Origin of the sequence: Streptomyces sp. SAI-135, assembly GCF_029893805.1 — a bacterium.
In the GTDB taxonomy this organism is placed as follows: Bacteria; Actinomycetota; Actinomycetes; order Streptomycetales; family Streptomycetaceae; genus Streptomyces.
This window is the reverse complement of sequence record NZ_JARXYP010000001.1, coordinates 1-922,746: the sequence shown is the minus strand read 5'-3', so window position 1 is coordinate 922,746 and position 922,746 is coordinate 1. Positions and strand designations below refer to the sequence as shown.

The window sequence follows — 922,746 nt, the reverse complement described above, 5'->3', positions numbered from 1 at the left end:
CAGGGCGGCGCCGCCGCGAAACGTTCGAGTCGTTGCCAGCCGAAGGAGCAGGTGAGAGCGGGCCGGAGGATAGCGGGAAGCGCCTTCGGCTTCGTCAACGACGCAGAGGACGGGAATGCGGCTGGCTCCGCCGCGTGGCCGGAGGGGGATGCTGTGGGTGTGGACCCAGCGGGCCATGTTCGCGGTGCTCATGCCGGTTTCGCGGGCGAGGTCCTGCGGGGTTGGCGGCGGTGAACGTACTGTTTGACGAGCCAGTCCCGTTTGATGGTGCCGCGAACTTTGTTGTCCTTGGGATCCTCGCGGAGCGGGATGCCGTACTCCTTGGCAAGGTCGGTCAGCACCCTGCGGAAGAAGCAGGGGGTATCGCCGGAGTAGTACAGGCGGCAGCACACGCCCGGGCCGGGTGTGCGGGGGCATGGGCGCGGGTCGTACAGGGCGCGGCCGCAGGGCCACCGCGACAGTTCGGTGGACCGGGCGACGCCGTCGTCGACTTCCTCGGTCCGCCATCCGTGGATGTCCAGCAGCAGGCCGTCCAGCGGTCTGCCGACCAGCGCGGCATGGTCCGGTGCGGGAGCGGGCCGGGGTTGGCGTCGTCGTGGTCCGCGCCGTAGACCCGGCCCTTCAGCAGTTGCTCATCGCCGTTCATCTGATCAGCGTTGCAGCCGCCACCGACAATGCGGGCGCGCCCAGGTCGGCTGGGGCTTGCCCACGTGGCCGGTGGCGGCTTGCCTGCCTCAGGTGCGGGGGCGGGAGAGCCAGCCGCCGACCCCCTGTACCCCTTCCTGCTGGCGCAGCACTCCTGCTCCTGGCGCTCGCGTTCGTCGGCTTCGGCCTGCTGCGTGGGCAGCGACGTCCCGGAGGCATTTTTGTAGGTATGGGGATTTTACCGATTAGCAACGACCCAGCACGCATGTCAGACACCCGGCCGTCCCCGACCTGTAGATGAGGGTGTGGGGTACGTCGCTCCCACCCCCAGCGATCTTTCGATCCGTGCCTCTGTCTGGGTTTCGACACCATTGGCCGGGAGCGTGGGATCTCGCCAACGTGACCCACTACGACCTCACCGTCTCCCCCAGGCCGGACAATCTGGTCCTGATCACTCCCACCCCGTCGAACGTGCTCGACTACCTGGTGCCCCGGGGCAGGTATGCAGGCCTGCCGGGCATGCGGCTGGCGAGAAGAACAGCCACCTCGTTCCTGCTGAGGCACCTCGTCATGGCGCCCGGATGACGGTCACTGACCGCCCCCCGATTCCGCCCTTCGATGCCGACTTCGATGAATGCCGTGGCCGGGATGACCAGCAGCCTCTGACTGACGAAGTGCAGCGGGCTCTGGAGGACGTGCCCCCGATGCCGGACTCCGCACGCATTCCTCCGTCCGACCTGTTCACGCGGATCGGACTGCGCGATCCCAACCAGTGCTGGGCAACTAATTCATGGCCCGCCGTTGACCGCACGAGCGAGTGGGGCGGCCGTCCCGGCCGGCGTCTGTGGGGACAGCGCGACTGGTGGGAGCTGACGTGGGGCAGCTGTCCCTTCCCCGACGATGTCGCGCGAGCGATGACGGACCCGTAGATCGGGGTCGCGGGTACCCACGCGGTGCGTGTTCGCCGCGGATGGGACATCCAGCTCATTAGACCGTGTCCTATGTGGTGAGGCGGATCAGTCGCTTGTAGCAGCAGATGGCTGCGGCCAATCCGAGAAAGGCCAGGTAGTTACGGGGATTGCGCTCGTAGCGGGGGCTGAGCCTGCGGTAGTCGGACAGCCAGGACATCGTCCGCTCGATCACCCAACGACGGCGCCCCAGGCGTTCGCTGGACTCGATGCCTTTGCGGGCGATGCGCACGCCGATGCGTTTGCCTCTTAACCATTTCCGCAGGTGGGGGATGTCATACGCCTTGTTGGCGTGCAGGCGCTGAGGCTTGAAGTGGCGGCCGCGGTGGGGGTCGTGTCTCGTTTGGTGACCCTCGACCATGGGTTTCAGTGCTTCGCTGTCGTGGGTGTTGGCGGCCGAGACGCCGACGACCAGGGGCAGTCCGTTCGCGTCCGACAGGACGTGCATCTTGGAACCCGGCTTGCCCCGGTCCACGGAGCTCGGAGCTGTGAGTTCGCCCCATTTTTAGCCCGCACGTGAGCGGAGTCGAGGACCACGCGCGAGGCGTCGATGAGGCCAGCGTCATCGAGTCGGTGGAACACCGCTTCGTGTAGCCGGCCCCACACGCCGGCCCGCGACCAGATCAGGAACCGGCGGTGCGCGGTCGACTTCGATATCCCGGAACACGGCGGGAGAGACCGCCAGGCGCAACCGCTGATCAGCACGTAGATGATCGCCGCGAACAGCGTCTCATCAGGCGTGTCCTTCGTTCCCCCGCCCTGCGGCCGCACCTTCGACGGCGGGATCAGCGGCTCAGCGATCTCCCACAGGCCGTCCGGAACAATCCAACTCCACGTACCCCGCCCCATGCACAGCCCAACGAGCGATCACCACATAGGACACAGTCTTACGAGTTGGTGCGTGATAGTGGGTGAGGCGTGTTTCTCCTGCTCGCGGCCGTTCTCAGGTTGTGGCGGTGCGGTCGGAGACGAGCCTGGCGATGGCGCGGTAGGTGTCGGGCAGGCGGTCGCGGCGGTGGGTCCAGCGCGTCAGTTGCTTCCAGCGTTTGTGGTCGGCGAGGGCGTGTTCGACGGTGATGCGGTCGGATGAGTGCCCGTGCCGGTCGCGTTCTCACTGTTCGACCCTGCTGGGCAGTGCTCCGGGCCGTGGTTTTCTCGGCGGTGTGATCGCTTGCCCGTGGTGGTCACGGCGCAGGCCGAGGTAGCCGTCGTCCAGGAGGACCTCGACGCCGGGGAAGTACTGGAAGCAGACGGCGATGCCTTCGTTGCGGGCAGCCGTGGCATCGTGCATACGACCAGGCCGCATGGTGTCGGTCCATAAGGTGCGGCCGCGCCAGTCGGCGATGACAGTGGCCTTCATCGTGTTCAGTTTCTTCTTCCCGGGAACGAAGGCGCGCTGTCCGCCGCGTCCGGCCGGTGGCCGACGGACCTGGATCTCGGTGGCGTCCAGCCGCAGCTCGACGCCTTCGGCCTGGGCGTAGGCGAACACGTCGGCAAGAGTCTGTAATCGCAGACCGGGGCGGTCCGGGACCGCGCATCCCCGCTCGGCCAGGAGCTGGCGTATCTCTGCGATCGCACGGGTGATGGTGGAGCGGTCAACGCTAAACAGCAGGCCCAGCACCGAGTGCGGCAGGTCGTGCCGCAGATGGATCAGTGTGGCCACCAGCCGATCGACGAAGACCAGTTGGTGACGGGCGCCAGCCCCTGCGGCCCGCTTTATGGCCCCACCGCGTCAGCATGGCGACGCCCCTCGACCCTGGCTTGCCACGGCACCGCCAACTCCTCGACGAGGAGCGCAAGATGCCGTCGAGAGATCCCCGTGAACAGCGGATGCGCCAACACCGCCCGATTGACCATGATCGCCACACCCGGATCATGCCACTGGCCAGAAACGACGCCTCACCCGCTGTCACGCACCAACTCGTAAGTGAACAGACCCACGATCGCGTCCGTCTGATGCAATTCCCGAGGGTTGCCCTACTGACCTCTAGTGGTCCCTCCGACCTCATGGCCAGCGATGCCTGGTCACCGCACGCTGTGGTGCCGCCACCGTGGAGTCGCCGCCGAGGGTGAGAACCGTTGCACCGACATCGGACGAGCCGTTCCAGACGGGCCACACGATTCCTTCACAGAACCCCGGCCAGATCAGGTTGCTTATATAAACAACCTGATCTAAGGTTCCTTATATAAGCCTCAAGCCTTAGAGAAGAGGGAAGCGATGAGCAAACCGATCGCAGCAGGCAGCCTGCGCCCCACCCGCACCGAAACCGCCACCGTCCACGTGAGTTCCCTCGGCCCGGTGGACCTGACCGTCCAAGACCGCGACCGCACCCGCCCGTACCTGCTGCTACACGGCGGGGGCGGCCCGGCGACCATGGCAGGATTCGCCGACCTGCTGGCCGAGCGCACTCATTCCCGCGTCTTCCTGCCCACGCACCCCGGCTTCGACGGCACCCCGAGGAACACCGCACTCACCAGCGTCTCCGACCTCGCGAAGGCTTACATCGCGATGCTGGACACACTCGACGTCAGCGACGTCACCGTGATCGGCAATTCCTTCGGCGGATGGCTGGCCGCGGAGATCGCCCTCCAGGGCAGCCCCCGCGTCAGCGGCGGAGTGATCATCAACGGAATCGGCATCGAAGTTGACGGCAGCCCGATGGCGGACCTCAGGGGCCTGACCCCCACCGAACTGCACACCCGCTCCTTCCACGACCCCCGCAGGGCACCCACCCCGACGCACACCGGCGGCAAGGGACCAGGACCGGACGTCGCCGCGCTCGTCAGCTACACCGGTCTCACCATGTCCGACCCGACACTCGCCAAACGGCTCGCCGACATACACATCCCCTTCCATGTCGTGTGGGGAGAAAGCGACCGAATCGTCACCACCGAATACGGCAGGGCATACGCGCGAGCGCTCCCGATCGCGGCATTCACCCCACTGCCCCGCGCAGGCCACATGCCGCAAATCGAGACACCCGAAGAACTGCTGGGCGCGCTGCTCGACATCGGTGACCGGTGACAACCACCCCCGCACACCCCTAGGCAAGGAGACCCACATGAAGACCCCACTGAAGGTGACCCGCATCGATCACGCCTGCCAGCTGATCGAGTTCGGTGAGATCCGTGTACTGACCGACCCTTGGTTCACCCAGACCGCGACCTACTATCCCGGCGAACCGACCCATCTGGCCGTCGAGGAACTCGGCCGCATCGATGCCGTCGCCATCAGCCATGAGCACTACGACCACTGCGACCTGGACGCCCTCGTCGCCGGAGGCTTCGATCTCGACACACCTCTGATCGGGCCCGGTACGGTGACATCCATCGCACACAGTAAGGGCTTTCGCGACGTCCGGACCATCGAGGCGTGGGAATCAACCACCGTCAAGGACCTCTCCGTGACCGCAACGCCAGGCCAGCACGGCGTCCACGAGGTCACCTTCATCCTCCAGGCCGGCGGACGTACGGTCTTCTTCGGAGGCGACTCGCTCCGGGTACCGGAACTCGACACCATTCCGGAACGGTTCGGCCACATCGACCTGGCCCTCCTGCCGATCAACGGCCTGTGCGTCAGGCCGATGAACCACCAGCAAATGGTCATGAACGCCGAACAGGCCGCCAACCTGACGGCCGTTCTCAAGCCGACACTCGCCGTCCCCCAGCACTACGCCTTCCACAGCGGCCGACTCGGTGACCAGATCATCACCAAGACCGACCACGATCCCCGCCACTACGCCGACACCGTCGCCCGCATCGCACCGGAACTCGACGTGCGCATAGTCCTGCCCGGGATCGAAGTGACAGTTCCGTGAGACCCACGGGCGCAGCGGCACCCCCCTGCCAATGCGCCCGCACCGGCAGGCACGCCACAGAACGGTGACAAACCCAGGACAGATAGCTGATGGACACCAACCGGCCATCGGCCAACGAATCAGCGGTCACACCGCCCACATCCGCCCACTCAATATGCCCGCCCGTCAGCCACCTCCGTCAAAGCGAAGCCATACCCACTGCCGTAGACCACGGGCAGCAAGTCGCAATCGCGCCCATCCAAGCGGCGTACTCCTTCGCTGCAGCGAATTCGCGTACCGCTTCGCCTGGCTCTCCGGCTTCCACGTCGAACAGGATCACCATCGTCAACGGATCACTGGTCGGCATGCCGGTCTCCTGCAAAACAGGCACCTGGCCCCCTGCGGGCAACGGAGTGCATCGTGCTTCCTCAACTCGGACGCATCTCCCCCACTGCCATCGGCGGTGACCGCAGCTCACAGAGGTGCCAAGTCACCGCTCCTCGTAGGATGAGGACGTGTAGCTAAGGATACTGAGATTGAAGGGCATCACCATGACTGCCGTGACATTGCAGGACGTCGGACTGGCGGTCAAACGACTGCAATGGCACCACCATCGCGCGGCGAACACCGGTTTGGGCGAGCTCGGCCTGTCCCTGCCACAGTGGGATGTGCTGAGGCATCTGCACACCCAACCGGACGCGTCCCTGCATGCGCTCGCGGTGCTGACGTTCCAGACGGACCAGTCGATAGGCACGCTGGCGGGCCGGATGATCGGCCGAGGGCTCATCGAGCGGGTCTCCGCGCCGGGCCGCGCCGTCCGACACCGCCTCACCGCGGAGGGAGAACGGCTACGACTCGAAGGGAGCAAGGTCGTCGAACGCGTCATGCAGCACACTCTCGGCGCATTGACGCCGGACGAACTGGCGACCTTGCACAGGCTGCTACTCAAGGCGGACCCCGGGAACCCGGCATAAGCGGTTCGGTGGGATCGGAAGACAGGTGCCGGCGGTCGTTCCCGGTGACAGTCCGGGGCATCAGACCCCGGCACCTTCCACCGCATACGACCTGCGCCATCCGCTCAATGAGTGGGATCCGGTGGGCGTAGCTGACGACGTGCAGGTCGAATACGAGTGCATGCTCGCCCCTCCCCTTCAGCTGCTCGGTCCCGGCGCCAGCCGGACCGAGACCGGTAGGTTCCTGCGTCACGAACTGGAAGATCACTTCAGCGTCGGTCCTATGGGCTTGCGGCCAGAAGCAATGGCGAGGCAAGTGATGGCTGGTGGACGTCAGCCGACCCCGCCGATGGCGCGGCCAGCGCATAGCCGCTCCCTTCCGATCGCCGCAGCGCGGCGGCCGTTGGCGGGATCACCGGGAGGTGATCATTGCGATCGCCTTCACGTCCCAGACCGGAACCAGTGGGTGACGCCGAAGCACCTAGCCGCGGAGTGCCCACCAATCACGACCGCTGTTGCCGCCCTCCGACGACGGCAGCGAGACAGATCGTTCGGTCTTGACAGGCGCACCCGTCAAGGCCCACGATGCTGCGTGATAGAACGTTTAGTCTTGCAGTGTAACGACGAGGCGGAGGACTCAAGCCGAACAAGGACAGCTGTGACCCCGCAGCACACATCCCGTCCATTGCTTTGTCCTTTCTGTAGAACCCCTGACCCTCACGACGGCACGTACTTGCAGGGTCGCCGGAGGCACCGTGATCGCCACATTCGCCCACGCATTCAAAACGCCCGACCTGCGCAAGAAGCTGCTTTTCACGCTCGGCATCATCGTGGTGTACCGGATAGGGACCCACGTCCCACTCCCGGGCGTCAACTACAGAGCTGTCCAGCAGTGCGTCGATGAGACGTCCGGCAGCCAGGGTCTACTCGGACTGGTCAACCTGTTCAGCGGCGGCGCTCTGCTCCAGATCACCATCTTCGCGCTGGGCGTCTTGCCTTACATCACCGCCAGCATCATCCTGCAACTGCTGACCGTCGTCATCCCGCGTCTGGAAGCCCTCAAGAAAGAGGGTCAGGCCGGCAATGCAAAGATCATCCAGTACACCCGCTACCTGACCGTGGCACTGGCGGTCCTCCAGGGCACCGGACTTGTGGCCACTGCCCGCAGCGGGGCCCTCTTCTCCGGTTGCACGGCCGCCGGCAATATCGTCCCGGATCAGGCGATCTTCACCACCGTCACGATGGTCATCTCCATGACCGCCGGCACCTGTGTGGTCATGTGGCTCGGTGAACTGATCACCGATCGTGGCATCGGCAACGGCATGTCGATCCTGATGTTCATCTCGATCGCCGCCACGACCCCGTCCGCCCTGTGGGCGATCAAGAAGCAGGGCACCCTCGCCGGCGGATGGATCGAGTTCGGCGGTGTCATTCTGGTCGGCCTGGTCCTGGTCGCGCTGGTGGTGTTCGTGGAACAGGCCCAACGCCGCGTCCCCGTTCAGTACGCCAAGCGCATGGTCGGCCGCCGTTCCTATGGCGGCACGTCGACCTACATACCGCTGAAGCTGAACCTGGCAGGCGTCATCCCCGTCATCTTCGCCTCCTCGCTCCTCTACATCCCAGCCCTCGTCGCGCAGTTCTCCGACGGCAGCTCGGGGTGGAAGACGTGGATCACTCAGAATCTCACCAAGAGTGACCACCCGATCTACATCACCGCGTACTCCGTGCTCATCGTGTTCTTCGCATTCTTCTATGTCGCGATCACCTTCAACCCCGACGAGGTCGCGGACAACATGAAGCGGTACGGAGGGTTCATCCCGGGCATCAGAGCAGGACGGCCGACCGCGGAATATCTGCGCTACACGCTCAATCGACTCACTTGGCCAGGCGCCCTGTATCTGGGACTGATCGCTCTCGTCCCCACCATCGCGCTGGCCACCAGCGGCACAAGTCAGAACTTCCCGTTCGGCGGGACCAGCCTTCTGATCATCGTCGGCGTGGGCCTGGACACGGTGAGACAGATCGAGAGCCAGCTTCAGCAGCGCCACTACGAAGGCTTCCTTCGCTGAGTGGCCGGCGCCGAGAACGCGGGGCTGCGCAACCTCCTTGCGCCGTAGGCAGCTTGACGGAACAGCCTTGAGTCGAACAGCCGTGGCGTGGCGTCCGAAGCCGCTGTCGTGCGTCCCCAAGCAGACGAAGTGGTGACCATCGGCCCACCACCAACGCCGTGCGCCGCCCTGATCGAACCCATTCTCAGCGCAGCGCACGGCCAGGGTCTCCGCCCACGCTCCCACTCGTCCGAGCCACCAGACGTGGACCTACAGCAAGGGTTCTAGGCAAGCCCGTACAACGCAATTGACCACAAGGAGTTCCTGATGCGCGTCTTCCTCACCGGCGGGAGCGGCTTCGTCGGCCAACACCTGATCCGTCAACTGCGCGCCGCGGGACACACAGTTGTCGCCATCGCCCGCTCCAGCACGAGCGCGGACAGGGTGATCGACGCCGGAGCCGAGGCAGTGCTGGGCGATCTGGCCGACCTCCTCCAGGCGGACGGCTCACCCGCTGCGCCGACCTGGCTGCAAACCATGCAGCAGGTTGACGCGGTCGTGCATGCGGCAGCCAGGATGGAGTTCTGGGGCGACGAGGCGGGTTTCCGTACGGACAATCACCACCCGACGGTCGCCCTGCACGCGGCCGCGGTCAAGGCGAAGGTGCCTCGGTTCGTGCTCCTCAGCGCTGCGGGTGTGTCCACCGGTACCCAGCGTGCCACCGTGGTGGACGAGAACACCGACGAGGGCACGCCCGTCACGGCCTATTTCCGCACCAAGTTGGCTACTGAGGACGCCTTGCGCGGCGCCGCGTCACAAGCAACGACCCTCGTGATCCTGCGCCCACCCTTGGTATGGGGTCCGGGCATGAAGATCGCCGAAACGGCCGCGGACGCCGCCAAGGGACGGTTCCTGTGGCTCGACTCAGGCCGCCACCTCGTGGACTTCATCCACGTCCACAACCTCGCTGACGTCGTCCTGCTGGCTCTCACCGAAGGCCACCACGGCGTGCCCTACTACGTCACCGACGGGTCCCCCATGTCGATCCGCGACTTCTTCACCGGGCTGCTGGCCACCCAGGGCGTTGACGTCTCCGCCAGCCGCAGCGTCCCCCTGGCCGTCGCCGCGCCGCTCGCCGCTCTCATGGACGGAGGGGCACGACTGCTTCGTAGGCCCACTCCCCCACCGCTCACCAAGTGGCTGGTCGCACTGTTGGGCCGCGATCGCGTCTACGACATCAGCGCAGCCCGCACCGACCTCGGTTACCGACCGCGCAGCAACTTCGATGAAGGCCTGCGGGAGATGGCGAACCTCGCCGGTCACTCCCACGCCGACGCGGCGTAGGGCGACGCATCACAACTATCGGGCCACTGCACCCAACGGCCGGTCGCCGGCAATCAGGCGCAGTCCGTCTCCGGCATTCTCTGTGACGGCCTTGTGCTCAGGGTGCGGGCGGAGGGCATTCGATCAGTATGCACGCCGTCGATCAGGCAGACGGACTGGGTGGATCCATCGTCGGTGCCTACGCTGAGCACTAGCGTGTCTTCCCGACCCCAGCTGCGAACGCGGGCCTACTCGGTGACCATCACCAGACCTTCGAAAAGATACGCACTCCGCGTTCAGCCCGGGGCTGATCCACAGGTGTCGAGCAGTGCTCGGAGCCGTGGAATCGACCGCCTTCGGTGATGATCGCAGGATCTACCGGGCTCGCATCTGACGCCGGTGGTCCTGGCGGTAGCCGCGGTCGGCGAATGGTTCGGGCCGTGGTCGGGGCCGGCTCACGCCTCGGCCATGGCCGGTAGCTTGTCCACCGGCCTCAGCACTCGCGGGTCATCGTTGGGTTGCCACCACGTCAGCGACAACGCGAGCGCAATGCCTTGCCGTCGGCAAGAACGTGGTGCTTGGCGGGCGTGGTCGACCGGATGGGATCGCATGGGGCCGCGTCGGGCCGCCCCGTCAGGGGATCCGGGCAACTCCGACATGCAGCCCGCTTCGCTCCCGGATCGGCGCAGGGTCTTCCTGATACCACTCTGTGGCGTACACCAGCCCGGGCGCGACGAGTTCGAGTCCCTCGAAGAAGGGTTCGACCTCGCTGCGAGTCCGCAACCGGAGTGGAATGGCACCCTCCTTGTACGCGGCCTCGATCTTCCCCTCCCACTCCGGATGCTGATCAGTTGTTCCGTGCGACAGAAGCAGGTAGCTGCCCGGAGGAAGTGCCTTCACCAGAGTGCTCACGATGCCGTAGGGGTCTTCCTCGTCGGGCAGGAAGTGAAGGAGTGCGAGCAGTGAAAGAGCTACGGGGCGTTCGAAGTCGAGTTGCTCACCGGCGCGTTCCAGCAGATCCGCGGGCTGGCGCACATCCGCATGGAGGAAGTCGGTGCTCCCCTCCGGGGTACTGGTCAAAAGCGCCTGCGCGTGAGGCAGGACACTGGGATCGCTGTCGGCGTAGACGATCCGTGCAGCGGGCGCGATCGCCTGCACGACCTGATGCAGGTTGGGTTCGGTCGGAATGCCGGAACCGATGTCGAGGAACTGATCGACACCGTTCTTCGCCAGCCAGGTGACGGCCCGGTTCATGAACGCCCTGTTCCGGGCCGCGTTGCCTCGCGTTTCCGGGGGCAGCGCCTGTCCGATCTCTCGGTCGACGGGATAGTTGTTCTCGCCGCCCAGCAGCCAGTCATACACCCGTGCGGGATGGGGCTTGCTGGTGTCGACATTGAAACGGGCAACGGGTTCCATGGCCAACGCTCTCTCTTACGGGACTCTCGTACGGCAGCCGAGGCCCTGACCCGCTCTTTCGCAGGCGGATTTGCATTTCGGGTTGCCATCCCCGACGGGCCTTCGCCAGTCGGTCGGGCCGAGCGCGGCAGTCGCGCGGATGGTGAACGGAGTTCGTCCCACGCGCGGAGCGGCCGTGAGCCTTCACGTGGGAGATCGTTCGGTCTTCAGCTTAGGTGAAGCATTCCATCTGTCAAGACCGAACGTTCTACCTCACTATCTGCTAGCGTGATGGCTACGCGTTGGCGATCGCACTCCGATCGACGTGCCAACCGCGCTGCTCATCCATGAACCGACCACCCTCACGACCATATAGTTGCCCAAAGCAATAATGCGGAGATGCCACGTGGCCACGACTGCTTTGCATGAAGAGCTGGCACACCAGCTCACGGCTGTCGCCGGCGTGCGGCGCGAACTCTGCCGGATCGTTCCGCCTGGCTGCTCCGCAGGGTGTGCCACGACCCTGGCCGTGCTCAGTCGCCACGGCGCTGTCAATATCGGCCAGCTCACCGAACTGCTCGGCATCGACATGTCGGTCACCAGCCGCTACATCGCTCAACTCACCATGCTGAACTGGGTCGACCGCAGGCCCGACCCTGCCGACAGGCGCTCACGCATCCTGCGCCTCACCTCCGAGGGTCGCGCCCGGCTCGCCGAACTCTCCGAGCGTCGCGCTACAGAGCTGGCTGCGCGGATGGACGACTGGAGCGAAGAGGACATACGCCGACTGGTTGCTCTGCTGTCCCGACTCCACGCCGCCTTCGACAGTGGCCGAGCTGGACCGCGCGCGTATGCCGGACAGGTCGGTGACGTCCATCCCGCCGAGACCCCCGCCGCATGACTCCCATCGCTTCAGACAAAGGAACCGCACCCCATGCCCACCACGCCTAGCAGAAGTACGGAGTCACCCGTCCTCCACGAGCATGACGGCGAAGTGGCAGCGATGACCCACGCGCAAATCATGCGCGCCCTCTCCGGATTGCTTCTCGGCCTGTTCTGCGCCATCTTGTCCTCGACCGTCGTCACCAACGCGCTGCCGCGGATCATCGGCGACCTCGGCGGCGGTCAGAGTGCCTACACCTGGGTCGTCACCTCGTCGCTCCTCACGGTCACCGCCTCGACGCCCTTGTGGGGCAAGCTCGCCGACCTTTTCAGCAAGAAGATTCTGGTCCAGGCGGCGCTGGTCATCTTTGTCCTCGGCTCTTTGATCGCCGGTTTCGCGCCGAACCCGGCCACGCTGATCGCCGCGCGCGTCATCCAAGGGCTGGGCGGAGGTGGCCTGTCGGCACTGGGACAGGTCGTGTTGGCCGCGATGATCTCCCCTCGTGAACGAGGGCGCTACTCGGGCTACCTGGGCGCGACCTTCGCCGTCGCCACCGTCGGCGGTCCGCTGCTCGGCGGTGTCATCACCGACACCAGCTGGCTTGGCTGGCGCTGGTGCCTGTTCGTCGGAATCCCCTTCGCAGTGGTCGCGCTGGTCGTGCTGCAGCGCACGCTGAACCTGCCGCTGACCAAGCGCCACGTGAAGGTGGACTGGGCTGGAGCGTACTTCGTCACGGCCGCCGTCAGCACGCTGCTGGTCTGGGTCACCTTCGCCGACGACAAGTACGACTGGCTGTCCTGGCAGACCTACACGCTGGTCGGCATCTCTCTCGTACTGACGCTGATCTTCCTGTACATCGAGACGAAGGTCAGCGAACCGATCATCCCCCTGCGCCTGTTCCGTAATCCGACGATCGCCCTGGCTTCCGTCGCCTCCCTGTTCGTCGGCGTTGCCCTGTTCGCCGGCACCGTCTTCTTCAGTCAGTATTTCCAGCTGGCGCGTGGCGCGTCTCCGACGATGTCGGGAGTCATGACGATTCCGCTCATCGGCGGCCTGTTCATCTCCTCGACCGTCTCCGGACGCGTCATCACCCGCACCGGCAAATGGAAGGGCTGGCTGCTGGCCGGCGGCATCCTGCTCGCCGCGGGTCTGGGCCTGCTGGGCATGCTCCGCTACGACACCCCGTACCTGTACACAGCAAGCTGCATGGCCCTGATCGGGCTCGGGGTGGGCATGACGCTCCAGAACCTTGTCCTGTGCACCCAGAATCAGGTGTCCTCTCATGACCTTGGTGCCGCGTCCTCCACTGTGACCTTCTTCCGCTCACTCGGCGGCGCGGTGGGCGTCTCGGTTCTCGGCTCGATCCTCTCCAGCCGTATCGGCCAGCATGCCCTGGAGACGATCGGCAAGCTCAGCCCTGACGACCAGGCCACCGCCGCGAAGGCTTCCGGCAGCGGCCAACTCCCCGACCTCGCCGCGCTGCCCATGCCGGTCCGTACCTGGCTCGAGGGCGCCTACGGTCATGCCATTGGCGACATCTTCCTGTACGTCGCCCCGGTCGCCCTGATCGCTTTCCTGGTCACTCTGTTCATCAAGGAGGTCCCGCTGCGTGCAACCAACGGCCTGAGCCAAGACGCACAGAAGGAGCGGACGTCCTGATCACCTCTGGGCCCGGGAGGGATCGCTGCAATCCCTGCCGCCAAGCCGCGTTCACGGCATGAGGAACGCCGCACTGCGCACCTCTATGTAGAACGTTCTGTCTTGACATCGTGAACCAAACACTGAGAACCTGATCAAGGCAGAACGTTCGTTCCTTTCAGGTGCGACGTCCGGTCGAGACGGGCTACCCCTTTCCACGGCCTGGATACGGTCCATCGGCTGCGAACACGATTCGCGGTCGCAGTTCTGGACGCACAACCCATCGTCCAGAACGCACCTGGCAGCGGGCCCACATGATCGTCATCTGGCCCGGCAGCGCCACCATCACAGCGGTGTTCCAGGAGCCCCCCGCCCGCGGCATTCGGTGAACGGCGCCATCCGGAACTACCCCAAAGACGCAACTGCCCACTCCAAGCGAGAAAACCGACGAGGTTGCCATGTCACCGCCCACCCCCACCCCGATCACCCGCGTCACCGACACGCTGCGCAGGACCGCCCGGACGGGAACAGTCGCTACCACCGGGCCGGCCTTCGACGCCGGGATAAGCATCTGGAACGGCGCCGTCACCACCCGCCCCGGAGCCATCATCCGGTGTACCGACCCGGCCGACGTCCGGGCCGCTGTACTGGCCGCGCGGGAGAACGGGGTGCCTCTCACGGTGCGCGGCGGCGGCCACGACTGGGCCGGCAGGTCGCTGAGCGACGGCGGCCTGACCATCGACCTTTCCGGCATGCGATCGGTGTCGGTCGACCCCGCGGCGGAGGTCGCGCACGTGTCGGGAGGTGCTACGGTCGCCGATGTCATCGCCGCTGCACACCCCTTTGGACTGACCGCTGCGACTGGCTCCGCGGGCTCGGTTGGAATGGCAGGCCTGACCCTCGGCGGAGGCTACGGACCGCTGAGCGGTCGCTTCGGACTCGCTCTGGACAATCTGCTGTCCGCGGACGTGGTGCTCGCCGACGGTTCGATCGTCACCGTCGACTCCGATCGGGAACCGGACCTGTTCTGGGCCCTGCGCGGCGGTGGCGGCAACTTCGGTGTCGTCACCGCGATGCGCGTGCGCCTTCACCGTGTGTCCACACTGCTGTCCGGCATGATGCTGTTTCCGTGGGAGCAGGTCACCACCGTGCTGGCCGGGCTGTCGGACGTTCTGGTCGAGAGCCCGGACGACCTGACGGTGCAGTCCGGTGTCCTGCCCGGCCCCGACGGAAAGCCCATGGTGTTCCTTTCGCCGACGTGGTGCGGCGATGACACCGCTGCTGGGGAACGCGCACTGGCGCGGCTCGACTCGCTTGGGACTGCCCTCGTCTCCCAGATCGCCCCCACCACCACCCCTGAGATGCTCGCGAGCGTCGACGCGCTGTTCCCCTTCGGACGGCACGTCGAGATCCGTCAACGCTCGGTGCGCACCCTCACCCCAGGCGTACGTGACACGCTGGCGCTCGCCGGGTCGACGCTCACCTCGCCCTACTCGGCCGTATCGGTGCACAGCCTGCATGGGGCCGCAGCGCGCGTGCCCGTGGAGGACACGGCGTTCGGCATCCGTACCCCACATCTCATGATCGAGATCATCGCTCTCTGGGATGCAGACGACAGTCGTGCAGCAGAGCACCGCGCCTGGGCCGACAAGGTGGGCAGTTCCTTCGCGTCCGACGCGCTGCCGGGCGGATACCCCAATCTGCTCGGACCTGATGAAGCGTCACAGATTGCCCATGCGTATGGTCCGAACACCGCGCGGCTGCTCGCTGTGAAACGCCGTTTCGATCCGCATCACGTCTTCAGCGCGACCCCGCTGCCGGACCCGGCGTCATGAGTCACGCAACCGCCCCTCACGACTATCAAGAACGAGACAAACCATTGAATCTGCGAAATCGGACGACTCAGGGCGCGGCAACCATCGGATTGCTCCTCGCCACCACAGTGCTCGCCGCTCCCCAGGCCATGGCAGCAAGTAAGGGCCCGAGCTCCGCACCTGTGAACAGCGTGACGTCCAAGCCGCTTGGTCAGCTCGGCCCCCTGACCGCCCTTGTCATCGAGCGCCTGCTGGTGAGCGACGACGTAGCGGCGTCCAAGTTCGGCACGGCCTCACCCATCGAAGACCCCGTTCGTGAGGCTCAGGTACTCGAGCAGGTTCGGCAGCAGGCCGAGGCTGTCGGAGTGAACTCGCAGGCGGCAGTGGCGATTTTCCGCGACCAGATCACCGCGAGCAAGGAAGTGCAGCGTGGACTGTTCGCCCGCTGGACTGCGCACCCGGACGAAGCACCTACGACGCGGCCCGATCTCAGTGAGATCCGGGGCCGACTCGACCAGCTGACGACGGCCTTGCTCGCGGAACTCAAGGACACGGAGTCCCTGCGCAACAAGCCGGTCACCTGCTCAGTGCAGCTTGCCCTGGCCGAAGTATCAGGGGCAGCGCTGGAGCGCCTGGACACGCTCCACCGTCAGGCGCTCAGGACAGCGACGGACTCGGTGTGCCGACCGGCCGGACTGGGCGAGCAGCAGAGCTGACCATTCCTCGAAGACACAGCTCAGCGGACCAGCCCCGGCGGGCCTCCCCCGCGGCACCCAGGTCATCTCAAGCCGCTTGAACGAGTTCTTCGTGCCGGGCCGGTTTCCGTCGGCGCGGCACGAAGACCTTCAAGACCTGCCACGACCACTGGCATTGCTGCACCCTTCGCGGCAGCCTGGTTTCGGCCGTCTTGCGCGCGACGTACGTCGTTTCGCAGACACGTAGTCGCTCCGGAAAAGGATGGCCATGTGCGCCGCCCGGCTGCTCAGCCGGGCGGCGCTTGCAATTGGACAGCGTCAATGGATCAGCCCGGTGGCGTGACAGCCACCGGGCTTTTGGACGCGGGAGCGTCTTGCTATGCCGAGACCCTCGGGGCTTCCGGTGATCAGGGCTGTAGTGCGGGGGTGGTCGTCCTCTGGCTGAGTTCGGGGATGGTGCGGGCTTTGAGGATGCCTTCGACGCCGTGGAGGAAGGTGTCGGAGATGAGTTTGGGGTCGAAGAGGCAGCCGGCTGCCATGGCGCCGTCGCGCAGCATGACGAAGTGACGGCCGGCAGCCTCGGCCGTGGTCTCGCTGCTCTGTGCCAGCAGGTCGGTGACGGTGGTCAGGAACCATTGCCGGTGGGCCAGGACGGCCTGGTGGATCGGGTGGGCGGGATCGGAGTACTCGGCCGCCGCGTTGAGGAAGGCACAACCGCGAAAGCCGGGCGACTGGATGCCGTCGGTGATGGTCCGGGCCACGGCGCGGACCTGATCGTACGGTGACGGGCTGCTGGCCTGCGCGGCCGCCACCCGCTCCCGGATGCCCTGGTCGGCCTGCCCGAGGTAGGCCAGGATGAGGTCTTCCTTGCTCGCGAAGTGCCGGTACAACGTGGCCCGGGTCACCTGCGCTTCCGCGACGATCCGGTCGATACCGACGGAATGGATCCCCTCGGCGTAGAAGATCTGGGTTGCCGTGTTCAGCAGCCGCGTCCGCGCCTCAGACACAACGCCACCTTCCCTACTCCGACTCATACGATCCATGTTACCAAACGGTAGAACGTTCAGTCTTGACAGTTGTCGAGGGACGCCTATCTAATGACGATAGACCGAACGTTCTATCCCCTCCATACTTGGTGCGTCATGACCTTCCATCGGTACATCGTCTTCCCGGTCTTGGCCTTGGCCACCGTCGCCGGCCTCGCAAGCGCACTGCCCTCCGTCGCTTCCCAGCTGTCTCCGGCTTCCGTGGACGTCCACCCATGCGAGTCCCACGGAGACACCGTGACCGTACAGCCGATGCACGCCACCCGCGGCGGCATGTCGAACCCCACCGATGACGCCAGACAGCAGCGCTACGACGGTCTCGTCACTGCCGCTGCGGCCAACGGAACGGTGGACGGCACCGAAAGTGACATGCTCTCGGGCGAATGCCCCTCAGTCGGCACAGTCATCCGCGCAGTGCCCGCAGATGACAGCGATGTGGCGAAGATCCTGGCCCCTGCCATAGATCGAGATTCCGACACCGGTGCGCGATTCGTCCGCTGGGCACTCCCCGCGAAGGAGCCACGCGTTCCTTCGCCGACCCGGAAGAACTCGCACAACGGACTCACTCAGGATGGCGTCCGTCCCGCCGCGTTCCCCTACTGGAAGCAGATCGATGCGCAGAGCCGACCGGAGTCTTCCACTGCTTGATGATCACTGCCCTTCTTAAGTTTGGCCACCCGCATGAAAAAGCCGCATACAGAGCGTAATCAGTCGTACCGCATTCACATGATCATCTTGAGGGGGGAACCCTCTTGGCATCCTGCTCCCCGTACCCCCCGTCACAGTCCCAGCCTGTTTTCGTCAGTGGGACAACTTGCGGCTCGCCTCCGGCCGTCTGGACTGCTTCGGCGATTCCGGCGACCAGTGGACCGGAACCGCGCAGCGTGACACCGTAGTGCTCCATCCGCCGTTCAATGGGCCGTTGCCGCCTAGAACGCCGATCCGCGTAGCGCACGTAGAGAACGCCTTGCCCGCGTTGGCGGTCGTCCAGCGGCTTCGGGCCGGGACCTACGAATCTCCGCCCTCGACGCCATCGCTCGAAGAGTGGCCCGCGGGACGTGCGGCGGCCTCGGGAGAAGACACGATGATGTCGCTGATCGTCCGGAGCGTAGACCGGTGAGGCGAGCAGGCAGCCTCGTGCGCGTCTGTTTCACTGGGGCTTGCTGCACGTGATTCCGTGTGGTGGTGCTCACCGTCCGCCCGCGACAGCCGGCAAGGCGCCTGGACTACTCCCCCATTGGGGAGTGCCGCAAGAACCTGCCGTTTCACAGGTCCTGGTGGGGCAGGATGCCTGATGGCTGCATCTCATCCCGGTGCGTGAGGTATCGCAAGAGGAGGCCACTTCCGGTGCTGAGCGATACGAAGGATTTCGTCGAACCCCCTCCGAACGCCGTCATGATCGGCACCGGCAAGGGTGGAGTGGGCAAGAGCACCATTGCCGCTCACAAAGCTGCTTGGCATGCCGCCCGCGGCGAGCGAACCTTGCTCATCTGTGTCACGGGCCAGGATGACGACGACTTGGGCATCGAGCGGTTCGGGCGAGGCATCCGTCCTGAAGGCCCATCAGTACTGAACGGGCAGGGTCTTTTCCGCGCGATCCAAGAGCGCACCCCCCTGGTGCCCGTGCGTGAAGTCCGCCCCAATCTCGACGTCGTCCCCGGCGGAGAAGCTGTTGGTGAGCTCCTTGCACTGCTGACCGCTCGTCTGCCGGTCGAGGGCATCGGCGTCGTCTCATCACTGGCTCGCGCTCTTGCTCCTCTGGCAGACTGGTATGACCAGATCGTTTTCGACAGTGCCCCTGAGCAGGACAGCCTTGAGCAGCTCGCTTTGGCAGCATGTCGTTGGCTCTTCGTGCCTACACGTTCCGACGACGCATCGATTCGTGGAATGCGGCGTATCGCCCGCAACTACAAGCTTGTACGCAAACAGTTGAACCCTCAGCTCCAAGTTGTCGGTGCTTGCCTTTACGGCTCGAATCCAAGCGCCACTCAACTGCACAGTGAGGTACGTGCCGAGATCATGAGGGAACTCGGGCCCAGTACGCCGATGGCGGCACGGGTAGTCGGGTACCGCGAGATGCCTGCGGTCAACGCCCGGAGGAAGGGCCTGACCTTCAGCGAGTACGCGGCCCTGCTGCCCACCAGTGCGAAAAGCTACGACGTCGCCGCCGGCCGGGCGGCACGTGCGGATGTGGTTCCGCAGTCGATCCAGCCACTGGCCGCCGAGATGGATCTGCTCAACTCCGAGATTGATGAGCTTTGCAGGAAGGCTGCCGCGTGATGGGCGGAGTGTTCGACGACGACCCGACTCAAGAGCCGATGGGGCAGGGCTTGCTGAGGGGAGAGCTGCCCGACGTGCTCCGAGAGGCTTCCGTTGTGGTGAAGGCTCCGGTCGGCACAACTCTGGAATCCATCCCAGCGCCTCGCCCACCAGCCGGCGAGGGAGACCTGAGCGCGCTGGAACGAGCGACTCTTGAAGCCTGTAAAGCGGGCATGAACAATCTGCACAACGCGTTCTGGGTGGCCGGCAAGAGTCTGGAAACCATGGCTGTCGGCAACCTGCACCGCAACGAGGGCTTCGACAACTTCGCCGAGTTCGTGTGGGCGAATTGGGAGATCTCCGAGTCTCAGGTCTACCGCCTGATGGACGGATGGCGAATCGGCGAGTCGCTCAGTCAGCTGGGACATCGTCCTCGGGAGTCGCAGGTGCGAGAGCTGACCGACATCAAGCGGACGGCCGGCGATGAGGCCGCCGTCGCGGTCTACGATGCCGTGGCCCGCTCGGACAAACGGGTCACGGCAAAGCTCCTGGGACGCGTCGCACGTCAGCTCCTCCCCCTCTCCAGAGACTTGAACCGCGCTCAGCTCGACGCACTGGTGCGAGAGATGCTCACTTCCCCACGTGATGCAGTGGCACCGGCTTCGCGGCCGACGCAAGCGGTCATCACCGGTGGTGAGGGCGACGGCGTCCAGACAGATGTCTCGCTGCGCGACTCCCCAATTGGGGAGTCGCGAGGGCGCCGAAGTGATGTCGGGGGCACTGGTGGGGCCCCCGGCGATCTGGAGCGGCTGGCGAAGGCACAGGCTCTGTTGCGTGAAGCCGCACAGGCTCTGAGCAAGCCAGTAGTCCGCAGAGCGTTGAAAGAGGCGCCTGGAGCGGCTTCATCACTGCTGGCCGATATCGAAAACGACCTGAACAGGATCGGTAGGGCGGCGGCTCGTCGTCCCGAGTAGCGCGGAGTGCGAGTCGGCTGGGCGTGGCTTCTTGTCCTGCTCGTGTCTTGGCACGACGGGCCGATCGTGCCGCGGTTCGCTGCCCGCTGCCCGCTGCCCGCTGTCACGATCCGTATCTGGCTCCACCAGTCTCTGCTCGGCGTAGCTCGGACTGATCGTGACTGGCGACATGGCCGGACGGTCATCACTCCACTGCTGACTCGGCCTCAGCCACACGGAGTGCAGAAGTCGATGGGTAAGGGCGCATGGCCGTCCTCGCGCCCCCATGGTGCTCTGCCTGTCTTCCTGTTGTTGTGGGAGACAACAACAGGAAGACAGCGGTAAGCAGACAAGGCGCAGCCTGCCAACCGAGGAGATCAGGTGGCCGCCTGCTGAGCGTCCCTGTGCTTGATGAGCTGGTCCAGCATCCTGTTGAACTCGTCGGGCGGCATCTTGTGGATCAGTAGTTGCGCCGCGAAGTGCCCGTCGTCGTAGGGAAACTTCTTGGGCAGACGGTCTGCCGCTTGCGCAGTACCACTGTCTTGTACAACCTGCGCGGGAACGGACGGCGTGGCGCTGTCCGCTTGCCCGGCAGACAGGTCCTGCTCTGCAGTGGCTGCCGGCTCAGACGGCGGCTCAGGCTCAGGCGATAGCTCAAGCTCAGGGGAAAGCTCCGGTGTTGCGGAGCTTTCCCCTGCTGCTGCGCTGCCGTCTGCGTTCACTGCCTCGTCGATGCCGACGGCGCCAGGTTCCTCCGCGGCGCGAGTGATTACGCCGTAATCACTCTCCTGCCGGGTTTGAGTGGTGGCCTCGCCCGCGTTGGACGTCGGTTGCGCTTTCGGCCGAGCTCGGGTCTCCTCATCTTTCCGTGCGCGGTCGGCCTTGAGCTCCTCCAGAGCGGCTTGCTGCTGGTCAGCAGGCTTGTTGCCGACAGCTCGCAATAGATCGATGGGCTCCTTGCCGATGCGGGCTTGGAGTTCAGGAGTCAGGTTGAGCAAGGCGAGCCGCTGTGAGACCCATCCCTGTGAGCGGTGCAGGTGCTTGGCGAGAGCTCGCTGACTGCCATGAATGTCGAGGAGGCGCTGGAGAGCACGCGCCTCATCCAGTTCTTCAAGATCCTGCCGGTGGATGTTGGCCACAAGGGCGGACTCAAGAAGCTCTTCGGGAGTGGACCCCTGCTCATCACTGACCATCACCTTGATGGTGGCGAGGCCGCCTTCTCGAGCGGCAGCAAGCCGACTGCTGCCGTCCACTACGACGTGGGTGGTGTCCGGTTCCAGATCGGCCTCTTGCCCCGGATTCGCCTTGAGGTAGGCGTCACGGTTCATGACCGTGATCGCCTGCTTCTGCCCGTGAGTTTTCAGGCTGCCCGCAAGGTCGGTCAAGTCTCCGAGGCTGGTGCGGGGGTTGTCCGGATTGAGGCTGATCCGGTGCACGGGGAGTTCAGTGGGTGGGGCGATCCCCTCGGTCGGAACGCCCGTGGCAGCGGCGACTGCTTGGCGCCGCGCACTGACCGGACGCACTCCCCCGCCGAAACGGCCTGCGCCGAGCTGGTCGGCCTTGCTCACGAGACCTCCCTTGCCAGTGCGCGCATGCCAACGGCCTGCTGAGATTTCGGGGCGTACGACAGCAGGGGCTTCTTCACCCGGACGGCTTCCTTCTGTTCCTTGAGGTCTCCGATGAGTCCTACGACCCTCGGGTCCTTTATGTCCACCCAGCCCTGCAGTGAGGAGGTGGCGATGTATCCACGACGAGAGTCGTAGAGGTTGACGACGATACCGAGGTAGTCGATATCGACTTTGAGGTCACCGCGCAGATCATCGATCTGCGTGGTGAGCAACTCATAGGCGTCGGCGGAGCTGTCTTCTGCTTGGACGACGATGAGAGCTCCGGACTGGCCGGGCTTCTCGCTGTCGCGTCGACGACCGTAGTAAGCGGCGGCGTCCATGCTCAAGCCAAGGCTGGGGGGGCAGTCGACGATGATGACGTCGTACTCGGCCTCAAGGGGAGCAAGTGCCCGCTCAAGAGCGGCTTCCCGGGCTCGTACCGCGGACAGGCGCACATCGAGCAAGAAGGCGTCATTGCAAGCGGGCAGGAGGTGGAGACGGCCCTCAAATGCTTCATCGTCGATAGAGATGATGAGGTCGCGCAGGTCGCCTTTGGGGTCACCTGCCATGTGGTTGGTGAGGCTGTCCCCACCCATCGGTGCAGGAGTGCCACCCAGTTGGTTGGTGAGGTGGCACTGCGGGTCGAAGTCGACCAGCAGCACTCTCTGGCCAAGTCCCGGCAGGTTCTCGATGTCGAGGGGATCGTTGTCCAGGCCGTCCTCGGCGTCGTGCACCTCGCTTGCACGCACGGCCTTGGCGAGAGCCTTGGCGACACGCGCCGGGTAAAGGGTGTTGGGGTCCTCCGCGAGCGCCTCGCCCAGGCCAGCAGTGATGGCGGTCTTGCCGACGCCACCCTTCTGATTGCACACGATGATGCGGCGGGTGATCGCGGGGCGTTCGACATTCGGGGCTGGATTGGTGTCCAGCCACAACTGAACGGACTGCGCCAGGCCCTGAATGAGCGAGACACGTCGGTCCGTGGCAGTTTGCCGGAACTGCTCCCACTGTCCGGTCGGCAGGAAGGTGGAGAACGAGTCAGCAGCAGCGGTGTCGATCGTGGCGCACGTGGAGGCCAGGTTGCACCAGTCTCTGATGCCTTCCTCCACGGCGACTTGGATCTCGATGCCGTGCTGGGCCGCTCTGATCTTCAGGTTTTGCCGGAGCCATCCCGGCAGCTTGGAGACGACCTTTTCACGGTCGCTGGAGGTGACTGGCGAACTCATGAGGACACCATACTAACGCTCTTGATCATCTACACCATCGACACGTTAGTTAGTGCAAGTTGCGGGTCTCCAGGGCGCCGTCTGGGTGATTACGGCGTAATCCTCCGTGGCTCACGAGTCCTGATCGCGCTGCCGACCAGGCCGCGATGCCCCAGGTTGTCGAACGCCGGGAGGACAACAGCTCCCGCGGGCCACGGCGTCCGACGCCGCTCCACTGAATAGCCCCCGCTACTTGAGTGATTACGGCGTAATCACCCTGCCGGAGCCCCTGCTGCGTCCGAGATGGTTGGGAGGCATGGTGGGTTCGCCTGCTCGCGTGTAGCGACGGGAAGCAAAAACGGCTAGCTCCACGCACACAGCGAGCTTTGATCGAGCGACCGCAGCCGGGGGCCCTGCCGCGTCATCATCAACAACGGCCTCAACTCCACGGCCCGCAGCGGAGAGGTGGGGATCGGACCGAACTGGTGCGCCGCGGAGGTACCCGAAGCGACTTGATCACCGGGTCGTCGCTCTCCCCTGGTGCGATCAGCCGATCTACCGAGGTCTCAACTCCGTCGAACGTTGCTTCCGGGCCGTCGCAAGTGATTACGCCGTAATCAGTCAGCCATCGTGGCTTTTTCCCTGAGCTTCGGGCCCTCGTCTCACGATGGTCAGCTCACCGTGGGGTCCCGGACCCGCTCGGCAGGAAACCGAAGGCGGTTGTGTCCAGTCTCGCTCAGTCGAGTCGTTTTCTCAGTGAGCCGAGTCGTTCGTTGCAGGTGGATTCTGGAGGGCTGCCCCTAGTGGGGCCTCAGTCGCTAAGGGCAACCCGCTCGGAGTCGGCGTCGAGCGCATCGAGCACTGCGTCGCCGTTCGCCCTCGCCCACTCGGTCAGCATGTGGATCGGATCGATCAGTGTCGCCCCGAGCGGGGTGAGCTCGTACTCGACGCGGGGCGGCACCTCGACATAGACGTGGCGGCGGATGAGTCCATGCGCCTCAAGCCGTCGAAGCGTCTGAGTGAGCATCTTGCGGGAGATGCCGCCGATCAGCTCGATCAGCTGCCGTGGCGCACCGGGCCCCTGTTGAGGCCGTAGAGCACGACCACCGTCCATTTGTCGGCGATCAGCTCGACCGCAAGACGCGCCGGACAGTCGGCGAGAAAGGAATCACCGGGACTAAAACCGCTCACGGAGCCAAAGCTACCTGCGCCGAAGGTACCTGCTGGTTCCTATCAGATTCATAGCCTGGGTCCTCTCCCCCTTCCAAAGCCAGGAGAGTCATGCGAGTCATCACCCAGCACACGCTCGGCGGTCCCGAGGTGCTCACCATCGCGGACGCGCCCGAGCCCCAGCCCCTTCCGACCGAGGTTCTCGTCCGCGTCAAGGCGATCGGGCTGAACCCGCTGGAGGCGCGCCTGCGCGCCGGCGAGTTCCCGCTGATCGGCAAGCCGCCGTTCATCCTCGGCTGGGACATCAGCGGCGTGGTCGAGGACGCCCCGCAGACGTGGCGGTTCCGGCCCGGCGACGAGGTCTTCGGGATGCCGCTGTTCCCGCGGGCGGTGAGCGCGTACGCCGAGGTCGTGTCGGCGCCGGCGTTGCACCTGGCACGCAAGCCGGCCTCACTCACGCACGTCCAGGCGGCGGCACTGCCGATCGTCGGACTGACGGCCTGGCAGGGCCTCGTCGACCTCGCCGGCGTGAGGGAGGGCGACCGCGTCCTGGTCCACGGCGGTGGCGGCGGGGTCGGCTACGTCGCGATCCAGATCACGAAAGCGCTCGGCGCGCACGTGATCACCACCGCCAGCGGAAGCAAGCGGAAGTTCGTCGAGGGGTTCGGCGCCGATGAGGTGATCGACTACACGGCGGTCGACTTCTCCAAGGCGGTCCGCGACATCGACGTCGTACTCGACACGATCGGCGGCGACACCGTCGAGCGGTCGCTCGAAGTGCTCCGCCCCGGGCGGTCACCTGGTGACGGCGGTAGCCGAGGAGGATTCGGAGCTCATCGCCAGGTACGAGGCGGCCGGCATGCGCTTCAGCGGCATCGCAGTCCAACCCGATCCGGTCGCCCTGCGAGGTCTCGTCGAACTCGTCGAACAGGGCAGGCTCCGGGTCCACGTGCAGGAGACCTTCCCGTTCCAGCGCGTCGCCGACGCGCATCGGCTGCTCGACGGCGGTCACCTCCAGGGCAAGCTCGTCCTGACCGTCTGATCCCGTTGTGGGGCCTGGCATAAGCGAGGCCCCACTGAGGTGTCCTCTGATTCCCCACGGGCCGGCTCCGGCCCTTCGTCTCAACGAACCGAGTCGACCTGTCTCACCCAACTCAGTCCACATAGGTCACCGCCGTGCAGATCCCCAACTTCATTGGGACAGGACAGGTTGCATCGTTCGCTATCCGTGCGCGCCGTGAAGTGGCCGGAGCTGATTACGACGTAATCAGTCGCGCTCACCCTGACCCATCGTCATCGCCCCCCATGCGAGAGCGCCGAGGCTGTCTCCCGCCCCACAAGTTGCTTCGGCCGACTGTCCGACGGCTGTCTGCCTCAGCAGAGACGAGCGATGCTGTCATGCGAGCTCCCCAGAGGGGAGATACAAGCAACGACGTGGCTCCGATGACACTGACACTTCGTCAACGGCGGCAGCTTGATCGACCACAGCAGATCCGTCGGTGGGAATCCGTTGGCTGACGCGGGTCCTTACGCCCAGAGAGGCGACAAGCACCACCGAGCAGATGTGCTTTGAACCACCAGCAAAGAGCATCCGAGGCCTCTCAAGCCTCGGTGACAATCGCTGCAGCAGCCTCCACAGCCGCCTGGGCGGCTTCGCTCAACCGACGTGCGCTCTGTGCAACCGGACCCGTCTTCAAGAGTTCCCGCACTACGGCCTTGATGTAGATGCTCAAGCTGACGAATTGCGTGGGCGTCTCACAGTGGGGGAGTACCGCCTCGACTTGGTCGAGCCAGAATTCAACGTCATCGTCGTCATCCAGCTCTGCGCGATAGTCCAGGAGTCGGCGCGCCACTGGTGCCAGAAGGTCATGGCGGCGAGCGGCTAGTTCCTCGGCTCGCCGGTCGGCGGCCGCCTTGCTGGCCGCCTGCCGCTCCGCGAGCATCACCGCCTCGGGCGTCCTTCGCACCGGCAGGCTCGGATCCGCAGGGTTGACCAACGCCGCGGCTCGCAACCGCATCGCCTTGTTGTAGGCCGCACTGGACGCATTCACTGCCAGCGCTGGAGCCAATTCAGCCCACTCAACCCCTGCTGCTCGGGCATCCTCGATTGCTCTGGATTGCCGCACATCTGCCTGCTCCCGCAGGTACTCCCACAGACGGACCCGTTCCAGTGCGGAGTCTCGCCGCGCATCGATGTTCCTCAGTGCTGCGGCGTGTGTTTCCAGATACAGCAAAGCTCCGTACAACTCATCATCGGCTGGCATGCGATGGATGTCGCTGTCTTCTGCGCTTTCATGATGCTGCCGCAGCCGTCCGACAACGGCAACGGTATCGATGGAGCCAATACGGACAGGCGTCTTGACCAGGGGTTTTGTGGGCGCGGGGGAGCGTCGGGCTGAGCGAGGCATACATCGCAGTCTGCCTTATCGCGGTGGATTCACAGAATGTGAATCCACGTCAGCGGGAGCCTTCCAAGTCGGAGGAGGGGGTTCTTCGCAGCGGACTGTGCCGAACGGCGCAGCCTCTAGTAGGGGTGACTGATCGTCAGCACGTCGCCTGCGTCAGGCAACGTCCTGGCTTGCTCGTCGGCAAGACCTCGTTCCACCTGCTGACCGCGTTTTCCTGACCGGCTCAGACCAGCGTGCTCTGAGGCATGGGGCCGCGGGCTCACCGGGTGGCACGATTGGTTCGTCGCCCGTCGCGGACGCGACTCCAGCCACGCCTGGCCCGGGCAGGGCCTCCAGACATCGTTCGCCTTCACTGAGATGGGACATCTCAGCTCTCGGAGCGAGAGCGAAGAGCTTCGGCCGGATAGGACCACTTCGTCCAAGCGCAAACGCTGGGGCAGCGGCCTCTGGTGATTACGGCGTAATCACCAGAGGCCGTATAGACAGCGACACGCTGACTGGACGGCTGTACCGGCTGAGGTTGATCAGGTGGGCTGCACGCGCAGTCGGCGTACGCGAACGTAATGCGCGGGGCTCATCAGCGTGCAGCGGGTAGGTGTGACCGGACGTAGTAGAGACCAAGGAGAAGCTGTGGCTCCCTACTCCGTCGCTGACGGAACCGTTGCGGGCGGGAGTCCGCAAGTCTCGGCGCTCTCCACGAAAGATCTCCCAGAGAGAAGAGTCAGGCCGGGCGACGGCGCAAGCTTGATGTCCTGGCGGGGGAGAACTGTGTAATGGCCCCAGAGCAACAGGCACGGCACTCTGTCGCGTTCACGACAGCACCGGCAGAGTCACCGTTTGAATGCTTCCGTCCACGCCAGGGCGGCCCTCGAACTCCGCGGTCTCGGAATCAGCGGCTCGAGTGACCAGGCGGCCGATGATCTGCCGTCCGTGCACCGTGCCTCGTAGAGAAAACAGGACCTGGTTCAGGGCGGCGTACTCTCGCCCTCCGCGACTTCACCCTTTAGTCCCATAGCCAGCAACTCGGCTTCTTCCAGGAGCTTGGCCTGCGGAGGGGGCTCGCACTCCTGATCCAGCTGGAAGCCGCCTGCACCGCCACCGACCAGATTGCCGGGGCGGTCGAAGACGCTTTCCCCCTTACCACCCGGACGCTGAAATCATCATCAGCTTCCCCGGCCTCGGCATCCATCTCTGCGCCCAGATACTCGCCTATCGAAGACGGCCGCACCAAGTGCACCGACGCCTGCAGTGTGAAGGCATATGCCGATGCCTCACCCATCACCAGGGCATCCGGCAGAGAATCGAGCATCACACGACGCTGGGTGAAGAACGACCGGCTCAACCACGCAGCCACCTCGGGGCCTTCGCCTCCATCAGGGCCTCACCCGGCGCCAAAACCCACTACCAACGCCGCCGCAACGATCACGGAGACTGGCACGCACCCACCCAGAGGGACCTCTTCACCCTCATACTCGGCCAGCTCTATCCACCTGCCCGATCTGCCCATGCGGCGGATCGCGGCTCTCTAAGGGCAACTCGCAGCAGTCCGCGGTGATCGCATACGCTGCAGCTGGCCGACGAGATCACCACCGAGCTGACCATGGGCGCGCTTCGACTAGCTCCTCGCGGAGGGGGCCACCCGCACCCCCAACCGGGTACGCCTGCTCAAAACGTTCCACCCCGGCCTTGAGCGCGTCCTGGGCCCACGCCGGGACGCCCAGCGGGGGCGTGGCTGCTGGAGCGCTACGAATCTCCGGCCGCCCTGCAAAAGCCGGTCGCCGCAAGCTGGTTGAGGCGATCCGGCACGGGGCTTGGCGCGTGGCCGCCGTGAGCTGGTCAAAGAGGTCTTCGACCCGCTCGAAGAGGAGACCGTCGTCGTCACGACGTCGTGATCCCGTCGCTGGTCCGTTCGCTCGTCGCCGTCCATGAACGGCGACGAGCCCTGGAGACACAGGTCGGACAACTGCTGGAAGCTCACCCTCTTCAGGCGGTCCTGACCTTGATGCCGGAGGTCGCGGTCAGGAGCACCTCAGTTCTGCCGCTCTCCGTCGGCGAGGTCGCCCCGGACGTCTCGCTCCTCAACGCCGCAATGGACCGCACCCTGGCGGCGGTCATGGCGGCCTGAGGGGGCCCTCAAGCCGCACGGACCTCGGTCGGCTGCTCCTCCATCGGCCCCCCGAACCCGTCTACCTGGTTGACCTCGTGGTGTCGTACTGCTCCCGCCAGTCTTCGGCCCGGCGTGGCCCGGGTCTACCGATGCTTTGTGCAGTGGAGCCATGCCGGCGTTTGGGCCAGGCTGCGCTACGTCATCCTCGACGAACTCGGCGGGCTCTGCGGGCTCGGTGAGCTGGACTGGTCCCGATGTGGCATCGGCTCGGTAATCAGGGCCCCAAAAGAGGGCTACTGGCGGGACCAAATCCAACCGTTCGCTGCCAGCCCGGATCGAAGACTCATTTGATCACCGACCGAAGCGGACTGCCCCTGTCCCAGGGCATCTCCGCAGCCAACGTGGACGACAGTCAGGGTCTGGTTCCGCTGGTACGGAGGGCATGCCGCCAATCCGGTCCCGCCTGCGTCCGCGTCGCAGGCGACCAGAAACGCCATAGCGACAAGGGCTACGCTACAACCATCTTCGCCGATGGCTCCACAGTCGCGGCATACACCACCGCATCGCCCACAAAGGCTTCAAACCCTCATAGCGGCTCGGCCGCCACAGATGGGTGGTCGAGCGAACGGTGTCCTGGCAGGCTGTCGCCGTCTGCATCGCCGCTAGGAGCGCAAGCCCGTGCACTCCTGGCCCTGGTGGGCATCGCTGCCCTCCTCATCGGCCAACGGCGCCTCACAGGGAGCCAATAACCTACTGGTCAGAGGCACTCGCCTCGGTCAGGATCCGCGCATGGACGAACCAGCCACCATCGCCTGGAAGTACGTGGCGAACCTCATCAGCGTGGAAGACCTGCCCATGTTGGCGGCCCACCTACTGACTGTCGGCCAGGACTCTCCTTCACTGCGCGACCTGGCCGGCCGTTCCCGACACGAGCACCCAGCAGACCTCCGCCAGCTCTTCGGGCACACCATGGAAGAACTCGGGATCCAGATCCCGGACTACGAGACCGCTGAACGTCGCTTCCTGCATCACATGGCGACAGAACTGTCCTCCGGTGCCCTGTCACCGAAGATCGCCGCACACCGAGTCTGGCAGGGGATCGAGGCGTTGACAGATCCTGAGCGGGAGTTCGTGGCGGCCGTGGGTCTGGAGTACCACCTCGACTTCATGTCCCCCGACGAGGTCCGGGCCTGGGAGAAAGCTGTACGCCTCACCGCAAAGAACCTGGCCGGAACGGCCTCCTCAGACCCGCAGTGACCCCAAACCACGCCCACCACTTGTACTGGGTCTAGCAGAAGCGGTTCGGTGATGTGGGTGTCTGCTTGATCGGTCGTTGGTGTGGGCATGGGGAAGCGTCAGTCGCGGCCGTGGATGGTGTCGGATGAACTGTGGTCGGTGATCGAGTCGTTGCTGTCCGAGCCGTCGGCGAGGCAGGTGGAGGGGCGGCCGCGAGTCCCGGACCGGCAGGCATTGTGCGGCATCCTCTTCGTCCTGCACACCGGCATCCAGTGGGAGTATCTGCCTCAGGAGCTGGGCTTCGGCTCGGGAATGACGTCCTGGCGGCGTCTTGCGGCGTGGAACGAGGCGGGTGTGTGGGACCAGCTGCATCAGCTTCTGCTGAACGCGTTGCGGTCGAAGAACCAGCTGGACTGGTCCCGGGCGGTGATCGACTCTTCCCACGTCCGGGCCGCCCGCCGGGGCCCAAAAGCGGACCCAGCCCGGTCGACCGCGCACGCCCGGGCAGCAAACACCACATCATCACCGACGGCCAGGGCATCCCGCTCGCGGTGTCGCTGACCGGCGGCAACCGCAACGACGTCACCCAACTGCTGCCGCTGCTGGACAAGATCCCGCCCGTGGCCGGCGTCGTCGGACGGCCGCGCAGGCGGCCCGACATGCTCTTCGCCGACCGCGGCTACGACCACGACAAGTACCGCCGACTGCTTCGGCAGCGCGGCATCCGGCCCGCGATCGCCGAACGCGGCCAGCCGCACAGCACCGGCCTGGGCACCTTCCGCTGGGCCGTCGAGACACCACCACCCAGCTGCACAGCATCCGCCGCCCGCGCATCCACCGGCAACGACGCGACGACATCCACGAAGCCTTCCTCGCACTCGCCGTCTGCCCAATCAACCACCGCCTCCTCCAGAGGCTTTGTCGGGGCCAGTTAGACCCAGCCAACGACCGCGTCATCGTCCTACTGGACAGAACTCGGAACCGACGGTCGGTCACCGGTTGGGACCGCGGCGGCACCCAGGGCTGACGGCATCTCGCCCAGGCGCGGCCGAGTCTGCGGATCGAGGCTCCTTGGCGACTCGGCGAGGTTCAAGAGACTCGTTCGGCAAAGACGAGCATCCGGCCGACAAAGCTGTAGCCAGCGAGTGGGGGCGTACATCCCGTGAGGCCATCGAGTCAGCGACTGAAGCAACCCTGGGTGAAAACGACCCGGGGGTGAAGGGAGCTTGGAGGGAATGCCTAGACCAGCTGAGCCGCGCCCACAGGTCAACCTCCTTCTTGCAGGACCGCGAGGCAGATAACGGAGCGCGTCAACAGGAACTCCGGGCAGCCGGGGGAGGGGGTAGGCCGGCGGACGCCCCGTCGGTCTCTCTGAGCCCGTTCGAGCACATGGAGAGGGTCTTCGGAAAAGCCCCAACGCACCTCCTGTTGGCTTCTTTCGGTCGCTTCGGTCGCTGTCAGGAAAAAACGCCTAGCCAGGGGGGCGGGGGATGCGGGCCCTCCGGTAGCTGGGCGGCGTTTGGGAACCTCCATCCTTCGGTCGCTTCAGTCGCTTCGATCGCTGGCTGGTGGCGAGTAGCGACTGAACGGGCAGCGACCCTCAAATCGCTGAGTCGCTGTTCGTGCAGCGGGGCAAAACCGCAGGTCAGAACGGGTCAAGCACAGGGAGAGCGACTGAAGCGACCCAGGCTTTGCATATAGGAGAAATCTTTAGTGTGCGTGTAGGCGTCATAGACTCCATCCTTCAGTCGCTTCAGTCGCTTTTGGATCAGCTAAGTAGCTTTGAGCTGCTGTTTTCCTCTGCAGAGGTGCTCAGCGACCGAACATGCTCCAGTCGCTGAGCCGCTACCTTAGTAGCTGCCAGAAGGACCGGTCGGTCTCATTTTCGACACGGAGTCAACGATGTTCCGCATGTACTGCACAGTCTCGCCGGTCTCATTCGCTACTCTGTGTTCGTCGTTGAGTCGCTTCGGTCGCTGGGAGGGAACGAGCATGGCTTCTGATCTGCAGCTTTTTCAAAGCGACTCAGTAGAGCCCGTGCCCCCTGCCCGTCCAGTAGCTGCGTCTCTGAACACTGCCCGGTGGTGCGCTCGCCGTGGCTGGCCCGTGCATCCCCTTGCTCCTGGCCGCAAGACACCCGTTGCGAACTGCGCCGACTGCCGAGGCGGCTCCCACCCACCGGACAGTTGTCCTTGTGTGCTCACGGGCGGCTGGTGTCATAGTTTTCACGCCGCCACCCTCAACCAGTCCCGCATCGAGGCTTGGTGGGGCCAGAACCCTGGTCTGGGAGTCGGCGTCTCCTGCGGCTCTGCTGGTTTGGTCGTCATCGACATTGACGCCCACGAGGTTGAGACCCCGCCCCGGGACCGGATCCTGCCAGGCATCCCTATCGGTGACCAGATCGATCTCACTGGTCTGGCCAACGGCTTCCATACCCTTGCCGTGCTGGCCGCCCTCCGCAACCAGCAGAGCCCCGCCGATGATGCGAGCACCTTGCGCGTGCGCACCCCTTCCGGCGGGCTTCACGTGTGGTACCGGGCCACGGGCCACCGCCGGTGGTTGTCTTCGGTCGGCTCCAGCCCAGCCCGGGCCCTGGCCTGGCAAGTAGATATCCGCGCTCAAGGCAGCTACATCGTTGCTCCCGGGACCACAACCAAGCAGGGCACCTATACCCCCGTGGGCGAGCCGCGAGAGCCGGCAGCCCTTCCTCTCTGGCTGGCTCAGGAACTCGCCCGTACCGGGCATCTGCCTGCCCCTACAATCCCTGCTCCTCGCCCCGTACCGCCGCGGGCCCAGCAGGCTGTGCTTGCCGCTAGCGGTGGATCAGACCGGGCTCAACGAGTCCTCAACGCAGTGCTCGCACCCGTTGAAGCCTGCGGCCAAGTTCACGAAGGGGCGGGATTCTCCGACGTCCTTAACCGTGCTGCCTTCACCCTCGGGGGCCTTATCGCAGCCGGGCGCCTCTCCCAGGAACAGGCGGAGCAGGCGCTCAAAGACACTGCGATCGCTGCGCGTCCCGGTCAGCAGTCGCGGATCGAACAGATCATTCGAAGTGGTCTTGCCGCAGGTCTCACTAAGCCTCTGGACACCTTGGGGAGGCGCCCATGACCTCTCCAGGACACGAGACGCTCTTTGAGTTCGATGCCGAAGCCGTCGCTACTCAGATCCGAAACCAGACTGCCACCGTGCCGTTGCCTTCCCAGGCCGCGACTGAAAGGCCGACTGGCGAGGCAACGGCACGGGGACTGTTGCCCGATACCCTGACGGACCGCGGCAATGCGAAACTCTTTGTGAAGCTTTACGCCAATGACTACCGTCATGTACCCAAGATCGGTTGGTACCGGTGGGACACCACTCGATGGCAGATCGACGAGGATGACTCCGTGGTGTGGGCTGCTGGCGACCTCGCCGAGAACATCGCCACCCACGACCCCCGTGGCTTGTTCACCACGACTGCGCTGCAGCAGCACCGCCGACGCGCCCTGTCCACCGCAGGCATGAACGCCATGTTGTCGCAGGCCCGTTCCGCCCCGGGGATGGTTCTCAAGCCCGATCGTCTCGACGCCGACCCCTATGCCCTGTGCACTCCGCAGGGGATTGTCGACCTCCGTACAGGACTGCTCACTGCTCCCGACCCGAACAAGGACTTTCACTCCCGTTCAACTTCCGTCGGCCCTCGGCAGATGCCGACTCCCAGGTGGATGCGTTTCCTCACTGACACCTTTGGTGACGACGCTGAAGGCCGGGAGATGATCAGCTACCTGCAGCTGCTGTTGGGGTACTCCATCACAGGAGATGTGGGCGCCCAGATCCTTCCCTTCCTCTGGGGTGAAGGAAAAAACGGTAAGTCAGTTCTCCTCGATGCCATCATGAAGTTGCTCGGTGACTACGCGGACGCCGCCCCACCGGGCTTCCTGATGGCCAAGCCCTTCGAAGGCCATCCCACCGACCTTGCGGAACTGCATGGCCGACGCGTCTACGTCTGCTCGGAAATCAAGCCGGGCGACAGGTTCGATGAAGCCCGCGTGAAACATCTGACCGGTGGCGACCGCATCAAGGCCCGCCGCATGAGGCAGGACCCTTTCAGTTTCCAGCCGACCCACAAGCTCTGGCTGCTGGGCAATCACAAGCCTGAAGTAGGCACGGGCGGGTTCGCCTTCTGGCGGCGTATGCGCTTGATCCCCTTTGAGCGTGTTGTGTCCGACGATCGCAAGATCGACAATCTGGCTGATCTTCTCGTCATCGAGGAAGGCCCCGGTATCCTGGCCTGGCTCATCGACGGCGCCCGCCGCTACCTTGGCGGGGATCGTGATCTGACCGGTCCTGAGCGTGTACGCATCGCCACGACTGCATATGCCGAAACCGAAGACCATACAGGTCGCTTCTACGAGGAGTGCTGTCAGTTGGGGCCCGATCTCAGAGCCGAACAGACGGCGCTCTACGCGGCTTACAAGATCTGGTGTCAGAATGAAGGTGCGCAGTTCATCTCTTCGCGCGCGTTCGCCTCCCGTACCCGTGAGCTGGTCGGGCTGGCCTCGCCCAAAGAGATGATCCTGTCCAACCAGCGCAAGTACTACCCGGGCATCGGACTGCTCACCGACGAGGAGAGGGGCACTGACGCATGAGCTCCCTGATCAGCGCGGACGAGATCAGCCACGAGACGGAATTCGTGTGGCTGGAGGACATCGACCAGCTCGACTACGTGCGGCAGAGTCTGGATCGCCTGCCCACGCGTAAGGGCAAGCCTCCGTACCACCGTGACGGGCGGATGGTGGGCTATGCCATCCTGGGGCCGGCTGCCAAGCCCTCACGGGCTTCTGGCACATTCCGGCGCCGTGTCTTCTGGCTGCTGCCCCATGATCGGGACAGTGAGCCTGACGGGCTCTACGCGCGCAGCGCTCCTGCGGAAGCTATCGACCCTCGTACCCTCCAGCCCTGCGTGAAGGGCTACAAGACGGAACGGTCGGAAGGTGGCCCGCCCTCCCGCGCCATGCAGGAGCTGGGCATAAAGCTGCCCCTCTAGAAGGCCGCGCCTGGTGCCCGCGCGGATGAGCGTTCCGCGCGGGCGGGATTGCCCCGGACAGGGTCTTTGGGTTCAGCAGCTTCCTGCTTCGACCCAGGAGAGTAGATCGTGAGCATGAGGCTTGCTGGGGGAGCGGGGAGTGATGAGTGGGCCATCCCTCAGTCGGCGCCCCAGGTGGCGGCGCCGATTGTGTCCGACCCGGCCGACGTTGTCCGTCTGCTGCCAGGGCCCGCCGTGGGAGTGTCCGGGGGCATGATCTGTTGGTTTGCCGGCTGGGGCCCCTCTTGACGGGCCCCAGCAACGTGCTGGGCACAGGCGATGGTGGAATCGTCCGCGACGCCACCCCTGGTCGCCTTCCGTCTCCACCTGGGACGGCAGTGCGGTGAAGACCCTCTTCCAGATGCCGTCGGCGACCTACCTTCGCACCGGTTGCGGACGTCTTTCCACGCGCCGAATCCTGCGGCAGATCCATGTGCGGGCAGCCTGAGAGGTACCGGAAGGCGACTGTGTCGATCACCTGACGGTGATCTCGTCACCGCCCGCGCCGCTTGGGCGCCCGATCGAGTAACAGTGGCTCGATCCGTGCTCATTGGGCGTCAGACAACGGCACACACAGATCAACAGTGCGACGATCCGAGGGAAACGCCGTGGCGGCGGGGCGGGCTTGGGGTGAGCCCCATCGTGGCGAGGACGATCTGCGGGACTGTCCGCTCGCTCTGATGCGTCGCGTTCCCGTGCCCGTGCGCTGCTCCAACGAGTAACCTTGGAGTGGGTCCGGCCATTGGGACTCGCGGAGACGTGAAGGGTGTTCACACGCCCAAAGGCAGTAGGCCGCCTGCGCAAGCAGGCGGCCTACTGCCCATTCGTAGGGACTACGTGCGCTGCCAGTGCGAGCGCGTTTCAGCAGGTCAGCGCATTTCTTCGGTAATCTGCTCGTGCGCTGTCTGGCCTCACTGGGCCCGTCCGACATGCCTGTATCGCCGTGATCAGCTGGAACTTGGGACTGTGCAGACTCGCCGCGCTGTCGGCAGAAGCACTACGGATGCAGGCGACGTGCGTCATCAGGTGTTCCGGCCGTTTCATGTCGGATCGCAGCGTCGGCATTTCTGAGAGAAGGTCGTGCTGGACCTGGAGGAGAACTTTTCCACTGCCAGGGAGTCCGGATCCTCGGACTGCGAAGTGACCGCTTCTCAGCGGACCTTCCGTACACGCGTGACGCTGAAGGCGCCGAGGAGCCCGAACACGGCTCCTCCCAGAAACAGGCCTGGGTAACCGAATGCGCCGATGATGCCAGGGGCCGCGATGGGAATGATCGACTGGGGCAGGGACTGGGCGAGGTTGGCGACGCCCAGGTCCTTGCCGGCGGTTTCCTCGTCGGGCAGGACGTCCGCGAGAAGGGCGAGTTCGACGGCGAAGAAGGCGCCCGTTCCCGCGCCCAGGATGACTTGCCCGAGCAGCAGCATGGGTATCGACGTGGACAGTGCGATGAGGGCGAGGCCGGCGGTCGCTATCAGGGATGCGATGATGACGAACGGCTTGCGGCGACCGACCTTGTCGGAGAGCCAGCCGAGCACCGGGGTGACGAGGAGAAGGCCTACCGCGTTGGCGAGTACGGCCTGGAAGACCTTGGTCGGCGCTTCGGCGTCACTCACGTCGAAGTTCTCTATGAGGAAGTACGTGAGATAGCTGGTGGCGGTGAACTGCGTGGTGTTGAGGAAGAATCGCGTCAGCCAGGCCCAACCGAGGTCGGGGTACCGGCGCGGGTTGAACACGAAGGAGCCGAACAGGGCCTTCATGTCGAAGCGCTCGGCCGGGCGTTCGGTCCGGGTTCGGTCCTTGATCGGAGCGACCGCACCAAGCATGAGCACGAGTCCGAAGAGGCTGGGAACGAGGACTTGCAGGGTCCCGATCGGGAAAAGCTGCACCAGGAACGTCGCGCCGACCCCGCCGACGTTCTGAGCGAGGCTGATGAAGGAGGCGACGCGACCGCGACGATGAGGTTCGACCTGATCAGGCAGCATCGCTATCAGGGCAGCGAGGGCAAAGTTCAGCCCGATCTGCGCGAGGCTCCAGCCGACCAACACGAACAGGACGTTCGGCGCGTACGCGATGACAGCGACGCCTGCGTAGCTAATGAGGGCCCCGGCGAGGATCCATGGCTTGCGCATCCCGTGCCGGCTCATGGTCCGGTCGGACAGCCGTCCGGCAAGCGGGTTGGTGACGAACGAGAAGAAGGCGCCTACCCCCAGGACGAGCCCGAGGTTGGCCGCCGAGTCGGCGCGGTCGAGTTCGCGCAGCCGAAGGGCGATGGTGATCGCCAGGGGCGGTACGAGTGCGATTGCCCAGCCGAGCAGTGCGAGGGGTATCGCGACGGCGGGGTACTTGGACCGCGGTCCTGCGGTGTCTTGCTGGGGGATGGGCGCTACCGAGGGTCTTCCACCGGTGCCCACAGTGACAGGTGTGCTGCTTGATTCGTCCACATCAAGGTCCTCTGAACTGAGGTAGACGCGGCGGGTGCGTCAACTTGGGCGAACCGTAACATCGAATTGTTCCGAGTGGAACTTTTTCGTCATGGGGTGTTCGAAGCCTCTTCCTGGCCTGCCTGAAGTGCTGCCCGGTCTCGTTCGGCGGCAGTCGGCGGCGGTCAGACGTGACCGGGAACCGCAGTGGTGTCCGGCTCCAGCAGGTGTTCCAGCAGGGCCATACCGGCGGACATGTCCGCTTCGGCGTCGAGCAGTGCCTGTGTGGACAGGCCGTCCATCGCCGCCACCAGCAGCGATGCCGCGGTGTCGAGGGGGATGTCGCTGCGCAGGGTCCCGCGGTCTCGGTGGAACTGGAGGATGAGCCGAGCCTCCGCGCGGATGGACCGGTAGCGGTCGCGGAAGAACTCGCGCGAGCGGCCGTAACCCGGTTCGAGCGCGCGTGCCACCATGCTGTGCCGCAGAGCCATGAGGCCGGGGGTCTTGAGCACGTAGTTGGCGGCGAGCGCGGCAAACCCGGGTTCTAAACCGCTGTCGTGAGCCGCGGCCAGTGCCTGCCGGTCCTTCTCTCGCAGAACCTCGAGAAAGAGATCCTCGCGGGTCTCGAAATAGCGCCGCAGTGCGGCATGGCTCACACCGATGGCTTCACCGATCGCGCGCAATGACGTGCCCTCGAACCCGAGGTCGGCGAAGACGTCGACGGTGCGGTCGAGGATCTGCTGGCGGCGGAGAACCCCCTTCGGGTAGCGCCCCCTCGACCCGGTACCTGACAGCGGAGATGCCTTTATCCCGTCTTCGGTGGTCATTTTGGGCGGCCCTTCCATCGCTTGGTGTGCAGCGGTCCCAACCCTAGCGAAACTAAAAGTTCCAGGTGGAGCTTTTTGGTGTTAGCGTGCGGACATGTTTGACGACGACTCCCAGGCGCAGCTCCGCATCGGCAATGTGGTCAGCTCCCGGATAGCCCCGCACCTTTTCCGACGGACCACGCCGCTGACGGTGACGGCGTGGGAGGTCCCCGACGAGCCCGTTCCCTTCTCGGAAGCCGTCACCCAATCCTTCGAGCCGTTCTCGGTCGGGCAACGGTGGAGCAAACCCTGGGGTACGACGTGGTTCCACGTCACGGGGGAGGTGCCCGAGGGGTGGGGACGCGACGGCACGACCGTGCAGATGCTGGTGGATCTGGGATTCAGCGGTCTGCTTCCGGCATTCCAGGCCGAAGGCACGGTGTACCGCCCCGACGGCACCATCGTGAAGGGCATCGAGCCCTTCAACCACGCGATCGACGTCGACCCGGGCCAGACCACGGAGATCGACTTCTATGTCGAGGCCGCATCCAATCCCAACCTTCTCGAGCACTTCTTCGTGACGACCCTGGCCTCGGCGGCCGGGGGAGCACCGCTGCCCTCGGGTTTCGCAGCGCCCACCAGGTCCCACACGGTTCACCTGGGCGACAAAGCCACAGCGGGCACTGACCCGATCTACACGCTGCGCAATCTGGCCCTGGTCGAACGCGATTTCGCCGTGGACTCGTTGCTCCACGACGTCTCCGTACTCATGGGGCTCATGGGCCAGCTCGACCCTGCCTCCCCGCGCCGCGCGGCGATCCGCCACGCCCTCGAGCGGATGTGTGACGTCCTCGACCCCGATGACGTGGTCAACACGACCGCAGCGGCAGCGGCCGAACTGAGCGAGGTTCTGTCCTCACCCGCCCACTCAAGTGCGCACTCGATCGTGGCCGTGGGGCACGCGCATCTGGACTCGGCCTGGCTCTGGCCGACCCGGGAGACGGTCCGCAAGGCGGCACGCACGTTCTCCAACGTGCTGACCCTGATGGACGCCGACCCCGACTTCGTCTTCGCCGCCACCAGCGCCCAGCAGTTCGCCTGGGTGAAGCAGTTCTACCCGGAACTGTTCGAGCGGATCAGGGCCCGGGTCCATGAAGGCCGTTTCATCCCCGTGGGCGGTATGTGGGTCGAGAGCGACACCAACATGCCGGGAGGCGAAGCCCTCGTACGGCAGTTCCTGCTCGGACAGAACTTCTTCCTCCGCGAGTTCGGCGTGCTGTCCCGCGAGGCATGGCTTCCGGACTCGTTCGGTTTCACCGCGGCGTTGCCGCAGATCGCGCGCGGGGCCGGCACCGACAGCTTCCTTACGCAGAAGCTCTCGTGGAACGACACCAACCGGATGCCGCACCACACCTTCCTGTGGGAGGGACTCGACGGCACCCGCATCTTCACCCACTTCCCGCCGAACGACACCTACGGCTCCGACCTGGGCGCCGGCGACCTGGCGAAGGCACAGAAGCAGTACGCCGAACGGGGAGCCTCGAACACGTCCCTCACCCTCTTCGGCTGGTCCGACGGCGGCGGCGGCCCCACGCCGGCGATGCTGGCCGCCGCCCACCGCAACCGCAACCTCGAAGGCGCCCCTCGCGTCACGCTCGGCTCCCCGACGCGCTTCTTCGACGAGGCCAAGGAGACGCTGGCCGAGCCTGCCGTGTGGTACGGCGAGATGTACCTCGAGGGACACCGTGGCACCTACACGAGCCAGGCCAAGACAAAGCAGGGAAACCGGCGCAGCGAGCATCTTCTGCGCGAGGCCGAACTGTGGAGCGCGACCGCAGCGGTCCGCGGGCTGATCGACTATCCGTACGACGAACTCGAGTCGATCTGGCAGACGGTCCTGTTGCAGCAGTTCCACGACATCCTCCCCGGATCGGCCATCGCCTGGGTGCACGACGAGGCTGAGGAGCTTTACCAGGAGGTAGCGGCCCGCCTGGAAGTCCTCATCGAAACAGCCCAGCGCGCCCTTGCCGGCCACGGCACCGAGCGAGTCGTCTTCAACGCCGCCCCGGTGACAGCTGGGAGCAGCCCTGCCCTGGGCGCCGTGATCGCCGACTCGTCATCGAAGGACTCCGCGGTCGTGCCCGTCCGCACCGACTCCGGGTACACGCTGCAGAACGGTCATGTCACTGTGCGTTTCACCGCGGAAGGGCTCTTGATCTCGTACGTCGACCGCAGAACGGGCCGGGAACTCATCGCCCCGGACCAGGCGGCCTCCGTCCTGCAGATCTTCCGCGACATCCCCAACATGTTCGAGGCATGGGACATCGACCGCGCTTACCAGCGTTCGATGACCGAGCTGCGGACCCCGGACTCCGTGGAGATCACCGAACACACTCTCGAAGTGAGTCACACGTACGGCAAGTCGTCGATCGTCCAGCGGTATCGACTGGCCGAGAACGACAGCGAGCTGCAGATCGAGACAGTGGTCGACTGGCACGAACAGGAGAAGCTCCTCAAGCTCGCCTTCCCGCTGGACCTGCGCGCCGACGAGGCGGCCTCGGAGATTCAGTTCGGCCACGTCCGGCGTCCCACGTTCGTCAACACCTCCTGGGACCATGCGCGGTTCGAGACGGTCGCACACCGGTGGGTGCATGTGGCGGAGGGCGACTTCGGTGCCGTGGTCGCCAACACCTCCACCTACGGCCACGACATCACCCGCACGGTCCGGGAGGATGGCGGGACCACCACGCTGGTGCGCGAGTCGCTGCTCCGAGCACCGAAATACCCCGACCCGGAAGCCGATCAAGGCGTCCATGTGCTGCGTACCGTCCTCGGAGCCGCTGAGGGCGTCATCGACGCGGCGTCCACCGGGTACCGGACGAATCTGCCGACGCGAGTCCTGCCCCAGGCCGGCCAGGGTGTTGAGCCTGTGGTGACCGTTACCGCGGCTTCCGTCTTCGTGGAAGCGATCAAGCTCGCCGAAGACCGTTCCGGCGACCTCATCATCCGTCTGTATGAAGCGGGCGGAGCACGCGCCCGGGCGGTCATCCAGCCGAACGTCGACTTCACGACGGCTTGGCTGACCGACCTGCTCGAACGCGACGCGGACCGGCAGACGTGGCAGTCCCAGGAGACCATTGAGCTGGATCTGCGGCCCTTTGAGATCGCGACGCTGCGCATCGGACGAGCCCGGTAGAGGCAGGATGTGCCGCCCGCTTTCCGATCGGGGACTTGCCGCAGCTGGGCACGTCCATGTTGTCGAGGCGTCACGGGCTCTTCCTGACGGAGACGAAGGCCGATTCGGCCGGGAATGCCCTTCCAACGCCGTCGATGCGGACCGATGGATTCGCGGGCGGCACCCGTGTGGTGCCGCGCGAGCGATGTGCCGCTGACACCGTCGCATGCGTGCTCATCTCGGCAAGTCGCCGTGTGGCGGTTCCGAAAGGTGTCGGTTCAGGAACGCCACGGCGCCGGCGACACCGTACGTCTGCTCACTCCCATGCGTCTGTCCCTCGTGTTCGACGAGTACGACATGGGCGCCCCCCGCGCGATAGTGCGACGCCAGTTCTCGTGCCGCTCCGACCGGGAGGAGTTCGTCGGCCGTGCCGTGGTACATGTACACAGGCGCTGTCGGCGTGCCTCCGAAGCCGACCGGACTGGAGCCGCGAGCGAAGCGATGGAACGAACCCTCCGTGACAGATCCCGGCCAGGCTTCGAACTGTTCCAACCTCACGCCGTGCGGCCCGGATGCGACGGCGTCGCCGGCGCATCCGTGAGCGACCGCATCCATGTATCCCCGCGCCGACGCGTTCAGGTACCGGTCGACGTGAGCCTGCGGGTATGCGTTCCTCAACGCGGCGAGCCCGAACGGCATCCAGCTGGAGAAGACCTGACCGCTTGTGGCTTTCAAGGCCGCGTTGAGGTCGGCGGGAACGCCACCCTCGACGATGCCGCTGATCTTGAGTTCAGGGGCGTAGCGAGACTGCTTCTGAGCGGCCGAGGCCGTGGCGAAGCCACCCCCGGAGTAGCCCCACAAGCCGATCGGTGCCCGGCGGTCAACAGAGGCGGGGCGGAACGCGCGGGCCGCGCGGATGCCGTCGAGGACACCGTGGGCGGCCGCGGCTGCGCCGAGAAACTCCGACCTGGGGCCCTCATAGTCAGGAACCATGACCGACCAGCCGCGTCGTACGGCGTCCGCGACCTGTCCACGGTCAAAAGCGGCCTGCCCGATGGTGGTGTCGGAAATCAGTGAGCCCGCCCGCAGCGTGTACGACGGGGCGCAGAATGTGGCCAGTCCGTCCGCGGGCGGCTGGTAGGAAACCAACGGCCTCGGTCCGGCCCCCGCCCAGGGAGCCATCGGAATCAGCAGCGTGCCGGCCGTGGCGGTCGCCCGTCCGGCGTTGTCACGGGTCTTGTACAGCAGTTGCCACACCTGGGCCGGTGCCGGTTCCGCCAGCGCGTCGGCGGGCAGGTGGCGCGACCGCAGCACAGTGCCGTCCGGCTTTTCCTGCAAATGCGCTGGTACGGCGTAGAACGGATCACTATCCGGACGAGACACGCCCACCGGGGGAGACGACGATGACGTGTGAGCGCTCGCCAAGGCGGTGGGCCCGATCGGTACCGCGGTGAGCACCGCCCCCGCCACCGCTACGACCGCATAGCGCCAACGTCGTCGTAAACGTGCCACCATTCCTCTTCACTCCCAACGTAATCAGTCGGACGACCGACGGTGAAACCGTGGGCATCATTGAGCACGTGCTGTCAACGCAGGCGGGTCGCCGTGAGTCCGCCGTCCACGTCGAGCGTCGCCCCGTGGACGAACGCCGCCTCGTCGGAGGCGAGGTAACGCACGGCGTAAGCGATGTCGATGGGGCGCACGGGGACTCCGGCGGGAGTCGCCTTCGCCATCTCCGTGAGCACGGCCGCGCTCGCCGCCGTACCCGTCGTCGCCGTCGCCCCCGGCGCCACCGTGTTCACCCGGACGCCGCGCGGCCCGTACTCCGCCGCCCATGCCCGCGTCAGCTGCTCCACGGCAGCCTTCGTCGCCGGATATAGCGCCTTGAACGGGACACCTACGCGTGCCATCCAGGAGCCGATGTTCACGATCACTCCCGATCCTCGTTCGGCCATACGAGGTGCCAGGCTTGCGACGAGAACGTGCGGGGCACGGATGTTGGTGGCCCACAAGGCGTGCATCTCGTCATCGGTGACGTCGGCGGTGAGGAAACCTGGGTATACGCCTGCGTTGTTGACGAGGATGTCGATTCGGCCCCCGAGTACGTCCTGAGCCTGCTCCGCGAAGGCGCGGATGGTGGTGGGGTCGGCCTCCAGATCGGCGGTCAGTGCGTGAGCCCGGCCGCCGGCCTGGAGGATCGCGTCCGCGACAGCCTGCGCCCGGTCTGCGTTGCGCCCACTGATGACGGTGTCAACGCCGGAGGAGGCGAGGACCCGGGCAATGGCCTCGCCGATCCCTCCTGACGAGCCAGTCACCAACGCAGTGCGACCAGCAAGCGTGGTGTCGGCCGGGAGGGAGGCGAGGAGCTCTTCGTTGGTTGGCATACCTTGATCTTCGGACCGCGGACCGTGCCGGATCTTGCCTGAGACTCTCATCGCCTTGCTCGATCCCGCCGCACGTCGGGGCCTGGACGTATGCGGTTGACTATGGCGTATGGACGAATCGACGAGTGGGCGGCTCGACCAGGTAGCCGACGTCATCCTCCGCAGAGCCGACAACCATGCGCTCGCCGGCAGGCTGGGGTTCCGGCTCAGTCGCGTCACCGCTGCCACTGGGCTCGGCTATCAGCGTTACAGCCCCTCTCTGTCCGTCGTAGCCGCCGGACGCAAGCGCACCATCATCGGCGACGACGATCGCGCCTGGGGGCGTGAGCGGTTCATCATCACCCCTGTCGATCTTCCCGTGGTGGCAGCCGTGGTCGAGGCCGAAGAGGAACGCGGTTTTCTGGCCGCGAGGTGGCAACTCTCCCCGATCCTGGTCGCGGAAGTCGCAGCGGCGATGCCCGGCAACGGCCAGCCGCCCGCTGGCATGGATCGGCTCGGCACATGGACACAGCCGCTCGCTGACGCGTTTGCCCGGCTCATCTCACTCCTCGACGAACCCGAACACATGGCTTTCCTGGGGCCGTTGGTGGCGCGCGAGGTCATTGTGCGCCTGCTGCAGACGGACCAGGCGCCCAGAGTCCTGGCGGCGGTGGCCGACAGCGATGCCGTGGTGCCCCGGGCCGTGGCCCTGCTCACCGATCGACTGGATGAGCCGTGGACGGTCGACGCGCTCGCCGCCGAGGTGCGCACCAGTCAGCCGACGCTCTTCAGGCGGTTCAAGGATGCGACGTCCATGACGCCCATGCAGTACCTGAAGCGGCTGCGTCTCGGAGAAGCCCGCCACCGGATGGTCGTCTTCGGGGATTCCGCGGCGCAGGCCGCATCGGCCGTCGGGTACCGGAGCGCCTCTCATTTCTCCCGCGACTACCGCCACCTTTACGGTGAGACGCCTGCCGCTGACGCTGTGCGCACCCGTCTGCAGCTTCGGACGTGGCAAGAGGGGCGCCTGCCGGCTGCCGGCCTCGACGGCCTCACCCTGGGGGGCACATGACGATCTTCCCCACGTGCTGCGAGCGAGTTCCTCCTGCGCCTAGCCATGACCTCGTCCTGCGCTGGCAGTGCGAGGGCACCTGGGCCAGGATCGTCATCCGGCTTCAGGCTGAGGCCGACGCAAAGGGCCTGATCACCTGGGTGTGAACGTTGAGTCCACGGTCTGCCGGGCTCACCGGTACGCCGCCGGAGCGTCGAAGAAGGGGATCTGCAGCGGAGCCGCCCGGTGGCATCGCCGTCGAGCCGGCCTGTCACGGTCTCGGATGCTCGCGGGGTGCGCTGACCACCAAGATCCAGCTGGCGGTCGAGCAGGGGCAGTAGCCCTTGTCCGTCGTGATCACAGCCAGCGGGGCGACCCGCCACAGTTCGAACCGGTCTTGGAAACGATCCGGGTCCCGAGGCTGGGGCTCGGCAGGCCGCGCAAGCGCCCGGACCGGGTCCGGGCCCGAAAAGGCGTATGACTCCCGCAGCAATCGCTCCTACCTGCGCAGGCGCGGGATCAGGGCCACCGTCCCGGTACCGCCGTCGCTACTCGTCATGACGAACTCGCCGTCCGTTTCGAAGCGAGGATGCTGGTTGCAGCCATCAACGAGTGGCTATGGCCAGCACTTTCACACCAGCCCTAGATCTGTGCGCTGCCGCCGTCGACGGCGAGTTCGGAGCCGTTGAGGTAGCTGGAGGCGTCAGAGGCGAGGAAGACGGCTGCTGCGGCGATCTCCTCGGGCTCGGCCAGGCGGCCGAGGGGGATCACAGCACCGGTGGCGACGCGTTCGTCGGCCGCGATCAGGTCGGCCAGGCCCTGAGTGCGGGTGCCGCCGGGCGAGAGCATGTTGATGCGGTATCCGCCTGCCCCGGCGCCGTGGGCGAATCCGCGCACCAGGTTGCGGAGCGCGGCCTTGGTCGCCCCGTAGACGGGCAGGGTGGGCTGCGGTCGGGTGGCGGCCGAGGATCCGGTGAAGATGATCGACGCTCCCGAAGACAGCAGCGGCAGCGCCTTCTGCAAGGTGAACAGTGGGCCCTTGACGTTGGTGGTGAGCATGGCGTCGACCTGTTCCTCGGTGATCTCCCCGAGCGGGGCGACGATCCCGATCCCGGCGTTGGCGACCAGGACATCGATGTGGCCGGCCTGGTCGGCGACCGTCGTGTAGAGGCGGTCGAGATCCTCGAGCTGGTCCACGTCGCAGTGGATCCCAGTCACCTGGGGACCGAGTTCGGCCTCGACCTCGTCGAGCTGTGCCTGGCGGCGACCGGTGACGAACACCCGCGCGCCCTCGGCTCGGTACGCCCGTGCGATCGCCCGGCCGATGCCCGCATTTCCGCCGGTCACGACCGCGACCTTGTCCTTCAGAACGTTCATGGTTGCTCTTCCCTAATTTTTGTCTGCCTGGTCAATAAAACAGTTTTTGACCAGACGGGCAATAACTGGGTCAGAGGTGTGACCGACGCCATAGGTGGGGGAAGGGGAGCCGTGAAGGCTCTATGCCTGCGCGGGATCCGTGTCCGCCCGGCCGGGCAGCACGCGAAGTGCGTCGAGTGCTACAGCGGTGACTGCCGTACGACCGACCCCCGCCCGGCCGAGCAGCTCCATCCCCCGGATGACGGCGACGAAGTACATCGCCAGCGACCGCAGGTTCGCGTCCGCCGGGAGATCGCCGTTGCGCTGGGCGTCCTCAAGACAGTGTGCGTAGATCCCGGCGAGCTCCTCGATGCCGGCCCTGGTGACCGTCGAGAGCTGATCCTGCTCGCCGGTCGACTCGACGAGAGCACGCGTGGCGAGTGAGACCCGACTGTCGCCGCGGCTGAACTCGATCGCCATGCGCAGCATGTGGCCCCGGATCCGCTCCAGTGGGGACGCGTCACCGTGCTGGAGCGCTTCCGAGACGGCCCGCGCCGCCTCGTCGTGATCCTCCGAGAGTGCCCGCAGGAACAGCTCCCGCTTTCCGCCGAACGCGTTGTAAAGGCTCTGCTTCCCCAGCCCGGTCGCCCGCACCAGATCGTCGAGGGTCGTGGCGGCGAGGCCGTTCACGCCGAACACCTCGCTGGCACTGCTGATGACGTCACGTTCTACGAACTTACGGGGACGTGGCATGTGCCTCAGAATACGTTATTGACTGTATGGTCAAATAGTCATGTAGGAACAAGATCTACTTTCACAACAAGCCCCAGGCAGCCTGGTGCAAGGGGAACGTCGCAGCGATGACGAGTCGGATCTCGGCTTGGCGAGCCAGGGAGATGAGCCGGCGGAAGTGCGCGGGTCTGCATCGCGGATCCGTCCACCTGAGCGTCGTGCAGGTACAGACGGCGCACAACGCCTTCCGGGGCGGCGGAGCGGATCTGTTCAGCGATGTCCTGCACGTGGTCGAGGACCTCATGCGCGCGCTGGCCTTGCGCTCCGCAATCGATCTTCGGGCCGCTGCTGATGGCAAGCACCTTTGCGCCGCGTGCCCGGGCGATCTGAACTGCCGCGAGGCCGACTCCGCCGGATGCCCTTGAGATCAGGGCGGTCTCGCCCTTTCGCAGCCGGCCCCGCTCGATCATGCCGAGAGCTGTGCCATAGGCGGTCTGCGCGGCGAGTTGAGCGTTCGTGAGTGGTGAATCGGTCGCATCGTGGACGCGGTCCGTCCATGCGGTCACATATTCGGCGTAGCCGCCGTGACGTTCGCTGTCCATCAGGTCCACGGGGTTCGCGTCCGGCCCGGCGGTGTCGTAGATGGCGGGATCGATGAGTACGCGGTGGCCCCGGCCCCGACGGCCCCGACTCGGCCGGCCACGTCGGCGCCCTGGCTGCGGGGGAAGTCGATCGGGCCCTCCAGCCTGCCAGGACCTGCGGGTCTCCAGGGCGGCCGTAGGCGCCCTCGGGAGTACGGGTCGGTGTTGTTCAGGCGACTGTGTCGACTCGGACCAACGTCTCTCCGGCCTGCGGGGCGGGCACCGCCAGCTCTGTCATCTCAAGTACTTCTGGTCTGCCGTGCTTCGTGATCCGAACCGCCCGCATGGTCTTGGGCACACCCACGTGCTGAACTTCCCAGGGATGTTCGATGCGGGACGAACGGCGCATCACACCGGCCGGCCGACGCATCGTGTCGATCGCTGAAGAGCTGTTCTACAACCGTGGGATCACATCGGTCGGCGTGGGGGCCGAGCACTCGGGCGTTACCAAAAGTTAGGACTCCGTCGCGGCCGTCACCGCGCCCTTTCACGTGCAGGCGCTGGCCGAGCTTCCTGATCCCGCACATCCCGCGCACCGCATAGCGGCAGACCAACACTCTGGCTGTTGCGCTTGTTCGAGGAACTCGCGACCCATGCGGGCTGCCGTGACCCAGCCACCCTCGCCCCACGGCTCCTCGTGATGCACGAGGGCGCTCTCGCCATGCTTCCAGTTCCACTCGACACCGTTTTGCAGAGCACCGACCTCGCACGGCTCCTCGTACAAGCGGATGCTTCATCCCGTCCTTGGCAAGGCCTTGTACGGCGGGCAGCGAGCCGCCGGTCTCCGATGGGCGACGCATCCTGGCGATGCCGGGGCATGACGGTCCCTTGAAAACTGCGCAGGGCTGCGGCTCTGTGCGTTCTCTGTGGTCACTTCCCCAGAGCGGCGGCGGAGAGGAGCGAGGCGACAGCGCGGTCGAGAGGGACGGACGGGCGCCCAAGGACGTCCCGGAGGTCAGCGGTCTGCCGTTCCAGTCCGCCGGAGCGAATCTGGTCTTCGAGCCAGCCCTGAACACCGGGTGCGCGGTCGGGTCGATCCCGGATGACGACGGGTCTGCCGGAAATGCGACTGAGAGCGTCGGCGAGTTGGCCGTAGGTCCATAGGCTGCCGGTGAAGTCGTAGGCGCGACCGGAATGGCCGTCCTCGGTGAGGATGCGGGCTGCGGCCTCGGCGAGATCGCTGCGGAGAGCGGTGTTGAGACCGCGGCCACCGGTGCCGTCGATGAGGTGCCCCGAGCTGACGGCGGTGTGCAAGCCCTCGTTGAGAAAAGCCTCGCTGTAAAAAGGGTGCCGCAGCACGGTATGGGGTAGCCCGCTCTCGGCCAGGACGCGCTCGGTCACGTGGTGCGCCGCGGTCATGCCGTCGGCGTGGGTGTCGGCGCCCAGGAAGCTGGTGTAGACGATCGAGCCGACGTCGGCCAGGCCTGCGGCGTCGATGGCTGCCCGGTGCTGCTCGGCACGGCGGACGGAATTTAGTTCTGGAGAGGAGATCAGCAAGAGCCGGTCGGATCCCCTGAACGCGTCCTTGAGCGTTGTCGGCCTGTCGTAGTCACCGATGCGGACCTGGAGTCCGCGGGTGGCGAGATCCGCGGCCTTGTCGGGATCACGGACCGCCGCTACCACGCGTTCGGCGGGGCACCTCGCCACCAACTGATCGATGACCAGACGACCGAAAGCCCCCGAAGCGGCCGACACGGCAATCATCCACATCTTCCTCACCACGAGGCGGCTGCCGCGAACACGGCAGCCGGTGTCCACCCGGTCAGAACACCGGGGCTCACCATCTGTGAATAACCGGCCTGGCGTCAAAGGCTTTTAACGGATGCGGAGACGGGTCGGGCCCCGGTTGGACACCGGGGTGGACGCCCTCTGAGCTGCCGATCGTGCGCTCAACCACCCATGCCGCTTTAGCGTTACGCGGCGGGAGCGCCTGAACCCTTGCCGGATGGTCAGGGCTGTAGTGCGGGGGTGGTCGTCCTCTGGCTGAGTTCGGGGATGGTGCGGGCTTTGAGGATGCCTTCGACGCCGTGGAGGAAGGTGTCGGAGATGAGTTTGGGGTCGAAGAGGCAGCCGGCTGCCATGGCGCCGTCGCGCAGCATGACGAAGTGACGGCCGGCAGCCTCGGCCGTGGTCTCGCTGCTCTGTGCCAGCAGGTCGGTGACGGTGGTCAGGAACCATTGCCGGTGGGCCAGGACGGCCTGGTGGATCGGGTGGGCGGGATCGGAGTACTCGGCCGCCGCGTTGAGGAAGGCACAACCGCGAAAGCCGGGCGACTGGATGCCGTCGGTGATGGTCCGGGCCACGGCGCGGACCTGATCGTACGGTGACGGGCTGCTGGCCTGCGCGGCCGCCACCCGCTCCCGGATGCCCTGGTCGGCCTGCCCGAGGTAGGCCAGGATGAGGTCTTCCTTGCTCGCGAAGTGCCGGTACAACGTGGCCCGGGTCACCTGCGCTTCCGCGACGATCCGGTCGATACCGACGGAATGGATCCCCTCGGCGTAGAAGATCTGGGTTGCCGTGTTCAGCAGCCGCGTCCGCGCCTCAGACACAACGCCACCTTCCCTACTCCGACTCATACGATCACTTGGATTCCGACGGGATAGAACGTTCGATTTAAGCCATGGTACCGGATTGTACGGAGGAAGTGTGGTGTCCCGCTTGGACTGGGGAGACGGAGCCCAGCTCCCCCAGTCCGGCGGCGTCAACCTACCGTGACGTCGAGGGTCACCGGCACGTTGCCGCGGGTCGCGTTGGAGTACGGGCACATCGCGTGGGCAGCCTCGACCAGCTTGTCCGCAGTCTCCTGCTCCACGTCGGACAGTTCGATATGCAGGGCGGCGTTCAGGCCGAATCCACCCTCCGGCGTCTTCTCGACCCCCACCTCGACAACGACAGCAGAATTGGAGATCTGCGTCTTCTGCTGGGCCGCTACTGCCTTGAGCGCTGAGTGAAAGCAAGAAGCCCAGCCCGCAGCGAACAGCTGCTCGGGATTGGTCGCGCCGCCGGGGCCGCCCATCTCCTTCGGGATAGCCAACGTGACGTCGAGCAGGCCGTCGTTGGTCTGCGCCCGGCCTCCCGCCCTGCCGTCACCAGTGGACGTGGCAATGCCTCGGTAAATAGTGTCGCTCACTTTGCTCTCCTGTTTCAGTAAGTGGCCTGGTTGAGATGCCGCAGTCGCGTCCGCAGTCGTCGCTGTGGCGATTTCCCGACTGACGAGGCTGAGGTAGAACGTTCTGTCTCTCCATCAGTGTGCCCTCTGTGTGGGCTGCTGTCAAGACAGAACGTTCTGTTCTAGTTGCGTGTTACAAGTGTCGACGTGGAGCGCTGTCGCGGAGGCGTCCTCGTGGTTCCGCCACGAACACCGGACGGTGGCCGCTCGATCTGCCGGCCACCGCGGCGCCCGCCCTGTTCCTTCATGTCGATGTTCGTTCCGGTCCCCGCGTCACGGGAGCCAGTAGGGCAACGGACTCGGCGATCACAGTCCGGAAGCGGACATCCTGTCCGGCTCTGCGTAGGGGGTTGCGGCGTGAGCCCGCAGGAGAACGTCGACCCCGCGCAGAAACGTCTCGCACACGATTGAAGGGTCGAACAGGCAGCCGGCGGCCGTAGCCCCATCCCGCATCATCACGAAATGATGAGCGGCGGCTTCGGCAGGAGCTTCCCGCACCTTGGCAAGCAACTGCCCAACCGTCTCGAGGAACCACTGGCGGTGAGCGAGTACGGCCAGGTGAACTGGATGGTCAGGGTCGGGATACTCGGCGACGGCGTTGAGGAACGCGCAGCCTCGAAAGCCGGGTACTTGGATTTTCTGGGCGATGGACCTGCTGAGGTTTCGCAGGGTGTCCGCTGCCGGCAGATCGGCAGCGGCAGCCGCCTCCGCCTGCCGGCGTTCGGTTTGATGCGCCTCGTCCAGGTAAGCGAGCACGAGGTCTTCTTTGCTGGGGAAGTGCCGGTAGAAAGTCGCCCGAGTCACCTGTGCTTCGGTGACGATGCGATCAACCCCGACGGAGTGGATTCCTTCCTCGTAGAAGATCCGACAAGCCGTGCTGAGCAGTCGGGACCGAGCGTCAGAGGGTCGGCCGGTGGGATTACTACGCACCATGTCTCAGTCCTAGCAGATAGAACGTTCGGTCTTGACGGGCAAAGTTACGGCTGCCATGCTAGCGATGCAGAACGTTCTATCTAGAAGAAAGGATGTTCGGTGGTGCGTCAAGTGCGCGGAGTGCGGACGACGTGCTGTGGAGGGCTGACGGACGATCGATCAACCGGGGAGAACCAGTGCAGTTCGATGCTGCGAGCCACGACAAGAAGGGCGGCTTGAGCAACAGCGGAGCCGGGCGCCGAGTCGTCACGGGGCGGGGCCACAGCTCCACGAACGGGACCCTTGAGTCCCTGGACCTGGGAGGCGGCCGTGTCCTCGAGTATGCGGTACGAGGAGAAGAGGACGGCCCGGTCGTGCTCTTTCACCATGGCATGCCAGGCTCTGCCGTTCCGGTCGGCTCCTTCTTCCACTCGGCCACGGAACGGGGATACCGCATCGTCACCTACTCACGTCCAGGCTACGGTGCGTCAACCTCGATGCCGGGGCGCACGCTCGCCGATACAGCCGAGGTGAGTCATGTCCTGATGGACCATCTGGGCGTTGACCGCTACGTCGTTGCGGGGTGGTCCTCGGGCGGACCGCACGCGATGGCCACCGGTGCGGCAGATCCCCAGCGTGTGTCGGGCGTTCTCCTGCTGGGCTCGTTCGCTCCGTACGACGCCGACGGCCTCAATTTCGTCGGCGACATGGGGTTGATGAACATCATTCAGTTCAGGGCCCTGGCGCGGGGCGACGAGGCGCAGCGCACGGTCATCTCTCAGATGGCCGCTGCCATACGGGAGGGGAACCCTGCTGAGGTCGCGTCTGCGATGGCGAGTCTGCTGCCGACAGCGGACGCCATGCTGCTCAATGGCACCTACGGCGTGGAAAGCGCTGTGAACATGCACCATGGACTGGCTGACGGGTACGCCGGATGGTTTGAGGACCTGCATGCGCTGACGGCACCATGGGGGTTCGATCCGGCTGGCATCACCGCCCCCATTGAGCTGTGGCATGGCGCGATGGACCGCATGGTGCCGGTCGCCCATGGGGCCTGGCTTGCCGCCCATCTGCCGACCGTTCGCGCTCACATTGAGAACAAGGACGGGCACATATCGATCGCCGTTGGAAGTCTGGGAGAAAAGCTCGACCAACTCGTGGCGAGGATGGGCTGACTGCTCTCTGCCCGCGGAGGCTGACGGCCAACTGCGCAGAGGGACATCAGGGGCAGAACGATGCCTCCCGGGCCCTGGGCGACCCGCATTTTGTGTGTACGTCGGCGTCGTCCAGCCAGTGGTTCCAGTGAGGGCTTCGTCCTGTTAACCGGCAACATGCGTGGCCCGCTCGAAGGCACCTTGCCCCCTGGCCGAGTACTACAGGTTGTTCACTGCCTCCCGAGCCCGTGCGCGGAGTCCAGTCGTTGGGTGGCTTAACGGCGCGGAGGGGCACGGGTCTGGTGCGAGCGCTCCAGCTGTACCGGGCGGTTCTCGAGTGCGCCGGACGTGCCCTTTGATCGGGGTGTCGCAGTCGCCGGCGAAGGCCATGGTCGAGAGGTGAACGTGTCCAGCGCCGGGTCCCCCGGTGGGCGACAGGTGTTGGGATCTATGATGGCCCACATGGCGAGGGAATCAGGTTCGGCGTCGGCTGGTGCCGGCTTGAGCAGTCGCGAGGTCATCTTGAACGCGGCTCGCTCGCTCATCGGTGAGAAGGGCTACGACGGCATGGCCATCTCGGACCTGTCGTCGAAATCAGGACTTCCACCCAGTTCGATCTACTATCACTTCGGCAACAAATTCGGTGTCCTGGCGGCGCTCCTCGAACGCACCTTTGAGGAACTGCACGCCTTGTTCCCCAACCCGTCCTCGTTCGACGGGTTGGCGCCGCTGGAGCGCCTGGAGGCGTGGTTCTCGGCGGCTTGCAGCTCTCTCGACCGGCGGCCGGACTATCTGCGTCTCCTGGTCGCCATCAGCGTCGGCCCGCACAAGGATGTCGAAGCGGTTCAGCGGATCGTGCGTCGCATCCGCGACTATGCCTACAAGTCCTGGGTGGAAGCCCTCACTCCGATTTTCGCCTCGGACGGTGATGAGGACGCCAAGGTTCTCGTCGACGAGTTGGCGGTCCTCGGACGAGCCATGACGGACGGCTTTTCGGTGATGAACAGCTTCGACAACTCGCCCTACAGCTCCCAAGTCGGCCCATTCGTTTCGTTGATCCGCGGGCTGGCAGCACAACGCGGCCTGGCGTAGCGGTCCAACCAATCCCTGGCGGGGTGCTGTTTGCGCGTCCCTGCGCGCCCGCAGATTGGCCCGCACGTGGCGCCGGCGCATCGAGCGCTCACGCACCGGGTGTCGGCTGAGGCGGTTCCGCCCAGGGCAAGCACGCCGCCGCGCAGGCTTGTGCGGGTGTGCGGCGTTGTCGATCGCCGGGGCGGCTCCACTGCTCTTGATCCCTCCATCAAAAAGGCGTCCAAGCGTTGACTGGACGCGGGATCCATGCTTTATTTCACAAATATAGAACGTTCTGTCTCGGCTGATGGCAGGTTCGCGGTACGATCTGTACCGAGCGCTCTATACAAGGGAAGCGTGGAGACCCCTATGCTGCTCTGTGCTCGGCCCCCGGGCCCCTTTGTCCCCGCTCGAGCCACCAGACTTCGAGCGGCTGGGAAGCTGCCTGGCAGGCTGTCGACCTGCCGTGAACGAAAAGACTCGGCTGCGCTGCGATGACATCCGAACGACACAGACTGCAATCCACGCAGTATCGGGCCGTAGGCCGACGCAGACCGAGGAACGCCCGCCCATGTCCGCCCCCTTGCCGCATGTCCCGCAGGAGACACGCTATGACTTATTGGGCTGTCACCATTCCGACGCTCACTGCTGAAGGAACTTCCGGCGTTCATGTCTTCATCGTCACCGCCGACCGCCCCGACGTGGCCCGCGGTCGCGCGCTGGCCAAGGCGGACATGCCCACATCCAAGCGACATCGCCGCAACGCGGCCTTGCATCCCGCGTCCCTGACTGTTGCCGAGATAACGCCCCGATGGGGGATGTGACCGCGCACGATCCGCCGCCGGCGCTGGAGCCCGTCTCCTGTAATGGCCCATGCGGCTGATCAATTGTGAATCGTGGACAGCATGCCGGTCCCAAGTCAGCGACGGCACGCCGGTCGCGGACTTGGGACCGAAGCGTGACCAATGGCAGCCGTTCAGGCCCGGAGCCAGAGCCGGATCGCGGCGGTGGTGCCGTGGAAGACGTAGGCGCGTTTGTCGTAGCGAGTGGCGCTGCCCCGTGATTCTCGAGTCGGTTGATCGTCCGTTCGGTGTCGTTGCGGTGCTTGCAATCTCTGGGTCGAGGCCGGTGGCTCGGCCGCCGTCGGTGCCTTGCGATTGCGGTTGGCCCGTTGGTCCTTCGGCTGGGGGAACGGTGTACCTGATCTGACGTTTTCGCAGTGAGAGGCGGTTTCGCCGCGAGCTGTACTCCTTGTCGCCACCGACATGGTGGCCACGCCCCAGGCGACGGCCGGCCAGTCGGCGTCGCCCCGGCCGGCACGCCGGATCCGGTCCCACGTGCCGTCCGCCGACCAGCGGCGGTGCCGTTTCCGTAGACCAGCCTTCGGTGATCGCATGCGCCGCACCGGTGACTATGGGTCCATCAGCAGCGAATTCCCCTGGTAAACGGACAAGCGCACCCACAATCGTGTCGCGCATGTAGCCAAGGCGTATCCGACGCCGTAGAGTGAACGCTACATACAGACCACGGAGCGTCTCGCGTCCTGCGCGCGCCCAGCGCTGGTTCAGCTCTCACGAGGGCCAATCGAACGTCGCAAAGAAGCGAGGTTTCCCTTGAACGTCCTGAAGCAGGTCAAAGACGCGCCGATGAGCCGCGCCCAGGTCAGGGCGGTCGCGTTGTGTCTCGTGATCATGGCCATAGGCGGGCTTTTCCTGGCCCCCTTCGCCGATCGCATCGGGCGCCGTCGGCTCAGCCTTCGCTGTCCGGCCCTGGCGTCGCTGGGCATGCTCGCCGCGTCCATCTCTCAGAAGTTCGGTCAGCTCCTCGCCAGCCGACTGATCACTGGTGCGGCCGTGGGAGCGATGGCCGCAAGCCTGCCGGTCCTGACCTGCGAGTCCGCGCGTCCCCGCGGGGCTCCGCGACTGACCTCAACACTCTCGACGGCGTAGCGGCCGAAGCATGACGTTGCCCTTCCACAATCCCCAGCCGTTCGAGCCCCAGGAGGTCCACATGAGCATTTCGCCCTTCGATGTGGGCCGTACCGGGCTGCTCGACATCGACATGCGGAACGATTTCGTGGAGGGTGCGCCGCTGGAGTCTCCGGAGGGACGGCGCTTGATCCCCGCCGTCCAGAAGGTGCCGGAGGCAGCCCGCGTCGACGGTGAGCGCGAGGTGGAGATCCATCCCAGTCTCGCGCCGCGTCCGGGTGAGCCCGTCATCAAGAAGCGTCGCTTCAACTCCCTCCACGACCTGGAGATCATCCTGCGGGGCCTCGGCGTCGAAACCGGGTTCCTCACCGGCATGACGACCGAGTGCTGCGTACTCGGAGCCGCTCGCGGCGCCCTGGAACGCGGATTCCGCTCCGTGGTGATCTCGGACGGCTGCGCGTCCTGTGACTGTCCAGACCTCGGAACAGGCCCCAGGTCTGCCGAGAAGATGCACATGCCCGCATTGCGGGTGATGTCCCTGACCTCGTCGCAGTTAGCCGATACGCACGAGTCCCTTGCTCGACTGCCGTGACAAAAGACCCGACGTACGATCCAGTGAGGAGGCTGCACGTGTCGGCCACATCAGAGGACGCCACCCGTACAGGCGACAGTCCTGTTCTGGTTCTGCTCCACGGAGGAGGGCCGGGCGTCGACGCCGAGAGCAACTGGGCCGGTGTGCGATCCCGGCTCTCGGGTGAGTTCTTCTGCCTGGCCCCGGATCTCCTGGGATTCGGCACGCAGATCGCCGGCTCCGCCGGGATCGAGGGACCGCGCGCCTGGGCGCGGGCCCGAGCGCAGCGGATCTTGGACATCCTTGATCGCCTTGGCCTGGAACGTGTGCATCTCCTGGGCAACTCGGCCGCAGGCGGAGCCGCGGCCCTGGCGCTGCTGTCCATGGCGCCTGACCGCGTCGACCGCGCGGTCGTCATGGGGGGAGCGGGAACGGGACCGCTGCCCCGGGTCGTTCCCTTCTACGAAGACCCGACCAGGAGTTCCATGCGAGCCACCCTGGCTCGGCTGGTCGCCGACGAGAGCATGCACGCCGAGCTCCTGGACGAGCTCGCTGACATCCGGTTGCGGCAGGCTCTGCGCCCTGGGGCGGAGTCGGCGTTCCGCTCGATGTTCGCCGACGTCGAGGACGGTCTTCCTCCCGTCGACCTTACGAAGATCGTCAGTCCGGTCCTTGCTCTGCACGGGGCCCGCGACCGGGTCTCACCGGTCGAGGTCTCCGAGCGCCTCGTCGATGCCCTGCCCAACGCCCGCCTGCAGGTGGTCGCGGGGGCAGGGCACTGGATCCACGTCGACCGGCCGGATGAGTTCTGCAGCCTGGTAGGAGAGTTTCTGAGCGCATGACGAAGTCAACCAGCAACGAAAAGAACCAAGTTGAGGTCCTGGTCGTCGGCGCCGGCCCCGCCGGACTGACTCTCGCCATTGACCTGGCCCGTCGCGGCGTGAGGTGTCACGTCGTGGAGGCGACCGAGGAACGGGGCGTCAATCCCCGATGCAATACCACGTCCGCGCGGTCGATGGAGATCTTCCGCCGGCTCGGGCTCGCCGACGACATCCGGCGGGCCGGGCTGCCCGAGGACTACCCCACCTCGATTCACTACCGGACGACCGTGAGCGGTGAGGAAATCTTCCGCATCGACCTGCCCTCGTCCCGCGACGTACTGGCCGGCGTGGGCAAGGAGGACTGGCCCACGCCGGAGCCGCAGCACCGGATCTCCCAGCTCTACCTCGAGCCCATGCTGGAAGAGCACGCGCGCCGGCTTCCCGGCCTCACCCTTGAGCGTGGCACTCGCCTGGTCGAGTTCGAGCAGTACGACGATCACGTCGAGGCGGTGGTGGAGACCTCCGGGGAGCGTCGCAGCCTGCGCTGTGCGTACGTGGTCGGTTGCGACGGTGCCCACAGCACCGTGCGGCGTCAGCTGGGTATCCGCTACGAGGGTGTCGACGCGATCCAGAAGTTTGTGTCGACGTTCTTCCGATCGCCCGAATTCGGGCGGCTGGCCGCACAGGACCGGGCGTGGACGTACTGGACCTATGGGCGTCAGATCGCTTCGCTGATCGCCATTGACGGTGACGCGCTGTGGCTCAACCACGTCGCCTTCGCGCCGGACCACGACACCGAGAGCGAGGACCCGCAAGAGCTTCTGCGAGAGGCGGTGGGGGGTCCGGTCGAGCACGAGGTGCTGGGCGTGGTCCGCTGGACCGGGCGCCGACTTGTCGCCCAGCGGTATCGGACCGGCAGGGTGTTTCTGGCCGGGGATGCCGCCCACATCTGGATCCCCGTCGGGGGATTCGGCATGAATGCTGGGATCCAGGACGCGGCGACATTGGGCTGGATGCTGGCGGCGGTCCAGCACGGGTGGGCCTCACCGGAGGTGCTGGACGCCTATGAGCAGGAGCGCAAGCCGGTCGGTGAGCAGTTCGCCGGCGCGGTGGGGTCGGCGGCGAACCGGGCATTCGCGGAGTTTTCGCCCGACATCCACCTGTCCGGTCCCAAGGGTGAGCAGGCTCGTTCCGAGTTCGCCGACCGGCTCGCTGTCTCGGAGCCTCATCGGTACTCGCCCGACGGCTTCAGCTTCGGCTACCACTACGCGGGCTCCCCGCTGGTGATCGGCGGCCAGGACCAGGAGGCGATCTCCATGGGCGGCTACATGGAACGAGCACAGCCCGGATTCCGGCTGCCACACGTCTGGCTCGACGACAGCCGATCCGTGCTCGACGTGCTCGGCCCCGACTTCACCCTCCTACGGACAGACCCCAGCGTCAGTGTGACGTCCTGGACCTCGGCGGCCGCCGACCTCGGCATCCCCCTGGCCGTCGTCGACCTGCCCGCACGGTGGCCTGACCGCTATCCCACCGAGCTGTTGCTCGTGCGCCCAGACCAACACGTGGCCTGGATGGGTGGGGCGGACGCTCGTCCCGACGAGTTCCTGCAGACAGTCACCGGGCGGATCGCCGCCTACCAGCGGTAGAGATCAACAGGAGAAAGTACATGTCATACGCACTGGGCATCGACGTCGGCGGAACGTTCACCGACGCGGTCGCCTCCGACGGTGCCGGCCGGATCGTGTCCGCCAAGACGCCGACGACACCGCCGCACCGCGAGGTCGGTGTCATGCGCGCGATCGAGGACATCGCGGGCGAGTTGGGCATCGGGGTCGGTGAACTGCTCTCGCAGACCGACTACATCGCCCACGGCACGACCGCCTCGATCAACGCCCTGGTCCAGGGTCAGGTGGCCGATGTGGGGCTCATCGCCACGAAGGGGCACCGTGACGCGATCTACATCATGAACGCCGAAGGCCGCACGCTCGGCCGGTCGGCCCATGAGATCCAGGACACGCTCCGGCAGCGGAAGCCCACGCCGCTGATCCCGAAGTACCGGGCGCTCGAAGTCACGGAGCGGATCGACCATGCGGGCAAGGTCCTGGTCCCTCTCGACGAGGACGAGGTGCGCGGTGTCGCGCGGTCCCTCGTGGACCAGGGCGTCGAGGCGATCGCGGTCTGCCTGCTGTGGTCGTTCAAGAACGGTGCGCATGAACAACGCGTCCGCGAACTGATCCACGAGATCGCCCCGGACATGTACGTCACTCTTTCGTCCGAGGTCAGCCCGCGCATCCGCGAATTCGCGAGGACCTCCACGACGATCATGAATGCCCAGGTCGGCCCGCGCCTGCGCACCTATCTCCTCCCCCTGCAGAAGCAGTTGGAGGAGGGCGGTCTCAAGGGGCCCCTGCTGGTCATGCAGAGCGAGGGCGGCACCATCACCGCCGACCGCGCGCCAGAACACGCCATCACCACGATCGGTTCCGTGCTGTCCGGTGGCGTCATCGGCGGCATGCGCCTGGCCGAACAACTGGGGCACCGCAACGTCATCACGACCGACGTCGGCGGCACCACCTTCCTCGCCGGACTCATCGTCGACGGAGAACCGGTCATGGCACCGGGCTCCATCGTGAACCAGTTCCCGATCAACGCGGCGACCATCCGCGTGCACACCATCGGCTCGGGCGGCGGGGCACTGGCCTCGGTGGACGCCGGCGGGAACCTGCGCCTGGGTCCGCAGAGCGCCGAGGCCGTCCCCGGCCCCGCTTGCTACGGCAACGGCGGCACCCGCCCCACGAACACCGACGCGAACCTGGTCCTCGGCATTCTCAGCCCGCACGGCCTGCTCGGCGGCCGGAAGCCGCTGCGGATGGACCTGGCGCGAGAAGCGATCCGCGAGCACGTGGCCGAGCCGCTCGGCCTCACCGTCGAAGAAGCCGCCATCGCCATTCACGAGGTGCAGAACGCTCAGGCGGGCGACCTTCTGCGCAGGGCCGTCGTCCAAGCCGGGTACGACCCCCGCGACTTCGTCGCCTACGCCTTCGGCGGTGCCGGCCCCGCCCACTGTGCCGGTTACTGCCAGGACCTGGGTGTCAGCGAGGTCGTCGTGCCCCTCGGGCCCGTCGCCTCCGCCTTCTCGGCCTACGGACTCGCGGCCTCGGACATCATCATGAGCGCCGAGCTGTCCGACCCGTCCTCCTTCCCGGTCGACCACACGGTGCTCGAATCCCACTACGCCCGCCTGGAAGCCGATCTGCAGCGCGCGCTCGACCGGCAGAAGGTCAAGTTCCAGGACGTCACGCTGCAGCGCGAGATCGACCTGCGGTACTCGATGCAGGTCACCGAGCTGTCCACGGCCGTACCGGACACCGAGTTCACCGAGCACACCGGTGCCGAGATCCTTGAGCGCTTCGAGGAGCAGTACGAGCGGATCAACGGCAGTGGCGCCGGCTACCGCGAGGCCGGAGTACAGGCGATCACCTACCGCGTGCGGGCCAAGGCCAGTCTCGGCTTTCCCGTTACGTTGCCGACCGCGTCCGAGGCCGACAGCCCCGACCCGGCCGAGGCCCTCATCGCGGAACGCCACGTCTGCCTCGACTCGCAGATCGGCTACGTACCCACCCCCGTCTACGACTATGCCCGCCTGCGGGCAGGCCACGAGCTTGTCGGTCCGGCCATCGTCGACGTCCCGACCACGGTGGTCGTGGTCCCCGCCGGGGTCACCGGCCGAGTCGACCACCTCGGCAACCTCGTTCTGCGTTACCAGTGAGGACAGCTTCCATGACATCGAAGATCCCCGGGGCCGACGAGTTCACCAGCCGCCCCCTGCCCCGCGAGGAACTGCTCCGGCAGATCTCGCCCACCCTGCCACTGCATCAGATCGACGCCGATACGGCCGAGCAGGTCGACGCCCTGACCTACGAGGTGGTGCGGCACCGGCTGTGGGCCATCACCCAGGAGATGGGCGAGACCCTGCGCCGTATGTCGGGCTCACACGTCGTCACCGAGTCCAACGACTTCAACTTCTCCATCTGTGACGAGCTCGGCGAGCAGGTCCAGGTCGGGGCCTACAACGTAGGTCTCATCGGGTCCATGGACCTGGCCATCGTCTGGACACTGCGCAACCGCAGCGACAACCCGGGCATCGAAGAGGGCGACATGTTCCTCTGCAACGACCCGTGGATCGGCGGTGGACTGCACCAGAACGACGCCGCGATCCTGGCGCCGATCTTCCACGACGGCAAGCTGTTCGGCTGGACGACGGCCATCGCCCACCAGGTCGACCTCGGCGGGCCGCGGCCGGGTTCGTTCAGCCCGTCGGCCCAGGACGTGTTCGGCGAAGCCGTCCCCACGCCGCCGATCAAGGTCGTGCGCGGCGGAGTGCTGCAACGCGACGTCGCCGAGGCATGGGTGCGCAGGTCACGCCTTCCCCATCTGGTGGGTCTCGATCTGCGCGCCAAGATCGCGGCGAACAAGAACGCCGCCGAGCAGATCCTGCGTCTCATCACCAAGTACGGTGCCGACACCGTCAAGGCCGTGATGCGCCGGATGATGGACGACGCCGAACGCCGGCTGCGTGCCAAGCTCGACAATCTGCCCGACGGGACGTGGAGCGCCGTCGGTTACCAGGAGCAGTCGCAGACCGGTGATCGGGGCATGCACGCCATCAAGGTCACCATGACCAAGGAAGCCGACCGGCTCGTCTTCGACTTCCGCGGAACAGCTGAACAGACCGGCATCATCAACTGCCCTTATCCGGGTCTGCGGGCCGGGATCGTCTTCACGATGCTGCCCCTCCTGGCGGGCGACATCCCGTGGGCAGCGGGCGGGTTGATGCGCTGCTTCGAGATCATCACCGACGAGAACACCATCACCAACGCGTCGTTCCCGGCGGCCGTGGGCAAGGGGCCCTTCGGACCGGCCTGGGGGGCGGGCAACCTCGTCGCCGAGGTGCTGGCCAAGATGCTGGACGCCGAACCCGACCACCGCAGCGACGTGCAGTCCATCTGCAACGGCACCACCGACCTCTGCGTGGTCTCGGGCGTCGACGTCCGCGGCGGTGGCACCAAGGGCTTCGTGTCCCCCGTCTTCGACGTGATGGCCGGCGGCTACGGGGCCCAGGTGCACCACGACGGCGTCGACACCGGCGGCCGGCTCATCATTCCCTCGGCTCGGGCACCTGACGTGGAGATGACCGAGTACCTCTACCCTCTCGTCGCCCTGTGGCGGCGGGAGCAGACCGACTCGGGCGGCCCGGGCCGGCAGCGGGGCGGGATGAGCGGCTCGGTCTGCTACGTGCAGCACCCGGATCAGACCGGATCGATGTCGCTGGTCGTCTCGGGAACCGGCAAGGTCGCGAACCAGAACGTCGGACTGGCCGGCGGGTACCCGGGCAACTCGCAGCTCGACCTGGTGGTGCGGGGCATCGACGTACCCCAGCTGGCCGGAGCGACGGTGATCCCCGCCGACCTGGACAAGCTCGGCGGGGAGATCGAGGTGCTGCCCTGCGAAGGGGAGTCCACCCTCGGCGCCGGCGACGCGCTCTATCTGCACTGGCAGGCCGGAGGCGGATACGGCGACCCGCTGCTGCGTCCGGTCGACAGTGTCCGTGAGGACGTCCTCCAGGTGCGGGTGTCTGCGGACGCCGCGCGGGACGTTTACGGCGTCGTGCTGCGCGAGGACGGTGAAGTGGACACGACGGCGACCGACGAGACCCGCCGGAAGCTGCGGCACCGCCGTGCCGCGGGTGTCGGAGTGTCCGATGCCCGGCTCGCGCCGATCGGCATCCACGACCTGAGCGAGGCACGCCGGCTCGACGACAACCTCGCCGTCGTGGACTCGTCCGACGGCGGGACGGTGGTGTGCGTCCACTGCACCACCGAGATCGGCCCGCTGGCCGAGGGCGCGTACATCGCGTCCCTGCCCCGTCTCGACTCGGCACCGACAGAAGCCGGCCCGCACATCTGGCACGACCCGTCGGAGTACGTCGACGCGGAGGTCGTCTTCCGCCAGCTGTTCTGCCCCGGTTGCCTGACCGCGGTCAACTCCCGCGTCGTACCCGTCGACCACCCCCTGCCGGCCGACCACTACAAGGGCTGGGCGTAGGCCACCCGATGAAGGAGACACCATGAATCCGCACCACGATGCGCTCTTCATCGGGGGCCAGTGGGTGGTACCAGCGTCCGATGCGCGGATCACGGTCCTCGGAGCGAGCACCGAGGACGTCCTCGGCAGCGTTCCGGAGGGCACGGAGAAGGACATGGACGCGGCCGTAGCCGCCGCCCGGGCCGCCTTCGACGATCCCGACGGATGGGCCAGGTGGGAGCCGGCGCGGCGGGCTGACGCCCTTTACCGTCTCGCCGACGCGCTTGAGCGGCGCGCCGAGGACGTCACGCGCATTGTCAGCGCCCAGAACGGGATGACGATCGGGCTCTCCCAGCAGGTCGAGGGCGCCCTTCCGGCCATCCTGCTGCGCTACTACGCCGACCTCGTCCGGGATGACCAGGGCGAGACCGTGCGCGACGGAATGCTCGGTACGCCGGTCCATGTCCGCCGGGAACCACTCGGCGTGGTGGCGGCGATCGTGCCCTGGAACGCTCCCCAGCTGCTGTCGGCGACGAAGTACGCGCCCGGTCTGGCCGCCGGATGCACGTTCGTGCTCAAGCCGTCTCCGGAGACCGTGCTGGACGCGGTTCTCTTCGCGGAGGCCGTGGAGGAGGCGGGCCTGCCGCCGGGTGTCGTCAACGTGGTTCCGGCCGGCCGCGAAGTCGGCGCCTACCTCGTCTCCCATCCCGACATCGACAAGGTGGCCTTCACCGGCTCCACTGCTGCGGGCCGGCGGATCGCCGCGACCTGCGGCACCCTCCTGCGTCCGGTCACGCTGGAGCTGGGGGGCAAGTCGGCGGCCGTCATCCTCGACGACGTCGACCTCGGCGCGGCGATGTCCGAACCGTTCGTCCAGGCGACGCTGCTGGCGAACGGCCAGGCGTGCTTCGCCAGCACCCGCATCCTGGCGCCGCGAAGCCGGTACGACGAGGTCGTCGACGCGGTGGCCTCCCTCGTGGGCGGGTTGACTGTCGGCGATCCCCTGGACCCCACGACGCAGGTCGGTCCGATGGCGAGCGCCCGCCAGCGTGACCGGGTGGAGGGATACATCGAGAAGGGCAGGGCGGAAGGCGCCCGGCTCGTCGTGGGCGGCTCGCGTCCGACCCTCGACAAGGGCTACTACGTCACGCCGACCGTGTTCGCGGACGTCGACAACGCGCAGGTCATCGCCCGTGAGGAGATCTTCGGTCCGGTGCTGACCGTCATCCCCTACACCGACGAGGACGACGCCGTGCGCATCGCGAACGACTCGGAGTACGGCCTCGGCGGCACGGTATGGACGAGCGACGACGAGCGCGCCATGCGCGTCGCCCGTCGTATGCACACCGGGACGGTCGGGCTGAATCACTACACGGTCGACCCGGCGGCGCCGTTCGGCGGGGTCAAGGCGAGCGGACTGGGCCGGGAGTTCGGGCCGGAGGCGCTGCTTAACTACCAGCAGGTGAAGTCGATTTACCGGTGATGACGGTGGGTCGGCTGCGGCGGCGGTGGGTCGGCTGCGGCTCCTTCCGAAGTGTGCTGTTGTCCCAGAAAGGCCCGGGCCCTCGTCTGCCGCAGTCGTCCTGCAGCCGGCGCGGGCCAGGTCATGGGGCTTGGTTCGGCCCTCCTCAGAGTGAAACTAAAGATAGGTAGAACGTTCGGTCTTGACAGGTTGCGGCAAAGTCGTCATGCTAGATGCAGATAGAACGTTCGGTCTTACTTCCGGAGGTTCTAGCGGCCCTTCCAGGGCCGTTGTCTGGAGCAAGCCGGACGTGCCTGCTGAATCGCACCTTCGACTTCGCCGCAACCTCGAAAGGATCATCGTGACCACCGTTGACACTCCCGCAGCCGTAGGCATCGCGCCTGCTTTGCGCCAGCTGTACTTCGTGCGGTTCGCATTCGCCATCGTCTGGGCGGTTCTGGTGTTCGCCACCAATTCCGAGCTCGGAGCCCTGGGCATCGCCCTGGTCGTCATCTACCCGCTCTTCGATGTCGCCGCGGCGGTCTGGGACGCTCGCACGTCCGGCGACAACTCACAGGTTCGCAGCCTGCAGGTCAACATGGCCATCAGTCTCATCGCCGCCGTGGGCCTGGCCATCGCCAGTGCCTCCGGCGTTCCGGCGGTCCTGCGTGTGTGGGGCGCCTGGGCGATCGTTTCCGGAATCGTGCAGCTGATCGTGGCCGTCCGGCGCCGCACGATGGGCGGCCAGTGGCCGATGATCCTCAGTGGCGGCATCTCCGTGCTGGCAGGCGGGAATTTCGTCGCGAGCGCCTCGGGGACGGACCCGAAGCTCAGCGGCGTGGCCGGCTACGCCGTTCTCGGCGGCATCTTCTTCCTCGTCTCTGCGCTGCGTCTCGGCCGCGCCAGCAAGGAGGTCTGACATGACCACCAACACGTACGACGTCGTCATCATCGGCGCGGGCCCGGTCGGGGAGAACGTCGCTGACCGGGTGGTGCAGGGCGGTCTGAGCGCGGCCATCGTCGAGCGGGAACTGGTCGGGGGCGAGTGCTCGTACTGGGCCTGCATGCCGACCAAGGCACTGCTGCGCAGTGGGGCGGCGCTCCGTGCGGCGCGACAGGTGCCGGGTGCACGTGAGGCAGTGACGGGTGACCTGGATGTCGCCGCCGTGCTCGAACGCCGCGATTCCTTTGCCTCGAACTGGGAGGACGACGGACAGGCGTCCTGGCTCGAGTCGGTGGGTGTGCCGCTGTACCGCGGACACGGTCGGATCAGCTCCGCCCGGGTCGTCGAGGTGACCGGCAAGGATGGCTCCACGACCACGCTGACTGCGCGGCACGCGGTCGTCGTCGCGACCGGAAGCGGCGCGCTGGTCCCGGATGTGGAAGGGCTGCGCCAGGCACAGCCCTGGACGAGCCGGGAAGCGGTTGTGACGCGGGAGGTCCCGCGTCGCCTCGCCATCATCGGCGGCGGCGTGGTGGCATCGGAGATGGCGACCGCGTTCGCCGGTCTGGGCGCCTCGGTGACGATGCTGGCGCGTGACGGAGTGCTGCCGCTGGCCGAACCGTTCGCCGGCGAGCACGTCGTCGAGTCGCTGCGCGAGAGCGGTGTGTCGGTCCGCCTCGGAGCCGAGGCCGCATCCGTGAAGCGAGCCGACGACGGAACTGTGTCCATCACGCTCACCACTGGTGAGCAGGTGGAGGCCGATGAACTGCTCGTCGCGATCGGCCGTACGCCCAATACGCAGGACATCGGCCTGGACACTGTCGGTCTGAAGCCCGGTGCCTGGCTCACCGTCGATGACACCATGCGGGTTGTCGCCGAGGACGGCGCAGTGTTCGACGACGGATGGCTGTACGCGGCCGGCGACGTCAACCGGCGCGTGCTGCTGACTCATCAGGGCAAGTACCAGGCCCGCGCCGTGGGCGACGTCATCGTGGCCCGGGCGAAGAACGCGACAGTCGAGCAGGGCCGGTGGGGCCGGCACGTGGCCACGTCGGACGAGCGCGCGGTCCCGCAGGTGGTCTTCACCGAACCGGAGCTCGCGTCGGTCGGTCTGACCGCCGCCGCTGCCGAGGCTGCCGGGCTGCGGATCCGGGTCGTCGACTACGACCTGGCCGCCACCGCCGGCTCCTCCCTCCAGGCCGAGGGATACCGCGGTCAGGCCAGGATGGTCGTCGACGAGGACCGAAAGGTGATCGTCGGCTTCACGCTCGTCGGCCCGGACGTCGCGGAAATGCTGCACGCGGCGACGATCGCGGTGGTCGGGGAAGTGCCGCTCGACCGGCTGTGGCACGCGGTTCCGGCATTCCCCACGGTCAGCGAGGTGTGGCTGCGGCTGCTGGAAGCCTACGGCCGCTGACGCCAGACCTGGTGTCTCGTCCCGTCGGACAGCGACGGGACGAGACACCAGCGAACCCCCTGTCTCCCCGCAGGGGGTTTTCGCATGTGCGCCTCTCGACCGGTTGCCGGAGGGGGCGTCGCGTCGCCGTCTCGGGATGAATCCCATACGCGCGGTGTGCTCGAAAACCTTGTTACCTCCACGCATTCTTGTATAGTGAGCGCTACATACAGGAAAGGGGTCGGCATGACGAACATGGTGGACGTCGGAGACGCGCAGCTGGCCTATACCGAAGTCGGTTCCGGGACTCCGGTCGTGTGGCTGCATGGCTCGGGACCGGGCGCGACGGGCATGAGCAACTTCGGCGGCAACCTCGCGGCTTTCCAGGACTACCGCAACATCGTGGTGGATCTTCCCGGCTGGGGAAGCTCCCCGCGGCCCGCTACGGACGAACCGCTGATCTTCCACGCGGCGGACCGCGTCAGCCGTGCCATGACGGCACTCGGCATCGAGCGCGCCCATGTGGTGGGCAACTCCTACGGCGGCGCTGTCGCGATGCGCATCGCGATGCGCTACCCCGAGCGGGTGGACCGAGTGGTCCTCATGGCTCCAGGCGGAGTTCTTCCGGCAGATGCGCCACCGTGGCCCGCCGGACTGGAGCGGCTCTTCTCGTACATGGCGGCCCAGAAGCCGTCACGTGAGGCGATGGCCGAGTTCGTGCGGATGATGGTGTTCGACCAGAAGCTGGCGACCGAGTCACTCATCGACGAACGGTACGAGTCGAGCCTGCGCGCCCACCCCGAACTGCCGATTCCGCCGAACTTCGGCGACCTGACGCCCGACCTGCCGCTCATCAGCGCCCCGACGCTGCTCGTCTGGGGGCGAGAGGACCAAACCGTCCCGTTGACCTGGGCGCCCAAGATCCTTGAAGGCATCCCCAACGCCGAGCTTCGCGTTCTGCCTCATTGCCGGCACTGGGTGCAGTACGAGCGTGCGCCCGAGTTCAACCACATCGTTCGCGAGTTTCTGCAGGGCGGCGCGGTCGCCGCAGCGAAGGGATGACACCGTGGGTATCCGCAAGCTGGGCTATGTCGGGCTGAACGTCACCGATGTCGAGGCTTGGACCGACCTGCTCGGACGCACGCTGGGTATCGGCGTCACCACAGCCAAGTCAGGCACGGAGGAAATCGGTCTCGCCGAACTGGACGAGTTCAAGTACCGGGTGGCCCTGTACCCGTCCGCGGAGGACACCCCACGGCACGTCGGCTGGATCGTTGACACACCGCGCGAGCTGGACAGACTCACCGCGAGGCTCACCGATGCGGGTTTCACCGTCGAGGACGGCTCGGCGGAAGAAGCGGAGCTCCGCGGCGCCACGCATCTTCGCTGGTTCACCGACCCGGTCGGCTACCGGGTGGAGCTGGCCATCGGTGAAGCCAAGGCGCGCACCAGCGTCGCCCGCCCCGACGGCACCAATCCCGGCACCACCGGCCTCGGCCACTTCGTGCTGGCCAGCCCCAAGCTCGCCGAGCTCCGCGAACTCTATGAATCGGTGCTGGAGTTCAAGCTGACCGACTACCGCGCTCCCGGCCTGTATTTCTTCCGGTGCAACTCCACCCACCACAACATCGCCCTCGCCAACGCGGACAGGCCGTCGATTCATCACCTCGAGTTCGAACACGATTCGATCGATGACGTAGGGCGGTCGTACGACCGGGCCAAGGCCAACGGGGCGCCCATCTCGATCAGCCTGGGCCGGCACATGAACGACAAGGCGATCTCGTTCTATGTGCAGAACCCCAGTGGCTTCCACCTCGAGATCGGCTGCGGTGGCATCGAAGTGGGTGACGACTGGGTGCCGCACGACTTCGGCGTCTCGGATGTCTGGGGACACCACCACACCAACGCCAATCCCTTCGCTTCGCCCACGTCATGACGGGCACCGTCGGAGGTCCTGCCCTCACGGGTCGCCGCGCGATCGTCACCGGCGCGGCGAGCGGGATCGGCCAGGCAGTGGCGACCCGGCTCGCAACGCTCGGCGCCCAGGTCGTCGTGTGTGACGTCGATGCCGAGGGTGCGGCACGGACGGCGGATCAGATCGGCGGCGAGGCTCTGGTGATCGACCTGAGCCGGACGGCTGATCTGGCCGAGCGGGCGCTGGATGCGGACATCCTGGTGAACAACGCAGGCATCCAGCACGTCGCGCCCGTCGACAAGTTCGAGCACGAACGGTTCTCCTTCATGCTGCGGCTGATGCTGGAGGCGCCGTTCGTCCTCAGCCGCGCCGTGCTCCCCGGCATGTACGAGCGGGGCTGGGGACGGATCGTCCACATCTCCAGCATCCACGGCCTGCGAGCCAGTGCCTACAAGTCCGCGTACGTCAGCGCCAAGCACGGTCTGCTGGGGCTTTCGAAGGTCATCGCGCTGGAGGGTGCCGCCAAGGGTGTCACCAGCAACTGCGTGTGTCCTGGCTATGTGCGGACACCCCTGGTCGAGAAGCAGTTGGCAGACCAGGCGGTGCTCCATGACCTGAACGCCGATCAGGTCCTTTCGGATGTGTTGCTGACGCGATCAGCGGTCAAGCGCCTGATCGAGCCCAGCGAGGTCGCCGGCGCCGTGGCGTTCCTGTGTTCTCCGGAGGCGATGTCCGTCACGGGTACCCAACTGACCCTGGACGGCGGCTGGAGCGCGTCCTGACGTCGGGGTGCGCCGACGCCGACCTGGATCTTCGTTCCTGCCGGCAGGCGGCCGGTGATGATGTGGGTGCGAAACCGCAGGGTAGAACGTTCGGTCTATACTCGGGGGAGTACCGAGCATCTTCCCGAAGGATCCCACATGTCCGATTCGGTTGTCGGCCGCATCCGACGGCCCAACGCCCTCGGCGAGGCCGAAGTCGAAGCGCTGGTTCGCGGCATCTGCTTCAAGACCGGTCCCCCCGAGCGCCTCGGCGTCGAGGTGGAATGGCTCGTCCACCGACTGGACGCTCCACAGCTTCCCGTCCCGCCCGAACAGCTGTCGGCGGCATTTTCCGTACTCCGGGCCCTCCCCCTCACGTCGGCCATGACCGTGGAACCCGGTGGCCAGCTGGAGCTGAGTTCGCCTCCCGCCACCTCGCTCATGGAGTGCATCCGCATCGTCTCAGCCGACCTCGACAGGGTCCGGGCGGCGCTGCGCGAAGACGGTCTCGCTCTCGTCGGCCTGGGGCATGATCCCTGGCAGACGCCACGCCGCTTTCTGCGGCAGCCGCGATACGACGCCATGGAGACACACTTCGACCGCGTCGGCCCCGCCGGCCGCTACATGATGTGCACCTCCGCGTCCGTGCAGGTGTGCGTGGACGCCGGGTTCGAAGAGCCAGGGCCCTTCGGACAGGTACGTCGTTGGTGGCTGGCACATCACCTGGGTGCCGTCCTGCTCGCAGCATTCGCGAACTCTCCGATGGCCGAGAACCGGCCCACCGGCTGGCGATCCACCCGGCAGCTGCGCTGGATGCAGATCGGCGCGGGCCGCGCGGGCAGCGCTCCGCTGAACACTCACCCGCGTGCCAGCTGGGCGCGGCACGTCCTTGATGCTCCAGTGATGTGCATACGCCGGGAGGGCGAACCCTGGGACGTGCCGAAGGACCTGAGCCTGCGGGACTGGACACGCCACCTGACCCCGCGACCACTGCACCGGGGCGATCTCGACTACCACCTGACCACGCTCTTCCCGCCCGTTCGGCCGCGCGGTCACCTGGAGTTGCGCATGATCGACGCGCAGCCCGGCGATGACGGCTGGATCGTGCCCCTCGCGGTGACGGCGGCGCTCTTCGATGACGCCGAAGCTACCGAAACCGCCTATCGCGTGGTCGAGCCACTCGCCGAGCGCACACTCGGCCGGCCGGCCCCGCACAATCCTCTGTACGAGGCCGCGGCCCGCGATGCCCTCACCGATCCTGCGCTGCGTGAGGCTGCCGTCAGGTGCTTCACCGCTGCACTCGACGCCCTGCCCCGGCTCGGCGCCACCACTGCGGTCACGGACGCCGTCGCCGGATTCATGGAGCGCTACGTGCTGCGAGGCCGCTGCCCCGCCGACGACATGCGGACCATGCCGGCAGCACCGCCCACGGCTCCCTGAACAAGGAGAACTATGAACCACCCTGCCGATGACACCGCCGCTCCGGCCGCCGCCGAAGCGGCCACAGGTACTGATGCCTTGCGTGAGCGGGCTCTCAGCACACTTACCACCGCCCGTGAACGCACCACCTTGCTGACCAGCTGTGTCGAGGGTCCCGAGCTGACCGCCCAGGTGTCCCCTCTGATGTCCCCCCTCGTGTGGGACCTGGCGCACATTGCCAATCAGGAGGAGCAGTGGCTGCTGCGCACCGTCGCCGGGCGGGAGGCGATACGCCCCGAGATCGACAACCTGTACGACGCGTTTGAGCACCCGCGTTCCGAAAGACCCAGCCTGCCGCTACTGGCGCCCGAGGAGGCCCGCCGATACGCGGCGGACGTACGTGGACGAGCCCTGGACGTGCTGGAGGAAACCGCCTTCCACGGAACGCGACTGACGGAGGCGGGCTTCGCATTCGGCATGATCGCCCAGCATGAACAGCAGCACGACGAGACCATGCTGGTGACTCACCAGCTGCGCACCGGGCCGCAAGCCCTGACCGCCCCGGACCCCCATCCCGCACCGCTTTTCACCGGCCCGGCGGAGGTCTTGATTCCCGGCGGGCCGTTCACCATGGGCACATCCTCCGAGCCGTGGGCCCTGGACAACGAACGACCCGCTCACCGACGTGAGGTGGCACCGTTCTTCATCGACACGACCCCGGTCACCAACGGTGAGTACCAGGCGTTCATCGATGACGGCGGTTACGACGAACCGCGCTGGTGGACCGCTGAAGGGTGGGAGCACATCCGGCGGCACTCCATCACCGCCCCATTGTTCTGGCACCGTGACGGTGGTCAGTGGCTGCGGCGTCGCTTCGGGGTCACCGAGGTGGTCCCGGCCAACGAGCCGGTGCTGCACGTGTGCTGGTACGAGGCAGACGCCTGGGCTCGATGGGCCGGGCGGCGCCTGCCCATGGAGGCCGAATGGGAGAAGGCCGCTCGACACGACCCGGTCGACGGCCGCTCGACGCGCTATCCGTGGGGCGATACGGACCCGAGTCCGGAGCATGCCAACCTCGGTCAGCGGCATCTGCGCCCGGCGCCCGCGGGCAGCTATCCGGCCGGAGAATCACCGCTGGGTGTGCGGCAATTGATCGGCGACGTCTGGGAGTGGACATCGAGCGACTTCGCTCCGTACCCGGGCTTCCGGGCGTTTCCCTACAAGGAATATTCGGAAGTGTTCTTCGGGTCTGCCTACAAGGTGCTGCGTGGTGGCTCTTTCGCCGTGGACGCGGTGGCCTGCCGGGGCACCTTCCGCAACTGGGACTATCCGATCCGGCGGCAGATTTTCTCCGGGTTCCGCACCGTGCGGTCGGCGGAAACTGCTTGATCTATCGCGCACCTCACCCGGCCGGCGGTGGACCGGCCGGGTTCAGCACTCTTTGCTGGACCTTCTGCTACTCGGCTTTGTCGAACGCGGCTGCGTGGGTTCGCAGCGGGACCTCCTTGATCAGCAAGGAGAGCAGCAGCGCGACGACGAGGACCACCGCGCCCACCAGGAAAGCCACCGAGATCGAGTCGGTGAAGCCGACCTTGAAAGGGTGGGCCAGGGTCGAGTCGAGCTTCGACAGGAAGGACGTGTCGTTGAGTGCGTCCGTGTTGGTGTCGCTCAGGATCTTCAACTGGTCCGGGTGGGCGGCCGCCGCCTTCTCGAAGGCTGTGGTGTGCTGCGCGGCCGCGAAGGCACTTGCGATCTTGTCGGAGACCAGCGAGTAGACGATGGACAAGAAGATGGCGACGCCGATGGTGCCGCCCATCTGCCGGAAGAAGGTAGTGGAGGACGTGGCGACTCCGATGTCCCTGGCGGAGACCGCGTTCTGCATCGCCAGCACGATGGTCTGCAGGTTCAGGCCGAGCCCGGCGCCGACGACGAACATCGAGATGTCGATGTACAACAGACCGCTGTCGGCTGACACCTTCCACAACATCAGCAGACCCGACACCAGGAGAACACAGCCGATCACCGGAAAGGCTTTGTAACGCCCGGTGCGAGAGGTGATCTGGCCTGAGACGAGTGACAGCAGCATGATGCCGAGCACCAGCGGCAGCGTCAGGAGCCCCGCTTTGGTGGGGGAGTTGCCCTTGACCAGTTGGAGGTAGAGCGGCAGCAGGGTGATGCCGCCGAACATCCCGATACCGATGATGAACGACTGGGCGGTGCCGATCGCGAACATCCGGTTGCGGAAGAGCCGCAGAGGCAGCAGCGCATCGTCGCCTGCGCGGCGCTCGGCCAGCAGGAACAGCACCACGCCGACGGCGCCGGTGATGTACGAGGCCAGCGAGCGGCCTGAACCCCAGCCCCACTCACGCCCCTGCTCGGCGACCACGAGCAGAGGGACCAACGTGGTGATCAGCGCAAGCGCGCCCAGGTAGTCGATCTTCTGATCGCGGCGCTGGTGGTCGAGGTGGAGCACCTTGGCTACGACGATCAGGGCAGCGATGCCGATCGGCACGTTGATCAGGAAGATCCAGCGCCAGCCGTCGATGCCTGCGACCGTGCCCGCACCGGCGAGTGCGCCGCCGATGACCGGGCCGAGCACGCTGGACGTACCGAAAACGGCCATGAAGTAGCCCTGATACTTGGCACGTTCACGCGGCGGGATGATGTCACCGATGATGGCGAGCGCCAGTGAGAACAAGCCACCGGCGCCGATACCCTGGACGGCTCGGAACGCGGCGAGCATGTACATGGACGTGGAGAGCGTGCACAGTGTCGAGCCGACCACGAACACGGAAATCGCGAACATGAAGAACGGCTTGCGCCCGTACTGGTCGGACAGCTTCCCGTAGAGCGGCGTCGCGATGGTCGAGGTGATCAGGAACGCCGTGGTGACCCACGCCTGCGCGGTGAGGCCATGCAGGCTCTCGCCGATCTTGTAGATGGCGGTGGAGACCACGGTCTGGTCCAGCGCGGCCAGGAACATACCCAGGAGCAGGCCCGAAAGGATCACCATGATCTCGCGGTGGGAGTAGCGGCTCGGCTCGACCGTTCCTGGCGTTCCCGCTCTTGCGGGAGCCGACGCGGCGTCGGCAGCTGATGTCATGCCTGTGGTTCCTTTCGAGGAGCTGTGCCGGCCCTCGCTGCGGAGCGCCAGGATGTGCGTCGAGCGGGCGGAGGTCACTTCTGGTGAGCGACGGGGCGCTTCGGCCGGATGGCGCTCGGGCATCGTAAAGGTAGAACGTTCTGTATTGACAAGTCCGCGAGTCGTCGTCATTCTTACATGACAGAATGTTCTATCTCATGATGGGGTTCTGACGCCTTCCGCCCAGGCGTCGGCTTCATGGAGACCTGGTGAACCCGGCAACCGATGCTCGGACACGAGCAAGAAGCCCCCTTACAGGGAGACCTCGGCGGTACAGCGAACTCATAGGAGATGAGTACGTGAACTCTGAACGACCCGAGAAGCGAGGCGCTCCCGTGGGCAGACGCGTCTTTCTCGGCACCCTCGGCCTCGGGGCGTTGGGCGTCTATGCCGCACCAAGTCTGCAACGCGGTACCGAAGCGTTTCTGGGCAGTGCATCACAGCTCGACCCATCCGGCTTGACCGGTCTGCTGCCCAACGGCGGCGGCTTCCGCTACTACTCGGTGACCTCTTCGGTGCCGCGCAAGGACGCGACGAACTACACCCTCGAGATCGGGGGACTGGTCGACCGTCCGAAGACCTACACACTGGACGACCTGCGCGCACTGCCCCAGACCCGGATGGTCAGGGACGTCCAGTGCGTCACCGGCTGGCGGGTGCCGGAGACCCCCTTCGAGGGCGTACGGCTGTCCCGCCTGCTGGATGCCGCGGGCGTGCACGCCAAGGCCGGGGCGGTGCGCTTCACGTGCTTCGACGGCGCCTACTCCGAAAGCCTCACCCTCGACCAAGCGCGTCGCTCTGATGTCTTGGTGGCTCTGCGCATGCAGGACAAGGACATCGGCCACTCCCACGGCGGCCCGGTCCGCCTGTACGTGGCGCCGATGTACTTCTACAAGTCCGCCAAGTGGCTGTCGGGGATCACTGTCACCGAGGACGTGCGCCCAGGCTACTGGGAGCGCCTCGGGTATGACATCGACGCCTGGGTCGGCCGATCGAACGGGCGTGACGATGACCCCACGAGCTGAGGCGCACAGCCCGCAGGCCGCCGCAGTCCGGCGGTTCGGGCCCGCGCAGCGCTGGGTGCACCGCATGACAGCCCTCTTGATGGGCGTCTGCGTGGTGACGGCATCCTTCCTCTACATCCCGGTCCTCGCAGAGATGGTCGGACGGCGGAACCTGGTGGTCCGCATCCATGAGTGGGCCGGGCTCGCCCTGCCCGTGCCGGTGCTCATCGGCCTGTTCTCCCGCCACTTCCGTGCGGACCTCGGGCATCTGAACCGCTTCGGGCCGCACGACAAGGTGTGGCTGCGGGCGGCCTTGCGCCGCGACAAGCGCTACTCGTCCCGGCCGGCGGCCAAATTCAACGCCGGGCAAAAGATCTACGCGGCCTGGATCGCCGGGGCGTCGCTGGTGATGCTGGCCACGGGCCTGATCATGTGGTTCACCCATCTCACGCCGATCAGGTGGCGGACCAGCGCAACCTTCGTCCACGACTGGCTAGCCCTGACCGCCGGCATTGTCCTGGCCGGACACGTCGGCATGGCCATGGCGGACCCGGAGGCACGCGCCGGCCTACGCACCGGCATGGTCGACCCCATGTGGGCGAAGCTCAAGCATCCTCTGTGGCGCCCAGGGTCGAAATCGGTGCGCTGATCAGCGCACCGATTGCCGGAACGGCACGCAGAGGCCAGGCAGTGAGTTCCGGCGGCATCGAGCCAGGTCCGCGAACCGATCGGGACGACGGGGGCCAGCGCATCGGCAACCGGTCTCGCCATGTTCCGAAGGCGTCTCCGGTTCGCCGAAGGCGTCGGGCATGGGTGCCGAAAGCCCTGTCAGGGAGTCATCCCCATGAAGATCGTTTTTCGCGGGACGGCACTTCTGGCCCGTTCCTCTGGCATGATCTGCGCGATCGTCCGGCAGGAACATGAGGACAGCGGGATCTACGGGATCAAGGTCAGGATCTGGAGGAGCGACGCAGACCGGGGCCGACCAAGGCGGGTACAGCGCTGGCTGCACCGAGAACGCGGGCCCGGAATACGTCAAGGCCCCGCAGTGCATCGCATTGGCGGCGTTTGTTCCGCCGCACTTCTCCAACGGAGCGCGGGTCGGCAGATGCTGTTTCGCGTTATTGCTTCCCGGTCAGGAATGCCGCCCAGGTGCAGTAGCCGTCCTCACTCACGCCCCAGCTGTCCGCAAGACTTGCGACGATCATGAGACCCCGTCCCCTCAGCTCCTCCTCATGAGCGCAACGCACTCGGGCAGGTGCCGGATTGGAGTCAGAGACTTCGATCTTTACTTCGTCGGCCGTCTCTGTGATGCGCAGACCGACCCGGCCGTAACCATGCTCGATCGCGTTCGACACCAGTTCTGACACAACCAGCCGCATGTCATCCGCCAGGGAATCCTCTATATCCCAAAGCTTCATGATCGCGAATGCGGCGTTTCGGGCCTGGGGGACGTGAACGAGATCTGGAGCGATTGCGATCTCGAAATCTTGCCGGGGTTTCGTAAGGATCATGGTCGGGGACATCGCGGAGCCTCTCGTTCCTCAGACCGCCGAGGCGTGGGCCCGGGCTTGGACCAAATTTGACCGATCATGTGGTGTATGTAACGTTCACTATAGAGCGCGCAGAGGTCTCGCGCCAGGGTTGTGGGCGTTACAAACCTTCCGGAATCGTCCAAAAATGGCCAGCCCGTAGGCGAGCGCTGGCACCAGAGCCGGCGCCACTCGATTCGCGCTCGCCCGTCGGCAGCTAGAGGGAGGGGGGACCGTTATTTGTCTGCGCCGCAGGTCAGGGCAGATCTGGCAGCGGCCCCATGCTCAGTACGGGCGGTCGCCGATGACCGTGACTCGTTCCATCAGCCGCGAGTCGGGGAAGTAGTCGCTCACCGCGTAGTGCTGGGTGGCTCGGTTGTCCCAGAAAGCGACCGAGCCCGGTTCCCAGTGGAAGCGGACCTGGTACTCGGGATGCGCCGCCTGGCGGAACAGCAGGTCGAGCAGGTCCTGGCTCTCGCTCGGTGTCAGACCGACGATGGCGGTGGTGAACACCGCGTTGACGTAGAGGAGTTTGCGGCCGGTTTCGGGATGAGTGCGCACCACGGGGTGCTCCACCGGTTGGAGTCGGGCGCGTGCCGCGCGCATGTTCTTCGCCACCTCGCCCCCGGCTTCCGCAGGCACCGTCGGAATCTCGTGGAGCGCGGTCAGCCCGTCGATGTATCCGCGGACTTCTGCGGGAAGTCCCTCGTAGGCCGCGTACATGTCGGCCCACAATGTGTCTCCGCCGAGTCCGGGCACCGTGACAGCGCGCAGCATGGAACCCAGCGGCGGATTGGGACTGAAGCTGACGTCGCTGTGCCAGATGTTCTCGGTTCCGGGATGCGTCGCGTCGTGTTCGAGGCGGACCACCTCGGGGATCTCGGCCTTGGGCAGGAAGGGATGGTCTTCGAGTTCGCCCCAGTGCCGGGCCACGGCGGCGTGCTCACGGGCGGTGAGTTTCTGCCCGCGGAAGAACAGCACCTTCCATTCCAGCAGTGCGCGCTTGAGTTCGGCGAGCACTTCGGGAACGAGATCCTCGGCGAGGTCGATGCCGCGAACCTCGGCGCCGATCAGCCGGGATTGCGGAACCAGGGCAAGGTGCCGGTACGGTCCGCCGGTGCTGTCCGGACGGGACTCCCGTCCGACCGTGGTCGGACGTAGTGCTCGGGCGGAGCGGGCGAATGCGGGCGTCTCGAGTTGTCCGGTCCGAGAGGTCATGTCAGATCATCTCCTTGGTGATGGTGGATTTGGTGCCCGCAGCCACGGCTGCGGGCAGGTCGGTACGACGGGTGGCGGCACCGCCGGTTGCCGGGGCGCGGCCGTGTCGCATGCGCCAGGTGGTCAGCAGGGCGAGCAGCGCGGCGGCCGCGGCGCAGATGAAGGCCAGGCGGTAGCCGCTGCCCGCGAAGAGCGTTCCGGTGGGACCGACCGGGTACAGGGTGCGTACCGAGGCCAGGACCGATGCCCCGGTTGCCGCCCCGAGCTGGTTGGCGACCGCGAGCAAGGCCGTTCCGGTGGCGGCTCGTTCGTCGGGCACGGCCTCGGTGATGAGGTTGGCGAAGGATACGTAGGCGAGCCCGATGCCCAGACCGAACACCAGGCTGATCAGCAGGATGGCACCGCGCTGCCCGGGCAGTGCGGCGAAGCCGAACGCCCCGACCGTGACCAGTGCCTGCGCCGTCAGCGCCGTGCTGCGAGGGCCGCTGCGCCTGGCCAGGTACCCGCCGATGGGGCCGCCGGCGAGTGAACCGAGTCCCAGAGTGAAGGTCCAGCCAGCCGCGGCCAGTGCGGTCAGCCCGAAGGCGTAGCCGAGTCCGGCATGGCGCGGGGTCTGCAGGAGCTGGGCCAGCAGGTAGGCGACGGCGGACGTGCAGGCCGTGGTGAGTACGGCCGGAAGCAGCGTGCCCCGCACCGCCGGAGCGGTGAGCAGGCCGAGGTCGATGGCGGGGTCGGGCCTGGACCGTTCACGTCGCCAGAAGCCGATGGCCAGGAGTGCCGCGGAGGGAAGGGCCGCCAGGAAGCCGGGCGAGGACCAGCCCGAGCGCACGCCAGCGCTGATGCCCGACACCAGTGCCGCGGCGGCCAGGCCGAGCAGGAGCGCTCCGGGAACATCAAGTCGCGGGCGTTCCGGCGCGGACGCGTCGTTCGGACGCTGGTCGCCGGGAAGTACTACCGCCGCAAGCGGCAGAACCAGCGCGCTCAGCAGGAACAGGAACCAGAACACGCCGTGATAGCCGTAACGGTCGACCAGCGCGCCACCGAGGAAGGGCGCGGTGATCCCGCTGATTCCGATCCCACTGGAAACGATGCCCAGCGCGACCGGCACCCGATGGCGGGGAAGTGCATCGCGGACCATCGCGTAGGCAACCGCCAGTGCACCGCCTACGGCGCCCTGCAGGACCCGGCCGAGCAACAGCAGCGGCAGCGATGCGGCCACCGCGCACAACAGCGACCCGCTCGCGAACAGCGCCCCCGAGTACAGCAGCACCCGCTTCTTGCCCACCACATCGGCGATGCGCCCCAGCAGGGGGATGCACACCACGGCGGCCAGGCTCACCGTGCCGGTGACGGCGTCGGCACCTGCGCTGCCGAAAGACTGCGCGAGGGACCTGGCTGCCGGGTAGACCAGGCTCACCTCCAGCGGAGCCGTCTCTGTGAGCAGGACGAGTACGGCGAGGATGCCCAGTTGCCGGATCCGGGAGTCGGTGGGAGAGGTCATCGACGGATGCCTGCTTTCGTGGGTGGACGGGGGGTGGTGACTGCCCCGAAAGCGATTAACCCACGTGGGTCAGAAGGGGTCCATGTACGCAATATTGCAAGTTTGTGTCCCTGTGCCCGAGCTCGGAGGGGATCCCTGGCGGCATACGGGGGCGGCGATAATCCCCCTATGACCTCGTCCACTCCGGAACGCCGATCCCGTCCGGCCCCGGCACCTCGCGCCGACGGAACCCGCCTTGCCATCATCGAGTGCGCCGAGCGGCTGTACGCGGAGCGCGGGGTGAACGGCGTCTCCCTACGGGAGATCGGCGCTGCCGCAGGGCAGCGCAACACCGGCGCCGTGCGCTACCACTTCGGATCAAAGACGGGTCTCTTGTCGGCGGTGTTCGAGCATCGCATGACCCCGGCCAACACACTCCGGGAGCGAATGCTCGCAGAAGCCGATGCGGCCGGACGCGGAATGGATGCGCGCACACTGGTGGAGGCGCTGGTACTGCCACTGGCCGAGCTCCTCGGCGAGCCGGGGCGGCCGAGCTGGTACGCGCGCTTCCTCGCCCAGACAGCCATCGATCCCCAACTGGCCGACGCGGTCGGATACCGTCCGGGCACCCCGTGGACCAGCGGAGCGGTCAAGACCGAGCAGCGCATCCTGCGCAATCTGCACCACCTTCCGGAACCCCTGCGTCGCCAGCGCTTCCTGCTGCTGGTCGGCTTCTTCACGCACGCCCTCGCCGACTGGGAAGCCCAACTGTCCCTAGGGCAAACGCATCTGACGAGCCGACAGGAACTGGTCGAGCATGTGATCACCCTGGGAGCCGCCATGCTCGCCGTGGACAGCCCCCGGTAGCCGGACACCGCCGACGATGTCGGCGCGCAGTGTATGGAACCGCCGCCGGAGCAGGCGTATGAGTGGGAGGTTCTCACCTCTCCTGGAGTCAGAACCGCATCTAGGGTGACGTGTGCGGTACGCAGCGGAGACTGCACGGCGAAGACGCTCACGAACACGGATCACATCTGCGGTGCCCGGAGTCCTGTCCGAGTGGGGCCGGCCGAGGCGCTGTTCGCGTGCCGGCCCGTCGCCAGATCCGTCGCGCATCCCTCGATCCCGTGTCCGCCCGGTGGGGCGGACTCGCCGACCGAAAGGAGAAGAGACCCATGCCTGATCAGTCCCCCACGGCGGCCCTCACGGGAGTCGGCTGCGGCATCGGCGTACACGATCCGGGCGCCACCCCGGGCAGGCCGGTTGCAGGCATCGTCGTCGCTCTCGGCCGGACCCTGCGCGTCACAGGTGGCCGCCCGTGCTGAGGTCGGCCGGTGCAGCCGACGCCATGGACGGCCTGATGCAGCCGCGCCCGCTCACCATCGCCCACATCGTGGAGCGAGCCGAACGGCTGTACGCGCACAAGTGCGTCACCACGGCCGGCGCAGACAGGCACACCTATGCCGAGGTGGTTCACCGCGTTCGGCGTCTCGCAACCGGACTGGACCTCCTCGACGTCCCCGTCGGCGCCCGTGTCGCCACGTTCGCCTGCAACAACCGACGCCACCTCGAGCTCTATCTCGCCGTGCCGGCCACCAAGCGGGTCCTGCACACCGTGAACATCCGGCTCTCCTCGGAACACCTCGAGTACATCGTCAACCACGCCGAGGACGACGTGGTGTTCGTCGACCGCCGGCTCCTTCCACGGATCTGGCCGAGCGCCGACCGGATGCCCCGCGTGCGGCACTGGGTGGTGCTGCCCGACGGCAGTGATCATCCGATTCCGGCGGACCCCCGCATCCTGGATTACGACGAACTGCTCTTGCGGGCCAATCCGTTCGCAGGCTCGTTCGAGGACGCGTTCGCGTCGGCGGACGAGAACCTGGCCTCCGGGCTGTGCTACACGTCGGGCACGACCGGACGGCCCAAGGGCGTGCTCTACAGCCACCGTTCGACGGTCCTGCACTGTCTCGGCACGCTGGCGGCAGGTCTCATCGGTCTCAGCGAGAGCGATGTCGTCATGCCGATCGTGCCGTTCTTCCACGCCAACGCCTGGGGCCTGCCGTATGGAGCGTTGATGGCAGGTGCCTCCTTGACCCTTCCCGGTCACTCCGCGGATCCGGTGCACCTGCTGCAATTGATGGAGGCCGAGCGGGTGAGCGTCGCCGGTGCCGTGCCCACGGTGTGGTCGAGCCTGGTTCCGCGGTTGCGGAACCACGACCTGAGCGCCACACGTTTCCTGCTCGGCGGCGGCTCCGCCGTTCCTCCGTCGCTCTCCGAGACCTATCGTGCCGCGACCGGCGTACCCATCACCCATTCCTGGGGGATGACCGAGGTCAGCCCCGTCGGGGCCATCGGCGGTACACGCACCCAGCACCGGGGGGCGACCGAGGAGGAGCAGGTGGCCGTGCGAGCCGCCCAGGGCCAGCCGCTGCCGCTGGTGAACGTGCGGATCGTCGACGTCGAGACAGGCCGCGCGCTGCCGCGGGACGGCCATGCCGTCGGCGAGTTGCAGGTGTCGGGACCGTGGGTGGCGAGCGGGTACTTCCGGCGGGGCGCGGACGACAGCTTCACCGACGACGGGTGGCTGCGCACCGGCGATCTGGCCACCATCGACGCCGATGGCTATCTGCGCCTGGTGGACCGGATCAAGGACCTGATCAAGTCCGGAGGCGAGTGGATCTCCTCCGTGGAGCTCGAAGCCGCCATCGCCTCGCACCCGGACGTCGCCGAAGTCGCCGTCATCGCCCGCCCGGACCCGCGGTGGACGGAGCGCCCCGTCGCCTACGTCGTGCTGCGCGACGGCAGTGACCACACGGCTGAAGAGCTCCTGCGGCACATCACGCCCATGGTCGCCAAGTGGTGGCTGCCCGACGACATCGTCTTCATGACCTCACTGCCCAAAACGGGCACCGGCAAGCTGTCCAAGAGCAGCCTGCGTGAGTCGGCGCGTATCGGTTGAGCCCCGGCACCGGCCTGCCGGGATCGGACCGGCTCAGCTCGTGGGGCGACGCGTCTCAGGCTGCGACGGGACGGTTGCGGTGGCTCGGAGCTGGTGCAGCCGTAGTCCGAGTCGCAGTTCCAGGTCGTACTCGTGTCGCCAGTCGAGGTCGAGGACGCTGCTGGCACGGTCCAAGCGCTTGAGCAGCGTGTTGACGTGCACGTACAACGCTCGGGCGGTCGCCGCCACGTTGGCGTGGTGGTCGTAGTACGCGCTGAGTGTGTCGACGAGATGAGTGCCATGTCGCTCGTCGTAGTCCAGGAGCGGGCCTATGGAGTCGGAGATGAAACGGTCGAGCTCGTGGACCCGTTCTGCGTCGAAGACGAGGGCGTAGAGGGCGTACCGGCCGGTTGTGGCGCCCAGGTCGGTGTGGCCGATGGCTCGTGCCACGGCGCCGCAGCGACTGGCCCGAGAGAAGGCGCGCGCCCAGTCGTGGTGGACCACCCGTTCTGCGAGGACGACGACGGGGCATGCCAGGGTGCGGCGCAGTTGCTGATGGACCTCCTTGACGGTCCGGTCGTCGTCCACGCTGTGCAGGATCATCGTGGCCCTGCCCAGGTGTTCGCCGGCCAGTCCCGAGCGGTCGCGTGCGATGTCGTGCAGATGGCGGGAGAGGTCGGTCGGCGTCACCGTGGGGGAGTCCGCTACGAGGACCAGGTCGAGGCGGTCGGCATCGATGGCGCGTGCTTGGCAACGGGCGCGCTGAGCGGGGCTCATGCCGGGACTGCCGACCATGAGCTCGGTCAGGAGTTCTCCGCTCACTCGCTCGCTGGCCTCGGCGACGGCCCGCTCCTTGAGGATGAGCAGTCCCAGGATGTGGGTGGCTCGCTCCAGGGTGCGCAGGTCCGTGTCATGCGGGGCGGCCTGGTCGGCGGCTTCTTCCCTGCTCCACGCGAGTGCGCCGAGATGGCTGTCGCCCGCCTGGATCGACGCCACCCTGTGGGCGATTTTGGCGGTGTCGACCAAAGTGATGCAGCGGCCCGATCGGCGTGCCTTCTCGACGGCGTCGGACAGGTCGAGTTTCGTCGGGATCCGGCACAGAGCCGACGCCGAGGTCCGGCGAACGACCACAGCACCGGTCCGGTCGAGGAGGGTCACGCTTCCGCCCAGCTGATCGGCGAGAAGCTGAGCGATGTCGCCGGGTGTCCCGCCCTGCAACACGGCACCGGTCAGTGCTTCGTGGATCGCCTGCGCCCGCTCCATGACGGCCACGTGCTCCTCTATCTTCCGGTACGCGCCCCGCAGTTCCTGCAGGGCGGTCCGGCTCGCCTCGTAGAGACGGGCGTTGTCGAGGGCGACCGCGGCGTGATCGGCGAAGGCGCTGAGCAGCGCGATCTCGTCCGCCTGGAAGGACCGTTCGGAGCGGTCCGCGGCGAACAGGGCGCCCACTGCTTCACCCCGTACGACCAGGGGCACACCGAGCAGCGCGACGAGTCCCTCGGCGTCGACCAGGCGGTCGAAGTTCGGATCGTGGTCGATGCTGGTCGTGGAGACGTAGTCGCGCACCCAGTGCGGGCTCCGGGACGCCAGCACCTTGCCACCGAGCCCCACATGGGCCGGTATGCAGGCGGCGAGGAACGAGGCGGAGATCGTTCCTTCCGATGCTCTGGCCGACAGCTTGCCGTCCGGGCCCACCAGCGAGAGGTAGGTGAAGTCCGTACTGATCAGGTCGTGTGCGTGGTGCACGATCGACTGGAGCACCTCGTCGATCTCGCCCAGCGCGGTGAGTGACTTGGCGGTCGCGTACAACGACGCGAGTTCGCGCTGTCGGCGCACGAGCGAGTACGGCTCGGCCTCACCACCGGGGTCGCTGATCACAGTGCCGTCCCCTTGAGCGTCGGGTGGGAGAAAGTTCCACCGAGTCGGGATGAGGTGTGTGTGATGTACACCTCAACCAAAGGGTAGCGGCGCCCTAGTGTCACCGCCATCACCTCTGCTGTGCTCTCGACGAAGGCGGCATGTATGGCAACCCCGCTCGTCCAACCCGAAGGACAGTCCGGCCGGCTCGGTGCCGGCGCGTCCACCGCTCGGCACCAGGTCTCGCGCAAGCTCCTGGCCGCAGGACTCGTCGCCAGCTCGATCGAGTGGTACGACTTCTTCCTCTACGGCACCGCGGCGGCGCTGGTGTTCCCGCGTGTCTTCTTTCCGCACTCCTCGGCCCTGACCGGGACCCTGCTCGCCTTCAGTACGTTCTGGGCGGGTTTCGTCGCGCGCCCGATCGGCGGCGTGCTCGCCGGGCACCTCGGTGACAAACACGGACGCAAGCCGGTCGTCGTCGGCTGCCTGGCCCTCATGGGGGCCGCGACCTTTATGATCGGCTGCCTGCCCAGCGCGGAGACCGTCGGCGCGCTGGCCCCGACCCTGCTGGTCCTGCTGCGTTTCATGCAGGGACTCGCTGCAGGCGGTCAATGGGGCGGCATCGTGCTCCTCCTCACCGAGTCCGCCAGCCCCAAACGCCGCGGTTTCGCGGGGACCTTCGGTCAGACCAGCGTCCCTGTCGCCGTGATCATCTCCAATCTCATCTTCGTGGCCGCCGGCGCGCTGATGCCCGACGACGCCTTCCTCAGCTGGGGCTGGCGCATCCCCTTCCTGGTGAGCGTCGTGATGTTCGTGGTGGTCCTCTACATCCAGGCCAAGGTCGAGGACACACCGGAATTCCGTGCACTGCAACGGGAGGCGTCGCAGCCGGAGAGGGGGGCGGTTCGGGCACCCCTGGCCCAGGTCGTCCGCAGCAGGTGGGGGACCGTCCTCCTCGGCTGCGGTCTCCTGTCGGCGACCAACAGCCTCTTCTATGTGAGCATCTCCGGACTGTTGAGCTATGGGACCCACTCGCTCGGGCTCGAGCGCAACCCCCTGCTCGCCGTCGTGCTGCTCAGTTCTGTGGCGATGCTCGCGACCCTGCCCTGGTCCGGGTACATGTCCGACAAGGTGGGCCGTCGGCCGCTGATCCTGGTCGGTGGACTGGGCGTTGCGGTATGGGCCTTCCCGTACTTCTGGCTGGTCGACACCGCGTCGCTGCCGCTGATCTTCATCGCCGTGGTCGTGGGCTTCGTGTTCCAGTGCCTGACCTACGGTCCGATCGCTAGCTTCGTCGGCGAACTGTTCGCGCCGAGCGTGCGGTACTCGGGCGCCTCGTTGTCGTACCAGCTCTCCGCCATCATCGTCAGCGGTGGCACGCCGTTCCTCATGACGGCGCTCATCGCCAAGGCCGGGAGCACCCTGCCCGTCGCCGGCTACATCATGCTCATGGGGCTGATCACCTTCGCCAGCGCGTGGTTCCTGCCGGAGACGAACCCCGCCGAGGTCCGTGACGACCCGGACGCTGTTCCGGGTGCCCATCTCTACGGCTGACGGATTCCAGGAGCCGGACGGTGACAGGAGCTGCGGGGGGAAGGCCGGTGCCGGGTACGGCGGCCAGAGCGCCGCGAGACCAACTGCACTCCATGCCTACGAGATTTGTGAGAAGAGGCCAGTGTGAGGAGACCAACGGCAAACGGGCTGCGGACGCGTCGGCTCGCCGCGCTTGCCGCCATGATGATGTCGGCGGGTGCCATTCAGGTACTCGGGGCCGGGCCCGCCACGGCGACGACCCCGGCCGAGGCCACCCACGCGACGACGGTGCCGCGATGTTCCGCGCTGGAACAGATGACGATCCCGGCATGGGCCATGAGCCTGCCGACGACCGGCGGCCGCGTCACTTCCACAGCGGTCATGACCAGCCTGGTCAGTGGCGTGACGGTCGAGTACTGCCAAGTCGGCGTCGACCTCCATCCCGTCGATCCGTCGGCACCCGAGATCAAGATGCGCATCGACCTGCCCTACGACTGGAATCGCAAGGCGATGATGTTCGGTGGCGGAGGCTACAACGGCACCATTCCCGACCTGACGCAGAATGTGCCGTTCGGCCCCAAGGATCAGCCGGCGCCTTTGGCTCGCCGCTATGCGACCTTCGCCGGCGATTCCGGTCATCAGCAAAGCCCGGCAGCGGTTCCGAGCTTGGACGGGTCGTTCGGAGTGAACGACGAGGCCTTGAGCAACTTCGCCGCCGGTGACGCACTCAAAAAGACGCGCGACGCGAGTCTGTTCCTCATCCGGCAGGCCTACGGTGCCCATCCCGCCGAGATCTACTTCGCGGGCGGCTCGACGGGCGGCCGCGAAGCTCTCGTCGTCGCCCAGCGGTGGCCCAGGGCGTTCGACGGTGTGATCTCCGCCTATCCAGCCTGGAACAACCTCAGCGAACTGCTGGACCTGGGGTACCTCGCACAGGTCCTGTCACGCCCCGGCGCCTTTCCCGGACCCGAGAAACAGACGCTCCTCTACGACAGCGTCATCAACGCGTGCGACGGTGTGGACGGTGTCGAGGACGGCGTCATCTCGCACCCGAGCGGCTGTCACTTCGACCCGCGGGTGCTTCGCTGCCCTGCTGGTGCCGACACCGGCCCTACATGTCTGTCGGACCCTCAGATCACCTCCGTGATCGCCATGTCGTCCCCGTTCACATGGCCGTACCGAATCGACAGTGGCGAGAGGGCATACCCGGGTTTCCCGTTCCTGTCAGGGGCGGACATGAGGACGCCGTTCCTCGGCTTCGGCGATACGGCGCCGACCGATCCCATGCCCGTGACCAGCGGCTACGGGATGCAGTACTGGGAGCAGTGGGTCAAGTACTTCCTGACCCGGGACCCGCACCACAACTCCCTCGATGTCGACCCCAGACACCCCGGGAAGTGGCTCGACCGCATCAGTCATCTGTCCACGATCGAGGATCGCAACAACGCGGATCTCCGCCCGTTCGCACGTGCCGGCGGCAAGCTGATCCTGCTCCACGGTGCCGCGGACGAGCTGGTCTCCTCCCGCTCCACGAGTGACTACTACCGGCGCGTGCGCGACCTGTCGGGTCCGGATGCGACCCACTCGTTCATGCGGTACTACCTGGTGCCCGGGGCGAACCACGCGAACTTCGGCACGCCGGCGTTCGCCGCCGGCTGGGACTCCCTCTCCGCGCTCGAACGATGGGTGGAGGAAGGGCAGGCACCCATGCATCCGACTGTGACCGACGCGAACCACCACCGCACACGTCCACTGTGCGCTTATCCGGCCTGGCCCAGGTATCGCACAGGTGATCCCGACAGCGCATCGAGCTTCGCGTGCTCACGCTGACGGTGCAGCAGAGGGGCGCGAACGGACGGGGCACGGGGCGCGGGCGAGCGACGGAATGAGCAGGATCGACCACCGCTTGATCCGCGCGCCCTGCTGCGTTGGGAGGTGCGCGGACCTGATCACGGCGCGGTCCTTCGCGCGGGCCGACGCCCTGCTGGGCATGGTCTGGCCGGTGCACGACCTACGGCATACCGCCGCGCCGAGGATGGCCCAGCACGAGTGCCCGACCACGCGAGACGTACGACCGCTCCCAGGACACGCGCCTGAGCACGCCCGTCGGCATCCACCTGGTCAAGGCGAAGCTCAAGTCATCGATTCGGGACGGACTCGACGCGCAGGGCCTGATGGCCGCGGCGGGCCACTTCAATGCGCCGACCGCGGGTGAAGTCACCAGCGGCGGCCCGACAATGATCCGGATTGTTGAGGACGGCAGCAGTACCGACCATGCCGGAGCCGGTATGTGGGTCCTGGCTTCGTTCGGCGCGCCGCACACCTTCGCCACTTGACCGGCGGCACGGCGGTCCTGGGTGGAGTCCGGGCAGCCGTGGTCCTAGGCATACGGCAATTGGCACCGCGACCCAGACGGTTCGTGGACGCGTTCGCACTCTTGGCCCAGTACATGACACCCGTTAGGGTCCTTATGACAACGTTGCCCAGTCGGGCTCCGTCTCGCTCATGCCTGTCCCACTTCTGGGAGGAACCGAATGCCGGGTCCGCACATGAAGAACGGCGTCCACCTCCGGGCATGGGCACGCGGGGCGTGCGCCGCCGCGGTGGCGTTGGCCGCCGCAGTGCCGGCTTCGGCTGCCTGGGCACAGGCCCCGTTCGAGCCCCGCAGCGCTGTCGTTGCCGCCTCGGGACTCGACCTGGTGGCGATGGGCAGTTCCTTCGCGGCGGGTCCGGGCATTCCGCCGGTGCAGACGAGCACTGGCGCCGCAGCGTGCGCCCGATCGGCGAACAACTACGCCAGCCTCGTGGCCCGGGAGACCGGAGCGAACCTGACGGATGTCTCGTGCAGCGGCGCGACCACCGCCAACGTATTGACCACCAGCCAGGCCGGACAGCCGCCGCAGGTGCAGGCGGTGACCTCGGCGACCCGCGTGGTCACGGTCACGATCGGCGGCAACGACGTCAACTACCTCGGCAGCATCAATACTTACTCCTGTCAGACCAGTGGCGGCACCAACTGCGGCAGCGTGGACCAGAACGCGATCAACCAGACGTTTCCGTCGCTGGCGGGTCGTATCCAGAACATCGTCAACGCGGTGCATGGCAGGGCGCCCCAGGCCCATGTCTACCTGGTCAACTACTTCACACTCCTGCCGGACGCCGGAGTGTGTGCCGGCGTCCCTCTCACCGGTGACCAGGCGGCTTTCGAACGCAGCATCGCCTCGCGCCTGGCAGACGCCACCGCCAGCGCGGCCGCCGCCACAGGGGCGACCCTGATCGATCTGGCCGCCGCCAGTCACGGACATGACGCGTGCGCCGCGAACCCGTGGGTCGAGACGTACCGTCCGGCCGCGGGACGTGCCACGTACCACCCCAATGAAGCAGGGATGCGGGCAGCGGCGTCACTCGTGGAATCCGCCCTCAACTCCGCAGGCCAACTCCGCACCGTCGCGTTCCGTTCAGGGATCGCGGGCAAGTGTCTCGACGTGCAGGGCTCCGGCACCGCCAACGGCACACATGTGCAGTTGTACGGGTGCAACGGCACAGGTGCGCAGCGGTGGACGTACACACCGGACGCGGGTGGCGCCCTTCGCGCGCTGGGCGGCTGCCTCGACGTCAGCAACAGCGGGACCGAGAACAGGACCAAGGTGCAGCTGTGGGAGTGCAACGGCTCTGGCGCGCAGCGTTGGGTGACGGGCCCCAACTCGTCTCTGGTCAACCCGCAGTCGGGGCGTTGCCTCGACGACCCGGGCAGCTCCACGGTCGACGGGACTCAACTGCAGATCTACGACTGCAACGGTGCGGCCGCGCAGCGGTGGACGCCGACCGCCTGACCTCTCGACCGGTTGGCACTGACCCCGCCGCGGGTCCCCGTCTTGTCGCGCCGTACCGTTGAAGGCGTGTACCGGTTTCTGCTGACATCCCGTTGGTGGGCGATCAACATCTTCGTGCTGCTCGCCGTACCCTTGTGCGTTTTTCTCGGGTCGTGGCAGCTGAGCCGGTTCGAGGACAGGATGCAGGACCACCGCGAGGCAAGCGAACAGGTCAGCAATGATCGGCACGAGCCGGCCGGCCCGCTGCGTGCGCTGTTGCCCGTGAACAAGGCCACGTCCGGCCGACAGGCTACCGCGACCGGGCGGTACGGCAAGCAGCTGCTGGTTCCCGACCGCGACCTGGACGACAAGCAGGGTTTCTACGTCCTGACGCTGCTGCGCACCGACGGCGGCAAGGCGCTGCCCGTGGTACGGGGCTGGCTGCCGGGTTCCGCCGATGTCGCGAAGGCGCCCGTCGCACCCACCGGTGAGGTCACCGTCACCGGCGCGCTGCAGGGGTCCGAGACGCCCGGCGACGACGGGGTGAGCGCCCAGGGTGGTCTGCCGGCCGGGCAGACCGGGGCGATCAGCGCCGCGTCGCTGGTCAACCTCGTGCCCTACGACGTATACGACGCGTGGGTCACGCTCGACAAGGCCGACAGCGGGATGACGGCCGTGCCGCCCAGGGCCCCCACCGGCTCCGGCCTCGACCTGAAGGCGTTCCAGAACCTCGGCTACACCGGCGAGTGGTTCGTCTTCGCCGGCTTCGTGCTCTTCATGTGGTTCCGGCTGCTGCGCCGCGAGGTCGAGGTCGCGCGGGACGCGGAGATGGGCCTGGTGGCGGAGGAGGAGACCGGAGCAGTCTGACGGCGTCACCGTGCGAATCACGGCGGGTACGCCCGGCTGGATGAAGTACGGTCACTCGTCGCCCCCGTCACGTACAAGGGACTTGATCCACGCGCTGACTGCGGCGGCCGTGGTCTGAGAGTGCTGCTGCCACAGCGAGAAGTGGTCGCCGGGGACGTCGACTTGGGCGTGGGGGAGGGGCCAGGAGGTTCGCCATTCGTCGCCTTGAACGCGCCCAGCCATGTCGATGGTCGGTGCGGTGGCGCGCACCAGCAGGGTGGGTGCGCCGACCGGCTGCGGCTTCCAGTTGAGGAACATGCGGGTATACGCCCCCAATGCCGCGACGCCGGCGTCCTCGTCGCCCGTGAACTCGTGGCCGCCCAGGTGCGGTGCGATGACTGCCGGCAGCGACAGCAGCCACTCCTTGTCACTGTTGCCGTCGTCGATGAGGTATGTGTCCAGCAGCACCAGCCCGGCGGGAGCCGCGCCCATGGCCTCAAGGCGCTGGGTGACGGCCTGTGCCACCGCGCCGCCGGTGCTGGCGCCGACGATCACGCAGCGTCGTTCGCCCAGGTGCCGCAGCACCGACTCGGCGTGCGTGAGGGCAAGCGTCTCCACATCGGCCGGCAGTTCGTGGCCCGCGCTGATTCCGGGGTGCGGAAACTCGAAGACGTCCCACTCGCCCTCGAAACAGGCATGGAAGCGGGCGAATTCGCCGCCGGGGGCGGCGAGGGCAGGCTGGATGCCCGGGAAGAAGACGAGCACCGGGCGTTCGCCGGGTCCGGTCGCACGCCGCACCGGCGGCAGTGCATGTCGTCGGCTGTCGGCCGCCTGGTAGGTCGGGACGGCCCAGGACGCCGTGACGAGCATGTGCATCGCGTCGATCACCCGGCCTGCCTCGCAGACTTGCCGGTAAAGGGAGGACAGGGTCTGCGCGGGCCGCCGTCCTGCCGGCTGCCCGGCGCGTGATGTGGTCGTGGGCAGGTCGTCCTCCAGCAGACCGAGTACGTGACGGGCCAGCTCCTGCGGTGTCGGATGCTCGAAGACCACGGTGGCGGGGAGCCTGAGCCCTAGCGCCACGCTCAGCCGATTACGGAGCTGTACCGCCGTCAGAGAGTCGAAACCCAGCTCGATGTAGGACCTGCCCTGTGGGAGCGAGGTGGCGTCCGGGTAGCCGAGTACTTGCGCCACATCGGTGTTGAGCAACTCCACCAGAGTGTTCAGGCGCTGTGCGGGTGACGCTTCGGCCAGCAGCCTGTGCCAGCTGCCTGGCTGTTCTCGTTCGCCCGAGTTCGGGTGGCCGGCTCCGGGTGGAGATGTGGCAGGGCGCACCAGACCCCGCAGGAGCGGTGGCAGATGTGTCCGGGCGGAACGGAGGGCGGCCCGGTCCAGGAGGGCGGGAACCACCACGGGCTCGCTCGTGCGAAGTGCCGCGTCGAACAGGGCGAGCCCCTGATCCACGGTGAGCGGCCGCAGTGCGTCCGGCGTCAGCCGGTGTGTGCCGGTCATCCCGCTTTCTGTGCTCCAAGGCCCCCACGCGAGGGAGAGGGCAGGCAATCCCAGCCGGGTGCGGTGGTGGGCCAGGGCGTCGAGGAAGGAATTCGCCGCGGCGTAGTTCCCCTGTCCCGCACGGCCCAGCAGGCCGGACACGGAGGAGAACAAGATGAAGGCCGACAGGTCCAGATCCTTGGTCAGTTCGTGCAGATACCACGCCGCGTCTGCCTTCGGACGCAGCACCGCCGCCATGCGTTGCGGTGTCAGGGATGCCAGAACTCCGTCGTCCAGGACCCCGGCGGCATGCACCACGCCGGTCAGCTCCGGTCCACACGCGCTGATCAGATCGGCCAGCGCGGCCCGGTCGGTGACGTCACAGGCGATGATGCGGACCTCGGCGCCCAACTCCAGTAACTCGGCGAGCAGTTGGGCGGCGCCCGGTGCTTCGGGGCCGCGGCGTCCGGCCAGCACCAGGCGGCGCACGCCATGTGACCTCACGAGGTGTCTGGCGAGTTCTGCACCGAGGGCGCCGGTGCCGCCGGTGATCAACAGCGTGCCCTCAGGGCGGAGTGCCACGGGTGTGCCTTCCGTGGCGGACGGTGTCAGGCGCGGTACCGTCAAACGTCCTTCGCGGATGGAGAGTTGGGGTTCTCCCGAGGCAACGGCCGCGGGTAGTTGCCGTAGTGATGCCGGTCGCTCGTCCACGTCGACGAGCACGATCTGCCCGGGCAGCTCCGACTGGGCCGCGCGCACCAGTCCCCACACCGCGGCTCCCGCTGTGTCGGGTGCAGCTGTCATGGAGGTGGCGTTGCGTGTGACGACCACCAACTGGGAGCCCGCCGTCCGCGGATCGTGCTGCCAGCTCTGGAGAGCGCGGTGCACTGTGTCGGTCAGCCGGTGCAGGGTGGTGAGCGGGTCGGCGTCCCCCGTGGGTCCGGCCGCCGTGACGAGGACGGTGTGCGGATCGGGCACAGGGGAGAGCGCCAGCTCAGGGATCACCCGTGACAGGTCCAGCCCGCCGTCCGAGGTGTTGTCCAGGAGGGCCCAGCGTGAGGTGTCGGCGGAGTGCTCCCCTGCTATGACTGTCCACTCGGGGCGCAACAAGGCTTGCCTGGCCGAGTCGCGACTGAGGGTGGGCAGTTCGCGGGTCGTCATGGAGTCGATGTGGGCCACCGGAGTGCCGTCGGGGGTTTCGAGAGTTGCTGTGACCGTGTCCGTGGCCGCACCGAGTGAGATCCGTACCCGGACCTCCGTGGGACCTGTCGTGCCGGGCTGGAAGCCGTTCCATGAGAAGGGAACGCGGATGGCTGCATCGGGTGCCGTCCCGGTGAGCAGGGGAGCGTGCAGGGCCGCGTCCAGCAGGGCCGGATGGATCCCGTAGCCGCCGGCTGCGGCCTTTTCCGCTTCCGGCAGGCGGGCCTCGACGAACAGCTCGTCGGCCCGCCGCCACATCGCCCGTACGCACCGAAAGGCGGGACCGTAGGCCAGGCCTGTGTCCGCGAGGGTGTCGTAGGCGTCGGCCAGGTCGACCCCGGTGGCACCCTCCGGAGGCCACACCGATTCCTGGGGCGCCACGGGAGGAGAGGCCAGTCCGAGGAAGCCGGTGGCATGCCTGGTCCAGGAGCCGTCCGCGCTGTCCGGTTCGTCACTCCGTGCGTGGATGTCAACGGGGCGCCGGCCCGCGTCGTCCGCTGCGCTCACGACGACCTGGAGGCGCAGTTCACCCGTCGGCGGGAGGGGCAGCGGAGTGAGGACGAGGAGCTCGTCCAGTGCACCGCACCCCATCTCGCGGCCCGCCTGCACGGCCAGCTCCACGAACACCGTTGAAGGAATGACGGCCGACCCGGAGACCGTGTGATCGGCGAGCCACGGCTGAGCCGCAGCGGAGAGCCGACCGGCGAACACCGTCCGGTCGGTGTCCGGGACGGCGAACCCCGGCTCCAGCAGCGGATGACCGGCGGCGGTCGCAGCGGGACGTGGCGTGGGCAAGGCCTGCAGCCAGTACCGCTGCCGGTGGAAGGCATACGTCGGCAGGTCCACCCGCCGTGCACCGGTGTGAGCGAACACCGCGGGCCAGTCGACACGCGCTCCGTGCACATGGAGCCGCGCCACTGCCGAGAGGAGGGCCTCGGGCTCGGGCTCGTCGGCGGGGAACGAGGCGACGAAGATGCCGTCACCCCTCAGACAGTCCTCGGCGGCGGCGGTGAGGCCGGTTCCGGGGCCGATCTCCAGGCACGCCGAGACGCCCTTGTCCGCGAGGGAGAGCACAGCGTCGGCGAAGCGGACCGGTTGGCGTGCGTGCCTGACCCAGTACTCCGGCGAGCACAGCTCATCTGCCTCGGTCGGACGGCCCGTCAGGGTGGAGATCACCGGTATGCGCGCAGGGTGGAACGTCAGCCCTTGCGTAACTCGGCGGAAGTCGTCGAGCATCGGTTCCACCAAGGGGGAGTGGAAGGCATGGCTGACGCGCAGGCGGGCGGTTCTGCGGCCGCGTTGCCTGAACTCCGCCTCGATCGCCAGCACCACGTCCCGCAGTCCGGAGATCACTACCGTGCGCGGGCCATTGACGGAGGCGATCGCCACCGGCCCGTCGGCGTCCGCCAGTGCCTTGAGCACCTCCGCCTCCGGGGCGTGCAGAGCCACCATTGCCCCGTTGTCCGGAAGGGCCTGCATCAACCTGCCTCGCGCGGCGACGAGTCGAGCCGCGTCCGAGAGATCCAGAACACCGGCGACATGGGCGGCGGCCAGCTCCCCCACGGAGTGGCCCACCAAGAAGTCGGCGGACACCCCCCACGACGCCAGCAGACGGAACGCGGCGACCTCGAAGGCGAACAGGCCGGCCTGGGTGAAGTCTGTGCGGTTGAGCAGGGCACCCTCGGGCGAGCCCGCCTCGGCGGAGAGCACCGCGGTCAGCGGCAGAGCGAGGTGACCGTCCAGCTCCTCACAGACCTCGTCGAAGGCGGCAGCGAAGACCGGAAACACCGTACGCAGCCGCGCGCCCATGCGGGGACGTTGGGCGCCCTGGCCGGTGAACAGGAACGACGTGCGCAGGCTCGTGTCGGCGACAGCTCGTACCGAGTCCGGGACCTCGCGGCCCTCGGCCAGCTCATGCAGCGCGGCCGTCATGCGGGAGCGGTCCGCTGCGGCGACCATCGCACGGTGGGTGAGCGCCGACCTCGATGCCGCCAGTGAGAAGCTGACGTCGGACGCCGAGAGATCAGGACGGGCCGCCAAGTGGTCCGCCAGACGCCGGGCTTGGGACCGCAGGGCCTGTTCGTCGGCGCCGGAGAGAATCCAGGGCGCTGTCACCGCGATGCCAGGACCGTCAGCGGGCGGGACTGGGGCCTCCTCCAGGATCACGTGGGCGTTCGTCCCGCCGATACCGAAGGCCGAGACACCGGCCCGGCGCGGTGTGGGGCCCTTCGCGGGCCAGGGGCGGGGCTCGGCCAGCAGTTCTACGTGGCCCGTGGACCAGTCGACCTTTGGCGTGGGGTTCTGCGCGTGAAGCGTCCGGGGCAATTCCTCATGACGCATGGCCTGCACCATCTTGATGACCCCGGCGACCCCGGCAGCTGCCTGCGTGTGCCCGAGGTTGGACTTGACGGAACCGAGCCACAAGGGCGGCCCGTCCGCAGGCCGGCCCTGCCCGTACGTGGCCAGCAGGGCCGTTGCCTCGATGGGGTCGCCGAGCATCGTGCCCGTGCCGTGCGCCTCGACCACGTCCACGTCGCCCGGTCGGAGGCCCGCGTCGGCCAACGCGCTCTCGATCAGGCGTTGTTGGGCCTGGCCGTTCGGGGCCGTGAGGCCGTTGGAGGCGCCGTCGGAGTTGACGGCGGACCCGCGCAGTACGGCCAGCACGGGATGGCCGCGGCGTCGGGCGTCGGACAGACGCTCCAGCAGGACCAGACCGACGCCCTCGGCCCAGGCGGTGCCGTCGGCGGCGGACGAGAAGGACTTGCAGCGGCCGTCGGGTGCGAGCGTGCGTTGTCGGCTGAAAGCCGTGAACGCCCTGGGAGTCGCCATTACGGTGACTCCGCCGGCCACGGCGAGGGAGCACTCGCCGGAGCGAAGCGCCTTGGCCGCCCAGTGCAGCGCCACCAGCGAGGACGAGCAGGCGGTGTCGAGCGTGATGGCGGGTCCGCGCAGGCCATAGACGTAGGAGACGCGGCCGGAGGCCACGCTTCCGGTCGCACCGAGGGCCAGGTGGGCTTCCACGTCGTGCGGGTCGATGGGGCGGGAGGCATAGTCGCCGTGCATCACGCCCACGAAGACGCCCGTGTCGCTGTCGCGCAAGGCGCTCGGTGCGATGCCGGCCCGTTCCCACAGTTCCCACGACGTCTCCAGCAGCAGCCGTTGCTGCGGGTCCATGGCCAGTGCTTCTCGGGGGGATATGCCGAACAGTCCTGGGTCGAACTCCGCGGCCTGGTGCAGAAAGCCGCCGTGGCGGGTGTACGAGGTGCCTGTGCGGTCCGGGTCCGGGTCGTAGAGGGCGGCCAGGTCCCAGCCGCGGTCCGTGGGGAATGCGGTGATCGCGTCGCGGCCCGCCGACACCAGTTCCCACAGGTCGTCGGGAGAGTTCACCTCACCGGGATAGCGGCAGGCCATGGCGACGATGACCACGGGGTCGGACGTATCGGGGTCGGCAGCGGGGCGTTGTCCGGCGTCGGTGTGCGAGGGGAAGAGGGTGTTGTGGATCTGCCGGGTCAGTGCGGCCGGTGTGGGGTGATCGAAGACCAGCGTCGACGCGAGCCGCAGTCCGGTCGCCTCGCCCAGGCGGTCGGTCAGCGTTACGGCTCCCACGGACGTGAGCCCGAGATCGGCGAAGGTGGTGTCGCTGTCGAGGGCCTCGTGTGTTTTGTCACCGCAGACGGCGGCTGTCTCGGCGAGCACCGCTTCACGCAGTGTGCGCTCGCGCGCGTGCGGGGGAAGAGACAGCAGGTGCCGGCGCAGAGCGGCACCGGTGCCCGCGGGGCCGGAAGGGGCCCGACGGGCACTTGTCGTGGTCCGGGCCGTGGTGGTGACGACCGCATGGCGGGCGATCTTTCCGGATCCCGTGCGGGGGACAGCCGCGATTTCACGGATCTCGGCGGGCACTTTGAACTCGGCCAGGTGCGCGCGGCAGGCATCCAGGACATCGCTGGGGTTGAATCCTTCCGGTCCCGGTACCACATGGGCGACGGGTACTTCACCGAGGATCTCGTGCGGCAGGCCCACCACTACCGCGTCCCGGACACCGGGACAGCGCAGAAGCACCTGCTCGATTTCCGCGGGGTGGATGTTCTCGCCTCCGCGAATGATCAACTCGCTGACCCGGCCGGTGACGACGAGATGACCGTGCTCGATGCGCCGGCCCAGGTCTCCGGTGCGGTACCAGCCGTCGTAGAGCGCGGCCTCGGTCTCCTCGGTGTGCTTGTGGTAGCCGCTCATCAGGCTCGGACCGCGTACCCATATCTCGCCTTCGTCGCCGTCCGCGACGTCGGTGCCGAGACCGGGGTCCACGATGCGTACGTCCATTCCGGGAACGGGCGGTCCGCACGAGCCGTCGGGCCGCGGTTCATCCAGACGCATCACCGCGATCATTCCGCAGGTCTCGGTGCTGCCGTAGGCGTTGAGGAGCGGTGCTCCCAGCAGCGTCTCCACGGACGTGCTCAGGGAGGGGGCGCTCGGTGCCCCGGCCACGATGCAGGCGCGCAGGCTGGACGTCAGAGGTGTGTGCGCCGATGCCACGAGTTGGTGGTAGGTGGCGGGTACTCCGGCGAGGAGGGTGTAGGGGCCGTCCAGGGCCGTGTGAGGTTTGCTGAGTTCACGTAACAGCCCATCGGGCGGGAGGTGTTCGGCCATGAGTCTCGCGCTTGCACCGGTGGCGGTGACGCCCAGGACGGCGAAGGAATGCCCGAAGCTGTGGGACAGCGGCAGCGGCCACAGAATCCGGTCCTGGGACGAGAGGCCGAAGAGGGGGGCGTAGCACGCGGCCGTCGACCACAGCGCGGCGCGCTGCGTGGACACCACGGCCTTGGGGCGGTGCGTGGTGCCGGACGTATAAAGCATCCAGGCCGGCTCGTCGAGTCCCAGATCGTCCCGGGGTGCGTCGCGGGCGTCGGTGGCGGCACTCCGGAACAGGGCCGTCCCCTCGGGGGCGTCCTGGGGAACGGGACCGGCGCCCGTGAGCAGTATGCGCGGACTGCCGGCTTCGGGGGCGAAGCGGTGCCGCCTGGCCAGTTGGGAGGGGTCGGTCACGAGGACGGACGCGCCACTGTCCTTGAGGAAGTGGGCGAGCTCGGCGTCCGAGGACCGGGGATTGAGCGGCACACCGACCGCTCCTGCCCTGACGGCGGCCAGCAGGATTTCCGCCAGCTCCACGCAGTTGCCCAGACAGATCGCAATCCGGTCCCCGCGTCGTAGTCCCATGCGAGCCAGTGACGCGGCCAGGCGCGCTGTGCGCTGCTCAAGATCCTTGTACGTGACGGCCCGCGCGTCGTCGGCGAAGGCGACCCGCGAAGGTGACCTCTTCGCGTGTTCCTTCAGCAGTTCCGGCAGCGGCCGGATCAGTCCCTCATCCACTGTCGCCCGCTCCTCCGACGCGCGTCGCAGTTCGGCGGTCGCAGGTGCCGTGCTGTCAGACAGAGCCAGCACACCGCCGTCCAGGCGGTTTCTCCGAGCCATCACGATGCCACCTTAAGAGAGAACGTTCGGTGTTGTCCTGTCGATCGCGGTAGGCAGCGCAGCGAAGACACGTGAAGCACGTCTCCAGCGGGCCCCGCGCAGTGGGGCAAAGCGTCTGCTCGACGGAGAGGGCGTCCGCGGCCGAGGTGAGGAGTAGCGCCGTGGGGGCGATCTCCTCGACTTCACTGACTCTTCCGGAGGAACGAGGCCCGCTTGTCGGCAAGCCGGCCGTCGCTGCGCCCGGGCAGGAGCAGGGTGGCGACGGGCGCCGGAACGATGGCGTCCACGGGGCACGCAGTGCGATGCGGCGTCGAGTGCCAGAGCGCGCGTGAGGCCGACGACGCCGCACTCATGGCGAGTGAGCGAGCAGATGGCGTTGCTGCGCCCCGAGTTTTGTCCTTCGTCGCTGTGCAGTACGCACGCGCCACGAGGTAGATGCCGCGCAGGTGGACACCCGATGACGCGGTCCCATGCGCGGGGCCGATGTCGTTGAAAGGACGGTCGCCCCCTCCGGCGCCGACCGAGTCGACGACGACATCGGTGAGACCGGGTGCGTCGCGGGCCCTGCGCCGATATCTCGGCTGCCGCCGGTTACAAGTGCGGGACGATCGGTGCGGTCGAACAGGTCAGTCGGCTGAGAGGAACCAGCTCTGCGACGCACGTGGGGTCGGCGCCGCGCCGGAACGGCTCGTCGGCCAGTGACGCCCGCAGGCGCCGGCCCGCTTCAGCCGGCCGCCCCGCCTGCCTCCCGTGCGGTTACTGCTCCCGCGACGCACCGAACGGCGTCGCCCGAAGTTGGTCGCATCCAGGATCCGGCGACAGGCTGCCACGGCAAGAAGGCGCCCAGCTCCCGAGGGGGGAAGCGACAGAAGGGTGGCGCACCGTTTCGTTCGCCGGTTCTTCGGCAGTTGATGTCATTACGGCGGGGCAGGATCGGGTGGTCGCGCGAGTCAGGACATGATTCGCGCGACCGCCGCCCGACAGTCATGCAGACTGATCCGTCTGCTCCACCGGTGTGGTCCGATGCGCCGCTTCGGTGGCCGTGTAGAAGACGGCCCTTCCCTGCTTGGTCCGTTCGGCCTGGTTCTTGGCTACGAGACCCTCAAGGGTAGTGCGCACCACAGTCGCCTTGATGTTGCGCTCGGGATGCTGCTTCACCAACGACGTGGTGACTTCTGCCGCGGAACGCGGCTCGCTCAGGCCTACAAGGTGTTCACGCACCAGGTCGACGAGCTTGGGCACGCCCGCTCGGGAAGACGGGCTCTTCGCAGTGCTCTTCTTGGTGGCCTGCTTGCGGCTTTCCGCGGCGGGCTTCCTGCCCTTGCCGGACGGGGTGGACGGCTTCTTTCGAGATGCAGGTACGGTCGCGACAATTTCCGAGGCCGGGACCGTCGTGGTACCGATTGCCTGCTGGATGTTCACCAAAACCGTCTGGTCGTGCCGCAGAGCGGACAACTGCGCTTGGAGCGCCTCGATCTCTTTGCTGAGGCGTTCCTGCTCCTTGACGTTGTGCTCGAGATCGCTGGCCACGCGAGCGCTGTACTGCGAAGCCAACTCGGTGGCTTCGACGGTGGTTTCAGACATGGTCCTCATATCCTTCTCGGGCGTCCCGGTCAGCGAGCGGATGCCCGTGGCGTGGGCGATGCCGACGATGTTTCTCGACTTGTACTTCATGGTGTGCGACGGCGACGACCGCACAGTGCCTTGCAGTGATATCACGGAAGATACATGCCATGTTGTGTGCTGCATGCCGGAGATACAAATGGTAGTAGGGCTACCCCGGCCTGCGGTCGTGCGGCGGCTGGATCCGTCAGTGGGCCGGAGGCCCAGTTCCGCTTTCGGCGAGGAGGGATTCCGGCTCACATAACCCGGGTGAGTCAGTATCACGCGGTCGGAGTTCCTGTCCGAGAATGAGACAGACCGTTCTGCACACATGCAGAAATGCATCCGGCGGCGGCCCATTTCAACCAGTACCGAAAACCTGGGAAATCCTCCACCACCAGGCCGTCATGTCCCCGCACGACAAGCCTGCCCCACTCGGGAGACCTGTTGCCGCCGCCTGCCGTAGCGGGCCAAGTTCTTGAGCTCGTTACAGAATGAGCCGTGTTGACCGGCCAGGTGTCCGGCTCCGTCTCTCCATCCCGGGCGCGGCAACCTACCCACCGCCGACCGCCGGCCGCTTGAACAGGTTCCGCGTGCCCCCCGGGAGTTGTCATACCGAAGGCCATCATCAGCCTGGACCGCGACGTGGCCATCGAGGTCATGCCACTGGCGGGCACCAGGGCCACTGGAGCGAGGCTCGTGCCGGTGACACCGCCGACCAGCGCGCCTCCGTCCGGCCGTCGGCGCGGGCGGAAGGCCGATGAGCACTTGAGGTGCCATCGGCTTGTCGGTTCCTTTGCCGCCAGAGCGGCCGCCCCGACGTCACCGGCATCCGGACGGCTGCCGCTGCCGGACCGGATTGTGCCGGCGGGCGTCGTGTGCGTTCTGCACAAGAGAGTGGCCTGGTGCGACATCCTGCGAGGATGCCCACCAGGGCCTCGTGGCATCCCCGAATACGCGCGTCAACGACGGCACCTGCCGCATCGCACGCGATCACGGCGGCCGCATCACGACGATGCCGACCCCAGGCAGGCACCCGTCCGTGGCCCGGAAGCGGAGGCCGGTGAACTCCAGAGCGGGCTTCCTCGATCCCTTCCCCGCCCTCGCACGGGCCCGGCCGGAAAGCACGCATCGCCTGCTGGTCAGCAGCACAGCCCTTTCCGCCGGCCCGGGGGCTCGGCGCGCCCGTCCTGGTCAGCATCCCACCGGCTGTACGCACGCTCATGTCGCAACCTCGCCCCAGGGGCCGCGGAAGCAAGTCCGGCGTTCCTCGTGACAGCCGCGTTCCTCGCTCTCGTGATCGAGAACCTGTCCGCACGAGCAAGGTGGGGACGGAACGCATCTGGCTGCCCTTCGCAGGGTGGCTGCTGCCCACCGACGCGTTCCTGTCCTGCCCTCGTGCCTGGCTCATCGCGCGGGCGCTGCTGGCCCTGCTCGTCAAGCATCTCCTTCCCACCGGGTGGTGACAGACGCAGGAGGGCGTACGGCCCAGTACCGAGGAGGAGGTGCGGCGTGCGGGCCAGTCCCGTAATGGCGTGGAATCAGCGGATGCAGCCGCGAGCCCGATGAGGTCATGTGCGCAAGCAGGCGGCCCCCGCTTCAGCACGTGACGGTGCCGGAGGATGCATGGTTCGGCGGGCGCCGTCGTGCGAAACCACCCAGATCGATCCGATGACCCGTGTGGAGCGCGGTTACACCGGCGGCTGCGCGTCGTGGTCATGACCGGACTCGACGCCATCGACCAGTGTGGCCATGGGTCTGCCGATCACCGGCGCGTTCTTGAACTGGTTCCCGCTGGTGCCCATCGCGACGTAGTGATCCTCAGCGTCGGTACGGTCGTGGACCGGGGTCCAGTCACCGGCCACGTCGTGGACGCCGGCGGTGCCGGGGCCGGTTCGGGACGGCGAGGTCCGTGAGCCGACGGGCGCCGCGACGGGCCTGGGCTTCGATCCAAGGTCGGGCCTGGGTCGGCGTGGTCGGGAGGTCGATCCACGCCAATTGGTCGCATTCGGGTTCGTGCCACCGATGAGCAGACTGTGATCGGAGTCAGGGCGCGGGTAGGTGCCCAGGTCGAGGTCCAGGATGATCGGCGCCCCTCCGGGAATGCGGCGCAAGGACGCAGGCAGGGGGACGTGGTGCACCTCCTGACGCATCGGTGCGATGTTGACGGCGAACTCGTCACCGATACAGGCGAGGTTGTTGACGGCAGTCGACCAGGGCCCGGCCGCGGTCACGACGACAGTCGCCTCCAGCAGCTCGTCAGCGTTCACTCTCACCGACCAGACTGATCCGGTCCTCTCAAGGCTGGTGACAGCGCAGCGGCAGCGGAGGTCCGCCCCTTCGGCCACCGCGGCCTGGGCAAGGTTGGCCGCCGCCGGCTCAAGGTCGTCCACGTACCCGGCGCCGGGTGTGAACAGAGCGCCGAGCTCGCCATCCGGGTCCTTGAAGAATGCATCGGAGGAAATCGGCTTGGGCGGGAGGTAGTGGCCGACGTCGCTGCCCGGTACGGCCGCGGCTGGCTTTCCGGCTGCCCAGCGTTCGTAGGGGATGCTCAACGGAAGTTCGACGAAGCGCACGATGGCGCTGGACGCGCTGGTGGAGTCGTAGCCGGGACCGCCGGCCTTGTCCACCACCGTCACTGTTCGGCCGGTACTGCTGACCAAAGGGCGCGTTCGTCAGATGTCTGCCGCAGGGCGCACCCTCTGCTCTGCTTGGCTGATCAATCCGACAGTGCTGCGTCCACGGCGGCTGCGGCATGAAGACGTGCGGTGGGGAAGACCGGGACAGGACTGTCCGCGGGACCGATGAGAAGCTCGATCTCCGTGCAGCCCAGGATGATGCCCTCCGCGCCAAAGGCGACGAGGTCCTCCATGACCTTTCGGTAGGCAGCGCGAGATTCGTCCTTCACCACTCCGAGACAGAGCTCGTCGTAGATGATGCGGTGCACGACGGTGCGCTGCTCGGAACCCGGGATGTACACATGCAGGCCGCCGGCCTCAAGGCGGCCTCGGTAGAAATCCTGTTCCATGGTGAACGCCGTGCCTAGCAGACCGACCCGGCTCAGGCCCGAAGCCCGTACGGCGTCCGCCGTGGCATCGGCCAGATGCAACAGCGGAATGGACACCGCCGCCTCGACCGCGTCGGCCACCTTATGCATCGTATTGGTGCAGATGAGCATCAGGTCGGCGCCGGCTGCTTCCAGAGAACGAGCCGCCTCGGCAAGGATCTCGGCGGCTTCCGCCCAGCGTCTCTGGACCTGCATCTGCTCGATCTCCGCGAAGTCGACCGAGTAGAGCACGCATCGAGCTGAGTGGAGCCCGCCAAGTCGTTCGCGCGTGAACTCGTTCAGGAGCCGATAGTACTCAGCCGTCGATTCCCAGCTCATCCCGCCGATCAGACCGATGGTCTTCATCGACCTACTCCTCGCATGCCGTCATCGGGTTACGCTCACCTTCCTGACATGCTCTCATAAGTGAAATAAGCCCAGTCAGGCAAAGCCATAAGCCTTGCTTTGGTTTCTCTGGTCGGGCTCAGCCGCCGCCCGACGCAGGACAGGTGGTGTCCCGACGCGAAGCCATGACCGGGCGGATCACGTAAGCGGCGGCCCCGTCCCCGCCGACGGACTATCGACTTGCTGTGCTCCGCAAGCACACATCCGGCAGCGGAAACCATCGCAGTGCCTCCGCGGCCGGCGGCAGTTCGGCCGGACTCAGGGTCTCCTGCCGCCGGGACAGGAGGAGGCTGCGGGCGCGCTCCCGATGTGCTGCAAGCACCTCCTCACCTGCATGCTCGACGGGTGGGACACTCGCGGTGGCATCGAGTGCGCCCCGTAGCCCGGGTGCCGTCTCGGACGGCGTCGCACGGTGCTGCCAGATACCGGTGCCCAGGTCGAAGACGTAGTCGGGCAGCAAACGGTGACCTGCGGTTGCGATGAGTTCCACGCTCTCAATGATGTGTTCACGAACGGCATCGGACATGAAGTACGGGAAGCTGACTCGGGTCCAACCTGGCTTCATTGCCTCGATACCCTGATCCGTGACCATGTCTCGGTGCGCGTACGACTGTTCCGTACCGATGCCGAGCAAGCGGTGTCCGTAGGGACCTGCGCAAGAGCAGCCTCCGCGGGCCTGCACGCCGAACAGGTCGTCCAGCAGTGCGGTCACGAAATGGTGATGAAGGTACTCGTCTCCGTGCCGAATCAGGAACGAGACGATGGGGAGCCTGTCGGCAGCGGTGTTACCCAGGATGTGAATGCCGGGATGCTGCGCCCAGCGGTCCCTGACGTCCTGCCATGCTTTCTCCTCGCAGGAGCGGATGGTGTCCGTGCCCACTGACTCCTTGAGTGCGAAGACGAGGCCGGCGCGTATGGACTCGACGATGGCTGGTGTGCCGCCCTCTTCGCGTGGCACTGGGTCAGGTATGTAGCGGTGGCTGTCGAGTCCTACATAGCTGACGGTGCCGCCGCCCGGCACCACCGGCACCGCGTTGCGCAGAAGCTCGTTGTGCACGACGAGAACACCTGGCGTCTGGGGGCCGCCGGCGAACTTGTGCGGCGAGAGGAATACAGCATCCTTGTGGTCACGCCGGCCGGGTGCCGACTCATCCACACGGATGGGCAGATAGGGTCCAGCTGATGCGAAGTCCCAGAAGGACAAGGCGTTGTAGCTGTGCAGAAGACTGGCTATGGCGTCAGTGTCGGACATCATTCCGGTGACATTGGATGCCGCTGACATACAGCCGATCAGCTGAGGACGATCCGAGTACTTCTCGAGTGCCGCTCGCAGATCGTCCAGATCGATCCTGCCGGTGACGTCGTCCCGGATGATCACGACGTCTGCCAGTGATTCGCGCCAGGCAAGCTCGTTGGAGTGGTGTTCGTACGGCCCGAGGAACACCACCGGCCGCTCCTCCTCGGGCAGGGCGGCCGCCGTTTCAGAGGCCCCGCGGCGGACGGACCGCAAACCTAACAAGCCGATGATCTTGTCGATTGCGGCCGTGCTGCCTGAACCGCAGAAAATGACGTGGTGGCTGCCGTGCGCCCCGACTGCGTCCTCTATCAGCCTCCGGGCCTCTTCTCGAAGATGTCCCGTACGACGGCCGTTACCGGAGCTCTCGGTGTGTGTGTTGGCGTAGCGGGGGAGAACCGCCTCCCGTATGAAGTCTTCGATGAAGTCCAGCGATCGGCCCGATGCAGTCCAATCGGCGTAGGTGATGCGACGCGGGCCGTACGGGCCTTCGAGAAGGGCGCCGTCACCGATGAGTCCCTCTCGTATCCGGTGCAGGACGTCATGGGTCTCCGCTGCGTGTGCCTCAGGGGTGGTCTGTTCAGCCACCGGAGTGGTGTTCATCAGTTCTCGCAAGTCCATATTCTGGCAACGAATGAGAGGTCGCGGTGGTTCACACGCGGCCTATGCGCATTGGGGCGCTCGTGCAGACACCAGACCTTCATCGCAGGGCAGCCGCTGCCACCTCGAAGAAGTGCGGCCGGAAGGTGGCCGCGCCGATCCCATACTCGTCACCCCGAGCAAAACTGGGACGAGTGAGCAAATCACCGAAGTCGCCGAATCCTGACCAGGATTGATCACGTGACGGCCGTCGAGACTCCGATGGAAATTGATGGCCTCCAACCCAGGAGGCCCCATGGAACCGGGGCATGTCGGCGAGCAAGATCAAGCATCTCGCCCTGGTGGCCCGGGTCTGCGGTGAACACACCGAAGTGAGCATGTGGCGTGCCCTTGAGTGCCGCCTCGCTCACCTCGGGGTGCGCTGAAGACCATGGTGCAGGTGTAGTAATCGATCCGGTCCGACCCCTTCACCGCCGGTGCGAGGGACCAATCGTCGGGCATGTCAAAAAGGGTTTCTCCTTGCGGCTTCCACTAGCTGTACAGCACCAACTCGCCGCTCTGGCCGACCAGGAGGAGGGTGCCGACGAAGCCGCAACGGCGGCACGGGTCCGGGCAGGGGCCCGGTGGTGCCGGACGCCGTTCTCAGGTCGATGCATCGACGTACGCGCCGTGTCGCACCATGTGATGAAGACACAGACATGTGAACTCCTTCAGTTGGTTCGGGTGAAGCGGACTGCCTGGCCTGAAGTTCGGGATGTCGCCCGCTGCCACGTCGTGATCAGCCGGCGGCGCGCGAACCGATGAGGGAAGCCCTCATGCGTGCCCGCGTCTCGAAAGCCGGCAAGGTGCCGGGACCGCCGATCGCGTGTCGGGAGGCGTCGCCCTCCTGCCCCGGACGTCCGAGGAAAGTCAGGCTGGCAAACCGAAGAACTGACCTGGCGGACAGCCGTCGGCGTGGGCTGTTGGACGGCCCGCCCCGTGGTTTTTAAACGAGTGATTAATTAATACACTCGCGCTGTCAGTTGGTCAAGCGCGTGTTTAACTTTCTGGCGTGAAGCAGAATGACGGACGCCGACAGGCCGGAGCCATGACCAGAGCACGGCTCATCGAAGCGACGAAGGACGTCCTGGCCGATGCGGGCCGGTCAGGGCTGTCGCTGCGAACCGTCAGCGCAGCCGCGGGCACCAACATCGCCGCCGTGAAGTACCACTTCGGATCGCGGGACGCCTTGATCGACGAGGTCCTGGAAGATTTGATCGGTCAGTTGACCGCACGTCAGATTGCGGCGCTCGATGCTCTGGCATGCTCGGATCGGTGCGGTGACGTCCGGTCCTGGGTCATTGCGTGGGCCGGCCCGCTGATCGAGGTGATCGTCTCCGACACACCGGAGAACCGCCGGCTCGGCCGGATCATCGGACGGGCGCTCGGCGACCGAGTGGACCTCGCACCCCAAGTCCGGGCCCTTGTGGGTGACGCCGACAAGAGACTCGTTCGCGGGCTGGCCCAGGCGCTGGCACCCATCGCCGACGCGGAAGTCTGGCTGCGCGTCACCGTGATGGCGAGCGCGCTGGCCGGTCTCGCGGGAGACGCGTTCACCCCGATGCTGCAACGGGCGGCCACAGCGGAGCCGCTGCGAGAGCGGCTGATCGACGTACTCGAACCGCTTGCCTGCGGCCCGCTCACTTGATCAAAGCCGAGGTGCGCGAGCGGTTCGTCGAGGAGATCCGGGACGGCAACTCTGCGGATGAAGCCGGTAGTTGAGTGGAGGGTGAAGCGCGGGCTGATGCGGTTCGTCACAAGTGAGGTGTCAGGGGTGCTGCGGTGCCTACCAGCAGCCGGTCACCCGCGTCGGTCCGCGTTGCTCTCGATGAGCGTGTCGCGGGCATCGTGGCCGTGGCACTTTGTACCAGTGGTTGCAGCGCATCTCGCAGTTCACCCGCTGCGATCTCGAAAACGGTGACGATCGCTTGATCCTTCACCTCGGCCTCAAGCCGCTGGCCATCGCTGCGGGGTGTGCCCAGATCGGTAGAGAGAGTCAGGTGTCCGGACGATGCTTCCGACCTTTGAGGCGGGTGTCGATCTGGATGCCAAGCACCACGTGAGCGTTTACCAGTGGGTACCTGGCTGGCCGTTTGCCGTGAGCGGGAAGGCGCCGTCAGGCGACCTCGCCCAGCAGTCGGGAAAGTTCACCGTCGAGGTCGAGTGACGCCCCCTCAAGGCCTGCCGGCACGAGGTGGTATGACCGGCACAGCCATGGCGTGACCAGGTCCATGGGCACAGTGAACAGCGCTTGTCCGTCAAAGGAAGACAACTTGAGAAACAGCAGGCCCGTCTGATCCGCTCTACCTGGCCATATCCGCACGTCGCCGAATCCGCTCGGCCGTACCGTCCCCTCAGCGAGCAGGTCCCGTGCGAAGACCCAACTGACAGGGGCGTGCTCTCCTGGGTAGAAGGTGACACGTACACCGTACGGATCTTGTGAATCATATGTAGCGTGAGTGGTCACAGGGATGGCGAGTCCTCCTGGCGCCACAAGGTGCATTATGCAGTCAAGTTCCGCCAGGGCCATGCCGTTGCTCCATGAATGAGAGTGACGCGTAGTTGAGGGTTTCAGTGGTGCCGGCTGCCCCACATCGGGTTACACCGCACGCAGCAAGACGTACCGGTCTGTGTCCGGTACGCCATGTCCGTAGCCCGGGGTCTGGCTCTACAGCCCCTCGACCGGCCTTGTTTCCCACTGATCGCAAAGAACTTACGTCTTGCGAAACAAAAAGTGAACGCCCTCCGCTCGTGACATAGGCCATTGAGTGTCGGTCCGTCATGCGAGACGTGTGGGAATAAATGAGAGCTGGGCGAAACAGTCTCAGCGTGATGCCAGGGCGTCGCTGGAACGTCCACGGGCCACCATCAACGCACATCGTGAATGGCTTGAGGCTACTGATCAGTTCTACTGACGAGTATGGCATGGTGGCGCAGTGCTGATGCCGCGCGAGAGTGCGTACGGCGACCAGTGCTCGGCGGCGTCTCGCCGTCAGGTCAGGAATGCGGTGAGTTCCCAAGTGTAGTTGAATGACGTCGCGTCAGGAAATAGCGTCGCTGCGGCGGTAGGACGGCATGGTGATCGTGGACAGCACGGCACCCTGGCTGCTGAGCGCGGATCGGTGCGAGTGCTCGGCATGCTGTTCTTGGCCGCAGACGATCACGTCGACGCTGTACTGGGCAAGGAATGAAGACATAAACAACTGGTCATGTGTCCGGAGCAGTTGATCGATGCAACCGCGTGTCACCCCTTCAGGGCCGACCGGCAGGAACACGGTTCTTGCCGCGATACCCAGATTGGCGGGACTTCAGAGTTGAGCGGTGCGGAGGTGTGCCCGGGCTCGACGGGTGGTGACGCAGCGTCTCCGTGGACGGTGGTTCTCCGCATTGCGGAAGCCGAACGCGGCTCGTGCCACGAGCTTGATCACCTGGTTGATGCCCTCGCTCTTGGCGTTGGGGGATCCAGCGGCGACTTACGCCTCGATCTCGGACCACCAGTGGTCGACGGTGACGGCGAGCTGCCGCACCTCGCGGATGAGGGCGTCCGCGCACCAGGTGAGGAATCTCCAGCGTGCGTTGCCGGCTGTGTGTCGTCCGGCTCCGGTGCGGGCCATGGTGAGGCGAATGCCGACGTTCTCTTGGCAATCCACGCCGTCAGCAGCGTCTGACCGAGCTCCCCCTCGCCGAGCTGCGTGTTCCACATGGTGGCGAACTGCCCGTCGGTGAGATCCTCGCGGTTGCGCAGGAGTCGTCGTCTGGCCTTCCATTCAGGGTCGGTGGCCCGTCCACGTGGGCCGCGAAGCTCGGCAGTGGTACGGCGCCGGACCATGGACAGCTGCCGCGGTCAGGTGTTCCGTGTGTTCCTGGAGTGAACGCACGCGCCGTCACCGTCCCGGGCCTGGCGGGGCCCGAGCCTGCCGATCAGGTTTTCGCGTCGCCACCCATAAGGTAGGACGTTCGGTATTGACAGTGCGAATAGATCTTGACACGCTATGGAGATAGAACGTTCGTTACAGGCGTCTGGACGTGACATGAGGCTCCGAGTCTTGTACCGCACTGTCATCACTACCGGTGCTTTCCTCATTCTGGGAGCAACGACTTCTCCTGGAAGGGCGTGGGGGCCAGGAAGCGATCTCCGCTTTCGCAGTCGAGTCCCGTCCCTCTATGCGGCGCGCGGGCGGACTCCCCCGGCGGGGCCATGAGGGAAACACGTCGGTCGAGGCCACCGTCGCGGTCAAGTCTCGCGCTCCGGTATCTGCCCCAGAACCGAGAAGGCCCCTTCGCGAGGGCCGACCGCTGACCACGCTGGTCCACCGCACCCGGGCCGCCGCTCGGATGACGTGCGCAGTGGGCGCGGGTCGCCTCGGAAAGGACGCGACGCCAGCCCGGTCACGTCAGGCAATCCGCAGAGGGTCATGACATTAGTTGCGGCCGGTGCGCCCCGCTGACAAACGGACATACAGCGGGATCTGCCCGGCCATGTGGATCGTCGTGGTCAGTCCGCCGTGACTTCGTACGGTGACATGGGGTGCCGGCGCGCTGGCGGGGCTCCCTTCGTGGGCGGGCCTCGCCGGTTTGGGGCCGGCGAGGTGAACAGGGCCGATCCGGTCGAGGGCCCACAGGGCCACTCGGCTGCACACAGGGCGAGGGCTCCACTGGTGGCGATGGCCGCGACGTCGTGTGCGCATCGATTCAGGCCGTTCGCCCAGGCAAGCTGGCTGCGGCAGCAACAGGGAGACGGCGCCGTGCAGGCAGGCGCCGATGGTGCGGGTGGCTCTGTAGGGGCCGCATCGCTGATCATGCCGGACCGAGGTCCGGCATCTCAGCCTTGCCAGATGTGACCGGCCGATCCTGACGCCGAACTCCCCTGCCAGGCAGGCGGGTTCACAGTCGGTGTGCTGAACCGAATGAAGCCGGTCGGCCTTCCGCGGTGGTGACGCCGCAAACAGCGCCGCACCGGCGAGTGTCCGACCGCAGGGATTGCGTGCAACTGTGCGGACGGGGTCAGGGCGGGCGGCCAGCGTCTGGTCCCGTTAGCGAGTGGTGGGGCGGGAGCGACGGCTGCGTATGGCCGTGAGGCGGATACCGGCACGCTCCTGGTGTCCGCCTCACGGCTGCCCCTGCTGGCCTCTGCCAGGTTCTGCTTCGGCGCATCTCTCACAGCCGAGAAGACGACATCTACTGATCTCGCACCGGGGAGAGTGTCTTTCCTTCCCTCACCTCGCCGTCGTGTGTGCCGACAACCTTGGTGGATGTCTCCGCTGACGGGACGCGTTCGGCGCGTACCGACAGCACAGAGGAGCCGAACAGCAGCACCGCGATGAGAATCGACACCGCGATGATCGCGGGGCTCGACCCGTATGCCCCGGCGCTCGCGTAGTAGATGCCACCGATGATCGCGACCGACAGAGCGGCGCTGATCTGAAGGGTCGCGCTGACCAAACCGCTGGCCAGGCCGGCGAACGTACGCGGGATGTGGGTGACCGCGATGCGGATCAGCGACGGCAGGGCGAGGCCTTGGCCGAAGCCGATGAGCGCCAGGGGTGCGGCGGCCCACGGGGTCTGGTCGAGTGCGGCGACCAGTGCGGCGAAGACGAGGAAGCCGATGGTCTCCAGGAGCAGGCCGAGAGCGGCGATACGGCGCGGCATGATCCGCATGAGGTACTGCACGGTCAGCGGTCCGATCAGGAACCCGATGCCCAGTGGCAGGATGTCCAGGCTGGCCTGGAGCGGCGTGCGCCCTTCGGACTGCTCGTATTCGGAGAAGATGAGGAAGAACGCAGCGATGGAGTAGAACAGGGCGACCGCCGTCAGTGCGATCCGCACACCGGGCGCAGTCACTGCTCGTGGTGGTACCAGGGGCATGACGTGGCGCTCGCTGTTCCGGACGGCGCTCAGGGTCGACTCGAAGCGCCAGAACCTGTGCAGCAGGCCGGCGGCGACGACGAGCAGGACGAAGCACCACCAGGGCCAGTTCAGCGCGCGTCCCTCGACCAGCGGAATGACGATTCCGGCAAGGCCGGTGAAAAGCAGAATGGCGCCGATCCAGTCGAGTTTCTCCACGCCTCGCGTGTGCGGATCGTGCAGGAACAGGCTGCCCAGCAGCGCGAGAGCGGCGATGGGCAGGTTGAGGAGGAAGATCACCCGCCAGCCCAGGCCCCAGAGGTCGGCGGTGACGAGGAGTCCGCCCAGGGACTGGCCGATGACGGCGGCGAGTCCGAAGGTCGCACCGTGGAAGCCGAGGGCGATCGTCTGCTCCCGGCCTTCAAGGCTTGCGCGGATGAGGGCCAGGGATTGCGGGGCGGCCAGGGCGGCGCTGAGACCCTGCAGGATACGACCGACGACGAGCAGCCACGGTTCCCCGGCCGAACCGCACAGGAGCGACGCAAGGGCGAATCCCACGAGGCCGATGAGGAAGATCCGCCGTCGCCCGTAGAGATCGCCGAGTCGGCCACCGAGGGTGAGTGTCACGGCGTACGTGGCGGCGTAACTGGCCACGATCTGCTGGCCCAGAATGTCGCCGCCGCCGAGGTCGTCCTGGATCGAGGGAATGGCGAGATTGACGATGAAGAAATCCAGCGGCGGCAGCAGTGCGCCGGCCAGCAGTGTGACGACGCCTACCCATGCCCGGGCCGACGTGTGTGATGTGGAAGTCGAGGTCATTACCTGCCCCTGCTCTCGGCAACATCCGGTTCGTCCGGCTGTCCCCACAGGGCCAGAAGGGCGTCGGCGGAACGTTGCATCGTTTCGGCGGGCACGCCATCGCGCGCCTGAGTGGAGATGCCCATGAGAAAGCCGTAGATGAGGCCGGCCATGGCCTCCGCATCGGTCCCCGGCGGCAGCGCACCCTCAGCGATCGCCTGTCGGACCCTGTCCAGGACGCGGGAGCGGGTGATGTGGCGTCGCTCCGCGACCATTGCGTAGACCGGGTCGTCCGTGTCCGAAATCGGGGCGGCCAGCACCATCATGCAGCCGAGCGGGTGCTCCTTGTCGGTCTGCATCGCGATCGACCGGCTCAGGGTCTGCCTGATGGCTTCCTTCGGATCCAGCGAAGCATCGGTCAGCGGGTCGAGGACGCGCCCGTATGTCGCGCGGTAGTGCGCGATCGATTCGGTGAACAACTCGGCCTTGCTGCCGAACAGTTGGTAGAAGCTCGCCGACGGCATGCCGCCCATCGCCTCACGCAGCTCGGCGACGCCGGTCGCTTCGTACCCCTGCTGCCAGAACACGCGCACGGCGGTCTCAAGAGCTGGTTTCCGCTCGAACTTGCGGGGTCGGCCCCTCCCGCGCCGCACTGTCTCATTGGTTCCGTCCATATTTAAAGACTAGTCGATCTAAAATAAGGAGTCAACGGCGGCAGTCGTGGTGTGCTGCTGATGGGCGTCTGGAGTCCCATGAACTGGGGGAGTTGTTCCGACGGCGGTGCCGGTGACGGGACGGCGAGGTGGGACCCGAAGGCGGGGGTCCCGCCTCGCCGTGTCCGCGTGACTGTCTCGACGAGGTGCGTCGCGCGGAAATGGTTCACCGCCACGACTACGAGGTCACCGCTCACTTGAGCGGCCTGTTCGTCGCGGAATGCCGCCATCGCTACGGCCAACTGATCTGGCACTTGCCGGGCCATTAGATGAGCAGACCGACTTCCGGCGGCCGTACAAGTGCCCATCGGGCAGGCACATGGTCACCGAGCTCGTTCTCACGGTCCGCGCCGGCAGTAATGCGGGCCGGCTTTCGGGACATGGGTGCAGTGCACCCACGCTGGCCGAGCCGACGCCGCGGTATCGCGCCGGTCATTCCTGCTGCTCCGTCGGCCGGACCAGGACCTCGTTCACGGCGACGTGACGCGGCCTGGTGACGATGAAGCCGATGGTGTCCGCCACGTCCTCGGGCCGCAGGCACTCCATCGTGGAATAGCGCTCGTACATCCGCTCCTGGACCTCGGGGCGGTTCTGGAGGGGCAGCTCGGTCTCCACCGCACCAGGCTCGACGAGCGAAACACGCAGGTGGCGCTGTGTGACTTCCTTGCGGAAGGCTTCCCCGAAGGCGTTCACCGCGTACTTGCTCGCGTTGTAGACACCGCCGCCTCCGCGGACCATACGACCCGCGGTACTGCTGACCAGGACGAGGTCGGCCACGTTGCGCGGGCCGTTGGCCGCCGCCTCGAGCAGGTGCGGGGAAGCCGCGTGGGCGGTGTACATGAGCCCGAGCGTGTTGAGTTCGATCATCCGGCGCCAGTCGGTCGTGTCGGCGCCCATGATCGGTCCGAGGATCATGACGCCCGCGTTGGCGACCACGGTGTCGAGGCGACCGTAGGTCTCGACCGTGCGGGCGACCACGGCGTGGGCCTGCTCTTCGTCCGTGAGGTCCGCGCCCACGGCCAGGGCGTGACCACCGGCACCTGCGATTTTTTCGACGAGTGCGTCGAGACGGTCCGCGCGCCGGGCCACGACGCTCACGCGGGCGCCCAGAGCGGCCAGCGCAAGCGCGGTGCCCTCGCCGATCCCGCTACTGGCGCCGGTGACCAAAGCGACCGTGCCAGCCAGCGGGCTGGAGGTCGAAGGACGACCCCAAGTCGGGAACTCGTCCGTCAAAGTCTGTTGGGGCGTGTGCGCGGAATCCGCGATATGAGAATGACTGGTCATGAGGTCGACGGTAGGAGTACTCCGCGCGCCGCGGGAGGGCGCAGTACTCCCACCCGCGGCTACCGGATGCCGTACGACGTCGGCCTGGGCAAGGGCCCACCGGGGCGGGTGCTGGTGTTCTCGAAGAGGAGAAATCGCAGATCACACGACAGAGAGCTTGCTGCTCGGCGTGGGCGCTAGCCGATGAGCAGTCGCAACTCCTCGCGGACGGCGACAAGGGCGTCGACTGTCCGCTCGCTGCGGCAGATGACAAGAGCGCCCTCGATGGCGCTGACGGCGAGCGTCGCGACGCGCTCGGCCCGGGGGCCGTCGACGCCGTGCGCGGCGAGATGATGAGCGACCGCCCCGCGCCATGCCTTGAAAAACGCCATGCTGGTCAGCCGGAGCTGGTCCGATTGCGCGGACCGTTCGATGCAGACGGGCACGACCGGGCACCCGGCTGTGAACTGGGAGTCTGCGAACTCCGCCGCGATCGCGTCCACGCAAGCCGTCATGAAGCCGGCAGCCGAGTCACTCTCGGCCGCGGTCGCGTCGAGCCGTTCAAGCAGCTGGGTGGTCCGCAGCGTGACCACTTCACGCGCGATCTCGTCCTTGCCGCCCGGGAAGTGGAAGGTCACGGATCCCCGCGGAGCCCCGGACGCGGTCACGATGTCGCTGATCGCGGTGGCGCCGAAACCCCGCTCGCGCATGCTTCGCATCGACGCTTGGATGATGCGGTCCCGAGTGTCCGTGCGTCGTCCCATGTAGCCCTCCTTGACCTGCCCCGACGGTACCAGGACGCACGTACGAGCAAGCTCTACTCGGATGTCTGTACGAGATCATCCCTGTTCATCCGCGCGGAGGCGACATCGCTGTACCCGTCGGAGCGAATGCCCTTGCCCCCCATCGACGCCACCAACGACGCCGGCGCGACATCAGCCACCTGACCCTCTTGGCCTCACCATCAACGCCTGCGCAGATTCGACCGGCTGCGACGCCGGAGAAAAGGGTTACGCCGTGACGTTTCGTCTCCGATGCGGTAGCCACGTTCACCATGGATGCGCAGCGTGCGACCATCGACCTGAGACGGCCGCTACGCATACCGGATCTGGACCACGGATGAGGTCGTCGACGCCTTGGAGGAGCTGAAGCGCCGGGGCTGCGCCGCGTTGCAGTCCTCATCTGTGTCCTGTTTGTCCTACGCGCCTGTACCGGCCCGCGGGCCGTCCTCGCCGGGTTCGAATGACGCCCCAGCCAGCGATCGAAGCGACTCAAGCGACTCAGGTCGCGACAACGCTTGTGCACCGCCCACTCGCTGTGCTCCTCAGGCGGCAGCACCTGCTCATGGTCTCCGAGGCAGTGAGTATGAGAGCAGACCCTTCCTAACGCTCGCCTGTCAAATCGGCGGAGTCGGCAGTCTCGTCGGCTTGCTTGTCCCGGCCACGGGGCAGAGGCCATCGCCTGCCCGCTGCGAGGCTGACGCCGCAGAGAACGGCCGCGACGGCAAAAGCTGTGGCCACTCCCGCGCGTGCCACGATGCCCCACACTGCACTGGACGCGGCGACTACAGCGCCCGAGGTGACGACGTAGGCCGCCATGACTCGGGCGCGCATCGCTTCGTCGACCACTCGCTGCGCCGCTACATAGGCGCAGGTGCTGCCGAGCGTGTAGCCCATGCCTGAGACCAGGAGGGCCGCACCTACGATGACAGGCTGGGTACAGACCGCTGCGGTCACCAGCGCGACAGTGAGCAGGACAGCCGAGGCGCTCATGCCCCATGCCTCTCCGCGCCCCTCGACTCGGGACCAGATGGTCACCGACAACGCTGCACCGGAACCGAACGTCGCCAGGAGCACCCCGTAACCGCTACCGTCGAGCCCCAGTCGCTCGTCGGCGAGGACGGGTGTCAGAGCCATTACTGAGATGGCCGGCACCATGAAGATCGTGAGGCGAGTAAGGATCTGACGCTGCGGCGCCGTCATGATGCACCGAAGGCCGGCGTGGAGTGACTGTCCGAAGGACTCTGTGGGCCGTGACGCCGGTACGGGCGCCTTCCAGGCCAGAAGGGCAAGCACAGTGCATGAGAGGGCGAACGCATTGATGGCGAAAATCCACTGTGTGCCGAGTGCGGCGATCACTAGGCCTGCGAGCGCGGGACCGACTGCTTGAGCCACGTTGAACGTCAGACCGTTCAGTGCGATCGCTCGACCGACGAACCGACTGGGGACCAGTGACGGCTGGAGAGCTGCCCAGGTGGGTGCGGCAATCGCCGTGCCGAGACCGATGGCGAAGGTGAGCGCGAGTACCACCAGCGGGTCGGTCCAACCGATCCACGTGGCCACAGACAAGGCGGTCGCGCTGAGGGCCATCCAGGCCTGGCAAGCGACGAGCAGCAGCCGGCGGTTGACCCTGTCGGCGAGTGTGCCGGCGGCGAAGCCAAGCGCTACCAAGGGCGCATAGGTGGCAGTCTGGATCAACGAAACCTGTAGGGGCGACCCTCCGTGGTCCTGGATCGCCCATGCTGAGCCTGTCACCTGCATGAGTCGACCTGCATTGGCGACGAGTTGGGTCACGAACAAGATCCGGAAAGCCGTATATGCGAACGGAGCCCATGTGGAAACTCGTCCTGACCCGCGCGAGGTCGGAACCCCTCCGGGAACGGCCGCAGCGGTGCCCCGTCGTTGCTCCTGCTGTCGTCTGATCATGCGCTAGGCCTACTTCGTGGTTGCTCGGCATGGTGCCTGAGATCGCAGCGGGCGCGAGGTGCGGAGGCGACGACCGGGGGCGGGCAAGCCGGAGGATGGTCACAGCCCCACGTCGGGGCGCTCTCGCCGTCCCGGACCAAGGCATCTGGTTCCCGCGGATCGGTGGACATGACATTGGGCGCGACGGACATGACCTAGGCTTCAAGGAGACGGAAGAGCGGCATCTTTCGGATCACGTCCTTGGGCGTGACCAACTGCACTCGCGCTCCGACAGGGATGCCTACCGAAAGTCCCATGACGCGGGCACGCACGACGAACCCTTCTGTGAGCTCGATCAAAGACTCGTTGCGTGCGGAAGGCCCGCGCCTCAGAAGCGTCCGGGAGTACCGCACCGTGCCGGTGCCCTCGCTCAGTTCGATGCGTAGCTCCGTGTTTCGGCACGCCGGGCACAGGAGACGGTGATACGCGGCCGTGCCGCACCAGGTGCAGCGCTGAAAGTACAGCCTTGTCGCGCTCAGGTCCTTTGCCCACACAGAACCAGTCGTTGCGGCGGGTGTCAGTCTGAGTGTCTCTTCTCTCTGCCCGTGCATGCTTCCGCTCCCAGTGGGTGGCTGTGGCGTCCCGCTTCGTGCCCATGCTCGGGGGGCTGAGGGGTTTGCCGACTCGGTGGGGCCCCGGTCCATGATTCGGGTCAAGCCAGGGTGCGCCGGCGCAGCAGCCAGGCCGAGGTGAGGCGCGAGATCTCGCGCATGATGAGGTCATCGAGCGTCTGCCGGTCGGTTCCCAGCCCGACGATCGTCCACCAGTTGCCTTTTGCCTGGAACGACTCGACATCGGCGGCCTGGACCCAAGTGTCGCCGTCGACGGTGAAGAGGAGCTCTTCTGTGGAGGTGTCGCGGCGAACGACGCCGTCGACGATGTGTACCCGGCGCTCGTAGACGGTCTGGGCCTCGCCGAGAGAACCTCGTACGGTTCGCTCGAGCACCGTGGCACCGCGCTTGCACCGGGCGTACTGCCGTGCCTCCGCAGCGCTCGAGAAGACCTCGACCTCACTGTCCATGGTGCGCACCACATGTACCGTGCGACTGCCGTCTTGAACGTTCATCTGTACTCCCTGTCCAGACTGATACGCCGTCGTGGTGAGCGGCCGCTTGCGTGCGCCGTCGTTGCGTGACGATGCCCCGGCAGAGCATCGCCTGGTCACGATGCCCGTTCTTGCCGCAGCCCGAGTGAGCCTGCGCTGCTCGGGAAGAACATCGGCCCAGTCGGCAGTCGGCGGCCGTGCCGAGTGCCGAACAGAGCGATCCGGTGTGCGATGACTGTGTGTTGTGGCAGTTCCGAGGAGTGGCGGGCCGAACTTTCCGAAGGTGCCACGGACCCGGTCAGACCGCCGTCGCGGAGAGCAGGAGCGGGGGCGCGAACTTGCGTTGGGCACGAATGAGACGTGGGGCAGGACGAAAAGGGGGTTGCCCAACGGCGATCTGTTCGCCCGTCATTGGACGCGGTGAGGCGTACCCACCGCGCTGATGTCGAAGACCGTTCCGGTGACGGTGAGGGCGTCACGGCTCGAGGCCAGCAGGACGTAGGTCCCCACGTAGTCGGCCGGTTCGATCACCCTCTCCAGGGCTGAGTACTTCTCCTGGTACTCCTGGATCGGAATGTCCTTGATCTGGCGCTGATCCAGGCCGAGCGACTTCGGTCCGCTCAGGTTCGTCGCCATTCCTCCCGGAGCGACTCCGTTCACCCGGATCTCCGGTGCCAGCTCGTAGGCCAGCTGCCGTACAACGCCGAGTCCGGCATGCTTCGTCGCGGTGTAGAGGACGCCGCCGCCCTGTGGATAGAAGGACGCGTTGGACAGCGTGAGGATGACCGTGCCGCGCGACTGCCTGAGTGCGGCCGCTGCTGCCCTCGCGCCCAGCAGGTAGCCCAACACGTTCACGCCGAAAAGTTCACGGAACCCGGTTTCGAGCTCAGTCGGCGAGAGGTCCACCAGATTGCGGCTGAAGTCCCACAACCCGACGTTGCCTATGAATACGTCGAGCCGGCCGAAGGTGTCCACGGCAGCAGCGACGGCCCGCTCGTTGTCTGCGTACGAGGTGACGTCGCCGGTGACGACGCTGAGGTCGTTGCTGCCGATCGCCTCCAACGCGGCGGCCTTGTCAGGGTCTCGTTCGAGGACCACGATCCGCGCACCCTCGTCGAGGAAGCGGTCCACGATGGCTCGCCCGACCCCGGAGCCGCCGCCGGTGAGCAGGACGACACGTCCCTCAAGTCCGCGCACGTCGATGTGTCCTTTCCCTCGGGTCCGATCAGTGGTGGTTGGTGACGAACTCGGTCACGAGCCGGTTGAACTCCGCGGCGTGCTCGAGCTGTGCCCAGTGGCCGCATCGGTTCAACATGACCATCCGCGAGTCCTGGATCATCGACATCGCGCGGAGACTGATTTCCCAGTGAACGGTTCGGTCATCGCGGCCGTGGATGATGAGTGCCGGCACGCTGGAGGTGTGCAGAGCCTGTGCCGCGGACATGAAGGCTTCCTGACCCAAGCCGACCTTGGCACGCTCGAGCCAGTCGCTGAGGTGATCAGGGTGCGCCAGTGCCGCCTGCGATCGTTGTTCAGCGAGCTCATCGGTTGCGAAGGTGGGGTCGAAGCACATCACCTGGACCAACCGCTTGAAGTTCTCCGGCGACGGGTCCTGGTAGGTCTCGACGAGGACCTTGAACCCTTCGGTCATTCCGGCCGGGGACAGCACGTTCACGCCCCACACCCCGGATCCCATCGTGATCAGGTGAGACACCCGTTCCGGCCAGCGTGCCGTCATGATGATGCCGACTCCGCCCCCCATCGAGTTGCCCACGATCGCCGCCCGCTCGATGTCGAGGGCGTCCATGAGCTGCTTGACCGCCTCGCCCTGGTCGAAGCCGGACTCCACGTTCTGGCGGCTCGACTCGCCCCAGCCCGGCATGGTGACCGCAATGACCCGGAAGTGCTGTGCCAGAGGGCCGATGTTCGGGGCGAAATTGGACCATCCCGTCGCACCGGGGCCAGTGCCGTGGATCAGCAGGACGGGGTGGCCCTCACCGGCTTCGTTGATCTGGATCTCGTAGTCAGGAGTACGAACGATCCTTTTCGTGCTGTCGTAGGTGGGCGCTGGTATCGAACCGGTCTGGGTCGTCATGGGGTGCGGGCTCCTCGTCGGTCGGATGGGTGGCTCAGTCGGGAAGGTCGACGAAGACGTCATCGCCTTCGACCTTGACGGCATAGGTACTGACCGGGCAGGTTGCCGGGAGACTGAGCACGGCTCCGGTTTTTATGCAGAACTTGGCGAAGTGCCACGCGCACTCGACCACGTCCCCCTCCACGTATCCGTCGGCCAGGGACGATTCGTCATGTGTGCACGTGTCGTCGATCGCGAAGTATTCGTCGTCGACGTTGAAGAGGGCGATCGGGCGCTCCCGCTTGAGCTGGAAGCCCTCGCCCTCGTCGAGGTCGGACGTGCTGCAGGCTTTCGTCCACGTCACGTGATCGTCACACCCTTCACGGAGTCGGGGCGCGGGCTTGAGCCGCGCGTGATGGTTTTGATCAGGTTCCTGAGTTCCAGCCCGTCGTCGGCCAGCGCGTCGCGGTGGGTTTTGACGGGGAGCTGAATGAGTCGGCGTGCTGCTCCGACATCGCGAGGGCGGTCGAAGCCGCAGACGGCGACGACGACTTCGTCGCGGAGCCAGAACCCCACATAGGACTCCGACGTCGCGTCACGCCGCATGACCAGTTCGTCGGTCGTGTGGGGACGTCCGAACATCTGGAATGTGCGTCCGAACTGATCGGACCAGACGTACGGCGTCTCGGTGAACGCCGTTGGATGCCCGGCCATGGTGGCGCCCACCGCGGTGCCGTGCTTCATGGCGACGTCCCAGTGCTCGATGCGGCCCGGCCCGGTGACAAGGTGCGGGTGCGGCTGACTCGCCACGTCTCCTGCTGCGTACACCCACGACACGTCGGTATGTCCATAGGCGTCGACGACGATGCCCTGGCTGTCCGTCCGTACGCCGATCGCGCGGGCCAGTTCGGTGCGCGGTTCCACCCCGATGCCGACGACGACTGTCGCCGCGGAGAGCCGGGTGCCGTCGTCGAGAACCACCTTCTCGACAGCGTCCACGCCCTCCAACCGCTGCACGGTTCGACCCAGGACGAACCGCACTCCTTGGTTCCGGTGGAGGTCGAGCAGATGGGTGCCGATGCGCTCGTCAAGCGTTTGCAGGGGCCGGGGGCCGACCTCGACCACGGTGACGTCGAGCCCGTGTTCGCGGGCGAGGGCGGCTATCTCGAGTCCGATGAAGCCCGCTCCGATGATCACGAGTGGGCCGCCGGCGGAGAAGCGGTTCGCCAGCAGGGCGGCATCCGACGCATCACGCAGTACGAGAACGTGGGCCAGGTCGGAGCCTGGGACGGTCAGTCGCCGCGCCGCTACTCCGGTGCTCAGCAGGAGGGTGTCGATCTTCAGGGAGTCGTCGGCTTCGAGGTGGAGCGTGCGAGAGACCGGATCGATGCCGCGGACCTCCGAGCCGAGCCGGAGCTCGATGTCGAGTTCGGTGAATCTGCTGGGGGGAATGATCGGACGGAGTGTGCGGTCCGCCAGCTTCGACAAAGGTGGGCGCTCGTACGGTGGGTGAGGGTCGCGATCGATGATCGTGATCCGTCCGTCATGTCCCAGCGAGCGCATCGCGATCGCGGCAGAGACGCCCGCGGCACTGGCCCCCACGATCGCGCTGTGCTGCATGCCGTTCTCCTTCAGGAAAGTCACTCGCCACCGACCATTGACCATTGACGTCTGAGATACCGTATCTTACATCTCGAATGTTCCTCAGGGTGGAACGGTGTAAGCCAGTCGGGAGAGGAGGGTCTGATGGATCTCCAGCAGGCCAAGAACGCAGGGACCGACAGCAGCCACGACACCTCGGCAGGCAAGGCGCTCGCTCTCCTGGACGCACTGGGTGGACCTCGCGCCGTCATGGGTGTCTCAGAACTCGCTCAGGTCGTCTGCCTTCCCAAAGCGACCGCACACCGCCTCCTGGCAGTGCTCATCGAGAGCGGTTACGTACGACGGTCAGGCGACAAATACGCGCTGTCGACCCGGACGTTCGAGCTGGGGAACCAGGTCGCCGTCGCGCGTGCGAACGGCTTGCGGGATCGCGCAATGCCGGTGCTGACCGAGCTTTACGCGCAGACCCGCAAAACGGTGCATCTCGCTGTGCCCGCCGGATCGAGCGTGCTGTACGTCGAAAAGCTGTTCGGGCCGGACTCCGTCCGGATCAACACCGCGGTCGGTATGCGTCGACCGCAGTACGCGACGGCGCTCGGGAAGACGATGCTCGCGTTCTCCGATGCACCGCCCGGCGGCTCCATGCAAGCTCGCTACTACCGGTTCACCGCATTCACGATCACCACCCACGGCCTGCTGGAGCGGGCCCTCGGCGAGGTCCGCGACCAGGGTTTCGCCACCGACTTCGAGGAGACGTTCCTCGGCGTCTCGTGCATCGCCGTGCCGGTCCTCGACCGCAGGACCCGCAAACCCGTAGCGGCGTTGTCGCTGTCGACCGAAGCCACAGGCCGCTCCGTCCTGCGCTACAAGGGCGCGATGCTCAAGGCGGCCGAGCAACTGTGCGGCCAGGTCAGCAAATTGGTCGCCTGATGCAACCGCGGTTCGAACATACGGAACAGCTCTGTTGTCGGATACGCCATCTCCTCGCACGATCGGTGGACCGGCGCCACACGCAAACCAGAGGGGACGGATCAACCCATGACGAGAGTCGAGGCACTCGGCTACCTGGGCCTCCGGGTGAAGAGCCTGGAGGACTGGGAGATTTTCGCGACCGAAATTCTCGGGATGACAGCATCTCGTCAGGAGATCGACGGTGAGGCCGCACTCGTCCTGCGCATGGACGAGCGTGCTCATCGCCTCACACTGCGGGCCGGTGACGACGAACTCGACTACGTCGGCTGGCAGGTCTCCGGGCCTGACGCACTTGACGAGGTGGCAGCCGCACTCGATGCGGCCGGCGTCGACTACAAGGACGATGCGCGGCTCGCCGATCTGCGCGGCGTGCGCCGACTGCTGAGCTGCCGCGATCCCGCCGGCTACGCGCTGGAGTTCCACTACGGCCCGAGCATGCTGCAGGAGCCGTTCATCTCACCCACGGGTGCACGGTTCGTCACGACAACTCCCGACGGGGCGGACACGGGCCTGGGCCATGTCGTCGTGGTGAGCGACAACGTGGAGGAGACGATCGAGTTCTACCGGCGTGTCCTCGGCTTCAAGGTGAGCGACCACATCATCCCGGTGCCCGGGATGCTCCTGACCTTTCTGCACACCAATGCGCGGCACCACTCCCTCGCGGTGGCCCCGATCTACGGGGACGGACCGGCAGGGATCAATCACTTCATGGTGGAGGTCGACGACCTCGACGTCGTCGGTCGCGCCCTGGACAAGGTGCAGCAGCGCAAGATCCGGCAGCTCGCCACGCTGGGACGCCACACGAACGACAAGATGCTGTCCTTCTACGTGCAGTCCCCGTCCGGCTTCGGTGTCGAGTACGGCACTGACGGGCTGCTCATCGACGAAAAGACCTGGTCGGTCGTGACCTATGACGCCTCGGCGTACTGGGGTCACATCTTCGACCCTGTGTGACCTTCCTCAGCGACGAGTGGAGAACTGACATGACCATCGAGGCGCCTGGAACCACCGCCTACCTCGATTCGCTCGTCAACGTGGCGACCGGGGAGCTGGACCGCAGGATCTTCAGTGACGAGGAGATCTTCGAGCTGGAGATGCAGCACATCTTCGGGCGGGCCTGGCTCTTCCTGTGCCATGAGACGCAGATCCCGAAGAAGGGTGACTTCTTCGAGGCTCCCATGGGCAAGGACAACGTCCTCGTGGTCCGCCAGCGCGACCGCAGCATCAAGGCGCTGCTCAACACCTGCACTCACCGCGGCAACGCGGTCTGCCGGGCCGAGGAGGGCAACGTCCGGAACTTCATGTGCACCTACCACGGCTGGACGTTCGGCCTGGACGGCGAACTCGTCGGGGTGCCTGGAATGTCGGACTTCTATCGGGATGAGCTGGACAGGACGAAGCACCCCCTGCGCAAGGTGGCCCAGCTCGACAACTACAAGGGGTTCATCTTCGCGACCATGGACCCGCAGGCACCGCCGCTGCTGGAGTTCCTCGGACGCACCGGGCGCATCGCCATCGACCTGCTGGCAGAGCGCGGTGACATCGAGGCCCGCCCGGGCGTGCAGAAGTTCACGCTCAACTGCAACTGGAAGTTCACCGCGGACAACGCCTTCGACTACTACCACCCGCAGATCACCCATATCTCGGCGCAGGCCGTCGGGATGATCCCCAGTGCCGACGTGAACGACACCGGCGGTGCCAAGACCGACGAAGGCAAGGCCCTCGGTGTGCAGCGGCTTCCCACGGACCTCGACACACTGGTCGCGCTCGGCGAGTACGGGCACGCGATCTCGGGTCCGAGCCTGGACTCGATGCTGAGGACCCTGCCTCCCGAGATGCACGAGCTCGTCACCTGGCGCCAGAACCCCGGTCCGCTCGCGGCCCTCGGCCCGGTCGGGTCCCGGTTCGCCGGCCACCCGCATCTCTTCCCGACCGCCTGGTTCACGATGGACGCACAGATCAGCCTCCGGGTGCCGCGCAGCGCGGGCGTCACCGAGGTGTGGTGGTTCAGCTTCAAGGACCGCAACGAGTCGCCCGAGGAGCAGAAGGCGCAACTCGGCCGTCAGATCCATTCGTTCGGACCGGCGGGCTTCCTGGAACAGGAAGACGGCGAGAACTGGTCGCAGAGCACGGCGCAGACCCGCGGCGGCGCCAGCCGCGACATCCCGCAGCTCCTGAAGATGGGCCTGGGACGCGGAAAGATCATCCACGAGGACGGCGTGGCCCGCATCGAGGCCCCCGTCAACGAGCACGCACAGCTGTGGACGTACCTGTCGTGGCTTGCGTGGGTCAAGGGCACCAGCTGGGACGAGCTGCGTTCGGCCACCACGCCCGGCGACTACATCTGAGGACTGACGAGTCATGGCAACTGCGCATCTGGAGACGACCATCGCGCCGGAGAAGATCGCGGCGATGTACCTGCAGTACGAGGTCGAGCAGTTCTACACCCACGAGGCCGCCCTGCTGGACCACCAGCGGTTCGAGGAGTGGGTCGACCTGTTCACCGACGACACGGCGTACTTCATGCCGATCCGCCGGACCGTGCCGCGCCGCAACCTCTCCCGGGAGTTCACGCGGCCCGGCGAGATGGCGTTCTTCGACGACGACAAGGCCACCCTCGTCGGCCGGGTGCAGAAGCTCGGCACCGGCACGGCCTGGGCCGAGGATCCGCCGTCACGGACCCGTCACCTCGTGACCAACGTCCGCATCATCGAGGACCTGGGCACCGAGCTGACCGTCGAGACCTGCTTCCACCTGTACCGGACGCGGCTGAAGTCGGAGATCGACGAGTGGATCGGACGCCGCGAGGACGTGCTCCGGCGCACCGAGGAGGGGTTCCGGATCGCACGGCGCGACATCTACCTCGACCAGACCGTCCTGCTGTCGCAGAACCTCAGCAACTTCTTCTGACAGCCCCGAAAGAGCGAGCCGGACGCCGGCCGGGACTTCCCGACGGGTGCAGAGAGAAGGAGGACCGGTGGGATCGACCCGCCACGACCTGAGAGCAGGGGGCACGAGGTCGGTCACCGCCAACGGGATCACCCTGTGCTGTGCCGCATACGGCGACCCGGCGGACCCGCCGCTTCTCATGATCATGGGAATGGGTACCCAGCTGAACGGCTGGGACATGGGCTTCTGCGACCAGTTGGTCGACTCGGGTTTCTACGTGATCCGCTTCGACAACCGCGACGTCGGTCTGTCGGAACGCATCGAGGGCACCCCTGACCTGGCCGCGATCCGACGCGGCGATCTCAGCACCCTGCCCTACACCCTCAAGGACATGGCGGCCGACAGCGTCGGACTCCTCGACGCATTGGGCATCGATCGCGCCCACATCCTCGGTGCCTCGATGGGAGGAATGGTCGCTCAGCTCATGGCGATCCACTGGCCCGAGCGAGTTCGCTCCCTCTGCTTGATCATGTCGAGCACCGGCGACCGATCGGTCGGCCAGGCGGACCCCGCCACCATGGCATTGATGCGCCGGCCCGCTCCGGCGACCAGGGAGGGAGTCGTCGAGGCGGCCGTGGAGCGTTCGCGCGCGCTGGCCGGAGGAGGCTTCCCGTTCGACGAGGACGCGGCACGAACCCGTGCGGCCGCGGCGTACGACCGCGCACACGACCCGGCCGGCCGGATCCGTCAGCAGGCGGCCTCGATCGCCTCGGCGGACCGGACGCCCGAGCTCCGCGGTCTGCGCGTGCCGACCGTCGCCATCCATGGCACGGACGACCGTCTGGTCGACATCAGTGGCGGCCGGGCCATTGCGGACGCCGTGCCGGGCGCCTGGCTCGAGGCCGTCGACGGCATGGGCCACGGCATCGTGCCCGAAGCCTGGCCCCAGATCATCGCAGCGATATGCCGCAACGCGGCCCGCCCCACAGCCTCCCCAGGAGACGTCAGGTGACAGTTCAGGCAGACAAGCGGGCACTCGGGTTCGACCCCGACGCGCTGCGCGAGAAGTACCGGATCGAGCGCGACAAACGGCTTCGTGCGGACGGCTCACGCCAGTACCAGGCGCTCGAGGGGGAACTCGCGCACTTCATCGACGACCCCTACACACCCAGGATCGAGCGCAAGCCGGTATCCGACCACGTCGACGTCGCGGTGATCGGCGGGGGATTCGGAGGACTCCTTCTCGGCGCGCGTCTGCGCGACCTGGGTTACGAGGACATCCGGCTCGTCGAGCAGGGCGGTGACTTCGGGGGCACGTGGTACTGGAACCGCTACCCCGGCGCCGCGTGCGACACCGAGGCCTACATCTACCTCCCGCTGCTGGAGGAGACGGGCTACATACCCACCGAGAAATATGTGAAGGCACCCGAGATCCTCGAGCATTGCCGACGGATCGCCCGGCACTACCGTCTCTACGACAACGCCCTGCTCCAGACCCGGGTCTCGGGCGTGACGTGGAACGAGGACGCCGGACACTGGGTCATCGAGACCGACCGCGGCGACGTGTTCACCGCCCGGTACGTCTGCATGACCGCCGGCGCGATGCAGAAGCCGAAGCTGCCGGGAGTACCTGGCATCGAGTCCTTCCGAGGGCACACGTTTCACACGACCCGCTGGGACTATGACTACACCGGGGGCGACAGCTCCGGCGGACTCGAAGGGCTCGCGGACAAGAAGGTCGCGATCGTCGGAACGGGAGCGACGGCCATCCAAGCCGTGCCCCACTTGGGCGCAAGCGCCGGACACCTGTACGTCGTCCAGCGCACGCCGTCGGCGGTCAGCCCGCGCAACAACCGGCCGACCGATCCGGCCTGGGCCGCATCGCTCCCGCACGGCTGGCAGCGCGAACGGATGGACAACTTCTCGACCTTCGTGGCCGGTGGCGACGCGGAGACCGACCTCGTCAACGACGGCTGGACCGCCATCTACCGCCTGCGCACGCTCAGTGGTGGCGTCCTGGACGAGATCGACGATTTCACCAAGATGGAGGAGATCCGCGCCCGAGTGTCCGCCACTGTGCGCGACCCGGCCACGGCGGAGAGCCTGAAGCCCTGGTTCCGCGCGCTGTGCAAGCGGCCCTGCTTCAACGACGACTACCTGAAGACCTTCAACCGTCCCAACGTCACCCTGCTCGACACCGACGGACAGGGCATCGAGCGCGTCACACCGACCGGCATCGTCGTCAACGGCACCGAATACGACGTCGACTGCCTCGTCTTCGCCAGCGGGTTCCAGGTGGGAGCGCCGTTCGCGACCAGGCTCGGTTACGACGTGGTCGGCCGTGGCGGCCGCAAGCTCAGCGAGAAGTTCTCGACCGGTATCTCGACCCTCTACGGCATGCAGACCAACGGCTTCCCGAACTTCTTCATCATCGCGCTCAACCAGGTGGGCGTCAGCTCGAACTTCGCGCACGTCCTCGACGTCCAGAGCCGGCACGTCAGCCAGGTCATCCACGAGGTCGACCGCAGGGGCGCCCGCGCGGTCGACGTCGCCGTCGCGGACGAGGAGGCCTGGGTGCAGACGGTCTTCGAATCTTCGCGCGCCAACCTCGAATTCCTCGAATCGTGCACCCCGGGCTACTACAACAACGAGGGGCAGCCCAACGCGACCGCCGCGCGGCGCAACGGAGCCTACGGACCCGGCATCGTCGCCTTCGATCACCTCATCAGCGCCTGGCGCGCCGAAGGAACATGGCAGGGACTGATCTTCGAACCCACCAGGAGCAGCTGAGATGCCGGGCGACGGGCCGCTGTCGGGGCTGATCGTCGCGGACTTCTCCCGCATCGTGGCGGGTCCTTACTGCACCATGCTGCTCGGCGATCTGGGCGCCGAGGTGATCAAGGTGGAAAGCCCGGCGGGCGACGACACGAGGACCTTCAAGCCGCCCGTACGAGACGACGAGTCGACGTACTACCTGGCCGTCAACCGCAACAAGCGCTCGGTCGCGCTCGACCTCGCCGACCAGGGCGACCTCGTGCTGGCGCGCAGGCTCGCCCACCGGGCCGACGTCTTCGTCCACAACTTCAAGCCCGGGACCACGGAGCGGTACGACCTGGGCTACGAGCAGGTCGCGGCCGCCAACCCGGGTGTCGTCTATTGCGCGATCAGCGGCTTCGGCACGCATGGGGGTGCCGCCCTGCCCGGCTATGACCTGCTGATCCAAGCGGCCTCCGGCATGATGGCGATGACGGGTGAGGCCGACGGGCCCCCACTGCGCACGGGCATCTCCGCCATCGACGTGATGACCGGGCTGCACGCGGCGGTCGCGGTCCTGGCAGCCCTCAACCACCGGACCGCAACCGGTGACGGGCAGCTCCTCGAAATCGACCTGCTCTCCAGCGCCCTCTCGTCGATGATCAACCAGTCCTCGGCCTGGGTCGCCGGCGGGGTGGTGCCCCAGCGCATGGGGAACGAGCACCCCAGCCTGTTCCCGTACGGCCCGCTGCCCACCGCCGATCGAGAGCTCATCGTCGTCGCCGGCAACGACCGCCAGTACAGAACCCTGTGTGACGTTCTCGGACGGCCTGACCTCGCGGCCGACCCGCGGTTTGCCTCGGTGAGGCTGCGCAACGACCACCGCGATGAGCTGCGCCCCGAACTGGAAGCCGTGCTGGCCACTCGCGGCGCCGACGAGTGGGCCGAGCTGCTCACCCGCGCCGGTCTGCCGTGCGGTCCGATCAACGACGTACGGCGCGGCGTGGAGATGGCGACCAGGCTGGGCCTCGAACCCGTCGTGGACGTCGAAGGGGTGCCGATGGTGCGCAACCCCGTCACCTACTCCCTGACGCCGCCGCGCTACCGGCACCGCCCGCCCGCCCTGGACAACGACGGCGAGTCCATCCGGGCCTGGCTGGCCTCCGAGGCATCCGCGAAGGAGCCCATCGATGCGTGACGCCGTGATCTGCGAGCCCGTGCGCACCGCGGTCGGGCGGTACGGCGGCGCTCTGGCCGGCGTCTCGGCCAGCGAGCTGGCCGCGGCGGTGGTTGCCGAACTGCTTCGCCGCACGGGTGTGGCGGGCGCGGACATCGACGAAGTCGTCCTCGGACAGTGCAACCCCAACGGCGAGGCTCCGGCGATCGGCCGGGTCACCGCACTGGACGCCGGACTGCCGGTGTCCGTCTCCGGACTGCAGCTCGATCGTCGCTGCGGATCCGGGCTGCAGGCGGTCTGCACGGCCGCGATGCAGGTGCAGACCGGGATCGCGGACGTCGTCATCGCCGGTGGCACCGAGAGCATGAGCGCGGTCGAGCACTACATGAACGGGATCCGGTTCCCGGGACGCACCGAGTCCGTGGTGCTGCACGACAGACTGGCCCGGGCGCGCACCACGGCCGGCGGCAAGCACCACCCGGTCCCCGGTGGCATGCTCGAGACCGCGGAGAACCTGCGTCGCGAGTACGCCATCTCACGCGGCGACCAGGACGAGCTCGCCGTCCGCTCGCATCGCCGCGCGGCGGCGGCCCAGTCCTCCGGCGTCTTCGCAGAGGAGATCGTCCCGATCACCACCAAGAACCCGCGCGGCGAGCAGGTCACGGTCAGTGCCGACGAGCATGTCCGAGCGGACACGAGCGCCGCGTCACTCGCCCGGCTCGCGCCGGTGCTTCGCCGTCAGGACCCGGAGGCGACGGTCACGGCCGGCAACTCCAGTGGCCAGAACGACGGTGCCGCGGCCTGTCTTGTCACCACTCGGGAGACGGCCGAGCGGCTCGGGCTGACACCGTACGCGCGCTTGGTCACCTGGGCGACGGCCGGTGTCGAGCCGGCCCGCATGGGCATCGGGCCGGTGCCGGCGACCGCCCGGGCTCTGAAGCGGGCCGGTCTTGCCCTCGCCGACATGGACCTGATCGAGATCAACGAGGCGTTCGCCGCGCAGGTCCTGGCCGTGACGCGGGAGTGGGGTCTCGGCGCCGCGGACTGGGACCGGGTCAACGTCCACGGCTCCGGCATCTCGCTGGGCCACCCCGTCGGGGCGACCGGCGCGCGCATCCTCGCCACCATGCTCCGTGAGCTGCGGCGCCGCGAGGGGCGCTATGCCCTCGAAACCATGTGCATCGGCGGTGGGCAGGGACTCACCGCGATCTTCGAACGAGTCGCCTGAAGGGCTGACTTCGACAGGTCGCCACGCGGTGACCTCCCTGCAGAAAGGACGAGCCGCTGTGTTCGGCAAAGACAGGAGCCCGGTCGCCATCGTGACCGGAGGTGCCCGAGGGATTGGCCGCGGAGTCGCGAGCCGACTGGCGGCCGACGGCTGCGCCGTCGCCGTCCTCGACCTGACTGCGGAGGCGTGCGCCACCACCGTCAAAGAGATCGAGGCCGTCGGCGGGACGGCGCTGGCCGTCGGCGCGGATGTCTCGGTGGAGGACGACGTCGCGGCCGCGGTCGATCGCGTGGTCACGGAACTGGGCGCCCCGACGGTGCTGGTCAACAACGCCGGCATCGTGCGCGACAACCTGCTCTTCAAGCTTCGGCCCGATGAGTGGGACGCGGTCATCAACGTGCACCTGCGCGGCGCCTACCTCATGTCACGGGCCACGCAGAAGTACATGGTCGACGCTGGTTGGGGGCGCATCGTGAACCTGTCCAGCACCTCCGCGCTCGGCAAGAAGGGCCAAGCCAACTACGCCGCGGCGAAGTCCGGGCTCCAGGGCTTCACCAAAACCCTGGCCATGGAGCTCGGCAAGTTCGGTGTCACGGCCAACACCGTGGCGCCCGGGTTCATCGTCACCGATATGACCCGGGACACCGCGGCTCGGATCGGCATGCCGTACGACGAGTACACCGTCATGCGCGCCGCGGAAATCCCCGTCGGCCGGGTGGGGCAACCGGCCGACATCGCCGCGGCGGTGTCGTTCTTCGTCAGCGAAGAAGCCTCGTTCGTCTCCGGACAGGTGCTCTACGTCGCCGGTGGGCCGAAGGCATGAGAATCGCGCGGATCCGGCTCGGCTCCGGAGACGAGGTCTGGGCCCGCCTCGACCAGGAACACTCCATCGAGCTGCTCGACCTCGAGGACCTCGGGCGGGAGGGGCGCGACCTCGGTCCGGCCGAAGCCCTGACCCTCGTCAAGCCGGTCACGGCGACCAGTACCGTGGTCTGCCTGCTCGGCAACTGGAAGGGGCGGGACGGCCGGGACGGCCCGAGCTTCTTCGTAAAGCCGACCAGCTCCCTCATCGGTGACGGCGAGGCGATCGTCCTGCCCAGCATCTGCAGCACCGTGGTCTACGAACCCGAGATCGCGGCCGTGATCGGCAGGACCTGCCGCGAGGTCACCCCTCGGCAGGCACGCGCTCACGTCCTCGGCTGGACCTGCGTCAACGACGTGACGGCTACGGACCTAGGGCTGAGCACCAACTTCCCGTTCCTTCCGGGAAAGTCGTTCGACACCTTCGGTGTGCTGGGCCCCGTCGTCGAGACCGAGCTCGATCCGGACGACACGGCTCTTCGCGCCCGCATCAACGGCCGGGTCGTCACCGACACGGTCACCTCCCGGATGAACTGGTCGACCGACGAGGTGGTGAGCTGGGTGAGCCGGTTCATGACCTTGCGTTCCGGTGACCTCGTCTGCCTCGGTACGCCTCCGCAGATCGAGCCGATCCAGGCGGGGGACGTCGTCGAGGTGGAGGTCGCCGGGATCGGCACGCTGCGGAACCCGGTGGTCGCCGCCGGGTGACCGGTCGCCTCGATCGAGCAGCTCAGCGAGCTGCCGGCGAGCGGGAGCAGGCCTGAGACGCTCGGAATGTCCCGAAACGGAGACGTCATGGTGGTGGCGCACAACCCGGCGGAGCGTGAGAGTGCCGCGCTTCTCATGGAAGCGCTGAGCGAGCTTGTCGCAAGTGAGGATTATGCCGCCCGTGTGGTCGAGGCGGACCGGGCCGGACGCATGGCGCTGGACAACGTGGCAGCGCTGCAGCAGCTGGGCGTCGTCGGTCTGCCGGCGTCCACCCGGTTCGGCGTCGACGGACCGACGCTGAAGTTGTCGGTCGCCGTGATGGAGATGCTCGGCCGCCATGACGCCTCGACCGCGGTCGCGATCAACATGAACTGGGCCGGGGTGCGCACACTCCGGCGGTTCCCGTCGTTTCCCCGGCGGGACGAGGCGCTCACCGCCGTGACGGAGGGCCGGGGAGCGATCTGCGGCGCCTTCTCGAATCCCTCGACCGAGCTCGACTCCCGAAAGGCCAGGCTGTCGTGCCGGCTGGAGGGAGAACACGTCGTCCTCGACGGCCGAGCCGGCTTCGGGTCGATGAGTGACGCCGCGACACACGCCGTGCTCGGCGGCATGGTCGAGGCAAGCGATCCGGCAGACCCCCTCTTCGTGTTGACGCTCGGCCGGATCGGCGAGACCGGCTTGATCAAGCACGACAACTGGAGCGCGATGGGCATGCGGGGGACAGGGAGCAACGACATCGAGTGTCGAGGACTGCGGATACCGATGGAGGAGTGCCTGATCGCACCGGTGAGTGAGTTCAGGAGGAGCCGCACGGCGGACTCGGCCGCGACGGCGTTCGGCATCGCCGCGATCTGGGTCGGGCTCTCTGAGGCGGCGCTGGACTTCACCCTTGATCACGTCCAGCGCAGATACGGCTCCATGGCCGAGGGCACATTCAATGCGTCGACGACGCAGTTCCGCGCCGATGAAGCGTGGGCACAGACCGGCATCGGCAACATGGACCATTGGCTGGGCACGGGGCGGGACCTGCTCCATGGCATGGCGGACCGGCTCGACGCGGGCGAGGACGTGCCGACACGCGACCTCGTGCGAACCCTGTTCCACCTGCGCCGTATGTCTGAAGAGGTCTCGATGGGCGCGATGAAGGTGTGCGGCGCTCACGGCTACGTCACCGCCCGGAGGCTGGAAAGGATCTTCCGGGACCTGGTGGGCGGCGTCGTCATGGCGTGGAAGACCGACCACCTCCAGCAGACTCTCGGCCTCGGAGCCCTGGGGCGGCCGATCGTCTTCACCGGACCGGCCGGCTCGTGAGGACCACCCCCATGGACCCCAGCACCGCAAGGAGAGAGACGCTGTGAAGGGACAAGTCCTTCCCCAACAAGCCGCAGCGGCCCCACTATCGATGAGCGCTGACCGATGAGCACAGAAGGCGGCGACGCGGAGCCCACGGTCATGCTCGAGGTTCGGGGTGACGTCCTGGTCGTCTCCATCAACCGCCCCAAGGTACTCAACGCCATCGACCAAGCCACCGCCGAGCTGCTCGCGCATGCCTTCACCCGGCTGGATGAGGACGACACCGTGCGTGTCGGGGTCCTGTCCGGAGGGCCGAAGGCCTTCTCGACCGGTGCTGACCTGCACGCCGTGGCGGCCGGTCAGTCGCCCTTGGTGCCGGGGCGAGGCTTCGGCGGTCTCACCGAGAGGCCACCGCGCAAACCGCTGCTCGCGGCGATCGAGGGCTACGCCCTCGGCGGCGGTTTCGAGATGGCCCTCGCGTGCGACCTCATCGTGGCCTCGCGTACCGCCCAATTCGGGCTGCCGGAGGTCACACGGGGCCTGATCGCCTCCGCGGGGGGTCTCCTGCGGCTGCCCACCAAGCTTCCCCATTCCGTGGCGATGCGGATGGCTTTGACGGGCGAGCGGCTGACGGGCGAGCGGATGTCGGACCTGCACCTGGTCAGCGAGCTGGTCGACCCCGGATGTGCCCTGGAGTCCGCGGTGGCCCTGGCCGCGCGGATCGCGAAGAACGCGCCCCTGTCGGTCCAGGCGAGCAAACACCTGGTCAACGCGGCAGTCGACGGGATGACCGATGATCTGCTCGGCGTCCAGGCCGAGCTTCAGGCGCGGCTGCTCACCTCACGAGACGTCGCGGAGGGCATCGCGGCCTTCAAGGAGAGACGGCCGCCCCGATGGCAGGGGCGGTGACCGCGCCGCACCTGCGTCACGATCCCGTCGACTGCGCCGGTGCACGCGATCACCCGGGCACCGTAGGCCCGCTGTCGGAGACCGCCGTCATCTGCGTGCGGTGAGACGACGACAAGGTCGCCTACGTCAACGTCCGCGGAGCACGGACACCGCGAAGGGCGCCCCGGAGACGAGGCGCCCCTTCTGTGCAGAGTCAACGGTGCGTCATCACCGTGCCACGGTCGGCCGGATGATCAACTCGTTGACGTCCACGTCCGCCGGCTCTCCGATGGCAAAGGCGATCGCGCGGGCGATCGAATCCGGCGAGATGACGCCGGCCGAGCGGTATTCCTTGATCGCCTGGGCCGCGGTCGGGTCGGTGATGCTCTCGGCGATTTCGGATTCCACCACACCGGGGGAGATGGTCGTCACCCGGATCGACGGGTCGACCTCCAGGCGCAGGCCCTCGGTGATCGCCCACGCCGCGAACTTCGTCGCGCAGTACACCGCGCCCGTCGGCACGAGTTCGTGCGCCGCGGTGGACCCCATCGTGACGAAGTGTCCACCACCCTGCCGCTGGAAGTGCGGCAGGGTCGCCGCGATGCCGTGCAGCAGCCCGCGCACATTGACGTCGATCATCTGATCCCACTGATCGACGAGCAGCGCATCCAGCCGGGACATCGGCATCACCCCGGCGTTGCTGACGAGGACGTCCACCCGCCCGTGCTCGGCCACCGCGGCGTCGACGAACGCGGCGACGTCCGCGCGGTCGGTGACGTCGAGGCGCCGCACGTCGATACTGCCGCCGGCGTCCCGGACCCGGTCGGCCAGTCCGGCGAGGCGGTCCTCGCGCCGAGCCCCGGCGACGACGTGATGGCCTTCGGCGGCCAGATGCGCCGCCACTGCTGCACCAATGCCGCTGCTGGCGCCGGTGACGAGGATGATCTTCGAATCGGTCATGGCTTCATTTTTGATGCCGGTGCTCCAGTGAACCAGGGTGCGTTGCACCCTGTCTGGCGCCACCGCGGTTGCCTGACCGGGCCAAGCCCGCTCCGGGCAGGACTCATCGTGTTCGTCTACGGCCAGCTTCTGATGAGGCGGCGCGCCGACCCCGCGGCGGCAGCGCCGTCACCGGCCGCAGCGACCGCGTAGCCGACGAATTCCGACCTGAGCTCACCCACCGCAAGCAGCCCGTCCAGGGAGGTCCGCATGCCGGCGTCCACACGTACAAAGCCATCCGGGTCGAGATCCACCAGGCCCCGCAGCAGCGACGACCTCGGCTCCAGGCCGGCGTTGACGAAGAGTCCCGCGACGTCGAGGCCGGAGATTCCGTCTGTCTCGAGGTCGCGGACCTGCACCGCTCCCAGGGTCCCGTCGGAGTTCGTCAGCGTCTCCACCTTTGCGTGGGAGAGCACGCGGATCCGGTCGCTCTCGTCGATGGCCGACCTGGTTGCGTCGGAGAGGTCGGGCTCCGCACGTCGAGTGATCAAGGTGACGTCCGATGCGTAGCGGGCGACGACCAGTGCCTCGCGACCGGCGAACTCGTGGTCTCCGACTACAGCGACTGATTTTTCCTTGAAGAGCGGGCCGTCGCAGGTGCCGCAGTAGGAGATGCCGCGACCTTCCAGATCACCTTCAGCGTCCAGGCCCAGACGCCGGCGGCCGGCCCCCATCGCGGCGACGACTGTCAGAGACCGGATGTCCGTTTCGAGGCCGCGAACGGCGAAACCAGTTCCGTCCTTGGCGATTTCGGTGACGTCGTCGAACACGAACTCGGCACCGGCCGCCAGCGTTTGTGCCTCGACGCGGCTGGCCAGTTCACTGCCGGAGATCGGATCGGACATCCCGGGGAAGTGCACCACCTCCTCGAGGTTGATCAGTTCGCCACCCATCACGATCTCGGTCACCACGACCGTGCGCAGGCCGAAGCCCGCCGCGAACAGACCGGTGGACAGGGCGGCGAGTCCACCGCCGACCACCGCAACGTCGTACCCGTCGGCGTCGCTCATCCGGCCACCTCGCCGATCCCGGCCACGAACTCCTCGCGGCGTGCTGCTTCCCTGAGCGCGTCGATGCCCAGGATGCTCAGTACTTGCGGCAGCGCTTGCCGGGCGCGCTCCTCGATCTCGTGCTGCTCCAGACTCGACACGGGGTGTGCGACGCGGGCGAAGACATATCCCGGCAGTCCCCGGCGCGCGGCCATGGCGGATGCCGAAGCCAGGAACGGCTCCGTGCAGATGGCGGCGGCCGGGACGCCGCGCGCCTCGAAGTCCGTGGCGACATGCATCGTCGTCGCCGAGCAGGAACCGCAGTCACCGAGGCCGGTGAGGACGACATCACAGCGGTCGGCCATGTCGTCCAGCTGCGCTGCGGACGGGAGCATCACTCCCTCGGTGACGACCGGGCCGACGAACTCGACCCCGGGGAGCTCAGGTTCGAGAAGCGCCGCGACGGCCTTCAGGAGCTCCGGCGCGTTCCGCTTGGTGTTCGCGAGCAGCCCGACCACCAGCTTCTCGGTGCGTGCCGGCCGTGTCGCGGTCCTCACCTCCGCGACCGCATCGTCCGGTACGGGGACCAACGCCTCGATCGCCATCGGGACCTCCTTGCTCCTGGGTTGTTGTCGGTGGTGTCTGCTCGGTGTGCGCGCTCAGGGCACCCGGACCGGTGCGAGGATGAATTCGCCCGGCGGCGTGGCGTAGCACCAGCTGGTGATCACCGAGGAGATGCCGGCGTTGCGGCCGCCGGCCACGATCAATGCGATGTCGCCGGGGCTTCGCGCCCCGTAGCGGTAGGTGATGCCACCCTCGGTCCTGTCCCGCACCGGGTCCGGCCGGAACTTGAGTTCGGCTCTGGCGAGGTCGGCGACCGGTCGCCGGAAGTTCTCGTAGAGGAATTGCCGGGCCTCCTGCTTCGACCAGCCGTGCTTGGAGCCGACGATGTCGGCGTGTTCCGGCCCCATGACCACGACCACCGGGCCACCGGGCATCATGGCGCCGAGCCGGGAGAGGGTGTCCGCGATGGTGTACAAGATGCCTTCGGCGCTGGTGCCGGTGCGGTTCTCGATCGGCTCGGGGCCACGGCCGCTCATCACCATCACGGTGCTGTCCTGTGCGCCGAAGCCGTGCTCGACGTGCAGCGGTTCCCAGGGGGACTGCTCCTCGTTCTCCGCGAGGCAGAAGCCGAGTTTGCCCGGGTGGCCCTGAGTCGCCTGGTCCAGGCTGTCCGGAGTGAAACCGAGGACGTTGCGGAGGATCAGCCGAAGAGCCCGCCCAATCGCCACATTCGCATGAGCGGCCGGGGCGTAGAGGTTGGTTCCGCTGTTCATGCCGAGCGCGTGCCGCGCGGGCCCGTTCACGACGGTGAGCTGTGCCCCGCCGCCCGTGCTCGCGTTGGACATGTAGAAGTACGTCCGGTCTCCGGCACCCCATCGTCGATCCGCCCAGCCCTCGATCGCGGCCACCACGACGGGGAAATGCTCCGCGGCGCAGCCGGCCAGCACGGCATTGACCGCGGCCAGCCGGACGGTGACGTCACGCCGATTCTCCTCGACGCTGAGCAGGACCTCGTTCGGCTCCCGGCCCGCCGCGACGAGGCAGGCGTGCACCCGCTCGGCCGTCGGCACCGTGACGGGCAGCCCGTCGGTCCAGCCGCGCTGGGCGAATTCGTCGCTGAGCGCGGACTCGGATTCACCGATCACTGTCACGGCCGTCACAGGGACGCGCCGCCTTCGACGTCGATGACGTCAAGTCCCTTGTGACGCTGGACGTTTCGGTGGACTCCGACCTTCATGGTCTCTCCTTGAGCGTCGGCGATGACGCGAACCGGCTCATCCGGATGCGCCGCGGGCATCGGTCCCGGGGTTTGTCGGCACCTGTGGCGCCCGTAGTCAACACTGGTGCTGGGCAGCCAGCCACGACTGCGTTCCGCTTCGCTGAACCGGTCGCGAACCGCTGCCGACGTCGTTGCCGGGATGGGTCCGCGACCTGGCTCACACCGCCATCCCCCCGCCCATGTCGATCATGGCCCCGTTCATCGCGCTGGCCGCGTCGCTGGCGAGGAAGGCGACCATGTTCGCGACTTCCTCGGGCAGCTCGTAGCGCTGGATGGCGGTCCTTCCGCGGGGGTAGAGCGTCTCGGGACGGTCTTCGGTCAGCGGACGGTCCGGTCCCCACATCGAGCCGGCGTTGACCCCGAGGACCTGGATCCCCTGGGGTCCGAGCTCCTTGCCAAGGAACCGGGTGAACTGCCCGAGTCCGGCCTTCAGGGCGCCGTACACGGTGAGCCACGGCATGGCCGAACTGCCCGCCTCGGAGCCGATGTTGATGATCCGGCCCTTGCCCTGGGGCAGCATGTGGTCGAGCACGGCGCGTGTGCAGTACATCGGTCCCGTCAGCGTGCCGCGGACGGACCGGTCGATCTCCTCGCGCCCGAAGGTGACGAAGTCGCCGACGACGACGTCAGCCGCGTTGTTGACCAGGATGTCGATGCCGCCCAGCGCCTCGGCGGCCTCGGACATGACGGTCTGTACGCCGTCCCAGTCCATGACGTCGCCGTGGATCGGGATGACCTTGGTGCCCCACTTCTCGGCCGCCGCGGCAGCGACGCCGGCCGCGTCCGGTGCGGACGGGTGCCTGGAGAACCCGCGCTGACGTACCTGCTCCGCGCTCAGGTCGACCACCGCGACGTCCGCGCCCAGCCCGGCGAGCCTGTTCACGCAAGCCTGGCCGAGGTTGATACCCGCGCCACCCGTGACGACCGCGCGTCGGCCGCGCAGGTCCAGCAGGTCGGTGACCCGCTTCCCGATGCTGTCGAGCGGGATGCGCTTCTCGTCCCACCACACCGTTTGCGATCCGTGGCCGGCGTCGATGTGGTCCTGAAGTACCTGCTGCATGAAATGCGTGCTCATCGGCGTTCCTCAATCGTGGCAGAAAGGGTGGTGACGTCCCGCCCCCGGACGAGGGGCCGGAACATCGGGTAGGGCACGGGGTGCTGGTTGGCGCCGAGTTCAGGCGCTCCCCGCCAGCGGTACAGGGACATGCAGCGACCAGGGCTGCGGTTGGTGATGTGCTCGGTGGTGGGTGTGGTCATCACGAAGCCGACGGCCTCGAAGAAGCGCGATGTCCGTACCAGATCGGGCAGGGCCGCGTTCATCGCCAGGAGCTCGATCGGAGTGGCGCCGCACTCGTCGTCGGCGAGCTGCGCGCGGGCGTCGATCGAGCTGATGGGCTCGGGGAAGCGGGCGTGCCACGCGTTGAACCAGCCGACGTAGGGTCTGTCCGGGCTCGCGGCCGGGTCGGTGGCCTCGAAGGAGAAGCGCTGGGACTGGCTTGACAGGCGCACGCCGAGGAGGCGTGCCTGCACCTGCCATGGGATGCGGGGCTCGATGACCAGAGGCACGGCGAAGCGGTCCGTATAGGCGGAGGGCTGCTGCGGAACGCGTGGCAGTCCGGCGAGGTAGTCGGCAGGAGCGGTGCCGAGGCGGGCAGGGTAACCGGCCCGGACGTAGGCGTCAGTGGTACGTGTCCACAGGTCGTCCCAGAGGGCCTTCAAGGGTGGGGTCGCCGACCGTGTGCGGACACCGAGCATCCGGCCGTTGTCGCTGGGCTGGAGGTCGTAGGCGACCAGCAAGGAGCCGGGGGTGGGCGGTTCGTTCTCGCGGCCCTCCTCCGGCTGGTCACCGTCGAAGCGCGCCGCGATGGTGCGGCCGTCGTAGGACGTGGCCAGTCGTGACCAGCTGCGCCGGTCATCGAGGTGACGGCCGGTCAGCACATGCTGGTCCTGGCTGGCCACGATGTACTGGTCGAGCGTCAGCATGGTCCGCCCGGCCGCTGCGATCGCCTTCAGCGTGGCCGGCTCGTCGAGGTCGAGCCACGGTGCTTCGCGGGCAGCCTCGTAGTCGAACCACCCCCAGACGTCGGCAGCGTTGGTGAAGCCGTTGGCCGGGGACTCTGCGTAGGAGTCCATGTCCGGGAACACCCTCCGGAACCGGTCCCTCGTGAGGTGCGAACTGAGCTCGTGCGGCAGGTACCCGATGGCCCGGCCCTCGCGCTGGAAGCCGAGTAGCTGTGCGTCGTCGTAGGGGCACGGGGTGACGGCGACCGGCACATCCAACAGGCGGCCCCTTTCTGCCCAGATGGCTCGGTGCAAGCGGGTCTGCTGGGCGGCCGACAACGGCTCCCGGGCTATGGCATCGATGACCGGGGCGGCCGACGGGTCGGTCACGCGTGGCTCCGGTGCAGCACCCTCACCTCGGTGAAGGAGTGCAGCCCCCAATGCCCGTTCTCCACGCCGATGCCGCTCCACTTCGCACCGCCGAAGGGCTGGTCGGGACGGAGTGCGAGGTGGGTGTTGACCCAGGCGGTGCCGCAGTCCAGTTCATCGGCCACGGCCGCCGCGCGGTCGGCGTCGGTGCCCCAGACCGAGCCCGAGAGCCCGAAGTGAGTGCCGTTGGCGCGCTCGACTGCCTCGTCCACGGATCGGTAGGGCAGTACCGGGAGCACCGGCCCGAACTGCTCCTCATCGACGACGGCCATTCCGTCGGCCACTCCTCGCAGGATGGTCGGCTGGTAGAAGAAGCCGGGGCCGTCGACAACGGCCCCGCCGACGACGGCCTGCCCTCCGCGGCTGACCGCGTCGTCGACCAGCCCGGCCACGCGCTCCAACTGAGGCGCGTTGTTGAGAGGGCCGAGCTGGCTCTCCGGGTCGCTCCCGGCGCCGACCCGTACGGAGCCGGCGACGGAAGCGAGCGCTTCGACCACTTCGTCGTAGCGTTCCTGCGGGGCGTACACACGCTTGACCGCGGAGCACACCTGCCCGTTGTTGCGGAAGGCCGACCAGAAGAGCCGTTCGGCGACCGCCTCGACATCGACGTCGTCGAGCAGGATCGCCGGGTCGTTGCCGCCGAGCTCCAAGGTGATGCGCTTCAGATCCGGCGCCGCAGCGGCCGCGACGTGTTTGCCCGTGGCTACTGATCCGGTGAAGGAGATCTTGCGCGGAACAGGGTGCTGTGTCATGTGCGCACCAAGCGGGTCGGATCCGCTCACCACATTCAGGACACCGGTCGGCAGCACTTCGGCCAGCACCCGGCCGAGCAGGAGGGTGGCGAGCGGTGTGTAGGGCGAGGGCTTGAGGACCATCGTGTTGCCCGCCCGCAGAGCGGGCGCGATCTTCCACGCGGCCAGGCTCAGGGGGAAGTTCCACGGAGTGATCGCAGCCACGACACCGAGAGGGCGGCGCTGGACACGGATATGGGCTTTGTTGTCGTCCTGGAGGATCTCTTCACCGACCTCAAGTCCGGCGAAGTGACGCAGCCACAGTGCCACCGAGCGAACTTCCATCTGGGAGTCGGCGAGTGGTTTTCCCTGCTCACGGGTCAGCAGGGGGGCGATCGTGTCGGTCGCCGCGAGGACGGCCTCCGCTGCCACAAGCAGTGATGTGCGCCTGGCGGATTCGTCCTGCTTCCACGTCCGGTACGCGTCCTGCGCGGACTGCATGGCCCGGTCGAGCTGGTCGGTCGTGCACTCGGGTGCAGTGGCAAACGGTGCGCCGGTGGCGGGGTCGACCACCTCGAATGACCTCGAAGTGGTGACGGCGTTGCCGCCGATGGTCATCGAGACCTGGTCCGTCATCGCGATGGGCCTTCCTGCTGGGGCAGCTGGAGCTGGCGACGTGTGCTGTCGACGTCAGCGATGGTGAGGTCGAGGGCGCGCGCCATATCCGCCGCGCGTGCGACGAGCGGTGTGCTGCCCTGAGCCGGCTCACCTTTGCGGAGGTAGAGAGTGTCTTCGAGCCCGGCCCGGCAGTTCCCGCCGAGTGCCAGCCCGATCGCCGTCAGCTCCAGGTTGGCCCGGCCTATGGCGATGACCTGCCATGGCGCATCCTCGGGCAGCCTGCGCACCATCATCATGAGGTTCTCCGCGGTGGCGGCCATGCCGCCGCGGACTCCGAGGACGATGCTGAACTGCAGCGGCTCGGCGAGCAGTCCTTCGTCCCGGAGACGGAGGCAGGCGTCCAGATGCCCGGTGTCGTAGATCTCGAGCTCCGGTTTGACGCCGAGCTCCTGCATGCGGGCGGCGAGCCGGCGGACGCCGGCGGGCGGATTGAGGAACTCGCCCTCGCCGAAGCTCATGCTGCACGGGTTCAGTGTCGCCATCTCGGGGCGCAGTTCGACGAGTTGCTCACGCTCCTCGAACGGAACACTCAGACCGACCCCGGTCGAGAGCTGCACCAGGATGGGGCAGCTCTCCCGGATGAGTTCCACGGTGCGGGAGGCGATGGAGAGGTCTGCCGTCGGCTGGTCGTTGCGGTCGCGGAGGTGGAGGTGAGCCACCGTGGCCCCTGCGGCGTAGGCCTCGGCGACCTGGTCGGCGATCTCGTCGGGTTGCGTCGGCAGCCAGGCGTTGTCCTGCTTCGTCGCGATGGGGCCTGTCGGCGCCACGGTGATGATCACGCTCACGCCCGCCTCCTGAGGACTGGAGAAGCCTGAAGATTCCTTGTCACAGACATACGGTATGTGGAGTATGATATCTCGGCAACCGCCAGTCGCCTCTGTCTTCACAGCAACTCGCGAGGCGCCCGGGACCATAAGAGAGCAGGAGCCCGTGGTCGATCCCGTGACCGTCTCGGTCATAACTCACCGATTCGAAGCGATCGTGCAGGAGATGGGCGAGGCGATGCTGCGCACCGCTTACTCGCAGATCCTCAACTCGAGCAGGGACTTCTCCACAGCGATCACGGACCGCGAGTCGCGGCTGGTCGCACAAGCAGAGCATGTTCCCATCCACGTGGGCTCGATGCCCTGGGCGGTCCGCGCCATCACGGACTTCTTCGGCGACTCGATCAACCCCGGGGACGTTTATCTGCTGAACGATCCCTACCACGGTGGCAACCACCTCCCGGACCTCACGACGTTCGTTCCGGTCTTCTTCGAGGACAAGCTGCTCTTCTGGTCGATCAACCGGTCCCACCAGAGCGACATCGGTGGTTCGACGCACGGCGCGTACAACCCGGGTGCGACCGAGATATGGCAGGAGGGGCTACGGATCACCCCCCTCAAGCTGTACGACGCGGGCACGGTCCGTGAGGACGTCATGCAGATGATCGCGACCAATGTGCGCCATGCCGACGACTTCCTGGGTGACCTCCGCGCGATGATCGGCTCGTCCTGGGTGGGAGAGAGGCGCATCCTGCAACTGCTTGACGAGTACGGAACCGAAACCGTCACCGAAGCCATCGACGCCATCCTCGACAGCGCCGAGCGCCAGACCCGGGCCTGCATCTCGACCTGGACCGACGGTGTCTACTTCGGTGAGGCCGTGCTGGACGACGACGGCCACGGCACCGAGGACATCCACATCCGGGCCAAGGTCACCGTCTCGGGAGACTCCCTCCACGTCGACCTGAGCGATTCGCACCCCCAGGTCACCGGCTTCATCAACTCGTCGTACCCGAACATGATGTCCGCGGTCCACATGGCCCTGTCCTTCCTCATCGAGCCGCGAACCCCGAAGAACTCGGGGACGTTCCGGCCGCTGACGGTGAAGGCCAAGGAGGGCACGGTAGTGTGGGCCCGCCCCCCGGCGCCCGTCACTCTGGCCACGAACCACTGCGCCCAGGAGATCGCCGAGTCGGTGATCAAGGCTCTGGTGGGGGCATGTCCCGACCGTGTGATCGCCGGCTGGGGCCGACGGTTCCGGATCGCCATCAAGGGCGTCGACCCACGGTCCGGCCGCCAGTTCATCTGGCACCTCTTCCACGCGCGGCCGGGAGGAGGCGCATCCCCGGCGGGAGACGGCTGGGAGACGGCAGGCGAGGGCCAGGCGATGGGTTCCTCCAAGTTCGGCTCGATCGAGGTCGCCGAGGTCCGCTTCCCCCTCTTCTTCGAGTACCACGAGTTCCGGCCCGACTCCTTCGGCGACGGGCAGTTCCGGGGCGGCGCCGGCTCGGTGCTGCGGCTCCGTATGGAGACCGAGGAGACGGCGGTGGCGAACACCGCGGGTGACGGGGTCAGACATCCGTCGTACGGGACGTGCGGTGGACGCGACGGCGTTCCGCACCGGTACCGGCTCCTCGCGGGTGAGCACGTGCGAGAGCTGCGGACCAAGGAAGTCGACATTGAGATCCCGCCCCACTCGGTCTTCCTCGTGGAGTCCGCGGGCGGTGGTGGCTACGGACCTCCGGCCGAGCGCTCTCCCGAAGCCCGGCGGCAGGACATCGAGAACGGCTTCGTCTCGGCGGACGACACCACCGGCCGCGCTCTCCTCACGACAGGGACCTGAACATGTACCGGATCGGCATCGACATCGGCGGCACCTTCACCGACCTGGCCGCCGTTGACGGCGACGGCAAGGTGGTGATCGCCAAATCCTCTTCCACCCCGCGGGACCCTTCCGACGGGCTGCTGGCGGGGTTGACCAAGCTCGCCGCCGCGCTGGGCACCACGCGTGAGCAGATGCTGCGTCAGACCGAGCGGATCGTGCACGGCACCACAGTGGCCACCAACGCGCTGTTGGAGGGCAAGGGCGCGACGGTCGCTCTGCTCACGACCGAGGGTCACCGCGATGTGATCGAGATGCGCGAGGGAATGAAGGAGGACCGCTACAACGTGCGGATGGCGCCGCAGCAGCCGCTGGTGCCACGGGCCCGACGGTACGGGGTCCGCGAGCGGATGCGGGCCGACGGTACGGCGGCGGTTCCCCTCGAAGCACGGTCACTCGAGGCCGCCGTCGAGGCGGCGGCCGCGTCCGGAGCCGAAGCGATCGCCGTCTGCTACCTCCACTCCTACCGCAACCCCGAGCACGAGCAGGCAACCGCCGCCGCGCTTGCCACTCGGCTTCCGGACACCTACATCTCCCTCTCCAGCGAGGTACTGCCGCAGATCAAGGAGTACGAGCGGGTCTGGACGACGGTGGTCAACGCCTATGTCGGCCCGGTCCTGGCCGACTACCTGTCCCGGCTCAGCGGCCGCCTCGCCGACGCGGGCTACGCCGGCGAAGTCATGATCATGCACTCGCACGGCGGTGTGGCCACGATCCCGGAGTCGAGCCGGCTCGCCGCGGGGGCCGTCCTGTCCGGGCCCGCCGGAGGCATCGCGGCCGCCCGGCAGGCCGCCAAGCTCGTCGGGACGGGGGAGCTGATCACCTTCGACATGGGCGGCACGAGCACCGACATCGCCCTGCTGCAGGACGGCGAGGCGCCGTTGAGCGCGGAGAAGCAGGTCGGTCTCGCGAAGGTCTCGCTGCCCGCCCTGGACATCCACACCCTCGGCGCGGGTGGCGGCTCCATCGCCCGGGTCGACAGCGGCATCCTGCACGTCGGTCCGGAGAGCGCCGGCGCCCTGCCCGGTCCGGCGTGCTACGGCCGCGGAGGAACCGAGGCGACCGTCACCGACGCGAACGTCGTTCTCGGCCTCCTCGACCCGGCCGGCTTCGCAGGCGGCGACCTTCCCCTGGACCCCGCCGCCGCCGAAGCCGCGGTCGCGGAAGTGGCATACGCGCTGGGCGTGTCCACCGTCGAAGCCGCCGCCGGGATCTCCAAGGTCGTCAACACCACCATGGCCGAGGGCATCAGGATCGTGTCCGTCCGTCGTGGCGTCGACCCACGCGGCTTCACACTGGTCTCGTTCGGGGGAGCAGCGGGCGTGCACGTCACCGAGGTGGCGCGCCTGCTCGACATCAAACGAGTGATCGTCCCCAATGTCGCCTCGGTGCTCTCGGCGTGGGGAATGCTCGCCACCGACCTGCGCTACGAGATGGTGCGCTCCCACATCGGCGATGCCGCGTCCACCTCGGCCGACGGGATGCGCAAGGTGCTGCGCGACATGGAAAGCGAGGGCCGTGCCCGGCTCGACGGGTTCGACGGCCGGATCGAGGTCCAGCGTGCTCTCGACATGCGCTACGGCGAGCAGATCTACGAGATCACCGTTCCCATCAACGACGTGGACGTCGACGCCGACGACTTCATCGACGAGGTCGTGGCGCGGTTCCACAAGCGCCACCAGCAGCTGTACGCCTACAACGCGCCCGGCCAGGAGGTGGTCATCGTGAACGCACGGACCACCATCGTCGGAAAGCTGCCGGAGCTACGCGCCGAGCCGCTGTCGACCGGCAGCGGTCACAGCGTGCAGGCGGGCGTGCGGAAGGTCTATTTGGACGGCTGGACCGACGTTCCTGTGCACCGGATGGAGACCGTGGCGCAGGGGGAGCGGGTCACCGGTCCCGCACTCTTCGAGTCGACCACCACCACAGTGCTGCTGCGTGCCGGAGATTCTGCGGTCGTCAACGAGCACGGCTGGCTCGACATCCGCCTGTCCTAGCCCCCGCTCACCAGGAGGAGCCCATGGCCATCACCGACGTCGAGGCCGCGCTGAGTGAAGTGCTCGCCGTGACCGAGGAGCGGTACGTCGCGAACAATCCCCGAAGCGAGCGCAGGTTCAGGCAGGCGGGGACGGTGATGCCCGGCGGCAACACGCGGACTTCGCTCTATTACTCGCCGTTCCCGGTCACGTTCGTGGCGGGGGAGGGACAGTTCCTCACCGACCTCGACGGGCACCGTTACGTCGACCTGCTCGGTGAGTACTCGGCCGGCCTCTACGGCCACTCCGACCCCGCGGTCCTGACTGCCGTGCGCAAGGTCCTCGAGGAGGGGCTGTCGTACGGGGGCCCCAATCAGTACGAGGTGGAGCTGGCGAAGGAGATCACCCATCGGTTTCCGTCGGTAGAGCTGCTGCGGTTCACGAACTCGGGAACCGAGGCCAACCTCTTCGCGATCGGGACCGCCCGCGCGGTGACAGGCCGCAGTAAGGTGCTGGTCTTCGAAAGCGGCTATCACGGAGGCGTGCTGAGTTTTCGCGGGGAGGCCCCCCTCAATGCTCCGTACTCCTACGTCGTCTGCGAGTACAACGATGTGCCCGGGACCATGGCCGCGATCCGCGAGCACCGGGACGACCTGGCAGCCGTGATCCTCGAGCCGATGCTCGGCGGCGGTGGCGCGGTGCCGGCGACCGCCGAGTTCGTCAGCGCGATCCGCGCGGCGACGACGCGCTACGAGGTGGTGTTCATCCTCGATGAAGTCATGACCTCCCGACTCGCGCCGGGCGGACTTCAGGAGAGGTTCGGCATCGTGCCCGACCTGACCACGTTCGGGAAATACCTCGGTGCGGGGTTCAGCTTCGGCGCGTTCGGCGGCAACCGGCGCCTGATGGAGCGGTTCGACCCGAGCGTGCCCGGCAGCCTGTCGCACCCTGGGACGTTCAACAACAACACGGTCACGATGGCGGCCGGCCTGGCGGGGCTGCGGGATGTCTTCACCGCTGAGGCCGTCCGGGATCTCAACGCGCGAGGCGACGGACTCCGGGACCGGTTGAACTCGCTCTTCTTCGACTTCGACGTGTCCATCCAGGCGACCGGTGTCGGCTCCATCCTGGGACTGCACTTCCAGCGCTCCCCTATCGTCAGCGGTCGCCACATCGATCCGGCCCCCGACAGGCGCAAGCTGCTGCACCTGGAGTTGATGCTGCGCGGCTTCTACCTCGCCCGGAGGGGTTATCTGGCGCTTCCGCTCCCGGTAACCGACGCCGACCTCGCTTCCTTCGTAGATGCCGTGGGGGAGGTTGTAGCCACCCATCGGCGCGTGTTCCGTCAGGGACGGTGAGCGGGATGGGCCGAGCGGCCGTCGTCCCTGTCACCAGTTCTGCACCGGGTGCCAGTGAAGGCCTATCTGTCCCCCGATTGCCCTGACAGGCGCAGTTAAGTACTACTTTTTTTGGTCGCGACAATGGGCGGTCGGAACGACCGCCCTCCGCTCATACGCCGCCTCCCCGCTCGAGCCGAGAGGCGAGCCGAAGGTTGCCCCGAGCCGGGTCTTGTCGGTGATGAGCACGGGTCTCCAGGCCACCCGGGCGAGAACGCCCCGGTGGCCTGGAGACCCTGTGTTTCTTCCGGACGATCAAGGCAAACGTCGGTGTCCTGCGTGGGGTCGGCGCTTCCTCGCTCTAAAACGTTTCAGCATTTGTCGTGCTGACCGGACAGGGCGACCGTCATGCTCGCCTGGTGAGCCGGGGACGCGAAGTCCGGGTCCTGCCTGCGGAGTTGGCGCAAAACCATGCTTTGCGGTCCCTCGGTCCCGCTGGGGTGGTTGAGCCGCGAGGCGTCCACGTTGTCGGTGTGGTGGATGCTGTCTCGTCCCGGTCTCGGGAGGCGACGAGTTCCCCGGCTCTGCCCGTTCGTGGTCGAGGAAATCCGTCGCGGCAACGGCCGAGGTCGATGACGGCCGAGCCGTCTGGGGGTTCGCCGGTGGCGGACCGGAGGTGACAGCGGTCCTCGGACCGAGTGGCCCGGCGGCCTGGACGTGTTCTCGCCAGAGTCGGGGAGGTCGTAGATCGAGCGGGCGCCGGCGCGGCCGGAGGTACCGAGCTTTTTGAAACGTTCCATTGACAGGGGATTCAGTGTCCCTTAATTTCGTCCCCACCCGATGAGGAGAGCGACATGAGCGCAACGCCCAGTCCCACGGAATCACCCACACGCCAGCGTCTGAACGCCGAATACCTCCGCGCGCTACCGAAGGCGGAGGTGCACTGCCATCTCGAGGGCTGCGTGCCCCCGGAGACGGCCCGGCGTCTGGCCGAGCGCCACGGCGTCACCCTGCCCGCGGGGGCGCGTGACGGGGGTGACCGGTACCTCTTCCGCAACTTCGACGAGGGGCTCGAGATCTACGTCGCGGTGTCGAACTCGATGCAGACGCGGGACGACTTCAGGGCGGTCACCTTCGAGAGCCTCCTCGCCGGCGCCGAGGGAGGGCTCCGCTACCGGGAGATCGCCTTCAACCCGCAGAACCATCCAGAGCTGACCTATGCCGAGATGATGGACGGGATTCTCGCCGGTGCGCATGAGGCCCGGGCCGAGGTGGGCGTCGAGTCACGGGTGATCGTCGCCATCAACCGCGAACTGGGTGGTGCGGCGGCACTCGACCTCGTTCGCGAGGTGCTCGCGCACCCCTTCGATGAGGTGGTGGCGATCGGCCTCGACTCGAACGAGCTGGCGGGACGGCCGTCCGAGTTCGTGGCCGCCTACGACCTGGCCCGCGAGGCGGGCCTCAAGCTGACGGCGCACGCGGGTGAGCACGGCGACCCCACCGAGATGGTGGAGTGCCTGGACCTTCTGCGGGTGGACCGCATCGACCACGGATACGCCGCGCTGCTCGACCCCGACCTGCTGTCGCGAACCGTTGCGTCGCAGATCCCCTATTCGGCGTGCTGGTTCGTCGACTACCCCGAGCTCGAGGTAGAGGGCCGGCGCCGCGATGTCGCGGCGATGGCGGCGGCAGGGCTGAACATGTGCCTCAACTCCGACGACCCGGCCCTCATCGGGCCGGAGCTGCATGACTGCTTCATCGATGCGACCGTCCATCTCGAATGGACCCTCGAGGATGCCGAGAAGTACGCGCTGGCCGGTCTTGACGCCTGCTTCGCGGATGACGCCACCGTCGACCGTCTTCGTGCCGAGTTCAGTGCCGAGCTCGAGCGCCTGCGTCCGATCGCCTACGGCTCAGACAACGAGTGAGGACAAGACAATGACCGATCAGCTGAATCTTCCCGGCAGCACGCTGTCACGCCGAGGGCTGCTGGGGCTCGGCCTCTCCACCACGGTGGGTTTCGCGCTCGCCGGTTGTGGACCATCGACGGGCACCGGATCGGGCGCTCGTACGGGCAGCGACCTGGGCCAGCTCAAGTACGCCTTCTCCTGGGTGTACGACGTGACACAGGCCGGTCCGTACATGGCAGACACGAACGGCTACTACAAGGAAGTCGGCTTCTCGTCGGTCAAGTTCATTCCGGGCGGCCCGTCGGCGGTCTCCGTACTCACCCAACTGGCAAATGGAACAGCAGAGTTCGGTGTCTCCTCGCCGACGGAAATCGTCGCAGCGAACCAGAACGGCGCATCCTTCCGGGTCATCGGAGCGATGTACCAGAAGACGCCGTCCTGCATCGTGTCGCTGCAGAGCAGCCCCATCACGACGCCGGCGGACCTGAAGGGGAAAACGATCGCTGTTTCCAACGCTGACAAGCCAGCGGTGGATGCGTTTCTTGCCGTCAACGGCCTCAAGTCCTCGGATATGAAAATCGTGCCGTTCCAGTACGACCCCGCTCCCTTGGTCGCCGGTCAGGTGGACGGGATCATGGACTACTCGACGAACTCTCCGATCAGTCTCAAGCAGGCCGGACACGACCCAGCCGTAATGATGTTCGCGGACTTCAAGTACGCCACCATCACCCAGACCTATGTCGCTTCGACGGATCAGATCTCCAACAACCGGACCCTGCTCAAGGCGGCGCTCCGCGCCGACGTCATGGGCTGGAGGGCGAACATCGCCAATCCGAAGCAGGGAGCGAGTCTGGCTGTGAACAAGTACGGCAAGTCGTTGAAGTACTCGCTCGAGAACCAGCTGGCCTGCAATCAGGCGGAGATCGTCCTCATGAGAACCGCCGACACCGAGACGAACGGCATCCTGACTGTCTCCGAAGCACTGCAGAAGGAGACAGTGGAGACGCTCGCCCTCACCGGCGCTCACACGACGGTGGACAAGCTGTTCGACATGTCCCTGCTGGCCGAGATCTACCAGGAGCACCCAGAGCTCAAGAGGTTGTCGTGACCTACCAGAAGGACACCGCCGAGCAGTTCGAAGGAACCACAGGGGCAGCCGATACCGACAACTTTGCGCGCGATGTCGGAGCGGCGGTGCGTCATCGGCGTCAAGAGCTGGGCCTGTCGAGAAAGGAACTCGCCGCCCGGCTGGGAGTATCGGCGTCGTTCATCACACAGCTGGAGCAGGGTCAGTCGTCGATCAGCCTGCCCCGGCTGTACCGCCTCGCCGAGTTACTGGACACCACACCGAACGGGCTGCTCCCCGTCAGCTCCGCATCGATCTTGATCACCCGTGCCGGAACCGGTCAGGAGATGCGAGCCGCCAATCGTGACGATGCCCAGCGGCCGCAGCTCCTCACACGAGGTGGTCCCGGGCGGTCACTGAAGGCGCACCGTTACCTCATCGAACAGGCGGACCCGCCGCAGGATTGGTTCAAGCACGAGGGCGAGGACTTCGTCTACGTGATCAGCGGGCATCTGCGCGTCGAATTCCTGCGAGGCCGCCCTGTCGATCTCGGCCCCGGCGACGCGTTGAACCATGACGGCGACATCCCCCATCGATGGGGTCTCGGGAGCGAGCAGCCCGCCGAAGTCCTCATCGTCAACAACTTCCACCATTGAGAGCGAGGGAGCCCGGATGCCTGCGCAGACAGATCAAGCAAATACGGAGACGCCCGCTGGAATCGAGCTACACGAAGTCACGAAGACCTTCGTGGCGAGGCGGCAGCGTGTCGACGCCCTCGGCGGCGTGAGTCTCACGGTGGAACGAAACCAATTCGTGAGCCTGATCGGTCGGTCCGGGTGCGGGAAGTCGACGGTGTTGCGCCTTCTCGCCGACCTGGATCGCCCGACCGTCGGCAGCGTGTCGGTCAATGGCCAGAGCCCGTCGGTCGCCCGCAAGAGCGGTCGCCTGGGAGTCGCGTTCCAGGACTCCGCGCTGTTGCCGTGGCGCACCGTCACGGACAACATCCGGCTTCCGCTCGAAGTGGCGGGCCGACGCCCCGATCAAGCGACCATTCAGGACGTCGTCGAGCTGGTGGGTCTGCGGGGCTTCGAGGAAGCGCGGCCGAACCAGTTGTCCGGTGGTATGCGGCAGCGGGTTTCGATCGCGAGAGCTCTCGCCTTCGAGCCGGACGTCCTGCTGCTCGACGAACCGTTCGGCGCACTCGATGACATGACCCGGCAGCGGATGAACCTCGAACTTCAGCGCATCTGGACGCAGAGGCCTGCCACCACACTGCTCGTCACACACGGGATCTCCGAAGCGATCTTCCTCTCGGACCTGGTCGTGGTGATGACGCCGCGACCCGGCCGCATTCTCCGTACGGTCGAGATCGACCTGCCGCGGCCCCGCGTGCCGGAGATGATGCGGAGCCCAGAGTTCCAGCGTCTCGTCGATGAGCTGAGCGAGCTGCTCTTCGAGGACGACGCGGCCGAGCCGGCCGTCGAGCGGAGCGCCTGAGATGACCGCGACGAAGATGACTCAGGGGCCCCCGATCGTTCCTTCGCATCCGCCATCGGGGCGGCGTATCGCCAACAGGTCCGGGCACGCCGAGCGCCAGATCCCGGGTGTGGTCTGGACACTCGGGGGATTCGCGTTCGCCGTCGGGCTCTGGTGGCTGGTCGCGCTCTCCGGCCTCCTTCCTTCTGGCTCGGTGCCCACGCCGCTGAGCGTGGCCGAGAGCCTGGCCAGAAATCTACGCTTCTATCTCTCCAATGCCGCTCCCACCCTGGTCACGGCACTTGAGGGCTTCGCCATCGCTGCCGCCATCAGCCTCGTGTTCGGTGCGGTCGGATCGCTGACCGGGCTGCTCGAGCGCTCCGTCTCGCGCGTCGCTCTGGCGATCTACTGCCTGCCGCTGCCGGCGCTGCTTCCGTTGATCTCGAGCCTCGGGGGCACTGGCCAGCCCACGAGGATCACGATGGCGGTCCTTTTCTCCTTCTTTCCGATGCTCATCGGGGTGATCGCGGGTCTTCGTGCCACGCCGGCGGACATCGCCGCCATCGTCCATTGCGCGGGCGGCGGGCGGTTGCAGATCCTCCGCAAGGTCGGACTCCGGTCAGCGCTTCCCAACATCGTGGCCGGTATGCGCATCGCCGGTCCGGGCGCGTTCCTGGGAGCGCTGGTGGCCGAGTTCAGCGGTGCCGACAACGGACTGGGCGTGGTGCTCGTGGTCAGCCAGCAGAAGCTGGAGACCACACAGACCTGGGGCGTCGCCATCGTCGCCACGGTGATCGGCGGCCTCCTCTACGGGACGGTCACGGCGATAGGCCGCTGGTTGCACGTGGATCCGGTCGAGTCCCAGACCTCGTTCGGGGCGGTGCCCGGCGCCGGCACGCTGGGGCGTGTGGCCGAGTTCCTCACGCCTGCCGTCGCGATCATCGTGATCTGGGTCGCGATCATCCAGTTCGGGGGCGTGAGTCCCCTCGTGTTCAAATCCCCCCTCGATGTACTGGACTACCTGTTCGGTAATCCGGCTGCCACCGACCACCGCAGTGCATTGGCCACGGACTGGCTGATCACTATGCGCGACAGCGGAATGATCTTCGGAGTCGGCATGGCTGCGGCGTTCATCGCCGGATGTATTCTCGTGAGCTTTCCCGTCCTGCTGCGTCTGGGTCTTCCACTGCTTCTGGCCTCGCAGTGCGTTCCGCAGATCGCCTTCATCCCGCTGCTGGTCGCCATCTGCGGCCGGGGAACCGCGTTCATCATCGTCACGGGGCTCCTGGTGGTCTTCTTCCCGGCGATGATCGTTATCGTCACGGCGCTGGAGGAACGGTCGCGATCCACTCTCGATGTCGTCAGCGTTTATGGCGGTGGCCGCTGGGCGATCCTTCGGTTCGTCAGGATCCCCGGATCGATTCCAGGAATCCTCAACGCTGCCCGGATCAGTATCCCGCTGGCGCTTTTCGGCGCGGTTGTCGCCGAGTGGCTCGTCACTGGGGACGGCATTTCGGATGCTATGACGACAGCCGCGACGACCTTCGACTACACGCGGCTCTGGGCCGACGTGGTCGTCGTCACCGTGACCGTGATCGTGCTCTATGAAATCGTCGCCGTCCTCCACGAACGTGCGCGCCGACGGTTCTCGGTCTGACGACCGTCACGTACCTGGGACCCCTTCCCCCTTTCCCCGGCCCGGTCGGCCGCTCTTCGGTACGCAGGCCGAGGCATTCCCAAGGAGACAGTACAAAATGGTCCGTTTCATCGGCCCCGACAACGACGCGTACGTCGCGAGCCTCATGAGGCACGTCGACGAGTATCAGGAACTCACGGGCGAAACCGTCGAGCTCGAGATCATCCCCGAGACGGAATACGTGACGAACACCCTCGACGCGCTGCGCAGTCGGCTTCGCGGAGAGTCCGCGCCGGATGTGTTCGTGTCGGGACCCGTCTCGATGTGGAAGCTCGCCGGCGAGGGCATCGTCGAACCACTCGATGCGTTCCTCGACACGTGCAGCGACGACTACCGGCCGGACGACTTCCTGCCCGCCTTGCTGAACGCCAACCGCTGGACCGGGCGGCGGGGGGACGCCCTTGGTACCGGTCCTCTGCTGGAGATCCCGGTCAACTGGGAGACGTACAACCTGGCGTATCTGCCGGACGTGCTGGAGAAGGCCGGCCTCAGCGAGCCGCCGTCGACGTGGGAGGAGTACTTCGCCGCGGCAGCGCGAATAGCGGAAAACGTGCCCGGCGTCCGCGGGTTCGCCCAGCGCGGCAGCGGCACCTGGCACACGATGTACACCGGCTACGCGACCCAGGTCTGGTCGTACGGCGCGACCGACTTCGATGACAAGGGCCGCAGCGCACTTGCCAGTCCGGCGATGCTCGCGGCGACCCGTGACTTCCTGGAGGCGGCGCACGTGTCGGGGCCGATCCGGTTCCCCGACGGGCATTGGCTCGACGTAGCCCGCGACTTCGCGGCAGGGCAGTACGGCATGATCGTCGACTCCGACCACTACGTCGCCTTCTTCGAGGGAGCCGATTCGGCCGTTCGCGGGAGGGTCGCGTACACCAGGCCGCCGCTGGGGCCCGGTGGCCGGCGAGAGGCGAACATGTGGACGTGGTCGCTCGTGATGAACAGTGCCTCGCACGACAAGGCCGGCGCATGGAGGTTCATCGAGTGGGCCAGCTCCCCGGCCTTCCTTGCCCGGGCGGCGCTGGAGGGCAACATGAACCCGACCCGGCAGAGCACATGGGACGACGACGCGTACCGTGCCGCGTCCTCTGGCTGGAACGGCTTCGGTGAGAACAGCCTCGAGATCCTGCAGACGACCGCCCGGGTGCTGCCGACACCCATGCCGGAATATCTTGACGTCGCGAGCATGTGGTCTGCGGCCATCGTGGAGGCGTACAGGCAGCCGGATGCTCTCGAGCGTGTCTTCAGCGAGGCCGCGCGTCGCATCGATCAGTTCCTGAGCGGGGATAGGACGAGCACGTCGTGAGGGTCGGCGTAGTGGGCACGGGCCGGCACGCGAACAACGCCCTGTACCCCTCCATCCTCGAGGCAGGTCTCGACCTCGTGGCGGTCTGCGCCCGGACACCAGAGCGTGCGGCGTCCACCGCCGCACGCTGGGGCGCCGGAGCGCACCACACATCGGTGGCGGACATGCTCGCGGCCGGTGGACTCGACGGAGTGGTGGTTGCCGTCCCGCCGGCCGCTTACCGGCCGATCCTCACCCACTGCATCGAGGCTGGGATCCCGGTCTTCTGTGAGAAACCGGGTGGGCAGTCCGCGTCCGAGCTGCGGGAGTTGGCCGCCCTCGCCGCGGAGGCGCGCACCGAGGTCGTCGTCGGGTACATGAAGCGGTTCGCGCCGGCGTATCAACGAGCTCGGGAGGTGATCGGCTCCGCGGACTTCGGCTCTCCCTCCCTGGCGCATTTCACGTTCGCTATGGGCCGCGTCGACGAATACCTCGCCGATCTTCGCCATTACCTGATCGACAACCCGGTGCACATGATCGATCTGGCGCGGTACCTCCTGGGGGAGATCGATGAGATCTCCGCAGTCCTGAACGTCGTGCCCACCGTCGGCCTCAGCGTGAGTCTCGTCGCCCGCACGGACAGCGGTGCGACATGCTCGTTCGACTTCTGCACGACCGCCTCCTTTACCCACCGGGGTGAGTTCGCAGAGGTCTACGGGCGAGGTGACTCCGTGGTGGTAGACAACGTCGACACCTGCACGTATCGTCCCGCCGACGGTCCGGCGCAGGTCTGGCGTCCCAACTACACCTTGCCGGCGCCCTCGAACTCCGCCTGGACCGTGATGGGATTCGTCCCCGCCCTGCAACACTTCCACGACGTCGTGGCAGGACTCGCCGACAACCGGTCCGACCTGGAGAGCGCCGCGCGGACTCTGGAGACCACCGAACTCCTCTGGCATCGACTCGAGTCGTCGTGGTCGGTGCTGCGTGATGAGTGAGTGCCGCTCTGCTGGTGACATGACTTCGATTGTCCGGGGCGTAGCACCGCGAGTATCTGTTCACCCAAAATGACGCCATGTCGAACCCATCGATGCAACAACACAAATGAAACGATTCATTGGAGGAATGTATGAAACTCGATCCGATCGTCGACCGACTCTCGGCGCTCGCCATCGAGCTGCCCTCCTGGGCGTTCGGCAACTCCGGTACCCGCTTTCGCGTATTCTCCCAGAAGGGAGTGCCGCGCGACCCCTTCGAGAAGGTCTGTGATGCCGCGCAGGTGCACCGTCATACCGGCCTCGCCCCGACTGTTGCGCTGCACATCCCGTGGGACGAGGTTGACGATTACACCGCGCTCGCGGCGCACGCCGAGAGCGAAGGCGTGAAGCTCGGCACGATCAACTCCAACACCTTCCAGGACGAGGACTACAAGCTCGGCAGTGTCACTCACTGCGATGATCGAATTCGTCAGAAGGCGATCGACCACCACTTCGAGTGCATCGACGTGATGCACCAGACCGGGTCGCGCGATCTTAAGATCTGGCTCGCCGACGGTACCAACTACCCGGGCCAGGACGACATGCGGGCCCGACAGGACCGCCTCAGCGACTCCCTCCAGCAGATCTACGCGCGTCTCGGCGACGACCAGCGGCTCGTGCTTGAGTACAAGTTCTTCGAGCCGGCGTTCTACCACACCGACGTGCCCGACTGGGGCACCAGTTTCGCGCAGGTGAGCGCGCTCGGTTCGAAGGCGATGGTCTGCCTGGACACCGGCCACCATGCTCCCGGCACGAACATCGAGTTCATCGTGATGCAGTTGCTGCGGCTGGGGAGGCTCGGCTCGTTCGATTTCAACAGCCGCTTCTATGCCGACGACGACCTCATCGTCGGCGCAGCCGACCCTTTCCAGCTGTTCCGCATCATCGCCGAGGTGATCCGCGGCGGTGGATTCGGCAGCCCGGACGTCGCGTTCATGCTCGACCAGTGCCATAACATCGAGGACAAGATCCCGGGACAGATCCGAAGTGTGCTCAACGTGCAGGAGATGACGGCCCGCGCGCTGCTCATCGACGGTGATGCCCTTGCTGCGGCGCAACGCGCCGGAGACGTGCTCGCGGCCAACGGCGTGCTGATGGACGCGTTCCAGACGGATGTGCGTCCGGCGTTGGCGGCATGGCGTGCTGCCCGCGGGCTGCCTGAGGACCCGATGCGGGCGTACGCGGAGTCCGGGTACGCCGAGCGGATAGTCGCCGACCGTATCGGCGGCACCCAGGCCGGCTGGGGCGCGTAGTCCTGTTGCCGGGGAATACCGGATAGGTGCTGCCGCGGCCCGAACCCTTTCGCGGACTGCGGCGGGCGCGGGCACCGCGTCGGGCAGCTGCCCTGCCTGGGCATTCCTCGACAGCACCGCTGCGACTCATCACCTGTGATCATTCATGGCGAACCTTCGCACCCGCGCCGATCTGGGCTGCGTTCAAAGCAGACATGAGTGCAACGCGCCGCGGTCCACTGCCTGCCGATCAAGTCGCCGCCCTCGGTGCCGCCTTCGCCGCCGCCGGCGCGGGTGCCGCGAACGCCGCTCCGGCGGTCCCGGACGCCACTCAGGCGCTCGGCTCCGTCTCCCAGGGGCTCCCCACCGAGAACGTCACCAAGGCGATGCCGGGCGCCGGTGAGGCGCTGGCGCAGTCCCAGCCGGCGGTCGGCACCGGCCTGTTCGCCGCGCAGCCCGCCGTCGAGAGGGTCCTCGCGGACGGCCCGAGCAGCTCTGGGGCTTGGTCAGGGCTGTTCTTGGTCTGCCGCGCGATTCGGCGACATCTGAACTGGCTTGCCCTGTGGGGCGGGCCCCGGGCGGGTGATCTGACGAGCCCGTCTGCTCGCGGCGCACCTGTGACATGACGCAAGAGCGACAGTGTGACCGCTTGAACGGCGGTGGGGGAGGCCGGAAGATCGAACGATCTTTCCCTCTTCACCGCGCCTCAGGAGTCCTCCTTGCTCAAGGTTCCCATCCCCCGATCCGGGCCGACACCCCGGTCCGGGCCAATCGTCCTTGCCGCGGCGGCAGCGCTCATACTCGGCGTCGTACCGGCCACTGCCGCTGTGCCCGTGTCCTCCGCCGGTGAGGTGTCACGCAACGACGCCGAACATCAGGCCCCCGACGGTGTCGGCACGCACACCGTCACCCTGATCACGGGCGACAAGGTCACCATCGGGACCGCCGCCGACGGCTCCGTCGTGCGCTCCTTCCAGGCCGCGAGCGGAGCTGCCACCGGCTTCCACCGCGCTGTCGTGGACGGCGCCACCTATGTGTATCCCGACGCCGCCCTGCCGTACGTGAGCGCCGGCAAGCTCGACAAGCAGCTCTTCAATGTGACGCGGCTGATCGCCGAGGGCTACGACGACGCGCACAGTTCCCGGCTGCCGCTGATCGTGCGCTACACCGGAGCCGCCGCCAAGGCCCGCACCCGGACGAAGATCACCGGCTCGACCGAAGTCCGCCGCCTGGACAGCATCCAGGGCGCGGCCCTCGCGCAGAACCACAAGCAGGCACCGGAGTTCTGGTCCTCGCTCACCGGGGGTTCCGGTGCGGAGGCCCGGTCCTCCCAGTCGTCCCTCGCGGGCGGCGTCGCCCACGTGTGGCTCGACGGCAAGGTGACGGCCGATCTGGCCGACTCCACCGCCCAGATCGGCGCGCCGAAGGTATGGGCGGAGGGCGACACCGGCCAGGGCGTGAAGGTCGCGATGCTCGACACCGGCGCGGACACCGAACACCCGGACCTGGTCGGACAGGTGTCCGACAGTGCCAGCTTCGTCCCCGACGAGAGCGACATCACCGACTACAACGGTCACGGCACGCACGTCGCCTCGACCATCGCTGGGACAGGCAGCGCCTCCGGCGGCACGGAGCGAGGTGTCGCCTCCGGCGCCCGGCTGGCCGTCGGCAAGGTGCTCAACGCCGAGGGCAGAGGCCAGGAATCCTGGATCATCGCGGGCATGGAGTGGGCCGCCCGCGACCAGAAGGCCAGGATCATCAGTATGAGCCTGGGCGGCGACGGTGACAAGACCGATCCGATGAGCGAGGCAGCTGACGAACTCAGCCACGAGACTGGTGCGTTGTTCGTCGTCGCGGCCGGCAACAGCGGTCCGCAGTCCATCAGCAGCCCCGGCGCCGCGGACTCCGCGCTGACTGTTGGTGCCGTGGACTCCACCGACACACTGGCCGACTTCTCCAGCCAGGGCCCTCGTGGTGGCGACGGCGGGCTGAAGCCGGAGATCACTGCGCCCGGCGTCGACATCGTCGCGGCGCGCTCGCACTACACACGCGGCTCCGGCTACTACACCACGATGAGCGGCACGTCGATGGCCACGCCGCACGTTGCCGGCGCCGCCGCCCTCCTCGCCGCCGAGCACCCCGACTGGACGGGCACCCAGCTCAAGGAGGCGCTGGTCAGCAGCGTCAAGGCCACTCCGGCGTACACCCCGTACCAGGCGGGCGCCGGCCGGCTCGACGCGCTGGCGGCCGTGCACACCACGGTCTTCGCCACCGCGACCGCCTACTCCGGTTTCCACCCCTGGCCCCTGAAGCCCGGGGAGACCGACACCCAGACGGTGACGTACACCAACGTCGGCGACTCCCCGGTCAGCCTCGACCTGGCGGTCAACGGCACCGTCCCGGCCGGGATGTTCAGCCTCTCCGAGGACCAGGTGACCGTGCCCGCGCACGGTACCGCCTCGGTCACGCTGACCGCGGCGCCGGACAAGCTGGCGGCCGACCAGTCGATCAGCGCCGCGATCACCGGCACGGACGGCACCGGAGCCGTTCGTGCCCGGACCCTGATCGGCGCGACCCGGCAGGGACAGCGGCAGGATCTGACCGTCGTGGCGAAGGACCGTGCGGGGAAGCCGCTGGCCGGCCGGGTCGTCCTCACCGCCGAGCACCTCTTCGCCTCGATGGACCTCGACGCGTCCGGCACCGGCACGTCACGGCTGCCCGCCGGTACCTACAGCGGCTGGTTCATCGGCGACGTGCAGGGTGCCGAAGGGGCGCACTCGCTCGGCATGGAACTGCTCGCCTTCAACGATGTGAAGCTGGACGAGGACCGCACCGTCACCCTGGACGGCCGCAAGGCACGCCAGATCCTGGCGCGCGTACCGCAGCAGACCACCGCCGTCGCGCCGCGTCTGGACGCCCACCGGTCCTTCACCGACAGCCTGACGCAGACAGTGATGCTGCCCGACCCGTCGTACGACAGCATCTGGGTACTGCCGACCGGGAAGAAGGTCACCGACGGTAAGTTCGAGGTGGGCGCCCGCTTCCGCCTCGAGCAGCCCGCGCTGACCGTGAGCACGAAGTCGACGACCTTCAATGACCCATTGGTCAAGCGCGCGGCGACGCCGCTGCCTGCTGGGATCCGGAACCTGACGGCGGTTTTCGCCGGCGACGGCACGGCCGAGGAGCTCGCACGGCAGAGCGTGCGTGGTAAGGCTGTGGTGGTGCGAGGCCTTGGCACGGAAGGGATCAAGGCGCAGGCGGAGGCCGCCGCGGCGGCCGGGGCCCGGCTGCTGCTGGTCGCCCATGACGGCGTCGGCCGCCTGCAGCCCTGGGACGAGAGCCCCTGGAGCCCGGAGAGCCCGGCCCCGGTGACGGTGGCGACGCTCAACGCGGACCAGGGCGCCGAGCTGATCGGCTCGCTCCGGCACGGCGCGGTCTCGCTGAAGGTCACGTCGCACCCGACGACCGACTATGTCTACGACGTGGTGCACCACTGGACGGGCGCCGCCCCCGCCGATCCGACGTGGCGTGAGGAGCACAAGGACCTGGCGCGGGTGAACGTCTCCTTCCGGAACTACCGGCCGGGCAAGGCAGTGGAGTTCCGTTCGGACGTCTGGAACGGGTGGGCTGCCGGCAACATGCTCACCGCGCCCGCCCAGGGCGAGCGCACCGACTGGGTCACCGCCGACGCCACGTGGCTGGACGACGCCTACATCCTGGGCGAGACCGGGCAGCACTCGATGGAGCTGCTGCATTACTCGGCGCGCAAGACCGGCAAGGTCAGCTGGTTCGGCCCGATCCAGCGGCCCCGCATGGGTCCGATCGACTACCAGCCGGTGCGCTACCTCGACGCGATGTACATCACCGCGCCGGGCTGGGGCGACTCGGGGGGGCACATCGGCGAGGCCGGTGCGAACGCCGACGTCAAGAACTGGATGGCGCTGTACCAGGGCGACCAGCAGCTCAACTGGGGTACCTCCGAGTATCTGCGGGTTGCCGGTCTCGGCGCGGAGCGCCTGCCCTACCGGCTGGTCGTCGACAACGACCGTGGCACCTGGGCCAACCCGTACTCGAGGCACACGCTGACCGAGTGGAACTTCACCTCCGCGGTCACCAGCATCGAGTCGTCGGTCTCACTGCCGCTGATCCAGCTCGACTACGGCGTGGACACCGACAAGTCCGGCCGGGCCGACCGGCACACCGGCCTGACGGTGACCGCCTCGCACCTGCCGGGCACCGCCGCCGCCCTCGCCAAGCCGTCCGTCGAGATCTCGTACGACGACGGTGCGACCTGGCAGCGGACCGATCTGAGCCGGTCCGGTGACGGATGGCGGACGAACCTGCGTGCTCCGCGGTCGGCCGGCTTCGCCACCCTCCGGGTCGGGGTCCGCGACAGCGCGGGCAACACCGTCTCGCAGACGATCACCCGGGCCTTCGGCCTGCGCTGACGGCACACCCCCGGGAGGTCACCCGGGACCGCACCGCGTGGGTGGGACCGCAGCCGGCGGCCCACCCACGCGGCGCTTCCAGAGGATGGGTGTGCCGCCATCCGATCGGGCGAGCTGGTCCTCTTCAGAACTCGAGTACGTCGGTGCGCCCGTCGCCGGAACGTCTCGATCGACTGGCCGGGGTCATGCGGACTGCCGGCCAATCGGTCCAGACCCTGTTCAGTGGTGTTCCAACAGGGCGCGCTCGGAGGCAGCTTTGACGTGGGACAGCATCTCCTGCGCGGCTGCGGTCGGATCACCCGAGGCGAGCGCGTCCAGGATGCGCTGATGCTCGGCCGCGGCCTGGCCCGCATACGCGTGCCCCGCCTTCATGAACAGCCGGAATCGCTGCACGTGTCCGCTGAGCGCGTGGAAGGCGCTTTCGAGGAACATGTTGTCGGCCTGTGCCGCGATGAGGTTGTGGAAGCGGGCGTCGGAGGTCCAGTAGAGGCGGAAGGCGTCGGCGTCTGCGTCGGCTTGCGTGCCGGATTCGGCGAGTTCGTTGATAGTGATCGCGAGTTCGTCCAGAAACTCCGGTGTGCGGCGCAGCGCGCTTTCGGCGGCGATCGCCGGCTCGATCAACTCGCGGGCCGCGGCGAGTTTCGTCATCTCGCGTTTTGTGAAGGCAGGAGCCACGAAATAGCCGCGGAGTGCCTCGCGCTGTACGAGTCCGGAGTGCTCCAGGCGGGCGAGCGCTTCGCGCAGAGGTGTCTGGCTGACCTCGAGCTCACGGCTGAGCGCCCCGATGTTGAGGGGTTCGCCCGGCTTGCGCGTCCCGTCCATCAGCTGCGTGAGCAATACGTCATGCATTCGGTCGGCCAAGGGCAGTTTCGGCAAAGAAGGTTCTCCATCCCGCATGCGTCGACGGCTCGTGGCGTGGCCCTGCCCGGCTCGCGGGTTGGCCGCATCAGTGCAGGGACCACACCAGAAATATACTATCTTGCACATAGTACGTCGCGAAGCGGCGGCGACCTCCGGTTCCGCGGATCGTCCGTCGGAAATCAGCCTTCAAGGTCGCTTGCGACGGCGGCGGCGGATGCAAGGAGTGCCGCGTCGCCCCCACGCCGCGAGAACAGCTGAATGCCCCAGGGTGCGGGACCGCTCGCATCGCCGGGCAACGAGATCGCGGGCACTCCGAGAAGGTTCTGCAGTCGTGTGTTGCGCATCAGCATGCGCCTGACATCGGGGCGTGCCCCGGCTTCGATGCTTGGTCCGGTGATCGGGATGGTCGCGTTCACCAGTGCGTCGAAGGGGGCGGCGAGCGCGGACATCTCCGTGCGCACCCGGTCCACCTCGCCCAGCGCGTGTTCGTACTGGTCACGCGTGGTGCGGGCCCCGTCTTCGAGGCGTTCGCGCACGTCGGCTCCGAGGAGCTCGGGTACCGTCTCCAGCCGCTCCCGGTTCACGCGGTATGCCTCGTAGGCCATGATCGTGGTGGACACATCCATGACGTCGAAACCGCTCGGCGCCGTAACGGATTCGACGCGCCATCCGCGGTCCGACAGTGCGTCGAGGGCGTTGCTGAGGGCCGTCGCGATGGCCGGATCGACGGTCAGGTCGGGATCGTCGAACACGGCGAGCCGCCGCCCCGCGTGCAGTCCTTCCTCCGTGAGGGGTATGCCGGCGAACACGTTCATCGCTATGCGGACATCTTCCACCGAGGAGGTCAGGAACCCGAGGTGGTCGAGTGTGGGGGCCGTGGGATGAACACCGGCGATCGGGAGGAGGTCGTAACTTGGCTTGAATCCGACGATCCCGCAGAGCGTCGCGGGCGCCCGGACCGATCCTCCGGTGTCGGAGCCGAGGGCGATCGGTGACAGGCCCGCCGCGACGGCTGCTGCCGATCCGCTGCTGGAGCCGCCCGGGATGATCCCGGGGAAGCGCGGGTTGCGGGCACCGCCGTCGAAGTCATTCAGCCCCGACGGGCCGTAAGCCAACTCGTGCATCCGGGTCGTGCCCAGGATGATGCCGCCGGCAGAGCGCAGCCGGGAAATGATCGACGCATCGGATGCCGGGACGATGTCGACGGAACGCGACCCGGCCGACATCTTCCGTCCCTGTATGCCGATGATGTCCTTGACCGCGAACGGGATGCCGTCGATCGGTGAGAGCGGCCGGCCTGCTCGGTGTCGCTCGTCGCTCTCCTTCGCCTGCTGAAGGGCGCTGGAGCGGAAGACTTCGACGAACGCGCGGACCGATTCGGTGGTGGCGTCGATCCTCTGGAGGCAGTGCTCGACCAGCTCGACCGCCGAGTACTGGCGGTCAGCGAGGCCGTCACCCAGCTCTCGTACGGTGCGCGGTACCGATGGGTTCGAGGAGTGACTCAGTGTTTTCACGATTCAGAAGGTACTACACGGAAGCGCTGGATGCTATAGTATAGAACTATGGCCGATATCGAACCCCTCCGCGCCGGTGTTCGGGCGAGCTTGCCCGAGCTGGCGGACTTCACCGACCAGGACCTCGCCACGAAAATCGTGGAAGCGTGGGCCCTCTCCCTCAGTCAGACCGAATTCGAACGCATCGAAGACATGCCAGGCTCGGCCAACCCGGATTCCCCCGCGCTGCGCGATGGCACGCAGGCCACCCACGTGCGCGGGGTGGGGTTGTTGACCGTCGCGCTGGGTGAGGAGCTGCAACGGGTCCTCGGCCCCCTGGGGCTGGACCGGGACATCCTCTACGCCGGCGGAGTGCTGCACGATCTGGGCAAGCCGTTCGAGAACAGCCCGGCCAACCAGGCCCGCTGGAAGGAGGATCCGGGCAAGGCCGGTTTCCCCTCGATCCGCCACTCCGTGTACGGAGTGCACATCGCCCTGACCGTGGGCCTGCCCGAGGAACTCGCGCACGTCTGCGGTACGCATTCAGGGGAGGGGCAACTCGTCTACCGCAGCACCCTGAACAGCATCGTGCACCACGCCGATCACGCGTTCTGGGCGGCGGCCGAGAAGGGCGGGCTCCTCGACATGGACCCGGCCGACCGGCTGACGAAGAAGGGCTGATACCTCAGCCCGATGACAGAAATCTGGGCTCAAGCCCCTGATCTTGCCCACTTCTCTCGCAAGACCACTCATCTCAAGGGAGCAACTTCATGATCAAGGAAATCGCCACCGACAACATCGCCCCCCTCGAAGTCCCGCTCACCCACGTGGTGCGCGCCGGCGACTATGTCTACCTCTCCGGGCAGATCGCGGTCCGGGCTGACGGATCCCTGGTCACCAACGACTTCCCCGCCGAGACCCGCGCAGTGCTGGACAACATCAAGGCCGGGGTCGAAGCCGCCGGGGGCACGCTCGCCGACGTGTGCAAGACCACTGTGTTCCTTCTGAACGCCACGCTGTTCGAGCCGATGAACGTCGTCTACCGCGAGTACTTCTCCAAGCCGTTCCCCGCTCGCTCGACCATCGTCGCTCCTCTGTCCAACCCCGACCTGCGCATCGAGATCGAAGCAGTCGCATACATCCCCCAGAACGGCTGACCGTGACCCGCACTGAGAGGGGTGGAGCCGAGTCCGTGAGCCACGCCGGCACCACACCGCGCCATCGCATGGTCTCGGCGAGCGGACTTCGCTGGCACGTCGTGGAGGCGGGGAGCGGCCCGACCATCGTGCTCGTCGCCGGCTTCCCGCAGAACGTCCACGCGTGGCGGCACGTGATTCCGCTGCTCGCGCAGGACTGGCACGTCGTCGCGGTCGACCTGCCCGGCCAGGGCGACTCCGAGAAGCCGCTGGACGGATACGACACGTGGACGACCGCAGAGCGGCTGCACGGTCTGCTCGCCGCACTGGGGCACGAGCGGTATCTGCTCGTCGGGCACGACATCGGCTCATGGGTCAGCTATCCGTTCGCCCACCGTTACCCCGATTCGCTCACCGGTGTGGTCTTCATCGACGGCAACATCGCCGGCCTCTCACTGCCCGAGACGGTCCCGGTGGGCCCGGATGGGTGGCGCAGCTGGCACTTCCTGTTCAACGCGATCCCCGACCTCCCCGAGGCACTCGTGTCGGGCCGGGAACGCATCCTCATCGAATGGTTCTTCAGCCGGAAGACCGCCAGCTGGCGCGAGACGTTCACAGCCGCGGACATCGCGGAATACGAACGCACGCTGGCAGCCCCCGGCGGCCTGCGGGGGAGTCTCGGGTACTACCGCGCCGTGCACGAGAACGCCGAGCGCAACAAGGAGCTGCGGAAGGCCTTGATCCAAGTGCCGATGCTGGCCATCGGTGGTGAGTTCGGTTCCGCTCCAGCACTGCACGACGACATGCGTTCGCTCGGTGTGGACGTCAGCGGGACAACCGTCCGCGACACCGGTCACTACATCCCGGAGGAGAAGCCCGACGAACTGGTTGAGCAGATCAACCTGTTCGCCGAGCGCCTGCCCCGCGCGTAGAAACCCGGCAACGCGCCCGTACATGCAGAGGGAGGCGAAGTGGGCCGCAAACGTGTGCTGATCACAACGTCGTGGCTGGCCGAAGGGGATCATGTGCATCGCCTGCTCGCCGATGCCGGATGCGACGTCGTGTTCGGCCGGCCGGCCGATCTACAGCGCCATGGGCGCTCGCTCGAAGACGCCGTCGCCGACGTGGACGCGCTGGTCGCCGGTGTCGAACCGTGCGACGCCCGCGTGCTCAACGCCGCACCGCGGCTGAAGGTCGTCGCCCGCACCGGAGTCGGCTACGACAACGTCGACGTGCCGGCCGCGAACGCGCTCGGCATCGCCGTCTGCACCACGCCGAACGTGAACCGCCGGTCGGTGGCCGAGTTCACCATCGCGTCACTCCTCAACCTGGTGCGCGGCATTCCCCAGGCCGGCGCCTCGATGCAGAAAGGGGGCTGGACACAGACCAGCGGACGCGAGTTGTACGGCAAAACGCTCGGCGTTGTCGGTTTCGGAGCGATCGGCCGAAGCGTCGCGGGCCTCGCGCAGGCCTTCGGGATGACGGTGCTGGCGTGCGACCCCTACAGCGACGGCGTCTTGGTCGAACGGAGCGGGGCCTCACTGGTGGAGTTGCCCGAGCTTCTCCGGCGCTCCGATGCCATCACGGTGCACGTTCTCCTCAGTGACGACACGCGCCATCTGATCAACGAGGACGCGATCGCCCAGATGAAGCACGGAGCCGTCCTCGTCAACGCCGCCCGCGGAGGGGTGGTTGACGAGGCGGCACTGGTCAACGCGCTGCGTGCGGGCAGGATCGCAGGCGCGGCGCTCGACACCTTCGAAGACGAACCGCTGCCTGTGGCCAGCGCGCTGCGTGGGGTCGCGAACCTCCTCCTCACGCCGCATATCGCCGGAGCGACCATCGAGGGCCGGGCACGTTCGGGAACGTCGGCGGCGGAATCCGTCCTGGCGGCTCTCTCGGGTGAGATGCCTCGAACCGCCGTGAACGCCAGCGTGATCGCGCAGCGCGCTCGTCTGTGACCGCGATGCGACGCCCCGCGCGGCGGAGCGTCGCATCGCCCCCAACCAACCCTGTCGAGACAGGAGACTTCTCGTGCCCAACCGATCCATTGTCATGATGAGCGGGCTGGCGACCCGCAAGGCGTTCGACGACCATCTCTTCGCCGCCTTCACTGCACAGACCGGTGTCGAGGTCGTCCCCATCTACGACCCCACGGTCCAACTGCTCCGGCGTCTCGACGCGGGGGAGCACTTCGACGTGATGATCGCAGCTACGCCGTCACTCGATGCCCTGATCGCGAACGGCATCGTCGCCGAAGGGCCGCGACCGATCGTACGAAGCGGCATCGGGCTCGCCGTGGCGCGCGGCGCCGAACACACCAAGGTCACCACGAGGGACGACCTGGTGGCGACGCTCACCACCGCCCGCTCGGTCGCGTACTCGCGCACGGGCCAGAGCGGCATCTACTTCGTCGACCTGGTGAAGCGCCTCGGCCTCGAAGACGTGGTGCTTCCCAAGGCCACCGTGCTGGAGAAGGGCTTCACCGCGACCGCGCTGGAAAGCGGTGAGGCGGACCTCGCCGTCCAGCAGCTGAGTGAGCTCCTGTTCGTGCCGGGAGCCGAGATCGTCGGCCCCCTTCCGGAGGAGCTGCAGAAGTGGACCGAGTTCTCGGCCGGGACCGCCGTCGCCTCGACGGAAAACGCTGATGTCGCGGCCTTCGTCGACTTCATCAGCAGTCCCGAGGCGGCGCATGCGTACCGTGCCACCGCCCTTGAGCCGGTGCCCTCCGGGCTACTGTCGTGACGCATCTCCGATTCGACGCCAACCTCAAATGGCTCTTCACCGAGGTGCCGTTCGAGAAGCGGTTCGACGCCGCCGCCCGCGCCGGCTTCACCGCAGTCGAGTACGCCTCTCCCTACGCGTACGAACCCCGACGGCTACGCGCCCTGCTCGACAACGCCGGACTTGAGCAGATCCTGATCAACACCCCGATGGGCCCCGCGGGATCGCCCACGCGATCCGGCTACGCGTGCCTCCCCGACGCGGTCGGTGACTACCGTGAAGGTGTGCTCCGCGGGCTGGAGTACGCCACGGCCCTGGGAGCGAAGTTCCTGCACGTCGTGGGTGGCATCGTGCCGGAGGGCGTGAACGCCGATCGCGCCTTCGCGCGCTATGTGGCCAACATCGCCTGGGCGGCCGAGCAGGCACGCGGTACCGGCATCCGGCTACTGCTCGAGGCGCAGAACAAGCGCGACGCCCCTGGTTTCGTGCTCACCTCGCAGGCCCGCGCCGCCGCGGTCGTGGAGGCCGTCGGAGCCGACACGGTCGGGCTGTTGCTGGACTTCTACCACGCTCAGATCGATGAGGGTGACCTCATCCGCACCTTCGAGAAGCACCGCAGCATCGCGCTACACCTGCAGATCGCCGACGTACCCGACCGCCATGAACCCGGCACGGGCGAGATCGCCTACTCCACCCTGTTCCGGGTCATCGAGTCCTCGGGCTACGACGGATGGATCGGGTGCGAGTACCGGCCCGCCACCGAAACCGCAGCCGGGCTGACCTGGATGAAGGAGCTCGCGGAATGAGCAGCACTCCGAAGATCGCGCTCATCAGCGCCGTGCCCGCGGCCATCCCCGCCGCACGTGCCGCGCTGCGCGACACCCTGCCCGACGCGGTCGTGTGGAACATCCTCGACGACCGACTGCTGGTCGACGCGGTCAGCCACGGGGGCCTGGATTCCGGTCTACGGCACCGCATGCAGCGCCTGATCGGACATGCCCTCGCGGAGGACGTGGACGCGGTGTTGCTCACCTGCTCCGTGTACGCCCCGGTCGCACAGGGCACGGACGCCGGTGTGCCGGTGATGGCGCCCGACGAGGCCGCCTTCGCCGACATCGCCGCGGCCGGCTACGCATCGGTGCTTGTTCTGGCCTCCGTCGACACCGCGCGCGACGACTCGGTGGAGCGTCTGCAGACGGCGCTTCGCGATGCCGGTGCGGACAGCCGGGTCGTCGGACTGTCCGTGCCCGCCGCGCTGGCCGCGGCGACAGCGGGAGATCATGACGCCCTGGTCGCCGCGTTCGCAGATGCCTGCGTGAACCTGCCCGACGACGTCGAAGCCATCTTCCTCGCCCAGTACTCGCTCGCGTCCGCGGGTGACGCGCTGCAGGCGGCAGTGGGGTTTCCGGTTGTCTCGGGCCCGAAGAGCGCGGCGGCCGCCCTGCTCCGGCTCATGTCCGATAGGAACGATCAATGATTGGTGTCATCGCCGACGACGTCACCGGCGCCACCGATGCCGCCTTGGCGTTTCGCCGCACGGGAATGCGGTGCGGGGTGTATTTCGGCACCCCCCATCCGTCCGACGTGCAGTCCGGCCTCGACGTCGTGGTGATCGCTCTCAAGTCCCGTACGATCCCCGCACGTGAGGCAGTGGCGCAATCGCTCGGCGCCGCACAGACGCTGCAGGCGATCGGCGCACGGCAGCTCTTCTTCAAGTACTGCTCCACCTTCGACTCCACCGCGAACGGCAACATCGGGCCCGTCCTCGACGCCCTCGTCGATCTGCTGCAGGTCGACGCCGTGGTGACCACACCGGCCACCCCGGAGCATGGGCGCACGACGTTCAACGGGTATCTGTTCGTGAACAACGAGCTGCTGGCCGAGTCCTCCATGCGGAATCATCCGCTCACCCCGATGCGGGATTCCTCACTCACCCGTCTCATGAACGCACAGTCCACGGGCAGCAGCGTCGTCGTCGATCACGACGTCGTCCGCCGCGGCTCGGAAGCGATCCGGAGCGCGGTGGACGGGACGCGCCACGCGGCGCGCTATCTGTTCCCGGACGCGGCAACGGAAGAGGACCTCCTCTCGATCGCGCAGGCTGTCCTTGACGAACCGCTGGTCGCAGGTGCCGCTGGACTGGCGGGCGCGATCGGACGCGCGCATGGATCGAGAGACGCCGCAGCACGCGCACGCGTGAGCGAGAGCGCGCCGACCGGCCGGGCCGTCGTTCTCGCGGGAAGCTGCTCTCGACGCACCCTCGAACAGATCGACCGGATGCTGCACGCGGAACGACCGGCGCATCGCCTGGACGCGTTCGAGTCGGACGATCCCGAACGCCTCGCGCAGGGCGCGCTCGACTGGTACGACGCGCTTCCGGCCGGTCCGGCTCCGCTGATCTACTCGTCGCTCGCTCCGGCAGCGCTCCGCAAGGTGCAGGACGCGATCGGTGTGGAGCGATCAGCCGAGATCTTCGAGGGCGCCTTCGCACACATCGCCCGCGGACTGCGTGAACGCGGGGTCACTCGCTTCGTCGCCGCCGGCGGGGAGACGTCGGGGTCGTTGGTGGCTGCCCTTGGCATCCGAGGCGGTGTCGTCGGGTTGGAGGCCGCCCGGGGTGTGCCGTGGATCCACACCGACCGAAATCTGGACGTGCTGCTCAAGTCTGGAAACTTCGGCGAGCCGGACCTTCTCGTCGCAGCCTCGGACGGCAGTTCGTGACGGCGACCGAGAGGGACCAGGCCGCCGCCGACATCATCGACGCCGCCCGATCCGTCTTCACGCGGGGCCTGACCCACGGCAGCACAGGCAACATCTCTGTCCGTACGGCCGACGGCATCCTCGTCACACCCACCGGTTCCAGCCTCGGTACCGTCGAGGCGAGCGACTTGTCGCTCATCGACGACCGCGGCGTCCACCTGTCCGGGCCGAGGCCGTCGAAGGAGGCGTTCCTGCACGCCGCCGTGCTGCGTGCTCGACCGGGTGCGGGTGCGGTCGTGCACACTCACTCCACCTACAGCGCTGCCGTGTCCTGCATGCGCGATCTCGATACCGACAACGTCCTGCCTCCTCTGACCGCCTACTACGCGATGCGCGTCGGGCGACTGCCGCTTCTGCCGTACCACGCTCCCGGTGACACCGGCCTGGAGGCTGTCGCAGAGGCGACCGCGGCACGGCGGCACGCCATGCTGCTGAGCAACCACGGTCCCGTTGTCGCTGGAGAGAGCCTCTCTGTGGCTCTGGACGCCCTCGAGGAACTTGAGGAGACGGCGAAGCTCGTCATCATTCTTCGCGGGCTACCCGTGAACCCGCTCACCGCGGAGCAGGCCGCAGCCCTCGGTCCCCAGGCCTGAGCGGCGGCAGCGAGCCACTGTCTCGCTGCCGCCGCTCAGGCTTGTCCGCAGTAGGCGTTCGCAACCGAATGACGTAGCCCGATGTAACAAAGCAACGCTAGTGTCACGTGTCGTCAGACCGATGAAGGTCGACTTGGCGGATGGTCGGCGGCGCCTGCCCCTGCCTCTGCACTCTGGGTGCGTCTGAGCCGGCGGCCCGGCTGACCGGTCACGCTGCGACAAGAGCCCCAGTAGAGCCAGTACGGCGAGTAATAATCGAGTGATCTTGCATAAGGTATAGGTAAATAGAGACGGCTATACTATTCTTTGACCGTGGATCCTCGCGCATAGGCGCGCCGGACGCACTCACCGAAAGGATCCGGTAGTGAAATCTGCTGAATCCCCCGAACTGCTGCGCACCGCACCACGTTCCGAGACCCGCAAGGTCACCACCGCGGGCGCGATCGGGTTCTTCGTCGAGAACTACGACAACTCGGTCTATGGCTTTCTCGCCGGAATCATCGCCATCGTCTTCTTCCCGGAAGGCGCGGAGTCGGTCGCGCTGATCTTCACGTTCGGTCTCTTCGCCGTGTCATTCGTCTTCCGCCCGGTCGGCGGCGTGCTGCTCGGCATGATGTCCGACCGTGTCGGTCGGCGCCCGGCCATGGTGCTCGCGCTGACCTTGATGGCGGGAGCCACGACAGTGATCGGCCTGCTGCCGGGCTACTCGTCGTGGGGCGTCGGCTCCGTACTGCTTCTGCTCGCCATGCGCATGATCCAGGGCATCTCCGTGGGAGGCGAAGTGTCGGCCGCCATGTCGTTCGTGGGCGAGCACGCCCCGCCGAACCGACGGGCCTTCCTCATGTCGTTCCCCCAGGCGGGCAGCACTCTTGCCAACCTTGTCGGCAACGGATCGGCCTTCCTTCTGACATCGACACTTTCGTCGGCAGCCATGGAGAGCTGGGGCTGGCGCATTCCGTTCCTCATTGCGGCGCCGATGGGGGTCGTCGGTTTCTACATTCGCCGGAGGCTCGAAGACACTCCCGCCTTCCTCGCGATCCAAGAGGAAGGAAAGATCGTTCGCAACCCGCTGCGTGACGTGTTCACCCGTGACAATCGTCGGCAGCTGGCGCTGGCGTTCTCCCTGCCCATGCTGAACAGCGCGGGATTCTTTGTGCTCTTTGTCTTCATGCCGACCTATCTCAGCAGCCAGCTCGATTACACGCGCCCCAGTGGCCTTGTCGTCAGCGCCTGCGCCCTGGCGTGCGCGACAATCGCGATTCCGTTCTTCGCGCGCATTTCAGATCGCGTCGGGCGCCGCCCGGTGATACTCACCTCCTGCGGCGCCATCATCGTATTGTCCGTGCCGATCTATCTTGTGCTCGGAATCGGCGAACTGCCCCTTGCCGGCCTTGCCGGTGGCGTGATCGGTATCGCTTTCGCAGGAAATTACTCGGTCATCCACCCGATGATGCTTGAGCTTTTCCCGTCGCACATGCGTACAACCGCGTACTCTTTGGGGTACAACGTGACGACCGCGGTGCTCGGAGGCGCGGCACCTCTCATTCTCAGTGCTCTCTACGTTTCGACGGGCAACGTTCTCCTGCCGGCATTCTTCGTTGCCCTGTCTGCGGTAGGGACGGCGATCGCCGCCTACGTGAACAAGGAAACGGCAGGAAAGTCGCTCACGGAGTTTGCCTGACGTCCCCGATCGCCTGCTCACCATCCGGCGGCCCTCGACATGAGGGCCGCCGGATGGCTTGCGTGCACTGACGGACGGGGCGATCGGACGAGACGGATCCGGCCCGCAGGAGGTCTCGGTGTCCTCGGCTTCGCGATCGTCGTGAAAAGCACCGGCAGCGGCTCGAATCCCAGCCCGCACCTGCCGGCCGTACCTGGACGTTCCGGCCATGGGCAACGGCATTGCGGCCGGCCGTACGCAGCCATCCACGCAGCTTCGCCCGCGGTCCCGGGGGGAGTGCCGGGGCGCGGGCGAAGCTGGTGACTGCTGTGGCCGTCAGGCGGGCTGGCGGTCCAGGTCGAGCTGGAACAGCTTGATCGCGTTGCCGCGGACGATTTTGTACGTCGTCTCGGCGTCGATGCCGGAGAACTGCCCGGCGAGGTGGTTCAGGGTGTGCGGATAGGGGCCGTCAGCGTGCGGGAAATCGACCTCGAACATCAGGTTGTCGATGCCGATCTGGTGGGCCTGCTCGATGGCGTGCCGGTCGGCGAAGATGCAGCCGTACATGTTGCGCCGGATGTAGGTGGAGGGCAGTTCCTGCATCTTGACCTCGCCGTGCCCCCAGGTGTGATGGGTGTAGGCATGGTCCATCCGCTCCATCGCGTAGGGCAGCCAGCCTGCTTGGCCCTCGGAGTAGGCGAGCTTGAGGCCCGGGAATCGATCGAGTACACCGGAGAAGATGAAGTCCGCCATCGAGGAGTACGAGTTGGCGAACTGAAGTGTCGTCGTGACGACGTCGGGTGCGCCTGGCGGCATCGGCATCATCTTCGACGACGAGCCGATGTGCATGCAGATGACCGTGCCGGTCTCCTCGCAGGCTGCGAAGAATGGATCCCAGTTGCCGTCGTGAATGGTCGGGAAGCCGAGATGCCCGACGATCTCGCTGAACGTGACCGCACGCGCCCCTCGCGCCGCGTTGCGGCGCACCTCGGCCGCGGCGAGTGCCGGGTCCCCACAGGGGCACGACCGGCAGCGGGATGTGGCGGCCGCCCGAGTCGCCGCACCACTCCTCGACGATGAAGTTGTTGTAAGCCTCGATGCATGCGATCCCGAAGTCCCGATCCTTGCTGGTCTGTTCGCTGAATGCCTGACCGCAGAACCGCGGGAAGGTCGGGAAAGCGAGTGAGGCCTCGACGTGCTGGGAGGTCATCACCGCGAGCCTGGCCTGGGGGTCGTAGCACGCGGGGTGCATCTGGTCGTACGTCGCCGGCTCGTTACCGCGCATGTCGGCCGTGGTTTCGACGCCGTCGAGGATGAGGATGGGCCGTCGCAGCACATAGGCGGAGTCGCCGAACAGCCAGACGTCCCCGGGGTCCCCTTCAGGATCCTCGACCAGGCCGTTGAAGAGCTTCGATTCCTTGCTGATCAGCCGACGCTCTACCCGAGGTGCCCGGTCCTGGTATTTCGCCGGCAGCCACCTCTGGAACAGCGTCGGGGGCTCGATGATGTGGTCGTCGACGCTGATGATCATCGGTAGCTCGGTGGTCGTCATCCCGGCGGTCCCTCCCTCGTCTCAATTGACTTCCGCACACAATATCTCAGATATCAAATCCTGGCGAGAGTCCGCCCGAGGAGCACCACGTCACCGAGCGCGGCCACGAGCGCGATCTCCGGGTCGGGCAGCTGGTTGGCCGCAGAGGTGCCGCGAAGCTGGCGCACCGCTTGGACGACCCGCTGGATCCGCTGCGACTCCCCAGTGTGCGAATGCGACATCGTGCCGCCGTCCGTCACCACCGGATAACGTCCGGACACCTCAATCGCGCCCTCGGCGACGAAGTCCGGTCCTTCGCCGACACCGCAGTATCCGAACGCCTCGAAGTACCTGATGATCTCCCAGCTGAAGTTGTCGTAGAGCTCGAAGACGTCGACATCCTCACGGGCAAGCCCGGTGTGCGCGAAGGCACGGTCGGCGGCGCCCCGGCCCAGCATCCCGACCCGGTCATACGTCGGCGGGTGCGTGTAGCTCGGCCCCCAGCTCTCGGAACCGCCACCGAGCACGGAGACGGCGACGCCCGGGAGGTCCTGAGCGCGCTCGGCTGTGGTGAGGACGAGAGCGCTGCCTCCTTCCGCAGTCGTGGCGCATTCGAGCAGGTGGTAGGGGTCCGCGACCATCCGTGAAGCAAGGATGTCCGCTGCCGTGAACGGGCCGCGACCGTAGTAGACGGCCTCCGGGTTGCGCGAGCCGTTGTTGCGGATCACCGCTGCGACATGCGCAACCTTCGCCGGGTCGACCGAGAACCTGTGCATGTACTCCTTGGCCGACAGGGCGAACTCGGCGGGGGTCATCAGCCCCCAGCATTCAATGAATTCGTTGGACGGACGGGTCCAGGGAGCCGTGCTCGCGGAGTCCTGGTGGATCCCGGCCTCGCCGGCGGCCAGCACGACGACATCGGTGACGCCGGCCTCGATCGCGGTGGCTGCTTCGAGAACCGATGCAGCGCCCGGCATGGCGCGTCCGGCCCAGAAGTAGGGGATGCCCATCGCATAGCCGAACTTGCGCGAGCCATTCTGATAGTCCAGTCCCGGCAGGATGTTGACGCCGGTGACGTCTTTGGCCGTGAGCCCGGCGTCGCTCAGTGCGCCCCGGATCGCAGCTGCGGTCACGGTGTCGGACGTCTCCCCGTCGAGCTTGCGAGCCTGTCGCGTGTTGAAGGCACCTACGATGACTGCCTGGCGTCGGCTTCTCACGGGCGCTGCCGGGTCGCCGCTGCAAGCTCGAAGAACGGCAGAGCGATGTCCTCGGACTCCTGATGGAACCGGACCCGGACCGCGGCCCCGATCAGGTCCGCGTCCGGCTCGGCGCCGACGATGTTCGTGAACATTTCGTATCCCTCCTCCAGTCGGACCACGGCTACGACGTAGGGCGGTTCGAAGGCCGGGGTCGGCGGCCGCCAGACCACCGTGCAGGTGACGACGTGGCCGCGACCGGCGGATTCGGTCCACTCGTAGGCGGTGTGCAGGCAGTGGGGGCAGAAAGCGCTGGGGATGAAGAAGCAGCGGGCACAGCCGGAACAGCGCTGTACGAGGAGTTTCCCGCGGAGGCAGCCGTCCCAGAACGGGCGTGACAGGGCGGTCGGCCGAGGCAGAGGGCGCATGACGGGGTTCACCCCGCTGTCACAGCGACGTCGTGCTGCGTCATTGCGTCGAGCAACTGGTCCATGATGCGCAGTGCGTGGCCTGAAAGAAGGGCGCTCGCCGCGGCGGAGTCGCGCCCGCGCAGGGCGTGCGCGATCTCCAGGTGCTCGAGCGCGTCCGGGACCAGGTCGCGGACCAGGCTGACGTCACGTTGACGCAGCGCGACCGTGAGGACGAAGGCGTCCTCGATGGCGGCTCGCATGTACTCGTTTCCCGAGGCGTTCGCCACCGCGAGGTGGAACTCCTGATCGGCCTGCCGGAAGCCGGCCGAATCACCGCTGCGGGCGCAGTCCACGGTCCTCGCCGCCCAGTTTGCTATGGCCTCGAGCTGCTCGATCGTGGCGTGGTGGGAAGCGTAGACCGCAGCGTCCGCCTCCAGAACAGCGCGGTACTCGAACGCTTCCCGCACCGACCGGGCCGAGGCGAGCGTGACACGCAGTCCTCGCGATGTCGGCTCCACGAGCCCGATGCGGCGCATCCGCAGCAGCGCTTCACGGACGGGTGTCTTGCTCACCGTCAGCTCCTTGGCGAGTGTCGCCTCGCTGACCGAACTGCCGGGTGGCAGCGATGCGCTGACGATGCGGTCGCGAATCGCCGCGAACACGAGGTCGGTGAGGTTGTCGGGCCTCTCGATCATGCAGGGATCACCCTTTCGCCTCGCTCCCTCGTCTGCGGGTCGACTCGGTCGAGATCGGGATTGACATGTGCTGTATGGGATATCGTATCTCGAAACGAGGAGGCTGTCATGAGCTACGCCCTGCACGAGGGGATCACCTGGCCCGGCGACCTGCCGGACGACGAGCCCCAAGAGCACTTCGCGTTCCTGGGTCGGCTGCGTGTTCTCGAGGTCGGCGACGAACTCGGCGAGTACTGCGGGAAGGTCCTGGCCGGCCTCGGCGCGGATGTGGTGCGGGTCGAGCCGCCGGGCGGAGCGCAGACCAGGACGTACGGCCCCTTCCTCGATGACGAGCCGCACCCCGATCGGAGCCTGTACTTCTGGCACCACAACCTGGGGAAGCGCTCGATCGTCCTCGACCTCGACTCGGAAACCGATCAGGAGCGATTCCGTGACCTGGCCACCCAGGCGGACGTGATCCTCGACAGTATGCCGCGGGACCACCTGGCCGAACGTGGCCTTGGATACGACGTGCTGCGTCAGACCCGGCCGGGCCTGATCCACGCGAGGATCTCTCCGTTCGGCGACATCGGCCCCTGGCGGGACTACGCCGGCAGCGACCTGGTCCATCTCGCCCTGGGCGGGGTGATGATGAACTGCGGCTACGACCCTGACCCCACCCATGGGTACGACACCCCACCCATCGCTCCCCAGATGTGGCAGGCGTACTACATCGCCGGCGAGATGGCGGCGATGTCGATCCTGGCGGCTTTGACCTACCGGCTGCACACCGGACGAGGACAAGCGCTGTCGACCAGCGTGCACCAGGCAGTCAGCCAGAACACCGAGACAGACCTACCGGACTGGATCTATCTCAAGCAGGTCCACCGCCGCGTCACATGCAGGCACTCGACCACCTCGGCTCGCAGCCCGTCGATCGCTCAGACCAAGGACGGCCGCTACGTCCTGCCGTACCGGACCTACGTCCGCTCCCAGGGCGACGAATGGGACGCCACCGTAGAGCTCCTGCGCAAGTACGGCTTTGAGGCCAACCTGGGCGACCCCAAGTACGCCACGGACTACCGGAACAGCGAGGAGGCGCGGGACCGGCTGGCGCATCAGGTCAACCTCCTTCTCGGGCAGACCCTGTTCGAGCGAGACGTGTGGCGTGACGCACAGGCGTTGAATCTTCCGTGGACACCAGTACGGCGTCCCGAGGAAAACGCGACGGACGAGCACTGGTTGCAGAGGGGCGCCTTCTTCGACGTCTATCACCCCGAACTCGACCGCACCTTCCTCTACACGGGCGGGAAGTGGGTCACGGAGGAGTTCGAATGGCCCCGGGGACCTCGGCCGCCGCTGGTCGGTGAACACACCGAGGAGATAGAGGCCGAGTGGAAAGGCAGCCGGCCGGAACAGCGACCTGCTTTTACCTCGCCGCGCAACGAGACGATCGTCAACAGCCCGCACGGCAAGCCGTTCGCCCTGTCCGGCGTGCGGGTCGTCGACATGAGCTGGATGCTGGCGAGCGCGGGCGCAGGTCGTTTCCTCGCCGCTGCGGGTGCCGATGTCATCAAGGTCGAGCACATCAGCCGGCCGGACCGAATGAGGTTCAGTCCACTCGGCGCCTGCCCACCGGGGGGTCGCGCCGAACGGGAGGCCGCGGTGACCGCCCTGCCCACCCCCGCCTACACCGGGGACGACGGCAGTCCGAACCGCAGTGGCTCCTTCATGGAGATCAACGCCGGCAAGCGCTCGCTCTCCCTCAACCTGAAGCATCCCGAGGCACGGAAGATCCTCGAAGACCTGATACGGGACGCCGACATGGTCCTGGAGGGGTTCTCGCCCGGCACGATGACCCGGATGGGACTGGGTTACGACCGCCTGCGCGAACTCAACCCCCGCATCATCTATGTGCAGCAGAGCGGCCTGGGCGAACGGGGCAGCTACGGCAAGGTGCGTACGTTCGGGCCGAGCGCCCAGGCCATCTCCGGGATCAGCGACATGTCGGGACTGCCCGCCCCCTTCCCGCCGGCCGGGATCGGCTACTCCTACCTGGACTGGTTCGGCGCGTACAACATGTCGACGGCCATACTCGCCGCGCTCTACCGCCGAGACGTCACGGGACGGGGGTGCCACATCGACGCTTCCCAGGGCGAGACGGGCCTGTACCTCACCGGAACGGCCATCCTCGACAAGACCGCCAATGGCCGTGACTGGGCGCGCTACGGCAACGCCTCGCCGTACAAGAAGGCAGCTCCGCACGGAGCGTTCCCCACACGGGGCGACGACCGTTGGCTGGCACTGGCGGCATTCACCGATGCCCACTGGTACGGCGTGACCGACGTCCTCGGTCTTGAGGAACTGCGTGACGACCACCGCTTCACCAGACTGGCGGACCGGATCGAGCACGCCGAGGCGCTCGACCGCCTCGTGGCCGAGGCGACACGAAACCGGGACGGCTTCGAGCTCATGCACGAACTACAAGCCAGAGGAGTGCCCGCCGGCGTGTGCCAGACCGCGCAAGACCGCTACGAGGCGGACCCGCAACTGGACGCACTCGGCTGGCTCGTAGAGCTGGAGCAGAGCGAACTCGGCCGCTGGCCGGTCAAGGGACATCCGACCTGGTTCTCCGAGACCCCCACCTACATCGGCGGCAGGTACGACCGATCGGGGCCGAGCTACGGTGAGGACACCGACCAAGTGCTCGAGGAACTCGCCGGGCTGGACCCCGAGCGGATCGCCAGGCTGCGGGCCGACGGAGCGCTCTGACCGGCTCAGGCACGTGAGGCCCGGCGTGGTGGTGGCACCGCCCCGGGCCTCCGGACGGCGACGCCGCTTCCTCATCCACTGCGGGTGGGTTCGACGGTTGTGGCCTCGATGATGCTGGTGCTCGACGAGACCATCGGGGGGGGGGTGCTCCTATGTGTTTGGTCAAGGTCGAAGGCCAGTAGGTTCGTGTGGTCGAGGGCGGACCGAGCCATAGGGGTGTGCATGGGTGACAGCCAGGTGACGATCAAGCTCACGAGCGACGAGGCACTTGTGCTGTCGCACTGGCTGGAGAAGCTCCAGATGACGGACCTCAGCCGAGTTGTCGACGATCCGGCGGTCTGGGCACCGATCCATCGAATCGCCGGAACGCTCGACAAGACGCTTCCTGAGCTGTTCGCGCCTGACTATGACCAGCGGCTGGAGGCCGCTCGTCAGCGGCTGCGGCCGGAGGACTGATCGAGCGCTCTGCACTTCTCACCTGGACGCAGCCGGTTGGGGTTCGTAGAAGGCTCCATTGCGGAGCCAACGAAGACGGTAACGGGGGAGCACGCGGTCGACGCGGAAGCCCGACCCGGTCCAGCAGCGTCTCGCACTGCTCGCGCGTAACCCGATCAGCGTCACCCGACGATCCTTGTGCCCCTGGGCTGCGTCGATCCCGCGTACACGTTCCAAGACATGCGCCGAGTGCGGCCGCGTCGACCAACGCGGCCGTGTCGACCAGGGACTTTTCATCTGGCGGGGATGCGGGGGCGTTGCCCACGCCGACCGGAATGCTTCCCACACTCTCGCCACCCGTGGCGCGAACGTGTGGAGCGCGGGGCGGATAGGCATGTCTGGACGGAAATAGCACCCAGCAGCCAGCTGGGTGCTACCTCCACACCTGGTCCTTCAGGGCCGGGTCAAGTTGACGAGGTGAGTCGGATTGTCTCAATGACCGAGGTGCAGGTTCGGGCGGCGATGGCTTCGGCGCCGCCGACGCAACTGAGGACGAAGAGCGTCCGACCGTCGTGGCCGCCCACAGCGCAAGCCAGGGGCATCCGGTCGCCGAAGCTGACGACGTCGGCGACAGCGCCGCCTTCGAGTACCCGCCGAACGTCGAACGTCCACGGCGACGCGCACCACATCCCTCCTGCCGGGTCGACCGCGATCCCGTCGGCGCTGCCCGGCGCCAGATCGGCCCAGGTACGGCGCGCGGAGAGTGAGCCGTCCGCCCCACGGTCGTACGCCGTCAACCGCTGGGCCGGGAACTCGGCAACGACATAGGTGTTCCCACCATCGAGGAAGGCCGGCCCGTTGGGCGCATCGAGCCGCTCGGCGACCACCCTGGCGCTGCCGTCCGCCTCGACGAGGATCACGACGCCGTCCGCGTCGAGGGGACGCTTCTCAGCGTTCGAGTGGGTGCCCATCGAACCGACGTAGGCGCGGCCTTGGTCGTCGACGACCATGTCGTTGAGTCCGCCTATGGCGAGGTCGGAGAGGTCGGCGTGGACGACGATCTCTCCCGTGCTCTCCCGCCGCAGGATGCACGGTTCGGTGAGGTTGACGATGAGCAGGCTGCCGTCCGGCAGGAAGCCGAGGCCGCTGGGCCGCTTACCGTCGGTGAATTCCACCACCACCTCTGCTCGGCCCGACTCGTCGACCGTCATCACGCGGTTGGCGAAGATGTCCGAGAACCAGAGCCGGCCGTCTCGCCACCGTGGGCTCTCGGCGAACGTCAAGCCGTCGAGCAGCGTCTGAGGTGCCCGTTGTCGGCTCACAGGCCCGCCATGACTGTCACCGCGTCGAGCGCGCGCAGGGTCTGGTCCGGGGTCGGCGGCGGGGCCGACAGGGTCGCGACGCCGACCGCCGCCCAGTCCTCCAACGGGATGCGGGTGCCCGGGTGGTTGTACAGAAGGACCATCAGGCGTTCGGCGCCGGCCGCGGCGTACGCCTCGCGGATGTCCTCGCTGGGGTCGCGGACGCCGACAGTGATGGACACCTCGCTCGGGTCCCGTCCGATCCGTGCGCACTCGCTGTCGATGGCAACTCGGAACTCGGCAACCTGTGCCGGTGTCACTCCGGTGGCGAGCCATCCATCCGCCCAGGTGGCGATGCGCTTCGCGGCGACCGGCGTGGGCTGCGCGCCCACGATCACAGGGGGATGCGGGCGTTGCCGGGGCCGTGGATCGCAGACCATTTCCGGGAAGGCGACCAGGTCACCGTCGTATCCTGCCGACTCGTTGGCCCACAGTGTTTTCATCGCCGCGACTGCCTGGATGGTGTAGCCCCAAGGCTTGGCTGCCGCGGCCGGGTTGTGGAGTTCGGTGACCTCGCGGAGCCAGCCGGTGCCGAGGCCGAACATGAAGCGGCCCTCGCTGAAGGCATCCAGGGTCGAGACAGCCTTCGCGAGTGTGAGCGGCGGATGCTCTGGCACCAGGCAGACTCCGGTGGCAACCCGGAGCCTGCTGGTGACGGCGGCCATCATGCTCAACACGACGAACGGGTCGGCCATCTGGTGGTAGACATCAGGGATCTCGCCTCCGGTCATCGGGAAGGCGATGCCCGGGTGTTTGGGTACCACGGTGTGTTCGGGGGCCCAGTACGACTCGAATCCCCGGGCTTCCAGCTCCTGTGCCAGGGTGACGGCGTCGATCGTATGGGTCGTGACAGCGAGCTGAGCGCCGATCTTCATCTTGGAGCATCTGCCCTTCGTGATGAGTGCAGGAGATGGGCGCGATGCGCTCGCACCTGCTGGACGAGTCTCGGTCGTGCATGCAGGTGCGGACCAGGGTCATGTACCGCAGAACAGAACACCGATCGCCGGGTTACGACAGGTTCTGCGAGCCGGAACGAAGTCATGGAGCCGCGACCGGGCTGCTGTTTGACTCAAGGCGCCGAGCGTCCGCCGGGCTCACAACTCGTGGCACGGGGGCCTAGACGATGCTGGAGGAGAGACCATGAAGGTCGGAGTCCACTTCAACTTTCAGAACTACCTCGACTGGGACCGTTTCCTGGCCAAGGCGCCCGGCCCGCCGAAGGTGACCGACCAGCAGATCTACGACGAGGAGATCGCGCTGGCCGAGCTCGTCGAGCCGCTGGGCTTCGACTCGTACTGGGCGATCGACCACCACTTCACGCCGTACGTCATGACCGGTGGGGCGCTGCAGCACCTGACGTTCATGGCCGGCCGGACCAGCAACATCGACTTCGGCACGATGATCGTCGTGCTGCCCTGGTACGACCCGATCGTCGTCGCAGACCAGATCAGCGCGCTGGACAACCTGCTGCAGGGTCGTCAGCTCACCCTGGGCATGGGGCGGGGCGCGGCGGTTCGGGAGTTCGACGCGTTCCGTGTGCCCATGGCCGAGGCACGCAGCCGGTTCAACGAGACCCTGGAGATCCTCCGCAAGGCGATGTCACAGGAGTGGTTCTCGCACGAGGGCGAGCACTTCAGCATCCCTGAGACCACGATCCGTCCTTCCTACCGCAACCCGCAGCGGCTCATGGACCGTATGAGGATCGCGTGGACGAGTCCGGAGACGCTCCCCATCGCCGCCAACGCCGGACTGGGCATGCTGATGACGAACCAGAAGAGCTGGGACGACTACGCGTCGGACGTAGCGGCGTTCAACAGTATCCGGGCGGGCAACGGACTCACGCCGACTCAGCCCACCGTCGTGGTGCGGATGACCTGCGCCGAGACGGAGGAGGAGGCCTGGCAGGCCATGAAGGTCCACTCCCTCGAAGCGGGTGAGAGCAGCAGGCGCCACTACCAGTTCGACGACCCCGAGCGATTCCGCAATACCAAGGGGTACGAGCAGTACGCCAAGCTCAGCAACGCGATCACCGACCAGGAGACCTTGGCGGAGAAGAGCGCGCGTCCGCAGGCATGGGGCACCCCGGACCAGGTCTTCGAGAAGCTCAAGGAGATCCAGCGCAAGACCAGCGCGGAAGAGTTTGTCCTCAACGTGCGGTTCGGGGCCATGCCGGCCGAGCAGGCCGAGCGATCCATGCGGCTCTTCGCTCAAGAGGTGCTCCCGCGGTTGCACGAGCTGGAGGCACCCCTCGCGGACGAGATGCGCGGCGCGGCCGACGGCGCCAGCCATGTGGCCTTCAACAACGGTGAAGAGCCGACCCGTCTGGGCCTGTAGCCCGATACCGCAGAGAGGGCGAGAACATGGGAAGCGACTACTTCAGGACGCTCTACTCCCGCGCTGTCGAGGCGGGTGACAGTCTCGACGTCCTGTGGGACGAGCAGCGGATGCCGTTCGACTCGATCGAGAAGCGCCTGACGGACCTGCTCGACCTGCGTGGCCGGAGGGTGGTCATCACCGGCGGTGGTGGCGCGGGGCTCGGGCAGGCCTGCGCCAATCGGTTCGCCGGCCTCGGTGCTGACGTCGCTCTGGTCGACATCAAGGTCGAGACCACGGATGCGACCGGAAGCATGCCGCAGTACTCCGGTCCGGACCCGCACGGCGTGGCTTCGCGGGTGGCCGAGAAGTGGGGGACCCGGGCTTTCGGCGTCCACGGCGACGCGACGGACTGGGATGACGTCCAGCGGTGGATGGCGGAATGCCATGAGCTGCTGGGCGGGATCGACATCCTGGTCAACAGCGCAGTCGACGTCGCCGTGGTGGACTTCAGCACGGCCACGCGACAGGATCTCGACCGGTCCATCCGGGGCACGATGGCCGGACCGATGTACGCGAGCAGGGCTGTGCTCGACTACATGATTCCGCAAGGTCGCGGCCACATCATCAATATCGGCAGCGCCTCCGCGAACATGCCGAGTGCCCCGAAGAACCTGCTCTACGGCACGGGCAAGAGCTGGCTCGCCTCGTTCACCAAGTTTCTCGCGGCCGAGGTCATCCACCACGGCATCCGCGTGGCGGGGGTGAACCCGGCGTCGATGGTGCGCACGAAGGAGAAGATCCCGGCGTTCAACGACATGTGGTTCTACTCCCTGCTCCGCAACCAGCTGGGCCGCTATCTCCTCCATGAGGAGACGGCCAACGTGGTCGCGTTCCTCGCCTCGGACGCGGCGAGCGCCATCGTCGGTGAGGTCATCGGCACCGACGGGGGGTCCTCTCTCTGACGAGTAGGTGCGTGTGGGGGTGATCGCCGCAGAGGGGCGGTGTCCGAGTCCCAGCACGCTGTACGAGCGACTTCGCCCCGCCGATCAGACGATCGACGGGGCGAGCGAGGCATGGGGACCCGGCATGAGGCAAACGCATCGCCTCACCTGCGCGGGTCCCCGTCGCAGGATGTCTGCCTCTACTTGGTGGTCGGTAGGCGGAGTGGATGGTCTGGGTCAGTGTGTTGGCCTTGGCGTCGGTGAGGGTGGCGCGGAGTGACACCGGGCTCGGTGTCGCAGGGCTGCGCAGCTTGAGCTGCTGCTTGCCCTGCACCGCGGTGGTCCGGTGCCACGTCCTGCCGTTGTCATAGGAGACGGCGAAGGCCAGCTTGCGCAGCGAGTCGGCCTTGGGCGCCGCGCCCTGGAGGCTGAAGGGCACGGTGAGTGTGGTGCCGACCTTGGCCGTGCTGCCCGTCGGCAGGGTGGGTGTGAAGCGGACGACCGTCACCGGGCCGCTTGGGGGTATCACCCCCGGAGACTGCGCCGAGGCGAACGTCCAGACGGCGGTCACGCGCGTGCTGACGGGGGGGGTGGGCCGAGACTGGGGAGATGTCGACGGCGAGCTTGTAGTAGCGCCTGCCCGCGGGGACCGTGTACGAGTCACCTCTCAGCTGGTCGTTCCCGGCGAAGATCTTCTTGCCGTCGGCGTGGAGCGAGCTCTTTGCCTTGGCGTAGTCGGAGGAGCCCACGTTGCCACCGCCGTCGGAGAACAGCGGCACATGGGTCGTGACGGCGTTGTCGACGCGGGTCACCCCGGGCCGGTGTCCTCTCCCACGTCCCATCGCCTTCGCTGCCGGGGGCGCGGATGGACCGCCTGATGGCACCCCTTGACGCCGTTGGGCAGCACGAAGTCTCTTCTTGACGTTCTGGGTGAAGCCCGCCAGCTTCCCGGTACGGTCCCAAGCCGGCCGGTAGTTGACCTTTTTGTGCGTTCAGGTGCCGTGGTACACCGCGGACGCCTCCACGGCCCCTTCCGGGGCAGGGAGTTGGCCGACGTTCATGTCGGTCAGTGAGGGGCCTCGTACATGCACTGCCGACGCCGGGGGACCATGCTCTCGAGGTCATCATGCCTCCTCGGGAGGCGGAGGATGACCTTGGCCCGGAAAACCTCTGTGCTGATGCCGCCCAGAGAGTGAGATAGAACGTTCGGTCTTGACAGGCTGCAGGCGCGGCTTTAGGTTCGAGACTGAACGTTCTCTCTAGGGAGTGTCTCGTGAGTACACGTATCCCGCGTCGCGTCGGCCGCCTGTGCGCTGCCTGGCGTGAGCGCCGGTCCAGCCGCGGCGATGGCACATGACCATCACGATGCACGGGCGTAGAGTCACCAGTGACATCGCCCCCCGCCTGCTCGCCATCGATGGTTCCGCGGCATCTGTCGGTCAGCCCTTGGGTGGCGCAGCGATCATTCAGATGGCCGCCCCGGACAACGATGTCAAGGCCCTGGGCCGCTTCCCCGCGGACAACTCCCGCCTGCCTTTATCCCGGGCATAGAACTCCGTACCGGATGACACAGACGGGCCCATCTCTCCAGACGTGCTCAAGCGTCGTCGCCGGTGGCGTGATCAAGACCATCCGCACGGACCGGCTGGGTTCAGTTCGGTGTACCGACTCGCTTCGCCATGAAGTACGGGACGGCGAGAGTGATCGCGCGACCCTGGCCGCCGAAGTTTCAGGATGTCCGCAGTAAGGGCCGGCCGTCCCGGCGTGATCCCGCATGTCATCCGTCCCGTCACTGCGCCATCAGGCGAAAACGGCAGCGAACTCTCTTCCCTTACGACTCAACCCCCCATCAATTCGCAGGAGGTTCCCATGCATGGACTCACTGAGAAAGAAACCGCCATCAACACGACCGGCGTGGCCCTGCCCTACCAGGTGCGGGTAAACCCGCACCTGGACGACTCGTACGCGGAGTCCGAGAAATGGGCACGCGCCATGGGGATGCTGATGACGGATCGCCCGATGCCCGGAGGAATCTGGAAGCCGGAACGGTTCCAACGGATCGCAGTACCCGAACTCGCCGCCAAGATCGCTCCGGACGCGGGGCCGGCCGATCTGCTCCTCATCAACCAGGCGCTGGTCTGGATCTTTGCGTACGACGACTACTTCACCTTGGCCTACAAGCAAGTGCGCGACAGGCAAGGCGGATGGGAATACGCGCGCAGACTGTGTGATTTCATCGATACGGACCCCGGAACATCCGTACCCACACCGCGCGACGCGGTGGAGCGCGGGCTTGCTGACCTGTGGCCCCGCCTCGCGGCAGGTCGGTCCTCGTATTGGCGGCGGGAATTCACGCGAGCAATCCACGATTTCATCATCGGAGCCGCGCTCGAGCTGGAAAACATCTGCGACGACCGGGTGCCCGACCTGATCCATTTCATCAAGCTCCGGCGCCAGACATTCGCAGGCGGCACGGGGGCATGCTTCGCCGCGATGTCCACAGGGGCTGAGATTCCTGCACGCCTTCGGGACACGGAGGTGGTCGACTCGCTCCTGGAAGCCTTCATCGATGTCATGGCGCTGGGAAACGAGGCCGTCTCCTACGACATGGAGATCAACGATGAAGGTGAGGTCAACAACCTCATGCTGGTCCTGCGGGACCTCACGGGTGACGACCTCGCTACGGCGCACAAGATCACTACTCGTCTCATCGTGGACCGAGTCGTGTATTTCAACCACGCGGTGAAGACCAAGTTGCCGCAACTTGCCGCGAACATCGGCCTGTCGCCAACTGATCTCGCGCAGATGAAGGTCTGGGTCCAGGGCGCCGAAAGCTACTTGTCAGGTCTGTATGACTGGTACGACTCGTCCGCGCGCTACAGGGCGACTTCCAAGGCGCCTGACGCGAGGGCCATTTGACGTGGCGGTCCATCCGCCCGACGTCCCGCCTTGGTGCCCATGGACCGTAACCGTGTCCAGGCCGGTCACCGGCATCTTGTGACGCGGTACTGCCGCCAACGTCATTCAGCTCACCCAACCTCCATGCGGTCCGGTTTCGCGGCCTGACTGTCCGCTCAGTGGCGCTCCGAGCGGAGCAGCCGACCTCGCTGCTCATTCCGGACTCCGTAAAAAGGAGAACACCCGATGACCACGACCACCGTCCCCCATCTTCCTCCGTCGGCGCGGGGGCGCCTCCCACTGGTCGGACACGCCCTGCAATTCGTCCGCGGACCGCTGAACGTGCTTCAGGGGCTGCGCGGCCAGGGCGACATCGTCGCCCTGCATGTAGGAAAGCTGCCGATCTACGTCGTCAACTCACCGCAGCTGCTGCACCGCGTCCTCGTCACCGATGCGGACTCCTTCACCAAGGGCCGCATGTACGACAAGACACGGCCTGTCGTCGGCGATGGCCTCGCCACCTCGGAAGGCGCGCTCCACCACCGGCAGCGTCGCCTGATCCTTCCCGCCTTCCACCGCCCTCGCCTGCGCGGCTACAGCGAAGCCATGCGGGAACAGGCGGAAGCGGTCATCGCCTCCTGGCAGCCGGGACAGCGCATCGCCGTCGACCGGGCCATGCACATCATGAGCGTGGGAACCACCGTCCGGACCCTGTTCGGCACCGGCATCGACAGCGGCACCATCGCCGAGATCGACCACTGCGTGGGCGTCTTCCTCACACAGATCATCGTGCGCACCATGACGCCGAACGCCGTCGAACGACTGCCTCTCCCCGGCACCCGCAATTTCGAGGCAGCACGCAAGCGGCTCAAGGCCATCGTCGACTCGATCCTCGACGTGCGCCTCCGGGCCACCGAGGAACCGGACGACCTGCTCACCCTCCTCCTCGCGGCGCGCGATGAAGAGACCGGCCAACCACTGAGCCGCCAGCAACTCCACGACGAGGTCGTCACCATGTTGGTCGCCGGCGCGGACAGCACCGCCTACACCCTCGCCTGGCTCCTGTACGAACTCGGCCGCAACCCTGCCGTCGAGGCGCGCCTGCACCACGAGCTCGACACCGTCCTCGACGGACGCCCCGTCACCTTCGACGACCTTCCCCGGCTGCAGTACACCCAGCGACTCATCCAGGAAACACTCCGCCTCCACTCCGTCTCCTGGATCCAGATGCGCCGCACGATCACTCCCGTGACACTCGGCGACATGCACCTGCCCGCGGGAGCAGAGATCTTGTTCAGCGCGACCACCATGCACCGCGACCCTGATCTGTACCCCGATCCCTTGCGCTTCGACCCGGACCGGTGGATCACGCCGCCCCGGCGTGACTCATTCCAGCCCTTCAGCGCCGGCCCCCGGAAATGCCCAGGCGACCACTTCGCCCTCACCCAACTGGCGATAGGCATCGCCACCATCGCCGCCCGCTGGCGACTCGTCCCCGCCACCCGCAACAAAGTGAGAGAAGTCCCCGCCGCAGTGCTGCGACCCAATCGCCTCCCCATGGTCGTGCAGGCCAGGGACTGACACGTACGCAGGTTCTGGACCCTCCCCACGCCACACATCTGGAGCGATCATGAAGAAGTTGTCTTCGATTCCCGCTGCGCCGCAGGCCCTGCCCCTGGTCGGTCACCTGCTGCCGCTGCTGCGGAACCCGACGGCGTTCCTGGACTCCCTGCCCGCCTACGGAGACATGGTCAAAATCCGTGTAGGTCCCTTTTCCATGGTGGTGCTGTGTGATCCGGGCCTGACCCATCAGGTTTTGCTCGATGACCGCACCTTCGACAAGGGCGGCCCGATCTACGACCGGGCACGGGAAGTGAGCGGCAACGGCATCGGTACCAGCCATCACGATGAACACCGGCGGCTGCGACGGCTCGTGCAACCCTCGTTTCATCCTTCCCGGCTTCCGGGTTACGCCGAGACCATGACCGCCTGTATCGACGAGACAGCCTCTTCCTGGCGATCCGGACAGGTTCTGGACGTTCCGGCCGAGATGATGGCGATCACTTCCAAGATCGCGATCGCCACCCTGTTCTCCGGCGCACTGTCGCAGGGCGAGCTCGACAAGCTCCTGGACGCCAGCATGACCCTTCTCGCGGGCTTCTACCGGCGGATGTTCCTGGTACCGCCACTGGACCGGCTGCCCCTTCCGAGCAACCGCGCCTACACGCGCGCCCGCAACCATCTCCACGAGGTCTGCGGCCAGATCATCGCCCAGCGCCGAGTCGACGGTACCGACCATGAAGACCTGGTCTCAGCGCTGCTTGCGGCCCACGACGTGGAGACCGATGGGCGGGGTATGACAGATGCGGAAATCATCGACACGATCGTGGCGATCCTGCTGGCGGGCATCGAGAACACCGCATCCGCCCTGGCATGGTCGCTGGACTTCCTGGCCCAGCATCCCCAGGTGGAACGGCAGTTGCACGCCGAGGTCGACACCGTGCTGAACGGTGCCGCCGCCACTTATGCCGACCTGCACCACCTGGAGTTCACCAACCGTGTGATCACCGAAACGCTACGGCTGCGTCCACCGGCTTGGTTCTTCACCCGCACGGTCACCGCTGACACTCATCTGGGCGGGCACTTCCTCCCGGCTGGAACCAACGTGGCGTACAGCCCCTATCTCGTTCACCACCGGCACGATCTCCACAACGCTCCCGAAGACTTCGACCCTGACCGGTGGGACCCTCAGCGCCCTCAGCCGCACCGTCACGCCATGATCCCGTTCGCATCCGGCGCACGGAAATGCCCCGGCGACACCTTTGCGATGGCAGAAGCCACTCTCGCCCTCGCCAGCATCACTGCCCGCTGGCAGCTGGAACACGCGCCAGGTATTGAGAGGCGCCCCGCTCTGAGTCTCACACTGAAGCACCGTGCACTGCCCATGCGCACACGTCCTCGAACCGTCGTCCGATGACGGGCCGGGCATCAGCCCGGGCTGGATCCGCGTGCTGTCACCAACGTGCCCGAACAGCACACCTAGTTCTTCAGCAGGTTCGCGCGGAGGAGTTCGTTGATCAGTCGCTCGGTCTCGGGACCGTTCTCGGGCAGCCCGGCACCGTGGGTCTGAGGAAGGCGCCGCATCGTCACGGTGACTCCGTCGTCGACAAGACGCCGGGCGTACGCGCTGCCTTCGTCGCGCAGGATGTCGTAATCGCCGAGAACGACGAGAGTGGGGGGCAGGCCGCGGAGGCTGGGCGCGTGCATGGGGGAGGCGTAGGGATGATGCGCGTCGGCCGGTGAGGCCAGGTACATGTCCCACATTTCCAGGGCGTTCTGGCGGGTCATGACGTATCCCTCGGCGAAGAGGTGCATCGAGGCGGTGTTGCAGCTGCTGTCGGTGACCGGGATGTTGAGCACCTGCGCGGAGAGGGCCGGCCCTCCTCGGTCACGGCTCATCAGCGCCACCGCGGCGGTCAGGTTGCCGCCTGCGCTGCCACCGCCCACCGCGAGTCTGACCGGATCGACACCGAGCTGGTCGGCATGGGACGCGACCCAGGTCAGTGCTGTGTAGCAGTCTTCGACAGGGATCGGAAACTTGTGCTCCGGTGCCATCCGGTAGTCGACGTCGATGACGACGACGCCGAGTTCACGGGCGCGCGCGCCGTGCACCGTGGCGCTGGCACGCAGAACGTCGAGTCCGCCGCCGATCCAGAAGCCTCCGCCGTGGAAGTGCAGGTAGGCGGGCGCCGTGGCCACTTCGGCGGGCCGGTAGACGATCGCGTTGATCGAACCGGCCGTGCATTCGGGGCAGCCGGACCATCCGCATCCCCCGGTGACGGGGATGCGGATCTCGCTCACCTCGACACCCTCGATGGTCGGCAGCGACCTGCCGCCTCCGCTCATCTGGGCCTGCTGCTTCGCACGCTCCTGCGTGACCTCGGTGAACCACGCGTCTCGTGCGACAGGGTCGGCCGGGGGCTGCCTTACGGCGGGAGCCTGGCTGTCGGCCAGAAGGGGCGTGATCTGTTCGATGATCTCGCGAAGTCGGGGTTCCCTCACCAGTTCCATGGATGCGAACCCTATGGTCCGCATCCATGGATGTCTATATCAGATACGGTATCTCACTCAGGTGGGCTCGTTCTGAGAGGCATCCGTCGGTCCCGTGGTCCAAGGCGCACCGAAACGTCCACGGTACATGGTGGGGATGACCGGCTTACGGGTCACCGGGCCGTAGCGGCCGACGGGGTAACCGAGGGGGATGGTGGCGCCGATGTGGAACGTGGCCGGGATGGCGAAGCGTTCGCGGACGGCAGGTTCGTTCTCCAGGTGATTCGTGGTCATCGCCGCCCCGATCCCGAGACCGCGGGCCGCGAGGAGCAGGTTCTGCGTCGCGGCGTAGATCGACGACCACGCGAAGCGGACATCGGGGTTGTCCCGGTTGGGAAACGCGTTCTCGATGAGAGGCAGGACAAGGACCGGGATCTGATCGAAGTCGAAGATGAACTGCCGGTACCGGCGCTGCCCTCTGGCGGCTGCTGAAGTGTCGGCGGGCGCCGGTTCGGGGAACCGGTGGCCGACAGCCTCGACGAGCATGTCCCGGAACCAGCGGCGGTCCTGCGGTGCCGTGACCACCAGGAATTTCCAGAGCTGGCTGTTGCCCGCGCTCGGAGCGCGGGTCGCGTAGTGGACCAGCTTCTCCAGGAGCTCGTCGGGGAGCGGATCGGGACGCAGCCGCCGGATCGAACGGCAGCTCTCCAGGGCCTCGAAGAGATCGATCCGATCGGTCATGCCGTTGCCTCCTCGGCTCGGTTGTCGCGCCTCCAGAGGTGGCCTTCGGGGAGAGCCAGGACCGCGAAACGCGTCTCGCCGTCCGACGAGCTCTTGTGCCCTTGCCCCTCGAAGTCCTCGACGAGGCAGACGTCGCCCGCCCTGAGGGTCCGCCGGCCGCCGTTTCCGCCGACCTCGACCTCGAACCCGCCGGCGAGCACGACGAGCAGACTCGTTCCCGGCTCGGTGTGCCAGTCGGAGCTCATGGACGGTGACAGGCACACGAAGCTCAGCGCGTTGACCTGCTGCGTCTTCTCGGCCGGAGCCGAGAAGAGGTCGTCGAAGGGCGACAGGTGCGCGACCTCGCCGTCGGAGAACAGGCGAAGCAGGCGGGGCGACCCATATGCCGTCCGGCGGCCTTCGTCGAGGGACGGCGGCACGGTGCCGACGGGCAGCCAGGCCGGTTCGACCTCGACCTCAAGGTAGGAACAGCGGGACGCCGCCCGGATGTGCACAGGTGCTTCGAGCGGACCGGGGACATCAAGGAACAGCACGTCACCGGCGCCAAGTCTGGCCCGCATGTCGGGGACGATCACTTGGAGGGTTCCTGAGACCACCAAGAACAGCCGGCGCGCGCTGTCGCCGCTGACCGTCTCGAGCGGCCCCGGAGGAACTGCCGCTGAGCGCACCTGCCGCACAGCGGACATGCTGCCGGGTCCAGAAGCCAGTTCACGGTCAGCGTCGGTAGCGGTGGGACCTGGAGTGACGAACGGCAGGGACAGGGACTCGATCCGGGGGCAGCCCCGGCCATCACGAGCTACACGAAGCGTCTTCATGAATCCTCCGCTCGACTCTATTGCGACGTACGATATCTCATGTATCGTGCCGCTCCACCCGGCGGGTGATGTCAATCGCACCCGCAGCTGGAGCAGGTGGCGGGACCGCCTGCGCAACCGAGAGGTGACACAGTGAGAACATCCAAGCTCGCGGGGGGATTCGTTCTCGCCGCCCTGCTCGCTGTGAGTACCGCCTGTGGAAGCAGTGACTCCGGCAGTGAGTCGGATTCATCCGCTTCGGCGTCCCAGAAGGCGGCATTGACAGGCGGCAAGGCCGCGGACAAATCGAAGACCCCGGTCACGATCGGCTTTCACAATCTCGAGGGCGGTGCCATCTCGCTCGCCGATGTACGTCTCGGCTTCGAGGCCGGCGTGAAGTACATCAACGAGCAACTGGGTGGCATCGACGGCCATCCGCTCAAGACAATCAACTGCAAGACCGACGGCACGCCCGAGGCGTCGGTGAACTGCGCCAACCAGTTCGTCGAGCAGAAGGCCGTGCTGGCAGTGCAGGGCGCCGATTTCGGCGCCGACGCCATGATTCCCGTGTTGAAGTCCGCCGGCGTTGCGGAACTGGGCAACTTCCCCCTGACCCCGGGCATGAACTCAGCCGTTGGTGACGCCTACTTCATGCAGGGGTCGGCTCAGGAGGGCTACGCGGCCAACCTCGTCCAGCTGCAAAGGCTCGGCGCCTCGAAAGTCGCCGTCGTCCTGGTGGACAACCCGGCGAGTCACGACACCTACCGCTCGGTCATCGAGCCTGCTGCGACCAAGCTGAAGCTCACGACGAAGGTGTTCTACGTTCCGGCCCAGTCCGACTGGACGGTTCAGTCGGCGACGGTCCTCGCCTGGGGACCGGATGCGATCAGCACCTATGTCGCCGCCGAAGGCCTGGCCGCCGTGCCCGCGTTCCGGTCGGCGGGCTTCAGCGGCTACATCACCGCCGGGGCGAACACGGAGATCATCCCGCAGCTCGACCCGGGCGTACTCCAGAAGGTCCTGTTCAGTGCCCCGTACTACCTTCCCGAATTCGCCGACCCTCCGGCCAAGGTGAAGAAGGACCTCGACATCTTCGAGGCGTACACCTCGAATTTGCCGAAGAAGGGCAGCGTGACCCAGCGCCAGACCGGCTTCTACACCGCGCTCATGGCCGGTCAGCTGCTTCGCGACGTCGGTGCCAAGACCAGCCCGCTGACGGCCCAGGCCGTTCACAGCGGGCTGAGGACGTGGAAGGGCGAACGGGAACCCTTCCGCCTCAACGGATGGGACTGCTCCGCGGCGACATGGCCCGGCACGACCGCCTGCGGCTTCGGGAACGTCTACGCCACCCCGGGCAAGGACCGCGTGCTGGAGCCGCTGCCTGACCAGCCTGTCGACATGTCCGCGGTCCTGCCGTAACGGGACAGGTCCTTCGAGCGAGAAGGCGAGAGCCACACAGTGAGCGAAATCCTCCTCTTCCTCGTGCTCGGCCTGGGTGTCGGAGCGGTGTATGCCGCTCTGACGCTCGGGGTCGTTCTGACGTACCAGGGCACAGGCATGATCAACTTCGCGGCCGCGGCGATGGCCGCGGTACCCATGTACGTCTACGAGGAGCTGCAGCAAGGAAGACTGACACTGCCGGTGCCATGGCTTCCTTCGTTCGACGTCGGGGATACGCCCACCTGGCTGGCCGTCGCGATCGCGGTGGCGGTTGCCGGACTCCTGGGTGCCTTGACCGAGTTGGCGGTCTCCAGGCCGCTGCGCAAAGCACCTCCCCTGGCGAAGGTGGTCGCCGCCGTCGGGATCCTGCTCACACTGCAGGCCGTCGTAGGGCTCAAGTACGGGACGGTTCCGCTGCTGCGATCGGTAACCCTCCCACAGGGCGCAGTGGAAATGGCCGGCGTCAACGTCGCCAAGGACCGGCTCTGGCTCGTCGGCATCGCCGTGGCGCTGTCGGTCGGGCTGGCCCTCTGGTTCCGCAAGTCCCGGATGGGTCTGGCCATCCAGGCCTCCGCGGAGAACGAGCGGGCGGCCGGGTTCGCCAGGCTGTCGCCCACGGTCACCGGTCTGGTCACCTGGACGGTCTCCTCCATGTTCACCGCCCTGATCCTGGTGCTGGCCGGACCCGCCACGGGAACCCTTTCCCCCTCGACCATGCCGCTGCTGGTGGTCCCTGCGCTGGCAGGTGCGCTCGTCGCCCGGTTGAGCTCGCTCACGGTCGGCCTCGTCGGAGCCTTGACGCTCGGTGTGGTCCAGTCCATTCTCCAGTACCTCAGCCAGACCAAGGACTGGTGGCCGGAGTGGGCCAAGCAGGGGCTCACCAACGTGGTGCCCTTCCTGGTGATCGTGGTAGCCCTCTTCGTGCTGGGCCGCGCGATTCCCACCCGTGGAGACGACGTCAGGTCCTCGCTTCCGGCCGTGCTGGTCCCACGCAACCGTCCTCATATGGTGGCGGTGTGGTCGGCCGTCGGACTTGCCGCCCTCGCCCTGACGTCCGGTACCTACCGTTTCGGTGTCATCACCAGCCTGGCCGTGTCACTGATAGCACTCTCCCTGGTGCTGCTGACCGGACTGCTCGGTCAGATCTCTCTCGCACAGGCGGCATTCGCAGGAGTCGCCGGCATCGTCCTGTCCAAGCTCGGTGACTCGGTGCCGTTCCCCTTGTCGCTGTTCATCGCGGCGGCTCTCGCGGCCGTCGCGGGAGTCTTCGTCGGCATCCCGGCGCTGCGCATCCGCGGTGCCCAACTTGCCGTGGTGACGCTGGCGGCCGCGCTCACGCTCCAGGACTTCGTGCTGGCCAACCCGAAGATCGTCTCGGCGACGGCGAACCTCATTCCCGACCCGGTTCTCTTCGGGTGGAACCTCTCGGTGCGCGGTGGCCAGGACATCGCGCGGCTGCCCTTCGGTGTCATGGTCCTCGTCATCGTGGTGGTGGCGTCCATCTGCGTCGGTAATCTCATGCGGGCAGGCACCGGCAGGACAATGCTGGCGATCCGGTCGAACGAGCGAGCCGCCGCAGCCATCGGCATCAATGTTCCGAGAGTCAAGCTCGCAGCGTTCGCGGCCTCCTCTTTCTTGGCGGGCCTGGGCGGCGGCCTCATCGGCTACAGCCGTGGTCAGCTGTCGGCGGATTCCTTCGGGGTGTTCATCGGTCTTTCGTTTCTCGCAGTGGCGTACCTGTCGGGTATCACCAGCGTCAGTGGCGCCGCCCTCGCCGGGGTGTCGGCGAGCCTCGGCATCGTCTATGTGTTCATGGACCGCAATCTCCACCTGGGCAGCTACTACATGCTGATCACGGGCATTTCGCTCATCCTCACGGTCCTGTTCAACCCGATCGGCATCGCGGGCAAGACCCGGTCGGACTACGAGAAGGCACGGGCCCGTCTGGCGCCTCACAAGTCCCCGGCGAAGCCCATGGCACAGTCCGTCGAGTCCGACAGCAGCCCGGCCATGGCGGAGACCCCCCGGCAGATCGGAGACGTATCGCTCTCCGCTCGGGGTGTCACGGTCAGGTACGGCGGTGTCGAAGCAGTGTCCGACGTGCACATCGAGGTGCGTGCCGGTGAGATCGTCGGTCTCATCGGTCCCAACGGCGCCGGCAAGACGAGCTTCGTCGACGCCCTGACGGGATTCACCCGCAGCTCTGGAGAGGTGGACCTGGCAGGGGACCGCCTCGACCAGCAGCCGGCGCACGAACGCGCGCGACGTGGCCTGGTCAGGACATGGCAGGCCAGTGAACTCTTCGAGGACCTCACAGTCGGCGACAACGTGCGCGTCGCCAATGAGACGGGCAACGAAGCCCTGGGCATGCTCCGCGACAGCGTGCGGCCCACCACCCCGGCGTCTGCTCCGGTCGAGCGGGCTCTGGCCCTCATGTCGCTGACCGACGTCGCAGATCGCAAACCTTCCGAATTGCCGCTCGGCAGGCAGAAGGCGGTGGGCATGGCGCGGGCACTGGCCATGGAACCGCAGGTGCTGCTGCTGGACGAGCCGGCCGCCGGCTTGGACAGTACCGAGAGCCTCGCCTTCGGCGACCAGTTGCGGCGGATCGCGGCCACCGGTGTCGGCTGCCTGCTCATCGACCACGACATGCACTTGGTGATGAGCGTCTGCGACCGCGTCTACGTCATCGAATTCGGCAAGCAGATCGCTACCGGCACCCCTGAAGCGGTGCGCACCGATCCACTCGTCCTCAAGTCCTACCTGGGCAACCAGTCATTCGAGACGACAGAAGAGGCAGACGACGCCCCCGTCGGAAAGGAAGAGGTGGGATCATGACTGCACTCATCGAAACCCAAGATCTCACCTGTGGCTACGGGAAGCTGCCCGTCGTCCGCGACCTCAACCTGACCGTCGCGGCGGGAGAGGTCGTGTGTCTCCTGGGAGCCAACGGAGCCGGCAAGACGACCAGCCTGCTGACCATCGCCGGTGCCCTGCCGAAACTGGGCGGTGCCGTGCACGTCGGTAGCAAACCGGCCCCCGCGGCCGCCCACGTCGTGGCACGCCGCGGACTCGCTCTCGTGCCCGAAGGGCGCGGATTGTTCTACCGGTTGACCGTCGCGGAGAATCTCCGCCTCCGGCGACACCGCCGCTCAGGCGTCTCCATCGATGACGTTCTCGGTCACTTCCCCGTGCTCGCCGGCTTGATGGGCAGGCGCGCCGGACTGCTGTCCGGCGGTGAACAGCAGATGCTGGCTCTCGCAGGCGCCCTGGTCGCCGACCCGCAGGTGATCCTTCTCGACGAGATGAGCCTGGGGCTCGCCCCGATCATCGTCGAGCGACTGCTCCCGATCGTCAGGAGCATCGCCGACGATCGGGGGATGGGTGTGCTCCTGGTCGAGCAGCACATCCTCGCCGCGCTGACGGTCGCCGACCGCGGATACGTGATGGCTCACGGTTCGGTGGTCGCGGAAGGCACAGCCTCCGAGCTCCGGCGGGACGCGGAGCTGTTGGAGGCGAGTTACTTGGGTGAGAAGCCAAGCATCGACGCGGCGATTGCCGAGGGACTGGTATGAGGAGCTCGGAGATGACCCGGGACACGCCCTACATCAACGACACGCATCCGACCCCCGAGGTACTGCGTCGTACGTTCGGCACCTTTCCGAGTGGTGTCGTGGCGCTGTGCGGCACGACACCCGAGGGGGAGACGGTCGGGATGGCCATCAGCGCCTTCATCCCGGTCTCGCTCGACCCGCCGCTGATCGGTGTGGCGGTTCAGAACAGCTCGCGGACCTGGGCGGTGCTCCGTGAACTTCCCTCACTCGGTGTCAGCGTGCTCGCCTCCGACCAGCAGCTCGAGGCCCGCCAGCTGGCGGCGCGCGAGGGGGACCGCTTCACGAACATCGATCTCGGCAACGTCACAGAAGGCGGCGCGGTGTTCCTGGCCAACTCGGTATCGCGCTTCGACTGCGTACTCGAAAGTGAGACACCGGCTGGAGACCACACCATGGTGCTGCTCCGGATCCGGGCACTCAGCCTCTCCTACGACGTCTCACCGCTCGTCTTTCACGAGAGCGCCTTCGCCACTCTGAGCCCGCTCGGCGAGGCCGACATCACCTGAACATGCGGACGTTCAGTCCGACGGAACCGAACACTGGCCCGATCGGCAGATCCGGGGAAATCTGGTTGCCACTCGACCCGAGAGTGAGGAGCACGCTCATTTCCGAGAGCATCGCCACCCGCAGGGAGCCGATCGCACCGCCAGCATCCTTGGCGCCGGATGCGCTGGACCCGGTCGCCGAACCGCTGTCGGTCGTCGAGAAGTCCGGTGGCCGCCTTGCAGGTGGCATTGTCGCCGTGACCATGGTCGGCCCGTGACTGGCGCCCGCACCGAAACCGTGGGGACACGCGCTGCGATCGAGGCCGCGTTGGTGGCACCCGGTGCTGACTTCGAGACCTCGACAGTGCCGGTGCGCGGCGTCCCGACAACGGTCTACCGGAACGCGCCCCCGACGCTGGCCGAGGTATTCGGACGAGCCGCGTCGTGGGGCGACACCGCGGCCCTCTCCTACGAGGACCGCACGGTGACGTGGTCGCACTACTCCGACACGGTGAGTCGCATCGCGGGAAGCCTGGTCGTCGATCACGGAGTCCGTCCGGGCGACCGCGTTGCCATCGCCATGCGCAACTACCCCGAATGGGCACTGTCGTTCGCGGCCGTGACCAGTCTCGGCGCTGTAGCCGTGCCGCTCAATTCCTGGTGGAACGGGGAAGAGCTGGCCCGCTCGCTGGCCGACTGCGGAGCCTGCCTGCTGTTCGCCGACGGTGAGCGCGCTCAGCTCGTCGGCGAGCAGCGCTCTGGTCTGCCGGCGCTCCGCGCCGTGGTCGAAGCGGAACCGAAGGCGCACTCGGGAGATCTGGCCTGGCACGACATCGTGGCGGGTCCCGTCGCCGACCTCGGCGCCTTCGCTGCCGCGATCTCGCCCGACGACGATGCCACCATCATGTACACCTCCGGCACGACCGGACAGCCCAAGGGCGTGGTCGCGACACATCGTGCCCACACCACCGCACTCATGAACATCCTCTACCAGGGGGCCCTTCACGCAGCGACGAACCGCGCCCGGTCGGAACCGGTCCGGCCCGTGCGCACCCCCGCGCAGGCCCTCGTCGGGGGCCCGCTGTTTCACATCTCCAACCTTCCCAAGCTCTACGTCGCCGCCTGGCGCGGGCATCACCTGGTGTTCATGCGCCGATGGAACGCCGCAACGGCCGTAGCCCTCATAGACAGTCTTGGCCTCGATGGTTTCGCGGGTGTCCCCACGATGGTGCGGCAGTTGCTCGACGAGGCTGAGGCGAGGGGTACGACGCTGCCGAGTCTTCGCCAGATCGGAACCGGTGGTGCACCCACGCCCGGCAACCAGATCCAACGGATCGGGCGCCAGTTCCGGCGGGAGGTCCTGGCCAGCACCGGCTACGGCCTCACCGAAACAACGGGTCCCATGGTGGGCATCGCCTCAGCCGACTTCTTCGACCGGCCGGACGCGGTCGGGCGGCCGTTTCCGGTCAGCCAGATCCGGGTGGTGGCCGCCGACGGGTCCGACACCGGCCCGGGCGAGGTCGGCCAGGCCTGGATGCGGGGGGCCACTCTGGCAAGGGGCTACTGGAACCAGCCGGACGAATCCTTCTGCGACGCCGAGGGCTGGTTCGCCACCGGAGACCTGGTGTCCGTGGACGGCGAGGGGTTCCTGAGGATTGTCGACCGGATCAAGGACGTGGTCCTGCGCGGTGGTGAGAACGTCTACTGCGCCGAGGTGGAGGGGCTGCTCGCCACCCACCCGGACGTGGTCGACGCCGGGGTCTTCGGTATCCCGCACGACATCCTCGGCGAAGAGGTGGCGGCGGCGGTGCAGGTGCGAGCCGGGTCGGCGATCGTGCCGGCAGAACTCCAGCGCCATGTCGCCCGGCGAGCCGCTGCCTACAAGGTCCCCGCCGTGGTGGTCGTCCTGACCAGCCCCTTGCCGCGCAACGCGGCGGGGAAGGTACTCAAGTCCGAGCTCCGGGCCAGGCTCGAAGCGCATGCAGCACGCGAGGAGCAGCCATGACTACACCCTCCAAGGCCGGCGAAGCCGCGGCCGAGTATCAGGAGATCCTCTACTCCGTCGCGGACCGGATCGCCACCGTGACCTTGAACCAGCCTGCACGGCGCAACGCGCTCACGTTCCGGCTGCGCCGTGAACTCATTGACGCGCTCAGGAGAGCCGAGAGCGACGATGACGTCACCGTTGTCCTGATACGAGCCAACGGACCATCATTCTCCGGTGGTTATGCCCTGTCGACCGGACGACGACCCGATCCGGAGAACGGAGAGGCAGAGGGCAAGGCCTACTGGGACGACGGAACCCGACCCGAACGGTGGATCGACGCCGAGGAGTTCGACGGCTGGACCGACCAGTGGGCGCGCAGCTGCCTGCGCGACTGGATGAACGTCTGGGAGCTACTGAAACCGGTGGTCGCCATGGTGCACGGCCATTGCCTTGCCGGAGGGACCGAGCTGATGTCCCTGTGCGACATCGCCTTCGTCGCCGATGACGCCCAGATCGGCTATCCGCCGGTGCGCGGAATGACCTCGCCCGACATCCCGTACTTCCCGTGGAAGATGACCATGGCCCAGGCGAAGTACCTGCAGCTCACCGGGAACAGCGTGACGGGCGCCGAAGCGGCAGCCATGGGATGGGTCGCCAAGTCGTTTCCTCCCGAGGAGCTTGAGGAGCAGACGATGCGTGAGCTGCGCGCGATGAGCCACATCGCGCCGTCACTGCTCGCCGCCAACAAGGAGTCCCTCAACCAGGCCTACGAGATCATGGGCATGCGAACCCACTTCCATCAGGCGTGGGCCATGCACTCGCTCAGCGGAGCGCTGAGGCCCGGTGCCCGGGACTTCTCGCAACGGCTTCGAGAGGGCGGCCTCAAAGCCGCTCTCGAGTGGCGTGACGGTCCGGCGCGTGGCGAAGGGTTCCTCTGAGCAGCACTCAGGCGGGCGAGCGCAGCCCAGCGGGGCGAAGCCCACGCGCACTGGTCGCCTTCCCTCCGAAGGCTTCGAGCAGTTGCTCCATGATCCGCAGAATGTGCTCGGAGAGGCGGTCAGCAGCAGCCGCACTGTCACCGGACTTGATGGCCTGCGCGATTCTGATGTGCTCCCTGCTGTCCGGAGCGAAATCCCGCTCGACGTGCACGTCCCGCTGGCGCAGAACCTGCGTGAGCACCACGGCGTCCTCCACCGCTTTGTGCAGCATCGCGTTGTCCGCGGCCGCAGCGACGGCCTGGTGAAAAGCGGTGTCCGCATCACGGAATGCTTCGAAATCATCGGCCACCCCGGCGGAGGCCTGCGCGAGCTCCACCAGCTCGTTCTTCTGCTCCCGGGTGGCGCGGTCCGCGGCGTAGCGTGCGGCCGCCGCCTCAAGGCCCGCACGCATCTCGAAGGCGTCGCGGATGATGCGAGCGGTCGGCACCACGACGCGCAGACCACGACCCGACGGTGCCACCAGGCCGATCTGGCGCATCTGCAGCAGCGCTTCGCGGACCGGGGTCTTGCTGACTTTCAGGTCCTTGGAAAGCATCGCCTCACTGACCGAGCTGCCCGGCGGCAGGCTCGCATCGATCATTCGCTTGCGAATCGCGGCGAAAACGAGATCGGTCAGGTTCTCAGGTCGCTCGATCATCGAACACACACCCTCCAGACGACTTCACGTATCGTGTCCGATACAGCATATGTCAGCGCAGTGGATGCGGTTGGGCGCAGTAGCAGGCCGTCAGCCGCGTGGCTCGCGTTGCCGTTCTGCCACCCAGGCAGCGACCTGGGCCCGACTGCTGAAGGCGAGCTTTTCGAGGATGTGAGCGACGTGGGCATCCACGGTACGCGGCGAGATGGCGAGGCGGCCCGCAATCTGCCGATTCCCGAGCCCGTCGGCGATTTGCTGCGCCACCTGCCACTCACGGTTGGTCAGGGGACGGAACACCTCGGCGTGGTCGCCGCTCCCTGTGCCACGCTCTTGCATGCCCGTGGCGTAGGCCAGTGCCTGAGCTGACGACAGCTCTGCACCCGAGGCCATCAGCGAGGCCAGGACGCGATCAGGGAACTTGGCGCGCAACTGCTCCAGCGAGGCATCGCGGAACTTGCTCAAGGCGCTGACGGTCTCGATGGAGGCCCCGCTGCGCCGCCACGCGGTCTCGGCGCATCCGGCCAGGGTGGCCGCACGCTGAGGATCCTGGCTGACACTGAACCAGGCCAGCGCGTCCAGGCACATCGCCTGACCGATCAGCTCCTCGTCGTGCACCTTGAGCTGAAGGGCTTCGAGCACCATGGCCTCGGCCGCGGCTGGCTCGCCTGCGTCCCAGACGACCATGCCGAGGTTCATCAGGGCACTTGAATGCAACGTGCTCTCCACGTGTTGCCCGGTGAGCCGCATACATTCCTGGAGGAGTGCCTTTGCCGACGCGAGATCCCCGCACAACCACTGAGTGAGGCCGTAGCCAAGGAGGACATGTGCCTTTCCGACGTCGTCGTCAGTGGACGCGAACAGGCGGAGGGCCTGGTCGAGCGGCGCCTGTGCCCCGTGCGGATCGCTCTCGGCGAGCTGGGCCATTCCCTCGACGAACCGTAGGTATGCCAGATCGCCGGGGGCGGGCTCGGGCCCGAGCTCACTCATCGCGTCGGCGACGAGCTGAGGCACGAGGTCGGCGTCCCCCAAGTAGAAGGAGAAGTAGGCGAGCCAGCGCATGGCGGTGGCTCGACCTGGGGTGCCCGGCTCGGACTCCTCGACGCCGCGCCGCAGCCAGTGGCGCCCTTCTGACAGCAGGCCGGCCGTCACCCAGTAAAGATTGAGGTCGGACGCGATGCTCATCGCCTGAGCCGGGTCCCGTGCGTCCAGGGCGAAGCCCAGCGCGGATGCGACGTTCTGGTGTTCAGTGCGCAGGCGAGATGACCACTCCTGCTGGCCCGGTCCGAACCAGCCCTCGCGATATCGCCTCGCCAGGCCCGCGGACCACACAACCAGCCGTTCCTGGACAGAGCTGCTTCCGCCCGACTCGACGAGCCGTTCGTGACCGAACTCGCGCAGGGTGCCGAGCATCCGGTACCGGGCCTCGGGGCCGGCATCCTCCTCTCGCGTCAGGATGGATTTCTCGACGAGTTCTGTCAGCAGGTCGACGACGTCGTCCGCGGCCAAGGCGTCGCCGGTGCAGACAGACTCCACGGCGGAGACGACGAAGCTGCTCGGAAACACCGACAGGCGCGCCCACATGAGCTGCTCCAGCTGCGAGCAGAGGTCATAACTCCACGTGATGGAAGCGAGCAGGGTCTGGTGACGTGCGGAGGCGCTGCGATCGCCGGTCGTCAGCAACCGCAGCCGGGAGCTGAGGCGTGCATTGATCTGTTCGACGGGGAGGGCGCGTACGCGGTCGGCGGCCAGTTCGATCGCCAAGGGGATTCCGTCGAGGCGGCGACAGATTTGAGCGACGTGCGGCGCGTTTCTCTCGGTCATGACAAAGCCTGGTGCTCGGGCCTGCGCCCGGTCCAGAAACAACCGCACGCCGTCGTACTGCGCCAGGTCGGCAGCTCGGGAATCTACGTTCCAGGTGGGGACAGGGAGTGGTGGAACGGCATAGGTGTATTCACCTCCGATCTTCATGGCCTCGCGACTCGTGGTGAGGACATGCACCTCGGGAGCGCGTGTCAGGATTCGCCTGATCAGCAGGGCACAGGCCACAATGACATGCTCACAGTTGTCCAGGACCAGCAGCAGATGCTTGTGTGCGAGCCGCTCGGCCAGGTTCTCAGCACTCCAGCCGGAGGGTTCGTCGCGAAAGCCCAGAGCCAGGGCGACAGCGTGCGGCACGAGCTCGGCGCTGCGGACCTCGGCCAGCTCGACCAGCACCACTCCGTCAGGAAATGCACGGCGTGCCTGATCGCCAATACGCATCGCAAGCCGGGTCTTGCCCACCCCGCCGGGACCCGTCAGGGTCACCAGCCGCGACGTGGACAGCAGCTTCCGGGCTTCGCCCAGCTCATGTCGGCGACCCACGAAGGTAGTGACCTCGGCGGGCAACGAGTCACCGTCGGTGCGGTGGGCGGATCGACCCATCAGCCGATCGTAGCGGGGGAGACCATAGGTAGGCATGTAGGTAGATCGAGGGATTACTGGAGCATCGGGACCGGTGACCCTGACCTGGACCGGGTGTGACGCCCGCCACGACGTCAGGGGTTTCCACATGACAGGGATGAGCTATCAACCGCCGCACCTGACCATCGGAGCGCCCAGGAGGAGGCTTGAGACGGGAGCGGATCGCTGCTATGTCCGGCTGGCGGTCATGGGTGACGGTGCGACCCTGCGGTCGAGGGGGCCCATGGGCAGGGGATGGCCCCAGATGCTGGCGCGCGTCATCGGTGCAGCTCACGATCTCTCCTGGTGCGACGCGAGAAGCGCAGGGGCCACGACGTACGACGTGCGACGGGTCCAGCTGCGCGTCGCGGTCGCCCAGCGGCCGCACCTGGTGTGCCTGGCTGCCGGGCTGGCCGACGTGCGTGATCCGCAGTGGGATTTTGCCGCGACGAGGGCGCACCTGCTGCACTGCGCCCGGGTGCTCTCGCGCCGGGGCGCTGTCCTGCTCACGACCCGACCGGGCGCCGGACGGCGGGGGCAGGCGGGAAGCTGGCGCTCCGCGAGCCGGCGCCTCCGGATCCGCCAGCTCGACGGTCTGTACGACGAGCTCCATGAGCGGTTCGGGACGATTCACCTCGACCCGGGCGACACGGGAGGTGCACGGCCCAGCGCCGCCGAGCTGACCGGCAGGTTTGTCCACGAGCTCACCCGTCATGGCCTCGAACTCCCGGTTGTTTCGCTCGCCCGGACCTCGTAGGTGGCGCGTGCGTCCTCACATGGCTCACAGTTCCAGGGCTCCCGCCAGTCGCTGCGCGTGGTGGGCCGGTGTGCCCAGGAGAAAACGGTCAGCCGTCGCGCGCTTGAAGTAGAGGTGAGCGCTGTGTTCCCAGGTGAAGCCGATACCTCCGTGCAGTTGGATCGCCGCTGCCGCGACGTCGTAGTAGGCCTCGGAGCAGACAATGTTCGCGACACTTACCGCGGTGCCCATGTCCCGCGCTTTCTCGTCCACTGCGCGCACCGCGTCGTCGAGAGCGGCGCGGGCGAGCTCGGTGCTGATGAGCATGTTCGCGAGGGCATGCTTCACGGCCTGGAACGAACCGATCGGACGCCCGAACTGGTAGCGGGTCCGGGCGTAGTCGGCGGTGACCTCGAGCATCCGCCGCGCGCCCCCCATCTGATCGGCGGCCAGGCCGACGGAGCCGACCGCCCCGGCGTCCGCGAGGAGTTGCCGAGCCGACCCCGGCGCGCCGATCCTCAGGGCGGACGCCGAGGTCAGATCGACGTGCGCGAACCGTCGCGTCTGGTCCATGGAGAGGGCCGGCCGGACCTCGACCGATGGACTGTTCGCGTCCACCCTGAACACCGAGATCACGCCGTCGTGGCGAGCCGGGACCAGAATGACGTCGGCGACCTGGCCGTCGAGGACGTGGTCGATGGTCCCGGTCAATGTCCACGTGCCCGCTTCCGAGACGGCGGTCACGGTGGTGGCGTCGGCATCCCAGCCCGCGCCGTGCTGAGGCAGTGCGAGCGTGCAGACAAGAGAACCGTCGGCTATCCCGGGGAGCAGAGCCTGCATCGTCGCAGCGTCCCGCGACCGGGCTATGAGCGTCGCGCCCAGCAGTACCGTGGACAGGAACGGGCCGGGAAACAGCGAGTAGCCGAGCTCCTCGCCGGCGACCGCCAGCTCGCGCATCCCGCAGCCCGCGCCGCCGTACTCCTCTGCCACGGCCAACCCCTGGACCCCGATCTCCGTGGCCAGGCGTGTCCATGCCGAACGGTCGAATCCCTCGGGCGAATCGAGATGTTCACGTACGACGGACTCGGGCGCCGTGCTTGCCAGCATCCGGTGCAAGGTCGAGCGGAGGTCGCGCAGCTCGTCCGGCTCGTCCACGCCGGCCGCGGTCGGCGGCGAGCTAACCACGCCGGAGCGAGGAGTAGGGAAGGTCCTTGTCGACCCTCGGCTCAGCGGGCAGGCCAAGCACTCGCTCGGCGAGGATGTTGCGCATGATCTCTGTCGTCCCACCTTCGATGGAATTGGCCCGGGAGCGCAGGAAGAGCCTGCGCGGGTCCTGGGAGGCACCCGCTCCGGAGGGTGCCGTGAGCTCGTCGGGTTCATAGGTGTCGTAGAGCAGCGCCTCGTCGCCGAGCAGGTCCAGGCAGAGTTCGTAGCCGTCCTTGTTCAGTTCGGCGAAACCGACCTTGCTCACGGAACTCTGCGGACCAGGCGTCCCGGTCGACCGTCTGGCGGCGCGAGCGGCGTACAGACGGAGGACGTGTCCGCGCAGCCACAGCCGCACCATCCTCGTTCGGAGGTCAGGATCACCGCCGGCTCTCTCGCGGTACAGGGCGAGCGCGAGCTCGACGGGACCGCTTTCGGCCGCCTTCGTGCCGAACATGTCACGTTCGTTCATCAACGTCGACATCGCGACTTTCCAGCCCGCGTTCACCGGGCCAAGGCGGTCGGTGTCGGGGATGAGGACGTCGGTCAGATAGACCTCGCTGAACTCCGCTTCGCCGGTGATCTGGCGCAAGGGCCGGATCTCGACCCCCGGAGTCGCCAGATCGAGCACGAAGTAGGTGAGTCCGCGGTGCTTGGGCTGAGCCGGATCGGTGCGGGCCAGCAACATGCCCCGCTGAGACGAGGCGGCCATGGATGTCCAGACCTTCTGTCCGGTCACGCGCCAGCCGCCCTGCTCGCGAACGGCCCGGGTGTCGATCGCGGCGAGGTCCGAGCCAGCACCCGGCTCGGAGAACAGCTGGCACCAGCGTTCCCCCGTCGCGATGGCCCGCAAGTAGCGTTCCTGCTGCTCGCCGCTGCCCCACTCGAGTACGCTCGGCGCGCCCATCGAGTAGGCCAGCCTGCTCTCGACCTGGAGGTTCGGCGCGCCGGCGGCTGTGAGTAGTTCGAACACCCTGCGCTGGGCATCGCGTTCTCCGCCGAGTCCCCCGCGCCCGGCGGGATGGTGCACCCAGGTCAACCCCGCGTCGTACTGGGCGGCGAGAAACGCCGTCCGGCCCGTCGTCTGTGGCGGATACCGCTCCAGCAGGCGACGGGTCAGCCGCTCGACCTGGTCTGCGGCGCTCATCGGCTCGCAGCGAGGGCCAGCGCCCACGCCTCGAGGCTCAGCGGCTTGCCCCCGAAGGACCTGAACTGCTCCGGCGTGGCGGGCTGGCCCACGTCGCGGTTCCACTCACTCGCCTGCACGATGGGTGCGACCATTCCCTTGGCCAGAGCCTGCTCGGCCGTCATCGGCAGCTCGGGCGGGAGGATCTGCTCACCCCAGGCGCGCGACAGCACTTCCGCGATCTCGATGAAGGTGAGCACGTCGCCCGCCAGTTGCAGCTCGACACCGTGGAACCGCTCGGGCTCCAGGATGGCGGCGGCCGCCGCGCGGCCGATGTCCTCGACCGCGATGAGCGCGTAGGTCGTCTCCGGATCGACGGCGGCCATCAGACGGTTGCTCGTACGGCCCTCGAAGTAGACCGAGGGGCGCAGGAACATCTCCATGAACGTAGCGGGGTAGAGGATGGTCCAGACGGGAAAACCGGCCTTGCGGACAAGGTCGTTGACCTCCTCCTTGCTGACCCAGTAGTCACTGATCGGCGGCACCAGATCGCTGTACGACTGCTGCCAGCGCCCCTCTTTCCACCCGGGCGCCGTCAGGTGGTGACCGGCACCGGACGCCGATGTCTGCACGAAGTGCCGTACCCCGGCTGCTGCCGCCACCGAGATGAGGTTGCGCGCATGGGTCCGCTCGGCATCAGCCTCTGGACGCGCCATGTCCGGACTGAGTACGGAGAAGACCGCCCGGACCCCGGTGCACGGCTGAATCAGTGAGTCCGCATCGTAGAGGTCACCCACCGCCACACTCGCCCCGAGGTCCGCGAGTGCTTTGGCGCGCTCGGAGTCAGGGTCGCGCACCAGCGCACGGACCGGGACTCCGGCGGCCAGGAGTGCTCGCGCAGCCGCTCCGCCCTGCTTTCCGGTCGCCCCGACCACCAGGACCGGGCCGTCGGCCGCCGGACCGGTTCGTTGCTCGCTCATCTGCTCCTCCATGAATGACACTCTTTTCAGGACACCGTGTAGCCGCCGTCGACGACCAAGGTGTCGCCCGTGTGGTAGGCGGAAGCGTTGGACGCAAGGTAGACAGCGAGGCCGGCGAAGTCCGCACTCGTACCCCAACGCCGGATCGGCACCCGCTTGAGGATCGCTTCCTGGACGTGCGGACGGTCGAAACTGCCCGCGGTCATCTCGGTACGGATCCAGCCGGGGATGATCGTGTTGGCGCGGATAGCGTGGCGTCCGAACTCGACCGCGAGCCCCCGGGTGACCGAGGCGAGCGCGCCCTTCGCCGCAGCGTACGACTGCAGCGTGGGCGCCCCGCGGATCGCGGAGACACTGGAGATGGTGACCAAGGACCCCCCGGGGTCCCCTGTCTCGGCCCGCGCCACCATGTGGCGCGCCGCCTCTCGCAACGTCCACAGCGCGCCGTCGAGGTCGGTGGCCAGGACACGGTGCAACTCGGAAGGGTCGAGATCCAGGAACTTGGTGCGTCCGCCGACGCCGGCGTTCGCGAATACCGCGTCGATTCGACCGAGGCGCCGGACCGTGTCCTCGGTGGCCGAGGCCACGGCGTCGGCGTCGCTGACGTCGACCATCGCCGTGTGCACCGGGGCGCCGTACTGCGCCAGCTTTCCCGCGGCCGTTTCGAGCTTCGTACCGTCTCGACCCCAGATGGCGACAGCGGCACCGGCGCGAGCCAGCCCCTCGGCCATGCCGAGACCGATGCCGCCGTTCCCGCCCGTGACCAGCGCCACCTTGCCGGTCAGGTCGAACGGGGCAGACGCCGCTCCGTCTCCGCTCTCAGTCATAGCGTCGAGGTTCGCTGGTTCTGCGGATGCCGTCGAGCGAGGTGTTCAGCGGAGCGGACCGATGATCGCGCCAGCCGGCTGAGGTGCGGCTACCTTCCCTTCCATGCCCCTGACCGTGCGCGATCACATCGAGGGTGTCCCGGCCGAGTCCGGACAAGCGGCGCGAGGCCGTCCGGAGCAGAGTGAAGGAGTGCGGTGATGACCCCACCGACGGTCCCTGAACAAGCCGAGGCTGCGCCGCCGGCAAGCCTGGTCACCGGTGTCGAGGAGTTCATCGCCGAGCACGTCCTGCCCGTGGACGACGAGCACGACGGCGACGTCGAGGCAGCCGGCGGAGAGTCGCTGCGCATCCGGCTTCAGGCCGGTGCCCGTGCACGCGGGCTGTTGTCCCCGCACGGCCCCGCAGACCTCGGCGGACTCGGCCTCGGCATGGTCGACCGTGCACCCGTGTTCGAAACCGCAGGCCGCTCTCTGTTCGGAGCGATGGCGTTGAACATCAACGCTCCCGACGAGGGCAACATCCATCTCCTCGACCACGTGGCGACAGCGGAGCAGCGCCAGCAGTACCTCCGTCCTCTCGTGCGAGGTGAGGTGCGGAGCGCATTCGCGATGACCGAGCCGGCGCCAGGCGCCGGCTCGGATCCGTCATTGCTCACCACGACCGCCACGCGGGTCGCGGGGGGCTGGTTGGTCAATGGACGCAAGTGGTTCATCACCGGCGCGGACGGAGCGGGCTTCTTCATCGTCATGGCCCGCACCAGCGGCGAGCCGGGGGATCGGGGCGGCGCCACGATGCTGCTCGCTCCGGCCGATCGCGCCGGAATCAAGGTCGCGCGGCATATCGGCACAATGGACCGTTCTATGCTCGGCGGTCATTGCGAAGTCACGTTCACCGACGTCGTCGTGCCGGACACCGACGTTCTGGGCGCGGTCGACGAAGGTTTCCGCTATGCGCAGGTTCGGCTCGGTCCCGCGCGGATGACGCACGTCATGAGGTGGACCGGCGCCGCGCAGCGAGCCCACGAGGTCGCCATCGAGCATGTCGCGGGAAGGCGTGCCTTCGCCGGGCGACTTGCGGACCTCGGGATGGTCCAGCAACTGATCGCGGACAGCGAGATCGACCTGGCCGCCACGCGCGCCCTCCTCCTGGAAGCGTGCCGGGAACTGGACGAAGGCGGTCACGCGTCCGCGAGCACCTCGATCGCGAAGACGTTCGCGTCCGAGGCCCTGAACCGGGTCGTCGACCGTGCCGTCCAGATGTGCGGTGCTCTGGGCGTCTCGGACGAACTGCCGGTTGCCAAGATCGCTCGTGAGCTGCGCCCCTTCCGCATCTACGACGGGCCGTCCGAGGTGCACCGATGGGCGATCGCACGCCGTGCCATCCGATGGATTGCAGGCTCATGAGCGTTGCCCCGGCGGCTCTCACCGCATGGCAGCTCGAAGGAGTGGCGGCGGCCCTCACGTCGGCCGGCCACCAGCCGGTCGGCCGGCTGGACGCATCGGTCATCACCGGCGGCCGGTCCAACGTGACCTACCGGATCACCGACGGCGTGCACCACTGGGTGCTGCGCACACCGCCGCGAGCCGGACGGACTCCCTCAGCCCACGACATCGCGCGGGAACACCGGGTGACGACAGCGCTTCGCGGCTCTCGCGTCCCGGTGGCCGAGGCGGTGCTCCTCCACTCCCGCGAGCAGCTCCTCGGCGGGCCCTTCGCCATCAGCACATTCGTCGACGGCCGGGTGCTCCGGACCAGGGAGGACCTGGCCCGACTCAGTGACTGGGAAGTCGATCAGGTCGTGGCGAGCATGCTCGGTGCGCTGATCGCCCTGCACCGGTTTGACTATGTCTCGGCCGGACTGGCGGACTTCGGGCGCCCTGAGGGTTATGCGGCCCGTCAGTTGAGGCGCTGGGCCAAGCAATGGAGCCTGACCGGGAACCCGCAGCTCCAGCCGCTCGCCGACGAGGTCATCCGCAATCTCGGCCGCAGGGTGCCGGGCCAGCCGACCAGCGCCGTCGTGCACGGCGACTACCGCGTAGACAACACGATCCTCGACAATGCCGAAGTGGCAGCGGTGGTCGACTGGGAGCTCTCGACCATCGGGGATCCGGTGGCCGACGTGGCCATGATGTGCGCCTACCGGGACCCGGCCTTCGACCTCATCATGGGTGCCCCGAGCGCCTGGACCAGTGACCGACTGCCGTCCGCCGATGGTCTGGCCGCGATGTACGTCGAGGCCGGGGGCTGTGAACTCGCGCACTGGGACTTCCACCTGGCCCTGGCCAACTTCAAGATCGCTGCGATCGCAGCGGGAATCGACCATCGCAGACGGTCCGGCGCCGACAGCGGCCCCGGCTTCGACACGGCCGGTGACGCCGTGCCCCGATACCTGGAACTCGCCCGCGAGGCCCTGCCGAGAGCCGCCCGCTGACCGCCGTGAGGAGTTCACCCCATGCCCGTCCCCGAACTGTTTCGCCTCGACGACAAGGTCGCGCTGGTCACCGGTGCCTCAAGCGGCTTGGGGGTCGCTTTCGCCCAGGGGCTCGCCGAGGCGGGAGCGCACGTCGTCCTGGCTGCCCGCCGCGCCGAGGGACTTCGGAAGACCGCCGAACTGGTCGAGGCGGCCGGAAGGCGGGCCTTGACCGTCCTGACCGACGTCTCGGATCCCGCAGCCTGCGAGCAGCTCACGGTCAGGACACTGGCGGAGTTCGGACAGGTCGACGTCTTGGTCAACAACGCCGGTAGAGGCACCGCCGTACCGGCTCTGCGCGAGACCCCGCAGCAGTTCCGCTCCGTCATCGACGTCAACCTCAACGGCTGTTACTGGATGGCCCAAGCCTGCGCACGGGTGATGGAGCCGGGCTCGAACATCATCAACATCTCCTCGATCCTCGGGCTCACCACCGCTGGGCTGCCCCAGGCCGCCTACAGCGCGTCGAAGGCCGCGCTCATCGGTCTGACGCGCGACCTCGCACAGCAGTGGACCGGCCGCAAGGGAATCAGGGTCAACGCCTTGGCGCCGGGCTTTTTCAGCTCGGAGATGACAGACCAATATCCGCCCGGCTACCTGGACGGACAGCTGTCGCGGATCCCCGCCGGACGCATGGGCGACCCGCGGGAGCTCGCCGCCGCGGTGGTCTTCCTGGCCTCCGACGCGGCCGGCTACATCACTGGCCAGACCTTGCCGGTGGACGGCGGCATCACGATCGTGTGAGCTGGTTGGCGCACCGGGCCGAAGCTGAGAATCGGGTGCCGGTGATCGTGGTGACCGTCGAGAACCAGCTCGGCGAACTCACCTGCTGCCCCGAGCCCTGACGCCGTTGGACTGGCCGCGTCGGGACAGTGGCGGGCGGGGTTCAGCGAGCGGGCGAAGATCCGCCGGCCATGTGGTCGCTGGGTTGGCCGTGGGCGATGAGCGTGACGAGGGTGTCGACCAGTGCATCGGCGGAGGTGCGCCATTTCCCGGTGGTGAAGTGGCCGCTCAGTTCCGCGTTGATGATCCCGCTGACGCCGGTGAAGAGCAGCCCTCCGTAGCGGTGCACGTCCTGTTCGTCGACGACCTGGGATACGAGGGTCAGGAATTCCTCCTGAGCGCGGCAGGAGGCGGCGACCATCTGGCCGGGGTCTTCGCCGGCCGGGGGGCCGAGCATCTGCCGGTAGCGGTGCGGGTGGTGACGGCCGATGGAGACAAGCGCGGTGAGGGCGCCCCGGAGTTTGGCGGCCGGGGTGCCGCGCAGGGCGGCAATCTCGTCGCTGAAGCGCTCCCAGTCCTCTGTGGCGACGGCGGCGAGCAGGGTGTCCTTGTCGGCGAAGTGCCCGTAGGGAGCGCCGCGACTCACACCTGCCCGTGCGCTCACGTCCCGCAGGGTCACCGCGTCCGGACCACCCTCGTCGAGCAGTTCTGCGGCCGCGTCCAGAACGGCGCGTCGGGTGGCGGCGGCGGACTCTGCACGACTGACCATGCCCACATCATACAAATGACGACGTCATCCGAGTGGGTTGACGTTGTCACATGAAAGTCCTAGGGTCGTCTCATGTGACAACGTCACATGAAGGAGGCGGTGCGGATCTCGAAGTACGGATGGTCCGCACGCCCACCCCGGATCGCTCCGCCAGGGCTCGCTGAGTCAGACAGGCGGCCCTGCGTGCGGTGCTAGGCCTCATGCCTCGGAACACACAGGAGTAACGGACCATGGATCTACAACTCGTCGGCAAGCGCGTGCTCGTGACCGGCGCCAGCAAGGGCATCGGCCTGGCGATCGTGCGAGCCTTCGTCGCCGAAGGCGCGTCAGTCACCGCGGTGTCCCGGCGCACCACACCCGAACTCGAAGCAACCGGGGCGGCCTTCGTGTCCGCCGACCTGTCCAGGGCCGATGAGTGCCGTCGCATGGTCGAGGCGGTCCTGGCGACCGACCCGCGCTTGGACGTCCTGGTCAACAACGCCGGTGGCGGCAGCCTGCCGGAGGGTTCGCTCGGCAACGCCCTCGACGGCGGGGACGACATCTGGCAGGACGTCTTCGCGCTGAATCTCAGCTCCTCCGTGCGGGTCATCCGGGCGGCACTGCCCGCCTTGATCGAGGCCCGCGGCGCGATCATCAACATAGGCTCCGACACCGCCCGGCGTCCCGGCGCCGCGGGCAGCACCCCGCTGCCGTACGCGGCCGCCAAAGCGGCGCTCACCACGTTCTCCCGGGGGCTCGCCGAGCGGATAGCCTCGCAGGGAGTACGCGTCAACACTGTGTCACCGGCTCTGACCAGGACCAACGCGATCGCGGGCGACGACGGTTACCTGTCTCAGGTGGCGCAGGCGGTCGGCGTCGAACACGCCACCCTGCTGCAGACCCTGCCGGCAGACCTCGGCATGCTCACAGGCAACATGATCGAGCCTGACGAGATCGCCCGCGCCGTGCTGCTGCTGGCATCCCCGACCATGCCGAGTGCGATCGGTGCGAACTGGGCCGTCGACGCCGGTTCCATCAAGGTCGCTTAGCACGATGGCGTCATGGCCGGAGCGGCCGCCTGTAAGCCGCATCGTCTGAACCGGCAGAAGTCGTGGCCTTGAAGCATGGCACGGCGAAAGCAACGGATGCCCGCTGCTCGTAGAACAGGCGGCCGGTACCCGTCGACGGCCGTGGCGCACCGTCGAGGCGAAGGGTTCAGCAGAGTGGACCAGAAGCGGCGTCAATTGCCTATGCGGCTGTTACGGTCCGGCCATGTCATCGACTGACCTGGCTCTTCTGGCTCTCCGTGGAGTGATCGGTGGGGTGTTCTTGGCCCATGGGTTGAACCACATTCTCGGCGGGGGACGACTGCGCGGCACGGCCGGATGGTTCGCCAGTCTCGGCATGCGCCCTGGTTACGTGCACGCCGTTGTCGCCAGCGCCGTCGAGGTCGCATCGGGCGCGCTGCTGGTGTTCGGCCTGTTCACCCCGGTTGCCGGGGCCGGCGTCGTCGGCACGATGGTCGTCGCATGGGTGATCAACCACGCCAAGAACGGGTTCTTCATCTTCCGGCCAGGCGAGGGCTATGAGTATGTGATGGTGCTTGCGGCGACGGGACTCTGTCTCGCGGGAACCGGCCCGGGGCGTATCTCGCTCGACCGACTGATCGGAATCGGTCAGCCAGGATGGACGGGGCTCGTGATCGGCCTGGCGGGGGTGGTCGGGGCAGGGCTTTTGCTGGCGCTGTGCTGGCGACCAGAAGACGCCGGGTAGTTCCGCTTCGAGGCGCTCGCCCACTCCCGCGACACGGCGACAGCGATTGGCATGGCTCTCTGCTGCTCCGGCAGACTTCGAGTCCCCACGGCGTCGCCGGTGCGATCGGACCGGCGACGCCGTCGACACGCGGTGGTACGTGGAATGCGTAGCTATGTAGGTAGGACCGCTGATGCGCCGAAATGATGCCGGCCTGAAGGTGTCTGGGTACGCGGAAGCGGAAGAAGGGGTCGGCGTCATGTACCCAGCGACGGGGAACCTCATCTCACCTGTCGCGGACGCGGCCGCGGAGAACCGGTCCGGTCCGACTACGGCAGAAGCAACGAACACCCCGGACGGACCGTCGCATATACCCGTTCCTCAGCCACGGGTCGATGACTTCAGCTGGCTTCTGACACACTGCCCGAAGGCAGCTCGTGCCGCCCGGAAGATCGCTGCCGTCGTCCTGGCCGAATGGCACACGAGCGAAGAAGCGACTGACACGGCCCTGCTGGTGGTCTCCGAACTGGTCACCAACGCCGTAGAGCATGCGCAGCCACCGGTGACGCTGCATCTGCACCGTGAGCGTGCCGGGAGCCGTGTCTGGGTGGGCGTGAGCGATGGCGGCCCCGCCGAGGACGCAGGGCCCTGGATCTCGTCCTGCTCCGATGACGAGCACGGCCGGGGCCTGGAGGTCGTCGGCGCCCTGGCCACCGCCCACGGCACTCGCCACCACTCCGGTGGCATCACGCGGTGGGCGCGGCTGCAGACCACTGCACCTGAGGACTGACAGAAGCCGGGACCGCCCGGTGACCGTTCAACGAGCCGCGGACGTGGGGCCTCGCGAACACTTCAGCCTGAGCGAGGAGCTCTCCTTGGTCACCTTTGCAGGAGCGTCTCGCCGACCGTGAAGGCAGCTGCTCAGCCGGTGCGCAAGAGGTGAGCGAGACCGCACCACGCGCAGGCTGGTCCGCCGCCGGGCTCAATCGCGCACACACTCCTCGATCACCGTAGCGACGCGGGCCGTTGCCGGGGAAAAGCGGTCCGTCCGGCGGACCAGGAGGAGGTCGACTGCTTCGGCGTCCGCCAACGGCACGTACGTCACACCTTCCAGGTGGAGACTTCGTACCGACTGCGGGACCAGGGCCACACCGTGTCCCGCTGCGACGAACACGACCAGCGTCGCCGTCTCACTGACCTCCACCAGCGGCGAGGGTTCGAAGCCGGCGCGTTTGCACGCTGCGAGAACGCGGTCGTACATCGAGGATCGCGCCTGTGAGGGGTGGATCACGAAGGGCTCGTCGGCGAGATTTTTCAGAGCCATGCGGCTGCGGCCTGCGAGTGGATGGTGGGATGGAAGCACCGCCACGAGGGGTTCGGTACGCAGCGGCGTGATGTGGACGTCCTCGACGGGTGCTGCCTCTCGGACCACCACGAGGTCGTACGTCTCGTTGAGCAGCCCTTCGACGAGTCGAGGCGCGAGAACCTCCCCGTGCAGATCCAGAGTGACTCCGGGGAGTCGTTCTTTGACGGTGCGCGCGACCTTGGGCAGCACGTCGTAGGTCGCCGTGCCGATGAAGCCGACGGAGACACGGCCCGTGCGCCCTGCTGCCAGTTCGTGCATGTGGGAGCGCGCGCGTTCCTCACCTGCGACGAGTGTCCGCGCGTGGTCGGCGAGTCGGCGGCCGGCTTCGGTGAGTTCGACATGCCGGGTGGTTCGGGTGAAGAGGGCAAGGCCCAGTTCACCCTCCAGCTGCTTGATCTGCTGGGACAGGGCCGGTTGCGCTATGTGCAGGCGGGCCGCGGCGCGTCCGAAGTGGCAGTCCTCGGCCACGGCGAGGAAATAGCGGAGCTGACGGATCTCCATGCCTCCTTTTATAGCAGCTCCTTATAAATGCATAAGAATTAGGTGTTGGACACGATGAATGCGCCGCTCCTACGGTGACGGGATGACCGATAGCTACGTATATGCGGCAGCGAGAACGCCCTTCGGACGGTACGCGGGCGCCCTCGCCGGGGTGCGGCCCGACGACCTCGCCGCGCGGGCCATCAGCGGGGTCCTCGCCAAGACGCCCGCGCTCGACCCGGCTGAGATCGGCGACGTCGTCTGGGGCAACGCCAACGGCGCGGGCGAGGACAACCGCAACCTGGGCAGGATGGCCGTCCTCCTCGCGGGACTTCCCACTTCCGTTCCCGCCACGACGGTCAACCGTCTGTGCGGATCCTCGCTGGACGCCGCCATCATCGCCTCGCGTGCCATCGAGACGGGTGATGTGGACATCGTGCTGTCCGGCGGCGCGGAGTCGATGAGCCGGGCTCCCTGGGTCCTGCCCAAGCCTGCGCGCGGGTTTCCCGCAGCGGACGTCACCGCGGTGTCGACCACGCTGGGCTGGAGGCTGGTCAACAAACGGATGCCGAAGGAGTGGACCGTTTCCCTGGGCGAGGCGAACGAGCAGCTGGTCGATCGCTTCGGCATCTCGCGTGAACGGCAGGACGCTTTCGCGGTCCGCTCCCACACACTGGCTCAACAGGCATGGAACGCCGGCTTCTACGACGACCTGATCGTGCCGGTAGTGACGGAAAGAGATGGCACGGCAGTCGAACGGGATGAGGGCGTCCGTCCCGACTCCACCGTCGAGACGCTCGCCCGGCTCAAGCCCGCCTTCCGGCCGAACGGTGCCATCACAGCCGGTAATGCCTCCCCGCTCAATGACGGGGCCTCGGCCGTGCTGCTTGGTTCCGCCGACGCCGCGGCCCGTATCGGGGCCGCACCCCTCGCACGGATCGCGGGCCGCGGCGTCACCGCGCTCGACCCGCAGATGTTCGGGTTCGCGCCCGTGGAAGCAGCCAACCAGGCGCTGAAGAATGCGGGCATCTCCTGGGCCGATGTCGCCGCGGTCGAGCTCAACGAAGCATTCGCCGTACAGTCTTTGGCCTGCATGGACGCTTGGGGTGTGGATCCCGGCATCGTCAACACCAAAGGTGGCGCCATAGCGCTGGGCCACCCCTTGGGTGCGTCCGGTGGCAGGCTCCTGGGCACTCTGGCCCATCGGCTCCGCGAGTCCGGTGAACGGTGGGGTGTCGCGGCCCTGTGCATAGGTGTCGGCCAAGGTCTTGCCGTGGTGCTGGAGAACGTGACGGGGGGCCGGGGATGAGCACGCAGCTGTGCGCCGACGCCGATGAAGCGGTCGCCGGAGTCCAGGACGGCTCGACCGTGCTGATCGGAGGATTCGGCATGGCCGGGATGCCGGTGGCCCTGATCGACGCGCTCCTGAGACAGGGCGCCGGCGACCTGACCGTGGTGTCCAACAATGCGGGCAACGGTGACACCGGACTCGCCGCCCTGCTCGCGGCGGGACGCGTCCGCAAGGTGATCTGCTCCTTCCCGCGGCAGGCGGACTCCTGGGTGTTCGACGAGCTCTACCGGTCCGGAAAGGTAGAGCTGGAGGTTGTGCCGCAGGGCAGCCTCGCCGAACGGATCAGGGCCGCAGGCGCCGGCATCGGGGCCTTCTTCTGCCCCACCGCGGTGGGCACCCTGCTCTCCGAGGGGAAGGAAACCCGGGAGATCGACGGGCGCACGTATGTACTCGAATATCCGATCAAGGGGGACGTGGCTCTCATCAGCGCTCAGCGCGCCGACCGCATGGGCAACCTCGTCTACCGCAAGACGGCGCGCAACTTCGGGCCGGTCATGGCGACCGCGGCGACCACGGTGATCGCGCAGGTACGCGAGATCGTCGAGACCGGTGAGATCGATCCCGAGACCGTGGTCACTCCGAGCATCTACGTCGACCGAGTGGTGCAGGAAGGGGACGCGGCATGAACCCCGCCACGCGTTCATCGCACACGAATGCCCCGCTGGGCAAGCATGACATCGCAGCCCTGGTGGCCCGGCACATCCCGGACGGCGCGTTCGTGAACCTGGGCATCGGCCAGCCGACGCTCGTCGCCGACCACCTGCCACCTGGCTCGGGGGTCGTGCTGCACACGGAGAACGGCATGCTGAACATGGGCCCCGCCGCCACGGGAAGCGACATCGACCCGGACCTGACCAATGCCGGAAAGGTGCCTGTCACCGAGCTTCCGGGAGCGGCCTACTTCCACCACGCGGACTCCTTCGCCATGATGCGCGGCGGGCACCTGGACATCTGCGTCCTGGGCGCTTATCAGGTCTCCGCCCGGGGAGACCTGGCCAACTGGCACACCGGCGCACCCGATGCCATCCCCGCTGTCGGCGGGGCCATGGATCTGGCGATCGGAGCCAAGCAGGTGTTCGTGGTGATGACCCTCTTCACCAAGGACGGCGCACCGAAGCTCGTGAAGGAGTGCAGTTACCCCCTTACCGGCTTGGGATGTGTCGACCGCGTCTACACCGATCTGGCCGTGTTCGACATCTCGTCCCAAGGGGTCAGCGTCACGCACACCTTCGGAACCACCTTCGACGACCTCGCCGCGCGGCTGGACATGCCCCTGCTCGATGCCACCAAGCCGTGAGCTGAACCGCCGCCGGTCAAGATCTCATCGAACCGCTGACGTCGACGCGCGTTCGATCACTTCGGGGCTCTGGGGAACCACGATCCTTCGTGGTTCCCCTCCCGCCGCCATGTCGAGCGCGAGTTCGACTGCCTGCACCCCGAGTTCCTTGACCGGAAGAGCCACGGTGGTGAGCGCAGGCGTCAGGAAGCCGGCCAGGTCGTCGTCATGCAGCGCAATGACCGAGAGCTGCTCCGGAACCGTCAGGCCCATCGCCCGGGCGGCTGCCAGCGCCCCCACACCCATGGGAAACGTCGCCGCGAAGATCGCGGTCGGTGGGTTCGCCCCACCCGCGAGTCGCTGCACGGCGTTGAAGCCCGCGGCGTAGTCGCGCTCTTTGCACGAGGCGGTGAGTGCCTCGACCCCTGTCGAGCGAACTGCCGCCCGATACCCCTGCAGGCGCCGAACCATGGTGTCGAGGGACGGCGGTCCGAAGACGCCGCCGATCCGCCGGTGGCCCAGGTCTGCGAGATGCCGCACGGCGAGAGCCGCCGCGTCGCTGTCGCGCAGGACCACGCTCGCTCTGACAGCCATCACCTGCCGGTTCAGGAGCACCACCCGGTGCGGTGCCCACTCGGCGAGCTGGCGCAGTGCCTTGTCTTCGATCCGCCCGGAAGCCACGAGCATCGCGTCCACGCGTCCCTGCATCAGCATGTTCGTGATCGTTTCGTGCGGGTCGCCCGCCGCATGGGTCCCCATGACCAGGCCATAGCCCTTCAGGGCGGCATGCTCCTCGACGCTTTTCGCGAGGGCCGTATACATCGGACTGGTGAAGCCGGGCAGAAGCAGTCCGAGCGTGGTCGTGCGTGCGTTGCGCAGTCCGCGAGCTGCGACGTTGGCGCGGTATCCCAGGGCTTCCGCTGCCGCCAGGATGCGACTTCGCGTCTCGGCAGAGGCGAATCCCCGCGGATCGTCGCGCAAGACCCGCGAGACCAGGCTCGTATGTACGCCCGCCGCCGCGGCGACGTCGGCCAGGGTGGGCCTTCGCGGTCCCGTGGGCTTGGATCCCTTGGTCATGGTGACTCCCGTGCGGCTCCGCGGTGTTCGACCTGATGAATTTTTTATATCAAACGTTTGACGGACATGTTGCGCGCTTCTAGCGTCTGGCCTACCAAGCAACTCGAGGCCCTGCGGTGACGCGGTGAAAAGGAGAGCCCACAGTGACGGAAACGAATTCGAGCATGACCCACTTCACGCGCCCGTCATCGCAGTTCAAGGAGTACAAGGACCGCTACGAGACCATCGCGATGGAGCGGACCTCCGACGGCATCCTGACCATGCGGTTCCACACGGACGGCGGCCCCCTGCAGTGGAGCCTGCAGGCACACTACGAGTTCGAGGACGCCTTCGCACAGGTAGGGCGAGACCGTGAAAACGACGTCATCATCCTGACGGGCACCGGTGACGCCTTCAGCGGTCCGGCGATCAAGCCCGGCTCCCACCCGAACCGCAACAGCATGACTCCCTCCCACTACGACCCGATCCTGTGGGAGGGCAAGCATCTGCTCCCCAACCTCCTCTCGATCGAGGCACCGGTGATCGCGGCGATCAACGGTCCCGCGGTACGCCACGCCGAGATCCCGCTGCTCTCGGACATCGTGCTCGCGACCGATTCCACGTACTTTCAGGACACCGCCCATTTCGCCGGGGGGATGGTCCCCGGAGACGGCATGCACATCGTCATGCCCCTGCTGATGGGACTGACGCGCGGTCGGTACTTCCTGTACACCGGGCAGAAGATCGAAGCGGCCGAAGCGAAGGACCTCGGCCTGGTCAATGAAATCCTTCCCGAGGACCAGCTCCTGGAACGAGCCCAGGAACTGGCCGCGGAACTCCTGAAGCAGCCTCGGCTGGTGAGGCGCTACACGCGCACCGTGGTGACCGAGACTCTGCGGGAGCAGATGCACGGACTCCTCGGATACGGACTGGCGCTGGAGGGCTTGGCCCGCATGCGCGAGAACTGACCACCCACCCCACCGAGACGACGACCGAGCGGACCCGAAGGCAGGAGCTGATCATGGCCTCCAGTTGGAGCAGTTTCTATCGTGGCTACGTCGAGGAGCCCAGCCTGGTGGAGGTGGGAGACGGCGTGTACGCCTACCTCCACCACGACGGCAGCTGGGGACTCAACAATTCCGGGTTCGTGCACTCAGGCCATGAACTGGCGGTGATCGACACCGCGCTGACCGAAGACCGCACCCGTCAGTTCCGTGAGGCGATGACCCGCAGGTCCGGCGTGGAAAAGCCGCAGGTGCTGATCAATACGCACCACCACAGTGATCACACCTTCGGCAATTCGGTCTTCGATGACGCCTGTATCGTGGCCCACCGCCTTTGCCGGGAGGCCGTGGTCAAGCAAGGACTGAAGCCCACGGACCAGGACCCGATCGTCCCGTGGGGATCTTTGAAAGTGCGTCCCCCACAGCTCCTCTTCGACGAGAAGCTGGAACTGTACGTCGGCGATCACCGGGCAGAGCTGATTTTCGTCGGGCCGGCCCACACCACCAACGACATCGTGGTCTGGCTGCCCGAGGAACGCGTCCTGTTTGCCGGTGACGTGCTCTTTCACGACGCGACGCCCATTACCCACGGTGGCTCCACCGCGGGATCCGTGCGGGCACTCAACACCATGAAGGCCCTCGATCCACGCGTCATTGTTCCGGGCCACGGCACGGTCTGCGGTCCCGAGGTGATCGACCAGTGGCTCGGTTACTTCTCCTTCATCACCGACACGGCGGCCAAGGCCTTGAACGCCGGCCTGTCCGTACTCGACGCCGCCCGGGAGCAGGACCTCGGCGCATACGCTGAGTGGCAGCACCCGGAGCGCTTCGTGTTGAACCTCCACCGGGCCTACGAAGAACTCAAGAACGGCCCGGCGGCCTTCGTCGACGAGGCTGCTGCGTTCGACGACATGCTGCGGCTCAATCCCGCCTCGTACGGCCACCGCATCATCAAGGACCGCGAGGCGTACATCGACCCCTGCTCGTCGGAGCGGGGCGCCGTGCCCGTCCGTGACGCTCAGGCGTGACAGCCGTGAACACCCCCAGGATCGGCTCCGACAGCGCACCGACGCGTGCGGAGACCGAGCGCGCCCGATGGCCCAAGTACGACGCGTTCGCCTTCATCAGCGGGGGCGCCACGTACCTGGATGACATCGAGCCCGACGGAACATTGCACATGGCGGTCGTGCGAAGCCCCGTGGCCCATGGAAAACTCCTGGGCGTCGACGTGAGTCAGGCCCTTGCCATGGACGGTGTGGTGACTGCCGTCGACGGCCACGAGGCGGCCCGGCACCTGGCTCCGATGCCCTATGTGCAAAACCCCGAGGACATCGGCGCTCAAGCGTTTCGTGTGACAGCTCTCGCGGTCGATGAACTGCGCTGGCTCGGCGAGCCGGTGGCCGTCGTCGTCGCCGAGTCTGCGCCCGTCGCCCGCGCCGCTGCGTCGGTTGTGCAAGTGCATTACGAGGAACTCCAGCCGATCCTCGACGTCGGCGAGCTGGCCGCGAATCCGTCCCTCATGGACGAGCAGTTCGCTGATTCCGTCCTGTCCGCGAACGACTTCACCCGGGGGGACACGGACAGCGCGTTCGCGTCGGCGCCTCACTCCCTGGAGAGCACATTGCGGATCGGACGCAGCAGCACGGCGCCGATGGAACCGCGGGGCTACCTCGCATCATGGGACGCTGATGCCCGACTGACCGTTCACGCCTCCCATCAACAGCCATTCCAGTTGCGGTGGGAGCTTGCGACCATGCTCCGGATTCCCGAGGAATCGGTACGCGTCGTCGTACCCCAGGTCGGTGGCTCGTTCGGTCTGAAGATGACCGGCTTCGCCGAGGAGCCCCTCGTGTGTCTGCTGAGCAAACTGACCGGCCGACCGGTCAAGTACGTCGAGAGCAGGGCCGAATGCTTCCTCGGAGGAGGACGCGAGCAGATCCACCGTGCCGCGGTCGCCTTCGACGACCAGGGCCGTCTCCTCGCCCTGCGCGACCACATCACCATCCCGGTCGGCGCGGCCTCCACCTCGCCCGGCTGGCGCATGGCCTACGTGACCGCGGCCACCTTCCCGAGCGCCTACGACATCCCGGCCGTGGAAATCCGTTCACGCGTCCTTCTCACGAACCAGCCTCCTTGGCATTCCTGCCGTGGCTACGGCAAGGACACCGCCATCGTGGTCATCGAGCGGCTCGTCGACAGGGTTGCCTCGTACCTCGGCCTCGACCCGGCCGAAGTCCGTCGGCGCAATCTGCTCCCGAGCCACCGCTTGCCGCATCGTCTGCCCTCGGGCTACCTCATCGACAGTGGTGATTTCGGCGCGCTTCTCGACCGTGCGCTCACGCTCGCGAACTACGAGCCGGCGAACAGCGCCCGGGGCAAGGAACCGGAGGCCGACATGGCCGAAGGTGTCGGCATCGCCTTCGAGATCACCCCTGAAGGCGGAGGCCACCCGTCCGGCCCGTTGCGCACCGCAGCCCGGCCCACGGCCCCGGCTCCCGAGGCCGCCACTGTCTCGATGAACGCCGAAGGCCGGATCGAGGTGCGCAGCAGCGTCACCAATCCCGGGGGAGGCAACGACACATCGCTGGCGACGCTCGCGGCAGAGGCACTGGGCACCAGCCGCGCGATGGTCACAGTGGTCCAAGGGGACACGGACCGCGTCCCACAGGGGACCGGCCATGCCAGCAGCAGGGCCACAGCCGTGGGCGGCGCCGCCGTCGTTCTGGCGGCGCGAGACATCGCCGACAGGCTCCGCGCGAGGGCGGCCGAGTTGACGGGTGTACAGCCTGACGAGGTCACGCTCGTCGACGGGCGGATCGAGATCCAGCAGCGTCCGGTCATGACCATCGCCGATCTCTGCTCTGATCTGTGCACCACCGGGCGGGCCCCCGAACTCGTCGCCACCCGCTCCTACGTGCCGGTCAACCAACAGGGCCTCAACGACAGCGAGCCGTACCGCTACACCTATCCGTACGTCTCCAGCGGTGTGTACGTCGCCCGGGTGCTCGTCGACCTGGCCACGGGAAAGACCACGATCACCGGTCTGGTCGCGGTCCATGACTGTGGTCGTGTCATCAACCCCACCCTCGTGGAAGGCCAGATGCACGGCGCTATGGCCATGGGAGCCGGGCTGGCCCTGTTTGAGGAGATTCTGTCGGCAGACGACGGAAGCCCTCTCACCGACACCTTCAAGCACTACATGCTGCCGCGGGCGAACGACCTGCCGAGCATGATCGTCGAGCATGTGGAGACGCCGTCGCCGCACACCCTCATGGGAGCCAAGGGCGCCGGCGAGGCCGGAGTGGGCGGCGCGATGGCCGCGGTTCTCAACGCGGTGACGAACGCCCTCGGTCCCAACTGCCCGCCTCCGACGGCACTTCCTCTGACTCCTCCCCGAGTTCTCGATCTCCTCGCCCATTCCCACGGGAGGACCGAGCCATGATCCGGCACCTCGTCCGACCCCGGACGGTCACCGAGGCCACCACCGCTCTGGCCGAGGCGAACGCGGTAGACGGACACGCACTCATCATCGGCGGTGGCACCATCGCCGTTCCGCAACTCGTCCGGCAGGAAGTGCAGCCCACGCACATCGTCGACTTGGGTGACCTGGATGTCGCCCGCATCCGGCGCGACGAGAGCGCGGTTCACCTGGGCCCCGCCGCCACCTACCAGTTGCTCATCGACACGCCCTGTGCCGAGCGGTGGACACCCCTTCTCCACCTGATGGCCAAAGGAATCACGGGCGGCATCCAGATCCGCAGCCAGGGCACGATCGCCGGATCACTGGTCTGCGCACGTCCCTACTCCGACGCGCCGGCAGTTCTCGTCGCCCATGACGCTCGTGTCACGGTCGCCTCTGTACACGGCACACGCACCGTGTCGGTCGAACGGTTTCTCACCGCCCCCGAGCGTCCGGACCTGCGTCCCACCGAACTCGTCACCGAGGTCATCCTCCCGTATCGGCCCGAAGCCGTGGCGCACGGCTACTACAAGCTCAAATTCGCCGAGTCCTCCTGGCCCGTCGTGACCTGCGCCTGCTCGATTCTGGCAGACGGAACCGCCGAACTCACCCTGGGCGGAGTCAGGGGGGTGCCCTGGAAGATCCGAGTGTCCAGCGACTTGTCGCACAGCCCGCACGAGCTGCGTGACGTCATGGACGATCACATGTCGGCCTTCACCGAGGACGATTTCTGGCACGACATCCGAGCGGACAGTTCCTACCGGCGCCGGGTCGCCGCCACTGTCGCGGCGCGCGCACTGCGGCAGGCGGCCGCGCGGCTCCTCTCACCAGGTACGGAGCAATCATGAGCAGCGAAGAGATCACCTTCACACTCAACGGCAACCCCGTTCGCGCCGCGGTCGACGATGTCGAGACTCTGGTCGACATCCTGCGCCGGGACTGCGGTGTCGGCGGTGTGAGGGTGGGATGCCGCAATGGCGACTGCGGGAGCTGTACGGCCATGGTCGACGACGCATGCGTCAAGACCTGCCTGATGCTCGGCGGCCGAGCGCGCGGTTCTGAGGTGGTCACCCTCGAAGGCCTCGGGAGTCTCGACCGCCCCCACCCGGTCCAGACCGCCTTCATGGAAACCTACGCGTTCCAGTGCGGCTTCTGCCTACCGGGCATGGTGCTCTCGACGATCAGCCTGCTTGCGCGCATCCCGCAGCCGGACGAGACGGAAATCCGGGACGCGCTCAGCGGAAACCTGTGCCGGTGCACCGGTTACGAGAACATCGTGAAGGCTGTACAACGCGCCGCGCAAATGATGCAGCGGGCACCCAAATGAATTTCTGAAATCATCCCTTTCCTCATCTGGACGGCAGGCCCCGCAGAAGGAATCCCTGCTCCGCACTTGCCATACCCACTTGAGGTTCCAGCGGTGAGTTTCAGAACAATCAGCACCGTGCGGAGTGAGAAAGGCGTCAGCACCACCGAAATGCCGGAAACTGAAAAGATCTGATTTCCGGAGACTTTCCAGAGAATGGACTCAGGATCATGCAAACCCTTGAACACGCAGTGCGCGAGAGAGAAAAAGTGACCCGCCCGCAGTTCCTTGCGTGGCTCACCGCGTTCGCGGGGTGGCTGTTCGACTACTACGAGATCGCGCTGATGACGTTCCTGATCGTGCCCATCGCAGCGGAGTTCGATCTGTCGTCGCAGCAAACCGCCCTCCTGCTCTCGCTCCAACTCCTTGGCATCGCGGTCGGTGGCGTCGTCTTCGGGTATCTGGGAGATCGGATCGGACGCCGCCGCGTGCTGATGATCACCATCGTGATCTTCGGGGTGTTCACGCTGGCTCGGGCGTTCGTGCCCAACTACCCCACTCTCGTCGTCTTCGGCATACTCGCCGCGATAGGGCTGGGCGGCGAGTTCGGAGTGGGGCAGTCCCTCGTGTCGGAGGCCATGCCGGCGCGCAGCCGTGGCTGGTGGGGTGCAGCCCTCTACAGCGGCGTGGGAATCGGGCTGGCCATGGCCGCTCTGGTCGGCGGATATCTTCTGCCCGTCATCGGCTGGCGCTGGGTCTTCGCCGTGTCTTGCCTGCCGATCCTCCTGGCGATCCTGGCAAGGTTCGCCGTTCCCGAGTCCGACGAGTGGGAAGCGCAGTCTCGCGGAGAACGCGTCGCGATCGACTGGAAACTGGTGCGGTCAAGGCTTTTCCTCAAGCCGTTCTTCCTCTGTCTGACGGCCTGCTCAATTGAATTCTTCGCCTTCTACGGCGTTGCGGCGCTCCTGCCCAAGTACCTCATCGAGGTCCAGGGGTTCAGCTTCAGCAAGGCCGCCTGGTGGACGGTTACCGTCGGCCTGTCGATCTTCTTGGGTTCAGTCACCTGCGGCTACCTGGCCGACCGAATCGGCCGCCGCCTCACGTGGTGCATCATGGCTTCGATCGCTGCCATCGGGAGCATCCTGCTCGGGCTCGTCCTGCAGACCGACGTCCAGGGTCTGGTAAGTCTGGTGCCGATCTTCATCATGTATTTCGGCACTGGTGTCGCCGCCGCCTTCGGTCTGGTCTTCTCCGAGCAGTTCCCCACGCGGGTACGTTCCCTGGGAGTTGGCAGTTCGCTGCAGCTCGGACGAGGGCTCTCGTTCTTCCCCCCGCTCATCGCCGCAGCTGTCTATCCGGTGTACGGGTATTCGGTCCTCGTCTTCTCCGGTGCTGCCCTCTTCGCCATCCTCGCCGCGATGGGATGGGCATTCAGGGAAGGGCGCGGACGAGCCATGGCCGACATCGAATACGACTTCGCCACCAGCTGACCAAGCGGCCCGTAGCGTTTGCGGCACCGAGGGGAGCTGCCGCAAACGAACACAGGCTGCGTACAACGAGGGGACCCCACGGGCAGCGTGCCCTGAGCACAGGGAAGAGCGGCAAGTGCTGGACATCGCAGACGAGTTGAGCCGGTGGATCGAGCTGGGACGCGACTTCGCCGTGGCCACAGTGGTAGGGGTCAGCGGCAGCGCGCCGCGGCAGCCGGGCGCGGCCCTCGCTGTCGACGAAGAGGGCCACGCGATCGGCTCCGTCTCCGGCGGCTGTGTGGAGGGCGCGGCCTACGAGCTGTGCCGAGAGGCGATCGCCGACGGAGTCAACCGCCGGGAGCGCTTCGGCTACAGCAACGACGACGCCTTCGCCGTAGGCCTGACCTGCGGCGGCGCCATTGACATTCTGGTCACGCCGGTCCGGGCCGAGGACCGTACGTATGCCGTGCTGTCAGCCGCGGTGGCCGCCGCTACGGCGGGGCAGGCAGCGGCGCTCGCGCGCATCGTGTCGGGGCCGGCCGAACTCGTGGATGGCGCGCTGCTGGTGCGCCCGGACGGCAGCCGGCTGGGTGGCTTCGGCGACCAGCCCGAACTCGACGACATCGTCGCCGGCGAGGCACTCGCATACCTCGATGCCGGCCGCACGGCTGCTCTGCGGATCTGCGAGGAGAGATTCACCAGCGGCAGCCCTGTCACCGTCCTGATCGAAACCTCGCTGCCGGCACCTCGGATGATCGTCTTTGGAGCGATCGACTACGCATCGGCGCTCGTCAAGATGGGCAAGTTCCTCGGCTATCACGTCACCGTGTGCGACGCACGTCCCGCGTTCGCGACTGCCGCCCGGTTTCCGGATGCGGATGAGATCGTCGTCGAGTGGCCGCACCGATACCTGGGGCGTACGGACGTGGACGGCCGCACAGTCGTGTGTGTGCTCACCCATGACGCCAAATTCGACATCCCGCTGCTGCACCTCGCGCTGCGCCTGCCGGTCGCGTACATCGGCGCCATGGGCTCCCGCCGCACCCACCTCGACCGTACCGAGCGCCTGCGCGAAGCGGGCGTCACCGAGGCGGAGTTGGCACGGTTGCACTCCCCGATCGGCATCGACCTCGGAGCCCGCACCCCGGAGGAGGTCGCGGTCTCCATCGCGTCGGAGATCGTAGCGAACATGCGCGGGGGCAGCGGGGTCTCGCTGACCGGGGCGCACACGGCGATCCACCATGACGCGGTGGCACGCGGACAGGGCATGACTTCTTTCGGCTCTGGAATGGGACAGGACGAAAACAGCTGATGCTGGGTACGACTACGACCACCTGCGCCCTTGGCCCCGCGCAAGGGGAAGTCCTGCAGCGAGTCCACGCGGCTCAGCGTGCTCGGTCCGCGGCGATCACGGCCTGGATCACGCCGGGAAGCGGCGGTCCCACAGGAACGCGTCCCGCTGAGGGCGCTGCGTGGTGGGGTACCGGGATGCGAGCGCAGGACTCACCAGTCGTCCGCGGCCAGGCCGCCGCTGTCGTCGGAGAGCCCGAACGCGAGGTCCACCACGCATCCACGAAGGTGCAGTGCTTCGCGGAACCAGATGGCTCCCGCCAGAATCCAGCTCAGTTCGTTGAGCAGCCCGCTCGACTCGAAACGCCGGATCAGTATCCCGACCGCTCCGGCGCCGTCACTGGCGGGAGTCCCGTTCGCGGCTTCGCCGTCGAGGTCTTCGGCGTAGACCCGCTCGCAGAGTATGTACTGCGTCAACGAGCACGCGGCGTTCTCGACGTCGTCGAGCAGGTCGTGCATCAGACCGCTCCAGCGGGGGAGGTCACCGCACGTGGGACAGAACTGTCCCTTCTCCTTCAGGCGGACGTCGTCTCGCGCGAGAGCTGAGTAGACCCGGGTGCACAACTCCTCCTCCACCCCGTCCCACTCTCGACGATTCTCCTCAAGCACCGGCCACTTCCGCGCCATCCACTCGTACGGAATTCCAGCAGCGCGCTCGACGATGTTGTGGCGGCCGTTGATGATGTTCCAGATGACCGTGTTGGACACCGCTTCGGCCCCCGGTCTGTTGGCTCCGGACCGGGCTATGGCCAGCATGGATCTGGACAACGCCCGGTAGGCGTCCTCTGCGTCAGCGCCGCCTGGTAGCGCACCCGGGCCGGCTCCCAGTATGAGTCCGTTGTTGACCACTCCCAGGGCCATGTCACTGCTGAGGTCGCTGTAACCGTTGAGCGTCTGTGAGATCGCGAGATCGTCGAGTGACCGCTCATCGGCGTCGTAGGCGGCGGCAAGATGCGGCAGACACGTGTCCACCGCGAGGATCAACTTCCGTTCTCCGCAGCTCAATGATCCATAGCGGGGTATCGCTGCGGGACCGCCGGGGCGGCGGCCCGGATACCGCTGGGTGATGTCCAGAAAGGTGTTCCAGACACCGATGAGCGCGACCATCACCGCCGTCTCGCGCAGTGGTTCGACCGAGGCCCAGCGGCGCAGGTTGTCGCGGATCGATGTGGCGGTGGCCCCACCGTCGGGTCCGGCGAGTTTGAGGTTGTCGATATGAATGTCGTCAAGGTAGCCGAACACCTCGGTCAGCGCGGTTTCGCGCCGGTTGCCGTTGACCAGCCACCTCGCCGCGGGCATCACGGTGAAGGCCGGTACGGCGTACACGCGTGACGTCATGGCGCCCTGGAAGCCCCATTCCTGGACGGCTCGGGACCACAGCCCGCGCTCGGTGCGGGGCGGCCTGCCTTTGCCGGCGTTCTGTGCCCTCTGGGGAACTCCAAGAGCCCGGACCGCTTTCATCAGGGGCGAGTCCGCCACCAAGAGCCGCAGTGTGTCCCAGTCCCGCGCGGGCGGGGTCTCGGGGTAGTGCGTCTCGGCCCAGGCCCACAGACAAGGAGAGTCACCGTCGCATCCGCACGGCCGCACAGGACCGGCTTGTGCTGATTGCCCCTCGTCTCCAGGGCGGGTCCACCGCGCTGATCCCGCCCAAGCCGGACAACGTTGTCCGTCAGCGCTGTCAAGCGCGGAAACGCGGCTGGTGGGGCGGACGATGGCAGAGTCCGGCTCGTGCAGGATCGCGCCCAGCAAGGCGTATGCGGCGCGCTCCACGGTGTGGCCCAGTCCGTCGCCGCTCGGGTCCTCGGATCGGGGCAGCTGCAACTGCCCCGCTACCGTGGCGAGGCACCGGCGCCACTCGTCTTCGGTAGCGGCCGACAGCATGTCGGGCCATGTTGGTGGGCGGGGGCCGGGAACTTCCAGGCTTTCGGCCTCCGGCAGCAGCGCCATCCACGTTTCGGGGGAGCGTACGACGTCGGGATAGCGAACCGAAACTCTGGGGGCCTGCTTGACCCCGGGGTCGCCCAGAGTCACCAGTGATCGCTGTCGCCCCCTGAACTCCTGGACGATCCGAACGTCACCGTCGTGCGGAGTGGTCTGTCCGTCGTGCCGTATCGGGCCGGCGGTGATGGCTCGATACTCGGTGATGCTGCGTGGTACGGCTTTCGTCGAGGGGGTCAAGGCTCATCGCTCCATGGAGTGCTTCAGCGCGTCACCGTGGGCTGCTCGGTCAGCCCTCGGCATGGGTCGTGCCCCCGGCCGGCTCGTCCGCTTGCCGCTGAGAACCGCGGGCCGTCACACGCAGGCGCAGTCGGCGCGGAGTCAGGGAGGCTTTGACGGACGGTTGCAGGGGTTTGTCGGTGACGGGCGAAAGCTGCCAGCGCGAGACGACGGTGGCCACCGCCAACGTCGCCTGCGTCAGCGCGAACTGGTCGCCCATGCATTTGCGCGGGCCGGCGGAGAACGGGATGTAGATCTCCTGTGCCGGTGAACGGTCACGCCAGCGGTCCGGGACGAACTGATCTGCCTCGTCGTACAGGTCGGCCCGACGATGGACCTGGTACGGGCTGAATGCGACGATCGTGCCCTCCGGGAGAAGGTGACCATCCAGGACGACGTCAGAGGTCGTGACCCGGGTCAGCATCCACACCGCCGGATAGAGCCGCAGAGTCTCCTTGACCACGTTCCCGGTTGTCTCCAGCGCCGGCAGGTGAGTGAAGTCCAGAGGAGATCCGTGCCGGGCGCTCTCGACTTCCTGGTACACCCGGCGCTCGACCTCGGGGTGCTGCGACAGCAGGTGCATCGCCCAGGACAGCGTGCCCGCGGTGGTCTCGGTACCGGCAAGGAGGAACGTGAGGACCTCGTCGACGAGTTCGGTGTCTGTCCGGCCCGTCATGCTGTCCGGGTCGGCTGCGCTGAACAGCGCGGACAACAGGTCGCCGTGGTCGGATTCGTCTGCTCGCCGGACGGCGATGAGGTCGCCAACGGCCCCACGGAGGCGGCGGATGGCCTGGGCGTACTCGCGATTGCCTTTGCTGGGAACCTGGTTGAGCAGAGGCGGCGAGATCATTCGCCGGAAGAACCCGGTCATCAGGGTGAGGAAGTCGTCCGTGATCTGCGATGCCGTGGCGCGGGGCAGCGAGTTCGTGAACAGCGTCCGCACGGTGACTTCGACCGTCAGGGCCATCATTTCGCTGGTCACGTCCAGGACCTGACCGTCGTGCCAGGAGCGCGTGACCTTGTCGGCCTGTTCGGTCATGGTCGCCGCGTAGCCTGCCATCCGCTTCGGATGAAACGCGGGCTGTGAGAGGCGGCGCGCTCGCCGGTGGTCACTGTGCGGGCAGGTGATGAGGCCATTGCCGAGGGCCTCCCGGCCCCGCTCGAACAGTGGCCCGCCCTTGTCGAAGGTGCGGTCGTCGAGGAGCACTTTGCGGATCACGGCAGGATCGTTGACCAATACGACGGGCTTGGTTCCCATCTGTATGCGCACCAGGGGGCCGTAGCTGTGCAGGTTCGACACAAACGCCAGGGGATCGCGAGCCAAGGGTGCAATGTGGCCAAGTAGAGGAAGGATTCCAGACGCACGAGGAATCGTTTCTATTGCAGGCATGACAGCCTCTCGTTGCGGCATGTGTGTGGCCCGTGAACACGGGAGAAATGCGGCCGTGGTTGACCGCGTCTTCCCTCGCTGCTCTGCTTGCGGCGCGGCGGGCCGGAGTCTGCATCAAGGGATTTTCCGCACTTGTTTCCCTGGACACGGACGTCATGCTGACGGTGCCCTGTCTGGCGGCGCCCTCATGCGGTCCGGTGACGCGGCTCGTCGGCTTCCGACCCGTTCAGCACGTCGACACGACTTGTCATCCGTCGATCAGCAGAATCGTCAGCCGGACTCCCAGATCAAGCACGTTCGGTACGGCAACGAATCTAGGCACGCCGCCTGACAAGTGTCAAGACCGAACGTTCTCCCGCGCAATATGAGAGAACGTAGTGAGGGCGTAAGGGGAAGGGTTGGGCGGGTCTGGAAGGCCTAAGGAACTAATAAGGATCGCGCGCATGGTGGGAGGGTGCGCCTCACCTGTTCCCGTAGGCGAGGCAGCTGTTTTCGGCCAGCCGCCCATCGAATGTCATGGTGATCGCCTGATCGAAACGTGCTGCTTTCCGTACTGGAACTCGCGACAATCGAGGCCGCCGGCACGGTCGCCGACACCTCGCGTGAGACGACTGCGTGCCCCCAGCAGGTCGAGGCCACCGGGTGCCCGGCGACTGTGGTACGCCGAGATCACCATTCGCCTGCGATCCGTACCTGCCCGCCTGTGGTGCTAATCGCCCATACCGCTACGTCGACTTCATCGATCCGGCTGGGTTCCCGGGGAGTTCTGACCCCCCATCACAATCCGATCTTGGTGGCGAATAGTTCGGTACGCTGCCGACCGCATCCTGAGCGCATCGATCTCGTCATTGGACGAGGGCCGGGAACCGGGGATGAGCCGACCGTGAGAACCCTGCATGAACAGGCTCGCTCTCAAACCGCTTGTCGTTGCCATACCCGCCATTGCTCCCGGCGCGTACCTCGCCGGCTCCGTCCGGTCGAACGAGGGGGACTGGTCCGCGCATCACGCGACTCAGCCGGCACTGCTGGACGAGGTCGATCGCCTGGCCGTTCGGCTACCGGCGTCTCACCCTCCGATACGGGCGAAAGGGCTCCCATGTCCCCTGTCTTCCGGATACCGCAGCACACCGGTCCGGCGGAGGCTTTCGAGCCGGGTGACGGGGATCGGTCTGCGACACGTGTGCTGGGAGCGGCGGCCGCAGCACCACCCGCCGGCTGGCCGTTCTTGGCGCCGACCGTCAGCGTACGGCCCGTCTGCGGATGCTCTCTGGGAATCTGTGCTCTTCAAGTTGAGTTGGTGACTCTGCGGGGGCCCCGGAGGGGTTGGGCGGTGGTGCGCCACGACCGCCGCAAGCTGTCGTGGGGTACGAGGTCTGAGCCCGGAGTGCGGCTACTGGGTCTGCTGTGAGGCAGAGGGCACTCGCCTGGCCGGGTGCGATGGCCGTGCGGGAGGTGTGCGCGTAAGGATCGGCGTGTTCGATGTAGGGGAGAACGTTCTTTCTTGACAGGTGTAGGTGAAACCGTGATGCTTGCCCGAGATAGAACGTTCAGTCTGAGCTCAAGCCCAGCGGCTCTCTGCACGCGCTTGTCCTCGGGGGAGGCTGACCGCGGCATCGCCTACTGAAGGGATCACCGTGATCACCGTTGACTCGCCCCCCGCTGTCCCACCCGCGGCCGCAGGGCGGACCGACGTGAGTGTCACGTCGTACGACGGCCCCGTCCCCACATCAGCCGGTTCGGTCCTCTGGTGCCGGGCTACGACTTTGGCGGAAAACGCATGAGCGACCAGCAGCCCGGCGGTACTGAGGGCGAAGCGGCAGACGGGCCCGAGCTGTATCTGCAAGGAGGGCAAGCACCGCAAGAGGTGGGCCCCACCTCGCCCAAGCGCCGGACTTCCCGGGCCGGGCGGATCGCCCGTGGGGCGCTGCTCGGCCTGGTGGCCGGCGGCGCGGGGCTTGCGGTGGGCGAGCTGATCGCGGTGGCTACGGGGGAAGCGTCCGCGCCGGTGACAGCAGCCGGCAACTGGGCGATCAGCATCACGCCTACGTGGCTTGAGCAGTTCGCGATTCGCAACTTCGGCAGTAACGACAAGACCGTGCTGCTGATCGGCGTCTATGTGACGCTGGCGTTGGCGGCGGCCGTGGACGGCGTGCTCGCCCGCACTCGGCTGACCCTTGCCAGCATCCTCACCGTGGCGGTCGGAGTGGTCGGCGCGATCGTCGCTGTCACACGACCGACTGCGGAAACCAGCTGGCTGTTCCCCTCCCTGCTCGCCGGGCTCGTCGCGGCCTTGATATTGCGATGGCTCACGAACTTGTCGCTCAGGCAGTCGGAGTCCTCCGCCGAGTTGACCGAGAGGCGCCGCTTTGTCCTCGGCACAGTGGGTACCGCTGCGGGTGCCCTGGTGGCCGGATACGGCGGGAAGGCATGGATAAAGAAGCGCTACAACGTTTCTGACGCGCGGGCGAAGGTCGTACTGCCGACTCCGGCGAAAAAGCTGCCCCAGCCTCCGGCCGCGGTGCACCCGAACGTGAGCGGGCTCAGTCCGTTCATCACTCCGACCTCTCAGTTCTACCGCGTCGACACGGCGCTCACCCTCCCTCATGTGGACCCGAGGGACTGGAAGCTGAAGATTCACGGCATGGTGGACCGCCCGTTCGAGATCTCTTTCGAAGAGCTGCTCTCCTACAGGTTCGAGGAACAGGACCTGACCTTGACCTGTGTCTCGAACCCCGTGGGCGGACCGTACGTCGGCAACGCTCGCTGGCTGGGGACGCCACTGGCGCCGCTGCTGCGCCGCGCCGGCGTCCACCGCGGGGCGGACATGATCCTGTCCACCTCGACGGACGGGATGACGATCGGCTCGCCCGTCGAAGCGGTACTCGACGGCAGGCAGGCGATGTTGGCGGTCGCGATGAACGGTGAGACGCTGCCGGTCAAGCACGGCTTCCCGTGCCGGATGCTGATTCCAGGGCTGTACGGATATGTGTCCGCCACCAAGTGGCTGACCGATCTGGAGATCACGACGTTCGCCAAGTCCGACGCGTACTGGACGCCGCGCGGCTATTCTCCGGAGGCGCCGGTCAAGACCGCGTCCCGGATCGAAGTGCCGAAGAGCGGGGCAACCGTACCGGCCGGGAACGTGGTGCTTGCCGGAACGGCTTGGGCCACCCACCGCGGCGTAGCCGCAGTGGAAGTCCAGATCGACAACGGGCCTTGGCGGGAGGCGACGCTGGCGGCGTCGGATACGCCGGACACCTGGCGGCAATGGTCCTATGAGTGGGCGGACGCGTCCAAGGGCTCGCACAAGGTCAAGGTGCGTGCGACCGACGGCACGGGTGCTGTGCAGACCTCGGTCGTCCAGGACGTGGTCCCGGACGGCGCGACCGGCTATCACACCATCACCGTGAAGGTTTCCTGAGCGGTTGCCATCGGCTGGGGGTGCCACCGTCGCGTCGCGGGCCGTCGGTTGTGGCGCGGCCGGCTCCAGCCTTCCTCAAGTGCCGGCACTGCGCAGGAGTCTGCGGATCAAGGTGGTCGAGACCACCTGCCGCAGGTCCGCGAGATAGAATGTTCGGTCTTGACATTGGTTACAAAGGCCCACTAAGTTCACCGTTGTATCGAGCGCTACATATGCGGACGACGAGTCCCTCTTCGCCGCGGATGACTAAGGATGGTCATGCTCCACACGAAATCAGTACGAACGCTTGGCCTCGGCCTTTCCCTCGCAGCCCTGGCGACGTTCGCGGCGGCGTGCAGTAGCTCTTCCGATGACTCGTCGGCCGCCAGCTCGACCACGGCTTCGGAGGCGCCGAAGTCGACGCCGGCCTCAGAGGCGCCCGACTCGGCCGACTCCGGCTCGAAGTTGGTCCTGAAGACCGCGAAGGGCAAGGCGGGCATCTGGCTCACTGATACGGCCGGACGCACGCTGTATCTGAACATGAAGGACACGAAGTCGGCGTCCACCTGCTATGACGCGTGTGCCAAGAAGTGGCCCCCGCTCACGACGGACAAGCCGGTGACCGTGGTCGGCAAGTACACCGTGCCGAGCAGCCTGGGCACCATCAACCGGACGGATGGCACAAAGCAGGTCACCTACGGGGGCCACCCGCTGTACTACTACACGGGCGACACCGCTCCGCAGCAGATCAAGGGCCAGGGTGTCGATGGCAAGTGGTTCCTCATCGGACCGATCGCCAACATCATGAACGGCTCCAAGCCGCCGACTGCCGGCTGAGACGAGTGGCATGGGTCACTCGTAGGTGTCGCCATGCCGCACGGAACTGCGTTGGTATTGCCGGGACTTCAGTCGCTTCAGTCGCTTCGATCGCTGACTGGCGACCTCGCCGGAACCCACACGGACTGTGAGCGCCGGTGACTCATCTGCCTCGCAGTTGCTGACCTGGTACATCCATCAGGTTGATGGTTCGTGTAAACGGCCGGGTGTGCGCGGGCGGAGCAGCCTGGACGGCTGCTGCCGGCCCGGTCGGTGGTGGACTTCGTGCTCGCTGGCCCTCTTCTCCACGGTGCCGCATCCGGACGTGATGCGGCACCTGGTCGAGGGCAAGGGCATACAGGGACCGCAGGGGAGCGGTCCGTAACCGCGAGGTCGTCACTGATTCGGGCCGGCAGTGGCTTAAGCCTGAGTCGCCGCGGGTGCTGATCGCCAGGACCGGGTACCACCGGGCCACTCCTGGAGCGCACTGCGGCTGCCGGCGCTGCGCATCGCATGTTTTGACGGCGATGGCAGCCCAGGCCACGAGTTGCCCAGGCCGTCCCGTACGCTCCTTCCGACCGGGGCCTGGCCCCGCTGCTGCGGGCCGGAGCAACTCACCCTGGCCGACCGGGAATTACCCGGAATGCCCACTGCTTGCACGGCAGTGACCTGCGCCGGACAGATCAGTCGTCATTCCCTGCTGTCAGGCGGGCCTTGACGCAGAGCGGATTGGCGCCGACAGGCCGGGCCGGCGCCCGCCTGGTAGCCGAATCGGCACAGGCAGGGGCAGCCTGCTGCGGATGATCCGAGGCCTGCCCGAGCCAGAGATCGGCGAGGTCGAGATACTCGGTACCGACGATTTCGACTTCCGTAAGGGCCGCCGCCTGGCCGAACGACCTGCCGGAGCAAAAGGCGGCCCGAGCCACCGGGATGTGAGGCCCGAGGTGGTGCAGCCGTCGAAGCTGCTGGGGACTGGTCGGCGCCCGCTCCGCTGATGATGTCGCCGTCAGGAGCCCGCAGCAGACGCACGTCGTCAACCTATGCCGGGCTACCTGTACGCCGGGCTACCTCTACGCCGGCTACCTGTACGGATCGCCTGAGTCGCCTTTGCCTTCCTGGACCGCCGCCTTGGGGCGTGCCCTCCAGGCCGACCGGAACGAGCCCGCGCAGGCCCACCCGCTGTGGTGGTCCACCCGGCGCCGCCATCAACACCGCGCCCGCCTCTGCCACTGCCGTTGGCATGCTCACGCCGAGTCCACACAATGATCCGCAGCAGCTGTCGACAGTTGCCGTGACTGACGCGCTGGTGTGCTGTCCCTCTGAGAGCTGTCCTGGTCACGGGCGGTGCAAGCCGGTGAGGAGCAGGTCGAGGTAGCGCAGGCCGAGTGCGGCTCGTTCGGTCGGGTCGAGGGCACTCTGGATGTTCGCGGAGTAGGCGATGCCGCACATGAGAGGGGTCATGTCCGACTCGGTGACGCCGGGATCGATGACTCCCGCCGCGTGCGCGCGTGCCAGCAGCTCAGCGAAGGCTGTGCCGAGCCTTCGTTTGAGGTCGCCGGTCTGCTCCAAGCTGTCAGTGGCTGCGGCGAACACGGGAGGGACCGCCGGGTCGGTCAGCAGGACTTCGATCACCGCGGCGAGGAAGTCACGCAACGCCGTCCATGGGTCGTCCTCGGCCAAGGCGTCCTCGGCTCGCCGCAGCAGCTGCTCGATGGCAGGCAGCGCGACGGTCTCCAGCAGCGCTTCCGGCGTCGGAAAGTGCCGGTAGACGGTGGCCACGCCGATGGATGCGGTCCGCGCCACATCGTTGAGCTGCAGGGATTTGCCCTCATCGACATACTGCCGGGCGGTCTCGACGATGTGGCGCCAGTTCCGGGCGGCGTCCTTGCGCAACGGCGGGGTGCTCATACCCACAGCATAACCAGATACTCTATCCGCTTGTGTTACCTTGAAGCGGATGACTCATCCACTTACGGTTGGGTCCGCACGAGGAGACACCTATGCCTTTCACCGCGGACGCGGTCCCGCACCTTCCCGCCGGATTCAGCGACACCTTCACCAGCCGCACCGTTGAGGTGAACGGCGTCGAACTGCACGCCGTGGTCGGCGGGTCCGGCCCGGCGCTGCTGCTGTTGCCGGGTTGGCCTCAGTTCTGGTACTGCTGGCGGCTGATGATGCCCGCTCTCGCCGAGCACTTCACGGTCGTGGCCGCCGACATGCGCGGCATGGGTGCCAGCAGCAAGCCTGCCAGCGGGTACGACGCGGTAACCCTGGCCGATGACATGGCCGGCCTGATGACCTCCTTGGGCCACGACAGCTTCCAGGTCGCGGGCTACGACCTGGGGATGATGGTCGGCTACGTGCTCGCCGCTCGCCATCGCGACCGGGTGAGCAGGCTCGTGCTGGCCGAAGCGGTCCTCCCCGGCTTCAGTCCGATGCCCCCACTGCTCATGCCTCCCGAGGTCAACGAGCTGGCCTGGCACTTCGTCTTCAACCGTCTGGCCGAGATCAACGAGCGCATGGTGTCCGGCCGCGAGGAGATCTACTTCGGCTACCAGTTCGCCACCAAAGCCGCCAGTCCTGAGGCCATCCCGCAGACTGCGGTCGACGTCTACGTCGACGCCCTGCGCGACCCCGCCGCCTTGCACGCGAGCTTCGAGTTCTACCGCGCTGGAGAGTCCGGGGACCAGGTGGTCACGCTGGCCGCCGAGGGGCCTCTGGAGATTCCGGTTCTGGCGATCGGGGGCGAGCACGGCATGCGTGATGGCGTCGAGCAGGCGGTGCGGCAGGTTGCCCCGAACACCACAGGCGCCGTCGCACCGGGTGCGGCACATTTCGTGCCTGAGGAAGCGCCCGAGTGGATGGCCCGCACCTTGATCGACTTCTTCGCCTGAACCGGAGAAACACCATGCCCAGCACCCTCACAGCCACCCGCGGCAGTGTCACCGTCGGCGAGGCCACCCGCACTTTCACCCTTGTCGGCACCGCGGCTCCGGGCGAGGCCAAGCCACTGATTCTTGTGTTCCACGGTTCCGGCCAGACCGGCGACAAGCACCGCGCCTTCACCGGCGGCGTCTTCGACGCGCTCGCCGCCCGGGGTGCACTGGTCGCCTACCTCGACGGTTATCGCGGCAACTGGAACGACGCCCGACGCGAAAGCCGCTTTCCGGCCCGCAGAGCCGACATCGACGATGTCGGGTTCGCCCGCGCGGTCATCGCCACGTACGCCTCGGACCGGCGCATCGACCCCAGCCGCGTCTATGGGGTCGGCTACTCCAACGGCGGCCAGATGGTCATACGTCTCGCGCACGAAACCCCCGGCCTGCTGGCGGGTGCGACGGTGATCGCGGCAACCATGCCCGCACCGGAGAACTTCCTCGCCAGTCAGGCACCTTGGGCTTCCTTGCCTGTCTTGCTGATACACGGCACCAAGGACCCCATCGTCTCCTACCAGGGCGGCACCATGAACTGGGCCCTGCGTACCCTCTTCAAAGTAGGTGGATCGAGCTGGTCGGCCACCCGCACAGCTCGCTACTTCGCCGAGCGCAACGGGATCACCACCGAACCCACGACCACACGCTTGCCGAGGAACACTACGGCCGACCCCACCGAGGTCGAACGCACAACGTATGAGGTAAAAGGTGTCCCCCCGGTGGTCCTCTACACGATCCATGGAGGCGGCCACACCGTTCCCGGTCCCTCCTCCGCGCCGGCACTCGTCGGCAAGACCAGCCACCAGCTCGACACCGCGGACATCATCACCCAGTTCTTCGACCTCTGAGACACGGTGAAGACGGTGTTGACGTGGCCGCTGCGCCGCAGCAGGGACCAGATGCTCTCGACGGGATAGGGGTCCGGTGCGTAGACCGGCACCATCTGGCAGGTGATCCAGTCGTGGGTGTCGATGAACTCCCGCAGTCGGCGACCTCGTCCTGGTGAGCGGCACCGCGGGTCGTACGGTCCGCGGTGGCGGCGATGTCCTACCACGCGAGCAAGCAACGCGGTGACTGCCTTCCGGTAAGCCTTTCGCATGGAAGTCACCCAGCGCCACCTGCGTGTTTGCCGCGTCGGGACCGAGCCGCCGGACTGACCGGGGCGGTGCCACAGCGTTGCCTCTGGTCAGCCTGGGTGCACTGCACCCACGCCCCGGCGGCCGGTCCGCACTAGTGTCGTGAACGTGGACAGTGAGAACAAGCTCGGTGACTATCTGCGTGCCCGACGCGCTCTGGTCCGGCCGCAGGACGTCGGTCTGCCTGACGACGGTCCACGGCGGGTGCCAGGGCTCCGGCGTGACGAGGTGGCGTTGCTCGCTGGGGTGAGCACGGACTACTACATCCGGTTGGAGCAGGGCAGAGAACGACATCCGTCCGACCAGGTGCTGCGGTCGATCGCCAGTGCACTGCGGTTGGATGACGCCGCCGCTTCGCATCTGTTCCGGCTCGGCCTTCCGGTGTTCGGGGCGGGGGCGGCCGCGTCGCTGACCGTCGCTCCGGAGCTGTTGCGGCTGATGGACAGCATGCCGGACGTACCCGCCTTCCTGGTCGGCGCCGCGCAGGACATCCTGGGCGCGAACGCGATGGCGCGGGAGCTGTACCGCGGGTTCGCTCGGTACGACAACCTGCTGCGCATGATCTTCCTGGACCCGTACGCGAGGTCCTTCTACGGCGACTGGGACGCCGCGTCTCGGCTCGCGGTGAGCAATCTGCGGGCGTCGTCCTCACAGTTCCCCTCGGATGAGCACATCGAGCGCGTCGTCGGCGAACTGACCCTGCACAGTCCGGCGTTCGCCAACCTGTGGGCTCGTTACGAGGTGCGTCCACGGACCCGGGAGAAGAAGCATTTCGTGCACCCGCGCGTAGGGGAACTGCGGCTGCACTTCGAGACGCTGGCGGTCGCCAGCGCCCCTGGTCAGCATCTGTCTGTCTACAGCGCCGAACCCGGCAGCGCCAGCCAAGACGGCCTGGTCCTCCTTCGCCGTCTGGCCGAGCAGGCGACTGCCGATGCCGAGAACTCCGACCAGGAGACAGCCCTGGAGAAAGGTGACACCCGACCATGACCACATCCCTCGCCGACCGCGTTGGCACCTACGAGATTGCCGGGAAGAAGATCGCTCGTCTGGGCTTCGGCGCCATGCGGCTGACCGGGCTCGGGGTGTGGGGCGAACCGGAGGACCGTGCGGAGTGCGTGCGTGTCGTGCGGCGTGCCGTCGAACTCGGCGTGCAGCTGATCGACACCGCCAACTCCTACGGCCCCTACATCAGCGAGGAGATCATCCGGGAGGCCATTCACCCCTACCCGCAGGGTGTATTGATCGCGACCAAGGCGGGGCTGACGCGCAACGGTCCGGACATCATCAGGCGCGGAGATGAGCTGGTACGCCTTGGTCCCAAGGCGTGGCCGCCGGTCGGTCGCCCGGAGTACCTCCGCCAGGAGGCGCTGATGAGCCTGCGCCGGCTCGGCCTGGACCAGATCGACCTGTTCCAGCTCCATCGCGTTGACCCGAAGGTGCCGTTGGAGGACCAGGTCGGCGAGTTGAAGAACCTCCAGGACGAGGGCAAGATCGTAGCGATCGGGCTGTCCCAGGTCACGGTCGACCAGATCGAGCAGGCCCGTCGGATCGCGGACATCGTCACGGTCCAGAACCGGTACAACCTCACCGACCGGAGCTCGGCCGACGTCCTGGACTACTGCACTCGGCACGGTATCGGCTTCATTCCCTGGGCGCCCGTGGCCGCGGGCCAGCTGGCCCGCCCCGGCGGGCCGGTCGACCGCATCGCAGCCGCGCACGACTCCACTCCGTCCAACGTGGCACTCGCCTGGCTGTTGGAGCGCTCCGAGGTCATGCTCCCCATTCCCGGCACCTCCAAGGTCGCCCACCTGGAGGAGAACCTGGCATCGTCCCAACTGAGCCTGACCGAGACGGAGCTGGCGGAACTGGACGCGGCCGCATAGCCCAGACCTTCCGCGATCGTCCTGAGGCCGGTTCGCAGCAGCAGGCGCGGAACCCCGTGTGACGGCATCTCGCCGCAGCACCACGCTTGCAGAAGGGCTTCCCGGTGTCCTCGCACAGGCCCCGCTCCGGGGCCGCACCCACGTCCGCCGGCCCGTTCGCCGACGGCGCCGTGGGCTGGGCACCGGAAGCCTTCCGCAGACCTGCGCGCCGCGTACGGCGAGACACGAAAGGAGTCGGCGGACGCATCCGGCGCTGCTACTCATCGGTGTCATGCTCGCCGCGGTCAACATGCGGGCCGCGCTTGCCGGCACCTCGCCGCCTCGCTGACATCGAAGTGCACTTCGGAATCTAGTGGTGTTCACGGGCGTCGCCTTCCCGCTGAAGCCGAAATTCGGGACTGGACCATGCCGCTGATCGTGCTGCTGGTGGTGTGGGCGGCCATGATGGGCGGGGGCTGGGTCATAGGGCGTAACCGGTATGTCTGAGCGAGGCGGTAGGTGGGTGCAGTGCACCCACGCCCTCGCACTCACCAGCCTTTAGCGTGGTGTGCGGGAGGCGAGGCCGTGGTGCCTCCTGCCTCCAAGTCCCGTCAGCCACCAAGTGATACGGCCGTTCTTCCGCATCCCGAGGAACGTCCGGCGGCCGACTGTGCCGCAGCAGTCCGGCTCCGGACGTGAGCCGGGTCGACCGAATGTACGCACGGGTGCCGCGCAGACCCGGATTCCCGGAGTAATTGCCCTTCACCCTCGGAGAAAGCTCTTCGACGTGATTCTTCCGTTTGATGAAACAGGCCAAGGCGAGACGGTCGTGCTGCTGCACGCCAGGCCTGTCGACCGCACGATGTGGCGGGCACACCTTCCCCTGCTCGCCGAAGCCGGCGTCCGGGCCGTCGCCTTGGATCTGCCCGGCCACGGCGATGCCGCCACGGCCAGCCGGGACGGGGTGACTCCCTGGGCCGATGTGCTGGACACACTCGACCACCTCGGTGTCGACCGTTTCACCCTCGCCGGGAACTCGCTCGGTGCTCTGGTGGCGCTCCAGACCGCCGTCACAGAACCCCGGCGTGTGAAGGGCTTGGTGTCCATCGGCTACCGGCCGCACGACCTGCCGCCGTCCTCCCGCCTGCGGGTCGCGTGGGACAGGGAGCGGGCCGCGCTGGAGGAGGGCGACATCGAAGCCGCCGTACAGGCAGGTGTCGAGGCATGGACGTCGCCGAAGGCACCGGACGACATACGCGAGCACGCCGCCGTCATGATGCGCAATCAACTGGCCGCGCGCATCGCGTACGGCGAACCGAAGCCGGCGGCGGACCCGCTGGGCACGGGCACGGGTGTCCTGCGCGGCCTGACCGTTCCCGCGCTGGTCGGCGTCGGTGAACTCGACATGCCTGACTTCTTCGAAGGCGGAGAGGGCCTGAGTGACGAGCTCGGGGCCGGCGAGGTCGTCGTCCTTCCGGATGCCGGGCACCTCGCTCCGCTGGAACAGCCCGAATCCTTCTGCGCTCTGCTGCTCGACTTCGTGGGCCGCCTGCCCGCGTAGTCCCCCTCCGGCCGCGCCGGGATGCGTCGGCCGTGCACTGGAAAATGGTGGAAGAGGAAACCCATGGAAACCGTCTTCGTGATCTACAGGTCGAGTGGAGAGGACTTCCGGTTCGATCATGAGTACTTCGAGTCCGAACACCTGCCGCTGGTGCGCAAGTCCTGGGAGCGGTACGGACTGGAGTCCAGCACCGCCGCATATCCCAAGGGTGAGGGGAACATCGTGGTCGTGGCGGTGAACCAGTTCCGCGACGAAGAGGCCGCCCGCGCAGCGTTCAGTTCGCCGGAGAGCGAGGCGGTGATGAACGACATCGTTCGCTACACCGACCTCACCCCCACCCGACTCCGCGGAATCTCCTTCACCTACTGAGGCCTCACAGCCCGGCACTGAAGTCAGGCACGGCGAGATGGGACCCCGCCTTCAGGGCCTAGCTCGCCGTCGCCGTCGCCGTCAAACACCGGTAGGGGACCGAACGGACACCCGGTGAGTCGGGCGACCCGATGGGGCACTGTGGCTGCCAGGCTCCCTCATTGCGATCACTGTCCAGCGGCCGGCCCACAACACAGCCCGCGGGCCGGGTGGTTCGGACTCGTGCCGCCATCAAGTCCGGTCCCAGCAGAGCCGCCCGCTCGGCCGGGCGACCGGCTGCGACCGTGTATCGGCGGACAGGCAGTGACGCCAACTCCCAGGAATGCCCAGCGATGTCGCATATCCGCACCTGTCGCCCGGCGGACCGTGCGTGGCGTGGCCTCTTGGCTCGCGTGCGGCTCAGGCGGGACGGGGGGTGCCTGCCGCGCGGAACAGGCGGTCCCGGGAGACCGAGGCTTGCGTGAAAACGGCTTCACCGCCCTTGAGGGCGCCGCCCTCCTTGAGCACGTCCCCGGCGACCATGACAGGTCGGCCTCTTTGCCCGGTGTGAGACCGCCAGTGCGGTCGTCGATGCCACGCGCGCCCTCGATGGTGCGAAGGACAGCCGGTCCGCGTGAGCGGGTTGCCGCGTGGGGACCTGACCTTGAAACGGCTGTGTCGTACGGGGCTTTGATGTAGAAAGAACGTTCTGCCTTGCGTATATGCGGCACTTGTGTGACGCTGTCCAAAGAAGACAGATCGTTCTTTCTATAAACGAGGTTCCAGTGACTCTGCCTGCCCTTCGGCGATCCGCGTTCGTTGCCGCTGCTCTCACGGCCGTAGCCGCCGTCTCCATCCCGGTTGCCGGCGCCGCGGTGGCCGACCACCACGTCGACACTCCCAAGCCGACTGTCGTCTTCGTGCACGGTGCGTTCGCGGACGCCTCCGGGTGGTACGGCGCGATGGACAACCTGCGCAAGGACGGCTATCCGGTCCGTGCCGCGAACAACCCGCTGCGTGGCCTCCCCAGCGACGCCGCCTACGTCCGCGACTTCCTCAACAGCATCAACGGACCGATCATCCTCGTCGGCCACTCCTACGGCGGGGCGGTCATCACCCAGGCGGCTGCGGGTGACCCGGACGTCAAGGCCCTCGTCTACGTGGCGGCCTCGGTGCCGGACGTCGGCGAGTCCCTGGCCGACCTGAAGGCCCACCAGGTCGACGACCCCGCGCCGGCCCTCCCGTTGCAGCTGGTGAAGTTCACGGAGCCGGACGGATCCCAGGGCACCGACGCGTACATCGATCGGGCCAAGTTCCGCGACACCTTCGCCGGGGACGTCAATCCGACCGTGGCGGCCGACATGGCGGACTCGCAGAAGGGGATCGACCTGGCGGCCCTCAACCAGAAGGCCACGGCGGCCGCGTGGAAGACCATTCCCTCGTGGTTCCTGATCGCCAAGCAGGACCACGCGAACAGCACGAACCTCCAGCGCTGGGAGGCCGAGCGTATCGGAGCGCACGCCGTCGAGATCGACTCCTCGCACGCCGCCATGGTCAGCCACCCCGAGGCGGTATCGGACCTGGTCGAGCAGGCGGACCGCGGTACCAACTGAACCACCGCACGCCCTGGCCCGGCCGGCCATGGTCTGCCACATGAGTTGTGCGCCTCAGGCGCAGTCACGACGCGAACCGCTGCCGGAAGTGATGGATATCCGGCAGCGGTTCGCTGTTTGGCCTGTTCACAGGCATCGCCGTGTGGGCGTGTTGTCGTCTGGTGGCATGTCTGAGGTGGTCATGCGAACCGTCCGGCCACCCGCGGGACACGTGGACCTGCGGCGATGTGATGAGCGGTCGTCCTCATCCGCAGGGTGTGCGCTCTGCTGACCGCTCGCGAGCGAAGCGTCAGGTCACTGGGCCTGCTCGCGGAGATGACCGGAGGGCAGGGCGTCGCGCCCCGGGTCGGCGGGCAGCGTGATGCCGAACTGAGTGGCCATGATGTCGCTGATGAGCTCGTAACACGTTCCGATGCGGACGACCTCCATCGTGCTGAAGTCGATGATGGTCGAGGAGCGTCGGTAGTGGTGGTACTTGCGGAGGCCGTAGTCGATGACCAGGTCCACGGCGTCGATGATCGGCTGCTGGATGTCCTCGACGCGGAACTTGGTACCCGTGCCGGTGAGGTTGGCGGACGAACCGAGGAACGGCAGACCTGCCTGGTGACAGAGGCGGACCACCTCGTCCTGGAGACGACCGCCGTTGACCAGCAGTGCGAGGGTGTTCCCGACGGTGCTGGCGGCCAGCGTGTCGGCCTCGACCGCCGCGACGACGGGATGATCCGCCCGGTAGGCGGCGACGACCGTGAGCGGCAGATCCGCGTCGATGGTGATCGCGTCGACGATCTCCTGCTCGCGACTGCCGAGTTCGTGCACCTCCCGGTGCAGCTCGTAGTTGCCGACCATCGCGTGGCGCTTGTGCGGAGCGCGGCGCTTGGCCACGAACAGCCGCTGCAGTGCCTCCGGTGAGCTCGCCCCGGCCCCGTACCCGATGTCGCCGGGGAGGATCACCGCGCCACCGGCGGTGATCGTGTCGAAGACGCGCTTCGCGTCGGCGTTGATGTCGTGCCTGCCCATCCGAGCCTCCTTGCTCGTTATGTGGGAAGCATTGCCGTATTCCGGAACGGTGCCCGTTCCCGGCAAGCCGATCCACTGCCCTCAGTGTGTCCAACTTGTTGACTTGAGGTAAAGGCAGCATCTACCTTCATGCTGCTTCGTGGCAAGGGTTGCCACGATGTAGTCATCGGAGGACGTCATGCGTCGAAGCCTCGCGGCTCGAGCCGCCCTCGTGATCTCGGCACTGCTGGTCGTCGCGGGCTGCGGCGGCGGAAGTGGTGCCGAGAGCGCCGACCCGAAGCACCCGGTGACGATCGACGTCGCCGTGCTGGCGGCCACGGAGTTCTACGTCCTCCCCTGGCTGGTAGGCCAGAAGGAGGGCTTCTTCGCCGACCACGGGGTGGTCGTCAAGAACATCGTCGCGGGAAGCGGCGGCAGCGCGACGCTGCGGACGCAGCTCTCCGGCGGCATCCCCATCGGCGAGATCGGATACAAATCCGTCCTTGACGCCTCGTCGCAGGGCATCCCGGTGCTCGCGGTCGGAGGAGGCGCGCAGGGACCTTACGGGGGCGACTTCTACGCCCGCGCCGACAACACACGGGTCAACGAGCTTCGTGACATCAAGAAGTGGGCCTACACCAACCCCGGGTCCTCGGTCTACGCACTGTCGTTCCTGCTCCCGAAAGCGGCAGGGCTGCCCACCAAGGCCGAGCGCATCGCCGCCGGCGGAGTCGGCGAGGGCGAGGCCCTGCTGGAGGCGGGCACCGTCGACGTCGCCTGGCTGCCGCCGTCGCTGGCGAGCCGCAGCGAGGACAAGTTCAAGCTGGTCGTCTCGACGAGCAAGTACATCACCGACTTCCAGCAGAGCGTCATCACCACCAGCCCGGCCTACGCCAAGAAGCACCCCGACGTGGTACGTGGCGTCCTCGCGGGCTGGCAGCAGGCAGCGAAGTGGATCACCCAGAACCCGGATGCCGCTGCGCGCATCTACGCCGAGCACGTCGACCTGCCTGTCCCGGCAGCGGTCTCGGTGGTCCAGGGTGCGATCAAGTCGAACGTCTGGAACGTGGGCTTCAACCCCGCCGCGCTGAAGCGCGCCACCGAAGCCGCAGTGGTCAGCGGGTTCAAGGGCGACGTCAAGTACTGCGACTTCTTGGACAGTTCGTACCTGCCCAGCGGCGCCACCGCCGAACTGCCGGCCAAGTGCGGCGCATGACGGCCGCACCGGAACCAGGTTTCGCCCCTCCAGCCGCCACGGACACGGAGAACCGATGATGAACACAGACGCGGACACGACGTCCCGCCCCGCCGGCGCCGCACCCGCCGGCGTCGCACCCGCCGGAGCCGCGCACGTCGAGGCGACGGGCGTCGTGCGGGCCTTCGGGCCGGTGCAGGCGCTCGGAACCGTCGACCTGCGCCTCCAAGCAGGCGAGTTCGTGTCGGTCGTGGGCCCGAGCGGCTGCGGAAAGTCGACGCTCCTGGAGATCGTCGGCGGCCTGCAGGTCCCTGACGCGGGCACGGTGGAGGTCGGCGGGGAGAAGCTGGCCGGGCCACGAAAGCGCACCGCGATCGTGTTCCAGGACTCGGCGTGCCTGCCGTGGCGGACCGTCCTGGACAACGTCGCCTTCCCGCTGGAGGCGGCGAAGGTCCCCCGCAAGGAGCGCCGTGCCCGGGCCCAGGAACTCCTCGGCGTCGTCGGGCTCGCGGAGTTCGCCGGCCACCATCCCCACCAGCTCTCCGGAGGCATGCGTCAACGGGTCGCCATCGCCAGGGCGTTGATCACGGAGCCGGATCTCATCCTGGCCGACGAACCGTTCGGCGCCCTGGACGAACAGACCCGCATCCTCATGGCGTTCGAACTGCTCGCCGTCGTCGAACGGTTGTCGGCGAGCGTCCTGTTCATCACGCACAGCATCCAGGAGGCGGTCCTGCTGTCCGACCGCGTCCTGGTCATGAGTGCCCGGCCGGGGCGCATCCTGGACGAGATCGTCCTGGACCTGCCGCGTCCACGTGCCCAGAACACGCTCGCCCTCCCGGAAGCGGCCGCAGCCGTGGACCGGATCTGGACCACGCTGCGGACCGAGGCTTCGGCGTCGATGGGAGTGCCCCGATGAGGGCCGGTCGCCGGGGTGCCCCCGGATACCTGCGGCTGGACCGTTCGAGGGCCGGCGGCCTGCCGGCCTGGGCGTGGCGGACGATCATCGTGGCCGCCGCGCTCGGTGCCGTCGAGCTGACGGCTCGGTTCGCACTGGACGGCTCCTACGAGCTGGTCCCCATCACGACGATGGCCCAGCGGGCTGCCGAACTGCTCGTGGATCCCGGATTTCTGACGCAGCACCTGCTGTGGAGCAGCGTCTCGGTGCTGGTGAGCTTCACCGCGGCCGCGGTCATTGGAATCGCGCTCGGTTACCTGATGCACGGCCACCCGTGGTGGAACCGGGCGCTGCGCCCCTACCTGTCGGTCTTCTACGCCGTCCCGATCTTCGCGCTCTATCCACTGCTGGTCGTCGTGTTCGGCACCGATCTGATGCCGATCCTGCTGATCGCGACCGCGTTCAGTGCGGTCGTGGTCACCACGCATGCCTCCCTGGGGTTCGCGTCCGTGCCCCAGAACGTGGACAAGCTGGCGACAGCCGTCCGCACGTCCCGGTCCCAGTACGTGCGTCTGGTCCTCTTCCCTGCGGCACTTCCTGACATCGTCGCCGGGGCCCGCCTCGGGTTCGCGTACTCGATCACCGCCGTGCTGGCCAGTGAGTTCATCCTGTCCACGCGCGGCGTCGGCCACTTCATCTCCACCGCCTACGCGGGCTTCATGTCCGTCGACATGTACGCCGGCATCTTCCTCGTCGCCGCGTTCTCACTCGTACTGATCGCTGTGGTCGACCGCGCGGCGGCCCACCTGGACTGGAGGAGCCGATGACCGCCCTTGCCGAGGCCTCGCCCTCGTTGAAACGCCGAACGCGCACTCTCGGGGGCCGTGGCGGGCCCGCCCTGGTCGTGGCTTTCGTGGCGGTCGCCGTCTGGTGGGCGGGTGCCGTGGTGGCCGACTCGGCCGTCGTACCGACCCCCGCCCAGTCCCTGCGCAGCCTCGTGACGGAGCTGGGCCAGCCGTCGTTTCGCGCGAGCGTGTTCGACACCCTGCGCGTACTCGTCCAGAGCTACCTCTCCGCCGCCGTCGTCGGCGCAGTTGTCGGTGCCCTGCTGGGGGTGCGGCCCTTCTGGTCACGGGTCGCTCTGCCGTTGGCGTACGCAGTCAATACGGTGCCGAAGGTGACGCTCTTTCCGATCTTCTTCGTGTTCCTGGGCCTGGGGAACCTGAGCTGCGGGGCGTTCGCCTTCTTCTCCGGGGTGCTGCCGATGTTCCTCATCGCGGCGGAGGCCGCCCGCGGGGTCCCACAGGCGCAGCTCAAGCTTGCCGCGTCGCTCCGCGTCGGTGACCTGCGGGTTCTCCCGATGGTCGTCTGGCCGGCGGTCATGCCCGCCGTCGCGGCCGGACTCCGGCTGACCTTCGGGTTCACGTTCCTCGGCTTGATCATCGCTGAGATGTTCGCGGGCTCGTCGGGGCTCGGCCAGCAGCTCCTGCGCAATGTCGCCCTCGCCCGAATGGAATACATCGCCGGGGAGATCGTCCTGATCGCCCTACTGGCCCTCCTGCCCTTCGTGCTGCTCACGTGGCTCGAGAGGCGCATCAGTGACCGATTCGGTCCCCGCCCGGCACCCCGCGGGAGCCGTCCTTGACCACCTTATTCTCGGGTGCGCGCTGCACATGAACGCTACGCATTTGATGGAAACGGAGAGCAGAACGATGTCTGAAGGCCAGCCCTCGATCCTCGTCATGGAGAAGGCGGTCCGCGTCCTTGATTGCTTCTCCCCGGGGCAGACACGGCTGTCGTTGAGCGACATCCGGCGGATGACGGGCATGCCCAACTCGACGGTCGCCCGCCTGGTTCGCACCCTCGTGGCCAGTGAACTCCTGCAGCGGACGGGTGACGAGTACTGCGTCGGCCTCCGTGTGCTCGGATGGGCGTCGGCCGCCTCGGCCGGCTCGGACCTGCTGGTGGCCGCCGATCCGGTGGCCGCGCACCTGCGGGACGTGACCGGCGAGACGGCCGGGCTCTACATCCGGCGCGGCACCACAAGGGTGGCGGTGATCGTCAAGCTCAGCTCGCGGTCGATCATCTACCGCAGTGACGTCGGTCAGCTCATGCCCATGCACCTGGGAGCGGCGGGCAAGGTGTTCATGGCCCACGACGAGCGGGTGCTCAACGCGGTGCTCGTCGAGACCGCCGAGCAGGCGCCCGGCGAGTCACGGGGCGCGCTGGACCGGCAGCTTGAGTTCGCGCGGGCGAACGGTTGGCTCCTGACCGAGGAGGAGCGCGAGACGGGCCTCAACTCGCTGGCCGCGCCCGTGTTCGACGCGAGCGGCACGGTCGTGGCGGCCATCGCCGTCGGCGGCCCCTCCTCCCGGCTCGACCGTGCGGCGGCCGAGGACTTCGGTCCACTCATCGGCGACGCCGCCCGGGCGCTGTCGCGCCGCCTCGGCTACGACGGTGCCCCGGCCGGGCGGGCACCGGGCACTACGAGTGAGGCGACGGCGTAGCGATGGCAACCCTGCTGGACAAGATCTGGGACGCCCACGTGGTGCACCGCGGCGCCGCGGGCAGCGATCTGCTCTACGTCGACTTCCACCTGCTCCACGAAGGCTCGAGCCCGCAGGCGTTCGAAGGCCTGCGCCTCGCCGGTCGCACCGTCCGCCGGCCCGACCTCACGCTCGCCACCGAGGACCATGTGGTCCCCACCCGCGGTCAGTTGGGGCGATCCGGGGTGGCGGCGACCATGGTGGAGGCCCTGCGGCGCAATTGCGCCGAGTTCGGAATCCCGCTGCACCGGTCGGGCACGGAGGGCCAGGGCATCGTGCATGTGATCGGACCTGAACTCGGCATCACCCAGCCGGGCCGGGTCATCCTGTGCGGCGACAGCCACACGAGCACGCACGGTGCGTTCGGGGCGCTCGCCTTCGGCATCGGTACCAGCCAGGTCGAGCACGTGCTGGCGACGCAGACGGTCGCGTTCGCCAAGCCTCGGGCCATGGCCGTGACGCTGCACGGCGCGCTGCCGACGGGTGTCTCGGCGAAAGACGTGGCACTCGCCGTCATCGGCCGGATCGGCACCGGAGGTGCGCAAGGTCATGTGATCGAGTACCGCGGGCCCGCCGTCGAGGCGATGTCGATGGAAGCGCGGCTGACGCTGTGCAACATGTCGATCGAGGCGGGTGCGAAGGCAGGCATGATCGCTCCCGACGACGTGACCGTCGAGTACCTTCGCGGCAGGCCGTACGCACCGACCGGGAGAGCCTGGGACGACGCCGTCGCGTCGTGGAAGTCGCTGCGCAGCGACGACGATGCCGAATTCGACCGCAGTGTCGACATCGACGTGACGACCTTGTCCCCCTACGTCAGTTGGGGCACGAACCCGAGCCAGGTCGTCGAGCTGAGCGGCGCGGTCCCGGACCCGGCCGATGCACCCGATCCAGCCGGCCGGCAAGCAGCGGAACGGGCTCTGACGTACATGGATCTGTCTCCGGGAACCCCGATGCGGGAGATCCCGATCGACGTGGTGTTCCTGGGGTCCTGCACCAACGGTCGCATCGAGGACCTCCGGGCGGCCGCCCAGGTCCTCGACGGCCGCCGCATCGCGCCCGGTGTGCGCATGCTCGTCGTCCCCGGTTCGGCCGCCGTCAAACGCGCCGCCGAAGCCGAAGGACTCGATGAGGTGTTCCGCAAGGCCGGGGCGCAGTGGCGTACGGCCGGCTGCTCAATGTGTGTCGCGATGAACGACGACTCCCTGGCGGCAGGGGAGCGGTGCGCCTCGACCTCCAACCGCAACTTCGAGGGCCGCCAAGGCCGGGGCGGCCGTACTCACCTGGTCTCGCCCACCACCGCGGCCGCAACGGCGGTGACCGGCCGCCTCACCGCGCCGTCGACCCTGGGGACACCATGAAACCGATCACCTCGATCACGGGTCGTGCGGTGGCGATCCGTCGCACGAACATCGACACCGACCAGATCATCGCCGCCCGGCACTGTCTGCGGACGACACGGACGGGCTTCGCCGAGCACCTCTTCGCCGCGTGGCGGGCGGAGCCTGGTTTCCCGCTGGCCGATCCGGCCCACGCCGGAGCCACGATTCTGCTCGCCGGCGCGGACTTCGGCTCCGGCTCGTCGCGCGAGCATGCCGTCTGGGCGCTGCAGGACCACGGTTTCGCAGTCGTCATCGCCTCCCGTTTCGGCGACATCTTCGCCGACAACGCTGTCCGGTCCGGACTCGTTGCGGCCGTGCTGGCCGACGACGAGGTGAGCGGCCTGATGGATGCCGTCGAAGCCGACCCGGCGCTGCCCGTCGCGGTGGACCTCGTTGGCCTGACCGTCCGCGCAGCCGGAATCGAAGCCCCGATCCGGATGGACGCCGACACCCGGCAGCGGTTCCTGGACGGGCACGACGGCATCGACGTGACCCTCCAGCACGAGGCGGCCATCCGCGCGTACGAACTCGCGCACGTCCCGATTGCCAGGGCGTCGTGACGACCAGAGAGGCGACCACCATGACCACTGCACCCGCCCGACTGCGCAGGCTGTTGTCCGAACCGGGCATGGTCCGCGCGCCGGGGGTCTACGACGGCATCGGCGCCCACCTCGTCCGACGTGCGGGCTTCCAGGTCGCCTACCTGACCGGCGCCGGAGCGGTGGCCGCCGGCTACGGCTTGCCCGACATCGGTCTGGCCACCGCGACGGAGATGGCCGAGCGTGCGGAAGTCGTGGTCGAGGCCAGCGGGCTCCCCGTCGTCGCGGACGCCGACACCGGCTACGGCAACCCGATGCACGTCGTGCGGACGGTCCGGGCCTACGAGCGCGCCGGTGTCGCGGCGATCCAGCTCGAGGACCAGGACTTCCCCAAGCGCTGCGGGCACCTCACCGACAAGTCGGTCATCAGCGCGGACGACTTCGTCCGCAAGCTCGCCGCCGCCCTCGACGCCAGGGAGAACGACACCGTCATCATCGCCCGGACCGACGCGCGCGGACCCGCGGGACTGGACGAGGCCCTCACCCGCGCCCACCGGTACGCGGCCGAAGGGGCAGACATGATCTTCGTCGAGGCTCCGCAATCGGTGGAGGAGATCGAACGCATCGCCGCCGAGGTGCAGGCCCCGTTGGTGTTCAACGTCGTCCCCGCGGGCCGGACCCCCGCCGTCCCGGATGCCGACCTCGAAAAGCTCGGTTTCCGTATGGCGATCTACCCGGGGGCGCTGCTCCAGCCCGTCACCGCCGCGATGGCCGCCGCGCTGGTCGACCTGGGCGGCGAGGACCCATACCTCGGCGACGGCCCGCTCGGCATATTCCGTGCGGTCGGGTTCGACGACTGGGCCGCGCTGGGCGAACGCTACCGCTGATCCGCTGCGCCCACCGAAGGAGACCGTATGGGTTTGACTTCCTCCCCCGTTTAAGGCGTGGGATTCCAGCGGTCGCCCGCTGGGGTTCCTGCTTCACCGACGATCGCCCCGTCCGGGAGGACTCCCGTTGAGGTCTTACACCGTCTCCACAGGCAGACGCCGCCAGCCCGGCGGCCAGGATGTTGTGTGCCGCGTTCACGTCGCGGTCATGCACGGCACCGCAGTGCTCGCACGTCCGCTCACGGACGTTCAGCGGCAGCTTCTCGCGGACCGTGCCGCAGGTTCCGCACAGCTTGCTGCTGGGGAAGAAGCGGTCGATCACGACGAGTTCGCGCCCGTACCAGGCGCACTTGTACTCCAGCATGGAGCGCAGGTCCGTCCAGGCTGCGTCCGAGAGGGCGCGCGGGAGCGTGCCGTTCTTCAGCAGATTGCGGACGGTGAGGTCCTCGATCACGACCACTTGGTTCTCGTGGACGATGCGCGAGGTCAGTTTGTGCAGGAAGTCGCGGCGCCGGTCAGCGGTCCGCGCATGGACCTTGGCGACACGACGGCGGGCTTTCGCCTGATTCGCCGAGCCCTTCGCTTTGCGCGACGGCTCGCGCTGCGCGTGGGCCAGGCGGGCGCGGTCTTGGCGTTCGTGCCGGGGGTTGGCGATCTTCTCGCTGGTGGACAGGGTCACCAGGGAGGTGATCCAGGCGTCCAGGCCGACCGCCGCGCTCGTGGCGGGGGCGATGGTGTCCTCGCACAGCAGGGACACGAAGCAGCGGGCCGCCGCGTCGCGGGAGACGGTCACCGTGGGCGGCTCCGCACCCTCGGGCAGGGGGCGCGACCAGCGGATGTCCAGCGGCTGCGCCATCTTGGCCGGCGTGAGCTGCCCGTCGCGCCAGGTGAAGGCGTTGCGGGTGTACTCGGCCGACACGCGGGCCTTCTTGCGCGCCTTGTAGCGGCCGAACGTGCGCTACAGCTCAGGCGCCTGTTCGCCCGTGGGGTAAGAGCGGTACCTGAACGCCCGCCTGTCCTGCCGCGCCCTACCTCACTTTCTATCGGCTCCCGTGTGAGCGGCGGGTGTCCACCGGTGACCGGTGGGCGCCGGGTCGCCCTGGCGGCGAACCGACTTCTCCTGCCCTGCTCCGCAGGAGCCTCGTTTTCCTCCCCGGCCTGAAGGCCGGGGTATCCACGAAGGAAGGCCCCGATGAACCTGGCCAGAAACCTGCTCGCGGCCGCCCGCTCGCAGCCCCGGCACCCGGCGATCAGACTGGACGGCTACACGCTGGACTACGCGGGCCTGCATGCCGCCGCCGCGGCCGTGGCCGGCGACTTGCGCGAACGAGGAGTGGAGCCGGGCGACCGGGTCGGTCTGGTGCTGCCGAACGTGCCCGCCTTCCCGGTCCTGTTCTATGGCGCGCTGCTCGCAGGCGCGGTCGTGGTGCCGATGAACCCGCTGCTCAAGGCCCGTGAGGTCGAGTACTACCTGGGCGACTCGGGGATGAAGGTCGTCTACGGTTGGGACGGCTCCGGCGATGTGGTGCCCGAGGCCGCCCAGACGATGGGGATCACAGGGATCGTCGTCGCGGCGACCGGCCCTGCCGACCTGAGCGGTACCCCGATTGAGGAACCGGTCGAGCGCGCGGACGGCGACACCGCCGTCATCCTCTACACCTCCGGTACCACGGGGCAGCCCAAGGGAGCGGAGCTGACCCACCACAATCTCTCCTCCAACGCGGCGACCACGTCCGAGACTTTGATCGAGATCGGTCCGGACGACGTGATCATGGGCTGCTTGCCCCTGTTCCATGTCTTCGGCCTGACCTGCGGGCTCAACGCCGCGGTCCGCGCGGGCGCCACACTGACGTTGATTCCGCGGTTCGATCCGGTCAAGGCGCTGGAGGTGGTGGCCCGTGACCGGGTGACCGTGTTCGAGGGTGTGCCCACCATGTACGCGGCGATGCTGAACTGCCCCGATGCGGCGCACGCCGACATGTCCTCGCTGCGCACCTGCATGACCGGGGGCTCCGCGATGCCGGTGGAGATCCTGCGCGGCTTCGAGTCCCGGTTCGGCTGCGAGGTCTTCGAGGGTTACGGCCTGTCCGAGACCGCGCCGGTCGTGTCGTTCAACCAGCCCGGCCGTGAGCGCAAGGCAGGCACCATCGGTTTTCCGGTACGTGGCTGCGAGATGCGCCTGGTCAACGACGACGGTGAGGATGTCCCGGCCGGTGAGCCCGGTGAGATCGCCATCCGTGGTGAGAACGTCATGAAGGGCTACTGGAACCGTCCCGACGCCACCGCCGCAGCCATACCTGACGGCTGGTTCCGCAGCGGCGACATCGCCACCAAGGACGCGGACGGTTACTACACCATCGTCGACCGCAAGAAAGACCTGATCATCCGCGGCGGCTACAACGTCTACCCCCGCGAGGTGGAGGAGGTCCTCTATCAGCATCCCGCGGTGGCCGAGGCCGCGGTGATCGGGATCGGGCATCCGGAACTCGGTGAGGAGGTCGGCGCCGCGGTGGCCCTCAAGCCGGGCTTTGAGGTGGACCCGGAGGAGCTCAAGAACTTCGTCCGGGACCGTCTCGCGGCGTACAAGTATCCCCGCTCGGTCTGGCTCGTCGACGCCCTCCCCAAGGGTCCCACAGGCAAAATCCTGCGCCGCAAGGTTCAGCCCGCGGGCTGACGTGGGATGCGATCGCACGACCGCCGGGTAAGCGCGGTGGACGCGAGTCAGGAGGAGGCCGTCGTCAAGGTCTCCAGTTCGGTGTCCGACAGTTGAAGGTCCTGCGCGGCAAGCAGCGCCGGCAGCTGTTCGACAGTGCGTGCGGAGGCTATCGGGGCGATCACGGTCGGCTGCTGCGCGAGCCAGGCGACCGCCACCGTGGCCATCTCGACGCCCCGCGCCGTGGCGATCTGCTCCAGCGCGTCGAGCACCTTCACGCCGCGTTCCGTGTCCGCGTAGCCGCCGGCGAGCCCGGGAAGGTTGCGCACATTCTCGGTGTTCTTACCGGGTCGGTACTTGCCGGTGAGGAAGCCGGAGGCGAGCGCGAAGTACGGTACGCAGACCAGGCCTTCGCGCTGCACGATCTCCCGTCGTGCACCCTCGTAGCTGTCGCGTGCGATGAGGTTGTACTGCGGCTGCAGGGCCACGTAGCGGGCCAGCCCCTCGCGGTCGGAGAACTCAAGTGACGCGGAGAGCCGTTCGGGGCTGATGTTGGAGGTGGCGATGGCCCGCACCTTGCCGGCCTTCACGAGATCGTCGAGAGCGGTGATGATCTCGTCCACGGGGATGGACTCATCCCGGTCGAAATGGGTGTAGTAAAGGTCGATGTGGTCGGTACGCAGTCGCCGCAAGGACTCCTCGACTGCGGCCTTGATGTTGGCGGGGGCAAGGCCCATGAACTTCGGGTGGTCGCCGACCTTGGTTGCGATGACCACGTCGTCACGGTTGCGGCGGCTGGCGAGCCAATCGCCGATGATGCTCTCGGACTGTCCCGGCTCATTGCCCTGCTCGGGAAAGTAGTGCATGTATGAGTCGGCGGTGTCGATGAAGTTCCCGCCCGCGGCGAGATAGGCGTCGAGCACTGCGAACGACTGGGTTTTGTCGGCGGTCCAGCCGAAGACGTTGCCGCCCAGGCAGAGGGGGGACACGCGGAGACCGGACGAGCCGAGGGTGCGAAGTTCAGTCATGTCATGCCCAACGGCCGCTCGGTTGCTCGAAGTTCCCCACGCTTGCCCATCGCGGGGTGGCGCGGCTTGGGGTCACGATGCTCAGTCCGAACATGCCTGAATCGTCCAGGCCGCGACGCGGTGGCGTACGCCGCCGGCTTGCTGCCCGTCTTCTGTTCGCCCGAGGACGCCGCCGGGGTATGGGGCGACACATGTGCCGCGGGGACGACCCAGCCCCCGTGTCAGCACCCGCAGCTGCCTGCCCGCTGCTCATGCATGGCCCGACCTGACCGGCCTGCCCGACCAGTCCCAGGGGGAGATGGGAAGCTCGGGGCAACGGGCGGCCATGGCTGGCTCAGATCCGCGTCGGTGTCCGTCAGCGCGGAATCAGTTCACCGCCGCCGATCGGGCGCTCGGGGCAGGGCGTCACAGGCGGAAGCCGCCGCTCGCCTCGATGCGCTGCCCCGTGATCCAGTGGGTGCCCTCGCTCACGAGAGCCGCCACGGCTGGGCCGATGTCGTCTGCCTCGGCGATGCGGCCGCGAGCGGTCAGTCCCCTCAGAATCTGCTGGAGGTTCTCGTCGTCGCGGAGGTGACCGCCGTCGAAGTCGGTGCTCACCGGGCCGGGCGCGATGCTGTTCACGCTGATCCCGCGCCCACCGAGTTCCGTTGCCCAGTAACGAGTCAGTACCTCGACCGCTCCCTTGACCGCCCCGTAGACGGCGTAGGGCGGAGTGACGAACCGGGCGAGGCCGGTCGAGAGGTTGACGATCCGGCCGCCGTCGGTCAGCAAGGGCGCGGTGCCGTCGGGGGCGGTGGCCAAGGCCTGGGTGAGGAGGTAGCAACCCTTGACGTGGACGGCGAAGAGGCGGTCCATGGTCTCCTCGTCGGTGGAACCCAGAGGGGAGTGCAGCGCGATCCCGGCGTTGTTGACCAGGATGTCGAAGGTGTCACGATCCCAGCGGTCCCGCAGTGTCTGCCGCACGGTGTCGGTGAAGCCCGGCAACGCCGCCGACTGTGTGACGTCGAGGTGAAGTGCGACGGCGATGCGGCCATGCGCGGCGACGGCCTCGACGACCTCCTTCGCCCTGCCCTCGTCCGTGTTGTAGGTGAAGATGATGTCCCGGCCGTCGGCGGCGAGTGCCTCGACGATTGAGCGGCCGATGCCGCGGTTGCCGCCGGTGACCAGGGCGATCGTGGTGGGCATGGCATTCCTTCTGTCGGTGGTTCCTGGCTGATTCCTCCACCATGTGTCCATCGGCCGGTGCTGACCAGTGGCCGCTTACCCAGGGGTTGGGACCCCCTGGGTAAGGCGTGGCCGGGCACGGATACTGGACAGGTGAATCTGACCGAGCTGGGTGCCTTCGTCAGGTCCCGACGTGATCGAGTCCAGCCCTCGGACGTCGGTCTGGTCGCCGGGCCCCGGCGCAGGGTTCCGGGGCTGCGCCGCGACGAGGTCGCCATGCTGGCCGGGGCTTCGACCGACTATTACATCGAGATCGAGCGCGGCGACGCTCAACCGTCGGAGCAGATGCTGGCCGCTCTGGCCCGGGCGTTGCGGCTGACGAGTGACGAGTGCGATCACCTCTTCCACCTTGCGGGTCGGCGGCTGCCACCTTCCGGAGGCTCGTCGGCACACCCCCGTCCGGCCATGTTCGACCTGCTGGGCCGCCTTGCCGCGGTGCCGGCGTTCGTCTGTACGGACCTGAACGTCACGCTGGTGCAAAACCGCCTCGCCGATGCACTTTTCGGCCCGATCGTTCCTGCCGCGGGACCGGGAGCGAGCTTCGCCCACCGGTGGTTCACCGGGGATCCGACGGCCCGTGCCCTGTATCCGGAGGACGATCATGAGCATCACTCGCGCGGCCTCGTCGCGGACTTGCGCGCGGCGGCCGGGCGACGGAGCCGCGGCGATCAGGAGGTTGCACAGCTGATCGGCGATCTGAAACGGCGCAGCGCAGAGTTCGTCCGCCTCTGGTCCGAACGCGATGTAGCGGTCAGGCGCACCGACCGCAAACGTATCCGGCACCCCTCACTGGGGATGCTCCATGTGAACTGCCTGAGTCTGTTGAGCGAGGACGGTCGCCAACGCCTGCTGTGGTTCACCCCGGTGTCCGGTACGGACTCGGCGGAGAAGCTGGAGCTGCTGGCCGTGCTGGGCAACCAGGATCTGCGATCGGAGGTGTGACAGGGCGGGATTCACATGATCACGACGGTGTTCGGTGTCGGCGTGGAAGCCAAGGTTCCGTCCCACGGGAACAGGCGGAACTGAGTACTTGAAAGTTGAACGCTTCTTGACGAGACTGATCACACGCTCACGTCACATGGCAAGCAAGCCTGCTGACCGGACCCGCTCATCGGCGGCGCCCGTGTCACCGGTGCAGCAGTCCGCGCGTGGTTCGCAGGCAGTGCCGCCGTGTGCCCCCACGACGAAGGACGGTGTTATGAAGAGCAATCGACTCACGGCCGGACGATCGCCCTTATCCCGCAGGCGCTCGCCGGCGGTATGCGCGGCGGTGTTCTCCGCGGCTCTCATGGTCGCGACCGCTTCCGGTACGGCGTCCGCGAGTCCTGCAGCGGAAGGCTCGGCCAGTTGTACTGCGGTGACCCAGGATGTCATCTACAGCAACAACGGCGAGTATTCGGCCTATGTAGAGGTGAAGAACACCGGCCCGGTGACGATCAATGCGTGGCGGGCGAAGGGCACCTTGCCCGAGGGGCAGTCGGTACGGACCGTGTGGCAGGCCGTCCTCACCGCCGACGGCAGTGAAGTGACGTTCGACAGCACTCCTTACGGATACCGACCCATCCAGGTCGGCCGCTCCGACTATTTCGTGTACGTGGTCCGCGGCTACCAGGACACCCGCGTACCGGAACTCACCTGTGAGGCACAAGGCTAGTGTTCCGCGCCGGCAGTTGATCGTCAGCGAACATTGATGTCGTGCCCGGGGCGGGCCGCCGCAGCCGCTTGGTCAGCTGCGGCGGCCCGCCCTCGCCGGCCAGTTGCCGCCCTTCGGACTCCCATCTCCGCTCTGCCGCCGGACCGTATTGCCGTGCAGGCACTGACGAGTGCGGCGACATAGCGTTCCGGCACTTCGAGCACGGGGAAGTGACCGCCGCGGTCGGCCTTGCTCCAGCTGTCGGCAGATGTGCCGGGGTGCTGCGCTCGGGTGGGCACTACTTCCAGGTGGTCGCCGTCATCGGTCCAGTCGTGGAACTTCTGGGTGATCCAGGCCAGTTGACCGATCGGAGAGTCGCTGAGGGCGTAGGAGACACTCTGCGGCCTGGTCGACTGCTCCAGGGAGTGACTGCCGCCCCGATTCCAGAAGTCACGGGTCTCCTGGAGGCTGATGCGCTCGCGCTCGCCGAGATCGCCGTCTTCGGCCGGCACGTCGGCGTAAGGCGTGAAGGTGTGAATCGCCTCCACCCGTTCGGGATGCCGGACTGCCGGAGCGGTTGTCACACGGCCTCCCCAGTCGCCACCCGCGGCCGAGAACCGCTCGTGGTCGAGCCTTGCCATGAACACCGCCCGGGGGCCGGCGGTTCGGTCCACGGACCATCCCGGTGTCACTGGCCGGCCGCTCGGTCCGAAGCAGGGCAGGGGCCGGTGCGACGACGTGAAACGCCGGTGCGTCCGCAGCCGTAGGGTTCGCCAGGGCGTCCGCCACCTCGACCGGCTCGATCACGGAGCTCGGCCACTTGTGCGTGAGCACCAGGGGTGCCGCATCGGGCTGGGGTGAACGCACGGAGGAAGACGATGTCATCACCCGTGGAGGTGAGCGTGCCCTTCAGTCGCCTGCCGGCACAGCGCCGAACATCGGTCGCCCCTGCGGCCGGGCCTTGCTCGACCGCGAGCTCTGCCCAGCAACGCGGGCTTCAGACAGATGCTGCAACGGGTCATCGAGGCCGACGTGCCGTTCTCATGGGCGATCGCGCGCATGGCGTACGGGTAGGCCAGCACATCTTCGGCTGTAGCAGCACAAGGCTGTCCGCCGCCCTGTCCAGGGCATGGCCGACAGATGGCTGAGGGCCAGCGCGTGCTTGTCATTCGGGGCTTTGACCGGGTGCGCCGGTACGCAGCCCGTCCATGACGAGGTCGAGAAGGCGGGCGGCGCGTGGTGGCCAGTCTTCGGTCGGAGTCATCTGCCACAAGCCCGCGATGGCCAGGAGGAAGTCGTCGGCACTGACCCCGGGTCGGATGGTGCCTGCTTCCTCGTTGGCACGCAGCAGAAGCTCGGCCGCCTCGGCCACGGGAGTGGGCGAGGGCTTCGAGGGGCTTCCGGGCGCACTCGTGGCGAGGCGGATCGCATCAGCCAGGCCCGCCTTGGTCATGGCGAATTCGGCCAGCCGGTCCATCCACGTGCGGAGGGCCAGCTGGGGCGGCAGCTCCAGGAGCAGTTGGGCCGCACTGTCGGCGACCTGCTGTATCCCGTGACGGTAGATTTCCAGGACCAGGGTCTCGCGGTTGGGGAAGTTGCGGTAGAACGTGCCCTGGCCCACTCCCGCCTTCTTGGCGATGGTGCTGAGTGGTGCGTCTGGAGACTGCGTCAGTTCACTGAGAGCGACACACAGAATGCGTTCACGGTTGCGCTGCGCGTCGGAGCGTAGGGGGGTGCCTCCTTTGTCCTGCACTTGTCGCTCCTTAAGGCACGTGACAGAAGCGCACCCTTGCTAAGTGGACAATCGTCCGCTACGTTTCCGGGTACCGGACAATCGTCCGGTTGGAGTCCATTCTAGCGACTGCCATGGCCTGTCCGTCAGTCCGCCGCTGCCGGACTGACGGGTGTTTCGTCCCGCCCGAGAGTCCGACCGGCACTTCCCACTCACCAGCCGTTTCACCAGCGATACAGCCCACTTCGGGCCCATGTGCGCCACGAAGAGAACCCCGCTAGGAAATCGCTCATGACCTTACAAACGACCAGTGTCATCACCCTGCACATCAACGGTGAGAAACACACTCTGCCCGTCGATCACCGCACCACCCTGCTCGACGCCCTACGCGAACGCCTCGATCTGACCGGCACCAAGAAGGGCTGCGACCAGGGCCAGTGCGGTGCCTGCACTGTCCTGGTCGACGGCCGCAGAACCGTAGCGTGTCTGCAACTCGCGGTCGCGACCGAAGGACGCGAAGTCACCACCATCGAAGGCGTCGCGGACGGCGACCGGCTGCACCCGGTGCAGCAGGCGTTCCTCGATCTCGACGGCTACCAGTGTGGCTACTGCACACCCGGACAGATCTGTTCGGCGATCGGCATGCTCGCGGAACACGCTGCCGGTTGGCCGAGCGCCGCTTCCGGCGACATACGTCCGGCGGCCGGGCCGACACCGCTGACCGCAGAGGAGATCCGTGAGCGAATGAGCGGCAATCTGTGCCGCTGCAGCGCCTACACCTCGATCGTCGAGGCCGTCGCACGAGCGGCCGAGACCGCCGACGCGACAAAGGCGGGCGCACCAGTAGAGGGCGGGGCGGCCGCATGAGGGAGTTCGACTACCGCAGGGCGCCCGACGTGATGGGCGCCGTCGCCCTCCTGGACAACGATCCGGACGCCCGCTACCTTGCCGGCGGCACCAACCTGGTCGATCTGATGAAGAGCGGCGTAGAGCGTCCGGCCCGCCTCGTCGACGTACGGGAACTGCCCCTGGACCGCATTGAGCCGTCCCCGGACGGTGGACTCCACGTCGGCGCGACGGTCTCCAACAGCGACCTTGCCGCCCATCCCGAAGTGCGCAGCCGTTACCCGATGCTGGCCCAGGCGGTGCTCGCCGGTGCATCCGGTCAGCTGCGCAACATGGCCACGGTCGGCGGCAATCTCCTTCAGCGCACCCGCTGCGCCTACTTCACGGATACCACCAAGCCGTGCAACAAACGCGACCCGGGCAGCGGCTGCCCCGCCCTCAGCGGCGAGCACCACAACCACGCCATCCTCGGTGCGTCCGGGAGATGTGTGGCTGTGCACCCCTCGGACATGGCCGTCGCTCTGACCGCCCTTGACGCAGTCGTGCACTACGAAACCGCCCACGGGCAGGGCGAAGTGCGACTCGAACAGCTCTATCTCCCCGTCGCCGACACCCCGCACCGGGAGACGGCCCTGCCGGCAGGTGCCCTGATCACTGGTATCTCACTGCCGCCTGTCGCGGTCGCGGCCCACTCCCAGTACCGCAAGGTGCGCGAGCGCGCCTCCTACGCCTTCGCGATCGGTTCCGTCGCAGCCGCCCTCGACGTCGGCGACGGAGTCGTACGCGACGCACGCCTCGCGTTCGGCGCGGTGGCGTCCCGGCCCTGGCGCGCCCGTACCGCCGAGCGGGTTCTGATCGGGGCACCTGCGACCGCGGAGACGTTCGCGGCCTCCGCAGAGGCGGAACTGGCCGCGGCCCGGCCGCTGCCGCACAACGGATACAAGGTGAACCTGATGCATAACTTGACCGTGGCCGTGCTGAGTGAGCTCACCGAGGCGGTCGCGCGATGACCACCACCGTCGAAAAGGCAGCCGCGCGCGCGGTGGGCACCGGTCACGTGAGAGTGGAGGGCCGGGACAAAGTAACCGGCGCGGCACGCTACGCGGGCGATATCCCTTTCACCGAACTTGCCTACGGCTGGCTGGTGTTGTCCACGGTCGCGCGCGGCCGCATCCGTGACATAGCCAGCGCTCCCGTCCTTGAGATGCCCGGTGTCCTGGCCGTTCTGGACCACCGCAGTGCGCCACGCCTGAAAACCGACTTCGTCGGCATGCTGGGCACCAGGCCCGATCCCACCTGCGCAGTCTTCCAGGGCGACACCGTGCCCCACCTCGGCTGGCCCGTGGCCCTGGTCGTCGCGGAGACGCCCGAGCAGGCACGGGAAGCGGCCGAGGCTCTGGCCGTCGAGTACGAAACGCTGCCGCACGACATCGAGTTCACAGGAGACCACCCGGAATCCCACCCGGTGGACGGTCACATGCCCGGCGTGACCGACAAGGGGGATCTGCAGGCCGAACTGGCCGCCTCGGCGGTCGTCGTGGACGAGGAGTACACGACGCCGGAGGAGCACCACCATCCGATGGAGCCCCATGCGGCGACCGCCCGCTGGGAGGACGGCCGGCTGGAGGTGGTCGACTCCAATCAGGGCACCTCCTGGGTGGTCAGCGAGCTGGCGAACCTGTTCTCGCTGGATCCCGCGTCGGTGCGGGTGCGTTCGGAGCATGTCGGCGGTGGCTTCGGCAGCAAGGGCGTACGCGCTCACCAGGTGGCGGCCGTTATGGCGGCGACGGTCCTCCAGCGCCCTGTGCGCGTGGCCCTGACCCGGCCTCAGATGTTCGCGCTGGCCGGGCACCGCAGCCCCACCGTCCAGCGGATCAGGCTCGGCGCCCACGCCGATGGACGGCTGCGTGCCCTTGATCACCGGTCAGTGAGCCGTACCGCCACGGTGTACGAGTTCGTCGAGGCGAGTGCCGGCGTGGCGCGGGTGATGTACGACGCCGACGCCCACCACACCGAGAACCGCGTCGTACGCCTCGACGTGCCCAGCCCCACCTTTATGCGTGCGCCGGGGGAGGCTCCGGGGTCTTTCGCCCTGGAGTCCGCGCTCGACGAACTCGCCGAGAAGTGCGGGATCGACCCGATCGAACTCCGCCTGCGCAACGAACCGGTCCAGGGCCCTGTCTCCGGCCTGCCCTTCGCCAACCGCAACCTGCGCGCCTGCTTCGAGGAGGGCGCCCGCCGCTTCGGCTGGGCCGAGCGCGATCCCAGGCCGGGTGTGCGGCGCGAGGGCCGATGGCTGCTGGGCACCGGGACCGCCGCCGCGTCCTTCCCGGCGGGCGCCGCCCCCTCCACCGCCGCCATCACCGCCGAGCCCGACGGCCGCTTCACCGTGCGGATCGCGGCGGCCGACATCGGCACCGGCGCACGGACCGCGCTCACCCTCGTCGCAGCCGACGCCCTCGACGTCACACCAGAGCAAGTGAGCGTGCTGATCGGCGACAGCGAGTTCGGCTTCGCGATGATCGCGGGCGGTTCGATGGGCACCCGCTCCTGGTCCATGGCCGTCATCGCGGCCGCCCGCGACCTGCGCGAGCGACTCGTGCCCGGCATGGCGATCCCACCCGAGGGAATCACCGTCCGCTCGGACACCACGGCCCAGATCGCCGCACTCGCGCGCATGGAACGGCACTCCTACGGAGCCCAGTTCGCCGAAGTCGCGGTGGACCCGGCCACAGGTGAGGTACGCGTGCGACGCATGCTCGGCATGTTCGCCGCCGGCCGCATCGTCAACCCGCTCACCGCACGGAGCCAGTTCACCGGCGGCATGATCTGGGGCATCTCCATGGCCCTGCACGAGGAGGCCGTACGCGATCCGGCCTTCGGCGGCCCGGTCGGTGCTGACCTCGCCGGCTATCACGTGGCCACGCACGCCGACGTCCCGCGCATCGAAGCGGACTGGGTGGACGACACCGACCCCGACGACCCCGTCGGCATCAAAGGCATCGGCGAGGTGGGCATCGTCGGCGCCGCGGCCGCCATCGCCAACGCGGTCTGGCACGCCACCGGCATACGGCATCGCCGCCTGCCCATCCGCCCGGACCGCGTCCTCACGGCGGCAGGCAACGATGCTTGACCTGCTCCCGGAACTGAAGGACTGGCTCCGCGACGGCCGTGACATCGCCGTCGCCACCGTCGTGTCCGTCGGCGGCAGCGCTCCACGCGGCCCCGGTGCCGCCCTCGCCGTCGACCGTGCGGGCACCGTCATCGGATCGGTCTCCGGCGGCTGCGTGGAGGGCGCGGTCTACGACCTGTGCGCTCAGGTGCTGGAGAGCGGCCGAAGTGTCGTGGAGCGTTTCGGCTACAGCGACGAGGATGCCTTTGCCGTGGGCCTGACCTGCGGTGGCGTCCTCGACGTGATGGTCACACCGCTGCCCGCGAACGCGCCGGCCAGAGCACGGTTGCAGGCCGCGCTGGACGACATGGAGAGGGGTGAGCCGGTGGCCCTGGTCCGAGTGGTCGAAGGTCCGCCCGAGCACCTCGGCACCACTCTCCTCGTCCACGGCGACGGCTCCACGGAAGGCAGCCTCGGGATCCACGAGGACCTTGACCGCACGGCCGCGGAGCACGCCCGTGCCGCCCTCGACGCGGGCCGCACGGGCACGGTCGAGCTGTCGCCGGACGGCTCCTCCTGCCCCGCGGGGCTCACGGTGCTCGTCGAGGCCGGCACACCGCCGCCGCGGATGATCGTGTTCGGTGCGGTCGACTTCGCCGCGGCGCTGGTCCGGGCCGGGAAGTTCCTGGGCTACCACGTCACGGTGTGCGACGCCCGGCCGGTGTTCACCACACAGGCGCGCTTCCCTGAGGCGGACGAGGTCGTCGTGGACTGGCCGCACAGATATCTGCGGGGTACCCGGACCGACGCGCGGACTGTCCTGTGTGTCCTCACTCACGATGCCAAGTTCGATGTTCCCCTGCTGGAGGTCGCGCTGCGGCTCCCCGTCGCCTTCGTGGGCGCGATGGGTTCACGGCGCACCCACGCCGACCGGGAGCGCAGGCTGCGTGAAACAGGTCTGAGCGAGGCAGAGTTGGGCCGCCTGAGGTCACCCATCGGACTCGACCTCGGGGGCCGTACGCCCGAGGAGACCGCGCTGTCCATCGCCGCGGAGATCATCGCGTCACGCAGAGGCGGAACCGGCCGTTCACTGACCGGAACGGAAACGCCGATCCACCACGGCAAAACGGCCCGCTCCGACCTCTCGTCCGGCCGCCCCTCACTGCCGAACGCCGTGGCGGGCACCGCCTCCTAGCGCCCTGGGAGCCGGAATTTCGCCGGCATCCTGCCCGCGGAGTTCAACCGACGTATCGCGCTGTACAGCAAGGGCCGGCCATCAGCCGGGAGGCACCTCGTACCTGGCTGCGGCCGGCTCGGCGTGCCTCCCACGCGCAGCGGTCGGTGCGGAAAGCTTCAGGTCACAACGCGGATCGTGCGGTCGATGTCCTCACCGGCTCCGCCTTGGGCGGCAGTGACGTGGAGGCATTAGCCGCGATGCTCCGGTCGATCGCCGCGGTGTTGCCGGCCGGGTGCGAAGTCACCGCCGATTCGGCTCATGAGTGCGAAGGCGTCATCGAGGAAGACAAGGCCCTTCGGGTGGGCCGGGGCACGCTTCGCCCTACCGGCCCTGCGTGTTGCCTGGCCGGCTGCCGCCGACGGGGAACGCCCGAGGAACAGCCGCCTGCGGCTCCGACGAGAACAGATCAAGAAGCGTGCGGAGCGCGCATGCGCAGGAGGAGGCCATGAGCCTCAACCGAACTGCCCGAGCACGGCCCTGGCCGCTGTGTCGGCGGTGGTTCGCGACTCTCCGTCGAGCGGCTTCTCCACGCGGGACACGAGGCCCGATGCAGGTGACCTGCGGCGAAGTCCGTTCTGTCCCCTGCGACGGCATCTCACGCCGCGGGGGCGGGCATCGGTGACCCGAGGACGATGCGGGCCAGGGTGTGCCATCCATCGGCTGTCCTGTCGATGGACAGGTTGTGCGTGAGGGCCGCGACGATGGCGAGACCGCGGCCATGTTCGTCGGGATCGTTGATCGTGGCGGATTTCGTGGCATGGCCGTGGTCGATGACCGTGATCTCGAGATCAGATGCGGTTCGGGCGACAGCGAGAGTCATGTCGGCACGTCCGTGCTCCACCGCGTTGGTGAGGAGCTCGCTGATGACCAGTTCGGCCGACTGTGCCTCATCCGTGCTGAGCATCCAGCCGGCCAAGATCATCGATGCACGCCTTCTGAGGTACCCGACGGACTCGGGGCGCGCCGACGCCTGCAACGTGACGCGTAGTGCACCTCGCCTCAGGTGCGGAACGGGAATGCCTCCGCGATCCGTACCGACCGCCGGTATGGGGACGGCGGCGGGGCTCGTCAGGGTGGACATGACCGGCCACCTCCATTCGTCTCTCGTCGGACTCAGCAACCGGGTCATAAAGGACGCTAGAAGTGGCCAATGCGTACGTCAAACGTTTGATGTAGAAAGTTCGTCAAGGGCCTACGGATCATCCAGGCCCTGTTCGATCTTGCAGGCTAGGGCGACCGGAACGGCGACCGGGCCAACCTGGAAGTGCGACTGCGCCCCGACCGCCGTGCCGGGTGGACGACTTCGGCGCCCCGGCGCCCGCTGTCGAGCGGACGCCAGGGGCGCCTGCCTCAGACGAACACCGACAGCAGGAGCGCCATCAGGAGCCCAAGGACACTGACCAACGTCTGCACGACGGTCTGCGTCTTCGCCGCCTGCCCGAGATTCATCCCGAAGGACTCCTTCACCAGCCAGAACCCGGCGTGGTTCACATAGTTGAGGCCGAGGGAGCCCGCACCGATGGCGACGACGAGCAGCGACGCCTCCAGGCCGCCGCCGTCGCCGATCAGCGGGGCGACGATCCCGGTCGCGGAGACGATGCCGACGGTCGCCGAGCCGGTGGTCAGGGACAGCAGCAGCGCGACCAGCCAGCCCAGCACGATCACGTTGAGATGTGCGCCCCGGGCGGCCGAGGCGATGGCGTCGCCGATGCCGGAGTCCTGGAGCACCTGCTTGAACGCTCCTCCGCCGCCGATGATGAGCAAGATCGCGGCGACGGACTTCAGGCTGTCCGTCAGCGAGGTGCGCGTCTCCTCGCCGGGGCGGGACGCGCCGACGAGGGTCACGCCGAGTGCGAAGAGGAACCCGGCGAGCATCGCCACGAGCGGTTCGCCGACAAAGGTGAGGGCTGCCCGCAGCCCGTTGGACTCGTCGAGCAGCGTCTCCGCCAGGGTGCGCAGCAGCATCAGCGCGACGGGTATCAGCACAGAGGTCACGGCCAGACCGACGGAGATGCCGGCGCGCGGCGGCGCGTTGGTGCGCACCTGCGCGCCCGGCCCGTCGGGGCGGGAGTCGGCCACCCGGCCGGTGCCCGTGAACTGGGCCATCAGTGCGGCATCCGGGCGCACTTCGGGAAGCCGGGGAGCGATCCACCGGGCGTAGACAGGGCCCGCCAGGACGACGGTCGGTATTGCGCAGACGAGGCCGACGGCGAGGGTGAGGCCGAGGTCGGCGTGGAGTCCGGTCATGGCGGTCAGCGGTCCGGGGTGGGGCGGCAGCATGCCGTGCAGCGTGGACAGCGCGGCGATCGCGGGCACGCCGAGCAGCACGTACGGGGATCCCTTCGATCCGCCCTGGTCCTCCAGCCTGCGGGCCACGCCGAAGATCAGGGGCAGCAGGACGATCAGTCCCACCTCGAAGAACATCGGGACGCCGATGACGAACGCCGCCGCGGTGACCATCCAGGGCAGCCGTCGGGCGCCGGATCGGTCGACGAGCGCGTGGGCGATGGCGTCCGTGGCTCCGGAGTCGGACAGCAGCCGGCCCAGCATGGCGCCCAGCGCGAGGGTGAGGCCGACGTCGCCGAGGGTGCCGCCGGCGCCCTCTTCGATCGACTCGGTCAGGTTCGCGACGGGTTCCCCGGCCGCCAGCCCGGTGCCGACGGTGACGACGATCAGCGCGACGAACGGATGGATCCGCAGCCGGGAGTTGATCAAGTAGATCAGTGCGGTGATCGCCACCGTGAGGATGAGCAGCAGCCACCAGGTGTGCGCGGTCATGCGGGTTCCTTCCGAAGGGGCGGACGAGCAGGGGAGCGGGCAGGGGAAAGCGCGGGGCCGGCGTATGCGGTCCCGGAGGCGTGTGGCGTGGGTCAGTCCAGGCCGAGGTCGGCGACCAGGTCGGCGACGGCCTTGTCCTGCCGGGCCAGGTAGGACGCGAAGGCGTCGCCGGTGGCGAAGGCGTCGGTCCAGCCGTGCCGGGCGAGCTCCGCCTTCCACTGCCGGGAGGCGTGCAGCGAGGTGAGCGCGTCGATCCAGCGCTGCCGGTCGGCGGCGTGGATGCCGGGCGGGGCGACGAGCCCGCGCCAGTTGTCGAAGACCAGCGGGACGCCCGCCGACTTCAGGGTGGGCACTCCGGCTAGCGCGGGCACCGGTTTGTCGCTGGTGACCGCCAGGACCCGGAGCTGCCCGGCGTTGATCTGGTCGAGGAACTCGCCGTAGCCGCTGGTGGCGAAGTCGACCTTGCCGTCCAGCAAGGCGGGGAGCAGGTCGCCGCCCCCACCGCCGTAGGCGACGTATTCAACGCTCTTCGGGGTGATGCCGATGGTTTGCGCCAGCTCCATCGGCAGGAGGTGGTCCGGACCGCCGGGGGAGGAGCCGCCGCCGACGCGCAGCCGGGCGGGGTGCTTTCGCCAAGCGGCGATCAGGTCGTCGATCGTGCGGTACGGCGAGTCCCCCCGGACCACGATCGCTCCGGGCTCGTCGATCAGGCGGGCGAGGGGTGTGGTCTGCTCGACGGTGGCCGGGCCGTGGAGGAGGTGTGTCGCGCCGACGACACCGAGGCCCATCTGCAGGGCGAGCCTGCCGTTGCCCCGCTCGTCCACGATGCGCTCCAGGCCGACCGCGCCGCCTGCACCGGGCAGGTTGAAGACCTGCACGTCGGAGGCGGTCGACGTCTCCTCAAGGACCCGGGCCACGGTGCGGGCGGTGGTGTCGTAGCCGCCACCCGCTGTGTTGGGCACCAGGATGCGCAGGCCATCGACGGGGCCGCTCGCAGCGCCGGGCCACACGCCGCAGGCGTTGACGGTGAGTGTCAGCAGGACGCAGAGGGTGCCGAACAGGCTGCGGGGTCGACCGCTCATGGCACCTCTCTTTCGTTTGCCGTGGGACGGACGCCATGATTGTGCGGCCTGGGCGGACTGGTCGCCCAGCTTGTGTCAGCAGTAGAAATTGAGTTCGTTGTGGTCACCACGTTCCGCCGCCACACCCTCGCGGGCCAGATGCTGGTCCTCCAGCTCGCCATCGTCGTGGTGGTGCTGCTGGCGGTCGCCGGGGTCTCCCTCGCGCAGTCCGAGGCCACCTTCAATCGGGTCGAGGGCCGTCGGGTGAGCGCGCTCGCCGAGCAGCTGGCCGCCCACCCCCTGGTGCGCAGCCGCCTGGTGCGGCCCGCTCCCGCGGAGACTCTGGCGCCGCTCGTGCACTCCACGCTGGTCCAGTCCTCGGTCACGTCCGTCACGGTGGCCGACGCCCTCGGCCGGATCGTCAGCTCGACGAACCCCACCGTGATCGGCGACCGGCTGCCGCTCGGCCGCGGGGTGGCCGCGGGCCGCGGCTGGTCCGGTTCGCTGACCTGGGACGGCAGCCATGAGCTGGTGGCTCAGGTGCCCGTCCTCGGCGCATCTGGCGGCACCCTCGGCCGCATCCTGGGCACGGTCATGATCGGCGAGGCCTCGCCGACCGTGTGGCAGCGGCTGTCCGGGGCGTCCTCGTATCTGCTCGCCTACCTCGGCATCGCCAGCGCGCTCGGTGTCGCCGGGTCATGGCTGCTGGCCCGGCGCGTCAAACGCCAGACCCTCGGCCTGGAGCCGCGCGAGATCACCGGCCTCGCCGAACACCGGGAGGCGATGCTCTACGGCATTGCGGAGGGTGTCGTCGCCTTGGACCCCCAGCACCGCGTCACCCTCGTCAACGACATCGGCCGGCGTCTGCTGGACCTGCCCGAGGACTGCGTGGGCCGTGGCCTCGACGAACTCGGTATCGGGGGGCGGCTGCTGGACGTCCTGACCGGAACCCGTGAGGACGGTACGGCATCGCACGACGAAGTCGTCATTCGCCATGGGACCGTACTCGTGATGAACCGTATGACGGTTACCAAGGACGACCGTCTGCTCGGCTCGGTCACTACGTTGCGCGACCGTACCGAACTGGCCCGTCTGGAGCGCGAGATGGGTTCCTTCCGCAGTACGTCCGAGTTGCTGCGCGCGCAGGCGCACGAGTTCGCCAACCAGCTGCACACCATCTCCGGGCTGATACAGATCGGCGAGCAAGAGGAAGTGGTCGGCTACATCAGGGCCTTGAACCAGCGACGCAACTCCCTGGACATGACCGTCGGCCGCCGCGTTCGCGACACGGCCGTCGCCGCCCTGCTGATGGCGAAGGCATCCCAGGCGGCCGAGCGCAGAGTCACCCTGCACATCTCGGACGACACCGCGCTCGACCGGCTCGTCCCCGAGGACGCCGCCGACGTGGCGACCGTGCTCGGCAACCTCGTCGACAACGCCATCGACGCCGCCACGGCAGGCGAATCCGCCGACGCCGAGGCATGGGTGGAGGCCGGGCTGCGACAGGACGCCGCCAGCGTGGAGATCGTCGTACGCGACTCCGGCCCCGGCGTCGCCCCCGAACTCGCCCACGAGGTCTTCGTTCACGGCTTCACCACCAAGGCGGCCAAGGAGGGCGGGCGCGGCATCGGCCTCGCGCTCACCCGGCTCGTCTGCGAGCGTCGCGGCGGCGAGATCGCCGTGACCAACACCTCTGAGGGCGCGCAGTTCACCGCCCGCCTGTCCGTGAGCCATCCCGCCGACGCGGTGGCGAAAGGAGCGTCCCGATGACCCCGCCCGCAGGCAGCGGCACCGGCAGCAACGGTATCGAGGTGCTTGTCGTCGACGACGACTTCATGGTGGCCCGGGTGCACCGGACGTTCGTCGAACGCGTCGAGCCCTTCCATGTCGTGGGCACCGCCAGCACCGGTGAACAGGCCATCGGAGCGGTCGAGGAGCTGCGTCCCGACCTGGTCCTGCTCGACCTGTATCTGCCGGACATCTTCGGTCTGGACGTCATCCCACGGCTGCGCAGCGGCGGCCACGACTGCGACGTGATGGTGATCAGCGCCGCCCGCGAGGCCGAGGCGGTGCGCGGTGCCGTACGTCACGGCGTGGTCGACTACCTGCTCAAGCCCTTCGACTTCGAGGACCTCAAACCCCGTCTGGAGCGGTACGCCGTCCAGCGCGGGCGGCGGCTCACCACGGTTGTCCGTGGCCAGGCCGACGTCGACCGGGTGCTGGCCGGAGCGTTCGCCCCCGCCTCGGGCGGCGCGCTGCCCAAGGGGCTGAGCGTGGAGACGGCCGGGCTGATCGAGCGTGCCCTGCGCGACACGGACGGGTCCCTGTCCGCGGCCGAGTGCGCGGCCGCGACCGGCATCTCCCGTGTCAGTGCTCGCCGCTATCTGGAGTACTTCCACACCACCGGCGCCGCCGACATCTCCCTGCGCTACGGCACCGCCGGCCGCCCCGAGCGCCGCTACCGCTGGCGCGGCTAGTGCTTCGGCTTCTGGGCCTGGCCGCCTGGACAGGCGGTCAGAATCCGTCTTTGAACCTGCCTGTACGCGAATCGGGGGACACCTCTGACTGCGCCTGTGGCCGCAGGGAACTCCCGGTTTTGACGGTGATCACCGCTCCGTCATAGCGACTCCCGCTCCATCCGGAATCGTGGGACCCGGGTGCTGAAGCGGGCCAGGCCCGCGGCCTGCTGATGCGGGCCACCGAACTGACCCGCAGCCACGTCCGCTCAGAACTCGCGATGCTGGGCGACACCATCGCGACGAAGGGCTGGGCGCCACTGGTCTACACGCGGTTGGACGGCTACCCGTTCACGGCGGACGGTGATGTCCTGCAGGCCTACGAGGCGGGAGTGGTCCGCGTGAAGCTGACCGAGGTCCGCAGGATGATCACGGGCACGGTCACCCCGCATGCCGTTCCGCGTCCGGGCAGTCTCAGGCGGGCGTACCACTACCCGGGTTGGACAGGCAGCACGGCGAGCGGTACGTGGTGCTGACCGGCATGCATGTCCCGGTCCCGCAAGGAGCCTTGGCTGACGGGGCGGGGGAAGGAGATTTTGACGACGTTCAGCGAGGGGATCCGGTAGAGGGCGACTGTCGTTTCGTCCACGTCGTACAGCCGGGCGATGGTGCCCTCGTTGAGGAAACTGGGGTCGGCGGCGATGCGGTAGCCGTCGGCGTCGCGCATGAACAGCTCCATGGTGACCCAGAACGGGCCGGCGTTCTTCGACCGGATCTCGTGGGCGAGGTCGGCAAGTGTGGTCTCAGGCACGGTGCGTGGCTTCCTGGAGGACGAGGCGGAACATGTCGGTGGGGGTGTCGGTGTCGACGACGTGGTTGAGGACGAACTCGTAGGCGGGGCCGCGTTCGGTCTCCGCCGGTGAGGTGGCGAACGCGAGGCTGGGCAGATAGTCCATGTCGGCCGTGGGCAGATGCAGCATCAGCGGGTTGGCGATCTTGGCGATGGCGGTAGCGGTGCCCTGGTCGGCGGCGCTGACCAGAAGCATGACGCCTACCTCCCGCGGTGGTCCCGAGGCCGGGTCGAGTCCTTCCAGTACGGCGTTGTAGCCGTAGAGGCGGACGTCGAAGGCGTAGGCGTCTTCTCGCAGCCCGAGGGTTTGCTCCACCCGTTGCCGAAGGATGGTGTGCAGGAGTTCTGCCCAGGCTTCGATGTTGGCGAGGATGTGCGGGTCGCGGATCGCGGAGAACGACATGGTTTCGTAGCCGGTGATCCGGGCGCCTTCGAGCTTGACCGTGTGCTGGTCGGCGGTGTGGAAGCATGAACCCTCGACCCGTACGGTGCGGTCGTCGAGGGATGTGTAGGTGGCGTCGCGGACGTCCAGGGTGCCGGCGGGCTCACGCATCTGGAAGGGATTGGCTGTCTCGTAGAGCATGTGGGCGGCGACCGAGTGCGGTGTGCAGGCTGCGGTCGGATCGAGCGGTTCGATGGTGAACCCGTCGGCGTCGATTGTGGCGAACACGCCGCCCGCGCGCGGGTTGGTGGTGCACTGGCCACCGCATTCCACGATTTTGGACGCGTGCCAGGTCGGACCGGCAAGCATCCCTTTCATGAGGGGGTACGCCGCGGCGACGGCGGTGTCCGTAGCTCGGCCGGCGAGCACGACGTGGGCGCCTGCTTCGAGCGCGGCGACGATGGGTTCGTGGCCCATCATGCCGACGATGTGCGTACAGCTCTCCAGCGTTTCGGCCTGCAACTCGCCCAGCGGCGGCAAGGCGTGGATACGGCCGGCCTCCAGGTGCTGTTTGAGGGTGGTGGCGTCCTGCTCGCTGTAGATGCGGGCGACGTTCAGTTGCAGATGCTCTTCGGACTGGATGTCGGCCACGATGCCGGCGACCCAGTCGACTCCGCTGTCGGTTCCGCTGGTGCCGCATGAGCCGACGATCAGCGGAATGTCCGCACGCGCCGCTGCCTTGAGCAGGATGCGAAGGTCACGGGCGACCGCGGCCGTGGTGGTCTTGGGCACGGACGCACCGAGGTAGTGGGGGCCGGAGTCGGTGCTGCCGCCGTCGATGGCTATGACGTCGGCGCCGAGCGCCAGGCCCCGCTCGACGGTCGCCTCGCTGAAGCCGGCGCCGAGCATGCCCGCAGGCACCAGAATGCCTACCTTCTCGGCCGGTGTGTCCTTCGTGCTCATCGGTTCCTTCTCTGGCGTCTGGTCGTGTCAGGGTGGGTGGTTGGTTCAGCCGGTCCGCTTGGCGGGCGGGCCGGCCAGGTGAGGGGTGTTCACCGCGAAGCGCGGGCGCCCGGCGAGCGCCGCGAGAAGCTCGTCGGCCCCTTCCGAAGCGGCTGCCGCACGGGCTTGGTCCGTCTGACCGGCCATGTGCGAATAGACGACGATGCCGTCCACACCGCGCAGCGGGCTGTCGGAGGGGAGTGGTTCCTGGACGGTCACGTCCAATGCCGCACCGGCGATCTGCCCGGTGCGCACGGCCTCGGCCAGAGCGTGTTCGTCGACGATGGCTCCACGAGCGGTGTTGATCAATACGGCGGTCGGTTTCATCGCGCGGAATGCCTCAGCGCCCAGCAGGCCGCGGGACCGCTCGGTGAGCGCCGTGTGCACCGACACGTAGTCGGCTTCGGCCAGCAGTTCGGGAAGCCCCACGAAATGCACGGTGGCATCGGCCTGTTCGGCGCGCGGGACACCGGTCGTGCAGAGCACGCGCATGCCGAATGCCTGGGCCAGCGGTACGACGGCCCGCGCTGCCGCGCCGTAGCCGAGCAGGCCGAGTGTGGCTCCGCGCAGTTCACGGCCGTGCTGGCGAGGCCAGGCACCCTGGGCGACCGCTGTCGCGCTGTGCACCAGTCGCCGTGCCGAGGCCAGCAGCAGGCCCAGGGTGTACTCGGCGACCGCGTTGGCGTTGATCCCGGGCAGGTTGCTCACCGTGATCCCCAGTTTTCCAGCGGCTGCCACGTCGATGGCGTCGTATCCCACGCCGGTGCGCACGATGACACGCAACTGCTGCGCCCGGCGCAGGACATCGGCAGTCAGAGGTTCGTGGCCGACGAGGGCCGCATCGGCGCCGGCATAGGCTTCGGCGATCCGTTCAGGGTCCCGCACTCCGGCGAGGGAGGTGTGCACGGTTGTGTGGCCACGCGTACGCAGGTAGCGGTCGACCTCGTCCCCAGGGCGCAGGTAGTCGGTGGTGATCAGGATGTGCGGCACGGGTTCCTCATTCTGTCACTGCCTTTTCGTCTGCGCGGCTGGTTTGGCCGTCATGAGTACGGGTCCGGGCCAGGAGCCATCGTCCTATGTCGATCCGTATGACGAGAGCGATGGCGACAGCGGCGATCAAGGCGATGTCGATGAGCATCAAAGGCCAGCCTGTGCCATCGACCATGGCGCCGACCAGGGTGGGGCCCACGAAGCCGCCGCTGGCCCAGCTGATGCTGTACATGCCCGCGTAGGTCCCGAAGACCTGAGCGGAAGGGGCGAGGTTCCACAGGACCACGGCCGCGTTCACGAGGAAGCAGGCCGCCCCGGCCGCGCCTATGCACAGCGCCACGGTGACGCCGGTCGCGGTCCGCAGGAAAGTGCCCAGCACCAGTGCCGCGGCGAAGACTGTCATGCCTCCCGCGATGACGCGCAGTCGTCCGAAGCGCTCGGCGAGAAGCGCTGCCGGATAGGCCGCTGCGATGAAGGTGAAACCGCTGGGCAGTGTCAGGCCACCGGCATCGCCGCGCGACAGGCCGAGCGTCTCCATCCCGAAGGGAGTGATCAGCGAGCGGGAGGCAGACCATGCGCTGCCGAACAGGAGGATCGCGGCCAGGAGGAGCAAGCGGCTGCGATCGCTGTCCCGCACGATCTCCTTGAGCGTGTCGCGAACCCGCCGCCGCTTGGTTGCGTCCTCCGAGCGGGACTCGCTTTCCGCCACCGCGGCCTGGTAGGCGGGTGAGTGGCTGTCGCGCACGGTGGCGGCGAGCACGGCCACGGAGATCAGCATGATGACCGCGGGGATGGCGAAGGCGATCTTGGGGTGGTCGTCGACCAAGAGGAGGCTGATGACCGCTGCGGCGATGGTTGTGAAGCTTGTCGCAATTTTCACCGTCGCATTGGCACGGCTCCGGCGTTCAGGCGCGATGAAGTCGGGCACCAGCGCTTCGGCGATCGGTTTGAAGGCGTTGGCGACCACCGCGTAGGAGAACATCACCAGGATCAGGAGGGGCAGGGAGGCCGCCGCGTGCGGAAGAAGGATGAACAGCCCTGCCGCGACCGGCATGCCGACCACGAGGTAGGGCATCCGCCGGCCCCAAGCGGTCCTGGTGTGGTCGGACCTGTTGCCCATCCAGGGCTGGATGAAGATGCCCAGCAGGTTGTCCATGCCCATCAGCATGCCGACCACCGCTGCGCTGGAGATGTGCTCCCTGAGCATGGGAGGCACTTGGGACTCGTAGAAGTTCCAGGTCGATTCCTGCGCGAACACCGCGAGGGCGGCCAGGAGTGTGATGCGCCAGGTCCCCTGGTGCTGCCCTGGTGACATCGTCCTCATGAGCTTCCCCCCTTCGTGCCTCCACTCAGGGAGGAGGCTGGTGAATGAGATGCGTGTCGCACCGATGCGTGATTACAGGACGTCCGGCGTCTCAGGCCGTGGTACGCGTCTCGTTGCCGAGCTTTTCGTTCGCGTTCGCCGGCGGGTGCGTGGCGATGCGGTCCGCGATCGCTGCCCCAAGGCCCTCCGTGGTGCCGGACCCGCCCAGGTCGGGGGTCAGGACCTCGGGCTGCTTGTCCAGGACCTCTTCGATCGCGGTCACCATTCGTGCGGCGGCGGCGTGTTCGCCCAGGTGGTCGAGCATCATCGCGCCGCTCCAGATCTGTCCGACGGGGTTGGCCACGCCGAGCCCGGCGATGTCCGGTGCCGAACCATGGACCGGTTCGAAGAGGCTGGGGTACGTGCCCTCAGGGTTGATGTTGGCACTGGGGGCGATACCGATGGTGCCCGTAACGGCCGGGCCGAGGTCGGAGAGTATGTCTCCGAACAGGTTGCTGGCCACCACGACGTCGTAATGCTGGGGCCGCAGGACGAAGTTGGCCGAGAGGATGTCGATGTGCTCCTTGTCGGCGGCGACGTGCGGATACTGTGCGGCCATCTCGGCCGCCCGCTCGTCCCAGTACGGCATGGAGATCGCTATGCCGTTGCTCTTGGTCGCCCAGGTCAGGTGCGGGGTCGGGCGAGAGGCAGCCAGCTCGAAGGCGTAGCGCAGCACGCGGTCGACGCCGGTTCGGGTCATCACGGTCTCCTGCAGAACGGTTTCCCGCTCAGTGCCTTCGAAGATCCGACCGCCGATGCTGGAGTACTCGCCCTCGGTGTTCTCCCGGACGACCAGGAAGTCGATGTCGCCGGGCAGGTGATCACGCAGAGGACTGCGGACCCCGCGCAGCAGCCTGACCGGCCGCAGATTGACGTACTGGTCGAAGCCGCGGCGCATCTGCAGCAGGCTTCCCCACAGCGACACGTGATCGGGGACCACTTCGGGCCAGCCGACCGCGCCGAAGTAGATCGCGTCGAACGAGCCCAGCACGCTCTTCCAGTCGGAGGGGAGCATCACGCCGTGACGCTGCCAGTAATCCGCGCTTGCGAAGTCGAACTCGACGACCTCCAGGCCGAATCCGTACAGGTCGGCGACCGCTCGCAGGCAGCGCAGGCCCTGCGGGACGACCTCGGATCCGATCCCGTCACCGGGGATGGCGGCAATGCGGTAAATGCGCGGCACGAATCCGCTCCTCAGTCCGGGCCAACGGGAAGTCCAGTGCTCCAGCAGTGGGCGGAGCAACGGGGTGGACCCACTTTGGGCAGCACCAACAGCCGGAACAAGACTGCGTAAGGCAAGGTAGCCTTTCGTCCATGGCAAGCCTCCGCTGGGCTGGGCAGCCGGCCGACGTGCGACACTCCTCGATGGATGACCTGTGGTTTTTTCAGGTCGTCGCCTCGAACGAGACCCTGACCGCCGCATCGCGCGAGCTGGGCTGTTCCCTGTCGGCTGTCAGCAAACGCCTCAGCGCGCTGGAACGCCGTCTGGACGCCCGACTCGTCCAGCGCGGTGCCCGTCGGCTCGTACTGACCTCGGAAGGTGAGCGATACGCGGCACGCAGCCAGGCGATTCTTGACCAGGTCCGGGACCTGGAGGACTCACTGGCCGATCAATCCGCGGACCTGCGCGGGTTGCTGGTCGTCGAGGCCACTCTGGGCCTGGGGCGGGCTCATGTGGCCCCGCTGCTGGGCGAGTTCGGTGCAGCCCACCCTCACCTGCGTGTACGACTGCAGACCTCTGAGCTTCCGCTGCGTCCCCACCGACGCACCTTCGACGTGGCTGTCCATGTGGGCATGCCTCCCGATTCGTCGCTGCGCATGCGACGTCTGGCCGCGAACCGCCGCGTGCCCTGTGCGGCACCGTCCTACCTCGCTGAACGCGGCGTCCCCGAGAGCATCGACGATCTGGCCCGGCACAACTGCATCGTGTTGCGTGAGAAGGAGAGCGACTACGCGCTCTGGCGCTTCGGCGACACGGCTCATCCCCGGCAGATGCGCGTACACGGCAGCCTGGCGAGCAACGACGGATATGTGGTGACGGACTGGGCGCTTCAGGGGCGAGGGGTGATCATGCGTTCGGAATGGCACGTCAGGCCGTATCTCGAACGGGGCGACCTCGTCCGGGTACTGCCGCACATTCCGACACCCGCCGCTGACATCTACGCGTTGCACGGAGGCGACGAACACCTTTCGCAGCGGGCCGCCCAGTTCATCGACCATCTCTCCGCGGGCCTGTCGAAGCGTCTGAGCTCTGTTGACCCGCCTCACTAGCGCCCACGGCGCCGCCCGACGGGAGATCGCCGCAGTTCCTCGACAGCGGTCAGCAGTGCCCGCGCCAGCACGTTCGCGGGTACGCCGCTGATCTGGGCCGGACAGGGCGTTGGCTCAAGCTCGGTGCGCTGGAGCCATTCCGAGGTGGTCTGTGGCCACCAGCGCCGTACCGTGTCCACGGTGGTGCCCGGTCCTGTGTTGAAGCAGGGCACGGACCGTGGGGAGCACGTTCCGGCGATATCGATGAGCTTGTCGAACAGCGGCGCCATGGAGGATTCGAGGTGCCCGCGAGCCCGGCCGCGGCCTTGCCGAGCAGGCTTGGACCTGAGCGGCATCGACCGTGGGGACGGCGTCGCCCTTCTCGGCAACGTCTCGTGATGTTTTGGGATCTTCGTTCAGGCGGTGCGGCCATGTTCGAGCTGGAGCAGGACGAGGGGCTTCACGCATACCTGACGCCGGGTCATTGTCGCGTCGACCAGCGTGTCATCACGCACCGTAACCGGTCACGTAGCCGAGAAGACCTCAATCCTTCTCAGTGCGCGCGGCTGCAGTCAGGGGCGGGGTTCTTCGCCGCGACGATCACGTCGTCGAGCCGCTCGCGCACGCTCAGCGGGCCGGTGATCTGCTGGTCGATACGGTCACGCTCTGCGGCCGACTGCTCCAGCAGGGCCGGGGTCACTTCACCCGAGTCCACGCACGGAAGCACCTGGCGGACGGTTCTGCTCGGCGGGCCCGCAGCGTAGAGCTGCTGGATCAGCCTGACCCGGGCGACCGCGCTGTCTGGGTAGTGCCGCTGCCCGCCGGAGCTGCGGCTGGCGTCAAGGAGATCCTGCTCCTCGCCCAACGTGTCGTCACTCACTGCAACCATCAGGTTGCCGAGAAGACCTAAGTGATGATTCCCTTCGGAGGGTTGTCTTTGCCAGGCGTCTGCTGTGCGTGGGCGCTCAACGGGCGGTGGCGGCGAGACCGGGATGCCGTTCCAGGGTTGTGAGCAGACCCGGGTGGGACGATGTCCGGTTCAGGGAGTCGCGGGTCTCGTCCGCACGATCTGCCGTCGCCCAGGTATCCGCATGCCCGGGGGCGCGGGCGATTCTCGATCCTTGTGCTCCCCTCGGCTGCGCTGCGCGCTGTCACCCGTTGACGCGTGCTCGGCTGTGCTGAGGCTCCGGCGACCGGCTCGAAGGTTGACTGGCCCGGCGCTGGCCGCCTTGGCGCCCCGACGGCGGAGACGGGAGCGGTGGCCGCGGCTGTCCGCACCGGGTGGGACCGGGTTGTCATGAGGTGACCAGGCCACTGTCATGGGAATTCCCAGGCCGTCTGCCTGGCCGTCAGTGCACCGTGGGGGCAGGAAGCGCAGCATCGTGACCGACATGCTCGGCCTCCTGCTCGCGGTGCTGGTCACCGCGGCCCGGCACCCACCATGTTGACCAGGTCGACGCCGCCCAGCCCGGCATGCGCATGGTCCGGTCGACAGCGATTACGGCAAGAACTTCGTCGAGGATGCCCCGGATCTCGGCATTGACGTTGACATCGTGCAACGTGCCCCCGGGAGCGGGGGACTCACTTCGACACGGCTGGCTGATTGCTGCTCCGTCGCCTGGTCCGCGATCACGAACCCCACCGCACCGTTCCGAGGCCACGGTCCATCTGATCATGACCGACCTACGAGAGAAAACGACCTCTTGAGGCGTCGTCGAGCGCGCCCCTCCGCAGGCAGCAGACGTGCGGGTGGAGGGCCTGTGGGGCCACGCCGACCGCTGTGCGGACAGCCGTGATCCGACGCAGCGCATCGCGGACGCATCATGCGCCGGACGCCCGACGCATTGTCGAGCTGTCGAGGCATGAGGGCACAGATCGTGACATCTGTCGAAAGACCTCCATCGTTCTGTCCCATACGTTGACGCACCAACACCGTCGGCATCGCGCCACAGGACGCGCACCCACTCGTGGCCCGATCAACGATCTGCCACCACAGGCCCCCGCACGATCGATCTTCCACGTTGTGCCCAGAGGAACCCTCAGACTCCCCGGCGACACGAGCCGGCCCTCACTCCGGAGCGCTCATGCGAACAACCACCATCACTCGCGGATCTCGGCTCGCAGTCCTTGCGACCGCTGGTCTCCTCGCCCTGGCCGGGTGCGGCGACAAGGAGGCGCCCTCCGTCGCGAGTGGCTCGGACGGGGGCAAGCCTGTGACCGGCCCTCCCATCCTCGTCGGGTTCATCAACACCGGCCAGGGCGGCCTGTCATTTCCCGAGGTCAGGGTCGCGGCAGACGCTGCGAGCAGCTACGTCAACACTCACGACGGCGTGAACGGCAGACCGATCGAGCTCATCACCTGCTCGACCACCGGAGCTCCGGAGAGCGCCGGCAAGTGTGCCAACGACCTCATCGCCAAAAAGGTTTCCGTAGCCGTGCTCGGCGTCGAACTCGGCGCCGACGCACTCTTGAAGCCGTTCAAGGAGGCCGGCATCCCGATCTTCGGGGTCTCTTCGTCCGGAACGGCGCTGGCCAGCGATCCCTCTGTGACCTTCACGACCCCGCCGGCGTCACTGACGTGGAACGGCTTCTGGAAGGTGATGAGGCAAGCAGGGGCCCGGAAGCCGATCATGATCGGTGTGGACGCGGGCCCGGCGTACAAGAAGATCCTGGACACGACCGTGGTACCGAGCGCGAAGGCCGCCGGGCTCGACCTCAGCTACACGCTCAACAACCCCGCCTCACCCGACTTCGCGGCCGCCGTCACCGCCGCGAAGGAGAAGGGCGCCGACGCGATCTACTTCTCCGGTGCCGAGGGCGACTGCACGAACGGCATCAAGACCGCCCGGCAGCTCGGATGGGACAAGCCCATCTTCGCGGGCAGCTGCACGCAGTTCATCAAGACCCTCGGTTCGCAGGCGGAGGGGGTCTACACGCAGCAGTACCTTCTGCCCGCCAACTCCAGGGACACCGCACCCAAGGGCAAGCAGGCGCAGATCGACCTCTACGTCAAGCAGATGACCGCGGCCGGCGCCACAGACAAGATCGACTCGTTCGCGACCTACGGGTTCGCCGACATCATGACCCTGACCGATGTCCTCAAGGGCATCAACGGCAAGATCACCGCTGACACGGTGAAGAGCGCACTGGCGACCTACAAGGGCGACGTGTTCCTCGGCGCCCCCGTGGACTGCTCCGCGCGTCCGCTGCCGAAGGAGAGCTGCGGTAGCTCGATCGTCTCACTGAAGGTCCTGCCGGGCGGCAAGCAGAAGGTCCTCACCGGCGGCTTCCTCGACATCACCAAGGGCTGACCGCGATGGACCAGTATCTGCTCTTCGCCCTGCTCGGGATGGGCGCCGGTGCGGTGTTCGCCGGCCTCGGGATGGGCCTTGTCACGGTCTACAAGGGCTCCGGCGTGGTGAACTTCGCGCAGGCGAGCCTGGGCCTGTGGGGTGCATTCGTCTTCGACGAACTCCGCAAGACCGGAGATCTGGTACTGCCCGTGCTGGTGATCCCGGGGCGCGTCCACCTGGGCACCAGCACACCCCTTCCCGTGGCGGTCGCCGTGGGTCTGCTGTCCAGCGCGGCGCTCGGCGCACTCGTCCACGTCCTCGTCTTCAGACCGCTGCGGAACGCTCCGGCACTGTCAAAGATCATGGCCTCGGTCGGGATCCTGACCTTGCTGCAGAGCTTGCTCGTGCGGCGGTTCGGTTCCGGCTCCCGGGTCGTCGACTCGGTGCTCGGGTCGGACAGTCTCCGGTTCGCCGGTGTGGAACTGCCTCTGGACCGCCTGTGGTTGCTGGGGATCACGGTGGTTGTCTCCTGCGCGCTCGTCGCTTACTACCGCTGGTCCATGGCCGGACTCGCGACCCGGGCAGGCGTGGAGGACGAAGTCGCGCTTCTGCTCGCGCGCTGGTCCCCGAACCGCCTCGCGAGTCTCAACTGGGCGCTGGGGAGTGGGGTGACGTCACTCTTCCTCCTGCTCGCGAGCCCGATCACCGGACTCAATCCCGCGAGCATCGGAACGCTGGTCGTACCTGGCCTTGCGGCACTGCTGGTCGCGCGGCTCTCCTCGGTCGCGGTCGCCGCGGTGGCGGGGCTCGGCCTGGGCGTGCTGCAGAGCGAGCTCTCGTTCATGCAACTGCAGTCGTGGTGGCCCCGTAGCCTCCCCAGCGGTACGACCGACGCGATCCCGTTCGTCGTGATCGTCATCGCGCTCGTCCTGCTCGGCAAGAAGCTTCCTCGCCGCGGTGAGCTGGTGCTCTCGCGCCTGCCCGCGGTCGTGCGGCGGCCGTTGCGGCTGAAGTGGGTGCTGATCGGCACGGCGGCCGTGGCGCTGCTGGCGCCGCTGCTCGGGCAGGCGCAGCGCAATGGACTGATAGCCAGCATGGTGTTCGCGGTCATCGCCCTCAGCTACGTCGTCCTGGTCGGCCTCGTGGGTCAGGTCTCCCTGGGACAGGCCGCCATCGCCGGGGTCTCCGCGTTCACCCTGGCCCGGGCCACGGACGGGCTGCCCTTCCCCGTCAGTGTGCTGTTGTCGGCGCTGACCGCCACTCTCGTGGGCGTGGTGATGGGCGCGCCGGCGTTGCGTATCCGTGGCGCCCAGCTCGCGGTCGTGACCCTCGCCGGCGCTGTGGCCGTGGAAGCGCTGTTCCTCCGGCAGATCTCCGCGGGCGGTTCCGAGCTGGCGGACCCGAAGCTGTTCGGCCTGGACCTGGCCGCGCAGCGGGCCAGCGAACTGGCCCGGCTCCCCTTCACCTATGCCGTGCTCGCCGCGCTGGTGCTGTGCTGCCTGCTTGTCTCCCGTGTTCTGAACGGCACCACGGGACGTCGTTTCCTTGCCGTGCGTTCCAATGAGCGGGCCGCCGCCGCGGTCGGAGTAGACGTCGCCCGGACGAAGCTCATCGCATTCGCTCTGTCGAGCTTCATCGCCGGTGTCGGTGGAGCGCTGCTCGCGTACTCGCGCGGCAGCGTCTCCATCGAGAGCTTCAATTACCTCGCCGGCATCAGCTTCCTCATCTTCGCCTTCATCGGCGGCATCACCAGCGTGGGCGGGGCTCTGCTCGCGGGTCTGATCGGGCCCTTCGGCCTGTGGTACGTCGTGCTGGACGGCCTGGTGCCGCTGGGGTCCGCGTACGACATACTCGGCGGCCTCACCATGATCAGCACGGCGATCGTGGCCCCCGAAGGTGCCGCCAGCTTCTACGGCAAGGCCCTGCGCAAGCTGCTCGCCCGCCGTACCGGACCGGCAGGTCATGCCGGAAAGGTGCCGGCGCCGGCGGACACTCCTGCGGCAGCCGTTCCTTCCGTGGACGCGCTTGCGCCCACGCCGCCGACCGCCGCGGAGCGCAGGTCCGGCCCGGCCCTTGAAGTCGAGCGCGTCAGTGTGAGGTACGGCGGGGTGCGCGCCGTGCAGGACGTGTCGCTGGTCGTCCGAGCGGGCGAACTGCACGGCCTCATCGGCCCCAACGGCGCCGGCAAGACCAGCACGCTGGACGCGATCGCGGGTTTCTGCGTGAGCGAGGGCGCCGTCCGGGTGCGCGGAACCGACGTCAGCCGCCTTCCTCCTCATCGTCGCTTCGGCGCGGGGCTGGCCCGAACCTGGCAGGCGACGGAGCTGTTCCTCGATCTGACGGTCCGGGACAACCTGCTCGTGGCAGCGCAGCCGGGAAGCCCCGGAGATCTCATCAACGATGTGGTGGGTCGTGCGAGGGTTTCCAAGGACGACGCGATGTCCGCCCTCCGACTGCTCGGCATCGGGCACCTAGCCGACAGCCACCCCGCCGAGCTGAGCACCGGGCAGCAGAAGCTCGTCGGAGTCGCCAGGGCGCTGGCCGCACGGCCCGCGGTGCTCCTGTGCGACGAGCCCGCCGCGGGCCTGGACAGCGCGGAGAGCCGCGAGCTGGGCCGGCACCTGCGCGCCGTCGCGGACACGGGCGTCGCCGTTGTGCTGATCGAGCACGACCTGTCGCTGGTTCTGCAGATGTGCGACGAGGTCACGGTGCTCGATTTCGGTCAGGTCATCGCGCAGGGCCCGCCCGAGGCCATTCGTCGCGACCCCGCCGTGATGACGGCGTACGTCGGTGACACGCGCCCCGTCAATTCCGTCTCGAAGGAGGTGCAGCCATGAGCGTGCTGCTGTTGCAGGAACTCACCGCCGGACGCAACGGCGTGCCCGTGGTACGCGGCCTCGACCTCGATGTGCAGGCCGGTGAGATCGTCGCTCTGCTCGGCCCCAACGGAGCCGGAAAGACCACCGTGCTGGAGACCGTCGGGGGAGTGCTGCAGCCGCTGGGCGGTTCGGTGCGAGTCGGCGGAGAACAGGTGCGAGGGGTCCAGCGTGCGGCGGGACTCGGGGTGAGCTACGTGCGTGAGGGCAGAGGTCTGTTCACCCAGCTCACGGTCCGGGAGAACCTGCAACTGCGCACCCACAGCCGCCGTGCCGCACGGGACCTTCTGCCCCGCTACCCCGTTCTCGAAGCCATCGCAGACCGGCGCGTCGGGCTGCTCTCCGGCGGTGAGCAGCAGCTGCTCGCGGTCGCCTGCGCCCTCTCCGTAGAGCCCCGGCTCCTGCTCATCGACGAGATGACGATGGGTCTGTCCCCGGTCGCCGTGAAGCAGCTCCTCGTGCTGGTCCGTGACGCGGCCGACCGTGGTGTCGCCGTCCTGTTCGTCGAGCAGCATGTGCAGGACGCGCTGCATTTCGCCGATCGCGCCTGTGTCCTCAGGCACGGTGAGCTGGTCGCACAGGGCACCTCCGAGGAGCTTGCCGAGCAGCTGGAAGCCCTGCACGACAGCTACTTCGACGTGAGTCTGCCGCACTGAATGTGCTGCGCGCGGTGGCAGCGTGTGTCCTTGCCGTTTGTCCCTGATCCTGTTTCCTGTCGCAGTTGCGACGTGCAACTCCCCACCGCCTGAAGGCGTTTGCTCGCCCCGATGGGTGCTGAGCCGTCCGGGCGGGACCCTTGTCTAAGGAGATCTCTTGCTGAGCAGTGATGTTGTGGTTGTCGGCGCCGGGATGGCCGGTGCATCGATAGCTGCGGAGTTGTCCGAGCGGTTGTCGGTCGTGGTGGTGGAAGCGGCCGCCTCGGGGGAGGAGCACAGCACGGGCCGGTCCGCTGCCGCGTATCTGCCCTCCTACGGCAGCGCTTGGGTGCGCGCGCTCACGGAAGCGAGCCGCCCGCTGTACGACGCGATCGCAGCCGAGAACGGTGTACCGCTGTTGCAGCTGCGGCCCCTGCTCTGGCTCGCGACCGACGACCTGAGCGAGAACGCCGTAACCGAGCTGACGCGAACCTCACCGCACATGGAGACGCTCACCCCGGGACAGGCGCACGTCCTCTATCCGCCGCTGCGGGCCGAGCGGGTCCGATCCGCCGCCGTCGACCGTTCGGCTGCGGATCTGGATGTCGCCGGCCTGCACCAGAGCTACTTCAGGACACTGCGACAGCATGGCGCCACCGTGCTGTTCAACGCGGAGGTGCGCGACATCAAGCGGGACGGCCAGGGCTGGCACGTCACGGCCGGTGAGCACGTCATCCGGTGCGCGAAGGTGGTCAACGCCGCGGGCGCGTGGGTGGATCAGGTCGCCGACCGCGCCGGTGTTCCCCCGGTCGGTATCCGGCCCAGGCGGCGCACGGCGTTCGTCAGCCCGACACGTTACGGCGGTGACGTCTCCGGACTGCCGTTGGCCGTGGACGCGTGTGAGCGGTGGTACGTCAAGCCGGAGGCGGGGCTGATGCTGGGTTCGCCCGCGGACGCCACGGATGTGTCTCCCGGCCGGCCGCGCCCGGACGAACTGGAGATCGCCCGAGCGCTCGAAGCGATCGAGGAGACGACCACGCTCGGGTTGCGGAGTGTGCAGCGCGCGTGGGCGGGTCTGCGCAATTTCGTCGACGATCACGAGCCTGTGGTCGGCGCGTGGTCCGCGCACGAGGACTTCTACTTCCTTGCCGGGCAAGGCGGTTACGGCATCCAGATGGCGCCGGCGCTGGCCCGGCTGGCGGCTGACATCGTTGCCGAGGGAGCGCCTTCCCCGGAGACAGCCGCGTACGGGGTCCCCGTGGCCGGTCTCGCTCCCGACCGTCTGTCGCGTGACCACATGGCGTGAGGCTTTGTCCGCATCGGCGTGTGGCCGCCGCTCGCACCACGCGGCGGGTGTCTGCCTGACGGGGCGCGAGGCGGACGACGCAGGGCTATCTGACCGGGCCGGCCATCTCTTCTCCCACACCCGGGCGGGCGCGCGCGGCCCGGGTCATCAGCACGGCGTGGGGCAACTGGCTCGCGGACCGGGTGCAGCAGGACATCGGCCGCTCTCGCGTGGCCGACCATCCGGGTGTGCAGCTCCATCTGCATCACGGCCCACGCCCCGGCGAGTCGGCGGACGGACTCTTGGCGCACCGGCCGAGGTGAGACAGCCGCCGGTGTCGTCCTCGCCGGAACCGTCGGCGAGCGGGCTGCGGCTGAAGTGCGTGCAGGACGCGATCCGCACCCGCCGGCGGTGCGGCGTTTGGCGGCGGTCGCCGCCCGCGAAAGCCTGGGGATCCTCCTCGGCGTTCACCACGCGGGCCCACCACCGCGACCTGACCGACGACCGCCTGCGCGGCTGTGAAAAGGAGCCGGTCACCGCGCCGGGCCAGACGTCAGCCCCCCGAGGCGCCCAGGCGGAGCAGGCGCAGCTGCAACATCAGCGCGAAGCGGCTCTCGGGGTCGTCGAGATCGGTCTCGGCGACCTCGGCCACGCGGCGCAGCCGGTAGCGGAAGGTGTTCTGGTGCACGTACATGGTCTTCGCGGCGGCGGGCACATCGCCGAAACTGTTGAGCCAACTCCGCAGCGTCTCGACCAGGTTGGCGTTGTGCTGCTGGTCGTAGGCGAGCAGGTGGGCCAGCGGTCCCGTCGGCAGGTCGCCGCGTTCGGCGGCCAGGTCGGCCAGGTCGAGGAGGAGCGCCTCGACGTGCACGTCCGTGATGTGGGCCAGTCGCCGTAGACCACCGCCTGCGCGCAGTACGCGCAGGGCCCGGTCGGCGCCGTTTCGGGAACGGGCCAGCTCACCGCGGTTCCGGGCCACCGTGCCCACGCCGATCAGGGGCGACATCCGGTCGCCGACCCGGGTGAGGAAGTCCGACGCGACTCGGGCCGCCGACTGCTCCGCGTCGGTCTGATGCTGCGAGACGGGAAGGATCCCGTATGCCACCTCACCGATCAACGCGGTCGCGGCGCGCGCGTGGATTGCGGAGAGGTGCATCGCGAAGGCGTCGGTGAGGCGTTCGCGCTCGGCCGCGTGCCGGGCGTGCAGGCTGGTCGAGCCGGCTGATGCGGGCGGGTCGGGTACGGCGAGCGCAAGAACTACGCCCGCGTAGTCGGTGAGGCCGAGGCGGCTCAGCGCCTCCGACGTCCCGGGGCCGCCCTCCAGCGCGGTGGAGAGCAGGTCGGCGCGCAGGCGCCGCTCCACGTCGGCGCCGGCACGCAGCCGCAGCATGTGCAGCGCGACCAGCTTGGCCGCGTCGTGCAGTGCCCGCATGCGCTGTGGGCTGAGTTCGGAGTCCACAGCGGCCCAGATGGAGCCGAGGACCTCGTCTCCCGCGCGTACCGCGATCGCGACGCGGGGGATGTGAAACCCGCCCGTCTGCATGGGCGCGACCAGGATGGGCTGATCGCTGCGGTACAGGTCGCGGAAGACACCGCGTTCCTCCAACAAGCGGGTGAAACGTTCGGGCACCTGCCGTCCCAGTACGGTTTCCACCCGGGAGTCGTCGGCCTCGTCCTGACGGCCGGAGAACGCCAGGACACGCGAGCTGCGGTCCTCGATCGTGACGGGGGCATCCAGGAGCGCGGCCACCGCGTTGGCCAGGGCGAACATGTCCCCGGACGGAGTGCCGCCCAGGGTCTGCGGTCCTGCCTCCCCGACGTCACCTTCCGCGAGCAGAGAGCGCAGCAGGACGGCGAGCTGTGCCCAGGAGGCTCCTCGGGTGAGAGCGAGCAGGGCGACGCCGGAGCGTTCGGCGGCTTCGATGACCGTGGGATCTTCGGGGGCGGGCGAACGGACGATCAGCGCCGCCGCACCGGCATCGCCCAGCGACGTGAGCAGCCGGGCGGTCTCGGCCGTCCCCTGCACGCCGACACCGAGGACCAGCGCCTGACGGGGCAGTAGGGGCTCGTCCAGCGGGTCATGGATCACCACGCCGCCGATCGCGTCCGCGCGCCTGGGATCACCGCAGACCAGATCGAGCAGCGTGGGGCCAAGATCTTCCAGGACGCGCGACAGACCAGCGCGGGGTTGCACGGCCATCACCCCCTCCCTGGCGGGAGAAGGGGTGGGGCCACGTCGTTCGTCGTCATTACCCAGAATTGTGCCTTCTGCTCGTTGTATGCGACAAGCGTGGCTTACAGAGGCACCCAGTGGGTCGCGACCGTGACCTCGTCCAGGATGTCCGGGTCGGGGGTGACGCCGAGCCCGGGACCGTCGGGGACCGGCAGATGCCCGTCGTCGAGGATGAAGGGTGCCGTGATGTCTGTTCGGTAATACCGGTCGGAACCCGAGGTGTCTCCCGGCAGCGTGAATCCGGGAAGGGCCGCGAGCGCCACATTGGCCGCACGGCCGAGGCCTGTTTCCAGCATGCCGCCGCACCACACGGGCACGCCGTGTGCCGCGCACACGTCATGGATGCGCCGTGCCTCCAGATATCCGCCCACTCGGCCGGGCTTGATGTTGACGACACTGCACGCGCCGAGGGTGATGGCGGCCGCTGCGGAGCGGGCGGAGGTGATCGACTCGTCCAGGCACACCGGCGTGGTGATGGCCTTGGCGAGTTGGGCGTGCCCCAGGAGGTCTTCCTCCTCCAAGGGCTGTTCGATCAGGAGCAGGTCGAACGGATCGAGGCGGGCCAGATGCCGCGTATCGGCAAGCGTGTAAGCGGTGTTGGCATCGACCTGGAGGAGCAGGGCGTCCCCGAAGTTCTCCCGCACGGCCCGGACCGGCTCAATGTCCCACCCGGGTTCGATCTTGAGCTTGATGCGTACATAGCCCTCGTCGAGGTAGCCGGCGACCGTTTCCAGGAGCTGCGGCAGCGACTCCATGATGCCGACCGACACCCCGCAAGGAACCCGGTCGTGCACGGCGCCCAGCTCACGCGCCAACGGCACGCCCTGCGCCCGCAGTTCGGCATCGAGGACTGCCATCTCCAAGCCGGCCTTCGCCATCCGGTGGCCACGGAACGGCGCCAACGCGGTGCTGACCGCCGCGCCGTCCAGGCGCTCCCACCGGCCGAGGGCCGGGATGAGGAAACGGCGCAGGACATCGGAGCAGGCGGCGACGTACTCGGAGGAGTACAACGGATCGGCCATCGCCACACACTCGCCCCAACCCTCGCTCTCGGCGGTCACCGCACGCAGCAGCAGCGCCGAGCGATCGGTCAGGGTGGCGAAGGAAGTGCGGAACGGTGCCACCAGCGGCAGCCTGATCTCCCGGATCTCGATGCCGGTGAGTTTCATTGTCTGTCCTGTCTTTCGAGGAGATACCAGCCGGCACGGTCGAACCCCGCGACCTGCCAGCCGTCCGTGAGCAGGCCGCTGAGCACGTCTCGAAGCGCGGACCGCCACGCGGCGGCGCAGGCCGGGTCGCTGCGGCGGAGCTGTTCGATGTCCCCCGGTACGGCGACCCGGGTACGCGCGCCGGTGATGCGGCCGGTGACGGGGCGGCCGTCGGCCGTGATGTCCAGCGCGGCGTCGGTGGTGCGCCACGCCCCGGCATTGGCGTGCTGTGGCCGGCCGTGGCAGGCGGCGGCGACGTCGGGCGCTGCCAGGTGCCACTCCGCCAGGAGCCGGTCGGTGGCATCCCCGCCGTTGATGCCGTCATTCATACGGCCGTAGAAGTCCTGCAGGTACTGCACGGGCCGCGCGGCCAGCTTGCCGATGTTGAAGTAGGCGTTGCGCCGCACCAGCGGATCGAACGTCCACGACACCTGTGCCGCACCGTGCCGCAGCGTCCATGCGCGTTGGTGCGCCTTGAGAGCGAAGCCGACGCTGCGGCCGCGCATGCGGGCCGACACACCGGCGATGTGACTGTGCAGGGAGCTGGCGGCCGGGGGCCCGAAGAAACCGATGCAGGCGGCGACCAGTTCGTCGTCCCGGGTGGTGTCGAAGGCCGCCGCGACATAGCTGCCGGCCTTGTCCATCGCACGGAGCAACTCGGGTGTCGCCAAGGCGCTTTCGCCGTCGGGTTTCCAGATGCTCTCGAAGAGTGCGCAGGCTCCCTCCAGGTCCGAAAGGGCGCTGATCGGACGTACCCGGCACCCTGAGACGTGTGCGGCCGCTTCCGCGGCAGCCTCCGCATCAGCAACGATGCGCTCGTCGGCCGCCGCCGATCCGCCCCCCAGGGAGGCGGGGGTGTCGCTCATCGCGTGCTGCCTTCGGCCGTCGCTGCACCCTCGTGCAGTGTGCGGAAGCCGGTCCCGCGCACCTCATGTACGAGGGCGGCGAGCAGGGCGGTGCGGGAGGGCAGCTCGCCGACCAGGACATGCTCGTGGTCGGCGTGCGCGCCGCCGCCGACGGCTCCGAGGCCGTCGAGGGTGGGGGTGCCGACACCGGCGGTGAAGTTTCCGTCGGAGGCCCCGCCGACCGCGGCCGCGGTCAGGGGAGCGAGTCCGAGGCGGCCGGCCAGCTTCTCGGCGGTGCGATAGAGCCTCTCGGAGGCCTCCTGCTCCAGCGGGGGCCGGTTGGGGCCGCCGGTCACCTCCACCGTCGCGCCGTCGAGGACGGGACGCAGCGCCTTCAGCGCGGCATCCACCCGGGCCTGTTCCGCCACGTCCCGTACGCGTACATCCACGGCGAACCGGCCTGCTGCGGGCACCGTATTGGCGGTCGTACCGGCACCGAGCACGGTCGGGGTGACGGTGGTTCCACGGCGGTGGTCGGTGAGAGCGGCGACCGCGAGGAGTTGGTGGGCGGCCTCGACGGCGGCATTCACCCCCTTGCCCGGTTCCAGACCGGCATGCGCGGCTCTGCCTCCGGTCCGTACTTCGTACAGCGAGACGCCCTTGCGCGCGGTCTTCAGCGCCCCGCCCTCGGCGGCTGCTTCGAGGACCAGGGCGGCGTCGCAGGCGGAGGCTTCCTGCTCGATCAACTCGCGTGAAGACGGGGAACCGAGTTCCTCGTCGCCGGTGACGAGCAGGGTCACCCCCTCGACCGTATCGAGCGCACCGAGCGCGTGGAACGCCATCACCAGTCCGGTCTTCATGTCGAAGCATCCAGGCCCGCGCAGCACACCCTTCCGTACGGAGAAGGGGTGGGTCGCGAGTGAGCCGAGCGGCCAGACGGTGTCATGGTGCCCCAGCAGCAGCACCCGCCGCGGCCCGGACCCCAGCCGCCAGCGCAGGTGGGTGCGCCCGTCGAGTTCGATCACCTCCGGTGGTGCTCCGAGATGGCGGGCACCGAGAGCGGCGACGACCTTGGCGCTGCGGGCCACCGCGGCGAGGTCCGCCGACGGCGACTCGGTGCGCACCAACCGTCCGATGTCGTCGATCATGCCGGGCAGTGTCGCCTGGAACCGGGCGACCGGCACAGGAGCGCCGGGCACATCAAGGTCGTACGGCTGTTTCATGTCAGGACACCTTCGGGGTCGCGCGCATGCCGTGGTGTACATACCTGGCGCCGTCGGGCAACGCGTAGAACGTCACGGGGATCCATGACGGACTGCCGGCGTACTGCACGAGGAACTCGCTGTCGGAGACGGGCACCAGCGCGGTCTCCTGGACCGGTTCCGGCACCAGGTGGGCGAGCGGCCCGGTCGTCGTGTACCGCAGCCGCAGTCCGTCCGCGCCGTCGATGATGTCGATGCGCGTTCCGGCCCGCTCGTACCGCCCGAGGTGTCGACCGGCGTCCACCGACACCGGTTCGGCCGGTGGCCGCGGAGGCTCGGGCAGGGCCACCCCGGCCAGGTCGGCGAAGATCTCCCCGAACAGGTCCCGGTACAGGTCCTTCGCCGCGCCACCGTTGGTGAGGAGCGTGACGGCCAGGTCCTGCTCGGGCAGCACCCGCAGGAACGCCGACTGCCCGAGCGTGGCCCCGTCGTGCCCGATCAGACGGTGGCCGTCCCAGCCGAAGCGGATCCAGCCGAGACCCCAGGAGTCCCCGAGCGTGAGCGTGTCCGGCAGTTCGACCTGCTGCTCGGTCATGGCCCGCGCCGCATGTTCCGAGAGCAGACGCGTTCCGTCCGGCGCGGTGCCGCCTGTCAGGTGCAGACGGGCGAAGGCGAGGACGTCCTCGGCCGTGGCGGTGATCAGGCCGGCGGGTCCTGCGGAGCGGGGCAGACTCCAGGCCGGGACCGGGCGTGGCGGTTCGTCGCCTTCGGAGTCATGCCCCATGGCGGTGCGGAAGCGCAGCGCCTCCTCCGGCAGCGTGACGGTGTGCTCCAGGCCGAGCGGGGTGCACAGCAGCTCGCGCAGGGCGAGGTCCCAGCTCATGCCGGTGAGCTTCTCGATGACCCGTCCGGCGAGCACGAACCCGGAGTTGCAGTACGAGAAGGTCGCCCCCAGCGGATGGTTCTGCGCGGCCTCGTCCAACTGGTCGACGAAGCGTTCCAGGCAGTCGTCGCCGCGTCCCGTGTCGGTGAACACGTCCCCGTCGATGCCGCTGGTGTGGGTCAGCAGATGCCGCATGGTCACCTGCTGTGCCACCTGGGGGTCGGCGAGGCGCAGTTCCGGCAGGACGTCGGTGATCGGGGCGTCCAGGTCGAGGGTGCCTGCATCGACGAGTTGCATGGCCAGGGTTGCGGTCCACACCTTCGTGATGGACCCGATCTGGAAGAGGGAGTCCCGCGTGGTGGTCACCCCGGTGGCCTTGTTGAGCACGCCGTAGGCGGCCACGTCGCTGTGCGCACCGCGGGCGATGCCCAGGACTGCGCCGGGTACCTGATGCCGTTCGGCCAGTTCGGTGAGACGCCGCTGCCAGTGCGCAACATCTACAGGTCGCGCGGCTGAGGGCGCGGAGGAGGCCGGTGTGGACTTGCCGGCGTGGTGGTCGACCCAGTCCACGATGCGCCGCGCCAAGTCGGTGCGGTGCGAGGGAGGGCCGTCGAGGAGGAACAGATGTGAGCCACCGGGGTAGAGCACCAGGCGGGTGGGCACGCCTTGGATCTTCAGCGCGTTGAACCACTGCTCGGCCTGGCCGACGGGACATCGTTCGTCGGCCGCGCCGTGCAAAATGAGCGTCGGCGTGCGTACGTTCTCCACCCGGGAGTAGGGGGAGAGCTCGGCGTACCTGTCGCGGTCGAGCCAGGGAGAGACGCCCAGTTCAGTGGTGGCCAGCCGGTGTCCCGCATCGCTGGTGCCGCACATGCTGGTGAGATCGCTGATCATTGCGCCGGCCACTGCTGCGGCGAAGCGATCGTCGCGACTGGTCAGGTAGCCGGTCATGTAGCCGCCGTAGCTGTATCCGGCCACCGCGAGCCGTTCGGGATCGGCGATGCCTTCGGCGACCAGGATGTCGACCGGTTCCAGGAAGTCCCGTGCGTCGCCGGTGCCCCAGGCGCCGAGGGTGGCCGTGAAGAAGGAGTCGCCGTAGCCGTCGCTGCCGCGCGGGTTGAGCAGGAGCACGGCCCAGCCGCGGGCGATCAGCTCCTGGTGGTAGAGGTGTACGGGGTTGGCCGCTCCGTTCCAGGCGTTGTGCGGGCCGCCGTGGATGTCGAGCAGCAGCGGCGCGGGGCCGGTCCGCTCGGGATCGCGTAGCAGCCAGCCGTGGACCGTGCCGCCGTCGGAGATCTTGAAGTCCCGTTCCTGCGCGGGGAAGGGTTTCGCATCCGCGAGCAGCGCGCCGTGCCGGGTGAGGACGCGTTCTTGGCCGGTGGCCCGCTCGACGGCCACGATCTCGCCGTACCTGTCGGGTGTCGCCAGGACCACGACGGCGGTGTCCTTGGCGACGGACAGTGCGGAGACCACCCGGTCCGCGCCGCTGATGAGCGGCCGCGGCGCACCGCCGGCTGTGTCGACTGTGTAAACGTGGCTGCAGCCGCGGTCACGCACGCAGAAGAGGACGGTGCGGCCGTCGTCCGTGGCCCGGGGCAGGGCACCGGGGTAGGCCGGGCCGCCCGGTGTCACGTTGCGGTCGAGGCCACGCGTCAGGTCGACCGTGGGGCCGCCGTCCAGGGGCACCCGCAGCAAGCCGGCGTGTCCCAGTTCGGTGTCGGTGCGGCCGACGACCAGCAGGGCGTCACCTTCGGTGGTCCAGGTGACGGCTTGGGCGTTTCCGGTGCTGACGCCCACGAGTCGTGGCTGCGCGTCCTCCCCGGGGCGGGACAGGTCCACGACGTACGCCTCGGAGCGCAGCGTCAGCGCGGCGGCAGGCCCGCGGGCCGCGCAGAAGGCCAGGGCGCGACCGTCGGGTGACCAGGCCGGAGCCCCGGCGTGCCAGTCCCCGTCGGTGACCTGCCGAACCCTTTGGCCGGCGAGGTCGAGGACATGCAGATGGTTGCGGACGGTGCCTACGAGGCCATCACCGTCGACTTTGTGATCAAGGCGGTCCACTACGACCGGTGGTGGCGATGCCGCCTCGGTCCGAGGCGGGGGCCGTCGGTCCACCGGAGCGGTGAACGCGATCGCGGTCCCGTCGGGGCTCCACACCGGCGCACCGGCTCCCAGCGGCAGCTCGGTGACCGGTTCCGGTTCGCCGCCGGCGGTCGGCAGCAGCCACAGCTGTGCGGGGCCGTTGCCGCCGCGCAGAAAGGCGATCCGGTCGCCGTCGGGTGACCACGCCGGCGCTGTGTCTGCGGGGCCGCTGGTGAGTCGGCGGGCCGCGCCGGAGTCGGTCGGCACCGTCCACAGCACCCGTGTGTCCCGGTCGAGTTCACGGTCGGCGGTACGCAGTACGTACACCACGTGAGCGCCGTCCGGTGACAGGGACGGCTGTTCCGGGAGCGCGAGGGAGTAGAGATCGTCGATGCCCAGTGGTCGAGTCAAGGCGGGCTGTCTCCTCGTGGACGGTACGGATGCGGCGGTGTGCGCGGTCTCTACTTCCGGGAGGGTGCACCGGTTAACCGGAAATTAGGCCAAGGGTGCCGGTGTCGCTTCGTTGGGGGCACCAATATGCGTACGGATTGTTCGTCGTCTGCAACGAACATCGCCCTTTCTCCGTCCGGCTCTCGACTGCCCGCGTGCGCCGGAATGCCACGGCACTGGCCTGCCCGTGTGACAGACGTCGAAATGGAGACCGTCCAGGCAGGACAACTGGCGGGCGACTTCGGGTGGTGAAGGGCCGATAGTGGGCCGGAGCGGGCCCCGACCGACTGTCCTTCTCAAGTGAGGCGAATCGATGGACTCTTTTCCGCTCTTCCGCTCGACCGTGGATGCCGGCGATCTTGTAGCGATCTCCGGGCAGATCGGTCTGGTCGATGGGCGCCTGGTGGACGGTGGTGCCGCCGAGCAGACGGACCAGGCCCTGGCCAATCTGCTGACGGTGCTGGACGGAGCCGGGCTGACGATTGCCGATGTGGTCAAGGTCAACATCTTCCTGACCACGATGGACGACTACACGGCCTTCAACGAGCGGTACAACGCGGTGTTCAGTTCTGAGCCCCCGGCTCGTACGTGCGTGGCGGTCCATGAGCTTCCGTTCGGCGCGCTGGTCGAGCTGGAGGCATGGGCCCGCCGCCGCTGACAGCCCGCGGAGAAGCTTCCGCTGCTTCAAGCCCCGCTCGCAGTGAACTCACCGGGCGGGGCCCACGGCTCGGTTGCATGATCCTTTGATTCAGTGGTTTGACGGCTCACTGGTTTGACGGCTTCCGCGCGATCCCATTCCCTGCGGTAGCCGGCGCGCAGGCATGTCCGCGTCATCGACGTGGCCGTGACAGCGCTGACGTTTTGCGGCACACTGCACGAACTCCTGGGAGAGCGCAGGTGGCTTCCCGCCACTGCTTGCATCGGCTGTCGCATCTGCGCGCCCTGCCACGTGACTGATGTCGCACGAGGTGGTACGACACGAGGAGCGCTGACGGAGTCGTGGGCGGAATGGCACAGGCCTGCGGCAGGATGGTGAGTCGTGTGCTCGAAGAGCTTCAGCGCGTGGTGGAGACACTCGCGCATCGCCTCGGACGAGCGGTTGCCGTGGACGACCTGGACTTCAGGTTGCTGGCCTACAGTGCACACTTCGGCGAGGGCGACGAGTGGCGCGCACGTGTCATCCTCAGCCGCGAGGCTCCGCCCGAGGCCCTGGCGTGGTTGCGCCGTCAGCGTCTTGGGCGTGTGACCGGACCGGTGCGGCTTCCGGCGGACAAGGACCTGGGCATTCTGCCGCGAGTGGTGGTGCCCGTCGTGTACCAGAACATGCGCTTCGGCTACCTGTGGCTGATCGACGCAGAAGGGTCCCTGTCCGACGAGCAGCTCGGGCTGGCGTCCGCTGCGGCTGTTGACGCGGGCGCCATTTGCTTTCGTGAGCGCGTCGTCTCGCAACTGCGTACCGCTCAGGAGGGCGAGCTGGTGCGCGACCTCTTCTCGGACGACGAACAGGCGAGGGGCATGGCCTCGGCGAGGCTGGTGGAGAGCGGTTTGTTCGCGCCGAGGGGCGATGTCACCGTCGTTGTGGCGCGTCCGATCGCCGGCGGCGCCGACGGTGTCGACGAGGACGACCGGATAGCTCTCCAAACTGCCCTGGACACGGTCTCCACCCGACTCGGCGACCGAGGCAGCCTGCGCCTGGTCAGGCCGGATCACGCCGTACTGGTCATTGCGAGCGCGACCTTGCGACGCTCGCCGGAGATGCCGGACGCCCTGCGGACGACCTCCCTGGACCGGCTGGGTGGTCGGAGTGCGAAATGGCGTGATGTCCACGTCGCCACGGGCAGCCCAGCCCGTCGGCTCGAAGATGCTGTGACTTCCTACACTCAGGCGCTCGACGCTTTGCGTGTGGCGGAGGTCGTTCCCTCGTTCGCCCCGCTGGTCGCACACGAGGCGTTGGGCATCTATGCGTTGCTCGCCGCCCAGCCCTTCGACCAGCTCGGCACCTATGGAGTGCACCCTTCGGCGCGGCAACTGCTCGAGGCGGACCGTGATCTCTTCACCACGGCCGAGGTGTATCTGGACAGAGCGGGTGATGCCCGGTCGACCGCCGCCGAGCTCGGACTGCACCGCGCGAGCGTGTACCACCGCGTCCGCCGCATCGAGGACGTCACCGGCCTCGACCTCTCAGACGGGCAGCACCGCCTCCTCCTCCACCTGGGCATCAAGGTCTCCCGGCTCCTGGGGCTCGTCTGAACCCAGAACCAAGACGTCGCCACGGGCACCTTGCGCACTCGTCCGGGGGACCGGCGGCGACGCCGTACGGCTTCCCTGAGCCGGCCTTGCCCTGCGCGGGCAGCCCACCGGACGGTCCGGTCCCGCCAAGCGCACGCTGGACGGTGATCATTGAGCGCCACTCCGGGCGCGGCGCTGCGTCAAAGCTGTGCGATCCCCCTCGGCTTCGCCGTTTCAAAGTGTCCGCTCGTAGAGCGTCCCCACACGGATCAGGGTGGGGCGTCCGTCGGCGCCGGGGTTGTAGAACTGCACGGCCCTGAACGCCCCCGGGCTGCCGAGGCCCAGGGAGAACCGGTGCCGCTCGCCGTCGATGCAGACGAGCGGCAGGGGCTGACCGCCCCCGGATGTGCCGCCCATGAGCTCATCCCAAGCGGCCAATTCGGGTGAAGGTGTTGTCCGGAGGTGCAGTTGCCCGTCGTGCAACTCGACGGAAACTTCACCGTTGGGTGACTGATATACCCCGGTGAATTGCTCGGAGTCGACGTTGACGCTGGGCTCCGGCGGGTACGAGGGAGCGGGACTGCTGACGTTGAAACACTCCTTGAGTAGATTCTCGCAGAGCGCGGTGTACAGCTGAAAGCCGGTCGTACTGTTCGTGAGCACTGCGAGGACGGCCTTCTGCTTCGGGAGGACGTACAGGGTGGAGTGCATGCCGAGGTTGGCGCCGCCGTGCGCCAGGACCGGGTCGTCACCCTCGCGGACAATGGCCCAGCCGAGTCCGTAGTTGACATACATGGGGAAGCAGCCCCAGTAGTCGTCGAACTGGGGCTCGCGCATCTGCCGAAGTGCCTCGGGGGACAGGATGCGGCGTCCGTCGGGAGTCGTGCCGTCGATGTGCATCCGCCCGAGCTCGATCAGGGCTTCGACGTCGAGCCACAAGCGGGACCCGGCCGGGCCGTTCTCGGGCCAGGCACGCAGACGACGGACTCGTGACGCGGTCCCGGTGGCGGGGTCGACGGTGTGTCCCACGGCGGTCGATCGCAATAGGAGCTCTTCGGCGTCGGCGGTCGCGTTGAGGCCGAGGGGCTGGAGGATGCGCGTGCTGAGTGCGGTGTGGTAGCTCTCGCCGGTGATGACTTCGATGATCCGTCCGAGAGTGCTCATGCCCATGTTGCTGTAGGACCACCGCTCGCCGGGGTTTCCTGTGACCCGCAAGGTGGTGAGTTCTCGCATCAACCGCTCGAGTACGTCATCGCCTGGAGTCAGGTCTGGCATGTAGTCGCCGGGCAGGCCCGACGAGTGGTTCAGCAGCATGCGTACGGTGATCGCCGCTGACCGCTCCGGATTCGCAAGCGTGAAGTCGGGTAGGTAGGCCCGCACGGGTGCTTCGAGGTCGAGCAGACCCTCGTCCACGAGAGTCATCGCCACAGAAGCGGTGAACACCTTGGTGACAGACCCGGCGGCGAACAGCGAGTCCGGCAGCACGGGTGCGCCGGTTGCCACATTCACTGTCCCGGCCTCGGCCCGGACAAGCGTGCCGTCGTGCCACAGGGCTGCCGACGCGCCCACCACTTTGAATTCCTCGGCCAGTTCCGACAGCCGGCGGGCGAGCTCCTTCGATGTCATCATTCCCACCAAGATAGGTGCGCCGGCCATCGGGCACACGCGACACCAGTCACCACTGCCCGGCGCCTGTGTCGACAGATGTCGTGCGGGTCCCTGAGGGAATGGCGACTGTGTCCCGGGGCTTTCCTCGTCTGCGACCGCCGTCGCAGAGCCGGCAGCCGAGGAAGGACTCCAACGTTACGGCGCCCCGCAAGAACCGCCGCCGAAAAGGAGGAAATGCAGGCGTGCGCCCCTGACCATGAGCGGGAACTCCGCTCATGCTCCAGCTGCCGGCGAGGGGCACCGTCGAGGCGCGGCGGCACGCCTCGACAGTCTGCTTCACTTCGCAACCTGCACGGCCACGGCGTTGCTGCACTGGACCCTCCAGATCACCACCCACCTGCCCACGGAGGGTCGCGGCGGTCTGTGCAGCCTCGCTTCCTGCCGTCAGTGCGTTCCGCTCACGCAGGTGTGGGGCAACCCGGCAGGCGCTCACCGTGGTGGAGAGACCTCTTGTAGCGGGCCTGCTCCTCCACAGGAGCAGGAAGGTCCGCGGTCAGTATCGGCCGCTCCGGAAGCGCGTCGCGGTTTACCAGTTCGCCATCCTTGATGACGGTGTGGATGCTCTGGTAGTTCTTGGCACCCTGCAATGGATCCTCGTCGAGGACGACCATGTCGGCGATCTTGCCGACTTCGAGTGTTCCAAGATCGTCGTCGACCTTGTAGGCCTTGGCGATGTTGCGGGTCGCCGCACGCAGCAGGTCGATGGGCGACATGCCTTTTTCTTCCATGGCTCGCAGCCAGACGAAGTGACCTGTCGCCAGCCGGCCCAGAGCTTCTTCCTCGGGCAGCCCGTTCCAGGTGCCCTTGATCAGCGGCTCCTGCATGACTTCTGGGGCGAAAATTCCTCCGTCATTTGCGAGGAGGATCATCGCGCCGGCGTCGATGAGATTGCGGGCGTTGGCGTCCGATGCCTTCCACATCGTCCACTCATGGTCCGAGATGGATTCTTTGAGGTGGGACAGACCGTGATCGGTCAGGGGGAAGACGACGGCGCCGCAATCTCCCTGTGCCAGTAGTTCGAGGGTTTCGCGCGGGATCTCGACCGGTCCCGTCATGTTGCAATGCTGTACGAGGTCGCAACCCGCCTCGATCGACATGCGCAGGCCTTCGACTGAAGAAGTGTGCGACTGTACGGTCAGCCCAGCACGATGAGCTTCCTCGACGATGGCGCGCTGCGTTCGCTCCGAAAACTGAATGAAGGCGCCGGCGGAGATACCGCCATGTTCGTTCGACGCGTACTTGACGAAGTCGATTCCCAGCTCGATGTACTTGCGAACCTCCTCCCCGACAGCTTCCGGTGTCAGCCACATCAAGTGCCGGCCGGTGTTTTCGACCCACGTCGCGTTGATGCGGTCGACGAAGTGAGAGGTGCCGATCCCTGGGATCCTTGAGTCGAAGTCTCCGGAGAACGGTCCGTCGAATCCGATGATGTTTCCGGCGCAGCGAATACGGCTGCCCACAAGCTCGCCCTGGTCTATCCGGTCGCGGACCGACATCAGTGCACGCCGCGGACCCCATGTGTCGAACACCGTCGTCATTCCGACCTTGAGCGCGACTTGAGCGGCTTCGGCAATCAGATCCTCGTAGCGCCCCTCATACCTGACGAGGGTCTCGAAGAGAGCGTTGACGAGAAGATGCACATTGGCATTCATCAATCCAGGGATGATGAACTTTCCGCTGAAATCGACTGTTTCGGTGTCCGGCGGGACCGAAAGCTCATCGGGTCGACCGATGGCCACGATGCGGCCGTTCTCTATCAGGATCGACCGACCAGCAATACCCGTGTCGGAGACGCCGTCGATGACAGTCGCGCCGGTCAACAGAAGTGACATGGTATCCCTCTCATGATCGCGCGCCGTTCCGGTGGGGGACACAGCACGTCGTTTGATGTTCGCCGATCAGACGTCCGTACAATGGATCGGCGTGTCACTGCATTGTGGGGGGGATGGAGACTGTCGGCCACGCGTGTATCTCTGGCCGATCACCGCGCACGTCAAGGGTCGGATCGGTAACCGGTTCGCCATTTCGGGAGGCCGACGGTACTGAGTGGTCTGGCCCCACGTCCGCTGGTCGGCCGCATCGCGTCGAGAATCGCCGGACTCGGTGACCCGGTGCTTGGTACGCACCGAGGGCAACGATGCGAGGCCCCACCCGTTGCCCGGGCATGAGCAGGCAGGACGTACCAGACCGATGCCACCTGCGGTGCTCCGCCGGCAAGTCGCTCACCGAGCCCATCACGGACCCCGCCTTCCGTACGCGTCAGACGCGATCAGCGCCACACGTTCTGTGCTACGCGGAGGAAATTCTCTCCGAGGATTCCCCTGATGGCCTCGGCTGGATAGGAACGACTCGCCAATGCCGCCGCGATCGCGGGCAACCGTTCCGGCTCGATGAAGTCAATGCGATCCCATGCCCCATAACTCGGCGGGAAGAGGTCGGGGTTCTGGGCCAGCTCAGCGTTGAGATCTTCGGCCTCGAAGCAAAAGTCGAGGCCAAGCCCTACATGCTCCCAGCCCACCAGATCGACGGCGTGATCAATGTGGCGAACCAGCGCTTCGGTGCTGGTGTCGTTGTCGCCCAGGAAGATTCCGACGCCGTTGATGCCGATGACACCCCCTGTCTCAGCGCACGCCTGAATCTGGTCGTCCCACACGTTGCGCTGATGGTCATGGACCGCGCGCGTCGCCGAGTGGGACAGCACCACCGGCTCCGTGGACGCGGCGAAGATGTCCATCGATGTGCGGTAGGAACAGTGGGTCGCGTCGACCACCATGCCCACTCGGTTCATCTCCGCCACGACCTCTCTGCCGAAGTCGGTCAGGCCGCCGTCGGAGTCGTCGTGACAGCCCGAACCAGCCGCGTTCTGCTGGTTGTAGGTCAGCAGCATCGTACGGACACCGAGGTCGTAGTAGGTCTGTACGGTGTCGATGCGTCCACCCAGTGGACGCGTGTCCTCAAGATCGAAGGCAACCGCGAGGCGTCCGGTGGCTTTGGCCTGACGTACGTCGTCGGCCGAGTTTGCCATGACGTAACGGTCAGGGTTCGTGAGCACGTGACGGCGGAACGCGGACAACACCTTGATCGTGTCGGCGATTTCGTGGGGCGCGTAGCCCACGTTCACCGAGACGAATGAGGCGCCGGCTTCGGCGTAACGCCACAGCTCGTCGACGTCGGTGTCCGGGTCGAGCGGAAGGCAGCAATGCTGCTCCCACACCAGCGCCTGTGCGTACTCGGCCGCAAAGGCGAGCTGCGTCGTCGTGCGCTCCTGTTTCATGGATCTCCCAGAGCCGATAGGCGGGTCTCGGCCGAATGCTAGGACTACGCGGGACGACGGGCGAGCGTCAGCTGTCGTACGGCTGAGGACAACCGATCGACAAGTGTCGTGAGTGGGCCAACGAGGCGTGAGGCGTTGCTGGCTGCATGGAGCACAGCTCTCTCGGAGGCGGCGAGCAAGTCTCGCAACGAGTTCAAGCCGAACACGAAGGCAGGGCCGTCGCCCCGAGCTCACCGGGCTTGGTCAGGGTCATTTTGACGTGACGAGGAGAGGCCCGGAAGTCGCAGCGTCGGCCGAACGCATTTCACACCGACGAGAGCGTGCCCGGTCTTCCCTGTCGCTGCGGTCGTCCGAGCACCGGGGCTCGGACGACCGAGGCGCTCTGCTGGCCGCGTCAGTCACCTTCTTCAGCTTCGGCTTCCCGACGGGCGCGCGTCGTGGGGGCCACTGTCTGCGAACTGCCCGGGGCTCGGATCTGCCGCGGGTCCTGATGCAGTCCGCCGCATGTGATTCCTGGCTCCGAGCCGTCGGATCAGTGCTTTGGGGCCGTGTACCGCACAGTGGTCACCACGAGACCAGGAGACGATTGAGGCCGCGGGTCGCATGACCGGTCTTCCAGTCCAGGGCGTGCATATCTTCTGCCAGAGAAACGGGCGGCAGGCGGGTGAGCACCCCTCGAACCGCTTCGGTCAACTGGATCTTTGCGAGGTGCGATCCCAAGCAGCGATGCACCCCGTGCCCGAAGGTGAGATGCATGGGCCGGAATGACTTTTGAGTTTCGACCTCGGAAAGACCGTAATTTGCGCCCAGGACGTCCACGATGACTGCTTCTCCCGGCTGGATGGTCAATCCGTCCATTTCTACGGATTCTGTCGCCATTCGCGCGAAAGTTGTGGTTACTGCGGGATTGGTGCGCAATGCGTCTTCGACGAAGTCCGGAATGAGCGACGGCTTGTTCCGCAGCGCGTCAGTCTTCCCAGGTTGGCTCAGTAGATCAAGGATGGTCAGCGAAATCTGGTCCACGGTGGTTTCGTAGCCTGCCATGAGGATGGCGAGACAGAGTGTCACCATGGCCCGGTTGGTCAGTTTTCCATCGTCGTCGCACGCCTCAATCAGTACGCTGATCAGATCTGTGCCGCGCTTCTTTTCTCGCCTCTTCCGGGCAATCAGGCCCATCATGTAGCGGATCAGGCTCAAGGTGTGGTCTTCACCGTCACCCGGTGCCCCGGTCAGGTCGAACAAGACCGCGACATGCCCCGCGAAATAGTTTCTGTCTTCTAATGGTATTCCCATGACATGGCATATGACGTGTATGGGGAGCGGTACGGCCAGCCCGGATACGAGGTCGCCCTGCGGACCTCGACTCGCCACGTCGTCCAGCAGCTCTGTGACGAGGGTTTCGACGAAAGGCTGTAGTTCTGCGATCCGGGCGTGTGTGAACGTTCCGGCGACGAGTCTGCGAAGTGCCGCATGTTCCTCGCCGTCCATACTGATGATTGATTCCGGCGAGGGATCGGTGATACCAATTTTGGCACCCTCTGGGCCAGCCGCCAGAGATCTACTGAAACGCTTGTCGGAGAGTATCTGGCGCGCGAGGTGATAATCGCTGACCACCCACATGCCCACGCCACTGGGGGCCTTTGCCCATTGCATTTTGACATCGTCGGGCAGGGGTGGCGGATCCAAAAAGTCTGGTAGCGGTCCCCAAGAAGGGCAAAAGCCACTGTGTTCGACAGTTTTGTCCACCGTGCCCCTTGGTGCTTCTTAGTTCCCGTACCGGACGTAAGGCTTCCAGAGCGCCTATGCGGTATGTCCCGTGTTCCCAGGCAGCAGGAACTTTCGTCATGCGACGATTAAGGTCGTGCCCCGCTTGTGCATAAATCATTCACTGCGCATGGTGAGCCTAATCCGCTGACTTCACCACGTCAAGACCGAACGTTCTGCCCCGGAGGTTCGGCGGCGATGTGTGGAAGATCCGCCAGGACTTCAGGCGCGCGACGCTCCCGTTCGACTGGGGCCCGTACCGCGGCCAGGGCCTGGTTGACGGTCTTCTCGGTGGGGGTGAGTTCCTGCAAGGGGTCTGCGTTTGATGCCCGGCCCGTAATCACCCAAAGGTCGCCGCCCTGGTCAGCCAGACCGGCCAAAATGGGGACACCTTGGCGCTCGCAGATGCGGATGATCCGGTGGGTGCGGGCAGCGGTCAGGTCGTGAGCCCGGCCCGGCAGCGCGGGTGAGTCACCGCAGCCGGCCGTCCGGACCGGTGACCAATCGGCGTCGCGCAGGACCTTCAGCAGACCCGGTGCACGTACGGCGAGCAGTTGGATGACCGTGCTGGTGGAGGCGTGGGCGGCGGGCTCGCCGGTCCCGCACGCGGCAGCGATCTTCGCCGGCGTGGTGTGCTCGCGCAGGTACACCAGTGCCACCATCGCGCGTTGGCGACGGGCGGAGCTTGCAGCGCGGGTTGCCCTCAAGGGTGACGCTTAGCATGGTCACCCACTTCACGAGCGCATGGGCAGGTCGAGGCCGGCAGGATAGATGACCAACGAAGCCCCCGCGCATGGTGGTTGAGACGTCAGACATAAGCTGTCACCTGATCAAGGGGTCCAACTCGAAGAAGGCCGGTGAACGTCGGTGCGCTCTTCCGGCCCCAGCGGAAGCGGGTTGATCAGGAGGGCGCCGGCTTGATCGCCGGACGGTGGGCAAGGGGAAGCGTCCATCGTGGTCGAGGCGCTGAGCCGGGCACGAGTCCCGGCTTTCTTGTGCCGTGTCTCGACGGGGTCAGTGTGCGGGCGCCTCTTCACCGCTGCCGACCGGCGCGCCGCTACCGGTCGCTGTTCCGCCATCAGCCCAAAAGATGGAAGCGGCTACCGGCACCGTCGGCGGATTCTTCAGCGAGCAAGATCCCGATCTGCACCGGGAGCCTCAGACAGAGCCCGATCGGTCCTTCGTGAAACTGGTGACGTCAGGATGTGTGCGGCTCAGCAGTACAAGCGAATCCACGTAGTTCTCCAGCTTGATGGCAATCCTCATCTCACTGAGATGCACCGGAGCGCCGCGGCGGTGAACATGATCCGTATGTGCCATGAGGAGGAAGGACGGACAGCCCAGCGAATCCGAAGCAGCCATCTCCTTCAACTTCGTGCAGACTTCGCCCACTTGCTCATGGCTGCTCAACGTGCCGGCATCTTCGCTCGTGCTCAGGAATTCCAGGCGGTCGATGACGACCAGGTGATGCCGGGCACCGTCGCCCATTCCGCCATGCAGCCGCTCCCTGATCGACTCGGGAGTCAGCCTTGAGTCGCGGTACACGGTCAGGCCGGGCACGGGGTTACGAGGAGGGAGGTCAGGTGCGAACATCACAACGCGCAGGCCCTGTGCGGCATTGTGTACGGCGATGTCGTATCCCATCTGTCTCTGGGGGCTTTGGGGGCGAACGCCGAGACAGAGAAGTTGACTTGGGGCAAGTGGCATCACCGCGTCCAGGCCCGGCCAGGGCGTGTGCGCTCGGACAGCCTCCGGCCCTGAAGAGCGGTCGGCGGGCCAGTACCTGAGGTGAGTGCCGCCCAGTGTTCTTGAGGCAGACATGGGGGCCGACGGGTCTTTCCAGTGCTTCAGTAGTGCGTTGACGGCCGGATCACTGGGATCGCATCGGACACTGGTTTCCGTATGTTCCGGAGAAGTGAGCAGATCGCCGGCGGCGGGATGTGCAAGCTGCTCTCTGCACGGGACGTCGTGAACAGGATACGGACCCCACACCCAGTGATCAGGGCCGTCCTTGATCACTCCGGCGATCTTGATCATGCCGGCGCTGTCGGGTGACAGGGGATTCAGGCAGACGGCACAGTCATAGCGCACAGCGGTCCTCGTGTGTGGAGGTTGTCAAACATGACATCCCAAGTCGACGCCGCCTGCAGTGACGCCGGAATCGTGACAGATCTACGCAGGCGTATGTCCGGCAGAACGAACGTTCCATCCTGCTTTATTGAAGTGATCTGGCGCCAGCTTGTCAATACCGAACGTTCTACTGCGGTGGTGAGTCGATTCGGCCGGGCGAGACCATTGTGAGCGGCCGAGTGTGACACTGCCCGGCAACCCGTCCCCGCACTGCGTCGTGCCGCCCTGGAGTCTGCGTTGCGTGGGGAACTCCTCGCGCTGATCGGACTGCCTCAGCGGCAGGTGGCGGCCGCTGAGGCGCGGGCCGAGGCGGCGGAAGCCCAGGCGCCGAACTGGCTGTGTCCAACGAGCGGTTGACCGCCCGCGTGGCGGACCACTGCACGCTGGTGGGGGGAGCTTGTAGTGGCGGTCGTGGCGGTCGTGGCGGTCGTGGCGGTCGCCCTCGCGGTGACGATGAGCATGGTGACCCACCTGGCCGACGTATGAGGCAGGTCGATGCGGCTGGGTGACGAACCCACAAGGCTGCTATGCCTACGAGTTGAGACGTCGAACGACTCCCCCAACGGCACAGGAACCTGGTGGGTTGCGGACGCCTCCCCATCCCCGATGAGTGACCACGCTGAAAGGGCTCAGTACCTACTACACCAAGCGTGGTCTTCGCGAAGGCGGGAGTTGAGGCCGAAGTCCTGTGGGCGCGCAATGGCGCTGCAATGACATGCGCTCGTGGGGAAGCCGGCAGCCTGGGCGGGTGTGTACCGCCCAGGCTGCCGGTGATCTGCGATGAGCCGTTCACTACACCGTTTGTTCCTGGGCGGCCGGCGCCACGGGCTCGTAGTCGGGTACGGCGTCCTCCGCCTGGGTGTTCTGCTCGGCGTCTTTCCCGGCGTCCCTCTTGGCCTCCGAACGGTCCACGACGGCGGAGGCCAGTGCGTTCCCTACGACGTTCACCGCGGTACGCGCCATGTCGACGATGAAGTCGACGCCGACCAGGAGTGCGATGCCCTCGGCTGGGATGCCGATCGTCTTGCCCGCGGCGAGGAGCACCACGATGGAGGCCGATGTGACGCCCGCCATCCCCTTGGACAGCACCACCAGGACACCGACCATGAGCAGCAGGGACGGGATGGAGGTGTCCATGCCGTAGGCATGGGCGAGATACACCAGGGCGGTGGCCTGGTAGAGCACGGAGCCGTCGGTGTTGAACGAGTAGCCGAGGGGGACGACGAAAGAAGTCGTCGAGCGGCTGACGCCGAAGGCTTCGAGCTTGCCCATCAGCGGTGCCAGCACCGCTTCGGAGCTGCGCGTGACGAAGGCGATACCGACGAGTCCGCCGATCGCCTTGAGCAGGTCCACGTACCGGATGTGGTAGATCAGCGCGATGACCGGGAAGATCACGCCAAGGATGATGGCCAGACCTGCATAGACCACGGCAACGAAGCCGACCAGGCTCTTGAGGTTGCCGAATCCGTAGTGCGCCACGTCGTAGCTGATGAAGCCGAGAACGCCCAGGGGAGCGACGCGGAGGACATAGCCGACAACCTTGAACATGGCTGCCGACACGGACTCCAGGACCGATGCGAAAGGTGCGGACTTCTGGCCGATGGCCGCCATCCCGACACCGAGGAAGAGCGCGAAGACGATCGCGGCGAGCAGGTTCCCCTCGGTGAACGCGGCGAAGACGTTCTTCGGGACGGCGTGGAGGATGAGCTCGTGGAAGTCGATGCCCTGGTCCAGGGTTTCCAGGCTCTTGGTGTCACCGGCGGCGACCGGGGCGCCCCTGCCGATGCCGGTGAGTTCGGCCAGCGTCACCGCGACCAGAAGGATCACCGTGGTGACGACCTCGAAGTAGAGGATGGCCTTACCGGCGATCCGGCCCACCTTCTTCACTGACTCCATGCGGGCGATGCCCAGCACGATCAGCGGGAAGACCAGGGGCAGTACGACCATCTGCACCAGGTTCAGGAAGACGTCCCCGAGGAGCTTCAGTTGCTCGCCGACGGACGGCGCGAGCGCTCCGATCAGCGCTCCGAGTCCGACTGCGAGTACCGACTGCAGTCCGAGTGGCAGCCGCCACCAGCGCTTTGCGCGCGCTGGCGGGGCCTTCACGCTGTGATCGACCTCGAGCGGATTGTCGTGAGCATGACTATTGTCCATGTGTGCACTCCAATGGTGTGTTGCTTGACGTACAGACAGGTGGTCCTGAGGCCCGCCACGGAAAGATGTCCATGGGCCGAGCCGCAAGAGAGAGTTGGGTTATGGCCGCAGCGTGTGCTTCGCGCGCTGCGTCCCTGCCGCCTGGTACCCGGCTCGATGCTCCGCTGCCCGGTGGTGGGCTTCAGGCTTTCCGCAGTGCGACTGACCAGCGTCGCCGAGGCGGAATTCAGCTCAAATGCGCTGCCTGGCCAGCTTTGCCGACAGCGTCCTGGACTGCTCCGGCGACCGCGCGGGCGACCTTGTCGTTGAAGACGCTGGGGATGATGTAGTTCGCGTTCAGCTCGTCGTCCAGGACGACGTCCGCGAGCGCACCGGCGGCGGCCAGCATCATCTCGGTGTCGACGGTGCGGGACTGTGCGTCCAGCAGGCCGCGGAAGACCCCGGGGAAGACCAGCACGTTGTTGATCTGGTTCGGGAAGTCCGAACGCCCGGTGGCCACAACTGCGGCGCTCTGGCGGGCGATCGCCGGGTCGACCTCGGGGTCGGGGTTGGCGAGTGCGAAAACGATCGCGTCCTCGGCCATCCGCGCCACGTCCGTGCCGTGCAGCACGTTCGGGGCCGAGACACCGATGAAGACATCCGCGCCGGTCACGGCCTCCTTGAGGGTGCCGGTGACACCCTCGGGGTTGGTGTTGTCGGCGATCCAGCACAGCGGCGAGTCGGGGTCGGCGGAGACCAGATCCTCGCGGCCCGCGTGCACGACCCCGTGGATGTCGGCGACTACGACATGCTTGGCGCCGGCGGCGATCAGCAGCTTGAGGATGGCGGTGCCGGCCGCGCCGGCGCCGGACATCACCACGCGCACGCTGTCGATGGCCTTGCCGACCACGCGCAGGGCGTTGGTGAGGGCGGCCAGGACGACGATGGCGGTGCCGTGCTGGTCGTCGTGGAAGACCGGGATGTCCAGGGCTTCGCGCAGCCGGGCCTCGATCTCGAAGCAGCGGGGGGCGGAGATGTCCTCGAGGTTGATGCCCGCGAAGCCGGGGGCGATCGCCTTGACGGTCTCGACGATGGCGTCGCTGTCCTGGATGTCCAGGCAGATCGGCCAGGCGTCGATGCCTGCGAAGCGCTTGAACAGGGCTGCCTTGCCCTCCATCACTGGCAGCGCGGCTTTGGGGCCGATGTTGCCCAGACCCAGGACGGCGGAGCCGTCGGTGACCACCGCGACGCTGTTGCGCTTGATGGTCAGGCGGCGGGCGTCGTCGGGGTTCTCGGCGATGGCCTGGCAGACGCGGGCAACGCCGGGGGTGTAGACCATGGAGAGGTCGTCACGGTTGCGGATGGGGTGCTTCGACGCCATCTCGATTTTGCCGCCCAGGTGCATCAGGAAGGTCCGGTCGGAGACGTTGCCCATCGACACACCCTCGATGCCGCGCAGCTTCTCGACGATCTCGTCGGCGTGTGCGGTGGAGGTCGCGGCGATGGTGACATCGATCCGGAGTTTCTCGTGACCTGACGCGGTCACGTCGAGGCCTGTGACGGACCCTCCGGAGGACTCCACGGTCGTGGTGAGCTGGCTGACGGCGGTGCCGCTCGCGGGAACTTCCAGCCGCACCGTCATCGAATACGAGACGCTTGGCGCCGTTGCCATGTCTACATTCCTCCACTGGGCTTGTCGGGTCCGTCAGTTCGGGCTCGGCTCGTAACCGGCATCACGTGGTTGTCCCGGCGAGACTCGTTGCCGTACCGGCGACCTGGGACGGGAGGAGCAGAGCAGCGAGCCGGTCGGCCGGGAGCAGGCCTTTTTCCAGGACGAGTTCGGCGACGCCGCGACCGGTGGCGAGGGCTTCCTTGGCGATGTCGGTGGCGGCCGTGTAGCCGATGTGCGGGTTGAGGGCGGTGACCAGGCCGATGGAGTTCTCGACGGTCGCGCGCAGCGTCTCGGTGTTGGCGGTGATGCCGTCCACGCAGCGCTCGGCCAGTGTGTGGCAGGCGGCGCTCAGGTGGGTGATGCTCTCCGACAGGGAGTGCAGGATGATCGGCTCGAAGGCGTTGAGCTGGAGCTGTCCGGCCTCGGCGGCCATGGTGATGGTGACGTCGTTGCCGATCACCTCGAAGGCGACCTGGTTGACGACCTCGGGGATCACCGGGTTGACCTTGCCGGGCATGATGGACGAACCGGCCTGGACGGGCGGCAGGTTGATCTCCCCGAGACCGGCCCGCGGCCCGGACGACAGCAGCCGCAGGTCGTTGCAGCTCTTGGAGAGCTTGACGGCGATGCGCTTGAGCACACCGGAGAGGTGGACGAACGCACCGCAGTCCTGGGTGGCCTCGACGAGGTTGGCCGCGGTGACCAGCGGCAGGCCGGTGATGGCGGAGAGGTGGCGGCGGGCCGACTCGGCGTAGCCGGCGGGGGCGTTGAGGCCTGTCCCGATGGCCGTGGCCCCCAGATTGATCTCGTGCACGAGCAGCGCGGCTTCGGCGAGCCGGCTGCGGTCCTCCTCCAGCATGACGGCGTATGTGGAGAACTCCTGGCCCAGCGTCATGGGAACCGCGTCCTGGAGCTGGGTGCGGCCCATCTTCAGGATGTCGCGGAACTCCTCCGCCTTGGCGTCGAAGGCGTCGTGCAGCACGGCCATCGCCTTGTGCAGCCCGTGCACGGCGCTGATCGTGGCGATCTTGACGGCGGTCGGGTAGACGTCATTGGTCGACTGCCCCAGGTTGACGTCCTCGTTGGGGTGCAGGAAGGAGTACTGCCCCTTCTCGTGGCCCAGCAGCTCCAGCGCCCGGTTGGCGATCACCTCGTTGGCGTTCATGTTGGTGGAGGTGCCGGCGCCGCCCTGGATCACATCGACGACGAACTGGTCGTGCAGGCGGCCCTTCCGGATCTCCCCGCACGCAGCGGCGATGGCGTCGGCCTTCTCCGGGGTCAGCAGTCCGAGGTCCTCATTGGCGCGGGCCGCCGCTTCTTTGACCGCCGCGAGGGCGTTGATCAGCTGTGGGTACGCTGAGATCGCCGTACCGGTGATGGGGAAGTTCTCCCGGGCACGCAGGGTGTGGATGCCCCAGTACGCGTCGACGGGCACGTCCCGGTCGCCGAGCAGGTCGTGCTCGCGGCGATGGTCGGCAGACATGGGCACAGCAGTTTCCTTAGGGATGGGGAAAGCGGTGGGATTCGGGCTGCGGGAACGTGGCATGAACCGTGTCGGTGGCGTGGGACGCAGACGGGGCTTCAGCTCATGCGATCGGCAGCGGTTGTTGCCGGTGGTTTCACGGGGACCACTGTGGAGCGTCGGTACTGTGAAGTCCATCGCTGTTTTCTCGGATCGCCTGTGAAGCTCTGCTTCACAGGCTCTGTTCTGGTGTACTGCCTGACGTGATCGATCCCCGTAGGCTCCGAGTACTGCGAGCTCTGGCCGAGCACGGCACCGTCACCGCCGCTGCCCACGCTCTCTATCTGTCCCCGTCGGCGGCCTCGCAGCAGCTCGCCGCGCTCGAAGCGGAGGTCGGGCACGTACTGCTGGAACGGCGTGGGCGCTCCGTCCGGCTGGCTCCCGCGGGTGCCGTGCTGGCCGCTCATGCGTCGAAGATCGCCGCGCAGTTGGAGGAGGCGGAGGCCGATATGGCCTCCTGCTCGGCGGGCCTGGCCGGCGAGGTGGCGATAGCCGCATTTGCGAGTGCGATCACCGAAGTGGTGGCCCCGGCCGTGGCGGCGCTGCGGGACCGCGCGCCGCAGGTGCGCATCCGAGTGAAGGACGCAGAGGGGCGTGCGAGTCAGCGACTTCTCATCGATGGCGCAGTCGACATCGCCTTATCCGTAGAGCAATGGGACACCCCTGGGCAGAACAGAGAACAGCTGCTGCGTGAGCCGTTGTACGGGGAACCGTTCGATGTCGTACTGCCGTCCGATCACCCGCTGGCCGACGCCCTGGAGGTCGGCCTGGCCGACTTGCGCAACGATCCGTGGATCACGCCGTGGCCCGGCAACCCCGTACATGACGTCGTCATGCGCGCCTGCGAAGAGGCCGGTTTCCAACCTCGGGTCGAGTGCCTGGCCGACGACTCCCGGGCGGTGTGTGCCCTTGTATCCGCCGGCGCGGGTGTGGCGTTGGTGCCTCGTTCGGCGCTCCACGGCATCGCTATCGGGGGTGCCGCCACCCGCCCGGTCGGCGGCTTTCGTCCCCAGCGGCGGGTGTACACCGCCGTCCGGCGCGGCAGCGAGCAGCACCCACTGCTGCGGCTCGTGCTGCGCGAACTGCAGGACCGGGCCGCGGCCCTCGGCTCCTGAATGGTCGGTGTGCAGCTCGAAGTTGCAGGCAATGGGTCTGGTGTGCGGGGAGTTCGATGCGCGTGCTGGTCGCGGGCGGGTGACCTCGGCGAAGATCGTCGGCAACCGGTCAGGCGCCGCGGGAGACTTCTCGGTTCGTGAGGACCGGGAGAGCCCTGACCAGGGCCGTCGCCTACGTCGCGTCGGTGCGGACCTTGCGGAGGACGCGCCAGTTCTTGAGAACTGGAGGGTCTTGACCAGGCTCGCCCGACGCGTCCACGACCAGCACGTGCAGGGGATCAGCCGACCCACACCAGCCACCTTGACCACACATTCGAAGCTGGTGGACCTGCAAAGAAGAACGGTCTCGTTGGTCGCTATATGACGAAGGCCGACCACCGAGCGTCGACGGTCTGCTCGGTGCTGCTGATGACGAGGGCGCCCTCGATGGCGCTCACGGCGAGTGTCGCGACGCGATCGGCCCGGAGGCCGTCGATGCCGTGCGCGGCGAGGTGGCGGGCCACAGACCCGCGCCACGCGCGAAGAAGTCCTCGCCCTCGTCGCGAAGCTCGGTAGACCGTGCTGAACGCTTGAGGGGGATGGGCGCCACCGGGCAGCCGGCCGTGGACCGGGGGTCGGCGAACTCCGCGGCGACCGTGTTGCCGCACGCCGTCAGGAAGTCGGCGGCCGAGTCGCTGTCCGCGGCGGCCGCGTCGAGTCGTTCGAGGGCCTGGGCGGTCCGCAAGGTGATCACCTCGTGTGCTCACTCGCGGAAGGTGACGGATACCCCAGGGTCCTGGACGCGTTCACGATGTCGCTTATCGCGGTGGCGCCGTAGCCCTGTTCCCGCATGGCCGCCCGCATGGCCCGCAGTGACGCACGGACCATGCGGTCCCGGGTGTCTGTGCCCTGCCTCCTGCGCGCCCTCCTCGACCTGATCAAGACGGTACCGGGACGTACGTGCCAGCCGATTTACTAGTATGCTCGTACGAGCTAATAAAATTCCCGGAGGACATCAGAACCATGTATGCGCTGGAGCGAACCGCCCTCGTCCTCATCGACGCCACCAACGACTTCATCTCAGAGAACGGCAAAGCGTGGCCCGGCCTGCGCGCGGTCTGCGAGGAGGTCGGCACCGTGCCGAACATGAAACGCGTCCTCGACGCGGCACGAGAGGCCGGCATCGCAGTGCTGCACGCCCCGATGGAGACCCAGCCGTGGGACTACGGTCCGTGGCAGCACCGTACGCCCAGCCACGACGCCATGTTCGAGGCCCAGTTGTTCCAGGCGGGCACCTGGGGCGCCCGATTCCACCCCGATTTCACGCCGATCGACGGGGAGGTGGTCGTCACGGTGCACAAGACGTTCGACGCCTTCCACGGCACGGACATGGACATTCAACTCCGTCAACGCGGCATCGACCACCTGATCCTGTGCGGCCTGACCACCAACACCTGTGTGGACTCGACCGGTCGCGACGCCGTGGAGAAGGGGTACGAGGTCACCTTCGTGTCAGACGCGGTGGCCACGTTCACCATGGAAATGCAGCGTGCCACCGTCGTACTCGACTGGCCTCGCTATGCGCACCGCATCTCGACGGCCGACGAGGTCGCCAAGGCGCTGAAGGACTCGAAGTGACTGTTCCCCGGCCCTTCTGAGGGCGATCATGGCTTCCCGCGATCCGCGGGGAGACCGTGACGCGGTCGTCGGCGCCGGTCTCCCGGCGCCGGCACCTCGCTCCTCGGCCCCGTGTGCGGGCGGAATCGTGTCCCCCCGGAGGACAGCCGGGCACGGGACGTTCCGTGCCCGGCTCTGTGGCCGGTGGCACCTGCCGCCGGCGGCGGATGAGAGAGCGCGGCAGTCACCTGCCGGGCGTCCCCTCTGTCAAGAAGGGGGGTTTCTGTGGGAGGCGGGCCGGCGTGCGTGGCGACCGGCTTCGCTTGTCGATCAGGCCATGCCGGCGGGCCGGTGGTCCGCTCAGAGGGTGGGGTCGCCGGCGGGAATGCCGATGACGGTGCGGCCGGCCACCTCGTACTGGGGCGCCGACAGGATGGCGTGCTGCGCAGCGACGAGACCGTCGCGGAACAGCTTGCCCAACCGGCTCGACTCGAACACAGCGCTTGAACTGCCCAGCTCATACATGGAGGTGAGTGCGCCACGCGCGGTCTCACCCGCGTGGGACAACGCGCCCCGCACGGCACCGCGTTGTGCCTCTGTGGCGACACGTCCTTCCGCGGCGGCGGCGTCCAGTTCGCCGAGCGTGGTCAGCAGCAACGCCCGTGCGGCGTCGACCTGGGCGCTGGCTCGGCCGACGGCGGCCTGGATGCGTGGTTGCTGCGCGATCGGCACGCCGTCCGGCCCGGTCTTCGTGCGCGACAGTGCCGCCATCTCGTCGATCGCCGCCCGGGCGATGCCCAGCACCACCGCCGCGCCTCCCGAGGTGATCTGGTTGGTCACCGGCAGGCGGTAGAGCGGGCGGTCGATGCGGGCCTCCGCATCGGGCCCGACCATCCTGTCGCGGGTCACCGGCACATCCTGGGCGACCACGGTGTTGCTGTTGGTGCCCCGCATCCCGGTCGCGTGCCAGGTGTCCCGCACCGTCACCGAGTGACGGGGTACCAGGCAGAAGTGCCACTCCGGGCCGGTCTCGGTCATACGCGGCTGCCCGTCTTCCAGGATGATCGCCAGCAGCCCCAGCCACCGAGCCGCGTCAACCCCGCTGACGAGTTTCCACTCGCCGGACAGCCGGTACCCGCCGTCGTCCGGCACCAGGAAACCGGGCTGACTCGAATGCGCGATCATCGGGTCCGCCCCGTCGGCCCAGATCTCTTCGACGATGGTCTCGCCGAGGAACGCCGCGGCGAAGCCGGCGTTCAGGTTCCACACGATCCAGGCCGTCGGGCCGTCGATCCGGGCAAGCTTCTCGATCACGGCCACGGACCGGGCCAGCGGCAGTTCGAACCCACCGAGCTCGCGCGGAGCATTGAGACGAAGCGCTCCGTGAGTGCGCAGGTTATCGAGGAGTTCGTCAGGAAGCCTGCGGAGCTCGTCGGCCTCGTCGCGGTACTTCTCGATCACCGGGCGGAGCAGCTCGGGCAGGTCTTCAGGCGCTTCGGCCGGCCGGGAGTAGGTAGGCATTTTTCGATCTCCGAACAGGGGATGGACCGGATCAGCCGGAGCGCCGTCCCTGTGGACGGCACGGCTGCCGGATACGTGATCCCCTCTCAGATGCGCAGGGGATCAGAGAAGTTCGGAGATCGGTCTGTGTCGTGGGTCACCCCGCACGGGCGTGTTCCGGTGGCTCTCGACGCGTGTGGAAGAGCCGTGCCCGCTCCACCCAGCCCGACCGCAGATGCAGGACCCACGCACCCCCGGGCGGACAGTGGAAAGGATCCTCGGGCGGACTCTGCAGCGTGAACTCCCAGACAGCGAGATCGCGGCCGGCGACGACGTTGGTCAAGTGGTGCCGCACCCCGTCGGCCACGTCCTGCTCAAGCCCACGGGCCAGCACGTCGTACCCCGTGGCCCGCAGGCCACCGGCTCCGGACAGTGCGACGGTCGGCAGCCAGCCGGCGGACAGCGCGGACAGGGACTCGCCGCGCCGCGCGGCCCTCAGCAACTCCTCGGCCTGGAGGCTGCGTTCCACGGTGACGGCCCGAACATCGCCGTGCGCGGTGTCGGCCGTTGCGAGGAGGGCCCGTGTCAGCTTGGCGCGTGCCTCGCTCAACCGGCTCCGCACGGTCCCGACCGGCACTCCGCACGCCGCGGCGATGTCCTGGTACGCGGTCACGCCGCTGAAGTAGCGAAGCATCAGCACCAGGCGCAGCGGGGGTGACAACGTTTCCAGGGCGTGCCAGACCCAGTCCCGCGTGCCCTGTCCCTCCAGCAACTCCTGAGGGTCCGATTCGGCGGAACGGATCGATGCCGCGAGCTTGTCGTCCAACGTCAGGTGGACGGGCGCCCTGCACTGCATGCGGCACGCGTTGCGGACCACCGCGCGCAGCCAGGGACCCACTGCCTTGGGATCACGCAGACTGCCGATCCGGCGCAGAGCGATCATGCTCGCTTCCTGCACGGCGTCCTCGGCGTCTGGGCCATGGCCGAGCAAGCCGATGGCGACCGCGAGGAGCGTCGGGCGGTGCCGGGCCAGGAGGGTGCCGAGGGCGCTCACATCCCCTGCCTGCGCTGCGTGCACCAGGTCTGCATCGGGCGGGCCGACAGCACGGGACAATCCCATGCCGGCCATGCTAACAACGGTGTGTCAGGGCCCTGGGGTCAGTGCACCGGCCCCGGCGGGAGGCGCCGTCCACGGTCTGCCCCCTCGGCATGGACGGCTGCCACAGATGACATGTTCGTGCGCATGGCCACCTTGCTCTTTCGGCTCATCGCGGGCGAGTTGCCCGGTCGCTTCGTCCGGCAGGGTCCGGAGATCACCGAGTTGCTCACCATCGCACCGATGCGGCCCGGTCACACAGCTGGTCGTGCCTCGGTGTGATGTCGACCGGTGGACCGATGCCGGCGGGGCGCTTCTCGGGCGTCGCGTCGAGGTCGCTCCCCGTCGGGCAGGTGTGCAGCGGGCTTGGGACGCCCTGCGGACCCGGGTGACCTTGCAGGCCTTGAGGTATCGCTTGCACATCCACGTGTCGCCTGTCCGGGACTTGTCTGACTTGGACTTCGAGAGCGGAGCACGAGGAGGACCGGTGGGCGTTGGCCGGGGTGAAGCTCCGTACGGCGTTGCTCGCGCTCGGCCGCGAGCGGGTTCGGGGCATCGCCCTCCTTGTGCGAGCCCGGCGTCTGGTCTGTCGGCCTTGCTGGGTCTTCAGGCTTTTGGGTGGGGGTGGACGCCGCCGGTTGCGGGTTCATGACCGGCTGGAACGCGCGTCAGGCTGAGCCCGCGTTACCGGCAGTTGGTAGATCGTTCAAGTACTTACTTTTCCGCACCCGGAGTGGTCGGATGCAGTCGATCACTGACTGATGGAGGAAATGTGTTGTTCCCCTATGCCCGAAGAGCGGCAACGACTATGGCCGTGGCCTTAGTTGTCGCCACGGTCGCTCCCGCGACAGCCCACGAGGCCGGTCCCTCGATCCACGCCTACGGCGCCCCCGTCGAGCGAAATGCCGTACAGCGCGCGCCGATCACGGTGACGTTGATCACAGGTGACAAGGTGACGGCCCGTCAGGAACCGGGCGGTGCGGTGTCCGTGGACGACGTCGTGCGGATGCCGGGGGCACGCGGGTCGGTACGGATCACCATGGAGCGCGGTGACACCTTCGTCTACCCCGACGCCGCCATGCCCTATGTCGCGACCGGCCTCCTCGACAAACAGCTGTTCAACGTCAGCCAGTTGATAGCGCAGGGCTACGACGACACTCGTGCGGACGCCCTGCCCCTGATCATCACCCGCTCCCCGCAGACGTCCGCCGCGCGGAGCGGCGACCCTGGAGAAGGGCCGCGGTCCACTGCCCCATTGCCGGGAGCGAGGACGACGCTCCGCCTTCCGTCCGTCCACAGTGAGGCCGTCGTAGCCAGGCGCTCGAAGACCTCCGCCTTCTGGTCCGCCCTGACGGGCACGGACGGCGAGGACACGTCACGGCGGGACAGGAGCGGCACGACTTCGTACGCCGGAACGAGGCCGTCCTTCGCCGCCGGCATCGACAAGGTGTGGCTCGACGGCAAGGTCCAGGCGGACCTCGCCGACACGACGGCGCAGATCGGCGTCCCCAAGGCGCGCGAGGCGGGGGGCACCGGAGCGGGCGTCCGCGTCGCGGTACTGGACTCCGGGGCGGACATCACGCACCCGGATCTGGCCGACCGTATTGTCGCCTCACGCAGTTTCGTGGCGGGTGAGGACGTCACGGACCGCAACGGACACGGAACCCACACCGCTTCCACCGTGGCCGGAACAGGAGCCGCCTCCGACGGGCAGGAAGCGGGCGTCGCCCCGGGCGCCGACCTGGTCGTGGGCAAGGTCCTCGGCGACAGCGGGTCAGGGCCCATCTCGGGGATCATCGCCGGCATGGAGTGGGCGGCGCGGACCGAGCACGCCAAGGTGATCAACATGAGCCTGGGCACAGCGGTGTGGCACACCCAGGACGACCCCATGAGCCGGGCCGTCAATCAGCTCAGTGCCGAGACCGGCGCGCTGTTCGTCATCGCCGCGGGCAACGGCGGCAACAGCCCCTACGGCGTCAGCGCTCCGGGAACCGCGGACGCCGCTCTCACCGTTGGCGCGGTCGACGCCTCCGACCACCTCGCGGACTTCTCCAGCGCCGGACCGCGGATGGGCGACGACGCCCTCAAGCCCGACCTCACCGCCCCCGGTGTGGACGTCCTGGCCGCGCGTTCGCAGCAGATGAGCTCGGGGGAGGGCTATTACCGCTGGGACAGCGGTACTTCGATGGCGGCGCCGCACGTCGCCGGCGCGGCGGCGCTCCTGGCCCAGAAGCATCCGACGTGGACGGGACAGCGCATCAAGGATGCCCTGATGAGCACCAGCGTCCGCACCCCGGCCCACAGCCCCTACCAGGCCGGTACCGGCCGGCTGGACGTGGGTGCCGCCTACCTGGAGGACCAGGTGATCGCGAGCGGCTCCGTGGACGCGGGGCTCGTCCCCTGGTCACGGGACGGAAAGCCGATGACGGTCGAGCGGACGATCACCTACACCAACACCACCGACCGACCCGTCACCCTGGACCTCACGCTGGACCGTGGAGAGACCCCCGCGGGAGTGTTCACCCTGGCGGCCGACCGCGTCACGGTACCGGCCCGCGGAACCTCGACCGTCGCGCTCGTCGTCGACCCGCGGGACCGGGCGCCGGGCCAGTACGCCGCCCAGGTCACCGCTCGCTTCGCGGCCGGCGCCGTGCACACCGCGGTGGGCGTGTCCGTCGAGTCCGAGAAGCACACGCTGACGGTCCATCTGAAGGACCGGTCGGGCAAGCCCGTCAGCGGCGAGGTCGAGATCACCGGAGCCGACGGGCGGACCACCGTCATGTGGGTCCAGGACGGCACCCTCACCAGCCGCTGGGCGCCCGGCTCATACACCGTCGTCTCCGCCATGGATGTGGAAGGCCGCAACGGCCCGGACTCCCTCGGCTACGCGGTGCTCACCGTGCCCGAGCTCGACCTCACGTCGGACAGGAGCGTCGAGCTGGACGGCTCACGGATGCGCCAGGTCAAGGTGGAGACACCCCGGCCCTCGTCCGTCACCCACAGCAGGATCGACGTCTTCCGCTCCTTCACCTCCGACCGGCCCACACCGTCGGACGAGCACGCGTTGCACCAGATCTTCATGCCCTCGACCGCGTACGACAGCATCTGGGCCCTTCCGAGCAAGGGCAAGGCGACCAAGGGCAGCTTCGTCTTCACCACCCGGATCCGCGCCAAGCAGACCCCGCTGAGGATCACCTACGGCCGCCACGGCCTCGACGACACACTGCTGGTGCAGCCCGGATCCGCTCCGTTCCGCGACGGCACCACCCGCTGGGACGCGGTCTACGCCGGTGACGGCGCACCCGCCGACTACGCCGGCCTGTCCGTCCGGGGCCGGGCCGTGATCGTCCGCAGAAGTGACAGCGTGGCCCCGGCGGATCAGGCGGCGGCCGCCGGAGCGGCGTCGGCGGCCGCCCTCTTGGTGGTCGGCGACGGGTACGGCCGCGCGAGCGACTGGTACGGCGGCCCCGACGGGATGACGAACGGCCCCGTACCGGTCGCCTCGATCACGCGGGACGACGGCGAGGAGCTGATCAAGACGATCAGGACCTCCGGGAAGAAGAGGACCAAGCTGACGGTCGAAGCCCATCCCGCGCCGGAGTACCTGTACGACCTGGCCGACTACCACCAGGGAGGAGTCCCCGCAGACCCGTCCGCCGCGACGGACCCGGGCAGCCTGGCCCGTATCGACAACACCTTCGCCCCACCGGCCGGCAAGCAGATCTACGAAAGCCGCGAGGACAGCCCCTCGTACGAGCACTGGCCGGCTGCCTTCCCGTACGCCGTGTTCGGAGTAACGCGCGTCGCCCCGTTCCCGAGGGAGCCGGTCCCCGCGGGGCACCGCACCGACTGGGTGTCCGCCGGAAACGGTGTCGCATGGCAGCAGTACGGGTCGATCGACGGCTGGGACACCTTCACCGACATCACGGGTTACCGGCCGCGCAGCACACAGAACGAACACTGGTTCGGCCCCATCACAAGGCCCCGCATGGTCAGTTTCGAGGTGCCGCACCGCGTCGGCAACGCCATGGGCGGACAGGTCGCGGGTTTCGGCGACGGAGGTTCCGCCCACAGCGGCGACACCCGGTGGATGTCCCGGAGCTTCGCGCTCTACCAGGGGGACAAGCTGCTGACACAGAACGGGCCGCGACCCGACTTCGGGGTGGGCGACCTGGCCCCGCAGCGGCTCCCGTATCGACTCGTCGCCACCACGCAGGGGAACACCGAGCTCACCCCGTACTCCACCACCACGCGCACCGAATGGAGCTTCCTGTCAGGAGAAGCCGACAACCAGGCCATCCCGTTGGCCCAGCTCGACTACGAAACGGAGCTGAACCTAGCCGGACGGGCCGGACACTCGTCGGTCCTCGCCGTGAAACCCGTCGTGGTGGGCAGTGACGCCGCCGCGGACGCCGTCGCCTCGCTCACGCTGGAGGTGTCCTACGACGACGGCGCGTCCTGGCGAGCGCAGGCCCTGACGAAGACCGACGGCACCTGGCGGACTCGGCTCCACGCGCCCGCCCGCGCCGAGTACGTGTCCATCCGCGTCGTCGCCGAGCAGCGCAACGGCGGCGGGGTCAGCCAGACCGTCACCCGGGCCTTCGGCCTCATATAGCCGCGCGAGCGGCCGGAGTCCTTCGAAGCACCGGGCTCCGGCCGCTCCCCGGCAGATGCACACGCCCTAGCTAGGTGTATCGATCGACTTCAGCACGATGGAGGTCGTCGTTATCGGTACGTGCCACGAGTTGGTCAGCGACATCATGGCCACCCAGTTCGGTGTGCGGCTGCCCGCCGACCCGGGACGCGACGTCCTGCCCTCCGGCCACCTCCGCGAGCAGGCAACCGTGAACTGAGCGCAACCTGCGGCTCCTTGGGGAAGTGGATCGCGACGTCGACCATCGGAGGCGCCCGGTCGATGGAGTGCCGGGGTCTTCGCGCGGAACGAGGGCAGGCCAACTATGCTGTCAGCCCCCCGATTTGCGGTGCGATTTGGATCACCGCGCTTACATGTAGCGTACGCTACTTACACCTACACTTGCGGGTGCGGATCACGCCGTCCGGCACGGATCCGGCTCGCCTTGTCGGATCGTCCAGCCGTGCGCGAGGGGCGGAGGCCGGGGGAGGCGCCCGTTGCGCAAGGACGGGCTGACGGAGAAAGGGCAGGGGACGTGACAGAACCGCTGGAGAAGCGCGTGGAGAAGGCGATGGCCGAACTCCAGGCTGCCCAGGCAGCGATGGAGCGTACCGAGCGTGAGCTGAGACAGGTGTCGTTCGCCGTTCTGTCCTCCGACCGGGCTGTGCGGGCCACGGTGGGCCCCCAGGGTGAGGTGACCGCACTCGACTTCCTGGACGACAAGTACCGGGACATGTCGCCCCAGGAGCTGGCCGCCAGTGTCCTCGAAGCGATCAACGCGGCCCGTGTGAAGGTGAATCGGCACGTCATGAAGGCTTTGACACCGTTCACTCAACCCAGCGACAGCATGCCTGAGTTGGAGGGCTTTGATGTGGACTGGGGAAACATTTTCGGCCCCGAGGTGCTGGAGGACGACGGAGACGACGCGAACGAGGCCGAGAACAAGCCTGGCTGGCGCGATGCCCTGGAGGAGGACTGACGGTGGGTGATACATACCGCTTCGACCCCCAACTCGTTGAGGCCGCGACGGATGAGCTCAAGGGCGTGAAAGCGCATGCTCGGGCGATGATCGAGGAGTACCGTGATCGCGTCGCCGAGACGTTCGACTGGCCTGGCACAGTGGGTGACATCGCGGAGCAGGGCAGGAAGAGCGAGCAGCAGGAACGGCAGTACACCACCAACACCACGCTGGCGCTCGTACAGTCGGTGAACGCCGTCATCGACGCGACCCTCGACATGGTCCAAATGGTGAAGGACACGCGCGATTACAACCTTGAGGAAATCGCTAAGACCGGCAACCGTTTCGACACGGACGGTTTCCACGGCGATAGCGGTACCTCGGGATCTGGGCGGCGTGGCGGTTGATCTGGAGTACGGGACGTCGTCGGCTGCTTCCGCGTTGTGGCGGAGGCAGCTGTGTCGTCATGTCCGTATGTGTTAGCGGGTGATCGTCGATGGCTTTTATGTCGGATAACCCTCTGGATAATCTCCCGCAGTGGGTGCGTAATCTTTTCTTTCTTTTGACGGGTGAGCTGCTTACTGACGCCAATTCGGTGAAGGCGTATTTCGATCGTCTGCCCTATGTGGCGTTGGGGCGGGAACTGAATGCGTTGCGTGGTCAGCTGGCCAAGGCGGGCGATGATATCGCCAGGGCTTTGCCTGATGAGGTGGGGAGGGCTTACCGGCGGGCGGTGGGTCCGCTCATCGGTGAGGGCGGCCAGGATATTCTGCGTGATTTTGCTCGTTCTCTGGATGAGATTGCGGAGAATCGCCGCAAAGCGTCCACGAGTATTTTGAAGGCTCAGTGGGACATTGTTGCGGAGCTTGTCCGGCTCGCGATTGAGATTGCTTTCCTGACGCTGCTCTCGTATTTCACGGGTGGTCTGTCGGCCAGTCAGATTTTTCTGGCGAAGCTGCGTTCGCGTCTTGTGCTCCTTCTGACCGTGAATCGTCTGCTGAAGTCTCTGCATGTCGCGCCGTCGTTGACCGAGGCGATCGATGAGATTCTGCAGTCGATTGCCGTGCAGGTGGCGTTGATGAAGTTCGGTCCGGACGGGCGCCGGCCGCGTGGTCTTGATGGCAAGGATATTTATCTTTCTGGCTTGACCGGTTTCCTGGCGGGTGGGCTCACGAGTCTTGTCGGGAACTTTGGCAAGAATGTTGTTGATGGTTACAAGCTGAATTATTTGAAGATTGGTGATGATTTCAAGCCCGGTCCGGATGGGCTGGGTGGTGTGGGTCGTCTGACCGGGGGGCCGCATCACAGGCCGGGTCCTGATGGCAGTCCGGGGGCGGAGGTGAATCGGCTTCCTGATGGGAAGTCGGGTGGTGGTCATGGGCTGGGCGGGGGCCTGAATTCGTATTCTGGCGGTCCGGGGCGTTTTCCGGATTCCTATAATTTCCGGCTCGGCCCGAATTCGTGGCGTAATGGCCGGGTGTGGCAGTACAACACGGACCGGCCGTGGGCGTTGGGGGGTTATTACGGGCTGAAGGGTACGGACGAGTTTTTTGCGGCGGGTGTGGGTGAGACGGCTGCGGAGGTGCTCGTCAATGGTGCTTTCTATGGGGACTGGTCGTGGCAGTGGCACACGTTCCTGGGCGCGGGCCTGAGTTCTTTTCCTGAGGCGGTGTTCAGCGGTGCCGGTGTGAATGGTGGTGCCCAGCTGCGTGGTGTGATCGACAGGCTCACCGGCGGGTTCCGGGGCCATTCGGGCGGTGGGCCGGTCACCGAGACGGGCAAGGGCTCGGACGCCGGCAAGGGCACCGACGCGGACACGGGCAAGGGCTCGGGCGCGGGCGTGGATGTCGACATGCTTGGTGATCCTCCGCCGCCGTATGTTCCGGGTGGGCTGCTGCCTGCGACGGAGAGTCTGCCGCCCTCGTCGCTGGTGTCGCCGCCTCCGTCGTCGTTGTCGCCGTGGCCTGCGCCGTTGTTGCCGTTGTCGTCGGTGCCGGACGGTTGGTCGGTGGCCGGTGGTGAGGGTGAGTTGTGGGGGCATTTGCTTGGTGGGTCCGCGGGGGTGCGGGAGCGGCTTCTGGTTGATCTTGCGGCGTTGCGGGGTTCGGCGGAGCCGGGGCCGGTTGAGGTGGAGGTCCGTGAGCATCTGCATGAGCGCTTGACGGGCGGGCCTGACGGGCTTGTGGGGTCCGGGGTGCGGGTAGTGCCGGTGGGTGAGGGCCCGTCGGTGCTGGGTGATGCCGAGGAGGTCCGCCGGGCGCTGGACGGGCTGGGTGTCCCGGTCGTGGTGGACACGCCGCCGGTCGCAGGGGCCTCGGGTGCGCAGCGCGTGGTGAATGGACCCGATACCTCGGATGTCTCGGACTCCGGTGCGGCTGGTGCTGCCTCGCCGTTGGACGTGCGTGGTGGTTCGGGTACCGGTGTCGGGCCGGGTGTGACGGGCGGGGCCGGGGGTGTCGTGCAGCGTCCTGGGCCGGTGGAGTCACCGCCGGCCGGGGTCGTGCCGCAGGGCTCGCCGTCTGTGGACGCCGACGCCCCCTCGCCCTTGGATGAAGACGGTTCGCCCTTCCCGGGTGGGGATGGTTCGCCCTCTCCGGTTGTCGGCACCTCGTCTTCGGATGGGGATGGTTCGTCGTCTCCGGGTGTCGACGCTGTCCTGGGTGAGACGGGCGCTGCTGGCGGGGCTTTTGGGGCGGGTGCTGCTGGCGAGTCGTTGGTGAGGGTGGTGGTGTCGCCGGGGCCGTTGCCGTTGCCGGGTGTGGGGTCGGCGGGGGCGTCGGAGTTGCTTGATCTGGTGGGTGCGGATCAGGTGGTGGTGCTTGGGCCGGTGGTGCAGGACGGGGTGGGGCGTGTGGTGCGTCCTGCTGTGGAGTTGTTGCGGGAGGGTCCGGAGGCTGCGGTTCGGGTGCGGCCGTTGGCTGGTCCTGTGGTGGCGCCGGGTGGTGGCGGCGCCCGGGATGTGGAGGCCGGTGCCGGCGGTGCTGCCGGTGCTGTTGGTGATGTTGCCGGGGGTCAGGCTGGTAGGGGTCTGGCGGGTGTGGTGTTCCCGGGCGCGGATGTGTTGTTGCCGTTGGCTGATGCTCTGGGTGTGGTGCCGGAGTCGGTGGTTCGTCTTGTTACGGAGAGTCCGGGGACGGTTGACGGGAACCCGGCTGATCCGGTTGATCCGGCTGGGGCTTTGCGGGTGGCTGGTGAGGGGGCGCCGGGTTCGGTTCCGGGGCTTGACAGTGCGGGGTCTGACGGGTTGCGGCCTGTGACGCAGTCCGGGTCCTCGTTTGAATCCAGTCCTTTGGTGGTGTCGGGGTCTTCAGCGTCGTCCGGTTTTGAGGGTGAGCCGGCCAGGGATGTGTTCCTGGAGTCGGGCGGCGGGTTGGACGCGGATGCTGTTCCGCTGCCGGACTCGGCTGTGCCGGTGCCGTCCGTGTTTGCCGCGACCGCGACCGAGCCGGTGTCGGTGTCGGGTCGGGTGGCGGTGCGGTCGGCCGGGGGGCTCATTGAGACGGTGGATGGGGCACCGGTGCCGGTGGAACGGTTGCGGCGCTTGGTGTCTGAGTCTGCGGCGGGGCCGATGGCGGGGCGTGTGGTGGAGCGGTTGACGGTGTCGCAGCCGCCGTCGGCCGACAATACGCCGCAGGGCCGGGACCGTATGGCGTTGCTGGGGCAGAACACATTCCGCCATGTGCGTACCACCTCCACGTCCGAGCCTGCACCCGCGTCCTCTTCCGCACCTGCGCCCGCGACCAGTCGTGCACCCGCGTCCACGTCCACTCCTGCAACCGAGCCCGCGTCCACACCCGCACCTACGTCCACTCCCGCACCCGCACCTGCGCCCGACGCCGCCTCCGCGTCCGCTGCTGCATCTGTGTCTGGGCGGTTTGTGTTCTCGGGTGGGTCTGTGCCGTTGCCTGGTGGAGGGACTGGGCGGGGTGTGGATGTTTTTGTGGGGCACGGGACGTCGCGGACGGTGGTGTTGGGGACGGACGATCCGGATCGTCCGACGGTGCGGGTTTCGGGTCCGCAGCTGGGGCGGTTGTTGTTGTCGTGGGGCGCGGGAGGGCCGGATTCCCGCTGGGTGTTGTTCTCGTGTGAGACGGGGCGGCAGCCTGCGGTGGCGGGTTTGCCGGTGGCTCAGCATGCGGTGAATGTGCTGGGGGACGGGCCGGTGGTGTGGGGTCCGACCACGGCGGCGGGGACGGCGCGGGGTGCCGATGGTTCGGTGCATGCGGTGCTGGCGGAGGGGGTGGACGGGCCGGGGCGGTTGCGGATGTTCACTGCCGAGCCGGCGGATGAGGCGCTGGATGATTTGGCGCGTGTGGTGCGGTTGCATCAGGGGGCGGGGCCGGCGGACGGGTTCGCGCGGACTCGGACGTTGCAGCAGGTGCGGACGGTGCGGGAGGTGTTGGATGATCCTCGGGCTGAGCGGAGTGTGGAGAATCACCGGCTGCTGGCGGGGCTGGCGTTCGTGGATGGTCTGCGGTGGCGTGATGCGCGGGTAGCGGCGCGTTACGGGGATGCGCGGATGACGGCGGATCTGCTGCGGCGGATGGTCCGTGACTACCGTGGTGTGGCCGGGTCGGGGAGTGGCCCGGTCGGGGTTGGTGTGTCGGGTTCGGGGGCGGAGCCCACGGTCGGGGAGTACCGGGCGTTTTTGGACGCGGCGGAGAGGCTGTGGGAGGAGGCGGGGGCGGACGCGACGCTGGATGCGTTGTTGCCGCCGGTGTCTGTTCTTTCGCCTGATCATCTGGTGTCGCCGGGTGATGCGGCGGGGCTGGCGGTGGCGCCGTCGGCGCGGGTGGTGTGGTCGCTGTCCGACACCCCGCTCCCCCTCGCGCAGCTGGGGCTGAATGCCGAGGACACCGCCGAACTGACACGCCGCATACACAACCCGCAAACCACGGGGCACGTCCTGGACGATCCCGGCCAGGACGTGCCACCTCCACACGGGCCCGCCCACCGGCCCGGATTGGCCAACACCGTACATGCGGACGACACGGCCTTCCGGCGGCTTCCCACACCGGCGGACGGCAACAGTCTCTTCCAGGCACTGCTCGACACCGCGCGCAGCCAGGAGGTGCCGCCCGCCTGGGCGGCGCGGAGCATCGCCGGACTGCGGTCGCTGCTGCGCGAGAGGCTCACCGATTCCGAACTGGCCGCCACCGCGGACCAGGTGCTGGGCGATCCGGTGCTCGCCGTGGTGGACCAGTTGCGGATGGCCGCCTTCAACGCGGAGCGGGACCCGGACGAGAAGACCCGGATCCTCGACGAGTGGAACCGGATCGCGCAGACGGTCGTCGCCGACGGCAACCCGGTCGAGTGGCAGCGGATCCTCCACGAAAGCCCCTATCCGGAACTGGCCCAGGTGGCCCCTACCCCGGATGACGCCCGGCGCCTCGGCTCCGGAGGGCTGCTGGCCGCGGCCGCCGAGCGGCCGGGGCTGTGGTCGTCCCCCTTCGCCGGCCTGCTCCCCGAGGCGCTGGTGCACACCCTGGACCTGGATCTGCGGATCGTGGGCCCTGACCCGCACACGCCGGGCAGCATCCGTGTCACGTTCTTGCATCCGGGCGGCCGCGGCGGCACCCTCCACCTCGCGCACGACGGCACCGACCACTACGACGGCCTGATCCCCGTCGAGGCCCTGCCCACCGAGGGAACGCCGCCGCCCTCCGCCGCGGACCAGTCCGTCCCGGACCAGTCCGCACCGGATCAGCACGGCGCCACGCCCGCCCCGGACTTGGTGCGTGACGAGGGCGGCGACCGTGACACCGAGACCCCCGACCGGGGCGACCCGGTCCCGCTGGAAACCCAGCTGGAGCGCTACCGCCCGGCACGGCTGATAACCGGTCGCGACGTCACTCCGCCGGGCCCGCCACCGCGCACCGTCACCTTCGAGGACGGCAGCCGACTGCCGGCCGCCCTCATCAGCCCCGACGCCGACCCCCTCGAAGGGGACGACGGCAGTCCGCAGACCGCGCCGACCGGTCTCTTCACCGGCCTGGGCGCCGTCACCCTGCGCTCGCCCGAGCGGGTCGCCGAGGAAATCCTTGGGCAGTTGCCGGCGGACGTGCGCGCCCAGTTCGACGAGGCGGAGCTGCTGGGCCTGCTGAGAGAGCAGCCCGGTGCCTTCACCGCCCCGCGCGGTGCTCGGTTCGTGGGGCGGGAGAAGTCCGGTGTCGCCCACGAGATGACGGTCGAGGCGGTCCCGTACCACCGCTGGGAGCGTTTCTCCGACGTGAACGGCACCGCCATCCGCATGATCACCCAGCAGGCCGTGATGTCCGGTACGGGCGGTGGGCGCACGGTCGGCTTCGGGCGCCGGTTCGGCTTCGGATTCACGGTGGCGACACCGATCAGCTTCCTGGTGCGGGTCAGTGCTTCGCTGGGCTGGCTCCGCAAGACCGGATACAACCTCGCCACCCAGGCGGTCAACCAGTTTGAGTACCGGACGCAGGAGGGGTCGCACCTGCACCTGGACGACGTGCATTACCGGGTGCGCGTGGTCCGGGTCACCGAGGCGCCGAAGACCGGTGGCCGGAACAGCGGGACCGAGTCTCCCGAGTCGGGCCCCCGCTGGGAGCGCCGCCCGGTGCACCAGGCGGAGTTCGCCGTACGGGACGGGCTGAGCTGGCGGCTGCCGGACGTCCTCACCGTGCCCAGCGAAGGACTGCGCAGGGCACCCGAGTCGCTCACCTTCCCGGATGGGGTCGAGTCGCGGGCCGGTGGAGCCATCGCACTGCACCTGACGGACCCGCCCGAGGACCTGGCCCTCGCCATCTCCGGAGCCCGGCCGGGTAGTTCGGCCCACCGCACCCTGGTCTCCTTCCTCCGGCCGGGCCGGCTCCTCGGGCTGTACGGGCGGCTCTCCGGAGAGGTCAGCGGGCCCGAGCTGACCCGAGGGCGCGGTCAGCGTCCGTTGGGGCACCTCATCGTGGAACGGTCCATACCGCACCGGGCCACCCTGGTCGCCGAGTCCGTCAAGGCGGAGTTCCGTGACACGACGCAGACCACCTTCAAGAACGAACGCGGTCACGCCCGCGAGACGCTGCTCGGCGTCGAAGTCGCCACGGGCCCCTCGCAAATCTGGCCCGGCCCGGAGGTGGACGTACGCCTCCGGGCCGGGCCGGTGGGCCGGTTGGACCTGGCCGCCGGGCGAACCCACCAGGTCAGCGTCGACGCGACCCGTAAGGTCATCGGCCGCGTACGCAACCAGCCGATCGCGCTCTACCGGGTGGAACGCACCATCATGGTGCGCGGGGCCGGCCAGCCGCGCTCCGCTGCCCGTCCCGTCCGGGTGGTCAGCCTGGACTGGATGACCACCCAGGACGCGCGCCGACTGGCCGGCTGGGACAGCCGTTCGCCGGGGCAGGCCGGTCCGAACCCGGAGGCCGAGCCGCCCGCGCCGTGGTACCTGACTCGGGAGGACCCCGTCCACCTGGGCGGCCAGACGCGCGTCGAGGGCTTCCGGCCGGTCAACGCGTCGAACAATCCGCTTCCGGACCGTGAACAGGAGGGGCAGGAGTCCTCCTCGTGGCAGGACCACGACGGACAGCCCGGCATCGCCAATCCCCAGGACCCCCGCTTGAAGGCGTTCGCGGACAGCGTCCTCGACGCCCTGCACGCTTTGTACCCGATGCTGTTCGTCCCGCCGTCCATGCGGGAGCATCCGCGACTGGCCAGGTTCTGGTACGGCGACAGCCGGGTGCGGACCGGTCTGGACAACGAGCGGCAGGTGCGCGAAGCCCTGAACGGCTCCACGCTGGAGAAGGTCCTGGACGTGCTGCAGACCACCGGGATCCCGGTGATGGTCGTCGAGGACGGCAAACTCCGCCGTGGTCACCACACGGTGATCCTGAAGGTGAGGCTCTCCGACCGGCGGTACGAGACCTCGATGACTGAGAGGACGGTGCGTGCCGGGCTGGTGGGCACGGAGGTCGCGGGGCAGGGCCAGCAGGCGTCCAGCGCCCTCTCCGGCGGGTCCGAACTGGGTGTCTCGGCGCGCAACCACGACGACGACGCCGAGGCCGGGGCGCCGGAGCACAGCGGATTCGGCGTCTTCGGCGCGCGGTTCGGCCGGACCGTCCGAAAGGGCGGCCGCAGCTCGGTCACGTCCGTCCACGACCACCTGGTGAGCTTGGAAGGCGCCCATCTGTTCAGTTACCGGGTGGAGCTGACCGCGTCCTTCGAGGGGCACCGCCGCCCGCGCGGCTGGACCCGGATGGTCACCGTGGGCATGCTCGGTGCGGGTCTCTTCGTCAGCAAGGTCCACGAGCGCCCCCTGTTCAGCGAGGGCGGCGAAACGATCGGCCGCGTGGAACTGTCCGTCCCCATGGCACACAGCTCCGAGCGGTACGCACCGGCAGGCACCCCGCCCGCGGAACCGGCCCCCGCACCCGCGGACTTCTCCGCCGCGGAGGCGGAGCTGCTGCTCGACGGCAGTCTCACGCAGAACACCGACTCGGACGACCAGCGGCTCACCGATCAACTGCTCAGAGCCCCGCACGTGGTGGTCAGCGTCGAGGGCGGAGAGGAGCGTCAGCGGCTCGTACAGGACGCCTCCGAACGAGCCTCGGGCAATTCCTGGCATGCCAGCGCGCCCGGCTCCCCGGTCCGTACGGCATTGCGCAGGGCGATGGCGAACCTCAGCATCGCGGGTCAGCTCGGCCAGTACCTGGGCCCGTTCGGCTCCCGTGTCACCGGACTCCACGGTGCGGGGCCCCTCCAGGTCCACTACTTCAAGGCCGCGATCCGCGGTGAACTGCACAACCTGCGCGTCCAGAGCGACCCGAAGCAGGCCAAATTCGAAGCCACCCTCGGCTACGACCACCGGGTCGCCGGCACCGAGAGCGACACGTCCCGCGCCACCGTCGGCTTCCAGGGCGCCCACCGGCCGCTCGAGCACGTCTCCGGCCAGGAGACGGCCGCCATCGGCAACCATGGTGTGGCACCGCAGTACGCCTGGGGCTGGGGCGGTGTCACCTCGCGGACCGTCAGCCGGGGACGCAGCAACATCCTGTCCTACGCGGGGCGTACGTACCTGGTGGTCGCCGACGTCGTCGAGTCCCTCGCGGTGAGGGACCGCTGGACGGCCGCGATGGGAACCGTGGGGACCCGTTCCGGTGCAGGTGTCAGGTCGGTGGCCGGGCGGCTCGGTCGCACCCTCGACCGAGGCCGGGCCGCCGTCGCAGCCGGAGCCCAGTACATCCGCGACGCGGTGATGTTCCATCTGCCGATGCGGGACGCCATCGAGGCCGGCCTCGCCCCGGACGGCCTGGGCACCACCACCCCCTCCGCCCTCGGCGGCGGCTACCGCGTCCCCGCTCTCCTGGACCGGCGCTTCCTCACGCATCCCAGCGGCCGGCTCGACGGCAGCCCGATCGTTCCCGTGCTGATGGAGCAGCTGCGGGAGATCGGGGTGCCCTCGCACGACCGGGAACAGATCCTGCAGCGGCTCTCCCCGGACTTCCTCCGCGCCCATCTGCAGCAACTGGTGACCGAGGGGGTGACCCTGCCGGTCCGCTACCGTGCCTGGTCCCGCCCCCACCACCTGCCGGTCGGTGGCAGTCCCGGACAGATGCAGTTCAAGCTGACCCCGGTCACCACCACCGTGGAGCGGCTGCGCACCGGCTTCGAGCTGGAGGACTACCGCACCGCCGGCCGCGACGCCTCCGACGCCGCATACCAGGACCACGGCACCCTGGTGGCGTACGCAGGTGGCCATCGCCCCGCCGAGAGCGGCGTCCTGGCCGTCAACCCCGCCCTCCAGGGCGCCGCGGCACACCAGCGGTCGACCACCCGGGGTGAGACCGCCGGCGCCAGTTCCTCCCCCAACCTGGTCACCACCCAGGCGCTCGGTGAGATCGTCACGACGTACGTCCTGACCGTCACCATGACGGACGCGGCCGGCGACCGGCTCCCCCCCACCGCCAGTGCCACGGTCGGCAGCGTCAACGAGTACGTCCCGATCGGCCTGCTCACGCCGGACGGCGACGGCGCGGACGGCGCCCTCACCGAGCAGGAGGTGCCCACACCGGAGCGAGCCGTGCGGATGCTGACGGCGACTCAGACGGACCAGAGCAGCATCGACGCCTGGCGTCTTCCCGTGGGCGACCCGGCGAGCGGCCGCCCCGACCCGGACGTGCTGCCCTTCGACGACCGGCTCGGTACCGGATTCGTCGCCATGGACGTCCTCGGCGCGTCCAACGTGCGGGACGCCCTGACCCTCGCCACCGCCCGCGCCGACGGTCTCCACGCACCCGGCGAGGAGCGCGGGAAGCGCTACACCGGTGACGATCTCGCCGCGCAGGTGCGCGCCGCCCGCCGTACCTCGCTCACCGCCCTCGGCACCGCTCCGGCCCAGTCCCAGCACGACGTCACGGCTCAGGTCAGCCTCTCCTCGGGCCTGCGCGAGTCCCTCGGTGCGAACGGCTCGCCGCTGCCCGTCCAGGCGTCGGCCGAGCTCCTGGGCCAGTTCCACACCGCGAACTCCCGCCTCTACGCCAGGATGCACCGGCGCGGGGCGCGGCTGCTCGCGGTGGAGAACGCCCCGCGCATGGAGAACATGGATCGTGCGAGGACCGCCGACGGGTTGACGGTCGGCATCCTCGACAACATCGACAGCGCCGGGGGTGCCACGCCGTTGGTGGGCGCCGACAGCGTGGCTGCCACGGTGCCGTTGGGAGCCACGAACGACGGCACGGCCGCCAACGCGACCGTAGACACCATGCTCGGCATCCACCGCATGGCGGTCGCCGCCCGCAGCATGCTCTTCGCGGTGCCCGTGCGCTGGCTCGCGGTGGTCGAGGCCGAGCACCGGATCACCCACGGCCGTCCGCTGCGGTGGTTCGGCACGGGCGGACGCGGACGACGCGCGGCCGAGGCCGAGACCACCGCTCTCATCTGGCTGCGCGAGGACCTCGCCCGGGACTACGGCCTCGTGGACGACACGACGTTCCCCACCGAGGTCGCCGACGCGTGGGACGCCATGGCCAAGGCCGCGGCCGACCTCGCCACGGCCGAGAAGCGCTACTTCGACGCACGGGCACGGACCCGCGACACCTGGCTCGACCTGAGCGAGGAGGAACAGGCAGCGCTCGGCGGCCCCACGGTGTTGTCACAGGACATGTCCGCCTCCCCGGCCGTCACAGCCTGGCAGGCGGCCCGCGACGAGGTACGCCGCTGGGAGCAGCGACTCGACGACGCCGCCGCGGACCATCACCGGCTGTACCTCGCCGCGTCCCGGCTGACCGCCCACCATCAGGGCTCGCCCCTGGTCCCGGTGCCGGACGCTCCGCAGGAGTACACCAAGCCGATCTGGCCGACCGAGGCACCCGAGCCGTACACGATCACCGCCGGCGACCCCACCGCCCGGCGCGCCCTCACCTCTCCCGACGGCATCACCGTGCGCGAGCTGTACGAGGTGCCGCACGACGGCGCGTCGTTCTACCACGCGCTGTTCGCCGCCGCCTCGGTGCGCGGCAGGCTGCCCCACCTGCTCGGCACCGACCTCGCCGACCGCTTCGTTAACGCCCCCGGCGACCCGGACGTCACCGCGGAGGCCGTCGACGCCGCCCGGAACCGCCTCGCCCGGGCGCTGGGCGAGGACGGCAACGAGGACCTCGTCGAGGCCCTTGCCCTGGACGCCACGGACACCTTCACACAGGACGAGATCGACGCGGCGGGTGTGCGGTTCACCCCGGCGGAGCAGGCCGAGTTCGACACCTTGGGCCGTCTCCCGCAGAACTTCTGGCCCACGCCGGAGCAACGGATCGGGCTGGCCGTGGCGGCCCTGTCCCGGCCGTTCGCGCCCGAGCCCCGGCAGGGCGCCGCACAGAGCCAGGGCGACAGGTCCGCCCCTGCCGTCGGCCGCGCCGGCGACCACGGCGGCGCCGACCTGCTGCCCGCGCTCGCCGCCCGGGTGATGGGCACCCCGGTGACCGTGGTGACCGGCGAGGGCCGCGAACAGCTCTTCCTGCCGCACGGCACCGATCCGGCCACCGTCGATCCGGCCGCCGACCCCGTCCTCTTCTTCGCCAAGGGCTTCTTCCAGGCCGCCCTGCCGCCCGGCACACCGGCCCCGACCACCACCGCGCTCCCGGCCCCGGTCACGGACCCCTCCGGTACGGAGACGGAGAACACCGCTCCCACAAGCGCCGCGCCCGCGAAGCCGCACGTGCACCGCAGCCACGCAACGCCGCCCTGGATGCCGCCCAAGGACAGCACCGCCCCGCGTTACCGTGTCGACCGCCACGGCGTCCTCACCGCACCGGACGGCGCGACCTACACCCAGGGCGCTGTCACCGGCCGCGGCAACGGCTTCTTCGGCGCGCTCTCCTCGGCCCTCCTCCACGCGGCCGGACAGCCGGGACGGGACAGCGGCGAGGCGGCACGCCTGCGCGTCCGCGCCGACATGCCGCCCGCCCAGCTGATGCGCCTGAACGGCCTCCCCGGCGACCCGGGCCGGCGCGACGCGCTGTTCAACCCCCCTCCTCTGCGCGTCGAGCCCGGCGCGCCGGCACCGAGCGCCGACGCCCTTGAAGGCCATCTGCGCCGCCATCTCGCCACGGCACCGTGGAGTCCCGACGCAGACCAGGCGGTGGCCGAGTGGGCCGCCGCCGCGACCGGCACCACCGTCACCCTGATCGAGGAGAACGGCACCGCCCACACCTACCCAGGCCCGTCCGCCGACGCCCCCCACCTGCGACTGCGGCGCAGGGGCGGCGACTTCGTCCCTCTGATCATGCTGACCCCGGCTCCGGAACTGAGCGCGTCTCAGACGACGGGCACCGGTATGACGGGAGCGCAGACCGGCAGTCCGGGCGACGCGGGGCTGGTCCCGCCGTCTCCGCCCGCGCCGGAGCAGGACCCCGCAAGTGTGCCGGTACCCGCGTCCACCGTGTCGTCGGCAGACAGTGAGGTGCGCGATCTCCAGGGGGCGGATTCAGACGGGGAAGAGGCGTTCGAGCTGTATCTCCTGTCACCGTCGCCGCGGTCAAAGGCGTCGCGCTCCGCCGACGACTCCGGGGCCCCGTTCTGGACTACTGAGGGGTGGCTGAACACGGTGTTCGGTCCCCAGCAGCGCACCGTGCCGGGTGCCCGGCTCCGGGAGACGTCCGAGGCTCTGTACGAACTCGTGCGAGAGGCGTCGGGTTCGCAGTCGACTCCGCAGGCGTTGCGCAGCGGTCTGATCCGCGTCACCCGCCGGGTGCTGCATATGAGCAGTGCGGCCGGTCCGGGAGCTATGGACTTCCATCTCCTCGGCTCGCTGGCGCTTGACGCTTCTTCAGACGACTTGGAGAGCACGGAGAACCTGGCTCGGTACTTCATCGAGAGGCAGATCGAGACCGAGCGGGACGCTCTCGGCGAGGCGACGCTTTTGCGTGGAGACGACGGGAGGGTTGTCGGGCGTGACTACACCGGCGCTCAGGGGCCCGCCCCTAAGCTGGATTCTTACCGCATGCGGGGTCGGGGCCGCGTCGTCCAGCAGCCTGCTCCTTGGGACGAGGCGTATCTGGTCGTGGGTACGGCGCAGGGACGTGCTGTCAGGATCGTCACGCCGGGGCGGACCTTCTGGACAGAGTCTCCCGATGAGCTGGCCATGCTCATCTCCTACGATTCCCGGCGGCCCCGCAACGCGGACGTCGTGCTGATGCTGCCTTCTCCGTTCGCCGCGGCGGTCGCTCCTCTGGTTGCCGGGACGACGGGCCGTCAGGTCTGGTATCCGAAGGTTGCGGCCGACGTGGTCACGCATCCGACGGCCGGCACCCGCCACCTCATGCTGGATGTGAACGCTGGCTACACGGGTGAGAGCTGGGCCTCAGTCGAACCGGTGGGTCGCGGTCTGCCAGGTGCCAGCGACTTCAGTAGGGACAGTGGGTCCGACCCGGACAGCGACGACGAACAGCTCAGCAGCGATGGCGACGCCGAGTTCGAGCGCCTCGCCGACCAGGCTGTTGCGGCACGGATGATCGAAGGTCGCCGTGCCCGGCCGTTGACGACCCGTGAATACAACGTTATCGACAGGCGTGGTGCCGGGGTTTTGTTCACCCCGCCACTTTCCACGGACGTGGGCGAGGTCCGGGCCGACGACGGAGCAGACCCCGATGAGCCCGCGCTGGTCCTGCCGTACCAGGATCGCGGGGATGTCCGTATGGCCGACCGGCCGCCGCTGTACATCTCGGCGGACCGGACGCTGGCGACGCTCGTGACCGAGGACGGCACCCCGGTTCGGAGCCAGCAGGTGTACGCCACGCGTACGGCGATCGCACGTTCGTCGGCGCAGCTGGCCGCGGCCGGGGCGGGAGTGCGCCTCAAAGCCGACGAGTCGGTGGGCGTGATGTTGCCGCGGGAGGACGGTTCGTTCGGTGAGCCTCTCTTCCTGGTGGAGCCGGAGTTCCTGACGGCCTCTGGAGGGTCGGAGCACGCCTTCACGCGGGACTTCGCCCAGATGGTGGCCGGAGGGCAGACCGCGCCCCTGTCCCACATCGTCTTCCGGGGGCCCACCGGCGGTGCGATTGCCACTGCCCCGGTGAATGGGCTGCACGGCCGAGAGGTCACCGGCACTCATCACTTGGCCGATGCGCTGACGGAGGTCGCCGAAGGTACTCGCGCCGCAGGTGGTGTCACGCCGCGCTGGGCCGCGGGTCAGACGGGCCGGGACCTTCGCGTCACCGGCGGAGTGGTGGGTGCTCCCACTCCGGGCGTGCGTTATGGCCGTGCCCTCAGTTACGAGCCGCAGGACAACCCGCTGCGCTTGCGTCTGGCCTCGGCCGCGCAGCGTGCTGGGGTCAATGAGTATGCGTGGGCGGAGGTGGGCGAGGGGTACCTCATTCAGTCGATCAGCAGCATGATGGAAAGCGGCCCGCAGCTTTTCACGCACAACCACGCCAAGCCTGGTGACCGGGTCGGTCCTCATGCTCCCTACCACTTCGCGCAGGTGGTGCTGGCCAGTGAGGACGGCGCCCACCAGGTCACACTGGAGAACGAGACCCACTCGCGCAGTGAGCTCCCGGCCGAGCTGCTCGACGACGTCGTCGATGAAAATCTCGACCGCTATGGCGAGGACGAACTTCTCCGGATGGCGGAGATGGCCGGCCGACGGGCCGACGAGGCACGGCGTGGTGGTGCGGACGAGGCGGGAAGGGCCCGTCTGGAGAGCTTCGCGCGGGTGGCCAGAGCGCTGGCCGACCTTCACCAGGCGGAGCAGCTCCTCTTCTACTTCGATGAGGAGCGTCCCGAGTACGCGCTGGCGCAGCGGGAGATCGCCGAGGCGCGCTCCCGTGCGAGGGAGCAGATCCGGGCCGCCGCCCCCGTCCTGGACAGCAAGGACCTGTGGTATTTCCGTGCTTACAGCAAGCGGCCGGGAGAGTCGGCGCACGAGGTCAACGCGGAACTGCTGTCGGAGAATGCGCCCGCGTTCGCCAACCCGCTGACGACGGTTGTGGTGCACGGTCATGCTCCGCGCCGGGGCCATAGGATCATCCGGTTCGAGGAACGGCGGCACGCGCTCTCCGACGTTCACGCCGGTACGATCGACGGTCTGGCCCGGACGCTGGCGCGTGTGGGCTGGTGGAACCGGGCTCATGGCCTGCCGATGCCGTCGGTCACCATTACCGGTTACGGCAACCGCTCGCAGTCAAGCGGTCAGAATCGGGCCGATGCTGTCGGCAAGGCGCTCGGGGCCAAGTTGGCCGAAGTCCTCAACGCTTCCCAGGCCGACGTGAGCGGCCCGCGTCTTTCCGTACGTGACTTTGCACTTACGCTTTCTGCCAAGCGGGCGCGTAGCGCAGCCGATCCGGCGCACGGGCGCATCGTGACGGTTGAGATCGACGACCACCGAGCCGTCCCGGTCGAGGTCCCGGAATCATTCGGCCAGACCGCGGTTGCCGGGGAACCGGCCCTGACCGAGGCACCTGCGCCCGAACCGACGACGACCGCGGAAACGGAAGACGCCCGGCCCGCGTCCGAGGAGTCGAGCGCCGCAACCGAGCGCCCCCTGTCCCGTCCGTCCGGACAGACTTCCCAGCCGGCCCCGGAGCGGAGGAACAGCGATGCGCCCCCGTGGGTTCAGGCGCGTATCCGCTACGCCGAGGAGGCAGCCGCCTTCGACAAGCGGCTGGGCGAGTACCTGTCCGAACACGAGGCTGTGGTGGCCGAGTACCGGAAGATGGCGCAAGCGGCGTGGGCGACCGCCCGCCGTCTGCATCCGGGCAGCCTGTCGGTGTTCGGCGACAGCAGCAAGTACAAGGCCGGCGTCGTCGGCAAGTCCCGCCCGGCTCTTACCCGGGTGCTGCAGAGCGGCAATCTGCGGGAGCTTGTGGCGTTCATCTACGAGGGCATCTCCAACGACTTCGTGCCCGACATGCTCGGTGGCCGCGAGGAGCCGAACCCGGACATCGTGGCGGAGCGGCCGAGTCGGCGGCAGCGCGAGACCTACGCGGAGTTCATGCGGCAGGCGCAGGAGATTGCGCAGTCGGCGGACATGCCACCGGCGGAGAAGGAAGCCGCTATCACGGAACTCCAGGCGTCGGTGGTCACTCGTGTGCACCCCGACGACGTACGTCCCCCGTTGAGTGCGGCGGAGCGGCAGATCGCTGTCAACGATCATGGCCTGACGTGGATACCGGCGACGTCGGTGTACGACATCCCGATGAGTGCCGCATTGCAGGCGGACTCCGAGGACTCGGGTGGCCTTGTGGCGACCGGCACCGCCGGAAGCACGCACCGTTTTATGCTGCACGCCGCCCGGATGCGGGAGCTGTGGGGCCTTGACCTTGACCTCGGCCTGATCCGTGCCGGGTCGCTCGCCATCTCGCTGTCCCTGCCGCACCACACCTTCCACGAGGTGATGCGTGGCGCCCAGTTGGCGCTGAACGACGTACCCGACCGCGACCCGGCCCTGGACTACACGGACAACTGGGGCCGGTACTGGAACATCCACCCGTTCAGTGAGGAGGAGTTGCGGGAGAACGTCGCGCGGGACGGCCTGTTCCCCGATGAGCATGCTCAAGCCCTGCTCGACGCACTGAACGCGGCGTCTGGTACGGACGACGCAGAACAGCGCGAGAGTGCCTCGAACGGCCGTGTCACAGTCACGCACCGCCCGGTCCGGGAGGGCGAGCGCGGGTTCGGTGGGTTGCGTGCCGCGCCGTCCGGTGAGGTTCCGGGCGCGGTGGATGGTGGGTTGTTGCCGACTGTGGATCGGGCGGGTTCGGATCCGGCGTTGGTTTCGGTGGTGGAGCCGGTCGAGCCTGTCGGGTCGGGTGCCTTGGTGGCGGATCTGCTTGCACTGCAGGCAGGGGAGTTGTTCGAGGCGCTGGAGGTGATGGCACCGCAGCACCGGCGGTGGCTGGCTACGCACGGCCCCTTTGTGGACGGGGTGCGGAAGTCCTTGCCGGGGGAGTTCCCGCGGGTTGCGGCGCGGTTGCTGGTAGTTGTGCCGGGTGAGGTGTCGCGGCCGGTGTCGGCGCGGCATGAGGCGTATGCGTGGGCGGCGCGGATGCTGCGGGACCGGGAGGCTGCCACGCGGCTGCTCGGGTCGGGGGCGGCGATTGTGGTGCTGCCGCAGGACACGCCGTTGACCGGGTTGAGTTCGTTTGCGCATCTGGCAGGCAAGGTCGATGCCGGGTCCGGTAGGAGTGTCGGCACGCTGCGGGGGGTGACGGATGGCCTGATCGCGGTGGTGCCGGAGGAGAACCTGCTGGGCGAGGTCACTTCTGTGGGCCCGGCTCCGCATATGGCTGAGGGTTATTCGGCGGCGACGCACGAGATTGCGCATCTGCTGCACACGGTTGCTCTGACCGATGCCGACCGGGACCTGGTCAGGGATGTGTATGACGCGAAGAGGAAGGCGGATCTTGAAAGGAGGGAGAAGAGGAGGCGGGGCGAGGAGGTGCGGGGTCCGGACGTGTTGTGGCCGGACGGTGTCAACCAGGATCCGGTGACGGGCGACAACTATTCCTCGGGGAACGAGTACGAGTTCTTCGCGCAGCTCAGCAACGTTTATCTGGGGACCAACCATGGCACGGACCCGGCGACGGGCCGTTCGCGTCACAACGGTGCCGAGTGGGTGCGTGTCCATGAGCCGGAACTGCTGGGATTGCTGGAGCGGTTGTATGGCCCGGTCGGTGAGTCGGCGGCTCCTGCGGAAGCCAACCCAGTGGCGGCGACGGGGGCGGACAACGCGACGTATGAGGCGTTCCGCGACTTCATGAACGGTGTCGCCACCGCCCCCGACACGGCCGGGACGCCGTACGACGCCGCTGTACGGCAGGCCGAAATCGCCCGGGAAGCGGCCGACGGCGACGCCGGACGGCACGCTGGTGCCGACGGCGACCCGGGACAGGACCAACCGCCGCGGACACTCGGCGACTTCCTGCCGGAGGACAAGTGGTGGACCTTCTACATCGACCCCAAGAACCACCAGGCCGCGCTCGACGCCTTCCCGGACGACCCTGGCTCCTACTACGACCACGACCGTTCGCCCGGGTTCCAGCGCGGCATGGTGTCGGCGTACGCCCAGTTCCTCGACGACCCCGACACGGTCGTGACGCCCATGGACTCGACCGCGTACCGGACCATGCACGGGCTGGCCACCGCACACCTCGGGCGGGTGATCGGCTGGTCCGGCGGTGGCGCGACGCAGTTCCCGCTGCGGGGCGACGCCCTCGCCGACGACATCTTCGACGAGCGCATCGGCGACCAGCTGCTGGTCTACGACATGACCAGCCACGACTGGTCCAAGCCGCTGGCCAAACCCCGGCCGGTCACCATCCTGACCCGGTTCCTGCACAACAACCCGTCGCTGGCGACCAACTACGGCAAGGACGCGGCCCCCGATCTGGTCGACACGCTCTTCCAGCAGCACTACGCCCGCGTCTCCGATCCCGACGCCGACGACGCGGTCAAGCTCGCCTCCATCGTCCGCACGATCCGCGCCCTGCACGTGGTCCACCCGTTCCAGGACGGCAACCTCCGGTCCAACGTGCAGATCCTGCTGCCGAAACTCCTGCTGGAACAGGGCCTGCGCCCCGTCGTGCCGGACAACATGTACAGCCTCTTCCAGGGCGGCCACTCGGTACCGCAGATGGTCGACTCCCTGATCCGCAATGGTGCTCTGGACACCGGGGGGCCACGCCCGACGCTGCCCCGGTCCGTCGGGCAGGTCACGGAGGCTGGCGAGACCGAAGCCGGGACGGGTTTCGGGAGCGGTGCTGACACTGTTGCCGGCATCAGTGAGGCAACCGCTTCGGAAGGGGACGCCAAGCTTCATGCCGCGCCCGTAGGGGAGATCAGTACCGAGACCGACACCGGCACCACTGAAGCCGCTCCGGAAGAACCAGTGGCTGAACACCTGGGGACGCTGACCTTCTCCGCGGCCGGCGTGGCGTACGACGCCGCTGTACGGCAGGCCGAGATCGCCCGTGAGGCGGCCGACGCCACGGTCCATGACGCCGAGACGGAGCTGTCCCGGATCGAACAGTCGATCCAGGACGCCCGAGCCCTGCCGACCGCGGAGCAGGTGCGAGAGGCCCGGGTGGCGTGGCGGCAGGCGCGGGCCGAGACGAGGAGCATCGAGCGGATGACGTCGTCCGGTGCGCCCTCGCCGGATCTGGACGCGGCACGGGAACGTGAACAGGCTGCCAGGCGGCGGTGGAGTCAGCTCCAGGAGCGCCATCAGGGCCGCATCACCGCGCTGAGCACCGCACGGGCCGCTCTTCCCGCCGCCCGTGCCGCGGTCGAGACCGCACGCGAGAACCAGGCCCGGGTCTGGCAGTCGACCGGCACTGCGGTGAGCGAGGCCTGGAAGGAGGTGCAGCGCAGGGCACAGCAGGCCGGCACGCTGGATGTCGACACGGCGGGGGAGCCGACGCCGGTGGTCCCGTCGACTCCGTCCAGCGACCGGTCATCGACTCCGACCGTCTCCGCGACGGCGGACGGGGTGACGGAGCCGGACGGAGGCCGCCGCAGTGAGGACCCCGCCGCCACGTCGCCGACGGTGGAGGCCGACGCGGCGCTGTTCCGGGCGATCCGGTCCCTGCTCCCGCAGGGGACACCGGTTCCCGGCGCCGAGGCTGGTTCCTTGGTGCAGGTTCCGGCTTCGGTGGTGCGGGAGCACGCGCGGGCGTGGTGGTCGGAGATGGGCGGCACGCCCGAAACGACGCCTGAGGCACTTGAGCAGGTGTTCCAGCAGGTCGCCGACCGCGTGGCACAGGGCGAGCCGCACATCCCGTACATGCTTGAGGACGCGACCGGCGGGCTGGCCGACCCGGACCGCGGCGGTATGGCATTCGGCGTCGAGATCGAGTTCGAGCTCGACGAGGGCCTCACCGGCCCGGAGAAGGAAGCCCGCTACGAGTTGATCGTCGCCGAACTCGCGAAAGCCGGGCTGACCACGCAGAATGAGATCGCCGGATACCACCAGGCGGTGGACAGGGGCTACGCGGAATCCAGGGATGGATGGCTCTTGGAGCGGGACCCCACGGTGGGCGTGGAGCTGGTCTCCCCGATCCTGCGCGACACCCGGCAGACGTGGGAGGACCTGCGCACCGCCGTCCGCGTCATCCGCAGGAACGGCGGGCAGATCACGGCCCGGGCGGGCGGCCACGTTCATGTGAGCACCGGTCAGTTCGGCCATGACGTTCGCGCGTACGAGGCGTTGCGGGCGCTGTTCACCGGCCACCAGGACGTGCTGTTCCGGCTGGCGATGAACCCGCGCGCCGACGCGCATCGCGGCGACAAGCACGCCCGGCCGCTGCCCGAAGGCCCCCCTCCGTACACCACTGTCCGTGATGTCCCCAGCATGCGGAACGAGGACGCGCTGAGCTTCAAGCGCGTGAGGGGTAAGGGCACGGACCACGTGGAGTTCCGGGCGTGGGACGGCAGCCTGGACGAAGCGGAGATCCAGGCCAACGTCAGCATCTCCCTGGGGCTGGTGCACGCGGCCCTGCGGCTGGCCGACGACCCGGACCGGCTGCCGTCTGCCTACGAGCAGGTGGGCTCGCATTCCGCCGTGGTACAGCGGGTGCGCCATGCGGGAAGCGGGCCGGGGTCGGTGACGGTCTTCGAGCCGGACGCGCCCGAGGTCACCGCGGGCCTGCGCGGCATGCTGGATCGCATCTTCTGGCGGCCCGCGAACCGCGCTCAGGCCATGGCCCGGTTCGCGGTGACGTCGTGGTACGGCGGCCTGGGCGCCCAAGCCGGCGAAGCCGCCGCCGAGCTGCTGGAACCGGCCGGGATTCCCGGTCTGGAGAGGCTGGCATCGCTGGGCGGTCTCTTCGTGAACCGGCTGCCCGGAGGCGCGGTGTTCCACCCCGCCCAGAGCGCGGCGGACGAGCAAGTGGCAGCCGCGGCCGACCGGCTGCGCGCCGTGTTCCCCGGGGGCAACGCCTTCGTCGCGATGCTCGCGTTCGGGCGTCGGCCACGCGCTCCGCATGCGTTCGGCCTCGGGGGCAGCACGCCGCTCACAGTGACGGAATCCGTCCCGCTGCTGAAGCACCTCGGCTGGTCGCCCGGGACACCGCTGGTGATCGCCCTTCCAGGTGAGGACACTCCTGGATCGCTCGTCAAGTGGGGCTCAGAACTGGCTGCGGCGCTGGGGCAGCCTGTCTTCATCCCGGCCAGCGCCGACGAGTACGCCGAGGTGACCGAGATACCGTCGAGCCGCCTGGCCGACGTCCCGGGCGTGGAAATCTTCGGTCCGTCCGAGGGCGAGATGACCGACGACGGCGATATGGTCGTGCTGCCCGGGGCGGCGTGGTTCCGGCTGCCGCCGGGGCCGACGGCCGACGGCACGGGCCAGACCGACGACGCCTGGCCGGCCGGAACCGGCCTGGTGCGCTATCACTACACCGCCGACGCCGACGCCGACGTAGCAGCGACGCAGGTGTCCCTGCTGGCGTCGCCGCCCGTCTTCGACACGGCGGCCGGTCCCGCCTCCGCTGCCCCGGAAGGTGAGAACACCACTGCCGCAGGTCTCGCAGCGGCGTGGGAAGCACATGCGGGAGCGCTGTCCGTGCTCGGCGCGGCCACCGCCGAAGCCGTGGCGCTGGAGCGCGACAGCGGTGACGAGCGTGCGGTGGAGCATGCCCGGGCCAAGACGGACGACGCGCGTCGGCGGCTTGAGGACGTTGAGGCGCGGCTGCTGGCGCTGGGTGTCGCGGCGGACGCGCTGGGCGCGGCACGGGGCACGGGTGATGCGGTGATGACCGGCCTGGGCAACGAATCCGACGCCGCTGACGCGTTCTGGGCAGTCCCGGCCGACGCCCACGGGCACCGGAATACCGCGCGTCAGGTGACTGAGGAGGACCTCCCGTCCCAAGCGCCGACCCCGACCGCGAGCGAGACCGCCGGGCATGAGGAGGTGGAAGCCGCGGGCAGCGCGCTCTCTCCGGAGGCGACGGTGATAGTGCCGCTTTCGTCGGCCGGGGATCCCATGCAGGGTGTGCAGGCGGCCATGCGGGACGTGGAGTTGGGTTCGCATGCGGTCCTCGCGGCTCCGGTTGCCGCGCCGGGGGTTCGTGCGTTGCCGGTGTTGCCGTCGCGGAGTCTGGTGGCGTTCGCTCCCAGAACCGATGTGCCGTCCGCGGCGGGGGAGGCGCGTCTTCGGAAGCTGGCGTTCGCTGTGGCCGCCGCTGGGCTGCGTAACCGGCGGGTGGGTGCGGCGTTGCCGCGCGCGATCGTCACCGGCTTTGCGCGCCAAGCAGTCGGCCCGCGCGCCGCCGAGGTGGGCATGCTGCGCGCGCAGTCGACGGGCGCGGTGTTCCAGCAGATGCTGGAGCGTGCGCTGGCGGACCTTCAGCAAGGTCTTCCGGTGGGTGAGACGCGGCTGGCCGTCACTGACTTCAGGGTCGAAGCACGCGGCCTGACGCAGGTACCGGATGACCTGGTGACGCAGGGCAGGCTCGCCGGTCTGACCCGGGCCGAGTTGGGACGGCAGGCGACGATCGCCGTCCTGCTGCCGCCGGACGCCGCCGCTGTGCAGACGCTGGACCTCTTGCGGGACCGTGAGCGGGAGCTGCGGGACAGCCCGCTGGATGTGGACGCGCTTGCCCGCAGCGTGCTGCGCCTCGGCGCCGGAACCCAAGTCGGGGAGGCCCGGCGTCGTGAGCTGTTCGCGCTGGTGGACAGGGCGCAGAGCGCGTCGATGGCGACGAGTCTGGCCGCGCTGCGTGCGTTCCACCTGATGGAGCTGGGTCTGGGCGTGCCGGGCCGGACTCCGCAGTTCACGTTCAACGGCAGCCGTGTCCCTGGCCTGAACCTACTGCCGTATGCCGGCGGGGAGCTGGACACCGCTCACAGCGACATCCTGAAGCCCAATGGATTCGGTGACTTCGACGTCGTCGACACGGTGCCGACTCGCTTTTCGCAGGGCGTGACACCGTTTGTCGTGGCCGGAACGCGCGCGCCCGGCGGCTTGGCGGTGCGAACGCCCGACGGTTCCACCCATGTGGTGACCGAGGACGAGTTGGTGGAACTGATCGCGGCCTATGCGGCGCGGGAGGGGCTCACGAAGGACACCGAGATCGTGCTGGCAATTCCCTTCGCGGGCAGCGGTTACGCCGATCTGCCGCGCAAGGTGGCGGATCGTACCGGTCTGACGGTATTGGCGCACACCGGCGAGGTCCAGGTCAGGAGCCGGTCGGCGTCTGCCGGGAACTCCACGCAGCCGCACACCATCGATGTCATCCATCGTCCCGGCAGACCTCAGGGTGACTGGTTTGCGAGCCGGCCCGGTCTGGCGCCTGACCCGGATGACGACGCACCGGCCTGGCACCGCGATGTGGTGACTCAGCCCATCATCAGCCTGTCGAGCGGTGAGCAGATCGGTCGTGTTTCACATCATCCCGCCGAATTCGCGGGTCATTCTGAGGACCACACCCGTCATCTCGACCAGATGACGACGTTCGTGCACTACAACCCGGCCACGGGCCAGTTCGGCCCGGAGCTGGAGCTGCCGCGTCCGGGGCCGGAGGAGGACTCCCACAAGCTGGAGTTGCACGGGGAGCCCGGCTTCCTGGTGATGGCGATGAAGGATGGCACCAGCCGACGGGTTGACAAGCCGGGGGCGGCGGGGTGGCTCAGGCGGCGTAAGAGTCTGACGAGTCGGCCGAAGCATCACTGGCTCGACTTGTTTGTTTGCTTCAGCGGGTCGCCCGAGGACCGTGCCGTGCCGGCCGCGAATCCCACGTGGGATGGCCATCCGGGATCGTTTGTCCCCGATCCGCTGCGTGACCTCTCGATGGCGCAGCACCTCGCCAATGCGCTGGATCGCTGGGTGCGCCTGTCCTACGGCGCGCAAGCGACACTCGGCAAGGCGGGGCGGTACCTGCGTGCGGTCTTCGCTGATGCGCGGGGGCGGCTCGGGCGGTTCGATCTGGTGCGGCCGCATCCGTCGGGGGCGGAACTCGACCGGCGGGTGAGGGTCGCGGGGTTCGCCGCGGGTGATCAGGTCTCGGACGAGGAGCGTGCCCGGACGCTGGTCCTGGTGGAGGCTTTGCGGCTGGTGTTCGGACCGTACGTGGACGACGCGTCCGATTACGACGAGCTGCTGCGCGGTGTGGCGGCCGTCGACCATATATGGAGTGGTGACCCGGACTTCGACACGGCTGGTCATTTCACGCTGGATCTGTTGCTGCGGGTGATCGCGGCGCATCCTGAGGCTGCTTCGGGTGTGACCCAGGATGCCGCGCGCAGGGTGCTGGCCGCCGCGGCGGCGCAATGGGCGGCGAACCCCGATGAACCGACGTTGGCCGACCTGGTGAACCTGCCCGCGGTGGATGACGCCGTGCGGTATATGCCGGATCCTGTTGCCGAGGCAAGCGTCGCCCTGCAGATACCCCGGAGCCGTGTGGGTGTGGCTGAGCGGTCGCGGATTTTCTGGGCGCGGGTGAGGGCTGAGGAGACACTGGCGGCGCCGGGTCTGGATGCGGACGACTTCATCGCGCGGGTTCAGCATCTGCCTCCTGGCCCACAGCACTTCGAGGACCGCGAGGACGTGGTGCGCCTGCTCACCCGTGGGTTCGCGGGGGGCCGGGATATGGCTGATGTGAACGTGGCGGCGGCGTACAACCTGGAACTGGCTGGGGCGTTTGCCGGTGCATCGCTGGCAGTGGCTGTGGACGGTAAACGTGGTGGGGGCCAGGACTTCACGGGTGAAGGGTTGCCGGCGGAGGTGGATCTGGCGCAGTTCCGTACGCTCGCCGGGCTGGTGGACGCGCCGTGGACGCAGGGTTCGGGCAAGCCCGCTCCGTATCTGCTGCGAGTGGCTCAGGACCATAATGATCCGAACTTCCTGCAGGTGTTCTTCGGTGGTAGGGCGTATCGGGCGCATACGGATGAGCTTCCGGAACTGATGGCTCGCGACCTGGAGTTGATGCGCAGGGAGCTGGCCGTGCCCGTCGTGCTGGTCTACACGACGCCGCCCGCTGACGCGGAATCCATGGCTCGCGGACTCACCCGGTCATTGGGCCGTTCCGTGTGGTGGAGCCCGTTCCCGGCGGATCTGTCCGGCAAGGGTGATGCGGGGCTGCCGGTGCTCACCTTCCAGGCTTCGGCTGCTGCCCATAACAGTCTTCCGGGACTGGGATGGAGTGAGGTGCGCCCGACCCTGCCCGTTGCTGACGTGGACGGGGTTCCGTTGCCGACACCGTTGCCGCGGTCCGCGGGACAGGTGGGGCAGGAGTTGCAGACTGCTGGGGTCAAGGTCCCGGCCACGGCCTCCGAGCCTGCCCTGTCGCGGGGGCAGTGGTCGGGCGTTGTCGGGGATGGCGGTGCGGCGACGGTGATCGTGCTGCGTTCGTCGGCCGGGGATCCCATGCAGGGTGTGCAGGCGGCCATGCGCGATGTGGGGTTGGGTTCGCCTTCGGTCCCCGCGGCTCCCGTTCCCGCGCCGGGGGTTCGTGCGTTGCCGGCGCTGCCGTCGCACAGCCTCGTGGCGTTCGCTCCCAGGACCGTTGTGCCGTCCGTGGAAGGAGAGGAGGCCGTCGAGCGACTGGCCTCCGATGTGGCCGAGGCTGGGCTGCGCAACCGGCGGGAAGACGTGGCGCTGCCACGCATCGACATCACCGGCTACGGGTCCGAGGCCAGGACGAGCAGGCGGCGTGCGCTGTCCTCGCGTGAGCTGTTCCTGAGCGCGCTCGACCGCGCGCTGAACGACCTTCAGCGGCAACGCGGGGACATGGGCCTGACGGCCGCGGACTTCACGGTGGTGCACCGGGGCTTGACAAAGGTGCCGGATGCCGTGGTGGGCCTGGGCGATCTTGTGGACGTGTCACGGTCGGAGCTGGGCCGGCAGGCGGTGATCGCTGTTTCGCTGCCGCCGGAGGCCGCCGCGCTCCAGACGCTGGATGTCCTGCGTGGGCGTGACCGTGAGCTGCGTGACAGTGCTCTGGACGTGGCTGCCATCGCCCGTAGGGTGCTGCATCTCGCCCCCGACACCGCTGTGGGGGAGCCCGAGCGCGCAGAGCTGTTCGCGCTGGTGACCCGGGCTGAGCAGGCGGGGATGACGACGAGTCTGGCGTCGCTGGGCGGCTTCTTCCTGATGGATGATCTTGATGTGATCGCGTCGGGCCGGGACCGGCGCTTCACCGACCGGGGCCGCACGGTCCCGGGCCTCAACTGGACGTCGGCCACCGGTGACCTCGACACCGCGAACACTCGCATCCTGGAGGTGGATGAGGACGGCAACGCCAAGGCCCCAGAGGTCGACAAGGACGGCAACGCCGAGGAGCGGAAGCTGAAGGCTCCCTGGCCGGAGGACTCCTACGTCGTGAGTGCCGGGACCCGCCCCGACGGAATAGTCCTGCGGCGGCCGGACGGCTCGGAGCTGCCGGTGCGCGGAGACGTGTTCGTCGAGGTGGTCGCGGCGGACGTGGCTCGACTGTCTGACCGGGGGAGGCTCTCGCGGGACACGGAGATCGTGCTGGTGATCCCCTTTATGGCGCATGGTTACGCCACGCTGCCGCGTATGCTGTCGGGCCGTACGGGTCTGAAGGTGTGGGGACACACCGGTGAAGCGGTGATCCCTGGGGGACCCGTCGACCCCGGCACGCGGCGGACCGTCGAAGTCGTCTCCCGCCCCACGATGTTTGAGGGCGACTGGCTCGCAAGCACCCCAGGCCTGGCTCCTGATCCGGATGACGATCCGCCCGCCTGGCACCATGAGGTGTGGACACAACCCATCGTGAGCAGCACCACCGGCCTGCAGATCGGTCGCAGCTCGCACGACGTGGTCCAGCAAAGGTTCATTGAGGACGACCAGCGTCATCTCGACCAAATTAGGACGTACCTACACCGCAACAAGGCCGCCAATGTCACGTTCGGTGAGACGGAGCTGCCGCGTCCGGGGCCGGAGAGCAAGGCCTACCGGCTGGACCTGCACGGCGTGCCCGGTGCGCTTTCCCTGTACATGCGCGACGGCAGCTATCGGGCGGTCGGTCCCAGCGAGGCCGGCGGCTGGCTCAGGCGCCGTAAGAGTCTGACGAGTCTGCCGAAGGACCACTGGATCGACATGGTGGTCTGTTTCAGCGGGTCGCCCGCGGACAGTTCCGTGCCCGTTCTGAAGGACGCCGGGGGGGATGGTTTCCGCCACGCCTTCGTCGCGGACCCGCTGCGTCAGTTCTCGATGTCGCAGCACGTTTCCAACCCAACGGGTCGTTGGGTGCGGATGTCCACCACTTCTCAAAGCACGCACCTGGATTTCGACGGGCGGCACATACGCTCGGTCTATACGGACGTGCAGGGGCGGCTCGGGCGGTTCGATCTGAGGCGGCCGCATCCGGAGGGCGCGGAACTCGACCGGCGGGTGAGGGTCGCGGGGTTCGCCGCGGGTGCTCAGGTCTCGGACGAGGAGCGTGCCCGGACGCTGCCCCTGGTGGAGGCTTTGCGGCTGGTGTTCGGACCGTACGTGGACGACGCGTCCGATTACGACGATCTGCTGCGCGGTGTGGCGGCCGTGGACCAGATGTGGAGTACTGACGGGACCTTCGATGATGCTGGCTGGTTCACCCTGGATCTGCTGCAGCGGGTGATCGCGGCGCGTCCGGAGGCCACGTGGGGCGTGAACCAGAGGGTCGCCCGGCGGGTTCTGGCCGCGGCGGCGGAGCACTGGGCGACGTACCCCGGCTCCCCACGGATCGACACCTTTATCTGGCTGCCGGCGGTGGACGCCGCCGTCGAGTGGATGCAGGCCAACGATCTCGATGCCGAGGCCAGTGCCGTTTTGAACCTGCGCCAGAGCGATGTGGGTGTGCCCGAGCGGTCGCGGATGTTCTGGGCGAGGGTCAAGGCCGAGGAGACGTTGGCCTCGCAAGGACCACGCGTGCACAGGTACATCAACCGGGTCCTCCACCGACCGTGGCCCGGGCCGACCTCGCAGGAGGAACGCGAGAACGCGTTGTACGAGCTCACCCGGGGGTTCGCGGTGGGCCGGGAGATGTCAGACGTGAAGGTGGCGGCTGCCTACACGCTGGAGCTGGGCGGAGCATTCACCGACACCTCGTTGGTTACGTCGTCGGACGGTGGGGACGGCGCCGGCCGGGACTTCACGGACGACCTGCTCACGCGGCGAGTGGTGGACCTGACGAAGGTCATCACGGCCGCGGGTGAGCTGGACGTGCCGTGGGAGGCGGACAAGGCTGCGCCGTACCTGCTGCGGGTCACCCCCGAAGCGAGCTATGGCCAACAATTGCCGCTGCACTTCGGTGGGGGCAGATACCGGTCGCACAGGGACGACCTGGCCGCGCTGGTGGCCAGTGACCCGGAGCTGATGCGCCAGCCACTGAGCGCTGATGTGGTGCTGGTGTTCTCGGAGACGCCCGAGCTGTCCTTCGCCACCGACCTGGCCGCAGAACTCGCCGCGCTGACAGGCCGTACCGTGCACTGGAACGTCTCGCCGGCTGATCTCTCCGGACGGGCCGGATCCCGGGCCGTGCTCACGTTCGCTTCCGTGCGTGCCCACACCGTCGGGGAGTGGCACAGAACACCCCCCGGGTACGACGAGGACGTGAAGAATCCCCGTCCGTTGCCGGCGCCGCTGCCCCGCTCCATAGGGCGGAGCAGAGCCGATGCGTTGGTCCGGGCCGGAGGAGCCGGGCAGCGAGGTTCGTTCGCGCCGCGTACCGCCGTCGTGCAGGCACTGTCCGAGGACGGGTCCGCAGCGGCGCGGGGTGTCGAGGTCGTGTCCGCCGGCACGGTGCCCTCGGTGGATTCCCGCGCGGACGCGACGGTGCGGATGCCTTCAGCGTCGGTTCCGCAGACGTCCGGGTCGGTGTTCACCGCTCCGGTGGCCGCCGCCGGAGTCCGTGCGCTGCCGGCGCTGCCGTCGCACAGCCTCGTGAGATTCGCCCCCGAGAGCGACGTGGCGTCCGAAGACAACACGTCGGACATCGAACGGCTGGCGTTCGAGGTGGCCGAGGCCGGACTGCGCAACAGGTCGGAAGACGTGGCGTTGCCGCGCATCGACATCACCGGCTATGGGGCCGACGTCTCCGGGCCGAACCTGCTGACCCTCACCGGTCACGTCAAGATGGGCAGGCGGCGTGCCCGGTCCGCGGGTGCGCTGTTCCGGTCGGCGCTCGGTCGTGCGTTGGACAGCCTTCAACAGCGGGTTCGCGCGGGAGAAGCACGCCTGACGGCTGCGGACTTCACGGTCGTGGAGCAGGGCGCGCCGAAGGCACCGCGTGATCTGGTGGGCCGGGGCGACCTCGCGGGCCTGTCGCGGCCGGAGCTGGGCCGGCAGGCGGTGATCGCTGTCTCGCTGCCGCCGGAGGCCGCCGCGCTCCAGACGCTGGATGTGCTGCGGGGGCGTGAGAGGGAATGGCGTGGCAAGGCTCTGGACGTGGATGCCGTCGCCCGCAGGGTGCTGCATCGCACGGAATCGCTCTGGCCGCAGGAGCGTGCAGCGTTCTTCGCGTTGGTGAACAAGGCGGAGCAGGCGGGGATGGCGACGAGTCTGGCGTCGTTGAGCGCGTTCAGGCTGATGAATGACCTGGACGTGATCGTGTCGGGCCGGGCCCGGCGCTTCACCGAGCGGGGCCGCCCCGTCCTGGGCCTCAACTGGGCGTCGGCCACCGGTGACCTGGACACCGCGCACAATCGCATCCTCGAAACGTATGCGGCCGGCGGCCTCAGCTACCTCGGGCGGGTGCGGGCGCGCTGGGCGGCAGATCCTTATGTCCTGAGTGCCCGAGGTACCATCACCCGTGATTCCCTGATAGTGCGGCAGCCGAACGGCTCTGAGGTCGAGGTGAGTTTCGACGAGGCCGTGGAGCTCGTCGCGGCGGACATCGCTCGCCTGCACACGCAGAGCTCTGGACGAGTGCTCACGCGGAACACGGAAATCGTGCTGGCGATTGCGTATGCCGGGGCTGGCTACGCCGAGTTGACGCGCAAGCTGTCGGATCGTACGGGTCTGACGGTGTGGGCGCACACCGGCGACGTGGTGATCCTTGAGAACCCTGTCGCCCCGGGTGCGGAGCGGAGTATCGACGTCCTCCGTCACGCCGGGCAGCCGCAAGGCGAATGGTTCGCCACGACGCCCGGTCTGGCGCCTGATCCGGAGGACGCGCCTGCCGCCTGGGAAAGCGAGGTGTTCACGCATCCCATCGTCAGCGCTGTCACCCACCGGCAGATCGGCCGTGCCTATCACAATTACGCCTTCATGGCGAAAATCGCGGACGACATACGTCACTTCGACCAGATGTCGACCTTCTTGCACTACCACCCAGGCAGCGGCGAGTTCTTCGGTGAGACGGAGCTGCCGCGTCCGGGGCCGGAGAGCAAGGCCCACCGGCTGGACATGCACGGTGCACCCGGCAGGCTTGTCATGGATACCCACGACGGTGGGACCCTGGAAATCGTTCCGCGGCAGAACGGAGGGTGGCTCAAACGCCGTAAGAGTCTGACGAGTCTGCCGAAGGACTACTGGATCGACATGGTGGTCTGTCACAGCGGGTCGTCCGAGGACAGTTCCGTGCCGGTTCGGAAGGAGGCCGGGCTGAGAGGTTTCCCCAACGCCTTCAACGCGGACCCGCTTCGTAACTTCTCGGCGGCGCACCACGTGGCCACCCCCACGCAGCGGTGGGTGCGGATGTCCACCTTCAGTCAAGGCACGACGCGGGGTGCCGGCGGGCGGCCCGCGCGCTATGTCACAACGGATCTGCAGGGGCGGCTCGGGCGGTTCGATCTGGTGCGGCCGCATCCGGAGGGGGCGGAATTCGACCGGCGGGTGAGGGTCGCGGGGTTCGCCGCGGGTGCTCAGGTCACGGACGAGGAGCGTGCCCGGACGCTGCCCCTGGTGGAGGCTTTGCGGCTGGTGTTCGGACCGTACGTGGACGACGCGTCCGATTACGACGATCTGCTGCGTGGTGTGGCGGACGTCGACCGGATGTGGAGTGCCCAGGCATTCTCCGGTGATGCCGGCTGGTTCACCCTGGATCTGCTGCAGCGGGTGATCGCGGCGCATCCGGAGGCCGCCTCGGGCGTGAACCAGAGGGTCGCCCGGCGGGTCCTGACAGCCGCGACGGCGCACTGGGTGAGCCACCCTGGTGCTCCGCTGACGTCGTTCGTGCAGCTGCCGCGGGTGGATGACGCCGTGGAGTGGACGAAGCGCGAGATCCTCACCGTAGAGGCGAGCTACGTTCTGGACATGCCCGAGGCGAACGTGGGCGTGGCCGAGCGGTCGCGGATGTTCTGGGCGCGGGTCAAGGCCGAGGAGACATTGGCCGCCCCGGGACGGGATGTGAACGATTTCGTGGCCCGAGTCCTCCATGAGCGGCCCTCGCCGGTTGCGGATGACGACCGAGAGGACGCGTTGGACAAGCTCACCCGGGGGTTCGCGGTGGGCCGGGAGATGTCCGATGTGAATGTGGCGGGTGCCTACACGCTGGAGCTGTCCGGAGCGTTCGCCGATACGGCGCTGACCACGCGGGTGGGAAGTGGGCAGGGTGCGGGCCGGGACTTCACCGGTGAGGGAGTGCCCTCAGTGGTGGACATGACGCAGTTCATCACGCCGGACGGAACGGAGGCCGCCCCGTGGGGTGATACGGGGTACCTGCTGCGAGTCACTCCACACGCGTACCTTCTCGACTCCCTGGACATGACCTTCAATGGCCTGCCGCGGGTCGCGCACAGGGACGACTTGCCCGAGTTGATGGCCTGGGACCCAGAGCTGATGCGCGAGGACCTGACAGTTCCTGTAGTGCTGGTGTTCTCGGGGAGAACCGGCCGGGCCGAGGACATGGCCGGTACGCTCGCCCAGCGGCTGGGCCGTGTCGTGTGGTGGAACGACTACACAGCTGATCTTTCCGGCACGATCGGTTCCCGGGCTGCGATCCGCTTCGCGGGACCGGGGGCGCACTGGACGGGCCCGCCGCCCCCGCCGGTCACGTGGCGGGTAGCGCGCCCCGTGGCGCCCGTCAAGATGGTGATGAGTCCGCTTCCTTCCTCGGCTCCGCTGCCTCGCTCCGCTGGTCAGGATGTGGCTGATGCGCGGGTCCCGGGCGGGGCCACCCGGAGTGCGGTGCCCGGGGCTTCCGCCTCCCCTCCGCGGGCTGCCTCCCCGGTGGCCGCTCGTGCGGGGACGGCGCCTGTCGCTCCGGTGGCCGAGGCGGGGGTTCGCGCGTCGTCGGACAGCCTTGTGGCGTTCGCGCCCGGGGCGGACGTGCCGTCTCCGGAGGGTGCGGCCGGTGTTCAGCGGCTGGCCTCCGAGACGGCCGAGGCCGGACTGCGCAACTGGCGCGAAGGCCGGGCGTTGCCGTCGCTGGTGATCACGGGCTATGCAGCCGGCGCCGACCCCGGGTCCCGTCAGGGTCTTCGGCGTGCCACGTCCGTGGCCGACTTGCTCCGGCAGGCGCTCGGTCGTGCACTGGACAACCTCCAAAAGGATGCCTCGGTGGGCGAGCTGCGGCTGGTTGCCGCGGATTTCACGATCGAGACGAAGACTTCCGCACGGGTGTCGAAGCGCATGGTGGAGCAGGGATACCTCGCAAGGGTGTCCCGGTCAGTGAGCGGCGCCCGGGAGACCGACCCGACTCCGGTGACGGCGACCGCCTCCCACGCCCCGGCGCCCTCGCCGATGACCGGAACCCACTCGCCCGTACCCACCCCTGTCGCCGCAGCCACGGTCACCCCCTCCCCGACCGCCTCCCAACAGCGCCCCGTCACTCAGACCGTCCCCTTCCCCGGGCATGACGAAGACCTCCGTGTGCTGGGCGTCGTCGGTGACGGTGACTGTTTCTTCGTCTCTCTCCTCGTCGGTCTGCACCACCAGGGCCACGACTCTGCGCTGACCGCGATGGACGTCCCGCAGCTGCGGCAGCACGCCGCGGACAGGTTCCACGGGTCCGAGCGGTACCAGGAGCTGAACCGGCGGGACGCGCTGGACGTGCTGGTGCAGGACCTCGACGCGAACACGCTCTCGCAGGTCCTGGGCACGCCACCGCCCCGCCTGTCCCGCGAGCAGAACCAGGTCGTCGAAGACCGGCTGCGCGACAGCCTCTACGGCGCGGAACTGCGGCGGCTCGCCGACCCCGCCGACCGGGCCGTCCTCGCGGACCTGAACCAGGCCACGGTCCGCGCCCTGCTGCCGGGATACCAGCCGGACGTACGCAGCGTGCCACGTGACGAGCGCAAGCGGCTGATCGAGGTACAGCAGGCCATCGCGATGCGCGCCCAGCTCCGGGACGCGCTGACCGGCGACGACCCCGAGCGGGCCGAACGGCTCTGGAACCGGCTGCTGGAGACGCGGTACGGGCGGTGGGCGGAACAGAGCCCCCAACTGGCTGACTTCCGGGGCCGCCGGCTCGGCGACCTGATCACCGACTCCATCCGCAGCACCGACCTGTGGACGACGCCGTTCTTCGACTACGCGCCCACCGAGGTCGCCCACGCGCTCGACCTGAACCTCACCCTCGTACAGCGCCGGGACGGCACCACCTGGGACACGCCCGTCAACTCCGGCGCGGGACGGCCGGTCTACCTCCACTACAACGGCACCGACCACTACTCGGCGATCGAGAACTCCCCCGCCCCTGCCGGGGAGGCACCCGCGGCGGAGTCCTTCGTGCGGCCGGCTACCGCCAGCAGCGACCGTGCGGAGGAGCTGGTCTCCCTCCTGCGCGGCCGGGGCGGCCTCGGCATCGAGGACCACATCCTGGACCGGCTGCGCACCCTGAGCGCCAGGACCGTGGACGCGCTGCTCGGCGGGGGCAGCGGCGGCGGGGGTGCCAAGGACAAGGAAAAGCCTTCGAACCATCCGCACGGCGGCAAGGGCGGCAACGGCGGAAGGGCGGGAGAGCTCGCCACAGAGTCGTCTTCCTCGCCCTCGGGTCCCGTCTACAAGACCGTCCTCACCCACCCCGGCTACGCCACCGGCGACCAGTTCGGCATCGCCGCCGCCCTGCACGGCGACCCGAACCTGCACGTCCTGGTGGACAGCGCCGCACCCGGCACGGACTCCCGGGACAAGGGCCCGGAGATCGCCGAGTTCTACCGGTCCAGCGGCATCGCGCCCGAGCGCATCCACTTCCAGCAGGGCCCGCACGACAGGACCGCGAAGAAGCGGTCCGAGGAGATCGTGCGGGAGATCAACAAGGGCGCCCAGGACTTCGACAAGCTCAGCAAGAACAAGTTGAGCGCCCTCAGCGTCTCGTTGGGCACCGGAACCACCTGGATCGGCAACCACTTCAGCCATGCGCTGCGGGACAGGATCCGCGAGGGCTGGCGCCTGGACGACGTCGGCTTCCCGCCGGAGGACCGGGCGAAGGTCGCCGCCTGGCTCGCCGGCCGGGGCATCACCGTGGAACCCGGGCGCAAGGTGATCGTCCTGTGGTCCCGCTTCAGCGGCAAGCGCGGCGACATCCATGTCGAGCACGACACCAGCTACACCGGCATGGATCAGCTCCTCACCGGCATCCACGAGCGCACCAAGGACGACCCGTCCGGACCGCTCGTCGTCATCGCGGGCGACGCCAAGGTCAACCCCCAGCGCCCCGACCACTATCCGGCCCTCACGGCCAAGCACCGGAACAACGGCCTCGCCGTCCACGACCTCACCGACTTCTGGAACGACCGGGAGGGCGTGGCCACTTGGGGCGGTGACACCCGCATCGGCCAGATGCGGTTGTACGAGTACCTGAACCGCCAGAGCGGCGGCGAGCTCAAGCACCTCGGCTTCCGCAGCGGCAACCTCGAAGCGATGGCCCTCTCCGGCCACCAGGTCAGGTACTTGGAGGAGCCGGGCAGCATCGGCGGCAATCGGATGGCCAAGTGGCACGCCGACAACCCCAACTCCAAGTCCGCCGTGAAGACGGGCTACGAACGCATCACCATCGTCCGGCCGACCACCCTCTCCGGTCAGATCGCCGTCGAAGCGCGGGCCGTGTGGGAGAAGAAGGTGAAGGAGGAGTACGGCAAGAAGCAGTCCGACCCGCTCAAGGCGGACGAACTCAAGAACCTGGAGACGGCCTTCAAGCACCCCGCGTGGGTCCTCGGCAAGAACAACGAGCGCGGCGCCGAGAAGCCCTACAAGGACCCGAGGAACAGGGGCTTCCACGAGGAGGACGTCAAGCAGATCATCAGGTACCTGGTCGGCGGCCCGCGCCCGGAACCCACTCGCCTGGTGGGCCGTCCGGTCACCGGCGGTGAGAGGCTACAGAAGCTCGCCGACGGTGACGTGTCCACCCCGTCCGCGACGGTGCGCAGGCGCAGCACGGCGCCGGGCGGCGAGACCGGGCGGGGCCCGGCGAATCCGGCGACACGTTCGGGCGTCGCCGGGCGGCTCACTCTCACACCGGGGGACCAGGAGCTGCATGAGCGGGCGATCGGCCATCTGACGGATCTGGCGGTCGATGAGAGCCGACGGGTCAACGAGTGGGCGCTGGCGAGGGTGTCGGCAGATCACCACATACCGCTCGAGGTGGAGCCGACCGTCGTCGACCACGGGCGGCAGCGGCTGCGCAGCGACTTCGTGTCGATGGTGGCGTACACCTTCGGCACGCGCGGTGCGCGGGCCGCAGAGGAGCTGTCGCTGCGGCTGGCGCACGACTACGGCACGCGGCGTACCCGTCAGGCGCGCGGCGGCGCCCCGGGCGACGCCCTGCCGGTGCAGGTCGCGCAGGCGCGTTATCTCCAAGAAGCGGAACGCTTCGAACAGGACCTCGCCCGATATCTGTCCGATCACGAGGCGGCCACGGCCGAGCTGCGCAAGATGGCTCGGGCAGCCTGGCAAGCCGCTCATGAGCGCGGACTCGACGACAAACAGCTGCGCAAGTTCGGCACCACCGATGCCAAGGTTCCCGGCGCGGTCGGCACGTCCCGCACCGCCCTGGAAGCAGTAGTTCGCGAGGGCAACTCCCGAGAACTGGAAACCTTTGTCTTTCGGGGTATCACCACGTACCTGATGGCCGACCTGCTGGGTGGTGAGCTCATCAATCCGGTGGAGTTGAACGAGGAGCGGGATGAGCGGGTTCTGGCCGAGCCCTCAAAGCGCGCGGAAGAATTCCTTGCGAAAGCAAATATGCAGAGAGTGGCCAAGGCCGACAAGAAGCGCTGGCTTCGCGAAGCGGTCATCGTCAAGCAGATGGGCGCCCGCGCGGCGGACGTCTGGCCGCCGCTCAGCGAGACAGAGCGGAAATTCATCAATCAGGACGACGTGCTGCCGTGGGTGTCCGGGGCGAGCCTTCACGCGATGCGAGAAGGCAGCATCCTCAAGACACGTTCCCGGACTACCGGCGGCCTGGTCCTGACAGGCACCTCCGGCAGCATGTACCGCTTCCTGGCCACTGCTGAGCGGATGAATCAAGAGTGGAACTCGGACCTGGACCTCGGACTGATCCGTCTGGCGGTCATGGGCTCGATGCTGTCAGTACGGCATCACACCTTCCACGAGACGATGCGCGGGGCCCAGTTGTTCCTGCGGAACCTGCCCGGACACGATCCCGCGCTGGACTACATCGACGACTGGAGCCGGTACCTGCGCCTGGCACCCCTGACAGAGGCGGAGCTGCGCTCCGTGGCCAACGGCGGCAAGTTCCCCCACGAGCACGCCTTGGACATGCTCCGGCCGCATCTGGCACCGCTCGCCGGCGGGCCGCAGGACGACGGCAAGGGCAAGGCGCGGGCGGACGAGCCCGTGCCGGCGGCGGATCTCACGCCTGCGGACGCACAGGCGGCCTACGGTGCCGCGCGCGCCCGGCACGCCGAGGCGACGGCGGCCCTCGCCGACGCGGTGTTGTCCGACGGCTCGGGCGAAGGCTCCTCTGCTAACACCCGGTTGACGGTGGCACGCACCCGACTCGCCAAGGCCGAACGGACGTTGGCCGAGGCTACGCAGCAACTCGCCGGAGTCGGACTGGACATCACGCTCCGGCCGGCCGGTCTCTCCACCGAGCCCACCGAGCCCACCGAGCCCACCGACACCGGCCTCGGCTCCGTGCTCTCCGACCGCAGGCCGATGTCCGAGATGATGGCCGATGTCGATGCCGATGTGGTCATGCAGGACGCGCTGGAGCCGGTGGATCGCGTTGTCGTGCGGGGCGGTAGTGGCGCGCCGGTCGTGGTGTCTGTGGCGCCCGTGTCGAGGCCCGGGGAGGCTGCGGGCGCGGTGTTGCCGCCGGAACACGTGTCGGCGTTGCGGACGCTGGATGTTCTGCGGAGCCGTGAGCCGGAGCTGCGTGATGGACCGCTGGACGTGGACGGACTCGCCCGCAGGGTGCTGCACCTGGACTCCGCTGCCCCGGTCGGGGAGAGCCTGCGTAAGGAGTTGCTGGACCTGGTGGGCGGGGCGGTGCAGGCGGATTCGGCGAGGAGCCTGGCGGCTCTGGGGGCGTTCCACCTTGTGACGCTGGGTGTGCTTGAAGCGGGCGGAAACCCGGGTTTCACCGTCAATCACGTGCAGCGGGGTGTCGACGCGCACGGCAGGCCGGACTTCACCGTCGAGCGCCGCAGTGTTCCGGGTCTGCACTGGTCGCCGCGATCGGTGCTGCTGAACCCGGGCTTCACCCGAGTCGTGAGGGTGGACAAAAAGGGCAGCCGCTCCAGGATCGGTGGTAACCGGACTGCTCCTTGGCGGGGATCTGAGACGCCGTATGTCGTGGACGGAGGCCAAGCGGGGCGACCGGATGCGGTGCGGGTGACTGCTCCGGGCCGTTCGGGCCTTGCGGTGCCCCAGGACGAGTTGGTGGAGCTGATCGCGGCGGACGTGGCTCGAAAGGGCGTCCCCAGCACCACCGGGGTGGTGCTGGTGGTCTCTTTCGCTGCAAGTGGATACCTCGATCTGCCGCGTAAGCTCTTTGACCGCACGGGGATGCCGGTGTGGGCGCACAGCGGCGAGGTGGAGCTTGACGGAGACGGGGTCATCACTGTCGTCCAGCGTGCAGGGCAGCCGCAGGGGGACTGGTTCCTTACGGGTCCTGGGCTGGTGTCGGACCCGGATGACGCGACCGACGACTGGCATCGTGACGTGGTCACGTGGCCTGTTGTCGGCGATTCCGGCGCGCAGGCCGGCCGTGCCCTGTTCTCAACCGCCGAATGGGCGAAGGAGGAGCATCGGTGGCACCGGCTGGATATGACGACGTTCGTGCACCAGGACGTGGCCACGGGTGCATCTTCGGCTCCGGAGCCGATGCCGCAACCGGGGCCGGCACACACCGCGTACGTGTTCGGCCTGCATGGCGGTCCCAATGGGTTCGGATTTCCGATGAAGGACGGCAGTGTTCGTGGTGTCCGTCCGCAGGGAGCTGTCGGCTACCTCAAGAGGCGGAGGAGTCTGGCCGGGAAAGACTGGATCGATCTTGTCGCTTGTTTCGCCGGGTCCCCCGAAGACGCCGCCGTGCCGAGCGTGGGTCACTGGTGGTACGGCTTCCCCGGCGTTTTTGTGGCTGATCGGTTGCGCCAGCGGTCGCCGGCACACCACTTTGCCAATGGCTTGGACCGTCCCGTGCGCATGTCTTACGGCTCCCAATCCATGGGGACGGAGGAAAAGGGGCGGTACACACGCGCGGTACAAACGGATGCGCGGGGTCGGCGTGGTGCTATTGATGTGGTGTGGCCCGATCCGTCGGGTGGGGAGCTGGATCGGCTTGTGGCTGTTGCGGGATTCGCTGAGGGCCAGCGGATCTCGGATGAGGAGCGGGTCAGGACGCTGGTTCTGGTGGAGGCGTTGCGCCAGTTGTTCAAGCGCCCGGTGGACAGGGAGTCCGGGTTCGATGGTCTGCTGCGTGGCGCGGCGGATGTGGACCGGATGTGGAGTGGTGATCCGGACTTCGCCGGGGCCGGCTGGTTCACACTGGACCTGCTGGAGCGGGTGATCATGGCGCACCCGGAGTCTGCCGGTGGAGTGGATCAGGAGACTGTCCGCCGGGTGCTGGCTGACGCGGCGCGGCAGTGGCAAAAGGCGCCGGGGACACGACTGGTGGGCGGTTTCGTCGACCTGCCGGCGGTGAGTGCCGCCCAGAAGTGGATGCGGCGGCAGAAGGACTTCGCCTCCAGGACGGCAAGGCTGCTGCGCCTTTCCGAAACCGAGGTCGGTACGGGCGAGTTGTCGCGGATGTTCTGGGCGCGGGTGAAGGCCGAGGAAACACTGGCCGCACAGGGCGCACGGGCGCGCGCCTTCATGGACCGGCTGCACCTGGATGATTCCTCGGAGCGCGTTCGTGCGGACGCGTTGCGTTGGCTCACTGAGGGCTTCGCGGTGGGCCGGGACATGTCGGATGTGGACATGGCCGCGGCGTACGTCCTTGAGCGGAAGAAGGCTTTTGCGGGCACCGGGTTGATCACGGGAACGGGTGCCAGGACCGGTTCGGGCCGGGACTTCACCGGTGAGAAGCTGCCGCGCCTGGTGGACCTGAGTCAGTTCGCCGTGCCTGCCGGGCTGAAGGACGCGCCGTGGGCCGGACCCGGGGTCGCGTCCGCCCAGCACGCGGCGCCTGAACCGTACGTGCTGCGGATCGCCCCGAACGCGGATGACCCGGACTTCTTGTCGGTGTCCTTCGGCGGGACGACGTACCGGTCCCACATGAACGAACTGGTCGAGCTGATAGCGCGTGACCCGGAGCAGATGTCCAAGGCACGCGCCGTGCCGGTGGTGCTGGTGTCCTCGAACCGCGCCGCCCTCCTGGGGAGCCTGGCCGACCGGCTTGCCCAGGTGCTGGGCCGCAAGGTGTCGTGGACCGATTCCCCGGCGGACTATTCCCGCCAGGGCGCATCCGGGCGGCCGGTGCTCACCTTCGACGAGGACGTCGCGTGGGCGGAGGCGGTCCCGGCCCGCCTCGGCACAGCTTTGGCTGCGCAACACTCGTTCGGGGAGCCGTTGTCGACCGCTCCGGTGGAGGATCCCTCCGGGTTGCGGAATGCGCACAGCGGATCCGGGCCGCGGGGGCTGTCACAGGACGAGGGCCGCCCGCAAGCCGACACTGAGCCGGGACACGCGTCCGACGACACCGAGAACCTGGCCGAGGACACCCGTGCGGCGGAGACGGACAACCCGGCCGACCTTGCGAGCCTCGCCACCCCGTCCGTTCCCGGCGACGCCGAAGCACGCCGGTGGATCGCCCGGCAGGTGACAGACCAGGACCTCCCGTCCACGTTCCCGGCCCCCGCTGTGAGCGAGACCACCACCCGGGAGGAGATGGGAGCCATCGGCATCAGCCTCTCCCCGAGTCAGGCGACCGAGCTGGAACTGCGTGGTGATGACCGGCTGCCGCTCCAGGTTCTCTCGCCGCTGGACCAGCTGCGGATACGCATAACACGCCCCGAGCCCTGGACGCACGACGTGGCCGAGGCCGCCGGCAGCACGTCGCGACGGCTGTGGGCGCAGGCGTACGACGACTTCGCCCAGGCGGCGCCCGAGACAGCGGGGCCGGAGATCTCACGGGCCTGGTCCACCGCCCTGTCCACCCTGCTCCCGGACACGTCCGAGGAGACGCTCGCCGACCCCCGTTACAGCGGAGACGCGTTCCGTGAGGCGGTGCGCCAGGTCGCCGGCCGTCTGCTGGGCGGCGACACCCCGAACGGGTCCGCAGACACACGGGCCCACACCTCGGGCAGCGATGTCGTTCTCGGCGAGGGCGACACGGACCGGCACACCCTTGGCTAGTCGGGCCCCGTTGCGCCCGTGGACCAGGGGTGACGTACAAGGGTGAGAAGTTGACACCGGAGCAGGCGCGCGGACTCATACGCAAGGCCCAGTCGGCGGCTCTCACCTGGTCCGAGACCCAGGCGCTGAGTGCGCTGGTCGACGACCCGACACAGAACCTCAACCTCGGCAGCGGCGAGGACCCAGTCCGGCTGCTGCGGTCCCGGCTGCGCACCGAGTGGGGCCTGACAGACGAGCAGGTGGTTCCTTTCGACAGGTACCAGGGCGGCTAGTACAAGGCGTGGAACGAGGCGCTGCGCAGTGGGGGATGTCAGCAAGCGGTACAAGGTCGCCGACAAGACAGTCGAGATGATCAAGGTTCTGGCGCACATCGCCAAGACCGAGCAGAAGGTGCAGTGAAGGTGAGACGGTCTTCCCGCCCAGTGAGGTTCAAGGTCACCCGGGCTCCCGAACAGCCCCGAAGGGCAGAGAGGTCAGTACGACGAGCCCGCTCCTGACGACCGCCGAGCTGGAGGAGCTGGACACGGGCAAGCAGCGGATGCCGACCGAGGAGGAGTTCCAGGCGGCCACCAGGGCGGCACTGCTGGGTGGCTTCGCGCTGCCCAGCCGTCCGGCCCCGTCCGCGGGAGGCGGCAGGCAGAGGTCCTTCTGAACCAGGGCCCAGGGAGGGGCCGATCGGCCGCTCCCGCCCCCTGCCCCCGCGGGTTTGGGAGGCAGAGGTTCCGGGAGGCGCTGGTCGCCTCGCGGCCGGGTGATGCCATGATGATGTCCACCAGCGGCCCCTCTTGCCCCTCGGCAGGTCACGAACCGCAGCGCCCCAGTCGACCCGCTCCGGTGCGGGGCCACTGTCGCCCCCGGCACGGTCGGGCACCCGGCGCCCTTCGGCGCCACTGAGAACCGTCAGCAGTGAGGACTCCCATGAGTGAGAACACCCCCGAACCCCCGGCCGACCGCCCCGTACTGGACCCGCCGCCGCCGGAGGAGTTCATAGCGGCCGCGAAGTTGGCGCCCAACCACTGGCTCTTCATGATCGACCCCGCCTGGCAGGGTGAGCACCCGCCGCCGGAGTGGGCGGTCCTAGGTCAGTGGCGTTCGGACTCCGAGGGTGAGATCGTCGAATGGGAGGACAACGAGGACTACCGGCCGTCGCCCGAAGCCATGGGGTGGCCCGAGCCCCTGGACGACGTTGACCGCGCCATCCAGCTGGCCACCACGGGCTACGGCCCGGCCGAGGACGTCACCGCGGCTCTCGCCCGCGCCGAACTCTTCGTGCCGGTCACGGCGGACGGAGAGCTGATCGGCGCCGCGACGAGCGACGGCGCCGCGGTCGTCCTCGCCTATACGGCGGCCCCGTACCTGCATGCCTTGGGCCCACTGCGTTCCGAAAAGGTGCCGATCGCTGACCTGGTCGACCGCATCCCGGACGGCCACAGCCTCTCGTTGAACAGCACCGGGCCGGTCAACATGGTGATGACCACGGACGGCCTCGCCGAGGCGCTCAAGGAGGCGGCGCAGGAAGCGGAAGGGGAGCAGGACGACGCAGCGGCGAATCCGCAAAGCGAGGACGACGCCGACCTGTTCCCCGACGAAGACGTGGACGACCTGCCCGACTCTCAGGAGGACGTGGAGTCGAAGCTGCTCGGCACCGGGGAAGAGCGGGAGGAGAGGCCCGGCCGGCAGGAGCGCGGTGACGGGGCGACGACGGCCGAGTGACCCCCACGGCATCGAGCGGGTGTGCGGCTGCGGACGCACCTGCGGCCCTCGTTCACGCTCCGACCCGAGCCTTGGTCGGCCCCGTGGTCGTGATTTCGCGGCGGTTCCCCTGCGAGCGGCGTTTTCGCGCGGGAGAACGGGCGTTGTCGAGGATTGAACGGGCACACCGGCGCGGCCAACGGGTGTGATGGATGTGGCATCCTCATGCCTCATCGATCTGAATCAGACGGCAGACGGTGTCGCGACCCGCGAGTCACCCGGCACGGACGACTGAGCACGGCGAAGCGGCCGCCGGCCTACCCAGCGGACCATCGGATCTGTCCTCGCTGGACGGGTAGACATGGCGCCCCGTCACACCGATACTGAACGTTCTGTATAGTTGTTCGGAGCGAGGGTGTGACGGCCGGAGGGCGGGCATGAAGAAGTGTGCGGCGTGGTCTGCCCCTTGGGGCGCCTTTCGCCCTGACGCCCCATTCCGCAGGCGAATTGGGCTGCGTCCCCATCTGCCCGGTTCGCCTCTCTGTCCCCCCGCGCATTCCTGCCTCCGGAAAGCTCCCGATTTCCGCAACGTGCCTTATGCGGGCGGCCGTTGGGCACGCGGAAGCCCGAGTGGGTTTACTTCTCCCCAACAGACGTGACAGGTCTGGCATTCTTATGCCTCATCCATCTGACATACGTGCCGGCTCCAGCGAGACACGCGACCGGCACGCGAGATCTCGTTTACGGACCATGAGAGTTCAGGGAGAAATGCGGCCCCGAGAACGGCATGGCGAACTGCCCGTGATGCCCGATGGCCCGATCGCGTCCGCCGCTTCGGAACCATCGCCCCGTGAGCCGTCCGCCGAGGACGCGGCCGACGGCATGGACCCGAACGACATACCCCAGGCCGTGCGCGACATCGCACGCACGGCACCAGGGCACTGGATCGGCGTGGTGGACCCCGAGTGGACCGAGGGGCGGCCACCTCCCGAGTGGGCGCTGGTGGGAGAGTGGCGCTCGGACGACAGCGGAGACCTGGGTGAGTACCGCGCCAACCCGGCGTACCGGCCCTCCGCCCGCGTGCTCGGCTGGCCCGACCCCACCGATCCGGTTGATGCGGCGGCGCAGCGCGCCGCCACCGGCTACGGCTCGGTGGAGGACGCCCTTACGGCCCTCGCGGAGGCGGACGTCGCGGTGCTGCGCGCACCGGACGGGGAGCCACTGACCGCAGTCGGACGGGACGGGGCCCCGGTCGTGCTGTTGTTCACCTCGCCGGCGCACGAGTTCATGTCCTCGGCACTTCGGCATGACAGGCTCCGCGCCCACGAGTTGGTCCGCGCACTCGATGGTTCAGACGCGCTGCTGCTGGTCAACGCCGCCGCGGCGGCTCCCCTGTTCGTCCCGGCGGACAGCCTCCCCACCCCCCGGGGCGGTCCGGACACCGAGGCGTCAACGACGGAGGTCGAGCAGGACCACACCGGCCCTTCCGGTACCGACTCGTCGCCCGCGGCCCCCGACTCCGGCCGCACCGGCGACTCACCCGAATCCTCGCCCCACATCGCACGGAGGACGTCATGACACCTGCATCGCAGCACCCCGCCACGCCCCCGCGGCGCAGCGGCGCCGACGGAGAGGAGACGGTCGCGGCCGCCACCGCTGCGACCGAGAGCTCGCAGGCAGCCGCCCCCGGAGAGGGCCCCGAACCCCAGGCCGGGTCCACGCGGGCGAAGGCCGCGATCCGGCCCGCGACGACCGAGACCGCGGAAGGGGCCGAGGAGGCGGGTGAGACGGGCGACGGCGCGGTGAAGGGCGAGTCTGTCGCGTCCGCTCCCGCCCCCGAGTCGATGGCGGCCGCCGGGCGGGGCAGTGACAGCGCAGGCGTCGGCGGCGCTACGGCCAACGGCGGTCGTACGGAAGCGGAAGCCGAGGCCGACGGTGCTGCCGTCGCGGAGGCGAAGAGCCGGCTGCCCGCGTTCGTGCGGACCATGTCCGCGACCGCGATCAACCAGCCGCGGCAGGAGTCCGGACCGGTCGGGCGGCCGCGCAAGACCATGCTGTACGGTGCCGCGGCCGCCGGGGTACTGCTGGTCAGCGTGCCGTTCCTGGCGAACGCGGGCAAAGACGATGGCCCCAAAAGGTCCTCGACGGCCGCCGCCGGAACCGTGCTCGGCGGCAACACGCAGGAGGCGCCGGGTGACTTCAAGCTGCCCGTGACCCAGTCCCCTTCTTCTTCGCCTTCGGTCAAGGCGAAGAAGGAGAAGAAGACCCCTCCGCCACCGACACCCAAGGCGGAGACCTCCCCGGCGAAGCAGCCCGTCGTGCAGTCCACGCCCCAGAGCAAGTCGAAGGCCAAGCCCACGCCCAAGCCGACCCCGGTGGTCACGCTCAGTTCGCCCGTCTCCCCGCGAAGCGGGCTTTCGGGCCGCTGCCTGGACGTACCGGCGTCCACCTTCTACAGCGGTGCCCAACTGTCTGTGTGGGACTGCAACAACGGCCCGGCGCAGCAATGGCAGTTCGGCTCCGACGGCACGATCCGCATCAAGAACCTGTGCATGGACGTGGTGAGCCTTGCCAAGGGCTACCCCATCACGATCACCAACTGCGACGGTGACAAGTCCCAGAACTTCGTCCTGAACCAGCGTCACGAGTTGCGCAACAACGCTACCGGCCTGTGTGTGGACATCAAGGGCGACAATCCGGGCAACGGCGCCTCGCTCCAGCTCTGGGACTGCCTGGGGACCAAAGACCAGATGTGGCTCGTCTGACAGGATCGGTCCGATTCCGTAGGCAGGTCCGTCCCGGCATCCGCCCGCCCCGTGCGCGAGGCATGATGGCATCGTCGGACCGATGACGTCCGCCATCCGGCGACGTGGAAGCCCTCTCAAGACGCCTCGTGGCAAGGAGGTTGGTGCGTGTCGCGCCAGGTACTGACGGTCGGTCCCGGAGACCGCGATCCCTACCGGACGATCGGTGAGGCGCTCGCGGCCGCCCGCAGCGGCGCGCTCATCAGCGTGCGGCCCGGGACGTATGCCGAGGCCTTGGTCGTCGACACCCGAGTGACCATCGCCGCCGCCGAAGGGCGGGGCACTGTGGAGATCCGGCCACGCTCGGGCAGCGCGCTCTCGCTGCGCGCCGACGCCGTGATGCTGTCCGAGGTCACTCTGCGGGGTGGCGACGCCGAACTGTCGGCCGTGGACGTGCGGCGCGGACAGGCCGCGTTCGACGGCTGCGAGGTGGTCGGCGCGGCCTGGACGGCGATGCTGGCCGGCGGCACCGGGTCGCTCGCGCTGCGGGACTGCCGTATCAGCAACCCGCAGGGGGCGGGCGTCGTCGTCACCTCGGCGTCACCCACCACCGTGGAGTCGTGCACCTTCGAGCACCTGGGCACGAGCGGTCTGGTACTGGCCGAACAGGGCGAGGCGCGTATCCGTGGCTGCACGGTGCGCGATGCCCGCGGCAACGGCCTGCTCGCCAACGGCGATTCCCGTGGTTCGGTGGAGGACTGCGACATCTCCTCCACCGACAAGCCGTCCATCGCCCTGGAGCAGAACTCCGCTGTCACCGTCGTCCGCACCGTGGTGCACGACACCAGCACGGGCGTCCACGTGAGCAGCACGGGCCGTACGACCCTGGAGGACGTCCGTGTCACCGGGGCCTCCATCAACGGCATCACGCTGTCCCAGGGCGCCGACCCGGTCCTGCGCCGCTGCCGGGTCTCGCGTATCCGTGGCAACGCCGTCCTGGTCACCGACCGGGCGCGCGGGACGTTCGAGGACTGCTGGGTCACCGGCGCCCAGGGCATCGCGGTACGTGTGGCCGGGGCCGCCTCTCCCGCGTTCACCGGGCTGACAGTCCGCGACTGCGAGCAGAGCGCGCTGCTCCTGGAGGAGAACTCGGCGGCGGAACTCGACCGTCTGGAGGTGATCGGCGGTTCGCCCGCCATCGTGGTGCGTGACGGCGCCAACCCGCTGCTCCGCCGGGCGCGGCTCGTGGAGCCCTCCGGTGACGGCATCTCGGCGGTCAAGGACGCCCGCGGCCGGGTCGAGGACTGCGAGATCATCAGACCCAACGGTGTGGGCGTGCGCGTGGCGTCCGGCAGCACTCTCTACCTGGCCGGCGGCGGGGTGTCCGACGCCGTCGCCCAGGGTCTGGTGGTGTCGGACGGCGGCAACGTCACCCTCAGGGACTTCCGTGTCGAGGTGGCCGGGCAGGAGGGCGTCGTCGTCGAGGCGGGCGGAGAGCTGACCGCCAACCGCATCGCTGTCCACGCCCCCCAGGGCCACGGCGTCCTCTTGAAGGAAGGCGCGCTCGCCTCACTGAGCGGATGCGAGGTGACCGGCGGAGCCCAGGACGGTTTCCGGGTGGAGACCGTCGAGCCGGTCTCCCTGGTGAACTGCGCCGCCCGGGAGAACGCAGGCGGCGGCCTGGTGCAGACCGTGCCCGGCGAACGGCTCGCCGTGGACGGCCTGACCAGCGCCGCCAACGGCAAGCGCGACGCCTGGGGCGCCGGCACTGCCGAGCACACCGACCCGGCCGGCTCCGGCGCCGCCGACGCGCCCCCGCCGGACCGCGAGGACGGCCCGCTGGGCGCGCTCAACGCGCTGATCGGCCTGGACAACGTCAAGCAGCAGGTGCGGACGCTGGTCAATCTCACCCAGCTCGCCCAGCGCCGTGAACAACTCGGCATGACGGCACCGCCGATGAGCCGGCACCTGATCTTCGCCGGCCCGCCGGGCACCGGAAAGACCACCGTGGCTCGCCTGTACGGGGCGATCCTGGCCGAACTCGGCGCGCTTCCCAGCGGACACCTCGTGGAGGTCTCGCGCGCCGACCTGGTCGCGCAGATCGTCGGCGGCACCGCCATCAAGACCACCGAGACCTTCCAACGCGCCCTCGGCGGGGTGCTGTTCATCGACGAGGCGTACACCCTGACCGCCGACAGCGGCAACGGTGGCGCCGACTTCGGCCGTGAGGCCGTGGACACCCTGCTGAAGCTGATGGAGGACCACCGCGACGACGTGGTGGTGGTCGCGGCGGGCTACTCCCGTGAGATGGAGTCCTTCCTCGGGTCCAACCCCGGCCTGGCGTCGCGCTTCTCGCGGACCATCGAGTTCGAGAACTACTCGGTGACCGATCTGGTCGCGATCATGGAGAGCATGTGCGCCCAGCATCAGTACGAGCTCGGCGAGGGCACGGCTGAGGCCCTGGCCGCACACTTCGAGGCGATGCCCAGGGACGCCGGCTTCGGCAACGGCCGTGCCGCACGCGGGGTGTTCGAGGAGATGGTGGACCGGCAGGCGGTACGGCTCGCTTCCTTGGACCAAGTCGGTGAGAGCGACCTGCGGCTGCTGCTGCCGGAGGACGTGTCCCAGGCCGCCGCCGAGAAGGCCGTCGCCGGGCCCACCACCGAGGACGACCCGCTGACCCGCCTGGGTGACATGGTCGGTCTCGCGGACGTCAAGCGCGACGTGGCGGACCTGGTCAACCTCATCACCGCCGCCCGTCACCGGGCCGCCGCCGGGCTGCCGGTGCCCTCCATCAGCCATCACCTGGTGTTCACCGGCCCGCCGGGCACCGGCAAGACCACCGTCGCCCGCCTGTACGGCAGTGTCCTGACCCAGCTCGGCATCCTCGAACGGGGCCAGTTGGTCGAGGCGGCCCGCTCCGACCTGGTCGGCCGCTACATCGGCCACACCGCCCAGCTCACCCGCGAGGTCTTCGAACGGGCCCGCGGCGGCGTCCTGTTCATCGACGAGGCCTACACCCTCACCCCCCGCGGCGGCGGCGCCGACTTCGGCCAGGAGGCGGTCGACACCCTGCTGAAGCTGATGGAGGACCACCGGGACGAGGTGGTCGTCATCGTCGCCGGCTACACCGAGGAAATGGAACACTTCCTCGCCTCCAACCCGGGCCTGTCCTCACGTTTCCCGCGCCGGATCACCTTCTCCGACTACTCCTCGGAGGAACTGGTCACCATCGTGCGCTCCCATGCCGCGTCGATGGGGTACGAGTGCGGCCCCGGAACCGGCCCGCTGCTCAAGGAGTACTTCGACGCCCAGCCCCGGGACCGCTCCTTCGGCAACGCCCGCCTGGCCCGCCAGGTGGTCGAAACCATGGTCACCCGGCAGGCGGGACGGCTCAGCTCCGTGGCCGCGCCCACCCTGGACGACCTGCGTATCCTGCGCCCGGAGGACATCGTCACCGCCACGCCGAAGGCGGTCGGCCGATGAAACCGCCCACCAGGGGCGCCCGTCTGCTGTGCGGCGCCGGCCTCGCCGCCGGCCTGCTGCTGCCCCTGGCCGCCACCGCCCACGCGACGCCCCGTGCGGACCCGCCGGCGGCGACCGGCGGACAGGAACTGCCCGCCATGCCGTCCTCGTTGGACCCCGACGCCCAGCAGACACAGTGCACTCCCGCCTCGAAGGAGAAGGCGCGCACACAGGACTGGTCGCGCCAGCGCCTCGACCTGGACCGCCTGCACCAGCACACCACGGGCGGGGGTGTCACCGTCGCCCTGATCGGCACAGGGGTGGCACCTCAGGCCTCGGGGCTCGACGGCAGGGTCACCGTCTCCGGGGCGGCAGGCGAGGACTGCGTCGGATACGGCACCTTCCTGGCGGATCTGATCGCCGGGAACGGAGGCGACAGCCCCAAACTGGCCGGCGTCGCGCCGAGCGCGAAGATCCTGGGCCTGCGCGGCACCGACCAATTCGGCCGGGGGAGTGCCGCGCAGGTCGCGGCGGCCCTGCGCGAGGCCTCCCAGGCACGGGCCGACGTCATCGCGGTCACCATCGCCCTGCCGGACCGTGCCCCAGACCTGACGCGCGCCGTCGCCGAGGCCCGTGCGGCGGGCGCCGTTGTCGTCGCGGCGGCCGCCCCCGAACCGGCACGGCTGGGCACGGACGAGACTCCGGTCCGCACCTACTGGCCCGCCGGCGAACCCGGGGTCCTCGCGGTCGCTGACATGCTCCCCAGCGGTGCCCGCCCGGACGGCTCGTTGCCCGCGGCCGATGTCGACCTGGTAGCCCCCGGCGTGGGCGTGGTCTCGGGCGGACCGCGCGGGACCGGCCACTACCTCGGTGCGGGCGCCGCGGTGGCCACCGCCTACGCCGCCGGAGCAGCAGCAGTAGTCCGCGCCACCCACCCCGACGAGTCCGCCGAGGCAGTCGTGCACCGTCTGACCGCCACCGCCTATCCAGCCGACATCCCCCAGCTCGACCCATACGCCGCCGTCACCACGGTGCTCGGCGACTCGGGTACGTCCGAGGGGGCCGAGCCCGACGCGGAGCCCGTGACGGTCCGCGACACGTCAACCGCCGAACAGACCACGGACCGCGCCGCCATCGCCCTCGTCTTCGGCTCCGTCACCGTTCTGGCCGTCGGTTGGGGCGCGTTTGCCGTGCGCCGGGCACGCGCGCGGCAATGGCGCCCGGCAGCGGGGACGACCATGAAGGACGATCGGGGACACTAACAACCTCGGGTGCACAGTGACCGTGGCTCGGTGCACGAGTAGCTCGTTGAACCGCCATGGGGGCTGGGAACATGAGTTGGTTGTGGCGGAGTACCGGGTCACCGGGTTGTCGCCAGAAGTGATCGCCGAACCCGGCGCGGAGGTAGGGCCCTTGGCACAAACAGCACCAGGCACGTTTGACGGCCCGGCCGAGGCGATGGGCTGTTGGGCGCCGGACCGAAGCACAAGTTCGTCTTCGTCGACCGACTGCTGGCCATGGTGAGTCTGCGCCATGGCACCGCTCATGACGTGCTGGCCTGCTGAGTCGGCGTGGACCGTTCCACTGTCACGCGTGCCATCGGCGAGGTGCGGCCGCTGCTCGCTCGGCGGGGCTGCACCGTGGGCGCCCGACACCGGGCTGCGTACACTTGCCGAGGTCGTCGAGTATCTGGGCCTCGATGACCGGGACCAATTCGTCTCCGGCAAGACCCAGCAGAACGCGTGAAGACCATGATCCTCACGCACACCGCTGTTGGACAAGATCCCGGCCGCGGCCGTCGTTGTCGGCCGGCCACGTCGGCCCGACATGCTCTTCGCCGACGACGGCTACGACCACGACAAGTACCGCCGGCTCCTGCGGCAGCGCGGGATCCGGACGGCGATCACCGAACGTGGCCAGCCACACGGCACCGGTCTGGGCACCTTCCGGTGGGTGGCCGAGCGCACGATCTCCTGGCTGCGTTCAATATTGGCTGGAGGCCGGCGATCACTGTGCTGGGCAGGCAGGGGAGGGGCTGCTCGACACCTACGACCAGGAGCGCAGGCCGACCGCGCAACGGGGCCGGCCTGCGCGTCCTCGCCGACCATGACGGCCTGACCGTCGTCGGCGATGACGAGCCGGGGCCGCGTGCACTCGCCGAACTACGTGCGTACCGCCCCGAGGTGCTGATCCGGCACGGCCCGCGTGACCTCCACGAGGTCGCGGTGCACCTGGCGGTCGAGGTGTGCCGCGTTGCCCGTGCTCACCGCCGGCGTCCAGCGATTACCAGATGCGCACTTCGTACACCCTGACGGTGCCCCCGACCAGCCCCATCCCCTGGCGGGGATCGAGGGTGACGGACCGGTACACGCTGCCCTGCTGGTAGTTGACCGTCACCTTGTTATTGCCCGAGGTGATGTTGTAAACCCCGGATACGTTCACAGCCGTTACGCCCGCGTTGGCGAAGCATGCGTTGGCGTACAGCCCTCCGCCTAGGCTCTGGTCCAGCTTCACAAGGTCGGTCCGCTGGCCGCAGTCGACCTGGTTGATGGCGAACGCGGGGCTCGCGGGAACGGCGACGAGCAGGCCGAGTGCGGCCATACCGCCGACGGTGAACCTCTTGATGGTCTTTCGCATCGCTGCCAACTTCTCCTCATGTGCCGGAAGATAAGCGTTTGTTAGGGCCAGTTAGGCCGACGCCTGTGTCCCGCGTCGCGTGCCGCAAATCGTCGGAATGCCCGTAAACGAACTAGCGAATGCCTGTGTGGGAGGTAGAACGTTCGCTCTCATGCAAAGCTTGCTCCGAAATCGCTGCCCCGTCAACTCCACGTCTACCGACAGGCGTTGCATCCTGTGATCGAGGTAGATGCTGTGTCCGGTGGTGACCGCGTCGATCCGGGTCTGGAGCTTGGAAGGTAGGTCCATGTAGGTCCAGGCTCGCCACCAGCGGGTGAGTATGACGGCGGGGGTGAGCCAGGGCTGGATGGTGTGTAAGGCCCTGGCCGGCATGGTTGTTGGGGCTGGTGGGACGCGGCCGTCCCCCTCTCTGCCCCTTGTTTGGGACAGGGGTCTGGCGCGGCGTCCGTGCGGGTGGGGCGAACCGCTGATCCCAGCAGAAGGAGAAGGCGCAGCTCCATAGCCTGGTGGCGGCGGATGGCGCGGTGGGAGCGGACCCGGCCCAGCCGAGTTCGTCCCATCACGGGAACGGCCCACAGGGCGGGCAGTTTCCGTTTCCGCAGCATGCCGTGGGCGTTGCGTCGTGGAGACGGCGACGGGGGCCACCTGCCCAGGTGGCCCCCGTCGCCTTTTACGGCCCGGCTCTCCCGCCCGTCAGTCCGGACGGCCCGGATGTTCCTCCGCCAGCGCCGTCTGCATCAGCCTGGCCTTGCGCCGGGCGATGTGCAGGGCCCGGCCGGGAGGCAGGCTGAGGGGCTTCGCGTCGAAGAGACGGCCCTCGGCGGGCGGGCAGGACAGCAATACGGCGGGGTTGTTGGCCTCGTCGAGGCGGCGGATGAGCCCGTCATTCATCGCACGGCCCGCCCCCATGGCGCTGCGCGCGACGATCAGGTGCATACCCATCTCGAAGCCGAGGGTCAGAAACTCGAAGAGCGCCTCGAAGGGGTTCTGGAAGGAGTTTCCGGAGACCATGTCGTAGTCGTCGACCAGGATGAACAGGCGCGGACCGGTCCACCAGTCGCACGAACGCATCCGTGACGGCGAGATGTCCGCGCCGGGAACGCGGGTCTTCATCGCGCGAGCAGCACCGTCGACGGTCTCCTGGAGGTTGTCCAGAGAGATCACATGCCCGATGCGGTACTCCTCGGGGATGGACTCCACCAGGGTGCGCCGGTAGTCCACCACGATGATCTTCGCCTCGTTCGGGGCGTATCGGGTGGTGATCCCCTTGGCGACGTGGCGCAGCATGTTGGTCTTGCCGCTCTCGGTGTCACCGACCACGATCAGGTGCGGGGTACGGCTGAAGTCGTGCCAGACCGGCTCCAGGGCGTCCTGGTCGATGCCGAGCGGCAGGCGCATACCGCCGCCCTCGGTGGGCTCGGGCGCCGGCAGTTCGGCCGCCGGGAGCCGGTGCGGCAGCATCCGCACCTTCGGGGCCGAGGGGCCGTGCCAGTGCCGGGAGATCTCGGCGACCAGATGGCCGACACCGTCGCCGAGGTCCTCGAGGGAACCACTGCCGTCCAGCCGGGGCAGGCCGGCGAGGAAGTGCATCTTGCTGTCGGCGGTGATGCCGCGTCCTCCGCTGCGCGGAACCGAGCGCGCCTTGCGGGTGTCGATCTCGGAGTCCATCGGGTCACCCATCCGCAACTCCAGGCGGGTGGCGGCCTGATCACGGACCTGTGCGGACAACTCCACCCAACGGTTCGTGGTGATGAGCAGATGAATGCCGTAGTTGAGTCCGCGGGCGGCCAGTTCGTTGAACTTCGCGATGAGGTCCTCGTAGTCCTGGCGAACCGTGGACCATCCGTCGACGACCATGAAGACATCGCCGAAGGGCTCTTCGGGGAACTCCCCGGCGGCCCGGCGCCGCCGGTAGGACTGCATCGAGTCCAGGGTGTGGTCCACGAAGAACTGCTCGCGGTGGGCGAGCAGCGACATCACCTCGGCGACGGTCCTGTGCACCCGGTCGGGGTTGAGGCGCGCCGCGACACCGCCGACGTGGGGGAGTCCGGCGAACTGGGAGAGGCCGCCGCCACCGAAGTCGAGACAGTAGAACTGGACCTCGGCGGGCGTGTGAGTGAGTGCGAGGGCGGCGATCAGGGTGCGGGCGAGGTTGGATTTGCCGCTCTGCGAACCACCAGCGATGGCGACATGGCCTTCCGCACCCGAGAGGTCCACGATCAACGGGTCGCGCCGCTGCTCGAATGGCTTGTCGACCAGGCCGACCGGGACGCGCAGTTTCCCCGTTCCGGGCCAGCCGGCGGCGGTCAGGCCCCGCTCGGGGTCCGGCGCGATGCCGGGCAGCAGCGCGTCGAGCGGCGAGGGCTCCGCCAGGGGCGGCAGCCACACCTGGTGGGCGGCGGGGCCGGAGTCGCGCAGCCGGTCGAGGGCCACCTCCAGCAGGGTCTTCTCGTCACCGGTCTTCTCGGTCTCCGGCTCGGGTTCGGCGGCGGGCTCCAGCGTACGTGGCACCACCCAGCTGCTGGTCCACGGCACCACCTGGCTGGCCACCCGCGCCTGTACGACCGCGCCGGTGCGCCGCCGGTAGCCGCCGGAGGAGTAAGCGGCGCGGAACCGGGTCAGAGCCTCCACGCCCGACTTCAGATAGCCGCTGCCGGGCTGGGCGGGCAGTTCGTAGGCGTCCGGTACACCGAGGACGCCGCGGCTCTCCATGGCGGAGAAGGTACGCAGGCCGATGCGGTACGACAGATGGCTTTCCAACTGGTGCATGCGGCCCTCGTCCAGGCGCTGCGAGGCGAGCAGCAGATGCACGCCCAGGGAGCGGCCGAGGCGGCCGATCATCACGAACAGGTCCATGAACTCGCGGTGCGCGGAGAGGAGTTCACTGAACTCGTCGACGACGACGAACAGGCTGGGCAGGGGGGCGAGATCCGTCCCGGCGGCTCGGGCCCGCTCGTACTCCAGGGCGGAGGTGAAGTTGCCCGCGGAGCGCAGCAGTTCCTGGCGGCGGATGAGTTCGCCGTGCAGGGCGTCCTGCATGCGTTCCACCAGGGCGACCTCGTCGGCGAGGTTGGTGATGACGGCCGAGGTGTGCGGCAGTTCCTCCAGGCCGAGGAAGGTGGCGCCGCCCTTGAAGTCGACCAGGATGAAGTTGAGCGTCTCGGAGGAGTTGGTCAGGGCCAGTCCGAGAACGAGCGTGCGCAGCAGTTCGCTCTTGCCGGAGCCGGTGGCGCCGATGAGCATGCCGTGCGGGCCCATACCGCCCTGGGCGGACTCCTTGATATCGAGCTCGACGGGGCGGCCGTCGACGCCGACGGCTATCGGCACCCGCAGCCGGGCCGAACCGGTGTGTTTCTCGAAGAGGACGCCGGGTTCGTGACGGTGCAGGTCGGCGATGCCCAGGAGCGTGGTCAGCTCGACGTCGGAATCCATCGGCTGTGAGATGTCGGTGCCCAGGCTGATGCGGCGCGGAGCCACGAGCCGGGCCAGCGCCTCCGCGCCGAGCAGACCGAGCCGGTCGGGCCGGCCGAGCGGCACGGAGCGTTCCTTGCGGCTGCGGTCCGTACGCACCAGGCTCACCTGCTCGGGGCTGGCCGTCAGCCGGAGCGTGTGGCGACCGGGCCGCCAACGCAGCCCCCCGCCGATGTCGAGAACGACGGCGTTGCGGTAGCCGTGCCCTTCCCAGCGGTGCCCCTCGGGAACCGTGACACCGTCCAGGACCACGACTGTGTACGGCTCATCACGGCCGGGGCGGGCGTCCGGATCGAAGCCGGGGCGTTCGGCGAACTCGGCACCGAGCAGATCGTCCAGTTCGGTGAGGTCTCCGGCGATCCGGCGGACCTGCCCGGCACCGTCCTCCTCGTGTGGATGCAGTGTGTGCGGCAGCCACTTCACCCACTCCCAGTCGGGCCGCCTTTCGTCACTGACGCACAGTACGATCCACAGTTCCTCCGGGGCGTGGAACACGGCGAGTTGAGCGAGCAGGGCGCGGGTCAGTGCGCGTACCGCGTTGATGCCGGCCTCGCTGTCCGCCGACTCACCGTCCTCTCCGCCGGGCGCCTCCTCGGGCCGCAGCTGGATCCGGGCCGAGGACCGCAGATACAGGCCGAGCGGCTGCTCGGGAATGGTGGAGTAGGCGCGGACGAAGCGGCGCAGGGCGTGCGCACACAGTGGTTCGAGGTCCTCGACGGGCCGGGTGGAGACGGGAGTCAGGGTGAGTGCGAGTTGCTGTTCGCCGACCGCGATGCGGACCTCGCCGAAGTCCTCGTCGCCGGGGCGGCGTTCCCACAGTCGCGAGGTGCGCGCCAGCGACCGAAGCGACGCAGGCTCGGGGTGACGCCAGGCGAGAGCCCGCTGTTGCTCGGTGATGGTGCTCCGCACCCGCTTGCGCATCTGGGTCAGATAGCGCAGGTAGTCACGGCGCTCGCCCTTCAGGCGCTGCTTGCGCTCGCTGTTGCGGCGCAGCAACTGTCCCAGCAGCATGGCGACGGCCGAAACCACCAGGGTGCCCAGCGCCAGGTAGGTGAAGGCGCCGTTGCCACCGCCGGGCCGCAGGAACAGCAGGGTCACCGACACCGACATCAGGGCCACCGGCAGATACGTCCACACCGCCGAGGTGTCAGGGACGCTCTCGGAAAGGACGGGCGGCTCCTGGAGGGTCAATTGCCCGTCAGGCATCGCTGGCCCACGTCTGCGAGCAGGCCGGCGGAACAACACGACACTCAAGGAAAGAACCTCCGGTTTCGCCCGCCCGAACTTTCATGGCCCCGTGAGGCGGTGAACGCCATGTGAATGTTTTGTCGGGGCTGTGGTCTGCGGTCAACTCCCCTGCGCGGATGCTCCCATACCGGCCGGCGAGTCAAGTCCGCAGCGCATTTCTGCGGGCGTAGGCAGTAGTCTGCATTCACGAACGCGACCTGTCCACGCCGGGAGGGGCCGGTCGGCCGAGGGTACATTATGAGCTGTTCCCAGTAACGGTCGGCCACCGTTAGTGAGCGCGAGGCATGTCGCGCGGTCCGTGGCATACGCAAGTCCGGGAAGGTGTAAGGCCTCTGATAGGAACGATCTTGCGACAGATTTTCTGACCGCTAGGCCTCACGTGGCGATCAGTGTCACCTACACCGCCGTGCTCGATGTGAAGCGGTCCACCGCCGAGCACCTGGCCGGCCTCCTGCGCGATCACCGGATCGGGGCCAGGACCCACAAGGGACGACGCGCGCTGGGCTGCTTCAAGCAGGTCGTGCATGCTGCGCTGGTTCCTCGACGGCACCCGGCTGGCCCAACTCGCCTGCGACTACGGCCTATCGGCCTCCACCTCCTACCGCTCCCTCTACGAGGGACTGGCCGCCCTGGCCGCCGGGGCACCGGACCTCACGGCCGCGCTGGAGCGTGCGAAGGCAGCCGGGCTCACCCGTCTCAACCTCGACGGCACCGTCATCCGCACCGACCGCGTCGCCGCCCCCGGCCCCGTCGGCACAGACCTTTGGTGGTCCGGAAAACACAAGCACCGTGGTGGAAACGTGCAGGTCATCACACCCCGGACGGCTGGCCCATCGATGTCTCGCCAGTACGGCCGGGCCGCGAACACGACACCACCTGCGCCCACCACGGCCTGATCGATGCCCTCAACCGAATCGTCGCCGAGCGCGACATACCGAACTTGGCCGACCTCGGCTACGAGAACGCCGACGACGGCTTCCGCCACCCCGGCAAGAAGTCCGCCGGAGGCGAGCTGACCGAGACCCAGCAGACCCACAACAAGGTCATCCGTGGCATCCATGGCGTCTGCGAGCGCGCCAACTCCCTGCTCTTCATCACGAAGATCGCCGCCGCGACCTCAATGTGGGGCTATGCGGAGGCCAAGTGAAGCGAGAACGTCCGGTGTTGACTTCGGAGGGAGCCCGGGGCAAGCTCATCCGGAAGGAAGAACGTTCTACCCTCTTGAACCTGCCGAGACTGGAGGATCCCATGCGTACGCGAGGATCGCGGTCATGGGTGCACTCGCCACGTGCGCGTTGATGATTTCCGCGGCCGGTACGGCCTCGGCCCAGGCGAATCTCCTTCCGACTTGGGCCACGGCTACCTGGAGTGCCAGACGCTGGGCAACACGCTCGCCCAGCAGGGCTTGCTCGCTGGCTTCCGTTGCGGGGCGAGGGATTACGGAATCGTGATGAGCCCCCTGGTAAATCGCGGCGAGAGGTCTCCGGGAGAAAGCCCGTGACAGGAAGTGGGTGAAGCCTGGCCGCCGTAATACACCGCGGCGACCCTCCCTGCTCAGGATCACCTTCAAGGCTCTGCGCAGGTTCAGCCTCGGCCCCAGCCGTAGCCCTCGTCCTGCTCCAGCTCGAGTACGACCTCGCCGTCTGATCAATAACAGAACGTCAAGGCCTCCGGCCAAGCCCCCACGGAAAACTGAGAGTCCTGCCTGATGAGCGACAGCGCGATAGCCGAACTGTGCCGCCTGACCGTACGCGCGCCCAGTGTCTCCGTCGATCTGGCCGTGCCCTCCGACGTGCCGGTCGCCGATCTCCTGCCCACGCTGCTGCGATACGTGGGTGAGGAGACCGAGGAGGCCGGACTCGACCATGCGGGCTGGGTGCTGCAGCGGCTCGGCGACGCCCCGCTCGACGAGGAGACCACCCTGGGTCAGGCCGGGCTCTCCGACGGAGCGGTTCTCCACCTCCGCCCGCACACCGAGGCGTTGCCTGAAGCGCGTCTCGACGACCTGGTGGACGGGATGGCCGACACCGTGCGCCGGTCGTTGCACACCTGGCACGCGGAGTCGGCCCGCGGAGTGCTGATCGGCGCTGTGGTGGCGACCGTCCTGGCCGCCCTCCTGCTGGCGCTGTGGCCCGGCGTCACGGACTCAGCCTCCACCCGGGTCGCCTGCGTGGCGGTGACCGGCCTGCTGCTGCTCGCGGGCGCGGGCTCGGCGAGTCGCGCCGTCGGCGACCGTGCCTCCGCCATCGCCCTCGGCATGCTGGTCGCGCCCTGCCTCGCACTGGCCGGCTGGCTCCTGCCCGGAGGCGACCTGACCGGCCCCGACGCGGCCCAGGTCGCCGGCGCGCGACTGGTCGCCGCCGGGGCGGCGGGCGCGGGTGGAGCGGTCCTCGCTCTCGCAGTCACCGCGGTCGGAGCGCCGGCCCTGCTCGCCACCGCGGTGGTCGCAGTGATCGGCGCGCTCGGCGGGGCCATGATCGGCTACAGCGACCTGAGCCTGCCCGCCTCGGCGGCGCTGGTGGCGACGGCGGTCACGCTCGCGGCTGGGGCGGTGGCCCCCTTCGCCTTCAAGCTGGCCGGCATGCGGATGCCCGCGCTGCCGACCACGGCCGCGCAGCTCCAAGAGGGCATCGAGCCTCATGCGGGCAACGAGGTCGCGGAGCGGACGCAGTTGGCGGGGCACTGGGTCACGACGCTCTTCGCTGTCGTCGGCCTCGTCAACGCCGGAGCCCTGGTCGTCCTCGCCGAGCACCCGAACCTGCCCGAGGTTCTGACCGCGCTCGCACTGTGCCTGATGCTGTTCCTGCACGCCCGGGGCCTGATGCACCTCGGCCAGCGACTGACTCTGACCGTTCCCGGGCTGTGGGGTCTGCTGTTGCTCGCCCGCGCCTGGGCGCTCGGCAGCGACGGCGACGAACGCGTCGTGGTCTTCGCGGTGATGCTGGCCGCCGCCGCCGCTCTGGTCATCGCTGCATGGACCGTGCCGGGCCGCCGCGTTCTGCCGTACTGGGGCCGGGCCGCGGAGATCGCCCACACCGGTCTCGCGGTGGCCCTGCTGCCCCTGTCTCTCTGGGTGACGGGACTCTTCGGCTGGCTGCGCGGCCTCTTCGGCTGACGTACGGAAACGGGGTGGTGGAAACAGGAGTTGAGGAGGAGCCGTGCAGTCCAGGCGCGACCAGGTGAATGCCCACACCTTCATGATCGGCAGACTCAGCTCAGCGCTGCTGATGGGGGATCCCGACGCCGCGGAAAGCCCACTCGGGCGCACCACCCGGGGTGTGGTCTTCGGCGTACTCTTCACCATTCTGGTCGGAGCGGGTGCCCTTGTCTTCGGCCTGCTGCGGCCCGGCGGGAACGACGGCTGGCGTGACGGGAAGCACCTGGTGGTCAACCGGGAGACCGGCGCCCGCTATCTGTGGACCGACACCGACGGTGTACTGCACCCCGTGCGCAACTACGCCTCCGCACGGCTGATCGGCGGTTCCGATCTGGCGACCACCGACGTCAGCAGCGCCTCACTGCTCGACGTACCGGTGGGCGCCCCGGTCGGCATCCCGGGTGCCCCAGAGGGAGTGCCGGCGTCCGGCCGGCTCGAAGACGGAGCCTGGAACATGTGTGTCACCGGGCCGGACGGTGCACTGCTCGACACGACCGGCAGCCAGACGAACACCGCGGTGGACAAGCCCGGCAGCACCACTCTGGTGGCCGGGGCACCCGTGAAGGCTCGAGCGGTCGACGCGGACCGCGCGGTGTTGGTGCAGGGCCCCGACGACACCGAGTACCTGGTGTGGCGCGGCAGCAGGTTGCCCCTGGACCGCGCTTCCGACGCCCGCAACGCTCTCGGTTTCGGCGCCACGCAGTCGATGCCGGTCTCCGCGGCCTTCCTGGACGCACTGGCGCCGGGACCCGCGTTGAAGTCTCCCGAAGTGCCGGGACGCGGTGACCCCGGGCCCGAACTGGGAGGTGAGGCCACCCGCCTTGGACAGGTGTTCAAGATCAGTGTGGTCGGCACCGACAGCACCTATCACCTGCTGCGCGAGGACGGCCTGGTACCACTGACCCCGCTCGGCGCCGCTCTGGTGCTGGGTGATCCCGCGACCCAGAAGGAGGCCTACCAGGGCAGTTCGCCCGAGGCCCGCACGCTGGGCGCGGACGCGCTGCGCGAGCACCGGGCACCAGGCTCGGCCACGGCAGGGTCCACGGAGCTGCCGGACACTCCGCCGGTCCCGCAGTCCACACCGCGCGGCAGCGCGCTGTGCGCGCAGGTGGACGGTGACAACAGTGGCGCCCGGCTCAGCTCGGTCATGGTGCCGTTGAGCGAACTCACCCCGGTCGTGGCCTCCAAGGCCGCCCTCCAGCCGTCGCGGCCTGCCTGTGTCCCCACCGATGCCACGGTGGTCCGGCCGGGGCGTGGGGCTCTGGTGCGGGCCCTGCACGCGAGCGGCGCCGCGCACGCCGGTACCACCTATCTGGTCTCCGACGACGGCGTGAAGTACCGGGTCCCGACCGAGGATTCCCTGAAAGCCCTCGGGTACGGAGCCTCGGACGTCGCCTCGGTGCCGGCGCCGTTGCTGTCGGCTCTTCCTACGGGGCCCGACCTCGACCCTGCCGCCGCCTCGGGTGCCGCCAAGTCCGTTGTCACGGCGCAAAAGTGTGCTGCGGGGACAAGCACGAGGCAACGTGATTCCGTTGCGGACAACGACTACAAGGCGGGCGACACTGCCGCCGGCGCCCTTTCATGAAGCGGGCTCTCCGGCAGGCGGGCAGGAGCCTTGTCCCTCTGTCCGCGGCCAGGACGACGGCCGCCAGGTCATCTCCCGGGCCGAGTCGCTCCTGCTGGTCGAAACGGCCCGCAGGACCGGCTTTTGCGCAGGGCCTGTCTCTGCGGACTTTGCCCCCTGCGGTTCGTCCTGTTCTCCGCAGCCGCCCAGCGCGTCACCACCGGTCGGCGCTGCACTTTCCGCCTCGCCCGCCACCGAGCCTGGAGCCACGAAATCACAGCCGCTCGCGGTCGACTCCCGTCCTGACACCGTCACCGGGCAGTGGACCCTGCGCGCACCCGATGTGACAGTCGGCCACCGGCCATCCCATCATCTGCCCCGCAAGATAAAAGGGCCACTGAACCGGCCTACGGATGCTCGGAGTTTGGTGATGCGACCTCCGTATCGCTCTACGACCCCGACCAGGAGAGGTATGACGGTCAATCGGCGATTTCACCTCCTCGGCAATGTGAAGAACAGGTATCAAATGCACGTTATATGCCCGGGACGGGACGGGCGCCGATGACCGATCGCCGTCTTCGTCTGCCTGTTTGGCGTCCGCGGCGGAAACGTCCGGTGTAAGCATCCGGTGAAAGCGCACATCACCCACCCAAGGTGAGACACGTGTGTTTTTTGGCTGCCGCCTTGGAACAACTCCCTTGGCCCGAACGTTAATTGTGACGGCCAACATATGTTAGAAGGTTCCTGCAGGGCTTGCGTGGAGCGCTGGGTTTCCTGAGCCTCGAAAAGCGAAAGCCTGCCCGTGACAGGACCAACGCGATGAAAGGAACATGACATGGCCGACACTGGCGCAAGGAAAGCGGATCATTCCAGGGGCTTGGCAGGTGTCACCTCCCTGCAAACGGCCCAGCAGCAGGTCGAACGAGTCCAGAACAACGTCGTTGAGATCGCCGCTCGTTCGGGCATCGCCGGCGACGAGGGCTGGGGCCTGTCGAAGCTGTTCGACAGCTGGAACGCCGAGGCTGCGAAGGTCGTCGAGCAGATCAAACAAATGTCCGAAGCGCTCCAGGACAACGTGTGGACCGCCCACAAGCTGGCACAGCACAACGTGCAGCAGTCCGAGCAGTTGACGCGGCAGACCTCGGCGGGCGTCTTCCAGGCGCTCAGCTGAATCACTCCGTCAACCTGGGAAGCGGCCCCTTTGTGAGGTCCTACCCCTGACCCGTCCGGGCTCGCGCCCGGTCACCCGAGAGGAGACGTCATGGCCGACGGCATCATTAGCGTGAACTTCGCCGTAACCCGGCAAGCCATCGAGGATCTGCGCGCGCAGACGCAGCAGATCGCGAGTGTCCTGCACAACCTGGAGGACGAACTCCGGCCGCTCATCGCATCCTGGGAGGGTGTCGACCAGGAGAAGTACCGCGAGGTACAGGCGCAGTGGAATGGCGCCGTCTACAACATGGGCATGCTCCTGGACAGCACCGGCGGTCTGCTCACCGACATCCACGACGGCCACCATCGCGACATGCGCAAGAGCGCCGACAACTGGGGCAGCGTGCGGGTTCGTTAGCGCAGCTCCCTTCATCCCTCGCCGCCCCGGAGGGCAAGCCACGCCGTCCGGGGCGTGCGAGTGGAAGGTGTCGAACCCGCCCGCGCGGTCGCCCCATGTGACGACGTGATGTGGGCGCGGGCGGTTTCGGCTCCCGGCAGGTGGCCGGCCGCGCGCAAGAAGCACACGGCCGGCCACCACATTTTTCCGTCCGGTACCGAACGGCAGGAGAACGTTTCCATGGCTGGTGACAAGGCCGACGTCAAGCACTTCAACATCAAACAGATGGAGAACTTCCGCGACAACGAAGTGGAGCCGGTGCTCGCCGCGGCGAGGAAGCACCGCGAGGACGGCGACGGGGCCAGCATCCGCCCGCTGATCGACCTCATCGACGGACAGACCACTCCGGACAACCTCGGGCAGGACACTCAGCTTCTGCGTCTCGGTCGTATGGCCTCCGAACCACTCGTCTCCGGGCCGACGCTGCTGGAGGGTGTGCGGACCTCGGCCACCGCCCTCGACAAGTTGCTCTCCGATCAGATGTCCCTCTTCAAAGAGGTGAAGGCGGCCCTGACCGAGACCATCGATGGGGCGATCAAGATCAAGGACGAGAACCTGAGCAAGATCGACGCGCAGACCCTGCTCATGAATTTCGAGGATGTCGACGCCCTCACCTCGGGGGGCACCGAAGAAGCGGAAGAAACGGGCGGCGCGAGCTGAGTCATCGCACCGACGGATGTCGGGCGGACTCGGCCCACCGTGGACAAGAACACCCGGCTGCATCTCACTGGGGTACCGATGCGCCGGAACCGACGACAGACTAGGAAGGCGCCCAGGTGGCCGATCGATACGATCCCAATTCCGTCGCCAACGTCGACAAGTTCGACGGTGGCGGCGCTTCAGCGGACGACACCTGGGCCGGTCTGGTCACCCACCTCACCGGCTTCCCGGTACCGGACCGCGCCACTATCTTCGACAAGCTCCGTTCCGAGCACGGCGGCAAGCTGTTCCGGATGGACATCAAGAAACACAGCATCGACTCGGTGATCGAAGGCTCCGGCTTTCTGAGGAACGAGGGCGAGGACTACGACATATGGTTCTTCGACAACAGCGGGTCCGGTTCGCTGAACCAAGCTCGCATCGTTTTCGAAGGCCGTGTGAGGGACGGCAACGAGATCATTTTCTCCGACGCCAAATCCAATAGAGCGGGTAACGACTTCAAGGATTGGCACAAGGACGAGTTCAGTACGATTCCGCTCAGTCAGTACATGAACGGCCCCCGGGCTGCGCTGCGTGCCCTGTTGGGTGGCAACACCCAAGACACTCAGTTCAGCGGCTTGAATGTCGCGGGCAGCGATGCGGTGGATCTGAGCTCCTTCACCGCCACAGGTGAGTCCTTCGATTACGCGGCCAAGTTCTTCAAGGACCAGGCCGTGGTGCTCAAGGACTGGGAGGACCGCTTCAGCCGGGACGACGCGAGCTGGAAGGGTGAGGCGGCGGAGGTCTTCGAGAGTTTGCTGAAGAAGATCCGCGAGAACTACGACAGCTACGTCGAAACATTCAATTCCACTCCGCCTGGGACGGAGGACGCCAGTGGCAGCACAATATATTCGCGCTCTCTGTCACAGGCCCGGATGTACCTGCAGGATTCCACTGCGACGTTGTTGGAAGCATGGTACGAGTGGGCCTCATCTCCGTACTTCGACCCGCACAGGGTACTGCGGTATGTCCTGGACGACCTGGCTCAATGGGTGGACGCGAACAACGTCACCAAGGTGGACATCGAACGTGTCTCTCATGAGAACGCGGTGTCCTATGGCGCGATACCGCAGGGAGGATTTTCCCAGGTCCACCCGGAGTATGGCGACCTGTCCGACATCGGGAACTGGGCAAAGGTCGGCGACAAGGCGGTCACCATATGGAACCAGGGTGTCGACGAATACCTCGGAAAGCCGGCCGCCGTGGTGCAGTCCGCACTGAACAACCACTTTCTGGACCTGGCAAGGGTGTTCAATGAGAACCTTCCCAAGCCGAAGTCGACCGGAACGGCCTCCGAAGAGTACGCGAAGAAGAAGGCGGATGACGAGAGCGAGGATATCGACAAGCAGAACGAAGAAGCGGAAGACTACTTCAATAAGATGAAGGAGGACTACGAGAAAGACAGGAAGGATAAAGAGGAGTACGACAAGGAGCTGAAGGAGCAGCAGGCGCAGGACCATGAAGAGCAGGAGCAGTACGAGAAGGAGCTGAAGGAGCAGCAGGCGCGGGACCATAAGGAGCAGGAGGAGTACGAGGAGGAGCAGAAGCGGCAAGTAGAGCAGGACAGGAAAGAGCAGAAGGAGTACGAAGACAAGCTGCGTAAGGAACAGGAAGAAGCGCAGGCAGAGGAGGAGCGAAGGGCCCAGGAGCAAGCCGACAAATTCGAGGATGGTCTGGGCGACTTGAACAATCCCGTGGGCGGCGGCCAGGATTTGAACAGCCTCCTCGGTGGGGGCGGACCGGACGGAAAAAAAATAACCACCGAAAGTCTGGGCGACCTCGGAGACCTGAACGACCGTACGAACGATGTCCCCGATGATGTGACTAACAAGAATACCGACGCTCCGGACGGATTGAATGGTGACGGCCCGGGCGGGACGAAGGACTTCAACGAAGCCCTGACCCAGAACCTGGGGGCTCTCGCTGGTCTGAACAATAATCCAGGCGACACGCGCGACTCCGACACGCCCCCGACCACTCAGGATTTGGGTGCCCTGACCGGGCTCAACGGCGGCGCCTCCCTGCTGAACCCCACCGGCGGCGGTACCAGGGCCGACAATCGAAAGATCACCAGCACTTTCCCGGACGGGAGTAGTTCGGTCTTTGATCCTGACACTGAGACGGTGACGGTGACTGGTCCTGATGGGCAGGTCACGACGGAGGATCTGGGTGGCGGTAACTCGGTGAGGAATCCGGATGGTTCGGTGACGTCGCTGGGTGATGACGGGAAGTTGACGACGAGGTTCCCGGATGGGTCGACGCAGACGGTTGATCCGGCGACGGGGGAGGCGGTCACGACTGATCCGGACGGTAAGTCGGTGACGACGAACCTGGGGAATCTCGGGAACCTCAACGGTGGTCTGGGTGGGGGTGGTCTCGATACACCGACGGGTGGTGGTACGGGGCTGACGGATGACGGTGGGGTGGTCAACGAGTTCCCGGACGGGAGTAGTTCGGTCTTTGATCCTGACACTGAGACGGTGACGGTGACTGGTCCTGATGGGCAGGTCACGACGGAGGATCTGGGTGGCGGTAACTCGGTGAGGAATCCGGATGGTTCGGTGACGTCGCTGGGTGATGACGGGAAGTTGACGACGAGGTTCCCGGATGGGTCGACGCAGACGGTTGATCCGGCGACGGGGGAGGCGGTCACGACTGATCCGGACGGTAAGTCGGTGACGACGAACCTGGGGAATCTCGGGAACCTCAACGGTGGTCTGGGTGGGGGTGGTCTCGATACACCGACGGGTGGTGGTACGGGGCTGACGGATGACGGTGGGGTGGTCAACGAGTTCCCGGACGGGAGTAGTTCGGTCTTTGATCCTGACACTGAGACGGTGACGGTGACTGGTCCTGATGGGCAGGTCACGACGGAGGATCTGGGTGGCGGTAACTCGGTGAGGAATCCGGATGGTTCGGTGACGTCGCTGGGTGATGACGGGAAGTTGACGACGAGGTTCCCGGATGGGTCGACGCAGACGGTTGATCCGGCGACGGGGGAGGCGGTCACGACTGATCCGGACGGTAAGTCGGTCACGACGAACCTGGGGGATCTCGGCAACCTCAACGGCCAGGGCGGTTCCAATGACATCAAGCTGCCGACGCAGACGATAGGCGGCCTGGAGGACCTGGGAGACCTGGGAGACCTGGGAGACCTTGGGGACTTCAACACAAGCCAGACCGGTCTGGAGTCCCCGACCGGCGGGCACACCACGTCCCACGAAGGCGACTTCACCACTACGTTCCCGGACGGCAGCAAGGCGACGTTCGACTCTGACAGCGGGATCCTGACCACCACCGGCACCGACGGCGGCACCACGAGTGTGGATCTCACCCACGGAGCGACGGTGACCAACCCGGACGGCTCGACCACTGTCCTAGATGACAACGGCAAGCTGACGACCACCTTCCCGGACGGCAGCACCCAGTCCATCGATCCCGACACCGGTGCCACCACCGTCACCGATGCACAGGGCAACAAAGAGACGGTGAACCTGCCGGATCTCAACACCCCCGATATCAACGTTCCTGACCTCAACACTCCCGACCTCAATCTGCCCGATCTCGATCTCCCCGCGTCCGGGCCGGGCGAAAGTCTGAATGAGACGGTCGGCGGCGGCCCCAGCACAACTCGGAACGTGCCGCTGCCCGACCTGCCCATTGGTGGCGGCGGGGGCGACTTCGCCCCGCTCGGCGGTTCCTCGCTACCCGGCTCCGAATCGCTGGCTGCGCAGGGCTCGAACACCGCACCACCCCTCGGTCCTGGCATAGGTGGAAGCGGTCCGCTCACGCCTCAAATGGGCGCCCCCGGCGCCCCCGGCGCGCCCGGCACCCCGGCCCCCCCGCTGGGTGGCATGGGCGGCGCCGGCGCGGGCGCGGGCGGCGAACGCGGGAACGGGGAGCGGACACGTGCCGTTCTGGTCGACGCGGCGGAGGAGAGCGAGCGACGCAACCGTCGACGCCGTAACGCGTGGCACCGTCAGGAGGACGACGACACCTTCCTGGCACCCGCCCCCAGGGTCGCGACGACTGGCGACGACGCCACACAGAGGGCAGAACCGGGCAGCAGTGTCACCACCTCCGCGGACTACCTGGAGGGTGACGCCGATGTGTGGGGCACCGAGGAAGGTGGTACGCCCGCTGTGGTCGGGCGGTGACGACCGTCGGGACGGGCCGGGGAGTCCCTTCGGCCCGTCCCGACGGTAGCGAGGATGACCGCCCTCGTCGGCGAACCGTCCCGCCACCAAGGCGGCAGTGCTGACAACGGAGCTCGGGAGCCGTGTGGGCGCTCACCCGACCGCTTTGGGCATGCTCATCCGCAAGGCGGCAACGCCGTCTCGGCTCCCCGCTTGCTCGGCGCCGATGGCTCCGCCCTCTGGTGTCCTGCGCCGGGGATTCGATCACGATATGCGGCGAGCAGGCACTATCGGCCGTGCGTGGATCGCTTCCTGTGGCCGGCCATCGTCCCCCGTCTGTCTGCGGTCACGCGGGGTGCCAGGTTGCCGTTGGCGGTTCAACTGGCCCATGACTGCGCGACATTCACCCCTGCCAGCGAGTGTCTGTCTGCCGTGAGGTGCACGCGTCAGTCGGGCCGGATCGCATCAGCGATCTCGTCGGGATGGGTGAGCATGCCGTCGTAGGGTCCTGGCACCTGCAACGAGGTCAGTCCGTGGCGCATGGCGAACTCGGCGCCCGACCGCACCAGGATCTGACCGTTCTCGACGAGCGGATACGCCAGGTCCACGTCGAGGGTTGTGCAGCCTCGGGCGTGAGCGGGCCGACCGGTTCCCCGGTTGGCCCGTCACCCGCACCGCCCACTTGGGCCGGTCCGTCAGGCATGCCAGACCGTAGTCCCCCGTGAGCACGTCCGCTTCCGCTGCATGCCGACGCGGAACGACGGGCCCCCAACCACGGCCCACGCGGTCACCACCGGCATCTCTTGCCCATCGGCGGTGAACGGCTCCATCTGGGCTCTCGTGGTGGTCCCGGTGGGCGGTTCTCGTGGGGGAGGGCCCGTCAGCCGATGGAGACACCCTTGGTGCGCAGGTAGGCGACCGGGTCGATGTCCGAGCCGTAGTCCGGCGTGGTGCGGATCTCGAAGTGCAGGTGCGGGCCGGTGACGTTGCCGGTCGCGCCGGAGAGGCCGATCTGCTGGCCCGCGGTCACGGCCTGGCCGCTGGCGACCGAGAGCGCGGACAGGTGGGCGTACTGGGCGTAGTAGCCGTCGGCGAGTTGGATGACGACCTGGTTGCCGTACGCGTCGCTCCAGTCGGCCGAGACGACGGTGCCCGCACCGACCGCCTTCAGCGGGGTGCCGGCCGCGGCGAGGAAGTCGACACCGGTGTGGTGGCCGCTGGACCACAGACTGCCCCCTGTCTTGTAGCCGGTGCCGAGGGGGGCGCCGGTGACCGGGGCGGTGAAGCCGTTGACGCTGCCGGTGGCCTTGAATGCCGTGGTGGCCTTCCTGGCTGTCTTCGACTCGGAGTGCTTGGGGTCGGAGGAGTCCTTGGAGGGCGACTGGGACCTGGGAGTGGAGGCGACCGGCGACGACTCGGGGACGACTGTCCCGGCCCTCTTCCGCGCGGGTGCAGTTGTCCCGGCCCTCTTCGTTCCGGAGCGTTGGTAAGTGAACGAGTCGGCCGCTGAGGACTCGAGGGCCGCAGCCTCGGCTTGCTTACCGCCGATGACGAGCTTGAGACCCGGGCGGATCAGTGACGGGTCAGCTCCGATTGCCTCACGGTTGTCGGCGTAGAGCCTCTCCCAACCCCCGCTGACGTCCTGCTCGTCGGCGATGCGTGAAAGGTAATCGCCGGGCTTCACCGCATAGGTCCGCACGTCGGTCTTCTCGGCTGCCACCTCCTTGACTTCCTTCCTCTGAGGTGTCTGCTTCTCGACAGCCTCGTCAGCTGCGACCGGAAGGGGCTGAGGGGTCTTATCAGCCGTGGGGGCGGACTTCGAGGGAGTGGTGTGGGCGCTCACGGCGGTCCCCGCGGCTCCCATGAACAGCACCGCGAGGATGCCGCGTTCGGTCCCGGCGACGGCTGGTAGCGCCAGGCCGGCCGCGACCGCCAAGGCGACGCTCAGGAAGAGGATCCAGCGACGGAGAACCATGACGGCACCACCCAGTTGCGAGGGAGAACGTTCGATCTACTTGCCATGATCAGGCGACTCTCGTGTGCCTGTCAATACCGAACGTTCTACCTCGGTGGCTGAGTCGCCTCTTTGTCCACTGCGGATGCGCTCACGCGCTGGATCGACCAGGTCCGAACAGCCGATCTGCCCCACGTCCATGCCTTCACCCGGTCTTGAACCGGGGCAGGCTTCACCGTGCGCACAGGGTCGTTGGACTCACCCTCCTTTCGAGGGGGAGTGCCTGCGGGCGCGAACGCCCCTGCGTATGCGGGCGTTGACGGTCTCTATCGCGTTGGTGCTGCACATGGCCTTGCGAATGCTGGGACCTGCACGAGCGGTGCCACTCTGCCCTGACCCACCTTGGTGAGCAGGGAGACGCCCCCCGCTGCAACCGTTGCCGCCCGGGAGGGGGAAGGGCGTCAGCCTTGGCGGCTGGGGAGCATGGCCAGGGCCTGGGATCGCTGTGCGACGAGGTCGTCGTAGGTGCCGTCGCGCTCGGCCCAGCGGTGCACGCGGACGCCCTTCACGAGGATCTCGTGGGGGGTGGGGTCCTGTGCGAGCAGGTGCATGACCTCAGTGGCGAAGTCGTCGAGCGGCAGCGCGTGCGGGTTCACCTTTTCCTGTCCTGCCGTGGCGACGGCAGGGGGGACGAGCTCCACGACGCCGACGCCGGTGCCGTCGAGCTGCGCGCGCAGTGCCTCTGAGTAGGCGTGCACCGCGGCCTTCGAGGCAGCGTAGCTGGGCATGGGCGGGAACGGCAGGAAGGCGATGCCGGAGGTGACGGTGATCAAGGTGCCGCTACCCCGCCGGATCAGGTGCGGGGTGAAGGCGTCGATGACCCGGATGGTGCCGAGCAGGTTGGTGTCGATCGTCGTTGCTGCCGCTTCGAAGTGCGCGGGGTCGCGCAGGTCCTCCAGGAGCATGACGCCCGACATCGTCACCACGGTGTCCAGCTCGGGGTATCGGGCGAGCGCGGCGTCACGGGCAGATGCGACGGAAGCACCGTCGGTGACGTCGATGCTGATCGTGCCGAAGCCTTCCTCAGCGAGTTCCGAGAGTGCCTCCGGGCTGCGGCCGCCAACGGCCACGGTGCTGCCCGCCGCAGCGAACCGCCGGGCCAGCTCTCGCCCGATACCCGAGGTTCCGCCGACGATGAGAACGGTGCGGTTGGAGAGATCCACGGGATCTTCCCTTCAGTCCAAGGCGCCGCCGGCGTTCAGGCCCGCGGCACAGACAGTGATGCTCTCTGCCTCTTCCGAAACAGTGCTATCGCAGTCTTGACGGCATCCGCCGGGTGTGCCAGGGCCCCCGTCTTCCCTGGTCCTGCCAGGGCCCCCTCTGGGACACGTGCACCGCATTACGGTGTTGGTATGAAGGACGAGGAATCTGGCACCCAGCTCGGCAGCTACCTCCGTGCCCGACGCGAACTGGTCTCTCCGGCACAGGCAGGACTCCCGCCCGGGGGCAACCGCCGCGTGCCTGGCCTGCGCCGCGAGGAGGTCGCCCTGCTCGCCGGAATCAGTCCCGACTACTACCTGCGCCTGGAACGGGGCCGTGACAAGAACCCCTCCCTGCAGGTCCTCGAATCACTTGCTCGGGTCCTGCAGCTCGACGACGTCGAGCGGACGTATCTGCTCGGCCTCGCGGCGGCACGTCCCAGGGCGCCGCGGCGCAAGCGGCCCGAGCACGTACCGGCGCGCGTGCACGAGTTGCTCGCTCACCTTCAGATCCCCGCGTTCGTCGAAGGGCGCGCGTTCGATGTCCTGGCCTCCAACCCCATGGCGGTCGCACTCTCCCCCCGCCTGCAGCCCGGACAGAACCGGCTGCGTTCTCTCCTCCTTGATCCTGAGGAACAAGCCTTCCACCAGGACTGGGCGAAAGCCACGGCCGATTTCATCGCCGCCCTTCGCACCACCATCGGGGACGACACCGACAACCCCCGGTTCGTCGAACTCGTCGGAGAACTCGCACTGTCCAGTCAGCGGTTCCGTACCCTGTGGGCCCGACACGACGTCCGCAGTCTCGACGGAGGCACGACCACCGTCCACCACCCCGTCGTCGGTGAACTACGTCTGCACCGCGACAAACTCGCCATCGGCGACGTCATCCTCGTCGTCTACTACCCCGACAAGGGCAGCGACAGCGACGAGAAACTGCGGCTCCTCGCCGCACTCTCAAACACCGAGTCCGCCGATGCGGCACACGACAGACCGGCGGACGCCCCGCGCCCAAAGACACCCTGACGAGCACGCGCCGCCCCGGTGCCGCAACCAGAACGCCCGTAGCGTGCCGCACGCGCAGCACTCCTGGGGCAGCCCGGGGCGGCTGGTTCCGCAGGTCCATGCACCGTTCATTTTGCGGTGAATGGGGCGGACTTTCCTGTCTGCCGGATCTCTGGTGCCAAGGTCCACGACAGCCAGGCTCTGAGCCCACTGGTGAAGGGCATGCCGCCGATCCGATATACCGCCGATCCGATCTCGGTGAGGTCTTCGTCGACGTAGGCCCGGCAGGCTGCCTGCCGACAAGGGCTACGACTGCACCCACCTGCGACGATGGCTGTCCCAGCGAGGTATCCGACACCGCATGGCTCAAAGGGAGTCGAGACCTCGCAGCGACTCGGTCGGCACCGCTGGACCATCGAGCGCACGATGGCCTGGCTCGCTGGATGTCGCCGTCTCATCGTCGCTACGAGCGCAAGGCTGAGCACTTCCTCGCCGTCACGAGCCTCGCCCGCACTGTCATCCGCTGCCGCAGCCTGACCGAATGAAGTGACCTCTATGCGAAATCAAGGTGGGTGCCTGTGAGGCTGCGTCGACCCTCTGCCGTCGCGTTCGCCTCATTCGACGGAGCGCCCGCACCGTAAAGAGACACCTCTTTGCCTATAGACTGTAGGTTAATCTATACTCGCTATAGGCATAATGAGAGTAGGTGTTGGTTGTGGTTCGGGCAGGACTGAGCCCGGAGCGGCTGACGCTCGCTGGTGCGGAACTCGCCGATGAGGCCGGTTTCGACCAGGTGACCCTGTCCGCGCTTGCCCGGCGTTTCGATGTGAAGCCGGCAAGTCTGTATGCGCATGTCAAGAGCTCTCACGAGTTGAAGACCCGGATCGCACTGCTCGCACTGGCGGAGCTTGCCGACAGGGTCGCCGAAGCCGTCGCCGGGCGTGCAGGCAAGGACGCCCTGACGGCCTTCGCGAACGCCTACCGGGACTACGCCCAGGCGCACCCCGGCCGGTACGAAGCGGCCCGGTACCGGCTCGATCCGCAGACCGCCGCGGCCAGCGCGGGTGTCCGGCACGCCCAGATGACGCGCGCGATCCTTCGTGGTTATGACCTGAGTGAGCCGGATCAGACGCACGCGGTCCGCATGCTGGGCAGCGTCTTCCATGGCTATGCCTCTTTGGAGGGGGCCGGCGCTTTCGACCACACAGACATCGCCGCGCAGGAGTCCTGGGTCTGGATCCTGGACTGCCTCGACACCGCACTGCGGAACCGGTCCACCCCCTGACCGAGCCGCGTCACCCGCAACAGTTTCCCGTACAGCCCCAAAACCTCACCCTCCGAATCACAAGAGGCTTGAAGCAATGAGCAACGGACAGAACCTGATCACCACCCCCCTCACCGCGGACTTCATGCGCGGACACCTCGACGTGGAAGAGACCGCCGCCGGCCTGCTGCCGCACCGGCTGCCTGCCTGGGCGCGCCGGCAGATCCCCGACGATCTGCTGGCCGTGGCCGAGGCCCAGCCCTCCGGTGTCCGGCTGGCCTTTCGTACCAGCGCCACCACCATCCACCTGGACACCCTGCCCACCAAGCGCGCATACCGGGGCTTCCCGCCCCCGCCTGACGGCATCTACGACCTCCTGGTCGACGGCCGCCTCACCGCCCAGGCCACCGTGGACGGCGGGAACCTGCGCACCATCACTGACATGCAGACCCAGGCTGCGGAATTCACCCCGGGCCCCGCCGGCACCGCCCACTTCACCGACCTGCCCACCGGCGAGAAGGACATCGAGATCTGGCTCCCGCACGCGGAGATCACCGAGGTCATCGCCCTACGCACCGACGCCCCCGTCGAGCCCGCCCCGGACAAGGGGCGCCGGGTGTGGCTGCACCACGGCAGCTCCATCAGCCACGGATCCAACGCCGTCTTTCCCAGCACCATCTGGCCTGCACTGGCCGCCTCAGCAGGTGATGTGGAGCTGATCAACCTCGGATTCGGCGGCAGCGCACTGGTCGACCCGTTCACGGCCCGCGCGATGCGCGACACCCCCGCGGACCTCATCAGCCTCAAGCTCGGTATCAACGTCGTCAACAGCGACGTCATGCGCCTGCGCGCCTTCGCCCCCGCCATCCACGGCTTCCTCGACACCATCCGCGAGGGCCACCCCACAACCCCCTTGCTCCTGATCTCCCCCATCCTGTGCCCGACCCACGAGAACACCCCCGGACCGCTCATGCCGGACTTCTCCACTGGAACCCTGAAGTTCAAGGCCACCGGTGATCCGGCCAAGACCGCCGCTGGGCGGCTGACGCTCAGGATCATCCGCGACGTCCTGGCGGACATCGTGAGGCAGCGGTCCGTCGAGGACCCCAACCTCCACTACCTCAACGGACTCGACCTCTACGGCGAGAGCGACCACGATGAGTTCCCCCTGCCGGACGCAATCCACCCCAGCCCCGAAGGACATCGCCGCATCGGCGAGAACTTCGCCAAGCTCGTCTTCGCGAACAACGGGCCCTTCACCATCACCACTGGCTGACCCGGATGCCCTCGGCGGGAGAGCATGATGGCCGGCTTCCCGGTATCGCACCACTGCGTAGGTGAACAGGACTCGGCCACACATTCCTGGGACCACTCCCTTCCCGTCACCGTCCTACCGCGCCGTTGAAGGCTGTGGTGTCCAGGGGGTTCCTGCTTCGTTGCGCGGTACGGGCACGAGTGCACGTCGTGCCTGTGCTCCATGGGCTGACACGGCCAGTCCGGCCGCCTTGGCGACGTTGACCGCCGCGTTGCAGTCCCGGTCCAGGACGGTCCCGCAGGTCCCGCAGGTCCAACCCGGACGTGCAGAGGCTTGGGGCCATCCTGGACGCCGCATCGCGAGCACACCTGAGACGTCGGCTCGCAGCGGCCGATTCTTATGAAGGTGCGCGGGCGGCCTTGTATTGCAGCATGCTCACGAACGCGGACCATCCGGCGTCGTGCACGGACTTGGCCAGGCGTGTAGGCGCGTCCCTTGACGGCCAGGTCTTCCACGGCGACCGATTGGCTCTCTCGGATCAGCTGTGTGGAGAGCTGGTGGTGGAACCCGCGGCGTGCGTCCGCGACACGGGAGTGTGCCCGCGCTCACGTCCTCATGGGTTCTCGGTGATCCGGATCGCGAGATCCAGGACAGCGGCCGCGGCTGATCTGGGGTCTCCGCTGGGACGGTCGGGGTAGACGGTGTGCGCCCGGCTCCATTGGTCGGCCCGGGCGTACCAGTCGACGGGCTGTGTTTTCCCACCGACGAGGGTCTGTCGGACTTCGTCGAGCCAGAGCGCCCAACGGGAGCGGTAGTAGTCACCCACCAGGCCGGCCCAGGAACGAGTTGCGTATTCGGCCAGGACGGTTGCGTCCTCGTAGCCCCATGAAGTCAGCAGGCGCTTGGCCTCCATGGAGAGGTAGTGGCCTTCTTCCTCGTCCGATCCCCATGCCTGGGCGTCGGCAAGCCACGAGCCGAGCAGGAAGTGCTCGTTCGTACTGAGCACGGCCTCCTGCGCATCGATCAGGACCAGCAGGCGACGCGCGGCGGCGTCGTAAGCTTTCACATCGCCTGATCGCGCCGCGTCCGCGACGAGGCGCAGGGCGGTTCGGGCCACGTCTTCCGCGACCTGGCGTGCGACGTCGACGAGGTCGTAGCGCATTCCCGGCGAGTCCAGTCGCTCGGCGGCACCGAGCAACGCTCGTAGTGCTGGGATCAAGGCTCCCTCGGGGTAAGCGAGGGCGCGCGGACCCAACAGGCTGGCCTGGTTGGCGTCCAGACTCGGGACAGCGGCGATCACCGAGTCGGTGCAGGCGTAGGGCGGCAGTGCTTCGGACATGGCGTCCGCCACCTGAACGAGTGTCTCAGCGAACTCGGGCGCACCATGCACATGGGAGGCGTCCACCGGGACGCCGGCCAGTGCCTGTAGGGTCTCGGCCGGCAGGCCTCCCTGGTGCATATGGCGCCACGGCCCATATGCCGTGGCCATGAGGATCTGCCATGCCTCGTCGGCCTGTGCGTCGGCAGCGCCGTAGCGCGACGCAGTCCACTCGCGCACCCACTCTCGTAGATCAAGTGGTTCGTCGGCCCAGGTGAGGTCATTGAACAAGTCCCACAGGATGGGGTTGTTCGCCGTTCCCTCGGCCATGTTGGCCATCCCTACGAGTCCGGGAAGCCGGCTCTCTCCCCGCCATCGGCGGGGAAGGGCCGCCACGGCTTCCAGATCACCGTACAAACCCGTTCTGCCGCCGTAGTTGGGCAGGATTCCCCACGCCCACGGTGCTGGGCCGAACCCGTCCTCGCCATGGTGTTCACCGGTGATGTCGAGCACGATCACGCGGTCGGTGTCGATGGCGTCGAGCAGTTCTCGACGTGGGTTACCGGACCAGGCCTGCATGACCCACGTGGCGTCCGGGTCGGCGGCCGTCATCGCCTTCTGCACCCCGCGCGCTGCCGAGCCGAGATCGGTGCCGCCGGTGTGACCTCCCTCATGGACCAGGTCCACCGCCCACATCCCTGTAGTGCCGAAAGCGGCTCGCTGCTCCGCGTAGAAGATCTCCGCGACGGCGGCGTAGGCATCGGTGGTCGAATCGAGCCAGTCCGGCCGTACCGGGCCGACGACGTCTTTGAACCAGCGGCCTTGCGGCACTGTGCGCGTATCGGTCCAGCGCTTCGTGAAGTCGGGCGGCACCGTGCCGCTGAACCCAGGGAGGATGGGGACGATGTCGAGGTCCCGCATCCGCTCGATCACCTTGCGAGCCAGCCTTGCCCGGTCTTCGACAAGGGTCCTGCTGGTACCGCGGCCGAAGTTCTGGATGTTGTTCAGCCAGAGCCACGGCTGATGCGACGGTGGTCCCAGCCAGCGCAGGATTTCCTGCTCCTCGTATCCGCACTGCAGGAATGTCCGTAGCAGGACCAGTTCTTGACCGAGCGTCAGGTGAGCTGCCGTCACCCCGCCAGCCGCGAGCAGGTCGATCTCGTGCTCCCACTGCGCCCAGTCGTAGAAGGGGGTCGTGTAACCGCCGACCGTCAAGTTGTACGCGATCCGATGGCCCATCGCGGCGTCGCCCGACACCGTTGCCTTTGCCGGCAGTTCACCTCCGATCGGACGGGTCCCGAGGCGCGAGACATGTGCGGCACCCGTCCGGCGCGCGAAGGCGGCATAGCCGGCGACTGCCGAACCTGCGCCGGACGCGACAATGGTCAGGACCCCATCGGCTGACAGGACCCGGAACCCGTCGCCGATCCGCTCGGTGATGCTGACGCGGACGGCGCTCTCGGGCAATCCGCTGAGCCTGCGGATCGCCCCCTCGGCTACTGCCGTCGGCATCGCACGGTGCTGGGTCTTGCTCATGCGGTCTCCAGGAGATGGTGTTCCTCGGCCAAGGCCTGCGGACGGACCCGCAGGACCGCCAAGGAACCGATTAGCGCGATGGTGCCGCCGAGAAGGAACAGCGCTGGATAGCCGCCCAGAGTCGTCACCGCGAGTGAGGCGAGGAAGGGGGCGATGACCTGAGGTGCGGTCAGTGCGACGTGGAACACGCCGAGATCACGGCCGGTGTCACCGGCCCTCGGCAGCACGAGTGTCGCCAGAGCCAGGTCCACTCCGAGATAAAGGCCCAGCGCGAACCCGCTGAGTGCGGTGCAGACCAGGAACGCGGGCCACGTCTGCCACGCCAGAGGGACGAACAGCGCAATGGAAAGCAGCAGAGACGACACCAGCACGAAGCTGCGGTGTCGGCGGAACCGGTCAACGAGAGGCCCGGCGCAGACGGTTCCCACGGTGAGGAACACCAGACTGATCGTCAAGGCGGTGGCGACGCCGTCGGCGGGTTTCGTGCCTGGGGGAGGCTCGATGAAGTCCTGGAGGATGTAGAGGGTGAATCCGTTGACCATGTTGTAGCCGAGGTACAGCACGGCCCGCGAGACGAAGACCCAACGGTAGTCCCGGGAGCCGAGGCTGGCGAACAGCTGCCGCACGTCCTCACCCACAGTGCGTGGCACGCGCCCGCCCTCCGGACGGCGTCGCGCTTCCCGGGCTGCCCAAGCCGACGCGGCTGAGGCGAACACGAAGGCCGCTGCCAGCACCGTGTAGCCCGTCAGTACGGAGTCCACGAAGAACGCTCCGAGCTGGACTCCGAGCACACTCCCGACGGGCAGACCCAGCCCTTGCACGGTACTGGCCAGACCGTGGCGCCGCGGTGGGATCCGATCGGGGATGGTCGCCAGGACGACGTTCAGGCCGACGTTCACGGTGCCCTGCACCAGGAACCAGCCGATGAGCAGGCTAGGGATCGATCCGACCGCACCGAGAAGCAGGAGTGAAGCGCCTGTCGCGAGGCCGCCGAACAGGATCCATGGGGTTCGCCGCCCCCACATGCTTCGGGTGCGGTCGGAGAGCAGGCCGGCAATGGGGGGTACTGCGAGCGAGGCGATCGCGCTGGCACCGGTGATGAGCGCGAGGGCGGACGGGGCCGCATTCCCGGCGATGAGCCTGACTTGCGTCGGCAACAGAACGGAGAGCACTCCGCCGATCGCTGCATAGCCGAAAACATTGAGCAGGAACATCGCCGCCAGCATCGGTCCAAGTCGCGCGGTTGACTCAGTGCGTGGAGAACGACTCAGCTCGCCCTGCCGCGCGGGTCGAAGGGGCATGTGGGTTACCTCAGAAATGACAGGCTGGACGGCCGCTGACCACTGGAATCTAGTTCTGGCCGCAGGATTAAGCAAGACGGAACGTTCTGCCCCCGCGTTGACCGGGCCGGTGTTACCGTGCATATATGTCGCTGAACACGGTCGGTACCGGCCTCGAGGAGCGGTGGCGGGACATCCTGTCGGTGCACGCGCGCACGATGTGCGAGATCGACCGCGTGCTGCACCCGCACGGGCTGGGCGCGAGCGATTTCGAAGTGCTCGACATCCTCGCCACCGAGTCGCCCCAGGAGGGCGACCAGTGCCGGGTGCAGAACCTCGCCGGCCGGGTGCATCTCAGCCAGAGCGCGCTGTCCCGCCTGATCGGCCGCCTGGAGAAGGACGGCCTCGCGGAGCGGTCCATGTGCGTGGAGGACCGCCGGGGCGTCTGGGTGTCCCTCACCCGCAAGGGCCGTGACCTGCACTCCGAAGTACTGCCGCTGCACCGCGAGGTGCTGGCCAAGATGCTCGACGGTTAGTGCCGCATCGAGCAACCTTCGCCCGGTAGGGCACGGTGGTGGTCGCTAGGCTGTGGTCAGCTGTCGCAGCCAAGGCGTGATGGGAAATCCGCTTCATCTTCGAGATTGCGACCCTCTGTCGGTCTGAGCCGGTTCGAGTCCGGTAGCCCGCGGCGGTAGCTCTCGGCAGTGGCAGCATCGACAGAACGCACGTCACGCCGCCGAGGGCATGGCCAGCGGGCCTCGCTATCTGGGAGCCGACTCATGGTCACAATGCCTCCTCAGCCGCTCACCGGCCGCGCCCTACCGAGCCAACAGTCCCGCAACCCGGTCTGGTCACAGCTCAAGTCTCGGTTGAGTGCGGAGGCACACGACTGATGCTCTGGCGGATCTTCCGCGGATCGAGCTGCGGCCCGGACTGACGTCAAGTGTCGCGGCCGTCCTCACCCGGAAGCGGCAGCGCCAGAGAAGCTCACTGAGTCCGCTGTTAAGGACCGCTGACAGGTCGCGCTGCACTCCGGTTCCGTTGTCTGTCGTACGACAAGGGCCGCTAGGCTTGCTTCCGTGGGGTGCGGTGACGCGGTCATCGGCCGCACCTCGGGACTTCGGAGGGAGGGTCAGGGCGTGAGTGAACAGGTATCGGAGTCCACTGGAGTGTCCCGCTGGGCTCCGGCGCCGGATGAGCTGCCGCGCGATCTGGCTGAACTCGGCGGACCCGTCCAGGGCACTGTTGTCTTGCCCCTCCATTTGGCGTGGTCGGGTTTGCGTGCGTTCGACCTTGGTGATGAGAAGCTGCTGCTTGGGATGTACCGGATCGTCCTTGTGAATGGCAAACACCAGGACTTCGTGCGTTATCTCGATGCTGCACGGCTGGTCGCGTACTGGCCGACCCTGCGCAAAATGTTGGGCCGTGGTGTGCGTACCGCCTGGGAGGCCCGCTTCGCGCAGCTCCGGCCGGCGGCCCCAGCGTGACACTGCCCGACCTGCCTGACCATCACCGCCGCCTGCTGCTGGACGCAATCACCGCAGGTCGGCCTTTCGGACTTGCCTTGATGGGAGGCTATGCCGTCCAAGCTCACGGCATTGTCCACCGGCCGAGCCAGGATCTCGACTTTGCCACGGAGCATCCCGCAGCCATGAGGCAGATCATCGAGCATCTGACGCACGACCTGAGCGAGCGAGGCTGGCATGTCACGATCATCGATGTCGCTCCGCTCAAGGCCCGTTTCCTCGCCACCGATCCCGCAACCGGGTCCGCGTGCGAGGTGGACCTTCTCAAGGAGGTGCTGTGGCGCCCCCCGGTCCTACTGGACGTCGGCCCCGTACTTGCCCTCGACGATCTGATCGCCACGAAAGTGCGCGCCTTGGGCGACCGCGGCCTGGCGCGTGACGCGATCGACGTTCACGCCGCCCGTCACCTCTACAGCACACATGAGCTGGAAAGTCTGGCGGAACGGCGTCCGGAGGAGTTTGATCGGCAAGAACTCCATGACCGGCTGGAAAGCCTGGAATGGATCAGCGACGCGGAGTTCGAAGCCTACGGCCTGGACGCCGACGCTATCGGCGAGCTGCGCAACTGGGCTCAACAATGGCTGGACGACCTGGCCCAGCGGCTCGCTGAACCCTACGCGGACCCGGATGAATGACAACTGCCCGCCCGTCCAGGCGTATTCAGGGACCCGACGCCGCCTGACGCGTACCCCGGTAACGCGCGCCTCACTGGCGGCCCTCGGGTGAGACCGAGGAGGGCATGTTTCGAGGCGGTGTACTCGCTGGCGGACAACGATGGCTCGCCATCGGTGCCATGCACGCCCTCGCCGACGCCGGCGTACGGGTGCCCGAGGACATCGCAGTCATCGGTGTCGACGGCATGCAGGAGGGCGAGTACAGCTCGCCGACCCTCGCCCCACGACAAGACACAGCTTGCCCGCAATGCGGTCAGCACACTCGTCGCGATCATCGAGGGCACTGCGCCGCCGCTGATGCGGAGGCTCCCTATCGGCTGCTGGTCAGAGGCAGCACCGCAAAGAAACTGAGATCCGCGGGGAACTGAACGGATGTTGCTCCCGACTACTGGACCAGGTGACGGAGGTTCACCTGTGGGCTGAGTAGATCTGGAGATGTTCCTTGCGTGCTCGAGTGCGGGGCGGAGCGACGGTGGTGTTGATGAGTGGTCTGCTGGCGGCAGGCTGCAGTGGTGGGCACGAGGAAGCGGGGGAGAAGGACGCGGGCGGGGCGGTATCAGGCTCCTACCCCGTGTCTGTCACCGATTGCGCAGGTACCAAGACCACGTTCGACAGTCCCCCGCGGAAGATCGTCACCAGCAATGCCGCCGGCCTGGAACTGCTGTTGCGCCTCGGCGTGGGGGACCGGGTCGTCGGTACAGGCTTCCCGTCCGGCAACGGCACCCTGCCCGACGGCCTCGACGCCGAGGCCCGGAAGGTAAAGGTGCTCAGCAAGGGGGTGATCCCGAAGGAGAAGTTGCTCGGCTCCGGCGCCGATCTGTACCTCGACACGTTCGGCGCCATGAAGATGGATGGTGCAGGTCAAGCCGCGACCGCGGACGAGTACAGGGCCGCCGGGATCAAACACGTCTACCTCAAGTCCACCGCATGCGCCGCAACCGGCGAGGGCGCGGTCACCGACTTGTCCGCGGTCGAGGACGACATCGCTTCCCTCGGCGCGGTCACCGGGGCGGGCGCGAAGGCCGAGGAACTCGTCGCGGGCATGAAGAGGAAGGTGGCCGCGGTGCAGAAGGCGATCGGGAGCACGCCACCGAGCGCGCGTCCGACCTACTTCTTCTTCGACTACGACGCTGGAACACAGCAGCCGGTCGTCGTCTGCAATCGTCAGGTCGCCAACGCCGTGATCACCCTGGCCGGTGCCCGGAACGTCTTCGACTGTGACGGCACCACCCAGCGAGTCGGCTGGGAGGACGTGATCTCGCGAAACCCGGACTGGATCCAGCTCGGAGTCCGCAACAAGGGCAGCCGGGAGGCGAACGACAAGGCGTTCGCCGAGGCGGAGGAGTGGCTGAGGTCAAACGCGGCCACCAAGGGCCTGAAAGCCGTCAAGGAAGGTCATTTGCTGCGTATCGGTTCCGAGCGGACCACTATCGCGGGCGTCGAGAACGCCGACACGGTCGAGACCATCGCCCGTTCTCTTTACCCGAACAAGGTCCGCTGACCGTGGCCGTCCATACGATGCAAGGTGACAACCGCACGGCAGAGCCCCGCGGTACTCTGCCGCCCGGCCTGACTGCAGCCGTCCTCGGCGTGGCGCTGGTGGCCGCGTTGACGGCCGCGGTGGCGTGGGGCTCGACGACCATCTCTCCCGGCGAGGTGTGGGGCGTGGTGTGGCGACGGCTGTCCGGCGCGCCGGCGAGGTCGGGCACCAATGACCTCATTGTGTGGCAACTGCGCGCTCCCCGGGCCCTGTTGGCTGCGCTCGTCGGCGCCGGGCTCGGTCTCGTCGGTACAGCGGTGCAGGCGCTGGTTCGCAATCCGCTGGCTGATCCCTATTTGCTGGGTATCTCCAGCGGCGCCTCCCTCGGAGCGGTCGCGGCGATCGTGCTCGGCATCGGAGCGGGGAGCGCGCTGGGGCTGTCCGGTGCCGCCTTCGCCGGAGCATTGGCAACCTTCGCTCTGGTGTGGACGGTCGCCCGGCGCGGCGGAGGCTTCGCGCCGTTGCGGCTCGTCCTGGCGGGGGTGGCCATCGGGCAGTTCCTGTCCGGGTTCACCAGTTATCTGGTGTTGCAAGCCGGGGACGAGCAGCAGACGCAGGGGGTCCTGTTCTGGCTGATGGGCAGCCTTGGGGGCGCCAACTGGGACCTGCTGGCCGTACCTGCCTTCACCGTCTTGGCCGCCGGCCTGTGGCTCCAGGCCCGTGCCCGCGGCTTGAACGCTCTGCTGATGGGCGACGAGACGGCCGCCGGTGTCGGCATCGACGTGACCCGCCTGCGCCGTGAACTGTTCACAGTGACCAGCGTGCTCACCGGTGTCCTGGTCGCGGTCTCCGGGGCGATCGCCTTCGTCGCACTGATGGTGCCGCATGTCTGCCGCCTGCTACTCGGCGGGGACCACCGTCGGCTGCTGCCCATTTCCGCGCTCTTCGGCGCTCTGCTGCTGGTAGTCGTCGACACCGTCTGCCGTACGGCCATGGATACGCAGGAGCTGCCGATCAGTGTGGTCACGTCGTTCGTCGGGGCTCCGGCGCTGCTTTATCTACTGGACAGGCGCCTGGGGAGTGGCAGTTGAGAATTGACATCGACGATCTGCACGTCGCCTACGCGGGCCGTACGGTTGTGGCCGGTGCCCGACTGATAGCCGGAGCCGGCGAGATCACGGGACTGGTCGGCCCGAACGGCAGCGGCAAGTCCACACTCCTTCGCACCGTCTACCGGCATCTGCGGCCGGTGGCCGGGCGCGTGCTGCTGGACGGAACTGACGTCCGGGCGATGACTGCGGTGCAGTCGGCACGGCACATCGCCGCCCTCCCGCAGGAACGGGGCAGCGACTTCGAGCTGACCGTGCGCGAGGTGGTCGCCATGGGCCGTACCCCCTACAAGCGGGCCTTCGCCGGGGAGGACGCCACCGACCGGGACATCGTCGCCCGAGCGCTCTGCGACGTCGGCATGGACGGGCACGCCGGACGCCGTTTCACCGCGCTGTCCGGCGGCGAGCGGCAACGCGTGCTCCTGGCACGGGCGTTCACGCAGCTGCCCGATGTCCTCGTGCTGGACGAACCCACCAACCATCTCGACATACGCCACCAAGTCGAACTTCTGGCTCTGCTGCGCTCTCAGCGGCAGACAACGTTGGTATCGCTCCATGACCTCAATGCCGCCGCGGCGGTGTGCGACCGGCTGCACGTTCTGTGCGCCGGCACCGTCGTCGCTTCCGGTCCACCACGCGAGGTCCTCACCCCCGAGTTGATCGGCGAGGTCTTCGGCGTACGGGCGGCAGTGGTCGACCACCCCCTCACCGGAGACCTGCTGATCGCTTTCGACCATCGTGCCCCGGGGAACGAGACCATTCAGTAAGACAAGAGACAGGTCGGCGAATGATGTGGCGTCCGGCGTGTGGGTGCTTCGGCAGTGGTGGATACTGGGCACGACGGTCCCGCCATTGCTGGCGCGTCCGCCACAGGACGGCGGTGCGCGAATCCCCGCACCCCTGGCATTTCCCGGGCTCGCCGCAGCTGGTCTCCTACTCCGAGCGACTCCTCTGAGCCAGGCGACAAGACCTGCGCTGACTACGCCAACCGCTCCAGAAGGATGGCTTCCCAGGCGTGCCGGAGCGAGACTCTGAGCGGAGCAAGGCGGCCCGCGTCGGCGCTTTCGAGCGCCTCGGCAAGCCGAATGACGGCGTCGCAGCGGGCCAACCACAGTCCGCGCAGGCATGAACCGAGGCTGTAGCCGGCGAGGGTGGCCGCGCGTACGGCGACCGGCGCGCCGACGGCGGCCGCCAGCGCGGCAATGTCCTCGCACGGGTCGCCGATGGCCGCGTTGCCCCAGCCGAGGATGCCGTGCACCCGGCCGTCGGCGCCCACCGCGACGTGCTCGCCTGTGAGGGCGCGATGGACGAGGACGGTGGCACCGGGCCGGTCGGCGAGTCTGACCGCCGCCGGGCCGGTGAGCTGCTGAAGCCAGGTGGGGTCGAATTCGTCGTTTGCGCCGAGGCGTTCGACAGCCCAGTCCGCGGCCTGAAGCAGGGCTTGCAAGGGACGCGGTGCCACCCGTGGCACACCGATTCCCTCAGTTTGCCGAACGGACACCCTGCGCAGCCCGATGAGCACACCCGCGAGGTCGTCCTCACCAGCGGTGGATACGTTGTGCTGCTCTGTCTCGACGGGCACCTTGATGTCCAGCGTGTATGTCAGCCCGGGTGCCCACTCGCCGTGCGCCACGCCGGCCGGCACCGTGACCGGCAGATGCGGGCGGACCAGGTCGCGCAGCCGCGGTTCCCGGCGCTGGCGAAGGGCTGCCTGGCGGTCGGGAGCCAGACGCAGCACATGATGGTTCCCGACCCACCATGCCGAGCGGCCGTTGCCCGTGGCGACGGGCCGTATCCCGGGTTCGGTGGGATCATTCGTGCCGTGCCTGAGCAGGGTGTTGATGACGTGTTGGACTGTGTCCGCCGTGGGTTTCGTTGCTTGGGTCATGGTCCGCGCCGCTGTCGCCTAGAGATGTGATGGGGCTTCTGGCAGTCGTGCAGTCCACGAGCCCGTGGGGCCTGTCCGGTGATGTCAGACGACGCGATGACGCGGTGGGCGCCCGAAACCGCCGCTGTGATGTGGTGGCCGGGACACCGACCTTGGACAGCGAGCGATGCTGCTGGTCACGTTGATCACCGTGGCGGAGTCCGACCGGGAGAGGGCGGGGAGGAACGCGTTCGTCACTCGAACGGGACCAAAAACATTGGTGTCGAAGATCTCCTGGACATGTTGCCTGGTTGCATCGGCCAGCGCGGGGTTCGGTTCGAGTATTCCGGCGTTGTTGATCAAAACATCGAGTTCGCCCACGGTGTGCGTGGCGGCCTCGATCGAAGCGTCGTCAGTGACATCGAGGTGGACGAAGTGGGCGCCGGTCTCTTGGGCAGCCTTCTTGCCACGTTCCGGGTCGCGGGCCCCCAACCAGACGGTGTGCCCCGCGACGGCAAGTGTGCGTACCGTCTCGTAACCGATGCCCCGGCTCGCGCCCGTGACCAGAATGATTGCCATGGCACGTCACGCTAACAGCGGGCGTGTTGCATGAAAGCGGCCGAGGCGTCGTCAACCACGCGTCCAGGGCCCACTTTTTCCGAGACGGGCACGTAGACCTGTACGTGTCATCTCAACAGGAAGGCACCGGCTCTTCTCCCACATCACCATGAAGTGGCACGGCAAGCCCCTGACCACGAAGTCATACTCCGCACCATCGCCGCGACCACCAGCCGCACCGGCCGGACCACGCAGCCGAACACGACAGCGCTCGCCACCCCACTGGCATCCAGATCAGTCCGTCAACTCCTCGGCCCTGCCCCGAAAACCTGAGTAGTTGTTGTCATGCCGATCGCGAGGGTGGGCGTCGAACGGGAGCCTCGTTCGGGTGATCGCGGCTGCCTGCGGGCATGGGACAGGGCCGCTTGTAGCTTCCCCTTGATCGTTGGACACCTGGAGACTGGGATCTTGAGCTTCCAGAGGAAGTAGCACCAGATGGGAGGCAAGTACACGGAGTGGTACACCGAGGAGTTCAAGCGGGACGAGATCGCGCTCGTCGACTCCTCGGGTAAGACGGTCACCGCGGTGGCCCGTGAGCTCGGCATCAGTTCCGAGTCCCTGCGCGGCTGGTAGAACGACCCGTGAGCGAGTTGTACCGGTTGATCGACGCGGAGAAGGCGAACCACCCGATCGTTCTGCTGTGCCGGGTGCCGCACGTGGCTCGCTGCTCCTGCTACGTGTGGCGCGGGGGGAGACCGCCCCCAGGCCCGCCACCCCGCCAGGCCGCCGACGACGCACTCGCGCACGAGATCACCGTGCCGCACATCGCCTCCCGCCGCACCTACGGTGTCCCGCGCATCCACGCCGAACTACGGCGTCTGGGAGGGCGGGTGAACCGCAAGGCGCGTTGCCCGCGTGATGCGCGAGCGTGACAACCGAGGCGTCACCCGGCGCAAGCGCCGCTCGCTGACCCGGTCGGACAAGAAGGCGACGCCGGCCCCGGACCGGATCGGCCGCGACTTTCACGCTGAACGGCCCGGGATCAAGCTGGTCGGCGATATCACTCACCTGCCCACCGCAGAGGGCTCGCTCTACCTCGCGTGCTGGCTGGACCTGGTTACCCGTGAGGTGATCGGCTGTGCCATGGCCGACCACCACTGTGCCGAGCTTGTCATCGACGCCCTCGACACGACCCACGGCCGAGGCGGTCTGGAGTCCGGCTGCGTTGTCCACAGTGATCGCGGCAGCGAGTACACCTCGGCTCAATTCCGTGCCCCAGCGGCGAAGTTTGGGGCTGCGGAACAGCTGGGGCTAAACCGGATCATGCTTCGACAACGCCGCCACAGTGAATTTCTGGGCCCTGCTCAAGGAAGAGATCGGCACCCGCATCTGGCCCGACAGGGCCGCCGCCCGCGCCGAGGTCTTCGCCTCATCGAGACCTTCTACAACCGCCGCCGCCTCCGCATGCACGACACCTTCGGCCACCTCACACCAGCCAAGTTCGAACACCAACTGACTTGTCGCCGACGCTGTCACGTGGCGCATGCAGTGCGGTGTCCCCTCCTGAGGTTGAACCTCAGTAGCTGACCTTCGTCAGTCGCTCGGATTCCTCCCACAGGCGCAGTTGCAGATCGGCGTCGTGGGACGTCCCGACGGAGACGGTCCGCACTGGATAACCGGTGTTCCCGCGTGGTCCGTAGTAGTCACCGCCTCGCGCCGCCGGATCGGTGGCGGCTCGCAGCGGTCCCAACGCGCCCATGGCCGCGCTCTGCGAGATCAGGCGCATGATCGGGTTGACCTTCGGGCTGATCACGGTCCGTACGAGCCAGTTCATGTCGCGGGCGCCGTCGGTCCTGGCCAGCCCGGCGTGTCCGGCAAGGGCGATGGTCTGCGCCCCGCTGGCTTCGAGACGCCGGTTCAGTTCGTAGGTGAAGAGCAGGTTGGCCAGTTTGGCCCTGTTGTAGGCCGCGATGTAGCGGTAATTCTTGTCGCGCTCGGGGTTGAGATCCGCGGGGTCGATCGTGCCGTTCCGATGCCCGTTGCTGCCAACGATCACTATGCGTGATCCGGGTGTATCGATCATCATGTCGCGTACGAGCCCGGTGAAGGCAAAAGGCCCCAGGTGGTTGACGGCTATGGTGGCCTCGAAACCGTCCTCGGTGACCGCGTACTTCGGACGGAAACCGCCCGCGTTGTTGACGAGCAGATCTATGTGGTCGTACTCGTCGTGCAGGCGCTGGGCGGCAACGCGGACCGAAGCCTGTGAAGCGAGGTCCAGCACCACCGTTCGCACGTCACTGCCCGGGGCGATCACCCGGATCCGTTCTGCCGCGGCGACCGCCCTCTCCTCGCTACGGCAAGCCAGGACGACGTCCGCGCCATGCTGGGCCAGAGCCGCCGCGATCGCGAAACCCAAGCCGGTGTTCGCACCGGTCACCACGGCTGTGCGCCCGTGCAATTCGGGAATGTTCTGGTCAGTCCAGTGCTGTGTTGTCATCCGGGATCCTTGTGTGCGTCGTGCGGTCTGATTCATCGGACGGGCGCTACGGAGGATCCCGGTTTTCCTTGAGGGCGCCTCACATCGAGCCGCCCATCCCATGCGGCCGGAGGCGGCATCGCGGTCTCGCTGTACCTAACGTTCATTCTATTCCGCTCTTCTGTCTAAGTTGCCGCCTACGGTGTCGGGGCGGACGCCGTAGGCGGCGCGTAGACCGGAGTTGAGCTCTGTGACCGGACGTCCAACGAGGCTTTGCGCAGAGCCCGGATCCCGAAGACAGCGTTCGGAGAACGCGCCGTCGTGGATGCCTGGCGCGACGTGGTCGTGGTGGAGGACGAGCACGTCGAGGATGTGGCCGGTGCCGCGCACGAGGCGGAACATCTCGGAAATGTGGAGGGTGTCATCCGGCCGCGCGTAAATCGTGGAGCGCGCGGGACTTCGGCCGCTGGAGTGGGTGGAGACGGCTGGATGTGCCCGGGTCCTTCTTGAGGTCGAACGGGTCCTCGACCCTGGCGTCGTCCAGGACGAGGTTCTGCCGGGGGCCGACTGCTGGTCGGTTGAGACTCGCTTGCAGACCAGGTTCGCCACCGAGGGGTCCCTTCTGTGCGGAGGACTGGCCCTCTATGTCGTCAATCCCTGTCAGCAATCACCATCGGATCTGATGGGATTCGCGCCGCCGTGGACCCCTGGATTGCACGGACTCATTGGACGCGCCGGCTGCCTGTCGGCAGACATGTTTGACGACAGGAGTGGCTCGGTGGACGGTGACCGGCTCAGGTCGAGCGCAGGCAGAAGGGGTGTCCGGCCGGGCTGGCGTAGACGCGGCTACCGGTGCTGGTTTCCGGAGTGATCTCGTCGGTGGGCCGCAGCCGGGTGGCGCCGGCGTCGGTGGCCGTGCGGTCGGCGGTTGCGAGGTCGTCGACGCCGAAGTCGAGGTGCATCTGCTGGGAAGTGCCGTCCGGCCAGTCCGGGGCGGTGTGTCCGGGGGCGGACTGGATGACGATCACAGGGAGGCCGGGGGCCTGAACGAAGTGGTGCGTTGGCGTGGGGGTGAGGGAGCCGCCGAGCAGCCGGTGCCAGAAGGAACTCTCCTTCTCGGTGTCGGCGGCGTCGATGATCACGGCGGTCAGGGTGATGGGCATGGGGGTGTCCTGTTCGTGCTGTCGGTGGTTGCTCAGACGGTCGGGATGATGCCGCCGTCGACGCGGAACTGTGCTCCGGTGAGCCATTTCGCGCGGCTGGAGGCGAGGAAGGCGATCATCTCGGCGACATCTTCGGGATCTCCGGGGCGGCCCATGGGGACCTTCAGGTGGTCCACGAGCTGCTGCGCGACTTCCTCGGTGGTCACGCCCTGCGCCTCGGCCATGTGCTGTAGGTGGGCGGTGGCGCCGTCGGTGACGACGAAGCCGGGAAGGACGCAGACCACACGCACCCCGTGCACGCCGACCTCGGTGGCCAGTTCGCGGCTGTAGGTGTTGAGGGCGGCCTTGGCGGCGGCGTAGGAAGCCTCGGTGCGCTGGGGAAGTTGGCTCGCGATCGAGGAGACATGCACGACGACGCCGGAGCCCCGCTCGACCATTCCCGGCACCAGTGCCCGGTCCAGACGTACGGCGCTGAGGAGGTTCATCTCCAGGTCCGCGTGCCAGGATGCGTCGGACCGGGTCAGGGTCGGCGCCGGGGCGCTGGCCGCGCCGGCGTTGTTCACGAGCACGTCCACGCCGCCCACCTGCTCGACGACCCGGCGGCCGAGCTCGGCCGCGCCCTCCTGCGTCGAAAGGTCCGCCGGCACAAAGGTGGCGCCCCCGTCCTCCTTGGGTCGGCTGCGGGAGGCCGTCAATACGGTGGCGCCTGCGGCGACGAAGCGACGCACGGTCGCCGCACCCAGGCCCCGGCTACCACCGGTGACCAGCACGCGCAGTCCGTCCAGGCCCTCGTCGGTGTTTGGCATGGGGAATCCCCTCAGTAAGATGAACCTGACTCCGGATACGGTACACCTAAGCGGAACCGGACTCACCTTATGGAGGTCCCTTGCCGTCATCACGCCCGCTACGCGCCGACGCGCGACGCAACCGCGAGGCACTGCTGTCCGCGGCCCGCCAGGCGTTCCTCGGCGGCGAAACCGACGCGCACGTGGAGGACATCGCCCGCAGCGCCGGCGTCGCCGTGGGGACGCTCTACCGCCACTTCGAGACCCGCGAAGCGCTGATCGAGGAGGTCTACCGCAAAGAGGTCGACGACCTGTGCGCCACGCCCGGCGTCCTGCTGGACCAATACGCCCCGGAGGAGGCGCTGCGGCGCTTCCTGCTGCTGCTCGTGGACCACGCGGCGGTGGGCAAGGGAATGTCGAGTGTGCTGGAAAGCATCATGGCGACGGACTCACCGGTCTTCGACGACGCACGCACCCGCATGGCCAACGCCCTCTCCCAGCTGCTCGAAGCGGGCAGCGCGGCCGGCACCGTCCGCGACGACGTCACAGGCTCCACCCTGTTGCGCGCACTGGGCGGTATCTGCGGAATGCGTGCCACGGAGGGCTGGTTGGTCGAGGCCAGGCAGATCACCGCCCTCCTCTTCGACGGCCTGCGGTACGGCGCCCCGCAGTCACCCTGAGTCAGGGGCGCGCCGTGCGCCACCTACGGGTCCTGCCCGTCACTCCTGACCGTTCCCGTCGTCGTCCTCGTCCAGCTCCGGCGAGTCAGGGCCGCGCAGCAGGCGCAGGGCGCCGGCGGCCGGGGCACTGGCGGTGAAGGTGGACCGGCTGAGCACGTTGAGGTTGGCGTGCTTGAGCGGGGAGACGCGGGCAACGTCGTCCAGGACGTCGTGCTCGCGCTCCTCGGCAGGCAGGGCCGCAACTTCTCGACCGCGGCGCCGGGATGACGAGTCGCCCAAGTACGGCGGCATTCAGCACAAGACCGAGCGCGCCGAGCTGGTACTCCTGGCCCGTCTTGTACGCCTTCATCGGAGCCTTCCTTCGGGGGTACCCCGGGGGCAGGAGGAGTCGTTTCGCCGCTGGGGTGGCCCGGCGTCCAGCCGCCCACCGGCCGACCCCCCCGCTCACACGGAAAGTGAAACCGCCGCGCGAGCGGCCATGCCCTCGCCTCTCTCACCACCTCCGCCAGGCGTCCGAGGAGGCGCTGTCGCGGCGTTCATCCTGATGTTCTGGTGCGTGGCCCCCTTTAGCGCGGCAGGTGCCAGAGGCGAGTCGCTCCGCCCGCCGGCCGCGTGCTGCTGCGCGCGCACGGTGGTGGGGTCTACCAAGATGCCGTAGTCGATCTCGACGACGTCGGCTGCCGCCTGGACCTGCTGCAGCAGCCTTTCCCAGGTGCCGTCGGCCGACCAAAGCCGATGTCGCTCGTCAGAGCGTCTTCCACGGCCCGAACCGCTCTGGTAGATCGCGCCAGTGCACCCCGGTCCGCAGCCGATGCAAGATCCCGTCGAACACCTGCCGGTGACGACGCCACCGCCCGCACGACCATTGCTGACCGACAGGAACGGCCGGCGCCGCTTGCACTCCGCGTCCCACAGATCACCGCGTTCTGCCGCCCATATCCGTAGAACGAGCAGATCAGGCAACAGTCACATGATCGGCCGGGCGGTTCCAAGCGTCGTGGACAGCGCTTTGCCACTGACGGCCGGTACTCAGCGTCCTCAGCGGATCCGCGCCGTCATTCCGGTTTGACCGTGATCACCGCTGTCTCTTCTGGCGCCGCGACGCGTGCTGTGCCGTCGGCCGTGACGAAGGGCTTCTGACCGGGCTGCCGTGTGCCGACGCGCGCGAGGGCAAGTGTGGCGGTCACGGTCAGGACGACTACGGCGGCTCCCGAGAGCAGGAAGGCGTTCTCGACTCCGGCGAGGGTGATGGCGGTGGAGGCGACAAAGGGGGAGATCGCCAGGGCTCCTGCCACCCCGGCCTCCCACAGGCCGAGCGTCTTCGCCAGATGATGGCTGGGTATGCGCTGCTGCACCAGTGCGATCAAGGGAATGTCCGTGAGGGCCGAGGCCAGCCCCGTGGCGGTCAGGAGAAGTGCCGCCACTGCAGGGGAGGTCACTGTTCCCAGCGGAGCTCTGAAGATTCCGAGCAGGGCCCACGCCAGCACCGCGGCCAGTGCGAGTCTGCGGATGCGCAGGCCGGCCAGGAGCAGGGCTCCGACCACTTCGGCGACCCCGGCGACGCCGAGCAGCAGGCCGTACTGGCCGCCCTGTCCCACGACCGTGACCAGCCCGACGGTCAGGAAACCGCTGGTCAGGGTGAGGGCGAGCACGAAGGTCACGATGACCACGAGTACGTCGGGCGCGGCCCGCACGGCCCGGAGCCCGGCGCTGAGATCGCGCCACAGTCCCGTCTGAGCGCTGGTCGGGGCGGGCCGGGTGACGCGGATGGCGGCCACGGCGGCCGCCGAGCCCAGGAAGGTGAGTCCGTTCACCACCAGCACCGCCTGGAGCGAGCCGAAGGCCAGCAGCGGCGCGAGCATGAGCGGGCCGACGAAGAAGGCGGCCCGGAAGGCGACTTGCAGCAGTCCGTTGGCCTGCTGGAGGCGGTCCTCGGGCACGATCTGCGTGACGATGGCGTTGCGGGCCGGGGCGAACGGGGCGCCGATCAGCGCCAGCAGTGCCGTGGTCGCCACGAGCAGGGGCAGGTTCAGCAGGCCGAGGGAGAGCAGGAGTGACGCGGCGGCCACCACGGCGACCCGGGCCAGGTCGGTGGCGATCATCAGCTTCCGGCGGTCGCGGCGATCTGCGTAGGAGGCGACGACGAAGGTGGCCACGAACGCGGGCGCGAACGCGGAGACGCTCACCACAGCGACGGCCGTGGGGTCCTTCGTCAGTGACCAGGCCAGCCAGGCGGTCGCGGCGGTGTAAAGGCCGTCACCGAAGCGTGAGATGCCCTGGCCGGCGAAGAGAAGCAGGAAGTTGCGGTCCTTCAGCAGTGGCATGCGGCCACTGTCGGGTCCCGTCAGGCCCCTGATCCACTTATTAGGCAGATGGCTAATCAGTCGGGTTCAGACACCTCGCCGTCACCGTCACCGTTGCCGTCGCCGTGCAGGAAGCTCTCCAGGCTGGGGGTCAGGCCCGCCACCTGTCCGGACGCAAGCCGGTACAGGACGTAGTAGCCCTCGCGTCGGCGCTCCAGCAGGCCCGCGTCCGCCAGCACCCTCAGGTGCTTGGACAGGGCGGCCTCGCTGACGCCGACGAGCGGGGCCAACTCCTGTGTGCTGCGGGGACGTTCGGCGAGCAGTCGCAGGGCGCGCAGCCGGGTGTCGTCGGCGAGCGCGCGCAGTGTGCCGACGAGCCTGGTCGGCGGAATCCTCGGGCGGGCTTCCCGGACGATCGAGGAGACGGGGAAGACGAGCCCGAGGGGCCACGGGCCGTCGCAGTTGACGCGTACGTGCGGCCACACATAGGCACTGGGGGCGAGCACGAACGTGTCGTCCGGTCCGATGGCGACCTCATGATCGTGCGGCCGCTCCAGCCAGAAGCGTTCGGCCTGCGGATCGCTGCGCACCTCCGGCCACAGGCCGCGGAGCATCCCGTACAGGCCGCGCTGCTCGATCTGGTGTCCGGCCTCGCTGACGCCGGCGGCGAGTTCGGGCTCGAGCCGTGCCCACTCCTCCTCGAACGCCTCCTGCCAGTAGCGCTCCAGCATGCTCAAAAACCGCTCCAGCAGCGCGCGGGGGTCGTCGAGGAGCAGCGCGGCCATCGCACCGTCACTTTCGGGTGCGAGGCGCTCCCGTACCAGACGGCGTACCTCCGGATCGTCCAGCACGTGCGGGTCCCTGCCCTCTCCGCCGCCCGGCCAGGGCGTGAGCAGAGGGACGGCGAACTCCAGGCGGACCAGCTCCGGATCCGCCCCGCGCAAGCCGGCCAGTTCCTCCTCGAAGTCCGCCAGGCCGCCGGTCGGCTGAGGAAACAGGAACTCGGGGAGGTAGGAGCGCACCGCGTAGGAGAACGCCTCGATCTCCCGCTTCAAGGCCGGGGACAGCTTGCGCATCGCACGCACCCAGCCGTGCTGGACGGGGTGGTGCTTGGGCTCCACCAGCACATGGAGACTCAGTACGGCCTCCATCGCCGGCGAATAGGCGAACCCCACCCGCTCCGCACCACCGGCCGGGACCCGGAACACGATCGTCATGACCCGTCATCCTTGCCCAATGACCTCCACGACGGGAGGCTCGCCGCGCCACCGGGACGACTTCTGCGCCGGTGACCTGCGCGCGCCGATCGTCCATGCGGCGAGTGAGAATCGCCGTATGGACGTCCGGCAGCTCGAGTACTTCCGCATCCCGTCGATCACTTGTCGGTGATCACGCGACCGCCCGCACCGACCGTAGAGCAAGCAAAGCAAGCGAGGGTGGGGGAAACGCGGCCGGGTTCCCCGTCCCGGCTACTGCCTGACGCTGTGAAGAGTCCGATCCGTACGATTACGGTCAGGCAACGGTGACGTCGAGCTCGACAGGCACGTTGCCGCGTGTCGCGTTGGAGTAGGGGCAGATCGCGTGAGCTGCTTCGGACAGCTGGTCTGCCACTGCCTGCTCGACGCCGGCCAGGTCGATGTGCAGGGTGGCGCTCAGGCCGAAGCCACCTTCCGGAGTCTTCTCGACGCTCACCTCGGCGATGACGGTCGAGGAGGCCAGCTCGACCTTCTGCTGGGCGGCTACAGCCTTGAGGGCGGAGTGGAAGCAGGCGGACCACCCGGCGGCGAAGAGCTGCTCGGGGTTGGTGGCGCCCCCAGGGCCGCCCATCTCCTTCGGGACCGCCAGGGTGAGGTCGAGGAGGCCGTCGTCGGTCTGAACCCGGCCTCCGGCTCGGCCTTCGCTGGTGGAAGTGGCAACGCCCGCGTACACGATGTCTGTCATCTTCTGTCCCTAATGCGATGGTGAGTGTATTTGTTCGCTTGCCTTACGGGGGATCCACGCTCAAGTGGAGCGGGCAGGAGGCCGATGCCAATGGGGTACCTGGTAGAGGCCGCATGTGAGGCAGAACGTTCGGTATGATTCAGTCTCCCGATCGGTACGGCTCCTGTCAAGACCGATCGTTCTATCTACCGAGCAATGTGTCGGGTAGAACGTTCTGTATTGACGTGGGGCCGTCATCTTGGCATGCTGCCGTGACGGACCGGTCGTTCCACCGACCGAACCCCCACACGGTCTCGGATCGCACAGTCGTCTATCCATCGGCGTTCGAGTGCACGGTCACTGGTCCTCCCTTCCCGACCCTCGAAAGGAACACAGTGAGCACCCTCGCTGCCCCGTCCGGCATCTCCGAGACCGCGTCCGCTCTGCGCAGGCTCTACTTCGTCCGGTTCGCCTTCGCCATCGTCTGGGCCGGCGTGATGCTCACGATGGCCTCGAAGATCACCCCGGTCGGCGCCGTACTTCTGGTGCTGTACCCGCTGTTCGATGTCGGTGCTGCCATCTACGACGCCAAGGTCTCGCGCACCACGGGATCGCCCACACTGCTGTACGTGAACGTCGCCGTCAGCCTCGCCACTGCCATCGGTCTCGGCATCGCCTGCGCGTCCGGCATTCCGGCTGTGCTGCGTGTATGGGGCGCCTGGGCCGTTGTGGCCGGCCTCGTGCAGCTGATCGTCGCTGTTCCCCGACGCTCGATGGGCGGCCAGTGGCCGATGATCCTCAGCGGCGGCATCTCGGTGCTGGCGGGCGCGTCGTTCATCGCGTCGGCCGGTGCGGACGACCCCAAGCTGAGCGGCGCGGTCGGCTACGCCATCCCGGGCGCCATCTTCTTCCTCATCTCGGCCCTCCGTCTCGGCCGCGCTGCGAAGACTGACTGACCTCCCGGTCTCCGTACGACGTTCCTTTGATGAAGCCGAACCGTGCCAGATGAAGGAACCGTCGCCGACCCCGTAGATGCCCGCCTCGTGCCCCCGCCGGGACAACCCTGCGTGGGCACGCCATTTCGTCCCCGGCGCGGTGGTAGGTGCGGCGTGAAAGCCGAGCCAAGGCGACAGATGTCTGCACGCCTTGACGCGGTCACGGAGGTCGGCTCGTGCTCGAACCGTACGGCCCGCCCGTGAACCGGCGTTGATCAGGTGCGGTCTGGGGCGGTGCCTCGTCCTACCTTGATGCGCACGCGCAGCCGGGTTCGGTGCACAGGCCGCTTTCTCGCTGGTGTCCGATGCAGTCGGTCATGGCGGGGACGGCTGGAGGCGCTCGACGGCAGGACGATCCCGAGCCGGCAGGATGCTGATCCCCTGCCGGCCGACGGCGTCCCCCGTGCGAGGAGCATGCCGTGCGACAGTCCCCGCCCGAGAGGGGCGGTGTCGCTGGTGATGTCGAGGGCGTCGGCGGTAGCCGCGGGCCGGTTGCGATGCAGATCGGAGAACGCCGGGACCATCACCCGGTCCCAGCCCTGGACGGGGAGTTCCTCGCGGCCGGGCAGGGATGAGTGCGAACGGCGCGCTGCGTCCACGGGCGATGCCCCGGTCGCCGTCGGTAGCACGACGCTCTGGTCGGGACGTCCTCCCTGACGCGGTGGAACCGGGCGTTGCCACCGCCTCGCGCGGCATGAACGCGGGCCAGTCCTCGCGGATCTGATGCGTCAACGTCTGGCATGCAGCCGCAGGGTGCCAGGGATCGCAGCACGGTTGGACGGAGGAGTCCTACCTTGCTCCGCTGTTTCTGTGCGGCTTGGTGCGCGCATGCGGTAGACATCCCACGCGGTTTAGAGCTCCTAACGGAATGCGGGATACCCGTGACCTTTGAGGAAGTGACTCGGTTGCTTGGGTGTGAGGAAGCGCGATCCCCAACCGTGGCTGGTGGATGATGAGTTGTGGGCGCGGATCGAGCCGCTGCTACCGGTCCGGCAGCGCCGACACCGGTACCCGGGCAGGAAGGCGCTGGATGACCGCGCTGTGCTGTGCGGGATCTTGTTCGTCCTCTACACCGGCATCCGCTGGGAGTGGCTGCCCGCCGAGCTGGGCTTTGGCTCGGGAATGACCTGCTGGCGACGCCTGCGGGACTGGAACAACGCCGGGGTCTGGCAGCGGCTGCACAAGGTGCTGCTGGCGGAACTGCGGGCAGCGGACCGCCTGGACATGTCGAGGGCGGTGATCGACAGTTCCCACATCCGGGCCCTCAAGGGCGGCCCAAAACCGGCCGGAGCCCGGTCGACCGCGGCCGGTCGGGCTCCAAACACCACCTGATCTGCGATGCCACCGGCATCCCACTTGCGGTGGCGCTGACCGGCGGCAACCGCAACGACATCACCCAGCTCGTGCCGCTGCTGGAGGCGATACCGCCCATCCGCGGCAAACGCGGCAGGCCCCGTCAGCGGCCCAAAGAGATCTACGCCGACCGTGGGTACGACCACGACTGCTACCGCCGCCAGGTCTGGGCGAAAGGCATCAAGCCCGTCATCGCCCGCCGCGGCACAGACCACGGCTCGGGCCTGGGCACGAAGCGGTGGATCGTGGAGCAGACGATCGCGCTGCTGCACTGGTTCGGCCGCCTGCGCATCCGCTGGGAGTTCCGCGACGACATCCACGAGGCGTTCCTCAAGCTCGCCTGCTCGCTGATCTGCTGGCGCCGCCTGCGAACCGCATTCCGTTAGGAACTCTTACTGATCTTTTCGTAAGTTCGGTGGGTGTGGTGGGCGGATGGTCAGGCCGGTATGGGCGAGGAATGACCATGGCAGTCGGGGGTTGGCGTTGATGCGGTGGATGCCTTGCTCGGTGGCGTCGGCGACATCGGCGAGGTGGTCGCCGGCGAGGTTGGCGAGTTCACGCTTCTTGAGCGAGGACCACAGCAGTTCCACCGGGTTCAGTTCGGGAGCGTAGGCGGGTAATCGTTCCAGGGTGAGCCAGTCCTGTCCGGCGGCCCAGGCCCGCATCGGCCGGCTCCAGTGGGCGGACAGGCCGTCCCAGACCAGGACCACCCGCTCGCCGCGGTAGAACACCTTCACCTGTTCCAGGACCTCGATGAGCCCTGCGGTGTCGTAGCTGCCGGGCTTGAGGTGGAAGCACAGGCGGGCGCCGCGTTCGGGGTCGGTGGAGTGGTAGCCCAGGGTTCCGGCCATCGACGCGCGCTTCCAGTTCAGCCGGTGCCGCAGGATCGGAGTCCGCCCTCGGGGCGAGTAGGTGCGGCGGATCTGAGGGAGCAGGGAGACGCCTGATTCGTCGAGGAAGACGATCCAGGCACGTGTGTTCACGGCCCCCTTTTGATGCGCGGCCACTCGTGCGCGATCCAGCGGGCGATCTCCGACTCGTCCCGCTCGACCGCCCGCCGCTCGGGCCGTTGCAGGCTCCATCCGAGCCGGCCGGTCAGCAGCCGCCACACCGACGCCCTCGACAACACCACCCCCGTTGTCCGGGTGACGACCGCGCCGACTCGTTCCAGGGTCCACAGGTCGGCCTCGAAACCATGAGCCTGGGCACCTTCCTCCAACGCAGCCCGGACCATCTCGACCTGGGCGTCGTCCAGCTTGGGTGGCCGTCCGGTGGCTGCCCGTCTGCGCAGGCCCGAAGCACCGTCTTGCTCCCACACCCGCCGCCAACGCCGCACACTCTCGGCACACACCCCCACCGCCCTCGCGATCTCCGCATTCGAGACGCCGCCCTCGAACAACTCGACTGCCCGAACACGACGCGCCTCCGCCAACTGAGGCCGCGACAAAGGAGGAAGGGAGGAGCCGGCAACCGAAGGGGAAGGGTGATAAGCCACCCCGACAGCCTCCCACCCACACAGCCACCACACCCACCGAACTTACGAAAAGATCAGTAGTCGGCAAGCCGCTGCCGCTGGGATCTTTGCCGGCGTCCGGTTGGGTGAGGCCTTCGCCACGTCGTAGGCCTCTTCGTGCTGGAGGCAGTGAAAAGCAGGTCCATGAACCGGTTGGAAAGGTTGAGTTGGGCGGTGACGTGGCGGTCGTCGGCCTCTCGGCGGCGGTCGTGGTGGGCTCTGACACCAGGTGACTTGGTCAGGGAGACGAAGGCCCGGATTGCCGGGTAGAACCTGCGCAGCTCGGAGCGGAGCTTGTTGTGGTCCTGGGTGCGATCCCAGACGGCATCCTGCTGGGCACGGGCCAGCACGGCGACCACCTGGGCGAGCTCGGAGGCGGCGGTCAACGGCCGGTGCGCGGCCATGTCCGTGCAGGATGTTCGCGAACGTGGCAGCGTCGGACTTCTTGCGCGCGACCGTGTGCCGGTCCCGGTAGCGGGCCACGGCCAGTGGGGTGATGGTGAACACTTGGTGCCCTGTGGCGTGCAGACAGGCGATCAACAGCCCACGGGACGTCGCGATGGACACCGGGAACGGGCTCTCCGGGATGTCGCCGTGCTCGGCCAGCAGCGCGGTGAACTGCGCGAAGCCGATAGTGCCATCCCTGATCCGTAGTTTGGCGAGCTGCTTCTCAGCGGCATCGACCAATACTGCAGTCTGACTTCGCGATCGCCCGTCAGGTTGCCGTTCGACGACAGGCGAGTGGCGGTCTTCCGATGGTCGAAGCGCGCATGTTTTCAGGCCCGCTGGTTGTCACTGGGGTGATCGCGGTCCGGTTCTGGCGGGCCGCCCGGCTTCTGGGTCCTGATGGTGTTGATCAGCGCGATCTGCCGGACGCGGACGGGTCCTGCTTCGATCGCGCGACATCCGACAGAATCAACGTTGTGATGATTAAAATCGACAGGGTGTAGACTTTTGCTGAGGCGGGCGACCTGGCTCCCCGCGAGGACCGTCTGGTCTGCCGAGCAGACCGTGAGCACTCTGGAGGAACAATGGAGAAGCAGAACTGGCTCATCACCGGAGTCAGCACGGGTCTGGGACGCGCTTTCGCGCAAGCCGCCCTGACCGCCGGGCACACCGTCGTCGGCACCGTCCGGTCTGAGAAGGACCTGCGGGCCTTCGAAGAGCTCAGCCCCGGGCATTCTCACGGCCGCATCCTGGACGTGACGGACGATAAGGCTGTCCACAGTGTGGTCGCGGAGGTCGAGCGGAGCGTCGGCCCCCTCGACGTCGTCGTCGCCAATGTCGGCTACGGCCTGGAGGGGACTTTCGAGGAAACTCCGTTGGCCGAGGTGCGGCGGCAGTTCGAGGTCAATGTGTTCGGAGCGGTGGCCACCCTGCAGGCGGCGCTGCCTCACATGCGGCGCCGTCGCCGCGGACATCTGATGGCCGTCACGTCCATGGGCGGCCTCATGACCGTGCCCGGTCTGTCCGCCTACCACGGCAGTAAGTTCGCCCTGGAGGGCATCCTGGAAACCCTGGGCAAGGAAGTCGCGCAGTTCGGAATCCATGTGACGGCGATCGAGCCCGGGTCCTTCCGCACCGACTGGGCCGGACGGTCCATGACACGCGTCGCGCGGACCGTCGACGACTACGACGAGCTGTTCATCCCTGTCCGCGAGGCGCGCGAGAAGGCCAGCGGGAACCAGTTGGGCAATCCGGCCAAGGCTGGGGAGGCGGTCGTGCACATCGCCTCGGTCGAGCAGCCTCCGGCCCACCTCGTCCTGGGCTCGGACGCGCTGCGGCTGATCACCGCCGCACGCACGGCCGTGGACGAGGACATCCGGGCGTGGGAGGCGCTCTCCCGTACGACCGACTTCGCCGAGGGGGCTCAGCTCTGATGCCCGACCACCGTTCCGCGCACGGCCGTCGCGTCACCGAGCGCAAGGGAGACGTCCGAGAGCGGGCCATCCTCGACACCTGCGAGGAATTGCTGGCGAGCAAGGGCTACGACGCCATGACCATCGGCGATGTGGCCCAGGGTGCCGGCATCTCACGCGGTGCCCTGTATTTCTATTTCGGCTCCAAGCAAGAAGTGGTCACGGCACTCGTGGCCCGGACCGTCGAGCACCTTTGGGAACGGTCCCGTGCCACCGCGCAGACGGACGATCCGCGTCAGGCCATTGCCGCAGCCATGCACCGCACGGTCGAGCTGTGGAACGAACACGGCCTGGTCATGCGTACGGCGATCGACCTGTCGTTGACCGTTACGGAAATCGGCGAGCTGTGGAACCACACGGCTGATCTGTTCATCGCGGCCATCACCGCAGTCCTCGAACGTGCCGGAGTCCAGGCCGGCACCGCACCGGACCAGGCCTCGGCGATGGCACGTGCCCTGTGCTGGATGATCGAGCGGACCTTCTACCACGCCTCGCAGGAATCCCGGGAAAAGCTCCAGGAGGCGTCGGCGACGTGCGAACACATCTGGCTGATCAGCGCCGGACTGATCACCTGAGGAAGCTGCCCGGTCACGGCTGGGCGCGCAACCAGGAACCTCCCGCAGACGGTGGGTCGTGGGGTGCTCGAAACCTTCAGGTTTCCCCTCGGGGCCGCCGCTGATCTGCCTGCGGACGCGCATGGCGCGGGCACGGCGGCCCCGAGGGTCAGGCTCGGATCGCGAGGTCTTGTTTTTGACTTGCTCCTCGCCCTGAAGGGCGAGGAGCAAGTCAACTTGGTGCGGTCACTCACCGCTCACCGCTCATCGTTTCCGCCTTCGCCGGCAGGTTCCGGAGCGAACCGGACGGACACATTGCCCAGCTGTGAGATCGAGGCGGCGAAGACGTCACCCGGGGTGGCGGCGACCATCGGGCCCAGCGCACCCGTCAGGAGCACGTCCCCGGCTTTCAGCGGATCACCCAGTTCGGCCAGCGTGCGGGCCAGCCAGAGCGCGGCGTTCAGCGGGCTGCCGAGGCAGGCGGCGCCGGTGCCCTCGGAGGCCACGCCGCCGTTTTTCGACATGCTCATGGAGACGGCGACCAGATCCACGTCGTCGAGGCGGACGCGCTGTTCGCCGAGAACGTAGAGGCCGGAAGACGCATTGTCCGCGACCGTGTCGACGAAGGTGATGTCCCAGTCGGCGATGCGGCTGTCCACGATCTCGAGAGCAGGTACCGCGTACTCGGTGGCGGCGATCACGTCGTCGATCGTGCAGTCGGCGTTCGGGACATCGGCGTTCAGGACGAGTGCGACCTCCGCTTCTACCTTGGGCTGCAGCAGTCGGCCGAAGGGAACCTGGCCGTCCTGAGGAACCGTCATGTCGGAGAGCAGGGCGCCGAAGTCGGGTTGATCGACGCCGAGTTGGCGCTGTACGGCCTCTGACGTGAGACCGATCTTGCGTCCGACGAGTCGGTGTCCCTCGGTGAGCCGCCGCTCAGTGTTCAGCCGCTGGACGGCATAAGCGGTGCCGATGTCTCCTGCGGCGATCAGGCTTCGGACCGGGGGACACGGCTTCCCGCTCGCGGCAGCGTCCGCCAGGAGGTCCGCGACCTTCCGAACGGTGGGGGAGGATGCGGAGACAGAAGGGGTGGTGCCGGACATACGTGGACCTCCGAAGAACAGGTTTGTGGGGTTCCTCAGGTGTAGAGGCCGTGGACTTCATGTGCCAAAGTCCGCATGCGCGGCAATCGCCAACTGCTCCGCGGTGCGGACACATTGTCAAGGCCGTGGTCCCCGGTGGAGGTACTTGTCGGGGCGCTTGAGGGGTGGTCCATCTGCCGTCTTGGGTAGCCGTGCGCTCGGGCGATGAGGCTGCAGCGTGCAGGCTGGCACTGTCGATGAGTGGCCCTCGGCGACGTGGGAGCACGATCACGTCCGACGCACTGTTCCCGCGGGGTCGTGCCCCGTCCGGGAGGTCGCGGTCAGTCCTCATCGACAGCGCAGCGAAGAGAGCAGGCATGGCGCGGGGCCAGTCGCTCGGCCGCGAGTTCGCGGGGCTCGCTGTTTTCCTGGATGTCGGTGGTCCGGGAGAACAGCGAGCGTTGTGCTCCAGGGGCCAGGGGCCAGGGGCCAGGGGCCAGGGGCCTCTGCGTCAGCGTGGAACGCCGCGCGATGCGCCCTGGCCTGCTGGACCCGACTGATCCCCAGCCTTAGTTCACCGCCGTCGCATGCAGCGGGGCTTCCGCTTTGCTACGGACTCGCTCTCCGACCACGAGGAAAGCCGTGGCGACGGCACCGACCAGGGCCGGTAGCGCGAAGAACCGGAACATGGATTCCGGAGCCCATCCGGCATCCAGCAGGTAGCCTGCGAGGGTCGGGGCGAAGACGGCGCCGAGTCGGCTCACGGCGACGGCCATGCCGAGGGCCGTGGTGCGGGATTCGGCCGGGTACATGCCCGGAACGATGACGTTGAGTCCCGACACCGAGCCGTTGAGAAAGAATCCGACGAATGCGGCAGCGACCAGCGCACCGGCCAGGCTCCCGAGTGTCGTCGAGAAGAGAACGAGTGCGAGTGCCGCGACGGCGAAGTAGGCAGCGGTCAGCCGGCGCGTCTCGAGACGAGATACCAGCAGTGCCAGCGCCACTGCGCCTGAGACGCCGCCCAGGCCGAAGAGCACGCCTCCGAAGATCCCCTGCTTCGCGGACAGACCAGCCTTGAGCAGCAGAGCGGGTGTCCACGAACTCGCGAAGTAGAACGCCGTCATCGCAGCCGTGAGGGCGACCCAGATCAGCACCGTCCGAAGGGCGTTACGGCGGTAGAACAGAGACTTGACCGCGGCATTGGCCGACACGGTCTTCTCGGGCAGCTCCTCGACCCGGGGGTGCCCCATAGCGACCAGCATGCGGTTGAGTTTGGCCAGAGCGTCGCGGGGTCGGCTCGCGATGAGGTAGTCCATGGACTCAGGCAGGAGGCGCAGGCCGACCACGAAGAGCAGCGCGGTGGCGATGCCTCCGACGAGGAACACGAATCTCCAGCCGAACGGGACGACGAAGAAGTAGGCCAGGAGTCCGGCCGAGACCGAGCCGAGACCGTAGCCGGTCGTGATCAGAGCGACGACCAGTCCTCTGCGTTTGTGGCTCGCGGATTCGGAGGCGAGCACGGGCAGGCAGGCGGCCATGACGCCCACTGCCGTGCCGGTCAGCACCCGGCAGGCGAGCAGCTGGTCGAAGTTCTGTGATGCGGACGCGCCCAGCATGCCCAGCGCCGCCATCACGAGGCTCGCGAGGGTCAAGCGGCGGCGCCCGAGGCGGTCAGCGAGCGGGGCGACGCAGAGTGCTCCGAAGGCCATGCCCGCCAGGCCGCTGCTGAGCAGCACGCCTACCTTCGACGAGGACAGGCCCCACTCCTTACCGATCACCGGTCCGACGAACGAAGTCGCCAGGAGGTCGAACCCATCCAGCAGGTTCATCGTCAGGCATAGCACTACTGTTCGTATTTGCGCCCTGCTCATTGGCGCGTTTTTAACCTGCTCGAGAACGCTCATGGAGTACCTCGCTTCGTTGCGACGCCTGAAATGGCCTTCTCTGGAAAGCCTCTGAGCTGCGGTAATCGTGGTGGAGGGTCTGTGCCTGTCCCGCAGGACTCCCTGTATGTAGCGCTCACTCTACGGACGAGGTAAGAGGTTGGCTAGATTCCACCCAAAGTTTCCCGAGCGCTCTCGCCTTCAGCGAGGGCGCGGCGCTAGACCGCCTGCACCCATATCCAGCCGTCGGGCGCGGCAAGGACCTGGCGGGAGGGGGTGCTGCGTACGGCTCGGCAGTCGTACCGGCGACGTCTCGCGAGTGTCGTGCAACGCCGTCCACGCCAAACGAGCACAGACGTGGGTGCGGCAGGTCTCCGTAGTCCCTGATCCTCGCTCTGCGAGGTTCCCCGGGCTTGAGATCACCGACACGTGGGGTGGCGTACGGCTCACATGTCGGCGGGCAGCGCCTGCTCACACCAGATGACCTTGCCGTCCCGTGTCTGCTGTGTGCCCCAGCGCTGGGTGAGTTGGGCAACGAGCATCAGTCCGCGGCCGCCCTCGTCGAACGCACGAGCGCGCCGCAGATGCGGCGCTGTACTGCTGCCGTCGATCACCTCGCAGATCAGTGTTCGGTCGCGGATGAGCCTGAGCTGGATTGGGGCGCTGCCGTACCGGATGGCGTTCGTGACCAGCTCGCTGACCACCAACTCGGTGACGAACCCGGCCGTCTCACAGCCCCAGTCGCTCAATTGACGGACCACGTGTGCGCGGGTTCCGGAGACCGCTGCGGGGTCTGCGGGTACATCCCAGGTCGCGACCTGGGCGGCGTCGAGGCGCTGGACTCTCGCCAGCAGCAATGCGGCGTCATCGGTTCGGTGGCTCGGCAGCAGGGCTGCGACGACCTGGTCGCACAGGGCATCGGGCGAGGCCTTCGCGCCTGACAACTCGCCCAACAGTCGCTCAAGCCCTATGTCCACGTCCTGCTGGCGGGATTCGATCAGACCGTCGGTGTAGAGCGCGAGGAGGCTGCCCTCCGGCAGCTCCACCTCGGTCGACTCAAAGGGCAGTCCGCCCAGTCCGAGTGGAGGGCCGGCAGGAAGGTCCAAGAGAGCGGCGGTGCCGTCAGGCCGCACCACCGCAGGGAGAGGGTGGCCCGCACGAGCGAGGGAGCAGCGACCCGTTACCGGATCGTAGACGGCGTAAAGACACGTGGCTCCGATCTCGCTCGCCGCGACTCCGTCCGCATCCGCCGCGGACTCGGAGGCCAGTCGGATGACGATGTCGTCCAAATGGGTCAGCAGTTCGTCCGGAGCCAGGTCGACGTCGGCGAGGGTGCGCACCGCGGTGCGCAACCGGCCCATGGTCGCCGAGGCCTGGAGACCGTGACCCACTACATCGCCGACGACGAGCGCCACCCGCGCCCCGGACAGGGGAATCACGTCGATCCAGTCGCCGCCCACACCGAACTCGGGTGAGCCGGGGAGGTAACGAAAGGCAGCTTGCACCGCGGACTGCTCCGGCAGCCGTTGAGGCAGCAGGCTCCGCTGCAATGTCAGGGCCGCCGTGCGCTCGCGCGTGAAACGGCGGGCGTTGTCCAGGCAGACTGCGGCACGCGCCACCACTTCTTCCGCCAGGGACAGGTCCTCCTCATCGAAGGACACGGGATTCCGCGATCGGAGGAACATCGCCACGCCCAGCGTCGTGCCACGGGCGTCCACGGGCACAGTCATCCAGGAATGGAATCCGTACTCCGCAACCTTGGCCAGGCGCTGGGGATCCTCCCTCACCCAGGCCGCCTCACTCTCGGTCCGATACAGTGCGGAACGACGGGTGGCCAGGCAATGGGCCTGTGCCGAGTTCGCCGCGTAGAAGTCCACATCGCCTACGGCGATCACGGCTTCCGGTGTGCCTTCGTGAATGGACCGGTTCGCTACCCGGCGCAGCACGGCTCCGGCGGCCGGGCCCGGCGGGGGCTCCTCTCCGCTGAGGAGCGCGTCCACCAGGTCGACACATACGAAGTCGGCGAGCCGGGGAACCGCCAGATCGGCCAGTTCCTGACCGGTGCGCGTGACATCCAAGGTGCGGCCGATGCGAATGCTGGCCTCGTTCAGCAGCGCCAGTCGCTCCTGGGCGCTGCGCTGCTCGGTGGAGTCGGTGACCGTAACGCATACGCCGACCACCTGGTCGGCTCGGCCGCACAGCGGAGAAGCCGAAGCGGTGAAGCGCCGCTCATGACGGGCATCGGACAGGGTCCTGCCCAGGAGAAGGAAATCAACCTCCGGCCGTCCTGTCTCCAGCACCCGCTGCATCCGCGCTTCCCACTCCGTGACGCCGGCACCGGTCAGAGCTGCGGACAAGCCCTGACCTGCTTGCTCCTCGTGGGGCACGCCCAGCAGATGCCACGTCGCCTCGTTCTGCAATACACAGCGCAAGTCGGCGTCGTAGATCGCCACCGCGACCGGGCACCCGGTCAGAAGCCAGTTCACCAGCGTCTGGCCTGCCGGAAACGCCTCCCCAGGCTCCTTGGCCAGCAGCCACAGCGGTTCCTGGCCGACGCCCCCGGCCAGGCGAGAAGCCCATATGGGCACCTGCTGACTGGCCCCTTGCTCGCGCCGGATCTCAAGCGTGCCGTGCCAATCCGCTGAGCCCGACAGCCATCGGGGCTGCGTTCCCAGCACGTCGCCAACCGGGCGGCCGACTGCTTCTGCGGAATCGAGGCCGACCAGCAGCGCCGCGCCGGTGCTCCAAGCCACGACACGGCCCTCAGTGTCCGTCACTGCCAGTGGCGTGCCCAGCCCCGCGGGGCCCACATGCGATCCTGCGGAGGCGGAGACACCATCTTCCATGCGTTCCAGGGTGGCCCCGGGACTGTGAACAATCAACTGGCGAGGGGTCGAGCTCTCGCGGTCCGTCGGCGCCGGCACCGAACCGCGGACCTACCCGCCGCACCGTCAAGGCGCGCGACATTGCCACCGCCTTTCCCACACCGACGCACGAGGTGATCGGGGGCAAGGCGCGGCGAGGCAGTAGCAGGGAGAACGTTCTGTCTTGACAGTGGACAGGGTATGCACCCATGCTGGTGCAAGATGGAACGTTCAGTCTGGTCGTGGGGGCTATCGGCTCCCCGTGCTCGCCTTCATGAGGGTAGCCGGGGTGTCAACCTGCGGAACCATCTTTCCGTCCTCGTCCTGGCCCGAAAGGATCACCGTGAGCACCGACTCGACTGGCGCACCACTTGCAACTGTCGGCAGGTTCGCGCGGAATCTGACTATGCGTCAGCTTCTCTTCGCGAGGTCTGTGTTTGTCATCGCATGGGTGGCCTTGCTGCTGGCCGACAACCGTCACCTTGGGCCCTTCGACGTCACCCTGCTCGTCCTTTTTCCGCTGTCCGACGTCGCTGTAGCGGTCTTCGGCGCCCGATCGCCAGCCAGCACCGGAACGGCCAGCGGTTGGCGAGTGATCATCGCGATCACTGTTGTTGCCGCCGTGGGTCTGGCCGTCGCCAGCACCTCAGGAGTTTCGGCAGTCCTGCGGGTATGGGGTTTCTGGGCGATTGCTGTCGGGGCTGTTCAGTTGATCGGGGGGCTCGGCCGCGACAAGCGCAAGACAGGCGGTCAGTGGACGATGGTCCTCAGCGGTGCCATCTCCGTTCAGTTCGGCGTGCAGTTCATCCTTGGGGCCTTCGCCTCCGACTCCATACTGATCAGTGGGGGCGGCTCCGCGATTCTCGGCTGGATCTTCTTCCTCTTCTTTCTTCTGTCGGCGCTGCGTCATGGCCGCGTGAATCAGGCGGATTGACATGGCCACGGCGTCCCCAGTGGTTGTCATCCGAGGCAACTACTCACCGGCCCTTCAGGGCAAAGTTGCAGCGCCTGGCCCGAGGTTCGTTGAGCTGTCGAGCATGCCATGACCACCTTGCTGAATGACGCTCAGTGGAGCCTGGTGCCCGCCGCAGGAATTGACGAGATCTTGGAACCTCGCCTTGCAGAAGGTGACCACTGCCATCGATGTGTGGCACGGACGGTGCCGGTCGCACATGGGCTATGCGGGCTGGTGATCTGTCGACCGTCCGTGCCCACCACGAGAGCGGGCAGTGCCACGGCACCATCGCCGTGGGGACTGGGGACAAGCTTGCCCGGCGTCGGTAGAGGAGAGCGGATTGGAAGGCGCTCGAGCCTTCCCACGGTCTTCCGTCACGACCCGCAAGGTCCCGCTGAGCCGTGACCCGCAGGTCACCTTCGCGCACTTCCGCTGCGCACATGACCGTGAGACAGAGGGGGCGGCTAGCGGTACTCCCGATTCCAAGCGCGTATGGGGTTGTTATGTCATTGAAGAACGTCGTGGACTACATCATCGTCGGGAGTGGGGCCGCCGGTTCGGCGCTGGCCCACCGGCTCAGCGCGAATCCTCAGAACCGAGTTCTGGTGATCGAGGGCGATGGTGCCGGCGAGCAACAGGGGCATGGGATGTCTTCGCGCTTTGTCCAGCCATCGACAGGTCTGCAGCATCGCAATCAGCGAGCACCACAATTGCTGGACGGATGCAGGCGTACGGACGGCAGAGCGGATGGCTCGCCGGCGACGAGTGACATGACGGCGAGTTGGGGAGCGGAGGCGGCCCATCAGTCGTGGGAGGCAGCCGATGTCGCCAGCTGGAACTGGGCTCGGTTCCTGGAAGCCTGTATGCCCATGGAGCGGCATGCTGCTGATGCGACTGGCCTGCATGTCGGCGATGGGCGTCCAGCGGACCAGGCCGTTCGTCCGCCGGACGCGATGAGTGAGCTGTGGATCGCGGCTCTGGCGCGCCACGGCATCCAAACGGTGGAAGAGCTGGGCGGAGATCACACGAAGACGGCTTACACGCCGTGGTCGGAGTCCGTGGCCCTCCGGATGAGTCTGCACCGCCCGCCTCTGCACGGGTTGGCACAGCGGCGCAATGTCCGTGTTCGCTTGCACTGCATAGCCCGACGCGTCCTTTTCGACGGCACGACCGCGATCGGCGTTGAGACCGCCACTCCTTGGGGCACCGTACGGTTCACAGCCCGCCGCGAGGTCATCCTGTGCGCGGGCGCGGTGAGTAATACGCTGGTGCTCGAGCGAAGCGGTGTCGGCGACCCTAAGGTACTCAGCGCCGTCGGTGTGCAACTCGTCGCGGCCAATCCTGCCGTAGGCAGCAACCTCAGGCAACGTCGAGGCGCGGCATTCAGCCTCAGACTGAACGGCGTATCAGACCGTGCCCCGGAGTCGGTCACGCTGGCCGCAAGACTCAGGGCCAAAGTCATGAGGGTGCTGGGGCGCCCCGATGCGATGAAGAGCTGTGGCACCTCAGTCCTGGCCGTACTCAACTCAAAGGGTGGGACGTCGAGCCTGGACATGCAATTGAAGTTCACGTCGACCCTTGTCGCGAATGGCGGCGCGCTCCCTGCCGGGGGAGCCGCTTCGAGCGGCGTGTCTGTGGCTTTCTATCCGCAGTCACCCACCAGCGTCGGGTCGGTGCACATCACAGGACCGACCTTGGAAGACCCGCCTCGCCTTGTGCCCGGCTACCTGTCTACTGTTCATGACTGGTATTTGACGTTTGCAGCCTTCGCCAGGGCTCGTGAGATTCTGGCAACCGAACCGTTCGCCTCGGCTATGACCGAGACGTTTCCTGCGGCAGCCGTCGTGGATCCGGAAGACGTAGTGCAGTACGTACTGAAACACGGGTTCAACGAGGATGCGGTCGGCACCTGTGCCCTTGGCCCGGATGGGGTCGTCGATGATGAACTCCGGGTGCGCGGTACCGACAGGCTGAGGGTCGCTGACGCATCGGTGATGCCGAGACTTCCGACCCTCAACACGGAAGCGGCGAGCAGGGCAGTCGGCTGGAGTGCCGGCGATGTTCTGCGGAACGCGAACAGGCGGAGCAGGTGACGCGGGACCCGCCCGTCGAACCGCCTGGAAGTGGACCGCTCACAGGACAGAACAGATGACATGACACAGTCGATTCCGACAGCGACCGCCTCGTCGCCTTGATTGCTGATCACGATCGAGCCATCGAGAGGTCAGGCGACGCTCCAGCCGCGCATTTGACGGCCGATCAGTCCAACCCCCATCGCGCCCGAAGCCGCGTCCCGCACCAGGGCGACCGCCTCCTTCGGCGGATACTCCAGACGGCAGCCGTTCAGCACCAGATACGCCTCCGCGCAGTGCCACGCGAACGCCTCGTTGGAGTGCTCCAGACACGGCAACCGCACCAGCGTCTGCAGCAGTGCCGCCGCCTTCAGATAGAGGGACCCATAGACGTCACGCTCCATGGCCCGGGCATTGACCCGGGCGACCGCCGCGTACAGGGGACCGTAGTCGTCTACCTGCGGATCTCCGGGAAGCAACTCGGCAGCGTGCAGCAGGAAAGTCACGTCAAGAGGGTGAAGCGGTTCGTGCTGCGTCACGCGGCGTGACCCCGCTCCTGCTGCTTCTCAAGATCCCGCCGCGCTGCCAGCTCTTCGGCGCGGTGCTCCCCGTCAGCGCCGGCCGCCTCCGCGAACGCGTCGCCGCTGCGGGCCATCGACGCGCGGAAGGCTTCAAGGAAGTGCGTCTCCACGGCGGTGGCACGGGCGTAAGCCGCCGACAGGATGTACTCCTGCAAGCTGACGCCCTCCTGTCGCGCTGCCGCTTCGATCGCGGCACGCTGAGCCGGATCGGGGAAACGTAGGTTCATGGCTTTGGGCTGAGACATGGTACCGATGGTACCTCCGGTATCATGCCGGGTGCCATCCCGGACACGCAGCAAGTACGAACCTCGCATGCGCAGGCCGACACGGCCGGGCGCGGAGCCCGACAGTGTGTCCCATCGCGTCAAGGGCGAAGTCCTTACGAGTTGGTGCGTCAAAGCGGGGGAGGCGTTGTGCCTGGCCGGTGACATGATCCGCTTGTGGTGATCATGGTCAATCGGGCGGTGCCGGCGCATCAGCTGTTCACGGGGATCTCGCAGCATCATCTCGCCTGCCTGATCGAGGAGTTGCCGGCGCCATGGCAGGCTGGTCTTGAAGGCCGCCGTCATACTGCACGGGGCGGAATCCGCAAGCGCGCCGAGGGCGCCGGGGCCCGCCACCAACTGATCTTCTTCGACTGGCTGATGGCCACGCTGATCCATCTGCGACACGACCTGCCACATTCGGTGCTGGGCCTGCCGTTCGGTGTCGACCGCTCCACCCACACCCGCGCGCTCTCGGAGATACGACCGCTCTCCTGGCCGCGCGGGGACGTGCGGTCCCCCACCGTCCCGGCCTGGGCTTCGGACGCTGGCTGACGTGTTCGCCTATGCTCAGGCCGCGGGCATCGAGCTGCGGTTGGATGCCACCGAGATCCAGGTCCGCCGACCACCGGCCGGCCGCAGCGGACGACGCGCGTTCGTCTCGGACAAGAAAAGAACAGAACACCATGAAGACCACCGTGATCGCTGACTGGCGGGGCCGCACGTTATGGACCGACGCCCTGCGGCCTGGGCCTATGCAAGACGCCACGGCCGCCCGCAACGAAGGCATCGCCGACTGCTTCCAGTACTTCCCCGACGTCGAGGTCCTCCTGGACGACGGCTACCTCGGCCTGAGCCGTGACCACCGCGGGCAAGCCATCACGCCACCCAGACAATCCCGGCCTGGAGCACTGCCCGGCAGAGTCGAACAGTGGGAACGTGACCGCCACGAACACTCCTCCGACCGCATCACCGTCGAACACGCCCTCGCCGACCACAAACGCTGGAAACAACTGACCCGCTGGACCCACCGCCGCGACCGCCTGCCCGACACCTACCGCGCCATCGCCGGCCTCGTCTCCGACCGCACCCTCACCACCTGAAAACAGGCCACGACCAGGCCGAACACGCCCCACCCACTATCACGCACCACTCGTTAGGCGTGGGTTGGTCGACCAGGGATCTCAATGACGATCTTGCCGAAGATACCGCTGGCGGCTTGCGCTCGATAAGCGGCAGGGGCCTCCTCGAAAGCGTAACGGTGCTGGATGATCGGGTGGAGGTCGCGGGTTTCGATGAATTCCACCAAGTCGCGGTGCATTCGCCGACTGGCGCCGGCCACCCCGCGCAAGTTGATCTGCTTCGCCAGCAGGCTGCGGCTGAGAGGCTTGGTGTCCAGCTCGAAGAGTCCGACGCTGGCCACTTCGCCTGTCTTGCCTACTGCTTCCATGGCCTGTGGCAGGAGTCCCACGCCAACGGTATCGACTATCTTGCGGACGCCGCCGGTGCTGTGAGCCACCTGGGCTGCCCAGTCTGGGGTTTCGACGCTGTTGAGTACGCTTGCTACACCCATGTCACGTAGTTTTTCCACGTGGTCCCGGCGACGCACGACGACGTGAGCGTCAGCGCCAAGAGCGAGACACAGCTGGACGGCGAACAGTGCCACTCCGCCTGTTCCCAGCGTCAACATCGACCCTCCCTTGGTGATCGGGTGAACCGCTCCGGGATCGATGGAGGCTCTATGCGTTGACTCCAGCTGCCGGTTGGGGCTGGTGTTGAGCGTAGTAGTTGGTCTCGTGTTCGTGCGGCGGGACGTCGCCGATCCCGGTGTGGAGACGCTGGTTGTTGAACCAGTCGACCCATTCGGCGGTGGCGAGTTCGACGTCGGCGAGGCCGCGCCAGGGCCTGCGGGGCTTGATCAGTTCCGTTTTGTAGAGGCCGATCTGGGACTCCATGAGCGCATTGTCCAGGGCGTCGCCGACGGTGCCGATCGAGGCGTCGATGCTGGCCTCGAGGAGGTGCGCAGTGAATGCGAACGATGTGTATTGGCTACCCGCATCCGAATGGTGAACCAGTCTCTCTCCAGCGGGAGTTCCCGCGCGGTCGCGGCGCCACAAGGCCATGTCGAGGGCGTCGAGGACGAGCTTGGCCCGCTTGCTGGTGGCGGCGGACCAGCCGACGATCGCCCGGGAGTACACGTCCACGACGAAGGCGACGTAGACGAGCCCGGACCAGGTGGGGACATAGGTGAAGTCGGCGACCCACCGCTCGTTCGGTCGGGACGCGGTGAAGTCGCGCCTGAGCAGGTCAGCGGCCCGCTCGTGGCCGTCGTGTCGGAGAGTGGTGCGGATCTTCCTCCCTCGTCGGGCGCCCTCCAGGCCCAGGTCGCGCATCAGCCGGGCGACGGTGCAGCGGGCCGCCGGTATTCCTTCGCGGTGCAGCTGCCGCCAGACCTTCCGCACTCCGTAGACGCTGAAGTTGTCCGTGTGGACGCGGCTGATCTGCGTCTTCAGCTCGGCGTCGCGGACCGATCGGACGCTGGGTGTGCGGTTCTTGGCGGCGTAGTAGGTGCTCGTCGCGATCTTCAGTCCGTGGCTGGTCAAGACTCGGCAGATCGGCTCGACTCCGAACACCTCGCGGTGTGCGTCGATGAACGCTACGAGCGCTTCGACGGCCGGTCGAGCTCGGCCGCGAAGAAAGCCGAAGCCGCTTTGAGGATCTCGTTCGCCCGCCGCAGTTCGGCGTTCTCGGCCCGCAGCCGTTTGATCTCCGCGGCCTCCTCGGACGTTGTGCCGGGCCGCTGGCCGGCGTCCACCTCGGCCTTGCGGACCCAGGTCCGCACCGTCTCTGCCGCACCGATGCCCAGCTTCGCCGCGACCGCCTTCATCGCCGCCCACTCGGTCGGGTAGTTCGGTCGGATCTCAGCAACCATGCGCACCGCTCGTTCGCGAAGCTCAGCGGGGTAGGGGGACGGACGTGCCATGACTCGATCCTCTCAGGGAATCGAGCCTCCACCAGACCCGGAGCGGTTCACGGGTGGTCGCCGAACATTGCATTCCACGCGGTACCACCCGCAATTGGCAGGGTTGATGCCTCTGCTGAGTCCAGGTTCTGCGGTGCACGTGCCAGATGGTCCGCAGGCAGAACGACGTACTCCGCCAGAACTCCATCGAGATCGAGCGCTCCAAGGCCGAGGCCGAAATCATCGACCGGTACTCCATCTTCCCAACCACGAACACCGGTACTTGTTACCCGGTCCCCGACAGCCCACGCATCGGCGCCTTCGCCGATGGCGTCAATAGTGCCAGCGACGTCGGACAGCGGAATGAGGTTCCGGCCTGCAGTACGGCCGTACCAGTTGGTCAATATCAGCTGATCTCGATAGTTGATCGACGCGGCCTCGACTTTGATCCGGACTTCACCCCGGCCAGGCTCGGGCATGTCGGCGTTTTCCAGGATGAGGTCGGAAGCCTCAGTGACGCCGGCCGGCAGCATCCATCGTTTCATACGGGAATTTCCTGTTCTTGCGAGTTGTGATGCCCAACTGCATCTGGTGAGAACTCGGGCAGTTCTGCGAGGCCAGCTGCAACGTCCAGCCGCGGTGGATATCGAACCGGGTCCGCTCAACGGGCGCGTTCGGCTGGATGTCGATCAGGCTGATGTGCGTGAGAGCATGTGGTAACCATAGGAGACCAGAGTCCGAGTGTGTAGCGGGCACTTTGAGGTGACCACCATGAGCACGCACCCCATCCTGGCCAGCGCCGCCAAGACCGACGCCTTCTCGGCCGACTGTCCGACCCGCGAAATTCTCGACCGGCTCGGAAGTAAATGGGTTTCATTGATCATTGTCGCATTGGCTGACAGGCCGCATTATTTCGGCGAGTTGCTCAGACGCCTAGAGGGAGTGTCCAAGAAAATGCTTGTCCAGTCTCTACGCATGCTCGAAAGCTACGGAATAATCGGCCGTGAACCGAAGAAGGTTGGAGCCGTCATCAAGGTCTGCTACGGGCTGACTGAACAAGGGAAATCCCTTGTCGAGCCGCTGTTTGCTGTTTATACTTGGGCGCAAGAGAACACCGACACAATGCTGTTGAACCAGGAGGTTTACAACAGGACTGTGTCGCCGCGCGCAGCTCACCGTTAACTGGCAGTCAAATGGCCGGTGAGGAATTCGGCTTGTCGGGGCTCCCCTTCCCGCTTTCGGAAAGCGTGAATGCGGGAAGGGGAAGAAGTCAACGGATTGGGACTTACCCGATCACGATCCCGACGGCAGTAGCGAATTCCGTCGGCTGCTCAAGGTGGCCGAAGTGGCCACTGTCCTTCAGTTCGACCAATTGTGCACCGGGGATGGAGGAATGCAGCACCTCCGCCCACCGCGGTCCGCAGATGAAGTCGTGGGTGCCGACGATGACGACCGTCGGCGCCTTGATCTCGCCGAGCTGATCACGCAGGTCGAACGCTTCCGGGGTCTGGGGCACCAGCCACGCACGGATCCCGTCGACCAGGTCGACGAACTCCGCCTTTCGGCCGGGGAAGTCGGCGAAGTAGCACGGAAGCGCATCGCGCAGTGCGGAGGTCATCGTCTCGTCGTCGGTGGCGCTCGTGAGCCGCTCGAAGGCAGCCGGCATACCAGGGTCGATGGACGCGTATGCGGCCACACCCCCCATGGCCTGCGCAAAGAACTCCTGGTCGGCCACCGCGGTCGTGTCGTACAGGATCAGGCCCGCCACCCGGTCCGGATACTCCAGGGCGTAGCGCTGCATCACGAAGCCGCCGTGCGAGTGCCCGAGGAGGTGCACCCTGGGTTCGGCGAGGTCGTCGACGACCGCGGCGAGGAAGGTGACGTAGGTCTTGAGGTCGTAGCTCTCCAGGCGCCCCGAATCACCGGTGCCGACCGGCTCCAGGTAGACCATGGTGTAGTGCCGCTCCAGCGCAGGCATCCGCAGGTACCACCAGGCGGTGCCGGGACCGCCTGAGTGGGCCACGCAGACGGGGCCTTGGCCCGCGACGTGGTAGACCTGCCGGACGCCACCCACCGAGATCTCGTGGGTACGCAGAGTGGGGTCGGTATTCAACTCGTTCTCCTCTTCCGATGCTGCTGACCCGACCAGATGCACGTACCACTGGAAAAGTTCGCTCTGACTCAGGATTTTTCTGCATCGGACGGAGTCGTATGGAAGAGCGTGACGGAGCGGACTCGTCCTTCGTCCAGGGTCTGCAGCCACACCGCGTGCGGCGGGCAGTGGTCGGGGTCCGTGCCGAGGCTGAGGAGATCGAATTCCCAGATCAGTACATCGTCGCAGGCGACGACCTCAGTCGGGCCGGGCCGGACCCCTGCGGCCAGGTCGCTCTCCATTGTCTGTTCGGCCAGCGCGGTGTCGCCGCGAACGGCCGCAGCCGGCACGATCAACTGGGCGTCGGGCCACCACAGTTCACGGACGACCTGGTGGAAGTCGCCGCGCGCGGTGGCTCGCATGGCATCAGCGGCCTCGCGTGTGCGGGCCGCGGTCGTCGTCGACGCATCGGCGTACGCCATGTCGGCCGTGGCGCGCAGAGCGGTCGCGAGCTTGCGGTGGGCATGGTGCAGTCGGCTGCGTACGGTCCCGACGGGAACACCGCACACGGTGGCGATGTCCGCGTATGAGCGAACGCTGCTGAAGTGACGGAGCAGGGCCATCAGACGGTCCTTCTCCGACAGCGTTGCCATGGCATGCCACACCCAGTCCCGCAACACAGTCCGCTCCAGCAGCACGTCAGCGCCCAAGGCCTCATCAGCAGGGAGGAACCACTCGGGTTCGGCGACCGGCACGGCCCGCCGCGAACGCATCTGCATACGGCAGTTGTTGCGCACGATGGCACGCAGCCATCCCCCGATCGCGGTCGGATCGCGCACGTCACCGATCGACACGAGAGCGGTCACCATCGCGTCCTGCACGGCGTCTTCGGCATCCGGCCCGGCACCGAGCACGCTCAACGCCACTGCCCGCATACCGGCCTCATGCCGCGCCAGGAGTGCACCGAGTGCCCCGACCTCGCCTCGCTGAGCTCTGCCGACCAGCTCACTGTCGTCCATCGCCCGATCATATTGAGCGGCGTCCGTCGGAGTGCCGCCCCGTCCGCCCGACTGGAACATCCGCGAGCACGGGCGTCGCCGCGCCCCGCGCCCGACAAGGACGGCGACAACGATGAGGAACTGAGGCTCCTCGTCTCGCCCTGCCCAGCGCCTCCCGGCCTGGCACAGGACAGGCCGGGAACACCTGACACGGCACAGTATTCTGACGCTTCGTCAGGAGGCTGTCGCCTCGATGATGGAGTAGGGGGACGGTGTGGCGACGATCCGGTCCAGGGTGAAACCGTTCGCGCCGAGCAGTTGCGCGTACTCTTCCGCGGTACGTTCCCGGCCCGGCAGCATGCCCAGCATGGTCAGGTCGACCATCTTCATGTGATGGGGCGCGTCACCCGGCGGGATGACGCCCTCCACGACGAGCAGCCGGGCGGCGGGGGCAGCGGCGCGGCGGACCGTCCGCAGGATTTTGGCCGCGGACTCGTCGTCCCAGTCGTGCAGGATCTGACTCATCAGATAGGTGTCGGCCGTCGGCACGGCCTCGAAGAAGTCGCCCCCGACGGCCTCGACACGGTCGGCCAGCCCGCGCTGCGCCATCGCCGCCGTCGCGTGCGGGACGACTTCGGGCAGGTCGAAGACGATGCCGTGCCGGTCTGGACGCGCGGCGATCAGCTCGGCGAGCAGGCTGCCGTCCGAGCCGCCGATATCCGCCACGGTCCGGCCCGCTGGAAGGTCGTAACCGTCGAACATTCCCCGGCGCATCGAGCCCGTGAGATCTGTCATCGCACGTGCCATCTGCTCGGCTCGTTCGGGCTTCTCGATCAGCCACTCGAAAGCGGGCATGCCGAAGTACCGGTTCGCACCGGGCTCACCCGTGCGCACGGTGTGGAGCAGTTCACCGAACGGGCCGTAATGCGTCTCCATCCACATCTCGGCCACATTCGCGAGCGTCGCCGGGTGCGTCCGGGAGAGCAGGGCACCCAGCGGGGTGGTCTCCACGAGCTCCCCGTCCGTGCGGAACAGGCCGAGCATGGCGAGCGTACGGATGAGCCGGCTCAGCGGCTGCGGCTTGGCACCACTGCGTTCGGCCAGGTCACCCACGCTGAGCGGACCGTCCTCGAGCATCGTGCAGATGCCGAGCTTCGTGACCACGTACAGGGCCTGGGACACCTGGAATCCGCCCAGCAACTGTGTCATGACGAGGGAGGGGGCGGGCGCGGGGCCAGGTGCTGTCTCGGACATGCTGTTCGCCTTTCACAGATCATCGCTTGCCCTGCAAGCATCTGCGCGCGACGTTCATGTGACATAGATGCGGCGTATACGCATGCTCACTGCCGGGCGAGAAGCCGGGCCAGTTCGGCGCCGAGCCGCGAGGCCCCGGGATCGTCGGTCGTCGACACCCGTTCCAGTGCCTGCCGGTACACGTCCTGCGCTTGCCGTGCGCGGCCGGCGCGCTGATACGCGTCACCGAGGGCGCGCAACGTGCCGGCCTCCCGGAAATGCGCCCCGTGCCGCCGGTAGATCGCGGCCGCTCGCCGGTAGCTGTCGGCCGCGTCGTCAATACGTTCCTGCCGCGCCTGGATGAAGCCGAGCGTGTCCCATGTGTCCGCCAGGGCATAGGGGCTCAGGTGTACGTCCAGGGCGAGGGCTTGGCGAACGTGGTCGGCTGCTTCCTCCAGTTGGCCGAGCTGGGCGTACAGCCAGCTCACCGAGTTGAGTGCGCCGGCCCGCCGAGCGGGGTCGGTTCCCGGTGGGTAGAGGGCCAGAGTCTCGTGTGCGTGTTCCAGGGCTGCGACGTGGTCACCTTGCTCGGTCAGCAGGTAGCCGATGCGGGAACGGGTGGCGGCGGCATCCTCCCGGGCACCGGTCTCAGTGAAGATCGCGAGTGCGCGATGCAAGTGGCCGCAGGCTTCCTGATGACGTCCCATGTTCGCGTCGGCCAGGGCGAGCCCCCACAGCGCGCGGCCTTCGGCCGCCGGGTCACCGCTGCGAACGGCGGCGGCTACACCGGTCTGCTGGGACACCTGCAAGTGGTGCCACATCCCTTGCCGGTTGAGATGGTCGCGCAGCAGCGCGGCGAGCTGCCAGGCGTGCCGGTCGAACCGTTCGCGGTCGGCCAGGTCGAGGGCGGCCAGCAGGGCGGTGTACTCGCTCTGGTACCAGTCCGCGGGCTCGGGGGCTTCGCAGATCACGCCGTCCACGGGACGCTCGGGCAGGATCTGGTGCCGGATCGCGAAGAGCTGATGCGCCGCCAAGCGCGTCGTGTGGACGTAGTGGTCGAGCAGGCGGTGGACGACCGCTCGCCGCTCCTGCTCGTCGTCCTGGTCGCGGCTCCGGTCCTGCCCGAACGCCCGGACGAGGTCGTGCATCGCGTACCGGCCCGGCAGCTCCTCGAGGAGCAGGGCCGCCGCGGCGAGCTCGTCGAGGAGGATACGTGTCTCGGTCCTGGTCAGGGCCAGCATGCTCGCGGCGGCGTCGACGCTCAGGTGGGGACCCGGATGCAGGCAAAGCCGCCGGAACGCCTCAGCAGGGCGTGCGCCGAGTGCGCGGTAGGACCAGGAGAGCACCACGCTGACGTCGACCGACGCGTCGGGGGTCCGGAAGGCGGCCAAGGTGCCGTGCGCGGTGTTCAGCTCGTCTGCCATCACGCCGAGGGGAATGTGCTCGGCCACCACTGCGCGGGCGGCCACCACCGCCAGGGCCAGGGGGAGCCGTCCGCTGCGCTCGACGATGTCACGAGTGGCACGTGGCTCGGCCCGGACGCGGTCTGGGCCGACCCGGGCGGCGAACAGTGCTGCCGCCTCGTCGTGTCCGGGTGGCAGCAAGGTCAGCAACCGCGCGCCGTCGCGCACCAGCAGGCCGCTGAGCGTGCCCCTGCTGGTCACGATCACCAGGCAGTGTCCGGTGCCGGGCAGGAGTTCCCTGACCTGGTCCGTGGTGGCGGCATTGTCCAGCAGGATGATCATCCGGCGGTCGGCGACGAGACTGCGGAAAAGTCCTGCACGGACCTCGGGATGGTCCGGCACGTCGGAGGCGGCCACACCGAGGGCCTGCAGAAATCCGCCGAGGATTTCGGCGGGTGCGGCAGGATCGCGGCCCGGCCCGTATCCGCGCAGATCGGCGTAGAGCTGCCCGTCGGCGTAGTCCGGTGCGACGCGGTGGGCCCAGCGCAGCGCCAGCGTGGTCTTGCCCACGCCGCCCATACCCGAGATCACCGTGATCACCGGCCCCGGACCGCCGGCGGCCAGCAGAACGTCGGCGCGCCGTAACGCCTCCTCGCGGCCGACGAACACGGCTGGTGACGCGGGCAGGTGGGCCGGACGGCCGACAGGTGAGGAGGCGGCGCCCACCAGGTCCGGATCGCCTCGGACCACCCGCAGATAGCACTGCTGCAGCTCTGGACCGGGGTCCACACCCAGTTCGTCCGCGAGCAGCCGGCGGCACTGCTGGTATGTGGCGATCGCGTCGGCCTGGCGCCCACAGCGGTACAGGGCGGTCATGACCAGTTGCCGCAGATGCTCGTTCAGCGGATGCGCGAGGACCAGGGAGTGCAGCTCCGGCACCACCGCGTGGTGGCGGTCCAGCTCCAGATCGAGTGCGAGACGTGTGGTGAGCGCCGACAGCTGCCGCTGGGCCAGTGCCCTACGGTGCCGGTCCGCGCCGGGCCCGGCGACGTCGGCGAGCGCCGGTCCGCGCCACAGTCCCAGCGCCTCGCGCAGCCGATCGGCGGCGGCCACCCGGTCGCCCGCTGTCCGCGCCCGGTCCGCGTCCGCCACGAGTCGCTCGAAGACCTGCAGATCGAGTACGCCTGCGGCGATCTCCGCGAAATACCCGCCGGAGGACGACTGGATCGCGACTCCGGCCGCCGGGTCGGATCCCAGCGTCCGGCGCAGCTGGTGCACGTACGACCGGATAACCGCCACCGCGCTTGGCGGGGCCTCCTCGCCCCACAGCTCATCGGCGAGCTCCCGCACCGAGGCCGGAGTGCCGCGGCGCAGGACGAGTGCGCTCAGCAAGGCACGCCGCTGGGGCGGGCCTGCGGATACCACTGTCTCCCCACGCCTGAGGAGAAGCGGGCCGAGCACACCGACGCGCAGACGCTCACTCATCATCACTCCCGGGGATGCAGCCTGGTGGAAGCGTGCCGTGAGGATATAGCGGGCCCTGAGCATCGCTTTCGGCGGGCTAACAGGGTGTCTTGGACATGGAGTTCGCGCGGGCACGCAGTCCCCGCACACAGAAGTGACCACCTGTGACCGCAGGCAGCATGCGTGTACACGTCCGGACCGTGTGCACTTCGGTCGGTATCGGGAAGCGCGCCCTCCAGCGGATTGAGGACGACCTGAACGCCGACGATATCGACGGACGGCCCTGAACTAGCCGCCACTGCGCGAGTTCCGACATGGCACCGACACCCCCGGCGGGTCTCGGCTGCCTGCGCATGTGATCAGAACCGCAGCCAAGAGGGCGGAGCGGATCGGATCCGACTGCGCCCCCTCCCGCGCCTCGAACGAGGCCGCCGCCTTGCAGCACGAGGTACCTCCGGTGTGCCACGTGGAGCAAATATCCAGTCTTAATGAAAGTAGAAAGAAAAGTGCGCGCACCACCTTGACCGCCCCGGACGCGACGGGCATGGTTCCGGAGAGCGCTCTCCCACTCATTCCGTGTGAAGGAGTCCCGCCATGTCTGCCGTCGGCACACCCAGCAGCGTCGGTCCTCCACCGACCCTTCCGGCGCAGCGTCATTGGCGTGGTGGTCACCGCACAGATCACGTCCCTCCTCGCCGTGGCATGTGCCGTGCGGACACGACGGTCACCGAGGCTGTCGGCGGCACCCGTTGGCCGAGTCCGGCCACCAGCCCGCAGCGGATGTACGACGATCTCGGTACCCCCGCCCCACTCAGTCGGGTCGAGCCGCCCCGCAAGGCCGCTCATGCCGGGTCCCTCTGATCGAAAACGTCGACGACAACCCCCTGCAGGACGACCGCGCGCCGGCCCGGCGGGGCCATCCCGCGGTGGTCCGCCAGCCGTCACCGTCGGCTCTCCCCCCACCCAGTAGGAGCAGATGTGTCCACAGCCGCCCCGCACCGCAGACCAGCAGGCCGCCGCGCCGTCCCTCCGCTCGTCCTCGGCGCACTGATCGCGTCATCACTCGTCTTCGTCGCTCCACCGGCCCAGGCGGCCGAGACCCTGCTCTCCCAGGGCCGGCCCGCCACCGCCTCGTCCCAGGAAGGCGACGGATACAGCCCCTCGGCAGCCGTCGACGGCAACCTCACCGGCACCCGCTGGGCCAGCAACTGGAGCGATCCGCAGTGGTTGCAGGTCGACCTCGGACAGCGATCCGACCTCAGCCGGGTCGTGCTGACCTGGGAAGGCGCGTACGGCAAGAGCTACCAGGTCCAGGCATCCGACAACGGCACGGACTGGCGGACCTTGAACACGGTGACCGGCGGTGACGGCGGCACGGACGAGGTCGCCGTCTCCGGCTCCGGACGCTATGTCCGCATGCTGGGCACCGAGCGTTCCGGCGCCTACGGCTACTCCCTATGGGAGTTCCAGGTGTACGGGAGCACGGACGGCACACCACCCGCCTCAGGCGCGGTCGACGTCACCGGCTCGCAGGGCAACTGGCAACTGACCGTCGGCGGCCAGCCGTACACAGTCAAGGGGCTGACCTGGGGACCCGCTATCGCCGACGCCCCGAAGTACATGCCCGACGTCAAGTCCATGGGCGTCAACACGATCCGCACCTGGGGCACCGACGCCTCCACCAAGCCACTCCTCGACACCGCAGCGCAGCACGGTATACGCGTCGTGAACGGCTTCTGGCTGCAGCCCGGCGGCGGCCCCGGCTCCGGCGGCTGTGTCAACTACGCCACCGACACCACGTACAAGAACAACATGCTCACCGAGTTCGCCAGGTGGGTGGAGGCGTACAAGAGCCATCCGGCGACCCTCATGTGGAACGTCGGCAACGAGTCGGTTCTCGGCTTGCAGAACTGCTACAGCGGGGCGGAGCTGGAGACGCAGCGCAACGCCTACACCAGCTTCGTCAACGACGTCGCAAAGAGGATCCACGGCATCGATCCCGACCATCCCGTCACCTCGACCGACGCCTGGACGGGAGCATGGCCGTACTACAAGCGCAACGCGCCCGATCTGGACCTCTACTCGATGAACTCCTACGGCAACATCTGCGGCGTGCGGGAGGACTGGGAGCAGGGCGGCTACACCAAGCCGTACATCATCACCGAGAGCGGGCCGGCAGGCGAGTGGGAGGTGCCCGACGACGCCAACGGCGTTCCCGACGAGCCGACCGACGTGCAGAAGGCCGAGGGGTACACGAAGGCGTGGAACTGCGTCACCGGACACCGGGGCGTCGCGCTCGGTGCCACCCTCTTCCACTACGGCATCGAGCACGACTTCGGCGGGGTCTGGTTCAACCTTGTGCCCGACGGGCTGAAGAGGCTTTCCTACTACGCCGTCAAGAGGGCCTACACCGGAACGGCGGGCAACGACAACACTCCGCCCGTCATCTCGAACATGAGCGTCAGCCCCGCCTCGTCCGCCCCGGCGGGCGCCGAGTTCACCGTCCGCGCGGACGTGCGTGACCCCGACGGCGACCCGGTCACCTACAAGATCTTCCTCAGCGGCAACTACGCGAGCGGTGACAAGCGCCTGGTCGAGGCCAAGTGGCGATCCACCGGGAACGGCACCTTCGCCGTGACGGCGCCCGAGAAGCTCGGTGTCTGGAAGGTGTACATCCAGGCCGAGGACGGCCGCGGCAACGCCGGCATCGAGACGAAGTCGGTCAAGGTCGTCGCCCCGCCGGTCGCCGGCACGAACATGGCGCTGAACAAGCCCACCACAGCTTCCTCCTTCCAGCCCTCGTACGGCGACTGCCCGTGCGAACCCGCCAAGGCGACGGACGGCCGGGCAGACACCCGATGGGCCAGCGACTGGAGCGACCCGCAGTGGATCAGGGTCGACCTCGGCGCCGCCACCCCCATCCGTACGCTCCAACTGGTCTGGGATCCCGCCTACGCCAAGTCCTACGAGGTCCAGCTCTCGGACGACGGCACCGCCTGGCGCACCGTCCACTCCACGACCACCGGCAACGGTGACGTAGACACCGTCGATGTCGGGGCGACCGCACGATACGTACGACTGAACCTGACGGCGCGTGGCACCGGCTGGGGCTACTCGCTGCACGAGTTCGGCATCTACAGCTGACGACGGCGAAGGGCGCCCGGCGGCGCCCTCTCGCACCACCCCCACTCGGCACCTCGGCGGGCAAGGAGGCCCCATGAGACCACGTTCGAAACTCCCCGCGCTGCTGCTTGGCACCGCACTCCTCGCAAGCGTCCTCGGAATCGGTACCGTCGCCACGGCGGCCGGCCCCGGCGACGTCGTGGCTGCCTCGGCCGGTGGTCACACCGGGCACACGATGGCGGTGTCGACCCAGGCGTCCGGCGACGACCCCGACGGCGACGGGTACATCCCGGCCGTACCCCCGGTCACCGGCGTGACCCCGTCCGATGCCACTCCGCCGCCGCGCTACCACAAGGAGTTCCAGGCCAACTGCGCCGTCACACACACCGCGCCGGACGACCCGATCGTGTATCCGGGCCAGCCCGGAAAGTCCCACGACCACACCTTCATGGGGAACACGACAACGCACGCCGGCAGCACCACGGCGAGCCTCTACGGAGGCAACACCACCTGTCTGGCCCCGGCCGACGCCTCCGCGTACTGGATGCCGTCCCTGTACAACGGGGACAAGAAGATCCTTCCGGTCGGGCCGCAGGTCATCTACTACAAGGCAGGTGTCACCGACTACACCAGTGTGCGGCCCTTCCCCAAGGGACTGCGGTTCGTGGTCGGCGACCCCATGCAAAGCGCCCAGGAGTTCCGCAGTCACAAGGGATTCGTCGAGGGCTGGGAGTGCGGTGACAGCTTCTTCAACGTCGACTTCCCGGCGAGCTGCCCGAGTCGGCCGGAGGTCCAGCTCAACATCCGCTTCCAGGCGCCCAGTTGCTGGGACGGCCGGTACCTCGACACACCCGACCACAAGAGCCACATGGCCTACCCGGTCGTCAAGCCCGGCACCAACGACAACATGTGCCCGGCCTCCCACCCGGTCGCCCTGCCGATGATCGAGTTCAAGATGGCCTTCCCGGTCAACGGCGACATGAGCCAGGTCCGCCTGGCCAGCGGACGCGGGTACTCCTTCCACTACGACTTCTTCAACGCGTGGGAGGAGCGGACCCTCAGTGCGTTGGTCGACCACTGCATCGTGGGCGGCCTCCAGTGCGACGCCCGCGGCTACGACCAGAACCACCCGGAGCGCGGGGCGGTGCTGAACCAGGACTACCGGCTGCCCTGACCCAGCTGGTGTCCACGAGCTCGACGGCATTCGCCCGGTGCGGGTGCCGTCGGGCTCTTTCCGCTGCCGGCCGGGACCCCGGACAGGGAAGGAACCCAGCGGCGGGCCACCGCGGGTTGCCACGCGATGCCGTGCCCCTGCCAGCCACGTCGGCCGAACCGCTGGGCGCCCAACCGCCACGAAGGCGCCGGTCAGCCGGATTCGCGTACGACCAGCGCCGGCTCGAAGAGGAGGGCGCGAAATTCGGCGCGAGGGCTCTGGACCTGCTCCTCCAGCATCCTGGCCATGGCCGCCGCCATCTCCTCCACCGGCTGGCGCACGGTGGTCAGCGGCGGGCGGCACGTCACGGCGACGCTGGAGTCGTCGAACCCGACGACGGCGACGTCCTCCGGTATGCGCCTGCCCAGCTCTCGAAGCACCTGGCAGGCGCCCTGTGCCATCAGGTCGTTGGCGGCGAACACGCCGTCCACCGAGGGCTGGTCCCGCAACAGCGCGACCATGGCAGCCGCCCCACTGTCCAGAGTGAAGACACCCTCGGCCGTCGCAGGGCTGCCATGCCCGGCGCGCGCCAGGGCATCACGGAATCCGGCGAGGCGTTGCCGGCCGGCCCTCAGATCCGCGGGTCCGCCGATCGCCGCGATACGTCGGCAGCCGCGAGCCAGGAGACGCTCTCCGGCCAGACGTCCCCCCGCGTAATGATCAAGGTCGACGTAACTGACCGGTGTCGTCCGGGCGGGGCGGGCGAACAGCACCGTGGGGACGCGGGCGGCAAGGAGCATGTGCGGCAAGGGGTCGTCCGATTGGATGGAGACCACCAGCGCGCCGTCCGCGCTGCCTTGCCGCACATAGTCGACCACCTGCTTCCCGGCTATCTCCGACTCAGCAAACAGCAGCACGGGTTGGATCATGCGCGTCCGCAGATACCCGACGACGCCGTTGACTACGCGACCGAAGAAGGGGTCGGCGAACACGCGGCCGGCGAAGGTGTCGCCCGCGCCGGAGATGATGAGGGCCAGGGCTCCGGTGCGTCGGGTGACCAGTGCCCTCGCGGCGCTGTTCGGCGTGTAGCCCGTCCGTTCGATCGCGCTGCGGACCAGGTCCTGGATGTGGGGATCGACGTTGCGCACGCCGTTCACGACCCGCGACACGGTGGCGCGGGAGACCCCGGCCTCCCGCGCGACATCCTCCAGCGTCGGGGGCTGCCTGTTCATGGGAAAATTTTAACGTCGGGCACTGCAGGGCACATGCTCGAAGGCGAGCCTGAAAGACCCGAGGTGTCGCCGTGGACGAACTGACCCCGCGCGTGCTCAGCGTGTTCCGCGACGCCGTCGGAAGAAGCACGTCCCTCCGGGAACTCGCCGCCTTGGCAGGGGTCGGTGAAGCCCGCCTGGCGCAGGTCGTCCGTGAGGCCACCGGGCTGTCGCCGTGGCGCCATCTCATCGCTTTGCGCATCACAGAGGCGAAACGGCTCCTGGCCACCACCGCCCTCCCGGTGACCGAGATCGGCTATCGGTGAGGGTTCGCCACCCCATCCCACTTCGCAGCATCCTTCCGCCACGCGACCGGCACGAGCCCCACCCGCTGGCGGGCGACCAGCGCCTGAACCGTCGAGGTCAACTTGGTCTGCTTCGGGCGGGGTTGGGAGAATGCGTTAGACGATCCGAAGCGGTGCAATGTGAGCCCCGTCGATCGCGGCCGCCGAGAGCCCGTCCGGTTCCGGGGCGGGAACCCTGGGCGCGCCGACGATTGGGGCGGGCTCGCCGCCATGGACGCGGACGGAGTCCTGCTGCGGGCGGGCACCGCCGTCCTGCTGGTTGTGGGCGGCGCGCGGGTGTTCCTGGCGGCGTGAAGGTCGCGCCGCCAGGGCGGCCGATGACGCCGGCCTGGCATGGCAGGTGGCCGATGAGCCGTTGCGTCACCTTGCGAACCGCCTTCGTCGCCGCCTCGCGATCCCCCGGCCCAGTGGGCCGCAAGGTCGACTTCGCGAGCGCTGCGGGACGCCGGCCCCTGGCAGCGGCGACCGCGGCCCCCGACCGCCGGCCCTGCCGGGTGGCGCAGTTGGACATCCTTGAACCAACCCAGGTGCTGCGGGCTGGACCGCGTCCGCGGTGTCGTCAGTGGCGTCCGGTGCCCGTTAGAGCCAGCCTCGGCGGGCGGCCTGCCAAGCCAACTGCATGCGGGTGCCCGCTCCGGCCAGTTCCATCAGGCGCTGGATGTGCCGTTGTACCGTGCGGCGGCTCAGGCCCAGTTGGGTGGCCATTGCCTTGTCGGTGACCCCCACCACCAGGAGGGCGAGCAGGCGCCGGTCGAAGGCGGACAGCGGGTCGGGCCCGCCGCCCCCGTCCGTGTCGGCGACCGTGCCGGATGCGTCGATGGCCAGGGGGACGGCGTCCTCCCAGTAGCGTTCGAAGAGGGCGATGAGGGCGGCGAGCAGACTGCTGTCGCGCAGGAGCGCTGCGGTCGGTTCGTCGGGATTGCCCCGCGGGCCGCCGGGCACGAGCGGGCAGACCGCGATGGAACGGTCAGCGATCGCCAGGCGCAGCGGCAGGTGCGGGACCGCGCGGGCGATCTCCCCGGCGCGCATCCCCGAAACAACGTTGTCAACGGCCCCTTCGTCGTCGAAGAAGGCCTTCTCGTACAGCACCCGGTAGTGCACGCCGCGGCCCAGGGCCTCGAATTCCGAGTCGTTGCTGCCCGACGGCATGGCCACGTACTGGGCCTTGCAGAACCAGAGCATCTCGTGCTGGGCATTTGCCTGGATCTGTCGCAGGTGCTGGCGCAGGGCTTCGGCGCCGGTGATGACCTCGATCAGTTCGCTGGCGTCCCGCCGACGCATGGTGTCGCGGTATGTCTGCAGCAGATTGGTGACTTCGGCGCGGGCGACGTCGAGTGCGTCGGCGTTCTGTCTGAGCCGGGGCAGCAGTGCCACATCGGGGGGAGTGGCGCGGAAGTGCCGCGGCAGCGTGTCGGTGTGGCTCGCCATTCCCTTGGCGGCCAGCGCATCGAGGGCCGCCGCGGCCTCGGTCAGGCTCAGACCGGTGTGCGAGGCGACGTCCTCGGCCGATGCCTGACTGACCGTCATGAGATGCCGGTAGGCGGACTCCTCGGTGTCCGACACCCCTGCGGGCCCCAGCGTCATGGCATCCTCCCCGCGATCGGCCGGCTTCGATGGTTGAACACCGTACTGCACGGTTGTTACCGAGCGTTTAGTCCGGTGATTCGTGTTTGGTCCCGGGTCAGGGTTCCGCCCCGCTCCACTGGCCCGACGTAACCGTCGCCGTTACAGGTCCCTGGGAGAGGCCATTGGGGCAACCCCGAGTCAGTCACCGACAGCCTCGCAGAACGTTGCGATCGATCGCGGTAAGTGAGCGTGCGGGGCCGTTTGATTCAATTGCCCCGCAAAATAAGTCGTCGGGCAGCTGCATCCTCAGGCATGACCCTCCTGTCGGTCGGCCGTGAAGAGACTCCAGCCGCTGTGCATGGCGTGGACTTGCGGCCGGCGGCGGCGTGGCTGACGGCTGCTGCGGTGCCGGATAAGCTGGCGGAATGTCACTGGAGAAGCCGTCTTTGGAGGCGCTGGTTCTGCGACGCGCCGAGGAGGGCAGTGTCCTCCCGCGCCAGCAGACGGGTGCGTCACCACAGCGGCTGCTGACGACGCTCTTGGGGGAGTACTGGCTGGACAGTCCGGCGGCCCTGCCGATGAGCGGGCTCATCGCCCTGCTGGCCGAGTTCGGCATCAGCGAGACGAGCGCGCGGGCGACGGCCAACAGGCTGGTCAAGCGTGGCGTTCTCGCGGCCGAGAAATCTGGGCGACAGTCGTATCTGCGGCTGAGTGACAGCGGGCGGGAGGACAGCCGGCAGAAGAACGCCAGCATCGTGCGATTCGGCAGTGAAGCCCAGGACTGGGACGGTCTGTGGACGGTCGCTGCCTTCAGCGTGCCCGAACAGGAGCGGCACGTACGCCATCGTGTGCGCAGTTACCTGCGGTGGCTCGGGTTCGCTCCTCTCTTCGACGGCCTGTGGGTGTCCGCGCACGCCGATCCCGGCTCGCTCACGCCGATTCTGCGGGCCGCGGGGGTGGAGAACCTGACCGTGCTGAGGGCTTCGGAGGCCGGTGGTGCCTCTCCGCTGAGGGCGTGGGACCTGGACGACGTCGCCGCGTCGTACCGGCAGTTCATCAGCGATCAGCGGGAAACCCTGGCGCAGATGAAGGCCGGGGCCCTGCCGCCAAGTGCGGCGCTGGTCCATCGGACCAAGGTCTTCGACGCCTGGCGCGTCTTTCCCGGGCTGGATCCGAATCTGCCGGAGAAGCTGCTGCCCGCCGACTGGCCGCGGGCACAGGCCTGTGAACTCTTCGCCGCTCTTTTTGACGGGCTGGCCCCGCTGGCGGCGCTGCGGTTCCGGCAGATCATCGAGGCCCATGACAGCGAACTCGCCGAACTGACCGCATACCGCACCACTGCCACGTGGGCGGCCTGCTGAGCAGCCTCGGGCGTCCCGGTTCTCGCGGCCGTGCCGACGGTTCCGGCGACGCCGGCCGGCGTCAGTTCACCGACTGGAACCGCGCCTGTGCGGCGGCGTCCCCGTCGTGGGCGCCCATGATCTGTTTGATGCGTGTCTCGGCCAGTGGGCCCAGGGCGTTGTACGCCTGGGTGAACAGTGCGCGTGCCTCGTCGCGGGGCCATTCGTTCGGCATGTAGTCGCTCGGGAGACCGGGGTCGACACTTGGAAAGCGCCGGTAGGTGTCCATGAGGCGGGTGCGGGCGATCAGCGCGTGTCGTGGCGTGACCTGACCGGCCAGCGCCTCCTGCAGTAAGGGGCGGGTCTCGTCGATGAAGGAGGCGTAGACCTCGGCCAGGGCGTCCAGGTCCCAGGCGGCCAGGGGCGAGCGGTCCGCCGTGAGGTCGGTGGTCCCGCGCAGGACCGTCGCCGTGATGATGTCGAGTTCCTTCAGCACGGCCTGGGCGTCGGCGGCGGTCGCGGAGGCGGACACCCACACCGCGTCGTAGAGCGGTGCGAAGCCGAACCAGCGCAGCCGGGAGCGCAGCAGGTGTCTGCTGTCACGCCGATCCTCGGGCACGGAGAACGCGACGACGGTCCAGTGGCCGTCCCAGTCCGGGTCCAGGCCGAAGGCGGCGATGCGCCGGGCGCCCGCGCTCACTCGCTCGGCGGCCTGGCCGGCGAGGCGGTAGAAGGTCTGGCGGCCCGACTTGCGGACCTCGACGACGCCCCGTCGCAGCAGCCGGTTCATCGCCGCGCGGGCGCTGGACCTGCTGATCCCGAACTCGCACAGCAGATCGATGAGTCCGGCCGAGGAGCGGTGCCGGTCGTGACCGAGCCAGTCATGGCGTTGTCCAACGAGCAGGCCGAGTGGAACCGCAGGACCCGCGATCTGCTAGCCACCGCACCCCGATGTCCGGTGCCGGTCGATGACATCATCCCCGCGGTGATGATCCCGCAATAGCACCGCGGGACGCATTGGGCGACCTCGGCGGCAGAGTCCCTTTACCGCGAGGTGGGTTCGCTGGTGGCCGAGGGACGGGCGGTCGTCCCCGAGGAGCGGCACCGGTTGATGTTGATCGGCCGCTCTGGTTCGACATGGACTTCTACCGCTCCTTCGAGCAGTCGCACGGCGCGGTCTTCGTCTGGTCCATGTACCTCGCCCTCGCGGCCGACGCCTACGCCCGCTACGGCGACGACCCGCTGCGCGCTCTGGCCGCCAGGTTCTGTGCCTTCCGCGACCAGATGTACACACCGCCGTGGTCGGTGGAGTGGTACGTCAAGGAAAGCCCACCGGGTCGACGGAGTGGTCCACCTCATCAGCCCCGACAGCCGCAGCAGTTGGTTCACCACACACGCCCTGCGCCAGGCGGGCATACCGGTGACGGAGATCCGAGCGGACAACGCAGACGGCCGCTCGCTCGACCCGGGGGCTTTGCATGACCATGTCGCGCGGTGGATCGAGTCGCTGCCCGGCCATGAGGGTGATGTGTGAAATGTTCGTCCGCCTGCGTCACCCAGTACGCACCGGACCGACGTCAGCTGGGTGCGCATGCCTGATCCACCGTTCCTTCGGCAGGAGCGCGGGTGCGGGGTGATGACAGCGGGGGGTGCCTGCGAGGCACCGACCCGCGAGACCCCGTATGGCGACACGATCCGTGTGGCGAAAGCCCTACGGGTCCCGAGTCCCTTTGTCGGCCAGCCAACCGGGACGATTGTGAGCCCGCCGAGACCATAGGTGCCTCTGCGGCCATGACCGCGGGGTGCCGTGGGCGGCGCTCCCCGACTCCTCTCCTCACGCCGCTGAAGGTTCCAGGCCATATGGCTGGCCTGCCGGACACGGCGATGCGATGCTCGTGCAGGACGCTCACCCACCGCCTTGTCAGTGCGAAGCGGGCGGATGTATAACGTTGTAAAAGCCGCCGTGGGAAGAGCCAGATCTGGGATTCGACGCCAAGCGCATGGCACGAACCGTGCCAACCCCGACCGCCCGAGCCGAGCCGCTTTGAAGGGGAATGCCGTGCGGGTCAGCCTCAAGGACGTCGCCGCCCACGCGGGGGTCTCGATCAAGACCGTCTCGAACGTGGTCAACAACTACCAGCACGTCACTCCCGCGATGCGCGAACGCGTCCAGCGGTCGATCGACACACTCGGCTACCGCCCCAACCTGGCCGCCCGGCACCTGCGCAAGGGCCGCACGGGCATGATCGCACTGGCCCTGCCCGAACTCGGCAACCCCTACTTCGCCGAACTCGCCGCCGCCGTCATCAACGCCGCCGCAGCCCACGACTACATCGTGCTGCTCGACCACACCGGCGGACGCCGTGAGCAGGAGCTGCTGGTCAGCCAGGGGTTCCGCGCACGCGTCATCGACGGACTGATCCTGAGTCCCATCGAGTTGGAGACCGAGGACCTGCGTGACCGGGCGGAGAGCGTTCCGCTGGTACTGCTGGGAGAGCGGGACTACGACCTGCCGTACGACCACATCGCCATCGACAATGTCGCCGCGGCCCGCGCCGCCGTCCGGCACCTGATTGCTCTCGGGCGCCGGGAAGTGGCCTTCATCGGCGCCCGACGCGGCCGCAGCGAGCCCGCCCAGTTGCGCGTGCGGGGCTGGCGGGAGGAACTCACTGCCGCCGGGCTCCCGGCGGACGACGGGCTGGTGGCTGCCACCGACGGCTGGGGGCATGCCGACGGCGCGGCGGCCATGACGCGCCTCCTCGATGACGGCAGGCGCCCCGACGCGATCTTCGCGTACAACGACCCGATGGCCATCGGCGCGATGCGCGTCCTGCACCAGCGCGGACTGCGCGTTCCCGAGGACATCGCGGTCGTCGGCTTCGACGACGTGGTCGAAGGCCACTTCGGCGCGGTGTCGCTCACCTCCGTGTCGCCCGACAAGGAGGCCATCGGCCGGCTCGCCGTGGAGTCGGTGCTCGCTCGGCTCGGCGGCGCGGCCCCCGAACCCCGCCGCGTCTGGGCGGGCTACCGCCTCGTCGAACGGGAGAGCACCCTCGGACGCGAGGCGCCGGAGTACGGGGTCCAGGACCGACCGGTCGGGCCGCGGCCCGCGGGTCGACCGGCACCCTGAGACCCTTCGCGGAACCTGTCCGTCCTCTTCGTGCCCTTCGCCCCAGACGGGCGGGTTCCGGCCTGCGTCCGCGCTTCGCGCGCGGGCCCGACATGGCCGCGACGACCGAGGCCGGGGGCTCGCAGCGCCCCGGCCCCGCCACAGGAAGTCCTTGGGCTCGCTCCCAGCGCGGAGTCGTCGGCGGCAAACCTGCCAGGCCGTCTCGGCGTTCGCGGGTGGACGGAGGCTGTGCGAACGGCGAAGCGCCGGTAAGCGCTTCCCCTCGTACCTCCGGTTGCTCACGATGCACGCAGGTGTGTGCACAGGGGGTTTACAGCATCCTTCCAACGATGTAAAAACCTCCTTGCGCGGGCCCGACAACGTTGCCCGCCAGGGGAGAAGCACCGTTTCCGTTCCTGGTTCAGCTCCCCAGTTCCTTTTCGGCGTCACCCGGATCGGGGTCCCCATGCAGCGCACCACTCACCGTCCTCGTCTCCTCACCCGGCCCGGGGTCGTGGCCCTGGCCGCCGCGGTTGCCTTGACCGCCGGCGCCTGCGCCAAGTCGGAGGACGACGCCTCCAAGGACACCAAGCCCTCGGCCGCCGCGGGCGCGGAACAAAAGGCCGTCGCACCGAAGCCGGGCAGCAAGTCGTGCACCATCGACGCCTACGGCGCCGAGAAGCTGGATCTGAAGAAGGCGACCGTGGGCTTCTCCCAATCGGAGAAGGAGGCGAACCCGTTCCGCATCGCCGAGACCCAGTCCATCAAGGACGAGGCGAAGAAGCGGGGCGTCAAGTTGCTGACGGCCAACGCCCAGTCGCAGTTCTCCAAGCAGATCAGCGACGTGCAGGACCTGCTCGCCAAGGGGGCCGACCTCCTGGTGATCGCCCCGCTCAACTCCGACGGCTGGGACCCGGTCCTGCAGGCCGCCGCCGCCAAGAAGGTGCCGATCGTCACGATCGACCGCAAGATCAACGCCACCGCCTGCAAGGACTACGTGTCCTTCATCGCCTCCGACTTCGTCGAACAGGGCAAGCGGGCCGCCGACCAGATGATCGAGGCCACGGGCGGCAAGGGCGAGGTCGCCATTCTCCTCGGCTCGGCCGGAAACAACGTCACCACCGAGCGCACCAAGGGCTTCAAGGAGCGGATCGCCGAGAAGGCTCCGGACCTGAAGGTGGTGTTCGAGCAGACCGGTGACTTCGCCCGTGAGAAGGGCCAGCAGGTCACCGAGCAGCTCATCCAGTCGAAGCCCGGCATCAAGGGCATCTACGCCGAGAACGACGAGATGGGCCTCGGTGCGGTGGCCGCGCTCAAGGGCGCCGGCAAGAAGGCCGGCGACGTCAAGATCGTGACGGTCGACGGTACCCGCAACGCCGTCCAGGGCATCGTGGACGGCTGGATCAGCGGCGTCATCGAGTCCAACCCCCGGTTCGGCCCGCTGGCGTTCCAGACGCTGGACACCTTCACCAAGGGTGAGGAAGTCCCGCAGGACGTCATCATCCAGGACAACGCCTACGCCGCGGACAACGCGAAGGCGGAGATCGGCAAGGCCTACTGATCTTCCGGTGGGGGCACGGGCAGCCGTGCCCCCACCGCCTTCCCGGCACCACGTTCCGCACCCTTCTCTCCCTGGAGGCACAGGTGGCACCCCCCGCCGAAGTCCTCACCGTCCGCGGACTGAGCAAGAGCTTTCCCGGCGTCCGGGCACTGGACGATGTGGACCTCACCCTGCACGCCGGCGAGGTCCACGCGCTGATCGGCGAGAACGGCGCCGGCAAGTCGACCCTCATCAAGCTCCTCACCGGCGTGTACCGCCCCGACGCCGGCGAGATCACCTTTCAGGGCCAGGCGGTCTCTTTCGGCACACCACTGGAGGCGCAGAAGGCGGGCATCTCGACCATCTACCAAGAGGTCAACCTGATCCCGTTGCTCAGCGTGGCCCGCAACCTCTTCCTGGGCCGCGAACCACGCAACCGCTTCGGCGTGCTGGACCTCGCCCGGATGAACCGGGAGGCCGAGGACACCCTGCGCGGCTACGGCGTCCAGGTGGACGTGCGCCGCCCGTTGCGCACCCTGGGCGTCGGTGCCCAGCAGATGGTGGCTCTGGCCCGCGCCGTTGCCACCGAAGCGCGCGTCGTCATCATGGACGAGCCGACCTCCTCGCTCGAACCACGCGAGGTCGAGACCCTGTTCTCGGTGATCCGTCGCCTGCGCGACGCAGGGATCGCCGTCGTCTACGTCAGTCACCGCCTCGACGAGCTGTACGCCGTGTGCAGCACGGTCACCGTGCTGCGCGACGGCCGGCGCGTCCACCACGGCAGTCTGGCCGACCTCGACCGCCTCGCCCTGGTGTCCAGGATGCTCGGCCGGGACCTGGGCGAGGTCCGCGAGGAGGGCCTGACCAAATTCACCGGCGATCACCAGAGCGCCGGCTCCGAACCTGTGCTGGACGCCTCGGATTTGACCGTGCCGCACAGGCTGCACGGGGTGTCCCTGAGCATCCGGCCCGGCGAGGTCGTCGGGCTGGGCGGGCTGCTCGGCTCCGGACGCACCGAGACGGCCAAGGCCATCTCCGGGGCGCTGCCGGTCCGTTCGGGCCGCGTCACGGTCGCCGGTGTGCCGTTGCGCGGTGGGTCCGCGCCGGCCGCCATCCGTGCGGGCATCAGCCTGCTGCCGGAGGACCGCAAGAGCGAGGGCATCGTCCCCGGGCTCTCGGTCCGGGAGAACATTGCGCTCGCCGTCCTGCCTCGCTTGTCCCGCTTCGGTCTCGTCTCCGAGGCCCGCGTCGACAGCGTCGTCGACACGTTCATGAAGCGGCTGCGCATCAAGGCGTCCTCACCGCACCAGAAGGTGGGCGAACTGTCGGGCGGCAACCAGCAGAAGGTGCTGCTCGCCCGCTGGCTCGCCATGAACCCCAAAGTGCTGCTGCTCGACGAGCCCACCCGCGGCATCGACGTCGGCGCCAAGGCGGAGGTGCAAAAACTCGTGGACGAACTGGCCGCCGACGGTTTGGGCGTCCTGCTCATCTCCTCCGACCTGGAGGAACTGATCGAAGGGTCCGACCGCGTGGTCGTGCTGAAGGACGGCGCCGTCGTCGGCGAACTCACCGGAGACGACGTCACCGAGGAGAGGCTCATGCGCACCATCGCCGGGGACACCCCGGCGGAACCCGTCAAGGAGGTGACGAGCGATGGCTGAGGCCACCTTGCGCACCGCCCCGCTGGACAAGACCCGTGTGCTCCAGTGGCTCCAGACGTACGGCGTCTACGCCGGCGTCGCCGTCCTGCTCCTCGTCAACATCGTCATCACCCCGCACTTCCTCTCCGCGGAGAACTTCCGCACCCAGGCGGTGCAGGTCGCGCCCGTCATCATCGTCGCTCTCGGCATGGCCCTGGTCATCGGCACCGAAGGCGTCGACCTGTCCGTCGGCGCCGTCATGGCGCTGGCGGCGTCCGTCACGGCGCTCTACCTCGGCTACGGGCTGCTGCCCGCGCTGCTCGTGGTCGCGCTGTTCGCCGCCGCCGTCGGACTGGCCAACGGCGCGCTCGTCGCGCTGGTCGGCGTGCAGCCCATCGTGGCCACCCTGGCACTCATGGTCGGCGGCCGCGGCATCGCCCTGGTGCTGCTGCCCCAGCTGGAGGACCTGCGCAACCCCGCCCTGGCGTCCCTGGGCTCAGGCGACATCCTCGGCATCCCCTACCTCATCCTGATCGCCACGGTCCTGGCCCTGCTGGTGGCCTTCGTCGTGCGCCGCACCACCTTCGGCCGCCAGCTCCTCGCCATCGGCGACAGCCGGCCCGCGGCCCAGCTCGCCGGTCTGCCGGTGCGCCGCGTACTGATCATCGTGTACATCGTGTGCGCGCTGCTCGCGTCCGTGGCCGGTGTGCTGGCCACCGCCCGTCTCCAGGCCAGCGACCCGACCTCGCTCGGCAACCTGATGGAGCTCTCGGCGATCACGGCAGTCGTCGTCGGCGGCACACCGCTGACCGGTGGCCGGGTCAACATCGCCGGCACCGTGGCGGGAGCCGTCCTCATCCAGCTGCTCACCGCCACCCTCATCAAGCACGATCTGCCGCCCTCCTGGACCCAGATCGCGCAGGCCATAGTGATCGTCGCCGCGGTGTACGCGGCACGGGGACGGGGGAAGCGATGACCGTCACGAAAGCGGACGCACCCGTGACCAGTGCGAGCAACGACCCGGCGGGAACGGGCGAGCCGGTCGGCTCGGCCCGGTCCGAACGGCTGAGCGCCGTCGTCCAGCAGCACGGCGCGCTGGCCGTGCTGGTGATCGTCTCCCTGGTGGCGTCGCTCTCCTTCGACTCCTTCGCCACCGGCGACAACGTCAGCAACATGGCGACCAGTTCGGCCTTCCTGGCGATCGTCGCCCTCGGCATGACCTTCGTCATCATCACCGGCGGCATCGACCTGTCGGTCGGTTCGCTGTTCGCCCTGGGCGGGGTGCTCGCGGCCTGGGGCTCACGGCACGGCACCCTCGTCGCCCTGTTGCTTCCCTTGGCCGTGTGCGGCCTGATCGGAGTCGTCAACGGCCTGCTCGTGGCCCGATCCCGTCTCGCGCCCTTCATCGTCACGCTCGCCGCCATGCTGGGCGCGCGTGGCCTGCTGCTGGCCATCACCGACGAGGGCGCGGACACGTTCCTCATCGGCAAGGGCTCCCTCCTCGCCGAGTTGGGCCAGGGCACGACACTCGGCCTGGGCAATCCGGTGTGGATCACCCTGGCCCTGTTCGTGGCGGGCGCCGTCGTGTTGCGCCGCACCCGCTTCGGGCAGCACGTGTACGCGGTCGGCGGGAACGAGGACGCGGCGGCCCTGATGGGAGCCCCGGTCGCCCGCACAAAGATCCTCGTCTACACCCTGTCGGGCCTGCTCGCCGGCCTGGCCGGTGCACTCAACGCCGCCTGGCTCGCCTCCGGCGTGACGATCCTCGGCAACGGCATGGAACTGGAAGCCATCTCCGCCGTGGTCATCGGCGGGACCCTGCTGACCGGTGGTCTCGGCTATGTCAGCGGTTCCCTGGTCGGCGTCCTGCTGCTGAAGGTCATCCAGAACGTCATCAACCAGATCGGCTCCCTCGACTCCTCCTACCAGCAGGTCGTCAGCGGTGCCTTCCTCGCCGTCGTCGTCATCGCCCAGACCTGGCTCGGCCGCAGACGGCAACTCTTGTGACGGGCCAGTCCCGGCGGCCGAGCCCTCACGGCCCGGCCACCGGGACCGGTCAGGGCGGCCGGACTCCCCTCCGGCCGCCACCCTGCACGCGCACGTCTCCCCACCCCACGATCCAAGGAGGCACGATGCGTCAAGCACCCGCGGACAGACGGCCGTTGGCCCGGCTGAAACGAGGAGCGCGGTGGGTCACCACCGCGCTCCTCGCTCTCGCCCTGGCCGGCGGCACGGCCCTGACGGCCACCGGCCCCGCGACCGCAGCGCCCCAGGCGTGGACGCCCAAGCCGTCCCCCATGACCACCCCGTGGACGAACCAGGTCCCCACCGACACACCGCTGCCGGAGTACCCGCGCCCCCAGCTGACCCGCCCGGACTGGGCCAATCTCAACGGCATCTGGGACTTCGCCGTCACCTCGGCCGACGCCGGACAGCCGGCCGCCTTCACCGAGCAGATCCGCGTCCCGTTCGTCGCGGAATCCGCGCTCTCCGGCATCCGGCGCAAGATCACCCAGAACGACAAGCTGTGGTACAAACGCACGTTCACCGTCGCGCCCGACTGGAATGGCCGCCGCGTCCAGCTCAACTTCGGCGCCAGTGACTGGCGCACCACCGTCTGGGTCAACGGCCGTCAGGCGGGCGCCACCCACAGCGGCGGATTCGACGCCTTCTCCTACGACGTCACCGAGCTCCTCAACGGCGGCACCAACACGATCGTCGTCTCCGTCTGGGACCCCACCGAGACGGGTGGCCAGGCCGTGGGCAAACAACGGATCCGCGACGTGGCCACGCACCCCGGCGGCGGCATCTTCTACACCGCCGCGTCGGGCATATGGCAGACCGTATGGCTCGAACCGACCGCCCCCGCGCACATCGCGCGCCTGGACATGGTGCCGGACCTGGCGAACAGCCGCCTCAAGGTCACCGTCCGGGGCGCCGGTACGAGTGGTCACCAGGCCCGCGTCACCGTCTCCACGGGCGGTACCACCATCGGCACCGCCACCGGCCCGGTCGGCACCGAGTTCACCGTGCCCGTCCCGAACCCGCACCTGTGGACGCCGGAGGACCCCTTCCTCTACGACGTCAAGGCCGACCTGCTCTCGGGTGGCACGACGGTCGACTCGGCCGGCAGCTACACCGGCATGCGTTCCATCGGCATCGCCCGGGTCGACGGTCTCCTGCGGCCGGTCCTCAACGGCCGGTTCGTCTTCCAGACCGGCACCCTGGACCAGGGCTACTGGCCGGACGGCATCTACACGGCGCCCACTGACGCCGCGCTCCGTCACGACCTGCAAAAGCACAAGGACCTCGGCTTCAACATGGTCCGCAAGCACATCAAGGTCGAGCCGCAGCGCTGGTTCTACTGGGCCGACCGGCTCGGCCTGCTGGTCTGGCAGGACATGCCGTCCATGGAGCACACCCCGGACGCCGCCGCCCGCACCCAGTGGGAGGCGGAGTACGACCGCATCATCGACCAGCACCGCAGCACCCCGTCACTGGTCATGTGGGTCAACCAGAACGAGGGCTGGGGCCAGTACGACCAGGCCCGCATCGCCGACAAGGTCAAGGCCTACGATCCCTCACGCCTGGTCGACAACATGAGCGGCGTCAACTGCTGCGGCGCCGTCGACGGCGGCAACGGCGACGTCGTCGACCATCACGTCTACGTCGGCCCCGGCACCACTGTGCCCACTTCCACCCGCGCCGCCGTCCTCGGCGAGTTCGGCGGACTCGGCTTCAGGGTCACCGGCCACGAGTGGTACCCCGGCGGCGGCTTCAGCTACGAGGACCAGCCCGACCTGGCCCACCTGGACAACCGGTTCGTGGGCCTCATCGACGCGATCCGCGAAGTGCGCATGCCCCGCGGCCTGTCAGCCTCGGTCTACACCGAGATCACGGACGTCGAGAACGAGGTCAACGGCCTGCTCACCTACGACCGTCAGGTCGTCAAGGTCGACGAGGCCCGGGTGAGAGCCGCCAATCAGGCCCTGATCAATGCCTCCCGCGGGTCGACGGCCCCTCCCACCCTGCCCGTCAACGAGTACCGGTCGCTGCGGGTGACGACCCCGGGCTACACGGACCGGTTCGTGCGCCACAAGGACGGAGCGGTCTTCACTGAGATCGTGAACAGCGCCAGCGACGCCCTGCTGAAGAACGACGCCACCTGGAAGATCGTCCCCGGACTCGCCAACAGCTCCTGCTACAGCTTCGAGTCGCGCAACTACCCCGGGCAGTATCTGCGCCACCGCGACTTCCGCGTCTACAAGGAGGCCGGATCGGGTGACCTGTACCGGGCCGACGCCACCTTCTGTCCCGTCCGGGGCGCCAACGGCGGCGTACGGCTGTCCGCGTACAACTTCCCGGAGCAGTACCTGCGCCACTACAACGCCGAACTATGGCTCGCCACCCCGGGCGGCACGCACGCCTGGGACAACCCGGCCCTGTTCGCGGAGGACACCACCTGGGCCGTCGACGCCCCGTGGGCACCGTGACCGGGACGCGGTGACCTTGTCCTGACGGGGGCGGCGGCCGGTCGCGGGACCCGCCACCGCTCCTGCCCGCCTGTCGACGGTGGGCCGGTGAGCGGGATACGGCATCGTTCCTTCCCGCCCTCCGGGGCGGGGAGGGTGGCCGTCGTCCGCTTGCGGTCGTCACCACGGCGGTGTGATCGGCCGGGCGGTACTCGCTCCAGCCGGCCACCCGGCACCCCCCTGCCGAATGCCTCCGTCCAGGAGTTCATGGGTTCGGCGTGACACCGGCGCGCACGAGCAGGGCCCCGGCGGGAGGGACATCCCGCCGGGGCCCGAGCCGTCTTGACCGCTACGGCTTCTCGTCCGCGTAGAGCGCGCTCACCTCCTCGGCGGTGAGCGCCTTGTCGTAGGCGTGGACCTCGTCGACCGCGCCGTTCCAGAAGTCGGTGTCGTTGCCGCCCCACTGGGCGCGGCCGACGGCCAGGGAACCGGTGCTGGGGTAGGCCGGGCCGCCGGTGGCACTCGCCGCCGGCTTTCCGTCGACGTACAGCTTGATCGTGTTGTCGGCGCTGTCACGCACGCCGACCAGGTGGTACCAGCGGCCCCTCTCGGGGGTGGTGACCAGCCGGGCTCGGGCTTCACCCGGAGTGCTGAAGGCGAACGCGCCCTGTCCGTACTGGAGGTAGAAGGGGCTGGCCTGGCGCCGGGTGTCCTGGCTGACCGCGGTGGCGTAGTTGCCGGGCAGCTCGTCCAGCCGCACCCACGCGGAGACGGTGTAGCTGCCGGTGGTGTCGATCACCGGACCGTCGGTCTCGGCGTACTGGCCCTGCCCGTTGAACTTCAGCGCACTGCCCCTGACGCCGGGCGTCCAGGTGGTGCCGTCGCTGAGGGTCAGGGCCTTGGCGTTCGGGCCGTCGTCCTTCGCGGTGGTCCCGGTGCCCTCGTCGAGGGCCCAGTGCCCACCGCCCTTGAGCGGAAGCCGCTCGCCCGCGGCGGCGCCGGCCGCGATGACCTCGCGGTTGATCTCACGGACCCGGACCGGGTCGACCTTGATCTGGCGACGGTCGTAGGTGTAGAGACCGTTGAGCTCGTTCTCCAGGTCGGAGATCTGGGTGTACACCGAGCCGGACAGCTCGGCGGCGGCCTGGTCGAGGTAGAACTTGGCGGTGTTCTCAACGTACTTGCGGGTCAGCGCGTCCTTGTCGTCGACACCGCTGTAGATCGCCGCCGGGGCGCCCGGCCACATGTGTCCGGGGACGCGCAGGGTGAAGCCGCCGTGCTCACCGTCGATCGCCGCCCGCTTGTCGTCGGGGAACGGCGGGTCCACGTTGTTGTAGTCGTGGTGGTCGATGATGTCGCCCTTGCCTGAATCACCCTTGGAATCGCAGCAGTTGACTCCGCTGTGGGCGTTGACGACGCGAGACGGGTCGGCTTCCTTCAGCGCCTCGGCGATCTTGCCGGTCTCGGTGCGGTCCCACTCGCCCCAGCCCTCGTTGAAGACGGTCCAGCCCACCACGGCCGGCGAGTCGTGATGTTCACGCGCCATCTCCCGGCCCTGGTCGACGAAGTCGCGCCGGGCGGTGTCGGTGGTCAAGGCGCCGGAAACGAAGTCCTGCCAGACCAACAGGCCCAGCCGGTCCGCGTGGTAGAACCAGCGCGCGGGCTCCACCTTGATGTGCTTGCGCACGGCGTTGAAGCCGAGCTCCTTGTGCGCCTTGAGATCGAACGCGAGGGCCTCGTCGCTCGGCGCGGTGTACAGGCCGTCGGGCCAGAAGCCCTGGTCGAGGGTGGCGAGGGAGAAGATGGGTTTGCCGTTGAGCACCAGCTTCTGGAAGCCGCCGACCTTGGCTATGCCGACGGAGCGCATACCGAAGTAGCTGCCGACCTTGTCGGTCGACCCGCCGTCGGTCAACTTGACGTCCAGGTCGTAGAGGTAAGGGTCGTCCGGGCTCCACAGGTGCTGGTTTGCCACCCGCAGCCGCAGCTGCTCGTTGGCCGGCCCGCTCACCTTGCCCACGACCTTGCCGCGCTTGTCGCGCGCGACCGCCTCGACGCGAGCCCCGGCGGACGCCTTGTCGGACTTCACCGTCACGGCGAGGCTGCTCGTGCCGATGTCCGGAGTGGTGACGACGTCATCGATGGCGGCGTTGGTGACCGGCTCCATCCAGACGGTCTGCCAGATCCCGGACGACTGGGTGTAGACGATGCCGCTCGGGTTGGGGGACTGCTTGCCCCTCGGCTGGTTCTCGCCCCCGGTGTCGGTGACCGCGACCACGACCTCCTGAGGGCCGGCGCCCTTGAGGGCGTCGGTGATGTCGGCGCTGAAGGCGTCGTAGCCGCCGGTGTGCTCGGCGACCTTGATGCCGTTGACGAAGACCTGCGCCTGGTAGTCCACGGCGCCGAAGTTCAGCTTGAGCCGGTTGCCCTTGCCGTCCTTGCGGACCTTCCAGTCCTTGGGGACGTTCACCAGCTTGCGGTAGAACATGTGGTCCTCGTGCCGCTCCACCCCGGAGAGAAGTGACTCCACCGGGAACGGTACGACGATCTTCTCGTCGAGGTTCTTGCCGAACACCGGCTGCTCGCCCGCCTTGGCGCCACTGAACTGCCAAGGGCCGTTGAGGTTCTTCCACTGGGAGCGCACCTGCTGCGGACGCGGGTACTCCGGCAGAGGGTTGTTCTTGTCGAGCTTGTCGCCCCACACGGTGGTGAGCCGGTGGGTGGAGGCGTTCTCGGCGTAGCGGACGATCTTCGGTACGGTCTCGCCGCCGGACGTCAGGCCGCCGGCGCCGTCGTAGGTGACCCGCACCCCCTGGTTCTTCTGGACCGGCTCGGCGAGTGTGACGAGCAGAGAGTTGGGATCCCCGGGAGCCACGGCCACCGACTCCAGGGGCATGGCCGTGGTGTCGGCCTCGACCTTCAAGTGGTCCTTGACCGCCGCGATGCCACCGACCGCGTCCTCGAACCGGGCCCGCAGGTGGCGTCCGTCGGCCGTCAGGCTCAGCTCTACCGGGTAGACCTCGAAGCCTTCGGGCGGGGTGAACGCCGACATCGGCACGAGTTGTTTGGCCAGACCCGGGCCGGACCAGCGCAGGTACATGTTGGACCCGCCGAAGTCCTGGAACAGCTCCAGACGGAAGTCGTGCCTCTCACCGGCGTTCAGCCGGATCGCGGCGCTGGTCTGCTCCCGGTCCCAGTCCGGCTCCCAGTGGTCGATGACCGGCTCACCGTCGATGAAGAGGCGGAAGCCGTTGTCGCCGATGGCGTAGAAGGTGTAGTCGCCGGTTGCCGGTGCTTCGATCTGTCCCGTCCAACGGGCGGTCGTGTGCTCCGTCTTGCCGGTCAAATCCTGGAAGGTGCTGGTCAGACCGGAGAAGTTGATCTGCGGTTCGAGCAGCGTGCCACCGAGTTCGGCGAAGTCCCGTGCGCCGGGGGCCGACATGCTGAAGTACTCGCCCTTCAGGCCGTGTACCTCGACATCGGCTGCTTCGGTGGAGTGCACAGAGGCGCTGCCGGTCGGCTCTGCTGCCGACGCGGTGGCGGCCAGACCGCTCGGGGGCACAACAAGAGCGGCTGCGGCCAGCAGCGCCCACCATCTGGCTCGGGGGCGGAGGCGTTGTCTTGTCATCGAACCTTTCCTTGCACGCGCAGGGGCCGGCTGGCAGGACCAGGCCACAAGAGCGACGGGAGACCGGTGAGGACGCGAAGTAGGGGCGGCTCTTCCAACGTTGGAAACCATGTGCCAGCCGAAATGACAGCACGCCCCCCGACCGCTGTCCAGACCTCGCGCACCACTCGCTTACCGGTGGAACACCGGGGCCGTGGGCGTGCTGCTGTCCGGTGTCATGGCCGCCGTGCAGGTAGGCGGCCGTCATTTCCTTTACTTCACGGCGGGGCGCGGACCGGCCCACCGGATGTACGGCATCAGCGCGGCCCCCCCCCCGCACGGCGGGTGCACGGCCGAGACCCGACTGGCCCTGCCCGACGGCAACTGGGTCATCCTGATCCGGGCCCGCGCACAACGAGCCACAGAGACCGTGCCGGGGCTCAGGCAGTCGTCGGCCGGCACGCCGCCGACCGTGCTGCGCCGGCACCTTCCGTGCTCTCCCGCAGTACCAGTCGGTGCGCCACCACGAGGTCCTGGGGTGACCGCGGGCCGGGTGCGGAGGCGTCCGGCGAGGTGGGTCCCGCGACCTCGTCCATCCTGCGTTGCAGCAGTTCGACGGCGACCCGGGCGATCGCGGCCTTGTCGGGGGCGACAGTGCTCAGCGTGGGGACGCTGAAGCGTCCGGCCTCGACGTCGTCGAAGCCGATCACGGCGACCTCTTCGGGGACCCGGATGCCGTGCTCGTACAGGGCGCGCAGCGCCCCCAGCGCCAATTGGTCGTTGAGGCACAGCAGCGCGTCAGGGCGGCCGCCCTGACCGAGCACCCGGTTGACCGCCTCGGCGCCGTCGGGCATCCCGAAGGACCGGACGGGCAGCAGGGCGCCCGGGTCGTATGCGACGCCGGCTTCCCGAAGCGCGGCGAGGTAGCCCCGGGTACGGGCCTCGGCCGTGCCCAGGCCGGCCTCGTCGCGGCCGCCGATGACCAGGATGGAGCGGCGGCCGAGGCTGAGCAGGTGCTCGGTCGCCTCCCGTGCCGCCTTCTCGTTGTCGATGGCGACGTGATCGGCGCCTTCCTCCAGCAGTTCGCCGATCAGCACGGTGGGCGGGGCGCCCGCACGGTCGCGCAGGTCGTCCGGGGTGAGGGCGAGCGGGCTGAGGATGACTCCGTCGACGAAGCTGGAACCGAAACCGGTCAGCGCGGCGAGTTCGTGGTCGCGGTCGGCGCCGGTGTCGTGGATCAGCACTGTCAGGGAGCGCTGCTCCGCCTCGCGGATGACGTGTCGGGCGAGTTCGGCGAAGTACGGCACGTCCAGTTCGGGGACGACGAGGGCGATGATGCCGGTGCGGCCCTGGCGCAGATGGCGACCGGCCAGATTGACCTTGTAGCCGAGTTGCTCGATGGCATCGCGCACGGCGCGTCTGGTCCGCTCGGAGACATGCGCGTAGTCGTTGATGACGTTGGAGACCGTCTTCTCCGACACGCCCGCGAGCCGTGCGACGTCCTTGATCCTTGGCCGTGTCACCGGAACCTCCCTGCCTCTCGGCGCTGCTGAGTTTATGTCCCGGCAGGTCGAGCACCGGGGGCGCGTGTGCCCCATCCGATCGGCCTTCGATATCCGGCCGTGTCGCCTGGCCCTTTACAGCCAATGTACATCGATGTAAAAACAAGCGATCGCATCGGCTCGACCGATGCGCCCTCGCCTGAGCCGGGCGGTGGATCACTCTTCCGTGAGTGCGCCTCCGTCGGTTCGGCATGCGTGTCCGGCCGTCGGAAGGTCCGCGATGTACACCCGCTTCCCCGCCTCATCACCAGCACCCGCACCCGGTGCGGCATCTGCTCTCACCCGTCGTCGGCTGCTGCGCCACGGCACGGCCGCCGCAGGTGCGCTGCTCGCGGCCGGTCCGCTGTCCGGCTGCGCCTCACCGGCCGCCGCCGACCCCTCCGCACTGAGCGTCTGGGACCTGTTCCAGGGCGGCGACGGCACGCTCATGAACGACATGATCAAGGCCGTCTCCAAGGGCCCGCAGGGCTTCGATGTGAAGCGCACGATCCTCGACTGGGGACCGTCGTACTACACCAAGCTGGCCATGTCGGCCGCCGGCGGCCGAGCCTCCGACGTGGCGATCATGCACCTGTCCCGGCTGGCCGGATATGCGCCCGCCGGCCTCGTGGATCCCATCGACCTGGACGTGCTCGCCGGATTCGGGGTCTCCGAGAAGGACTTCACACGAGCCGTGTGGGCGCGGACGCAGCACGACAAGACGGTCTACGCCGTTCCGCTCGACGTCCATCCCTTCATCGTGTTCTACGACAAGGAGGCCGCCGACAAGGCGGGCCTCCTGGACTCCTCGGGTGAGCTTGCCCCGATGGGTTCCCCGGAGGCTCTGATCGACGCCGGCAAGGCGCTCGCCAAGGCGACCGGTCAGAAGGGCATCCTGTTCGGCCACGTCACCGACCCATCGCAGAGCTGGCGGCTGTTCGCCGCGCTCTACGCGCAGACCGGCGCCTCCTTCACCCTGCCGGACGGCGGCCCGCCGCAGATCGACATCGACGCCGCAGTCCGCGTGGTCACCTTCATGCAGCAGCTGTTCGACGGCCGCACCAACCCCAACAACCTGGACTACTACGGCGCCGTAGCCAACTTCATCGGCGGCCGCGCCGGCATGGTCATGCTCGGGGAGTGGGAACTGCCGGCGCTGAAGAAGTCCGGCATCCCGCTCGGCGCCGCGCCGTTCCCGCAGGTCTTCGACCAGCCGGCCGTCTACACCGACAGCCACAGCTTCGTCCTGCCGCATCAGGACAACCCGGACCCGGCGAGGCGCCGCGAGGCCCACCGGTACATCGCGGAGATCATCAAGCAGAGTCTCACCTGGGCGAGCGCCGGTCATATCCCCGCCTACCAGCCCGTCATCGCGGAGCCGGCGTACGCCGCCCTCGACCCGCAGTCCTCCTACGCCAAAGCGGCAGAGGTGGCGGTCCTCGACCCGCCGAACTGGTTCGCCGGGGCCGGTTCCAACTTCCAGAGCCGGATGTGCCAGCCGCTCCAGTCGGCGCTGCTGCGCAACACGTCCGCCGAGAAGGCGGTGCGCCAGATGGTCCGTGAGGCGAACACGCTGCTCCGGCAGCCCAACCCGGTGGCCTGACGAGCAGAAGGAGTGAGCCACGTGACCACTACAGCACCTCCCGGTGCCGAGGCTGTGACCGGCCCGGCCGCCGACCGCCCCCACGGCCTGCGCCGCAAGGGACTGAGCAGCATCCGGGCCGCCAAGGGCCCCGGCCTCGTCTTCGTCCTGCCGTTCCTGCTCGTCTTCGCCTTGTTCCTGGTATGGCCCATCGTGCACGGGCTCTGGTTGAGCTTCACCGACAGCTCACTGGCCCTGCGCGCCACGACCTTCGTCGGCTTCGACAACTACGCCGAGGCGTTCGGTGACCCGGACGTCTGGACCAGCCTCGGCAACACGGTTGTCTTCACCGCCATCTCCAGCATCCCGCTGGTGCTGATCGCCCTGGCGATGGCCCTGCTGGTGCACAGCGGCCTCGCCGGACAGTGGGTGTGGCGGCTGGCCTTCTTCGCCCCCTACCTGCTGCCCGTGACCGTCGTGACCTCGATCTGGATGTGGCTCTACCAGCCCGACCTCGGATTGGCCAACCAGTTCCTCGACACCCTCGGCATCGGGCCCGTCGGCTGGCTCTCCGACGAATCCGTCGCGAAGTGGTCCATCGCCGCTCTCACGGTCTGGTGGACGGTCGGTTTCAACTTCCTGCTGTACCTGGCCGCACTCCAGTCCCTGCCCCACACCTACTACGAGGCCGCCGCCCTCGACGGTGCCGGTGCCTGGCGTCGCCTGTGGTCCATCACCCTGCCGCAGCTGCGCCGCACCACCGCCCTGGTCGCGATGCTCCAGGTCCTCGCCTCGCTGAAGGTGTTCGACCAGATCTACATCCTGACCAAGGGCGGCCCCAACGGCACGACCCGCCCGGTCCTGGAATACGTCTACGACGTCGGGTTCACCGGCTACCGGCTCGGTTACGCCTCCGCCGTCTCCTACCTCTTCTTCGCCTTCATCATCGTCGTCTCGCTCCTGCAACTGCGTCTCTTCCGCCAGGAGGGCTGACCGTGTCCGCCACCGCTACGCCCCTTCGCCCGCTGCGCCGTCCGCCCCGGGCAGCCGCCGAATCCTCCCTCTTCCTCGGACACGGCCGACTGCCGCGCGTCCTGGTCGGCATCGCCCTGGTCGCTCTGACGATCGTCTGGCTGCTGCCGTTCGTCTGGGCCATCGCCACCTCGCTGCAGAGCGCGCAGGACGCGGCCTCGCCCGGTCTGTCCCCGATCAAAGGCGCCCTCACGACGGGGGCGTACGAGCAGATCCTCGAACGCGGGAACATCACCCGCTGGGCCCTCAACAGCTTCCTGATCGCCGGGCTTGTCACGCTGATCACCGTCGCGGTCTCCACCCTCGCCGCATACGGCTTCTCACGCGGCACGTTCCGCGGCCGCCGGGTCCTGCTCGCGGTGACCGTCGCCTCGATCCTCGTCCCGCCGCAGTTGCTCATCGTCCCGCTCTTCAAGCAGATGCTGCTCTTCCACCTCGTGGACACCTACGCGGCGGTCGTCCTGCCGCAGGTCGTCGCGCCCATGATGGTCTTCATCCTCAAGCGCTTCTTCGACGCCATCCCACGGGAACTGGAGGACGCGGCCCGGATGGACGGAGCCTCCGAGTTCCGGGTCTTCCTGTCCATCGTGCTGCCGCTGTCGCGCCCGATCGTCTCCGCCGTGGCGATCTTCGTCTTCATCGGGGCCTGGAACAACTTCCTGTGGCCGTTCATCGTCACCAACGACGCGGACCTGATGACCCTTCCCGTCGGCCTGGCCACCGTCAAGGACGTCTACGGCATCGAGTACGCCCAGTCCATGGCGTCGGCGCTGCTCGCGGCCCTCCCCCTGATCGTGGTCTACCTCTTCTTCCAGCGTCGCATCGTCGACTCCGTGGCCACCACCGGCCTCGGCGGCTCCTGACCGCATCCCCTCGCCGCACCCACAGGCCGGCGGTGTCTCCGCCGGCCTCTGATCGACTGGAGCACGTGTGCCCACTCACTCCGTACCGCGCCCGGAGTACCCGCGACCGCAGTTCGTGCGCCGCGACTGGCTCAACCTGAACGGCGCCTGGCAGTTCGAGACCGACCGAGGGGACAGCGGGCTGGAACGCGGCCTGCTCGGCCGTGAACTGCGCGACGAGATCCTCGTACCCTTCCCGCCCGAGTCCGAGCTCTCCGGCATCGGCGACACCGACTTCCTGGAGGCCGTCTGGTACCGGCGTGTCGTCACCCTGCCCGCCGAATGGGCCGGCCGCCGAGTGCTGCTGCACTTCGGAGCCGTCGACTACGACACCACCGTGTGGGCCGACGGGAAGGAGGTCGCCCGGCACCGCGGCGGCTTCACCCCCTTCACCGCCGACCTCGGTGACATCGCGGGCAGCGGCGAGGACGTCGTCATCACCGTCCGGGCACGCGACCCCAAGTCAGGCCCCCATGCCCGTGGCAAGCAGGCCATCCAGTACGCCAACCACGCCGCGAACTACACACGCGTCACCGGCATCTGGCAGACCGTCTGGCTGGAGCCCGTCCCCGAGACCCACCTGCGGCGCCCGCGTATCACCCCCGACCTCGCCGGCTCCGCCTTCCACCTGGAACTCCCGCTGTCCGGCAACCGCCCCGGCCACCGGGTGCGCGCGGTCCTCAGCGACGCCGGCGGCGAGGTGAGCCGTGCCGAGGCACGCGCCGACCTGGACCTGGCCCCGCGCCTGCACCTGCCCGTTGCCGATGACCGGCGCCGTGAGTGGAGCCCCCAGGACCCGCACCTGTACGACCTGCGCGTGGAACTCCTCGACGCGTCCGGCGAGGTGGTCGACAGCGCGGACAGCTACGCCGGTCTGCGCGCCGTGGGCCTGCGCGACAAGGCGGTCCTCCTCAACGGCCGCCCGGTCTTCCAGCGCCTGGTCCTGGACCAGGGCTGGTACCCGGACGGGTTGATGACCGCACCCACCGACGAGGCCCTGGTGCGGGACATCGAACTGGGCATGGCGGCCGGCTTCAACGGTGCCCGGCTGCACCAGAAGGTCTTCGAGGAGCGCTTCCTCTACCACGCCGACCGGCTGGGCTACCTGGTCTGGGGCGAGTTCGGCGACTGGGGCTGCGAGGTCGGCGGCTCCTCGGGCGACAACCAGCAGCCCGACGCCTCGTACGTCGCCCAGTGGCTCGAAGCCGTCGAACGCGACTACTCCCACCCCTCGATCATCGGCTGGTGCCCGCTGAACGAGACGTACCAGAAACTCCACGACCGCATCACCCAGCTCGACGCGGTGACCCGCGCGATGTTCCTGGCCACGAAGGCGATGGACACCAGCCGCCCGGTGATCGACGCCTCCGGCTACGCCCACCGCGTCGACGAGACCGACATCTACGACTCCCACCACTACGAACAGGACCCCGAGACCTTCCGCGAGCTGATGTCGGGTCTGGCGAAGGACGTCCCGTTCGCCAACACCCACGAGAGCGGCGCCGCCTACTCGGTCCCCTACCGCGGGCAGCCATACTTCGTCAGCGAGTTCGGCGGCATCTGGTGGGACCCCGAGGCCGCCGCCGCGCACTCCGGCGAGGACCTCAAGGAGTCCTGGGGCTACGGTGAGCGCATCCGCAGCGAGGAGGAGTTCCACGCCCGCTTCGCGGGCCTGACCGGCGTACTCCTCGACGACCGCAACATGTTCGGCTACTGCTACACCCAGCTGACCGACGTCTTCCAGGAGCGCAACGGGATCTACCGCTTCGACCGCAGCACCAAGCTCGACGTCGACCGTGTCCGGACCGCACAACTGCGCCCGGCGGCGATCGAGGAGACGGACTGACCGCCGACCGCTTGTGTCACCCACGTCCCTAGGGGAGGCGGGCCCCTGCCCCGAGGGGGCCCGCCCTGAATCAGAACGCCGGTCACCGGCGTAGTCGAAGCACCTGCGGGAGGCGGTCGGTGCGTGCACGCCGACGCCCGCTGCCGCCCGACCGGACACCGCGGTGACATGACGGGGCGTGTCCCGCCCGGCGCCGAAGAGCAGCATGGGCGGCGCGACGGCGAGAGGCCTCAGGGCCGCAGTCCGCCACGGCGCCTCACGGGCACACGGGGAACCGGTGTTCCAGGACGATCCGCCACCGCACCGGTCGCGCCCGACGGCTCCGTGAAGTGCTCCGGGGCATGCGGCAGCCAGGCATCCGGTGCGGAATCGCAACACCGCGGGCAGAACGGCGAAGTGGTCGTGAGCCGGGTCGGGGACTGTGTCGAGGCGTGCGTCGATGCCGTGCTCACACCAGTTCGCCCGCAGCGCCCGGATGCGCTCGATGTGGTTGCCGCCGCCGGGGCGGGACCGTGCGGCAACGACCACGACTGGGACTTTTACGGACCCAGTCCCGCTCCTGACCGACCAGTGGCTCTGCTGGGCGACCGGCAGACCACCCCCGCTGTCCCGGTCGGGAAGCCGGTGACCGGTCAGTCACCCGGCGACGCTGCTCAAGGCGAGTCCGCGAGCGACGTGCTGGACTCATAGGATCCTGCCGCAGGCTGGCTGTGATTCTGTGATCGGAGTACTTGATGAGTAGTAAGCCGTGGCAACTGCTCGTACTGGCGCCGCTCGGTGCCGAGCGAGTTCATGACGCCTTTGGGGCACTCGATGCCGAGGTCGTGCTGCCGGCCAGCCGGGATCGAGAGGGATTGCACACAGCGCTGGCCGAGGCGGAGCTGGTGGTCGCCGACTTCACTTCCACACTCGCCATCGACGCCGATGCCGTGGCCGCGGCACCGAAGCTGGCGTTCGTGCAGATGCCGGGTGTAGGCGTCGAGTCCTTCGACCTGCAAGCGCTGACCGCCGCGGGCGTCCCCCTGGCCAACACCGCTGGAGCGAACGCGCAATCAGTTGCGGAGTGGGCGCTGGCGGCTGCCTTCGATCTGTCGCGCGGCATCACGTGGGCGGACCGCCAGGTACGTTCGGGCGCTTGGCCGCAGCTGGAGGCCGCGGCACGCGGTGCGAACATGCTGAGCGAGCGTCGCGTGGGAATCCTCGGCATGGGCGCGATCGGAACAGAAGCCGCGCGACTGTTCGAGGCGGTCGGCTGCTCGGTGTCGTACTGGTCCCGTCGTCGTCGCACGACAGGGGTCTACAAAGAGATCGACGAACTGCTGGCGACCTCCGATGTCCTTGTCGTCTGTCTTCCGCTCACCCCGGAGACGCGCGGGATGCTGCACGCGCAGCGACTTGCGCTCCTGCCGCAGGGCGCCTTGCTGGTGAATGTCGCACGCGGTGGTATCGCGCCGGACGAGGCGATTTTGGAGGCAGTGGAGAGCGGGAGTCTGGCCGGGGCGGCTCTCGATGTGTTTGAGCAGGAGCCCCTCCCGGCCGATCATCCGCTGCGGCGTCACGAAGCCGTCGTTCTGTCGCCGCACACAGCAGGCGCGACTCGCAGGGCGCAACGCAACATGTTGACGGCGGTCGTCGACAACATCAAGGCCGCTATGGAGGGCCGGCCGGTGGCCAATGTCGTCAACGACGCCGACGCTCTTGTGCGACGACGCTAGGTTCGGTTCCACCACCATGCTCGGACGGGTACTCGACGGCGCGACCCGACCAGCTGTGCTTCCAGAGCGCGAAGCAGGAGTGCGTCCTGGACGACTACCAGGTCCGCCGCTGTCCCGGCTGGCACCGCCACCTGACCCTCGCCATCGCCGCCCACGCCTGCCTCACCGTCCTGCGCGCCGGCCAACTGGACACGGAGAGAGCGGAAACGGATCCTCCCAGCTCATCCACCTCAGTCTCGCCGACACACGACAACTGATCACCCGCCTCACCGACCGCCGCCCCACCCCCGTCGAACACATCCTGCGCTCGTCGGCATGGCGACGACGACGCCCACATCAAGCCCGGAGGAGTCCGTTGGTGTTCCCGCTGCTGCCGCGCCTGCGTCAGCTGAAGTGTTGAAGGCCGATGGTTGCGAGGAGGTCGAGTTGCCCGGCGGCTTTGCTGCCGGGGGCGGCGGTGTAGACGATGAGACGGAGATCGCTGTCGCGGACGGTGAGGAAGTCGCAGTCGAGGGTGATCGGGCCGATTTCCGGGTGCAGGAACGTCCTGCTGCTCGGTATGGGCTGAGGAGGTACGCGTTGCTCCCACAGTTCCGCAAAGTCGGGACTGACTGTCTGAAGTTGCGTGATGAGTTCGCGAAGCAGGGTGTCCTTGGGGTATCGGACCCACGCCTCCCGCAGGTCAGCGACCACTTCCAAGCGCAGGAGACGCTCCTCGTCGTCGGTGCGCAGGTATCGGGTGGGCACGTGGGTGAAGGTGGTCCACGCCAGGTTCCGCTCTCGCGGCGGCAGAGCTGAGGGGTCCCCGGTCAAGGCATTGGCGAGGGCGTTGGAGGTGACGCACTGCCATGACGCGTCGACGACGGTGACGGGGGTGTCGGTGAGGCGGTCAAGGATGCGCTGCACGCTGGGCGTGATGTGGCGCTTGATCTGTCCGGACAGCGGCTCGGCCTGATCTGCGAGTCGGAACAGATGCGCGCGCTCCTGGTCCGACAGTCGCAGGACGCGGGCCAGTGACATCAGCACGGGCGCCGAGGGGTGTCCGGCACGTCCCTGTTCCAGACGGGCGAGGTACTCGACCGACAATCCTGCGAGCTGGGCGACTTCCTGCCGGCGCAGGCCGCGTACACGCCGTCGGCCCCCCTCGGGCAGACCTGCTTCACCGGGTGAGACTCGGTCGCGCCACGCGCGCAGGCTGCTGGCAAGTTCATGCGAGTTCAAGGCCACGCCTCCAGTCGTACCACGAGGCCTGGGATTTAAGGGTCGCCCTGCCAGTACGAGGCTGGGCAGGGCCTTTTTACTTTGGCCGGCGCGGGGCGAGACTCAAGGCGTGGATCTGCTCCGGCCTGGAAAGCAGCGAAATCCGGTCGGTCTCAATGCTCGGCTGGCTACTGGCCCTTTATGGCGGGCGGTCTACGTGAACAGTGATGTGACTCCAAAGAATTGGAAACAGCAATGAGTGATCACGTGAGCGCAGGGATGACGTCGGATGAGCTGCGCGATTTTTACCGTCGGTACGTGGAACTGGCGAACAACCGTGATTTCGACCGCATGGATGAGTTCGCGCACGACGAGGTCATCATGAACGGCACGCCGGTCGCCCGTGACGACATGGTGGCCGAGTTCCGTCGGCACACCGACGCCGTCCCGGACCTGTCATGGGAGATCCAGGAACTCCTCGTCGATGGTGGTCATGTCGCTGCCCGCCTCATCGACACCGGAACACCGGAGCGGAAGTGGAACGGCCTGGCTCCCACCGGAGCTACGGTTTCCTTCGCCGAGACCGCGTTCTACGAAGTCCAGGACGGCCGATTCAAGTACATGTGGTACATGATGGACGTCGACTCACTCCGCGCGCAGCTCAGCAAGTAGCGACGACAAGGCGGCACACCATCGAGGTGCCGCGGGAGGTGGCCCAAGGCGCATGCCAGGGCCACCCCGCCGCCCATATTTCCCGGGCGTTTCACCGGATACGCGGGGCTCGTGCGCGCCCAGCGGACATCGTTGCCAGGCCATCTGGGGTCTCGGCAACACCGACCGCGGTTGCCCCCACGGCATCGTTGTGGGCTCCAGGACGACGTCCCGCATCACCGACTCTCCGAGCGATGACCGGAGCCGGTCGCACTCGACCTCGATGTCGCCCACCTCGAACTGGATGACGCGGCAGGGTTGGATGCGACCGCAATCGCATCACCGGTCACTGCCACCGTTGCGGTGCTCACGATCGCGAGCGAGACACCGACGTCCCCGCCCGGCGAGGACGCGCATCGGTGATCCGCCACCTTGTACTCCAGGCACCCGCCCTCGTGGTCGTCGCCGCAGGCAGTTTCCGATTTCTCTACCGGAAAGCCCTCGGTGCAATCCAGGTCGACTGGAAATTATCTGCCCCACTGGATCGTCGCGATCGATAATGAACGGGTAGAATTCGAGTAATGAATACGCCCACCGCCCACCGGAGTTCATCCCGGTACCGACGGCTCGGCCTCATCGTCGGTGGCGCCGTACTGGCTGCCGGCACCCTGGTCAGCAACATGATCGGCGCCTCCGCGACGACATCGAAGTCGGCTTCCGAGTCGACGCATTCCAATGCTCCGGCCTGCGTTGCACCGGAACGCCCACTCAGCCACGAATACGACGCTGTGACTCGGAACGACGCCGCGTTCAACAAGACTTTCCGGCATTGCTTCACCACCATCAGCGGCGTTCAAATGCACTACGTCATCGGCGGTCACGGACCGAAGTCAATGGTGCTGCTGCACGGTTGGCCGGAGAGCTGGTACGAGTTCCACGGCATCATGCCGAAGCTGCTTCCGGGGCGTACCGTTGTCGCGGTCGACCTGCCGGGAATGGGCGACTCGACCGGTAACCCGCCCTCGATGGAGAAGAAGGTCCTGGCGAACTACGTCCACCTGCTTCTCAACCGCCTGGACATGCCCCGCAACGTGCAGGTCGTCAGCCATGATCTCGGGTCCGGTGTCGGCTACGCCCTGGCCGCCCAGTACCGCGATCAGGTCGCCGGTTGGTTCAATCTGGACTTCGGCCTGACTGGCAAGAGCCTGAAGTACGCCACCGACATCGCCCCGCTCTCGTTCCACTTCCCGTTCCATCAGCAGGAGCCGCTCGCGGAGCAGTTGGTCACTGGGCGGGTCGGCACCTACCTGAAGGCCTTCTATCCGTCGCAGTCGCATGTGCCCCAGCCGGTGCCCGCCGCTGATGTCGCCGAGTACGTCCGGGTCTACTCACGACCGCAGGTTCTGCACAACGGCTTCGAGCTCTACCGGGCTTGGCCGCAGGACGAGAAGGACAACGCGGAGATGATGGAGACCCCGCTGACCATCCCGGTGCGCGTTGTGAGCGCCGACGGGCTCGGCGCCTTGGAACTGCGAGCTTTCCAGGACGCCGCCCCCGCCGCCACCGGTACGCAGTTGGCAGGGGCCGGACACTGGCTTACGGATGAGCGCCCCGAGCAGGTCGTCTCCGAGATCAACGCCTTCTACCCGGTCTCCTGACGGGTACACGGCAGAGGTGCGCACGGGCCCCGGGCGATGACCGCCTGGGGCCCGTGCGGCGTGACGGCGGCGCCCGGGATACCGGAGTTGTCCATCGCGGGATCGCGGCAGATCGGCGGCAGGCACCAAGTGGACCGGAGCCGGAACTCGTGAACAGGGCCATCCGGTGACTCCTGGCAGCTGACCGCCGGCCCTCGCGCACTTTCGGCGCTGCCCCCATGCGCTGAACTGGTCACGGTGGCGACGCCTCCACCAAGCCGTAGCTCGCCGCTGTCATGGCCGCCGCACTCGAGGGCATCCGACCTGACAGCCGATCAGTTCAGTAAAATGAGAAAACGACTCTGACCAGCAGGGATAGCCAACTGCGGCTGGGGTATCAGGGCGGGCGCGGCCTGCCGTCACGGGCTGCGCCTCGGCCCCGAAGCCGATCGGTTCGGGGCCGAGGGGAGGGTCACGTCGGGCGCCGGCCCGTGCTAGGGCAGGCGGCCCGTCCCGAAGTACGTGCGGCACACCGTGCCCTCGAAGTCGGTGGCCAGCTGCAGGACGCGTTGCCCGTCCACCGAAGGCAGCAGCGGTGAGCTGTAGTTCTGGCAGTAGTTCACTTGGGGATCAGGCACGGTCACCGGTGCGGTGATCGCAGTCCAGGGTCCCCTGCCGTTCTGCGAGTTGGTGAGGATCGTGCGTCCGCTGCCCGAGGCGACGCTGCCGTCGCGGTTGAGCAGGCGCTGCCCGATCAGCAGGAGCTTGCCGTCGGTTCCCTTGCCCGGCGTGGGAGCCCAGGCGATGGTCGGGGTGGCACGGAAGTACCTGCCGTCCGCCGTCTCGGGCCGGATGCCGAGGTTGGTGGGGTCACCCCAGTTCCAGCCGTCGGCGGAGGTCCGGTAGTGCACGACGCACTGGTACTGACCGCCGGGATTGCAGATCTCGTAGCTCATGAAGTAGGTGCCGTTCGGCAGTCGTCGCACCACCGGCATGCCGGGCCGGTCGGGAGTCCAGGAGCTGGCCACGGTGTTGTGGCGGTCCACCCAGTTCACCCCGTCGTAGGTGCGCACCGCGACGAGTTTCTGGCTGTGCGCGGCGTCGGTCTCGTCGGAGTAGTGGCAGACCAGGGCACCGTCGGCGGCCACTGAGAATTCCGGTTCCCACAGCCCGCTCGTGCCGTTCGCGACGGCGCAGGACGACAGGTAGGACCATGTGCGGCCCACGTCGTTGCTCCGCCAGATCCGCAGCGCCATGCGGCGGTTCTGCTCGTCCTGGCCGGCGGAGGAGGCCCACAGCAGGGTGCCGGCCGGCAGTGCGCCCACCTGGCGGGGCAGCTCGAACAGGGTGGTGCAGCAGAGCCCCTGGCCGGTCGCGGACTCGGGGTCGGCGATCCGGCCGACCTCGCGGAAGGTCGTTCCCGAGTCCGTGCTCTCGTGGATCGCTCCGATGCCGTTGTTGCCGTCGAAGGTGACGACGCTGGCGAGGATGCGCCCGTTGGCCGCACCGTTGTGCGCGAGCCGGATGACCCGTGGATACAGACCTGTTCCGTCGCGCAGCGGTGTTCCGGTGGCCGTGAGGCCGGGCGGGGAGCCCGCCGAGCCGGTGTTCATGGGCGCGGGGGTGGCGGGGGCAGCTGCCAGCAGGCCCAGTACGCCGGTCAGTGCGAGCGCGAGGAGACGATGCCGTCTGAGGGCATGCCGAAGTCGCCGGATCACCATGGTGCTCCTTCTTGATGGGCGGGTGCGGCGTCAGGCTAAAGCGGAATGTACATCGATGTAAACGGTCGGGATGCAAGCCGTTGGTGCGAAGCCGCCCGGCCGTCGGGGGGCGGCGTGCACGTGCCAAGACGTTCCGTACCGCAGGAGCCCGTGACCCGCGTGACGCTGATTGATCCGGTGGGGAAGCCGGGCGGAAGGAAGCGATGAGTCGGTTGATGCGCTGTGCCATGTGCGCGTCGTCCTCGGTCAGGGCGTAGCTGTCCGCGGCCGGCGTCGGCACGGGCGGCAGCACACGCACGAGCTCGCCCCGGTGATGTGACCGACGTCGAGGACACCGCCGTCGACCGGCGGCGGTGCTCGTCGAGGGGTCTCGGGTCCATGCCGCCGGCCAGCACACCATCAAGCTTGAGGGTGCCCGGATCAACCGGACACGAGACGATGTCGTTCACTGCGATCAGGCAAACGCGCATCCTCGCGGCCACGACAACTGCGCCGCTCTGCTGCGCAGGACGTTCAGGCAGCGGGTGGAGCAGACGTTCGGGCTGAGTGAGGACCAGTGCGCCTTCGACGTCCGCCTCTACGGCCACAACGAGTTTCTCGGGAACATCGACCCGGCGCGCAGCGCGCCCCGTGAGGTGCGGGTGATGCTCTGGTCAACGTACCGGGCCAAGCCACCGCTATGGCTGTCGCAAAGATCGCCAATCCGCTGATGCTCCATCTGCCGACATCCGGCATGAACCACCTGCCGAGCCTCGGGTTCGCCACTTCGCCTGCTGAGGTCGAGCGCGATACCGCGTAGCTCGTGCTCCCCCCACGTCGTCGACAGCGATGCCCTGACCAACGTGTTCCGCGCCGCCCTCGTTCCGCACACCGCACCCGCGAGGTCCTCTGGAGCGAACGCACCGCGCACCACGCCCATTTGCCGACCGCTCACACTCGGGCACCATTGACGGCCCGTCGTCCCGTCATTACCTTCCGAGAGCGCTCTCTTTCATTCGCACCATGTCCCCGGGCTGTCGCCTCACCGGCGTCCGCAAGCCGCCCTTGGCGAAGCCGGGAACATCGACCGGACGGGGAGGCCCCATGACTCCCGCACCAAGAAACCGCACACCAATTCCCCCCACCATCAGACCGTCGGCCGCAGCGATCGCCCTCGCGCTCCTCGCGGCCGTCGCCCCGCCGTCGGCATCCGTCGCCGGCGCAGCCACGACCGCGGCGACCGTCTGCAACAAGTACTGCGATGCCCGTGACCCCGTCCTCTCCACCGGCGACCGCGCCCCGGTGACGGCCACCGTCCACGGCCGATCCGTCGTGCTGCACTTCGACGACGCCGACGCGATGGGCTGGGCATCCATAACCGGCGGCAACCCCGGCGACGAGGTGTGGCTCGACCGCTCCTTCGACGGCGGCCGCACCTGGGGCTCGGGAAGCAAGCTCGGCGACACCACCGTTCCCTCGGGGCAACGGGGTTGGCGCACGCTCATGTACAACGTGGACGACTGGAACAACCGCGGCGTGGGCGCCCTGCGTGCCTGCGGCAAGGCCGGTGATCGCACGGAGATCGCCTGCACTTATTGGGCGCGCGCCACCTGGAACGCCGGTGACCGGCGCACCGCTGCGGCGACCGGTCTCATGACCTTCTACAACAACGCGACCGGCCTCTTCGACACCACAGGCTGGTGGAACTCCGCCAACGCCCTGACCGCGGTCATCGACAACATCCGCGTGTCGGGCATGGGCAGCTACTCGTACGCGATCTCCCGCACCTACGACCTCAACCGCAACGCGCAGGACGGGCAGTTCCGCAACGACTACATCGACGACACCGGATGGTGGGGACTGGCCTGGATCGCCGCGTACGACCTGACCGGCGACCGCCGTTACCTCGACACCGCCCGTACAGACGCCGACCACATGGCGGCGTACTGGGACGGTACCTGCGGCGGCGGAGTGTGGTGGAGCACGGCGAAGACGTACAAGAACGCCATCGCCAACTCCCTCTACATCCAGCTCAACGCGGCCGTGCACAACCGGACCCCGGGCGACACCACGTACCGGGAGCGGGCCCGCGCCGGCTGGACCTGGTTCCAGGGCACCGGAATGATCAACGGCTCGAACCTGGTCAACGACGGTATCGACCTGGCCGGCTGCCGCAACAACGGCCAGCCGGTCTGGTCGTACAACCAGGGGGTCCTGCTCGGCGCCCTCACCGAGTTGCACCGGGCCACAGGAGACAGCGCGCTCCTCACCCGGGCCCGCCAGATCGCCGACGCCGCGACCACGGCGTCCTCCCTCCACACCGCCGACGGCATCCTCCGCGACCCGTGCGAGGACGGCGACTGCGGCGCCGACGGGCCGTCCTTCAAGGGCGCGCACGCACGTGGACTGGGCAAGCTCAACGCCGAGCTGGCGGACCATCCCTACACCGCCTACCTCCGCCGCCAGGCAGACCGCGTCCACACGAGCGATCGCAACGCCCTCGACCAGTACGGACTGCACTGGTCCGGCCCTGTCGACAAGGTGGACGCGGCACGGCAGCACAGCGCCCTGGACCTGCTCGACGCGGCGCCATGACACCAGCGCGCCCGACGTTCCTCAGCACATCGGCGCAGCACCCTCGGTCCCCAGCCGACCCCGGCGGAGCAAAGGCGGATACGTCGTCATGTCAGCACGAAGACAGCGCACATGGATCGGTTTCCTGGTCATGGCACTGGCCCTGGCCACATTGATCGCCCTGCCCACCCCCTCGTACGCGGCGCCTGCGGTCTGCGCGCTGGCATGCGACACCCTGGACCCCGCGAACGCGCGGCAGGACACGTTCCCGGTGCCGGACAGGAACCTCAACGGTCGCGTCCTGCGACTGCATGTCTCAGACGCCGACAACATGGCCTGGGCGAGCATCGACAAAGGTGTGCCCGGCGACTCGGTGTGGCTCGACCGGTCCTGGGACCGAGGCGCCTCCTGGGAGCCGCTGCTCGGCAAGGCCGGCATCCCCGGCACGTGGACCGGTACCCGCACACTGATGTTCAACATCTCCGACCCGGTCGGTCACCGGCGCGGCTGGATCCGGGCCTGCGGCGACGCCGCTGCGGTCGGCTGCACCGACTGGGTGTACCCGCGGGTCTGCGACGCAACAGCCTGCGACGGCGCCGATCCCGCCACCGCGTCCGGCGACGACACCCCGGTCCCGTCAACCGCCTTGTTCGGCCGCACGATCAGTCTGCACGTCGACCAGCGCAACGGCATGGCGTGGGGCCTGATCGACAGCGGCGGTGCGGGTGACGAGATCTGGCTCGACCGCTCCTGGGACGCCGGCGCGAGCTGGCCCGAGGGTTCTTCGCTCGGCCGTAAGAGCGTGTCGACCGGGGCGTCTTCGACCAGGACCGCGATGTTCGCCACCCGGGACCCGCGCGGCCTGCTGTACGGCGGGGCCGTCCGCGCCTGCGGCCGGGAGGCCGCCCATCAGGAGGGCGCCTGCACGGCTTGGGCGAGGCCCGCGCCGACCCGGGCTCGCGCGGCGGCAGACGCGCTACTGGCGTCGTATCACACCAACGAGGGCTGGTGGCGCAGCAGTTGGTGGAACTCGGCTGTCGCACTCACGTCCGTCGTCGACTTCGCCGAGCAGGCCGGGAGGCACGACTACGACTGGGTGATCGCTCGCACCTTCGAACAGAACCGTGGCGTCTTCCCGGCGGGTGTGCGCAGTTCGGACCCGGTCGAGGGCCATTTCATCAGCCGTGCCATCGATGACGCGGCCTGGTGGGCGATGGCCTGGATCAGGGCGTACGACTATACCGGCGAGCGCCGATATCTGGACGAGGCGGTCACCATCACCGACTACGTCCACCGGTTCTGGGATCCGAGCACATGCGGCGGCGGCGTGTGGTGGGACCGGGAGCGCACGTACAAGAACGCCGTGACCAACGGGCTGTACCTGTGGCTCACCACCTCGTTGCACCAGCGTGTGGGTGGCGACACCACATGGGGTGAGCGGGCGGCCACGGCGGCTGACTGGTACCTCGCCAGCGGGATGATCAACTCGGCGGGTCTGGTCAATGACGGACTGACCAACGGCTGCGCCAACAACGGCCAGACGGTGTGGAGTTACAACCAGGGCATGGCCATCGGCGCTTTCACTCAGCTGTGGCGGTCCACCGGCAGCGGCCGCTATCTCGACACGGCCAGGCGCCTGGCCGACGCCGCGATCTCCTCACCGGTCCTCACCCGCGACGGCATCCTTACCGAGTCGTGTGACATCGCGCAGAACTCCTGCGACGACAATCAGAAGCAGTTCAAGGGAATCTTCATGCGCAATCTGGCGGACTTGGCGAAAGCCACCGGATCCGCCGCCTACCGGACCTACATCCAGAGGCAGGCCGATTCGATGTGGGCCCATGACCGGGACTCCCTGAACCGCCTCGGTCAACGCTGGTCGGGCAGCACTCCCAATCCCTCGGACTGGCGCACCCAGGCCAGCGCTCTGGAGGCCCTGACGGCTGCGGAGAGCAGCATGGGCCGTGAGGGCGCCCGGAAGATCGACCGGACGTAGACCGCAACGCCCGGCAGTTCCTGCCCCGGCCGGGTACCTCACCGCTGAAGTTCGCCGGGGTGGGAAGGCAGGGACGGCTGGGCGCGAACATGCACGCCGGCGGGCAAGCGTCTCCTCGCGCTGCTTGCCCGCCCGGCCGTGCAGCGGCGCCGGCTGCCGGTGGCCCCTCGGCCGCAGCGGGTGATGGGCCCTTCGTCAGTTTCGGCAGCGGACGACGTGATCAGTTAAGGGTTTTTCGAGCGTCGGCCGCCTCGGGGACGGGTCCGGGGACCCGTGCTCGGAAGTGGCTACGACGGCGCTGCCGCACGCGGGTGCGAGGGGCAGGCGGTGGCGAACTCCCGACGCAGGCCGAAGTCGGTCACGGCCATCCGGTACGCGGCGGTCTCGTGCCGAGTGGCGTTGGTGTCCCACGCGACGCCGACGGGGTGAGCGGGCCGGACGCGGGATGGGGGCTCTCTCGGGTGCGCCGTCAGCCGCCGGTACCGCTTGTAACAGCGTCGAGGCCGGCCCTCACTTTTTGTGTCATGACACAGGGCCGGATGCACGGTTGGCTGAATATAGTGATTTCGTGACCGATATTGCCCGTAGCAAGTCCATCCGCCTGCTGGGGCTCGACGCGCATGACCAGACCGCGCACAGGCACGTCCGCGGTCGGCTCACCCGGGCCGGGTCATGGGGACGCGGACGCCGCCAGCATCGGGAGCGAGATGATGTCGGCCAAGGCCTCCTGCCCGCTGATGTTGGCGTGGATACCGTCTCCGACGTCGTACGACGGATGGATGCTGTTCGGCTTCAAGGGATCCCTCAGCACCTGGTCGAAGGGAAGGACACCGTCACAGGTACCTGCGCAGTTGTTCCACTTCGACACGAACAGACCGACGGTGTTCCGGTCCTTGTTGTTTTGGTCCGTGTAACCCGGGCGAGGAGTGATGGGGGTGACGTACACCTTGATGCCCGCGGCATGCAGCCGCCGGAAGACGTCGCGGTAGCTGTCCAAGATCTGACCAGCGCCGCACCCGGCCACGAGATCGTTGGTGCCGTAGTAGTAAAGGACACCTGTGACACCGTGGAGTGCAAGAACGTCGCGCTCCAGCCTGTTGACGCCTTCCAGGCCGCCCAGGGCCGGGTCCGTACGTGAACACGTTGCCGCGCTCGTGGTGCCTGCGATACCCGCGTTGGCGACGGTGAACCGCTGGTTGGCGGGCAGCTCTCGCGTGATGCGCCGGGCCACGTCGTCCGTCCACCGGAGGTTGGCGCCGGGGCGTTCGCAACCCGGTCCGCAATTGGTCGACCCGACTCCGTCGACCACCGAACTCCCATAGGCGACGAGGGTGCCGCGCAGCCGCGGGTTGTGCACGTCGACGGCGCTGACCAGGTATGTGGAGCCGGTCGTCTCCGTGAACGGTGCACCCGAGGCGTCAGCGGTGTGGTCACCGGAGCCGGGTGGGGTCAGGTAGTTGGTCCGGAAGGCGCTGTTGTGGATGCCCGGGGCGACCGTGCCGGAGACGGAGAGCGACACCGCGACGTCGTCCTGGGCCGCGGTGCGGATCCTGGCAGGATCACTCCACACCTCGCCGCCGGCTGGGACGACGACCGTCTTCCGGCCTGCGAACGTGACGGGGACCGGCTTGTCTTCCGTCGCGGGGCCGCTGCCGTCGCTGTGGGCGACCGTCGCCGCGTTCACGGTGAGAGAGGTCTGGCCGAAGGTGTTCTGGACGCGTACGCGCAGTGCGTCGCCTCCCTGGCTGAGGTGGCTGATCATCCGCACCGATTGATCACTCAGACTTGTGGAGGAGACACCCTGCTGGGAGCTGGCCCACGAGGTGAACCAGGCCCTGGACGTGGCCGGTTGTGCAGGTTCGGTGCTTGTGCTGGCGGCCTTGGTCGGTGCGCAGGCGGCCAGGACAGTGGCGGCCAGGACAAGGACCAGACCCCCTGCCGAGCGGCCTGCCTTGGATGTCCGGCCCGGACCGAGTGCGCGGATAAGCAATGGGCTCATCGATTCCCGTCTTCCCGTGGAACTGATGTCACGAGACTGAACGATCTACCCATCAGGCGCAAGCACTTCCCAGCCGATGACTACCGGCCGATCCACGCTGACGTCCACGACCCGACTCGCACGGCAGCGGGCCGAAGTCCGCCGAAACAGCGCTGCTTCGGCGGATTCTGCAACACAGCCGGGTCCTGCGGACCGGATGTGGACGTCCTCGCTCCAGCCCCGGCCGGATCATCGCCAACAAGGCCTACACCAGCCCGGAAAGCCGACCTCCAGCGACAGCGGCACAACCGCGGCAGCCGCGGCGGCCGGCCACCGGCGTTCGACCCTCGCATCCATCGCCGCCTGCAACGTCGTTGAACGGTGCTTCAACCGCCTCAAAGGTTCCGCGGTATGGCCACCAGATACGACAAGACCGCCACCTCCTGGGAGGCAGCGGTCAGTTCGCGTCGATCCTGCTCTGGGCAAGATCCTTTTGAAGACGGACCCCGGTCCGAACCAAGCGATCAGGTTCGGGAAGCGGATGACCTGTGAGCCCTTTCAAGTGGGGCGGCCACCGCCCGGGTTGGCCGGCCTCACTCGCTGCAGAGTCTGCACCCGCAAGGCGCGGAACGCGGTCCGAGACGGAGACAGGAGATGAGGAAGAAGATCCCACCGAGCGCCATGTATCCGGCCACGCTGGTCAGATTCGGATCCGGTGCGGATGCCTGCAGGATGAACGAGCATCCGGCCAGCATGGACAGACTACCGGCAAGCATCATCGGCCACTGGCCGCCCATTTTGCGGCGGACAATGCCGACGATCAGTTGGACGAGTCCCGATACGATTGCCCAGGCCCCCCATGCCCGCAGGATCGCGGGCATACCTGAGCCGCCTGCGATTGCGAGGCCGGCGGCGCCGCAGAGGCTGATAGCGATGTTCAGGCCAAGCAAACCGCGTACCACTCCAGCACCGCGGGATGCGTATGCGTCGATCACTGCCGCGCCGACGTCGAACAAGGGGTAGAGCACGAGCAGATCGACGGCGAGCAAGGTAAGCGGTGAGTTGGCCGCGAACAGCAGAGCAGCCCAGACGGCGGCGAAGGTGAATCGCACGAAGTACAAAGCACGCAGGGCCGGGGCATTCCCTACTGCGGCGCGAGATTCCACGGTGGTCACGTGACCCTTTCGGAACTGTTCAACGGTGACAGGGCGATACAGGGGGGTGGCACATTCGTGGCACGTCCGGCTCTGCCCAGTCGCGAACTTCCGCCCTGGGCAAGGTCAATGACGACCGAACGTTCTGCTCCGACCTGAGAGTGCCGTCGTGCGATCCACTTGTCAAGATAGAATGTTCTATCCGGGGAGCTGGGGTGAAGGAATGCTGTCGGTCGTAGTCAGCGCCGAGGTGGCCACCGATCAAGTGGCGCTCCACGTACCGGTGGAGTGAGTCTCGATGAAGGTCAGGGTGGCGACTCGAAGAGGCGCAGGAACGCGTCGCCGCTGACCAGCTCAGACACCCGTCGCCTTCCCTGCGCGCAGGTCGAGGAGGACGTCCGGCACCACTACGGCATCTCACTGTCCTTGCCCTGTAGCCGCTGGCTCCGCTTGCTGGCGTTGGTGAGGGCCAGGCTCCGGGCGACGAGGTCGCTGGTCTCGGTGTCGCGGTACGTCGGGCAGCCGCCGCCCTTGGAGGGGTTGCTGTGCCCCAGGAACCGCGTCTCCAGTCTCCGGCGTTGGTAACCGAGTTGCTCGCAACCTGGCGTCACCGAAGGCTCTCCAGCCGTGCCCCAGGGCCCCTCGGGAAGGCTTACAGGGCCGTCAGTTCGGCGTATTCACGCAGCTCGAAGATCTTCCCTCCGGCGGCGGTGGCGTCGAACCTGACGTCCGGGGGTTGAACAGCTCAGCTCCCTGGGCGAGCACGCTGTCGGCCTGGTGCGGTCGTGCCCCAGGCCGCAGAGGGCGATCTTGTCCTGGATCTCGATCCGGTCGAGCAGGTACTGGATGCGGCCGTCGCCGGCCATGTCTCGGTCGTCCTTCCCGTGGCGCGTGATCCCCGGACATCGACCCCTCTGCCGTTGCCCAGCCTGGACAAGGTCTTCGCCGTGCTCGGCGACGAGATCCGGCCGGCCATCGTGCAGTTACTGCTCGACGGAGAGCAGCCAACCGTCGGCGAAATTGCCGAGCGGGTGTGGCTGCCGGCCTCGACCTGCTGGTATCACCTCTCCAAGCCGCTCAACGCGGGCATCACCGTCTGCAAGGCCGACGGCACACTGCGCCCGCCGGTCTTGCGCCGTGAAGCATTCGACGGCCGACTCCCGGGACTGCTGGCCCTCATCCGTCAGGGCGCCTCCTGCCCGCGGGGAACCTTCCCACCCCGGGTGCGGAGTCCGAAGGAAACCATCGGCTGACACCGTGGCCGACGGAGGCCTCGATTCGGGAGTCGTCGGTGGATCGGCGGCAACCAGAGAGGCGTCCCCGACGGTCCGACGCCGGTCGTCGCCGCCACCGTCCGCCCTGTCACGGGGGAAAGAGGAGCAGCGGAGACCCGCGGTGCGGCCATGACTCCAGTGATACGGCTGCGCTGATGACATCGCGGCACACTCCGCGAGTTCGGTCGTACCGGCGTCAGTCCGTCTGGCGCGTGGATCGGCTTGCTCCCCTCACGTCCCGGCTGTGAGGGTGCTACGTGGCCGGACAGTCCCGACGCAGATTCATGGGTGGGGCAGGAGGCAGTGGGCCAGGCTGGGCCGGGGGGTGGGCCTGGAAGGACTGGAAGAGGTAGGTGAGGAGGCGGCGGGCGGCGGGCACGGCGGTTTCGGGGGGTTGCTGGGCCAGGCCGCTGACGGCCAGAAGGAGGATCTGGATGTCAGCGGGTTCGAAGTCGTCGCGGAGTTGTCCGGCGGCGCGGGCGCGTTGGATCAGGCGTGACAGGCCCTCCTTCGCTCGGGTGCGCTCTCGGTTGTAGTCCAGTGCCTCGGGGACGCGCGTCATGAACACCGTGTCGAAGCCCCGGTCGGTGACCAGCGTGGTGCAGGCCGTGTCCAGGAGGCGGAAGAGGCCGTGCGCCGGGTTCGGGTCGGCCAGTGCCTTCTCAAGGGTGGCCGTGCACACGGCGAGCTGATCGTCATACGCAGCGGCCACCAGCGTGGAGCGGGTCGGGAAGTGGCGGTAGAGCGTGGCCACGGCCACGCCGGCCCGGCGAGCGATCGCGCTCATGGGGGTGTCCACGCCCTGGGCCGCGAACACCCCGCGCGCGGCCTTCAGGATGCGTTCGCGGTTGTGGCGGGCGTCGGCGCGCAGGTCGGCAGGCGCGTCATCGGTGGTTCCGGGGTACGACTCAGGGCTCGGACCGGCACCGTTGCGAGAACGTCGAGCAGGCAAGGTGTCTCACTTCTCGCCGACCTGGTGACGGCGCCGAATCGCGACTTCAGCGTGGGCGAAACAAGCCTAAGAGGTCATCGCAGGAGCGCCAGCTTTCCAGTGGTTCGCCCCGCGCGGCTCTCATCGATCGCCGCGTTCACGCCCTCCAGAGTCAGTGGGAAGGATTGGGAGAGGTGCGCGTGGATTCGGCCATCTTCCACCAGTTTGTTCACGCGCTGCAGCAGGGCACCGGAGGCCTTGAGGAAGACAGGAATGTACTTCGTTCCTCGTGGCCCTACGCCGCGTAGTCTGCGAGCGGTGATCGTTGATGCGAGTCGCACTGCGGAGGTGGGTGTGACCACGCCGTCCTCATCGCGAGCGATGGTCACGAATCGCCCTCCCGGACGCAGGACTCGCTGCGCTTGAATCCACTGCTCGCGCCCGCCGACGCAGTCGATCACCACATCGAACGAGTCCGCGCCGAAGCTGGATGACAGGTCTGTCTCATTCCTGTCGATGAACTCGTCCGCGCCCAACAACCGCACGAACTCTTGGTTGCGCGCACTGGAGACACCGACTACGAAGGCCCCGGCCGTGCGCGCCATTTGGACAGCGAAGTGACCGACGCCTCCAGACGCTCCGATCACCGCGACGCGGGTTCCGGCCGTGACGCGACCATTGTCCAGACAGATCATCGCTGTCTGGCCCGCGAGGGGGAGCGCGGCTGCCTCGGCGAAGTCCAGCCCCGTCGGTGTGTGGGCGAGGAGCCGCGAGGGCACATTGACGTACTCCGAGGCCCCACCTCCGTCGGTCTCGTTGTCGGCATGCACCCGGTCACCTACGCGGAACGAGGTGACTTGATCCCCGACTGCGGTGACGACACCGGCAAGGTCGAACAGAGGCGTGAAGGGGAAGCGACGGCGGGTGATGAGACGCCGGTTCCCCTCGATCATTTGCCAGTCAATGGGGTTGACCGCTGCCGCCAGGACATGAACCTGTACCTCCCGAGGCCCCGGAGCGTCGACGGGAGCGGCCTCTGACAGGGCGAGCACGTCGCGAACCGCTCCGTAGCGGCACTGGACGATCGCCTGCTGGGTGTGTGGCACTACATGAGAAGTCATCCAGGAGCCTTTCGGAAGGGCGCCGGCCTTGGGGCGTTGCGAGGGACGCCGGGCGGTGCGCGCATGGCTGAGTCCACGCCGCAGACCACCCGCACAAGTTTTAGACCAATGGCACACTACTATACTCACAGTTCAGTAGTGGCCTGGTGGACTACGGGAAGCTATCCTCGGCGCATGGGTAAGTTGTCAGGTGGACGCGAAGATCCTCGCGTCGCCCGCACGCGGCGCGACGTCATCAGAGCGAGTGCCGCGTCACTGCTGGAAGGTGGCTGGGAGGCGACGACACACGCCGAAGTCGCCCGAAGGGCCGGATATTCGAAGGCGACCATCTACGCGCACTGGCCGACGCCAGGCGATCTCATGCGGGATGCGATCGCCCACATCTGTGACGACGCCACCCATCCGCCGGCCACAGGAAATCTCCGTGAAGACCTTCATGACTCGCTGAGTGCGCTTGCGCTGACACTGTCGGAGCGCCAGTACGACCGGTTGATGGCAAGCGTCATCGAACGCGCCGGCCACGACGAAGGCGCCCGAGGCCTGCGAGACCGCCTCTACGAGACCGCCACGACCGGAATCCGTAGCGTCCTGATCAGGCATCTCCAGCCCGGAGATGTCGAGCCCTGCCTGGCCATGCTGGTCGGCGCGGTCCTCGTCCGCGCGACCTATGAGGGCGAAGCAGTGACCCCCGAGTTCATCTCCGACATCATCGAGCGCGCTCTCGACCGAACCACGCAAAGAAGCTGTGCCAAACCCGACGGTCAGTGACGTTCCCTGTGTTGGCGGTTCATGCCGCCGTGTGGGACGGGCGTCGTGAGTCCCGTCTTGCGCAGACGAACTCGGCACGTCCGGTGGTGAAGAACATCATCCAACGCAACGAGTTGCTTCCCAAGGACTTCGTCGTCGACAACGACCCCGCCTGGACTGACGGGTGGCTCGGGATGCTGATGAACATGTGGCGGCCGGAGTTGATCCGCAAGACCTACCAGGACAAGATCCGCCACTGGGTCGAGCCCACCGACGCGGGGACGCTCACCGTCACCCAGCTCGGGATGCTCCCCGACAGCCAGAAGGTCCAGGGACCTGGCGGTCTGGGAGAACTAGGGTGGCTCGCGGGCTGGGCCTCGGAGATGGGTGACGAGGACGTTCTCTCCGGCCTGCTGGCACACGCGGACACCTTCATGAACCCGCAGTGGGAAAACGGCGGCCTCTATTACCCCCGCCGCGACGAGACCTATGACGACGCGGGCCGGTTCGTTGCCATGCCTCCCATCACGAGCAACGCGATGCTGCCCTACGCGCGGCTCAACGTCGCCGATGGTCTGCGCAAGCTCTACGAGCAGCCGTCGACCGAGCGTGAGCGATCCCGGCCAGCGCTGACCGGACTCAGCGACGGTGTGGACGTCCGCCGTGCTTGGTATGACGATGACACGAAGAGCCTGCAGCTCGCGTTCTCTTCGATGCATGGCTCGTCCACACCGACGGTGCAGTTGACCATCTCACGCCTCGGGTCCGCTCCCTGGACGCTCTTCGTCGACCGGGTCCCTGTGGCCGGCGGACGCGGCAGCATGGCTGAGCCGATCGAGGGCGCTCGTCTATACGAGCTAAGGGCCTCCGAAGAGGGTGTCGAACTGACCATTCCGCTCGATGGCGGGCTGACGTCCGGCGACATGATCTGGGACGCCGCATGAGCGCCAACACTGCACCCATCCAGGCCGCGTACTCGCTCACCGACCACCATGGTCGCAGGGTGACCGAGACTGACTTTTCCGGCAAGTATCAGCTGATCTTCTTCGGCTTCACCAACTGCGGCATGGTGTGCCCCCGGGCACTCGCGAAGCTGTCGGGTGTTCTCGAGAAGCTCGGCCCGCTCGGAGAGCGGCTTCAGCCCCTCTACATCACGGTCGATCCCGAGCGGGACACACCCGACGTCATGCGCGCCTTCTTGCAGGAGAAATACCCGGCCTTCTTGGGCCTGACCGGTACACCCGAAGAGTGCGAGTCGGCCCGCGTCGCCTTCAAGGTCTTCGCCGCGCGCGAGGTAAACCCCGACCGACCCGATGACTACGCGGTCCCGCACTCGGCCCTCACCTACGTGCTGGACGAGAAAGGCCAATACGTCACGCACTTCCTCGACGCCGCAGACGCGGACCGCATGCTGAGCCGCCTGCGGAGCATCCTCGAATGATGTATGTCGTTCCAGGTACTGGAAGACGGTGCGCCGGACCAAGAACCGAGGTACCGCGCTTCGAGGCGAGGTGATCGCATGGCGTGTCCTGTGTGGTGGTTTCGGGCGGGGTGATCACACAACCGGGCTCGATGTCAAGGGACAAGCTCAGGATGGGTGATCAGATCATTTCCTTGGTGGAGGATCCGCGGTCCGAGGACCCGGCCGTGGACGGGTCGATGCGACGGGTGGCGGCACCGCCGGTTGCCGGGGCGCGGCCGTGTCGCATGCGCCAGGTGGCCAGCAGGGCGAGCAGCGCGGCGGCCGCGGCGCAGATGAAGGCCAGGCGGTAGCCGCTGCCCGCGAAGAGCGTTCCGGTGGGACTGACCGGGTACAGGGTGCGTACCGAGGCCAGGACCGATGCCCCGGTTGCCGCCCCGAGCTGGTTGGCGACCGCGAGCAAGGCCGTTCCGGTGGCGGCTCGTTCGTCGGGCACGGCCTCGGTGATGAGGTTGGCGAAGGCCACGTAGGTGAGCCCGGTCCCGAGGCCGAACACGAGGCTGATCAGCAGGATGGCACCGCGTTGCCCGGGCAGTGCAGCGAAGCCGAGTGCTCCGGTCGCGACCAGTGCTTGCGCCGTCAGCGCCGTGCTGCGAGGGCCGCTGCGCCTGGCCAGGTACCCGCCGATGGGGCCGCCGGCGAGTGAACCGAGTCCCAGAGTGAAGGTCCAGCCGGCCGCGGCCAGTGCGGTCAGGCCGAAGGCGTAGCCGAGTCCGGCATGGCGCGGGGTCTGCAACAGTTGTGGTACCAGGTAGGCGACGGTGGTGGAGCATGCGGTGGTGAGTACGGCCGGGAGCAGGGTGTCCCGGACCGCCGGAGCGGTGAGCAGGCCGAGGTCGATGGCCGGGTCGGGCCTGGACCGTTCACGTCGCCAGAAGCCGATGGCCAGGAGTGCCGCGGAGGGAAGGGCCGCCAGGAAGCCGGGCGAGGACCAGCCCGAGCGCACGCCGGCGCTGATGCCCGACACCAGTGCCGCGGCGGCCAGGCCGAGCAGGAGTGCTCCGGGGACATCAAGTCGTCGGGATCCCGTGGCTGTTGCGTTGTTGGGGCGTCGGTCGTCAGGCAGGATGGCCGCCGCGAGCGGCAGCACCAGTACGCTCAGCAGGAAGAGGAACCAGAACACACCGGGGTAGCCGTAGCGGTCGACCAAGGCGCCGCCGAGGAAGGGCGCGGCGAGCCCGCTGATCCCGACACCGCTGGAGACCACACCCAGTGCGACCGGGACTTGATGGCGGGGGAAGACGTCCCGGACTATCGCGTAGGCAACCGCCAGCGCACCGCCCACGGCCCCTTGCAGAATCCGACCGAGTAGCAACAGCGGCAACGATGCGGCCACCGCACACAGCAGCGACCCGACCGCGAAGAGAGCCCCGGAACACAGCAGTACCCGCTTCTTGCCCGCCACATCGGCGATGCGCCCCAGCAGGGGGATGCACACCACGGCGGTCAGGCTCACCGTGCCGGTGACAGCGTCGGCACCTGCGCTGCCGAAAGACTGAGTGAGAGATTCGGCCGCTGGGTAGACGAGGCTCACTTCCAGCGGACCCGTCTCCGTGAGGAGAACGAGCACGGCAAGGATGCCCAGTTGCCGGATCCGGGAATCGAGGGGAGCGGCCATCGGTGGATGCCTGCTTTCGTGGGGGGTAGCGACTGGCCCGCATGGGGCATTGATTGAATCGAAGGCCGTCTGCCTCGTGCAGCACCGGGCCAGAACTGGTGGCTCGCTCGGCAGGGACGTGCATCCTTTGTCTGACGTGGCACAACGGAAATCAACGTCAGATGTGTGCGTATTTCCAGCCTCAGGGCATCACGAATCACTATGGATGGACGGGCAGATGTGCTATCCGCCATTATTGGCGGGCACGCGCTAGGCGGTCTGGCTTACCTGAAAGGGGGAGCCGCTACTGTCCCGCTCTTCATGGTGTTGCCGGGGCGCCCCGGTGCGGTGGGGTTTGCGGCGGAATCATCGCGCTTTCCACGGAGGGGAAATGACGCCGCGCTGGATAGTCGGAGGGTGGGCTCGTCCAGCATGTCCCCCTTAAGACGTTCAGCATGTGAAAGCACGCTAGCCACGCCGGGACGCTTAGTCAACATCGATCGTTCTGTATCGCGCTGCACGGCACGCTGGAATCCGACTCGGTGGATCCGCTGGCACCGCTCGCTCGAAGCCTGCAGTTCGCGCCCGCAACTCCGTTCGTCAACTTCGCTGCTCTGCCCGCAATCTTCTTGCCCCGGCACGTCAACACCGATGGCCTGCCGATCGGTGTGCAGTTGGCGGCCGCCCCGGGCCGCGAGGATTTGCTCATACGGGTGGCTGTCCAACTCGAGATCGCAGTGCCGTGGCAGGGCCGCCGCCCAGCCCTGTAGTCACGAATAATGTCGACGTCGGATCCGGCGTATGGATCGTCACCACCCGGGGTCCCCGTGGTAATCGCCGAAAAACAACGGATATCCCTGACCTGTGCGGATGTGGTCTGGCTCGTTGATCACCCGCCCTGTCCCGACATATTCGGCAGCGGCGCCGTCGCGGTGCTTGCGTAGTTCCGGTAGAGCGTGGAGCGGCTGACGCCGAGTTCGGCGGCGACTTGCTCGGGGTTCGCGCCATCCTTGATCCGTTGGGCGGCTCCAGCGCGGGTGGTCGCGTTGAGCTTCGCGGGGCGGCCGGCCGGCAGGCCGCGGTCTTCCTTGGCCGCGCGGGCACCGGCGGCACGTTCCAGCATGTAGATCCGCTCCATCCGGGCAAAATCGCCAGCAGTGCGATGGCCATGTCGGTGCCGGGTCCCGGCTCGCTGGTGTCCACGGCGAGCTTGTCGCCGAGCGTGCGCAGGAAGTCACTGCGCTCGGTGAGGTCGTGCACGAGGTTCAGGGTCTCGCGCATGTTCCGGCCAAGCCGGTCCGGCGTTAGCACGTTGATCCGGTTTCCGGGACGGGCGAACCCAAGCAGAGCCCTCAAGCCCTCGCGTTCCATGTTGGCGCCGGTGCGCTTGTCGACGTAGAGGTGTCCTTCGGCGACGCCGGCATCCCGCATCGCGTCGATCTGCCGGTCGAGGTCCTGAGCGGTCGTGCTTACACGGCAGTACGCAAGACCCATCCCACGACTGTCCCGTAACTTGACGCCGTGACGCAGGTTTTGACCAAGCCTTATGACACCAGCTTCTGAGACAGGGTGACCTGCGGCAATGCGATCATGTGTCGACGGTCGGCTTCCTCCGTTGTTCGTTCCTGGACGACCACAGTTGAGTGATGGTTGGGCACCGCTGGGGCTTTATGGAGGACTCCGTCCGTCAGTCCCGCACCCTACGTGTCAGTGGGCGTCGCGGCTCAGCGCCGTCCTGAGCCGCCGGGCCTGCTTGATCAGCTGTGATGAGCCCTTGCGCGCCGCCAGCTCGTCGATCTCCGGTATCGCGCCACGTGCCCCGGACCGCTCCGCGCAGTCGGCCGCGAGCGTGAGCAGAGCGCCGCCGGCGGGTGCCGGTTCTTCCGCCAGGAGCCCGGGGAGGGCGCCTGAGAGCACCGCCCACACACGGGCGTACGCACCGGTGCGCGCCACTTCCTGCAGCGCTGCCACGACTCGCTTCGTTTTGAGGCGGCGCAGGCCGGTCAGCTCGGCGATGTCCCGGCCGAGCCCTTCCGCGTCGAGCTGTCCGCGAGCGGCCAGCACGAGCATCGCGTCCACGGCGAACAACTGCTCCTCCAAGCGCCGTGCTCCGAGCCCGTATGCCACCAGCAAATGGGTCGCGGGCCCGGCCGGTCCGCCCGACTCGGCCAGCGCGGGCAGCACGGGCACCCCGTGACCGAGGTGGTCGGAGTCGGCCAGGGTCGTGAAGGCCGACAGCATCCGTGCCGCGATGATCTCCCGGTGCTGGGGCAGGAGGGCCAGGGCCCGGGCGGAACACTCCCCGCCGCCCCCGCACTTGCACGGAGCGCCGATAGGGTCATGCGCGCCGAGCAGGGAGCGGAACGGCTCGGGATAGTCCTCGTGCCCGGGAACGGCCTCGGTGTGCACGAGGACACCGGGGCGGGGGGTCCTGAGCCTCAGCCGCTCGGTTTCCCGGGAGAGGGCGGGATCGGGCAGGCCGCCCGAGGCGAGCCAGGCGGCCAGCCGCCGCCCCGCCGGGGAGGTGAGCCGGTCCGCCGCGGCCCGCGCTTCGAGCGGCACCGCACGGTCGAGTCGCAGCAGGGCCTGGTCGAGGTCCGCCGGGCCGGGCTCGGTGCCCGAGTCCTCGTACGCGGCAAGCCGGGCCACCAGCTCGAACGGGTCGATGGTCCCCGTCGACCAGGTGGGCGTGGCCAGCAGGAACGGCAAGGGGTCCCCGAGCTCCAGCCGCGCCCCGATCTCGGCCGCGCGGCTGAGGCAGACGGACCAGATCGCCGTGTGCGGGCACTGGTACTCCTGGAACCGGAAACGGAGGGCGTCCAGGCCGGACTGGGTGCTGAGGGTGCGCGTCTTGTCCTCTGCGGCCTCGCCCATGACGAACATGACGACGGCTTCGAGCGCTTGTGCGAAGACATTGTCGCTCAGCCATGAGGCAGGCTGCCGGTGCGCTGCGACGACCGGTTCCAGGGCCGCGCGGAGCCCCGTCAGGTCGGCGTGGGCGTGGACCACGAGGCTGTTCAGCGCCCGCTCCTCCTGCGCGGGGGTGCCCTTGCCGCGCAGCAGCGCGACGATCTCCTCGGCGAGCTCGGCAGGGGCGAGCGGTGCGGGATCCAGGCGCTCGGGGTCCGGCACGGGCGGCAGGACGTCGCCCCCGGCGGCAAGCGGATCGGCCTCCTCGGCGAGCACGGCGCCACCGAACGCCTCGACCGCGCGTTCACGCAGGTCGGAGGGGAGCAGTTCGGCACTCGCCGCCAGTTCGGCGAGGATGGCGTCGCCCGCGTGCTTGCGGTGGCGGACGGCCAGGGCGAGGGCCTTGTCCTGGAGGCTGTGGTCCTCGTGGCCGAAGGCCTCGGCGGTCACCGGCAGCAGCTCGTCCGTGAGAGACCGGTCGCGCTTGATCGCCTTGTCGAGCATGGCCAGCTGGGAGCGCACGATCTTCTTCTCGGGCCGGAACAGAGCCGCCCGCGATGCCTCGACCAGGTGCTCGGTCTCCAGACGGCCCGCCTCGTCGAGTTCGGCCAGCGTCTCCTGGGCGCGGGCGGCCGCCAGCGAGTGCCCTGCGGAGAGCATCCGTACCCAGGTGAGGGTGTGCGCCGCCCGCTCGTCCGCGGTCAGGTCCAGGGCGGTCAGCAGGGCGAGGAAGCCCTTCACGATGCCGAGCCGGCCACCGCGCAGCAGCCGCGACAGACAGCCCTCGACCAGCATCTCGCGGCTGAGCAGTCCTTCCCGGGCGAGTGCGGCGAGCGCGTCAGGCCATCCGGGGTCGGTGTTCCGGATGTACTGGAAGTCCGAGCCGGCCTCGTCCACTTCGAAGAGCCGGGGGACGGCCGCTTCAAGGAACGGATCGTCCCGCAGCCTTTCCTCGATCGTCTTACCCCGCTCCGGGATGTCCCTCTCCCAGCCGAGGATGAAGCTGTCCGTCATGGGCGGCTCGCAGCCGGCGATCAGCGACAGCCGCTTGATCAGCCCATACTCCCACCCGCCGACGGTGCGGCGCTCCGCCAGCCGGCGCGCCACCTCGGCCAGCCACTCGGGGGCACGGTCGTCCATCACGCCGACGACCGCCTGGGGATCCTCGGGCCCGGCCCACCACAGATCGCGGCTCGTGAGCCACTGGGCCGCGGCCGCCGCGCCGGTGCAGCACCCCGCCCCGGCGAGCAGCAGGCCCTGGCGCACCAGCAGGTGCCCCTCGCCCCGCCAGAATTCCGGGGTGTCCTTGCGCCACTGCTTGAGCACCGGCAGCCCCTTCCGCCGCTCGGCGTCGGTCAGGGCGCCGACCAGCTTGGGGATGTCCTCGACGCGGCCCTCGCGCACCGCGTCCAGCAGGCCGCGGATGCCGTCCGCGGTGCCGTCGGGGATCCGGTAGTCGGGGAAGGCGTGGGTGAAGGTCATCGGGTGGCTCCGGTGGGGGTGTCGGCGTTGTCCTGGGCGGTGGCGGTCGTACCAGGCGCGGCCGCTCGGTGGGCGATGCGGACGGCGAGGGCGTGTTTGCACGGGCCGCGTCCGCCGCGGTATTCGGCCCACCAGCGGCAGGTGCAGGTCAGCCGCCCTTCGGTGGACCTCACGCGGTGGCTGTGGTCCTCGACGGTGACGGTGGCCGTCTCACCGTCGAGGCGCACCGCGCCCGCGTCGACGAGGGCGCGGGCGGCGCGCAGCCGGGAGTTGTCCCGCTCGGCCCGTCCGGTGTCGTACGGCAGCTCCCGGTGGAAGTACGCCGCCTCCGCCGTGTCGTAGCCGATGCGCCCGGCCGTGCCGAGGCGGGTGAGTGCGGCCCGTACCCGCTGCGGGGTCAGCCCGGACTGCGCGGCGAGGTCGGCGATGTCAACGGCGGGGTCCCAGGCGAGCAGCACCGAGACCAGGTCGGCGTCCTCCGCCGACTCCTCCGCCGCCAGGGCGTCGAGGACGCGGCCCTCGCCGGAGAAGCCCCGTGTCGTGTCCGGGGACAGGGTGAGGGTCAGCCGCATCCCGGGGAGTCCGATCTCCCACGCGCTCGCCACCGGGCAGCTGCCCGCCGTGACGGCCGGGCCGTGGATCCGCAGCCCCGTCGCATGGCGCAACACCCGGGTCAGCGCGGTCAGCCGTTCCGGCCCGGGCAGGCAGACCGCGCCGGGGACGGGCCGGGTGGTGGCGCGCAGCGAGCGGCCCGCCGGGACGATCCAGCGCGCTCCCTTGGAGGCGCCGCGGGTGGTGCTGGGGCGTGGCAGCGCGCGGAGGAAACGCACGGCCTCGGCCCCGGGGAGTTCGGCCCGCAGGTCGAAGCCGGAGGCGATCACCTGGGTCTCGGCGAAGCCGCGCAGCCAGCGCTCGGGCAACGGCACCTTCTTCTCCACCACCGGCTCGTCGAAGGTGGCGACGGTCATCTCATCGGGCCCAACCTCCAGACGCAGCGGATCGTTCGGGCCCACCCGGGTCAGGGCGTCCCGCAGCGGGATGTTTACGTCGACGTTGGTCGTGCCGTGCCCGATATCGTCGCCGTCGAGGGCGTCGCCCAGCATGTCGAGCCGTGCGTACACCCCGCAGCAAGCGGAGAACGACTCGAACCTCAGCCGGTCCCCGTTCCCGGTGACGACCGGGTCGCGCCAGTAGTCGAGCTGCGGCTGGTAGTAGCGGGCGGCGGCGATGTCCGCGACGCACAGCAGTCCGGCGGCGGTGGCCTGGGGATGGGTCAGGAAGCCGCTGAAGAAGCGCGGATGGGCTTCCTGCCCAGCCGGGGTGGCGCCGCCGGAGGTCTCCAGACCGATGCTCCGTCCCTCTGCCGTACCCCGCACGGCAGAGGGACGGAGATAGGCGTACGTCTGTGCCGTTCTCGTCATGGCCGAGATGCTATGGGCCACCACTGACACTTCGCTGGGGCGCGGGCCAGGTCGGACTTCAGCATGTCGAAGACCTCGATCGCCTCGTCCGCGGCCCGGTTCGCATCGCGGCGGCGAACGCCACCAAGTGGCCATCCGCCGGGGTTCGGCGAGGTCGGCGACCGAGGACTGGAGCCGGCATTATGGCCGCGCCACCCGGCTGGGGAAGCACCACTCCCGGCCCATGACCTGGATCAAGGAGAAACCGGCGTCGGCGTGTCCGAGGGCAGGCCGCTCGCCCGGCCCATGTACGCTCCGGCCGTTGGGAACGCAGCGGCCGGTAGCCGGCCGATCGAGTTTGGCGCGTTCGGTGTCGACCTCGACATGGATCGTGCCGTGGTAGTTGACGTTCTCGCTGTGCGCCGGGGAGATGTGCGCCAGCAGTTCGTCGTCCACCGCCCGGCCCTCGGCCCGCATCTGCGCGACGGCCAGACCGTAGTACTCCGTGGTCCAGGTCACTACAGAGTTGGTCAGCACCGTCAGGCACCACGCCTGCTCACCTTGCCCGGCCAGGAACCGCTCACGGATCTTCCCCTGGTGGGCGTAGTGCAGATCCCGGCACAGGGAGTGCAGCGACTCGCCCTTGTTGAGCTGCCGGGCGATCTTGCGGCGGTAGGTCTCGTCCGCCAGGTAGCGGGCGGCGTAGACGGTGCGCCGCAGCGCCCCGTACTCCTTGATCATCCAGGCCACCCAACGCTGCCACGTAGAGCGCACCCACGCCTGGCGAAGCGCCTTCTGCCTGCTCGCACGCTGCTCCAAAACGCCGCATCAGCGTCATCAACGCCTTCTTCGACCTCGCGGACACCGTCATCACAGTGCGTATGCTCAGCCGCCGCGCCTGGACCTCGGCGATCCCACGCACCTCGAAGTGTTCGCCCCAGCCGAGTTCCCGTTCCCCGGCCGTCAGGCCGGACGTGGATGTGGGCGTCCGTCCGTCGTCCTCCTGCGATGTCAGTGCCACCGCCTAGGGTGCTCGGCATGACATCGATCACCGACGGTCACAGCGCCCCTGCACTCCAGCCGTATGCCGACCTGTTGAAGACGGCGAAGCCCGCAGAGGCCCGCAAAGCCGTGCGGGAGTTGGTCGTTGTCGCCGATGACGGGGAAGCGCTGAAGCTTGCCGCTCGGTTCGCGCCGGTCGCGGGACTGGCGGTGGACACGTTGTTGCGGCTGTGGCCCACGGTCGCCGACCCGGACGGCTTCGCCGCGGGACTGCTGGCGCCGGCCTTCCGGCAGGAGGGGCGGACCGAGCTGAAACTGCGGCGCGTGACCTCGCTGGCGGGTCTGCGGCACCTCACCATGCTGCGCACGCTGACCGTCGAGCGCTGCAAGGAGATAGCCGACCTCACGGAGATCGGCGCCCTCACGGAGCTGCGCCACCTCGACCTGAACGGCTGCGCAGAGGTCGAGAACCTGACACCCCTCAGCAGCCTCGGCAACCTCACCCGGCTCAGTCTGCACCGTTGCCGCCCCGTCTCCGACGTCAAGCCACTGCTGGCGCTGAGCCGACTGCGCGACCTTGATCTGAGCATGACCCGGGTCGACTCGGTGGACGGTTTCGGGGCGGCGTTTCCCCTGCTGGAGCGGCTGAACATGCGCGGCTGCCGGTCCTTCAAGTCCCTGGCGCAGCTCTCCGGGCTGACCCGCCTCACCCACCTCGACCTCGGCTGGACCGCCATCCGCGACCTGACCGGTCTGGCGAACGTCCCCGCCCTCGCCTCCCTGGACCTCGCGAGCTGCAAGCGACTCCAGGACCTGAACGGCATCGCCGCGGCACCGCACCTCGCCGAGCTGGTCATCGAGGACTGCCCGCGTTTCCGGTCCTTCCGAGGCTTCGGCCACCACCCCCGCCTGACGGCGCTGGCGGTCAAGGGCTGCCCGGAGCTGTTCGACCTGCGGGGGCTCGCCGCGCTGACGCACCTGGCAGAGCTGAGGATCGCGGACTGCGAGCGGCTCGCCTCCGTCACGGGGATCGGGCCGCTGCCCTCCCTGGAGACGGTCGCCCTCGACGACTGCTCCGCGCTGGCGGACTTCGCCGGACTGGCCTCCCTCAGCGGGCTGCGCCGGCTCGACCTGACCGGACTGGGGCGCGTACGGGACCTTTCGCCGTTCGCGTCCCTCTCCGGGCTGCGCGAACTCCGCCTCACGAGGTGCCCCGGACTGCTGGACCTCACCGGCCTCGGCTCCCACACCACGCTGGAGACCCTGTCCGTCAGCGACACCGGCCAGCTCGTCAGCCCCGGCGACCTGGGCGAGCTGCCTGCCCTGCGGAAGCTGGAGTTCAGCGGCCTGCCCTCACTCACCGACCTCGGCGAGCTGGCCGGCACCTCGGTCACCGAGCTGACGCTCGACCGGCTCGGAAGTCTCCGCTCGCTCGGAGCGCTGGAGAAGCGTCCCGGGCTTCAAGTGCTGAGCGTGGACAGGGTTCCCCTGCCGGCCGACTTCCCCGTCCTTCCCTCCCTCACCCGGCTCCACCTCTCCCACCTGTCCTGGGAGGACCTGTCGCCGCTGGCCGGTCTCACCTCGCTCCGGTCCCTGCGCCTGGGGTACCTGCACGAACTGGCGGACATCAGCGCCCTGGTCGGTCTGCCAGACCTCGCCGAGCTCCTCTTCGGCAGCCACGATGCCCTGACCGATCTGAGGCCCTTGCTCGACATGAAGGCGTTGCGGCGGCTCAACAAGTCGCTGCAGATGAACGGGCAGATACTCGACGGCCGTCGCGACCCGGTCCTGGCCGAACTCGCGGCACGCGGCCTCGCGATCGACCGGCGCTGACACCCATCGGTTCCGGACGTCGGTGTCTCGGCTCCCGTCGTACCGCCGCCTTCAAAAGAGCGCCGTCTCCGCCGGACGGCTCCTTCCGCGGGTCCCCCTTTTCCGCGCCCCGGCGGCGTGCTGGTGGGTCCGGCCGACGGAGGAGTCGGTGGTGAGGTCCCCGGTGATGAAGTCCTTGTTGCCGGCCTGCGCCTGGCGTGCTGCGAAGATCCGCCGCCAGGTGCCGTCACGCCGCCGGCGCCGGAACAGGTCGTCGGACCCGGCCCAGGGCCCGTACCGCTCCGGTACATCCCGCCACGGGACGCCGGTGCGGGTAAGAAAGCCGGTGTCATCGACGATCAGGACGGCATCGGGTCTGCGAGGTGTTCCACGACGTAGTCGCGCACGTCGTCCAGGACCTCGTCGGCGTCCCGCTCGATCCGGTTCAGCAGCCGCTGAATGCGGTCGGGACCCGCATGCCCGGCCTCTTCCGCAAGCGTCCAGCCGTTCTTCCGCTCCAACGGCGCGATCAGCCCTCGCGTGTACGCCAGAGCGGATTGCCGCGGCTCCTCCCGGTTGAACCGGTGTACGAACCGCTCGTGCAGAGCGCTCAGTTCACCCGCCCACAGTCTGATATCAGCAAGGTCCCCACCCATAACCACACCAACGACTGAGCTGGTCACCAGTCACGGCAAGCACCGTTGCAGTACTAGGGGGCGCTGTCGCCGGGGGGAGTGGAGTGGCCGTCAACTGTGGAAAGGGACCGGGCGAGTTCGTCGACGAAGTGGTGCACGTCGCCGAGGCGCCATGCGTTTGCTGTGTCGTCTCCCAGCAGGAGACGGCCGTGAACGGCCGACCACAGCGATACCGCAGCCGCCTCGGGAGTCTGAGCCAGGCGGATACCGGTTTCGGCCATGCGTGCGACGGAACGGCGCCAACAGTCCGCCACTTGTTGTATCTCGTCCCGGTGGCGGTTACGGATGGTGAACATCACACGGAAGCTGGTGGGGTTGTTCTGGGCGAAGCGGCAGTAGGCGTGGGCCACTTCGGCCAATTGCCGGGCCGGGGAGTGACCGGCCGAGGTCTCCTCCGCTCGGTTCATCTCGTCCAGGAGCTGTTCGTAGAGCGCGCTCACGGCGGCGCGTGAGAGTTCTTCCCTGTCCGTGAAGTGCAGATAGATGGCCGGTGCGGTGACTCCTGCCTCGCGCGCCACCTCCCGCAGGGACAGCGGCACGGTCTGCATACGACTCTCGTCGGCGATGAGCCGCAGCATCGCTTGAAGGATCTCCTCGCGGAGCTTGGTTCCTTCGCCCCGGGCGTTGCGGGATCTGCGCCCGGCGGCTGAGTCCGCCGGTGACGTCGGGTTTTGGACAGGTTCGGTCACGTTCCCAGCCTCCCATACGTCCGCACCTTGGACCGGACGCTAAACGGGTGTAAATATACGCTCGTAAAGTTAGAGTGGGCCGTCCCGCCCGGGCCTGCCTACGCCGTGTCAGCGAGGAGAGCGTTCATGCGTATCACCATCGAAGAGGACAAATGCTGCGGCGCCGGCCAGTGCGTACTGCTCGCTCCGGAGGTGTTCGACCAACGGGACGAGGACGGTGTCGTGGTGCTGTTGGACGCCGAGCCGCCGTCGGAGCAGCATGCAGCCGCCCGTGAGGCAGCGGCCGTCTGCCCGGCATCCGTCATTGAGGTCCACGCGTGACTGCGTCAGGAGGACTCGTCGTGGTCGGCGCGTCAGCGGCGGGCGTGGCTGCCGCCGAAGGACTGCGCCACGGCGGCTACGACGGTCCGCTCACGCTCGTCGGCGGTGAGCCGCATCTGCCGTATGACCGGCCGCCACTGTCCAAACAGTTATTGAGCGGCGTCTGGGAACGGGAGAGGCTGCGTCTGCGCGCGCCCGAGACCTACAGCGACCTCGGCATCGAACTCCGGCTCGGGGTCCGGGCCACGGAACTGGACATGGCGGCCCGCCGGGTGCGTCTTGCCGACGGTACGGAACTCACCTACAGCAACCTGGTCCTCGCCACCGGTGCCCGTGCCCGCATGCTGCCCGGCGCTCAAGGGCTCACCGGCGTGTACACGCTGCGCACAGTGGAGGACGCGCTGGCGCTGCGAACCGCGCTGGCGGCCCACCCGCATCTGCTGATCGTCGGCGGCGGCTTCGTCGGTGCCGAGGCCGCGGCAGTGGCCCGCGGGCTCGGCTGCGAGGTGACGCTTGTGACCGACCAGCAGGTGCCGCTCGCGGACGCCGTCGGCGCCGAAGTCGGCACGATGCTGGCCGAAGTGCACCGGGAGCGGGGAGTGCGGATCGTCACCGGCTCGCCCGTCAAAGAAGTCATCGCCGAGGACGGGCGTGCTGTCGGTGTGCTTCTTGCCGACGGCCGCGTCCTCCGTGCCCAGGCCGTCCTGGTCGGCATCGGCGCGCGCCCTGACACCGACTGGCTCACCGGCAGCGGCCTGTCGCTGCACCACGGCATCGTCTGCGACAGCCTGCTGCGCGCGGGCGACGCCGTATGGGCCGCGGGCGACGTCGCCTCCTGGCCCGATCCCGTCACCGGGGAGCGCCTGCGTATCGAACACCGCACCAACGCCTCCGAACAGGGCATGACAGTCGCCCGCAATGTCCTCGCCGGGCCGTCCGCGACCGCGTTCCAGACCGTGCCCTACGTCTGGTCCGACCAGTACGACCTAAAGATCCAGATCTACGGCGGCACCCGCGGCGCCGATGCCGTGCACATCGTCGAAGGCAGCCTGAAGCAGCGCGCCTTCACGGCTGTGTACGTCCGCGACGGATACGTCACCGCAGCCCTGGGCGTCGGCATGATCCGCCAGCTGCGTGCCCTGCGACGCCTGCTCACCACCCGCACGCCCTGGGACCAGGCCCGCACCAGCCTTCCCGTGACCGCCTGACACCCTCCAGGAGACGTTCATGTCAAACGACACCAAGGCCGAAGCTCCGGCGTTCCCCTTGCCCCGCGGCTGTCCCTTCGCACCGCCGGAAACAGCCACCGCCTTCCGGGAAGCCGGCGTACCGCGCCGAGTGACGATATGGGACGGCAGCCGGCCGTGGCTGATCACCCGGCACGACCACGTCCAGCAAGTCCTCGGCCCGAACGGCCGGTTCAGCGCCGACGTCACCGACCCCGGTTTCCCCAACACCTCCAGCGCCCAGCCCGCAGTCGAGGGCAACATCTTCTTCCGTAAGGACGGCGACGAACACCTGCCGATCCGCCGCATCCTCAACCCGGACTTCACCGCCAAAGCCTCCGAGAAGCTGCGCGCACGCATCGCCGATCTGACCGAGCAGCTCCTTGACGAACTGGCGGACAAGGCCAAACCCGTTGATCTCATCGAGGAATACGCGCTCGCCCTGCCCACCATGGTCATCTGCGAGATCCTCGGCGTCCCCCTTGAGCAGCGGCACGCCGTGCACGAATCCGCCAAGAAAGTGGTGCAGCTGAGCCTGCCCAAGGAGGAGAAACTCGCCGCCCACCGGAAACAGGTCGAGAACATCCGCCGCACCATGGCCGACAAGCGCGACCATCCCGACGACGGGCTCCTCTCCCGCCTGGTCAACACCTGGGTCGATGACAAGAACGTCCTGACCTTTGAAGAGGCCGTCAGGCTCGGCATGCTCGTCATCGGCGCCGGCCATGAGACCACCGCCAACATGATCGGCCTGGGCATCCTCGGTTTTCTGCGAGAACCCGCCCAGCGCGACACCCTCCTTGCGGACCCGAGGAAGAACGCGGCCCCGGCAGTCGAGGAGATGATGCGCTACTGGAGCATGGTGCAGACAGAGCCGCGACGTGTGTGCCTCAAGGACACCGAGATCGGCGGCGTCCTGATCAGGGCCGGGGAGGGCGTCATCTGCAATCTGCCCGCCGCCAACCGCGACCCCGCGGTCTTCACCGACCCCGAACGGCTCGACATCACCCGCACCGAGCGCCGGCACATCGGCTTCGGCTTCGGCGTCCATCAGTGCCTGGGCCAGAACCTGTCCCGGGTCGAGATGCAAGAAGCCTGGCCCCGCCTCTTCCAGCGCTACCCCACCCTCCAACTCGCGGTGGCGGAGAGCGAATTGCACTTCCACGATGATGCCCTGACCTACGGGCTCGAAGAACTGCCGGTGACCTGGTGAGCGCCCCGCAGGCCGCAGGCCCCGGAGACGAGACCGGCGGGCAGACGCCGGCCGGGCGAGCCGCACACGGCCAGGCCGCCATGGCAGAGATCATGCAGATGACGGTCCCGGACATCACCGATCCAGACTCGATCGGCGGCCTGGCCGCCCAGCACATCTACGGCGACCTGTGGCAGCGGCCGGTCCTGTCCCGGCGCGAGCGGCGTCTGGTCACCCTGACCGTCCTGGCGGTCCTCAGCCAGAACCGCCTGCACACGCCGCTGCACATCAAGGCCGCACTGGACAGCGGCGACCTGTCCGAGGCAGACCTGCGGGAGAGCGCCATCCAGATCGCCTTCTACGCCGGCTGGCCGCTCGCCACCTCCTTCGACGCCGCCATCGACGCGGTCACAGGCAGCCACTCGCGCTATGACCAGGTGAACCCTCAGATGTCCCGGCCCGCCTCCGGCCCGCCGCCGCGCACACAAGGAGAGGAGTAGCCGTGACCGCACGTCTGCAGGACAAGACCGTGGTCCTGGTCGGCGGGGGACAGACTCCGGGCACCACCATGGGCAACGGCCGCTGCGCAGCGCTGACCTACGCCAAAGAAGGCGCCCACGTCCTGGTCGTCGACCAGGACGAGAAGTCAGCCGAAGAGACCGTCGCACTCATCCGCGACAGCGGAGGCAGAGCCGTGGCCCACCGCGCCGACATCACCGCCGAGGAGGACTGCGCCTCGATCGCGGAGACCGCCCTGCGCGTCTTCGGGCACATCGATGTGCTCCACAACAACGTCGGCATCGTGCCGCGCGGGCGCACCGAGGACCTCTCGCCGACGGACTGGCGCAACGGCTTCGAGATAAACCTCACCGGCATGTGGATGACGTGCAAATACGTGCTGCCGCACATGCGGGCACGAGGACACGGAGCCGTCATCAACATCTCCTCGATGGCGGGGCTGCTCGCGGGCGGCGAAGCCATCGCCTACACCACCTCCAAGTCGGCGGTACACGCCATGACCCGCAGCCTGGCGCTGGAATACGCACCCTACGGCGTCCGCGTCAACGCCATCGCGCCCGGCATGATGGACACCCCGATGGGTGTGGACTCCGTCGCCCGGTCGACCGGCGCCCGACGCGAGGACATCGCCGACCAGCGCGCAAAGCTCGTGCCCATGGGCCACCAGGGCACCGCTCAGGATGTCGCCGACGCGGCCCTCTTTCTCGCCTCCGACGAGTCCGCGTTCATCACAGGCGTCATTCTCCCCGTTGACGGCGGCTTCACCCTGAGAGCCCGCATGCGCTGACAGGCGCAGCGCAAGGGGCCGGCCACAGTCAGACGACCCGGACCGGTGAAGGAAGGAGTGCTGGTCGGCCCGTTGCCTCAAGGACGGTGCCGACACGCACAAGATCGTACGTAACGGGGTCATCGCCCGGCAGATGACCGGCTCGCGCTGGAAGCAGGCTTCGCTGTGCCGGCCGTCATCCCGATCACCTCGGTCTTTCAGGACGTCCAGGCTGAAGATCAGGCGCTCTCAGCGCAACACCGAGCGCATCGCCCCTCGGGCTACGTTCGGGGAGGCCGTAATGCGGCCACCAGTTGACGCAGTCGAACCACACGTCGCGGGGGAGGCAGGAGTTGGGGAGTGCGGAGGAGCACATGGTCTCGACGAGGCGCACGCAGCCGTGCCGAAACGGTCGGACAAGCTCACAGGACGAGCGTGAGTGTGCCGCCGGGGCGGTGGGATCGGTCGAGCATGGCCGCTTCCTGGAGGTGGTCGAGGGTGTAGGTGGGGGATAACGGGTACGACCAGGATTCCTTCGTCGGCGAGCCTGGCGAACTCGTTCATCTGGTCGTAGCGGATCTCGATGGTGATTCGGACGCCCAGTTCGGCTGCGGCGGCGAAGCCCGAGACGGTGAGGACACGATCGGGATCCCCGGTCGGCTCGGTCAGAGTCGGTAGCGAGCCGCCGCCCGGACTGGGCTGGTTGGCACGGTCGATCCGGCCCCCGGTCGGCGAGGTGTCCCAGGACGCGGTCCACGGGGCCTGGGGTCAGTGCGCTGACGCGTTCGGCCACGCCCTCGCCGTAGGTGGTCACCTGGCGTGACGCAGAATCCAGCAGGTCACCCAGCATGCCGAACGTCGCACTGGGCGGTGATGGCCTTGCGGGCGTGGCTCGGCTGCGTTGTGAGAGTGGGCCTCAGTAGCCTGCGGCAAGTTGCACAGCGGCGGCGGCGCCGGCCAGGTAGCCCGATGCCATGGCGGCCGCCATGGACGGCGGAACCGAGGTGGCCGCATCCCCGGCGGCGTACAGCCCGGGGACGCCGGTCCGGGTCATTGCGTCTACTTTGATCGCCTCGACGCTGAGCATCTCGTCCGGTTCGGTCAGGGACGCTCCGAGGTCGCGGGCCAGCGTGGAGCGCTGGTAGAGAGTCGTCTTGACCAGCAATGCACCGATGGGGAGTTCTCCGCCGTCGGCGAATACGGCGGACCGCAACTCGGTCCCTGGCCCGTCGAGGCCGGCGATCGGCCGCTCGTCGAGGCCCACTCCGCCGACGACCAATTGCTCGCGGTGCTGGTCTGACAACTCGCTGCCGTTGGTCAGCAGCGTGATCCGATCGCTCCAGGCGCGGAGGTTCAGCGCTCCGTGCACGCCGACCGCTCCCTCCGCAAGAACACCCATGGGGCGATCGCGGACTTCCCAGCCGTGGCAGAACGGACAGTGGAAGACCGAATGACCCCAGCGCTCGTTCATGCCGGGCAGCGGTGGATAGCGGTAGTTCATACCTGGGGCCAGGACCATGCTCCGGGCTCGCTCACGACGGCCGTCGCTGAAGGTCACAGTGAAGCTTCCGTCATCCTCCTTCACGCCATGGGCGACCTCGCCCCGGCACAGCTCGACGGACGGGTAGGCCATGAGTTCCGCGCGCCCTGAGGCGTAGAACTCAGCGGGAGGGCGTCGATCGTGTCCGAGCAGACCTCCGATACCCGCCGCGGCGAGGTTGCTCTGCTGGCCGGCGTCGATGACCAGGGTGTTTCGTCGGGCCCGGGCGAGTGTGAGAGCGGCACTCATCCCGGCGGCTCCGGCGCCGACCACGATGCAATCCCTCATGCCGGTGTCGTTTCCTTCCATGGCACTCACTGAACCAGCTGCCGACGTGCGCGGACATACCCAGTTGGTGCGGCTGAATACGAGCTTGTACGGCGCATAGAATCGAGCGGGTGGACATGATCAGTCAGGCCATCACCAGCCTCCGGGTCGGCCGTGGAACCGTCCGACGTTTTCGGCAATCGGGTTCGTGGGGTTTGCGGTACTCCGGCTTGACCGGGAGCGGTTTCCACGTGGTCCTCCGGGGCAGCGGCTGGCTCATCCCCGTTGATGCGCCACCCGTCGCGCTCCGGCCGGGCGATGTCGTCCTGATCACGTCTGGAGCAGACCATGGGCTCAGCTACGCGCCGTGTGCGCTTCGTGGGCTGCCACAGGTGGTGTTGAGCCTGGACCAGCCGGGTTCCGGCTCCGCCGACTTCGAGTTCCTCTGCGGCGCCTACCGGTTGGACCATGGTCAGGTGCACCCGTACCTCGAGGCGATGCCGGACCTGCTCGTGGTGTCTCCCGACTATGAGCGGTTCCCGGCGTTGCGATCGGTCGTCAGCCTGCTCGACGACGATGCGTCGCAAGCGCGGACGGGTACGGAAGTGACTCGGTCGGCGGTACTCGATTTGATGCTCGTTCATGTCCTGCGCCAATGGATGGAGGATGAAAGCTCGAAGGGCCGGACCGCGACTCCCGACCCGGCCATCGCTGCCGTACTGCACACGATTCACGACAGTCCGCAGACGCAGTGGACGGTTTCACAACTCGGCGAGACTGTGGGCATGTCCCGGACGGCGTTCACGAGACGCTTCACGTCAGTGGTCGGCAAGCCGCCCATGACGTATCTGAGGGACTGGCGACTCAGTTGTGCCGCACGCCTGCTTCGAGAGACCGACGCATCACTGGCCTCGATAGCCCGGCGGATCGGCTACTCGACGGAGTTCGCTTTTGCAGGGGCGTTCCGTCGCGAGTACGGAGTCTCACCGGGTCGGTTCCGTCACCGGGAACGAGGCACCCCGCCAGCAGTTCGGCTGGGATGACGACAAGCATCACATTGCGGCACACGGCAGGGGTGTCCCGGTGCGTGATCAGTAACGCGGAGAGTGCTCCTGACCTGCAACGATGGGACTTGTCTAGGGTCCTGTTGACTGTCGGAAAAGAGACTCTCCAGCGTGAAGAAGCGTATTGAGTCGTACCCGCGTGTCCGCACCGAGGGCGGAGACCGGGCGGTGGTCCCGCAGGCCGGGGGCGTGCTGCTGGTCGAGACCGTCCGCAAGGCCGGCCTGGACACCGCCCGCCCCGGCGGAGCGTGCCTGGCTGCGTGAAGCGGCCGGCATCACCCAAGCCCGCCCCGCGGCCGCGTTGAAGACGACGAGGCGGACGCTGAAGAACTACGAGAACGGCCGCTCGGAGCCGAAGTCGCCGCGCCTGGAGGCGCACCAGCGGCTGCTGAAGGGTGGGCGGCCAAGTAGTCCGCCAACGGCACCTCCCGCCCGCCTGCTGTCCCTGCGGCTCCCGCCGCGCCGCAACCAGTGATGCTGGAGATGTTCACGGGCGCGGCCGCGCCCGAGGCGACGGCCGCCGCACCGGTGGAGGCTCCCGCCGTAGCGGAGAGGCCCGCCCGTCCAGCTGGACGCCCGGTGACATCGCGGCGCCCGGCGACGAGGAAGGCGGCGAAGCCGTCCGCTGACCCGCGCCCCCACGGCCCACTCGCCGTGCTGGACGGCGACGGCTCCGCGTACGGCGTGGACGGGCTCGTGCTGGACTGCCCGGCAACCACGATCCCGGAGCTGGTGGAGTGGACGCTGCGCGAGTCCGGTCTCGGTGCGCCCAAGCTCAACCGGTATGGAAAGGACTCCGATCCCCTGATCGTGCTCACCGCCACGGCCGCCGTGAAGCTCGGGCTGCCCGAGCGCCTGGAAGGTCACGGGCAGCACCGCCTGTGCCTGCCCGAGGACCACCCGGTCGACAAGCAGCCGGTGAAGGCACGCTGGCGCGCGGGTTCGGGCCGTGGGCGCGGATCTACCGCAAGGTGCAGGGGCGCGAGCCGCAGTGCGTACAGCTCGCGATCCTGTCGTGGGACGCCCTCGATGAGCGGTCCTGGCCCGGCGTGGCTGATATGGACCCGGCCGACATCGCCCGCGCTCTGAGCGTGTATGCCCAGCGAGTCATCACGCCGCGCGGGTCGACGGCCGTCTCCGGGCTGGAGCTGATGCCCACGCTGCGCCCGCCGACGAAGGCCGTGCGGGACGAGGCAAGCGGGAACTGGATCTCCTGCCACAATCCCAGCTCGCTGGACACGAAGCCGAGGGACCCGGCGCCGCCGGAGGCCACCCCGGAGCACCCCGTGGTCGTGAACTCTGGCTGGATGGGCGGCTTCCTCAACGAGGAGGCGTACCAGTGGGTGCGGTCGGTCGACCGGTTGACCGCACGGGAGCACACCATGTCCTATGCGGTCGGCCTGGACCGCAACACGGCGTTCCTCGCGGCCGCGGCCCGCCTGGTCGTCGGCCTCAGCGCCCCCGCCCCCTTCCACGCCCCGACGTTCAACCCGAGAATTTCCGGGAGCTGGCTGGTCGACTTGTCCCACATCGAGATGGACCCGCGCCTGCCCTCGCCGTTCACGCCGGACGGCAGCCGCCAGATCGACGACGCAGCGCCCCGGCGGTGGCCGCCGCAGGTGCGCAAGCGCCGACAGCGGCAGGTCACCACCACTTGCGGGAACGCGGTGGAGACGCGAGCCTGCTTCGGACACACCACACCCTCGGTACGCCCTACGACGGACGCTTCCGGCGACTGACCGTTTAGGTCACCGGTCTCGTCCACGACCGGGACGACATCGTCGGTGCCGAGGTGGTCGACTACGAAGCCGCGCAGGTCGTTGCGGACGGCCATTCCGGACAGCCCACCCACGATGCTGTCATCGTCCGACCCCGTTCGGGAGGATGGAAGATCGTGGCGTAGCGTGCCGCCATGACATTCTTAGCCCTGCAGTTGATACCCGATGCCATCGCCCGTTTCGGTGTGCGAGTGCACGCGGTTGACGGCCACCGGTGGAACGATCCGACGCCGTGCACCGAGTGGACGGTTCGGGATCTCGTGAACCATCTGGTCGGCGAGCACTTGTGGGTGCCGCACCTGCTTGCCGGAGAATCCCTGGAGCAGGTGGGCGACCGCTATGACGGTGACGTGGTCGGCGCGGATCCCGTACGCGCGTGGGACGAGGCCTCGGAACGCTCCCTCGCAGCGTGGAAGAGTGCCGATCTGTCCGGGACAGCCCGGTTCTCTTTCGGGGAGGCCCCGCTGACCGTGTACGCGGACCAGATACTCGTCGACCTGACCGTCCACGAGTGGGACCTGGCCCGCGGATCCGGCCAGCCCGAGCAACTTGACCCGACTGCGGTCGATTACTGCCTGGCCTACGCGCGTGCCAACGCCGAGAGAGCGGCAGGCCTCGGAATTATCGCTGCCCCGGTGCGAACCACCAGCACCGACCCCGCCGTTCAGCTGCTTTCCCTGCTGGGGCGCACCGTCTGACGGATCCGATGCACGTCGTTTCGGGAGTGCTCGTGGTTGCCTGGCACGGGCTGCAGTGCAGCTTCGTGATTCCTGGCCGTGTGCGGTCGCGCACGTGGAGGTGTGCGGTCATGGCCGGCGGTCGGGGCGTTCGCCCCAGCGGTGGGTGGTCCATGTTCGTCGAATCCGGCTACGTGCGGCGATGATGGTGTCGGCGAGGTCGAAGAAGACGTCGATGACGGTGGTCCGGCGCTCGTAGCAGCGGGTGAGCCGGGGAAGGTTCTGCCAGGCGTGGGTGCGTGCGACATGCCAACGCCGACTGGCCTGGATCGGTGCCTTCTCCCTTTACGGGCGATATGGCCGCGCAGGCCGCGTTCGTGGAGTAGGGCACGGGTCTTGTCCGAGTCGTATCCGGCGTCCAGGTGCGCGGTGATGTTGTCGCACAGAGGTCCGAGGGCGTTCAGGTGGTCCAGGGTCGGAGCGAGCAGGGGGAGTCGTGGCGGTTGGCTCCGGCCAGGACGCGGCCCAGCGGAATGCCGAATCCGTCCGTCATACCGGAACGTTTCAGGCCCCGTTTGCCGCGGTTGACCGGTGACCGGCCAGCAGCCTCGCCGCCTCCGGGCGCCTCGGTGATGGAGCCGTCCCCGGCGATCTGGTCGAGGACGAGGCCGACGATGCGGTCATAGGGCTCCAGCGCGATCTGCTTCAGGCGGGCGAAGACGCCGAGGGCGATCCACTCGTCGCGGCGGTTGCGGATCGTGGTGGCCGCACAGGTCCTGTCGGCGATCGCCTCGTAGGACAGCCGGAGCACAGCAGGTGCAGGAGCTTGTCGAAGACGACCCGGTCGCTGAGACGTCGCTGGTGGCAGCCAGGCGGATGGTACGGCTGAAACTCCGGTTGCTCCGGAAGCAGGACCGCGAATTGGTCCCAGAGCAGTTCTGTCAGCCATGACGGAAGCACGGGCACAAGTCTCCCCAGCGATCACGAAGCGTAGCGACTCCATGATCACCAGGACCTGTGCCCGTGCTGCTGCCGGGGCCCGACTGTGCTGGTCCGCGCGACCTCTACGGAAATCTCAGCCGTGCGCCGTCGTGCGCTCAGCCCACCTGCACCGGTCCGCCCGCCCCGGTCACCAGCAGGCCGTAGTTCTCGGTGGTGAGGTAGGTCGACAGCTGGGCATGGCGGGCGCCGACGTTGAGGTCCCGCCAGAAGCGCTGCAGCGGGTTGTCGAGGGCGAATGCGCTGGAGCCGTGCAGGTCCAGCAGCAGGTCGACGGCGCGCAGGAACTGCTGCAGGATGGAGACCACCTCCATCCGCATGCTCGATCGCTGCAGGGCGGTGACGTCGTCGCCGGGCAGCTGCTCGGTGATGCGGCCCGCCAGGCTGATCAGCCGGTCGTAACCACTGTTCACCATGTGTTCGGCCTCGGCGAACACATGTCGGGCCGACGCTGATTCGGCGAGACTGTTGTACTGCGTCATGGGCGGCTTGCGCGTTTGGATCACGGCTTTCACCACGTCCAGCGCACCGAGCGCCGCTCCGGCCAGAGTCGCTGTGACCGAGACCGTCTGGGAGGCGATCTCCAGTGGCCTGCCCTGGGTGAGATCTGGCGCGCCATCGGGACCGAGGGGGAAATCGAGGAGGCGCTCCGCAGGAACGAAAACGCCGTCGGCGACAACGGTGTGACTGCCCGTGCCCTGCAACCCGGCCACGCGCCAGGTCCGGTCAACGGCCAGCTCGGACATCGGCACCAGCGCACCCCGCACATGGGGCACACCGTCGTCTCCCACGGACACCACCGCCAGGAACGCCCAGTGGGCATCCTCGGCTCCCGAAGCGTAGGCCCATCGCCCGGTGACCTCGGCCCCTCCGGGAACCGCGACGGCCTGGCCGGGTGTCGAGCCGCCACACCACCGCACGTCGGGATGGGAGTAGACCTCGGCGAGGACCTTCTCGGGGTACCCCCCGGAGAAATGGGCCTTCGTTCCCGTCGAGATCGACACCAGCCACGCCGAGGACGGACACGCGCGGCCCAATTCGGACAGCACCCGTACCAGGGTGACCAGGTCCACGTCCGTCCCGCCGAACTCGACCGGAGTGCCCAGCGCGAACAGACCGGCTTCACGCAACGCCTCGAGACTCTCCGGGGCAAGGCGTCCCTGCTCCGCGGTAGCGTCCGCGTGCGCGGCCAGCACCGGCACTGCCGCACGTGCCTTCGCGATCAACGCCTCGGTCGCTTCCTGCACGCTTCCAGCCGTCTCTGTCATGCGATGTCCTTCAGCCTAGAAAGGTTTGCCGCGCTGAGCGGCATCGTTGTGCCGGTGAGCGCTGCCATGTGCCGACCAACCGCGCAGACCCACCTAGAAGAGTGACGAACTAGGCAGCACCTTCCGAACGGTGCTGCGCCAGCCGAGGATGACGTCGGGAACGCCGAAGCCCGTAGATAGAACGATCGGTCTTGAGTAAACGTAGCGGCATCATGAGACGGTGGTCAAGGCGCTCCCGCTGGGTATGCGACCTGACCGTGCAATGCCGAGCACCAGCGTCTTCGGACACGACGCGGCACCGCTCGTCGAGCCGGCGGACACCTCCGCACCGCTCAACTTCGACGACCCCGGTTTCTTGCAGTGAGCGCGGCTGACTTTCTCCGATCTCAGTTCTGTCGGGTGTTTCGATGCTGATCGTGCAGTGCCCGTGAGGCACGCATCGCGGCGCGCTCCTGTGGCAGCACTATGCCCTGATCGACGAGGTCTGCTGCGGCGCCGGCAGGCCACTTGTAAGCGTCGATGAGGCGGCGGACGAGCAGGTCACGCAGCAGTACGCCTTGGTCCCCCTTGATGGGGGATGTGAATGGGGAACGGATCGTGCTCTTCCCGCCGGGCTGCCAGTTCAAGGAGTAGCTCAAGGGCCGGCGCCGTCCTCCCTGCGTCTGCGTGGCCGGTGATCACCAAGCGCGAGGGTGCGGTTGCTCGGTAGTACGCGGCTATGCCTGGCAGGGTTGTGTCCTGACTTCAGCGGACTTGACCCCCGGGCGGGCCGCTGCTTCGTGACCGGGCGCTCGTGTCAGCAGAAAGCGGAGGTTCATGGGCTGGACGTCGTCGAGCAGTACTCTGCCGGGGCCCTCCTACGGTTGCTCACGCGCCGATGTCGGTTCGCGGGGCGCCGCTGTTGAGGCCCGTTCCACCAGTTCGGTGGCGAGTTCGATGTGGTGCGACTCGGTTTTTTCGCCGTTGACCAGTTGAAGGGCGATGCGCAGGGCGGCGGCGCCCATTTCCCGCAGGGGCTGTCGCACGGTGGTCAACGGCGGTGACGCCATCTGGGCCAGGCTTGTGTCGTCGAAGCCGATCACGCTCAGGTCTTCGGGGATGCGCAGGCCCCTGGCGCGGGCGGCCTCGATGACGCCGAGGGCGATCTCGTCGTTACCGGCGAAGATCGCGGTCGGTGGCTCCTGCAGCCCCAGTAGTGCTGTGGCGCCGTGCAATCCGGTCTCGTACGTGAACTCCCCGGGCTGGACGTAGGTGCCGGGAACCTGTGCTCCGTGTGCCTCCATGGCGGCGCGGTAGCCGTGCATGCGTGCCTGATTGCACACGGCCGTGGCTGGACCGCCGAGGTAGGCGATGCGGTCGTGGCCCAGTGCGAGGAGGTGCTGGGTCGCGGCCAGGCCACCGGCGAAGTTGGTCGCCCCGACGCTGTTGACCCGGCTGTCAGGCAGGTGCAGGGGGTCCAGCACGACCAGCGGCAGCCCGGCCCGGGCCAGTTCGTCGAGGTGGGCCGTGCTGTACACGCTGGTGATCGCGATGACGGCACGGCGTCCGGCTGAGACCAGGTCACGGGCCCAGTGCGGGGCGCGGGATGCCTTGCTGATCACCACGGACGCACCCAGTTCTGCGGCGGCGTCGATGATGCCTTCGAGGGTCTCAGCGACGTAGGACTTCAGGCCGCCCCTGAACTGCACTTCGATGGTGGGGTTCTCCTTGGCCTCGGTGTGGCGGAACACCGGTGCGAGGTACTGGTGCTGGTGCAGTAGTCCCTGTACCCGGGCGCGCGTCTGCGGTGCCACGTCGCCGCGACCGTTGACCACTTTGGACACGGTCGCGATGGAGACCCCCGCGGCTCGTGCGATGTCCGCCAAAGTGGTGCGCCTGGTGTTCGGTCGCATCGCTTCCTCTCGGTTATCTGTCCATCGGTGTGGTGAGCCGCCTGTGGAACCGGTCAACCGTACGGCAACGCGCCTGGATCCGGCGGTGCCGGGACGGAACGGGACAACTCGCTGATTGTTCGTTCCTGTCGCAGCAGCCACTGCCGTGAATGCTCACGGGGCGTTGTCAACACCTGTTTCTGAGGCATCAGTTGTCCGCGCGGTGCATCACGGGCGCGACCGGCTGTCGCTGACGTGACATGACCTGCATCAACAGGGTGTCTGCCGTTGCCGCCGCATGATCTTTCGGTCATGACTGAAGAGCTTCGAAATAGTTTCGATCCTCATCGCTGATCCTATTAGGGCCATCTTAACCCGATATTCCGCTGCTGAAGCGTCTCATCGGCATGCTTGCACACGTCTTGACAGGGCATCAGATCGAAACCTAACTTGCCAGAGCGGAGCTTGAAGGACGCTGTTTCGAAACTCTTTCACCATGACTCACGAGAAGCCGATGGCTCTCGAGTGCGGAGAAAACATGGCGCTCTCCCGACGTACCCTCCTTGGCCTGGCCGCCGGCGTTCCGGTCTCTGCGGCACTGGCGGCCTGCGGTTCATCCGGTCCCGGCAAGAGCGGAGGGGCCACATACTGGTACCTGAACGGCCAGCCCCAGGAAGGCGTCAGGGCCGGCGCGGTGGAAGCCTTCAACAAGGCCCACCCCAAGGATCAGATCAAGGACACCACCTACCAGAACGACGCGTACAAGACGAAGATCAAGACGGCCATCGGAGCCGGACGGGCGCCCACCGTCATCTGGGGCTGGGGCGGCGGGACGCTGCGCACCTATGTGGAAGCGGGCCAGGTCGAAGACCTCACTCCGTGGTTCGAGGAGCACCCCCAGATCAAGAAGGGGCTCTTCCCGTCCTCGTTCGGCGCGGCAACCGTCGACGGCAAGATCTACGCAATGCCGTGCGAAACAGTGCAGCCGATCATCCTCTACTACAACAGGAAGGTGTTCGAGCAGGTCGGCGTGAAACCGCCGCAGTCCTGGGACGACATCATGGCGCTGGTGCCCCGGTTCAACGCGAAGGGGATAGCGCCTTTCGCCCTCGGCGGCCAGTCCCGCTGGACGAACATGATGTGGCTGGAGTTCCTCTTCGATCGCATCGGCGGTTCCGAGGTGTTCCAGGCCATCATCGACGGCGAGAAGAACGCCTGGTCCAACCCGGCCGCCATCACCGCGCTGACCAAGGTCCAGGAACTGGTCAAAGCCCAGGGGTTCGTCAAGGGCTTCTCCTCGATCACCGCGGACTCCAACGCCGACCAGGCGCTCCTGTACACCGGCCGGGCCGCGATGATGCTGCACGGGGCCTGGTCCTACGGCATCCAGCAGGCCGACGGCGGGAACTTCGTCTCCAGCGGCGGACTGGGCTACATGACCTTCCCGCCCGTCGAGGGGGGCAAGGGGGATCTCAGCGACACCGTCGGCAACCCCGCCCAGTACCTGTCCATATCCTCGAAGGCCAGTGCTGAGCAGAAGAAGACGGCGAGGGAATTCTTCGCCAACGGCGTCCTGCAGGACGCCGAGGTCAAGAAGTGGATCGACAACGGATCCGTGCCGATCCGGCTGGGCACGGAGAAGCTGCTGACCGCCTCCAAGAGCGCCGACTTCCTGAAGTTCACCTACGACATCGCCAGCAAGGCCAAGGTGTTCGCCCAGTCCTGGGACCAAGCGCTCAGCCCCACCGCGGCCGAGACCCTCCTGGACAACATCGTCAAACTGTTCCAACTGTCCATCTCACCACAGCAGTTCGCCGACAATCTCAACGCTGTCACCGCCAAATGAGCGCATTCGCCGGCCATCCGTCCCGTCGCGAAGCGCGCGGCATCCTGCCGTGGCTGGCCGCGCCGGCGCTGGTGGTCTTCGTCGGCTTCGCCGTGGTTCCGCTCATCGGTGTCTTCGCGCTGAGCTTCACCACATGGGACGGGATCGGCACCATCCGCCTTACGGGGCTGACCACTTGGCGCACGGTGCTCACCAACCCCGGGCTGCCGCACGCCCTCTGGGTGACGTTTCTCGTGATGGCCGTGTCCTGGGCCGTCCAGACACCACTGAGCATTCTGCTCGGCACGTTCCTTGCCGGCCGCCAGCGCTACCGGGCGGTACTGGGCGTGGTGTACTTCATCCCGCTGATGCTCAGCTCCGCGGCGATCGCGATCGCGTACAAGGCCCTGCTGGACCCCAACTTCGGGCTCGGCGCCGGCCTGAACATCCACGCACTCAGCCAGGACTGGCTGGGGCGGCCAGGGCTCGCGTTCGGAGTCGTCGTCTTCGTCGTCTCCTGGCAGTTCATCCCCTTTCACTCCCTGATCTACCAGGGCGGGGTCCAGCAGATACCGCAATCCCTCTATGAAGCAGCGCAGTTGGACGGAGCAGGACGGATCCGGCAGTTCTTCAGCATCACGCTGCCCCAGCTGAAATACACCATCATCACCTCGTCCACGCTGATGGTGGTCGGATCGCTGACCTTCTTCGACCTCATCTTCGTCCTGACCGAGGGCGGCCCAGGAGACGCCACCCGGGTCCTCGCGCTGGACATGTACAAGCGAGGATTCCAGGCCAGTCTGATGGGTCCTGCCAGCGCCATCGCGGTCATCCTGGTCCTGCTGGGTCTGAGCCTCGCCCTGCTGCTGCGCCGGCTCGGGGGCCGCGACGCCGGTGCGAGCCAACTAGAGGGGGTCTGACATGGCCACCACGCTCACCGAACCCCGACGACCGCAGAAGGCCACCCACCGCGAGCGGCAGCGCCCCACCCGCAGGTCGGGCCGCCGCCGCAACTGGGCCGGCGGCCTGGCCGGATGGCTCTGGCTCGCCATCGTCGCCGTACCCCTGTACTGGGCCCTGATCACCAGCCTCAAGGCGCGGAGCCGCTACTACGCGAGCAACCCGCTGATGCCTTCGAGTGATCCCACACTGGACAACTACCGGATGGTCATCGAGTCCGACTTCGTCCGCTACTTCGTGAACAGCGTCGTGGTCACCGCCGGCGCCGTGGTGCCCGCGGTCGTGTTCTCCTTCATGGCCGCCTACGCGATCGTGCGTGGCTGGCGCATGCGGGTCCTGCGCGCGGTCAACGGGCTGTTTCTGATGGGCCTGGCCATCCCGCTGCAGGCGACGGTGATCCCGGTCTACCTCATCATCATCAAACTGCGTCTGTACGACAGCCTGCTGGCACTGATCCTTCCGTCGATCGCCTTCGCCATCCCGCTGTCGGTGCTGGTGCTGACCAACTTCATCCGCGACGTGCCCAAAGAACTGTTCGACTCGATGCGGGTCGACGGCGCCACCGAATGGACGACCCTGTGGCGGCTGGCGGCGCCCCTCACCCGACCGGCCATCCTCACCGTGACCATCTTCAACGCACTGACCATCTGGAACGGATTCCTGTTGCCGCTGATCCTCACGCAGAGCCCTGAGCGCCGGACGCTGCCGCTCGCACTGTGGACGTTCCAGGGCCAGTACGGGGTCAATGTCCCTGCCGTTCTCGCTGCCGTCGTCCTCACCACACTGCCCGTCCTGGTCCTGTACGCGTTCGGCCGCCGCCAGTTGCTGAGCGGCCTGACCGCCGGATTCAGCCGTTGACGGACGTCAACACCGACATAGACACCGACGCCAACCCGGCCCGGGCATGCCCTGACCCAGGGGCCGACGGGCGTGGGAGGAAGTGACCGCGAACGTGCCCGCAGAAGACACCTCCGCCGTCCCCGTATGGAACGACCCAACCCTGCCCCTGCCCACGCGAGTCGACGCCCTGATCGACGCGATGACCCTTCAGGAGAAGATCGCCCAGCTGTACGGGGTGTGGGTGGGCGCCTCCGACCAGGGCGGTGAAGTGGCCCCCCACCAGCACGACATGGAGGAGGCCGTCGACCTCGACGCACTCCTGCCGACCGGTCTCGGGCAACTGACCCGGCCCTTCGGCACCGTCCCCGTCGACCCCGCGCTGGGCGCGCTGTCCCTGGCCCGCACCCAGACCCGTATCGCCGCCACGAACCGGTTCGGCATCCCCGCCCTCGCACACGACGAGTGCCTGGCGGGCTTCGCCGCCTGGGGGGCGACGGCCTACCCCGTTCCGCTGTCCTGGGGCGCCACTTTCGACCCGGAGGTGGTACGGCACATGGCCGCCGCCATCGGCCGCGACATGCGCGCCGTCGGTGTCCACCAAGGACTCGCGCCCGTCCTGGACGTCGTGCGCGACGCCCGCTGGGGCCGGGTCGAGGAAACCATCGGCGAAGACCCCTACCTGGTCGGCACCATCGGCACGGCCTACGTGCAGGGCCTGGAGTCAGCCGGGATCGTCGCCACCCTCAAACACTTCGTCGGCTACTCGGCCTCCCGCGCCGGCCGTAACCTCGCCCCCACCTCCCTGGGGCCCCGTGAGCGCGCCGATGTTCTGCTGCCGCCCTTCGAGATGGCGATCCGTGAGAGCGGCGCCCGATCGGTGATGAACGCCTACACCGACACCGACGGCATCCCCTCCGCAGCCGACGAGGAACTGCTCACCGGGCTGCTGCGCGACACGTGGGGCTTCGAGGGCACCGTCGTCGCCGACTACTTCGCCATCGCCTTCCTGAAAACGCTGCACGGCGTCGCAGCCGACTGGGCCGACGCCGCAGGCACAGCGCTGCACGCAGGCATCGACGTCGAACTGCCCAACGTCAAGACATACGGCGCGCCCCTGGCCGAGGCCGTCACCGACGGCCGCGTACCGGAGACGCTGGTCGATCGTGCCCTGCGCCGGGTCCTCACACAGAAGGCGACGCTCGGTCTGCTCGACAAGGACTGGAATCCCGTGCCGGCCGCCCTCGACGGGGCCGACCTGGACGATCCGCCCGCTCTGCGCGGCAGGATCGACCTGGACGGACCGCAGAACCGCTCACTGGCCCGCACACTCGCCGAGAAAGCGGTCGTGGTGCTGAGCAACGACGGCACCCTGCCGCTCGAAAGGCCACGCCGCATCGCCCTGCTCGGTCCCAACGCCGACGAACCCACCGCCGTACTGGGCTGCTACTCCTTCCCCCAGCACATCGGCGTCCGCCACCCCGGCACACCACTGGGCATCCAGCTGCCCACATTGCGTGACACACTCGCCGCCGAGTTCCCCGACGCCGAGATCACGTTCGTCCGTGGCACCGGGATCGACGACGGCGACCTGTCCGGTATTGGCAAGGCCGCTCAGGCGGCGCGCGAGGCCGACGTTGCCGTCGTCGCGCTCGGCGACCGCGCCGGGCTCTTCGGGCGGGGCACCAGCGGCGAGGGGTGCGACGCCGAATCGCTGGCGCTGCCCGGTGCGCAGCAGCACCTGCTCGACGTCCTGCTCGACCAGGAGACACCCCTGATCACCGTGCTGCTCGCCGGACGACCGTACGCCCTCGGCCGCGCCGTGGAGGAGTCCGCCGCGATCGTGCAGTCCTTCTTCCCCGGCGAGGAGGGCACCCACGCGATCGCCGGGGTGCTCAGTGGCCGTACCAACCCGTCAGGGCGTCTGCCGGTCAGTGTGCCGCGCCTACCGGGCTCCCAACCGGCCACCTACCTCGGGGCGCGCCTCGCACACGCCGGCGACGTGTCCACCATCGACCCGACCCCTGCGTTCGCCTTCGGCCACGGCCTTTCCTATACACGGTTCGACTGGGCGGAGTTGGCCGTGGACGCCCCGGAAGCACAGACCGACGGCGAGTTCACCCTCTCCTTCACCGTACGCAACACAGGCGGACGTGCCGGAACGGAGGTTGTCCAGCTCTACCTGCATGACCCGGTTGCCTCCGTGGTCCAGCCGGTGCAGCGCCTGATCGGCTACACCCGGGTGCAACTGGAGCCGAACGAGGCCCGCCGCTTGCGGGTCACGGTCCCGGCCGACCTCGCCTCGTTCACCGGACGAGATGGTCGGCGTCTGGTCGAACCGGGCCAGCTGGAACTGCGGTTGGCTGCCTCCAGCGCGGATCCGCGCCTGACGGCCACAGTCACGCTGACCGGAACCGAGCGCTACGTGGATCACACGCGGCGCCTGCACGCCGCCTTCTGCCAGGGGCCGTGGACGTAGCAGTCTCAGAGCACCCCGCGCCGAGCGAGGTTGCGCATCAGCGCACCCACACCGAACGTCCACGGCGTGGCCTGCTCGCTGGTGATGACGGTGTTGACCAGAGTGCCGAGCTGCGGGCTGGAGATCCGCACGATGTCACCGTACTCGTGGGTAAAGCCCTCACCGGGTGTCCGGCGGTCCTCGGTGGGGGCGAACAGCGTTCCGGTGAACAGCACAAAGCCGTCCGGGTATTGATGATGCGGACCGTAGGTGGCGGCCACCAGGTCCCCAACGTCACGGCTGATTTCGCGCATGGAGCTGCTGCCGTGCAGGACGTAGCCGTCCGTGCCTTCGACACGGAGGTCGATGTCGAGGCTGCGTACGGTGTCGAGGCCGAAGCCGTCGTCGAGCAGTCGGATGAACGGGCCGATCGCGCAGGAGGCGTTGTTGTCCTTCGCGCGGGAGAGCAGCAGGGCGCTGCGCCCCTCGATGTCGCGGAGGTTGACGTCGTTGCCGAGTGTCGCGCCGCGGACCCGGCCGCGCGAGTCCACGACGAGGACGACCTCGGGCTCGGGGTTGTTCCAACCCGAGGCGCCGAGCACTCCGATGTCGGCGCCGGTGCCGACCGCGGAAAGGACCGGGGCCTTGGTGAATACTTCCGGGTCTGGTCCGATCCCGACCTCCAGGTACTGCGACCACAGGCCTTCGGAGACGAGCAGTTCCTTGACCCTGTCCGCTTCGGGCGATCCGGGACGGATGCCGTCGAGCGCGCCGCCCACCACGTGCTGCACGCGGGCCCGCACGCGTGCGGCCTCCGCCGGCCGTCCGCCCGTCCGTTCCTCGATGACGCGCTCCAGCAGGCTGCGGGCGAAGGTGACGCCCGCAGCCTTGATCACTTGCAGGTCGATGGGGGCGAGCAGATGCGGCACGTCACAGCGGCCGGTCGGTGCCTGCATCAGTTCCTCCAGGCGCCAGGTGTGTCCGCCTTCGGCCTCGCGGACGACCGCCACCGCGTCGTCGCGTTCCATGAGGTCGCAGACGGTGGGCGCGATGGCCGTCAGGTCGACGACTTCCTCGCCGCGGACCGCCGCCACACACGGTCCCCCCACTGCGGGATGGTGCACGCGTGCGACGAGCGCGGCGCGGTCGGCGTCCTCGGGAAGAACGGTGGCGGCGGTGAGGACCGGATGAGGACGCGCTACTGCCGATTCCACGATCGATGCTCTCCTGAACATGAGGGGTGTGATCGCCTGTGGCGGGCTCAGGAAGGGTTTCCGGGGCCGCGCCGAAGCGCGAGCACGTGACTTGTGTCGGGGAGACGTGGTTCTGGGCGCCGACGAGTTCAGCTTATGCGCGTGGTAGTCGTCGGGGCCTTCCTTTGCGGATACCCCGGCCTTCAGGCCGTGGCGGAAACTCGTCAAGAGGTCGTGCGGATAAGTGCGGTTGGGGCCCCGGCGGCAGAACGGGCTCGGGTCCGGCAGGCTGGGCGAGAGCCGCAGCAGTTGGCCGTCCGTCGGTGGCAACCTGTACGTTCACGCCGCGGCTGTTTGTTGGAGTAGCGGGCCTGGCTGTCGCCGATACGGTCATATTCGGGGAGAGTGGCTCGAACAGGATGAAGTGGGGTCGTGCACGCGCATCGTCTTCAGCAGCTCCGGTGCACGTGCCGGCGAGCAGGTTGACGACCGCGCGGGTGTAGGGGGCGGTGGACGTGCTGACCCGAATCCGGCAGTGATGTTCGCGAGAGTGGTGTGTTTGCGCAGGTATATCAGTGCCACCATCGCACGCTGAGGCGGACGGAGCTTGCGGCGTCGGTCGCTCTCACCGGTGACGATCAGCATGCCACCCAACTCCACGAGTGCGCGCAGCAGTCGAGTGCGGCAGGATTGGATGAGCAACGAGGCCCCAGAGCAACGTGATTGAGTGGTCGGACATCTCGACCGACAGCCCGTAGCCTCGCTCGTTGCGTCCCACGGCTCATCACCCGATCGGTGGTCAACTCGGAGAGGCCTACTTTTATCTTGGGCGCCGCATACTGTCATCGTGCTGTGGAAGGATTCCACAGCACGATGACAGGTCTTGGAACTGTAGGAGCCCCCTGATCCGAGGCGGCAGCGCAACACGCCGTCTGCAGAGCCCAAAAGATCACAGGAGGTGAGCGCGCATTAGTGGTATCGATCAAGGAAAGATCGCTGTGTTCCTCATCGGAGCGCCTGGCGTCGGAAAATCGACTGTGTCCCGTCAGTTGGCCGCTAACTTAGGCCTTTACGCTTTTCAGAGCGGCCAGGTACTGCGAGACACGGCCAAGAACGGAAGAGACGCCGACCTGCGTGCTCTGATTAGTGCCCGCATGAAAAAGAACATGCCTATGCCGGTCGAAGTCTACTGTCGGCTACTTCGCGAGCATGTCCCCCAGGGCCAAGGCCCGGGGATCGTCCTTGACGGCTACCCACGCAACCTAGACCAATGTTTGAGCATCCCAGCGGTTCTGGAAGCAGCGGGCATAGATGCCGGTCAGGTGGTTGGTTTCGTACTGGAAGCGCCTCAGGACGTCGTAGTAGCTCGCTCCGCTCAACGTCTCGTATGCGACACGTGTGGTCAGGAAGCGCGGCGAGGTGGCCTGTGTTGCGTCACTCCGCGATTGAATCGCCGACCCGATGACGCGATGGACCAGCTCCTGGCTCGGAGTGCACAGTTCCACGAACGACTGCCGTCTGTGCGGGAGGCATTCGCAGCCCGGTGGCCGTGTTTCGCTGTTGATGCCAGCAGATCCCCTGACGACGTGCATGCCTCGATTAGGGCGCGTCTACGTTTCGCTCTGGATTTCGTTGGCGATCGTTGAATAGGCTGCAGCCTCGTGCTGCAAAGCTGTCAGGTCGCGTGGACGCTCCGCCGACTTGAAACTCGGAAGTCCTTGCAGCTTCCACATCTCGGCTTCGATCCAGCATAGCTCGCGGTACTTCCGGGGAGCCATGGCTTGTGAGCCGAAATCCCAACCGACCGCAGATACAGGCTTCCCGTCGAATTGCTCTGCTGCCCGGCGCCGGTACTCATCCCGAGTGATGGTCGCCGGGTGCAAGAAAGAAAGGTCGAAACCGTTCTCGGCAAGACCAAATGCTGCCAAGCCGAAGAGAAATGTGACCTCCACGTCGTGCTCCTGGCAGTAGTCGGCTATCTTTCTGGCGCCGACCAATGATCCCGCATACGACACAACATAAAGCCGGTGGAGGAAATGCTGTTGGCGGAATCTATGAAGAGCTGTGATGATTGTCGCGCCCGAAGCAACGGTGTCTCCCACGATGAGCGTACTGCTGGGCGCCTCGAATCGCGCGTACGGGACCTCAATTTCTACATGATCCGCAGCGACGGATACCCGAGATGTCGCAATGAGGTTGATGGGAAGATTCTTCCCCGTCTGCACGGCGACTGCCTCTGCGAGTTGATAGACGATTCCCTTGCTGAGAATCAACAGCTCCGCTGAATCCTCAGGATCGCACTCGTCCACCATGTGCCCTATGAACAAACTACTGGCCTCTAGGCACGCTCGCCGAAATTCGACCCCTATGAGGTTCCGGTCGAACATGAGGCGCTCAAGCGGTGTGTTATGGACGAGGAAAAGCCGAAACGAATCATTCTCACCGACAACCTCCTCAAGAAAGCTGCCGGGTGTGCTGACAATCATCCCGCCCCCTCTCGTCGTGCCCTATTCCTCTCCCCAACCGAGCCTTCTCCCGGCGGTGACCATGGGAGAGTCGTGCCGGAAGACGTTCCTGCGATACTCCGTGATGGCGGAATCGAGCCAGTCCGGATAGGGCTCCGACGCCATCTTTTTCTCACCTCTGATCTTCGCCAGTACGTTCCCAGCCGCCATGAAATCGTCAACTACTGATGTTGCCAGGCTTGCCACATGCGGATGTACGTAGTCTTTTACCACTACTCCGCGATAGTGGAGCTCATCCGAGCGGTACTTGGAATTGCGTGGTGCCACGACAATGATCGGAGTTCCCATGATCGCCGCCGCCGCCATCTCAACACCGACGCCGAGCCCCCGTCGTTCACGCGCGTCCACGATTACGGCGTCCGCCACCATCACCTGATACATGTCCCGTCCGAACTGCCCGAGCACATTCCCGGGATCAGTGATCGGGTCGTCTGGGTTCAGGAAGACGATCTCATAGGGGTCCGCACCTTGTTGCACCTCCTCCTTTTCGGTGTCCGTCCAGCACAGCTTTTTATCGTCCGTCGATCCTTTGACAATCGATCCCGAACAATATACGGAAATCGGCGTCATATGCAAGAGCCTTTCAGTCGAGTTCGCCGCTACGCTAGCACAACTGCGAGGCCACGGCGGCGACATTCCGTTTCGCCTGAGTTAAGGTGGCAGCATTGTCAAGTTGCGCACCCCTTCTTGTCCGTATGACAGCGGTTCTGAACGAATTTTCCTCTCGTCGGGCATAAAGAACGCTTGTCAGCTCGCCGAACTCGGGCATTGATCGCAGCGAAAGGAGGGCGTTCCAGGTGGCGACACGGTGCACGTAGGAGTGCAGCCCGATCCATCGCAGCGCAAGATCGAATCTCCTTGCGGAGAGCAGGAAGAAGTTCGGGTGATCAGGATCCTCCAGTAAGCCGCACGACAGGTCTGCATGCGAGAAGTCCACCAGCATGTTCGCGCGCAGGTCGGTGAGGTAGCTCAGCAGGTAGGACCGCGAGATCACCATGTTGATGCGTGTCGACTCACCCGGCGTTAAACCAACTGGCAGGACCTTCTGTACAAACCTGCCTATGAAAGCCTGGCCATCGAGGCGCTCGGGGATCGCACGAAGAACCTCCTCCGGATTCTCCTTGCTACCGGTCCACCTCGAGGATACGGTCGGGATCATCCGCCAGAGAAGGCCGTTCTCATCCAGGGAGGTGCGCCAATGGGTGGCTATGTCTGATGCAGTAGCAGTCCCGATTCGCGGCTGCCAGACGAGGTTCTTTTGTACAGTCGCCCCCATCTTCCCGTCATAGCGATGGGTTGAATCGTTCCGATATTCCTTGGCCTTGGTTTCCCGATACTCATTGAGATCTGCAACCGGAGCTACATAGGACACATTCCCCGACGTGATGAGTGTCGATATGTCCTGAAGAAAAACATGGAAGCGAGGAACCTCGAAGATGTACGATGCCGGGAAAACCAGCTGTGCATCTGTGAGCAGTGCCGCCAGTCTTGTCGCCCGTAAGGAGTCTTCGAGAATGCGGGTTGCATTCTCGTTACTGAAGGAGAATCCGTAGCAGGACAGGACTTCAGGATTGAGGTACTGGATGAACAAGGGACGACTGCGGTCGTAAGCGGCTGACGATCGTGAGTGCCGTGCGGTAACTCCTCCGTCCGGCTGGCCGAGGGTCAGGTAGAGGTCTCGGCCGGCTCCGTAGACGTCACGGCGCGACTCCATGTGTTGATCAAGTCTCTGCTCCATGATCACGTCAGTCGTGGCTGTCCCCGGCAGGACGACGCATATCCAGCGATTGATCACGGCCCGCTACGTACGCGTCTCGTCCGGCGGAGATGTGCTGCGTGAGTCCACTGCCCGGCAGGGGCTCGCCGAGCGCGTCGCGCATCAGAACGACCAGGGACCTGACCTCCTCGACTTGGTCCGGGTGCTCGTCCAGCAACACCTCAAGTCGCTCAGACCACCTGGCGCTCTCCGCTGCACGTACTGGTGCCTCGCCCTCAAGATCCGATTGGCTCACCAGGTTGTGCGAAAGGTCCAGGCGTTCCAGAGCACGCGACTCCCGGTCGGCGTCACCGCGTCCCAACACCCGGGCAGCGCCGTCCCGTACAGCTGTCCAGGCATCCGTGGCCATGGCCTGCACCAGAGCGGCACCACCTGCGGAAGCCAGAGCTAAGAGCGCGGGGTCCATAAGGCCTCCCAGCCTTTGACACCAATCCAGTTCGTGCTACCCGATCGCCAGCGGAGGAACCGCATCCGCTCTGTCACCAGCCGAAAACCGCTGCGTCCTCCGGGGCGGGGCATCACTCGACCAGAGGCGGGCGCAGCCCCTGACTCCTAGCCCGGCCCAGCCCAAACCCAAGGCGCCCAGGCTGAGCGTCCGAACATGCCGTGCGCAGCTCACCAGCGATTACGCGCGAGACAGCCCGCCTGTACGGCCGGTCTTGCTGTGCCGTCATTTCGTGATCGCTCGGTTCGTTTCTTCGGGCTTTGCCTGCTGGATCCGGTGGCCGCAGTCCATGCTGACCACTTCCCCGTTGGGGACGAACTCGGTCAGATTCTCGGACCTCGCGACCAGGTCCCGGTAGTCGCCGTAGATCATGAGGGTGGGGACGAAGTCCAGAACGCGGTGGTCCGCGGCGTCCAGGTGCGGCTCGGCTACGTTGACGGCCAAGGCGCCGAGACGCGCAGAACCGTCCATCCGCTGGGCATCGTCGCAAAGGGTCCGGCCTGGTACCTCGTCACCCATACCGAGGCCGGCCGGCGGACCTTCCGGGATCGACCGCGTGTCGTCCGCCGATGCGACGGACGATCCGGTGAACCGGCCCGAGGACTTCGACCTCGCCAGGAGCTGGCGCGAGATCGCGGACGAGGTCGACCGCAGACGAACGCCTCTGGAGATCCAGGCCCTCTGCACACCCGACGGCATCGGCATACTCCGGATCGGACTCGGCGATCGACTCGAAGTGGGAGGCACCACGACCGACGGCCGCGTCGAGGTCGCCATCCGCGGACGCGACGCGTACACGCTCGCAGGCGAGCTCGCCGGACTGGTCGAATGGCTCGAGGTGACCGGCCCTCCGGGTGTGCGACACCACCTGGCCTCGATCGGCGACACGCTCGTCGAGCGCTACCGCTGAGACCGTCCCGAAACCCCGATCGTTGAGGCGCTCCCGGGGAAAGCGGTGTCCCGCACGAAGCGGAGTCCGACCTTGTGACCTTGCCCAGCGGCAAAAGTCTCGGCCTGATCCCGGTGAAGCCCCGGACAACACCGCCACCTTCCGACCGTGCCATGACCGCTTCGACTACCCGGTAAAGCCGGAGCGGGCCGAGATGTGCGCCGCGATCCAGCGACGGATCAGCACCGTGCGGGCGAGGCACCGCTCCGGCGTTGCCCGGCTGCTCCGCCACCTGTTGAGACGCCAAGCACCACCGACCCCAGCCGTGCCCCTGTCACCCGAGTGTTTTGCCGTCACTCCGTGATCTCCTGCGCCCCGTGTTCGTGCCGTACCGTGGTTGGACTGAGCCTGCCGGGGGAGGGCAGGGGGCCGAACCAGGGAGAGGACGGCATCGGGGTGGCCGGGGATGATCAGGACTGGAGTGAGTACGCGGCCTGCCGAACCGCCGATCCCGACGAGCTGTTCGTCGAAGGCGCGGCGCAGAACAAGGCCAAGGCCATCTGCACCGGCTGCCCGGTGCGCACCGAGTGCCTTGCCTACGCCCTCGACCTGCGCATTGAGCACGGCATCTGGGGTGGGATGACCGAGCGCGAACGGAGGGCTCTTCTACGGCGGCGCCCTCTGGTCACGTCCTGGCGCCGCGTGTTCGAGGCCGCTCGATCGGAACATGAACAGACCGCCGGTGCCAAGGACGAAGAGTGGCCCGCCACCGGATGACGGATGGCCGCCGCCGGTACATCGGTCCGTCCAGCTGGCCGCAGGTCATGACCGGGGGGCGGCGAGTAGGAGGGCAGTCACGGTGACGCGGGCCTTCGCGCGGGGTGGCGGTGCGGTGTCGCTCGGGGATGGTGGCAGCAGGTCCGGTTGCCTGGCCTTCCATCGGCGCAGGGTGTTGATGCCGTCATGTGGGTGCCTGCCGGGGTTGGTTGGCGGCGGCTTGTGCTCTTAGACACACCGCGGAAGTCGGCTTCCGCGTTCGCGCGCTCGTGGAACTTGCTGCCGGTGGCGGGTGTCAGCCGCCGAAGACGGCTTCTGCATCGATGACCGCGTCATAGACCCGCAGAAGCTGATCCGCCCCGGTCATCTGAAGGACCCGCCGCAACGACGCGGGCACACACGCCAGTACGAGCAAGGCCCCGCCCGCATCCGCCTGTCGCCACGCTCCGATCAGCACGTTCAGCCCGGCGGAGTCGCAGAACGAGACCCCGGACAGGTCCAGCACGATGAAGCGGTCATCCCACGCGATCAGTTCCTCGAATTTTGGACGGAAGACCGGGGCGGACACGTAGTCCATCTCGCCGCTGACCCTCGCGACCAGGCAACGCCCGGAGGTAATCGTCTCGACGGAGGGATCAGCCACCACGTTCTCCCAACTGGCTCACTTGGAGCCCGGCGCGGGATCTCGACGAGAGCCTGGCGGTTCCCTGCCCCACCCCGGCCGTTCTACTCAGCCCTTCACCCCTGGGAATACACTCGCGCCAGCGATCAGTCCGCTGTGTAATCCCTGACGCGCTGACAATGACGTCCACGGAAGGTGACAAAGCCAAGCCCAATCTAAGCCGACCGAATTCGACCCTCTCGCATCGCCGGGAAACGGCTTAGGATTCCGCTCCGGAAACCCGGTTACCCGCCCGGTGACAGCGCAGGTGGGAGGCGTGTTCCGAGCCCGCGCCCGGCCCCCGCGCCTGCACGACAACCCACTCTCCGTCGGCCGGGCCCGCACTCCCGTAAGGACGTCGCTGGGGGGTTGCCCGCAAGCCCCCGCCCTCATTCCCGCAGCCATTTTCGAGGTGGGACGAACTCCCGCACGCCTAAAGGCCGCGAGGACGTCCCCGCGCGAGGGCTCCATGGAAGGGGAGCCGAACAGGTCGTCGCGCCGGCGGCCGTCGTCCCACGCCGACCACAGGGGCGGCGGCCGCCGGCGTCACTCTCCTGGCCGTCTACGGGTTCGGCCCCCCGCATGTCGGCGCCCGCTTGAGATATCTTCACCGCCGATTACGCCAGACGCCCAGTCACAGCACGACCGCCACCATGGCGCAGGCCACCACGACTGCCGCCACCGGCACTATGACCACCCGCACCCGTGCCATCCACTCCGCCAGGACACCCGCACGTCGCCCAGCACGCTCTTTCTGCACCGCGACCTCCGCGGCCCCAGCCAGACCGCAGAAGCCGAACAACTCGCCACACTGGGCACAGTCGCCATCCTCGCCCTGAAGCCAGTACGCGCCCGCCAATCGAGCAACGCCCGCCCCGGGCCCGTCCTTCGCCATGTCCCCGTTAACGATTGGCCCGGCATGGAGAAACGCGGGGCGCATCCACGAGAGAGCTGCCGCAACCCGCGATACCTGCTCCCGGAGGCTTAGAAAATGGGTTCTCGACGTCAGGTACTCGTGACCTACCAGCCGCCCGTATCGACCGCGGAGCAGGGCGGCCACGAGCTGCAGCCCGCGCTCGTCTTGGTCGGTGCGACTGGCATGCGGATCCGGGGACTGGCCAAGCTACGCGCGCTTTTCCAAGCACTGGACCGTGACGGCGTGGGTTCCCGGCGAGCCGCTGGACCGCGACTCGATGAGCCGAGGTGCTCATGCCGCTGACACACCGGCGGGATTTCTCCGGGCGCTGCATGTGGAGGCGCCCGGAGACGCCAATCAGTTCGGACTTCGGCGCTCACCTCAGGAAGTGCACGAACCAATTCGACCACTTCTTTGAAGCTGCCGTCCCCGACGACCTCGACGACCATGTCCGGGCCGTCCAGGATGATGCCGTCGCGGCGCCCGAGTGGGAGGGCCCGCCGGGTCGGGTGCGCGGTCACCTTCATCGCGGCCTTCCTCCGTGGATACCCCGGCCTTCAGTCCGAGGAGGAAACGAAGTTCCTGCGCAGCAGGGCAAGAGAAGTCGGTTCGCCGCCAGGGCGGACCGGCGTCTTTTGCCAAGAACCGGCGGTTTCCGCGGAGGGTGTGTTTCCACCTCGCCCCGCCCTCTATGGCGTGGGATGCAGCCGCCGCTGAGGACGAGGCGATCGACCCTCGGCACGCTGATCGCGGCAGTGGGCCCATGTTCGGATGACCGACGACGTCCCTGGCGACTTGGTGCTCGTCCTCGACCGCAGCGTGGTGCCGCACCCGTGGGAGGTCGCGCGGCTGGTCTGCGACTTCGACGCGGTGTGGGCGCGTGCCGGGAGTTGCCGGCCGGTCAGCATTGAGGGTCGCGTGTCATATGGACCACCTGCGGCTGCAACTGCGCGCCCCCAGCTCCACTCGGCAGGGTCATGTCTACCGCAGCCGCATCCTGTGCAGCACCTAGCCAGCGATGTCGTACGCGTACACCCGGTTTGGTGCCTGTTCGGGGCACATAGGTCTGCAGTGGCGTGGCCTACATGAGGGGTAAGAAGGACCAGCCCAGGCCGGCGGCGGCCGAGCTCGCCGCGAGCACCGGCACGGAATACCCCGCAGCCGCCGCCGGGGGGAGGCAGACCGTAGAGCATCATGGCCAGTAGGCCGGCGGTCAGCGGCTGTGACGGCCGTATGCGAAGGTCGAGGAGGCCGCCGACGATCGCGCCCGCGCCGAGTGCGGACTCGACGGTGCCGTAGCCCGTGCTGTCGTGGGCCTTGACGACAACGCTCGTCGGCAGGGGTAGTTGGGCGCCGAAGACCAGCAGGCCCTGCACCGCCCAGGCGGCGATGACGGCCCACACAGGAGCAGGATCAGGGTGCTGAAGCCCAAGGTGCCGGCGTTGATGCTGACGACGAGGCAAACACTGGCGACGGCCACCAGGGTGCCGCCCAGGGCGGGATGTGTTTGTAAGGCGGGTGCGCCCGTCTCGACTGCATCGCCAAGCACTGTGTCTTGCCTCACAGGTATGGACCTGTTGTTCTCAGTTGTTGGCGCCAACAGGAACGTGCAGAGCAGCGCGGCGCCTACCACGGCACTGCCGGACGCTGGCCCGCACCTATCCTGGACGGTCGCTTGTGCCAGTCGGACAAAGGAACAGACCATGCAAGTAGTCGCACTCATCGGCCTCGGGCGCATGGGGACCCCGATCTGCGCCAAGCTTGTACAGGCCGGCTACGCCGTCCGTGCTCACGACAGCCGTGAAGAGCTGAAGAGCTCAGCACACCGGGTCGGCGCAGTCTGGAACGACACTGCTGCGGGAGCTGCGTTCGACGCTGATGTCCTCATCACAGTCCTGCCCGATTCCGGCGCAGTAAATAAGTCCGTGGACCAGTCGGTGCTGAGTGTTCTTGCGGCAAATGCCGTGTGGATCGATATGACGAGCAACGCACCTCAGGAGGCTGCCCTTGCGCAGGAACGAGCGCGCGCCTGGTCCGTAGACGTCCTAGAGGCCCCGCTGGGCGGAAATCCGCAAGACGCCGCAGAGGGAAAACTGACGGTATTCACGGCCGGTGACCCCGACGTGGCCGAACGGTGCCGCTCCCTGCTGACAACCATTGCGGACCCGGAGAAGTTGCACTACCTCGGCGGCCCTGGGGCTGGGTACACAGCCAAACTCCTTGTGAACCTGCTGTGGTTCGGTCAGGCCATAGCCACCGCGGAGGCGCTGCTCCTGGCCAAGCGTGCAGGTATCGATCTCGTTGTACTGCGCGAAGTCCTGCAAGGCAGCGCCGCTGCGACTAGTTTCATCCGCCACGACCTGCCAGCTCTATTCGCTGGGGACTACTTGGCCTCATATGAACTCGACCGCATCCATGCCCAGCTCGACACCATCACCGCCTACGCACGAGAACTCGGCACGCCGCATGAGGTTGCCCAGACTGTGGAGCGTCTCCACAGGGAGGCACTCGACCGCTACGGAGCCGTGGCAGGCGAGCTATTGGGCGTGGCTCTCCTGGAAGAACGGGCCCAAGACCACCTACGAGCACAAAAGTGACCGACACCAGGGAGAAAATCTGGTTAAGACGATGTCTCAGTTGGCGATCGATCCATTCCTACAACTCGTACCAATTGCTCGGCACGCCAGGTTCTCCTGTCTGGATGAAGTCGAGAACGATGTCCGCGGCATGATCGATAGTCAGCGCGACGTCTGCGGTGAACGCGTACAGTTCGTCCATGATCACCACTTCGACCTCGGCGCCGGGGCCGCGGAATCATCGCCGACATGAAGGGACACCCCGCCATGGTTGTCGAAGAGGTGGAGGACAGCATGATCTGCTTTGAAGCCCAGAGCCAAGTAGGGGAGATCACCGTCTGGCCGCCGGATCTCAAGGTATCCCTGGCCGAGACCAGTACTGAGGGCCTTGATGTAGGCCATCAGTTCCTGGACGGTCGAGTGCCGTTCGAGTCCTGAGAACCATCCGGTCTCCAGTGCCGTCGCCGCCCACACCGCGCTCATTCCTGCCCCTCCCGTTCCCGTCACGCTACCTCGCCGTTCTCCCTGGCCGTCTTCACGGATGCCCGCTTTGTGTACACCGGCGGTAGCAGATGAGGGCACTGGCCAATCCAACGAAGGCGAGGAAGTGTTCAGCCTTCCGCTCGTAGCGACGATGCAGTCGACGGCAACCGTTCAGCCACGACATCGCGCGCTCAACCAGCCAGCGATGCCGCCCCAAAATGAGCCGACGACTCGACGCCGCGGCGAGCAATGCGAGGCACTATCTGTCGTCGCCGTAGCCAGTTGCACAAGTGGTCGAAGTCGTAGCCCTTGTCTGCGTGCAGTTTGGCCGGCCTTCGGCGGCGCGGCCCGAACCGGGAGCGAATCGGCGGTATGCCGCGCATGAGCGGGATCAGAGCCTGGCTGTCGTGGAGATTGGCACCCGGGATGCCCACGGGCAGGGGCAAGCCGTTGCGGTCGCAGATGACGTGAATCTTCGATCCCAGCTTGCCGCGATCGATCGGATTCGGTCCGGTCAAAAGCCCCCTTTGACCGCGCGCACGCTCGCTGAGTCGATCGCGCACCGCGACCAGTCCAACTCTCCGCTCGAGCCGAGCTGATCCAGGATGACGCGATGCGGTTTGGCCCACACTCGATCCATCGACCAGTACGTGAAGCGGTGATGGACCGTCTGCCAGGAGGCGGCGAAGACTGGAGGTAACTGACGCCAGGTGCACCCCGAGGTGGCTACGAAGATGATCGTGGCCGGCACCGCGCGGTCATCGCATCGACGACGGCCTCCACCCTGCACACGAGCTGGTGGCTGCGGCGCCACGTTCAGGAAGTTCTCCCACAACTCATCAGGCACGAGTCGTTCCACTATCCCCATACCGGAGTAACGACTCAACGCCAAGCCGGTGAAGAAAGGGTCGGCGCGGGACAGGGGGCAGAGCGGTGTGGTCCAGGAGTGCCGTCAGGTGCATCCGGCGGCATCCCCCTGATGGGACCGGATCTTCGCCAAGGAGTCTTGGTCGGCTGGCCGGCGCTTTCATGAGGTGGTCTGTCGCAGGCTGATCAGACACACAGAAAGTGGTTTGACCTGCGCCGACAGGACTTGGCGAGGTTCCTGTACGTTGCGAGGGAAAGAGCACTTTCCAGGCGAGAGAGCCTACAAGGTCGTACCCGTGTGTCCGACGTCCGTAAGAGGTCATAACACGATCTTGGGCGGCAGCCTCGAGACTACGTGATGTTGGGGCATGGGCTTCCCGTATGTTCGTGGCATGAGTGGCAGCTTCGACGTGGCCGAGGCTCTGGATGGCGGGGTCTGCAAACATGACCAGGCCTGGGCGTTCATCCGCAGCTTTGCTGCCGCTTGGGGCGAGCCCTTGGTCGGCGGCGACTCTCTTACGGCAGAGCTGGCTCGGGCCGAGGCGACGTTCGGTCGTTCGCTGCCAGCCGCGCTGCATAAGTTCTATGCACTCGTAGGGATCCGTCCCGACTTGGTCAGTAACCAGGACCCCTTGCTGCTGCCGCACGAGATGTTCGTGCACGACGAGTGCGGCGGTGTTCTCGTGTTCCGCAGCGAGAACCAGGGATGTGCCTTGTGGGGTGTGCGCCTTGCCGACCTTGGCCAGGAAGATCCGCCGGTGCTCGTTCTGGCACAGCACGATTGGGTGCCGTTCATGGATCGAGTGTCCCTGGCCTGCGTCGAACTCGTATTGAGCGAGGCGCTGTTCGGCAATGAGGGACGTCTGTATAACGCGTGCGAGCTGCCTGCTGACCTGCTTGGGAAGGTGCCGGAGCATTTTCAGCAAGTCCCGCTGCCGGACTACCCGATGTGGACGGGACCGGAGGATTCCCCCGTGCGTTGGTTCTCCGCGCCGGGCAAGCTGCTGCGGCAGGATGGCCTGGGCGTCCACAGCTGGCTCCATGCTCGGGGCCGCACCCGTGCCGATCTGGATGCGATCTGCGCGACCATCCCCGGACGGTGGTCCCTGGGATACACCGACTCAATGAGTTCTGAGCCTTTGCCCTTCTGAAATGTACTGGTCGGGCGTGACGGGTCTGGCAGCTCGACCGTTCGTGGTGGCGTGAGTACTCGGCCGTGGATCGTGGACGACGCGCTGTGGGCGCTGATCGAACCGCTGCTGCCGCCTTGGCCCGCTCGGTCACCGGGGCCGCGGCCAGTGGCGGACAGGCTCTGCCTGCAGGGCATCCTCTATGTCCTCTACAACGACATAGCCTGGCAACTCCTGCCCTTGGAGCTGGGCTTTGGCTCCGGACAGACGTGCTGACGGCGCCTGGAGCGCTGGCAGCAGGCCGGGGTCTTCGACCAGTTGCACCGCATCCTGCTCGCCGAGCTGAACGCGGCCGGCGAACTCGACTGGTTCCGCGCGTGCGTGGACGGCTCTCACGTCCGCGCGAAAAAGGGGGAGCCGCGACAGGCCCGTCGCCGGTCGACCGACGGAAGACGGGCAGCAAACACCACCTGATCTGCGACGGCAAGGGCAACCCGCTCCACGTCATCACCACCGCCGCCAACGTCAACGACATCACCCAGACCCTCGACCTGGTCGACGGCATCCCGCCCGTGGCCGGACGGCCCGGCCGACCACGCCGGCGACCCGAGTCCGTCCTGGGCGACAAGGCGTACGACTCCAAGGCCGTACGCCGACAGCTACGGCACCGCCCGATCCTTCCCGTGATCTCCCGAAAGGGCGCCCCAAACATCAAGGGCCTGGGCAAGCTCCGCTACGTCGTGGAATAGACCTTCGCTCTGCTCCTTCAGTTCAAACGCCTTGCCATCCGATGGGAACGACGCCTCGAACTCCACCATGCGTTCGTCTCGTTGGGCTGCAGCCTCATCGGCTGGAGGCGTCTCAAGAAGGCCAATTCATGATCGTGTTACGAGCTCTTATCCTGGATGAGGGTGTCCCATGGAGCTCAGGCGGCGGATCGCCAGGAGGTCGTTGAGACTGGAGGACCCTGCCACGACTGTGTGACCACAGAGGCCAGATTTCGGCCTCTTTCGGTGTATTCGCTCCCGCCTGATCCAGACACGCCTGATTGAAGCCGTTTGCGCCCCGGGACGGTGTCGCTCCCGACCCCGGTACCGAAACATGACGCGACAGCGCCCATGTCCCAGCGACCTGTCCGACGCGCGCTGAGAACTGGTCGGACCCACGGGCCGAGCGTAAGCGCCGGGGCCTGCAAACTGGCCGCCCCTCGAACGCGACCTGCGCCAGAACCATGGACACCATCCCTACGCCGACGCGCTGGCATCCCCTGGCGCTACCTGCCCCACGACTTCGCATCGCGGGGACCAGATTGGTTGCACCTGCATGCATCGAGAAAGCTTTCTCGATGAGCTATTCTCGAAGAGTGTTCGATCCCATCGAGGTACCGCCACCACCCGGCCCCGTCGTCGAGTTCGCTCAGCACGTCGGACGACTGCACTCGCTGCTGGACAGGGTCGTCGTGTCGGCTGCGGGTAGCTGCCACTTGTCGCGCGCAGAGTTCGACGTCCTCGTCGCACTCGCGGCGCAGTCCGACGGCCTTCGCCCGCGGCAGCTTTCGGAAGGTCTGCTGCTGACCACAGGCGGCCTGAGCAATATTCTCCGTCGACTGCAGCGTGAAGGTTACGTCGAACGCCAATTTGAGCCCTCGGACCGGCGAGGCCGCATGATCCGCATCACTGGTACGGGAATGGCGTTGGCGCGGGAAGCGACTTTTCGTGTCAATGCGAGTATTGAGCGACTGCTCGCCCCTATCGACCGCATGCACCTGGACCAGGCCAACGTGCACCTTCATCTGATACTGAGCGATCTCGGCGAGGACGGGCCAGTCCACCGGCTGCAAGGAAAGGTTCATCCTGCTCAGCAGGGCAAGCAGTAAAGGAAAAAAGAGTGCCTGTTTATCAAAAGCGTACGTACCATCTGGCATCGGAGTCCGCCGTACCTGACTACCTGGAACGGTGGGAGGCTCACATAGCGACGCTGGCCGAGTTCAACGTCGTGACACACGGGTTCTCCCGGGTGCCTGGAAACCCGAAGGCCGTCGTCGCCCTGGTCAGCTTTCAGGACGGAGACGACCCCCGCGCGGTCATCCGCGACTACATGGAAAGTGAAGGCTTCCGGCGCGACATGGCGGGCTTCGACATGTCGCAGATCGAACGGGTGGACACACTCCTCCTCGATCCCGTGGACACGGTCCAGGAGTTGTCCACAGCAGGCGGCGAGCACCGCAGCCGTCTGGCGCTTGGCGGGAGTGCACGGCTCGCAGGCAAGGTCGCACTCATCACCGGAGGCGCCCGCGGCCAGGGCGAGGCCGAAGCACGTCGGTTCGCCCGCGAGGGCGCGATCGTCTACCTGTGCGATCTTCTCGCCGAACAGGGCGAGAAGGTTGCCGAGGAGATCCGCACGGCTGGGGGCAAGGCTCACTTCAAAGTGCTCGATGTCACCGACCCTGCGCAATGGAACCGGGTGATCAGTGAGATCGAAGCGGAGACAGGTCGCCTCGACATCCTCATCAACAATGCCGGGACCAATGTCCGCCATTCACTCACCACCACTTCGTTCGAGGCGTGGAACAGCATCCTCGACGTCAATCTGACGGGACAGTTTCTCGGTATGCAGGCCTGCGCGCCCTTGATGGAGCGGACGGGCGGCGGAAGCATCATCAATATCGGATCCACGGCAGGAATAATGGGTCATCCTGTCGCCGCATACTCCTCCTCCAAGTGGGGAGTGCGAGGGATGACCAAGTCCGCGGCCATCGATCTCGCCACGAAGGGGATTCGGGTCAACGCCATGCATCCGGGCGTGGTCGACACCCCGATGATGGATTCGGGAAGCACCCTATTCAAGAGTCTGGTGAGCATGACTGCCCTCGGCCGTGCGGCAGACGCGGACGAGATGGCTTCGGCCGCACTTTTCCTCGCAAGCGATGACTCCAGCTTCGTGACCGGAATCGACTTGCCGGTCGACGGAGGTTTCAGCGAACTCGCTGCCTATGGTGAGATCTGGAACAGAATCAACAGCTGACCACCGTTTCCTCACCTCGATTCTCCGTGAGGGCCCGTCACCTTGCTATCGGGCCCTCACGCTTGTTCGAGCCGGAAATTCTATGAATGGGCAGACCGGTTGCACTACTGACGCACCGGGTAGACGCCCAATTCACAGCTCCGGCCCTCGTGGTGCTGCTCGAAGGACGGAGTGCAGCTGGTCAGCCTGGGTGCGGGAGTGCTTCGAGCCAGCCAAGGCCGTCTGTGAAGACGCCGGTCCAGTGCCGGTGCTGTTCCGAGGCGCAGGCGGCCTCCCCGTTTCAACACTGAGGTCTTTCAGCGTTGCCTCTCCAGGGTGAGACAGCTTTGGCGATGACGGGCATGCGGTTCGGGCTGATGCGGGATCTGCGGAAGATCTGCCAGGACTTCAGCCGTGCCATGCCGCGTTCGACCGGTGCCCGAGCTGCAGCCGGGGCCCGATTGACGGTGCGCTGGGTGAGGGTGAGCTCGCCGCCTGGTGGCCGCTTGAGTCCGGTGGTGACCCAGGGGCCGGCGCACTGGTAGGCGCGGTCGGCGAGGATCGGGACGCCCTAACGCTCGCAGATCCGGATGATGCGGTGGAGGCGGGCTGCGGTCAGGTCGTGGGTGCGGCCCGGCAGCGCGGGAGAAATCCACAGCACCTCGCCCGCGGGGTAGGTGACGACCTGGACGTTCACTCCATGTCGGCGGTGCTTGGCTGAGTAATCGGCCCGGCTGTCGCCGACGCGGTCGCATTCGGCGAGAGCTCCGTCCAGCCAAACGAACTCCGGATCACGCTCGCGCAGAGTCTTGAGCAGGCCCGGCGCGCGGCCGGCGAGCAGGCCGGTGACGCCGGTGACGTACGCGTGAGCGGTGCCGACGGATATCCCGAAACCGGCCGCGATCCGAGCGAGGGTGTCGTGGCGGCGCAGGTACACCAAAGCGATGAGCGCCCGCTGGTGCGGCGGGAGTTTGCACCTGCGGTCACCCTCACGGGTGACGACGAGCATCGTGACCCACTCGACGAGGGCATGCGGGAGGTCGAGTGCGGCAGGATAGGGAGCCAACAGGGCTCCTTTGCCGATGGTTTGAGACTTCGAACACCTCCACCAACGGCACGGGAGCATTGTGCGTTGCGGTCCTCCCCTCGACCTGACCGGCGTCACCCGATCAGTGGTCCCGTTGAAAACGCTCCCTACGTTGTTCTGCGGGATGTGGTGAGCTCCTCGTACGGTTGACCCGCCCAGGGGCGCCGGGTGTGGTTCAAAACGCTCTGCCGTATGTGGCTTTCAGTGATTGGCCGCCCAGCGCCCCACGACGAATCGGCTGCCAATTAGGAATTGCGAATGATCGCTGAGTAGGGAATCGACAGCGAGGTCGTCCGTCGGGAAGCGCCCGCAGCACACCGCACGGAGGCACCACATGGCCATGATCTGGGCCGGCATTGATGCAGGCAAGACCCATCATCACTGCGTCGCGATCGACGAGAGTGGCCACCGGCTGCTGTCCCGACGCGTCGCCAACGACGAACCCGAACTTCTCGAACTCCTCACTGACGTCCTGGCCTTGGGAGAGGAGGTGGCCTGGGGCATTGACCTGGCCGACGGCGGGGCCGCTCTGGTCATCACGCTCCTGTTCAACCACGCTCAGCCGGTGCACTACATCTCCGGCCGGGCCATCCACCGCGCCTCGGAGAGCTACCGCGGCGAGGGCAAGACCGACGCCAAGGACGCAGCTGTCATTGCGGACCAGGCCCGCATCCGCCGCGATCTGCACCTCTTACGTGCCGACGACGAGACTGTCACCGACCTCAAGATCCTCACCGGCCGTCGAACGGACCTGGTCGCCGACCGCACCCGCACCGTCAACCGGCTCCGCGCCCAACTGACCGGCATCTTCCCGGGCCTGGAGCGGGCACTGGACCTCACCAACACCGGCCCGCTCATGCTGCTGACCGGCTACCAGACCCCAGCCTCCCTGCGCCGGGCAGGCAAAAAGCGGCTCGAGACCTGGCTGCGCAACCGCAAGGTCCTGCGCGCCGACCAGCTCGCCGAGACCGCTCTGGAGGCTGCCGGACGCCAGTACACCAGCCTGCCCGGCGAGAAACTCACCGCTCAGATGGTGCACACACTCGCGCAGGAAGTGACGGCCCTCAACCAACAGATCGCCGAGCTCGACAAGGCGATCGAGGCCTGTTTTCGCGAACATCGGGACTTCGAAGTGATCACCAGCATGCCCGGCCTGGGGGTCATCCTCGGCGCCGAGTTCCTGGCCGCGACCGGCGGCGACATGACCGCCTTCGGCACCGCAGACCGCCTCGCCGGCTTCGGTGGCGTCGCACCTGTTCCCCGCGACTCCGGCAAGATCAGCGGCAGTCTTCGCCGGCCACGGCGCTACAACCGCGGACTCCAACGCGTCTTCTACATCTCTGCCTTGTTCAGCATCCGCCACTGCGATGAGTCCCGCCGGTTTTACGAACGCAAGCGAGCCGAAGGCAAGCGTCACATCCAGGCCGTCCTCGCCCTGGCCCGCCGCCGCGTCAACGTCCTGTGGGCCCTCCTGCGCGACGAACGGACCTACGAACTCATGCCACCCACCGCGCACGCGGCTTGACAGACAGCATTAGGAATCACTGTAGTCGGCCAGAGTTTAACCTCGTGCTTTAGCGAGGTGAGGCGTCCGAGGCTTTATCAATTAAGCGGAGAGCGCTCCAGGTCAAGAAGCATATCGGGCCGTACCCCGCGTCGTGCTGCTCAACCCCACCATTTCCCGCGTCACCACCGCTCCCCGCATACCCGGGCCGCGATGGACATGCGCCGCATCGTCGAAGCCACGTCAGTCGGTACGGACGCAGGCCATCCGATCCCTCAAGAAGTGGGGGAGCTCAGCGGACCCCGTCGCTCATTTCGTCAGCAGTTGCCAGTCCCGCTGCCGCCTCGGCGGTCTGCCGACGCGGCAGCGGGTGGGCGGCGTAGACAAGACCGCGGGCTGGGTCTTGTCTACGCCACGGCACTCGCCCGGCGCTTGGAGAAGCGTCCGGCCTGGAATGTGTCGTGTCCTGTCAAATTCCGTTTCAGTTGGAGCCGTGGTCCGCATCCTCGATGATGTGCGTGACGGCGCCAGGGTGACTGACCATCACATCGTGGGAGGAGCCGACTCGCTCAATGTGCGCACCGGCCCGCTGGGACATGAACTGCTGCACGTTGGGCGAGATCGCGTGGTCCTGGGTGGTGATCAGGCTCCAAGAGGGCACCGTGCGGAACGCCTCAGCGGCACTGGGGTCGGTGACGGCCTTGGTGTTCGCCGGCCGCTGCGCGACCGCCATGTCGGCAGCGATGGTCGGATCGACGTCGCCGGCGAAGACCTCTCGGAAGTGGTCAGGGTCGATGGACACATCCGCACCGCCCGGAACGGGCGTCGTGATCAGCGGGATGGGCGACGAGGACCTGGCGGCCAGGTCGCCCACGGTCTCGCCCTGCACCGGGATGAAGCCGGCGACGTAGACCAGGGCCTTGACGTCGGGGTCCGATGCCGCGGCGTTGGTGATCACCGCGCCGCCGTAGGAGTGGCCGACCAGGATCACAGGGCCGTGGATGGTGGCCAGGTAGCTGGAGAGGTAGGCGGAGTCGCTGGTGAGCCCTTGCAGAGGGTTGGCGATGGCTCGCACGGGGTAGCCGTCGTGGCGCAGCCGCTCCACCACCTGGGACCAGCCGGAAGAGTCCGCCCATGCTCCGTGGACGAGGACGACGGTCGGCTTCGGCGAAGCAGCGGAACTCTCACCGCTCGCTGCCGCCACACCCGGGACCGCGGCGGCACCCAGCAGAGCGAGGGCGCCGGCGGCAATTGCGACGCGACGCGGGATACGGATTCGCATGATGAGTCCTTCAATTGGCTTGGTAATGGGGTCAGACGGGCCGGCGAGGTCTGCAACTGGCTGACCGGACTCGCTGATCCACGCTTGGTTCGACTCGGATGTCAGGGCATGTGCGGTTGCACCTGACAGCTGGATCGGGGCGGCGAGCGTCTCGCCATCCGATGAGCGGCGCCGCCCCGGAAGCTGTCCGTCAGTGGCCCCTCCGCGTCTTGGCCCTGGATGACCGGGGCATGGCTCCTGTTGAGGACGTCCCGCCCGCGGTACTGCCGGTCGGCGATCGACGCCGCAGATGCGCGACCCGCGACGGCCATCTCCCGCGCAACTCTGGGCTGCGCCGTCCTGTCGCAAGGGGCGCCTCCGGCGACACGGTCAGCTCGACACCGTAGGACATCTCGGCCAGATCGGTCGGCACCACATCCGGGAGACGGGTCTCAAGAGGGAGGGGCATGCAGAGAGTCCAAACGGAGGTAGAACGTTCTGTCTCCTACATTGAAAGCTCCCCGATCTCCATTGTCAAGACCGAATGTTCTATCTCGGCCGGGGCTCAGCAGCGACGGCTCGAACCTGGCGGGCGAGCCTCGGTGCGACTCGCGCCCCTTGACCCTCAGCAATGGCAGCACCTTGAGCCCGGCCAAGTGATCACCTGCACGAGGACCGATCCGTGGCCGGGACGGCAGTCGTCCTGGGGGTGTGTTCAGTCAACGGCTGATCTTGATTACTGAGGGTCAGTGGCTGGTGGTGGGGGTAAGGCGTCCTTCGGAGGCGATCTGGAAGGCGTTCAGTGGCGCCTTCCAACGCATCGTCCAGCGGCGCCGGCCCTTGCCAGTCGGGTCCAGGCTCATCAAAGCCATGTAGACGCACTTCAACGCGGCGGCCTCGTTCGGGAAGTGCCCGCGGGCCCGGACCGCCTTGCGGATGCGGGCGTTCACGCTCCCAATCCCGTTCGTGCTGCAGATGACCTTGCGGATCTCGACGTCGAAAGATTAGGAAGGGCACCATCTCGGCCCAGGCGTCGGACCACAGCTTGATCACGGCCGGATACTTGCTGCCCATGTCTCCGAGAACTCCAGGAACCGTTCGGTCGCGGCGGCCTCGCTCGGCGCGGTGTAGACGGGCTTGCGGTCCTTGGCGACCTTGTCCCAGTCCTGGCGGGCGAGTAGCGGATGCTGTTGCGAATCAGGTGAACGATGCATGTCTGGACGGCAGTTCGGGGCCAGACTGTCTCGACGGCGTCGGGCAAGCCCTTCAGTCCGTCGCAGACGAGCATGAGGACGTTCTCAATGTCGCGATTCTTGAGCTCGGTGAAGACCTGGAGCCAGTGCTTGGCGCCCTCGCCGCCGTCACCGGCCCAGATGCCGAGGATGTCGCGGGTGCCCTCGACGGTGACGGCTATCGCGACGTAGATGGGCCGGTTGGCGACCTTGCCATCGCGAATCTTCACGTTGATCGCCTCCACGAAGACGACCGGATAGACGCGATCGAGCGGTCGGGCCTGCCATTCCGCCATGCCCTTCATCACCGAGTCGGTGATTGTGGAGATGGTCTGCTTGGACACCTCCGCGCCGTACACCTCGGCCAGATGAGCCGATATCTCCCCGTGTGTGAGGCCCTTCGCGGACAGCGACAGCACCATCTCGTCCACGCCGGTCAGCCGGCGCTGCCGCTTCTTCACGAGCTGCGGCTCGAAGGTGCCGGCCGTGTCGCGGGGCACCTTCACCTCGACCGGGCCGACGTCGGTCAGCACGGTCTTCGAACAGGTGCCGTTCAGGGAGTTGCCGCTGTTCCGGCCTCCCGCGTCGTGCTTGTCATAGCCGACGTGATCGGTGATCTCGCCCTCCAGGGCGGACTCCAGCACCCGCTTGGTCAGCTGCTCGTCAGTGCCGATGTTGACCTCCTTGACCTGGAGGTTGTCGCGCACGGTGGCATAGCGGCCCTGCCGCGAGAGGGCGGCGCGTACTTCGGGTGATCCGGTGCGGAGCTTCTCGCCGATGATGTGGTCGCCGCCTCCGCGCATCAGCGCCCGGCGGTTGGTGGCGGAGGTGAAGCCTCGGTCGGCGACCCACACGACCTTCGAGAGCGTCCACTCGCGCAGGTCGTCGCGGACCTGGCGGCTGGAAGAACGGCAGGTCCGCTACGTGCTCGCCATCCTCAAGACCGAGGTGGAGCCGCTGCCGGACGGCCGCCCGCCAGGCCCGCGAGCAGTACGCCTTCGTGCCTGAGAAGGCCTTCGAGCGCTGCTCTTGCGCCGGGATCGCTGCCGCGGTGCCGCATAGCGAGGCCCTGAACGAACTGGCCTGGTTCGGCCACATGACGCAGGTCAGGGGGGCGCGGTCCGGATCAAAGACCCAGCAAGTAGCGCCTGCAAGCCTCCTGCCCTGAGGAAGATCGTGGTGCGAAGACGGCCCAGCGAGCCGAGGTCGGTTACCCACCCCGCAATCGTCGAGAGCTCCCTACGAGGTAGAACGTTCCGTATTGACAACGACCTGGAGCAAGTGACTTAATGAACAAGATCGAACGAACGCTCTTTCCCGTTGGATGTGGGTCCATGATTCTCCATCCCGAGCCCTCCTGCGTCGTGATGGTCAGCCATACCGGCTCAGTCGCGCGTGTGATCGAGGGCTGACCACGCCACAGAGTAAAACGCGTCCCAACGGGATATGGCCCGACTGGCCAGGCGCAGTAACTGGAAAGCGCCTCTGACTTCTGCGGAATAGGGACCTGAGTAATCCTCTGTCCTTGCTAGTCAGGGAGCCTTCTATTGAACTGACCGTGTTTCGAACGGCTCGCCTCATGAAAGCGCGGGCTGAGAAGTGGAATTTCCCATGAAGCGAAGTGTACGACGAGCAGTCCTGGCCGGACTGACATCCGCCGCGGTGATGGCATCCCTGACTATCGGCGCAGTAAGTGCGTCCGCCATTGATGGACCACGTGAGTGTGGGCCCGAGTTCTTGCAGGTCACCGTGCACCCGGCTGACAATGCCTCGTCGACGTATTGTTACGCCAACGCGGGGGAGGCGAGCCTCTATGGGTGGGCCACCCGGATCTCGACCGGGAACAACCGCGTCCAGTGGTACGGGGACGGGCGGTGGCAGCCGGAACAGCCCATCGGAAAGTGGACGGTGTTCACTTGGCCCAACCACCCGGGCGGGGTCTGGATATCGAAGATCAGGATTCTCTGAGAGAACGGTACTGACCTCAACCCCGTCGAGGGCGTGTGGGCACACATCAAACGCAGCCTTGCCGACCTCGCCGTCACGGCCCTCGACCGGCTCGAAGTCCTCGTCCGTAACCGGCTCAAGCGCCTGCAGTACAGACCTCACACCCTCGACGGCTTCATAGCGGGCACCGGCCTCACCCTGACGAGCTGAAGTCAGTAATGACCAGTGGTCATTACTGAGCATGTGATGCTCTCCACCAGGAGTTGAACCTCTTGTCCGCAACAGTTAAGGCATTACCCCAGGGATCCTCAGACTACCGGGTCCTGATCGCCGGAGCGGGCCCGGTCGGTCTCTGGCTCGCCCACGAACTCGCCCTCGCGGGCGTCTCCGTCCTCGTGCTGGAACGCGAAGAGCGGCGCAGCCCGCACTCCAAGGCCCTGGGCATCCAGCCGCGCACCGTCGAGGTGCTGGCCATGCGGAACCGGCACAAGGACGCCCTCGCCGCCGGCCGGCCCATCCCGAGCTGGCACTTCGGCATGCTCGAGTCCCGTATCGACTTCCGTTCGCTGCCGACCCCCTTCCCCTTCCTGCTGGTCCAGCCGCAGACGGTCACAGAGGAGCTGCTGGAGCGCTACGCCACGGAACTGGGCGCGGTCGTCCGGCGGGGACACGAGGTCACGTCACTGGTCCAGGACGGCTCGTCGGTCACCGTCCGCGTAAGCGGGCCCGAGGGTGTGTACGAGGTGAGCGCTCCGTACGTCGTCGGCGCGGACGGCGCGCGCAGCACCGTGCGCCGGGAAGCCGGCATCGATTTCCCGGGATCCGACACCTCGGCATACGGCTTCCTCGGCGAAGTGGTGCTCGACGACCCACCGCGAATCCCCGGCTTCGCCGCCCTCTCCGAGGCTGGCCGCCTCCTTGTGGTCCCGCTTCCGGGCGGCAGGTTCCGCGTCACCGGGTACGACCCGGCCAACCAGCGGCGCGACGTCCCTCTGACGCTGGACGAGCTGCGCGATGCCTCGCTGCGGATCGCCGGCACCGACTTCGGCATGCGCGACCCTATCTGGCTGTCCCGGTTCGGCAACGCGACCCGGCTGGCTGCCGCCTACCGCGACCACCGGGTGCTGCTGGCCGGGGACGCGGCCCACATCCACTGGCCGGCTGGCGGCGTCGGCCTGAACGTCGGGCTCCAGGACGCCATGAACCTCGGCTGGAAGCTGGCGGCGGTGGTCCAGGGGCGCGCTGACGCGGAGCTGCTGGACACCTACCACGCCGAACGCCACCCGGTCGGTGCGGAGCTGGCCGAGCACACCATGGCCCAGGGCGCTCTGATCACCGGGCTCACCGCGGACGTCACCGCGCTGCGCGGTCTGCTGAACGAGGCCATCGCCTCCGAACCCGCCTTCGCCGGGATGCTGGCCGGAAAGCTCTCCGGACTCGACACCGTTTACCGGCCCACCGCCACGGAAGCGCACCCTCTGACCGGCGGCCGTGCCCACGACCCCGAGGGCGAGGGGGTGCTCCCGCTGCTGTACGACGGGCGTGCGGTGCTCCTGACCATGGGTGACGAACCAATGGAGGCCGAGGTGGCCGAGCGGGCGGCGGCGGTCGGCATCTCCGTGCACCGAAGCCGGCTCGCCGAGACCGGCGGACCCGCGTGGTCCGTCGTCACGGCGGCGCTGATCCGGCCCGACGGTCGCGTCTGCTGGGCGACCGAACAGCCACGGGCCGGGGCGGAGTTCACAGCCGAGGTGAGCAAGGCACTGGACGGACTGCCGGTGATCTTCTGACGTCCGGTGCACGGCGGGAGCACCCGGCTTCGGTGCACGCCGAAGCCGCTACCCGCCGTGCACTGTCAGGACGCCGGACTGCTACCGCCGTGCACGGTCAAGACGCCCGACCGTTCTTGCAGGGCTATGGCCGGTCCAGGGCTTGGACATGAAGACAGGGGTGCTCTCCGAGCTGGGATGATGGGACTTCCTACGGTTCCACATCCAGGAGCATCGGTTTGGACCATGATGCACCGCCCGTCTCGCCCGCGACTACGAGACCCTCACCGCCAGCTCCGAAGCCGTGATCCACATCGCCCCGGTCGACAACCTCGCCAGGCGCGTAACGGACGAGGTGACACCACCTGGCGAGGGACTTACACACAAAGGTGGGTCAGCCCTGGTTGTCGTGTCCGGGGCGGGAGTTGAGCGTTCGATGCGATGTGGGGACAGAGGGCCGTGTGAAGCGCCGTTCGCGCTGCGGCAGCAGCGGCTCCAGGCGGCCCCACAGCTCATCCGACACGATCCACGCCGCGTTCGTACGGCCTTGCCCGTGGGCTAGTCGTTCCTTGTGAAGGTGCCGAGACCGCTCGTGTCGAGGTTCTCGACCCGGACCTTGTCGGCACGTCCGCCGGAGCCGACGGTGAAGGTCACGCCGGTCAGGCCGACGGCCGTTTCGCCGGTGGTGCGGTAGCTGAAGGTGTCACCGTCGTAGTGGGCCAGGGCGAACCGTTGCTTTTTGGGCCCGAGTTGCATGGTGAGTTCGTTCCCCTGGGCGCTGACGGTCAACGGGCCGTAGTAGTCATTGGCGTACGTTCCGGTGTAGGTGCTGTTTGCCTTGGCGGGTGCGGGCGAGGCCGGGGGCTTGCTGTAGTCGACCTGCGAGCGTTCCCCTTGCAGGGCCTGCTGGAAGAGCGGCCCGAGGAACTTCAGCCAGTCGACGGTCGGTCCGCCCGTCTGCGCGGTGTCGAGGAACGTGGTGGAGATTGCCTCGGGCACACCGATGGGTTCGCCGTTGGTCAGGACGACGATGCCGAGCTGTTCCGAGGGCAGCAAAGTGACGTTGGTGGCCGCCCCCAGCGCGAAGGCACCGGAGTGGCCGAGCTTCAGCCTGCCCTGGTCGTCGTAGCTCACGTTCCAGCCGAGCCCGTAGAACCCGGTCCTGCCCGCGGGCGAGTGCGGCGGCTCGGAAACCATGTGCGGCACGTGAGTCTCCTCCAGAGCGCCGGCGTCGACGACCTGCCGCCCCTCGAACTTTCCGTTGCCCATTTGCAGGCGCAGCCACTTCGTCATGTCCCGGACCGTGGAGCTGGCCCCGCCCGCCGGGCTCTGGGCGTCCGGGTCGCGCACGTACGCGGCACGCCAGGTGTCCCCGGTCTTCACATGCAGGGCGGCCTTGTTGCCCGCCTTCTCGTAGTCGGCGAACGAAGAGCTCGTGGAGTTCATCCCCAGCGGCCGGTACACCTTGTCGGCGGACAGCTTCTCCCAAGTGGTCCCTGCCGCCCGCGCGGTGGCGACGGCGGCTTCGGTCAGCCCGAAGTTGGTGTACGCGTAGTGGGCGCGGAAGGGGGCCAACGGCTCGTAACGCAGATGGTCCAGGATGTAGGAGCGGTCGTAGCCGAGGTCCTCCAGGAGGTCGCCGGCATGATCGGGCAATCCGCTGCGGTGTGAGAACAGGTCGGCCAGCGTGACATGGCGGCTGACCCACGGGTCCTTCAGCGCGAAGCCGGGGGTGTACTTCACGACCGGGTCGTCCCAGCCGACGGTCTTCTCGCCCACGGCCGCGGCGACCACGGTGGAGGCAAGGGGCTTGGAGACCGAAGCGAGCTGGAAGACCGTGTCCGCTCCGATCCGGTCCTTCGTGCCCACCTTCCGCACGCCGAACCCCTTCAGATACATCACCTTGTCGTCGTACACCACGCCCACGGCGACTCCGGGCACACCAGTGCGGTGCATGGCGTCCCGTACGACGTCGTCGAGCCGGCTCACCGCGGTCTCGACCTTGGCCCGGGTGAGCTGTGCCGGTGGCTGGGCGGGGGGAACGGTGGGCAGCGGCGACGTCCCGACGGCCGCGGGTCCCGCGACAGTGGTGTCAGCATCAGCCGCGGTACAGCCGACGGCCAGAGCCGCGACCAGGCCCAGTACCGCGGCGGAGCGAAGCGAGGGCGGGCATGCGCTGTCGAGTCGGGACATGTCTTCCATGGCAAGCCCTCCCCCCGGCGCCTGTCGCGTCCTGGCAGGCCGTTCGGGGGATCAGGCGGGCGCCGCGCCCCCCCGCACGGTGTACGTCGGCGTACCGGTCCTCGCCGCTTTGTCAGCGACACTGAGGCATAACAACGGTTGACGCAGTGAGCCGAGTTGTCGGTGGGCGATCAGGCACCCGGCGAGCTTGAGGAACGCTGCGTGGATGTCGGCTCGGCGTTCCCAACGGATCCGCAGGCGCCGGAAGCCGTGCAGCCACGCGAAGCCTTCTTCGATCACCCATCGGTAGGTCCCCAGCCCGGTGCGTGTCGTGTTCCGCGGCGGGCGATGGCCGGCACGATGCCGCGTTCGCGGACCTGGTCGCGGTAGACGTCGTGGTCGTAGCTGCGGTCGGCGAGGAGCGAGTCGGGTTTGCGGCGGGGCGTCCGACACGGCCGCGGACGGGCGGGATCGCGTCGAGCAAGGGCAGGGGCTGGGTGACGTCGGTGCGGTTGCCTCCGGTCAGCAGGACGGCGAGCGGAGTGCCGTGTCCGTCGGTGATGAGGTCGTGTTTTGAGCCGGCCCGGCCCCGGTTGACCGGCGACGGGCCCGTGTGGCTCCCCCTTTTTTAGCGCTCTGACGTGCGAGGAGTCGACACGCAGCGGGACCAGTCCAGCCGAGCGGCTGCGTTCAGTTCGGCGAGCACGACCTCGTGGAGTCGTTGCCAGACGCCGGCCTCGTTGCAGCCCCGCAAGCGTCGCCAGCAGGTCATGCCTGAGCCGAAGCACAGCTCCTTCGGGAGGTACTCCCACTGGATGCCGGTGTGGAGTACCTAGAGGATCCGGCACATCACCTTCCGGTCCGGGACCGGAAGCGCCGTTCGCGCTGCGGCAGCAGCGGCTCCAGGCGGTCCCACAGCTCATCCGACACGATCCACGGCGCTGTCCCCACATCGCCTCGAACGCTCAACTCCCGCCCCGGACACGGCAACCAGGACAGATCCACCTCATTCTGTCAGCCGTTGTCAGTGGAATTCGCCTGCGTGTTCCTCGCACCACTGGCGGAAGGTCCGCGGGGCGATGCCGGTGAGGTTGGTGATGTCGTCGCTGATGACTCCGGCGCGTCCGGCGCGGAACAGTTCGTTGAGGTTCTGCACGGCGGCGGCCATCTCGGGTGGGGTGCCCCGCTCGATGCTGTGCTGGGCGAACTGCTCGGGGGTGAGCGGCACGAACTCGATGGGCCGTTGCAGGACGTCGGCGAGGATCTCCACCTGCTCGCGGGCGGTGAGCGCCTGCGGGCCGTTCAGGATGTAGGCGCGGCCGGCGTGGCCGTCCTCGGTGAGGGCGACGGCGGCGACGCGGGCGATGTCGAAGGTGTCGACGGGCACGGTCTTGCCGGGGTCGCTCGCGTCATAGACGCGGCCCTCGTCGCGGATCGTGGGCAGCCACCACGTCGCGTTCGACGTCAAGGTGTTGGCGCGCAGGTAGGTGACGTCGAGCCCGGAGTCGCGGAAGACCTGGTCGCGGGCGGCGATCCTGGCTCCGATCATGGGCAGCGGTTCCAGGACGGTACCGATGGAGGACAGCACCACGATCTTGCGCACTCCGGCGGTGCGGGCGGCCTTGATCATGTTCTCGGCCTGTGCGGGCAGCGGGGCGAGCTGCATGAAGAAGACGCCGTCGACGCTGCGGGCGGCCTCGGTCAGGCTCTCGGCGTCGTCCAGGTCGCCGATGGCGATGTCGATGCCCGCCGGGATCAGTTCGGCGCGCGAGGCACTGCGGACCAGAGCCCGCACGTGGTGGCCCTGCTCGTGGAGCTGGGTGATCAGGGCGCTGCCGACGTTTCCGGTGGCTCCGATGATGAGGAAGGAGGACATGACGGATCCTTTCGGGATCGATGGGTGGTGGAGCGATTGATGAGGGGAGAAGGCCGGCTACCAGGGCAGGTCGCCGTCGCGGTCGCGGAAGGTCCCAGTCATGCCGCCCGGTCCGGCGAGGGCGTAGGCGACGATGGCGTCGGTTCCGTCCCTCACGGAGTGGCCCTGGCCGCCGCTGAGGTCGGTGGCGGTCATGCCGGGGTCGGCGGTGTTGATGCGCATGTGGGGCAGCAGCTGCGCGTAGCGGGCGGTGAGCATGTTGATCCCGGCCTTCGACGCTGCGTACAGCGGGGAGCCGAAGCGCGATTCGATCCGGCTGTCGTCGTGGAAGAGGCCGAACGAACCGAGGCCGCTGCTGACGTTGACGATGCGGGGGTTCGTGCTGCGTTCGAGCAGCGGCAGGAACGCGTGGATCATCCGGACGTAGCCGACGACGTTGGTCAGCAGAACCGTGGTGGCGTCATCCGGGGTGTAGTCCCTTGCCTCGGCTATCGGACCGGTGACCCCGGCGTTGTTGACCAGGACGTCCAGGTGGCCGTCGGTCTGCTCGACGGTTGCGGCGGCGCGGTCGACCGACACCTGTGAGGTCACGTCCACCTCGAGGAAGTGTGCGCCGATGCTGTCGGCGGCGGGCTTGCCCAGGTCGGGGTTTCGGGCGCCGAGGTGGACGCGGTACCCCGCCTCCACCAGACGGCGTGCCGTCTCCAGGCCGATGCCCTTGTTGCCGCCGGTGACCAGCGCGACCGGTGTGTCCGTGGTCGGAGTGTTCATCTCTGGCTTCCTCTTCTCTCGGCGCCAGAACGAGTCTGGCCCGCGGGAGCCGGGGCAGCGTGGCCCAGGTTGGGCCACCCAAGGAGCCGGGCTGCGCGTCGACAATCAGGTCATGACCACCGAGAATGCGGTTGTGAGCGAGGGACCGGATCTGGCGACGATGCTGCGCTCCTGGCGTGCCAGGGTCCGCCCGGAAGATGTCAGCTCTCCCTTCGCCCGGGGAGCACGCCGCACCCCGGGGTTGCGGCGCGAGGAGGTGGGGTGGCTGGCCGGTGTCTCGCCCGACTACGTCAAACGCCTCGAACAGGGTCGCGCGCACCCCAGTGCCGACGTCCTGCGGGCGCTGTCCCGCGCCCTGCGACTCACCGACGCCGAGTTCAAGCTGGCCTGCCGCCTCGCCGGCCACGCCGCCGAGCTCGACGGGACCGTCCCCCAGCTCATCGGCCCCAGCGTGCAGCGGCTGCTCGGCCGCCTGGCCGACGTGCCGATCGCGGTCTTCGACGCGGCCTGGACCCTGCTGGAGTACAACGACCTGTGGGCGGCACTGCACGGAGAGACGCGACGCCGCGCCGGCCGCGAGACGAACCTGGTCTGGCGCACCTTCCACAACGACCCCGGCAGGGTCCGGCACCCCTCCCCGGAGGACTACCGGGCCTCGCTGGTCGCCGACCTGCGCGATGTCGCCTCCCGCTACCCGGCCGACCGCCGGCTGGTCGCCATGATCAGCGACCTGCGCCGGTCGAACACCGACTTCGCCCGGCTGTGGGACGGCTCCGCCGTTGCGCACCACGCCAGCGAACGCAAGACCATCGACCATCCTCAGGTCGGCGCGATCGAACTCGACTGTGACGTGCTCTCCCTCCACGGCGCGGACCTGCGCGTCATCGTCTTCACCGCCGCCCCCGACAGCGAAGCCGCCGACAAACTCCGGCTCCTGACCGTCATCGGCCTCCAGGACATGGCCTCGTCGGCCCCCAGCTCACCCGCCCACACGAAGGATCGCGGCCCGGGAACCGACTGATCCTCGGACACCTGGTCACGACCCGCAGGGTGAGGATCCAGATCCAGCGGGCTTGGGTCACCCGCCACCACCTGGGGAGATTCGAACAGCGACATCACCAGTGACAACAAGCTCGTGCATTCGGTGCCAGGCACCGCTGAGACCCCGACGCGGCATCGCAGGCGGACAACGCCGGTGACACCTAACGCTGAAAGTCGCAGTTGTGGAGACGGGCCCGGAGGAAGTCCTAGCCGAGGTGTTGTCCGAGCTGGGAATCGATCTCGGGCTCGGGCACATCGCGGTCCTTTCCGGCGGCACGAAAATCGACAGCCCGCGCTTCCTGCGCCGGGCCGTGAAGCGCCTGTAGAGGGCGCAGCGAGCCCTCTCCCGCAAGGAGAAGGACAGCAAGAACAGGTCGGGAACAACGGGCGCCCCTGAACAACCCACCGCCGATACGCACCTGTGCCGACCTGGCGTCCGCTGCTCAACACCTCGACCACAACGACGTCCTGGACGCCACGCTGATCACGCTCAAGCTGCTGGCCAAGCGAATCCAGCAGCTGACGGCACAGGTCGACGAACTCAAACGACGCCTGGCCGCGCTCGTCCTGTCCCACGCTCCGGAACTTCTCGAGCGCGTCGGCGTCGGTTCCGGACAGCGCCATCACCTGTTGATCACGGCCGGTGACCATGCCGAACGTCTGGCCGACGAAGCGTCCTTAGCCGCTCTGTGCGCAGTCAGTCCGGTCGAGCGGACCTGCCGGTCAAGGGACTCGCGCGTACACGCCTGGACAAGTCCGTGCACGACGCCGGATGGTCCGCGTTCGTGAGCATGCTGGAGTACAAGGCCGCCCGGTACGGGCGCACCTTCATAAGGATCGGCCGCTGCGAGCCGACGTCTCAGGTGTGATCGCGATGCGGCGTCCAGGATGGCCCCAAGCCTCTGCACGTCCGGGTGTGGACCTGCGGGACCTGCGGGACCGCCCTGGACCGGGACTTCAACGCGGCGGTCAACGTCGCCAAGGCGGCCGGACCGGCCATGGCAGCCTGTGGAGCGCAGGTAAGAGCGGGACTCGTTCCGGCACCACGCAACGCAGCAGGAATCTCGACACCGCAGCCTTCAACATCCCGGTAGCCGGGAATGGCCGACCGGGAGCGGTTCACTGTCCTTGCGTAGCCTTCGTGTCTGTCCCCGAAGTCCCGGACCGGCCCGGCACTCATGGAGTGTCTGGTTCACGAGCGGCGGTCGCCGCGCAGTCGGTCGGGGTCTGGTCGTAGCGCTTGCGGAAGGCGCGGGCGAAGTGGGCGCTGTCGGCGAACTGCCAGCGGGCGGCGATCTCCGTGATGGTCATGTGCCGGTGCGGTGTGATGAGCGCACGGCGCGCCTCGTCGAGGCGGCGCTCCCGGATGTAGGCACTCAGTGACTGGCCTTCCTGGGCGAAGGCGCGTTGGAGGGTACGGGCCGAGACGTTCAGCTTCCGCGCGAGAGCCGCGGCAGAGAGGCTGGGATCGGTGAGCCGCTGGTCGGCCAAGTCTCGAGCGGCCTGGGCCAGTGCCGGCGACAGCAGCGGTTCCACGTCGTCGAGGCCGCCTGCGACGGCGGCCCGGGCCAACTCGGCCAGGGTGTTGCGGGCGGCGTCGGCTCCAGCCGGCCTGAGGCCGCCCAGCATGCGGCTTACCGTGGTGGCGTGCGCGGTCAGCACGCGTACCTCCGCGGTGTCGGCCGGACCGGGGGCCGGCGCGCCCCGTCTGCGTGGAATCTCGGCGGTGGGCAGGACGAGCAGCTGGACGGTGGATCTCGGCGCCGCGGAGAAGTGGGACAATTTCCCCGCCTGAAGCAGGAGGCGGCCGGCCGGCACGGTGTGCTCGATTCCTCCCGGCTCTCCGAACCGCCAAGTGCCTCGGTGGACGATCCATAGGCGTACGTGATCATCGGCCCCGACCCGGCGGCCCGCCGTTCGGAGGGCGGCAGCGTTCTCGAAGCGGTTGAACATGACGTCACGTACCCAGAAAGCTCGGGACCGCGCCGAGAAGCCGGCGACGGTCGTCCGGTCCAGCGGGGCCAGCGCGAAGGTGTCGCCCAGCCGGGTCTGCCACTCGCGCGCGAAGTCACTGAAGGCGTTCGCGCCGCTCACGCTGGCCGAGAGAGTGCCTTTCATGGGTGTCGCGAATCTTCCGTTCAAGATGTCGTGCCGGTCCAAGCCCCCGTGGCCGGGCCCTTCGTATTGTTTCGATGTGAATCAGAACAATGTTAACGAGGTGGCGAATTGAGCACGATCGCCATCGTGGGCGCAGGCCCACAGCTGGGTCGGGCGATCGGTCGGCGGTTCGCCGCCGAGGGGTTCGACGTGGCACTGATCGCCCGCAACTGTACGACGCTCCAAGAGGTCGCCGCTGATCTGGCCGATACGGGCGCTCGGGTCGGTGTGTTCCCCGCCGACGTGACCGATCGGCCCGCTCTGCACGCTGCGCTGGCTGCCGCCGAGGAGCAACTGGGACCGATAGACGTACTCGAGTACTCGCCCGCCCCGGCCCCGGCCGATCTGCGTCGAGCGCCGCTCGTCGAGGCCACGAAGGTCACCGTGGAGTCGGTTCTGGCCCAGCTGGATCTCTACCTGCTCGGCGGGGTCGCGGCGGTGCAGCACGTTCTGCCCGGCATGCTGGAGCGCGGTACGGGGACGGTCCTGGTCAGTAGTGGCGCAGGTTCTGGGCCGATGATCGCCCCACACGTGGCGAACGTTCAGATCGCCACCGGTGGGATGCGGAACTGGATTCTCAACCTGCATACCGCGCTTTCCGGTACCGGCGTCTACGCCGCGCACGTGGCGATTGCCGCCTTCATCGGCCAAGGCGGCCAGGATTCCCAGCCAGAGACGATGGCTGACGCTTACTGGCGGCTGCACATCGAGCGCACCGAAGCCGAGCTGGTCATCGAGGACCTGCCGGACGACTACCTGGAAAAGGGTCTGGCGGACAAGTTTGTGGAGTCCTGAGAGGTCGTTTTCTCTCGTTGTTTCATCCCGTGATGCGGATTTCATCCGCTGATGTCGGGTCGCGCCAGGAGACGGTGGTCTCGCCGGTGAGGCGGCGGGCCATGAGGTCGGGATGGCCGGGTGGATCGTCGCGTCGGAGCGGTGCGGGTGTGCTTCGTGGTCTCGTGCCAGGCGGCGGTGCAACATGAGCCAGCCGTAGGTCCTTCCGCGGCCCAGCGATTTCGGGATCGGGCTGAATCCCCTGGCCCAGGGCTCGCGTTGGATGGTTTCGAGGTCGATGTCGAGGGTGGCGGCGTGCTTGACGAAGCGCCTGCGGTAGCCGCCGTCGGCCCAGACCTCGCGCAGGCTCGGATGCTCGGTGGCGGACTGATCCAGGAGGGCGCGGCCGGCGGTGGAGTCCTGGACGCCGGCCGCAGTCACCAGCACCGCCAGCAGCAGGCCGAGAGTGTCGGTGCTGCGCTTGCGGCCCACGATCCTCTTGCGCGCGTCGATGCCCTGCGTGGGCGGGGACGCAGGTGGAGGTCTTGGCGCTCTGCGCGCCGATCACGAAGGCCGAGGGGTGGCGGTGTCTGCCTTCCTGCCGGGGCACCAACTCCCGTAAGAGACCGTTGAGCTGGGCGATGATGCCGTCGGACTGCCGTCGGACTGCCGTTTGGCGAAGTAGCCGTAGACCGTCTGGCGGGGCGGGAAGTGGTGTGGGGGGTAGGCCACTGGCAGCCGGTGCGGTCCACGAACGGAATCGCGTTCATGATCTCGCGCGTGCCGTGCCGAGGCGGCCGGGCAAAGTCCCGGGCCCGGCTACGGCGCTCGAAGCGCCAGGCAGACAGCACCGGCTCGGTCAATTCCCGGCGGACAGAGAACAGAAGAGCTGACCCTGTTCAACACCACCCGCACCGTACGCTTCGAGCCCGGCATGAACGCCATCGTGGGCTCCGTGAGTGGCGGCAAGACCGCCACCCTCAGGTGTCTGTGCGCCCTGCTGGGCGCCGAGGTGAGCTCAGTGAGCGGCTTCGTACTTCTCGATAACATCCCGGGGCACTCGCCCCCTGGAGTTGACCTCAATGCCCTGACTCTGGGCCCACTCGCGTACCTTCACGGCATTTGACCCGGAAGCGGTCTTCTTCCCACTGCCACGGCGGGAACTCCCACCTGGCTTACGGCCAACCTGGACGAAAGGCGCGAGGGCGTCGAGCAGTTGCTGGTAGCTGTCAGGGTTGAGGTCGACCTCGTAGCTGACACCATCGAGGCTAAACGTGTGGGTGGCGATGTCGGTGCCTTCGGTACCGGTAAGGTCGTCGGTATAGATGGTTACTGTCTTCTGAGCCATGACATTATCTCCATTTTCTGTGCCGGACGGGCTGAGTCTAATAGCTGACGGACGTGCTCCTCACCGACTCCATTAGTGTCTAACCGCAGACGGAGAAGCGTCTCCGGCCAGTCCTCAGCTGCTCCGACCTCCCTGACCGCGCAGTCTGACGGCCTCACCCCGGCCTGAAGGCCGGGAGTGCTTCTTTCGCCCGCTGCCGAAGAACGTCCTCGACCACCGGGTGGGGGCTACCCGTGAAGAAATGCGGATCGCGATCGTGACCTGGATCGAGCTGGCCTACCACTGACGTCGCCGACAAACCTTGCTCGGCCGATCGGTACTCGTCGAATTCGACACCGTCATTACTACGCTGGTCCTCCAGGCCGCGTGACCTCACCTGGGACCCGAATCCGCGTCAGGCCCGGGTGGGTTCGCCGCGGTCGCGGAGGATGGACCGAAGTCCACGGCGAGTCGATTACGAGGGCCTGCCAGGGCAAGTCCTGCCGCCGGGGCGTACCGCGTCTGGCGCCGGTCGACGGAGAGTGCGAGGCTCATGCCGGCTTGATTCGGTCTGTGCCCGCTCGCCGCGGCGAACGGCCAGTCGCAAAGGTGGGGTCGGCATCCACCCCTGCCTGGGACGAGGCATGAACGGCAGGTCAGAAGGTGCCGACCGTCCGCTCCTCGGTCTCTGGCTCCCAGACCTCTGGCGACGGGCGGGGATCGCTCGGCGTGCTGTCTGGTCGGTCCCGACCGGTATCCCGGCGGCGTGAGCGGCGTTCAAGTCGGCAGCGATCTCCACGCAGCCGGGGGCGCTCCGTACGCATGGGGCCTGAGGGGCCCGGTGCCTGCAGGGGAGGGGCACCGGGCCCCTCCGCTCAGTGCGCCGCCCGGATCAACCGCCTGCGGGGTGCGGAAGTCACCGCCGTACCAGTGCAGCGTGATGATGAAGTCGACCCGGTACCCCTTCTCGGAGGCCCCGGCCATGAAACGGTCCTCCAGCCAGGCGCCGCGTGTTGCCGCGCCCGTCGCGACCGCGGGGCCGCCCAGTCCTCCGTCCTTGAGGAGGACCACTACCGGGTGCCGCTATTCACCCGGGGACCGCGGCGGCTGGTGCTGACCGCAGCCCGGTGAGGAACTGCTGCCCTACGCCCAACAGGCGACCGAGGCCGCCGACGGCGCGGATCGCGCCCTGCGCTCACTGACTTCCCTCGACGGGGGTGGCCACCTTCGATCTGCTGCGCAACGCCAACTACTACTTCCTGTCCGAGCTGCTGGAGACCTTCCACACGCGCCATCCCAAGGTGCGGCTGCGCATCGTCGGCCTCAACTCCGTCGAAGTCGCGGAGGCCGTCGGCGCCGGCGACCTCGAAGCCGGGCTGGTGGTCCCGCCCATCGACGCCGAGGGCCTCGACGTCACCCCCCTCATGCGCCACGAGGTGGTCTAAGCCTCCGTCGACCCCCACCACACCACACGACCGGTCACCATGACCGACCTCGCCGCCGCGAACCTGATCCTCTATGACGCCCACTGCGGCTGGCGTGACCCCACCCGTCGTCAACTTGCCGAACGCGCCCAGGTGGAGGGAGTCGCCCTGACTGCCGCCATCGAAGTCGAACGCGTCGAATCGGCGCTGCACATCGTCGCCCGCGGAGCTGGAGACACCATCGTGTCGCGGGCGGTCGCCCGTAGCCGCGCCTTCCCGGACAACCTGCACACCATCGGGTTCGCGGAACCCTTGTACGACACCATCGCCCTGATCAGGCGGCAGGGGTCGGTGCTGTCACCGGCCACTCGGGAGATCACTCGGCTCGCCCGCCGCATGCTTCTTGCTCACTGAGCGTTTTCAGCGTGGCCACTGATCGGGTGACGGGACCGGGTCTCGCCGCGCACCAGGCACTTGTGCCATCCCACATGGCGCCTAGGCAGGAGAAGGACGTCTACGGGGCGGGATTTCCGGCAACTGCCTGGTCGAGTGTGGCCGGACACGAACCGGAGTCGGGGTGTGTCGCGAGGGCGATCAAGGCGTCGAGTCGTTGGCTTGCCGCCTGCAACTCGGCGACCTTCGCCGTCGTGCGGGCACGCTCGTCACGCAAGCGCGCCAGCAACTCAGGGTTGACGTGGCGTGCATCGATAGCCGGCAACAGTTCAGCGATCACGCGGCTGGTGAGCCCAGCTGTGTAGAGCTCACGGATCAGCCGTACACGGTCCTCGGCTGACTGCGGATATACACGCTGTCCTCCTGCCGTGCGCGAGGAACGCAGCAGGCCCTGCTCCTCGTAGTAGCGCAGAGCGCGTGTACTGACACAGGCCCGGTCGGCCAGCTCTCCGATACGCACTGTGTCCCGCTCCTCGCTCTGCGGTGTCGGATTTGCCTTTGACGTTGACGTCAAGTTCTAGCGTAGGGCGCGAAGGGCGGGAGTGAACGCCATCCTCCGCCCGACGAAAGGATGATCATGGAAATCGCTGGTTCCACCGCGCTCGTGACCGGAGCCAACCGGGGCATCGGCCGGCGCTTCGTCGACGAATTGCTGGCCCGCGGGGCCGAGAGGGTCTACGCGGCTGTCCGCAGCCCGGAGACAATCACCGCATCCGCCCCCCGCGTCAGCCCGCTGTACCTGGATCTCCTCGACGAGAAGTCGATCACGGACGCGGCCGCCGTCGCACAGGACGTGACACTGCTGGTCAACAACGCCGGCATCGCCACGGGAGCCAACCTGCTGACCGACGACCTGGACGACGTCCGGCGAGACCTGGAGACGCACCTCTTCGGCACCCTCCGTGTCATCCGCGCTTTCGCTCCGGTCCTGGCCGCTCACGGCGGCGGAGCGATCGTGAACCTTCTCTCGGTACTGTCGTGGGCCGCCACCCCTCAGGGCTCGGGCTCCTACTCCGTCGCCAAAGCCGCCGAGTGGAACATGACCAACGGCGTACGCGTCGAGCTCGCCGGACAGAAGACCCTTGTCCAGGGCGTACACCTGGGAGCGGCGGATACCGACATGATGGCGGGCACCGATGCCCCCAAGATCGATCCCCTCGACGTCGCACGCGCCAGTCTCGACGGTGTGCAGAGCGACGCTCTCGAAGTACTGGTCGACGACCCCAGCCGCTTCGTCAAGGCGGCCCTGGCCGGCGACCTGGCACAGCTGTACGGCCCCGCGCCCGCCAAGTGAGCGTTCTCAGCGTTGCCCTGGTGGGTGCGGGTCACGGTCAGGTCGTGGGTCCGTCCCGGCAGGGCAGGTGAGATCCACATGACCCTGCCGCTGGGGTCGGTGACGACATGGACGTTCACCCCGTAGCGGCGGCGCTTGGCCGCGAGTCCGCGTGGCCGTCCCCGACCTGGTCGCACTCGGCGAGGGTGCCGTCGAGGACGAAGTCCGGATCGCCCTCCCGCAGAACCTTGAGCAGGCCCGGTGCGCGAACAGGTCGATGACCGCGGCGGTGTAGGCGTGGGCGATGCGGAAGCCGGCCGCGATCTGGGCGAGGGTGTCGTGCCGGCGCAGGTACACCAGGCCGACCAGGCCACGTTGCTGTGGCGGAAGCTTGCAGCGGCGGTCACCCTCGCAGGTGACGATGAGCATGGTTACTCACTTGACCTGGGCGTGAGGAACGGCCAGTGAGGCAGGACAGGGAACCAATGAGGCTCCTGCGCTGATGAGATGAGACTTCGACACCTTCCTCCATGGCACGGGAGCCTCGTGCGTTGCGGAGATCGAACCGGTCCCCGATCAGTGGCCGCTGCTGAAAGGGCTCATTCATGGCCAGGGGCATCCTGCCGCCGGTAGCAGCCCCACTGTCCCTGCCCCTCTGACGCAACGTGACAGCCCATCATGAGACATGACACGACGCCACTCAGGTTCGAAGACCCGACGATTTTGCCGCAATCTCACGGGTGCAATCACCGGGATGAGTCAGTACTACGTGATCAACCTGGTCATCGACCTGTGCCGTGAGCGGCACCGCGTCGGGCTACGAGAGCCCAGGATGAGTGCCGACGGCCCGGACGGTGGGGTGACGCCTCAGCGGCTCAACGCGTTGGGGTTGTGGTGGGCTTTCGGGCCCGGGGAAATACGAGCCACCGGGGAAATGCGAGCCAGTGGCATCGTACGTCGGGTGAGGTCAGACCACCGGGACGGCGGGGAGCTTGAAGCGGTCGAACTCGCCACCGAAAGAGTAGCTGGTGTTGTCCTCGATGGACGGGGCGCTGGCCTCGTCGAGACGCCGGTAGTGTTCCGGCTCCAGATCGAGGGCGAGTGCCTTGACGTAATCCTGAAGCTGCTCGGGTGTGCGCGGCCCGACGATCGGAACGATGGCGGTGCTCGCCCGGTCGGCCCGGGCGAGCAGCCAGGCCATCGCGACGCGCCCAGGTGCCTCGCCGGCCTCCTGGGAGATTTCCAGCAGCGTGTCCAGGACAGTCTTCCGCTGCCCTGCATCCTCCAAGGGAAGGTTCATATCGGTGAACCTTCCTTCCTCGCCTTGACGATACTTCCCGGTGAGCCGCCCCGAAGCGAGCGGGAAGTATGTGCAGACCCCTAGGCCGAATGCCTCGGCGGCGGGGAGCATCTCGCGTTCCAAACCGCGGTTCAGGAGGTTGAGCGGCTCCTGCACACCCAGGAGTGTCGGACTTTTCACCGCCGCGGCTGCCACGCGCCAGGCCGGAAAGTTCGACAGGCCGCCGTGAAGGATCTTGCCGGACCGGGTGAGGTCGTCGAAGGTGGCGAGGATCTCATCGATGGGCGTGACGCCGTCAGGCAGATGCACCCACAGTACGTCAAGGTAGTCGGTCTTCAGGCGCCGCAGACTGGCCTCGACGGAGCGGATGGCGGTTCGGCGGCTGTTACCCGTGAGGTTCACCCCGGTAAGCGGCATGCGCGTGTACTTCGTGGCGAGGACGAACTGCTCACGGCGGTCTCGCAGGAGATCACCGAGGACCGCCTCGGACTCACCAAATTCGTAGGCATCGGAGGTGTCGATGAAGTTCCCTCCGGCATCGGCATAGGCGTCCAAAACGGCGCGGGCCTGTTCGGGGTTGGCCCGGACACCGGCCCTCGTCCCGAACATCGCGGTGCCGAGCGCCAGTTCCGACACCCGAAGTCCCGTACGCCGACCGAAAGTCTGATACCGCATGCCTGCTCCCATGTACTTAAAGCGGAGACCCCCTCATGTTGATCGACCGTACACGAGCGCCTCGAGGTCGATTTCCCGACCCCGGGAAGGGCACAGCGTTTCTGGAACTGTGTAGCCCCAAAGCGGGCACCGAGCCGCGGTGGCGCCTAACCGCTCGGGCGGTGCACCAACACGTGCCCCGTTCGCGGACCTTAGGGCCGTCGCGTGCCTCGCCACAACGGCACCACCTGCGCCCGCGCACACGGCCTGGTCGACGCCCTGAACCGGCTTGGTGTCACTCTGAGCATCCCCACCCTGACCGATCTCGGCTACGAGAACGCCGCAGACGGCTTGCGCCACCCGCTCAAGAAGCCCAAGGCAGTGAACTCGCCGAGTCCGACCAGGAGTTCAACGCTGTGATCCGGGGCGTTCACGCTGTTGCCGAGCGGTCCAACGCCCTGCTGAAGGTCCTCAAGGGCCTGCGCAGGGTCAGCCTCGACTCCGCTCCTGTCACCCGGATCGCCCGAGCCGCCCTCGTTCTGCTTCAGCTCGAACACGACCGCACCACCTGAACGGAGTGCACAGAACATTACAAACCGTACCGAGAAGGACTCAGTAGAACGACTGGTCTTGCAGCCTGATCGGCCTTCCCATACGCTGCCAACGGAACCGAACGTTCTATGGCTAGCAGGGGGCGCGATGCCCAGTGGCGACCTTCAGCTTTCGTTGATGCCGCTTGCCAGCACGTCGCCCCATCCCAAGGAGCAGCATGTCCACCAACTCTGCGCCCGTCCTGGTCACTGGTGCCACGGGCAAGCAGGGCGGGGCCACGGCTCGGGCCCTGATCGCGGCGGGATTCCCCGTCCGTGCCCTGGTGCGCGATCCGGCGGGTGCGTCGGCCCGAGCGGTCGAGGCGCTCGGCGCCGAACTCGTCAAGGGTGACCTCCTCGACCGCGACTCCGTGACCCGGGCCACCGAGGGTGCGCGCGCCGTCTTCTCGGTGCAGATCGCGCCCGGCTCCGCGGAAGGTTTCGACTTCGACCTGGAAGCGGCCCAGGCCGTCAATCTCATCGAAGGCGCACGGGCCGCCGGCGTGTCGCATTTCGTGCAGTCGACAGTCAGCGGGGCCGGCCAGCACACTGAGGAATTTCCCGGTTGGGATGAGGGACGCTGGGCTCACATGGAGCCCTATTACTCCACCAAGAGCAGGATCCAGGACCTTGTTCGTGAAGCCGGCTTCCCTTACTGGACGCTGCTCAAGCCCGGCTTCTTCATGGACAACTTCCTTCCGTCCCTGGGGTTCTACTTTCCGCGTGGCGTCGAGGGCGGTCTGGTGACCGTCGTGAAACCCGAGACGTCGGTGCCCCTCGTCGCGGTGCGGGACATCGGCAGTGCGGCCGCAGCGGCCATCGTCGCGCCGGAGAAGTTCCACACGGTCGAGCTGGAACTGGCGAGCGACTACCTGTCGATGACACAGATCGCGGAGGTCCTCACCCGCGTGCTGGACGTACCACTGCCCGCCCCCGACATGACCATGGAAGAGGCTTTCGCCGCCGGGATGCCGCCCATGGGTGCCGCGCACGAGCTGTACAACGTGGTCGGACAGCCGGCCCGTCCCGAGTTCGCGAGGGACCTCGGTATCCCGCTCACCAGCTTCGAGGAGTGGGCGCGCGAGCACATGAATTTCGCATCCTGAGCTCAGTAGTCGAGGTCCAGGTGGAATTGCGCGTTTCCCAGCTGTGGAGTACGTGACACTGGTCGGGGGGCGAGGCCCCTCGGTCGGATCTCTCAGTCGCAAGATCGTTCCTGACAGGGGCCTTGCGCTCCCGAACCCGGAAACCCCACGGGCCACAGCGCCGGCGCCGCGATCACAGCGAGCGACGGACGCCTATTGACAATACGGCTCACTGTAACCACTTGGGTCCGCCGGATCGAACTGTGCGGCGGTCGGACGGCGAACGGGAACCTCGTGCTCGTGGCCGACTCCCTCTGCCCTTCACCCCGTCAGTGGCCGGGCCTTGATTGCATTCATTTGAAAAAGGAAATGAAACATGGGATTCAATCGGTTCACGGACCGCGTCGCCCTGGTGATCGGGGGCAGCTCCGGTATGGGGGCCGCCATCGCCTTGCGACTTGCCGAGGAAGGTGCGGCGGTAGTAGTCGTCGGACGGGACGCGGAGAAGCTGGCCCGGACGGTTGCGCAGGCGCCCGAGGGCAGCACCATCGTCTCGCGGGTGGTGGATGTACGAGACGAGGCCGCGGTCGTCGAACTGGTCGACGGAACGGCCGAAGAGTTCCAGCGTCTGGATGTCCTCGTGAACTGCGCGGGCGTCAGCGATATCGGCCTGCTCGCCGAACTGGACACCCAGACCTGGCAGGACATCCTCGCCGTCAACGCGAGCTCGATCCTCTACACGGCCAGGGCTGCGATTCCGCACCTCAAGCGGACCCAGGGCAACATCGTGAACATCGGTTCATCGAACGCACTGCACAAGAATTACGGCCAGCCCGCTTACAGTGCCGCCAAAAGTGCCGCTGAGAGCCTGACCGCCAGCATCGCGATCGAATACGGCGCGCAGGGCATCCGTGCCAACACCGTGCACCCGGGCGTGATCTACCCGACCGGCATGACCGGATTCATGGGCGACGTACCCGGTGCCGTGGATGCTTACTCGTCGCACATTCCCATGCGCCGCATGGGAACACCTGAGGAGTTCGCCGCCGTTGTGGCCTTTCTGGCGAGCTCTGAGGCCAGCTACGTCAACGGCGCATCCATCATGGTCGATGGCGGGCTGAACCAGGTGATCCACCTTCCCCCCACGGTAGCCATCTGAACCGGTGCGCCGAAAGCGCGCACGACGGACTCTGACTGCGCTGGTCAGCGCTGAGGGCGGACCTGGAAGTTGTCGACCGTGCGGGTCGCGGCCGCTCGTCTACGGCTGCGACCAGCACGGTTGGTTGGGAGAACGAGACCGACGATGGCGCGGTAGGGGAGTCCTCCCGGACGAGGCGGTCGTCGGTGAAGCAGGAACCACAGCGGGCGACCGCTGGAATCCCCCGCCTTTGGGCGGGGGATCAAGGAGTCTTCAGCGCGCCACCGTCTACCACCCAGTTGGAGCCGACCGCACTCGGCATTGTCGGAGACGCCAGCAGCAGCACCGCGCGAGCGATCTCGGCCGGGTCGATCAGTGCACCGGTCACCATCTCGGCTTGCTGAGGCAGCATCGCCAACAGCTGGTCCTGCTCCAGCCCCATGTGCGCGGCCAGTTCGGCACCGACGCCGTCCTCGCTCGTCCACGCGGAGGTTCGCGTGCCGGCCGGGGTGACGACGTTGACCCGAACCCCCGATTCCGCCACGATCTCGGCCAGGCCGCGGGAGAAGGCGTTGAGCGCGGCCTTGGCCGCGGAATAGGACACCGGTACCCTTCGCGGGTCGCGGGCGTTTTGCGAGCTGATGTTCACTACTGCGCCCCGGGATCGGAGTAGTGCAGGGAGCGCGGAGCGGGTGGTCTCCACGGCGGCGCCTAGGTTGAGGGCGAAAACACTCGCCCAGACGTCGGCCGCGCCACCGACGGGATCGGCAAGCACGTCCGGGGACGGGCTCCCGCCGCCGACGTTGTTGACGAGGATGTCGAGGCGCGGGTCCAGATCGAGCACGTACTCGACCATCCGTTGCGCGGCGTTGGGTTCGTAGAGGTCGGCGGATACGAACGTGGCGGCGGTAGCCTCGAGTTCGGGTGTGGTCTTCCGGGACACGGCCACGACTTCGGCGCCTTCGGCAAGGAACGCCTTGACGATCGCGAGGCCGATGCCTTTGCTCGCCCCGGTGACGAGGACGCGCTTTCGCTCGAGATCGAGATCCATGACTGCTCCTCTGTGCAGGGCCGACCTGCCTATACGGTCGGGTATCGGAATTGCGGTGGCCCCTGTGTGCGCGCCCGCTGTTACGCCTGACTGTAAGCAGGCATTGGGATGGCAATGTCTTTCAGAGTGAAGTGAGAGACATTGCCTTCTCGGCCTTCTCACATGTCCTCCGAGCCCATCACCGAGATGCCGATGTGCCCTGTGACGCATATCCTGCGGGCCTTCGCGCACCGATACCCGGTGCAACCGGGAACGCATCTTCGGAGCTCACGGCTGTTGACGGCACGGGACATGGACGGCTTCTATGAGCGCTGTCATCGGCCGCGCCGACGTCGGCGCGGCCATCCTCCACTGCTGCTTCCCCACGCGTCCTGCGCTTCCCACCTCTGCCTCTGGAGGCCAATCGCCTCGTGCGCGGCGTCCTTCGACGTGACCATTGCCGACCCTGCTCCCGGGTGGGCACGGCCTGCACACTCAAGTCATCGTCGTCCGTCGGCTCTGATGCTGAAGTGTCCGCGTGACCACCCCGGGCGAAGGCCGCGGACATCGCGGTGCATAGCGCGATCGGCTTCGGCACGACGGGTGCGGCGCTGGACCGGCGAGAAGACGCGGGTTGAATTCGTTGACGTCGGTCACGACCGGAACGAGTTCCAGGGTCCACGTTGGCTCCCAGCAGTCTCGTGCAGCGCAGCCCTCTCGGCGGAGTACGGTGTCCGCTCGCCCTCTGAAGTCAGGTCGAGGAGCCGACCGCGCCGGTCGGTGGATTGGGACGAGCCAAGCCGAGGGGAACCACCGTGAAGGCCGTTCTTAACGCACGATGCGACCGTGTGTCGACGCCGATCCGCGGCACGCGGCGAAGCCTTGCCCACCGCCCACCGCCCACCGCCCACCGCCCACCGTCGACACGGCCCACGTCCAGGCTTGGCTCGATGACACGGCGGCCGGACTCGCGTGCTTGGGCCCGCTTCGAGAACTGCCCACTCGATCGTGCTCCACGGAAGAGCAACCCGGACCGGCCCCCGCCATGGATGCGGTGCGGCGCTGGTGTTGGTCGACCCGAACGGGATGATAACGGCGGACACACGGCTGATCATCGAGCCATCCATCGAGTGATGGGCCGGCAGGTCCGCAGAGCGCATGGACCAGGATCCCGAGTCGGCCCACCGCCGGGCAGGTCGACGGCGACGCCGACCCGCAGCCTGCCCGCTTCCCCCCATGAGGTTGCACCGAGTGCGTCACACCCATGACATCACCGAAGGCCGAGTGTGCGCGCGTGAGGCCGACGACGATCGCAGCTACTGCCGCTGGGAGGCTGCGGTGTGTGAGCTGCTCCCAGCTGTCATTGAGCGGTGGGCAGCAGGAGTTCGGCGACCTCAGGACCCGCAACGATCTGGTGTTCCTCGATCCTGCGCGCGGCCTCCACGACGCGTTCGTTGACCGGCGCACGCCCGCCGAGTCTGGTCTGCTCCGCGACGACATGTCCGTTGATCTGGTGCACCTCGCTGCGCCGGCCTTTGATCCAGTCCTGGAGGACAGTGGTCTGCTGCCCTGGGATGACGTACCGGTCGTGGACGACGTCGAAGAGCGCGCGTGCGACCTTCTCCGGGTCGGCGACGTCCGCCTCGGTGAGTCCGAGGACCGGTCGGATCCTGCGGCCGAGGGCGAGTCCGGTGCGGACGGCCTCGTTACCCGCCTCGATCATGACGTCCAGCATGCCGGGGACCTCCGCGGCCTCGTGCACCGTCATGTCGAGCACGGCGGAGGTGACCAGCTCCGTGCAGTTGGCGACGAGCTTCATCCACTTCGAGGACAGGATGTCGTCGGAGATCTCGACGGTACCGGAGTGCCGCAGCAGACCGGCAGCGGTCACTGCCTTGCGCTGCGCCTCGGCGGTCAGTCCGCCGACGGCGAACCACGACTGCGAACGCGGAGTGTCGCGGTGGATCAGGCCCGGCGCGAACATGTTCGACGCGACCTCGATGACCGCGCCGAGAGCGCGGTCGGCGCCCATGACGTCGGCGATCGTCTCCAGCGTCATGCCGTTCTGGACGCCGACGACCATTCCGTCGTCGGCGACGAGCGGCTTGATCAGCTCGCACGCCCACCGGGTGTCGTAGGCCTTGACGAGTATGAGAACCACGTCGAATCGCTCACGCAAGGTGGCTACGTCGCACAGGTTGAACGCGCGGACGGCGGTTACCTCGTCGGCGTCGGGCATCTCGACCCGGATGCCGTCCTCGCGCATCGCGGCGACGTGCTCGGGCCATTGCTCGATGAAGGTGACGTCGAGTCCGGCACGCGTCAGGTCGGCGCCGATGGAACCGCCGTTGGCGCCGGTGCCGAGCACCGCGATCCTGGTCACGGGTTCTCCTTCAGGATCTCGTGGCGTACGCGAAGTGGTGCGCCGGTGGCCGCCTGAACGTCGTCGGCCTGGACGCCGGGTGCGGTTTCGATGAGGAGGAAGCCGTCAGGAGTGATGTCCAGGACGCCCAGGTCGGTGATGACCTGGTGGACGACGCCGCGGCCGGTGAGGGGCAGGGTGCACGCTTGGAGCAGTTTGGGGGTGCCGTGCTTGGTGAGGTGCTCCATGAGGACGATGATGCGGCGGGCGCCGTGCACGAGGTCCATCGCCCCGCCCATACCCTTGATCATCGCGCCGGGCACGGTCCAGTTGGCGAGGTCGCCGGTGGCGGAGACCTGCATGCCGCCGAGCACGGCCACGTCGAGCCGTCCGCCCCTGATCATGGCGAAGCTGTCCGCGCTGTCGAAGGTGCTGGCCCCGCTTTGCAGGGTGACGGTCTCCTTGCCGGCGTTGACCAGGTCGGGGTCCACTCGCGTACGGTCCGGATACGGGCCGAGGCCGAGAATTCCGTTCTCCGACTGCAGCACGACCTCGACCGAGGGCGGAATGTGGTTCGGTACCAGTGTGGGCAGCCCGATCCCGAGGTTCACATAGCTGCCGTGCGGCAGCTCGGCGGCGGCTCGGGCCGCCATTTCGTCTCTGTTCCAAGCCATGTCTAGGGGTTCTCCTCGATCACGGTGCGCTTCTCGATGCGCTTGTCTGCTGCGGCCTGGGGGTCGAGTACGACGATGCGGTCGACGTAGATTCCGGGCAGGTGAATGGCGTCGGGGTCGAGCTCGGCGGAATCGATGAACTCCTCCACCTCGGCGATGGTCAGCGCGGCCGCCCGGGCGCAGAGCGGGTTGAAGTTGCGGGCGCTGCGGCGGAAGACGAGGTTGCCGTGCCGGTCGCCGCGCCAGGCCCTGATCAGCGCGACATCGGCCGTGAGGGCGCGCTCGAGTACGAACTCTTGCTCGTCGAAGACGGCGCAGGGTTTGGCGGGCGAGGCCACCGAGACGTTCCCGGCGCCGTCGTACCGCCACGGCAGGCCGCCGTCGGCGACCTGGGTGCCGACGCCGGTGCGGGTGTAGAAGGCGGCGATTCCGGCGCCGCCGGCGCGCAGCCGTTCGGCGAGGGTGCCCTGCGGGGTCAGTTCTACCTCGAGTTCGCCTGCGAGGTACTGGCGGGCGAACTCCTTGTTCTCTCCGACGTACGAGGCGATGATCCGGCGGATGCGGCCGGCGGCGAGGAGAAGTCCGAGCCCCCAGTCGTCGACGCCGCAGTTGTTGCTGACGATCTCCAGGTCGCGAGCCTCGGGCCGGTCCACAAGGGCCTTGATCAAGGTTGCCGGGATTCCGACGAGCCCGAAGCCGCCGACTGCCATACGAGAGCCCGCCTCGATGTCGGCCACAGCCGCGGCAGCGTTGGGGAAACGTTTATCCATGATCGCAAGTCCTCAGTTCTGGGAAGGGGAGTGCGCGTGGCGCAGCCGATGGGCTCGCCCCGACACGGCGAGGCCGGCGGCGAGGCCCACCGCCAGTGACAGCGCGCCCCAGCTCCCGCCCGAGAAGCGGGTGAACCCGAGGGCGGCGTCCAGGGAGTGGGCACCTGGGCCCGTGAAGCCGAGGACCGCTGCGGCGATGCCGTACAGCAGCGGGACCTCCATTCCGCCCTGGGTGGCCCACAGGCCCTTGTCGGAGAGAGCCAGGGCGGCCACCGTCATGGTGCCCACCACGGCGGCCGCTGCGAGCGGCGTCGCCAGGCCGAGGATGAGCAGGGCCGCGCCGCCGGCCTCGGAGACACCGGCCACCGCGGCCATCACCGCTCCTGGCCGATGTCCCCAGGATTCGAACAGGGCGCCGGTGCGCGCCAGGCCCGCTCCACCGAAGGAGCCGGTGAGTTTCTGGAAGGCGTGTCCGGCCAGCAGCGCGCCGATGAGCAGTCGCAGGATCAGGAGGCCGACGTCCATGCGCGTTCGTCCTTCGCCGGTAGGGGAGGGGATCAGGGCGTGCCCCCTGCGCGACTCCCGGGTGAGTGGGGGCCGCGTGGGGCTCGGGTGACAGGGGGCTTTGCGGGGGTTCGGTCAGTTCGCGTGTTCCCCGGCGGCCGCAACGGGCTCGTCGGTGGCCACGCTGATCAGCAGTCGGGCGGTGTGGGCGAGGTGCTCGCGAAGCAACTGGGCGGCCAGGTCGGGCTGCCGTCCTACGGCGGCCTCCAGCAAGGCGCGATGCTCGCCCGCCAGGTCGCGGTCCGGTTCCTGGCCGAAGGAGACCGACCACTGCCGGTACAGCTCGGCCTCCTCGCGCAGTGTCTGTGCCACGTCGAGCAGGCGACGGTTGGTACAGCCGCCGAGCAGGGCCAGGTGGAACGCGGCGTGCGCGGCGGCCCAGTCGTCGGTGGGGTGGTCGGGGTCGGCGTCGCTGACGAAGGGCGTACGTTCGAGTACGTGATGAGTCGCTACAGCGCGTGATTCCCACTGCATGTCGCCCTCTGTCACCGACATGCGCAGCACCAGCGACTCGATCTCGACTCGGGCCTGGGTGAGATCCGCGAGGTCTTCGTGGGACAGCGGAGTCACCATGTAGCCCTGATGTGCCTGGGTCTTGACCAAGCCATCGGCCGCCAGGCGGGTCAACGCCTCGCGAGCCGCCCCTACGCTCACGCCGTACCTCTCGCACAGCTCAGGGAACTTCAGCCGTGCACCCGGCACGAGACGGCCGCCGAGGATGTCGCTGCGTAGCTTGCGGTGCACTTCGTCGGTCCGTGTTTTGGACCCTTCTTGTCTGGCCACGGTTCGCACCTTACACGGGAATACGAATCACGCGGCAACTTTCGAAAGTGTATTGACCTTTCGACTTGCCTCGGCGTAGACATGTCGCACCGACAGCGAAGTCAGTGCGGGCCTCCCGCACGGCGTCGCCCTCACGAGGAGGATCTCGCGTGCGATTCGCAGTCATCTCCGGCCGGCTCCACCAGGTGGTTTCCCCTGGGAGGGTCATCGATCTCCATACCGCGAGCGGCGGTACCGTGCCTGCCGACCCCCAGCAGGCCTACGCCTGCTGGGACGAGGTTCTGGCCTTCGCGGGGAGCACTCGCCCCGAGGACGCGTACGAGGTGGCCGAGGAGACCTACGGCAACCCTGTGCCGCAGCCGCGGCAGGTGTTCGCCATCGGCCTCAATTACGCGGACCATGCCGCGGAGTCGGACTTCGCCGTCCCGGAGAGCCCACCGGTGTTCACCAAGTTCGTCACCTCACTGACCGGGCCTTTCGGAGACATCGCCGTACCGCCGGGCGATGTGGACTGGGAGGTCGAGCTGGTCGTCGTGATCGGCCGGCGCGGCCATCGCGTGGCTGCCGAGGACGCCTGGTCCCATGTGGCCGGTGTGTCGGTCGGACAGGACATCTCCGAGCGCGTCCTGCAGAAGTCGGGGCCGGCCCCTCAGTTCAGCCTCGGAAAGTCGCACCCCGGGTTCGGTCCGATCGGTCCGGTCCTGGTGACCCCCGACGAGCTGCCCGACCGGGACGACTTGGAGCTGGGCTGCCTGATCAACGGCGAGCAACTGCAGAAGGGGCACACCCGGGACATGGTTTTCCCGGTCCCGGAACTGATTGCACGGCTGTCCGCGGTCACGCCACTATTGCCCGGCGACGTCATCTTCACAGGTACACCCTCCGGGGTGGGTCTCGGCCGCACCCCTCCCCGCTGGCTGCAGGCCGGCGACGAGCTCGTGAGCTATGTCCGCGGCGTCGGCGAGATGCGCCATCGCATGGTCGCCCCCACGCCCTGACCCGCACGAAACCACCCGCAGCCGTACCACGGAAGGACGGTAGCGATGCCCCTTCATCGACTGACCTCGATCACCGTAGGAGTGCCGAACGTCGACGAGACGATCGCCTACTACACGGCCTTCGGGCTCCGGTCCCACCCGGACGGCTGGCTCTCCACCACGGACGGCGGACGGCAGCTGCGCGTGATACACGCCCCGGTCAGGCGGCTGGTCGAGATCGGGATCGGCGCCGAGCACCCTGACGACATCGCGGCGGCCACCCACCGCCTTCGCGCGGCCGGGGCGCCCGTCGAACAGAGCGCGACGGGCGTGACCACCGTCGAGCCCGTGACCGGTACCCGCGTCGTGGTCCAAATCGCAGAATCGATCCTGCAAGCACCGTCCCCGGTGAGCCCCCACAACGGGCCCGGCCGGATCGAACGACGTTCCCGCCGCGCTCCCGGGGTGCTGCGGGAGAGCGTCGTGCGGCCGCGCAAGCTCGGCCATGTGGTGCTCGGGTCGACCGACTACGAGACCACCATCCGGTTCTTCACCGACCGGATCGGCTTCAAGGTCAGCGACCGCATCAAGGGCCACGGGGCGTTCCTGCGCTGCTCGACCGATCACCACAACATCCTGGTCCTGAACGCACCTGTCACCTTCCTGCATCACAGCTCGTGGCAGGTCGACGACATCGACGAGGTGGGCCGTGGCGCTGCGGCCATGCTGGAGGGCCACCCCGAGCGGCACGTCTGGGGTCTGGGCCGCCACCACGCCGGATCCAACTTCTTCTGGTACCTGAAGGACCCGGCCGGCAACTTCTCCGAGTACTACTCCGACATGGACTGCATCCTCGACGACCAGATCTGGTCGCCGGAGACGCTTGAGGGCGCGCGAGGACTGTTCAACTGGGGACCACCCCCACCGCCGTCCTTCCTCGCTCCCGATGACCTCGCCGCGATCATGGCAGGAACGCATCAGTCCTGATGACCGCGTCCGTCAGTTCTCCCGTCATCCCGTTACGCACCCCGCTGCTCCCGGCACCACGACGGGACCTTTCCCTTGAGCACGTGCCCCTCTCACCTGCCACCTCGGTGCGCACACCGCGCTCCACACCTGCGGCTTGGACAGCCCGCGGACTCAACGACGATCCGTAGGAGACCCGCATGACCTCGATCCCCTCGCGTACGCGACCACGGCGGATGCCACCGTGGCTCGCCGGCCCGCTCGCCCTTGCCTGCGCCGTCCTGCTCGCCGCATGCAGCACCACGACCGGGCCAACCGAAGCGGCCGGCGAGGCCGCCCTGACCCCGGAGCAGAAAAAGGTCCTCGACGGCGGCTTCGCCGGTGTCTTCCAGAAGCCGCCCACCGACGGCCCTGCCGCGGTACGCGGCAAGACCGTCTGGTTCATCTCCTGCGGAGAGAACTTCGAAGCCTGCCACACCATGTCGGCCTCCTTCACCGAGGCGGCCAGGAAACTCGGCTGGCGCGTGAAGGTCGTGGACAGCAAGTACCAGGCGGCGGCTGCCAACACCGCCATCGGGCAGGCCATCGCCGCCCGCGCGGACGGCATCGTCACGGCCGCGTTCGACTGTCCGCAGATCAAGAGCGGCCTGCTCGCCGCGAGGTCGGCAAAAGTCCCGGTGGTCAACTACGCCGCGCTCGACTGTGACGACCCGAGTTTCGGCAGCGGCGAACCGCTGTTCACCGCCACGCTGAACACGATGGGCTCCACCGAGACCCGGGACTACTACACCGAACGGGGCCGCTACAACGCCCGCTTCCTCGCCGCCAAACTCGCCGAACGCGGCATCCAGAACCCAAAGGTGCTCGTGGTCAAGAACGTCGACCAGGTCATCCACGCGGTCGGCTGGAAGGCCTTCGAAAAGGAGATGGCCGGCGCCTGCCCCGACTGCCGTCTCGTCCCGGTCACCTGGAACATCACAGGATTCCCCAACCCGGCCACCCAGATCGTCAAGTCGGCACTGACCGCACACCCTGATGCCGCCGCGGTCGCCTACGACTCCGACTCGTTCATGACCGGCGGTTTCGCCTCGGCGATCCGGCAGTCCGGCCGCAGCAACCTCGTCGTGTGCTGCGGCGACGGCCAGGTCTCCGGCACGGAACTCATCCGCGAGGGCGTCGTCACCGCCACCAGCCTGATCCCCTACGAGTACGACATCTGGGCCACCGCGGACACCCTCAACCGGATCCTCTCCGGAGCAGACCCGGCCGGACTCCCCAACCAGGGCGGCGGGTTCATCTACGTCGACGCCGGGCACGGCCTGCCCGCCAAGGGCGCCGCCATAGACGCGCCGGTCGACTTCAAGACCACGCGTGAGCGCGTCTGGAGCGGGGGCACGACGTGAACGACACAGCGCTCGCCATCCGCCACCTGACCAAGAGCTTCGGAGCCACCCTGGCCCTCGACGACGTGAGCTTCGAGGTCCGTGCCGGTCACATCCACGGCCTCCTCGGCGGCAACGGCTCCGGCAAATCCACCTTGATCAAAATCCTCGCAGGAGTCCACACAGCAGACCCCGGCGGCGAGGTACACATCGGCGCGCGGACCATGCCCGCCCACACCACGACACCCGAGCTCGCCCGGCGCTGCGGATTGCGCTTCGTCCATCAGAGCACCAGCACCTTCCCCGGTCTGACCCTGGCGGAGAACATCGCCATCGGTGACCGCTTCCCGGTGAGCGCGGGAAGGATCCGCTGGTCGCGCCTGCGCCGACGCACTCAAGCGCTACTCGACCGCTTCGAGATCGACGCCCGTCCCGACGACCGGCTCGGCGACCTGCGTCCCGCGGATCAGACCATGGTCGCGATCGCCCGCGCCCTCCAGGACGACGGGCACGGCGACGGACCGTCGGTCCTGGTACTCGATGAACCGACCGCGTCCCTGCCCGAGCACGAGGTCGGCGTCCTGCTCGACGCCCTGCGACGTTACGCCCGCGCGGGCCAGACCATCCTCTACGTCAGCCACCGCATCGACGAGGTCCTGGACCTCACCGACGCCATGACCGTCCTGCGCGACGGCGGCCACGTGCTCACACGCACGACCGACGGGATGACCGAGAAACAGATGATCGAGCACATCGTCGGACGCCCGGTCGAACGCGTCTTCGCTGAAGACGCCACCGACGCCGCCGTGGTGGGCGACGTCGTCCTGGAAGTCGAGGACCTCACAGGCGGGCCGCTCCGCGGGATCGACCTGACCGTCCGGGCCGGGGAGATCGTCGGCATCGCCGGCCTGCTGGGCACCGGCCGGACCGAACTGCTGCGCATGATCTTCGGTGACCACCCCGTGGAGTCCGGAACCATCCGGCTCGGCGGGGACACGGTCCGCCCCCGCAACCCCGGTGAGGCGATGAAGCTGGGCATCGCCCATGTGCCCGAGGAACGCGAACACGAAGCCGCCTTTCTCGACCTGTCCGTACGGGAGAACCTCTCGGCAGCCGAGATCACCAAGTACTGGGTCCGGGGCCGGCTCGACCGCCGCCACGAGCGCCGCGACGCCGACCGCGCGATCACCGACTTCGCGATCCGCACCTCCGGTCAGGATGCCCCGATGGCGTCGCTGTCCGGCGGCAACCAGCAGAAGGTGGTGCTCGCCCGGTGGCTTCGACGCAACCCGCGCCTGCTGCTGCTCGACGAACCCACCCAGGGCGTCGATGTCGGGGCCCGCGCCGACGTCTACGCCGCCATCCGTGCCTCGGTCGGCGACGGCATGGCCGCCCTGGTCGTCAGCTCCGACTTCGACGAGCTCGCCCACGCCTGCGACCGGGTGCTCGTCCTGCGTGACGGCCGGATCACCGCCGAGGTGCGCGGCAGCGACTTGCAGCGCCACCGTCTCACCGAGCTGGTCTTCACCAAGGAGATGACCCCGTGACCACCTCGTCGACCACACCACAGACCGAAACACCTGCTATCCCCGCAACCGGCCGCCGTACAACCCCTGCACCGGGGGTGCTGCTGGAACGGTTCGGCCTGCTGATCCTCTTCGTCGCGCTGATCTTCGTCTTCGCCGCGGTTCGGCCGGAGACCTTCATGACCGCGGCGAACTTCCGCAGCATCGCGATCTCCCAGTCCGTGCTCGCCGTGGCTGCGTTGGCGCTGATGCTGCCGCTGGTCGGCGGACGGTTCGACGTCTCGGTCGGCGCGAACCTCGGACTGTGCTCGATCGTCTGCGCCACGCTGATGAGCCGGGCCGAGCTGTCCCTGCCCCTCGCGGTCCTCGGCACACTCCTGGTCGGGGGAGTGATCGGCGCCCTCAACGGGGCGATCGTCGCCTACCTCGGCGTCAACTCGATCATCGCCACACTGGGGGTCGGTACCGTCATCGGGGGCGCCGTCACCGCCTACACCCAGGGTGTCCCGATCAGCACCGGGCTCTCCCCGGCCCTCGCCACCATCAGTACGCGGCTGATCGCCGGCCTGCCCGTGCTGCTCGTCATCATGCTGGCGCTGGCAGTGGTCACCTGGTTCGTGCTCACCCAGACACCCTTCGGCCGGCACCTCACCGCGGTCGGGTCGAACGCCGCGGCCGCACGGCTCACCGGACTCCGGGTCAACAGGCTCGTACTCCTCAGCTTCGTCGGATCCGGGCTCCTTGCCGCAGTCGCCGGCGTGCTGCAGGTCGGAGCGCAGGGCAACGGCGATCCCACCATCGGCGGCCTGCCGTTCATCTTGCCGGCGCTCGCCGCGGTCTTCCTGGGCGCCACGAATTGGCACCCGGGCACCTACAACGTACCGGGCACCATCCTCGGACTGTTCTTCCTCGGTACCGCCATCAGCGGGCTGTCACTGCTCGGGGTCGATCCCTGGGTCACCGACGTGTTCAACGGCGGAGCGGTCGTTCTCGCGATCGTCTTCTCCGCTCAACTCAAGCGTCGCCGCACCGGTTTCCTGGACATCGGCAACTGACGCCTCAACCGCCACACCGCTCGGAGAGACAAAGGAGTCCTCGGATGAAAACGCTGATCCAGGGTGCTGACGTGATCACGATGGATCCCACTGCCGGGGAGCTGCGCGACAGCGACATCCTCGTACAGGACGGAAAGATCGTGGCTGTCGGTCCCGGCCTCGCGGACACGGGCATCGACGCCGAGGTCATCGACGCCCGCGGCATGATCGCCATGCCCGGCATGGTCGACACCCACCGCCACCTCTGGCAGACCCCGCTGCGCGGAGTCGGCGTCGACTGGGTCGTACCCGACTACATTCGCGGTGTCCGACTGCAGTTCGCCGAGCTCTACCGCCCGCAGGACATGTACGCCGGCAACTACCTCGGCGCTCTCGACGCGCTCAACAGCGGCGTCACCACGGTCGTCGACTACTGCCACAACATCGTCACCTCCGACCACGCCCACGCCGCCGTCACCGGTCTGCGCGACTCCGGGATCCGCGCTCTCTACGGCCACGCGCTCACACCGGTCACCTCCAACAGCTGGGACCAGTCGCCGCCCGACGGGATGCCCGCCGGAGAACTGTGCGACTACAAGGAACGCCTCGCCCTCGCCGGGCAGATCCGTGACCAGTACTTCAGCAGTGCCGACCAGCTCCTCACCTTCGGCATCTGTCCTCAGGAGCTGCCGATCGCGCCCATGGACGAGATCGCACGAGAGGTCGTCGACTCCCGTGGGCTCGGCGCACGGATCGTCGTCCACGCCAACCAGCACTGCGTCCGTCAGATGTACGCAGACGTCGCCCACTACGGGCAGGCCGGAATCCTCGGCCCGGACATGCTTTTCGTGCACTGCAGCTTCATGAGCCAGTACGAGTGGCAGCTGCTGCGCGACGCCGGGGCCTCGGTGTCGGTCTGCCCCGAGACCGAGATGCAGATGGGTATGGGATTCCCGTCGATCGCCGAGGCCACCCGGTTCACCCACGGGCCCAGCATCGGCAACGACTGCGTCATCGGCACCGGCGGCGACCTGATCGGCATGGCCCGGCTCACCCTGCAGGTCACCCGTTGGAAGACCGACGAGCCCAACTACCAGCAGTGGATCGCTCCGCAGACCATGACCTGGACGGCCCGGGACGCCATGACCTGGCTGACCGTGAACGGGGCCCGGGCCGCCGGCCTCGACGATCGCGTGGGCTCTCTCACCCCCGGCAAGCAGGCCGACATCGTCCTCGTCGACATGCGCGGAATCAGCCAGGCGGGCTGGTACCGCAAGGACCCGATCGGCGCGGTGATCGGACACACCAACTCCGGGAACGTCGACACCGTTCTCGTCGCCGGAAAGGTCGTCAAGCGCGGCGGGAAGCTCGTACACATCGACGTCGACGCCGCACTGCAGACCATGCAACACACTCACGACTACCTCTATGAACAGGCTGACGCCAACGGCGGCGTCATCCCTGAGCCCTTGGTCGACATCCCTATGTACAAGGACCGCTCATGAACACCCCGCACAAGGATCAACAGGTCTCCCTCGGCGGCATCCCTACGACCTTCCGTGTACTCGGCGCCGACACGGGCGGCCGGCTCAGCATCGTCGAGCAGACCATCGCCCCCGGCATCTTGTTCTGGCCGCACGTCCATTCCGACCACGACCAGGTCAACATCGTTCTCGACGGCGAGCTGGGCGTTCGCATCGGTGACCGGGAATGGACCGCGGTGGCGGGGGAGACGATCACCAAGCCGCGACACGTGCCGCACACCGTGTGGAACGCCGGCACGACACCGGCCCGGATCCTGGAGATCAGCGCTCCAGCGACCTTCGAGGACTACTTCCTCGCCCTGTCCGCTCTCGGCCCCGACGACGCCGCTCGTGCGGAGATCCAGCAGCGGTACGGCGTGAGCGGCGTACCGGACTGGACCGAGGAACTGCAGGAACGCTACGGCGTTCGACTCTGACTGGGAAGGAACACACGTGAACATCTGGTCCGTCGACATGGAAGCCGTGCCCGAACACCTCGGGACCGCCAGCAGTAAATACCTCATCCCCAAGGAGTCGATGCAGGAGGCCACCTCCGGTACGTATCTCGCTCTCGTCTCCGTCTTCGAGGTCGCCGGTGGGACCACGATGGCCGCCCATCATCACCCCACGCACGAGTTCTGGTTCGTCGTCCAGGGCGAGGCCGTCATGCAGGTCGCGGACGAGGCGCGCACCATCAAGGTCGGGGATCTGATCTACACCAAGCCCGGTACGCCCCACCAGATCCGCGTCGAGTCTCCCGAGACCTTCCGTGCCCTCGCTTTCGCCCTCGGATACCCCGGGCAGGGGTCTCAGCACCTCGACGTCGAACTGGACACCGTGGAACCGGCCTGACGCATCCCCGCCGGCCCCGAGCAAAGGGCCGGCGGGGATGCTCCGCGGAGCCGCTCGAAGGTGACACGCGGCCAGTACTGAGCCGGTTCCTGACTGTGCACGGAAAGAGGAGAGTGACTTGTCCAAGGAGAGTGACATGCCCATTGAGCTGTTCCCGGGATTCTCCAGCGTTTCCCTGCCGACCAGCGGTGGCGACCTGTACGCCCGTGTGGGCGGACCGGTAGAAGCCCCCGCCCTGGTCCTCCTGCACGGGTTTCCGCAATCGCATCTTTGCTGGCATCCCCTCGCGGAGGATCTGGCGAAGGAGCACCGCGTCATCGCCCTTGATCTGAAGGGCTATGGCAGATCAGCCGCCCCGGCCGGCGACGGTGGGCGCCACACCTACGCCAAGCGGACGATGGCCGCCGAGGTGGTCGAGTTCATGGCCCAGCTGGGGCATGAACGATTCAGTGTCGCCGGACACGACCGCGGCGCCCAGGTGGCGTACCAAATGGCCCTCAGCATGCCCGAGCACGTCGAACGGCTCGCGATACTCGACAACCTGCCCGTGCACGCGGTGTGGGACCTGATCGAGGCAACGCCCGGTGCCCTGCCGCACTGGACCGAGATGGCGCTGCCGACACCCCAGGCCGAGAACGCACTCACCGTGGACGCCATCGAAACGCTCGTCCGGGCACACACCGGCGACGGAACGCTCGGCTGCTTCTCTCCCGTGGCCTTCGAACAGTACCGGCAGACCTGGCGCCGGCCCCGGAACATCCACGCGTTCTGTGAGGACTACCGGGCCGGCGCCACCACCGACCGGGAGGCCGACGACCAGGACCTGAAGGCCGGCCGGACCATCACCTGTCCCACCGTGATCATCTGGGGAGCGGAGTTTCTCGGCAAGGGACCAGAGACACCGCTGGATTGCTGGCGTCGCACCTTCGCGCCTGATGCCTTCGGGGTCGAAGTTCCAAATGGACACTTCGTCACCGAGGAAAGCCCTCGCGAGACGCTGATCGCGCTACGTGACCTCATGGCTCGCTGACCGACACGTGTTGAAGCCGCCGCAACGAAGGCCGGCGACGTCATCCGACCCTCGTCACTCGTGTTGCGCGGCGGTTGGGCGGCAGACGGACGGACGACGCCGGAGCGAACTTCAGTGCGAACCAGGTGGTCTTTCCACGGCCGGCCGTTACCCGCTTGAGCTGCGCCGGGTGCGGCGTGCATGGTGGCCGAGGTGCGACGACTACCCGAACGAGACGACTGCCAAGCGCGACCAGCTCTTCCGCGCTGCGGGCCTGCTCGCGCCCCGCGACCAGACCGTCGGCACCCACGTGCCACCGAGCATCCGCCGCCTCGTCGACCACATCGGCGAACTCCCGATCGGCGTGTTCGCCGCTAATTGGAGCCTGCTGTGGTGCAACGACATGTGGATGGCTTTGCACGGCGATCCACCCAGCCTGCCGCCCGCCGAACGCAACCTCGCCCGCGCCCTCTTCGGCACGGGCGAGGACCGCTGGCAACTGTATTCGGTCACCTCGACAGCCGGAACGTACGCTTTCGAGACCGCGATCGTCGCAGACCTGCGTGAAGCGGTCTCCCGCTACCCGGCCGACCCGGAACTGGTGGCGCTCGTGGACGGCTTGCGGGCGGCCTCACCCTTCTTCGGTGAGCTGTGGTCGGTGGCGGGCATGGGACAACTCACCGGCGATCTCAAGACGATCAGCCATCCCGAGCTGGGTGACGTCACTCTGGACTTGACTGTGCCAGGCGTCGATCTGCGCATCGTCACCTACACGGCAGCCCCGGGAACCAGCGGCGCCGACCAGCTCGACCTCCTGCGTGCGCCCCGGCTCAGCGAGGCTCGCTGACGACCGAGCCGCTCAGGCACTGGGCCGGCAACACCAGTTCGTTTCGACCAGCAGGACCGACGCGACCTGGGAGACGACCTGACGGCCGTCGTCCTGGACGCGGACACGGAGACGGCCAGATAAGGTGCTTCACCTGGAAAATGCCCTTCTCCTTGCAGTCAACAGGGCCCTCAGTAGCCCTGTCGTCGCAGGTCAAGGGCACTTTCGTGTTTCTGGTCAAACTGTTTGTGGTCAACCTCTGGGCAGGGCGCACCTATGAAACCGAGAGGCTACGGGGTGTCCCCTTAGGATTGCTCGATGAACTCGAAAGATGACCGGTTGACGGCGATGGTGTCCGCCTACGCCGACGCATTCGCGGACCTGGCCGCAGCCACTACGGGCCGCACCCGAAGAGGTACGCAGGGCTCCGTGCTCGCGATCTCCGGGGCGCCGACCGCCGCGCTCAATCTGATCGTCAGTCCCAGTCCGGAGCCGAGCGCCGAGGAGATCGCGGCGTTGGCGGCCGCGGAAAGCCCATGGGAGGTTCCTTGGAGTATCCAGGTCCGGGGTGTCCCCGGGCCGCAAATCGCTGAGGCGGCAGCGCGGCACGGCCTGACTCATTTCGAGCGGGAGCCACTGATGGTCCGGCGCCCCGACGAAGGGCTGCCGGAGGAGCAGACCGTCGATGGCCTTCGTGTTCGGGTTGTGCCGGTCAATGAGCTGGATCGGTATGCCAGAACTGTGGCAGCAGGCTTCGAAGCGCCGTACGAGATGTTCGAGGTGCTTGCCGAACCGTCTCTGGGGGAGACGGACGGGTTGGCGTTCTACCTGGCGGAGTTGGATGGGGTTCCCGTGGGAACGGGGATGACCGCCATATCTGGTGATCTGACAGGCATTTTCAACATCACTACGCTCCCAAGCTACAGGCGGCGTGGTTACGGACGGGTCATCACGCTGGAGATGGTGCGTGCAGGCTTCGCCGCAGGCGCCGGCACGGCGTACCTCTATGCGTCCGAAATGGGCGAGCCCGTGTACCAGTCGGTTGGTTTCCGTACCCAGGAGTACCTCACGGTAATTTCCGCCCCTTCATAATATGAATTGCCGGTCTAACCTCGATCTTGCATGACGGTCCGCCGACGGAGTCGGTGGACCGTTTCGCTTTCTGTGGCTGATGGCGGAGATGTCGGAGGCCCGAGTGTCGCGTCGGGTGGGCGCCGGGTTCCACTGCTCCGGACTGGGCTGGTGCTGCTCGAAGGGACGGAAATGGTGTTGGTCAGCCGGGGTTCGGCAGGAGAATGAGCCGTTCGAGGGCGCCTGTGATCTCACCGGTCCAGGGCCAGTGGCGGGCAAGGCGGAGGATGCGGCGCCGGCCGGTGGTGACGAGCTGGGCGGCCGCGGAGAACAGGCGGAACCGCAGACGGCGGGGCTCCCAGAGACGGGCCTGGCCGGTCAGGGCGAGCATGGGCAGCCAGGCCAGCAGGTCAAGCGCGAGTTGGACGATCTCCAGCCAGACCCTGTTCTGCGCGGTGTCGTGCAGGGGCAGGTTGCGCAGGCCGGTGGACCGGGCGGCCCGGATCCGGTCCTCCGCGCGGGCCCGCAGCCGGTGACGGAGCTCGAGCTCGGCGCTCGGACGGTCCGGGGTGTTCGTCGCGGAGCACGTGATCCGCATGCCGTCCGCATCGGTGATCCTCAACTGGGCCCCGGGATGCGGTCGTTCCCTGCGGACGATCAGCCGCATCCCCTCCGGCCAGCCGTCCAGCAGGCTGCCGGTGAGCTCGGCGACCCAGGCCCGTCACGGACCTTGCCGTCGGCCTCGACGGCCGGGGTCCAGGCCGGGGCCGGGATCTTCAGCACATGCTGGTGAATGGTCTCGGTGACCGTTATGCCGACCGGGTAGGACAGCCATCGGCCTCGCTTCGCGAGCCAGGACACGAAGTCGTGGGTGCCGCCGGCGGAGTCCCGTGCGGATCAGCGTCTGGCGCCCTCGCCGGTACTTCTTCGGCAGTTGGGCCAAGGCGAGTTGGGCGGTGGTGATGTGATCGGCGGCCGTGTTCGAGCCCGAGTTCCCCGGCCTGAGAAGAGCGGCGACCGGCTCTCCGGTTCCGCCCGGGCCGTGGTCGACGAAGGCCGTCAGAGGATGATGCCCATAGGTCTTCTTCCAGGTCGCGGCCGCGTCCTCCTTGTCGGAGTGCGCGATCACGAGGACGCCGTCGAGGCCGATCGTGACCTGCCCATCAGCGTTTGGGGCGTGCTCGCCCGCCAGCGACCAGACCCGGCCAGGGACTTCGGAACGTGCGGCCCGGATCGCCTGCAGGGCCTTCTCGCCGGAGGCGGCGAGGGTGTCGATCAGCCGGGAGACTGTGGGGTCGGAGGCGACCGGCCCGAACACGGCCGGCTCGGCCCGCAGTGTCGCGATGTCCGCGAGGCAGTCACCGCCGAGCGCGACGTCCCCCTGGACGCGGGCATGAGGACAGGAACCGGTAGGCTTCTTCACTTGGAAAGTGCCTCTGGATTCAGCGGGAACAAGGACCTAGACAATCCTCATTCTTGCTGATCAGAGGCCCTTTCTGTTTGTGTGACCGCCTGCCGGACAGCCCGCCGCATGAAAGCGCGAGGTTAGCGGGACGGAGTCGGGGTCGGCCTCGCGCAGGGCCTTCAGCAGTCCCGGCGTGCGCTGGGCGAGCAGGTGGACGACGGCGCTGGTGCAGGCGTGGGCGGTGGATTCGCTGATCCGAACCCGGCAGGGGTCTTCGCCAGGGTGGTGTGCTCGCCCACCAAGCGCAACAAGCGAGGCCCCCGTGCATTTGATTGAGATGTCTGATGTCTCAACCACGCTGCTCGGGGGCCTCGATGGTTATCGATGCTCGTCACCTGATTGCGGCCCAGCTCGAAGAAGCTCACTGGTCCGCTCAGTCATAAAAGGGCTCGACTTACCACAGACCGCGGAGCTCGGTGCGGTGAGTTGCCCGGTCGATCGGCTACTGAGCTGGACGGATGGGCTTCAGGATGCGGAACTCGGCTTCCTCCATTGTTCCCTCCATGATCTCAAGGAGCTGCGGCCCCAGTTCCTTCATCCGAGGGGCGTTCAGATGATCGTCAAGAGCTTGGCGGCTCACCCATCGTTCGTAGATGATGATTCTGCCTGGGTCGCCCTCTACCTCGTGGGCCTCGTAGTCGATATTGCCGAAGTCGTTGCGGGACGGGCTGACGGCAGCTGCCACGAATTTCCTCATCGCGGCTTCCTTGCCGACCTTCGCTCGGGCTTCCCAGAGCACCGTGATGTAGCCATTGGGTGCGTCGTCCATGCTGAATTCCCTTCTCTTCGAAGTGCTTCCAGCCTGCACCATCGACTGATGCGGTAACCAGGGACAGATTTTCCTACCTAACCTGAGCTTGCGTGACGGTCCGCCGACGGAGTCGGTGGGCCGTTTCGCTTTCGGTGGCTGATGGTGGGCATTCCGAGGGCCCGAGCGTCGTCTCGGGTGGGCGCCGGGTTCCGCTGCTCCGGGGTGGTGGCGGGCGAGGCGGAAGATGCGGTGCCGTCCGGTGGTGACGAGCTGGCCGGCCGCGGAGAACAGGCGTAACCGCGCTTTTCTGGTCCGACGTCAACCCGTCTGGCACCTTCTGCCTCGACATGGACAAGCGCCTCGACCTCGGGCTCGCAGTGCCACGCCCCCGTACTTGGGCGGACACCGCCGACCGGTCGACCACGGAGACACGATGACGGAAATCACCGACCCCCTCAGCGACCCGCGGAAGAACGAGGCCGCGTGGCGGGCGCTCGACCTGGTCCGCGCCTACGCCGCCGCGACCGTGCCGCGAGCGTGCCGCGAGCGTCGATCACCTCGCCCACCTTGACGATGACCAGCTGACGTTCGCCGGCGGGGTGCTCATCACCATGTACAACGACACCCACGAGGTCCTGCGCGACACCGGCCGCCCGTGCAACCCCGTCCGTCGTACGGGAGGTCGACGCGGTACAGGAGGTCATGGACTCCATGGAGATCCTCGACCACATCCACACCATGGCCGTCTACAGCCTCGCCCTTCAACTCGCCGTGTACGGCCGCAAGGCCGTCCAGCGCTCCCTCGACCACGCCGCCCCCGATCCGGCCTCCGATGTATCCCGACCATGGCCTGCACAGCATGGATGAGGACCTGACGACCGCAGGTGAGGCGCATCTACGCCTTCAGCCAGCGCCCTCACCGCCCCGCTGAACCGTCGTCTAGAAGGCGGCTTGATACGGATTCCAGGTGCCTTGGGCTGTCTGGTCGACTATGGAGTTGATGAAGGCGGCGGCCTGTGCTGCTTCGGCGTAGGTGCCGCAGCCTGGCAATCGGGCGACCAGGCGGCCTACTTGGGGTAGTTGTCGTGCCAGTCGGATCCCGGTGTCTCGAAGGTGGTGGGGAGCATGGCGATGCCGTTGTGGCGCCGACGTTCGGCCTCTCGGTGCAGGGCCTGGGTGACGGCCTGTCCGCGGACGGAGTCCTGCTGGCCCATCACCAGCACATTGGCCAGGTCTCGGTGGCGGACGGAGCCGAACTGAGCGTTCTCACCGTGGCGTTCGTACATGGCGCAGATCTTGTCGGCGACGTGGCCGAAGCCGCGCCACTGTCGGCGTATGCCGGATCGCACGGAGGGCCGTGCGATCCGGGCTGGTGGCTCAGAGGGCGGTGCCCCCCGAGGCGTCGATGACCTGGCCGGTGACCCATCCCCCGTCGTCGGAGGCGAGGAAGGCGGCAATACCGGCGACGTCTTCCGGCTGTCCGAGCCGGCCGAGCGCCACGCGCGCCACCACCTGTGCCGCTGCCTGCTCATTGTCGCTCAAACTGACGTTGTTCCTGGTGAGGATGACGCCGGGAGCCACGGAGTTGACGGTGATCCCGCGGGGTCCGAGGTCCTTGGCCAGGGCGAGGGTGAATGCGTCCAGAGCTGCCTTGGCCGCGCCGTAGGCGATCATCTCCGGGGACGCGAGAGTGGCTGCGAGGCTGGAAATGTTGATGATTCGGCCCCCGTCGCGCAGCCGAGGCAGCGCGAGCTTCGTGATGAAGAAGGGCGCCTTCACGCTCACCGCGTACACCTTGTCGAAGTCCTCCTCGGCGAGCTCGGCGAGCCTGACGAAGCTGCCTTTGGCCGCGTTGTTGACGAGGATGTCCAGCTTTCCGTCCTCCGCGTGCTCGTGGCCCGCCTCGTCAAAGGCTTCCCACAGACGGGCCGCGTCACCGTCGGTGCCCAGTTCCGTGTGCACGGCGAAGGCGCGCCCGCCGTTCGCACGGATACGTTCGACAGCGTCGTGGGCCGCCGTCTCGTCGTGGGCGAAGCCGATTCCGACAGCCGCACCGTCACGCGCGAATCGTTCAGCGATCGCACGTCCGATGCCGTGGCTGCCGCCGGTGACCAGTGCCACCTTGTTCTCCAGTGCTGATGACATCACAAATTCCTTTGCAGATTTCTCTTGATCTTGACTACGGTCAGAAACTCCCTGTGCAGACTGCGTTCGCGCCTGAACAGGAACAAAGAGGAGGTATCTCGCGACGAGCCGTCCCAGCGATGGCCCGGTAAGTCAGCTCGGCCGTGCCGGGAAAGCTGCGGGCTTTCCTTCTGCGCCCGCCCTGAGGGTCGCTGCTGGCGTTGCCTGTCGCCCCAGAGGCAGGAACCAGCGAACAGTGGCGGCGCAGATCACAGCCAGAACGGCGCCGAACACGAAGACGGCCACGAACTGTTCCTCACGCGGTATCGGCACCGGTCCAGGGATCGGGTTACGAGTCGTCAGGGTCACCACGAACGCGGTCCCCAGCGACATACCGACCGAGCGGGCAATGGAGTTCACACTGTTGGCGACGGTGGTGTCGGCGGGCTCAACATGGGCGTTGATCAGGGCGGGCAGGGTGGCGTACCCGAAGGTGACCGCCGTGCCGACGAGCAATGCTCCGACGATGACCTGCCAGGTGGCCGAGTGCAGAACCGCGAGCATCACGAATCCGATGCCGGCCAGCGCTGCCGCGATCACCAGCGTTGCCCTGGCACCGAAGCGGGCGACGAGCCGACCGCCCATGGGCGCGGAGACCACACCGCTGGCCGAGGCCGGTAGCAGGTACACCAGGCTGGCGGAGAACACCGAGGCGTCAAAGCCGTAGCCAGCGACCGCGGGCGACGTCTGCACCAGCATGGTGACGGAGAGGAACACAGCGAACAGGGAGAAGCCCAGGAACAACCCGACCGCGTTGGCCACCACGATCGGGCGCCTGCTGAGTATCTGGACGCTGACCAGTGGAGACGTGACACGCTGCTCGACCAGGACGAACGCGAACAGTGCGACGACCGCGGCGCCCAGCGAGCCGAGCACCCGGGCCGAGCCCCAGCCCCAGCCATTGCCCTCTTCCAGCGGCAGGATCAGCAGCACCAGCCCGAGACCGAGCAGAGCCGCGCCCGCCCAGTCAAGGCTGCCGGAAGCCGCACCCGGTCGGCGAGGCAGGAGCAGCACTCCCGCCAGACCGATTGCTGCCAGTGCGGTGGAAAGCCAGAACAGGTTGTGGTAGTCGCCGCCGCCCCGCATGAGCAGCCCGGTGACCACGAGCCCGGCCCCGGCGCCCACGGAGAGCATGCCGCTGGTCACGACCATGGCACCAGTCAGGCGTTTCGGTGGGAGTTCCTCCCTCAGCACACCGATGGACAGCGGGAAGAGACCGTAGCTGGCGGCCTGGGCGACCCGGGCGACGAGCAGGAGCGCGAGGCTGGAAGTGGTGGCGGCGAGCACCGAGCCGAGCAGTACCACGCTCAGCACGCCGGCCATGACTGGACGTCGGCCGTACAGGTCTCCTAGCCGGCCGACTACCGGCGTAAGGACTGCGGCAGCGAGCAAGTTGGCGGTTACCGCCCAGTTGGCCAAGCTGGTGGAGACGCCCAGGTCGGCCTGGATGGCGGCGATGACCGGGACGAACAGCGTCTGCAAGGCGGAGACAAGCAGTACCACGTAGCAGGCGACGGGCAGAACAGAGCGTGTTCCTAAAGACATGTACGTCAAAGTAGACGCACCATCTGTGATCGTCAACGCGGTGTCAAAAATAAAAGGCATGCGTCAATTTTCTCTGACGTCTGGTACGCTTAACCTGTGTCAGCTATCACGAGCCGTCGCACTCCCACCAAGGGCGACCAGCGGGAGCAGGCCTTGATCGAGGCCGCGCGAGCCGCCTTCCGGGAGAGGCCGACCAGCCAGGTAACAATCGACGAACTCGCCAAAGCCGTCGGCATCACGCGCTCCGGTTTTTACTTCTACTTCGATTCCAAGCAAGCGCTGCTGGCCGCCGTCATCGACCAGGGCATCGCCGAGGCCGACCTGGAGATGGCCGAGTGGCTTTCCTCCGACGGTCTCGACCGGAGCGCACTGCGCCGAGGCCTGGCTGCCGGGTTGGCTCGCTGGAAGGTCGACGGGCTCTGGCTGCGCGAGGCGTTCATCACGCCCGACCCCGGCCCCGACGTGCGGCAGATCCGCGACCGGTTCGTCGACCAGGGCTGTTCACTTTTCGCCAAGCGCTTGGAGCGTGACGCGCGCACCGCAGCGGTGGCCGGCGGCCCGCCGGACCTGCGCGCCAAAATGGCTGTTCACTTGCGCAGCGCGATGTTCGCCGACGTCTACGCGAACCCCGGCGCCTATAACGAGGACGAGCTGCTCGACACACTCACCGACGCGATCCTGCTCCTGCTCTATGGTGTGAATTCCGACGATGCGAGTCCCACCGACGCCGCACACTGAGCCGGTGATGGCGACGCTGCAGATCTGCCGGTCCGGCCAATACGGGGCGAGCGGCCGGGGCACCGCCTTCGGCGAGCGGCTGGCGGTCTGGATCGTGGTGCTCACCGCTCCCGTCTCCCGGAGCACTGCCCCAGGCCGCCACCGGGTGTCCTCGTTACCGAGTCGCTTTAGCTTGCGGCGGACTCGTTCGCCTGCCGCCTCGGGATCGGTGGCTCCGCCGAAGCGGGCCGCGTCGCTCCAGGTGTCCGTGCAGGGGCGGACCCAGACCATCGGCAACCGCCGGTCCGCCACGGTGAGTTTGGCCAGGAGGGCGTCGACGCGCGATCGTCGAAGCCGGTGAGGTAGAGGCCCATCGTGATGCCTGAGGCCGGCCGCGATGACCCAGCAGCGGGACGAGATCGCCATGCCGCCCTCGGCGATTGCCTCCGCCATCGGCTACTCGAACAACCCGACGGCGTCGATGTCAGCGAGACAGCCGTTCGTCCCACTGTGCAAGCCTGACAGTGGCTAGGCGAAACCGCCGCCTGTCATCAAACGATGGCGCCCTCAAGTGATCAACGCATCACCTTCAGATGATCATGTGATCGTGGAGGCACAGGTGCGTGACCACGGGTTTTCGCCGGCTCAGCAGGATGAGATCCGGAGACGCTGGCGCGAGGGGCAGTCGTTCAGCTTGCTCGGGCGGGCACTTGGGGCACCGATGCAGCATGCCCGTCGCTTCCTGTACCAGAGCGGCGGGGTCCGCCTCACCCCGCAAACGCGGTCAGAGCGCCATCTGAGTGGCAGCGAGCGCGAGGAGATATCCCGCGGTATCGCAGCCGGGGATCGGCCCGGCAGCTGGCCAAGCGGCTGGGCCGATCCCCTTCGACCAGTCGGGTACCAGCCGGTTTCCGTACTTGCGTAGTCCTCCGCCTTTGGGCTGGTCACGCACGGAAAGGAGCGGCTGGATGATGTCCCAGGCCTCATCGCTCAGGCTGGACGGATAGCATGCGCGGCTGAGGGCCTCGGACTTGTCGCACTGGCATACACCACGTGATCATTCCGGGGCCGTCGTCGTGCCTGGAGGGCAGATCGTAACCGTCATGCGATTCAGGTGACCAGTCCCGACACCCTTTGCGCCGCCGTAGAGGAAGCGCGGTGATCCGTCGTGCGTCGAGCCTCGCCTACGGTGGGCATCAGGGGAGAGGGCATCATGGCATCCATGCTGAACTACAACCTTGCCGTCCCCGAGGTGGATGACTCCGGTGTCCTGTCCGCGCTGGTTGCTGAGGGCGATGATCTCGACGTCCTGGTCAGCGCAGTTGACGACTGGTCCATACCGACACCAGCACCGGGCTGGACGGTCGCCCATCAGATAGCACATCTCGCATGGTCGGACGCAAACGCACTCAGCGCCTTACGCACTCCGGACGCGTTCAGCGCCGAGCTCGAGCAGGCGGAAGCCGAAGGCAGCGAACACGCCGACAAGGCCGCCGCCGAGGGAGCGGCCAAACCTCGGTCGGTACTCCTCGACGAGTGGCGGGCCGGTCGAGCGGACCTCGCGGCGGCGCTGCGCGACACGCCATGGAACCACGCATCCCCCTGGTACATGTCGGAGATCACCCCGGCCCTGATGATTCCCCTTCGTCTGATGGAAACCTGGGCACACGGGCAAGACGTCTTCGATGCTGTGGGCGTGGCGCATCCTGCGACCGATCGACTGCAACACGTGGTTCTGCTGGGGGTGCTGGGACGAACGCTGTCCTTCGCCGCCGTCGGACTGCCTGAGCCAGCGGACCCCTTCCGCGTCGAGTTGACAGCACCTGACGGACAGACCTGGGTGTGGGGTCCCGAGGCTGCCGCCCAGACGATACGGGGCAGCGCCATGGACTTCTGCCTCTGTGTCACCCAGCGTCGCCCCTGGTCCGAGACCGATATGACGGCAACCGGCAAGGACGCACAGAAGTGGCTGGAGGTGGCGCGCGTTTTCCTCTGAGAACGTGACGGACGGTTGATCACGGCGAGCGTGACGGCAGCGATCTGCCTCGGCGACGCCGGCCACGGAATGATCACGCAGTGCGTGCCAGTGCGACAACTGCGGGGCCATCAGCAGCGTATGTTCGGCGTGATCAGCCGGCCACCCGACAGGCAGTCAGTGCGAGGTAGCCGTCGTCCAGGAGAACCTGCTCCTCGGGCACGTGATGGAAGCAGATGGCGATGCCTTCGTTGCGGGCGGCTGTGGCGTTATGCATGCGCTCCGGCCGTAGGGCATCGGTCCATAATGTGCAGCCGCGCCAGTCCGCGATGACGGTGGCCTTCATGGTGTTCTCTATCTTCCTACTTGGCGGAGACGAACGCCGCCCTCCGCTGCGGCCGGCTGGTGGCCACGGACCTGGATCTCGGTGGCGTCCAGGCGCAGTTCGGCGCCTTCGGCCTGGGCGTAGGCGAACACATCCGCCAGTGTCCGAAGACGCAGGCCGGGATGGTCGGGGACCGCGCATCCACGTTCGGCCAGGAGCGTGCGTAGCTCGTGGACGGTTCTGGTGATGGTGGAACGGTCGGCGCCGAACAGCAGCCGGAGGCAAGCATGCGGAAGGTCATGGGGCAGGTGGATGAGCGTGGCCACCACACGGTCGACATAGACCAGTTGATGCCTGGCACCGGCACCTGCCGCCCGCCTCCTGGCCCCGCTGCGTGCGGCGTGCCGGGGAACCCTCGACCCCGGCCTGCCACGGCACAGTCAACTCCTGTACCAGGCACGCGAGATGACGCCGAGAGAGCCCCGTGAACAGCCGATGCGTCAACACCGCCCGCTTGACCATGATCGCCACCAGCTGATCACGCCATCCACCAGCGCAGAAACCTCACCCGCTATCACGCACCCACTCGTAAGACCGTGTCCTACGTGGTGAGGCGGTCATTGCGCTCATCATGGGGCGGGATGAGTGCAGTTGGATGGTTCCGGACGGGCTGTGGGAGATCGCCGAGCCGCTGACCCCACCGTCGATGGTGCGGCCGCATGGCGGCGGGACACCGGACACACCTGATGAGGCGCTGTTCGACGCCGTCATCCACCTCCTGGTGTCCGGCTGTGCCTGGCGGGTATTGCGGGATCGCGAAGTCGACCACCCACAGCCGGTTCGTGATCTGGTCCAGGGCCGGCGTGTGGGGCTGGCTGCACGAAGCCATCCTGCGCCGCCTGGACGACGCCGGCCTGCTCGACCTGTCCCGCGCCGTGCTCGACTCCTTCCCACGTCAGAGCCAAAAGGCAAACACACCGGTCCGAGCCCCGTGGTCCGAGGCAAGCTGGGTCCCAAGGCGCACGTCCTGTCGGACGCGAACGGACTGCCTCTCCTCGTCGGCCTCTCCGCGGCGAACACCCACCACGGCCTCGCGCTGAAGCCATGATCACGGGTCACCAAACGAGGCACGACCCGCATTGCGGCCGGTACTTCAAGCCTCAGCGCCTGCATGCCGACAAGGCGCACGACGGGTTTCAGCTGCGGAAATGGCTGTGGGGCAAGCGGATCGGCGCGCGCATTGCCCGCAAGGGTGTCGAGTCCAGTGAACGGTTGGGGCGCCGTCGCTGGGTCATCGAACGGATCATGTCGTGGCTGACCGGCTACCGCCGGTTCAACTATCGCTACGAACGCTACCCCCGCAACTTCCCGGCTGTTTCTCGGCCTTGCCGCCGCGCTGTGCTGCTACAAACGCCTTGTCAGCTCACCACGTAGGACACGGTCTTAGACACGCTCCGACGCGCCGACGCGGAGGGAGTCGAGTTTTTTGGCGTCGGCGCTGCCCGCAAGTGCGGTGAAGACAACAAGCTTGATGTCGGAGTCAGGAACGGTCATGACGTCGCAGTTGAGGGTCACATCTCCGACCAATGAGTGGTGGACGGTCTTGACGAGGCTCTTGTGCGCCGCGGCCCGCCCCTCCTCCCAGAGTTTGGCGAACTGCGGGCTCTGGCCTTGAACGGTCTTGATGAGGTCTCGGAACCGGGGATCATCTGCGAACCACGTCGCTGAACGTCGGAGGTCTGCGACCAGTGCCCGTTCGAATGCCTCCGCGCCACCGTGCGGGGTTGCCGCCTCCGCCTGGGTTTCTGCCAAGAATGTCTGGACAATAAGGTTCTGCTCCGGGACGTTGGCGAGGGAAGGGGTCCCGAACAGCGCGGACGACAAAGGGGTCGCCGTCAGGAGTGTCCAGTCGGCGGCGAAGACCGCCAGCGGCAGGTCTGCCATTCGCGTGATCATGCGCTGAACCTCTGGTGGGATGTCACGCGAGACCGTACCGGAACTCGACGGCGCCAAGCCGGCTGCCTGGTGCAGGATTTCGGTTTCGGCGCGATCGAGCTGGAGGGCGCGTGCCAGTGAGACGACGACATGTGCGGACGGCGTCAGTGAGCGTCCCTGTTCGAGGCGTGTCACATAGTCCACACTGATCCCCGCCAGCTCCGCGACTTCGTCGCGGCGCAGCCCCTTTGCGCGTCGACGGCCGAACGACTCCAATCCGATATCGGCTGGATGGAGACGTTCGCGCCATGTGCGCAACAGTGTGCCGAGCGAGTGAATATCTGTAGGCATCCGCACCATTATGGCCGCCGGGTTTTCCGCGGGCCAGTCCAAGCTGCCGCCAGGGCCGTCGAGGGCCGGTCGACAGCCGGGATTTCTCCGCCCGCCACGACGCTCTCCGTTGCACCAGTGACGTGCCACCGTGCCGTTGGCCGCGGTCGGATATCTCGATGGGTGTCACCGGAGTGTGCTTCCTTCCCCGACACCGTGGCCGGGTTCAGGTGACCAGTTCCTGGCTCACCCGTTACGACCGGACGTGAGCACTGGCGGTGGCCGCCCCCTACGACAGGAGGCAGTCACGGGGACTCCCCGGTCGTCGGGAACGCCTCGCCTGCGGCGCGGGCGGTCTCACGGGCACGTAGCCCATCGTTGTAAACCACCCGCGCACACGCGAACGCCCTGGCTAACGAACTGCTCGGCCCAGCCTCGCACGACAGCAGCTGCCGGTCCCGAGAGGATCAGGTGCTCCCGGCCCGGCCAGTGCATCGTTCATCAACGGTCTGCCCCTCATGTGTTACCCCGCTCTCCGCGGCACGTGCCACCACGGCGCTCATCGATCACCGCCTGACTCTGCGAATGAATTCTGTTGGCGGGCTTTGCGCTCGCAGCGGTATGGCAGACGAGCTCAGAGCTGGGTTGCGCCGCCGTCCACGGCCAGCTCGATGCCGGTGGTGTACGTGGCATCGAAGGCGAGGAACGCGGCCGCCTTGGCGAACTCTTCGACGGTGCCGTAGCGCTTCATGGGGTTGCTCGCGGTCCGCTCTGCCCTGAACTGGTCGGCGGCCTCTTTGGACAAGTTCATCGTTTCCAGAATCCCCGAGTCGATGGGGCCCGGGCTGATCGCGTTGACGCGGATTCCGCGCGGAAGCAGCTCGCGGGAGAAGGAGCGGGCCATCGAGCGCAGCGCTGCCTTGCCGGCCGCGTAGACGCTGGTGTCCACCATGCCGATGACGTTCGCGATCGAGGTGGTGAGGACGATGCCGGCGTTCGCGCTCAGCAGCGGGGCGAGCTTTTGCACAGTGAAGAAGGCGCCCTTGACGTTGATTGCGAAAAGCTCGTCGTATATGTCCTCGGTCGTCGACTCGAGGGGTGTGAGGGGTGAGATGCCGGCGTTGACGAACAAGGCCTCGATCGAGCCGAGTTCGCTCTTTGCACGGCTGGCGAGCCTATCCAGATCGGGCAGTGAGGCCACATCCGCCCGGATGGCCACGGCATTCTCGCCGAGCCGTTCGCTTGCCGCGTCGAGCTTGGCCTGAGAACGGCCGGTGATCACCACGCGGGCTCCGCCTTGCACCAGCAGCTCCGCCAGTGCGAGCCCCATGCCGCTGCTGCCGCCCGTGATGACCACATTTCTGTCGCTATGCTGACCCATGCCAGGTTGCTCCGTTTCATCATCAGGCCATGTCGATATATGCGGATCGCCGTTTGCGCAGCGAATCAGCTGAGGGTTTCGATCTTCATGTCGCCCGTGGTGACCGTGCGGATGTGGTCGCTGGCGAGCAGCCCGTGCGGATTGCCGAGGTCGATGGCGCTGGCCTCGTCGAGGCGGGTTCGCTGGGAAGGAGTGAGGTCGACCTGCAGGGCACCCAGGTTGTCCTCCAGCTGCGCGATGGTGCGGGCGCCGATGATGGGTGCCGTCACGCCCGGGGCGTTCAGGGTCCAGGCCAGTGCGACCTGGGCGGGTGTGTGGCCCAGCTCCGAGGCCACCTCCTTCACTGCATCGGCAATGGCAAGGTTGCGGTCGGTGACCCATCCCAGGGCGACGTTGAGGCTCTTGCGGCTGCTGGCGGTTTCGCCGGCAACGGAGCCCGTCGGGTTCTGGTCCTCCCGGCTGTACTTGCCGGTGAGCACCCCGCCGCCCAACGGGGAGAAGGGGACGACGCCGAGTCCCATCTCGCGTGCCATCGGGATCAGGTCACGCTCCGCGGTGCGCTCGATCAGGCTGTACTCGGTCTGCAGTGCGACCAGCGGCGACCAGCCGCGCAGGTCGGCGATCGCCTGCATGCGCGACACCTGCCAGGCCGGGGCGCTGGAGATCGCCGCGTACAGCACCTTGCCCTGCCTCACCAGGTCGTCCAGGCCCCGCAGGATCTCCTCCACCGGCGTCCTGAAGTCCCATACGTTCACGTAGAGCAGATCGATGTAGTCGGTGTTCAGCTGCCGCAGACTGGCTTCCACCGACGCCAGCATGCTCTTGCGGTGGGTGCCCCCGGAATTCGGGTCTCCGGGCTGGCGCAGCGTCGAGTACTTCGTCGCCAGCACCATCTTGTCGCGGTTGGTGCGGGCGAATTCGCCGAGCAGTCGCTCGGAGCTGCCGTTGGTGTAGGTGCTGGCGGTGTCGAAGAAGTTGCCGCCGAGCTCGGTGTAGCGGTCGAAGAGCTTGCGCGCCTCGTCGCGTTCGGCGCCCCAGCCCCACTCGGTGCCGAAGGTCGCCGTCCCCAGCGCCAGCGGTGAGACCCGGAGTCCGGAACGGCCCAGCAGCCGATAAGTGTCGAGAGTCAGTGCCATCGTGTTCTCCTGTGAGGTGTGGTTCGTGGTGTTCGAGAGGTGTGGGTGGGTGGTCGGCTCGCCTGGGATTCAGGCGCCGAGCCCGTAGCCGCCGGCCACGGTGATGTCCTGGCCCGTGATGTAGCCGGCGGCGGCGTCCGAGGCGAGGAAGGCGACTGCTTCCGCGACCTCCTGGCTGGATCCGAAGCGCTCGAAGGGGATCTTCGAGCGCATGGCATCCCGGCCGCTCTCGGGCACCCCCAGCTTGTCGAGCAGGGGCGTGTCGGTGGCCCCGGGGCTCACGGCGTTGACCCGAATCCTGCGTGGGGCCAGTTCGAGCGCGAGCGAGGGCAGCATGGCCAGCAGCGCGCCGCGTGTCGCCGCTCCCACCGTGGCGCCAGGGGTGCCGCGACGGGATCCGATGCCGACGGTCAGCACGATCGAGCCACCGTCGTTCATGAGGGGAAGGGCCTTTTGGAGGGTGAAGTACTGGCCCTTGAAGTTGAGGTCGGCGTGCTCGTCGAACGATTCCTCCGTCACTTCGGCGACCGGTGCCAGACGGAAGATCCCGGCGTTGAGGAAGAGCAGGTCCAGCGATCCGAACCGCGCCGACACCGCCGACATCAGGGCGTCGGTGTCGGATAGCACGCGCCCGTCGGATCGGACGACGAGCACGTCACCGGGGAGCTTGGACTGTGCCCGTGCGAGGGACTCGGGGTTCTGTCCGGTGACCGCGACCTGGTAGCCACGGGCGTGCAGCAGCTCGGCCGTCGCTCTGCCGATCCCGGTCGTGCCCCCGGTGATGAGAGCTGTAGGCATGGCAAACCTTTCGTCGCTGAGGCGATGCGTGAGACCGATTCACAATCGGGGAGGTCCCCGTTTGTCTCACCGTACACTGAACCGGGGACATCCCCGAATCGTTCCCGAACTCATCCGACACTCACGATCGCGAAGGTCATGACACCTCCACGCAGCACCCTGCGCGCCGACGCGCAGCGCAACCGCGAGCAGCTGATCGCCACGGCCGCTGAAGCCTTCGCGTCTGGGCGCGGGATCTCGCTGGACGCGATCGCCAAACGCGCGGGGGTGGGGAACGCCACCCTGTACCGGCACTTCCCCACGCGTGAGGATCTGGTCGAAGAGGTCTACCGAGACCAGATCCGCCCCCTGCGCGAGGATGCGCGTACCCTGCTGGCCACCGAGCCGCCCGCTCATGCCCTTCACGCTTGGATGCTGCGATTCGCCGACTGGGCCGGTGAACGACGAGGCATCTGCGAGGCCCTGGTCGCCATGAGCGCTTCCGGCCGCTTCGGCACCGGGCCGGTCTGCGACGAGGTCCAGCAGATCTTGGCGATGGTGCTCGAGGCCGGCGCCACAGCAGGAGAACTGCGCAGCGACATCGACTCGGTCGAGGTAGGCGGCATCCTCGCCGGTTTGCTCTCCGTGGCCGGCGCACCCGAGCAGCGCCCCCAGCTGAGCCGCATGCTGGACGTCGTCGTCGACGGGCTCAGGCCCCGCTGAGCGATACGCCAGCGGTCCGGCGAGGCGTCGGCCTGTGCCGGAGGGCACGGTGAGTTGGTGTCATCGAAGTCTGATCACGCCTTGTCAGGGGCCCGTGAGGCCGGACTCGACACCGAAGCGTGGGCCCTCACAGGGTGCCGAGCCAAGAGGCTGCGCGGCACCGGCACGCTCGTGACCAGGGCCTTTACCGATCAAACTACGATGGCACACGATCAAAGTTCAGTGACACACGACATCGGCGCAGAGCCAAGCGCCGCCCGTACGCGCTGCTGAGGACGAACCGTCAGGCGAGCTTGTGGCGGTCCCTCCTCCACGGTGAACTGCCATTCATCTGCCGCCGGTAGCTCGTCGAGGGGTGCGAGCCGGCCCTCGCCCCCGTGCTCCACAATCGGCACCCGCCCGTGGGCCTCGATCACTTCGCGTTCGCCGCGGCGATAGTCTCCGCGCGCATGCCGTGCTGGTCGACGTGGACCAGCCGGGCCGGGTGAGTGGCTCCTCCTCGGCGCCGACGACGGGGTGACGAGGGCGCGGCGGGACGGTAAGGGCTCTCGGGGAGTGTCCGAACGAAGATTAGCGGTGGTGGATCGATCTTGGTTCCGATTCGGATGTGCCCGTTTTCCCTGGTCAGCGGGTTTTATGGTCCTCGGCATGCCGAGGACCGCGTTGCCGCGTTGCCGCATGCTGGGGGTCGGGAACGCCTGGCCCATGGTGGGGGCCGGTGCGGAAGCGGCCTGGAGAGATGCCGTACTCGCGGCGGAAGGCGGTGGCGAAGGAGAACTCGTTGGCGTAACCGGACTGACGGGCGATCGCAGTGAGGGGTGCGTCGGTATCGCGCAACATGCGGGCGGCGGTGCTCAGTCGAACATCTCTGACGTAGGCCATCGGGGGTTTGCCGACGAGGATGGTGAATCGCCGGGTGAAGGCCGTGCGGGACATTCCTGCCTGGCTGCTGAGGAGTTGGACGGTCCACGGCGCGCGAGGATCGTCATGAAGGGAACGTACGGCGGCCGCGATATACGGGTCGGGGACCGCCCATGCGTCGGCCATATCCGGGTGGCGCAGCACCTGCACGACAACGAGGCCGACCAGCGCCGCGCGGTTCGCGTCCGCCCCGGGCCGGTCAGCGGCAAGGTCGTCGCTCAGCAGGGTGGACAGCTCGGCCAGCCGGGGGAGGCCACCGGTGACGACCGAGACCGGTGGCAGGCGTCGCAGAGCGGCATGTATTTGTGGGTCGGCAAGGTGGTAGCAGCCGGACAGCAAGGTGACGTCTTCGCCGTGGAGCGCGTGTTCCGCACCGTAAGGAAGGAAGATCACGTCTCCTGCGGCCACCCGCTCCGGTGGTTTCTCCGCGGATGTCAGCCAGACGGTTCCGCGCTGGATGACGTGGAAGCCGATGCCGGTTTTGGACGGGAACCTCTGCCGCCACGGCCCCGGTTCGCCGATTTGGCATGCGAAGGCGTGACCGCCCCGGATCCGGCTGGCGATGTCGCTGAGCAAGTCCACCCGCTACAGGGTAGTGCGGGGCGCGCACAACGGGACATGCACGGTGACCGTCCGGACATGGCACCGTGACGTTCCACGATCTTGACTGTCGATCATGAAAGTTGTGCTGACAAGTCTTGCCGTGCCGTCGCAACTGTGGGCCATGATTGCGCCGACGGCCCAGTTGTTGCAGTCCGCGGGTCACGAGGTCGCGATCGCGACCTCACAGGAAACGCGTTCCACCACGGCAGGGACGACGTTCGCACCTTGACTGACGGGCAGCTCATAGAGCACTGGCTGGTGCACTCCAGCATCGATCCGACGGAACCATCGCCTACGCGATTGGAGGACGCGGACTTCCTGCCCCGCCTGCCGGAACTGCTGCATATCGGGTGGTCCCGACGAGGGTGCGCGGACCGCTCGCCTCGTTGGACTCATGAATCGCTTGGAGAATTACTATGCCGGTTGATCATCCCACCGTTCCCTCGGCTGCCACCGCCGACCCGTGCAGCCGCGCCCGAGCGGCTCGGGCGGTGCTCGCAGCGAACGCGGCGGCGACGGAAGAGCAGGGAAGACCCACAGTGGAAAGTCGGGCGGCTGCCGAACAAGCGGGTGCGTTCGCCCTGACCACCCCCGAGAAGTTCGGGGGGCTCGACGCCGACCACCGCACGATGGTTGGGGTCTTTGCCGAACTGGGCGCGGGGTGCCCCTCGACCACCTGGCTCGCGGCGGTGAGCGCCACCGCCAAGTCGTTCTTCTTCGACTGGATGACGACCGAGGCGCAGGAGGCCGTGTACGCCGACCCGAACGTGCGGGTGTGCGGCACCGCCATGCCCTCAGGCCATGCCCGCAGGGTGGACGGCGGCTACCTGGTCGACGGGCGCTGGTCCTACGCGTCGGGGTGCCTGGAAGCCCAGTGGGCGGAGGTGGGCCTGGGCGTGATCGACGAGGAGAGGATGGACCGCGCGTGTCTGGTCATACTGCCCACGGAACAGTTGCTGATCGACCGGACCTGGGACCAAGCGGTGGGTCTGCGGGGCACGGGCAGCCACACCTTGGTGGCCGAGGAAGTGTTCGTGCCGGACTCGTTCCTGATGACTCAGCCCGAGCACCTGGAGGGTCCGGGCATCGGCACGCGCCAGCTGTCGGTCGTCCTGCACACGGTAGCACCGCTGCTCGGGGCGGCGCGGGGAGCGTTGGACCTGGTCAGGCCATTGATGACAACCGAGCGACCGGTGTTCGGCACCCCCTACACACGGCGCAGCCAGTCACCGTCGGCGCGACACCTGTTCGCCGAGTCCAGCCAACTCGTGGACACCGCCGAGCAGCGCACGCTGGGGGTGGCGGACATGCTCGATGCTGCCGACCTTGGTAACACCTTCTTGGCCACCGAAGCGGCGGGCGCGCGAATGCAGCTGGTGTCCGCCCTACGGGACTGCCGTACGGCACTGGACATGTTGCTCGATCTGCACGGCTCCAGCGCGCTCACGGGGGGCAATGCGCTGAGCAGGTTCTGGCGCGATGTCGCCATCGGAAGCCGCCACGGCGCGGTCAACCCATACGTGGTGGCCGACCAGCTCGGCAGCGCCCTGGCCCCTGAGAAGCTGCCCGCCGAGGACTCGTAGAGGACTCCTGGACGAGCCATTCCGGAAGCTGACGGTGCGTCCGGGAGCACAGACAGGGCATCCAAGATCGATCTGTGACGAATGACCTGGACGCCCTGCTCATCGCACTGCGCGTGGAGATCGACGACGAGATCGGACATACCAGATGGCTGGGCCGCCCTCCGCGGTTGACGGACTGCGAGCTTGTCTGCCTCGCCGTGGCCCAGGCGATGCTGGGCTTCGCGTCGGAGGCGAGGTGGTTGCGGTTCGTCCGTTCCCGTCGCCCTTACGGGGTTTCTCTCGCTTGAACGACGGCCGCAGCAACTCCGCCCCGCACAAGGCCAGATCGGCCTCGAACTCCTTGGGGGGCGATGCCCCCTGCTGAAGCCGGTACGGCAGTTGATCGAGTTGGTGAACGACACTCTCAAAGGCCAGCTCGACCTGGAACAGCACGGCGGCCGCACCTTGGAGCGCGTCGCTCGGCGCGTCTCGCGCTGGCCGCGGTGATCTGGCACAACCACAAGACCGCACAGCCGATCATGCGATCTCCAATCGCCTACGACCACTGATCACATCGCATCGGAATGACGCGGTCTAGGTATTCCGGGATCGCGGGCACATACCAGGCCGCCAGCCTGACAAGGCGGAAGAGGTACGGATTATGAGTGAGAGCACGACCGATGGTAATCAGAACAGAAACGGTGAGCATGCCGACCTGGTCGCCCAGATCGACCGGGCCCGGCAGTCCTTGCGGGGGACCATCAGCGGCCTGAGCGACGAGGAAGCCCGCCGACGCACCACCGTCAGCGACCTCTGTCTGGGCGGCTTGGTCAAGCACGTCACGGCTGTAGAGCAGATGTGGGCGAATTTCCTGGCGGAGGGCCCGTCTGCGCTGCCGGACTTTGCCAGCCTGACTGAGGCGGACTGGGCCCGCCATGCCGAGCAGTTCCGCATGATGCCGGGCGAGACGCTGGATGCTCTGCTCGCCGGCTACGACGTGTCGAACCGCCGGTTCGACACGTTGATCGCCACACAGCCCGACCTGGACACCACCATCGCGCTGCCGGATAGCCCCTTCTTCACCGAGGAGCGCTGGACGGTCCGCCGAGTGCTGCTGCACGTTGTGCTGGACACCGCCCAGCATGCCGGCCACGCCGACATCATCCGCGAAGCGCTAGACGGAAAGAAGAGCACGGGCTGAAGGGAAGGGCACTGTCCTCGTTATAGCTACGGCCAGGTGCGAGTAGCCCCGTGTAGCGTTCCGGGCTGCGGTCTCGGCGGTATATCAGCGCCGAACGTCGACTACGAGGGAGTTAACGCGATTCTCGTACTCGCCACGGTTCGCCCGGTGCCTGCAGTATCTGGACCGTCTCGCACAGAAGGGACGGAAAGCTGGGCTCCGGGAGACGCAGGACTCCCAGAACAAGGACTGCCTGGTCCAGGGCATCACCGTCAACAGCCCCCAGCACGCGCCCGATCGTGGCCGCCGACGGGGTACGCCGCCACCCCAGCAGATGGCGGCGGATGCCGATGGTCTTCAGCAGCGTGTCTGCGGCACGCTGGCCCCGCTCGGCGAGTTCGTTGACGCTTCGGGCTCCCGAGACAACCGCACAGGCACCCACCAGCAGGATCGCTGTCAGCGAGTACCACCGGCCCCGCCGTGCACGGGGGATGGGCACCGAGTCGAGGCACGGGCGCAGGTCCGCGACCCGGTCGCTGTCCAACGACTCCAGTTTCATCAGCGCGGCGGGATGGGAGAGGACCCAGCAGCAGGCACGGCCTACCTCATGATTATCAGGCTTGGGCACCACAATGATCACGAAGCCCATGCCTGCCCTGCTGTGCACCCCAGCCGGTCGCCAACCGCGCGAACGCGGAACTTGAAACTGCTCTGCCTCGAGGGCCGCCGCGCCGCCGTCGGCGTCCATCCCCATCGCCCGGCGCCGGACAGCGCGGCGGCCGATGCGGGCGGGGTCGACCGGCTCCTGGGGCACGGCGACGCGTGGGGCGAGCGGACTGCGCACAGTGCGCTGGGGCGGCCAGGGACTGGTCATCATCGGCTCGCCTTCGTGCGGGTTCGGAGCGGGCCGCCGTCAGAGCGCTGCACGACGGCCCGCCGAATTATGCTGAGGCTCAGGAGTTGTCACCTGCGGAGCTGAGCGAACTGGCGAAGTGGAACAGCCGAAGCTATCTGGGTGTCACCAACAAGGCATTCGACTTGTCACACGTGCTCATTCAGCCCTCTTTCTGTCACCTGAAACGAAGATCGGAAGCCAAGGCAATGGACAACGGGTGTGGCTCGAGCTCTGAGAGCCCGCGGTCAAGGCGTGAGAGAGTGCTGGTCAGGCTGGGGCAGAGGACGCGGCAGGTTCCGTTACCCGGCCAGATTGCGGAACAGACCTTCGAGGTCCTGTTCGCCGTCCCGGGTCTGGGCGCCGTTGGCCAGCCCGGCGCCCATGAGCTGTGCTGTGGCGGGGCGGAATACGAGCTCGGCCCAGGCGTCATTCTCCCGCGCCAGGCCATCAGAATGATCGCGGGAGACGATGGCGTGCTTGGCTGCCGCGACGACGCCGTCGGGCAACGCGGCGATGTTACCGGCGAGGCGGTCGACGAACTCGTCGAGCTGGTCGGCGGGGACGGCTCGGTTGACCCAGCCGTACCGCTCGGCGGTCTCAGCGTCCATCAGGTCGGCGCCGAGCACGATCTCCAAGGCACGGTTACGGCCGACGCGCTCGGTGAGGTACTGCGTGGCGCCGCCGCCGGGAACGATGCCCATAAGTGCTTCGATCTGGCCGAGCCCGGCCTTGCCGATCGCTGCGAACGCCATGTCCGCGGCCACGACGAACTCGGCTCCGCCGCCACGCGCCTTGCCGGCGAGCTTGACGATGGTCACCTGAGGCTGGCGGCGTAGCTGCTCTCCGACGGCCTGGAAGACGTTGACGCCGTCCGGCAGGTCGGCCATGAGTCCGGCGAGGGTGTCCGGGGTGGCGGTCATGTCGACGTGAGCGAGGAAGAAGTCTGGGTCCGCGCTGTCGAACACGATCACGCGTACGGTGTCGTCGCCGGCCAGCGCGGTGAGCAGGCGCCGCAGGTCGGTCATGACCGCGACGCCAAGGACATTGATCGGCGGGTTGTCGATCGTGACGTGTGCGACTCCGTCCTTCTGGCTGACCCGCAAGGTCTGGTAGGTGTCGTGGCCCATGGCGTTCCTCCTAGGTATCTGACAGGATTCTGGTTCCTGTTGCATACCTACCGTGAAACCGTCTTTGACCTGCGTCAATAACGCACTTCAGGCATCCCAGGGATCGTGGAGGATACCGCCATGGCCACTTCTGAGGCCGTCTACCAGGCCATCGCCGAGCACGACGTGGTATTTCGAGCCGACTGTCCGAGCCGACCTATCCTCGATCAGATCGCCGACAAGTGGTCGATGATGGTGATGGCGGTCCTGGTCGAACCACGCCGGTTCAACGAGATCAAGCGCCGCCTCGACGGCGTCACACAACGCGTCCTCACACAGACCCTGCGCCGGCTCGAACGCAACGGCATGGTCGAGCGCCGCGTGCTGCCGACCTCGCCGGTCGGCGTCGAATACTCGCTGACTCCCCTCGGTGAATCCCTGCGCGAGCCCTTCGCCCACCTTTACGACTGGACCGTCGCGAACGCCTCCGAGATCCAGGCACGCCAGCGCGACTACGACCAGCGAACCCCCCGCTGACACGAGGACCATGCGCCGAACCGGAACGAGCACACCCACCCGCCCCGATGACCTGTGCCGCCCGCCAACCACGACTGGCTGGCGGCTCAAGCTCATGCCGGAGCCCGGGTGCGGGTGGAGTCACAGCAGCTCACGGCCTGCTCCACGAGCTTCCCAGAGTTACTGACCTTCAAGGGGTGATGTCGTCATGGTGGGGCGGGCGCGAGTCCGGTGCCGGTGAGGCAGCCGTCGAGAACGTCGTGGTGGTACTGGAGCTGGCGTAAGACCTACCGGACGGCGGTGATCAGGTCGTGCGGGTCGGTGAACGCGCGGTTGGCCGTGGTGGTGCGCCGCAGTGCCGACCAGATGCCTTCGGCCGGGTTGCGGTCGGGTGCGTAGGGCGGGAGTTGGTAGACGGTGAGCCAGTCCCGTTCGGCGATGTAGCGGCGCATGCCGGCCGTCAGGCGGGTGTTCAAGTTGTCCCGGATCAGCACGATCGGGCCGCCGAGCTGCTGGTGCGCGGTTTGGATCAGGTCGCGGTAGTCCTTCCAGGAGAAGCTCTTGCGTCCGTCGGGTCGGGCGTCCGGGCAGGGCCGGTAGATCAGCCGGGAGCGCTCGCCGGGTTTGTAGCAGGCCAGGGCGGCGACGGATAAGCGGCGGCGGGAGCGGCCCCGCACGCGCACGACCACCCGCACCTGGTCACGCCGCGGCCGCACTCCGGGCTGACCCGGTGCAGGCCAAGTGACGCCAGGGGGTTCGATGTTGACTTCGGAGGAAGACCGGGGCAAGCTCACTGCACGAGAGAACGTTCTATCTTTTTGGTACTGCAGAGACTGGAGGATTTCATGCGTACGAGAACCTGCGGTGGAGTCGTTCACGTTGCCCGGCGTGACCGGGCCGGCCAGGGGCAGGCCCCGGCCGTCGCAGGCGAGGTGAACCTTGGTGGTCAGCCCGCCGCGGCATCGGCCGAGCGCCTGATGATCCGCCGCGGGTTCCGGATCTTCCAGTTCGTTCCCGACGCCGCCCCTTTTTGCGGGCACCGGCGGCGTGCTGGTGCGCACGGTTGATCGTGGAGAGTCGACCGACACGGTCCACTCCACCGCCCCGACCGAGTCGTCGCGGACCTGGACCTCCTTGAGCAGACGGGTCCAGGTGCCGTCCGCCTCCCTCCGGGCGAGCCGCTCGTAGGTCGTCTGTCACAGCCTGAATCGTTCCGGCAGGTCACGCCAGGCCACGGACGACCCCGCCCGTCAACGCCCGGCAACAGCGGCGCTGTCCGCTCCCACGCCGCATCCGTCAACTCACCATGACCCACCACAAGATCAATTATCAGACAGGGCCTCGTCAGCCGGTCGGAGAGGTCGCCATCACTGTGCCGGTGATCGCCGGAAGGAACTCATCGAGCGGGTCAGTCGTACCTGCAACCGACCAACGCCTGGTCCCGGCGAAACGCCAGGGAACCACGGCATGCTGCACAGTTCTTGACCAGAGTGGAGGAGAAGGCTGCTGTGGCCAGCACTCATTGGATCGAAAAAGCCGCGTGCCGGGACAGTAACCCGGACGAGCTGTTTGCCGAGAGTGCCCGACAGAATCGGGCCAAAGCGGTATGTGGCGGATGTGCAGTGCGTACCGAGTGCCTGGCCGAAGCCCTCGACGACCGTATCGAGTTCGGGGTGTGGGGCGGCATGACCGAGCGCGAACGCAGAGCACTGCTACTCCGTCGCCCGGACGTCACCTCATGGCGAGCGGTCCTCGAGCAAGCGCAGAAGGCATCGTCCCGCGTCGGCTGACCACCCGCAGGCGGCCGAGGGCTTCCAGCCGATGCCGTTCCAGGCCGGCTGGCCTGAGCGTGATGGCCGTTCACCCCGGCCTGGTTGACACGGGCCCTTTTTCGACGGCACCAGCCATGCTGAACCCGAAGGCCGTCACTCCCGAGCGCATTGCGGGCCAAGTCTCTCGTCGACTTCGCGCGCGGACGGACGACCTCCTTCCCCGGGGGCCTCAACCATCGCGCGACTGCGCTCGTCTCACGGTTCCTGCCCCGTAAAAGCGGGCGGTACGCATCAGCGCAACTTCGACCGCAAATCCGGCCTCGATGTCGTCAGCGACGTCAACAGCCCCGCTTCTGACAAGGCTCGGTGAACGAAGGGTTGCCCGTCTCTGCACCTGAATCCCGCGGACAGCTACCGTCCGCGCGCGGGTGAGCGCCCGCGCCCCCCTCACGGGGAGGAGGGCGGCGGCTGGGGCAGCGGGTGGGCTCCCGCGGGGCGCAGGCCGTCGAAGATGATCGCGAGGTAGCGCCGCCAGATGTCGGGCGGGGCGTCCGGCAGGGAACTCGCCGCGTGCTTCGGCGCGCACATCAGCGCCACGACATCCGCTCCGGTGACGTCCGCGCGTACCGCGCCGTACGAACGCGCGCGCTCGACCAGCACGTGGACGTGCCGGAACAGCCGCTCCTGGGCCCGGGACAGCTCAGGGTCGAGCTCGGCGGCGCGCTGGAGGTACACCAGGTCGAAGTGCTGCATCTCGCGGGCCACGGCGGACAGGAAGTCCAGCAGCGCGGCTCCCGCATCGGGGGCGTTGAGCAGTTTTTCACCCGTCTCGGTGAGTGCGGCGATCCGGTCGAGGACGATCGCGGCGATGAGGTCGTCCTTGGTCGCGAAATGCCGGAAGACCGTGCCTTTGCCGACGCCGGCCCGGCGGGCGATGTCGGCCACCGACACCTCCAGCCCGCGCACGTCGAACTCGTCCGCCGCGGCGGCGAGCAGCAGCTTGCGGTTTCTGGCGGCATCCGCGCGCAGCGGTCGGGGCGAGGTCACACGGAGAGACTAGCAAGTTGACCGCTCGGTCCGTTTAGGGTTACGGTCTTTTCATAACCGGACCGCTTGGTCCGGTTACCGAATATGAGAAGCACGTAGGGAGCGCTCTCCATGAAGGCCGTCGTCGCGCACGCATACGGACCGCCCGAGGAGTTCACGGTGCAGGAGGTGCCGGTACCCCGACCGGGACCCGGTCAGATCCAGGTCCGGATCGCCGCCGCCTCGCTCAACCCGACCGACATTCGGCTTCCCGGCGGTGAGTACCGCGCGGCCGTGGACCTGCCGTTCCCGCACATACCGGGCAACGACTTCGCCGGGACGGTGAGCGAGGTCGGTCCCGGCGTCACCGCCTTCCAGGTGGGTGACGAGATCTTCGGCGAGGCCGTTCCCCGCGCCATGCGCGCGGTGGCCGACCCGTCCCGTCCCTCCCTGAGCACGGGCTCGCTCGCCGAGTACGCGGTTTTCGAGGCGGACACTCCGCTGATCGCGCACCGCCCGGCGGGCCTGTCCGCGCCGGACGCCGCCGCCGTGGCGACCGCGGGCCTGACCGCGCTGTCAGTGATCGGATCGGCCGAGGTGAAGGAGGGCGAGAGCGTCCTCGTCGTCGGCGCGACCGGCGGCGTCGGCACCGCCGTGCTCCCGCTGCTCGCCGCCGCCGGGGCCCGCGTGATCGCCACGGGCACCCCAGCGGACGCCGACGTCTTGCGCGAGCTGGGTGCAAGCGAGGTCATCGGCTACGCGGCGAGCGAGTACCCCGCGGACATCGACGTCGCGTTGAACCTGACGCTGACCGAGGACCGGCTGCCTGCACTCGCCCGGACGCTTCGGCCCGGCGGTCGCCTGATCACGATCATCTTCCCGCCGCCCGCGCCGGAGATCCTCGGCCGCGACGACGTGGAGCTTCGCTTCCTGCTCGACCTGGGCGGCGAGTTCGGCGGCATGCGCGAGGTCGGCGCACTCGTGGCGGACGGCCGACTGCCCGTGACCATCAGCGGCCGCTACACCCTCGACCAGGGCCCGCAGGCATGTGTCGACCTGGTCCGCACCCACACCCTGGGCAAGCTCGTCGTCACCATGTGAGCGACGGCCGCCCGGCGCCCGGTTCCCGATCCGTCCTCATCTGCAGCGGCACACCCGCAGGCGAGCGGCGGCCTCGCACACCCCTCCTGATCCGCCCGACAGAAAGCGAGGTGGTCCGATCATGGCCGCCGACCCGTCCGCCCCACCCGAGCTGTCTGAATACGTCCGGTCCGTCAACGGGATCGAACTGCATGTCACGGAAGCCGGCTCGGGTGCGCCGCTGCTGATGCTCCACGGCGTCGGCGTGGACGCTTCCGCACAGCGCCGTGAGATCGAGGCACTGGCCCGCTCCCACCGGGTCATTGCGCCCGACCTGCGCGGCCACGGGCGCAGCACACGTCCTGCCGCCTTTTCGCTGCGCGACCACGTCGACGACATGATCGGGCTGCTGGACGATCTGGGCCTTGCCCGGACCGCCGTGCTGGGCGGCTCGATGGGCAGCTACGTGGCACAGGCTCTGGCGCTCGCCGTACCGCAGCGCGTAAGCGAGTTGATCCTGGTGGTCGCCACGTCCCACGGCCGCACGTCCTCCACGGATCGCGTGCTCGCCGAACACGCCGACGAGCTACGGGGACTCTCCCGTGAACAACAGCAGCAGTGGCTCAGCGCCCGCCTGTTCGCGCCGGAGACACCGACGTCCGTCCGCGACCAGGTGCGTGACTGGTACGTCTCCCGGTACGGCCTAGGGCTCGCGCTGAGCCCGGAGCAGATCGAGGCCGCCAACAAGGCCGTCCTCGGGTTCGACTTCCGAGCCGACCTGGCCACCCTTGAGATCCCGACCCTGCTGATCAGCGGACGCCACGACATCCTCAACCCGCCGGCGGAGGCCGAGCAGATGGCCCGGCTGCTGCCCTCGGCCCGTCTGGAGGTGTTCGAGCACTCGGGTCACCTGCCGTCTCTGGAGGAACCGGAGCGCTTCGACTCCACCGTTCTCGCCTTCCTCAGTGAGCACACGGCGGTGTCCTGACCACATCCGCCAGCGGCCGGCGACGCGGAGCGAACGTGCGGTCCCTGATCTCGGCGACGATGCCGTTGCAGCGCACCACGTTGTCGGTCACGGCCACGCGAACCCCATGTCGGTGAGGGCGACTTGGGCGCCGGTCACACCGGAGGCCTGTTCTCTCTTCGAGATGGTGGGGCCGGAGGGGCCACCGTGAACGAGTCGTGGCCGAAGCAATCGGCCTCGCGATCGCATTGCGCCTTCCCCGGAACACTTAACAGGGAGCATGGCCCCGTGACCTCACACCGTAGAGACTCAAGGTCATATACGCGACAGATGAGGCGGCATCCATCTGTGAGCGATCTCGTCGCCGGACGGTCGGCCGGGACCATGACCACACTACTGACCCAGCAGCGGACGGAGATCAGCGCCGCCCAGTGCCAGGGCGACATGACAGCGCTGCGGATCCGGAGCGGTTCGCGGCACTGCTGCTGACGGTGGTGCGCGGTATCGAGGCGGTAGGCGGACTGGCCTGAGTAGCTGTTGTCTTGCCGGACTTGAGGACTGCGTTTCCGCTGGTCGAGCATAGGGTCGACGATCCCGTGGGCGTTGTGGCCTGTCGTGCTGTCGCTCTCCGGGAGCTCGTGGATGCCGTCGGTGGTCGGGCTGTTGGAACAGCGTGAACTGGGTGCTCGCCGTCGCCTCAGGCGGGAATGAGGCCGTGGGGGTCGATGATGCACTTATCGGACACTCCCGTGGTGAAGGTCGCGTAGGCGTCGGGAGCGTCGTCGAGGCTGATCACCTTCGTGTTGAGCATGGCACTCGAGTAGGGCATGCGGTCCCACAGGATCGCCATCATCAGCTCGCGGTTGTAGTGCATGATCGGTGCCTGCCCGGCGGCGATCCGCAGCGATTTGATCCAGGCCTTGCCGAAGTCGATCGGGTACGTTCCCTCTTGCTCTGCCATCGACTTCGCAAGCGGGTCGGGGCCGTAGACGCCGATCACTCCGGTAGCTCCGCCCGCGCGGGTGGCGTCGATCACCTGGTTGAGGGCGTAGGCCGGGTCCATGTCCTCGGCCTCGCGGCCGATGCCGTGTGCCTCGGTGCCGACATAGTCGACTGCGCAGTCGACCATGGGTTCGCCCAGAATGGCCTCGATCTGGTCGGTGAGCGCTGCGTCCTGGCTCAGGTCGATCGTCTCGCAGCCGTTCCTCTTCATCAGCTCCAGGCGGTCCTTGTTGTGGTCGCCCACGATGATGCAGGACGCCCCGAGAAGGCGCGCCGCTGCAGCGCCGCAGCGGCCGACCGGGCCTGCACCGGCGAGATACACCGTCGAGCCCGGCTTGGCGCCGACCTCCATGAGACCGTGGAACGCGGTGGGCAGGATGTCCGAGAGTAGCGCCAGGTCACGGATCTTCGCCATGGCCTGGTCCCTGTCCGGGAACTTCAGGAGCTGGAAGTCGGCGTACGGGACGAACAGGTACTCGGCCTGGCCGCCGGTCCAGTCGCCCAGGTTGAAGCCGTACGCTCCGCAGGCCGCCTTGGGGTTGGTGGTCTCGCGGACGTCGGTCCGCCGCGCCCTGCAATTGCGGCACCGGCCGCAGTCGACGTTGAACGGGACGGAGACGAGGTCGCCCTCACTGAGGAACTCGACATCGGAGCCGAGCTCGATGACCTCCCCGGTCATCTCGTGCCCCATCACCATGCCCTGGGGCACCGGGAAGGACCCGCGGTAGATGTGCAGGTCGCTCCCGCAGATGTTGGTGGCGACGATCCTGAGGATGACTCCGTGCGGGGCCTTCTTCCCGTTCGGCATCTGAAGCTTCGGGAAGTCCAGAGACTCAACGCGCATGTCTTTCGGGTTCTGAAAGGTGACGGCGCGGTTGCTGCTTGCCATGACGATCTGCTGATCCACGGACTCGGCCGTGAGAATGCCGGATGTCGTTTCGGTGGCTTGGGACTTCTCCCGATCAGGCGGGTTGCACTGCGGCGGCGAAGCGTTCGACGATCGCCTTACAGAAGGCGGGGAGGTCCTGCGGGCTGCGGCTGGAGATCAGCTGGCGGTCGATCACAACCTCCTCGTCGACGACCTCGGCGCCGGCGTTGCGCAGGTCCGTACGAATGCTGGGCCAAGAGGTGAGGCGGCGACCGCGCAGCACGCCAGCCTCCGCCAGTATCCAAGGTCCGTGGCAGATGGTGGCAATGGGCTTCCCGGTCTCCACGAACTCCCTCACGAAGGCGACGGCGTCGGGGTCGGTGCGCAGCTGGTCGGGGTTCATGGTGCCGCCGGGCAGCAGGAGCGCATCGTAGTCACCCACGCGGGCGTCAGCGACCTTCTTGTCCACGGTGAAGGTTCCAGCCGGGTCGATGTCCATCTGGCGCGCGTTGATCTCGCCGGTGTGGAGGGAGAGGAGCTCGGCCCGCGCTCCAGCGCCCAGCAGTGCGCCGAGAGGCTCTTCGAGTTCGACGCGCTCAACGCCGTCCGTGGCCAGGATCGCGACCTTCCTGGCGTGCAGTTCGTTGGTCATGGCGCGTGGTTCCTTCCGGTTGTGGGTGGGGGACCGGTTCGGGTCCGTGCTGCCGCCGCTCGGCTTCCGTCGAGGTGGAGGAGGACCTTGGTCAAACCGTTTTCGCGGCGCAGAAGTACTGGTAGGGCGGGGGCCGGGTCCAGCGACAGCTCCTGGGAGACAATTCAGGACACTTGGTCTTGTCCTGGTCGATCAGCCCGCACAGCTGCCGGTTGAAGGAGGTGTGCTGGCGGATGCCAGCAGGCCGCGCTGAAAGTTGCCGAGTTCGGCCCCGCGCGGTGATGGCGAGGAAGGCGGCGGCGAGCATATAGACAGGGTGATGTGCCGGTACGAGGCGTCGTGTATGCGGACCGGGCCAGTCGTCAGAAGGCCGTTGCCGCAGCTTCGGCCACGGTCTGGTCCTGCTCACCGCTGCCGCCGCTGACGCCCACGGCGCCGACGATCCGGCCGCCGTGCCGCAGCGGGACACCGCCCGCGAAGATCATGACGCGTCCGTTGTTGGATGCGTTGATCCCGAAGAACTGTTCGCCGGGACCCGCGTTGGCGGCCAGGTCGGCGGTACTGATGTCGAAGGCCCGGGACGTGAACGCCTTGCTGATGGAGATGTCGACGCTCCCGATCCAAGCCTCGTCCATCCGGATGTGCGCGACGAGGTTGCCGCCGACGTCGACGACGGCGATGTTGCTCGGCGAGCCGATCTCGTCGGCCTTGGCCTTTCCCGCATCGACGACTCGCTGGGCGTCCTCCAGGGACACGGACTCCGTCTTGATGGTCATGGCAAGGTCCTTTGTTCTTTCTGCTGTGTGTACGCGGCTGTATCTACAGCCTGGTGTATTCCGACCCCGCGCGTCTTCGCCTGCCAGGCCGAACCTCGCGTGCTCCGATGCGCACGGCAGGCTCACCCCGAGGCACTGCCCCAAGCATTCGTGGCTGCGCAACGGGTTCCCAGCCCCGGGCGGCCTGGCAGGGCCCCGGGAGGCGAACTACCGATGCGCACCCTGCGCGAGCAGTCGCCGAGCATGACCAGCCTGTTCGCGCTGTCGATGGTGCTGTTCGACCGCACCGACGAGCAGGAGGTACTCGAGCTCTTGGCCGAGGAGCGGCGGGGGCGAAGGAGACAGAGGATCATGACGACCCAATCGATCGCCGGTCCGGTGAATCGGGCTCCGGCCGGGACCAGTCCGACGCGCCGGGCGTGGACAAGGCGGTTTGGTCTTCAGGGCAGTTTGTGGGCCAGGACGTCGAGTTGCTCAACGGAAGGAGGTTGGGCGAACAGTTCACCGGCTCGTTCCATCAGGGCGCTGCCCAGGCGGCCGGCGAGGTGTGCCTGGCGTGCGTCGTCGTGGGGGAAGGCGTCGAAAATGGCGAAGGTGGACGGGCTCAGGCGTACAGCGAACCAGGCGACGGTGCCGGGCTCCTCCTGCACGATGGCAAGGCCGTCGCGGAGTAAGGCGGCGACCTCTTCCTCCTTGCCGGGCTGGGCCTCGACCTGTACGTGCAGCGCGACGTTGATGTCAGCCATGAGGGGACTCCCTTGAGGTGCTCGGTCGCCGGGACCGGCCGGTCCCGGCCGTGACCGGTTGGCGTCGAACGAGTCTCCTGTACGGTCGCGCCGATGCCTCATATTGCTCAGTTTTTCCTTTTGTATTTTTAGGAGACTTTTATGTGTGAATTTCTTTAAAAGCTGTTGTCTTTTCGATCTTGAGGGATCCAGCGGCTCGGGGCGGCACCGGCATCGGGCTCGCCTCGTGCGATGGGTTGCCGAACTGCACGGCGGAAGCACCGACGCCGCCATATCAGCCCAGGGGGAGCACTCGTGGAACTCACACTCTTTGAGTGCGTTCCTTCCTGACTGTCTCAGCGTCTTGATCGTCTCCTCATCGAGACCGCGGCATCGTAGAGTCGTGAACAGACACTCCAGGCGTATGTGTGCCGACGCCCCCCAGCCACCGCGTCAAAGCGCACCGATCAGACGCCTCGCCAGGGCTGCCGCCGCGCTGGTACTGCTCGTGACAGTCACTGCGCTCGCCGGCGCGTGTGCCGGCCCAGAACCTGACACGCGCACCCCGCTGCAGGCCCCTGCCTCGACGCCAAGTCCATCGACGGCTCAAGTAACTCCTCTCGTGCCTGCGCACGGAGCGCTTCTCGGTCACTACTACGGTGCGGGTTCGATCGCCCAGACGGACGCCCGTATCGGACGCAAACCGGCGGTGCATCTCACCTATTACAGCTGGCTGGACGACTGGGCAGGTTCCCCGACCACCCGCGCGGACTTCGCCGACGGGCGCATTCCGCTGGTCAACTGGGAGCCGTTCGGCGCCGACTTCGACGACATCGTCAACGGCGACCTGGACGCGACGATCCGGCAGCGCGCGGACGGTGCCAAGGCACTGGCCAAGCCGTTCTTCCTCGACTTCGCGGCCGAGATGAACGAGGAGGAAGGCTGGGGCGGACACGACCCGAAGAAGTACATCGCCGCCTACCGCCACATTCATGACATCTTCGTGCAGCGAGGCGCGACGAACGTGGTCTGGGCATGGTGCCCGAATGTCACCGACAGTCCGGAGGCTCCGTCGGCGCTGGCCTATTACCCCGGCGATCAGTACGTCGACTGGACCGGCGTCGACGGATACAACTGGGGCACGTCCGATCCGGACTTCCAGTGGCAGACCTTCTACGATCTTTTCGCCGACGTCTACGCCAAGCTGGCCGCCAAGGGCAAACCCATCATCATCGCAGAGACGGCCTCCGACGAGACGGGGGGCAGCAAGGCGGCATGGATCAACGACGTCATCCCGACACTGATGACCAAGTTTCCCCTGATCAAGGCCCTCGTGTGGTTCGACGTAGACAAGGAACGCCACTGGCAGATCAACTCATCACCCCTGTCTCTCACGTCGTACCAACGCATGGCAAAAGATCCCTATCTCAATCCTTGACTTCCTCCCCCCGTCTATAGGCGGGGGGTTCCAGCGGTCGTCCGCTGGGGTTCCTGCTTCACCGACGACCGCCCCATCCGGGAGGCCTCCCGTTTAGGTCTTACGTCATCTCCACAGGCAGACACCACCGCCAGCCCGGCGGCCAGGATGTCGTGTGCCGCGTTCACGTCGCGGTCATGCACCGCGCCGTAGGCATACGTCCACTTGCGGAGGTTCAGCGGCAGTTGGGTGACGGCACTGTCCGGACCGACACCGTTCCGCTCCAGCAGCTGCGGAGCGTGGGACTGGACGAGGGTGGCCAGGCGTTGCTTCGGCTCGTTGCCCTGGGCCGTCAACTGCTGGAGACGCTCGGCCGGCAATTGGAGCGTGATCAGTGTGGCGTCCAGGACGTTGTCATGGCCGCGGTGATCGCCGCCGGAGGCCAGGTTGATGGCCTGGGTGCGGACTTGCTGGCAAGGTCCTTTGCCAGCTTGTACATGCGCGCGATCCGCACCGGCTCGTCGCCTGCCTTGGCCGTGGGTGGTGGCTCTCCCGGAGAGGACAGCCCGCGCGGCCGCCTGAGCATCGACGGTGTCGGTCGTGCCCTGCTGACGCTGGGCGGTCTTGTCGGGCCGGTTGACGTCGAAGACCTGGATGCCGTGGGAGAGCAAGTGGCGTGTCAGAGCCGCACCGTAGGATCCCGTGCCTTCGACGCCGGCACGGGGCAGCCCGCCGAAGGACCGGGCCCAAAGCAGGAGTTCGCGATACCCGGCCGAGGTGGCGGGAGGCCCGCCAGGGAGGGAGCAAGACCGCGGACGTGCTGCACGAACACCGCGTGGGCCTCAGCATCAGCAAGAAGGACGCCAACGCATGCGTCCGCCACGCCGAGTGCAAAGCGGCGGGGTTCATCCACGGCCGAGACCACAACGTGGGGGCTGACAACGAATTCGGTCCTCGCCCCGCGGGATCACCTGCTCGCCACGCGGCTGACGCTGGTGGTGATCGAGGCAACCTCGGACTACGGCATAGGGCAGGTCTGACCGTGCTCCTCGAAGGCGTCAGGGAATGTGATGGTGCGCGATCACTGGTCCGAGGCGGATGCAGGGTGCAGCCGCACGTTCAGATGGGTGGGGAGCACAGCCAGGGTCACTCGTTCGCCGACCGGTCCGGCGGATGTGTCGGGCTCCACAGTGAAACGGTGACATGTCATCGCGACGACCAGCGTGCTCTCCATGAGGGCCAGGTTACGGCCGGGGCAGAAGCGCGGACCGCCGCCGAACGGCATGAACGGTTGTTCGTGCGGAGACGTCCGAGCCGCCGAGGACAGCCAGCGCTCGGGGTCGAAGCGTCCGGGGTCCGGATACCTGAGCGGGTCACGGTCCGAGCCGTGAGTCAGCAGGACCACGATGACCGTGCCGCGCCCGATGTGCAGATCGGTCGTGCCGTCACTGACCGTGGTGTCGGTCACGGCCTCCAGCAGCACGAACGGCGAGACCGGGTTCAGCCGGATGGTCTCGTTGACCACCGCCGCGGCGTAGGGCAGCCGGGCCAGGTCGGCCGGTTCGGCGGGGTAGCCATCGGCGCCCAGGACTGCCTCGGCCTCGGCCCGCACCCGCTGCTGCACCTCCGGGTGGCCGGCGAGGTGGTGTATCGCCCAGGCGGTGGTCGCGGCGGCGGTGTCCTCACCGGCGATCATCATGTTGAGGATCGTGCCGATCACGTCCCCTTCCGTGATGTGCTCGTCGTTGTCGAGGCTCGCCCTGGCCAGTGAGTCCAGATACGTGCGCGGCTTCTCCCCGGCGCCCATCCGGTGCCGGGAGTCGGCGTAAAGCTCCCGGATCAGCGCGCCGGCCTCGGCGACGACGGCGTCCACGCGGCGGTCGGCCGGCAGCCTCACCCAACGCCAATAGGGAACGGGACTGTTCATCCGCTTGGTCAGAGTGTCGAACACCAGGGGCAGTCGCTGGTGCAGCCCGTCCTCGTCGGCCCGCCTTACCGCGTCCAGGTCGTGTCCCATCGTCAGGGCGACCGTCACGTCGAGGGTGTAGCGCATCAGATCCTCCAGCACGGGCACGCGTTCACCCGCCATGGCCTCCCACCGCTCCCTCAGCCGCCCGGTCGACCGGGCGATCGCGGAGTAGGAGTCGCGCAGCTGAGCCGAGCTCAGCCCGCGCGTCGCCATGCGGCGCAACCGCTGCCAGTCCGCGCCCTCGGAGTCGAAGAGTCCGGACGCCCCGAGCTCCGCGATCAGATCGGACAGCGAGCGGGCGCGGCGGAAGGTGTCCGGCCGCTCGCGCAGCACCGTATCGAGGATGGCCGGTGCCGAGGTGACGACGGCGTCCTTACGGCCCAGCCGTACCCGGAAGGTCGGACCGAAGCGGTCCCGCCATTCGTTCAGGGTCCGGTGCATGGTTCCGCCACGGGCCAGCGCCGGCAAGTGGCCCAGCAGGGGCAAACCCGGCGGCTCGGGGAGATCGGACACGGTCAGCCGTGAACGGATCCGACCATCCTCGCCTTCCTCACCGTGCTGACGAGGGGTGGCAGAGGGGACGTGCATGATGCCTCCAGTAAGGTTGACACCTGTTAACTTCCCTGGAGTAAACACTTCTTAGCCGCCTTTTGTCGAGTTCTGCCGACCTCGTACAGCGGCCTGCGACCGCCCCACCCGTGGCGCTCCACCCGACGGTGCCGACAGAGCAGCACGAGGCGGAGCCGGAGGGGCCTCCGCCCGAGGGGGCACAAAGGTCCTGGATGCAGGGTGACCGAGATGTTGGGGACCAGTACGACCTCGTTCCCGCTCTGAGAGTGAGAGGGGATGTCACGGCGGCGTTGAAGGGGACGGGATGCTCTGGCTGCTTAAGGTCCGGGACTGGTTGTGCCGTGGCGCTGGTCGATGTCGGTGGGCACGGTGTCGTCCAGCCGTGATCCGAGGCGCGGCTCTGGACGCCCGCACAGCCATGGAGAAGGCCTTCGTATGCGAGCGACTGCTGGCCGCTTGGACCGAACTGCGTGCCGAATCCGACCGTGCGGCGGATCGAGATGAGCGTGCGCGGACGCCCCGGTCTGCGGTTCGGCTCACACGGAGGGTCGACGGTGGTCAGACATCGCCCCTTCGGTAGCGAGTCGTGCGCGAAAGCGGCCGCTGGGGAAGCCAGGAAGGCGAATCGCGGCACTCTTCCGGCTCGGCAGGCCGCCCGGCCGGGGTGGTCGCCGCGAAAGCGTGCGTCTGGTCGCGCATCCCAGCGTTGGCAGACGCACGGACGCCTCCCGGGGCAACCGTGTCGACGCCGTACGCCTTGGGGCCCTATTCGATTGGCCCTGGGCGAGTGAGTGATCCGAGCACGGCCTTGGTGGCCGAGGTAAGCGCGATCCCCGGTATGCCCTTGCTCGCCGCGGCCGTGGTCAGATTAGGTCACCGCCCACTCCGGCAGGGGGTGCAGGTGGTTGGCGTTGCCTTCGGCCGTATCCACGACCCACCATTCGCCGGGTGGCCGAGCCCCATCCCTGGCCTGGTCGCGCGGGGCCCACCGTTCGGGCGGAGCGGGTATCGTGCAGGAAACTCAGAGGACGAGGATGGCGCGTGCAAGCTGGAGGACTGTACTCCGAACTCCTGGCCGCCGCCGTCGAACTCGCGTCGCCGCGCTTGGCCACGGCTGTTCCGTCGCTGCGTGCGGTGGCCCGCGCGTGTGGAGTGTCGGCCACCGCGGTGTACCGGTATTTCTCCTCGCAGAGTGATCTGAACCGGGCCCTGCTCATGCGTATCGACTCCGTCTTCATCGACGCGATGACTGCGTCCGACGATCCGGGACTACCGCCGCTGGAGCGGCTACGTCGTTACGCCCATGCCTACGTCGACTGGGGGACGCGGCACCCCGGCCTGTACCAGCTGCGTTTCGAAAGTGCCGACCAGTTGGGCGCAGATTACGTCCGGACCGGGGCCGCCGACGAGTTGCTGGCGGGGATCGACGCGCTGCTGCGCGCCTGCGGGGCGGGTCCGGATGTCACCGCGGAGGACATGTGGTGTGGCCTTCACGGCCTCGTCTCGCTCCGTGTCCACAAGCCCGAGCGCGTATGGTCGGTTGGCCTGGAGGCGCAGATCGACAGGTTCTTCACGCTCTGGGGTCTGGACCGCTGAGCCCGGATCCGCCGGATCGATGCCTGTGGATGGTTCTTCCGGCAACGAAAGAGTGCCTTGTGACCTGTGGTGATGGGGTTTCTCCAGGACCACGTCAGCCACGATCGGAAAGGCACCCTACGTGACCGGGATCGCGATGTCGGTCGACGGCGGGCGACGCGTATGAGGGTCATCGCGTCCGGCGTCCGACGTCCGGCGGATCGGCCGCCGCACGGCTGTGCGCGTTTTCTTGTCGCTCAGAACTCCCGGCGATCTCGTAGAGCCAGCACAGGCCCTTTTCAGGAGTCCCCGTCGGGGCTGTCTTCGAGGGCGTGTACCGACCGTCAGTACCGGTGTACCTGACGGGCTCTTCACGCGTGAGGGTGAGGTGGGGCGCCGCTCGCGGGCGCCCCACTCCGTCAGAGGCTCCAAGCGGAAGATCAGTGGTGGGCGTACACGTAGGGCTTCAGCGCGGGCTCGTCCGCATACACCGGAGCGTTCGCGATGTTGGTGGTCGACGTCTCGTTGAAGCCGGCCAGGTCGGTTTCGTAGGTGGACGGGTTGACGCCCGGCATCAGGGTCTGCTTGCAGATGGAAGACGGGATGTCGGCGGCCTTGGCGGGACCAGGCTTGGTGATGGCGTCCATGGCGAGGGCGTAGGCGACGGGATCGCTGGTTCCGATGGCGATGTGGTCGCTCGTGTCCGCCGGGCAGATGTCCTGGAGTGAGATGTTGGAGACGCGGTGGGCGGGGCCGCGAAGGTCGGTCGTGCCCTGAGGAGTGACGAACTGGTCGTGCGTGGTGGACAGCGAGGTGTAGGAGATGCCGGGGAAGGTCTCCTGGCCGGAGTTGGTGGCCTCGATGAACTTGGCAGTCGTCTTGAGCTGCAGGTTGAACGCCGGACCGTTGCCATGGGGGTACAGGTCGTCATTCTGGCTCGAGCCGTGGTTCAGGCCGGCAAGACCCACGTAGTCGGCGACCATGGCTCGGGTGTCGGGCCAGAAGCGCAGGGCGAAGCGGGCGCTGACGCCTCCCTGGCTGTGCCCGATCAGGGCGATCTTCCGGCCGCTGAGCTCGTGTGTGTGGCGTATGGCGTTGACGATGTATTCGGCGGACCCCTGGATGTCGCCGACTGAGTTGTTCGGCAGGGTGACGGTGCAGTACGGGTAGCCGGCCTTGTCCATGGCGGGCAGCCAGTTCCAGGCGTACGCCTCCGGGCCGATGCCGGTCGGCGGAACGAACAGGGCGACTTCCTGGTGGGCGTTCTTCACGGTCGGGGTGCACTTCACAGCCGACTCCAGGTCGTCGGTGGGTACCGACAGACGGGGTCCGGGACGGTTGATCGAGGCGTACCGCGTGGTGGAAGCGCCGGAGCCCGCGTTCGAGGTGGTCGGGGTGGCGGCGATGGCAGCCGGCGCTGCGGTCGTGGCGAGCAGCGCGGCACAGAGGGGAAGGAGCAATCGCTTCATGCCGAGGACGCTAAAACCTCACGCGTATGTCAGATGCAAGGTGAGACCTCGCAGATGTGACGGTTGTTACGCGCAGGACTTCGGCGCGGCGCACACTGCCGGATACCTGTTCCCGGGCTCAGCTCCGGGCGCCCACCTTGCGTGACGGCCAGGCTGCTCGTGCACGAGCGTCGTCCCGGGGTGACTTGGGGCGTGGGCATTCCGCCGCGGACGGAGTGGTTGCGTTGAGCAGCGACTCACGGTGAGCGCGGGCCACGTCCATCATGCGTTCAAGCGTGTCTCGAGCCAGACGAAGCTCGTCGATCTGTGCCGTGATTCTGCTGTGTTCGCGGGCCATCCGCTCCAGGGCCGCGTCGGAGTTGTGTGTGCTGGGGGAGTCGGCGCACGGCATGAGGTCGGCGATGGTCCGGCTGGACAGGTTGGCCGCGTACAGGCCCTGGATGAAAGCGACGCGGTCGGCGTCGTTCTCCGTGTAGTGCCGGTGCCCGCCGGTGCTGCGGGTACTGGTGAGCAGTCCTTGCTCTTCGTAGTAGCGCAGTGATCGCACGCTGACTCCCGTACGTGCGGCAAGCTCTCCGATGCGCACGGCTACCTCCTTTGACGGTCTCCGCACCTGGAGCGTGTAAGCGTTGTCACACCGTGCCGGGGCGCTTTCGACTTGCATCTGACGTCTGTGTCAGATTTTAGCGCTGTCCTGTGCTTCGAAACGTTGGGGCACCGAGCACGAAGGAGAAGCGAATGCCGTCCCTGTTCAGCGCCTACCCCTGGGCGGGCTGACTCTGCCCAACCGGGCTGTGATGGCCCCGATGAGCCGGGGCAGGGCTGCCGCCGGTGGTCTGGCGACGCCTGCTCTGACATGGGTTCATCGCTGTCATGCTTGGCGGGCGTAGGACGTGAGGCGATCGGCGAGCGCGATGACGAGGTCGCGTAGTTCATCGGGGCGCTCGATGACGAACGGCCGGTCGAGTGAGGCGAGCAACCGAGGCAACCAGTCGAGCTGCTGCGCCCGTAGATCGACGCGCAGCCAGTGCTCGGCCGCCGGGTCCTGGCCGGCCGCAGGCTCGGGGTCCTCCAGGCTCGCGACGCTGGCGGGGAAATGCGCGCGGATCTGCTCAACTGTCCCGTGGATCCGCAAGGTCACCTCGTGCCGGTACTCGGCCGTGGTGAATCCTGACAACACGCGCTGTGCTGGATCGGGACCCACGGGGGCGTCGAATGAGCCGGGCAGGGTCCGCGCGTCTGCGATGCGATCGAGCCGAAAGGTTCGGTCCTCGCCGATCTGGGCGTCCTTGCCCGTGGCGTACCACCGGCCCCCATGGGCGACGATCCCGTAGGCGTGCAGTGTGCGTTCGCTGCGCCGTCCGTCGCGGTCGGTGTAGCGGATCGAGACCGGTCGGCGGTGGCGCACCGCGTCGGCGATGGTGAGCAGGAGCCCGGCGTCCAGGTGGTCCAACTCGCCGGGCTGATCCGTGAAGGTGAGAGCTTCCAGGAGTGTGTCGAGCCGACGGGCGATGTGCTTGGGCAGCACCCGCCGGATCTTCGCTGACGCCGTCTCGTTTGCGGTGCGCTCCGTCGTCGTCAGCCCTGCCCGGCGGCCGGCGACCAGGCCGAGCAGCACCGCCAACGCCTCGTCGTCGCTGAGCATGAGCGGCGGCAAGCGGTACCCGGGAGCCAGCCGGTACCCGCCGTAGCGGCCGCGCACCGATTCCACCGGCACGTCCAGGTCGATCAGCTGGTTTATATACCGGCGCACGGTGCGCCCTTCGACGCCGAGGCGGTCGGCGAGCTCGGCCACAGTCCGGGTGCCGCCCGACTGCAGCAGCTCCAGGAGTGTCAGCACGCGGCCGGTGGGTCGTGGCATGTTCGCAGCCTAACGCAAATATAGGACCGATTCTGTCCGCTATTTCTCCTAGCCTGCGAGGTGTACGCCTCCCGCACAGCCAAGGAGATTCCTATGGACTTCGTCTCGATCCGCATCATCACCAGTGACGTCGCACGCCTCCTCGAGTTCTACGAGCGAGTTACAGGGGTCCAGGGGATACGGGTCACGGAGGACTTCGCCGAACTCAAGACCGCGGGCGTAACCCTTGCGATCGCCAGCACCCGCACCGTCCCGCTGTTCGCCCCGGGCTCTGCCCGCCCGGCGGAGAACCACAGCGTGATCACCGAGTTCCTCGTCGACGACGTGGACCGCGTTCACCAGAACCTGAAGGGCTTCGTCACCGATTTCGTCAATGAGCCCACCACGATGCCCTGGGGCAACCGGTCGCTGTTGTTCCGCGACCCTGACGGCAACCTCGTGAACTTCTTCACCCCGGTGACTCCGCAGGCCATCGAGAAGTTCGCAAGCTGACACCATGCACAGCCGCTCACGCGGGAGCCCCGGGATCCCAGGGCTCCCGGTGAACGCGGCCGTCGAAATCAGGAACGCCACCGGCACGGGACATCGGAACGCGCCGCTGACCTCCGAAGGACGTCCGCGTTCACGTCTGCGGGTCGATGCCGGATGTCCGATCGCACACGTCGCGGCGGAACAGGAATCTCCCGCCGCTGCCAGGCCAGCCGGCAGCCACCGGTCGTGGCGGCCAACATAGTTCGGGGCATGCGGACTTCCGCGCCCCGTGAGCAATTCTCTGCAGGGTACGAGGCCGGCTGCCGCAGTGTCTGCGCACGGGCTGCCGGCTGGTCCATGTGCCCTCCGCGGGCCGGGAGCCACACTTGAGACCGGCCCGGTGGAGGTCATCCACTGTGGTCGTCCGGCTTGAGGTCGGCCCTCATCCCTTTGCGTAGGAATGCCGTCAAGGCCATGTACTCGTTCACGGCCTTCGTGCCCAGCACCTGAATGTTCGTTCCGCTGATGATGACCTCTCGAAGGGCTCGCCTCGGCAACCACACAACAGGCACAACGAGCGTCGACCACCTGCGCTTGCTCGCATGGCCCGTGGGCGGTGGCTGCCGTCAGCTCTCACGCAGTCTTGAGGCAGACATCCTCGCCGCCGGCGAGTGGATCCTGCGCGTCCCGCTCAAGCTCATGGCTCACTGCCGCCCCGCCGCCCGCGCCTACGGCGAGTCCGACCCCATCGACGCCCTGGCCGCAGCTCGCGAGGAATAGCCAGCCCATCCGTGACACGACGCGGCCGTGCCGCACCTCACCCGGTCGGGCCGACGTGCTTGTCAGTGCGGTCACGTAGGCTCGCACGTGACAGGAAAAGAATGCTGTGACCGATCCGCGACGAGGGAGGGGCCACGTGCTTACCGACACCTACGGCCGAGTGGCCACCGACCTGAGGGTCTCGCTCACCGACCGCTGCAACCTGCGGTGCACGTACTGCATGCCGGAAGAGGGCCTGCAGTGGCTGGCCAAGCCCGACCTGCTCACCGACGACGAGATCGTCCGCCTGATCGACATCGCCGTCACCTCCCTCGGCGTCAAGGAGGTCCGCTTCACCGGCGGCGAGCCTCTCCTGCGTCCGGGCCTGGTCGGTATTGTCGAGCGGGCCGCCGCGCTGGAGTTCCGCCCTCGGATGTCCCTGACGACCAATGGCATCGGCCTCAAGCGCACGGCCGCGGCCCTGAAGGCCGCGGGCCTTGACCGGGTGAACGTCTCCCTGGACACCCTGCGCCCGGACGTCTTCAAGACGCTCACCCGCCGGGACCGCCACAAGGACGTCCTCGAAGGTCTTGAGGCCGCCCGCGCCGCGGAGTTGACCCCGGTCAAGGTCAACAGCGTCCTGATGCCCGGTCTGAACGAGGACGAGGCCCCGGACCTGCTGGCCTGGGCGGTGGAGCACGACTACGAACTGCGTTTCATCGAGCAGATGCCCCTGGACGCGCAACACGGCTGGAAGCGCGAGGGCATGGTCACCGCGGGGGACATCCTCGCCGCCCTGCGCACCCGCTTCGATCTGACCCCGGAGGGCACCCAGGAGCGCGGCTCGGCCCCCGCCGAGCGCTGGATCGTGGACGGCGGCCCGCATCGCGTCGGCGTCATCGCCTCGGTGACCCGCCCCTTCTGCGCCGCCTGCGACCGCACCCGCCTCACCGCAGACGGCCAGATACGCACCTGCCTGTTCGCGACAGAAGAGACGGACCTGCGTGCCGCCCTGCGCTCGGGTGCCCCGGACGAGGAGATCGCCCGCATCTGGCGTGTGGCCATGTGGGGCAAGAAGGCTGGCTCGGGCCTGGACACCCCCTCTTTTCTGCAGCCGGACCGCCCCATGTCGGCGATCGGTGGCTAGTCTTCCGAGTCAAGAATTCGGTTCGGATAGCTGGCGAGGCGTTCGAGGATCTCGTCTGCGGTCTTCGCCCGGACGTAGGGCTTGGGGCCGGTGTTCCATGCGGCGATCCAGGCCCGAATGCCCTTCTCCAAGTCCTCAAGCCCGTGGTGGAGGGTCACCACACGAGACAGGACCCCCACTGCGGCCGGTACTTCAAGCCCCAGCGCCTTCATGCCGACGAGGCATACGACCGGTCCGATCTGCGCGAATGGTGCGAGGCAAGCGGATCGGCGTGCCGATCGCGCGCTGGGGCGTCTCGACAGACCGGCTCGACTCCGAACATCTCACGGTGAGCGTCCATGATGGCTACGAGCGTTTCGACGGCCGGTCGAGCTCGGCCGCGAAGAAAGCCGACGCCGCCTTCAAGATCTCATTCGCCTGCCGCAGCTCGGCGCTCTCGGGACTCAACCGACTGATCTCCGCTGGCTCCTCGTTGAGGCTTGGCTAGAATGTTCCGTCGCAGGCTTGCGAGTCCGGGCACAGGCTGACCGCCTTCCACCTTCGCAACCGGCGACTGCTCCGGGTGCGGCCTGCACGACGTGGACTGGGTCACCGTCGGCGGCGAGTCAGGCCGCAACGCTCCGCTGGGGCACGCGGCCTGCGCGAGCAGTGCCTGGGGTCGCGGTGCCGTACTTCTCCTCGCAGCCGAACGTCGGAGACGCCGCGCGGCGCAGAACGGCCCTGCACCTCAGACCGCAGGGCGTGCGCGGGAACGGTTAGCTGACGTAGGCGGGCGGTGCAAGCGCGGCCTGGTACGACGGACGAGTCGTGGCGTGTGTGTCTGGTGTACGGAAGGTCAGCAGGCTCGGTGCGGCGTGTGGAGCGACTCGCCGGCGCAGGCCGGGGGAGTGCTCTGCTGCTGCGCGCGGGCGTCCTCCAGCAGGCGCTGCCATGACGCGACGGTCGGACGACGGCGCAGCAGTGCCCGCCGCTCACGCTCGGTCATACCGCCCCAGACTCCGAACTCGATGCGGCCGTCCAACGCGTAGGCCAGGCACTCGGTGTCCACGGGACAGCCGGTGCATCGAGCCTTCGCTCGATGCTGCGCGGCCCCCTTGACGAAAAGGTCGTCCGGATTGCCGGTCCGGCACAATCCGCGCTCACGCCAATGGGAATCCGGTATCACCGAACTGTTCCTCTTCTCGTATCCGGCCCGCGGTGAGGCCTCGGACAATCACGTAGCAGGCATGTGACAGTACGCCAGGGCCCCACGGTGCAGGTGTGCACCGGTTGGAGCCTGCACACGTGTGAGTGGCGAGGACTTGCCCGCGCGGGGAGACCAGCTATCCGACGCCTCGCACGGATGGGCGTGGATGGCGCACTCAAAAGGCCGACTCCCCAGCTCCGCAGGGTCGTTGACTCCATGGGCTGTTGCTCCTCGACGGCATCCCCTTCAACGCCCAGGGAGGGCAACCGCCCCGACGACACCGCACGAGGCCGACCCGGAGTTTCAGCACAGTCTGTGGCCGCGTGCTCTCCGCTCGCTGCGGGCGGGGCCACGATCGCACATGTGGACAGGCCTTCGGGCGGCGCCGCCCGTCTGATCGCTGAAGACTTCTCGCCCGATCGGTTGGGCCTGAGCAGTGTCGCCGCGGGCCGTCGTCCCCCTTCTGGTATTTGCGGTGATCAGCTTGCTTCGACCGGGTTGGCCGGGCGACCCGAACGGGGGTCCCCAGCGTGCGGAACGGCGAGGCGGTCAGCTGTCAGGGTCGTTTCGCGTTTCCACAGTTGCCAGCAGACCTGTTCGATGCCTTGTTTGAGGTAGCGGCGATATGTGCTGAAGGACAGTGACAGTTTGCGGGCTATGGCCTGTTGCGTGCTGCCGCCCTCCAAGTAGGTGGCACGGACCACCGCCTTCTGCTGTTTCGTCCTGGCGCCTTCTGCGATGGCTTCGATCGCCTGCACGATCAGGTGTCGCAGATTCTTTTCCGGGTCACCAGGCAGGGAAGCGACGAATGTGGCGCGCAGTAGCGGATTGGCAGCCATACGTTCCGACCGGTGCCAGTTACGCAGGGCGTCGTGCACAGCGAGGTCAAATGCAGCTCTGGACAGGCGGGTTCGGCGCGGGTATCTCACACTGTCGTAGCGTCGGGGTCCGGAGACCACCTGGTCGTCCAGCATGCTGATCCATTCGTCCATCCCCCTCAAGCCCCAGTCGTGTTCCCATAGCGTGATGCCTTGCCCCATCAGCAAGGGGGTCCGGGGCAGGCGATGAAAATCTGCGTACTCCAGCAGGCGTGCCGTCGAGTCGTCCGAACCCGCGACATGGAAAGTCCACTGCAATTGGTCTTGGTTCAGGATTTCCCGGGTGATCCGGGCCATCATCCTGGCCAGGACGGCCGGCCGCTCCGCAGGGCGTCGACGGACGAGGGCGAAGCGGATCAGTTGCACCTGTTGACCGGACCGTAGTTCGCGGTTGGTTTCGACGTGGTTGCGGATGTGGGCGACCACGGGATCGATAGAGGTCTCCACCGCATCCCAGCGATCAAAGGTCAACAGGCCGATACAGCCAACGATTTCTCCCGATCGGGCTGATCGGTATAGGCGGAAGCTGTTCGGCCGTCGGTGGAGCCAGAAGTTGAAGATCTTGACACTATCGGCGTCGAGTACCTCATCTGCCATGTCCAGGGCTGCGGAGATGCCTTCGGCGCCGAACGTGCTCTCGTGTGTGTGCTCGTCGCGATCGGTCCAGTCGAAGCCAGGCAGCCATCTCCCCATGATTTGAACGTGGTTGAACATGGCAGCGGCCTGTAGGGAGGCTGATTCAGGACCGCTGCGAATCAAGTGGGTTACATGAGCCCGCACCTCTTGGTGCATCGACCGATAGGAGCTGGGCGCCCGCCATTTGAGATCCTTGTCCAGCGCCTCGCCCACCACGGCCAACAAACGCAGACCGGAGCGGCGGCTTACGGTGTAGGGCTGCCGCCGCATCCAGTCGAATACCTCGTGCGCGTGGTCGGGTAGGAACAAACGGAGTGCGTCCTCCGTGACCTCGGTCAGGTGTGCACAGATTTCGAGGGCTCGACGATGGGCCAGCGACGGAACAGTGCCCACCACGCCATCGAGAAGCTCTTCGACGACGTGTGGTGAAGGCTGCCAATCACCCATGGTGGTAGAACCTGGGTCGCGACCAATCACGCGTAGAACCAGGGGGTGACCGCTGGCGAATGCGAGCCTGGCCCTACGGTCGGTGATCCGGCCGCGGATCGTGGTGTGTAGGAGATGCGCTGACTCAGCCGGATGCAGAGGGTGCAGAGGAAGGATTTCAAGTGTGTCGGCCCATGTCGGATCGGTCTGCCACATCAGGCTGGGAGGACGGCGGCTCGCGAGTACCACCAGCGAGTCTCGGGGGAGTCCAGCAAGGAGCCGGTCCCTCAGCCAGCCTTCCGGACGGTCGAGACGGTCCACGGCGTCGACGAGTACGACGATGCGCTCCGCTGTGGCGACGTCCGACGCGACTTCGAAGGCCTCCTCAGTCGGGTTGATTCGTCCCGCGTCGACCTCGACAACGTGCAGGCCGCGCCGCCTGGCCTCGACGGCGAAACGTTGCAGGAGCGCTGTCTTGCCGATTCCCCCGGGGCCGTGAAGCGCCAGGATCACGAGTGAGCCCGTGTCACGCTCCAGCGCAGCGCCAAACCGCTCCAGTTCTTCCTGCCTGCCTACGAAAGACCGCAGTAACTTGTTCTGTCGTAGGCGTGCGTCGGCTGCACTTGATGACTCGTTGAATGAGTTGCCGTATGCAGGGCTGCTTGACTCGCTCATCGCTCAGTCCAACTGGCCGCTTCGGTGTGCAGGTGGATCCCTTGACAGGCGAGTGCTTCTGCTCTTCGGTCGGTGGGAGGCCAAGCAGGATTGACTGCCTTGTCGATGAAGCCAGGTTCATCCATGCGGTCTTTGAGGGGTGAAGGGCTGTTGAAGACCCCGATGGATGCCGCCCGTTCGCCATTGGCCTCCAGCCCTGTGGCGATCTCGAACACGACGGCCGCTGCGAAGGCGCATCCGGCAAGCACGTACCGGCCGTGTGGTTCTACGTGGGGGATGGCCGCAGCGTCTGACCGGGTCGTATCGGTGAAGTTGCCGAAGGACTTCCCTGCAGGACTGAGGCCATGCGCTCGTAGGGTGTGAAAGGGGCGCTCGTGCGTGCAACGCTTCGCCATGGCCTGCGGTGGCGCCACAGGGGCGTCGCTCCTGGCGGTGTTGTACGGCGCAGCGATGAGCTGTGCTGGTTCATGCATGCTGGGGGCTCGCAATACGTCGAGCGCCGGTGGTTCCTGTCCGAGCCTCGTCCGCGCTGTCCGTGCAAGCCGCAGCGTCGAGTGATATCCCATCCAGGTCGTAGACGCCGCTCGTGGCGTTGAACGTGGCGAGTCGAACAGTTCGGCGTGGATGTTTGCCAAAGCGGTTTCGGTCGATCCTTCGGGATAGGTGTTCTTGCCGACTGCCTCGCCGACCAGAGCGACGATCACCCGGTGCATCTTCTGGTCCACGACCGTCGTGGTGGACAGGGCAGCCAACTGCTTGAAGTCGCTGGCTGGCGGCATGATGGGGAAGACAGTCACAGAAACCGGGTGACAACTTCGGACACGGCAAGCACGGTTTCAAGCTGGTGGCTGGAGCAGTCAACACCGTTGACGAGGATGCCGGCCTTGCTGACCCCTGTCGGCGTCAGGCGCCCACACCTGTAGGGTCGTCGGCAGGTCGGGAAGAGAACACACGTCCAAGGCCCGCGGCACCCAGTCTGGCCAGCCTCATGGTGCCTCCGAGTCGACGTCCGGAGATCAGGAGGGAAATCCAACTGAGCACCGCGCAATGGGCGATGACGCCGAGTGAGGCGTCCAACCGTCCGGCCTGCATGAACGACGCCCCAATGCCGCTGGGGATCGTGCTGCTCACGGCTCTGGGCCACTGACCGCCCATTCCGGCGACGAGTTAATCGATGGTCCAGATCCGCCCTGCGCGAAGAATGCTGCCGGTTTCTAACGAGGCGGCGATGCCGATGTTCAACGCGGCCGGCAGGCTAAGCCCGGCCCTGTGCGGTCCCCGGAGCCAGTGCTCCCCCGACGACTGCGAACGCGACACGCTTGAAGTGCAACCGAAGAAAGGGAGGCGCGATGACACCTTCGGGAGGGTTCACGGCTCTCTTCCGGATCCGGTGTGAGCAACGTGACCACGCTCGACGATGGGTGATCGGACTTGATGGGAACGCTCGCCATATGTTGAATCTAGCTTCGCCAAAGAGCACCGTCAAGATAGAACGTTCTATCTTATGCGGACCAGACGTGCCACGGACGACCTCGCCAGCATTGCTCTGCACAGCGACCTGTTCGCGCTTCCTGATCGGCGGCCGAGCCAGTCAGAGGGGTGACAGCCCCATGTTCATCCCCGTGCTGGACGGTTTATGGATCCCGCGCCGCGGACCCGGCCGGCCGCGTCGCCGTCCCGATCGTGTCCGCGGCGACAAGGCCTACTCCAGCCGCGACAACCGCGCCCATCTGCGGCCGCGAGGAGTCAAGGCGACCATCGCCCAGCCGCCCGATGACCGGCGGTCCAAGCGCAGGCGCAGAGGCCCAGCCGGCGGGCACCCAACGGTCTTCGACAAGGCCCAGCACGGCCGCCGCAGTGCCGTCGAGCGGTGCGCGACCAAGTGGAAGCAGTTCCGCGCTGTCGCCACGCGCTACGACAAACGCGACTACATCTTCAATGGCACCCTGACCATCACCGCGACCGTCATCTGGCTCCGCGACACAGTCCAAGAGCCATCAGAAGCGCCCTGAGGTCCGTCTTCAAACGGATCTTGCCCAGATCAGGAACGACGCGAGGGTGACCGCCGCTTCGTAGGGGGTGGCGGTCTTCTCGTATCGGGTGGAGATGCCGCGGAAGCCTTTGAGCTGGTCAAAGCAGCGTTCGACGATGTTGCGTTGACGGTAGACCTGCCGGTCGGCCATCGACGGCCGCCCGCCGCGGCTGCCGCGGTTGTGCAGGTGTCGCTGCTGGTCGGTCTTCTCTGAAATGGTTTGCCCGATGCCGCGTTTGCGCAGGTAGGAGCGAAAGCCATAGGCCTTGTCTGCGATGGCCTGGTCAGGCCTGCAGCGGGGGGCCCGGGTCGGGGCGAGGGGCACGGATGCGCTCCAGAAGCGGTCGCGCGCAGATGTTGTCGTGGCGTTGGCCGGGTGTCACCAGGACTGCGAGCGGGCGCACCTTGCCGTCGCAGGCGAGATGGATTTGGGTCGTCACTCCATGATGGTCCGGTTCGTCCGGCCTGTTGGTTGCCCTATCGACCTGTGGCGGCGGCATGCTGGTGCGCGCGGACGATGGTGGAGTCGATCTGGACGAGCCAGTCGATGTCGCCGGCCGCGTCCGCATGAGCCTGGACCTGCTGAAGAGTTCTCGTGAACACGCCGTCCAGGGCGTAACGGCGGAAGCGGGTGTGACGGTCTGCCAGGGGCCGTAGCGCTCCGGCAGGCCACGAGCTCCCGGTCCGGATCTTGTCAACCATCCCGTTGCTGACCTGCCGGTCCGACACCCGCAGCCGGCCGGTCGCAGCCCGCGGTATCAGCGGAGCGAGTAACTCCCACTCCGGATCGGTGAGTTCATGGCGGCGTATCAACCCACCATGATCCGCCGCCCGATGATCTCTGAAGACGGACCTAGGTCTGATAGATCGTGTGATGGATGCCTGCGGTTGGGCGGATCAGCGCAAGCTCCTGCTCGCAGCCCCGCTGGCGGTGTACGTCGTGCCGGGGCAGCACTGGGCTCGCACGCTCGGTACCGGGAGGTGATGCGCCATCCGCCACCGGCCGCGGCGCACCGCCAAGCCGGCTATTGCGCAGCCGAGTCGAGGCGCTCAGCAGGGCCATGAGCGGAGGTCCGCTGTGACGTATGACCAGCGCATCGGCTCTCACTTCGGCCGGTGTCGGCGTTCCCCGGCGACGAGCAGAGCGCCACTATCCGTAGAAGATAGTGGAGCCAAAGCACCGGGATTGCGACGACTCCTAGCTTCTTTACCAGAAGCCCCGGCAGGGATCTTCACTCAGGAAGGAAGCAAGAGATGAACAGCGTCGTCGCATTCAGGACCAAGATCGCCAAGGTTGTTGTCGTTGGCATCATCACCGTCATCCCTCTCATGGTCGCAGGGGCCGGCGATGTCGCGTCCAACCCACTGCACGCTGCGACCGTGCAGGCCGACGGTGCAAGTGGCGGCACGGAGGACGACACCAACCCCTGGACCTAGAACGTGTCCAACGTGGTGAGTCCGATGTCGACCCCGTATGAGGGGAGACGTGGAGTCGGATCGTGCCGGACGGCTCGTGAGATCACAAGGCCGTCGATCTCAGAGCCGAGCACGACCCTGGGGCGGCGGTACACCGAGCGTCGCATCTGATGAGGCACCGTTCGCAGCCATGATCCAGGTGTTGGTCAGCAGCTGTGGCTGACCAGTATGGGCGCCCTGATGAGGCGCCTCGGAGCTACCGGTGCACCTTCGTTTCTTGATCTGGCCCAATGCCGGGGTGTGGACCGGCTGCACCAGGCAATCCTGCACCGACGGGAAGACGTCGGCTTGATTCATGCCACCCCCGTAACGCACGGCACAGCTTATGCCCGGCGAAGGAGGGGCCTCCCACAGAGTCGTCCGCCGGGCGCACGAGGCATGAGGTGGGGATGTATTCATGTGGAAAGGATTTGTGAGTGATGACGGCCGAATCATCCTTGACCTTGCGAGATGCGACTTTTGGCCAGTCGAGTTGCGAAGAGGGCACACGCACGGGGATCAGAAAACCGTCTCCGAGGGACCGCGCGGAAGACTGCCGTCAACCTGCGTACCACCGACGGCTCGGTGCCGATGGACACCTTCCTGGGGTGCCGGCCCAGCTGGACAGTCTCATCGGACGGTCGGACGAGCTGGTGGAGCTGAGGCAGCTGGCGCGCACCACTCGGCTGCTGACCCTGACAGGGCCGGCTGGCGTGGGCAAGACCCGCCTGGCACTGGAACTGGTCAGGCTGGAGCAGCGAGGCAGGCGCACTGAGGTCCGGCTGGTGGAGCTGGGCTCAGTGTCCGAGGGCGAGCAGGTGCGTCGGCGTATCACCGCTGCACTCGTCCAGAGCGACGACAGGGGTACCGCGGTCGCGGGGACGAGGAGTGTGGCGAACACCGACCGCGATTGGCTGCTGGTGCTGGACAACTGCGAGCATGTGATCGACGACTGCGGTACGGCCGTCAGCGCGCTACTCCATCGCTATCCTCGCTTGCGTATCCTGGCCACCAGCCGTGAGTCGCTGCGGCTGCCCGGCGAGGTGGTGTACTCACTGAGTGGTCTCGGCGTGCCGGATCCGGCTGAGAACCAATCGCTCACCAGCATGCTCCGCTCAGACGCGGTCCGGCTCTTCGTTGACCGGGCACAGGCCGTTTCCGAATTCCAGCTCACCGATGACAACGCCGCGCATGTCGGCGCGCTCTGCGCGGGACTCGATGGGCTGCCGCTGGCGTTGCAACTGGCGGCCGAGATCGTAGGGACCTTTCCGCCGGCGCAGGTTCACCGCCTGCTGGACGATCGCCTGGCTCTACTGACCTGTGCACGACGTACGGCGGAACCGCGTCACCGAAGTCTGCGATCGGCGATTGGTTGGAGTTACGACCTGCTGACGCCAGAAGAGCGATCACTGATGCGGTCGCTGTCGCTGCTGCCAGGTGGGTTCGGTCTGGACGCCGCCGTGGTCCTCGCTGAGGACAAGGGCATTCCCGCGTCGGAGGTACCGGAGCTGCTCGTCGGCCTGGAGACCAAGTCTCTCATCGTCGCCTGTTCTGGAAGGGCGAGTTCCGCTCGTTTCCGGATGCTGGAGTCGATTCAGTGCTACGCCCAGGAGCGACTGCGCGCGGAGGGTGAAGAGCCACAGGTCTACGACCGCCTGGTCGACTGGTTCACGGAACTCGCGTGTCCGCTCCGCGACATGGCGCTGACGCCTGCTGCGAGTTGTCTGCGGCTGCAGGAGGAACGCGACAACCTTCAGCATCTGGTGCAGTGGCTGAGCGGAGGCAGTGACCCGCGCCAGCTGCTCCTCGTCGCAGCGCTGGCCCTCACGGACATTCACCAGGGACAGCACACCGCGCAGCACCGGAAAACGCTGGCCAGGGCGCTTGAATGTACGGCCTCGGCATCCGACGACCGCAGTACGGTCCTGGCGACGGCGGCGCTGCTCAGCGTGGCAGAGGGGGACTACGACGAAGCGGTTGGGCTGGCGCGGCAGGCCGTGAAGTTCGAACGCAGGCGCCCGCGCCGTCATGAACCTCGGCTCGCCCGCGCCGTGCTCGCACTCAGCATCGTCAGAACGACACGGGGCGACCAGGGAGCCAGGACCGATCTTGAGGAGTGCCTGGAGATCAGTACCGGGCTTGGCGATTCGGTCACAACGGCATTCTGCATGAGCCTGCTTGCGTGGCTGTCCATGCTGGATGGAGACGGGGCCCAGGCGGCGTGGCTCGTCGATGAGGCCCTCCCCGCCTTGAGAGCCGGAGCGGGCCCGGCTCCGCTGCGAGCGGCTCTCTGCATTGCGGGCATCCTTGCCTTGGACCGGCACGACCTCGCGGGAGCGGAGGCGTACTTCACGGAGTCGCTGCATGGAATGCACCACTCGGATGGAGCGGGCCTTGCACTGTGGGGTCTGGCCATGACCGCGGTCCGCGGCCGGCGGTTCGAGCGGGGACTTCGTCTGTGCGCGGCAGTCGAAAGGCCAGGTGTGTTCGCGCGTCCCGCGTGGCATCCCTGGTTTCAGGCGAGGCTGGAGGAGGCGATGGCCACGGCACTGAACGCGTTGCCGAAGGCCAGGGCCGCGGGGGCACTCGCTGTGGGACGCGAGATGGGACCGCGGCAGATCGTGGACTATGCCGTGAAGGGAAGGCTGGGCGTTCCCAGCGGGGTACAGAGCACTGAGCGTGGTACACACGGTATGGCCGGGAGCGACGATCCTCTCAGCCCGCGTGAGTGGGAAGTGATCGCCCTCGTGACCATGGGACTTACCAACCGCCAGGTAGCAGCGCGGATGCATCTGTCGGTGCGTACCGTCGAGGCTCATATCCGTAACATCCGTATGGCACTCGACCTTCGTTCCCGTACCCATGTCGCGGCGTGGGGTTCCCGGCGGGCGAACGCGATCCCGCGTGAGGCGCCCTCACTGAGCGAGACGGCCTGATGCCGGGGCGGATCTTCGCAGGAAGCGGTCGGCCCGCCAGAATGCGTGTCCTTCCAGGCGGATCCGGCGACCCACCGAGGACCCTGCCCAGGCCCGAGCCTTGTGGCCGACCGTGCCGGGGTTCTTCGGTGTGATACCGCGCTCGCGGGCGGCGTCGACGGATGTCGCGGACGGGTGTGCGGACGGGTGTGACGTCGTTGTTGGTGACCGCCGGTCCTGGACACACGCAGTGGGACGCCACCGTCGGTACCTTCCCGACCAGGCCGCGGCGACGCACGCTGAACTTCGAGTCCAGTGGCGCAGACACCCGTAGCCGGCGCGGTGATCTGCGGCGGGACCGACTTGGCTGCGCTGCGGGAAGCTTGTCCACGCCTTGCCGTACGAGTCTCCCCGCCGACGTCCTCGGTTCTTGGCCCCTACCGATCACGCGAGTGTTCCGTCACCGAAGTCTCTTTGTTCCTGGCACCTGCGCAGAAAAGGGATGCATCCATGACACCGACCGGATCAAAACGTCGCTCCGAGTACCGCAGGCTCGGCAACTCCGTCAAGATTCTGAGCCCTGTTATCCACCACTCTGGATCTGATGTCGTGGTCGCGCCTTTGCTGGGTGGCGGCACTGCTGACGTGGGTATATCGGAACTGTTGTTCTGCGCGGTATGTGCCAAGGCATTACGCACGCGCGAGCTGGGGAGCAGGATATCGGCGCATTACTGTTCGAACGCCTGCCGTCAGCGTGCCTACCGTCGTCGTCTGAAGGCACGGGAAGTAGGTGCCACGGCTTCCTATGGAGTACTCAACCAGCTGAGCAGCTTCGTCGGCCGCACCGAGGAATTGGCCGAGTTGGGACGGTTGTTGCGTGATACTCGATTGTTGACGCTGACCGGACCTGGAGGCGTCGGTAAGACACGACTGGCGGTCGAGTTGGCCGGGCGAGCGCGGCGTAGCGGGCGCTACGAGGTCATCCTGGTGGAGCTTGCTTCGTTGACCAGCGATGACCAGGCACAGCAGAGAATCGTTGGGGCACTGCGAGACGCTACCGAAAACGGGTTTTCGATCACGGCGACGCCGAATCTCTCCGGTCCCGGCACCAGCGACCGGCTGCTGGTGCTGGACGGCTGCGACCACATAGTCGAAGGCTGCGGGCGACTGCTGAACGAGTTGCTTGGCCGACTGCCGCGGTTGAGGGTGATGGTCACCAGCCGGCAACCGCTGGGGCTACCCGGAGAGACGGTGCACTCGGTCACCGGACTGGCCCAGCCCGATCCGGACGGACGGTTCTTGTTCATCGATCATCTGCGGTCGGATGCCGTTCGCTTGTTCATCGACCGGGCGCGGGCGGTCGTAGCAGACTTCCAACTCACCGAAGAGAACGCCGAGACCGTGGCCGCGATATGCGCTCGGCTCGACGGTGTTCCTCTGTTCATCGAAATGGCTGCTCGGCTGGTACGGGCATTTCCGTTGAGCGAGATCCACAATGGAATGCGTGACTGTCTTCCCCTGCTCACCGCTGGTTGGAGGACGGCGGATCGACGTCATCAGAGTCTGCGGGCGACGTTCGACTGGAGCTATGACCGGCTGACGCCAACGGAGCGGATTCTGTTCCGTCGGTTGTCGGTGCTGCAGGGCGGTTTCAGGCCGGATGCTGTTGCGGCTGTTGCAGTCGACGAAAACATTTCGGCCGCGATGCTCCCCGCTCTACTCGCGAGCCTTGAAGCCAAGTCCCTCATTACCCGGTACACCACCGACCGTGAGGATTCGACGCGGCTGCGGATGCTGGAAGCCATTAGACACTACGGACATGAAAAACTCTGTGCTGCAGGTGAAGAGCGGGGAACGTACAGCCGTTTAGCGCACTGGCTCACTGAGATCGCGAGGCCGATTCAGGCGACCGGGGTGACGCCGCTGAGAACGTTCGAGCGGCTGACGGAGGAGCGCGACAACCTCGCACACGTCCTGAGGTACTTGACGGACAACGGTGATGAGCGCAGGCACCTACTGGCCGTGGCGCTTGCCATAGCAGAAGCTCAGCAAGGCTCCAAGTACGCCACCCGCAGGCCGCTGGCAGGCACCCTGGACGCCACCGCTGCAGACCCACGCCATCGCAGCCTCGTGCTTGGCGGCATGGCGCTGCTCGCCTTGCGACACGGTGACCACGACGAGTCCGTACGTCGCGCGCGACAGGCTGTGCAGTTGGAACGCCGCAACGCCCCGGGACCGGCACTCATCCGTGTGCTGTTGCTGTTGAGCATGGCGACGGAGATGTGCGGCGACGAAGACACCGCCCTCGCGAAACTGCAGGAATCCTTGGAGATCAGCCGCCTTTTGGACGACAAGCTCAGCATCGCTGTCTGTCTGAGCAACCTCGCCCGGCATCACCTGGTGCGAGGGAACCTGGCGCGGGCCACACGGCAGATTGACGAAGTGCTCCCCGTGCTGCGTGCCGAGGCTCCACCGAGCTGGCTGCACATCGCTCTTGTTACGGCAGGTGCTCTAGCCCTTGAGCGCGATGACTGTTCGGCGGCGGAGGAGTATTTTTCCGGGCCACTGCGGAGTGCTGCAGACGATGAGTCCGGGGTCATCTACTCGATTGAAGGCATGGCAGTTGCCTCTGTGAGAGCCCGCCAGTTTGAACGAGGACTTCGACTCATCTCGGCAGCCGAGGCGCTCGGCAGGAAGACTGCGCAGAGCACACGACCCTGGTGGCGGGAGCTTGTCGGGGCGGCGAAGGCCACGGCGGTGAAAGCGTTGCCGCCGACGCGGGCCAATGCCGCGGTCGAAGCCGGCCACGGAATGCTGCGAGACCAGGCTGTTGCATATGCCTTGAGGCATGATCGCGCGTCGACGCCGGAGGCAGTCAGCGGCGACCCGCTGAACCGGCGTGAATGGGAGATGATAAATCTCTTGGCCGAGGGGCATACGAATCGGCTGATCGCTGAACACATGCACCTGTCGGTGCGCACGGTCGAAGGCCACCTCCGCGGCATTCGTACCACGCTCGGTCTGCGTTCCCGTGCCCACATAGCCGCTTGGGCCGCTCAGCGCAGACCGGCGGCATAAGGCCCTGTCCTGCGTGGTGAGGCGGTCGTTGGCTTCAACATGGGGCAGAGTACGCGGAGTTGGATCGTGCCGCGGCGATCATCTACGCGCTGGTCAGCGGCTGTGGCTGGCGGGCACTGCCACCCTGCTTCGGCATATCGAAGTCGACAGCCCACCGCGGGTTCCTGAACTGGTCCAGAGCCGGAGTCCGGGGCCGCCTGCACGAAGCCGTCCTGCACCGGTTGGACGACTCCGGCCTCATCGACGTCACCCGTGCCGTCCTCGACACCGCCCACGTCCGGGCCGAAAAGGGGGCGAACTCACAGGTTCGAGCCCCGTGGACCGGGGGCAAGCAGGGTTCCAGCATGCGTGTCCTGTCGGACGCGAACGGACTGCCCCTCCTCGTCGGTGTCCCGGCCGGCAACATCCACGACAGCGAAGGGCTGAAGCCCGGGGCCGAGGGCCACCAAATGAGACACGACCCCACCGCGGCCGCGGCCGCAACTACAAGCCGCAGCGCCTGCATGCAGACTGGCGGGACGGCCGGACATGAGCGGGGATCTTCTGGATAGTCGGGCGCTGTCTGCCGGGGAAGGGCCGTAACAGTCCCTGGGGGCGAAGCGGCGCTTCCCCTGACAGGCCGTGGCGCAGAGTGGGGAAGTAGTGCTCAGGGCAGCGATCCTGCCCGATGGCCCGGGTGGCGCGGGTGACCGATGCCAGGGCCCATGCTCAGGTGTGCGTGCTCGTTGTCGGACAGTCGCAGGGCATGGGCCAGCGCGGAGCACACCTGCGCCGAGGGGTGCGCGACCTGTCCCGGCTCAAGCCGGATTCGACCGAGATGCCGGCCAGCTTCGCCAGCTCCGAGCGACGCAGGCCGGGCACCCGGCGGAGTGAGCCGCGCGCGAATCCCACCGCCCCGGGGTCCACCCGGTCCCGCCACGCCCGCAGGCGGCATCCAGGTGCTCCATTCCCGCCACCCTCCCGAGGTCAGCGCATTACTGGTGGTACGCGCCACACCAGCCCCGGCTACCGGCGCACCCACAGCGAGGCCAGGCCGAAGAACGGGCCGGGTGGCGAAGGGTCGAGCGGCCGGTCGGCGAGCGCGAGGCCGGGGAACCGCCTCAGCAGCGCTGGCAAGGCCGTGGCCAGTTCGAGCCGGGCGAGCGGCGCACCGAGGCAGTAGTGGGGGCCGTGCCCGAACGCGAGGTGCGGACGCGGCGCCCGGTCCGGGTCGAACGTGCCGGGGTCCACGAACCGCCCGGGGTCTCGGTTCGCGGCGCACAGCGACACTGCCACCGTTTCGCCCACCTCCAGCCGCTCATCACCGATACTGGTCGCCTCCGTCACCCGGCGCGGGGTGGATACGGATACTGTCGACAGGAGGCGCAGCAACTCCTCGACAGCCGGCGCGACGGCGTCCTGGTCGTCACGAAGACGCGCGGCCCTTTGAGGCTCGCGAAGGAGAATCAGCGCGCTCAAGCCGAGCATGTCAGCCGTCGTTTGGTGCCCGGCGATCAGCAGGAGATTGGCCAGCCCGGCCAATTCGGGGTCGGTGATCGTGTCGCCGTGCTCGCGCACCAGCCGCCCCAGCAGGTTGTCACGTGGTGCGGTCCTGACCCGGGCGACCAGCTTCCCCATGTAGTCCGCGGCCTCTTGAGCCGCTTGGACTCGCGCCTGCAACGACCGGTTGGCGTCGATCCGGCGGGCGGCCACCTCCTGGAACTCGTCGCGGTCCTCCTCCGGCACTCCCAGCAACTCGCAGATCACCAAAGCCGGGATCGGCCGGGCAAACCCGGTGATCAGGTCCAATTCGGCGTCCTGGTCCTCAATTCCGTCCAGGCACCGCTCGACGATGGCGGCGACCCGTGGCCGCAGCGCTGCGACGTGCCGCGCGGTGAACTCACGGGCGCACATGCGCCGCAGCCGGCTGTGCTCAGGCGGGTCCAGCACCAGCAGGTTGCCGGCGTTCGCGGCACGATCGTCACCGCGGTCGCCGCCGAGGAACCGGGTGGCGGCCCGGCTCGAGAACCGGCCGGGGTCCGCGAGGACGGCTTGCGCCTGCTCGAACCTGGTCACCACCCGCAACGGTGAGCCGTCAGGAGAGACGGCGCTGAGCAGCGTGGCATCGGCCTGAGCCTGCTGCAGCTCGCTCACCGGGCCGAGATCCGCTCGGAGCATGTGGGGCAGAGTCCGCTCGTTGCTCATCGGGGCCTTCCTTCGTGGATAGCCCGGTCTTCAGGCCGGGGGAGGATACGAAGCTCCTGCGGAGCGGGGCAGGGAAAGCCGGTTCGCCGCAGGGGCGGAGCGGCGTCCAATCCAGCGAACCGGCAGATGGTCACAAGCTGTAGTTTGTGAGCCATGGCCACTCACGTGAAGCGGGCGTTCAAGTACCGGGGGTTCCCCGAAAAGTGGACACCGTTTTGTATGCTCATGCGGCAAGTGTGAGCATAGTTGAGTGCTGTGCCTCGTAGGCGACCGGGCTCAGCTGGCCGTTCTTCTTGTGGCGTCGCCAGGTGTTGTAGCGCGCGATCCAGCGGAAGACCGCTAGGCGGCAGGCGTGGGGTTCGTGGTAGCGGCGGGCGCCTTGGAGGGTCTCGCGTTTAAGGGAGGCGTGGAAGCTCTCGCAGGCGGCGTTGTCCGCGCTCGTGCCGACGGCGCCCATGGACTGCGTGACGCCCAACGCCGTGCACAGGCCGGCGAATTCCTTCGAGGTGTACTGGGCTCCGTGATCGCTGTGGAACACGGCTCCGGCCAAGTGGCCGCGGGTGGCCGCGGCGTGCTTGAGGGCGTCGGCGACGAGCTCGGTACGCATGTGGTCGGCGATGGACCAGCCCGACCACCCGGCGGCTGAAGCAGTCCAGGACGGTCGCCAGATACAGGAACTCGCCGTCCCCGACGGGCAGATAGGTTTATGTCGCCCATGTCTTCACGCCCGGCCCGGCGGCGTTGAAGTCGCGCTTGAACAGGTCCGGCACCGGAGTGTTCGACGGCTCCGGGACCGTGGTGCGGACCTTCTTGCGCAGGTGCACGCCGACGATGTTGAACTTGCGCATCACGCGGGCGACCCTCTTCTCGTTGATCTCCATGCCGGCGGTGGCACGAAGCTCGGCCGTCACCCGCGGGGAGCCGTAGGTGCCGTCCGACTCGGTGTGGACGGCCTTGATCTTCGCCGCCAGGGCGGCGTCGGCGCGCTCCCGTGCGGCGCGGGCAGTCTTGCCCTCGCGCCACTTGTAGAAGCTGGAGCGGACGACGTCCAGGACCTGGCGGAGCCGCTTGACCGGGTAGGTCTCGCAGTGATCCTCGATGAACTGGAAGCGGCCCGTCACCAGGTCATCTCTGAGGCGAAAAACTTCGTCGACTTGCGCAGGATGTTTCGTTCGGTGGCCAGGGTGGCGTTCTCCTTGCGGACGGCCCTCAGCTCGGCCTCCAGGGCCCTGATCCTCGCCGCGAGCTCGTCCTCAGCCTCGCCGGCCGGGGTGATGCTGGTCACGTTCTTCCTGGTCAAGCCGATGGTGCTGCCGCCGCGGGCGCGGCCGGCGCGGATCCAGTTCCGCAAGGTCTCCGCGTTGATCCCCAGGTCACGCTCTGCGCGATCGTGAGATCCGGATCCGAGTGGAACAGCGTGACGGCGTTGGCCTTGAACTCGGGCGAATAGACCTTCATCGCCATAGATGGTCACCCTCTCCCGACCCCCACCGGGGCCGGAGTCAAGGTGTCCACGACTCGGGGGGAGGTCCCCACCTGCGTAACGGGCACTTCTAAGGTCAGTTCGCGGCTGGGTTCGGTATCGGTACGACCGCGGGACAGGTCGGGCTGTGAGGACAATGGTCGATGGCGTTGCTCTGGCTCGACTCGAAACCAGGAAGCCGAGGGTTCTGGTCGGCTGCTTGTGCCTTGTGCCTTGTGCCTTGTGCCTTGTGCGTCGGTCAGGCCGGAGCGGCGCATACCGGCACCGGGTCGGCGCAGAGTGTCCCGGGACGGGGGCCGTGGTTCAGAAGGCGCCGCACAGTCCGGACCGCTCCCCACCATGCCGCGCCGGCCATCGGCACCGTAGCGTCGACCCTCAACCTGCCTGCTGCTTTTCGCGCCACCCGATGTGCCGGGGCCGTTGTCACGCCGTGTTCGGTGCCGCACCACCGGTCCGCCGACGGCAGCGCCTGTCTGACCGGCGTCGATGACTCACGTGCGCCTGGCGCCTCACTGTCGCCCTGAACACAGTCAAGCGGTACAGCCGCGTGGAGGGACCCACCGCCGAGCGCCACGCACTCCGCTACCGACTCCGTGCTTGTCGAGCCCTACCGCGACCATCTCCGCGCCCGCCACGCCGCCGGTCAGGACGTCTCCGTTGAGCGGCTGTTGGGGGAGATCAAGGAGCTGTATACACGGGCAGCCGCAATCTGCTTTACCGCTTCATCACCCAGGGCCGCGCCGGGGTGGCGAATAACCCGTCATGGCTCCGCAGCGCTCCACCCGCCTCGTCCTCACCCACTCCGACAACCTGTGGGACAGGGGTGGCCCACTGCTGCGGGAACCACGAAAGCCTGACACGAGACGAACGAACCTGCCTGCCTCGCCCGCGAGTTCGCCCAGCTGCGGACCCGGCGGAGGGCAACGACGCCGAGAGTGTGTGCCAGGCCGCAAACGGCGCGCCTGGCCACCGATGCGCTGGGCCTGGTCATCGCGGTCACTGTGCCGACCGTGATCATGCACGACGATGCCGCGGGTATCGCCCCTGCGAGCCAGGTCGCCGAGCACGCCGGCGGCATCGTCGAGAAGGTGCTGGTGACCAGGGCTTCAAGAACCATGCCGTCGAGCACCGCACAGTCCCGGGCATTGACGTCGCGACTGGCGAGCGCAACCGAGGAACACCGCCTACGGTGCGCAACCGAAGCGGTGGAAGGCCGAGCAGCCCTACGGGATTTGGATCCTGTACCGGTGTCTGATCCGTGACTACGAGCACCGCCGGGCCTCCTCCGCGTCCTGCGTCCAATGAGCGATGACCCGTGGCACGACCCGCTGTCTCACCGGCACGAGTGTTCCCGCCTGGCGCGATGCGCAGGCGGTGGATTGCGTGAACGTTGAGCCCCTGCTTGAGGCACTCGACCTTCAGGTCGATGCCGTGAGGCCTTGGCCGGCGACCTGCCAGGACAGATCGCGTACCTGACCCCGGATGAAGCGGTCACCCCGGCCTGGCAACGCCTCTCGCGGTCCCGCCGTCCACCGGGCCACCGGTCCGTCCCGATGACCAGGAAGGGAGAACAACCCGCAGCATCCCGGGTCCGTTCAAGCCGGGCGAAGCCGCCGCGTCACGCGACGGTCCCGCCCGACGCGCCCGCGAACGGAAGCGGGGTCGACCCTCACCCGACGGGCGGCGATCGCCGCTGAGGGATGGAGAGCAAGCCGACTGCAAGGAATCTGTAAGGGGACGAGCAAGATGACAGAAAGGGGTGCGGTGAAGACTTCTGACATCGGCCGACACGGGGCTCGTGGCACTTACAGCCGCGGTCGTCTGAAACAGCAAAATAAATCCACGTTCAAGGAGTCTGTAGCAAGTACCGAGACCCCAACTGTCCTTACCTCGCGGAATGGCAAAGTGCGTCTGCTGATGGGTGCACCGCGACATTCACCTTGCTCGACCGAACGCTAGCGCCGCCGTACCGAATAAGACGGAGAAGCGGCGACGACGGCACGGATCGGATCGTGGGAGAAGTCGGCGGGGTGCGGGCGGACCAGAAGACGGACCGCGCCGCCCCGGACGCAGTGACGGAAGTCGTTTCTGCCCCGACCTTGACTTTTATCGCCGTTCATCGATTCCAGTTTCGAGATCGGCGTACGCAAACGCACTACCGGAACACATCAAACCGCAGAAAAAATGAGTGACGGGAATTCAAATGAAGGCATTCACCGACAGCTGGGTCGACACGTTCTCCACGGTCTACTCGGATGAGCCGTTGGTCCGGCTTGCCTGGTTCACCGCCTCGCCGGGGATCGAGTTGATCAAGCTTGTTGCGGATGGGGTGATCAAGCGCGGCGACCGGGTCGTCGATCTGGGTTGCGGACCTGGTGTCGACTCCGTTTTCCTTGCCGCGCAAGGCATGCACGTGACGGGGATCGACCTCTCCGACGCCGCGCTCGAAAAGGCGCGAGCGTGGGCGGAACTGGCCGGTGTGTCGCCGGAATTCGTCCAGGGCGACGTCCTCGATCCGCCGCTGTCCGACGGGGTCGCTGACGTTGTCACCGATTCCTTCGTATTTCACAACATGCGGGATGATGCGCGCAGCATCTATGCAGATCAGGTGCATCGGCTCCTGCGACCGGACGGCCTGTTCGTCCTGAATTCCTTCTCCGATCGCATGGTGCCGGGAACCGGCCCCCGCCGTATCACCAGTTCAGACATTCTCTCCACCTTCGACAGTACGCGATTCGACTGTGAGGAACTGCGGACGTACCGCAACCTCCCCACGGCCGCGAAGCCCGACCAGATTCACTGGATCGGCAGGTTCCGAAAGGTGGGGTGATTACCTGCGCGTGGCGAGCAAGAGCTCGGTGACAACCTACCGCGGTAGACGGTTGACCCCATAAAAAATCAGTTGGAGCGCAAACAAACCATGTTCGATCCCGCGAATACGTCACCGGAAGGTTTCGGAACGTACGGGGAGGGCCCCCGCTGATGAGGTCCACCGCGCGCACGCCGTTCCTGCCGATCTACTTGGTCGGCTGGACCGTCAGTCGGTTGGGTGTGGGGCTGGTGCTGCCTCTCACCGCGTTGTACCTGAGCGACGCCGTCGGGCTGTCGGTGGCCGGTGTGTCGTGGTACTTCGCGGTGTCCGCGGTGTCCGCGCTGGTGGTGAACCCGGTCGCCGGCTACCTGTGCGACATCGTGGGACCGGCGAAGATCAGCCTGGTCACGTTTGCTCTGAGCTCCACGGGACCGTTCTTCCTCGCCTTCGCGCCGACGACGCTCAGTGTGCTGGCCGCCGCACTGACCGGTGCGGGGACGGGACTGTCCTACGCCCTGCTCACGCCCCTGCTCGTGTCGCTGTTCGGTGAGCCGCAACTGGGTCGTGTCCTGGCGGCGCAGAACCGCATCAAGGCGGGGGCGGTCGCCGGAGCCGCGATGCTGGGCAGTTTCCTGGTCGGCTCGTTCGGCCTTACGGGATACCGGATCTGCTTCGTGGCCAACGGGGCTTCCGCTTTCGTCTACGGTGCCGTCACGATAGCGATCCTACGGAGCAAGGGCGGCTGGGCACGGCCGGGAGAACGGGCGCCCGCTTCGGAGAATCGCAAGGTGTCCGACGTCTGGGCGCCACTGCTCGACCCAGTGTTCCGTGCTGTCCTGGTGCTCCAGGGGATGCTGGTCATTTTCGGATTCGGCCAGCTCGAGTCGGTGCTGCCCATCATTTTGCGCGACGGCAGTCGGCTTGGCGCCTTCGGGGTCAGCGTCGTGCTGGCGGTCAACGCGATCACCGTGGTTGCCCTACAGGGCGTGGCGCTGCGGGTCGTTGCCCGGCTGGGTTATGTCCGGGCGCTGCAGATCGCCGTGCTGTTGTGGTCGCTCAGCCTCGGCCTGCTGCTGTGGTCGGCGCACGCGCCCTCCGTTCGTGCCGCGCTGGCGATCGTGGTGGGCTACGGGGTGGTGTTCGCGCTCGGCGAGTGTCTGGTCTCACCAAGTCTGCAACCCCTGGTGGTGGCCACCGCTCCGCCGGCGAAGGTCGCGGCGTACTCGGCGTCGACCTCGCTGGTGTTCAGCATCGGCAACCTCGCCGCGTCATCACTTTGCCTTCCGGCCTTCGTCTTCCTGGGCCTTCCGGCCTACCTGCTCATACAGCTGGCCGGCCACGGTGTCGCGGCGACTTCGCTCTTCCTGCTGACCCGCAGGAAGCCGGCCCGCGCGGCTGAAACCGTCACCAGGAGCCCGGTCTCCTCTCGATGACAACAACCCCCTTAGCAAAGGACGGTCACGTAATGCCAGGCAATACCAATGTGCGCGGAACCCTGCTGGTGGTCGGCGGCGGCAACCAAATCCGGCACGAGCACCTGCTTGCGCAAATGGCACAGGAGGCCGATCTGGTTCTCCTGACACCGCAGCCGGCGGATTGGCAGTTGCGCTGGGTCGGGGACACCGAGGTTTTCGATCCGAAGGATGCCGACGACGTACTGCGGTCCGCGAAGGAGCTGGTGTCGCGTACTCCCGCCGATGCCGTGGTGACCTTCGAGGAAGCCCATGTCGTGCTGACCGCGCAAATCGGCGAGGCGCTGGGGCTGCCCGGTATGCCGGTCGAGGCGGCGGAGCTGGCGCGGGACAAGAAGCTGCAACGCGATCTGTTGACGCGAACGGGATTGTCGCCGACGCGGTCCGTGCTCGTGCACGATTTCGCGGCCGCTCGCGCCGCCGCCGAAGAGATCGGATACCCGGTGGTGGTCAAGCCCCAGGGACTGTCCGGCAGCGCTGGGGTGCGTAGGGTCGAGCACGAAGCCGAACTCGAGGAGGCCCTGCGCAACGCCACCGCCGCGCCGAGCATGGGCATGGCAGCCAAGGGGCTCCTCATCGAGGAGTACCTGGACGGCTACGAGTTCAGCGTGGATTTCTGGGTGTCCGGCGGGGAAGCCGTCATGGTTTACGGGAACCGCAAGCTGTGGGGCTTCGACCCGTACCCGATCGAGGTCGGCCAGATCTGCGGTCGGGACGCGCTCGATCTGCCCGCCCTGCAGCCGGGAATCCAGCTGGCCCACGACAGTGTGCTCGCGGCCGGGTTCGACCGGGTCGTGGCGCACATCGAGGTCAAGATGACGTCCGCCGGACCGCGGATCGTCGAGCTCAACGCCCGGCCCGCCGGGGGTCTTTCACCGCGAGTCATCGAACTCGCGTGCGGAGTGAAGACCGGTGCCGCACTCGCCGCCGCGGCACTCGGCCGACGGCCGGACACCGAGTCGTTCGAGGACCGGGCGGCAGGCCTCCTGTTCCTTTACCCGGCCGCCAGGATGCGGTTCGCGGGCCTGGCCCCCGCCCCCCGGCTGCGTGACCGCCCGTGGTTGCACGACGTGTGCGAGTACACCGCGCACGGAACCGTGGTCGCCCCACCGCCGGAGGATGTGTTCGGCCAGGTCGGGCACGTGATCGTCACCGGCAGCGACGCCGAGGAAGTGCACGATCGCCTCCTGCTGGCGGAGCACGAGTTGCGGGTGCTGGGTGATCCGACCGAGCGCGCTTGCGCTGGGCACTGAGGGGGTCTCGTGCGTGTTCTCGGCAGTGCTCAGGCATTCGGATTCGGGCCGGTGGCCAAGCTGGTCAGCCTGGCGGCGCAGCTCCAGCGGAGCAGGATCCACTTCATCGGCAGCGGTATCGCACTCGACTACGCGCGGCTCAACGGGAAGGGCTTCACCGATATCGACGAGTTCGATCTGTCAGACACAGCGGCCACCCGAGCGATAGTGCGTCAGTACGACAGTGTGATCAGCGTGATGGAGCCCATGCTCGTCTACGCGGCGGTACGCGAAAGGGTGCCGGTCAGGTTCTTCGACAGCCTCTTCGGATTCTGGATCGTCGGCCGTGGCTTTGCGGAACTGGGCCGCGTGGCCGAGGCGGTCCGGCTCGGCTCGGACGAGGAGGCCGCCGCGGCGTTCGGATCGTTGTCCGTGCACGAATCAATGGTGGTCGCGCACATGATGGCGACGGAGTCGTTCGCCCAGGCGTTCCCCGGAGTGACGGAACGCGTGGACCTGCTCGCGTTGCAGGGGTTCGAGTCGACCACTGTCACCGGGGCGATGGTGGACCTCGGCGAACTCAACCCCATTGTCCAGCGGACGCCGCGAACACTGGTGGCCAACCTGGGTGGCTTCACCAACGCGTTCCTGGATTACGAGAAGCATGGTGCGTACGTCGACGTCATGCTCCGGTGGCTGCAACGCATGGCTGCCGACGGATGCGATTTCGACGAGATCATCGTGTGTTCCGGGGCCTTCCGCCGCTCCCGTGAGTACACCGTGAACGGGGTGCGGATGCGGATCGGGCTCCTCCCGCACGCCGATCTCCTCGAACTCCTCTCCACAGGGCCGGTGTACATGGCTCCGCCGGGCCTCACCTCACTGCATGAGGCCGCCGCGCTGGAGGTCCCGGTGATGCTGCTGCCCGATCAGCACCACGGGCATACGCACAACCGGGAAAGCCTGGCGGGAACACTGGTCGAGCGGTACGGCGCCTCGTTCGGTGAGGCCGGCTTCGACAAGGACAACCCCGACGACGATCTCGCGGGGACCCTCGCACTCGCGGATCTGGCCGCTCAGATCGACAAGAGCCCCGAACTTTTCGAGGAGTTCGCCGACTACGCGGACCGAAAGCTCTCGGCCTTCATCGATGTCTGCCGCCGCGACCGGAGGGCGTACGTGCGCGAGTTGCAGCGGTTGACCCACGGAGTACCGATCGCGGAGGTCATTCGCCGCATCGACGTCGACGAACATAACGCGGAGCTCGTCTCATGAAACAGCAGTCGGAAGCCGTCGAAGCCCGGATCGACACCCGTGCCCGCATCGACCTGATGGCGGTGCACGAGCGGCACAGCGGGGTCGTGGAGGAGGACCGCATCACCTTCACCTCGTGGACACCGGTGGGGGCTCGGAAGATCAAGAAGCGGAGGTTCACCGCGCTGGTACTGGACGGCAGGCCGGTACTGGTGTCGAAGTCCGCGCTCGACCACGACGACGCCAAGGTAGCCGCCGAGTGGCACAAGCTGGGCCGGCTGGCACTTCCTGCCACGGTGGACTGGGCAAAGCCCGTGGAACAGACCGAAGACGGCTTCATCATGACGTACGCGGCGTCGGAGGACCTGCCGACCGCGTTGATGGGGACCGGGGACAGGGAGACGTTCGCCGCGCTGCTGACCCGGACCGTCGACCTCGTCGCTGACATGCATCTGCGCGGTGCTGTGACCGACAACGACCCCGCTGCGCGCTGGGCAGCGGCACGGCAGTACGTGGCAGATCCACTGGTGTCCTCGCCATCTCTGCGGGCGGCGCTCGAACACGCACTGGTCGGCCCCACGCACGGCGACCTGGCACCGTGGAATCTGCGGTACGACGCCGAGACCGACCGGATGTCCATCATCGACTGGGAGGACTACCGGCCGCTCGGCATCGCCGGCATGGACTTGCTTAACCTGCTGGTCACCTTGGGCCTCGTGGTCTTCCCCGAATACCGTGAGCGAGGCCTGGACTGGCTCTACGACCAGATCCTTGAGAGCGATCACTGGTACGCCTTGCTGCTGCGGGACTTGCTCGTCCGTTACGCCGAGCGCACCGGTCAGCTGCCGCGGCGAGTGGTGGACCTCCTGCCTCTGTTCTGCCAGTGGCTCATCGCCCGCATCAGCAACGAGGGGCGGGACCCCTCCCCGCTCTACTACGGGCATTTCATCGCCCGCTACACCGCCAGCGCGCCCCAGTGGGTCAAGGAGTTGCCCGATGCGTGACACCGAGCGTTATGACAGCGTCGTGATCGGTGGCGGTCCCGCAGGGATATTCGCCGCCTACACCCTGGCACGGGCGGGAACCCGCGTGCTGCTGCTCGAAGCGGGCGGCCCCATGCTGGGCAGCCTCTGCCCGCGGGTCAAGGTGGACCTCAACGGCAGACTGGTACGGGCCAGTGAGCGGTTCCGGATGCAGTGCCCACGCTGCACCTGCCTGACCGGGCTTGGTGGCGCCGCGTTCCACTTCGACACGAGCCTGGGCTACCCCAGCGCGCTGAGCCGATCGAAGATCGAGCAGTCCGAGGACGGTGAGGTCCGCAAGTTCAGCAGCCTGGAACGGGCGCTGGGCTCGCTGGACGGCGCCGAGCAGGCCGTGCGCGAGGTCTTCGATGAGCTGCACCGACACGGGCTGAACCAGCACGACACCAGCGGCGGCCCCGTTGCCGCGGACACCACGTCGGTCAACAGCCATTTCGACGGCATCGATCTGACCGTGTCGCAGTCGATCACCGTGGACACGGCGCTGACCGTCGTGGAGAGCATGATGGAGGCACTGGTCGAAGCGGGTGGTGAGGTCCGCTTCCACACCCGCGCCACCAGGATCGGCACAGCCGCGGACCCCCGGTTCGTGGTCGAGGCGGAGCAGGCTGACGGTACGGCCGTGACCCTGACGGCCGACTCGGTCGTCGTCGCGGTCGGTAAGCTCGGCCTGCCGTGGGTGCGGAACTTGATCGCAGACCTCGGCCTGGAACACAGCGCCGCCGCGAAGGTCGATGTCGGGGTGCGGCTTGAGGGGGACCGGGAGCTGCTGGCCCCGCTGTCCTCCCAGTGTTCCAACCCGAAACTCGCCTTCCTCAACCAACGTGGTGAGTCGGTCAGGACGTTCTGTGTCTGCGCGGGCGGCCGCATCATGCAGTACGGGTTCGAGGACGCCGTCGTACTCGACGGCCAGCACTGTCTGACCAGGCCGACCCGGCGGACCAACTTCGGCATTGTGACGACCGTGCGCATGCCGGCCGGCCAGGACGGTACCGATTTCGCGCTGGACCTCATTCGCGATGTGGCACAGCGAGGCGGCGGACGCCCGGTCGCGTGCACCGTCGAGGAACTGCGGGCGCACTACCGGGGTGAGCCGGTCACACCGGCCACGTCCCTCGACACGAGTTTGATCAACTACGAGCACGCGGCGCTGACCGAATGCCTCCCCCGCACGCTCGTCGGTGACGTGCTCGCCATGGTCGACCGGCTCAACGCGGTGTTCCCCGGAATGATCGTGCCCGGCGCCGTGGTCGCCGCACCGGTCATCGAGCGGATCTCCCCTCAGATGTCACTCACACCGGACATGGAATCCAGTGAACCCGGCCTCTATTTCGTCGGAGACTCCTCCGCCAAGATCATTGGGGTCACCTACGGAGCAGCGACAGGAACGGCCGCGGGCCGGCACATCATCGCTACCAGGCACCCCGTCCTCGCCGGTAAAGGCCGGTGAGACGATGACATCGACCCTGGTGGCCGAACGCGCCTACCGCATCGGCCCCTTGACGGCAGCCGGGCCGGATCTCGACCTGGCGCACGCTCTGGCGACGACGGCCGGGCTGCTCCTGCACCGGTACGGCCTGCCCCCGTCCGTCCACCATGCACTGCCTGACGGCTCGCTCGTGGCGGCCCCCGGGGTGCAAGACCCGGACAGCTACCGCCTCGGAGACGTTCTCACCAAGGCGACCAGCAGTACCCCGGGTTCCGTGGTCGTGGCTCTGCAATCCGCTCCTGGCGGCCGAGTTCCGCCGCTGCGAGCGACCCTCGTGCCGTCACCGGGCGAGGACGGCACCGAGGTGACCGCGCTGCTGCACGAAGGGGACCCGGACGACCTCGACCAGGTGATGGAGCACATACAGGTCGTCCTGCGCGCGGCCGCCATCCGCCCGCAGGACCGGTTCGGCGACCTCGACGTGCTGACCGAGCGCGAACGCGAACTCCTCCTTCGGGAGTGGAACGGACCGCAGGTGCGGTACCCGGACACCACCCTGCACGCCATGTTCGCCGAACAGGCCCGGCGCACGCCGGACGCCATCGCCATCATCGACGGTGAGCGGAGTGTGACCTACCGCGAGCTCGACCTCGCGTCCAACCGCGTCGCACGCCAGCTGCGCCCGCTGCTGCCCGGCGCCGGCGCACCGGTCGTCTGCACAGGACAGCGGTCGATCGAGACCTTGACGGTGAAGATCGGCATCATGAAGGCGGGCGCCGCCTTCCTGTACGTTGACCCGTCGACACCGTCGGCCCGGGCCCAGCGGATATGCGAGATCTCCGCCCCTGCCGCCGTCGTGTCCTCGCGGCACGCGCCCCGGCCGGATTTTCAAGCGCCGACGTTTGTCCTGGAAGACCTCCTCGAAGACATGTCCGTCCCGGACACCCCCATCGAGGACATCGCCGACGAGAGCACAGCCGCGTACATCCTGTTCACCTCCGGCTCGACCGGAGAGCCGAAGGGCGTGATCCGCCCTCACCGGATGCACACGACAAGAATCTTCTTGGAGCAGCGGCTCTACCAGCTCGACGGGAGCGACCGGCACTTGATGAAGTCGGTGCCGTTCTTCCGGGAGTTCTACTGGGCTCTCGCGACCGGCGGGACGATAGTCGTGGCCCGTCCCGGTGGAGAGCGCGATGACGCGTACCTCGACCACCTCATCCGCACCCACGGCATCACCGTATGCAGCTTCGTACCCTCGATGATGCGGGTGTTGCTGGCCAATCCCCGCTTTCGCGCGCCGGGCCTGCCGATCCGGCACCTGTTCACCGCGGGCGAGGTGGTCGACCTCGACCTGGAACGGCAGTTCCGGGAACTCGGCATCGCGGTGCACGTGACCTACACCCTGGCCGAGGCCGACTATGTGTGCCACCGGGGAGAGGCACTGCCCGACGACGAGAAGACGTCGACCGTCGGCAGGCCCATCGACATGCGGCTGTACGTGTGCGACTCCGCGGGTCGCCTACGACCGCCGGGATTCGTCGGGGAACTCTACGCCGGCGGGCCGGGACTCGCCGACGGATACCTCAACCGGCCGCAGCTCACCGACGACCGCTTCGTACCCAATCCCTTCGACCCGCTGCACGCTCCGGTGCTGTTCCGCACCGGGGACCTTGGGCGCTTCCGCCCGGACGGCCAGGTCGAGTTCGTCGGCAGGGCGGATACGCAGATCAAGATCCGCGGACAGCGGGTCGAGCCCACCGAGGTGGAGCACGCAATCCGTGGCCACCACAACGTCGCGGCCACCGCCGTCGCCAGTCTGCCCGACGCCGACCAGGGGAACCTGCTCGTGGCGTACGTCGTGCCGATGGACGGCGTGCTCGACGTCCCCGGGCTCAAGCGCTTCCTCTTCGACCTGCTGCCGCCGTACATGGTGCCCACCTACATCGTCCCGGTCGCCGACCTGCCCCTGCTCGGCAGCGGCAAACTGGACCGGGCGGCCTTCGCCACGCAGCTCAGAGCACGCCCTGATTTCCTGGCTCCGCCGGAACCGCCCGAGGACCACGTCGAGCTCACCGTCGCGACGGTGTGGTCCAACGTTCTGGGGCTGCGCGAGATCGGAGTGGAGGACTCGTTCCTCGACCTGGGAGGCGACTCCCTGAAGGTGATGCTCCTGCGCATAGCCCTCGAAGAGGCGCTGGGCGACCGCGTCGACCTGGCCATGCTGCTCCAGACGCCGACCGTCCGGGACTTCGCCGAGCAGTGGAAGTCGTCGGGAGGCCACGGTGAACGGTGACCACAAGGTGACGTCCTGGGGCGGCAGGGTGGCGATCGTCTCGGCGGCACTCCGGCTGCCGGGCGGTAACTGCGAGCAGTCCTACTGGGACAGCCTGCAGGACGGCACGGATGCCATCAGGCGTACGGCGGACAGCGCGCCAGACTTCGGCCAGCACCCGCTTGGTACTCCGGACAATGCCCGCTTCATCTCCGCGTATGGCGCCATCGACGCGGCCACCGCGTTCGACCACCAGCGGTTCGGCATGTCGGCCGCCGAGGCGATGCTCACCGATCCCCAGCACCGGACGCTGCTCGAACTGGCGGACGAAGCGCTGCACCGGGCGGCAGTCTCCTCCACCGGGCGGGCACGGACAGCGGTGTTCGTCGGGACGGGCCCCACCTCCTACGACGAGGTTGTACGACGCCACCTGGCAGGCACACCGGGTGTCGACGACTTCGCCGTCGAGTTGGGCACGGCACGTGACTACGCAGCGGGGAAGATCGCCTACCGGCTCGACCTCAAGGGCCCCGCGGTCAACGTCCTGGCCGCCTGCTCGACGGCGCTGGTCGCCGCCCACCTGGGCTGCCGAGCACTGCTGGCCGGTGAGGCCGACACGGCGCTCGTCGGTGTGTCGGCGATCCGCTTCCCCGAGTGGCGCGGGTACTGGGCCGTACCGGGCAGCATCAGTTCCGTGGACGGGGTGTGCCGTCCCTTCGACGCGAGGGCGGGCGGTACCGTACCCGCGGACGGGGCGGGCGCCCTGGTCCTCAAACGCCTGGACGACGCACTCGCCGCCGGCGATGACGTACTCGCCGTCATCCGCGGCAGCGCGACGAACAACGACGGTGCCAAGCCCGGCTTCGCGAGCGTGAGTTCAGCCAGCCAGGAGGCCGTCATCCGTGCGGCCCTGCATGCCGCCAGCGTCGACCCGAACGCGGTTTCCTACGTGGAGAGCCACGGCACCGCCACGCGACTCGGTGACGCGGTGGAGTGGTCGACGTTGCAGAAGGTGTTCCGCCGCAACGACCGCCCGCTCTACGTCGGCGCGGTGAAGGGGAACATCGGGCACACCAGGGAGGCCGCCGGGTTCGCCGGGCTGCTGAAGGCCGTCTCCAGCCTGCGGCACGGCCTCGTCCCGCCGACCGCGAACTTCGCAACGCTTCCGACGGAAATGCACGTCGATGACTCTGCGGTCCGCCCGGTCTCCAAGGCACAGACCATCGACACCGCCCCCGGCCGTGTCGTGGGGGTCAGCGCGTTCGGACTCGGCGGGTCGAACTGCCACCTGGTGCTGGAGGCCCCACCCGAGCGTGCCCCGGCACGGGGCGGGACCCGCGGCGTGGTGCTCCTGTCCAGTCACCGACTCGACACCCTCGACGCCGACACCGAGCGCGTCCGCGACCTGCTCGGGTCACGCCCTGAGGCTGCCGCTCCCCTCGCCCACCGCGCCCAGCGCAGGGCCCACCCGCACCGCTACCGCCGGTTCGTCAGGCTGGACGGCGGGCCCGGAGACGGGGTGTTCGCCGCGCCCGCCGGCCGGGTGCCGAAGCGGCCCGACAAGATCGTGTTCGCCTTCCCCGGGGTGGGCAGCGAGTACATCGGCATGGGAGCCGGCCTGGTCAAGACGTCCGCCGTGTTCCGACGCAGCATCGAGGAGTCGGTGCAGATGGCCGCGGATCGTGGGGTGGACATCTCCGAGGTCTTCGCCACCGCCCCGCAGCCGGACGCGGAACCGTCACGGAGCCTCGACTTGCTGAGGATGGTCCGCGGCGCGGGCGGCGCCCACCGACCGGGCGCGCTCGATTCCCTGCCCGGCCGGCACCTGGCGCTGTTCGCCGTCCAGATGGCCTACGTCGACATGTTCGCGGCAGCCGGCATCCGCCCCGCGGCCGTGCTCGGGCATTCGCTGGGCGAGTGGACGGCAGCCACCGTGGCGGGCGTGCTGCGCAAGCGGGACGCCGTCGAGCTGATTGCGAAACGGGCCGAACTGATCAGGGAGAGCGGGCCGGGCGCGACGATCGCCGTCGCCGCTCCCGCGGACGAGGTGGTCCCGCTGCTCAACGGCCGGATGACCCTGGCTGCGGACAACAGCGCGCAGAGTTGCACGGTGTCGGGACCCGCCGACGCGGCCGAGGAGGTCCAGCGGGTACTGGGCGCGCAGGGGATCGTCTTCCAGCAGGTCGACTCCGGACTGGCCTTTCACAACGAGCAGTTGAGCGACGCGAGTGTCCATCTGCGGGAGATGCTGCGGGATCGCAGTTTCGGTACCTCCGACATCGACATCGCCTCCGGTGTCACCGGTACGTGGTCGGTCGGTGCCGCTCTCGATGCGGAGTACTGGCAGCGCCAGCTCACGGCCGCCGTGCAGTTCCGGAGCGCGCTGCGCACCGTCGCCGGCCGCTATCGGGTGCTGGTCGAGATCGGGCCGGGCAACATCCGCCCGTGGGCCGCGCAGACAGCGGACGGGCTCGAGTCGATCCGCGTGGCCCGAGCATCGTACGAGGGCGTACCGGATCTCACCGTGTACGAACAGGCACTGGCCTCTTTGTGGATGCGCGGACACGAGCCCATATGGCCGTCGCGGGAATCCGCCTCGGAGGCCATCGCAGAACCAGAAGCCGCCCCGTCGCTGCACCGCAGTGTGTTCGACCCGAGAGGCACGGCGGCCGCACCGGAGTCGGCACAACCGCACCGGGCGGGACCGGACGAGCCGGCCGCGGACGGGCGACCGGAACGTGCCGAGATCGGACTGCAGTCGCTCACCGACCAATTGGGCCTGATGTGGTGCGCGCTGCTCGGCCTCGCCGAGGTCGACCCGGACGCCCACTTCTTCGATATGGGCGGAGATTCCCTGCTCGGCCGTCACCTCATCGCGATGGTGCAGGAGTACTCGGGTACCGCGGTCCCGGGGACGGTCGTCTTCGAGTCCGGTTCGCTGCGGGGCATGGCCACTTCGATCCACGCGTGGATCAGCCGGGAACGGATTGCACAGGAGAGGAAGCACTGATGCCAGATATGGTCGCGGTCTTGGGCGCGGGTGTGATCGGCACGAGCGTGGCCCACGCGTGCCTGCAGGCCGGACACCACGTCACGCTCATCGACCGTAAGGACAAGGACTGGTCGCAGGTCCGGGCGGCATTGCGGCGCCACCAGCGGCTGATGCGGTTCGCTCAGCCCGACCACACTCCCGTGGACCTTGAGCGGCTCACTCTGTCCGAGGACCTGGCCGACGCCGTCGGCGCCGGTTTCATCATCGAAAACGTCACCGAGGAATGGGCGGTCAAACGAGAGGTGTACGACACCCTGCGGGTCCTGGGTGTCAAAGAGGCATACATCGCGGCCAACACCTCGGCCATCCCGATCGCCCGGCTCGGCTCGGTGGCTCCCGACGAGTCGCGAGTCGTCGGCGTCCACTTCATGAACCCCGTGTCGGCGATCGACATGGTCGAGGTGGTCCGGGGACCAGCGACGTCGGACGACACGATTCAGTCGGTGCGCGCATTCCTGACCGCGATGGGAAAGAAAGGCGTCGTCGTCAATGACAGCCCCGGGTTCGTGATCAACCGGATCCTCATGGAGGTGGTGAACCAGGCCGCCCAGCTGGTCCATGAGGGCGTCGCCGAACCGCACCAGATCGACGAGCTTTTCAAGGGCTGCCTCGGCCACACAATGGGGCCGCTGCGCACGGCCGACCTCATCGGCATCGACACCGTCGTCCGCACGCTCGACGTTCTGCGCGAGGCCTTGAACGACCCCATGTTCGAGCCTTCTGCGCACCTGCTGAAGAAAATGCGAACAGGGGAGCTGGGCATGAAAACCGGCCGGGGATTTTACGAATACGGTAAGGAATTCTGAAATGACCTCGAATGCAACGATCGACTACGACGTACAGAACAAGGTCGTCGGATTCGTCAGCAAGCTCGTAGGACGGCGGGTCGAGGCCGACGAGGCGCTCATCAGTTCCGGGCTGCTCGAGTCGCTCGCCGCGGTGCAGCTCATCCACTTCGTCGAGAACGAACTCGGCGTGGCCGTCGAGGACGGCGAGATCGACCTGGCGAACTTCGACTCGGCACAGGCGATCACCGCTCTCGTGCGGTCGAAGGCGAGCTCACGGTGACCACTTCGACGGCGCCTGCCGTCGCGGACGTGGAAGCCTTACTGGACTCGCCGGCCTTCGCCCAACGGCTCGCTGAAGCGGAGGAGTCCGAGCGCATCCCGGACGAGCTGTACCAGGAGTGCGCGCGGCGCGGCCTGTTCGCACTGGCCGTGCCCGAGAACTACGGAGGGCTCGGGCTACCGCTGCATGAACGTATCCGCCTGCACCGCCGCGTCGCCGCGCTTTCTGCCAGCCTGCAGAGCACCCTCATCGTGCATGAGATGGCCGTTCACGCGATTGCCCGGTACGGCCGTTCAGCGCTACGCCAGCAGTGGTTCCCCTCCATGGCGACCGGCGAGACCCTCGGCGCGTTCGCACTGAGCGAGCCCGACGGGGGCAGCAGCTTCGACCAGATACGCACCCTCGCGGTCGAGGACGACGGTGGTGTGCGCGTGACCGGGACCAAGTGCTGGGTCAGCTCGGCCGCCCGCGCGGGCCTGTTCGTCGTCTTCGCGCGGTCGCGGATCGGCTCGGTCGCCGTCCTGGTGGAACGGGACGCCCCCGGCCTGACGGTCACCGCGAGACCCTCGATGAGCGCATTCCGCGCCACCGCGATGGCCACAGTCGCACTGCAGGACTGCCCGGTCGCGGCGGATGCCAGGCTCGGGCCCGACGGTTTCGGCATGCTGTGGGTGGCGACCTCGTGCTTGAGCGTCGGACGGGTGCTGGTTGCCGCCGGTGCCTTGGGTGTTGCGTCCGCCGCGCACGACCGGATGCTCACCCACGTGCGGCAGCGGGCGGTCGGTGACCGACTCCTCGCCGACTACCAGTTGGTTGCTCATGCCGTGGCCCGGGCCCATGTCGCCAACAGCGCGGCATGGCTGCTCACGGAACAAGCGGCGGTGGCCATCGACGCTCACTCCCATGACGCCCCGACCCAGGCCATCGCCGCCAAGGTGGCCGCCGCGGACGCGGTCGGCTCGGCGACCGACGACGCACTGCGTTTCGAAGGGGCCGGCGGGCTCGTCACCGGCTCGCGGGCGGTACGCCACGCACTGGAAGCGAACGTGTACCGCACGATCGAGGGCAGCGCTGAAGCCCTGCTCACCGCGCTTGGCGGAAACCTCATACGGGCGCACGCCGGCGCCGAGGAAGGGGAGCCGGTATGAACGGCGTCCTCAAGTGCGTCATATGGGATCTGGACAACACCTTGTGGGACGGCGTCCTGCCCGAGGGCGACGATGTCGCGGTGTTCCCCGAAGCACGCGAGCTGGTCGACCGGCTGGAATGCGGGGGGATCGTCCAGTCGGTGGCGAGCAAGAACGACCACGACGACGCCTGGCAGCAGTTGACGACGAACGGCCTGCACGAGATGTTCGTGTATCCGCAGATCTCCTGGTCGGCGAAGTCGAGATCGGTGCAGCGGATCATCGAGCTGCTGAACATCGGCGCCGACTCCGTCATCTTCCTCGACGACTCGGAGTTCGAGCGTGGGGAAGTGGCGGCCGGCGTGCCCGGTGTGCGCTGCTACTCGCTCCAGGAGTTCCTGAAACTCGACGCGGACCACTGCCTCGTACCGTCAGATGTGACGCCCGACGCGGCCAGGCGGCCGAGCGCCTATCGGGAGGACTCGCACCGCAAAGCGGCGGAAGAGACCTTCACGGGAACATCGTCGGAGTTCTTGGCGTCGCTGAACATGGTTCTGACCGTCCGCGACGCGGACGCCGACGACCTCGGCCGAGCCGCGGAACTCACCGAACGCACCAATCAGCTCAACACCACCGGGGAGACGTACTCCGCCGAGGAGCTGGCCGACTATGTGAACGACCCGGAACACCGCGTTGTACTGGCGGAGTTGAGTGACCGCTTCGGTGACTACGGCAGGATCGGCCTGTGCCTGCTGCGGCGTCACGACGACCACTGGTCGATCGAGTTGCTGCTCATGTCGTGCCGGGTGATGGGCCGCAATGTGGGCACCGCGCTCATCGCCGTCGTCGCCGGGCTCGCGCACGCCGACAAGGTCCCCATCCGGGCGCGCTACCGGCCCAACGGCCGCAACCGCCAGATGCGCATCGCCTACTCCTTCCTGGGATTCAAGGAGGTCGTCACCTCCGACGGGGTGGAGATCTTCGAACACACCCAACCCGGTCGGCTCGCCGTGCCGGCCTACACCACGGTTTCACTGTCGCCCAATTGGATCGGAGACCCTCACCAATGACTGCTCACAACCCCGGCAACCCCTACCTCTGGCGCTCCGGCCGAATCGTCCCGTCGGCAGATGCCACCGTGCACGTCCGCTCCGTCGGACACGCTTCGGTGTCCGCCGTCTTCGAGGGCATCAACGCGTACTGGAGCGACACCGACCAGCAGCTCTACGTCTTCCGGCTGCGTGATCACCTGCAACGCCTGCTCCGCTCGGCGCAACTGTCCTACCTGACCGTCAGCCACACCGTCGACGAGCTGGAGTCCGCCACGCTGGAACTGCTGCGGCGCAACGACGTCCGTGGCGATGTCCATATCCGTCCCTGGTGCTTCATCGACGGCAACCCCATCGAGCAGATGGTGCCCGAAGGCGCGAAGTGCGAGGTGGTCATCGACAGTTGGGCGTTCAACAGCGCTCTGTCCGAGCCCCGCACCAGGAAGGCCGCCATCGCCTCGTGGGAGCGCATCAGCGGCAACTCGATGCCTCCCCAGGTGAAGGCGTTCGCCAACTACCACAACGGCCGCCTCGGCAACATCGACGCGCAGCGCCGTGGCGCGGACTGGCCGATCTTCCTCAACAGCCGTAACCAGCTGACCGAAAGCTCCGGTGCCACCATCGGGATGTTCTCCGGCGGCGTCTTTCACACACCGGGACTCGACAGCGGCATCCTGGACGGTGTCACCCGCGCGACGGTACTGGACCTGCTGAGCACGGAACTGGGTATCCCCGTGCAAGAACGGGACATCGAGCGCTCGGACGCGTACCTCGCCGACGAGTTCGTGTTCGTCGGCACCTCGTCCGAGGTGCTGCCGATCGTCGAGATAGACGGTCACGTCATCGGCGACGGTGACATCGGCCCACTCACGGCGCGGCTTCGAGCGGAGTACGAGTCGGTCCTGCGTGGCAGGCGCCCGGCCCGGGCCGGCTGGCTCACGCCGGTGTGGCCGGACGGAGCAGGGAACGGGCGCTGACCGTGCCGACCTCACACATCGTCTGCGGTGTGGGCGTTCCCCATGTACCCGTATTCCCGAAGCTGGTGGCGGAGGGCGACCACGACGTGCGGAGTCGCTACGAAGCAGTACGTGCCGTGCTCGAACGCACCGAGCCGGACCTGCTCGTGGTGGTCGCCAACGACCACCTGAACGCGTTCTTCCTCGACCGATTGCCCACCTTCTCGATCGGCATCGGGGAGCTGATGTCCGGTCCGATGGACGATGTTCCGGGGCTCGAGACCGGACCGCTGCCGACCGACACCGGCGCCGCGCGAGCGCTCGCGGAATCCCTGGTGCGTGACGACTACGACCTCGTGCTGTGCCAGGAGATCGACGTCGACCACAGCGTGATCGTGCCGTTGCACTTCCTCAACCACATGGGCGTCCCGGTTGTGGTGGTGAACATCAACGCGTACGTGTCACCCTTGCCGTCCGCACAACGCTGCCACGAACTGGGGCGTTCCTTGGGGAAAGCCGTCGAGGCGCTGGCCGGCGACCGTCGGGTCGCCGTGGTCGCGAGCGGCAGCTTCTCCCAGGAGGTGGGCGGCCCCCGCGTCGATGCCGGGCGCGCGTGGTCGGTCCCCCGCCCGGACTGGGCGGGTCGGATTGCCGAGCTGCTCACACGTGGGGACATCGAGTCACTGCTGGCCGAGTCCACACCCGGCATGCTTCGCGACGCGGGCACAGTGGCTGGTGAAGTGCTCAGCTGGATCACCATGATCGGTGCCGCGGGACCGGCGGGCGCGAACCTGTCTCCCCATCTCGACCACCGCTCCGGCGAAGCGTTCGCCTTCGGAACCTGGGAGGAGAGATAGAGATGTCGGTCTATGCCATCAACAAGTTCTGCCATCGGCTCACCCTCGACCCGGCACACTGCGCGGGAGCTCAGGCCGACCTGCCTGTGGCGCTCGCCCCGTACGACCTGACGCGCGCGGAGAAGCAGGCCATCGCCGACGGCGATGTGGACTTCCTGCACCGACAGGGTGCGCACCCGCTGCTCTTGGTGCGCCTGTATCAGCGCTCCATCGGCGGCCTCACCGAGGCCCTCTACTCGGAACGGATCCGCCGGTCGGCAACCACGGAAGGGGGACGACCATGGGGGAGTTGAGCAGCGATGAACGGTACTGCCTGATCACCGGCGCGACCGGAGGACTCGGCAGCGCTCTCGCGAGGGTGTTCTGCGCAGCCGGCTACCACACCATCGTGTCCGGACGTGACGAGCACAGGCTCCGGTCCCTGGCCGCCGAGCTGGGAGAGTCGGGCCGGGTCACCGCGATCACCGCCGACCTCGGCGACGCCGACGACATCCGTCGGCTGGCCACCGAGACAGCGGCGATCACCTCGCGCCTCGATGCCGTCGTCGCCGCCGCGGGGCAGGTCGCCGGAGACAGCTTTGTCACGCCGAGTGGGGCGCTGGAACGGTGGCGGGAGACGGTCCTGGTGAACGTGTTCGGCACGGCGGCGGTGGTGCGTGAGCTGCTGCCGGCGCTGATGGAAGCGGGCGGCAGCCTGTTTCTCATCGGCTCGGTCGTCGGCCGGAGCATTGTCCCAGGGGATCTCTACTCGGTCACGAAACACGCTGTGTCCGCGCTGGCGGAGGCTGTACGGGCCGAGGTCGAGCCGCTGGGCGTGCGCGTGTGCGTCATTCAGCCGGGGCTGATGGACACACCGATGGTCTCGGCCAGCAGACGGTCGCGCCCCAAGATGGATCCGGACGAGGTCGCCGCGGAGATACTGCGTCTGGCCGCCCCCGGATCTTCCCTGCACACCAACGAAATCGTCCTGCGGCCGTACGTCCGGCCGGCGTGGCAGACCGGAAAGGCATGCAATGTCGTCAGAACGTGAAGTGACAGTACTCGGTGGCGAAGGTGAGATCCGCTCGCTGCGGCCGGTCAGACTCGGCGTCGTCGGCTGCGGCGGCCACACCTACCGCAACGTCCTCCCGCCACTGCGGCAGATCCCTGAAGCGGTCATTGCGAGCTTCTGCGACTACAACGCGGAGAAGGCGCGCCTCTACGCGCGGGCGGCGGGCTCCGATGCGACGTGGCACACCGATCTCCACACGATGCTGTCCAGTGAGGACCTGGACGGGGTGATCGTGGTCGTCGGTTTCGACGACGAGAGCGGTGAGCCACTGTACCCGCCCGTCGTCGCGGAGATTCTGCGCCGGGGCCTGCCGGTGTGGCTGGAGAAGCCGCCCGCGGCTGACACACTCGGGGTGCGGCAGATGATCGACGCGGCACGGGAGGGGGGCACGTTCGCTCAGGTCGGCTTCAAGAAGGTGTTCTCGCCCGCCGTCGACCGGCTGAAGCAGCTCACCGCGCTGCCGGACTTCGGTCGGATCACCCAGTACACCTACACCTACGACGTCGACCTGCCCGCCGAGATCGGCAACCTCCGCTCCCCGTCCGGGCGTCGCTTCCTGGACGACTTCGTACACGTGGCGTCGGTGCTCGACTACGTCGTCGGATCGGCGTCCCAGGTCCAGGTCGTCCGCGGGCCCTCGGGTGCGGGCATAGTGGTGAACCAGCACGCCGACGGCACCATCGGGACGATCAGTCTTTCCAGCGCGGCATCGGGGCTTTCCCCGGTCGAACGGTTCGAAGTCGTCGGCGAGGGCGCCAACGCCGTTCTGGAGAACGGCGCTTACCTGCGGTACTACCCGCCCGGTGACCGGGGGCCGTACGGCACGAGCACCAGCTACCTCCCGCCGGTGGGCGTCGCGTCGCCGCCCGATCACGGCCCACGCGTCTGGGAGCCTGAATTCTCCCTCGGGAATCTGCATGGCGGTTCCCACTTCGTGCAGGGCTACTACCACCAGATGCGCCACTTCGTCGATTCGGTGCGTTCCAACAGGCCTCCGCAGCGGTGCGATCTCGCGGCGGCACTTCGAGTGATGAGCTTCCTGGAAACGCTGGCCGGCGGTTTCGGCGAATGGCGGGACATCGCGGGGCAACCGCAGGTCACCTACCAGCACGTGGTGGATGCGCCCCAGTCGTTCACGTGTTCCGTATGCGGTAACGGCATGACGCTCAAGGACGGATGGAACTACGTCTGCCGCACCTGCGGGCTGACCCGGTCCGGTCAGCAGAGCGCAGACGCCGCCCGGGTGTGACCGACTCCGCTCCAGCGCTGTGCCAGATGATCTCAGGGATACGGCGACGAGGCTCCCGGCAGGACAGACGCTCGACCGACGTCCGGCGGTCCGCAAGGGAGCCTCGTCGGACGCCCAGTTCGACGGTCCACCTGCCTCGATGGCAGACGAGCGGGTCACACCGAGCCGGCGGCACATGTCCGAGAGCTCATTCGACGCGCACTGTGCTCCGTGCCGCCGCGCAAGATCGTCCTGTGAAAGGCCGCCGCCCCAGCTACGGGCGGCGGCTTCGAGGACATTGGTGACCAGCTCGGTCGGCATACGGTCGGCGGTCGACCAGGCCGCGAGCCGCCGGAAACGCAGGTACAACACCATTGTTATGGGGGAGAGGAGGCCACTGCCGATGGATACAGGTCCGGCTCCTCGGCCGTTTCCGGATCCGGGATCGAGGTGCGGACGTTCTTGCGCAGGTGTGCGTACCGGAGGCTGTGCGGCGCATCACCGCTCGACGCGGTGAGGTCGCTGCGGGGTGGGTTCGCGCCACCTGGTGTAGCCGCTCAGGTGCGCGGAATGCCCAGGCCACGGCCCTGACAACCCTTGCCGCACGGCTTGTCGTGCTCACTCCACGGTGACCGGCGACAATTGCAGTGCGACACATGGCGGGATGGGTCTGTCGGGCCCAGAACAACAGGCGACGGATTACGATCGGCTCCGATGAGCTTCCCGCGAGGATGATGGCGCCGCCGTGATGCGCCCACTCGCCTGCCGTGGCGAGGCCGAGTCCCGAGTTCGCGCCCGCCGCGACCGCTGTCCGCCGGCTCTGGTCGGGGATGTCAGATGCAGCCGATGGCGCCCGTCGGGGCAGGTGTTCACGCAGGTGCCGGTGAGGCTACGCACGCATACCGGAACGCCGGCGCGCCGCGGTCGACACGGCGGGGCTCACCCGGGTCGGTGTAATAGGGCGGGACTCATCGCCACGCTGCATGTCGTCGCAGGAGAGGGTGGCCACCGTCGCCGAGATGCTCGACAACGACACGATCCGGGCCGCGTACCTCACTCCGCCGAACACGGCGTGAGGTGAGTGCAGCATGGGCCAGAGGGCTACCTACGCGGCCCCTGCGCGCACGAGCATCTTGCCGGTGTTCTCTCCCCGCAGGAGCGCGCGGAAGGCTTCGACCGCGTTCTGAGGCCATCGACGATGGTCTCATCGGCGACGAGCGAGCCATCGCCGAGCCAGGCCGCCGCGCGGGGCACGTGGTCGGGGATGAGACCGAGGTGATCAGTGATGGTCTCGTCGGGAGACATGCAACCTCTGGGACGTGGGCTCGGTGCGCTTTCGTGCCGGCATTCTCCACGCGCTGTGCCTCAGCGTCCTGCCTGTTCCCCATGACCAGGACGACGAAGTCGTCCGCGTAACAGACCAGATTCCCGCTGAGCCCGGAGCTCGCCGGCACTTTTGAACGTGTTCTTCGGGACTCGTCCGTCCCCTTGGAGCGGCTCTCGCAGGCGATCTCTCCCCGCACGGCGTCAGGATGCTGAGACGTCAGGCTTTCTCAGGCCAGGGACAGCAGCTGCCGCAGCGCGTATGGATTGCCCTCACTGCGTTTGTGCAGTGCCAGGATCGCTTCGGCCTCCACGTCGGCCTCGACCTGGGCGGCGACCAAGGCCGCGACCGCGTGCTCGGACAGGCCCCCAAGCCGCAAGGTCCACGCCCGGGTGTGACCCAACACCTGCTTCAGCGCCGCGTGCGACGGGCTCTCGGTCATTGAGCCTGGTTCGGCGCTGGTCACCAGGATGCCCAGCGGCACGTCGGGGAGACGGCACACGAGCAGGTGCAGCAGGTTCAATGAGAAATAGTCCGCCGACTGCAGATCGTCCAGCACGAGAAGGAGAGGCTGCTCTCTGGCCAGCGAGGCAAGGACGGAGCACACCGCGTCCTCGACGAGGAACGGCGCCTGCGGGGGCGGTTGCTCGTCCGGCACAGCCTGCGCCGTGCCCAGTGACAAGGCGGGCAGGAGTCCGCCGAGCACACGACCGTACCGTGCCCCGGCCGCACGGAACGCCTCGGGGCGTGAGGTGGACAGCCGCCGCAGGACCGGGGCCCACATTCCGTAGGCGGGACCGTTCTCGCTGCGGAAGGAGACACTGATCACCTCCCGCCCGGCCTCCCGTACCCCCCGCGCGACTTCCGCCGTCAGCTCGGTCTTGCCGATCCCGGCTTGACCCGTCACGGCCGCCAGACCGCCCTCGCCGGACAAGGCGGCGCTCGCCCAGGCCGTCAGCACAGCCAGTTCGTAGTTCCGGCCGACGAACGGCAACGATTGCAGACTGTGCGGAACTCGCGCCCCCTCGCTTGACTCTGCCTGCTCACCGAAAGTGACCGGCCATGTGTGCGAGCCGGAGGTCACGGCCTCCTCGCGGTCGCCACCCGTCGGGGCCTCAGCAAGCGGTAAGGGCACCGCATCGACTCTTTCCTCGCGCACGCCCACGTGCACGGCGGCGTGGTCGCCGAACGTCAGGTCCTGCCGCAGTATGGAGGTGTGGATCCGCTGGAGTTCGGCGCCGGCGTCGACACCCAGCTCATCCGCCAGATGGGCGCGCGTGCGCTCGAACAACCTCAGCGCGTCGGACTGCCGTCCCAGCCGGTACAGACCGGTCATCAGATATCCGATCAAGCACTCGCGCATCGGATACCGCTGAGCCTCCGGGTACAGCCGCGCCACGACGGCATCATCCTCCCCGAGTGCCAGGTACGTCTCTGCCTGCAGCTCCACCGCGGTCAGCCGCGTCTGCTCCAGCCGGGCGCTCTCCTCGGCCATCGGCGCGTAGTCGACGAGATCCAGGTAGGGGTCGCCCCGCCACAATGCCAGCGCGGCGGTGAGCCGGTCGCGGGCCGCCCGGTAGTCCCTCGCCGACATGTCGCGCCGAGCCTGGATCACCAGCCGCTCGAACCGGTAGGCATCCACTTGTTCCGGGCTGAGTGTGAGGACATAGCCGGGCGCCTGATAGCGCACCAGCGTCGATGCACCTTCCGGCCCCGCGCTCAGGCTGAGCGCACGGCGCAGATGACTGATGTACGTGTGCAGGGTGGCCGTCGGGCGCTGAGGCGGACGGTCGCCCCACAATTCATCGATGAGCTGCGGCACGGGGACGACCTGTCCCAGCCGTACCAGCAGCAGTCCCAGCAGCGCGCGATGGCGCGGCGGGCCCAACGGCAGCTCCCGTGCCCCGTGCAAGGCGACCGTCGTCCCGAAGACCCGCATCTTCAAAGGCCTCACCGAGTCGTCCGCCAATTCGTCCCCGGTGCTCGCTCCGAGCACAGCGGGGTGGGCCTTGATCGATTCGCTCTCGTGAAACGGGCTCACTTGGCTTCGACCAGCGAGAAGTAGGAATGGGGGACAGGGGTCACCGAGGACATCGCGAAGCCGGCTTGCCGCAGCAGGTTCTCGAAGTCGGTCTCCGTGCGCTCTCGGCCGTTCATGAGCACCATCATGGAGATGTCGCTCCAGATGCTTGGATGCCACCGGTTGTCGGGAGGCAGAACCATGTCAATGATGATGAGCCTCCCTCCCTGACGCAGTGCGGCCCTGCTGTTGCTGAGGATCGTGAGTACCTGTTCGTCGGTCCAGTCATGCAGCACACCGCAGAGCAAGTGCGTGTCCGCCCCCTCCGGCAGCCCTTCGAAGAAGTCGCCCCCTTCCAGCCGGACTCGCTCGCCCAGCGCGACCAAGTGCGGGTATTCCCTGACCCCATCGACGACCGGGGGCCGGTCGAAGAGAATGCCCTTGAGGTGTCCTGCTTCCCGCAGTACGCGATCGATGACGAAGCCGTCGCCGCCACCGATGTCCATGACAGTCTCGGACTGCGACCAGTCGGGCACGGTGACGAACTGCCCGTACAACCGTCCCGCCCGCTCCCGCATCCGCCGAAGGAAGGCACGATTCGCCTGCATGTCGGCGTCCTTGTGCTCGAAGAATTCCGCGCCGTGGGTGTTGTCGAAGACAGGCCGTCCGGTGCGGAAGGTCTCCAGGGCACCGAGCCAGGCGCGCTGTGAATCGGTGTTCAGTATCGACTCGCGGACACTGTTCTCGGCGTCGGCCCGCAGCCGGTGCCCGGCCGCGGTCAGCCGGAAGAGACCCGGTCGCTCTTCGTCGACCACACCTACGGACGCCAATGCCCGCAGGAGACGGCGCAGGGCGGCGAGGTCGGTGTCGGTCTCTGCGGCGATCTTCTGCGCTGAGCAGATTCCTGCCGCGATGACCTCGGCGATGCCGAGCTGGGCCGTGATCCGCAGTACGTGTGGCAGCACGGCCACACAGCTGTCGTCCGCCAGGGTCAGGAAGTCGTCGAGGAGCGCCGCAGGCGTATGTGTATCGGTCATGATCCGGACTTCTCCATTGCGGTGACCAGGCTCGTGGGCCTCATGTCGGTCCAGTTCTGCTCGACGTATGTCAGGCATGCGTCCCGCGAGTCCTTCTCGTGCGCCACGTGCCAGCCTGCCGGCACCTCGCGGAGGTCGGGCCATAGCGAGTGCTGCCCCTCGTCGTTCACGAGCACCAGGAACATGGCGTCCGGATCGTCAAACGGATTCACTGCGGGCTTCTCCCATTCGGTAGGCACAGGAGCGTCGGTGGCACCAACGTCCCCGACGTCGCGCACCTCGAACATCGGCAATGACCGCAGTTACGCCGGATACAACCGGGGCGACGTAACCATGCGGTTTTCGCGGATGACACGCGCAGTCCGGGCCCAACACCCTGGAAACGCTTGCTGAACGACCACAGATGGGTGGCCATGTGATGACTTCTCTGCTTGCAGCACCACCGGCTGCGGAACACGCGAAATCGGTGCACGAGGCTTTCGCGGCCCAGGCGGCCCGGTCACCGGATGACGTAGCCGTTCGCTCGGCGGGCCGGGAACTGACTTACCAGGAAGTGGATCAGGCGGCCAACCGACTGGCCCATCGGCTGCTCCGGCTCGGGGTCGTGCCGGAGACGCCGGTGGCGATCCTAACGGAGCGAACCACGGATGTCGTGGTCGCGATTCTGGCCGTGCTCAAGGCGGGGGGCGTGTATCTGCCGCTGCACAGCGGTTTCCCTCGGGAACGCATGGAATGGATCCTGCGCACGAGCGGGGTGCCGGTGTTGCTGACCGACCGGGCCACGAGCGCATCACCTCTGCCCGCCGGCCGTCACACCACGGTCGTCGTCGACGACGACCCGCATGTGGACGGACTGCCGGCGACCGATCCGGCGGTGGCGAGCCATCCGGACCGGCTGGCATACATCATGTTCACGTCCGGTTCCACGGGCTTGCCCAAGGGAGTCGGGGTGACGCACGGGGATGTTGTCGCGCTTGCGACGGACCCGTTGTTCGCCACGGGGCACCGGGACCGCGTGCTGATGATCGCCCCCTATGCCTTTGACGTCTTCACCTACGAGGCGTGGGTGCCACTGCTGCACGGCGGCACCACCGTCATCGCCGCGACCACCGGCCTCGACGCCGCGACGCTCGCACAGACCCTGGCTGCTGAGCGGATCACCGGACTTCACGTGACCGCCGGATTGTTCCGGGTGGTGGCCGAAGCGGCACCCGAAGTGTTTGCCGGTCTGCGCGAGGTCCTGACCGGCGGTGACGTCGTCTCCCCGGCAGCGGTGCGCAAGGTGCTCGAGCACTGCCCGAACACTGCGGTACGGGCGATGTACGGCCCGACGGAGACCACGCTGTTCGCGACCCACCACAAGCTGAACTCTGCCGAAGCTGTCGGAGCGAGCGTCCCTATCGGGCTGCCCCTCGACGGCGTTCGGGTGTACATCCTGGACGCGAAGCTCGCCGTGGTGGACGCCGGCACGGCCGGCGAGTTGTACATCGCCGGGGCAGGAGTGGCACGTGGCTATCACGGCCGGTCGGCTCTGACCGCCGAGCGGTTCGTGCCCGATCCCTTCGGGCCGCCGGGCTCACGGATGTACCGCACGGGAGACATGGCCCGCTCGTCCGCCGACGGGACGCTGGAGTTCCTTGGCCGGTTGGACGACCAGGTGAAGATCCGTGGTTTCCGGGTCGAGCTGCCCGAGATCGAGTCGGTGCTCGCGTCCCATCCGGATCTTTCCGATGTCGCCGTGGTCGCCCGTGAGGTGAGTCCCGGCGACAAACGGCTCGTCGCCTATGTGGTGGGACGAACCACATCCGACAGCACCGGTCTTCGCGACTTCCTCGCCGCGAAGCTGCCCGAGTACATGGTGCCCTCGGTCTTCGTCAGGATCGATGAGCTCCCGCTGACTCCCAACGGCAAACTGGACTACCGGGCCCTGCCCGAACCCATTTTCGAAGGTCCCGCTCTGTACCGTGGCCCGCGTACCGCTCAGGAACAGATCCTGTGCACGCTGTTCGCCGAGGTGCTGGGCGCCGAGCGGGTCGGCATCGACGACAGCTTCTTCGACCTCGGCGGGCACTCCCTGCTTGCGACCCGGCTGGTGAGTCACATCCGCGCCGTCCTGGGCGTCCGGCTGTCCATGCGCAGCCTGCTCGACGCGCCGACGGCCGCAGGGCTCGCCAGGCTGCTCTTCGACGGCGGGCAGGACAGCGAAAGGGCCCTGGGTCCCGTACTCACGCTCCGCTCCGCGGGCAGCCGCGCACCGCTGTTCTGCGTGCATCCGGGCAGCGGCACGGCATGGTGCTATTCGGGCCTGCTGCGGTATATACCCGGCGATCACCCGGTGTACGGGTTGCAGGCCCGAGGTCTGGCGGGGGGAGCGAAGCTGCCTTCGACACTGGCCGAGATGACCGAGGACTACCTTGGCCAGATCCGCAGGATCCAGGCCACCGGACCGTACCACTTGGCCGGCTGGTCCTTCGGCGGGACAGTCGCCCACTCTCTTGCGGTCCGACTGCAGGAGCAGGGCGAGGACGTGGCCTTCCTCGGCGTCCTGGACTCCCGCTATGACCGGCTGCATGGCACACACCGCGCTGTCACCTCACGTGAGCTGCTGACACTGGCCTTTGACGGGATCGACTCCTTCCGGCTGGAAGCCGGTGACGGGCCCCTCCCGCCATCGCGGGTACTGGAGATCCTCCGGGAACGCCCGGGAATCATCAGCAGTCTCGACGAGCGCACCGTCGCGGCGGTCCTGGAGATCACGTCGAACAACCTCACGCTCAACGCGGGGGCCACGCCCGCCGCTTTCGACGGCGACCTGCTCTTCGTCGAGGCGACCGGCGCGGACGGCGAGCCCTCAGGGCTCGCCGACTACTGGAAACCCTATGTGACCGGCCGGATCGACCGACAGGTCGCTCCCGTCGACCATCTGCGCATGATGACCCCGCAGGCCCTCTCGGTCATCGGCCCCATGCTCACCAAGTCCCTGAAGGAGATCTCGTCGTGACCGTGACGCAGACAGGGGTCCCGGCTGACCTGAGTGAGGTCAACCTTGCCGACCCCGCGACGTTCGTACGGCTCGACATGGACGAGACATGGCGGCGGATACGTGCCGAACGACCCGTCTGGCGTCACCCGAAGACGTCGTTCGGTCCGGCGTTCTGGGTGCTGTCACGGTATGCGGACGTGGTGTCGCTGTTCAGCGACGACCGGTTCAGCTCCGTTCCTGGAAACATGCTGCCCTCGCTACTGAAGGCCGGCGGCGATCCGGCGGCCGGCCAAGATACTCGCACTCACCGACAACCCACGGCACAAAGCCCTGCGGACCAATTTCCTCAAGGCGTTCACGCCCCGCATTCGCGCGCTGATCGCCGACCGCCTCCAGGAGCGAACGGACCACCTGATCGGGGCGAAGATCGGGATCGGCGAATTCGACTTCGCCAAGGAGGTCGCCGAGCCGATTCCCATCGGCACCATCTGCGATCTGCTCGGCTTTCCGCCGGAAGACCACGAACGGCTGCTGGAGCTGAGCCGCGACGCGCTCAGCTCCGACGAGGTCGGCCAGACAGAGGAGGACGCCTGGCTCGCACGCAACGAACTGCTGTTGCACTGCATGCAGTTGATGGAGCAGCGAAGGGCCGATCCGCAGGACGACCTGGTAAGTGTCATGGTGAACTGCCTCGTCGACGGTGAACCGCTCACGGACGACGAAGTGATCGTCAATATTTACGGCTTCATCCTCGCCGGTGACCACACCAGTCGGCTGGCGATGGTCAGCGCCCTGCTGGAGTTCGCCCGACGACCTGAGCAGTGGCGGGCGCTCAAGGAAGCCCGTGTCTCGCAGTCGACCGCGATCGACGAAATCCTGCGCTGGTCGACTCCGGTCATGCACATCGGACGCACCGCCAGGGCCGACGTCCATCTCGGCGGTCAGCTGATCCGGGCCGGAGATCTGGTCACGGCGTGGACCATCGCTGCCAACCGCGACGAGTCGGTGTTTCCCGTCCCCGGCGACTTCGACCTCGCCCGTAAACCCAACAAGCACCTGTCACTCGGCCACGGACCGCACTACTGCCTCGGCGCCTACCTCGGCCGCGCCGAGATCACCGCGGTGCTGAACACACTGGTCAACACCGTCGACTCGATCGAGCAGACCGGCGAGCCCCAAGCGGTGTACTCGACGTTCCTGCGCGGCTACAGCAGCCTCCCGCTGGCGCTCACCGGCCGTCCCAAAGCGCTGGAACGGTGATGGCTGCCACGAACCTGGCCATCGGCGACGCGCAGGACGGGAGCACGCCATCGCCTCCCGCGGGACTCACGACGGTGCTGGTCATCGGGGCCGGACTGATCGGGACGTCGGTGGCACTGGCCATCAGCAGCCAGGGCGTGAAGGTCCACCTGCGGGATACCGACCCCTCTGCGGCCCTGGCCGCGCAAGCACTCGGCGCCGGCACGGTGGAGCAGCCGCGCGGGCCCGTCGACCTGGCCGTTGTCGCGGTTCCACCTGCCCAGATGGCGACCGAGCTGGCCGCGGCGCAGGCCGCCGGAGCGGCGCGGGCCTACACCGACGTCTCCAGCGTCAAGGAGGCTGTGGAACAGGCCAGTTCGGACGCAGGGTGTGACATGTCCTCGTATCTGGGCGGACACCCGATGGCCGGACGTGAGCGCTCGGGCCCCTGGGCCGCGAAGCCCGGCCTCTTCGAGGGGCGGCCGTGGATCATCACGCCCACCCGGACCACCTCGGCGGTGACCGAACGGTTGGTCCGGGAACTGATCGCTCTGTGCGGCGCCGTGCCCGTGGTGATGGCGGCCGACGCCCACGACCGGGCCATGGCCCTCGTGTCCCACACACCGCATCTGATCTCCGCCCTGACTGCCGCGCGCCTGGAGCACCTGGGCCAGACCGAGATGATGCTCGTGGGCCAGGGCCTGCAGGACGTGGTGAGGATCTCCGGGGGCGACCCTCGGCTCTGGGCCGACATCCTGGTCTCCAACGCCGGGGCCGTCGCCGGCGTGCTCGGCGAGATCGCCGTGGATCTCCAGCGCGTGACGTCCGCGCTGCTCGCCGTGGCCTCCTCCTGCCCGTCGATGCTCCCGCAGGCATGGGAGGAGGCCACGGTGTCCCTGCTGGACATCCTCGGCCGGGGGCGTGCGGGACACGAGAGACTCCCCGGCAAACACGGCTCACCGCACCAGTCGTTCGCGGAGGTGCATGTCGTCGTCGGGGACAACTCGGGCGCGCTGGCACGTCTGCTGGCGGATGTGAGCGCGGCCGGGGTGAACGTCGAGGACATCGTGCTCGACCACGCCATGGGAACGCCCAGCGGCACGGTCAGCCTGCAGGTGTCGTCGGCCGCCTCCGCGACGCTGCCCGAAGCCCTTCAAGCGCTCGGCTGGAACGCGTACGGCCCCTTGACCGAACTCCACAGACGTAACGGTGGTCATCACCAATGACGCCGTGCCGCCGCCGCCGGAGAGTGGGTACGTGGATATCTCCGACCTGAACACCGCACTGGGCGAACCGCTCCTCGACTCGCTCACCTTCCTCAACGAGGTCGCCGGCCGCTACCCCGACGCCATCTCCTTCGCCGCGGGACGCCCGGTCGAAGACTTCTACGATGTGAGGGACCTCGTCGGCCACCTGCATCGGTACCAGGAATTCCTGGCGACCGAACTGGGCCGCAGCGAACAGCAGATCGTGCGGGCACTCTTCCAGTACGGGCGTACGAAGGGAATCATGCACGAGCTGATCGCCCGGTACCTGGAGGCCGATGAGGGGATCGTCGTCGACCCGGAGTCGATCGTGGTCACCGTCGGGGCGCAGGAGGCCATGTACCTGGTGGTGCGTGCCCTGTGCCGGGACGAGCGGGATGTCGCGCTGGCCGTGTCCCCCACGTATATGGGCTTCACCGGCGCGGCGCGGCTGGCCGGAATGAGGGTGCTGCCGGTGGCGTCCGGGCCGCTGGGCGTGGACCTGGACGATCTGAGGTCCCAGGTGCGCAGTGCGCGGCGCTTGGGATTGCGCCCCCGGTGCCTGTACGTCGTGCCCGACTTCTCCAACCCGACCGGGATCACTCTGGACGTCGCCACGCGCCGACGGCTGCTCGATGTGGCAGGGGAGGAGGACCTGCTGCTGGTGGAAGACAATCCCTACGGCCTCTTCACCGGGCGCGGCGACCGTCTGCCGACGCTGAAGGCTCTCGACCGTGAACAGCGCGTGGTCTACCTCGAATCCTTTGCCAAGACCACGCTCCCCGGTGCCCGGGTCGGCTTCGTCGTCGCCGATCAGCGAGTGACAGGGGACGGCCGGGACTCCGGCCTCTTCGCCGATGAGCTGGCGAAGATCAAGAGCATGGTCACGGTGAACACCTCACCGCTCACGCAGGCGGTCGTGGCCGGACAGCTCCTGGAGAACGACTTCAGCCTGGCCCGCGCCAACGCGAGGCCGATCGCTGTCTACCGTCGAAACCTGGACCTGCTGCTCGACGGCCTGCGGGACCGTTTCTCCGGCAGCGACGGCCCGCAGGTCTGCTGGAACACACCGACCGGTGGATTCTTCGTGGTCCTTACGCTTCCCTTCACCGTCGACGACGCGCTGCTCGAACGTTCCGCCCGCGAGCACGGCGTGTTGTGGACCCCCATGCGGCACTTCTACACGGATTCCCAGGGCGGATGCCACCAGTTGAGACTGTCGTGCAGCACGCTGACCCCGCAGGAGATCGAGACCGGGCTCGACCGGCTGGCGGCTTTCGTGGCGGCACAGCTGAAGCCGGCCGGAGGGTGAACGAACCGAAAACGTGAGGATCGCGGCCTGAGTGAGGCATGTCGATCTCCGTCGAACCGCGGCCGCGGGGCGTCCGGCTGAGGCGGGTCCAGCACCCGCTCCGGCAGAGCCACCCCACCGTCTTCGTCCTGTGGATTCCGACGCCTTGATGCGCTGCGCCCTCTGACCGCCCCAGCACCGGACCGCCCCCCGCACCCTGTCCTTCCTGCGTTTCTGCCCCCATACCCGGCCCCGAGTGCCGCTCATCCCGCACCGCCCTTCCCCGGCCGGGCAGCCCTCTTTCCACACTTAAGGAACCCCCTTGGCAACGGCAACACGCAATGCGACCAGCGATCCGGACCGCGTCAGCTTCCTGGAGGAGCTGTACCAGGGCCGCTTCCGCTGGGACCTCGTCCGGGACTTCCCCGTGCAGGACCCGGTGGACGCTGCAACCGGCGACAAGCTGACCGAGGAGCTGACCGCCCTCGTGCGCGAGCGCGTCGACCCCGACGACGTCGACACAAGGGCCGCCCTGCCCGACGGATTCCTCGACGAGCTCGGCCGGCGCGGCTACTTCGCGCTTCAGGCCGACCCTGCCCTCGGCGGCCACTCCCTGTCCCACTACAACACCTTCCGCATGGTGTCGGCGGCCGCCGCACACAGCACCCCGGTGGCCCTGTCCCTCGCCATCGAGAACGCGCTCGGCGCCGGGGCGTTCCTGGCCGTGGCAGGCGAAGGCCCGCTGCGCGAACTCCTCAGCGACGTGGTGCGCCGGGGAGCCCGCTCCGCGAGCGCGGACAGCGAACCCCAAGGAGCCGCCAATCAGCGCCGGTTCACCACCGCCACCCGCATCGAGGGCACCGACGACTATCTGCTCAACGGCAGCAAGGTCTTCGTCGGACACGCGCCCGTCGCCGAGGTGGTCAGCGTTTCCGCCACGGTTCACGAGGGCGGCGTCGACCGGGTGCGGATGTTCTTCGTGCGCACCGACAGTCCCGGGGTGACCAGCGGTGGCTGGCACACGTACATGGGCATCAAGGGATTCCCCAACGGCTGGCTGGAGTTCAAGGACGTACGGGTCCGCGGCGCCCACATGCTCGTCGAACGGGACATCGGCCACGTCGTCCGCGCGACCCCCGCCACCGCCCGGCTCGTCGGCCGCGGCAGGATGCATCTGATCGCGGCCCCGTCGCTGGCCGTCGCCCGGCTGTGCGTGGGCTGGATGCGCGACTTCGCCGCCCGACGCGTCATCGACGAGCGGCCGTTGGCGGAATACGACGAGATCCGGCGGCGGCTCGCCGAGAGCCTGGCCAACACCTTCGCCATCGAGACCATGGCCCAGTGGTGTCTGCTCCCCGAGGACCAGGGCCGGGGCCTCAACCTCCGCTTCGAGCAGAACGCCGTCAAGAACGCCTCCTCCCTCCTCGCCTGGGGCGTCGCCGAGGACGCCATGTCCCTGCTGGCGGGGGAGGGGTACGAGACCGCGCCCAGCAAGCGGCTGCGCGGCGCGCCCCCAGTCCCCGTGGAACGCTTCTTGCGGGACCTGCGCAACCTGCGCATCTCCGGCGGCGTCGACTTCCAGATCGACAACTGGATCGGCCGGCTGGCGATCCTCTCGTACTACTACCCCGAGCCGGACCACGCCGCGGAGCTCGAACACGGGGACGAGGTCCCCCTGGACACCACCGGCACGGTCCTCACCGACCGCAACCTCGGCCATCTGCGCTGGGCGGCCGAGCAGACCCGGGCCTTCGGGCGCACCTGTCTGGGCCTGGCCCGCAGCCACCCCGACCGGGTGGAGCTCGAAGCCAAGGAGAGGGCTCTCATCCAACTCGCCGGCATCGCCCGGGAGATCCTCGGCGTGTCCCTCACGCTCGCCCGTGCCTCCACCCTCGCAGCCGCCGGAGACGACAGCGCTCAGGCGCTGGCCGACGTCTTCTGCACCGCCGCCCGGCAGCGGGTGACCGATCTGCTCAGCCGGCTCCAGAGTCCGCCCGGACCGGACGTCGAGGCGGTCGCCTCCGCCTGGATGTCCGGCACCGCATACGCATTCCTCACCGCCGACAACAACCCGCTCCCGTCCCCCGGTGGCGGCATCGAAGGAAACATCGCATGATCACCCCAACCCAGCACGTCCCGCTGACCGTAGGCCAGGAGGCGATGTGGGTCTCCTGGAAGCTCGACCCCGAGCAGTGGACCCACATCATTCCCATCCCCTTCGAGGTGACCGGCACCCTGGACGCCGACCGGCTGCGCCGCGCGGTCGCCGAGACAGCCGAGGCGTTCCCGCAGCTGCGCGCACGCGTGCGCCCGGGAACGGACGGACCGGTTCTCGACTGGTCGGGCGCCCCGGAGATCTCCGTCCGCCGCACGCGCACGGACCAGGACCGCGACAGCGCGATCCGAGCGGCCTGGCAGACCCCGTTCGATCTGCGACGCGGCCCGCTCGCCCGCGTCGACCTCCTCGACGGCCCGGACTACACGGTCCTGCTGATCGCCGTGCACCACCTCGTCCACGACGGCGCCTCCGTCCTGCTGTTCCTGGACGCGCTGCGCGCCGCTTACCGCGGCGAGGACCTTCCGCGCGAGGACCATGCCCCCGCGCTCGCCGCCTTCGCCGCCCATACGCGCGACCTCGCCGACGGCCCGCAGGGGGAGGAGCACCGGCGCTACTGGAAGGAGACCCTCGGCGACGGCGGCGGTGACTTCACCCTGCCCGAGGGACAGGAGGAACCCCGCTACACCGTCCTCAGCGAGGCCCTGCCCGCGGACCTCGCCGCCGCGCTGCGCGAGCGCGCCGCCGACTCCGGCATGTCGTTCGTCACCGTGCTGATGGGCGCGTGGTTTGCGCTGCTGCGACGTCACAGCGGCAGCGCCGACGTGCTCTCGTTCCTCCCGTACCACGGCCGGGATCTGCCCGAAGTGCGCGAGCGCGTAGGCTACTTCGTCAACGCCCTGCCGGTCCGTGTCCCGGTCCGCGCCGACGACCGCTACCGCGACCTGCTGGCCAGGGTGCGCGGCCGGGTCAAGGAGACCCTCGCCCACGGCGACCTGCCTCTGCCTGCCATCATGCGCGCCGCCGGACTTACCGGCCCCGAGGCGCAGCGCCGCACCCACCAAGCCGTCTTCCAGTACTGGCACGCCGGTCTCCACGGTGACATCGATGTCCACGATGTCCGGCTGAGCCACGGAGACGGCGAGGCACGGCTGAGCCTGATGGACATGGAGAGCACCGCCGGCTTCCGCCTCGCCCTCATGGTCCGGCAGGACAGCTGCGGCACCCATCTGCTGTGGAAGGATCCAGCCGGCTCCCTCGGCGCCACTGTGGTGCGCGCCATGGCAGAGGATTACCTGTCCATCCTGCGCGTGATCGCGGCTGACCCCGATGCGCCCCTCGCCGAGGTCCTTGCCTCCGGCACGCCCGTCCGGACCGGCACGGCTGCCCGACCCGCCGAGGCTCCGGCAGGTTCGGCCGAACTCGCCGCGCGGGTACGGGAGATGGCCCAGGTCTGGCAGGCGGTGCTCGGTTCAGGGCCCGTCGGTGACGAGGACTCGTTCTTCGAGCTGGGCGGACATTCGCTGCTGGCGGAGACGCTGGTCGCCGCGGTGCGGGACCGTTTCCCGGGCACGCCGGCCCGTATCCGCACCCTGTTCGACCATCCGCGGCTCGCGGAGTTCACCACCCATGTCCTGCCCGCGGGTCCCGCCGAGGCCGCCCCGGCCACTGTCCCGGTGCTGCAAACCGCCCCGGCCACTGTCCCGGCCGTGGACACCTTCCCTGCCTCCAGCTTCCAGCGCCGGATATGGCTCGCCCAACGCGTTGCGGGCGACCCGGCGGCGTACAACGTGCCCCTCGCCTGGCGCGTCGAGGAGCCCCTTGACGCTGACGCCGTCACCCGGGCGCTGGCCGCGACGATCACCCGCCACGAGATCCTGCGCACCGCCTTCCACGACGTGGACGGCGAGCTGACGCAGAGCGTCCGCGCCCCGTGGACCCCGCACGTGGAGCGGGTCGACCTGAGCGGCCACCCCGACCCCGACAAGGCCCTCAACGCCTGGATCCGCACCGCTGCGCACGAGCCCTTCGACCTCACCACGGGCCGACTGCTGACCGCCGCCCTCATCGAACTCGGCGACGCCGGACAGGTGCTCTTCGTCTGCCTGCACCACCTGCTGTGGGACGGTGAATGCGAGAACATCCTGCTCAAGGAACTCGACACCCACTACGCGCAGCCGCGCGGTACCGCCGCGGCCGAGCGGCCGTCGGATCCTGACAGGGCGGCCCCCGCCGCACAGGACACCCGCCCTGCATCCGCGCACCAGGAACGCATGTGGTTCGTCGACCGCTTCGAGACGGGCTACCTGTACCCGGCCGCGCCCATCTACCACAACCTGCCCCTGTTCCTGCGCCTGGACGCCCTTCCGGACCGCGCCCGGCTGGCCGATTCCGTCGCCGCCGTCGTCACCGCCCACGAGGCGCTGCGCACCGAACTGCTCGATGTCGACGGCCGGCCCGTCCAGCACGTGCGGTCCAGGATGGCCGTGGTCCCCGAGTGGCTGCCCGCCGCAAAAGGCCAGGGCCGGGACCGGTCCGTCCCGGACGCCCTGACCACTTGGAGCCGTGAGCCGTTCGACCTGAGCGCCGGACCGCTGCTGCGGGTTGCCGTCCAGCCCGACGCGGACACCCCGGGCGGCTGGATCGCCCTCAGCGGACACCAGGCCGTCGTCGACCGCGCCTCCCTGCTCACCGTCGCCGAACAGATCCTCGCCGGACCGGACGGCCGGGCACCCCTGCCGAGCAGCTACCGGAACTGGCTCGACGCCGACGTCGCGGACACCCACCGGGCTCACCTCGACGCCCGTACCGCCGTGCTCCGGCCGCCGGCCGACCCGCTGCGGCTCCCCGAACGCCGTACCCGTGACGCCGTCCACGTCTACGCGGAGCGGTCGGTGGAGTTCACCCTCCCGCCCGGCCTCGGACTGCGTGCCGCCGCCGACCGGCTCGGCGCCGACGTGCCGGAGGTCGCCCTCGCTGCCTTCGCGGCGCTGCTCCAGTGGTACTCCGGACAGGAGGACATGGTGCTCGGCCTGTCCCACGCCGGACGGGACGAGCGGGACCGGCACGTCGTCGGCCCCCTCAGCAACCTGTTGCCCGTACGCCTGCGCCCGCGCGCCCAGCAGTCGTTCGCCGATCTCGTCGCCCACACCGCCGCCGAGACCGAGCACGCCCGTACCCACGACCGCGCCCCGTTCGACCAACTGGTGCGCGCCGTAGACCCGTCCAAGGACATGAGCCGTACGGCGCTCTTCGACGTGCTCTACAGCTACCTACCCGCCGCGGCGCCCCTTCCCGGCCCGGACGGCACCCTCGCGCACGTCGTGGACACGGCCGGGGGCCGCGGCAAGTACGACCTGCACCTCGCCCTCCAGCCCGACGGGGACGGCTACCGCGGCCATCTCGTCTACAACGGGCTGTACTTCGATCACGACCAGATCTCCGCCATGGCCGAGCACTACGTCACGGCCGTACGGCAGCTGACCGAGCGCCCCGAGCGCGAGGTGGGGGGCATCGACCCGCTTTCGGAGGGGGAGCGCCACGTCCAGCTGAAGGTGTGGAACGCCACCGAGGCGTCGTACGAGGAGACGCCCGCCCACGAGCTGATAGCGCGTCAGGCCGACCGGCGGCCCGATGCCGCGGCGCTCACCGACGGCGACGTCACCGTGGGCTACGGCGACCTGATGGCCGACGCCCGCGCCGTCGCCCGGGGCCTGCTGGCCGCGGGCGTACGCCGGGGGGAGCTGGTCGCGCTGCTGTTCCCGCGCGGCGCCGACCAGGTGCGCGCGATGCTCGGAACGCTGTTGGCCGGTGCCGCTTACCTGCCCATCGATCCGGCGATCCCCGCGGAGCGCCGCGCATTCATCCTGTCCGACTCCGGTGTACGCCTCGCGCTCGCTCCCTCCGCGGGCGTCGGCGGTGACTTCGACGGGACGGTACTCGGGCTGGACGCGCTGCTCGCCACGCCCACCGGTGAGGAGACCGCGCTCCCGTCCGTGCCGCTGGACTCACCCGCGTACTGCATCTACACCTCCGGCACCACCGGCCGTCCCAAGGGCGTCGTGCTCACCCACCGTAACCTGGTGCGTCTGCTCGACAACGACCGGCTGCCGTTCTCCTTCACGACCGCCGACGTGTGGACGATGTTCCACTCCTACGCCTTCGACTTCTCCGTGTGGGAGCTGTTCGGCGGCCTGGTGCACGGTGGCCGGGTCGTACTCGTCTCCGAGGACGAGACCCGGGACCCCGGCCTCTTCTACGACCTCCTCCAACGCGAGCGCGTCACGGTGCTCAACCAGACGCCGAGCGCGTTCCGCCGCCTGCTCGGCCTGCGGCCCACAACCCCGCACGGACTGTCCGCCCTGCGCTGCGTCGTCTTCGGCGGCGAGGCGCTGCGCCCGGGGATGCTGACCGAGTGGTCGGAACGATTCCCGCACGTCCGCCTCGTCAACATGTACGGCATCACCGAGACCACCGTGCACGCCAGCGTGCACACCGTCACCCGCTCCGACATGGAGACGGACACGAGCGTGGTGGGCACCCCCATCCCCACCACCCGCCTCTACCTGCTCGACCGGCACACCGGCCGCAGGCTGCTGCCCGTTGGTGCCGTCGGCGAGATCTATGTCGCCGGTGACGGAGTGGCCGGAGGCTATCTGGGCCGGCCCGAGCTGACCGCCCAGCGCTTCGTGCCCTCGCCGTTCGGCGACGGCACCCTGTTCCGCAGCGGCGACCTGGCCGCGTATCTGCCCGACGGTTCCCTGCGGTTCATCGGCCGCGCCGACTCCCAGGTGCAACTGCGCGGTTACCGCATCGAGCCGGGCGAGGTGCAGACCGTCCTGTGCGACCACCCCGACGTCTCCGACGCGGTCGTGTTCGCCGAGGACGACCGGCTCGTCGGCGTCGTGCAGAGCGAACGCGCCCTGACCGCGGAGGCGTTGCGCGGTCATCTGGCGCAGCGGCTGCCCTCGTACATGCTGCCCTCGCTCTTCCACGTCGTGCGGACCATTCCGCTGACGGTCAACGGCAAGGTCGACGTGAAGGAGCTGCGCGCGCAGACGGCCGCGCTGGCCGCCCCCGCTCGGCGCGAGCCCCGCGCCGGCACCGCCGCCGAACTCGCCGCCGTGTGGTGCGATTTGCTCGACGTGCCTGCCGTGAGCGAGGACGACTCGTTCTTCGGGCTCGGCGGGCACTCCATGCTCGTCGTCCGCCTCATCGGCGAGATCGCCGAGCGGTTCGGCGCCGACCTGCCGATCAAGACGCTGTTCGAGACGCCGCGGCTGGGCGACCTCGCCAACCTGATCGACGCGGCCGCCGGCCGCCCAGACCCCACCCCCTCCGCTCCGGCCCCCGTCGTACGACCCGAGCCGGTACCCCCCGCCGTGCCCGCCGCGTACGCGGAGCCCCGCCCCGCCGGGGCCGACACCGAACGGGCGGTGGCCGACGACGAGTCGCCCGCGAGCGGCTTCCAGCGCCGCATGTGGCTGGCGGAGCAGATGGGCCAGGGCGCGCCCGCCCACGTCTCCCTCGGCTGGACCGTCACCGGCGACCTGGACATCACCGTCCTGGAGGACGCACTGGCCCGCCTGGTCGCCGGGCACGAGATCCTGCGCACCGCTTTCCGGGTGCGGGGCGGCACCGTCTGCCAGGTCGTCCAGCAGCCATGGTGGCCGCGGGTACGGTCTTTCGTCGCCGAGGACGGCGACGGCCCCGAGGAAGCCGCCGCCCGGTGGCTCGACGAGGCCGCCGGCCGCCCCTTCGATCTCGCGGCCGGACAGTTGCTGCGCGCGGCCGTCGCCGACTGCGGGCCGCGCGGCACGGCGTTCATGCTCTGCGTACACCACCTCGTCGTGGACGGCGAGTCCGTACGCGTCCTCATCAGCGAGCTGGAGCGCTGCTACCGCGACAGTCTTGCCGGGGTGCCCTCCGCGCCGCCCGCGCTCCAGTACCGCGCCCACACCGCCGCCGAACTCCCCGGCGACGCCCGCCGCGACGCCGACCTCGCCTTCTGGCAGGACCGGCTCGAAGGCTGGCCGTCCAGGCTCGGCCTGCCCGCCCCCGAGCGGCCCGAGGCCGACGGAGCAGTCCGGATCACCCTGCCCGACGGCCTGCTCGGCCGGCTGCGACCGGTCATGGCCGAACACGGCGCAAGCTGGTTCATGATCATGGCAGCCGCCCTGGCAACGGCCCTGCACCGCTGCTCCGGCATGCCGGCACTGACCTTCGGCGTTCCCGCCAGCATCCGTGACACCGCGTCGGCCGACCTGCTGGGCCCCTGCCTCAACCACGTCGTGCTCCGCTCGGCTGCGGCCGCGGACGCCACCGCCCACGACACCCTGACCGCCATGCGCACCGAGGTGCTCGACGCCTTCGAGCACGCCCGGGCCCCCTTCGACGAGGTGCTGGCCCGGCTCCGGCCGGAACAGACGGCGGGCAGCGCACCTTACACAGACGTCGTGCTCAACATGAACCTGCGCGGCGACCGGAGCGCGGTGCTCGGCGACGCCGAACTGCGGCCGGTGTTCCCCGAGTTGCTGTGGACCCGCGAGGTCAAGTTCGGCGCCACGCTGACCGTGACCGAACAGGACGGCGAGCTGAGCGCCGTGCTCTCCCACCGGGGCGACCGGGTGTCCGCCGCCGACGCCGCGCGCCTCGCGGACGCCGTCGCGGCCTACCTCGTCGAGCTCTCCGGCGACGTACCGCCGCCCCAGTACCGGGACTTCGTCCGTGCCCAGGACGCGGCCCGCGCCAGCGGCCGGTACGAGGCGTCCCTGGCCCACTGGCAGGAGCGGCTGAAGGACGCGCCCGTGTACGTGGAGCTGCCCGCGCCCGAGGAACCCGCCCCGCACGGCGTGGTCGACATGGCGCTGCCGCAGGGCGCGGGCGAGCGACTGCGCATCCTGCACGAGGCGCACGGCATCTCGCCGTTCATGACGGCGGCCACCGCGCTGTCTGTCCTGCTGCACCGCCGTACCGGCACCGACGACGTGGTGATCAGTGCTCCCATGACCAACCGCGGACGAAGCGGATTCGCGGACGTGTTCGGGCCCTGCCTGAACACCGTGCCGCTGCGCTCCCGGCTCCGCCCCGGCGCCACGCTGCGCGACATGCTGGAGGCGATGCGGGACGAGACGCTGGAGGCGTTCGCACACGGCGAGGTTCCGTTCGAGGATGTCATCAACCGGCTCAATCCGTCCCGCAGGCCCGGCCGCACCCCCTACGGCGACGTATCCCTGTCCTTCAGCACGGCTGCGGCGCGTCCCCGCACCCTCGGCGGACGCACCCTGAGCGCCGTCGCGCTCGACGGTGAGGACGCCGCCTACACCGGCAAGCTCGGCCTGACGGTCGCGCTCGTCCTGGACGGCAGGGAACTGCGCGGCCGCATGTCCTACCACGGCAGCCTGCTGCGCCGCGAGGACGTCGAGCACCTGGCCGTCACCTTGGCCACACTGCTGGATCGCATGCCCGACAGCCTCGATGCGCCCGTCGCCGCGGTCGACCTGCTCTCGCCCGAGGAGGCGGAGCGCATCCGCGCCTGGGAACAAGGCCCTCCGCCGGGACCCGTCACGACCGTCCCGGCGCTCGTCCTGCACCAGGCCCGGATCCGCCCCGACGCCCCGGCTGTCGAGAGCACCCGCGGAACCCTCGGCTACGGCGGCCTCGTGCGCCGCGCCCGCGCGCTCGCCGCGGTCATCCGGCCGCACCTGTCGGACGAGGAGCCCACGGTCGCCCTGTTGCTCGAACGCGGCGAGGACTTCGTCGTCGCCATGCTGGCCGCCTGGTTCGCCGAAGCCGCGTTCTGCCCGCTCGACCCGTCCTGGCCGGCCGCACGGCAGGAGTACGTCCTCGCCGACGTGCGCGCCGATGTGCTGCTGACTTCGGGCGGGACCGCGCCGGAGGCGACCGGGACGGCCACGGTCCTCGACGTCGCCGATCTGACGGACGTCGAGGGCGCCGAGTACGGGGAAGGAGCCGAGGACCTGCCCGACTGGTCCGCGGACGCTCGTGCCTACGTCATCTACACCTCCGGCACCACCGGCAAGCCCAAAGGCGTCGCCGTCCGGCACGGCGGCCTCGCCAACCTGGTGCGCTCCGCGGCCTCGACCATGGGCGTCGGGGCCGGGGACCGCTGTTCCCAGCTGCTCAGCGTGAGCTTCGACTCCACCCAGTTGGAGGTCTGGCAGGCCCTGGCCAACGGCGCCTGTCTCGTCCCGCACGAGGAGCCCGTGACCCCCTCCACGCTCGGCGCGTGGCTGGACGCCAAGGGCGTGACCGCGGCGTTCTGCGCCACGGCGCTGGCCGAGGCCATGTGGAGCACCGGTACCACGACACCGCGCGGCCTTCGCTGGCTGGGCATCGGCGGCGCCGCGCTCTCCCAGCGCCTGCCGGCCGGGCTGCCCTACCGGGTGCTCAACTCCTACGGTCCGACCGAGAACACCGTCGCCTCCTCCGAGCACATCATGGACCTGGCCGGCACCACCGCCCCGCTGAACTGCATCGGCCGTCCGCTCGCCGGGGTACGGATGCTCGTGCTGGACGAGGCCGCGCGGCGTGTCCCGCGCGGTGTGGTCGGCGAGATCTACCTCGCGGGCGACAGTCTCGCCGAGGGATACCTGCACCGGCCCGAGCTGACCGCGGAGCGCTTTCGCACGATCGAGCTGGACGGCGGGCCGCTGCGCGTCTACCGCACCGGTGACCTGGGCCGCCGTATGCCCGACGGCTCCGTCGAGTACCTGGGGCGCGCCGACCGCCAGCTCAAGCTGCGCGGATACCGCATCGAGCCCGGCGAGATCGAGCAATTCCTCCAGCAACAGCCGGAGGTCGCCCATGCGGCCGTCACCGGGGACCCGCAGCGCTCGCCTGCCCTCGTCGCCTACGTGACCCCACGCGGCGACCGCGCCCCCGCAAGCGCCGAACTACTGCGCCGCGCACGGGCGGAGCTGCCCCACTTCATGGTGCCGGACGCCGTTGTGACCCTGGCCGCACTGCCCCTCACCACCAGCGGCAAGGTCGACCATGCAGCTCTGCCGCGCCCCGAGCGCGCCGACCTCGTCGGCGACGTCGGACACGTTGCGCCGGGCACCGACACCGAACGCAAGGTCGCCGCACTCTGGTCGGAGGTTCTGGGGCTGCCCTCGATCTCGGTCCACGACACCTTCTTCGACCTGGGCGGCAACTCCCTGGCGCTGGCCAAGCTGCACAGCAGGATCGTTGCCGCCATCGGCAGGGAACTGCCCATCACCGCGCTGTTCGAGCACCCGACCGTGTCCACTCTGGCCCGCGCGCTCGACGCGGCCAGCGAGTCCGGCCGCCCCGCCGGAAACACCACCGAGCCCAGGCGCCCGAAGCGCTCGGACCGGCAGGTCCGGCGCGGCCGTCGCAGCCCCGGCAGGACAGGAGACAAGTGACCATGACCATCGAAGCCACTGAGGCCGGATCACCGCCCGGGGTCTGGAGCCATCCCACCCTGCGCGTCCTCCTCGCCGCCGAGACGACGTCCATGCTCGGTACGCAGCTCAGCGCCGTCGCCATGCCCTGGCTGGCGCTGCAACTGACCGGCTCCGCCGGTGACATGGGACTGATCATGGCGGCCCAGCTCGCAGCGGTCGCGGTGTTCGGTTTCTTCGGCGCCGCCTGGACCGGCCGGATCGGTGCCCGGCGGATCATGCTCATCGGGGACGCCGTCCGTGGCCCGCTCGTGGCGCTGCTTCCGGTGCTGTACTACCTGCACTGCCTGAACACGGCCACCTTCGTGGTCATCATGTTCGCCATGGGCGCCTTTTACGCGCCGTACGTGGCGAGCCAGCAGGCCAGCCTGCCGAACGTCGTCGGCGAGGACGAACGGCTCCTCGGCCAGGCCAACGCCGCCCTGCAGAGCGCGACCCGGCTCAGCGTCCTGCTGGGCCCCACGCTCGGCGGCCTCCTGATTTCCCTGTTCAGCGCCCCCGTCGTGCTTCTCATGGACGCGGTGTCCTTCGCCGCCTCGGCGCTGCTGCTGAGCCGGTTCCTGCCGGATGCCCCGCTGCGGGTGCCCGTGTCCCGCCGCTCGCCGGTGGCCGCGCTGCGACTTCTGCTGAAGGACCGGCTGCTGAGTAACTGGTCCGCGGGCCTGGCGCTCGGGGAGATGGCCTGGCAGGCGCTGTTCGCGCTCCTCCCGGTGATCGCGGTGACCCGCGAAGGCGGATCGTCCGTCGTGGCCGGTGGGCTGCTGACCGCGTTCGGCGGCGGAGCCCTGACCGGCACCCTCTTGGCCGGACGGCTGATGCGCCGGGTACCCGCCCGCACCCTCGCCCTCGTGGGCCGGGTGGGGCTCGGCGTGGCGTTCGTCGCGCTTCCGCTGGACCCCGGACTGCCGGGCCTGGTCTGCCTGCTGCTTCTCACCGGCCTGCTCAACGGCGTTTCCTCCTCGCCGGTCGCGACCGTCCGCGTCCTGCGGATCCCCAGGGACCGGCGGCCCGAGGCGCTCACAGTCGCGGCGGCCCTGGCGCTCGTGGGCGGCACGGTGGGCTGGCTTCTGTCCGGCACGGTCGCCCAGAAGGCGGGGATCATCCCCGCCTTCTGGGGGCTGGCCGCCCTTCAGGCTCTCGCCGCCGTCCTGTTCGTCGTCGGCGCCATGGGCAACCGGGAGCCCGCGATCCCCCCTTCCTCTTTTCCTTCCTCTTCCACTCGCTCCGTGAAGGACTCCCGATGACGCACGACGCACAGGAAGACCAAGACCACCTCGTCGCGGTGGTGGGCATGGCCGGCCGTTTTCCCGGCGCTCCTGATGTGGAGCGCTTCTGGGAGAACCTGCTCGCAGCCCGGGAGTCGGTCACCGTTTTCCCCGACCGCGCCGACCCCGCTCACCCCGAATTCATCCCCGCCTACGGAGCCCTGGACGGTGTCGGCGACTTCGACGCGGCGTACTTCGGACTATCGGCCCACGACGCGCTGATCACCGACCCGCAGCAGCGACTGCTGCTGGAGTGCGCCCATGAGGCCCTCGAGCGGGCTGGGCACGGCGGCGTGGACCGCCCGGTGACCGGCGTGTACGTCGGAACAGGCGGCAACGGCTACGCGGAGGCCGTCCGGGCCCGGATCGACGAGATGCCGTTCCTCGACGAATGGCGTCTGCGCCAGGCCACCGCCCCCGATTTCGCCGCCACCCGCATCGCCTATCACCTGGACCTGACCGGTCCCGCGATGACCGTGCAGAGCGCCTGCTCCACCTCACTGGTCGCCGTCCACCTCGCTGTCCAGGCGCTGCTGAACGGCGAGTGCGACCTGGCCGTCGCCGGCGGCGCCACAGTCGTGCCCCATCTGCCCGCCCTGCGCTACACGCCCGGCAGCATCGTTGCCGCCGACGGGCACTGCCGCGCCTTCGACGCCGACAGCGACGGCACTGTCTCCGCCAGCGCGGTCGGCGTCGTGGTCCTGCGGCCCCTGGCGGACGCCCTCGCGGACGGTGACCACGTCCACGCGGTGATCCGCGGCTCGGCCGTCAACAACGACGGTCGTCACAAGGCAGGCTTCACCGCCCCCAGCGTCGTGGGCCAGGCCGAAGTGGTCCGCACCGCCCACGAGATCGCCGGCATCGACCCCCACGAGGTCGGCTACGTGGAGGCCCACGGCACGGGCACCGCGCTCGGCGACCCCATCGAGGTTGCCGCACTCACGCGCGCCTTCGGCTCCGGCGAGGGCCGCGAAGCCCCCTGCCTCATCGGCTCGGTGAAGACCAACATCGGCCACACCGACGCGGCGGCCGGCGTCACCGGATTCATCAAGACCGTCCTCAGCGTCGAACACGGCGTAGTTCCGGCGACCCTGCACTACCGGCGGCCCAACCCGGCCGTCGACTTCGCCACCTCCTCCTTCGAGGTCAGCGGCACCACCCGTGCCTGGCCGACGGACGGACCGCGGATCGCCGGCGTCAACGCGCTCGGTGTCGGCGGCACCAATGCCCACGTCGTCCTCGAACAGGCCCCGCCCCGCGAGGAGTCCGTGCCCTCCAGCCGCCCTCAGCTGCTGATCGTCTCCGGCAGGACCCCGGCAGCCGCCGCGGCGGTCGCGGACCACCTGGCCGACCATCTCGCCGCGCACCCGGGGACACACCTGGGCGACACCGCATGGACACTCCAGGACGGCCGGACGCACCACGCCCACCGCAGGTTTGTGGTGGCCTCCGGCACGCGGGACGCGGTGACCGCGCTGCGGAGCCGTGCCACCGACCCCGCGGCGAGCAGCGCGCTCTCCGACGCCGAACTGGTTTTCATGTACCCAGGCCAGGGTGGCCAGCACACCGGCATGTCGGCCGAACTGTACGACGGCGAGCCCGTGTTCCGCCGTTCTCTGGATGAAGTGGCCGACGCCGTCGCCGGCTCGCTCGGCGTGGACCTGCGCGAAGTCCTCTACCCCCGCACGGACGCCGAACGAGCGGCGGCGGCCGAACGGCTGGCGACCATCGAGGTCGGTCAGCCGGCGGTGTTCGCCGTGCAGTACGCCACCACCCGCCTGCTGGACTCCTGGGGCCTACGGCCGAGCGCCGTCACCGGACACAGCCTCGGCGCGTACGCCGCGGCCTGTGCGGCCGGCGTGTTCGCCCCGGCGGACGCGGCCCGGCTGGTCGCCGAACGGGGACGACTCCTCGGCACCGTGCCGGCCGGCGCGATGGCCGCGGTGCGTCTGTCCGAGACGGACGTACTGGGGCTGCTCCCCGCAGACATCACCGTCGGCGCGGTCAACGGCCCCGGCCAGTGCACGGTCACCGGTCCCGCCGCCTCCGTGGCGCGCTTCGCACAGGAGCTGAACGACCGCGGGCTGGAGGCGCGGGTGCTGCGCATCGCCACCGCGGGCCACTCACCCCTGGTCGACCCGGTCACCCGCCGCTTCGCCGAGGCCGTCGAGGCGTTGCCGCGCGAGCGGCCGACGCTGCCGGTGCTCTCGGACACGACCGGCGCATGGGCCGACGAGGAGGCCGTGCGCACCTCGCAGTACTGGGTGCGGCACATGCGCGAACCCGTCCGGTTCGGCGAAGCGCTGGACACCCTGTTCGGTGCCTCGGACCGCGTCCTCGTCGACATCGGCCCCGGCCGCACCCTGGCCACGCTGACCCGCCAGCACGCCGCTTATGACAACAAGCAGGCTGTCGTACACCTCGCCCCGCACCCGGCTGAAGAGGCGTCGGAGACGACGGTACTGCTGGCGGGTGTCGGTGAGATATGGGCCCGAGGGGCGCACCCTGACTTCGCTGCCCTCCAGGGTGACGGGCCCCGGCGCCGGATCGCGCTGCCGACTTACCCGTTCGAACGCCGCCACCACCTTGTGCCGCCACCGGTCCGGTTCACGCCCGCCGCCGCGGCGCCCGCGCCCTCGGCCGCCGCACCGACAGAGGCCGTCGTACCGACAGAGGCCGTCGCACCGAGCGGCGTTCCCGCACCGGAGCGTCCGCCCGTCCTGCAGGCCGTGCTCACCGCCTTCGGGCAGGCCCTCGGCTGCCCGGACATCGACCCGCGAGATGGCCTGTTCGACCTTGGGGGCGACTCGCTGACCGCCACGAAGCTCGCTGCCTGGGCCGGCTCCACCTTCCACGTCACCGTCAGTGCCTCGGACGTCCTGCGCTTCCAGACCCCGTCAGCGTTCACCACGCTGATCGAGGAGCGCGGGGCCGGAGCTCCCGTCCAGACCAAGGAGAACCCCGCCTCATGACCACGTCCCTTCCCGCCCCGCCCCTCGGCGTCGCTCCCGCTCGGCGCAACCCCTGGCTGAACGGTCGTCCCACCACGACGACCGCGGAGCGCCATCTGTACTGCTTCCCCCACTCGGGCGGGCTCCCGGGCGAGTACGTCCGCTGGGGTCAGTACCTGCCCGGCACCCAGATCTACGGCATCTGCCTGCCGGGACGCGGCAGCCGCGTCGCCGAACCGGCCCTGACCGACATGGATGCCGTGGTGCGCGCCCTGCTCGCGGAGACGGAGTTCGTCGCCCCCTACGACCTTTTCGGCCATAGCCTCGGCGCGCTGGTCGCCTTCGAGGTGACGCGCGAACTGGCCGCCCGCGGCCTGCCTCTGCCTGAACGGCTCGTCGTCTCGGCGTTCCCGGCCCCTCACCTGCCGCGCCACGAGGCTCCGCTGTCCGGCCTGCCGAACGAGGAACTGGTCGCGGTCCTGAGCGAGCGCTATGGAGGCATCCCGCCCCAGATCGCCGCCGACCCCGACCTGCTGGCGGTGCTGCTGCCCGCGTTTCGCGCCGACTTCGCCCTGCTGGAGAACTACCGGTACCGGGAATCCAGGGCGCTCCCGGTGCCGCTCGTCGTCCTCGGCGGTGAGGCTGACAGCCTCACCATGGACCAACTCGGCGCGTGGGACCTGCACAGCGGCGTGACGGTACGCCGGCACGCCTTCCCCGGCGGTCACTTCTACTTCCGTGACGACCCGGCGTCGGTAGCGGCTGTGCTGGCCGCCTGAACCCTCACCCGAGTGCGGTGAGGCCGGGACTCCCGCCCCGGCCTCACCCCCTCGAAGCCCCGGGTCCTCGCAGCCGGCGGCGTCGCGGTCTGGCCGCGCCCGTTCGCCCGGCGGCCGGGACGCCCCATCGTGCCCGCCTCCACGTGTCCGCGATGTTGACCATGTGGCGTGGCCCGCACGTCCCTTTGTCCAGGGCGATATGGAAAAGCCGCCGCCAGAGCAGGTGATGGAGGACGGGCGGCACCGCCGGCCGGTCACCGACCCGGCCGGCCCGCGAGAATCGTCTCTTCCCGAGCGGCACGGTCGTTCACCCTCGGGGATGGTCGACCCACGGAGCGACGGAAGCGGCGCGTGCGGTGACCTTAAGCACCGGCCACCACCATCCCGTAGCGGGTGGCCTCCGTGACCGTGACGATTGCCGGGGCGGGCCAGGTGGCGGGGTCCTCGGACCTGCGCTCCGCTCCGCGCTCGGGTATGTGCCCGCGCTTGCCAGGTCGCTGGGACGGGGCGACGCGACCCCTCCCCGCGGCGGGAAGTACATGACACGGTTCGACCGCGGCCGTCCCAACAGCTCGACAGGCAGGTCGCAGAGCAGGAAAGTCAGACGGGTGACGCCATGACCGGCATCCACGACGACCAGGACGGGAAGGTCCCCGTCCGTCCACTGCCCGCCACGCATGGCGCTGGACCACCTCCCGGATCTGGGCCGCCGTGACGGTGCTCTCGTCGTCACAGGGATGGAGCCGGATCACATCCAGGATGGTGGTCCATGAGGTCCGCCCGGTTCCAAGGCCGCTACGAACGAGCAGGGCCGGCCAGGGATCATCTGGCCCGAGCCTCTTCCCCTGCCACAGGTGGGGCAGGACAGCCGGTCCGTGCTGCTATGCGCGTCCGGCCGCAGCCAGTTGCCGACATCCACCTCCAGGACGATCCGCCCCTCCGGCCCGGGGGAACGCCAGTCCGGCAAAAGGTCCGCACACCGCGTCACATTCAGCCGCCCGCGGTTCAAATCGCCTGTAGAGACCATGAGGGGACGAGGGGGTCTGCCCTCGGGGCCCCTGTCGCGGTGCAAGGCCACAGATTGATCTACGGGACCCGGCCGGCGCGGAGACCGGGCCACGATTGGATCGGCCGTGGTGGGAAGCACAAGTCCTGCAGGCGTGAAACGTCGTGCTTGGAGGGCGGCCCTGGACGGTGCCGACGGTGCCGACGGCGCCGACGGCGCCGACCGGCATCCGGTGTGAGGGGGCCGCCCCGAATGTCCCCCATGCTCTGCCTGACTCTCCATCGAGTGGCGGGCTGGATGTCAGGCCGGCATGACGGTCAGGTCTCGGCCTGCGGCGACGCTGTCGCAGCCGCACAGTGTGAGCGCTTCCCGCAGCTCGGTGTGGAGCAGATCCAACACGAGGCCGGCGCCCGCCTTGCCATCCACGGCCAGGCCCCACAGCACGGGTCGGCCGTACATGACACCGGCCGCGCCGTGGGCGAGGGCCCGCAGGACGTCCGTACCGGAGCGGACACCACTGTCGAGCAGCACGGCGCAGCGTCCCTGCACGGCGTCAAGCACCGGCGGCAGCGCCGTGATGCTCGGCACCGCGCCCGCGAACTGGCGGCCGCCATGGTTGGACACGACAACGGCCTCGGCGCCGAGTTCCGCCGCCCGGACGGCGTCCCGAGGGTCGAGGATGCCCTTGAGCACGATGGGCAGATCCGTGTGCCCGCGCAGCCATTCCACGTCCGCCCAGTCAGCGGTCGGGTCGAAGGCCGTGGCCGAGTGGGTGGCCACCGCCGAGGTTCCGCTCCTTCGGGTGTGCGTCGCCGTGACCGCCTCGGCTCCGAGGTTGGCGGCGGTCACGGACGCGGGCAGCGCGAAGCCGTTGCGCAGGTCGCGCAGCCGACGGCCCATGACAGGGACGTCGGCGGTGACGACGAGCGCCTCGCACCCGGCGTGTTCCGCCCTGCGGACGAGGTCGAGCAGCAGACCGCGGTCCCGCAGCCAGTACATCTGGAACCAGACTGTTCCGCCGACCTCGGCGATCTCCTCCAGCGGGTAGCTGCTCAGCATGGGGATCACGTAGGGAACGCCGGCGGTGCGAGCGGCCCGTGCCGCGTCGAGTTCACCGTTCGGATGCAGCAGCCGCTGATAGGCCATCGGTGCCACCACAACCGGCATCGCTGCGTCGGCGAGGAGCAGTTGGCCGCAAGTCTTGGCGATGCCGGCTCCGGTTAGAGCCCGGGGCACCAGACGTACCAGGTCCAGTGCCGCCCGGTTGGCGGCCTGGACCGACTCGTCACCGCTGCCACCCGCGACGAAATCCCACACCTCGGCCGGCAGCCGCTGGGCTGCCAGCCGTTCGACGTCCGCCACACAGATCAGTGGACCGTGGTCCCTGCCCCGGTCGGGCTCATTCACCTCGTTGCCTCATCCCGGGTTTGCTGCAGCTCGACGGCGCTGTACAGCGCCCTGATGTTGCCATTGCCGAATGTACGGGCGCCCAGCCGCTCGATCACCTCGAAGAACAGGGTGCCGCGAGGGTGCGTGGACCGGGTGAATATCTGCAGGAGCTGGCCGTCCTGGTCCTGATCGACCAGGATGTTCAGCGCCCGGAGCTGGTCGACGGAGTGCTGGACGGGCCGCAGCCGGCCCGGCACCAAGTCGTAGTAGGTGCCGGGCGTCGTCAGAAATTCGATGCCCCGCCCACTCAGAAGACCCACGTCCCGCACGATGTCATCGGTGGCGAACGCGATGTGCTGCACTCCCGCCCCGCCGTGGTTCTTGAGGAACTGGTCGATCTGGCCGGGGCGCCTGGACAGGTCGGGCTCGATGAGGGTGAGCGTCACTGCGCCGGACCGGCTCTGGACGACGGTGGAGTTCATCCCCTGGGCGCCTACGACGACGTGCTCCGTGAAGACCGTCTTGAAGTCGAGGACGGTCTCGTAGAACCGTACCGTGGGCTCGAGATGGCTCGGCTCCAGACATACCGCGAAGTGATCGATCGTGTGCAGGCCGACGTCGTGTCCGGACTCTGCAGGACGGACATCGTCCGGTTGCGCGGGGCGTTGGACGAAGGTGTGCGTCACGTCGCCGAACGCGGTCACGGACGCCGTGACCACGCCGTCGTGCTCTGCCGGCGCGGCCACCGGCCGCGCACCGCGCCGTACCGCCTCGTTGAACGCCGACACGGCATCCGGCGTGCCTAGCGCGATATCGAACACACCGTCCCCGTGCTGCTGGACGAATGCCGCGGCCGGGTGGTCGGCATGTTGCACCTCGGTCAGGACGATACGGATGTCCTTCCTGCGCAGGGCGACCGTGCGCACGCCGTCCGCCAGGGGCGCGTTCGCGGCACGGGCCTGGACGCTCAGCCCATAGCCGTTCGTGAAAAGTTCGGTAGCTCGGGCGAGATCATCGACCGCGAGGCCGACGTGGTCGACGTGGAGTTCGTCGAATGCGCTCATGGCAGATCTTCCTTTGCGGAGTCGGTTGTCCTTCCGCTCACACATGACATGCGCGAGCGGGAGTTATGGGGAGTGGCCTTCCGCTGGGCGTTACCGCAGCCGGGCAGTCGGACGGGCCCCCTGGCTCGACGGTTCAGGGCATGTGGTCGAACTGCATCCGGACGAGGGCGCAGTGGTCTGGGCTCCGCGCGCGGTACGTCGGGGCTCGGCGTCAGCGGCGAGGACGGGCCAACGCCCGCTTTCACGCACCGGAACGCGCAGACGCCCGGCTGCCCCGCTGCTGACGTGTCCCGTCCCGCGGGATGTGGTGCGACACCTGCGCCGTGCGTCCGGCGGGTGAGACGACTGCGGGCTGGTCGGCGAACCGCTGGGCCCAGTGGGCCTGGCCCTTGCCTCGAAGTCGTCCGAGTCGCATTACTCCCGTTCGTCGGATTCCACCTCGGAGAGCGAAGAGAGAGTGACCGACCAGGATGGGGCCACGGATCAGGCTCCCGACAGGTGGCCGGTTGGATCACGTCGGGCAGCCGCCCATCCTTGACGTCGACCGTTTGCGAGGCATCGTCGTCGTGGGTTGAGCGGACACGTGCGGCCGCTGTCGCGACAAGCGCTGTCGCTGTCGGACCGGCCAGAGCGGATTGCCGGGCGTACCAGAGATCTTCCTGCTCGCCAGTGGGACGCAGTTGGCTCTCACCGCCAACGCCCATGGCACATCCACCTCAATTCAACGAGAGAACAGGGTGGATCCGTCAACGGCGCCACCTTCTTGATCCGCTGCCGGATTCATGGTCTGGTGGACGGTCTGTCGCGGACATCGGCAATTACCACCGTTACGGCCCCCGTCCGGTCACAAGGCGCCACGAACATAGGGTCAGCCACGGTTTCCAGGGGGCATCCGATGACGGGGGGCGTGGGGTCCGTATGCGGTGCCGGACCACGTCCAGGGATTTTGTGTGGCTGGAGTTACGGCGGTTGGAGATCGAGTCCGGTCTTGTCGATGCCCCTCCATTTGCACCAGCAGCTGGCGCAGCGCCTCGCGGACCGTGACCAGGACCGCGGACTGGCTCTTGAGACAGCCGTTCACGCCCCACTTTCCGCCGTACACGCCGGTTGCGTGAGCCTGTGGGTGAACACCTCCTGCACCCGGCGCCGGCCGACGGCACTGGTGCCGCAAAATGCGGGGGCAACCATGGCGCGAGCTGGCGGCCTAGACCGAGGCGGAGCGACACGGCTGCGATCAGGTCTGCTGCCTGGATGGTGCGGGTGAGGAGGCATGCATCGAGGAGTATGGCGCCGTGAACCGCTTCCTCGTCACCGCCAGAGGCGAGCTGGTGATGCCGGGCGCTCGGCACCATCCTCGCAGGGTTACCCGCGACACCGTCCTGACGCTGGCCCCGAGTTGGGTATGACGCCAGTTGAGCGGGCCGTTCCCCTCACGGAACTGAGCGCCGGACTCGCCGACGGGACCGTGACGGAGGTGACGGCGGCGGGTACCGCCGCGGTCATCACGCCAGTCATGGGCATCAAGGCCGTAGGCTACGCATTTACGGGGAGCTCGGTAAGGTGACGTCGGCGCTTCGTGCGTTGCCACTGAACATCCAGTACGGGCGGGACCCTGACACGCACGACTGGCTGCGAAATGTCGTCTGACGGACGGGATCTGATGGCAGCGTTAGTGCTCATCGCCTTGGGGCTTCTCGCCCTGAACTTCGGAGTCTTGTGGGCCATGGACTATCGGGGGATGGTGACCCGCCTTCACCAACTCCTGTCGGCGGAGCGCGATCAGCTGCCGCAGCGGCTGCGCCGGATAACATTGCCCCCAGCACAGCCTGCCGATCAGCGCGTCGCAGGAGTGCTGCTCGCCGTCCTCGGATTGGTCTTAGCAGTAACCGGCGTGCGGGCCCTCATGCCGTAGCCGCGGACGCCACGGAGCCGGGGGCAGCTCAGTTCTACGGGTTTGGCGGGACCTCGCTGGCTGGTCCGGGCAACTGTCCCATGCCGATGACATACCGACGCGGCCAGCCGTAGATTGTCTGTGTCCAACTGCGAGGCCCAGAAGCCTCCTTGAGGGTGGGCGACATCATCTGTCCAGCGAGGTCGCTCCACCAAAACCAGGCCACCTCAGAGTCCGGCAGGCCCGGAGTGGTTCGCCGCCTCATGGTTGATCACCGTTCCCCAGCTCACCGGGGGTGGATCCTCGGCGTGTCGAGCAAGACCAAGATGTGCGCTCGGGCGAGTCCAAGCAACCCAGCTCCAGCACGTCTTCGTCTCATCGGCCTGCGGTCTCATCTGCTGGAGGCGGCTTCGGAAACCCAAGAACGGCTGACCGGTGTCGGGGCAGGCGGGTCCCAGCGGGCTGCTTCAGAGCGTTGGTAGTCTCCGCAGCCAGGGTGAGGCGGGGGGAGATGATCGTGGGAGCGGAGCCGTCGCGTCCTCCGAGCCGGTGGTTCAGCGGAATCGGGTGGGGTGTCCTCTTCGGTGGGCTGACCGCAGTGGTGACCATCGCTGCGATTGGGAGGGCATGGGCTGCTTGTGACGTCGGCAGCAGCCCAGGATCCAACGGCATGACCTTGCTGTTTCTTGCGCCTTTCATATGGGTCGCCGATGCCGTTCCGTGGGTGGTCCTGCACAGCACCCTCGGAAGACGTCATCGCAGGACAGCCCTGATGGCAGGGCTCGTCTTCACCTTGTGGTTCACCTGGTTCCTTGTCACATGGCTAGGGATGCCCAACTCCTACCCCGCCCCGCTCTGCCCGGGCAACGTCCCATCCTGGTGGCCGAGCTTCATCCCGGCATGACTCCGGCATGGCTGTGAACCACCTTGGCACCGGCAGCACCGACCCCCTCAGCAGCACCCGCGACCAGCGCTCTTAGCTCTCTTGTCCCCCTGTGGCCGCCATCTTGCCCACGGGCGGAACGTAGCAATACCGGCGACAGCTGCGAACCAGACCATGCTCGGAGAGGGTGAACACATCCGCGAAGTCCAGTTCGCGCGGTGCCACTTCGAGTGCGCCGGGCACTGCCCGTACCAACCGCCCGATCACCACCACGGTGCGGTCGTCAGCCACCACGGTGGCCAGTTCGTGCCGGGAAAGAAGGTCTGCCTGAGCAGCCTGGGCCTGCGCTGCGGCATTGCGCCCGCTGTGTGACGCTACGCCCGGACTGTTGAGCGTTACATCTTTCGTCAGGAGTGACGCGTATCCATCGATATCACCAATGTCTAGATAATGATAGGAAAGCATCACATGTTTGACGCCTTCTGCGGTTACCGCTGCACCTGTCGGAGGGTTCCCGATGCTGTCGATTTTCCTCATTGCCTGACTGACTCCCTGTCCATTGGTGTCGGCGGGGGCCGCACCATCGGCTCCTCACGCCATCGTCCGCCGGTCCGCTAACTCGCCCCTATCTCCAGGCCATTCCGGCCGAGCTGATGCCCAGCTTGTGGTCTGTTCATGATCACAGGTGCCCACGTGCGGGCCGCACAAATGCGGAGGTCAGGGCGCAAAACGTCGAGATGCACACCGAGTCGGATGGGTGAGCACGGATCACGGCCGCGGGTGCCGGGTGTTCACCTACTGCTCACGACGATCAGGGGGTGAATCTTGGCACCTACACTGATCAGAGCGACAAAGTGGCACGTCCTGTGTGAGGTCGGAGGGGTCATGAAGCAGTACACCTCGAATCATGGAAGCCTGCGGTGAGTTTCACCTTTCAGGTTTTGGGCGAGCTCAAGGTGTTCAGCAGCGATCACTCCGTGCCCATAACCCCCGGCAGGCAGGAAGCTGTTCTCGGGGCCCTGCTCCTGGAGAGTGGCAGGCTGCTGAGCAGCGATCACCTGATTCGGCTGCTATGGGCCGAGGACCCACCCGAGACGGCCCGTACTCAGGTGCAGATATGTGTGTCACGTGTCCGAAAGGCACTGGCCGCAGGCAATGTTGAAGCCACTATCGTGACCCGGTCGGCGGGATACCTGCTACAGATCGGGAACACCGCCCTGGATCTGAACGTTTTCCGCGATGACGTCGTCGAAGCCCGGACCTTGGTCGGTGGTGGCAGGACGTCCGACGCGGCCGAGAGACTGCGCAAGGCCGTCGCTCTGTGGAACGGCCCCTGCCTGAACGGCATCTCCAGCGAGCTCCTCGCCCGGGTCGCCCAGCAGATAGACGAGGAGCGTCTCGCGGCCACCGAGACGATCGTCGAGTTGGAACTGAGTCTCGGCCGGCACCATCAGCTGACCGCTGAAGTGGGCCGCCTCGTAGAGGAAAACCCGCTGCGGGAACGTTTCCGCAGTCAGTTGATGCTTGCTCTGTACCGTTCCGGGCGGCAGGCGGAGGCCCTGGAGGTGTATCGACGGGGCCGCGCGTTGTTCCAGGAGGAGTTAGGTCTCGAACCCAGCCAGGATCTACGCCGCCTCGAACAGGCGATCATTACGGACGACCCGGATCTGCGACATGAGCCGGACGCCATCACCATGGCCGTGCCTGTACGTGAGGCCAGACCTGTCAAGGAACCGGATGACATACCGCCGTCCGACAATGGTCTCGAGCATCCGCGCTTCGTCATCCCTCGGCAACTCCCCATCGACACCGCCGACTTCGTCGGTCGCTCAGGGCTGGTGACCGAGGCGGAAGAGGTCTTGACCAGCGCTCAGCCCGATCGAGCCACTGGAATCGTTGTCATCACCGGCCGTCCCGGCATCGGAAAGAGCACGTTCGCCACCAGGGTCGCGCACCGGCTGGCCGACGCCCACTTCCCAGACGGCCAACTTTTCTGTCAACTTCGCGGTGGCCGCTCAGATCCGGTCAGCGCACGGGAAGTTTTGGGGCGTTTTCTGCGCGCGCTAGGCCTGCCTGGACCGGCCATCCCGGATTCGCTTGAGGAGCGGGCGGAGATCTACCGCAGCCTGCTGGCGACTAGGCGGATCCTCGTGGTTCTGGATGACGCCGCAAGTGAGGAGCAGATTCTCCCCTTGCTCCCCGGGAGCCGGTCGTGCAGTGCTCTCATCACGAGCCGGGCTCGGCTGACCGCGCTGCCCGGCGCTTACCGTGTGCCCCTGGACACCTTGGACCAACAGGATTCACTGGAACTCCTCAACAACGTCATCGGCTCAGGCCGTGTGAACGGCGAACCCGAAGCGGCCAAGGCACTGGCCCGTGCAGTCGACGGTCTTCCGCTTGCTCTGCGCATCGTGGCAGCGCGCATGGCGGCCCGTCCGCACTGGTCACTGGCGTCGATGGTGCAGCGCCTCGCCGACGAGCGTCGCCGACTCGACGAACTGGCCCATGGTGAAATGACCGTGCGGGCCAGCCTCTCCCTCACATACAACGGACTGCCGGACAGCAGCAGGAAGCTGCTGCGCCTCCTCAGCCTGACCAACGGGTCCACCTTTCCCAGCTGGGTCGGCGGCGCTTTGCTGGACGACTCCTCACCCTTCCCGTCCGACATCATCGAACCCCTGGCCGACGTTCAGATGATCGACGTCGCCGGACACGGGGCAGCCGGAGAGCTCCGCTACAGGTTCCATGACATCGTTCGGTTGTTCGCCCGCGAACGCATGGTTGCGGAGTCCGACGAGGCGGAGCGGGGTGCTGCGATCCGGCGCGTGGGCGGAGCCTGGCTCTCTCTGGTCGCCCAAGCACAGAGGCACGCATTCGGATATGACTACTTCAGCGGGTCGGCTCCGCACTGGGACCCGCCGAAGAGCCACACCCAAGTCATTCTCTCCCAACCGATGGAGTGGTTGGACAGCGAACGGGAGAACCTGGGCCTGGCCGTGGACAGCCTCGCCACCGAGGACGAAGACGAATACGCATGGGAACTTGCCGTCAATCTGGCTCCGTTCTACGAGGCACGTGGATATCTGGACCACTGGGCCCGCACGCACTGCAAGGCTCTTACCGCGGTTCGCCGGGCAGACAACCATGTGGGTCAGGCGGCCCTGCTCGCCTCCCTCGGATCCCTGTACATCGATCGTCGGCAACTACCCGAGGCGCGGAAGGCATTGACGTCGGCGCAGGAGATCTTCGAAACGCTGGGTCACCGCAAAGGATTGGGCCTGTGTCGAAGGGATCTCGGCACTCTGGAGCAACTCACCGGCCGCGACACAGCCGCGATGAAACTCTACCAACAGGCCGAACGTGACTTCGAAGCGATCGATGACGCCTGGGCGCGCGCCGCTGTTCTCACAGCACGGGCGGTCGTCCTGCTCCGGCAGGGCGACGGCCGACGTGTGGAAGCGGAACTACGCGAGGCACTGCAGACCTGGCGCGACCTCGGATATGTGGGTGGTCAAGCCCGCGCGATGCAGCGAATCGGCCAACTCCACATGCATCGCGGGCAACTCGATGACGCACGGGAGGTTCTGGCCGAAGTCCTGGGCATGGTCGTGGACGAGGGTGACGTGATTGGTGAGGGGCATCTGTTGCACAATCTCGGACGCGTGCACGTGGAACTGGGGCGGCCTGCTGAGGCCACGTCCCTGTTCGAACGGGCTCTTGCCGTCCGTGAAGGCATACTCGACCAGGTCGGCGCGGCCTCCGTCCGAGTCAGCCTCGCCGAGGTGCTTCTGCGAGCCGGCGAGACACGGAGAGCACGTGCCCTGTTGGAGAACGCGATGGAGGCGTTCGACATGCACGGCGTGGTGCATGAGCGCGAGCGCGTCGAGCGGCTGATGGAGAGCGTGACCAGTGCTCGCTCGCCGGGTCATGGATGACGTCACGCAGAGGAGAGTTCCGTGTGGTGATGGGCCCCTGGCCGGACACGAAGTTCCCGTCCGCGGCCGAACGCGGCCGGCCCGGCACGCTAGGAAGCGTTCGCCCGTCGGCTCACAGCGAGACACGTGCGATCTCGCGCTTGCGCAGGCAGGCGCGGAAGCCGTGGGAGCTGTAAGCCTTGTCCGCGATGCGTTCGTCGGCCCTGCAACGTGGCCGTCAAAGCCGGTACGCGGGACGCGGATACGTTCCAGGAGCGGGCGTGCGCAGATGCTGTCGTGGCGCTGTCCAGGTGTCAAAGGATCGCGAGTGGCCGACCGAGACCATCACAACGAGGCGGATGGTGGTGGTCAAGCCTCCTCGGGATCGGCGCCGAGGCGTGCTCGTCCTGTTCGCCCGACCGGGGGGGGCGACGCCGAGGTGTCGACGGCACGGGCCGACGGTACGTGCGGCGGCCTGTCGGGCCGGTTGGCCGGACAGGCCGATCACCGATAGTGGGTTAACGCGGCGAACGTAGTGTCCACCTTCCTATGTGTCTCGGTCAGGGGCTGGTCCTAGGTGCCGGTCGTGTTCCTTGGAGCTCCCGGCTGTCTCGGTTGTCCAACGTCAGCACCTCGTCCCAGAGTGCATCCGTGGGGGTGACCGGTCATGACGTCGGGAGCTGTCTTCGCCATGGTGTTCGCGGTGCTGCTCGCCTCTCATGTCCGGGCGGCTCTTGCTGACAGCGGGACAGGCTGGCAGCGGCCAAGTCCGTCTTATGGCCGGACCTGTTGTCAGTGGCCTGCGGCATGATGCGGGGCACCTGACGGCCCGTCCGACCGAGGGGTTTCAAGGCCGTCGGCTACAAAGGGAGGGGTGCTGTGCGCAGGCCAGTCACAGGCGAGGTGCACGTTCACTACAGTCAGATCTACGTCGAGAGCGATCCGGACAGTGCGATCCCGGATCTTTCCGAGGCGTTCGCAGGCCAGCGCGGGGGGCTGTGCGGGGCCGCAGTCCCGGGCGTGCTCTGGCTGATCACCGGACTGCACACAGGCAACGTCGGCTTCGTCGTAGAGGTCCACGACGAAGATCCTCCGCTGGACCCGATCTGGGAGGACGTGGTGGAGGTGTCCTTCCGGCCGATGTCTGAACGCACCAGTTTGGTGCAGTGGGCGGGCGAAGCCGCGTGGGACCTGAATCTCGACCAGACCGACTACCGCGTGCGGTACTGCGCCCAGAGGATGGACGAGGGACGGAAGCTCGACACCAGAGTAGTCGGGAAGCCACAGGCGGACAGCTACCTCCTGCAGTTCTGGCCCGCGCCGCCTCGTGCGGACCGCGTGGTCCGCCAGACCTCACAGAACGCCGCCTACTGGCACCGCTACGCGCGCGAACTTCCGCCACCACCCACCTCCGAGCAGCGCGCCGAGACCGAACGCCTGGCCCGCCAGGCGGAGGAACGGGCCGCCGAGGAGCGGAGACTGCACCGCGAGCAGTGGGAGTGGGGCGGGCAACTGCCGAGCGAGGGGCTGCGCGGCGTCGGCGGTAATGTCCGCGGTCTGCTCCGCTTCGACAGCGACCTGGTGCACGCCCTCGACGCCGCGGGTCCGGAGGTCCAGCGTACGGTAGCGTCGCTAGCTGCCCGGCGGGCCTGCGCGGCAGCGGGCCTGACCGACGTTCCGTGGGTTACCCAGGCGCTCACCGCGTTGACGCAGAAACGTCCGCTGCCGCCGCCGTTCGACGACACAGCCCGGCTGTGGGAGAACCTGCGGTCCGACCCGCAGGTCCCGAGGCGGTCGGTGCTCGAGGCGATACCTCCCGGGCGACCGCCATATCGCCCACCCACGCCCCCGGCGGCGGCGGAATGGACGTGGGTCCCGGCCACGGATTCGGAAAACCGGTCAAGGCTGCCGGGCCTCGGCCAGGCACTGGGCGCGCTTGTACCGACTGGGCCCGCCAGTCATGGCACGACACCGACCGCAGGCGTGGGGCAAGGTGCTGCCGTGGTAGTGCACACCTCCGGCACTCCGCGCGGACCCGAGCGAATCTCGCAGCCGCACTTCGCCCTTCCTGCCGTACTGGCCGCTGCCGAGCCCGACCCGCTGAAGGCGGCACTGGACGCGGTGTGGCACGCGGTAAATACGTACGGCGAGCACTACCCAGAGTTGCTGGAGGAAATCCGGTCGGCGTGCGTCGAGCAGCTGGGAGAGTAGGCCGGTCCTGCTGATCAACCTGGTGCGACTCAGCGGCGCGGCAGGGGGACGACGCCGACGGCGTCGTCCCCCTGCTCTTGATCGAGGACCGAAGCGAACGTACTCAGCTCGCGGTGGAGCCGCTGGACCTCGTCGTCCTTGGCTGCCAGGACGGATAGCAGCAGCTGGTGACGTTCCTTGAGCTGCGTGAGTTCGGTGTGAGTGCGGGTGAGTTTGCCGGTGAGTCGCTGGTTGAGATCACGCAGCCGGACGATGCGGGCCTCGCGCGGGTCGGGCTGTTGACCGGCTGCCCAGGCGGCTGCTCGCCGCTTCTCGAACTCGTCCTTGAGGTGCCCCCAGGTCCGATAGAGGGATGCGCGGGAGATGCCCGCTTCACGGGCGAGCGTCTTGACGTCGCAGGCGCCGCCGGGCGGAATCTGCCCGGCCATCAGCCGGTCGATGGCCGCGCGGATGCGCCGCTCGATCTGGTCGCGCTGCTGGTGGCTCAGTGCCATGTCATCGGGCCTTTCCGGCTGCCGTGTCGATCTCTTCGAGAACCCGCATGGACCGCTCGTGCTCGGTCCTCAGCCGGGCCTTCTCCGCGGGTGGGATCCGAGGGCTGGCCAGCAGGACGACGCCGTTTTCAGCTGTGGTCTGCCAGACGGAACGGTGAATGATGTGGTGGGTGGCCTGCGGGCAGCGGGAGCTGTCACACAGCCCGGTCAGCGGAGCTGCGGCGGACCTGGTGCCGGCGAGCTTGGAACACAGCGCCTTCGCCGGGTCCTCGAACCAGCAGTAGTTCGCCACGGAGAGGTGCAGGACCGAAGCCTTCTTCTTCAGAAGAAGCTCGATCTGCCGGTCGGTGACCACCTTCGCCGGACCCGGCTCGTGGTCGGCCAGTTCCTTCTCGACGGCGCGGAAGGAAGCCAGCAGCGCGTCGGCTCCCGGGCCAGCGGGCATCTGGCCCTGTTCGAACTGCCGGTACGCCTCGACGGTCCGCTTGAGCTTCTCCTTCGCCTCCTCCTTCTTCCACTCGTGGTGGAAGACGGCCTGGGCGCCACCCGGCCGGCCGGCGTATCCCTCGCTGGTGGCCACCTGCAAGTGCTTGAAGTGAACCTTGGTGGCCAGCAGTCCCCCCGGGCGGGAGGCCATCTCGGCAGACAGCGTCCGCCGCAGGCGGCGGGGGTGCACCGGGTCGTCGGGGATCGGCTCCAGGCCCATGCGGCGCCCGGCGGGCGAGGCGACCCACTGCCGCAGCCAGGTCATAGCCCCGTTGGACTCGAAGCCGTTGAACGCGCCGAACAACGGCTGGCCAGGCTCAGCGGCCGTGATCTGCTCGGCCAGAGCGATAACACGTACGACTTCCTCGATGACGACCCACTCGTCGACCTCACCGCACCATAGGCGCCCTTTGACGACCTTGCTGACCAGGCGGTGCCGGGCCAGACCAGTGCCGTCGGCGGCGGTCGTGCGGCGGCAGCCGACCGTCGACTCCATTAGTTCGCTGGACCGCATCCCCGTCAACGCGGCGGTGGCGACCGTGCAGGCATGCCCGGCGACCCGGATCAAGGCGTCAGAGGACCTGTTCGACAACGGCAACGACCAAGGGATCAACTCGCCGGTGTCCGCGCGAGGGGCGTCGGCAGGGTCGCGACACCACAGGTACTCGGTGCCGACCTCGGCGACCGCCTCCTCCAGCAGCGGGCGGGCCTGGGCGAAGAGAGACTTAATGTCCCGGTGTCCCGTCGGCCGTAGCAGCTGCTGGAAGTTGGCTGTCAGCAACGGATCCTTCGGGTCCCACCTCAGGCGGAGGCGCTTGGTCACCTGGGCGTCCTCGATCCGCGGCAGCGGCTGCCCCGTCCGCAGATGTTCCTCGACGAGCGCGGCAAGCCGGTCGCCGTCCCGTAGATTCCTCGACCACTCGACGTTGCGCCAGGACTCGCGCTCGGCCGGCAGCTGGCTCCGCAAGCCCACGATGTGTGGTCCGAGCACGTCGACCAGGTGCAAGCACGCCGTCAGCAGCGGCCGCAGGACCTCGTCGCCCAAGGGCTCGGTCTTGATCACCACCTGGGGCCGGGACGGTGCCCCGGTCACGACGCGGGGCGATCGTGCGCCCCAGGGCCGGAAACCGGGCCGGTGCCGGTCGGCCGACAGTAGCTCGCCGTAGTCGGTGATGTCCTGCTTGGCGGAGACCACCGTCCGCAGCGAGCTGCCGGCCTTGTTCCGCAGGACAGCGCCGGTCTCCTTGTCCCGGACGACGCCGTACTCGCGCAGGAACGCCTCGCCAGTGGTCCTGGGTGACCGCGGCGAGCGTGGGGATCCGGCGCTCGTGCAGCCAGTTCAGCCAGAACGTGAGGTGGTAGACGCGGGCATAGATGGTGCGGGGGTGGCGCGGGAGCCGGCGGGCCCTGGGCAAGGCGAGGACGCGCTCGTCCTGGGTGGCGATCCAGGCCAGGGCGAGTTCCTTGGCGACCACGCGCCAGGGCCGATGGTTGATCCGGTCGAACAGCACCGGCATCCGCTCAGGGATCAACGGCTCGCCATCGAGTCCCCAGGACTGCCAGCCCTCGGCAGAGAAGAAGTGCACCAACACGCGGCGGGACGGTACGTCCGCGACACGACCCTCATCAACTGCTAATCCCACGTCCGAACAACGGGAGTTCAGGAATGTGAGACACGCCAAGAAAGCAGCGACAAGCGGTGCACAGGCGAAGTCGGCGGCGCACTGAAGTGGGCTGGGTGGTGTGTGATGAGCGAAATGAAGACCGTGGGACGACTCGCGTTTTCGGACGCTGCCTACGCACCCGTGCTTGATTCTGCGCCCACCAGGGGTCGGGTCGTAGCTTCAGTCGTCCTTCTTTCCCCGGGCGATCTCGTGGCCGTTGAAAGGCGAATCCCCAGGATGTACCACCTGTCACTCGGTCCGGCTGAAGCCCGCCTGGGTGCTTCCTCGCACCTGCAGTTGTACTGGCAGGCAGCGGCTGCGCGGGCTTGGCAGGGAGGCATCTGCACGGCCGGCGATCAGACGCAGCAACGCTTTGGCCGCGGCTCGGCCCTTCGCGTCCACGTCCTGGCGGACCGTGGTGAGCGTGGGTCGCGTTCGTAGAGCGAGTGGATGGTCGTCGAAACCGACGACGGCAAGATCCTCGGGCACACGCAGCCCAGCGTCCGCTGCGGCAGCGAGTACCGCCTGCGCGATGACGTCGGTCAGACAGAGCGCGGCAGTGGGTCGATCGGACGCAGCAAACAACAGACGGGCGCCTTCGCTGACGTCCGCGGCGTGTTTGGGTTGGTTAACCAGCGTCGGTTCGACACCGGCTGCCGTCAACGCTTCCATCCAGCCGGCGTGACGTTCGGCGATCACCCGTAGTTGCCGGGCAGCCTCCGGCAGAGGACCGCGCGTCGGCCCGGCATCAGGCCCGAATCCCGGGGTGACCAGAGCTACCTTCCGATGGCCCAGGTCGACAAGGTGCTGGGCGGCCGCGCGGGCACCGCCGCGGTCGTCGATAGTGATCGACACCTGGCCGCGGGGGGCGGTCATGTCGACATACACCAGTGGCAGATTGCGCCGTTGCAGCCAGTCCAGCGCCGGCAGCCGTGGGTCACAGGAGAAGGCAATCGCGCCGTCCATGGCGACATCACGAGCCGGAACGACCGTGCCCTCGGCTAGTGCTGGCAGGAGGGTGAGGGCCAGTCCGCTGGGTGCGAGCTCGTCGGCGACCGCTCCGAGGAACCGAGCCGAGACCTCGTCGGAGAGGGCTTGGCGCAGTTCCGTGGCCCACAGCACCCCTACCGCGCCGGTGGCGCCGGTGGCCAACGACCGCGCCGACGGGTCGGGGCCGAGATAGCCCAGCGCCTCCGCCTCGGCCAGGATGCGCTCGCGGAGGGCGTCGGAGAGTTGATCGGGTCGGGAGAACGCATTCGACACCGTCATCCGGCTGACCCCGAGCCGGTCGGCGATGGACTGCAGCGTGACTCTGGCGATGGCCCTCACCTCCCGATCGCTCGACTCTCTCAACCGTGTTTGCTTCAAGCGGCTTGTCCAGCCGCCGCGCGAGGGCGCCCTGGCAAGCATGAAGCCATCTTGCACAATCCTGCCGCCGTACATATCTTTACCGGTACAGAAACCCATCGCGTCCAGGAGACAGTGTTTTGCCTACCAACGCCACCGACGCCACGTGGTGGCGCCAGGCCGCCGTCTACCAGATCTACCCACGGTCCTTCGCCGATTCGAACGGCGACGGGATCGGGGACCTCAAGGGCATCACTGCCAAGATCCCGTACCTCGTCGAGCTCGGGATCGATGCCGTGTGGCTGAGCCCGTTCTACCCCTCGGCGCTCGCCGACGGCGGCTACGACGTCGACGACTACCGCAACGTCGACCCGCGCATCGGCACCCTCGAGGACTTCGATGAGATGTCCGCGGCCCTCCACACGGTCGGCATCAAGATCATCGTGGACATCGTCCCCAATCACACCTCCGACCGCCACGAGTGGTTCCAGGAGGCCCTCGCGTCCCCCAAGGGCTCCGCGGCCCGCGAGCGATACATCTTCCGCGACGGGAAGGGCGAGCACGGCGAGCTCCCGCCGAACTCGTGGGGCTCGATCTTCGGCGGCGGAGCGTGGGAGCAAGTCACCGAACCCGACGGGGCGCCGGGGCAGTGGTACTTCCACTTCTTCGCCAAGGAGCAGCCGGACCTGAACTGGGACAACCCTGAGGTCCACGAGGACTTCCTCAAAACCTTGCGCTTCTGGGCCGACCGCGGCGTATCCGGGTTCCGCGTCGACGTGGCCCACATGCTCAAGAAGAACCTCGACCCGGCCTACGATGCGCTCCGTACCGTCATGTTCGGCGAGGCCTCGGAATTCCACGACGGCCAGCACCCGCTCTTCGACCGCGACGAGGTCCACGAGGTCTTCGCGGACTGGCGCAAGGTCTTCAACGAGTACGATCCGCCCCGTACCGCCGTCGCCGAGGCCTGGGTGCCCGCGCACCGCCGCGCCCGCTACGCCTCCCCGGAGGGTCTGGGGCAGGCGTTCAACTTCGACCTCCTCCAGGCAGACTTCGACGCCGCCCAGTTCCGCAAGATCATCACGGACAACCTCGCCTTCGCCGCCGAGTCCGGCACCTCATCCACGTGGGTGTTCTCCAACCACGACGTCATCCGCCACGCCACCCGCTATGCCCTCCCCGGCAACGCTGCCAAGGCCGGAGCGCAGTGGCTGCTCGACGGCGGGGACCCTGCGGCGCTGGACATTCCGCGCGGTCTGCGCCGGGCGAAGGCAGCGACACTGCTCATGCTCGCGCTCCCGGGGTCGGCTTACCTGTACCAGGGCGAGGAACTCGGCCTCCAGGAGGTGGGCCAGATCCCGTCCGAGCAGCGCCAGGACCCGACTTTCTTCCGCACCCAGGGCGAGCAGATCGGCCGCGACGGCTGCCGTGTGCCGCTCCCTTGGGAGCCGGACGGCACCTCGTTCGGCTTCGGTCCGGCCGGCGCGCACCTGCCCCAGCCAGAGTGGTTCGCCGACTACGCCGCGAGCGTCCAGCACAAGGACCCGGCCTCGACCCTGGCGTTCTACCGGCGCGCGCTTGCCCTGCGCCATGAACTCCAGGGCGCGGAGACTCTCATGTGGGAGGAGGCGTCCGAGGAAGGCGTGCTGCACTTCGTGCGCCCCGGCGGCTGGCACGTCGTGGCCAACTTCGGCACGGCCCCGGTCGCCCTGCCGGCGGGCGAGGTGCTCCTCGCGAGCGCCGACGTCAAGGACGGCAAGCTCCCCGGCGAGGCAACCGCCTGGATCCGCGCCTGATGTCCTCCCCTTCACTCAGCGAATGGGAGCAGGAGGGGGCTGACCTGGGGCTTCACAGGGAAATGTGCGTTGGCCTGGGGAAACTCTTCTCCGTAGTTCTCACGGGTCAACGCCGTTTCCCAGGCTCATGTGCCCTGGATGTGCGCTCGCGGCCTCTCACCAGAGGGCGCCTTGCTCGGCTGACGGACGGGTAGTGGGCGGCGTCGCCGCCAGGCTCACTCGCGTCCTGGCGTTGATGGCACGAGGTTCCGCCGTCACGGCGCCCGCCTCACGCAGCTGCCGGACGGTCTCGATCACTCGGGCGGGCCGGTAGACGGTTTCCAAGAGGGCGTATCGCTTGAGCTCGGGGATGGTTCGCCCGCCGGGCGTTTCGGAGATGAAGTCGTGCAGGATCCGTCGCAGCGGAGCCGTATCCGGTTCGAATACGAGATCAAGCATCTGCTGTTGGGTGTCCCTGGGGTCGCGGTAGAGGACGCCATACGAAGGGTCCACCTTCCACATGGCGTCCTTCAGCACGGCTCCTGACCTGCGCGGATGCTGTCGCGATGGCGCAACTACGCGGCTCGGTCGCGCCGATGTTGACCACGGTTGTCCGCTCTTACGGGCACGGATTGGACACGGCCTCGCTCCAGTTGCGTCGTTCGGCGGCTTCGTCCTACCCGCGATTGACGCATCCGCAGCGGGCCCAGCGGCATACGTGGGGTGATGTCGAGTGACACTCGGCCGCCACACAACGTGGCGGTTGGTTGTACGAAGCGCAGGCCACGCCTCCACAGCTCGCCACGGGAGCTGCCGTTTCCGCCGTGCGGCATGCCATCCTCGAATAGAATGTAAGGGCTGCTGACGGTCCTTCAGAACGTGGGTTGATGTTCGGCGTCGACGCTGCCCTGCAGGAGCTCGCGCGTCTGTGTAAGCAGGGCTTGATCAAGTTCAGTAGCTGTCCGGAGCGTTGGTGATGCCCGAGATGGGAAGTGCTCGCTGGGGTTCGTCGCGGATCGCCCGGGTGGTCTTGGCGATGTTGTCGGCTCCGAGGGTTTTCAGTACGCCGATGGCGAGGTTGCGAAGGGTCGCCATGGCCCGTGGTGCGGTCCCGGCGTGGACGGTAGAGGCGTCCTCGGCGAAGGTGACATCCCTGATGTGGTGTGAGGAGTTCTCCACCCCCCAGTGCCCGCGGATCGCGGCGGCCAGGTCGGCGGGCCCGGCTTGGTGGGCGTCGAGGCTGGTGACGGCGTAGACACTCTCACGGGTCTCGCGCCGGCCGGTCTGCTTGCGGCGGCGGTGGACGCGGATGGCCAGGCGGGCGTGGGGAAAGGCGATTGCGCCGAGTTCGTCGGCGATCCCGCACGTCTTGATTGAGCGGGACTCGCGGCGTCCGTGTCCGGCCCCGGAGGCGGTGTGCTGGACGGCGATGGACTGCCAGGGAAGAGCGGCGAGTTGGGCGTAAGCGGTGGGCTGGTTGGTCTTGATCACGGCGATGTAGTGGGCCTTCCTGGTCTCGACGAGCCAGGAGATGTTCGCCTTGACCGAGTGCAGGGCGTCGAAGGTGACGACGGTGCCGGTCAGGTCCAGCGGTGCCAGCAGCGGCCGGAAGTGTGTGGTTTCGTTGGTCTTCGCGCCGACCTCCACCTGGGCGAGGGTTACGACGGTGCCGTGCGTGACCGCGGAGAGCAGATGCCGGCGCTCGCGGTAAGACGGGCTGATCCCTTGAGCGCTTTGCCGTCGACAGCGATCCCGCGCCGCTGCCGGGACGCGGAGGGCGACGGTGTCTGGGTGGACTCGATGGCGGCGCGGTGCCGGTCGGCCAGGTAGGCGCCCACCGCCCGGTCCAGGGCGTCACCGTCAACAGCCCCCAGCACACGGCCGATCGTGACCGGCGCCGGAGTGTGCCGCCATCTGAGCAGGTGGCGCCGGATCCCGACAGGAGTGCGTTCGAAGCACGCTGACCCCACTCGGCGAGTTCATCCATGCTCCTCGCTCCTGAGACGACCGCACAGGCACTCACCAGCAGGATTGCTGTCAGCGAGACCACCGGCCCCGCCGTGCGCGCGGGTCGGGCACCGAGTCGAAGTAGGGGCGCAGGTCGGCGATCCGGTCGGTGTCCAGCGAACCCAGCTTCACCAGCACGGCGGGAATGGGAGAGGATGCAGCAGCAGGCACGGGCCACCTCATGATCATCTGGCTTAGTCACCACAATGATCACGAAGCCCGTGCCTGCTCTGCTATCCACCCCAACCGGCCACAACCCGACCAGCCGCACGACCCGGAACTTGCAAGCACCCTGCGCGCGCCCGCCGCCCTCCCGGCGGAAATAGGCGTCGGCCATGGCCTCCGCAACCAGCTCGTGCAGTTCATCGTCCATCGCTCCGCTCTCTCGGGCGGCCAGGATCAGGTCGGCGTGCATGGGCGAGACAGCGGTCATGATGTCCCTCACCCGGCCCGCGTCCGAGGACCCCTCAGGGCCGAACCCGAAGAAGGCGCGGCAGGAGATGACGAGCCTTCCAGACGTGACGGCGCGCTGCCTCGCCTGTGCCTCGACCTGCGGCTGCCACTGCGCTTCGGTCTCCTGCACCAGTGCCTCCTGGAGGCGCCTCTGCGGCTTCCTGGCGGCGCCCGAGCGGTAGCGCTCCACAGTGCGGCGGGAAACGCCCAGCCGTTCGGCTACCGCCGTTGTGGAGCCCTTGGCGCGCGTGAGGAGGAATTTCATCTGGGCTCGCGCGGATTTCGGCGCGGGACGGGTGAACAGGGCGCGTTCGGCCCGGGCGAGGCCGTCGAAGAGCTTGCGCCGGAGCGTGGCCGACGCCGGGTTGGTGTGCTGATCATCCATACCCGGCAGCCGCAAGCCGGTCCCCTGTGGACAGCGGCCGCCGGGCGCCGGGAAGGATGGGCGGGGAGCGCGCATCACCACGGGAGGGGGCGGTTGTGCGGCTGACCATCGACACCGAGACGGACCTACGAGCAGGCGATCGCCGCCGTCCAGGCCGCCTACGGGCTCAGGAACAGGACCAGATCTCCTCGCCCCGATACCCAGTTGCTGCCCGCCACGGAAGGTGTGTCCATCCGCGAGGCGGCAGCCACACGTTCCGTAGCGGGTCGTGCTTGCGGTGAAGCTCAGTGCTCCAGTCTGTCGTTGCGACAGTTCTTCGGTGCGGATACCGGGTTGCAGCGGGCGGCGTCGGGACCGGGCAAGGAGACGAAGAAGTCCCGGTCGTAGCGGGAGGACATGCCTGCCGCCGGGAAATCGGTGGAGACGATCTGGGCGCCGCTGCGCAGTGCCGATTCACGCATGGCGGTGTCGCGGTTGAGTACGGTGCCCATCGGGACATCGGAACGGGTCCGCACGATGTACCCCCGTTTGACCAGATCCGCAATCTCAGCCGCGTTCGTGCCACTCGGGTCGTTGCGCTTCATGAACGCAGCTGAGGGCGTGCCCGGTTCGGAGTCGGTGAACAGCACACGGTGCTCGAGGTTCGGGTGGCCTGCAAGGTAGGCGGTACGAACCTGGTTGGTGTTGTCCATCGCGAACATCACCTTGCCGGCCGACCGAGCCACTGTGGGCCAGCCGTGCCGCAGAACAGACTGCTCAAGAGTCAGACCCGGCCGTCTGACGTCGTCGGGAGTAATCAGCTGGCCGGCGTTGAAGACCGAGCGGATCTCGTGCTCCAGTGTCCGGAAGGCGGATTCCTCCCACGGGGCGCTTTCGATGCCGCCCAGGCGTTCGAAGCGGTCTTCGCTGCCCTTGAACTCCAGCATGACCAGCAGCGGGACATGGCCGGGGTTGTTCTGCGACCAGCCGCGGATCTGCTTCAGGCACTGGGTCAACTGGACGCAGGTGGTGTTGTAGTCCACGTCCACCATGTGGAAGACCTTCGTGCCGGGTTCCTCCCAAGCTGGGTCCTGGAGCGGAGGAAGGCCCGCGTTCTTGCGGACCAGCGGCCAGCGGTACAGCCCGCCCTCGGGGTCGGGCACCACGTCGAGCTCGAGTGAGCGGACCTCCTGCTCGTCCAGCTGCTCGGCCAGCGGCGCGTGTGAGTAGTACAAGTTCGGGTTCGAACCAGGGTCCACCTCCAGCTGGGCACGCTGTTCAGCACCGGAGAGTTCACGGTGGTAGCTGTTGTGCGTGGCGACCACCTGGAGTTCGTTGATGCGTGTGCCGTCCTTGTTCGCGGCTGCCTGCGACGAACTGGTCGATACCGTCAGTGTTGCGAGTGCGGCGAGAGCTGCGGCGGCAGCCAGCCAGCGAGGGAGAGGCATGCGGTTCCTTTACGGTGAAACAGGGGGCAATGGCGAACCGTCCCACCGTGCGAAATCAGGGTGGACCTGCCGTATCGGGGGACAGCCCGTCAGCAATCTCGAAAGTGAATCTTGGTCGTCGGGGCGGAAGGGTGCCGACCTTGCAGATCGACGCGATGCCATGCGGGTTGACGTGGAAGAACGTGTGGCCGGCGTTGCAGCCGGTGAAGACGCTGCGGGCCTTGAGATGCCCTAGTGCCTGGGTCGCCAGGGGGTTCGCCTCGCCGTCGATCGTGGGCGACATGTTCGTGAAGACCTGGTGCGGGAAGCCGTACGACTTCGCGAGGCACACCATTGCATCTGTCTCGTGCGCGTTGTCGTCCGAGACGATCACGTTCAAGCGGACCGGCAGCCTGTCCTCGCGGGCGGCGTCCAGGCCCATCAGGAACCGGTCGAACGCCCCGCGGCTCCGCGTCACCTTGTCGTACGTCACGGCGGTGGCGCCATAGATGCTCAGGGTCAGTCGGTATGGCCGGTGGCGGGCGAACAGGTCCCGCATCGGCTGCTTCCGCAGCGAGGAGCCGTTGGAGGAGACCTGGACCATCATCCCGAGCCGATGGGCGTACTCGTACGCGGCGCCGAACTCGCGGTTCAGCACCTCACCGCCTGTGATCTGCAACCACAGGACACCGGCGTCCCTCAGTGTCTGGAGCAGCGCCTGCTTACCGCCCAGTCCAGGCCGTCGAACCGCTTTTCCCCGAGGTAGCAGAACTCGCAGTCGTAGTCACCGCCGAGGTTGATCTCCCACGACGCCTTGCCGTACCCGTACCGGGACCGCTCGCGGACGAGGACCATGTCGCCGATCGGCGACGCGGGCAACTCGGTCCCCCACGCTTCCTTCGCCGCGTCGGCCAGCCAGTCCGGGACGGATCGGCCTTCCACGCTCGCGGCCCGCAACTGGGTGATCGAGTATCCGAAGCTCGGCTTTGCCGTCGAGCAGGACGTACCGGGGGATGTGTTATGACGCTTACGAGCGCCTGCTGGGCGCCGGCTTCGTAGCCGCCTCATCAGCACCTGAGCCGCCCCGCGCCGATGCGTCGGACGGGCTGTGCGCGATTCACCAACCGAACCTGTTTCCCCGGCTGTCCACGCTGGCCAAGCTGTTCTCCGCCGATGACACGACCTTCACCGACCGTGACGGCCCCCGTGATCGCTGGCAGATCCCAGATGACACCGCCCTAGCCACTCTCCCCGAACCCCGGCTGAGCAGCAGATACCTGTCCCTGCGAGCAGCATCACCCCGACCGGAGCCATGGAACCCGGCGCTCACTCGACGCGACAGCGGGGCCATCAGCCTGCTGCCACCAGCCCGAACAGCCGAACCGGCCAGCCGAAAGAGCCGACGGACCGTCACGAGGGGTCGAGGTTAGTCTGTCGCTTTGCCCTCGCTCAGAGGTCGTCCACGTCGACCAGCCCGTCCTGGATGGCGCGGGCCACCAGGCTTGCCTTGGTCCGCGCGGGCCGGCCGAGGTTCGCGTACTTGATCCGCACTCGGTCCAGATACGAGTTGACCGTCCGAACGGAGATGCCGAGGCGCTGTGCGACCAACTCCTTGGACTCCGACTGGAACCACTCGATGAGCACGTTCTCCTCGCGTAGGGAGAGCTGGGGACGGTCGGCGCGGGTGTTGGTGCCCAGTGCGCCGGCCAGCGCGGGCGGCATGTAGGGCCGCTCGTCCGCTGCTGCCAGCGTCGCCTCGACCAGGTGGTCCCGGCCCTCGCTCTTGGTGAGATAGGTCGCGGCTCCAAGGTCCAGGCAGTTGAGCGCTGTCTTCTCGTCGTCCCGCATCGAGTAGACGACCACCTGTCGCCCGGCGTCGACGAGTCTTCGAAGGCTGCTGAAGGCGGGGCCGCCCTCGCTTAGTTGCAGATCGAGGACGACGACGTCGGCCGTGCTGCCCGGCGCGGTCCAGGCTTCCCGTACGGAGCTGCCGGCCGCGACCACGGTGATGGGCCGCCGTGATGCGGCGTACCACGCCTCCACGCCCGAGAGGATGGCGGGATGGTCGTCGACGACGACCACGCTGACCGGTGCGTTGTCACTCATGTCAGGGCAACTCCGGAGGTCGTCCGTCTTCTCCACTCGGCCTCCACCCACACACTTCCGCCGCGCGTCGTTCGCGCCACGGTCACCTTCGCGTCCGTGGCACGGCCGTGTGCCTGAGCGGCCTCTTCCGTGTCACGGCTGTCGGCGCAGTCCTCGCTGACCACGCTCACGCGTACCGCGCGGGGTGTCCACACGACAGTCACCCGCGCGGTCGAGCGGGTACGGCCCAGAATCACCGCTACCGGGTCGACCAACTCCCTGCGCACTCCCACCGGCACCTCACCCGGCCGGCCTCGTACGGCCAGGCTCACCGTCACCCCCCGGCGCTCGGCCACCTCCACGCACGCCCGCAACTCGTTCAGCAGCGGGTCGGATACGGCATCACTCTCCGCGAACAGGCGGCGCATACGGGCGGCTTCCACGCCGCACCGGAGCCTGACCTCCTCGTCGTGCGGGCTCAGCACACCGTGGCCGAGGCCCGCGAGCAGCGGCACTGTCGTCGCCGTCAGGGCGCGGTAGCGCTCCTTGTGATCCCGCTGCATGTCCTCGTGGATGCGTTCTCGGGTACGCAGTTCTTCCTCCCGTGCGGCCGCGGTCCCCGCTGCCGGCGCCATACCGTGCAGCAGGTGCGTCATTAGTACACCGACGGAGAGCTGGAAGCCGCAGCTGGCTATCGTCGAGATCCCCATGGTGGCCGACTCGGCGGCGGTTGGCGCCCCCGACAGGAGCACAGCGGTCGCGTTGAGCCCCACATGCGCCCCGAGGAACGCCGCAAAAACCCTGACCCGCAGGTCTGCCAGCAGGAACAGCGCATGCCAGCCGACCACTCCGAACGCCCAGTCCGGCGCACCTGTCGAATGCTCCGGCGGGAGCGTGAACGCGCATACCGCCGAAATGGCCACCACCGAGCCCAGGCTCCACCCGCGCGCCCTCGGCGGGATCTGTTTGCCACGCAGCAGATAGGTGCCCCCGGTCACCGAGACGGCGGCGAGGCAGACGAAGGCCGCTGTCTGTGCCCACGCAGGGCGGTACACGTCCTGGTAGGCCATCAGCCGGCGCAGCGAGATGGTGAACTGCCACACCAGACTGATCAGCAGTACGGCCAGTTGGGTCCCGTAAAGGAGCCGCCCTCGGATAAAGCGGACGTCGGCCGTGTGCTGTACCTGGACGCGGGGCGGGCGCGGTACGCCGGTTGCCTGTGCTCTGTCCCCTGCCTGTGACGCCCGGGCCGGGCCGTGCCAGCGCCACTGCACGCGGGTCCCCGTGTCCGGATGGGAGGTGACGGAAACGGAGCCTCCGACAGCGTGCATCCTGCCGATGATGGAACCGGATAAGCCCCGGCGCCGTGCGGGGACGGACTTCGGGTCGAAGCCCCGTCCCGCGTCGGAGAGTTCGACAACGGTGCCGTCCCCCTCTGTCCAAACCCGGAGCTCGGCCTCCCGCACCCCGGCATGACGTGCCACATTGGTGACGGCCTCCCGGACCCCGTTGAATATCGCGAGCCCAGGGCCGGACGGAATCGCGAGCGGGCCATCGATGTGCGTCTTGAGCCGCACCATGGTCTGTCCCTCACCCTCGGGCACACAGCGCAGAAGTGCCGCGAGGTCGACGCTTCCCGTCTCGAATCCGGGCACGGCGGACATGGCCTCCAGATCCTGTCTGGCACGTAAAGGCAGCCACGACCAGTCCCGGCCGTCGCCCTGGGAGACCATCAGCAGCGTCGCGCTCGCCGTGTCGTGCAGGGTCGCCAGGTACTCGCGCTCGGTCGCCCTGCGTGCGGCGGCGACTTCCATCTCCCGGCGCGCCGCCGCCCTGACAGCGGCCGACCGGTCAGCCGCCCTGGCCAGCGCCCGAACGATGAGGTAGGCGGCCCTCGACAGGCCTACCTGGATCAGCATGCGCACCAGGGGTACCAAGTCGGGGCTGTGCCCGGGTGAGGAGAGGACGTCGCCCAGCACGAAGACGACAGCCCCCAACGCAGCCAGGGCAGCCCCGGCCACCGGTCGCGTCGCCCACTCGTACTGGAAGGCGACGACGCTGATGCCGACAATCGCCTCCACCATCACATCCGCGCCGTCACCGCCGATCACCAGCTGAGACAGCCCCGTCAGCACCACCACGGCCGCGTCCAACGTCCACAGCAGGGCGAGCGGGAACAGGCGCGGGCGGCGCAGCGAGTAAAGGCGCACACCACAGGCGAGGAAAGTGGGCACCAGCAGAGACACCGCCAGGGGAATCTCCGCCGCATCCGCCGAGACGACGCCCAGCGCACCGCACAAGCAGACCACGATGGACCGGAGCCACACGCCGAACCGCTCAAGGGCCAGGATCAACAGGCGCTCGCTGGACCTGGGCCCGTCTGCTGACTCGATGGCTCCGACCCCGTTCCCCTTGCGTCCCCCGTGCCACATAGAAACACCCCCGTGCCACATAACAACAAGGGTAGGTGGCCACTCGAGCAAGTGGGAGCAAGTCTGCAGCCTGCTCGGTCCCTGCTCCTTTGTGGGGCAAACGACCGACACACCCAGCGACCGGGCGGGGCTACTGTCCCCGTCGTACCGAGTCGTTCGAGGCGAGCCATCCTGCCGCCTCCACTCTGAGAAGTCGGGGAAACGTATGTCCATCGGGAAGGGTTTGGTCGCGCTTGCGGCATGTGCCGCCCTGGGCTTGACGGCGCTGAGCACGAGCCCCGCGTCGGCAAGTATTTCGCAGGGGGTCGTCTTCGGCAGCGGCACCATCACCGACGACTGGGGGGACGAGGGCCCTCTTTGGGCGGGTGGCACATATCAGCTGTCCAACGCGGTCGGTCTGTGGCAGTACGTCCTGTGGGCGGAGGGAGCCACGGAACAGAACGGCACGGCATTCGACTACGCGGACATCGACTGCGATTTCGGCGCCAACACCACCTATGCGACGAAGAAGTTGCAGACGAGGTGGGGCCTGGGGGCAGACGGAGCCGTGGGCAGCCAGACGTTCAGCATCGCGGACAACCACCTCCGGGGAAGCACGGGCGAGGTCACCTACTTCGGCAGGGCGCACGCTGTCACGTTCGTACGCAGCTCTGCCGGCTCCTACCGCTTCGAGAACCCTGAAGCGGGTCTGGGCTCGAACTTGTGGGAAACGGCGACCTACCGGTCCTACGCGACCTGCTTCGTTCCTGGCGGCTGAACGACTGCTCGACCACTGACCTCGCCGGTGGGTGATGCCCCGGTCGAGGCGTCACCCACCGAGTGAGGACAGGAAGTTGAGACGCAGGAGATTCAGGCATGCCCATGTGCCCGTGATCATGGGGCTGCTGCTCGCAGTGGCCTCCAGTGGTCTCGGGACGGCACCGGCGTACGCGAAGGAGGCCGTGCCGCCCGGTGCGGCCACCGCCACCGCCCCGAGTCAGGAGGCCGCCCCCAAGCCGTCTGCCGTCCCCGTTGGCGAGCGGGCCGACCGGCTGGGCTCGGACTACAGGAAGTCCCAGGACCGGGCGTTCACGACCACCGGTGACGCGCTCGGGTTCCATGTGATGGTGGCCGACGAGAAGAACGGCTACGCGTGGCGGACCGCCGCCTCGCTCGCCGAGCCGGGATTCGAGACGGACACGTGGATCGGCAACGCCTGCGTGACCGCGTCCGGCAGGTACGCGGCGGTGGCATACGCGCCACGGACCTTCACCAACAAGCCGGAGCTGATGAGCCGCGGCGCCTTCACCGCCATCGTCGATCTGACCAGCGGCACGGTGCGCAAGCTGCCGTTCCAGGCGACCCTCGGCTACTTCTCGCCGGGCTGCGGTACCGGGGACCAAGCCGTGTTCTCGCAGTTCACCGACGAGTTGAGCTCGGTGAGGAGCGAGACCAGGCTGGTCACGGCCGACGCGCGCAACGGCCGTACCGAGAAGGCGGACGTGGCCGGTCAGGTCACCTCGGCGGTGCCCGTGGCGGACGGCCGGATCGTGGCCGCACGCGGCCGGCAGGTCGTGCGCATCGACGGGATGGCCGTACGGACCGTGGCGCGCACGCACGCCGTGCCGTTCCAGCTCAAGCCGGATGCGGACGGCGGTGTCACGTTCATCGACCGCCTGCCCGGCGACAAGGAGAAGGAGTCGGCCGATGACCGGGCCGCCGTCTCCCGGGTCACCGCCGCCGAGGTCCGCTCGGCCGACGGCAAGGGGAAGGCCACGCAGCTCGCCCAGGGCGACCTGACCGCCTTCGACCTGGCGCGGACCCCGGGTGGTCAGGTCTTCGTCACCGGTAGGGCCAAGTCCGGGGCGAGCCTGCCCCGTGTGGTCCGCAACCCGGGTGGGATCGACAAGGACGCCCGCGTTTCCAGTGCCGGTGCCGCCGCGCTGACCACGGCCTGGGCGGACGGCAAGGACTCCCGGATCTCCCAGGAGGACGCCCTCGCGGCCCGCCCGGCGCGGATCACCCTCAAGGCACTGGACACCGGCAGGACGACGGAACTCGACGCACTGCCAGGGGTACGGATCGGCAGCGTCAAGGCACAGTTGACGTCCACGGCGATCAGCCCCGTACTACCGAGGCCGGCGAAGACCGACGGCGCCTCCACGGCGAGTGAGGTCTCGATGGCGGAAAGCCCGGTCGACCAGGACCGTACGTGCTCGGTGCCGCGGGGTGACGTGAAGCTGCAGGCATTCCAGCCGACGCCACGTCAGATCGAGTGGGCGGTGGATCAGGCCGTGGTCGGCAACCTCAACTCGGGGGCATCACGGTCGATCAACTGGAAGAACACCGGGATCGACGTCTCCTACGCCCCCCAGAGCCTGTTCCCGCTGCGGCAGCTGAGCGGAGGCAGCGGTGCCAACTGGCACATCCCTGCCCAGATCATGCTCGGTATCACCGCGCAGGAGTCCAACATGTGGCAGGCCACCCGATACGCCGTCCCCGGCGTCTCGGCGAACCCGCTGATCGGCAACTTCTACGGCGTCGACTACAGCCCCGACGGTGATCAGGAGGACCCCTGGGCGATCAACTGGTCGGATTCGGACTGCGGTTACGGCGTCACCCAGGTCACCGACGGCATGCGTCTTCCCGGGAAGGGCCAACCGACCATGACCGAGCTGCAGCAGCAGGCAGTGGCGGTCGACTACGCGGCGAACATCGCCAAGGGCGCGGACATCCTGGCCGACAAGTGGAACCAGACGCAGGCCGACGGACTGGTCATCAACAACGGCGAGCCGCAGTGGATCGAGAACTGGTTCTACGCCCTGTGGGCCTACAACAGCGGCTACTATCCCCAGTCCTCCGCGGCCGCCAACTCCGGTAAGTGGGGCGTCGGCTGGACCAACAACCCGGCCAATCCGCTGTGGAAGGAGAACCGCACTCCCTTCCTGGAGGACGAGTTCGGGCGGGACGACTACGAGCACGCACGGCACCCGCAGGACTGGCCCTATCCGGAAAAAGTGATCGGCTGGGCGGGGCGACCTCTCTTCGCGATGACCGCTCCCGGCGAACTCGGGGCCGGCTACCGCCCCGCCACCTGGCTCAACGGCCTGTTCAGGACCGATGCCAAGCCGCCGATCGGTCTGTTCTGCAGCGGCTTCGTCAACGACTGCGATCCCGCCCTGATCGAGAACGACGACGAGCAGGAGAACGGTCCCTGTCTGCTGCCCACGGACGAGGACGACCCGCTGTTCCTGAAGTGCTGGTATCACGGGCCGGCGACCTGGAAGGAGTGCGGTCCGGCCGCGCGTGCGTGCGGCTACCCGCTGCACCGGTTCGACACGAGCTATCCCGAGCAGCCCGACGGCACCGCCTATCCGCCGCGGTGCACGGCCGAATTGCCGGCCGGAACCCTCATCGTCGACGACGTGGCGGAGGGGGTCACTCCGATGGGCGGATCGGGACGAAGCTGCGGGGCCTCCACATCGGCAGGTTCGTTCTCCTTCGACTTCCCCTCGCCCGCGGGGCGCATGGACCTGCATCAACTCGGTGCCGGGTACGACAACCACTTCTGGTTCTCGCACACCTACCGGCAGCCCTCGTCGGAACCCCCCAGGCCGAAGGCGACGGGTACGTGGACCCTGCGCCCGGAGGCACGGGGGTGGATGCGGGTCTGGGTGCACGTTCCGGATCACGGAGCCCACACCCGCCAGGCGTACTACACCGTCCTCGGTACCGATTCCACGAGTCCCAACCGGGTCAAGCCGCAGCGGGTCATGTCCAACAAGTGGCTCTCGCTCGGCGCGTTCAACTTCGTCGACACACCCCGGGTACAGCTCTCCAACGTCACCAAGGACGGTAACGGAACCGAGGACGTGGCCTGGGACGCCGTCGGTTTCGAACCACTGGGCGGCAAGCCGGCCAACCAGATCGTGGCCATGGGCGACTCGTTCTCGTCCGGGGAAGGCGTCACCGTCAGGGCAGGCGACGACTACTACCCCGAGAGCGACTACTACGACGAGACCAACCCCGCCACGAGGAACGCCTGTCACCGGTCGACCAAGACATGGTCCCGCGTGGCCACGCTGCCGCTGTACGCCGACTCCATCGGCGAGATGGCGGACAGCAGAAGCCCGGACATGGACTACCAGTTCGTCGCCTGCTCCGGTGCCCAGCACTACAACATCCTGAACCGCGGCCAGAACAGTGAGCTTCCCCAGATCGAGCAGGGCTATCTCGACCAGAACACCACGCTGGTCACTTTGTCGGTCGGAGGAAACGACTCCGGGTTTGTCCCGATCATCACGCACTGTCTCATCGGAACCTTCACCGATGACTGCCAGGACGACCCGACCGGCATCGAAGCTTGGGACCCGGACACCGGGGAAGCGACCGGGGGTACCACCGGCCGACTGAGCGAGTGGGTGCCCGACTGGCTGCAGAACGAGATCGCACCACGTCTCACCGCCACGCTGCGCGCGATCCATGAGCAGGCGCCCAACGCCCGTATCGTCCTGATGGGATACCCCGAGCTGCTCGACCCGGCGGTACCGTGCGACGGCCTCGTCAACCGGGCGGAGACGATCTGGCTGAACGGCGTCGCGGATCAGTTGGCCGCCCAGATGTCGGCCGCCGTGGCCGCCGCGAACTCCCAGTATCTCGCCAACGCGGTGTTCGCCGATCCTCGTACCGCTTTCGAAGGGCGGGTGATCTGCAGCCCCGAGGTCAACCTGGCCATCAACGGGATCGTACTCACCGATCGTTCGAAGGCCGACAGTGATGGCCCGGCCTCGATGAAGTCGTTCCACCCCAATATCGCGGGAGCACAACTTTATGCCGGCGTCCTCGAACAGGTGCTGACCCAGCCGTGAGACAGGGCCCGGGCCCTTGAGCCAGTGGCACTCGGGCCCGGCCCCACCTGGACAACAGGCAGCCAGGCAATGGCAGCTGCGGCCGGCTCCGAAAGCGGTAGGCCGAAAAGCGGCTCCACCCCCTACCCGGAAGGCAGAGAGAGCATGCGACCCAGGCCATTGAGCAGGACACTCGTCAGCGTCACCGTCCTCATCGGGGCGGCCGCGACCGGCCTCGCCTCCGCGGGCACCGGCTTCGCCGTCACCGTGCCGACCGCGCGGCCGGCCGTCAGCGCCGACGAGGCCGGGGCGAGCGCGGTGGTCAACCTTGGCCTGACCACCACCCAGGCCAAGGGGCTCCAGCGGATGCTGAAGGGCACCTCGGGGTACACCGGAACAGTCGACGGCTACCTCGGCACCCTCAGCTGGAAGGCCCTTCAGAAACACATGGGCCCCTGGTACTACGACGGCCTGATCGACGGGATCGTGGGACCGAGAACCGTCGCGGGACTGCAGGAGTTCCTCCGCGACAAGGGCTACTACCACGGAGCCATCGACGGCATAGCCGGATCCCAGACCAAGGCCGCATTCGCCGAGTGGGCCGACTACTGCGTAAGGGTCTGGTGACAGCCGACCGCGGCCCCAGGCGTTCCGCTGCGGAACTGCGAGACCTGCGGCCCGCGGCTGCTACGGGACACGGCCGGTGAACTGCCGACCCGCGCCCGTTGGCAGGAAGAGTCCGAGTGCGGCCGCAGCATGCCAGACGATGACCTTGGCGAAAGCGTCGAGGGTCGACTCCGCCCAACCAGAAACGAGACCCATATGTCCAAGCGCAAGAAGGCGTCGCTGGTTGTCGTCGCCGCCCTGGCGTTCGCCTTGTCATCCGGTACGTCTCCGGCGTCAGCTGTCGGTGAGGGATATGTCGACGCGGACCCCGGGCTCAGCAACGGCTACGAGAACGATTGGAACGACGAGGGTCCGATCGGTTACGGCAACACCACGAACGTGGCGGGGCTGTGGCAGTGGATCCTCTGGAGCGACGGCTACCTTCGGTACACCAGCGACATCGACTGCGTATTCGGTTCCGGTACGCAGGCGGCAACCCGTCAGTGGAATCTGGATCACAGCTGGGGTGAGCTGGATTCCGGCAGGGCCGAGGTCCAGAGTTTCCTGAACGCCGACAACGGGTTGCGGTTCGGGGGCGACTACAACAGCACTCTGCAGTACGTCTACTACGGAGACTCCGCGCGGCCGGTGACATTCCTGCGGGGCAAGTCGGACCACGGCGCGTACTACTTCCGCAACCCGGCCACCGGGAGCTGGATCTCCGCCGCCTACAACAACGGCGAGAAGGCGAACGCCTGCGGCTGACCGGCGCGGAAGGCCGACGGCCGAGGTGCGCTGGGCAGGCATGACGGCCGTACCAGGCGCATCGGCAGGCCCGCCCCCGTCAGTTCAGTGTCCGCGGCGACTTCCGGTCCTGCGGTCGCCATGCTCACCGTGCCACAAGAAGGAAGTGCCATGAGGACAAGGATTCTCCGAACGACGCTCGTTCCCACCGCCGTCGCCGTGGCTCTCGCGGTCGGCACGCTCGCCGGCGCAGCACCCGGCTACGCGGTCCCGCAGCCCGCCACCACCGCGCGGGTGACCCAACCGGCCGTGACGGAGGGCGAAGTCGGGGCGCAGGCCGTCTTCAACCTCGGTCTGACCATCCGTCAGGCGAAAGGTGTACAGACCTGGCTCAAGCGGTTTCACAATCTCTACAACGGCCCTGTCGACGGCGAGTTGGGATACAACAGCTGGATTGGGATACAGCAGGTTCTGTCCCTCTACAACGGCTACGAAGGCGACATCGACGGGATCCCCGGCACTGAGACCAAGAAGGCTCTGCAGCGCTTTCTGAACTCCGAGGGCTACAACGCCGGCAAGGTCGACGGCATCTGGGGTTCTCAGAGCACGGACGCCTGGGCCGCGTTCGCCGACGACATGGTCGACTACTACAACATCTCCTGACGAAGGGGGCCCGGCGGAGCTCTCTTCGCCGGGCGTCGGGTTCGTTGACCCAGGCGCCGTCGCGAATCTCGCCGCACAGCTCGACGACCACCGTCCACGCGGCGGGCGGGACCTTGAGGGCGGCCTGGTGGAACGGCGTCGGTGATGGTCATGCCGACTGAGGTACAACAGTCGCCTGCCCCGCTTCGCGAGCCAGGCGACGAACTCGTGGGTGCCGCCTGCGGAGTCGCCACGGATCAGCTCCCGGCGTTCGCTCCGGTACGTCATCGGTATGGGCCGGGTGAGTTGGGCTGTGTCGCGGCCGGTACGAGAGCGGTGACCGGCTGCCCGGCGACGTCGACGACGCCGAAGCCCGCTTCGCCTACGTCGCAGCGCCGTCCGTGCAGCAGCTCCCGCTTGAAGTCCTGGAAGAACGACTCGGCGAGGGCATTGTGATATCTGGGCCCGACGCGTCCCATGCTGCGGTGGATGCCGTTCCGGCGGCAGACATCGGCGAAGGCCCGCTCACATTTTGGACGGATCAACCGGTCGACACCATCGAACAGTTGAGCCCATTCTCGTTCGTGCCGCAGCCGCGTGTGGCACCCCACCAGCCCAGTCCGAACGAGAGGGGAGCACTGACGGCACCTGCTCAGGAACCGTTGGCGTCCGCCCTCGTCAGTGCCCGGGGCAACACCGAAAGCCTGAAGAGTCTGCTGGCCGCGCTGTGCCAGCAGACGCTGCAAGCCGCCCGGTCCGAGGCCGTGATCCTGGACAACGACCTGCCCGGACCGATCCGGCCGATCGCGGATGCCATCCGCGACGGCGACTGGCCTTTTACCGTGAGGGTGCTGTATGAGCCGACCCCAGGACTGCGTGCCGGCCGCAACCGCGGGATCTGCGCGACCCGCGGCCAGTACGTCGCCATCACCGCCCCCGACATCACCCCCGAACCCGGCTGGCTGCAGGTCCTCGTCACCGCGATCGAGGAAGAAAAGGTGTTCGCGGTCGGCGGCCGCACCCATGTCATCTATCCGGGTGGCCAGGTCACGGCGTTGACGAAAGCTGCGCGAGTGCCGCGGCGCGGTGGACTGGCCCGAGGGCCGGGAATTGGCCGTGTAGCCGTACTGGGTCACCGGATGCAACCTGCTCTTTCACCGCCAGACCGCGCTCGACGTCGGCCTGTTCCGTACCGATCCAAGCGCTGAGATGGACGCGATGGCGGCGAAGGCGTCAGGCCGTGGCCCGGCACTGTCACTACCGACGGCGATGTCATTCGTTGGAGGCAGTCCGGCCAGACCGTCTTTGACATGCCGGCAGCCCACTACACTTCCGACGACGCCTCTGACCAGGCCAGATAGCGAACCGCTGCTGGAGTACTGAGTACCCGCACCGGGCCCGCCCGTGTGGGGAGCGGACTACCGGTCCATCGCCTTCGACCAGGTGGGCAGCAGTTGTGCGTAGAGCTGCTCGGCGACCTCCAGGGTGCGGGCCGCGTTGTCCAGGTCGGACTCGTTCACCGCGCACCCGGCGGCGACCTCCTCGAAGTGCCGGAGCGCTAGGACGAAGCCCATGGTCACCAGGCTCGAGCTGTCGCCCCAGGGCAGAGTGTAGTTGGGCCGCCAGGTCTGCGCCTGCCCGTCGAGCGGGCGGTAGGTGCAGGTGTCGACGTTGTCGACCTGCACCGCGTTCCCCCGACCGTAGACGTCGATCGCCTCACTGCGGTGGGCGAAGGAGGCAGTGGTGCAGAAGCTGAACGAGCACGCCGCCCCACCGCCGGCCCTCGCCACGAGGCTCACGTCCACCCCGAAGCCGGGGACCACGTTGAGCACGGCCGACATCTCGCTCAGGTCACCGACCAGGTACCGCGCCAGGTCGATTAAGTGGACGGGATTGTCGGTGAGGTAGAAGCGCAGGTCGTCGCGGTTCCCCTTGAAGTAACCGTCGAACTGCCCCATCACGAAGGTGAAATGCGCCAACGACGGCGCCCCGAACTCGGCCGAGTGGATCAGCTCATGGGCCCGGCGATAGGCCGGGGCGAAGCGCTTCATAGAGCCCACGACGACCTGGGCCTGCGCCGCCGAGGCCAGCTCGGCGAGCCCGCGCAGCTCGGCCGAGGACCCTCCGGCCGGCTTCTCGCAGAAGACCGGCAGACCCGCCTTGATGCATCGGGTGACGACGGACCGGTACTGCCCGGCAGGCACCACCACTACGACGCCGTCGATGCCCGCGCCTCAAGCATGGCGTCGAGGCCGACGTAGTGCCCCTTCGCCCCCCCATCGCGCGGCCGTGGAGCGGGCGCGCTCTTCGGTGCGGGCGCAGACGGAGACCAGCTTGAAGCCTGCCTCCAGGATCGCCGGGCAGACCGCGCTGTTCGCGTGGCTGCCCGCTCCGACCAGGCCGATCCTCACCGGCCACCCACGGGGCCGCCGCCAAACTCGAGGCCGTCGATCCGCGCGGCGGTCGCGGTCAGGATCTCCTCGAGCCGCGCCGGCTCGGCGAAGGCGTCGACCAGGCCCCGGGACCAGATGCTGGCCACGTCCAGATACTCCGGCATGGGGGCCGGCAGCACGCGGGCGGTGGTCTGCAGGATCTCGAGGCTGTTCTCGGCGAAACCATTCCACGTGGCCGCCACAGCCCGGTAGCCCTCGTCGTCCCAGGTGCTCTGCCGTGTCGGGTTCATGTTTCCCTCGTGCACGGCCCGGGTGAGGAACGAGCGTGAGCTGGCCCACTCGATAAAGCGCCACGCCGCGTCCTTGTCCCGCGAGGCGCTGTTCATGACCAGCGACCAGGTCCACATGTTGGATTCTCGCTGCCCGCCCGGACCGGTGGGCGGCCGGGTGTAGGCGACCCGGCCGCGCACCGCCGAGTGCGGTCCCTCGAAGAAGGCCACATAGTGATCGGAGTCGACGATCATGCCGTACCGGCCGGCGGCGAAGTCCCGGGCCACGTCCAGCCAGTGCCCACCAGGCCATGCGGTCGGGCCTGACGCATGGAGTGCCGAGATGAAGTCCCGCGTGGCCGCGAGCGCCTCCGGGGAGGCGACAGCGCTGCGGCCCGCGCTGTCGAAGTCCACCCCGCCGTAGGACCACAGCTGGGTCGCGAACCCCGTATACATCGTGTGCCAGGTATCGGTGCCGCGCTGCGCGAAACCACGCACGCCGGGTACCTTCTCGGCGATGGCCGCCGCTGCGTCGAAGTAGCCCTCCCAGGTCGTGGGTGCCTCGCCGAGACCGGCCTGCTCGAGGACGTCAGGCAGATAGGCCAGGTTGTAGGTCTCCCAGTTGACCGGGATTTCCAGTAGCGGACCCGTGCCAAGGGCGTCGCCGCGCTTGCCGGTCCACCGGTTGCAGTCGAGCAAGGGGGTCAGGAAGTCGCTCGGGTCGAAGTCGGCGGAGCACCGGTCGAGGTACCCGTCGAGTGGCTCGACCAAGCCCTCACCTGCCAGCTTCCACATCGAGACCGGCCCTGACACATACACGTCCGGCGCAGACTCACCCTGCAGCCGGCCCCGCAGAACGTCCAGGGAGTTGGTGACATAGTCGGTCTCGGGGATGATCTCGAGCTCGACCTTCTCGCCGGAGAACTCTTCGTACTCCGCGAGGTGCCTGATCACACTCGCGACATACGCGTCGTTGTCCGGACCGATGAAATGGACCATGAGCTTCCTTCTTCCTCCGACACGACTTGGCGGCCGCGCCTTGATAATTACTCGTCCGCGCCAGCGCTCGTGATCTGCCCGGGGTCTGGGCGGGCCGCATGAGGTCGCACCGCGTTCACGCCGTGCGTTCCTTCGCTGACGGTTCGGCACGGCCGTCCCGCCTCGACGGCCCGCCTTGTACCCGGGGCGCCTCAGGCCAGATGACGGATACGCTGGTGCTCGGCCTTGAACTCAGCCGTCAAGCGGTCGATCGTCTCCTTGTCGGCAAAACTCGCCTCCAGCCCGGCCAGCGAGTACTTCTCTGCGTCCTCGACCGTCCATTCCATGTGGAGTGCGGAATCGAAATAGCAGTCATGGAGCTCGGGACCGATCAAAGCCGGATCGTCCGAATTGATCGACAGATTGACCCCCGCCGCCGCCATGGCCCGATGGTCACGAATCCGGCCAGGCACCTCCGGCGGCGGATAGTCCACGAACCAGCATGCGGCCACCGGCAGTTGCGACACAACGAGGCGTGACAGCAGCTCCGGTTCGTCGAGGGCCGCGTAGCCATGGTCCAGACGGTCGACCTTCAGCAGGTCGAGCGCTTCCCGGATCTCGCTCGGGTCTCCGTGTTCACCGGCATGGGCGGACAGCTTCAACCCGGCATCTCGAGCCAGCGCATATGCTGCGATGAACTCGGACGGCCGGCCCGCCTTCTCATCCGAGTCGAGGCCAATGCCCACGACGTACTCGTGCGGGTGCCGAATGATCTCCTGAACCAGCTCGACGGCAGCCTCGCCGCCAAGTTCCCGATTGATCGCCGGGACGATCCGGGTGACGACGCCGGTCTCTTTTTCCGCCGCCTGGGCTCCCGCCAGGATGCCCTCGAGCATCTCGGGGTAGCTAAGCGCGGGGTGGTTCTGGGGGTCGAAGTAGTACTCGCGGTAGCGTACGCCGCCACTGGCCGCGGTCATCAGGCTGACGTACGTGACCTCCTCGAAGTCCCTCGTCGTCTGCATGGAGCTTGTGACCGCGTTGAGGACGATGAGACCCTCGTCGAAATTGGCGAATCGGTAGCGGCCGCCGTGTCGTACAGCAGATTCCGGAATCGCCACCCCGTGGCTCGCCGCCAACCGCGCGGCCATCTCCGTGGGAACGCAGCCTCCGAGATGACAGTGCACCTCAGCCTTGGGCAGAGCGCGAAGATATTCCTCGCTGAGTCCCTTGCGTGGTTTCGCAGTTGAAGTGCTCACGAGTCTCCTTTGAGAGCGATTGAATCGATACACATTGTGACAGCGCGGTCCGTGGTGGCTCTGGTTGTATCGATACACAACGTATCAGAGCAGTGGTGTGCCACCAACCCCCAGTGAGGTGTCCGGCGGCGGTCGGCTAGCAGGAGGACGAGCGAATGACCAGGTGAGGCGTGAACTTGACGCGCTGATGATGATGTTCCGGGTTCGCCGACTCGTCCAGAAGCAGACGCGCGGCGGCGCGGCCGAGCTCACGGCTGGGCCCCGCGATCGAGGTGAGCGGAACCCTGGCCGTTTCCGCGAACTCGATGTCGTCGTATCCCACGACAGCCAGGTCGCCGGGCACCGACAAATTGACGTCGGTGCAACCTCGGATGAGCCCGATGGCCAGGAGGTCGTTGGCGCAGAATGCCGCGGTGGGGCGCTCCGATTTCGGGAGGTCGGCGATGTACTTCGCCGCTGATCGACCGTTGGCCACGGTGAGGCCGTCGGTCACCACATGGGTGATCGACGGGTTGACATCGCCAAGCGTCGACAGGGCTGTTTCGAATCCTTCTCGACGCTCGCTCACCTGCCGGAAGCCCGGCGGGCCGACGAACGCAACGCGAATGTGACCGAGTTTCGCCAGGTGCTCCGCGGCGAGCTTGCCCCCTAGGCGGTCGTCGACGGAAACGGAGCAGTGCAAGTTCCCTGAAGAGCTGTCATCGAGCACCACGACGGGTGTGCCACGTGCGGGCAGGGCGTCAATCAGATTGTCCTCGGCGACCGGCGTGATGAGAACTCCGAGTACGCGTTGCTGTTCCAGCCGGCTCAAGTACGCGGATTGGCGACCCAGTTCCTGTCGGCTGTTGCAGATGAACAGTGAGAGGTCCTCCTGCTCCACGACGTCTTCCACGCCGGAGGCGATCTGCGCGAAGAAGGGGTTCGCCGCGTCGGACGCAACGAAAGCCACGGTGCGGCTCCTGCCGGCACGCAGGTGCCGTGCGGATTCGTTCCGCACGAAGCCCAGCTCTGCCATGGCGGCTTCGACGCGATCTCGCGTTGCCGACGCGACTCGTCCAGGTGTGTTCAGGACGTTGGAAACGGTAGTCACGGAGACCCCGGCACGCTCGGCAACATCCTTGACGCGTGGCGACTTCCCCACGCCTTTCGCAGGACTCACAGCCGCCCCCACTCGATCGCTTCCCTGAGCCCGCGCTCAGCCTCCATGCTAACCCAGACCCTTCGTGGTGGACTGGGCGGTAGCCGGCCCCGGAAAGGGAGAACGCCTGGTGATGACTCGATAACAGGGCTTACCGAGGGCCATGTTCACCGCGGTCGAGGAGGCACACCGGACCGAGCCCTCTCGGTCCCACGCAGCACTCCTCGTGCCGCCTGAGCTGACCCACGCAAACCTGCGGAACATCGTACGGTCTCGACGGGCGTGTGTAAATCGATACAACACATGCTGACTTGCCGAGCCGTGCGCTCCGGCTGTGTCCCGCTCTGGCTGTGTCCCACGAAGTCCGGCCGCCGCTTCGGACTGGCCCCCGCACCGTCGTCCGCTCGCCAGCACTACGGCACGCGGCCGAAGCCAGGTGGCCCGCGAGGTTACATAGCCGCAGGTCCGGCGACTGTAACCGTCGAATGCCGTGGAGGGCCGCACTCCCTCTGCACCCGGCGCTTGCAGCTTTGGTGGTGCTCATGGTCCGGCTCATTCTTGAAGCACAGCGGTTCCGGGTACATCGCGCGGTGACTCGATCTCCGGCTCCAGTTCCTGCTCGATGGTGAACTGGGTACGCTCAACCCGCCGAAACGTGACCCATGCCGCGGTGAGACCGATCGCGACAATGATCGTCAGTCCCCAATAGAGGCCCTGAAAGCTGGCTGCGGCGATCGCCGGCGTAAAGAACGCCAGACCAGCAGCGGCCGTTCGTCCGATGGCGAAGATCGCCCCCTGCGCGCTCGAGCGCAGCAGGGTCGGGAACGACTCCTGGGCCCAAACCTTCAGGATTCCCTCGAACGCGAAAGCGCCACCGATCGCCGACAGTACATTCATGATGATGATTGTCGTGATGGTGAAGCCGAATGCCGCCGGTACCATATACGCGAGAATGAGCGACACGCTGCCGACCGTGAAATAGAGCATGCGGTTCTTGCGGTCGACAATGCGCATGAAGACGAGACCGAGCACGATGTAGATGGGCAAGGTCAGGAAGCCGATGAGCGAGTTCATCTGGACAGAAATGTGCGCGACATTGACCGCGAGATAGGTCCCGAACTGTCCGTTGGTGTTGGACGCCACATTGGTCAGGGCGTAGAAGACGAGCAGCACCGCGAAGGGGACAAAGTAGGGAGCCTTGAGCAGGTCCCGCGCGCGGGCCTTGTCCGCACGGATGGTGTGGGCCCCGCCGAGTCTTTCTTCCCGCGCCTCCGACCACATCTGCGACTCCGGAATGCCGATGCGGCAGATCAGCACGATGAAGGTGACGACCCCGATCTGACCGAAGAGGACCTGCCCGCCGAGGTGACCCCAGCCGCCCGCGAAGATGGCGAGCGTCACCGACACCAGCACACCGACGCTCCAGAGTACGGCAGAGAGCCCGATCATCGCACCGCGGTTCTTGTCGGTGGCCGCTTCCGAAATTGTCGCCAGCGACACCGGAAGATCGGCTCCGGTGCCGAATCCGGCAAGCACGATACCCGCCAGCAGCAGATAGAAGCTCGTGGCGAAAACCAGGAAAGCAATCCCAATGACGATCAGCGCCATGGTCACTGTGAATACGTTTCGCCGGCCGAATCGATCGCCGAGGCGTCCGCCGAGCAGTGCGCCCAACCCGATGCCCAGAGTCAGCACGCCGGACAGGATGCCGATCTGATTCGGAGTGACACCGATCGACTGCTGGTAGAGTACGAGGGCAATTCCGGTGGTGACGATGGTCGAGGCATCGACATACGACGCTATTCCACAGATCGTTGCCACCCGCCATGGGTTTGGACTCGGACGTTGATCAATTGATCCCGTGTGGTTCATTGATTACTTCCTCGCTGACGGATCCCACCATCCGCCCCGCATGCTGGGTGGTGGCAGCTCGGGGCGGCTTAGCGCGAAAAGCTAGCGCAGGTTGTATCGATTCACAAGAGGTTGCCGAGGATGATCGTAAACATCGTGTAAATCCGATCAAGGAATGTGGACCCGGTGCCGAGCTCGCTGCTGGTGAGGCGGCGAGCGGCGTGCGCATCGCGATCGTCTGCGCCAACTGGTCCCCGCACCTGACGACGAAGCGGTGCCAGGGGGTCGCGACGTGGGTAGCGGCGATCACGGTGCGGTCGTCTACACCACCACGTACCACGCGAAGCGCTCGCCCAGCTATGACGTCCCCACCGACGGGCTGACCGGGATCCACACCGTGATCATCGAGGGCTCCGGGACACGACCGGTGTACGCGGCCAGACCCCGAAGACCTACGCGCGGGCGTGGCCGTCCAGGCGGAGCGTGGCGCGGAGGTCCGCCCATCTCGCCTTCGTGGGCAGTGCCGTGCAGCTGATAGGCGACCACCCGCACCATGACCGGATCACGGTGTGCGGGATCGGTGTGGGCGTGCATGCGGGAGATCCAGGACCCGTCCCGTAGCTGCCGCTCGACGGGCAGGATGCGGTTGGCGGGCACCCGCCGCAGCAGGTCGGCGCCGCTGTCGGTGAAGGCCCGCCACAACGGCACGCCGAGGAACTCGCGGTCCGCCAGGACCAGTTCGCCGCGCCCGCAGGAGCGGGGCAGGCGGCCCACCAGGGTGACTTCGCCGGTGTGGCAGCCGGCCGGCTCCGCGTCCAGGACGAGGTGTGTGCCCACCTCGATCAGACAAGCCATCCGCACTTGGGGAAAAGAGCTTTTGTCGTGGCCGCGGGGGGGCCGGGGCGGCCGAATGCGGCCTCGTTCGCCGGGCTGTCGGCGACGTCCCAGCACCCCCGGCATCGCCGACCTGCGACCGCTGCGGCAGTCCAAGAACATCACTCTCACCACCGCAGCCCGACACTTCGGGGTGTGGCCCGCCACCATCTCCACCCGCGAACGCGGCATCCGCCGAGACGACGACCTCGCCCAAACCTACCGGGACTGGCTCAGCGTCGCTTGATCACGCGCGAGGCCATACAGCGTCCGGCACGTCAGGCCACGGTCGGCCGTCGGGGGAAACATCCGACGGCCGGCCAGCGCGCACGAAGTCACCGTATTCGTCCTGGACGATGCCCTCGTTGACCCACCGACCCCGCTCGGCTCCAGCACGCTGCTCGGCAACAGCCAGCGCAGCCAGTGGCTCCTCAGCCATGCCCAGGAGTCGGCCGAACTCGCGGGCCTCGTCATCGGGGTCGAACGGCGGGAACTCGCCCAGGTCGAAGAAACTCTCACAGCCGATGTCCTCAACCTCGTGGAGGAAGACCTCGTAGGACGTCTTCGTCGCACGAACCTCGACATAGCGCACTCCCGGGCGCTCTGGCGAGCCGCACGGCCCAAGGAACTGCTCGACCGGACGGCCCCGTCGCAAGGCACCGAGAACGAAGGACTCCGTCAGATACCGCACCCAGCCACCATACGGTGATCATCCTGCCGACAAGGCTTGACGATCAATAGGAGCATCGGCGCGGTGCCCGGCTCTGCCAGGACGCGTTCCGGCACCCAGGTACCGCGTGTCGTCGAGATCGACCACCGCGGACAAGTACGCGCGCTAGACCCGCCGCCCTCCGCCACACGGCGCGCAACGCGCGTGGGTGCGCAGCTCGCTCGAGCCGGATCGGGGAGCACCTGGCCCCGCTCCATACCGGCGGCCGGCCTGATCGGGCGGTGCATGGATTCACCGTGTCGAAGGGCGCAGGCGGATCGGGTTCGCCTCGCGGGGCAGCGTCGCGCCCCAGGGGTGGCCAGGCGCCGGAAGCTTGACGCACGCCCCTGCCGCGACTAGCTTTCCGTAGAAATTCGTCACGATCACCGTAAGGAGGCGACCGGCAGATGAATCGCATCTCTGACCTGCGTCGCCTCGCCCACGGCACGGCCTGGGCTCCGGGACACATCGCACACGGCTGCTGAGCACGCCGTATTCACGTGCCCGCTGACGGCACCTGCTGGCTTCCCTGCCGCGTTTGCTGAATTCCCTTCCTTTCCGCATGCCGACGTTGTCAGTGCATGCGCCTGGCTACCGCCCCTGTTGATGCGGCGGCCTGATACAGAGAGCTGCATTCCCTTGGTGTACCTACCGAATCGAATGAATGTGCACCGGCCCGAGGACTTGGCATGGTGAACACCCAGATCACCGTCAATGGGCGAGTAGCCCCGATCGCACCTGCCGCAGCCCACGCGACGGTGCTTGACTTCCTGCGGGAGCGAGGCCTGACCGGAACGAAGGAGGGCTGCGCCGAGGGGGAGTGTGGCGCCTGTTCGGTCCTGGTGGCCCGCCCCGGAGTGGTGAAGCCGACCGACTGGGTGGCTGTCAACGCATGCCTGGTCCCAGTCGCGGCGCTGGATGGCCAGGAAGTTGTCACGGCTGAGGGCCTCGCTGCAGTCGACGAGAGCGGCGCGGCTACCGTCCTGCACCCGGTGCAGGAAGAAATGGCCGTCCGAGGCGGCTCCCAGTGCGGCTACTGCACACCGGGATTCATCTGCAGCATGGCGGCCGAGTACTACCGGCCCGACCGGTGCCCGCGCCCAGGGGACGACTCAGCAGAGAGCGCCGATGCCGAGCACGGGCCCAACGGCTTCGATCTCCACTCACTCAGCGGGAATCTCTGCCGCTGCACCGGATACCGGCCGATCCGCGATGCCGCGTTCGCCGTTGGCATGCCGGCCGCTACAGATCCGCTCGCGCAGCGCCGCGAGCAGCCCGCGCCCGTGTCCGTCGCCACTGAGTACACCCAAGACGACCGTGTCTTCCTTCGCAGACGAACCCTGGCAGAGACCTTGCAGGTGTTGCGAGACCGGCCCGACACTCTTGTCGTCGCTGGCTGCACCGACTGGGGCGTCGAGGTCAACATCAAGTCCCGCAGAGCGAGTTGTGTGATCGCCGTCGACCGCTTGCCTGAACTGCGCGAGCTGCATGTCGACGCGGACTACGTCGAGATCGGCGCGGCGCTCACCCTCACGGAGATCGAGCGACACCTGGACGGCGAAGTCCCGCTGCTGACACAGCTGTTCCCGCAGTTCGCCTCCCGGCTGATCCGCAACGGCGCCACGCTCGGCGGGAATCTCGGTACGGGGTCGCCCATCGGCGACAGCCCGCCGGCGCTGCTGGCGCTGGAGGCGTCACTGGTTCTTGCCGATCCGACCGGCGAGCGAGTGGTCCCGCTCGCGGACTACTTCACCGGCTATCGGCAGACGGTGCGCCGTCAGGGCGAGCTGATCCGTGCGGTACGCATCCCGCGGCCGCTCTCGCCCGTCGTGGCCTTCCACAAGATCGCCAAGCGGCGCTTCGACGACATTTCCAGCGTGGCGGTCGCTTTCGCGCTCGACGTTGAGGGCGGGATTATTCGCAAGGCACGGATCGGGCTGGGCGGAGTGGCCGCCACCCCGGTCCGAGCGGTGCGCACCGAGGCGGCGCTGGAGGGCCAGGACTGGACAGAGGAAACCGTACGAAGCGTGGCTACCGTGCTGAGTGCAGAGGGAACACCGATGGACGACCATCGTGCCAGCGCCGGCTACCGCTCGGCCATGCTCGGCCAGAGCCTGCTCAAGCTGTACGCGCAGACCACCGAGGCGGTGAGGTCGTGAGCCAACTGTCCCACCGTCCCGAGAAGCCTGTGGTAGGCCTTCCTTTGCCGCATGAGAGCGCCAGCTTGCATGTCACCGGCGGCGCGCTCTACACCGATGACCTGGTGCAGCGCACCAAGGACGTGCTGCACGCCTATCCGGTCCAGGTGGCGCAGGCACACGGCCGGATCACTGCCCTGCGCACGGGGCCGGCGCTGAAGGTGCCTGGCGTGGTGCGCGTGCTCACGGCAGCCGACGTGCCCGGTGTCAACGACGCCGGCATGAAGCATGACGAACCCCTCTTCCCTGAAGAGGTCATGTTCTACGGTCATGCCGTGGCCTGGGTGCTCGGCGAATCGTTGGAGGCGGCCCGATTGGGCGCGGCAGCCGTCGAGGTGGAACTCGATGAGCTGCCATCCTTGATCACGTTGCAGGATGCGATGGCCGCGGGCAGCTACCACGGCGCCACGCCCTTGATGGTGCACGGTGATATCGAGTCAGGCTTCACCGACGCCGTGCATGTCCTCACCGGCGAGTTCCAGTTTTCCGGGCAGGAGCACTTCTACCTTGAGACGCACGCGGCGCTGGCTCAGATCGATGAGAGCGGCCAGGTGTTCATTCAGAGCAGCACCCAGCACCCGTCGGAGACCCAGGAGATCGTCGCGCACGTGCTCGGCGTGGCCAGCCACGAGGTGACCGTGCAGTGCCTGCGGATGGGTGGTGGCTTCGGCGGCAAGGAGATGCAGCCGCACGGCTTCGCTGCCATCGCCGCGCTCGGCGCCAAGCTGACCGGCCGCCCGGTCCGGTTCCGGCTCAACCGGACCCAGGACCTCACCATGTCCGGCAAGCGCCACGGATTCCACTCGACGTGGAAGGTCGGCTTCGACGCGGACGGCCGTATCCAGGCTCTGGACGCCACCTTGACCGCGGACGGCGGCTGGAGCCTGGATCTGTCCGAGCCGGTCCTTGCCCGCGCCCTGTGTCACATCGACAACACCTACTGGATCCCCAACGCCCGAGTGGCCGGCCGCATCGCCAAAACGAACACCGTCTCCAACACCGCCTTCCGCGGTTTCGGTGGCCCGCAGGGAATGCTGGTCATCGAGGACATCCTGGGCCGTGCGGCACCGCAGCTCGGCCTCGATCCCATGGAGCTGAGGGAGCGCAACTTCTACCGGCCTGGTCAAGGGCAGACGACTCCGTACGGACAGCCCGTCCCGCAGGCCGAACGTATCTCCGCCGTGTGGCAGCAGGTGCAGAACGCGGCCGATGTCGCCGTCCGGCAGCGCGAGATCGCTGCCTTCAACGCCACGCACCCGAACACCAAGCGTGCGCTTGCGCTCACTGGCATCAAGTTCGGTATCTCGTTCAACCTCACCGCCTTCAACCAGGGCGGCGCGCTGGTGCTGATCTACAAGGACGGTTCCGTTCTGATCAATCACGGCGGCACCGAGATGGGACAGGGCCTGCACACCAAGATGCTGCAGGTCGCCGCGACGACGCTGGGCATCCCGCTCCAGCGGGTCCGACTGGCCCCGACCCGCACCGACAAGGTCCCCAACACCTCGGCCACCGCAGCGAGTTCCGGCGCGGACCTCAACGGTGGGGCCATCAAGCATGCCTGCGATCAGCTGCGCGAGCGGCTGTCGCAGGTGGCTGCCACACAGCTTGGAGCGCCCGCCTCCGACGTGCGCATCACCGACGGCATCGCGCGAGCGCTGGGCGTCGACGGGGAGCTGGACTGGGACACCCTGGTACGCACCGCCTATTTCCAGCGAGTGCAGCTGTCGGCGGCAGGTTTCTATCGAACCGAGGGGCTGCACTGGGACGCGCAGTCCTTCCGGGGGTCGCCCTTCAAGTACTTCGCCCATGGTGCTGCCGCGACGGAAGTCGAGGTGGACGGCTTCACCGGCGCCTACCGGACCCGCCGAGTGGATATCGTGCACGACGTCGGCGACAGCCTGTCACCCATGATCGACATCGGTCAGATCGAGGGCGGCTTCGTGCAGGGGGCGGGCTGGCTGACCCTGGAGGACCTGCGCTGGGACGTCAGCGACGGTCCGCACCGGGGGCGGCTGCTGACGCAGGCCGCGAGCACCTACAAGCTGCCGAGCTTCTCGGAGATGCCCGAGGAATTCAACGTGACCCTCTTGGAGAACGCCACCGAAGAGGGGGTTGTCTACGGGTCCAAGGCGGTAGGGGAGCCTCCGCTGATGCTGGCTTTCTCGGTGCGCGAGGCCTTGCGGCAGGCCGCCGCCGCGTTCGGGCCGAGCGGCGTCAGCGTCGAACTGTCCTCGCCGGCGACGCCGGAAGCTGTGTACTGGGCGATCGAGACGGCACGCCGGGCCGATACGGCTCACAACGGGGCGGCCGCCGGTCGGCAGGCAGCCAGTCGAGGATCACGAGCGGACACGGAAGAGCTGAGCAGTGCCTGACATGGCGTGGGTCGCCGCGGTCGCCCGGCTGCGAGCACGCCGGGAACCCGGCGTGCTCGTGACCGTGGCGACTGTGCGCGGACACGCTCCCCGCGACGCCGGCGCGAAGCTCGTGGTGGGGCAGAGCCAGACCTGGGGCTCCATAGGCGGGGGCAACGTCGAAGCCGTCGCCATCGACCGGGCCCGAGAACTGATGGCTGCGTCCACACCGGAACCTGATCTGATCGACTTCGCCCTGAACGACAAGGTGGTGAACCGCCATGGCGTGCAGTGCTGCGGCGGCACGGTCGCGATCCTCCTGGAACCATTGCCGGTCGTGCAGGCAGTAGCCATCTTCGGGCTCGGCCATGTCGGCCTGGAACTGGCGCGCATCTTGGCACGCCACGATCTCGACCTCTACCTGATCGACACCCGCTCCGACATGCTCGCCGTCGAGCGGCTCGGCGCGCTGGCGGACGCGGTGGCGCAAGTCCATGTGCGGCACACGCCGTTGCTGCCCGAGGAAGTGCTCGTGGACCTGCCGCGCGGTGCCCACGTGCTGATCATGACTCATGATCATGCAGAGGATGCGGCGCTGTGCGATGCCGCGCTGCGCACTCCGCATCTCGGATCCATCGGACTGATCGGGTCAGCGGCCAAGTGGGCGCGCTTCCGCAAGCGCTTGTCCACAGAGGGCGGTCATGAGGAGGCGGTGATCGACCGCATCAAGACCCCGATCGGCATAGCTGACATCGCGGGCAAGGAACCGGCGACCATTGCCGTGAGCGTGGCGGCTGACCTGCTGCGCGCGTTCAGTCGGGAAAGGGCCTGAGCCGGATCGTCATCGAGGGCGTCGTTTCGAGGTGCGCGCCGGATGACAGAGCAGGCGTCGGGGCGGGGAGTACAGACTCCCCGCCCCGACGCCTGCGCCGTACTGATCGGGTCTCAGGTCGAGGTTTGCCTCCCGGGCCCTGCCTCAGGCTGTGGCCTTGCCTGCCGGCGTGGTCGGCGAGCCGAAGCCGGTTCCGACGCTGGATCCGCCGTCGACCGGGACGACCGTGCCGGTCACGAACCGCATGTTGGGTGAGACGAGCGCACTCACCAGGTCGGCGAATTCACGCGGTTCGCCGATACGGCCCAGCGGGACCGTCTGCCCCAGGGTGTCCTTGGACAGCCCCGGCTGCCGGGCGAACGTCTTGTTCATCAGTGGGGTGTCGAAATAACCGGTCAATAGTGTGTTGACGTTGATGTCGTGCTGCGCGATCTCGAGCGCCAGCGTCTGTGCGTAGCCGATCACTGCTGACCACACGGCCACGGGGGCGGCCATGCCCGCCGCCGGACGCTGGGTCACGCCGGACACGACGTTGAGGATGCTTCCGCCGTCGCTCGTCATGTACGGAAGGGTGGCCCGCACCGACCTGACGACGTAGAAGAAGTGCCGTTGCAGGGCCGTCATCCACACGTCGTCGGTGAGCTGTGCGATGGGGCGGATCGGCGGGCCCCCGTCGTTGGTGACCAGCACGTGCACGGCCGGCCCGAACCGCTCGGCGGTCTCGGCCGTGACCCGGTCGAGGTCGGTGGCGTCCGAGCAGTCGGCGGCCAGGGCGAAGATCCGTGCGTCGCCGTGCTGTTCGGCGAGCCGCTTGGCGGCGGCGGCCGTCTTCTCCTCGCGCCTCGCGAAGATCGTCACCGAGGCGCCTTCCTGCAACAGGCGATCGGCGATCGCGTAGCCGAGGCCTTCGCTGCCGCCGCCGACGATGGCGACCTTCCCGGTCAGTTGAAGATCCATCAGTCGACTCCGATCGAGGCGAGGAACGCTTCGGCGTTGCGGTGGAAGACGTCGTCGAGGACGTCCGGTGCGAAGCCCAGCTCACGCCATTCGTCCGCGAGGTGCCCGTGGCTGAGCATCGGGTAGTCAGCTCCGAAGAACACTCTCTTGCGCAGCCGCTTGCCGATCTCACGCTTGAGTTCGTCGGGGTAGTAGCGCGGGGACCAGCCGTGCAGTTCCATGAAGACGTTCGCCTTGTGCAGGGCGACGGCGATCATCTCCGACTGCCACGGCCAGGCCACCCGGGCCGCGATCACGTTCAGGTCGGGATACCTGGCCGCGACGCGGTCGACATAACGCGGATGGTAGGAATCCAGGGTGATGCCCATGCCGCCGCGTGTGCCGGCGCCGAGTCCGGTCATCCCCACGAGCATCAGGACCGGACGCTTGGCTTCGACGCACAGGTTCAGCACCTTCTCCCACGCCGGCTCGTCAGGCAGGCCGGCGTCGGGGGAGAACGGGTGCAGCGAGAGTCCGACCAGCCCCGGCCCGTCACTGAGACAGCGCTCGAACTCCTTGACGTGCTCCGGCTTCGACGGGTCGATGCCGATCCAGTTGCCGAGGACGACGTCGGGCTGGTTGCGGGCGAATTCGAAGGCGTAGTCATGCTGCTCGCGTACCGCGCCGACGTCCATCTTGTAGGTGTACGCGAAGTCGAGCATCACCCGGGCGTTCGCTCGGCGGAACTGTGCCGCCTGCTCTTCTTCGCTGACGAATTTCATGTCCCACTTGAAATAGCTGCGCAGTGCGTCCCGAGCCGCCTGAGTCTCGAAGGGGGAGCCCTTCCACCCTTGTTCGGTGCCCCAATGGGAATGGAAATCCAGAAGTCGGGGTGATGATGCGCTCACGTGGAGCACCTCTTTTCGTGCTGTGCCGGGTAGTGCGGTGAGGTTCTTCTGCGCTCAGGCCCCGCGGCGGCGGTACGACAGTGGATCGACGCGTCCGGAATTGGCGGCGTCGGTCCCCATCGCGCCGACGGTGGCGTCCCGGTGCTCATCCCGCCGCGGCGTCGGACGCGGCGGCGGCCGCCTTACGGCGCCTTTCGGCCTCTTCGGCGAGCTCACGCTTGAGCACCTTGCCTGTCGGACCGAGCGGGAAGGACTCGAACAGCTCGACGTGCTGGGGCAGTTTGTACTTGGCGACGGAGTTCTGCATGAACGAGATGACGTCATCCATCGTGGGACTGGTACCGGGGCGCGGCACGAGGCAGGCGCACACGTTCTCGCCGAAGTAGTCGTTGTGGATGCCGATCACCGCGACCTCGACGACGTCCGGGTGCTTGGTCAGCACTTCCTCCAGCTCGCGGGGCCAGATGTTGGCGCCGCCGTGGATGATCATGTCCTTGGACCGGCCCGAGATGGTGAGCCTGCCGTCGACGCCGAAGCAGCCGCGGTCCCCGGACCGGAACCATCCGTCCGCGGTCCAGCTCTCCTGGTTCTTGGCCGGGTTGCGGTAATAGCCCACCGTGATCGCGGGACCGCTCTTGACGATCTCTCCCTCGGTGCCGACGGGCACGTCCTGGTCGTCCGAGTCAAGGACGCGCACCTGCATCCAGGGATACGGCCGGCCCACCGTGCCGACCCATTCCTGATACGGCTCGTCCGGCGAGGTGCACGCGGTAATGCCGGATTCGAGCATGCCGTACAGGTCGACCACCGGGCACCCGAGCCGCTCGTTCGCCGCCCGGAGCACCTCCGTGGGCGTCGACGACCCGCCGGTTTCAACCACCCTCAAGGACGAGAGATCCCTGCTGTCGAGGCTTTCCTCGTTCAAAATGGCGATGAGCGCGGTCGGTGCGGCGATGAAGCTGTTCACCTGGTACCGCTCCACCAGATCCAGCAGGGCCGCCGGACGGAATTTCTCCATCAGGACGATGCGGCACCCCGCGAGAGCGGCTTCGAGCAGCGCGAAGAAGCCGGCGTTCAGACCGACGGGCAAGAGCACGAGAAGAGTGAAGTCACCGTTCACGCCCCGCTCTTCGATCTCCTTCTGGATGGTGAACAACGTGGTGTTCGCGGTGTGTATCACCGCCTTGGGCTCCCCGGTCGTGCCGGAGGTGAAGGAGATGCGCATGACGTCGTTCGCGCCGCTGGGCCGGTCCGGCGCGAGGTCGTGCGGGTCCGGGTCCGCGCGCAGCTGGTCGAGCGTGATCCACCGGTCGCCGTCGAGCTCGGCCGGGGTGTCCCCCATGGGGACGGCGACGGTGTTGACCAGGCGGGGGAGATCGCCCCGGATGCCGTCGATCATGGCGGTGTAGTCGAAGTCCCGCCACCGGTCCGCCATCACCACGGTATGCGCCTCGGAGAAGCCGAGGATGAACTCGATCTCACGCGCGCGATAGTCCGGCGGATACTGACAGATCACCGCACCCAGTCGGACGACGGCGGCCAGCACATGGACGAACTCGATGCGGTTCGGGAGCTGAACCGCGACGACGTCGCCGCGCTCGACCCCGCGGCGTGCCAGGCCGGACGCCACCTCGCCGCTGATCTGCCACAGCGCACCCCACGTGACCTCGGAACGCCCGTCGATGTAGGCGACCTTGTCCGGGAACTCCTGCGCATTGCGCCTGAAGACGTCCGCGAGGGTCGTGTCCGACCAGTATCCGGCGCTGGTGTACCGCTCGATCAACTCGGGGGTGAGGAGCGTGTCCTCTTGAGTGATGGCCATGCTGATTCCTTCGATGAGTGCTGTGCGCTCTCACGTGGCTCTACCGTTCGAGTAGATTCAAATGGTTTTGAATCGGAAGGTTTTGAACCGGTTGATTTATTGGGTTCTATGATGATTTGGTTCAGAGGGTGAGGACGAGCTTGCCCTGGAGGTGACCGGCGTCGAGCAGCCGGTGCGCGTCGGCGACACCCTCGAAGGGGAACGTCTCCTGCACGTGGACCCGGAGCTTTCCCTGTTCGACGAGGCCGACGAGGCCGCGCAGCGCGACAGGGTCGGGGTCGACCGCGATACCGCTGAACCGCATGCCTGCCGCCTTGTACTTGGCGATGAGCTCCGGGTCATCCTCGGCGGTTGCCGTCACCAGGTGGCCGCCAGGGCGGAGCACTCCAAGGGACCGCTCGACGGTGTCGCCGCCGATCGTGTCGAGCACGACGTCGATGTCACCGACGGCGTCGGTGAAGTCGACGGCCGTGTAGTCGATCACTTCATCGGCGCCGAAGCCCTCGACGAACTCCCGCTTGCTCCCGCTGGCGGTCGTGATCACATACGCGCCAAGGGCCTTCGCGATCTGGATCGCGACGTGGCCGACCCCGCCGCCACCGCCGTGGACCAGGACGCGATCGCCCTTGCTGACGCCGGCGAGGTCGACGAGCCCCTGCCAGGCCGTCAGTCCGACGATCGGCAGCGCGGACGCCTCGACGTGCGTGAGTGAGGCCGGCTTGTGTACCAGGTGCAGGGCGGGTGACGCGACGAGTTCGGCGTACCCCTTCGCCACGCGCGGGAACAAGGGCATCCCGAACACCTCGTCGCCGGGCCGGAACCGCCACGTCTGCGGGGCGTCCTCGACCACGCCGCTGATGTCCCAGCCGAGGATGAACGGCGGCTTGCCGATCAGCGGGAACTCGCCGGCGCGCAGGCGCGCCTCCACCGGGTTCAGCCCGATCGCCTTGACGCGGACGAGCACCTCGGTCGGGAGAGGACGGGGCTCGGGCGCGTCCTCGATGGTGAGCACCTCGGGACCGCCGAGCGTGTGCTGGGTGATGACTCGCATGACTCTCCTGGCTGTGTGATGGGGGAGAGCACCCAGGCTAGATTTTCGATAGGAACCGACAGGTACCTGTAGCGCGGTGAAGGGGCGCGCGTACCGTGGGGCCATGAGCGGTATCGGTCCTGGTGAATTGTTTCTTGCCGACTGCCCGGCCCGTCTGACGGTCGAGCTCATCGCCGACAAGTGGACGGCGGTCGTGCTCTACGGCCTCAGCGAGGGCCCGGTGCGCCATGGTGATCTGGCCGAGATGATCGGCGGCATCTCCCGCAAGATGCTCACCCAGACCCTCCGACGGCTCGAGTCCCACGGGCTGATCTGCCGCCACGCCTACGCCGAGGCGCCGCCCCGCGTCGAGTACGAGCTCACCCCGCTCGGAGCGACACTGCTCGACCCGATCCACCAGCTCACCGAGTGGGCGAGGGCGAACGGCGACGCGGTGCTCGACGCGCTCGACGCCGACACCGAGCCGGTCACCAGCGGCGACTGACGCGCCACCGCCGGTGAAGCTCTCCCCTCCCACCCCGGTGAGCACCTCCACGGCGTGCCGCCGGTGCGCGGCGAACAGGCTCGGCGCCAGGTCGGTGTCACGCGCACGCAGCGCGGAGACCGGTTGCGGGTTGCTCGTCCGGGATGCTTGCAGCGTGTCAGCATCTCGTCGTTGAAAACCCCGCGCCGGTATTTCGCAGCCTTCTTGCGTCCCCCACCAGGATGACGGCAGAGCCTGATCCGACTTCAGTTCAGCCGCTCCGCGTGAGACCGTGCCCTCTCGGACTTCGGCCGCGGCAGCGACGAGCCTGATCCCACCACGCTCGGAGCGACAGCCAGCAACTCATAATCAGCGCATGTCATGACGTCGGCCAGAGAGATTGGCGTAGAAGATTCAGTCCACTTGGATTTACCTAGCCGATTGACCCAACCCATCTACCGTCGCAAGCTCCTCTTATCATCACCCAAAGAAGTGGGGACTCCACGAGATGAGCGAGTTTGACGCCGCACGTCCGGAGCTGCGCGCAAACGTGGTGAACGTGACCGTGCCCGTCAAGGTTTTTCACGACCTTGACGCCATCCAAGAGGTGCAACGGAAAGTACTGGATCAACTGGGATGTCGAGCCTGCTGCTCAGGGTGGGACATACGATTTGACGTGGCTCGCCAGTTCCTAGTTGACGAGCGGCTAAATGTTCGCACCATTAACCAGATAGAGCAGCTGGAGCAGTGAATCTGCCCGATCTTGGTGTTGGTGTGATTTATTTGCCGGGCCTCGAATCGCTGATCAAGGCAGGCGACGAACTCCTCGATGTGGTGGAGATCGAACCGCAAACGTCCTGGTTTATCGGCGATTCAGGCTATCGCGCGTCGGTCGACTTTATTCGACTCGTGGAGTCTATGCCACAGCGCAAACTAGTGCATGGTGTAGGTTTCCCCATCGGCGGCACATGTCCCCCAGACCCAAAGGCACTGCTCCCATTCGCCAGGACTGTGCGCAGGTTGGCGTCACCCTGGTGTAGTGAGCACCTAAGCTTCAATCGAGTAATCAACGAGGGCAGCGAAAGCGCCACTCTATTTCTTCTGCCGCCGATCCAGAGCGCAGAATCCGTCGAGGTAGCGGTTTCGAATATTCGGTCCATACAGGGCATCCTGCCCTCCCCATTCGCGTTCGAGACTGGCGTTAACTACCTCCAGCCGCACCCCAGGGAACTTTCGGACGGATCTTTCTTTGCGGCAATTGCAGAAGGGGCCGATTGTGGAATTCTTGTGGATTTGCATAACCTCTGGTGCAATGAAAAGAACGGGCGGCAAAGCGTTTGGGGTGTCCTGGATGAGCTTCCGTTAGAACGAGTATGGGAAGTTCACTTGGCTGGCGGGCAAGAGGTTGATGGTTACTGGATGGATGCCCATTCGGGTCCGGTGCCGGATGCCCTGTTAGAACTCGCTTCCGATATCATCCCGACGCTCCCCAACGTGCATGCGATAGTATTTGAAATTATCCCCGAATACCTGACATCCGGACAGGCCCGTATTGCGGATATACTCACCACTCTAGAGCGTATCCGTGGAATGTGGGAGGATAGAACGATCCGCATGCCCGCGAGGATTCAATGCACGGCATTAGATGCATCGTCAATGGTTAAAATGCCTGACAACAACCCGCCGAATCCGCGCGACTGGGAATTGGCCCTTGCAAGGGCTGTTCTGTATGGAGATGATGCTGATCCCTTGGGTGCATGGATTTGCTCCGATCCTGGAACTCAAGTAATCAGCAAGGTGATCGGTCAAGCCAGGGCCGGCACCGTGGCTGATGCAATGCGTTACACATTTAGGCTAGTTTTACTAAGCCGTGGAGAAGAAAGACTGAGGGATCTACTCACCTCTTTCTGGCGAGGCACTCCTCCGCAACTATTTGGCGCTCGGGAGTCGGCAGCGTTCGGCAATCATCTTTTGGAACAGGCCGCCGATATTCCGTACCTGCAAGAAACTGTCGCCCTTGAGTTATCGCTTCATCGGGCGCAGTGTGAAGGAGTTGAACAGCGTGTACAAATCGGCTGCAACCCCATTGAATTGCTCACCGTGCTTGGTGAAGGACGCCTCCCACAGATCGAACTGACCGGCACCTACGAGGTCATAATTCCTCCACCTTGATCGTTTTCAGCCCGGCATACACGCAGGTTGTTCAGATGACACAACCAGGGGGTCCGTCGGAAGAGGATCTTCCCGTGAGCCAGCCCCTGCCTCAGTTGCGGAAGCCCGAGTTCGTCTTGATCCCGGTCGAGGCCCCACCCGAGGTGCCCACCCCGGTCGCTGTCGAGCTTGAGGAGACCGGTATTGCAGGCGGGTTGATTGGATACGAGTACCAGGCTGAGCCACCCGGTGTACTTCGGGGGGATGGGTGAGCGGGGGCTGGTCGCCATCGCGACGAGTGGCATGTTCGGATGTATCGGCGTCGACGTGGCCAGTGGTCGTGTGGTGCAGATTCCCAAGGTCGGGCAGCGGCGGCCAGTCACGTGAACAGGGACCTCGACTCCTTCACCGATGCGTCGCGGCCGTGACTGCACGCTTCCCGTTCTACACGGAGGGCGGCGAGGGCTGCCGGGGCCTTCTGCACCTGTACGCGAAAGCGTCCACCACCAGTGTGCCCACTCACCGCGGTACTGAGCCAGCAAGGGCCCAAAGGGGGTACGCAGCCGTCTTCTGGGTGTCTGGCAGTCCGCACCGTCGCAGATCGCGGGCTGGCGCCATCACCGCCGGCCCTTCCTCAGCGATGGCCGGGCACCGCGCCGTCCGCGGTGTGGTCCCCGAACCGCGCATCGGTCGACAAAGGAAAGAAGCAGGAAGCGAGGTGACGGTCACCGCCGAGTCCCTCGAGTTGCGGTGTGGTCTGCGAACAGGATGTTTGTGCCCTGGGGCAGCGGGGATGGAAGGCGCAGCCCGCCGGAGGGGCGGCGGGAGAGGGGAGGTCGCCGGTCAAGACGATACGGCGACGCTGTCGCTCCTTCACCGGATCCGGGACGGGGATGGCCGACATGAGGGACTCGGTGTAAGGGTGCCGTGGTGCGTCGTACAGCTCGGCGCGGTCGGCGATCTCCACGATTTTGCCCAGGTACATGACCGCCACCCGGTCGGCGATGTGCCTCACCACGGACAGGTCGTGCGAAATGAAGACACACGTCAGATCAAGTTCGCTCCGCAGGTCCTGCAACAGACCGACGATCTGAGCCTGGATGGACACGTCCAATGCCGAAATTGGCTCGTCGCAGATCAGCAGTTTGGGCCTCAGCGCGATGGCCCGGGCGATGCCGACGCGCTGACGCTGTCCCCCGGAGAACTCGTGCGGATAGCGGTCGTAGTGCTCCGGTCTCAGCCCCACCATGTCGAGCAGCTCCCGGACACGGGCTTTGACGTCACCGTCGTAACCATGGACGCGCAGCGGTTCGGCGATGATCCTCCCCACCGTCGCTCGGGGGTTCAAAGAGGCGTACGGATCCTGGAAGACCAGTTGCATGTCGCGGCGGGCCCGCGTCATCTGAGCGTCGTTGTAGATGAGGATGTCGTCCCCTTCGAAGAGGACCTGTCCGGCCGTGGGTTGGAGCAGCCGGAGGAGTAGCCGTGCCAAGGTGCTCTTCCCGCAGCCGGACTCTCCCACCAGCGCGAGTGTCTCGCCCCGACGGACCTTCAGATCGACTCCGTCGACCGCTTTCACATGCCCCTGTGTGCGCCGAAGAACTTCCGAGTGAATCGGGAAATGCATCTTCAGGCCGCGTGCTTCGAGCAGGTACTCACTCACAGGCTCACCCCGAGTTCCTCCTCGGCGCGGGACTTCTCCGCGGCGATTTCCGTCGTCGACAACAGGCAGGCGGCATGGTGACCGGGGCGCTTCTCCTCCAGCAGGGGGTCGGTGCCCGCGCACCGGTCCTGGGCGAAGGGGCACCGCGGATGGAAGCGGCAGCCGGGGGGCAGAGCGAGCGGACTCGGCAGGGTGCCGGCGATCGGCAGCAGCCGTGCCGACGGGATGGCGTCCAGGCGCGGTACGGAGCGCAACAGGGCCCATGAGTAGGGCATCAGCGTGTCGTGGAACACAGCGTCGACGGGGCCGTACTCGACGGATCGTCCGGCGTACATGACGAGCACCTTGTCGGCGACTTTGGCCATCACCCCGAGATCGTGGGTGATGATGACGACGGCCGTCTGGTACCTGTCCTGCAGTTGCTGGATGAGTTCGAGGATCTGCGCCTGGATGGTGACGTCCAACGCTGTGGTCGGTTCGTCCGCGATGAGCACTTTCGGGCCGCATGACAGCGCCATCGCGATCATGGCTCGCTGTCGCATGCCGCCGGACATCTGATGCGGATACTCACCCGCTCTTCTCTCCGGGTCGGGCATCCCGACGTCACGCAGAACCTGCAGTGTCCGCTCGCGCGCCGCCCCCTTTGCGACGTTCTGGTGGATCCTGACGGCCTCCATGATCTGGTTTCCCACGGTGAAGACCGGGTTGAGACTCATCATGGGGTCCTGGAAGATCATGGCAATGTCGTTGCCCCGGATGCGGCGCATCTCTTTCTCCGGGACGGTCAACAGGTCACGCCCTTCGAAGACGATCCTCCCGCTCGGGTGCGAGACGGATCCGCGCGGGTGCAACCGCATGACGGACAGGGCTGTGACGCTCTTACCGGAGCCGGACTCCCCGGCGATACCGAGGGTTTCACCCGCCTCGACGGAGAAGGAGACGCCGTCTACGGCTCGTACCGCACCAGCGGGGGTGGTGAAGGTTGTACGCAGGTCGACCACGTCGAGCAGGGCCATGGGCTAGCTCCGTCCGAAGTCGGCGCGGCCTTGCGCGGACTGTGCCAGTTCGGCGAGCAGCATCACCGTGGTACGGATGCCGGCCATGAACCAGTCAAGGGTCAGGTTCTCGTTCGGGCCGTGCTGGGACTGGTCCGCATTTCCGCACGGCACCTGGATGGTCGGGACGCCGAGTGTCTTGGTGAAGACGTAAAGGGGGAGGCTCCCACCGATCCCGGGCCACAGCAGCGGCTCCTGACCCTGTGCCGCGACGATCGCACGGCGAACGGGTTCCACGAAGGGAGAGTCGATCGGCGTGCGGGATGGTTCCATGCTGCCCCCCATGCGGGTGACGCCGATGTGGGGTGCGTGCCGCTCCACGTGGGCGCGTACCTTGGCGAAGATGTCGTCGGCACGTTGTGCTTCCACGAGCCGGATGTCGCACTTGGCGACGGCCTCTCGGGGCAGTACTGACTTCAGTCCGGGGCCGCCGTAGCCCCCGTGCAGACCGTTGATGGTGAGAGTAGGCCATGCGACGCGGCGCTCGGCCACACCGCGTTCCCGTGGCTCGGCGAGCTCGTCAAACTGAAGGTCGCGTTTCATGACGGAGACATCGATCTCCAGCCGCTCCAGCGCCTCGCGCCCGGCGGGGCTGAGCGGTTGCACTTCGTCGTAGAACCCGTCGATCGTCACATGGCCCCTGGGGTCCTTCATCGTGGCAAGCAATTGCACCAGGTTCCACATCGGGTCTGGTGCGACCCCGCCCCAATGCCCGGAGTGCAGTTCAGCGTTGGCGCCGGTGGCGCGGAGTTCGAAGCCCAGGGCGCCGCGTACGCCCAGTGAGATCATCGGTCGGCCGCTGGGGTCCACCGGTCCGTCGCTGATCACCACCAGGTCGGCCCGCAACAGGTTGCCGTGCTCCGCGACGACGGCCGGCATCTGCGGGCTGCCGATCTCCTCCTCGCCGTCGAGCAGCACTTTGACGTTGCACGGCAGGCGCTCATGGCAGGAGAGGTACGCCTCGATGGCGAGCAATTGCGCGAGGTGCTGGCCCTTGTTGTCAGCGGTGCCGCGTCCGTAGATCCGCCCGTCCCGGACGACGGGTTTGAAGGGATCCGAGACCCAGCCGTCCGCGATATCAGCAGGCTGCACGTCGTAGTGGCCGTAGAGCAGCAAGGTCGGTCCGTCGGAGCCCGACCACTGTCCCAACACCATCGGTGCCCCGGCCGTGGGGATCAGTTCGGTCTCGAGGCCCATGTCACGCATGCGGTCGCGGATGTAGCAGGCGACGTCGAGGACGCCTTCCCCCGACGCGCTGATACTCGGCCGCGACACGTAGTCGATCAGCCTGTTGACGTACTCCTGTTGCCGCTTCGCTACGTGTGCCAAGACGTCGCGCAGTGCGACGGGATCGTCTCCCTGCCCCTTGTTCATCGTGCCGCTCCCTGTCATGTGGGGCCCGTCAGCCCTGTCGTCGCGGATCGAAGGCGTCCCGCAGTCCGTCGCCAATGAAGTTGACCGCGAGAACGGTGAGGGCGATGGCGAGGCCGGGGAAGAGAATCGCGTGCTGTCCCGTGATGAAGACGCCGAATCCGGAGCGGAACGCGTCGGTGATCATCGCTCCCCACTCCGGCGTCGGAGCTTGTGCGCCAAGACCGAGGAAGGATAGTGCCGCCACGTCGAGGATCGCCGTGGCGAGGGTCAGCGTTGCCTGCACGATCAGAGGCGCCACGGTGTTGGGCAGGATGGTCGTGAACAGGATGCGTCGTCTGGAAGCGCCCACGGCCCGCGCGGCCTCGACGAACTCACGCTCCCGGACGGCGATCACCGCGGAGCGCACGACCCGCGCCATCTGGGGTTTGTTGACGATACCAATGGCCAGCATCGCGTTCACCAGACTCTGGCCGAGGACCGTCACGATGACGATGGCGAGGAGGATGCTGGGGAACGCGAGCAGGACGTCCATGAGGCGCATCAGCAGCGAGTCGGCCCAGCCCTTCAGATAGCCCGCGGTCAGTCCGACCAGGGCGCCGAGCACGCCGGCGAACGCCACCGCGGCGAGTCCGGCGGTGAGCGAGATCCGGGCCCCGTGGATGATGCGGGAGAGCACGTCCCGGCCGAGCTCGTCCTGTCCCAGCAGGTGTGCCCTGCCGGGACCGGCGAACCTCTGGGCGAGGTGCTGGGCCTGTGGGTCGTACGGTGCGACCAGCGGCGCGAGTATCGCGGCGAGCACGAAGAGAGCCAGCACGATCAGCCCAGCTACCGCGAGCCGGTTGCTCATGAACGCGCGGAGGAAGCTTGGGGCGTCTCTGGGAGGCACGGTCTCGCCGCTGGCGCCGGGCAGTTGCCGGCCGATTTCCGTCGGCAGGGTCGTCATTGGTACCTCACCCGCGGGTCGAGTACGGCGTACAGGGCATCCACGAAGAGGTTGACGAACACCATGAGAGCAGCGCCGTACAGCACGACCGCTTGGATCACCGGGTAGTCCCGTCCGGAGATCGCCTGGTACGTGAGCTGGCCCACGCCGGGCCAGGAGAAGATCGTCTCGGCGATCATCGCGCCGCCCATCAGGAGTCCGGTCTGCATACCCATCACGGTGAGCGTGGGCAGCATCGCGTTGCGCATCGCGTGCTTGAGGACGACCCGCCATGGGAGCACACCCTTGGCCCGTGCGGTCCTGACGTAGTCCTCGTCCAGCACTTCGAGCATGCTCGACCTGGTCATACGCATGATGACGGCAGCGGGAAATGCCGCCAGCGCGACAGCGGGCATCACCAGATGCAGCAGACCGTCCCAGAAGGCGCTCAGGTTCCCCATGACGAGTGAGTCGACGAGCACAAGGCCGGTGTACGAGGTGATCGATTGGTTCCCGGACAGCCTGCCGGGAAACGGCAGCAGATCGAGGTCGGCCGCGAAGAAGACAATGAGGATCATGGCCAGCCAGAAGATCGGCATACTGACCCCGGCCAGGGTGACGCCGGAAAGAACCCTGTCCAGAAGCGAGTATTTCCGCACCGCGGATATCACGCCGACTGGGACACCGACGACGATGGCCACGATCATCGCGCACGCGGTGAGTTCCAGCGTGGCCGGCAGCCTTTCCAGCAACTCTGTGACGACTGGGCGACCGGCCGCGATGGAAACTCCGAAATCACCCCGCACGGCATGGCTCAGAAAGTCGCCGTACTGTACGAAGAGCGACTGGTCCAGCCCCATGCTTGCCCGGAGCCGAGCGACTTGATCAGGTGATGCCGTCTGCCCGAGAAGGATCTGAGCCGGATCACCCGGAATGGCATGTATCATCCAGAAGGCGATGAGTGAAACACCAAAGAGTACCGGAAAAACCTGCAAACATCGCTTGATGAGATACGTGGTCACGTCGAAACTCCTCTCGCGCGAGGGTCGATTGATCGAGCGGCTACCGGTTATCCCGCTGCGAGTTTGACATTGTTGTACCGGTCACCGATTGGCGAGGGTGCAAAGCCTTCCACGTTCTCACGCATTCCGAACACCGAGCCGGCATAGGCAATGGGCGCCCACGGTACGTCACGGTGGAAAATCATCTGCGCCCGGCGGTAGAGACTTCTCTGTGTGTCCCTGTCGACAGTCGACAGGGCCTGATCGAGCAACCTGTCCATCTCGGGATTCTTGTAGTAAGCGAAGTTCTGGGCGTTCGTCTTCGTGGCATGCGCGCTGTTGAGCTGGATGTTCATGAACTCTCCCGGGTCACCGGTGTCACCGTTCCAGCCCATCTGGCACATGCCGTGCTCACCGCTGGTCACAGCCGCCACATAGCTCGCCCACTCGCGGGTCACCAGGTTCACCTTGATGCCCACCCGCGCCAAGTCCTGCTGCATCGCCTGCGCCACGTACTTACCGTTGGGCATGTAAGGCCGCGGAACCGGCATGTACCACAGGTCGACCTCGAATCCCTGGTCAAGACCCGCTGCACGAAGCAGACTTCTCGCCCGGTCCGGGTCATGGGCATAGGGTTCGACATCCCGCGCGAAGTAGGGCACCGTCGGCGGCATCGGATTCGAAGCGAGTTTCGCTGTCGGACCGAAAAAGGTCTTCACGATCTCCGGCATGTTGATCGCGTGGGCCACGGCCCGCCGTACCCGTACGTCGGTGAACGGCTTCTTCTGGCAGTTCATCGCCAGGTAACCGATGTTGAGCGGCGGTCCGAGGACGGGGTCCACCCTTCTCATCTTGCGCAGGGCCGGCACGTCGTCAGGATTGAGCCCGTCCGCTCCGGAGATGTCTCCGCCGAACAGGGCCGCGACCCGTGATGTCTCTGGGGAATGTCCTGGAAGACCAACTGCTCCACCCACGGCCCGCCACCGCCTTCCGCGACTGGCACATCGGTGCCCCACCAATCCGTGTTGCGCGCCAGGGTGATGGCGGAACCACGCGTCCAGGACACGAACTTGAACGGTCCAGTACCGACCGGTTTCTGCCAAAAGTTTTCGACGTCGTTCTTCAGAGCGGTGGGTGAGGAAATGCTGAAGGGATAGATCGCGACGTTCTTGAGGAAATCGACACTGACCCGCTTGAGATGAAACCTGACGGTGTGGGGGTCCACTGCCTCGACCCGGTCGATGATCGACTTATCGTCGAATCCGCCGAACTTGGCCTGATAGAGGGAAAACTGTGAGCTCTGCTGTCCGCCACCCTTGTGGTACGGGCTTTCGCTGTTTTTCCAACGGTCGAAGTTGAACACCACCGCCCCGGCGTCGAAGGGCGTTCCGTCGTGGAACATCACACCTCTGCGCAGGCGGAACGTGTACTGCTTCCCACTACGCTCGGGACGGGGTACCTCGACAGCGAGCGCCCCGACCAGCTCCGTGGTCCCCGGTGCGAACCCGATGAGAGTGTCGAAGATCTGCATGCACACCTTGCCGGACTCACGCTCGCTCGAGTGGACCGGGTCGAGTGTGACGGTGGGGCCGGCTCGCCCCAGGGTCAGGACATCGCCGCCGTGCCCTCCGCCGATCGTCTCTTCGCCCGCGCAACCGGCCGTATCGAGAAGTCCCGCACCGAGAGCGCTCGCACCGGTCAGCCGGACGAACGTACGTCGGGACAGACCGCTGTCGATGCGTCGAGGATCGCTCATGTCACGCGCCTCCATTCTCGTTGACCGGTGCTCCGGCTTCACCGTCTGTCAGTGCCGGTGAGGTGAGAGCCCGCGGAAGTTCAGCCGCCTCTGCCCGGCGCGACCCGAGGACGCACTGCGAGTGAACGACATACTTCGCCGCGCCGCGGGCTCGGGCTTGAACATCCCACCCTGGCACTGGTAGGACCGGTGGGGACAGTATTGGGGTGGCGCCATGACAGGTCAAGAGCCTGGGCGGGACTTCCGCGGGGTCAGTGCACCGAGGCCCCGATCGGACGGCGGACATGCGTGTGAGCAGGGACAGCTCGCGGCGTCCTGTCTCCAGCGAGTGCGCTGCGGCTATGAGCTCTACGCCCGCACCCTTGACCGCCGTCATCACCGGATGCAAAATCGGCTCGACCGGTAGAACCAATATTGTCGCTCGCCAGCAAGCCAAGGGGATGCCCCAGCGAGCATCTTTGCCGTCACCGAACAGTGGAAAGACGTATGAGGCGGCGGCCGAGCGCGCAGGTCCGGCTGCTTGTCGCAGCCGCCCGCGATCACGCCGACTTCGCTCCACAGAAGGGGAACACTTCGTGAGCGTCCTAGCCGACAGCGGCATTCGGGAACAGTTTCCAGCCGCCGAGAATCTTCTCTATCTCGACGCGGCACACCAGACACCCCTCCCAACGTCGGTGCGCGCGACTCTGGACGCCTTCTACGACCAGGCCCTGCACACCGCGGGCCCCAAACAGGGCTGGCTGAACCGGGTGGAGGAGGTCCGGGATCAGCTCGCCCGATTCCTGGGCGTGGACGCTCATGACATCGCCTTCACCAAGAACACATCGGAGGGCCTGAACGTGGCCGCGCACGGTGTGCGGTGGGAGCCCGGCGACAACGTACTGCTCCTGGAAGGCGAACACCCCAACAACGCCTACGCCTGGCTCAGTCAGCGTCCGCACGGGTTGGAGGTCCGGCTCGTACCCCAGGACAAGAAGTGGGCCGACGCGGACTCATTCGCCCCATACATCGACGAACGTACACGTGCCATCGCGATCTCACACGTGATGTTCCACAGCGGGCAGCGCAACGACGTGGCCGCCGTCACCGCCCTGGCCCGGCAGCACGGCATCGAAGTGGTCGTCGACGCGATGCAGTCCGTGGGGGTCCTGGCCGTCGACGCCCGCGCGCTGGGTGTGTCGGCACTGGCTTCCGGATGCCACAAGGGTCTCCTCGTGCCGCAGGGACTCGGCTTCCTCTACACCCCGCACGACGCCGAGCGATTGCCGCCGACCTATGTGGCGCTAGCCGGCGTGGCCAACTCCCGCACCAGTCTGGTCGCCGGCCCCGAACCCGTGCAACTGCGCCCCGGCGCTCAGCGGTTCGAGATCGGCAACTTCAACCTTGCCGCCATCCACGGTCTGGGCGCATCACTCGCCCTGATCGAGAGCGTCGGCATCGACCGCATCGAAAGCCATGTCCTGAGCCTGGGTGATCACCTTCTCGCCGGTCTCGACGGGCTGGACATCCCACTGGTCGGCCCTGTTGAACGGGAGCACCGCTCACACATCTACGTGCTGGATCTTCCCGGCCCGTTCTGGCCAGAGTTGTTCACCACCGAGAACGTACGGCTTTCCCCGGTCCGTGACGGTATCCGCGTCTCGTTCGGCCTGTACAACACCACCGACGACGTGGATCGTTTCGTCGACCTCCTGCGCCGGGGCAGAAAACTGCACGGCACAGTCTGAGCGCTCCGGTTCGGCGTGAGCGGCACCGGATGCCCCGGCCCCGTATGGTCAGCAGCCGCACTCGGCGGTCATCGGCCCTGGGCATCCTTGCTGCGCGCGTCGGCTTTCAGGACGGGGTATTCCTCATAGTGCCGGCAGGTCGCCTCGTAGATGGCGGCAATGTCCTTGTTCCGGATCGCCTGTGCCAGTGCGCGGTGGACGTCCAGGGAGTAGGCCCCGATCTCCGGCGTGTACCTCGCGTGCAACACCCATTGGTCCGCGCGGTGCTTCTCCGTCAACTCAGTCACCAGTTTGACCAGCAGGGGAGTGCGAGAGGCGGCGGCGATGGCCATGTGGAGGTCAAGCGTCGCGCGCAGGTACGCCTCGAAGTCGTCGTGTTCCAGATGCTCTTCCATCTCGGCGATGATCGCGTCCACCTTCAGCAGGTCCGAACGTGTCGCCTTCCGCATGGCCATGAGCGCGCTTGCCAGCTCCAATGCCTCGCGGGCCTGCAACGACTCGGCGATGCCGGTGCCGGCGACAAGGCTGTTGCCGGCTCGCTCCTCGACCGGCGAGGGCTCGACCACATAGCTTCCGTCGCCCAGACGCGTCTCGACATGGCCGCTCAGCTGCAACACCGCCAGGGCTTCGCGCACGGCGTTCCGGCTCACCCCGTGATCGACTGCGAGGTCGCGCTCGGACGGAAGCCTCGACCCGATCGGCAGGGCGCCCGACTTCATCCGTTCCAGCAACGCCTCGACCACGATCTCCGGTTTGCGCCGCCGCCCCGGGGAGCTCGTCCCTCCCATGCATTTCCTCCTATTGGTCATACCAGTAGGGCCAAGGTTCCCGCCTCTGAGGCCAAAGGTCAATCGCAGGTCGGACCCCAACCCACGCGGACTCCACCCGGCAAGGGATACGACTACGCCCACCTGCGGCGATGGTTACGCGAGCGCGGCATCACCCACCGCATCGCCCACAAGAAGGGCGAGTCCTCGCAACGGCTGGGCCGCCACCGCTGGACCGTGGAACGCACCATGGCCTGACTCGCCGGTTGCCGCCGCCTTCACCGACGCTACGAACGCAAGGCCGACCACTTCCTCGCCTTCGCCAGCATCGCCTGCACTCTCATCTGCTACCGCAGACTCACCAAATGAGGTGCCATCTTACGAGTTGCTGCGTGATAGTGAGTGGGGCATGTTTGGCCTGTTCGTGGCCTGTTTTCAGGCGGTGATGGTGCGGTCGGAGACGAGGCCGGCGATGGCGTGGTAGGTGTCGGGCAGGCGGTCGCGGCGGTGGGTCCAGCGGGTCAGTTGTTTCCAGCGTTTGTGGTCGGCCATGGCGTGATCGACGGTGATGCGGTCGGAGGAGTGCCCGTGGCGGTCGCGTTCCCACTGTTCGACCCTGTCGGGCGGTGCTCCAGACCGCGGGTTTCCCGGCGGGGCGATCGCTTGCCCGCAGCCCGAGCAGTGATCTTTCAGGGCTGCCGGCGACACACCACCCGCGCCGGCCGGTCAGCGCGCCGTCACACGCCACCCCAGGTCGGCCACATTCCAGCGTCGTCGGGCGCACTTGCACGCCACGCCTTCCGCGTCATGGGCGAGGCCGAAGATCACGTCCACGAGTGCTGGCAGCAGCTTCGGCAACGTGCCCGGCCGCCCGAGTGAACCGCTTACGGGAAGGGGCCGGTGACGCTCCGCGCCCGGCGTGAAAGCCAGAGGTGGTCGGCGTCGCGGACGGGGTACTGGGGAGGCGCGTGGTCGCCTTTGGTGCGGCGCGGTGGGGTGCTCCTTATTCCTGGATGTTTGAGCACGAATGTCCGCGCCTTGGTGTCCAGGTGTGCCACCTGCTCAGTGGTCGAACGCTTCGGCCAGGCGCACCCGGTAGCCGTCCTCTTCCATCAATACGACGGTGACGCCGAACGGGTCCGGGTGGTCGATCTCGATCGGGGTGAAAGAGTAGTTCACCGCGGCCTGGATCGGCGGCACCAGCTCGCCGCCGGGCTGCGGCGCGAGGGCTGGCCTCCAGTCCGGGGCGACCGATGCCCAGCCTTCGGGGCCGCGGGACAGGAGCTGCTCGGTGTAGGGGAACTGGTGCAGGACGTGCCCGTCCTGGGTGGCGAGCACCATGTTCAGGCACGGCGCCGGGCCGACGATCGGCAGCTCGCAGGCGGCGGCGACGTCGTGGGTCTCCCAGGCCAGGATCACCTCGTCCGCGCGGGCGGCCGCGGCGATGTTCGAGAGTTCCGCGATCCCGGTGAGCGCGTCCTGACCGACCTTGAGGGGGCGGACCCAGATCATCCCGACCAGCTCGCCGCGTACCAGCGGCATGATGAGCGGGCGCGGCACCGAGCCCTCGCCCAGTCCTGCGGTATACGCCTGCTTCGCCACACCCACCAGCGCGTCCCACATCAGCGCTTCCATGGACGCCCCCTTCGTCTGCCCTGCCGACTCCTGTCACCGCACCCTGGCACAGAGGTGAGGCAGTGTCATCTCGTTGATCACCTGGCTCCTGAAGGCACCGGTCACCGACTGGATCCTGCCGTGTCCCGCTCTCGCGGGTCGGATACCAGGGCTGATGCGTTCTCAGCTGGCGAGATGGGTTGATTACTGCGTATGCGGACTATGTAGGTTTGCCCGTTTCGGCAACGAGAGACGTGACCCCTGGTAAGGGTGTGGGAGTTCCCATCACCCGGCCAGCAGGTACTTCTTCTCATGTCGTCCTCGATAGGCCGACTATCGCGGGATGGGTCCAGGCTCAGGGGTGCCGGATGGGTATGATTTTGTCCAGATCTTCGCGGTGATCGGTGATGAAGGTCTCTAGCGATCGAGGCGCGTTCCCGGTGAGGTCGCGGACCGCGGTGGTGACTTCAGCGATACCGCCCGCGGCGATGATCTTCGCCATGGCAGTGAACTGTTGGGCGAATCGCTGCGCAAGCCCGAGTTGCTGATACATCGCCTCCAGTTCCTTGTACGTAGGCTGCACTACTCCGACTTGCCGGTCCAGGGCTGTGGAGAGGGCTGACGCAACCTCCGCCGCGGTCAACGCCTGAGGGCCCGTGAGAGTGTGCACGCCGCCCCGGGGTACGCGGCCGGTGAGCACCGCGTAGGCGCAATCGGCGATGTCGCGTGCATCAACGTAGGCGGCTGCTCCTCCGCAATAGGTGTCGTAGATTTCACCTTCCTCGGTGAAGGTTGTGATTCCTCCGACGAGGTTCTGCATGAAACTGCTTGGCCGCAGAACCGTAGCGGCGAGTCCCGAGGCTGTGAGATGCCTCTCGATGCTGGCGTGCATTCCGAACGGAATCGGCAGGTCGGGGGCCGTGCCCTGTGCCGACACCTTGATGATGTGTTCCGCACCGGCCGCCACCGCCGCGTCGATGGCGGCCTTCTGCTGAGCGATGACAGGTCCCTCGTCGGTGCTGGTGCCGGCGGTGTTCAGGAAGACCTGGTCGATGCCGGTGAAAACGTCCCGCAAGCTATTGGGCTCGTCCAGATCGGCGACGACTGTCTCAGCGCCTTCAATCGGCACACCCTTTCGGCGCACCAGAGCACGAAAGGGTACTTCGTCTTCGGCGAGACGGCGGGCCAGAAGGCTACCAATCGTCCCAGTTGCGCCAATTATCAGAATCACTTGATGACCCTTCACTGGATGGGCAAGGTTTGCATGCGTGAAAGGATAGCCTCCTCGTTACGTCCTGCTGAGCCCTGGCAAGGACCGCAACGGCACGGGCCAAGTCGCTGTCCTGAGGCAGCGGCCGGTGGGCGTGCAGGTCGGTGCGCAGGATGTTGGCCAGGACGAGGGCGTCTCCGGGGTCGGACTTCTTGCGGGAGACGGAGTGCCGGTCACGGTAGCGTGCAGCGGCCATCGGGTTGATCGCGAACACCTGCCTCTTGCCTGTCCGCAGCACGGCGACGACCAGGCCTCGGGAGGTCTCGATTGCGACTGGGATCGGGTCCTCCTCGGTGTCGCCGTATTCGGCAAGGAGGTTCAGAAGGATCTTGTAGCCGGCCGCGTCGTCGGTGATGTGCCGCTTGGCCAGTAACTGGCCGCTGTCGTCGACCAGGGCGACGTCGTGCGTGCGTTCCGCCCAGTCGATGCCGCAATAGATCAAGTCTTTCCCCTCCAGCGTGCTGTTCTTGCTGGTCACGAGCTCATGCGGGCCACGCAGCGACCTAATCCCAGGACTCAGCACTGTGGCCGGTCCGCCACCTCAGTAGCCGTTCGTGGCACCAGCTCGCCCCACGGGCCCCGGCCTTTGCGGGAGCTCGAACGGCTCGGGCATTGCAAGGGATCACCGTGTGGCGGGCTCGCACCACCAACACCAACGAGTGTTCAGAGCGGCAGTGTTGACGAAATCGAAGGCGCCGGACGATACCGCTCTCTACCAAGGCCTCAGGGACCTGTAGGCAACGAGGCATACGTCCGGCGCCCGCGCAACTGCCACCACCATGAGTGCCAGGACCACGCGCCGCTCTATGCGGAGGTCTTCAGTGGACCCGGTTCGCCGCAGGCATCGCAGCCCTCTACTCGAACATCCCCAGAAGCTTTCGCTCCATCGGAACGCCCTTAACTACGGATTAGGTTCGCCGGGTTGGGCGTGTGCTCAACTCCTCGCCGATTCGCTGTGATGATGCGTGGAGATCGGCGCAAGGTGACACCTTCGTGATCCATACTCTGTGGCGGCAGCTTCGGGAAGGGCATGTCCTTGCAGCACAGCGGTGGGATTACACGAGCAGTCAGGCGAGCAGCAGCCGTTGTCGTTGCCGCTGTCCTGCTGAGCGGTTGTTCGTCGGACGATCCGGCGCAGGCCAAGGAGTGGCAACGGGATTACTGCACCAAGCTGGGGTCCTGGCAGGACGCGGCGCACGCCATGACAACCGGCGAGGCAGACGCCGATGCCGGTGACGGACAGGGTGTCCAGTCGCCTAAGCTCGATAACACCGAATCGGCAGGGGATGCGGTCATCGAGGCCTCGAAAAGGCTTGACCGGGCAGGCCTGGAACACGGTGGCACCGACATCCTCGATGACACCGTCAACGCCGTCGGCGGCGACATCGGGGCTGAGGGTCGTGCAGTGACTTACTGCGACAGCTCAGGCTTCGAGACCTTGGTCAGTGCGGCTGGCTAATGCTGTGAGCGCATGGGTTCGCCGGGTTGTCCAGGCCGCGGCGGCGAGGGAGCGTCCACCCCAGCGGATGCCCTTTTCGCTGCGGATGCGGGCACGTTCCTTGCGTTCGGCGGCCAGGACGTCGCGGTGGCGGGCGTTGGCGTTGCGCCAGCGCAGGTAGGCGTGTAGGGCCCTGGTCTGCACGGTGTGGTTGGGGTGGTGGGAGTTGGCGATGGTGAACTCCCTCAGCGGTCCGAAGTGGGCCTCGATGGGGTTCGCCCACGAGGCGTAGGTCGGGGTGAAGCACAGCTCGACCTTGTTCTTCTTCGCCCAGCGGCGGATGTCGGCGCTCTTGTGGGCTGACCAGCGGGTGAAGGGCTGGCCGAGTTTGGCGGGGCGGGTGGTGGCCGTCTGGACGACGAAGCCCTCGTCGTCAGGGCTGAGTCGGCGGGGACGGCCTCCCGCCCATTGAGGGTCCAGGCAGGCCAGGCCGATCTCGTTGAAGCGGTGGATCACATCGCGGACGGTGTCCTCATCGGCCTGGACCAGCTGGGCGATCGCCGGGACCCGGTTCCCGCCGGCCGAGGCCAGCAGCATCATCGCCCGCCGGTAACGCACCGTGCTGGTACTGCCTCGGCGCACGATCTGCTGCAGCTTCTGTCCCTCCTGGTCGGTCAGTCTGCGCACACGGACAGGCTCAGCCACCGCACCTCCAGCGATCGGAACGGACGTCACCGCACATCCGGCGCCGCCCGGGCAGCACACCGGCCGCGCGAGCAGACCCAGCGAACGCTGACGGTCAACCCGTGGGTCCAGGTGACTCTCGCGTCCAACATGAACAACGTCGTCGCCGAACTCCATGCCGTTCTGACGAACAGCGGCCTCACTGATCTGGGGGTGCCCCTATGTCTTTGGTCAACGGAAACGGGGGTGCGTCGGGTCGGTGAGCCGGGGCAGCATGGCGGCGTGGCTGATCTCCTGTGGGATGACGTGAAGTGCTTCTTCGACCCTGACTTGATGGGGTCGCTGCCCGACGTGCGTGTCCCGGATGCTTCGGTGGAGGACTGGCAGGCGGTCCTCGATCTGGTCGCGGAGAAGGGCTGGAAGTGTCAGTACTCCGAGGGAGGAAAAGTGCTTCCGGTGCCCCGGGCGCAGGCCGTGCTGTCCCGTCCGGCGGATGCCGAGTGTCCGGACCTGCGGGTCTGGCCGGCGGCCGAAGTATTGGCGATCTTCCGTTTCCGTGCTGCCGATGAAGTCGACTTCGACGTCGACCTGCGGGAGTTGCAGGGTCAGGAGCGACTGGATGTGTTCTGCGGGTTCCTCCGGGAGATCGGCCGGCGGCTGGGCAAGCCGGTGCTGATGGATCCGGAGGGCGACGATGGCCATCCGGTGATCGGCTTCGATGTGGAGGCCGATCGAGTCGTTCTCCTCGCAGACCCGCAGGTCAGGTGACTGCGGCCGACGGCTAGGTTCGTAAAAGGTTCCGTCGCGGCGGGGCATCGCGAACAGGACGTCGGCCCTGCGGCGGGCGAGGCAGAGCAGGGCCTGGGTGTGGTGCTTGCCCTGGGCGATTTTCTTGTCGTAGTAGGCCGTGATGCCGGGTCGCCCAGGGCTGCGAAGGTGGAGAGGAAGAAAGCCCGTTTGAGCTGCTTGTTTCCTCTCCTTGAGGGTCATGTCCCGCGGGGTGGTGTAGTCACGGCAGCTGTTTCGATTCCGGTTGTGGGGTGATCTCCGGCTCGGGCGGGGTCGGCTGGGTGGTGAAGAGTTCGGCCATGGAGGCTTCGGAGAGGTAGCGGCGGTCGAAGACCTGCCACTCGTCGTGGAGTTCGGCCAGGACCGCCGCGGCGAGCCGGTCCAGGGCGGCAGGGTTGGGGAAGACCTGAACGACGTCGGCCCGCCGTTTGATCTCGCGGTTCAGCCGCTCCAGCGGGTTGGTTGACCAGATCTTCTTCCAGTGCGCCGACGGGAAGTCCGCGAACGCCGTGATGTCCGGTGCGGCGTCCAGCAACATCTTCTTGACCTGCGGGAACTGTCGTCCGAGCATGTCAGCGACCACGTCCAGCTGAATGCGGACCTGTTCGGCGGTGGTCTGCGCGAAGATGGTGCGGATGGTGGCCGCCACCATCTCCCCGGAACCCTTTTCGATCACCGAGAACACGTCGCGGACGAAGTGAACTCGGCAGCGTTGCCAGGCCGCGCCGAGGAAGACGGTGCGGATCGCGGCCACCAGGCCGCTGTGGCTGTCGGAGATGACCAGCTGGACGTTCTCCAGGCCACGGGCCCGCAGACTGCGCAGGAACTTTGTCCAGAACGGCTTCGATTCGCTGTCGCCGACCATCACACCGAGGATCTCGCGGTGCCCGATGGCCGAGATGCCGGTGGCGATGACCACGGCCTGCGAGGCGATCCGGTGGTTCACCCTGGCCTTGCAGTAGGTGGCGTCCAGGAAGACGTAGGGGAAGACCGTGTGATCCAGCGGCCGTTCCTTGAACGCGGTCAGTTCCTCGTCCAGCTCACCGCAGATCCGGGAAACCTCGGACTTGGAGATCCCGGAGTCCGCGCCGAGTGCTTTGACCAGGTCATCCACGCTGCGGGTGGAGACGCCGTGCACGTATGCCTCCATCACCACAGCGAACAGCGCCCGGTCGATCCGGCGCCGGCGTTCCAGGAGCGACGGGAAGAACGATCCGGTCCGCACTTTCGGGATCTTCAGGTCCAGGTCGCCGGCCTGCGTGGTCAGCACCCGGTGGCGGTGACCGTTGCGCCAGGTCGTGCGCGTCTCGGCGTGCTCGCCCGGGGCGGCGCCAATCATGTCGGTCGCCTCGGCCTCGATGAGCTCCTGCAGGATGCGCTCGCACACCACCCTGATTGCTTCAACTCCCTCTGCCCGACGTAGTGACTCCAGCAGCCGCATCAGCTCAGACTGGGACAAGGCCATCGCGTGCTCCTCCGGTCGAACTGCCCGTTCACCAGGGAGACTTGCGCGATGGCCTGCCTTTGTTCAGGGAGCATGCACCGCCAGCGGATGCACGCCCCGGGCAGATAGCCGCGCGTTCCGGGACGCTAGCTGGCTACACCACTTCACGGGACGCCATCTCCTTGAGGGCTGTTCGCCTCGGATTTACCACCCTGAAATTCGGGTCGCTGGGGCGAGTCCGGCGTAGGCGGCGAGGTGGCCGGCGGCCGGGAAGGTGCTGCCATCGCCGACCTCGATCAGGATGCGGGCTGCGGTCCTGACACCGACGCCCGGCATCGAGGTCAGGACCTTCGAAGACATCTCACGGCGCTAAGAGTCAAGCCGGAGTGGCTTCGAGGAGCGGGCGAAGGCTCGGAGTTCGTCGTAGGGAATCTGCTGTTGCAGGCAGTGATGGAGCATTCCCAGCATGCGGTTGAACAGATTGCGTTGGGCGGCGGCGTGCCAGTCACCGCGGTCGCGCCGACGGCGACAGTGAGCGTTTGCGCCGGGCGAGACGGTATGGCGGCGAGTGGCGTGCCAAGCCGGTCCCCGAGACCGGCGAGTGGGGCGGCGGCCGGGTGGAGGGCCCGTACGACGACTTTGTCGGCCGCTACATGTTCGCCTTTCTCCGACTGAACTCCCAGGGCATCAAGGCGGTCAGCTCGCCTGCGGCCGCCACCGGAACCGCCGCGGAATGATGACGCGCCTGTGCCAAATGATCCCGATGTACGAGTGATCCGGCTCGCCGCGTCCTCACCCCGTCCGTCGGACCCGGCGGGGGAGACGAAGCGGGTGTACCACCGCCGGTGGCCGGTGCGGATGCACACGGCGCGGCAGTGGTACCCCAGCCGTCAGGAACACCGGGTCATCTGGCGCTGCCCCTGCATCAAGGGGCCCGCCGACGCGCCGCTGATGATGGGGGAGAAGGTCTACCTGGTCGACTCATGACGGGCGGAAGGCCCCGGTGCGGGACCGCTGGTGGCTCCGACCAGGTAGTCGAGCGCGGTGGTCAGACGGAGCCGGCCCTCCTCCGACTCCTGGCCGACCCACGTGGCCACGTCGAGATTCGCCGCGGCGTAGCCGATGAGGTGCCGCTGGTATCCGCTGGTGGCCTGTTCGGCGTGGCGCAGGACGGCCACCACCGCGGCAGCGGTGGCCGTACGGGGGTGGGCTGGCGCAGTTGTCGAAGGCAGAGGCTGATCTCCTTGACCGACTGATAGATATCGCCCGCGACCTGCGCGCCCACGGCACCCAGGAGGTGGCCCGGTGACGAACGACAGCGGCCCGCCCGCCGACCCCGCCCGCGCGATGTTCGATGCCGACGCCGCCTCGCGCGGCTTCTGCATCGAACTCCTCACGGCGGGCGAGGACTCGGCGGTGGCCCGGATGACGGTGACTGCGCCATGGTCAACGGCCACGGCATCGCCCACGGAGACTACGTCTCGTCCTCGCTGACACAGCGTTCGCCTGTGCCTGCAACAGCCACCGGCCGGTGACGGTCGCTGCGGGCGCCGACGTGTCCTTCATGGCTCCGGCCCGGGAGGGGGAGGTCCTGACGGCTACCGCCCGCGAACGCCTCAGGCACGGGCGCAGCGGGATCCATGACGTGACCGTCCTGCGCGGCGAGACAGTCGTTGCCGAGTACAGGGGCCGCAGCCGAGTCATCCGCGACGGCGGCGGATCCGTCAGTCCAGCAGCCGAAGTTGAGCGATCTTGACGGCGAGGTGGGCGGTCAGACGGTCGTTGCCGTGGGAGAGGGACAGGCCGGTGAGAACCTCGATGCGACGCAGGCGGTGGTAGAGCGTGGAGCGGTGGATGTGCAGCCGTGCCGCGGAGCGCCCGGTGTCGCCCGCGGCGTCGAGATAGGCGGTGAGGGTTTCTGCCAGCTCGGGGTCGCCGGAGCGCGGGTGCAGCAGTGTGCGGAGGCTCGCGGGCACGCTCTCGGCGAGTTCGGAGGGCGGAAGCCTGGCGAGGAGCGCGTAGATGCCCAGGCGGCTGTAGACGGTCACTGCTTCGCCGCTGCCCGTCCTGCGGGCGACCTCCGCGGCGTGCATTGCCTCGAGGTACGTGGTGGCGGCGCCGGTGAGCCCGCGGGCGACTTGGCCGACTCCGACGCGGAAGGCCGCTGCCCGGCGGGGTGACGACTCCTCATGCAGGCGCCGGCCCAGCGCCCCCGCCAGTTCTTCGGCGCCCGCTGCCGCGCGCTCGTCGCCGGCCCTGGGGTGGATGCTGAGGACCAGGGCGTGGTCGGGGCGGACCAGGGACAGGACACTCCCGGGGGCGGCCTGGCGGCGGATGTGCTCGACGGCCAGGTGCAGGACGAGCCGCCGCTCCTGCGGCAGCGGTTCGCCCGGCCCATCGGCGGGGATCGCGACGACGGCCACGGTGCGGCCGGCCATGGCGAGTTCCTCCTCGATGACCGTCTGGGCGGCCTCGGCGCGCAGGACAGGGTTCTCGGCGACGAGGTCGCGCACCAGTTCCCGCTCGCGGCCCCGGGCGATCTCGTCGCGCAGGTGTTCCCCGTGGAGGATCAGCGCGGCCTGACGGGCGGCCGCCCGCAGGGCATCGGCCTCCCGGGGGCCGGCCGGCCCTTCGTTGGCGGTGAGCCAGAGGTAGCCGAGCAGGGCGTCGTGGTGCCGGATCGGCATGCCGTAGCGGGCGACGGCGACGCCGATCTCCGGGCGCGGCGGGACGGTGAACAGATCCGTGGCCCTCGCGGCGCCCGCGGCGGCCACGTGAGCGGCGAGCTCACTCGACACCTCCCGCTGCATGAGGGACTCGATGCGTGCGGCGTCGGCCTCGCCGTGATGGGTGCTGTGCGCCACGAGCCGGATCCAGCGGTCGTCCACGGCCACGGAGCGCCCCAGCCGGGCGCCGAGCGCGTCCACCAACTGCTGCATGTCGGTCGCCATGGCCGCAGGTTACCGGTCCGGCCCGGAGGCCGGCCCTACCGATGTCGCACGAACACCGGTGGAGGGGCGACGGACGTTGCGGGTCAGAGGCCCTGGGTGTGCGTAGCGTTCCGGGGGCAGGAGGAAGGACTGCCAGGGGCAGCCCGGTACGGAGGTGATCCCTGTGTGGACGTCCGCGGATGCGGTGGTCGTCGGCGCCGGCGTGATCGGTTCGTCGATCGCCCTGGAGCTGGCGCGCGGCGGACTGCGCGTCAACGTCGTCGACAAGCTCGCCGGTCCGGGCCACGGCTCCACCAGCGCCTCCAGCGCGGTGGTGCGGTTCACCTATCCGACGCGGGAAGGGGTGGCCGCGGCCTGGGAGTCCCGGCACTCCTGGGAGGCGTGGCGCGATCACCTTGAGGCGCCCGCGGACGAGCAGCTGGCCGTGTTCCACGGCTGCGGGGTCGCTCTGCTCGATGTGGAGATGGCGCCGCGCGCCCTGTTCACCCGGCACTTCGACGAGGTCGGCGTCGGCTACGAGGAGTGGGACGCCGACATGCTGGCCGCGCGGCTGCCCGCGGTGGACACCGGGCGCTACTGGCCGCCCCGGCCGGTGGACGACGATGCCTTCTTCGAAGGGCCGCACGGCCGCCTCGGCGCGCTGTTCACCCCGGAGGGCGGCTTCGTCAACGACCCGCAGCTGGCCGCGGCGAACCTTGCCGCCGCCGCACGCCGCCACGGCGCCGCCTTCCAGTGGAGGGCCCAAGTGGCCGCGGTCCTGCAGGCGCGCGGCAGGGTCTGCGGCGTCCGGCTCCACGACGGCACGGAACTGCACTCCCGCGTCGTCGTCAACGCGGCCGGCCCTTGGTCGGGGCAGTTGAACCGGCTTGCGGGGGTCGGCGACGACTTCACGGTGGGCGTGCGGCCGCTGCGCCAGGAGGTGCACCTCGTAGCGGCGCCGCCCGGCTACCACCCCGGCGGCGCGAGCGGTCCGGTCATCGCGGACATGGACCTCGGCACGTATCTGCGGCCCGAGGGCAGGGAGTTCCTGCTGGTCGGCGGGGTGGAGCCGGAGTGCGATCCGCTGGAGTGGCTGGAGCGTCCCGAGGACGGCCGCCCCCACGTCTCCGCTCCGCAGTTCCGCACGCAGGTGATGCGGGCGGCCCGCAGACTGCCCGGCCTGGGCGTGCCCAACCGGCCCAGCGGAGTGGCGGGAGTGTACGACGTCAGCGACGACTGGACGCCCGTCTACGACCGCACCGGCCTGGACGGCTTCTACGTGGCGATCGGCACCAGCGGAAACCAGTTCAAGAACGCTCCGCTGGTCGGACGCCTCATGGCCACGCTGATCCACGGCGTCGAGGCCGGGCACGACCACGACCGAGAGCCTCTCGTTCACACCGCCGAGCACACCGGCCAGCGCATCGGGCTCGGCGCCTTCTCGCGTCGCCGGCAGCCGTCGGGTTCTACCGGCACCGTCCTTGGCTGACCTCCGGCGGAGCAGTCCCCTCGCCCCCACATTCACCAAGGGAGAGCCATGGAAACCGGGTCCGCGAAGACGACGTCCCGCAGTGCCGTCGAGGAGCATCTGCGCCGCCTGCACCAGCCGGCCTTCGGCACACCGCACGCGCTGCGCGAAGCGCACATCACCGCCGACGGCCGGCATGTCACCGTCACCGGAGTCGTCCTCGACGCCCTCGAAGGTCTTCCGCGCACCGCCGTCTACACCGCCGAGGAGGGGCGCCTGGTACCCGTCTCCGCCGCACACGGCTCGGCGCACGGCGCCTCCCACTCCCCGGACGGCAGCACCCTCGCCTTCCTTTCCGACCGGGGCACCCCGCACCGCTTCCAGCTGCACCTGCTCGCTGCCGACCGCCTCGGCGAGGCCGTCGCCGCCCCCGCCGTACCCGGCAGCGTCGAGTACGCGCACTGGTCCCCAGACGGGCGCGCCATCCTGCTCGGCGTCGCGCCCCTCGATGCCGATCTGGCGGGCAGCCAGGGCTCGGCGACCGTGGGCACGGCCTCCCCGGAGCCGGACCGGTCCTGGCAGCCGCTGGTCGAGACCGGCGTCGGCGGCGGGCTCCGCAGCCTGTGGCAGTACAGCCTCGACACCGGCGAGGTGCGGCAGATCTCGCCCGAGGGCGTGAACTGCTGGGAGGCGAACTGGTGCGGTCCCGGACACGTCCTGGCCGTGGCGTCCGAGGGGGCGGACGAGGACTCCTGGTACGGGGCCACGCTGCGCTTGATCGACCTCGCCGACGGCTCCTGCCGGGAGCTGTATCACAGCGACGTCCAGCTCGGCGTGCCCGCCGGGTCCCCGGACGGCGCCACCGCGGCCGTCGTACGGGCCGTGTGCAGCGACCGATGGATCGTCGCCGGAGACCTCGTCCTCATCGACATCGCCACGGGCCGGTCGCGGACGGCCGAGGCCGGCGGCACGGACGTCACCGCCTTGCAGTGGATCGATGCCGACCGCCTGGGATTCTTCGGCCTGCGACACCTCGACTCCGTCGCCGGCATCATCGATCCGCGCGACGGCAGCATGACGGAGGTCCTCTCCACCTCGCTCGCCTGCGGCGGCGCCACGCCCCTGCCCGCGGGCCGCTTCACCACCGACGGCAGCCTCCTGACCGTGCGGGAGTCCTACGACCTGCCCCAGCAGCTCGTCCTGGCCGACGCCCGCGGCGAACGGGTGCTTGCCTCCACCGCCCACCCCGGTACCGACTACCTGCGTTCCGTGGCGGGCACCGCCCGCCCGCTGTCCTGGGTGGCCCCGGACGGCCTGGAGATCGAGGGCGTGCTGTGCACTCCCGGGGGGCCGGGGCCCTTCCCGCTCGTCGTCAGCATCCACGGCGGCCCGGTCTGGGGCTACCGCAACACGTGGTCGATGAACTACCCGTGGGTGCCGCTGCTCGTCTCGCGTGGCTACGCCGTGCTCAGCCCCAACCCCCGGGGCAGCTCCGGGCGCGGCCAGGAGTTCGCCCGGCAGGTGGTCGGCGACATGGGGGGCGCCGACGCCCATGACATCCTGGCGGGCATCGACCACCTCGTCGACGAAGGGACCGTCCAGCCTGACCGCATCGGCCTCATCGGCGGCAGCTACGGCGGCTTCATGTCGTCCTGGCTGGTCACCCAGGACACCCGGTTCGCGGCGTCGGTCCCCGTCTCACCCGTCACCAACTGGTACAGCCAGTCGCTGACCAGCAACATCGGCGAGTGGGGCAATTCCTTCCTGAAGGCTGACCTCGCCGAGCCCGGCTCGTCCGCTCACACCCGCAGCCCCGTCTTCCACGCCCACAAGGCGCGCACCCCCTGCCTCGTCGTCGCCGGTGCCAAGGACCGCTGCACGCCGCCCGGGCAGGCACGCGAGTTCCACCAGGCGCTCCGCGCCCAGGGCATCGAATCGACGCTGCTGATCTACCCCCAGGAGGGGCACGGGGTGCGCAGCCATCCGGCGGTCGCCGACTTCCTCACCCGCGCCCTCGACTGGTTCGAACGGCACATGCCCGCCCGCCCCTGAAGCCCCCGAACAACCGGCAGGAGACGCACCGCCATGAAGCGACCGCTCAACTACCCGCCCACCCGCACCGGACACGCGCAGGAAACCGTATCCGGCGTCAGCTTCCCCGACCCCTACCGCTGGCTGGAGGAGGACACCGACGAGACCCAGGCATGGCAGCAGGCGCAGAACCGGCTCACCGACGAGAAGGTGCGGGACTGGCCGCACTTCGAGCGCCTGCGGCAGCTGGTCGACCACTGCGCCGCCGACGGCAACGGCTCCCCCCACTGGATGACCGACCCCACCCCGGTGTTCGCCGGCGGGCGCTGGTTCCGCCTCGACCGCTCGGCCGGGGACGGCGGCCCCGACTACCCGGACGCCGCCGTGGTCACGGTCTGCGACACCCTGGAGGAAGCGGGCAAGGTCGTGTACGACCCCCGCAGCGACGGCGCACACGCGGTCTTCTGGATCGCTCCCTCCCCGGACGGCACGATGGTCCTCGCCGGGGTCTGCACGGACGGCGGAGAGCAGGGCGAATTCCGCCTGTACGCCACCGACACCGGCGAACTCCTGCCGGACGCCATCCCGCACCGCTGCCACGGTCTTATGGCAGTCCCGCAGTGGACGCCCGACAGCGCCGGCTTCTTCTGCACCGCCGCCGACCCGGCAGGCGACGCCTACTCCTTCCCCGTCTACTACCACCGCGTCGGCGCCGGGGCCCCGCTCGCCCCGGAGGCGGTGGATGCCCCCGACATCCCCCTCGTGCAGGTGGACCCGGCCGGCAGGTACGCGGTCGCCACCAGCGTGTTCGCCCTGCCGCGCTACGTCTGCGAACTCCCGGAGCGCGCCTGGCGCCCCTTCGTGCAGGACGTCGACGCCATCGTCGTCGGCGTGATCGACGGCGACCGCTACCTTGCCGTCACCAACCACGGCGCACCCCGCGGGCGGCTGGTGTCCATCCCCTTCGACAGCACGACTCCCGGTGACCCCGCCACCTGGCAGGAGATCGTGCCGGAGTCGCAGCGGGTGCTCAGCCATGTTCGGGTCGTCGGCGAGCAGCTGGCTCTCTCCGGCTCGGTGGACACCGAGGCCAGAGCCTGGATCTTCGACCGCGACGGCACAGAGCTGGAGGAGGTGCCGCTGTCCGGCCCGGGCGCCTTCCCCAACGACGCCCTGTCGCACAACGCGCTCACCCCCGACGGTCACCCCGACGACTTCGTCTTTCTCCACTCCACCCCGCTCACCTCCCCGGGCCTGTACCGCTACCGGCCGGGCACCGGGCACATCGAGACGCTGCGGCCGCCGCGGGCTGAACTGCCCGGTGCCACCGTGTCGCTGCGCTGGGCCTCCTCCGCCGACGGCACCCAGGTGCCGTACCACCTGATCCTGCCCGCGGGCGCCGACGGCACCGAGCCGCTGCCGACCCTCATCACCGCCTACGGCGGCGGCCGGGTGGCCTGGCCGCCGCAGTACCCGGGTCCACTGGCCGCCTTCGTCGCCTCCGGCGGCGCCCTGGTCCTCTCGCACCAGCGCGGCGGCAGCGACCTGGGCAGCGACTGGGCCGACGCCGGACGCCTCGACCGCAAGCAGAACAGCTTCGACGATCTCTACGCCGTCGCCGAGCACCTGCTGTCCACCGGCGTCACCACCACCGGCCGGCTGGCGGTCACGGGGTGGAGCAACGGCGGCATCATGGCGTGCGCGGCCTACGTCCAGCGCCCCGAGCTGTGGGCGGCCGTGGTGGCCCAGTGTCCGGTCCTCGACCTGGTCATGGCGCACCGTGACCCGTACGGAAAGTTCGCCGTCCCCGCTGAGTTCGGCGGCTTCGACACCTCGGAGGAGGTCCACCACCTGGCGCGGATGTCGGCGTATCAGAGAGTCGAGGAGGGCGTCCGCTACCCCTGGCTCTACGTCCACGCCGGCGCCGCTGACACCGCGTGCCGGCCGGGTCAGATCCGCAAGGGCGTCGCCCGCATCCAGGCGGCCGCCGACCCCGACACCCCGGTCCTCACCCGCATCTGGGACGGCGTCGGCCACGGCCTGTCGACCCGCCGCTCCGAAGCGGTCTTGCACACGACCTACTGGCTGTCCTTCCTCATGCGGCGACTCGCCATGACCCCGCCCGCTGCAAGCGCAGGCGCCTGAGATTCCAGCCAACAGCGGCATTGGGCTTGCCCTCGCCAGCGGTTCGCCGCGCAGAGGGCACGGGGGCCACGCTGATCGGCAGGAAGTTCCACGTCTCCCACAGCGTCTCGGGCGCAACGAGGTTGATGCGTCGGCTCGGTTTCACTCCGGAGGTAAAAGGGCCCGGGCTGCCTGCGGGATTTACATCTGCTTCGAGGACGAGGCGGGCTTCACCCGCAGGCCGCCCAAAGGACGCACCGGGGGCCGGCGAGGCCACACCCCGGTCGTCACCGTAAGCGGACGACGCGCGGGACGCCTGTCGATGGCCGGGCTGATCGCCTGGCGCTCGGGTTCCCGCACCCGGCTGTGCCACCGCCTGCTCACCCGTCCCGCGGGCAAAGGCACGCGGGGCAGCATGAGCGAGCGCGACCACATCGCCCTCCTGGACGGCGTCCACCAGCTGGTCAAGGCACCCATCGTGCTGGTGTGGGACCGGCTCAACACTCACGTCTCCAAGACGATGCTGACGGTGTTCCTGCTTCCCGCGTACTCGTCCGATCTGAACCCGGTCGAAGGTGAGCAGACGTCAGACGCAGTCTGATCAACCCCGCCGTCGTCGCCCTCGTCCGTCTTGAGCAGCTCGTGCCGCAACTGACTCAAGCGCCTGCAGTACCGACCTGACACCCTCGACGGGTTCATAGCCGGGACCGGTCTGCCCCTCGACACCCCCATATCACCGTGACGAGCCGAGATCAGTAACGGTCTCCCCGCAGCGGAAACGCCAGGCCGTCACCAAGCTCGCCGCGCACGTCGTCGACCATCACGGCTGGGCAGCTTCTGCTCCATCCGCTTCCAGCGCGCGGCTGCGGCTCTACCGGCCCAACCCCTCCTGTCTCCCGGCTGAGCAGCGCATCAACGAACTACGCGCCGACCGCGAAAGCGCCACTGTCATGGACGCCGCCGACGTCGTCATCACCGCCCACACCGCCCAGATCACCGCCTTCGTGGTCCTCGTCCGCCGATGTTCAGCATGCTTGCATCAATGCGTGCGTTGCTTATATTATGTCAGCATGCTTACATCACGCCAGTTCCGGTCCGTCCTAGGGAATTTCCCCAGCGGGATTGCGGCGATCACCTCGCTCGATGCGGAGGGGAGAGCGGTGGGCATGGCGGTTTCGTCGTTTACCTCGGTCTCGCTCGACCCACCGCTGGTCGCGTTTCTGCCTGGCAAAGCGTCCGCCACGTTCCCCGCCATAGCCAGGCGCGGCACCTTCTGTGCCAACGTTCTAGCCGCTGGTCAGGAAGATGTCTGCCGAGCCCTGGCGGTGTCCGGCGGAGATAAGTTCGCCAATCTGAGCTGGCAACCCGGGCCCCACGGCAATCCGGTTCTCGAAGGGGTCGTGGCCTGGATCGACTGCACGATCGAGGCGGTGCACGACGCCGGCGATCACCACATCGTCATCGGCCGCGTCGATGATCTGGCGGCCGACGCCACGGCGGACCCGCTGCTGTTCTTCCGTAGTCGATACCACCAACTCGCGGCTGCCTGAGCATCACCCGACGACCCGTTGTGGGGCCATCCCTGAGACTCCGGTCTTGCCCCGACAGGTGGCCGGGCCGCGTCAATGCTTGACCTGGTTGATGCAGCGTTCGATGGAGTTCCGCTGCCCATGGATCGCGCGAGTCGAGTACGCCTGGCCGGCCTGCCCGCCGGCCTTCTTTCGGGACGTCCCGGACGGACGCCGGTGCGTCACCGGTCTTGGCCTGGAGTGAGAACGAAGGCCGTAGTCGGCAGCGGACGTTGACAGCAAGAGGGCGGTGGCGTGGCCCTGCTGGACGGCTCCCTCATACGCCCTCGCCGTCGCTTGGCGTCATCGCCGACCTGTGGTTCATCGGCCACAACGATGGTCCTCCTGACGCCTACGCACACCAGGCAGGCCGGCGTGCCATTTTCGCGACGCATGGGTCTCGTTGGGGCCGCGCTCATGCGAGGCCCATGACGCGATCAGACGGTCATGACGAGCTTGCCCTGGAGGTGGCCGCTGTGGAGCAGTCGGTACGCCTCGGCGACACGCTCGAGCGGGAATGTCTGTTGCACGTGGATCCGGAGTATGCCCTGTGTACCGAGTTCGACGAGACCTCGCAGGGCGACCGGGTCGGGGTCGACCGCAATGCAGTTGAAACGCATGCCGGCCGCGTCGTACTTGGCGGCCAGTTCGCTATTCTCCTCGGCTGCCACCGTCACTAGGTGACCGCCTGGGCAGAAACCGTCGAGCGACCGCTCGACGGTTTCGCCGCCGATCGTGTCGAGCACGTTGTCGATGTCGCGAACCGTCTCGACGAAGGCGACCGCCGTGTAGTCGATGACCTCGTTGGCGCGGAACCCCTCGACGGGCTTCCTCTTGTTCCCGCCGACGGTCGCGATCGCATGCGCCCCGAGTGCTTTTGCGATCTGGATCGCGGTGTGGCCGAACCCGCCACCAACGCCGCGGACCAGGACGCGGTCGCCCTCGCCCACGCCGCCAAGGTCGACGCGGCCCTGCCACGTCAGCTCGACGACCGGCAGCGTTGACGCCTCGACGTGCGGAGCGACGCCGGCTTGAGTGCCAGTGCAACGCCGGCGCTGGCATGACCTCGGCGTACGCCTTCGCCGCCTGCGGGAACAGCGGCATCCCGAACACTTCGTCGCCGGGTCTGAACCGCTTTGTCTGCGGCGCTTGTTCGACCATGCCGATGCTGTTCCAGCCGAGGACGAAGGGTGGCTTGACGCAGAGGGAACTCGTCGGCACGTAGGCGCGCCTCCAGCGGGTTCAGCCCGATCGCCTTGACTCGGACGAGTACCTTGGTCGGGAGGGGCCAGGGGTCGGGCGCGTCCACGCTGGTGAGTGCCTTGGGATCGCCGAGCGTGTGATGACTCCCCATGAGTGTCCTGGTGTTGAAGGGGAAGAAAACCCGGGCCAGGTATCCGACAGGACCCAATAGGTACCTTTGAGTGCCATGAGCTGTTTCCGTGCAGGTGACTCCTTTTTCGCCGGCAGTCCGGCGCGTCTGACGGTCGAGCTCATCGTCGACAGGTGAAGGCGGTCGTGCTCTACGGCCTCAGCCAGGGCCCGGTGTGCCATGGCAAGCTGATCGAGTTGATCGGCGGCATCTCCCGCAAGGTGCTCATCCAGATGCTCCGACGCCTTGAGGTGCACGGACCTCATCAACTGCCACGCCTGCGCCGAAGTGCCGCCCCGCGTCGAGTACGAACTCTCGCTGCTCGGGGCGGTGTTGATCGATCCGGTCCACATGGGGACGGAGTGGGCCCGGACAAATGGCGAAGCAGCGCTCGATGCCCTCGACGCCGACCCCGAGCCGGCCATCCATAGGGACTGGGGCCTCCGCCGGGGGACCGCCTGTCCTCTCGACCGCCACTCGGTAGCGGCCCGACTGCGTTCGGTCTGCAGGCTTTCGGTGCATCAGAAGAGCTGCTGCACCGACGCGATGTCTCCGTCTGCACCCGAACGCAGCCGGGTGCGCGGTCCGTGGTTTGTGTGCGGCGAGGACGCGGTCAGGCCGATGCGCGTGTTGTGCCGGGACGTTGTGCCGGTCCGCCTACTCGGGCTTGGCGCCGAAGAAGGTCGTGTCGTCCAACGCGAGGACCAGGGACAGCAGTGCGCCCGCGTAGCTGTACTCGCGCATTCCCATGAACTGGCCGGAGACCAGCGGTGTGAAGGTGGACTCGCCGGGGCCGATGACCGGGCCCCGTGCGGTCGTCGCCGATGCCTTGATGTTGGCGAAGTGCACCTCGACCACCGGTTTGCCGGTGTCGTAGAGAGCGAAGGGGACCGAGTGGCTGGTGGTGGTCAGCCCGGCGGGATTGACGATGTATCCGTCCACCCGGTCGCTCGATTCGTGGATGTACTCGAGGATGTCGCCCTCGTGGTTCGACAGGAAGCGTTCCACTACGACGCCGAGCCGGGCGCCCCAGTCCATGACGAACTCCTTGAGGCCCTCGGCGGATGCGTTGGGGCCGTACATCCGCTTGTTTCGCCGTGCGAGATTGGAGACGTTCGGGCCGTCAATCACGGCGATTGAGTAGCGCTGGTCGTTTGTTCGCAGTCCTGCGATGGCAGACGTACTTGTCGTCACTTTGTCGGCTCGCTTTCGTGTTGTGCGTTCCACGGGTGGGGCGTCATCGATGCTCACCAGGAGAAGGCCAGTGCCGCCGGCGTCTGTGCCGTGGTGGGCACGGGGCCGACGTGTCGGACGAAGCCCAGGCCGGGAACTCCGGCTTTCTCAAGCCAGTTGGCCGTGTCGACGAGGGCGGAGAGGTCGGTGTCGGTGTCGTAGCCGGCCAGTTCGAGGGCCTGGACGGCGTCCTCGGTGCAGACCCCGCCACCGCGCTGGCCCGGCATCGCGGGATGGCCGCCGCTGCCGGCGAGGGAGACGTCGATCGTGCCTGCACCGAGGGCGGCGAGTTCCAGGACGTTCGCAATGCCGAGGCCTCGGCTGTCGTGGACCTGGACGGTCACCGACCGGAGCGGCACGTACTGAGATGCGGTTTCGAGCATCTCGCGGATCTGGGGCGGGGCGGCGTAGCCGAAGGAGTCGGCCAGGATCCACTTGACCACGCCGATATCGACGAGCCGGCGGGCCAGTGGCTCCAGTTCGGCCGGGCCGCGGGCGGGACCGGTGGGGCCGCCCCACGCGAAGATGACGTAGGTGCTCAAGGTGATGCCGAGGTCCGCGGCCAGGGAGGCGAGGCGTTCGAGTTCGGCGAGGGAGTCGGCGGTGCTGCGCCCGATGTTGGCGCGGGCGAAGTCCTCGTCCGCCGAGAGCAGGAAGGCGGCGGAGTCGGCGCCCGCGGCGGCGGCGGCGCGCAGACCTCGTTCGTTGCCGATGCAGCAGCCGAGTGTCAGGTCGGGTATCGCGCGCATGGCGGCGAAAACGTCGGCGGCGTCGGCGAGCCCGGGAACGAGGTCGGGGCGCACGAACGAGGACAGTTCGAAGTCCTGGATCCCGGCGCTGACGAGGCGTTGCACGAGTTCGATCTTCAGGCTGGTCGGTGCCTGGTGTGCCTGGAAGGTGAGCCTGGGTGTGATCTCGCGCAGCCGGACGATGGGCCGGGGCGTGGTGCCGGGTGATGGGGGAGGAGGTGGTGTCATCGACGTGTGTCCTTCGGCTGGGGTCAGTGGTGGCGGGTGGGGGTCAGGCCGGCGGCTTCGGCGTCCCAGTCGTCGTCGGTGAGCCCGGTCTCCCTCAGTGCCGCCTTGCGGATCTTGCCGGTGGGGGTGGCGGGCATGGCGTCGACGAGGCGGTAGTAGCGGGGCACCATGAAGTGCGGCATGGACCGGTCGCAGTGCGTGAAGAGGTCCTTCAGGTCGAGTTCGGTGTTGTCGGCGACCTGGACGACGGCCATGACCTCCTGCTCGCCGAGGTCGGAGGCCACGCCGATTGCGGCGGCCGCGGACACGGCGGGATGAGTGAGCAGGACGGCCTCGACCTCCTGGGAGGACACGTTCTCGCCGCGGCGCCGCAAAGCATCCTTCTTGCGGTCGACGAAGTAGAAGTAGCCGTCCTCGTCGGTGTAGCCGAGGTCTCCGGTGTGCCACCACAGATCGCGGGAGGTCTCCAGGGTGGCGTCGGGCTGATGGTGGTAGCCGGAGAACATGATGTGCGGAACGCGGGGCCGGTACACGATCTCCCCGACCTGCCGGGGCGGCAGGGGGAAGCCGAGGTCGTCGTGGACCTCAAGGAGGGTCGTGGCCGAGGGGACGCCGATGGAGCCGATTTTGCGTTGCCGTAGGGGATTCCAGGTGATCGTCTTGATCTCGGTGAGGCCGTAGCCCTCGACGACATGCACTCCGAAGCGTTCCTCGACCGCGGCCAGGACCGGGGGTGGAGCCGGCGCGGCGAAGACTTTGCGGGCGGGATGGTCGCGGTCGCGGCCCGACGGGGGCTGGGCGAGCAGCATGGGCAGGACGGATCCGAGGGCGTTGAACTGTGTGACCTCGTGGCGGCGAATGTCGTCCCAGAACCGGCTCGCGCTGAACCGTCGGCCGAGCACGATGGTGGCGCCGGCGGCGACGGCGTGCAGGGAGAGGTTGAATTTCGCGGCCCCGTGGAACAACGGCAGGCATGTGTAGAGCCGTTCGTCGGAGGTGGTTCCCATGGCCACGGCGAACTCGTGCGCGGCGACCACCGGCATCAGCGCCGGATAGACGGCGCCCTTGCTGCGTCCGGTGGTCCCGGAGGTCAGCATGATCGCCATCGGGTCGTCCAAGGCGACCTCGGGAAACGCCGTGGATGCGTCGCCCCGGCCGATCATGTCGTGCCAGGTGAGGATCTCGATACCGGGCAGCGGCACGTTGGCCGGGGCGGCGTCGGTCAGCAGCACGATCGTGCGCAGTGCGTGGGGGCGTTCCGGCAGGGTGGCGACGAGGTCGAGCAGCCCGGGCTCGGTGAGGAGGACCTGCACGTCCGTGAATCCAAGGGCGTGTTCGAGGAAGGTGCCCTTGTAGGCGGTGTTCACGGGTACCTCGACGAGGCCGGCACGGGCGATGCCGAAGAAGGCGACGAGGGCTTCGGTCCGATTGGGCAGGAACACTCCGACCGATGAGCCGGGAGCGGCTCCGAGGCCGAGCAGCCCTCGCGCCACGGCCGAGGCCGCGGCGTCCAGTTCGGCATAGGTGAGTTGCTCGTCCTCAAAGAGCAGGGCTGGTTTGTCGGGGGTGCGGCGGGCGCGGTCGGCGAGTAGCCCGCCGACGGTGCCGCCTCCCAGTGATGGGAGGTCGAGCATGGTCAGAGCTCCTTCTTGGCGCGCAGGAGGAAGGCTTCCAGGGCGGGGTCCCAGCCGGCCTCGGCGCCGGTGGTGACCAGGAATGTGCCGACGCCCAGGTCGTGGTAGGTGCCGAGGGTGTCCAGGATCTGCTCCTCGGTCCCGACGAGAGCCTGGGAGTTGGCGAAACCGCCCAGCAATTTGGTCAGGCCGGTCCAGAAACAGGTGTCGTGGAGTTCTTCGTCGGTCAGTGCCAGTGCCCGCTGCCGGCCGACGGAGTTGTCGGTCGCCGACGAGCGCAGGAAGGCGTGGCTGCCCTGGGCCTCGGCGATCTGCCGCTCGACCGAGCGTGCCTTGGCCCACGCTTCGTCCTCGGTCCTGCCGAGAAACAGCCGCAGGCTCAGCGAGAACTCGATCTGGCGCGCGTAGCCTTCGGCGGCGGCGCGAACCCGGGCGATGCGCTCCCGTGTTCCTGAGAACGGCTCTCCCCACAGCATGTAGAGGTCGGCATGCCGGGCGCCGAAGTCCACTGCGGCGTCGCTCTCCCCGCCCATGAAGATCGGGACCTGCCCCTGGGCCGGGCGGGTGAGGAGCTTGACGTTTTCCGCGGCGTAGAAGCGGCCCTGATGGTCGAACGACGACGGCTCGGTCCAGGTGCGGCGAACCAGGTCGAGGTATTCGATCGCCCGCTCGTACCGTTCCGACTTCGGGGTGTGATCGCCCTCGCGGTGCAGATCCTTGTCCGCTCCTCCCACCACCACGTTGATCGCCAGTCGCCCCTGTGCCAGGACGTCCAGGGTGGCGAAGTACCGGGCCGCCGCCGTCGGGGCCATGACGCCGGGGCGGTGAGCCACGATCGGCGAGAACTTCTCGGTCATCGCCAGCATGTATGGCGCCATCGCATGGTTGTGGGGCCAGATCGATGAGTAGCCCACGAGCACTCGATCGATCGCCTCCGACGCGTCGAGCTCACGCACCCGCTCGGCGAGCTGGGCGGGGTCGGTCTCGCCCGGCGCGAGCGGTTGGAGTCCCGTGAAGAAGTCGACCACGACTCACTCTCCTCATATTAGGATGCTCACACTATATAAGCATGCTGGCTATTACTTGGTCGTGATCTGCCGGAGGGCCTCCAGCACGGGAACCGTGACCTCGATCGTTCCGCGACGCAGGGTCTCCGCTCTCAGGGCGGCCGAGCGATCGAAGGGGACCCGGACCGCCGAACCGCCGTCGACGGGGCGGGTGTTGCGGACGGACGTGGCGAATTCGGCCGCGCGGGCGCGGAAGTCGGCCGCGTCACCAAGCTTCGACGGGTCGAGAACGACGGCCAGGAAGCCGCAGTCGGAGACGCCGACGGGAGCCGCCGAGGCGCCGGCGAGCATGCCGAGAAGGTGGACGACGAGGGCGAGCCCGGAACCCTTGTGCCCGCCCCAGACGGTGAATGCACCCTGCAGGGCTGCCGCTGCGTCGGTGGTCGGCCGGCCCGCGGGATCGAAGGCCTTGCCCGCGGGCAGGGCCTCATCGAGCCGGGCCGCGAGAGTCACCTCCGCGTGGGTGATGGACGAGGTGCCGATGTCCCAGATCAGCGGGCCGTCGGCAGTGGGGAAGCCGAACGCGATGGGGTTGGTCCCGAACCGGGACTCGGTGCCCCCGTACGGAGCGACGAGGGCAGGTGCGCTGCCCGCGATCATGCCGACGAACCCGGCGTCGACGATGCGCTCCAGGTAGTACGAGAACATTCCCGTGTACCAGGTCTGACGGGCTCCGACCATGGCCATGCCGTGGGCACGGGCCTTCTCCACTCCGATCTCCGTCGCGCGGGCGGCGACGAGGTATCCGACCTGGTCCCCGCCGTCCAGGGCCGCCGACACCGGGGACTCCTGGACGACCTGTATCGGCTGCGGCGGCTCGGTCGCGCGGATCCGCTCGACGATCGAAACCGCGCGGGCCAGTCCGGCATAGGACAGTCCCCGCAGCTCGCAGTCCATCAGGTGGTCCGCGATGACCGCGGCATCCTCCGGCGTGTAACCCACGGCGACCATCGCCTCGGTCACGATGTGGCGGGCCTCGTCCAGCGGCAGACTGGCCGTCGGTACGGAGGCGGTGGTCGGGTCGGGCATGGCAGAACCTCCATGTAAGGATGCTGTCTAAACTTGTAGCGTGGACACGACTACGGACCAGCCGGACTACCTGACCGACGCGGTCACCCGCCTTGAGCGTGCCGTGGCGAACATCGGGGCCTTGAGGCTCAAGCCGTGGAGGATGACGCTGTCCGGCTACGCAGCCCTCAAGATCCTTGAGCGGCAACCCCATGTGTCGCTGGCTCAGCTCTCCCGGCGCTGCTTTGTGAAGTCGCAGACGATGACCAGGATCGTCGCCGAGCTCGAACGCAGGGAGTGGGTGGAGCGCAGCCCACACCCGGAGAGTGAGCGGGCCATCTCGCTGGCCCTGACCCCCGCGGGCCGTGCCAGCCTCGCTGAGATGGCGGCCGAGGTCGACAAGATCGAATCTACGCTGGGGGCGGAGCTGGAGCCCGGCCAGTTCCCCGAACTCGTCGCCACCCTCCGGCGATGCGCCGTCGCGGTCGAGGCCGAGATCAAGGATGCGCGCCGGGCAGCACGCCGGAGCTGACCACTCAGACCGGCTCGGGTGTGACCGCCGTGGAACGCTGCGGTGCGCTGGGCACCAGCACACCGTTCAGGCCGAGGGCAGTCAGTCCGCTCAGCACTGCCGAGCCGATGAGGACGAACGCGCCGGCGCGATTGTCCCCCGTGGCCTGGACGAGCCACTGGGTCGCGTAGATGACGGATCCACCGAAGATCGCGACGGCCACATTGAACCCCAGCGCCACGCCCGTGCCGCGCGAGTGCACCGGGAACAGTTCTATGTAGGTGATGGGGGCGATGCCCGAGTAGAACGACGGGCCGGCGGCCAAGAGCACCGCGCAGAGAGCGAGCAGCCAGGGGTTCGACGCGGCCGTCAGCGCCGCCATCAGCGGATACGAGACGACCAGGATCACCGCGGTCGCGATGAGCAGGGCCCGGCGGCGCCCGATCCGGTCCGACAGTCGCCCGCCCGCGAGGACGAGCCCGATGCCTACGGCCAGGGCGCACCCGACCACGGCCGTCGCCGTCACTGCGGAGAAGTGGAGCTGGATGATCAGGTTCTGCACGTAGGTGAACGCCAGGTAGAAGCCGACGGCGTGAGTGGCCGCCACCCCGATCAGCAGGAGGGCACGCCGCACTCTCCGGTCGACCGGCGGCTGCTCCTGCATGCGGCCGCGGACCGCGACGAACTCAGGGGTCTCGCCCAGCCGGCTGCGCAGGTAGAGGCCGATCACCCCCAGTGGGAGCGCCAGCAGGAACGGCACCCGCCAGCCCCAGGACTGCATGGCTGTGGCGCTCAGGGACAGGTTCAGGCCCACTACGACGAAAGCGCCGATGAGCAGACCGGCGAGGCTGCCCATCTGGACACGGCTGGCCATCTCGCCCTTGCGGTGCGCGGGCGCGAACTCGGCAGCGTAGATGATCGCTGTTCCGTATTCTCCGCCCGCCGCGAGCCCCTGCAACATGCGCAGGACGACCAGCAGGATCGGAGCGGCAATCCCGATGGTCTCCGTGGTGGGCAGCAGTCCGATGAGCGTGCTCACCACCGCCATGCCGATCAGCGTCAGTACCAGAGTGGGCCTGCGGCCGAGGCGGTCGGCCACCGGGCCGAGGAGCAGCCCTCCGAGCGGCCGGACGACGAAGGCGGCACCGAACACCGCGAACGTCGACAGCAACGCCACCCCGGGAGTCGCGTCGGGGAAGAAATTTTTCGCCAGCACCGCGGCCACGAAACCGTATACCGCGTAGTCGTAGTTCTCGACGGTGTTGCCGATCGCGGCGGCCAGCGTGGTGCGTCGCAGAGTGCTTGCACTTGAGGGTTCTGCTTCGGGCAGTGCCGTCATAGCGACCTCTCCTTCGAGGCGATGAAGCAGTGGTGTGCGCAGCTGCACGGTGGCCGAGACGTTAACCGAGTCGAAACCGGAATACAAGCATGCTTACAATTCATTCGGTAGCTGAGATACTGTCCTGGGACGCTCACCCGCCACCGCAAGGGAAGGGAGGACTCATCGATGACAGACACAACTCCGTCGACGTCGACGCATCCGGCGCAGGACGGTGATGCCGCGGACCAGATCTCCGTCCGGGCCGTCATCGAGCGGTACACCTACGCGATGGACCGCCGCGACGAGGCACTCATGCGCAGTTGCTTCACCCCCGACGCCGACCTGTCCTACTTCGGAGGCCTGCGCCGCTTCACGGGGAACGAGTTCGCGGACACGTTCGTGTCCTCACTCGAGCCGTTCGGATTCATCGACCACAGCATCAGCAGCCTGCGGATCACGCTGGACGGTGACATCGCGACGGCGGACATGCACCTCTGCGCGACGATGGCCCTCAAGAACGAGCCGTCGGTCCTCATCCGCTGGGTCGCGGTGACGGACAGGCTCGTCCGAGATCCCTCCGGCTGGCGGATCGCCGAGCGCCGTCATGTGCCCTTCCTGCAGTACGAGTCACCGACGACGGCGATCGATTTCCCAGGTGTGGGCGGCACGGACCCGGACGGGGTCGATCCTTAGGAGACGGCGTGGCGTCCTTCGGTCGCGGGGAGCGACCTGACCATGCCGCCCCCGCTCTCCACGGTGCCGCGCAACGGGGCCTGCAACTCTGGCACAGCTGCAGCCCATGGCTGACCAGCGAGGGCGTTTCTTTCCGATCATCGGATCGTTGGTCTGGCCGTGCCGTTGACTGACGCGCAGTGGGCGCGGATAGAGCCGTTGTTGCCTGATCGGACGCCGAGGCGGGGCGGGCGGTGGCATGACCATCGGCAGGTGATCGATGCGATCGCCTGGAGGTTCCAGACTGGGTCTCAGTGGGTGCACCTCCCCGCCGAGTTTGGCTCGTGGACGGGCGTCTATACGCGGTTGAGGAACTGGGCCATTGACGGCACCTGGGAGCGTGTCTTCACCGCGCTGCTCGCCCAGGCCGATGCCGACGGCGACTTGAACTGGGTCGTCGCGGTTGACTCCACGATGGTGCGCGCTCACCAGCACGCGGCCGGGGCTCGCAAAAGGGGGCCCCGGCCGGGGAGCCCGGCGACCATGCCATCGGCCGCTCCCGCGGCGGGCTGACCACAACGATTCACCTCGCCGCCGACGGCAGCTGTCGGCCGATGGCCTTCGTGCTCACCGCCGGACAGGCCGGTGACGCACCCGCGTTCGCGGACGTGATGGACCGCCTGCGGGTCCCACGCCGGCGCGGACGACCTCGCACCAGGCCGGATGTGGTCCTGGCCGACAAGACATCCCACGCTGATAAGCGTCAAGCTGCGATGGTGGACGGACCTTCCAGAGGTTGGGTTGGGAAGGCTTTCGTCTCGTCGTAGAGCTGTCCGTGTTGGAGACAGTGGAAGAGCATGCCCATGAAGCGGTTGAACAGATTGCGTTGTGCGGCAACGTGACGGTCGCCAGCTTCTCTGCGACGGTCGTAGTGGGCTCTGGCGCCGGGTGATCTGGTGAGGGAGACGAAGGTCCACACGTAGCGCGGCATCCAGGCGGTGATTCCGGTTCCGGCGGATTAGCAGGGCCACCGCCTGCGTCGAGGCGGCCTCGGCGGTCGGCCACCCGCCTTCGACCGTGAGGCGTACAAGCAACGCAATACGGTCGAGCGATGTATCAACCGACTGAAGCCCAGTGGCGCGGCATCGCGACCCGCTACGAGAAGACCGCCACGGTCTACCACGCCGGGCTTCTCATCGCGGGCATCTTCCTCTGGTCCGCCCGCTGAACGAACAAGCAGATCACAGCCGGAGGCTTTCTCCTTGCGGATCGAAGCAGACGAGTCCGTGCTCGCGAGCCAGCGTAGCGGCGTACTCAGACACTTCCTCCGCCTTGCCATGGGCCATGAGCAGGTACACGATCGGGCCCGATGCCTCCTCGATGACCGGCGGGGACGCCCATACGACACTGCGGTCGACGTCGTCCGGATATCGCGCGACGAGCGCTTCCACATACGCCACGATGCGCGGCGCCGGAGGCACGACGACATCGTCCGACTCCAGGTAGCGCTCGTAGAGCTCGTCGTAGGTCAAGCCCGCTTGGCCGTCGTCGAGTGGACGGTCGCCGTCCCACACCGCAAGGTCATAACTCACAAGTGCATCGTCGCAGGCAGCGGTCCCGTCGGCGCCAGCAGGCCCCGCAGTCGAACTGCCACCAAGTGATCCGTAAGAGAGCTCCTAGTCTAGGGGGTCCGTGCGGATCAGGGGGTCGGGTGCTGAACCGGTCGTTCGTGGGTGGCAGTCTGTGGCGATGAGACCCTGGAATACATCCACCGAGGATGATCTGCGGCGTCTGCTTAATGAATGGGATCCCATCGGCGTCGCTGACGATGTGCAGGACGAGTACGACTGCATGCTTGCTCCCCTGCTCCAACGGCTCCGTGCCGGTGCCGGCCGGACCGAAATCGGGGAGTTCCTGCGTCACGAGCTGGAAGCCCACTTCGGTGTCGACCCTCTGGGCATACGGCCGGACACAATGGCCGTCCGCGTGGTCGACTGGTGGAAGTCGGGCTGGCCCGGCTGGTGACGTGGCCAGCCCATAACCGCTCCCTTCCGATCGCCGGATCGTTGGTCTGGGTGTGCCGTTGACTGACGCGAAGTGGGCGCGGATGGAGCCGTTGCTCCCGGATCGGATGCCCAGGCGGGGTGGTCGGTGGCGGGATCACCGTGAGTTGATCGACGCGATTGCGTGGAAGTTCCAGACCGGATCGCAATGGGTTCACCTTTCCGAGAAGTACGGCAACTGGCGAGGTGTCTACAACCGGCGCGGATGTGGGCCGTGGACGGCACCTGGGAGCGGGTTTTCACTACGCTCATCGCGCAGGCCGACGCGAGGAGGACCTTGGACATCGTTATTTTGGTCGCAGCACGAGGAATGGGACTGCGACAGTGATCTCTATGGAACTCCCTCCTGACACCGTGCTCGTCTTCGACCGCGACGAGGACCTCCTCGTCTTCGAGTCCTTCGTCCACGCTACGAACTGGATCGAGGCGATAGACGTAGATGAAGGTGAGTACACAGCGGCGTACTCACCAGACGGTGGCGTGTTGGCGCTGACTGCTCCCGAGGGCCCAGAAGGATCGATCGTTCTGGCCAGGACCAACATCGTGGACCTGGGCGACCTGGAGCAGAGAGTGGCCCGCTACTGGCTCCGCCACCAGGCAGGTCAGCCCCCGCGTGACCCGCTGCAATCAGCGCGATTTCTGATCGAAAGAGATAACAAGCCGCGCAGGAGTTGGATGGGCCGGCTCACCGGCCTGCTGCGACGCGACACTGCGCAAGGCGGCGGTAACTGATGAGCGCTGCGGCGATGCCGACGACGGCGAGGAAGTGCTCGGCTTTGCGTTCATAGCGGCGGTGCAGGCGTCGGCATCCGGCCAGCCAGGACACCGTTCTCTCCACGACCCAGCGGTGGCGGCCCAGCCTCTGCGAGGACTCGATGCCTCTGCGGGCGATGCGATGGCGGATGCCCCGCTTGCGCAGCCATGGGCGCAGGTGGTTGTAGTCGTAGCCTTTGTCGGCGTGGAGCTTGGCCGGGCGCCGGCGACGCGGGCCGCGCCGCGAGCGGATCGGCGGGATCCCGCGCACCAGTGGCTTCAGGCCGAGGCTGTCGTGCATGTTGGCACCGGAGATGCCCAGCGACAGCGGCAGACCCTTCCGGTCCGTGATCAGGTGGATTTTCGATCCGCTCTTGCCACGGTCGGTCGGATTCGGTCCGGTCAATGGCCCCCTTTTGTAGCCCTGAGGCTGACTGAGTCGATTGTGCACCGAGACCAGTCCAGCTCGCCGCGGGCGCCGAGCTCGTCCAGGAGGGTGCGGTGGAGCCTGGCCCACACCCGGTCCCGGCTCCACCGGGCGAAACGCCGGTAGACCGTCGGCTAGGCCGGGCCGAACACGGGGGGCAACTGCCGCCAGGTACACCCCGAGGTGGCTACGAAGATGATCGCCGCCAGGCATTCGCGGTCACCCGCCCGCCGACGGCCGCCGCCCTGCGGACGTATGACCTCCGTCGGCGGAACCACCCGACGGAACATCGTCCACAACTCGTACTGCACCAACCGCTCCATCAGATCCGTCATGCTCAGCTCAACGATAGATCACGCCAAGGGAAACGACCCCTTAAGCCCGAAGACCGCCTCGCTGGCCTGCTGTTGCTCCTCTATGCCCAGTGGCTCGCCGCGATCTCGCGGCTCACCGTCGGCCACATCGAGGTGACGGCCGGAGCCGTCCGCATCCACCTCGGCGCCGTCCCGGTCGAACTTCCGGCACCCGTCGCTGAACTCGCCCTCCGACAAGTCGCGGTCCGCCGCAGCCATGCCGGCCTTGCCTGGACAGACTCCCCCTGGCTGTTCCCCGGAGGCCACCCGGCCGTCCGATCAGCGCCTGGGCCATGGGCGAATGGCTCCGCAAGCTCGGTATCCGTCTCGCGGAAGCCCGCTGGACCGCGCTCTTCCAGCTCGCCACCGAGCTGCCCGCAGCAGTCCTCGCACGCACCCTCGGCATCGACATAACCGCCGCCGTCAAGTGGCAGCGGGCCGCCGCCGGAGACTGGGCCGCCTACGCAGCTGAGGTCAGCCACCGGAACAGCTCGTGACGCTCGTGGAAGGCCATTCCAGCACAGCCGCTCGGGCCATACCTGCCGCCATCGCCTCGCCTTCGCCTCCTTGTCGAGCACGCCGCCACCCTCGGCATCGACCTCCAAATCGTCCAACGCACGCACGCCTGGGGCCAGGGGATTCGCCCCGATCCCGAAGCGGTGGACGGTCGAGCGGACCTATGGCTGGCTGATGCTCCACCGCCGCCTGGCCCGCGACTACGAGACCCTCCCTGCCCGCTCCGAAGCCATGATCCACCTCGCCATGACCGACCTCATGGCCCGCCGCCTCACCGGAGAGAACACCGCGGGACTCGGCATCACCGGGTCAAATCCGCATACCAGGACGAAACGACGGGAGAAAACGACCTCTGAGTGCGCAACAGCCGCAATGTTGGAGAGGGCACGCGTGGATCTCTCCGAGGAGATCGCGCAGGAACGGCTCCCGGACGCCGCCCGAAGTCCGCGTGGGAGGCTGTGGTCGCCCCACCACAACTGTTCATCGCCGTGTGACAGCCAGCCCGTCCATACTGAGGCCAGCCCCACCCATCGCGCGGGGCACCGCCACTGCATGGTCCCGCCGGCTACTTGTGTACCGAGAGCGGGATGGGAGGTGCCGGGACGCCGGGCTCTGTCAGTGGGGCCCTCTACGGTTCGGCCATGGGATATACAGCAGATGAACGTGTGGCGGCAGGTCCGGAAGAGAGCCGGTACTTGGAGGCGGTGTTCACACTGGGGGCGCAGGTGGGCACGCATGCCGAGGATCCGGCGAGACCCGTGTACGTCGTCGAGGTGACGGAGGTAAGCCCGATCCGGGTGCCGAGCGGCCGGCTCGTCGTCGCCTCACCCTGGCCGGATGATTCCGACTGGGAGTTGCCCACCCCGGCCGGCCGGGAACTGAAGGACCGGATCCCTCCGGGCGTTCACCGGGTGCAGGCATCCTGGACGGAAGCACCGTTCGAGTACAACGGCGAGCAGTTCGACGGCCGCGAGGCGGTCGCCATCCGCCTGCTTGTCAGCGATGCCCCAGTGGCCTGCTGGGAGGCGGCCCTCGGTGTCGGTGAGAGCATCGAGCGAATCGTCCACGGTAAGCGGCCGGCCTTCGACTCCGAGGAAAACATGGGGAGTTTCGCCGACGCCACCGCCTGGCCATCGCTGACCGAACCATTCCGCCAGGTCTGGCTCGACGTCGACGCGGGCAAGCAGGATGCATCCCTGGCCACCGAGACTCTGGGCGAGTCGTTCGAGCGGGTGAGCGACGAGGCTCTCGGAGCCGACCTCGTGACGTTCCCGGCCGACGGGGGGAGCGTTGTGTGGCTGGGGCGCACGGAGACCGGGAGCATCGCCTCGATCGTCACAACTGGAGCGGATGCCTTCCATAACCGGCTGGTCACAGCCGTGTGAGCAAGGCCTGCTGGACGCCGTCGTAGCCCACCGGGCGCGGTGGGTCAGTGCAGGCGGGCACCCATTCACCGGTCTTGACGATTACTCGTTTCTCTCTGCTTCACGAGGTGTGGTGCAGCCAGCGCTGCAGGGTGGTGTTGATGCTGGCGGGCAGGGCGCTGAGCTGGTCGATGGCGTCGCGGTCCTCGGGCCGCGGGGGGATGCCGGCGGTGGTCAGTGCGGCGTGCAGGGCCAGGCGGCGCTGGTCGCGGGGGGTGATGAGGATGTTGAGGCGCTCGGCGGGGTTGGGCGGCGGCAGCAGGAAGTCGGTGTCCTGCCTGGCGGCCGGGGGCCAGGCGCCTTCCGCCGGGTCGCCGACGTAGGGGTCGATGAAGGTCTGCGGCGTGTGGTGGTTAAAGGCGATGCTCACGTGGGTCTCCTCCAGCAGTGGGTGGATGTGCAGGGGGAGAGCCCCGGACGGCCGTGTGTGGTTGCGGCTGTGGCGGGATGTCACGCCGACGGCGTCATCGGCGGCTCATCGTCTTCTCCGACCAACACAGCAGCACGCCGGCCGTGCGTGACCAGCCGCTCGCAGGCACCGGCACCGGGGGAGAGGCCGGGGCCTGTTACGCACTTTCGGGTGACGACCCGGCACGGGGTGGGGTGGCGTCTGTGGCGGTGGGAGGCGTCCGACCAAGGCGCACATCGGTTGAGGATCTGGCACGGCGTCAACTTGGTGCGTTCGCCGCATAAATGGACGACACAGGGGCCCTGGTGTTTCCGTTTCCTGCCATGCTCGACGTCCCGCACGAGCTCGTCGAGCAAGTTGCCTGGCTGCTCTACGAACACCGGCGCGCACGCAACACCCGTTGGCGCAGACTCGGTTGCTTCCCACTCCAGGCAGTTCGCGGCCGATCGGCTTCGACGTAGCCGGCCAACTGCTTCTGGATGAGCCCTTGGACCAGGTCATGAGGTAGGGCAGGGGCGAATGGGGATAGTCCGGCAGGGTGCCGGCGCGGAGTTCCGCCCGGGCCATCTCCACAAGCGCGGCATGTCCGGCTGGAAGGGTGGGAGCACCGGCGTGGTGAGCCGTACGCGCCGAAAGTCGACGTCCAGTTCCACTGAGCCGCGAAAGCCGGGCTTCCGGGGTCCGTTTTCCGTCCGCGACGTTCGTGGCCTCGGCATGTTCGAGCTGGTGGCCGGATCGGCGCCCTCTCTGTGTCCGGCTCACGGCGTCATTCAGGTCCGAGACCTGGCCAGAGGTGAGATGATCCTCACGCTGAAGTAGAACGTTCTGTCTTGCGAATGTTCGATGGAATTGTCATGCTGTGAAAGACAGAACGTTCGTTTCATCTAGGGGTGAAATTCTCCATGGCTCGTCGAATCCCTGTTCGTAAGACGCTGGTGGCCACCAGCGCGGCCGCCCTCGTTGCGGTCGGTGCCGCAATGGCGGTGCCAGCCACCGCGTCCCCGGCCACGGCCACACAGGAGGCCAAGCCGACGGTGGTGCTGGTGCACGGTGCTTTCGCCGACTCTTCCGGCTTCAAGACGGTGATTGCTCGGCTGACCCAGGACGGTTACCCGGTGCGAACGGTGTCGAACCCGCTGCGGGGTCTGCCCACGGACACCGCCGCAGCCAAGGACGTACTGCGCAGCATCCACGGTCCCATCGTGCTCGTGGGCCACTCGTACGGCGGCGCAGTCATCACCAATGCAGCGGCCGGCGATCCCAACGTCAAGGCGCTCGTGTACCTCGCGGCACTGGTTCCGGACGTGGGGGAGACCCCCTTCGGGCCGTCCGATGTCCCCATCGAGCACCCGGCGCCGCCGCAGTCCCTGGTTGAGGTTCCGACGGTGGCCGCGGACGGGACTGCCGGCGACGACCTGTATCTGGCGCAGGATGGGTTCCGGGCGACCTTCGCCGCTGATGTCGATCGGGCAACCGCCGCGGCGATGGCCGCCACGCAGCGGCCAGTCGCGAAGGCCGCGGTGGGCTTCAAGACCACTGCGGCGGCGTGGCGGACCATCCCGTCTTGGAACCTGATCACCAAGAATGACCAGGCCAACGCGCCGGAGATGCAGGAGTTCTTTGCGAAGCGGGCCAACTCCCACATTGAGGAGGTCAACTCCTCGCACGCCGTCTACGTCAGCCACCCCGACGCGGTCGTCAAGGTAATCGAAGACGCCGCTCGTGGGACGCACTGAAGCGTGCTCTCAACCGCTGTCGCTGTGATCGAGGACATCCACCCGTACGTGCTTCCTCATCTCGCATAGCTGCCGTCGGAAGCCTTCCGGCGTGAGGCAGCTCTGTATGGCGAGCGCGGGCAGGGAGCGAAGTACTGGCTGCAGGTTTTCACCGAGCTGAACAACCCTGGCTCGAGGACGTGTTAATGCTGGTCTGCGTGAGGATGAGCGTGTTCCGCGCGGGACCGTGGCCTGACCCGGTCTGCGACTGACCAAGGTGTCCTGAGCTCCGATCTGTCGGTCATGGTCTCGTGCGGGGCTTGCTGCCGCCGGCCCGGTGGGCGTGTCCCGATAGACATCTCGGGACTTGAAGACGTCAAGCAGCAGCTGCCACTAGTGAGGTCGCGGGCTGCTTGAAGGCATGTTCTTCATCGAAGAGACGGTTGAACAGGTGCCGCTGTGCTTGTGCGTGCCAGTCGCCGACGTCGCGCCGGTGGCGGTAGTGGGCCTGCGCTCCAGGTGATGAGCGCAGGGAGGAGAAGGCCCAGAGATAGCCGACGTGGTGGAGCCGGTTGTTCTTGACCATGCGGCGCCCGACGTAGTGCTTCTTGCCAGAAGCGCGGGTGATCGGTGCAGATCCGGCGTACGCCTTCAGCCCGCGGGCGTCGGCGAAGCGGTTGCGGTCGTCGCTGGTCTCGGCGAGGACACGTGATGCGAGCTGGACACCAAGGCCCGGGAAGCTCAGGAGTATCCCGGCATCGGGATGATCGCGAAAGCGGGCATCGACTGCCTCGGTGAGATCTTCACTGGCCTGGCAGGCTGCCTCGAACTGTTGCAGCAGAGCGAGGAGTTGCTTGCCGAAGGCGTCTTCGACCGCTGCGGGCTGGTGAGCGTACTCGGCCCGCAGGACACCGCGTAGGCGGTTCAGCCTCTTCGTCTTTCTCGGGTGTAGTAGGCAGACGGAGAGATGTCGTGTGGACTTCTTCGCGGGCCTTGTGTACTGCGCCCCACGGCGGCACCGGCCAGCGCGTGAAATCCCCACAGCTTCAACCGCGCGTGCGCGCGTACAGGCTTGCGTATGCGCGGCACGGCCGGGTCTGTACGCTCCCAGACCGTGCACCGCCATCCGCCAACGCTGCCATCAGGACCCCCAAGGGACGGCATCCGCGAAGTGCAACGTGCTGGGAATGGACGTCTTCACGTCTTACGGCGCTGCATGAGTGAGGCGGCTGCCGAACCGGTCAGCCGCCTCCGCCATGCGCTTGGTGGCTCGCTCAGCCGCGGACGATGTTCTGCGCCTGCGGCCCCTTCTGGCCCTGGCCGATGTCGAAGGTCACGTGCTCGCCCTCGGTCAGCTCGCGGTACCCGTTGCCCGCGATCTCGGAGTAGTGCGCGAAGACGTCCGGGCCCCCGCCGTCTTGCTCGATGAACCCGAAGCCCTTCTCGGAGTTGAACCACTTCACGGTGCCGCTGGCCATACCGTCGATCCTTCGTTCATACCTGGAGCAGCCGTCGAACCGGGCATGCTCCGGCCCTGCAACCGCACGAGCCTCAGCTGTTGTACCCCCGATCATTCGCCTTATCCGGCCGACACCACACGCCAAGCCCGCCTGCCTCACGCGAGTGCATCCCTCGCCATCGACGCCTTCTGCTGCGTGTAGCGAGCCCAGTCCAGACCGGGACCCCCAGGCGGCTCGCGACGCCATGCGCGAGCACCTTCACCACGTGCGCCGCGTCCTGCTCGGCGACCACCTCTGACCTGCCCCCCGGCCGCTCTGACTGCCGCGGCGGGCCGGTGAACGCGCCGGGGCGGGCTCACCGACCGCAGATCCTGGCGCACTTGGTGGAGACCAGAAAGGCGCCGGTGTCTGGCGCCGCTCACCGCTTCACCGCGGTCGCGGAGGGCCCCGGGCGCGGATCGAGCTGGGCGCCGGGTAAGCCCCTGAACCTGGTCGCCCGGGACGCGAACGGCCCCCGCGGCCTACGAGGCCGGGTCCGCCACCAACTTCCTCGATAGGGGCGGTCTCGCTTGCTCGGGCCGCTCGGGTGACAGGCGGGTGGACAAGATTGGCACCGGGGCACACAAGGAGTGGGTGGAGCTCACCAACACCAGCCGCTGCACGGTCAACCTCGACGGCTGGACTCTGCAGGATGAGGACGGCCACACCTACACCTTCGACGGTTACCGCCTGGAGGGCCGGGCCACGGTCCGTATCCACACCGGTGAGGGCCGCGACAGCGACAGCGACCTGTACATGGACCGCCGCCACTAGGTGTGGGACAACTACTCCGACAACGCCCCCTGCGCAACGACCACGGCCGCTTCATCGACGACGCCTCCTGGGGCGGACACCGCCACCACCACGGCAGTGGCCGCCACCACTGACCCGCCTTCTTGCACCCGCGGCACGAGGTGATGCCGCGGGACGATGGGGTGTGGCCCCTGCCGGTCCGCCCGGCCGGGGCCGTCGGCGCGCAAGGCCGGTAGTTCGATTGCCGACGCGCGCCGACGGCTCGCCCTCGCGCCGCACACCGTCCCGTTCGACCTCTTCGGTATCCCCCGTGGCCTGCACATGCACGCCTGAAATGCGACCTTGCAACAGCCCTGCGGGACAAGCCCAGTCGCGGGCGGCCTGCAGGATGGTGGACCCGGCGTCGCGCACCTGCCAGCCCGTAGCGTGGGTGATCCCTATTTCGGCCGGGACTTGACGGACTTGCTCGGGGAACGACTTCCTCGGGCATAGCGGCTCGGCGTGCAACGAACGCCGCATGCTGCCGGTCCAACTCGGCACGGCACACCGCGCGGCAGGATGACCGCCCAGCCTCGGCCTTCATTGCGGGAACGCCTCGCTCGTGGGGGAAAGCCACACGTCCGGGTAATTTTAGCGGCCAGCTGCTTCTTCGATGACAGAGGCAACCTTGTCCGGATGCGAGATGTAGACAGCGTGGCTGGACTCGGGGACCTCGGTGATCTTCGCATGCGCCCGTGTGTACATCCAGCGCTCAAGATCCGGGCTGGCGATCAAATCCTTTCCGGCGACAATTCCGTAGCTAGGCTTGGTCTTCCACGCGGCCGTCGTCACCGGTGTGTCAAAAACCTCTGCAGCGACCAGAACTTGCGATTTTGCCATGAAATCGGCCTGACGTGCGGGGAGATCAGCTGCGAAATCAGCATGGAATTTCTGCGGATCGAGCATGAGATACCCGTCATCGGTGGGCTTGATGTCATGGGTGGGAGAGGGGATGCGCTCAAACAGATTATTGAGGCTCTCGCCAATGTCGGGTACGGCAGCTGCTACATAGACCAGCGCCTTCACCTTGGGGTCGTCGCCGGCCTGGGTGATGACCTCTCCGCCGTAGCTGTGGCCGACCAGCACGACGGGCCCGTCCTGCATTGCGATAGCGCGGCGTGTCGCCGCGACGTCGTCCGCCAGGCTGGTCTCGGGTTCCTGGACGATACTGACGTTGTAGCCCTTCGACACCAAGCGGTCATAAACACTCTGCCAGCCCGATCCATCGGCAAGCGCGCCGTGCACCAAGATAACATTGCGGACGTCGGGCGTCTTGCGCTCGACCTGTACAGGCGAGGCATTGCCGTCGGTCGTAACTTCGGCCGTTGCCGGTGACGCCAGAATAGCCGTCGCCGCGATGCTGGCCAGTCCCAGAGTAACCGCGGGGAAAATCTTCTTCATCGTCTGGATTCTTCCTACTACTTAATCGTTCAGCTCGTTGCAGTCGCAGCGAGGAAGTGGAGTCACGGAGGGCAACTTCTTACGTTGACGCCGTAAGGCTAATCGTGGGGTGGTGGCCGCCCCTGACGCCACGCAGGACGCAGAATATGCAACTAACGAACTATGGCCTCAAACACGGCCGAAGACGGGAATATCTGAGCTCCGAGGCGATGACCTGCCTGCGCTTCCGCTACATCGTCTGCGCCGGAACGCGGATTCGTGATGCCGGTTCGCCGCGTACGGGTGACATCGGGCCGCTATTCGACGCTGTGGGTGTCAAGCACGTCCTGGATGGTCACATCGAGCGATTCGAGCCTTACTGAGGAGCTCGGTCCGAGCACGGTGGCGAGGCGGGGGCCAAGTTCGGCGCAGGCGGCGAGCAGCGGCGTCGCGAAGCGGTGCAGGACCGGCTCGGCCATCCGGGAGGGATGACCGGCGATGGCAAGCGACCCTAGGGCATGGCCTGAATCGGGGTCGAGTACCGGGGCCGCGATGCCGTTGAGCGCCGGGTGGTTGGCGGACTGCGAGATGGCGTAGCGCTGGCGGCGAATCTCGGCGAGCTGCTCGGGTAGATCGGTACGCACGGGGTGGCTCTCCGGTGCGAGGAGGACTTCGTCGACCTGTTGGGCGGGGAGGAACGCGAGGATTACTGCTCCCGCGCACCCCGAGGTCAATGGCGAGCGTTCGCCGATGTGCGCGATCGGATGGACGGCTGTGCCAGGGGGGTCGGCACGGAGCACGATGACACGGTGGGCTCCGCTGCGGAGTAGCAGGCTTGTGGTCGCGCCCACGTCGGCGGAGAGTCGCATGAGTACGGGGCGCACGCGGTGCAGGAGTGCGGGACGTGGCCCCACAAGTGAGGCGAGGGCGAGCGCGCGACCGCCCACCCGGTAGCCGCGGCGCCCGATGTGGTCGACGTAACCGTGTTCCTGCAAGTCTCGCAGCACCCGGTAAGCCTTGGTCTGGGGCAGGCCTGCGCGCTCGGCGATCGTCTTCAGGGCGGCTGGCTGCTGCAGGCCGGCGAGCGTCTCGAGGATCCAGAGGGCGCGAATGTGCCCATCCTCGGGCATGATTAGGGCCTTTCTCCGGTGGTTGCATGTTCAGCACCTTGTGTCGTCGAGGATAGCGGGCACCGACGAACGGCGAGATGACGCTGGTCACCTTCCGCCAGGCGTGGAACTGCTCGAACATCGACGTGCCCGTCCCGCTCCAGCGCCCGCAGGGGACCCGTGATCGTCGGCCGATCGCACGCGACGCGGTTGCTGAGATCACGCCCGCACGGAGGGAGTCAGTGCCGGGACCGAGTTGATGAAGGTGTTGAGGTCGCGGGACGTGATCGGGCCGAAGCGGCGGGGCTGCGCCCGGTGCGTGGCACGGCCTCCATCGCGCCTTTCGGGGCCGTGCTTGGGCCGAACGGCCGGGCACGGACGGGCTCGAATCCCGTGTCCTCGCACCGGCCGTGATGCGCCGCGCGAGCCAGGCAGCCTGGCGTCGGCCCTGCCGCCCGCCTTCGAGGCGTTTTGAGCTCTGAATCGTGACAGCTACCTCGACTACGGCCTCGCCCGCCCTGTCGCACGTTCAGGTCCACCGCCTGGTCTGCAGCCTGCTCGGCGAACTCGCGGTCGGCTGGCCGGACATCGTCAGCGGCCCCAAGCCGCCGGCCCGGGCCTGGACGCTGCTGCATACCCGGGTCCAGGCCGCCCCCGCGGGCGAAGTCCAGCAACCGCCGGTAACTGCGGGCGTTGGCCGGGGAATCAGTGCTGGCCAGGACGGCGCCGATGGAGCTGACGGCGGCTGCGGCGAGGGTTTCGCGGTGGGTGTCGACGCCGATGACGCCGTCGATTCTGTGAGCATGGTCATGCGGTTGTTCTCCTCCGGGCGGACGACCGTGACGGCGTCGGCCTGGGTGGAGTCACCACGTGGCGGAACTGCGATGAGTCACGCCGGAAGGCGGACAGGCTGCTGATCAAGCCAACGGGTGGGCCGTGCCGACGCCCGCGTCCGGACAACGTCTCGGGAGCGGCAGTCCCTGACGGGACGCCAGTTATCTGCCCTGTCATGCCGGATCACGAACGTCTAGCCTGGCAGCAACGCATCCCGGTCCGGAGAAGAACTCTCACAGTCATGTTTTTCGCGGTCGTGCAAGAGGGCCGCTGGCCTTCGGGCCCGGCATGACTGTTCCCCCCTGTCGAACGGATGACTTTTGGGGTGGTGTCACGGGCTTGGGAGGCGTCGTTGGAGACGCTGATGAGTGCCGCTGTGTGTCAAGCGGCTGTAATGAGAGCCTTGTGGTACTCGCGTTTGAGGGTGCGATAGACCACGTTCGAGAGACGCCGCTTGAGGGCCCGCCGTGCCTCCGCCGGTGTCTTGCGCTCGGCGATCTTGCGCAGGTAGTACTCCTGTCCGCGGCCACCGTCGCGGATCTGGCAGACGGCAACCATGTGCAGAACCGAGTTGAGGGCTCAATTTCCTCGGGTGTTGAGGGGGTGGCGGGTGTTCTTCCGCTGGAGGCGTCCAGTGTGCAGTACCGGTATGGCTGGCGAAGTGGTGTTCGGTAGGAAGCGGGCGACGTCGCCCACGTGCCCGAGCAGGTTGGCGGCGATCACGGTGCCAGTCCGGGCACTGCGGTCAGCGCGGTGCGGGCGCCGGCCAGGGCGTCACACATCTGGGCCTCGTTGTCACGGACGTGGCGATCGATGCGTCGAAGATCCGCGAGAAGATCTCGGGCGAGATCGCGACGGCAGCACCCAAAAGGTCTGTGCAACTCCTTCGGTGTAGCCCTGCTTAACACCATCGCCGCCACCGCGACCGCCAACTACATCGCCGACCACGGCACCTGCGCCGCCGCCCACTAGGCGGGGCTGGTCCACGGATACGACATGGCGTTCATCGTTGCTGCCGCCTTCCTCGCCGTCAGCGCCCTGGTCTCGTTGCTCCTGGTCCGGACTCGACGGCAGGACACGACGCCCCGAGGCGGACAGGAGGTACTCACGGAACTGGCTGAGGTGATCTGATTCGCAGTGATGAACCGCTCCGGGTCTGGTGGAGGCTCGATTCCCTGAGAGGATCGAGTCATGGCACGTCCGTCCCCCTACCCCGCTGAGCTTCGCGAACGAGCGGTGCGCATGGTTGCTGAGATCCGACCGAACTACCCGACCGAGTGGGCGGCGATGAAGGCGGTCGCGGCGAAGCTGGGCATCGGTGCGGCAGAGACGGTGCGGACCTGGGTCCGCAAGGCCGAGGTGGACGCCGGCCAGCGGCCCGGCACAACGTCCGAGGAGGCCGCGGAGATCAAACGGCTGCGGGCCGAGAACGCCGAACTGCGGCGGGCGAACGAGATCCTCAAAGCGGCTTCGGCTTTCTTCGCGGCCGAGCTCGACCGGCCGTCGAAGCGCTCGTAGCGTTCATCGACGCACACCGCGAGGTGTTCGGAGTCGAGCCGATCTGCCGAGTCCTGACCAGTCACGGACTGAAGATCGCGACGAGCACCTACTACGCCGCCAAGAACCGCACACCCAGCGTCCGATCGGTCCGCGACGCCGAGCTGAAGACGCAGATCAGCCGCGTCCACACGGACAACTTCAGCGTCTACGGAGTGCGGAAGGTCTGGCGGCAGCTGCACCGCGAAGGAATACCGGCGGCCCGCTGCACCGTCGCCCGGCTGATGCGCGACCTGGGCCTGGAGGGCGCCCGACGAGGGAGGAAGATCCGCACCACTCTCCGACACGACGGCCACGAGCGGGCCGCTGACCTGCTCAGGCGCGACTTCACCGCGTCCCGACCGAACGAGCGGTGGGTCGCCGACTTCACCTATGTCCCCACCTGGTCCGGGCTCGTCTACGTCGCCTTCGTCGTGGACGTGTACTCCCGGGCGATCGTCGGCTGGTCCGCCGCCACCAGCAAGCGGGCCAAGCTCGTCCTCGACGCCCTCGACATGGCCTTGTGGCGCCGCGACCGCGCGGGAACTCCCGCTGGAGAGAGACTGGTTCACCATTCGGATGCGGGTAGCCAATACACATCGTTCGCATTCACTGCGCACCTCCTCGAGGCCAGCATCGACGCCTCGATCGGCACCGTCGGCGACGCCCTGGACAATGCGCTCATGGAGTCCCAGATCGGCCTCTACAAAACGGAACTGATCAAGCCCCGCAGGCCCTGGCGCGGCCTCGCCGACGTCGAACTCGCCACCGCCGAATGGGTCGACTGGTTCAACAACCAGCGTCTCCACACCGGGATCGGCGACGTCCCGCCGCACGAACACGAGACCAACTACTACGCTCAACACCAGCCCCAACCGGCAGCTGGAGTCAACGCATAGAGCCTCCATCGATCCCGGAGCGGTTCAGTGATGCAGGTCATGCCCCGCCACCGGGGCCGGCCTGACAGGCGGCCGCCGGTTTCACGGACAGGCGGCCGCCTGGGCGGGCTGCGTGTTGGGCACAGGGACAGGGGGTAAGTCAGCACCCATTCAGGCGAGACGAAACCCGGGGCATCGGCGTCAACATCTTTCGATCTCGCCGACATGATCGTCACCGAGTACAGCCTGCCCCGCGGGACATCGCCAACTCCTTGCTGGCCAAACGCCAAGGTCGCTGACAGTGAGTGCAGGCTTGTCTACGGGACAAAGAACGCGGGGCACTTGATCAGGAGGCCGTCCCTGACCGGCACAGGCGGACCAATGCGCTGACGTCGGCGAGGTGTTCCACCTCGCCGACCGTCTTCTCGATGGCTGTCACCCGGTCCTCGGAGAGGACTCGGCCCGCGTTGCTGCGGAACTTGGCGCTGACCTCCGCCGTAGTAAGCAGGTTTCCGGGGGTGCCGCTGGAGGTCGCGATTCGCCGGCGTACCTCCCGGCCGTCGGTCAGGCGCAGGACGACCTCGCCGGGGAAGCGGGCCGGGAAGTCGCTGTTTGGGTCCGGCGGGCAAACTGTTTTGGCGGCCAGTGCGAGCACGTCGGGGTGATCAAGCGGCTCGTCGTAGAACGTCGTGAGGTCGATGCGGCCCGCAGTGAGCGCCCGAGCCACTACGTACTGCACGCTGAATTGCGCCTCGTACAGGGTCTGCGGCCGCTGCTTGCGCGCGGCGGGCTCGGTCACGGCGGGCATCATCCGCGGGGTCGTGGGGCAGATGATCTCGGCTACGTCTTCCGGGCGCACCGGGGTGCCACCGAGTTCGGTGTGCAAGGCGAGCGCCGCGTCGATGAAGGCGTGCGTGAAGTGGCAGCAGGGGTATGGCTTCAGGGCGATGTCGGCACAGGACCAGCGCTTTCCGAGGTCTTCCAGGCCCAGGTCGATCTCGTCCGCCGACAGGCCCAGGTGACTGGCGTACAAGCCGAGGGGGCCATCGAGGACGCTTGGGGGACCGGCGAAACCGGCCGCCGCGAGCCCGGCGGCCACGATGCCCGAGTGGGCTGCCCAGCCGGGGTGGAGCCGCTTGAGGGATGAACCGGCCAGTTCCAGGGTGCCTGCTGCCTGGCTGCCGCAGATGCCGAGTGCTGAGACGGTCGTCGGCCCGTCCAGGCCGCGCAGCCGGGCCGCCGTGGCCGCCGCCGCGAAGGTGCCGGCGATGCCGGTCGGGTGGAAGCCGCGGTCATGGAACAGGCCCGCTCCCGCGCCGGCAATTCGGCAGCCGACTTCCAGGCCGACGATGTAGGCGACCAGGAAGGCTTCCCCGTCGGCGTGCTGCTCTTCCGCCACAGCCAGGGCCGCCGCCAGGGCGGGTGCTGTGGCGTGGTAGATGGCGCCGATGTGCGTGTCGTCGAAATCCAGGCCGTGTATCAGCGTGCCGTTGACCAGGGCGGCCGACGCAGCAGGCAGGGGCGTGCCGTGGCCGAGGACGTGGCTGTCCTCTCCTCGGCCGAGCGCTGCGGCGGCATCGAGGACCGGGCGTCCGAAGTCCATGCCCGAGGACGCCAGCGCTATGCCGAGTGCGTCGAGGAGGTGGTCACGGGCCACCGCCTGTACCGCCTCCGGGATGTCGGCCAGGCGCAGACCAACAGTGAAGGTGGCCAGCCGCTCAACGGCCGTTTCGGCGTCGGGGGCCCGGAAGGCCGCAACGGGCTTCTCGGGGGTGCCGGTGGGCGCTTTCGGCATGCTGTTCACAGCGACTCCTTAAGTGACGGAACTGCATGGTGTGTCGACGCGCCTGCCGGTTGCGCGGTGTTCTCCCGCAGGGCACGGCCCGCGGTGCGGATCCCGAAGACGGCGACCGTACCCCCGCCCATCACCAGGACGCCGGCCATGACGGCGAAGAATCCGGAGAAACCGAGCCCCTCGAGCATCGGCGCGAACAGGAAACCGCCGGAGAACACGGCGAGGCGTCCCAGGCCGTTGGACACGCCCTGGCCGAGTCCGCGCAGCGGGGTGGGGAACAGCTCCGGGAGGTATGCGTACAGGAACGCCGTCAGGGTTTGCAGCAGCATGCTGAGCAGGAACCCACACGCGGTCACTACTGTGGCGTTGCCGGTGTTCCCGAACCCCAGCAGTAGTGCCGCGATTACCACTGCCAGGGCAAGAATGGCCCACTTGCGTTCCAGCCGGTCTACCAGCGGCCAGGCCAGCAGAGCACCCGGCACCGCGGCGAACGCGAACACCAGGGTCAGCGTCAGAGCCGCGGTGTGGCTGTAGCCGTGCTCCACCAGCAACGTCGGCACGTAGGCGTTGAACCCGTAGAAGGCGAAGGAGGTCAGCACCAGACAGGCCACACCGACCAACAGGTTGCGGATGTTGGCCCCGCGCAGCAGCTCACGCGGGCTCGCCGGCAGCACCGGCGGCTCCTCGACGGGCTCCGGCAGCGTGCCGTACTGCCGTTCTGCTTCCGCCTCCAGCCGTTCCACCGTCGCCGTGGCCTGCTCGATCCGGCCTTGTGCGCACTCCCAGCGCACCGACTCCGGCAGGATGCGCAGGGCAAGGAGGCCCGGGATGACACCTGCGGCACCGAGCACGAACACCCAGCGCCAGGTGTCCTCGCCCAGAGGGATGACGACCCGGGCGAACGCTGCGGCCACCGGCGCGCCGAGCAGCCCTATCGCCAGCATCAGGGAGACTGATCGGCCGCGGGAAGCACGCGGGAACATTTCCGCGGCGTACACGATCAGCACCCCGGTGGTTGCCTGGATGCCGAAGCCGTTGATGAACCGGGCCGCGATCAGGTAGCCGACGCTGTTGGCGAACGTAGTCAGCAGGGAAGCCGTCGAGAACAGCAGGACCCCGCCGACGATGGTCCGTCTGCGGCCGATCTGGTCGCTGATCCGGCCGCCTGTCACAGCGCCGAAGAACATGCCGAGGAACGTCGAGGATGTGGCGATCCCGATGCTGTGCAGGGAGAGCCCCCACTCCTGGGTGATGGTCGGCGCTACGTAGGAGAAGGAGTAGATGTCGACGATGTCGAAGGCGAAGAGGACACCCAGGACCATGCACCACGTCCGCTGTGAGCGGGTGATACGGGGAAGCGAACTCAACCGCGCCGATGCGGAGTATTGCGTTCTTTCGTTTCTGTGCACTTTCTCTGCTGCAGCCATGCGTGGTCCTCACATCATTGTGAATTCCGGCTCCCGCAAGGCGGCATAGCCGCGCGGCTCGGGCGGGGGCGGAAATACGGACGGTGAAACACCCGGATTGCACTCGGGGTACAGGGTAGATCGAGGGAACTTCCTCATCCCGCGGTGGCGGCGAGAAAAGCACTGAGGCCCGTGGAAAGTAAAGGGGGTTACCGCTCCTGATCATGCCTCGTGGGCTGTGTCACGGAAATGCGCGTCTCGTGCGGCGGCACCGGTTTCCTCGCCGATGCCGATGTCCGCCATTGCAACCGGCGCGAAGGGCACGGGCAAGCGGAGTTGCGGCAGCCGCAACATCCGGTGCAAGCCGGCGGCGGTCAGCGGGTCAGCAGATCCTGGATGGTCACGTCCAACGAGGCAAGCCGCACCGAGGAGTTCGGACCGATGACCGCTGCCAGCCGGGGCGCCAGCTCGCGGCTGGCCGCCTGCAGCGGCCCCGCCAACGCGAGCAGCGCGGGCTTCGGAAGCCGCTGCTCCGGGCCCGCGATGACCAGCGACCCCAGCGGATAGTCGTCGGCCGGGTCCAGCAGCGCCGTGGCGATGCCGTGCAGACCGGGGTGATTGCTGGAGTAGGAGACCGCGTATCCGTGCGCGCGGATCTCCGCCAGCTGCTCCGCGAGGTGGGACCGGGACTCTGCCGGCACATGTTCCTCGATCACTTCGGCGGCCTCCGCCTGCGGCAAATGCGCCAGGATCGACGTGCCGCCGCACCCTGAGGTCAGCGGCGAACGCTCACCGAACAGCACCACCCGTCGCAGCGCGCTGCCCGGTGACTCCTCCCCCAGGACCAGGACTCTGTGGCCGCCGCTGCGCAGGTGCAGCGTTGCGGTCTCCCCGCTGGTCAGCGCCAGCCGCATGAGCACCGGGCGGGCCGACTGCACCAGTGCCGGACGCGGGCTCATCAAAGTCGCCAGCGCGATGGCGCGGCTGCCGACGCGGTAGCCGCTGCGGCCTGCGTGATGGACGAAACCGCCGTCCTGCAGACTGCGCAGGATGCGGTACGTCCGGGTCTTCGTCAGGCGCGTCACCTGTGCGATTGCCGTCAGCGAGGCGGGCTGTTCCATCCCGGCCAGCAACTCCAGTACCCGTAGTGCCCGCAACGCCGAGTCGGATTGCTCGGTCGCCGCCGGAACGCCTGACCCGGTCCTCGTCTCGGGTTTGGTCATGCCGTCGCCCCTCCCTTGCCCTTGCCTGGCTTCTCGGACTGATCCATACCGTCCGTCCCACAGCCGCCGCACCCTCTTGGTTGCGCCGATCGCAACTCTGGTTGCGGCTGCCGACTGAATCGTCCACGGTGCTCATGGGCGCTGTCAATGAATTCCTTCTGACCGCTGTATTCGAGGACGGTGCCGCCTACGGCCGACGCCTTCCGCATATCGACGCCTTCCGTATATCAAGGAGGAACAATGCCTGACGACTCCCGCCGAATGGCACTCATTGCTTTTCTGCAGGCCCAGAACTGTTCCAATTATGTGGGATCTTGGCGTCACCCGTCTTCGATGACGGACTTCCTGTCCGCTTCTTATTTCACCCGTATCGCGAAGACGCTGGAGGACGCCACATTCGACATGGCGTTCTTCGATGACCGTCTGGCCATGCCCGACGTCTACGGCCACAGCCACGAACTGGCCCTCCGGCACGGGATCCGCTCCGTCAAGATGGATCCGACACCGATCCTGATGGCCATGGCGGCCGCGACCACACACCTCGGTCTCGGGGCGACGTACTCGACGACCTACTACGAGCCCTTCCACGTAGCTCGGCTCTTCGCCACGCTGGACCTGATGACCGGCGGCCGGGTCGCCTGGAACATCGTCACCTCCCTGAACGACTCCGAAGCCGCGAACTTCGGACGCACAGGCCACCTGGAGCACGACCTGCGCTACGACAGGGCGGACGAGTTCCTCGAGATCGTGAGTCGGATGTGGACCAGCTGGGACGCCGACGCGCTGGTTCTCGACAAGGAGACCGGCGTTTTCGCCGACCCCGACAAGGTCCGCAGGACCACCTTCTCGGGCAAGTTCTTCGACGTCGACGGTGCCTTCACGGTGCCTCGCTCACGCCAGGGACACCCCGTGCTGCTCCAGGCCGGATCGAGCGGCCGCGGCATGGCCTTCGCCGGTCGCTGGGCCGACGTCGTGTTCACCGCGTACTCCTCGCGGGAGACGGGAGAAAAGCAATACCAGGCGGTCAAGCAGGCCGTGGCCGACGCGGGCCGCGATCCGGCACAGGTGGTTGTCGCTCCCGCGATCAGCGTCATCACCGGCGAGACCCCCGAACTAGCCCGCCGCAACTTTGAGTTGACCGACGCTCTGGCCCGACCCGAGGACAGCCTGGCCCTGCTGTGCGAGGTCCTGAACGTCGACCTGTCCACCCGTCCCTACGACGAGCCGTTCACCGACACCGAACTGGCCGCCATGTCCTGGCAGGGGCTACGCGACCGCGTCATCCAGCTCAGCGGCACTGCGAACCCCTGCGTGCGGGACTTCGTGGAGTACTCCGGCCGCGGCTCCCTGCCCAAGGGCGACTCCACCATGGTGGGCACCCCGCAGCAGATCGCCGACCAGCTCGAGCAGTGGTTCGGCTCCTGCTGCGACGGCTTCGTGCTCAGCGCCTCCTCCGTCCCGGGCACTTACGAGGACTTCGCACGGCTGGTCGTCCCCGAACTGCGGCGCCGCGGCCTGGTGAGGGATTCGTACACCGGCTCCACGCTGCGCGAGAACCTCGGCCTGCCCGCTCCGGCCGAGGCGAACCGGGAGGCCGCGGCATGAGCGCCTCGCTGCCGATCCGGATCTTCACCCCGCAGGGCATGCTCGGCTACGGCTACGACCTGGCCGACTTCCACCGCACCGTAGAGGAAGGCGTCGACCTCATCGTCGTCGACTCCGGCTCCACCGACCCCGGCCCGTACATGCTCGGGCTGGGCAAGACCCTCGTCACGGTGGAGTCCTACGCCCGTGACCTCAGGCCCATGCTGCGGGCCGTCGCAGATCACCGCATCCCGCTCGTCATCAGCTCCGCCGGGGGAGCCGGCACCGACGAGCAGGTCGCCCGGATGACCGACCTGGTGGACAGGCTGGCCGACGAGGAGGGGCTGAGCCTGCGGGTGGTGACCATCGGCGCGGACATGCCCGCCGATGTCGTGGCCGACAGGCTGGCCCGCGGCCTTATCGAGCCGAACGTGCGTGGGGAACTGCCCTCGGAAAAGGACATACGGGAGGCCACGGGCCTGGTCGCGCAGATGGGCGCCGAGCCCTTCCTGGAGATCCTCGCATCCGGTGAACCCTTCGACGTGATCATCGCTGGTCGCGCCTACGACCCGGCGCCACACGCAGCCTTCGCCCTGCACCACGGCGTCGAACCCGGCATCGCCTGGCACATGGGCAAGATCCTCGAATGCGGGGGAGCCTGCGCCGAACCCAAGGGTGGCGGTGTCATCGCCACCGTGCACCGGGACAGCTTCGAGCTCACGCCCTCCGGTCCGGCGCAGCGCTGCACCCCGCTGTCGGTGGCCGCACACACCCTTTATGAGAAGAGCCGCCCCGACCTGCTGCCCGGCCCCGGCGGCGTCCTCGACGTCCGCGCATGCGTGTACGAGGCCGTCGACGAGCGCACCGTCCGGGTCAGCGGCAGCCGCTTCCTGCCCAGTGACCATCCGGTCCTCAAGGTCGAGGGAGCGGCCGTGGTCGGCCACCGCGCCGCCTTCATCGGCGGCATCCACGACCCGATCCTCATCGCCCAGCTCGACACCTTCCTCGAACGCGTCGAACGACAGACGGCCCAGCTCCACCCCGAACTCGCCTCTGGCGCTGCCAGGCTGGCGTTCCACGTCTACGGCCGCAATGGGGTGATGGGCCCGCTGGAGCCCTCCACCGCCGTGCCACACGAGGTCGGCATCCTCGGAGAGGTCACCGCACAGAGCCCCGAACTCGCCCTCGCCATCTGCACCACCGTGCGCATCGGCTGCCTTCACCTGTCCTACCCCGGGCAGATGGCGACCGCCGGGAACATGGCGCTACCGCTCAACCCGATGGAAAGCCCCATCGGCCCGGTGTGCGCCTTCACCCTCTACCACCTCATGGACGCCCGGGACCTCGACCTGTTCCCCGTCGCCCACCGACAGGTGGGCCTGATACCCGCCAAGGAGGCCACCCGATGAGTGCGACCGTCCCGCTCAAGGACCTCGCGGAGGTCATCCGCAGCAAGAACGCGGGACCCTACGAGATCACCTTCGACGTCATGTTCACCGACGCCGACAGGTATGCCCACGTCCGCGACAGCGGCGTCTTGAACCCCACCGCCCTCGCCAGCCTGTACTCGGTGACCGAGAGCGATGTCCGTACCTGCCAATTCTTCGAACCCGCCCTGGCCTTCAAGCTCACCTTGGTCCGGCAGGGCGACCAGGGCAGCGTCGGCGAACGCGACACATTCGGAGCCCAGCAGCACGGACCGCTGCTTGACATTCTCGTACCCGCCCCAGCTCCTGCCCCCGGAAGGGAAGCCCTCGCATGACCGCGTCCACCACGCCAAGCCTGTCCCGCAGCCTCGACACGCGCACCCTGCGCCACGCTTACGGCCAGTTCCCGAGCGGAGTAGTCGCCATCGCCGCCGAGGTCGACGGCGAACGCACGGGTCTCGCCGCGAGCACCTTCGTGCCGGTCTCCCTCGACCCGCCACTCGTTGCCTTCTGCATCCAGAACACCTCAGCCACCTGGCCCAAGCTGGTCTCCGCGCCCCGCCTCGGCGTCAGCGCGCTCGGCGCCGACCTCACCGGTGCCGCCCGCTCGCTCGGCAGTAAGGGCGGCGACCGCTTCGCCGGCCTCGACACCCTCACCTCCGACGCCGGCGCTCTGTTTGTCGAGGGCGCAGCGGCATGGCTGGAGACCTCCGTCCACGAGACTCTCGCGGCGGGCGACCACGCGATCGTCCTACTGCGGGTGCACAACCTGACCGTTCGGCCCGAGGTCAGCCCCATGGTCTTCCATGGCAGCAGCTTCCGCGAATTGGCCGCCGTACCTTGCTGAAGGGGGCACGCCCTCAAGTCGCCCAATGGCTGCGCGAGTTCTGCCCCGGCAGTGCGAGGATCGCGCTGCGACCGGCCCAGACGTTGCCCACACCCAGTCGCGACGCCTCAGCTGCAACGATGCCGCGGCCGGTCGGGCGCTGAGCCGCGCGAGCGGGGAGCCTGCGAAGCGGTGATCGCCGTGTTGAACAAGAGCTGGAAACCGTCGAGGCCGCCCCGGGATACCTCGTCACGGCGGCCCGCATGACGCTGACCGATCCATCCCGGAGCGTTGCTTCACCCCGTCACCGCCGCCACGGCCGCCGCGCTGGCCGACTTGGGCGGGATAGACCCACACCTCGCGGAGGGCCTGCTCGGGAGCTTCCGAGCAGTCGGATACGACGACTCGGTCGCGCTCGGCGAGCGTTCCCACTGATCCGTCGCGACCACCGACGGAGATCTCATGGGCACCATGATCGGGAAGATCTGGCCCACGCATCGGGCCGCCCACCACGCGCGTGGGATGGGCTGCCCCGATGCCGAGTTCTCCTTGGCCTTCACCGCCACGGTAGCCAGCTCCGACGTGACCGAGTGCATCACCGACCTGATGAATCTTCCTGGATGCGCGCAAACGATCCCAGATTTGCGATGCGCTTGCCCGTGGGCAAGGCGGCTACGTATCTGCTCTACGACCTGGGCTCAGGCTGGTCCGAACGGGCGCGCCTGGGTGCATCCTGATAGCGGGCCGCAACCTCGGCTTGTGCTCCAGCTTCAGGGCATGGTGTTGCTAAGCCACCTCAATATCACCGCGGTCGTCGCCGAGGACTTCAACTCTCCCTTCCACTGCACCACGATCCGCTTCGGCCTACCCGCGGTCACCCTCACGGGATCCGCGACCCGGTCACCGACGGCGACACCATCACCCTCGACCTCGAAGCCCGCCTCCTCCGTACCGAGGCGCCGAGGTCGCCTTCAGCCCCGTTTCGCCGGCGACGCTCGAGATCCTTGACGCCGCCGGGCTACTTCTCTGCCACGCCGCCGGTTATCTCGCCGTGCCCTCTTGGAAAGGACCGACCGTGAACCTGGCCATGAACCTGCTCGCGACCGCCCGTTCGCAGCCCCATAACCTGGCGATCAAACTGGACGACTATGTGCTGGACTACGCCGCGCTGCACACGGCCGCCGCCGCCGTGGCCGGCGACTTGCGCGAACGCGGCGTTGAACCGGGCGAGCGGGTCGGTCTGATGCTGCCGAACGTGCCCGCCTTCCCGGTCCTGTTCTACGGCGTGCTGCTCGCAGGCGCGGTCGTGGTGCCGATGAACCCGCTGCTCAAGGCTCGCGAGGTCGAGTACTACCTGAGCGACTCGGGCATGAAAGTCGTCTACGGCTGGGACGGCTCCAGGGACGTCGTGCCCGGGGCCGCCAAAGCCCTGGGGATCACTGGTATCACTGTCCCTGCGATCGGCCCCACCGAGCTCAGGGGCACCCCGATCGAAGTGCCGGTTGAGCGTGCGGACGGCGAAACCGCCGTCATCCTCTACACCTCCGGCACTACCGGGCAGCCCAAGGGCGCGGAGCTCACCCACCGCAACCTGTGCTCCAACGCTGCCACCACGGCCGAGACGCTGATCGAGACCGGCCCCCACGACGTGGTCATGGGTTGCCTCCCCCTGTTCCACGTCTTCGGCCTGACCTGCGGGCTTAACGCCGTAATCCAATCGGGCGCCACACTGACGTTGATTCCGCGGTTCGATCCGGTCAAGGCTCTGGAGGTGGTGGCCCGTGACCGGGTGACCGTGTTCGAGGGTGTGCCCACCATGTACGCGGCGATGCTGAACTGCCCCGATGCGGCGCACGCCGACATGTCCTCGCTGCGCACCTGCATGACCGGTGGCTCCGCGATGCCGGTGGAGATTCTGCGCGGCTTCGAGTCCCGGTTCGGCTGCGAGGTCTTCGAGGGTTACGGCCTGTCTGAGACCGCGCCGGTCGTGTCGTTCAACCAGCCCGGCCGTGAGCGCAAGGCAGGCACCATCGGTTTTCCGGTACGCGGCTGCGAGATGCGCCTGGTCAACGACGACGGTGAGGATGTCCCGGCCGGTGAGCCCGGTGAGATCGCCATCCGTGGTGAGAACGTCATGAAGGGCTACTGGAACCGTCCCGACGCCACCGCCGCAGCCATACCTGACGGCTGGTTCCGCAGCGGCGACATCGCCACCAAGGACGCGGACGGTTACTACACCATCGTCGACCGCAAGAAAGACCTGATCATCCGCGGCGGCTACAACGTCTACCCCCGCGAGGTCGAGGAGACCCTCTACGAGCACCCCGCCGTGGCCGAGGCCGCAGTGATCGGGATCAAACACGCCGAGCTGGGCGAGGAGATCGGCGCCGCGGTGGCCCTCAAGCCGGGCTTTGAGGCGGACCCGGAGGAGCTCAAGAACTTCGTCCGGGACCGTCTCGCGGCGTACAAGTATCCCCGCTCGGTCTGGCTCGTCGACGCCCTACCCAAGGGACCCACAGGCAAGATCCTCCGCCGCAAGGTTGAACGCTCAGAATGACATGCGGAGGACCTCGTCCGGCTGCCAAAGCGAGTCGGTCTGGCCGAGCTCGTACCCCCTCAGGAGCTTCCGAACGAGTCGGCTGCGGTGCTTTACTGATCTTTTCGTAAGTTCGGTGGGTGTGGTGGGCGGCTGGTCAGGCCGGTATGGGCGAGGAATGACCATGGCAGTCGGGGGTTGGCGTTGATGCGGTGGATGCCTTGCTCGGTGGCGTCGGCGACATCGGCGAGGTGGTCGCCGGCGAGGTTGGCGAGTTCACGCTTCTTGAGCGAGGACCACAGCAGTTCCACCGGGTTCAGTTCGGGAGCGTAGGCGGGTAATCGTTCCAGGGTGAGCCAGTCCTGTCCGGCGACCCAGGCCCGCATCGCCCGGCTCCAGTGGGCGGACAGGCCGTCCCAGACCAGGACCACCCGCTCGCCGCGGTAGAACACCTTCACCTGTTCCAGGACCTCGATGAGCCCTGCGGTGTCGTAGCTGCCGGGCTTGAGGTGGAAGCACAGGCGGGCCCCGCGATCGGGGTCGGTGGAGTGGTAGCCCAGGGCTCCGGCCATCGACGCGCGCTTCCAGTTCAGCCGGTGCCGCAGGATCGGAGTCCGCCCTCGGGGCGAGTAGGTGCGGCGGATCTGAGGGAGCAGGGAGACGCCTGATTCGTCGAGGAAGACGATCCAGGCACGTGTGTTCACGGCCCCCTTTTGATGCGCGGCCACTCGTGCGCGATCCAGCGGGCGATCTCCGACTCGTCCCGCTCGACCGCCCGCCGCTCGGGCCGTTGCAGGCTCCATCCGAGCCGGCCGGTCAGCAGCCGCCACACCGACGCCCTCGACAACACCACCCCCGTTGTCCGGGTGACGACCGCGCCGACTCGTTCCAGGGTCCACAGGTCGGCCTCGAAACCATGAGCCTGGGCACCTTCCTCCAACGCGGCCCGGACCATCTCGACCTGGGCGTCGTCCAGCTTGGGTGGCCGTCCGGTGGCTGCCCGTCTGCGCAGGCCCGAAGCACCGTCTTGCTCCCACACCCGCCGCCAACGCCGCACACTCTCGGCACACACCCCCACCGCCCTCGCGATCTCCGCATTCGAGACGCCGCCCTCGAACAACTCGACTGCCCGAACACGACGCGCCTCCGCCAACTGAGGCCGCGACAAGGGAGGAAGGGAGGAGCCGGCAACCGAAGGGGAAGGGTGATAAGCCACCCCGACAGCCTCCCACCCACACAGCCACCACACCCACCGAACTTACGAAAAGATCAGTAGACGTCATCTCATTTGGTGAGTCTGCGGTAGCAGATGAGGGTGCAGGCGATGCCGGTGAAGGCCAGGAAGTGTTCGGCTTTGCGCTCGTAGCGGCGGTGCAGTCTGCGGCATCCGGCGAGCCAGGACATGGTGCGTTCTATGGTCCAGCGGTGGCGGCCCAGGCGGTTCGAGAACTCGATGCCTTTGCGGGCGATGCGGTGCCGGATGCCGCGTCCGCGTAACCATCGCCGCAGGTGGTCGTAGTCGTATCCCTTGTCGGCGTGGAGCTTTGCCGGTCTGCGCCGCCGGCGTCCGCGCCGCGAGCGGATCGGCGGTATCCCCTTCACCAGCGGGATCAGTGCCTGGCTGTCGTGCAGGTTCGGCCCCGAGATTCCGACGGACAGGGGCAGACCGGTCCGCTCGGTGATCAGGTGGATCTTCGAGCCGTACTTGCCCCGGTCGACAGGATTCGGGCCTGTCAGCTCCCCCTCAGGGCCCGCATGTTCACCGAGTCGATCGCGCAGCGGGACCAGTCCAACTCGCCGCGGGCGCCTAGCTCGTCGAGGACCAGGCGGTGGAGCTTGGCCCACACGCGGGCCTTCGACCACTCGGCAAAGCGCCGGTGAGCCGTCGCGCCCGACGGCCCGAACGACGCGGACGGCAACTGCTGCCACGTACAGCCAGACGTGGCCACGAACACGATTGCGGCCAACACCTCCCGGTCACCATGCCGGCGCCGACCGCCGCCCTGAGGCCGCGACGGAGCCTCCGGCACCACCCGCTGGAACAGCTCCCACAACTCATCCGGCACCAGCCGCTCAACGATCCCTGCCACGACCGGCAGCTTACCCAGCCAAATGAGATGTGACCTTGGTCTGGGTGGGGTCGGGAGCGAGAAACGCGGCGACGTCGGCTGGTGTGCGGAGGCGGGCGGTTGAGGTGTTGATGTGGTGGCCGTGTGCTTCCAGGTACGGGCGGACTTCCTGTTTCGCGCGGCTGATGGTCATGGCGGTGACGCCGAAGAGCTGGCCGAGGAGGTCCATGGTCGCGAGTTTGCGCAGGTGGAGCACGGTGGCCAGGATCCGGTCGGCTTGGGTGAGCTTGGCCTTGGCACCTGTGCCAGGGGCGACTAGGTCGTTTCTGATGGCTCTTGGACGGTGTCTCGGAGCCAGATGACGATCGCGGTGACGGTCAGAGTGCCGTTGAAGATGTAGTCACGTTTGTCATACCGGGTAGAAACCGCGCGGAACCGCTTCCACTTGTTCACGCACCGCTCGACTGCGTTGCGACGGCGGTACTGGACCTTGTCGAAGGCCGGGGGCCGGCCACCGGCTCGTCCCCGGTGCTTGCGGTGCAGCCGCTGGTCGTCTGGCTGGGCGATGGTGGCTTCGATGCCGCGCCGTCGCAGGTAGGCGCGGTTGTCGCGGCTGGAGTAGGCCTTGTCGCCGCGGACCCGGTCAGGCCGGCTGTACGGGCGGCCCGGTCCGCGGCGCCGGATGCGTAAGCCGTCCAGCACCGGGGCGAACATCGGGCTGTCACCGCGCTGACCGGGCGAGGTCAGCCAGTGCAGCGGGCGGGCCCGGTCGTCGGAGAGCAGATGGACCTTGCTGGTCAACCCGCCCCGTGAGCGCCCCAACGCCTCCGGCCCCTCTGCCTCCTCACGCGCCCCGCCCCTTTTTGCGGGTGGTCGGCCGGGGGCTTGCGAGGCGCTCCGGCCGCGTGCTGATGCGCCCGGCAGGAGGTGGAGTCGATGTTCACCGCCCACTCCTGCCGGCTCGCCTGGCCGGCGAGCGCCCCGTCCGGGTCGCCGGCATCCGCCTCGATCTGCAACTCCTCAAGGACGGCCTGCCAGGTGGCGTCGGCCGACCAGCGGCGATGGCGCTCATAGACGGTCTGCCAAGGGCCGTACCGTTTAGGCAGGTCAGGCCACGGCACCCCGGCCCGGGCCCGGAAAAGCACCCCGTTGATCACCCTGCGGTGATCCGCCCACTGCTCACCCGGCTTGCCGTTTCCGGGCAGAAGAGGCTCGATCTTCCGCCACTGCGCGTCCGTGAGCTCGTGTCGCCGCACCATACGGGCGTCCTGCCCGGCCAACCAGGAGATCCACCCCGCCCACCAATAGCCATCAGAAACGACCTAGGCGCTCGTGAGCGCGACGTGTGCGGAGCACTGGCTCGCGTTGAACCTCCAGCGCGGGAGTCAGGGCATCGATGAGCTCGCTGAGCCGTTGGCGGGTCATACCGGTCAGTTCTGGGTCCTGCAGCGAACGACGTGTGAGGCGAGGCGGCCTGCCCGCGGGGGCCTGGTCTGACGTGCTGTCGGTCGTCGCCCCCTCCATCGGATGCTGGGGGTGGAGGGTGTAGTTCCAGTCGCCGTGGAAGCGGTGCCGGGTGATCGGCAGAGCGGCGATCTCGTCGTCGCTGACCTGGATGCCAGTGGGGTACGGGCTGGTGTCGAGTTCGGCGTGCACGGTCAGGCCGGTTTTGGTGGTGGTCGCTGCGATGCTCTCGACGATGACTTCGTGGCTGGTCAGGGGCCTTCCACGCCAGTTCATGGTGATGTGGGAGAACAGCCGGTGCTCGATTCGGTTCCACTTCGAAGTGCCTGGAGGCAGGTGCAGACGGTCACCGCCAGGCCGGCCTCAGTAGCGAACCGGGCGAGTTCGGTCTTCCAGGTGCGGGTGCGATACCCGTTGGAGCCGCCCGCATCAGCGGTGATCAGCAGCCGGCCAGCCGTCGGGTAGGCGGCCCGCCCGGCTCCGTTCCACCAGCGGCGGATCGACTCGACGGCGAACACGGCGGTGTCGTGGTCGGTGCCGACGTTGACCCAGCCGGTGTTCGCGGCGACGTCGTAGATGCCGTAGGGCACCGCTCTGCCCAGCTCACGGTCGGGGAAGTCGTGGGTGTCGACTCGCACCGGCTCGCCCTTCGGCTCCCATTCACGGCCGTTGTTCTTGAACGGGCCGACCAGTTCCTTCTTCTTGGTGTCCACGCTGATTACCGCAGCCCCGGCGTCTTGGTGGTCGTGGGCCTGCTCGTTGAGGTAGTGAAACTGTGCGTCCCGGTCGGGGTACTGCTTGCCTTCCAGCGTCTTGGCGTTGCTCTGCAGGCTGAAGCCCTCCTCGCGCAGGAGGTCGCCCACCGTGTCCGCGGAGATCCGGTGGCCCTGCCGGGTCAACTGCTCGGCGAGCTTGCGAGTGGATTTGGTGGTCCAGCGCAGCGGCGACATGGGATCTCCGCGGACGTCGGGCTCGACCAGCGTAAGGAGTGCCTCCCGAACGGCTGGGTTCCGGTCGACGACGCGTTTGCGGCCGGCGCCTGGCCGGCGGACGCGTCCCAACGGGGCCTCTCGGGCGTTGAGTTCCCGCACTCCAGCAGACAGGGTGGCCTCACGAACCCCGGCGGCACGGGCGACTGCTCTGATCCCGCCGTGGCCAAGGGGCTGGGCCTCCGCGCCTATCTACAGACGACGCTGCCGCTCGTCGAGGTGCGGCAGAATCGCCTCGAACTTGGCTGCCAGCACGGCCCGTTGCTCATCCAACCCGCTCCTGCCAGACCAACGAACCACCGAACGGAAAGCCACGAGTTAAAGATCTGCACGCCCTAACAGCCCCCAGTAGGCGTTTTGTGCCATGCGGAGTCGCTCGGTGACCATGGGTCTGACTACCCGGATCTCTGCGAGCCCCGCGCCACGGCGCCGTCGCGCCCAGAGGTGGAGATGGCCCGGAAGCGCTGGCCAGCTTCGAGCAGCATCCCTTCGGACGGGGACTACCTCCTGCCCCTGGACGAGGGTGATCCACCCTCGTCCAGGGGCACGGTCCGCCAACAGAGGCTCAGTGCGCGGCGCGGCGGGCCAGCGCCCCGCGAGAGCGGGTCACCAGCGCGGCCAGCAGGGCGGCGCCGAGGGGCACGACCACCAGGAGGGCGGCGAGCGTCTCCCAGGGGACGACGATCGGCACGTACGGCGAGGCGTCACCGGCGCCGACCAAGCCGTTGGCGAGATTCTCCTGGTAGAAGCGCATCTGCTCGCGCTCCTCGGTGAGCCGCAGCCCGAACGCGGGCAGGACACCGGCCGCCGAGCCGAGGACCACACCCATCGCGGCGACCACACCGCACTGGAAGCCGCTGAGCATGCGGCGCACCCGGGGCGGGGCTCCGACCGCTGCGAGCGTCTTGAGATCGGCCTCCGCGTCGGCCTGGGCGAGACCGGTGGCGATGCCGGCCGCACCGATGGTGACCAGGCCGGCGAAGACGGTCAGCGCGAGCAGGACGAGCCTGTTCTCGTCGACCCAGCCCTGCTCCACGGTCAGCTCGACGTTGCTGCCGAGCTTGGCGATCTCGGCGTCGAGCTTCTGCCGTTCCTCGGTGCTGGGCATCCGGTCGGTGCTGAAGAAGGCACCGAGGGGGACAGTGGTCAGTCCGGCGGCCTTGGCGGCGGCGGGGCTGAGCACGCTCTCCACTCCGTAGGAGTCGGGCGAGCCGGGCACCTGGTAGGCGGGGAAGGACTTCAGCTCGCCCGGGACCGGCTTGTTCTGCTCGACGGCGCGGTTGGCGGCCTTCGGGTCGGTGATCAGCTTGATGCCGACGGTGCCGTTCCTGTCGACCTGGGGCTTGTGGAAGCTGAGGAGCTTTCCGTCGGCGAGGGCCTTGGCCGCGCCCGGGTCGTCGATGCCGAGGACCTTCAGGAGCGGGGCGTCGGCGATGAGGAGACGGCCCTCGACGTAGATGCCGTTGCCGTCGGGCAAGAGGCAGCGCCAGTCGTTGGTGAGGGCGCGCCGCTGCTCCTTGGTGTACTTCTCCGCCGGGTCGGAGCCGTCGGGGGAGATGGCCCACAGCGGGCACTTGTTGGCCGGCGGGGTGACGACCTCGAAGCGGCCGCAGCCTTCGCCCTCGCCATGCGGGTCGCAGCCGGGCTTTCCGACGGCGATCCGGAACACGTCGGCGCGGACGTCGACGGGCAGCGTCCGCTGCACGGCGTCGCGGACCTCGGGGACGTCCCGGCCGCCCTCCTCGGTGACGAGTGCGGCGACGGCCCCGGACGGCAGGCTGGCCCGGTACTCGGCCAGACTCTGGGCGTCGCGGCTCGCGGCGTACGTCGAGACGGCGACGGTGCCCGCGACGGCGGCCAGGACGGCGGCGACAGCGGGTGCCGTACGGCCCCGGTTGCGGACGGCGTCCCGCAGGGCGAGGCGCGGCGAGAGCGGCAGCCAGCGGCTGGCCCGGCCGAACAGGCCGACCAGCGCGGGCGTCATGGCGACCACACCCAGCTCGGCGACGGCCGAGCCACCCGCGACCAGCACGAACTGGTCGGAGACGACAGAGCCGTACAGGGCGATGGCCGCGCCGAGCAGGACAGCGCCGAAGCCGATCAGCGGCAGCACGCGGTTGCTGCGGCGCACGCCGCGACGGCCGGTGAGGGAGGCCAGGACGGTCTGCCGGGAGGCGGTGACGGCCGGGATGATCGCGGCGAGCAGGCCGGTGAGGACGGCGAGCGCGGCGATGGCGAGAAGTTCCAGCGGCCTGACGGTGAAGCCGCCGAACCGCTGTCCCATGTAGTCCTCAAGGAGGGGCCGGAGGGCGAAGGTCAGGATCAGGGCGAGGACAATGCCGACCAGGGCCGCCGCGACGCCGATGACCACGCCGCCGCTCAGCACGATGGCCCGGATGTGGCTGCGGGCACCGCCGTTGGCGCCGACCAGGCCAAGCTGGCGGCGGGAACGACGGGCGCCGACGGCGAAGGCGGGGCCGGCGAGCAGGCAGATCTCCAGCATCGCCAGGCCGACGACCGTGCCCACGGCGGCGAGCGCGGCGGCGTCCGCGGCCCCCCTGCTCTCGTAGTTGGTCCAGTCTTCCTTCTGGTAGAGCGGCACGTTGGAGTCGGCGGGCGGGTCGAGGGCCACGACGCGCGAGGTGACCACGACACCCTTGGCGTTGATCGCCTGGACCGTGTTCCACGTAAAGCCACCGGCCTTCTTCACCAGGTAGGTGGTGGAGATGTCGGGCTTCGGCAGTCCGGCCTTCTCGACCGCCTTGGCGTACGGCGCGAGGAAGGCCCCCGGCAGGGCGTTGACCTGCTGTGTCGGGAGGTCGCTGGGCAGCTCGTACGAGCCGCTGATCACATAGGTGCGGTCGAAGCCGCGGGCGGTGAGGGTGGAGCCGACGGACAGCCCGCTGCTCTCCAGGAACCGGGTGGTCGCGGCGATCTCGTCGTTTTTCTCGGGGAAGCGGCCCTCCTGCAGCCGCATGATGCCCCGGGCGACGGGATCGGCGGCGGCCAGCTCACGGACCTCGGTCTGGAGCAGACCGTGAGTGGTGGTCAGTTTGGCGGTACCGCTGCTGTCGGTCAGCACCGTCGAACCGGCCGGGATGGCCTTGGTGACATCGGTCGGGCCGTCGGGCCAGGACTTGCCCGGCGAGTTGTAGTCCCCGGCCGGGGTGTGCTGCTCGCCCTCGGGGTCCTGCAGGATGGCTACGCCGGCCGTTCGGGCGTCGGAGAAGCGAGCGTCGGCGGCACCCAGGGTGCGCTCCATCCGCTGCGCGGGGGTGAGTTCGGCGCTGCGCAGGGTCAGGTCCAGGGCGCTCACGCCCAGGATCGGCAGCGCGATCATGGCGAGGACGAGGAAGCTGCGGCCCTTGGAGCGCCAGGCGTCACGGCGGGCGATGCGGACCGCGGCCCGCCAGGAGTGGAACCAGGTCGTCACCGCTGGGCCGCCCGGTCGGTCAGGAGCGAGTCGGCGTCGCTGCGTATGGTCTGGTCGACGACGGCGCCGTCCCGCAGGAAGACGACCCGGTCGGCCCAGGCGGCGAACCGCGGCTCGTGGGTGACCATGATGCCGGCGGCTCCGGCGTCGCAGCGGGAGCGCAGCAGGGCCAGCACGGACTCGCCGGTCGCGGAGTCGAGGGCTCCGGTGGGCTCGTCTGCGAGGACGAGCCGACGGTCGCCGACGAGGGCGCGGGCGATGGCCACGCGCTGCTGCTGGCCGCCGGACATCTCGTCGGGGAACCGGTCGGCGAGTTGGCTGAGGTCCATCTCGGCGAGGGCGGCGAGGGCCTCGGTGCGGGCCTTGCGGGCCGATATGCCGTCCAGTTCGCGGGGGAGGGCCACGTTCTCGGCGGCGGTGAGGGCCGGGATGAGGTTGTAGTCCTGAAAGACGTAGCCGATGCTGCGGCGGCGCAGGGCTGCGAGCCCCTTGATGCCGAGGGCGGTGATGTCGGTGCCCTCCACGAAAACCTGCCCGGAGGTGGGGTTGTCGAGGCCGCCGGCGATGGTGAGCAGGGTGGACTTGCCGGAGCCCGACGGGCCCATGACGGCGACGAGTTCACCGGGGTGGACGTCGAGGTCGATGCCGCGCAGGGCGTGCACCTCGGTGGCGCCGGAGCCGTGGACGCGGGTCAGGTTCTGCAGACGCAGCACTGGATGCTGTTGTGTGAACATGGTTCCTCCGTAAGTTGTTGGATGGCCCGGGAGGGCCGGGTGTGGCTTATGGTTTCTTGCCCTCAGTGGCTTCCGAGGAGTGGCCGCCCGGCTCTCCGGGGCGCCCTGGCTGCTGATTGAGATGTGCGCGCTTCGTGCGGTCGCTGATTACGGAGATGACAGCGGGGTGTTCCTCGGGCCGACGGCAAGCCGTGCGGAACGAGGAGTGGTCGCCGCGAGCGCGCTGGAAGCCGCCCAGGTCCAGCAGACAGCGCTGCCCGGCGAGGACGTCGCGGCCCAGATCGTCGCCGACCTGGCCGCCCTGGACGACCGGCTGAAGCGGATCGACAAGCAGATCCGCGAGACGTTCCGCGGCCATCCCCAGGCCGAGATCATCGAGTCCCTGCCCGGCATGGGACCGGTCCTCGGTGCCGAGTTCGTCGTCGCGGCCGGCGACCTGTCGGCCTATGCCGACTCCGGCCACCTGGCGTCGGCGGCCGGGCTGGTGCCCGTCCCGCGTGACTCCGGCCGCCGCACCGGCAACCTTCACCGCCCCAAGCGTTACAGCCGCCGCCTGCGACGCGTCTTCTACCTGTCCGCGCAGACCAGCATCATCCGCGAGGGACCGAACCGGGACTTCTACCTCAAGAAGCGCGGTGAGGGCTGCAAGCACGTCCAGGCTGTCATCGCCCTGGCCCGCCGACGAGCGAGCGTGTTGTGGGCGCTGCTGCGTGACGGACGGATATTCACCTCCGCCCCGCCGGTCACGCACGCGGCTTGACTTCGTCATTAAGACTCCTCGGGCGTACGCCGGCGAACGGCCGGACGTCGGTGCGACGGACGGTCGTTGGCAGCGCCGTGCGTACGGGATGGGTCTGGTCGGGTGATTCGGAGTCTTCATGTGGGTCGGGTGAACCCGGTGGACTTGGTCGGCCCTGTGGTTCCGGTTGTTCGGGTGCTCAGGGCCGGTCGTGAAGGGCGGACGTCACGGGCGGTGGCGCGCGGCCTCCTCTGCCCCGGCCCCCATCCCCGCCGCTCCCGCTGCCGCCCCCGGCGAGGCCGGCTCCGGCCCCGCCGCCGGGGTGGTCGACGAGAGACGGATCAGCCGGGACTCGCAGTGGTCGAGCCAGCGCGCCTCGGCCTCGGTCTGGAAGATCAGCTGCTCCAGGACGAGGAGCCAGGCGATGTCGTCCCGCTCCCCGACCCCGTTCTTCTCCACGGCGGTGAGGGCCTGCGCCTTCAGCCGGGTGTAGTCCTGCATGGCCTTCACGCTGTGCCGGCGCTGTGACTGGATGACGTCACGGATGTCGACCCCGGGCGCCCCGACGGCCATGGCCAGCTTGATGGCCAGCTCGTCACGGGCCGGGCTGGTGCGGTCGACGGGGTGCTCGAACCAGCTGCGAAGTTCGACGCGACCGCTGTCGGTGATCGCGTAGAGCGAGTGGCCGGCCTGGTCCTCGCCGTCCTGCACGACCATGCCGTCGCGTTCAAGCCGGCTGAGCGTCGTGTAGACCTGACCCACGTTGAGTGGCCAGGTGGAGCCGGTGCGGGACTCGAACTCCGTACGGAGCTGTGAGCCGTAGCGCGGGCCGCGTTCGAGGAGGGCGAGAAGCCCGTGGCGAATGGACATACTGAGTATGTATACCGAGTAAGTCCGCGTAGGCAAGCGTCCTGAGGTGGACGCCGGAGGTCCGACTCAAGGGGGACCCGGGCCGTCGCGAGCCTCTCAGCGGCGGTGCATCCGCACCCCGGGGAAGCCGATGCCGAGGCCCACCAGCGCCGGCCCCGCGCCCAGTGTGAACACGGGAATCCGCCGGTCGGAGAGGTCGAGGGGGCCTCGGTGGCGGTCCGGTGAGCGGCCGCCGGCAGCTCCGCAGGCGAGCTCTCGGCGGGCCGGGGCGTCCGTCTCGGGTACCACCTCGACCCCCTCGTCCGGCTCCTCTGCGGGCTCCTTCTCTGTTGCCATTTTGGTACGAGCGGGCTCCACCGATCTCGTGGAGAACGGCGAGCCGGAGGGGTCGGCCGGTCGGCCGGGCCGCTCCCGGCCCTCCCCTGCCGACCGCCCCGCGGAGGAGGCGGAGTCGCTGGCCGCGGGCGCGTCGCGCGGCCCCGGCGGCTCGGGAACCGCCGGACGGGCGGGTCCGGCGGATCTGGAGGAGGGCGACGCCGACGGGGCGGACGGGCGATCGGGCGGGGTGGGTGCGGCCGTCGTGGCCGCCGAACCGTTCAGAGCGGGGCGTGAGCGGGCGGTACGGCGGAGGCCGTCGCCGTGGCCGGGCACGAGGGGGCCTGCGGCGCGGGACGGACGGGATGGTGGGCGGCCCGGAGGGTCTGCGGAAAGGGAGTTCTCCTCAACGGCCGACGACGTCGCCAACGACCTTCTCTCGCTCCCTTGGTGGGCCCCACCGTTGCCTGGACGGGTGTGCCCACCGGTGCACCGAGGGTTGCACCGCCCTCATTCCGGCGGCGCTGATTCCACCAGGTCATCCGGCATGGGCAAGCCCTTCTCGGGCACCGACACCTCGCACGACTAAGAGGGCGTTTATGCAGGTCAAGGCTGTTATGCGGCTTACATGAGCATCCCATTTCGATACAGTTCGCCTTTTAGATGCCGAATATCCCAGGAACGGACGCGAGCCTGGGTGCCCGTCTCATCCGCTTCTGGGCTTGGAAACCCGTCTGACGTGGAGACGCGGCAGAATCTCCCGCTCTTCCGCGGGGCAGAGCCTTCCGCCTCGGTCGTGATCAGGCTTTGCCGTGAGCGAGCGCAAGCCGTACCCCAGCGACCTGTCTGACGCCCGATGGGCCCTGATCGAGCCGACGTTGACGGCCTGGCGGAACGCCCGGCTCGAACGCCGACCCACCGGAAAGCCGGCCCAAGTCGGTCGAGGGTTTGCGGGGCCAGGGGCTGTTGGCGAGTGGCGCATCCCTGCGAAGTCGTCGCTGTTTCGGGCCCGTCAGCGGCTGGGATCGGAGCCGCTGCGGGTGCTGTTTGCCACGACCGCAACAGCGATGGGCACCGAGGTCACACCAGGGTGTTTCTGGCGGGGGCTGCGGCTGCTGGCAGTGGACGGCACCTGCTGGGACGTGGCCGACAGCCCAGCGAACGAGGATGCCTTCGGCCGTCCCGGTAACGGCCGCGGCCACGACAAGTCCAGCTTTCCCCAGGTGCGGATGGCCTGTCTGATCGAGGTGGGCACCCACCTCGTGCTGGATGCAGAGCTGGCCGGCTGCCGCACCGGCGAAGTCACTCTGGTCAGCCGCCTGCCCCGCTCCTGCCAGCGCGGCCAACTGGTCCTGGCGGACCGGGAGTTCCTCGGTGTGCCGTTGTGGCGGGCCTTCACCGACAGCGGTGCCGATCTGCTGTGGCGGGTGCCCGATCCCGCACACCGTGATCCGGTCACGGTGCGGGTGGTGGCCTACCAACTGAACGGCACCAGCCATGAAGGCGAGGACTACCGGCTGGTGACCAGCCTGCTCGATGCCCGCCGTTATCCCGCCCGCCAGCTGGCCGCGCTCTACCAGGAACGCTGGGAAGCCGAGGCCGTCTTCGCCGAGCTCAAGACCCATCAGCGCGGCGCCCGCATTGTGCTCACCAGCAAGGCGCCCGACTAAATCCTGCACCCGGTTCTCCAGTGGCAGTGACCAGGGCCGCCCGGGGCGGGACACACCCCCTTCTTCTCGACGCAGCCCCCTGACCAACGCTCCGAAGGACCGAGGGGACAGTCCCGTGAACGGAGCTATCCAAGACGGATCGGACGCCGTGATCACACCAGCCACACCAAGATCGTCCCACTCGTGACCAGCGGTTACGGGACAGCCTTTAGGACCCTGGTAACCGCCTCGCGCATGGCAGGCATCACGCCGGCCGGGTTCTCGCCCGCGATCAGTTGCGCCGCACGGAAGCAGCCCACGCCGACCTCCGCGGCGGTGCGGGCCACGTCGGGATCCGTGCCGCAGTCACACAGAACATCGGTCAGAGCGTCGGCGATCCGGTCCAGCTTTCTTGCCGCGCGGTCGCGTAGCTCCGGATTGTCGGCGAGCAGACGCGACCGCAGCGCCCACAGCGCGGGGTCGCCGAACATCAAGCCGCCGATCGACTCGGCGATCTTCCACAGTTGCCAGATCGCGTCCGGCACTTCGGTTGCCGTCTCCTGCTCTCGGGGCGCGGCTCGTATGGCTGCGAGCAGAACCTCCTCATCGGCGAAGAGAACTTCCTGCTTGTCGCCGAAATAGCGAAAGAACGTCGTCCGGCCGACCTCAGCGCGTTCGGCGATGTCGGCCACTGACACGGCCACGAAGCCGCGCTCGGCGAACAGCGCCCAGGCCGCGTCGACGATCCGCTGCCGAGCGCGCCGCTGCTTCCGCTCGCGCAACGAGAGGCTTTCCATGCGCCCATCCTAGCCCGACAGGTCACAGTACGATATGGTACTCGGTACCACTTGGTATTCAATCCCTGGAGTTATTGTGCCCACCCTTGTCATGACTGGCGCGTCTCGGGGGCTCGGCCGACAAGCCGCCGAGCTGATGTTGCGCGACGACCCTGATCTTCGACTGGTTGTGATCGCCCGCGGTGAGACGCTCAGCCATCCGCGGGTCACCACGATCCGGGGCGACCTGGCCTCGTTGGCCCAGGTGCGGGCCGCCGCTGCGCAGGTCAAGGAGCAGGTCGACGGCTACGTGGGCAACGCCGCTCTGCAACTCAAGGACAGTCGAAGCGCAACGGCGGACGGCTATGAGCTGTCCTTCGGGGTCAACGTACTGGCACATTTCGCGCTAATCCGCGCGCTTACGTTCAAGCCGGGCGCTCGCATCGTGATCACCGGCAGTGACGCCCATTTTGGCACCTTGCGGTACACATTCGGCCTGGTGCCGGCTCCGCGCTGGACCAGCCCGGCTGTCATGGCCCGGCCAGCAGACGTGAACGGCCGCGTTGCCTATTCGACCAGCAAGCTCGGCGTCGTTTACCTGGTCCACGAGTTGGCCCGTCGTATGCCCGATGTCGACGTCTACACATTCAACCCAGCGTTCACACCCGGCACTGATCTGGTTCGGGCCGACAAACTCGGCAACTGGCTTTACCACCACATCTTCCCTCACATCCCGGGCGCCAACACCGCAGAGCGCGCCGGGGCCCAACTCGCCACTGTGGCCACCGGGCCAAGGCCTGCGCCGTCCGGCGCCTACATCGACCGGGACAAAGTCACGCCCAGCGCGCCAGAGTCCTACGATCAGGAACGCGAGCGCGAACTCTGGACGGTACTGGAATCCATGACGGCGACCGACGGCACTCCCGACTCAGGCACACGCTGATCTCTTAAACCCTGCATGGAACTCAATGTCGTTCGGGAGGGTCCTGGATCAAGGTGTCCGCCCCCGTACCCGAGGAGTGCTGGGAATCACCACAGTGCAGATGTCGCTGCACGCAATGCCCCTCACTCGCGTTCCTAATGATGAGCTCGGAAACAACCGTACGCCCGTCCCCACCGTCGCATACGCTTCCACAGCACAGCGGCATCGAAGGAGAGCCATTAATGTTGGAAATCGATTTGCGCTCCTGGTACATGCGCTATGGCGCAGCACTCAACGCTTATGACTTCGACAGCATGCACGAGTTCATTAGTGACCAAGTGTTGCTCAACGGCGAAGCTGCAACCCGGCATGACGTCGTCACCGTCATGAGGCAGACCGTCGACGCCGTTCCGGATATTCACTGGGATCTTAAGGAACTGCTGATCGACCGCGACCGCATCGCGGTACGCGCAATTAACACCGGAACTCCGGCAAAGGAATGGCTCGGCGTCCCCCCTTCGGGAGCCTCCTTCGAGATCGTCGAATATGCCATTTATCAGATCAAAGATGGCCATTTCATCCACATGACTAACCTGCACGATACAGCCGAAATGCTCCGGCAGCTGACCGCCTGACGGCAGGGCTTCTAGAGTCAATGCCGTTGTTTTAGCTGCGGGCGTACGCTGCTGCGTAGTGCTTCCCGGGGGTGGTGCGGATGTCGGCGAGTTATCGGGGCTGGGGCTGCTGACCTGGGTGTATCGGCCTGGGTTGGTAGATCGTGTAGTGGCCGCATGTGGTCGTGGCGAGCAGCGCAGACGTCTGTTGCCGGCCAGGCTGGTGGTGTATTTCGTGCTCGCTCTTCCCCTGTTCTCGCCGGCGCCGTACCTGGATGTGATGCGGCATCTTGGTCGAGGGTTTGCGGGGCCAGGGGCTGTTGGACGAGTGGCGCATCCCTGCGAAGTCGTCGCTGTTTCCCGCCCGTCAGCGGCTGGGATCGGAGCCGCTGCGGGTGCTGTTTGCCACGACTGCGAAACCGATGGGCACCGAGGTCACACCAGGGTGTTTCTGGCGGGGGCTGCGGCTGCTGGCAGTGGACGGCACCTGCTGGGACGTGGCCGACAGCCCAGCGAACGAGGCTGCCTTCGGCCGTCCCGGAAACGGCCGCGGCCACTCGTCACCGTGAGGACCGATTCCACATCCCACCGGCGTCCAGAAGCCCCGAACTCGATGAACTCCGGGTCCAGGAGCTCCAGGACCCGGGCCGGGACAGCTCGCACCTCAGGATCGAGAAGCCGGATCTTTCCATCGATGGCAGCCTGCACGGCCTGCTCACACTCATCATCCGCCATGCCGGAACCTTACGAACACGGCACCCCCTGCAACAGCGAATTGTTCAGGCAACGCCACGGCAGCTCGGTGGCGCCGTCCAAACTCGTGAACATCTCCGGACTGGATGATCGCCAACTGCCTCCGGAACCCGTGCACAAGTGCTGTCGCCCGACGGGTTCTGGCTCGCATTCCGTGATGCGCGCACGCCGAGTGACGGCTGACGCTCCGATCAGGCCCCGGGAAGTTGCCTGAAAATGACCTGGGCCGATCTTGGTGTGGCCGACAGTGCAGTGTCGTGGAAGAGACGTCGCCCCGTCTGGAGGACCTGCTGTTACCGTCAATCGCGGACGTGTCGGTGCTGTCGCTGGACGTGAGCCACGAGGCGATACGCATCGACGTCTGCAGTACGGCGGCCGGGGCGGCATGCCCGGACTGCGGGAGCGGGTCGACCCGGGTGCACAGCTCTTACCTGCGGTTTCCTGCGGATATGCCCAGTGGGGGACGTCTCGTGGTCCTCCGACTGCGAGTCCGGCGGTTCTTCTGTCCGCAGACTTCGTGTGCTCAGCGGACGTTCGCTGAGCAGATGCCGGGACTGACCCTGCGGCACAGCAGGTGGACGGAGCGGTTGCGGTCGACTCTCGCCGCAGTGGGTCTCGCCCTCGCCGGCCGAGCCGGCGCCCGGATGGCACGGGCCTTCGGGGTGTCCATCAGCCGCAGCGCGGTGCTGCGGCTGCTCGATGCATTGCCCGAACCTGAAGTCCCGGCTCCGCGGGCGGTTGGTGTTGATGAGTACGCCACACGCAAAGGACGGGTCTACTGCACGGTGCTCGTCGACGTTGAGACCCGTCGACCGGTGGATCTGCTGCCTGACCGGGAAGCGTCCAGCCTGGCCGCATGGCTGGAGAAGCGCCCCGGGATCGAGATCGTCTGCCGGGACCGCGCCCCGTTCTTCGCGGAAGGCGCCACAGCCGGAGCACCCCAGGCGACGCAGGTCGCCGACCGCTGGCACTTGTGGCACAACCTCGGCCAGGCCGCCGAGCGGGCTGTCGCCCGCCACCGCCAGTGCCATCGCGTCCTGGTCCCCGATCGCGGGGCGAAAGCCGACGAACCGGCGCCGCCCGAGGAGAAGGAGGACTCGCTATGGCGGAGCGAGCGGTTCGCCAACCGCGTCCGGGCCCGGCACGCCACGGTCCACGCGCTGCTGGAACCCGGCCACAGCCGCCGCCCCCAGAAGGCGCGAGAAGGAGGCACGTCTCTGGGGGGTGACCATCGAATGCCCCACCCACGCCCCGCCAGTCTGCGCCGAACGGGCGAACCATCCCTCGGCCAGCCTTCTGCCGGCATCCCGCCGGATCTGGGCCATTCCCGAGGCCCGGACTGGACGCTGGCGGCGCTGCCCCACCGACCTGCTCCCGCCGGCGCCGGATCACCACGTGCCCAGCGGCCGGGCCCCGGCAGATCCCCTGGGCGGGCCCGGCCGCTTAAGGCTGGCGGTGCATCCGGGGGAAGCGCCCTTGTCGGCGGTGGGGTGGCCGCAGCCGGAGGCGCGGGTGCGAACCTCACTGCTGGCGGAGACGTGTTCGGGGGGTTACCCGGGAGGCGTGAGGTTGGGATAGCTGCTCTTTGTGTCGCCCGTGGCCTTGTGCTCGGTCTGGGTGTCCCGCAGGCCGCCGGGCTTGTAGGTCCAGCTGGTCCAGTACGGGGCGGGGCCGCCGAGGCCGGTCGCCGAGCGGGCGGTGGCGCAGTCATTGGAGGACGGGGTCCAGGCCTCGGTCAGGCGGCGGTAGCCGTCATAGGTAAAGCACTGGGTGTCCGTGCCGTTAGCTTTGTGAGTGACCGACTTGACATTGCCGGTGGCGTCGTAGACGTAGTCGACGTCGCTGGTGTAGCCGGTGTTGGTCTGGTCGACGGTGTGGGTGTTGGCGAGGCGGCGGGTGCCGTCCTCGTACTGGTTGAGGATCTGGAGCTGCTTGGCGCCGGTGGAGGTGCCGAGGCGGGTCTCCTCGATCTCGCCGTAGGGCGAGTAGCCGATGTTCTGGACGTAGTCCGTCATGCCGTCGGTGCCGGTCAGCATGCCGAGGCCGTTGTAGCTGTTGGTGACGGTTTCGGCGGGCAGGCCGGCCACGGCGGGCATTGAGGTGGACTGGACGGTGCCGTCGAGGTTGTACGTCGTCGATGTGGTGAACGTCTGCGGGGCGCCGGCGACGACGAGGGGGTCGGTGGCGGCGATGACGGTCTTGGTGCCCTTAGGGCGGCCGAGTGCGTCGTAGCCGGTGACGACCTGGGAGTAGATCTTGCCGGTGCTGCCGCCGACGTAGCGGATCGAGGCCGTCGGCTGTCCCTTGGACAGGGTGTCGTGGGTGAACTTGGTCAGGCGGTGGGCAGCGTCCTCGACTCCGTCCCAGGTGCCCGTCTTGCGGCCCAGCTCGTCGTAGTCGGTGATCAGGGTGCGCGAGGCTCCCTTGAGGGTGGTGGTGGCCGTCAGCGGCTGGTCGGCGTCGTTGTAGGTGGTTTCGGTCTTGCCCTTGTCCGGGTCGGTCGCGGTGGTCTGACGGCCGCGCAGGTCATAGCCGTACGTCCACACCGAGCCGTCAGGGCCCGTCATCTTCTTTAGCCGGCCGCCGGGCGTGTACTCGAACAGGGTGCGCGTGTAGTCGCTGCTGTTTCGTCTGCTGAACGATCTGCAAATGGGTCGCCACCCCGCTGCGCCGGTCGATCCGGAAATCGACCAGCTACTGGCGACGCCTGAACTCATTCCGATAGGAGCCCTGAGAGCAGCGGGCCGGGGCATGCGTCACGGCAGGCAGGGCTCCCTGGGCGGACCGGCGGATCCAGTCCTATGAGCACCGGCCCGAGCGGGCGTAGAGAATGACCCGAAGTCCGTGGGCATTGCGTGTGGTGCATGCCGTGAAGTGCTTTTTGAGGTAAGCCCGCTTCACGCGCCCCTGCTCCGAGTTGTCGGTGGTGCGGTAGTGGGTGTCGATCACCAGGATGATCCGGTTGGTGTCCGCCATCCGCGGTGGGATGCGCCAGGCGGGCAGCTCGATGCCGTTCAGGGTGCCGGAGGAGACCGGGTCCTGGTCCAACGCGAGGTCTTTCAGCCCGCGGTAGTCGCCGGGGTGGGACTGCTTCGACTCGCGGCGGCCGCTCGGCATGAACAGCACTCCGTCGCCTGGTTCGGCCAGCTCGCGCACGGCGCGGGCGGCACCGGCGGGGTCGTCAAGGTGGACCTCAGGGGTGCGCAGCGGCAGCCAGAAGGGCACCAGCGCGGCCACTGCCGTCGCGCCGAGCACGATGGTCTCGCCGACCGCGGAGGGACCGCGGCGGACGGCACGGCGCGCCACCGCGTCCACTGCCGCACCGAGGGTGAGGGCGAGCGCGGTCTGGGAGTACAGCGTGTACCGCGGCGCGTACAGCGGGAAGCACACCGAGACCGCTATCAGCGTGAGCGAGGGCAGGACCAGCAAAGGCAGCGCGAACGTCGGCAGCTGGATCCGGCCGAACGCCGGAGCGGGCCCGCCGGCGCAGACGGCTCCGAGGACCGCTATGCCGCCGAAGAGGAGAACCTGGGACATGCTCGGCTGCTCGATCCAGGAGACCTGGGCGTCCTGCTGCTGGCTGATCACTGCCAGCGGCAGCATCGGCAGGACGGCGCAGCACGCGGCGCGCGCCCAGGACCAGCACAGCGCCCGCGGCATCCGGGCCGCGAAGAGCGTGACGCCGTGCGCGGCCACCGCGAGCACCGCGAACTCGTGCAGGACGCAGGCGAGCCCCGACACAGCCGCGTACAGCGTCCAGCGCACCGCGCCGGGGCGCCGCACCGCGCGCAGCAGCAGGTGACCGGACCAGGCGACGAGCGCGCAGACCAGCGCGTACGAGCGGCCGTCCTGCGCGTACATCTGGACTGCCGGGAGCAGCGGGAAGCACAACCCCGCCGCCAGGCCGACCTGCGGCCCGGCCAGCGCCCGGCCGGTCAGCCCGACGGCGGACGCCGCCAGTGCCATCGCGAGCAGGGAGGGCAGCCGCAGTGCGAGCAGTCCGCCGTCCCAGACGGCGAACAGGGCGTGCATGAGCAGGTAGTACAGGCCGTGCACGGCGTCGACGTTGCCGAGCATGTGCCACAGGTCGGGCAGGCTGCGGTGCGCGACCTGGACCGTCGTGGACTCGTCGCGTCCCATGCTGCCCTGGCGTTGGATGCCCCACAGGCCGAGGGCGAGCATCAGGGCCGCCGGAGCCAGCCCTACCGTGCGGCGGCCGGTCAAGCGCTGCCATCGCGCGGTGCCGGAGCCCGAGGCGGCTTCGGAAACGGAAGCGGCCGCAGCGGGTTCAGTGGCGGAGGAAGGGGGCATGGCAAAGCGCACTCCGTTCGGAAAAGTGTGTAAGGGTGGGTCAGAGGTGCTCGGCTGGTCGAGTCAGGCCCGTCTGTGGATCCACCACAGGCAGAAGGCGGCCGCGGCCGCGGCGACGGCCAGGCAGATCCCGGCCTCGATCCGCTGAAGGGCACGGACATCGGAACGGACATCGGCGACAGGGCCTTTCAGCAGTGGCGAGGACGCTCCGTCAGCGTGCCGGGACCTCGTTGACCCGATGCTGATCCGACCTGACCGGCCGATCAGGAAGGCGGCCCGGCGCTGTGCAAGGCTGCACCCCATGCGGATTCTGGTGGTGGAAGACGAGCTCGACCTGGCCCACACCCTGCGCACCGGTCTGACCGCCGAGGGCTACAGCGTCGACCTCGCCCACGACGGCCGGCAGGGGCTGTGGATGGCCCGGACCGGCGAGTACGCCCTGGTCGTACTGGACTTGATGCTGCCCGGACTCAACGGCTACAAGGTCTGCGCCCAGTTGCGCCGGGAGGGCAACGCGACCCCCATCCTCGTGCTCACCGCCAAGGACGGGGAGTGGGACCAGGCAGAGGCCCTGGACACAGGGGCCGACGACTACCTGGCCAAGCCCTTCTCCTACATGGTGCTCGTCGCACGGCTGCGGGCCCTGGTCAGACGAGCCGCCACGGTCACACCACCCGTCCTCGCCGTGGGCGACCTCTCCCTGGACGTGGCCGCCCGGGTCTGCCGCCGCGGCGGTACCCGGGTGGAGCTCACCCCGAGGGAGTTCGCCGTCCTGGAACTGCTGGCCCGCCGGGCGGGCCAGGCGGTCTCCAAAGGGGACCTCCTGTACCACGCCTGGCCCGACGAGGCCATGGACCCCAACCTGGTGGAGGCGCGCGTCAGCGCACTGCGCAAGAAGGTCGACGCGGCCTTCCACCGGCAGTCCCTGCAGACCGTGCGGGGTACCGGCTACCGATTGGTGGACGACCGTGAACGCGACTGAGCCGCGACGCCGCTGGTCGCCAACCGTGAAGGTGACCGGGCCGCGACGCCGCTGGTGGCCGCGTTCGGTACGAGCCCGCACGGCCCTGGCCGCCGCATCGGCCGCCGCCGTCATCCTGGCCGGCATCGGCTGGTGGGTACACCACGACGTCTACCGCCAGAGCACACAGATCACCCAAGGGCAGACGGAGCAACAGTTCCTCGCTCTCGTCGATCAGCTGGAGAAGGGTGCGGTTCCCGCTCGCCGAAGCACCGTGCCGTACGAGATCGTCGCGACCGGCCGACGCGCCGCCGTCGCCTACGGCGGAGGCATGGAGGAGTTCGATCCCGGCACCCGCCATGTGCTGCCCGCCCCACCGAAGGCCGAGTTGCCCGCCCCATCGGACGAGGGGCCCGGCTGGGGCTATACGACCCGTCCCGTGCGCCTGCCGGCGCGCCCCGACTTCATACCCGGGGACCGGTTCGGCAAGGACGGCGGAACCTACCAGGTCATGTACGACGATGTCAGGGCCGACGAGCTGAGCGGCGACACACTCGCCGCCCTGGGTGTCGCCGCCGACGCCCAACTGCGGGTCTATGTGGTGGTGCTCCCGCACGCAGCCGAGGACATCGCCGGGACCATCACCGAGGCCACCGACCGCCTGCTGCTGCGGGCCGGGCTCGTCAGCTTCGTACTGATCGCCGCCGTCGCCTACTTCGCCGTCCGTATCGCGCTGCGGCCGGTCGAAGCCATCCGCGTCCTCACCGCCTCGGTCACCGCGAACGACCCCCGCGAACGCGTCACCGTCCCCGATACGCGGGACGAGATCGCCGCCCTGGCCACCACGATCAACACCACCCTCCAGCGCCTCGACGACGCCGCCGCCCGGCAGCGTCGCTTCGTCGCGGACGCCGCCCACGAACTGCGCAGCCCCCTGACCACGCTGCTCGCCAGCCTGGAAGTCGCGCTCGCCTACCCGGAACGCACCGACTGGCCCGCCGCGGCCACCACCGCCGCACGGCAGACCCGCCGCCTCCAAGCCCTCGCCGAGGACCTGCTGCTCCTCGCCCGCCTCGACGCCCGCACCCCCGCAGCCGGCCCCGACCCCGTCGACCTGACAGCCCTCGCCTCCCGACTGACCGAGCAATACCCCCTCACCGAACGGCCGTTGACCCTCACCTGCGACAGCACCGCCCCCGCATACGTACACGGAAACCCCGACGAATACGAACGACTGCTGCGCAACCTCATCGACAACGCCGCCCGCCACGCCACACACCGCATCCAGATCACCGTCCGGAACCAGGACGACCGGGTCGACCTCAGGGTGCACGACGACGGACCAGGCGTACCCCCCGAAGACGCCGAGCGCATCTTCGAACGCTTCGTCCGCCTCGACGACGCCCGCTCCCGCGACCACGGCGGCACCGGCCTAGGCCTCGCCATCGCCCGCGACCTGGCCCACCGCCACCAAGGCACCCTCACCCTCACCCCCCAAACCCTCGGAGCATGCTTCCAACTACGCCTCCCCCAAGCCCCCACCCCAGCCGAAAAATGACGCGCCTCACCGCGGCAGCCCTCCGGAACCGGAAGATCACCAGCTGACCGCGCCCACCGCCGCTGTCGCAGAAACGGCTACTACCGGGCCGTCCACCGGGCGACGTCCCGCCATTGAAGATCCTCGCGCAAGGCACGCCTCCGCCAGGGACAGCAGCGCCGGCAGGTGCCGTTCCATGACCAGGGCGTTGGGGCAGGCGAAGCAACCTCGTCAAAGGCGTGCACCAGATCATCAAGTACGCCCACGACTACGGCCAGCACACCGCCTACCTCGTCATCTACAACATCACCGACAAGCTCCTCGAACTGCCCACCGACGGCACCCCCGACGCCTGGCCCCCGTACACCGAACTCACCGGAGTCCGCGTCTACTTCATCCACGTCCGCGTAGCCCCGCCCACCACCACCGCCAGCAAAGCCGGCAAAGCCACCCGCGTCACCCTTACCCGAGACGACCTCACCAACCCCGACACCACCTGACCCGCCCCGCCAAGTAGCAGCCCACCGAAACTGCACCACGACCGATCAACCTGCACACATCCGCGTATGCGCAGGTCAGACAGACACCACCCCGCCCAGCTCCACACCCCGCGAGCCCCCAGGGCATCGCGAACATCACCCACAGGAACTGAGAAACCCCAGTTCACAGCCACAGCAACCACTAGCCGCTCGGTGCGATCATGCTGTCCACCGACAGAACGGGGAGGGCGTATGGCCGGCCTGACAGTGACGGTGTGTCTGCCGTCCGGGGTCGCGGATGATATCGAGGGGGCGCTCGCCGCCGCTCTCGCGCCGTTCGACCAGAACGGTGACAACCCCCCGGGCCGCGGCATGTGGGATTCACGCCGCATCCTCGGTGGCAGCAACGGTCGGGGATTCGCGGTCGTCCGCGGATACGAGGACGATCCCAGGCTCGTCCACGACGAGCCCCGATACGACGGCACCCCTGCTCCCAGCGTTCCAGGAGTCTGTGCCGGTGGACCGCGTGCCCTACTCGACTTCTCACGGCCGCAAGCCGCTTCCGAACGAGCGACAGCCGCGTCCTGGGACCTGTGGCAACGTCTGTCTGGCGTACACCCGCCAGCCCTGCCCCTCCAGGTCTTCGTGGAACGTTGGCGAAATGATCCCCACGCGTTCCCGGGCGGCCCCTGGGACGACGGGATGGTGGCCGCCTACCGAGCCCAGCCACTGATCAAGGCATACCTCGATCACCCCTGGAGTCTTGGATTGGGCTTCCCGGGCTCCCCGTTCCATACGGAGCATCCCGTCATCGGATTCTCCCGCAGCCGTGCTGACTACATCCGTGAGCTCTCCTGGAAGTCTCCACCGGACACTGACGTACTGACGGTCGATGGCTGGTGGCGAGAGAGCGACCGAAGTGCCGTGCACGCATCCTGCGACCCCGAATCGTGTCCTCACGATCCCCCAGGGCCCGCCGTATGGCCGGGCAGCGAGGCCTACCTGTCGCAGCTGCCCCGCGCCACGATTTTGGTACGGGTGCACTGCCACTGCTGATGCCCCCACAAAAGTCGTGCCAGAGCCCGAGTTTGGGCAGTTTCTGTTCAGCAGAGGGCGGCTCGTGGGTGATCGTCCGTTTCAGGGCTCGGTTGGGTGAGGTGGGCTGGTAGCGGGAGCGGCTGCTCGTCTGCGCGAGTCTCAGGTGACCACGCTGGTCTAGTTATCGGCTTATCGGCTAAGGGCTGTCCCGCAACGTTGAGGCGGGCGGTTGAGGGACCGAGAGGTTCGCCGCTTATGCTCCTGTTGTGCAGCTGCCTCGGGATCCGTCGAACGTCACCTATGCCCTGGTGGCAGCGTTTCCGACCCGTCTTGCCGGTGACATGCAGAGCGTCCTGGCGGTCATGCCGGAGGCCAGGCTCGCGCCGACGATGCCCTTCGAGGTCAAGGTGCAGGGCGAGACCGTCGCCATCCCGTCGCGCATCTACAACGAGGAGCCGAGCGCCGACTCGCAGCGGCCGCCCCTGACCGGAACTCAGAAGATGATTTTGCACTGCTTGTACTCCCGGCACAGTGATGGCCGGGTCCGCCAGCGGCACCTTGAGCGGATTGTGGCGTCGGGCGAGCCGTGGGTGGTGCCGTTCGTGGTGCAGTTGGCCGGCGAATACGTGCTGGAGATCGTCGAGGCGATCGGCCGGGGTCTTCCAGGACTCGCCGTCCCGGGCTCGGCCCAGCGCCGCCTCTACGGGGAGTTCATCGCTCGGAATCCGGCCTTCTTCGCCCGCACGGAGCGGCGCGTGGTGAGCTACTGGTCGTGCTACTACCGCTGGAAGTACGGAGCGTTTGGGACGTATCCCGGATACGTCCTTTTGGAAGCGTTCCGGGCCGCTGTGGTGGAACAGGTGGGCGCGCAGTGGCCACGGCACACGCCGCACCCCGCTGGCGGACGCGGGTGAGGGACCTGCCTGAGTAAGCCGGACGACGTGGTTTATGGCGATGGTTCGCTGGCAACCGTGCTTGCGCACTACGGCGTGAGCCTGCCCGACCAGGCGACGGACGTGCGCTTCCATGACGAAGAATCGCTGATCGGTTCCGAAGGGACCCTCTTCCTTCACTTCAAGGTTTCTGACGGGCCTGGCAGGCGTCCTTGGCCCGAAGGGGGTCGGTCGACTCGTTGAAGGCGGCGAGGATGCGCGGGTAGTCATGGTGCTCGGGGGGTGTGTGGTGAGCCAGTCCTGGAGTTCCCGGTGGCGGCACTGGTAGACCACGCCGGAGACCCGCAGGAGTCCTGCCTCATAGGCCCAGTTGAGGAAGGTGCCCAGGCGCCAGGGCAGTCGGCCCCGGACGCAGCAGAGAATGACCACGTAGCGGCGTCCGGCCCCAGCGAGCCAGTACAGCCCGAGCGCGAGCCTGAACGCGGGCATGAACGCGGGCCTGTAGGGCGCGGCCATGTTGGAAACGATTGCGTTCTACGAGCATGAGCGCCGCGTCGCGTTCGCCGACTTCCTCATTATGTGGAATCAGGTTTGTTAAGGAGGCGCCGCAGCAACGGCCTTGCTCAGGGCCTCCTTTAAGTTCACTTGACCTGGTCGTAGCGTCCCAGGAAGTGGAAGGCATTCCCCTTCGCCTGGAACAGAAAGTACAAAGCCCCCGACTTCTGGGGGTCGATGCCGTCGGTACTGACGTGGAAGGTCTTGGCGAGTCCCTTGTAGGTGACGCCGAAGAGTCGCGGCGTTACGGATCGTGGCCGGATGTCAGCCGAGCCGCCCAGCGACTTGAGGGCGCGGGCGACCAGTCCTACCGCGTCGTACGCCTCCGGGGACCAGCGGCCAGGTGTGGTGCCGTACTTCGCGCGGTAGGCGGCCCGGAAGTCGCGGGACACGCTGCCGGGGTCGGTGAAGGGGGTGCCGAACAGCCAGTTGTGGCCTGCCGTTCCGGCCTGTTGGAGGAAGGCCGGATGCATGATGTGCCAGGTGCCGAGGCGCGGGCCGGAGAAGCCCGCCTCGGTGAGGGCACGGGCGCAGCGGGCGGCGCGTTCAGGGGATGTGCCGCTGAAGACGACAGCCTGCGCCCTGGCGGCGAGGGCGGCGCGGACGGCGGGGCCGAAGTCGTCGCTCTCGGCGGCCACGGAGTGGACGCTGCTCGTGCCCTGCTGGGGTGGGTTCTGTGCGACGAAGTTGGTGAGGTCCGAGCCCGTCGGGCCCGCTGCCCGGTCGTCTATGACGGCGGTGCGGTCGACCGGTCGTACGTCGGTCAGGTACGAGATCAGCGGGAGCGCCAGGTAGTCCTCCGGGGCGCGGGTGATGCACAGGGTACGCAGTCTGGCATCGTCGAGTCTCGCGTCGTCCACGGAAATGAGCACCATGCCTGTGTCGGCGGCCTGGTAGAGCGGGCCGGCGGCGAGCGCCGCGGTGGCCGTGTTGGGTCCGAGGACCGCGCTTACCCCGGCCTCGGTCAGGCGCTGGGCCGCCTGTTTGGCCCTCGTCGCGTCGCCCCGATCGTCGGCGGTGTCGAGGGCGAGGCGGAAGGTGATGCCGGCGCGGGCGTTGTGGTGCTCCACGGCGAGCCGCGCCCCGCGCTCCTGAGCGAGGCCGTCCGCCTTGTTCGTGCCGCTGAGGTCGGCCTGGAAGCCGAGGGTGTGCACGGGAAGGGCGCCGCCTGTGACCGCTTTCCCGGCCGCCAGATAGGCGGTGGCCCCTCCGCCGACGGCGGCCAAGGAGGCTGCTGCCGCGCTCCCCATCAGCAGCACGCGCCGTCGGGTCGCAGGGCGGGGGTCCTTCGGGTGCGATGGGGTCGGGTCGGTGGCCCGGGCCTCGTCCGTCGGTTGCCGTGTGGGGCGTTGTGGGGTGGGCACGTCCAGTGCTCGTGCGGAGCGTTCGGCGACCACGCGGAGGAGTGCGGGCGGCAGCCAGTGCCCTTGTTGGTTCTCGGAGATCTCCCGCGCGAGGGGGATGCGTGGGTCCCGGAGCATGGCGGCGGCCTCCTGGGCAGTCGGCCGCCTGGTCGGGTCCTTGGCCAGGCAGGCACCGGTCAGAGCCTGGAGCTCGCTGGGGACGTCCGCCAGGTCCGGCTCCTCGTGCACAGTACGGAAGAGGACGCCCGCTGCGTTTCCGGTGCCGAACGGGCGCCGGCCCGAGGCCGCGTAGGCCAGGACGCAGCCCAGTGAGAAGACGTCGCTGGGCGGGCCGACCTCCCCGGCGCGGGCCTGTGCCTGTTCCGGCGCGAGGAATCCGGGCGTGCCGACGACGGCGTCCGGTGCGGTGAGCTCGGTGGCGCCCGCGGCATACGCGATGCCGAAGTCGATGAGCCGGGGGCCGTCCAGGGCGAGCAGGACGTTGCCCGGTTTCACATCGCGGTGCACCACTCCCGCCGCGTGGACAGCGGTGAGCGCATCGGCCAGCCGGGATCCCAGGGTCCGTACGGCGGCGACGGGCAGCGCGCCGAAGCCGTCGACCGCCTCCACCAGCGAGGGTCCGGGGACGAACTCCGTGGCCAGCCAGGGCTCCTGGGCCTCCGTGTCGGCGGCCACGACCGGCACCAGCCAGCGCCCGGTCAGGCCGCGGACCGCCGTCACCTCGCGCCGGAACCGGGTGCGGAAGGCCGGGTCCGCGGCGTGTTCGGCGCGGATCGTTTTGAGCGCGACGAGCGCCCCGCCTGTCGTGCGGGCGAGGTAGACGACGCCCATGCCGCCCGCGCCGAGCCGGGCAAGCAGTCGATGCCCACTGATGTCCTCGGGGTCGGCGGCAGTTAGGGGCTGCATCAGATGCCGACCTTGCCCGCGTAGGAGTACCGGCCGTCCTTCACTTCGTAGCGGAAGACGTCAGGGCTCTTGAGCAACCACCGGTCCTCCTTGTCGAACGCGTACGTCCGGACCAGTCCCTTGTACGTGCCCTTCTGCAGCAGGTCGTACAGCCTGTTCCCGGAGGGCCGGCCGCCTGCCTCGGTGAGGCGGGTGATGACCATACGGGCCACGTCGTACGCCTCCGCCGCCCAGTAGGGGGGTGCGGAACCGTAGCGCTTCCGGTAGGCGGTGGCGAAGGCTCGGACGGGGGCGGCCGACGGGTCGATGTACGGGGCGAAGATCTGCCAGCCGTCGGCGGCACTGCCCGCGCCGGTCAGGAACTGCGCGTCGGCAGCCGGGTAGCCGAGCACGCGCAGGCCGTTGAAGTCCGTCTGCGCGAGGGCGCGTGCGACGGCCGCGGCGCGGGCGGGGGTGCCCATGTAGACGAAAGCGTCCGGCTGGAGCGCGGCCATCTCAGCGACCACCGGGGCGAGGGTCTCGGCCAGCCGCGGTACGACGCGCGGCTCAGTGGCGATCTTGAGGAAACCGAGGTACTGGAACATCGTATGGCCGAGCTGCCAGGCTGGGATGCCGCCGGCGCGGTCGATCAGCACGCCCACGCGCCGGGCGCCCTGTGTGTACAGGGAGGAGGCCGCCGTGCCGGGCAGGTTTATGTAATCGGGGACGGCCTGGAGGAAGTGACCGGGCTTCGCGGTGCCGTACTCGGACTGCGCGGAGGACACCGTGATCTGAGGGACAAGCTGTGCGTCGTAGCTGTCGAGGCTCGCCCCGGTGGTCTTGTCACCGGTCGAGCCAATGACGGCGAGCAGGTCGCGATCGGCGGCGAGGGTACGGGCCACCTTGCCGGCGCGGGTCGCATCGCCCCGGTCATCGACCGTCTTGAGGGCGAGCGTGAAGGGCTTGTCCTTGCGGGAGTTGAACTGTTCGACGGCGAGCCGGACGCCGCGTTCCTGGGCCTCACCGATGACTTTCTGCGGGCCCGTCAGGTCGGCCTGAACGCCGAGGATCCAGCGGCGGGCGCCGGACGAGGCACTTCGGGCGGCGTCATCGTCGCGCTGTGCGGCCCAGAGGGCGGCACAGCCGCCGGCCGCGAGCAGGGCCGCGCCGCCGCCGAGTATGAGGAAACGGCGGCGACTGGTGAAAGGGGGCGCGTCGGCGGGAACCTCCACCGGCTGTTCGTCCGCCCTCGTGTCGAGGGCCGTCGCCTCGATGTCCGGCAGGGCGAGCATCGCGGCGGAGCGGTCCGCGATGAGCCGTACGACGGCGTCGGGCAGCCAGTCGACGGTGTCCTGTGGTGTGTCCTCGACCAGCGTCTCGTCCACCTCGCGGGCGGTGGGCCGGGCGGCCGGGTCCTTGGCCAGGCAGCGCTCCAACAAGGCGCGCGTGTCGTCGGGGACACCCTCAAGGTCGGGCTCGTCGTGCACCGTGCGGTACAGGAGGGCGTCCACGGCACCGGTGCCGAAGGGCAGGCGGCCGGTGGCGGCGTAGGAGAGGAGACAGCCGAGGGCGAAAACATCACTGGCGGGCGAGGTGGGCTGCGCCTGGGCCTGCTCCGGGGCGAGGAATCCGGGTGTGCCGACAACCATGTCGGCCGAGGTCAGCGCCGTCTCCTCGGTAGCACGGGCGATACCGAAGTCGATGAGGCGGGGGCCGTCGACGGCGAGCAGCACATTGCCCGGCTTGACGTCGCGGTGCACAAGTCCCGCGTCATGTACGGCGGTCAGGGCGCGGGCCAGCATCCGGCCTAGGATGCGCACACCGTGCGGCGGCAGCGGACCGCAGGCGGCGACGGCCTCGGCGAGCGAGGGGCCGGGGACGAAGGCGGTGGCTAGCCAGGGCGCGGGTGCGTCCGGGTCGGCGCCGGTGACCGGCACGGCCCACGGGCTGTCCACGCGCCGTGCGGCGGCGACCTCACGGCGGAAGCGCGCGCGGAACTCGGCCTGGTCGGCGTACTCGGGCAGGATCACCTTGACGGCGGCCAGCTCCCCCGACTCAGCGCGCCCCAGGTAGACGACGCCCATGCCGCCGGCGCCGAGCCGGGCGAGCAGCCGGTGGCCGCCGATGCGGCCCGGGTCGGACGGGGTGAGTTTCTCGGTCATCGGCCCTCGACCTGCTTACTGCCGCTCGGCTGCGGCGTGTTGCGTTCGATCGTGGCTCTGAGGCGGGCGCGCATGCCGACGTGCGGATCCCGCAGCCGGTCGAACAGGTCCGCCCGAGACCAACCCTTGGCACCCTTGGCGGAGACCGCGAGGGTGAACTGGCCGATGCGGGTCTGCTCCCAGATGTACGGGTACGGGCCACCGACTTCGTCGCCCGTGTAGGAGCCGAGCTCGGTAAGAGTGTCATCGGCGTACTCGTTCCCGGAGTCACCGAAAGAGTTCGGGACGTCGTTCAGCGACGTGACCATCTCGTCGGAGCGCAGCCGCTGCTCGGGGCAGCGCATCATCTCTTCCAGGACCTCGGCGTTCTCCCAGTCGGCCTGCTCGGGGGTGTGGTGCACCGTGACGACGGCGCTGAGCCGCAGCGGGCCCTTGGCCCCGCTCGCCGGTATCTCGTAGGAACGGGTCAGGGTAGCGAGGACGTCCTTCGGGAGCGCCTGCTGATGCCAGACACAGTCGTCCCCGAGGACCGGCCAGCGCCGCGGGTCGCTTTCGTACGGAGCCCGGCGGACAGTGTCCGGGCCGAACTCGGAAGGTTTCGCGAGGACCTCTCGCACCAGAGCAGCAGCCTGAGCCGTGGATGTCGGGAGTCTGCCCGGGTCGATGTCGACGACGGCGGTCGGCGACGGGGCGGCGGTGCTTGTGACACCGGCCTTCTGCGTGGCAGTCGGTCCGGACGCTTCAGCTCCACCTGAGGTACAGCCGACCAGCAGTAATCCGCACACCGCGACCGCACAGCCAAGGCGCACCGGCCCCCCGTTCCGCACCACAAGCCTCCTGAGATCACCTGTTCACCACGTGTCGGCCACGATGCTACGCAGCAACTTGCGTGCAGTGAGCAGCCATTGACGATCATGTGGCTGAGCTGTGCCACACCTGTCACACGACCCCGGCACGGACGGAGGCCGTACCGCGCGGATCCGCCTGGACCCACTACAGTGCAGCAATACGCACCAGGCCCCTGGACAACCGGCACGCACTGCGGATCGTCAACGGCTACTTCGCCGAATTCCTCAGCCAATTCCGGACGAGGACTGGGAACTGCCCACTCCCGGCACTCAATGGAACGTCCGCGATCTGGTCCAACACGTCGCTGGAGGCCACATCGCCTTGGTCCGTACACTCCATCCCGACATGTCCGTGGACGAGCCCGCGGCCGCGGGCTCGGACGACGAGGCGGCAGACACATGCCGCCTGTGGGCATCGAAAGCGCAGGGGGCAGTCGACGCACCGGGAGTGCTGGAACGCACGGCACGCCACTCGTCGCTCGGCGAGATGACCGGCGACTCCCTCACCCTCATCCGGTGGGGCGATGTGTGCGTCCATGCCTGGGACGCGGATGTCGCGGGTGAATAGTCCGAGGCGATGCAAGGGCTGCCCTGTCATCCCTGCGGCAACCCCGCGGAGGTACGGCTTGCGCTTGCTCATGGCGTAGCGTGAGCACGGGCGATGCGGAGGGTTTGGTCCGCTGTTCAATGGGCGATTCCGCGGCAACTTCAAACCAGACGGACTTCCGGGTACAGAAGCGAACGAGATGGATGGTCGCGCATTCGCCTGGGGAGCGCCATTCACCGCCTATGGGATGAAGACCCTCAGAGCAGGGCAGTGGCGAGAGCCGCATATAGGGATTTACCTGCATAAACGCCCTCTAAGAGGTCGTTTTCATCTGCCTCGAACAGGTATGGGGCGATTCTCGGGGTGCGGGGTGGCGGTGCGGAAGGGGCTGTGGGTGTGGTCGGGTCCTGTGGGCCCTGCGGGGTGACGGGCGGGGCGGGATGCGACTCGTTCCTGTCTCATCCCAGGATGCCCCCGTCTTCGTGGCCGTGTGCTTCGGGCGCCGTTGCTTCGCGCCTGGCAACCCCCCGATCCGCGGCGATACGCCGGAAGCATGCCGTCGCGACGTCCGTATCCGAGTGATCTGTCCGATGCCCGCTGGGAGTTGATCGAGCCGGTGCTCTCGGCCTGGCGCTTCGAGCGCCGCGGCCGGGCTCTGGACTTCGGCCGGCCACCCGAGCACGACCTGCGCGACATCATGGACGCGATCTTGTATGTGGACCGCACCGGGATCCAGTGGCGCTATCTCCCGCACGACTTCCCGCACTGGAACACGGTCTATGGCTACTTCGCCAAGTGGCAGCAGGAAGGTGTGTTCGCCCATCTCAACGGCCTGCTCAGGCAACTGTTACGGGAGAAGGAAGGACGGAACAGCGAGCCGTCGGCCTGCGTGATCGACGCCCAGAGCGTCAAGACCTCCACCAGCGTTCATGTCTCCAGCCAGGGCATCGACGCCGGGAAAAAGATCGTGGGCAGGAAGCGGAACATCGTCACCGACACCCTCGGTCTCCTGCTGGCCGTGCTGGTCACCGCGGCGAGCGTGCAGGACTCCGTCGCCGGGACCTGGCTCCTGGACCAGGTCGCCGCCGACCACCCCGGCATCCGCAAAGTGTGGGTGGACGGCGGCTACCGCCAGCACCTCGTGGAGCACGCCGCCGCCCTCGGCATCGACATGGAAATCACCGCGCGCGCACCTGGGACCAGGGGCTTCACCCCGATCCCGAAGCGCTGGAGCGTCGAGCGGACCTACGGCTGGCTCATGCTCCACCGCCGTCTCGCCCGCGACTACGAGACCCTGACCGTCCGTTCCGAAGCCATGATCCACCTCGCCATGACCGATCTCATGGCCCGCCGCCTCACCAGCGAGAACACCATCTCCTGGCGCGATCCGACACGGCACACCAAACGGCAGATTCCGGGATGAAACAACGGGAGAAAACGACCTCTAAGACGCCGTTTCTGATGGCGGACCGTTGGCCGCCAGAAACGGGTGGTCTGCCTGAAGGTCCGCTCGGTACGGTGGCCCGGTGTGCTTCTACGCCATGACCTACTACAAGCTGCACTACGCGTGCGTCTCGTGCCGTGTCAGCTTCAAGCGGCGTGCCTATCCGCAGCGGGAGCATCTGTGCCCAAACTGTGCTCGACCCCTCATTTGCGCTGGTCATGACTTCGCCCCTCCGCCCAGGCGTGATGTCCGCGGGTGGTCTGTGGTGGCTGCGGTGCTGGGGGAAGGGCTGCGCTACGAGGGGCGATCGGCCTGCGGATGTGGCAAGGAGCCCAAGTACCGCCCGCGGACAAGAGCCGAACTGCGGGTGCGTCAGATCATTGCCTCAAGGGACGGGCTCCCGCTGTCCGAGACATTTTCCCGACCGGACCCTCTGACTCCGTCGGTTGGCTGACCTCGCACCTCAGCGTGTCAGCCGGCGATGGCTGATGAGGACTGCTGCGACGCCGACGAAAGCCAGGAAGTGCCCGGGCTTGCGCTCGTAGCGGCGGTGCAGGCGGCGGCAGCCGGCCAGCCAGGACACGGTTCTCTCTACCACCCAGCGGTGACGGCCGAGCCGGTTCGATGATTCGGTGCCCTTGCGGGCGATGCGCGGGGAACTCAGCCGGAAGCGTCTTTCTCGCCGACTGCCCTACCCGGCTAGCCATCAACATCATCACCAACAAATGGGCCGTCGTCGTGCTGTTCGCACTCAGCGGCAAGCCCCTCCGGCACGGTGAACTCGTGGACCTGGTCGGGGGCGTCTCTAGTGCTCTGACCGCATAGGTTCACCGGGTTCGTGGTCGTGGCGGTTGGATGTGCAGTGACGTCCGAACCGACCGCTGGAGGCGCGGTGGCCGAGCCTGTCCGTGTGCGCAGACTGACCGACCAGGAGGGGCAGAAGCTGCAGCAGATCGTGCGCCGGGGCAGTACAAACTCGGTGCGCTACCGGCGGGCGATGATGCTGCTGGCCTCGGCCGGCGGGAACCGGGTCCCGGTGATCGCGAAGCTGGTGCAGGCCGACGAGGACACCGTCCGGGATGTGATCCACCGGTTCAACGAGATCGGCCTGGCCTGTCTGGACCCTCGATGGGCGGGAGGCCGTCCCCGCCTGATCAAGCCTGACGACGAGGACTTCGTCGTCGAGACGGCCACCACCCGCCCGACCAAGCTCGGCCAGCCCTTCACCCGCTGGTCCATCCGAAAACTCGTCGCCTACCTGCGCAAAGTCCACGGCCGGATCATCCGCATCAGCCGCGAAGCGTTACGCAGCCTGCTCGCCCGCCGCGGTGTCACCTTCCAGCGCACCAAGACCTGGAAAGGATCCCCCGATCCCGACCGCGACGCCAAGCTAGACCGCATCGAGGAGGTCTTGGACCGCTTCCCTGACCGGGTCTTCGCCTTCGACGAGTTCGGACCGCTCGGAATCCGGCCCACCGCAGGATCAGGCTGGGCACCACGGAAGCGACCCGCTCGGGTGCCGGCCACCTACCACCGCACTCACGGGGTGCGCTACTTCCACGGCTGCTACTCGATCGGCGACGACCGCCTGTGGGGCGTCAACCATCGCAGAAAAGGGGCCGCGAACACGCTGGCCGCGCTGAAGTCGATCCGCGCCGCCCGACCCGACGGCGCACCGGTCTACGTGATCCTGGACAACCTGTCGGCCCACAAAGGCTCCGACATCTGCCGCTGGGCGAAGAAGAACAAGGTCGAGCTGTGCTTCACCCCGACCTACGCCTCGTGGGCCAACCCCATCGAGGCGCACTTCGGCCCGCTGCGGCAGTTCACCATCGCTAACTCCCACCACCCCAACCACACCGTGCAGACCCGGGCCCTGCACGCCTACCTGCGCTGGCGCAACGCCAACGCCCGCCACCGCGACGTCCTGGCCGCCGAGCGCATGGAACGCGCCCGCATCCGCAGCGAGAAGGGCATCCGCTGGGGCGGACGACCCCTCGCCACCGCTGCCTGAGCGACCCGGCGAACCCATGGTCAGAGCACTAGCATCCCCTGTCGTGAGCAATTCGGAGAACGTTCTTGACTGGCTGCAGAACTGGTACGCCGCACAGTGCAACGAGGACTGGGAGCACGAGTGGGGCGTGAAGATCGCCACGCTCGATAACCCCGGCTGGACCGTCACCATCGACCTGGAGGAGACGGACCTGGAGCAACATGAGTACCCCCGCCAGGACGTCAACCGCAGCCCTCACGACTGGGTCTGGGCGTGGACTTCCGAGAAGACCTTTCACGCCAGATGCGGCCCCAGCAACCTCACCGAAGCCCTCGCCTTGTTTCGCTCCTGGGCGACCACGAACACTCCCTGAGCAATCACACAGCGGCGGGCCACAGAACCCGGTGAACCTATGCGGTCAGAGCACTAGCAAGGTACTCACCCAGACATTGCGCAGAGTGCAGAGCTATGGCCTGATCGAGCGTCACGCCTATGCCGAGGCTCCCCCACGGGTCGAATACAGCCTCACCGAGCTCGGCCAAACGCTCGCGGAGCCCATCGCCGCCCTGACCGACTGGGCGAAGACATACGGTGCCGCCGTCGCCGACTTCCAGGAAGCGGCGCGCTCAACACCGGTGCGAAGAAGGTCTGCCTGGCCGACCTGATCGTCCTCGCGGGTGCCGCGGCGGTCGAGAAGGCCGCCAAGGACGCCGGCCACGCCGTGGAGGTGCCCTTCACGCCGGGCCGCGTGGACGCGACCGAGGAGCACACCGACGTCGAGTCCTTCGCCGCGCTGGAGCCGGTAGCGGACGGCTTCCGCAACTACCTGGGCAAGGGCAACCGCCTGCCGGCCGAGTACCTGCTGCTCGACAAGGCGAACCTGCTCACCCTGAGCGCCCCCGAGATGACCGTCCTCGTCGGTGGTCTGCGTGTCCTCGGCGCCAACCAGGGCGGCACGGCGCACGGCGTCTTCACCGACCGTCCGGGCGTCCTGACCAACGACTTCTTCGTCAACCTGCTCGACCTGGGCACGACGTGGAAGTCCACCTCGCAGGACCAGACGGCGTTCGAGGGCCGGGACGCGGAGACCGGCAAGCTGAAGTGGACCGGCACCCGTGCCGACCTGGTCTTCGGCTCCAACTCCGAGCTGCGCGCGCTCGCCGAGGTCTACGCGAGCGACGACGCCAAGGAGAAGTTCGTGAAGGACTTCGTCGACGCGTGGGTCAAGGTCTCGAACCTGGACCGCTTCGACCTCGTCTGATGCCACCGCACCACGTACCGGGGCCGGCTCGCATCGGGCGGCCCGGCCGTCTTCTGAGTTGGCGCAGAGCGTGCGCGTGCGGTTATGCCGATAGTGCTGGCCGTTGCAGGAGTCGTTGTGTGTGAGGCAGGCAGGAGAGAGTGGTAGAACGTTCTGTCTTTACAATATGGGGAACATTGGCTAGCGTCACCTGCGGCAGAACGATCAGTCTTGCTGAACGGATGTGGTTCGCCGTATGCCTTCCAATTCTCCTGGCCGTGAATCGCACGCCTTTGGCTTCAGACCGACTAAGTTGAGGGCGGTCACGCCGAACCGAGGGCTCTCATTGCTGTGCGGCAGCCACCTCCTTGACGGCAGGGAGTGGCGGCACCGCGCCTGAATCCCTCTCCACCCCGGAGCGGTTCGGCAACGTCGCGGTGGAACCTGCGAGCGGCTACCTGTCGACGGCTCAAGCCGTGGGTCTCCGCACCTGCGTGCCGCGAGTGCAACTGACCGCACTCGACACGTCGATGGAGCAGCCGGCCCGGGCTGGCTCCAGCGCAGCGCCGCATTTCACTACGCAACCTGAGGCCGACGCCGTGCAGCACATCCGTCGTGCTGCTGAGCCCTGTCCTTACCTGATCCACGAAGCGGCCTGGCGGAGCCGTGATGCCTAAGGCCGCTCGGTGCGAGTGTCGAGCCGCATCGGACCACCACATGAAAGAGGTATGACGTGACGGACATCGTTGACCTGGGAGAGTTCGGCGAGGAGTTCCGAAGGGACCCGCATCCCGTGTACGCGCAACTGCGAGCACGCGGCCCGGTGCACCGAGTGCGGCTGCCGGAGCCGGATCCTCGCCCGGAGGTCTGGTTGATCGTGGGGTACGAGCAGGCGCGCGCGGCGCTCGCCGACCCACGACTCGCCAAGGACGACAGCAAGAACGGGTTCACAGCCTTTGACGAGGAGTTGATCGGCAAACATCTGCTGGCCGCGGACCCACCGCAGCACACCCGGCTGCGCAGCCTGATCACGCGCGCGTTCACGCCCCGCCGCGTCGAGGAACTGCAGCCTCGGATTCAGCAGATCACCGACGAACTCCTCGACGCGATGCTGCCGCAGGGCCGCGCCGACCTGATCGAGTCCTTCGCCTACCCACTGCCGATCACGGTGATCTGCGAGCTGCTCGGCGTCCCCGAGCTGGACCGCACCGAGTTCCGCAAGATTTCCAATGACGCAGTGTTGCCGGCTGACCTCGATAGCATGCGAGACGCCTTTGTACGGCTCGCCGATTACCTGGATCGCCTCATCGAGGATAAGCAGCGTGGCGGGCCCGGCACCGATCTGCTGAGCGACCTGATCCGCACCACGGCGGAAGACGGCGATCGGCTCTCTCCGGACGAACTGCGCGGGATGGCCTACGTCCTGCTGGTCGCCGGACACGAGACGACGGTCAATCTCATCACCAACGCCGTCCACGCCCTGCTCACCCACCCTGATCAGCTGACTGCCCTGCGCGCCGACATGACCCTCCTCCACGGCACCGTCGAGGAGGCGCTCAGGTACGAGGGCCCGGTGGAGACCGCGACGTACCGGTTCGCCGCCGAGCCTTTGGAGATCGCCGGAGTGCCGATCGCGAAGGGTGAGTGGGTACTGGTCGGACTGGCGGCCGCCGACCGCGACGGGGACCGCTTCTCCGCCCCCGAACGCTTCGACATCAGGCGGGACACCCGCGGTCACGTTGCCTTCGGCCATGGCATCCACCATTGCCTCGGCGCGCCCCTGGCCCGTCTGGAAGCGCGCATCGCGCTCCGATCCCTCCTGGAGCGTGCCCCGGATCTCGCCCTCGATGGCCCGCCGCGGGAGTGGCTCCCGGGTGTGCTGATGCGCGGAGTGCGAAGCCTGCCTGTGCGTTGGTGAATGGCTCGTGACGTCTGTCGCCAGTGGAGGGACCTCTGTGAGTGGCCGGTTTCCGTATGAGTTTTAGGAGAGAACGTGGATGTTCATGGGGGCGGCCGTGTGCTTTCGCACGTGCAGGAAGTGTGCGGTGTCCCACGGTGCTGTCTGGATGAGGATCAACTACTAAGGAGCAACCGTGACTGATGGACTTCCCAAGCGCAGGGGACACCGCATCACCGTCGAGCCGAGCGATCGGCATGTGCGTGCGGTGCGAGACGGCACAGTGCTGGCGGAGAGCGACGAGGCGTTGGTGCTGCGCGAGACGGGTTGTCCCGACGCGTACTACATCCCGTTCCAGGACGTACGCCTCGACCTTCTGGATCCGTCCGACACCCGCACCAACTGTCCCTTCAAAGGTGACGCTTCATACTGGTCGCTGCCGGATGCGGCCGACCTGGCCTGGGCGTACCTCGACCCGAAACCGGAAGTGGCCGAGATCAAGGAGCATCTCTGCTTCTACGAGGTGCAGGTGTCCTGACGAGTTGGTACACAACGGTGGGCGGTCGTGCGTGACCTGGGCACACCTTCATGAGCGATCGAATGTCGGTCATCGAGCAGACCAGTGCACGCAGCCGATGACGCAAGCAAGCTAGTGACCGCTGCATTTGAGGCCGAAGTCAACGCCTGCTCGGCCGATCGGTTTCCGAACCCGCGAGCAGGGGTGCCGTGCGCACGAACCGGCCGAGGTCCTGGACGCCGTGCTGAAGTCCGCACAGCCGGGCGCGATGAGGGCGATCCAGGCCATCGGCGACGGCGCGGCTCTCACCCGGGTGTCGACCTCGTCGAAATCGCACGCTGCCGGGCTAGACAGCCCGCAGCAGAACCCGGCAGGCAGCGGCGACGGACAAGGCAGAGGGAGAGGGCGGGGCAGTATGCGGTGGGAGTTGCGGCTGCGGGCCGCCGAGCGAGGCGTATTCCAAGCCCTCGAGATGCGCCGCCTGCTGGCGCAGGGCCGGACTGCCCGTCTGCGCGGGCAAGATGTCGGCCCTGCGGTCCACCACCATGGCCCCGGGGCCGGTACGGCTCGACGATCTCGAGTGTCCGGCGGCTGGATCACCGCCGCCGACCCGCCCGAGACCGGATCCGGCGAGCACCCCTCGAGTGGGCCGAGGGCGGGGGAGAGGCGTGGCCGGGCCCGCGCCCGGTGCGGCCGAAACTGCCGCCGTTGTGACGCCCCGAAATGCCTCCGCTGTCCCTGCCAGCGCACCCGCCATCCTTGGAGGCGGACCCGCCGCGGCCGCTGCTGACGCATCCGCCGGCGGGGCCTGGTGTCTGGTCGATCGATGCCTGCCGGGACGGGACAGATCAGGGCGCCCAGCCAGGCGGGCCGTCAAGGCCGTTTTCTCGCAGGGGAGTTGAAAGGGCTGGTGCGCGGCTGGGGCCGTCCCCGGCTGGGTTCGGGCTGTGGGGTGAGGCCGGTGGCGTACACCCTCCCGCGGATCGACGTCTGTTTCGTCTGTCTGCCTGGCGGCCCGCACACACCGCCGCCGTGTGTGGCTTGCGGTCGCAGCGGCTTCTTCTTCCATCAGGGCCTGTGCACCGGCTGCCACCCCCATTCATCGGACCGTCGGGACTTGTGTCCGGACTGCTCTGCCTGGGGGACCAGCGCGGCCTCGCGGTGGCGGTGCTGGGGCTGCCTGGGCCGGCACCGCAAATTCTCCTCACAGGGCCCGGACGGCCCCTGCGCATGGTGCGGGCGCTCGGTTGCCCTCAACGGGGACCGGGCTTGCCGGTGGTGCTGGCTGCAGCGGTCCCGGCTGGGCCGTGCGACGGGAGACCTCCATGCCTCCTACGAACAGGCTCTGGGGTGACACCGACGCAGCCGCAACCCAGCTCCCGCCCGCCTGACGAGTCCGAGGACGCGGGCCAGACGGGCCGATTGATCTTTCGCGTTTCTACGCGGCGGCGGTGCAGCGAGCGCGGGGCAGAGGTGGTCAGGTGCTGGCTGGTGAGGGCGTCCAAGGCGAGGAACAGCGGCCGTGGCATCTGGGCCTGGTGGTGTCAGTGCCTCGCCGCATACTGGCGGCCATGCAGATGACGGAGCACGCACTCAAACGGGCCTGGCGCCAGACAGTGGCAGGCTCTGACCTGCTCGATGACGCCATGTTCCCGCCCACCGGCAGCTCACGCGACCAGTACACACAGCGCGCAGGCGATCCCGGTGGCCTCTTCCTCGTCCTGGACGAAGACGGCACTGTGCGCGGCTACCGCAGCCCCTACCGGGAAATCTTCACCACTCAGGACCTCGACCAGGTGCTGTACTTCGTTGCCGAGGAAGCGGTTCGTGGTCTCGCCGAGTACATCGTGGCTCACACTCCGGGCCACGGCCCGGTCACCAGCCTCGTCACTGGCCAAGCCCAGATGCTGGACGGATCAACCCCGCTTGGGGAAGCCGATTCCGTAGCGGCGGCATGGATGGTCCGCAGACGGCACAGCCGTGCGAACGCGACCCGCTGGAACGCCTCGCCTGGATCGCCGGCACATGGCGCGAGAAGGACCCCTACACCAACCTCGCCTTCTTCCGTGGCGAGGGCATCAGCGCCGAGCAGATCGCCCTGCTCCACGGGGCGAATCCCGAACAGGTCGCCGCCGGGACACGCCTGTCGGACCTGTGCAGCATGGACGGCACCGGCCGCGACTCCTGGGACATCGCCTGGGAGAGCTGCTGCTTCGGGCAGGCAGGAGACTGGGCGTTCGTGATGTACCACGAGACACCACCCGGCAGCCGGGCCGACAACGCGGCTCTCTCCCGGCTCGGAGTCACCGAGACCGTGCGGCTGAGCGCCACCGCCGCCAAGGCCATCTACACCTTCGACTACATGCGTGACGGCCGCCGTATCGACGACGACTGGGGTGTCCTGGAGCTGATCTGGTACGAGCGGGGCCGCGCCCCCTACTACCGCGGCGGCCAGCTCGACTTCCTCAACCAGGCCATACGCCGCGCCGAGCTGGATCACCCCGAGCTGACCGGCGAGTTCGAGTTGTACTTCCACGCTCTGGAAACCGCACTCGGCCTTCAACTGCCCCGGCAAGACATCCAGCAGGAAACTGTCCACGCCGCACAGTGGGTACGAAGCAACGGTTGACGACACCCTCGACCGCTTTGAGGCGTCTTCAAGAAACGTACGGCCTGAACCTATAGACCGTACGAGACCCCGGGCACCTGCGGCCCGGGGTCTCTCTGTGCTCTGGAATGTTCAGCGGCACACTCACGGAGAACACCTTCGCCGTCGACGTGCGCGCCTGCTCGCCGATCTCCTTCAGCCAGGCGTTGGCGCCAGCCCGTTCGGTGCTCATGAGGTTTTCCTCTCCCGTGTGGGGACGTGCCCAGCCGGACGGGCGCCCCAAACGCCGCGCACGCCGGTAGGTTGCCCTGTTACGGCGCGGAAGGGAGGACCAGCAAGTGCCTGAGCGGAACATCGAGTTCGGCAAGTACGGTGCCCGCGGCATCTAGGGCCACGAAGCCGTCGCCCGCCAACTGGACGCGCTGGCTGGTTACATCGCCACTCCCGTCACCGCCCGGCGAGGCCTCCTGGCCCGCCTGCAATACCTCACCCGCACCCCCCACGCCCTGGCGGCGGCCCGCGCGGCCGGGCTGACCGTCACCGACCGCACCCTGCGCGCCTGGACGGCCGGCACCCGCGTCCTGACTGACGACCCCGCCATCCACGCCCTCCTGCAGGAACTGGGTGGGGCCCTGGACGTTCCGCGCGCCGATGTTTCCGCTTGGAGGGTCGGTCATGGCGAGATGGATCATGGCTTCGGAGCGGTGCGGATGGGTTTCGTAGTCACGCGCCAGACGCCGGTGCAGCATGAGCCACCCGTAGGTCCGCTCGACCCACCGTTTCGGGACGGGGTGAATCCCCTGGTCCCATGGGTGCGTTGGACGATTTCGAGGTCGATGCCGAGGGTGGCGGCGTGTTCGACGAAGTGCTTGCGGTAGCCGCCGTCGACCCAGACCTTGCGCAGGGTGGGGTGCTCGGTGGCGGCCTGCTCGAGCAGGGTGCGGCCGGCCGTGGAGTCCTGGACCCCAGCCGCAGTGACCAGCACTGCGAGCAGCAGGCCGAGGGTGTCGGTGATGATGCTGCGCTTGCGGCCCACGATCTTTTTGCCCGCGTCGATGCCTTGCGTCTTGGCGGGGACGGAGGTGGAGGTCTTGACGCTCTGGGCGTCGATCACGCAGGCAGAGGGATGACGGTGTTTGCCCTCCTGCTGACGCACCAACTCCCGTAAGAGACCGTTGAGCTGGGCGAAGATGCCGTCGGATTGCCACGTGGCGAAGTAGCCGTAGACCGTGTTCCAGTTCGGGAAGTCGTGAGGCAAAGAGCGCCACTGCACCCCGGTGCGGTCCACGTACAGGATCGCGTTCATGATTTCGCGCAGGTCATGCTCGGGCGGCCGACCGAAGTCCAGGGCCCGACGCCGGCGTTCGAAGCGCCATGCGGACAGGACCGGCTCGAGCAACTTCCAGCGGCATCGGACAGATCACTCGGATACGCACGTCGGTCGGCCATGTCCTGGACGTACCGCCGTCCCGGGGCGTGCGCCCAGGCGTGCATCCTGCCTGGTGGAAGCACGGAACAGATCCGGGCATCCTGGAATGAGACAGGCGTAAGCCGACTCGTGCCCCAGACTCCACACCATCGGCCTCAGGAAGCAAGACCGTCTCGGCAGCCCCACCCGCACCAGTACATCGGCGGGCGCAATAGCGGAGTTATAACCGCACTAGAGATGAAAACGCCCTCTTAGTGAGCGTTTGATTCTGGTAATGGATGGTTTGTGGCGTATTTCAGGAGCCGGGTCGAGCGCCTAGTGAAGCGATTCGCCGGAAACATCACTTCTGTCGCAATCAGTCAGCCAGTTATGCGCCGGTTTCCACACAAGAGCTCCTGTCTCATTCAGAAATCTACCGGTTCACGCGAGCTTGAGAACGCACGCCCCCGGTGCAACCGACACCCCCGCACATGCCCTGCTCAGGCCGACCGCCACCGCATACCCAGGCATCATGCAACCCTCTCGGCCCTACCCCAGCGACCTGTCCGACGCCCGCTGGGAACTCATCCGCCCCACCCTCGAAGCCTGGCGCCAGGCCCGCAACGGCATCCGCAAGCCCACCCACGACCTGCGCGCCCTGATGAACGCCATCCTCTACGTCGACCGCACCGGCATTCCCTGGCGCTACCTACCCCACGACTTCCCGCCCCACCAAAGCGTCTACGGCTACTTCGCCCTCTGGGAAGCCGACGGCATCTTCGACCAGCTCACCGGCCTGTTACGCGGCAAAGTCCGCCAAGCCGAAGGCCGCTCGAGCGAGCCCAGTGCGTGCCTGATCGACAGCCAGAGCATCAAAACCTCCGCCACCGTCCACCTGACCGGCCAAGGCATCGACCCGGCCAAGAAAATCATCGGGCGCAAACGGCACATCGTCACTGACACCCTCGGACTCCTCCTGGCCGTCACCGTGACCGCCGCCAGCGTCCACGACTCCGCCGCCGGCACCCACCTCCTGACTCGAGTCCGCGAACGCCATCCCACCATCACCAAAGCCTGGGCCGACAACGGCTACAAGACCAAGGCGGTCGAACACGCCGCCCAAATCGGCATCGACCTGGAAATAGTCCAGCGCGACCCAGCCGTCCGCGGCTTCACCGTCCAACCACGCCGCTGGGTCATCGAACGCACCCTCGGCTGGCTCATGCACCACCGACGCCTGGCCCGCGACTACGAAACCCACCCCCACCGATCAGCCGCCATGATTCAGCTCGCCGCCATCAACCTCATGACCCGCCGCCTCACCCACGAAGCCACCCCCAACTGGCGCGACAGCTAAACCAAATGAAACAGACAACCCAGAATCAAACGCTCACTTATGCCGGGTCCCCGGGGTCCGCCTTGAGCAGCAGTCTGTGCAAGGTTGCCAGTTCGTCCGGCGTCAGTGCGCCGAGGGTGTGCTGCATGACGCGTTCGACGACCTTGGCCCCTTCGAGTCGTAGCCGTTCTCCTTCCTCGGTGGGGCGGTGTCGGACAGCGCGGCCCGGCGCGGAGACCCGCTCGATGAGCCCTCGGCCGATCATCCGGCCCGCCAGCGTGCCGATCGACTGGTCCGTCTGGAACGTCAGCACCGCGAGCGCATGCAGAGACGCGTCCGGTTGGGCGTGCAGATGCCTCAGCACATCCCGCTGTGGCAGGGACAGGCCGAGCTCGCCCAAGCCGATGTTCGCCGCGCGATGGTGGTGCCATTGCAGTCGTTTGACCGCCAGTCCGACGTCCTGCAATGTCACGGCAGTCATGGTGATGCCCTTCAATCTCAGTATCCTTAGCTATATGTCCTCATCCTATGAGGAGCAGTGACTTGGCACCTCCGTGAGCTGCGGTCACCGCCGATGGCAGTGGGGTGATGTGACCGAGGTGAGGAAGCGCGAGACCCATTGAGATCACGAGCGCCGGCGTCGGCGAAGTTCTCCGCCGTCAGGTCGGCTGTCTGCAGGGCGTGATCTATCCGAGTGATGACGGACGCCACGTCCGCTCGGATGGGTACCATCGCGACTCCCTGCCCGTGGCCTGCAGCAGTCGGCATGTCTCCGCCTTGACGGATATGGCTGACTGACAAGCACATTGAGTGGTCGGGTGTGGGCGACGCGACCGCTGGTTCATCGGCCGAAGGCCGGTTGGTATCGGTCATCGTTCGCTTGCCCGGCTTGAGTGGTCGCCGTTCTATGGCAGGTGTGGCGGTACGGGCGCACCTGCACTCATGCCGTTGCGCCCGTGCGTCTCACGCAACTGTCACCTCGACTCCGGGCAGGACTATGCGAACGTCGAGTTCCGGTGCGATGCGGGCGACTGCGTCGGCGTAGTGGCGGGGGTCGCGGTCGGTCTTGGTCATGATCTGGTCACCGAGGTGACCGCTGTGGAAGGCGTAGTGCTGGGGGACGGCGAGTGTTGGCTTGAGAACGGCCGTCAGGTCTGCGGCCTGTTGGGCGTTCATGACCATCTGTTGACGGTTGAGCGGCCTGACGCACAGGCCGTTGATTGGCAGGAGGGCCAGGTCGAAGTGGCCGAACCGTTCCGGAAGGGTGTCGAGTTCCGGTACGCGGAGGGAGTCGCCTCCGAAGAAGACCGTGCGTCCGCCGGCCTGGAGGACGAAGGTGACCTCGTGGACGCCGTGCTGGCCTGGCGTTGCGGTCACGGAGAGGCCCTTGACGGTGGTTTCTTCCCAGGGCTCGATGGCCCGGACGTCACGAAAGCCCTTGCTCCGTGCGATGGATGCCACGGTACCGGGGCCGATCAGGGGCGTGTCGAGATCGAAGCCTCCGGCGATGAGGGCGTCCAGGTCGCAGTGGTCGTAGTGCTCATGGCTGATGGCGACGGCATCGATGCGACCGAGTTCTTCGACGGTCAGATGAGTCGGTTCGCCCGGGTAGTACGTCGCGGTCTGGGTGAACCAGGGGTCGGTCAGTACACGGATCTCACCGAACTCGATCAGCTGGCAGGCGTGATCGATGCGGGTCACCTTCAGTGGGGTCTTCACGTGGGTCTCCTTGCCTGAGGGGCGTGCGTGGGTGGTTGTTACCGATCACCGATCAGCGATCACGGATTACCGATCAGTGATTGCCGGTCAGCGGTTGCCGATGTCGAGGAGGGTGCCCAGCAACTCTTCGGGCGTCTCGATTTGCGGCATGTGGCCCGAGCGGGGCAGCGGCGTGAACTTGGCTATCGGGAGCGCTGCCGCGTAGGCCCTGCCGTATTCGGTGGTGACGATGCGGTCGCTTTCTCCCCACACGACATGGAAGGGGATGTGTATGTCGGCGAGTCGTTTGGCGAGTGTCGGGTCGGACATGGTGAGGCCGGTGTAGCTGACGAGCGCGGCGACGTCCGGTCCTGGTCCCTTGCCGCCGGTGTGTGTCGGGGTGGGTGCCTTGCGCGGGTCGTGGAAGGAGCGGGTGTGCAGTTCGGCGGGGGTCAGGCCCCTGAGGTCCGCCATCGGGCTGCCGTCGACCTCGATGCCGATTCCGTTGATGATCACTCCGCCGCTGACGCGGGGGCTGCCCTGGAGGGCGATCTCCGCGGCCAGCCATCCGCCGAAGGAGTTGCCGATCACGGTGACGTCGCTGACGTCGAGTGTGTCCAGCATCGCGATGTAAGCCTTCGCGAGGTCGGAGACGCTGGTGAGGGCGGTGTTCCTCGGGGTGCCGTCGAAGCCGGGGTGCGTGGGCAGGAAGACGCGGGAATGAGTGCGCTCGGCCAGCAGGTCGGCGAATCCTGCCATGGTCGCCGGGCCGCCCCCGCCGTGGAGCAGCAGGTACGGGCGGGTGCGGTCGCGGTCCTGGACGGTCACGTCCACCGGGCCGAGGGAACTCACGTGGACGGTGGCGGTTTCGGTGCGGGTGGGGCGCAGACTGCCGGCTGCGATCGGTTTGCTCATCGCTTCCCTCTTCTCCAAGGCTTGAGGCTTATGTAAGGGACCTTAGATCAGGTTACTTATATAAGCAACCTGATCTGGCCGGGGTTCTGTGAAGGAATCGTGTGGCCCGTCAGGGTGTCGAGTGTCCATTTGGGTGCGTTACAGAATCTTTTGGATGTTGTTAGAGGGTGGGAAGCGGTGCTGCAGATCGCCTTCTGGGTTGAGGAGGTTGGGTGGATTCCCGGGCGGTGGTGCGACGGGTCTCGCCCTTGGAAGGGCGTCCCCCCGAGTGGCGTAGCTGATCAAGCTGACGGAATCCCCAGGTCGCGGCCCGAATCGCCCTCGCCGGAGGCCCTGTTAAAGCTCGCCGGGCGGGGATCAGCGGTGATCGCGCGACCACTGGCGGCGCCACGCACCGGACGGCTCCAAAGCGGGGGCGACGGACCGTGATGGAAGTGCCGTGAGATCACTGCCTTGTTGGGGCTAGAGGTGTCCGGCTGGGGCAAGCGGGCCGAGACCGATGAGGGCATCCTTCAAGGCTCTGCGCCGGGTCAGCCGCGACCCCGCCGCTATCACCCGCATCGCCCGCGCTGCCCTCGTCCTGCTCCAGCTCGAATGCGGCCGAACCACCTGAACGAAGATCACCAACCGTGACGAGCCGTTACCGAGAAGGGCTCACTGACGATAAGAACGGCGCCCTCGAGCGGCTTGCCCTGGCCGTCAAAGCCCACTGCATACACGCCGGGTGCCATCACCATCCCGAGTACAAGGACAATGCGCTGCGCCACTTCGAGGTGATCACCGCGGGCGTCACGCTCGCCGCCTTCGTGCGAGCGGCGCTCGCGGTCGAGCTAGGAGACTTCGCTCCCACCGACCAGCTCGTGCAGGAGGCCAAAGCGCTGGCGGGTTAGTCATGTGCGGGGCGACGCAGGTTCTCTTGCGAGGAGAACAGGGCGATGGCTCTGAACGACTGCTCTGGCCTCGGCGGCACGAGTCCGGTGGCCCCATGGGCTTGATCGTGAAATGAGTGTTCGTCAGAAGTGGCCCCGGAGGCGGCCTTGCGGTGGGAGCAAAATGTATCGAGGCAACCGGCTCGATAAGGTCGTCCATCGGGCAGTCCAGGATGTCCAGCAAGGCCATGAGAACTTTCAGGCTCCGTTGCCCGGTGACCTCCGGTGAGACCGACGAATGCGCGTGGAGCGCCTGAATCCGTCGAGGACGCGCGAGAGCGGTGTTCGGTGCACCTTCGGGTCGTGGACAGTGCCAGCGACATAGATCGGTCCACGAGCGGCTCGCCGCCCGTCAGAGGGAACCCGGTCTCTGGAGGGCCCTCCTGTCTGGAAATAGTTGTGCACAAGTCCCGTCACATTGCCCGCTGTGCGGCTACCAGGGATCCTGAAAGGCTTGCCACCCTGGCAGGCGTTTGGGGGATGTGATGGCCCGCCCGGCAGTACGAGATGGCAGCGATCCCAAAGCCCTCCGCGACACTCGCGTCTTGATCGACTGTCTGCAGGAGCTGGTGCGGGGCGCCGTCTCCAAGACCATCCGCGACTCTGCCAAGTACCCGGAAACGGTGTGGCTCGCGGACGCTCCCGATGGGACAGTACGCCGTGCTGTGGACGCGGATCCTCGCATCATGGTGGTCAAGCACCGTCCGCCCCAAGAAGCGCCGCCGCTGCCGGCGATCCTGCACGGCAGGGTTTCCGCCGAGGCCGCCGCCAGACGTAGGCGTGGCCCGATGTCCGGCGGGGGTGTGGTGGCGGGGCCGAGGTGCAGAGCTTCGCCAACGGTGCGCATGCGTTGCTCGATGACGGCCGGCGTCTTAGAGCTCCTAACGGAATGCGGGATACCCGTGACCTTTGAGGAAGTGACTCGGTTGCTTGGGTGTGAGGAAGCGCGATCCCCAACCGTGGCTGGTGGATGATGAGTTGTGGGCGCGGATCGAGCCGCTGCTACCGGTCCGGCAGCGCCGACACCGGTACCCGGGCAGGAAGGCGCTGGATGACCGCGCTGTGCTGTGCGGGATCTTGTTCGTCCTCTACACCGGCATCCGCTGGGAGTGGCTGCCCGCCGAGCTGGGCTTTGGCTCGGGAATGACCTGCTGGCGACGCCTGCGGGACTGGAACAACGCCGGGGTCTGGCAGCGGCTGCACGAGGTGCTGCTGGCGGAACTGCGGGCAGCGGACCGCCTGGACATGTCGAGGGCGGTGATCGACAGTTCCCACATCCAGGCGCTCAAGGGCGGCCCAAAACCGGCCGGAGCCCGGTCGACCGCGGCCGGTCGGGCTCCAAACACCACCTGATCTGCGATGCCACCGGCATCCCACTTGCGGTGGCGCTGACCGGCGGCAACCGCAACGACATCACCCAGCTCGTGCCGCTGCTGGAGGCGATACCGCCCATCCGCGGCAAACGCGGCAGGCCCCGTCAGCGGCCCAAAGAGATCTACGCCGACCGTGGGTACGACCACGACTGCTACCGCCGCCAGGTCTGGGCGAAAGGCATCAAGCCCGTCATCGCCCGCCGCGGCACAGACCACGGCTCGGGCCTGGGCACGAAGCGGTGGGTCGTGGAGCAGACGATCGCGCTGCTGCACTGGTTCGGCCGCCTGCGCATCCGCTGGGAGATCCGCGACGACATCCACGAGGCGTTCCTCAAGCTCGCCTGCTCACTGATCTGCTGGCGCCGCCTGCGAACCGCATTCCGTTAGGAACTCTTATAGCAGCTGCTGTGAGAGTTCTTCTGCGGCCCGGCATGGGTTGCTGCCAGGCTCGGCGCTCGTGATCCGGCATGACAGGGCAGATAACTGGCGTCCCGTCAGGGACTGCCGCTCCCGAGATGTTGTCCGGGCGCGGGCGTCGGCACGGCCCACCCGTTGGCTTGATCAGCAGCTTGTCCGCCTTCCGGCGTGACTCATCGCAGTTCCGCCACGTGGTGACTCCACCCAGGCCGACGCCGTCACGGTCGTCCGCCCGGAGGAGAACAACCGCATGACCATGCTCGCAGAACACGTCGACGGCGTCATCGGCGTCGACACCCACCGCGACACCCTCGCCGCCGCCGCCGTCAGCCCCATCGGCGCCGTCCTGGCCAGTACCGACTCCCCGGCCAACGCCCGCGGTTACCGGCGCCTGCTGGACTTCGCCCGCCAGCAGGTTCCCGGCCGCCGCTGCTGGGCCCTGGAAGGCATCGGCAGCTACGGCGCTGGCCTCGCGGTCTTCCTGGACCAGGCCGGCGAGCAGGTCGTCGAGGTCTGCCGCCCAAAACGAGCGGCCAACCGCGGGGGCCGCAAGACCGACTTGCTCGACGCCATCCGGGCCGCCAAGGAGGCCCTGGCCACCGAGCACCTGCTCCGGCCTCGCCGCCGTGGCGAACGCGAGGCACTGAGGGTGCTGCTTGCCACCCGCCACGGCGCGGTCCTCGCTTCCACCGCCGCGATCAACCAGCTCAAGGCCCTGATCGTCTCTGCGCCGGACGAACTCCGCGCCGAGCTGGGGAAGCTCAAGCGCCCGGCCCAGATCGCCTACTGCGCTCAGTTTCGCGACTGCCCGGCCCAGGACCTCGAGCACCGGATGACGGTGCGAGCCATGCGGTCCACGGCCCAGCGCATCCAGGCTCTGCAGGCCGAGGCCAAGGAACTCGAGAACGAGATCCTCGCCCTGGTGCAGCAGCAGGCACCCGAGCTTCTCGGCTTGCTCGGAGTCGGACCGATCACCGCCGCCCAGATCTTGGTCAGCTGGTCTCACCAGAGACGATTCCGCTCGGAAGCCGCCTTCGCCTCCTTCGCCGGTGTTTCGCCGATCCCTGCCTCGTCCGGGCTGACCAACCGACACCCTCTCAATCGCAGCGGCGACCGACAGCTCAACCGGGCCATGCACACGATCACCCTGATCCGGATGCGACTGGATCCCTCTACAAAGACGTACGTCGCACGCAAGATCACCGAGGGAAGACCTCCCGTGACGCGCAGCGATGCCTCAAGCGGGTGATCTGCCGCCAGATCTTCAAGATCCTTGAGCGCGCCAAACGGAGCCGACTCGGCAACGTCGAGGAACTCGCGGCTTGACACGACATAGCAGCCTCGGGGGACACCGACACCACAACGGCAGTGACCGCCGCGACTGACCCTGCTTCCCGCACCCGCGGTAAGAGGGTGATGCCGTGGGGCCACGTCTCGTCGCCTCGACCAGCGGGATACAGCCGGCAGCCGCACGGGGAATCGCCAGAGCATCGCGGCGAGGTGGGCTGTGTCGGGGTGGCTGGGGTCCGGTGGTTTGGAGGCGTAGGTTCGACTGCTCACCGGGCCCCGGCTATGAGGCCCGGTTCCTGGGCAGGTGGCCGTTACACCGCTTTACCGACGCATCGCCGACAGCGCTGCTGATCGCCCGTGGGGTGAGATCACGGCGGGGCTGAGGGTGTCTAGGCCGGTGCTGGTCGCGCGGCTGCTGGAGCTGGATGCTGCCGGGTCATGGACGATAGCGCACGTGCGTGCGAGGGCCCAGGTCAGCGGGGTGAATGCGCGCACGGTGGCGCTGGTTGGAGGCTGCACGGAGGGCCGTATGGAGCGCAGGCCGCGGGCTCCAGACAGTGACGGAGATCGGCGAAGCCACAGGTTGCTGAGCGCCTGCACCAAAACCTTGTAGGGCTTCGCCGCTACTTGGCCCTCGGGGCGAGGTAGTAGCTGTCGCCGATCTGGATCGGGTCAATGAACTCTAGCGGCACGAAGGCCTTGATCTCGATCGCCTTTGCCGTGGGCAGCGGCAGGTCCCGCAGATCAGCATCCGAGATCGGCACGACTTGGTCCTGGTCCCTGGCGTACTCGTAACTCTTGCCGATCTCTGACTGGGCGATCTCGCGGTCTTCCGAGTCGTGTTGCGCACTACGAGGGTGCACGGCCGCACGAACCAGTCGCGGTTCATGCGGCCTTGGCACTTATCCGAGAGGCTGGAGTCCGCGTTGGCGCCTTATGGCGACAGCCCTGGCCATACCTTGGTCGAGCGGATGGGCGAGAGGAGAACCTTCCCCTTTGAGTATTGTGACCTCGGCAGTCGTGGCGGTTGCCACACCTGCCGAGAAGGCGAGGGCTAGAACCTCTGCCAGCATGCCGTTGACTCCGGCCTCCGGGAACGGGGTGATCGCGTGGAACGCCTCGTCCCCGTAACGCTTTAGCCAGTCATTGTCGGCGACTACGGTCAGCCACTCTCCAGAGGACTGGATATGGACCTTCTGCGCGCCCAGGGTCAGAGCTTCTGTGGCGATCATGCCCGCTAGCTCGATGGCGTCGTAGTTACCTGAGCGGAAGAACTGACTCTCGTTCTTCTGTAGGTGGGCCATCGTGTCCAGAGGGGCGATATCGTCAGGGTGATATTTCAATGCCGCCCTCCTGCCTGAGTCGGTTGAAGAGGCCGAAGGCCGATGGGGGAATGTGAAATTCGTACCCTTGGAACTTCGGTGACTTCGGTGACTCTGGGATCTTACGGGTCACGGCTCCGGCTTCCTCGAGCTTGCTCATCGCCGTGTCCGTGATTTTGACCTTGATGACTCCGCTCTGTCCTGCGCTTCGGAGAGCGAAGAACTCCGCGTCGAGGTAGTGGGTGGCGAGGAAGAACCCACCCGGCCCGTCGGTGTGGCCTGCGGTTGCTGCGGATGCGTCCAGTCCCTTGTTGAGGATGTCGACCAATGACTTCACGTCGGAACCGTGGAAGAACAATCCGCCGCCTGTGGAGCTCTTAGGCAGTCCCTCGGACCCCAGGACGGACGTCTCGGGCTCCACCGCGTTCCTGCGCCACCCGGTAAGGCCGCCGACTCCGGTGACCGCGATCTGCTGGGTGAGTTCGTCCGCCGCGTCGGCGTACAGGTCCGCGAGGGCGTCGCAGCCCTGCTGGCGGAGCAGGTACTCGGCTCGGTAGAGACGGTAAGCGGGGCGGACGGGAAGGTACCTGTCGACGAAGGCTCTAACGTCGCCGTTCGTTCCGGTCAGAGCGTCCTTGGCGTCTCCCATGAACTCGAAGGGAGCCTTGAGGCCCTGAAGGAAGCCATTACCAAAGATCTTCAGCCCCTCGCCGAGACTGTCGACCTTGCCGTCGTCGCCCGCAACGGGCGTCAGGCCGCTCGGGTCGGTGTACAGCGTGGGCGTGTTGTTGGCGTAGGCGTACGCCGACACGTAAGGGCTGCTGCGGTTCGGGGGCTGCGGGGTCGGGCCGGTTGAAGCGGCCAGTTTCCGTGTCGTACTGGCGGAAAACCTCGTTCCCGGCCCACTGCAGACGGAGGCCTACACGCGAGCCGTCCTACAAATATCCGCCAGCGGCGCGGACTTCCCGATGACGTCGATGCCGCCCTGGAGACCCGGACGGGAAAACAGAAGTTCCTGACCGCCGAGGGTGGCAGACAGTTCGCCAAGTGCTGGAAGAGATCGTCCTGTACAGGCGAGTGGGACCGGCCGCCCTCATGGTGGAGCAGCTCAGCCGTCTGCTGGAGGCGACCGTCCTGGCCTCAGTCAGCATTGGCATCATCCCCCGCGACACCGACCGCAGCGCGATCCCCCCGGTGGAGGATTTCTGGATCTTCGATGACCGGCACGTCAACGTCGAACTCGTCTCCGCCTTCCTGACCCTCCAGCAGGCAGGTGAGGTCAAGCTCTACGCCGACGACTTTCGGCGCCTGAGCGAACCGGCCGTGCACGGCGGCCGCGTGCTGACCGACACCCGCTACAACAGCCGAGGCCTGGCGTATGAGTCCTACGTCGATATCTACGACAGCGCCAACAGCCCCAGCTCCACCTACGCACAAGCGCCGTACGCAGTATGTCAGGTACGCGCTGACGGTGCTGTCGGCCGTCGCCACGGGCAGACCAAGGTTGCTGGCGGCGATCTTCTCGGTGAGCTTGGTCAGCGCTTCCTTGCGGGTCGTGCCGTAGACGCGCACGCGCTTTCGGGTGTTGCCGGGCGCGAGGACGTACCCGGCGGCTTCCCAGCGTCCGTCCTTGCGCTGGTAGACGGTTCCGTCGCCGTTGGCGCGGGAGCGGGCGCGGCGAGATGGGGCGGGGCGCGGAGTGGTCATCAGGCGGCGGCTTCCTGTTCGAGGCGAGTGCGGATGAAGTCGGTGAGGGCGTGGGCGGGGATGCGCCGGGCGCGGCCGAGGGTGATCGAGGCGAGCTGGCCGCTTCGGAGCAGGTCGTAGACGGCGGAGCGGCCGAGCTGGAGGCGGGCCATGACCTGGGGAACCGTCAGCAGCAGCGCCGGCGCTGGGCCCGCCTCCGCATGGAGGACGATGGACGGGGGCGAGGTCATCAGCAGCCCCCTTCTGCCGCAAACTGCCGTTCCAGTTCCCGGCGGTGCCAGACGGCGGCGGCGAGGAGTGCGGCGCCGGGGCTGTAGCCGGTGCCGAGGTAGGCCCAGTGCCCGACGACGAGAGTGGTTTCCGGGTTGGGCTCGGGCAGGCCGGCGTGGGCGCGGACCTGTTCGGTGCGCCAGGCGCGGCGGGCGGCGCGCAGCGCGCCGAGGGTGGTGGAGTAGCGGCGGGACTTGGTGGAGAAGTGGCCCCGGAAGCCGAGCATGTGCGCCCACTTCCAGAGCTTGAGGTGGGCGAACTCGGGCAGCTTGCCGAGTTCCCAGCAGGTGCGGATCATCTGCCGCACGTGCCGGGCGACGGCGAGGCGGGGCAGGGGCCGGGCCTGTCCGGTGCCGTCGCAGGCGGTGCAGGGGAGCGGGGTGCCGTGGGGCAGGAGGGTGGCGCCGCGACCCTGGCAGGGACGGCAGAACAGGGCGCGGTCGAGGGTGCCGGAGGCGTCGGCGGACTTGGTGGCGTACTTCGCTACATAGGCGGCCACCGCCTGATCGCTGAGTTCGGCGTCAGTGCCGAAGGCCGCGATCTCGCGTACGTCGAGTTGTTCGCCCCAGGCGAGTTGGCGTTCCCCGACCGCGTCTGAATTGACCGTGATGCGGACCCGTGCCGCGGCGGCACGTACGGCGTCGGTGAGCACGGCGACGGTGGCATACGGCGGCGGGGGCTGGCTGGTGCCGTCCGGGCCGTCGAGCCGGATGACGGCGTGGAAGTGGACCAGGCCGCGCTGCTGGTACTCGGCGACCTTCGCGAAGGACACACGCAGAACCCCGCGGGCAGCCTTCTGCGTCATGCCGAGCCGGGCGGCGATCTCGCGGCGCAGGTGGGTGGCGAAGCGGGCCCACAAGGCTCCGGCGTGGGCGTTGAAGAGGACCGCGCCCGCGTAGTCGTACGTCGCGGGGTTCAGCGGCGTCCCCAGCAGGGGGTCCGTGGGCTCGTGGAGCTTGCGGCAGCGACAGGGCCGGATGTCGCCGCCGGGCGTGGTGGGGCGGTTGTGGACGGGGCCGAAGGATGGCGGGGTGAGGGTGACGAAGACCCGTGGGTGGGTGCGGACGGTGTCGGGGACGGTCTTGCCGCCGGAGAGGCCGACGCGGATGAGGTGGTAGGTGTCGGCGGCGTAGAGGCGGGAGCAGGCCGGGCAGCGGGAGGCGCGGCGGTTGCCGCACGCGGTGAGCAGGCTGCCCTTGGGCTCCTCGGACGTGGTGTAGGAGCGCAGCACCTCACCGGTCGTGGTGTCGACGGTGGCAGTGCGGCCGGTCAGGCGGACGGGTTCGGTGCAGCCGCCGAGGTGTTCGATCTGCTGCTGTGCGCGGTCGAAGTCGGGGTGGTTAACGAGGCGGAGCAGGTCCCGCACGGCGGGGCTTGCCACGTGGCGCAGGTCCAGGGTGACCATTCGGGGCGTGTCCCTTCTGTCGGGTGGTGGCCCCGAGCAGCAACCAGCCAGGCAGGAAGGCGTGTTGGTGCTGCTGGGGGCATGACGAATCAGGCCCATGGGCGAGCGTGGGTTCAGGGAGGGGTGATGCGGGTGGCGTGGGCGCGGGGGCTCAGAGCTGAGCGAGCGCGGCGGTGGCCACCGGAAGGGCAACGCCCATGCGCGTTCCCAGATGGGCAGCTGTGATCGAAGTTCCGTGCTCGGCACGGTGGGCATCCGCGATGCGTCGGGCCGCGTCCAGCAGGGCGGCAGGCAGGGCCGGGCCGGAGGCGGGTCGGGTCGTCTTGGCGACAGTGATGGGCGGAGTAGCAGCTGGGGCCGGAGTCGGAGCGGGCTGTGGTTCCTCGGCAGGGGAGTCGACGACGATCGGGGCGGGCGTCGCAGGCATCGGCTCGGGGGCGGGCGCTTCGGTGGGCACCGACGCGGAGATGGGGGTGGGTGCGGGCTCCAGGTTCTGGGTGGGGAGGGCGTGGAACTGGGCGAGGAAGGCGGGGCCGACGTGGCCCCAACCGAGCAGCAGGAGCGGGGCGACGCTGTCCAGGCAGGCGCGGCCGTAGCGTCCGGTCAGCAGGGGCTCGGCGGTGTTCAGGGCGAGGGTGAGCAGTCCGCACAGGTGCAGCAGGCGGGTGCCGGCCCGCAACTCTGCCTTGGACACGCCGCGCAGGGCCAGGAAGCGCAGAGCGATCAGGAGCCCGACGACGGACAGGTCCACCATGGGGGCGATCAGCGGCGCGATCGGGTGCGGAACATCGAGGCGCAGGGCGAGCGCCCAGACGTTGCCGAAGGAGAAGACGAAGGCCAGGGCCGCGATGACCGCCATGACCACGGTCACGGTGCGCCGGGTGAACCGTTCCTCCGTCATGATCTCAACCTCCTTTCCAATTTGCGGGCGTTCCGGGCTACTTGGTGAGCGGAACAGGGGTGTCGTCGGGTGCCGTACGGCCAGCGGTGTCGAGGAGGGCGTCCAGGAGGAAGGCGGGGTCGGCGGTCAGGTGCGAGGTGTCCTCGGCGATGCGGGCGGCGTCGGCGTCGGAGACGTAGGGGGTGCGGATGCGGGTGTAGCCGGGGCGGCCCTGCATCGCCATCACCGCGACGCCGACGTAGGCGGGGTCCTGCAAGGTGACCGGGCTGGCGTCGGGCCAGTTGCGGATGTCGTCACCGAGTGCGGCCACCGCGGCTTCCACGGTCTTCTGCGCGGACAGCCCGATCGGGCACACGTCGCGGATGAAGGTCGGAATCGCGTCGCCGGTGGTCTTCTGGCTGATCAGGATCACCAGGATCCCGACGCTGCGACCCTTCTTGACCAGGTCCTCCACCAGGCGGGTGTTCTCCGCCGTCAGCGCGGCCAAACGTCTCGTCTCGGCGTCGCTGCCCTTGTACTCGCGGAAGAACGTGTGTGCCTCGTCGATGATCAGGACCGTGAGCGGCCACTGCGGCGAGGGGCCGACGTGCCACATGTTCTTCACGCCCAGCACGTCACGGATCACCGAGGACCGCTGCCGACGCAGCTCCACCAGCCGCTTGAACAGCGCATTCGCTTCGTCCAGGTCGTCACCACAGAACGTGAACATCCGCTTGACCAGGTCCGCGTAATCGCCCTCCGAGGCCCGCGACACCTTCCCGTCCGCAGTCGCGATCTGTACGGCAGCCGACGGGGCGAAGTCGCAGACGAACTTGTTGATCCCCGAGGTCTTGCCCGCGCCGGGGACGTCGGCCACGGTCACCCCGGGCACGTTGGCCAGGGACACGCACACCGGGGCGACGTACTCGTCCACACCCAGCTCCCAGCGCGTCAGGTCTGTGGGAGGGCGGCCGGTGGGCCGGTGCTCAGTCGGCGTGGTCAACGGGTCGGAGCGCACGCCCCGGATCACCACCTTGCCAGGCCCGTCCGGCAGCACGGACACACGCGTGCAGCGCCAGGCGTCGGCCAGGAAGCGTGCCGCCTTCTGGTACTCCTCCAGCCCGACCTGCGGCAGCGTGCGCGCCCGGACGATCACGCCGAACCGGTCCGACTTCACCTTGATCCGGGGAGTCAGCACGCGCGGCGGTGGCGTGCTGCCCTTCTGCGCGGTGATCTGCGCGAGCAGGCCCGGCGTCTTGTCGGTGACTGCCAGCCCGGCCATCCGAGCGAGCCGCCTACCGGTATCTCAAGCAGGCCGGACTCGTGTACGCGGTCAAGGGGCGCGGCGTCTTCGTACGCCAGACCCCGGAGCCAGGCAAGCACCACGGGCCGATCACGAACTACCTACTGCGAGACGAGATCGCCCGCGAGGCCCGCGCGGCTGCCGCCGAGTTCGCCGACCTCAGCGATGACGAGTTGCTGGAACGGGAAGCCGAGCTGGACCAGCGATGGGTCACGATCCGCGAGGAACACCAGCGAGTCTTCAACGAGCGCCGGAAGATCAAACGCGAGAAGAGCCGCCGCGGCCTGTTCCTGCCACCCCTCCACGACGACACCGATCCGGACGTGTCGCCGAGCGAGAAGCTGGAGGCCGCACTGGCCGAGTCGAAGAAGCGCCGGCAGCAGCGCCCCTGATCGACAGTCTGACAGATCGACCAGACGGTGAGCTGTTCAGAGTTTCTTTGCTTGATCAAGAAGGGCGTCCCGCTTGCGCGGGCCGCCGCGCGCCGGCGGCCGGTGGCCGCCGCCCGCTCCTGTCTGCCGCCCCGCTGGCGACGCCCACCGGCCACTCGGCGCGCGGTGGCAGGCAAGCGAGGTGACCCTGATCCCGGAAGCAACCGCATCGGTCCGCAGCGGCGGCGCCAGGCCGACTGCGCCGAACGCCACACAGCACCACGTCAGGCCGTGGCAGCCGAAAGCCGCGATCGTCGTCGGCGTGCGGTCACAGGCGAGACCGCAGATCGAGCAGGCCATCCCGCTGCCGAGCGGTTAGGCCGGAGGAGGGCGGATGCCGAGACGGAACGAAGAGGCGGGGCTGAGGCCGGCGCGGGGTTACTGGAAGCACACGTGGCGGGTGCTCTCTCGGCGCGCCCGCCGTCGTGGCTGACTTTCTGTGGCTGAGCTTGAAGGCGGTGCGGGATCAGGTGACCAGCGAGGGTGGTGCGATCGTCCGTGCTCGGTCGTACAGGTCGCGGGCCGTCGCGTTCTTCAGATGAGGGCGCAAGAGACCGAACATCGCCTTCACACGCTCGTCGGCTCGGCCGGACTGCACCTTGGGGTAGTCGTCGAGGGCCTGGTGCCAGGTGGCACAGGCCGCTTCCAGGTGGCCGAGTTCCAACTGCCGCTCTGCCAATAGGCCACGACGGTGTACTCGTGTGCGCTGGTACACGCTGGGGCGGAGCCGGTCCGCTTGCTGCATGGCTTCGACGGCTCCGGCCTTGTCACCGAGTTCGTAACGGACCTGGCTGACGTGGTAGTTGAGCGAAGAGGGGTCATACGAGCCGAACGCCTTTCCGCGTGACTCGGCACGGTCCATGGCCGCCTCGGCCTCCCGGATGTAGCGCAGCGCGCCCGCACGGTCGCCGGTCTGCGCGGCAGCGTGCGCTTGCTGGCCGACGAGGAAGGCCAGCATCCGAGGGCCGGCTTTCGGGGAGGCGGCGGCAGCGGCGTCGGCCAGCTCCATGGCCTTGGCCCCGTGACGGAGGTCGACTGCCTGGACACTCATGCCCCGCAGGGTGGTGCAGTACGTCAGGTGGTCCTCGGCAGCGCCAGCCAGCTCCAGGGCCTTGATGTAGTAGCGCTGCGCGAGACCGTGCAGCCCTTCGTCCACGGCCATGTAGCCGGTCAGGTAGAGCAGGTCCGAGGCGGCGGACAGCATCGCCTTGCGTACGTCCTCGGGTGCGTCGGCGCGCAGGTAGGAGGCCACGGTGTTGACTATGAACGAGGCCGCCATGGGGCGTGCGTGACGGCCGCCAAACTCGTCGTCCAGTTCCGAGACACGCTCGGTCATGGCGATGACCATGTTCACTTCGTTCATGCCGATGCGTGCTGTGCGGCCGGACTGAATGGCATCGGCACGCCCGACTACATCAGGCCAGCCGGGGATGGTGACGGCCACGGAGAACAGGCCGGCACCCAGGACACTGCGGCGGGACGGGTCCATATCCAGCCTCCCCAGGTCGATCACCCCTTCCACGGTATCCGCAGCCGCGGAGGAGCGATCGCGTGGAACGGGCAGCCCGGCCTCGGCATGGGTGACGGGGCGGCCGAGGCGGCGGGAGAGAGCTTCGAGGATGCATCCGCGCACCGCGCCGCGAGGGACGGTGCCGCCCAGCCAGTGGCTCACCGCCGACTCGTCATAGCGCAGAGGGATTCCGGTCTCGGTGCCGACGCGGTTCACCGCCCGCGCGAACTGGCGATGAGTCCAACGGCTCTCGGCGAGCAGGCGCCCGAGCGCCACGTTCGGTTCACGCTTGGCCATGCCTCAACTCCCCGTACCCTTGCGAACTTTCAAGGCTTTCAAGCCCTGGTGCTGCGGCAACGGTACCGCTGAGCGTGGTCGTGCGGTTGCGTAGAGACAGCAGGGAACGGCGAGACCTCGCCGCAGCCGTCGTATGAGGGGCTGAGGGATGAGAAGCGAAGCACGGGCCCGTCTGGCCCGGATGACCGAGGAACGGGGCATGGACGGGGTGTTGAGGATCAACACCTACGAGGGCGCGGACCTGCCGCCGGGTTCGAACCGGTTCTCGCCGTGTCTCTGCCCGCAGCACCGCACTGCCACGCCCGAGTACGGCGCGGAGAAGCTGAGCGTCGCAGTACGCGAAGCCAACCAGCGCAGCCGCGGAGAGCGGCTGTGAACCGGTTGGCCGCAGCCGTCGGCCGCTACGCCGGACCAGTCCTGATCATCACCATCTCGGGATCGGTCGGCTTCGTCCTGGGTGTCGCCGCCGCATCCACACCCACCTGACTCCTCCCCGTCACGCGTCCAGGCTCCCCACCTGTGACGAGGGAGGGCCCGCCGCCGGAAGCGGTGGGCACCCCGTCCGGCTGCCTTCTTCGCAAGGGTCCGGCAGCCGGACGGGTCCAACTCCGCAGCATCCGCCGCGGAGTCCACTGAAAACCGTAAGGGAGAAAACGATGAACGTGGACGAGCTGTTCACCGGCGACCTGATCACCGGCGTCCCGGCCGTCGAGGCCGCGCTGCTCGACAAGATGCCGGGCGGCGGCGACAACAACGGCGACCACTGCAGCAAGTGATCCAGGGCTGACGCCAGGCGGGGCGGGGCCGTACGCGGCCCCGCCCCGCCGCACGACATCGGAAGGGGACTACATGTTGTCGATGCGTCTGCGCCTGGCCGATCTCCAGGAGCCCAAGTGGAGTTCAGAGGGCGGCCGTTGGGCCAACGGCGAGAGCTGGATCGAGCCCGCGAACGTGTCCACGTTGGCCATGGAGGTCAACGACGACCAAGCGCCGCGCGTACGGGTCCGCGTGAAGGAGTGCAAGGGCGACGCGTTCGGCCGGACGACCACCGCTCCGGGCCACGGCACCCTTTCCTACTACGCCAACGATCTTGTCTATCGGCAGACAGTCGATGGCAAGCGCCAGACCTGGCAGCGTGACCCCGAACTGCGCGTGCGCTCCTGGACGACGGAAAGCGGCTCAGGTACCACCTGGACGCAGACTGCATCCAGGATCAATCACTATGACAGCGACTCCGCCAACCCCAGGTGGGTGGTGGAGGACACCGGGACCGGCGCGGTCACCCGCAGCATCGTCTCCGCGAGCGGAAATCTCACCGCGACGAGCACCAAGACCGGCGGCGTGGAGCTCCAACTCGCCAACCCGCACGGTGACATCGCTCTCCAGCTTCCGCTGGACGACGCGACGGCTCCGCTAGTGCTCGACTACGACGAGTACGGCAATCCGCGGCCCGGCCAGGCAGGCACCCGCTACGCCTGGCTCGGCACCAAGCAGCGCTCCGCCGACACCTTGAACGGGCTCACTCTCATGGGCGTACGCCTCTACGACCCGAAGCTCGGCCGGTTCCTCCAGGCTGATCCGGTTCCCGGCGGATCAGCGAATGCCTACGACTGCGCCAACGCCGACCCGTGCAACAGTTCCGACACCACCGGGCTGATCCCCAAGTGCGGAAAAAGGCACAAGACCAACGGCTACAACCTGCAGATCATCACCAGCCGCCGCGGCGGCGGCGTGACCAAGGACGGCCACCGCTACATCGGGTACTACGTGGAGACCCAGATCAAGGGATTTGCCAACCGGTACCTGTCCCGAAACGCCGTATACGCGGAAACCTGGGGAACCCGGCCGGGCAAGAGAAGAATGGGCAAACTTCAAGGCAAGGCCAGCTGGTACACGCCCTGGAAGAAGCAGTGGGAGGTTCACTACAACATCCAAGTGAAACCCGGAACGAGAATCGTGACCCACGGCAACGGGGTCGTGCTCGGGTGGAACGGCTTCGTGACCGCCGTCTCCTCCGTCTGCAAGGCCAGCGCGTAGTCCAGCGCCGCGTATCATGATCACAATATGGGTACGCGGCATAGCCGGGGTGGCCCAACCACAGGCGGGTGGGCCACCCCGGCTCGGATTGCTCTCATAGAAAACCGCTTTCGCGCAAGGACCAGGATGCCCAAGAATCTGGCAGAACTCGCCCACGCAGCTTTGACCGCCGGGCACACGGCGGGCGGTGCCGCATCGCACGCCGTGCCCACCCGCCTCGACAGCACGACCGAGGCTGCTGTCGCCGACATATGCATACGCGACGGCCTCGGCTCCGTCCTCCTCTTTCACCGGCGCAAAGACGCCCGATTCGCAGAAGAAATCTACTTCTCGACCCGACTGGACTATGGGTCTTGGGCAGTAGCAGAGCACCTTTCTGGGGGCGCCATGGGAATCGATCCGACCAACACCCGGGAAATCGCAGGAATTCTGAGCGGTAGAGCCCTGGTGCTGTTCGGTGAATCCGAGTCGGAGCTGTTCACTGGCCGACCTCAGGCCGACGAAGGATTTGAACTGCTGCGTTTCTTTGAATTGCTCGTGGATAAGGAGGTCAGTCATCTGGAAATCAAGGACGCTTCACCGGGAGCTGACCTCGAATGCAGCCTCATCCATAAGTCACTCGTTTCGCAGGTGGCACTCCTTGCGCTCTTTCCTGGCGAACGCTTCACCATTCGCGCGATGGTGCAAAAAGGGGCTACTTCGTACCCTCTTGGCGAGCCGTACGAGCTGACCGGCTCTGACCTCGGGCGCGTAGCTGACTCGCCAACCTGGGATGAGGACTCAAGATGACAGAGCCGGAGAGCTGACCGCGATTCGTCACACTCGAAGGTATGTGCAGGTCACCGGGCGATATTCTGGTTGTGCTCCGTGGATGACTATGACACTCTCCGTGCATGTCGATCGTTGACGTGTCCCCTGAGGTGTCCATCGCGTACGAGAGTTTCGGCGACCCTGGAGACCCACCAATTCTGCTGGTGATGGGTTTCGGCGCGCAGATGCTCGCCTGGCACGAGGACTTTTGCCGAGCGCTGGCAGACCGCGGCCGTTACGTGATCCGGTACGACAACCGGGACTGCGGGTTGTCCACCAAGTTCGACGATCATCCTGTGGACATAGGCAAGTTCATCGCCACCGTCAGCTCTGGAGACATTTCCGCAGCCCTCGCCATGGTTCCCTATCGGCTTCTCGACATGGCGGGTGACGGCCTCGGCCTGCTCACCGCGCTCGGTATCGAACGCGCCCACGTGGTCGGTGCCTCGATGGGAGGGATGCTCGCCCAGATGATGGCCCTCTCCTGCACGGAGCGGGTGCTGACCTTGACGTCGATGATGTCCTCGACCGGCGAGAGCGAATACGGCCAGCCCAGCCCGGAGGCCCAGGCGGTGCTGTTCAGTCCCAAGCCCGCGGACCGCGAGGGATATGTTGCGGCGGCGGAGCGGGAACTGGTGTGGGCCTCCAAGCGATACGGCGATGCCTCGGCGCTGCGTGAGCTGGCCGCCGCGGGCTACGACCGCGCCTACTACCCCGAGGGGATCGGGCGGCAGCTCGGCGCGATAATCCTCAGCGGTTCACGTGCGGATGCACTGCGTGAGCTGCGGGTGCCGACGCTGGTGATCCACGGCCTGGATGACACGCTGATCGACCCCAGCGGCGGGAAACGCACCGCGGAGCTGGTGCCCGGCGCCGAACTCCTGCTGGTCCCCGACATGGGCCACGATCGCCCGCGTGAACTCTGGCCCGAGCTTATCGATGCCGTGGTGACCCATACCGGTTGAACAAGTATGTCCAGAGCACCTCAAGCCCCACCTGCAGGACTCCTTCAAGCTGTCTACCGATCCGCAGTTCGTCGCCAAGGTCGTCGACGTCGTTGGCCTGTACCACCACCCGCCCGAAAAGGCGGTCGTGCTCTGCGTGGACGAGAAGAGTCAGATCCAGGCGCTGGACCGCTCGCAGCCGGTGCTGCCGATGATGCCGGGCATGCCCGAACGCCGCACCCACGACTACCTGAGGCACGGCATCACCAGCCTGTTCGCCGCCTCCAACATGGCCGACGGCACCGTCATATCGGCACTGCACCGCCGCCACCGGGCGATCGAGTTCAAGAAGTTCCTGACCCGGATCGACAAAGCGGTGCCCGCCGGACTCGAGGTGCACCTCGTCTGTGACAACTACGCCACCCACAACACTGCCGAGATCAGGACGTGGCTCGGGAAACACCCCCGCTTCCACGTCCACTTCACCCCCACCGGATCCTCCTGGATGAACCAGGTCGAGCGGTGGTTCGGCCTGCTCACCGACAAGCTCATCCGCTGCGGCGTCCACACCTCCGTGAAAGCACTGGAGGACGACATCACTGCATGGATCGACACCTGGAACGAGAACCCGCGGCCCTTCACCTGGACCAAAACAGCCGACGAGATCCTCAACTCCCTCGCCGACTACCTCACCAAACACGGAACCACAGGTCAGAAAACAGAGCAGAACTAACCCTCAGGATTTCTGGCGCATCACACTACTGATCTTTTCGTAAGTTCGGTGGGTGTGGTGGGCGGATGGTCAGGCCGGTATGGGCGAGGAATGACCATGGCAGTTGTGGGTTGGCGTTGATGCGGTGGATGCCTTGTTCGGTGGCGTCGGCGACATCGGCGAGGTGGTCGCCGGCGAGGTTGGCGAGTTCACGCTTCTTGAGCGAGGACCACAGCAGTTCCACCGGGTTCAGTTCGGGAGCGTAGGCGGGTAATCGTTCCAGGGTGAGCCAGTCCTGTCCGGCGGCCCAGGCCCGCATCGGCCGGCTCCAGTGGGCGGACAGGCCGTCCCAGACCAGGACCACCCGCTCGCCGCGGTAGAACACCTTCACCTGTTCCAGGACCTCGATGAGCCCTGCGGTGTCGTAGCTGCCGGGCTTGAGGTGGAAGCACAGGCGGACGCCGCGTTCGGGGTCGGTGGAGTGGTAGCCCAGGGTTCCGGCCATCGACGCGCGCTTCCAGTTCAGCCGGTGCCGCAGGATCGGAGTCCGCCCTCGGGGCGAGTAGGTGCGGCGGATCTGAGGGAGCAGGGAGACGCCTGATTCGTCGAGGAAGACGATCCAGGCACGTGTGTTCACTGCCCCCTTTTGGTGCGCGGCCACTCGTGCGCGATCCAGCGGGCGATCTCCGACTCGTTCCAGGGTCCACAGGTCGGCCTCGAAACCATGAGCCTGGGCACCTTCCTCCAACGCGGCCCGGACCATCTCGACCTGGGCGTCGTCCAGCTTGGGTGGCCGTCCGGTGGCTGCCCGTCTGCGCAGGCCCGAAAGCACCGTCTTGCTCCCACACCCGCCGCCAACGCCGCACACTCTCGGCACACACCCCCACCGCCCTCGCGATCTCCGCATTCGAGACGCCGCCCTCGAACAACTCGACTGCCCGAACACGACGCGCCTCCGCCAACTGAGGCCGCGACAAAGGAGGAAGGGAGGAGCCGGCAACCGAAGGGGAAGGGTGATAAGCCACCCCGACAGCCTCCCACCCACACAGCCACCACACCCACCGAACTTACGAAAAGATCAGTAGCTTCGGCAGCGTCGTCTCCTCCTTCGCCCTGATCCATTTACCGCTGGCTGAGCAGCTGCCTCTGCTGCGGGAGGTCGCTGGGTGGCTCCGCCCACGAGGCACGACGGCGTCCCGGCGCGAGGCGAGCAGGCGCAACCAGCGCAGGTCACTGTCGTCCTGGTCGCCCGCGGGGGTGTAGAGGCACTGGCGTGCACCGTGCTCGTCGACGACGGTCAGGACGCCCCGAGTCGTTCCTCGCGGTCGACGGCTCCGTGCTTCTCGGCCCGAGCGTCGCCGTCATCGCTACCCCCGGCCACGTCTTCGGCAACCAGACGCTGATACTCAACACCTCGACCGGTGTCTGGGCCAGCAGCGAGAACGCCATCGCTGCAGAGTGCCTAAGTCCCGAGCACTCCCGCATGCCCGGCATAGCCCGCTGGGCCCGCACCTGGCAGCGGGAAGTCGTCCTGAACGCCAACATCATCGAGACAGCCGCCGAGCAGTACACTCACTGATCGTCGAGAAGACCCTGGTCGACCGGTCCCGGGCCGACCCTCGGTTCCTGGAGTTCTTCCCCTCCAGCGAACTGACGGCGGCCTAAAGCAACCCGGGCACCAAGCCCACTTTCACCCACAAGGTGCTGACTCACTGATGCTGACCGATGACATCCGCAAAGCCCGGCAGAAGGTGGTCCTGGACCACTTCCACGACGAGGTCCGCCAGGACTGGGACGATGTCCTGGCCACTTTCCCGCACCCCCACTACGAGCTCATCCCGACCATGGAGGTCCACGATGGCGACCAGGAGGTGCGCGGCTACTACCACGCCAGCCGCGTCGCGTTCCCCGACCAGGACCACGAGATCATCGCCCTCCGCCACAGCGACGACGCGGTGATCGTGGAGTTCTGGCTGCTGGGCACCCACCTCGGCTCGCTCGGCGCCATCCCGCCCACCGGGAACCGCTTTCGCGTGCGCATGACCGCCTACTTCATCTTCGACTCCGACGAGAACCTAGTCTGCGAGCGCGTGTACTTCGACAGCCTCACGCTGCTGAAGCAACTCGTCGGCGGTCTGAACATGAAGAATCCTAGAAACTGGCTGCTGACCGCCCGCTGCGTCAGGGGCCTTCTCAGGATGTCCAGTGGTCGGCCGGACCCCCGCCTCGTCAACACCATTCCCCCCACTCTCACAGACTGAGCTCCCAAGAGGTACACGTGAGGGTCCACCACCTCAACTGCGGCACCATGCGACCGTGCGGCGCCCACCTGGTCTGCCACGTGCTCCTGATCGAAACCGACAGCGGCCTGGTCCTCGTGGACTCCGGTTACGGTCTGGACGACATCGCACACCCCGGACGGCGCGTCGGGCCGTCACGCTGGTACGTCCGGCCGGTCCTCGACCCTCAGGAGGCGGCCGCCTGCCAGGTCGAACGGCTCGGTTTCCGTCGCGACGACGTTCGGCACATCGTCCTCACGCACTTCGACGCGGACCACATCGGCGGCCTGTCCGACTTCCCCCAGGCCCAGGTTCACGTCACCGCAGCCGAGGTACGCGGGGCTGTCCACTCTCCGTCCCGGCGGGAACGGCTCCGCTTCCGCCCGGCCCAGTGGGCGCACGGCCCGAATCTCGTCGAGCACAGCCCTGACGGAGAGGCATGGCGTGGCTTCGCCGCGGCCAGGGAACTCACCGCCATTGCCCCCGGAATCGTCCTCGTCTCCCTGCCCGGCCACACCCGCGGGCACGCCTGCGTCGCGGTCGACACCGGCGCCCGTTGGATCCTGCACGCCGGCGACGCCTTCTACCACCACGGCACACTGGATCCCCGTACCCCCGTGCCCGCTGGCCTCCGCGTCATGGAAACCGTCGTCGCCCACGATCTGAAGAAGGTCCGTGACAACCACGCCCGCCTCACTGAGCTGTACCGGCGGGCGGACCCTGGCCTCGCGATCGTTTGTGCGCACGACCCGGTCCTGTACGAGAAGATGCGCACCGAGGCAGATCTCCCAGGGAACGAGGGCGGGAGCCCGCAGAGACGGCCGAGCTGCTACTGAGGTTTTTGGTTCGGGGTGACGTCATGGCGGCGTCGTGATGAGTCCGGTTTCGGCTATGAACCCGTCGAGTAGGTCGGGCCGGTACTGCATCCGTTTGAGGCGGGTGCGGACGAGCCCGGCGAGGCCATCGATGGTGCACGGGGCGAGGTTGCCCAGGCTCTGCTTCAGGTGTGCCCATACACTCTGGGCCGGGTCAGCACGATGTTGCCGCCAAGTTGCTGGTGGGCGGCGTCCAATAACGCGGCGAAGTCCTTCTCCCGAAAGCCCTTCTTCTCGCCCTTGCGGCCGTGGTGCACCAGCATCCGGAAGACCAGGCGGGTGCGTTGTTCGGCCTTCTGGCAGACCAGGCCCGCCAGGGAGATGCGGCCCGAGCCGGCCGCGCGGACCCTGACCAGGGGCGGACAGCCACGCGGGGACCAGGTGCACGCCTTCGGCGGCCGCAGCAGCTGCCCTGCCTCGTCCGCGAAGACGAGGCCGCCGCCAGGCTCCCCACCGGGGGGGCCGAAGAAACGGTCCGAGCAGCCTCGTTCCCCTCACCGTGGCAGAAGTGCGACGGCTCCTGGACCTTGCCCATTCCCCCGCAACCTGGCTATCGAGGCACCGGCTCCGCTGGTCGCACTGGCGCCGACGCCATCAAGCCGTCGCCCGCCACTGCCACTACCAGCGCCGCACGCACCTCGATCGGGTGAGTCACGAACCACCATCGTCCTGATGCAGCATCAGTTCACTAGACTCGAAACAGGCGGCTGACCAGGGAAAATGGAGAAGCGCGACTGGAGTACTAGGCCGGGCCCAAGCGCTGCTCCAGCCGGGTGCGCAGCCGGGTGCGTTCTCCGGCGGTCGTGGCGGCCCAGATGTTGGTGGAGTGGCGGTGGGATGGGTGAGAGCCCAGCGCAGGCAGTCAGCGGCAACCGGGCAGCGCCTGCACAGTGCCTTGGCGGTGCGGATGCGGTCTGCCGCCTCCGGTGCGGTGGCCTCGCCGTAGGCGACGTCGAACAGGCCGGGGGTGCGGCGGCATGCCGTCGGTCGGGCGTGCGGGAGCGGGGAAGGTGATGCGGTCGGCGCCGCGAGTTGTGTGGGGCTGGCCCCGTAGCTATAGCGCACGGACAGCGCAGGGACCGGTGGACAGTTCCACCGCGGCAGGGCGGGCAGGGTCATCCGGGCCGCAGATAGAACGTTCGGTCTTGACAAACTCGGCTTCGAAGAGTGACGATGGGGCACGTTAGAATGCTTGGTCCAGCCGAGGGGTTTCGATGGCATGTCGGGGTCTGCAATGTGCGGGACCAGCAGGTCGCGAGCCACGCTGTGCCCTCACTCCCCGCCGACTCGGTCTGCCGCTCCATGGGCGATCGCCATGTACTCGGACCGCAACGATGACGCATGGTGCTCACGTTCGCGATCGGTTCCGGCGCCGCGCCTGGCCGCTAGGCAATGAGGGAAAGCGAACACCCGACATCGATGTCCCATTCGGGTCGACTCGTCTCTATCCGCACCCAGTCCGAGCACGGCGCCGGCGGCAATGCACGCCTTGATGGCCCGCTCAGCGGTCGTTGACGTAATGGACGCTGGTGCCGTCCGTGAGGGACGTGGCCATCGTGGGAAGCTGCCGACCAGCGGGCACGCCAAGGTGCTGAACGGAGGCGTACGGTCCGCACGGCTGCACCACTCGGCAGCACATCACCCTCGCTTCCGACGGGCAGCATTATGAACTCCGGCACGTCTTGCTCACCAGGCAGACGAGACCGACGGGTTCACCACGTTCGCGTGTAGGCGCCTTGCACCTTCCAGGGTGTGGCGCTGACCGCTTCCAAGGCCTGAGGTGCCTCACGTCCCTGGGACCGGCGCCCCCGGAAACAGGTACCCCCATTCCGAGAGGATGTAAGAACGCACGATGAAGGCTGCCTCAGTCGTCTCCTTCGGCTCACCCCCCGAGTTCGTAGACCTGCCCGCCCCCTCGACCGTGGGCGCCCATGACCTGTCGCTCGATGTCCTCGCCGTCGGTCTGCACCCGATCGTGCGCGCTCAAGCGGACGGATCGCACTACACGAGTCCGCGGGCAGTGCCGTTCATTCCGGGAATCGACGGCGTCGGTTACGACACAACCGGAGAGCTGCGCTACTTCATTTCCCTCGGCTCGAAAGACGGCGGAACGATGGCGGAGCAGGTCGTGATGAGCGCCCGGCACACCGTGCCGCTGCCACCCGACGCCGACCCGGTTGCCGTGGCTGCCTCGATGAACCCCGCCATGTCGGCGTGGCTCGCACTGCGCGCACGCACTCAGCTCCACGCGGGCCAAGACGTGCTGGTGCTGGGTGCCACCGGCGCCTCCGGCCGGATGGCCGTGCGGATCGCGGCGCTGCTCGGTGCCCGGAAGGTGATCGCCGCCGGCCGCGATTCCGGCAGGCTCGCGGAACTTCCTGCACTGGGCGCGACCGATGTCGTAGCGATTGGGGAGACCCGACTGCTCGGCACCGTCGCGGCTGATGTCGATATCGTGCTCGATTACGTGTGGGGAACGCCGACCGCAGCCATCATGGCCGCCATCGCCGCCCACCGGCGCGACCCAGGGCACCAGCTCACCTGGGTCGAGATCGGTTCGGCTGCCGGTCCCGGTGCGCTGCTGCCGTCAGCGGCGTTGCGCTCATGCCGCATCGACATCCTCGGCAGCGGCCGCGGGGCACTGAACGCAGACGCGATCGTGGCCGGGCTCGCCGACCTGGCCGGCCCGGTCGCGGCGGGCGAACTGGCGGTTGAGGCCGAGCCTCGTCCCTTGGCCGACGTCGCGCAGTCATGGCAGGACGCAGCCCGACTCATGTCGCGCATCGTGTTTGTTCCCGGACGGACCACCCCCAGCACGACGGGGGCAAGAACATGAGCGTGCAGGACACCCCCTCTGCTGCCGAGGACGAGCGCTACTCGCCCAGGACCGCGGCGGAACTGCTGTTGCGCGCCGCACACGAGCATCCCGACAACGGAATCGGCTGCCTCGACGATGACCCCGAGGCAGCACCGTACACGATGCGCTACCCCCAGCTGCTGTCCGAAGCGACCCGGCTGCTCCACGCACTGCGGGCGCGAGGAGCACGCCCCGGCCGACCAGTGGTGCTGCTACTCGAACAGCCGCGAAACTTTCTGCCTGCCCTGTGGGCATGCCTGCTCGGCGCACTCACCGCCTGTCCACTGACACCACTGCGCGGGGACCCTGAGCGCTGGGCGGCCCAACTCCACCACGTCGCCGCTCTGCTGGACGATCCCCTCGTACTCACCACGCCGGAGCTACGCGCGCAGATGCCAGCGGAAGTCAGGCTCGATGTCGCGGACCTGACCGAACTCGCCACCGGGGACATACCGCGGCTCTCCGGGGACGTCGTGGCACGACCAGAGGATCTGGCGCTGCTGGTGCTGACGTCGGGATCGACCGGGACGGCGAAGGCGGTGCAACTCACGCACGCCAACCTTGTCGCGTCGATGCGGGCGAAGGCCGAAGCACACGGCGCGGGGCCCGCCGACATCACCTTCAATTGGGTGTCCTACGACCACGTCGCGGCGGTACTGGAAGGACATCTCCTGCCGGTCGCCACAGGTGCGACGCAGTTGCACATGCCACCGCATGCAGTGCTCGCCGACCCGGTGGTGTTCCTGCGAGCATTGTCCGCCCACCGGGTCACGGCAACGTTCACCCCCAACTTCCTTCTGGGGCTGATCAATACCCGGTTCGGTGCCGGCCCCCTCGACGACGGGCTCGATCTGTCCCACGTACACCGAATCATCTCCGGCGGTGAGGCCAACCCGGTTGCAACCGGGAAGCGATTCCTCGAACTGCTCGCGCCGCACGGGCTTGCCCGAACGGCGTTGTGGCCCGCCTTCGGCATGACCGAGACCTGCGCGGGGTCCCTGTACAACCGTGAGTTCCCGGGCGCCGACGCAGACGGCGAGTTCGCGGCGGTCGGCCGCGCGGTGACAGGGCTGGAGGTGCGCATCGCCGATCCGGCGACCGGCGCAACGCCGCCCGCAGGCACACCCGGCGAAGTGTGGCTGCGTGGCCCCATGGTGACGACTGGCTACTATCGCGATGCCGCCGCCACGGCTGCCGCGCTCACGCCGGAGGGTTGGCTGCGCACCGGTGACCTCGGCCTGCTCGAAGACGGTCGCCTCACGCTGGCCGGGCGCGGCAAGGACAGCATCATCGTCAATGGCGTCAACTACTACAGCCACGACCTCGAATCCGTCCTGACGGAGGTCGAAGGCGTCGCCCCATCCTTCGTGGCAGCCTTCCCCGTACGGCCATCCGGCAGCGACACCGAGCAGTTGGCCGTCCTGTTCGCCGCAACGGTCGTGAACGAAGAGTTGCCTCATGCGGTCGCCAGGGTCCGCGACCGGGTGGTCGCACACTGGGGGTTCAGGCCCGCGGTGATTCTCCCTCTGCCCCGCTCGGAGTTTTCGAAGACCAGCTTGGGAAAGGTACAGCGCGGCGTGCTGCGTGCCCGATGGGAAGCCGGGAGCTACACCGCACGGGAACAGGAGGTTGCCGCGCTGCTCGCCGAAACGGCTGGTGGGCACAGCGATCCCCAAGGACCGACCGAGACGGCCCTGGCCGAGATCTACGCCGAACTGTTCGGCCTCACCGCGATCAGTGCCACGGCCGGTTTCTTCGACCTGGGCGGGACGTCACTCGACGTGCTGCGGCTTGCGCGAACGGTGAGGGCCAGGCTGGGCGTCGAACTGGCAGTGCTCGACGTGTTGCGTGCCCCGAGCGCGCGCGAGCTGGCCCGGCTGATCGACGCGCCCTCCAGGGCCGGCGTGGCCTACGACCCTGTGGTGACGCTGCAGGCAGGTGGTGAGGGAACTCCGCTGTTCTGCGTGCATCCCGGCGTCGGCGAGGTTCTGGTGTTCGTCAACCTGGCCAAGCACTTCGCGGGGGAGCGGCCGTTTCACGCGCTGCGAGCCCGCGGCTTCAACCCCGGAGAGAAACCCTTCGGCAGCTTCACCGAAATGACCCGGTCCTACGTTGCGGCCATCCGCCGTGTGCAACCACACGGCCCGTACGCGCTCGCCGGATACTCCTTCGGCGCGGCCGTCGCGTTCGAGATCGCCAAGGTCCTGGAGGCCGATGGCGAACGTGTGGCATTCCTTGGCAGTTTCAACCTCCCGCCACACATCAAGTACCGCATGGAGGAACTCGACTTCGTCGAGACCGCGGTCAATTTGGCGATGTTCCTGGGGCTGGTGGACGCCGACGAGGCGGGGCGGCTGCCCAGACGATTGCGGTCGCTGCCGAAGACCGAACAGATCGCCACACTGCTGGACTCCGCCCCGCCCGGCAGACTCGCCCAGTTGGACCTCGACCTGCCCCGGCTCAGTGCGTGGGCCGACCTCGCACACGGTCTCACCTCGCTGGGGCGCACCTACCACCCCACTGGCCAGGTGCGGGCGATGACCGTGTTCTGCGCCGATCCGCTGCGCGGCACCCGTCATGACTGGGTCGAGAAAGAACTGCGCCGTTGGGACGAGCACACCCGCGAAGATGCGCGGTATGTCGATGTGCCTGGCGAGCACTACACCATGATCGGCCCCCGGCACGTGCACGCGTTCGCCGCACTCCTGCGTGCGGAGCTGGCACGCGCCTTCCCAGTAAACGCACTTGATCCTGGAGCTACGCGATGAGCGACGTGACCATCGACCGCACGGGCCTGTTCGACATGGCCTTGAACCTGCTGACCGCGCGGGCGGTGCATGTGGCCGCGGAACTGCGGATCGCCGATCACCTCGCCAGCGGCCCCGCAAGCAGCGCCCGGCTCGCCGAGACCACCGGCACTCACGAACCGTCGCTGTATCGATTGCTGCGGCTGCTCGCGAGCGTCGGTTTGTTCTCCGAGACCGCTCCGCGCACGTTCGCCGCGACGCCGAAGGCGAACGCGCTGCGCTCCGACGTTCCCGGTTCACTGCGACCGTTCGTGCTGCACACCCTCGGCGTGCTGTACCCCGCCTGGGGCGAGATGGCGCATTCGATCCACACCGGCGAGGAAGCTTTCACCAAGGTGTTCGGTGAGCCGGTGTGGCAGTACCACGCCGATCGGCCCGAGGCGAACGACCTGATGAACCAGGTGATGTCGCGCGAATCCGAGGCGATGATCGACGACTTGGTGGCCGCTTACGACTTCAGCCCATTCGGCACCGTGGTCGACGTGGGCGGTGGCGAAGGCGCGCTCCTCGCGGGCATACTCGCCGCCACACCGGGCCTCAACGGCATCGTGTTCGACCAGCCGCACGTGGTCAGTGACGTACTGCTGCGGTCGGAAGGACTGGCCCACCGCACCAAGGCCGTCGGCGGCGACTTCTTCGACTCCGTCCCTGAGGGCGGCGACGCCTACGTGCTCAAGTGGGTGCTGCATGACTGGAGCGATGAGAAATGCGTCGAGATCCTCGCCTGTGTACGCGCGGCGATGTCCCCGGGCGGCACACTGCTCGTCGTGGAGTCGGTGATCGAGCCAGGGAACGATCCAGCGCCCAGCAAGATCCTCGACATGGTGATGCTCGTCCTCAACGGCGGCCAGGAACGCACCCGCGAGCAGTTCGAGACGCTACTGCGCAGGGCAGGATTCCACGTCAACCGCGTGCTTCCGATGGCGTCGTCGAGCAGCAGCATCATCGAGGCCACCGCCATCGAAGCGAACCAGAAGTAGACGAAGAAGGTTGCGCGGCCGCAGCCATACCTGACGGCTGGTTCCGCAGCGGCGACAACGCCTCCAAGGACGCGGACGGTTAGTACACCATCGTCGACCGCAAGAAAGACCTGATCATCCGCGGCGGCTACAACGTCTACCCCCGCGAGGTCGAGGAGACCCTCTACCAGCATCCCGGGTGGCCGAGGCCGCGGTGATCGGGATCGGACATCCGGAACTCGGTAAGGAGGTCGGCGCCGCGGTGGCCCTCAAGCCGGGCGTCGAGGTGGACCCGGAGGAGCTCAAGAACTTCGTCCGGGACCGTCTCGCAGCGTACAAGTATCCCCGCTCGGTCTGGCTCGTCGACGCCCTCCCCAAGGGCCCCAGAGGCAAGATCCTCCGCCGCAAGGTTGAACGCTCAGAATGACATGCGGAAGACCTCGTCCGGCCCGCCGGCACTACGCTGGACGAGCTCATCCGTATCGCGGGCAACCGGTGGGCGGTCGAGGAGTGCTTCCAGAGCGCGAAACAGGAATGCGACCTGGACGACTACCAGGTCCGCCGCGGTCGACGCCGGGGCCGCCGCCGGAGACGACAAGTCGACCACGGTGCCCTTGGGCACGACGCGTCCGTCGGACTCATGAGCTTGGGGGCGAATGCTGGACGGCCGGCGCAAGTCGATCCAGCCGATGGCTCAGCGGCTGCCGGACGGGGACATGCAGGCCTTGCAGCAGTTCGTGAACCAGTCGCCGTGGCCGTGGGGTGCGGCGGCGGATCGCCAAGCGCCTGGTGAAGGTGGTCGAACCCGAGGTGTGGGTCATCGACGATGTGTCGTTTCCCAAGTGCGGGCGGGCCTCGGTGGGGGTAGCCCGGCAGTACTGCGGAGCGTTGGGCAAGCGGGCCAACTGCCAGGTCGCGGTCAGCGTGCACGCCGCCACCGACCGTGCTTCCTGCCCGCTGGAGTGGGAGTTGTTCCTGCCCGAGGAATGGGTCCACGACCTTTCGCGGCACACGGCTGCGGGAGTGCCCGAGGAGGTCGGGCATGTGACCAAACCCCGCCTGGTACGACGACATCGTGGCTTTCTACCGGGACAACGTTACCTTTACCTCGGAGGGCGGCAACGTCCTGATCACGCTGCTCGGCGAAGGTGACTCGGCGGCTGGCCTGATGGTTCCGGTGACCGACGGGCAGCGGCACAAGGAGTTGCGCAATGTGCTGTTGAAGGCATTCTCGCCGCGCGTCCTGAGCCGGATCGGCGAGCAGGTCCGCCGGCATGCCCGGGCACGGCTGGCGGCGGCGGTCGACCGCGGCGAGTGCGACTTCGCGCTGGATGTCGCGAGCAAGATTCCCATGATCACGATCTGCGACCTGCTCGGCGTGCCGAGCCAGGACCAGGAGTACATGCTCAGCTTGACCAAGTCCGCGATCAGTTCGGACGACCAGCCGGAGTACTCCGCTGCGGCCGATGCCGCCCGCAACGAAATCCTTCAGTACTTCCTCGGCATGGTCGAAGAGCGCCGCGTCGCGCCACGGGAGGACGTGGTCAGCGTGCTGGCCAGCAGCACGATCGACGGCGAGTTCCTCAGTGAGGACGAGATCGTCCTCAACTGCTACAGCCTGATCCTCGGCGGGGACGCGACCGCCCGCCTCACAATGATCGACTCCGTGCACAGCTTCGGCACCAATCCGGACCAGTGGGCGGCCTTCAAGCGGGGCGACGTATCCGTCGAGCAGGCGACCGAAGAGGTACTGCGCTGGGCCTCCCCGACCATGCACTTCGGCCGCACCGCGGTACAGGACACGGAGATCCACGGCACCCCGATCAAGGCAGGTGACGTAGTGACGGTGTGGAACGTCTCGGGAAACCGCGACGAGAGCGTCTTCGCCGACCCGGACCGGTTCCTCATCGACCGGTCGCCGAACAAGCACATCGCGTTCGGGCACGGTCCGCATTACTGCATCGGCGCATACCTGGCGAGGCTGGAGATCTCCGAAGTGCTGCTCGCGCTCCGCGACTTCACCACCGAGTTCGAGATCGCCGGGCCGGTTCGCCGTATCTACTCCAACCTCCTCACCGGGATCAGCAGCCTGCCGGTGCGTTTCGAACCGGTCTCGGCCGAGGTGGAGGAGTTGGTGCTCTGAGGCCCATGGGTGCTCTCAACTGCGGCGTTCTGGTCCGGTCGGCGGTCCGCCGCCGACTCGACCGGTACGAGGAGGAGACAGATACCGGTGAGCGCGAAGAGAACTGTCGGCAGCGTTTCGCCTGTGATGCCAACGAGAAGTGCGAGGGTCAAGGCGCGCACGGCGAGCAACCGCAGCAGCCGTGCCACGTCGGATGACGATGTGTCCACGTTGTCTCTCCTCATTTCCGGGTCAGGAGTGTTTCTCGGTACGTCGTTGAAGACCCTGCCGGGCCAGGCCGCCGGAGACCGGTGCGGTGCCGAGGTCGCTGTCGCCGTCCTCGTGGCGCAGCACCCAGTCGTCGAGGTCGAGGGCGGTTTCCAGCGGCTCTCTGGCCATGTGGGCCCGCAGGCGGCTCGCCTCTTCGGCGGCTCCGCCCGAGTGAGTCCCCTCGGGGGAGAGCAGTTCTTCCCGGAATGCGGCCTCGGACATCGCGAAGCGCACCCGCGCGGTGTGGGGAGACACGTCCAGGATGGCCCCGATGAGCTGCCAGTCGGCGCCACCCATTCGCTCGAACACGGCGGCGGCTTCGAGTAACCGCCGCGCGGTGGCGAGGACTCGGGCGGCGTCGGCCAGCACGGCACCTGGGGCGCGGGTGGTGCCGTCGGGGTTCAGCTCATGCTCACCGATCGGGACGGCGGCACGCGCGAGGTCGGCCAGTTCGCAGGCTTCGTAGGCCATCACCAGCCTCGCTCGCGCTGCCTCTGTATAGGGTGCGGTGGCTCCCGCGTCACTTTCGGTCATGTCAGTCAGCCTCAGATCCCGACGATGGGCGATGATCACCGCGACTCCCCATAGGGGGTCAGCCGCGCAGGAGATAAAGGACGGTTGTGGTCACGGCCGTCGCCAGGATGACGCCCCGCAGCAGCCAGGCGGGCAGACGGCGGGCGAGGTGGGCGCCGCCGAAGCCCCCGGCCACGGCGCCGACCAGCAGGGCGGCGAGGAGAAACGGAACGCTCAGCGCATCCGAGGCGATGAGGAACAGCACGGTCGCGCTGAGGTAGATGGCCGCGAGTTGGGCGATCCGCATCGGATTGCTCGCTGCGGCATCGAGGCCGAGGCCGATGCTCCACAGGGCCATCATCATGATGCCTACGGCACCGCCGAAATATCCGCCGTACACAGCGAGGAAGAACTGTCCGACCAGAACGGCTCGTGAACTCATATCGACCGAGCGGCCCAGCACGCTGCTCAGCCCCCTGGAGAGGTGCCGACCGAAGGCGAGGATCACCGTGGCGAAGGCGAGCAGCCACGGCGCCGCGGTGTCGAACGACGATGCGGGCAGCACCAGCAGGAGACCGGCACCGACTCCACCGCCCACGACACTGATCACTGTCAGCGCCTTCGTGGACGTAGGCCCAACCGGGGTGAGCTCATCGCGGTACACCCATGCGCTGGCCACGGCACCGGGTACGAGAGCAACCCGCGACACCGCGTTCGCCGTCACCGGTGACAGGCCGAACGCGACCAGAGCGGGCAGCGCCACGAACGTGCCTCCGCCACCTATGGCGTTCAGGACTCCAGCGGCGACGCCGGCCAGCAGAACAAGAGATAACTCGAACACACGCCGAGCATCTCCCGGTGATGAGCTGGTCCACAATGCGTAATCGGTGTACCCAGCCTAAGTCTGAGCCTTAGGGTAAGCGGGTGCGCTATGACCTGGACGACCTGCGGCTCTTTCTCTACATCGTCACGGAGGGGTCGATCACGGCGGGCGCTCGCCGCATGCATCTGAGCCTGCCTTCGGCCAGCGCCAGGGTGCGCTCCCTTGAGCACCACGCCGGCGTGGCACTGCTGATCCGCGGTCGACGAGGCGTGCGGCCTACACCAGCGGGGACGACGCTGACCCGCCACGCGCGCGAGGTACTCGCCCAGACCGCGCGGCTTGAAAGCGCCGTCGCGAGCTACACCCGGTCCCCGACCGCTCCGCTGACCCTGCTGGGCGGTGGCTCCGCGATGCACCGGCTCGTGCCGCAGGCCCTGATCTCGTTCCTCCGCGCACACCCGGACATCGATGTCAGGGTGTCCGAGAGCCGCACCCCGCAGACCGTGCAGATGCTGGCCGACGGCGAGGCGGACCTGGGGGTCGTCCTGGACGACGAGGCCCGCGACTGCGGCCTGCGCACGGAGCCCCTCGGCGATGACTCCCTCGTCGTGATCGGCCAGACTGGAGGAATCCTTGCCGGACGGGCCGCGCTGACCTACAGCGAGGCCGCCGAGCACCCTCTCGTCGGGCTCAACGACGACTCCTCGCTGCGCCGCTGGATCGAAAAGCACCTGGGGCCCCACGCACCGGTGGTGCGCCACCGCACCACTGTCGCCAACCTGAGCGTCCTTGTCGCCCTCGCCGCCGCCGGCGTCGGGCTCGGCGTCGTACCACGTCGTGCCATCGACCCTTACCTGCCCCTCGACGTGTGCGAACTGCAGGACCCCTGGGCTCGCCGCCACCATCTACTGGCCTGGGGCGTCAAGGACAGCACCGCGTCGACGGCGACGCCGGCACTCGCCGAACACCTGCGCCAGGCGGCCCTGTCTGAACTTTCCTCCCGCAACACCCCCGCAGAGCCCGTCAGCCTGCGTCCTTTCCACGACGACTGACAAGCGTCGCCTTTCGCGCCGTCCAGGAAGGCCACCAGCTCCTCGCCCTGCGCAACGTCGACGCGGCCGTCTTCTGGAGCCCGGACGTCACCGCGCCCGCCACCTACCGGATCGGCACCGGCTTCGGCGAAGTCAAAGCCAAGTTCGTCAAGCCCGCCAGACCATCCTCGAAGGTGACGACTGATGGCCGGCCCCACCGGACGCGGAGGATCACTCGGCGCCGCCCTCAACGACCTCCTGCACTCCCAGGTCACCCCACGCCGCCGGCTGTCCTCCTACAACGCCAAGCACTGGCACGCCCAACTGTCCCAGCTCACCGCGACCCACCGCGGCCAACAGGCCCTCGCGGACACCGGCCTGAACGTGACGACCAAGACCCTCATCAACTGGCTGTCCGACGCCGAGTACAACATCCGCCGCACCTACCGCGACCTCATCCACACCGCCTACGAGAACGTCGCCGTCGTCCCCGCCGATCCGATCCCCCGTCACATCAAGCGGGGCCAGTACGAGATCAGCGGGGTCGTCCAGACCGGTGACGACGAACGCACCCGCGGCACCGCGGACGCCGCACCCCTGCGCATCGACGGCAGCCGGGGCCACTGGGACGCGATCGAGGCCCTCTGGCTCGCCGGCGAACTCACCGACGACGAGTTCGAAGACCACTTCATCGACGACGTCATCGTCGAGGACATCGGCGAAGGCACCGACGGCTGGGAATTCCCCGGCGGCTCCTACTCCGTCGAACTCCGGTAGCAGCACCCGCAAGCAGCCGGGAACCGCCCAACGCGACAGTGGCATCCACCCAGTGAGCCATCATGGAGAACCGCGCCGATGGGCCGGTCTACGAATGTCGGTTCTGGTCGGGCCGACCACGCGCCAGACGCTGAGCTTCGGCCGTGACCTCGGTATCGAGCTGGGCCAACGTCCTGTTCCCGTACTCGACGATGTCGTACTCATCATCAAGCTCAGCAAGACGCTTGGCCAGGGGTAGTTGGTGGCCGAACCGCTGGTGGATGCGCAGAGCAAGCTCTCGCGGTGTCAGCCGGCCCGCCAGCATCTGGTGCGCGAGTGCCCGCACGGCAGCGTCCTGCCCTGCCTCGCTGTCGCGCGGGTAAAACACCAGGTGCAGCTCATCGAGTACGACTCGACGGCAAGAGCTGGTGGCGTCGGGCACTGACGTACACCGCTATCGGAGCAGGCATCGTCGGTGCAATCGCATGCGGTGCCACGGTCGTCTGCGGCATCGCTGTGGGCGCGGCGGCAGGCGCTGGCGCCACGCTGCCTCGCACGCGGGACGGCGAAGCTGGAGATGGGGCGGGTTCGCCAGGGGTGCGTGACCTTTGGAACCCTGACGAGTCGTACGCGGCTCTGTCGCCCTGTCAGAAGGCCTAGCGTCACCGGCGACAGATGCTGTACCGGGCTGTCGGCGGGTGATCGCAGGGGGGTACGGTGTCCCTCAGGCAACAGACGTAGAGAAAAGGCAAGGGCCCGCGAGTGCGACCTCGCGGACCCTGTGGGATCCCAGGAGTTGGCGCTCCGGATCCCGTGGCCGAGGACCTATCCAGGGAAGGTCTCGACGTGCACGAGAGTACCCGTACCCACTGCCAGACGCGCAACAAGGCACCCTCCGTAGCAGCGATGACGCTCCGGCTGGGTGCCTTCTTTGTTTTCCCGCGCTGTTTCGGCTGCGGGCACACCTGCGCTCCGAGAGGAGGAGCGATGGTGTGATCGATTGCGGCGGCGCCCAGTGAAGGGGTTTCAGCCGCCGGGACGCCCGGCCATCGAGGTGATTAGCGGTCACCTTGGCGAGGGCGTCCGATCTGCCGCCGGGCGGGTTTAGCGGGCCCTCCCGAAGGTTCTGTCCTTCCGGTTAGCGGCCGGCCGGACAGTTCGATCTTGGTTCTGGAGCGAACCACGAAGTGCCAAAGAGGCCTTCGTTATGCCCACCTCGAGGTTGAAGCGAGGCATGACCCAATGTTGCAGCATCGTGCTGCCCTTTGTCAGCCCATCCATGCCCGATTAGCCAGCTTTGCACGGTCTGTCGGGTCACAGTTTCTGCTTTCCCTGGCGGTTCCGTCCCACGGACGGTCCCTGACCGGGTTCCGCGCGCAGTCAGCCGGTGTAATCCGATGAGGACCGCGCCCTCGTCTTCACCACCGTCGCCATGGGCTCCGGTAAGAGCGTTGGCAGACGCGGTGGTCCCTCGTGACGATCAGGTGATGTCGCGGACGGCTTCCCGACGGTCGGGGCCGCGGCGGTGGCTGCGGTCGTTGGATTGGCTCGTGGGCGAGGGGGTGCATGCACGGGCGTCGGCGACGACGCTCCTGGTCGCGCAGGACCTGGCGACGCGAATGGACTTCGACACTGGTGAGGTGCGGTACTGCCTCAAGGACATGGTGGGTCGGCTAGGGCTGTCACGCGCGACAGTCAGCCGGCATGTTGCGTACCTGCGGGAGATGGGGTCGCTGGCGTGGGTGGAGCGCGGCAGCCGTACCAACGTGCGACGGGCCAGCGGCCTGGACGGGTACGCCCGTACGTCGACGGTGTACGGGGCGGTGATCCCGCCCGCGTACGACCGCGCGCTCGGCCATACCGTCGTCGGGTCCGGCTACACCGCCCGGATCGTTGTCGACCGCCGCGACCAGGTCCAGGACCCGGTCCGAGCCAGGGAGGCTGTGGATAACTCGCCCGTGGACAAGCACCGTTCAGGCCAGGATGAGACCCCTTCCCTCATGGTGCTTAAGAAAGTGGATCAATGTCAGGTAGCGGGTGGTAAAGACTCTTCTACCGCGCGAGCGCGGCCAGCCAGAGCCACATCCCGCCGCAAGAAACGAACGCTGACCATCCTCGGGTACCGGATCACCTCCGAGCGGATCGACCGGGCACGGCGCCTCGCTGTCCACGTCCGCCCCTTGGTGAACTGGACCCAGGGCGCCACACACGATCAGCTCTCATGGGTGCTGCTCGACCTAGTCGCCAAGAACTGGTTCGACACCCAGATCCTGATGTGGCTGCGTGACCTAGGCCAGGAGCTCGGAATGGCACGGTGGCGGCCCCGGTTCCCGCACCGGGTGATCGCCGCAGCACTGCACCGCCTGGACCGAGCCGAGACCGAGCGGCAGACGGCTCAGGGCCCCGACTACGACGACGCTCTGCAGCAATTCGTGCCGCCCAACCGAGCGTTCGGACAAGCCACCCAGCAGATCCGGCAGGATCCGTTCGCACGAAACGGCTACGTGGAGTACCCGCAAGTGGAGGACGTGCCGGTAGACGCGTGGGATCTGAGTCTGCTGCGGGAGGCGGTGGCCAGTGACCCCGACCTGGTGCTGGTTGCTGCGCAGCTGTCGGGGCGGGAGGCGGCCCTGCGGACCTACGGCAGTGCCGGCGCACGCGTCCTCGCTCTGCACGAGGAGCTGAAGACGACCGGAATGTCCTGGCCTGCGCCGTGACCAGGAGGGTGCGCGAATCGAGAGGGATGCCTGCCCTCGGGTGAGGGAAGGCAGGCGAAGTCGGTACGTGGTTGGGGGCCGCTGGCCCGGGCCGACCGCATCGAGAGTCCAGTGGAGGGGCGGACATGAGGCGCGTGACCACCAGCACCGCGGACCTCTGGCACCACTACGGCCGTGCCCGCGCCGCCACGGACCGCACTGTTCCTGACCGCTTCTCCTGAGCCTGGGGACAGGACGCGGGGCCCGGCGTGGAAGTTCTGGGCGACCTGGGCGGCCGCTGCGTGGGCGACCTCGGAGCCGGGGCCGCCCGGCATGCCGCGCACCTGGCGGTGCAGCACCAGCCGGCCCGGTCACCGCGGTCGACGCCTCGCCCGCCCAGTACGCGATGGCCACCGACCTGTACGGCGATCTCGCTCCGCGCCTGCGCATCGTGCACTCCGACGCGGTGCCTCACCTGCAGACGATGCGCGGCGCGTACGACGTGCTGTACAGCGTCTTCGGAGCCCTCGACTTCACCGACCCGCGCGAGCTGCTGCCGGCGGCCGCCGCCGCGCTGCGGCCAGGCGGACGACTGGTGTTCTCGACACTCGCCCACTACGTGAGCGGGGCGACCGCTCAGCCTGATGTGATCGCGGCCGACGTGCCGGCCAACAGGCCGGACGGTGAGCAGGGCCGATTGCGCCGCTGGGTGCTGCAGGCGCAGGTGTGGACCAGGCTGCTCGACGAGGCCGGGTTCGCCGGGATCAACACCGTCGTGCTGCCTGCCGCGACCGAAGGACCACGCACCGCAGACACGCTGCTGGTCCGTGCGCGCTGCCCTTCCTGACAGGGCAACTACCGGCGGTACCAATAGCTATGGACTTGCTCAACGTCGGCTTCGAGGACGTCGCGGAGGTCGTCATCGTCCGGGGGAAGGTCCAGGCCGAGTGCGGCGGCGACCTCCCGGTAGGGCATCGTCATACCCGGGTCGCCCGCGGCGACCAGAGTGGACAGCAGGTCCTGGTCGGCGGGCGTGGTCTCGTCGACGCGGATGAGGACCCGAACGCGGTCGGCGAGTGAGGTGCGGGGCAGCGCAGAGCCGAGCTGCCGTTCCAGCTGCCCCCAGCTGGTGGTGGTCTGGGCCCGGGTGGCCTTCTTGAGGGCGCCGCGTACCGCCAGGGCCGCTGAAGCCAGTACCTCCGGCTCAAGCTCCCGGTGGGGGCGGAGCGGTCGTGCTGGGGGCCTTTTGTGCGGGAGAGGCGAATTCTCCGGCGCCGGAGGCGGCTGCTTCTCCATCCAGGCCTGGGCGGTGCGCCGATCGCTGCCCGAGAGCGAGCTGCCGGCTGCGCTCGCCTCCGCGGTCAGCTGAGTGACCAGTCGGCGTTCCTCAGCGACGGACACGTCGGCGGCGCCGAGTTGGTGGAGGATGCTTCGAACTTCCCGTAACGCTGCTCGGCGTTGCCGGCGCTCCTGGCGTGCACCTTCCAGATGTTGTTCCAGTGCTTCCTTCGCCGATTGCTGCCTGCGCGGCGGCTGCGGCTTGGGGGCCTCCTGCGGCGGGCGGGGCCGGTTGCGTTTGCGGCGGGAGCGCAGGGCAGGGGGATAGACGACGGTCCGGCCCGCGTTGCCGGCGGACGGGTGGTCCTGTTGACGGAGGAAGGCTCGGGCTGCGGCCAGGACACGCTGCTCGGAAGGGCTGGCACCACGCCGGGTGAGGGTCGATGCGGTCTGCAACTGGGAGCGGACGGCCCAGGACCGCCTCTCGGAGACGGCCTGCGCGAGGCCGGCGAAGACCCGTTGCTGGTAATCCTCATGCCCGGTCAGCCACTCCGGGGCTTCGGCAAGGGCTTGCTCTGCTTCGACGCGGGCCGGGCCAGTCAGCGTTTCGAGGAAGGAGTCGGCGTGATCTGACGAATGCGCAGTGGGCGAAGCCTGAGTCGCTGCTCCGGGTCGGGAGGAAGCCCGGACGACCGCCGGTGCACACCAGGCGGCAGTTGATAGACGGCATACGCTGGTGCACCCGCGCTGGTACTCCCTGGCGGGACGTGCCCGAGCGGTATGGCCCGTGGCAGACCGCCTACGGTCTGTTCCGGCGGTGGCAGCGCGTCGGCACCTGGCGCCGCATCTTCGAGTAGCTGCAGGCCCGGGCCGACGCCCAGGGGCTTATTACCTGGGACGTGTCGGTTACTCGACCATCGCCCGCGCCCACCGGCCTGCGGTGGGCGCCCGCAAAGCAGGGTGATTTTGGCGCGCATCCGACGCCGGGGGAGGGGTGTTACGGCCGCAATCATCGCGGATTACGCGGCGCTGCTACGCAGCGATGCTCAGTCTTGCTTCTTCATCGCGGCCACCTCAGCTATCCGTGCTTGGACCTTCGGGTTCGAGGCCAGGGCTTCAGGAAGGATGGTGGTGGGGTACAGCCGCGCACTCACCACCTGCTCCAGAGTGAGATCCCGCGCCTCGGTCAGGTCGGTTTCACTAAGGCTTACGTTGCGCAAGTTCGCATCAAGAAAGCTTGTGTCGCGGACGTCCGCTGAGTCCATGCGCGCCCCAGTGAGGTTCGTGTTGAACAACGAGGCTCGGACGAGCTGCGAGGCGCGGAGGTCTGCGCCGGTCAGGTTGGCGCGAGTGAAGTCCGAAACTCGGAGGTCGGCTAGTGAGGCATTTGCATGGCTGAGGTTCGAACCGGTGAAATTCACCTGGTTCGGTACTGCGCTCTCAAGATTGGCGCCGCGGAGGTCGGCGCCACTGAGGTCGGATCCGGTGAGATCCGCCTGGCGCAAGTCCGCTTCCGACAGGTCCGGGGCCCTGCGGTCTTTACGCCAGAACCGGGCAAAGTCCGTCGTTCGGATATCGGCCTCATGGAGGTCGACGAAGGCGGTGCCGTCCTTATGGGATTCCCTCATCACCAAGACTTCGAGGGCAGCCGTGACGTCTGACGGCGGGCCTCCCGGCCGGTAGACGCTGGTCGTCTTGGCTGATTGGGGGGCATGAACGCGAACAAAGCCGCTGAGCACACGCACGACGGTGGACTGATCACGGGAGGAGTCGGTCATGATCCGCTGCAGAGCATAGATGCCCCCCAGGCGCACATCCACAGTGTCGGACCCGAGGTTGGCGACCGCATCGGTGTACCGATCCGTGATCTGTCCTTGCTCACTCAGACGCAGAGTGTCATGGGCCTGCTGGACGCTGGCGAAGGAGAAGATCAATGCGATGACGGCGGCAATGCCGGGCAGTGAAGTCGCGCTGACCATGGCCCACTGTGTCCGCAGCAGTCGTCGTTCGCGCTCTCGCTCCGCAGCAGCCAAGGTCGCGGGATCTGGTGGCGGAGCTGGAGGTATGGGACCGAAGGGCGGAGGTAGACCAGGTGGTTGAGTTGTCATATTCCCCCGAACTTTGACGGCTCTCACCCAGCACGCGTTGGTCAGTACTAGTAGGTCCTACTGTCGGTATTCAACGATAGTGACTCCGTGCGAGCCCTATGGGCGAAACGGCGGATTTGGGTAGATCTCCGTAGGCTTGCTGGAGAGGTGGCGGGCCACGAGGTCGGTCATGGCGAGGTGGATCGGGGCTTCGGAACGGATGGTCAGGGTCTCGTAGTCGCGGGCGAGACGTCGGTGGAGCATGAACCAGCCGTAGGTCAGCTCGACGGCCCAGCGCTTCGGGATCGGGGTGAAGCCCCTGGTCCCAGGGTGCGGGCGGTGATTTCCATGTCGATGCCGAGGGTGGCGGCGTGCTCGACGAGGTGCTGGCGGTAGCCGCCGTCCACCCACACTTTGCGGATGCCGGGGTGGTCGGCGGCAACCTGGTCCAGGAGTCGGGTGCCGGCGACGGAGTCCTGAACACTGGCCGCGGTGACCAGCACGGCCAGCAGGAGACCGATGCTGTCGGTGACGATGTTCCGCTTCCTTCCCACGACTTTTTCCCAGCGTCGATGCCCTGGCTGGAGACATGAACGCTGGTGGAGGTCTTGACGCTCTGGGCGTCGATCACGCAGGCCGACGGCTAGGCAGTTTCGTTTGGATCAGTCGGTCGTTGGTCCGGGTGTGCCGTTAACAGATGCGCAGTGGGCGCGGATTGAGCCGTTACTCCCGGACCGCACGCCGAAGCGGGGTGGTCGCTGGCGGGATCATCGTGAGGTGATCGACGCGATCGCCTTCAAGTTCCAGACCGGAACGCAGTGGGTCCACCTGCCGGAGAAGTACGGCAACTGGCGAGGCGTCTACAACCGGCTGAGGATGTGGGCCGTTGACGGCACCTGGGAGCGGGTGTTCACCGTGCTGATGGCCCAGGCCGACGCCGATGAGGACCTTGACTGGGCCGTGTCCGTCGACTCCAGGATCGTGCGAGCTCACCAGCACGCGGCCGGGGCCCGCAAAAAGGGGCCCCGGCCGGCGAACCGGGCGACCACGCCATCGGCCGGTCCCGCGGTGGGCTGACGACCAAGATCCACCTAGCAGCCGACGCCCGCTGCCGACTTCTCGCGTTCGTTCTCACCGCCGGACAGGCAGGCGATGCACCGGCCTTCACCGACGTCATGGTCCGCCTGCGTGTTCCCCGGCAGCGCGGACGCCCTCGCACCAGGCCGGACGTGGTCCTGGCGGACAAGGCCTATTCCTCCCGCGCGATCCGCAGCCACCTGCGCAAGCGCGGCATCCGGGCGGTGATCCCGGTCCCGGCAGATCAGCGTGGCCACCGGCTGCGTCGAGGCAGCCGGGGCGGCAGGCCGCCAGCCTTCGACCGCGAGGCCTACAAGCAGCGCAACACCGTCGAGCGGTGCATCAACCGCCTCAAGCAGTGGCGCGGCATCGCCACCCGCTACGAGCAGACAGCCACGATCTACCTGGCCGGACTCCACATCGCGGGCATCTTTCTGTGGTCCGCCCGCTGATCCAAACGAAAGCCCCTAGCCGTCACGCTCGGCACGCAGGCCCACGTGCTGGGCCGTGCTCGCTGACGATCTCAAAGCCCCAGTCCACAGCGACGGTTCAGAGAACGTCACGGACCTCGACGACGGTGCCGTCCAGAGGGCCGCGGGATCGGACCCGCTCGGTCAGCTGCCGTGTGGTGGGTCGACGATGGCCCGGCGCAGGGCTGCCCGAGCGCCGCGCAGGGTGGTGCTCAGTTTGCGCTGTGTTGCCCGGCTGTCGAGGCGCACGTCCAGGGCGCCGGGTAGCGGGCTGTCGGCTCGCAGGCCGGTCGGGAGGCGGGAGGCGTCGAGACCGTCCCGCTTGGCGATGAGGGTGCCGAGTTCGTGGCGGCTCACCGCGTCGGGCCCAGCGACGTGGTGGATGCCGGAGCCGTCGCCCGAAGCCAGTTCCAGGAGGGCGGTGGCCAGGTCGGTGACGTGCACCGGGCAGCGGATGTCGTCGGTGAACAGGGCGCCGTCGCGGGTTCCGGCGGCGAGTTCGTGTACGAAGCGCTCGTGGGCGGATCCCCCGTCGCCGATGATCAGCGACGTGCGGACAACCACCGCTTCCGGATACACAGCGAGAACTCCCGTCTCCGCCGCAGCCTTCGCCGCTCCGTACGGAGTGATGGGGTCAGGCAGGCTGGACTCGTCGTAGTGCACCCGGGTCCCGGAGAACACGGCATCACTGGACACGTGGACGAGGCGCACACCTTGTCTTGCAGCAGCCGTCGCGAGCCGGATGGGAGCCTGTGCCGTCACGGCCCAGTCGGCCCCACCGCTCGATGCGTTGATCACAAGACGCGGACTGACCTCGCTCAAGACGGCGTCCAGACGGCCGACGTCCCGCAGATCGAGGGAGCACCAGGCGACCTGGGCAGCGTCACCGGGCCTGGTGGCGTACGTCGCTGCCGTGACCTGCTCGGCTGCGGTCGCCTGCCGGACCAGCTCGGCGCCCAGGAAGCCGCTGCCACCGATGATCAAAATGGTCATGGGGCGAAACGGTAGACCGAACCCAGAAGGCGCTGAACAACGTCTACCGGTACAAGGCCACGAACGGGGGACCCGGCATCAGAGGCGACGGCAGCTGTCCGAAACCCTCGCCAGCTCAGACCTGGGCCCGTCTGGTCAGGCCTTCGTTTCAGCGACAGCCGCGCGGAACTCCTGGGTCATCAGGGTGACCGAGCCGCGCTGCACAGGAACGTCGCCGGACTCGGACGACACCCTGGTCACCGCAGCGCTCTTGCGCTCGTACATCGCGGCGTCCACGACGGGCCGATGCTCCTCGGGGACCTCCCGGGTGTCGGAACGGCGACCATCGTGCCGAATCGCGTGCCGATCCACCCGATCGTCTCGGCTTTCCCGTCCAGCTGCCGGGCCGCCTTGCGCATTGCAGCCCTGATCAGTTCGACTCCGCCGAGCCTGACGGCTTCCTCGTCGCCCAGGTTCACCTGGCAGGAGCCGCCGAAGCCGCCAGCGTTCTCGGGACTGCAGCGGCGCAGCAACGGGACCAGGGCCTCGGCCATGGCGATGCAGCGCGGGTCCTTCGCGTTGGAAGCCATCGGCGACAACATCAGAACCGCCCGGACGTAACGAGATGCCGTTCTGTGGGTCTCCACTCAATGGGGGTGGTGGCTCCAAGCGCGACACCGGCAGACGGTGGCCGTTCGTTCCCAGCCCGCGACTGCTACCACCCTGCTACCATGAGGTGTGGCTACGAATAGGCAGACGCAGGTCCGACTGGACGAGGGCGTGTTGGAGGCTGGCAAGGCTGCCGCGCGCTCCCGTCGACTCGACTTCAACAAGTACGTGGAGCGGCTCATTATCGAGGACACCACCGGTGCTCGTGCCGCCGGCATGGCAGCTGCACAGCGGCTCATCGATGAGCACGGCACGTTCCTCGACGACCTGGAGCAGCGACTCGACGCCCCGTACGGCCAGCAACAGCCTGGCGCGGCCGCGTGATCCTGCACGTCGACGAGTCCTGGGTTCTCGAAGTAGCGGAGCGTGCGGGGCACCGTGATCCGGCGGCCGACGACTACGGTGTGCCCATTGCTGCCGTCGCCCGCCACCGCGGAGAACTCCTCGACACTCCCGTCTACGACGGCGTCTTCGCCCGCGCTGCCGCCCTGGTGCACACCCTGGGCCGCTGCCGGTGGCTGGAGCGCTCCAACCTCACCGTCGCCTGCGCCGTCGCCGTGATGTACCTCGAGGCCAGCAACATTCCCGTCAACCCCACCCGGGAACAGCTCACCGCACTCGCCCACGAGCTCAACAACCCCCGCTGCACCGCCGAGCGGATCGCCTCATTCCTGCGCACCTGGAAACCCTGACCCGGACCAAGCGGTGATCACCTTCGGGCCCGGCAAGGTGAGCCAGCCGGGAGAGAACCCCGGTCGTCGACGTCGTTGAGGAGCGCCGCGATCTGCGCCAGGTCGCATCGCGGCGGCTTTTCTACCGGAGTACGGGATCAACGGCGTGACGTAGCACCTCACGCCGGCGCCTCGGCGACGGCCAGCACGCTTTGGGCCCACGTAAGTCGCTCCGCACTGAGCTGCTCGAACTTGTACCGGAATAGGCTCCGTTGGGTGCAGAAGTTCTGGATCATCGCGGCGGCAGTCCTGTGGGGTGCAGGCACCGGTCTGTTCATACCGCGCGCCGCCTACCGGCTTTCCGTTCCGCCCGAGGCGGCCTCGCGGACGACGTGTCCCGCCGGACACGCCTTCACCGGTCTCGCGAACGGCTGGCTGGGGCGGGCCCGCTGCACCGACGGCGACGCGTACGGCCCGAGCACGACCGCCCTCTCCGCTATCTCGGCCGCGGTCTGCGCGGTCCTGGCGGCCGCCGTCGGAGACCACCCGGAACTGGTGGTCTGGCTGCTGCTCATCCCGATCGGCGTGCTGCTCGCCACTGTGGACCTCATGGTCCAGCGACTGCCCGACGTGCTCACCCTCCCGCTCGCCGTGATCTCGCTGGGCCTGCTCGCCGTGGCGGCGCAGCTGCCCGGCACCGACGGTAGCTGGCGGACAGCCCTGCTCGGCTCTGTCGCGCTCGTCTCCTTCTGTACGATTCTGCTGCTGAGCAGCCCCGCCTCGTTCGGCTTCGGAGACGTGAAACTCGCCCTGACCATCGGGGCCGTCACCGGCTGGTACGGATGGGACATCCTTTTAGCTGGCACCTTCGCGGGGTTCGTGCTCTTCACCCTGTACGGCTTCAGCCTCATGGCCGCGCGCCGTGCCCACCGCACGACGGCCCTCCCGCTCGGACCGTTTCTCCTGACAGGAGCCGGGGTCGGCGTGCTCCTCGGCTCCGTCCACTAGGTGAGGGACGACCTCCCACCGTCAACCGCCATGGCGCACGAGCTTGACCAGCAGGTCGGTGTCCCTCAGATCGGGGAGGACCACCTCGGCGCCGGCGTCGCGGAGGGCAGCCTGGTCGCTTCGGCCGGTGGCTACGGCGATCACGCGCACGCCGTTGGTGTGGGCTCCCTCGATGTCGGCCGGGGTATCCCCGATCAGCACGGCGTCGTCCGCGGTCGTGTCGGCGCGCTCCAGGCACAGGCGGACGAGGCCGGCGCGTACGTCGTGGTCGTCCCCGTAGGCGCCCAGCTCCCACAGGATTGGGGCGTCCAGGCCGAAGACCTGCAGCTTGAGTTCGGCAACGGCGCGGATGTTCCCCGAGACCACGGTCTGCCGTACGCCTGCTTCGGCGAGGGCACCGAGGGCCGCCGCCGCGCCCGGCAGCGCATGGCCGCGCTCCCGCAGCTCGGCGGCGCGCTCCAGGTGCGCGGCGGTCGGGGCGCGGGCGAACCGCTCGAAGTCCGCGCGGTCTGTAGTCAGTCCGTGGAGCTTCGCTGTCTCACGAAAGATCACCGGCTCGGTGATGCCGTCGATGCGGCCTGCTGCCGCATGGGCTGCCCGGTGCTCTGCAGGAACGCGGAGGCAGACAGTTCGCGGCCCACACCGCGTGTGTCGATCAGGGTGTGGTCGACGTCCCACAGGACCAGTCCGGCCATTGAGTGCCTCCCCAACTGCCCAGCTAGAGCTGGGTCACAGCGTGTCACATGAGTATGAGCAGATCGTAGGCGCGGGCTCGGTACCAGCCTCTACGCTGACGCCACAAGGACGACCCGGGAAAGGGGGCGACACAGATGACGTCACCGTCGCGGAACCTGGCCGTGGGAAACACCTCCGGCGCTACCGGCAGCAGAAGGGGGACCGGCCGGTCGCTTCAGTCGCTGGGCTGTGCGGGATCACTCCGCGCTATCTGCACATGATCGAGGAGGGGAAGAAGGTCCCGTCGCTGGAGGTGCTGGAGCGGATCGCCGCGGTGCTGGGCGTAGCCCCGGCTGCTCTGCTGGCCGGGGAACCGATCAGCCAGCCCTCGCTTCCCGGCAGCGCGGCGCCGGCGGTTGTCCGGGCCCTGCTGATCCCCACCCGCGGGCCTTGCGGTACGTGGGACGCGGCGCGGTTGCGTGAGCGTGTCGAGCGGGCCTGGCACTCCTGGCAGACCTCGAGACCGCTTCACCCATGCTGCCCGCTTCTTGCCGGACCTGATCACGGACGTGGACGACGCTGTACGCCGCCACCGAAACGGCCACGATGCTCAGGAGCGGCGCGAGGTACTGCGAGTGGCCGCTGATCTGCACGGGTTGCTGCGCTCATACTGCCGCAGGGCCGGCCGCCTCGACCTCGCTCTTTCGCCGCCGAATGGGCCATGCAGGCCGCAGAGGAAGCCGACGACCCCGTGCGGCGAGCCGCAGCCTCGTGGAGCCTGGGCCACGCCCTGCTCTCCCACCACGAACCCGACGCGGTGGAGGAAGCCAAGGAGATTGCGTTCAAGGCCGTAGAGCAACTGCACGCCCTCCCGGCAGACACCGCCTCCCAGGCCGTCGAAGGAGCTCTCGAACTGGTCGCCATCGTCTCCGATGCCCGCCGCCGCGACTGGCCGCAAGCCCGCTGGGGCCTGGAACAGCGAGCCCTTCCGCTCGCCCGGACCGTGAGGGAGGGCAATATTCAGTGGACGGTGTTCGGCCACACCAACGTGGCCCTGCACGCGATGAGCATTGAGATGTTCGCCGGTGACGCGGCTGGAGGCCTGCGGCTGGCCGATCAGGTCGACACCAGCAGGCTGTCCAGCCGGTAGCGGCAGTTCACTTTCGGAGTCGAGGTCGCCTGCTGCTGCGACCTGCGCCGCGACGGCGCCGCCGTTGTGGTGCACCTGCTCAGCCTGGAAGATCTCGCTCCCCAGGACCTCTCCTGCAGCCCGCTGGCCTGCACCATGGTCTTGAACCTGCAACAGCGGGTACGCCGCACATTCCGCCGCCAGGTCGACGCCCTCGCCGGCCGCCTCCAATTCGCCTGAGGTCTCGGCGGCACGGAAGACAAACAGGCCTGCGGCGTAATTCCAGGAATCAGAGGCTTGTGGACGGGAGGGCGCCGGACCGGCGGCGCCCTCGACGCGGCGGCGCGGAGAAGCGGCTGCACAGCGTGATGCAGCAGGCTGCCAATCGAGCCGGGTCCCGGCACGGGCTCAGCCGAGCCTCAGGCCCCGCATCCAGTCGCTGTGCCTGGATGCGGGGCCCGGGATGGCCTCGGTTTTGGCGATGCCCAGCCTCAGCCTGAGATTTGGGCGCAACACATAGCCGTCTCGTGCGACTCGTAGAGGCTGAAAGGAAGGCGTTCGGGGAACGGTCACGGTGAGCCAACAGAACGGATCGTGCTCGCCTCGGGATGCCGCGGACCGTCGAGGCGGTGAGGTTGTTCCGACCAACTTGCCTACTCTGGACGCCGGTTGGTGACGATTTACACAACAAGATCACGAGTGGGATGCGCCTGGCTACCTTTACCACTCGTGACACAGTTACAAGACCTGCCAGCAAACATGTACATGCGCCTGAGTCCCGATGACCACTCCCGGGTGCGCGCTCTGTACGAAAACATCCGCGACGCCGATTCCGGCCGCTGATCTGCGACCCCACGGATCGGAAGCAGGTTCACGCACATTCGCAGTGACACTGCGCCCAGTATGCGGGGCGTTGCTAATCGACTCACCGGCCCTGACCATGGACGAACTAAATCGTGTGAGTCACACGATTAGACGCGGAGCTGGGGTCATCGCCGCAGGCTCCGTGTCTCTTGCACGTGCGATCGCAGGGAACTGAGCAACCGTCACCGCGCCGTGAGTGGGGGAGAGGGGGATCCGCGATTTTTTGCGAACTGTCAGTTCGCCCACGGCTCCTTTCCCGGTTCTACCTTCACGTGAGCCTCGGGTGGCGGAGGTAACCGGATGGGGTGCGGCGGGGCGGCTCGGGCGAGCGGGTGTGGCATGGCCGCGGCTGGCGAGATCGGCGTCGTCACCATCTGCCGGTTCCTCGCGTTGCAGGTGCTGGAGCGGCTGACTGAGCCCGGTGCGGTCAGCGTGAATCCGATGCCGGGCGCGGCCGCCGTGTCGTTCCTCGTCCCGGCGGATGCCGCCGGCTGCAGGCCGCCTCTGCCTGGCGCTCGCGGATCCACTGAGGTGGTGTTGTCCCCGTGCGGTAAGGGGGCGCCGGCCAGACCGCGCCGGCTCATGGAGCGCTCGCAGGGGCTGACGTTCGCGGCCGCGTTGTGCGAGTCCCTGGAGACCGTGGCGCAACGGTGCCCGGAGCGGGTGGCGGTGCCTGCCGATCTGGTGGGCGAGCTGCGGGTTCTGCGTCATGCGCGTAATGCGCCGTCCGTGCGGGAGGGGGTCCTCCGTGGCAGGGGCTGGTGAGATCGTGGCGCTCCGTACGGTGTTACCGGGCGTCCACCCCGAATTCGTACGCAATCTCCCAGCGGGCGTCAGGGACGGTGATGTCGGCGGTCTCCACCGCGCGGCCGTCGCCGTCGTAGTAGGTCCGCTCGATGACGAGGACCAGGTCCCCGCGGCCGATTCCGAGCAGGTTGGCCTGCTCCTGGGTGGCGCGGGCGGGGTGGGGGACTTCCAGCGCGGTGACGATGTCGACGCCGATGGAGCGCATCCGCTCGACGACGCCTTTCCCGGCGAGCGGGCCCATTTCGGGCAGCAGGATGGGTGTGTTGCCTGTGATTGCCATCGGTTCCCAGGACACGGAGAGTTGGGCGGGTCGTCCGTCGGCGAGGAACTCGTACTTTGTGCGGACGCACGGGTCGCCGGGCTCGATGCCCAGCCGCTGGGCGATGGGGTGCGGAGCGGGTGTGCGGGCCTCGGAGTGTGCCTCCCAGGTGCCCGTGCGGCCGAGTTCGGCCATGTCCGCGCGGAAGGGGCTGCCGCCGCGGTGTTCCCGGTGGCGGGAGCGGATCATGCGGCGGCGCCCGCGGAGCTCGGTGACGAAGGTTCCGGATCCTGCGCGGCCCTGAAGGCGTCCCTCGGCGATGAGCCTTTCCTGAGCCTTCTGCACGACGTTGGCGCCGACCTCGTACTCCTCGGCGAGCCGCGCACGGGAGGGCAGTCTTTCCCCAACCGCCCACTCGCCGTTGTCGAGTCGAAGACGCAGATCGTTGGCGACGACCTCGTGCTTCGGCGGCGGCGGTGGCTCCTCGTGGCCCATACGCGGACTCCGTACTGGTCAGCGGCTCCCTGAGTTTGGTGGGGGGTTGTTGGTGTGGGGGGTGGTGTGTGGGGTGGGGTGTTGTGGGTTGGTTGAGAGGGGTTGGGGGTGGTTGGGGGTAGTGGGGTGGGGGTGGGTGGGCTGGGGTTGTGTGGTGTTTGTTGAGTGAGGGGGTGGGGTGTTGGTGGTTGGGTGGGGGTGTTAAGGCTTGGTTGGTGTTTGTGCTGGTGAGAGGTGTTGGGGTGGGGTTGGGGCGGGGTGGTTCGTCTTCGCGTGGTGAGCGGGCTGGTCCTGGCTGGCGGGGAGGGCTGGCGTGGGGACGGGGACTGGGTTGCGGGGGGTGGTGTCTGGGGTCGTGGGTGACGGCCGCTGCCCTTTTTCGGTGTGCTCGGGATCGAGGTGGGGTTCAACTCTACGAGCTAGCCCGCTAGTTGAGGGGTTTTCGTGGGCCCTGTCTCCGTGAGGGTGTTACCGGTCGTGTGCGCTGGGTGATTGGATGGGGGTGTGGAAGAGGCCACCTTCTACCCGTGGGTGGCGGGGCGTTGTGCGGTCGGCAAGGCGATGGGGAACGCGTCTGTGGTGTCCGTGCCGCCGTCGTGCAGGTGGCATGGGTGTTGCGGGGTCGGTGAAGCAGGGGTGCGTGAGCGTGGCGTTCGTCCCGGCGAGGGATCACAGGTCTCTATCGCTGGTGCGCTCGGCTGGCTGGTGGACAGGGGTCGCGTCGATGTCTGGCTGAACGGGCTGCCGTGGGCGGCTGATGGGGTGGCTTGTCTCGGGTCTCACCGTTTGGTGCCGTTTGGAGAGAGGCTGAGTGAGCAGTGATGGAACGCCGTACCTTCCTGACGATCTCCGGCACTGCTCTGTCTGGTTGGGCTGTGGGCGGGGACGGCGGCCATGCAGGCGTGTTCGCCCGGGCCCACGGCGGTACACCCGTGGGTGAAGACCTCGTCGCCTCCTTGGAGGACTCCACCCGGCGCCTGGCGGGCCTGTCTACCGAGCAGCGCCAGCACACCCCCGCGCTCCTGGAGGCGCACCTGGCCGCGGTGACCGGGCTCCTCGCGACCGGCCGCTTTGCACCGGCCCTCGGGCTGCGCCTGCACACCCTGGCGGCTTCCCTCGCCCAGACCGTCGCCTGGCACGCCTTCGATGTGCGCCGCCACAGTCACGCGAGCCGGAGCTGGATTGCGGGTCTGCGCCATGCGCACGCGGCCGGGGACCGCGATTTGGGTGCTGGGCTGTTGGGTGACCTCGCCTATCAGGCTGCTTGGCGCCGTGATCACACCGCGGCGGCCGGCATCCTCCACTCCGCCCTGGCCCGCGCGCAGAGTCCTGCCGCCCGTTGCCTCATCCACTTGCGTCTGGCCCGCGCGCTCGCCGCGCGCGGGGACCGTAGTGACCGCGGTGCCGTGCTGCGATCCCTCGCGGCGGCCGAGCACCACCTCTCGGATGCCGGCGTCGACCGGCCGGCCTGGTGCGCGTGGGTGTCCGAGGCCGACCTCGCCGTCGACTCCGGACAGGCCCTCCTGGACCTGGGGGACACCCGCCGCGCCCACCAGTTGATCAGCGAGGGTGAACGTCTGCTGCCGCCCGCCCGCGACAAGACGAAGGGTGTTTTCCTCGCCTACCGCGCCGCGAGCTACCTCGATCTGAAAGAGCCCGAGCCCGCCGCGGCCGCCGCGGCCCAGTCCCTGCTCCTGGCCCGCCGTATCGGAGCACCGCGCTGCGCCCGCCTCGTCGACGACCTGCTCCCCCGCTTCAAGCCCTACGCCCGCGCGGACGGCGTACCGGAGCTCCTCCACCTCGCCGCCGCCTAGCTGCGCACGCGCAGCGATGGGCGCCGTGGTGCCGCGAGGTGGGGCTGGCTGTGGTGCCTGCCTGCGGGGGTGGGGTTAGGGGTTGGGGCGGGGGTGGTGGTGGGTTTCGGCGAGGTGGTCGAGGCGGATGGCGTCGAGGGCGGTTTTGGTGATGCGTTCGGTGCGGTCGGTGATGGCGGTGATGGCTGCTTGGCGGATGAGGCGGGTGAGGGATCCGATGCGGCCGGCGGTGCGGTGGTGGAGGTAGGGGGCGAGGCGGGGCAGGGTGCCGGGTTTGTGCTGCTGCAGGTCGAGGTGGTTTTCGATGTCGGTGATGACGTCGCGGAAGGGTTCGCGGGTGCCGTGGCGGGCGGGCAGGGGGCCGCAGGGGATGAGGCAGGCGCGGCCGGCGAGCTGGGCGCCGCGGACGCCGGAGAACAGGGGGGTGTCGGTGACGTTGATGCCGGCGTAGATGAAGGTGGCGGGCAGTTTTTCGGTGAGGTCTTTGAGGAGGTCGGCTGCCTGGGCGCCGTTGGTGGTGCGGGGGTTGAGGCGGTGGATTTCGTCGATGAGAACGAGTTGGACACCCGCAGCGGTGTAGGTGTGGCAGACGGCGTCGGTGATCTGGTTTTGGGTCATGCGGGCGGTCGTGGGGATGGCGAGGTAGCGGGCGAACTCGGTGATGAGGGTTTTCGCGGTGGCGCCGGGCGGGACCAGGACGTAGGCGACCGGGACTGGGGGGCGGCTTCGTCCGGGCGGGGGAGGGTTTTTGCGGGTGTGGGCGAGGTGGCAGGTGCGGCCCACGGACAGCAGAGCGGTCGTTTTCCCGGCGGCGGCGGGCCCGGTGACGATCAGTGAGGGACGTGCGGTGGCCTCCTGGTGGCGGCCCAGGACCATCAGGGTGCGGGTCTGTGCGGCCAGGTCGCTGATGGCGGGGGTGCGGATAGTCACGAAGCTGGAGTGGTAGGCCAGGCGTTCTGCACGGGGGCGCGGTGGTCCGCCCGGTGGGGGCGGGGCGGGCGGGTCGGTGGTCGCGAAGCGGTGCCAGCCCTGCCAGGTGGTCAGCGGCCAGGACGGTTCGGGTGGCTCGTCGCCTTCGGCGAGGGCGGGACGGGTGTTCACCAGGTGTCGGCTTCCTCGTGCGCGTTGTAAAGCCCGAACCCGGTGGTCGGGGCGGGCCGTTCGGGCGGGGTCGTACTGCCGGGCCGGTCATGGACGCCGTCGAGGCCGTGGTCCTCGTCGAGCTCATCGCCGTGGTCCTCGTCGAGGTCCTCGAGGAGGCCGTCCTCGTCGTCCTGGTCGAGGAGGTCGTCCTCGTCGGCTTCGTCGTCCTGGTCGTCCTGGTCGTCCTGGTCGTCCTGGTCGTCCTGGTCGAGGTCGTCGTCCTCGTCGGCTTCGTCGAAGTGGTCGAGGTCGTCGTGGTCGAGGTCGTCGAGGCTGTCGTCCTCTTCCCACGGTGCGAGATCCCCGGCCCCGGCCCCGGCCCCGGCCCCGGCCCCGGCCCCGGCCCCGGCCCCGGCCCGGGCCCCGGTGCCGGCCCCGGTCTCGGCACTGTCGCTGGTGCCGTGGCTGTGGCTGTGGTTGTGGTGTTCGGGGTGGCGGGGCAGGGGGAGCGGGGTGGTGCGGGCCATCACGGCTTGTTCGGTTCTGGTGGCGTGGCCGGTGTGGATGCGGCGCATGAGCTGGTCGACGGCGTCAGCAAGGGCGGCTTCCTCCTGCTCGCTGCCCCTGTCGTAGTGGTGGTGGGTGGTGGTGCGGATGTGCCGCCAGACGTCGCCCGTGAACGGTTCGTGGATGTGGTCGCGGTGGATCCACGGAACTTCGGTGAGCTTCCCGTTGGGCAGCCGTACCCAGACCTGGCGCACGTCGTGGGGGTTGTAGCGGATCTCCCACTTCCCGCCGCGGGCTGGGTGGGGGGAGCGCTGGCCGCGCCAGGGGGCCAGGAGGTCGGCGTCGTAGGTGCGGTGCTGGATGCGGATTCCGGCAGGGGTGATGGACCGCCAGTGCACCGGCAGCAGCTCGAGGTAGTCGTTGCGGGTGAGGGGGACGCGGACGTAGCCGGTGACCGCGAGCAGCGCGGCCCACATCTGGTTCGGGCTCAACGCCTTCTTGGGCATGAGCGGGTGGCGCAGGCTTCCGTGGGGCCGGTGGTGGTAGTGCACCAGCCACTCGTCGAGGAGGTCTTGCAGTTGGGGGACGCTGTAGCAGGCTTCGTGTTCGGCGTCGGGGCCACGTTGGGTGGTGTCGGATCCGGTGTAGCCGGGCAGGTGCTGGCCGAACAGGGCGTTGATGGTGTCAAAAGCGCGTTCGACGATGCCTTTGGCGGTGGGCGCGCGGGGCGGGGCGGGCTGGACGCTGATGCCGAGGTGTTCGCAGGCGGCGGTGAACGCGGCGGAGACGAAGACGTGGTCACGGTCGATGACGATCATCTCCGGCAGGACGACCGGCCGGGCCGCCGCCTGCTCAAGACGTTCATCGAGTGCGGCCAGCTCCTGGTGGGGCAGGGCCCCCTGCTGGTGGTCCATGCGCCAGATGTTTGGCCAGGTGGGGCGGGCGGGGTGCGGGACGGCCATCTCCGCCAGCAGCAGTGCCGCGTCCACGGCCTTGGTCGCGCTCGGACACAGCACGGCGGCCAGGATGGCGCGGGTGGCGACATCGACGGCGATCGTCAGAGCGGGACGTCTGGGGATGCCGTCGTCGAAGAGAGCGAAGACGTCCAGGCGGGTGGTGTCGATCTGGACCTGCTCGCCCGGCCGCAAAGCCGTGGCCGGAGTGAAAGCCCGCCCCTCGCAACTGGCCGGCACCTGCCGCACCCGCCCCGCCGGCAGTTCACCGGGGCGGGCAAGAGCCGCCACCAGCCGGTACAAGGTGGCCTGCGACGGGACGGGCACCACCCCGGGGCCGTACCGGTCTTCGAGGATCTGCTGGATGAGGGGGAACACGCCGCTGACGGTGCCCTTGGAACGGCCACGCCGACGACGCAGCGCCTCACGGACAGCGGCCACCACCCGCTCATCGGCCCGCCCGGTAGGCCGGGTGGCGCGGGTGGCGCGGTGATCGACCAAACCCCACAAACCCTGCTTGCGGTAGGCGAGCCGCATCCGCTGCACCGTCGTACGCGAGACCCGGCCGAACCCCAGCGCGGTCAGCTCTGCGGCTTTGGCCCGCTCCCGTTCGGCCAGCGTGTGCCGCGCAGGGTCGTACTGCTCACGTACCGCATCGTCGCTGCCCGGCCCGTCGGGCCGCCCGCACTCGACTTCCCGCACATGCCGCTGCCAGGCCAGCGCCTTCTGGCGGGCCGCGGCGGGAGCGGTCTCGAACAGCCCCCACCGCGGGCACGCCTGGGGCACCTCAGCCCCGACGACCATGAAGCCGGCATCAGCGAACAGATGCCCGGCCAGCACCACCTGGCCGGCGCCGTCCGGGCCGAGAAGACTGATCTCCTGCCCCGCCAGGGCCACCACCTGCCACCTCACGCCCTGGAAGCGGACCTGCGCTCCGACCTTCACCACCGGCCGGCTATCTCGCCGCACGCTCACCGCGCACCTGCCCGCCGACGGCCGCGGCCGTACCCGACCACCCCAGACCCAGCCCCAGAGCCAGACGGCGCCCCAGACCCGACCCCCGCCCCGGTTTCAGGCGGCGCTCCAGACCCAGCCCCAGACGGCGCTGTAGGCCCGGCCTCAGATGGTGCCCAAGCCCCAGCCCCAAGATCGGCCTTAGACGGTGCTCCGGGCTCGGCTCCAGATGGTGCTCCAGGCCCGTCTCCTGGGCTGCTCCAGCCTTGCGGGCCGACCAGGGCCCGCTCGTGCAGCGGCACATCCAGCGCCGTCGTGAGCATCCCGTGCCACAGGGCGTGGAAGACGACGGGCAGGACCTCGATGCGGGGCCCGGCCGCCCGGGCGCCTTCGACCAGGGGCCGCGGCCGCGTGAACGCTGCCAGCACGGTGGGCATCAGGTCTTCCCGCCCGGCATTGCGGGGATGGCGGTAGCCGGCCAGCCATTTCACGTTCGCGGCCAGGGCGTCGTCGAGCGGGGACAGACTCCGGTAGGTCCAGCCGACGTCCGCGCAGGCCTGCGCCACGACCTGCGCGGCGTAGCGGGCACGGTCGCCGCCGGCATCCGCATGGCTGGGGCAGTCGGCCAGCAACGCTGTGCCGTCGCGGTAGCGGGCGAACAGTTGCGGCACCCACGAGCGTACCTGCCCACGCCCGGTATGCCACAACAGCCGCACCGGGCGCCCCGCCAGCCCGCTGACCTCCGGATCCCGGTCCAGAACCATCAACTGGGCGCGCATCGCGTTCGAACCGGCAGCCACATGCCGTCCGGTCGTGGCCGACCACCACAGACCCGGCCCCCATCTGCGCCCCGGCACCGCCGGGAACGCCGCAACGGGCGCCAGGTTCTCGAAGGCCACCGCCGCGGCCGCCTCCTGCCACCGCTGCTGCACCAACTGCCCGACCGGATCCACAAACAGCGCCTCGAATCCGGCAGCGCCGTGCGCTCTCACTGGCTTCACCTGGCTTCCCGGCCGGACCGCCCCTGCGATCACCCCTCCTCAGCCAAGCCGTTTGCGCCGGCAACCAGGACACTTTCCGCGGTTCGGGCCACGAACGGGTCGCGCATGTGCCTGCCCGTTGACGAGAGGCGAAGCGCCACCCATGCACCCCGCGCTCGTGCGCCAGTGGTCGTCGCACCCGGGCCCGACAAGACCTGCCGCGCGATCGCGCAGACCGGTCCCGTCCGCAGCGGCGGCCACCCACCGCTACAGCTCACCGCACGGCATGCCGCAGCGTGTGCGTCAGTGGTCGTCGTGCCGGCCGCCGCTGCGCAGGTCCTGCACAGCCTCAGCGGACATGCCGGTCCACTGGGCGACCTCGTCCGGGGGCACGCCGGCGTTCAACGCGACCAGGACGGTCCGCTGCAGCGCGTTGTCGATCAAGTCGGTGCTGTGGCGCAGGGTGCGCACCAGCTGCTGGGCTACCTGCGCGGTCGGCCCGTTGGGGGTCCGGCGCACCTGCGCCAGGTGTTCGGCGGCCTTGTCAGCCGTGCCAGTGATCAGGGCCTGCTGTTCGGAAGGCACCGCCGCCCGCCACATTCCGCGCCAGCCAGGCGTCTTGTTCTCCCGGCCCAGCATCCGCGCCTGTTCGGCCAGGGTTGCCACCTGGTGGCCGGGACTCACCCCCCACGGGTCGACGGCACCGGATCCGGCCCCGCCGCTGCGCCGGCGGATGACCGCGCGCATCCAGCCGGCCAGCGGCCCCCCGTAGTCGCTCGCGGCCAGCGGTCCCAGCCAGGGGCGTCCCACCCGCTCACCGAGCCGACGGCACACCTCAGCGCCCACCAAAAGCGAGGGCAACTGCTCCGTACCGCCTCCGCGCCACACCAGTTCCGCCATGACCGGATCCAGCAACGCATCCGCGACGGCCACCACTTCGGGAAAAACGACCGCGTCCCGCCCCACCACCCGCCAACGCCCCGCATCAGCCCCGACACTGCCGCCCGCCACGAGATCCAGGCGCCGCGGCCAGATCGTCTCCCGCTCCCAGCAAAGAGCCTGCTCCCACCACCGGCACACCACCGCATGCGCCAGCACGAACACCTGCCACGGATCCGCCCCCGCCCGCACCGCCCGCCGCGCCACACCCGCCCACCGCCGCTGCGCCAGTGCCACCTCCGGCACGGCACGCAACTCCAGATACTCCAGCGGCTGGTCGGCGTCCGCATCCAACAGCCACCGCCCATGCCGTGCACACACCCGCTCCCGCCGCGGCACGTACCGCACCGCCCGCACCACCATCCCGGTGCGCCGGGCGGTGCACAGGCGGCAGCCGAACGCCACCGGCCCGGCCACCGCACCCGCCCTACGCCACACCGCCGCCGGCGTCTGGTGCCATTCCAGGAGCTTTGAGTCCCGGCGCCCCCAGGACGGCAAGGCCCGCGCCAGCACCTCCTGCTCCACTCCGCACAAGGACGCCAGGACCGCACGCCCCGTCCTGTTCAGCAGGACCTCGGCATCGGCCGGCACCCCGCCGCCCTGGCGCGGGGGCGGAGCGTTGCCCCACTGCCAGCACGACCACAATGCCCTCGCCTCCAGCCCATAGCGGTGCGCGAGACGGCCCAACAGCGAGGCGGTCGTTTCCCCGGCCAGGGGAGCAATGCGGAACACCCCAGCACGGCCAGGGACATCGAAGGGGACCGCGCCAGCAACGTCGTCGGTCATGGCCCTCACAAGGTCGGCGAGGCAGCCAGCTGCGGTAGCCCAGTCGTCGAAGCGCTGCCGTGGGTCATGCGGCCCCGAACAGGGTCCCGAACAGGACCCCGGAGAAACGGCCCCGGGGCCCCGTCGGGGGCGTACCGTCCAACGACGGCAAAACCTCACCGTCACGCGGGTGCCGGGCTACGGGACCCTCAGCACCCCGGCGACCTTCCGGACCAGCGCGGCGGCCTGCGACGGCAGGTACCTGTCGAGGGCGTCGACGTCGGCACACAGCTTGGCGCGCAGCCCGAGTAGGCACCCCTCGGTGAACAGCCCCTGCTCATCCACTCCGGCCATCTCGCCCGCCTTACTTCCCAGCGGTCGGCTGTCGCCCTCCCCGCCGGCCGGCGCCGCCGGCCCGGCTGCCCACGACAGCAGCACCCGCGCCAGATGCCCCGCCGGCACCCACACCACCCGGCCAACTGCTCCTGCGCCACCACATCGAGCAGCACCTCAGCGCCCCGTGATTCGGGTCCTTGCGCTGCACCCGGTTCGCCGACCGCCACTGCGCGGTCAGATCGACGGACTGCATCCCGTACGTGGCCGCCACACGATTCAGGAACGACCACGTCGTCTCGCCCACCACGGGCATCACACGCAGAACTGCCCTCACCCCGAACCGCCTCCCGCTTACCACCCCACCGGCCGACATCCCGCAGCACGCACAGGGGCGCCAGCCTCCCGACACCGGTGCACCGCAAACGAGCGCCACCGGCACCCGGTACCGCCCTGGCACACTGCGGCTGCACCACTCAGTGACCAGGGCACTGCGAGGGCCGGACTGCGCCGGGCGGAGTTCGTCAGACAGATTCCTGCCGCGGACCGGGTCGCTCTACGTGCTTGCTGCCTTGTGCGAAGCGCTTGGCCGGTGGAGTCGATGCTGGTCCAAGGGCGCCCGCCAATGAGGAAACTTGCTTGTTCTTCGAGCTTGCTTAACTAAGGAAACTCGGCAAGTAGAGTTAACTTGCCTCTAAACGGAACTTGCTTAACCAAGGAAAGTCTTCAAACTAGGCAAGTTGTCACTTTAAGTAACCGTGGGAGTGGATGTGGATCTAAGAAGTGACGGAGAGGAGTTGCCGAGGCACCTCTTCGAAGCGGGCCTGGACCAGCTGCGCCGCCTCTTCGGCGAAGGCTGGACAGTGGAGGCAGTCTCCAGCCATCACCAGGATCCCTCCGACTGGTACGCGGACCGCGTGATCGAGATCCGCTCCACCGACCTGGGCCACACCACCAGGTACGTGGTGGACCTGAAGCCCACACTCACACCCCGCGCCGTCAGCACCGAACTCCTGAGCAAGCTGCACCTGGTCCGTCAGGTGAACTCGTTCACCTCGCTGCTGGTCATGGCCCCCTGGATCTCCCCCAAGACCCAGGACCTCCTGCGCACCCACGGCATCAACTACCTGGACCTGACCCGCAACGTCTGGATCCGAGCAGACCGGCCGGCCATCTTCATCTACACCGAAGGCCAGACACGAGCCCCACGCAGCGCCTCGCAGTCCTCGCCAGCGGTGACCTTGTCAGGCTCAAAGGCCGAACGCCTGGTGCGCATCCTGGCCGACGTCAGGCCGCCCTACCGGGCCACCGACCTAGCCGAGGCAACCGGACTCAGCCTCGCCT

696 protein-coding genes, 105 pseudogenes and 2 other annotated features are annotated in these 922,746 nt (G+C 67.7%); of the genes and pseudogenes, 439 read left to right on the top strand and 362 right to left on the bottom strand.

Annotated elements, in window-relative coordinates; genetic code table 11:
• Positions 1 to 356 precede the first annotated feature (356 nt).
• Positions 357 to 646: pseudogene (locus M2163_RS04000) on the bottom strand (hypothetical protein); the annotation flags it as partial.
• Between the two features lie 398 nt (positions 647 to 1,044).
• On the opposite strand from M2163_RS04000, the gene M2163_RS03995 reads away from it, so the two are divergent.
• Both M2163_RS03995 and M2163_RS03990 read left to right on the top strand, forming a co-directional pair.
• Complete coding sequence (locus M2163_RS03995) at positions 1,045 to 1,230, top strand: hypothetical protein (protein ID WP_280854463.1); 186 nt, start codon at positions 1,045 to 1,047, stop codon at positions 1,228 to 1,230.
• A gap of 119 nt (positions 1,231 to 1,349) precedes the next feature.
• Positions 1,350 to 1,574, top strand: a complete 225-nt coding sequence (locus M2163_RS03990; RefSeq protein WP_280854464.1) for a hypothetical protein — start codon at positions 1,350 to 1,352, stop codon at positions 1,572 to 1,574.
• 70 nt (positions 1,575 to 1,644) lie between these two features.
• Here M2163_RS03990 and M2163_RS03985 read toward each other — a convergent pair.
• Positions 1,645 to 2,462 (bottom strand): IS5 family transposase gene (locus tag M2163_RS03985; RefSeq protein WP_280854465.1). Its coding sequence is split into 2 segments (ribosomal slippage): positions 1,645 to 2,114 and positions 2,114 to 2,462, totalling 819 coding nucleotides; the frame shifts between segments, so codons are not numbered across the junction.
• Between the two features lie 94 nt (positions 2,463 to 2,556).
• Positions 2,557 to 3,470, bottom strand: a pseudogene (locus tag M2163_RS03980) (transposase family protein).
• A gap of 361 nt (positions 3,471 to 3,831) precedes the next feature.
• On the opposite strand from M2163_RS03980, the gene M2163_RS03975 reads away from it, so the two are divergent.
• Together M2163_RS03975 and M2163_RS03970 are read left to right on the top strand one after the other, a co-directional pair.
• A complete protein-coding gene (locus tag M2163_RS03975) occupies positions 3,832 to 4,638 on the top strand; it encodes an alpha/beta hydrolase (RefSeq protein ID WP_280893097.1) in 807 nt (268 codons plus the stop codon).
• A gap of 37 nt (positions 4,639 to 4,675) precedes the next feature.
• Positions 4,676 to 5,431, top strand: a complete 756-nt coding sequence (locus tag M2163_RS03970) for an MBL fold metallo-hydrolase (protein ID WP_280854467.1) — start codon at positions 4,676 to 4,678, stop codon at positions 5,429 to 5,431.
• Between the two features lie 178 nt (positions 5,432 to 5,609).
• On the opposite strand, the gene M2163_RS03965 is transcribed toward M2163_RS03970, so the two are convergent.
• Positions 5,610 to 5,777, bottom strand: coding sequence for a hypothetical protein (locus M2163_RS03965; protein ID WP_280854468.1), 168 nt, complete (start codon positions 5,775 to 5,777; stop codon positions 5,610 to 5,612).
• Between the two features lie 169 nt (positions 5,778 to 5,946).
• On the opposite strand from M2163_RS03965, the gene M2163_RS03960 reads away from it, so the two are divergent.
• The 3 genes from M2163_RS03960 (at position 5,947) to M2163_RS03950 (ending at position 9,755) form a co-directional block, all read left to right on the top strand.
• Positions 5,947 to 6,384, top strand: a complete 438-nt coding sequence (locus tag M2163_RS03960) for a MarR family winged helix-turn-helix transcriptional regulator (protein ID WP_280854469.1) — start codon at positions 5,947 to 5,949, stop codon at positions 6,382 to 6,384.
• 734 nt (positions 6,385 to 7,118) lie between these two features.
• Positions 7,119 to 8,432 (top strand): preprotein translocase subunit SecY, encoded by a 1,314-nt coding sequence (secY, locus tag M2163_RS03955; protein WP_280854470.1) that lies wholly within the window; start codon positions 7,119 to 7,121, stop codon positions 8,430 to 8,432.
• 306 nt (positions 8,433 to 8,738) lie between these two features.
• On the top strand, positions 8,739 to 9,755 hold the full coding sequence (locus M2163_RS03950; RefSeq protein ID WP_280854471.1) for an NAD(P)-dependent oxidoreductase: 1,017 nt from the start codon (positions 8,739 to 8,741) through the stop codon (positions 9,753 to 9,755).
• 612 nt (positions 9,756 to 10,367) lie between these two features.
• Here the strand turns inward: M2163_RS03950 and M2163_RS03945 are convergent.
• Positions 10,368 to 11,150 (bottom strand): SAM-dependent methyltransferase, encoded by a 783-nt coding sequence (locus M2163_RS03945; RefSeq protein ID WP_280854472.1) that lies wholly within the window; start codon positions 11,148 to 11,150, stop codon positions 10,368 to 10,370.
• A gap of 385 nt (positions 11,151 to 11,535) precedes the next feature.
• Here M2163_RS03945 and M2163_RS03940 point away from each other — a divergent pair, with 385 nt between their 5' ends.
• The 4 genes from M2163_RS03940 (at position 11,536) to M2163_RS03925 (ending at position 16,180) form a co-directional block, all read left to right on the top strand.
• Positions 11,536 to 12,030: a MarR family transcriptional regulator gene (locus M2163_RS03940; RefSeq protein WP_280854473.1), complete on the top strand. Its 495-nt coding sequence runs from the start codon at positions 11,536 to 11,538 to the stop codon at positions 12,028 to 12,030.
• Between the two features lie 102 nt (positions 12,031 to 12,132).
• On the top strand, positions 12,133 to 13,671 hold the full coding sequence (locus M2163_RS03935; RefSeq protein ID WP_348541026.1) for an MDR family MFS transporter: 1,539 nt from the start codon (positions 12,133 to 12,135) through the stop codon (positions 13,669 to 13,671).
• A gap of 437 nt (positions 13,672 to 14,108) precedes the next feature.
• Entirely contained in the window at positions 14,109 to 15,485 is a 1,377-nt protein-coding gene (locus M2163_RS03930) for an FAD-binding oxidoreductase (RefSeq protein WP_280854474.1), read from the top strand.
• On the top strand, positions 15,482 to 16,180 hold the full coding sequence (locus tag M2163_RS03925; RefSeq protein WP_280854475.1) for a chorismate mutase: 699 nt from the start codon (positions 15,482 to 15,484) through the stop codon (positions 16,178 to 16,180). Before M2163_RS03930 ends, M2163_RS03925 begins: the two co-directional genes overlap by 4 nt.
• Positions 16,181 to 16,566: 386 nt before the next feature.
• Here the strand turns inward: M2163_RS03925 and M2163_RS03920 are convergent, their stop codons facing one another.
• Complete coding sequence (locus tag M2163_RS03920) at positions 16,567 to 17,193, bottom strand: TetR/AcrR family transcriptional regulator (protein ID WP_280854476.1); 627 nt, start codon at positions 17,191 to 17,193, stop codon at positions 16,567 to 16,569.
• Positions 17,194 to 17,442: 249 nt separating this feature from the next.
• On the opposite strand from M2163_RS03920, the gene M2163_RS03915 reads away from it, so the two are divergent.
• The 3 genes from M2163_RS03915 (at position 17,443) to M2163_RS03905 (ending at position 20,438) form a co-directional block, all read left to right on the top strand.
• The gene (locus tag M2163_RS03915; protein ID WP_280854477.1) at positions 17,443 to 17,853 is read left to right on the top strand and encodes a hypothetical protein; all 411 of its coding nucleotides are present in this window, start codon (positions 17,443 to 17,445) and stop codon (positions 17,851 to 17,853) included.
• A 699-nt stretch (positions 17,854 to 18,552) separates the two neighbouring features.
• Positions 18,553 to 19,485 (top strand): ParA family protein, encoded by a 933-nt coding sequence (locus M2163_RS03910; RefSeq protein WP_280854478.1) that lies wholly within the window; start codon positions 18,553 to 18,555, stop codon positions 19,483 to 19,485.
• Positions 19,485 to 20,438, top strand: coding sequence for a hypothetical protein (locus M2163_RS03905; RefSeq protein WP_280855123.1), 954 nt, complete (start codon positions 19,485 to 19,487; stop codon positions 20,436 to 20,438). Before M2163_RS03910 ends, M2163_RS03905 begins: the two co-directional genes overlap by 1 nt.
• 356 nt (positions 20,439 to 20,794) lie before the next feature.
• Here M2163_RS03905 and M2163_RS03900 read toward each other — a convergent pair whose 3' ends face one another.
• From M2163_RS03900 to M2163_RS03890, 3 genes and pseudogenes are all read right to left on the bottom strand, one after another.
• On the bottom strand, positions 20,795 to 21,985 hold the full coding sequence (locus M2163_RS03900) for a ParB/RepB/Spo0J family partition protein (protein WP_280854479.1): 1,191 nt from the start codon (positions 21,983 to 21,985) through the stop codon (positions 20,795 to 20,797).
• Positions 21,982 to 23,247, bottom strand: a complete 1,266-nt coding sequence (locus M2163_RS03895) for a ParA family protein (protein ID WP_280854480.1) — start codon at positions 23,245 to 23,247, stop codon at positions 21,982 to 21,984. Before M2163_RS03895 ends, M2163_RS03900 begins: the two co-directional genes overlap by 4 nt.
• Before the next feature lie 790 nt (positions 23,248 to 24,037).
• Positions 24,038 to 24,417, bottom strand: a pseudogene (locus M2163_RS03890) (helix-turn-helix domain-containing protein).
• Positions 24,418 to 24,507: 90 nt separating this feature from the next.
• On the opposite strand from M2163_RS03890, the pseudogene M2163_RS03885 reads away from it, so the two are divergent.
• A pseudogene (locus M2163_RS03885) lies at positions 24,508 to 25,438 on the top strand (NADP-dependent oxidoreductase).
• A gap of 559 nt (positions 25,439 to 25,997) precedes the next feature.
• On the opposite strand, the gene M2163_RS03880 reads toward M2163_RS03885, so the two are convergent.
• Complete coding sequence (locus M2163_RS03880) at positions 25,998 to 26,804, bottom strand: hypothetical protein (RefSeq protein ID WP_280854481.1); 807 nt, start codon at positions 26,802 to 26,804, stop codon at positions 25,998 to 26,000.
• Positions 26,805 to 28,365: 1,561 nt separating this feature from the next.
• On the opposite strand from M2163_RS03880, the pseudogene M2163_RS03875 reads away from it, so the two are divergent.
• From M2163_RS03875 to M2163_RS03845, 7 genes and pseudogenes are all read left to right on the top strand, one after another.
• Positions 28,366 to 28,860: pseudogene (locus M2163_RS03875) on the top strand (IS110 family transposase); the annotation flags it as partial.
• A 195-nt stretch (positions 28,861 to 29,055) separates the two neighbouring features.
• Positions 29,056 to 29,660: pseudogene (locus M2163_RS03870) on the top strand (IS5/IS1182 family transposase); the annotation flags it as partial.
• Between the two features lie 40 nt (positions 29,661 to 29,700).
• Positions 29,701 to 30,168, top strand: a complete 468-nt coding sequence (locus tag M2163_RS03865; protein WP_280854482.1) for a hypothetical protein — start codon at positions 29,701 to 29,703, stop codon at positions 30,166 to 30,168.
• Between the two features lie 87 nt (positions 30,169 to 30,255).
• Positions 30,256 to 31,027: pseudogene (locus M2163_RS03860) on the top strand (IS5 family transposase); the annotation flags it as partial.
• Positions 31,028 to 32,139: 1,112 nt separating this feature from the next.
• Positions 32,140 to 33,255, top strand: coding sequence for a bifunctional DNA primase/polymerase (locus M2163_RS03855; protein WP_280854483.1), 1,116 nt, complete (start codon positions 32,140 to 32,142; stop codon positions 33,253 to 33,255).
• Complete coding sequence (locus M2163_RS03850; RefSeq protein WP_280854484.1) at positions 33,252 to 34,772, top strand: phage/plasmid primase, P4 family; 1,521 nt, start codon at positions 33,252 to 33,254, stop codon at positions 34,770 to 34,772. The genes M2163_RS03855 and M2163_RS03850 overlap by 4 nt, the downstream gene beginning before the upstream one ends.
• Positions 34,769 to 35,170 carry a DUF6009 family protein gene (locus M2163_RS03845; protein ID WP_020124411.1) on the top strand — a complete coding sequence of 134 codons (402 nt, stop codon included), beginning with the start codon at positions 34,769 to 34,771 and terminating at the stop codon, positions 35,168 to 35,170. The genes M2163_RS03850 and M2163_RS03845 overlap by 4 nt, the downstream gene beginning before the upstream one ends.
• A 1,190-nt stretch (positions 35,171 to 36,360) precedes the next feature.
• Here the strand turns inward: M2163_RS03845 and M2163_RS03840 are convergent.
• A complete protein-coding gene (locus M2163_RS03840) occupies positions 36,361 to 37,620 on the bottom strand; it encodes an MFS transporter (RefSeq protein WP_280855124.1) in 1,260 nt (419 codons plus the stop codon).
• A gap of 194 nt (positions 37,621 to 37,814) precedes the next feature.
• Positions 37,815 to 38,456 carry a TetR/AcrR family transcriptional regulator gene (locus M2163_RS03835; protein ID WP_280854485.1) on the bottom strand — a complete coding sequence of 214 codons (642 nt, stop codon included), beginning with the start codon at positions 38,454 to 38,456 and terminating at the stop codon, positions 37,815 to 37,817.
• A 94-nt stretch (positions 38,457 to 38,550) separates the two neighbouring features.
• Here M2163_RS03835 and M2163_RS03830 point away from each other — a divergent pair, with 94 nt between their 5' ends.
• The gene (locus tag M2163_RS03830; RefSeq protein ID WP_280854486.1) at positions 38,551 to 41,631 is read left to right on the top strand and encodes a glycoside hydrolase family 38 C-terminal domain-containing protein; all 3,081 of its coding nucleotides are present in this window, start codon (positions 38,551 to 38,553) and stop codon (positions 41,629 to 41,631) included.
• 213 nt (positions 41,632 to 41,844) lie between these two features.
• Here M2163_RS03830 and M2163_RS03825 read toward each other — a convergent pair whose 3' ends face one another.
• Together M2163_RS03825 and M2163_RS03820 are read right to left on the bottom strand one after the other, a co-directional pair.
• Positions 41,845 to 42,999, bottom strand: coding sequence for a lipase family protein (locus tag M2163_RS03825; RefSeq protein WP_280893096.1), 1,155 nt, complete (start codon positions 42,997 to 42,999; stop codon positions 41,845 to 41,847).
• Between the two features lie 197 nt (positions 43,000 to 43,196).
• Entirely contained in the window at positions 43,197 to 43,994 is a 798-nt protein-coding gene (locus M2163_RS03820) for an SDR family oxidoreductase (protein WP_280854488.1), read from the bottom strand.
• Between the two features lie 109 nt (positions 43,995 to 44,103).
• Here M2163_RS03820 and M2163_RS03815 point away from each other — a divergent pair, with 109 nt between their 5' ends.
• The gene (locus tag M2163_RS03815; protein ID WP_280854489.1) at positions 44,104 to 45,045 is read left to right on the top strand and encodes an AraC family transcriptional regulator; all 942 of its coding nucleotides are present in this window, start codon (positions 44,104 to 44,106) and stop codon (positions 45,043 to 45,045) included.
• 257 nt (positions 45,046 to 45,302) lie between these two features.
• Positions 45,303 to 45,560, top strand: a pseudogene (locus M2163_RS03810) (transposase); the annotation flags it as partial.
• A gap of 106 nt (positions 45,561 to 45,666) precedes the next feature.
• On the opposite strand, the gene M2163_RS03805 reads toward M2163_RS03810, so the two are convergent.
• The 3 genes and pseudogenes from M2163_RS03805 to M2163_RS03795 form a co-directional block, all read right to left on the bottom strand.
• On the bottom strand, positions 45,667 to 46,401 hold the full coding sequence (locus M2163_RS03805; protein ID WP_280854490.1) for an SDR family oxidoreductase: 735 nt from the start codon (positions 46,399 to 46,401) through the stop codon (positions 45,667 to 45,669).
• A gap of 120 nt (positions 46,402 to 46,521) precedes the next feature.
• Complete coding sequence (locus M2163_RS03800; protein WP_280854491.1) at positions 46,522 to 47,133, bottom strand: TetR/AcrR family transcriptional regulator; 612 nt, start codon at positions 47,131 to 47,133, stop codon at positions 46,522 to 46,524.
• Positions 47,134 to 47,194: 61 nt separating this feature from the next.
• Positions 47,195 to 48,057 (bottom strand): annotated as a pseudogene (locus M2163_RS03795) (Zn-dependent oxidoreductase).
• 25 nt (positions 48,058 to 48,082) lie between these two features.
• Between M2163_RS03795 and M2163_RS03790 the strand changes: the two are divergent.
• Positions 48,083 to 48,486: pseudogene (locus M2163_RS03790) on the top strand (TetR family transcriptional regulator); the annotation flags it as partial.
• A 137-nt stretch (positions 48,487 to 48,623) separates the two neighbouring features.
• Here M2163_RS03790 and M2163_RS03785 read toward each other — a convergent pair.
• The 4 genes from M2163_RS03785 to M2163_RS03770 form a co-directional block, all read right to left on the bottom strand.
• Entirely contained in the window at positions 48,624 to 49,511 is an 888-nt protein-coding gene (locus M2163_RS03785; RefSeq protein WP_348540998.1) for an NAD(P)H-binding protein, read from the bottom strand.
• Between the two features lie 191 nt (positions 49,512 to 49,702).
• Entirely contained in the window at positions 49,703 to 50,329 is a 627-nt protein-coding gene (locus M2163_RS03780) for a TetR/AcrR family transcriptional regulator (protein ID WP_280854476.1), read from the bottom strand.
• Between the two features lie 125 nt (positions 50,330 to 50,454).
• Positions 50,455 to 50,883, bottom strand: a complete 429-nt coding sequence (locus tag M2163_RS03775) for an organic hydroperoxide resistance protein (protein ID WP_280854492.1) — start codon at positions 50,881 to 50,883, stop codon at positions 50,455 to 50,457.
• A gap of 345 nt (positions 50,884 to 51,228) precedes the next feature.
• On the bottom strand, positions 51,229 to 51,855 hold the full coding sequence (locus M2163_RS03770; protein WP_280893095.1) for a TetR/AcrR family transcriptional regulator: 627 nt from the start codon (positions 51,853 to 51,855) through the stop codon (positions 51,229 to 51,231).
• Positions 51,856 to 52,031: 176 nt separating this feature from the next.
• Here M2163_RS03770 and M2163_RS03765 point away from each other — a divergent pair, with 176 nt between their 5' ends.
• The 3 genes from M2163_RS03765 to M2163_RS03755 all read left to right on the top strand — a co-directional run bounded on the left by M2163_RS03765 (position 52,032) and on the right by M2163_RS03755 (position 54,883).
• Positions 52,032 to 53,009, top strand: a complete 978-nt coding sequence (locus M2163_RS03765) for an alpha/beta hydrolase (protein ID WP_280893094.1) — start codon at positions 52,032 to 52,034, stop codon at positions 53,007 to 53,009.
• A gap of 441 nt (positions 53,010 to 53,450) precedes the next feature.
• A complete protein-coding gene (locus M2163_RS03760) occupies positions 53,451 to 54,080 on the top strand; it encodes a TetR/AcrR family transcriptional regulator (RefSeq protein ID WP_280893093.1) in 630 nt (209 codons plus the stop codon).
• Positions 54,081 to 54,670: 590 nt separating this feature from the next.
• A complete protein-coding gene (locus M2163_RS03755) occupies positions 54,671 to 54,883 on the top strand; it encodes a hypothetical protein (protein WP_280893092.1) in 213 nt (70 codons plus the stop codon).
• A gap of 152 nt (positions 54,884 to 55,035) precedes the next feature.
• On the opposite strand, the pseudogene M2163_RS03750 reads toward M2163_RS03755, so the two are convergent.
• Positions 55,036 to 55,327, bottom strand: a pseudogene (locus M2163_RS03750) (transposase); the annotation flags it as partial.
• 345 nt (positions 55,328 to 55,672) lie between these two features.
• On the opposite strand from M2163_RS03750, the gene M2163_RS03745 reads away from it, so the two are divergent.
• From M2163_RS03745 to egtB, 14 genes are all read left to right on the top strand, one after another.
• The gene (locus M2163_RS03745; protein WP_280893091.1) at positions 55,673 to 56,008 is read left to right on the top strand and encodes an MFS transporter; all 336 of its coding nucleotides are present in this window, start codon (positions 55,673 to 55,675) and stop codon (positions 56,006 to 56,008) included.
• A 10-nt stretch (positions 56,009 to 56,018) separates the two neighbouring features.
• Positions 56,019 to 56,579 (top strand): cysteine hydrolase, encoded by a 561-nt coding sequence (locus tag M2163_RS03740; RefSeq protein ID WP_280893090.1) that lies wholly within the window; start codon positions 56,019 to 56,021, stop codon positions 56,577 to 56,579.
• Between the two features lie 38 nt (positions 56,580 to 56,617).
• Positions 56,618 to 57,400: an alpha/beta hydrolase gene (locus M2163_RS03735; protein WP_280854498.1), complete on the top strand. Its 783-nt coding sequence runs from the start codon at positions 56,618 to 56,620 to the stop codon at positions 57,398 to 57,400.
• Entirely contained in the window at positions 57,397 to 59,028 is a 1,632-nt protein-coding gene (locus M2163_RS03730) for an FAD-dependent monooxygenase (RefSeq protein WP_280854499.1), read from the top strand. The genes M2163_RS03735 and M2163_RS03730 overlap by 4 nt, the downstream gene beginning before the upstream one ends.
• Positions 59,029 to 59,048: 20 nt before the next feature.
• Positions 59,049 to 61,151, top strand: coding sequence for a hydantoinase/oxoprolinase family protein (locus M2163_RS03725; protein WP_280854500.1), 2,103 nt, complete (start codon positions 59,049 to 59,051; stop codon positions 61,149 to 61,151).
• An 11-nt stretch (positions 61,152 to 61,162) separates the two neighbouring features.
• Positions 61,163 to 63,487, top strand: a complete 2,325-nt coding sequence (locus tag M2163_RS03720; RefSeq protein ID WP_280854501.1) for a hydantoinase B/oxoprolinase family protein — start codon at positions 61,163 to 61,165, stop codon at positions 63,485 to 63,487.
• A 22-nt stretch (positions 63,488 to 63,509) separates the two neighbouring features.
• The gene (locus tag M2163_RS03715) at positions 63,510 to 64,949 is read left to right on the top strand and encodes an aldehyde dehydrogenase (protein ID WP_280893089.1); all 1,440 of its coding nucleotides are present in this window, start codon (positions 63,510 to 63,512) and stop codon (positions 64,947 to 64,949) included.
• Positions 64,950 to 65,289: 340 nt separating this feature from the next.
• Positions 65,290 to 65,847 (top strand): DUF308 domain-containing protein, encoded by a 558-nt coding sequence (locus tag M2163_RS03710; RefSeq protein ID WP_280854503.1) that lies wholly within the window; start codon positions 65,290 to 65,292, stop codon positions 65,845 to 65,847.
• A 1-nt stretch (position 65,848) separates the two neighbouring features.
• A complete protein-coding gene (locus tag M2163_RS03705) occupies positions 65,849 to 67,288 on the top strand; it encodes an NAD(P)/FAD-dependent oxidoreductase (protein WP_280854504.1) in 1,440 nt (479 codons plus the stop codon).
• Between the two features lie 225 nt (positions 67,289 to 67,513).
• Positions 67,514 to 68,329 (top strand): alpha/beta hydrolase, encoded by an 816-nt coding sequence (locus tag M2163_RS03700; RefSeq protein ID WP_280854505.1) that lies wholly within the window; start codon positions 67,514 to 67,516, stop codon positions 68,327 to 68,329.
• 4 nt (positions 68,330 to 68,333) lie between these two features.
• Positions 68,334 to 69,203 (top strand): VOC family protein, encoded by an 870-nt coding sequence (locus M2163_RS03695; RefSeq protein WP_280854506.1) that lies wholly within the window; start codon positions 68,334 to 68,336, stop codon positions 69,201 to 69,203.
• Positions 69,200 to 69,964: a 3-hydroxybutyrate dehydrogenase gene (locus M2163_RS03690; RefSeq protein ID WP_280854507.1), complete on the top strand. Its 765-nt coding sequence runs from the start codon at positions 69,200 to 69,202 to the stop codon at positions 69,962 to 69,964. Before M2163_RS03695 ends, M2163_RS03690 begins: the two co-directional genes overlap by 4 nt.
• Before the next feature lie 138 nt (positions 69,965 to 70,102).
• A complete protein-coding gene (egtA, locus tag M2163_RS03685; protein ID WP_280854508.1) occupies positions 70,103 to 71,383 on the top strand; it encodes an ergothioneine biosynthesis glutamate--cysteine ligase EgtA in 1,281 nt (426 codons plus the stop codon).
• Between the two features lie 12 nt (positions 71,384 to 71,395).
• Positions 71,396 to 72,751, top strand: coding sequence for an ergothioneine biosynthesis protein EgtB (egtB, locus tag M2163_RS03680; protein WP_280893088.1), 1,356 nt, complete (start codon positions 71,396 to 71,398; stop codon positions 72,749 to 72,751).
• A gap of 67 nt (positions 72,752 to 72,818) precedes the next feature.
• Here egtB and M2163_RS03675 read toward each other — a convergent pair whose 3' ends face one another.
• Complete coding sequence (locus M2163_RS03675; RefSeq protein WP_348541000.1) at positions 72,819 to 74,465, bottom strand: MDR family MFS transporter; 1,647 nt, start codon at positions 74,463 to 74,465, stop codon at positions 72,819 to 72,821.
• 338 nt (positions 74,466 to 74,803) lie between these two features.
• Here M2163_RS03675 and M2163_RS03670 point away from each other — a divergent pair, with 338 nt between their 5' ends.
• Both M2163_RS03670 and M2163_RS03665 read left to right on the top strand, forming a co-directional pair.
• Positions 74,804 to 75,529, top strand: a complete 726-nt coding sequence (locus tag M2163_RS03670) for a molybdopterin-dependent oxidoreductase (protein WP_280854510.1) — start codon at positions 74,804 to 74,806, stop codon at positions 75,527 to 75,529.
• A complete protein-coding gene (locus M2163_RS03665) occupies positions 75,513 to 76,157 on the top strand; it encodes a cytochrome b/b6 domain-containing protein (RefSeq protein ID WP_280854511.1) in 645 nt (214 codons plus the stop codon). The genes M2163_RS03670 and M2163_RS03665 overlap by 17 nt, the downstream gene beginning before the upstream one ends.
• A gap of 472 nt (positions 76,158 to 76,629) precedes the next feature.
• Here the strand turns inward: M2163_RS03665 and M2163_RS03660 are convergent, their stop codons facing one another.
• The 3 genes from M2163_RS03660 to M2163_RS03650 form a co-directional block, all read right to left on the bottom strand.
• The gene (locus tag M2163_RS03660) at positions 76,630 to 77,034 is read right to left on the bottom strand and encodes an ATP-binding protein (protein WP_280854512.1); all 405 of its coding nucleotides are present in this window, start codon (positions 77,032 to 77,034) and stop codon (positions 76,630 to 76,632) included.
• Between the two features lie 291 nt (positions 77,035 to 77,325).
• Entirely contained in the window at positions 77,326 to 78,258 is a 933-nt protein-coding gene (locus tag M2163_RS03655; RefSeq protein ID WP_280854513.1) for a TauD/TfdA family dioxygenase, read from the bottom strand.
• A 1-nt stretch (position 78,259) separates the two neighbouring features.
• Positions 78,260 to 79,759 (bottom strand): MFS transporter, encoded by a 1,500-nt coding sequence (locus M2163_RS03650; protein ID WP_280893087.1) that lies wholly within the window; start codon positions 79,757 to 79,759, stop codon positions 78,260 to 78,262.
• A gap of 168 nt (positions 79,760 to 79,927) precedes the next feature.
• Here M2163_RS03650 and M2163_RS03645 point away from each other — a divergent pair, with 168 nt between their 5' ends.
• The 3 genes from M2163_RS03645 to M2163_RS03635 all read left to right on the top strand — a co-directional run bounded on the left by M2163_RS03645 (position 79,928) and on the right by M2163_RS03635 (position 82,700).
• Entirely contained in the window at positions 79,928 to 80,605 is a 678-nt protein-coding gene (locus M2163_RS03645; RefSeq protein ID WP_280854515.1) for a TetR/AcrR family transcriptional regulator, read from the top strand.
• 308 nt (positions 80,606 to 80,913) lie between these two features.
• On the top strand, positions 80,914 to 81,063 hold the full coding sequence (locus M2163_RS03640) for a hypothetical protein (RefSeq protein ID WP_280854516.1): 150 nt from the start codon (positions 80,914 to 80,916) through the stop codon (positions 81,061 to 81,063).
• Entirely contained in the window at positions 81,057 to 82,700 is a 1,644-nt protein-coding gene (locus M2163_RS03635) for a long-chain fatty acid--CoA ligase (RefSeq protein WP_280893086.1), read from the top strand. The genes M2163_RS03640 and M2163_RS03635 overlap by 7 nt, the downstream gene beginning before the upstream one ends.
• 33 nt (positions 82,701 to 82,733) lie before the next feature.
• Here M2163_RS03635 and M2163_RS03630 read toward each other — a convergent pair whose 3' ends face one another.
• Positions 82,734 to 84,557: a GAF domain-containing protein gene (locus tag M2163_RS03630; RefSeq protein WP_280893085.1), complete on the bottom strand. Its 1,824-nt coding sequence runs from the start codon at positions 84,555 to 84,557 to the stop codon at positions 82,734 to 82,736.
• Between the two features lie 144 nt (positions 84,558 to 84,701).
• Here M2163_RS03630 and M2163_RS03625 point away from each other — a divergent pair, with 144 nt between their 5' ends.
• The 4 genes from M2163_RS03625 (at position 84,702) to M2163_RS03610 (ending at position 90,748) form a co-directional block, all read left to right on the top strand.
• The gene (locus M2163_RS03625; RefSeq protein WP_280893084.1) at positions 84,702 to 86,090 is read left to right on the top strand and encodes an MFS transporter; all 1,389 of its coding nucleotides are present in this window, start codon (positions 84,702 to 84,704) and stop codon (positions 86,088 to 86,090) included.
• Positions 86,091 to 86,213: 123 nt separating this feature from the next.
• The gene (locus M2163_RS03620; protein WP_280893083.1) at positions 86,214 to 87,899 is read left to right on the top strand and encodes a tannase/feruloyl esterase family alpha/beta hydrolase; all 1,686 of its coding nucleotides are present in this window, start codon (positions 86,214 to 86,216) and stop codon (positions 87,897 to 87,899) included.
• A 773-nt stretch (positions 87,900 to 88,672) separates the two neighbouring features.
• Positions 88,673 to 89,902: a ricin-type beta-trefoil lectin domain protein gene (locus tag M2163_RS03615; protein ID WP_280893082.1), complete on the top strand. Its 1,230-nt coding sequence runs from the start codon at positions 88,673 to 88,675 to the stop codon at positions 89,900 to 89,902.
• A 66-nt stretch (positions 89,903 to 89,968) separates the two neighbouring features.
• Complete coding sequence (locus tag M2163_RS03610; RefSeq protein ID WP_280854524.1) at positions 89,969 to 90,748, top strand: SURF1 family protein; 780 nt, start codon at positions 89,969 to 89,971, stop codon at positions 90,746 to 90,748.
• A 51-nt stretch (positions 90,749 to 90,799) separates the two neighbouring features.
• On the opposite strand, the gene M2163_RS03605 is transcribed toward M2163_RS03610, so the two are convergent.
• Together M2163_RS03605 and M2163_RS03600 are read right to left on the bottom strand one after the other, a co-directional pair.
• Positions 90,800 to 98,884, bottom strand: coding sequence for a type I polyketide synthase (locus M2163_RS03605; RefSeq protein ID WP_280893081.1), 8,085 nt, complete (start codon positions 98,882 to 98,884; stop codon positions 90,800 to 90,802).
• Between the two features lie 984 nt (positions 98,885 to 99,868).
• Positions 99,869 to 100,558, bottom strand: coding sequence for a hypothetical protein (locus M2163_RS03600; RefSeq protein WP_280893080.1), 690 nt, complete (start codon positions 100,556 to 100,558; stop codon positions 99,869 to 99,871).
• 1,253 nt (positions 100,559 to 101,811) lie between these two features.
• Here M2163_RS03600 and M2163_RS03595 point away from each other — a divergent pair.
• Positions 101,812 to 101,952 (top strand): hypothetical protein, encoded by a 141-nt coding sequence (locus M2163_RS03595; protein ID WP_348541002.1) that lies wholly within the window; start codon positions 101,812 to 101,814, stop codon positions 101,950 to 101,952.
• 225 nt (positions 101,953 to 102,177) lie between these two features.
• On the opposite strand, the gene M2163_RS03590 is transcribed toward M2163_RS03595, so the two are convergent.
• The 3 genes from M2163_RS03590 to M2163_RS03580 form a co-directional block, all read right to left on the bottom strand.
• Complete coding sequence (locus M2163_RS03590; protein WP_280893079.1) at positions 102,178 to 103,125, bottom strand: FAD-binding oxidoreductase; 948 nt, start codon at positions 103,123 to 103,125, stop codon at positions 102,178 to 102,180.
• A gap of 80 nt (positions 103,126 to 103,205) precedes the next feature.
• Entirely contained in the window at positions 103,206 to 103,898 is a 693-nt protein-coding gene (locus M2163_RS03585) for an aspartate/glutamate racemase family protein (RefSeq protein ID WP_280893078.1), read from the bottom strand.
• A gap of 211 nt (positions 103,899 to 104,109) precedes the next feature.
• Complete coding sequence (locus tag M2163_RS03580) at positions 104,110 to 105,846, bottom strand: aminotransferase class V-fold PLP-dependent enzyme (RefSeq protein WP_280893077.1); 1,737 nt, start codon at positions 105,844 to 105,846, stop codon at positions 104,110 to 104,112.
• Between the two features lie 1,072 nt (positions 105,847 to 106,918).
• Here M2163_RS03580 and M2163_RS03575 point away from each other — a divergent pair.
• Together M2163_RS03575 and M2163_RS03570 are read left to right on the top strand one after the other, a co-directional pair.
• Entirely contained in the window at positions 106,919 to 107,518 is a 600-nt protein-coding gene (locus tag M2163_RS03575) for a TetR/AcrR family transcriptional regulator (protein WP_280855127.1), read from the top strand.
• A 363-nt stretch (positions 107,519 to 107,881) separates the two neighbouring features.
• Positions 107,882 to 108,037 (top strand): hypothetical protein, encoded by a 156-nt coding sequence (locus M2163_RS03570; RefSeq protein ID WP_280893150.1) that lies wholly within the window; start codon positions 107,882 to 107,884, stop codon positions 108,035 to 108,037.
• Here the strand turns inward: M2163_RS03570 and M2163_RS03565 are convergent.
• The 14 genes from M2163_RS03565 to M2163_RS03500 all read right to left on the bottom strand — a co-directional run bounded on the left by M2163_RS03565 (position 107,987) and on the right by M2163_RS03500 (position 121,971).
• Positions 107,987 to 108,373 (bottom strand): SsgA family sporulation/cell division regulator, encoded by a 387-nt coding sequence (locus M2163_RS03565; RefSeq protein ID WP_280893146.1) that lies wholly within the window; start codon positions 108,371 to 108,373, stop codon positions 107,987 to 107,989. The two genes, M2163_RS03570 and M2163_RS03565, sit on opposite strands and share 51 nt — an antisense overlap.
• Positions 108,374 to 108,911: 538 nt before the next feature.
• Positions 108,912 to 109,067, bottom strand: a complete 156-nt coding sequence (locus tag M2163_RS03560; RefSeq protein ID WP_280893076.1) for a hypothetical protein — start codon at positions 109,065 to 109,067, stop codon at positions 108,912 to 108,914.
• 276 nt (positions 109,068 to 109,343) lie between these two features.
• A complete protein-coding gene (locus tag M2163_RS03555) occupies positions 109,344 to 109,484 on the bottom strand; it encodes a hypothetical protein (protein WP_280893075.1) in 141 nt (46 codons plus the stop codon).
• Between the two features lie 1,564 nt (positions 109,485 to 111,048).
• Complete coding sequence (locus tag M2163_RS03550) at positions 111,049 to 112,581, bottom strand: MFS transporter (protein WP_280854536.1); 1,533 nt, start codon at positions 112,579 to 112,581, stop codon at positions 111,049 to 111,051.
• The gene (locus M2163_RS03545; protein WP_280854538.1) at positions 112,533 to 113,186 is read right to left on the bottom strand and encodes a TetR/AcrR family transcriptional regulator; all 654 of its coding nucleotides are present in this window, start codon (positions 113,184 to 113,186) and stop codon (positions 112,533 to 112,535) included. The genes M2163_RS03550 and M2163_RS03545 overlap by 49 nt, the downstream gene beginning before the upstream one ends.
• 471 nt (positions 113,187 to 113,657) lie before the next feature.
• The gene (locus M2163_RS03540; RefSeq protein ID WP_280854540.1) at positions 113,658 to 114,509 is read right to left on the bottom strand and encodes an SDR family NAD(P)-dependent oxidoreductase; all 852 of its coding nucleotides are present in this window, start codon (positions 114,507 to 114,509) and stop codon (positions 113,658 to 113,660) included.
• A 176-nt stretch (positions 114,510 to 114,685) separates the two neighbouring features.
• Positions 114,686 to 115,252, bottom strand: a complete 567-nt coding sequence (locus M2163_RS03535) for a TetR/AcrR family transcriptional regulator (protein ID WP_280893074.1) — start codon at positions 115,250 to 115,252, stop codon at positions 114,686 to 114,688.
• Between the two features lie 618 nt (positions 115,253 to 115,870).
• Entirely contained in the window at positions 115,871 to 117,193 is a 1,323-nt protein-coding gene (locus tag M2163_RS03530) for an MFS transporter (protein WP_280893073.1), read from the bottom strand.
• A 194-nt stretch (positions 117,194 to 117,387) separates the two neighbouring features.
• Positions 117,388 to 117,753, bottom strand: coding sequence for a zinc ribbon domain-containing protein (locus M2163_RS03525; protein ID WP_280893145.1), 366 nt, complete (start codon positions 117,751 to 117,753; stop codon positions 117,388 to 117,390).
• 131 nt (positions 117,754 to 117,884) lie between these two features.
• Positions 117,885 to 118,298 carry a hypothetical protein gene (locus M2163_RS03520; protein ID WP_280854543.1) on the bottom strand — a complete coding sequence of 138 codons (414 nt, stop codon included), beginning with the start codon at positions 118,296 to 118,298 and terminating at the stop codon, positions 117,885 to 117,887.
• Between the two features lie 387 nt (positions 118,299 to 118,685).
• Positions 118,686 to 119,474 (bottom strand): 3-(cis-5,6-dihydroxycyclohexa-1,3-dien-1-yl)propanoate dehydrogenase, encoded by a 789-nt coding sequence (gene hcaB / locus M2163_RS03515; protein WP_280854544.1) that lies wholly within the window; start codon positions 119,472 to 119,474, stop codon positions 118,686 to 118,688.
• A gap of 28 nt (positions 119,475 to 119,502) precedes the next feature.
• The gene (locus M2163_RS03510; RefSeq protein ID WP_280854545.1) at positions 119,503 to 120,372 is read right to left on the bottom strand and encodes an alpha/beta hydrolase; all 870 of its coding nucleotides are present in this window, start codon (positions 120,370 to 120,372) and stop codon (positions 119,503 to 119,505) included.
• A gap of 34 nt (positions 120,373 to 120,406) precedes the next feature.
• Positions 120,407 to 120,715: a bifunctional 3-phenylpropionate/cinnamic acid dioxygenase ferredoxin subunit gene (locus M2163_RS03505; protein WP_280854546.1), complete on the bottom strand. Its 309-nt coding sequence runs from the start codon at positions 120,713 to 120,715 to the stop codon at positions 120,407 to 120,409.
• Entirely contained in the window at positions 120,712 to 121,971 is a 1,260-nt protein-coding gene (locus tag M2163_RS03500) for an FAD-dependent oxidoreductase (RefSeq protein ID WP_280854548.1), read from the bottom strand. Before M2163_RS03500 ends, M2163_RS03505 begins: the two co-directional genes overlap by 4 nt.
• Positions 121,972 to 122,097: 126 nt before the next feature.
• Here M2163_RS03500 and M2163_RS03495 point away from each other — a divergent pair, with 126 nt between their 5' ends.
• The 12 genes from M2163_RS03495 to M2163_RS03440 all read left to right on the top strand — a co-directional run bounded on the left by M2163_RS03495 (position 122,098) and on the right by M2163_RS03440 (position 134,744).
• Positions 122,098 to 122,883, top strand: a complete 786-nt coding sequence (locus M2163_RS03495; RefSeq protein ID WP_280854549.1) for an IclR family transcriptional regulator — start codon at positions 122,098 to 122,100, stop codon at positions 122,881 to 122,883.
• A gap of 108 nt (positions 122,884 to 122,991) precedes the next feature.
• On the top strand, positions 122,992 to 123,879 hold the full coding sequence (locus M2163_RS03490; protein ID WP_280854550.1) for a VOC family protein: 888 nt from the start codon (positions 122,992 to 122,994) through the stop codon (positions 123,877 to 123,879).
• A 29-nt stretch (positions 123,880 to 123,908) separates the two neighbouring features.
• Positions 123,909 to 125,273, top strand: a complete 1,365-nt coding sequence (locus tag M2163_RS03485; RefSeq protein ID WP_280893072.1) for a Rieske 2Fe-2S domain-containing protein — start codon at positions 123,909 to 123,911, stop codon at positions 125,271 to 125,273.
• Between the two features lie 13 nt (positions 125,274 to 125,286).
• Positions 125,287 to 125,835 carry a 3-phenylpropionate/cinnamic acid dioxygenase subunit beta gene (locus M2163_RS03480; protein ID WP_280854552.1) on the top strand — a complete coding sequence of 183 codons (549 nt, stop codon included), beginning with the start codon at positions 125,287 to 125,289 and terminating at the stop codon, positions 125,833 to 125,835.
• A gap of 178 nt (positions 125,836 to 126,013) precedes the next feature.
• Entirely contained in the window at positions 126,014 to 126,826 is an 813-nt protein-coding gene (locus tag M2163_RS03475) for an alpha/beta fold hydrolase (RefSeq protein ID WP_348541027.1), read from the top strand.
• Complete coding sequence (locus M2163_RS03470; RefSeq protein WP_280893070.1) at positions 126,823 to 128,604, top strand: NAD(P)/FAD-dependent oxidoreductase; 1,782 nt, start codon at positions 126,823 to 126,825, stop codon at positions 128,602 to 128,604. The genes M2163_RS03475 and M2163_RS03470 overlap by 4 nt, the downstream gene beginning before the upstream one ends.
• A gap of 1 nt (position 128,605) precedes the next feature.
• A complete protein-coding gene (locus M2163_RS03465) occupies positions 128,606 to 129,766 on the top strand; it encodes a CoA transferase (protein ID WP_280893069.1) in 1,161 nt (386 codons plus the stop codon).
• Positions 129,759 to 130,973, top strand: a complete 1,215-nt coding sequence (locus M2163_RS03460) for an acetyl-CoA C-acetyltransferase (protein ID WP_280893068.1) — start codon at positions 129,759 to 129,761, stop codon at positions 130,971 to 130,973. The genes M2163_RS03465 and M2163_RS03460 overlap by 8 nt, the downstream gene beginning before the upstream one ends.
• A gap of 58 nt (positions 130,974 to 131,031) precedes the next feature.
• Positions 131,032 to 131,796, top strand: a complete 765-nt coding sequence (gene fabG / locus M2163_RS03455) for a 3-oxoacyl-ACP reductase FabG (RefSeq protein ID WP_280893144.1) — start codon at positions 131,032 to 131,034, stop codon at positions 131,794 to 131,796.
• Positions 131,793 to 132,542: a fumarylacetoacetate hydrolase family protein gene (locus M2163_RS03450; protein ID WP_280893067.1), complete on the top strand. Its 750-nt coding sequence runs from the start codon at positions 131,793 to 131,795 to the stop codon at positions 132,540 to 132,542. Before fabG ends, M2163_RS03450 begins: the two co-directional genes overlap by 4 nt.
• A gap of 87 nt (positions 132,543 to 132,629) precedes the next feature.
• Positions 132,630 to 133,853 (top strand): acyl-CoA dehydrogenase family protein, encoded by a 1,224-nt coding sequence (locus M2163_RS03445; RefSeq protein ID WP_280893066.1) that lies wholly within the window; start codon positions 132,630 to 132,632, stop codon positions 133,851 to 133,853.
• 105 nt (positions 133,854 to 133,958) lie between these two features.
• Positions 133,959 to 134,744 carry a crotonase/enoyl-CoA hydratase family protein gene (locus tag M2163_RS03440; protein ID WP_280893065.1) on the top strand — a complete coding sequence of 262 codons (786 nt, stop codon included), beginning with the start codon at positions 133,959 to 133,961 and terminating at the stop codon, positions 134,742 to 134,744.
• 207 nt (positions 134,745 to 134,951) lie between these two features.
• On the opposite strand, the gene M2163_RS03435 is transcribed toward M2163_RS03440, so the two are convergent.
• From M2163_RS03435 to M2163_RS03400, 8 genes are all read right to left on the bottom strand, one after another.
• The gene (locus M2163_RS03435; protein ID WP_280854560.1) at positions 134,952 to 135,683 is read right to left on the bottom strand and encodes an SDR family oxidoreductase; all 732 of its coding nucleotides are present in this window, start codon (positions 135,681 to 135,683) and stop codon (positions 134,952 to 134,954) included.
• 116 nt (positions 135,684 to 135,799) lie between these two features.
• Positions 135,800 to 136,732 (bottom strand): FAD-dependent oxidoreductase, encoded by a 933-nt coding sequence (locus M2163_RS03430; protein ID WP_280893064.1) that lies wholly within the window; start codon positions 136,730 to 136,732, stop codon positions 135,800 to 135,802.
• Positions 136,729 to 137,316 (bottom strand): UGSC family (seleno)protein, encoded by a 588-nt coding sequence (locus M2163_RS03425; RefSeq protein ID WP_280854563.1) that lies wholly within the window; start codon positions 137,314 to 137,316, stop codon positions 136,729 to 136,731. Before M2163_RS03425 ends, M2163_RS03430 begins: the two co-directional genes overlap by 4 nt.
• A 54-nt stretch (positions 137,317 to 137,370) precedes the next feature.
• On the bottom strand, positions 137,371 to 138,435 hold the full coding sequence (locus M2163_RS03420; protein WP_280893063.1) for a hypothetical protein: 1,065 nt from the start codon (positions 138,433 to 138,435) through the stop codon (positions 137,371 to 137,373).
• A 276-nt stretch (positions 138,436 to 138,711) separates the two neighbouring features.
• A complete protein-coding gene (locus M2163_RS03415; RefSeq protein ID WP_280854565.1) occupies positions 138,712 to 139,629 on the bottom strand; it encodes an SDR family oxidoreductase in 918 nt (305 codons plus the stop codon).
• Positions 139,626 to 140,945, bottom strand: a complete 1,320-nt coding sequence (locus M2163_RS03410; RefSeq protein WP_280893062.1) for a hypothetical protein — start codon at positions 140,943 to 140,945, stop codon at positions 139,626 to 139,628. The genes M2163_RS03415 and M2163_RS03410 overlap by 4 nt, the downstream gene beginning before the upstream one ends.
• Positions 140,942 to 142,351 carry an aldehyde dehydrogenase family protein gene (locus M2163_RS03405; RefSeq protein ID WP_280893061.1) on the bottom strand — a complete coding sequence of 470 codons (1,410 nt, stop codon included), beginning with the start codon at positions 142,349 to 142,351 and terminating at the stop codon, positions 140,942 to 140,944. The genes M2163_RS03410 and M2163_RS03405 overlap by 4 nt, the downstream gene beginning before the upstream one ends.
• A complete protein-coding gene (locus M2163_RS03400; RefSeq protein ID WP_280893060.1) occupies positions 142,348 to 143,178 on the bottom strand; it encodes a 3-keto-5-aminohexanoate cleavage protein in 831 nt (276 codons plus the stop codon). Before M2163_RS03400 ends, M2163_RS03405 begins: the two co-directional genes overlap by 4 nt.
• A 145-nt stretch (positions 143,179 to 143,323) precedes the next feature.
• On the opposite strand from M2163_RS03400, the gene M2163_RS03395 reads away from it, so the two are divergent.
• From M2163_RS03395 to M2163_RS03335, 13 genes are all read left to right on the top strand, one after another.
• Positions 143,324 to 145,000 (top strand): hydantoinase B/oxoprolinase family protein, encoded by a 1,677-nt coding sequence (locus M2163_RS03395; protein WP_280893059.1) that lies wholly within the window; start codon positions 143,324 to 143,326, stop codon positions 144,998 to 145,000.
• Positions 145,001 to 145,002: 2 nt separating this feature from the next.
• The gene (locus M2163_RS03390) at positions 145,003 to 147,036 is read left to right on the top strand and encodes a hydantoinase/oxoprolinase family protein (protein WP_280854570.1); all 2,034 of its coding nucleotides are present in this window, start codon (positions 145,003 to 145,005) and stop codon (positions 147,034 to 147,036) included.
• Between the two features lie 23 nt (positions 147,037 to 147,059).
• The gene (locus M2163_RS03385) at positions 147,060 to 148,373 is read left to right on the top strand and encodes an aminotransferase class III-fold pyridoxal phosphate-dependent enzyme (RefSeq protein WP_280854571.1); all 1,314 of its coding nucleotides are present in this window, start codon (positions 147,060 to 147,062) and stop codon (positions 148,371 to 148,373) included.
• An 833-nt stretch (positions 148,374 to 149,206) separates the two neighbouring features.
• Complete coding sequence (gene add, locus M2163_RS03380; RefSeq protein ID WP_280854572.1) at positions 149,207 to 150,280, top strand: adenosine deaminase; 1,074 nt, start codon at positions 149,207 to 149,209, stop codon at positions 150,278 to 150,280.
• A gap of 10 nt (positions 150,281 to 150,290) precedes the next feature.
• A complete protein-coding gene (locus M2163_RS03375; RefSeq protein ID WP_280854573.1) occupies positions 150,291 to 151,370 on the top strand; it encodes an ABC transporter substrate-binding protein in 1,080 nt (359 codons plus the stop codon).
• Positions 151,367 to 151,984, top strand: coding sequence for an XRE family transcriptional regulator (locus M2163_RS03370; RefSeq protein ID WP_280854574.1), 618 nt, complete (start codon positions 151,367 to 151,369; stop codon positions 151,982 to 151,984). The genes M2163_RS03375 and M2163_RS03370 overlap by 4 nt, the downstream gene beginning before the upstream one ends.
• 16 nt (positions 151,985 to 152,000) lie before the next feature.
• Entirely contained in the window at positions 152,001 to 152,825 is an 825-nt protein-coding gene (locus M2163_RS03365; RefSeq protein WP_280854575.1) for an ABC transporter ATP-binding protein, read from the top strand.
• 1 nt (position 152,826) lies between these two features.
• The gene (locus M2163_RS03360; RefSeq protein WP_280854576.1) at positions 152,827 to 154,461 is read left to right on the top strand and encodes an ABC transporter permease subunit; all 1,635 of its coding nucleotides are present in this window, start codon (positions 152,827 to 152,829) and stop codon (positions 154,459 to 154,461) included.
• A gap of 97 nt (positions 154,462 to 154,558) precedes the next feature.
• Positions 154,559 to 155,809, top strand: a complete 1,251-nt coding sequence (locus M2163_RS03355; RefSeq protein ID WP_280893058.1) for an extracellular solute-binding protein — start codon at positions 154,559 to 154,561, stop codon at positions 155,807 to 155,809.
• Complete coding sequence (locus M2163_RS03350; RefSeq protein WP_280893057.1) at positions 155,806 to 156,786, top strand: Gfo/Idh/MocA family oxidoreductase; 981 nt, start codon at positions 155,806 to 155,808, stop codon at positions 156,784 to 156,786. Before M2163_RS03355 ends, M2163_RS03350 begins: the two co-directional genes overlap by 4 nt.
• 131 nt (positions 156,787 to 156,917) lie before the next feature.
• Positions 156,918 to 158,078: an L-rhamnose isomerase gene (gene rhaI, locus M2163_RS03345; protein WP_280893056.1), complete on the top strand. Its 1,161-nt coding sequence runs from the start codon at positions 156,918 to 156,920 to the stop codon at positions 158,076 to 158,078.
• Between the two features lie 194 nt (positions 158,079 to 158,272).
• Positions 158,273 to 158,683 carry an ATP-binding protein gene (locus M2163_RS03340; RefSeq protein WP_280854580.1) on the top strand — a complete coding sequence of 137 codons (411 nt, stop codon included), beginning with the start codon at positions 158,273 to 158,275 and terminating at the stop codon, positions 158,681 to 158,683.
• A gap of 207 nt (positions 158,684 to 158,890) precedes the next feature.
• Positions 158,891 to 162,505, top strand: coding sequence for a S8 family serine peptidase (locus M2163_RS03335; protein ID WP_280893055.1), 3,615 nt, complete (start codon positions 158,891 to 158,893; stop codon positions 162,503 to 162,505).
• A gap of 219 nt (positions 162,506 to 162,724) precedes the next feature.
• Here M2163_RS03335 and M2163_RS03330 read toward each other — a convergent pair whose 3' ends face one another.
• Together M2163_RS03330 and M2163_RS03325 are read right to left on the bottom strand one after the other, a co-directional pair.
• Positions 162,725 to 163,381 carry a GntR family transcriptional regulator gene (locus M2163_RS03330; protein WP_280854582.1) on the bottom strand — a complete coding sequence of 219 codons (657 nt, stop codon included), beginning with the start codon at positions 163,379 to 163,381 and terminating at the stop codon, positions 162,725 to 162,727.
• A 164-nt stretch (positions 163,382 to 163,545) separates the two neighbouring features.
• Entirely contained in the window at positions 163,546 to 164,880 is a 1,335-nt protein-coding gene (locus M2163_RS03325; RefSeq protein ID WP_280854583.1) for an amidase, read from the bottom strand.
• A gap of 48 nt (positions 164,881 to 164,928) precedes the next feature.
• Between M2163_RS03325 and M2163_RS03320 the strand changes: the two genes are divergently transcribed.
• The 10 genes from M2163_RS03320 to M2163_RS03275 all read left to right on the top strand — a co-directional run bounded on the left by M2163_RS03320 (position 164,929) and on the right by M2163_RS03275 (position 173,753).
• On the top strand, positions 164,929 to 165,540 hold the full coding sequence (locus M2163_RS03320; RefSeq protein ID WP_020122009.1) for an HD domain-containing protein: 612 nt from the start codon (positions 164,929 to 164,931) through the stop codon (positions 165,538 to 165,540).
• An 89-nt stretch (positions 165,541 to 165,629) separates the two neighbouring features.
• Positions 165,630 to 166,016, top strand: a complete 387-nt coding sequence (locus tag M2163_RS03315; protein ID WP_280854584.1) for a RidA family protein — start codon at positions 165,630 to 165,632, stop codon at positions 166,014 to 166,016.
• 35 nt (positions 166,017 to 166,051) lie between these two features.
• Positions 166,052 to 166,927 carry an alpha/beta hydrolase gene (locus tag M2163_RS03310; protein WP_280854585.1) on the top strand — a complete coding sequence of 292 codons (876 nt, stop codon included), beginning with the start codon at positions 166,052 to 166,054 and terminating at the stop codon, positions 166,925 to 166,927.
• Positions 166,928 to 166,966: 39 nt separating this feature from the next.
• The gene (locus M2163_RS03305; protein WP_280854586.1) at positions 166,967 to 167,956 is read left to right on the top strand and encodes a phosphoglycerate dehydrogenase; all 990 of its coding nucleotides are present in this window, start codon (positions 166,967 to 166,969) and stop codon (positions 167,954 to 167,956) included.
• A gap of 73 nt (positions 167,957 to 168,029) precedes the next feature.
• A complete protein-coding gene (locus M2163_RS03300; RefSeq protein WP_280854587.1) occupies positions 168,030 to 168,740 on the top strand; it encodes a substrate-binding domain-containing protein in 711 nt (236 codons plus the stop codon).
• On the top strand, positions 168,737 to 169,525 hold the full coding sequence (locus M2163_RS03295) for a TIM barrel protein (RefSeq protein WP_280854588.1): 789 nt from the start codon (positions 168,737 to 168,739) through the stop codon (positions 169,523 to 169,525). Before M2163_RS03300 ends, M2163_RS03295 begins: the two co-directional genes overlap by 4 nt.
• Positions 169,522 to 170,196: an aspartate/glutamate racemase family protein gene (locus M2163_RS03290; RefSeq protein ID WP_280854589.1), complete on the top strand. Its 675-nt coding sequence runs from the start codon at positions 169,522 to 169,524 to the stop codon at positions 170,194 to 170,196. The genes M2163_RS03295 and M2163_RS03290 overlap by 4 nt, the downstream gene beginning before the upstream one ends.
• Positions 170,193 to 171,440: a 3-oxo-tetronate kinase gene (gene otnK / locus M2163_RS03285; RefSeq protein WP_280893054.1), complete on the top strand. Its 1,248-nt coding sequence runs from the start codon at positions 170,193 to 170,195 to the stop codon at positions 171,438 to 171,440. The genes M2163_RS03290 and otnK overlap by 4 nt, the downstream gene beginning before the upstream one ends.
• Complete coding sequence (gene otnC / locus M2163_RS03280) at positions 171,437 to 172,072, top strand: 3-oxo-tetronate 4-phosphate decarboxylase (RefSeq protein WP_280893053.1); 636 nt, start codon at positions 171,437 to 171,439, stop codon at positions 172,070 to 172,072. Before otnK ends, otnC begins: the two co-directional genes overlap by 4 nt.
• Before the next feature lie 364 nt (positions 172,073 to 172,436).
• Positions 172,437 to 173,753: an MFS transporter gene (locus M2163_RS03275; protein ID WP_280854592.1), complete on the top strand. Its 1,317-nt coding sequence runs from the start codon at positions 172,437 to 172,439 to the stop codon at positions 173,751 to 173,753.
• A 315-nt stretch (positions 173,754 to 174,068) separates the two neighbouring features.
• Here M2163_RS03275 and M2163_RS03270 read toward each other — a convergent pair.
• From M2163_RS03270 to M2163_RS03255, 4 genes and pseudogenes are all read right to left on the bottom strand, one after another.
• Positions 174,069 to 175,284: pseudogene (locus M2163_RS03270) on the bottom strand (amidohydrolase family protein).
• A gap of 53 nt (positions 175,285 to 175,337) precedes the next feature.
• Entirely contained in the window at positions 175,338 to 176,396 is a 1,059-nt protein-coding gene (locus M2163_RS03265; protein WP_280893052.1) for a thiolase family protein, read from the bottom strand.
• A gap of 80 nt (positions 176,397 to 176,476) precedes the next feature.
• On the bottom strand, positions 176,477 to 176,887 hold the full coding sequence (locus M2163_RS03260; RefSeq protein ID WP_280893051.1) for a Zn-ribbon domain-containing OB-fold protein: 411 nt from the start codon (positions 176,885 to 176,887) through the stop codon (positions 176,477 to 176,479).
• Positions 176,888 to 176,895: 8 nt separating this feature from the next.
• Positions 176,896 to 177,564: a GntR family transcriptional regulator gene (locus M2163_RS03255; protein ID WP_280893050.1), complete on the bottom strand. Its 669-nt coding sequence runs from the start codon at positions 177,562 to 177,564 to the stop codon at positions 176,896 to 176,898.
• Between the two features lie 108 nt (positions 177,565 to 177,672).
• On the opposite strand from M2163_RS03255, the gene M2163_RS03250 reads away from it, so the two are divergent.
• The 3 genes from M2163_RS03250 to M2163_RS03240 all read left to right on the top strand — a co-directional run bounded on the left by M2163_RS03250 (position 177,673) and on the right by M2163_RS03240 (position 181,162).
• Complete coding sequence (locus M2163_RS03250; RefSeq protein WP_280893049.1) at positions 177,673 to 180,315, top strand: CoA transferase; 2,643 nt, start codon at positions 177,673 to 177,675, stop codon at positions 180,313 to 180,315.
• Between the two features lie 222 nt (positions 180,316 to 180,537).
• Positions 180,538 to 180,771 carry a hypothetical protein gene (locus M2163_RS03245; protein WP_280893048.1) on the top strand — a complete coding sequence of 78 codons (234 nt, stop codon included), beginning with the start codon at positions 180,538 to 180,540 and terminating at the stop codon, positions 180,769 to 180,771.
• Positions 180,772 to 180,946: 175 nt separating this feature from the next.
• Positions 180,947 to 181,162, top strand: coding sequence for a zinc ribbon domain-containing protein (locus M2163_RS03240; protein WP_280893047.1), 216 nt, complete (start codon positions 180,947 to 180,949; stop codon positions 181,160 to 181,162).
• A 52-nt stretch (positions 181,163 to 181,214) separates the two neighbouring features.
• On the opposite strand, the gene M2163_RS03235 is transcribed toward M2163_RS03240, so the two are convergent.
• Together M2163_RS03235 and M2163_RS03230 are read right to left on the bottom strand one after the other, a co-directional pair.
• Positions 181,215 to 182,033 carry an SMP-30/gluconolactonase/LRE family protein gene (locus M2163_RS03235; protein ID WP_280893046.1) on the bottom strand — a complete coding sequence of 273 codons (819 nt, stop codon included), beginning with the start codon at positions 182,031 to 182,033 and terminating at the stop codon, positions 181,215 to 181,217.
• 35 nt (positions 182,034 to 182,068) lie between these two features.
• Positions 182,069 to 182,986, bottom strand: a complete 918-nt coding sequence (locus tag M2163_RS03230) for a TIGR03619 family F420-dependent LLM class oxidoreductase (protein WP_280893045.1) — start codon at positions 182,984 to 182,986, stop codon at positions 182,069 to 182,071.
• Between the two features lie 265 nt (positions 182,987 to 183,251).
• On the opposite strand from M2163_RS03230, the gene M2163_RS03225 reads away from it, so the two are divergent.
• From M2163_RS03225 to M2163_RS03205, 5 genes are all read left to right on the top strand, one after another.
• On the top strand, positions 183,252 to 184,445 hold the full coding sequence (locus M2163_RS03225) for an LLM class flavin-dependent oxidoreductase (protein WP_280854600.1): 1,194 nt from the start codon (positions 183,252 to 183,254) through the stop codon (positions 184,443 to 184,445).
• A 26-nt stretch (positions 184,446 to 184,471) separates the two neighbouring features.
• Positions 184,472 to 185,389 (top strand): SDR family oxidoreductase, encoded by a 918-nt coding sequence (locus M2163_RS03220; RefSeq protein WP_280893044.1) that lies wholly within the window; start codon positions 184,472 to 184,474, stop codon positions 185,387 to 185,389.
• A gap of 1,848 nt (positions 185,390 to 187,237) precedes the next feature.
• Positions 187,238 to 188,287: a hypothetical protein gene (locus M2163_RS03215; protein ID WP_280893043.1), complete on the top strand. Its 1,050-nt coding sequence runs from the start codon at positions 187,238 to 187,240 to the stop codon at positions 188,285 to 188,287.
• Positions 188,288 to 188,512: 225 nt separating this feature from the next.
• Positions 188,513 to 189,847 carry a cytochrome P450 gene (locus M2163_RS03210; RefSeq protein WP_280854604.1) on the top strand — a complete coding sequence of 445 codons (1,335 nt, stop codon included), beginning with the start codon at positions 188,513 to 188,515 and terminating at the stop codon, positions 189,845 to 189,847.
• 49 nt (positions 189,848 to 189,896) lie between these two features.
• Positions 189,897 to 191,243 (top strand): cytochrome P450, encoded by a 1,347-nt coding sequence (locus M2163_RS03205; RefSeq protein ID WP_280893042.1) that lies wholly within the window; start codon positions 189,897 to 189,899, stop codon positions 191,241 to 191,243.
• A gap of 62 nt (positions 191,244 to 191,305) precedes the next feature.
• Here the strand turns inward: M2163_RS03205 and M2163_RS03200 are convergent, their stop codons facing one another.
• Genes M2163_RS03200 through M2163_RS03190 form a run of 3 tightly spaced genes read right to left on the bottom strand, consistent with a single transcriptional unit; the run spans position 191,306 to position 193,617 of the window.
• Entirely contained in the window at positions 191,306 to 192,337 is a 1,032-nt protein-coding gene (locus tag M2163_RS03200; protein WP_280893041.1) for an alpha/beta hydrolase, read from the bottom strand.
• Between the two features lie 57 nt (positions 192,338 to 192,394).
• Positions 192,395 to 193,057 (bottom strand): nitroreductase family protein, encoded by a 663-nt coding sequence (locus M2163_RS03195; protein WP_280893040.1) that lies wholly within the window; start codon positions 193,055 to 193,057, stop codon positions 192,395 to 192,397.
• On the bottom strand, positions 193,054 to 193,617 hold the full coding sequence (locus tag M2163_RS03190; protein ID WP_280854608.1) for a cupin domain-containing protein: 564 nt from the start codon (positions 193,615 to 193,617) through the stop codon (positions 193,054 to 193,056). The genes M2163_RS03195 and M2163_RS03190 overlap by 4 nt, the downstream gene beginning before the upstream one ends.
• A gap of 351 nt (positions 193,618 to 193,968) precedes the next feature.
• Between M2163_RS03190 and M2163_RS03185 the strand changes: the two genes are divergently transcribed.
• The 7 genes from M2163_RS03185 to M2163_RS03155 are packed head-to-tail and all read left to right on the top strand — an operon-like array spanning position 193,969 to position 202,315.
• Entirely contained in the window at positions 193,969 to 195,270 is a 1,302-nt protein-coding gene (locus M2163_RS03185; protein WP_280893039.1) for an ABC transporter substrate-binding protein, read from the top strand.
• 39 nt (positions 195,271 to 195,309) lie between these two features.
• On the top strand, positions 195,310 to 198,129 hold the full coding sequence (locus tag M2163_RS03180) for a branched-chain amino acid ABC transporter permease/ATP-binding protein (protein WP_280893038.1): 2,820 nt from the start codon (positions 195,310 to 195,312) through the stop codon (positions 198,127 to 198,129).
• Entirely contained in the window at positions 198,126 to 198,866 is a 741-nt protein-coding gene (locus M2163_RS03175; RefSeq protein WP_280893037.1) for an ABC transporter ATP-binding protein, read from the top strand. Before M2163_RS03180 ends, M2163_RS03175 begins: the two co-directional genes overlap by 4 nt.
• Positions 198,867 to 198,877: 11 nt before the next feature.
• Positions 198,878 to 199,411: a flavin reductase family protein gene (locus M2163_RS03170; protein WP_280854613.1), complete on the top strand. Its 534-nt coding sequence runs from the start codon at positions 198,878 to 198,880 to the stop codon at positions 199,409 to 199,411.
• 2 nt (positions 199,412 to 199,413) lie between these two features.
• Positions 199,414 to 199,668, top strand: a complete 255-nt coding sequence (locus tag M2163_RS03165) for a hypothetical protein (RefSeq protein WP_280893036.1) — start codon at positions 199,414 to 199,416, stop codon at positions 199,666 to 199,668.
• The gene (locus tag M2163_RS03160) at positions 199,665 to 201,395 is read left to right on the top strand and encodes a class I adenylate-forming enzyme family protein (RefSeq protein ID WP_280893035.1); all 1,731 of its coding nucleotides are present in this window, start codon (positions 199,665 to 199,667) and stop codon (positions 201,393 to 201,395) included. Before M2163_RS03165 ends, M2163_RS03160 begins: the two co-directional genes overlap by 4 nt.
• Entirely contained in the window at positions 201,392 to 202,315 is a 924-nt protein-coding gene (locus M2163_RS03155) for an enoyl-CoA hydratase-related protein (protein ID WP_280893034.1), read from the top strand. The genes M2163_RS03160 and M2163_RS03155 overlap by 4 nt, the downstream gene beginning before the upstream one ends.
• 7 nt (positions 202,316 to 202,322) lie before the next feature.
• Here M2163_RS03155 and M2163_RS03150 read toward each other — a convergent pair whose 3' ends face one another.
• Positions 202,323 to 203,012 carry a GntR family transcriptional regulator gene (locus tag M2163_RS03150; protein WP_280854617.1) on the bottom strand — a complete coding sequence of 230 codons (690 nt, stop codon included), beginning with the start codon at positions 203,010 to 203,012 and terminating at the stop codon, positions 202,323 to 202,325.
• Positions 203,013 to 203,102: 90 nt separating this feature from the next.
• Positions 203,103 to 205,433 (bottom strand): LuxR C-terminal-related transcriptional regulator, encoded by a 2,331-nt coding sequence (locus M2163_RS03145; RefSeq protein WP_280854618.1) that lies wholly within the window; start codon positions 205,431 to 205,433, stop codon positions 203,103 to 203,105.
• A gap of 361 nt (positions 205,434 to 205,794) precedes the next feature.
• On the opposite strand from M2163_RS03145, the gene M2163_RS03140 reads away from it, so the two are divergent.
• Entirely contained in the window at positions 205,795 to 206,208 is a 414-nt protein-coding gene (locus tag M2163_RS03140) for a hypothetical protein (protein WP_280893033.1), read from the top strand.
• Positions 206,209 to 206,232: 24 nt separating this feature from the next.
• Here M2163_RS03140 and M2163_RS03135 read toward each other — a convergent pair whose 3' ends face one another.
• The 4 genes from M2163_RS03135 to M2163_RS03120 are packed head-to-tail and all read right to left on the bottom strand — an operon-like array spanning position 206,233 to position 210,323.
• Positions 206,233 to 207,342: an acyl-CoA dehydrogenase family protein gene (locus tag M2163_RS03135; protein ID WP_280893032.1), complete on the bottom strand. Its 1,110-nt coding sequence runs from the start codon at positions 207,340 to 207,342 to the stop codon at positions 206,233 to 206,235.
• A gap of 22 nt (positions 207,343 to 207,364) precedes the next feature.
• Positions 207,365 to 208,537 carry an acyl-CoA dehydrogenase family protein gene (locus M2163_RS03130; protein ID WP_280893031.1) on the bottom strand — a complete coding sequence of 391 codons (1,173 nt, stop codon included), beginning with the start codon at positions 208,535 to 208,537 and terminating at the stop codon, positions 207,365 to 207,367.
• Entirely contained in the window at positions 208,534 to 209,496 is a 963-nt protein-coding gene (locus tag M2163_RS03125) for an NmrA family NAD(P)-binding protein (RefSeq protein WP_280893030.1), read from the bottom strand. Before M2163_RS03125 ends, M2163_RS03130 begins: the two co-directional genes overlap by 4 nt.
• Positions 209,497 to 209,522: 26 nt before the next feature.
• Complete coding sequence (locus M2163_RS03120) at positions 209,523 to 210,323, bottom strand: SDR family oxidoreductase (protein ID WP_280854623.1); 801 nt, start codon at positions 210,321 to 210,323, stop codon at positions 209,523 to 209,525.
• 198 nt (positions 210,324 to 210,521) lie between these two features.
• Between M2163_RS03120 and M2163_RS03115 the strand changes: the two genes are divergently transcribed.
• Genes M2163_RS03115 through M2163_RS03105 form a run of 3 tightly spaced genes read left to right on the top strand, consistent with a single transcriptional unit; the run spans position 210,522 to position 213,538 of the window.
• Positions 210,522 to 211,727 (top strand): acyl-CoA dehydrogenase family protein, encoded by a 1,206-nt coding sequence (locus tag M2163_RS03115; RefSeq protein WP_280893029.1) that lies wholly within the window; start codon positions 210,522 to 210,524, stop codon positions 211,725 to 211,727.
• Positions 211,724 to 212,755 carry a phosphotransferase family protein gene (locus tag M2163_RS03110; protein WP_280893028.1) on the top strand — a complete coding sequence of 344 codons (1,032 nt, stop codon included), beginning with the start codon at positions 211,724 to 211,726 and terminating at the stop codon, positions 212,753 to 212,755. The genes M2163_RS03115 and M2163_RS03110 overlap by 4 nt, the downstream gene beginning before the upstream one ends.
• A 21-nt stretch (positions 212,756 to 212,776) precedes the next feature.
• Positions 212,777 to 213,538, top strand: a complete 762-nt coding sequence (locus M2163_RS03105) for a glucose 1-dehydrogenase (RefSeq protein ID WP_280854626.1) — start codon at positions 212,777 to 212,779, stop codon at positions 213,536 to 213,538.
• Between the two features lie 142 nt (positions 213,539 to 213,680).
• Here M2163_RS03105 and M2163_RS03100 read toward each other — a convergent pair whose 3' ends face one another.
• The gene (locus M2163_RS03100) at positions 213,681 to 214,286 is read right to left on the bottom strand and encodes a TetR/AcrR family transcriptional regulator (protein WP_280854627.1); all 606 of its coding nucleotides are present in this window, start codon (positions 214,284 to 214,286) and stop codon (positions 213,681 to 213,683) included.
• 230 nt (positions 214,287 to 214,516) lie between these two features.
• Between M2163_RS03100 and M2163_RS03095 the strand changes: the two genes are divergently transcribed.
• From M2163_RS03095 to M2163_RS03085, 3 genes are all read left to right on the top strand, one after another.
• A complete protein-coding gene (locus M2163_RS03095) occupies positions 214,517 to 215,314 on the top strand; it encodes an SDR family NAD(P)-dependent oxidoreductase (protein ID WP_280854628.1) in 798 nt (265 codons plus the stop codon).
• A gap of 223 nt (positions 215,315 to 215,537) precedes the next feature.
• Positions 215,538 to 216,038: a DoxX family protein gene (locus M2163_RS03090; RefSeq protein WP_280854629.1), complete on the top strand. Its 501-nt coding sequence runs from the start codon at positions 215,538 to 215,540 to the stop codon at positions 216,036 to 216,038.
• A 172-nt stretch (positions 216,039 to 216,210) separates the two neighbouring features.
• Positions 216,211 to 216,807, top strand: a complete 597-nt coding sequence (locus M2163_RS03085; protein ID WP_280854630.1) for an ATP-binding protein — start codon at positions 216,211 to 216,213, stop codon at positions 216,805 to 216,807.
• A 192-nt stretch (positions 216,808 to 216,999) separates the two neighbouring features.
• On the opposite strand, the gene M2163_RS03080 is transcribed toward M2163_RS03085, so the two are convergent.
• Entirely contained in the window at positions 217,000 to 217,884 is an 885-nt protein-coding gene (locus M2163_RS03080) for a LysR substrate-binding domain-containing protein (protein WP_280854631.1), read from the bottom strand.
• An 82-nt stretch (positions 217,885 to 217,966) separates the two neighbouring features.
• Between M2163_RS03080 and M2163_RS03075 the strand changes: the two genes are divergently transcribed.
• The 3 genes from M2163_RS03075 to M2163_RS03065 are packed head-to-tail and all read left to right on the top strand — an operon-like array spanning position 217,967 to position 220,511.
• Positions 217,967 to 219,172 carry a thiolase family protein gene (locus M2163_RS03075; protein ID WP_280893143.1) on the top strand — a complete coding sequence of 402 codons (1,206 nt, stop codon included), beginning with the start codon at positions 217,967 to 217,969 and terminating at the stop codon, positions 219,170 to 219,172.
• Positions 219,169 to 219,840 (top strand): 3-oxoacid CoA-transferase subunit A, encoded by a 672-nt coding sequence (locus M2163_RS03070; RefSeq protein ID WP_280854634.1) that lies wholly within the window; start codon positions 219,169 to 219,171, stop codon positions 219,838 to 219,840. Before M2163_RS03075 ends, M2163_RS03070 begins: the two co-directional genes overlap by 4 nt.
• Positions 219,837 to 220,511, top strand: a complete 675-nt coding sequence (locus M2163_RS03065) for a 3-oxoacid CoA-transferase subunit B (RefSeq protein ID WP_280854635.1) — start codon at positions 219,837 to 219,839, stop codon at positions 220,509 to 220,511. Before M2163_RS03070 ends, M2163_RS03065 begins: the two co-directional genes overlap by 4 nt.
• A 24-nt stretch (positions 220,512 to 220,535) precedes the next feature.
• Here M2163_RS03065 and M2163_RS03060 read toward each other — a convergent pair whose 3' ends face one another.
• Positions 220,536 to 221,567 (bottom strand): LacI family DNA-binding transcriptional regulator, encoded by a 1,032-nt coding sequence (locus tag M2163_RS03060; protein WP_280854636.1) that lies wholly within the window; start codon positions 221,565 to 221,567, stop codon positions 220,536 to 220,538.
• 164 nt (positions 221,568 to 221,731) lie between these two features.
• On the opposite strand from M2163_RS03060, the gene M2163_RS03055 reads away from it, so the two are divergent.
• The 7 genes from M2163_RS03055 to M2163_RS03025 all read left to right on the top strand — a co-directional run bounded on the left by M2163_RS03055 (position 221,732) and on the right by M2163_RS03025 (position 230,097).
• The gene (locus tag M2163_RS03055) at positions 221,732 to 222,514 is read left to right on the top strand and encodes an enoyl-CoA hydratase/isomerase family protein (protein WP_280854637.1); all 783 of its coding nucleotides are present in this window, start codon (positions 221,732 to 221,734) and stop codon (positions 222,512 to 222,514) included.
• A gap of 53 nt (positions 222,515 to 222,567) precedes the next feature.
• A complete protein-coding gene (locus tag M2163_RS03050; RefSeq protein ID WP_280854638.1) occupies positions 222,568 to 223,578 on the top strand; it encodes an MBL fold metallo-hydrolase in 1,011 nt (336 codons plus the stop codon).
• Between the two features lie 5 nt (positions 223,579 to 223,583).
• Complete coding sequence (locus tag M2163_RS03045) at positions 223,584 to 225,992, top strand: xanthine dehydrogenase family protein molybdopterin-binding subunit (RefSeq protein ID WP_280854639.1); 2,409 nt, start codon at positions 223,584 to 223,586, stop codon at positions 225,990 to 225,992.
• A complete protein-coding gene (locus M2163_RS03040) occupies positions 225,989 to 226,858 on the top strand; it encodes an FAD binding domain-containing protein (protein WP_280893027.1) in 870 nt (289 codons plus the stop codon). The genes M2163_RS03045 and M2163_RS03040 overlap by 4 nt, the downstream gene beginning before the upstream one ends.
• Positions 226,855 to 227,337 (top strand): (2Fe-2S)-binding protein, encoded by a 483-nt coding sequence (locus tag M2163_RS03035; RefSeq protein WP_280854641.1) that lies wholly within the window; start codon positions 226,855 to 226,857, stop codon positions 227,335 to 227,337. Before M2163_RS03040 ends, M2163_RS03035 begins: the two co-directional genes overlap by 4 nt.
• Before the next feature lie 209 nt (positions 227,338 to 227,546).
• Positions 227,547 to 228,806 (top strand): MFS transporter, encoded by a 1,260-nt coding sequence (locus tag M2163_RS03030; RefSeq protein ID WP_280854642.1) that lies wholly within the window; start codon positions 227,547 to 227,549, stop codon positions 228,804 to 228,806.
• A 115-nt stretch (positions 228,807 to 228,921) separates the two neighbouring features.
• Positions 228,922 to 230,097, top strand: coding sequence for an XdhC/CoxI family protein (locus tag M2163_RS03025; protein ID WP_280854643.1), 1,176 nt, complete (start codon positions 228,922 to 228,924; stop codon positions 230,095 to 230,097).
• A gap of 191 nt (positions 230,098 to 230,288) precedes the next feature.
• Here M2163_RS03025 and M2163_RS03020 read toward each other — a convergent pair whose 3' ends face one another.
• On the bottom strand, positions 230,289 to 232,313 hold the full coding sequence (locus M2163_RS03020) for a hypothetical protein (RefSeq protein ID WP_280893026.1): 2,025 nt from the start codon (positions 232,311 to 232,313) through the stop codon (positions 230,289 to 230,291).
• Between the two features lie 49 nt (positions 232,314 to 232,362).
• Positions 232,363 to 233,742, bottom strand: coding sequence for a cytochrome P450 (locus tag M2163_RS03015; protein WP_280893025.1), 1,380 nt, complete (start codon positions 233,740 to 233,742; stop codon positions 232,363 to 232,365).
• Between the two features lie 1,777 nt (positions 233,743 to 235,519).
• Between M2163_RS03015 and M2163_RS03010 the strand changes: the two genes are divergently transcribed.
• From M2163_RS03010 to M2163_RS03000, 3 genes are all read left to right on the top strand, one after another.
• Entirely contained in the window at positions 235,520 to 237,163 is a 1,644-nt protein-coding gene (locus M2163_RS03010; protein WP_280893024.1) for a molybdopterin-dependent oxidoreductase, read from the top strand.
• 258 nt (positions 237,164 to 237,421) lie between these two features.
• Positions 237,422 to 237,979 (top strand): hypothetical protein, encoded by a 558-nt coding sequence (locus M2163_RS03005; protein WP_280854646.1) that lies wholly within the window; start codon positions 237,422 to 237,424, stop codon positions 237,977 to 237,979.
• 779 nt (positions 237,980 to 238,758) lie between these two features.
• A complete protein-coding gene (locus tag M2163_RS03000; RefSeq protein ID WP_280893023.1) occupies positions 238,759 to 238,953 on the top strand; it encodes a hypothetical protein in 195 nt (64 codons plus the stop codon).
• A gap of 340 nt (positions 238,954 to 239,293) precedes the next feature.
• On the opposite strand, the gene M2163_RS02995 is transcribed toward M2163_RS03000, so the two are convergent.
• Positions 239,294 to 239,866, bottom strand: coding sequence for a TetR/AcrR family transcriptional regulator (locus M2163_RS02995; RefSeq protein WP_280854647.1), 573 nt, complete (start codon positions 239,864 to 239,866; stop codon positions 239,294 to 239,296).
• A gap of 92 nt (positions 239,867 to 239,958) precedes the next feature.
• Between M2163_RS02995 and M2163_RS02990 the strand changes: the two genes are divergently transcribed.
• Together M2163_RS02990 and M2163_RS02985 are read left to right on the top strand one after the other, a co-directional pair.
• Positions 239,959 to 240,852 carry an alpha/beta hydrolase gene (locus tag M2163_RS02990; protein ID WP_280854648.1) on the top strand — a complete coding sequence of 298 codons (894 nt, stop codon included), beginning with the start codon at positions 239,959 to 239,961 and terminating at the stop codon, positions 240,850 to 240,852.
• Positions 240,853 to 240,866: 14 nt separating this feature from the next.
• Entirely contained in the window at positions 240,867 to 241,739 is an 873-nt protein-coding gene (locus tag M2163_RS02985) for a PHB depolymerase family esterase (protein WP_280854649.1), read from the top strand.
• Positions 241,740 to 241,771: 32 nt separating this feature from the next.
• Here the strand turns inward: M2163_RS02985 and M2163_RS02980 are convergent.
• Positions 241,772 to 241,876 (bottom strand): annotated as a pseudogene (locus tag M2163_RS02980) (IS630 family transposase); the annotation flags it as partial.
• Between the two features lie 259 nt (positions 241,877 to 242,135).
• Between M2163_RS02980 and M2163_RS02975 the strand changes: the two are divergent.
• The 5 genes from M2163_RS02975 to M2163_RS02955 all read left to right on the top strand — a co-directional run bounded on the left by M2163_RS02975 (position 242,136) and on the right by M2163_RS02955 (position 247,411).
• Positions 242,136 to 243,014: a helix-turn-helix transcriptional regulator gene (locus tag M2163_RS02975; protein ID WP_028808822.1), complete on the top strand. Its 879-nt coding sequence runs from the start codon at positions 242,136 to 242,138 to the stop codon at positions 243,012 to 243,014.
• Positions 243,011 to 243,910: an aldo/keto reductase gene (locus M2163_RS02970; protein WP_280893022.1), complete on the top strand. Its 900-nt coding sequence runs from the start codon at positions 243,011 to 243,013 to the stop codon at positions 243,908 to 243,910. The genes M2163_RS02975 and M2163_RS02970 overlap by 4 nt, the downstream gene beginning before the upstream one ends.
• Before the next feature lie 766 nt (positions 243,911 to 244,676).
• Entirely contained in the window at positions 244,677 to 245,450 is a 774-nt protein-coding gene (locus M2163_RS02965) for an alpha/beta hydrolase (RefSeq protein WP_280893021.1), read from the top strand.
• Positions 245,451 to 245,513: 63 nt separating this feature from the next.
• Positions 245,514 to 245,819: an EthD family reductase gene (locus tag M2163_RS02960; protein WP_280893020.1), complete on the top strand. Its 306-nt coding sequence runs from the start codon at positions 245,514 to 245,516 to the stop codon at positions 245,817 to 245,819.
• 764 nt (positions 245,820 to 246,583) lie between these two features.
• A complete protein-coding gene (locus M2163_RS02955; protein WP_280893019.1) occupies positions 246,584 to 247,411 on the top strand; it encodes an alpha/beta hydrolase in 828 nt (275 codons plus the stop codon).
• 294 nt (positions 247,412 to 247,705) lie between these two features.
• On the opposite strand, the gene M2163_RS02950 is transcribed toward M2163_RS02955, so the two are convergent.
• Complete coding sequence (locus M2163_RS02950) at positions 247,706 to 248,428, bottom strand: Sua5/YciO/YrdC/YwlC family protein (protein ID WP_280854656.1); 723 nt, start codon at positions 248,426 to 248,428, stop codon at positions 247,706 to 247,708.
• Positions 248,429 to 248,606: 178 nt separating this feature from the next.
• Between M2163_RS02950 and M2163_RS02945 the strand changes: the two genes are divergently transcribed.
• The 8 genes from M2163_RS02945 (at position 248,607) to M2163_RS02910 (ending at position 255,854) form a co-directional block, all read left to right on the top strand.
• The gene (locus M2163_RS02945; protein WP_280854657.1) at positions 248,607 to 249,623 is read left to right on the top strand and encodes an ABC transporter substrate-binding protein; all 1,017 of its coding nucleotides are present in this window, start codon (positions 248,607 to 248,609) and stop codon (positions 249,621 to 249,623) included.
• A 55-nt stretch (positions 249,624 to 249,678) separates the two neighbouring features.
• A complete protein-coding gene (locus M2163_RS02940) occupies positions 249,679 to 250,521 on the top strand; it encodes an ABC transporter ATP-binding protein (protein WP_280893018.1) in 843 nt (280 codons plus the stop codon).
• Entirely contained in the window at positions 250,518 to 251,327 is an 810-nt protein-coding gene (locus M2163_RS02935) for an ABC transporter permease subunit (RefSeq protein ID WP_280893017.1), read from the top strand. The genes M2163_RS02940 and M2163_RS02935 overlap by 4 nt, the downstream gene beginning before the upstream one ends.
• Complete coding sequence (locus M2163_RS02930; protein WP_280854660.1) at positions 251,324 to 252,145, top strand: ABC transporter permease subunit; 822 nt, start codon at positions 251,324 to 251,326, stop codon at positions 252,143 to 252,145. Before M2163_RS02935 ends, M2163_RS02930 begins: the two co-directional genes overlap by 4 nt.
• A 67-nt stretch (positions 252,146 to 252,212) precedes the next feature.
• Positions 252,213 to 253,007 (top strand): IclR family transcriptional regulator, encoded by a 795-nt coding sequence (locus M2163_RS02925; protein ID WP_280854661.1) that lies wholly within the window; start codon positions 252,213 to 252,215, stop codon positions 253,005 to 253,007.
• 2 nt (positions 253,008 to 253,009) lie between these two features.
• Positions 253,010 to 254,407: a 3-isopropylmalate dehydratase large subunit gene (gene leuC / locus M2163_RS02920; protein ID WP_280854662.1), complete on the top strand. Its 1,398-nt coding sequence runs from the start codon at positions 253,010 to 253,012 to the stop codon at positions 254,405 to 254,407.
• Positions 254,404 to 254,988 carry a 3-isopropylmalate dehydratase small subunit gene (leuD, locus tag M2163_RS02915; RefSeq protein WP_280854663.1) on the top strand — a complete coding sequence of 195 codons (585 nt, stop codon included), beginning with the start codon at positions 254,404 to 254,406 and terminating at the stop codon, positions 254,986 to 254,988. The genes leuC and leuD overlap by 4 nt, the downstream gene beginning before the upstream one ends.
• A gap of 20 nt (positions 254,989 to 255,008) precedes the next feature.
• A complete protein-coding gene (locus M2163_RS02910; protein WP_280854664.1) occupies positions 255,009 to 255,854 on the top strand; it encodes an isocitrate lyase/PEP mutase family protein in 846 nt (281 codons plus the stop codon).
• Positions 255,855 to 255,906: 52 nt separating this feature from the next.
• Here the strand turns inward: M2163_RS02910 and M2163_RS02905 are convergent.
• A pseudogene (locus tag M2163_RS02905) lies at positions 255,907 to 256,878 on the bottom strand (RNA-guided endonuclease TnpB family protein); the annotation flags it as partial.
• A 168-nt stretch (positions 256,879 to 257,046) separates the two neighbouring features.
• On the opposite strand from M2163_RS02905, the gene M2163_RS02900 reads away from it, so the two are divergent.
• Positions 257,047 to 258,528, top strand: coding sequence for a long-chain fatty acid--CoA ligase (locus M2163_RS02900; RefSeq protein WP_280893016.1), 1,482 nt, complete (start codon positions 257,047 to 257,049; stop codon positions 258,526 to 258,528).
• Between the two features lie 47 nt (positions 258,529 to 258,575).
• Here M2163_RS02900 and M2163_RS02895 read toward each other — a convergent pair whose 3' ends face one another.
• Both M2163_RS02895 and M2163_RS02890 read right to left on the bottom strand, forming a co-directional pair.
• On the bottom strand, positions 258,576 to 259,535 hold the full coding sequence (locus tag M2163_RS02895; RefSeq protein WP_280893015.1) for an aldo/keto reductase: 960 nt from the start codon (positions 259,533 to 259,535) through the stop codon (positions 258,576 to 258,578).
• A 405-nt stretch (positions 259,536 to 259,940) separates the two neighbouring features.
• A complete protein-coding gene (locus M2163_RS02890; RefSeq protein ID WP_280854667.1) occupies positions 259,941 to 260,720 on the bottom strand; it encodes an SDR family oxidoreductase in 780 nt (259 codons plus the stop codon).
• A gap of 132 nt (positions 260,721 to 260,852) precedes the next feature.
• Here M2163_RS02890 and M2163_RS02885 point away from each other — a divergent pair, with 132 nt between their 5' ends.
• Positions 260,853 to 261,701 carry a helix-turn-helix domain-containing protein gene (locus M2163_RS02885; RefSeq protein ID WP_280854668.1) on the top strand — a complete coding sequence of 283 codons (849 nt, stop codon included), beginning with the start codon at positions 260,853 to 260,855 and terminating at the stop codon, positions 261,699 to 261,701.
• A gap of 256 nt (positions 261,702 to 261,957) precedes the next feature.
• A complete protein-coding gene (locus M2163_RS02880) occupies positions 261,958 to 262,413 on the top strand; it encodes a cellulose binding domain-containing protein (protein ID WP_280854669.1) in 456 nt (151 codons plus the stop codon).
• 23 nt (positions 262,414 to 262,436) lie between these two features.
• Here the strand turns inward: M2163_RS02880 and M2163_RS02875 are convergent, their stop codons facing one another.
• Complete coding sequence (locus M2163_RS02875) at positions 262,437 to 263,033, bottom strand: hypothetical protein (protein ID WP_280893014.1); 597 nt, start codon at positions 263,031 to 263,033, stop codon at positions 262,437 to 262,439.
• Positions 263,034 to 263,557: 524 nt separating this feature from the next.
• On the bottom strand, positions 263,558 to 264,145 hold the full coding sequence (locus M2163_RS02870) for a TetR/AcrR family transcriptional regulator (protein ID WP_280893013.1): 588 nt from the start codon (positions 264,143 to 264,145) through the stop codon (positions 263,558 to 263,560).
• A gap of 270 nt (positions 264,146 to 264,415) precedes the next feature.
• Here M2163_RS02870 and M2163_RS02865 point away from each other — a divergent pair, with 270 nt between their 5' ends.
• The 4 genes from M2163_RS02865 to M2163_RS02850 are packed head-to-tail and all read left to right on the top strand — an operon-like array spanning position 264,416 to position 269,277.
• Positions 264,416 to 264,991 carry a 2Fe-2S iron-sulfur cluster-binding protein gene (locus M2163_RS02865; protein ID WP_280855130.1) on the top strand — a complete coding sequence of 192 codons (576 nt, stop codon included), beginning with the start codon at positions 264,416 to 264,418 and terminating at the stop codon, positions 264,989 to 264,991.
• Positions 264,988 to 265,980 (top strand): xanthine dehydrogenase family protein subunit M, encoded by a 993-nt coding sequence (locus M2163_RS02860; protein WP_280854672.1) that lies wholly within the window; start codon positions 264,988 to 264,990, stop codon positions 265,978 to 265,980. Before M2163_RS02865 ends, M2163_RS02860 begins: the two co-directional genes overlap by 4 nt.
• Positions 265,977 to 268,103 (top strand): xanthine dehydrogenase family protein molybdopterin-binding subunit, encoded by a 2,127-nt coding sequence (locus M2163_RS02855; protein ID WP_280854673.1) that lies wholly within the window; start codon positions 265,977 to 265,979, stop codon positions 268,101 to 268,103. Before M2163_RS02860 ends, M2163_RS02855 begins: the two co-directional genes overlap by 4 nt.
• Positions 268,096 to 269,277, top strand: coding sequence for an XdhC/CoxI family protein (locus tag M2163_RS02850; protein ID WP_280854674.1), 1,182 nt, complete (start codon positions 268,096 to 268,098; stop codon positions 269,275 to 269,277). The genes M2163_RS02855 and M2163_RS02850 overlap by 8 nt, the downstream gene beginning before the upstream one ends.
• A gap of 637 nt (positions 269,278 to 269,914) precedes the next feature.
• Here the strand turns inward: M2163_RS02850 and M2163_RS02845 are convergent.
• The 3 genes from M2163_RS02845 to M2163_RS02835 form a co-directional block, all read right to left on the bottom strand.
• Positions 269,915 to 270,400: an ATP-binding protein gene (locus M2163_RS02845; RefSeq protein WP_280854675.1), complete on the bottom strand. Its 486-nt coding sequence runs from the start codon at positions 270,398 to 270,400 to the stop codon at positions 269,915 to 269,917.
• Between the two features lie 269 nt (positions 270,401 to 270,669).
• A complete protein-coding gene (locus M2163_RS02840; protein WP_280854676.1) occupies positions 270,670 to 272,097 on the bottom strand; it encodes a gluconate:H+ symporter in 1,428 nt (475 codons plus the stop codon).
• A 92-nt stretch (positions 272,098 to 272,189) separates the two neighbouring features.
• Positions 272,190 to 273,179, bottom strand: coding sequence for a tripartite tricarboxylate transporter substrate binding protein (locus M2163_RS02835; RefSeq protein WP_280854677.1), 990 nt, complete (start codon positions 273,177 to 273,179; stop codon positions 272,190 to 272,192).
• Positions 273,180 to 273,278: 99 nt separating this feature from the next.
• Here M2163_RS02835 and M2163_RS02830 point away from each other — a divergent pair, with 99 nt between their 5' ends.
• The 3 genes from M2163_RS02830 (at position 273,279) to M2163_RS02820 (ending at position 276,150) form a co-directional block, all read left to right on the top strand.
• The gene (locus M2163_RS02830) at positions 273,279 to 274,928 is read left to right on the top strand and encodes an ATP-binding protein (RefSeq protein WP_280893012.1); all 1,650 of its coding nucleotides are present in this window, start codon (positions 273,279 to 273,281) and stop codon (positions 274,926 to 274,928) included.
• Entirely contained in the window at positions 274,925 to 275,635 is a 711-nt protein-coding gene (locus M2163_RS02825; RefSeq protein WP_280854679.1) for a response regulator, read from the top strand. Before M2163_RS02830 ends, M2163_RS02825 begins: the two co-directional genes overlap by 4 nt.
• Positions 275,636 to 275,847: 212 nt before the next feature.
• Positions 275,848 to 276,150 carry a hypothetical protein gene (locus M2163_RS02820; RefSeq protein WP_280893011.1) on the top strand — a complete coding sequence of 101 codons (303 nt, stop codon included), beginning with the start codon at positions 275,848 to 275,850 and terminating at the stop codon, positions 276,148 to 276,150.
• Here M2163_RS02820 and M2163_RS02815 read toward each other — a convergent pair.
• From M2163_RS02815 to M2163_RS02795, 5 genes are all read right to left on the bottom strand, one after another.
• Positions 276,105 to 276,425 (bottom strand): DUF4387 domain-containing protein, encoded by a 321-nt coding sequence (locus tag M2163_RS02815; RefSeq protein ID WP_280893010.1) that lies wholly within the window; start codon positions 276,423 to 276,425, stop codon positions 276,105 to 276,107. The genes M2163_RS02820 and M2163_RS02815 overlap by 46 nt on opposite strands.
• Positions 276,418 to 277,809 (bottom strand): acyclic terpene utilization AtuA family protein, encoded by a 1,392-nt coding sequence (locus tag M2163_RS02810; RefSeq protein WP_280893009.1) that lies wholly within the window; start codon positions 277,807 to 277,809, stop codon positions 276,418 to 276,420. Before M2163_RS02810 ends, M2163_RS02815 begins: the two co-directional genes overlap by 8 nt.
• Positions 277,810 to 277,854: 45 nt before the next feature.
• On the bottom strand, positions 277,855 to 278,838 hold the full coding sequence (locus M2163_RS02805) for an NAD(P)-dependent oxidoreductase (protein WP_280854683.1): 984 nt from the start codon (positions 278,836 to 278,838) through the stop codon (positions 277,855 to 277,857).
• Positions 278,839 to 278,845: 7 nt separating this feature from the next.
• Positions 278,846 to 280,162 (bottom strand): MFS transporter, encoded by a 1,317-nt coding sequence (locus M2163_RS02800; protein WP_280854684.1) that lies wholly within the window; start codon positions 280,160 to 280,162, stop codon positions 278,846 to 278,848.
• Between the two features lie 91 nt (positions 280,163 to 280,253).
• Entirely contained in the window at positions 280,254 to 281,384 is a 1,131-nt protein-coding gene (locus M2163_RS02795; RefSeq protein WP_280854685.1) for a tartrate dehydrogenase, read from the bottom strand.
• A 131-nt stretch (positions 281,385 to 281,515) separates the two neighbouring features.
• Between M2163_RS02795 and M2163_RS02790 the strand changes: the two genes are divergently transcribed.
• A complete protein-coding gene (locus tag M2163_RS02790) occupies positions 281,516 to 282,472 on the top strand; it encodes a LysR family transcriptional regulator (RefSeq protein WP_280854686.1) in 957 nt (318 codons plus the stop codon).
• 532 nt (positions 282,473 to 283,004) lie between these two features.
• On the opposite strand, the gene M2163_RS02785 is transcribed toward M2163_RS02790, so the two are convergent.
• On the bottom strand, positions 283,005 to 283,331 hold the full coding sequence (locus M2163_RS02785) for a MerR family transcriptional regulator (protein WP_348541410.1): 327 nt from the start codon (positions 283,329 to 283,331) through the stop codon (positions 283,005 to 283,007).
• Between the two features lie 469 nt (positions 283,332 to 283,800).
• Positions 283,801 to 284,010 carry a hypothetical protein gene (locus M2163_RS02780; protein ID WP_280893007.1) on the bottom strand — a complete coding sequence of 70 codons (210 nt, stop codon included), beginning with the start codon at positions 284,008 to 284,010 and terminating at the stop codon, positions 283,801 to 283,803.
• A 654-nt stretch (positions 284,011 to 284,664) separates the two neighbouring features.
• On the opposite strand from M2163_RS02780, the gene M2163_RS02775 reads away from it, so the two are divergent.
• The 4 genes from M2163_RS02775 to M2163_RS02760 all read left to right on the top strand — a co-directional run bounded on the left by M2163_RS02775 (position 284,665) and on the right by M2163_RS02760 (position 290,561).
• Positions 284,665 to 285,762, top strand: coding sequence for an ABC transporter substrate-binding protein (locus tag M2163_RS02775; RefSeq protein WP_280893006.1), 1,098 nt, complete (start codon positions 284,665 to 284,667; stop codon positions 285,760 to 285,762).
• A gap of 5 nt (positions 285,763 to 285,767) precedes the next feature.
• Positions 285,768 to 288,581: a branched-chain amino acid ABC transporter permease/ATP-binding protein gene (locus tag M2163_RS02770; RefSeq protein ID WP_280893005.1), complete on the top strand. Its 2,814-nt coding sequence runs from the start codon at positions 285,768 to 285,770 to the stop codon at positions 288,579 to 288,581.
• Positions 288,578 to 289,276 (top strand): ATP-binding cassette domain-containing protein, encoded by a 699-nt coding sequence (locus M2163_RS02765; protein ID WP_280893004.1) that lies wholly within the window; start codon positions 288,578 to 288,580, stop codon positions 289,274 to 289,276. The genes M2163_RS02770 and M2163_RS02765 overlap by 4 nt, the downstream gene beginning before the upstream one ends.
• A 157-nt stretch (positions 289,277 to 289,433) precedes the next feature.
• A complete protein-coding gene (locus M2163_RS02760) occupies positions 289,434 to 290,561 on the top strand; it encodes an FAD-binding oxidoreductase (protein WP_280893003.1) in 1,128 nt (375 codons plus the stop codon).
• Between the two features lie 532 nt (positions 290,562 to 291,093).
• On the opposite strand, the gene M2163_RS02755 is transcribed toward M2163_RS02760, so the two are convergent.
• From M2163_RS02755 to M2163_RS02735, 5 genes are all read right to left on the bottom strand, one after another.
• Positions 291,094 to 292,740, bottom strand: a complete 1,647-nt coding sequence (locus M2163_RS02755) for a helix-turn-helix domain-containing protein (protein ID WP_280893002.1) — start codon at positions 292,738 to 292,740, stop codon at positions 291,094 to 291,096.
• Between the two features lie 95 nt (positions 292,741 to 292,835).
• Positions 292,836 to 293,942, bottom strand: a complete 1,107-nt coding sequence (gene menC / locus M2163_RS02750) for an o-succinylbenzoate synthase (protein ID WP_280893001.1) — start codon at positions 293,940 to 293,942, stop codon at positions 292,836 to 292,838.
• Positions 293,939 to 294,847: a GNAT family N-acetyltransferase gene (locus M2163_RS02745; RefSeq protein WP_280893000.1), complete on the bottom strand. Its 909-nt coding sequence runs from the start codon at positions 294,845 to 294,847 to the stop codon at positions 293,939 to 293,941. The genes menC and M2163_RS02745 overlap by 4 nt, the downstream gene beginning before the upstream one ends.
• Entirely contained in the window at positions 294,844 to 295,974 is a 1,131-nt protein-coding gene (locus tag M2163_RS02740) for a M20 family metallopeptidase (RefSeq protein ID WP_280893142.1), read from the bottom strand. The genes M2163_RS02745 and M2163_RS02740 overlap by 4 nt, the downstream gene beginning before the upstream one ends.
• Positions 295,975 to 296,050: 76 nt before the next feature.
• Positions 296,051 to 299,401 carry a serine hydrolase gene (locus tag M2163_RS02735; protein WP_280892999.1) on the bottom strand — a complete coding sequence of 1,117 codons (3,351 nt, stop codon included), beginning with the start codon at positions 299,399 to 299,401 and terminating at the stop codon, positions 296,051 to 296,053.
• Between the two features lie 352 nt (positions 299,402 to 299,753).
• Between M2163_RS02735 and M2163_RS02730 the strand changes: the two genes are divergently transcribed.
• On the top strand, positions 299,754 to 300,098 hold the full coding sequence (locus tag M2163_RS02730; protein WP_280854697.1) for a RidA family protein: 345 nt from the start codon (positions 299,754 to 299,756) through the stop codon (positions 300,096 to 300,098).
• A 383-nt stretch (positions 300,099 to 300,481) separates the two neighbouring features.
• Complete coding sequence (locus M2163_RS02725) at positions 300,482 to 301,690, top strand: PucR family transcriptional regulator (protein WP_280892998.1); 1,209 nt, start codon at positions 300,482 to 300,484, stop codon at positions 301,688 to 301,690.
• Positions 301,691 to 301,903: 213 nt separating this feature from the next.
• Here M2163_RS02725 and M2163_RS02720 read toward each other — a convergent pair whose 3' ends face one another.
• The 9 genes and pseudogenes from M2163_RS02720 to aspA form a co-directional block, all read right to left on the bottom strand.
• Positions 301,904 to 303,325 (bottom strand): serine hydrolase domain-containing protein, encoded by a 1,422-nt coding sequence (locus M2163_RS02720; RefSeq protein ID WP_280893141.1) that lies wholly within the window; start codon positions 303,323 to 303,325, stop codon positions 301,904 to 301,906.
• A gap of 410 nt (positions 303,326 to 303,735) precedes the next feature.
• On the bottom strand, positions 303,736 to 305,169 hold the full coding sequence (locus tag M2163_RS02715; protein ID WP_280892997.1) for an amidohydrolase family protein: 1,434 nt from the start codon (positions 305,167 to 305,169) through the stop codon (positions 303,736 to 303,738).
• Between the two features lie 437 nt (positions 305,170 to 305,606).
• The gene (locus M2163_RS02710; protein ID WP_280892996.1) at positions 305,607 to 306,611 is read right to left on the bottom strand and encodes a membrane dipeptidase; all 1,005 of its coding nucleotides are present in this window, start codon (positions 306,609 to 306,611) and stop codon (positions 305,607 to 305,609) included.
• Positions 306,612 to 307,175: 564 nt separating this feature from the next.
• Positions 307,176 to 308,357 (bottom strand): cytochrome P450, encoded by a 1,182-nt coding sequence (locus M2163_RS02705; protein WP_280892995.1) that lies wholly within the window; start codon positions 308,355 to 308,357, stop codon positions 307,176 to 307,178.
• A 223-nt stretch (positions 308,358 to 308,580) separates the two neighbouring features.
• Positions 308,581 to 309,154, bottom strand: a pseudogene (locus M2163_RS02700) (transposase family protein); the annotation flags it as partial.
• Between the two features lie 379 nt (positions 309,155 to 309,533).
• Positions 309,534 to 310,412, bottom strand: coding sequence for a hypothetical protein (locus M2163_RS02695; RefSeq protein WP_280892994.1), 879 nt, complete (start codon positions 310,410 to 310,412; stop codon positions 309,534 to 309,536).
• An 885-nt stretch (positions 310,413 to 311,297) separates the two neighbouring features.
• A complete protein-coding gene (locus tag M2163_RS02690) occupies positions 311,298 to 312,611 on the bottom strand; it encodes a dicarboxylate/amino acid:cation symporter (protein ID WP_280854704.1) in 1,314 nt (437 codons plus the stop codon).
• Positions 312,612 to 312,885: 274 nt separating this feature from the next.
• The gene (locus M2163_RS02685; RefSeq protein WP_280854705.1) at positions 312,886 to 314,310 is read right to left on the bottom strand and encodes an NAD-dependent malic enzyme; all 1,425 of its coding nucleotides are present in this window, start codon (positions 314,308 to 314,310) and stop codon (positions 312,886 to 312,888) included.
• Positions 314,311 to 314,371: 61 nt separating this feature from the next.
• On the bottom strand, positions 314,372 to 315,793 hold the full coding sequence (aspA, locus tag M2163_RS02680) for an aspartate ammonia-lyase (protein WP_280854706.1): 1,422 nt from the start codon (positions 315,791 to 315,793) through the stop codon (positions 314,372 to 314,374).
• 242 nt (positions 315,794 to 316,035) lie between these two features.
• Between aspA and M2163_RS02675 the strand changes: the two genes are divergently transcribed.
• Entirely contained in the window at positions 316,036 to 316,947 is a 912-nt protein-coding gene (locus M2163_RS02675; protein WP_280854707.1) for a LysR family transcriptional regulator, read from the top strand.
• Positions 316,948 to 317,380: 433 nt separating this feature from the next.
• On the opposite strand, the gene M2163_RS02670 is transcribed toward M2163_RS02675, so the two are convergent.
• Positions 317,381 to 317,671, bottom strand: a complete 291-nt coding sequence (locus tag M2163_RS02670) for a hypothetical protein (protein WP_280854708.1) — start codon at positions 317,669 to 317,671, stop codon at positions 317,381 to 317,383.
• 278 nt (positions 317,672 to 317,949) lie between these two features.
• On the opposite strand from M2163_RS02670, the gene M2163_RS02665 reads away from it, so the two are divergent.
• Positions 317,950 to 318,564 carry an isochorismatase family cysteine hydrolase gene (locus M2163_RS02665; RefSeq protein WP_280854709.1) on the top strand — a complete coding sequence of 205 codons (615 nt, stop codon included), beginning with the start codon at positions 317,950 to 317,952 and terminating at the stop codon, positions 318,562 to 318,564.
• 339 nt (positions 318,565 to 318,903) lie between these two features.
• Here M2163_RS02665 and M2163_RS02660 read toward each other — a convergent pair whose 3' ends face one another.
• On the bottom strand, positions 318,904 to 320,064 hold the full coding sequence (locus tag M2163_RS02660; RefSeq protein ID WP_280854710.1) for an acyl-CoA dehydrogenase family protein: 1,161 nt from the start codon (positions 320,062 to 320,064) through the stop codon (positions 318,904 to 318,906).
• Positions 320,065 to 320,200: 136 nt separating this feature from the next.
• Positions 320,201 to 321,163 carry a sigma-70 family RNA polymerase sigma factor gene (locus tag M2163_RS02655; protein WP_280892993.1) on the bottom strand — a complete coding sequence of 321 codons (963 nt, stop codon included), beginning with the start codon at positions 321,161 to 321,163 and terminating at the stop codon, positions 320,201 to 320,203.
• 123 nt (positions 321,164 to 321,286) lie between these two features.
• Between M2163_RS02655 and M2163_RS02650 the strand changes: the two genes are divergently transcribed.
• From M2163_RS02650 to M2163_RS46555, 14 genes and pseudogenes are all read left to right on the top strand, one after another.
• Positions 321,287 to 321,421: a hypothetical protein gene (locus M2163_RS02650; protein ID WP_280854712.1), complete on the top strand. Its 135-nt coding sequence runs from the start codon at positions 321,287 to 321,289 to the stop codon at positions 321,419 to 321,421.
• A 526-nt stretch (positions 321,422 to 321,947) separates the two neighbouring features.
• The gene (locus M2163_RS02645) at positions 321,948 to 325,754 is read left to right on the top strand and encodes a S8 family serine peptidase (RefSeq protein WP_280892992.1); all 3,807 of its coding nucleotides are present in this window, start codon (positions 321,948 to 321,950) and stop codon (positions 325,752 to 325,754) included.
• Positions 325,755 to 325,851: 97 nt separating this feature from the next.
• Positions 325,852 to 325,992, top strand: coding sequence for a hypothetical protein (locus tag M2163_RS02640; protein WP_280854714.1), 141 nt, complete (start codon positions 325,852 to 325,854; stop codon positions 325,990 to 325,992).
• 315 nt (positions 325,993 to 326,307) lie between these two features.
• Positions 326,308 to 326,751 (top strand): YbaB/EbfC family nucleoid-associated protein, encoded by a 444-nt coding sequence (locus tag M2163_RS02635; protein WP_280854715.1) that lies wholly within the window; start codon positions 326,308 to 326,310, stop codon positions 326,749 to 326,751.
• A 2-nt stretch (positions 326,752 to 326,753) separates the two neighbouring features.
• Positions 326,754 to 327,137 (top strand): hypothetical protein, encoded by a 384-nt coding sequence (locus M2163_RS02630; RefSeq protein WP_280854716.1) that lies wholly within the window; start codon positions 326,754 to 326,756, stop codon positions 327,135 to 327,137.
• A 98-nt stretch (positions 327,138 to 327,235) separates the two neighbouring features.
• Positions 327,236 to 367,816: a lonely Cys domain-containing protein gene (locus M2163_RS02625; RefSeq protein WP_280892991.1), complete on the top strand. Its 40,581-nt coding sequence runs from the start codon at positions 327,236 to 327,238 to the stop codon at positions 367,814 to 367,816.
• A gap of 29 nt (positions 367,817 to 367,845) precedes the next feature.
• Positions 367,846 to 368,088 (top strand): hypothetical protein, encoded by a 243-nt coding sequence (locus tag M2163_RS02620; protein ID WP_280854718.1) that lies wholly within the window; start codon positions 367,846 to 367,848, stop codon positions 368,086 to 368,088.
• A gap of 646 nt (positions 368,089 to 368,734) precedes the next feature.
• Positions 368,735 to 369,529 carry a type VII secretion system-associated protein gene (locus tag M2163_RS02615; RefSeq protein WP_348541008.1) on the top strand — a complete coding sequence of 265 codons (795 nt, stop codon included), beginning with the start codon at positions 368,735 to 368,737 and terminating at the stop codon, positions 369,527 to 369,529.
• Positions 369,530 to 370,390: 861 nt separating this feature from the next.
• Positions 370,391 to 371,086 carry a type VII secretion system-associated protein gene (locus M2163_RS02610; protein WP_280855132.1) on the top strand — a complete coding sequence of 232 codons (696 nt, stop codon included), beginning with the start codon at positions 370,391 to 370,393 and terminating at the stop codon, positions 371,084 to 371,086.
• Positions 371,083 to 372,273, top strand: a complete 1,191-nt coding sequence (locus M2163_RS02605) for a ricin-type beta-trefoil lectin domain protein (protein ID WP_280854719.1) — start codon at positions 371,083 to 371,085, stop codon at positions 372,271 to 372,273. Before M2163_RS02610 ends, M2163_RS02605 begins: the two co-directional genes overlap by 4 nt.
• 147 nt (positions 372,274 to 372,420) lie before the next feature.
• Entirely contained in the window at positions 372,421 to 375,738 is a 3,318-nt protein-coding gene (locus M2163_RS02600) for a right-handed parallel beta-helix repeat-containing protein (protein ID WP_280854720.1), read from the top strand.
• Positions 375,735 to 376,979 carry a S8 family serine peptidase gene (locus M2163_RS02595; RefSeq protein WP_280854721.1) on the top strand — a complete coding sequence of 415 codons (1,245 nt, stop codon included), beginning with the start codon at positions 375,735 to 375,737 and terminating at the stop codon, positions 376,977 to 376,979. The genes M2163_RS02600 and M2163_RS02595 overlap by 4 nt, the downstream gene beginning before the upstream one ends.
• A 331-nt stretch (positions 376,980 to 377,310) precedes the next feature.
• The gene (locus tag M2163_RS02590; RefSeq protein WP_280892990.1) at positions 377,311 to 377,463 is read left to right on the top strand and encodes a hypothetical protein; all 153 of its coding nucleotides are present in this window, start codon (positions 377,311 to 377,313) and stop codon (positions 377,461 to 377,463) included.
• 21 nt (positions 377,464 to 377,484) lie between these two features.
• Positions 377,485 to 377,835 (top strand): annotated as a pseudogene (locus tag M2163_RS46555) (transposase); the annotation flags it as partial.
• A gap of 165 nt (positions 377,836 to 378,000) precedes the next feature.
• Here M2163_RS46555 and M2163_RS02580 read toward each other — a convergent pair.
• Entirely contained in the window at positions 378,001 to 378,354 is a 354-nt protein-coding gene (locus tag M2163_RS02580) for a beta/gamma crystallin domain-containing protein (protein WP_280854722.1), read from the bottom strand.
• A 693-nt stretch (positions 378,355 to 379,047) separates the two neighbouring features.
• On the bottom strand, positions 379,048 to 383,031 hold the full coding sequence (eccCa, locus tag M2163_RS02575; protein WP_280854723.1) for a type VII secretion protein EccCa: 3,984 nt from the start codon (positions 383,029 to 383,031) through the stop codon (positions 379,048 to 379,050).
• Positions 383,032 to 383,452: 421 nt separating this feature from the next.
• Here eccCa and M2163_RS02570 point away from each other — a divergent pair.
• The 7 genes and pseudogenes from M2163_RS02570 to M2163_RS02540 form a co-directional block, all read left to right on the top strand.
• Positions 383,453 to 384,163 (top strand): annotated as a pseudogene (locus tag M2163_RS02570) (transposase family protein); the annotation flags it as partial.
• A 618-nt stretch (positions 384,164 to 384,781) separates the two neighbouring features.
• Positions 384,782 to 386,188 (top strand): type VII secretion integral membrane protein EccD, encoded by a 1,407-nt coding sequence (gene eccD / locus M2163_RS02565; protein ID WP_280854724.1) that lies wholly within the window; start codon positions 384,782 to 384,784, stop codon positions 386,186 to 386,188.
• Positions 386,189 to 386,231: 43 nt separating this feature from the next.
• Positions 386,232 to 387,815, top strand: a complete 1,584-nt coding sequence (eccB, locus tag M2163_RS02560) for a type VII secretion protein EccB (RefSeq protein WP_280854725.1) — start codon at positions 386,232 to 386,234, stop codon at positions 387,813 to 387,815.
• An 814-nt stretch (positions 387,816 to 388,629) separates the two neighbouring features.
• Complete coding sequence (locus M2163_RS02555; protein ID WP_280854726.1) at positions 388,630 to 388,965, top strand: hypothetical protein; 336 nt, start codon at positions 388,630 to 388,632, stop codon at positions 388,963 to 388,965.
• 90 nt (positions 388,966 to 389,055) lie between these two features.
• Positions 389,056 to 389,364 (top strand): WXG100 family type VII secretion target, encoded by a 309-nt coding sequence (locus tag M2163_RS02550; protein WP_280854727.1) that lies wholly within the window; start codon positions 389,056 to 389,058, stop codon positions 389,362 to 389,364.
• Between the two features lie 219 nt (positions 389,365 to 389,583).
• The gene (locus M2163_RS02545; RefSeq protein WP_280855133.1) at positions 389,584 to 390,063 is read left to right on the top strand and encodes a type VII secretion system-associated protein; all 480 of its coding nucleotides are present in this window, start codon (positions 389,584 to 389,586) and stop codon (positions 390,061 to 390,063) included.
• Between the two features lie 116 nt (positions 390,064 to 390,179).
• Positions 390,180 to 394,259, top strand: a complete 4,080-nt coding sequence (locus tag M2163_RS02540; protein ID WP_280892989.1) for an AAWKG family protein — start codon at positions 390,180 to 390,182, stop codon at positions 394,257 to 394,259.
• 425 nt (positions 394,260 to 394,684) lie between these two features.
• Here M2163_RS02540 and M2163_RS02535 read toward each other — a convergent pair whose 3' ends face one another.
• The 3 genes from M2163_RS02535 to M2163_RS02525 all read right to left on the bottom strand — a co-directional run bounded on the left by M2163_RS02535 (position 394,685) and on the right by M2163_RS02525 (position 397,415).
• Positions 394,685 to 394,846: a hypothetical protein gene (locus M2163_RS02535; RefSeq protein WP_280854729.1), complete on the bottom strand. Its 162-nt coding sequence runs from the start codon at positions 394,844 to 394,846 to the stop codon at positions 394,685 to 394,687.
• Between the two features lie 272 nt (positions 394,847 to 395,118).
• Complete coding sequence (locus M2163_RS02530; RefSeq protein ID WP_280854730.1) at positions 395,119 to 396,213, bottom strand: M23 family metallopeptidase; 1,095 nt, start codon at positions 396,211 to 396,213, stop codon at positions 395,119 to 395,121.
• A 440-nt stretch (positions 396,214 to 396,653) separates the two neighbouring features.
• Entirely contained in the window at positions 396,654 to 397,415 is a 762-nt protein-coding gene (locus tag M2163_RS02525) for an SDR family NAD(P)-dependent oxidoreductase (RefSeq protein WP_280854731.1), read from the bottom strand.
• A gap of 189 nt (positions 397,416 to 397,604) precedes the next feature.
• On the opposite strand from M2163_RS02525, the gene M2163_RS02520 reads away from it, so the two are divergent.
• The 4 genes and pseudogenes from M2163_RS02520 to M2163_RS02505 all read left to right on the top strand — a co-directional run bounded on the left by M2163_RS02520 (position 397,605) and on the right by M2163_RS02505 (position 400,996).
• The gene (locus M2163_RS02520; RefSeq protein ID WP_280854732.1) at positions 397,605 to 398,477 is read left to right on the top strand and encodes a helix-turn-helix transcriptional regulator; all 873 of its coding nucleotides are present in this window, start codon (positions 397,605 to 397,607) and stop codon (positions 398,475 to 398,477) included.
• Between the two features lie 147 nt (positions 398,478 to 398,624).
• A pseudogene (locus M2163_RS02515) lies at positions 398,625 to 399,001 on the top strand (transposase); the annotation flags it as partial.
• Positions 399,002 to 399,171: 170 nt separating this feature from the next.
• Positions 399,172 to 399,741, top strand: a complete 570-nt coding sequence (locus M2163_RS02510) for a TetR-like C-terminal domain-containing protein (RefSeq protein WP_280855134.1) — start codon at positions 399,172 to 399,174, stop codon at positions 399,739 to 399,741.
• A gap of 76 nt (positions 399,742 to 399,817) precedes the next feature.
• Positions 399,818 to 400,996: a GDSL-type esterase/lipase family protein gene (locus M2163_RS02505; RefSeq protein WP_280892988.1), complete on the top strand. Its 1,179-nt coding sequence runs from the start codon at positions 399,818 to 399,820 to the stop codon at positions 400,994 to 400,996.
• A gap of 114 nt (positions 400,997 to 401,110) precedes the next feature.
• Here the strand turns inward: M2163_RS02505 and M2163_RS02500 are convergent.
• From M2163_RS02500 to M2163_RS02490, 3 genes and pseudogenes are all read right to left on the bottom strand, one after another.
• A pseudogene (locus M2163_RS02500) lies at positions 401,111 to 401,580 on the bottom strand (RNA-guided endonuclease TnpB family protein); the annotation flags it as partial.
• An 8-nt stretch (positions 401,581 to 401,588) separates the two neighbouring features.
• On the bottom strand, positions 401,589 to 403,829 hold the full coding sequence (locus M2163_RS02495) for an alpha-N-acetylglucosaminidase (protein ID WP_280854734.1): 2,241 nt from the start codon (positions 403,827 to 403,829) through the stop codon (positions 401,589 to 401,591).
• The gene (locus M2163_RS02490) at positions 403,826 to 405,043 is read right to left on the bottom strand and encodes an MFS transporter (RefSeq protein WP_280892987.1); all 1,218 of its coding nucleotides are present in this window, start codon (positions 405,041 to 405,043) and stop codon (positions 403,826 to 403,828) included. Before M2163_RS02490 ends, M2163_RS02495 begins: the two co-directional genes overlap by 4 nt.
• A 212-nt stretch (positions 405,044 to 405,255) precedes the next feature.
• Here M2163_RS02490 and M2163_RS02485 point away from each other — a divergent pair, with 212 nt between their 5' ends.
• The 7 genes from M2163_RS02485 (at position 405,256) to M2163_RS02455 (ending at position 410,665) form a co-directional block, all read left to right on the top strand.
• A complete protein-coding gene (locus M2163_RS02485) occupies positions 405,256 to 405,645 on the top strand; it encodes a MarR family transcriptional regulator (protein ID WP_280854736.1) in 390 nt (129 codons plus the stop codon).
• 603 nt (positions 405,646 to 406,248) lie between these two features.
• Positions 406,249 to 406,596 carry a hypothetical protein gene (locus M2163_RS02480; protein ID WP_280854737.1) on the top strand — a complete coding sequence of 116 codons (348 nt, stop codon included), beginning with the start codon at positions 406,249 to 406,251 and terminating at the stop codon, positions 406,594 to 406,596.
• Between the two features lie 2 nt (positions 406,597 to 406,598).
• Positions 406,599 to 407,270: a nucleotidyl transferase AbiEii/AbiGii toxin family protein gene (locus tag M2163_RS02475; RefSeq protein ID WP_280855135.1), complete on the top strand. Its 672-nt coding sequence runs from the start codon at positions 406,599 to 406,601 to the stop codon at positions 407,268 to 407,270.
• A 104-nt stretch (positions 407,271 to 407,374) separates the two neighbouring features.
• A complete protein-coding gene (locus M2163_RS02470; protein ID WP_280854738.1) occupies positions 407,375 to 407,677 on the top strand; it encodes a substrate-binding domain-containing protein in 303 nt (100 codons plus the stop codon).
• Between the two features lie 113 nt (positions 407,678 to 407,790).
• On the top strand, positions 407,791 to 408,810 hold the full coding sequence (locus tag M2163_RS02465; RefSeq protein WP_280893140.1) for an ABC transporter substrate-binding protein: 1,020 nt from the start codon (positions 407,791 to 407,793) through the stop codon (positions 408,808 to 408,810).
• A 17-nt stretch (positions 408,811 to 408,827) separates the two neighbouring features.
• A complete protein-coding gene (locus tag M2163_RS02460) occupies positions 408,828 to 409,880 on the top strand; it encodes an iron ABC transporter permease (RefSeq protein WP_280893139.1) in 1,053 nt (350 codons plus the stop codon).
• Positions 409,877 to 410,665 (top strand): ABC transporter ATP-binding protein, encoded by a 789-nt coding sequence (locus tag M2163_RS02455; RefSeq protein WP_280854740.1) that lies wholly within the window; start codon positions 409,877 to 409,879, stop codon positions 410,663 to 410,665. Before M2163_RS02460 ends, M2163_RS02455 begins: the two co-directional genes overlap by 4 nt.
• 212 nt (positions 410,666 to 410,877) lie before the next feature.
• Here M2163_RS02455 and M2163_RS02450 read toward each other — a convergent pair whose 3' ends face one another.
• Together M2163_RS02450 and M2163_RS02445 are read right to left on the bottom strand one after the other, a co-directional pair.
• Complete coding sequence (locus M2163_RS02450; protein ID WP_280854741.1) at positions 410,878 to 411,786, bottom strand: aminoglycoside phosphotransferase family protein; 909 nt, start codon at positions 411,784 to 411,786, stop codon at positions 410,878 to 410,880.
• A gap of 84 nt (positions 411,787 to 411,870) precedes the next feature.
• Positions 411,871 to 412,344, bottom strand: coding sequence for an SDR family NAD(P)-dependent oxidoreductase (locus M2163_RS02445; RefSeq protein ID WP_280854742.1), 474 nt, complete (start codon positions 412,342 to 412,344; stop codon positions 411,871 to 411,873).
• A 474-nt stretch (positions 412,345 to 412,818) separates the two neighbouring features.
• Between M2163_RS02445 and M2163_RS02440 the strand changes: the two genes are divergently transcribed.
• From M2163_RS02440 to M2163_RS02430, 3 genes are read left to right on the top strand one after another with little or no spacing between them, the layout of a single operon-like run.
• Positions 412,819 to 412,956, top strand: a complete 138-nt coding sequence (locus M2163_RS02440; RefSeq protein ID WP_280892986.1) for a transposase — start codon at positions 412,819 to 412,821, stop codon at positions 412,954 to 412,956.
• 8 nt (positions 412,957 to 412,964) lie between these two features.
• Positions 412,965 to 413,255: an IS3 family transposase gene (locus M2163_RS02435; protein ID WP_280892985.1), complete on the top strand. Its 291-nt coding sequence runs from the start codon at positions 412,965 to 412,967 to the stop codon at positions 413,253 to 413,255.
• A complete protein-coding gene (locus M2163_RS02430; RefSeq protein ID WP_280854743.1) occupies positions 413,242 to 413,910 on the top strand; it encodes a DDE-type integrase/transposase/recombinase in 669 nt (222 codons plus the stop codon). Before M2163_RS02435 ends, M2163_RS02430 begins: the two co-directional genes overlap by 14 nt.
• Here the strand turns inward: M2163_RS02430 and M2163_RS02425 are convergent.
• From M2163_RS02425 to M2163_RS02410, 4 genes are all read right to left on the bottom strand, one after another.
• Positions 413,900 to 414,820 carry an oxidoreductase gene (locus M2163_RS02425; protein WP_280854744.1) on the bottom strand — a complete coding sequence of 307 codons (921 nt, stop codon included), beginning with the start codon at positions 414,818 to 414,820 and terminating at the stop codon, positions 413,900 to 413,902. The genes M2163_RS02430 and M2163_RS02425 overlap by 11 nt on opposite strands.
• A 147-nt stretch (positions 414,821 to 414,967) precedes the next feature.
• Positions 414,968 to 415,201 carry a hypothetical protein gene (locus tag M2163_RS02420; protein WP_280854745.1) on the bottom strand — a complete coding sequence of 78 codons (234 nt, stop codon included), beginning with the start codon at positions 415,199 to 415,201 and terminating at the stop codon, positions 414,968 to 414,970.
• A gap of 392 nt (positions 415,202 to 415,593) precedes the next feature.
• Positions 415,594 to 415,962 carry a VOC family protein gene (locus tag M2163_RS02415; RefSeq protein ID WP_280854746.1) on the bottom strand — a complete coding sequence of 123 codons (369 nt, stop codon included), beginning with the start codon at positions 415,960 to 415,962 and terminating at the stop codon, positions 415,594 to 415,596.
• A 32-nt stretch (positions 415,963 to 415,994) separates the two neighbouring features.
• Positions 415,995 to 416,768, bottom strand: a complete 774-nt coding sequence (locus tag M2163_RS02410) for an oxidoreductase (protein WP_280854747.1) — start codon at positions 416,766 to 416,768, stop codon at positions 415,995 to 415,997.
• 80 nt (positions 416,769 to 416,848) lie between these two features.
• Here M2163_RS02410 and M2163_RS02405 point away from each other — a divergent pair, with 80 nt between their 5' ends.
• Positions 416,849 to 417,427, top strand: coding sequence for a TetR/AcrR family transcriptional regulator (locus M2163_RS02405; RefSeq protein WP_280854748.1), 579 nt, complete (start codon positions 416,849 to 416,851; stop codon positions 417,425 to 417,427).
• Positions 417,428 to 417,466: 39 nt separating this feature from the next.
• On the opposite strand, the gene M2163_RS02400 is transcribed toward M2163_RS02405, so the two are convergent.
• The 4 genes and pseudogenes from M2163_RS02400 to M2163_RS02385 form a co-directional block, all read right to left on the bottom strand.
• Positions 417,467 to 417,706 (bottom strand): hypothetical protein, encoded by a 240-nt coding sequence (locus M2163_RS02400; protein ID WP_280892984.1) that lies wholly within the window; start codon positions 417,704 to 417,706, stop codon positions 417,467 to 417,469.
• Positions 417,707 to 418,024: 318 nt separating this feature from the next.
• A pseudogene (locus tag M2163_RS02395) lies at positions 418,025 to 418,306 on the bottom strand (transposase); the annotation flags it as partial.
• 176 nt (positions 418,307 to 418,482) lie between these two features.
• Positions 418,483 to 419,751: an MFS transporter gene (locus tag M2163_RS02390; RefSeq protein ID WP_280892983.1), complete on the bottom strand. Its 1,269-nt coding sequence runs from the start codon at positions 419,749 to 419,751 to the stop codon at positions 418,483 to 418,485.
• 56 nt (positions 419,752 to 419,807) lie between these two features.
• Positions 419,808 to 420,947, bottom strand: a complete 1,140-nt coding sequence (locus tag M2163_RS02385; RefSeq protein WP_280892982.1) for a DUF5937 family protein — start codon at positions 420,945 to 420,947, stop codon at positions 419,808 to 419,810.
• Between the two features lie 19 nt (positions 420,948 to 420,966).
• Here M2163_RS02385 and M2163_RS02380 point away from each other — a divergent pair, with 19 nt between their 5' ends.
• A complete protein-coding gene (locus M2163_RS02380) occupies positions 420,967 to 421,119 on the top strand; it encodes a hypothetical protein (RefSeq protein WP_280892981.1) in 153 nt (50 codons plus the stop codon).
• A 123-nt stretch (positions 421,120 to 421,242) separates the two neighbouring features.
• On the opposite strand, the gene M2163_RS02375 is transcribed toward M2163_RS02380, so the two are convergent.
• Positions 421,243 to 421,671 carry an organic hydroperoxide resistance protein gene (locus M2163_RS02375; protein ID WP_280892980.1) on the bottom strand — a complete coding sequence of 143 codons (429 nt, stop codon included), beginning with the start codon at positions 421,669 to 421,671 and terminating at the stop codon, positions 421,243 to 421,245.
• A gap of 374 nt (positions 421,672 to 422,045) precedes the next feature.
• Here M2163_RS02375 and M2163_RS02370 point away from each other — a divergent pair, with 374 nt between their 5' ends.
• Both M2163_RS02370 and M2163_RS02365 read left to right on the top strand, forming a co-directional pair.
• The gene (locus tag M2163_RS02370) at positions 422,046 to 422,606 is read left to right on the top strand and encodes a hypothetical protein (protein WP_280854751.1); all 561 of its coding nucleotides are present in this window, start codon (positions 422,046 to 422,048) and stop codon (positions 422,604 to 422,606) included.
• 954 nt (positions 422,607 to 423,560) lie between these two features.
• A protein-coding gene (locus tag M2163_RS02365) for an IS5 family transposase (protein ID WP_280893138.1) occupies positions 423,561 to 424,384 on the top strand; the annotation gives its coding sequence in 2 pieces (ribosomal slippage) (positions 423,561 to 423,893 and positions 423,896 to 424,384; 822 coding nt in all).
• Positions 424,385 to 424,390: 6 nt separating this feature from the next.
• Here M2163_RS02365 and M2163_RS02360 read toward each other — a convergent pair.
• The 3 genes and pseudogenes from M2163_RS02360 to M2163_RS02350 all read right to left on the bottom strand — a co-directional run.
• On the bottom strand, positions 424,391 to 424,981 hold the full coding sequence (locus M2163_RS02360; protein WP_280892979.1) for a transposase: 591 nt from the start codon (positions 424,979 to 424,981) through the stop codon (positions 424,391 to 424,393).
• Positions 424,978 to 425,493 carry a winged helix-turn-helix domain-containing protein gene (locus M2163_RS02355; protein ID WP_280854753.1) on the bottom strand — a complete coding sequence of 172 codons (516 nt, stop codon included), beginning with the start codon at positions 425,491 to 425,493 and terminating at the stop codon, positions 424,978 to 424,980. Before M2163_RS02355 ends, M2163_RS02360 begins: the two co-directional genes overlap by 4 nt.
• Before the next feature lie 260 nt (positions 425,494 to 425,753).
• Positions 425,754 to 426,198: pseudogene (locus M2163_RS02350) on the bottom strand (transposase); the annotation flags it as partial.
• Between the two features lie 68 nt (positions 426,199 to 426,266).
• On the opposite strand from M2163_RS02350, the gene M2163_RS02345 reads away from it, so the two are divergent.
• The 3 genes from M2163_RS02345 to M2163_RS02335 all read left to right on the top strand — a co-directional run bounded on the left by M2163_RS02345 (position 426,267) and on the right by M2163_RS02335 (position 428,005).
• The gene (locus tag M2163_RS02345; protein ID WP_280854754.1) at positions 426,267 to 426,461 is read left to right on the top strand and encodes a hypothetical protein; all 195 of its coding nucleotides are present in this window, start codon (positions 426,267 to 426,269) and stop codon (positions 426,459 to 426,461) included.
• Between the two features lie 81 nt (positions 426,462 to 426,542).
• Positions 426,543 to 427,391, top strand: a complete 849-nt coding sequence (locus tag M2163_RS02340; RefSeq protein ID WP_280892978.1) for an oxidoreductase — start codon at positions 426,543 to 426,545, stop codon at positions 427,389 to 427,391.
• Positions 427,391 to 428,005, top strand: a complete 615-nt coding sequence (locus M2163_RS02335) for a TetR/AcrR family transcriptional regulator (protein ID WP_280854756.1) — start codon at positions 427,391 to 427,393, stop codon at positions 428,003 to 428,005. The genes M2163_RS02340 and M2163_RS02335 overlap by 1 nt, the downstream gene beginning before the upstream one ends.
• Before the next feature lie 236 nt (positions 428,006 to 428,241).
• Here the strand turns inward: M2163_RS02335 and M2163_RS02330 are convergent, their stop codons facing one another.
• The 3 genes from M2163_RS02330 to M2163_RS02320 form a co-directional block, all read right to left on the bottom strand.
• Positions 428,242 to 429,087, bottom strand: a complete 846-nt coding sequence (locus tag M2163_RS02330) for a fumarylacetoacetate hydrolase family protein (RefSeq protein ID WP_280854757.1) — start codon at positions 429,085 to 429,087, stop codon at positions 428,242 to 428,244.
• 548 nt (positions 429,088 to 429,635) lie between these two features.
• On the bottom strand, positions 429,636 to 430,970 hold the full coding sequence (locus M2163_RS02325; protein WP_280854758.1) for an MFS transporter: 1,335 nt from the start codon (positions 430,968 to 430,970) through the stop codon (positions 429,636 to 429,638).
• 425 nt (positions 430,971 to 431,395) lie between these two features.
• Positions 431,396 to 433,795 carry a SpoIIE family protein phosphatase gene (locus M2163_RS02320; RefSeq protein WP_280892977.1) on the bottom strand — a complete coding sequence of 800 codons (2,400 nt, stop codon included), beginning with the start codon at positions 433,793 to 433,795 and terminating at the stop codon, positions 431,396 to 431,398.
• A gap of 361 nt (positions 433,796 to 434,156) precedes the next feature.
• Between M2163_RS02320 and M2163_RS02315 the strand changes: the two genes are divergently transcribed.
• Both M2163_RS02315 and M2163_RS02310 read left to right on the top strand, forming a co-directional pair.
• Entirely contained in the window at positions 434,157 to 434,747 is a 591-nt protein-coding gene (locus M2163_RS02315; RefSeq protein WP_280854760.1) for a hypothetical protein, read from the top strand.
• Between the two features lie 524 nt (positions 434,748 to 435,271).
• Positions 435,272 to 436,861: a GMC family oxidoreductase gene (locus tag M2163_RS02310; RefSeq protein WP_280892976.1), complete on the top strand. Its 1,590-nt coding sequence runs from the start codon at positions 435,272 to 435,274 to the stop codon at positions 436,859 to 436,861.
• Between the two features lie 131 nt (positions 436,862 to 436,992).
• On the opposite strand, the gene M2163_RS02305 is transcribed toward M2163_RS02310, so the two are convergent.
• Both M2163_RS02305 and M2163_RS02300 read right to left on the bottom strand, forming a co-directional pair.
• Positions 436,993 to 437,379, bottom strand: a complete 387-nt coding sequence (locus tag M2163_RS02305) for a toxin Fic (protein WP_020124313.1) — start codon at positions 437,377 to 437,379, stop codon at positions 436,993 to 436,995.
• On the bottom strand, positions 437,376 to 437,666 hold the full coding sequence (locus M2163_RS02300) for a DUF1778 domain-containing protein (RefSeq protein WP_280892975.1): 291 nt from the start codon (positions 437,664 to 437,666) through the stop codon (positions 437,376 to 437,378). The genes M2163_RS02305 and M2163_RS02300 overlap by 4 nt, the downstream gene beginning before the upstream one ends.
• Positions 437,667 to 437,870: 204 nt before the next feature.
• Here M2163_RS02300 and M2163_RS02295 point away from each other — a divergent pair.
• A pseudogene (locus M2163_RS02295) lies at positions 437,871 to 438,787 on the top strand (transposase family protein).
• A gap of 53 nt (positions 438,788 to 438,840) precedes the next feature.
• On the opposite strand, the gene M2163_RS02290 reads toward M2163_RS02295, so the two are convergent.
• The 3 genes from M2163_RS02290 to M2163_RS02280 all read right to left on the bottom strand — a co-directional run bounded on the left by M2163_RS02290 (position 438,841) and on the right by M2163_RS02280 (position 441,191).
• Positions 438,841 to 439,374, bottom strand: a complete 534-nt coding sequence (locus M2163_RS02290) for a zinc-binding dehydrogenase (RefSeq protein WP_280892974.1) — start codon at positions 439,372 to 439,374, stop codon at positions 438,841 to 438,843.
• A gap of 49 nt (positions 439,375 to 439,423) precedes the next feature.
• Positions 439,424 to 440,667 (bottom strand): IS3 family transposase gene (locus tag M2163_RS02285; protein ID WP_280892852.1). Its coding sequence is split into 2 segments (ribosomal slippage): positions 439,424 to 440,385 and positions 440,385 to 440,667, totalling 1,245 coding nucleotides; the frame shifts between segments, so codons are not numbered across the junction.
• Positions 440,258 to 440,386: a sequence feature (AL1L pseudoknot), on the bottom strand. (Overlaps the previous gene by 129 nt.)
• Positions 440,668 to 440,714: 47 nt before the next feature.
• On the bottom strand, positions 440,715 to 441,191 hold the full coding sequence (locus tag M2163_RS02280) for an alcohol dehydrogenase catalytic domain-containing protein (RefSeq protein ID WP_280892973.1): 477 nt from the start codon (positions 441,189 to 441,191) through the stop codon (positions 440,715 to 440,717).
• 226 nt (positions 441,192 to 441,417) lie between these two features.
• Here M2163_RS02280 and M2163_RS02275 point away from each other — a divergent pair, with 226 nt between their 5' ends.
• Positions 441,418 to 441,828, top strand: a complete 411-nt coding sequence (locus M2163_RS02275) for a helix-turn-helix domain-containing protein (RefSeq protein ID WP_280854763.1) — start codon at positions 441,418 to 441,420, stop codon at positions 441,826 to 441,828.
• 103 nt (positions 441,829 to 441,931) lie between these two features.
• Here the strand turns inward: M2163_RS02275 and M2163_RS02270 are convergent, their stop codons facing one another.
• The 4 genes from M2163_RS02270 to M2163_RS02255 all read right to left on the bottom strand — a co-directional run bounded on the left by M2163_RS02270 (position 441,932) and on the right by M2163_RS02255 (position 447,857).
• Positions 441,932 to 442,759 carry an alpha/beta hydrolase gene (locus M2163_RS02270; RefSeq protein ID WP_280854764.1) on the bottom strand — a complete coding sequence of 276 codons (828 nt, stop codon included), beginning with the start codon at positions 442,757 to 442,759 and terminating at the stop codon, positions 441,932 to 441,934.
• A gap of 68 nt (positions 442,760 to 442,827) precedes the next feature.
• Entirely contained in the window at positions 442,828 to 443,817 is a 990-nt protein-coding gene (locus M2163_RS02265) for a sigma-70 family RNA polymerase sigma factor (protein WP_280854765.1), read from the bottom strand.
• Between the two features lie 153 nt (positions 443,818 to 443,970).
• A complete protein-coding gene (locus M2163_RS02260) occupies positions 443,971 to 444,990 on the bottom strand; it encodes a methyltransferase (RefSeq protein ID WP_280854767.1) in 1,020 nt (339 codons plus the stop codon).
• Positions 444,991 to 445,076: 86 nt separating this feature from the next.
• On the bottom strand, positions 445,077 to 447,857 hold the full coding sequence (locus M2163_RS02255; protein ID WP_280892972.1) for a BTAD domain-containing putative transcriptional regulator: 2,781 nt from the start codon (positions 447,855 to 447,857) through the stop codon (positions 445,077 to 445,079).
• A gap of 957 nt (positions 447,858 to 448,814) precedes the next feature.
• Between M2163_RS02255 and M2163_RS02250 the strand changes: the two genes are divergently transcribed.
• Together M2163_RS02250 and M2163_RS02245 are read left to right on the top strand one after the other, a co-directional pair.
• Positions 448,815 to 450,980 (top strand): discoidin domain-containing protein, encoded by a 2,166-nt coding sequence (locus M2163_RS02250; protein ID WP_280854770.1) that lies wholly within the window; start codon positions 448,815 to 448,817, stop codon positions 450,978 to 450,980.
• A gap of 73 nt (positions 450,981 to 451,053) precedes the next feature.
• Positions 451,054 to 452,133, top strand: coding sequence for a DUF1996 domain-containing protein (locus M2163_RS02245; RefSeq protein ID WP_280854771.1), 1,080 nt, complete (start codon positions 451,054 to 451,056; stop codon positions 452,131 to 452,133).
• 191 nt (positions 452,134 to 452,324) lie between these two features.
• Here M2163_RS02245 and M2163_RS02240 read toward each other — a convergent pair whose 3' ends face one another.
• The gene (locus M2163_RS02240; RefSeq protein WP_280854772.1) at positions 452,325 to 453,344 is read right to left on the bottom strand and encodes a LacI family DNA-binding transcriptional regulator; all 1,020 of its coding nucleotides are present in this window, start codon (positions 453,342 to 453,344) and stop codon (positions 452,325 to 452,327) included.
• A gap of 71 nt (positions 453,345 to 453,415) precedes the next feature.
• Between M2163_RS02240 and M2163_RS02235 the strand changes: the two genes are divergently transcribed.
• Both M2163_RS02235 and M2163_RS02230 read left to right on the top strand, forming a co-directional pair.
• Entirely contained in the window at positions 453,416 to 453,649 is a 234-nt protein-coding gene (locus M2163_RS02235; protein WP_280854773.1) for a helix-turn-helix domain-containing protein, read from the top strand.
• Positions 453,650 to 453,808: 159 nt separating this feature from the next.
• On the top strand, positions 453,809 to 453,982 hold the full coding sequence (locus M2163_RS02230) for a hypothetical protein (protein ID WP_280854774.1): 174 nt from the start codon (positions 453,809 to 453,811) through the stop codon (positions 453,980 to 453,982).
• Between the two features lie 285 nt (positions 453,983 to 454,267).
• Here M2163_RS02230 and M2163_RS02225 read toward each other — a convergent pair whose 3' ends face one another.
• Positions 454,268 to 455,272, bottom strand: a complete 1,005-nt coding sequence (locus tag M2163_RS02225) for a LuxR family transcriptional regulator (RefSeq protein WP_280892971.1) — start codon at positions 455,270 to 455,272, stop codon at positions 454,268 to 454,270.
• A 407-nt stretch (positions 455,273 to 455,679) separates the two neighbouring features.
• Between M2163_RS02225 and M2163_RS02220 the strand changes: the two genes are divergently transcribed.
• Complete coding sequence (locus M2163_RS02220) at positions 455,680 to 456,615, top strand: PaaX family transcriptional regulator C-terminal domain-containing protein (protein WP_280892970.1); 936 nt, start codon at positions 455,680 to 455,682, stop codon at positions 456,613 to 456,615.
• Positions 456,616 to 456,676: 61 nt separating this feature from the next.
• On the opposite strand, the gene M2163_RS02215 is transcribed toward M2163_RS02220, so the two are convergent.
• Positions 456,677 to 457,435, bottom strand: coding sequence for a PaaX family transcriptional regulator C-terminal domain-containing protein (locus M2163_RS02215; protein ID WP_348541528.1), 759 nt, complete (start codon positions 457,433 to 457,435; stop codon positions 456,677 to 456,679).
• Between the two features lie 27 nt (positions 457,436 to 457,462).
• On the opposite strand from M2163_RS02215, the gene M2163_RS02210 reads away from it, so the two are divergent.
• From M2163_RS02210 to M2163_RS02180, 7 genes are all read left to right on the top strand, one after another.
• On the top strand, positions 457,463 to 457,597 hold the full coding sequence (locus tag M2163_RS02210) for a hypothetical protein (RefSeq protein ID WP_280854776.1): 135 nt from the start codon (positions 457,463 to 457,465) through the stop codon (positions 457,595 to 457,597).
• A 1,056-nt stretch (positions 457,598 to 458,653) separates the two neighbouring features.
• A complete protein-coding gene (locus M2163_RS02205) occupies positions 458,654 to 459,724 on the top strand; it encodes a LacI family DNA-binding transcriptional regulator (protein WP_280854777.1) in 1,071 nt (356 codons plus the stop codon).
• Between the two features lie 445 nt (positions 459,725 to 460,169).
• Positions 460,170 to 461,264, top strand: coding sequence for an ABC transporter substrate-binding protein (locus tag M2163_RS02200; RefSeq protein ID WP_280854778.1), 1,095 nt, complete (start codon positions 460,170 to 460,172; stop codon positions 461,262 to 461,264).
• A gap of 83 nt (positions 461,265 to 461,347) precedes the next feature.
• Positions 461,348 to 462,904: a sugar ABC transporter ATP-binding protein gene (locus tag M2163_RS02195; protein WP_280892969.1), complete on the top strand. Its 1,557-nt coding sequence runs from the start codon at positions 461,348 to 461,350 to the stop codon at positions 462,902 to 462,904.
• Positions 462,897 to 463,859 (top strand): ABC transporter permease, encoded by a 963-nt coding sequence (locus tag M2163_RS02190; protein ID WP_280892968.1) that lies wholly within the window; start codon positions 462,897 to 462,899, stop codon positions 463,857 to 463,859. Before M2163_RS02195 ends, M2163_RS02190 begins: the two co-directional genes overlap by 8 nt.
• Positions 463,856 to 464,890, top strand: coding sequence for an ABC transporter permease (locus tag M2163_RS02185; protein WP_280892967.1), 1,035 nt, complete (start codon positions 463,856 to 463,858; stop codon positions 464,888 to 464,890). Before M2163_RS02190 ends, M2163_RS02185 begins: the two co-directional genes overlap by 4 nt.
• A 125-nt stretch (positions 464,891 to 465,015) precedes the next feature.
• Positions 465,016 to 467,376, top strand: a complete 2,361-nt coding sequence (locus M2163_RS02180) for an AbfB domain-containing protein (protein WP_280892966.1) — start codon at positions 465,016 to 465,018, stop codon at positions 467,374 to 467,376.
• A 328-nt stretch (positions 467,377 to 467,704) separates the two neighbouring features.
• On the opposite strand, the gene M2163_RS02175 is transcribed toward M2163_RS02180, so the two are convergent.
• Entirely contained in the window at positions 467,705 to 470,980 is a 3,276-nt protein-coding gene (locus M2163_RS02175; RefSeq protein ID WP_280892965.1) for a LamG-like jellyroll fold domain-containing protein, read from the bottom strand.
• 226 nt (positions 470,981 to 471,206) lie between these two features.
• Between M2163_RS02175 and M2163_RS02170 the strand changes: the two are divergent.
• A pseudogene (locus M2163_RS02170) lies at positions 471,207 to 471,338 on the top strand (hydrolase); the annotation flags it as partial.
• Between the two features lie 61 nt (positions 471,339 to 471,399).
• On the opposite strand, the gene M2163_RS02165 reads toward M2163_RS02170, so the two are convergent.
• Positions 471,400 to 472,482 (bottom strand): LacI family DNA-binding transcriptional regulator, encoded by a 1,083-nt coding sequence (locus M2163_RS02165; protein WP_280892964.1) that lies wholly within the window; start codon positions 472,480 to 472,482, stop codon positions 471,400 to 471,402.
• 259 nt (positions 472,483 to 472,741) lie between these two features.
• Here M2163_RS02165 and M2163_RS02160 point away from each other — a divergent pair, with 259 nt between their 5' ends.
• The 6 genes and pseudogenes from M2163_RS02160 to M2163_RS02135 form a co-directional block, all read left to right on the top strand.
• Positions 472,742 to 474,103, top strand: coding sequence for an extracellular solute-binding protein (locus M2163_RS02160; protein ID WP_280854785.1), 1,362 nt, complete (start codon positions 472,742 to 472,744; stop codon positions 474,101 to 474,103).
• 21 nt (positions 474,104 to 474,124) lie between these two features.
• The gene (locus M2163_RS02155) at positions 474,125 to 475,075 is read left to right on the top strand and encodes a sugar ABC transporter permease (RefSeq protein ID WP_280854786.1); all 951 of its coding nucleotides are present in this window, start codon (positions 474,125 to 474,127) and stop codon (positions 475,073 to 475,075) included.
• Between the two features lie 2 nt (positions 475,076 to 475,077).
• Positions 475,078 to 475,977, top strand: a complete 900-nt coding sequence (locus tag M2163_RS02150; protein WP_280854787.1) for a carbohydrate ABC transporter permease — start codon at positions 475,078 to 475,080, stop codon at positions 475,975 to 475,977.
• A 67-nt stretch (positions 475,978 to 476,044) separates the two neighbouring features.
• Positions 476,045 to 477,862, top strand: coding sequence for a sugar-binding domain-containing protein (locus M2163_RS02145; protein ID WP_280854788.1), 1,818 nt, complete (start codon positions 476,045 to 476,047; stop codon positions 477,860 to 477,862).
• 734 nt (positions 477,863 to 478,596) lie between these two features.
• Entirely contained in the window at positions 478,597 to 479,577 is a 981-nt protein-coding gene (locus M2163_RS02140; RefSeq protein ID WP_280854789.1) for an NAD(P)-dependent oxidoreductase, read from the top strand.
• Between the two features lie 56 nt (positions 479,578 to 479,633).
• Positions 479,634 to 479,834 (top strand): annotated as a pseudogene (locus M2163_RS02135) (IS701 family transposase); the annotation flags it as partial.
• 127 nt (positions 479,835 to 479,961) lie between these two features.
• Here M2163_RS02135 and M2163_RS02130 read toward each other — a convergent pair.
• Positions 479,962 to 480,804, bottom strand: a complete 843-nt coding sequence (locus M2163_RS02130; protein WP_280854790.1) for a helix-turn-helix transcriptional regulator — start codon at positions 480,802 to 480,804, stop codon at positions 479,962 to 479,964.
• Positions 480,805 to 481,044: 240 nt separating this feature from the next.
• Here M2163_RS02130 and M2163_RS02125 point away from each other — a divergent pair, with 240 nt between their 5' ends.
• Complete coding sequence (locus M2163_RS02125; protein WP_280854791.1) at positions 481,045 to 481,449, top strand: ester cyclase; 405 nt, start codon at positions 481,045 to 481,047, stop codon at positions 481,447 to 481,449.
• A 560-nt stretch (positions 481,450 to 482,009) separates the two neighbouring features.
• Positions 482,010 to 483,086: an alpha/beta hydrolase gene (locus M2163_RS02120; protein WP_280854792.1), complete on the top strand. Its 1,077-nt coding sequence runs from the start codon at positions 482,010 to 482,012 to the stop codon at positions 483,084 to 483,086.
• Positions 483,087 to 483,559: 473 nt separating this feature from the next.
• Here the strand turns inward: M2163_RS02120 and M2163_RS02115 are convergent, their stop codons facing one another.
• Complete coding sequence (locus M2163_RS02115) at positions 483,560 to 484,786, bottom strand: sialidase family protein (RefSeq protein ID WP_280854793.1); 1,227 nt, start codon at positions 484,784 to 484,786, stop codon at positions 483,560 to 483,562.
• 353 nt (positions 484,787 to 485,139) lie between these two features.
• Here M2163_RS02115 and M2163_RS02110 point away from each other — a divergent pair, with 353 nt between their 5' ends.
• The 3 genes from M2163_RS02110 (at position 485,140) to M2163_RS02100 (ending at position 489,335) form a co-directional block, all read left to right on the top strand.
• Positions 485,140 to 485,496 (top strand): hypothetical protein, encoded by a 357-nt coding sequence (locus M2163_RS02110; RefSeq protein ID WP_280854794.1) that lies wholly within the window; start codon positions 485,140 to 485,142, stop codon positions 485,494 to 485,496.
• A gap of 373 nt (positions 485,497 to 485,869) precedes the next feature.
• Positions 485,870 to 487,360, top strand: coding sequence for a glycoside hydrolase family 76 protein (locus M2163_RS02105; RefSeq protein WP_280854795.1), 1,491 nt, complete (start codon positions 485,870 to 485,872; stop codon positions 487,358 to 487,360).
• A gap of 88 nt (positions 487,361 to 487,448) precedes the next feature.
• Positions 487,449 to 489,335, top strand: coding sequence for a glycoside hydrolase family 76 protein (locus tag M2163_RS02100; protein ID WP_280854796.1), 1,887 nt, complete (start codon positions 487,449 to 487,451; stop codon positions 489,333 to 489,335).
• A gap of 670 nt (positions 489,336 to 490,005) precedes the next feature.
• Here the strand turns inward: M2163_RS02100 and M2163_RS02095 are convergent.
• The 3 genes from M2163_RS02095 to M2163_RS02085 all read right to left on the bottom strand — a co-directional run bounded on the left by M2163_RS02095 (position 490,006) and on the right by M2163_RS02085 (position 493,078).
• A complete protein-coding gene (locus M2163_RS02095; RefSeq protein ID WP_280854797.1) occupies positions 490,006 to 491,097 on the bottom strand; it encodes a GDSL-type esterase/lipase family protein in 1,092 nt (363 codons plus the stop codon).
• 809 nt (positions 491,098 to 491,906) lie between these two features.
• Positions 491,907 to 492,488: a hypothetical protein gene (locus tag M2163_RS02090; RefSeq protein ID WP_280854798.1), complete on the bottom strand. Its 582-nt coding sequence runs from the start codon at positions 492,486 to 492,488 to the stop codon at positions 491,907 to 491,909.
• A 386-nt stretch (positions 492,489 to 492,874) separates the two neighbouring features.
• Positions 492,875 to 493,078, bottom strand: coding sequence for a hypothetical protein (locus tag M2163_RS02085; protein ID WP_280892963.1), 204 nt, complete (start codon positions 493,076 to 493,078; stop codon positions 492,875 to 492,877).
• 174 nt (positions 493,079 to 493,252) lie between these two features.
• On the opposite strand from M2163_RS02085, the gene M2163_RS02080 reads away from it, so the two are divergent.
• Positions 493,253 to 493,720, top strand: a complete 468-nt coding sequence (locus M2163_RS02080) for a winged helix-turn-helix domain-containing protein (RefSeq protein ID WP_280892962.1) — start codon at positions 493,253 to 493,255, stop codon at positions 493,718 to 493,720.
• Positions 493,721 to 493,994: 274 nt separating this feature from the next.
• On the opposite strand, the gene M2163_RS02075 is transcribed toward M2163_RS02080, so the two are convergent.
• Both M2163_RS02075 and M2163_RS02070 read right to left on the bottom strand, forming a co-directional pair.
• Complete coding sequence (locus tag M2163_RS02075; protein WP_280892961.1) at positions 493,995 to 494,693, bottom strand: TetR/AcrR family transcriptional regulator; 699 nt, start codon at positions 494,691 to 494,693, stop codon at positions 493,995 to 493,997.
• Positions 494,694 to 494,767: 74 nt separating this feature from the next.
• Positions 494,768 to 495,793 (bottom strand): NAD(P)-dependent alcohol dehydrogenase, encoded by a 1,026-nt coding sequence (locus M2163_RS02070; RefSeq protein WP_280892960.1) that lies wholly within the window; start codon positions 495,791 to 495,793, stop codon positions 494,768 to 494,770.
• A gap of 174 nt (positions 495,794 to 495,967) precedes the next feature.
• Here M2163_RS02070 and M2163_RS02065 point away from each other — a divergent pair, with 174 nt between their 5' ends.
• From M2163_RS02065 to M2163_RS02055, 3 genes are all read left to right on the top strand, one after another.
• Positions 495,968 to 496,561: a TetR/AcrR family transcriptional regulator gene (locus M2163_RS02065; protein WP_280854802.1), complete on the top strand. Its 594-nt coding sequence runs from the start codon at positions 495,968 to 495,970 to the stop codon at positions 496,559 to 496,561.
• 86 nt (positions 496,562 to 496,647) lie between these two features.
• On the top strand, positions 496,648 to 497,484 hold the full coding sequence (locus tag M2163_RS02060; protein ID WP_280854803.1) for a hypothetical protein: 837 nt from the start codon (positions 496,648 to 496,650) through the stop codon (positions 497,482 to 497,484).
• Positions 497,481 to 497,981 carry an SCO family protein gene (locus tag M2163_RS02055; RefSeq protein ID WP_280854804.1) on the top strand — a complete coding sequence of 167 codons (501 nt, stop codon included), beginning with the start codon at positions 497,481 to 497,483 and terminating at the stop codon, positions 497,979 to 497,981. Before M2163_RS02060 ends, M2163_RS02055 begins: the two co-directional genes overlap by 4 nt.
• 160 nt (positions 497,982 to 498,141) lie before the next feature.
• On the opposite strand, the gene M2163_RS02050 is transcribed toward M2163_RS02055, so the two are convergent.
• Complete coding sequence (locus M2163_RS02050; protein WP_280854805.1) at positions 498,142 to 499,638, bottom strand: MFS transporter; 1,497 nt, start codon at positions 499,636 to 499,638, stop codon at positions 498,142 to 498,144.
• 521 nt (positions 499,639 to 500,159) lie between these two features.
• On the opposite strand from M2163_RS02050, the gene M2163_RS02045 reads away from it, so the two are divergent.
• On the top strand, positions 500,160 to 500,387 hold the full coding sequence (locus M2163_RS02045; RefSeq protein WP_280854806.1) for an amidase family protein: 228 nt from the start codon (positions 500,160 to 500,162) through the stop codon (positions 500,385 to 500,387).
• A 119-nt stretch (positions 500,388 to 500,506) separates the two neighbouring features.
• On the opposite strand, the gene M2163_RS02040 is transcribed toward M2163_RS02045, so the two are convergent.
• From M2163_RS02040 to M2163_RS02025, 4 genes are all read right to left on the bottom strand, one after another.
• The gene (locus M2163_RS02040) at positions 500,507 to 500,755 is read right to left on the bottom strand and encodes a helix-turn-helix domain-containing protein (protein WP_280892959.1); all 249 of its coding nucleotides are present in this window, start codon (positions 500,753 to 500,755) and stop codon (positions 500,507 to 500,509) included.
• A 569-nt stretch (positions 500,756 to 501,324) separates the two neighbouring features.
• Positions 501,325 to 504,009 carry a DUF6493 family protein gene (locus tag M2163_RS02035; RefSeq protein ID WP_280892958.1) on the bottom strand — a complete coding sequence of 895 codons (2,685 nt, stop codon included), beginning with the start codon at positions 504,007 to 504,009 and terminating at the stop codon, positions 501,325 to 501,327.
• On the bottom strand, positions 504,006 to 505,430 hold the full coding sequence (locus tag M2163_RS02030; RefSeq protein ID WP_280892957.1) for an SWIM zinc finger family protein: 1,425 nt from the start codon (positions 505,428 to 505,430) through the stop codon (positions 504,006 to 504,008). The genes M2163_RS02035 and M2163_RS02030 overlap by 4 nt, the downstream gene beginning before the upstream one ends.
• 180 nt (positions 505,431 to 505,610) lie before the next feature.
• The gene (locus tag M2163_RS02025; protein WP_280893136.1) at positions 505,611 to 506,147 is read right to left on the bottom strand and encodes a Tn3 family transposase; all 537 of its coding nucleotides are present in this window, start codon (positions 506,145 to 506,147) and stop codon (positions 505,611 to 505,613) included.
• Position 506,148: 1 nt separating this feature from the next.
• On the opposite strand from M2163_RS02025, the pseudogene M2163_RS02020 reads away from it, so the two are divergent.
• Positions 506,149 to 506,314 (top strand): annotated as a pseudogene (locus tag M2163_RS02020) (IS5/IS1182 family transposase); the annotation flags it as partial.
• Between the two features lie 133 nt (positions 506,315 to 506,447).
• Positions 506,448 to 508,244, top strand: a complete 1,797-nt coding sequence (locus M2163_RS02015; protein ID WP_280892956.1) for a hypothetical protein — start codon at positions 506,448 to 506,450, stop codon at positions 508,242 to 508,244.
• Between the two features lie 51 nt (positions 508,245 to 508,295).
• On the opposite strand, the pseudogene M2163_RS02010 reads toward M2163_RS02015, so the two are convergent.
• A pseudogene (locus M2163_RS02010) lies at positions 508,296 to 508,879 on the bottom strand (transposase).
• Between the two features lie 53 nt (positions 508,880 to 508,932).
• A complete protein-coding gene (locus M2163_RS02005; RefSeq protein WP_280892955.1) occupies positions 508,933 to 509,607 on the bottom strand; it encodes a TetR/AcrR family transcriptional regulator in 675 nt (224 codons plus the stop codon).
• A gap of 126 nt (positions 509,608 to 509,733) precedes the next feature.
• Here M2163_RS02005 and M2163_RS02000 point away from each other — a divergent pair, with 126 nt between their 5' ends.
• The 5 genes from M2163_RS02000 to M2163_RS01980 are packed head-to-tail and all read left to right on the top strand — an operon-like array spanning position 509,734 to position 513,652.
• Positions 509,734 to 509,928 carry a ferredoxin gene (locus M2163_RS02000; protein WP_280854812.1) on the top strand — a complete coding sequence of 65 codons (195 nt, stop codon included), beginning with the start codon at positions 509,734 to 509,736 and terminating at the stop codon, positions 509,926 to 509,928.
• Positions 509,925 to 511,136 (top strand): FAD-dependent oxidoreductase, encoded by a 1,212-nt coding sequence (locus tag M2163_RS01995; RefSeq protein WP_280892954.1) that lies wholly within the window; start codon positions 509,925 to 509,927, stop codon positions 511,134 to 511,136. Before M2163_RS02000 ends, M2163_RS01995 begins: the two co-directional genes overlap by 4 nt.
• A 19-nt stretch (positions 511,137 to 511,155) precedes the next feature.
• The gene (locus M2163_RS01990; protein WP_280854814.1) at positions 511,156 to 512,367 is read left to right on the top strand and encodes a cytochrome P450; all 1,212 of its coding nucleotides are present in this window, start codon (positions 511,156 to 511,158) and stop codon (positions 512,365 to 512,367) included.
• On the top strand, positions 512,364 to 512,846 hold the full coding sequence (locus M2163_RS01985) for a carboxymuconolactone decarboxylase family protein (RefSeq protein ID WP_280854815.1): 483 nt from the start codon (positions 512,364 to 512,366) through the stop codon (positions 512,844 to 512,846). Before M2163_RS01990 ends, M2163_RS01985 begins: the two co-directional genes overlap by 4 nt.
• A gap of 2 nt (positions 512,847 to 512,848) precedes the next feature.
• Positions 512,849 to 513,652: an SDR family NAD(P)-dependent oxidoreductase gene (locus M2163_RS01980; protein ID WP_280854816.1), complete on the top strand. Its 804-nt coding sequence runs from the start codon at positions 512,849 to 512,851 to the stop codon at positions 513,650 to 513,652.
• Between the two features lie 895 nt (positions 513,653 to 514,547).
• Here M2163_RS01980 and M2163_RS01975 read toward each other — a convergent pair.
• Positions 514,548 to 515,480 (bottom strand): NAD(P)/FAD-dependent oxidoreductase, encoded by a 933-nt coding sequence (locus tag M2163_RS01975; RefSeq protein ID WP_280892953.1) that lies wholly within the window; start codon positions 515,478 to 515,480, stop codon positions 514,548 to 514,550.
• Between the two features lie 95 nt (positions 515,481 to 515,575).
• Here M2163_RS01975 and M2163_RS01970 point away from each other — a divergent pair, with 95 nt between their 5' ends.
• From M2163_RS01970 to M2163_RS01955, 4 genes and pseudogenes are all read left to right on the top strand, one after another.
• The gene (locus M2163_RS01970) at positions 515,576 to 516,481 is read left to right on the top strand and encodes an AraC family transcriptional regulator (RefSeq protein WP_280893135.1); all 906 of its coding nucleotides are present in this window, start codon (positions 515,576 to 515,578) and stop codon (positions 516,479 to 516,481) included.
• A 132-nt stretch (positions 516,482 to 516,613) separates the two neighbouring features.
• Positions 516,614 to 516,766, top strand: a complete 153-nt coding sequence (locus M2163_RS01965; RefSeq protein ID WP_280893149.1) for a hypothetical protein — start codon at positions 516,614 to 516,616, stop codon at positions 516,764 to 516,766.
• Positions 516,759 to 518,082, top strand: a pseudogene (locus M2163_RS01960) (helix-turn-helix transcriptional regulator); the annotation flags it as partial. The gene M2163_RS01965 and the pseudogene M2163_RS01960, both read left to right, overlap by 8 nt.
• A 332-nt stretch (positions 518,083 to 518,414) precedes the next feature.
• Positions 518,415 to 518,978 carry a TIGR03086 family metal-binding protein gene (locus tag M2163_RS01955; protein ID WP_280854818.1) on the top strand — a complete coding sequence of 188 codons (564 nt, stop codon included), beginning with the start codon at positions 518,415 to 518,417 and terminating at the stop codon, positions 518,976 to 518,978.
• A 108-nt stretch (positions 518,979 to 519,086) separates the two neighbouring features.
• Here M2163_RS01955 and M2163_RS01950 read toward each other — a convergent pair.
• The 4 genes and pseudogenes from M2163_RS01950 to M2163_RS01935 all read right to left on the bottom strand — a co-directional run bounded on the left by M2163_RS01950 (position 519,087) and on the right by M2163_RS01935 (position 523,116).
• Positions 519,087 to 519,923: pseudogene (locus M2163_RS01950) on the bottom strand (IS5 family transposase).
• A gap of 131 nt (positions 519,924 to 520,054) precedes the next feature.
• Positions 520,055 to 521,203, bottom strand: a complete 1,149-nt coding sequence (locus tag M2163_RS01945; RefSeq protein WP_280892952.1) for an acyl-CoA dehydrogenase family protein — start codon at positions 521,201 to 521,203, stop codon at positions 520,055 to 520,057.
• Between the two features lie 407 nt (positions 521,204 to 521,610).
• Positions 521,611 to 521,862 (bottom strand): hypothetical protein, encoded by a 252-nt coding sequence (locus tag M2163_RS01940; protein ID WP_280892951.1) that lies wholly within the window; start codon positions 521,860 to 521,862, stop codon positions 521,611 to 521,613.
• A 219-nt stretch (positions 521,863 to 522,081) separates the two neighbouring features.
• Positions 522,082 to 523,116 carry a LacI family DNA-binding transcriptional regulator gene (locus M2163_RS01935; protein WP_280892950.1) on the bottom strand — a complete coding sequence of 345 codons (1,035 nt, stop codon included), beginning with the start codon at positions 523,114 to 523,116 and terminating at the stop codon, positions 522,082 to 522,084.
• Positions 523,117 to 523,633: 517 nt separating this feature from the next.
• On the opposite strand from M2163_RS01935, the gene M2163_RS01930 reads away from it, so the two are divergent.
• From M2163_RS01930 to M2163_RS01915, 4 genes are all read left to right on the top strand, one after another.
• Positions 523,634 to 524,941 (top strand): extracellular solute-binding protein, encoded by a 1,308-nt coding sequence (locus M2163_RS01930; protein WP_280855143.1) that lies wholly within the window; start codon positions 523,634 to 523,636, stop codon positions 524,939 to 524,941.
• Positions 524,938 to 525,840 carry a sugar ABC transporter permease gene (locus M2163_RS01925; RefSeq protein ID WP_280892949.1) on the top strand — a complete coding sequence of 301 codons (903 nt, stop codon included), beginning with the start codon at positions 524,938 to 524,940 and terminating at the stop codon, positions 525,838 to 525,840. Before M2163_RS01930 ends, M2163_RS01925 begins: the two co-directional genes overlap by 4 nt.
• Position 525,841: 1 nt before the next feature.
• On the top strand, positions 525,842 to 526,738 hold the full coding sequence (locus M2163_RS01920; RefSeq protein WP_280854823.1) for a carbohydrate ABC transporter permease: 897 nt from the start codon (positions 525,842 to 525,844) through the stop codon (positions 526,736 to 526,738).
• Positions 526,739 to 526,820: 82 nt separating this feature from the next.
• Positions 526,821 to 529,196: a glycoside hydrolase family 3 N-terminal domain-containing protein gene (locus M2163_RS01915; protein WP_280892948.1), complete on the top strand. Its 2,376-nt coding sequence runs from the start codon at positions 526,821 to 526,823 to the stop codon at positions 529,194 to 529,196.
• 5 nt (positions 529,197 to 529,201) lie between these two features.
• Here the strand turns inward: M2163_RS01915 and M2163_RS01910 are convergent, their stop codons facing one another.
• The 6 genes from M2163_RS01910 to M2163_RS01885 form a co-directional block, all read right to left on the bottom strand.
• Positions 529,202 to 530,389, bottom strand: a complete 1,188-nt coding sequence (locus tag M2163_RS01910; protein ID WP_280892947.1) for a fumarylacetoacetate hydrolase family protein — start codon at positions 530,387 to 530,389, stop codon at positions 529,202 to 529,204.
• A gap of 1,589 nt (positions 530,390 to 531,978) precedes the next feature.
• Positions 531,979 to 532,854, bottom strand: a complete 876-nt coding sequence (locus M2163_RS01905; RefSeq protein WP_280892946.1) for a hypothetical protein — start codon at positions 532,852 to 532,854, stop codon at positions 531,979 to 531,981.
• Between the two features lie 21 nt (positions 532,855 to 532,875).
• Positions 532,876 to 533,463 carry a hypothetical protein gene (locus tag M2163_RS01900; RefSeq protein ID WP_280892945.1) on the bottom strand — a complete coding sequence of 196 codons (588 nt, stop codon included), beginning with the start codon at positions 533,461 to 533,463 and terminating at the stop codon, positions 532,876 to 532,878.
• A gap of 34 nt (positions 533,464 to 533,497) precedes the next feature.
• Positions 533,498 to 534,631, bottom strand: a complete 1,134-nt coding sequence (locus M2163_RS01895) for a hypothetical protein (protein ID WP_280892944.1) — start codon at positions 534,629 to 534,631, stop codon at positions 533,498 to 533,500.
• 7 nt (positions 534,632 to 534,638) lie between these two features.
• Positions 534,639 to 535,076, bottom strand: a complete 438-nt coding sequence (locus M2163_RS01890; protein WP_280854834.1) for a hypothetical protein — start codon at positions 535,074 to 535,076, stop codon at positions 534,639 to 534,641.
• A 264-nt stretch (positions 535,077 to 535,340) separates the two neighbouring features.
• Entirely contained in the window at positions 535,341 to 535,586 is a 246-nt protein-coding gene (locus tag M2163_RS01885; RefSeq protein WP_280893148.1) for an alpha/beta hydrolase, read from the bottom strand.
• On the opposite strand from M2163_RS01885, the pseudogene M2163_RS01880 reads away from it, so the two are divergent.
• Both M2163_RS01880 and M2163_RS01875 read left to right on the top strand, forming a co-directional pair.
• Positions 535,497 to 536,025, top strand: a pseudogene (locus tag M2163_RS01880) (WYL domain-containing protein); the annotation flags it as partial. The gene M2163_RS01885 and the pseudogene M2163_RS01880 overlap by 90 nt on opposite strands.
• Positions 536,026 to 536,412: 387 nt before the next feature.
• Positions 536,413 to 536,781: a WhiB family transcriptional regulator gene (locus M2163_RS01875; protein WP_280893134.1), complete on the top strand. Its 369-nt coding sequence runs from the start codon at positions 536,413 to 536,415 to the stop codon at positions 536,779 to 536,781.
• A gap of 295 nt (positions 536,782 to 537,076) precedes the next feature.
• Here M2163_RS01875 and M2163_RS01870 read toward each other — a convergent pair whose 3' ends face one another.
• Both M2163_RS01870 and M2163_RS01865 read right to left on the bottom strand, forming a co-directional pair.
• Positions 537,077 to 537,424, bottom strand: a complete 348-nt coding sequence (locus tag M2163_RS01870) for an STAS domain-containing protein (RefSeq protein ID WP_280854835.1) — start codon at positions 537,422 to 537,424, stop codon at positions 537,077 to 537,079.
• Between the two features lie 652 nt (positions 537,425 to 538,076).
• Positions 538,077 to 538,202, bottom strand: a complete 126-nt coding sequence (locus tag M2163_RS01865) for a hypothetical protein (RefSeq protein WP_280854836.1) — start codon at positions 538,200 to 538,202, stop codon at positions 538,077 to 538,079.
• Between the two features lie 349 nt (positions 538,203 to 538,551).
• Between M2163_RS01865 and M2163_RS01860 the strand changes: the two are divergent.
• Together M2163_RS01860 and M2163_RS01855 are read left to right on the top strand one after the other, a co-directional pair.
• A pseudogene (locus M2163_RS01860) lies at positions 538,552 to 538,885 on the top strand (aminoglycoside phosphotransferase); the annotation flags it as partial.
• A gap of 918 nt (positions 538,886 to 539,803) precedes the next feature.
• Entirely contained in the window at positions 539,804 to 540,955 is a 1,152-nt protein-coding gene (locus tag M2163_RS01855) for an NAD(P)-dependent oxidoreductase (protein WP_348541527.1), read from the top strand.
• A 58-nt stretch (positions 540,956 to 541,013) separates the two neighbouring features.
• Here the strand turns inward: M2163_RS01855 and M2163_RS01850 are convergent, their stop codons facing one another.
• Positions 541,014 to 541,136, bottom strand: coding sequence for a hypothetical protein (locus tag M2163_RS01850; RefSeq protein ID WP_280854839.1), 123 nt, complete (start codon positions 541,134 to 541,136; stop codon positions 541,014 to 541,016).
• 47 nt (positions 541,137 to 541,183) lie between these two features.
• Here M2163_RS01850 and M2163_RS01845 point away from each other — a divergent pair, with 47 nt between their 5' ends.
• Positions 541,184 to 541,372 carry a hypothetical protein gene (locus M2163_RS01845; RefSeq protein WP_280854840.1) on the top strand — a complete coding sequence of 63 codons (189 nt, stop codon included), beginning with the start codon at positions 541,184 to 541,186 and terminating at the stop codon, positions 541,370 to 541,372.
• A 97-nt stretch (positions 541,373 to 541,469) separates the two neighbouring features.
• On the opposite strand, the pseudogene M2163_RS01840 reads toward M2163_RS01845, so the two are convergent.
• A pseudogene (locus tag M2163_RS01840) lies at positions 541,470 to 542,285 on the bottom strand (IS5 family transposase).
• Positions 542,286 to 542,676: 391 nt separating this feature from the next.
• Between M2163_RS01840 and M2163_RS01835 the strand changes: the two are divergent.
• From M2163_RS01835 to M2163_RS01820, 4 genes and pseudogenes are all read left to right on the top strand, one after another.
• The gene (locus tag M2163_RS01835) at positions 542,677 to 543,435 is read left to right on the top strand and encodes an SMI1/KNR4 family protein (protein ID WP_280892943.1); all 759 of its coding nucleotides are present in this window, start codon (positions 542,677 to 542,679) and stop codon (positions 543,433 to 543,435) included.
• Positions 543,436 to 543,486: 51 nt separating this feature from the next.
• A pseudogene (locus M2163_RS01830) lies at positions 543,487 to 544,295 on the top strand (IS5 family transposase).
• A 482-nt stretch (positions 544,296 to 544,777) separates the two neighbouring features.
• Positions 544,778 to 545,290 carry a MarR family transcriptional regulator gene (locus M2163_RS01825; protein WP_280854843.1) on the top strand — a complete coding sequence of 171 codons (513 nt, stop codon included), beginning with the start codon at positions 544,778 to 544,780 and terminating at the stop codon, positions 545,288 to 545,290.
• Between the two features lie 11 nt (positions 545,291 to 545,301).
• Complete coding sequence (locus M2163_RS01820) at positions 545,302 to 546,438, top strand: glucose 1-dehydrogenase (RefSeq protein ID WP_280854844.1); 1,137 nt, start codon at positions 545,302 to 545,304, stop codon at positions 546,436 to 546,438.
• 296 nt (positions 546,439 to 546,734) lie between these two features.
• Here M2163_RS01820 and M2163_RS01815 read toward each other — a convergent pair.
• Positions 546,735 to 547,483: pseudogene (locus M2163_RS01815) on the bottom strand (transposase family protein).
• Between the two features lie 355 nt (positions 547,484 to 547,838).
• On the opposite strand from M2163_RS01815, the gene M2163_RS01810 reads away from it, so the two are divergent.
• A complete protein-coding gene (locus M2163_RS01810; RefSeq protein ID WP_280854845.1) occupies positions 547,839 to 549,029 on the top strand; it encodes an IS110 family transposase in 1,191 nt (396 codons plus the stop codon).
• 460 nt (positions 549,030 to 549,489) lie between these two features.
• Here the strand turns inward: M2163_RS01810 and M2163_RS01805 are convergent, their stop codons facing one another.
• Positions 549,490 to 550,290, bottom strand: coding sequence for an alpha/beta hydrolase (locus tag M2163_RS01805; RefSeq protein ID WP_280854847.1), 801 nt, complete (start codon positions 550,288 to 550,290; stop codon positions 549,490 to 549,492).
• Positions 550,291 to 551,015: 725 nt separating this feature from the next.
• A pseudogene (locus M2163_RS01800) lies at positions 551,016 to 552,163 on the bottom strand (IS256 family transposase); the annotation flags it as partial.
• A 949-nt stretch (positions 552,164 to 553,112) separates the two neighbouring features.
• Here M2163_RS01800 and M2163_RS01795 point away from each other — a divergent pair.
• The 4 genes and pseudogenes from M2163_RS01795 to M2163_RS01780 form a co-directional block, all read left to right on the top strand.
• A complete protein-coding gene (locus tag M2163_RS01795; RefSeq protein WP_348541520.1) occupies positions 553,113 to 553,469 on the top strand; it encodes a beta/gamma crystallin domain-containing protein in 357 nt (118 codons plus the stop codon).
• A 12-nt stretch (positions 553,470 to 553,481) separates the two neighbouring features.
• A pseudogene (locus tag M2163_RS01790) lies at positions 553,482 to 553,658 on the top strand (IS630 family transposase); the annotation flags it as partial.
• Between the two features lie 62 nt (positions 553,659 to 553,720).
• Positions 553,721 to 555,238 carry an FAD-dependent monooxygenase gene (locus M2163_RS01785; protein WP_280854848.1) on the top strand — a complete coding sequence of 506 codons (1,518 nt, stop codon included), beginning with the start codon at positions 553,721 to 553,723 and terminating at the stop codon, positions 555,236 to 555,238.
• Between the two features lie 219 nt (positions 555,239 to 555,457).
• Positions 555,458 to 555,646: pseudogene (locus M2163_RS01780) on the top strand (hypothetical protein); the annotation flags it as partial.
• A 129-nt stretch (positions 555,647 to 555,775) separates the two neighbouring features.
• Here M2163_RS01780 and M2163_RS01775 read toward each other — a convergent pair.
• The 4 genes and pseudogenes from M2163_RS01775 to M2163_RS01760 all read right to left on the bottom strand — a co-directional run bounded on the left by M2163_RS01775 (position 555,776) and on the right by M2163_RS01760 (position 560,045).
• On the bottom strand, positions 555,776 to 557,419 hold the full coding sequence (locus tag M2163_RS01775; protein ID WP_280892942.1) for a serine hydrolase: 1,644 nt from the start codon (positions 557,417 to 557,419) through the stop codon (positions 555,776 to 555,778).
• Between the two features lie 168 nt (positions 557,420 to 557,587).
• Positions 557,588 to 558,388, bottom strand: a pseudogene (locus tag M2163_RS01770) (IS5 family transposase); the annotation flags it as partial.
• A gap of 34 nt (positions 558,389 to 558,422) precedes the next feature.
• Entirely contained in the window at positions 558,423 to 559,274 is an 852-nt protein-coding gene (locus tag M2163_RS01765; protein ID WP_280854851.1) for an NAD(P)H-binding protein, read from the bottom strand.
• 57 nt (positions 559,275 to 559,331) lie between these two features.
• The gene (locus M2163_RS01760; RefSeq protein WP_280854853.1) at positions 559,332 to 560,045 is read right to left on the bottom strand and encodes an SDR family NAD(P)-dependent oxidoreductase; all 714 of its coding nucleotides are present in this window, start codon (positions 560,043 to 560,045) and stop codon (positions 559,332 to 559,334) included.
• 112 nt (positions 560,046 to 560,157) lie between these two features.
• Here M2163_RS01760 and M2163_RS01755 point away from each other — a divergent pair, with 112 nt between their 5' ends.
• From M2163_RS01755 to M2163_RS01745, 3 genes and pseudogenes are all read left to right on the top strand, one after another.
• Complete coding sequence (locus M2163_RS01755) at positions 560,158 to 561,066, top strand: helix-turn-helix domain-containing protein (RefSeq protein WP_280854854.1); 909 nt, start codon at positions 560,158 to 560,160, stop codon at positions 561,064 to 561,066.
• Between the two features lie 202 nt (positions 561,067 to 561,268).
• Positions 561,269 to 561,412, top strand: coding sequence for a hypothetical protein (locus tag M2163_RS01750; RefSeq protein WP_280855173.1), 144 nt, complete (start codon positions 561,269 to 561,271; stop codon positions 561,410 to 561,412).
• Between the two features lie 387 nt (positions 561,413 to 561,799).
• A pseudogene (locus M2163_RS01745) lies at positions 561,800 to 562,180 on the top strand (zinc ribbon domain-containing protein); the annotation flags it as partial.
• Positions 562,181 to 562,262: 82 nt separating this feature from the next.
• Here M2163_RS01745 and M2163_RS01740 read toward each other — a convergent pair.
• Positions 562,263 to 563,204 carry an AraC family transcriptional regulator gene (locus M2163_RS01740; RefSeq protein ID WP_280892941.1) on the bottom strand — a complete coding sequence of 314 codons (942 nt, stop codon included), beginning with the start codon at positions 563,202 to 563,204 and terminating at the stop codon, positions 562,263 to 562,265.
• A 108-nt stretch (positions 563,205 to 563,312) separates the two neighbouring features.
• On the opposite strand from M2163_RS01740, the gene M2163_RS01735 reads away from it, so the two are divergent.
• Positions 563,313 to 564,038, top strand: coding sequence for an SDR family NAD(P)-dependent oxidoreductase (locus tag M2163_RS01735; RefSeq protein ID WP_280892940.1), 726 nt, complete (start codon positions 563,313 to 563,315; stop codon positions 564,036 to 564,038).
• 22 nt (positions 564,039 to 564,060) lie between these two features.
• Here M2163_RS01735 and M2163_RS01730 read toward each other — a convergent pair.
• Together M2163_RS01730 and M2163_RS01725 are read right to left on the bottom strand one after the other, a co-directional pair.
• Positions 564,061 to 564,901: pseudogene (locus M2163_RS01730) on the bottom strand (transposase).
• Between the two features lie 134 nt (positions 564,902 to 565,035).
• Positions 565,036 to 565,365, bottom strand: a complete 330-nt coding sequence (locus M2163_RS01725) for an Lsr2 family protein (RefSeq protein WP_280854857.1) — start codon at positions 565,363 to 565,365, stop codon at positions 565,036 to 565,038.
• A gap of 1,196 nt (positions 565,366 to 566,561) precedes the next feature.
• Between M2163_RS01725 and M2163_RS01720 the strand changes: the two are divergent.
• Positions 566,562 to 567,182, top strand: a pseudogene (locus M2163_RS01720) (LysR family transcriptional regulator substrate-binding protein).
• A 100-nt stretch (positions 567,183 to 567,282) separates the two neighbouring features.
• On the opposite strand, the gene M2163_RS01715 reads toward M2163_RS01720, so the two are convergent.
• On the bottom strand, positions 567,283 to 567,681 hold the full coding sequence (locus M2163_RS01715) for a MerR family transcriptional regulator (RefSeq protein WP_280854858.1): 399 nt from the start codon (positions 567,679 to 567,681) through the stop codon (positions 567,283 to 567,285).
• A gap of 117 nt (positions 567,682 to 567,798) precedes the next feature.
• Between M2163_RS01715 and M2163_RS01710 the strand changes: the two genes are divergently transcribed.
• Entirely contained in the window at positions 567,799 to 568,515 is a 717-nt protein-coding gene (locus M2163_RS01710; protein WP_280892939.1) for an SDR family oxidoreductase, read from the top strand.
• Positions 568,516 to 568,535: 20 nt separating this feature from the next.
• On the opposite strand, the pseudogene M2163_RS01705 reads toward M2163_RS01710, so the two are convergent.
• A pseudogene (locus M2163_RS01705) lies at positions 568,536 to 568,923 on the bottom strand (transposase family protein); the annotation flags it as partial.
• Positions 568,924 to 569,461: 538 nt separating this feature from the next.
• Positions 569,462 to 570,430, bottom strand: a complete 969-nt coding sequence (locus M2163_RS01700) for an aldo/keto reductase (protein ID WP_280892938.1) — start codon at positions 570,428 to 570,430, stop codon at positions 569,462 to 569,464.
• A gap of 249 nt (positions 570,431 to 570,679) precedes the next feature.
• Here M2163_RS01700 and M2163_RS01695 point away from each other — a divergent pair.
• The 3 genes and pseudogenes from M2163_RS01695 to M2163_RS01685 form a co-directional block, all read left to right on the top strand.
• Positions 570,680 to 571,020 (top strand): annotated as a pseudogene (locus M2163_RS01695) (transposase family protein); the annotation flags it as partial.
• Between the two features lie 197 nt (positions 571,021 to 571,217).
• Positions 571,218 to 572,144 carry an NmrA/HSCARG family protein gene (locus tag M2163_RS01690; protein ID WP_280892937.1) on the top strand — a complete coding sequence of 309 codons (927 nt, stop codon included), beginning with the start codon at positions 571,218 to 571,220 and terminating at the stop codon, positions 572,142 to 572,144.
• Between the two features lie 355 nt (positions 572,145 to 572,499).
• Positions 572,500 to 573,282: an SDR family NAD(P)-dependent oxidoreductase gene (locus M2163_RS01685; protein ID WP_280892936.1), complete on the top strand. Its 783-nt coding sequence runs from the start codon at positions 572,500 to 572,502 to the stop codon at positions 573,280 to 573,282.
• A 241-nt stretch (positions 573,283 to 573,523) separates the two neighbouring features.
• Here the strand turns inward: M2163_RS01685 and M2163_RS01680 are convergent, their stop codons facing one another.
• From M2163_RS01680 to M2163_RS01655, 6 genes are all read right to left on the bottom strand, one after another.
• On the bottom strand, positions 573,524 to 574,312 hold the full coding sequence (locus M2163_RS01680; RefSeq protein ID WP_280892935.1) for an SDR family NAD(P)-dependent oxidoreductase: 789 nt from the start codon (positions 574,310 to 574,312) through the stop codon (positions 573,524 to 573,526).
• A 1,339-nt stretch (positions 574,313 to 575,651) separates the two neighbouring features.
• On the bottom strand, positions 575,652 to 576,674 hold the full coding sequence (locus tag M2163_RS01675; protein ID WP_280892934.1) for a 2-dehydropantoate 2-reductase: 1,023 nt from the start codon (positions 576,672 to 576,674) through the stop codon (positions 575,652 to 575,654).
• Positions 576,671 to 577,327 carry a CoA transferase subunit B gene (locus M2163_RS01670; protein WP_280892933.1) on the bottom strand — a complete coding sequence of 219 codons (657 nt, stop codon included), beginning with the start codon at positions 577,325 to 577,327 and terminating at the stop codon, positions 576,671 to 576,673. The genes M2163_RS01675 and M2163_RS01670 overlap by 4 nt, the downstream gene beginning before the upstream one ends.
• A gap of 2 nt (positions 577,328 to 577,329) precedes the next feature.
• Positions 577,330 to 578,097, bottom strand: coding sequence for a CoA transferase subunit A (locus tag M2163_RS01665; RefSeq protein ID WP_280892932.1), 768 nt, complete (start codon positions 578,095 to 578,097; stop codon positions 577,330 to 577,332).
• 12 nt (positions 578,098 to 578,109) lie between these two features.
• Entirely contained in the window at positions 578,110 to 578,622 is a 513-nt protein-coding gene (locus M2163_RS01660) for a DoxX family protein (RefSeq protein WP_280854868.1), read from the bottom strand.
• A gap of 114 nt (positions 578,623 to 578,736) precedes the next feature.
• Positions 578,737 to 579,444, bottom strand: coding sequence for a GntR family transcriptional regulator (locus M2163_RS01655; RefSeq protein WP_280892931.1), 708 nt, complete (start codon positions 579,442 to 579,444; stop codon positions 578,737 to 578,739).
• Between the two features lie 149 nt (positions 579,445 to 579,593).
• On the opposite strand from M2163_RS01655, the gene M2163_RS01650 reads away from it, so the two are divergent.
• From M2163_RS01650 to M2163_RS01600, 11 genes are all read left to right on the top strand, one after another.
• Positions 579,594 to 580,442 (top strand): fumarylacetoacetate hydrolase family protein, encoded by an 849-nt coding sequence (locus M2163_RS01650; RefSeq protein ID WP_280892930.1) that lies wholly within the window; start codon positions 579,594 to 579,596, stop codon positions 580,440 to 580,442.
• 45 nt (positions 580,443 to 580,487) lie between these two features.
• A complete protein-coding gene (locus M2163_RS01645; protein WP_280892929.1) occupies positions 580,488 to 581,408 on the top strand; it encodes a VOC family protein in 921 nt (306 codons plus the stop codon).
• 179 nt (positions 581,409 to 581,587) lie between these two features.
• Positions 581,588 to 582,790: a substrate-binding domain-containing protein gene (locus tag M2163_RS01640; protein WP_280892928.1), complete on the top strand. Its 1,203-nt coding sequence runs from the start codon at positions 581,588 to 581,590 to the stop codon at positions 582,788 to 582,790.
• Entirely contained in the window at positions 582,787 to 584,316 is a 1,530-nt protein-coding gene (locus tag M2163_RS01635) for a sugar ABC transporter ATP-binding protein (RefSeq protein WP_280892927.1), read from the top strand. Before M2163_RS01640 ends, M2163_RS01635 begins: the two co-directional genes overlap by 4 nt.
• The gene (locus M2163_RS01630) at positions 584,313 to 585,350 is read left to right on the top strand and encodes an ABC transporter permease (RefSeq protein ID WP_280854874.1); all 1,038 of its coding nucleotides are present in this window, start codon (positions 584,313 to 584,315) and stop codon (positions 585,348 to 585,350) included. The genes M2163_RS01635 and M2163_RS01630 overlap by 4 nt, the downstream gene beginning before the upstream one ends.
• 44 nt (positions 585,351 to 585,394) lie before the next feature.
• Positions 585,395 to 586,834, top strand: a complete 1,440-nt coding sequence (locus M2163_RS01625) for an amidohydrolase family protein (protein WP_280854875.1) — start codon at positions 585,395 to 585,397, stop codon at positions 586,832 to 586,834.
• Positions 586,831 to 587,289, top strand: coding sequence for a cupin domain-containing protein (locus tag M2163_RS01620; RefSeq protein WP_280892926.1), 459 nt, complete (start codon positions 586,831 to 586,833; stop codon positions 587,287 to 587,289). Before M2163_RS01625 ends, M2163_RS01620 begins: the two co-directional genes overlap by 4 nt.
• A gap of 16 nt (positions 587,290 to 587,305) precedes the next feature.
• Positions 587,306 to 587,704 (top strand): cupin domain-containing protein, encoded by a 399-nt coding sequence (locus M2163_RS01615; RefSeq protein ID WP_280892925.1) that lies wholly within the window; start codon positions 587,306 to 587,308, stop codon positions 587,702 to 587,704.
• A 136-nt stretch (positions 587,705 to 587,840) separates the two neighbouring features.
• Positions 587,841 to 588,734 (top strand): alpha/beta hydrolase, encoded by an 894-nt coding sequence (locus M2163_RS01610; RefSeq protein ID WP_280892924.1) that lies wholly within the window; start codon positions 587,841 to 587,843, stop codon positions 588,732 to 588,734.
• A gap of 169 nt (positions 588,735 to 588,903) precedes the next feature.
• Positions 588,904 to 589,560, top strand: coding sequence for a transcriptional regulator (locus M2163_RS01605; RefSeq protein WP_280892923.1), 657 nt, complete (start codon positions 588,904 to 588,906; stop codon positions 589,558 to 589,560).
• A 297-nt stretch (positions 589,561 to 589,857) separates the two neighbouring features.
• Positions 589,858 to 590,631: a GNAT family N-acetyltransferase gene (locus M2163_RS01600; RefSeq protein ID WP_280892922.1), complete on the top strand. Its 774-nt coding sequence runs from the start codon at positions 589,858 to 589,860 to the stop codon at positions 590,629 to 590,631.
• A 181-nt stretch (positions 590,632 to 590,812) separates the two neighbouring features.
• On the opposite strand, the pseudogene M2163_RS01595 reads toward M2163_RS01600, so the two are convergent.
• From M2163_RS01595 to M2163_RS01585, 3 genes and pseudogenes are all read right to left on the bottom strand, one after another.
• Positions 590,813 to 592,033: pseudogene (locus M2163_RS01595) on the bottom strand (IS1380 family transposase).
• 123 nt (positions 592,034 to 592,156) lie between these two features.
• Positions 592,157 to 592,314, bottom strand: a pseudogene (locus tag M2163_RS01590) (IS5/IS1182 family transposase); the annotation flags it as partial.
• Between the two features lie 203 nt (positions 592,315 to 592,517).
• Entirely contained in the window at positions 592,518 to 592,844 is a 327-nt protein-coding gene (locus M2163_RS01585; protein WP_280854880.1) for a putative quinol monooxygenase, read from the bottom strand.
• A 415-nt stretch (positions 592,845 to 593,259) separates the two neighbouring features.
• Between M2163_RS01585 and M2163_RS01580 the strand changes: the two genes are divergently transcribed.
• Both M2163_RS01580 and M2163_RS01575 read left to right on the top strand, forming a co-directional pair.
• Positions 593,260 to 593,397, top strand: a complete 138-nt coding sequence (locus M2163_RS01580; RefSeq protein WP_280892921.1) for a hypothetical protein — start codon at positions 593,260 to 593,262, stop codon at positions 593,395 to 593,397.
• 131 nt (positions 593,398 to 593,528) lie between these two features.
• On the top strand, positions 593,529 to 593,693 hold the full coding sequence (locus M2163_RS01575; RefSeq protein WP_280892920.1) for a hypothetical protein: 165 nt from the start codon (positions 593,529 to 593,531) through the stop codon (positions 593,691 to 593,693).
• A gap of 200 nt (positions 593,694 to 593,893) precedes the next feature.
• Here the strand turns inward: M2163_RS01575 and M2163_RS01570 are convergent, their stop codons facing one another.
• From M2163_RS01570 to M2163_RS01560, 3 genes are all read right to left on the bottom strand, one after another.
• Positions 593,894 to 594,175: a hypothetical protein gene (locus M2163_RS01570; RefSeq protein WP_280892919.1), complete on the bottom strand. Its 282-nt coding sequence runs from the start codon at positions 594,173 to 594,175 to the stop codon at positions 593,894 to 593,896.
• 28 nt (positions 594,176 to 594,203) lie between these two features.
• Entirely contained in the window at positions 594,204 to 594,971 is a 768-nt protein-coding gene (locus tag M2163_RS01565; protein ID WP_280892918.1) for an SDR family oxidoreductase, read from the bottom strand.
• Positions 594,972 to 595,103: 132 nt separating this feature from the next.
• Positions 595,104 to 596,615: an MFS transporter gene (locus tag M2163_RS01560; RefSeq protein ID WP_280892917.1), complete on the bottom strand. Its 1,512-nt coding sequence runs from the start codon at positions 596,613 to 596,615 to the stop codon at positions 595,104 to 595,106.
• 36 nt (positions 596,616 to 596,651) lie between these two features.
• Here M2163_RS01560 and M2163_RS01555 point away from each other — a divergent pair, with 36 nt between their 5' ends.
• Together M2163_RS01555 and M2163_RS01550 are read left to right on the top strand one after the other, a co-directional pair.
• Positions 596,652 to 597,293 carry a TetR/AcrR family transcriptional regulator gene (locus tag M2163_RS01555; protein ID WP_280854886.1) on the top strand — a complete coding sequence of 214 codons (642 nt, stop codon included), beginning with the start codon at positions 596,652 to 596,654 and terminating at the stop codon, positions 597,291 to 597,293.
• Positions 597,294 to 598,494: 1,201 nt separating this feature from the next.
• Positions 598,495 to 599,268: a TIGR03084 family metal-binding protein gene (locus tag M2163_RS01550; RefSeq protein ID WP_348541013.1), complete on the top strand. Its 774-nt coding sequence runs from the start codon at positions 598,495 to 598,497 to the stop codon at positions 599,266 to 599,268.
• A gap of 125 nt (positions 599,269 to 599,393) precedes the next feature.
• Here M2163_RS01550 and M2163_RS01545 read toward each other — a convergent pair.
• Positions 599,394 to 600,094, bottom strand: a pseudogene (locus tag M2163_RS01545) (transposase family protein); the annotation flags it as partial.
• 109 nt (positions 600,095 to 600,203) lie between these two features.
• Between M2163_RS01545 and M2163_RS01540 the strand changes: the two are divergent.
• Positions 600,204 to 601,019, top strand: a pseudogene (locus M2163_RS01540) (IS5 family transposase).
• Here M2163_RS01540 and M2163_RS01535 read toward each other — a convergent pair.
• From M2163_RS01535 to M2163_RS01515, 5 genes and pseudogenes are all read right to left on the bottom strand, one after another.
• Entirely contained in the window at positions 601,016 to 601,858 is an 843-nt protein-coding gene (locus M2163_RS01535; protein WP_280854888.1) for a helix-turn-helix transcriptional regulator, read from the bottom strand. The pseudogene M2163_RS01540 and the gene M2163_RS01535 sit on opposite strands and share 4 nt — an antisense overlap.
• A gap of 293 nt (positions 601,859 to 602,151) precedes the next feature.
• Positions 602,152 to 602,286 (bottom strand): annotated as a pseudogene (locus M2163_RS01530) (helix-turn-helix domain-containing protein); the annotation flags it as partial.
• Positions 602,287 to 602,471: 185 nt separating this feature from the next.
• A complete protein-coding gene (locus M2163_RS01525) occupies positions 602,472 to 603,218 on the bottom strand; it encodes an SDR family oxidoreductase (protein ID WP_280854890.1) in 747 nt (248 codons plus the stop codon).
• Positions 603,219 to 603,283: 65 nt separating this feature from the next.
• Positions 603,284 to 604,354, bottom strand: coding sequence for an aldo/keto reductase (locus M2163_RS01520; RefSeq protein WP_280854891.1), 1,071 nt, complete (start codon positions 604,352 to 604,354; stop codon positions 603,284 to 603,286).
• Between the two features lie 69 nt (positions 604,355 to 604,423).
• Positions 604,424 to 605,152: an SDR family oxidoreductase gene (locus M2163_RS01515; RefSeq protein ID WP_280854892.1), complete on the bottom strand. Its 729-nt coding sequence runs from the start codon at positions 605,150 to 605,152 to the stop codon at positions 604,424 to 604,426.
• Positions 605,153 to 605,290: 138 nt separating this feature from the next.
• On the opposite strand from M2163_RS01515, the gene M2163_RS01510 reads away from it, so the two are divergent.
• Positions 605,291 to 605,854 carry a TetR/AcrR family transcriptional regulator gene (locus tag M2163_RS01510; protein WP_280854893.1) on the top strand — a complete coding sequence of 188 codons (564 nt, stop codon included), beginning with the start codon at positions 605,291 to 605,293 and terminating at the stop codon, positions 605,852 to 605,854.
• 624 nt (positions 605,855 to 606,478) lie between these two features.
• Here M2163_RS01510 and M2163_RS01505 read toward each other — a convergent pair.
• Complete coding sequence (locus tag M2163_RS01505; RefSeq protein WP_280892916.1) at positions 606,479 to 607,357, bottom strand: AraC family transcriptional regulator; 879 nt, start codon at positions 607,355 to 607,357, stop codon at positions 606,479 to 606,481.
• Positions 607,358 to 607,869: 512 nt separating this feature from the next.
• Here M2163_RS01505 and M2163_RS01500 point away from each other — a divergent pair.
• The 4 genes and pseudogenes from M2163_RS01500 (at position 607,870) to M2163_RS01485 (ending at position 610,141) form a co-directional block, all read left to right on the top strand.
• Positions 607,870 to 608,961 carry an acyl-CoA dehydrogenase family protein gene (locus tag M2163_RS01500; protein ID WP_280854896.1) on the top strand — a complete coding sequence of 364 codons (1,092 nt, stop codon included), beginning with the start codon at positions 607,870 to 607,872 and terminating at the stop codon, positions 608,959 to 608,961.
• 74 nt (positions 608,962 to 609,035) lie between these two features.
• On the top strand, positions 609,036 to 609,248 hold the full coding sequence (locus tag M2163_RS01495) for a hypothetical protein (protein WP_280855174.1): 213 nt from the start codon (positions 609,036 to 609,038) through the stop codon (positions 609,246 to 609,248).
• Between the two features lie 82 nt (positions 609,249 to 609,330).
• Positions 609,331 to 609,509: pseudogene (locus tag M2163_RS01490) on the top strand (IS982 family transposase); the annotation flags it as partial.
• A gap of 92 nt (positions 609,510 to 609,601) precedes the next feature.
• Positions 609,602 to 610,141 (top strand): DinB family protein, encoded by a 540-nt coding sequence (locus tag M2163_RS01485; RefSeq protein ID WP_280892915.1) that lies wholly within the window; start codon positions 609,602 to 609,604, stop codon positions 610,139 to 610,141.
• Between the two features lie 112 nt (positions 610,142 to 610,253).
• Here the strand turns inward: M2163_RS01485 and M2163_RS01480 are convergent, their stop codons facing one another.
• Positions 610,254 to 610,769: a transposase family protein gene (locus tag M2163_RS01480; protein ID WP_280892914.1), complete on the bottom strand. Its 516-nt coding sequence runs from the start codon at positions 610,767 to 610,769 to the stop codon at positions 610,254 to 610,256.
• A gap of 545 nt (positions 610,770 to 611,314) precedes the next feature.
• Positions 611,315 to 612,142 carry an enoyl-CoA hydratase/isomerase family protein gene (locus M2163_RS01475; RefSeq protein ID WP_280854899.1) on the bottom strand — a complete coding sequence of 276 codons (828 nt, stop codon included), beginning with the start codon at positions 612,140 to 612,142 and terminating at the stop codon, positions 611,315 to 611,317.
• A 120-nt stretch (positions 612,143 to 612,262) separates the two neighbouring features.
• Between M2163_RS01475 and M2163_RS01470 the strand changes: the two genes are divergently transcribed.
• A complete protein-coding gene (locus tag M2163_RS01470; RefSeq protein WP_280854901.1) occupies positions 612,263 to 612,658 on the top strand; it encodes a helix-turn-helix domain-containing protein in 396 nt (131 codons plus the stop codon).
• Positions 612,659 to 612,843: 185 nt separating this feature from the next.
• Here the strand turns inward: M2163_RS01470 and M2163_RS01465 are convergent.
• Together M2163_RS01465 and M2163_RS01460 are read right to left on the bottom strand one after the other, a co-directional pair.
• A pseudogene (locus M2163_RS01465) lies at positions 612,844 to 613,332 on the bottom strand (transposase).
• A gap of 168 nt (positions 613,333 to 613,500) precedes the next feature.
• A pseudogene (locus M2163_RS01460) lies at positions 613,501 to 613,955 on the bottom strand (IS5/IS1182 family transposase); the annotation flags it as partial.
• Positions 613,956 to 614,145: 190 nt separating this feature from the next.
• Here M2163_RS01460 and M2163_RS01455 point away from each other — a divergent pair.
• Complete coding sequence (locus M2163_RS01455; RefSeq protein ID WP_280854903.1) at positions 614,146 to 614,427, top strand: WhiB family transcriptional regulator; 282 nt, start codon at positions 614,146 to 614,148, stop codon at positions 614,425 to 614,427.
• Positions 614,428 to 614,856: 429 nt separating this feature from the next.
• Here the strand turns inward: M2163_RS01455 and M2163_RS01450 are convergent, their stop codons facing one another.
• Positions 614,857 to 615,456, bottom strand: coding sequence for a TetR/AcrR family transcriptional regulator (locus M2163_RS01450; protein ID WP_280854904.1), 600 nt, complete (start codon positions 615,454 to 615,456; stop codon positions 614,857 to 614,859).
• A gap of 111 nt (positions 615,457 to 615,567) precedes the next feature.
• Between M2163_RS01450 and M2163_RS01445 the strand changes: the two genes are divergently transcribed.
• Positions 615,568 to 616,536: an NADP-dependent oxidoreductase gene (locus M2163_RS01445; protein ID WP_280892913.1), complete on the top strand. Its 969-nt coding sequence runs from the start codon at positions 615,568 to 615,570 to the stop codon at positions 616,534 to 616,536.
• Positions 616,537 to 616,657: 121 nt separating this feature from the next.
• Positions 616,658 to 617,503 carry an alpha/beta fold hydrolase gene (locus M2163_RS01440; protein WP_280854906.1) on the top strand — a complete coding sequence of 282 codons (846 nt, stop codon included), beginning with the start codon at positions 616,658 to 616,660 and terminating at the stop codon, positions 617,501 to 617,503.
• A gap of 676 nt (positions 617,504 to 618,179) precedes the next feature.
• Here the strand turns inward: M2163_RS01440 and M2163_RS01435 are convergent.
• The 5 genes from M2163_RS01435 to M2163_RS01415 form a co-directional block, all read right to left on the bottom strand.
• On the bottom strand, positions 618,180 to 619,373 hold the full coding sequence (locus M2163_RS01435) for an alcohol dehydrogenase catalytic domain-containing protein (RefSeq protein ID WP_280854907.1): 1,194 nt from the start codon (positions 619,371 to 619,373) through the stop codon (positions 618,180 to 618,182).
• Between the two features lie 73 nt (positions 619,374 to 619,446).
• The gene (locus M2163_RS01430) at positions 619,447 to 620,004 is read right to left on the bottom strand and encodes a type 1 glutamine amidotransferase domain-containing protein (RefSeq protein WP_280854908.1); all 558 of its coding nucleotides are present in this window, start codon (positions 620,002 to 620,004) and stop codon (positions 619,447 to 619,449) included.
• A 91-nt stretch (positions 620,005 to 620,095) separates the two neighbouring features.
• Positions 620,096 to 620,311, bottom strand: a complete 216-nt coding sequence (locus M2163_RS01425; protein WP_280854909.1) for a hypothetical protein — start codon at positions 620,309 to 620,311, stop codon at positions 620,096 to 620,098.
• Positions 620,312 to 620,366: 55 nt separating this feature from the next.
• Positions 620,367 to 620,780, bottom strand: a complete 414-nt coding sequence (locus tag M2163_RS01420; RefSeq protein ID WP_280854910.1) for a heme-binding protein — start codon at positions 620,778 to 620,780, stop codon at positions 620,367 to 620,369.
• 440 nt (positions 620,781 to 621,220) lie between these two features.
• Positions 621,221 to 621,526 carry an antibiotic biosynthesis monooxygenase gene (locus M2163_RS01415; RefSeq protein WP_280854911.1) on the bottom strand — a complete coding sequence of 102 codons (306 nt, stop codon included), beginning with the start codon at positions 621,524 to 621,526 and terminating at the stop codon, positions 621,221 to 621,223.
• Positions 621,527 to 622,127: 601 nt separating this feature from the next.
• Here M2163_RS01415 and M2163_RS01410 point away from each other — a divergent pair.
• Positions 622,128 to 622,943 carry a glycosyl hydrolase gene (locus tag M2163_RS01410; RefSeq protein ID WP_280892912.1) on the top strand — a complete coding sequence of 272 codons (816 nt, stop codon included), beginning with the start codon at positions 622,128 to 622,130 and terminating at the stop codon, positions 622,941 to 622,943.
• Positions 622,944 to 622,957: 14 nt separating this feature from the next.
• On the opposite strand, the pseudogene M2163_RS01405 reads toward M2163_RS01410, so the two are convergent.
• From M2163_RS01405 to M2163_RS01395, 3 genes and pseudogenes are all read right to left on the bottom strand, one after another.
• A pseudogene (locus M2163_RS01405) lies at positions 622,958 to 623,170 on the bottom strand (RNA-guided endonuclease TnpB family protein); the annotation flags it as partial.
• A gap of 833 nt (positions 623,171 to 624,003) precedes the next feature.
• On the bottom strand, positions 624,004 to 625,479 hold the full coding sequence (locus tag M2163_RS01400; RefSeq protein WP_280892911.1) for a cytochrome P450: 1,476 nt from the start codon (positions 625,477 to 625,479) through the stop codon (positions 624,004 to 624,006).
• Between the two features lie 853 nt (positions 625,480 to 626,332).
• A pseudogene (locus M2163_RS01395) lies at positions 626,333 to 626,422 on the bottom strand (3'(2'),5'-bisphosphate nucleotidase CysQ); the annotation flags it as partial.
• A gap of 80 nt (positions 626,423 to 626,502) precedes the next feature.
• Here M2163_RS01395 and M2163_RS01390 point away from each other — a divergent pair.
• Positions 626,503 to 627,057, top strand: coding sequence for a TetR/AcrR family transcriptional regulator (locus M2163_RS01390; RefSeq protein WP_280854914.1), 555 nt, complete (start codon positions 626,503 to 626,505; stop codon positions 627,055 to 627,057).
• Positions 627,058 to 627,476: 419 nt separating this feature from the next.
• Here M2163_RS01390 and M2163_RS01385 read toward each other — a convergent pair whose 3' ends face one another.
• Positions 627,477 to 628,505: a hypothetical protein gene (locus tag M2163_RS01385; RefSeq protein ID WP_280892910.1), complete on the bottom strand. Its 1,029-nt coding sequence runs from the start codon at positions 628,503 to 628,505 to the stop codon at positions 627,477 to 627,479.
• 118 nt (positions 628,506 to 628,623) lie between these two features.
• On the bottom strand, positions 628,624 to 629,091 hold the full coding sequence (locus M2163_RS01380) for a MerR family transcriptional regulator (RefSeq protein WP_280892909.1): 468 nt from the start codon (positions 629,089 to 629,091) through the stop codon (positions 628,624 to 628,626).
• Positions 629,092 to 629,243: 152 nt separating this feature from the next.
• Here M2163_RS01380 and M2163_RS01375 point away from each other — a divergent pair.
• Positions 629,244 to 629,359, top strand: a pseudogene (locus M2163_RS01375) (alkene reductase); the annotation flags it as partial.
• A gap of 17 nt (positions 629,360 to 629,376) precedes the next feature.
• On the opposite strand, the gene M2163_RS01370 reads toward M2163_RS01375, so the two are convergent.
• Positions 629,377 to 630,366, bottom strand: a complete 990-nt coding sequence (locus M2163_RS01370) for a YafY family protein (protein WP_280892908.1) — start codon at positions 630,364 to 630,366, stop codon at positions 629,377 to 629,379.
• Between the two features lie 93 nt (positions 630,367 to 630,459).
• On the opposite strand from M2163_RS01370, the gene M2163_RS01365 reads away from it, so the two are divergent.
• From M2163_RS01365 to moaA, 3 genes and pseudogenes are all read left to right on the top strand, one after another.
• Positions 630,460 to 630,858, top strand: coding sequence for a VOC family protein (locus M2163_RS01365; RefSeq protein ID WP_280892907.1), 399 nt, complete (start codon positions 630,460 to 630,462; stop codon positions 630,856 to 630,858).
• Positions 630,859 to 631,458: 600 nt separating this feature from the next.
• Positions 631,459 to 631,608, top strand: a pseudogene (locus tag M2163_RS01360) (IS110 family transposase); the annotation flags it as partial.
• A gap of 145 nt (positions 631,609 to 631,753) precedes the next feature.
• The gene (gene moaA / locus M2163_RS01355) at positions 631,754 to 632,743 is read left to right on the top strand and encodes a GTP 3',8-cyclase MoaA (protein WP_280892906.1); all 990 of its coding nucleotides are present in this window, start codon (positions 631,754 to 631,756) and stop codon (positions 632,741 to 632,743) included.
• Here the strand turns inward: moaA and M2163_RS01350 are convergent.
• Positions 632,740 to 632,862: pseudogene (locus M2163_RS01350) on the bottom strand (IS630 family transposase); the annotation flags it as partial. The gene moaA and the pseudogene M2163_RS01350 overlap by 4 nt on opposite strands.
• A 15-nt stretch (positions 632,863 to 632,877) precedes the next feature.
• On the opposite strand from M2163_RS01350, the pseudogene M2163_RS01345 reads away from it, so the two are divergent.
• A pseudogene (locus M2163_RS01345) lies at positions 632,878 to 633,053 on the top strand (IS5/IS1182 family transposase); the annotation flags it as partial.
• Here the strand turns inward: M2163_RS01345 and M2163_RS01340 are convergent.
• From M2163_RS01340 to M2163_RS01325, 4 genes and pseudogenes are all read right to left on the bottom strand, one after another.
• A pseudogene (locus M2163_RS01340) lies at positions 633,039 to 633,172 on the bottom strand (IS3 family transposase); the annotation flags it as partial. The pseudogenes M2163_RS01345 and M2163_RS01340 sit on opposite strands and share 15 nt — an antisense overlap.
• Positions 633,173 to 633,578: 406 nt before the next feature.
• Positions 633,579 to 633,905, bottom strand: a complete 327-nt coding sequence (locus tag M2163_RS01335) for a WhiB family transcriptional regulator (RefSeq protein WP_280893133.1) — start codon at positions 633,903 to 633,905, stop codon at positions 633,579 to 633,581.
• 503 nt (positions 633,906 to 634,408) lie between these two features.
• On the bottom strand, positions 634,409 to 636,544 hold the full coding sequence (locus M2163_RS01330; protein ID WP_280892905.1) for an ATP-binding protein: 2,136 nt from the start codon (positions 636,542 to 636,544) through the stop codon (positions 634,409 to 634,411).
• Positions 636,541 to 637,341 carry a hypothetical protein gene (locus M2163_RS01325; protein WP_280892904.1) on the bottom strand — a complete coding sequence of 267 codons (801 nt, stop codon included), beginning with the start codon at positions 637,339 to 637,341 and terminating at the stop codon, positions 636,541 to 636,543. Before M2163_RS01325 ends, M2163_RS01330 begins: the two co-directional genes overlap by 4 nt.
• Positions 637,342 to 637,893: 552 nt before the next feature.
• On the opposite strand from M2163_RS01325, the gene M2163_RS01320 reads away from it, so the two are divergent.
• Positions 637,894 to 638,556, top strand: coding sequence for a transposase (locus tag M2163_RS01320; protein WP_348542150.1), 663 nt, complete (start codon positions 637,894 to 637,896; stop codon positions 638,554 to 638,556).
• A 9-nt stretch (positions 638,557 to 638,565) separates the two neighbouring features.
• Here the strand turns inward: M2163_RS01320 and M2163_RS01315 are convergent, their stop codons facing one another.
• Together M2163_RS01315 and M2163_RS01310 are read right to left on the bottom strand one after the other, a co-directional pair.
• Positions 638,566 to 638,901 (bottom strand): transposase, encoded by a 336-nt coding sequence (locus M2163_RS01315; protein WP_280892903.1) that lies wholly within the window; start codon positions 638,899 to 638,901, stop codon positions 638,566 to 638,568.
• Positions 638,902 to 639,053: 152 nt separating this feature from the next.
• Positions 639,054 to 639,389, bottom strand: coding sequence for a transposase (locus M2163_RS01310; RefSeq protein ID WP_280892902.1), 336 nt, complete (start codon positions 639,387 to 639,389; stop codon positions 639,054 to 639,056).
• A 441-nt stretch (positions 639,390 to 639,830) separates the two neighbouring features.
• Here M2163_RS01310 and M2163_RS01305 point away from each other — a divergent pair, with 441 nt between their 5' ends.
• A complete protein-coding gene (locus M2163_RS01305; RefSeq protein ID WP_280854924.1) occupies positions 639,831 to 640,013 on the top strand; it encodes a hypothetical protein in 183 nt (60 codons plus the stop codon).
• A gap of 99 nt (positions 640,014 to 640,112) precedes the next feature.
• Here the strand turns inward: M2163_RS01305 and M2163_RS01300 are convergent, their stop codons facing one another.
• Positions 640,113 to 640,349 (bottom strand): hypothetical protein, encoded by a 237-nt coding sequence (locus tag M2163_RS01300; RefSeq protein WP_280892901.1) that lies wholly within the window; start codon positions 640,347 to 640,349, stop codon positions 640,113 to 640,115.
• A gap of 290 nt (positions 640,350 to 640,639) precedes the next feature.
• On the opposite strand from M2163_RS01300, the gene M2163_RS01295 reads away from it, so the two are divergent.
• The 3 genes and pseudogenes from M2163_RS01295 to M2163_RS01285 all read left to right on the top strand — a co-directional run.
• Positions 640,640 to 642,967, top strand: a complete 2,328-nt coding sequence (locus tag M2163_RS01295; protein ID WP_280892900.1) for a LuxR C-terminal-related transcriptional regulator — start codon at positions 640,640 to 640,642, stop codon at positions 642,965 to 642,967.
• A 489-nt stretch (positions 642,968 to 643,456) separates the two neighbouring features.
• Positions 643,457 to 646,024 (top strand): LuxR C-terminal-related transcriptional regulator, encoded by a 2,568-nt coding sequence (locus tag M2163_RS01290; protein ID WP_280892899.1) that lies wholly within the window; start codon positions 643,457 to 643,459, stop codon positions 646,022 to 646,024.
• 71 nt (positions 646,025 to 646,095) lie between these two features.
• Positions 646,096 to 646,535, top strand: a pseudogene (locus M2163_RS01285) (transposase); the annotation flags it as partial.
• Positions 646,536 to 646,733: 198 nt separating this feature from the next.
• Here the strand turns inward: M2163_RS01285 and M2163_RS01280 are convergent.
• The 3 genes and pseudogenes from M2163_RS01280 to M2163_RS01270 form a co-directional block, all read right to left on the bottom strand.
• A pseudogene (locus M2163_RS01280) lies at positions 646,734 to 646,951 on the bottom strand (transcriptional regulator); the annotation flags it as partial.
• A gap of 78 nt (positions 646,952 to 647,029) precedes the next feature.
• Complete coding sequence (locus tag M2163_RS01275; RefSeq protein WP_280854929.1) at positions 647,030 to 648,208, bottom strand: cytochrome P450; 1,179 nt, start codon at positions 648,206 to 648,208, stop codon at positions 647,030 to 647,032.
• Between the two features lie 223 nt (positions 648,209 to 648,431).
• A pseudogene (locus M2163_RS01270) lies at positions 648,432 to 649,672 on the bottom strand (IS3 family transposase).
• 1,029 nt (positions 649,673 to 650,701) lie between these two features.
• On the opposite strand from M2163_RS01270, the gene M2163_RS01265 reads away from it, so the two are divergent.
• The 18 genes from M2163_RS01265 (at position 650,702) to M2163_RS01180 (ending at position 671,614) form a co-directional block, all read left to right on the top strand.
• Entirely contained in the window at positions 650,702 to 650,953 is a 252-nt protein-coding gene (locus M2163_RS01265; protein ID WP_280854930.1) for a hypothetical protein, read from the top strand.
• Positions 650,954 to 651,894: 941 nt separating this feature from the next.
• Positions 651,895 to 652,521: a class I SAM-dependent methyltransferase gene (locus tag M2163_RS01260; protein WP_280854931.1), complete on the top strand. Its 627-nt coding sequence runs from the start codon at positions 651,895 to 651,897 to the stop codon at positions 652,519 to 652,521.
• A 152-nt stretch (positions 652,522 to 652,673) separates the two neighbouring features.
• Positions 652,674 to 653,936, top strand: a complete 1,263-nt coding sequence (locus M2163_RS01255) for an MFS transporter (RefSeq protein ID WP_280892898.1) — start codon at positions 652,674 to 652,676, stop codon at positions 653,934 to 653,936.
• 32 nt (positions 653,937 to 653,968) lie between these two features.
• Positions 653,969 to 655,228 carry an ATP-grasp domain-containing protein gene (locus tag M2163_RS01250; protein ID WP_280854933.1) on the top strand — a complete coding sequence of 420 codons (1,260 nt, stop codon included), beginning with the start codon at positions 653,969 to 653,971 and terminating at the stop codon, positions 655,226 to 655,228.
• A gap of 9 nt (positions 655,229 to 655,237) precedes the next feature.
• Positions 655,238 to 656,482 carry a hypothetical protein gene (locus M2163_RS01245; RefSeq protein ID WP_280854934.1) on the top strand — a complete coding sequence of 415 codons (1,245 nt, stop codon included), beginning with the start codon at positions 655,238 to 655,240 and terminating at the stop codon, positions 656,480 to 656,482.
• On the top strand, positions 656,479 to 657,465 hold the full coding sequence (locus tag M2163_RS01240) for a phosphotransferase (RefSeq protein ID WP_280854935.1): 987 nt from the start codon (positions 656,479 to 656,481) through the stop codon (positions 657,463 to 657,465). Before M2163_RS01245 ends, M2163_RS01240 begins: the two co-directional genes overlap by 4 nt.
• Positions 657,458 to 658,951: an FAD-dependent oxidoreductase gene (locus tag M2163_RS01235; protein ID WP_280854937.1), complete on the top strand. Its 1,494-nt coding sequence runs from the start codon at positions 657,458 to 657,460 to the stop codon at positions 658,949 to 658,951. Before M2163_RS01240 ends, M2163_RS01235 begins: the two co-directional genes overlap by 8 nt.
• Before the next feature lie 4 nt (positions 658,952 to 658,955).
• Positions 658,956 to 661,226 carry a non-ribosomal peptide synthetase gene (locus M2163_RS01230; protein ID WP_280892897.1) on the top strand — a complete coding sequence of 757 codons (2,271 nt, stop codon included), beginning with the start codon at positions 658,956 to 658,958 and terminating at the stop codon, positions 661,224 to 661,226.
• Positions 661,216 to 664,215, top strand: a complete 3,000-nt coding sequence (locus M2163_RS01225) for a type I polyketide synthase (RefSeq protein ID WP_280892896.1) — start codon at positions 661,216 to 661,218, stop codon at positions 664,213 to 664,215. The genes M2163_RS01230 and M2163_RS01225 overlap by 11 nt, the downstream gene beginning before the upstream one ends.
• On the top strand, positions 664,215 to 665,063 hold the full coding sequence (locus tag M2163_RS01220) for a 3-hydroxyacyl-CoA dehydrogenase family protein (RefSeq protein WP_280892895.1): 849 nt from the start codon (positions 664,215 to 664,217) through the stop codon (positions 665,061 to 665,063). Before M2163_RS01225 ends, M2163_RS01220 begins: the two co-directional genes overlap by 1 nt.
• Position 665,064: 1 nt before the next feature.
• Entirely contained in the window at positions 665,065 to 665,325 is a 261-nt protein-coding gene (locus M2163_RS01215; protein ID WP_280854941.1) for a hypothetical protein, read from the top strand.
• Entirely contained in the window at positions 665,322 to 666,473 is a 1,152-nt protein-coding gene (locus M2163_RS01210; protein WP_280854942.1) for an acyl-CoA dehydrogenase family protein, read from the top strand. Before M2163_RS01215 ends, M2163_RS01210 begins: the two co-directional genes overlap by 4 nt.
• A complete protein-coding gene (locus M2163_RS01205) occupies positions 666,470 to 667,522 on the top strand; it encodes an HAD-IIIC family phosphatase (protein ID WP_280854943.1) in 1,053 nt (350 codons plus the stop codon). Before M2163_RS01210 ends, M2163_RS01205 begins: the two co-directional genes overlap by 4 nt.
• A complete protein-coding gene (locus M2163_RS01200) occupies positions 667,519 to 668,478 on the top strand; it encodes an aminotransferase class IV (RefSeq protein ID WP_280892894.1) in 960 nt (319 codons plus the stop codon). The genes M2163_RS01205 and M2163_RS01200 overlap by 4 nt, the downstream gene beginning before the upstream one ends.
• Positions 668,479 to 668,507: 29 nt before the next feature.
• On the top strand, positions 668,508 to 669,314 hold the full coding sequence (locus M2163_RS01195) for a hypothetical protein (protein WP_280892893.1): 807 nt from the start codon (positions 668,508 to 668,510) through the stop codon (positions 669,312 to 669,314).
• 2 nt (positions 669,315 to 669,316) lie between these two features.
• On the top strand, positions 669,317 to 669,607 hold the full coding sequence (locus M2163_RS01190; RefSeq protein ID WP_280854946.1) for a hypothetical protein: 291 nt from the start codon (positions 669,317 to 669,319) through the stop codon (positions 669,605 to 669,607).
• The gene (locus M2163_RS01185; RefSeq protein ID WP_280854947.1) at positions 669,604 to 670,344 is read left to right on the top strand and encodes an SDR family oxidoreductase; all 741 of its coding nucleotides are present in this window, start codon (positions 669,604 to 669,606) and stop codon (positions 670,342 to 670,344) included. The genes M2163_RS01190 and M2163_RS01185 overlap by 4 nt, the downstream gene beginning before the upstream one ends.
• A 1-nt stretch (position 670,345) precedes the next feature.
• Positions 670,346 to 671,614 (top strand): Gfo/Idh/MocA family oxidoreductase, encoded by a 1,269-nt coding sequence (locus M2163_RS01180; RefSeq protein ID WP_280854948.1) that lies wholly within the window; start codon positions 670,346 to 670,348, stop codon positions 671,612 to 671,614.
• A 703-nt stretch (positions 671,615 to 672,317) separates the two neighbouring features.
• Here M2163_RS01180 and M2163_RS01175 read toward each other — a convergent pair.
• From M2163_RS01175 to M2163_RS01155, 5 genes and pseudogenes are all read right to left on the bottom strand, one after another.
• Positions 672,318 to 672,458: pseudogene (locus M2163_RS01175) on the bottom strand (short-chain dehydrogenase); the annotation flags it as partial.
• Between the two features lie 240 nt (positions 672,459 to 672,698).
• A pseudogene (locus M2163_RS01170) lies at positions 672,699 to 672,832 on the bottom strand (NADP-dependent oxidoreductase); the annotation flags it as partial.
• Between the two features lie 314 nt (positions 672,833 to 673,146).
• Positions 673,147 to 674,958, bottom strand: coding sequence for a BTAD domain-containing putative transcriptional regulator (locus tag M2163_RS01165; protein ID WP_280892892.1), 1,812 nt, complete (start codon positions 674,956 to 674,958; stop codon positions 673,147 to 673,149).
• A complete protein-coding gene (locus M2163_RS01160; protein ID WP_280854951.1) occupies positions 674,955 to 675,974 on the bottom strand; it encodes a methyltransferase in 1,020 nt (339 codons plus the stop codon). The genes M2163_RS01165 and M2163_RS01160 overlap by 4 nt, the downstream gene beginning before the upstream one ends.
• On the bottom strand, positions 675,971 to 676,186 hold the full coding sequence (locus tag M2163_RS01155; RefSeq protein WP_280855148.1) for an MbtH family protein: 216 nt from the start codon (positions 676,184 to 676,186) through the stop codon (positions 675,971 to 675,973). The genes M2163_RS01160 and M2163_RS01155 overlap by 4 nt, the downstream gene beginning before the upstream one ends.
• 191 nt (positions 676,187 to 676,377) lie before the next feature.
• On the opposite strand from M2163_RS01155, the gene M2163_RS01150 reads away from it, so the two are divergent.
• Positions 676,378 to 678,975 carry an amino acid adenylation domain-containing protein gene (locus M2163_RS01150; protein WP_348541518.1) on the top strand — a complete coding sequence of 866 codons (2,598 nt, stop codon included), beginning with the start codon at positions 676,378 to 676,380 and terminating at the stop codon, positions 678,973 to 678,975.
• 207 nt (positions 678,976 to 679,182) lie between these two features.
• Here M2163_RS01150 and M2163_RS46550 read toward each other — a convergent pair whose 3' ends face one another.
• A complete protein-coding gene (locus M2163_RS46550) occupies positions 679,183 to 679,578 on the bottom strand; it encodes a hypothetical protein (protein WP_348542149.1) in 396 nt (131 codons plus the stop codon).
• 3 nt (positions 679,579 to 679,581) lie between these two features.
• Between M2163_RS46550 and M2163_RS46545 the strand changes: the two genes are divergently transcribed.
• The 8 genes from M2163_RS46545 to M2163_RS01110 all read left to right on the top strand — a co-directional run bounded on the left by M2163_RS46545 (position 679,582) and on the right by M2163_RS01110 (position 699,228).
• Positions 679,582 to 680,217 (top strand): cytochrome P450, encoded by a 636-nt coding sequence (locus M2163_RS46545; RefSeq protein ID WP_348542148.1) that lies wholly within the window; start codon positions 679,582 to 679,584, stop codon positions 680,215 to 680,217.
• Complete coding sequence (locus tag M2163_RS01140) at positions 680,217 to 681,422, top strand: prephenate dehydrogenase (RefSeq protein ID WP_280892891.1); 1,206 nt, start codon at positions 680,217 to 680,219, stop codon at positions 681,420 to 681,422. Before M2163_RS46545 ends, M2163_RS01140 begins: the two co-directional genes overlap by 1 nt.
• Positions 681,423 to 681,453: 31 nt before the next feature.
• Positions 681,454 to 682,752, top strand: coding sequence for a PLP-dependent aminotransferase family protein (locus tag M2163_RS01135; protein WP_280892890.1), 1,299 nt, complete (start codon positions 681,454 to 681,456; stop codon positions 682,750 to 682,752).
• A 301-nt stretch (positions 682,753 to 683,053) separates the two neighbouring features.
• A complete protein-coding gene (locus M2163_RS01130) occupies positions 683,054 to 684,847 on the top strand; it encodes an acyl-CoA dehydrogenase family protein (RefSeq protein ID WP_280892889.1) in 1,794 nt (597 codons plus the stop codon).
• Entirely contained in the window at positions 684,844 to 694,194 is a 9,351-nt protein-coding gene (locus tag M2163_RS01125) for a non-ribosomal peptide synthetase (protein WP_280892888.1), read from the top strand. Before M2163_RS01130 ends, M2163_RS01125 begins: the two co-directional genes overlap by 4 nt.
• A gap of 2 nt (positions 694,195 to 694,196) precedes the next feature.
• Positions 694,197 to 695,477 (top strand): MFS transporter, encoded by a 1,281-nt coding sequence (locus M2163_RS01120; protein ID WP_280892887.1) that lies wholly within the window; start codon positions 694,197 to 694,199, stop codon positions 695,475 to 695,477.
• The gene (locus M2163_RS01115) at positions 695,474 to 698,470 is read left to right on the top strand and encodes a beta-ketoacyl synthase N-terminal-like domain-containing protein (protein WP_280892886.1); all 2,997 of its coding nucleotides are present in this window, start codon (positions 695,474 to 695,476) and stop codon (positions 698,468 to 698,470) included. Before M2163_RS01120 ends, M2163_RS01115 begins: the two co-directional genes overlap by 4 nt.
• Positions 698,467 to 699,228 carry an alpha/beta fold hydrolase gene (locus M2163_RS01110; RefSeq protein WP_280892885.1) on the top strand — a complete coding sequence of 254 codons (762 nt, stop codon included), beginning with the start codon at positions 698,467 to 698,469 and terminating at the stop codon, positions 699,226 to 699,228. Before M2163_RS01115 ends, M2163_RS01110 begins: the two co-directional genes overlap by 4 nt.
• A 1,306-nt stretch (positions 699,229 to 700,534) precedes the next feature.
• Here the strand turns inward: M2163_RS01110 and M2163_RS01105 are convergent.
• From M2163_RS01105 to M2163_RS01095, 3 genes are all read right to left on the bottom strand, one after another.
• Entirely contained in the window at positions 700,535 to 701,596 is a 1,062-nt protein-coding gene (locus M2163_RS01105; protein ID WP_280892884.1) for an alpha-hydroxy acid oxidase, read from the bottom strand.
• 41 nt (positions 701,597 to 701,637) lie between these two features.
• Positions 701,638 to 702,687, bottom strand: coding sequence for a 4-hydroxyphenylpyruvate dioxygenase (gene hppD / locus M2163_RS01100; RefSeq protein WP_280892883.1), 1,050 nt, complete (start codon positions 702,685 to 702,687; stop codon positions 701,638 to 701,640).
• A 2,867-nt stretch (positions 702,688 to 705,554) separates the two neighbouring features.
• Positions 705,555 to 705,998: a nuclear transport factor 2 family protein gene (locus M2163_RS01095; protein WP_280892882.1), complete on the bottom strand. Its 444-nt coding sequence runs from the start codon at positions 705,996 to 705,998 to the stop codon at positions 705,555 to 705,557.
• Between the two features lie 383 nt (positions 705,999 to 706,381).
• Between M2163_RS01095 and M2163_RS01090 the strand changes: the two genes are divergently transcribed.
• Complete coding sequence (locus tag M2163_RS01090) at positions 706,382 to 709,396, top strand: BTAD domain-containing putative transcriptional regulator (protein WP_280892881.1); 3,015 nt, start codon at positions 706,382 to 706,384, stop codon at positions 709,394 to 709,396.
• Positions 709,397 to 710,254: 858 nt separating this feature from the next.
• Positions 710,255 to 711,586, top strand: coding sequence for a hypothetical protein (locus tag M2163_RS01085; protein ID WP_280892880.1), 1,332 nt, complete (start codon positions 710,255 to 710,257; stop codon positions 711,584 to 711,586).
• 29 nt (positions 711,587 to 711,615) lie between these two features.
• On the opposite strand, the gene M2163_RS01080 is transcribed toward M2163_RS01085, so the two are convergent.
• From M2163_RS01080 to M2163_RS01070, 3 genes are all read right to left on the bottom strand, one after another.
• Positions 711,616 to 712,080 (bottom strand): hypothetical protein, encoded by a 465-nt coding sequence (locus M2163_RS01080; RefSeq protein ID WP_280854966.1) that lies wholly within the window; start codon positions 712,078 to 712,080, stop codon positions 711,616 to 711,618.
• A gap of 1 nt (position 712,081) precedes the next feature.
• Positions 712,082 to 713,761 carry a hypothetical protein gene (locus M2163_RS01075; protein WP_280854967.1) on the bottom strand — a complete coding sequence of 560 codons (1,680 nt, stop codon included), beginning with the start codon at positions 713,759 to 713,761 and terminating at the stop codon, positions 712,082 to 712,084.
• Between the two features lie 718 nt (positions 713,762 to 714,479).
• Positions 714,480 to 715,697, bottom strand: a complete 1,218-nt coding sequence (locus M2163_RS01070; RefSeq protein ID WP_280854968.1) for a LacI family DNA-binding transcriptional regulator — start codon at positions 715,695 to 715,697, stop codon at positions 714,480 to 714,482.
• A gap of 20 nt (positions 715,698 to 715,717) precedes the next feature.
• Between M2163_RS01070 and M2163_RS01065 the strand changes: the two genes are divergently transcribed.
• Positions 715,718 to 717,373 carry a glycoside hydrolase family 13 protein gene (locus M2163_RS01065; RefSeq protein WP_280854969.1) on the top strand — a complete coding sequence of 552 codons (1,656 nt, stop codon included), beginning with the start codon at positions 715,718 to 715,720 and terminating at the stop codon, positions 717,371 to 717,373.
• Positions 717,374 to 717,529: 156 nt separating this feature from the next.
• On the opposite strand, the gene M2163_RS01060 is transcribed toward M2163_RS01065, so the two are convergent.
• The 9 genes from M2163_RS01060 to M2163_RS01020 form a co-directional block, all read right to left on the bottom strand.
• A complete protein-coding gene (locus tag M2163_RS01060; RefSeq protein ID WP_280854970.1) occupies positions 717,530 to 717,889 on the bottom strand; it encodes a hypothetical protein in 360 nt (119 codons plus the stop codon).
• A 414-nt stretch (positions 717,890 to 718,303) separates the two neighbouring features.
• A complete protein-coding gene (locus tag M2163_RS01055; RefSeq protein ID WP_280893131.1) occupies positions 718,304 to 719,044 on the bottom strand; it encodes an ISAs1 family transposase in 741 nt (246 codons plus the stop codon).
• Positions 719,011 to 719,229, bottom strand: coding sequence for a hypothetical protein (locus tag M2163_RS01050; RefSeq protein WP_280854971.1), 219 nt, complete (start codon positions 719,227 to 719,229; stop codon positions 719,011 to 719,013). Before M2163_RS01050 ends, M2163_RS01055 begins: the two co-directional genes overlap by 34 nt.
• Positions 719,230 to 719,389: 160 nt before the next feature.
• On the bottom strand, positions 719,390 to 719,530 hold the full coding sequence (locus tag M2163_RS01045; protein ID WP_280854972.1) for a hypothetical protein: 141 nt from the start codon (positions 719,528 to 719,530) through the stop codon (positions 719,390 to 719,392).
• A gap of 951 nt (positions 719,531 to 720,481) precedes the next feature.
• Positions 720,482 to 721,624, bottom strand: coding sequence for a phosphatidylinositol-specific phospholipase C1-like protein (locus M2163_RS01040; protein ID WP_280854973.1), 1,143 nt, complete (start codon positions 721,622 to 721,624; stop codon positions 720,482 to 720,484).
• Positions 721,625 to 721,679: 55 nt separating this feature from the next.
• Positions 721,680 to 722,282, bottom strand: a complete 603-nt coding sequence (locus tag M2163_RS01035) for a hypothetical protein (RefSeq protein WP_280854974.1) — start codon at positions 722,280 to 722,282, stop codon at positions 721,680 to 721,682.
• A 20-nt stretch (positions 722,283 to 722,302) separates the two neighbouring features.
• Positions 722,303 to 722,545, bottom strand: coding sequence for a hypothetical protein (locus M2163_RS01030; protein ID WP_280854975.1), 243 nt, complete (start codon positions 722,543 to 722,545; stop codon positions 722,303 to 722,305).
• 507 nt (positions 722,546 to 723,052) lie between these two features.
• Positions 723,053 to 723,709 (bottom strand): response regulator transcription factor, encoded by a 657-nt coding sequence (locus tag M2163_RS01025; protein ID WP_280854976.1) that lies wholly within the window; start codon positions 723,707 to 723,709, stop codon positions 723,053 to 723,055.
• Complete coding sequence (locus tag M2163_RS01020; protein ID WP_280892879.1) at positions 723,706 to 726,042, bottom strand: ATP-binding protein; 2,337 nt, start codon at positions 726,040 to 726,042, stop codon at positions 723,706 to 723,708. The genes M2163_RS01025 and M2163_RS01020 overlap by 4 nt, the downstream gene beginning before the upstream one ends.
• A gap of 283 nt (positions 726,043 to 726,325) precedes the next feature.
• On the opposite strand from M2163_RS01020, the gene M2163_RS01015 reads away from it, so the two are divergent.
• The 5 genes from M2163_RS01015 to M2163_RS00995 all read left to right on the top strand — a co-directional run bounded on the left by M2163_RS01015 (position 726,326) and on the right by M2163_RS00995 (position 732,959).
• Positions 726,326 to 726,877: a hypothetical protein gene (locus M2163_RS01015; RefSeq protein WP_280854978.1), complete on the top strand. Its 552-nt coding sequence runs from the start codon at positions 726,326 to 726,328 to the stop codon at positions 726,875 to 726,877.
• 76 nt (positions 726,878 to 726,953) lie between these two features.
• On the top strand, positions 726,954 to 730,967 hold the full coding sequence (locus tag M2163_RS01010) for a GDSL-type esterase/lipase family protein (protein WP_280892878.1): 4,014 nt from the start codon (positions 726,954 to 726,956) through the stop codon (positions 730,965 to 730,967).
• Between the two features lie 159 nt (positions 730,968 to 731,126).
• A complete protein-coding gene (locus M2163_RS01005; protein ID WP_280854980.1) occupies positions 731,127 to 731,573 on the top strand; it encodes a peptidoglycan-binding domain-containing protein in 447 nt (148 codons plus the stop codon).
• A 195-nt stretch (positions 731,574 to 731,768) separates the two neighbouring features.
• The gene (locus M2163_RS01000; RefSeq protein WP_280854981.1) at positions 731,769 to 732,317 is read left to right on the top strand and encodes a hypothetical protein; all 549 of its coding nucleotides are present in this window, start codon (positions 731,769 to 731,771) and stop codon (positions 732,315 to 732,317) included.
• 150 nt (positions 732,318 to 732,467) lie between these two features.
• Positions 732,468 to 732,959 (top strand): peptidoglycan-binding domain-containing protein, encoded by a 492-nt coding sequence (locus M2163_RS00995; protein WP_280854982.1) that lies wholly within the window; start codon positions 732,468 to 732,470, stop codon positions 732,957 to 732,959.
• 40 nt (positions 732,960 to 732,999) lie between these two features.
• Here the strand turns inward: M2163_RS00995 and M2163_RS00990 are convergent.
• Positions 733,000 to 733,253, bottom strand: a pseudogene (locus M2163_RS00990) (IS1380 family transposase); the annotation flags it as partial.
• Positions 733,254 to 733,333: 80 nt separating this feature from the next.
• Positions 733,334 to 733,459 (bottom strand): annotated as a pseudogene (locus tag M2163_RS00985) (IS3 family transposase); the annotation flags it as partial.
• On the opposite strand from M2163_RS00985, the gene M2163_RS00980 reads away from it, so the two are divergent.
• Positions 733,424 to 734,146: a glycosyltransferase family A protein gene (locus M2163_RS00980; protein WP_348541517.1), complete on the top strand. Its 723-nt coding sequence runs from the start codon at positions 733,424 to 733,426 to the stop codon at positions 734,144 to 734,146. The pseudogene M2163_RS00985 and the gene M2163_RS00980 overlap by 36 nt on opposite strands.
• A 210-nt stretch (positions 734,147 to 734,356) precedes the next feature.
• Here the strand turns inward: M2163_RS00980 and M2163_RS00975 are convergent, their stop codons facing one another.
• From M2163_RS00975 to M2163_RS00945, 7 genes are all read right to left on the bottom strand, one after another.
• Positions 734,357 to 735,163, bottom strand: coding sequence for a Gfo/Idh/MocA family oxidoreductase (locus tag M2163_RS00975; protein ID WP_280855152.1), 807 nt, complete (start codon positions 735,161 to 735,163; stop codon positions 734,357 to 734,359).
• A gap of 182 nt (positions 735,164 to 735,345) precedes the next feature.
• Positions 735,346 to 736,599, bottom strand: a complete 1,254-nt coding sequence (locus M2163_RS00970) for an extracellular solute-binding protein (protein WP_280854984.1) — start codon at positions 736,597 to 736,599, stop codon at positions 735,346 to 735,348.
• A gap of 191 nt (positions 736,600 to 736,790) precedes the next feature.
• On the bottom strand, positions 736,791 to 737,834 hold the full coding sequence (locus M2163_RS00965) for a hypothetical protein (protein WP_280854985.1): 1,044 nt from the start codon (positions 737,832 to 737,834) through the stop codon (positions 736,791 to 736,793).
• Positions 737,835 to 737,970: 136 nt separating this feature from the next.
• Entirely contained in the window at positions 737,971 to 738,975 is a 1,005-nt protein-coding gene (locus M2163_RS00960; RefSeq protein ID WP_280855153.1) for a LacI family DNA-binding transcriptional regulator, read from the bottom strand.
• A 549-nt stretch (positions 738,976 to 739,524) separates the two neighbouring features.
• Positions 739,525 to 740,793 (bottom strand): MFS transporter, encoded by a 1,269-nt coding sequence (locus M2163_RS00955; RefSeq protein ID WP_280892877.1) that lies wholly within the window; start codon positions 740,791 to 740,793, stop codon positions 739,525 to 739,527.
• A 387-nt stretch (positions 740,794 to 741,180) separates the two neighbouring features.
• Entirely contained in the window at positions 741,181 to 741,660 is a 480-nt protein-coding gene (locus M2163_RS00950) for a hypothetical protein (RefSeq protein WP_280854987.1), read from the bottom strand.
• A gap of 283 nt (positions 741,661 to 741,943) precedes the next feature.
• A complete protein-coding gene (locus M2163_RS00945; RefSeq protein ID WP_280854988.1) occupies positions 741,944 to 742,387 on the bottom strand; it encodes a hypothetical protein in 444 nt (147 codons plus the stop codon).
• A 707-nt stretch (positions 742,388 to 743,094) separates the two neighbouring features.
• Here M2163_RS00945 and M2163_RS00940 point away from each other — a divergent pair.
• The 3 genes from M2163_RS00940 to xdhC are packed head-to-tail and all read left to right on the top strand — an operon-like array spanning position 743,095 to position 747,789.
• Positions 743,095 to 744,564 (top strand): FAD binding domain-containing protein, encoded by a 1,470-nt coding sequence (locus M2163_RS00940; protein WP_280854989.1) that lies wholly within the window; start codon positions 743,095 to 743,097, stop codon positions 744,562 to 744,564.
• Positions 744,561 to 746,978: a xanthine dehydrogenase molybdopterin binding subunit gene (gene xdhB / locus M2163_RS00935; protein WP_280892876.1), complete on the top strand. Its 2,418-nt coding sequence runs from the start codon at positions 744,561 to 744,563 to the stop codon at positions 746,976 to 746,978. The genes M2163_RS00940 and xdhB overlap by 4 nt, the downstream gene beginning before the upstream one ends.
• Before the next feature lies 1 nt (position 746,979).
• Positions 746,980 to 747,789: a xanthine dehydrogenase accessory protein XdhC gene (gene xdhC, locus M2163_RS00930; protein WP_280854991.1), complete on the top strand. Its 810-nt coding sequence runs from the start codon at positions 746,980 to 746,982 to the stop codon at positions 747,787 to 747,789.
• 144 nt (positions 747,790 to 747,933) lie between these two features.
• On the opposite strand, the gene M2163_RS00925 is transcribed toward xdhC, so the two are convergent.
• The 4 genes from M2163_RS00925 to M2163_RS00910 all read right to left on the bottom strand — a co-directional run bounded on the left by M2163_RS00925 (position 747,934) and on the right by M2163_RS00910 (position 752,506).
• Positions 747,934 to 748,746: an SDR family oxidoreductase gene (locus M2163_RS00925; protein WP_280892875.1), complete on the bottom strand. Its 813-nt coding sequence runs from the start codon at positions 748,744 to 748,746 to the stop codon at positions 747,934 to 747,936.
• Positions 748,746 to 749,507 (bottom strand): amidohydrolase family protein, encoded by a 762-nt coding sequence (locus M2163_RS00920; RefSeq protein ID WP_280854992.1) that lies wholly within the window; start codon positions 749,505 to 749,507, stop codon positions 748,746 to 748,748. The genes M2163_RS00925 and M2163_RS00920 overlap by 1 nt, the downstream gene beginning before the upstream one ends.
• A 271-nt stretch (positions 749,508 to 749,778) precedes the next feature.
• A complete protein-coding gene (locus M2163_RS00915; RefSeq protein ID WP_280854993.1) occupies positions 749,779 to 751,455 on the bottom strand; it encodes an AMP-binding protein in 1,677 nt (558 codons plus the stop codon).
• Between the two features lie 121 nt (positions 751,456 to 751,576).
• Positions 751,577 to 752,506: an NADP-dependent oxidoreductase gene (locus M2163_RS00910; protein WP_280854994.1), complete on the bottom strand. Its 930-nt coding sequence runs from the start codon at positions 752,504 to 752,506 to the stop codon at positions 751,577 to 751,579.
• 103 nt (positions 752,507 to 752,609) lie between these two features.
• Here M2163_RS00910 and M2163_RS00905 point away from each other — a divergent pair, with 103 nt between their 5' ends.
• The 3 genes from M2163_RS00905 (at position 752,610) to M2163_RS00895 (ending at position 755,141) form a co-directional block, all read left to right on the top strand.
• Positions 752,610 to 752,990: a helix-turn-helix domain-containing protein gene (locus M2163_RS00905; protein WP_280854995.1), complete on the top strand. Its 381-nt coding sequence runs from the start codon at positions 752,610 to 752,612 to the stop codon at positions 752,988 to 752,990.
• A gap of 487 nt (positions 752,991 to 753,477) precedes the next feature.
• The gene (locus M2163_RS00900; protein ID WP_280854996.1) at positions 753,478 to 753,720 is read left to right on the top strand and encodes a hypothetical protein; all 243 of its coding nucleotides are present in this window, start codon (positions 753,478 to 753,480) and stop codon (positions 753,718 to 753,720) included.
• Positions 753,717 to 755,141: a DUF692 family multinuclear iron-containing protein gene (locus M2163_RS00895; protein ID WP_280854997.1), complete on the top strand. Its 1,425-nt coding sequence runs from the start codon at positions 753,717 to 753,719 to the stop codon at positions 755,139 to 755,141. Before M2163_RS00900 ends, M2163_RS00895 begins: the two co-directional genes overlap by 4 nt.
• Positions 755,142 to 755,754: 613 nt before the next feature.
• On the opposite strand, the gene M2163_RS00890 is transcribed toward M2163_RS00895, so the two are convergent.
• The 6 genes and pseudogenes from M2163_RS00890 to M2163_RS00865 form a co-directional block, all read right to left on the bottom strand.
• Positions 755,755 to 756,783 carry a dipeptide ABC transporter ATP-binding protein gene (locus M2163_RS00890; RefSeq protein ID WP_280892874.1) on the bottom strand — a complete coding sequence of 343 codons (1,029 nt, stop codon included), beginning with the start codon at positions 756,781 to 756,783 and terminating at the stop codon, positions 755,755 to 755,757.
• Positions 756,780 to 757,799 (bottom strand): ABC transporter ATP-binding protein, encoded by a 1,020-nt coding sequence (locus M2163_RS00885; RefSeq protein WP_280892873.1) that lies wholly within the window; start codon positions 757,797 to 757,799, stop codon positions 756,780 to 756,782. The genes M2163_RS00890 and M2163_RS00885 overlap by 4 nt, the downstream gene beginning before the upstream one ends.
• 3 nt (positions 757,800 to 757,802) lie before the next feature.
• Positions 757,803 to 759,212 carry a M20/M25/M40 family metallo-hydrolase gene (locus M2163_RS00880; protein WP_280892872.1) on the bottom strand — a complete coding sequence of 470 codons (1,410 nt, stop codon included), beginning with the start codon at positions 759,210 to 759,212 and terminating at the stop codon, positions 757,803 to 757,805.
• Positions 759,213 to 759,240: 28 nt separating this feature from the next.
• Positions 759,241 to 760,155 carry an ABC transporter permease gene (locus tag M2163_RS00875; RefSeq protein WP_280892871.1) on the bottom strand — a complete coding sequence of 305 codons (915 nt, stop codon included), beginning with the start codon at positions 760,153 to 760,155 and terminating at the stop codon, positions 759,241 to 759,243.
• Positions 760,152 to 761,156, bottom strand: coding sequence for an ABC transporter permease (locus M2163_RS00870; protein WP_280892870.1), 1,005 nt, complete (start codon positions 761,154 to 761,156; stop codon positions 760,152 to 760,154). Before M2163_RS00870 ends, M2163_RS00875 begins: the two co-directional genes overlap by 4 nt.
• Positions 761,157 to 761,203: 47 nt before the next feature.
• A pseudogene (locus tag M2163_RS00865) lies at positions 761,204 to 762,666 on the bottom strand (ABC transporter substrate-binding protein).
• Between the two features lie 587 nt (positions 762,667 to 763,253).
• On the opposite strand from M2163_RS00865, the gene M2163_RS00860 reads away from it, so the two are divergent.
• A complete protein-coding gene (locus M2163_RS00860; RefSeq protein WP_280892869.1) occupies positions 763,254 to 764,618 on the top strand; it encodes an aminotransferase class V-fold PLP-dependent enzyme in 1,365 nt (454 codons plus the stop codon).
• Between the two features lie 68 nt (positions 764,619 to 764,686).
• Here M2163_RS00860 and M2163_RS00855 read toward each other — a convergent pair whose 3' ends face one another.
• Positions 764,687 to 765,406, bottom strand: a complete 720-nt coding sequence (locus M2163_RS00855) for an FCD domain-containing protein (RefSeq protein WP_280855005.1) — start codon at positions 765,404 to 765,406, stop codon at positions 764,687 to 764,689.
• Positions 765,407 to 765,508: 102 nt separating this feature from the next.
• On the opposite strand from M2163_RS00855, the pseudogene M2163_RS00850 reads away from it, so the two are divergent.
• Positions 765,509 to 765,754, top strand: a pseudogene (locus M2163_RS00850) (transposase); the annotation flags it as partial.
• 66 nt (positions 765,755 to 765,820) lie between these two features.
• Here the strand turns inward: M2163_RS00850 and M2163_RS46540 are convergent.
• The 4 genes and pseudogenes from M2163_RS46540 to M2163_RS00835 form a co-directional block, all read right to left on the bottom strand.
• Positions 765,821 to 766,054, bottom strand: a pseudogene (locus M2163_RS46540) (transposase); the annotation flags it as partial.
• 393 nt (positions 766,055 to 766,447) lie between these two features.
• Positions 766,448 to 767,008 (bottom strand): hypothetical protein, encoded by a 561-nt coding sequence (locus M2163_RS00845; protein ID WP_280855154.1) that lies wholly within the window; start codon positions 767,006 to 767,008, stop codon positions 766,448 to 766,450.
• Positions 767,009 to 767,354: 346 nt separating this feature from the next.
• Positions 767,355 to 768,230: an NmrA family NAD(P)-binding protein gene (locus M2163_RS00840; RefSeq protein WP_280855006.1), complete on the bottom strand. Its 876-nt coding sequence runs from the start codon at positions 768,228 to 768,230 to the stop codon at positions 767,355 to 767,357.
• Entirely contained in the window at positions 768,193 to 768,711 is a 519-nt protein-coding gene (locus M2163_RS00835) for a transposase (RefSeq protein ID WP_280855155.1), read from the bottom strand. Before M2163_RS00835 ends, M2163_RS00840 begins: the two co-directional genes overlap by 38 nt.
• A gap of 588 nt (positions 768,712 to 769,299) precedes the next feature.
• On the opposite strand from M2163_RS00835, the gene M2163_RS00830 reads away from it, so the two are divergent.
• Positions 769,300 to 769,728: a hypothetical protein gene (locus M2163_RS00830; RefSeq protein ID WP_280855007.1), complete on the top strand. Its 429-nt coding sequence runs from the start codon at positions 769,300 to 769,302 to the stop codon at positions 769,726 to 769,728.
• Between the two features lie 33 nt (positions 769,729 to 769,761).
• Here the strand turns inward: M2163_RS00830 and M2163_RS00825 are convergent.
• A pseudogene (locus tag M2163_RS00825) lies at positions 769,762 to 770,412 on the bottom strand (helix-turn-helix domain-containing protein); the annotation flags it as partial.
• 261 nt (positions 770,413 to 770,673) lie between these two features.
• On the opposite strand from M2163_RS00825, the gene M2163_RS00820 reads away from it, so the two are divergent.
• Positions 770,674 to 771,159, top strand: a complete 486-nt coding sequence (locus tag M2163_RS00820; RefSeq protein WP_280855157.1) for a hypothetical protein — start codon at positions 770,674 to 770,676, stop codon at positions 771,157 to 771,159.
• 15 nt (positions 771,160 to 771,174) lie between these two features.
• On the opposite strand, the pseudogene M2163_RS00815 reads toward M2163_RS00820, so the two are convergent.
• The 4 genes and pseudogenes from M2163_RS00815 to M2163_RS00800 all read right to left on the bottom strand — a co-directional run.
• Positions 771,175 to 771,389: pseudogene (locus tag M2163_RS00815) on the bottom strand (IS110 family transposase); the annotation flags it as partial.
• Positions 771,390 to 771,400: 11 nt separating this feature from the next.
• Complete coding sequence (locus M2163_RS00810) at positions 771,401 to 772,645, bottom strand: IS256 family transposase (protein WP_280848234.1); 1,245 nt, start codon at positions 772,643 to 772,645, stop codon at positions 771,401 to 771,403.
• 186 nt (positions 772,646 to 772,831) lie between these two features.
• Positions 772,832 to 772,978, bottom strand: a pseudogene (locus M2163_RS00805) (transposase); the annotation flags it as partial.
• A 15-nt stretch (positions 772,979 to 772,993) separates the two neighbouring features.
• A pseudogene (locus M2163_RS00800) lies at positions 772,994 to 773,176 on the bottom strand (IS110 family transposase); the annotation flags it as partial.
• Between M2163_RS00800 and M2163_RS00795 the strand changes: the two are divergent.
• Both M2163_RS00795 and M2163_RS00790 read left to right on the top strand, forming a co-directional pair.
• Complete coding sequence (locus M2163_RS00795; protein ID WP_280855009.1) at positions 773,164 to 773,361, top strand: hypothetical protein; 198 nt, start codon at positions 773,164 to 773,166, stop codon at positions 773,359 to 773,361. The pseudogene M2163_RS00800 and the gene M2163_RS00795 overlap by 13 nt on opposite strands.
• Positions 773,362 to 773,371: 10 nt before the next feature.
• Positions 773,372 to 773,611, top strand: a complete 240-nt coding sequence (locus M2163_RS00790) for a hypothetical protein (protein WP_280892868.1) — start codon at positions 773,372 to 773,374, stop codon at positions 773,609 to 773,611.
• Here the strand turns inward: M2163_RS00790 and M2163_RS00785 are convergent.
• Complete coding sequence (locus M2163_RS00785; protein ID WP_280855011.1) at positions 773,593 to 773,805, bottom strand: hypothetical protein; 213 nt, start codon at positions 773,803 to 773,805, stop codon at positions 773,593 to 773,595. The genes M2163_RS00790 and M2163_RS00785 overlap by 19 nt on opposite strands.
• Before the next feature lie 166 nt (positions 773,806 to 773,971).
• Here M2163_RS00785 and paaI point away from each other — a divergent pair.
• Positions 773,972 to 774,380, top strand: a pseudogene (gene paaI / locus M2163_RS00780) (hydroxyphenylacetyl-CoA thioesterase PaaI).
• On the opposite strand, the gene M2163_RS00775 reads toward paaI, so the two are convergent.
• A complete protein-coding gene (locus tag M2163_RS00775) occupies positions 774,349 to 775,575 on the bottom strand; it encodes a helix-turn-helix domain-containing protein (RefSeq protein ID WP_280855012.1) in 1,227 nt (408 codons plus the stop codon). The pseudogene paaI and the gene M2163_RS00775 overlap by 32 nt on opposite strands.
• 163 nt (positions 775,576 to 775,738) lie before the next feature.
• Between M2163_RS00775 and M2163_RS00770 the strand changes: the two genes are divergently transcribed.
• The 5 genes from M2163_RS00770 to M2163_RS00750 all read left to right on the top strand — a co-directional run bounded on the left by M2163_RS00770 (position 775,739) and on the right by M2163_RS00750 (position 782,727).
• Positions 775,739 to 777,043, top strand: a complete 1,305-nt coding sequence (locus tag M2163_RS00770; protein ID WP_280855013.1) for an FAD-dependent oxidoreductase — start codon at positions 775,739 to 775,741, stop codon at positions 777,041 to 777,043.
• Between the two features lie 48 nt (positions 777,044 to 777,091).
• On the top strand, positions 777,092 to 779,074 hold the full coding sequence (locus M2163_RS00765; protein WP_280855014.1) for a S9 family peptidase: 1,983 nt from the start codon (positions 777,092 to 777,094) through the stop codon (positions 779,072 to 779,074).
• A gap of 33 nt (positions 779,075 to 779,107) precedes the next feature.
• Positions 779,108 to 781,198 (top strand): prolyl oligopeptidase family serine peptidase, encoded by a 2,091-nt coding sequence (locus tag M2163_RS00760; protein WP_280892867.1) that lies wholly within the window; start codon positions 779,108 to 779,110, stop codon positions 781,196 to 781,198.
• Positions 781,179 to 781,778, top strand: a complete 600-nt coding sequence (locus M2163_RS00755; RefSeq protein ID WP_348542152.1) for a transposase — start codon at positions 781,179 to 781,181, stop codon at positions 781,776 to 781,778. The genes M2163_RS00760 and M2163_RS00755 overlap by 20 nt, the downstream gene beginning before the upstream one ends.
• Positions 781,779 to 782,127: 349 nt before the next feature.
• Positions 782,128 to 782,727 (top strand): flavin reductase family protein, encoded by a 600-nt coding sequence (locus M2163_RS00750; RefSeq protein ID WP_280892866.1) that lies wholly within the window; start codon positions 782,128 to 782,130, stop codon positions 782,725 to 782,727.
• 455 nt (positions 782,728 to 783,182) lie between these two features.
• Here M2163_RS00750 and M2163_RS00745 read toward each other — a convergent pair whose 3' ends face one another.
• Positions 783,183 to 783,695 (bottom strand): zinc-binding dehydrogenase, encoded by a 513-nt coding sequence (locus M2163_RS00745; RefSeq protein ID WP_280892865.1) that lies wholly within the window; start codon positions 783,693 to 783,695, stop codon positions 783,183 to 783,185.
• 479 nt (positions 783,696 to 784,174) lie between these two features.
• Between M2163_RS00745 and M2163_RS00740 the strand changes: the two are divergent.
• Positions 784,175 to 784,546 (top strand): annotated as a pseudogene (locus M2163_RS00740) (helix-turn-helix domain-containing protein); the annotation flags it as partial.
• A 228-nt stretch (positions 784,547 to 784,774) separates the two neighbouring features.
• On the opposite strand, the gene M2163_RS00735 reads toward M2163_RS00740, so the two are convergent.
• The 5 genes from M2163_RS00735 to M2163_RS00715 form a co-directional block, all read right to left on the bottom strand.
• The gene (locus M2163_RS00735; protein ID WP_280855028.1) at positions 784,775 to 785,248 is read right to left on the bottom strand and encodes a type II 3-dehydroquinate dehydratase; all 474 of its coding nucleotides are present in this window, start codon (positions 785,246 to 785,248) and stop codon (positions 784,775 to 784,777) included.
• A 116-nt stretch (positions 785,249 to 785,364) separates the two neighbouring features.
• On the bottom strand, positions 785,365 to 786,327 hold the full coding sequence (locus tag M2163_RS00730; protein WP_280892864.1) for a pyruvate carboxyltransferase: 963 nt from the start codon (positions 786,325 to 786,327) through the stop codon (positions 785,365 to 785,367).
• 23 nt (positions 786,328 to 786,350) lie between these two features.
• A complete protein-coding gene (locus tag M2163_RS00725) occupies positions 786,351 to 787,961 on the bottom strand; it encodes an AMP-binding protein (protein WP_280892863.1) in 1,611 nt (536 codons plus the stop codon).
• A gap of 2 nt (positions 787,962 to 787,963) precedes the next feature.
• A complete protein-coding gene (locus M2163_RS00720) occupies positions 787,964 to 788,989 on the bottom strand; it encodes an LLM class flavin-dependent oxidoreductase (protein WP_280855031.1) in 1,026 nt (341 codons plus the stop codon).
• Positions 788,990 to 789,040: 51 nt separating this feature from the next.
• Positions 789,041 to 790,057, bottom strand: a complete 1,017-nt coding sequence (locus M2163_RS00715; protein WP_280892862.1) for an Ldh family oxidoreductase — start codon at positions 790,055 to 790,057, stop codon at positions 789,041 to 789,043.
• A 40-nt stretch (positions 790,058 to 790,097) separates the two neighbouring features.
• On the opposite strand from M2163_RS00715, the gene M2163_RS00710 reads away from it, so the two are divergent.
• Positions 790,098 to 790,568 (top strand): MarR family transcriptional regulator, encoded by a 471-nt coding sequence (locus tag M2163_RS00710; protein ID WP_280855033.1) that lies wholly within the window; start codon positions 790,098 to 790,100, stop codon positions 790,566 to 790,568.
• 4 nt (positions 790,569 to 790,572) lie between these two features.
• On the opposite strand, the gene M2163_RS00705 is transcribed toward M2163_RS00710, so the two are convergent.
• Entirely contained in the window at positions 790,573 to 791,886 is a 1,314-nt protein-coding gene (locus M2163_RS00705) for an MFS transporter (protein WP_280855034.1), read from the bottom strand.
• Between the two features lie 168 nt (positions 791,887 to 792,054).
• Here M2163_RS00705 and M2163_RS00700 point away from each other — a divergent pair, with 168 nt between their 5' ends.
• Both M2163_RS00700 and M2163_RS00695 read left to right on the top strand, forming a co-directional pair.
• On the top strand, positions 792,055 to 792,561 hold the full coding sequence (locus M2163_RS00700; RefSeq protein WP_280892861.1) for a nuclear transport factor 2 family protein: 507 nt from the start codon (positions 792,055 to 792,057) through the stop codon (positions 792,559 to 792,561).
• Between the two features lie 144 nt (positions 792,562 to 792,705).
• Positions 792,706 to 793,304, top strand: a pseudogene (locus M2163_RS00695) (IS5 family transposase); the annotation flags it as partial.
• Here the strand turns inward: M2163_RS00695 and M2163_RS00690 are convergent.
• Positions 793,304 to 793,522: pseudogene (locus M2163_RS00690) on the bottom strand (IS110 family transposase); the annotation flags it as partial. The pseudogenes M2163_RS00695 and M2163_RS00690 sit on opposite strands and share 1 nt — an antisense overlap.
• Before the next feature lie 58 nt (positions 793,523 to 793,580).
• Between M2163_RS00690 and M2163_RS00685 the strand changes: the two are divergent.
• Positions 793,581 to 793,768, top strand: a pseudogene (locus tag M2163_RS00685) (IS5/IS1182 family transposase); the annotation flags it as partial.
• Positions 793,769 to 793,781: 13 nt separating this feature from the next.
• Here the strand turns inward: M2163_RS00685 and M2163_RS00680 are convergent.
• Positions 793,782 to 794,132, bottom strand: a complete 351-nt coding sequence (locus tag M2163_RS00680; protein WP_280892860.1) for a hypothetical protein — start codon at positions 794,130 to 794,132, stop codon at positions 793,782 to 793,784.
• A 157-nt stretch (positions 794,133 to 794,289) separates the two neighbouring features.
• On the opposite strand from M2163_RS00680, the gene M2163_RS00675 reads away from it, so the two are divergent.
• Both M2163_RS00675 and M2163_RS00670 read left to right on the top strand, forming a co-directional pair.
• Positions 794,290 to 794,565 (top strand): hypothetical protein, encoded by a 276-nt coding sequence (locus tag M2163_RS00675; RefSeq protein ID WP_280892859.1) that lies wholly within the window; start codon positions 794,290 to 794,292, stop codon positions 794,563 to 794,565.
• 371 nt (positions 794,566 to 794,936) lie between these two features.
• A complete protein-coding gene (locus M2163_RS00670; protein WP_280892858.1) occupies positions 794,937 to 795,335 on the top strand; it encodes a hypothetical protein in 399 nt (132 codons plus the stop codon).
• On the opposite strand, the pseudogene M2163_RS00665 reads toward M2163_RS00670, so the two are convergent.
• Positions 795,289 to 796,106: pseudogene (locus tag M2163_RS00665) on the bottom strand (IS5 family transposase). The gene M2163_RS00670 and the pseudogene M2163_RS00665 sit on opposite strands and share 47 nt — an antisense overlap.
• Before the next feature lie 30 nt (positions 796,107 to 796,136).
• Complete coding sequence (locus M2163_RS00660; RefSeq protein ID WP_280892857.1) at positions 796,137 to 796,355, bottom strand: hypothetical protein; 219 nt, start codon at positions 796,353 to 796,355, stop codon at positions 796,137 to 796,139.
• Positions 796,356 to 796,429: 74 nt separating this feature from the next.
• Between M2163_RS00660 and M2163_RS00655 the strand changes: the two genes are divergently transcribed.
• The 3 genes and pseudogenes from M2163_RS00655 (at position 796,430) to M2163_RS00645 (ending at position 798,037) form a co-directional block, all read left to right on the top strand.
• Positions 796,430 to 796,633: a hypothetical protein gene (locus M2163_RS00655; RefSeq protein ID WP_280892856.1), complete on the top strand. Its 204-nt coding sequence runs from the start codon at positions 796,430 to 796,432 to the stop codon at positions 796,631 to 796,633.
• Positions 796,634 to 796,702: 69 nt separating this feature from the next.
• Positions 796,703 to 796,940: pseudogene (locus M2163_RS00650) on the top strand (transposase); the annotation flags it as partial.
• 353 nt (positions 796,941 to 797,293) lie between these two features.
• Entirely contained in the window at positions 797,294 to 798,037 is a 744-nt protein-coding gene (locus M2163_RS00645) for a DUF4241 domain-containing protein (protein WP_280892855.1), read from the top strand.
• Between the two features lie 100 nt (positions 798,038 to 798,137).
• Here M2163_RS00645 and M2163_RS00640 read toward each other — a convergent pair whose 3' ends face one another.
• A complete protein-coding gene (locus M2163_RS00640) occupies positions 798,138 to 798,446 on the bottom strand; it encodes a hypothetical protein (protein WP_280855040.1) in 309 nt (102 codons plus the stop codon).
• Positions 798,447 to 798,769: 323 nt separating this feature from the next.
• Here M2163_RS00640 and M2163_RS00635 point away from each other — a divergent pair.
• Both M2163_RS00635 and M2163_RS00630 read left to right on the top strand, forming a co-directional pair.
• Positions 798,770 to 798,907 (top strand): annotated as a pseudogene (locus tag M2163_RS00635) (IS5/IS1182 family transposase); the annotation flags it as partial.
• A 468-nt stretch (positions 798,908 to 799,375) separates the two neighbouring features.
• The gene (locus M2163_RS00630) at positions 799,376 to 800,221 is read left to right on the top strand and encodes an alpha/beta hydrolase (RefSeq protein ID WP_348541019.1); all 846 of its coding nucleotides are present in this window, start codon (positions 799,376 to 799,378) and stop codon (positions 800,219 to 800,221) included.
• 355 nt (positions 800,222 to 800,576) lie between these two features.
• On the opposite strand, the pseudogene M2163_RS00625 reads toward M2163_RS00630, so the two are convergent.
• A pseudogene (locus M2163_RS00625) lies at positions 800,577 to 801,128 on the bottom strand (transposase); the annotation flags it as partial.
• A 346-nt stretch (positions 801,129 to 801,474) separates the two neighbouring features.
• A complete protein-coding gene (locus tag M2163_RS00620) occupies positions 801,475 to 801,678 on the bottom strand; it encodes a cold-shock protein (protein ID WP_097276311.1) in 204 nt (67 codons plus the stop codon).
• 603 nt (positions 801,679 to 802,281) lie between these two features.
• Here M2163_RS00620 and M2163_RS00615 point away from each other — a divergent pair.
• Positions 802,282 to 802,586: pseudogene (locus M2163_RS00615) on the top strand (lamin tail domain-containing protein); the annotation flags it as partial.
• A gap of 496 nt (positions 802,587 to 803,082) precedes the next feature.
• Here M2163_RS00615 and M2163_RS00610 read toward each other — a convergent pair.
• The 3 genes from M2163_RS00610 to M2163_RS00600 all read right to left on the bottom strand — a co-directional run bounded on the left by M2163_RS00610 (position 803,083) and on the right by M2163_RS00600 (position 806,372).
• Positions 803,083 to 803,892, bottom strand: a complete 810-nt coding sequence (locus tag M2163_RS00610) for an alpha/beta hydrolase (RefSeq protein ID WP_280892854.1) — start codon at positions 803,890 to 803,892, stop codon at positions 803,083 to 803,085.
• A 296-nt stretch (positions 803,893 to 804,188) separates the two neighbouring features.
• Positions 804,189 to 805,001 carry an IclR family transcriptional regulator gene (locus M2163_RS00605; RefSeq protein WP_280892853.1) on the bottom strand — a complete coding sequence of 271 codons (813 nt, stop codon included), beginning with the start codon at positions 804,999 to 805,001 and terminating at the stop codon, positions 804,189 to 804,191.
• A gap of 1,194 nt (positions 805,002 to 806,195) precedes the next feature.
• Complete coding sequence (locus M2163_RS00600) at positions 806,196 to 806,372, bottom strand: hypothetical protein (RefSeq protein WP_280855043.1); 177 nt, start codon at positions 806,370 to 806,372, stop codon at positions 806,196 to 806,198.
• 438 nt (positions 806,373 to 806,810) lie between these two features.
• Here M2163_RS00600 and M2163_RS00595 point away from each other — a divergent pair, with 438 nt between their 5' ends.
• Positions 806,811 to 806,945, top strand: a complete 135-nt coding sequence (locus tag M2163_RS00595; protein WP_280855045.1) for a hypothetical protein — start codon at positions 806,811 to 806,813, stop codon at positions 806,943 to 806,945.
• Between the two features lie 60 nt (positions 806,946 to 807,005).
• Positions 807,006 to 808,249 (top strand): IS3 family transposase gene (locus M2163_RS00590; RefSeq protein ID WP_280892852.1). Its coding sequence is split into 2 segments (ribosomal slippage): positions 807,006 to 807,288 and positions 807,288 to 808,249, totalling 1,245 coding nucleotides; the frame shifts between segments, so codons are not numbered across the junction.
• Positions 807,287 to 807,415, top strand: a sequence feature (AL1L pseudoknot). (Overlaps the previous gene by 129 nt.)
• A 325-nt stretch (positions 808,250 to 808,574) precedes the next feature.
• On the opposite strand, the gene M2163_RS00585 is transcribed toward M2163_RS00590, so the two are convergent.
• The 3 genes from M2163_RS00585 to M2163_RS00575 form a co-directional block, all read right to left on the bottom strand.
• Entirely contained in the window at positions 808,575 to 810,023 is a 1,449-nt protein-coding gene (locus M2163_RS00585; RefSeq protein WP_280855159.1) for an MmgE/PrpD family protein, read from the bottom strand.
• A gap of 5 nt (positions 810,024 to 810,028) precedes the next feature.
• Entirely contained in the window at positions 810,029 to 811,345 is a 1,317-nt protein-coding gene (locus M2163_RS00580) for an MFS transporter (protein ID WP_280855046.1), read from the bottom strand.
• A gap of 458 nt (positions 811,346 to 811,803) precedes the next feature.
• Entirely contained in the window at positions 811,804 to 812,652 is an 849-nt protein-coding gene (locus tag M2163_RS00575) for an IclR family transcriptional regulator (RefSeq protein ID WP_280855047.1), read from the bottom strand.
• 240 nt (positions 812,653 to 812,892) lie between these two features.
• Between M2163_RS00575 and M2163_RS00570 the strand changes: the two genes are divergently transcribed.
• From M2163_RS00570 to M2163_RS00545, 6 genes are all read left to right on the top strand, one after another.
• Positions 812,893 to 814,257: an LLM class flavin-dependent oxidoreductase gene (locus M2163_RS00570; RefSeq protein WP_348542147.1), complete on the top strand. Its 1,365-nt coding sequence runs from the start codon at positions 812,893 to 812,895 to the stop codon at positions 814,255 to 814,257.
• On the top strand, positions 814,254 to 815,645 hold the full coding sequence (locus M2163_RS00565) for an acyclic terpene utilization AtuA family protein (RefSeq protein ID WP_280855048.1): 1,392 nt from the start codon (positions 814,254 to 814,256) through the stop codon (positions 815,643 to 815,645). The genes M2163_RS00570 and M2163_RS00565 overlap by 4 nt, the downstream gene beginning before the upstream one ends.
• Entirely contained in the window at positions 815,642 to 815,998 is a 357-nt protein-coding gene (locus M2163_RS00560; protein ID WP_280855049.1) for a DUF4387 domain-containing protein, read from the top strand. Before M2163_RS00565 ends, M2163_RS00560 begins: the two co-directional genes overlap by 4 nt.
• Positions 815,995 to 816,510, top strand: a complete 516-nt coding sequence (locus M2163_RS00555; protein ID WP_280855050.1) for a flavin reductase family protein — start codon at positions 815,995 to 815,997, stop codon at positions 816,508 to 816,510. The genes M2163_RS00560 and M2163_RS00555 overlap by 4 nt, the downstream gene beginning before the upstream one ends.
• 270 nt (positions 816,511 to 816,780) lie before the next feature.
• Positions 816,781 to 816,924: a hypothetical protein gene (locus tag M2163_RS00550; RefSeq protein ID WP_280855051.1), complete on the top strand. Its 144-nt coding sequence runs from the start codon at positions 816,781 to 816,783 to the stop codon at positions 816,922 to 816,924.
• A 640-nt stretch (positions 816,925 to 817,564) separates the two neighbouring features.
• Entirely contained in the window at positions 817,565 to 819,046 is a 1,482-nt protein-coding gene (locus M2163_RS00545; protein ID WP_348541020.1) for a long-chain fatty acid--CoA ligase, read from the top strand.
• Between the two features lie 92 nt (positions 819,047 to 819,138).
• On the opposite strand, the gene M2163_RS00540 is transcribed toward M2163_RS00545, so the two are convergent.
• The 8 genes and pseudogenes from M2163_RS00540 to M2163_RS00505 form a co-directional block, all read right to left on the bottom strand.
• A complete protein-coding gene (locus M2163_RS00540; RefSeq protein WP_280892851.1) occupies positions 819,139 to 819,729 on the bottom strand; it encodes a transposase in 591 nt (196 codons plus the stop codon).
• Positions 819,726 to 820,241 (bottom strand): winged helix-turn-helix domain-containing protein, encoded by a 516-nt coding sequence (locus M2163_RS00535; RefSeq protein ID WP_280854753.1) that lies wholly within the window; start codon positions 820,239 to 820,241, stop codon positions 819,726 to 819,728. The genes M2163_RS00540 and M2163_RS00535 overlap by 4 nt, the downstream gene beginning before the upstream one ends.
• A gap of 68 nt (positions 820,242 to 820,309) precedes the next feature.
• Positions 820,310 to 821,106, bottom strand: a protein-coding gene (locus M2163_RS00530; RefSeq protein WP_280855162.1) for an IS5 family transposase whose coding sequence is annotated in 2 segments (ribosomal slippage) — positions 820,310 to 820,770 and positions 820,770 to 821,106 — 798 coding nt in all. Because the reading frame shifts where the segments join, the coding sequence is not laid out codon by codon here.
• A gap of 19 nt (positions 821,107 to 821,125) precedes the next feature.
• Positions 821,126 to 821,425: a transposase family protein gene (locus M2163_RS00525; RefSeq protein WP_280855163.1), complete on the bottom strand. Its 300-nt coding sequence runs from the start codon at positions 821,423 to 821,425 to the stop codon at positions 821,126 to 821,128.
• A protein-coding gene (locus tag M2163_RS00520) for an IS5 family transposase (RefSeq protein ID WP_280893129.1) occupies positions 821,410 to 822,350 on the bottom strand; the annotation gives its coding sequence in 2 pieces (ribosomal slippage) (positions 821,410 to 821,970 and positions 821,973 to 822,350; 939 coding nt in all). Before M2163_RS00520 ends, M2163_RS00525 begins: the two co-directional genes overlap by 16 nt.
• A gap of 274 nt (positions 822,351 to 822,624) precedes the next feature.
• Positions 822,625 to 823,739, bottom strand: a pseudogene (locus tag M2163_RS00515) (ISAzo13 family transposase); the annotation flags it as partial.
• Positions 823,740 to 824,112: 373 nt separating this feature from the next.
• Complete coding sequence (locus tag M2163_RS00510) at positions 824,113 to 826,980, bottom strand: ABC transporter permease (RefSeq protein ID WP_280855053.1); 2,868 nt, start codon at positions 826,978 to 826,980, stop codon at positions 824,113 to 824,115.
• Positions 826,977 to 827,714, bottom strand: a complete 738-nt coding sequence (locus tag M2163_RS00505) for an ABC transporter ATP-binding protein (protein ID WP_280855054.1) — start codon at positions 827,712 to 827,714, stop codon at positions 826,977 to 826,979. The genes M2163_RS00510 and M2163_RS00505 overlap by 4 nt, the downstream gene beginning before the upstream one ends.
• Positions 827,715 to 827,967: 253 nt before the next feature.
• Between M2163_RS00505 and M2163_RS00500 the strand changes: the two are divergent.
• Positions 827,968 to 828,474 (top strand): annotated as a pseudogene (locus tag M2163_RS00500) (transposase); the annotation flags it as partial.
• A 204-nt stretch (positions 828,475 to 828,678) separates the two neighbouring features.
• On the opposite strand, the gene M2163_RS00495 reads toward M2163_RS00500, so the two are convergent.
• Together M2163_RS00495 and M2163_RS00490 are read right to left on the bottom strand one after the other, a co-directional pair.
• Positions 828,679 to 829,323: a PadR family transcriptional regulator gene (locus M2163_RS00495; protein ID WP_280855055.1), complete on the bottom strand. Its 645-nt coding sequence runs from the start codon at positions 829,321 to 829,323 to the stop codon at positions 828,679 to 828,681.
• Positions 829,324 to 829,419: 96 nt separating this feature from the next.
• The gene (locus tag M2163_RS00490; protein WP_280855056.1) at positions 829,420 to 829,659 is read right to left on the bottom strand and encodes a hypothetical protein; all 240 of its coding nucleotides are present in this window, start codon (positions 829,657 to 829,659) and stop codon (positions 829,420 to 829,422) included.
• A 791-nt stretch (positions 829,660 to 830,450) separates the two neighbouring features.
• Here M2163_RS00490 and M2163_RS00485 point away from each other — a divergent pair.
• Both M2163_RS00485 and M2163_RS00480 read left to right on the top strand, forming a co-directional pair.
• A pseudogene (locus M2163_RS00485) lies at positions 830,451 to 830,576 on the top strand (IS5/IS1182 family transposase); the annotation flags it as partial.
• Positions 830,577 to 830,618: 42 nt separating this feature from the next.
• Complete coding sequence (locus M2163_RS00480) at positions 830,619 to 831,308, top strand: IS4 family transposase (protein ID WP_280855165.1); 690 nt, start codon at positions 830,619 to 830,621, stop codon at positions 831,306 to 831,308.
• A gap of 9 nt (positions 831,309 to 831,317) precedes the next feature.
• On the opposite strand, the pseudogene M2163_RS00475 reads toward M2163_RS00480, so the two are convergent.
• A pseudogene (locus tag M2163_RS00475) lies at positions 831,318 to 831,473 on the bottom strand (IS5/IS1182 family transposase); the annotation flags it as partial.
• 29 nt (positions 831,474 to 831,502) lie between these two features.
• Positions 831,503 to 832,084, bottom strand: a complete 582-nt coding sequence (locus M2163_RS00470) for a TetR/AcrR family transcriptional regulator (RefSeq protein WP_280892850.1) — start codon at positions 832,082 to 832,084, stop codon at positions 831,503 to 831,505.
• A gap of 76 nt (positions 832,085 to 832,160) precedes the next feature.
• On the opposite strand from M2163_RS00470, the gene M2163_RS00465 reads away from it, so the two are divergent.
• Together M2163_RS00465 and M2163_RS00460 are read left to right on the top strand one after the other, a co-directional pair.
• Complete coding sequence (locus M2163_RS00465) at positions 832,161 to 833,006, top strand: SDR family NAD(P)-dependent oxidoreductase (protein WP_280892849.1); 846 nt, start codon at positions 832,161 to 832,163, stop codon at positions 833,004 to 833,006.
• 221 nt (positions 833,007 to 833,227) lie between these two features.
• On the top strand, positions 833,228 to 833,620 hold the full coding sequence (locus tag M2163_RS00460; RefSeq protein ID WP_280855060.1) for an ester cyclase: 393 nt from the start codon (positions 833,228 to 833,230) through the stop codon (positions 833,618 to 833,620).
• Positions 833,621 to 834,151: 531 nt separating this feature from the next.
• Here the strand turns inward: M2163_RS00460 and M2163_RS00455 are convergent.
• Positions 834,152 to 834,334, bottom strand: a pseudogene (locus tag M2163_RS00455) (DUF4440 domain-containing protein); the annotation flags it as partial.
• A gap of 275 nt (positions 834,335 to 834,609) precedes the next feature.
• Here M2163_RS00455 and M2163_RS46535 point away from each other — a divergent pair.
• Positions 834,610 to 836,451 (top strand): ISL3 family transposase, encoded by a 1,842-nt coding sequence (locus M2163_RS46535; protein ID WP_348541526.1) that lies wholly within the window; start codon positions 834,610 to 834,612, stop codon positions 836,449 to 836,451.
• Between the two features lie 381 nt (positions 836,452 to 836,832).
• Here M2163_RS46535 and M2163_RS46530 read toward each other — a convergent pair.
• The 3 genes and pseudogenes from M2163_RS46530 to M2163_RS00435 all read right to left on the bottom strand — a co-directional run.
• Positions 836,833 to 836,955: pseudogene (locus tag M2163_RS46530) on the bottom strand (RHS repeat domain-containing protein); the annotation flags it as partial.
• A 19-nt stretch (positions 836,956 to 836,974) separates the two neighbouring features.
• Positions 836,975 to 837,046 (bottom strand): annotated as a pseudogene (locus M2163_RS00440) (GntR family transcriptional regulator); the annotation flags it as partial.
• 105 nt (positions 837,047 to 837,151) lie between these two features.
• Positions 837,152 to 838,576 (bottom strand): glycosyltransferase family 39 protein, encoded by a 1,425-nt coding sequence (locus M2163_RS00435; RefSeq protein ID WP_280855062.1) that lies wholly within the window; start codon positions 838,574 to 838,576, stop codon positions 837,152 to 837,154.
• A gap of 388 nt (positions 838,577 to 838,964) precedes the next feature.
• Between M2163_RS00435 and M2163_RS00430 the strand changes: the two genes are divergently transcribed.
• The 4 genes from M2163_RS00430 to M2163_RS00415 all read left to right on the top strand — a co-directional run bounded on the left by M2163_RS00430 (position 838,965) and on the right by M2163_RS00415 (position 843,592).
• Positions 838,965 to 839,645, top strand: a complete 681-nt coding sequence (locus M2163_RS00430; protein WP_280855063.1) for a response regulator transcription factor — start codon at positions 838,965 to 838,967, stop codon at positions 839,643 to 839,645.
• A 25-nt stretch (positions 839,646 to 839,670) separates the two neighbouring features.
• Positions 839,671 to 841,182, top strand: a complete 1,512-nt coding sequence (locus M2163_RS00425) for a HAMP domain-containing sensor histidine kinase (RefSeq protein WP_280855167.1) — start codon at positions 839,671 to 839,673, stop codon at positions 841,180 to 841,182.
• 218 nt (positions 841,183 to 841,400) lie between these two features.
• On the top strand, positions 841,401 to 841,661 hold the full coding sequence (locus M2163_RS00420) for a hypothetical protein (protein WP_280855064.1): 261 nt from the start codon (positions 841,401 to 841,403) through the stop codon (positions 841,659 to 841,661).
• Between the two features lie 1,283 nt (positions 841,662 to 842,944).
• Complete coding sequence (locus M2163_RS00415) at positions 842,945 to 843,592, top strand: hypothetical protein (RefSeq protein ID WP_280855065.1); 648 nt, start codon at positions 842,945 to 842,947, stop codon at positions 843,590 to 843,592.
• Positions 843,593 to 844,212: 620 nt separating this feature from the next.
• On the opposite strand, the gene M2163_RS00410 is transcribed toward M2163_RS00415, so the two are convergent.
• From M2163_RS00410 to M2163_RS00400, 3 genes are read right to left on the bottom strand one after another with little or no spacing between them, the layout of a single operon-like run.
• Complete coding sequence (locus M2163_RS00410; protein WP_280892848.1) at positions 844,213 to 846,396, bottom strand: bifunctional serine/threonine-protein kinase/ABC transporter substrate-binding protein; 2,184 nt, start codon at positions 846,394 to 846,396, stop codon at positions 844,213 to 844,215.
• Complete coding sequence (locus M2163_RS00405; RefSeq protein WP_280892847.1) at positions 846,396 to 848,537, bottom strand: bifunctional serine/threonine-protein kinase/ABC transporter substrate-binding protein; 2,142 nt, start codon at positions 848,535 to 848,537, stop codon at positions 846,396 to 846,398. The genes M2163_RS00410 and M2163_RS00405 overlap by 1 nt, the downstream gene beginning before the upstream one ends.
• Positions 848,534 to 849,154, bottom strand: a complete 621-nt coding sequence (locus M2163_RS00400) for a hypothetical protein (RefSeq protein ID WP_280855068.1) — start codon at positions 849,152 to 849,154, stop codon at positions 848,534 to 848,536. The genes M2163_RS00405 and M2163_RS00400 overlap by 4 nt, the downstream gene beginning before the upstream one ends.
• Positions 849,155 to 849,464: 310 nt before the next feature.
• Between M2163_RS00400 and M2163_RS00395 the strand changes: the two genes are divergently transcribed.
• Both M2163_RS00395 and M2163_RS00390 read left to right on the top strand, forming a co-directional pair.
• Positions 849,465 to 849,953 (top strand): maleylpyruvate isomerase N-terminal domain-containing protein, encoded by a 489-nt coding sequence (locus tag M2163_RS00395; protein WP_280892846.1) that lies wholly within the window; start codon positions 849,465 to 849,467, stop codon positions 849,951 to 849,953.
• Between the two features lie 532 nt (positions 849,954 to 850,485).
• A complete protein-coding gene (locus M2163_RS00390) occupies positions 850,486 to 851,355 on the top strand; it encodes an IS5 family transposase (protein ID WP_280892845.1) in 870 nt (289 codons plus the stop codon).
• A 484-nt stretch (positions 851,356 to 851,839) separates the two neighbouring features.
• On the opposite strand, the pseudogene M2163_RS00385 reads toward M2163_RS00390, so the two are convergent.
• A pseudogene (locus M2163_RS00385) lies at positions 851,840 to 852,034 on the bottom strand (transposase); the annotation flags it as partial.
• Between M2163_RS00385 and M2163_RS00380 the strand changes: the two are divergent.
• The 7 genes and pseudogenes from M2163_RS00380 to M2163_RS00350 all read left to right on the top strand — a co-directional run.
• Positions 852,001 to 852,198 (top strand): annotated as a pseudogene (locus M2163_RS00380) (hypothetical protein); the annotation flags it as partial. The pseudogenes M2163_RS00385 and M2163_RS00380 sit on opposite strands and share 34 nt — an antisense overlap.
• A gap of 70 nt (positions 852,199 to 852,268) precedes the next feature.
• Positions 852,269 to 853,390 carry an IS630 family transposase gene (locus tag M2163_RS00375; protein WP_348541022.1) on the top strand — a complete coding sequence of 374 codons (1,122 nt, stop codon included), beginning with the start codon at positions 852,269 to 852,271 and terminating at the stop codon, positions 853,388 to 853,390.
• 43 nt (positions 853,391 to 853,433) lie between these two features.
• Entirely contained in the window at positions 853,434 to 853,742 is a 309-nt protein-coding gene (locus tag M2163_RS00370) for an immunity 53 family protein (RefSeq protein WP_280855070.1), read from the top strand.
• A gap of 52 nt (positions 853,743 to 853,794) precedes the next feature.
• A pseudogene (locus tag M2163_RS00365) lies at positions 853,795 to 854,034 on the top strand (helix-turn-helix domain-containing protein); the annotation flags it as partial.
• Positions 853,998 to 854,630, top strand: a pseudogene (locus tag M2163_RS00360) (peroxidase family protein); the annotation flags it as partial. The pseudogenes M2163_RS00365 and M2163_RS00360, both read left to right, overlap by 37 nt.
• Positions 854,631 to 855,342: 712 nt before the next feature.
• On the top strand, positions 855,343 to 856,527 hold the full coding sequence (locus tag M2163_RS00355; protein ID WP_280855071.1) for a cytochrome P450: 1,185 nt from the start codon (positions 855,343 to 855,345) through the stop codon (positions 856,525 to 856,527).
• Positions 856,528 to 856,702: 175 nt separating this feature from the next.
• On the top strand, positions 856,703 to 857,044 hold the full coding sequence (locus M2163_RS00350; protein ID WP_280892844.1) for a DUF427 domain-containing protein: 342 nt from the start codon (positions 856,703 to 856,705) through the stop codon (positions 857,042 to 857,044).
• A 1,646-nt stretch (positions 857,045 to 858,690) separates the two neighbouring features.
• Here the strand turns inward: M2163_RS00350 and M2163_RS00345 are convergent.
• Positions 858,691 to 858,921 carry a hypothetical protein gene (locus M2163_RS00345; RefSeq protein WP_280855073.1) on the bottom strand — a complete coding sequence of 77 codons (231 nt, stop codon included), beginning with the start codon at positions 858,919 to 858,921 and terminating at the stop codon, positions 858,691 to 858,693.
• A gap of 56 nt (positions 858,922 to 858,977) precedes the next feature.
• On the opposite strand from M2163_RS00345, the gene M2163_RS00340 reads away from it, so the two are divergent.
• Together M2163_RS00340 and M2163_RS00335 are read left to right on the top strand one after the other, a co-directional pair.
• Positions 858,978 to 859,652, top strand: a complete 675-nt coding sequence (locus M2163_RS00340; RefSeq protein WP_280855074.1) for a hypothetical protein — start codon at positions 858,978 to 858,980, stop codon at positions 859,650 to 859,652.
• 317 nt (positions 859,653 to 859,969) lie between these two features.
• Positions 859,970 to 860,194 (top strand): annotated as a pseudogene (locus tag M2163_RS00335) (transcriptional regulator); the annotation flags it as partial.
• 105 nt (positions 860,195 to 860,299) lie between these two features.
• Here M2163_RS00335 and M2163_RS00330 read toward each other — a convergent pair.
• Positions 860,300 to 861,080, bottom strand: a pseudogene (locus tag M2163_RS00330) (IS5 family transposase); the annotation flags it as partial.
• Positions 861,081 to 861,571: 491 nt separating this feature from the next.
• On the opposite strand from M2163_RS00330, the gene M2163_RS00325 reads away from it, so the two are divergent.
• Positions 861,572 to 862,396 (top strand): IS5 family transposase, encoded by an 825-nt coding sequence (locus M2163_RS00325; protein WP_280892843.1) that lies wholly within the window; start codon positions 861,572 to 861,574, stop codon positions 862,394 to 862,396.
• Between the two features lie 37 nt (positions 862,397 to 862,433).
• On the opposite strand, the gene M2163_RS00320 is transcribed toward M2163_RS00325, so the two are convergent.
• From M2163_RS00320 to M2163_RS00310, 3 genes are all read right to left on the bottom strand, one after another.
• Positions 862,434 to 862,871, bottom strand: a complete 438-nt coding sequence (locus tag M2163_RS00320; RefSeq protein ID WP_280855075.1) for a MarR family winged helix-turn-helix transcriptional regulator — start codon at positions 862,869 to 862,871, stop codon at positions 862,434 to 862,436.
• 467 nt (positions 862,872 to 863,338) lie between these two features.
• A complete protein-coding gene (locus M2163_RS00315) occupies positions 863,339 to 864,094 on the bottom strand; it encodes an MBL fold metallo-hydrolase (protein WP_280892842.1) in 756 nt (251 codons plus the stop codon).
• Between the two features lie 87 nt (positions 864,095 to 864,181).
• Positions 864,182 to 864,988 (bottom strand): alpha/beta hydrolase, encoded by an 807-nt coding sequence (locus M2163_RS00310; RefSeq protein ID WP_280855077.1) that lies wholly within the window; start codon positions 864,986 to 864,988, stop codon positions 864,182 to 864,184.
• Positions 864,989 to 865,487: 499 nt separating this feature from the next.
• Between M2163_RS00310 and M2163_RS00305 the strand changes: the two are divergent.
• From M2163_RS00305 to M2163_RS00285, 4 genes and pseudogenes are all read left to right on the top strand, one after another.
• Positions 865,488 to 865,601, top strand: a pseudogene (locus tag M2163_RS00305) (IS5/IS1182 family transposase); the annotation flags it as partial.
• 16 nt (positions 865,602 to 865,617) lie between these two features.
• Positions 865,618 to 865,878: a DUF6420 family protein gene (locus M2163_RS00300; protein ID WP_280855078.1), complete on the top strand. Its 261-nt coding sequence runs from the start codon at positions 865,618 to 865,620 to the stop codon at positions 865,876 to 865,878.
• Between the two features lie 975 nt (positions 865,879 to 866,853).
• Positions 866,854 to 867,677, top strand: a protein-coding gene (locus tag M2163_RS00290) for an IS5 family transposase (protein ID WP_280893127.1) whose coding sequence is annotated in 2 segments (ribosomal slippage) — positions 866,854 to 867,214 and positions 867,214 to 867,677 — 825 coding nt in all. Because the reading frame shifts where the segments join, the coding sequence is not laid out codon by codon here.
• A gap of 280 nt (positions 867,678 to 867,957) precedes the next feature.
• A complete protein-coding gene (locus tag M2163_RS00285; protein WP_280855079.1) occupies positions 867,958 to 868,956 on the top strand; it encodes an IS110 family transposase in 999 nt (332 codons plus the stop codon).
• A 664-nt stretch (positions 868,957 to 869,620) separates the two neighbouring features.
• On the opposite strand, the gene M2163_RS00280 is transcribed toward M2163_RS00285, so the two are convergent.
• From M2163_RS00280 to M2163_RS00245, 8 genes and pseudogenes are all read right to left on the bottom strand, one after another.
• Positions 869,621 to 869,860 carry a Ku protein gene (locus tag M2163_RS00280; protein ID WP_348541023.1) on the bottom strand — a complete coding sequence of 80 codons (240 nt, stop codon included), beginning with the start codon at positions 869,858 to 869,860 and terminating at the stop codon, positions 869,621 to 869,623.
• 39 nt (positions 869,861 to 869,899) lie between these two features.
• Positions 869,900 to 870,340 (bottom strand): hypothetical protein, encoded by a 441-nt coding sequence (locus tag M2163_RS00275; protein ID WP_280855080.1) that lies wholly within the window; start codon positions 870,338 to 870,340, stop codon positions 869,900 to 869,902.
• A complete protein-coding gene (locus tag M2163_RS00270) occupies positions 870,324 to 871,130 on the bottom strand; it encodes a hypothetical protein (protein ID WP_280855081.1) in 807 nt (268 codons plus the stop codon). Before M2163_RS00270 ends, M2163_RS00275 begins: the two co-directional genes overlap by 17 nt.
• 638 nt (positions 871,131 to 871,768) lie before the next feature.
• Positions 871,769 to 872,026 (bottom strand): annotated as a pseudogene (locus M2163_RS00265) (site-specific integrase); the annotation flags it as partial.
• Positions 872,026 to 872,256, bottom strand: coding sequence for a helix-turn-helix domain-containing protein (locus M2163_RS00260; RefSeq protein WP_280855082.1), 231 nt, complete (start codon positions 872,254 to 872,256; stop codon positions 872,026 to 872,028). The gene M2163_RS00260 and the pseudogene M2163_RS00265, both read right to left, overlap by 1 nt.
• Entirely contained in the window at positions 872,256 to 873,701 is a 1,446-nt protein-coding gene (locus tag M2163_RS00255) for a replication initiator (protein ID WP_280855083.1), read from the bottom strand. The genes M2163_RS00260 and M2163_RS00255 overlap by 1 nt, the downstream gene beginning before the upstream one ends.
• 151 nt (positions 873,702 to 873,852) lie before the next feature.
• Positions 873,853 to 874,602: a DUF2637 domain-containing protein gene (locus M2163_RS00250; protein ID WP_280855084.1), complete on the bottom strand. Its 750-nt coding sequence runs from the start codon at positions 874,600 to 874,602 to the stop codon at positions 873,853 to 873,855.
• 37 nt (positions 874,603 to 874,639) lie between these two features.
• Positions 874,640 to 875,875 (bottom strand): annotated as a pseudogene (locus M2163_RS00245) (cell division protein FtsK); the annotation flags it as partial.
• A 29-nt stretch (positions 875,876 to 875,904) separates the two neighbouring features.
• Here M2163_RS00245 and M2163_RS00240 point away from each other — a divergent pair.
• Positions 875,905 to 876,276 carry a hypothetical protein gene (locus M2163_RS00240; protein ID WP_280855085.1) on the top strand — a complete coding sequence of 124 codons (372 nt, stop codon included), beginning with the start codon at positions 875,905 to 875,907 and terminating at the stop codon, positions 876,274 to 876,276.
• 505 nt (positions 876,277 to 876,781) lie between these two features.
• On the opposite strand, the gene M2163_RS00235 is transcribed toward M2163_RS00240, so the two are convergent.
• Positions 876,782 to 878,122 carry a tetratricopeptide repeat protein gene (locus M2163_RS00235; protein ID WP_280855086.1) on the bottom strand — a complete coding sequence of 447 codons (1,341 nt, stop codon included), beginning with the start codon at positions 878,120 to 878,122 and terminating at the stop codon, positions 876,782 to 876,784.
• A 148-nt stretch (positions 878,123 to 878,270) separates the two neighbouring features.
• Between M2163_RS00235 and M2163_RS00230 the strand changes: the two genes are divergently transcribed.
• The 5 genes and pseudogenes from M2163_RS00230 to M2163_RS00210 all read left to right on the top strand — a co-directional run.
• Complete coding sequence (locus M2163_RS00230; RefSeq protein ID WP_280855087.1) at positions 878,271 to 878,498, top strand: hypothetical protein; 228 nt, start codon at positions 878,271 to 878,273, stop codon at positions 878,496 to 878,498.
• 473 nt (positions 878,499 to 878,971) lie between these two features.
• Entirely contained in the window at positions 878,972 to 880,159 is a 1,188-nt protein-coding gene (locus M2163_RS00225) for an RHS repeat-associated core domain-containing protein (RefSeq protein WP_348541024.1), read from the top strand.
• A gap of 126 nt (positions 880,160 to 880,285) precedes the next feature.
• A complete protein-coding gene (locus M2163_RS00220; protein WP_280855088.1) occupies positions 880,286 to 880,948 on the top strand; it encodes a hypothetical protein in 663 nt (220 codons plus the stop codon).
• Between the two features lie 104 nt (positions 880,949 to 881,052).
• The gene (locus M2163_RS00215) at positions 881,053 to 881,934 is read left to right on the top strand and encodes an alpha/beta hydrolase (protein WP_280855089.1); all 882 of its coding nucleotides are present in this window, start codon (positions 881,053 to 881,055) and stop codon (positions 881,932 to 881,934) included.
• 19 nt (positions 881,935 to 881,953) lie between these two features.
• Positions 881,954 to 882,646: pseudogene (locus tag M2163_RS00210) on the top strand (IS630 family transposase); the annotation flags it as partial.
• Positions 882,647 to 882,671: 25 nt separating this feature from the next.
• Here M2163_RS00210 and M2163_RS00205 read toward each other — a convergent pair.
• Positions 882,672 to 883,262, bottom strand: a complete 591-nt coding sequence (locus M2163_RS00205) for a transposase (protein WP_280892840.1) — start codon at positions 883,260 to 883,262, stop codon at positions 882,672 to 882,674.
• Between the two features lie 636 nt (positions 883,263 to 883,898).
• Here M2163_RS00205 and M2163_RS00200 point away from each other — a divergent pair.
• The 3 genes from M2163_RS00200 to M2163_RS00190 all read left to right on the top strand — a co-directional run bounded on the left by M2163_RS00200 (position 883,899) and on the right by M2163_RS00190 (position 885,740).
• Complete coding sequence (locus M2163_RS00200) at positions 883,899 to 884,204, top strand: hypothetical protein (protein WP_280855091.1); 306 nt, start codon at positions 883,899 to 883,901, stop codon at positions 884,202 to 884,204.
• A 136-nt stretch (positions 884,205 to 884,340) separates the two neighbouring features.
• Complete coding sequence (locus tag M2163_RS00195) at positions 884,341 to 884,886, top strand: ester cyclase (RefSeq protein WP_280855092.1); 546 nt, start codon at positions 884,341 to 884,343, stop codon at positions 884,884 to 884,886.
• A 17-nt stretch (positions 884,887 to 884,903) separates the two neighbouring features.
• Complete coding sequence (locus tag M2163_RS00190; RefSeq protein WP_280855093.1) at positions 884,904 to 885,740, top strand: MBL fold metallo-hydrolase; 837 nt, start codon at positions 884,904 to 884,906, stop codon at positions 885,738 to 885,740.
• A gap of 164 nt (positions 885,741 to 885,904) precedes the next feature.
• Here M2163_RS00190 and M2163_RS00185 read toward each other — a convergent pair whose 3' ends face one another.
• Positions 885,905 to 886,042, bottom strand: coding sequence for a hypothetical protein (locus M2163_RS00185; protein WP_280855094.1), 138 nt, complete (start codon positions 886,040 to 886,042; stop codon positions 885,905 to 885,907).
• A gap of 1,589 nt (positions 886,043 to 887,631) precedes the next feature.
• Here M2163_RS00185 and M2163_RS00180 point away from each other — a divergent pair.
• The 4 genes and pseudogenes from M2163_RS00180 to M2163_RS00165 form a co-directional block, all read left to right on the top strand.
• Positions 887,632 to 888,615 carry a zinc-binding alcohol dehydrogenase family protein gene (locus M2163_RS00180; RefSeq protein ID WP_280855095.1) on the top strand — a complete coding sequence of 328 codons (984 nt, stop codon included), beginning with the start codon at positions 887,632 to 887,634 and terminating at the stop codon, positions 888,613 to 888,615.
• Positions 888,612 to 891,404 carry a non-ribosomal peptide synthetase gene (locus tag M2163_RS00175; protein ID WP_280892839.1) on the top strand — a complete coding sequence of 931 codons (2,793 nt, stop codon included), beginning with the start codon at positions 888,612 to 888,614 and terminating at the stop codon, positions 891,402 to 891,404. The genes M2163_RS00180 and M2163_RS00175 overlap by 4 nt, the downstream gene beginning before the upstream one ends.
• Complete coding sequence (locus M2163_RS00170) at positions 891,401 to 892,423, top strand: methyltransferase (RefSeq protein WP_280892838.1); 1,023 nt, start codon at positions 891,401 to 891,403, stop codon at positions 892,421 to 892,423. Before M2163_RS00175 ends, M2163_RS00170 begins: the two co-directional genes overlap by 4 nt.
• Before the next feature lie 17 nt (positions 892,424 to 892,440).
• Positions 892,441 to 892,829 (top strand): annotated as a pseudogene (locus M2163_RS00165) (long-chain fatty acid--CoA ligase); the annotation flags it as partial.
• On the opposite strand, the gene M2163_RS00160 reads toward M2163_RS00165, so the two are convergent.
• A complete protein-coding gene (locus M2163_RS00160; RefSeq protein WP_280855099.1) occupies positions 892,821 to 893,024 on the bottom strand; it encodes a hypothetical protein in 204 nt (67 codons plus the stop codon). The pseudogene M2163_RS00165 and the gene M2163_RS00160 overlap by 9 nt on opposite strands.
• A gap of 28 nt (positions 893,025 to 893,052) precedes the next feature.
• Here M2163_RS00160 and M2163_RS00155 point away from each other — a divergent pair.
• Together M2163_RS00155 and M2163_RS00150 are read left to right on the top strand one after the other, a co-directional pair.
• Positions 893,053 to 893,464, top strand: a pseudogene (locus tag M2163_RS00155) (transposase); the annotation flags it as partial.
• A 13-nt stretch (positions 893,465 to 893,477) separates the two neighbouring features.
• Entirely contained in the window at positions 893,478 to 894,545 is a 1,068-nt protein-coding gene (locus M2163_RS00150) for a cytochrome P450 (protein ID WP_280892837.1), read from the top strand.
• Between the two features lie 231 nt (positions 894,546 to 894,776).
• Here the strand turns inward: M2163_RS00150 and M2163_RS00145 are convergent, their stop codons facing one another.
• Together M2163_RS00145 and M2163_RS00140 are read right to left on the bottom strand one after the other, a co-directional pair.
• Entirely contained in the window at positions 894,777 to 895,328 is a 552-nt protein-coding gene (locus tag M2163_RS00145; RefSeq protein WP_280892836.1) for a hypothetical protein, read from the bottom strand.
• Positions 895,329 to 895,386: 58 nt separating this feature from the next.
• Positions 895,387 to 896,148 carry a sulfite exporter TauE/SafE family protein gene (locus M2163_RS00140; RefSeq protein ID WP_280855102.1) on the bottom strand — a complete coding sequence of 254 codons (762 nt, stop codon included), beginning with the start codon at positions 896,146 to 896,148 and terminating at the stop codon, positions 895,387 to 895,389.
• 83 nt (positions 896,149 to 896,231) lie between these two features.
• Between M2163_RS00140 and M2163_RS00135 the strand changes: the two genes are divergently transcribed.
• Positions 896,232 to 897,182, top strand: a complete 951-nt coding sequence (locus tag M2163_RS00135) for a LysR family transcriptional regulator (protein WP_280855103.1) — start codon at positions 896,232 to 896,234, stop codon at positions 897,180 to 897,182.
• Between the two features lie 183 nt (positions 897,183 to 897,365).
• Positions 897,366 to 897,938 carry a hypothetical protein gene (locus M2163_RS00130; protein WP_280855104.1) on the top strand — a complete coding sequence of 191 codons (573 nt, stop codon included), beginning with the start codon at positions 897,366 to 897,368 and terminating at the stop codon, positions 897,936 to 897,938.
• An 88-nt stretch (positions 897,939 to 898,026) separates the two neighbouring features.
• On the opposite strand, the gene M2163_RS00125 is transcribed toward M2163_RS00130, so the two are convergent.
• Positions 898,027 to 898,359, bottom strand: a complete 333-nt coding sequence (locus tag M2163_RS00125; RefSeq protein WP_280855105.1) for a hypothetical protein — start codon at positions 898,357 to 898,359, stop codon at positions 898,027 to 898,029.
• A gap of 1,108 nt (positions 898,360 to 899,467) precedes the next feature.
• On the opposite strand from M2163_RS00125, the gene M2163_RS00120 reads away from it, so the two are divergent.
• The gene (locus M2163_RS00120) at positions 899,468 to 900,634 is read left to right on the top strand and encodes a hypothetical protein (RefSeq protein WP_280855106.1); all 1,167 of its coding nucleotides are present in this window, start codon (positions 899,468 to 899,470) and stop codon (positions 900,632 to 900,634) included.
• Positions 900,635 to 900,759: 125 nt separating this feature from the next.
• Positions 900,760 to 901,460: pseudogene (locus M2163_RS00115) on the top strand (class I SAM-dependent methyltransferase).
• Between the two features lie 8 nt (positions 901,461 to 901,468).
• On the opposite strand, the gene M2163_RS00110 reads toward M2163_RS00115, so the two are convergent.
• The gene (locus M2163_RS00110; protein WP_280855107.1) at positions 901,469 to 902,014 is read right to left on the bottom strand and encodes a hypothetical protein; all 546 of its coding nucleotides are present in this window, start codon (positions 902,012 to 902,014) and stop codon (positions 901,469 to 901,471) included.
• A 320-nt stretch (positions 902,015 to 902,334) separates the two neighbouring features.
• On the opposite strand from M2163_RS00110, the gene M2163_RS00105 reads away from it, so the two are divergent.
• Positions 902,335 to 902,748 (top strand): transposase, encoded by a 414-nt coding sequence (locus M2163_RS00105; protein ID WP_280855108.1) that lies wholly within the window; start codon positions 902,335 to 902,337, stop codon positions 902,746 to 902,748.
• Between the two features lie 189 nt (positions 902,749 to 902,937).
• Here M2163_RS00105 and M2163_RS00100 read toward each other — a convergent pair whose 3' ends face one another.
• Together M2163_RS00100 and M2163_RS00095 are read right to left on the bottom strand one after the other, a co-directional pair.
• Positions 902,938 to 903,870 carry a pentapeptide repeat-containing protein gene (locus M2163_RS00100; RefSeq protein ID WP_280855109.1) on the bottom strand — a complete coding sequence of 311 codons (933 nt, stop codon included), beginning with the start codon at positions 903,868 to 903,870 and terminating at the stop codon, positions 902,938 to 902,940.
• Between the two features lie 225 nt (positions 903,871 to 904,095).
• Positions 904,096 to 904,621: pseudogene (locus M2163_RS00095) on the bottom strand (transposase); the annotation flags it as partial.
• 14 nt (positions 904,622 to 904,635) lie between these two features.
• On the opposite strand from M2163_RS00095, the pseudogene M2163_RS00090 reads away from it, so the two are divergent.
• Positions 904,636 to 905,507: pseudogene (locus M2163_RS00090) on the top strand (IS5 family transposase).
• 162 nt (positions 905,508 to 905,669) lie between these two features.
• On the opposite strand, the gene M2163_RS00085 reads toward M2163_RS00090, so the two are convergent.
• Together M2163_RS00085 and M2163_RS00080 are read right to left on the bottom strand one after the other, a co-directional pair.
• Complete coding sequence (locus M2163_RS00085) at positions 905,670 to 906,518, bottom strand: sugar nucleotide-binding protein (protein WP_280892835.1); 849 nt, start codon at positions 906,516 to 906,518, stop codon at positions 905,670 to 905,672.
• Between the two features lie 236 nt (positions 906,519 to 906,754).
• Positions 906,755 to 907,087: a hypothetical protein gene (locus M2163_RS00080; RefSeq protein ID WP_280892834.1), complete on the bottom strand. Its 333-nt coding sequence runs from the start codon at positions 907,085 to 907,087 to the stop codon at positions 906,755 to 906,757.
• A gap of 148 nt (positions 907,088 to 907,235) precedes the next feature.
• On the opposite strand from M2163_RS00080, the gene M2163_RS00075 reads away from it, so the two are divergent.
• The 3 genes from M2163_RS00075 (at position 907,236) to M2163_RS00065 (ending at position 908,845) form a co-directional block, all read left to right on the top strand.
• Entirely contained in the window at positions 907,236 to 907,490 is a 255-nt protein-coding gene (locus M2163_RS00075; protein ID WP_280892833.1) for a hypothetical protein, read from the top strand.
• On the top strand, positions 907,487 to 907,858 hold the full coding sequence (locus M2163_RS00070; protein ID WP_280892832.1) for a fic family toxin-antitoxin system, toxin component: 372 nt from the start codon (positions 907,487 to 907,489) through the stop codon (positions 907,856 to 907,858). The genes M2163_RS00075 and M2163_RS00070 overlap by 4 nt, the downstream gene beginning before the upstream one ends.
• A gap of 255 nt (positions 907,859 to 908,113) precedes the next feature.
• Entirely contained in the window at positions 908,114 to 908,845 is a 732-nt protein-coding gene (locus tag M2163_RS00065; RefSeq protein ID WP_280892831.1) for an A24 family peptidase, read from the top strand.
• Positions 908,846 to 908,866: 21 nt separating this feature from the next.
• On the opposite strand, the pseudogene M2163_RS00060 reads toward M2163_RS00065, so the two are convergent.
• Positions 908,867 to 909,540, bottom strand: a pseudogene (locus tag M2163_RS00060) (haloacid dehalogenase-like hydrolase).
• On the opposite strand from M2163_RS00060, the gene M2163_RS00055 reads away from it, so the two are divergent.
• The 3 genes from M2163_RS00055 to M2163_RS00045 all read left to right on the top strand — a co-directional run bounded on the left by M2163_RS00055 (position 909,492) and on the right by M2163_RS00045 (position 912,278).
• The gene (locus M2163_RS00055) at positions 909,492 to 910,166 is read left to right on the top strand and encodes a helix-turn-helix transcriptional regulator (protein ID WP_280892830.1); all 675 of its coding nucleotides are present in this window, start codon (positions 909,492 to 909,494) and stop codon (positions 910,164 to 910,166) included. The pseudogene M2163_RS00060 and the gene M2163_RS00055 sit on opposite strands and share 49 nt — an antisense overlap.
• Positions 910,167 to 910,241: 75 nt before the next feature.
• Positions 910,242 to 910,670 carry a hypothetical protein gene (locus M2163_RS00050; protein ID WP_280892829.1) on the top strand — a complete coding sequence of 143 codons (429 nt, stop codon included), beginning with the start codon at positions 910,242 to 910,244 and terminating at the stop codon, positions 910,668 to 910,670.
• Between the two features lie 1,182 nt (positions 910,671 to 911,852).
• Positions 911,853 to 912,278, top strand: a complete 426-nt coding sequence (locus M2163_RS00045; protein WP_280892828.1) for a hypothetical protein — start codon at positions 911,853 to 911,855, stop codon at positions 912,276 to 912,278.
• A 22-nt stretch (positions 912,279 to 912,300) separates the two neighbouring features.
• On the opposite strand, the gene M2163_RS00040 is transcribed toward M2163_RS00045, so the two are convergent.
• Positions 912,301 to 913,074, bottom strand: a complete 774-nt coding sequence (locus M2163_RS00040; protein ID WP_280892827.1) for a GntR family transcriptional regulator — start codon at positions 913,072 to 913,074, stop codon at positions 912,301 to 912,303.
• A gap of 932 nt (positions 913,075 to 914,006) precedes the next feature.
• On the opposite strand from M2163_RS00040, the gene M2163_RS00035 reads away from it, so the two are divergent.
• The gene (locus M2163_RS00035) at positions 914,007 to 914,888 is read left to right on the top strand and encodes an XRE family transcriptional regulator (protein WP_280892826.1); all 882 of its coding nucleotides are present in this window, start codon (positions 914,007 to 914,009) and stop codon (positions 914,886 to 914,888) included.
• A gap of 75 nt (positions 914,889 to 914,963) precedes the next feature.
• On the opposite strand, the gene M2163_RS00030 is transcribed toward M2163_RS00035, so the two are convergent.
• From M2163_RS00030 to M2163_RS00010, 5 genes are all read right to left on the bottom strand, one after another.
• On the bottom strand, positions 914,964 to 915,932 hold the full coding sequence (locus M2163_RS00030) for an ATP-binding protein (protein ID WP_280893126.1): 969 nt from the start codon (positions 915,930 to 915,932) through the stop codon (positions 914,964 to 914,966).
• A 53-nt stretch (positions 915,933 to 915,985) separates the two neighbouring features.
• Positions 915,986 to 918,379 carry a Mu transposase C-terminal domain-containing protein gene (locus M2163_RS00025; protein WP_280892825.1) on the bottom strand — a complete coding sequence of 798 codons (2,394 nt, stop codon included), beginning with the start codon at positions 918,377 to 918,379 and terminating at the stop codon, positions 915,986 to 915,988.
• Positions 918,380 to 918,402: 23 nt separating this feature from the next.
• Complete coding sequence (locus M2163_RS00020) at positions 918,403 to 919,386, bottom strand: TnsA-like heteromeric transposase endonuclease subunit (protein WP_348542146.1); 984 nt, start codon at positions 919,384 to 919,386, stop codon at positions 918,403 to 918,405.
• A gap of 282 nt (positions 919,387 to 919,668) precedes the next feature.
• A complete protein-coding gene (locus M2163_RS00015) occupies positions 919,669 to 921,090 on the bottom strand; it encodes a DNA-binding protein (RefSeq protein WP_280892824.1) in 1,422 nt (473 codons plus the stop codon).
• A gap of 177 nt (positions 921,091 to 921,267) precedes the next feature.
• Positions 921,268 to 921,540, bottom strand: a complete 273-nt coding sequence (locus tag M2163_RS00010) for a hypothetical protein (protein ID WP_280892823.1) — start codon at positions 921,538 to 921,540, stop codon at positions 921,268 to 921,270.
• A gap of 659 nt (positions 921,541 to 922,199) precedes the next feature.
• Between M2163_RS00010 and M2163_RS00005 the strand changes: the two are divergent.
• Positions 922,200 to 922,746, top strand: a pseudogene (locus M2163_RS00005) (hypothetical protein); the annotation flags it as partial.

Excerpts from the sequence above, each read along its gene's own strand:
- M2163_RS03990 (WP_280854464.1), top strand. The coding sequence starts at position 1,350 with ATGCCGGACTCCGCACGCATTCCTCCGTCCGACCTGTTCACGCGGATC.
- M2163_RS03975 (WP_280893097.1), top strand. The coding sequence starts at position 3,832 with ATGAGCAAACCGATCGCAGCAGGCAGCCTGCGCCCCACCCGCACCGAA.
- M2163_RS03970 (WP_280854467.1), top strand. The coding sequence starts at position 4,676 with ATGAAGACCCCACTGAAGGTGACCCGCATCGATCACGCCTGCCAGCTG.
- M2163_RS03965 (WP_280854468.1), bottom strand. The coding sequence starts at position 5,777 with ATGCCGACCAGTGATCCGTTGACGATGGTGATCCTGTTCGACGTGGAA.
- M2163_RS03950 (WP_280854471.1), top strand. The coding sequence starts at position 8,739 with ATGCGCGTCTTCCTCACCGGCGGGAGCGGCTTCGTCGGCCAACACCTG.
- M2163_RS03945 (WP_280854472.1), bottom strand. The coding sequence starts at position 11,150 with ATGGAACCCGTTGCCCGTTTCAATGTCGACACCAGCAAGCCCCATCCC.
- M2163_RS03935 (WP_348541026.1), top strand. The coding sequence starts at position 12,133 with ATGACCCACGCGCAAATCATGCGCGCCCTCTCCGGATTGCTTCTCGGC.
- M2163_RS03930 (WP_280854474.1), top strand. The coding sequence starts at position 14,109 with ATGTCACCGCCCACCCCCACCCCGATCACCCGCGTCACCGACACGCTG.
- M2163_RS03925 (WP_280854475.1), top strand. The coding sequence starts at position 15,482 with ATGAGTCACGCAACCGCCCCTCACGACTATCAAGAACGAGACAAACCA.
- M2163_RS03920 (WP_280854476.1), bottom strand. The coding sequence starts at position 17,193 with ATGAGTCGGAGTAGGGAAGGTGGCGTTGTGTCTGAGGCGCGGACGCGG.
- M2163_RS03905 (WP_280855123.1), top strand. The coding sequence starts at position 19,485 with ATGGGCGGAGTGTTCGACGACGACCCGACTCAAGAGCCGATGGGGCAG.
- M2163_RS03895 (WP_280854480.1), bottom strand. The coding sequence starts at position 23,247 with ATGAGTTCGCCAGTCACCTCCAGCGACCGTGAAAAGGTCGTCTCCAAG.
- M2163_RS03880 (WP_280854481.1), bottom strand. The coding sequence starts at position 26,804 with ATGCCTCGCTCAGCCCGACGCTCCCCCGCGCCCACAAAACCCCTGGTC.
- M2163_RS03865 (WP_280854482.1), top strand. The coding sequence starts at position 29,701 with ATGGACGAACCAGCCACCATCGCCTGGAAGTACGTGGCGAACCTCATC.
- M2163_RS03855 (WP_280854483.1), top strand. The coding sequence starts at position 32,140 with ATGGCTTCTGATCTGCAGCTTTTTCAAAGCGACTCAGTAGAGCCCGTG.
- M2163_RS03850 (WP_280854484.1), top strand. The coding sequence starts at position 33,252 with ATGACCTCTCCAGGACACGAGACGCTCTTTGAGTTCGATGCCGAAGCC.
- M2163_RS03845 (WP_020124411.1), top strand. The coding sequence starts at position 34,769 with ATGAGCTCCCTGATCAGCGCGGACGAGATCAGCCACGAGACGGAATTC.
- M2163_RS03835 (WP_280854485.1), bottom strand. The coding sequence starts at position 38,456 with ATGACCACCGAAGACGGGATAAAGGCATCTCCGCTGTCAGGTACCGGG.
- M2163_RS03830 (WP_280854486.1), top strand. The coding sequence starts at position 38,551 with ATGTTTGACGACGACTCCCAGGCGCAGCTCCGCATCGGCAATGTGGTC.
- M2163_RS03820 (WP_280854488.1), bottom strand. The coding sequence starts at position 43,994 with ATGCCAACCAACGAAGAGCTCCTCGCCTCCCTCCCGGCCGACACCACG.
- M2163_RS03815 (WP_280854489.1), top strand. The coding sequence starts at position 44,104 with ATGGACGAATCGACGAGTGGGCGGCTCGACCAGGTAGCCGACGTCATC.
- M2163_RS03805 (WP_280854490.1), bottom strand. The coding sequence starts at position 46,401 with ATGAACGTTCTGAAGGACAAGGTCGCGGTCGTGACCGGCGGAAATGCG.
- M2163_RS03800 (WP_280854491.1), bottom strand. The coding sequence starts at position 47,133 with ATGCCACGTCCCCGTAAGTTCGTAGAACGTGACGTCATCAGCAGTGCC.
- M2163_RS03780 (WP_280854476.1), bottom strand. The coding sequence starts at position 50,329 with ATGAGTCGGAGTAGGGAAGGTGGCGTTGTGTCTGAGGCGCGGACGCGG.
- M2163_RS03770 (WP_280893095.1), bottom strand. The coding sequence starts at position 51,855 with ATGGTGCGTAGTAATCCCACCGGCCGACCCTCTGACGCTCGGTCCCGA.
- M2163_RS03760 (WP_280893093.1), top strand. The coding sequence starts at position 53,451 with ATGGCGAGGGAATCAGGTTCGGCGTCGGCTGGTGCCGGCTTGAGCAGT.
- M2163_RS03755 (WP_280893092.1), top strand. The coding sequence starts at position 54,671 with ATGACTTATTGGGCTGTCACCATTCCGACGCTCACTGCTGAAGGAACT.
- M2163_RS03740 (WP_280893090.1), top strand. The coding sequence starts at position 56,019 with ATGACGTTGCCCTTCCACAATCCCCAGCCGTTCGAGCCCCAGGAGGTC.
- M2163_RS03730 (WP_280854499.1), top strand. The coding sequence starts at position 57,397 with ATGACGAAGTCAACCAGCAACGAAAAGAACCAAGTTGAGGTCCTGGTC.
- M2163_RS03725 (WP_280854500.1), top strand. The coding sequence starts at position 59,049 with ATGTCATACGCACTGGGCATCGACGTCGGCGGAACGTTCACCGACGCG.
- M2163_RS03720 (WP_280854501.1), top strand. The coding sequence starts at position 61,163 with ATGACATCGAAGATCCCCGGGGCCGACGAGTTCACCAGCCGCCCCCTG.
- M2163_RS03715 (WP_280893089.1), top strand. The coding sequence starts at position 63,510 with ATGAATCCGCACCACGATGCGCTCTTCATCGGGGGCCAGTGGGTGGTA.
- M2163_RS03705 (WP_280854504.1), top strand. The coding sequence starts at position 65,849 with ATGACCACCAACACGTACGACGTCGTCATCATCGGCGCGGGCCCGGTC.
- M2163_RS03700 (WP_280854505.1), top strand. The coding sequence starts at position 67,514 with ATGACGAACATGGTGGACGTCGGAGACGCGCAGCTGGCCTATACCGAA.
- M2163_RS03690 (WP_280854507.1), top strand. The coding sequence starts at position 69,200 with ATGACGGGCACCGTCGGAGGTCCTGCCCTCACGGGTCGCCGCGCGATC.
- egtA (WP_280854508.1), top strand. The coding sequence starts at position 70,103 with ATGTCCGATTCGGTTGTCGGCCGCATCCGACGGCCCAACGCCCTCGGC.
- egtB (WP_280893088.1), top strand. The coding sequence starts at position 71,396 with ATGAACCACCCTGCCGATGACACCGCCGCTCCGGCCGCCGCCGAAGCG.
- M2163_RS03675 (WP_348541000.1), bottom strand. The coding sequence starts at position 74,465 with ATGACATCAGCTGCCGACGCCGCGTCGGCTCCCGCAAGAGCGGGAACG.
- M2163_RS03665 (WP_280854511.1), top strand. The coding sequence starts at position 75,513 with ATGACCCCACGAGCTGAGGCGCACAGCCCGCAGGCCGCCGCAGTCCGG.
- M2163_RS03660 (WP_280854512.1), bottom strand. The coding sequence starts at position 77,034 with ATGTCCCCGACCATGATCCTTACGAAACCCCGGCAAGATTTCGAGATC.
- M2163_RS03655 (WP_280854513.1), bottom strand. The coding sequence starts at position 78,258 with ATGACCTCTCGGACCGGACAACTCGAGACGCCCGCATTCGCCCGCTCC.
- M2163_RS03650 (WP_280893087.1), bottom strand. The coding sequence starts at position 79,759 with ATGACCTCTCCCACCGACTCCCGGATCCGGCAACTGGGCATCCTCGCC.
- M2163_RS03645 (WP_280854515.1), top strand. The coding sequence starts at position 79,928 with ATGACCTCGTCCACTCCGGAACGCCGATCCCGTCCGGCCCCGGCACCT.
- M2163_RS03640 (WP_280854516.1), top strand. The coding sequence starts at position 80,914 with ATGCCTGATCAGTCCCCCACGGCGGCCCTCACGGGAGTCGGCTGCGGC.
- M2163_RS03625 (WP_280893084.1), top strand. The coding sequence starts at position 84,702 with ATGGCAACCCCGCTCGTCCAACCCGAAGGACAGTCCGGCCGGCTCGGT.
- M2163_RS03605 (WP_280893081.1), bottom strand. The coding sequence starts at position 98,884 with ATGGCTCGGAGAAACCGCCTGGACGGCGGTGTGCTGGCTCTGTCTGAC.
- M2163_RS03600 (WP_280893080.1), bottom strand. The coding sequence starts at position 100,558 with ATGAAGTACAAGTCGAGAAACATCGTCGGCATCGCCCACGCCACGGGC.
- M2163_RS03585 (WP_280893078.1), bottom strand. The coding sequence starts at position 103,898 with ATGAAGACCATCGGTCTGATCGGCGGGATGAGCTGGGAATCGACGGCT.
- M2163_RS03575 (WP_280855127.1), top strand. The coding sequence starts at position 106,919 with ATGACCAGAGCACGGCTCATCGAAGCGACGAAGGACGTCCTGGCCGAT.
- M2163_RS03570 (WP_280893150.1), top strand. The coding sequence starts at position 107,882 with ATGCTTCCGACCTTTGAGGCGGGTGTCGATCTGGATGCCAAGCACCAC.
- M2163_RS03565 (WP_280893146.1), bottom strand. The coding sequence starts at position 108,373 with ATGCACCTTGTGGCGCCAGGAGGACTCGCCATCCCTGTGACCACTCAC.
- M2163_RS03560 (WP_280893076.1), bottom strand. The coding sequence starts at position 109,067 with ATGTCTTCATTCCTTGCCCAGTACAGCGTCGACGTGATCGTCTGCGGC.
- M2163_RS03555 (WP_280893075.1), bottom strand. The coding sequence starts at position 109,484 with ATGGCCCGCACCGGAGCCGGACGACACACAGCCGGCAACGCACGCTGG.
- M2163_RS03545 (WP_280854538.1), bottom strand. The coding sequence starts at position 113,186 with ATGGACGGAACCAATGAGACAGTGCGGCGCGGGAGGGGCCGACCCCGC.
- M2163_RS03540 (WP_280854540.1), bottom strand. The coding sequence starts at position 114,509 with ATGACCAGTCATTCTCATATCGCGGATTCCGCGCACACGCCCCAACAG.
- M2163_RS03535 (WP_280893074.1), bottom strand. The coding sequence starts at position 115,252 with ATGGGACGACGCACGGACACTCGGGACCGCATCATCCAAGCGTCGATG.
- M2163_RS03530 (WP_280893073.1), bottom strand. The coding sequence starts at position 117,193 with ATGATCAGACGACAGCAGGAGCAACGACGGGGCACCGCTGCGGCCGTT.
- M2163_RS03520 (WP_280854543.1), bottom strand. The coding sequence starts at position 118,298 with ATGAACGTTCAAGACGGCAGTCGCACGGTACATGTGGTGCGCACCATG.
- M2163_RS03510 (WP_280854545.1), bottom strand. The coding sequence starts at position 120,372 with ATGACGACCCAGACCGGTTCGATACCAGCGCCCACCTACGACAGCACG.
- M2163_RS03500 (WP_280854548.1), bottom strand. The coding sequence starts at position 121,971 with ATGCAGCACAGCGCGATCGTGGGGGCCAGTGCCGCGGGCGTCTCTGCC.
- M2163_RS03495 (WP_280854549.1), top strand. The coding sequence starts at position 122,098 with ATGGATCTCCAGCAGGCCAAGAACGCAGGGACCGACAGCAGCCACGAC.
- M2163_RS03490 (WP_280854550.1), top strand. The coding sequence starts at position 122,992 with ATGACGAGAGTCGAGGCACTCGGCTACCTGGGCCTCCGGGTGAAGAGC.
- M2163_RS03485 (WP_280893072.1), top strand. The coding sequence starts at position 123,909 with ATGACCATCGAGGCGCCTGGAACCACCGCCTACCTCGATTCGCTCGTC.
- M2163_RS03480 (WP_280854552.1), top strand. The coding sequence starts at position 125,287 with ATGGCAACTGCGCATCTGGAGACGACCATCGCGCCGGAGAAGATCGCG.
- M2163_RS03475 (WP_348541027.1), top strand. The coding sequence starts at position 126,014 with ATGATCATGGGAATGGGTACCCAGCTGAACGGCTGGGACATGGGCTTC.
- M2163_RS03465 (WP_280893069.1), top strand. The coding sequence starts at position 128,606 with ATGCCGGGCGACGGGCCGCTGTCGGGGCTGATCGTCGCGGACTTCTCC.
- M2163_RS03460 (WP_280893068.1), top strand. The coding sequence starts at position 129,759 with ATGCGTGACGCCGTGATCTGCGAGCCCGTGCGCACCGCGGTCGGGCGG.
- M2163_RS03450 (WP_280893067.1), top strand. The coding sequence starts at position 131,793 with ATGAGAATCGCGCGGATCCGGCTCGGCTCCGGAGACGAGGTCTGGGCC.
- M2163_RS03445 (WP_280893066.1), top strand. The coding sequence starts at position 132,630 with ATGGTGGTGGCGCACAACCCGGCGGAGCGTGAGAGTGCCGCGCTTCTC.
- M2163_RS03440 (WP_280893065.1), top strand. The coding sequence starts at position 133,959 with ATGAGCACAGAAGGCGGCGACGCGGAGCCCACGGTCATGCTCGAGGTT.
- M2163_RS03435 (WP_280854560.1), bottom strand. The coding sequence starts at position 135,683 with ATGACCGATTCGAAGATCATCCTCGTCACCGGCGCCAGCAGCGGCATT.
- M2163_RS03430 (WP_280893064.1), bottom strand. The coding sequence starts at position 136,732 with ATGAGCGACGCCGACGGGTACGACGTTGCGGTGGTCGGCGGTGGACTC.
- M2163_RS03425 (WP_280854563.1), bottom strand. The coding sequence starts at position 137,316 with ATGGCGATCGAGGCGTTGGTCCCCGTACCGGACGATGCGGTCGCGGAG.
- M2163_RS03415 (WP_280854565.1), bottom strand. The coding sequence starts at position 139,629 with ATGAGCACGCATTTCATGCAGCAGGTACTTCAGGACCACATCGACGCC.
- M2163_RS03405 (WP_280893061.1), bottom strand. The coding sequence starts at position 142,351 with ATGACGGACCAGGTCTCGATGACCATCGGCGGCAACGCCGTCACCACT.
- M2163_RS03390 (WP_280854570.1), top strand. The coding sequence starts at position 145,003 with ATGTACCGGATCGGCATCGACATCGGCGGCACCTTCACCGACCTGGCC.
- M2163_RS03385 (WP_280854571.1), top strand. The coding sequence starts at position 147,060 with ATGGCCATCACCGACGTCGAGGCCGCGCTGAGTGAAGTGCTCGCCGTG.
- add (WP_280854572.1), top strand. The coding sequence starts at position 149,207 with ATGAGCGCAACGCCCAGTCCCACGGAATCACCCACACGCCAGCGTCTG.
- M2163_RS03375 (WP_280854573.1), top strand. The coding sequence starts at position 150,291 with ATGACCGATCAGCTGAATCTTCCCGGCAGCACGCTGTCACGCCGAGGG.
- M2163_RS03365 (WP_280854575.1), top strand. The coding sequence starts at position 152,001 with ATGCCTGCGCAGACAGATCAAGCAAATACGGAGACGCCCGCTGGAATC.
- M2163_RS03360 (WP_280854576.1), top strand. The coding sequence starts at position 152,827 with ATGACCGCGACGAAGATGACTCAGGGGCCCCCGATCGTTCCTTCGCAT.
- M2163_RS03355 (WP_280893058.1), top strand. The coding sequence starts at position 154,559 with ATGGTCCGTTTCATCGGCCCCGACAACGACGCGTACGTCGCGAGCCTC.
- rhaI (WP_280893056.1), top strand. The coding sequence starts at position 156,918 with ATGAAACTCGATCCGATCGTCGACCGACTCTCGGCGCTCGCCATCGAG.
- M2163_RS03340 (WP_280854580.1), top strand. The coding sequence starts at position 158,273 with ATGAGTGCAACGCGCCGCGGTCCACTGCCTGCCGATCAAGTCGCCGCC.
- M2163_RS03320 (WP_020122009.1), top strand. The coding sequence starts at position 164,929 with ATGGCCGATATCGAACCCCTCCGCGCCGGTGTTCGGGCGAGCTTGCCC.
- M2163_RS03315 (WP_280854584.1), top strand. The coding sequence starts at position 165,630 with ATGATCAAGGAAATCGCCACCGACAACATCGCCCCCCTCGAAGTCCCG.
- M2163_RS03290 (WP_280854589.1), top strand. The coding sequence starts at position 169,522 with ATGAGCAGCACTCCGAAGATCGCGCTCATCAGCGCCGTGCCCGCGGCC.
- otnK (WP_280893054.1), top strand. The coding sequence starts at position 170,193 with ATGATTGGTGTCATCGCCGACGACGTCACCGGCGCCACCGATGCCGCC.
- M2163_RS03260 (WP_280893051.1), bottom strand. The coding sequence starts at position 176,887 with ATGCGCCCTCTGCCTCGGCCGACCGCCCTGTCACGCCCGTTCTGGGAC.
- M2163_RS03255 (WP_280893050.1), bottom strand. The coding sequence starts at position 177,564 with ATGATCGAGAGGCCCGACAACCTCACCGACCTCGTGTTCGCGGCGATT.
- M2163_RS03250 (WP_280893049.1), top strand. The coding sequence starts at position 177,673 with ATGAGCTACGCCCTGCACGAGGGGATCACCTGGCCCGGCGACCTGCCG.
- M2163_RS03245 (WP_280893048.1), top strand. The coding sequence starts at position 180,538 with ATGGGTGACAGCCAGGTGACGATCAAGCTCACGAGCGACGAGGCACTT.
- M2163_RS03230 (WP_280893045.1), bottom strand. The coding sequence starts at position 182,986 with ATGAAGATCGGCGCTCAGCTCGCTGTCACGACCCATACGATCGACGCC.
- M2163_RS03225 (WP_280854600.1), top strand. The coding sequence starts at position 183,252 with ATGAAGGTCGGAGTCCACTTCAACTTTCAGAACTACCTCGACTGGGAC.
- M2163_RS03220 (WP_280893044.1), top strand. The coding sequence starts at position 184,472 with ATGGGAAGCGACTACTTCAGGACGCTCTACTCCCGCGCTGTCGAGGCG.
- M2163_RS03215 (WP_280893043.1), top strand. The coding sequence starts at position 187,238 with ATGCATGGACTCACTGAGAAAGAAACCGCCATCAACACGACCGGCGTG.
- M2163_RS03210 (WP_280854604.1), top strand. The coding sequence starts at position 188,513 with ATGACCACGACCACCGTCCCCCATCTTCCTCCGTCGGCGCGGGGGCGC.
- M2163_RS03205 (WP_280893042.1), top strand. The coding sequence starts at position 189,897 with ATGAAGAAGTTGTCTTCGATTCCCGCTGCGCCGCAGGCCCTGCCCCTG.
- M2163_RS03200 (WP_280893041.1), bottom strand. The coding sequence starts at position 192,337 with ATGGAACTGGTGAGGGAACCCCGACTTCGCGAGATCATCGAACAGATC.
- M2163_RS03195 (WP_280893040.1), bottom strand. The coding sequence starts at position 193,057 with ATGACCGATCGGATCGATCTCTTCGAGGCCCTGGAGAGCTGCCGTTCG.
- M2163_RS03190 (WP_280854608.1), bottom strand. The coding sequence starts at position 193,617 with ATGCGGGCCAGACTTGGCGCCGGTGACGTGCTGTTCCTTGATGTCCCC.
- M2163_RS03175 (WP_280893037.1), top strand. The coding sequence starts at position 198,126 with ATGACTGCACTCATCGAAACCCAAGATCTCACCTGTGGCTACGGGAAG.
- M2163_RS03170 (WP_280854613.1), top strand. The coding sequence starts at position 198,878 with ATGACCCGGGACACGCCCTACATCAACGACACGCATCCGACCCCCGAG.
- M2163_RS03165 (WP_280893036.1), top strand. The coding sequence starts at position 199,414 with ATGCGGACGTTCAGTCCGACGGAACCGAACACTGGCCCGATCGGCAGA.
- M2163_RS03155 (WP_280893034.1), top strand. The coding sequence starts at position 201,392 with ATGACTACACCCTCCAAGGCCGGCGAAGCCGCGGCCGAGTATCAGGAG.
- M2163_RS03150 (WP_280854617.1), bottom strand. The coding sequence starts at position 203,012 with ATGATCGAGCGACCTGAGAACCTGACCGATCTCGTTTTCGCCGCGATT.
- M2163_RS03145 (WP_280854618.1), bottom strand. The coding sequence starts at position 205,433 with ATGGGTCGATCCGCCCACCGCACCGACGGTGACTCGTTGCCCGCCGAG.
- M2163_RS03130 (WP_280893031.1), bottom strand. The coding sequence starts at position 208,537 with ATGAGCGCCGCAGACCAGGTCGAGCGGCTGACCCGTCGCCTGCTGGAG.
- M2163_RS03125 (WP_280893030.1), bottom strand. The coding sequence starts at position 209,496 with ATGAGCGAGCAACGAACCGGTCCGGCGGCCGACGGCCCGGTCCTGGTG.
- M2163_RS03120 (WP_280854623.1), bottom strand. The coding sequence starts at position 210,323 with ATGACTGAGAGCGGAGACGGAGCGGCGTCTGCCCCGTTCGACCTGACC.
- M2163_RS03115 (WP_280893029.1), top strand. The coding sequence starts at position 210,522 with ATGACCCCACCGACGGTCCCTGAACAAGCCGAGGCTGCGCCGCCGGCA.
- M2163_RS03110 (WP_280893028.1), top strand. The coding sequence starts at position 211,724 with ATGAGCGTTGCCCCGGCGGCTCTCACCGCATGGCAGCTCGAAGGAGTG.
- M2163_RS03105 (WP_280854626.1), top strand. The coding sequence starts at position 212,777 with ATGCCCGTCCCCGAACTGTTTCGCCTCGACGACAAGGTCGCGCTGGTC.
- M2163_RS03100 (WP_280854627.1), bottom strand. The coding sequence starts at position 214,286 with ATGGTCAGTCGTGCAGAGTCCGCCGCCGCCACCCGACGCGCCGTTCTG.
- M2163_RS03095 (WP_280854628.1), top strand. The coding sequence starts at position 214,517 with ATGGATCTACAACTCGTCGGCAAGCGCGTGCTCGTGACCGGCGCCAGC.
- M2163_RS03090 (WP_280854629.1), top strand. The coding sequence starts at position 215,538 with ATGTCATCGACTGACCTGGCTCTTCTGGCTCTCCGTGGAGTGATCGGT.
- M2163_RS03085 (WP_280854630.1), top strand. The coding sequence starts at position 216,211 with ATGCGCCGAAATGATGCCGGCCTGAAGGTGTCTGGGTACGCGGAAGCG.
- M2163_RS03080 (WP_280854631.1), bottom strand. The coding sequence starts at position 217,884 with ATGGAGATCCGTCAGCTCCGCTATTTCCTCGCCGTGGCCGAGGACTGC.
- M2163_RS03075 (WP_280893143.1), top strand. The coding sequence starts at position 217,967 with ATGACCGATAGCTACGTATATGCGGCAGCGAGAACGCCCTTCGGACGG.
- M2163_RS03070 (WP_280854634.1), top strand. The coding sequence starts at position 219,169 with ATGAGCACGCAGCTGTGCGCCGACGCCGATGAAGCGGTCGCCGGAGTC.
- M2163_RS03065 (WP_280854635.1), top strand. The coding sequence starts at position 219,837 with ATGAACCCCGCCACGCGTTCATCGCACACGAATGCCCCGCTGGGCAAG.
- M2163_RS03060 (WP_280854636.1), bottom strand. The coding sequence starts at position 221,567 with ATGACCAAGGGATCCAAGCCCACGGGACCGCGAAGGCCCACCCTGGCC.
- M2163_RS03055 (WP_280854637.1), top strand. The coding sequence starts at position 221,732 with ATGACCCACTTCACGCGCCCGTCATCGCAGTTCAAGGAGTACAAGGAC.
- M2163_RS03050 (WP_280854638.1), top strand. The coding sequence starts at position 222,568 with ATGGCCTCCAGTTGGAGCAGTTTCTATCGTGGCTACGTCGAGGAGCCC.
- M2163_RS03040 (WP_280893027.1), top strand. The coding sequence starts at position 225,989 with ATGATCCGGCACCTCGTCCGACCCCGGACGGTCACCGAGGCCACCACC.
- M2163_RS03035 (WP_280854641.1), top strand. The coding sequence starts at position 226,855 with ATGAGCAGCGAAGAGATCACCTTCACACTCAACGGCAACCCCGTTCGC.
- M2163_RS03030 (WP_280854642.1), top strand. The coding sequence starts at position 227,547 with ATGCAAACCCTTGAACACGCAGTGCGCGAGAGAGAAAAAGTGACCCGC.
- M2163_RS03015 (WP_280893025.1), bottom strand. The coding sequence starts at position 233,742 with ATGCCTGCAATAGAAACGATTCCTCGTGCGTCTGGAATCCTTCCTCTA.
- M2163_RS03010 (WP_280893024.1), top strand. The coding sequence starts at position 235,520 with ATGAGCGACCAGCAGCCCGGCGGTACTGAGGGCGAAGCGGCAGACGGG.
- M2163_RS03005 (WP_280854646.1), top strand. The coding sequence starts at position 237,422 with ATGCTCCACACGAAATCAGTACGAACGCTTGGCCTCGGCCTTTCCCTC.
- M2163_RS03000 (WP_280893023.1), top strand. The coding sequence starts at position 238,759 with ATGATCCGAGGCCTGCCCGAGCCAGAGATCGGCGAGGTCGAGATACTC.
- M2163_RS02995 (WP_280854647.1), bottom strand. The coding sequence starts at position 239,866 with ATGAGCACCCCGCCGTTGCGCAAGGACGCCGCCCGGAACTGGCGCCAC.
- M2163_RS02990 (WP_280854648.1), top strand. The coding sequence starts at position 239,959 with ATGCCTTTCACCGCGGACGCGGTCCCGCACCTTCCCGCCGGATTCAGC.
- M2163_RS02985 (WP_280854649.1), top strand. The coding sequence starts at position 240,867 with ATGCCCAGCACCCTCACAGCCACCCGCGGCAGTGTCACCGTCGGCGAG.
- M2163_RS02970 (WP_280893022.1), top strand. The coding sequence starts at position 243,011 with ATGACCACATCCCTCGCCGACCGCGTTGGCACCTACGAGATTGCCGGG.
- M2163_RS02960 (WP_280893020.1), top strand. The coding sequence starts at position 245,514 with ATGGAAACCGTCTTCGTGATCTACAGGTCGAGTGGAGAGGACTTCCGG.
- M2163_RS02950 (WP_280854656.1), bottom strand. The coding sequence starts at position 248,428 with ATGGGCAGGCACGACATCAACGCCGACGCGAAGCGCGTCTTCGACACG.
- M2163_RS02945 (WP_280854657.1), top strand. The coding sequence starts at position 248,607 with ATGCGTCGAAGCCTCGCGGCTCGAGCCGCCCTCGTGATCTCGGCACTG.
- M2163_RS02940 (WP_280893018.1), top strand. The coding sequence starts at position 249,679 with ATGATGAACACAGACGCGGACACGACGTCCCGCCCCGCCGGCGCCGCA.
- M2163_RS02935 (WP_280893017.1), top strand. The coding sequence starts at position 250,518 with ATGAGGGCCGGTCGCCGGGGTGCCCCCGGATACCTGCGGCTGGACCGT.
- M2163_RS02930 (WP_280854660.1), top strand. The coding sequence starts at position 251,324 with ATGACCGCCCTTGCCGAGGCCTCGCCCTCGTTGAAACGCCGAACGCGC.
- M2163_RS02925 (WP_280854661.1), top strand. The coding sequence starts at position 252,213 with ATGTCTGAAGGCCAGCCCTCGATCCTCGTCATGGAGAAGGCGGTCCGC.
- leuC (WP_280854662.1), top strand. The coding sequence starts at position 253,010 with ATGGCAACCCTGCTGGACAAGATCTGGGACGCCCACGTGGTGCACCGC.
- leuD (WP_280854663.1), top strand. The coding sequence starts at position 254,404 with ATGAAACCGATCACCTCGATCACGGGTCGTGCGGTGGCGATCCGTCGC.
- M2163_RS02910 (WP_280854664.1), top strand. The coding sequence starts at position 255,009 with ATGACCACTGCACCCGCCCGACTGCGCAGGCTGTTGTCCGAACCGGGC.
- M2163_RS02900 (WP_280893016.1), top strand. The coding sequence starts at position 257,047 with ATGAACCTGGCCAGAAACCTGCTCGCGGCCGCCCGCTCGCAGCCCCGG.
- M2163_RS02895 (WP_280893015.1), bottom strand. The coding sequence starts at position 259,535 with ATGACTGAACTTCGCACCCTCGGCTCGTCCGGTCTCCGCGTGTCCCCC.
- M2163_RS02890 (WP_280854667.1), bottom strand. The coding sequence starts at position 260,720 with ATGCCCACCACGATCGCCCTGGTCACCGGCGGCAACCGCGGCATCGGC.
- M2163_RS02880 (WP_280854669.1), top strand. The coding sequence starts at position 261,958 with ATGAAGAGCAATCGACTCACGGCCGGACGATCGCCCTTATCCCGCAGG.
- M2163_RS02875 (WP_280893014.1), bottom strand. The coding sequence starts at position 263,033 with ATGGCAAGGCTCGACCACGAGCGGTTCTCGGCCGCGGGTGGCGACTGG.
- M2163_RS02865 (WP_280855130.1), top strand. The coding sequence starts at position 264,416 with ATGACCTTACAAACGACCAGTGTCATCACCCTGCACATCAACGGTGAG.
- M2163_RS02860 (WP_280854672.1), top strand. The coding sequence starts at position 264,988 with ATGAGGGAGTTCGACTACCGCAGGGCGCCCGACGTGATGGGCGCCGTC.
- M2163_RS02855 (WP_280854673.1), top strand. The coding sequence starts at position 265,977 with ATGACCACCACCGTCGAAAAGGCAGCCGCGCGCGCGGTGGGCACCGGT.
- M2163_RS02850 (WP_280854674.1), top strand. The coding sequence starts at position 268,096 with ATGCTTGACCTGCTCCCGGAACTGAAGGACTGGCTCCGCGACGGCCGT.
- M2163_RS02845 (WP_280854675.1), bottom strand. The coding sequence starts at position 270,400 with ATGTCCACCCTGACGAGCCCCGCCGCCGTCCCCATACCGGCGGTCGGT.
- M2163_RS02840 (WP_280854676.1), bottom strand. The coding sequence starts at position 272,097 with ATGACCGCGCACACCTGGTGGCTGCTGCTCATCCTCACGGTGGCGATC.
- M2163_RS02835 (WP_280854677.1), bottom strand. The coding sequence starts at position 273,179 with ATGAGCGGTCGACCCCGCAGCCTGTTCGGCACCCTCTGCGTCCTGCTG.
- M2163_RS02825 (WP_280854679.1), top strand. The coding sequence starts at position 274,925 with ATGACCCCGCCCGCAGGCAGCGGCACCGGCAGCAACGGTATCGAGGTG.
- M2163_RS02820 (WP_280893011.1), top strand. The coding sequence starts at position 275,848 with ATGCGGGCCACCGAACTGACCCGCAGCCACGTCCGCTCAGAACTCGCG.
- M2163_RS02810 (WP_280893009.1), bottom strand. The coding sequence starts at position 277,809 with ATGAGCACGAAGGACACACCGGCCGAGAAGGTAGGCATTCTGGTGCCT.
- M2163_RS02800 (WP_280854684.1), bottom strand. The coding sequence starts at position 280,162 with ATGAGGACGATGTCACCAGGGCAGCACCAGGGGACCTGGCGCATCACA.
- M2163_RS02790 (WP_280854686.1), top strand. The coding sequence starts at position 281,516 with ATGGCAAGCCTCCGCTGGGCTGGGCAGCCGGCCGACGTGCGACACTCC.
- M2163_RS02770 (WP_280893005.1), top strand. The coding sequence starts at position 285,768 with ATGGACCAGTATCTGCTCTTCGCCCTGCTCGGGATGGGCGCCGGTGCG.
- M2163_RS02765 (WP_280893004.1), top strand. The coding sequence starts at position 288,578 with ATGAGCGTGCTGCTGTTGCAGGAACTCACCGCCGGACGCAACGGCGTG.
- M2163_RS02755 (WP_280893002.1), bottom strand. The coding sequence starts at position 292,740 with ATGGCCGTGCAACCCCGCGCTGGTCTGTCGCGCGTCCTGGAAGATCTT.
- menC (WP_280893001.1), bottom strand. The coding sequence starts at position 293,942 with ATGAAACTCACCGGCATCGAGATCCGGGAGATCAGGCTGCCGCTGGTG.
- M2163_RS02745 (WP_280893000.1), bottom strand. The coding sequence starts at position 294,847 with ATGAGCGACACCCCCGCCTCCCTGGGGGGCGGATCGGCGGCGGCCGAC.
- M2163_RS02740 (WP_280893142.1), bottom strand. The coding sequence starts at position 295,974 with ATGATCGACGACATCGGACGGTTGGTGCGCACCGAGTCGCCGTCGGCG.
- M2163_RS02730 (WP_280854697.1), top strand. The coding sequence starts at position 299,754 with ATGGACTCTTTTCCGCTCTTCCGCTCGACCGTGGATGCCGGCGATCTT.
- M2163_RS02720 (WP_280893141.1), bottom strand. The coding sequence starts at position 303,325 with ATGGCCGGCGCACCTATCTTGGTGGGAATGATGACATCGAAGGAGCTC.
- M2163_RS02715 (WP_280892997.1), bottom strand. The coding sequence starts at position 305,169 with ATGTCACTTCTGTTGACCGGCGCGACTGTCATCGACGGCGTCTCCGAC.
- M2163_RS02710 (WP_280892996.1), bottom strand. The coding sequence starts at position 306,611 with ATGAAACAGGAGCGCACGACGACGCAGCTCGCCTTTGCGGCCGAGTAC.
- M2163_RS02695 (WP_280892994.1), bottom strand. The coding sequence starts at position 310,412 with ATGATCAAGATCGCCGGAGTGATCAAGGACGGCCCTGATCACTGGGTG.
- M2163_RS02685 (WP_280854705.1), bottom strand. The coding sequence starts at position 314,310 with ATGGCAACGGCGCCAAGCGTCTCGTATTCGATGACGGTGCGGCTGGAA.
- aspA (WP_280854706.1), bottom strand. The coding sequence starts at position 315,793 with ATGTCTGCCGACCATCGCCGCGAGCACGACCTGCTCGGCGACCGGGAC.
- M2163_RS02665 (WP_280854709.1), top strand. The coding sequence starts at position 317,950 with ATGTATGCGCTGGAGCGAACCGCCCTCGTCCTCATCGACGCCACCAAC.
- M2163_RS02660 (WP_280854710.1), bottom strand. The coding sequence starts at position 320,064 with ATGCCTACCTACTCCCGGCCGGCCGAAGCGCCTGAAGACCTGCCCGAG.
- M2163_RS02655 (WP_280892993.1), bottom strand. The coding sequence starts at position 321,163 with ATGGGATTGTCCCGTGCTGTCGGCCCGCCCGATGCAGACCTGGTGCAC.
- M2163_RS02650 (WP_280854712.1), top strand. The coding sequence starts at position 321,287 with ATGGCCACCTTGCTCTTTCGGCTCATCGCGGGCGAGTTGCCCGGTCGC.
- M2163_RS02645 (WP_280892992.1), top strand. The coding sequence starts at position 321,948 with ATGGCCGTGGCCTTAGTTGTCGCCACGGTCGCTCCCGCGACAGCCCAC.
- M2163_RS02640 (WP_280854714.1), top strand. The coding sequence starts at position 325,852 with ATGGAGGTCGTCGTTATCGGTACGTGCCACGAGTTGGTCAGCGACATC.
- M2163_RS02625 (WP_280892991.1), top strand. The coding sequence starts at position 327,236 with ATGTCGGATAACCCTCTGGATAATCTCCCGCAGTGGGTGCGTAATCTT.
- M2163_RS02615 (WP_348541008.1), top strand. The coding sequence starts at position 368,735 with ATGAGTGAGAACACCCCCGAACCCCCGGCCGACCGCCCCGTACTGGAC.
- M2163_RS02610 (WP_280855132.1), top strand. The coding sequence starts at position 370,391 with ATGGACCCGAACGACATACCCCAGGCCGTGCGCGACATCGCACGCACG.
- M2163_RS02605 (WP_280854719.1), top strand. The coding sequence starts at position 371,083 with ATGACACCTGCATCGCAGCACCCCGCCACGCCCCCGCGGCGCAGCGGC.
- M2163_RS02595 (WP_280854721.1), top strand. The coding sequence starts at position 375,735 with ATGAAACCGCCCACCAGGGGCGCCCGTCTGCTGTGCGGCGCCGGCCTC.
- M2163_RS02580 (WP_280854722.1), bottom strand. The coding sequence starts at position 378,354 with ATGCGAAAGACCATCAAGAGGTTCACCGTCGGCGGTATGGCCGCACTC.
- eccCa (WP_280854723.1), bottom strand. The coding sequence starts at position 383,031 with ATGCCTGACGGGCAATTGACCCTCCAGGAGCCGCCCGTCCTTTCCGAG.
- eccD (WP_280854724.1), top strand. The coding sequence starts at position 384,782 with ATGAGCGACAGCGCGATAGCCGAACTGTGCCGCCTGACCGTACGCGCG.
- M2163_RS02555 (WP_280854726.1), top strand. The coding sequence starts at position 388,630 with ATGGCCGACACTGGCGCAAGGAAAGCGGATCATTCCAGGGGCTTGGCA.
- M2163_RS02550 (WP_280854727.1), top strand. The coding sequence starts at position 389,056 with ATGGCCGACGGCATCATTAGCGTGAACTTCGCCGTAACCCGGCAAGCC.
- M2163_RS02545 (WP_280855133.1), top strand. The coding sequence starts at position 389,584 with ATGGCTGGTGACAAGGCCGACGTCAAGCACTTCAACATCAAACAGATG.
- M2163_RS02530 (WP_280854730.1), bottom strand. The coding sequence starts at position 396,213 with ATGGTTCTCCGTCGCTGGATCCTCTTCCTGAGCGTCGCCTTGGCGGTC.
- M2163_RS02520 (WP_280854732.1), top strand. The coding sequence starts at position 397,605 with ATGAAGGACGAGGAATCTGGCACCCAGCTCGGCAGCTACCTCCGTGCC.
- M2163_RS02505 (WP_280892988.1), top strand. The coding sequence starts at position 399,818 with ATGAGCAACGGACAGAACCTGATCACCACCCCCCTCACCGCGGACTTC.
- M2163_RS02495 (WP_280854734.1), bottom strand. The coding sequence starts at position 403,829 with ATGAGCAAGACCCAGCACCGTGCGATGCCGACGGCAGTAGCCGAGGGG.
- M2163_RS02490 (WP_280892987.1), bottom strand. The coding sequence starts at position 405,043 with ATGTTCCTGCTCAATGTTTTCGGCTATGCAGCGATCGGCGGAGTGCTC.
- M2163_RS02485 (WP_280854736.1), top strand. The coding sequence starts at position 405,256 with ATGTCGCTGAACACGGTCGGTACCGGCCTCGAGGAGCGGTGGCGGGAC.
- M2163_RS02470 (WP_280854738.1), top strand. The coding sequence starts at position 407,375 with ATGTTTCGAGGCGGTGTACTCGCTGGCGGACAACGATGGCTCGCCATC.
- M2163_RS02465 (WP_280893140.1), top strand. The coding sequence starts at position 407,791 with ATGAGTGGTCTGCTGGCGGCAGGCTGCAGTGGTGGGCACGAGGAAGCG.
- M2163_RS02460 (WP_280893139.1), top strand. The coding sequence starts at position 408,828 with ATGCAAGGTGACAACCGCACGGCAGAGCCCCGCGGTACTCTGCCGCCC.
- M2163_RS02450 (WP_280854741.1), bottom strand. The coding sequence starts at position 411,786 with ATGACCCAAGCAACGAAACCCACGGCGGACACAGTCCAACACGTCATC.
- M2163_RS02445 (WP_280854742.1), bottom strand. The coding sequence starts at position 412,344 with ATGGCAATCATTCTGGTCACGGGCGCGAGCCGGGGCATCGGTTACGAG.
- M2163_RS02440 (WP_280892986.1), top strand. The coding sequence starts at position 412,819 with ATGGGAGGCAAGTACACGGAGTGGTACACCGAGGAGTTCAAGCGGGAC.
- M2163_RS02430 (WP_280854743.1), top strand. The coding sequence starts at position 413,242 with ATGCGCGAGCGTGACAACCGAGGCGTCACCCGGCGCAAGCGCCGCTCG.
- M2163_RS02425 (WP_280854744.1), bottom strand. The coding sequence starts at position 414,820 with ATGACAACACAGCACTGGACTGACCAGAACATTCCCGAATTGCACGGG.
- M2163_RS02420 (WP_280854745.1), bottom strand. The coding sequence starts at position 415,201 with ATGTTCCGCCTCGTGCGCGGCACCGGCCACATCCTCGACGTGCTCGTC.
- M2163_RS02415 (WP_280854746.1), bottom strand. The coding sequence starts at position 415,962 with ATGCCCATCACCCTGACCGCCGTGATCATCGACGCCGCCGACACCGAG.
- M2163_RS02410 (WP_280854747.1), bottom strand. The coding sequence starts at position 416,768 with ATGCCAAACACCGACGAGGGCCTGGACGGACTGCGCGTGCTGGTCACC.
- M2163_RS02390 (WP_280892983.1), bottom strand. The coding sequence starts at position 419,751 with ATGCCACTGCTGAAGGACCGCAACTTCCTGCTTCTCTTCGCCGGCCAG.
- M2163_RS02385 (WP_280892982.1), bottom strand. The coding sequence starts at position 420,947 with ATGACGATCGTGTTCCGGGTCCCGGCCGGTGGTGCGGAGCGGGTGGGG.
- M2163_RS02380 (WP_280892981.1), top strand. The coding sequence starts at position 420,967 with ATGACCTCCACGACGGGAGGCTCGCCGCGCCACCGGGACGACTTCTGC.
- M2163_RS02375 (WP_280892980.1), bottom strand. The coding sequence starts at position 421,671 with ATGACAGACATCGTGTACGCGGGCGTTGCCACTTCCACCAGCGAAGGC.
- M2163_RS02345 (WP_280854754.1), top strand. The coding sequence starts at position 426,267 with ATGGTCGAAGCGCGCATGTTTTCAGGCCCGCTGGTTGTCACTGGGGTG.
- M2163_RS02340 (WP_280892978.1), top strand. The coding sequence starts at position 426,543 with ATGGAGAAGCAGAACTGGCTCATCACCGGAGTCAGCACGGGTCTGGGA.
- M2163_RS02335 (WP_280854756.1), top strand. The coding sequence starts at position 427,391 with ATGCCCGACCACCGTTCCGCGCACGGCCGTCGCGTCACCGAGCGCAAG.
- M2163_RS02330 (WP_280854757.1), bottom strand. The coding sequence starts at position 429,087 with ATGTCCGGCACCACCCCTTCTGTCTCCGCATCCTCCCCCACCGTTCGG.
- M2163_RS02325 (WP_280854758.1), bottom strand. The coding sequence starts at position 430,970 with ATGAGCGTTCTCGAGCAGGTTAAAAACGCGCCAATGAGCAGGGCGCAA.
- M2163_RS02320 (WP_280892977.1), bottom strand. The coding sequence starts at position 433,795 with ATGGAAGATGGTGTCTCCGCCTCCGCAGGATCGCATGTGGGCCCCGCG.
- M2163_RS02310 (WP_280892976.1), top strand. The coding sequence starts at position 435,272 with ATGTCATTGAAGAACGTCGTGGACTACATCATCGTCGGGAGTGGGGCC.
- M2163_RS02300 (WP_280892975.1), bottom strand. The coding sequence starts at position 437,666 with ATGTCTCAGCCCAAAGCCATGAACCTACGTTTCCCCGATCCGGCTCAG.
- M2163_RS02290 (WP_280892974.1), bottom strand. The coding sequence starts at position 439,374 with ATGTTGACGCTGGGAACAGGCGGAGTGGCACTGTTCGCCGTCCAGCTG.
- M2163_RS02280 (WP_280892973.1), bottom strand. The coding sequence starts at position 441,191 with ATGAAACGATGGATGCTGCCGGCCGGCGTCACTGAGGCTTCCGACCTC.
- M2163_RS02275 (WP_280854763.1), top strand. The coding sequence starts at position 441,418 with ATGAGCACGCACCCCATCCTGGCCAGCGCCGCCAAGACCGACGCCTTC.
- M2163_RS02265 (WP_280854765.1), bottom strand. The coding sequence starts at position 443,817 with ATGTTCCAGTCGGGCGGACGGGGCGGCACTCCGACGGACGCCGCTCAA.
- M2163_RS02260 (WP_280854767.1), bottom strand. The coding sequence starts at position 444,990 with ATGTCCGAGACAGCACCTGGCCCCGCGCCCGCCCCCTCCCTCGTCATG.
- M2163_RS02255 (WP_280892972.1), bottom strand. The coding sequence starts at position 447,857 with ATGAGTGAGCGTCTGCGCGTCGGTGTGCTCGGCCCGCTTCTCCTCAGG.
- M2163_RS02245 (WP_280854771.1), top strand. The coding sequence starts at position 451,054 with ATGAGACCACGTTCGAAACTCCCCGCGCTGCTGCTTGGCACCGCACTC.
- M2163_RS02240 (WP_280854772.1), bottom strand. The coding sequence starts at position 453,344 with ATGAACAGGCAGCCCCCGACGCTGGAGGATGTCGCGCGGGAGGCCGGG.
- M2163_RS02225 (WP_280892971.1), bottom strand. The coding sequence starts at position 455,272 with ATGACGCTGGGGCCCGCAGGGGTGTCGGACACCGAGGAGTCCGCCTAC.
- M2163_RS02220 (WP_280892970.1), top strand. The coding sequence starts at position 455,680 with ATGTCACTGGAGAAGCCGTCTTTGGAGGCGCTGGTTCTGCGACGCGCC.
- M2163_RS02200 (WP_280854778.1), top strand. The coding sequence starts at position 460,170 with ATGCAGCGCACCACTCACCGTCCTCGTCTCCTCACCCGGCCCGGGGTC.
- M2163_RS02190 (WP_280892968.1), top strand. The coding sequence starts at position 462,897 with ATGGCTGAGGCCACCTTGCGCACCGCCCCGCTGGACAAGACCCGTGTG.
- M2163_RS02185 (WP_280892967.1), top strand. The coding sequence starts at position 463,856 with ATGACCGTCACGAAAGCGGACGCACCCGTGACCAGTGCGAGCAACGAC.
- M2163_RS02180 (WP_280892966.1), top strand. The coding sequence starts at position 465,016 with ATGCGTCAAGCACCCGCGGACAGACGGCCGTTGGCCCGGCTGAAACGA.
- M2163_RS02175 (WP_280892965.1), bottom strand. The coding sequence starts at position 470,980 with ATGACAAGACAACGCCTCCGCCCCCGAGCCAGATGGTGGGCGCTGCTG.
- M2163_RS02160 (WP_280854785.1), top strand. The coding sequence starts at position 472,742 with ATGTACACCCGCTTCCCCGCCTCATCACCAGCACCCGCACCCGGTGCG.
- M2163_RS02140 (WP_280854789.1), top strand. The coding sequence starts at position 478,597 with ATGAGTAGTAAGCCGTGGCAACTGCTCGTACTGGCGCCGCTCGGTGCC.
- M2163_RS02120 (WP_280854792.1), top strand. The coding sequence starts at position 482,010 with ATGAATACGCCCACCGCCCACCGGAGTTCATCCCGGTACCGACGGCTC.
- M2163_RS02115 (WP_280854793.1), bottom strand. The coding sequence starts at position 484,786 with ATGGTGATCCGGCGACTTCGGCATGCCCTCAGACGGCATCGTCTCCTC.
- M2163_RS02105 (WP_280854795.1), top strand. The coding sequence starts at position 485,870 with ATGACTCCCGCACCAAGAAACCGCACACCAATTCCCCCCACCATCAGA.
- M2163_RS02100 (WP_280854796.1), top strand. The coding sequence starts at position 487,449 with ATGTCAGCACGAAGACAGCGCACATGGATCGGTTTCCTGGTCATGGCA.
- M2163_RS02095 (WP_280854797.1), bottom strand. The coding sequence starts at position 491,097 with ATGATCAGCCACCTCAGCCAGGGAGGCGACGCACTGCGCGTACGCGTC.
- M2163_RS02070 (WP_280892960.1), bottom strand. The coding sequence starts at position 495,793 with ATGACTTCTCATGTAGTGCCACACACCCAGCAGGCGATCGTCCAGTGC.
- M2163_RS02065 (WP_280854802.1), top strand. The coding sequence starts at position 495,968 with ATGGGTAAGTTGTCAGGTGGACGCGAAGATCCTCGCGTCGCCCGCACG.
- M2163_RS02055 (WP_280854804.1), top strand. The coding sequence starts at position 497,481 with ATGAGCGCCAACACTGCACCCATCCAGGCCGCGTACTCGCTCACCGAC.
- M2163_RS02050 (WP_280854805.1), bottom strand. The coding sequence starts at position 499,638 with ATGGCCGCTCCCCTCGATTCCCGGATCCGGCAACTGGGCATCCTTGCC.
- M2163_RS02040 (WP_280892959.1), bottom strand. The coding sequence starts at position 500,755 with ATGGAGCGGATCTACATGCTGGAACGTGCCGCCGGTGCCCGCGCGGCC.
- M2163_RS02035 (WP_280892958.1), bottom strand. The coding sequence starts at position 504,009 with ATGACCTTCACCCACGCCTTCCCCGACTACCGGATCCCCGACGGCACC.
- M2163_RS02030 (WP_280892957.1), bottom strand. The coding sequence starts at position 505,430 with ATGACGAGAACGGCACAGACGTACGCCTATCTCCGTCCCTCTGCCGTG.
- M2163_RS02015 (WP_280892956.1), top strand. The coding sequence starts at position 506,448 with ATGACATCGATCACCGACGGTCACAGCGCCCCTGCACTCCAGCCGTAT.
- M2163_RS02000 (WP_280854812.1), top strand. The coding sequence starts at position 509,734 with ATGCGTATCACCATCGAAGAGGACAAATGCTGCGGCGCCGGCCAGTGC.
- M2163_RS01990 (WP_280854814.1), top strand. The coding sequence starts at position 511,156 with ATGTCAAACGACACCAAGGCCGAAGCTCCGGCGTTCCCCTTGCCCCGC.
- M2163_RS01975 (WP_280892953.1), bottom strand. The coding sequence starts at position 515,480 with ATGGAAGGAAACGACACCGGCATGAGGGATTGCATCGTGGTCGGCGCC.
- M2163_RS01970 (WP_280893135.1), top strand. The coding sequence starts at position 515,576 with ATGATCAGTCAGGCCATCACCAGCCTCCGGGTCGGCCGTGGAACCGTC.
- M2163_RS01955 (WP_280854818.1), top strand. The coding sequence starts at position 518,415 with ATGACATTCTTAGCCCTGCAGTTGATACCCGATGCCATCGCCCGTTTC.
- M2163_RS01935 (WP_280892950.1), bottom strand. The coding sequence starts at position 523,116 with ATGCGACCGAACACCAGGCGCACCACTTTGGCGGACATCGCACGAGCC.
- M2163_RS01930 (WP_280855143.1), top strand. The coding sequence starts at position 523,634 with ATGGCGCTCTCCCGACGTACCCTCCTTGGCCTGGCCGCCGGCGTTCCG.
- M2163_RS01925 (WP_280892949.1), top strand. The coding sequence starts at position 524,938 with ATGAGCGCATTCGCCGGCCATCCGTCCCGTCGCGAAGCGCGCGGCATC.
- M2163_RS01920 (WP_280854823.1), top strand. The coding sequence starts at position 525,842 with ATGGCCACCACGCTCACCGAACCCCGACGACCGCAGAAGGCCACCCAC.
- M2163_RS01905 (WP_280892946.1), bottom strand. The coding sequence starts at position 532,854 with ATGATTGTCAGCACACCCGGCAGCTTTCTTGAGGAGGTTGTCGGTGAG.
- M2163_RS01900 (WP_280892945.1), bottom strand. The coding sequence starts at position 533,463 with ATGACGCCGATTTCCGTATATTGTTCGGGATCGATTGTCAAAGGATCG.
- M2163_RS01895 (WP_280892944.1), bottom strand. The coding sequence starts at position 534,631 with ATGGAGCAGAGACTTGATCAACACATGGAGTCGCGCCGTGACGTCTAC.
- M2163_RS01890 (WP_280854834.1), bottom strand. The coding sequence starts at position 535,076 with ATGGACCCCGCGCTCTTAGCTCTGGCTTCCGCAGGTGGTGCCGCTCTG.
- M2163_RS01885 (WP_280893148.1), bottom strand. The coding sequence starts at position 535,586 with ATGGACGGTTCTGCGCGTCTCGGCGCCTTGGCCGTCAACGTAGCCGAG.
- M2163_RS01855 (WP_348541527.1), top strand. The coding sequence starts at position 539,804 with ATGCTGACGACGAGGCAAACACTGGCGACGGCCACCAGGGTGCCGCCC.
- M2163_RS01850 (WP_280854839.1), bottom strand. The coding sequence starts at position 541,136 with ATGGACGAACTGTACGCGTTCACCGCAGACGTCGCGCTGACTATCGAT.
- M2163_RS01845 (WP_280854840.1), top strand. The coding sequence starts at position 541,184 with ATGAAGGGACACCCCGCCATGGTTGTCGAAGAGGTGGAGGACAGCATG.
- M2163_RS01835 (WP_280892943.1), top strand. The coding sequence starts at position 542,677 with ATGAGTGGCAGCTTCGACGTGGCCGAGGCTCTGGATGGCGGGGTCTGC.
- M2163_RS01810 (WP_280854845.1), top strand. The coding sequence starts at position 547,839 with ATGGCCATGATCTGGGCCGGCATTGATGCAGGCAAGACCCATCATCAC.
- M2163_RS01805 (WP_280854847.1), bottom strand. The coding sequence starts at position 550,290 with ATGCGAATCCGTATCCCGCGTCGCGTCGCAATTGCCGCCGGCGCCCTC.
- M2163_RS01795 (WP_348541520.1), top strand. The coding sequence starts at position 553,113 with ATGAAGCGAAGTGTACGACGAGCAGTCCTGGCCGGACTGACATCCGCC.
- M2163_RS01775 (WP_280892942.1), bottom strand. The coding sequence starts at position 557,419 with ATGGAAGACATGTCCCGACTCGACAGCGCATGCCCGCCCTCGCTTCGC.
- M2163_RS01765 (WP_280854851.1), bottom strand. The coding sequence starts at position 559,274 with ATGTCCTCCTTCCTCATCATCGGAGCCACCGGAAACGTCGGCAGCGCC.
- M2163_RS01760 (WP_280854853.1), bottom strand. The coding sequence starts at position 560,045 with ATGAACACTCCGACCACGGACACACCGGTCGCGCTGGTCACCGGCGGC.
- M2163_RS01755 (WP_280854854.1), top strand. The coding sequence starts at position 560,158 with ATGACCACCGAGAATGCGGTTGTGAGCGAGGGACCGGATCTGGCGACG.
- M2163_RS01740 (WP_280892941.1), bottom strand. The coding sequence starts at position 563,204 with ATGAAAGGCACTCTCTCGGCCAGCGTGAGCGGCGCGAACGCCTTCAGT.
- M2163_RS01725 (WP_280854857.1), bottom strand. The coding sequence starts at position 565,365 with ATGGCTCAGAAGACAGTAACCATCTATACCGACGACCTTACCGGTACC.
- M2163_RS01710 (WP_280892939.1), top strand. The coding sequence starts at position 567,799 with ATGGAAATCGCTGGTTCCACCGCGCTCGTGACCGGAGCCAACCGGGGC.
- M2163_RS01690 (WP_280892937.1), top strand. The coding sequence starts at position 571,218 with ATGTCCACCAACTCTGCGCCCGTCCTGGTCACTGGTGCCACGGGCAAG.
- M2163_RS01685 (WP_280892936.1), top strand. The coding sequence starts at position 572,500 with ATGGGATTCAATCGGTTCACGGACCGCGTCGCCCTGGTGATCGGGGGC.
- M2163_RS01680 (WP_280892935.1), bottom strand. The coding sequence starts at position 574,312 with ATGGATCTCGATCTCGAGCGAAAGCGCGTCCTCGTCACCGGGGCGAGC.
- M2163_RS01670 (WP_280892933.1), bottom strand. The coding sequence starts at position 577,327 with ATGGCTTGGAACAGAGACGAAATGGCGGCCCGAGCCGCCGCCGAGCTG.
- M2163_RS01665 (WP_280892932.1), bottom strand. The coding sequence starts at position 578,097 with ATGGATAAACGTTTCCCCAACGCTGCCGCGGCTGTGGCCGACATCGAG.
- M2163_RS01660 (WP_280854868.1), bottom strand. The coding sequence starts at position 578,622 with ATGGACGTCGGCCTCCTGATCCTGCGACTGCTCATCGGCGCGCTGCTG.
- M2163_RS01645 (WP_280892929.1), top strand. The coding sequence starts at position 580,488 with ATGCCCCTTCATCGACTGACCTCGATCACCGTAGGAGTGCCGAACGTC.
- M2163_RS01640 (WP_280892928.1), top strand. The coding sequence starts at position 581,588 with ATGACCTCGATCCCCTCGCGTACGCGACCACGGCGGATGCCACCGTGG.
- M2163_RS01625 (WP_280854875.1), top strand. The coding sequence starts at position 585,395 with ATGAAAACGCTGATCCAGGGTGCTGACGTGATCACGATGGATCCCACT.
- M2163_RS01620 (WP_280892926.1), top strand. The coding sequence starts at position 586,831 with ATGAACACCCCGCACAAGGATCAACAGGTCTCCCTCGGCGGCATCCCT.
- M2163_RS01610 (WP_280892924.1), top strand. The coding sequence starts at position 587,841 with ATGCCCATTGAGCTGTTCCCGGGATTCTCCAGCGTTTCCCTGCCGACC.
- M2163_RS01600 (WP_280892922.1), top strand. The coding sequence starts at position 589,858 with ATGAACTCGAAAGATGACCGGTTGACGGCGATGGTGTCCGCCTACGCC.
- M2163_RS01585 (WP_280854880.1), bottom strand. The coding sequence starts at position 592,844 with ATGGACGACGCACCCAATGGCTACATCACGGTGCTCTGGGAAGCCCGA.
- M2163_RS01580 (WP_280892921.1), top strand. The coding sequence starts at position 593,260 with ATGACGGAAATCACCGACCCCCTCAGCGACCCGCGGAAGAACGAGGCC.
- M2163_RS01575 (WP_280892920.1), top strand. The coding sequence starts at position 593,529 with ATGGACTCCATGGAGATCCTCGACCACATCCACACCATGGCCGTCTAC.
- M2163_RS01565 (WP_280892918.1), bottom strand. The coding sequence starts at position 594,971 with ATGTCATCAGCACTGGAGAACAAGGTGGCACTGGTCACCGGCGGCAGC.
- M2163_RS01560 (WP_280892917.1), bottom strand. The coding sequence starts at position 596,615 with ATGCCTTTTATTTTTGACACCGCGTTGACGATCACAGATGGTGCGTCT.
- M2163_RS01550 (WP_348541013.1), top strand. The coding sequence starts at position 598,495 with ATGCTGAACTACAACCTTGCCGTCCCCGAGGTGGATGACTCCGGTGTC.
- M2163_RS01535 (WP_280854888.1), bottom strand. The coding sequence starts at position 601,858 with ATGCCTACAGATATTCACTCGCTCGGCACACTGTTGCGCACATGGCGC.
- M2163_RS01525 (WP_280854890.1), bottom strand. The coding sequence starts at position 603,218 with ATGGGTCAGCATAGCGACAGAAATGTGGTCATCACGGGCGGCAGCAGC.
- M2163_RS01520 (WP_280854891.1), bottom strand. The coding sequence starts at position 604,354 with ATGGCACTGACTCTCGACACTTATCGGCTGCTGGGCCGTTCCGGACTC.
- M2163_RS01515 (WP_280854892.1), bottom strand. The coding sequence starts at position 605,152 with ATGCCTACAGCTCTCATCACCGGGGGCACGACCGGGATCGGCAGAGCG.
- M2163_RS01510 (WP_280854893.1), top strand. The coding sequence starts at position 605,291 with ATGACACCTCCACGCAGCACCCTGCGCGCCGACGCGCAGCGCAACCGC.
- M2163_RS01485 (WP_280892915.1), top strand. The coding sequence starts at position 609,602 with ATGAGTGAGAGCACGACCGATGGTAATCAGAACAGAAACGGTGAGCAT.
- M2163_RS01480 (WP_280892914.1), bottom strand. The coding sequence starts at position 610,769 with ATGGGCTTCGTGATCATTGTGGTGCCCAAGCCTGATAATCATGAGGTA.
- M2163_RS01475 (WP_280854899.1), bottom strand. The coding sequence starts at position 612,142 with ATGGGCCACGACACCTACCAGACCTTGCGGGTCAGCCAGAAGGACGGA.
- M2163_RS01470 (WP_280854901.1), top strand. The coding sequence starts at position 612,263 with ATGGCCACTTCTGAGGCCGTCTACCAGGCCATCGCCGAGCACGACGTG.
- M2163_RS01445 (WP_280892913.1), top strand. The coding sequence starts at position 615,568 with ATGAAGGCCGTCGTCGCGCACGCATACGGACCGCCCGAGGAGTTCACG.
- M2163_RS01440 (WP_280854906.1), top strand. The coding sequence starts at position 616,658 with ATGGCCGCCGACCCGTCCGCCCCACCCGAGCTGTCTGAATACGTCCGG.
- M2163_RS01435 (WP_280854907.1), bottom strand. The coding sequence starts at position 619,373 with ATGGCAAGCAGCAACCGCGCCGTCACCTTTCAGAACCCGAAAGACATG.
- M2163_RS01430 (WP_280854908.1), bottom strand. The coding sequence starts at position 620,004 with ATGACCAACGAACTGCACGCCAGGAAGGTCGCGATCCTGGCCACGGAC.
- M2163_RS01425 (WP_280854909.1), bottom strand. The coding sequence starts at position 620,311 with ATGCTCGCCGCCGCCTTCCTCGCCATCACCGCGCGGGGCCGAACTCGG.
- M2163_RS01420 (WP_280854910.1), bottom strand. The coding sequence starts at position 620,780 with ATGACCATCAAGACGGAGTCCGTGTCCCTGGAGGACGCCCAGCGAGTC.
- M2163_RS01415 (WP_280854911.1), bottom strand. The coding sequence starts at position 621,526 with ATGGCTGACATCAACGTCGCGCTGCACGTACAGGTCGAGGCCCAGCCC.
- M2163_RS01400 (WP_280892911.1), bottom strand. The coding sequence starts at position 625,479 with ATGCACGTCCCCTCTGCCACCCCTCGTCAGCACGGTGAGGAAGGCGAG.
- M2163_RS01385 (WP_280892910.1), bottom strand. The coding sequence starts at position 628,505 with ATGAAGCGATTGCTCCTTCCCCTCTGTGCCGCGCTGCTCGCCACGACC.
- M2163_RS01370 (WP_280892908.1), bottom strand. The coding sequence starts at position 630,366 with ATGCCACGACCCACCGGCCGCGTGCTGACACTCCTGGAGCTGCTGCAG.
- M2163_RS01365 (WP_280892907.1), top strand. The coding sequence starts at position 630,460 with ATGGACTTCGTCTCGATCCGCATCATCACCAGTGACGTCGCACGCCTC.
- M2163_RS01330 (WP_280892905.1), bottom strand. The coding sequence starts at position 636,544 with ATGAGCGAGTCAAGCAGCCCTGCATACGGCAACTCATTCAACGAGTCA.
- M2163_RS01320 (WP_348542150.1), top strand. The coding sequence starts at position 637,894 with ATGACACCTTCGGGAGGGTTCACGGCTCTCTTCCGGATCCGGTGTGAG.
- M2163_RS01305 (WP_280854924.1), top strand. The coding sequence starts at position 639,831 with ATGAACAGCGTCGTCGCATTCAGGACCAAGATCGCCAAGGTTGTTGTC.
- M2163_RS01300 (WP_280892901.1), bottom strand. The coding sequence starts at position 640,349 with ATGAATCAAGCCGACGTCTTCCCGTCGGTGCAGGATTGCCTGGTGCAG.
- M2163_RS01290 (WP_280892899.1), top strand. The coding sequence starts at position 643,457 with ATGACACCGACCGGATCAAAACGTCGCTCCGAGTACCGCAGGCTCGGC.
- M2163_RS01275 (WP_280854929.1), bottom strand. The coding sequence starts at position 648,208 with ATGAGCAACGAGCGGACTCTGCCCCACATGCTCCGAGCGGATCTCGGC.
- M2163_RS01260 (WP_280854931.1), top strand. The coding sequence starts at position 651,895 with ATGAAGGCATTCACCGACAGCTGGGTCGACACGTTCTCCACGGTCTAC.
- M2163_RS01255 (WP_280892898.1), top strand. The coding sequence starts at position 652,674 with ATGAGGTCCACCGCGCGCACGCCGTTCCTGCCGATCTACTTGGTCGGC.
- M2163_RS01250 (WP_280854933.1), top strand. The coding sequence starts at position 653,969 with ATGCCAGGCAATACCAATGTGCGCGGAACCCTGCTGGTGGTCGGCGGC.
- M2163_RS01240 (WP_280854935.1), top strand. The coding sequence starts at position 656,479 with ATGAAACAGCAGTCGGAAGCCGTCGAAGCCCGGATCGACACCCGTGCC.
- M2163_RS01235 (WP_280854937.1), top strand. The coding sequence starts at position 657,458 with ATGCGTGACACCGAGCGTTATGACAGCGTCGTGATCGGTGGCGGTCCC.
- M2163_RS01230 (WP_280892897.1), top strand. The coding sequence starts at position 658,956 with ATGACATCGACCCTGGTGGCCGAACGCGCCTACCGCATCGGCCCCTTG.
- M2163_RS01220 (WP_280892895.1), top strand. The coding sequence starts at position 664,215 with ATGCCAGATATGGTCGCGGTCTTGGGCGCGGGTGTGATCGGCACGAGC.
- M2163_RS01215 (WP_280854941.1), top strand. The coding sequence starts at position 665,065 with ATGACCTCGAATGCAACGATCGACTACGACGTACAGAACAAGGTCGTC.
- M2163_RS01205 (WP_280854943.1), top strand. The coding sequence starts at position 666,470 with ATGAACGGCGTCCTCAAGTGCGTCATATGGGATCTGGACAACACCTTG.
- M2163_RS01200 (WP_280892894.1), top strand. The coding sequence starts at position 667,519 with ATGACTGCTCACAACCCCGGCAACCCCTACCTCTGGCGCTCCGGCCGA.
- M2163_RS01190 (WP_280854946.1), top strand. The coding sequence starts at position 669,317 with ATGTCGGTCTATGCCATCAACAAGTTCTGCCATCGGCTCACCCTCGAC.
- M2163_RS01160 (WP_280854951.1), bottom strand. The coding sequence starts at position 675,974 with ATGACCGATACACATACGCCTGCGGCGCTCCTCGACGACTTCCTGACC.
- M2163_RS01150 (WP_348541518.1), top strand. The coding sequence starts at position 676,378 with ATGGGTGGCCATGTGATGACTTCTCTGCTTGCAGCACCACCGGCTGCG.
- M2163_RS46545 (WP_348542148.1), top strand. The coding sequence starts at position 679,582 with ATGCAGTTGATGGAGCAGCGAAGGGCCGATCCGCAGGACGACCTGGTA.
- M2163_RS01140 (WP_280892891.1), top strand. The coding sequence starts at position 680,217 with ATGGCTGCCACGAACCTGGCCATCGGCGACGCGCAGGACGGGAGCACG.
- M2163_RS01125 (WP_280892888.1), top strand. The coding sequence starts at position 684,844 with ATGATCACCCCAACCCAGCACGTCCCGCTGACCGTAGGCCAGGAGGCG.
- M2163_RS01120 (WP_280892887.1), top strand. The coding sequence starts at position 694,197 with ATGACCATCGAAGCCACTGAGGCCGGATCACCGCCCGGGGTCTGGAGC.
- M2163_RS01115 (WP_280892886.1), top strand. The coding sequence starts at position 695,474 with ATGACGCACGACGCACAGGAAGACCAAGACCACCTCGTCGCGGTGGTG.
- M2163_RS01110 (WP_280892885.1), top strand. The coding sequence starts at position 698,467 with ATGACCACGTCCCTTCCCGCCCCGCCCCTCGGCGTCGCTCCCGCTCGG.
- hppD (WP_280892883.1), bottom strand. The coding sequence starts at position 702,687 with ATGAGCGCATTCGACGAACTCCACGTCGACCACGTCGGCCTCGCGGTC.
- M2163_RS01095 (WP_280892882.1), bottom strand. The coding sequence starts at position 705,998 with ATGAGGAAAATCGACAGCATCGGGAACCCTCCGACAGGTGCAGCGGTA.
- M2163_RS01080 (WP_280854966.1), bottom strand. The coding sequence starts at position 712,080 with ATGGCACTGAGCCACCAGCAGCGCGACCAGATCGAGCGGCGCATCCGC.
- M2163_RS01070 (WP_280854968.1), bottom strand. The coding sequence starts at position 715,697 with ATGGGTTTCTGTACCGGTAAAGATATGTACGGCGGCAGGATTGTGCAA.
- M2163_RS01040 (WP_280854973.1), bottom strand. The coding sequence starts at position 721,624 with ATGCCTCTCCCTCGCTGGCTGGCTGCCGCCGCAGCTCTCGCCGCACTC.
- M2163_RS01025 (WP_280854976.1), bottom strand. The coding sequence starts at position 723,709 with ATGAGTGACAACGCACCGGTCAGCGTGGTCGTCGTCGACGACCATCCC.
- M2163_RS01015 (WP_280854978.1), top strand. The coding sequence starts at position 726,326 with ATGTCCATCGGGAAGGGTTTGGTCGCGCTTGCGGCATGTGCCGCCCTG.
- M2163_RS01000 (WP_280854981.1), top strand. The coding sequence starts at position 731,769 with ATGTCCAAGCGCAAGAAGGCGTCGCTGGTTGTCGTCGCCGCCCTGGCG.
- M2163_RS00995 (WP_280854982.1), top strand. The coding sequence starts at position 732,468 with ATGAGGACAAGGATTCTCCGAACGACGCTCGTTCCCACCGCCGTCGCC.
- M2163_RS00970 (WP_280854984.1), bottom strand. The coding sequence starts at position 736,599 with ATGGTCCATTTCATCGGTCCGGACAACGACGCGTATGTCGCGAGTGTG.
- M2163_RS00940 (WP_280854989.1), top strand. The coding sequence starts at position 743,095 with ATGGTGAACACCCAGATCACCGTCAATGGGCGAGTAGCCCCGATCGCA.
- xdhC (WP_280854991.1), top strand. The coding sequence starts at position 746,980 with ATGGCGTGGGTCGCCGCGGTCGCCCGGCTGCGAGCACGCCGGGAACCC.
- M2163_RS00925 (WP_280892875.1), bottom strand. The coding sequence starts at position 748,746 with ATGGATCTTCAACTGACCGGGAAGGTCGCCATCGTCGGCGGCGGCAGC.
- M2163_RS00920 (WP_280854992.1), bottom strand. The coding sequence starts at position 749,507 with ATGAAATTCGTCAGCGAAGAAGAGCAGGCGGCACAGTTCCGCCGAGCG.
- M2163_RS00915 (WP_280854993.1), bottom strand. The coding sequence starts at position 751,455 with ATGGCCATCACTCAAGAGGACACGCTCCTCACCCCCGAGTTGATCGAG.
- M2163_RS00910 (WP_280854994.1), bottom strand. The coding sequence starts at position 752,506 with ATGCGAGTCATCACCCAGCACACGCTCGGCGGTCCCGAGGTGCTCACC.
- M2163_RS00905 (WP_280854995.1), top strand. The coding sequence starts at position 752,610 with ATGAGCGGTATCGGTCCTGGTGAATTGTTTCTTGCCGACTGCCCGGCC.
- M2163_RS00900 (WP_280854996.1), top strand. The coding sequence starts at position 753,478 with ATGAGCGAGTTTGACGCCGCACGTCCGGAGCTGCGCGCAAACGTGGTG.
- M2163_RS00885 (WP_280892873.1), bottom strand. The coding sequence starts at position 757,799 with ATGGCCCTGCTCGACGTGGTCGACCTGCGTACAACCTTCACCACCCCC.
- M2163_RS00880 (WP_280892872.1), bottom strand. The coding sequence starts at position 759,212 with ATGAACAAGGGGCAGGGAGACGATCCCGTCGCACTGCGCGACGTCTTG.
- M2163_RS00875 (WP_280892871.1), bottom strand. The coding sequence starts at position 760,155 with ATGACGACCCTGCCGACGGAAATCGGCCGGCAACTGCCCGGCGCCAGC.
- M2163_RS00855 (WP_280855005.1), bottom strand. The coding sequence starts at position 765,406 with ATGGGAGGGACGAGCTCCCCGGGGCGGCGGCGCAAACCGGAGATCGTG.
- M2163_RS00845 (WP_280855154.1), bottom strand. The coding sequence starts at position 767,008 with ATGTGGGACGCGCTGGTGGGTGTGGCGAAGCAGGCGTATACCGCAGGA.
- M2163_RS00830 (WP_280855007.1), top strand. The coding sequence starts at position 769,300 with ATGTCCTTGCAGCACAGCGGTGGGATTACACGAGCAGTCAGGCGAGCA.
- M2163_RS00810 (WP_280848234.1), bottom strand. The coding sequence starts at position 772,645 with ATGGCCTTGTCCCAGTCTGAGCTGATGCGGCTGCTGGAGTCACTACGT.
- M2163_RS00775 (WP_280855012.1), bottom strand. The coding sequence starts at position 775,575 with ATGGCGACCGACATGCAGCAGTTGGTGGACGCGCTCGGCGCCCGGCTG.
- M2163_RS00765 (WP_280855014.1), top strand. The coding sequence starts at position 777,092 with ATGGAAACCGGGTCCGCGAAGACGACGTCCCGCAGTGCCGTCGAGGAG.
- M2163_RS00760 (WP_280892867.1), top strand. The coding sequence starts at position 779,108 with ATGAAGCGACCGCTCAACTACCCGCCCACCCGCACCGGACACGCGCAG.
- M2163_RS00750 (WP_280892866.1), top strand. The coding sequence starts at position 782,128 with ATGGACGCCGCCGACGTCGTCATCACCGCCCACACCGCCCAGATCACC.
- M2163_RS00730 (WP_280892864.1), bottom strand. The coding sequence starts at position 786,327 with ATGACACCACCTCCTCCCCCATCACCCGGCACCACGCCCCGGCCCATC.
- M2163_RS00725 (WP_280892863.1), bottom strand. The coding sequence starts at position 787,961 with ATGCTCGACCTCCCATCACTGGGAGGCGGCACCGTCGGCGGGCTACTC.
- M2163_RS00715 (WP_280892862.1), bottom strand. The coding sequence starts at position 790,057 with ATGCCCGACCCGACCACCGCCTCCGTACCGACGGCCAGTCTGCCGCTG.
- M2163_RS00705 (WP_280855034.1), bottom strand. The coding sequence starts at position 791,886 with ATGACGGCACTGCCCGAAGCAGAACCCTCAAGTGCAAGCACTCTGCGA.
- M2163_RS00700 (WP_280892861.1), top strand. The coding sequence starts at position 792,055 with ATGACAGACACAACTCCGTCGACGTCGACGCATCCGGCGCAGGACGGT.
- M2163_RS00675 (WP_280892859.1), top strand. The coding sequence starts at position 794,290 with ATGAGACCCTGGAATACATCCACCGAGGATGATCTGCGGCGTCTGCTT.
- M2163_RS00670 (WP_280892858.1), top strand. The coding sequence starts at position 794,937 with ATGGAACTCCCTCCTGACACCGTGCTCGTCTTCGACCGCGACGAGGAC.
- M2163_RS00660 (WP_280892857.1), bottom strand. The coding sequence starts at position 796,355 with ATGGCTGCGGCGGACCGCGACTTGTCGGAGGGCGAGTTCAGCGACGGG.
- M2163_RS00655 (WP_280892856.1), top strand. The coding sequence starts at position 796,430 with ATGGGCGAATGGCTCCGCAAGCTCGGTATCCGTCTCGCGGAAGCCCGC.
- M2163_RS00645 (WP_280892855.1), top strand. The coding sequence starts at position 797,294 with ATGGGATATACAGCAGATGAACGTGTGGCGGCAGGTCCGGAAGAGAGC.
- M2163_RS00620 (WP_097276311.1), bottom strand. The coding sequence starts at position 801,678 with ATGGCCAGCGGCACCGTGAAGTGGTTCAACTCCGAGAAGGGCTTCGGG.
- M2163_RS00610 (WP_280892854.1), bottom strand. The coding sequence starts at position 803,892 with ATGAAGAAGATTTTCCCCGCGGTTACTCTGGGACTGGCCAGCATCGCG.
- M2163_RS00605 (WP_280892853.1), bottom strand. The coding sequence starts at position 805,001 with ATGCCCGAGGATGGGCACATTCGCGCCCTCTGGATCCTCGAGACGCTC.
- M2163_RS00600 (WP_280855043.1), bottom strand. The coding sequence starts at position 806,372 with ATGGTTGCCGTCTGCCAGATCCGCGACGGTGGCCGCGGACAGGAGTAC.
- M2163_RS00595 (WP_280855045.1), top strand. The coding sequence starts at position 806,811 with ATGGCGTTCATCGTTGCTGCCGCCTTCCTCGCCGTCAGCGCCCTGGTC.
- M2163_RS00585 (WP_280855159.1), bottom strand. The coding sequence starts at position 810,023 with ATGCCGAAAGCGCCCACCGGCACCCCCGAGAAGCCCGTTGCGGCCTTC.
- M2163_RS00580 (WP_280855046.1), bottom strand. The coding sequence starts at position 811,345 with ATGGTCCTGGGTGTCCTCTTCGCCTTCGACATCGTCGACATCTACTCC.
- M2163_RS00575 (WP_280855047.1), bottom strand. The coding sequence starts at position 812,652 with ATGACCAAACCCGAGACGAGGACCGGGTCAGGCGTTCCGGCGGCGACC.
- M2163_RS00570 (WP_348542147.1), top strand. The coding sequence starts at position 812,893 with ATGCCTGACGACTCCCGCCGAATGGCACTCATTGCTTTTCTGCAGGCC.
- M2163_RS00565 (WP_280855048.1), top strand. The coding sequence starts at position 814,254 with ATGAGCGCCTCGCTGCCGATCCGGATCTTCACCCCGCAGGGCATGCTC.
- M2163_RS00560 (WP_280855049.1), top strand. The coding sequence starts at position 815,642 with ATGAGTGCGACCGTCCCGCTCAAGGACCTCGCGGAGGTCATCCGCAGC.
- M2163_RS00555 (WP_280855050.1), top strand. The coding sequence starts at position 815,995 with ATGACCGCGTCCACCACGCCAAGCCTGTCCCGCAGCCTCGACACGCGC.
- M2163_RS00505 (WP_280855054.1), bottom strand. The coding sequence starts at position 827,714 with ATGTTCACACAACAGCATCCAGTGCTGCGTCTGCAGAACCTGACCCGC.
- M2163_RS00495 (WP_280855055.1), bottom strand. The coding sequence starts at position 829,323 with ATGTCCATTCGCCACGGGCTTCTCGCCCTCCTCGAACGCGGCCCGCGC.
- M2163_RS00490 (WP_280855056.1), bottom strand. The coding sequence starts at position 829,659 with ATGGCAACAGAGAAGGAGCCCGCAGAGGAGCCGGACGAGGGGGTCGAG.
- M2163_RS00470 (WP_280892850.1), bottom strand. The coding sequence starts at position 832,084 with ATGGAAAGCCTCTCGTTGCGCGAGCGGAAGCAGCGGCGCGCTCGGCAG.
- M2163_RS00460 (WP_280855060.1), top strand. The coding sequence starts at position 833,228 with ATGTTGGAAATCGATTTGCGCTCCTGGTACATGCGCTATGGCGCAGCA.
- M2163_RS00430 (WP_280855063.1), top strand. The coding sequence starts at position 838,965 with ATGCGGATTCTGGTGGTGGAAGACGAGCTCGACCTGGCCCACACCCTG.
- M2163_RS00410 (WP_280892848.1), bottom strand. The coding sequence starts at position 846,396 with ATGCAGCCCCTAACTGCCGCCGACCCCGAGGACATCAGTGGGCATCGA.
- M2163_RS00405 (WP_280892847.1), bottom strand. The coding sequence starts at position 848,537 with ATGACCGAGAAACTCACCCCGTCCGACCCGGGCCGCATCGGCGGCCAC.
- M2163_RS00390 (WP_280892845.1), top strand. The coding sequence starts at position 850,486 with ATGCCGTCGCGACGTCCGTATCCGAGTGATCTGTCCGATGCCCGCTGG.
- M2163_RS00340 (WP_280855074.1), top strand. The coding sequence starts at position 858,978 with ATGGATGGTCCGCAGACGGCACAGCCGTGCGAACGCGACCCGCTGGAA.
- M2163_RS00325 (WP_280892843.1), top strand. The coding sequence starts at position 861,572 with ATGCAACCCTCTCGGCCCTACCCCAGCGACCTGTCCGACGCCCGCTGG.
- M2163_RS00310 (WP_280855077.1), bottom strand. The coding sequence starts at position 864,988 with ATGAGCAAACCGATCGCAGCCGGCAGTCTGCGCCCCACCCGCACCGAA.
- M2163_RS00285 (WP_280855079.1), top strand. The coding sequence starts at position 867,958 with ATGACCATGCTCGCAGAACACGTCGACGGCGTCATCGGCGTCGACACC.
- M2163_RS00260 (WP_280855082.1), bottom strand. The coding sequence starts at position 872,256 with ATGACCTCGCCCCCGTCCATCGTCCTCCATGCGGAGGCGGGCCCAGCG.
- M2163_RS00255 (WP_280855083.1), bottom strand. The coding sequence starts at position 873,701 with ATGGTCACCCTGGACCTGCGCCACGTGGCAAGCCCCGCCGTGCGGGAC.
- M2163_RS00250 (WP_280855084.1), bottom strand. The coding sequence starts at position 874,602 with ATGACGGAGGAACGGTTCACCCGGCGCACCGTGACCGTGGTCATGGCG.
- M2163_RS00235 (WP_280855086.1), bottom strand. The coding sequence starts at position 878,122 with ATGGCCAAGCGTGAACCGAACGTGGCGCTCGGGCGCCTGCTCGCCGAG.
- M2163_RS00230 (WP_280855087.1), top strand. The coding sequence starts at position 878,271 with ATGAGAAGCGAAGCACGGGCCCGTCTGGCCCGGATGACCGAGGAACGG.
- M2163_RS00225 (WP_348541024.1), top strand. The coding sequence starts at position 878,972 with ATGTTGTCGATGCGTCTGCGCCTGGCCGATCTCCAGGAGCCCAAGTGG.
- M2163_RS00220 (WP_280855088.1), top strand. The coding sequence starts at position 880,286 with ATGCCCAAGAATCTGGCAGAACTCGCCCACGCAGCTTTGACCGCCGGG.
- M2163_RS00215 (WP_280855089.1), top strand. The coding sequence starts at position 881,053 with ATGTCGATCGTTGACGTGTCCCCTGAGGTGTCCATCGCGTACGAGAGT.
- M2163_RS00195 (WP_280855092.1), top strand. The coding sequence starts at position 884,341 with ATGCTGACCGATGACATCCGCAAAGCCCGGCAGAAGGTGGTCCTGGAC.
- M2163_RS00185 (WP_280855094.1), bottom strand. The coding sequence starts at position 886,042 with ATGCTGGTGCACCACGGCCGCAAGGGCGAGAAGAAGGGCTTTCGGGAG.
- M2163_RS00180 (WP_280855095.1), top strand. The coding sequence starts at position 887,632 with ATGAAGGCTGCCTCAGTCGTCTCCTTCGGCTCACCCCCCGAGTTCGTA.
- M2163_RS00175 (WP_280892839.1), top strand. The coding sequence starts at position 888,612 with ATGAGCGTGCAGGACACCCCCTCTGCTGCCGAGGACGAGCGCTACTCG.
- M2163_RS00170 (WP_280892838.1), top strand. The coding sequence starts at position 891,401 with ATGAGCGACGTGACCATCGACCGCACGGGCCTGTTCGACATGGCCTTG.
- M2163_RS00145 (WP_280892836.1), bottom strand. The coding sequence starts at position 895,328 with ATGACCGAAAGTGACGCGGGAGCCACCGCACCCTATACAGAGGCAGCG.
- M2163_RS00130 (WP_280855104.1), top strand. The coding sequence starts at position 897,366 with ATGGCCGGCCCCACCGGACGCGGAGGATCACTCGGCGCCGCCCTCAAC.
- M2163_RS00105 (WP_280855108.1), top strand. The coding sequence starts at position 902,335 with ATGCGGTCTGCAACTGGGAGCGGACGGCCCAGGACCGCCTCTCGGAGA.
- M2163_RS00100 (WP_280855109.1), bottom strand. The coding sequence starts at position 903,870 with ATGGTCAGCGCGACTTCACTGCCCGGCATTGCCGCCGTCATCGCATTG.
- M2163_RS00085 (WP_280892835.1), bottom strand. The coding sequence starts at position 906,518 with ATGACCATTTTGATCATCGGTGGCAGCGGCTTCCTGGGCGCCGAGCTG.
- M2163_RS00080 (WP_280892834.1), bottom strand. The coding sequence starts at position 907,087 with ATGGCTTCCAACGCGAAGGACCCGCGCTGCATCGCCATGGCCGAGGCC.
- M2163_RS00050 (WP_280892829.1), top strand. The coding sequence starts at position 910,242 with ATGCAGGCCGCAGAGGAAGCCGACGACCCCGTGCGGCGAGCCGCAGCC.
- M2163_RS00045 (WP_280892828.1), top strand. The coding sequence starts at position 911,853 with ATGGCCGCGGCTGGCGAGATCGGCGTCGTCACCATCTGCCGGTTCCTC.
- M2163_RS00040 (WP_280892827.1), bottom strand. The coding sequence starts at position 913,074 with ATGGGCCACGAGGAGCCACCGCCGCCGCCGAAGCACGAGGTCGTCGCC.
- M2163_RS00015 (WP_280892824.1), bottom strand. The coding sequence starts at position 921,090 with ATGACCGACGACGTTGCTGGCGCGGTCCCCTTCGATGTCCCTGGCCGT.